At 58.1% G+C, this 807,750-nt stretch carries 779 protein-coding genes, 9 tRNA genes, 2 pseudogenes and 3 riboswitches (1 of these 793 running past the window's edge); of the genes and pseudogenes, 416 read left to right on the top strand and 374 right to left on the bottom strand.

Features of this window, described 5'->3' with window-relative positions:
• On the top strand, positions 1-118 hold a 118-nt coding region (locus tag ACR0LH_RS05110), incomplete at its 5' end, for an EF-Tu C-terminal domain-related protein (protein ID WP_170544332.1).
• A 138-nt stretch (positions 119-256) separates the two neighbouring features.
• Here ACR0LH_RS05110 and ACR0LH_RS05105 read toward each other — a convergent pair.
• Both ACR0LH_RS05105 and rpe read right to left on the bottom strand, forming a co-directional pair.
• Entirely contained in the window at positions 257-475 is a 219-nt protein-coding gene (locus ACR0LH_RS05105) for a hypothetical protein (RefSeq protein ID WP_170413974.1), read from the bottom strand.
• 136 nt (positions 476-611) lie between these two features.
• Entirely contained in the window at positions 612-1,298 is a 687-nt protein-coding gene (rpe, locus tag ACR0LH_RS05100; RefSeq protein ID WP_480719900.1) for a ribulose-phosphate 3-epimerase, read from the bottom strand.
• Positions 1,299-1,464: 166 nt separating this feature from the next.
• Between rpe and phnC the strand changes: the two genes are divergently transcribed.
• The 4 genes from phnC to phnE (ACR0LH_RS05080) all read left to right on the top strand — a co-directional run bounded on the left by phnC (position 1,465) and on the right by phnE (ACR0LH_RS05080) (position 5,554).
• Complete coding sequence (phnC, locus tag ACR0LH_RS05095; RefSeq protein ID WP_480719899.1) at positions 1,465-2,286, top strand: phosphonate ABC transporter ATP-binding protein; 822 nt, start codon at positions 1,465-1,467, stop codon at positions 2,284-2,286.
• A gap of 62 nt (positions 2,287-2,348) precedes the next feature.
• Positions 2,349-3,251 (top strand): phosphonate ABC transporter substrate-binding protein, encoded by a 903-nt coding sequence (gene phnD / locus ACR0LH_RS05090; protein ID WP_480719898.1) that lies wholly within the window; start codon positions 2,349-2,351, stop codon positions 3,249-3,251.
• Between the two features lie 69 nt (positions 3,252-3,320).
• Positions 3,321-4,202, top strand: coding sequence for a phosphonate ABC transporter, permease protein PhnE (gene phnE / locus ACR0LH_RS05085; RefSeq protein WP_170616972.1), 882 nt, complete (start codon positions 3,321-3,323; stop codon positions 4,200-4,202).
• Positions 4,199-5,554: a phosphonate ABC transporter, permease protein PhnE gene (phnE, locus tag ACR0LH_RS05080; RefSeq protein ID WP_480719897.1), complete on the top strand. Its 1,356-nt coding sequence runs from the start codon at positions 4,199-4,201 to the stop codon at positions 5,552-5,554. Before phnE (ACR0LH_RS05085) ends, phnE (ACR0LH_RS05080) begins: the two co-directional genes overlap by 4 nt.
• A gap of 127 nt (positions 5,555-5,681) precedes the next feature.
• Here the strand turns inward: phnE (ACR0LH_RS05080) and phnF are convergent, their stop codons facing one another.
• On the bottom strand, positions 5,682-6,392 hold the full coding sequence (gene phnF, locus ACR0LH_RS05075; RefSeq protein ID WP_480719896.1) for a phosphonate metabolism transcriptional regulator PhnF: 711 nt from the start codon (positions 6,390-6,392) through the stop codon (positions 5,682-5,684).
• Positions 6,393-6,495: 103 nt separating this feature from the next.
• Here phnF and phnG point away from each other — a divergent pair, with 103 nt between their 5' ends.
• From phnG to phnN, 7 genes are read left to right on the top strand one after another with little or no spacing between them, the layout of a single operon-like run.
• On the top strand, positions 6,496-6,954 hold the full coding sequence (phnG, locus tag ACR0LH_RS05070; protein ID WP_480719895.1) for a phosphonate C-P lyase system protein PhnG: 459 nt from the start codon (positions 6,496-6,498) through the stop codon (positions 6,952-6,954).
• A complete protein-coding gene (gene phnH, locus ACR0LH_RS05065) occupies positions 6,954-7,529 on the top strand; it encodes a phosphonate C-P lyase system protein PhnH (protein ID WP_480719894.1) in 576 nt (191 codons plus the stop codon). Before phnG ends, phnH begins: the two co-directional genes overlap by 1 nt.
• A gap of 3 nt (positions 7,530-7,532) precedes the next feature.
• The gene (locus ACR0LH_RS05060; protein ID WP_480719893.1) at positions 7,533-8,624 is read left to right on the top strand and encodes a carbon-phosphorus lyase complex subunit; all 1,092 of its coding nucleotides are present in this window, start codon (positions 7,533-7,535) and stop codon (positions 8,622-8,624) included.
• Positions 8,621-9,481 (top strand): alpha-D-ribose 1-methylphosphonate 5-phosphate C-P-lyase PhnJ, encoded by an 861-nt coding sequence (locus ACR0LH_RS05055; RefSeq protein ID WP_170697451.1) that lies wholly within the window; start codon positions 8,621-8,623, stop codon positions 9,479-9,481. The genes ACR0LH_RS05060 and ACR0LH_RS05055 overlap by 4 nt, the downstream gene beginning before the upstream one ends.
• Positions 9,478-10,248, top strand: a complete 771-nt coding sequence (gene phnK, locus ACR0LH_RS05050; protein ID WP_170697450.1) for a phosphonate C-P lyase system protein PhnK — start codon at positions 9,478-9,480, stop codon at positions 10,246-10,248. The genes ACR0LH_RS05055 and phnK overlap by 4 nt, the downstream gene beginning before the upstream one ends.
• A gap of 12 nt (positions 10,249-10,260) precedes the next feature.
• Complete coding sequence (gene phnL, locus ACR0LH_RS05045) at positions 10,261-10,944, top strand: phosphonate C-P lyase system protein PhnL (protein ID WP_480719892.1); 684 nt, start codon at positions 10,261-10,263, stop codon at positions 10,942-10,944.
• Positions 10,941-11,489, top strand: coding sequence for a phosphonate metabolism protein/1,5-bisphosphokinase (PRPP-forming) PhnN (gene phnN / locus ACR0LH_RS05040; RefSeq protein WP_480719891.1), 549 nt, complete (start codon positions 10,941-10,943; stop codon positions 11,487-11,489). The genes phnL and phnN overlap by 4 nt, the downstream gene beginning before the upstream one ends.
• On the opposite strand, the gene ACR0LH_RS05035 is transcribed toward phnN, so the two are convergent.
• Positions 11,471-12,154 carry a DUF1045 domain-containing protein gene (locus tag ACR0LH_RS05035; RefSeq protein ID WP_480719890.1) on the bottom strand — a complete coding sequence of 228 codons (684 nt, stop codon included), beginning with the start codon at positions 12,152-12,154 and terminating at the stop codon, positions 11,471-11,473. The two genes, phnN and ACR0LH_RS05035, sit on opposite strands and share 19 nt — an antisense overlap.
• Positions 12,155-12,206: 52 nt before the next feature.
• On the opposite strand from ACR0LH_RS05035, the gene ACR0LH_RS05030 reads away from it, so the two are divergent.
• Entirely contained in the window at positions 12,207-13,346 is a 1,140-nt protein-coding gene (locus tag ACR0LH_RS05030; protein ID WP_480719889.1) for an alpha-D-ribose 1-methylphosphonate 5-triphosphate diphosphatase, read from the top strand.
• Here the strand turns inward: ACR0LH_RS05030 and ACR0LH_RS05025 are convergent, their stop codons facing one another.
• From ACR0LH_RS05025 to ACR0LH_RS04995, 7 genes are read right to left on the bottom strand one after another with little or no spacing between them, the layout of a single operon-like run.
• Positions 13,347-13,823, bottom strand: coding sequence for a class I SAM-dependent methyltransferase (locus ACR0LH_RS05025; protein ID WP_480719888.1), 477 nt, complete (start codon positions 13,821-13,823; stop codon positions 13,347-13,349). It lies immediately after the preceding gene.
• A complete protein-coding gene (locus ACR0LH_RS05020) occupies positions 13,820-14,593 on the bottom strand; it encodes a polysaccharide deacetylase family protein (RefSeq protein ID WP_480719887.1) in 774 nt (257 codons plus the stop codon). Before ACR0LH_RS05020 ends, ACR0LH_RS05025 begins: the two co-directional genes overlap by 4 nt.
• Positions 14,590-15,732 carry a glycosyltransferase family protein gene (locus ACR0LH_RS05015; protein WP_480719886.1) on the bottom strand — a complete coding sequence of 381 codons (1,143 nt, stop codon included), beginning with the start codon at positions 15,730-15,732 and terminating at the stop codon, positions 14,590-14,592. Before ACR0LH_RS05015 ends, ACR0LH_RS05020 begins: the two co-directional genes overlap by 4 nt.
• Positions 15,729-16,313: a histidine phosphatase family protein gene (locus tag ACR0LH_RS05010; RefSeq protein ID WP_480719885.1), complete on the bottom strand. Its 585-nt coding sequence runs from the start codon at positions 16,311-16,313 to the stop codon at positions 15,729-15,731. Before ACR0LH_RS05010 ends, ACR0LH_RS05015 begins: the two co-directional genes overlap by 4 nt.
• A complete protein-coding gene (locus ACR0LH_RS05005) occupies positions 16,310-17,386 on the bottom strand; it encodes a glycosyltransferase family 4 protein (RefSeq protein ID WP_480719884.1) in 1,077 nt (358 codons plus the stop codon). The genes ACR0LH_RS05010 and ACR0LH_RS05005 overlap by 4 nt, the downstream gene beginning before the upstream one ends.
• Entirely contained in the window at positions 17,386-18,633 is a 1,248-nt protein-coding gene (locus ACR0LH_RS05000; protein ID WP_480719883.1) for a glycosyltransferase family 4 protein, read from the bottom strand. Before ACR0LH_RS05000 ends, ACR0LH_RS05005 begins: the two co-directional genes overlap by 1 nt.
• Positions 18,630-19,844, bottom strand: coding sequence for a hypothetical protein (locus tag ACR0LH_RS04995; protein WP_170484350.1), 1,215 nt, complete (start codon positions 19,842-19,844; stop codon positions 18,630-18,632). Before ACR0LH_RS04995 ends, ACR0LH_RS05000 begins: the two co-directional genes overlap by 4 nt.
• Positions 19,845-20,211: 367 nt before the next feature.
• Here ACR0LH_RS04995 and ACR0LH_RS04990 point away from each other — a divergent pair, with 367 nt between their 5' ends.
• Positions 20,212-22,584: a mechanosensitive ion channel domain-containing protein gene (locus ACR0LH_RS04990; RefSeq protein ID WP_480719882.1), complete on the top strand. Its 2,373-nt coding sequence runs from the start codon at positions 20,212-20,214 to the stop codon at positions 22,582-22,584.
• An 88-nt stretch (positions 22,585-22,672) separates the two neighbouring features.
• Here the strand turns inward: ACR0LH_RS04990 and ACR0LH_RS04985 are convergent, their stop codons facing one another.
• From ACR0LH_RS04985 to ACR0LH_RS04965, 5 genes are read right to left on the bottom strand one after another with little or no spacing between them, the layout of a single operon-like run.
• Complete coding sequence (locus ACR0LH_RS04985) at positions 22,673-24,028, bottom strand: CoA transferase (RefSeq protein ID WP_480719881.1); 1,356 nt, start codon at positions 24,026-24,028, stop codon at positions 22,673-22,675.
• Positions 24,025-25,179, bottom strand: coding sequence for an ABC transporter permease (locus ACR0LH_RS04980; protein ID WP_480719880.1), 1,155 nt, complete (start codon positions 25,177-25,179; stop codon positions 24,025-24,027). The genes ACR0LH_RS04985 and ACR0LH_RS04980 overlap by 4 nt, the downstream gene beginning before the upstream one ends.
• Entirely contained in the window at positions 25,176-26,204 is a 1,029-nt protein-coding gene (locus tag ACR0LH_RS04975) for an ABC transporter permease (RefSeq protein WP_170414048.1), read from the bottom strand. The genes ACR0LH_RS04980 and ACR0LH_RS04975 overlap by 4 nt, the downstream gene beginning before the upstream one ends.
• A 13-nt stretch (positions 26,205-26,217) precedes the next feature.
• Positions 26,218-28,128 carry an ABC transporter substrate-binding protein gene (locus tag ACR0LH_RS04970; RefSeq protein WP_480719879.1) on the bottom strand — a complete coding sequence of 637 codons (1,911 nt, stop codon included), beginning with the start codon at positions 28,126-28,128 and terminating at the stop codon, positions 26,218-26,220.
• Positions 28,121-29,893 (bottom strand): ABC transporter ATP-binding protein, encoded by a 1,773-nt coding sequence (locus tag ACR0LH_RS04965; RefSeq protein ID WP_480719878.1) that lies wholly within the window; start codon positions 29,891-29,893, stop codon positions 28,121-28,123. The genes ACR0LH_RS04970 and ACR0LH_RS04965 overlap by 8 nt, the downstream gene beginning before the upstream one ends.
• 233 nt (positions 29,894-30,126) lie before the next feature.
• Here ACR0LH_RS04965 and ACR0LH_RS04960 point away from each other — a divergent pair, with 233 nt between their 5' ends.
• The 6 genes from ACR0LH_RS04960 to ACR0LH_RS04935 all read left to right on the top strand — a co-directional run bounded on the left by ACR0LH_RS04960 (position 30,127) and on the right by ACR0LH_RS04935 (position 37,317).
• Positions 30,127-30,624: a class I SAM-dependent methyltransferase gene (locus ACR0LH_RS04960; RefSeq protein WP_480719877.1), complete on the top strand. Its 498-nt coding sequence runs from the start codon at positions 30,127-30,129 to the stop codon at positions 30,622-30,624.
• A gap of 21 nt (positions 30,625-30,645) precedes the next feature.
• Positions 30,646-31,275 carry a glutathione S-transferase family protein gene (locus tag ACR0LH_RS04955; RefSeq protein ID WP_480719876.1) on the top strand — a complete coding sequence of 210 codons (630 nt, stop codon included), beginning with the start codon at positions 30,646-30,648 and terminating at the stop codon, positions 31,273-31,275.
• A 110-nt stretch (positions 31,276-31,385) separates the two neighbouring features.
• Positions 31,386-33,788 (top strand): GcvT family protein, encoded by a 2,403-nt coding sequence (locus tag ACR0LH_RS04950; RefSeq protein ID WP_480719875.1) that lies wholly within the window; start codon positions 31,386-31,388, stop codon positions 33,786-33,788.
• Positions 33,789-33,790: 2 nt separating this feature from the next.
• Positions 33,791-35,341 carry a trimethylamine methyltransferase family protein gene (locus ACR0LH_RS04945; protein ID WP_480719874.1) on the top strand — a complete coding sequence of 517 codons (1,551 nt, stop codon included), beginning with the start codon at positions 33,791-33,793 and terminating at the stop codon, positions 35,339-35,341.
• Positions 35,342-36,016 (top strand): TetR/AcrR family transcriptional regulator, encoded by a 675-nt coding sequence (locus tag ACR0LH_RS04940; RefSeq protein WP_170697431.1) that lies wholly within the window; start codon positions 35,342-35,344, stop codon positions 36,014-36,016.
• Complete coding sequence (locus tag ACR0LH_RS04935; protein WP_480719873.1) at positions 36,013-37,317, top strand: NAD(P)/FAD-dependent oxidoreductase; 1,305 nt, start codon at positions 36,013-36,015, stop codon at positions 37,315-37,317. The genes ACR0LH_RS04940 and ACR0LH_RS04935 overlap by 4 nt, the downstream gene beginning before the upstream one ends.
• 86 nt (positions 37,318-37,403) lie before the next feature.
• Here ACR0LH_RS04935 and ACR0LH_RS04930 read toward each other — a convergent pair whose 3' ends face one another.
• A complete protein-coding gene (locus tag ACR0LH_RS04930; RefSeq protein ID WP_170389627.1) occupies positions 37,404-37,763 on the bottom strand; it encodes a DUF3307 domain-containing protein in 360 nt (119 codons plus the stop codon).
• A gap of 244 nt (positions 37,764-38,007) precedes the next feature.
• Here ACR0LH_RS04930 and ACR0LH_RS04925 point away from each other — a divergent pair, with 244 nt between their 5' ends.
• Positions 38,008-41,004: an ABC transporter transmembrane domain-containing protein gene (locus ACR0LH_RS04925; RefSeq protein WP_480719919.1), complete on the top strand. Its 2,997-nt coding sequence runs from the start codon at positions 38,008-38,010 to the stop codon at positions 41,002-41,004.
• A 5-nt stretch (positions 41,005-41,009) separates the two neighbouring features.
• Here the strand turns inward: ACR0LH_RS04925 and ACR0LH_RS04920 are convergent, their stop codons facing one another.
• The 11 genes from ACR0LH_RS04920 to ACR0LH_RS04870 form a co-directional block, all read right to left on the bottom strand.
• A complete protein-coding gene (locus ACR0LH_RS04920) occupies positions 41,010-41,297 on the bottom strand; it encodes an ArsR/SmtB family transcription factor (protein WP_480719918.1) in 288 nt (95 codons plus the stop codon).
• Between the two features lie 108 nt (positions 41,298-41,405).
• Positions 41,406-42,638, bottom strand: a complete 1,233-nt coding sequence (locus tag ACR0LH_RS04915) for a mandelate racemase/muconate lactonizing enzyme family protein (RefSeq protein WP_480719872.1) — start codon at positions 42,636-42,638, stop codon at positions 41,406-41,408.
• 21 nt (positions 42,639-42,659) lie between these two features.
• Positions 42,660-43,754: a Zn-dependent alcohol dehydrogenase gene (locus ACR0LH_RS04910; RefSeq protein ID WP_480719871.1), complete on the bottom strand. Its 1,095-nt coding sequence runs from the start codon at positions 43,752-43,754 to the stop codon at positions 42,660-42,662.
• 111 nt (positions 43,755-43,865) lie between these two features.
• The gene (locus ACR0LH_RS04905; RefSeq protein ID WP_480719870.1) at positions 43,866-45,848 is read right to left on the bottom strand and encodes a TRAP transporter permease; all 1,983 of its coding nucleotides are present in this window, start codon (positions 45,846-45,848) and stop codon (positions 43,866-43,868) included.
• An 88-nt stretch (positions 45,849-45,936) separates the two neighbouring features.
• Positions 45,937-47,103, bottom strand: a complete 1,167-nt coding sequence (locus ACR0LH_RS04900; protein ID WP_480719869.1) for a TAXI family TRAP transporter solute-binding subunit — start codon at positions 47,101-47,103, stop codon at positions 45,937-45,939.
• A gap of 526 nt (positions 47,104-47,629) precedes the next feature.
• Complete coding sequence (locus tag ACR0LH_RS04895) at positions 47,630-48,829, bottom strand: TCR/Tet family MFS transporter (protein ID WP_480719868.1); 1,200 nt, start codon at positions 48,827-48,829, stop codon at positions 47,630-47,632.
• A 77-nt stretch (positions 48,830-48,906) separates the two neighbouring features.
• Complete coding sequence (locus tag ACR0LH_RS04890) at positions 48,907-49,632, bottom strand: alpha/beta fold hydrolase (RefSeq protein ID WP_480719867.1); 726 nt, start codon at positions 49,630-49,632, stop codon at positions 48,907-48,909.
• A gap of 23 nt (positions 49,633-49,655) precedes the next feature.
• Positions 49,656-50,444: a 3-oxoadipate enol-lactonase gene (pcaD, locus tag ACR0LH_RS04885; protein WP_480719866.1), complete on the bottom strand. Its 789-nt coding sequence runs from the start codon at positions 50,442-50,444 to the stop codon at positions 49,656-49,658.
• A gap of 59 nt (positions 50,445-50,503) precedes the next feature.
• Entirely contained in the window at positions 50,504-51,478 is a 975-nt protein-coding gene (locus tag ACR0LH_RS04880; protein WP_480719865.1) for a threonine ammonia-lyase, read from the bottom strand.
• Positions 51,475-52,302 (bottom strand): alpha/beta fold hydrolase, encoded by an 828-nt coding sequence (locus ACR0LH_RS04875; RefSeq protein ID WP_480719864.1) that lies wholly within the window; start codon positions 52,300-52,302, stop codon positions 51,475-51,477. The genes ACR0LH_RS04880 and ACR0LH_RS04875 overlap by 4 nt, the downstream gene beginning before the upstream one ends.
• Entirely contained in the window at positions 52,299-52,988 is a 690-nt protein-coding gene (locus tag ACR0LH_RS04870) for a haloacid dehalogenase type II (protein ID WP_480719863.1), read from the bottom strand. The genes ACR0LH_RS04875 and ACR0LH_RS04870 overlap by 4 nt, the downstream gene beginning before the upstream one ends.
• A 110-nt stretch (positions 52,989-53,098) precedes the next feature.
• Here ACR0LH_RS04870 and ACR0LH_RS04865 point away from each other — a divergent pair, with 110 nt between their 5' ends.
• Positions 53,099-53,527 carry an FKBP-type peptidyl-prolyl cis-trans isomerase gene (locus ACR0LH_RS04865; RefSeq protein WP_170389544.1) on the top strand — a complete coding sequence of 143 codons (429 nt, stop codon included), beginning with the start codon at positions 53,099-53,101 and terminating at the stop codon, positions 53,525-53,527.
• Between the two features lie 275 nt (positions 53,528-53,802).
• On the opposite strand, the gene ACR0LH_RS04860 is transcribed toward ACR0LH_RS04865, so the two are convergent.
• The 3 genes from ACR0LH_RS04860 to fabA are packed head-to-tail and all read right to left on the bottom strand — an operon-like array spanning position 53,803 to position 56,370.
• Positions 53,803-54,594 carry an enoyl-ACP reductase FabI gene (locus ACR0LH_RS04860; RefSeq protein ID WP_170484396.1) on the bottom strand — a complete coding sequence of 264 codons (792 nt, stop codon included), beginning with the start codon at positions 54,592-54,594 and terminating at the stop codon, positions 53,803-53,805.
• Positions 54,595-54,599: 5 nt separating this feature from the next.
• On the bottom strand, positions 54,600-55,829 hold the full coding sequence (gene fabB, locus ACR0LH_RS04855; RefSeq protein ID WP_480719862.1) for a beta-ketoacyl-ACP synthase I: 1,230 nt from the start codon (positions 55,827-55,829) through the stop codon (positions 54,600-54,602).
• A 31-nt stretch (positions 55,830-55,860) separates the two neighbouring features.
• A complete protein-coding gene (gene fabA, locus ACR0LH_RS04850) occupies positions 55,861-56,370 on the bottom strand; it encodes a bifunctional 3-hydroxydecanoyl-ACP dehydratase/trans-2-decenoyl-ACP isomerase (RefSeq protein WP_170326986.1) in 510 nt (169 codons plus the stop codon).
• A 188-nt stretch (positions 56,371-56,558) separates the two neighbouring features.
• Between fabA and irrA the strand changes: the two genes are divergently transcribed.
• Positions 56,559-56,975 (top strand): iron response transcriptional regulator IrrA, encoded by a 417-nt coding sequence (gene irrA, locus ACR0LH_RS04845; RefSeq protein ID WP_170414104.1) that lies wholly within the window; start codon positions 56,559-56,561, stop codon positions 56,973-56,975.
• 2 nt (positions 56,976-56,977) lie between these two features.
• Here the strand turns inward: irrA and ACR0LH_RS04840 are convergent, their stop codons facing one another.
• Positions 56,978-57,868 (bottom strand): LysR family transcriptional regulator, encoded by an 891-nt coding sequence (locus ACR0LH_RS04840; protein WP_480719861.1) that lies wholly within the window; start codon positions 57,866-57,868, stop codon positions 56,978-56,980.
• 86 nt (positions 57,869-57,954) lie between these two features.
• Here ACR0LH_RS04840 and ACR0LH_RS04835 point away from each other — a divergent pair, with 86 nt between their 5' ends.
• Entirely contained in the window at positions 57,955-58,764 is an 810-nt protein-coding gene (locus tag ACR0LH_RS04835; protein ID WP_480719860.1) for a phytanoyl-CoA dioxygenase family protein, read from the top strand.
• On the opposite strand, the gene ACR0LH_RS04830 is transcribed toward ACR0LH_RS04835, so the two are convergent.
• On the bottom strand, positions 58,765-59,628 hold the full coding sequence (locus ACR0LH_RS04830; RefSeq protein WP_480719859.1) for a hypothetical protein: 864 nt from the start codon (positions 59,626-59,628) through the stop codon (positions 58,765-58,767).
• Positions 59,629-59,748: 120 nt separating this feature from the next.
• On the opposite strand from ACR0LH_RS04830, the gene miaB reads away from it, so the two are divergent.
• From miaB to trpB, 16 genes are all read left to right on the top strand, one after another.
• Positions 59,749-61,068 carry a tRNA (N6-isopentenyl adenosine(37)-C2)-methylthiotransferase MiaB gene (gene miaB / locus ACR0LH_RS04825; protein ID WP_480719858.1) on the top strand — a complete coding sequence of 440 codons (1,320 nt, stop codon included), beginning with the start codon at positions 59,749-59,751 and terminating at the stop codon, positions 61,066-61,068.
• 180 nt (positions 61,069-61,248) lie between these two features.
• Positions 61,249-62,013, top strand: a complete 765-nt coding sequence (locus ACR0LH_RS04820) for an outer membrane protein (protein ID WP_480719857.1) — start codon at positions 61,249-61,251, stop codon at positions 62,011-62,013.
• A gap of 159 nt (positions 62,014-62,172) precedes the next feature.
• A complete protein-coding gene (locus tag ACR0LH_RS04815) occupies positions 62,173-63,195 on the top strand; it encodes a PhoH family protein (RefSeq protein WP_170484409.1) in 1,023 nt (340 codons plus the stop codon).
• 39 nt (positions 63,196-63,234) lie between these two features.
• Positions 63,235-63,729, top strand: a complete 495-nt coding sequence (ybeY, locus tag ACR0LH_RS04810; protein WP_480719856.1) for an rRNA maturation RNase YbeY — start codon at positions 63,235-63,237, stop codon at positions 63,727-63,729.
• A gap of 37 nt (positions 63,730-63,766) precedes the next feature.
• Entirely contained in the window at positions 63,767-64,654 is an 888-nt protein-coding gene (locus ACR0LH_RS04805) for a hemolysin family protein (RefSeq protein WP_170565770.1), read from the top strand.
• Complete coding sequence (gene lnt / locus ACR0LH_RS04800; RefSeq protein WP_480719855.1) at positions 64,651-66,147, top strand: apolipoprotein N-acyltransferase; 1,497 nt, start codon at positions 64,651-64,653, stop codon at positions 66,145-66,147. Before ACR0LH_RS04805 ends, lnt begins: the two co-directional genes overlap by 4 nt.
• A gap of 42 nt (positions 66,148-66,189) precedes the next feature.
• Positions 66,190-66,238: riboswitch (SAM-SAH riboswitch) on the top strand.
• A 5-nt stretch (positions 66,239-66,243) separates the two neighbouring features.
• Positions 66,244-67,425, top strand: coding sequence for a methionine adenosyltransferase (metK, locus tag ACR0LH_RS04795; protein WP_170697411.1), 1,182 nt, complete (start codon positions 66,244-66,246; stop codon positions 67,423-67,425).
• A 127-nt stretch (positions 67,426-67,552) separates the two neighbouring features.
• Positions 67,553-68,263 carry a tRNA (guanine(46)-N(7))-methyltransferase TrmB gene (trmB, locus tag ACR0LH_RS04790; protein WP_480719854.1) on the top strand — a complete coding sequence of 237 codons (711 nt, stop codon included), beginning with the start codon at positions 67,553-67,555 and terminating at the stop codon, positions 68,261-68,263.
• A 69-nt stretch (positions 68,264-68,332) separates the two neighbouring features.
• Positions 68,333-69,679 carry a 3-phosphoshikimate 1-carboxyvinyltransferase gene (gene aroA / locus ACR0LH_RS04785; RefSeq protein ID WP_480719853.1) on the top strand — a complete coding sequence of 449 codons (1,347 nt, stop codon included), beginning with the start codon at positions 68,333-68,335 and terminating at the stop codon, positions 69,677-69,679.
• Positions 69,676-70,284 carry a cytidylate kinase gene (locus ACR0LH_RS04780; protein WP_170795990.1) on the top strand — a complete coding sequence of 203 codons (609 nt, stop codon included), beginning with the start codon at positions 69,676-69,678 and terminating at the stop codon, positions 70,282-70,284. The genes aroA and ACR0LH_RS04780 overlap by 4 nt, the downstream gene beginning before the upstream one ends.
• A 162-nt stretch (positions 70,285-70,446) precedes the next feature.
• Positions 70,447-72,129 (top strand): tryptophan halogenase family protein, encoded by a 1,683-nt coding sequence (locus tag ACR0LH_RS04775; protein WP_170778550.1) that lies wholly within the window; start codon positions 70,447-70,449, stop codon positions 72,127-72,129.
• Between the two features lie 343 nt (positions 72,130-72,472).
• Positions 72,473-74,149 carry a 30S ribosomal protein S1 gene (rpsA, locus tag ACR0LH_RS04770; protein WP_170377709.1) on the top strand — a complete coding sequence of 559 codons (1,677 nt, stop codon included), beginning with the start codon at positions 72,473-72,475 and terminating at the stop codon, positions 74,147-74,149.
• A gap of 270 nt (positions 74,150-74,419) precedes the next feature.
• Positions 74,420-74,704, top strand: a complete 285-nt coding sequence (ihfB, locus tag ACR0LH_RS04765) for an integration host factor subunit beta (RefSeq protein ID WP_037310872.1) — start codon at positions 74,420-74,422, stop codon at positions 74,702-74,704.
• A 6-nt stretch (positions 74,705-74,710) separates the two neighbouring features.
• The gene (locus ACR0LH_RS04760) at positions 74,711-75,061 is read left to right on the top strand and encodes a LapA family protein (RefSeq protein ID WP_170414577.1); all 351 of its coding nucleotides are present in this window, start codon (positions 74,711-74,713) and stop codon (positions 75,059-75,061) included.
• A gap of 6 nt (positions 75,062-75,067) precedes the next feature.
• The gene (locus ACR0LH_RS04755) at positions 75,068-75,709 is read left to right on the top strand and encodes a phosphoribosylanthranilate isomerase (RefSeq protein ID WP_480719852.1); all 642 of its coding nucleotides are present in this window, start codon (positions 75,068-75,070) and stop codon (positions 75,707-75,709) included.
• 89 nt (positions 75,710-75,798) lie between these two features.
• Positions 75,799-77,046 (top strand): tryptophan synthase subunit beta, encoded by a 1,248-nt coding sequence (gene trpB / locus ACR0LH_RS04750; protein ID WP_480719851.1) that lies wholly within the window; start codon positions 75,799-75,801, stop codon positions 77,044-77,046.
• Between the two features lie 102 nt (positions 77,047-77,148).
• On the opposite strand, the gene ACR0LH_RS04745 is transcribed toward trpB, so the two are convergent.
• The 7 genes from ACR0LH_RS04745 to ACR0LH_RS04715 form a co-directional block, all read right to left on the bottom strand.
• On the bottom strand, positions 77,149-77,523 hold the full coding sequence (locus tag ACR0LH_RS04745; RefSeq protein ID WP_170616872.1) for a DUF2237 domain-containing protein: 375 nt from the start codon (positions 77,521-77,523) through the stop codon (positions 77,149-77,151).
• A gap of 9 nt (positions 77,524-77,532) precedes the next feature.
• Positions 77,533-78,696: a serine hydrolase domain-containing protein gene (locus ACR0LH_RS04740; RefSeq protein ID WP_480719850.1), complete on the bottom strand. Its 1,164-nt coding sequence runs from the start codon at positions 78,694-78,696 to the stop codon at positions 77,533-77,535.
• Between the two features lie 82 nt (positions 78,697-78,778).
• The gene (gene pth / locus ACR0LH_RS04735; protein ID WP_480719849.1) at positions 78,779-79,459 is read right to left on the bottom strand and encodes an aminoacyl-tRNA hydrolase; all 681 of its coding nucleotides are present in this window, start codon (positions 79,457-79,459) and stop codon (positions 78,779-78,781) included.
• A gap of 138 nt (positions 79,460-79,597) precedes the next feature.
• Complete coding sequence (locus ACR0LH_RS04730) at positions 79,598-80,257, bottom strand: 50S ribosomal protein L25/general stress protein Ctc (RefSeq protein ID WP_170414175.1); 660 nt, start codon at positions 80,255-80,257, stop codon at positions 79,598-79,600.
• Positions 80,258-80,505: 248 nt separating this feature from the next.
• Complete coding sequence (locus ACR0LH_RS04725) at positions 80,506-81,672, bottom strand: alpha-hydroxy acid oxidase (protein WP_480719848.1); 1,167 nt, start codon at positions 81,670-81,672, stop codon at positions 80,506-80,508.
• Between the two features lie 159 nt (positions 81,673-81,831).
• Complete coding sequence (trpA, locus tag ACR0LH_RS04720) at positions 81,832-82,623, bottom strand: tryptophan synthase subunit alpha (protein ID WP_170616864.1); 792 nt, start codon at positions 82,621-82,623, stop codon at positions 81,832-81,834.
• Positions 82,624-82,701: 78 nt separating this feature from the next.
• Positions 82,702-83,187, bottom strand: coding sequence for an acyloxyacyl hydrolase (locus tag ACR0LH_RS04715; protein ID WP_480719847.1), 486 nt, complete (start codon positions 83,185-83,187; stop codon positions 82,702-82,704).
• A 195-nt stretch (positions 83,188-83,382) separates the two neighbouring features.
• On the opposite strand from ACR0LH_RS04715, the gene ychF reads away from it, so the two are divergent.
• The 7 genes from ychF to ACR0LH_RS04680 all read left to right on the top strand — a co-directional run bounded on the left by ychF (position 83,383) and on the right by ACR0LH_RS04680 (position 91,997).
• The gene (ychF, locus tag ACR0LH_RS04710; protein ID WP_170553072.1) at positions 83,383-84,480 is read left to right on the top strand and encodes a redox-regulated ATPase YchF; all 1,098 of its coding nucleotides are present in this window, start codon (positions 83,383-83,385) and stop codon (positions 84,478-84,480) included.
• A 66-nt stretch (positions 84,481-84,546) separates the two neighbouring features.
• Positions 84,547-84,981 (top strand): ester cyclase, encoded by a 435-nt coding sequence (locus ACR0LH_RS04705; protein WP_480719846.1) that lies wholly within the window; start codon positions 84,547-84,549, stop codon positions 84,979-84,981.
• A 158-nt stretch (positions 84,982-85,139) separates the two neighbouring features.
• Positions 85,140-86,021 carry a LysR family transcriptional regulator gene (locus tag ACR0LH_RS04700; RefSeq protein ID WP_480719845.1) on the top strand — a complete coding sequence of 294 codons (882 nt, stop codon included), beginning with the start codon at positions 85,140-85,142 and terminating at the stop codon, positions 86,019-86,021.
• An 85-nt stretch (positions 86,022-86,106) separates the two neighbouring features.
• Complete coding sequence (locus ACR0LH_RS04695; protein ID WP_480719844.1) at positions 86,107-87,810, top strand: NAD(P)H-dependent oxidoreductase subunit E; 1,704 nt, start codon at positions 86,107-86,109, stop codon at positions 87,808-87,810.
• 14 nt (positions 87,811-87,824) lie between these two features.
• Complete coding sequence (gene fdhF, locus ACR0LH_RS04690) at positions 87,825-90,608, top strand: formate dehydrogenase subunit alpha (protein WP_480719843.1); 2,784 nt, start codon at positions 87,825-87,827, stop codon at positions 90,606-90,608.
• Between the two features lie 95 nt (positions 90,609-90,703).
• Positions 90,704-91,492 carry a cyclase family protein gene (locus ACR0LH_RS04685; protein WP_480719842.1) on the top strand — a complete coding sequence of 263 codons (789 nt, stop codon included), beginning with the start codon at positions 90,704-90,706 and terminating at the stop codon, positions 91,490-91,492.
• The gene (locus ACR0LH_RS04680) at positions 91,485-91,997 is read left to right on the top strand and encodes a thioesterase family protein (RefSeq protein ID WP_480719841.1); all 513 of its coding nucleotides are present in this window, start codon (positions 91,485-91,487) and stop codon (positions 91,995-91,997) included. The genes ACR0LH_RS04685 and ACR0LH_RS04680 overlap by 8 nt, the downstream gene beginning before the upstream one ends.
• On the opposite strand, the gene ACR0LH_RS04675 is transcribed toward ACR0LH_RS04680, so the two are convergent.
• The 3 genes from ACR0LH_RS04675 to ACR0LH_RS04665 form a co-directional block, all read right to left on the bottom strand.
• Positions 91,994-96,073, bottom strand: a complete 4,080-nt coding sequence (locus tag ACR0LH_RS04675; RefSeq protein ID WP_480719840.1) for a translocation/assembly module TamB domain-containing protein — start codon at positions 96,071-96,073, stop codon at positions 91,994-91,996. The genes ACR0LH_RS04680 and ACR0LH_RS04675 overlap by 4 nt on opposite strands.
• Positions 96,070-97,875, bottom strand: coding sequence for an autotransporter assembly complex protein TamA (locus tag ACR0LH_RS04670; RefSeq protein WP_480719839.1), 1,806 nt, complete (start codon positions 97,873-97,875; stop codon positions 96,070-96,072). The genes ACR0LH_RS04675 and ACR0LH_RS04670 overlap by 4 nt, the downstream gene beginning before the upstream one ends.
• 159 nt (positions 97,876-98,034) lie before the next feature.
• Positions 98,035-99,258 (bottom strand): urate hydroxylase PuuD, encoded by a 1,224-nt coding sequence (locus tag ACR0LH_RS04665; RefSeq protein WP_170798797.1) that lies wholly within the window; start codon positions 99,256-99,258, stop codon positions 98,035-98,037.
• A 96-nt stretch (positions 99,259-99,354) separates the two neighbouring features.
• Here ACR0LH_RS04665 and ACR0LH_RS04660 point away from each other — a divergent pair, with 96 nt between their 5' ends.
• Positions 99,355-100,269, top strand: a complete 915-nt coding sequence (locus ACR0LH_RS04660; RefSeq protein WP_170414214.1) for a LysR family transcriptional regulator — start codon at positions 99,355-99,357, stop codon at positions 100,267-100,269.
• A 4-nt stretch (positions 100,270-100,273) separates the two neighbouring features.
• On the opposite strand, the gene uraH is transcribed toward ACR0LH_RS04660, so the two are convergent.
• A complete protein-coding gene (uraH, locus tag ACR0LH_RS04655; protein WP_170484460.1) occupies positions 100,274-100,630 on the bottom strand; it encodes a hydroxyisourate hydrolase in 357 nt (118 codons plus the stop codon).
• A gap of 209 nt (positions 100,631-100,839) precedes the next feature.
• Here uraH and puuE point away from each other — a divergent pair, with 209 nt between their 5' ends.
• The 3 genes from puuE (at position 100,840) to ACR0LH_RS04640 (ending at position 104,227) form a co-directional block, all read left to right on the top strand.
• Positions 100,840-102,258, top strand: a complete 1,419-nt coding sequence (gene puuE / locus ACR0LH_RS04650; protein ID WP_480719838.1) for an allantoinase PuuE — start codon at positions 100,840-100,842, stop codon at positions 102,256-102,258.
• Positions 102,255-102,737 carry an ureidoglycolate lyase gene (locus ACR0LH_RS04645; RefSeq protein WP_480719837.1) on the top strand — a complete coding sequence of 161 codons (483 nt, stop codon included), beginning with the start codon at positions 102,255-102,257 and terminating at the stop codon, positions 102,735-102,737. Before puuE ends, ACR0LH_RS04645 begins: the two co-directional genes overlap by 4 nt.
• 62 nt (positions 102,738-102,799) lie before the next feature.
• Complete coding sequence (locus tag ACR0LH_RS04640) at positions 102,800-104,227, top strand: nucleobase:cation symporter-2 family protein (RefSeq protein WP_480719836.1); 1,428 nt, start codon at positions 102,800-102,802, stop codon at positions 104,225-104,227.
• A 36-nt stretch (positions 104,228-104,263) separates the two neighbouring features.
• On the opposite strand, the gene ACR0LH_RS04635 is transcribed toward ACR0LH_RS04640, so the two are convergent.
• The 3 genes from ACR0LH_RS04635 to ACR0LH_RS04625 form a co-directional block, all read right to left on the bottom strand.
• Positions 104,264-105,250 carry a type I glyceraldehyde-3-phosphate dehydrogenase gene (locus ACR0LH_RS04635; protein ID WP_480719835.1) on the bottom strand — a complete coding sequence of 329 codons (987 nt, stop codon included), beginning with the start codon at positions 105,248-105,250 and terminating at the stop codon, positions 104,264-104,266.
• A gap of 54 nt (positions 105,251-105,304) precedes the next feature.
• The gene (locus tag ACR0LH_RS04630; protein WP_170414229.1) at positions 105,305-105,628 is read right to left on the bottom strand and encodes a hypothetical protein; all 324 of its coding nucleotides are present in this window, start codon (positions 105,626-105,628) and stop codon (positions 105,305-105,307) included.
• Between the two features lie 89 nt (positions 105,629-105,717).
• On the bottom strand, positions 105,718-106,551 hold the full coding sequence (locus tag ACR0LH_RS04625) for a bifunctional allantoicase/(S)-ureidoglycine aminohydrolase (RefSeq protein WP_480719834.1): 834 nt from the start codon (positions 106,549-106,551) through the stop codon (positions 105,718-105,720).
• 173 nt (positions 106,552-106,724) lie between these two features.
• Between ACR0LH_RS04625 and ACR0LH_RS04620 the strand changes: the two genes are divergently transcribed.
• The gene (locus tag ACR0LH_RS04620; RefSeq protein WP_170484474.1) at positions 106,725-107,081 is read left to right on the top strand and encodes a hypothetical protein; all 357 of its coding nucleotides are present in this window, start codon (positions 106,725-106,727) and stop codon (positions 107,079-107,081) included.
• A gap of 7 nt (positions 107,082-107,088) precedes the next feature.
• Here the strand turns inward: ACR0LH_RS04620 and ACR0LH_RS04615 are convergent, their stop codons facing one another.
• Positions 107,089-108,024 carry a 2-hydroxyacid dehydrogenase gene (locus tag ACR0LH_RS04615; protein WP_480719833.1) on the bottom strand — a complete coding sequence of 312 codons (936 nt, stop codon included), beginning with the start codon at positions 108,022-108,024 and terminating at the stop codon, positions 107,089-107,091.
• 127 nt (positions 108,025-108,151) lie between these two features.
• Here ACR0LH_RS04615 and ACR0LH_RS04610 point away from each other — a divergent pair, with 127 nt between their 5' ends.
• From ACR0LH_RS04610 to ACR0LH_RS04595, 4 genes are read left to right on the top strand one after another with little or no spacing between them, the layout of a single operon-like run.
• The gene (locus ACR0LH_RS04610; protein ID WP_170484478.1) at positions 108,152-109,387 is read left to right on the top strand and encodes an acyl-CoA dehydrogenase family protein; all 1,236 of its coding nucleotides are present in this window, start codon (positions 108,152-108,154) and stop codon (positions 109,385-109,387) included.
• Complete coding sequence (locus tag ACR0LH_RS04605; RefSeq protein WP_480719832.1) at positions 109,384-110,202, top strand: thioesterase family protein; 819 nt, start codon at positions 109,384-109,386, stop codon at positions 110,200-110,202. The genes ACR0LH_RS04610 and ACR0LH_RS04605 overlap by 4 nt, the downstream gene beginning before the upstream one ends.
• A gap of 18 nt (positions 110,203-110,220) precedes the next feature.
• Complete coding sequence (locus tag ACR0LH_RS04600) at positions 110,221-110,922, top strand: DUF1007 family protein (RefSeq protein ID WP_480719831.1); 702 nt, start codon at positions 110,221-110,223, stop codon at positions 110,920-110,922.
• Positions 110,907-111,851, top strand: coding sequence for a nickel/cobalt transporter (locus tag ACR0LH_RS04595; protein ID WP_480719830.1), 945 nt, complete (start codon positions 110,907-110,909; stop codon positions 111,849-111,851). The genes ACR0LH_RS04600 and ACR0LH_RS04595 overlap by 16 nt, the downstream gene beginning before the upstream one ends.
• Here the strand turns inward: ACR0LH_RS04595 and truA are convergent.
• Positions 111,844-112,620, bottom strand: a complete 777-nt coding sequence (truA, locus tag ACR0LH_RS04590) for a tRNA pseudouridine(38-40) synthase TruA (protein WP_480719829.1) — start codon at positions 112,618-112,620, stop codon at positions 111,844-111,846. The two genes, ACR0LH_RS04595 and truA, sit on opposite strands and share 8 nt — an antisense overlap.
• Positions 112,621-112,727: 107 nt before the next feature.
• On the opposite strand from truA, the gene ACR0LH_RS04585 reads away from it, so the two are divergent.
• From ACR0LH_RS04585 to ACR0LH_RS04555, 7 genes are all read left to right on the top strand, one after another.
• A complete protein-coding gene (locus ACR0LH_RS04585) occupies positions 112,728-114,140 on the top strand; it encodes a YcjX family GTP-binding protein (RefSeq protein ID WP_480719828.1) in 1,413 nt (470 codons plus the stop codon).
• Positions 114,137-114,592, top strand: coding sequence for a GNAT family N-acetyltransferase (locus ACR0LH_RS04580; RefSeq protein ID WP_170484491.1), 456 nt, complete (start codon positions 114,137-114,139; stop codon positions 114,590-114,592). The genes ACR0LH_RS04585 and ACR0LH_RS04580 overlap by 4 nt, the downstream gene beginning before the upstream one ends.
• Positions 114,585-115,574 carry a YcjF family protein gene (locus ACR0LH_RS04575; protein ID WP_480719827.1) on the top strand — a complete coding sequence of 330 codons (990 nt, stop codon included), beginning with the start codon at positions 114,585-114,587 and terminating at the stop codon, positions 115,572-115,574. The genes ACR0LH_RS04580 and ACR0LH_RS04575 overlap by 8 nt, the downstream gene beginning before the upstream one ends.
• Before the next feature lie 54 nt (positions 115,575-115,628).
• On the top strand, positions 115,629-116,339 hold the full coding sequence (locus ACR0LH_RS04570) for a VIT1/CCC1 transporter family protein (protein WP_480719826.1): 711 nt from the start codon (positions 115,629-115,631) through the stop codon (positions 116,337-116,339).
• Between the two features lie 236 nt (positions 116,340-116,575).
• Positions 116,576-119,479 carry an isoleucine--tRNA ligase gene (ileS, locus tag ACR0LH_RS04565; RefSeq protein ID WP_480719825.1) on the top strand — a complete coding sequence of 968 codons (2,904 nt, stop codon included), beginning with the start codon at positions 116,576-116,578 and terminating at the stop codon, positions 119,477-119,479.
• Between the two features lie 117 nt (positions 119,480-119,596).
• On the top strand, positions 119,597-120,052 hold the full coding sequence (locus tag ACR0LH_RS04560; protein WP_170565660.1) for a methylated-DNA--[protein]-cysteine S-methyltransferase: 456 nt from the start codon (positions 119,597-119,599) through the stop codon (positions 120,050-120,052).
• 76 nt (positions 120,053-120,128) lie between these two features.
• Positions 120,129-120,596 carry a hypothetical protein gene (locus ACR0LH_RS04555; RefSeq protein ID WP_170570020.1) on the top strand — a complete coding sequence of 156 codons (468 nt, stop codon included), beginning with the start codon at positions 120,129-120,131 and terminating at the stop codon, positions 120,594-120,596.
• Here ACR0LH_RS04555 and ACR0LH_RS04550 read toward each other — a convergent pair.
• The 4 genes from ACR0LH_RS04550 to fsa form a co-directional block, all read right to left on the bottom strand.
• Positions 120,581-121,294 (bottom strand): CDP-alcohol phosphatidyltransferase family protein, encoded by a 714-nt coding sequence (locus ACR0LH_RS04550; RefSeq protein WP_170414263.1) that lies wholly within the window; start codon positions 121,292-121,294, stop codon positions 120,581-120,583. The two genes, ACR0LH_RS04555 and ACR0LH_RS04550, sit on opposite strands and share 16 nt — an antisense overlap.
• 68 nt (positions 121,295-121,362) lie before the next feature.
• Positions 121,363-122,283 (bottom strand): tyrosine recombinase XerC, encoded by a 921-nt coding sequence (locus tag ACR0LH_RS04545; protein ID WP_480719824.1) that lies wholly within the window; start codon positions 122,281-122,283, stop codon positions 121,363-121,365.
• Positions 122,280-122,987, bottom strand: a complete 708-nt coding sequence (locus ACR0LH_RS04540) for a DUF484 family protein (protein ID WP_480719823.1) — start codon at positions 122,985-122,987, stop codon at positions 122,280-122,282. The genes ACR0LH_RS04545 and ACR0LH_RS04540 overlap by 4 nt, the downstream gene beginning before the upstream one ends.
• A 198-nt stretch (positions 122,988-123,185) precedes the next feature.
• Positions 123,186-123,839: a fructose-6-phosphate aldolase gene (gene fsa / locus ACR0LH_RS04535; protein WP_152457215.1), complete on the bottom strand. Its 654-nt coding sequence runs from the start codon at positions 123,837-123,839 to the stop codon at positions 123,186-123,188.
• Between the two features lie 92 nt (positions 123,840-123,931).
• Here fsa and ACR0LH_RS04530 point away from each other — a divergent pair, with 92 nt between their 5' ends.
• The 4 genes from ACR0LH_RS04530 (at position 123,932) to ACR0LH_RS04515 (ending at position 128,825) form a co-directional block, all read left to right on the top strand.
• Positions 123,932-126,127, top strand: coding sequence for a primosomal protein N' (locus ACR0LH_RS04530; protein WP_480719822.1), 2,196 nt, complete (start codon positions 123,932-123,934; stop codon positions 126,125-126,127).
• Between the two features lie 80 nt (positions 126,128-126,207).
• Positions 126,208-127,440 (top strand): MFS transporter, encoded by a 1,233-nt coding sequence (locus ACR0LH_RS04525; protein ID WP_170386223.1) that lies wholly within the window; start codon positions 126,208-126,210, stop codon positions 127,438-127,440.
• Positions 127,441-127,504: 64 nt separating this feature from the next.
• Positions 127,505-128,383, top strand: a complete 879-nt coding sequence (locus ACR0LH_RS04520; RefSeq protein ID WP_480719821.1) for a 50S ribosomal protein L11 methyltransferase — start codon at positions 127,505-127,507, stop codon at positions 128,381-128,383.
• A gap of 97 nt (positions 128,384-128,480) precedes the next feature.
• On the top strand, positions 128,481-128,825 hold the full coding sequence (locus tag ACR0LH_RS04515) for a hypothetical protein (protein WP_480719820.1): 345 nt from the start codon (positions 128,481-128,483) through the stop codon (positions 128,823-128,825).
• A 109-nt stretch (positions 128,826-128,934) separates the two neighbouring features.
• Here the strand turns inward: ACR0LH_RS04515 and ACR0LH_RS04510 are convergent, their stop codons facing one another.
• A complete protein-coding gene (locus ACR0LH_RS04510) occupies positions 128,935-129,147 on the bottom strand; it encodes a DUF1127 domain-containing protein (RefSeq protein ID WP_170386233.1) in 213 nt (70 codons plus the stop codon).
• 334 nt (positions 129,148-129,481) lie between these two features.
• Here ACR0LH_RS04510 and ruvC point away from each other — a divergent pair, with 334 nt between their 5' ends.
• The 17 genes from ruvC to folD all read left to right on the top strand — a co-directional run bounded on the left by ruvC (position 129,482) and on the right by folD (position 144,930).
• Positions 129,482-129,979 (top strand): crossover junction endodeoxyribonuclease RuvC, encoded by a 498-nt coding sequence (gene ruvC, locus ACR0LH_RS04505; RefSeq protein WP_170386237.1) that lies wholly within the window; start codon positions 129,482-129,484, stop codon positions 129,977-129,979.
• A complete protein-coding gene (ruvA, locus tag ACR0LH_RS04500) occupies positions 129,976-130,647 on the top strand; it encodes a Holliday junction branch migration protein RuvA (RefSeq protein WP_480719819.1) in 672 nt (223 codons plus the stop codon). Before ruvC ends, ruvA begins: the two co-directional genes overlap by 4 nt.
• A 4-nt stretch (positions 130,648-130,651) precedes the next feature.
• Positions 130,652-131,671, top strand: a complete 1,020-nt coding sequence (ruvB, locus tag ACR0LH_RS04495) for a Holliday junction branch migration DNA helicase RuvB (RefSeq protein ID WP_480719818.1) — start codon at positions 130,652-130,654, stop codon at positions 131,669-131,671.
• 61 nt (positions 131,672-131,732) lie between these two features.
• Entirely contained in the window at positions 131,733-132,356 is a 624-nt protein-coding gene (locus ACR0LH_RS04490) for a hypothetical protein (protein ID WP_480719817.1), read from the top strand.
• On the top strand, positions 132,353-132,736 hold the full coding sequence (gene ybgC / locus ACR0LH_RS04485; RefSeq protein WP_170386250.1) for a tol-pal system-associated acyl-CoA thioesterase: 384 nt from the start codon (positions 132,353-132,355) through the stop codon (positions 132,734-132,736). Before ACR0LH_RS04490 ends, ybgC begins: the two co-directional genes overlap by 4 nt.
• Before the next feature lie 110 nt (positions 132,737-132,846).
• Entirely contained in the window at positions 132,847-133,542 is a 696-nt protein-coding gene (tolQ, locus tag ACR0LH_RS04480; RefSeq protein WP_480719816.1) for a protein TolQ, read from the top strand.
• A 1-nt stretch (position 133,543) separates the two neighbouring features.
• On the top strand, positions 133,544-134,020 hold the full coding sequence (gene tolR, locus ACR0LH_RS04475) for a protein TolR (RefSeq protein WP_152457226.1): 477 nt from the start codon (positions 133,544-133,546) through the stop codon (positions 134,018-134,020).
• Positions 134,021-134,029: 9 nt separating this feature from the next.
• Positions 134,030-135,124, top strand: coding sequence for an energy transducer TonB (locus tag ACR0LH_RS04470; protein ID WP_480719815.1), 1,095 nt, complete (start codon positions 134,030-134,032; stop codon positions 135,122-135,124).
• Positions 135,121-136,440, top strand: coding sequence for a Tol-Pal system beta propeller repeat protein TolB (gene tolB / locus ACR0LH_RS04465; RefSeq protein ID WP_480719814.1), 1,320 nt, complete (start codon positions 135,121-135,123; stop codon positions 136,438-136,440). Before ACR0LH_RS04470 ends, tolB begins: the two co-directional genes overlap by 4 nt.
• A gap of 88 nt (positions 136,441-136,528) precedes the next feature.
• Positions 136,529-137,038, top strand: coding sequence for a peptidoglycan-associated lipoprotein Pal (gene pal, locus ACR0LH_RS04460; protein WP_170386262.1), 510 nt, complete (start codon positions 136,529-136,531; stop codon positions 137,036-137,038).
• 4 nt (positions 137,039-137,042) lie between these two features.
• A complete protein-coding gene (ybgF, locus tag ACR0LH_RS04455) occupies positions 137,043-137,870 on the top strand; it encodes a tol-pal system protein YbgF (protein ID WP_170484518.1) in 828 nt (275 codons plus the stop codon).
• The gene (gene tilS, locus ACR0LH_RS04450; RefSeq protein ID WP_480719813.1) at positions 137,867-139,120 is read left to right on the top strand and encodes a tRNA lysidine(34) synthetase TilS; all 1,254 of its coding nucleotides are present in this window, start codon (positions 137,867-137,869) and stop codon (positions 139,118-139,120) included. Before ybgF ends, tilS begins: the two co-directional genes overlap by 4 nt.
• A 76-nt stretch (positions 139,121-139,196) precedes the next feature.
• Positions 139,197-141,113, top strand: a complete 1,917-nt coding sequence (gene ftsH, locus ACR0LH_RS04445) for an ATP-dependent zinc metalloprotease FtsH (RefSeq protein ID WP_170484523.1) — start codon at positions 139,197-139,199, stop codon at positions 141,111-141,113.
• A gap of 97 nt (positions 141,114-141,210) precedes the next feature.
• Positions 141,211-141,786, top strand: a complete 576-nt coding sequence (locus ACR0LH_RS04440) for an MOSC domain-containing protein (protein ID WP_480719812.1) — start codon at positions 141,211-141,213, stop codon at positions 141,784-141,786.
• 165 nt (positions 141,787-141,951) lie between these two features.
• Entirely contained in the window at positions 141,952-143,628 is a 1,677-nt protein-coding gene (locus ACR0LH_RS04435) for a formate--tetrahydrofolate ligase (protein WP_480719811.1), read from the top strand.
• 58 nt (positions 143,629-143,686) lie between these two features.
• Positions 143,687-143,992, top strand: coding sequence for a chorismate mutase (locus ACR0LH_RS04430; RefSeq protein WP_480719810.1), 306 nt, complete (start codon positions 143,687-143,689; stop codon positions 143,990-143,992).
• A 47-nt stretch (positions 143,993-144,039) separates the two neighbouring features.
• Positions 144,040-144,930, top strand: a complete 891-nt coding sequence (folD, locus tag ACR0LH_RS04425) for a bifunctional methylenetetrahydrofolate dehydrogenase/methenyltetrahydrofolate cyclohydrolase FolD (protein WP_480719809.1) — start codon at positions 144,040-144,042, stop codon at positions 144,928-144,930.
• Positions 144,931-145,139: 209 nt separating this feature from the next.
• On the opposite strand, the gene pdeM is transcribed toward folD, so the two are convergent.
• The 15 genes from pdeM to ACR0LH_RS04350 form a co-directional block, all read right to left on the bottom strand.
• A complete protein-coding gene (gene pdeM / locus ACR0LH_RS04420; protein WP_480719808.1) occupies positions 145,140-145,802 on the bottom strand; it encodes a ligase-associated DNA damage response endonuclease PdeM in 663 nt (220 codons plus the stop codon).
• Between the two features lie 41 nt (positions 145,803-145,843).
• Positions 145,844-148,255: a ligase-associated DNA damage response DEXH box helicase gene (locus tag ACR0LH_RS04415; RefSeq protein WP_480719807.1), complete on the bottom strand. Its 2,412-nt coding sequence runs from the start codon at positions 148,253-148,255 to the stop codon at positions 145,844-145,846.
• 40 nt (positions 148,256-148,295) lie between these two features.
• Complete coding sequence (locus ACR0LH_RS04410; protein ID WP_170697358.1) at positions 148,296-149,603, bottom strand: ATPase; 1,308 nt, start codon at positions 149,601-149,603, stop codon at positions 148,296-148,298.
• Between the two features lie 118 nt (positions 149,604-149,721).
• Positions 149,722-150,267 carry a prepilin peptidase gene (locus ACR0LH_RS04405; protein ID WP_170386296.1) on the bottom strand — a complete coding sequence of 182 codons (546 nt, stop codon included), beginning with the start codon at positions 150,265-150,267 and terminating at the stop codon, positions 149,722-149,724.
• A 3-nt stretch (positions 150,268-150,270) separates the two neighbouring features.
• On the bottom strand, positions 150,271-151,122 hold the full coding sequence (locus tag ACR0LH_RS04400) for a tetratricopeptide repeat protein (protein ID WP_480719806.1): 852 nt from the start codon (positions 151,120-151,122) through the stop codon (positions 150,271-150,273).
• A gap of 28 nt (positions 151,123-151,150) precedes the next feature.
• Complete coding sequence (locus ACR0LH_RS04395) at positions 151,151-151,732, bottom strand: tetratricopeptide repeat protein (protein ID WP_480680932.1); 582 nt, start codon at positions 151,730-151,732, stop codon at positions 151,151-151,153.
• A 4-nt stretch (positions 151,733-151,736) separates the two neighbouring features.
• Positions 151,737-152,729 carry a type II secretion system F family protein gene (locus ACR0LH_RS04390; protein WP_480719805.1) on the bottom strand — a complete coding sequence of 331 codons (993 nt, stop codon included), beginning with the start codon at positions 152,727-152,729 and terminating at the stop codon, positions 151,737-151,739.
• 10 nt (positions 152,730-152,739) lie between these two features.
• Positions 152,740-153,708: a type II secretion system F family protein gene (locus tag ACR0LH_RS04385; RefSeq protein WP_170484540.1), complete on the bottom strand. Its 969-nt coding sequence runs from the start codon at positions 153,706-153,708 to the stop codon at positions 152,740-152,742.
• Between the two features lie 12 nt (positions 153,709-153,720).
• Entirely contained in the window at positions 153,721-155,166 is a 1,446-nt protein-coding gene (locus ACR0LH_RS04380; RefSeq protein ID WP_480719804.1) for a TadA family conjugal transfer-associated ATPase, read from the bottom strand.
• Positions 155,167-155,191: 25 nt separating this feature from the next.
• A complete protein-coding gene (locus tag ACR0LH_RS04375; RefSeq protein WP_170565601.1) occupies positions 155,192-156,427 on the bottom strand; it encodes an AAA family ATPase in 1,236 nt (411 codons plus the stop codon).
• A 197-nt stretch (positions 156,428-156,624) separates the two neighbouring features.
• Positions 156,625-157,248, bottom strand: a complete 624-nt coding sequence (locus ACR0LH_RS04370; protein ID WP_170484546.1) for an OmpA family protein — start codon at positions 157,246-157,248, stop codon at positions 156,625-156,627.
• Between the two features lie 17 nt (positions 157,249-157,265).
• Positions 157,266-158,672: a type II and III secretion system protein family protein gene (locus tag ACR0LH_RS04365; protein WP_480719803.1), complete on the bottom strand. Its 1,407-nt coding sequence runs from the start codon at positions 158,670-158,672 to the stop codon at positions 157,266-157,268.
• A gap of 191 nt (positions 158,673-158,863) precedes the next feature.
• Positions 158,864-159,739, bottom strand: coding sequence for a Flp pilus assembly protein CpaB (gene cpaB / locus ACR0LH_RS04360; protein ID WP_170804653.1), 876 nt, complete (start codon positions 159,737-159,739; stop codon positions 158,864-158,866).
• A gap of 156 nt (positions 159,740-159,895) precedes the next feature.
• Complete coding sequence (locus ACR0LH_RS04355) at positions 159,896-160,096, bottom strand: hypothetical protein (protein WP_170565595.1); 201 nt, start codon at positions 160,094-160,096, stop codon at positions 159,896-159,898.
• Between the two features lie 89 nt (positions 160,097-160,185).
• Entirely contained in the window at positions 160,186-160,392 is a 207-nt protein-coding gene (locus ACR0LH_RS04350) for a Flp family type IVb pilin (RefSeq protein ID WP_480719802.1), read from the bottom strand.
• Positions 160,393-160,746: 354 nt separating this feature from the next.
• On the opposite strand from ACR0LH_RS04350, the gene ACR0LH_RS04345 reads away from it, so the two are divergent.
• A complete protein-coding gene (locus ACR0LH_RS04345) occupies positions 160,747-161,607 on the top strand; it encodes a lytic transglycosylase domain-containing protein (protein WP_170386331.1) in 861 nt (286 codons plus the stop codon).
• Positions 161,608-161,648: 41 nt separating this feature from the next.
• On the opposite strand, the gene ACR0LH_RS04340 is transcribed toward ACR0LH_RS04345, so the two are convergent.
• From ACR0LH_RS04340 to tldD, 5 genes are all read right to left on the bottom strand, one after another.
• Positions 161,649-162,275, bottom strand: a complete 627-nt coding sequence (locus tag ACR0LH_RS04340; RefSeq protein ID WP_170484556.1) for a CoA transferase subunit B — start codon at positions 162,273-162,275, stop codon at positions 161,649-161,651.
• Positions 162,275-162,979: a CoA transferase subunit A gene (locus ACR0LH_RS04335; protein ID WP_480719801.1), complete on the bottom strand. Its 705-nt coding sequence runs from the start codon at positions 162,977-162,979 to the stop codon at positions 162,275-162,277. Before ACR0LH_RS04335 ends, ACR0LH_RS04340 begins: the two co-directional genes overlap by 1 nt.
• A 92-nt stretch (positions 162,980-163,071) precedes the next feature.
• Positions 163,072-165,711 (bottom strand): type I DNA topoisomerase, encoded by a 2,640-nt coding sequence (topA, locus tag ACR0LH_RS04330; RefSeq protein WP_480719800.1) that lies wholly within the window; start codon positions 165,709-165,711, stop codon positions 163,072-163,074.
• Positions 165,712-165,872: 161 nt separating this feature from the next.
• Positions 165,873-167,006 carry a DNA-processing protein DprA gene (gene dprA, locus ACR0LH_RS04325; RefSeq protein ID WP_480719799.1) on the bottom strand — a complete coding sequence of 378 codons (1,134 nt, stop codon included), beginning with the start codon at positions 167,004-167,006 and terminating at the stop codon, positions 165,873-165,875.
• A gap of 229 nt (positions 167,007-167,235) precedes the next feature.
• Positions 167,236-168,657: a metalloprotease TldD gene (gene tldD, locus ACR0LH_RS04320; RefSeq protein WP_480719798.1), complete on the bottom strand. Its 1,422-nt coding sequence runs from the start codon at positions 168,655-168,657 to the stop codon at positions 167,236-167,238.
• Positions 168,658-168,832: 175 nt separating this feature from the next.
• On the opposite strand from tldD, the gene coxB reads away from it, so the two are divergent.
• The 11 genes from coxB to ACR0LH_RS04265 all read left to right on the top strand — a co-directional run bounded on the left by coxB (position 168,833) and on the right by ACR0LH_RS04265 (position 178,781).
• On the top strand, positions 168,833-169,744 hold the full coding sequence (gene coxB, locus ACR0LH_RS04315) for a cytochrome c oxidase subunit II (protein ID WP_170386350.1): 912 nt from the start codon (positions 168,833-168,835) through the stop codon (positions 169,742-169,744).
• 73 nt (positions 169,745-169,817) lie between these two features.
• Positions 169,818-170,774 carry a heme o synthase gene (cyoE, locus tag ACR0LH_RS04310; protein WP_480719797.1) on the top strand — a complete coding sequence of 319 codons (957 nt, stop codon included), beginning with the start codon at positions 169,818-169,820 and terminating at the stop codon, positions 170,772-170,774.
• Entirely contained in the window at positions 170,771-170,932 is a 162-nt protein-coding gene (locus ACR0LH_RS04305; RefSeq protein ID WP_162896804.1) for a hypothetical protein, read from the top strand. Before cyoE ends, ACR0LH_RS04305 begins: the two co-directional genes overlap by 4 nt.
• Positions 170,932-171,507: a cytochrome c oxidase assembly protein gene (locus tag ACR0LH_RS04300; RefSeq protein ID WP_170386356.1), complete on the top strand. Its 576-nt coding sequence runs from the start codon at positions 170,932-170,934 to the stop codon at positions 171,505-171,507. The genes ACR0LH_RS04305 and ACR0LH_RS04300 overlap by 1 nt, the downstream gene beginning before the upstream one ends.
• A gap of 22 nt (positions 171,508-171,529) precedes the next feature.
• A complete protein-coding gene (locus ACR0LH_RS04295; protein WP_170386359.1) occupies positions 171,530-172,345 on the top strand; it encodes a cytochrome c oxidase subunit 3 in 816 nt (271 codons plus the stop codon).
• A 156-nt stretch (positions 172,346-172,501) separates the two neighbouring features.
• A complete protein-coding gene (locus ACR0LH_RS04290) occupies positions 172,502-173,179 on the top strand; it encodes an SURF1 family protein (protein WP_480719796.1) in 678 nt (225 codons plus the stop codon).
• A complete protein-coding gene (thrC, locus tag ACR0LH_RS04285) occupies positions 173,176-174,564 on the top strand; it encodes a threonine synthase (protein WP_480719795.1) in 1,389 nt (462 codons plus the stop codon). The genes ACR0LH_RS04290 and thrC overlap by 4 nt, the downstream gene beginning before the upstream one ends.
• A complete protein-coding gene (locus ACR0LH_RS04280; protein WP_480719794.1) occupies positions 174,561-175,823 on the top strand; it encodes a M16 family metallopeptidase in 1,263 nt (420 codons plus the stop codon). The genes thrC and ACR0LH_RS04280 overlap by 4 nt, the downstream gene beginning before the upstream one ends.
• The gene (locus ACR0LH_RS04275) at positions 175,823-176,407 is read left to right on the top strand and encodes a GNAT family N-acetyltransferase (RefSeq protein WP_170484573.1); all 585 of its coding nucleotides are present in this window, start codon (positions 175,823-175,825) and stop codon (positions 176,405-176,407) included. Before ACR0LH_RS04280 ends, ACR0LH_RS04275 begins: the two co-directional genes overlap by 1 nt.
• Before the next feature lie 101 nt (positions 176,408-176,508).
• The gene (locus ACR0LH_RS04270) at positions 176,509-177,327 is read left to right on the top strand and encodes an MBL fold metallo-hydrolase (RefSeq protein ID WP_170697602.1); all 819 of its coding nucleotides are present in this window, start codon (positions 176,509-176,511) and stop codon (positions 177,325-177,327) included.
• 38 nt (positions 177,328-177,365) lie between these two features.
• A complete protein-coding gene (locus ACR0LH_RS04265) occupies positions 177,366-178,781 on the top strand; it encodes an FAD-binding oxidoreductase (protein ID WP_480719793.1) in 1,416 nt (471 codons plus the stop codon).
• Between the two features lie 38 nt (positions 178,782-178,819).
• Here the strand turns inward: ACR0LH_RS04265 and ACR0LH_RS04260 are convergent, their stop codons facing one another.
• Together ACR0LH_RS04260 and ACR0LH_RS04255 are read right to left on the bottom strand one after the other, a co-directional pair.
• Positions 178,820-179,299 carry a fasciclin domain-containing protein gene (locus ACR0LH_RS04260; RefSeq protein WP_170386378.1) on the bottom strand — a complete coding sequence of 160 codons (480 nt, stop codon included), beginning with the start codon at positions 179,297-179,299 and terminating at the stop codon, positions 178,820-178,822.
• 170 nt (positions 179,300-179,469) lie between these two features.
• Positions 179,470-180,009 carry an adenine phosphoribosyltransferase gene (locus tag ACR0LH_RS04255; protein WP_170386381.1) on the bottom strand — a complete coding sequence of 180 codons (540 nt, stop codon included), beginning with the start codon at positions 180,007-180,009 and terminating at the stop codon, positions 179,470-179,472.
• A gap of 321 nt (positions 180,010-180,330) precedes the next feature.
• Here ACR0LH_RS04255 and ACR0LH_RS04250 point away from each other — a divergent pair, with 321 nt between their 5' ends.
• Complete coding sequence (locus ACR0LH_RS04250) at positions 180,331-180,504, top strand: hypothetical protein (RefSeq protein WP_170386384.1); 174 nt, start codon at positions 180,331-180,333, stop codon at positions 180,502-180,504.
• Positions 180,505-180,508: 4 nt separating this feature from the next.
• Here ACR0LH_RS04250 and ACR0LH_RS04245 read toward each other — a convergent pair whose 3' ends face one another.
• Together ACR0LH_RS04245 and ACR0LH_RS04240 are read right to left on the bottom strand one after the other, a co-directional pair.
• On the bottom strand, positions 180,509-181,138 hold the full coding sequence (locus ACR0LH_RS04245; protein ID WP_480719792.1) for a LysE family translocator: 630 nt from the start codon (positions 181,136-181,138) through the stop codon (positions 180,509-180,511).
• A gap of 139 nt (positions 181,139-181,277) precedes the next feature.
• The gene (locus ACR0LH_RS04240) at positions 181,278-182,150 is read right to left on the bottom strand and encodes an S-methyl-5'-thioadenosine phosphorylase (protein ID WP_480719791.1); all 873 of its coding nucleotides are present in this window, start codon (positions 182,148-182,150) and stop codon (positions 181,278-181,280) included.
• A gap of 280 nt (positions 182,151-182,430) precedes the next feature.
• On the opposite strand from ACR0LH_RS04240, the gene ACR0LH_RS04235 reads away from it, so the two are divergent.
• On the top strand, positions 182,431-184,065 hold the full coding sequence (locus tag ACR0LH_RS04235) for a SulP family inorganic anion transporter (protein WP_480719790.1): 1,635 nt from the start codon (positions 182,431-182,433) through the stop codon (positions 184,063-184,065).
• A 131-nt stretch (positions 184,066-184,196) separates the two neighbouring features.
• Here ACR0LH_RS04235 and ACR0LH_RS04230 read toward each other — a convergent pair whose 3' ends face one another.
• Complete coding sequence (locus ACR0LH_RS04230; RefSeq protein WP_170565554.1) at positions 184,197-184,802, bottom strand: flavin reductase family protein; 606 nt, start codon at positions 184,800-184,802, stop codon at positions 184,197-184,199.
• 72 nt (positions 184,803-184,874) lie between these two features.
• Here ACR0LH_RS04230 and ACR0LH_RS04225 point away from each other — a divergent pair, with 72 nt between their 5' ends.
• The 4 genes from ACR0LH_RS04225 to ACR0LH_RS04210 all read left to right on the top strand — a co-directional run bounded on the left by ACR0LH_RS04225 (position 184,875) and on the right by ACR0LH_RS04210 (position 187,529).
• Positions 184,875-185,369, top strand: coding sequence for a GNAT family N-acetyltransferase (locus ACR0LH_RS04225; protein ID WP_480719789.1), 495 nt, complete (start codon positions 184,875-184,877; stop codon positions 185,367-185,369).
• Between the two features lie 53 nt (positions 185,370-185,422).
• A complete protein-coding gene (locus ACR0LH_RS04220) occupies positions 185,423-186,166 on the top strand; it encodes an EcsC family protein (protein WP_480719788.1) in 744 nt (247 codons plus the stop codon).
• A 266-nt stretch (positions 186,167-186,432) separates the two neighbouring features.
• Positions 186,433-186,888 carry a DUF1178 family protein gene (locus ACR0LH_RS04215; RefSeq protein ID WP_170576690.1) on the top strand — a complete coding sequence of 152 codons (456 nt, stop codon included), beginning with the start codon at positions 186,433-186,435 and terminating at the stop codon, positions 186,886-186,888.
• A 2-nt stretch (positions 186,889-186,890) separates the two neighbouring features.
• Positions 186,891-187,529, top strand: coding sequence for an SDR family NAD(P)-dependent oxidoreductase (locus ACR0LH_RS04210; protein ID WP_480719787.1), 639 nt, complete (start codon positions 186,891-186,893; stop codon positions 187,527-187,529).
• Here ACR0LH_RS04210 and ACR0LH_RS04205 read toward each other — a convergent pair.
• Entirely contained in the window at positions 187,526-187,879 is a 354-nt protein-coding gene (locus ACR0LH_RS04205) for a hypothetical protein (protein WP_170414376.1), read from the bottom strand. The two genes, ACR0LH_RS04210 and ACR0LH_RS04205, sit on opposite strands and share 4 nt — an antisense overlap.
• Before the next feature lie 165 nt (positions 187,880-188,044).
• Between ACR0LH_RS04205 and ACR0LH_RS04200 the strand changes: the two genes are divergently transcribed.
• The 6 genes from ACR0LH_RS04200 to ACR0LH_RS04175 all read left to right on the top strand — a co-directional run bounded on the left by ACR0LH_RS04200 (position 188,045) and on the right by ACR0LH_RS04175 (position 196,840).
• Complete coding sequence (locus tag ACR0LH_RS04200; RefSeq protein ID WP_170386410.1) at positions 188,045-189,283, top strand: aspartate kinase; 1,239 nt, start codon at positions 188,045-188,047, stop codon at positions 189,281-189,283.
• A gap of 45 nt (positions 189,284-189,328) precedes the next feature.
• Entirely contained in the window at positions 189,329-191,572 is a 2,244-nt protein-coding gene (gene ptsP, locus ACR0LH_RS04195) for a phosphoenolpyruvate--protein phosphotransferase (RefSeq protein ID WP_170570087.1), read from the top strand.
• A 137-nt stretch (positions 191,573-191,709) separates the two neighbouring features.
• Positions 191,710-193,155 carry a glucose-6-phosphate dehydrogenase gene (zwf, locus tag ACR0LH_RS04190; protein ID WP_170414384.1) on the top strand — a complete coding sequence of 482 codons (1,446 nt, stop codon included), beginning with the start codon at positions 191,710-191,712 and terminating at the stop codon, positions 193,153-193,155.
• Between the two features lie 2 nt (positions 193,156-193,157).
• The gene (edd, locus tag ACR0LH_RS04185) at positions 193,158-194,963 is read left to right on the top strand and encodes a phosphogluconate dehydratase (protein WP_480719786.1); all 1,806 of its coding nucleotides are present in this window, start codon (positions 193,158-193,160) and stop codon (positions 194,961-194,963) included.
• Between the two features lie 3 nt (positions 194,964-194,966).
• The gene (locus tag ACR0LH_RS04180) at positions 194,967-195,599 is read left to right on the top strand and encodes a bifunctional 4-hydroxy-2-oxoglutarate aldolase/2-dehydro-3-deoxy-phosphogluconate aldolase (RefSeq protein WP_480719785.1); all 633 of its coding nucleotides are present in this window, start codon (positions 194,967-194,969) and stop codon (positions 195,597-195,599) included.
• A 50-nt stretch (positions 195,600-195,649) separates the two neighbouring features.
• Positions 195,650-196,840: a pyridoxal-phosphate-dependent aminotransferase family protein gene (locus ACR0LH_RS04175; RefSeq protein ID WP_480719784.1), complete on the top strand. Its 1,191-nt coding sequence runs from the start codon at positions 195,650-195,652 to the stop codon at positions 196,838-196,840.
• 115 nt (positions 196,841-196,955) lie between these two features.
• On the opposite strand, the gene ACR0LH_RS04170 is transcribed toward ACR0LH_RS04175, so the two are convergent.
• Positions 196,956-198,065, bottom strand: coding sequence for a pyridoxal phosphate-dependent aminotransferase (locus ACR0LH_RS04170; protein WP_480719917.1), 1,110 nt, complete (start codon positions 198,063-198,065; stop codon positions 196,956-196,958).
• 93 nt (positions 198,066-198,158) lie between these two features.
• On the opposite strand from ACR0LH_RS04170, the gene ACR0LH_RS04165 reads away from it, so the two are divergent.
• Together ACR0LH_RS04165 and ACR0LH_RS04160 are read left to right on the top strand one after the other, a co-directional pair.
• The gene (locus tag ACR0LH_RS04165) at positions 198,159-199,235 is read left to right on the top strand and encodes an SMP-30/gluconolactonase/LRE family protein (protein ID WP_480719783.1); all 1,077 of its coding nucleotides are present in this window, start codon (positions 198,159-198,161) and stop codon (positions 199,233-199,235) included.
• A gap of 58 nt (positions 199,236-199,293) precedes the next feature.
• Complete coding sequence (locus ACR0LH_RS04160; RefSeq protein WP_170414397.1) at positions 199,294-200,076, top strand: crotonase/enoyl-CoA hydratase family protein; 783 nt, start codon at positions 199,294-199,296, stop codon at positions 200,074-200,076.
• On the opposite strand, the gene ACR0LH_RS04155 is transcribed toward ACR0LH_RS04160, so the two are convergent.
• The 3 genes from ACR0LH_RS04155 to ACR0LH_RS04145 all read right to left on the bottom strand — a co-directional run bounded on the left by ACR0LH_RS04155 (position 200,077) and on the right by ACR0LH_RS04145 (position 204,883).
• Entirely contained in the window at positions 200,077-200,409 is a 333-nt protein-coding gene (locus tag ACR0LH_RS04155) for a DnaJ family domain-containing protein (protein WP_480719782.1), read from the bottom strand.
• A 32-nt stretch (positions 200,410-200,441) separates the two neighbouring features.
• Entirely contained in the window at positions 200,442-201,605 is a 1,164-nt protein-coding gene (locus ACR0LH_RS04150) for a benzoate/H(+) symporter BenE family transporter (RefSeq protein ID WP_480719781.1), read from the bottom strand.
• A 122-nt stretch (positions 201,606-201,727) separates the two neighbouring features.
• Positions 201,728-204,883, bottom strand: a complete 3,156-nt coding sequence (locus tag ACR0LH_RS04145; RefSeq protein WP_480719916.1) for a valine--tRNA ligase — start codon at positions 204,881-204,883, stop codon at positions 201,728-201,730.
• 140 nt (positions 204,884-205,023) lie between these two features.
• Between ACR0LH_RS04145 and ACR0LH_RS04140 the strand changes: the two genes are divergently transcribed.
• Positions 205,024-207,315, top strand: coding sequence for a xanthine dehydrogenase family protein molybdopterin-binding subunit (locus ACR0LH_RS04140; RefSeq protein WP_480719780.1), 2,292 nt, complete (start codon positions 205,024-205,026; stop codon positions 207,313-207,315).
• On the top strand, positions 207,293-208,369 hold the full coding sequence (locus tag ACR0LH_RS04135; protein WP_480719779.1) for a DUF2235 domain-containing protein: 1,077 nt from the start codon (positions 207,293-207,295) through the stop codon (positions 208,367-208,369). The genes ACR0LH_RS04140 and ACR0LH_RS04135 overlap by 23 nt, the downstream gene beginning before the upstream one ends.
• A gap of 432 nt (positions 208,370-208,801) precedes the next feature.
• Here the strand turns inward: ACR0LH_RS04135 and ACR0LH_RS04130 are convergent, their stop codons facing one another.
• Both ACR0LH_RS04130 and ACR0LH_RS04125 read right to left on the bottom strand, forming a co-directional pair.
• Positions 208,802-209,377, bottom strand: coding sequence for a GcrA family cell cycle regulator (locus ACR0LH_RS04130; protein WP_170386449.1), 576 nt, complete (start codon positions 209,375-209,377; stop codon positions 208,802-208,804).
• A gap of 70 nt (positions 209,378-209,447) precedes the next feature.
• A complete protein-coding gene (locus ACR0LH_RS04125) occupies positions 209,448-210,371 on the bottom strand; it encodes a DMT family transporter (protein ID WP_480719778.1) in 924 nt (307 codons plus the stop codon).
• A 293-nt stretch (positions 210,372-210,664) separates the two neighbouring features.
• Here ACR0LH_RS04125 and ACR0LH_RS04120 point away from each other — a divergent pair, with 293 nt between their 5' ends.
• Together ACR0LH_RS04120 and argF are read left to right on the top strand one after the other, a co-directional pair.
• Positions 210,665-211,852: an acetylornithine transaminase gene (locus tag ACR0LH_RS04120; RefSeq protein WP_480719777.1), complete on the top strand. Its 1,188-nt coding sequence runs from the start codon at positions 210,665-210,667 to the stop codon at positions 211,850-211,852.
• 29 nt (positions 211,853-211,881) lie between these two features.
• A complete protein-coding gene (argF, locus tag ACR0LH_RS04115) occupies positions 211,882-212,808 on the top strand; it encodes an ornithine carbamoyltransferase (RefSeq protein WP_170484616.1) in 927 nt (308 codons plus the stop codon).
• On the opposite strand, the gene ACR0LH_RS04110 is transcribed toward argF, so the two are convergent.
• The gene (locus ACR0LH_RS04110) at positions 212,805-213,404 is read right to left on the bottom strand and encodes a ferric reductase-like transmembrane domain-containing protein (protein ID WP_480719776.1); all 600 of its coding nucleotides are present in this window, start codon (positions 213,402-213,404) and stop codon (positions 212,805-212,807) included. The two genes, argF and ACR0LH_RS04110, sit on opposite strands and share 4 nt — an antisense overlap.
• 5 nt (positions 213,405-213,409) lie before the next feature.
• The gene (locus ACR0LH_RS04105) at positions 213,410-213,889 is read right to left on the bottom strand and encodes a peptidase associated/transthyretin-like domain-containing protein (protein WP_480719775.1); all 480 of its coding nucleotides are present in this window, start codon (positions 213,887-213,889) and stop codon (positions 213,410-213,412) included.
• Positions 213,890-214,070: 181 nt separating this feature from the next.
• Here ACR0LH_RS04105 and ACR0LH_RS04100 point away from each other — a divergent pair, with 181 nt between their 5' ends.
• The 3 genes from ACR0LH_RS04100 to ACR0LH_RS04090 all read left to right on the top strand — a co-directional run bounded on the left by ACR0LH_RS04100 (position 214,071) and on the right by ACR0LH_RS04090 (position 217,034).
• On the top strand, positions 214,071-214,913 hold the full coding sequence (locus ACR0LH_RS04100; protein WP_480719774.1) for a phytanoyl-CoA dioxygenase family protein: 843 nt from the start codon (positions 214,071-214,073) through the stop codon (positions 214,911-214,913).
• A 117-nt stretch (positions 214,914-215,030) separates the two neighbouring features.
• Positions 215,031-215,993, top strand: coding sequence for a pirin family protein (locus ACR0LH_RS04095; protein ID WP_480719773.1), 963 nt, complete (start codon positions 215,031-215,033; stop codon positions 215,991-215,993).
• A 66-nt stretch (positions 215,994-216,059) separates the two neighbouring features.
• Positions 216,060-217,034 (top strand): 2-dehydropantoate 2-reductase, encoded by a 975-nt coding sequence (locus tag ACR0LH_RS04090; RefSeq protein ID WP_480719772.1) that lies wholly within the window; start codon positions 216,060-216,062, stop codon positions 217,032-217,034.
• A 4-nt stretch (positions 217,035-217,038) separates the two neighbouring features.
• Here the strand turns inward: ACR0LH_RS04090 and ACR0LH_RS04085 are convergent, their stop codons facing one another.
• The 3 genes from ACR0LH_RS04085 to hrpB all read right to left on the bottom strand — a co-directional run bounded on the left by ACR0LH_RS04085 (position 217,039) and on the right by hrpB (position 221,664).
• The gene (locus ACR0LH_RS04085) at positions 217,039-218,517 is read right to left on the bottom strand and encodes an inorganic phosphate transporter (protein WP_170414433.1); all 1,479 of its coding nucleotides are present in this window, start codon (positions 218,515-218,517) and stop codon (positions 217,039-217,041) included.
• A gap of 92 nt (positions 218,518-218,609) precedes the next feature.
• Positions 218,610-219,068, bottom strand: coding sequence for an NUDIX hydrolase (locus ACR0LH_RS04080; protein ID WP_170484627.1), 459 nt, complete (start codon positions 219,066-219,068; stop codon positions 218,610-218,612).
• A gap of 163 nt (positions 219,069-219,231) precedes the next feature.
• On the bottom strand, positions 219,232-221,664 hold the full coding sequence (hrpB, locus tag ACR0LH_RS04075; RefSeq protein WP_480719771.1) for an ATP-dependent helicase HrpB: 2,433 nt from the start codon (positions 221,662-221,664) through the stop codon (positions 219,232-219,234).
• Positions 221,665-221,891: 227 nt separating this feature from the next.
• Here hrpB and meaB point away from each other — a divergent pair, with 227 nt between their 5' ends.
• From meaB to ACR0LH_RS04055, 4 genes are all read left to right on the top strand, one after another.
• Positions 221,892-222,863, top strand: a complete 972-nt coding sequence (meaB, locus tag ACR0LH_RS04070) for a methylmalonyl Co-A mutase-associated GTPase MeaB (RefSeq protein ID WP_480719770.1) — start codon at positions 221,892-221,894, stop codon at positions 222,861-222,863.
• 163 nt (positions 222,864-223,026) lie between these two features.
• Positions 223,027-223,314 carry a 50S ribosomal protein L28 gene (gene rpmB, locus ACR0LH_RS04065; RefSeq protein ID WP_480719769.1) on the top strand — a complete coding sequence of 96 codons (288 nt, stop codon included), beginning with the start codon at positions 223,027-223,029 and terminating at the stop codon, positions 223,312-223,314.
• Between the two features lie 365 nt (positions 223,315-223,679).
• A complete protein-coding gene (locus tag ACR0LH_RS04060; protein WP_480719768.1) occupies positions 223,680-224,075 on the top strand; it encodes a hypothetical protein in 396 nt (131 codons plus the stop codon).
• A gap of 44 nt (positions 224,076-224,119) precedes the next feature.
• On the top strand, positions 224,120-224,587 hold the full coding sequence (locus ACR0LH_RS04055; RefSeq protein WP_480719767.1) for a copper chaperone PCu(A)C: 468 nt from the start codon (positions 224,120-224,122) through the stop codon (positions 224,585-224,587).
• An 81-nt stretch (positions 224,588-224,668) separates the two neighbouring features.
• Here ACR0LH_RS04055 and ACR0LH_RS04050 read toward each other — a convergent pair whose 3' ends face one another.
• Both ACR0LH_RS04050 and ACR0LH_RS04045 read right to left on the bottom strand, forming a co-directional pair.
• Complete coding sequence (locus ACR0LH_RS04050) at positions 224,669-225,277, bottom strand: HdeD family acid-resistance protein (RefSeq protein ID WP_480719766.1); 609 nt, start codon at positions 225,275-225,277, stop codon at positions 224,669-224,671.
• A gap of 64 nt (positions 225,278-225,341) precedes the next feature.
• Entirely contained in the window at positions 225,342-226,037 is a 696-nt protein-coding gene (locus ACR0LH_RS04045) for an NAD-dependent deacylase (RefSeq protein WP_480719765.1), read from the bottom strand.
• 28 nt (positions 226,038-226,065) lie between these two features.
• Between ACR0LH_RS04045 and ACR0LH_RS04040 the strand changes: the two genes are divergently transcribed.
• Positions 226,066-226,509, top strand: coding sequence for a low molecular weight protein-tyrosine-phosphatase (locus tag ACR0LH_RS04040; RefSeq protein WP_480719915.1), 444 nt, complete (start codon positions 226,066-226,068; stop codon positions 226,507-226,509).
• On the opposite strand, the gene ACR0LH_RS04035 is transcribed toward ACR0LH_RS04040, so the two are convergent.
• Positions 226,506-227,447 (bottom strand): LysR family transcriptional regulator, encoded by a 942-nt coding sequence (locus ACR0LH_RS04035; RefSeq protein ID WP_480719764.1) that lies wholly within the window; start codon positions 227,445-227,447, stop codon positions 226,506-226,508. The genes ACR0LH_RS04040 and ACR0LH_RS04035 overlap by 4 nt on opposite strands.
• Positions 227,448-227,513: 66 nt before the next feature.
• Complete coding sequence (locus tag ACR0LH_RS04030; RefSeq protein ID WP_170552839.1) at positions 227,514-227,825, bottom strand: hypothetical protein; 312 nt, start codon at positions 227,823-227,825, stop codon at positions 227,514-227,516.
• 255 nt (positions 227,826-228,080) lie between these two features.
• Here ACR0LH_RS04030 and lepA point away from each other — a divergent pair, with 255 nt between their 5' ends.
• From lepA to ACR0LH_RS04005, 5 genes are all read left to right on the top strand, one after another.
• A complete protein-coding gene (gene lepA, locus ACR0LH_RS04025; protein ID WP_170616727.1) occupies positions 228,081-229,880 on the top strand; it encodes a translation elongation factor 4 in 1,800 nt (599 codons plus the stop codon).
• 228 nt (positions 229,881-230,108) lie between these two features.
• The gene (locus tag ACR0LH_RS04020; RefSeq protein WP_480719763.1) at positions 230,109-230,699 is read left to right on the top strand and encodes a hypothetical protein; all 591 of its coding nucleotides are present in this window, start codon (positions 230,109-230,111) and stop codon (positions 230,697-230,699) included.
• A gap of 533 nt (positions 230,700-231,232) precedes the next feature.
• Entirely contained in the window at positions 231,233-231,412 is a 180-nt protein-coding gene (locus ACR0LH_RS04015; protein WP_170484645.1) for a CTP synthetase, read from the top strand.
• Positions 231,413-231,528: 116 nt separating this feature from the next.
• Positions 231,529-232,014, top strand: coding sequence for a hypothetical protein (locus tag ACR0LH_RS04010; protein WP_480719762.1), 486 nt, complete (start codon positions 231,529-231,531; stop codon positions 232,012-232,014).
• A 184-nt stretch (positions 232,015-232,198) separates the two neighbouring features.
• On the top strand, positions 232,199-232,648 hold the full coding sequence (locus ACR0LH_RS04005; protein WP_170414468.1) for a hypothetical protein: 450 nt from the start codon (positions 232,199-232,201) through the stop codon (positions 232,646-232,648).
• A gap of 1,028 nt (positions 232,649-233,676) precedes the next feature.
• Here the strand turns inward: ACR0LH_RS04005 and ACR0LH_RS04000 are convergent.
• The 4 genes from ACR0LH_RS04000 to ACR0LH_RS03985 all read right to left on the bottom strand — a co-directional run bounded on the left by ACR0LH_RS04000 (position 233,677) and on the right by ACR0LH_RS03985 (position 235,908).
• Complete coding sequence (locus tag ACR0LH_RS04000; protein WP_170386514.1) at positions 233,677-233,814, bottom strand: entericidin A/B family lipoprotein; 138 nt, start codon at positions 233,812-233,814, stop codon at positions 233,677-233,679.
• A 74-nt stretch (positions 233,815-233,888) separates the two neighbouring features.
• A complete protein-coding gene (locus tag ACR0LH_RS03995; protein WP_170414471.1) occupies positions 233,889-234,683 on the bottom strand; it encodes a metal ABC transporter permease in 795 nt (264 codons plus the stop codon).
• The gene (locus tag ACR0LH_RS03990) at positions 234,683-235,402 is read right to left on the bottom strand and encodes an ATP-binding cassette domain-containing protein (protein WP_480719914.1); all 720 of its coding nucleotides are present in this window, start codon (positions 235,400-235,402) and stop codon (positions 234,683-234,685) included. The genes ACR0LH_RS03995 and ACR0LH_RS03990 overlap by 1 nt, the downstream gene beginning before the upstream one ends.
• A 26-nt stretch (positions 235,403-235,428) precedes the next feature.
• On the bottom strand, positions 235,429-235,908 hold the full coding sequence (locus tag ACR0LH_RS03985) for a transcriptional repressor (protein ID WP_170386521.1): 480 nt from the start codon (positions 235,906-235,908) through the stop codon (positions 235,429-235,431).
• Positions 235,909-236,000: 92 nt separating this feature from the next.
• On the opposite strand from ACR0LH_RS03985, the gene ACR0LH_RS03980 reads away from it, so the two are divergent.
• A complete protein-coding gene (locus tag ACR0LH_RS03980; RefSeq protein WP_480719761.1) occupies positions 236,001-237,059 on the top strand; it encodes a zinc ABC transporter substrate-binding protein in 1,059 nt (352 codons plus the stop codon).
• 21 nt (positions 237,060-237,080) lie between these two features.
• On the opposite strand, the gene ACR0LH_RS03975 is transcribed toward ACR0LH_RS03980, so the two are convergent.
• Positions 237,081-237,422, bottom strand: a complete 342-nt coding sequence (locus ACR0LH_RS03975; RefSeq protein ID WP_480719760.1) for an ArsR/SmtB family transcription factor — start codon at positions 237,420-237,422, stop codon at positions 237,081-237,083.
• A 345-nt stretch (positions 237,423-237,767) separates the two neighbouring features.
• Between ACR0LH_RS03975 and ACR0LH_RS03970 the strand changes: the two genes are divergently transcribed.
• The 6 genes from ACR0LH_RS03970 (at position 237,768) to ACR0LH_RS03945 (ending at position 241,517) form a co-directional block, all read left to right on the top strand.
• A complete protein-coding gene (locus ACR0LH_RS03970; protein WP_039970058.1) occupies positions 237,768-238,400 on the top strand; it encodes an ATP-dependent Clp protease proteolytic subunit in 633 nt (210 codons plus the stop codon).
• 134 nt (positions 238,401-238,534) lie between these two features.
• Complete coding sequence (gene clpX / locus ACR0LH_RS03965; protein WP_170386531.1) at positions 238,535-239,800, top strand: ATP-dependent Clp protease ATP-binding subunit ClpX; 1,266 nt, start codon at positions 238,535-238,537, stop codon at positions 239,798-239,800.
• Positions 239,801-239,861: 61 nt separating this feature from the next.
• Complete coding sequence (locus ACR0LH_RS03960) at positions 239,862-240,224, top strand: RidA family protein (protein ID WP_480719759.1); 363 nt, start codon at positions 239,862-239,864, stop codon at positions 240,222-240,224.
• Positions 240,225-240,303: 79 nt separating this feature from the next.
• Positions 240,304-240,687: an NADH:ubiquinone oxidoreductase subunit NDUFA12 gene (locus ACR0LH_RS03955; protein WP_170484655.1), complete on the top strand. Its 384-nt coding sequence runs from the start codon at positions 240,304-240,306 to the stop codon at positions 240,685-240,687.
• Positions 240,688-240,699: 12 nt separating this feature from the next.
• Positions 240,700-241,152 carry an outer membrane lipid asymmetry maintenance protein MlaD gene (mlaD, locus tag ACR0LH_RS03950; RefSeq protein WP_170484657.1) on the top strand — a complete coding sequence of 151 codons (453 nt, stop codon included), beginning with the start codon at positions 240,700-240,702 and terminating at the stop codon, positions 241,150-241,152.
• Entirely contained in the window at positions 241,149-241,517 is a 369-nt protein-coding gene (locus tag ACR0LH_RS03945; RefSeq protein ID WP_170386542.1) for a DUF2155 domain-containing protein, read from the top strand. Before mlaD ends, ACR0LH_RS03945 begins: the two co-directional genes overlap by 4 nt.
• Here the strand turns inward: ACR0LH_RS03945 and aat are convergent.
• From aat to ACR0LH_RS03925, 4 genes are all read right to left on the bottom strand, one after another.
• Positions 241,472-242,104, bottom strand: coding sequence for a leucyl/phenylalanyl-tRNA--protein transferase (aat, locus tag ACR0LH_RS03940; RefSeq protein ID WP_480719758.1), 633 nt, complete (start codon positions 242,102-242,104; stop codon positions 241,472-241,474). The genes ACR0LH_RS03945 and aat overlap by 46 nt on opposite strands.
• Before the next feature lie 48 nt (positions 242,105-242,152).
• Positions 242,153-243,502: an acetyl-CoA carboxylase biotin carboxylase subunit gene (accC, locus tag ACR0LH_RS03935; protein WP_480719757.1), complete on the bottom strand. Its 1,350-nt coding sequence runs from the start codon at positions 243,500-243,502 to the stop codon at positions 242,153-242,155.
• Between the two features lie 9 nt (positions 243,503-243,511).
• Positions 243,512-244,015 (bottom strand): acetyl-CoA carboxylase biotin carboxyl carrier protein, encoded by a 504-nt coding sequence (accB, locus tag ACR0LH_RS03930; RefSeq protein WP_480719756.1) that lies wholly within the window; start codon positions 244,013-244,015, stop codon positions 243,512-243,514.
• Between the two features lie 152 nt (positions 244,016-244,167).
• Complete coding sequence (locus ACR0LH_RS03925; protein ID WP_170386554.1) at positions 244,168-244,704, bottom strand: LuxR C-terminal-related transcriptional regulator; 537 nt, start codon at positions 244,702-244,704, stop codon at positions 244,168-244,170.
• Positions 244,705-244,920: 216 nt separating this feature from the next.
• On the opposite strand from ACR0LH_RS03925, the gene ACR0LH_RS03920 reads away from it, so the two are divergent.
• From ACR0LH_RS03920 to ACR0LH_RS03900, 5 genes are all read left to right on the top strand, one after another.
• Positions 244,921-246,216 (top strand): helix-turn-helix domain-containing protein, encoded by a 1,296-nt coding sequence (locus ACR0LH_RS03920; RefSeq protein ID WP_480719755.1) that lies wholly within the window; start codon positions 244,921-244,923, stop codon positions 246,214-246,216.
• 78 nt (positions 246,217-246,294) lie between these two features.
• Positions 246,295-246,675 carry a response regulator gene (locus ACR0LH_RS03915; RefSeq protein ID WP_170386560.1) on the top strand — a complete coding sequence of 127 codons (381 nt, stop codon included), beginning with the start codon at positions 246,295-246,297 and terminating at the stop codon, positions 246,673-246,675.
• Entirely contained in the window at positions 246,672-246,983 is a 312-nt protein-coding gene (locus tag ACR0LH_RS03910) for a hypothetical protein (protein ID WP_480719754.1), read from the top strand. Before ACR0LH_RS03915 ends, ACR0LH_RS03910 begins: the two co-directional genes overlap by 4 nt.
• Positions 246,971-249,649, top strand: a complete 2,679-nt coding sequence (locus ACR0LH_RS03905) for an ATP-binding protein (RefSeq protein ID WP_480719753.1) — start codon at positions 246,971-246,973, stop codon at positions 249,647-249,649. The genes ACR0LH_RS03910 and ACR0LH_RS03905 overlap by 13 nt, the downstream gene beginning before the upstream one ends.
• A 77-nt stretch (positions 249,650-249,726) precedes the next feature.
• On the top strand, positions 249,727-250,800 hold the full coding sequence (locus tag ACR0LH_RS03900; RefSeq protein WP_480719752.1) for a FliM/FliN family flagellar motor C-terminal domain-containing protein: 1,074 nt from the start codon (positions 249,727-249,729) through the stop codon (positions 250,798-250,800).
• Between the two features lie 10 nt (positions 250,801-250,810).
• Here ACR0LH_RS03900 and ACR0LH_RS03895 read toward each other — a convergent pair whose 3' ends face one another.
• From ACR0LH_RS03895 to ACR0LH_RS03880, 4 genes are read right to left on the bottom strand one after another with little or no spacing between them, the layout of a single operon-like run.
• Positions 250,811-251,242: a TIGR01244 family sulfur transferase gene (locus ACR0LH_RS03895; protein WP_170386572.1), complete on the bottom strand. Its 432-nt coding sequence runs from the start codon at positions 251,240-251,242 to the stop codon at positions 250,811-250,813.
• Positions 251,243-251,251: 9 nt separating this feature from the next.
• Positions 251,252-251,683 carry a DUF6691 family protein gene (locus tag ACR0LH_RS03890; protein WP_170565429.1) on the bottom strand — a complete coding sequence of 144 codons (432 nt, stop codon included), beginning with the start codon at positions 251,681-251,683 and terminating at the stop codon, positions 251,252-251,254.
• Positions 251,683-252,105, bottom strand: coding sequence for a YeeE/YedE thiosulfate transporter family protein (locus ACR0LH_RS03885; RefSeq protein WP_170414524.1), 423 nt, complete (start codon positions 252,103-252,105; stop codon positions 251,683-251,685). The genes ACR0LH_RS03890 and ACR0LH_RS03885 overlap by 1 nt, the downstream gene beginning before the upstream one ends.
• 30 nt (positions 252,106-252,135) lie before the next feature.
• Positions 252,136-252,999, bottom strand: a complete 864-nt coding sequence (locus ACR0LH_RS03880; protein ID WP_480719751.1) for an MBL fold metallo-hydrolase — start codon at positions 252,997-252,999, stop codon at positions 252,136-252,138.
• A 246-nt stretch (positions 253,000-253,245) separates the two neighbouring features.
• Here ACR0LH_RS03880 and ACR0LH_RS03875 point away from each other — a divergent pair, with 246 nt between their 5' ends.
• A complete protein-coding gene (locus ACR0LH_RS03875) occupies positions 253,246-253,461 on the top strand; it encodes a hypothetical protein (RefSeq protein ID WP_170386586.1) in 216 nt (71 codons plus the stop codon).
• A 9-nt stretch (positions 253,462-253,470) separates the two neighbouring features.
• Here ACR0LH_RS03875 and ACR0LH_RS03870 read toward each other — a convergent pair whose 3' ends face one another.
• Positions 253,471-253,689, bottom strand: a complete 219-nt coding sequence (locus ACR0LH_RS03870; RefSeq protein ID WP_170386591.1) for a hypothetical protein — start codon at positions 253,687-253,689, stop codon at positions 253,471-253,473.
• Positions 253,690-253,850: 161 nt separating this feature from the next.
• On the opposite strand from ACR0LH_RS03870, the gene ACR0LH_RS03865 reads away from it, so the two are divergent.
• Positions 253,851-254,120 carry a DUF2312 domain-containing protein gene (locus ACR0LH_RS03865; RefSeq protein WP_480719750.1) on the top strand — a complete coding sequence of 90 codons (270 nt, stop codon included), beginning with the start codon at positions 253,851-253,853 and terminating at the stop codon, positions 254,118-254,120.
• Between the two features lie 151 nt (positions 254,121-254,271).
• On the opposite strand, the gene ACR0LH_RS03860 is transcribed toward ACR0LH_RS03865, so the two are convergent.
• Positions 254,272-255,018, bottom strand: a complete 747-nt coding sequence (locus ACR0LH_RS03860) for a hypothetical protein (protein WP_480719749.1) — start codon at positions 255,016-255,018, stop codon at positions 254,272-254,274.
• Positions 255,019-255,331: 313 nt separating this feature from the next.
• Between ACR0LH_RS03860 and ACR0LH_RS03855 the strand changes: the two genes are divergently transcribed.
• Positions 255,332-255,407 (top strand) — tRNA-Thr (locus tag ACR0LH_RS03855).
• Between the two features lie 59 nt (positions 255,408-255,466).
• On the top strand, positions 255,467-256,750 hold the full coding sequence (locus ACR0LH_RS03850) for a tyrosine-type recombinase/integrase (RefSeq protein WP_480719748.1): 1,284 nt from the start codon (positions 255,467-255,469) through the stop codon (positions 256,748-256,750).
• 425 nt (positions 256,751-257,175) lie between these two features.
• Here ACR0LH_RS03850 and ACR0LH_RS03845 read toward each other — a convergent pair whose 3' ends face one another.
• The gene (locus ACR0LH_RS03845; protein WP_480719747.1) at positions 257,176-257,775 is read right to left on the bottom strand and encodes a hypothetical protein; all 600 of its coding nucleotides are present in this window, start codon (positions 257,773-257,775) and stop codon (positions 257,176-257,178) included.
• Positions 257,776-258,073: 298 nt separating this feature from the next.
• On the opposite strand from ACR0LH_RS03845, the gene ACR0LH_RS03840 reads away from it, so the two are divergent.
• Positions 258,074-258,808 (top strand): hypothetical protein, encoded by a 735-nt coding sequence (locus ACR0LH_RS03840; RefSeq protein WP_170618909.1) that lies wholly within the window; start codon positions 258,074-258,076, stop codon positions 258,806-258,808.
• Positions 258,809-258,997: 189 nt separating this feature from the next.
• On the opposite strand, the gene ACR0LH_RS03835 is transcribed toward ACR0LH_RS03840, so the two are convergent.
• Positions 258,998-259,759: a hypothetical protein gene (locus ACR0LH_RS03835; RefSeq protein ID WP_480719746.1), complete on the bottom strand. Its 762-nt coding sequence runs from the start codon at positions 259,757-259,759 to the stop codon at positions 258,998-259,000.
• Between the two features lie 256 nt (positions 259,760-260,015).
• On the opposite strand from ACR0LH_RS03835, the gene ACR0LH_RS03830 reads away from it, so the two are divergent.
• Both ACR0LH_RS03830 and ACR0LH_RS03825 read left to right on the top strand, forming a co-directional pair.
• A complete protein-coding gene (locus tag ACR0LH_RS03830; RefSeq protein ID WP_170644683.1) occupies positions 260,016-260,735 on the top strand; it encodes a sulfotransferase family 2 domain-containing protein in 720 nt (239 codons plus the stop codon).
• A 324-nt stretch (positions 260,736-261,059) separates the two neighbouring features.
• Positions 261,060-261,275: pseudogene (locus ACR0LH_RS03825) on the top strand (transposase); the annotation flags it as partial.
• Positions 261,276-261,732: 457 nt separating this feature from the next.
• Here the strand turns inward: ACR0LH_RS03825 and ACR0LH_RS03820 are convergent.
• On the bottom strand, positions 261,733-261,918 hold the full coding sequence (locus ACR0LH_RS03820; protein WP_480719745.1) for a hypothetical protein: 186 nt from the start codon (positions 261,916-261,918) through the stop codon (positions 261,733-261,735).
• A gap of 633 nt (positions 261,919-262,551) precedes the next feature.
• Between ACR0LH_RS03820 and ACR0LH_RS03815 the strand changes: the two genes are divergently transcribed.
• Positions 262,552-262,725 (top strand): hypothetical protein, encoded by a 174-nt coding sequence (locus ACR0LH_RS03815; RefSeq protein ID WP_480719744.1) that lies wholly within the window; start codon positions 262,552-262,554, stop codon positions 262,723-262,725.
• A gap of 267 nt (positions 262,726-262,992) precedes the next feature.
• Here ACR0LH_RS03815 and ACR0LH_RS03810 read toward each other — a convergent pair whose 3' ends face one another.
• Positions 262,993-263,262, bottom strand: coding sequence for an HlyU family transcriptional regulator (locus tag ACR0LH_RS03810; protein WP_170484688.1), 270 nt, complete (start codon positions 263,260-263,262; stop codon positions 262,993-262,995).
• Positions 263,263-263,570: 308 nt separating this feature from the next.
• On the opposite strand from ACR0LH_RS03810, the gene ACR0LH_RS03805 reads away from it, so the two are divergent.
• From ACR0LH_RS03805 to ACR0LH_RS03795, 3 genes are all read left to right on the top strand, one after another.
• On the top strand, positions 263,571-265,511 hold the full coding sequence (locus tag ACR0LH_RS03805) for a DUF3604 domain-containing protein (protein WP_480719743.1): 1,941 nt from the start codon (positions 263,571-263,573) through the stop codon (positions 265,509-265,511).
• Positions 265,512-265,703: 192 nt separating this feature from the next.
• Positions 265,704-265,788: transfer RNA gene (locus ACR0LH_RS03800), tRNA-Leu, on the top strand.
• A gap of 1,070 nt (positions 265,789-266,858) precedes the next feature.
• Positions 266,859-267,032: a hypothetical protein gene (locus ACR0LH_RS03795; protein WP_480719742.1), complete on the top strand. Its 174-nt coding sequence runs from the start codon at positions 266,859-266,861 to the stop codon at positions 267,030-267,032.
• Positions 267,033-267,063: 31 nt separating this feature from the next.
• Here the strand turns inward: ACR0LH_RS03795 and ACR0LH_RS03790 are convergent, their stop codons facing one another.
• Both ACR0LH_RS03790 and ACR0LH_RS03785 read right to left on the bottom strand, forming a co-directional pair.
• A complete protein-coding gene (locus ACR0LH_RS03790) occupies positions 267,064-267,561 on the bottom strand; it encodes a hypothetical protein (protein WP_170565402.1) in 498 nt (165 codons plus the stop codon).
• Positions 267,554-268,306, bottom strand: coding sequence for a helix-turn-helix transcriptional regulator (locus ACR0LH_RS03785; protein WP_480719741.1), 753 nt, complete (start codon positions 268,304-268,306; stop codon positions 267,554-267,556). The genes ACR0LH_RS03790 and ACR0LH_RS03785 overlap by 8 nt, the downstream gene beginning before the upstream one ends.
• Positions 268,307-268,907: 601 nt before the next feature.
• Here ACR0LH_RS03785 and ACR0LH_RS03780 point away from each other — a divergent pair.
• From ACR0LH_RS03780 to ACR0LH_RS03760, 5 genes are all read left to right on the top strand, one after another.
• The gene (locus tag ACR0LH_RS03780; protein ID WP_480719740.1) at positions 268,908-271,304 is read left to right on the top strand and encodes a beta strand repeat-containing protein; all 2,397 of its coding nucleotides are present in this window, start codon (positions 268,908-268,910) and stop codon (positions 271,302-271,304) included.
• A gap of 141 nt (positions 271,305-271,445) precedes the next feature.
• A complete protein-coding gene (locus ACR0LH_RS03775; protein ID WP_480719739.1) occupies positions 271,446-273,383 on the top strand; it encodes a type I secretion protein in 1,938 nt (645 codons plus the stop codon).
• Positions 273,384-273,420: 37 nt separating this feature from the next.
• Positions 273,421-275,658, top strand: a complete 2,238-nt coding sequence (locus tag ACR0LH_RS03770) for a type I secretion system permease/ATPase (protein ID WP_480719738.1) — start codon at positions 273,421-273,423, stop codon at positions 275,656-275,658.
• Positions 275,655-277,007: an HlyD family type I secretion periplasmic adaptor subunit gene (locus tag ACR0LH_RS03765; protein WP_170382287.1), complete on the top strand. Its 1,353-nt coding sequence runs from the start codon at positions 275,655-275,657 to the stop codon at positions 277,005-277,007. Before ACR0LH_RS03770 ends, ACR0LH_RS03765 begins: the two co-directional genes overlap by 4 nt.
• A gap of 80 nt (positions 277,008-277,087) precedes the next feature.
• Positions 277,088-277,465, top strand: coding sequence for a rhodanese-like domain-containing protein (locus ACR0LH_RS03760; RefSeq protein WP_170697270.1), 378 nt, complete (start codon positions 277,088-277,090; stop codon positions 277,463-277,465).
• Between the two features lie 27 nt (positions 277,466-277,492).
• Here ACR0LH_RS03760 and ACR0LH_RS03755 read toward each other — a convergent pair whose 3' ends face one another.
• Positions 277,493-278,293: an alpha/beta fold hydrolase gene (locus tag ACR0LH_RS03755; protein WP_480719913.1), complete on the bottom strand. Its 801-nt coding sequence runs from the start codon at positions 278,291-278,293 to the stop codon at positions 277,493-277,495.
• Between the two features lie 49 nt (positions 278,294-278,342).
• Between ACR0LH_RS03755 and ACR0LH_RS03750 the strand changes: the two genes are divergently transcribed.
• The gene (locus ACR0LH_RS03750) at positions 278,343-278,717 is read left to right on the top strand and encodes a hypothetical protein (protein ID WP_480719737.1); all 375 of its coding nucleotides are present in this window, start codon (positions 278,343-278,345) and stop codon (positions 278,715-278,717) included.
• A 52-nt stretch (positions 278,718-278,769) separates the two neighbouring features.
• Here the strand turns inward: ACR0LH_RS03750 and glyA are convergent, their stop codons facing one another.
• The gene (gene glyA, locus ACR0LH_RS03745) at positions 278,770-280,065 is read right to left on the bottom strand and encodes a serine hydroxymethyltransferase (protein WP_480719736.1); all 1,296 of its coding nucleotides are present in this window, start codon (positions 280,063-280,065) and stop codon (positions 278,770-278,772) included.
• Positions 280,066-280,232: 167 nt separating this feature from the next.
• On the opposite strand from glyA, the gene ACR0LH_RS03740 reads away from it, so the two are divergent.
• Positions 280,233-280,994 carry an NAD kinase gene (locus ACR0LH_RS03740; protein WP_170382295.1) on the top strand — a complete coding sequence of 254 codons (762 nt, stop codon included), beginning with the start codon at positions 280,233-280,235 and terminating at the stop codon, positions 280,992-280,994.
• Positions 280,995-281,253: 259 nt separating this feature from the next.
• On the opposite strand, the gene ACR0LH_RS03735 is transcribed toward ACR0LH_RS03740, so the two are convergent.
• The 3 genes from ACR0LH_RS03735 to ACR0LH_RS03725 all read right to left on the bottom strand — a co-directional run bounded on the left by ACR0LH_RS03735 (position 281,254) and on the right by ACR0LH_RS03725 (position 287,207).
• The gene (locus ACR0LH_RS03735) at positions 281,254-282,693 is read right to left on the bottom strand and encodes an amidase family protein (RefSeq protein WP_480719735.1); all 1,440 of its coding nucleotides are present in this window, start codon (positions 282,691-282,693) and stop codon (positions 281,254-281,256) included.
• Between the two features lie 95 nt (positions 282,694-282,788).
• Positions 282,789-284,678 (bottom strand): propionate-CoA ligase PrpE, encoded by a 1,890-nt coding sequence (gene prpE, locus ACR0LH_RS03730; protein WP_170417671.1) that lies wholly within the window; start codon positions 284,676-284,678, stop codon positions 282,789-282,791.
• Between the two features lie 255 nt (positions 284,679-284,933).
• A complete protein-coding gene (locus ACR0LH_RS03725) occupies positions 284,934-287,207 on the bottom strand; it encodes an NADP-dependent malic enzyme (RefSeq protein ID WP_480719734.1) in 2,274 nt (757 codons plus the stop codon).
• Positions 287,208-287,394: 187 nt separating this feature from the next.
• Here ACR0LH_RS03725 and ACR0LH_RS03720 point away from each other — a divergent pair, with 187 nt between their 5' ends.
• The 7 genes from ACR0LH_RS03720 to upp all read left to right on the top strand — a co-directional run bounded on the left by ACR0LH_RS03720 (position 287,395) and on the right by upp (position 293,786).
• Positions 287,395-288,093: a hypothetical protein gene (locus ACR0LH_RS03720; protein ID WP_480719733.1), complete on the top strand. Its 699-nt coding sequence runs from the start codon at positions 287,395-287,397 to the stop codon at positions 288,091-288,093.
• The gene (locus ACR0LH_RS03715) at positions 288,062-289,159 is read left to right on the top strand and encodes a cupin domain-containing protein (RefSeq protein ID WP_480719732.1); all 1,098 of its coding nucleotides are present in this window, start codon (positions 288,062-288,064) and stop codon (positions 289,157-289,159) included. Before ACR0LH_RS03720 ends, ACR0LH_RS03715 begins: the two co-directional genes overlap by 32 nt.
• 102 nt (positions 289,160-289,261) lie before the next feature.
• Positions 289,262-289,654, top strand: a complete 393-nt coding sequence (locus tag ACR0LH_RS03710; protein ID WP_170382307.1) for a cytidine deaminase — start codon at positions 289,262-289,264, stop codon at positions 289,652-289,654.
• A 4-nt stretch (positions 289,655-289,658) separates the two neighbouring features.
• Positions 289,659-290,966, top strand: coding sequence for a thymidine phosphorylase (locus ACR0LH_RS03705; RefSeq protein WP_480719731.1), 1,308 nt, complete (start codon positions 289,659-289,661; stop codon positions 290,964-290,966).
• Positions 290,963-292,174, top strand: a complete 1,212-nt coding sequence (locus tag ACR0LH_RS03700) for a phosphopentomutase (protein ID WP_480719730.1) — start codon at positions 290,963-290,965, stop codon at positions 292,172-292,174. Before ACR0LH_RS03705 ends, ACR0LH_RS03700 begins: the two co-directional genes overlap by 4 nt.
• The gene (locus tag ACR0LH_RS03695) at positions 292,171-293,157 is read left to right on the top strand and encodes an adenosine deaminase (protein ID WP_480719729.1); all 987 of its coding nucleotides are present in this window, start codon (positions 292,171-292,173) and stop codon (positions 293,155-293,157) included. Before ACR0LH_RS03700 ends, ACR0LH_RS03695 begins: the two co-directional genes overlap by 4 nt.
• Positions 293,154-293,786 carry a uracil phosphoribosyltransferase gene (gene upp, locus ACR0LH_RS03690; RefSeq protein ID WP_170382313.1) on the top strand — a complete coding sequence of 211 codons (633 nt, stop codon included), beginning with the start codon at positions 293,154-293,156 and terminating at the stop codon, positions 293,784-293,786. The genes ACR0LH_RS03695 and upp overlap by 4 nt, the downstream gene beginning before the upstream one ends.
• Before the next feature lie 5 nt (positions 293,787-293,791).
• On the opposite strand, the gene ACR0LH_RS03685 is transcribed toward upp, so the two are convergent.
• A complete protein-coding gene (locus ACR0LH_RS03685; protein ID WP_480719728.1) occupies positions 293,792-294,805 on the bottom strand; it encodes a hypothetical protein in 1,014 nt (337 codons plus the stop codon).
• 151 nt (positions 294,806-294,956) lie between these two features.
• On the opposite strand from ACR0LH_RS03685, the gene ACR0LH_RS03680 reads away from it, so the two are divergent.
• Positions 294,957-295,892, top strand: a complete 936-nt coding sequence (locus ACR0LH_RS03680) for a DMT family transporter (RefSeq protein WP_480719727.1) — start codon at positions 294,957-294,959, stop codon at positions 295,890-295,892.
• Positions 295,889-296,545, top strand: a complete 657-nt coding sequence (locus ACR0LH_RS03675; RefSeq protein WP_480719726.1) for a sulfotransferase family 2 domain-containing protein — start codon at positions 295,889-295,891, stop codon at positions 296,543-296,545. The genes ACR0LH_RS03680 and ACR0LH_RS03675 overlap by 4 nt, the downstream gene beginning before the upstream one ends.
• Positions 296,546-296,661: 116 nt before the next feature.
• Here ACR0LH_RS03675 and ACR0LH_RS03670 read toward each other — a convergent pair whose 3' ends face one another.
• From ACR0LH_RS03670 to ACR0LH_RS03635, 8 genes are all read right to left on the bottom strand, one after another.
• Positions 296,662-298,863, bottom strand: a complete 2,202-nt coding sequence (locus ACR0LH_RS03670; protein ID WP_480719725.1) for a 3-hydroxyacyl-CoA dehydrogenase NAD-binding domain-containing protein — start codon at positions 298,861-298,863, stop codon at positions 296,662-296,664.
• Entirely contained in the window at positions 298,860-299,345 is a 486-nt protein-coding gene (locus tag ACR0LH_RS03665) for a cupin domain-containing protein (RefSeq protein ID WP_170776741.1), read from the bottom strand. Before ACR0LH_RS03665 ends, ACR0LH_RS03670 begins: the two co-directional genes overlap by 4 nt.
• Complete coding sequence (locus tag ACR0LH_RS03660) at positions 299,345-300,556, bottom strand: acetyl-CoA C-acetyltransferase (RefSeq protein WP_480719724.1); 1,212 nt, start codon at positions 300,554-300,556, stop codon at positions 299,345-299,347. The genes ACR0LH_RS03665 and ACR0LH_RS03660 overlap by 1 nt, the downstream gene beginning before the upstream one ends.
• A gap of 12 nt (positions 300,557-300,568) precedes the next feature.
• Positions 300,569-301,207 (bottom strand): glutathione S-transferase family protein, encoded by a 639-nt coding sequence (locus ACR0LH_RS03655; protein WP_480719723.1) that lies wholly within the window; start codon positions 301,205-301,207, stop codon positions 300,569-300,571.
• Between the two features lie 151 nt (positions 301,208-301,358).
• Positions 301,359-301,571: a hypothetical protein gene (locus ACR0LH_RS03650; protein WP_170382328.1), complete on the bottom strand. Its 213-nt coding sequence runs from the start codon at positions 301,569-301,571 to the stop codon at positions 301,359-301,361.
• A 54-nt stretch (positions 301,572-301,625) separates the two neighbouring features.
• Positions 301,626-303,407 carry an acyl-CoA dehydrogenase C-terminal domain-containing protein gene (locus tag ACR0LH_RS03645; protein ID WP_480719722.1) on the bottom strand — a complete coding sequence of 594 codons (1,782 nt, stop codon included), beginning with the start codon at positions 303,405-303,407 and terminating at the stop codon, positions 301,626-301,628.
• A gap of 47 nt (positions 303,408-303,454) precedes the next feature.
• On the bottom strand, positions 303,455-303,856 hold the full coding sequence (locus ACR0LH_RS03640) for a MerR family transcriptional regulator (RefSeq protein WP_170554868.1): 402 nt from the start codon (positions 303,854-303,856) through the stop codon (positions 303,455-303,457).
• A 313-nt stretch (positions 303,857-304,169) separates the two neighbouring features.
• Positions 304,170-304,538, bottom strand: a complete 369-nt coding sequence (locus tag ACR0LH_RS03635; protein ID WP_170417629.1) for a MerR family transcriptional regulator — start codon at positions 304,536-304,538, stop codon at positions 304,170-304,172.
• Positions 304,539-304,651: 113 nt separating this feature from the next.
• Here ACR0LH_RS03635 and ACR0LH_RS03630 point away from each other — a divergent pair, with 113 nt between their 5' ends.
• From ACR0LH_RS03630 to ACR0LH_RS03620, 3 genes are read left to right on the top strand one after another with little or no spacing between them, the layout of a single operon-like run.
• The gene (locus tag ACR0LH_RS03630) at positions 304,652-305,071 is read left to right on the top strand and encodes a PaaI family thioesterase (protein WP_170382336.1); all 420 of its coding nucleotides are present in this window, start codon (positions 304,652-304,654) and stop codon (positions 305,069-305,071) included.
• A complete protein-coding gene (locus tag ACR0LH_RS03625) occupies positions 305,071-305,589 on the top strand; it encodes a PaaI family thioesterase (protein ID WP_170776738.1) in 519 nt (172 codons plus the stop codon). The genes ACR0LH_RS03630 and ACR0LH_RS03625 overlap by 1 nt, the downstream gene beginning before the upstream one ends.
• Before the next feature lie 5 nt (positions 305,590-305,594).
• Positions 305,595-306,911, top strand: coding sequence for an MATE family efflux transporter (locus ACR0LH_RS03620; protein WP_480719721.1), 1,317 nt, complete (start codon positions 305,595-305,597; stop codon positions 306,909-306,911).
• Here ACR0LH_RS03620 and arsC read toward each other — a convergent pair.
• Genes arsC through ACR0LH_RS03600 form a run of 4 tightly spaced genes read right to left on the bottom strand, consistent with a single transcriptional unit; the run spans position 306,908 to position 309,067 of the window.
• The gene (gene arsC, locus ACR0LH_RS03615) at positions 306,908-307,249 is read right to left on the bottom strand and encodes an arsenate reductase (glutaredoxin) (protein ID WP_170795759.1); all 342 of its coding nucleotides are present in this window, start codon (positions 307,247-307,249) and stop codon (positions 306,908-306,910) included. The two genes, ACR0LH_RS03620 and arsC, sit on opposite strands and share 4 nt — an antisense overlap.
• Positions 307,246-308,304 (bottom strand): quinone-dependent dihydroorotate dehydrogenase, encoded by a 1,059-nt coding sequence (locus ACR0LH_RS03610; RefSeq protein WP_480719720.1) that lies wholly within the window; start codon positions 308,302-308,304, stop codon positions 307,246-307,248. The genes arsC and ACR0LH_RS03610 overlap by 4 nt, the downstream gene beginning before the upstream one ends.
• Complete coding sequence (locus tag ACR0LH_RS03605; protein WP_480719719.1) at positions 308,301-308,732, bottom strand: DUF1330 domain-containing protein; 432 nt, start codon at positions 308,730-308,732, stop codon at positions 308,301-308,303. The genes ACR0LH_RS03610 and ACR0LH_RS03605 overlap by 4 nt, the downstream gene beginning before the upstream one ends.
• Positions 308,729-309,067, bottom strand: coding sequence for a DUF952 domain-containing protein (locus tag ACR0LH_RS03600; protein WP_480719718.1), 339 nt, complete (start codon positions 309,065-309,067; stop codon positions 308,729-308,731). The genes ACR0LH_RS03605 and ACR0LH_RS03600 overlap by 4 nt, the downstream gene beginning before the upstream one ends.
• 108 nt (positions 309,068-309,175) lie before the next feature.
• Between ACR0LH_RS03600 and ACR0LH_RS03595 the strand changes: the two genes are divergently transcribed.
• Positions 309,176-310,753, top strand: coding sequence for a bifunctional metallophosphatase/5'-nucleotidase (locus ACR0LH_RS03595; protein ID WP_170382348.1), 1,578 nt, complete (start codon positions 309,176-309,178; stop codon positions 310,751-310,753).
• A 64-nt stretch (positions 310,754-310,817) separates the two neighbouring features.
• Here the strand turns inward: ACR0LH_RS03595 and ACR0LH_RS03590 are convergent, their stop codons facing one another.
• Positions 310,818-312,470: a tetratricopeptide repeat-containing sulfotransferase family protein gene (locus ACR0LH_RS03590; RefSeq protein ID WP_480719717.1), complete on the bottom strand. Its 1,653-nt coding sequence runs from the start codon at positions 312,468-312,470 to the stop codon at positions 310,818-310,820.
• Between the two features lie 54 nt (positions 312,471-312,524).
• On the opposite strand from ACR0LH_RS03590, the gene ACR0LH_RS03585 reads away from it, so the two are divergent.
• Both ACR0LH_RS03585 and mnmH read left to right on the top strand, forming a co-directional pair.
• The gene (locus tag ACR0LH_RS03585) at positions 312,525-313,190 is read left to right on the top strand and encodes an SOS response-associated peptidase (RefSeq protein WP_480719716.1); all 666 of its coding nucleotides are present in this window, start codon (positions 312,525-312,527) and stop codon (positions 313,188-313,190) included.
• 44 nt (positions 313,191-313,234) lie between these two features.
• Positions 313,235-314,287, top strand: a complete 1,053-nt coding sequence (gene mnmH / locus ACR0LH_RS03580) for a tRNA 2-selenouridine(34) synthase MnmH (protein ID WP_480719715.1) — start codon at positions 313,235-313,237, stop codon at positions 314,285-314,287.
• On the opposite strand, the gene selD is transcribed toward mnmH, so the two are convergent.
• The 7 genes from selD to ACR0LH_RS03545 are packed head-to-tail and all read right to left on the bottom strand — an operon-like array spanning position 314,263 to position 322,369.
• Positions 314,263-316,437 (bottom strand): selenide, water dikinase SelD, encoded by a 2,175-nt coding sequence (selD, locus tag ACR0LH_RS03575; RefSeq protein ID WP_480719714.1) that lies wholly within the window; start codon positions 316,435-316,437, stop codon positions 314,263-314,265. The two genes, mnmH and selD, sit on opposite strands and share 25 nt — an antisense overlap.
• Before the next feature lie 4 nt (positions 316,438-316,441).
• Positions 316,442-316,828, bottom strand: a complete 387-nt coding sequence (locus ACR0LH_RS03570) for a Na+/H+ antiporter subunit G (protein ID WP_480719713.1) — start codon at positions 316,826-316,828, stop codon at positions 316,442-316,444.
• A 7-nt stretch (positions 316,829-316,835) separates the two neighbouring features.
• The gene (locus ACR0LH_RS03565) at positions 316,836-317,105 is read right to left on the bottom strand and encodes a K+/H+ antiporter subunit F (protein ID WP_170382360.1); all 270 of its coding nucleotides are present in this window, start codon (positions 317,103-317,105) and stop codon (positions 316,836-316,838) included.
• A complete protein-coding gene (locus ACR0LH_RS03560; protein ID WP_170383255.1) occupies positions 317,102-317,599 on the bottom strand; it encodes a Na+/H+ antiporter subunit E in 498 nt (165 codons plus the stop codon). Before ACR0LH_RS03560 ends, ACR0LH_RS03565 begins: the two co-directional genes overlap by 4 nt.
• Entirely contained in the window at positions 317,599-319,143 is a 1,545-nt protein-coding gene (locus ACR0LH_RS03555) for a monovalent cation/H+ antiporter subunit D (RefSeq protein ID WP_480719712.1), read from the bottom strand. Before ACR0LH_RS03555 ends, ACR0LH_RS03560 begins: the two co-directional genes overlap by 1 nt.
• On the bottom strand, positions 319,140-319,499 hold the full coding sequence (locus ACR0LH_RS03550; protein WP_170382364.1) for a Na+/H+ antiporter subunit C: 360 nt from the start codon (positions 319,497-319,499) through the stop codon (positions 319,140-319,142). Before ACR0LH_RS03550 ends, ACR0LH_RS03555 begins: the two co-directional genes overlap by 4 nt.
• Complete coding sequence (locus tag ACR0LH_RS03545; protein WP_480719711.1) at positions 319,499-322,369, bottom strand: monovalent cation/H+ antiporter subunit A; 2,871 nt, start codon at positions 322,367-322,369, stop codon at positions 319,499-319,501. Before ACR0LH_RS03545 ends, ACR0LH_RS03550 begins: the two co-directional genes overlap by 1 nt.
• Before the next feature lie 235 nt (positions 322,370-322,604).
• Here ACR0LH_RS03545 and ACR0LH_RS03540 point away from each other — a divergent pair, with 235 nt between their 5' ends.
• Together ACR0LH_RS03540 and ACR0LH_RS03535 are read left to right on the top strand one after the other, a co-directional pair.
• Positions 322,605-323,066 (top strand): rhodanese-like domain-containing protein, encoded by a 462-nt coding sequence (locus ACR0LH_RS03540; protein ID WP_480719912.1) that lies wholly within the window; start codon positions 322,605-322,607, stop codon positions 323,064-323,066.
• On the top strand, positions 323,063-323,878 hold the full coding sequence (locus ACR0LH_RS03535) for a CE1 family esterase (RefSeq protein ID WP_480719710.1): 816 nt from the start codon (positions 323,063-323,065) through the stop codon (positions 323,876-323,878). The genes ACR0LH_RS03540 and ACR0LH_RS03535 overlap by 4 nt, the downstream gene beginning before the upstream one ends.
• A 10-nt stretch (positions 323,879-323,888) precedes the next feature.
• Here the strand turns inward: ACR0LH_RS03535 and mdoH are convergent, their stop codons facing one another.
• The 7 genes from mdoH to ACR0LH_RS03500 form a co-directional block, all read right to left on the bottom strand.
• A complete protein-coding gene (gene mdoH, locus ACR0LH_RS03530; protein ID WP_480719709.1) occupies positions 323,889-325,757 on the bottom strand; it encodes a glucans biosynthesis glucosyltransferase MdoH in 1,869 nt (622 codons plus the stop codon).
• Positions 325,754-327,253: an OpgD/OpgG family glucan biosynthesis protein gene (locus tag ACR0LH_RS03525; RefSeq protein WP_480719708.1), complete on the bottom strand. Its 1,500-nt coding sequence runs from the start codon at positions 327,251-327,253 to the stop codon at positions 325,754-325,756. Before ACR0LH_RS03525 ends, mdoH begins: the two co-directional genes overlap by 4 nt.
• Positions 327,250-328,467: an OpgC family protein gene (locus tag ACR0LH_RS03520; RefSeq protein ID WP_480719707.1), complete on the bottom strand. Its 1,218-nt coding sequence runs from the start codon at positions 328,465-328,467 to the stop codon at positions 327,250-327,252. Before ACR0LH_RS03520 ends, ACR0LH_RS03525 begins: the two co-directional genes overlap by 4 nt.
• 29 nt (positions 328,468-328,496) lie before the next feature.
• Positions 328,497-329,867: a tetratricopeptide repeat protein gene (locus tag ACR0LH_RS03515; protein ID WP_480719706.1), complete on the bottom strand. Its 1,371-nt coding sequence runs from the start codon at positions 329,865-329,867 to the stop codon at positions 328,497-328,499.
• 182 nt (positions 329,868-330,049) lie between these two features.
• Positions 330,050-331,234, bottom strand: a complete 1,185-nt coding sequence (locus ACR0LH_RS03510; RefSeq protein ID WP_480719705.1) for a CaiB/BaiF CoA transferase family protein — start codon at positions 331,232-331,234, stop codon at positions 330,050-330,052.
• Positions 331,221-332,840, bottom strand: coding sequence for a thiamine pyrophosphate-binding protein (locus ACR0LH_RS03505; protein ID WP_480719704.1), 1,620 nt, complete (start codon positions 332,838-332,840; stop codon positions 331,221-331,223). The genes ACR0LH_RS03510 and ACR0LH_RS03505 overlap by 14 nt, the downstream gene beginning before the upstream one ends.
• Positions 332,841-332,918: 78 nt before the next feature.
• Positions 332,919-333,377: a DUF302 domain-containing protein gene (locus ACR0LH_RS03500; RefSeq protein ID WP_480719703.1), complete on the bottom strand. Its 459-nt coding sequence runs from the start codon at positions 333,375-333,377 to the stop codon at positions 332,919-332,921.
• Between the two features lie 141 nt (positions 333,378-333,518).
• Here ACR0LH_RS03500 and ACR0LH_RS03495 point away from each other — a divergent pair, with 141 nt between their 5' ends.
• Positions 333,519-333,863, top strand: a complete 345-nt coding sequence (locus ACR0LH_RS03495) for a DUF1636 family protein (RefSeq protein ID WP_480719702.1) — start codon at positions 333,519-333,521, stop codon at positions 333,861-333,863.
• Here ACR0LH_RS03495 and ACR0LH_RS03490 read toward each other — a convergent pair.
• From ACR0LH_RS03490 to cbiE, 9 genes are all read right to left on the bottom strand, one after another.
• Positions 333,860-334,354 carry a hypothetical protein gene (locus tag ACR0LH_RS03490; RefSeq protein WP_480719701.1) on the bottom strand — a complete coding sequence of 165 codons (495 nt, stop codon included), beginning with the start codon at positions 334,352-334,354 and terminating at the stop codon, positions 333,860-333,862. The genes ACR0LH_RS03495 and ACR0LH_RS03490 overlap by 4 nt on opposite strands.
• 66 nt (positions 334,355-334,420) lie before the next feature.
• A complete protein-coding gene (locus ACR0LH_RS03485; RefSeq protein ID WP_480719700.1) occupies positions 334,421-335,119 on the bottom strand; it encodes a CbtA family protein in 699 nt (232 codons plus the stop codon).
• A 4-nt stretch (positions 335,120-335,123) separates the two neighbouring features.
• The gene (locus tag ACR0LH_RS03480) at positions 335,124-335,294 is read right to left on the bottom strand and encodes a CbtB domain-containing protein (RefSeq protein ID WP_170382380.1); all 171 of its coding nucleotides are present in this window, start codon (positions 335,292-335,294) and stop codon (positions 335,124-335,126) included.
• 36 nt (positions 335,295-335,330) lie between these two features.
• A riboswitch (cobalamin riboswitch) is annotated at positions 335,331-335,537 on the bottom strand.
• Positions 335,538-335,580: 43 nt separating this feature from the next.
• A complete protein-coding gene (gene cobF, locus ACR0LH_RS03475; RefSeq protein ID WP_480719699.1) occupies positions 335,581-336,324 on the bottom strand; it encodes a precorrin-6A synthase (deacetylating) in 744 nt (247 codons plus the stop codon).
• A complete protein-coding gene (gene cobA, locus ACR0LH_RS03470; protein WP_480719698.1) occupies positions 336,317-337,045 on the bottom strand; it encodes a uroporphyrinogen-III C-methyltransferase in 729 nt (242 codons plus the stop codon). The genes cobF and cobA overlap by 8 nt, the downstream gene beginning before the upstream one ends.
• Positions 337,042-338,358, bottom strand: a complete 1,317-nt coding sequence (locus ACR0LH_RS03465) for a cobyrinic acid a,c-diamide synthase CobB (protein ID WP_480719697.1) — start codon at positions 338,356-338,358, stop codon at positions 337,042-337,044. Before ACR0LH_RS03465 ends, cobA begins: the two co-directional genes overlap by 4 nt.
• Positions 338,351-339,145 carry a precorrin-4 C(11)-methyltransferase gene (gene cobM, locus ACR0LH_RS03460; protein WP_170382387.1) on the bottom strand — a complete coding sequence of 265 codons (795 nt, stop codon included), beginning with the start codon at positions 339,143-339,145 and terminating at the stop codon, positions 338,351-338,353. The genes ACR0LH_RS03465 and cobM overlap by 8 nt, the downstream gene beginning before the upstream one ends.
• Complete coding sequence (locus ACR0LH_RS03455; RefSeq protein ID WP_480719696.1) at positions 339,142-339,510, bottom strand: cobalamin biosynthesis protein; 369 nt, start codon at positions 339,508-339,510, stop codon at positions 339,142-339,144. Before ACR0LH_RS03455 ends, cobM begins: the two co-directional genes overlap by 4 nt.
• The gene (cbiE, locus tag ACR0LH_RS03450) at positions 339,507-340,706 is read right to left on the bottom strand and encodes a precorrin-6y C5,15-methyltransferase (decarboxylating) subunit CbiE (RefSeq protein WP_480719695.1); all 1,200 of its coding nucleotides are present in this window, start codon (positions 340,704-340,706) and stop codon (positions 339,507-339,509) included. Before cbiE ends, ACR0LH_RS03455 begins: the two co-directional genes overlap by 4 nt.
• On the opposite strand from cbiE, the gene ACR0LH_RS03445 reads away from it, so the two are divergent.
• The gene (locus tag ACR0LH_RS03445; protein ID WP_480719694.1) at positions 340,705-341,436 is read left to right on the top strand and encodes a cobalt-precorrin-6A reductase; all 732 of its coding nucleotides are present in this window, start codon (positions 340,705-340,707) and stop codon (positions 341,434-341,436) included. The two genes, cbiE and ACR0LH_RS03445, sit on opposite strands and share 2 nt — an antisense overlap.
• Here ACR0LH_RS03445 and cobJ read toward each other — a convergent pair.
• The 8 genes from cobJ to ACR0LH_RS03405 form a co-directional block, all read right to left on the bottom strand.
• The gene (cobJ, locus tag ACR0LH_RS03440) at positions 341,427-342,203 is read right to left on the bottom strand and encodes a precorrin-3B C(17)-methyltransferase (RefSeq protein WP_480719693.1); all 777 of its coding nucleotides are present in this window, start codon (positions 342,201-342,203) and stop codon (positions 341,427-341,429) included. The genes ACR0LH_RS03445 and cobJ overlap by 10 nt on opposite strands.
• Positions 342,200-342,928, bottom strand: a complete 729-nt coding sequence (locus tag ACR0LH_RS03435) for a precorrin-2 C(20)-methyltransferase (protein WP_480719692.1) — start codon at positions 342,926-342,928, stop codon at positions 342,200-342,202. Before ACR0LH_RS03435 ends, cobJ begins: the two co-directional genes overlap by 4 nt.
• Entirely contained in the window at positions 342,925-343,554 is a 630-nt protein-coding gene (locus tag ACR0LH_RS03430) for a precorrin-8X methylmutase (protein WP_480719691.1), read from the bottom strand. The genes ACR0LH_RS03435 and ACR0LH_RS03430 overlap by 4 nt, the downstream gene beginning before the upstream one ends.
• On the bottom strand, positions 343,554-344,675 hold the full coding sequence (gene cobG, locus ACR0LH_RS03425; protein ID WP_480719690.1) for a precorrin-3B synthase: 1,122 nt from the start codon (positions 344,673-344,675) through the stop codon (positions 343,554-343,556). The genes ACR0LH_RS03430 and cobG overlap by 1 nt, the downstream gene beginning before the upstream one ends.
• On the bottom strand, positions 344,672-347,965 hold the full coding sequence (cobN, locus tag ACR0LH_RS03420; RefSeq protein ID WP_480719689.1) for a cobaltochelatase subunit CobN: 3,294 nt from the start codon (positions 347,963-347,965) through the stop codon (positions 344,672-344,674). Before cobN ends, cobG begins: the two co-directional genes overlap by 4 nt.
• Before the next feature lie 14 nt (positions 347,966-347,979).
• On the bottom strand, positions 347,980-349,035 hold the full coding sequence (gene cobW, locus ACR0LH_RS03415) for a cobalamin biosynthesis protein CobW (protein WP_480719688.1): 1,056 nt from the start codon (positions 349,033-349,035) through the stop codon (positions 347,980-347,982).
• Complete coding sequence (locus tag ACR0LH_RS03410) at positions 349,032-349,412, bottom strand: DUF1636 domain-containing protein (RefSeq protein WP_170382407.1); 381 nt, start codon at positions 349,410-349,412, stop codon at positions 349,032-349,034. The genes cobW and ACR0LH_RS03410 overlap by 4 nt, the downstream gene beginning before the upstream one ends.
• A 94-nt stretch (positions 349,413-349,506) precedes the next feature.
• Positions 349,507-349,713, bottom strand: a riboswitch (cobalamin riboswitch).
• Positions 349,714-349,785: 72 nt separating this feature from the next.
• A complete protein-coding gene (locus tag ACR0LH_RS03405; RefSeq protein ID WP_480719687.1) occupies positions 349,786-350,670 on the bottom strand; it encodes a LysR substrate-binding domain-containing protein in 885 nt (294 codons plus the stop codon).
• Between the two features lie 100 nt (positions 350,671-350,770).
• On the opposite strand from ACR0LH_RS03405, the gene ACR0LH_RS03400 reads away from it, so the two are divergent.
• A complete protein-coding gene (locus ACR0LH_RS03400; RefSeq protein WP_480719686.1) occupies positions 350,771-351,727 on the top strand; it encodes an NAD(P)-dependent oxidoreductase in 957 nt (318 codons plus the stop codon).
• Positions 351,728-351,772: 45 nt separating this feature from the next.
• Here ACR0LH_RS03400 and ACR0LH_RS03395 read toward each other — a convergent pair.
• Positions 351,773-351,846 (bottom strand) — tRNA-Cys (locus ACR0LH_RS03395).
• A 227-nt stretch (positions 351,847-352,073) separates the two neighbouring features.
• Between ACR0LH_RS03395 and ACR0LH_RS03390 the strand changes: the two genes are divergently transcribed.
• The 3 genes from ACR0LH_RS03390 (at position 352,074) to ACR0LH_RS03380 (ending at position 355,044) form a co-directional block, all read left to right on the top strand.
• Positions 352,074-352,727, top strand: a complete 654-nt coding sequence (locus ACR0LH_RS03390) for a protein-L-isoaspartate O-methyltransferase family protein (RefSeq protein WP_480719685.1) — start codon at positions 352,074-352,076, stop codon at positions 352,725-352,727.
• Between the two features lie 95 nt (positions 352,728-352,822).
• Positions 352,823-354,241, top strand: a complete 1,419-nt coding sequence (locus tag ACR0LH_RS03385; RefSeq protein WP_170382435.1) for a TolC family outer membrane protein — start codon at positions 352,823-352,825, stop codon at positions 354,239-354,241.
• Between the two features lie 74 nt (positions 354,242-354,315).
• Positions 354,316-355,044 carry a hypothetical protein gene (locus ACR0LH_RS03380; protein ID WP_480719684.1) on the top strand — a complete coding sequence of 243 codons (729 nt, stop codon included), beginning with the start codon at positions 354,316-354,318 and terminating at the stop codon, positions 355,042-355,044.
• A 3-nt stretch (positions 355,045-355,047) separates the two neighbouring features.
• Here ACR0LH_RS03380 and ACR0LH_RS03375 read toward each other — a convergent pair whose 3' ends face one another.
• Together ACR0LH_RS03375 and ACR0LH_RS03370 are read right to left on the bottom strand one after the other, a co-directional pair.
• Positions 355,048-356,505, bottom strand: coding sequence for a cobyric acid synthase (locus ACR0LH_RS03375; protein WP_480719683.1), 1,458 nt, complete (start codon positions 356,503-356,505; stop codon positions 355,048-355,050).
• Positions 356,506-356,688: 183 nt separating this feature from the next.
• Positions 356,689-357,009, bottom strand: coding sequence for a DUF6280 family protein (locus ACR0LH_RS03370; RefSeq protein WP_037310273.1), 321 nt, complete (start codon positions 357,007-357,009; stop codon positions 356,689-356,691).
• A gap of 218 nt (positions 357,010-357,227) precedes the next feature.
• On the opposite strand from ACR0LH_RS03370, the gene efp reads away from it, so the two are divergent.
• Positions 357,228-357,791 (top strand): elongation factor P, encoded by a 564-nt coding sequence (efp, locus tag ACR0LH_RS03365; RefSeq protein ID WP_170325421.1) that lies wholly within the window; start codon positions 357,228-357,230, stop codon positions 357,789-357,791.
• Positions 357,792-357,847: 56 nt separating this feature from the next.
• Here the strand turns inward: efp and ACR0LH_RS03360 are convergent, their stop codons facing one another.
• Both ACR0LH_RS03360 and ygfZ read right to left on the bottom strand, forming a co-directional pair.
• Positions 357,848-358,792, bottom strand: a complete 945-nt coding sequence (locus ACR0LH_RS03360) for an ABC transporter transmembrane domain-containing protein (protein ID WP_170486393.1) — start codon at positions 358,790-358,792, stop codon at positions 357,848-357,850.
• 104 nt (positions 358,793-358,896) lie between these two features.
• The gene (ygfZ, locus tag ACR0LH_RS03355; RefSeq protein ID WP_480719682.1) at positions 358,897-359,634 is read right to left on the bottom strand and encodes a CAF17-like 4Fe-4S cluster assembly/insertion protein YgfZ; all 738 of its coding nucleotides are present in this window, start codon (positions 359,632-359,634) and stop codon (positions 358,897-358,899) included.
• Between the two features lie 72 nt (positions 359,635-359,706).
• Between ygfZ and ACR0LH_RS03350 the strand changes: the two genes are divergently transcribed.
• Complete coding sequence (locus tag ACR0LH_RS03350) at positions 359,707-360,381, top strand: TIGR04283 family arsenosugar biosynthesis glycosyltransferase (protein ID WP_480719681.1); 675 nt, start codon at positions 359,707-359,709, stop codon at positions 360,379-360,381.
• A gap of 838 nt (positions 360,382-361,219) precedes the next feature.
• On the opposite strand, the gene ACR0LH_RS03345 is transcribed toward ACR0LH_RS03350, so the two are convergent.
• On the bottom strand, positions 361,220-362,089 hold the full coding sequence (locus ACR0LH_RS03345) for a MurR/RpiR family transcriptional regulator (protein ID WP_480693154.1): 870 nt from the start codon (positions 362,087-362,089) through the stop codon (positions 361,220-361,222).
• A gap of 134 nt (positions 362,090-362,223) precedes the next feature.
• Between ACR0LH_RS03345 and ACR0LH_RS03340 the strand changes: the two genes are divergently transcribed.
• From ACR0LH_RS03340 to ACR0LH_RS03305, 8 genes are all read left to right on the top strand, one after another.
• The gene (locus ACR0LH_RS03340) at positions 362,224-363,000 is read left to right on the top strand and encodes an N-formylglutamate amidohydrolase (RefSeq protein WP_480719680.1); all 777 of its coding nucleotides are present in this window, start codon (positions 362,224-362,226) and stop codon (positions 362,998-363,000) included.
• Positions 363,001-363,008: 8 nt separating this feature from the next.
• The gene (locus ACR0LH_RS03335) at positions 363,009-363,581 is read left to right on the top strand and encodes a TRAP transporter small permease subunit (RefSeq protein WP_480719679.1); all 573 of its coding nucleotides are present in this window, start codon (positions 363,009-363,011) and stop codon (positions 363,579-363,581) included.
• Positions 363,578-364,897 (top strand): TRAP transporter large permease subunit, encoded by a 1,320-nt coding sequence (locus ACR0LH_RS03330; protein ID WP_170382455.1) that lies wholly within the window; start codon positions 363,578-363,580, stop codon positions 364,895-364,897. The genes ACR0LH_RS03335 and ACR0LH_RS03330 overlap by 4 nt, the downstream gene beginning before the upstream one ends.
• Before the next feature lie 51 nt (positions 364,898-364,948).
• Positions 364,949-365,983, top strand: coding sequence for a TRAP transporter substrate-binding protein (locus ACR0LH_RS03325; protein ID WP_170382457.1), 1,035 nt, complete (start codon positions 364,949-364,951; stop codon positions 365,981-365,983).
• Between the two features lie 54 nt (positions 365,984-366,037).
• A complete protein-coding gene (locus tag ACR0LH_RS03320) occupies positions 366,038-367,387 on the top strand; it encodes a glutamine synthetase family protein (RefSeq protein ID WP_480719678.1) in 1,350 nt (449 codons plus the stop codon).
• 95 nt (positions 367,388-367,482) lie between these two features.
• Positions 367,483-368,865, top strand: a complete 1,383-nt coding sequence (locus ACR0LH_RS03315) for an aldehyde dehydrogenase family protein (protein ID WP_480719677.1) — start codon at positions 367,483-367,485, stop codon at positions 368,863-368,865.
• On the top strand, positions 368,862-370,007 hold the full coding sequence (locus ACR0LH_RS03310; protein WP_480719676.1) for an iron-containing alcohol dehydrogenase: 1,146 nt from the start codon (positions 368,862-368,864) through the stop codon (positions 370,005-370,007). Before ACR0LH_RS03315 ends, ACR0LH_RS03310 begins: the two co-directional genes overlap by 4 nt.
• A 58-nt stretch (positions 370,008-370,065) precedes the next feature.
• Positions 370,066-370,845, top strand: coding sequence for an alpha/beta hydrolase (locus tag ACR0LH_RS03305; RefSeq protein WP_480719675.1), 780 nt, complete (start codon positions 370,066-370,068; stop codon positions 370,843-370,845).
• On the opposite strand, the gene ACR0LH_RS03300 is transcribed toward ACR0LH_RS03305, so the two are convergent.
• From ACR0LH_RS03300 to ACR0LH_RS03285, 4 genes are all read right to left on the bottom strand, one after another.
• The gene (locus ACR0LH_RS03300; protein ID WP_170486402.1) at positions 370,835-371,116 is read right to left on the bottom strand and encodes a hypothetical protein; all 282 of its coding nucleotides are present in this window, start codon (positions 371,114-371,116) and stop codon (positions 370,835-370,837) included. The two genes, ACR0LH_RS03305 and ACR0LH_RS03300, sit on opposite strands and share 11 nt — an antisense overlap.
• Positions 371,117-371,346: 230 nt before the next feature.
• Entirely contained in the window at positions 371,347-372,195 is an 849-nt protein-coding gene (locus ACR0LH_RS03295) for a DUF3800 domain-containing protein (RefSeq protein WP_480719674.1), read from the bottom strand.
• Between the two features lie 23 nt (positions 372,196-372,218).
• Entirely contained in the window at positions 372,219-374,177 is a 1,959-nt protein-coding gene (parE, locus tag ACR0LH_RS03290) for a DNA topoisomerase IV subunit B (protein ID WP_480719673.1), read from the bottom strand.
• 138 nt (positions 374,178-374,315) lie between these two features.
• Positions 374,316-375,155: a class I SAM-dependent methyltransferase gene (locus tag ACR0LH_RS03285; RefSeq protein ID WP_170795195.1), complete on the bottom strand. Its 840-nt coding sequence runs from the start codon at positions 375,153-375,155 to the stop codon at positions 374,316-374,318.
• A 182-nt stretch (positions 375,156-375,337) separates the two neighbouring features.
• On the opposite strand from ACR0LH_RS03285, the gene ACR0LH_RS03280 reads away from it, so the two are divergent.
• Positions 375,338-375,946, top strand: a complete 609-nt coding sequence (locus ACR0LH_RS03280) for a carboxymuconolactone decarboxylase family protein (RefSeq protein WP_480719672.1) — start codon at positions 375,338-375,340, stop codon at positions 375,944-375,946.
• 4 nt (positions 375,947-375,950) lie between these two features.
• On the opposite strand, the gene ACR0LH_RS03275 is transcribed toward ACR0LH_RS03280, so the two are convergent.
• Positions 375,951-376,826, bottom strand: a complete 876-nt coding sequence (locus ACR0LH_RS03275) for an alpha/beta fold hydrolase (RefSeq protein ID WP_480719911.1) — start codon at positions 376,824-376,826, stop codon at positions 375,951-375,953.
• A 125-nt stretch (positions 376,827-376,951) separates the two neighbouring features.
• Between ACR0LH_RS03275 and ppk2 the strand changes: the two genes are divergently transcribed.
• Both ppk2 and ACR0LH_RS03265 read left to right on the top strand, forming a co-directional pair.
• Positions 376,952-377,875, top strand: coding sequence for a polyphosphate kinase 2 (gene ppk2 / locus ACR0LH_RS03270; RefSeq protein WP_170698083.1), 924 nt, complete (start codon positions 376,952-376,954; stop codon positions 377,873-377,875).
• A gap of 105 nt (positions 377,876-377,980) precedes the next feature.
• A complete protein-coding gene (locus ACR0LH_RS03265) occupies positions 377,981-379,354 on the top strand; it encodes an MATE family efflux transporter (protein ID WP_480719671.1) in 1,374 nt (457 codons plus the stop codon).
• Here the strand turns inward: ACR0LH_RS03265 and ACR0LH_RS03260 are convergent, their stop codons facing one another.
• Both ACR0LH_RS03260 and ACR0LH_RS03255 read right to left on the bottom strand, forming a co-directional pair.
• Positions 379,355-379,756 (bottom strand): hypothetical protein, encoded by a 402-nt coding sequence (locus ACR0LH_RS03260; RefSeq protein ID WP_480719670.1) that lies wholly within the window; start codon positions 379,754-379,756, stop codon positions 379,355-379,357.
• An 11-nt stretch (positions 379,757-379,767) separates the two neighbouring features.
• Positions 379,768-380,970, bottom strand: coding sequence for a pyridoxal phosphate-dependent aminotransferase (locus ACR0LH_RS03255; protein ID WP_480719669.1), 1,203 nt, complete (start codon positions 380,968-380,970; stop codon positions 379,768-379,770).
• Positions 380,971-381,061: 91 nt separating this feature from the next.
• Here ACR0LH_RS03255 and ACR0LH_RS03250 point away from each other — a divergent pair, with 91 nt between their 5' ends.
• The 3 genes from ACR0LH_RS03250 to ACR0LH_RS03240 all read left to right on the top strand — a co-directional run bounded on the left by ACR0LH_RS03250 (position 381,062) and on the right by ACR0LH_RS03240 (position 382,283).
• The gene (locus ACR0LH_RS03250) at positions 381,062-381,454 is read left to right on the top strand and encodes a helix-turn-helix domain-containing protein (protein WP_170415450.1); all 393 of its coding nucleotides are present in this window, start codon (positions 381,062-381,064) and stop codon (positions 381,452-381,454) included.
• Complete coding sequence (locus tag ACR0LH_RS03245) at positions 381,451-381,708, top strand: succinate dehydrogenase assembly factor 2 (protein WP_170480916.1); 258 nt, start codon at positions 381,451-381,453, stop codon at positions 381,706-381,708. Before ACR0LH_RS03250 ends, ACR0LH_RS03245 begins: the two co-directional genes overlap by 4 nt.
• A gap of 77 nt (positions 381,709-381,785) precedes the next feature.
• A complete protein-coding gene (locus tag ACR0LH_RS03240; RefSeq protein ID WP_170382490.1) occupies positions 381,786-382,283 on the top strand; it encodes a winged helix DNA-binding protein in 498 nt (165 codons plus the stop codon).
• On the opposite strand, the gene ACR0LH_RS03235 is transcribed toward ACR0LH_RS03240, so the two are convergent.
• Genes ACR0LH_RS03235 through ACR0LH_RS03225 form a run of 3 tightly spaced genes read right to left on the bottom strand, consistent with a single transcriptional unit; the run spans position 382,284 to position 384,132 of the window.
• On the bottom strand, positions 382,284-383,006 hold the full coding sequence (locus tag ACR0LH_RS03235; RefSeq protein WP_480719668.1) for a DUF1194 domain-containing protein: 723 nt from the start codon (positions 383,004-383,006) through the stop codon (positions 382,284-382,286).
• Positions 383,003-383,707: a DUF1194 domain-containing protein gene (locus ACR0LH_RS03230; RefSeq protein WP_480719667.1), complete on the bottom strand. Its 705-nt coding sequence runs from the start codon at positions 383,705-383,707 to the stop codon at positions 383,003-383,005. Before ACR0LH_RS03230 ends, ACR0LH_RS03235 begins: the two co-directional genes overlap by 4 nt.
• Complete coding sequence (locus tag ACR0LH_RS03225) at positions 383,704-384,132, bottom strand: VOC family protein (protein ID WP_170382494.1); 429 nt, start codon at positions 384,130-384,132, stop codon at positions 383,704-383,706. Before ACR0LH_RS03225 ends, ACR0LH_RS03230 begins: the two co-directional genes overlap by 4 nt.
• A 175-nt stretch (positions 384,133-384,307) precedes the next feature.
• Here ACR0LH_RS03225 and thyX point away from each other — a divergent pair, with 175 nt between their 5' ends.
• Together thyX and ACR0LH_RS03215 are read left to right on the top strand one after the other, a co-directional pair.
• Complete coding sequence (gene thyX, locus ACR0LH_RS03220) at positions 384,308-385,219, top strand: FAD-dependent thymidylate synthase (protein ID WP_480719666.1); 912 nt, start codon at positions 384,308-384,310, stop codon at positions 385,217-385,219.
• A gap of 61 nt (positions 385,220-385,280) precedes the next feature.
• Entirely contained in the window at positions 385,281-385,589 is a 309-nt protein-coding gene (locus tag ACR0LH_RS03215) for a hypothetical protein (RefSeq protein ID WP_170480922.1), read from the top strand.
• An 80-nt stretch (positions 385,590-385,669) separates the two neighbouring features.
• On the opposite strand, the gene ACR0LH_RS03210 is transcribed toward ACR0LH_RS03215, so the two are convergent.
• Complete coding sequence (locus ACR0LH_RS03210; RefSeq protein WP_170382500.1) at positions 385,670-385,876, bottom strand: cold-shock protein; 207 nt, start codon at positions 385,874-385,876, stop codon at positions 385,670-385,672.
• Positions 385,877-386,091: 215 nt separating this feature from the next.
• On the opposite strand from ACR0LH_RS03210, the gene ACR0LH_RS03205 reads away from it, so the two are divergent.
• Positions 386,092-386,409, top strand: a complete 318-nt coding sequence (locus tag ACR0LH_RS03205; RefSeq protein WP_480719665.1) for an ArsC/Spx/MgsR family protein — start codon at positions 386,092-386,094, stop codon at positions 386,407-386,409.
• A gap of 41 nt (positions 386,410-386,450) precedes the next feature.
• Positions 386,451-386,819: a hypothetical protein gene (locus ACR0LH_RS03200; RefSeq protein WP_480719664.1), complete on the top strand. Its 369-nt coding sequence runs from the start codon at positions 386,451-386,453 to the stop codon at positions 386,817-386,819.
• A 1-nt stretch (position 386,820) separates the two neighbouring features.
• Here the strand turns inward: ACR0LH_RS03200 and ACR0LH_RS03195 are convergent, their stop codons facing one another.
• From ACR0LH_RS03195 to thrS, 5 genes are all read right to left on the bottom strand, one after another.
• Positions 386,821-387,339, bottom strand: coding sequence for a hypothetical protein (locus tag ACR0LH_RS03195; protein ID WP_480719663.1), 519 nt, complete (start codon positions 387,337-387,339; stop codon positions 386,821-386,823).
• Complete coding sequence (locus ACR0LH_RS03190; RefSeq protein WP_480719662.1) at positions 387,336-388,097, bottom strand: HvfC/BufC family peptide modification chaperone; 762 nt, start codon at positions 388,095-388,097, stop codon at positions 387,336-387,338. The genes ACR0LH_RS03195 and ACR0LH_RS03190 overlap by 4 nt, the downstream gene beginning before the upstream one ends.
• Positions 388,094-388,951 carry an MNIO family bufferin maturase gene (gene bufB, locus ACR0LH_RS03185; protein WP_480719661.1) on the bottom strand — a complete coding sequence of 286 codons (858 nt, stop codon included), beginning with the start codon at positions 388,949-388,951 and terminating at the stop codon, positions 388,094-388,096. Before bufB ends, ACR0LH_RS03190 begins: the two co-directional genes overlap by 4 nt.
• Before the next feature lie 70 nt (positions 388,952-389,021).
• Positions 389,022-389,324, bottom strand: coding sequence for a BufA1 family periplasmic bufferin-type metallophore (locus ACR0LH_RS03180; protein ID WP_480719660.1), 303 nt, complete (start codon positions 389,322-389,324; stop codon positions 389,022-389,024).
• Positions 389,325-389,545: 221 nt separating this feature from the next.
• Positions 389,546-391,504 carry a threonine--tRNA ligase gene (gene thrS / locus ACR0LH_RS03175; RefSeq protein WP_480719659.1) on the bottom strand — a complete coding sequence of 653 codons (1,959 nt, stop codon included), beginning with the start codon at positions 391,502-391,504 and terminating at the stop codon, positions 389,546-389,548.
• A gap of 218 nt (positions 391,505-391,722) precedes the next feature.
• Between thrS and ACR0LH_RS03170 the strand changes: the two genes are divergently transcribed.
• The 4 genes from ACR0LH_RS03170 to ACR0LH_RS03155 all read left to right on the top strand — a co-directional run bounded on the left by ACR0LH_RS03170 (position 391,723) and on the right by ACR0LH_RS03155 (position 394,898).
• Positions 391,723-392,472 (top strand): alpha/beta fold hydrolase, encoded by a 750-nt coding sequence (locus ACR0LH_RS03170; RefSeq protein ID WP_480719658.1) that lies wholly within the window; start codon positions 391,723-391,725, stop codon positions 392,470-392,472.
• Positions 392,472-393,452, top strand: coding sequence for an alpha/beta hydrolase (locus tag ACR0LH_RS03165; RefSeq protein ID WP_480719657.1), 981 nt, complete (start codon positions 392,472-392,474; stop codon positions 393,450-393,452). Before ACR0LH_RS03170 ends, ACR0LH_RS03165 begins: the two co-directional genes overlap by 1 nt.
• Positions 393,453-393,485: 33 nt before the next feature.
• Positions 393,486-394,100, top strand: coding sequence for a hypothetical protein (locus tag ACR0LH_RS03160; protein ID WP_480719910.1), 615 nt, complete (start codon positions 393,486-393,488; stop codon positions 394,098-394,100).
• A gap of 81 nt (positions 394,101-394,181) precedes the next feature.
• The gene (locus tag ACR0LH_RS03155; RefSeq protein WP_170698063.1) at positions 394,182-394,898 is read left to right on the top strand and encodes an alpha/beta fold hydrolase; all 717 of its coding nucleotides are present in this window, start codon (positions 394,182-394,184) and stop codon (positions 394,896-394,898) included.
• Here the strand turns inward: ACR0LH_RS03155 and ACR0LH_RS03150 are convergent.
• The gene (locus ACR0LH_RS03150; protein ID WP_170480983.1) at positions 394,889-395,473 is read right to left on the bottom strand and encodes a DUF6151 family protein; all 585 of its coding nucleotides are present in this window, start codon (positions 395,471-395,473) and stop codon (positions 394,889-394,891) included. The genes ACR0LH_RS03155 and ACR0LH_RS03150 overlap by 10 nt on opposite strands.
• Positions 395,474-395,477: 4 nt before the next feature.
• Positions 395,478-396,749 carry a polyhydroxyalkanoate depolymerase gene (phaZ, locus tag ACR0LH_RS03145; protein WP_170552235.1) on the bottom strand — a complete coding sequence of 424 codons (1,272 nt, stop codon included), beginning with the start codon at positions 396,747-396,749 and terminating at the stop codon, positions 395,478-395,480.
• A gap of 110 nt (positions 396,750-396,859) precedes the next feature.
• Here phaZ and ACR0LH_RS03140 point away from each other — a divergent pair, with 110 nt between their 5' ends.
• The 3 genes from ACR0LH_RS03140 (at position 396,860) to phaR (ending at position 399,930) form a co-directional block, all read left to right on the top strand.
• On the top strand, positions 396,860-398,662 hold the full coding sequence (locus ACR0LH_RS03140) for a PHA/PHB synthase family protein (protein ID WP_480719656.1): 1,803 nt from the start codon (positions 396,860-396,862) through the stop codon (positions 398,660-398,662).
• 130 nt (positions 398,663-398,792) lie between these two features.
• A complete protein-coding gene (locus ACR0LH_RS03135) occupies positions 398,793-399,239 on the top strand; it encodes a phasin family protein (protein ID WP_170382547.1) in 447 nt (148 codons plus the stop codon).
• Between the two features lie 136 nt (positions 399,240-399,375).
• Positions 399,376-399,930 (top strand): polyhydroxyalkanoate synthesis repressor PhaR, encoded by a 555-nt coding sequence (gene phaR / locus ACR0LH_RS03130; RefSeq protein ID WP_170382549.1) that lies wholly within the window; start codon positions 399,376-399,378, stop codon positions 399,928-399,930.
• Positions 399,931-399,994: 64 nt separating this feature from the next.
• Here the strand turns inward: phaR and ACR0LH_RS03125 are convergent, their stop codons facing one another.
• From ACR0LH_RS03125 to ACR0LH_RS03095, 7 genes are all read right to left on the bottom strand, one after another.
• On the bottom strand, positions 399,995-401,209 hold the full coding sequence (locus tag ACR0LH_RS03125; RefSeq protein WP_480719655.1) for a DegT/DnrJ/EryC1/StrS family aminotransferase: 1,215 nt from the start codon (positions 401,207-401,209) through the stop codon (positions 399,995-399,997).
• Positions 401,210-401,313: 104 nt separating this feature from the next.
• Entirely contained in the window at positions 401,314-402,618 is a 1,305-nt protein-coding gene (locus ACR0LH_RS03120) for an NAD(P)/FAD-dependent oxidoreductase (protein ID WP_480719654.1), read from the bottom strand.
• A gap of 9 nt (positions 402,619-402,627) precedes the next feature.
• Positions 402,628-403,986 carry a glutamine synthetase family protein gene (locus tag ACR0LH_RS03115; protein WP_170382555.1) on the bottom strand — a complete coding sequence of 453 codons (1,359 nt, stop codon included), beginning with the start codon at positions 403,984-403,986 and terminating at the stop codon, positions 402,628-402,630.
• On the bottom strand, positions 403,986-404,666 hold the full coding sequence (locus ACR0LH_RS03110; protein WP_480719653.1) for a type 1 glutamine amidotransferase: 681 nt from the start codon (positions 404,664-404,666) through the stop codon (positions 403,986-403,988). The genes ACR0LH_RS03115 and ACR0LH_RS03110 overlap by 1 nt, the downstream gene beginning before the upstream one ends.
• Before the next feature lie 59 nt (positions 404,667-404,725).
• Positions 404,726-406,045 (bottom strand): glutamine synthetase family protein, encoded by a 1,320-nt coding sequence (locus tag ACR0LH_RS03105; protein WP_480719652.1) that lies wholly within the window; start codon positions 406,043-406,045, stop codon positions 404,726-404,728.
• Between the two features lie 107 nt (positions 406,046-406,152).
• Positions 406,153-408,339, bottom strand: coding sequence for a xanthine dehydrogenase family protein molybdopterin-binding subunit (locus ACR0LH_RS03100; protein ID WP_480719651.1), 2,187 nt, complete (start codon positions 408,337-408,339; stop codon positions 406,153-406,155).
• 3 nt (positions 408,340-408,342) lie between these two features.
• Positions 408,343-408,807 carry a (2Fe-2S)-binding protein gene (locus tag ACR0LH_RS03095; protein WP_170382563.1) on the bottom strand — a complete coding sequence of 155 codons (465 nt, stop codon included), beginning with the start codon at positions 408,805-408,807 and terminating at the stop codon, positions 408,343-408,345.
• Between the two features lie 141 nt (positions 408,808-408,948).
• On the opposite strand from ACR0LH_RS03095, the gene ACR0LH_RS03090 reads away from it, so the two are divergent.
• From ACR0LH_RS03090 to ACR0LH_RS03070, 5 genes are all read left to right on the top strand, one after another.
• Positions 408,949-409,551 (top strand): TetR/AcrR family transcriptional regulator, encoded by a 603-nt coding sequence (locus tag ACR0LH_RS03090; protein ID WP_170415416.1) that lies wholly within the window; start codon positions 408,949-408,951, stop codon positions 409,549-409,551.
• 159 nt (positions 409,552-409,710) lie between these two features.
• Positions 409,711-410,745: a tRNA dihydrouridine(20/20a) synthase DusA gene (gene dusA, locus ACR0LH_RS03085; RefSeq protein WP_480719650.1), complete on the top strand. Its 1,035-nt coding sequence runs from the start codon at positions 409,711-409,713 to the stop codon at positions 410,743-410,745.
• Between the two features lie 31 nt (positions 410,746-410,776).
• A complete protein-coding gene (locus ACR0LH_RS03080) occupies positions 410,777-411,601 on the top strand; it encodes a sulfite exporter TauE/SafE family protein (RefSeq protein ID WP_170565141.1) in 825 nt (274 codons plus the stop codon).
• Positions 411,598-412,380 carry a hypothetical protein gene (locus tag ACR0LH_RS03075; protein ID WP_480719649.1) on the top strand — a complete coding sequence of 261 codons (783 nt, stop codon included), beginning with the start codon at positions 411,598-411,600 and terminating at the stop codon, positions 412,378-412,380. The genes ACR0LH_RS03080 and ACR0LH_RS03075 overlap by 4 nt, the downstream gene beginning before the upstream one ends.
• Before the next feature lie 34 nt (positions 412,381-412,414).
• Entirely contained in the window at positions 412,415-413,143 is a 729-nt protein-coding gene (locus ACR0LH_RS03070; RefSeq protein WP_170382573.1) for a SpoIIAA family protein, read from the top strand.
• A gap of 199 nt (positions 413,144-413,342) precedes the next feature.
• Here ACR0LH_RS03070 and ACR0LH_RS03065 read toward each other — a convergent pair whose 3' ends face one another.
• Genes ACR0LH_RS03065 through ccmI form a run of 3 tightly spaced genes read right to left on the bottom strand, consistent with a single transcriptional unit; the run spans position 413,343 to position 415,282 of the window.
• Positions 413,343-413,576, bottom strand: a complete 234-nt coding sequence (locus ACR0LH_RS03065; protein WP_170481082.1) for a DUF1289 domain-containing protein — start codon at positions 413,574-413,576, stop codon at positions 413,343-413,345.
• Between the two features lie 15 nt (positions 413,577-413,591).
• Positions 413,592-414,056: a Holliday junction resolvase RuvX gene (ruvX, locus tag ACR0LH_RS03060; RefSeq protein ID WP_170382577.1), complete on the bottom strand. Its 465-nt coding sequence runs from the start codon at positions 414,054-414,056 to the stop codon at positions 413,592-413,594.
• On the bottom strand, positions 414,053-415,282 hold the full coding sequence (gene ccmI / locus ACR0LH_RS03055) for a c-type cytochrome biogenesis protein CcmI (protein ID WP_480719648.1): 1,230 nt from the start codon (positions 415,280-415,282) through the stop codon (positions 414,053-414,055). The genes ruvX and ccmI overlap by 4 nt, the downstream gene beginning before the upstream one ends.
• Positions 415,283-415,478: 196 nt before the next feature.
• Here ccmI and ACR0LH_RS03050 point away from each other — a divergent pair, with 196 nt between their 5' ends.
• The 4 genes from ACR0LH_RS03050 to ACR0LH_RS03035 all read left to right on the top strand — a co-directional run bounded on the left by ACR0LH_RS03050 (position 415,479) and on the right by ACR0LH_RS03035 (position 420,745).
• On the top strand, positions 415,479-416,723 hold the full coding sequence (locus ACR0LH_RS03050) for a sarcosine oxidase subunit beta family protein (protein WP_170415405.1): 1,245 nt from the start codon (positions 415,479-415,481) through the stop codon (positions 416,721-416,723).
• A 75-nt stretch (positions 416,724-416,798) separates the two neighbouring features.
• On the top strand, positions 416,799-417,128 hold the full coding sequence (locus ACR0LH_RS03045) for a sarcosine oxidase subunit delta (protein ID WP_170382583.1): 330 nt from the start codon (positions 416,799-416,801) through the stop codon (positions 417,126-417,128).
• Between the two features lie 43 nt (positions 417,129-417,171).
• Positions 417,172-420,186, top strand: a complete 3,015-nt coding sequence (locus ACR0LH_RS03040) for a sarcosine oxidase subunit alpha family protein (protein ID WP_480719647.1) — start codon at positions 417,172-417,174, stop codon at positions 420,184-420,186.
• Positions 420,179-420,745 carry a sarcosine oxidase subunit gamma gene (locus ACR0LH_RS03035; RefSeq protein ID WP_480719646.1) on the top strand — a complete coding sequence of 189 codons (567 nt, stop codon included), beginning with the start codon at positions 420,179-420,181 and terminating at the stop codon, positions 420,743-420,745. The genes ACR0LH_RS03040 and ACR0LH_RS03035 overlap by 8 nt, the downstream gene beginning before the upstream one ends.
• A gap of 112 nt (positions 420,746-420,857) precedes the next feature.
• On the opposite strand, the gene ACR0LH_RS03030 is transcribed toward ACR0LH_RS03035, so the two are convergent.
• Positions 420,858-421,625 carry an FkbM family methyltransferase gene (locus ACR0LH_RS03030; protein ID WP_480719645.1) on the bottom strand — a complete coding sequence of 256 codons (768 nt, stop codon included), beginning with the start codon at positions 421,623-421,625 and terminating at the stop codon, positions 420,858-420,860.
• 99 nt (positions 421,626-421,724) lie between these two features.
• Here ACR0LH_RS03030 and ACR0LH_RS03025 point away from each other — a divergent pair, with 99 nt between their 5' ends.
• The 3 genes from ACR0LH_RS03025 to ACR0LH_RS03015 all read left to right on the top strand — a co-directional run bounded on the left by ACR0LH_RS03025 (position 421,725) and on the right by ACR0LH_RS03015 (position 423,875).
• A complete protein-coding gene (locus ACR0LH_RS03025; protein ID WP_170382591.1) occupies positions 421,725-422,324 on the top strand; it encodes a superoxide dismutase in 600 nt (199 codons plus the stop codon).
• A gap of 4 nt (positions 422,325-422,328) precedes the next feature.
• Positions 422,329-423,210 carry a metallophosphoesterase gene (locus ACR0LH_RS03020; protein ID WP_480719644.1) on the top strand — a complete coding sequence of 294 codons (882 nt, stop codon included), beginning with the start codon at positions 422,329-422,331 and terminating at the stop codon, positions 423,208-423,210.
• A gap of 212 nt (positions 423,211-423,422) precedes the next feature.
• The gene (locus tag ACR0LH_RS03015) at positions 423,423-423,875 is read left to right on the top strand and encodes a host attachment family protein (protein WP_480719643.1); all 453 of its coding nucleotides are present in this window, start codon (positions 423,423-423,425) and stop codon (positions 423,873-423,875) included.
• 35 nt (positions 423,876-423,910) lie between these two features.
• Here the strand turns inward: ACR0LH_RS03015 and ACR0LH_RS03010 are convergent, their stop codons facing one another.
• Positions 423,911-424,474, bottom strand: a complete 564-nt coding sequence (locus ACR0LH_RS03010; protein WP_170552003.1) for a TIGR00730 family Rossman fold protein — start codon at positions 424,472-424,474, stop codon at positions 423,911-423,913.
• A gap of 126 nt (positions 424,475-424,600) precedes the next feature.
• On the opposite strand from ACR0LH_RS03010, the gene ACR0LH_RS03005 reads away from it, so the two are divergent.
• Entirely contained in the window at positions 424,601-425,947 is a 1,347-nt protein-coding gene (locus tag ACR0LH_RS03005; RefSeq protein WP_480719642.1) for a LysM peptidoglycan-binding domain-containing protein, read from the top strand.
• Between the two features lie 60 nt (positions 425,948-426,007).
• Entirely contained in the window at positions 426,008-427,831 is a 1,824-nt protein-coding gene (locus ACR0LH_RS03000) for an ABCB family ABC transporter ATP-binding protein/permease (RefSeq protein WP_480719641.1), read from the top strand.
• A gap of 73 nt (positions 427,832-427,904) precedes the next feature.
• Here the strand turns inward: ACR0LH_RS03000 and ACR0LH_RS02995 are convergent, their stop codons facing one another.
• Positions 427,905-431,693: an efflux RND transporter permease subunit gene (locus ACR0LH_RS02995; protein ID WP_480719640.1), complete on the bottom strand. Its 3,789-nt coding sequence runs from the start codon at positions 431,691-431,693 to the stop codon at positions 427,905-427,907.
• Positions 431,690-432,922 carry an efflux RND transporter periplasmic adaptor subunit gene (locus ACR0LH_RS02990; protein ID WP_480719639.1) on the bottom strand — a complete coding sequence of 411 codons (1,233 nt, stop codon included), beginning with the start codon at positions 432,920-432,922 and terminating at the stop codon, positions 431,690-431,692. The genes ACR0LH_RS02995 and ACR0LH_RS02990 overlap by 4 nt, the downstream gene beginning before the upstream one ends.
• Positions 432,923-433,147: 225 nt before the next feature.
• Between ACR0LH_RS02990 and ACR0LH_RS02985 the strand changes: the two genes are divergently transcribed.
• The 5 genes from ACR0LH_RS02985 to ACR0LH_RS02965 all read left to right on the top strand — a co-directional run bounded on the left by ACR0LH_RS02985 (position 433,148) and on the right by ACR0LH_RS02965 (position 438,510).
• Complete coding sequence (locus tag ACR0LH_RS02985) at positions 433,148-433,819, top strand: hypothetical protein (RefSeq protein WP_480719638.1); 672 nt, start codon at positions 433,148-433,150, stop codon at positions 433,817-433,819.
• 41 nt (positions 433,820-433,860) lie between these two features.
• Positions 433,861-435,183, top strand: coding sequence for a PQQ-like beta-propeller repeat protein (locus tag ACR0LH_RS02980; protein ID WP_480719637.1), 1,323 nt, complete (start codon positions 433,861-433,863; stop codon positions 435,181-435,183).
• 48 nt (positions 435,184-435,231) lie between these two features.
• Positions 435,232-436,695: a ribosome biogenesis GTPase Der gene (gene der / locus ACR0LH_RS02975; RefSeq protein ID WP_480719636.1), complete on the top strand. Its 1,464-nt coding sequence runs from the start codon at positions 435,232-435,234 to the stop codon at positions 436,693-436,695.
• Positions 436,696-436,861: 166 nt separating this feature from the next.
• On the top strand, positions 436,862-437,848 hold the full coding sequence (locus tag ACR0LH_RS02970; RefSeq protein WP_480719635.1) for a fatty acid desaturase: 987 nt from the start codon (positions 436,862-436,864) through the stop codon (positions 437,846-437,848).
• A 92-nt stretch (positions 437,849-437,940) separates the two neighbouring features.
• Positions 437,941-438,510: a helix-hairpin-helix domain-containing protein gene (locus ACR0LH_RS02965; protein WP_170481133.1), complete on the top strand. Its 570-nt coding sequence runs from the start codon at positions 437,941-437,943 to the stop codon at positions 438,508-438,510.
• Positions 438,511-438,564: 54 nt separating this feature from the next.
• On the opposite strand, the gene serS is transcribed toward ACR0LH_RS02965, so the two are convergent.
• The gene (serS, locus tag ACR0LH_RS02960) at positions 438,565-439,857 is read right to left on the bottom strand and encodes a serine--tRNA ligase (RefSeq protein WP_480719634.1); all 1,293 of its coding nucleotides are present in this window, start codon (positions 439,855-439,857) and stop codon (positions 438,565-438,567) included.
• Positions 439,858-439,935: 78 nt separating this feature from the next.
• Entirely contained in the window at positions 439,936-441,591 is a 1,656-nt protein-coding gene (locus ACR0LH_RS02955; RefSeq protein WP_480719633.1) for a mechanosensitive ion channel family protein, read from the bottom strand.
• Between the two features lie 202 nt (positions 441,592-441,793).
• Between ACR0LH_RS02955 and yajC the strand changes: the two genes are divergently transcribed.
• The 10 genes from yajC (at position 441,794) to ACR0LH_RS02905 (ending at position 448,818) form a co-directional block, all read left to right on the top strand.
• Positions 441,794-442,081, top strand: coding sequence for a preprotein translocase subunit YajC (yajC, locus tag ACR0LH_RS02950; protein WP_155151194.1), 288 nt, complete (start codon positions 441,794-441,796; stop codon positions 442,079-442,081).
• Between the two features lie 33 nt (positions 442,082-442,114).
• Positions 442,115-443,776, top strand: coding sequence for a protein translocase subunit SecD (secD, locus tag ACR0LH_RS02945; RefSeq protein WP_480719632.1), 1,662 nt, complete (start codon positions 442,115-442,117; stop codon positions 443,774-443,776).
• Positions 443,777-443,778: 2 nt separating this feature from the next.
• Positions 443,779-444,747 carry a protein translocase subunit SecF gene (secF, locus tag ACR0LH_RS02940; RefSeq protein ID WP_170481148.1) on the top strand — a complete coding sequence of 323 codons (969 nt, stop codon included), beginning with the start codon at positions 443,779-443,781 and terminating at the stop codon, positions 444,745-444,747.
• Positions 444,740-445,486, top strand: coding sequence for a sulfite exporter TauE/SafE family protein (locus ACR0LH_RS02935; RefSeq protein WP_480719631.1), 747 nt, complete (start codon positions 444,740-444,742; stop codon positions 445,484-445,486). The genes secF and ACR0LH_RS02935 overlap by 8 nt, the downstream gene beginning before the upstream one ends.
• A gap of 9 nt (positions 445,487-445,495) precedes the next feature.
• Positions 445,496-445,849, top strand: coding sequence for an Mth938-like domain-containing protein (locus tag ACR0LH_RS02930; protein WP_170481155.1), 354 nt, complete (start codon positions 445,496-445,498; stop codon positions 445,847-445,849).
• Between the two features lie 179 nt (positions 445,850-446,028).
• Complete coding sequence (gene ccmA / locus ACR0LH_RS02925; RefSeq protein ID WP_480719630.1) at positions 446,029-446,643, top strand: heme ABC exporter ATP-binding protein CcmA; 615 nt, start codon at positions 446,029-446,031, stop codon at positions 446,641-446,643.
• Positions 446,640-447,296, top strand: coding sequence for a heme exporter protein CcmB (ccmB, locus tag ACR0LH_RS02920; protein WP_480719629.1), 657 nt, complete (start codon positions 446,640-446,642; stop codon positions 447,294-447,296). Before ccmA ends, ccmB begins: the two co-directional genes overlap by 4 nt.
• Positions 447,297-447,357: 61 nt before the next feature.
• Positions 447,358-448,131 (top strand): heme ABC transporter permease, encoded by a 774-nt coding sequence (locus ACR0LH_RS02915; protein ID WP_480719628.1) that lies wholly within the window; start codon positions 447,358-447,360, stop codon positions 448,129-448,131.
• On the top strand, positions 448,128-448,286 hold the full coding sequence (ccmD, locus tag ACR0LH_RS02910; protein ID WP_480719627.1) for a heme exporter protein CcmD: 159 nt from the start codon (positions 448,128-448,130) through the stop codon (positions 448,284-448,286). The genes ACR0LH_RS02915 and ccmD overlap by 4 nt, the downstream gene beginning before the upstream one ends.
• Positions 448,279-448,818 carry a DsbE family thiol:disulfide interchange protein gene (locus ACR0LH_RS02905; RefSeq protein ID WP_480719626.1) on the top strand — a complete coding sequence of 180 codons (540 nt, stop codon included), beginning with the start codon at positions 448,279-448,281 and terminating at the stop codon, positions 448,816-448,818. Before ccmD ends, ACR0LH_RS02905 begins: the two co-directional genes overlap by 8 nt.
• A gap of 99 nt (positions 448,819-448,917) precedes the next feature.
• On the opposite strand, the gene acnA is transcribed toward ACR0LH_RS02905, so the two are convergent.
• A complete protein-coding gene (gene acnA / locus ACR0LH_RS02900) occupies positions 448,918-451,608 on the bottom strand; it encodes an aconitate hydratase AcnA (RefSeq protein WP_170382641.1) in 2,691 nt (896 codons plus the stop codon).
• A 227-nt stretch (positions 451,609-451,835) separates the two neighbouring features.
• Between acnA and ACR0LH_RS02895 the strand changes: the two genes are divergently transcribed.
• Positions 451,836-452,537, top strand: coding sequence for a DUF1223 domain-containing protein (locus tag ACR0LH_RS02895; protein ID WP_480719625.1), 702 nt, complete (start codon positions 451,836-451,838; stop codon positions 452,535-452,537).
• Here ACR0LH_RS02895 and ACR0LH_RS02890 read toward each other — a convergent pair whose 3' ends face one another.
• The 4 genes from ACR0LH_RS02890 to purB all read right to left on the bottom strand — a co-directional run bounded on the left by ACR0LH_RS02890 (position 452,538) and on the right by purB (position 456,950).
• Complete coding sequence (locus ACR0LH_RS02890; RefSeq protein WP_480719624.1) at positions 452,538-453,461, bottom strand: lysophospholipid acyltransferase family protein; 924 nt, start codon at positions 453,459-453,461, stop codon at positions 452,538-452,540.
• A 107-nt stretch (positions 453,462-453,568) separates the two neighbouring features.
• Complete coding sequence (locus ACR0LH_RS02885) at positions 453,569-454,660, bottom strand: flagellar motor switch protein FliG (RefSeq protein ID WP_480719622.1); 1,092 nt, start codon at positions 454,658-454,660, stop codon at positions 453,569-453,571.
• Positions 454,661-454,728: 68 nt separating this feature from the next.
• A complete protein-coding gene (locus tag ACR0LH_RS02880; protein ID WP_170481181.1) occupies positions 454,729-455,271 on the bottom strand; it encodes a hypothetical protein in 543 nt (180 codons plus the stop codon).
• Positions 455,272-455,645: 374 nt separating this feature from the next.
• A complete protein-coding gene (purB, locus tag ACR0LH_RS02875; RefSeq protein WP_480719620.1) occupies positions 455,646-456,950 on the bottom strand; it encodes an adenylosuccinate lyase in 1,305 nt (434 codons plus the stop codon).
• Between the two features lie 164 nt (positions 456,951-457,114).
• Here purB and ACR0LH_RS02870 point away from each other — a divergent pair, with 164 nt between their 5' ends.
• The 4 genes from ACR0LH_RS02870 to ACR0LH_RS02855 all read left to right on the top strand — a co-directional run bounded on the left by ACR0LH_RS02870 (position 457,115) and on the right by ACR0LH_RS02855 (position 459,254).
• Entirely contained in the window at positions 457,115-457,537 is a 423-nt protein-coding gene (locus ACR0LH_RS02870) for a DUF6314 family protein (RefSeq protein WP_480719618.1), read from the top strand.
• A gap of 75 nt (positions 457,538-457,612) precedes the next feature.
• Entirely contained in the window at positions 457,613-458,200 is a 588-nt protein-coding gene (locus ACR0LH_RS02865) for a biotin transporter BioY (RefSeq protein WP_170382655.1), read from the top strand.
• A gap of 135 nt (positions 458,201-458,335) precedes the next feature.
• Positions 458,336-458,893 carry a hypothetical protein gene (locus ACR0LH_RS02860; RefSeq protein WP_480719616.1) on the top strand — a complete coding sequence of 186 codons (558 nt, stop codon included), beginning with the start codon at positions 458,336-458,338 and terminating at the stop codon, positions 458,891-458,893.
• 10 nt (positions 458,894-458,903) lie between these two features.
• Positions 458,904-459,254: a hypothetical protein gene (locus ACR0LH_RS02855; RefSeq protein WP_170382657.1), complete on the top strand. Its 351-nt coding sequence runs from the start codon at positions 458,904-458,906 to the stop codon at positions 459,252-459,254.
• 5 nt (positions 459,255-459,259) lie between these two features.
• Here ACR0LH_RS02855 and ACR0LH_RS02850 read toward each other — a convergent pair whose 3' ends face one another.
• Positions 459,260-460,474: a bifunctional alpha/beta hydrolase/OsmC family protein gene (locus ACR0LH_RS02850; protein ID WP_480719614.1), complete on the bottom strand. Its 1,215-nt coding sequence runs from the start codon at positions 460,472-460,474 to the stop codon at positions 459,260-459,262.
• 240 nt (positions 460,475-460,714) lie between these two features.
• On the opposite strand from ACR0LH_RS02850, the gene ACR0LH_RS02845 reads away from it, so the two are divergent.
• On the top strand, positions 460,715-460,903 hold the full coding sequence (locus ACR0LH_RS02845; protein ID WP_480719612.1) for a hypothetical protein: 189 nt from the start codon (positions 460,715-460,717) through the stop codon (positions 460,901-460,903).
• A 4-nt stretch (positions 460,904-460,907) separates the two neighbouring features.
• Here ACR0LH_RS02845 and dddP read toward each other — a convergent pair whose 3' ends face one another.
• Positions 460,908-462,251 carry a dimethylsulfonioproprionate lyase DddP gene (gene dddP, locus ACR0LH_RS02840; RefSeq protein WP_480719610.1) on the bottom strand — a complete coding sequence of 448 codons (1,344 nt, stop codon included), beginning with the start codon at positions 462,249-462,251 and terminating at the stop codon, positions 460,908-460,910.
• A gap of 123 nt (positions 462,252-462,374) precedes the next feature.
• Here dddP and ACR0LH_RS02835 point away from each other — a divergent pair, with 123 nt between their 5' ends.
• A complete protein-coding gene (locus ACR0LH_RS02835; RefSeq protein ID WP_480719608.1) occupies positions 462,375-463,118 on the top strand; it encodes a heme-dependent oxidative N-demethylase family protein in 744 nt (247 codons plus the stop codon).
• A gap of 36 nt (positions 463,119-463,154) precedes the next feature.
• Here ACR0LH_RS02835 and ACR0LH_RS02830 read toward each other — a convergent pair whose 3' ends face one another.
• The 5 genes from ACR0LH_RS02830 to ACR0LH_RS02810 form a co-directional block, all read right to left on the bottom strand.
• Entirely contained in the window at positions 463,155-464,066 is a 912-nt protein-coding gene (locus tag ACR0LH_RS02830) for a hypothetical protein (RefSeq protein ID WP_480719606.1), read from the bottom strand.
• Positions 464,067-464,265: 199 nt separating this feature from the next.
• Complete coding sequence (locus tag ACR0LH_RS02825; protein WP_480719909.1) at positions 464,266-465,027, bottom strand: lytic murein transglycosylase; 762 nt, start codon at positions 465,025-465,027, stop codon at positions 464,266-464,268.
• 95 nt (positions 465,028-465,122) lie between these two features.
• Positions 465,123-465,752 carry an MSMEG_1061 family FMN-dependent PPOX-type flavoprotein gene (locus ACR0LH_RS02820; RefSeq protein WP_480719604.1) on the bottom strand — a complete coding sequence of 210 codons (630 nt, stop codon included), beginning with the start codon at positions 465,750-465,752 and terminating at the stop codon, positions 465,123-465,125.
• 95 nt (positions 465,753-465,847) lie between these two features.
• The gene (glnA, locus tag ACR0LH_RS02815) at positions 465,848-467,254 is read right to left on the bottom strand and encodes a type I glutamate--ammonia ligase (protein ID WP_170382671.1); all 1,407 of its coding nucleotides are present in this window, start codon (positions 467,252-467,254) and stop codon (positions 465,848-465,850) included.
• A gap of 32 nt (positions 467,255-467,286) precedes the next feature.
• On the bottom strand, positions 467,287-467,625 hold the full coding sequence (locus tag ACR0LH_RS02810; protein ID WP_170382673.1) for a P-II family nitrogen regulator: 339 nt from the start codon (positions 467,623-467,625) through the stop codon (positions 467,287-467,289).
• Between the two features lie 172 nt (positions 467,626-467,797).
• On the opposite strand from ACR0LH_RS02810, the gene ACR0LH_RS02805 reads away from it, so the two are divergent.
• The 3 genes from ACR0LH_RS02805 to tig all read left to right on the top strand — a co-directional run bounded on the left by ACR0LH_RS02805 (position 467,798) and on the right by tig (position 472,327).
• On the top strand, positions 467,798-469,384 hold the full coding sequence (locus ACR0LH_RS02805; RefSeq protein WP_480719602.1) for an NAD(P)H-hydrate dehydratase: 1,587 nt from the start codon (positions 467,798-467,800) through the stop codon (positions 469,382-469,384).
• A gap of 303 nt (positions 469,385-469,687) precedes the next feature.
• Entirely contained in the window at positions 469,688-470,812 is a 1,125-nt protein-coding gene (locus ACR0LH_RS02800) for a porin (protein WP_170382678.1), read from the top strand.
• A 183-nt stretch (positions 470,813-470,995) separates the two neighbouring features.
• Positions 470,996-472,327 carry a trigger factor gene (gene tig, locus ACR0LH_RS02795; RefSeq protein ID WP_480719600.1) on the top strand — a complete coding sequence of 444 codons (1,332 nt, stop codon included), beginning with the start codon at positions 470,996-470,998 and terminating at the stop codon, positions 472,325-472,327.
• A gap of 100 nt (positions 472,328-472,427) precedes the next feature.
• Here tig and ACR0LH_RS02790 read toward each other — a convergent pair whose 3' ends face one another.
• From ACR0LH_RS02790 to rpsF, 6 genes are all read right to left on the bottom strand, one after another.
• Entirely contained in the window at positions 472,428-473,282 is an 855-nt protein-coding gene (locus ACR0LH_RS02790; RefSeq protein WP_480719598.1) for an acyl-homoserine-lactone synthase, read from the bottom strand.
• Between the two features lie 95 nt (positions 473,283-473,377).
• Complete coding sequence (locus ACR0LH_RS02785) at positions 473,378-474,079, bottom strand: LuxR family transcriptional regulator (RefSeq protein WP_170551911.1); 702 nt, start codon at positions 474,077-474,079, stop codon at positions 473,378-473,380.
• Between the two features lie 214 nt (positions 474,080-474,293).
• Positions 474,294-474,770, bottom strand: a complete 477-nt coding sequence (locus ACR0LH_RS02780) for a lytic transglycosylase domain-containing protein (protein ID WP_170382684.1) — start codon at positions 474,768-474,770, stop codon at positions 474,294-474,296.
• Between the two features lie 152 nt (positions 474,771-474,922).
• Positions 474,923-475,549, bottom strand: coding sequence for a 50S ribosomal protein L9 (rplI, locus tag ACR0LH_RS02775; RefSeq protein ID WP_170382686.1), 627 nt, complete (start codon positions 475,547-475,549; stop codon positions 474,923-474,925).
• 12 nt (positions 475,550-475,561) lie between these two features.
• Positions 475,562-475,789 (bottom strand): 30S ribosomal protein S18, encoded by a 228-nt coding sequence (rpsR, locus tag ACR0LH_RS02770; protein WP_005608650.1) that lies wholly within the window; start codon positions 475,787-475,789, stop codon positions 475,562-475,564.
• A gap of 28 nt (positions 475,790-475,817) precedes the next feature.
• Positions 475,818-476,171: a 30S ribosomal protein S6 gene (rpsF, locus tag ACR0LH_RS02765; RefSeq protein ID WP_039529890.1), complete on the bottom strand. Its 354-nt coding sequence runs from the start codon at positions 476,169-476,171 to the stop codon at positions 475,818-475,820.
• Positions 476,172-476,455: 284 nt separating this feature from the next.
• Here rpsF and ACR0LH_RS02760 point away from each other — a divergent pair, with 284 nt between their 5' ends.
• Both ACR0LH_RS02760 and ACR0LH_RS02755 read left to right on the top strand, forming a co-directional pair.
• Complete coding sequence (locus ACR0LH_RS02760) at positions 476,456-476,974, top strand: hypothetical protein (RefSeq protein WP_480719597.1); 519 nt, start codon at positions 476,456-476,458, stop codon at positions 476,972-476,974.
• 125 nt (positions 476,975-477,099) lie between these two features.
• Entirely contained in the window at positions 477,100-477,672 is a 573-nt protein-coding gene (locus ACR0LH_RS02755; protein WP_170481267.1) for a YceI family protein, read from the top strand.
• 55 nt (positions 477,673-477,727) lie between these two features.
• On the opposite strand, the gene ACR0LH_RS02750 is transcribed toward ACR0LH_RS02755, so the two are convergent.
• Positions 477,728-478,954 carry a cytochrome b/b6 domain-containing protein gene (locus ACR0LH_RS02750; protein ID WP_480719595.1) on the bottom strand — a complete coding sequence of 409 codons (1,227 nt, stop codon included), beginning with the start codon at positions 478,952-478,954 and terminating at the stop codon, positions 477,728-477,730.
• A gap of 170 nt (positions 478,955-479,124) precedes the next feature.
• Between ACR0LH_RS02750 and fabD the strand changes: the two genes are divergently transcribed.
• The 7 genes from fabD (at position 479,125) to mltG (ending at position 485,455) form a co-directional block, all read left to right on the top strand.
• Entirely contained in the window at positions 479,125-480,063 is a 939-nt protein-coding gene (gene fabD / locus ACR0LH_RS02745; protein WP_480719593.1) for an ACP S-malonyltransferase, read from the top strand.
• A 41-nt stretch (positions 480,064-480,104) separates the two neighbouring features.
• On the top strand, positions 480,105-480,842 hold the full coding sequence (fabG, locus tag ACR0LH_RS02740; RefSeq protein ID WP_170382696.1) for a 3-oxoacyl-[acyl-carrier-protein] reductase: 738 nt from the start codon (positions 480,105-480,107) through the stop codon (positions 480,840-480,842).
• Positions 480,843-481,051: 209 nt separating this feature from the next.
• Positions 481,052-481,285 carry an acyl carrier protein gene (locus ACR0LH_RS02735; RefSeq protein WP_008756330.1) on the top strand — a complete coding sequence of 78 codons (234 nt, stop codon included), beginning with the start codon at positions 481,052-481,054 and terminating at the stop codon, positions 481,283-481,285.
• A 140-nt stretch (positions 481,286-481,425) separates the two neighbouring features.
• Positions 481,426-481,965 (top strand): GNAT family N-acetyltransferase, encoded by a 540-nt coding sequence (locus ACR0LH_RS02730; RefSeq protein ID WP_170382698.1) that lies wholly within the window; start codon positions 481,426-481,428, stop codon positions 481,963-481,965.
• Between the two features lie 118 nt (positions 481,966-482,083).
• Positions 482,084-482,827 (top strand): 1-(5-phosphoribosyl)-5-[(5-phosphoribosylamino)methylideneamino]imidazole-4-carboxamide isomerase, encoded by a 744-nt coding sequence (locus ACR0LH_RS02725; protein WP_480719591.1) that lies wholly within the window; start codon positions 482,084-482,086, stop codon positions 482,825-482,827.
• A gap of 201 nt (positions 482,828-483,028) precedes the next feature.
• Positions 483,029-484,294: a beta-ketoacyl-ACP synthase II gene (gene fabF / locus ACR0LH_RS02720; protein WP_170481280.1), complete on the top strand. Its 1,266-nt coding sequence runs from the start codon at positions 483,029-483,031 to the stop codon at positions 484,292-484,294.
• Positions 484,295-485,455, top strand: coding sequence for an endolytic transglycosylase MltG (gene mltG / locus ACR0LH_RS02715; protein ID WP_480719590.1), 1,161 nt, complete (start codon positions 484,295-484,297; stop codon positions 485,453-485,455).
• Between the two features lie 34 nt (positions 485,456-485,489).
• On the opposite strand, the gene ACR0LH_RS02710 is transcribed toward mltG, so the two are convergent.
• On the bottom strand, positions 485,490-486,752 hold the full coding sequence (locus ACR0LH_RS02710; RefSeq protein ID WP_170481286.1) for a DEAD/DEAH box helicase: 1,263 nt from the start codon (positions 486,750-486,752) through the stop codon (positions 485,490-485,492).
• Positions 486,753-487,268: 516 nt separating this feature from the next.
• Here ACR0LH_RS02710 and ACR0LH_RS02705 point away from each other — a divergent pair.
• The 19 genes from ACR0LH_RS02705 (at position 487,269) to ACR0LH_RS02615 (ending at position 502,265) form a co-directional block, all read left to right on the top strand.
• Positions 487,269-487,631 carry a hypothetical protein gene (locus ACR0LH_RS02705; protein ID WP_480719588.1) on the top strand — a complete coding sequence of 121 codons (363 nt, stop codon included), beginning with the start codon at positions 487,269-487,271 and terminating at the stop codon, positions 487,629-487,631.
• Complete coding sequence (locus ACR0LH_RS02700) at positions 487,540-488,910, top strand: DNA-packaging protein (RefSeq protein WP_480719908.1); 1,371 nt, start codon at positions 487,540-487,542, stop codon at positions 488,908-488,910. The genes ACR0LH_RS02705 and ACR0LH_RS02700 overlap by 92 nt, the downstream gene beginning before the upstream one ends.
• A 312-nt stretch (positions 488,911-489,222) precedes the next feature.
• Positions 489,223-489,588 (top strand): luciferase domain-containing protein, encoded by a 366-nt coding sequence (locus ACR0LH_RS02695; RefSeq protein ID WP_480719586.1) that lies wholly within the window; start codon positions 489,223-489,225, stop codon positions 489,586-489,588.
• A gap of 139 nt (positions 489,589-489,727) precedes the next feature.
• Complete coding sequence (locus tag ACR0LH_RS02690; protein ID WP_480719584.1) at positions 489,728-490,888, top strand: phage portal protein; 1,161 nt, start codon at positions 489,728-489,730, stop codon at positions 490,886-490,888.
• Positions 490,881-491,099: a GTA head formation protein, RCAP_rcc01685 family gene (locus tag ACR0LH_RS02685; protein ID WP_170557090.1), complete on the top strand. Its 219-nt coding sequence runs from the start codon at positions 490,881-490,883 to the stop codon at positions 491,097-491,099. Before ACR0LH_RS02690 ends, ACR0LH_RS02685 begins: the two co-directional genes overlap by 8 nt.
• A gap of 26 nt (positions 491,100-491,125) precedes the next feature.
• Complete coding sequence (locus ACR0LH_RS02680; protein WP_480719582.1) at positions 491,126-491,671, top strand: HK97 family phage prohead protease; 546 nt, start codon at positions 491,126-491,128, stop codon at positions 491,669-491,671.
• A 36-nt stretch (positions 491,672-491,707) separates the two neighbouring features.
• Positions 491,708-492,886, top strand: coding sequence for a phage major capsid protein (locus tag ACR0LH_RS02675; protein ID WP_480719580.1), 1,179 nt, complete (start codon positions 491,708-491,710; stop codon positions 492,884-492,886).
• Positions 492,887-493,059: 173 nt separating this feature from the next.
• Positions 493,060-493,659 carry a head-tail connector protein gene (locus ACR0LH_RS02670; protein ID WP_480719578.1) on the top strand — a complete coding sequence of 200 codons (600 nt, stop codon included), beginning with the start codon at positions 493,060-493,062 and terminating at the stop codon, positions 493,657-493,659.
• The gene (locus ACR0LH_RS02665; RefSeq protein ID WP_170620108.1) at positions 493,656-493,994 is read left to right on the top strand and encodes a phage head closure protein; all 339 of its coding nucleotides are present in this window, start codon (positions 493,656-493,658) and stop codon (positions 493,992-493,994) included. The genes ACR0LH_RS02670 and ACR0LH_RS02665 overlap by 4 nt, the downstream gene beginning before the upstream one ends.
• Positions 493,991-494,404, top strand: a complete 414-nt coding sequence (locus ACR0LH_RS02660; protein ID WP_480719576.1) for a DUF3168 domain-containing protein — start codon at positions 493,991-493,993, stop codon at positions 494,402-494,404. Before ACR0LH_RS02665 ends, ACR0LH_RS02660 begins: the two co-directional genes overlap by 4 nt.
• A 20-nt stretch (positions 494,405-494,424) precedes the next feature.
• Positions 494,425-494,838, top strand: a complete 414-nt coding sequence (locus ACR0LH_RS02655; RefSeq protein WP_480719574.1) for a phage major tail protein, TP901-1 family — start codon at positions 494,425-494,427, stop codon at positions 494,836-494,838.
• 5 nt (positions 494,839-494,843) lie between these two features.
• Positions 494,844-495,161, top strand: a complete 318-nt coding sequence (locus ACR0LH_RS02650; RefSeq protein WP_480719573.1) for a gene transfer agent family protein — start codon at positions 494,844-494,846, stop codon at positions 495,159-495,161.
• Positions 495,158-495,370, top strand: a complete 213-nt coding sequence (locus ACR0LH_RS02645; RefSeq protein WP_480719571.1) for a rcc01693 family protein — start codon at positions 495,158-495,160, stop codon at positions 495,368-495,370. Before ACR0LH_RS02650 ends, ACR0LH_RS02645 begins: the two co-directional genes overlap by 4 nt.
• Entirely contained in the window at positions 495,354-496,019 is a 666-nt protein-coding gene (locus tag ACR0LH_RS02640) for a phage tail tape measure family protein (protein WP_170620113.1), read from the top strand. The genes ACR0LH_RS02645 and ACR0LH_RS02640 overlap by 17 nt, the downstream gene beginning before the upstream one ends.
• 15 nt (positions 496,020-496,034) lie before the next feature.
• Positions 496,035-496,667: a phage distal tail protein, Rcc01695 family gene (locus ACR0LH_RS02635; RefSeq protein WP_480719570.1), complete on the top strand. Its 633-nt coding sequence runs from the start codon at positions 496,035-496,037 to the stop codon at positions 496,665-496,667.
• A complete protein-coding gene (locus ACR0LH_RS02630) occupies positions 496,667-497,554 on the top strand; it encodes a DUF2163 domain-containing protein (RefSeq protein WP_480719568.1) in 888 nt (295 codons plus the stop codon). Before ACR0LH_RS02635 ends, ACR0LH_RS02630 begins: the two co-directional genes overlap by 1 nt.
• Entirely contained in the window at positions 497,551-497,997 is a 447-nt protein-coding gene (locus ACR0LH_RS02625; protein ID WP_480719567.1) for a C40 family peptidase, read from the top strand. Before ACR0LH_RS02630 ends, ACR0LH_RS02625 begins: the two co-directional genes overlap by 4 nt.
• The gene (locus ACR0LH_RS02620) at positions 497,998-501,960 is read left to right on the top strand and encodes a baseplate multidomain protein megatron (RefSeq protein WP_480719566.1); all 3,963 of its coding nucleotides are present in this window, start codon (positions 497,998-498,000) and stop codon (positions 501,958-501,960) included. It abuts the gene before it with no gap.
• Between the two features lie 8 nt (positions 501,961-501,968).
• Positions 501,969-502,265 carry a DUF7742 family protein gene (locus ACR0LH_RS02615; protein WP_480719565.1) on the top strand — a complete coding sequence of 99 codons (297 nt, stop codon included), beginning with the start codon at positions 501,969-501,971 and terminating at the stop codon, positions 502,263-502,265.
• Here ACR0LH_RS02615 and ACR0LH_RS02610 read toward each other — a convergent pair.
• Positions 502,246-502,584 (bottom strand): TraR/DksA family transcriptional regulator, encoded by a 339-nt coding sequence (locus ACR0LH_RS02610; RefSeq protein WP_480719564.1) that lies wholly within the window; start codon positions 502,582-502,584, stop codon positions 502,246-502,248. The genes ACR0LH_RS02615 and ACR0LH_RS02610 overlap by 20 nt on opposite strands.
• 84 nt (positions 502,585-502,668) lie before the next feature.
• Between ACR0LH_RS02610 and cysE the strand changes: the two genes are divergently transcribed.
• Positions 502,669-503,478, top strand: a complete 810-nt coding sequence (gene cysE / locus ACR0LH_RS02605; RefSeq protein ID WP_170382710.1) for a serine O-acetyltransferase — start codon at positions 502,669-502,671, stop codon at positions 503,476-503,478.
• Positions 503,479-503,631: 153 nt separating this feature from the next.
• Here cysE and ACR0LH_RS02600 read toward each other — a convergent pair whose 3' ends face one another.
• The 6 genes from ACR0LH_RS02600 to ACR0LH_RS02575 all read right to left on the bottom strand — a co-directional run bounded on the left by ACR0LH_RS02600 (position 503,632) and on the right by ACR0LH_RS02575 (position 509,473).
• Positions 503,632-504,930: a pyruvate dehydrogenase complex dihydrolipoamide acetyltransferase gene (locus ACR0LH_RS02600; RefSeq protein ID WP_480719562.1), complete on the bottom strand. Its 1,299-nt coding sequence runs from the start codon at positions 504,928-504,930 to the stop codon at positions 503,632-503,634.
• 12 nt (positions 504,931-504,942) lie between these two features.
• A complete protein-coding gene (locus ACR0LH_RS02595) occupies positions 504,943-506,313 on the bottom strand; it encodes a pyruvate dehydrogenase complex E1 component subunit beta (RefSeq protein ID WP_480719560.1) in 1,371 nt (456 codons plus the stop codon).
• A 3-nt stretch (positions 506,314-506,316) separates the two neighbouring features.
• Positions 506,317-506,706, bottom strand: coding sequence for a VOC family protein (locus tag ACR0LH_RS02590; protein ID WP_480719558.1), 390 nt, complete (start codon positions 506,704-506,706; stop codon positions 506,317-506,319).
• Between the two features lie 3 nt (positions 506,707-506,709).
• Positions 506,710-507,705 (bottom strand): pyruvate dehydrogenase (acetyl-transferring) E1 component subunit alpha, encoded by a 996-nt coding sequence (gene pdhA, locus ACR0LH_RS02585; protein WP_480719557.1) that lies wholly within the window; start codon positions 507,703-507,705, stop codon positions 506,710-506,712.
• Between the two features lie 152 nt (positions 507,706-507,857).
• Positions 507,858-508,157 (bottom strand): septum formation initiator family protein, encoded by a 300-nt coding sequence (locus tag ACR0LH_RS02580; protein WP_170382720.1) that lies wholly within the window; start codon positions 508,155-508,157, stop codon positions 507,858-507,860.
• A gap of 125 nt (positions 508,158-508,282) precedes the next feature.
• Positions 508,283-509,473: a phosphoglycerate kinase gene (locus ACR0LH_RS02575; RefSeq protein ID WP_480719555.1), complete on the bottom strand. Its 1,191-nt coding sequence runs from the start codon at positions 509,471-509,473 to the stop codon at positions 508,283-508,285.
• Positions 509,474-509,605: 132 nt separating this feature from the next.
• Here ACR0LH_RS02575 and ACR0LH_RS02570 point away from each other — a divergent pair, with 132 nt between their 5' ends.
• Positions 509,606-510,112 (top strand): peptidylprolyl isomerase, encoded by a 507-nt coding sequence (locus ACR0LH_RS02570; RefSeq protein WP_480719553.1) that lies wholly within the window; start codon positions 509,606-509,608, stop codon positions 510,110-510,112.
• Positions 510,105-510,653 carry a peptidylprolyl isomerase gene (locus tag ACR0LH_RS02565; protein WP_170697984.1) on the top strand — a complete coding sequence of 183 codons (549 nt, stop codon included), beginning with the start codon at positions 510,105-510,107 and terminating at the stop codon, positions 510,651-510,653. Before ACR0LH_RS02570 ends, ACR0LH_RS02565 begins: the two co-directional genes overlap by 8 nt.
• Before the next feature lie 49 nt (positions 510,654-510,702).
• Here the strand turns inward: ACR0LH_RS02565 and aqpZ are convergent, their stop codons facing one another.
• The 6 genes from aqpZ to ACR0LH_RS02535 form a co-directional block, all read right to left on the bottom strand.
• On the bottom strand, positions 510,703-511,389 hold the full coding sequence (gene aqpZ / locus ACR0LH_RS02560; RefSeq protein ID WP_170382727.1) for an aquaporin Z: 687 nt from the start codon (positions 511,387-511,389) through the stop codon (positions 510,703-510,705).
• 69 nt (positions 511,390-511,458) lie between these two features.
• Entirely contained in the window at positions 511,459-512,289 is an 831-nt protein-coding gene (locus tag ACR0LH_RS02555; protein ID WP_480719550.1) for a M90 family metallopeptidase, read from the bottom strand.
• Between the two features lie 119 nt (positions 512,290-512,408).
• Entirely contained in the window at positions 512,409-512,909 is a 501-nt protein-coding gene (locus ACR0LH_RS02550) for a polymer-forming cytoskeletal protein (RefSeq protein WP_170382731.1), read from the bottom strand.
• Positions 512,899-514,224 carry a DUF5930 domain-containing protein gene (locus ACR0LH_RS02545; RefSeq protein ID WP_170382733.1) on the bottom strand — a complete coding sequence of 442 codons (1,326 nt, stop codon included), beginning with the start codon at positions 514,222-514,224 and terminating at the stop codon, positions 512,899-512,901. The genes ACR0LH_RS02550 and ACR0LH_RS02545 overlap by 11 nt, the downstream gene beginning before the upstream one ends.
• 180 nt (positions 514,225-514,404) lie before the next feature.
• A complete protein-coding gene (locus ACR0LH_RS02540; RefSeq protein WP_480719549.1) occupies positions 514,405-515,241 on the bottom strand; it encodes a ferritin-like domain-containing protein in 837 nt (278 codons plus the stop codon).
• A gap of 63 nt (positions 515,242-515,304) precedes the next feature.
• Positions 515,305-515,766, bottom strand: coding sequence for a peroxiredoxin (locus ACR0LH_RS02535; protein ID WP_170413802.1), 462 nt, complete (start codon positions 515,764-515,766; stop codon positions 515,305-515,307).
• A gap of 68 nt (positions 515,767-515,834) precedes the next feature.
• On the opposite strand from ACR0LH_RS02535, the gene ACR0LH_RS02530 reads away from it, so the two are divergent.
• From ACR0LH_RS02530 to ACR0LH_RS02515, 4 genes are all read left to right on the top strand, one after another.
• Positions 515,835-519,221, top strand: coding sequence for a YhdP family protein (locus ACR0LH_RS02530; RefSeq protein WP_480719547.1), 3,387 nt, complete (start codon positions 515,835-515,837; stop codon positions 519,219-519,221).
• A 44-nt stretch (positions 519,222-519,265) separates the two neighbouring features.
• Positions 519,266-520,312, top strand: a complete 1,047-nt coding sequence (gene queA, locus ACR0LH_RS02525; RefSeq protein WP_480719545.1) for a tRNA preQ1(34) S-adenosylmethionine ribosyltransferase-isomerase QueA — start codon at positions 519,266-519,268, stop codon at positions 520,310-520,312.
• Positions 520,313-520,424: 112 nt separating this feature from the next.
• Positions 520,425-521,696, top strand: a complete 1,272-nt coding sequence (locus ACR0LH_RS02520) for an MFS transporter (protein WP_170382742.1) — start codon at positions 520,425-520,427, stop codon at positions 521,694-521,696.
• A gap of 110 nt (positions 521,697-521,806) precedes the next feature.
• Positions 521,807-522,382, top strand: coding sequence for a DUF924 family protein (locus ACR0LH_RS02515; RefSeq protein ID WP_170776616.1), 576 nt, complete (start codon positions 521,807-521,809; stop codon positions 522,380-522,382).
• Here ACR0LH_RS02515 and ACR0LH_RS02510 read toward each other — a convergent pair.
• The gene (locus ACR0LH_RS02510) at positions 522,379-522,813 is read right to left on the bottom strand and encodes a hypothetical protein (RefSeq protein ID WP_170382746.1); all 435 of its coding nucleotides are present in this window, start codon (positions 522,811-522,813) and stop codon (positions 522,379-522,381) included. The two genes, ACR0LH_RS02515 and ACR0LH_RS02510, sit on opposite strands and share 4 nt — an antisense overlap.
• Before the next feature lie 215 nt (positions 522,814-523,028).
• Between ACR0LH_RS02510 and lpdA the strand changes: the two genes are divergently transcribed.
• Positions 523,029-524,423 carry a dihydrolipoyl dehydrogenase gene (lpdA, locus tag ACR0LH_RS02505; protein WP_480719542.1) on the top strand — a complete coding sequence of 465 codons (1,395 nt, stop codon included), beginning with the start codon at positions 523,029-523,031 and terminating at the stop codon, positions 524,421-524,423.
• 141 nt (positions 524,424-524,564) lie between these two features.
• On the opposite strand, the gene ACR0LH_RS02500 is transcribed toward lpdA, so the two are convergent.
• A complete protein-coding gene (locus ACR0LH_RS02500; RefSeq protein ID WP_480719541.1) occupies positions 524,565-525,950 on the bottom strand; it encodes a dipeptidase in 1,386 nt (461 codons plus the stop codon).
• A 333-nt stretch (positions 525,951-526,283) separates the two neighbouring features.
• Here ACR0LH_RS02500 and hemA point away from each other — a divergent pair, with 333 nt between their 5' ends.
• The 4 genes from hemA to ACR0LH_RS02480 all read left to right on the top strand — a co-directional run bounded on the left by hemA (position 526,284) and on the right by ACR0LH_RS02480 (position 530,748).
• Positions 526,284-527,507 carry a 5-aminolevulinate synthase gene (gene hemA / locus ACR0LH_RS02495; protein WP_170481336.1) on the top strand — a complete coding sequence of 408 codons (1,224 nt, stop codon included), beginning with the start codon at positions 526,284-526,286 and terminating at the stop codon, positions 527,505-527,507.
• A gap of 128 nt (positions 527,508-527,635) precedes the next feature.
• Positions 527,636-528,850, top strand: a complete 1,215-nt coding sequence (locus ACR0LH_RS02490) for a helix-turn-helix domain-containing protein (RefSeq protein WP_480719539.1) — start codon at positions 527,636-527,638, stop codon at positions 528,848-528,850.
• 71 nt (positions 528,851-528,921) lie between these two features.
• The gene (gene ispG / locus ACR0LH_RS02485; protein WP_480719537.1) at positions 528,922-530,043 is read left to right on the top strand and encodes a flavodoxin-dependent (E)-4-hydroxy-3-methylbut-2-enyl-diphosphate synthase; all 1,122 of its coding nucleotides are present in this window, start codon (positions 528,922-528,924) and stop codon (positions 530,041-530,043) included.
• Positions 530,044-530,181: 138 nt separating this feature from the next.
• Positions 530,182-530,748 carry a hypothetical protein gene (locus ACR0LH_RS02480; protein ID WP_480719536.1) on the top strand — a complete coding sequence of 189 codons (567 nt, stop codon included), beginning with the start codon at positions 530,182-530,184 and terminating at the stop codon, positions 530,746-530,748.
• 52 nt (positions 530,749-530,800) lie between these two features.
• Here the strand turns inward: ACR0LH_RS02480 and ACR0LH_RS02475 are convergent, their stop codons facing one another.
• A complete protein-coding gene (locus ACR0LH_RS02475) occupies positions 530,801-531,559 on the bottom strand; it encodes a DsbA family protein (protein WP_480719534.1) in 759 nt (252 codons plus the stop codon).
• Positions 531,556-532,938, bottom strand: a complete 1,383-nt coding sequence (locus ACR0LH_RS02470) for a M48 family metalloprotease (RefSeq protein ID WP_480719533.1) — start codon at positions 532,936-532,938, stop codon at positions 531,556-531,558. The genes ACR0LH_RS02475 and ACR0LH_RS02470 overlap by 4 nt, the downstream gene beginning before the upstream one ends.
• Between ACR0LH_RS02470 and ACR0LH_RS02465 the strand changes: the two genes are divergently transcribed.
• From ACR0LH_RS02465 to ACR0LH_RS02440, 6 genes are all read left to right on the top strand, one after another.
• On the top strand, positions 532,937-534,094 hold the full coding sequence (locus ACR0LH_RS02465; RefSeq protein ID WP_170481360.1) for an aminotransferase class I/II-fold pyridoxal phosphate-dependent enzyme: 1,158 nt from the start codon (positions 532,937-532,939) through the stop codon (positions 534,092-534,094). The two genes, ACR0LH_RS02470 and ACR0LH_RS02465, sit on opposite strands and share 2 nt — an antisense overlap.
• 72 nt (positions 534,095-534,166) lie before the next feature.
• On the top strand, positions 534,167-535,387 hold the full coding sequence (locus ACR0LH_RS02460; protein WP_480719532.1) for an N-acetylmuramoyl-L-alanine amidase: 1,221 nt from the start codon (positions 534,167-534,169) through the stop codon (positions 535,385-535,387).
• 95 nt (positions 535,388-535,482) lie between these two features.
• Positions 535,483-537,972 (top strand): penicillin-binding protein 1A, encoded by a 2,490-nt coding sequence (locus tag ACR0LH_RS02455; protein WP_480719531.1) that lies wholly within the window; start codon positions 535,483-535,485, stop codon positions 537,970-537,972.
• 90 nt (positions 537,973-538,062) lie between these two features.
• Complete coding sequence (prfB, locus tag ACR0LH_RS02450; RefSeq protein WP_170413759.1) at positions 538,063-539,187, top strand: peptide chain release factor 2; 1,125 nt, start codon at positions 538,063-538,065, stop codon at positions 539,185-539,187.
• Positions 539,188-539,373: 186 nt separating this feature from the next.
• On the top strand, positions 539,374-540,774 hold the full coding sequence (locus ACR0LH_RS02445; protein WP_480719530.1) for an amidase: 1,401 nt from the start codon (positions 539,374-539,376) through the stop codon (positions 540,772-540,774).
• A gap of 26 nt (positions 540,775-540,800) precedes the next feature.
• Complete coding sequence (locus ACR0LH_RS02440; RefSeq protein WP_480719529.1) at positions 540,801-541,583, top strand: DUF2189 domain-containing protein; 783 nt, start codon at positions 540,801-540,803, stop codon at positions 541,581-541,583.
• Positions 541,584-541,592: 9 nt separating this feature from the next.
• On the opposite strand, the gene ACR0LH_RS02435 is transcribed toward ACR0LH_RS02440, so the two are convergent.
• The 3 genes from ACR0LH_RS02435 to ACR0LH_RS02425 form a co-directional block, all read right to left on the bottom strand.
• Positions 541,593-542,345 (bottom strand): helix-turn-helix domain-containing protein, encoded by a 753-nt coding sequence (locus ACR0LH_RS02435; protein WP_480719527.1) that lies wholly within the window; start codon positions 542,343-542,345, stop codon positions 541,593-541,595.
• A gap of 282 nt (positions 542,346-542,627) precedes the next feature.
• Positions 542,628-543,188, bottom strand: a complete 561-nt coding sequence (gene ilvN, locus ACR0LH_RS02430; RefSeq protein ID WP_170382781.1) for an acetolactate synthase small subunit — start codon at positions 543,186-543,188, stop codon at positions 542,628-542,630.
• Positions 543,189-543,255: 67 nt separating this feature from the next.
• Positions 543,256-545,007 carry an acetolactate synthase 3 large subunit gene (locus ACR0LH_RS02425; RefSeq protein ID WP_170697964.1) on the bottom strand — a complete coding sequence of 584 codons (1,752 nt, stop codon included), beginning with the start codon at positions 545,005-545,007 and terminating at the stop codon, positions 543,256-543,258.
• 423 nt (positions 545,008-545,430) lie between these two features.
• Between ACR0LH_RS02425 and ACR0LH_RS02420 the strand changes: the two genes are divergently transcribed.
• Entirely contained in the window at positions 545,431-546,276 is an 846-nt protein-coding gene (locus ACR0LH_RS02420) for a HalD/BesD family halogenase (protein ID WP_480719525.1), read from the top strand.
• Between the two features lie 93 nt (positions 546,277-546,369).
• Here the strand turns inward: ACR0LH_RS02420 and ACR0LH_RS02415 are convergent, their stop codons facing one another.
• Together ACR0LH_RS02415 and ACR0LH_RS02410 are read right to left on the bottom strand one after the other, a co-directional pair.
• The gene (locus tag ACR0LH_RS02415) at positions 546,370-547,017 is read right to left on the bottom strand and encodes a response regulator transcription factor (RefSeq protein WP_170382787.1); all 648 of its coding nucleotides are present in this window, start codon (positions 547,015-547,017) and stop codon (positions 546,370-546,372) included.
• Positions 547,014-548,447, bottom strand: a complete 1,434-nt coding sequence (locus ACR0LH_RS02410) for a cache domain-containing protein (RefSeq protein ID WP_480719907.1) — start codon at positions 548,445-548,447, stop codon at positions 547,014-547,016. Before ACR0LH_RS02410 ends, ACR0LH_RS02415 begins: the two co-directional genes overlap by 4 nt.
• 248 nt (positions 548,448-548,695) lie before the next feature.
• On the opposite strand from ACR0LH_RS02410, the gene ACR0LH_RS02405 reads away from it, so the two are divergent.
• From ACR0LH_RS02405 to ACR0LH_RS02395, 3 genes are all read left to right on the top strand, one after another.
• The gene (locus ACR0LH_RS02405) at positions 548,696-549,778 is read left to right on the top strand and encodes a TRAP transporter substrate-binding protein (protein WP_170481382.1); all 1,083 of its coding nucleotides are present in this window, start codon (positions 548,696-548,698) and stop codon (positions 549,776-549,778) included.
• 122 nt (positions 549,779-549,900) lie between these two features.
• Entirely contained in the window at positions 549,901-550,827 is a 927-nt protein-coding gene (locus tag ACR0LH_RS02400; RefSeq protein WP_170382794.1) for a TRAP transporter small permease subunit, read from the top strand.
• Positions 550,828-550,844: 17 nt separating this feature from the next.
• Positions 550,845-553,199, top strand: a complete 2,355-nt coding sequence (locus ACR0LH_RS02395) for a TRAP transporter large permease (RefSeq protein ID WP_480719523.1) — start codon at positions 550,845-550,847, stop codon at positions 553,197-553,199.
• A 138-nt stretch (positions 553,200-553,337) separates the two neighbouring features.
• Here the strand turns inward: ACR0LH_RS02395 and ACR0LH_RS02390 are convergent, their stop codons facing one another.
• From ACR0LH_RS02390 to ACR0LH_RS02375, 4 genes are all read right to left on the bottom strand, one after another.
• Complete coding sequence (locus tag ACR0LH_RS02390) at positions 553,338-553,727, bottom strand: VOC family protein (RefSeq protein WP_480719521.1); 390 nt, start codon at positions 553,725-553,727, stop codon at positions 553,338-553,340.
• Between the two features lie 6 nt (positions 553,728-553,733).
• On the bottom strand, positions 553,734-554,558 hold the full coding sequence (locus ACR0LH_RS02385; RefSeq protein WP_480719519.1) for an arginyltransferase: 825 nt from the start codon (positions 554,556-554,558) through the stop codon (positions 553,734-553,736).
• 78 nt (positions 554,559-554,636) lie between these two features.
• On the bottom strand, positions 554,637-555,068 hold the full coding sequence (locus tag ACR0LH_RS02380) for an RDD family protein (protein ID WP_170382803.1): 432 nt from the start codon (positions 555,066-555,068) through the stop codon (positions 554,637-554,639).
• Positions 555,069-555,135: 67 nt separating this feature from the next.
• On the bottom strand, positions 555,136-555,558 hold the full coding sequence (locus tag ACR0LH_RS02375; protein ID WP_170382805.1) for a DUF2852 domain-containing protein: 423 nt from the start codon (positions 555,556-555,558) through the stop codon (positions 555,136-555,138).
• A 220-nt stretch (positions 555,559-555,778) separates the two neighbouring features.
• On the opposite strand from ACR0LH_RS02375, the gene ACR0LH_RS02370 reads away from it, so the two are divergent.
• From ACR0LH_RS02370 to ACR0LH_RS02355, 4 genes are read left to right on the top strand one after another with little or no spacing between them, the layout of a single operon-like run.
• Positions 555,779-558,568, top strand: a complete 2,790-nt coding sequence (locus tag ACR0LH_RS02370) for a bifunctional [glutamine synthetase] adenylyltransferase/[glutamine synthetase]-adenylyl-L-tyrosine phosphorylase (RefSeq protein ID WP_480719517.1) — start codon at positions 555,779-555,781, stop codon at positions 558,566-558,568.
• Entirely contained in the window at positions 558,555-558,827 is a 273-nt protein-coding gene (locus ACR0LH_RS02365) for a hypothetical protein (RefSeq protein WP_170481401.1), read from the top strand. The genes ACR0LH_RS02370 and ACR0LH_RS02365 overlap by 14 nt, the downstream gene beginning before the upstream one ends.
• Before the next feature lie 38 nt (positions 558,828-558,865).
• Positions 558,866-560,068: an RSP_2647 family RNA methyltransferase gene (locus tag ACR0LH_RS02360; protein WP_480719515.1), complete on the top strand. Its 1,203-nt coding sequence runs from the start codon at positions 558,866-558,868 to the stop codon at positions 560,066-560,068.
• Complete coding sequence (locus ACR0LH_RS02355) at positions 560,065-560,607, top strand: RSP_2648 family PIN domain-containing protein (protein ID WP_480719513.1); 543 nt, start codon at positions 560,065-560,067, stop codon at positions 560,605-560,607. Before ACR0LH_RS02360 ends, ACR0LH_RS02355 begins: the two co-directional genes overlap by 4 nt.
• Before the next feature lie 13 nt (positions 560,608-560,620).
• Here the strand turns inward: ACR0LH_RS02355 and ACR0LH_RS02350 are convergent, their stop codons facing one another.
• The 7 genes from ACR0LH_RS02350 to ACR0LH_RS02320 all read right to left on the bottom strand — a co-directional run bounded on the left by ACR0LH_RS02350 (position 560,621) and on the right by ACR0LH_RS02320 (position 567,418).
• Positions 560,621-561,310: a M48 family metallopeptidase gene (locus tag ACR0LH_RS02350; RefSeq protein ID WP_480719512.1), complete on the bottom strand. Its 690-nt coding sequence runs from the start codon at positions 561,308-561,310 to the stop codon at positions 560,621-560,623.
• Positions 561,311-561,393: 83 nt separating this feature from the next.
• Entirely contained in the window at positions 561,394-563,109 is a 1,716-nt protein-coding gene (locus tag ACR0LH_RS02345) for a hypothetical protein (protein WP_480719510.1), read from the bottom strand.
• A 170-nt stretch (positions 563,110-563,279) separates the two neighbouring features.
• Positions 563,280-564,464 (bottom strand): vWA domain-containing protein, encoded by a 1,185-nt coding sequence (locus ACR0LH_RS02340; protein ID WP_480719509.1) that lies wholly within the window; start codon positions 564,462-564,464, stop codon positions 563,280-563,282.
• A 3-nt stretch (positions 564,465-564,467) separates the two neighbouring features.
• Positions 564,468-564,638, bottom strand: a complete 171-nt coding sequence (locus tag ACR0LH_RS02335) for a hypothetical protein (protein WP_170382820.1) — start codon at positions 564,636-564,638, stop codon at positions 564,468-564,470.
• A 3-nt stretch (positions 564,639-564,641) separates the two neighbouring features.
• A complete protein-coding gene (locus tag ACR0LH_RS02330) occupies positions 564,642-566,009 on the bottom strand; it encodes a DUF2927 domain-containing protein (protein ID WP_480719507.1) in 1,368 nt (455 codons plus the stop codon).
• Positions 566,006-566,455: an N-acetyltransferase family protein gene (locus ACR0LH_RS02325; RefSeq protein ID WP_480693163.1), complete on the bottom strand. Its 450-nt coding sequence runs from the start codon at positions 566,453-566,455 to the stop codon at positions 566,006-566,008. Before ACR0LH_RS02325 ends, ACR0LH_RS02330 begins: the two co-directional genes overlap by 4 nt.
• A 117-nt stretch (positions 566,456-566,572) precedes the next feature.
• On the bottom strand, positions 566,573-567,418 hold the full coding sequence (locus tag ACR0LH_RS02320) for an AAA family ATPase (RefSeq protein ID WP_170795370.1): 846 nt from the start codon (positions 567,416-567,418) through the stop codon (positions 566,573-566,575).
• Between the two features lie 373 nt (positions 567,419-567,791).
• Between ACR0LH_RS02320 and dksA the strand changes: the two genes are divergently transcribed.
• On the top strand, positions 567,792-568,214 hold the full coding sequence (gene dksA / locus ACR0LH_RS02315) for an RNA polymerase-binding protein DksA (RefSeq protein WP_170382828.1): 423 nt from the start codon (positions 567,792-567,794) through the stop codon (positions 568,212-568,214).
• A gap of 70 nt (positions 568,215-568,284) precedes the next feature.
• Positions 568,285-569,436, top strand: a complete 1,152-nt coding sequence (locus tag ACR0LH_RS02310) for an FAD-dependent monooxygenase (RefSeq protein WP_480719504.1) — start codon at positions 568,285-568,287, stop codon at positions 569,434-569,436.
• 4 nt (positions 569,437-569,440) lie between these two features.
• Here ACR0LH_RS02310 and xth read toward each other — a convergent pair whose 3' ends face one another.
• Both xth and ACR0LH_RS02300 read right to left on the bottom strand, forming a co-directional pair.
• A complete protein-coding gene (xth, locus tag ACR0LH_RS02305; protein WP_170776590.1) occupies positions 569,441-570,220 on the bottom strand; it encodes an exodeoxyribonuclease III in 780 nt (259 codons plus the stop codon).
• A 281-nt stretch (positions 570,221-570,501) separates the two neighbouring features.
• Complete coding sequence (locus ACR0LH_RS02300; RefSeq protein WP_170413687.1) at positions 570,502-570,825, bottom strand: HesB/IscA family protein; 324 nt, start codon at positions 570,823-570,825, stop codon at positions 570,502-570,504.
• A 76-nt stretch (positions 570,826-570,901) separates the two neighbouring features.
• On the opposite strand from ACR0LH_RS02300, the gene ACR0LH_RS02295 reads away from it, so the two are divergent.
• Positions 570,902-572,074: a deoxyguanosinetriphosphate triphosphohydrolase gene (locus ACR0LH_RS02295; protein WP_480719502.1), complete on the top strand. Its 1,173-nt coding sequence runs from the start codon at positions 570,902-570,904 to the stop codon at positions 572,072-572,074.
• Here the strand turns inward: ACR0LH_RS02295 and ACR0LH_RS02290 are convergent.
• Positions 572,056-572,607, bottom strand: a complete 552-nt coding sequence (locus tag ACR0LH_RS02290; RefSeq protein ID WP_480719501.1) for a putative pterin-binding protein — start codon at positions 572,605-572,607, stop codon at positions 572,056-572,058. The two genes, ACR0LH_RS02295 and ACR0LH_RS02290, sit on opposite strands and share 19 nt — an antisense overlap.
• 132 nt (positions 572,608-572,739) lie before the next feature.
• Here ACR0LH_RS02290 and argS point away from each other — a divergent pair, with 132 nt between their 5' ends.
• The 6 genes from argS to ACR0LH_RS02260 all read left to right on the top strand — a co-directional run bounded on the left by argS (position 572,740) and on the right by ACR0LH_RS02260 (position 578,382).
• Positions 572,740-574,485, top strand: a complete 1,746-nt coding sequence (argS, locus tag ACR0LH_RS02285; RefSeq protein WP_480719499.1) for an arginine--tRNA ligase — start codon at positions 572,740-572,742, stop codon at positions 574,483-574,485.
• Between the two features lie 88 nt (positions 574,486-574,573).
• The gene (locus ACR0LH_RS02280) at positions 574,574-575,638 is read left to right on the top strand and encodes an SPOR domain-containing protein (RefSeq protein WP_480719497.1); all 1,065 of its coding nucleotides are present in this window, start codon (positions 574,574-574,576) and stop codon (positions 575,636-575,638) included.
• Positions 575,635-576,642 (top strand): beta-N-acetylhexosaminidase, encoded by a 1,008-nt coding sequence (gene nagZ / locus ACR0LH_RS02275; RefSeq protein ID WP_480719495.1) that lies wholly within the window; start codon positions 575,635-575,637, stop codon positions 576,640-576,642. Before ACR0LH_RS02280 ends, nagZ begins: the two co-directional genes overlap by 4 nt.
• Entirely contained in the window at positions 576,632-577,426 is a 795-nt protein-coding gene (locus tag ACR0LH_RS02270) for a segregation and condensation protein A (RefSeq protein ID WP_480719493.1), read from the top strand. Before nagZ ends, ACR0LH_RS02270 begins: the two co-directional genes overlap by 11 nt.
• Complete coding sequence (gene scpB, locus ACR0LH_RS02265; protein WP_170564850.1) at positions 577,419-578,075, top strand: SMC-Scp complex subunit ScpB; 657 nt, start codon at positions 577,419-577,421, stop codon at positions 578,073-578,075. The genes ACR0LH_RS02270 and scpB overlap by 8 nt, the downstream gene beginning before the upstream one ends.
• 64 nt (positions 578,076-578,139) lie before the next feature.
• On the top strand, positions 578,140-578,382 hold the full coding sequence (locus tag ACR0LH_RS02260) for a hypothetical protein (RefSeq protein ID WP_480719492.1): 243 nt from the start codon (positions 578,140-578,142) through the stop codon (positions 578,380-578,382).
• Here the strand turns inward: ACR0LH_RS02260 and ACR0LH_RS02255 are convergent.
• The 8 genes from ACR0LH_RS02255 to ACR0LH_RS02220 all read right to left on the bottom strand — a co-directional run bounded on the left by ACR0LH_RS02255 (position 578,379) and on the right by ACR0LH_RS02220 (position 583,769).
• Complete coding sequence (locus tag ACR0LH_RS02255) at positions 578,379-579,458, bottom strand: 2'-deoxycytidine 5'-triphosphate deaminase (protein ID WP_170616530.1); 1,080 nt, start codon at positions 579,456-579,458, stop codon at positions 578,379-578,381. The genes ACR0LH_RS02260 and ACR0LH_RS02255 overlap by 4 nt on opposite strands.
• A gap of 61 nt (positions 579,459-579,519) precedes the next feature.
• Positions 579,520-579,596: transfer RNA gene (locus tag ACR0LH_RS02250), tRNA-Pro, on the bottom strand.
• 61 nt (positions 579,597-579,657) lie between these two features.
• Positions 579,658-580,296 carry a MerR family transcriptional regulator gene (locus ACR0LH_RS02245; RefSeq protein WP_480719490.1) on the bottom strand — a complete coding sequence of 213 codons (639 nt, stop codon included), beginning with the start codon at positions 580,294-580,296 and terminating at the stop codon, positions 579,658-579,660.
• 18 nt (positions 580,297-580,314) lie between these two features.
• Positions 580,315-580,617, bottom strand: a complete 303-nt coding sequence (gene ihfA, locus ACR0LH_RS02240) for an integration host factor subunit alpha (protein WP_008755922.1) — start codon at positions 580,615-580,617, stop codon at positions 580,315-580,317.
• 96 nt (positions 580,618-580,713) lie between these two features.
• A complete protein-coding gene (locus ACR0LH_RS02235; protein WP_480719489.1) occupies positions 580,714-581,685 on the bottom strand; it encodes a beta-ketoacyl-ACP synthase III in 972 nt (323 codons plus the stop codon).
• Positions 581,686-581,706: 21 nt separating this feature from the next.
• Positions 581,707-582,795 (bottom strand): phosphate acyltransferase PlsX, encoded by a 1,089-nt coding sequence (gene plsX, locus ACR0LH_RS02230; RefSeq protein WP_480719488.1) that lies wholly within the window; start codon positions 582,793-582,795, stop codon positions 581,707-581,709.
• Positions 582,796-582,819: 24 nt separating this feature from the next.
• Entirely contained in the window at positions 582,820-583,026 is a 207-nt protein-coding gene (rpmF, locus tag ACR0LH_RS02225) for a 50S ribosomal protein L32 (RefSeq protein WP_008756996.1), read from the bottom strand.
• A 206-nt stretch (positions 583,027-583,232) separates the two neighbouring features.
• Positions 583,233-583,769, bottom strand: a complete 537-nt coding sequence (locus ACR0LH_RS02220; protein WP_170413660.1) for a DUF177 domain-containing protein — start codon at positions 583,767-583,769, stop codon at positions 583,233-583,235.
• 85 nt (positions 583,770-583,854) lie between these two features.
• Here ACR0LH_RS02220 and ACR0LH_RS02215 point away from each other — a divergent pair, with 85 nt between their 5' ends.
• The 3 genes from ACR0LH_RS02215 to ACR0LH_RS02205 all read left to right on the top strand — a co-directional run bounded on the left by ACR0LH_RS02215 (position 583,855) and on the right by ACR0LH_RS02205 (position 587,013).
• Positions 583,855-584,331 (top strand): outer membrane protein assembly factor BamE domain-containing protein, encoded by a 477-nt coding sequence (locus tag ACR0LH_RS02215; RefSeq protein WP_170481465.1) that lies wholly within the window; start codon positions 583,855-583,857, stop codon positions 584,329-584,331.
• Positions 584,332-584,428: 97 nt separating this feature from the next.
• Positions 584,429-585,163, top strand: coding sequence for a GNAT family N-acetyltransferase (locus ACR0LH_RS02210; RefSeq protein WP_480719487.1), 735 nt, complete (start codon positions 584,429-584,431; stop codon positions 585,161-585,163).
• Between the two features lie 41 nt (positions 585,164-585,204).
• Complete coding sequence (locus ACR0LH_RS02205) at positions 585,205-587,013, top strand: ABC-F family ATP-binding cassette domain-containing protein (protein WP_480719486.1); 1,809 nt, start codon at positions 585,205-585,207, stop codon at positions 587,011-587,013.
• 3 nt (positions 587,014-587,016) lie between these two features.
• On the opposite strand, the gene ACR0LH_RS02200 is transcribed toward ACR0LH_RS02205, so the two are convergent.
• Entirely contained in the window at positions 587,017-587,772 is a 756-nt protein-coding gene (locus ACR0LH_RS02200) for an SDR family NAD(P)-dependent oxidoreductase (protein WP_480719485.1), read from the bottom strand.
• A gap of 243 nt (positions 587,773-588,015) precedes the next feature.
• Between ACR0LH_RS02200 and ACR0LH_RS02195 the strand changes: the two genes are divergently transcribed.
• Complete coding sequence (locus ACR0LH_RS02195) at positions 588,016-589,017, top strand: hypothetical protein (protein ID WP_480719484.1); 1,002 nt, start codon at positions 588,016-588,018, stop codon at positions 589,015-589,017.
• A gap of 72 nt (positions 589,018-589,089) precedes the next feature.
• Here ACR0LH_RS02195 and tyrS read toward each other — a convergent pair whose 3' ends face one another.
• Positions 589,090-590,334 carry a tyrosine--tRNA ligase gene (gene tyrS / locus ACR0LH_RS02190; RefSeq protein WP_480719483.1) on the bottom strand — a complete coding sequence of 415 codons (1,245 nt, stop codon included), beginning with the start codon at positions 590,332-590,334 and terminating at the stop codon, positions 589,090-589,092.
• Positions 590,335-590,517: 183 nt separating this feature from the next.
• On the opposite strand from tyrS, the gene ACR0LH_RS02185 reads away from it, so the two are divergent.
• Positions 590,518-591,642 carry an anhydro-N-acetylmuramic acid kinase gene (locus ACR0LH_RS02185; RefSeq protein ID WP_480719482.1) on the top strand — a complete coding sequence of 375 codons (1,125 nt, stop codon included), beginning with the start codon at positions 590,518-590,520 and terminating at the stop codon, positions 591,640-591,642.
• On the opposite strand, the gene ACR0LH_RS02180 is transcribed toward ACR0LH_RS02185, so the two are convergent.
• Positions 591,608-592,498, bottom strand: coding sequence for a fatty acid desaturase (locus ACR0LH_RS02180; RefSeq protein ID WP_480719481.1), 891 nt, complete (start codon positions 592,496-592,498; stop codon positions 591,608-591,610). The genes ACR0LH_RS02185 and ACR0LH_RS02180 overlap by 35 nt on opposite strands.
• Before the next feature lie 3 nt (positions 592,499-592,501).
• Entirely contained in the window at positions 592,502-592,921 is a 420-nt protein-coding gene (locus tag ACR0LH_RS02175; RefSeq protein WP_480719480.1) for a cupin domain-containing protein, read from the bottom strand.
• A gap of 84 nt (positions 592,922-593,005) precedes the next feature.
• On the opposite strand from ACR0LH_RS02175, the gene ACR0LH_RS02170 reads away from it, so the two are divergent.
• The gene (locus ACR0LH_RS02170) at positions 593,006-594,424 is read left to right on the top strand and encodes a protein adenylyltransferase SelO (protein ID WP_480719479.1); all 1,419 of its coding nucleotides are present in this window, start codon (positions 593,006-593,008) and stop codon (positions 594,422-594,424) included.
• Between the two features lie 10 nt (positions 594,425-594,434).
• Here the strand turns inward: ACR0LH_RS02170 and ACR0LH_RS02165 are convergent, their stop codons facing one another.
• The gene (locus tag ACR0LH_RS02165; RefSeq protein ID WP_480719478.1) at positions 594,435-595,529 is read right to left on the bottom strand and encodes a DMT family transporter; all 1,095 of its coding nucleotides are present in this window, start codon (positions 595,527-595,529) and stop codon (positions 594,435-594,437) included.
• Here ACR0LH_RS02165 and ACR0LH_RS02160 point away from each other — a divergent pair.
• The 6 genes from ACR0LH_RS02160 (at position 595,518) to ACR0LH_RS02135 (ending at position 600,028) form a co-directional block, all read left to right on the top strand.
• The gene (locus ACR0LH_RS02160; RefSeq protein WP_480719477.1) at positions 595,518-596,222 is read left to right on the top strand and encodes an endonuclease/exonuclease/phosphatase family protein; all 705 of its coding nucleotides are present in this window, start codon (positions 595,518-595,520) and stop codon (positions 596,220-596,222) included. The genes ACR0LH_RS02165 and ACR0LH_RS02160 overlap by 12 nt on opposite strands.
• A gap of 73 nt (positions 596,223-596,295) precedes the next feature.
• On the top strand, positions 596,296-596,709 hold the full coding sequence (locus ACR0LH_RS02155) for a Fur family transcriptional regulator (RefSeq protein ID WP_170382884.1): 414 nt from the start codon (positions 596,296-596,298) through the stop codon (positions 596,707-596,709).
• Between the two features lie 137 nt (positions 596,710-596,846).
• Positions 596,847-597,728: a DMT family transporter gene (locus ACR0LH_RS02150; protein WP_480719476.1), complete on the top strand. Its 882-nt coding sequence runs from the start codon at positions 596,847-596,849 to the stop codon at positions 597,726-597,728.
• Positions 597,729-597,852: 124 nt separating this feature from the next.
• A complete protein-coding gene (gene eno / locus ACR0LH_RS02145; protein ID WP_480719475.1) occupies positions 597,853-599,130 on the top strand; it encodes a phosphopyruvate hydratase in 1,278 nt (425 codons plus the stop codon).
• A 41-nt stretch (positions 599,131-599,171) separates the two neighbouring features.
• The gene (locus ACR0LH_RS02140; protein ID WP_480719474.1) at positions 599,172-599,684 is read left to right on the top strand and encodes a GNAT family N-acetyltransferase; all 513 of its coding nucleotides are present in this window, start codon (positions 599,172-599,174) and stop codon (positions 599,682-599,684) included.
• Positions 599,685-599,860: 176 nt separating this feature from the next.
• A complete protein-coding gene (locus tag ACR0LH_RS02135; protein ID WP_170382892.1) occupies positions 599,861-600,028 on the top strand; it encodes a hypothetical protein in 168 nt (55 codons plus the stop codon).
• A 47-nt stretch (positions 600,029-600,075) separates the two neighbouring features.
• Here ACR0LH_RS02135 and ACR0LH_RS02130 read toward each other — a convergent pair whose 3' ends face one another.
• The 3 genes from ACR0LH_RS02130 to mazG form a co-directional block, all read right to left on the bottom strand.
• Positions 600,076-600,525 carry a GNAT family N-acetyltransferase gene (locus tag ACR0LH_RS02130; RefSeq protein ID WP_170382894.1) on the bottom strand — a complete coding sequence of 150 codons (450 nt, stop codon included), beginning with the start codon at positions 600,523-600,525 and terminating at the stop codon, positions 600,076-600,078.
• The gene (locus tag ACR0LH_RS02125; RefSeq protein WP_480719473.1) at positions 600,522-601,463 is read right to left on the bottom strand and encodes a nucleoside hydrolase; all 942 of its coding nucleotides are present in this window, start codon (positions 601,461-601,463) and stop codon (positions 600,522-600,524) included. The genes ACR0LH_RS02130 and ACR0LH_RS02125 overlap by 4 nt, the downstream gene beginning before the upstream one ends.
• 64 nt (positions 601,464-601,527) lie before the next feature.
• Entirely contained in the window at positions 601,528-602,385 is an 858-nt protein-coding gene (mazG, locus tag ACR0LH_RS02120) for a nucleoside triphosphate pyrophosphohydrolase (protein WP_170382898.1), read from the bottom strand.
• Between the two features lie 66 nt (positions 602,386-602,451).
• Here mazG and ACR0LH_RS02115 point away from each other — a divergent pair, with 66 nt between their 5' ends.
• The 4 genes from ACR0LH_RS02115 to ACR0LH_RS02100 all read left to right on the top strand — a co-directional run bounded on the left by ACR0LH_RS02115 (position 602,452) and on the right by ACR0LH_RS02100 (position 606,076).
• A complete protein-coding gene (locus ACR0LH_RS02115; RefSeq protein WP_170413614.1) occupies positions 602,452-603,615 on the top strand; it encodes a M20 aminoacylase family protein in 1,164 nt (387 codons plus the stop codon).
• Positions 603,616-603,627: 12 nt separating this feature from the next.
• On the top strand, positions 603,628-604,593 hold the full coding sequence (gene speB, locus ACR0LH_RS02110; RefSeq protein WP_170551670.1) for an agmatinase: 966 nt from the start codon (positions 603,628-603,630) through the stop codon (positions 604,591-604,593).
• A 62-nt stretch (positions 604,594-604,655) separates the two neighbouring features.
• Positions 604,656-605,603 carry an agmatinase gene (speB, locus tag ACR0LH_RS02105; RefSeq protein ID WP_170567065.1) on the top strand — a complete coding sequence of 316 codons (948 nt, stop codon included), beginning with the start codon at positions 604,656-604,658 and terminating at the stop codon, positions 605,601-605,603.
• A gap of 65 nt (positions 605,604-605,668) precedes the next feature.
• Positions 605,669-606,076, top strand: a complete 408-nt coding sequence (locus tag ACR0LH_RS02100) for a DUF1499 domain-containing protein (RefSeq protein WP_170697927.1) — start codon at positions 605,669-605,671, stop codon at positions 606,074-606,076.
• On the opposite strand, the gene ACR0LH_RS02095 is transcribed toward ACR0LH_RS02100, so the two are convergent.
• Complete coding sequence (locus ACR0LH_RS02095) at positions 606,017-606,304, bottom strand: hypothetical protein (RefSeq protein WP_170567061.1); 288 nt, start codon at positions 606,302-606,304, stop codon at positions 606,017-606,019. The genes ACR0LH_RS02100 and ACR0LH_RS02095 overlap by 60 nt on opposite strands.
• A gap of 64 nt (positions 606,305-606,368) precedes the next feature.
• Here ACR0LH_RS02095 and prfA point away from each other — a divergent pair, with 64 nt between their 5' ends.
• The 3 genes from prfA to ACR0LH_RS02080 all read left to right on the top strand — a co-directional run bounded on the left by prfA (position 606,369) and on the right by ACR0LH_RS02080 (position 609,079).
• Entirely contained in the window at positions 606,369-607,424 is a 1,056-nt protein-coding gene (gene prfA, locus ACR0LH_RS02090) for a peptide chain release factor 1 (protein WP_170567059.1), read from the top strand.
• A complete protein-coding gene (gene prmC / locus ACR0LH_RS02085; RefSeq protein WP_480719472.1) occupies positions 607,421-608,266 on the top strand; it encodes a peptide chain release factor N(5)-glutamine methyltransferase in 846 nt (281 codons plus the stop codon). Before prfA ends, prmC begins: the two co-directional genes overlap by 4 nt.
• A gap of 237 nt (positions 608,267-608,503) precedes the next feature.
• Positions 608,504-609,079, top strand: a complete 576-nt coding sequence (locus ACR0LH_RS02080) for a DUF4167 domain-containing protein (RefSeq protein WP_480719471.1) — start codon at positions 608,504-608,506, stop codon at positions 609,077-609,079.
• A gap of 58 nt (positions 609,080-609,137) precedes the next feature.
• Here ACR0LH_RS02080 and rsmA read toward each other — a convergent pair whose 3' ends face one another.
• The 5 genes from rsmA to lptG form a co-directional block, all read right to left on the bottom strand.
• A complete protein-coding gene (rsmA, locus tag ACR0LH_RS02075; RefSeq protein ID WP_480719470.1) occupies positions 609,138-609,980 on the bottom strand; it encodes a 16S rRNA (adenine(1518)-N(6)/adenine(1519)-N(6))-dimethyltransferase RsmA in 843 nt (280 codons plus the stop codon).
• Positions 609,981-610,064: 84 nt separating this feature from the next.
• A complete protein-coding gene (pdxA, locus tag ACR0LH_RS02070) occupies positions 610,065-611,030 on the bottom strand; it encodes a 4-hydroxythreonine-4-phosphate dehydrogenase PdxA (protein WP_480719469.1) in 966 nt (321 codons plus the stop codon).
• On the bottom strand, positions 611,027-612,280 hold the full coding sequence (locus ACR0LH_RS02065) for a peptidylprolyl isomerase (protein ID WP_170413585.1): 1,254 nt from the start codon (positions 612,278-612,280) through the stop codon (positions 611,027-611,029). Before ACR0LH_RS02065 ends, pdxA begins: the two co-directional genes overlap by 4 nt.
• Positions 612,271-614,433, bottom strand: a complete 2,163-nt coding sequence (locus tag ACR0LH_RS02060) for an LPS-assembly protein LptD (protein ID WP_480719468.1) — start codon at positions 614,431-614,433, stop codon at positions 612,271-612,273. Before ACR0LH_RS02060 ends, ACR0LH_RS02065 begins: the two co-directional genes overlap by 10 nt.
• Positions 614,433-615,533, bottom strand: coding sequence for an LPS export ABC transporter permease LptG (gene lptG / locus ACR0LH_RS02055; protein WP_480719467.1), 1,101 nt, complete (start codon positions 615,531-615,533; stop codon positions 614,433-614,435). The genes ACR0LH_RS02060 and lptG overlap by 1 nt, the downstream gene beginning before the upstream one ends.
• A 240-nt stretch (positions 615,534-615,773) precedes the next feature.
• On the opposite strand from lptG, the gene ACR0LH_RS02050 reads away from it, so the two are divergent.
• From ACR0LH_RS02050 to ACR0LH_RS02040, 3 genes are read left to right on the top strand one after another with little or no spacing between them, the layout of a single operon-like run.
• Positions 615,774-617,240: a leucyl aminopeptidase gene (locus ACR0LH_RS02050; protein WP_480719466.1), complete on the top strand. Its 1,467-nt coding sequence runs from the start codon at positions 615,774-615,776 to the stop codon at positions 617,238-617,240.
• Positions 617,241-617,244: 4 nt separating this feature from the next.
• Positions 617,245-617,703 (top strand): DNA polymerase III subunit chi, encoded by a 459-nt coding sequence (locus ACR0LH_RS02045; RefSeq protein ID WP_480719906.1) that lies wholly within the window; start codon positions 617,245-617,247, stop codon positions 617,701-617,703.
• 36 nt (positions 617,704-617,739) lie between these two features.
• Positions 617,740-618,786 (top strand): aldo/keto reductase, encoded by a 1,047-nt coding sequence (locus tag ACR0LH_RS02040; protein WP_480719464.1) that lies wholly within the window; start codon positions 617,740-617,742, stop codon positions 618,784-618,786.
• A gap of 71 nt (positions 618,787-618,857) precedes the next feature.
• Here ACR0LH_RS02040 and ACR0LH_RS02035 read toward each other — a convergent pair whose 3' ends face one another.
• Complete coding sequence (locus ACR0LH_RS02035; RefSeq protein ID WP_170803918.1) at positions 618,858-619,844, bottom strand: GlxA family transcriptional regulator; 987 nt, start codon at positions 619,842-619,844, stop codon at positions 618,858-618,860.
• 132 nt (positions 619,845-619,976) lie between these two features.
• On the opposite strand from ACR0LH_RS02035, the gene bcoG reads away from it, so the two are divergent.
• The 3 genes from bcoG to ACR0LH_RS02020 all read left to right on the top strand — a co-directional run bounded on the left by bcoG (position 619,977) and on the right by ACR0LH_RS02020 (position 623,216).
• The gene (gene bcoG, locus ACR0LH_RS02030; protein WP_170551632.1) at positions 619,977-620,891 is read left to right on the top strand and encodes a 3-dehydrocarnitine:acetyl-CoA trimethylamine transferase BcoG; all 915 of its coding nucleotides are present in this window, start codon (positions 619,977-619,979) and stop codon (positions 620,889-620,891) included.
• A gap of 85 nt (positions 620,892-620,976) precedes the next feature.
• Positions 620,977-622,458, top strand: coding sequence for a carnitine 3-dehydrogenase (locus ACR0LH_RS02025; protein WP_480719462.1), 1,482 nt, complete (start codon positions 620,977-620,979; stop codon positions 622,456-622,458).
• Positions 622,455-623,216 carry an SDR family oxidoreductase gene (locus tag ACR0LH_RS02020; RefSeq protein WP_480719461.1) on the top strand — a complete coding sequence of 254 codons (762 nt, stop codon included), beginning with the start codon at positions 622,455-622,457 and terminating at the stop codon, positions 623,214-623,216. The genes ACR0LH_RS02025 and ACR0LH_RS02020 overlap by 4 nt, the downstream gene beginning before the upstream one ends.
• Here the strand turns inward: ACR0LH_RS02020 and ACR0LH_RS02015 are convergent, their stop codons facing one another.
• Positions 623,217-623,399 carry a hypothetical protein gene (locus ACR0LH_RS02015; protein ID WP_170382941.1) on the bottom strand — a complete coding sequence of 61 codons (183 nt, stop codon included), beginning with the start codon at positions 623,397-623,399 and terminating at the stop codon, positions 623,217-623,219.
• 71 nt (positions 623,400-623,470) lie between these two features.
• Entirely contained in the window at positions 623,471-624,331 is an 861-nt protein-coding gene (locus ACR0LH_RS02010; RefSeq protein WP_480719459.1) for a helix-turn-helix domain-containing protein, read from the bottom strand.
• A gap of 107 nt (positions 624,332-624,438) precedes the next feature.
• Here ACR0LH_RS02010 and ACR0LH_RS02005 point away from each other — a divergent pair, with 107 nt between their 5' ends.
• The 3 genes from ACR0LH_RS02005 to ACR0LH_RS01995 are packed head-to-tail and all read left to right on the top strand — an operon-like array spanning position 624,439 to position 626,443.
• A complete protein-coding gene (locus tag ACR0LH_RS02005; RefSeq protein ID WP_480719457.1) occupies positions 624,439-624,642 on the top strand; it encodes a DUF2061 domain-containing protein in 204 nt (67 codons plus the stop codon).
• Positions 624,635-625,519: a fatty acid desaturase gene (locus tag ACR0LH_RS02000; protein ID WP_480719456.1), complete on the top strand. Its 885-nt coding sequence runs from the start codon at positions 624,635-624,637 to the stop codon at positions 625,517-625,519. The genes ACR0LH_RS02005 and ACR0LH_RS02000 overlap by 8 nt, the downstream gene beginning before the upstream one ends.
• 21 nt (positions 625,520-625,540) lie before the next feature.
• Positions 625,541-626,443: an EamA family transporter gene (locus ACR0LH_RS01995; protein WP_480719454.1), complete on the top strand. Its 903-nt coding sequence runs from the start codon at positions 625,541-625,543 to the stop codon at positions 626,441-626,443.
• Here ACR0LH_RS01995 and ACR0LH_RS01990 read toward each other — a convergent pair.
• From ACR0LH_RS01990 to ACR0LH_RS01980, 3 genes are all read right to left on the bottom strand, one after another.
• Positions 626,440-627,798, bottom strand: coding sequence for a DEAD/DEAH box helicase (locus ACR0LH_RS01990; RefSeq protein ID WP_170382951.1), 1,359 nt, complete (start codon positions 627,796-627,798; stop codon positions 626,440-626,442). The two genes, ACR0LH_RS01995 and ACR0LH_RS01990, sit on opposite strands and share 4 nt — an antisense overlap.
• Before the next feature lie 183 nt (positions 627,799-627,981).
• Positions 627,982-628,923 carry a glycosyltransferase family 2 protein gene (locus tag ACR0LH_RS01985; protein WP_480719452.1) on the bottom strand — a complete coding sequence of 314 codons (942 nt, stop codon included), beginning with the start codon at positions 628,921-628,923 and terminating at the stop codon, positions 627,982-627,984.
• Positions 628,924-628,941: 18 nt separating this feature from the next.
• Positions 628,942-630,546 (bottom strand): peptide chain release factor 3, encoded by a 1,605-nt coding sequence (locus ACR0LH_RS01980; protein ID WP_480719450.1) that lies wholly within the window; start codon positions 630,544-630,546, stop codon positions 628,942-628,944.
• A 109-nt stretch (positions 630,547-630,655) separates the two neighbouring features.
• On the opposite strand from ACR0LH_RS01980, the gene ACR0LH_RS01975 reads away from it, so the two are divergent.
• The 8 genes from ACR0LH_RS01975 (at position 630,656) to ACR0LH_RS01940 (ending at position 638,081) form a co-directional block, all read left to right on the top strand.
• Entirely contained in the window at positions 630,656-631,018 is a 363-nt protein-coding gene (locus ACR0LH_RS01975) for a SnoaL-like domain-containing protein (protein ID WP_480719448.1), read from the top strand.
• 73 nt (positions 631,019-631,091) lie between these two features.
• Positions 631,092-631,871: an SDR family oxidoreductase gene (locus ACR0LH_RS01970; protein ID WP_480719446.1), complete on the top strand. Its 780-nt coding sequence runs from the start codon at positions 631,092-631,094 to the stop codon at positions 631,869-631,871.
• 2 nt (positions 631,872-631,873) lie between these two features.
• Positions 631,874-632,986, top strand: a complete 1,113-nt coding sequence (locus tag ACR0LH_RS01965) for a hypothetical protein (RefSeq protein ID WP_480719444.1) — start codon at positions 631,874-631,876, stop codon at positions 632,984-632,986.
• 101 nt (positions 632,987-633,087) lie between these two features.
• Complete coding sequence (locus ACR0LH_RS01960; RefSeq protein ID WP_480719443.1) at positions 633,088-634,134, top strand: methyltransferase domain-containing protein; 1,047 nt, start codon at positions 633,088-633,090, stop codon at positions 634,132-634,134.
• An 80-nt stretch (positions 634,135-634,214) separates the two neighbouring features.
• Entirely contained in the window at positions 634,215-635,300 is a 1,086-nt protein-coding gene (locus tag ACR0LH_RS01955) for an ABC transporter ATP-binding protein (RefSeq protein ID WP_170413533.1), read from the top strand.
• A 121-nt stretch (positions 635,301-635,421) separates the two neighbouring features.
• Positions 635,422-636,204: a 5'/3'-nucleotidase SurE gene (gene surE / locus ACR0LH_RS01950; RefSeq protein WP_170382967.1), complete on the top strand. Its 783-nt coding sequence runs from the start codon at positions 635,422-635,424 to the stop codon at positions 636,202-636,204.
• Positions 636,201-636,851, top strand: a complete 651-nt coding sequence (locus ACR0LH_RS01945) for a protein-L-isoaspartate(D-aspartate) O-methyltransferase (RefSeq protein WP_170382969.1) — start codon at positions 636,201-636,203, stop codon at positions 636,849-636,851. Before surE ends, ACR0LH_RS01945 begins: the two co-directional genes overlap by 4 nt.
• A 63-nt stretch (positions 636,852-636,914) precedes the next feature.
• Positions 636,915-638,081, top strand: a complete 1,167-nt coding sequence (locus tag ACR0LH_RS01940) for a peptidoglycan DD-metalloendopeptidase family protein (protein ID WP_480719440.1) — start codon at positions 636,915-636,917, stop codon at positions 638,079-638,081.
• A gap of 60 nt (positions 638,082-638,141) precedes the next feature.
• Here ACR0LH_RS01940 and ACR0LH_RS01935 read toward each other — a convergent pair whose 3' ends face one another.
• The gene (locus ACR0LH_RS01935; RefSeq protein WP_170481613.1) at positions 638,142-638,813 is read right to left on the bottom strand and encodes a helix-turn-helix transcriptional regulator; all 672 of its coding nucleotides are present in this window, start codon (positions 638,811-638,813) and stop codon (positions 638,142-638,144) included.
• A gap of 21 nt (positions 638,814-638,834) precedes the next feature.
• On the bottom strand, positions 638,835-639,140 hold the full coding sequence (locus ACR0LH_RS01930; protein ID WP_170382975.1) for a hypothetical protein: 306 nt from the start codon (positions 639,138-639,140) through the stop codon (positions 638,835-638,837).
• Between the two features lie 219 nt (positions 639,141-639,359).
• Between ACR0LH_RS01930 and ACR0LH_RS01925 the strand changes: the two genes are divergently transcribed.
• The 4 genes from ACR0LH_RS01925 (at position 639,360) to ACR0LH_RS01910 (ending at position 641,873) form a co-directional block, all read left to right on the top strand.
• A complete protein-coding gene (locus ACR0LH_RS01925) occupies positions 639,360-639,575 on the top strand; it encodes a twin-arginine translocase TatA/TatE family subunit (protein ID WP_039531114.1) in 216 nt (71 codons plus the stop codon).
• 6 nt (positions 639,576-639,581) lie between these two features.
• Positions 639,582-640,040: a Sec-independent protein translocase protein TatB gene (gene tatB / locus ACR0LH_RS01920; protein WP_480719438.1), complete on the top strand. Its 459-nt coding sequence runs from the start codon at positions 639,582-639,584 to the stop codon at positions 640,038-640,040.
• Entirely contained in the window at positions 640,037-640,912 is an 876-nt protein-coding gene (gene tatC, locus ACR0LH_RS01915) for a twin-arginine translocase subunit TatC (protein ID WP_170567015.1), read from the top strand. Before tatB ends, tatC begins: the two co-directional genes overlap by 4 nt.
• Before the next feature lie 118 nt (positions 640,913-641,030).
• Positions 641,031-641,873 carry an ATP-binding protein gene (locus ACR0LH_RS01910; protein ID WP_480719436.1) on the top strand — a complete coding sequence of 281 codons (843 nt, stop codon included), beginning with the start codon at positions 641,031-641,033 and terminating at the stop codon, positions 641,871-641,873.
• Positions 641,874-641,935: 62 nt separating this feature from the next.
• Here the strand turns inward: ACR0LH_RS01910 and ACR0LH_RS01905 are convergent, their stop codons facing one another.
• From ACR0LH_RS01905 to alr, 10 genes are all read right to left on the bottom strand, one after another.
• Positions 641,936-642,580 carry an SDR family NAD(P)-dependent oxidoreductase gene (locus ACR0LH_RS01905; protein ID WP_480719434.1) on the bottom strand — a complete coding sequence of 215 codons (645 nt, stop codon included), beginning with the start codon at positions 642,578-642,580 and terminating at the stop codon, positions 641,936-641,938.
• A 42-nt stretch (positions 642,581-642,622) separates the two neighbouring features.
• Positions 642,623-642,871 carry a hypothetical protein gene (locus ACR0LH_RS01900; protein WP_170382986.1) on the bottom strand — a complete coding sequence of 83 codons (249 nt, stop codon included), beginning with the start codon at positions 642,869-642,871 and terminating at the stop codon, positions 642,623-642,625.
• A gap of 268 nt (positions 642,872-643,139) precedes the next feature.
• A complete protein-coding gene (gene purF / locus ACR0LH_RS01895; RefSeq protein ID WP_170551584.1) occupies positions 643,140-644,663 on the bottom strand; it encodes an amidophosphoribosyltransferase in 1,524 nt (507 codons plus the stop codon).
• 625 nt (positions 644,664-645,288) lie between these two features.
• Complete coding sequence (locus ACR0LH_RS01890; RefSeq protein ID WP_170481632.1) at positions 645,289-645,906, bottom strand: CvpA family protein; 618 nt, start codon at positions 645,904-645,906, stop codon at positions 645,289-645,291.
• A 41-nt stretch (positions 645,907-645,947) separates the two neighbouring features.
• Entirely contained in the window at positions 645,948-647,312 is a 1,365-nt protein-coding gene (gene radA, locus ACR0LH_RS01885; RefSeq protein WP_480719905.1) for a DNA repair protein RadA, read from the bottom strand.
• A gap of 120 nt (positions 647,313-647,432) precedes the next feature.
• Positions 647,433-648,077 carry a DNA repair protein gene (locus ACR0LH_RS01880; RefSeq protein WP_480680743.1) on the bottom strand — a complete coding sequence of 215 codons (645 nt, stop codon included), beginning with the start codon at positions 648,075-648,077 and terminating at the stop codon, positions 647,433-647,435.
• A gap of 286 nt (positions 648,078-648,363) precedes the next feature.
• Entirely contained in the window at positions 648,364-648,816 is a 453-nt protein-coding gene (locus ACR0LH_RS01875) for a paraquat-inducible protein A (protein WP_480719432.1), read from the bottom strand.
• A 161-nt stretch (positions 648,817-648,977) separates the two neighbouring features.
• Positions 648,978-649,724, bottom strand: a complete 747-nt coding sequence (locus tag ACR0LH_RS01870; RefSeq protein WP_170481639.1) for an ATP-binding cassette domain-containing protein — start codon at positions 649,722-649,724, stop codon at positions 648,978-648,980.
• Positions 649,721-650,503 (bottom strand): MlaE family ABC transporter permease, encoded by a 783-nt coding sequence (locus ACR0LH_RS01865; RefSeq protein WP_480719430.1) that lies wholly within the window; start codon positions 650,501-650,503, stop codon positions 649,721-649,723. The genes ACR0LH_RS01870 and ACR0LH_RS01865 overlap by 4 nt, the downstream gene beginning before the upstream one ends.
• Positions 650,500-651,534, bottom strand: a complete 1,035-nt coding sequence (gene alr, locus ACR0LH_RS01860) for an alanine racemase (RefSeq protein WP_480719428.1) — start codon at positions 651,532-651,534, stop codon at positions 650,500-650,502. Before alr ends, ACR0LH_RS01865 begins: the two co-directional genes overlap by 4 nt.
• Positions 651,535-651,763: 229 nt before the next feature.
• On the opposite strand from alr, the gene ACR0LH_RS01855 reads away from it, so the two are divergent.
• Complete coding sequence (locus ACR0LH_RS01855) at positions 651,764-652,303, top strand: GNAT family N-acetyltransferase (protein ID WP_480719427.1); 540 nt, start codon at positions 651,764-651,766, stop codon at positions 652,301-652,303.
• Between the two features lies 1 nt (position 652,304).
• On the opposite strand, the gene ACR0LH_RS01850 is transcribed toward ACR0LH_RS01855, so the two are convergent.
• The 6 genes from ACR0LH_RS01850 to ACR0LH_RS01825 all read right to left on the bottom strand — a co-directional run bounded on the left by ACR0LH_RS01850 (position 652,305) and on the right by ACR0LH_RS01825 (position 658,287).
• Positions 652,305-653,795, bottom strand: coding sequence for a replicative DNA helicase (locus ACR0LH_RS01850; protein WP_480719425.1), 1,491 nt, complete (start codon positions 653,793-653,795; stop codon positions 652,305-652,307).
• Positions 653,796-654,034: 239 nt separating this feature from the next.
• Positions 654,035-654,712 (bottom strand): orotate phosphoribosyltransferase, encoded by a 678-nt coding sequence (locus tag ACR0LH_RS01845; RefSeq protein ID WP_170481649.1) that lies wholly within the window; start codon positions 654,710-654,712, stop codon positions 654,035-654,037.
• Positions 654,713-654,856: 144 nt separating this feature from the next.
• A complete protein-coding gene (locus ACR0LH_RS01840; RefSeq protein WP_170413489.1) occupies positions 654,857-656,038 on the bottom strand; it encodes an ammonium transporter in 1,182 nt (393 codons plus the stop codon).
• 160 nt (positions 656,039-656,198) lie between these two features.
• Entirely contained in the window at positions 656,199-656,666 is a 468-nt protein-coding gene (locus ACR0LH_RS01835) for a CinA family protein (protein ID WP_480719424.1), read from the bottom strand.
• On the bottom strand, positions 656,663-657,160 hold the full coding sequence (locus ACR0LH_RS01830) for a phosphatidylglycerophosphatase A family protein (protein ID WP_480719423.1): 498 nt from the start codon (positions 657,158-657,160) through the stop codon (positions 656,663-656,665). Before ACR0LH_RS01830 ends, ACR0LH_RS01835 begins: the two co-directional genes overlap by 4 nt.
• A complete protein-coding gene (locus tag ACR0LH_RS01825; protein ID WP_480719421.1) occupies positions 657,157-658,287 on the bottom strand; it encodes a bifunctional 2-C-methyl-D-erythritol 4-phosphate cytidylyltransferase/2-C-methyl-D-erythritol 2,4-cyclodiphosphate synthase in 1,131 nt (376 codons plus the stop codon). The genes ACR0LH_RS01830 and ACR0LH_RS01825 overlap by 4 nt, the downstream gene beginning before the upstream one ends.
• 184 nt (positions 658,288-658,471) lie before the next feature.
• Between ACR0LH_RS01825 and dusB the strand changes: the two genes are divergently transcribed.
• The 5 genes from dusB (at position 658,472) to ntrX (ending at position 665,722) form a co-directional block, all read left to right on the top strand.
• Positions 658,472-659,455: a tRNA dihydrouridine synthase DusB gene (gene dusB / locus ACR0LH_RS01820; protein ID WP_480719420.1), complete on the top strand. Its 984-nt coding sequence runs from the start codon at positions 658,472-658,474 to the stop codon at positions 659,453-659,455.
• On the top strand, positions 659,452-660,519 hold the full coding sequence (locus ACR0LH_RS01815; RefSeq protein ID WP_480719419.1) for a two-component system sensor histidine kinase NtrB: 1,068 nt from the start codon (positions 659,452-659,454) through the stop codon (positions 660,517-660,519). The genes dusB and ACR0LH_RS01815 overlap by 4 nt, the downstream gene beginning before the upstream one ends.
• A gap of 41 nt (positions 660,520-660,560) precedes the next feature.
• A complete protein-coding gene (locus tag ACR0LH_RS01810; RefSeq protein ID WP_170481662.1) occupies positions 660,561-661,928 on the top strand; it encodes a sigma-54-dependent transcriptional regulator in 1,368 nt (455 codons plus the stop codon).
• A gap of 99 nt (positions 661,929-662,027) precedes the next feature.
• Positions 662,028-664,316 (top strand): sensor histidine kinase NtrY-like, encoded by a 2,289-nt coding sequence (locus ACR0LH_RS01805; RefSeq protein WP_480719417.1) that lies wholly within the window; start codon positions 662,028-662,030, stop codon positions 664,314-664,316.
• Complete coding sequence (gene ntrX / locus ACR0LH_RS01800) at positions 664,313-665,722, top strand: nitrogen assimilation response regulator NtrX (RefSeq protein ID WP_480719416.1); 1,410 nt, start codon at positions 664,313-664,315, stop codon at positions 665,720-665,722. Before ACR0LH_RS01805 ends, ntrX begins: the two co-directional genes overlap by 4 nt.
• Positions 665,723-665,734: 12 nt before the next feature.
• Here ntrX and ACR0LH_RS01795 read toward each other — a convergent pair whose 3' ends face one another.
• A complete protein-coding gene (locus ACR0LH_RS01795) occupies positions 665,735-666,214 on the bottom strand; it encodes a hypothetical protein (protein WP_170383031.1) in 480 nt (159 codons plus the stop codon).
• Between the two features lie 96 nt (positions 666,215-666,310).
• Between ACR0LH_RS01795 and trkA the strand changes: the two genes are divergently transcribed.
• From trkA to hflX, 4 genes are all read left to right on the top strand, one after another.
• Positions 666,311-667,687 carry a Trk system potassium transporter TrkA gene (trkA, locus tag ACR0LH_RS01790; protein WP_170383033.1) on the top strand — a complete coding sequence of 459 codons (1,377 nt, stop codon included), beginning with the start codon at positions 666,311-666,313 and terminating at the stop codon, positions 667,685-667,687.
• Entirely contained in the window at positions 667,687-669,225 is a 1,539-nt protein-coding gene (locus tag ACR0LH_RS01785) for a TrkH family potassium uptake protein (protein ID WP_480719414.1), read from the top strand. The genes trkA and ACR0LH_RS01785 overlap by 1 nt, the downstream gene beginning before the upstream one ends.
• 125 nt (positions 669,226-669,350) lie before the next feature.
• Complete coding sequence (gene hfq, locus ACR0LH_RS01780) at positions 669,351-669,590, top strand: RNA chaperone Hfq (RefSeq protein ID WP_010440340.1); 240 nt, start codon at positions 669,351-669,353, stop codon at positions 669,588-669,590.
• Positions 669,590-670,861: a GTPase HflX gene (hflX, locus tag ACR0LH_RS01775; protein WP_480719413.1), complete on the top strand. Its 1,272-nt coding sequence runs from the start codon at positions 669,590-669,592 to the stop codon at positions 670,859-670,861. The genes hfq and hflX overlap by 1 nt, the downstream gene beginning before the upstream one ends.
• A 3-nt stretch (positions 670,862-670,864) precedes the next feature.
• Here hflX and ACR0LH_RS01770 read toward each other — a convergent pair whose 3' ends face one another.
• From ACR0LH_RS01770 to hemB, 4 genes are all read right to left on the bottom strand, one after another.
• Positions 670,865-671,260 (bottom strand): nuclear transport factor 2 family protein, encoded by a 396-nt coding sequence (locus tag ACR0LH_RS01770; protein WP_170383039.1) that lies wholly within the window; start codon positions 671,258-671,260, stop codon positions 670,865-670,867.
• A 105-nt stretch (positions 671,261-671,365) separates the two neighbouring features.
• Complete coding sequence (locus ACR0LH_RS01765; RefSeq protein WP_480719411.1) at positions 671,366-673,828, bottom strand: penicillin acylase family protein; 2,463 nt, start codon at positions 673,826-673,828, stop codon at positions 671,366-671,368.
• Positions 673,829-674,002: 174 nt separating this feature from the next.
• Positions 674,003-674,575, bottom strand: coding sequence for a YSC84-related protein (locus tag ACR0LH_RS01760; protein WP_170383043.1), 573 nt, complete (start codon positions 674,573-674,575; stop codon positions 674,003-674,005).
• A gap of 141 nt (positions 674,576-674,716) precedes the next feature.
• Entirely contained in the window at positions 674,717-675,715 is a 999-nt protein-coding gene (gene hemB / locus ACR0LH_RS01755; protein ID WP_480719409.1) for a porphobilinogen synthase, read from the bottom strand.
• Positions 675,716-675,835: 120 nt separating this feature from the next.
• Between hemB and ACR0LH_RS01750 the strand changes: the two genes are divergently transcribed.
• Together ACR0LH_RS01750 and mfd are read left to right on the top strand one after the other, a co-directional pair.
• A complete protein-coding gene (locus tag ACR0LH_RS01750; RefSeq protein ID WP_170481687.1) occupies positions 675,836-676,360 on the top strand; it encodes a component of SufBCD complex in 525 nt (174 codons plus the stop codon).
• Between the two features lie 21 nt (positions 676,361-676,381).
• Positions 676,382-679,834 (top strand): transcription-repair coupling factor, encoded by a 3,453-nt coding sequence (gene mfd / locus ACR0LH_RS01745; RefSeq protein WP_480719407.1) that lies wholly within the window; start codon positions 676,382-676,384, stop codon positions 679,832-679,834.
• A gap of 30 nt (positions 679,835-679,864) precedes the next feature.
• On the opposite strand, the gene ACR0LH_RS01740 is transcribed toward mfd, so the two are convergent.
• The 5 genes from ACR0LH_RS01740 to ACR0LH_RS01720 form a co-directional block, all read right to left on the bottom strand.
• Entirely contained in the window at positions 679,865-680,539 is a 675-nt protein-coding gene (locus ACR0LH_RS01740) for an SH3 domain-containing protein (RefSeq protein ID WP_480719405.1), read from the bottom strand.
• Complete coding sequence (locus tag ACR0LH_RS01735) at positions 680,536-682,200, bottom strand: tetratricopeptide repeat protein (RefSeq protein ID WP_480719403.1); 1,665 nt, start codon at positions 682,198-682,200, stop codon at positions 680,536-680,538. The genes ACR0LH_RS01740 and ACR0LH_RS01735 overlap by 4 nt, the downstream gene beginning before the upstream one ends.
• A gap of 57 nt (positions 682,201-682,257) precedes the next feature.
• The gene (locus ACR0LH_RS01730) at positions 682,258-683,466 is read right to left on the bottom strand and encodes a multidrug effflux MFS transporter (protein WP_170413432.1); all 1,209 of its coding nucleotides are present in this window, start codon (positions 683,464-683,466) and stop codon (positions 682,258-682,260) included.
• A gap of 76 nt (positions 683,467-683,542) precedes the next feature.
• Positions 683,543-684,202, bottom strand: coding sequence for a DsbA family oxidoreductase (locus ACR0LH_RS01725; protein WP_480719402.1), 660 nt, complete (start codon positions 684,200-684,202; stop codon positions 683,543-683,545).
• Positions 684,199-685,716 (bottom strand): class I adenylate-forming enzyme family protein, encoded by a 1,518-nt coding sequence (locus ACR0LH_RS01720; RefSeq protein ID WP_480719400.1) that lies wholly within the window; start codon positions 685,714-685,716, stop codon positions 684,199-684,201. The genes ACR0LH_RS01725 and ACR0LH_RS01720 overlap by 4 nt, the downstream gene beginning before the upstream one ends.
• A 64-nt stretch (positions 685,717-685,780) precedes the next feature.
• Here ACR0LH_RS01720 and ACR0LH_RS01715 point away from each other — a divergent pair, with 64 nt between their 5' ends.
• Positions 685,781-686,404 carry an XRE family transcriptional regulator gene (locus ACR0LH_RS01715; protein ID WP_170383063.1) on the top strand — a complete coding sequence of 208 codons (624 nt, stop codon included), beginning with the start codon at positions 685,781-685,783 and terminating at the stop codon, positions 686,402-686,404.
• Here ACR0LH_RS01715 and ACR0LH_RS01710 read toward each other — a convergent pair.
• A complete protein-coding gene (locus ACR0LH_RS01710; RefSeq protein ID WP_170383065.1) occupies positions 686,393-686,629 on the bottom strand; it encodes a hypothetical protein in 237 nt (78 codons plus the stop codon). The two genes, ACR0LH_RS01715 and ACR0LH_RS01710, sit on opposite strands and share 12 nt — an antisense overlap.
• A 484-nt stretch (positions 686,630-687,113) precedes the next feature.
• Positions 687,114-688,928 (bottom strand): extracellular solute-binding protein, encoded by a 1,815-nt coding sequence (locus ACR0LH_RS01705; protein ID WP_480719399.1) that lies wholly within the window; start codon positions 688,926-688,928, stop codon positions 687,114-687,116.
• A 291-nt stretch (positions 688,929-689,219) separates the two neighbouring features.
• Between ACR0LH_RS01705 and ACR0LH_RS01700 the strand changes: the two genes are divergently transcribed.
• On the top strand, positions 689,220-689,993 hold the full coding sequence (locus ACR0LH_RS01700; RefSeq protein WP_480719398.1) for a 3-hydroxybutyrate dehydrogenase: 774 nt from the start codon (positions 689,220-689,222) through the stop codon (positions 689,991-689,993).
• A gap of 64 nt (positions 689,994-690,057) precedes the next feature.
• Positions 690,058-691,083, top strand: a complete 1,026-nt coding sequence (locus ACR0LH_RS01695; RefSeq protein ID WP_480719397.1) for a patatin-like phospholipase family protein — start codon at positions 690,058-690,060, stop codon at positions 691,081-691,083.
• Here ACR0LH_RS01695 and ACR0LH_RS01690 read toward each other — a convergent pair whose 3' ends face one another.
• The 4 genes from ACR0LH_RS01690 to ACR0LH_RS01675 all read right to left on the bottom strand — a co-directional run bounded on the left by ACR0LH_RS01690 (position 691,084) and on the right by ACR0LH_RS01675 (position 694,293).
• Positions 691,084-691,761: a DUF502 domain-containing protein gene (locus ACR0LH_RS01690; RefSeq protein ID WP_170383071.1), complete on the bottom strand. Its 678-nt coding sequence runs from the start codon at positions 691,759-691,761 to the stop codon at positions 691,084-691,086.
• A gap of 64 nt (positions 691,762-691,825) precedes the next feature.
• Positions 691,826-692,740 carry a pseudouridine-5'-phosphate glycosidase gene (locus ACR0LH_RS01685; protein ID WP_480719395.1) on the bottom strand — a complete coding sequence of 305 codons (915 nt, stop codon included), beginning with the start codon at positions 692,738-692,740 and terminating at the stop codon, positions 691,826-691,828.
• Complete coding sequence (locus ACR0LH_RS01680) at positions 692,737-693,630, bottom strand: PfkB family carbohydrate kinase (protein WP_170481716.1); 894 nt, start codon at positions 693,628-693,630, stop codon at positions 692,737-692,739. Before ACR0LH_RS01680 ends, ACR0LH_RS01685 begins: the two co-directional genes overlap by 4 nt.
• A 45-nt stretch (positions 693,631-693,675) precedes the next feature.
• A complete protein-coding gene (locus tag ACR0LH_RS01675) occupies positions 693,676-694,293 on the bottom strand; it encodes a thiamine phosphate synthase (protein WP_170776521.1) in 618 nt (205 codons plus the stop codon).
• Between the two features lie 164 nt (positions 694,294-694,457).
• On the opposite strand from ACR0LH_RS01675, the gene ACR0LH_RS01670 reads away from it, so the two are divergent.
• Genes ACR0LH_RS01670 through ACR0LH_RS01660 form a run of 3 tightly spaced genes read left to right on the top strand, consistent with a single transcriptional unit; the run spans position 694,458 to position 697,877 of the window.
• Positions 694,458-695,201 carry an RNA methyltransferase gene (locus ACR0LH_RS01670; protein WP_170413413.1) on the top strand — a complete coding sequence of 248 codons (744 nt, stop codon included), beginning with the start codon at positions 694,458-694,460 and terminating at the stop codon, positions 695,199-695,201.
• Between the two features lie 59 nt (positions 695,202-695,260).
• Complete coding sequence (ctaA, locus tag ACR0LH_RS01665) at positions 695,261-696,406, top strand: heme A synthase (protein WP_480719393.1); 1,146 nt, start codon at positions 695,261-695,263, stop codon at positions 696,404-696,406.
• Between the two features lies 1 nt (position 696,407).
• A complete protein-coding gene (locus ACR0LH_RS01660; RefSeq protein ID WP_480719391.1) occupies positions 696,408-697,877 on the top strand; it encodes a carboxypeptidase M32 in 1,470 nt (489 codons plus the stop codon).
• 43 nt (positions 697,878-697,920) lie between these two features.
• Here the strand turns inward: ACR0LH_RS01660 and ACR0LH_RS01655 are convergent, their stop codons facing one another.
• Positions 697,921-699,477, bottom strand: a complete 1,557-nt coding sequence (locus ACR0LH_RS01655; RefSeq protein WP_480719389.1) for a YARHG domain-containing protein — start codon at positions 699,475-699,477, stop codon at positions 697,921-697,923.
• A 163-nt stretch (positions 699,478-699,640) separates the two neighbouring features.
• Positions 699,641-702,367, bottom strand: a complete 2,727-nt coding sequence (gyrA, locus tag ACR0LH_RS01650; RefSeq protein WP_480719388.1) for a DNA gyrase subunit A — start codon at positions 702,365-702,367, stop codon at positions 699,641-699,643.
• 192 nt (positions 702,368-702,559) lie between these two features.
• On the opposite strand from gyrA, the gene ACR0LH_RS01645 reads away from it, so the two are divergent.
• Together ACR0LH_RS01645 and ACR0LH_RS01640 are read left to right on the top strand one after the other, a co-directional pair.
• A complete protein-coding gene (locus tag ACR0LH_RS01645) occupies positions 702,560-702,829 on the top strand; it encodes an usg protein (protein ID WP_170481731.1) in 270 nt (89 codons plus the stop codon).
• A gap of 70 nt (positions 702,830-702,899) precedes the next feature.
• A complete protein-coding gene (locus ACR0LH_RS01640) occupies positions 702,900-703,598 on the top strand; it encodes a lipid-binding SYLF domain-containing protein (protein ID WP_480719386.1) in 699 nt (232 codons plus the stop codon).
• Here the strand turns inward: ACR0LH_RS01640 and ACR0LH_RS01635 are convergent, their stop codons facing one another.
• Positions 703,599-704,552: a radical SAM protein gene (locus tag ACR0LH_RS01635; RefSeq protein WP_480719384.1), complete on the bottom strand. Its 954-nt coding sequence runs from the start codon at positions 704,550-704,552 to the stop codon at positions 703,599-703,601.
• Between the two features lie 163 nt (positions 704,553-704,715).
• On the opposite strand from ACR0LH_RS01635, the gene zwf (ACR0LH_RS01630) reads away from it, so the two are divergent.
• The 4 genes from zwf (ACR0LH_RS01630) (at position 704,716) to ACR0LH_RS01615 (ending at position 710,234) form a co-directional block, all read left to right on the top strand.
• Positions 704,716-706,164 (top strand): glucose-6-phosphate dehydrogenase, encoded by a 1,449-nt coding sequence (gene zwf, locus ACR0LH_RS01630; RefSeq protein WP_170481740.1) that lies wholly within the window; start codon positions 704,716-704,718, stop codon positions 706,162-706,164.
• The gene (gene pgl / locus ACR0LH_RS01625) at positions 706,161-706,832 is read left to right on the top strand and encodes a 6-phosphogluconolactonase (protein ID WP_480719382.1); all 672 of its coding nucleotides are present in this window, start codon (positions 706,161-706,163) and stop codon (positions 706,830-706,832) included. The genes zwf (ACR0LH_RS01630) and pgl overlap by 4 nt, the downstream gene beginning before the upstream one ends.
• Before the next feature lie 5 nt (positions 706,833-706,837).
• Entirely contained in the window at positions 706,838-708,448 is a 1,611-nt protein-coding gene (gene pgi, locus ACR0LH_RS01620) for a glucose-6-phosphate isomerase (protein ID WP_480719380.1), read from the top strand.
• Positions 708,449-708,614: 166 nt separating this feature from the next.
• Positions 708,615-710,234 carry a long-chain-fatty-acid--CoA ligase gene (locus ACR0LH_RS01615; protein WP_480719379.1) on the top strand — a complete coding sequence of 540 codons (1,620 nt, stop codon included), beginning with the start codon at positions 708,615-708,617 and terminating at the stop codon, positions 710,232-710,234.
• Positions 710,235-710,535: 301 nt separating this feature from the next.
• Here ACR0LH_RS01615 and ACR0LH_RS01610 read toward each other — a convergent pair.
• The 3 genes from ACR0LH_RS01610 to ACR0LH_RS01600 all read right to left on the bottom strand — a co-directional run bounded on the left by ACR0LH_RS01610 (position 710,536) and on the right by ACR0LH_RS01600 (position 711,804).
• Positions 710,536-710,610 (bottom strand) — tRNA-Asn (locus tag ACR0LH_RS01610).
• A gap of 129 nt (positions 710,611-710,739) precedes the next feature.
• A tRNA-Asn gene (locus ACR0LH_RS01605) sits at positions 710,740-710,814 on the bottom strand.
• Positions 710,815-710,889: 75 nt separating this feature from the next.
• A complete protein-coding gene (locus tag ACR0LH_RS01600; protein ID WP_480719377.1) occupies positions 710,890-711,804 on the bottom strand; it encodes an MBL fold metallo-hydrolase in 915 nt (304 codons plus the stop codon).
• Between the two features lie 44 nt (positions 711,805-711,848).
• Between ACR0LH_RS01600 and ACR0LH_RS01595 the strand changes: the two genes are divergently transcribed.
• Positions 711,849-713,168, top strand: a complete 1,320-nt coding sequence (locus ACR0LH_RS01595; protein ID WP_480719375.1) for an ATP-binding protein — start codon at positions 711,849-711,851, stop codon at positions 713,166-713,168.
• 374 nt (positions 713,169-713,542) lie between these two features.
• Here ACR0LH_RS01595 and ACR0LH_RS01590 read toward each other — a convergent pair.
• A tRNA-Ile gene (locus tag ACR0LH_RS01590) sits at positions 713,543-713,619 on the bottom strand.
• A 107-nt stretch (positions 713,620-713,726) separates the two neighbouring features.
• Between ACR0LH_RS01590 and purM the strand changes: the two genes are divergently transcribed.
• The 3 genes from purM (at position 713,727) to rnd (ending at position 716,640) form a co-directional block, all read left to right on the top strand.
• Positions 713,727-714,773, top strand: coding sequence for a phosphoribosylformylglycinamidine cyclo-ligase (gene purM / locus ACR0LH_RS01585; protein ID WP_480719373.1), 1,047 nt, complete (start codon positions 713,727-713,729; stop codon positions 714,771-714,773).
• Entirely contained in the window at positions 714,770-715,366 is a 597-nt protein-coding gene (gene purN, locus ACR0LH_RS01580) for a phosphoribosylglycinamide formyltransferase (protein WP_480719371.1), read from the top strand. The genes purM and purN overlap by 4 nt, the downstream gene beginning before the upstream one ends.
• 116 nt (positions 715,367-715,482) lie before the next feature.
• The gene (rnd, locus tag ACR0LH_RS01575) at positions 715,483-716,640 is read left to right on the top strand and encodes a ribonuclease D (RefSeq protein ID WP_170566931.1); all 1,158 of its coding nucleotides are present in this window, start codon (positions 715,483-715,485) and stop codon (positions 716,638-716,640) included.
• Positions 716,641-716,646: 6 nt separating this feature from the next.
• Here rnd and ACR0LH_RS01570 read toward each other — a convergent pair whose 3' ends face one another.
• Complete coding sequence (locus tag ACR0LH_RS01570; protein ID WP_480719369.1) at positions 716,647-717,171, bottom strand: hypothetical protein; 525 nt, start codon at positions 717,169-717,171, stop codon at positions 716,647-716,649.
• Between the two features lie 138 nt (positions 717,172-717,309).
• Between ACR0LH_RS01570 and ACR0LH_RS01565 the strand changes: the two genes are divergently transcribed.
• Positions 717,310-717,720 (top strand): SufE family protein, encoded by a 411-nt coding sequence (locus tag ACR0LH_RS01565; RefSeq protein ID WP_170481779.1) that lies wholly within the window; start codon positions 717,310-717,312, stop codon positions 717,718-717,720.
• Between the two features lie 5 nt (positions 717,721-717,725).
• On the opposite strand, the gene ACR0LH_RS01560 is transcribed toward ACR0LH_RS01565, so the two are convergent.
• The 3 genes from ACR0LH_RS01560 to ACR0LH_RS01550 form a co-directional block, all read right to left on the bottom strand.
• Entirely contained in the window at positions 717,726-718,394 is a 669-nt protein-coding gene (locus ACR0LH_RS01560) for a DUF1638 domain-containing protein (protein ID WP_480719367.1), read from the bottom strand.
• Between the two features lie 76 nt (positions 718,395-718,470).
• Positions 718,471-719,505: a Hint domain-containing protein gene (locus tag ACR0LH_RS01555; protein WP_480719366.1), complete on the bottom strand. Its 1,035-nt coding sequence runs from the start codon at positions 719,503-719,505 to the stop codon at positions 718,471-718,473.
• Between the two features lie 154 nt (positions 719,506-719,659).
• Positions 719,660-720,358: a cobalamin B12-binding domain-containing protein gene (locus ACR0LH_RS01550; protein WP_170383124.1), complete on the bottom strand. Its 699-nt coding sequence runs from the start codon at positions 720,356-720,358 to the stop codon at positions 719,660-719,662.
• A gap of 300 nt (positions 720,359-720,658) precedes the next feature.
• On the opposite strand from ACR0LH_RS01550, the gene ACR0LH_RS01545 reads away from it, so the two are divergent.
• Entirely contained in the window at positions 720,659-721,723 is a 1,065-nt protein-coding gene (locus tag ACR0LH_RS01545) for a PA0069 family radical SAM protein (protein WP_480719365.1), read from the top strand.
• Between the two features lie 53 nt (positions 721,724-721,776).
• Here ACR0LH_RS01545 and gltA read toward each other — a convergent pair whose 3' ends face one another.
• Both gltA and gltX read right to left on the bottom strand, forming a co-directional pair.
• Entirely contained in the window at positions 721,777-723,072 is a 1,296-nt protein-coding gene (gene gltA, locus ACR0LH_RS01540; RefSeq protein ID WP_170413292.1) for a citrate synthase, read from the bottom strand.
• Positions 723,073-723,193: 121 nt separating this feature from the next.
• Positions 723,194-724,594 carry a glutamate--tRNA ligase gene (gltX, locus tag ACR0LH_RS01535; RefSeq protein WP_480719904.1) on the bottom strand — a complete coding sequence of 467 codons (1,401 nt, stop codon included), beginning with the start codon at positions 724,592-724,594 and terminating at the stop codon, positions 723,194-723,196.
• A 78-nt stretch (positions 724,595-724,672) separates the two neighbouring features.
• On the opposite strand from gltX, the gene ACR0LH_RS01530 reads away from it, so the two are divergent.
• Positions 724,673-726,709, top strand: coding sequence for a ComEC/Rec2 family competence protein (locus tag ACR0LH_RS01530; protein WP_480719364.1), 2,037 nt, complete (start codon positions 724,673-724,675; stop codon positions 726,707-726,709).
• On the opposite strand, the gene lexA is transcribed toward ACR0LH_RS01530, so the two are convergent.
• The 6 genes from lexA to ACR0LH_RS01500 all read right to left on the bottom strand — a co-directional run bounded on the left by lexA (position 726,703) and on the right by ACR0LH_RS01500 (position 731,528).
• Entirely contained in the window at positions 726,703-727,401 is a 699-nt protein-coding gene (lexA, locus tag ACR0LH_RS01525) for a transcriptional repressor LexA (RefSeq protein ID WP_480719363.1), read from the bottom strand. The genes ACR0LH_RS01530 and lexA overlap by 7 nt on opposite strands.
• Positions 727,402-727,479: 78 nt before the next feature.
• Positions 727,480-728,652, bottom strand: coding sequence for a molybdopterin molybdotransferase MoeA (locus tag ACR0LH_RS01520; protein WP_480719362.1), 1,173 nt, complete (start codon positions 728,650-728,652; stop codon positions 727,480-727,482).
• Positions 728,649-729,122, bottom strand: coding sequence for a cyclic pyranopterin monophosphate synthase MoaC (moaC, locus tag ACR0LH_RS01515; protein WP_480719361.1), 474 nt, complete (start codon positions 729,120-729,122; stop codon positions 728,649-728,651). The genes ACR0LH_RS01520 and moaC overlap by 4 nt, the downstream gene beginning before the upstream one ends.
• Positions 729,122-729,934: an indole-3-glycerol phosphate synthase TrpC gene (gene trpC, locus ACR0LH_RS01510; protein WP_480719360.1), complete on the bottom strand. Its 813-nt coding sequence runs from the start codon at positions 729,932-729,934 to the stop codon at positions 729,122-729,124. The genes moaC and trpC overlap by 1 nt, the downstream gene beginning before the upstream one ends.
• Positions 729,931-730,950: an anthranilate phosphoribosyltransferase gene (trpD, locus tag ACR0LH_RS01505; RefSeq protein WP_170551412.1), complete on the bottom strand. Its 1,020-nt coding sequence runs from the start codon at positions 730,948-730,950 to the stop codon at positions 729,931-729,933. The genes trpC and trpD overlap by 4 nt, the downstream gene beginning before the upstream one ends.
• Positions 730,947-731,528 carry an anthranilate synthase component II gene (locus tag ACR0LH_RS01500; RefSeq protein ID WP_480719359.1) on the bottom strand — a complete coding sequence of 194 codons (582 nt, stop codon included), beginning with the start codon at positions 731,526-731,528 and terminating at the stop codon, positions 730,947-730,949. Before ACR0LH_RS01500 ends, trpD begins: the two co-directional genes overlap by 4 nt.
• Positions 731,529-731,723: 195 nt before the next feature.
• On the opposite strand from ACR0LH_RS01500, the gene ACR0LH_RS01495 reads away from it, so the two are divergent.
• Positions 731,724-733,139: a divergent polysaccharide deacetylase family protein gene (locus tag ACR0LH_RS01495; protein ID WP_480719358.1), complete on the top strand. Its 1,416-nt coding sequence runs from the start codon at positions 731,724-731,726 to the stop codon at positions 733,137-733,139.
• A 35-nt stretch (positions 733,140-733,174) separates the two neighbouring features.
• On the opposite strand, the gene trpE is transcribed toward ACR0LH_RS01495, so the two are convergent.
• The 5 genes from trpE to fabI form a co-directional block, all read right to left on the bottom strand.
• On the bottom strand, positions 733,175-734,686 hold the full coding sequence (gene trpE, locus ACR0LH_RS01490; RefSeq protein ID WP_170481818.1) for an anthranilate synthase component I: 1,512 nt from the start codon (positions 734,684-734,686) through the stop codon (positions 733,175-733,177).
• 11 nt (positions 734,687-734,697) lie between these two features.
• The gene (locus ACR0LH_RS01485; RefSeq protein WP_480719357.1) at positions 734,698-736,539 is read right to left on the bottom strand and encodes a peptidyl-prolyl cis-trans isomerase; all 1,842 of its coding nucleotides are present in this window, start codon (positions 736,537-736,539) and stop codon (positions 734,698-734,700) included.
• An 82-nt stretch (positions 736,540-736,621) separates the two neighbouring features.
• Positions 736,622-737,797 (bottom strand): aminotransferase, encoded by a 1,176-nt coding sequence (locus tag ACR0LH_RS01480; RefSeq protein WP_480719356.1) that lies wholly within the window; start codon positions 737,795-737,797, stop codon positions 736,622-736,624.
• 45 nt (positions 737,798-737,842) lie between these two features.
• Complete coding sequence (gpt, locus tag ACR0LH_RS01475; RefSeq protein WP_170413262.1) at positions 737,843-738,352, bottom strand: xanthine phosphoribosyltransferase; 510 nt, start codon at positions 738,350-738,352, stop codon at positions 737,843-737,845.
• Between the two features lie 4 nt (positions 738,353-738,356).
• A complete protein-coding gene (gene fabI / locus ACR0LH_RS01470) occupies positions 738,357-739,163 on the bottom strand; it encodes an enoyl-ACP reductase FabI (RefSeq protein ID WP_170383192.1) in 807 nt (268 codons plus the stop codon).
• 135 nt (positions 739,164-739,298) lie between these two features.
• On the opposite strand from fabI, the gene pdxH reads away from it, so the two are divergent.
• The 4 genes from pdxH (at position 739,299) to ACR0LH_RS01450 (ending at position 741,147) form a co-directional block, all read left to right on the top strand.
• Positions 739,299-739,904 (top strand): pyridoxamine 5'-phosphate oxidase, encoded by a 606-nt coding sequence (pdxH, locus tag ACR0LH_RS01465; protein WP_170481833.1) that lies wholly within the window; start codon positions 739,299-739,301, stop codon positions 739,902-739,904.
• Positions 739,905-740,025: 121 nt separating this feature from the next.
• On the top strand, positions 740,026-740,553 hold the full coding sequence (locus ACR0LH_RS01460) for a cold shock domain-containing protein (RefSeq protein ID WP_170383197.1): 528 nt from the start codon (positions 740,026-740,028) through the stop codon (positions 740,551-740,553).
• 6 nt (positions 740,554-740,559) lie between these two features.
• The gene (locus tag ACR0LH_RS01455) at positions 740,560-741,027 is read left to right on the top strand and encodes a DUF192 domain-containing protein (RefSeq protein ID WP_480719355.1); all 468 of its coding nucleotides are present in this window, start codon (positions 740,560-740,562) and stop codon (positions 741,025-741,027) included.
• Positions 741,028-741,070: 43 nt separating this feature from the next.
• Positions 741,071-741,147: transfer RNA gene (locus tag ACR0LH_RS01450), tRNA-Pro, on the top strand.
• A gap of 7 nt (positions 741,148-741,154) precedes the next feature.
• Here ACR0LH_RS01450 and ACR0LH_RS01445 read toward each other — a convergent pair.
• Entirely contained in the window at positions 741,155-741,604 is a 450-nt protein-coding gene (locus ACR0LH_RS01445) for a hypothetical protein (RefSeq protein ID WP_480719354.1), read from the bottom strand.
• A 520-nt stretch (positions 741,605-742,124) separates the two neighbouring features.
• Here ACR0LH_RS01445 and ACR0LH_RS01440 point away from each other — a divergent pair.
• Positions 742,125-745,745 carry a vitamin B12-dependent ribonucleotide reductase gene (locus ACR0LH_RS01440; RefSeq protein ID WP_480719353.1) on the top strand — a complete coding sequence of 1,207 codons (3,621 nt, stop codon included), beginning with the start codon at positions 742,125-742,127 and terminating at the stop codon, positions 745,743-745,745.
• 310 nt (positions 745,746-746,055) lie between these two features.
• On the opposite strand, the gene ACR0LH_RS01435 is transcribed toward ACR0LH_RS01440, so the two are convergent.
• A complete protein-coding gene (locus tag ACR0LH_RS01435) occupies positions 746,056-747,600 on the bottom strand; it encodes a trimethylamine methyltransferase family protein (protein ID WP_480719352.1) in 1,545 nt (514 codons plus the stop codon).
• A gap of 417 nt (positions 747,601-748,017) precedes the next feature.
• Between ACR0LH_RS01435 and ACR0LH_RS01430 the strand changes: the two genes are divergently transcribed.
• Complete coding sequence (locus ACR0LH_RS01430) at positions 748,018-748,536, top strand: outer membrane beta-barrel protein (RefSeq protein WP_170481844.1); 519 nt, start codon at positions 748,018-748,020, stop codon at positions 748,534-748,536.
• A gap of 6 nt (positions 748,537-748,542) precedes the next feature.
• On the opposite strand, the gene ACR0LH_RS01425 is transcribed toward ACR0LH_RS01430, so the two are convergent.
• Entirely contained in the window at positions 748,543-749,730 is a 1,188-nt protein-coding gene (locus tag ACR0LH_RS01425) for a pyridoxal phosphate-dependent aminotransferase (protein WP_480719351.1), read from the bottom strand.
• A gap of 261 nt (positions 749,731-749,991) precedes the next feature.
• Here ACR0LH_RS01425 and cysS point away from each other — a divergent pair, with 261 nt between their 5' ends.
• The 3 genes from cysS to ACR0LH_RS01410 are packed head-to-tail and all read left to right on the top strand — an operon-like array spanning position 749,992 to position 753,802.
• A complete protein-coding gene (gene cysS / locus ACR0LH_RS01420; RefSeq protein WP_480719350.1) occupies positions 749,992-751,389 on the top strand; it encodes a cysteine--tRNA ligase in 1,398 nt (465 codons plus the stop codon).
• Positions 751,389-753,023 (top strand): citramalate synthase, encoded by a 1,635-nt coding sequence (gene cimA / locus ACR0LH_RS01415; protein ID WP_480719349.1) that lies wholly within the window; start codon positions 751,389-751,391, stop codon positions 753,021-753,023. The genes cysS and cimA overlap by 1 nt, the downstream gene beginning before the upstream one ends.
• A complete protein-coding gene (locus tag ACR0LH_RS01410; protein ID WP_480719348.1) occupies positions 753,020-753,802 on the top strand; it encodes a squalene/phytoene synthase family protein in 783 nt (260 codons plus the stop codon). Before cimA ends, ACR0LH_RS01410 begins: the two co-directional genes overlap by 4 nt.
• 5 nt (positions 753,803-753,807) lie before the next feature.
• On the opposite strand, the gene ACR0LH_RS01405 is transcribed toward ACR0LH_RS01410, so the two are convergent.
• A complete protein-coding gene (locus ACR0LH_RS01405; protein ID WP_480719347.1) occupies positions 753,808-755,034 on the bottom strand; it encodes an MFS transporter in 1,227 nt (408 codons plus the stop codon).
• 97 nt (positions 755,035-755,131) lie between these two features.
• Here ACR0LH_RS01405 and ACR0LH_RS01400 point away from each other — a divergent pair, with 97 nt between their 5' ends.
• The 3 genes from ACR0LH_RS01400 (at position 755,132) to ACR0LH_RS01390 (ending at position 756,851) form a co-directional block, all read left to right on the top strand.
• Positions 755,132-755,764 (top strand): DNA-3-methyladenine glycosylase family protein, encoded by a 633-nt coding sequence (locus ACR0LH_RS01400; RefSeq protein ID WP_480719346.1) that lies wholly within the window; start codon positions 755,132-755,134, stop codon positions 755,762-755,764.
• Positions 755,761-756,426 (top strand): alpha/beta fold hydrolase, encoded by a 666-nt coding sequence (locus ACR0LH_RS01395; RefSeq protein WP_170383219.1) that lies wholly within the window; start codon positions 755,761-755,763, stop codon positions 756,424-756,426. Before ACR0LH_RS01400 ends, ACR0LH_RS01395 begins: the two co-directional genes overlap by 4 nt.
• 122 nt (positions 756,427-756,548) lie before the next feature.
• Complete coding sequence (locus ACR0LH_RS01390) at positions 756,549-756,851, top strand: putative quinol monooxygenase (RefSeq protein WP_480719345.1); 303 nt, start codon at positions 756,549-756,551, stop codon at positions 756,849-756,851.
• A 2-nt stretch (positions 756,852-756,853) separates the two neighbouring features.
• On the opposite strand, the gene ACR0LH_RS01385 is transcribed toward ACR0LH_RS01390, so the two are convergent.
• Positions 756,854-757,279, bottom strand: a complete 426-nt coding sequence (locus tag ACR0LH_RS01385; protein ID WP_480719344.1) for a VOC family protein — start codon at positions 757,277-757,279, stop codon at positions 756,854-756,856.
• Between the two features lie 31 nt (positions 757,280-757,310).
• On the bottom strand, positions 757,311-757,916 hold the full coding sequence (locus ACR0LH_RS01380; RefSeq protein WP_480719343.1) for a pseudouridine synthase: 606 nt from the start codon (positions 757,914-757,916) through the stop codon (positions 757,311-757,313).
• A gap of 214 nt (positions 757,917-758,130) precedes the next feature.
• Between ACR0LH_RS01380 and ACR0LH_RS01375 the strand changes: the two genes are divergently transcribed.
• A complete protein-coding gene (locus tag ACR0LH_RS01375) occupies positions 758,131-758,718 on the top strand; it encodes an HNH endonuclease (RefSeq protein WP_170383227.1) in 588 nt (195 codons plus the stop codon).
• Here ACR0LH_RS01375 and ACR0LH_RS01370 read toward each other — a convergent pair.
• Positions 758,715-759,182 (bottom strand): disulfide bond formation protein B, encoded by a 468-nt coding sequence (locus tag ACR0LH_RS01370; protein ID WP_480719342.1) that lies wholly within the window; start codon positions 759,180-759,182, stop codon positions 758,715-758,717. The genes ACR0LH_RS01375 and ACR0LH_RS01370 overlap by 4 nt on opposite strands.
• Positions 759,179-759,757, bottom strand: coding sequence for a YqaA family protein (locus ACR0LH_RS01365; RefSeq protein ID WP_170383232.1), 579 nt, complete (start codon positions 759,755-759,757; stop codon positions 759,179-759,181). Before ACR0LH_RS01365 ends, ACR0LH_RS01370 begins: the two co-directional genes overlap by 4 nt.
• 145 nt (positions 759,758-759,902) lie before the next feature.
• Here ACR0LH_RS01365 and ACR0LH_RS01360 point away from each other — a divergent pair.
• The 7 genes from ACR0LH_RS01360 (at position 759,903) to ACR0LH_RS01330 (ending at position 768,824) form a co-directional block, all read left to right on the top strand.
• A tRNA-Leu gene (locus tag ACR0LH_RS01360) sits at positions 759,903-759,988 on the top strand.
• 59 nt (positions 759,989-760,047) lie between these two features.
• Positions 760,048-761,325: a tyrosine-type recombinase/integrase gene (locus ACR0LH_RS01355; RefSeq protein WP_480719341.1), complete on the top strand. Its 1,278-nt coding sequence runs from the start codon at positions 760,048-760,050 to the stop codon at positions 761,323-761,325.
• A 174-nt stretch (positions 761,326-761,499) separates the two neighbouring features.
• On the top strand, positions 761,500-764,439 hold the full coding sequence (locus ACR0LH_RS01350; protein WP_480719340.1) for a UvrD-helicase domain-containing protein: 2,940 nt from the start codon (positions 761,500-761,502) through the stop codon (positions 764,437-764,439).
• Positions 764,440-764,926: 487 nt separating this feature from the next.
• A complete protein-coding gene (locus tag ACR0LH_RS01345) occupies positions 764,927-765,409 on the top strand; it encodes a hypothetical protein (RefSeq protein ID WP_480719339.1) in 483 nt (160 codons plus the stop codon).
• A gap of 93 nt (positions 765,410-765,502) precedes the next feature.
• Positions 765,503-765,700 (top strand): hypothetical protein, encoded by a 198-nt coding sequence (locus tag ACR0LH_RS01340; RefSeq protein ID WP_480719338.1) that lies wholly within the window; start codon positions 765,503-765,505, stop codon positions 765,698-765,700.
• Positions 765,701-766,154: 454 nt separating this feature from the next.
• A complete protein-coding gene (locus ACR0LH_RS01335) occupies positions 766,155-766,418 on the top strand; it encodes a hypothetical protein (RefSeq protein ID WP_480719337.1) in 264 nt (87 codons plus the stop codon).
• A 1,398-nt stretch (positions 766,419-767,816) separates the two neighbouring features.
• Complete coding sequence (locus ACR0LH_RS01330) at positions 767,817-768,824, top strand: DUF6602 domain-containing protein (RefSeq protein ID WP_480719336.1); 1,008 nt, start codon at positions 767,817-767,819, stop codon at positions 768,822-768,824.
• A gap of 724 nt (positions 768,825-769,548) precedes the next feature.
• Here the strand turns inward: ACR0LH_RS01330 and ACR0LH_RS01325 are convergent.
• Together ACR0LH_RS01325 and ACR0LH_RS01320 are read right to left on the bottom strand one after the other, a co-directional pair.
• The gene (locus tag ACR0LH_RS01325) at positions 769,549-770,490 is read right to left on the bottom strand and encodes a class I SAM-dependent methyltransferase (RefSeq protein ID WP_480719335.1); all 942 of its coding nucleotides are present in this window, start codon (positions 770,488-770,490) and stop codon (positions 769,549-769,551) included.
• A 581-nt stretch (positions 770,491-771,071) separates the two neighbouring features.
• Positions 771,072-772,811: an amidohydrolase family protein gene (locus ACR0LH_RS01320; protein ID WP_170602032.1), complete on the bottom strand. Its 1,740-nt coding sequence runs from the start codon at positions 772,809-772,811 to the stop codon at positions 771,072-771,074.
• A gap of 165 nt (positions 772,812-772,976) precedes the next feature.
• Here ACR0LH_RS01320 and ACR0LH_RS01315 point away from each other — a divergent pair.
• The 9 genes from ACR0LH_RS01315 (at position 772,977) to ACR0LH_RS01275 (ending at position 782,645) form a co-directional block, all read left to right on the top strand.
• Positions 772,977-773,779 (top strand): IS5 family transposase gene (locus ACR0LH_RS01315; protein WP_480719334.1). Its coding sequence is split into 2 segments (ribosomal slippage): positions 772,977-773,316 and positions 773,316-773,779, totalling 804 coding nucleotides; the frame shifts between segments, so codons are not numbered across the junction.
• A 5-nt stretch (positions 773,780-773,784) separates the two neighbouring features.
• A complete protein-coding gene (gene wecB / locus ACR0LH_RS01310) occupies positions 773,785-775,032 on the top strand; it encodes a non-hydrolyzing UDP-N-acetylglucosamine 2-epimerase (RefSeq protein ID WP_480680711.1) in 1,248 nt (415 codons plus the stop codon).
• On the top strand, positions 775,029-775,832 hold the full coding sequence (locus tag ACR0LH_RS01305) for a glycosyltransferase family 2 protein (RefSeq protein WP_170697675.1): 804 nt from the start codon (positions 775,029-775,031) through the stop codon (positions 775,830-775,832). Before wecB ends, ACR0LH_RS01305 begins: the two co-directional genes overlap by 4 nt.
• Entirely contained in the window at positions 775,832-777,058 is a 1,227-nt protein-coding gene (locus ACR0LH_RS01300; protein WP_480719333.1) for a DegT/DnrJ/EryC1/StrS family aminotransferase, read from the top strand. Before ACR0LH_RS01305 ends, ACR0LH_RS01300 begins: the two co-directional genes overlap by 1 nt.
• A gap of 5 nt (positions 777,059-777,063) precedes the next feature.
• Positions 777,064-778,089 carry a Gfo/Idh/MocA family protein gene (locus ACR0LH_RS01295; protein ID WP_480719332.1) on the top strand — a complete coding sequence of 342 codons (1,026 nt, stop codon included), beginning with the start codon at positions 777,064-777,066 and terminating at the stop codon, positions 778,087-778,089.
• Positions 778,086-778,706, top strand: a complete 621-nt coding sequence (locus tag ACR0LH_RS01290) for an acyltransferase (RefSeq protein ID WP_480719331.1) — start codon at positions 778,086-778,088, stop codon at positions 778,704-778,706. The genes ACR0LH_RS01295 and ACR0LH_RS01290 overlap by 4 nt, the downstream gene beginning before the upstream one ends.
• Positions 778,703-780,049 carry an FAD-dependent oxidoreductase gene (locus ACR0LH_RS01285; RefSeq protein WP_480719330.1) on the top strand — a complete coding sequence of 449 codons (1,347 nt, stop codon included), beginning with the start codon at positions 778,703-778,705 and terminating at the stop codon, positions 780,047-780,049. The genes ACR0LH_RS01290 and ACR0LH_RS01285 overlap by 4 nt, the downstream gene beginning before the upstream one ends.
• Positions 780,046-781,059 carry a polysaccharide deacetylase family protein gene (locus tag ACR0LH_RS01280; protein ID WP_480719329.1) on the top strand — a complete coding sequence of 338 codons (1,014 nt, stop codon included), beginning with the start codon at positions 780,046-780,048 and terminating at the stop codon, positions 781,057-781,059. The genes ACR0LH_RS01285 and ACR0LH_RS01280 overlap by 4 nt, the downstream gene beginning before the upstream one ends.
• Positions 781,056-782,645, top strand: coding sequence for a hypothetical protein (locus ACR0LH_RS01275; protein WP_480719328.1), 1,590 nt, complete (start codon positions 781,056-781,058; stop codon positions 782,643-782,645). The genes ACR0LH_RS01280 and ACR0LH_RS01275 overlap by 4 nt, the downstream gene beginning before the upstream one ends.
• 11 nt (positions 782,646-782,656) lie before the next feature.
• On the opposite strand, the gene ACR0LH_RS01270 is transcribed toward ACR0LH_RS01275, so the two are convergent.
• Together ACR0LH_RS01270 and ACR0LH_RS01265 are read right to left on the bottom strand one after the other, a co-directional pair.
• Positions 782,657-783,010, bottom strand: coding sequence for an SMR family transporter (locus ACR0LH_RS01270; RefSeq protein WP_170697682.1), 354 nt, complete (start codon positions 783,008-783,010; stop codon positions 782,657-782,659).
• Between the two features lie 205 nt (positions 783,011-783,215).
• Positions 783,216-784,709: a BCCT family transporter gene (locus ACR0LH_RS01265; RefSeq protein ID WP_480719327.1), complete on the bottom strand. Its 1,494-nt coding sequence runs from the start codon at positions 784,707-784,709 to the stop codon at positions 783,216-783,218.
• 395 nt (positions 784,710-785,104) lie between these two features.
• Here ACR0LH_RS01265 and ACR0LH_RS01260 point away from each other — a divergent pair, with 395 nt between their 5' ends.
• The 3 genes from ACR0LH_RS01260 to ACR0LH_RS01250 all read left to right on the top strand — a co-directional run bounded on the left by ACR0LH_RS01260 (position 785,105) and on the right by ACR0LH_RS01250 (position 789,212).
• Positions 785,105-786,073, top strand: coding sequence for a TAXI family TRAP transporter solute-binding subunit (locus ACR0LH_RS01260; RefSeq protein WP_170413201.1), 969 nt, complete (start codon positions 785,105-785,107; stop codon positions 786,071-786,073).
• A 101-nt stretch (positions 786,074-786,174) separates the two neighbouring features.
• Positions 786,175-788,784 (top strand): TRAP transporter permease, encoded by a 2,610-nt coding sequence (locus ACR0LH_RS01255; protein ID WP_170647922.1) that lies wholly within the window; start codon positions 786,175-786,177, stop codon positions 788,782-788,784.
• Positions 788,781-789,212, top strand: coding sequence for a universal stress protein (locus ACR0LH_RS01250; RefSeq protein ID WP_170566856.1), 432 nt, complete (start codon positions 788,781-788,783; stop codon positions 789,210-789,212). The genes ACR0LH_RS01255 and ACR0LH_RS01250 overlap by 4 nt, the downstream gene beginning before the upstream one ends.
• Positions 789,213-789,215: 3 nt before the next feature.
• On the opposite strand, the gene ACR0LH_RS01245 is transcribed toward ACR0LH_RS01250, so the two are convergent.
• The 3 genes from ACR0LH_RS01245 to ACR0LH_RS01235 are packed head-to-tail and all read right to left on the bottom strand — an operon-like array spanning position 789,216 to position 793,304.
• Positions 789,216-790,256: a lipocalin-like domain-containing protein gene (locus tag ACR0LH_RS01245; RefSeq protein ID WP_480719326.1), complete on the bottom strand. Its 1,041-nt coding sequence runs from the start codon at positions 790,254-790,256 to the stop codon at positions 789,216-789,218.
• The gene (locus tag ACR0LH_RS01240; RefSeq protein WP_480719325.1) at positions 790,246-792,660 is read right to left on the bottom strand and encodes an ABC transporter permease; all 2,415 of its coding nucleotides are present in this window, start codon (positions 792,658-792,660) and stop codon (positions 790,246-790,248) included. The genes ACR0LH_RS01245 and ACR0LH_RS01240 overlap by 11 nt, the downstream gene beginning before the upstream one ends.
• Complete coding sequence (locus tag ACR0LH_RS01235) at positions 792,657-793,304, bottom strand: ABC transporter ATP-binding protein (protein ID WP_480719324.1); 648 nt, start codon at positions 793,302-793,304, stop codon at positions 792,657-792,659. Before ACR0LH_RS01235 ends, ACR0LH_RS01240 begins: the two co-directional genes overlap by 4 nt.
• Positions 793,305-793,474: 170 nt before the next feature.
• On the opposite strand from ACR0LH_RS01235, the gene ACR0LH_RS01230 reads away from it, so the two are divergent.
• A complete protein-coding gene (locus ACR0LH_RS01230) occupies positions 793,475-793,909 on the top strand; it encodes a potassium channel family protein (protein ID WP_170389241.1) in 435 nt (144 codons plus the stop codon).
• Here the strand turns inward: ACR0LH_RS01230 and cls are convergent.
• The 3 genes from cls to ACR0LH_RS01215 form a co-directional block, all read right to left on the bottom strand.
• A complete protein-coding gene (gene cls / locus ACR0LH_RS01225) occupies positions 793,906-795,318 on the bottom strand; it encodes a cardiolipin synthase (RefSeq protein ID WP_480719323.1) in 1,413 nt (470 codons plus the stop codon). The genes ACR0LH_RS01230 and cls overlap by 4 nt on opposite strands.
• A gap of 23 nt (positions 795,319-795,341) precedes the next feature.
• Positions 795,342-796,316 carry an HAD family hydrolase gene (locus ACR0LH_RS01220; RefSeq protein ID WP_480719322.1) on the bottom strand — a complete coding sequence of 325 codons (975 nt, stop codon included), beginning with the start codon at positions 796,314-796,316 and terminating at the stop codon, positions 795,342-795,344.
• 79 nt (positions 796,317-796,395) lie between these two features.
• Entirely contained in the window at positions 796,396-798,006 is a 1,611-nt protein-coding gene (locus tag ACR0LH_RS01215; protein WP_480719321.1) for an arylsulfatase, read from the bottom strand.
• 199 nt (positions 798,007-798,205) lie between these two features.
• Between ACR0LH_RS01215 and ACR0LH_RS01210 the strand changes: the two genes are divergently transcribed.
• Positions 798,206-798,886, top strand: a complete 681-nt coding sequence (locus ACR0LH_RS01210; protein ID WP_170481932.1) for a Crp/Fnr family transcriptional regulator — start codon at positions 798,206-798,208, stop codon at positions 798,884-798,886.
• Positions 798,887-798,889: 3 nt separating this feature from the next.
• Here ACR0LH_RS01210 and ACR0LH_RS01205 read toward each other — a convergent pair whose 3' ends face one another.
• The 8 genes and pseudogenes from ACR0LH_RS01205 to ACR0LH_RS01170 form a co-directional block, all read right to left on the bottom strand.
• Positions 798,890-800,110 carry a hypothetical protein gene (locus ACR0LH_RS01205; RefSeq protein ID WP_480719320.1) on the bottom strand — a complete coding sequence of 407 codons (1,221 nt, stop codon included), beginning with the start codon at positions 800,108-800,110 and terminating at the stop codon, positions 798,890-798,892.
• 8 nt (positions 800,111-800,118) lie between these two features.
• Positions 800,119-801,624 (bottom strand): VWA domain-containing protein, encoded by a 1,506-nt coding sequence (locus ACR0LH_RS01200; RefSeq protein ID WP_480719319.1) that lies wholly within the window; start codon positions 801,622-801,624, stop codon positions 800,119-800,121.
• Positions 801,621-802,604, bottom strand: coding sequence for a VWA domain-containing protein (locus tag ACR0LH_RS01195; RefSeq protein WP_480719318.1), 984 nt, complete (start codon positions 802,602-802,604; stop codon positions 801,621-801,623). Before ACR0LH_RS01195 ends, ACR0LH_RS01200 begins: the two co-directional genes overlap by 4 nt.
• Positions 802,604-803,077 carry a DUF4381 domain-containing protein gene (locus ACR0LH_RS01190; protein ID WP_480719317.1) on the bottom strand — a complete coding sequence of 158 codons (474 nt, stop codon included), beginning with the start codon at positions 803,075-803,077 and terminating at the stop codon, positions 802,604-802,606. Before ACR0LH_RS01190 ends, ACR0LH_RS01195 begins: the two co-directional genes overlap by 1 nt.
• On the bottom strand, positions 803,074-804,027 hold the full coding sequence (locus ACR0LH_RS01185; RefSeq protein ID WP_480719316.1) for a DUF58 domain-containing protein: 954 nt from the start codon (positions 804,025-804,027) through the stop codon (positions 803,074-803,076). The genes ACR0LH_RS01190 and ACR0LH_RS01185 overlap by 4 nt, the downstream gene beginning before the upstream one ends.
• 3 nt (positions 804,028-804,030) lie before the next feature.
• A complete protein-coding gene (locus ACR0LH_RS01180) occupies positions 804,031-805,008 on the bottom strand; it encodes an AAA family ATPase (protein ID WP_480719315.1) in 978 nt (325 codons plus the stop codon).
• 120 nt (positions 805,009-805,128) lie between these two features.
• Positions 805,129-806,218: pseudogene (locus tag ACR0LH_RS01175) on the bottom strand (acetoin utilization protein AcuC).
• Positions 806,219-806,221: 3 nt separating this feature from the next.
• Positions 806,222-807,307, bottom strand: a complete 1,086-nt coding sequence (locus ACR0LH_RS01170; protein WP_480719314.1) for an AI-2E family transporter — start codon at positions 807,305-807,307, stop codon at positions 806,222-806,224.
• Between the two features lie 166 nt (positions 807,308-807,473).
• Between ACR0LH_RS01170 and ACR0LH_RS01165 the strand changes: the two genes are divergently transcribed.
• On the top strand, positions 807,474-807,750 hold the 5' portion of the coding sequence (locus ACR0LH_RS01165; RefSeq protein ID WP_480719313.1) for a YihY/virulence factor BrkB family protein. It continues 590 nt past the right edge of the window; only the first 277 of its 867 coding nucleotides appear in the window; its start codon is at positions 807,474-807,476; its stop codon lies off the right edge, out of view.

Raw genomic sequence — 807,750 nt, 5'->3', positions numbered from 1 at the left:
CGTCGGCTTCACCGTCGAGCTGATCGCACCGATCGCGATGGAAGACGGCCTGCGCTTCGCCATCCGCGAAGGCGGCCGCACCGTCGGCGCCGGCGTTGTGTCGAAAATCATTGAATAATCGGTAGGCCGGGCTTCAGCCCGGCACATCGATAAAACTAAAGAAGGCCGCTCCTCACGGGGCGGCCTTTTTACTTGGGTTGGATTGTGTCAAAGACGCGCAACCTTGCCTTTGCGGGCAATAAAGCCTCTGAGCGGCTTAGATGACGCCAGCCAAAACCAATCGAACGATATCTTCGCGTTTCAGGCTACGCGCGCGCAGCTCGGCATCACTCATCAGCCAATAGGCGCGGATTCTGCGGATTGCCGATCGGGTTTCAGACAGACTGCGCAGGTTGGAACGGATGCGACGGTTCAGCTGTTGCCACAATGTGGCAGGGCTAAGAACTAGCGGGCGGTATACAGTGGATTTGGGCATGGGAGCGTTTCGTTGCATTTTGATTGAACCAATGCAATTTACGCACCCTTGCTGTTGGCAGCTAGTCCCGCCCAGTCATATCCGCTGTGCGTCTGGTGCAATGGCCCAGCGTTTCGGCCGGGCCATCTTATGTTGATTAGAGTGCAGCCTCTGCCGCTGCGCGAACAGCACGGATATTTTCGCCATATACGTTCGGTTGAGACACCGAACCGCCCTTGAAGACAGCAGACCCCGCAACCAGCACGTCTGCGCCCGCAGCCGCGACCAGAGGAGCGGTTTTCGGGTCCACACCGCCGTCAATTTCGATGTGGATGGGGCGATCTCCGATCATCTGGCGCAGGCGACGGACCTTTTCGGTCATGTCGATGAATTTCTGTCCGCCAAAACCCGGGTTTACGGTCATTACGCAAACCAGATCGGTCAGATCCAGCAGATGTTCGACCGCCTCGGCCGGAGTGCCGGGGTTGAGGGCGACACCAGCCTTCATGCCAGCCGCGCGAATGGCCTGCAACGTGCGGTGCGTATGCGGGCCAGCCTCGACATGGGCGGTCAGGATATCCGCGCCGGCATCGGCATAGGCTTGGATATACGGATCGACGGGCGTGATCATCAGGTGCACGTCCATCACTGTTTTTACGTGCGGACGAAACGCTTTGACGGCAGGCGGGCCAAAGGTCAGGTTTGGCACGAAATGACCATCCATCACGTCAACATGGACCCAATCTGCGCCCTGCGCTTCGATCGCCTGAATCTCGGCGCCGAAGTTGGCGAAGTCGGCGGACAGGATCGACGGAGCGATTTTGATGCTGCGGTCAAAGGACATGTTTGGCCTCGTGTCAGGAAATAGAGTCGGCTCGCGTATACCTGCGATAGCCAGAGAAGGGTAGAGCTTACGGCAGCGAGCGCTGCGTTACAAAACTTTCACCCAACCGACACACAGCCGTTGAACACCGCCTTTAGCTAGCCGCCAACACATTTGGGGGTGGCTCGTGCTGGGAATTGAAAAACTGACGAAACGATTTGGCGAGAATACGGCTGTGGATGCGGCCTCGCTGGACGTCGATAAACCATGCATGATCGGCATCATTGGACGCTCGGGCGCCGGTAAATCGACCCTCTTGCGCATGGTCAACCGCCTGACAGACGCCAGCGACGGCAAGATCATTTTTGAAGGTCGCGACGTTACCAGACTGAGGGGTCGCGAAAAGCGCGCATGGCAGGCTGATTGCGCGATGATTTTTCAGCAGTTCAATCTGGTGCCACGCATGGACGTGGTGTCGAACGTGCTGCACGGCACGCTGAATCGTCATTCGACGTTGGCGACCATGTTCAACCTGTTCCCGATGGAGGATATCCACCGCGCCATCGACATTCTGGACCGTCTGGGCATTGCAGAACACACGCCCAAACGGGCCGAGGCATTGTCGGGCGGTCAGCAGCAACGCGTCGCCATTGCGCGGGCCTTGATGCAAGACCCCAGCATCATTCTGGCGGATGAACCTATCGCCTCGTTGGACCCGATGAACGCGCAGGTGGTGATGCAGGCGCTGCGCCGCATCCACGAAGAGGACGGCCGGACGGTGATCGCCAACCTGCACACGCTGGACACTGCGCGCCGCTATTGCGACCGCGTCGTCGGAATGCGCGACGGGCGTATCGTTTTCGACGGCCTTCCCGAGCAACTGACCACCGGCGTCGCGCGTGAGATTTACGGTGCCGATGCCAGCTTCTCGGAAGAGGCGACCTCGACCGAGATCGAGACACTCGACACCACCCAAAAGGCTCTGATGGAAGCCGAGGCGACCATCTAAGCCGATCCCCCTTTCATCGACCGGCCGATGAAAGGCCGGCATATCAAACCGGAGAGAGACAGATGAAAAAACTGATTGCTGCCCTTGTTGCGACGACCGCAATCGCCGCCCCAGCGATGGCTGCGGATATCAACGAATTCCGCATCGGCATTCTGGGCGGTGAAAACGCTCAGGACCGTCTGAACAACAACGAATGCCTGCGCGAATACACAGAAGAAGCGTTGGGTGTTGAAACCAAGCTGTTTGCGCCTGCCGATTATGACGGCGTGATCCAGGGTCTGCTGGGCGGCACCATCGACATGGCGTGGCTGGGTGCCTCGGGCTATGCAAAAACCTACCTGTCCGACCCCGAAGCGGTTGAGCCGGTTCTGGTCAAGGTCAACACCGACGGCGGCTATGGCTACTACTCGATTGGATTTGCCCGCAAGGACAGCGGCATCACCTCGCTGGACGACATGAAGGGTAAGACCTTCGGCTTTGGCGATCCGAACTCGACCTCGGGCTACCTGATCCCGTCGATCGAAATTCCTGCCGCGATTGGTGCGACCATGGAATCGGGCGACTACTTCGGTGAAGTGAAATTCACCGGCGGTCACGAGCAGACCATTGTTGCCGTAAATAACGGCGACGTGGATGGCGGCGTGACCTGGGCTGACGGTCTGGGCGATTGGGAAGACGGCTTCAACTCGGGTGCTCTGCGTCGTGCGGTTGACGCGGGTCTGGTCGACATGAACGACATGGTCCTGATCTGGCAGTCCAAGCCGATCCCAGAAGGCCCGGTCGTTCTGCGCACCGCTTTGCCTGCGGATGTCAAAGAGAAGATGACCGCTCTGATGGCAGGTCTGGCCGAGAAGGATCGCGAGTGTTTCTACGGCGTTGCCGCGGGTGAAGCAAAGGCGTTCGAGCCGATCACCCACGACGCCTATGAGATTATCATCGAAGCGCGCAAGCTGAAGTCCAACTAAGCCTGCGCCCCCCAAAAACCGGGGTCCGGTTATCCTAGCCGGACCCCGTTTTCCACTCAGGAGCATTCCATGACAGACCTGACCGCAGGGTCCACGGCCATCGACCAGATTCGGGCCGACTATACCGAGATGACACGACGCAAGCGGGTCTATGGTGGTATCCTTCTGATCGTATTCGTGGCGTTGATGGCCGCAGGGTTTCGCACCGCCGATGACCGCAACGCAGGCAGCTTTGCGGACGGCTGGCACCGAGTCTTTGACTACCCCGCCGAAGTTCTGTCTGAAGCTTGGGATAAGATCGACGCGCTGCCTGCCAACCTGATCAAGTTCTTCCCGGCACTGGTCGAGACGATCAACATCGCTGCTGCGTCCACGTTGATCGGCACCATCGCAGGGACTTTTCTGGCACTGATGTCCACACGTGGAATGGCGCTTTGGCCTGCTCTGATCCCGCTGTTCCGGCGTATTGCCGATATCTGCCGGGCAATCCCCGAGATCGTGATCGCCCTGGTCCTGATCTTCATTCTGGGCGGCGGGCCGGTGCCCGCGATGATCGCCATCGCCATCCACACAGCCGGTGCATTGGGTAAACTGTTTTCCGAGGTGAACGAGAACGCCTCGCTGAAGCCGGTCGAAGGGCTGCACTCGGTCGGCGCCAACTGGTCACAGCGCATGTATCTGGGTGTGATCCCGCAGGTCGGGCCGAACTATGTCAGCTATGCCTTGTTGCGGTTTGAGATCAACATCCGAGCCTCGGCCATTCTGGGCTTTGTCGGCGCGGGCGGTCTGGGGTACGAGTTGCGCAACTCGATGTCGTGGGGGCAGGGGCGCTATGACGAGGCCGCCGCGATCTTTCTGCTGCTGTTTGTCACCATCGTTGTCGTTGACCAAATCTCGGGCCATCTGCGTGATCGCCTGACCCACGGATCCGAGAAAGGAGCGCGGGCATGAGCACCTTTGCCACGAACCTGACCATCGACGCGCTGAAAGCCGAAACTGACCATCTGTTCAGCCGCAAACGTCTTGTGAATTTCGGCCTGCCCTCGCTGGTGCTGGCTTATCTGATCTACGTTTTCTTTGCCTTCGACGTGCCCGGCCTGGCCGAGCGCGCGAACTGGGACAACGGCAAGACGTTGGTGGCCGACAGCTATAGCTACAAAACACATATTGCGCGTGACAATCGCACCGGCGAAGTCTCGGCCGCGATCGAAGGCGAGCGCAAGGGGGCCTACCCCGAGGGCGAAGCTCCGGATTGGGTCACGCTGGGTGAAACCACAGTGATTGATCTGGAGGATGGCCACGTTGTGCGGTTCGGCCCCGAGACCGTTGAATACGACATCCCCGGCTATGGCACCGTGCGCGCAACGCCGACTCGCGCAGCAGGCGTACAGGCCGAACTGCCAGCGGGTGATGTGCCGGAATGGATCAATGTCTCGAAGAACCGGATGGCGATCACGACGGATGCCGGGCGCCTGACGGTGACGCGGAACCGCTCGGAAGTGTTTCGGTATTTCACCGGGTGGGAGCTGTTCTTCTTCACCCTCGACAGCCCCTATTACGGCAAATCATTCCCGCAACTAGTCGGGCTGGCCGCAAATGGTGAGGTCGGGGCGATCCTGAATGATTTCTGGACCAACAAGATGTGGCGGCATCAGGACGTGGCCTGGGCGATCTTCGAGACGATCCTGATGGCCTTCCTCGGTACGCTGGGTGCAGGCATGGTCGCGCTGCCGCTTGCCTTTCTTGCAACGCGCAACTTTAACCCGCTGAGGTCTGTTCGGTTTCTGACTCGCCGCGTGTTCGATTTTGTCCGCGGTGTGGATGCCTTGATCTGGACCGTCGTGCTGGCACGCGCGTTTGGTCCCGGACCGCTGACAGGTGCGTTGGCCATTCTGGTGACAGATACCGGAACCTTCGGCAAAATCTTCTCAGAAGCGTTGGAGAACGTCGATCAGAAACAGATCGAAGGCGTCCAGTCCACTGGGGCCAACGCGCCACAACGGTATCGATTCGGCGTGATCCCGCAGGTGACGCCCGTGCTGCTCAGCCAGTTGCTGTATTTCCTTGAATCCAACACACGCAGCGCGACCGTGATCGGTGCCATCACGGGTGGCGGGATCGGGTTGTTGCTGACGCAAGCGATCATCACGCAAAAAGACTGGGAAGAGGTTGCCTATTACATCGTCCTGATCATCCTGATGGTCATGCTGATGGATTGGTTTTCGGGTTGGTTGCGCAGGCGTCTGATCCAGGGGAAAACTGCGCCCAAACGTAAGAAGGCGAAGCCTGTCAAAGCTAGCTGAGTTGGCGCAGGCAGAAGGATCAAAGGATTGCGTGTTTTCGCGCGCTGGGGGCGAGGCGTTTCGGGAAGTTCCCGCCTGCTGATGCTGCCGACCTTGGTTGTTGCTGTTAAACAGAACTGATTTCTGGTCAGCCCTCGTTCAGTGTGAGCGTCACGCGTTCACCCGCGAACACCGTTCGGCCAAATTCCACGGGCACGCCATTTGTGTCGGCGTTAATTCCTGTGGAAAACAGAACCGGTGCCCCTTCGGTCAGGCGAAGGTGTAGCGCTTGTGTGGCTGTCGCAGCCCGGGCCGTCAGGCGGGTTGAGACTCGGGTGTAGTCCTGCACGCCGCACACTTGCAGGGCTTTTGTCACCGATTGCGTCTCGGACAGGGCCACCAGGATATTGGGAAGGCGGTCCGCTGGAAATACGCTTTGAAACAGGCCAATGGGCTGGCCGTCGGCCAATGATAAGCCATCGTAGACATGAACAGTTGCGCCCGGCTCAAGCTGCAGCGCCTCGGCTTCGGCGTCGTCTGCTGTTCGGGTGGTGAGTGTCAGGATCCTCTTTCCCGGGATTTTGCCGCTGGCCGAAATGCTCTTGTGATACCTGACGCGCTTTCCGATCGGGTAATCCGTCGGACGCGCGGTCACGAATACACCCGCGCCGCGCCTTGAATGCACCAATCCCTGTTCGGCCAGGTCCGACAATGCGCGCCGAACGGTATGCCTGTTGACGCCATGCTGCGAGGCCAGTTGCGCCTCGGTCGGAAGTTGATCGCCGGTTTTGTATCGCCCCTCGGCGATGTCCGACGTCAGGCTTAACGCGATGCTTTTCCAGACCGGAGTTTTGCTCATGTCACCAAATCTTCACAGTATCCCGGATTGCGAGTCGCCCCGGCTGGGTGTAATATTTGTCTAGTTGTATAGTGGATATAGACAACCCAGCCAAGAGGGTTTGATGGCGGATCAGATGAAAACAGAAGATATCGCGCGCAAGGAATGGATGGGTATTCTGGCCCGTGTGCCGTCCGAGGCGCTGATGGAGAAATGGGCCGAGTTCGACCTGCGCCCCGGCTTTGAGTGGCTTCGTCGACCCGAAGTAGGCGGGGTCATGGTGCGCGGGCGCGCGGGCGGAACGGGCGCGGCTTTCAACCTTGGGGAAATGACGGTCACGCGCTGTTCGCTGGCGCTGGATGATGGGACGGTGGGGCATGGATATGTGCAGGGCCGCTCGAAATCGAAGGCGGAAGTCGCGGCGCTGATTGACGCGTTGATGCAAACCGACGCCGCAGGAAAGGTCCGGTCACAGGTTATCGAACCTCTGACCGAAATGATGCAAGTCGCAAAAACTAGCCGCGCGGCAAAGGCAGCCGCCACAAAGGTAGAGTTCTTTACTCTGGTTCGGGGAGAGGATTGATGACCACGCAACCCCAGTTCACAGGTGGTTTCAGCGATGCGCCCATTCAGGCCGCGCACGCGTTTCGGGCGGCCATGATAGCGATGGCCCGACCGGGCGACATTCGATCATTGACCGGCGCACTGCCGCCCAAACCTCTGTCTGTCGCCGCAGGCACGCTATTGCTGACGCTTTGCGATCCAGAGACCAAAGTTCATCTGGCCGGGGCAGCCGATACACCCGCCGTGCGCCTGTGGCTGACATTTCATACGGGCGCACCAGTCACGGGCGCTGACGAGGCGGATTTTGCAGTGGGAACGTGGCAGGACCTTGGGCCGCTGACGGCCTATCGGATTGGGACGTCCGAATACCCGGACCGGTCCGCGACCCTGATCGTTGAATGCGCTGAACTGACCAACGCCGGCGCAACGCTCAGTGGTCCGGGGATCAGGGATAAGGCGCGTTTGTCTCTGCCGGACATCCCGGCTTTGCAGGCCAATTCGTCGTTGTTTCCGCTGGGGTGTGATTTCTTTTTCACCTGCGGCAGCGAAGTTGCCGCCCTGCCGCGCAGCACGACAATCCGGTCGGAGGGATAAGCGATGTATGTTGCAGTCAAAGGTGGTGAAAAGGCCATCGAAAATGCGCATTCCTGGCTGGCCGAGGAACGCCGGGGGTCAACGGATGTGGCCGAGTTGAGCATCGCGCAAATCCGCGAACAGCTTTCTTTGGCCGTGAACCGGGTCATGGCCGAGGGGTCTCTGTTCGATCCCGATCTGGCAGCTTTGGCGATCAAGCAGGCGCGGGGCGATCTGATCGAGGCGATATTCCTGATCCGTGCATACCGTACAACCCTGCCGCGGTTCGGGTATTCAAACCCAGTCGTGACGGGTGAGATGGCGTGCGACAGACGAATCTCTGCCACCTTCAAGGATGCACCGGGCGGTCAGGTTCTGGGGCCGACCTTCGACTACACACATCGTTTGCTGGATTTCAAACTTGCCGCTGAGGGGGACGTTCCCGACGCGCCGCATGGCGAACCTCGTGATGAGCCGACGCCGCATATCACGGAGTTTCTGCAGGGCGAGGGGATTATTCAGGATGAGCCCGAAAGCGATGAAACCCCTGACGACTTGACCCGGCAGCCGATGGAATTTCCGTCCAATCGCCCGTTACGGCTTCAATCCCTGACGCGCGGCGATGAAGGGTTTGTGCTGGGCATGGCGTATTCGACCCAGCGCGGATACGCCCGTAACCACGCTTTTGTCGGGGAATTGCGCATCGGCAAAGTCACGGTTGAGATGGACATCCCGGAACTGGGTTTCGCCATCGACATTGGCGAGGTTGAACTGACCGAATGTGAAACGGTCAATCAATTCAAAGGCTCAAAGACCGAACCGCCCCAGTTCACGCGAGGCTATGGGCTGGTCTTTGGTCAGTCCGAGCGCAAATCCATTGCGATGGCTTTGGTCGATCGCGCCCTTAGGTGGGAGGAACTGGGCGAAGACAATCTGGGCGCTCCGGCGCAGGATGAGGAATTTGTCCTGAGCCATGCCGACAACATTCAGGCCACCGGTTTCCTCGAACATATCAAACTGCCGCACTACGTGGATTTCCAGTCCGAGTTGGAGCTGGTCCGAAAGCTGCGTCGCGAAGCCGAACAGCGCATCACGCCGAAGGAGGCAGCGGAATGAGTGAGTACAACTTTGCCTATCTGGACGAACAGACCAAGCGCATGATCCGCCGTGCCATCCTCAAAGGTTTGGCGGTGCCCGGTTATCAGGTGCCTTTCGCCAGCCGTGAAATGCCGATGCCCTATGGCTGGGGCACGGGCGGGGTGCAGGTGTCGGCCGCGACGCTGACCCCGGATGATACGTTCAAAGTGATCGACCAAGGTGCGGATGACACCACGAACGCAGTGTCGATCCGCAAGTTCTTTGAGAACACAGCAGGCGTCGAAACCACCGAGGAAACCGAAAAGGCGAGTGTCATCCAGACCCGCCACCGCATCCCCGAGGCCAAGCTGCGCGAGGATCAGATCCTCGTTTATCAGGTGCCGATCCCGGAACCCCTGCGTTTTCTAGAGCCGCGCGAGACCGAGACGCGCAAGATGCACAGCCTTGAAGAATATGGGCTGATGCATGTGAAGCTGTACGAGGACATCAGCCAGCATGGGGCGATTTCAACCTCATACGCCTATCCGGTGAAGGTGTCGGGGCGCTATGTGATGGACCCGTCTCCGATCCCGAAATTCGACAACCCCAAGCTTGAGATGGACGCGATCCAATTGTTCGGGGCAGGCCGCGAACAGCGTATCTATGCCGTACCGCCACACACTAAGGTCGTGTCTCTGGATTTCGAGGATTACCCTTTCGAGGCGACAAAGGCCGATCACCCCTGTGATCTGTGCGGGGCCGAGGACAGCTATCTGGACGAGGTTATCACCGATGACGTTGGCGGCCGGATGTTTGTCTGCTCTGACACCGATTACTGCCGGTCCCGGCGTGAGGCGGGCCACACAGGTCGCATGACCAAGGAGGTTGCAGCATGACCCCTCTGCTACAAGTCAAAGACATCGAGAAACGATACGGAACCCGGATCGGATGCTCGGGCGTCAGTTTCGATCTTTACCCGGGCGAAGTCATGGGAATCGTTGGCGAAAGCGGTTCGGGCAAGTCGACTTTGCTGAATTGTCTGGCCGGTCATCTGGAGCCTGACGCGGGGCAGGTGATTTTTGATACCCGCACGGACGGGCCTGTGGATACGGTGACCATGTCTGAACCCGAACGGCGGATGCTGGGCCGGACGGACTGGGCCTTTGTCCATCAGCACGCTCGCGACGGGCTGCGTATGTCCGTCAGTGCAGGCGGCAACATTGGCGAGCGTCTGATGGCCGTCGGCGATCGCCACTACGGTCAAATCCGCGACCGCGCGATCGATTGGCTGGGTCGCGTCGAGATCGACGGCAGCCGCGTGGACGACCGCCCAACCGCGTTTTCGGGCGGGATGCAGCAACGGTTGCAAATCGCGCGTAATCTGGTGACTGGCCCTCGGCTGGTGTTCATGGACGAACCGACGGGCGGGTTGGACGTGTCCGTTCAGGCTCGATTGCTGGACCTGTTGCGCGGTCTGGTCCGCGAGATGGGGCTGAGCGCCATCATCGTCACCCATGATCTGGCCGTGGTGCGGTTGCTGGCGGACCGGCTGATGGTGATGAAGGACGGCCACGTGGTCGAGGCGGGTTTGACCGATCAGGTTCTGGACGATCCGCAACATGCCTACACCCAGTTGCTTGTTTCAAGCGTGCTGCAGGTTTGAAGGGACAGGGCAATGATTGAACTGATCAATGTGAACAAAAGCTTTACCCTGCACAATCAGGGCGGCGCGGTCATTCCAGTGATGGAGGGCGCAACGCTCAGAGTCTCGCCCGGAGAATGCGTCGCGCTGACGGGGGCGTCCGGGGCGGGCAAGTCGACCTTGATGCGGGTGATCTACGGCAACTATTTGGCCGCGTCCGGGCGGGTTCTGGTGGGTGGCTTGGATGTGGCACAGGCCGAGCCGCGCCAGATCTTGGCCCTTCGGCGCGATACGCTGGGATATGTCAGCCAGTTCCTAAGGGTTGTTCCACGCGTCCCAACGCTCGAGGTTGTGGCGGAACCGTTGCTTGCAATTGGAACCGAAAAGCAGGCGGCGCTGGATCGGGCGGCCGCATTGCTGGCCCGGTTGAACATTCCCGAACGGCTCTGGCAGCTTAGCCCAACGACGTTTTCAGGCGGCGAACAGCAGCGCGTGAACATTGCACGCGGCTTTGCGCACACCTATCCCGCGATGCTGCTGGACGAGCCGACCGCCTCGCTGGACGCCCAAAGCCGCGAGACAGTATTGTCGCTGATTGAGGAGGCCCAAGAGCGCGGCGCAGCCATCGTTGGCATCTTTCACGATGTCGAAGCGCGCAGCCGCGTGTGTGATCGGGAAATCGACGTGTCAGGTTTCACGCCGGGCAAGGCCGCATGACCCGCGCCCCTGTCATAGCGGTTGTTGGCCCATCCGGGGTAGGCAAGGACAGCGTGATGGAGGCGCTGGTTGCGCGCGCCCCCGGAATTTTAAGAGTGCGGCGCGTGATTACCCGGCCCAAGGGCGAGGAAGGTGAGGATTTTGACAGGGTCACAGAAGATGCTTTTCAGCGCATGGTGGCCGAAGATGCGTTTATTCTGCACTGGTCGGCGCATGGGTTAAAATATGGCGTGCCCCGTTCAATCGAGACCTTCAGGCAGACCTCGGATGCGGTGCTTGTGAACCTGTCCCGCTCGGTCCTGCTTCGGGCGCAGGAGGTGTTCGGCGATCTGGTCGTAATCTCACTAACCGCCGATCCCGGGGTTCTTGCCCAGCGACTTGCAACGCGGGGGCGAGAGAGTGCAGCCGAACAAGAACGTCGTCTGGCACGCGCCGAAACCAGTCTGCCCTCGGGCCTTGCGCAGGTCTTTGAGGTCGATAATTCCGGCCCTTTGGATCAGACGATTGGTACCATTCTGACCCGGCTTCAACCAGAAAGGGCGTAGCGATGGATCATGTGAAAACGCCCATCCTCAGCCTCGCCCACAAGGGTCAGATCATTGATCTGAAACGGGTTTGGCAGCAGGGGTGTAAGCCGGTCTTCAAGCGTATTCTGCACCGTGGTCAGCGTAGGTTTGTCCAGACGCCCACTGAGCGTGATGTGAAAGCGAAACGCCTCCATCACGTAGGGATAGCCCCATTGCACGAGGTTGGCCTCTTGTTCCGGCTTCAGACCGGCACCGCGCCGACGATCGAGTTCAGATTGCGGCGCAGGTGCGCGAAACGCGTCCAGTTCCCGCACGCAGCCTGCGGCCAAAGCGTTCAGGTCGGCGGTGTCTCCGACCGGGCGAAGGGCCAGAAACCGCCCCAGCCGCGCGATTTCAAGCCCGTCCAGCACCACGGGCGCGCGTGTGGCAGCAAATTCGGCACAAGCCGTGTGCAGACTGTCGAACGATTGCCCCTGCGCCGGACGAAACGGAGGCTTCATCGTCGCATGCAGCCCGTATTTACGCGGAACCTCTGTCACCGAGGAAACGTCAACCCCTGCGATGTCCGGATGTGCAACAGGCTGTCCGGTTTCCATGTCCCAACCCAGCCATTGGGTCGCAAATCTTGTCCAACCGGCCTCAGCCGGGGGCGCAAAATAGATCGCGTATCGCGTGAATGTCACATTGGCCTCCTATGCGTGGCCTTCCCAATAGCTCAAACCGTGTGAAGTTCAGATGACAGAAGAAATGATCCTTGCCAATGCCACACTCGTTCTTCCCAACGAGACGCTAACGGGCAGTGTTCGGATTGCGGGTGAGACAATTGTCGAGGTCGCGTCCGGTGCCGCGATTCCCGCAGGTGCGATTGACTGCGACGGGGATTTTGTATGCCCCGGACTGGTCGAATTGCACACCGACAATCTGGAACGTCACATTCAGCCGCGCCCAAGGGTCGACTGGCCTCATGCCGCGGCCATCCTCGCGCATGATGCTGAACTGGCCAGCACAGGGATCACCACTGTGTTTGACGCCATGCGCATCGGCTCGATCCCCAGCGGCCAGCGCTACAAGAAATATGCGCGTGACCTGTCCCGCGAGCTGTGGAATTTGCGCGAGCAGGACGCGCTAAAGATCAGTCACTTCCTTCACCTTCGGGCAGAGGTTTGTTCCGAGACACTGGTCGCGGAGCTTGACGAGTTTGATGCGGACGACCGAGTGGGCCTTGTGTCGCTGATGGATCACACGCCCGGCCAGCGACAGTTCCGGGACATGGCCCAGCTTGAGGCGTATATGAAGGGCAAGCACGGCATGAATGATGACGACTTTCTTCAGCATGTCGCCCAACTCAAATCGCTGCGCGAACGCTTTGGCGACAGGCACGAAGTCGAGACGGTTAATGCCGCCCGGCGCTTTGGCGCGATGCTGGCCAGTCACGACGATACCACGGATGCCCAAGTGCGCATTTCCGCAGGGCATGGGATTACGCTGGCCGAATTCCCCACAACCGTTGAGGCTGCCCGAGCCTGCCACGACCACGGAATCAAGGTGATGATGGGTGCTCCGAATGTGATCCGGGGCGGGTCGCATTCCGGCAATGTCGCGGCGCATGAGCTTGCCGAACTCGGACATCTGGACATTTTGTCGTCAGACTATGTGCCCGCCGCCCTGCTGCTGTCGGCGGCCCGATTGGGCGAGATGTGGGGTGATATGGCGCGCGGATTGCGGACCGTGACACAGACGCCTGCGTTAGTTGTAGGGCTGGATGATCGCGGCGAATTGCGCGCCGGGGCACGCGCGGACGTCATTCGGTTCCGACTGCGCGAGGGCGCACCTGCGCTCAACGGTGTCTGGTCGCGTGGGCGTCGTGTGGCCTGATCAGGCCATGTAGAACAGATACCGGTCCGGGGCGATGGTGTCCGGGCCGCTGATCTGGTCAAATCCCACCAAGGGCTGACCCGAGATCAATAGGCCGCCCGGTCGCATAACCTGCGCTATGAGGGGGCTTAGACGAGCGGCTTCGGCCACGTCCTCGTCCTTAATGCCGCGCCCGAAATCATAATGTGCCATCGCGATTTTTTGCCCGTCTGCGGCTAGCTTCTTGAGCATGGGTTCCGCTTCGCCCTGCAGAAAGTCCTCTGCTGGCGGAGTGCTGGACGGGTGGCATTGCAGAACCCGGTCCATCACCCAGATGCGGCGGTCCGGCAGGATTTCCCTGAGGTGATCATAGGTTCGACCGTTTCCCAGACCCATGTCCAGAACGTCTCCGGTCATGTCGGATATCTGTTCGGCTGCCCAGTTCAGCCCATCGCGTTGGGCCGTCAGGCGGCGCAGCATGGAATCCAGTCGGCTCATTCAGGTCTCCGTCTTGTATCGTTCTGCTGCGCGGTCCAGATGACGGCAGGCCCATCCAATAGCCGGTGCAGCAGGTCTTGTGTGAATGTCCAGACGTCTTCGTCATGGACAAGGTGATGGGTCAGAACGCCAAAGGGTTCAGTATTGTCGGTACGCCCTTCGCGGCGATCCCGCAGCAGGTCCACGGCTTGTTGGATCAAGGTATCCGAAGCGACCAATCCCCGTGTCCCACGCCAGTCAATCGGATCCAGATGCGTATTAACCTGTAGCAGTCCTGACACAGGGTAGGTGGTCTTTCGCGGCGTGGCAGTCGACAGAAACCGGTAGCCCAAATCAGGCAGTCCTTTTACGACGTCCGGGGCAATTCGGTTCCAGGGCGGCACGAACATCGGGCACAAGCGCTCGCCGAACGCGGCATTCAATCGGTCCAGCCCGGCTTGCGCGTCTTCCAGTATCTCTGACACGGGTCGGTGCAGCCGGAATTCCGACTTTTTCTCGCCCTGCGGCGCGTGGTTTTGATGTGCCCATCCATGAACAACCGGGATCAGGCAGGGATTGTCCAAGACATGCCCCGTCAGTGCGTCGTCAGCGTCTCGTGGGATCATCGCCAGATGCACTGGCAAACCAAGCCTATCTGACAGGGCGGTCAGACGATCAAGCTGCGGAGTGATGGTAACTGCGTCGTCGTCACGCCACCATAAAGGCAGCGACAGGCCCGTGTTCTGCCAAACCTCAAGCTCGACCATCAAGGGACGCCAATCGACGGTCATTTGCGCTGCTCCAAGAGGGTCTTGGCGATGTCCACGGACTTTGCGGCCCCGTCAAACCCAAACTCTGCGGTTGGCCTGATGGGGGCATCAAAAACGCGGTCCACCTCCATCGCCAACGTGTCGCCGTTCAGGTCCTGACTTGGCAGAACGTTGATCGCGGGTAAGTTAGACAGGCTTTCTCCGCGCAGCGTCTGCTCAACCTCTTTGCCATCATCGAATGGCACGAATACCGCGGGTGTCCCCGCCTGAAGGATGTCGAGCGCGGTATTGTATCCGCACATGCTGACCGATGCGGCCGCGTGGGGCAGCATCTGGCGGAAATCGGGCCGCACCTTTTCGAGGGTTACGGGTGCGTCGCCTACGTATTGGGACAGGTGATCAATGCGCGCGCTTGCGTCCTGTCCACCGACCAGCAGGCGCCAGCGCCTGTTGGACATCTTTCGGGCGGCTTCGATAGCCGCACGAAAGATCGGTTGCCCCACCGATCCCCCTCCGGCGCTGACAAGCACTTCGCCCTGACCCAGCGCGTCGGGGTGCGGATCAGGGGCTTTGGGCGCAACAAAGCCCGTGTAAAACAGCCGTCTCTCAAGCTGTTCCGAGACCGGCCAGCTTAGGTCCAACGGAACGACCTTCTGGTCGGAATGAACCAAAATACCGTTATAGCTGTCCAGCACGATCTGCTCGGTGCGTTCGGCCTTTGAGGGCCTGGATGGCGGGGCGAGTATATCCCGCACAGACCCCAAAATAACGGGTTTGACGGGCAGTTCCTGTGCCGCGTCAAGCGCTGCGGTGAACTCATCCGTCAAGGACCTGCGTCCAAAGGGGTAAAGCTCGGTGATCAGAATATCCGGGGCGAAGGATCGCACCGCTTCTACCAAAGCCCGTTTGCGCGCCTGCATATAGGCATCATCCGCAACGTCGCCTGTTTGCGTCAGCAGCCGCGTGAAATCCGTGCCGTCTGACCGTAAGGGTGGCAACCCAAGCAGCGTTATCCCGGCGCTATCCAGTTGCGGTGCGGGCATTCCGCCGGACACCAGAAGAACCTGATGACCGTCTTGCACAAAGGCCCGCCCCAGCGTGAGCGCGCGGCTCAGGTGCCCTGTCCCCAGCAGATGGGTGACGACGATCATGACTTTCATTCGGGAACCTCTGCCCGGATCAGGCGGACGGGTTCAGGGTCAGGGCGCATAGTATCCATATCAACGATATACAGGCGGTTGCGTTTGATTTTGAAGGGGGGGGCGCCGCTAAAATCCCAACCCCAGGCCATCGCCAAAATGACCCGCATAATACCGATATGGCAGACCGCAACGGTATCACCACGCAGTGAGTCCAGCCATGGGCGCAAACGCAACCTTACTTCCGCAGGGCTTTCCCCGTTCGGAGGTCGAAAATCCCATCCCCAATCCTCGATATGGCGGTAGCCGCTGCCAGTATCCGCGATCAGGTCGACACCGCGCAGGCCTTCCCAGTCACCCCAGTTCATCTCGGTCAGCGCAGCGGACATCATAGGATCCTGCCCCGATACCAGTTGGGCCGTTTCTCGGGCCCGCGCAAGTGGGCTGGACCAAATGGCCGCCGTGTCCCACGGTTGCGGCAGGCGATAGGTCGACAAGTCCTGACGCGCATCTTCGTCGAGTTGGATGTCGCTGCGCCCCTGTATGCGACCGGCGCGGTTCCATTCCGTATGTCCATGGCGCAGCAGTGCAAGGCGGGTCATTGGCGTCCCTCAATCAATGGGCGTGCGGCCTTCCAGAACCTGTCCGTGGCCGCGGGCATAAGGTGTCGCGCGGCTATTCGTTCACGCGATAAACGTCCGATCGAAAGGCGCAGCGGCTTGTCATTCAGCACGGTTTGAATACGTGCAGCCAGCGCAGATGGGCCTGCGTCCGGCGACGGATAATCACCCGGAGCCAAAACATCACGAACGCCCGGCCTGTCTTGCGCCACCACCGGCATCCCATTGGCCTGCGCTTCCAGATAGATCATTCCATACGCCTCATTCACGCCGGGCCAAACCAGCAGGGACGCGGTTTGGTAATGCGCTTGCAGCGCGTCCCGATCCAGCTGGCCCAGAAAGTGCACCTTTGATCCGAAGGGGGCCATCAACGTCTCGACCGCTGCGCGGGCCGGACCGTCGCCTGCGATTTTGAGAGACCAATCGCTCTGCAAATGACCCAATGATTGAGCCAAAATCTCATATGAGGCCAGCTTATCGCCTTGCCGCATCATTCCAACGGTCAGCATCGGCCCTTTGCAGGTCGATGGGGTCGGTAGCTCTGAAAGTGGCAGGAACGGAGGCAGTTCCACCAGGCGTTGCGCTCCAAACTTTTCCCGTTCCAGCGTAATGAGGTCGTTGGCCGTGTGATAATAAATCACCTGCGCGGCGTCGCATGCATCGTGCGCAGCTTGCGCGAACCCGGCCCACGGGCCTTTCAACCGGCTTGTGGCGCGGGTGCTTTCCAATTGCACATAGGGGATGTTGCTGGCTTTGCACACGCGGGGACCCAGCAGGTCCGGTGCCTTGTAATAATTGTGATAGGTCACCCAAAGCGCTGTATCCGCAGGCAATTCTGCAATCAACCTTTGCGCCTCTGTCTCGGCTTGTGCGCACAATTCCTCTTGGACATTGGCATCGCCGGTCTTGTCATAGATGCGCAGGTGCGACACCAGATCAACCGTGTCACCTTGCGCGCCAATTGCCTGCATCAGGTTGCGTGCCATTTCACGATCACCAGACGGCACCGGGCTGTCCGGTGATTTCATCGGAGTGTAAAAGGCGACGCGCGCCATCAGTCCGGGCCCGCGCCAAGGGCGCTGAGCCGTTCGGAAAGACGCGCGATGCCCGGATCCATCCGAAACTCGGCGATAAGTCGGTCATGGGCGGCGTTTGCCATCGCCGCGGTTCCGACGGGATTGTCGGCCATCTGGATCATGGCTGCGGCAAGGGCGGCAGGATCATCGTCTGACAAAATGCCGTGCCGACCGGTTTCGATGAATTCCGGGATCGCTGAGACGGGTGTGGACAGGATCGGCAGGCGCTGGGACGCGGCCTCCATCAGCACGTTGGGCAAGCCGTCCCGGTCGCCGTCCGACGCGACGCGGCTGGGTAGCACAAACAAGTCGGCCTCGCGCATCGCGGCGATGACTTCTGGTTGGTCGCACGCGCCTTTCCACACGATCCGATGCGCGACCCCGGCGGCCCGGGCGCGTTCCTGCAGAACTTTTCCCAAAGTCCCGCCGCCGATATGCGTCCAGCGCCAGTTCAGTTCGTCAGGCAGCATGGCAAAGGCGTCGATCAGGCGGTCGAACCCTTTCTTTTCAACCAACCGACCAACGGACAGCATATGAAACGGATCACCCGAGGCGCGGGGTTTGCGATCTGGCGGGGGCGGGAAGCGTGTCAGGTCCAACCCGTGATAGATCAGATCGACCCGCTTTGGATCGTCGGCCAGACTGCGCAGGTGTTCCGCGCCGACTGCGGTACAGGTTGCGCCAAACGCGGCACCGTGCGTGCTGGCCTGCAGCTTTTCGGACTTTTCCCAATCGGGGGATGTCCAAATGTCCTTGGCGTGCGCAGAAAAGCTCCAGGGCAGGCCGCGCATGATGGCTGCATAGCGGGCGACGGATGACGGCGTATGCATGAAATGGGCATACATCACCCGCGTCGCCTGCGGCAGCTCGGCGGCCAGAACGCATGCCTGCCCAAAGCGTCGAATGCGGTTATGCGTCGGGTCACGGCGCAGATCAGCACGCCAAACCCGATAGGCTTCGGCGTAGCCGGGCAAGCCTTGGGCCGCGCGCCGGGCGGCCCAGACGCGATCCGGCTCTTGGTAAAGGTATTCGGGCAAGTAATGCACCTTACCCTTGAACCGATCATGCAGCGGATGACGTTTCACATCTGTTGGATGCCGAAGGGACCAGATGTCAAAGCGATGACCTGCATCCTGCAGGGCAACCAGTTCTTGCGCGATGAACGTCTCGGACAGGCGCGGCCACCCTTTGACCAGCACCGCCAGTTTCGGAGGCTTGGATGTCATCCGGTGGCCCGTTCCCGCTCACCACCCAGCAGGGCGTCAATCCGGCTGGTGACATAGTCCAGCCCATCCAGCAGCCCGTCCTGAATTGCCTGAGAGGGCAGCGGCTGATGAGGCAGGGCGCGGATCGCCTGAACCATCGCGTCCGTTGTCAGCCCGTCCCGGCTTTCGTCCAGCATGCGAACCAGCCCCAGACCCTCGGCACGTGAGGCGCGAATCCACTGTTCCAGCCTTGGTGTCGTGCGCGGAACAATGACCGCGCGTTTGTCGAAAGACAGGACCTCGCAGAAGGTGTTGTAGCCGCCCATGCAGACCACGCCGGCAGCGCCCGCAAACAGCGTTTCGATCTGGGATTCAAAGCCCACGGCTGTCACGCGGCCATTCAGGGCGGCGACGCGGGTTTCAAAGTCTTCGCGCAATTCGCCGGACAGGAAAGGGCCATAGACCAGCACGGCCCGCGGCGAAAGGTCTGGGTCCTGTTCGTAGGCGGACAGGACAAGGTTAACCATCGCCTTGCCGTCGCCACCGCCACCCGGCGTGATCAGGATATAGGGCTGTTCGGGCGGTTCGCCCACGGGCCCCAGATCGCGACGCAGATAGCCCGTCCAATGGATACGAGATTGTGCGGCCGGGCTAAGCGGCAAACCACTGGTGGGGTCATAGATCGACCGCAAGCCGTAAACCCAGATTTCGTCATAGTACTTTTCGGTCGCTGTAACGGCTTCTTTCCGGTCCCACTCGGCAGCGAGAACTTCGGGTTCATCCAGAACGTCGCGCAGCCCCAATACCAAACGCGTGTCCTTGGTCTGGTACAGCGTTTCAAGCGTTGGCAACAGCTCACCGCGAAACCCGGTGGGTTCTTTGTCGACAATCAGAACATCGGGTTCAAACTGCTGGACCGCAGTCTGAATCAAACCGGCCCGCAATTCCGTCACCTCTTCAATGCCCATGCCCATCGTTTGTGAGGCATAAGACCCGTCGGCCCGTTTCGTTACCCCCGGCAGGCGGACATGGTCCACGCGGCGTGGAAATGTAAATCGCCCCGCAACAGGCGATCCCGTCAGGATCAGTGCCGAGGCGCTAGGATCGGCCTGTGTGATCGCCGAGGCCAAGGCGCGAGACCTGCGCAAATGGCCCAGTCCGAACGTATCGTGGCTGTAGAACAGGATGCGGGGCGCACGGCCGATTGTATCGTTTTGTCTTCCTAGGCTCATGCTTTCGCCTGTATTTGTGTCTCGGTGCAACTCCGCGCGCTAGCACCTGTATCGTATATGTTTTACGCCCGCTTGCAAAAACTCGGTCGTGACGAGCCAAAACCGAAAACCATTGCGATTTGGCTACATGTTACAACAGTTTTTCCAGAGGTTCCCTGTTCTAAATCAAACGCAAAATCCGCATCCTTTGCGCACCTTGCTCGATTGCTCATATTCAGTTTTTGCCCGGTTGAAAACACTTCAATGATACTCATTGCGCCGGGAACACGGGCGGACACGATATTGGGAAGCGAATGTTTGATGATTTGAACACAGCTACGTGCTTCTGTAATCTGCCCTTTAAACGCCGAACGGGATAGAACACTCGATGAAAATTAGACTTTTCGCAGTTGCTGCCCTGATGATCTGGGTGATATCGCTGGCTTTTCCCACCGAGGCGCTGGCGCAGACCTCGCTTATTCCAGGGTACAGTTCTGGCTCGGACACAAGCGCTGATGCGAGCGACGAAAGCGATCTGGCCGCAGCCATTCGTTCGGCGACCGAGGCCGGAGCAAGCGTAATCGTGATCGATAGCGCCGGTCAGATTGTCTCGTCAGGGGGGACACAGGGCGCTGTAGATGGCGCCGCGCCGCACGACCCGATGTCCGAAGGGTCGCAGCTTATGAAAGCGCAAGAGCGGTTTTCCAAGTTCCGCGAGTCGATGGCGTCGCGGCTTGAGGCGCTGCCCTACTCAATATTTGAAGTTCAGTACATCCTTCGGCAAACCAGCCCCGATGGTCGGATTCAAACCTATGTCGAGGTTCTTTTCTGGAACATCCTGTTCCTTTTGCTGGGCCGATGGTTGTCCATAGAGATTTACGGCAAGCGCATCGCCAAAGGGATCGTTGTCGCGCGATCCAAAGAAAACCCGCAGGGGTATCGTGAAAAGATGCCGTTTCTGGTGTTCCGCTTCCTGATGGGGATCGGAGCCACGGTTTTTGCGATGCTGATGGCGCTGATCGTTGGGTATCTGTTCTTCGGCGAGGCCGAAGATATCTCGATCCAGTTTACGGTCACGGCGATCTTCACGGCATTCTTCCTGTCTCGAACGGTGTCGGACCTGTGGCGCATGGTGCTGTCGCCGTATCTGAGCCAGTACCGCCTGCCACCGTTTTCGGACCGCGACGCCAAACGGTTGTATGTCTGGGCCTCGGCATTGGCGACTTATGACATCACCGTGGTCTTGTTCTCGACTTGGGTCGCGGATTTCGGACTGAACTACAACGTCTATGCGATGGTCTACGGTAGTCTGACAATGGTCGGGGCGCTGGGCAATATTCTGATGATCCTGTTCAACGCACGGGCAATTTCCAACGCCATTCGCGGGGGGCGTTCGCCTGATCAGGTGTCCTGGATCCTGCGGTTCATTTCATTTGCGTGGGCACCGGTTCTGATCGTCTACATGGTGTTCAGCTGGTTCAAGCTGGCAGTCGATCTGGTGCTCGAAAACGAAAACTCGATCCCCATTGTTGCCAGCAGCTATGCGATCTTCATGTCGGTTGTCATTGCCTATGGCGCGATGAACTATCTGCTGGAGCGGTATTTCGACCGCAATCGCCAGATGGAAGAAATCAATGCCGAAGCAGAGGAAGATCAAGACATCGAGACCATCGACACGCCGCTTGCAGAGCAGCGCAAGCATTCGATCGTAACGTATGAGGATCTGGCCCGGCGCGTTGCAGGTATTCTGGCCTTTGTCGTTGGTCTGTACGCACTGGTGGTGATCTGGAACCCGGATGCAAGCTGGAGCGAAGACCTGCCCATTGAACGTGCCCTCGACGTGATGGTCATCTTGTTCATCGGATATATCCTGTTCCATTTCTTCCGTGTGTGGATCGACAGCAAGATTGCCGAGGAGATTGACGAGGGCGGCGGCGAAGCCGAGCTGGGTGACGAAGGTGGCGAAGGTGGGCAAAGCCGTCTGGCCACTCTCTTGCCACTGTTCCGCGGTGCGATCCTTGCCGTGGTTGTCGTCACGATCGTTCTGATCGTGCTGATGGAGTTGGGGATCAATGTCAGTCCGCTGTTTGCGGGTGCTGGTGTCGTAGGTCTGGCGGTTGGCTTTGGTTCGCAAACGCTGGTGCGGGATATCTTCTCGGGCGCGTTCTTCCTGATGGATGATGCGTTCCGCAAGGGCGAATATATCGACATTGGCGATGTGAAGGGGACGGTTGAGAAGATCTCGGTTCGGTCTTTCCAACTGCGCCACCACTTGGGTGCGCTGAACACGATTCCCTTTGGAGAGATCAAGGTTCTGACAAACTACTCCCGCGATTGGGTGATCATGAAGCTGCCGCTGCGGGTGACGTATGACACCGATGTCGAGAAGGTGCGCAAGCTGATCAAGAAACTGGGTCAGGAACTGCTGAGTGACCCGGTGATTGGTGACAATTTCATCCAGCCGCTGAAATCTCAGGGTGTGATCGAAATGCAGGATTCCGCGATGATCATCCGGGTCAAGTTCATGACCAAGCCGGGTGACCAGTGGCTTGTACGCAAGAAGGTCTATCAGGAAATCCGAGAGCTGTTCGCCCGCGAAGGCATTCGCTTTGCTCACCGCGAGGTTACGGTTCGTCTGGCCGATGAAAAGGCGGCAGAGGACCTGACGCCAAAACAGCGCGAGGCCGTTACCGGGGCGGTGCAGGCCGCAATTGACGAGGATTACCTCGACGATATCGGTCCGGGTGGCGATGATCGCTAGGGGCGGCTCCCGCCCCTTTGGGTTGCGTCTCTGACGAGACACCGCCCAAAGCGTTGGGCCGGGCCGCGCGTGCCGCGCGGCGGGTGCGTTATGACTTAGACGTTGACCAGTTGGGTTGGGACGAGCCCAGCTTGGATGCAGGCAAGGGCCAATACATGTCTGCCTTGCCCACGCGGAGGGCGGGCTTCAGGCGATAGCCTTTGCCCCAGCCCGAGACCTCGGGCTTGTCAGAAAAGTCAGCGGGCTTGGCCTGCGCTATTTCTTCGGTGGTTTCGGACTTGGCGAGGCTTGCCAGCAACTCGGCTGTGCGGGCCAGCGACATCCGGGCTTGCATGACAGATCCGCCCGATGCGGCCTCGGCCAGTGCAGACAGAACGGCTGCGGCCATCAGGTAGCCGGTTGCGTGATCCAGCGCCTGAACAGGCAGGGGCGTCGGCTTGTCGGCTTTGGCCCAAACACGCCCTGCATCGGCGATGCCACTGCTCATCTGTACAAGGCTGTCAAAACCACGCCGGTTGGCCCACGGTCCCTGCCAGCCATAGGCGTTCAGGGTGACTTCGACGCGGTTCGGGGCCAGTTCATCCCGCTTTGCCTGTGTCAGGCCAAGCGCATCCAAAGCGCCGGGCCGGTATCCGTGAACAAACACATCGGCCTGCGACAGCAGAGAGTGCAACTTTTCGATGCCCTTGGGGATTTTCAGATCCAGATAGGCACAGCGTTTGCCCAAAGAGATATCGGGAATCACACCGGGCTCGTCCCAGCCCGGTGGGTCGATGCGCAATACCTCGGCCCCGAACCCGGCCAAAGTGCGCGTGGATACTGGCCCAGCCAGCACGCGAGTCAAATCAAGGACGCGGAGGCCCGTCAGCGGGCGCTCTGCCGTTGCCTGCGGCCTGTCGCGCAAGGTAATCGGACGGGGATTGGTCCACCCGATCAAGGGATCACGCGAGACGGCGCGCCCCTGCGGATGATCCAACCAGTCCGAGCGGCTGCGCATGGCGGCGGCCACGCCGCCCTCTGCGACGATTGCAGTTTCGAGATCAGAAATCGCCCAAGTTTTCACGGCCTGCGATACGGCCTCGCGCTCTGGTTTGGCACCTAGAACTTTCAATGCCGCCGCCCGGTGACGGGGCAGGTTGGTATGCAGCCTGATCCACCCATCTGCGGCCTGATAATTTCCGGCAATGGCGTCCCAGAGGCTTGGCATTTCCCAACAGTCCGGCTTGAAGGAAAACCCGTACCAGAGAGAGGCCAGCCTGTGATCGACCGAAACCTCTGGCGCGCTGGGGGCAAGGTTCAGTGCTGCGATCAAGCGGGCCAGTTCCTGACCCACAGCGGCGAAACTGGCGGTTGCCAGTTCTGACACCGCATAGACACTGGGCCGCGCCCCTGATCCCGTTGTCAGATAGCCACCTGATGCGGGTAGGGCAGAGATCAGGGTCATTGCTGATATGGGTCCAGACTGTCCCGCAGCCCGTCGCCAAGGAAGTTGAAGGCCAGAACCACTACAATGATCGGCAGCATCGGGATAGCCGTCCACGGATATATCTCGATTGAGGCCAAGTTCTGCGCGTCATTCAGCATCACGCCCCAACTGACAGCAGGAGCCCTAAGCCCAAGGCCAAGGAAGCTGAGCGCCGTTTCCCCAAGGATCATGGCCGGGATGGACAAGGTGGCCGAAGCGATCAGGTGCGACATGAAATTCGGCAGCAGGTGTTTGCGGATCACCCGGCCCGAGCTTGCGCCCATCATCTCGGCGGCGCGGACATATTCCTCTTCCCGCAGGGACAGGAACTTGGCGCGCACGGATCGCGCAAGACCGGGCCAGTCGAGTATCCCGAGAATGATCGAGATGATGAAGAACACCGCAACCGGGCTCCAATTCGACGGCACCGCAGCCGACAGTGCCAGCCAAAGCGGAAGTTCCGGGAGAGAGCGCAGAATTTCAATCACACGGTTGATAACCCAGTCGATCTTGCCGCCGAAGTATCCGGCCATGGACCCGAACAGGATACCAAGGAAGAAGGAAACAGAGATACCGATCAGGCCAACTGTAAGCGAGAGTTGCGCGCCGTATAGAATTCGGCTGAACACGTCGCGACCCAGACGGTCAGAGCCCCACAGGAACAGGGTTGCGCCCTCGGGCGCGCAGAACAGGTGCGTATCCGTTCGGATCAGTCCCGCCAGCTTGTATTCACTTGCTTCGCAAAAGAACCGGATTGGCCGCGGGTCTTCCGTATCGGGAATGAACTTCCACTGGAATGTCTCAAGATCCGCCTCGGCGACGATTGGATAGACATGAGGACCGATGAATTTTCCGTCGTGGAACCAGTTGATGCTTTGTGGTGGGGCGTAAAGGTGTTCGTCGTTGCGCTCATTCGGGCCATAGGGGGCGATAAACCCCGCAAACGGCAGCATCAGGTAGCACAGCAACAAAAAGATGCCAGAGATCAGACCCAGCTTGTGCGTTCTGAACTTGCGCCAGACCAGAACCCAGTTGGGGGCGTCCAGATCCGCGCGCTCAAGCTGTTGCAGGGCGGCATCCGGATCGAATGGAGCGTCGTCGACATAGCGGCCGTCAGATCGTTTGGTCATGCCTCGCGCCCCTCATAGCGAATGCGCGGGTCCAGCATGACCAGCAGGATATCAGAGATCATGGTCCCGATCAGGGTCAGCAGAGCCACGAACATCAGGATAAAGGCAGACAAGAACTGGTCCTGCGTTTTCAGCGCGGTCAGAAGGGTGGGGCCGATGGTTTGCAAGCCCAAAACGACCGACACCAGAACCGAGCCGGATACCATTGACGGCAGCAGGTTACCGATATCCGCCACGAAGGGGTTGAAGGCCACGCGCAGCGGGTATTTCGTCAGCATCCGCGACGGAGACATCCCCTTGGCGATGGCCGTTTCCACGTAAGGCTTGCCCAATTCATCCAGCATATTGGCGCGCAGGCGTTGCATCATGGCAGACGCGCCGGACGTGCCGATCACGAATGTCGGGACAATCAGGTGAACCAGGATGGACTTCATCTTGTCCCAGCTCATCGGTTGGCCCTCAAACGAGGGATCCATCAGGCCACCGATTGGCAGGTTGAAGTAGCGGTGGCCGTAATAGAACAGGATCAGAGCCAGCAGGAAGTTCGGCGTTGCCAGTCCAAGGTAACCAACAAAGGCCGAGGTATAGTCGATCCACGTCCGGGACCGCGCAGCGGCAATGACACCAAGCGGCAAGGCGACCGCGTAGACGAACAGAATGGCGGCAAGGTTGACCACCACGGTCAACCACAAGGTGTCGCCTACGATTTCGGCCACGGGGCGGTCAAACTCGAAGGACCAGCCGTAATTGCCCTGCAACAGCCCTTCAAACCCATGAGGGCCGGGCCAGAAGCCTATCCAGATCAGGTATTGCTCCCACATGGGGCGGTCCAGCGCGTATTCTGTGCGCAGGAACTCGGCCTTGGCCACGCCCGCAGACTGACCCGATGCCTGAAGCTCTGCGATCTGGTTGCTGAGATAGTCGCCGGGCGGAAGGTTGATGATCACGAAGACCAGCACCGACACCACCAAAAGCGTCAGCAGCATCGTGAAAAAGCGATACACCGCATAGCGCAGCATTACCATTTAGCTGCTCCTGTCAGTCGGCGAAGAAAAACTCGTCGGGACGATGAATACCAAAATGCGCGCCGGGTTCCCATGCCCACATTGCCTGTTCCGGCACATTGCGTAGACGGTTTGAAACGACAATGGGCTGGGGCGCGCCATTCAGAATACCGATCGCGTACAACTGATCTGCGTGAATCTTCAACATTTCGCTCCACGCGGTTTGACGCTGTTCGTCGGTCGTGGCGATCTCCCAGTCATGAGCAAGCTCCATCAGGCGCTGCGCTTCGGGCATGTCTGGTGGCTCACCGGCTTCGCCTCCGGTTTGATAGTGCTGCCCCCATTTCGGCCACGCCAGAAACACCTGATCGGTCGGGGCCAGATATGCAGGTGAGGTGTGGTTTTGCGGAATGCCGTCATCCCAACCAAACCAGACCGATGCCATCGTGTTGCCGGCAAACACCCGGTTGCGCAGGATGTCCCTGTCCAAGGGGCGCATTACCAGAGCAACGCCGATCTCGCGCCATGTGTCAGTGACGATCTGAAGCGCATTTTCGACCTCTTGCCGTTCGCCTGCTGTTTCGATGATCAGCTCCATCGGGCGTCCATCGGGCAACAGGCGGATTCCGTTCTTGTCACGCTCGGTCAGGCCAGCCTCATCCAGCAGGGCATTGGCGAGTTCGACATCAAACTGCGCCCAAGCCTTTGCGTTCTCTTCGTCATAAAACGGCGACGCCGGCAGTACAGACATAGCACCGGGCTGCGCCAGCTTGAAATAGAGCGCCTGATTGATCGTCTTTCGGTCGATGGCCAATGACAGGGCGCGACGCACGCGCACGTCGCGCAGAACCTCGCGCCATGCATCATCGGCAAAATTCAGGTTGGGATAGATTGCGATCTGTGATGCGACCCCTGTTTTCCAAAGCAGGGTTTTGTAGTCGCCACCCTTTTCACCCTTTTTCAGGATCGAGGCGTCCCGGAAGGCCAGACCACGCCCCTGCAAATCGGTTTCCCCCGCGTTTGTCTTGGCGGCCACCAGACCGGGAGCGACGATCTCCATCTCGACGACGTCGATATAGGGCAGTTGCACGCCCTTGCTGTCGATACGGTGATAGTAGGGGTTGCGCACGAAATTGTGCCGGATCTTTTTACCAGAGCTGGCATTCAGCCACGGCTGCAACGTGGGCAATTTGTGATTGTCGAACTTATAAAGGTTGTCCAGCTTGTTGTGCAGCGCGGCCCAGCTTTTGACACGGGCATCCTCGACCTGGAATGCCAGCTCATCCGCATCTGCAAACTTTTCATGGTACTGCTTCAGGAATTCCGACGGCCGGTAGATGAACGGCGGCCGCGCCTGTGCCAGCGACTGCAGGAAGTTGGGGTTCGGGTCGTCCCATTCAAACACGACAGTGGTTTCGTCAGGGAAAGATACCTTCGGCGTCTTGCCCTCGACAATCAGGAAATCAGGCGGACCGGACGGGCTGAGAAGCTCATTGTTTGCAACGTCCTCCCACCAGTACCGAAAGTCCTCGGAGGTAAAGGGTGAACCATCCGACCACTTGTGCCCTTCGCGCAGATGCAGCGTGAACTTTCGATTGCCTTCGTTTTCAAATGACTCGAGCAGGTCCGGCACAATCTCATAGTTCTCATCAAAGCCAACCAGCCGGGCATATCCGTAAACGACCATCTGGCGGATGTCCTTGGATCGCGTGACCATCGTCCGCAGCGTGCCTCCGGGCGTGCCGAAATCACGCCCTTTGGCGGCAAGATCGACGACCAGGGGTTCCGACGGAAGCCGTTCTTCGATCGGAGGCAGATTGCCGGCATCGACCTCGGTTTTCCAAAATACGCCTTCAACGGGTGTCGGAGTTCCGGCCATTCCGGGCAGGGTCCAAAAAGCCGACAATGCGGCTGCCATTAGCAGGGGGCGAGTGGTCTTAAACATGGCATCGTACCTTATGGCCGGGCTCCATCTCTACCAGCGAGGGTATCACGGAGTCGGTAAATCGGAAGGCGTCATCCCAACTGTCTGGTGAACCTGCGCCCAAAGCAACCAAATTCAGGTCGATGGGCCGGTTGATGTCGGGTTCCGGCTGAGCGGCAATCAGCGCCTTGGTGTAAGGGTGGCGGGGATTGTAGAACAGGGTCTCGGGCGGGGCTTGTTCAACCACCAGACCCCGGCGCATCACCGCAACTTCGTCAGCGATACGCGCCACGACCGCAAGATCGTGAGATATGAAGAAATAGGACAGGTTCAGACTGTCTTGCAGATTTTCAAGCAATGTCAGGATTTGTTCCTGCACGGACACGTCCAGAGCCGAGGTCGGCTCGTCGCAGACAATCAGTTGCGGGTCCAGCATCATCGCACGCGCAATGGACAGGCGCTGACGCTGGCCGCCGGAAAACGCGTGAGGGTAACGTTTCAGCATGTCGGCGTTCAGGCCGACGCGCTGCAACATCTCGGCGGCCTTGTCTCGCTGCTCGGCAGGTGAGCCGATTTTGTGTATCTCAAGCGGTTCAGTCATGGCGTCCTGAATACGCATCCGCGGACTGAGCGAGCTGTAGGGATCCTGAAACACCATCTGCGCCTTGCGTTGAAAAGCGGTGCGCTGGGCGCGAGACATCTGGTGAACGGTTATCGGGTCTTCGTTCGGGGAGGTGCGGAAAAGAACCTCGCCGCCCGGGTCAGGTGGTTCCGCGCCAAGGGCAATGCGGGCCGCAGTGGTTTTGCCAGAGCCGCTTTCACCGACGACGGCCAGAGTCTTGCCACGCGCGAGGTTCAGGTCCACGCCGCGACAGGCATGTATCAGCCGTTCGCCCTGCCACCCCTTGCTGGATCGCATCGTATAGGTCTTGGACACGCCCTTCAGTTGCAGGATCAGGTCTTCTTCAGGCATCGGGATGCCAACTGCGTCCTTGTCCGGTATTTCCGGCGCGGCGTTGAACAACTGCTGTGTGTAAGGATGTGCCGGAGAGGTCAGGATCGGCGCGGCAGCCCCGGATTCCATAACGCGGCCTTTGTGCATCACAACGACCTGTTCAGCCATATTCGCAACCACGCCCAGATCGTGCGTTACAAGGATCAGCGCCATTCCGGTTTCGCGCTGAAGCTCTTTGATCAGCCCCAGAACCTGCGCCTGAGTTGTCACGTCCAAAGCAGTCGTGGGTTCGTCGGCAATCAGCAGTTCTGGCTTGGAAACCATTGCCATTGCGATCATTGCGCGCTGCCGCATGCCTCCGGATAGCTCGAAGGGATAAGAATCATAGGCGCGTTGGGGATCGGGGAACCCGACCCGTTCAAATTGCGTCAGAACTTCTTTGCGCGCCTGGGCCTCGGACGCGCCGCGATGCAGCCAAAGGACTTCGCTGACCTGATTTCCGATTTTGTGCAGAGGCGACAGAGAGCGCATCGGCTCTTGAAAGATCATCGAAATACGGTTGCCGCGGATATCCCTCATCCGGCGTTCACTGATCTGGGTCAGTTCTTCTACGCCTTTGGAATCACTCAGGGTAATTGTGCCGCTGCGAATCTGGGCAGTGCGGGGCAAGATGCGCAATGCGGCCCTGCAAGAGATCGTTTTGCCCGAACCTGATTCCCCGACCAACGCAAGTGTCTGCCCAGCTTCCACATCGAAGTTGACGTCTTTGACAACAGAGTCGCCCGCACCGAAACCGATGCTTAGGTCTCGGACAGACAACAACGCAGTCATGCGGGTATTCCACCCGTTAGGCCGTGAGTCGGCATCGGCTTAATCAACTCCCCGTGTTTTTTGTCGCAGTTTCGCGCGGTTGGACCCAACTAGTCAAACCCGTTCTTATGCCGAAATGTCGCGGAAATGTGAATCTGAGGCCAAATTGCCTACACAAAGCCTTGAGGATTTGCCATCAAATGCGATGTCGGCCCCAGCTTTTACGCCGATAGATACCAAGGAGAGATTTTCCCGTGCCCGATACCCAAAGCCGCCTGGATTTGTTCATCGACCGTATGGTCTCGCAACGAGCATGTCTGGATCACGCCATCGCGCAGACAAAAGGCATGCCGGGACCGGTGTTTGAACTGGGGTTGGGCAATGGGCGCACCTATCACCATATGGTCCAGTACATTGAGACTCGGCCGGTCTATGTTTTTGAACGCGCCGTTGCCTCGCATCCTGATTCAACGCCGCCAGAGGATCTGGTGATTTTAGGGGATGTGCGGGAAACGCTCCCTGCTGCGCTGGATCGCTTTGGCGCGACGGCCAGCCTGATTCATGCGGACCTTGGCGGGCACAACCGGGAAAAGAATGATGCGTTTGCGCGCCTTGTGTCCCCACTGATTGAACCGCTTTTGGCCGAAGCGGGGCTGATGGTGTCGAGCGATCGAATGTATTTTGAAACCCTGACTGAAGTGCCGTTACCGGCAGGAGCGGTCGAAGGCCGCTGTTTCATCTATCGCCGCTAGCTGGCCTGCAAGGATATTCTGATGCTGTTTTATGATTGCTCTACCGCGCCGAACCCGCGCCGCGCACGGATGTTCATCGCCGAAAAAGGGCTTGAGATTGAGACCCACGACATCTCTATCGCCAAGGGCGAGCAACTGAGCGAGGAATTTCGCGCCGTCAATCCAAACGCCACAATTCCAGTTCTTGTGACCGACGAGGGGACCGCGCTGACCGAGAATCTCGGTATCGCGGCCTATCTTGAGGCGCGCTTTCCCGAACCGCCCTTGATGGGGCGGACGCCGGACGAAAAAGGCTTGGTTCTGATGTGGAACAGTATTGTCGAGCAACAGGGCGGCGCGCCGATTGCCGAGGCGCTGCGCAATACCCATCCGGCGTTTGAAGGCCGGGCCATACCCGGACCGGTGAGCCACGCACAGATCCCCGAGTTGGCACAGCGCGGCACAGCGCGGGTCGCACGGTTTTTCGATATTCTGGAAGATCGGTTTGCCCAAAGTGCTTTTGTTGCGGGTGACGTATTTACGTTGGCCGATATCTCGACCTTCGTGTTCGTCGATTTCGCGCGCGTGATCAAAATGAAAATTCCTCAGGAAAACACCGCAACTCTGGCCTGGTTTGACAAGATAGCGGCGCGTCCCAGCGCCCAGCTTTAAAGGACCAATCTGGCTTGGCGGGTTTTGGCGATCAGGACTGTACAGAAATGTCTAGACAGAAGTGAACAGTGCGTCTAGCGTCCCTTGCGAGTCATGCAGGGGAGTGCAGGATGAAATCTCAGTATCGTGTTGTGGTCATCGGGGGCGGCGTTGTGGGCGCCTCGGTTCTGTATCATCTGGCCAAGTTTGGCTGGTCGGACGTGGTGATGCTGGAGCGGCGTCGTCTGGCCTCGGGGTCTTCGTGGCACGCTGCGGGGGGAATTCACGCGCTGAACGCCGATCCGAACATGGCAGCGTTGCAGGCCTATACGATCGACCTGCTAAGTGAGATCGAAAAGGAATCCGGCCAAAATATTGGTCTGCACATGACCGGAGGTCTGACTTTGGCGGGCACTCCAGAGCGGTGGGAATGGCTACAAGCGAACTACCGCATCTTCCAGTCCATTGGGATTGACGATTGCGAGCTACTGTCCCCGGAGGAGGCGCAAAAACGCTGCCCGATCATGTCAACCGACGGCGTTTTGGGCGCGATGTGGGCGGATCGTGAGGGCTATATCGACACCACCGGGACGGTGCAGGCTTATGCAACAGCGGCCAAAAAACGCGGTGCGGAATACTACGAAGAAACCAAGGTCGAAAGCCTGACGCAGACGGCAGACGGCTGGCAGGTGGTGACCGATAAGGGTACGATCACCTGTGAACACGTGGTCAACGCGGCGGGTCTTTGGGCCAAACAAGTGGGTCGCATGGCGGGGGTCGAACTGCCTGTTTCGCCGCTGAAGCACCACTATCTGATCACCGATACCGTACCCGAGGTTGCGCAGGCCGATTTTGAGATGCCGATGACCGTGGATCTCGAAGGGTTCACCTATATGCGGCAGGACCAGAAGGGCGTGTTGGTTGGTATCTATGAGGTCGAACACGAACATTGGGCCATGGACGGCGCGCCATGGAACTACGGCGAAGAACTGTTTCAGGAGCAGCTTGACCGGATCGAGAATGAGCTGACGCTGGGCTTTGAGCGCTACCCCTCGATCCAGAATGTCGGCATCAAGACATGGGTCAACGGCGCGTTTACCTTTGCGCCGGACGGTAACCCTCTGGTCGGGCCGGTGCCGGGTAAGCGCGGCTATTGGTCGGCCTGTGCGGTGATGGCCGGTTTCCTGCAAGGCGGTGGTGTCGGCAAGACGCTGGCCGAGTGGATGATCCATGGTGAGCCCGAGGCCGATGCGTGGCCGATGGATGTTGCCCGCTTTGGCGACTTTGCGCAGAACAAGCGTTATATCCGCGAGACGACGGGCCAGTTCTATTCCCGCCGCTTCGTGATGACCTATCCGAATGAGCAACTGCCGGCAGGCCGTCCGCTGAAAATGGCCCCGGCCCATGACGCGATGACCGAGGCAGGGTGCAAGTGGGGCGTCAGTTGGGACTTGGAAGTGCCGCTCTATTTCGCGCCCAAAGGGTTCGAGGAAACGCCGACCCTGAAACGCTCGAACGCGCATGACATCGTGGCCGAGGAATGCAAGGTGATCCGCGAGGGCGCGGGCCTGCTGGATATCTCTGGCTTCTCGCGGTTCGAGGTCAGTGGTCCCAACGCACAGGTCTGGCTGGATAAGGTGATGGCCTCGAAACTGCCAGCGCCCGGACGGGCAAAGCTGGCCCCGATGCTGGGCGAAAATGGTCGGCTCAAGGGTGATCTGACCGTGCTGAACTGGGGCGATGGCACGTGGTGGATCATGGGCAGCTATTACCTGCGGGCCTGGCATATGCGGTGGTTTGATGACCACATGATCGACGGTGTTACCGTTCGCGATCTGGGCGAGGAATATTGCGGGTTCGCCGTAGTCGGTCCGAAATCGCAGGCCGTTGTCGAGAAACTGGCTGAACAGGACATCTCGGGTCTGAAATTCATGGGCTGCGGTGATTTCGATATCGGTCTGGTCCGCGCCCGCGTCGCCCGCATGTCGGTCACCGGTGAGAAAGGGTATGAGATCAACTGCCGCTACGGTGATCACATCAAGCTGCGCCGGATGTTGCTTGAAGCCGGGGCAGACGAAGGCATTCGCGAATGTGGCTTCAACGCGATGCTGTCGACCCGCCTTGAAAAGAGCTTTGGCATCTGGTCGGCAGAGTTCACGCAGCTATACACGCCGGGCATGACGGGCATGGACCGCTGGATCGACTGGGACAAGGAATTTGTCGGTAAGCAGGCGGCGCTGGCCGAGCGCGACGGCAACGGCCCCGCGCAGGTTCAAGTTACGCTGGAGGTTGATGCGCTGGATGCGGACGCCAGCGGCTATGAACCCATCTGGGCAAATGGTAAACGGGTCGGGTTCGTGACGTCGGGTGGGTATGGCCACTACACCGGCAAGTCTCTGGCGATGGGATTGGTCAATCGTGACAAAGCTAATCCGGGGACTGACCTGTCGGTTCATGTGGTCGGTGTAGAGCGCCCCGCGCGGGTGATCGCCGCGTCGCCCTATGATCCGCAGGGCAAGGCGATGCGAGGCTGACTATGATCTCTCAAACCTCGCAACGCGGCAGGCGACGGAGGGGGCGGGGCGCAGAAGCCCCACCCGCAGCAAAGCGTGACGTGAACTACCGTCAGCTCAGGAATCCTTTCCCGCAGATGGAGGTCTTTCCGGCAGAGCAAATCGCCGACATGCATGAAACTGCCCTGCGCATGCTGCAGGAGTTGGGCATCAAGGTTTTGTTGCCCGAGGCGAGGAGGGTTTTCGCCGCAGCGGGTGCCAGAGTCGATGAGCAGACCGAGATGGTCTTTATCGGGCGCGACATTATCGAGGCCGCAGTCGCTTCGGCACCCAAATCCATTGCCTGTCGCGCAGGGGCACGCCACCGGGATTTTGCCTTAGAACTGGGTAGCCTGGTCTTTCAACCCGGAGCGGGCGCGCCCAATGCGACCGATCTTGAGCGCGGACGCCGTCCTGCAACCGGGCAGGATTATCTGGAGTTTCTGAAGCTCACCCATCATTTCGATGTGTTCCAGATGATCTCACCCCAGGTTGAACCGCAGGACGTGCCAACCCATTTGCGGCACTATTTCACCACGCAGGCGCAGATGGAGTTGACGGACAAGTTTCCGTTCTTTTTCTCGCGCGGGACGCCGCAGGTGATGGATTGCTTTGAAATGCTCTCGACCGCCCGTGGATTGTCGGATGAGGCATTCCGCGCGAATCCGCATTGCTATACGATCATCAACACCAACAGCCCTCGGACGTTGGACATTCCAATGGCGCAGGGGCTGATTGATTTTGCCCGCCACGGACAGATGTCGATTGTCACGCCCTTTACGCTGATGGGGGCAATGGCACCGATTACCGTGGCGGGGGCAATTACATTGTCCCATGCCGAAGCCTTGTCAGCTATTGCGCTGACCCAATTGGTGAACCCCGGTGCGCCCGTCTGCTATGGAACGTTCACAAGCAATGTCGATATGAAATCCGGCGCGCCTGCGTTCGGGACGCCCTCGCATTTTCAGGCGTCTCTGGCGGCTGGTCAGTTGGCGCGACATCTGGGTCTGCCTTGGCGGTCGGCGGCGGGGTCGGCCTCGAACAGCAATGACGTGCAGGCGGCCAATGAAAACCAGTTTGGTCTTTGGGGCTGCCTGATGGCAGGCGCGACCGTAATTATCCATTCAGCCGGGTGGCTGGAAGGCGGCTTGACCGTTTCGTTTGAAAAGCTGGTCTGTGACGCCGAGGTTCTGAATATGGTGGCCGAACTGTGCGCAGGGGCGCAGGCGGGTCCGGCTGAGATCGGGTTCGACACTGCGCTGCGCGAGGTCGAGCCAAGCGGCCACTTCTTTGCAACCAGTCAGACGATGGAGCGCTACAACACCGAATTCTACCAACCCCACCTGCATGACTACGCCAATTTCGGAACTTGGACCGAGCGCGGGGCAGTGGATGCCAATCATCGCGCCACCGGGGTCTGGAAGGACATCCTTGCCAATTTCCAATCCCCCGTCCAGAACGCGGATCGGCTGGGCGATCTGCACGAGTTCATCGCCCGACGCACAGAGGAGGGCGGCGCGCCGCCCGAGAGTTGAATGAGCAGTAAACCAATCCTCCACCGTGATGACCCCAAAGCCGAACCGCTGGTCGGCAATATCAAGGTTACGCGCGATGACTGGCTGAACGTGGCGATGGACGTTCTGATTTCGGATGGCGTAGATCAGATAAAGGTCCTGAATCTGGCCGAACGGATGGCCGTGTCCCGCTCGTCCTTCTATTGGTATTTCAAGTCGCGTCAGGAGTTGATGGACGCATTGCTCGAGCGGTGGCAAGCCACAAACACGGCTGCTCTGATCGCGCAGGCCGAAGCCCCTGCCCAGACTGTTACGGCTGCGGTGTGCAATGTGCATCGCTGCGTGGTGAACACGGCCCTGTTCGATACAGCGCTGGACTTCGCGGTGCGCGATTGGGCGCGCAAGTCGGGCAAGGTACGGCGTGCGCTGGATCAGTCCGACGCGCGGCGGCTTGAGGCATTGCACGCAATGTTTGCGCGCTACGGCTATTCCGAGGTCGAGGCCGAAACCCGCGCCCGCGTGCTGTACTATATGCAGATCGGTTACGATCTGGCGCAACTGAACGAACCGATGTCTGTGCGGATCTCGATGGTGCCGCACTACTTGTACGTCTTTACCGGGGTTGAACCACGACCCGAGGAAATCGAAGAATTCAGCGCCTATTCCATGCGCTACTGGAAAGGAGACCCAGCATGAGCCAACCAGACGCAATCATCATCGGAACCGGAGTGATCGGTGCCGCCATCGCGTTCGAGATGGCAAAGGCGGGCTGGAAAACCCTGTCTCTGGATCGAAACAGTCAAGTCGGCCACGGCTCGACCGCGGGGTCCTGTGCGATCATTCGGATGCACTATTCAACCTTCGACGGAACGGCCTTTGCGTGGGAGGGGTATCACTATTGGCGCGATTGGGCCGCGTATCTGGGCTTGCCCGAGGACGCAAACCTCGCGCAATTCCGCGAGACCGGGTGTCTTGTGATGAAAACCGACGCCAACGGGATGTTGGAAAAACACATGGCCAACAGCGCCGATCTGGACTGTCCTTTCGAGGAGTGGTCGCCTGACAAGATCACCGAACGCCTGCCGGTGTATTCGCTGGAAAGCTACGCACCAGCGCGTCGAATGGATGATCCTGATTTCGGGCAACCAAACGGGTTAAAGATGCGGGGCGGGGTGTTCTGGCCTCAGGCGGGCTATGTCACCGATCCGGCGCTGTCGGCACAGAACCTGATGGACGCGGCCAAGCAACACGGGGCCGAGGTGCGCACGGGGGCCGAGGTCGTCGAGATACTGGTCGACGACGGACGTGTTGCGGGCGTCAAACTGGCCTCGGGCGAGGAAATCCGCGCCAAGGTTGTTGTAAATGTCGCCGGGCCAGGTTCGGCGATCGTGAATAAGATGGCGGGTGTGCTGGACGACATGACGATTGAAACTCGCCCCTTGCGGCAGGAGGTCGTGCATGTCCCGTCACCCGAAGGGTTCGATTTTGAACATGACGGTACAATCGTTTCTGATAGCGATATTGCCCTGTATTGTCGGCCCGAGCATGGCAATCATATCCTGATCGGCTCGGAAGACCCGGAATGCGATCCGCATCAGTGGTGCGAGGATGACGTTCACTATAACCACGACTTTACGGATCAATGGACGACGCAGGCCATGCGTTACGCGCAGCGCGTGCCCAGCCTTGGGATTCCGTCGAAAACGCGCGGTGTCGTGGACCTGTACGATGCGTCCACCGACTGGATTCCGATCTATGACAAGTCCAGCCTGCCGGGGTTCTACATGGCCTGCGGCACCAGCGGGAACCAATACAAGAACGCGCCGATTGCAGGTAAGATGATGGCAGCCCTGATCGACTATTGCGAGGGAGGCGCGGATCATGATGCCCAGCCGCTGCAGTTTGAACTGCCGTATATCAAACGCTGGATTGATGTTGGGTTTTACTCGCGCAAGCGACCGATCAACGAAGAAAGCAGTTTTTCGGTTCTGGGCTAGCGCGGTTGAGTTGGAGCGAGTGAGCAGAGTAGGGGGTCGTCAACTTAGGCAAAGTTGGCGGCCAATCCTGTGGCAGAACCAGCTTTCTATGCCGCGAATTTCACCCAGGCCCAAACCATCGCCACGTAAGTCAGGTTATGCAGGCACTGATCCAACCCGGCGGCGCGCCAGAACGCGGCCTGAGTCGGCATGAGCTGTTTTTTGTCCGAGTAACTTGCCTTCGCAAAGTCGATATTGAAATGAACGACCCATTCCAACGCAGCGATTATCAGGATGAAGGACCACGGCGCACCGAAGATCATAAACACCAAAACAGACCCCACAACATGCACTGCGGCATGCTGGGCGCGTCCCATATGAAAGTACTCGCCACGCCCCGCCAGCATCTTGGGCGTCTGGAGATAGTAGTCCGCAAACATGTGTTTGATCTGCAACAAGCAGAGCATCAAAAACACAGCGCCTAAATTGGCAGGCAACTTAAACCTCCCGATATCGTCCTGTTACCAACAGTATGTGGTAAAGTGTTGTTGCGCAAATGAACTTGTTCACACTCGGCGATTATCTGATCAAATTGGAAACTATTTGCGTATTCAGTCGCGATTGCGGTAAAATTCAGGCGTTGGATTTGCGACGCATTCGTCAGGATTGGATCAATGATCCGCAACAGGGGCAGGTTCTATAGAACGTACGATTTTCCGGTTCATTTGGAAGTATTCAAAACGCGACCAGCTTGTTCTGCTGGCCGTGACCTCGACGCTGTTTCCGCTGCTCTACCTGACGCTGGAATTGCCGAAGCGTATCATCAACGATGCTATTGGTGCATCCAGTCCGGTTGTTGATGTCTTTGGCTTTAGTCTGCCGCAGACGAACTTTCTGATCATCCTGTGTTTCGCGTTTCTGGCGGCGGTGCTTGCGCATGGCTTGATGAAGATGCGCATCAACACCATGAAAGGCGTGCTCAGCGAGCGCATGCTGCGGCGGTTTCGGTATCAGTTGATCAGCCGCGCGCTTCGTTTCCCGCAGCCCTATTTCGAGCGGGTCAGCCAGGGCGAGATGGTGTCCATGATCACCGCCGAAAGCGAGCCGATGGGCGGCTTGATGGGTGATGCGATCAGCCAGCCTGTGCTGCAAGCGGGGCAGATGATCACAATCCTGTCCTTCCTGTTCCTGCAAAGCGTCTGGTTCGGGTTGGCGGCCGTTGCCTTGATTCCGGTTCAAGCATGGCTGATCCCCAAACTTCAGCGCCAGATCAACCTGCTCAACAAACGTCGTATTCAGGAAGTACGCGTTCTTGCAGCCCAGATTGGCGAAAACGCGGCCGGGGCGTCGACGCTGCGGGCCAATGGCGGCTGGCGGTATCGCCGCGCCATGATCTCGGATCAACTGGGCCGTTTGTTCGGTATCCGGTTCGAGATTTACCAGAAGAAGTTCTTTATGAAGTTCATAAACAACTTCATCTCTCAGCTGACGCCGTTCATGTTCTATCTGGTCGGTGGCTTGCTGGTGCTGCAAGGGTCGGTTTCACTGGGTGCTCTGGTTGCGGCACTTGCGGCGTACAAGGATCTCAGCTCACCCTGGAAAGAGTTGCTGACCTATTACAACCAGACGCAGGATATGTCGCTGCGCTGGGACGTCGTGATAGATCGTTTCGCCCCGCCCGGCATGCTGGACGAAAAGCTGTTCGAGGACGACCCAAAAGAACGTCCGCATTTGAATGCCGATGTTGTTCTGGACCATGTTTCGGTGCGGGACATGGATGGCAATCAGGTTCTGGACGATCTGAATCTGACCTTCCCGGGGGGTAAAACCATAGGCATCGCCGCCCCGAGTGAAGAAGACCGCCGTGCGATCGCAGAGCTGCTGACGCGTGAAATCCTTCCCAGTGCAGGTCGCGTCGGTATCGGGGGGCACAACCTGTCTGGCCTGCATCAAAGCGTCGTGGCAACCCGGATCGGTTACGCCTCGTCCCGGCCGGTCATGTTTCAGGGAACGCTGGGCGACAACGTCATGATGCCGATGCGGTTCAAACCGCTGTCGGACAAAACGGATGATCCCGGATTTGCCGAAACGCAAAGGGCTGGCAACAGTCGTGACCCGTTCCAGACCGAATGGCTGGACCCATCGCTGGCCGGGTTTGAGAATGCGGATACGTTGCGTGACTGGTGGCTGCAACTGATCGACGGGATGGGGTCCGGCGCGGCCCTGTTCCAACGCGGGGCAGAGCAGGCATTTGACGTTGAGGAACATCGCGAACTGGCCCAAAAACTGGTCGAGCTGCGCCCGGTCGTCCAACAGGCCGTGCGCGATGCTGGTCTTGAGCAGCAGGCGCTGGTTTTTGACCGCGACGCCTATAATGCCGCTTTGCCAGTTGCCGAAAACCTTCTGTTCGCCACGCCGCGTGTGCCTGTTACGCAAGAACTGTTGGCACGCCAGCCCGTCTTTCTGGGCCAACTGCGCGAGTTGGGGCTGGATGAAACGCTGGTCAACCTGACCCGCGACGTGGTCGATATGCTGCGCCAGATCTTTGGTCTGGACGGGACCGATCATCCCTTGTTCCGCAAGCTGGGTCTTGAGGTTCAGACCTACGAAAACGCGGTGGAATTGCTGGAACGAACCCGCGACGAAGGTGTATCCGGGCTGGACGACGACCAGCTTGCCAACCTGCTGGCTGTTCCGGTTGTCATATCCGCCGAGCAGATCGGACCCGCGTTCACGGATGAACTGAAGAACCGCATCCTTGAGTTGCGGCACAGTCACTCCCACAAACTTCTGGAAACGCTCCATGACGTGTTTGCCCCTCTGGATGCCGAGGCGTTCGCACCGGGCCTGACCGTGATGGAGAACGCTCTGTTCGGAAAGGTCAGCCAGATCGGTGGGGCGCGGTCGGATGAGGTGCGCAAGCTGATAGTCGATGTGCTGGACCAAAACGGTGCGCGTCCCTTGGTGGTCGAGCTGATCTATGACGTCCCGGTTGCCTTGGGCGGCCAGAACTTGCCCGCAGTGTTTGCCGAGCCGCTGGCCTTTACGCGTGCGACGATCAAGAAGCCGGACATTCTTATTCTGGAGAATGCGCTGGCAAGCTATGACATGGCAACGCAGGTCGCGGTCTATAAGAACCTGCGCTCGTTGCTTCCTGATACTACGGTTGTCTATCTGAACGACCAGTTCGATAATCCTGACGTATTCGACATGTATGTCGAAATCAGGCAAGGTCGGGTTGTTTCGGATGAAGGACCCGCGGACGTGGAGGAAGACAGTGCAGCCTCGGCAGACCTTGCGCGCAAGTTGCGCGCGCTAGAACAGACGCCGTTGTTTTCCGGTCTGGATCGGCGTCAGTTGCGGCTCTTGGCATTTGGTGCGCGCTGGTTCGATGCCAAACCGGGTGAAGTTGTATTTCTGAAAGACGATCAGCCGACAGATGGTGCATATGTTGTGCTTGAAGGAGAGGCCGGGCTGTATCTGCCTCAGGCGGGCGGGCCGGATCAACTGATTGCGACCGTTGGCGCTGGCGCTTTGGTCGGTGAATTGGGGCTGATCCGAAAAGAACCCCGCGCCCTAAGCATGATCGCGGAAACGGAGCTGTCCTGCCTGCGGATCGGTGAAGAAGAATTTCTGGCCGTTGTCGAAAACGACGCGGCGACAGCGTTCAAGCTGTTGCAGGTCATCGCGGGATACGTATCGAACTAGCCAGATCAGCCTTCGGGCTTGCAGAACAGGTCGTAAAGCAACCCGATCATTTGGGCCGTGTTGCCGTCCTGAAGGGTATAGTAAATCGTTTTCCCCTCCCGGCGGGTCGATACCAGACCTTCGCTGCGCAAGCGCGCAAGCATCTGGCTGACGGCCGCCTGCCGCGTGTCCAGCAGCCTTTCAAGTTCGCTCACGGACTTTTCGCCCTCACCCAGATGGCAGAGGATCATCAGGCGGCCTTCATGCGCCAGCGCCTTGAGGAAAGCCGCTGCTCGTGCCGCGCTGTCCTTCATGTCCGAAAGCGCTTCGTCTGTGTCCTGAATTTCTTTTTCCGTTACTGTCACGCGCAGCCTGTTCGCAACTGGGGGTTGGTCCAATATGGCCCAGATCGTAGGCGATTGTCACCCCTCGGTGGCTGGCGCACCGCCCTGAAACGCGTTTCCGTTGACATAGTCGCAGGGTTCTTCCTGCATTTGCAGGTGCAGCCCATCGCCCGTGAAAGGGTGCGCACGAGCCAAGTCTTCGTCCACTTCAATCCCCAGACCGGGCGCGGTTGGGGCTGATACGAACCCGTCTTCGACGCGAAGCGCGCCTTTGATCAGGCTATCGTGAAAAGGCGTTTCGATGGTTTCCAGCAGCAACAGGTTCGGGATCGACGCCGCCAGTTGGATGTTGGCGGCCCATTCAATCGGTCCTGCATATAAGTGCGGGGCCATCTGCGCATTGAAGATTTCGGCAATGGCCGCGACCTTCTTCATCTCCCAAATGCCACCTGCGCGACCGAGCGCAGGTTGCAAAATCTCAGCCGCACCCGCCCGCAAAACAGCGCCGAATTCGGCCTTTGTCGTCATACGCTCTCCGGTCGCGACGGGGATGCGGACGTTGCGGGCAACGCGGGCCATGTCCTCGATCATGTCGGGCGGGGTCGGTTCCTCGAACCAAAGCGGGGAATAGGGTTCCAAAGCCTGACCCAAGCGGATCGCGCCTGCCGTATTGAATTGGCCATGAGTGCCAAATAGCAGGTCTGCCTTATCTCCCACAGCTTCGCGGATCGCTTTGCAAAATGCGACGGACATCGAAATATCGGTCATCGCAGGCATGTGGCCGCCGCGAATTGTGTAGGGGCCAGCAGGGTCGAATTTTACAGCAGTGAATCCGCGCCGGACCATTTCGGCTGCGCATTCTGCGGCCTGATCCGGTGCAGTCCAGAAATCAGTCAGGTTATGCTGGGGCAGGGGGTAAAGATACGTGTAGGCCCGGATGCGAGGGTTCATCAGCCCGCCCAGCAAGGCGTAGACAGGGCGATCCCGGTCTTTGCCGAGGATATCCCAACACGCGATCTCAAGACCCGAAAACGCGCCCATCACGGTCAGGTCCGGGCGCTGGGTAAACCCGCTGGAATAGGCGCGGCGGAACATCAGTTCGATATTTTCGGGGTTTTCGCCCATCATGTGCCGTTCAAACACGTCGCGGATGACGTGGCGCATCGCTTCGGGGCCGACCGACGAGGCATAGCATTCCCCCCAACCGGTGATCCCGGTATCGGTCGTGACCTTCACCAGAATCCAGTACCGCCCGCCCCAGCCCGGAGCAGGCGGTGCGGTGACGATGATATCGAGGTCCTGCAGCTTCATCCCGGTTCTCCCCGCGTTGTGTCAGACCCTGTCGAACACAATGACATTGCGTTTGGCCGATCCGGTTTTGGTGTCTGCGATCGCTTCGTTGATCTGCTCCAGAGACCAGCGGCCCGAGATCAGCTCGTCCAGTTTCAACCGGCCCTGTTCATACAGGTCTATCATCCACGGTATATCACGCTGAATGACCACGTCGCCCATCTTGGACCCGATCAAACCCTGACCCAAAGCGGCCAGAATGACGGGTTCATAGCTGGCTGTATCCCCGGAATGGGGCATGCCGATCATGATGGCCTTGCCTCCGCGCCCCAGATACCGCACGGCCTGATCATATGCCGGGATCGCGCCAACTGTGATCAGAACGGCGTCGGCACCACGCCCGCCCAGCGCCTCGTATGCGTCTTTCCACGGAGCCTTGGATGTCGCCAAAACGCCGTGGGTTGCGCCGAACTCTTTCGCGATTGCAAGTTTTTCTTCGGTCATGTCGACGGCGACAATTCGACGAGCACCGGCGATGCGGGCCCCCTGAATGGCGTTCAGACCGACCCCACCCGCGCCGATAACTACGACGTCCTGACCGGCGCGCAGACCGGCGGCATTCACGGCGGCGCCGACCCCGGTAATCACCCCGCAGGACAGCAGGCTGGCCACATCTTTGGGCATGTTTTCCGGGATTTTGACAATCTGCCGGTGGCTGACCACCACCTTCTCGGCAAAGGCGCCGCAGGCCATTGCTTGCTCCAACGGGCCGCCATCTGCTGCGCGCAACGGCCCCTTGACCGTGTCGTATGGCGTTTCGCATATCGTCGGCTGGCCTCCGGCGCAGGACGGGCAGGACCCGCACGCCCGGATCAGCGTGACGACAACGGTGTCCCCTTCTTCAAACCCTTCGGTCGCGTCGCCCACCGCAGAGATGATCCCGGCGGCCTCGTGCCCGTAAACGGCAGGGAGGAAGCCGCCCCAAGCTCCGCTCGCGTAGGAGATATCTGAATGACAGATCGCCACCGCATCCAGGGTCACTTCGACCTCGCCTGTCCCTGGTGGCGCGAGTTGAACGTCTTCGACTACCAGAGGTTCATTGAACGCCCGGCATACGGCGGCTTTGATGGTCTGCATGATTTCCCTCGCTCCGTTTGGATCACGGTGGCGCGGTCGGGTGCGCTCTGCAAGACGGAAATCGTCATTTAAATGTGCTTTGCCGTCAACTTTTGCCGCTTCTATGCGCCATCAAGGTTGGACGCGCGTGCGCGACATCCAGACGAAGGTTACGGGAATAACGGCCAGACCTACCCCTGCTAAGGTCAGGGCCATGTGGCTAAGGCCCGCCAACCCGCCGGCCGGGGAGGCAATCAGGAACCCTGACACGAACAATACGACCCGGGACACCAGACTGAAAGGGCCGGTTCCGAGTGAGCCTGCAAAGGCCAAATACCCCTGCAATGCCGCGGAAATAAACCAGATTCCTATCAGGGCGCAGATCAAAACCACCGCCACTTCAACCGTCGAGCCTTGCCCGATGAGCGCGGGGTTCAAGACAAAGAAGAAGGGCACAAAGTAGATTACACCGCCCAGTTTCATCGCCTCGATCCCTGTGCGGAAGGCATTGGCCCCTGCCATCGACGCGGCCGCGAATGCACCCAATGCCACCGGCGGGGTTATGTAGCTCACCATGCCCCAATACAGAATGAACAGATGCACCGAGAGTTCGTTAAGTCCCGCCTGAACCAGAGCAGGGGCCAGGACGACGGCCAGAAAGATGTAGCAGGCCGTGACGGTCATACCCATGCCAAAGACAAAGCTGGTCAGGGCGCCCATGATCAGCAGCATGGTGACTGAACTGCCCGCCATATGTACAAGTTCATTGGCCAACGGGCCGGTCAGTCCGGTTGCCTGAAACGCGCCGACGATCATGCCAATGCCCAGCAAAACGGCCACCAGTTCAGAAAGGGTGCGTCCAACCGAGACGATAATGTTGAGAAAGCCTTCTAGCGAAACGCGGTCGTTTTTCTTGAACTGGTTGACCACAAGCAAAAGGACGACCGCGAAGAAGGGGGCCGTGGTTTCCCAGCGAAAGGCAACCATCAGGAAAATCAGCAGCGCAAAAACTGAGATGTACAACCAGCCTTCGCGCAGGGTCTGACCAACGTGGGGGCGTTCGCTCTGGCTCATGCCTTTGAGGCCGTGCCTTGCAGAATACGCGTCGATTTGGACGAACAGGCCGAAGAAATACAACAGCGACGGGATCGCAGCCGCCAGCATGATCTCGACATAGGGCATGCCCAGCCACGAGGCGATCACAAAGGCCGTCGCCCCCATGATCGGCGGCATGACAACTCCGCCGGTCGAAGCGCACGCCTCGGTCGCGGCCGCAAATCGCGGTGCAAACCCGGTTTTCTTCATTGCAGGAATGGATACGGCACCCGTGGTGAGGACGTTCGAGATAACCGAACCGGACATCGACCCCATGAAGCCGGATGCAAAGATTGAGACCTTGGCGGCACCGCCGCGGAAGCCGCCGACCAAAGCGAGAGCGAGGTTGTTGAAGAATTTACCGCCGCCGGTGAACTGCAATACGGCGCCAAACAGGATGAATCCGATGACCAGATTGCCGAAGGCTCGCATCGGAATACCGAACGACGCCTCGGACGAAATCATGAAATAAGGAACCACGTCTCGGAACGGCTGGGCAAAGCCGTTAAGCGGATCGGGTATCTGATCCGCAAAGGTCGGATACAGCGAAAAGAACAGCACGATGATAAAGATCACGAACCCACCGGCCCGCCGGGTTGCTTCGAGGATCAGCAAGTATAGTAAAATCGAGGCCCAGACCGCTTTGTCCGGCGCGGCGTATTCCCAGCCTGAATCCAGGCTGGTTCCGGCTGTCAAAGCAAAAAATCCGGAAATACTAAATGCTAGGGCGGCAAGTATCCAATCGTACCACGGAACGCGTGCCGACAGGGTGTTGCCCGCTCGGAAGATGATGAATGAGAGGCTGAGAAACAGCCCTGCCAATGCATAGAGGTACGTCCCCTCCAAAAGCGATGTACCGCCCAGCCTCAGATTGAACAGCTTGTCTACTGCGAGCCCGATTGCAGTGAGCGTGAAAAGGATGATGAGCCAGCGCGCCAGCCCTGAAAATGTCCGACGTTCCTCGGCAAGTTCGGCTTCGATTGCGGCGCTGCCGCGCGTGCTTTCAGGTTGCTGCGTCATTGGCTCTCGCAAGTATTGTGTTGGTATCGGTATTGGAATGTGCGGGCTGAGGAGCCCGCACAATCAAGTGTTTTCGGGTTCGCGACCTTTAGAAAACCACCTCAAAGCCACCGGCTTCCAGGGCGTCGCGGCGCTTTTGCTCCCAGGCTTCTTGCCAGTTGTCCGGCCCTTCGGCTTTCAGCTCTTCCCAGGCTTTTTGCAGCAACGACTGGCGTTCGATCAGCTTGTCATTGTGGGCCTGCGCTTCGTCGGTCCAAAGGCCCAGTTCCTGATAATAGCGGATTGCGCCTTCGTGGTAGGGAGCGACCCATGTGAAGTTCTGCTTGTCGATCGCCCATCCGTCGACGCTGGGCGCGTTGCCGGTGTATTTGTCGTACAGTTCGTGAAGCGCCTTGGTCATGTTGTATGTCAGAGCTTCGTCCTGATCGACATACGTCATGAGAACCGGATAGGCGTATCCTGCGGTTTGGACCCCGTCGGTGTCATCAATGTTGCCCCCGGCCGTGGCCGTGATTGGCGAGAAGAACGGCGCAATGGCCAGCATCCGATCCAATCCTTCGGAATTGTTCGGGTCAATCGGTGGCCAGTACACACCGCGCGGCGACGAAACTGCTTCGTAAACCCGGCCCGAGGTCGTGGTCGCAAAGGCTGCATCGACCGTTCCGTCAATCATGCCAACCCAAGAGTCTCCGTATCCGCCGAATTCAACAATCTCGACATCATCCCAGGTGAGACCGCCATACGCCAGATATGCTTCGTTGTTGACGTTCAATGCAGGGGCACCTTTGATCCAGGCCACACGCATCCCTTTGAGGTCCGAGTATTCAAAGCCTTCGCATCCGGGCTTGCCTGCCTTTTCACAAGCCTCAGCCGCGACCGCGAGGGTCAGGCCAAATGTTCCGCCATTGTTGGCCGCCAAAATACGAACCGGCTGCGGCCCCCAGTTTTCTGCACCGAACTGGAACACGCCTTCCTGCGCCATGAAAGAGCCGCCGACGCCGTTGGCAGAAAACTGTACTTTGCCCTGCCGCAGAGGTTCGGTCCGCGCGATGTCGTTTTTGCCCGGCAAAACCCGAAGGTTGACGCCCAGCGCTTCTTGCATCGCAGCGCCGATGGCGACGGATTGGTTGTAGCCTGCGGACCCAGTGCCGTAAGCCGTCCAGGTGATTTGGGTGGGCAATTCTATTTCGCCCGCCACCGCCCAAGTCCCGGTGACCGAGCACGCCGCTGCAGCCAATAGTTTTCGTGTAAGCATCTTTCTCCTCCGTTGCCTAACATGTCTGCGGTTTTTCGGCCGATTTCGACGAGCCTTGTGAACTCCTGGAAATGGCGTTGTCCGCTCAACAGCTTGCGGCGACAAACAAAGCTTGAGGCTAGTTCGGAACGGTTGTTAAAGCAGTCTCCGGCTGCCAGGAAAACCGTGCCGAGCATTCTCGTCCCAAGCGATAGATAATGCCGCTTTTGTTGGGATCTTTTCTGCACCTAGTTCGACAAACGCACCTCCCCTCGTGCTGCCGCTACCTCATCAAGCGCCTGTTGTGATCGTCGCAGGCGCTTGCCTGGAGGACCGCCCAGCCGCTGGATGATCAAGCTCATTCGAGCTTTCAAACAGCATAGTCGGAAGGTGGATTTCGCTCATACAAACAAAATCCTATATTAACTATTCATTTGTATGTCTGCGGACGTGCCCGTTCATTCGCCCGGTATGGAGTGAAGCCGACAGATTGTCCGAACAGGTCAAATCGCGGCGTGCACTCTCCCCAAGAAATTTGGAAAGTTTTTCATGGGGTAACGGGTCGCGACCTCAAAAACAGTGCAAACCCAATGATCATTAGCACCATCGCCAGCAGAAAAGGTGCGCCCGGCAGGTAAAACGCTGTTTCAGGTCGGGCAAAATGGGCAAAGACGCTGGTCATCAGCAGAGGTGATATGACCATCGACAAGGCATGTAACGACGTTAGAACGCCCTGTAGTTCTCCTTGCTGCGAATCCGGTGTGGCGCGAGAGGTCAAGGCTTGCAGCGCTGGGGTTACGACGGCACCCAATGCCGTGACGGGGATCAGCATCAGTGCGATAAAACCGTTCGTGAGGAACGCCAGAACGACAAAACTGCCGATCTCAAATACCATGCCGTAGATGATCGTAACGCGCTCGCCCAGATACCGGGTCGCCGGGCGGATCAACCCGCCTTGAACGGCCGCCATCCCAATCCCATAGACGCCCAGCGACAGCCCGATCATTTGCGGCGACCAGCTGAACCGCTCGGTGGTGAAATAGGCCCAGATTGCAGGGTAGACATAGATCGAGACGGAATACAGGAAATAGACCCACAGCATTGGGCGTATGCCCGGCAGCGCAGCAATCGCGCGAAGCGAGTTGACCGGGTTCGCCCTGCGCAAGCTAAAGGACCGTCGGGTTTTGTCCGTCACAGTTTCCGGCATGACAAACAGGCCGATTGCAAATGTCAGCGCTGAGAGGAGCGCAGCGGCCCAGAAGGGCGCGCGGGTGCCGTATTCGCTCAGCAACCCTCCGACCACGGGACCCAGAACGAAACCTACACCAAATGCTGCTCCGAGAAGGCCAAAATTCGCGGCCTTTTCATGGGGTTTGGACACGTCTGCCATAAATGCTGCTGCCGTGGCGTGTGTTGCGGCAGTGACGCCTCCGACGATACGCCCTGCCAGCAATAGCCAGATACTGCCCGCAAGCGCCATGACGACATAGTCAAGGGACATGACAAACAGGGATACCAGCAGAACAATTCGGCGACCGTAAGCATCCGAGAGATTCCCGAGAATGGGCCCAAACACGAATTGCATTGCTGCAAATGCCGTGCTCAGAATTCCACCCCAGATTGCTGCACTTGCCAGCGTTCCGCCCTGAACCTCGACGATCAGTTCGGGCATGATTGGAAGAACCAGACCGATGCCCATTGCGTCGATCATGACTGTCATCAGGACAAAGAGAAAGGGCAGGCGCATGGAAACCGGATATATGACACTATGCCGGAACCCTAACCATAGTCGGGTGATTTAGAAAACACCCGATAAGAACGAAGTCACGGAGTGTCTGGCAAAGTGTCGACGATCTGGAGCAGGGTTTCGGACAGTTTGCGCGGGTGCGAAAAGAAAGGAGAGTGCGAGCTTGCGATTGTGTGCCGCATTTTGGCAGGCACGGCGCGGCTCATTTCTTCCTGATATTCGGCTGGAATTGTTCGATCATCCGACGCGCAGATATACGCCTTGGGTACGCGGGCGTAGCGGTCGCCCAGAGGCAAGGGCGTATCTTGCGGTGCGATGGCCTGCGGACACAGGCGCGCCAGCGCGTATGGCACGGTGGAAGCAGGGCAGTCGTGATAAAACAGCGCCTGAACGCGATCCGGCTTGACGGAATAGGACAAACCATCTGCGGATTTCTCGACCGCGTCGCTGATCGTCTGCCTTGGCGAATTCCGGCGCATCTCGATCATCGACAAACCATCTTGGGGGACATATGCGCACAGATAAACCAGCGCCTTCATGCCATTCGGGTCAGCCTCGGCTGCTGCACTGATTGGATAGCCGCCCCAGGAATGCCCGACGATAATGGTCTGTGGTGAACTGGCGGACAGAACGGCGTCGCGGCAACTTTCCAGCGTCACCTCTGAGGTCGGGGTCGGGTCCGAGCCGTGGCTGGGCAAGTCGATCGCGCGCGCCGAGTGGCCCAGATGTTCCAGCGCCGGGATCACGTCGCGCCAGCACCACGCACCATGGCACGAGCCATGGACCAACAGGAAATCCGCCAAAATACTGCTCCTTCAAAATACTTCTAAATATGTCCTATGTCGGCCATGAGCCTCTCAAGCAGGGCCGCGTATTCGACAGGTTGTTCGACACAAGGAAGATGGCCAGCCCTGCGCATCAGCTCGAACCGTGAGCCGGGGATCAGGTCGATGGTTTCGCGTACCAGATCGGGCGGGGTCGAGCCGTCTTCACTGCCCGCAATGCCAAGCGTTGGCAATCTCAGGCCGCTTGTTGGCGTGTAGAAATCAGTTCCCGAGATGGCGGCACAGCAGCCCAGATAGCCGTCCGCAGGCTGGCGCACCATCATGTTTCGCCAAAGCAAGTGGTCCGGGGACGCTTGAAATGGTTTTGAAAACCACCGCTCCATCGTGGCATCAGCCAGCGCTTCGATCCCGCCCTCACGCACCGCGTTCATCCTGTCTTGCCAGATTGAGGGCGTGCCGATCTTTGCAGCCGTGTTTGACAGGACCAAGGCGCGAACCTGATCCATGCGCTTCACGGCAAGCCCCTGCGCAATCAAACCGCCGATGGACAGGCCGACGAAAACACAATCCCGAACCTCAAGAAGGTCCAGCAGGGCTTCGGCGTCGCGGATCAGTGCCCCCATCGAATACGGCGCGGGTGGGCAGGACGACAGGCCATGCCCGCGTTTGTCATACCGGATGATCCGAAGACCCGGCGGCAAATGTGGCAGCATGGCATCCCACAGGCGCAGGTCGGTACCCAGAGAATTGGCGAAAACCACAGGTGCGCCGTTCGGGTCACCGTCGACACGGTAGTGAATATTGACGTCCCCAAGCGTTGCTATTTGCATGACTTAATCCCCATTCGTCACACGTGGAATTCACAACCTGACTTATCTGGTATCCGCTGTCAGGTCAGGAATTCCAGTGCTTTCCCAAAGACTTCGGGGTCCGTATTGCCCCCCGATGCAACAACTATCACCGCGTCGCCCTTGATTTCATCGCTGCGGAAAAGGGCTGCGGCCAATGATACCGCACCGCCCGGTTCCAACACAATCTTGAGGCGCAGAAAAGCAAGCGCCATGGCCTGCATCGCTTCTTCTTCGGTGACGGAAAACCCCGGTCCGCACAGCCGTTTCAAGATCGGAAAGGTGATTTGGCCCGGCTGCGGTGTCAGGATCGCATCGCAGATATTTCCCGACGACGCGGCGTTGTTCTGTATGCGCCCGGTCGCCAGAGAGCGTTTCACATCGTCGAACCCCTCGGGCTCGCACGGTTGGGCGCGCAGGCCCGGGGCATGCCCTTCAAGCGCCAGCGCGATACCTGATGTAAGCCCACCGCCGCCGCAGCACACCAGAACATCGGCTTGTTCAACGCCCAAGGTCGCGGCTTGCCGTGCGATTTCAAGGCCGGTTGTGCCTTGTCCTGCGATCACCTGCGGCTCATCATAGGGGCGGATCAGGGTCAGGCCACGTTCGGATGCAAGCGCCTCGCCAATGTCTTCCCGGCTTTCATTTGCGCGATCATAAAGGACAACCTCGCCGCCCAACGCGCGGGTATTGTTGATCTTCAACTGCGGCGCATCCGACGGCATGACAATGACCGACGACGTACCGTGCAAAGCAGCGGCATGGGCAACACCCTGCGCGTGGTTCCCCGAGGAATAGGCAATCACACCGCGCCTGCGATCCGCTTCGCTGAGGGCCGAAATCGCCGACCACGCCCCGCGAAACTTGAAGCTGCCAGTGTGTTGCAGACATTCCGGTTTCACCAGAACACGACGCCCCGCGATTTCATCCAGAAACGGAGAGGTCAGGATCGGAGTTTCCCGAACGTGGCCTTTTAACCGCTCGGCCGCGGCTTCGATCAGGTCAAGCGAGCTCATACAGCGTCCAATACCTTGTGAATGAGGTCAAGCGATTGGGGTTCGTCCAGAAACGGGGCGTGCCCGCGATCTGGTATCTCTGCCGAGATAAGACCGGGGTGGCGCTTGTGCATTTCCGTCAGCGTATCCTTGCCAAGTATGTCCGAATTCTCGCCCCGTATCACGCCGGTTGGCGTGTCCCGAAGCGCCTCGAAAAACATCCACATATCCGGGACAGCCCCCGTCGCCGCCTGTTCAAGTAATGCGGTGCGCAGCGCAGGGTCATACCGCATCGCAAGCCCGTCGCCCGTCTGTTCGTACTGGATTTCGGCCTGTTGTCGCCAACGCTGCAAAGGGACGCCGGGGAAAGTCGGCTCCATAAACTGCTGCAGGACGTTTGCGGCCTCGTCATAGGTTTTGGACACGGGCTGTTTGCCAACGTAGTCCATGATCTTGGCGATGCCGGACAGTTCCAGAACCGGTCCGACATCGTTGAGAACCACGGCTGACAGACGCTCGGGGTGGCTGGCGGCAAGCGCCATTGCGATCAAGCCGCCCCGGGATGTTCCGATCACCGAAACCTTGTCGAGACCGAGGAGATCCAGCAATTCGATCGCGTCATGGGATTCGCGAAAGATATTGTAATTCATATAGTCGGGGTCGCGGTCCGAGTTGCCGCGACCGCGGTAGTCCATGGTGATCATCCGCATACCCGTCAGATGCGGTGCCAAGAACGAAAAGTCCCGGCTGCAACGGGTCAGGCCCGCCAGACATAGCACCGGCTGGCCCGCGCCCTTGTCGCTGAAATAGATGCTTCTGCCGTCCGTCGTGGTGAAAAAAGTCATTCAAGTCCAGCCAGTTGGGGGATCGTCGTCAGGTCGGTCAGAACATGTGCGGGCTTCCATGGCAAGCGGTCCACCGGCTCACCCGCTCGGTTAACCCATGCGGTGGTAAAGCCGTAGCCGGACGCCCCGGCCGCGTCCCACCCGTTAGAGCTGACGAACAGGATTTCGTCCCGCTCGCCGCCGAACCTGCCCTGCACAAGATCATAAACGCTTGCGTGGGGTTTAAAGACGCCAACGCTTTCGACCGACAAGACATCGTCCAGCACGTCCCCGATGCCTGCGGACTTTACTGCGCCGTCAAGCATTGGCGGGGAGCCGTTGGACAGGATGGCGGTTTGCAACCCTCCGGCTTTCAGCGCGCGCAGCATCTCGGGGACTTCGGGGTATGCCTGCAACTGCCAGTACAAGTCCAAGAGCCGCTGTCGCAGCGTGCTATTTCCGTCCAAGCCGGTTGCCTCAAGCGCCCAATCCAACCCGTCTTGCGTGACATCCCAGAAATCTGCGTGGGCATCGGCAACTGCGCGCAACCACGTGTATTGCAACTGTTTCAATCGCCAATAATTGGCCAATTCCGGCCATTTCTTCTGCAATGCTTCAAAGCCGGGTTCGGCAGCAGCCTGACGTGCGGCCGCCGCGACGTCGAACAGCGTTCCATAGGCGTCGAAAACGCAGGTTTTGATCGGCATGTGATCCCCTCCATTCGTCCGGCGCAGGTTGGCAAATGAGCGAAGGGTTTACAATGCTGTGTCACACCCTAGGGTTGGCCGCTTATTCCTTTTTCAGGCCGGAGGCCAATATGACCGCAATCAAGCAAGGCGACACGGTTCGCATTCACTACACCGGGACGTTGTTGGACGGCAAAGTCTTTGACAGCTCGGATGGGCGTGACCCGTTGGAATTCGTCGTCGGCTCGGGTCAGATTATTCCCGGACTCGATAGCGCTATGCCGGGCTTGTCAGTGGGCGAGAAAAAGCGGGTCGAGATCGCTTGTGCGGATGCCTATGGCCCGATCAATCCCGCGATGCGTCAGAGCATTCCGCGCGAAGGCATCCCGGACGACATTCCGCTGGAACCGGGTTCGCAACTGCAGATGCAGGCTCCTGACGGGCAGGTTTTGCCGGTGACCGTGGTCGAGGCGGACGAAGCGACGGTAACGCTGGACGCAAACCACCCGCTGGCGGGTCAGGATCTGATTTTTGATATTGAGGTCGTCGCCATCAACTGAATCCGTCTCAGGGGACAACGGGGATCAGCCTGTCAGCAGGCTGGTCCAGGACACAAAAGCGGCGCGAACATGCGGTTGCGTGCAGAATACAAACAGCATCAACAGCGTTGTTAGGGTCAGCAACGTAACGCGACCACGAAGCCCCAAAAATCCCGGCTTTCGGCGGGAGCGAGAGACGCGTGGGCTGCTTGCAACTATGTGTTCGGCTTTGCTCATGCCGCTATCACTGCCGGTGAAAGATGGTCAAATCTTGGCACCGGCAGGGAAAGATCAGGTCACATGAAATCAGGCTGTGGCATTCCCAGAACGTGGAAGCCTCCGTCGACCCGAACGATTTCGCCCGACGTACATGCGCCCGCATCTGACGCCAGATAGACAGCAGTGCCGCCCACAGCCTCAAGCGTCGCGTTCGAGCGCATCGGCGCGTTTTGGTCGCAGAACTTGTAGGTCTTGCGCGCACCGCCAATGGCAGCACCAGCCAGTGTCTTCATCGGGCCGGGCGAGATAGCGTTGACACGGATACCCTCGGGGCCAAGATCATTCGCCAGATAGCGCGTCGCAGATTCCAGCGCGGCTTTGGCCACGCCCATGACGTTATAATTCGGAACCACACGGTTCGAGCCTTGATACGTCAGCGTCAGCAACGTGCCGCCATTGTCTTTCATCAACGGATAGGCGCGGCGCGCAACCTCGATGAAAGAATAGGCCGACACATCCATCGAGTGTTTGAAATTCGCCCGTGTGGTGTTCAGAAACCGGCCCGTCAGTTCGGACTTGTCCGAATAGGCAATGGCATGAACCACGAAATCAATCGTCGGCCAGCGTTCGCCCAGTTCCGCAAACGCTCGGTCCAGCGAGGCGTCATCGGTGACATCGGCATCTACCATGAAATCACTGCCGAGGCTTTGGGCCAGCGGCTCTAGCCGCTTGCCGAATGCTTCGCCCTGATAGGTAAAGGCAAGCTCTGCGCCGGCCTCATGCATGGCTTTGGCAATACCCCACGCAATCGAGCGGTCATTCGCCACGCCCATAACTAGGCCGCGTTTGCCCTTAAGAAGATCCGACATCACTTTCACCCGTTATACTTGGACAGAACCATGGACCCGTTCGTGCCGCCAAAGCCGAAGCTGTTGGTCATGACACTGTCCAAACCTGCATTTTCAACAACTTGAGTTGCAATTTCACCGGGCAGGATGCCTTCGGCAAGAGTGTCGACATTGATCGACGGCGTAATGAAGTCGTGGTGCAACATCAGCAGGCAGAAAATAGCCTCGAGCGCGCCTGCCGCCCCCTGCGCGTGGCCCGTCATCGACTTGGTCGAGGAAATCGGAGGCACGTTGCCTTCGCCAAAGATTCGCCGCACGGCTTCGACCTCGCCTACGTCTCCGACCGGGGTCGATGTTCCGTGGGCGTTGATATAGCCGACCTTCCGACCCTCGGGCAGGGTGCCCAAGGCCAGACGCATGGCGCGTTCACCGCCTTCGCCGGACGGGGCAACCATGTCGTGACCATCAGACGTTGCAGCATAGCCTGTGACCTCGGCGTAAATCTTTGCGCCACGGGCCAGAGCGTGATCCAGATCTTCCAGCACGACGATACCGCCGCCGCCCGAGATCACGAAACCATCGCGATTCTGATCGAACGCGCGCGAGGCTTTCTCGGGCGTGTCGTTGTATTTCGACGACATCGCGCCCATCGCGTCGAACAGGCAGGAAAGGGTCCAGTCCAGTTCTTCGCCGCCGCCTGCGAACATGACGTCCTGCTTGCCCAGCATGATCTGTTCTGCCGCGTTCCCGATGCAATGCAAAGAGGTCGAACAGGCCGACGTGATCGAGTAGTTGATTCCCTTGATCTTGAACGCCGTCGCAAGGTTGGCTGAAATGGTCGAGCACATGCACTTGGGTACGGCGAACGGCCCGATCCGCTTGGTCGCGCCGTTTTTCAGCACTGTCTGATGCGCTGTCAGCATTGCGCTGGTCGATGGCCCGCCTGAGCCTGCGACAAGACCTGTGCGCGGGTTAACGACCTGTTCTTCGGTCAGACCGGAATCGGCGATCGCCTGATTCATGGCGATATGGGCATAGGCCGCACCTGGGCCCATGAAGCGCAGCGTGCGCTTGTCGACGTGCTCGGACACGTCGATTTTGAGTGACCCGGCGATCTGGCTGCGAAAGCCGTGTTCAACCATCTGGTCATTGGCCTCGATGCCGGACTTGCCAGCTCTGAGAGAGGCCAGAACCTCTTGGGCATTGTTCCCGATGGAGGACACGACCCCCAAACCGGTGACAACTACTCGACGCATGTGCGTGCTCCTTATTTCGGCCCGGTCAGGCTTAGGCTTCAGACAATACGACTTTCATATCTTTGACGTCGTAGATCATTTCACCGTCCGCTTCGACGATTCCATCCGCCACGCCCATTGTCAGGCGACGAGTCTGGATCGCTTTCTTGAAGTCAATTTTATAGGTCAGCATCTTGCGGTCCGGGCGCACCATGCCGGTCAGTTTGACCTCGCCCACGCCCACAGCCATGCCGCGCCCCTGCCAGCCGCGCCAACCGAGGTTGAAGCCGGTCAGCTGCCACAGACCGTCCAGGCCCAGACATCCGGGCATGATCGGGTTTCCGGGGAAGTGGCAGTCAAAGAACCACAAATCCGGAGTGATATCGAATTCGGCCAGAACGTGGCCCTTGCCATGCGCGCCGCCATCGGCCGAGATGTCGGTGATCCGATCCATCATCAGCATCGGTGGTGCAGGCAACTGCGCGTTACCGGGGCCAAATAGTTCGCCACGGGCGCATTTCAGCAGATCGTCCTTATCAAAGCTGCTCGGGAATTGGGCCATTCTGCCGCCTCTCCTGCCAGGGGTCTGTTCGTTTAATCTGGCCTCGTCTAGCACCCGCATGCAAGGTCCTGCAAGAGCGGTGGCCCATATCATGTTGTGTTCAGACTATTCTTTGCGAATGAATTTCATTTGAAATTACCTGACCAGCGCACTTATATATACCTCAGCAACGAAATGGTATCGGATTCATGACACCTGAAAGCCAAAGCATCGCTACGAATTGGTTGGTTCACGCCGGACTGCGCCCGACGCGTCAGCGTGTGGCTTTGGCCGAATTGCTGGTGGGGGATGGCCGTCATCGGCATGTGACGGCGGAAAGCCTTTTTGAATCGGCCAAAAAGAACGGTGACGCCGTTTCCTTGGCGACGGTTTACAACACACTGCGCGCGTTCTGCGATGCGGGGGTTTTGCAGGAAATCACGGTGGACGGGTCGAAAAGCTATTTCGATACCAATACGCATGACCATCCTCACTTTTTCTGGGAGGACGAAGGTCGGCTGAGCGATGCGCCATCAGAAGAATTGGTGATTCATCGCCTGCCCGAAGCACCCGAAGGGGTTGAAATCGCGTCCGTTGACGTGGTGATCCGCCTTCGGAAGAAATAACCTTACGTTATTAGCTCAGTCAGCAAACGCTCGGCCTTTTCCGTGTGAGGGTCCATCGGCCCAGTGCCATGTCTTGCCAATACGACGGGTTCTGCCGCGATCTGATCGGATACGGGTAGGCTGACCAGCGGCATGCCGTCATAACTGGTCAGGGCGGGAATACTCGCGTAGCTGAGGGCTATCCCTTCGTTGTTGGCCGCGAAGCTGCGTTGGATTTCAAGCGAGGCTGCTCGGTGCGCGATCGTTGGCCGTTGGCCGATCCGCTGAAACAGGCCTAAGAAATGCTGCGCCGAAAGCCCTTCGTCCGATAGGATCAGAGGGAAGGCTGCCACATCTTGCAGTGAAACTTTCTTGCGCCCCGACAAGGGGTGAACCGGCGACATCACAGCGTTTGGGGTACGTGTAAACAAGGTCGTCGCAGTAAAAGAGGCGTCCAGCGTCAGCCCATACGTCAGCGCCAGATCGATCTGTTCGCTGACGAGTCCTGAAATCAGCCCCTCAAAATCATCCACCAGATAGCTTACGGAAATTTCTGGCAGGCCGTTCCGCAGGTGGCGCAGAGCCTTTGCCAGCAAAAACGGGGCAAGATCACCGAAGCAACCCAGGCAAAGCCGTCCTTTTGCAGAATCAGTGCCACGTGCGTTTTCGAGTCGAGCGGCCCCGGCCAACAGTGCTTCGGCATCTTCAATAAAGCTGCGCCCCTGAGGGGTCAGGGCCATAGCTGCGCCGCGTTTGCGGCTGAATAGCGGGTACCCCAACTGTTCCTCGACCCGAGTCAATGCGTTCGACAGGGCCGGTTGCGAAACGTTCAAGTGTTGGGCAGCAGCCGACAGGCTGCCGTGCCTGCCGATGGCGCAGACATATTCGTATTGGCGCAAAGAAATATATAACATGAAGTTAAGTCTATCTTTGAAAGATATGATTTGAACAGAGGGGCGAGCCATGTGCAGATCAGCGCATCACCCTCACGGAGACCGCCATGTCACACCCTTTGGTTACGCAGGAAATGATCGACACCTATCAGCAGGACGGCGTTGTTCTGATCAAAGGGCTGTTTGCAGATTTTGTTGATACCCTACGCCAAGGCGTCGAAGCGAATATGGCCGATCCCGGCCCTTATGCGTCTAACAACAAAAAGAAGGGGGAGACCGGCCTTTTCTTTGACGATTATTGCAACTGGTCACGGATCGAACAGTTTCAGGACGTGGTCCAAAACTCACCAGCGGCCGAGGTGGCGGCTGATCTGATGCAGTCGCAATCCGTGCAAATGTTCCACGATCACGTTCTGGTCAAAGAGCCCGGTACGTCGATGGCAACACCGTGGCATCAGGACGGGCCGTATTACTTTGTCGATGGGCAGCAAACGATCAGCTTCTGGTCTCCGCTGGACCCGGTGTCTCGGGCGACGCTGCGATGCGTGGCCGGGTCGCATCGGTGGAAGAATGAGGTTTTGCCGACCCGCTGGGTGTCTGAGGAAGGGTTTTTCCCGGATGAAGGTCAATACATCCCGGTCCCGGACCCGGATGCCGAAGGTATGAACGTCGTGGAATATGAGATGCAGCCCGGGGACGCGGTGGCGTTCAATTTTCGCACGCTGCATGGTGCGCGTGGAAATCAGTCGGACAGCCGCCGCCGTGCGTTCTCGCTGCGTCTGGTCGGCGATGACGCGCGGTATGTCGAACGGCCCGGACGAACCTCGCCTCCGTTTCCGGGGCATGACATGACGGCAGGTCAGCGGCTGAGAGAAGACTGGTTTCCCATGCTGCTTGAGCGGCCGGTTCGGGGTTGATCAGAACCACTGTCCGGTCTCCATCAGCCCCAAGTCCAGAAGTTGACGGGACGACCACTGGAACGGGACAGAGTTCTGCCAACGAAAACAGCGAATATCAAAGGTGGAGCCAGAGTTTTTCTTCAAAGCCTTGGCCGCGCGAAACGAACAAACAGCCGCAGTCAGGTTGTGGTGCCAAGGGCACGAATAGGTGTTGTATTCCGGTTCGTTGAACGTGTGGTCAGGCCGAAGTTCAAGCCCCTTTTGCGCGCGGAACAATGCGATCCGGTCGATACGGCGCCGTTCGTAGGGGATATGATCTTCAAACCTCCAGCGCAGACCGCCGGACATATCAAGCTGACGCTCCAGTGGCTGGCCCTCGGCATCGTGACGGGTGTGGGCGTAGTATCCGGTGCTGTCCAGCAACGCGCGTTCTGGGCAAACGCCGTGAGGAGAGTCTGTCAGGTCTTCCGCATACAGGTCGACAACATGGCTCAGCATGGAGTTCCTGCGTTCTTCCGAGTGAAAGGCCAGCAATTCGCCGATCGTCCGCGTTTCACAGAACGGGAAAAACAGGTACTCGGCGTTGTAGCAGTAGTACAACCAGACGCCGGGGGCTGCCTCGATTATCCTGTTGATCGTTTCAAATACTGCGGCGCGCGGCGCACAGGTCAGGGTGACGCGGTGGATGCGGTCCTCAAGATCCGGGTCCACTTTGAATTCCTGCGGCATGAAGGCGATCAGGGATTTGAAGCCCAAATTCAGGTGGTGGCGGATGGTGCCGTCAATCTCGGCGGTGTCTTCGGCAAAAATCAGCGCGACAGGACCCTTTGCCAAGGCTGCCGTACCGGTTCGCAGGAAAGAGGAGAGAGTGTCGTACTGCATTGCCTGCCTGGTTTCGCATTGCTGGAATTTCCCGCCAAAATCGGGTAATCGCGCGGGCATTGCAAGCGGCGTTCGTTGGGTATAGATGACGCCGATCCCGCGAACGCAAAGGCCAGACCCATGTCGGAACCTAAAAAGCTGTACATCAAGACCTATGGTTGTCAGATGAACGTCTATGACAGCGAGCGTATGGCCGAGACGATGGGTGGTCAGGGCTATGTCGAAACAAAGACACCTGAAGACGCGGATATGATTCTGCTGAATACCTGCCACATCCGGGAAAAAGCTGCGGAAAAGGTCTATTCCGAACTGGGCAGGTTCAAGGGTTTGAAGGCCGAAAAGCCGGACCTCAAGATCGGTGTGGCTGGCTGTGTGGCGCAGGCCGAGGGTGAGGAGATTATCCGCCGTCAGCCTTTGGTCGATCTGGTTGTTGGTCCGCAAAGCTATCACCGCCTGCCCGAGATGGAGGCGAAGACCCGCGAAGGCGTCAAAGCGCTGGACACCGATTTCCCCGAAGAAGACAAGTTCGAGAAACTCAAGAACCGCCCCAAGGCCAAGCGCGGCCCCACAGCGTTTCTGACCGTTCAAGAGGGCTGCGACAAGTTCTGCGCGTTCTGCGTGGTGCCTTACACTCGTGGGGCCGAGGTCAGTCGCCCTGCCGATCGCATCATTCGCGAGGCGCAGGATCTGGTAGAGCGCGGCGTGCGCGAGATCACGCTGCTGGGTCAGAACGTGAACGCCTATCACGGGGCCGGACCGAATGGCGATATGACGCTGGCGGGTTTGATCTGGGAACTGAACAAGGTCGACGGGCTGGAGCGCATCCGCTTCACCACGTCGCATCCAAACGACATGGCCGATGATCTGATTGAGGCACATGGAACCTGTGACAAGCTGATGCCGTATTTGCACCTTCCGGTTCAGTCAGGTTCGGACCGTATCCTCAAACGGATGAACCGCAGCCATACGGCGGAAAGTTACCTGCGCTTGATCGAACGCATCCGCCAAGCCCGGCCCGATATCATGATGTCCGGCGACTTCATCGTCGGCTTCCCAGAGGAGACGGACGAGGATTTTCAGGCCACGCTGGATTTGGTTGAACAGGTCAAATACGGCTATGCGTATTCGTTCAAGTATTCCACGCGCCCCGGAACGCCTGCGGCCGAGCGGTCTCAGGTTGATCCTGAGGTGGCGGATGACCGCCTACAGCGCCTTCAGGCCATGATCACGCGGCACCAGCGCGAAATTCAGGATTCGATGGTGGGTCGTAAAGTCAGCGTTTTGTTTGAAAAAGCGGGGCGACTACCAGGCCAGATGGTCGGGAAATCCGAGTATCTTCATTCGGTTCACGTCTCGGATGCCGATGTTGAGATCGGAGAACTACGGGACGTGCGTATCACCGATTCCGGTTCCAACTCGCTTGCGGGCGAGTTGCTTTAATAGGGTTTAACAAACGCCGTTGCGTCATAGTTGAATCGCGCTCCTAAATTTACCCTTGATTTATCACTTGGAACTATGTTCCGAGAAAAGTCATACTTATTAGGGGGCTACGGCTCTGGCGGCCCCAAATACTTTTTTGTAGCGCCCCACAGATCGGGCGTGGGGCTATGGAGTGTGCGAGTGAAAGTCCTGACGCAAGTATTCAAGTCGAACATAAAGCTGCTTCTTGTCTTCATGGGTTCCATGTTCGCATTTTCCAGCGCCACAGTCGCAGGCAATCTGGACGCGGGGGTTTCTGATCCTGCCATCGTCAGCCCCAAGCGATTTGGCGGCGATGTCAGCGCGTTTTATCTGGGCGTGACCGGCGGGTTTGCGACCGGCGGAACCGACAGGTTCGGACTTACTACTCCGTCCGATACTTTTGCCATTGGCGAACTGGACCTGAGCGGTTCGTATGGCGGCATTCGGGCCGGTTGGCGGGGTGTTTTGCCAGCCAGGCAGGGCCGGGATTATGTCTACGGTTTTGAACTTGGGTTTGACCTTGGTTCTTTGGGTGACGACGTCACGACGCAGGTAAGCGGCGTCACTGTCACCGGAGGGTCAGAGATTTCGGACGTGTTTTCGATTCGGTTTCGCAATGGCCTGACGAATAAAAGTGGCACGGTGCTGTATTTCCTGTCCGTCGGGTATGTGAACGGCGACGTCAAAACCACCAACAGCTTGTCCGTGGGCACAACTCCCCAATTCTTTGAGAACAACGACTCGCGCAATGGCTTTTCGGCAAGCATCGGTGCCGAACACAATCTGAACGAAAACTGGTCGATTACCGGAGAGTATGAATATGTTCAGTTTGATGCAAAGGATGTTGTTTTTGACAACGGGTTTTCGACGCGGTCCACGCCGCGGTATCGCGGATTGAGATTCGGATTGAATTACCGTTTCTAAGGTCGCTTCACAGCCTGTTTTGCTAAGTTTGAAATCCGACCTGGTTCAGCGGTCGATCGGCGGTTTTGCCAACAGTTGAGGAAAATTTGAAACTGTGGCTTGCACCCACCAAGAAATGTTGTCTACGCTCAGGATGAAACGCCAAGACAGGAGAACGGATTGGCCATCGGTGCCCTTACCCCACCGCAAAATGAAATGCCCCAGCGTGAGGCGTTTGTTGAATTTCCAGACAACCGGTTGCTGATTGATTTATGCGGCGAATATGACCGCAACCTGACCGATATTGAGCATAAATTATCGGTTCAGATCGTGCGCCGCGGAAACCAGTTGGTCGTGATGGGTGAGGAAGACGCCCAGAAACAGGCGATTGAGGTTCTTCAAGCCCTCTACACCCGTCTGGAGGGTGGTCGTGAGGTCGAGGCGGCCGACGTTGACCGTGAACTCCGCATGGGTGGTTCTGAGAAAGGCACCGGTAGTCGCGATGGTGACCAACTTGAAATGTTCAAGGGTGGCACGGTTGAGATCAAGACCCGCAAAAAGCTGGTTGAGCCGCGTACCGATGCGCAAAAGGCTTATGTGCAATCCCTGTTCAACAACGAGCTGGCTTTTGGAATCGGCCCGGCAGGGACAGGTAAAACCTATTTGGCCGTCGCCGTCGGCGTGTCGATGTTCATTGGCGGCCACGTTGATCGCATCATCCTCAGCCGGCCTGCGGTCGAGGCGGGTGAGAAACTGGGCTACCTGCCCGGCGACATGAAAGACAAGGTCGATCCCTACATGCAGCCGCTTTACGATGCGCTGAACGACTTTCTTCCCGGCAAGCAACTGGCCAAGCTGATCGAAGAAAAGCGAATCGAAATTGCGCCGCTTGCCTTTATGCGCGGCCGAACGCTGGCGAATGCTTTCGTTGTTCTGGACGAGGCGCAGAATGCCACGACCATGCAGATGAAAATGTTCCTGACCCGACTGGGTGAAGGCAGCCGGATGGTGATCACCGGCGACCGCTCGCAGGTTGATCTACCGCGCGGGGTTCAGTCTGGTCTGGCCGATGCCGAGCGTTTGCTGAAGACGATCCCAAACATCAGCTTCAACTATTTCACCTCGAAGGACGTTGTGCGGCACCCGCTTGTCGCTGCGATCATCGAAGCGTATGAGGCGGACTCGGGCCGTGAAACCGGATAGTTTCTGAGGCCCGGCCTCGGGGACTTTGGATGTGACAGAATGAATCTTGAACTATCGGTTGAAGATGCCCGATGGCAGGGGCTGGAACCCTTGGCCATGCGCGTAATCAAGGCGGTGCTGGACCATTTCAAGCTGGATACTGAGCTGTGCGAGGTCAGTGTGCTGGCCTGTGGCGACGCCCGCATCGCCGAGTTGAACGCCGAATTTCGCGAGAAACCGACGCCGACCAATGTTCTAAGCTGGCCAGCCGATGATCTGGCCGCTGAGATCGCCGGGCATGAACCGGCGTTTCCAAGCCCGGATTTCACCGGCGAAATAGCGCTGGGGGACATCGCGATATCTTATGATACCTGCGCACGTGAAGCTGCCGAAGCGGGTAAAAATATGGACGATCACGTGACACATTTGCTGGTTCACGGAACATTGCATTTGCTGGGATACGATCACATTCGTGACCCCGACGCCACTTTGATGGAAGGTGTCGAGGTCGAGATACTTGGCAAACTGGGTATTGATAACCCATATATAGTTTAATACGGGCCAATTTGGGCCGATCATTTGGAATGGGAAAATGGGCGATACAGACGGCAGTTCTATGGCGGCGCAGGGCGCGCAACCAAAGGACGGCGACAATGACATAAGAGAGAAAACGGGTTTCTTTTCTCGAATAGTGGATGCGTTCTCGACACAGAACGTCGAAGAGGCTGCTGCGGCCAATGGGCACGAAACCGACAAGAGCCAACCGCGTGGCATGATCAACCTGCGGCGCATGCGCGTCGAAGACGTGGCCATCCCTACCGCCGAGATCATTTCGGTATCCTCGACCATAACCAAAGACGAACTGGCGCAGGTTTTTCGCGAAAGCGGGCTGTCGCGCATTCCGGTTTATGAGGGCACACTGGATACCCCGCTTGGGTTTGTGCACCTCAAGGATTTTGCGTTGACGCACGGGTTCAACGGAACGTCCTCTGACTTTGATCTGGTGTCGATGCTGCGAACGTTGTTGTTCGTGCCCCCGTCTATGCCCATTGGCGTTTTGCTGACCAAGATGCAGACAGAACGACGTCACATGGCGCTGGTGATCGACGAATATGGCGGCGTTGACGGATTGCTGACGATCGAGGATCTGATTGAACAGGTGGTCGGTGAGATAGCTGATGAGCATGACGCCGACGAAAGCCAGCTTTGGGTTCAGGAAAAGCCCGGTTGTTATGTGGTTCAGGCCCGCGTCCCGCTTGAAGAATTTGAAGCCGAGATCGGGCGCTCGCTGACCAGTCACGAGGATGTGGACGAAGAAGATATCGACACGTTGGGCGGGCTGGTCTTTATGCTGTCCGGCCGTGTTCCCGCGCGTGGAGAAGTCGTCTTGCACCCCGAAGGACCCGAGTTCGAGGTTATTGATGCCGATCCGCGCAGGATCAAACGCCTGCGTGTTATGTTGCCGGACCTCGTTGCATGAACCCTGCGAAGGGTTTGCCCAATTTGTTGAGATTGTCATCAGCGGCTGTATTGGGCGCGATCGCGGCGTTTGGGCTTGCTCCTTACGGGGTTTGGATCGCGCCCATCGCTGCGTTGCTTGCTCTGGGCCCACTGTTTTTGGCAACGGAAACACGGGCGCGGGCGGCTTGGCTGGGTTGGGCTTTTGCGACCGGATACTTCGCCCATGCCCTAAGCTGGATCACTGAACCATTCTTCGTAGACGCCGAACGACACGGCTGGATGGCCCCGTTCGCGCTTGTATTCATGGCGGGAGGGCTCGCGCTGTTTTGGGCGCTGGCCTTTTGGCTGACGCGCCGTTCGGGGCAGGGCGCAATTGGTCAGACCATCTTTCTGGCCATTGCGATATCTCTTGCGGAATTCGCCCGTGGCTATGTTCTGACTGGATTTCCCTGGGCTGGGGTGGCACAGGTTTGGGTCGATACGCCGTTTATTCAGGTATTGTCACTTGTCGGACCTTACGGGCTGGGGGCGCTGACACTGTTGGCGACACTTCCTATGGGGGCTGCGTTGGCGCAACGGGGGTCATTTGCGGTGCCTGTGTGCCTAACCGCAGGATCGGTCGGCCTTGCCCTCGGCTATGCTGCGCTTCGGCCAGAAGTCATCGAAACGGATCACGTTGTGCGCCTTGTGCAGCCGAATGCGCCGCAGCACCAGAAATGGGATCCGGACTACGCGCCGCTGTTTTTCGCGCGTCAGATCGAATTCACGGCCGCGCAGCCGAGACCAGATCTGATTGTCTGGCCCGAGACCTCGGTGCCTGCATGGTTGGGCAGTGCGCAGCCCTATCTGGATATTGTCGCGGATGCGGCACAGGGAACTCCGGTGTTTCTGGGAATTCAGCGGGGCGATGGTCCGCGTATCTACAACTCGATGATTTACCTGAATGAGGATGGCCAGCAGCAAGGGCTGTACGACAAGCATCATCTGGCCCCGTTCGGAGAATACGTGCCCCTTGGTAATCTCATGGCGCGGTTCGGCATTTACGGAATGGCGGCGACCACTGGAAACGGGTTCAGCGCGGGGCCGGGGGCTGCGCTTATGGATGCAGGAGCACTGGGCAAAGCCTTGCCCTTGATCTGCTACGAAGCTGTCTTCACACAGGATGTGCTGTCCGCTCCGGGTAGGGCTGATTTTCTGCTACAGATAACCAACGATGCCTGGTTTGGAACGCGGTCCGGTCCCTATCAACATCTCGCGCAAGCGCAGATGCGCGCCGTTGAGCAAGGTCTGCCCATGATGCGGTCCGCCAATACCGGAGTGTCGGCGATGATTGACCCTCTGGGACGTGTTACCAAATCGATTCCGCTGGGAGAGGCGGGGTTCATTGATGCGAAGCTCCCCAGCCCTCTGGCACCCACAGTTTATTCAAGGATGGGGGACGTTCCGGTATTCTTGCTGCTGGTTGTTTCTTTCGCGCTGCTTTGGCGCAACGCCCGCCACCGCAACGTTTAAATACCGATTGACCCTGTCTTTTTGCGGGCGTATCCCCTTGGGTGCCCGTCACAACGGCTTCCTGGCGTGATGGGGAAATCTTAATGGAGCACATTCATGTCCCGACAGAACTACACTTTCACTTCGGAATCCGTATCCGAAGGGCACCCGGATAAGGTCTGCGACCGGATTTCGGATGCCGTCCTAGACGCCTTTTTGAACGAAGAACCCGAAGCGCGCGTCGCGTGCGAGACGTTTGCCACGACCGACCGCGTCGTCATCGGTGGCGAAGTAGGTCTGTCTGATCAGGACAAGCTGCATGACTATATGGGCCGCATCGACGAGATTGCGCGCGCCTGCATTAAGGATATCGGTTACGAGCAGGACAAGTTCCACCACGAAACCGTCGAAGTGACGAACCTGCTGCACGAACAATCCGCCCATATCGCACAGGGCGTTGACGCCTCGGACAACAAGGACGAAGGTGCCGGTGATCAGGGTATCATGTTCGGCTACGCCACGACTGAGACGCCTGCGTTGATGCCCGCTCCGATCCAGTATTCCCACGCGATCCTGCGCCGTCTGGCCGAGGTGCGCAAGAACGGCTCGGAACCTGCGCTGGGCCCGGACGCGAAATCGCAACTTTCCGTGGTGTACCGCGATGGCAAGCCTGTGGGCGTCAGCTCGATCGTCTTGTCCACGCAACATCTGGATGAGTCCCTGAGCTCGGACGATATCCGCGCGATTGTTGAGCCCTACATTACCGACACCCTGCCCGAAGGCTGGCTGTCGGCCGAGACAGAATGGCACGTAAACCCAACCGGCAAGTTCGTGATCGGCGGACCGGACGGCGATGCGGGTTTGACGGGCCGTAAGATCATCGTGGATACCTACGGCGGCGCCGCGCCCCATGGTGGCGGTGCGTTTTCGGGCAAAGACCCAACCAAAGTTGACCGCTCAGCCGCCTACGCCGCGCGGTATCTGGCCAAGAACGTGGTGGCCGCTGGCATGGCAGACCGCTGCACCATCCAGTTGAGCTATGCGATTGGTGTCTCCAAGCCTCTGTCGATCTACGCCGATACCCACGGCACCGGCCAGATCGCGGATGCCGAGATCGAGAAGGCCGTCGGGCAGGTCATGGACCTCACCCCGCGCGGCATTCGCCAGCATCTGCAGTTGAACAAGCCGATCTACCAGCGCACGGCGGCTTACGGACACTTTGGCCGCGAGCCCGATGCCGATGGCGGTTTCAGCTGGGAACGCACCGATCTGGCGGACGCCCTGAAGTCGGCTGTGTGACCATAATCCAAAGGTGCGCCCTGACGGGCGCGCTCTTCTTCTGTTTGAAAATACTTCGGGGGTGTGGGGGCTGGCCCCCACTCCTGCCTCTTGCAACACCATGCTTCGCGCAGTATGGGCTCCGCCCATGAGCACCGAGACACCCCAACGCCCCCGCAGGAACTTTTATGGCCGTTTCAAGGGCAAGACCCTGAAGCCCAGTCAAAAGACGTATCTGAGTGAAGACCTCGATGCGTTGTCCCCCGGTGCGGTTGACTGGGAAAGCAACCCCGAACGCCACCCGTTGGACCTGCAGGCGCTGTTTGGCGGGCGGGATGTCTGGCTTGAAGTTGGATTTGGCGGCGGCGAACATCTGGTGCATCAGGCCGCGAACAACCCGGATATCGGGATTATCGGGGCAGAGCCTTACATAAACGGCGTTGCGATGCTGTTGGGAAAGATTCGCAAGGCTGGCGTGGAAAACCTTGCCGTTCATCCAGGCGATGCCCGTGATCTGTTCGATGTGCTGCCCGAGGCCAGTATCTCGCGCGCGTTCCTGCTGTACCCCGACCCGTGGCCTAAAACACGGCACCACCGTCGTCGCTTTGTGACTCAGGAACATCTCGAACCGTTGGCGCGTGTGCTTAAACCGGGTTCAATCCTCCGTGTGGCAACGGATATTCCTGACTATGTTCGTCAAACGCTCGAGGAGGTTCCGCGCGCGGGGTTTGAGTGGCTGGCAGAGCGCCCAACAGATTGGCGCGAACCTTGGGGTGACTGGATCTCGACACGCTATGAACGGAAAGCATTGCGTGAAGGCCGGACGCCACACTATCTGACCTTCCGACGCAAAAACTGATTGCGGCTGGACCAACTGGCCCCAATTCGCTAATCGGCTTGGGCACTGATAGCGAAAACAGGAGCCCCCATGTCCGGACACGGCACGCCCATCCCGATGACCTCGCATCCCTGCGGCCCGCTGACCGGCACGGCAGAGGTGCCCGGCGACAAGTCGATCTCGCACCGGTCGCTGATCCTTGGCGCGATGGCGGTGGGAGAGACGAAGATTTCGGGCCTTCTGGAAGGCGAGGACGTTTTGGACACCGCCAAGGCCATGCGCGCTTTTGGTGCTGAGGTTACGGATCACGGCAACGGCGAATGGACTGTACATGGCGTAGGTGTCGGTGGCTTTGCCGAACCCGATCAGGTGATCGACTGCGGCAACTCGGGCACCGGGGTGCGTCTGATCATGGGCGCGATGGCAACCTGTCCGATTTCGGCGACATTTACCGGCGACGCAAGCCTGAACAAACGGCCAATGGCACGAGTGACGGACCCGTTGGCGCTGTTTGGCGCGCAAGCGGTTGGCCGGTCTGGTGGTCGTTTGCCGATGACTATCGTAGGTGCGGCTGAACCGGTGCCGGTGCGTTATGAGGTGCCCGTTCCGTCAGCGCAGGTGAAATCCGCCGTTCTGTTGGCCGGTCTGAATGCACCCGGCAAAACCGTTGTGATCGAGAAAGAAGCTACCCGCGATCATTCTGAACGGATGCTGGCCGGGTTCGGGGCTGAGATCGCCGTTGAGGATACGGATGAAGGCCGGGTGATCACTCTGACCGGTCGGCCCGAGTTGAAACCGCAGGTTATTGCTGTGCCGCGCGACCCGTCCAGCGCGGCCTTTCCGGTCTGCGCGGCGCTGATCACGCCGGGATCGGATGTGCTGGTGCCCGGCATCGGCCTGAATCCGACCCGCGCAGGGCTGTTCACCACGCTGCGCGAGATGGGCGCGGACCTGACATATGAAAACGAACGCGAAGAGGGCGGCGAGCCGGTTGCCGACCTGCGCGCGAAATACTCGCCCGACATGAAGGGCATCAACGTGCCGCCAGAACGGGCGGCCTCGATGATTGACGAATATCCGGTGCTGTCCGTAGTCGCAGCCAACGCCACCGGCACCACGATGATGGGCGGCGTGAAGGAGCTGCGCGTTAAGGAAAGCGACCGGATTGATGCAATGGCCCGTGGCCTGCGCGCAAACGGCGTGACGGTGGACGAGGGCGAGGATTGGTGGTCGGTCGAAGGGCTGGGTATCGGCAACGTCCCCGGTGGCGGCACCTGCGAGAGCTTTTTGGATCACCGGATTGCAATGTCTTTCATGGTGATGGGAATGGGCACGAAAACTCCGGTATCTGTCGACGACGGTAGCCCGATTGCAACCTCTTTCCCAATTTTTGAGCCATTGATGGCTGCGTTGGGCGCCAAGGTCGAACGTACATGAGGTTCATAGTTGCGATCGACGGCCCTGCTGCTGCGGGAAAGGGTACGATCTCGAAAGGGGTCTCTGCCCATTTCGGTTTCGCGCATCTGGATACAGGGCTTTTGTACCGTGCCGTCGGTCGTCGGACTCTGGAAGGGGCAGAGCCTGTGGCCGCTGCATTGGCTTTGACGCCTGAGGAACTGCAGCAGGGTGATTTACGCACGGCTGAGATCGCCCGCGCCGCCTCCAAGGTTGCAGTTATTCCCGAGGTTCGCGCCGCCCTTGTGGACTTTCAGCGCAACTTCGCGCGGCGTGCTGGCGGTGCGGTTTTGGACGGGCGCGACATTGGGACGGTCATTTGCCCTGATGCCGATGTGAAGTTGTTTGTAACCGCCAGCCCCGAAGTTCGGGCCGAGCGCCGCTTTCTGGAGCTACGTGACAAAGGCTCGGATGTCTCGCCTGAGCAGGTGCTGGCCGATGTCCGCGAACGGGATGCACGGGACGCTGAACGCAGCACCGCGCCCATGAAACCAGCAGACGACGCAGTGTTGCTGGATACCTCGGATCTAAGCATCGAAGATGCTCTGGCTCAGGCAGTTGAACACATCCAAAAGAAGCTGCCTTAGGCCCGATAAATCCGCAATCCCCCTGCGATTTCGCGCATAGGTTGTGGAGTGTGTTGCACTTCGGCTCATGGTCCGGTTGGTCTGAAAACCACTAGGGCATAGGGTCTAGCTAGGTGTCGCAATGCTGGTATAGTCCCCTGCAATATTGAGGGGGAGAGCTTCATGAACAATCGTTTGCGAAAAATCACTATCGTGGGCGGCGGTACCGCTGGTTGGATGACCGCGCTGATCCTTGAGATGGTGTTTTCGCGCACTTCTGCGCCAAAGGATCGGCCGCATATCTGCCTGATCGAAAGCCCGAATATCTCGACGGTGGGTGTCGGAGAGGCGACCGTGCCGCGTATGCCGGTTACACTTCGTCAAGCAGGCATTTCCGAGCGGGATTTTTTCCGTGAAACCAACGCGTCTTTCAAGCTTGGTGTGAAATTCTGCAACTGGAACAAGGATGCCAAGGGCAAACGCATTGACTATGTGAACCCCTTTGCGCACGGCCAGATGCTCGAAGGGTTGGAGGCCGCCGAGTATTTCCTGCGTTTCGGCAACGGGGACCGGGATTTCACGCAATCGATTTCGCCGCATGACGATCTGGGCCGCCTGTGTAAAGGCGCGCGGCCGTTGGGGGCTCCGGAGTTTGAACAGCGGTTTGGCTATGCGTATCATCTGGACGCGGTGAAATTTGCCGGGATGCTGACCAAGGTCTGCACAAAGCGCGGTGTAGAACATATTCAGGATGAAGTTCAGTCGGTCGAGCTGGATGAGCAGGGCAATGTCAGCCATCTGATGCTCGAGCGTAAAGGCCGTCATGACATTGAGATGGTCGTGGACTGCACCGGATTCCGTGGGTTGATCATTAATCAGGCTCTGGGTGAGCCGTTTATGGATTATTCGGACTACCTGCCCAACGACCGCGCCATGGCGCTGCAGGTCGAGCATCCGAACCCGGAAAAGATCGAAAGCCTGACACGGTCCACCGCTCTGGGTGCGGGTTGGACATGGAGGGTGCCATTGTTCAACCGTGTGGGCACTGGCTATGTCTATTCCTCGGCGCATCGGACGGATGATCAGGCGGCGGACGAATACCTGGAATGGCTGGGTGATAGCGGCAAAGGTTTGACGCCGCGCGTTATTCCGATGCGCGTCGGGCGTGTTCGCAACGCTTGGGTCAAGAACTGCGTCGCGATCGGTCTGTCGGGCGGGTTTATCGAACCGTTGGAGAGTACAGCGATTCACATGATAGACCACGCTGTGCGCTGGTTTGCCGAGCATTTGCCCACCCGCGACATCGAGCCTGCGCTGCGAGCCAGATATAATCGGCAGATGGACAAGCTATACAGCGAGGTTCTGGATTTCATCTGTCTGCATTATCGATTGGGCAACCGTACAGATGACCAGTATTGGATCGACGCGCGGACTGAGATGAAGATTCCGGATCGGCTGGCCGAGAATCTGGAGTTGTGGCAGCATCGTCTGCCCATGCAGCATGATGTCGAGTTTGCCACGCTCTTTGATCACCGCGTTTATCAGACGGTTCTGTTGGGCAAACAGGTTTACGATACAGGCTATGGCACTGGAATTCGTGATCGGGTGCGGCCTTTGAAAAAGCCGATTTGGTTCCAGTGGTGGAAGGGCGCGAAAGTGGACCTTGCCCAGATACTCAAATCAATGCCGGATCACAAAACGCTCCTGCGCGACATACGTGGAGAGCTGGAGAAGCCGGCCTTTGGAAAGGCGGCGGCCAAACCCACTGTGCCGCTTCCCGGAGCGGCACCTGCACCCGCGGCTATTCAGAACATGCCGAACTTTGCGGAAATCCAGAGTGGCTCCAAGGATTTGCAGCTATTCTAGAAATTTGCCGCGTTCGGCGCGGCAAGCATTTCTATGCAGACCAGTGGAGTAGGTAAACAGTTTGGCGGCGCTGGTAAGCAAGTCGGACCCAATGAAGCGGTAATACGCCTTTATCGTCAGGCTTTGTACTTGCACATTGTTGGAAATCAGCCTATACGCGCGCTGTCTGAACAAGGGCGGTCAACGTCCGGATGACGTATCTGAGCAGGGCCGGGTTACCTCGGCCCTTTGTGTTTGTGTAGTCAGATGCGCCCCGGGTCACGCCTGAAGGCACCATGAAACAAGACCGGCGGAGACAACCGCTCGGCCAGCAAAAACGTTATGTAAAGGAAAACAACGCCACATGGCTAACGCATCCATGGAGGAATTCGAAGCCCTCCTGAACGAAAGCTTCGAAATGGACACACCCGAAGAGGGTTCTGTTGTCAAAGGCAAGGTTCTGGCAATCGAAGCCGGCCAAGCCATCATCGACGTAGGCTACAAAATGGAAGGCCGCGTTGATCTGAAAGAATTCGCAAATCCCGGCGAAGCCCCTGAAATCGCTGTTGGCGACGAGGTCGAAGTCTACCTGCGCGCCGCAGAAAACGCCCGTGGCGAAGCCGTCATCTCACGCGAGATGGCCCGCCGTGAAGAGGCATGGGACCGTCTGGAAAAAGCATATGCCGACGACCAGCGCGTCGAAGGTGCAATCTTTGGTCGCGTCAAAGGTGGCTTCACCGTTGATCTGGGTGGCGCAGTTGCGTTCCTGCCCGGTTCGCAGGTTGACGTTCGCCCCGTGCGCGACGCTGGCCCGCTGATGGGTCTGAAGCAGCCGTTCCAGATTCTGAAAATGGACCGTCGCCGTGGCAACATCGTTGTGTCGCGTCGCGCCATCCTGGAAGAATCGCGTGCCGAACAGCGTGCCGAAGTCATCGGCAACCTGTCCGAAGGTCAGACCGTCGAGGGTGTCGTCAAGAACATCACCGAATACGGTGCATTTGTTGACCTGGGCGGCGTTGACGGCCTGCTGCACGTCACCGACATGGCATGGCGTCGTGTGAACCACCCGTCCGAGATCCTGACGATCGGCGAAACCATCAAGGTTCAGGTCATCAAGATCAACAAAGAGACTCACCGCATCAGCCTGGGCATGAAGCAGCTGCAGGAAGATCCGTGGGATCTGGTTGCTGCGAAATACCCGCTGGGCTCGGTCCATCAGGGTCGCGTTACCAACATCACCGACTACGGCGCGTTCGTCGAGCTGGAAGCCGGTGTCGAAGGTCTGGTGCACGTCTCCGAGATGTCCTGGACCAAGAAAAACGTCCACCCCGGCAAGATCGTTTCGACCAGCCAGGAAGTCGACGTCATGGTTCTGGAAATCGACGGCGCCAAGCGTCGCGTGTCTCTGGGCCTGAAGCAGACTCAGCGCAACCCGTGGGAAGTGTTTGCAGAAACGCACCCCGAAGGCACCGAGGTCGAAGGCGAAGTCAAGAACATCACCGAATTCGGTCTGTTCATTGGTCTCGAAGGCGACATCGACGGCATGGTCCACCTGTCGGACCTGTCCTGGGACGAGCGTGGCGAGGATGCGATCCAGAACTACCGCAAAGGCGACATGGTTTCGGCCGTTGTCTCGGAAGTGGATGTCGAGAAAGAGCGTATCTCGCTGTCGATCAAAGCCCTGGGCGGTGACAAGTTCGCCGAAGCCGTGGGCGGCGTGAAGCGTGGCTCGGTCATCACTGTTGAAGTGACTGCTATCGAAGATGGCGGTATCGAGGTGGAATACGAAGGCATGAAATCCTTCATCCGCCGTTCGGACCTGTCGCGTGACCGCGCCGAGCAGCGTCCTGAGCGCTTTAACACCGGCGACAAGGTCGACGTCCGCGTCACCAATGTCGACAGCAAGACCCGTCGTCTGGGCCTGTCGATCAAGGCACGCGAGATCGCTGAAGAGAAAGAGGCCGTGGAACAGTACGGTTCTTCCGACTCGGGCGCATCGCTGGGCGATATCCTTGGTGCAGCGCTGAAGTCGGGCGACTAATACCTGACCTCGCTGCAATACGAATTTACGGCCCCGTGCGAACGCACGGGGCCGTTTTTGTTGCGAATCAATATGTTCTGAATCGTGGGTCTTATTCACCCGCTGTTCATTCTTTGTAGGGCATTTACGGCGAACAGGTGAAAAATCGCGTGTGTTTGAGGTAAAATGCTGGCTTTGCGTACAGAGTCAACGTTCCCCCGAACTGAGTTTTTTTCTATACTGTTCAGAATAATAGACATGTTTATCAGGTCGCCTGGGAGGGTAACGCACATGATCCGTTCAGAACTTATTCAGAAAATCGCCGACGAGAACCCGCACCTTTATCAGCGTGATGTTGAGCGTATCGTGAATACCGTGTTTGAAGAAGTTACGGATGCAATGGCACGAGGCGACCGAGTCGAGCTGCGCGGTTTTGGCGCGTTCTCGGTAAAACAGCGCGATGCCCGAGTGGGCCGTAACCCCAGAACTGGCGAGACCGTGCAGGTCGAGGAAAAATGTGTTCCATTTTTCAAGACAGGTAAGTTGCTTAGGGATCGTTTGAACGGTAAAGCCTAAGCCATGATGCGCTACCTTCGATATGCTTTTCTTGCGATCCTCGGGATCGTTTTGGTTTCGGTTTCTCTTGCCAATCGCGAAGCCGTGGAATTGACGCTTATGCCGCAGGCATTCGCCGATCTGGTTGGCTTTAACTTCAGCATTGCTCTGCCGTTGTTTATTGTGGTGTTGGGCGGTGTGGTTGCCGGTTTGGTGATTGGTTTTCTTTGGGAGTGGCTGCGCGAGCACAAGCACCGCCGTGACGCGACCGTCAAGACTAGCGAAGTTCGCAAGCTTGAGCGCGAAGTAAAGAAACTCAAGAAAAAGCAGAACGAAGGTAAAGACGAAGTTCTGGCTTTGCTGGATGAGGCCAGCTAAGGCGCGATGCCCGACGTTTCGGTTAAAATCTGCGGCCTGACCGCTCCTGATCACGTGCGTGCTGCTGCGGACGCTGGGGCCCGGTATCTTGGGTTCAATTTTTTTCCGAAATCTCCGCGATATGTCTCTCCGAAACAGGCGGCGGAATTGGCCGCGTTTGTTCCTGTTGGCGTGGCTAAGGTTGCCTTGGTGGTGAACGCTTCGGATGCGGAACTAGACAGTATCACCGAGGCTGCCCCATTCGATATGTTGCAGTTGCACGGGTCCGAAAGCGTTGATCGTGTGCGTGAAATCAAAGCGCGTTATGGTTTGCCTGTGATCAAGGTGATCGGGGTGGCGGACGCTGAAGATTTGACCGCAATCGACGAATTTAGCGAGGTTGCCGATCAGCTTTTGATCGACGCCAAGCCGCCCAAGAATGCGGTCTTGCCCGGCGGGAATGGGCTGGCCTTTGACTGGCGACTGTTGGCCGGGCGCAAGTATTGGCGCAAACCGTGGATGTTGGCAGGTGGCCTGAACCCGGACAACGTTGCCGAAGCGATCCGCATGACGGGCGCTTGTCAGGTCGATGTGGCCTCTGGCGTAGAAAGCGCACCCGGCGTCAAGGACCCTGCCTTGATCAGTGCGTTCATCAAGGCCGCTCAATAGCACCACACTGCGCGCCGCTCGATACGTTTTGGCATGGCAAATCCCGCCGCTCTCTCCTATGAACAACGGGTACGACGATGGAGACCCCCATGGCCAACGATCTTTTCAATTCCTTCATGTCCGGACCCGATGAACAGGGTCGTTTCGGCATCTTCGGTGGACGGTTTGTCAGCGAAACCTTGATGCCATTGATCCTGTCTCTGGAGGAGGAGTATGAAAAGGCCAAGGACGATCCGACCTTCTGGGCCGAGATGGACGATCTGTGGGAAAACTATGTGGGCCGCCCTTCGCCGCTGTACTATGCGGAGCGTCTGACCGAGCATCTGGGTGGTGCGAAAATCTATCTGAAACGTGATGAGCTGAACCACACTGGCGCACACAAGATCAACAACGTGCTGGGCCAGATCATTCTGGCGCGTCGCATGGGCAAGACCCGGATCATCGCCGAGACCGGGGCAGGGCAGCACGGCGTGGCCACCGCCACAGTCTGCGCCAAGTTCGGACTGAAATGCGTGGTCTATATGGGTGCCCACGACGTGCAGCGTCAGGCCCCGAACGTGTTCCGTATGCGCCTGCTCGGGGCCGAGGTGATTCCGGTGACCTCGGGCCGCGGCACCCTGAAGGACGCGATGAACGACGCGCTGCGCGACTGGGTGACGAATGTGCGCGACACGTTTTATTGCATCGGCACCGTGGCCGGGCCGCACCCCTATCCGGCGATGGTGCGTGATTTCCAGTCGATCATCGGTAAGGAAGCGAAAGAGCAGATGATGAAGGCCGAAGGCCGTCTGCCCGACACGATCATCGCGGCCATTGGCGGCGGCTCGAACGCGATGGGCCTGTTCTACCCATTCCTCGACGACAAATCCGTCAACATCATTGGTGTTGAGGCCGGTGGCAAAGGCGTGAATGAAAAGATGGAACATTGCGCGTCGCTGACCGGCGGTCGCCCCGGCGTGCTGCACGGCAACCGCACCTATCTGCTGCAGGATGATGACGGGCAGATTTTGGAAGGTTATTCGATTTCGGCCGGTCTGGACTATCCCGGCATCGGCCCCGAACATTCGTGGCTGCACGACATCGGCCGCGCCAACTATGTCTCGATCACCGATAAAGAGGCGCTGGACGCATTCCAACTGTGCTGCGCGACCGAAGGCATCATCCCGGCGCTCGAACCCAGCCATGCGCTGGCCCATGTGATGAAAATCGCGCCGGAACTGCCCAAAGATCACTTGATCTGCATGAACATGTGCGGACGTGGCGACAAAGACGTGCAGACCGTGGCGAAATATCTGAACTTCGACATGTCTGATACCGAAGGGCGCAGCGCCGACTGACGTTTTGTTCTGACTTAGATGAAGAACGGCGCGCCATCTGGCAGCGCCGTTTTTTGCGTCTGGAATTCGTGAAAATGGTCAGACAGATCAGGGGCTTACCCTTTATTTCGGTGCCGCGTGTTCCTGCAAGACGCGCAGTGGCACCACGTCCAAGGCCCGTTGATGCGTTGCTTCAAGATGCACCAAGGGCGCACAGCCTTCGTCATGCGCCTGAAGAAACCGCCCGGCGCACAGGCACCAACTGTCTCCCGGCTTTAGGCCGGCGAAATTGAATTCGGGGCGTGGCGTGCTGAGGTCATTTCCGACATATTTAGAATACGCCAGAAACTCGGCTGTCATGACCGCACAAACGGTGTGGCTGCCCTGATCTTCAGGGCAAGTGTTGCATGCCCCGTCTCTGAAAAACCCCGTCAGCGGATCGCGAGAGCAGGGGGCCAGAACACCCCCCAACACATTTATGCTGTCCTGCTTCTGCATGACGCCATCTTACAGGCTTTGGGCGATTTTGCGGAACATTTCGATATTCTCCTCATTCACGCCCGGATCGCGGAACTTGCGATCCGCCCCGGTAGACACAATCAGAACACCGCGCGGCTGGTCGAAGTAAATATACTGACCATAGACACCCCGCGCCAGAAACTCACCTTCGTGCGCGCCAACCGGTATCCACCACTGATAGCCATATCCAGTTTCCCCAGCCGCTGTCGGCGCGGTGGGGAGGACGGATTCTGCAATCCATTCCGCCGGGATCAATTGCTCACCTTGATGCTCTCCATTTTGCAGGATCACTTGTCCAAATCGGGCAAAATCGCGGGTGGTGAAGTTCAGCCCGCCCAGGACAAAAGCAACTCCGGCCCCGTCAGTCACATAGTAACCGTTCTGCTCCAGCCCCAGCGGGTGCACGATCCGTTCCGTCAGCAATTCGGCCACGCTGCGGCCGGTTGCGCCGCGGATCACCATGCCGATGACATGCGTATCAATCGATACGTATTGCCATGTCTCCCCAGGAGCGGCGAAGCTGTCCTGCAGCGAGGCCGCGAAATCGTCCAGTTCACCACCCAGCGCGACAACCCGGCCCATACGATTGATGTCCGAATTGTAGTCAAGGTAATCTTCATCGAACGTCACGCCGCTGGCCATATTCAGGACATTTCGGATCGTAGCGCCGTCATAAGCCGACCCCTCAAGTTCGGGCGCATATTTGACGACCGGATCGTCCAGAGACGCTATGGCGCCTTCGTTCAGGAGAATGCCAAAAAGCGAAGACAGATAGCTCTTGGCAACTGACCACGAGATACGTCGATCTTCTGGAGCGGTGTCCAGGTAGTATTCCTCGAACCTGATCTGACCGTCCTGCATCACAAGCAAGGAGGTCACGGCGCGTTCTTCAAGCCAAAGATCAGTCCCCTCGGGCAAATCAAAACCGGCCCCGTAGGGCAGTTCCCATGTGGGCGCGTCGCCGCGCGGCAGGTTCACCGTCAGAAAGGCGTCATCCATATGCGAGAAGTTGTGAACAATCTTGTCCTCGGCAAACAAAGAGTTTACGGCCAATAGCCGCTGAATTTCTTCGCGCTTCCAAATGCCTACAACAACCCCGGCCAGCACCAGCATCAGCACGATGCGCAGCGCCCACTTCAAAAAAGTTCTCATCCGTTTCCTCCCGTAGTCGCTAGGTATTGGAGCGCGGTTGCAACCGATCTGCAATTGATACGTTGCGGCAACGCGGGCGGTTCTATTTGAACTTGTCCAGCAGCTTTTGCATGGCCGAGCGATCATCCGTTTCCGGCAAGGGGGTTTCTTCGGCAGTAGATTTCCGAGGCACCTGCGGAGTTTTGGATGATCGCGGAGGCGCTGTTCTGAGGGCGACGGCGTTCATGAACTTGCCGCCCTCACCGTCTGCCAGATGTCCGGCACCGTCGGATACCCCGCGAAGGACATCGTCCAGCCAATCGCCGTCGGCCTTGGCAAAGTCACCCAAAACAAAGGGTGAGACCATTTCCTTGCGCCCCGGATGGCCGATCCCCAGCCGCACCCGGTCATAGGCCGGGCTGATATGTTCGTGGATCGAGCGCAGCCCGTTATGGCCAGCATGCCCGCCACCCGCCTTGACCCGAACTTTACCCGGTGCAAGGTCCAATTCGTCGTGAAATACGGTCACGTCGGTCGAGTCGAGCTTGTAGAACCGCATCGCCTCGCCAACCGACTGGCCCGACCGGTTCATGAAGGTCTGAGGTTTGATCAGCAGGACTTTTTCACCGCCCAGTCGTCCTTCGGCAATATCGGCCTGGAACTTGGATTTCCACGGCCCGAATCCATGATCATCAGCGATCCTGTCGACGGCCATAAAACCGATATTGTGCCGGTTTCGGGCATATTTCGATCCTGGATTCCCTAAGCCGACAAACAGCTTCATTTTTTCGTCCTTACTTAGCGCGCTGGCCCACAGTCGGTTGATGGCACGGAATAGGGGCAGTTTTCCAGCCCGGTCCATTCAAAAGAAAAACGGGGCCCAGTAGGCCCCGTCTCATGATCCCGATGCTTGCGCCGGGACTTATTCTTCAGCTTCTTCCTTGCCGACGACTTCAACTTCGTCTGCTGCAACTTCGCCCTCTTCACCGTCTTCATCGTCGCTGGACGACAGGCCGGTCGGTGCGGAAATATTGGCGATCACGAAGTCACGATCGATGGTCGGCTTGGTGCCGCTGGGCAGATCCACCGACGAGATAGTCACAACGTCGTTGATGTTCAGTCCGGTCAGATCAACGGTGATCTTTTCAGGGATCTCTCCGGCGGTACACATCAGTTCGACCTCAGGACGGACAACGGTCAGAACGCCGCCCTTCTTGATGCCGGGGGCTGCTTCTTCGTTGACGAACTCAACGGGGATGAACAGCGCGATCTTGGTGGTCCGACGCAGGCGCATCAGGTCCAAGTGTGTGGGCAGGTCTTTGACGACGTCACGCTGAACGTCGCGGCAAATGACGCGGACGTCTTCGTGGCCATCAACCTTCAGGTTCCACAGAGTCGACTTGAACCGGCCCGCTTTCAGACGCTTGAACAGCTCGTTGAACGGAATCTGGATCGGCAGCGGCTCTTTGTCACCACCAAATACAATGCCCGGAACCATGCCATCGCGACGTGCTTGACGAGCGGCGCCCTTGCCTGTCCCCGTCCGTTCCAGAGCTACGAGATCAGGAATCTCACCAGCCATGATATATTCTCCAATGTTAGGGCGGACATCCTCCAAGGCTGTATGCCCGCGTGAAGCCGCGTCCTTAGCTTGATTCAATAGAATTGGAAAGGGCTTTTTACAGCGACAGGCTTTTTGCGAGGCTCTGCCTCGCGCTCCGGGATATTTGGGGCCAGATGAAGCTGGGGATCCGTGCTTCATCTGGCTGAAAATATCCCGGGGGAGTCACCCGCAGGGTGGCGGGGGCAGAGCCCCCGGGGCGCAGGGCTTCAGCCTTGCCACCGTCCTCCGAAATCTTCGGGTACTAGCAGATTATGGCGACCGAGGTCACTGACGTTTCGTTCTCCGCACAGGGCCATCGTGGTGTCCAATTCCTTGTGGATGACTTCTAGTGCTGTTGTCACGCCACTTTGCCCCATGGCACCCAGCCCATAGACAAACGCGCGGCCGATATAGGTTCCCTTTGCCCCCATCGCCAACGCTTTCAGGACATCTTGACCCGAGCGAATACCGCTGTCCAAATGAACTTCGACATCATTGCCGACGGCTTCCATGATCTCAGGCAAAATGCGGATCGAGCTGAGGGCTCCATCCAGCTGGCGGCCGCCATGATTGGAGACAACAATCGCGTCCGCACCCAGTTTGGCTGCCATTTTCGCGTCTTCTGCATCCAGAATACCCTTGAGGATGACCTTGCCGCCCCACTGTTCCATCAACTTCTCGACTTTTTTCCAGTCAAGGCTTGGATCGAACTGCTCGGCCGTCCATGACCCAAGCGACGAGGCGTCTGACACACCTTCTGCATGCCCAACGATGTTTCCGAATTCGCGGCGTTTGGCGCGCAGCATCTCGATTCCCCATGCCCATTTCGTCATCAAGTTGGCTATGGTTTTTGCGGTAAGTTTCGGCGGGGCGGACAGACCGTTTTTCAAGTCTTTGTGCCTCTGGCCGAGGATCTGCAGGTCCAGCGTGATGACCAGAGCCGAGCAATTCGCGTCTTTCGCGCGCTGAATCAGCCGTCCAACGTAATCTTGATCCTTCATGGTGTATAGCTGGAACCAGAACGGTTTGCTTGTGTGCTCGGCTACATCCTCGATGGAATTTATGGACATGGTTGACAGCGTGAAGGGCACACCGAAATCCTCGGCGGCTTTGGCTGCTTTCATTTCGCCGTCGGCGTGCTGCATACCTGTCAGGCCGACGGGTGCCAGCGCGACCGGCATTGCCACGTCCTGTCCGATCATTTGCGAGGCGGTCGACCGCCCGGCCATATCTACGGCGACTCTCTGACGGAGGCGAATATCCTCGAAATCCGAGCTGTTGTCGCGGAATGTCTGTTCTGTCCAGCTTCCGCTTTCGGCATAGTCGAAGAACATGCGCGGAACGCGTCTTTCGTAGATCCGTTTAAGGTCTTCTATGTTGGTGATGACTGGCATTGAGCTGTGGCCTTTGAAATTGGTTCTTTTTGTTTACCAATTTTTCCAAGGTGCCGCAACGTAAAGAATATGCGGTCCGTTGACGCGTCGCCAAAACGTAAAAAACCGCGGCTGATCCAGTTCGGCCGCGGTCATTTCATTGATAAAACCGGAAATCGATCAGGCGGAATGTGCGCCCTCAGCCAACCCTGCCACGAAATCCAGAATCTCGGACAGAGGTTTTCCGCTGGCGATTTGGCTAACGATCGCAGAGCCGACAACGGCACCATCCGCAACCGAGGCTATGCCGCGTGACTTTTCAGGCGTGTTGATTCCGAAACCGACAATGACGGGCAAGTCGGTCGCTGCCTTGATCCGGGCAACCTCGGGGCCGACATTGGTCGCCTGTGCTTCGGCGGAACCAGTGATGCCGGTGATCGAGACGTAATACACAAAGCCCGACGTGTTTTGCAGAACACGGGGCAGTCGCTTGTCGTCGGTCGTCGGAGTGGCAAGGCGGATAAAATTCAGACCTGCCGCTTGCGCGGGCAAGCACAGTTCCTCGTCTTCTTCAGGGGGCAGGTCAACTACGATCAACCCGTCAATACCAGCGGCCTTGGCATCGGCAAGAAACGTGTCGACACCGCGGCTGTAGATTGGGTTGTAATAGCCCATAAGGACAATCGGTGTTGTGTCGTCGGTTTCGCGGAACGCGCGAGCCAGATCCAGAGTCCGTTGCAGTGTCATGCCTCCGTCCAGCGCGCGCTGCCCGGCTGCCTGAATGGTGGGGCCGTCTGCCATGGGGTCGGTGAATGGTAGGCCAAGTTCAATCACATCGACGCCAGCACTTGGTAGCCCTTTCACGATCTCAAGCGAGGTGTCGAAATCTGGGTCTCCGGCCATGATATAGGCGACAAAGGCTTTCTTGTTCTCAGCCTTCAGGGCGGCAAACTTGGCGTCGATACGGGTCATCAGCAGTCCTTGCAAACAGGTTTGAACCTGATGTGCAGAAACTTTGCCCGGAAATCAATCCCGACGGGTCAGTTTGAGTCAGAACCCGTGGTGATATCGAAGGAACAGAGAGTTTACGCCTGGATTGAAGCTGTTTGTGCTCGCGTTGGAAATATGCGTCAGCGCAAGCGAGATTTTGTTGCCACCGTCCAATGTGTAGCCAACTCCTAGCAGACTGCGAATCTGAAAATCTCCTCCCAGATCGTTGTCGCTGTTTGAGGCATTGTAGTATCCGGGCATTACGCTAAGTTCCCCGAACCAACGGTCCGAGATTGAATAGACGCCGATCAGACCCACGCCCAGGTGAGTGTCGCCATCTGTGTCTACGGTCAGGGCAGCACCCCACGTGGCACCGAAGCGCGTTGCTTGGTGGAAGGCAGGGTGCTGATATTCCAGGGAAAATACGGCATTGTTGTCAGAGCCGAAGCCAGAGTAATCTGCATACCCGGTACCGAATACAATTGACTGCGCATGAACTGAAGTTGTCGCAAGCAATAAGGCAGCAGTAGCAAAAAGGGATTTCATAGGGAATCTTTATCAATCTGTTCGCGATAGGGTCCAGAATGGTTACCTTTGGTAAACAAAATCAAGTAGCCCCTGAACAAAAGGTCTAACAGATCTGCGATGTTGCAATTCAGACTCGGATCATGTCGGGCCTTGGGTTGCGCATTCGAGCTTACCTGAATAGAAGACGCCGTCGTATCGCTTCAGGAGGCCGACATGGGCTTTAAAATGGGAATCGTGGGTCTGCCGAATGTCGGTAAGTCGACCTTGTTCAACGCGCTGACCAAGACGGCTGCTGCGCAGGCGGCGAATTTCCCGTTCTGTACCATCGAACCCAATGTGGGCGATGTGGCCGTTCCTGATGACCGGCTGGACAAATTGGCGGCTATTGCGTCTTCGAAGCAGATCATCCCGACGCGCATGACTTTCGTGGACATTGCCGGTCTGGTCAAAGGCGCCTCGAAGGGTGAAGGGCTGGGGAACCAGTTTCTGGCCAACATCCGCGAGACTGACGCAATCGCTCATGTGCTGCGCTGTTTCGAGGATGGCGACGTGACCCATGTGGACGGTCGTGTCGATCCTGTGGCCGATGCCGACACGATCGAGACCGAGCTGATGCTGGCCGATCTGGAGAGCATCGAAAAGCGCCGCGCCAATCTGGTGCGCAAGCTGAAGGGCAACGACAAAGAGGCGCAGCAACAAGACCGCCTGCTGGCCGAGGCGCAAGAGATGCTGGAAAACGGCAAGCCCGCGCGTCTGGTCGAGGTTTCGGACGAGGACGCCAAGGCGTGGAAGATGCTGCAGCTGCTGACCACCAAGCCGGTGCTGTACGTTTGCAACGTGTCCGAGGAAGAAGCCGCCGAGGGCAATGAATATTCTGCCAAGGTTGCTGAAATGGCCGCGGCGCAAGGTAATTCCCACGTCATCATCAGCGCCAAGATCGAAGAAGAGATCAGCCTGCTGGAAGATGACGAAGCGCAGATGTTCCTTGAGGAAATGGGTCTGGAAGAACCCGGCCTCGACCGTCTGATCCGCGCCGGTTACGACCTGCTGCACCTGGAAACCTATTTCACCGTCGGCCCGAAAGAGGCCCGCGCCTGGACCATCCGCACCGGCACCGCCGCGCCTCAGGCCGCTGGTGTGATCCATGGTGACTTTGAAAAAGGCTTCATCCGCGCCGAGACCATCGCTTATGACGACTACATCGCCGCCAACGGCGAGCAGGGCGCGAAAGAGGCAGGCAAGATGCGGGCCGAAGGCAAGGGCTATATCGTCAAGGACGGCGATGTGATGCACTTTTTGTTCAATACGTAACGCAGTGCAATCACTTCGATAAATGTGCTATCTGAAACCGAGTTTTCCAAACTTGGTTGTATTCGGATGGATAACGAGAGAGTCGAAGCCAATAAAGCCGTTGTCCAAAGATACATAGACGACATTCAGAACGGCCATTCGCTTGATGCCATTTCCGATGTTTTCGCCGAGGATTTCGTTGACCACACGGCGAGTGGTGGCGGAGCCTTTGTGGGTGGCATCGAGGGCTTGAAGCAAGGGTATGCAAGTTTCCTTAGGGCTTTTCCTGATTTGCATGCAACCGTCGAAGCGCTGATCGCTGAAGGCGATAAGGTTGTCGCCTACAAGACGCTGAGGGGAACACATTCCGACGAATGGTTGGGTGTTCCAGCGACCGGGCGCGAGGTCGAGTTCAAGATTATCAGCATCTATAGAATCAAGGACGAGAAACTTTCTGAATTCTGGGGGCTGCAGGACGAAAGGTCACTTAGGCAGCAGTTGGCAGGCAATCTGAACAGTTAGATACAGGGCAGTCCTCAATCGCAGACGTCAGCGTTTGAACTTTAGTCTCCGCGTGTCCGTTGGCCCGTCAATTCAGTAGTCAGAAGTTGAAAGCTTGCACTTATTCCTGCAAATCGTTCTGTAATATCAGGCCGACCAGAGACCAGAGAAAACCCCGAATGATCGAAATCCGCGACCTCCAACTCCTCATCGCCCTTGCGCGGCATCAGCACTTTGCAAAGGCAGCCGAGGAATGTGGTATTTCGCAGCCTGCGTTCTCGATGCGGATACGGAATCTGGAGGATCGGTTAGGGGTTTCGATCGTTCGCCGCGCCAACAGGTTTCAGGGTCTGACCGAAGAAGGTGAGATGATGGTCCGTCGGGCGCGGCGCATTCTGGACGATACCAAAGCTCTGGAACAGCAAGTTCTGGCCGCGCGCGGCGAGATCACAGGCACTTTGATTTTAGGCGTCATTCCTACGGCGATTGCCTTTACGGGTCGGCTTGTCAAACGCCTGCAGCAGGCGCATCCGCGCATCGTCACCCGGATCGAAACCATGTCCGCAACAGCGATTCAGCATCGGCTGGATGAGGGCAGTCTGGACGCGGGCATCACCTATGGCGACAGCATCGGAACCGATTTGCGACAGGTACAGCCCTTGTACGAGGAAACCTATGTCCTGTTGGTGCCGTCCCATATGACCGAGGAATCCGGCCCGATTCCATGGGCGCAGGTGGCCGAGTTTCCGATCAGTCTGCTAGAGCCGCAGATGCAGAACAGGCGCATTCTGGACCGCATTTTCGCCGAACAGGGTTTGCACCCGCATGTGGTGGCCGAAACCAGCGGTTTCACGGCCTCAATGGTCATGGCGCGCGAGGGTTTGGCAGCCACGGTCGTGCCGCGCGTACTGGTGCGGGCGCTGGGCGATCTAAAAGGGACCAAAGTATTGCCCTTGGTTGATCCCGTTGTCAGCAAACCGATCTGCCTGGCGACTCTGACCCGCGAACCGGAATTGCCCACCGTTGAGGCGCTGCGTGCGGTGGTGGCCTCATTGCGGTGATAAGGTGTCGTTATCGTGCGATTGGAATATGCGATTTGACGATATGCTGATCTGATGAGACACGGGGCCTCAATCGGAGGGCATCATGGCACCATTAGACACCAAGCCATCAGGCGCACCCAAGGGCGTCTGGAAGTCAGGTAAAGGCAAAGGGCGGCACACGCCCAAAGGCCGTCAGTTCACGGACGAAGCGCAGGCTGAGATTCATCGCCTGTTGGAGGATCGCCCACGCCGCCGAGATCTGTTGATCGAATTCCTGCATTTGATTCAGGACGCGCACGGCCATATCAGCGCCGACCATATCGCTGCGTTGGCGGTCGAAATGCGCATCGGTCAGGCCGAAATCTATGAAACCGCCACCTTCTACGCCCATTTCGATGTGGTCAAAGAAGATGAGGTGCCGCCGCCCGCGCTGACGATCCGTGTCTGTGATTCCCTGTCCTGCGAAATGGCTGGTGCCCAGCAGTTGCAGAAGGCGCTTGAGGACGGTCTGGACCCGGCTGAGGTCCGCGTCGTGCGTGCGCCCTGCATGGGCCGTTGTGATACCGCTCCGGTGCTTGAGATTGGCCACAACCATATCGACCACGCGACCCCCGAAAAGGTGCAGGCGGCGATTGCCGCGGATGATACTCACACTCATCTGCCCGATTACGAAACCTTTGCCACCTATGAGGCCGATGGCGGCTACGCCAAACTGAAAGAGCTGCGCGATCGTGGCGATTGGGAACAGGTACAGGACGATATCTTGTCCTCGGGCCTGCGCGGTCTGGGTGGTGCTGGCTTCCCGTCGGGCAAGAAATGGGGCTTTGTTCGCATGAACGAAGGGCCGCGCTATCTGGCCGTGAATGGGGACGAAGGCGAGCCGGGCACGTTCAAAGACCGCTACTATCTTGAGCGGACGCCGCATGTCTTCCTCGAAGGGATGCTGATCGCGGCATGGGCAGTCGAGGCCGAGACTTGCTTTATCTACATGCGCGACGAATATCCGGCGGTGCTGGAGATTCTGCGCCGCGAGATCGCCGCGCTGGAAGCCGCCGGGATTGTCGCGCCTGGTTATATCGACCTGCGCCGGGGTGCTGGCGCGTATATCTGCGGTGAAGAATCCGCGATGATTGAATCGATCGAAGGTAAAAAGGGCCTGCCGCGACACCGTCCTCCGTTCGTGGCGCAAGTTGGCGTGTTTAACCGCCCGACCTTGGTGCACAATGTCGAGACGCTGTATTGGGTCACGAAAGTCTGCCGCGAGGGGCCGGAATGCCTCAACAGCACCGAAAAGAACGGCCGTAAGGGGCTGCGCAGCTATTCGGTCTCGGGTCGCGTGGCGCAGCCGGGCGTGTATCTGCTGCCCGCAGGATCGACCATTCTGGATGTGATTGAGGCCGCTGGTGGCATGGCCGAGGGTCAGACCTTCAAGGCGTACCAGCCGGGTGGTCCGTCCTCGGGTCTGCTGCCTGCGTCGATGGATGACATTCCGCTGGATTTTGACACGCTGCAACCGCATGGCACGTTCATTGGCTCTGCAGCGGTGGTGGTTCTGTCCGATCAGGACACCGCGCGGGATGCGGCGCTGAACATGCTGCGGTTCTTCGAGGATGAAAGCTGCGGCCAGTGTACGCCCTGCCGTGCCGGTTGCGAAAAGGCGGTCAAGTTGATGCAAGCCGACACATGGGACACCGATCTGCTGGAGGATCTGTGTCAGGTCATGGGCGATGCCTCGATCTGCGGTCTGGGGCAGGCGGCTCCGAACCCGATCCGCCTTGTCATCAAACATTTCGCTGACGAAATCTGAAGGGAGACAGAGCCATGCTTGACGCAAGCCCAAACAAGACCGTCACCTTCAACCTGAACGGCGAAGATGTCACCGTGCCCGAGGGCTGGACAATCTGGGAAGCCGCCAAGGGGCAGGGGTTCACCATTCCGCACCTATGCCACAAACCGCAGCCGGGCTATCGCCCCGACGGGAACTGCCGCGCCTGTATGGTTGAGGTGGAAGGCGAGCGCACTCTGGTCGCCTCGTGCATCCGTCCTGCGGCGGACGGGATGGTGGTCAAAACGGATTCTGACCGCGCCGAGAAATCGCGCGCCATGGTCATGGAGCTGCTGGTAGCTGACCAGCCCGAGGAAGCCCACGACACCTCAAGCCATTTCTGGGATATGGCCAAGTTGAACGATGTCTCGGACAGCCGTTTCCCAGCGAAAGAGGCCGAGAAAATCCCGCTGCTGGATGACAGCCACGTCGCGATGCGCGTCAATCTGGATGCCTGCATCAACTGCAACCTCTGCGTTCGCGCCTGCCGAGAAGTGCAGGTGAACGACGTGATCGGCATGGCCGGTCGCGGTCATACGGCGCAGGTGGTGTTTGATCAGAACGACCCGATGGGGGATTCGACCTGTGTGGCCTGTGGTGAATGTGTTCAGGCGTGTCCGACCGGTGCGCTGATGCCCGCCACCGTGCTGGATGACCAGCAGAAAGGCGATAGCAAGGATTACGATAGTGAAACCGAAAGCGTCTGCCCGTTCTGTGGCGTGGGCTGTAAGGTCTCGCTGAAGGTCAAGGACGGTAAGGTCAAGTATGTCGAGGGCATCAATGGCCCCGCCAACGAAGGCCGCCTGTGCGTCAAGGGCCGGTTCGGGTTCGACTATATCCACCACCCACACCGCCTGACCAAGCCGCTGATCCGGCGCGAGGATGCGCCCGCCAAGGGTCTGAATGTCGATCCGTCCGACCTGTCGACCCACTTCCGCGAGGCGACCTGGGACGAGGCGATGGATTTTGCCGCCGCCAAGCTGAAGGGCTTGCGCGATGAAGATCCGCGCAGCGTCGCAGGCTTTGGTTCGGCCAAGTGCACCAACGAAGAAGCGTACCTGTTCCAGAAGTTCATCCGTCAGGGGTTCAAGCACAACAACGTCGACCACTGCACTCGTCTGTGCCACGCATCGTCCGTTGCTGCTCTGATCGAGAACGTCGGGTCCGGCGCTGTGACCGCAACCTTTAACGAGATCGAAAACGCGGATGTGGCGATCATCATCGGCTCGAACCCGATCGAAAACCACCCCGTCGCGGCGACCTATTTCAAGCAGTTTGCCAAGCGTGGTGGCAAGTTGATCGTGATGGACCCGCGCGGTGTCGGGATGCGCAAGTTTGCGGATGAGATGCTGCAGTTCCGTCCGGGTGCGGATGTCTCGATGCTCAACGCGATCATGAATGTGATCGTCGAGGAGGAGCTGTATGACAGCCAGTACATCCACCGCTGGACCGAGAACTGGGAGGCCGAGAAAGAGCATCTGCGCCAGTTCACGCCCGAGGCGATGTCGCCAATCTGCGGCATCGAACCCGATCAACTCCGCCGCGTTGCGCGGACCTTTGCGCAGGCCAAAGCCGGTCTGATCTTCTGGGGGATGGGCGTCAGCCAGCACATCCACGGCACGGATAATTCGCGCTGCCTGATCAGCCTTGCGCTGATGACCGGCAACGTTGGAAAACCCGGCGCGGGTCTGCATCCGCTGCGCGGTCAGAACAACGTGCAGGGGGCGTCTGACGCGGGTCTGATCCCGATGTTCCTGCCCGATTACCAGACCGTGACCGATGATGGCATTCGCGCCAAGTTCAACACCGTCTGGAACTCGGACGACTTCTCGAACGAGAAGGGTTTGACGGTCACCGAGATTATTGATCAGGCTTACGCGGGCAACATCAAGGGTATGTACATCATGGGTGAAAACCCAGCCATGTCCGATCCGGATGTGAACCACGCGCGCGACGCGCTGGCCAAGCTGGACCTGATGATCGTGCAGGACATTTTCCTGACCGAGACGGCGAACTATGCCGACATCATCCTGCCTGCCTCGGCGCTGTATGAAAAGAACGGCACCGTGTCGAACACCAACCGTCAGGTGCAGCGTGTGCGTCCCGCCGTGACCCCTCCGGGTGAGGCGCGCGAGGATTGGAAGATTACGGTCGAACTGGCGCAGCGCATCGGGCTGAATTGGGATTACACCGACGTATCGCAGGTCTTTGCCGAGATGAAGTTGACGATGGAGTCGCTGGACAACATCACATGGGAACGGCTCGAGACTGAGACGATCACCTACCCATCGCTCAGCGAAACAGACCCAGGGCAGCCTATCGTATTTGGCGATGGTTTCCCGCGTGCAGACGGTAGGGCAAAGTTCACTCCGGCCAGTGTCATCCCGCCGGACGAAGCCCCGGATGACGAATACCCGATGATCGCCACGACAGGCCGTCAGCTTGAACATTGGCACACCGGGTCAATGACCCGACGGTCCAACGTGCTGGACGCGGTTGAGCCCGAGGCGAATTGTTCGATGAATCCCCGGACGCTGAAACTGATGGGGATCGAGCCGGGCGAGACGATCCGTCTGACCACTCGTCGTGGGTCTATCGACATCATGGTTCGGGCAGACCGCGCGATTGCCGAGGATATGGTGTTCATCCCGTTCGCCTATGTCGAGGCGGCGGCGAACATCCTGACCAACTCGGCCATCGACCCCTATGGCAAAATCCCCGAGTTCAAGTTCTCGGCCATTCGCGTCGAAAAGATCGAAGACGCGATCGCGGCGGAGTAATCGAAAAAGGCGGTCATAGTGACCGCCTTTTTCTTTCCTTGACAGCGGGTTAGATGCGGCCAAACCTATTACCGCTTTGGGTAATAGAGGTTCAAATGCCGCGCCGTTTTGTCGATTTGTCCGTTCCGCTGGAAACCGGGATCGTATCCGACCCGCCGATCATGCTGCCAGAGATCGAATACCTGACCCACGACCAGACGGCAGAACAGGTCATGTCTTTCTTTCCCGGCCTGCGTAAGGATGATCTGCCGGGGGGCGAAGGCTGGGCCATCGAGCGCCTTCAGATCGCGACCCATAACGGCTCCCATCTGGATGCGCCGTATCACCACCACTCGACGATGAATAATGGCGAACGCGCGATAACCATCGACGAGGTGCCACTGGAATGGTGCATGAACCCAGGTGTGAAGCTGGATTTCCGGCATTTCGATGACGGTTATGTTGCGACAGCCGCCGATGTCGAGGCCGAGCTGAAGCGCATAGGCCATGATCTGCAACCACTGGACATTGTGATCGTCAACACGTCTGCGGGCACGCACTATGGTCAGCCGGACTATCTGTTGAAAGGCTGCGGTATGGGCCGTGAGGCGACGTTGTATCTGACGGAACGCGGCGTGCGCGTGACCGGCACGGATGCCTGGAGCTGGGACGCGCCCTTTGCCCTGACAGCGCAGGAATACGCCGAGACGCAGGATGCCTCGATCATTTGGGAGGGGCATCGCGCCTCGATGGAGATTGGGTATTGCCACATGGAAAAGCTGACCAACCTAGAAGACCTACCGCCGACGGGGTTTGAAATCTCGTGCTTTCCTTTCAAGATCAAGGGCGCGTCGGCAGGGTTTATTCGGGCCGTTGCGATTTTTGAGGAGGATGCAGATGACTGAACCCCTAAGCGGGCATGACGGCCCCTATGACGCGCCGGTTGAAATTCGGGGTTTCAGGGTGCTGCCGGAATGGATCGATTATAATGGCCACATGAATGTGGGTTACTACGGTGTGGCCTTTGATCTGGCACTGGAAAAACTGATGGTCGAGCATCTGGGCCTTGGCGAAGTGCAAGTGGCGGCTTTGGGGCAGGGACCATACGTCCTGCAATCTCATATGACTTTTCTGCGCGAAGTGCAGGAAAACGAACCCTTCTTTTTTCGGATCCGCTTACTGGATGCGGACCACAAGAGGGGCCATTACTTTGCGCAGATGCTGTCAGAAAACGACGGCGAAGTTTGCGCCACCCAAGAGGCGCTGTTCATGAATGTCAGCCATCAGACCGGGCGTTCGGTCGCCTACCCGGACTGGGCGGCAGAACGGCTTGCCAGGATGGTGCGGGATCACGCGGGGTTGGACGCAGCACCACAGGTCGGGCAAGCGATAGGGATACGGCGCGCTTAGTAGTCGCGTTCAAAAAACACCCCAACGCCTGTTTCCCCGCGCCCGTCTACTGTTCCGCGAACGGTGAAATTGTCGGTCACGTCGAGGTTCAGGTTCACCTCGGTATCGCCTTCGGTGTTCACGGTGAAATCGGTGTATAGATTGTCACTCAGATAAGCCCCCGCGCCCAATCGACCCGCGCCGCCTTCGGTTGCGCCGATGTCGATTGTGTCAACTCCGGTTGAATCCCGTACACCCTTTGTTGCATCTCCGCCCGCGCCACTGAGCTGCGCCAGAGACGCAGCCATTTGTGCAATGACAAACGGCGACAATTCGGAAAAGCGGTTGCCGAACAAGAGCATAGCCAGCGCTTCTTCGGCCGGGCGTTCGGGGTCCGAAAAGACATCTACTTCTGGCGCATCCAGTGGACCGGCAATTTCGATGGTCGCCGTCCCGTCCGAGGTGCTGGCCGAGGATTCAAACTCGATATAAGGCGTCAGGTCGCCTTGCAGGGTCACGATGCCTTTGGTCAGCGCCAGCCTACGCCCGAGAATGTCAAAATGGCCCCGGATCAGTTCTATCTGCCCGGATGGAACGACCGAGGACGTGGTGCCGCCAATGAACAGCCGCCCGCCAAGCTCGGCGTTCACCCCTCGTCCGCGCACAAACACCGCCTTGGGCGCAATAAGCGAAATATCAAGCGCAATGCGGGAATCGTTCTGGGTTGTCTTTTCCTTGGCGACCAGTCCTGCATGTTCTCGGGTCACGAAGCTGGCCGTGCTTTCGCCTATGTGCTGGATGTCCGGGATCGGAGCCGCACCGGCCGCCCCGGATGCTGCGGCCAGATTGATGTTTGTCTCGTCGAAGGTGATTTGCCCGGCGATCGAGCTGTTGCCAGCCAGTGCGCCCGACATCGCGATTTGGCCATTGAGGGTGGTGTCGAACAATAATTGATCGGTCAACACGAGGCTGTTGAGCGTCGTTGTAATATTTGCGTTGAAAGGCGGGGTAAGGTCCACCGGTCCCGCAACCGTGAAATTGCCGCCAGCCCGTGGGCCGCCGCTCAGTGAAATCGTGGCGCGGCTTTGGGCCAACTCAACTGAGCCGCTTATTCCCGTAATCGTTTGCCCGGCACTAGGAATCGCCAGTGACGTGCCCGACGTGGTGATTGATCCACTGACGGCTTCAAGTGCCGGTTTTCCTTTCACGGCCAGATCAAATCGGGCTGTGCCTTCGATCTTGTTGGGCGAGATGAACAGATTGGCAATGCCGATGTTGACCCCACCCACGGCTTTAAGGTCGGCTTCGCCTGATGTCTCGTCAAACGTACCGGACACCTGACTGTTGATCTCTGCCGGACCTTCGGCGGTGGTGTCGATTGTCCAGACGCCGTTGTCGCGTTTCGCTGTGCCGGTGGCGGCGATCGTGCCGGGGAAGTCCGGGGCGAACCGCTCAATCCGGTTTAGCTTGGCGTCAAAGTCCAGATCAGCCGTTCCGTCTGAATCCACGGACCCTTCCAGTGACGCGTAGGAACTGTCCGGGCCGCGCAGGTTTGCCGTTCCTTCCAGGCCGGACGTTGTGGGCGCAACATTCCCCTCCAGTGTCAGGGGGCCGGTCAGAGTCTGTGTGATCCGCGCGACATCGTCCAGTTGAACGAAGTAGTCCAGCCCGCCCGCCTCACGCGCGATCTTGCCAGACGCATTGGCAGAAATGGCCGGACCTTGCAGGCGGAAATTACGGACCTCCAGACCCTGTTCCCCATTTTGGGCGTCCACGGTCAGTGTCGTGCGGCCTTTCACAAGCTTGTCGACAAAGTCCATGCCGACCTGAATGTCATCGGCGTCCAGATTGCCCTGAATATCAAAGCCACGGGACGCCAGGTCTCCGCTGCCTTGAAAATTGGCGGTCACGGAACCAGTCAGGTGTTGGCCAGCCAGCCCCGAAAATAGGGATAGGTCTGGCACATCAATGCGCGCCTCGCCTTCGCCGGATGGCTCTCCGGTCGGGTCATTCACGGTGGCCTGTACCTGTGCGCTCAGGGCTTTGCCATTCACCGTCGCGTTGCGAATCTCGATCTGATCGGCCGAGCGTGCGCCGTCCCATTGAATCGTGGTTTGCTCTGCCAAAAGCGGATCGATATCAGCTATGCCTGTCCGAAGGTTCCTGCCGACCACACTTGCGGTGCCGTCAAATTCCAGCGTTTGCACGGTGCCAGTGCCGTCAACTTCAGCCCGTACTGAGCCACCAAGATCGCGCTGGGCCAGACCCGAGAAAACAGACAAATCCGGCGCGTTGACTTGCGCTTGTCCGTCGATGGTCAGGTTCCCGTTTGGCGTCGTGACCACCCCGTTTGCCTGCGCCTGTGCCGCTGCGCTATTCAGTTCAAAGGACCGGATCGTGATGCCGTCAGACCCGCGTTTGCCGTCCAGAGAGATCGTGGTTTCCCCGGTGATCACCGGATCAATATCGTCGCGCCCGGTGGCCAGATCGCTGCCGTCTACGAATAGCGTCCCGTCGAAACTGCCCTCAAGCGGCGATCCTTTCCCTTCGACCCGCGCCGACACCTGCCCCTTTAGGTCAAGATTGGCGATCTCCGAAAACCGTGCCAGATCGGTTGCCTCAAGCGTCGCCGTTCCATCCACGGTCAGTCCGCTTGTCAAACCGTCAATCAGCGCATCCAGCGCCAGCGCATAGTCAGAGCCGATCAGTTCAAACCCTGACAGGTTCAGGGACTGATCGCTGCCATAGTCGAATTGCCCGTCCAGCGTGACGCGCTGGCCGACGGCTGTGTTCAGGGCCGCATCGGTCAGGTCGATACCAGTGACGCTGGCCTGAACATCCCCGCTAACGGCCAGAGCCTCGCCTTGGTCCAGCACACCCTGCGCACTGATGCGCGCGTTTTGCAGATTGGCCTGAGGCGACTTGAATGCATTTGCAGTCAAGCTCAAATCCCAGAGGTTTCCGTTCTTCTGGTCGTACAGAGCGGAAATCTGCGCCGCCTCAATGGATGTTTCACCGCCAGCGACCGGCAACACCACGGCTTCACCGACGGGCGGTGTGATGCGGCCCTGAAGGGCAGCCAATTGGAGCGAGCCGCCTTCGGCCAGTTGCAACTCTCCCTTTAGGTTCAGCGCCTGTGTGGTCAGTTCAATATCCGACACTTCAAGCGCGCCTTCGGGTTTGGTTTGCCCATCTACGAACAGGCGCGTGTCTGTTCCAAAGAATGGGTCAATCTCGGGGGTCAGAAACGGCGTCAGGTCGCCGCTCAGATCGGTCGTAAAGGCAATCCCTTGCTGCGCGCCACCATCGGCTGCGCGTAAGCGCACCTGACCCGTCACGCGTTGTTGGTTGTCGCTGCTTAACCCGATATCGGCTGTGAAATCGGTAACCGGCCCCGATCCCTTGGCCGTCAGGCCAATCGGGGGGCTGTCCGGGATTTTCAGGGCGGTCGAAATCAGCCCGCCTGCGGCCTCGGTCACTTGCAGGTCCAGATTGATCTCGCTTGTGGCGTTTTCAAATCCTGCTGTCAACTTGACCTCATCCCCTGCGCGGTCCAGCCGGGTTATGTCCAGCAAGGTGTCTAGCGTTCCGTCCGCCAGAGACAGGTTGCCGTTGACCGAGAGGTCCGCGGCGACCCCGATCAGAGGTTCGCCCAGAGACAGCTCGTCAATCCTGATTTCTCCGATTTCAATCGCGACGGGCAGTTCCGGCAGTTGGAAGGGCTGCGTTTCGACCGAAGCTGCCGGTTCCTCTGTCGTCGTCGCACCGGGCGCGCGGGTGATGTCGATTTCCTGCGCCGTTAGTGAATTGACCGAAAACCGACCTCGGATCAGGGCCAGACGGTTCCAGTCAAGCTGTGCGTCCTTGATGGTCAGCCAGACGCCTTCGTTGTCCGCTATGGTAATTTCCTCGATCGTCGCACGCGCGCTCAGTGCACCTTGAAGGCCGGTCACGGTCACATTCTGATTGTCGCCCGACAGGGTGTCCTGCAGAAAGTTCTCCAGCATGCTGCCGCCGCCATCTTCCTGCGCGATCACGGGCGGCGCGGTCAGGATAAGCGTCGCGGTCAGAACAGGATATGAGTATCGCCGTATCAAAATGCCTGTCCGATCCCGATATAAAACTGCAGGCCATCCCCCGTATCGCCCTGTACAGGGACGGCGAGATCAAGGCGCAGCGGGCCAAATCCACCAAGGTCATACCTGACACCCAGCCCCGCGCCGGAATGAGACGCCGCGGCGCTGGTGACAAAAGACGAGGAGTCCACGACACCATAGTCATAAAACCCTACCAGCGATATTGCTTCGGTCACCTTTCCGCGTATCTCACCGGACAGACCAAGGAATGACTTACCCCCGGCAACTTCATTCCCGACCGGGACGCCAAGGCTTTCATACGGTTGCCCGCGCACGGTACCTGCGCCGCCCGAGAAGAACAGAAAACTGGGTGTTACGCCGTCCAGCGGAGGGCCGATAACCGATCCGATCTGGACGCGGCCGGCCAGAACGATACGGCCTTCCGTGTTCAGGCTGGTATAGCTGCGTCCGTCAAAGAAAAACCGAATACCGGTTTCCGTTCCCGATAGCCCGACGAAGGGCATGACGTTGGAGTCCAGATAAAACCCGCGTGTGGCGCTGACCTTGCTGTCGCGCTGGTCCCACTCTGACCGTGCGGGGATGATGAAATACTGGAACTTGCGACCGTCTCCAAAGGCGTCATCGGCATTGGACCACAAGAACCCGGCCGAGGCCTCGGCATAGAGGCGGTCAGAGAAGGTGCGACGCGCACCATAGGCCAGAGACGTGACCGTCACGTTGTAGTTTTCGGTGTTTCGACGCTCGATCAGGGCGCTCCAGAATGTGTTGTCGTCTGGACCCAGCCTGTCGGGTTGATCCAGACGAAGACCGATGCGCCCGTCCAAATCCTCGGCCCCGCCAATATTGCGCAGTGCGGCTTCAAAGCGCAGTCTTTCCGCACGCCGGAACACGTTGCGGTGCGTCCATGTCGCGGTCACGTCGATCCCATCGCGCGAGGCGACCTCGAACCCGAAAGTCAGGCGGCGTTTGGGCAGGTCTTCAAAATGGGCGTCAAAATCCAGCGTTCCGTCCGGGTTTGGAGTTTCTCTTTCTTCGATGGAAACCACATTGAAGGTGCCGGTCCTGCGCAAGCGGGTTCCTACCTTTTGAACCTGTTCGGGTGAGTAAACCTCGCCCGACGGGAAACCGGCAATTTTCTCGATGGCTTCATGGCGCACGTCCGAGTCGCCCTTGATGAACATTTTACCGAAGGTCAGGCGCGGCCCCGGTGCCAGATCAACGCGCGCATCCAGCCTAGCCTGCGCGTGTCGCGCAATGACTTGCTGGTCCTCAACCCCTGCCTTGGCGTGACCCGCGTCGCGCCAACCCTGCACACCAGCAGACGCGGCGCGCTGGATGGCGCCAGTTGTCGCCAACTGCCCCGTCGCAAAATCCTCGGGCAGCTCGGTTTCAGGGGCCAGCGGATCAACGACCGCCTCGCCGAACTTAAAGCTGGGGCCGGTGTTGACCGTAATGACCGCTCGATTGATCTGAGCCGGAACGCTGAGCGAGCTGATCTCGGCTGCTTCCGCTCCGTCAAGTTTTATGCTGACGACCGGGCTGAAATACCCTTCGTCGTAAAGAATCTGAACAATCGTGCGGTAATCCGACAAGGCTGCCGACAAGATTTCCAGCGGAGTGTCCAACCCGCGAGACTCTGCTGTTGCAACGGAAGACGTTTGTTCGATCCGTTCGACCAGCTCAGCAGGCGCGCCGGGTGCGGTCAAAGTTGTTTCAAGCGCGGCAAGAGAGGTTGGCAGCAAGGTGGCGAGCGTACCAATAAGGCAATTCCTCACAACGGTGCGCCGCCCGGTTCCCTGCATCTGATGGCTCCAACTGCCTCAAGTCGAAATCAATGTCGCCGTCTTGTGCAAAGCGACGGCCCGTTAACTCTACGTTAGAGCATCAAAATTCGCGCAGGGAAGAAATTTATTTGGAAAAGCCGTAGAATTAGCGGTTTGTGTGTTCGACCAGTCCCGGCTTTAGGAATCCACATTGCGGAACCACCGGATGATGGCTTCGCGGTCCTCTGGCTCCATATACGTGACATTTGCAGGTGGCATGGCGTGGCTGACACCCGATTGCAGGTAAATTTGCTTTGCGTTGCGGGCGATGTCACCTTCGGTTTCCAGCAAAACGCCTTTGGGTGCCCAAAGGATACCCTCCCACACCGGTTCGCGGGCGTGACACATCGAGCATCGGCCCAAAACGATGTCATGAGCTTCTTCAAATCCATCTGCAGCCGCAAACTTCTGTTCATATGGTGTAAGGGGCTGTGCCTCGGCCTCTTCCAGCGGTTTGTACATCGGTGCGGTGGACAGCCACATAATCGCGATGAACAGCAAGGCAGTGACCAGCCAGGTCCACGTGGGATCACCAGCGCGGGCATGGCGCGTGTTGAAGTAGTGGCGGATCGTGACGCCCATCAGAAAGACCAAAGCAGCGATGATCCAGTTGTATTCCGTCGCAAAGGCCAGCGGATAGTGGTTCGACAGCATCAGGAACACGACCGGCAGCGTCAGATAGTTGTTGTGGGTCGAACGCAGCTTGGCAATTTTGCCGTATTTCGGGTCCGGAGTGCGACCGTTTTTCAGGTCGTCCACAACGATGCGCTGGTTCGGCATGATGATGAAGAACACGTTCGCGGTCATGATCGTCGCCGTGAATGCGCCCAAGTGCAGCATCATCGCACGGCCTGTGAAAATCTGGTTGTACCCCCAGCCCATGGCCACCAGCAGTACGAAAAGCAGAACCATCAGCAGGGTTGGCCGTTCACCCAGCCCCGATTTGCAGAGAAAATCGTAGATCAGCCAGCCGACAGTCAGCGATGCGGCCGAGATCAAAATGCCTTGCCACAAGGCAAGATCAGCCTTTTCCGCGTCCACCAGATAAAGCTCTCCGCCGACCCAATAGACGATCATCAAAAGGGCCGCACCGCTGAGCCAGGTCGCATAGCTTTCCCATTTGAACCAGGTCAGGTGATCGGGCATCCGCTCGGGCGCGACCAGATATTTCTGGATGTGGTAGAAACCGCCGCCGTGGACCTGCCATTCCTCACCATCCGCCGGTCCGGGGATGTTGCGGTTCAGACCAAGGTCCAACGCAATGAAATAAAAGGATGATCCGATCCAGGCGATTGCGGTGATAACGTGCAGCCATCGCACGGCAAATGCCATCCAGTCCCAGAACACGGCGAAGTCGTACATGAAAGGTCTCTCCGATTGATTGCCGCCACACTAGGCAAACAGGCTTTTCTTCGGTATTCCCGTATATTGTCAAACTGTATCAAAAAAAACGAAAAGATGTCCTATCTCGACAATATCCGAACTTTCGTCAGGGTCTACGATTTGGGCAGCATGTCTGCCGCTGGTCGGGACCTGCGCATTTCGCCTGCGGTGACGTCGGCGCGGATTTCCCAACTTGAGGATCATCTGGGTGTCCGGCTGTTTCAGCGCACGACGCGCAACCTCAGCCCGACCGAGCAGGGGCGGGCGTTTTATCCCGGCGCGGTGGCGGTTTTGGATGCGGTTGACGAGGCCGAAGCGCAGGTGGTTCACCTGACCGAAGCGCCACGCGGATCGCTGTTCGTCGCGGCGCCACTGGGTGTCGGGCGCAGGCTGCTTGCGCCGCACGTGCCTGACTTCCTTGAGGAATACCCCGAGATCGACGTTCGACTGCGCCTAACGGATCGATCCGTTGACCTAACGACCGAAGGGCTGGACCTCGCGTTTTTCATAGGTCAGCCAGAAGACAGCACCCTCCGCATCCGAAAGATCGCGGATTGTCAGCGGGTGCTTTGCGCGGCTCCGGATTATGTGAAAAGCCGCGGTATGCCAAAAGCCGGGGCCGATCTGATCTCGGAAAAGCACGAATGTCTGAAACTACGGTTCCCGGGAGCCACAGAATTTCAATGGCTGCTGGACACGCCCGAAGGCCCAAAGCGCTTTGCTGTAACAGGTCGGTTTGAATGCGACGACGGGGACGTTCTGACGGATTGGGCGCTGTCAGGGCAAGGCATTGCAATGAAGCCCGTCTTTGAGGTCGCGGATCACCTGAAGGCCGGGCGTCTTGTACCCGTTGCCACAGACACGCCGCCGGTTTCGGTCCAGATGGCGTGTCTTTATACGCACCGCAGGCATCAGGACCCAAAGGCGCGGTTGTTCATGGACTTCATGATTGCCCGGATCGGGGACGTTGTCCGCAATTCAGAGGTTTGAACCCTCAACTGCCGCGATAGGTTGAATACCCGTAGGGCGACAGCAACAGCGGTACGTGGTAATGCGCTTCGGCATCGGACATACCGAACCGGATGGGAACTTCGTCCAGAAACAGCGGTTCTTCAGCGGACTGGCCGGTTGCACGTAGATAGTCACCGGCGAAGAAAACCAGTTCGTAGGTGCCGGTCTTGAAGTCTTCTTTCGGCAGGATCGGGCTGTTTGTGCGCCCGTCCTCGTTGGTTTCGGTCTCGGTCAGTTTGCTTCGGTTCCCTCCCGTGATTTCGTACAGCGCAATTTTCAGCCCTTCTGCCGGGCAGCCGCGCGCGGTGTCCAGAACATGGGTCGTCAGATAACCTGTCACGGGAATCTCCTAATTTCTAATCGTCTCATTGGTTTGCTGTTGCTTATCACACATAGCGCACATGTTTTGTTTGACACAGTCTGGTTTGAATACCGAAACTTTGGGAATGCCGAAAGAAATGGAAACAGCGTTCGGATTGATTTGATAATCATCTCTACGTTTCTGCGGTAAATCGTAGGTAATGTGACAAAGACAAGACGGAAGACATCATGCAGCCCCCTCGTTATCCCCGCGACATGATCGGATACGGAGCCAACCCACCAGACGCCAAATGGCCGGGTGGGGCGAGACTGGCGGTCCAGATCGTGCTGAACTACGAAGAAGGCGGCGAGAACTGCGTGTTGCACGGAGACGCCGCATCCGAGGCGTTCCTGTCCGAGATCGTCGGAGCCGCCCAGTGGCCGGGACAGCGCCATTGGAACATGGAGTCGATCTATGAATACGGATCGCGTGCCGGGTTCTGGCGCTTGCACCGGCTGATGAAGGACTTGCCGATCACCGTTTACGGTGTCGCAACGGCCTTGGCCCGGTCGCCGGATCAGGTGGCCGCGATGAAATCCGCAGGCTGGGAAATCGCAAGCCACGGCCTCAAATGGGTTGAACATAAAGACATGCCCGAGGACGAAGAACGCGCTCAGATTGCCGAGGCGATCCGTTTACACACAGAGGTTGTCGGTGAACGCCCGGTGGGTTGGTATACGGGGCGCTGTTCCGAAAACACCGTGCGGCTGGCCGCCGAAGAAGGCGGCTTTTCCTACGTGGCTGACACCTATGCTGACGATCTGCCGTACTGGATGAATACAGGTGGGCGGGACCAGTTGATCGTCCCCTACACGCTGGATTGCAATGATATGCGTTTTGCCACGCCGCAGGGGTTCAACTCGGGCGATCAATTCTATGCGTATCTCAAGGACAGTTTCGATGCGCTTTATGCAGAAGGCGAGGCGGGTGCCCCCAAGATGCTGTCGATCGGGCTGCATTGCCGTTTGATCGGTCGTCCGGGGCGGGTCATGGCCCTGAAGCGGTTCTTGGATTACGCGCAGGGGTTTTCGGATGTCTGGTTCGCGACCCGCCAGCAAATCGCCGCGCATTGGGCGGAGCAGCATCCTCCTGTTTCGCGGTCCAAACCGTCTGAGATGGACCGGGACGCTTTTGTTGCAGCCTATGGAGGGATTTTTGAGCACTCTGCCTGGATCGCTGAACGTGCCTACGAGTTGGAACTGGGTCCGGCCCACGATACGGCGGGTGGCTTGCACAATGCGCTGGCTCGCATGTTCCGATCCGCCTCGGAACCAGAGCGGCTGGGCGTCCTGACGGCGCACCCGGACCTTGCGGGCAAACTGGCACAGGCCAAGCGGTTGACGCAGGAAAGTACGTCCGAGCAGGCATCGGCCGGATTGGACGCGCTGACAGATGCCGAACGCGACGCTTTCACGGATCTGAACACGCGCTATACGCAGAAATTCGGATTTCCGTTCATCATTGCGGTGCGCGACCACAACAAGGCTTCGATTCTGGATGCGTTCCAGCGCCGGATCGATCAGGATCGAGACACGGAATTCGCCGAAGCCTGTCGTCAGGTCGAACGTATCGCCGAGTTCAGGTTGCAGGACGTTCTGCCTTCATGAAGCGGATTGCGGCAACCCTTCTGACACCCGCGGCATTCGCGCCTTTTGGGGATGTGATCGAGGTCGCAGGCGACCCGGACAAGATCATTAATCAGGGTCAGTGCGGCCGGTTCCATGATCGCGCCGCGCTGGATTTTTCGGACGGCCGTGCTGGGATCAGCCTGTTCAACGCCAACCCGCGTGCCCTGCCATATCAGTTGGATATGGTAGAGCGGCATCCCGATGGCAGTCAGGCCTTCATCCCCATGACTCATCAGCCTTTTCTGGTCATCGTTGCCCCGGACGAGAACGGCAAGCCGGGCGAACCGGTGGCGTTCATAGCCTCTCCGGGGCAGGCCGTGAACTATCGCAAGGGCACGTGGCACGGCGTTCTGACGCCACTGCACGGTCCCGGCCTGTTCGCGGTTGTCGATCGGATCGGCACTGGCGCCAACCTTGAGGAATTTTGGTTCGACACGCCTTACGAAGTCGTGTCGTGACCGTTGAAGCCGCAGGATAAGCGGCAGGACCCCCGTGAACCTGACAGAGAGGACAGTAACTCATGGCTGACACTTCAATAGGGACCCCCGAACAGCTTCGGGACCCGAACTATACTCCGGCTTTGCACAAGGCGGTTCCGCTGGGCATCCAGCACGTCTTGGCGATGTTCGTATCCAACGTTACCCCCGCGATCATCGTTGCAGGCGCGGCTGGATTCGGATTTGGGTCCAACTCGCCGGACTTTCCTGAATTGCTGTACCTGATCCAGATGTCGATGCTGTTTGCCGGTGTCGCGACGCTGTTGCAGACAGTCACGCTGGGGCCGGTCGGTGCCGCGCTTCCGATCGTGCAGGGCACCAGCTTTGCATTTCTTCCCATCATGATCCCGCTGGTCGCGGGTAAAGGTGTCGATGGTCTGGCGGCTTTGTTCGGCGGGGTGATCGTCGGCGGTTTGTTCCACGCTTTGCTGGGCACTGTGATCGGCAAAATCCGCTTTGCGCTGCCGCCTTTGGTCACCGGGCTGGTGGTGACAATGATCGGTCTGGCACTGGTCAAAGTCGGTATCCAGTACGCAGCCGGAGGTGTTCCGGCCATTGGGACGCCAGTATATGGGTCGGCCCTGAACTGGTCGGCGGCTCTGGTCGTGATCATTGTGACGCTGGCGCTGAAGTTCTTTACGCGTGGGATGCTGTCTGTCTCGGCCGTCCTGATTGGCCTCGTTGCTGGCTACGCATACGCCCTGATGGTTGGGATGGTCACGTTCGAGGCGATCGGCACAAGTTGGGATCGCGCGGCCTCCTTCGCGTTGCCGGTGCCCTTCAAATACGGGTTCGAGTTCTCGTTCGCGGCGATCATCGGTTTCTGCCTGATGGCCTTTGTCTCGGCGATTGAGACCGTGGGCGATGTGTCCGGCGTCACCAAGGGTGGGGCAGGGCGCGAAGCCACAGACAAGGAAATCGCCGGGGCCACCTATGCGGACGGTTTCGGATCAGCCTTGGCCGGCGTGTTTGGCGGTCTGCCGAATACCTCCTTCAGCCAGAATGTCGGGCTGATCGCCATGACCGGTGTCATGAGCCGTAACGTGGTCACGATTGGTGCGCTGTTCCTGATCCTGTGCGGTCTTGTGCCCAAGGTTGGGGCGATCATCCGTACCGTCCCCATCGAAGTGCTAGGCGGTGGCGTGATTGTCATGTTCGGGATGGTCGTCGCAGCCGGTGTTTCGATGCTGTCTGACGTGGACTGGAACCGGCGCAACATGGTGATCTTTGCGATCTCACTGTCGATCGGATTTGGCTTGCAGCTTGAGCCCAACGCGGTTCAGCACCTGCCTGACACGCTGGGCATCCTGATGAAAAGCGGCCTGCTGCCGGCGGCGCTGATCGCTATCGTCCTGAACCTGATCCTGCCGCACGAACTGGCGGATGAGGCGACCGAGGAAGTCTCGGGCGGGATGTCCGGGCATGGGTCGGGCAGTTTGCCGGGCGAATAGTCAAAAGCGAGCGGATCGCAGCGTTCTGCGGTCCGCTCACCCTTGGGCCATTAAGTGCGCCACGTCCAGCATCCGGGCTGAAAAGCCCCATTCGTTGTCATACCACCCGAAAACACGGACTTGGTTTTCGCCGATCTGACGTGTTTCGGGGCCAGCGATGACCAGAGACTCGGGGCGCGTGCGCAGGTCGGACGAGACCAGCGGCTCGTCCGTCCAGCCTAAGACTGGCGAGGATGACACCGCCGCGCGCAATTCTGCATCGAACGCCTTGGGCGTCATGCCCCGTTCCAGTGTCACAACCAGATCAACCGCCGAAACACTGGCCGTCGGAACCCGAACCGCGGCACCGGAAATGCGACCTGCAAGGTGGGGCAACACCTCGTCAATCAGATGCGTGGCGCTTGTGGTGGTCGGCACCATCGACAATGCCCCCGCGCGAGACCGGGCCAGATCGCCGCGCGGCGCGTCAACCATCGGCTGGCTGTTGGTATAGCAATGGATCGTGGTCATATGCGCCGAGGCCACGCCCCCGATCTGATCCAGAACCTTGACCAAGGGCGCAAGCCCGTTGGTCGTGCAGGACGCGTTCGATACAATCCGAGCTGTTCCCAGTTGATCTTCGTTCGCGCCCAGAACGATCGTGACCTCAGTTGCGGGGGAAGGGCCAGAGATCAGCACCTTGCTTGCCCCTGCAGTCAGACCCTGACTGGCCACGTCCGAGGTTCTGGCAACTCCGGTACAGTCCATAAGGACATCTACGCCGGTCAAGTCCACCTGCGACAAGTCCGAACTGTGCGTGACCGTGATCGCGCGTCCGTCTACCACCAGTTCTGTATCACCTTGCGTGACTGTGCCGGGGTAGGGGCCAAACGTGCTGTCGTATTTGAACAGATAGGCGCAGGTCTCAAGCGGTGCGATATCGTTGATCAGCACCAGCTTAACGTCGTTGTCCTGCGGCTGTGCCAGAAGCTGCCGCAGGATCGTGCGGCCGATCCGACCGAATCCGTTAATCGCGAGTTTCATGCGCAAGCTATGGCAGCGCGTTGCGCTGACCTCAATGCCCGTTTGATCCCGGGGTCAGTTGCAGCTGACTTGCGAGAAGAACTGCCCCGAGATGTTCTGATACATGCTGCCGATAATCGGTCTGCATCCCGTGGCCTGCTGGATCGCGGCGGCGGCCTGTAGCGTACGCAGGCGCGGTGGCGGGCCAAAGGGGTTCAGATTGTTGTTATCCCGCGTCGCGCGATACACGACCGGCGCATCCGATATCTGCGTCACCGCCCAGGTGCGGCTCATGACGAAAACCTGTTTGGTTTCTTCCTTGGCGACAACAGGGGTTGCCTGAAAAGCAGTCAGGCCAACTGTTGCCGCCAGTGCCAGCATTGATCCGCGCAGTACCATTGAACAATCTCCAGTGCTAAAAACAGGTGTTATTTCACCAGATTCAAGCGCTTCTGTGAAGCCCTGCGCGGGAAAAAGCCGATTTGCCGTCAACGCTTGGTTAAAGACAGCGGCATGTGCCGGTTCACGTCCTTGTAAAGCAGATAGCGGAATCTGCCCGGCCCACCGGCGTAACAGGCCTGAGGGCAGAAGGCGCGCAGCCACATGTAATCGCCTGCCTCGACCTCGACCCAGTCCTGATTCAACCGGTAGACGGCTTTGCCCTCTAGTACATACAAGCCATGTTCCATGACATGTGTTTCAGCAAACGGGATGACGCCGCCAGGCTCAAACGTCACGATGTTGACGTGCATGTCATGGCGCAGGTCCTGAGGGTCCGCGAACCGGGTTGTCGCCCAGCGCCCTTCGGTTCCGGGCATGGGGATCGGCGCAACGTCGCGCTCATTCGTGATGATCGGGTCGGGGGCTGGCAAGCCGGGGACAGCTTCGTAGGCTTTGCGAACCCAATGGAATCGCGCGGTTTCATCGGCGCGATTGTGCAGGGTCCAGTCCGATCCGGCCGGAATATAGGCGTATCCCCCGGTTTCAAGGACGTGAACAGCCCCGTCCAAGGTCAATGTAACGGCCCCTTCGACCACGAACAGAACACCCTGTGCGTTTTCGTCTGTTTCGGGCCGGTCGCTGCCGCCGCCGGGCTGCACCTCCATGATGTACTGAGAGAACGTTTCGGCGAAACCGCTGAGGGGGCGGGACAGAACCCAAAGGCGGGTATTTTCCCAGAACGGCAAATAGCTGGTTACGATGTCCCGCATCGTGCCCTTCGGGATCACGGCATATGCGTCGGTGAACATGGCGCGGTCGGTCAAAAGCTGATCCTGACCGGGATGACCGCCGGTTGGCGCATAATATGTTGGCTGTGCCATTTCGTGCCTCTCACTCGTGTTTCGGGCACTATGCTGGGATTGCACTTTCGCCTCTAGCGGCAGAGTCGCAATAGGTTTGTTCGGGATTATTTGAAGGTCGCAAGGGGACTTGGCCGCCCATTGCAGGCGGTATAGTCTGATTGGCGAAGTCATTTCAGAAAGGCGAGGTGTTTATGAAACCTCATGCGTTCACAGCATTGGTCTTTGCAACGATTGTATGTGCGGGAACTGCCGTTCACGCGAAACCATTGTCGAGAATCATCGCGGAAATGGGGCTGAGCCCGGCAGACTTCAATGTGGTGAATGCGACAGCGGATTCGATGCTGGCAAATGGTGCTCCTTCGGTGGGCACAGAACGCAATTGGTCCAATCAGGACTCGGGGTCAAAGGGAACCATCCGTGTCCGCGACGTGCGTGACAATTGCGTGCACTTTCAACACTTCATCCAACCCGAAGGTACGGACCAGACCCGAGAGGTCAGAACCCGCAGGTGTCAGGACGCAAGCGGTGCCTGGATTCTGACGCCCTGACAAAAGATCAATACCCGCGCATGCGGTCCACTTCATGCAGCAGGGGTTTACCGTCCGTCAGACGTTGAAAATTCTCGGCCACATCCCCTAGTGCTTCGCCTAAATGCCACCCCGACACATGCGGGGTGATCATTACGTTCGGGTGGGCCCATAACGGGCTGTCCGCTGGCAATGGTTCCGTGCATGTAACGTCGAGAACCGCGTGTCCCGGCGTGCCCTTGTCCAAAGCCGAGATCAGCGCCGTTTCATCAATCAGATCACCCCGCCCAGCGTTCAGCAGTTGGCTGCCCGGCTTCATGGTCGCCAACATTTCGGCATCGAACAATCCGATGGTCTGTGGGGTCGACGGCAAGATCGCGCAGACATGGTCGCATTGGCCCAACAGTTCGGGCAAGGCCGCGTCCCCATGCAGGCACGTCACTCCATCAAGTTGTTTGGGTGAGCGGCTCCAGCCCATGACGTTAAACCCGATCGCACGCAGCATCAGAGCGCTGCGCGCACCGATATGTCCCAAACCCAGAACCCCGACAGTTTTCTCGGGTGTATAAACCGGTGCCTTGGACAGCCATTCCGCGTTGCGCTGGGACGCCTCGTGAAATGAGACGTGTCGCTGTTGGTGCAGGATATAGGTCACAAACCACTCGGCAATGCCCTGCGCTGGGGCATCCGGTTTCAGGCGTGCGACGCGAATGTGGTCGGGCAGGTTCGGATTGCCAACAATCGTCTCCACCCCGGCACCCAGTTTTTGAACAAGTTGTAGATTCGGAAGTTGTTGATGCTGATCATCTTTCAATCCGACGACGGCGATCATCGTGATGTCGCTGGCGTCACCGATTGAGTCCCGAGTCCTCACGTCCAGACCGGGGTGCAATTCCCGGATTTCGCGGGCAATGTCGCTGTCGCTTATCCAGTCGGACAGCCCTGTTTCGATCAACAACGCCATTTGGCCCTCCATTTGTAGCTATTTGTTTCAAGTGACGTATCGTCACCCAACTGGACATCGTGACGGCAGCTAAGTCATTCTCGGTTCAAAGGTAAAGCCCGGACACCGGGTCGGAGGAAGAAAACCCATGAATATGTCATTCGGTCTGCGGGATGAGAACAACGAGCTGTTGCAGCGTGTCAAAGACATGATCCGCGATGAGATCATGCCACTGGAGGAGGAGTATCACGCGGAAATCGGTAAGGGGGACCGTTGGCAGTACACAGAGCGGCAGGCTGAAATCCTTGAAGGCTTGAAAGCAAAGGCCAAGGCTGCCGGTCTGTGGAATTTTTGGCTGACAGACAGCGACAAGGGGTTTGGTCTGTCCACTGTTGAATACGCTTATTTCGCCGAGGAAATGGGAAAGACGCCTTTGGGCGCAGAGGTGTTCAACTGCTCGGCCCCCGACACTGGCAACATGGAAGTGTTCGAGCGTTACGGATCGGACGCGATGAAACAGGAATGGCTCAAGCCGTTGTTGGAAGGCGAAATCCGGTCGGCTTATCTGATGACTGAACCCGAGGTGGCGTCTTCGGACGCGACGAATATCGCCATGTCCTGCAAGTTGGATGGCGACAGCTATGTTCTGAATGGCGAGAAATGGTGGTCGTCAGGTGCAGGGGATCCGCGTTGCAAGGTCTATATTGTGATGGTGAAAACCGGCGGAGATGAACTGCCGGTTCACCAGCGTCAGTCCATGATTGTAGTTCCCGCCAACACGCCAGGTATCGAAATCCTGCGCCCGATGGAGGTTTACGGTCACGACGACGCCCCACACGGGCACATGCATATCCGGTTTACCAACGTACGGGTTCCGGCAGAGAATATCTTGCTGGGCGAAGGGCGCGGGTTTGAGATCGCGCAGGGCCGTCTCGGGCCGGGTCGTATACACCACTGTATGCGGGCAGTCGGGCAAGCCGAAATCGCGTTGGAGAAAATGTGCAAGCGGGCACTGCAGCGCGAGGCGTTCGGCAAGAAGCTGGCGCAGTTGGGTGCGAACTTCGACATCATCGCCGAATGCCGGATGGAAATTGAGATGGCGCGCCTTCTGTGCCTGAAGGCCGCATGGTACATGGATCAGGGTGACGCGCGCGCAGCAGCGCCGTGGATCAGTCAGATCAAGGTCGTGGCACCTCGGGTCGCGTTGAAGGTGATCGACGAGGCCGTGCAGATGTTCGGCGGGCAGGGCGTCAGTCAGGACACTCCGCTTGCCTCGGCCTGGACACATGTGCGGACGCTGCGTTTGGCGGACGGGCCGGACGCGGTGCACCGCCGTCAGGTCGCACGTACCGAGTTGAAAAAATACACTCAGGAAAAGGTGTGAAGACAGGAATGTACGGCGATCGCGACCTGAGCCAAGAGGCATTTTTTCAACTTCGCTCGGACGGAGTATTTGTCGGCAACGAAGCGGCGCGCGGTCCTTGGTCTGCTGACCATTGTCACGCCGGACCGGTCACTGGCCTTGTCGCACGCGCCGCAGAAACAGAGGTCGGGCCAGACAAGATGCTGACCCGGCTGACGATTGACATGTTGCGCCCGATGCCGCTGTCCGGGCTGCGCGTGGCAGCAGAGACCGAGCGCCACACGAAGACCATGGCAACGACACGGGTCACGGTGCATGATCTGGACGACACCTTGTGTGCCAAGGCGACAACTATGCATCTGGTTCGCCGGGACTTGGGCGCGGTTCCGAATGTGTCTATGGACCCACCTGAACTGGAGGGGGCGGTGTCCGGCCTCTTCCCGATTGGCGAGACGCGTCACAAGCTGACCGGTTTCGCCCACTATTCCGAGGTTCTCTATCCGAAAGACAGCACTCCGGGGCCGGGCCCAAAGGCGATCTGGATGCGCACCCCGCCGTTGCTGCTGGGGGAAGCTCAGTCCCCGATTCAGGCGCTTTGCCCCTTGGCCGACTGCGCCAACGGGATTTCTTGGAACGCGCCGACGACTGAAATGGGGTTCATGAATACGGATCTGACCGTGCAGATTCATCGTGAACCTGTGTCGGATTGGCTTGCTTCTGATTCCGTCTGCCACTGGCAGCCTTCGGGAATCGGAATGTCTCAGGCGGTGCTGTATGACACGGAAGGTCCGATTGGCGCGGCGTTGCAAACGCTGATCCTGTTTCCGCCCACCTGATTGATGGTCGGAATCCGTATGCTTGTTGCGAAACGCATTGCCCGACGCGGGCGGGCATCCTATCTTCTGCTCATGCGTTGGTTTGTAACCCTTTTGGCTTGTGTGATGCCGATCCCGGCATTGACCCACCCTCACGTCTTTATCGACACGGGGCTGGAGTTCATCGTGGACGACGCCGGCAATCTGACACATGTGCGCGTCACTTGGGCCTATGATGAGTTTTATTCTCTTTTGGTTCTTGAGGATATGAAGCTGGATCAGGATGCGGACGGCGTTCTGACCCCTTCCGAGGAAAGTTTTCTTGCGGGTTTCGATGCGCAGTGGGTCGAGGGGTATAACGGCGATCTCATAGTGTGGGCAGATGGCACACAAGTTGCCTTGTCCGGCCCGTCCGAGGCGTCCGCTACGACCGAGGATGGCCGTATCGTCACGACCCATCTCAGGGCGGTTGAGGGCGCAGCGAAATCGGCGGCAAACCTGACGGCCAAAGCCTTTGATGAAACCTATTACACGGCCTACGAAGTGACGCGTCCCGTTACCGTGTCCGGGTCGCAGTCGTGCCAGATTGACCGGATCGAACCGGATATTGACGGGCAGTTGGCTCAGATGCAGGCGTTCCTGCGCACGTTGGACGCCGACTACAACCTTGAGGAAAATGATATCCCGCTTGTCGGCGAAAACTTTGCGACCGAGATCCGTATTTCATGTCCAAATACCTGATTGTACCGGTCGCTCTGGCCATTGGTTTGTTGCTTTGGTTCTGGGGCAGCGGGGGCTTCGACCAGCTTGCTGCTTGGGCGGCTGGTGAGCAGCGCGCTTTCCAGAACCAGATCGCCCGCTCTTTGAGGGCCGCCCGCGCCGAACAGCCCGAGGCTGTCGCGACCTTGCTGACCGTTTGTTTCGCCTATGGGTTTTTCCATGCCATCGGTCCGGGGCACGGCAAGGTGTTAATCGGAGGGTACGGTCTGGGTCGCCGCGTCGCATTCTGGCGCTTGTCGGCGATCAGCGTGTTGTCGAGTCTGGGGCAGGCCGTGACTGCCATCGTTCTTGTCTATGCAGGTGTTCTGGTGTTCCAGATGTCACGGGAAAGCCTTGTAGGAACGACCGAGCAGGTCATGGCGCCCATAAGCTATGGCGCCATCGCTGCAATCGGGTTGTGGCTGGTATTCCGAGCCTTGCGGAGCTTTGCGCGGCGGCACAAGTCCCAAACATCCCACCACGATCACCATCATCACGACCACAGCGACGACCATCACGACCATCATCACCATGACGGCGAAGTCTGTTCGGATTGCGGCCATCGCCACGGCCCCACCGCCGAGGAGGTGGCCAATGTCGGTAGCCTGCGCGAGGCGCTGATCCTGATCGCCGGTATCGCGGCGCGGCCCTGCACTGGCGCTTTGTTTGTGCTGATCCTGACGTGGCAGATGGGTATCGCGATGGTGGGGATCGCAGGGGCGTTTGCAATGGCACTGGGAACGGCGATGGTCACGACTCTGGTCGGCTGGACCTCTCTGGGTCTGCGCGGTGGATTGCTGGCCTCGGCCTCGGCCACACGGTTCGCGCAAGTGCTGGCCCCGACCATCGAACTGGTTGCGGGGCTGATGATTGCCGTTATTGCCAGCGGACTGTTGCTGCGCGCTATGTGAATTCGTCAAAAACCGGCTGAGGGTAGCCGACCCGCGCCAGATAGAGCCCTTGCGGTGGGCATACCGGACCACAAGCTGCACGGTCAGCCGCTTGCAGGGCGACACGCACATCTTCGGGTGTCCATGCCCCCGCGCCAACACGTTCCAGCGTGCCGACAAAGCTGCGCACCTGATTGTGCAGAAAAGACCGGGCGCGGACGTGAAAGTGGATTTCGGGGCCGGAAAAGCCCTGAACCTGTTCAACGCGCAATTCGTCCAGAGTTTTGACCGGGCTGGCAGCCTGACAGATCGAGGATCGGAACGTCGTAAAGTCATGGCGGCCAATCAGCATATCCGCACCTGCTTGCATGGCGTCCACGTCCAGCCTGTGGTTGATCTGCCAAACCTGCCCGGCGTCATGGGTCGCGGGCGCACGGCGCATCAGGATGCGAAACAGGTACTGACGTTCCACAGCGGAAAATCGGGCGTGCCAGTCATCCTCGACCCGAGCGGCTTTCACGATCGCAACGGGCTGCGGTTTCAGGTGATAGTTCAACGCTTCTGACAGGCGGAACGGGTCCCATTCCTTGGTAAGGTCGCAATGGGCAACCTGACCCAGAGCGTGCACCCCGGCATCCGTCCGACCGGCTGCGGCAATCGTGTGCGCGCCGGGCTGGATACGCGACAACGCCTGTTCGATTGCCCCCTGAACGGAAGGCAGCTCTTTTTGCCGCTGCCATCCGGCGAACGGCTCCCCTTGGTATTCGACTTTCAGTGCGTATCTTGGCATGGGCTGCTGGTAACGCGCCGCACCGCAACGGGCAAGAGCGGGAAAGCGCTGGTATGTCAGGTCCGTGCTACCTATTTTGAGAGAAACGAAAAAAGCGGGGCGACAATTTGGTCATCTCTTCCCTGTCAGACAGTCTGGTGCGCGGCCTTGAGAGTGTCGGCGACAGCGTGTCCGAAGCCCTGTTCGAGCCGGTGATCCGTTTGGGCGTCACCGGATTGGCGCGGTCGGGAAAAACAGTGTTCATCACCTCGCTGGTTGCCAATTTGCAGGACCGGGGCCGCATGACCGGTCTGGTGGCCCAGCGCGAGGGTCGGATCAACGCCGCCTATCTTCAGCCGCAACCTGACGACACAGTGCCTCGGTTCGACTATGAAAACCATCTGGCGGCCCTGACCGGCCCGCAACCACATTGGCCGGACAGCACCCGCGCGGTGTCGGAGCTGCGCCTGTCGTTCAAGGTGCGTCCCGCCGGTCTGCTGTCTGGCCTGCAAGGGCCGCGAACGGTTCATCTGGATATTGTGGATTATCCGGGCGAGTGGCTTTTGGACCTGGCCCTTTTGGACAAGTCTTATGAGGAGTGGTCGACCGAGACGCTGAACCGCATCGCGGGTCGCGCCGAGGCCGACGCATTTCTGGCGCTGGCCAAGGCCGCAGAGCCTGAGGCCGAGCACGACGAACCCACTGCGCTGTCGCTTGCCAAGGCTTTTTCGGATTACCTGAACGCGGCGCGCGACGCAGGATACTATGACTGCACGCCGGGGCGGTTCCTGTTGCCCGGCGATTTGTCGGGGTCTCCGGTTTTGACTTTTGCGCCGTTGCCCGTTGATGGCAAAGCCCAGCGGCGCAGCCTTCACCACGAGATGGCGCGTCGGTACGCGGTCTATAAATCTCAGGTCGTAAAGCCGTTTTTTCGCGACCATTTCTCACGAATTGATCGTCAGGTCGTTTTGGTGGACGCGCTGGGCGCAATCCACAAGGGTCCGCAGGCAGTTGAAGATATGCGTCGCGCGATGGCGGATATTCTGTCGGCCTTCCGGCCGGGTCGCAATGCGTGGCTGAGCCAGCTTCTTCTGGGGAAACGGGTCGAGCGTATCCTTTTTGCCGCGACCAAAGCCGATCACCTGCATCATCTACAGCACCCCCGTCTGACCAATGTCATGGAGGCGCTAACACGCGACGCCCGCGATCGGGCGAATTTTGCGGGTGCGCAAACGGCGGCTTTGTCACTGGCTGCGCTACGCGCGACGACCGAAGAAATCCGGTCCCATCAGGGGGCAAACCTTCCTTGTGTGCGCGGTACGTTGCCCGATGGAAAACGCGCGGCCTTCTATCCCGGTGAGTTGCCCGAAGACCCGGCCCGCCTGTTGGGGCCGGCCCGCGACGGCGCAGGTGCATGGTTGGACGCCGATTATGGCTTCATGGCATTTGAGCCAGCCCAACTGTCATTACGACCGGGGGATGGTCCGCCCCATATCCGTTTGGACAGGGCTGCGCAGTTCCTCATAGGAGACCGCCTATGACCGTGATCCTGCGTCCAGCCCGCAGCACGGACGCCGGTGCGACCGGTGAAATCCTGCATGGTTTCGCGCTCGAACATGACTGGATGCCGGAATTGCATTCGCGCGCCGAGACCATAGCCTTTTGCGGTCGGATGATTGATCAGGACTGGGTAACCGTTGCGGAAACCGATGAGGGCATCGTGGGTTTTCTGGCGTTGAACCAATGCGAAGTTCATTCCCTGTATCTGGCACCCAAGGCTCGTGGGCGTGGGATCGGACAACGTCTGTTGGACGACGCCAAGTCCAAGCGGGCCGAACTGTCCCTGTTTGCGTTTCAGCTCAACCTACGGGCGTGTCGGTTTTATGAACGTAACGGGTTTGCCGAAGTCGCCCGAAGCGACGGGGCGGATAACGACGAAAATCTGCCGGACATCAAATACGTCTGGAAAAGAAGCGAGGCTGTCGATGGCTAAAGGTCCGGTTGTTTTTGATCTCGACGCCGAAGAGCCTTCGGTTGACGTATCTACCGCGCCGCCGGTTCCGGATGTCGCGCCAGTGCAGGGGCAGGCCATGCAAACGGCGGTCAGATTGGCCGCCAGAAAGCCTTCGGTCTTGTCTCGGTGGTTTTGGGGTTTGGCAACCGCAGCGGTTGGTGCTGTCGTTTCCATCGCCGCCTGGGATTTTGCCACGTCACTTTTGCTGCGCTCACCTGTTCTGGGTTGGGTTGTAACGGGGCTGTTTGGCGCGCTGGTTTTCGTCGCGCTGCTTATCGCCGTTCGCGAGCTGGTCGCGATTGGCCGGTTGTCGCGCATTGATGGCCTGCGCCGGGCTGCTGACGAAGCGCTGGCCGACGAAGATTTGAAAAAGTCCCGCGACGTCGCCGAGAAACTGATCAATTTCTACAAGGGCCGTGACGAAACGAAATGGGGCCGTGATCGCCTGAGCGAGCGTATGGGCGAACAATTCGACGCGTCTGGCCTGTTGACGCTGGCCGAGGATGAACTGCTGGCCCCGCTGGATGCCGCCGCCAGCCGCGAGGTCGAGGCCGCAGCGCGCCAGGTTGCGACCGTGACGGCTCTGGTTCCGCTGGCTTTGGCGGATGTTGTAACGGCTTTGGCCGCGTCGCTTCGGATGATCAGGCGTATTGCTGAAATCTACGGGGGTCGGGCAGGTTTTCTTGGGGGATGGCGGCTAACGCGCGCTGTGTTCGTGCATCTGGTGGCCACAGGCGCGGTAGCAGTCGGCGACGATCTGCTAGAGCCGGTTTTGGGTGGCTCGGTCCTTAGTAAACTGTCCCGTCGTTTTGGCGAGGGGTTGGTAAACGGCGCACTAAGTGCCCGCGTCGGCGTCGCAGCGATGGAAGTCTGCCGGCCTTTGCCATTCTCGGATCAGCACAAGCCATCGACCCGGGCGATGGTTCAACGGGCTTTGACGGGGTTGTTTTCCAAGACTTGACCTAACGCAAGGTATTCCTGTCTGCTGACCTGCATAACAGCGCCGGAGCCAGCCATGACCGAGCACGGACACAGCCATCAGGAAATAGCGGAACGGATCAATGCTCCTCCGGGTCGGGGGGTGCTGCGCGATGTGGTCTACGGCGGCATTGATGGGTCGGTGACTACATTTGCAATCGTGGCTGGCGTGGCCGGAGCGGGTTTATCTCCGTTTGTCATTGTCGCGCTGGGCTTGGCCAACGTATTGGCAGACGGTTTCTCAATGGCTGCGGGGAATTATTCGGGCACCAAGGCCGAGTTGGACAACATCCGCCGCATCCGTGTGATCGAGGAACGCCATATCAGCCTTTACCCTGACGGTGAGCGTCAAGAAGTTCGCGAAATTCTGGCGCAAAAGGGACTTTCGGGGCGCGTGCTTGACGAAGCGACCGATGCGATCACGGCCAACCATGAAAATTGGATAAATCTTATGATCGAGGGCGAATACGGCCTCGGCTCTGTTGATCCGAACCCTTTCAAAGCTGCGATGGCGACATTCTTGGCCTTTCTGGTTGCAGGGATGATTCCGCTCTTGCCGTTTTTGCTGTCCGTCGAGAACGCTTTCACGGTGTCTGTCTGGATGACGATGGGTGTGTTTTTTGCGATAGGAGCGTTGAAAAGCCGCTGGTCGCTGGCCCCTTGGTGGCGGTCAGGGATCGAAACGCTGCTGATTGGCGGTGCGGCCGCGTTGATCGCGTATCTTGTGGGGTCGTTGTTCCACCCATAGGGGGCTGGTGTATCGACAGGCAAGGCAACCCGCGCCATTCGCCGCAGGGGGCGGAACCTCTGGACCATCCGATGCGGGCGTCCTATAAGCGCCGCCATGTATGACCGGATGGCCATCATTATCCGAATTATATCCCCGGCGCTCTGATATCCTGAGACGCCGGGCAAAGGTGTTTGAGACTTCGCACCGACCGCTTCGATCCACACGACGACCAGATCATCCAAAGGACGCCCCCAATGTGCGCCGAAACACCTGATTACAAAGATACGCTGAACCTGCCCAAAACCGACTTCCCCATGCGCGCTGGCCTGCCCAAGCGCGAACCCGCATGGCTGGAGCGTTGGGAGAAGATCGGCGTCTACGACCGCCTGCGTGAGAAAAAAGGCCGCACGCCCTTTACGCTGCACGATGGCCCTCCTTACGCGAACGGTCACCTGCATATCGGTCACGCGCTGAACAAGACCATCAAGGACATGATCGTGCGAAGCCATCAGATGATGGGCCATGACGCGCGTTACGTGCCCGGCTGGGACTGCCACGGTCTGCCCATCGAATGGAAGATCGAGGAGCAGTACCGCAAGAAGGGCAAGAACAAGGATGAGGTGAACGTCGTGGACTTCCGTCAGGAATGCCGCAAATTCGCCGAGGGCTGGATCGAAATCCAGCGCGAAGAGTTCAAACGTCTGGGTATCACCGGCAACTGGGCCGATCCGTATATCACAATGGACTATCACGCCGAGGCCGTGATCGCCGACGAATTCATGAAGTTCCTGATGAACGGCACGCTCTATCAGGGGTCAAAGCCTGTGATGTGGTCGCCCATCGAGAAAACCGCCTTGGCCGAGGCCGAGGTTGAGTATCACGACAAGGAAAGCTTCACCATCTGGGTGAAGTTCAAGGTCGTGAATGCGGGCGATCTGGATGACGCGTTTGTGGTGATCTGGACGACGACCCCGTGGACGATCCCGTCAAACAAGGCTGTGGTTTACGGCAAGGACATCTCGTATGGCCTTTACGAAGTCACAGGCGCGCCCGACGAATGCTGGGCCAATGTGGGAGACAAGTTCCTGCTGGCCGATAATCTGGCCGCCGACGTTCTGGGCCGCGCGCGCCTGAACGACGACCAGTGGACCCGCGTGCGTGACGTGGCCACCGATGAGCTGGAAGGCGTCCAACTGACCCACCCGCTGGCCGGGGCCGAGGGCGGCAATGGCGAATGGGACGACATCCGCGACTTCCGCGCAGCTGAGTTCGTGACCGATACCGAAGGCACGGGCTTCGTCCACTGTGCGCCGTCGCACGGGATGGAGGAATTCGAGCTGTACCGCGACTTGGGCATGCTGGAACAGGTCATCACCTATAACGTGATGGACGATGGCAGCTTCCGCGCCGATCTGCCGTTCTTTGGCGGCAAATACATCCTATCCCGCAAGGGTGGTGAGGGTGACGCGAACAAAGCTGTCATCGACAAGCTGGTCGAGGTCGGCGGGTTGCTGGCGCGCGGCAAAATCAAGCACAGCTATCCGCATTCGTGGCGTTCCAAGGCGCCGATCATCTATCGCAATACTTCGCAGTGGTTTGCATCCGTGGACCGCAAGTTGGACGATGGCATGGGCGAGATGGGCGATACCATCCGTGAACGCGCGTTGCGGTCCATCGACGAGCTGGTCAAATGGACCCCGCAGACCGGTCGTAACCGTTTGTATTCCATGATCGAGGCTCGCCCGGATTGGGTTCTGTCGCGTCAGCGCGCCTGGGGCGTGCCGCTGACCTGCTTTACCAAGAAGGGCGCTCTGCCCACCGACGCGGATTACCTGCTGCGCAATGACGATCTCAACGCTCGCATCAAGGCGGCATTCGAGAAGGATGGCGCGGATATCTGGTACACCGAAGGGTTCAAGGAACAGATGCTGGACGGCATCGCCAACCCCGAAGACTATAATCAGGTGTTTGACGTCCTGGATGTATGGTTCGACTCGGGCTCGACCCACGCCTTCGTACTGCGCGACCGCGAGGATGGGACTGAGGACGGCATCGCCGACGTCTATATGGAAGGCACGGACCAGCACCGCGGGTGGTTCCATTCGTCCATGCTGCAGGCTTGCGGCACCAAGGGCCGCGCGCCTTATCGCAACGTGGTGACGCACGGGTTCACTCTGGATGCCAAGGGCAACAAGATGTCCAAATCACTGGGCAATACCATCGTGCCTGAGGAGGTCGTGAAGCAATACGGCGCCGATATCCTGCGCCTGTGGGTGGCTCAGACCGATTATACCGCCGACCAGCGGATCGGGCCGGAGATTCTGAAAGGCACCGCCGACAGCTATCGCCGCCTGCGCAATACCATGCGGTTCATGTTGGGATCACTGGCAGATTTCACCGAGGCAGATCGGGTCGCGCCCGAAGATATGCCGCGTCTGGAACGTTGGGTGCTGAGCCGTCTGGCCGAGCTGGATGAACAGGTGCGCAAGGGCTATGCCGCGTTTGACTTCCAGGGTGTGTTCAGCGCCGTGTTCACCTTTGCCACGGTCGATCTGTCCTCGTTCTATTTCGATGTGCGCAAGGACGCGCTGTATTGCGATGGTGACAACCTGCGCCGCCGCGCTGCGCGCACGGTTCTGGACATCCTGTTCCACCGTCTGACCACGTGGCTGGCACCGGTTTTGGTGTTCACTATGGAAGAGGTCTGGCTGGAGCGTTTCCCGGGCGATGACAGCTCGGTCCATCTGGTGGATTTCCCGGATACGCCTGGCGACTGGCGCGATGCTGATCTTGAATCCAGCATGGCCAAAATCCGCCGCGTCCGCCGCGCCGTGACTGCCGCACTGGAGATTCAACGTCAGGAGAAAGTCATCGGGTCGAGTCTTGAGGCCGCACCGATCGTGCATGTCGAAGACACCGAGGTGCGTGATCTGCTGGCGACGTTCGACGTGGATGATCTGTGCATCACCTCGGGCCTGACCGTCACCGGTGATCCGGCCCCGGCCGAGGCGTTCCGTGTGCCAGAGATCGAAGGTGTTGCAGTGGTGTTTGAAAAAGCCGAAGGCGAAAAATGCCAACGCTGCTGGAAAATCCTGCCGGATGTGGGGCGCCATGCGCATGACGGCGTGTGTGGGCGCTGCAACGAGGCGTTGGGATAAGTTTCGGGATTTTGCGAGGCTCTGCCTCGCGCTCCGAAGTATTTTTGAACAGAAGAAGCATGGGGCGCGACCTGTTTGGGGTTGCGCCCTTTGTCAAAACGCGGTCAGCATTTGGCTATGCCGATGATTGCTGTTGATACGCGATTTGGATGCCTTGGGGTCGAAGAGACGGACGGGGCGATCACGCGTCTGATCTGGAATGGGCGAAACGCGGGTGAGGCGTCGCCGGTTCTGAAGGAGGCCGCGGCGCAACTGAAGGCTTATGATCAGGGGCGGTTAGAGCGGTTTGATCTGCCCTATCGTGTTGCGGGATCCGAGTTCCAGCGACAAGTCTGCGATCTGATGTTTGCCATACCCTTGGGTGAGACTAGAACTTATGGCGAGATTGCCAAAGAGTTGGGCCAACCGCCGCAACCGGTTGGGCAAGCCTGCGGAGCGAATCCGATTCCGGTGATCATCCCCTGTCATCGCGTGTTGGCCGCGAACGGGTTGGGCGGTTTCTCAGGCGAAGGCGGGGTTGAGACCAAGGTCGCTTTGCTGCGTCATGAACGGGCTGCCGGTTTGCTGATCTGAGTCGCGGATTTCTGTTGCAATCCCGGTGCTTGAGGCCCAACTTGTATCAGATAGAGAATTCAAAGGACCGAATGGTATGACTGCTCAATCAGACTCGGCTGCCCGCAAGAAGGCAATCATCGACCGCCTGATGTCGTTGGAAGCGCAGGAGCTTGCGACTGCGCAGGCGCATTATGATGCGTTTCTGAAGGACTCGCAGTTGGATGATCGCGAAGGTCACGACAAGGATGACATCGCCGCGTCACGAGAGAATGCGGACCTTGCTGCGGCTTTTGACGCGCCGGTTCACGCCCATCATGCCAAGATTGACGTGATCGAAAACACCGATTTCAGCGTGACTGACACGGTGCAGCCCGGTGCTGTGGTCAAGTTCAACAATCGCCGTTTCGTGGTCTGTGTCTCGACCACTCGGTTTGATGTCGATGGCAAGACCTACATGGGTATATCGACCCAAAGCCCGATCTATTTGGCCATGACGGGGCTTCGGCAAGGTGACGTCTTCACCCATAATGGGACTGAATTCGAGGTTCAGGAAGTTTTGTAATCCCGGCTTCTGCGCGGCGGGATCACCTGCTGCGCGATGCCTGCTGAAACCAGATACAAGCTGGTAACAACCAGACCCCAGTGCGCCCAGCTTTCGGGATGGAAATCCACCCATGCGGCCCAGCCTGCAAAGAACGTCCATGCAAGCGCCATCGGCAAGGTCAGGCTGCGCCAGCGTTCGGTGCGCACGGGGTGCACGAATTTGAGCGGCAGGAACATCGCCAGCGACAACAACGATACAAGTAGCAGGATAACCCAAAAACTAGGCTCGAGCGCGAAGACCACGATGACGAACATGTTCCAGCAGCCGGGAAAGCCGGAAAAGGAATTATCCTTTGTTTTCATGCGTGTGTCTGCGAAGTACATGGCGCTGGCGAAGGTGATCACGATAATTGCGAACCAGCCGGTCCATCCGTCCATCAGGCCGGATTTGAACAGCGCAAAGGCCGGGATGAACACGTAAGTCAGATAGTCGATGATCAGATCCAGAAGAACTCCGTCAAATTCGGGGGCGTTCTTTTTGACGTGATAGTGCCGGGCCAGAGGGCCGTCGATACCGTCCACAACGAAGGAAACCACAAGCCACAGGTACATGAGGCTCCATTTCTCTTCTACGGCGGCCAACATAGCCAGCATTGCAAATACGGCGCCGGTCGCAGTGAAGAGGTGGACGGAAAGAGCTTTGAATCTGAGTGTCATGCGTGTCTCTTGAACGATGCTTGGCCCAGATGCAAACCAAAAGCCCGGTTGACGCGAGTTGCCATGCGTCAGGCTTTGGGGTGGGCGCGATTATAGACTTCCATCAATCGTGCAGTGTCTACGGCAGTGTAGGCTTGGGTTGTCGACAATGAGGCGTGGCCGAGCAACTCTTGAATGGCCCGCAGATCGCCTCCTGCGGTCAGCAGGTGGGTTGCGAAACTGTGCCGCAATGCGTGCGGTGTTGCAGTCGCTGGCAGGCCAAGCTGGGCCCGCGCCCGGGCCATGACGCCTTGAACGGCCTTGGGGTTCAGCGGACCGCCGCGCACGCCGCGAAACAGCGCCTTGTTCTCGGATTGCGGGTGGGGGCAGAGTTCAAGATACCGGTCCACCGCGGCGCGGGCGGCTGGTAGAACGGGAACGACCCTTTCTTTGTTTCCTTTGCCGACGACACGCAGCGCCTTGGCAAGAGGGGCGTCGGCACCGGTCAGCGAGAGAGCCTCGGAAATTCGCAGGCCGCACCCGTATAAAAGCGTGACAACGGCGACATCGCGCGCTGAAACCCAGTCATTGTCGGACTGCAACTCGACCGTTTCGATCATTGCGCGAACGGCATCTTCGGCGATTGGGCGAGGGAGTTTCTTTGTAAATTTGGGCGCCCGGGTAGACAAAACGGCAGTGGGTTCAAACCCTTCGCGTTCGGCCAGCCATCGGTAGAAGCTTTTGACGGCGGATAATTTGCGGGCCAGAGATCGCGCACCAACGCCAGATGCGCGCTGATCCGCCATCCATGCACGCATGTCTGACACGGTGATCCGAGACAGGGCCGCCAGACCCGAACGCTCGTTATGATGCAGAGTCATGAAGGACAGGAAGTCGGTCACGTCCCCGCGATAGGCCGTTTGCGTGTTCTCGGACCTGCCAGAAAGCGCCCCCAGGCTGTCCAGCCAAAGCTGCAATGCATCGCGGCAGGCCGGAGAGATCAGGCTCACGACAGCCAGTTGCGCATCGAACGCTCGAAGACGCCCGAGAAGAACGTCAATAGATCGGTGCCCAGTTGCGGCGAGAAGTGATTTGGGTCCTTCGCGCTCATGATGATCATGCCGGGCAATCGGCCTTCACCCAGGTCCAGGCGTAGACATGCTTCGGACCGCAAATGATCGGCGTCTTTGCCAAATATCCGATGCGTGGGATGAATGATCTCGCGCAGGACGACCTCTCGAGCCGGGCCGCTGCGATCAAAGGTCAGGTAGTTGTCTACAAAGCCGGGTTCCACCACGGCGAGCACACCGCCCATCTTTTCGATCGCGGGGTCTTCCTGCACGACGGCTGTTTCCAGAACCAGAGTGATGCGGTCAACGCGCAAAATATCAGCAACGTCAGAGCCAAGCGTGCTTAGGAAGCCCTCGAAATCAACGGGTTCAAGCAGGCGCAGGATCGCGCGATGGACCTGATTGGTGCCTGCGAGGTTCTCATAGGCTGCGGCGATGACGGACTTGTGGGTGTCCTCGAGCCTGTCCAGCCGCGCTTCGAGCCTTTGCATGGCTATGCCGCGCAGGTCGATAATGTTGTCTCCGCGTGCTTCCTCATTGGCGGTGACGAGGGCCTGCATCAGGTCCTTGTCATCCAACACGGCGAAAGGCTCGGCCAGAATCGCCTCGCGGAGAGTGTCCTTGAGTTTGGTATTGCTGCTCATGTCCCGTCCGGTCTTTTTTATGTTTTGCCGCGTTATAACACGGCTTGGCGAATTTGCCTTGGGAAAAATGCCAAAGTGACCGGAATTCGAGCGTTTGGGGGGGGGGAACTCCCGCCTGTCTGGGCCAGATCAGAGATCAGGCCCCACGCAGTTGGGCCGGGCGCGGTGCCTGACGGCACCGCGCGGTCGTGTGGACAATCAGAGGATTTTCTGACCGGTTTTGGCCCAATCAGCAAGGAAGGTTTCAAGCCCCTTGTCGGTCAGCGGGTGATCAGCCAGCTTTTTGATGACAGCGGGTGGGGCGGTGATCACGTCGGCACCGATCCGGGCGCTGTCGGTCACGTGGTTCACGGTGCGGATCGAAGCCGCAAGGATTTCAGTCTCGAACCCGTAATTGTCATAAACCTGACGGATGTCAGCGATCAGGTCCATGCCGTCGAGGTTGATATCGTCCAGACGACCGATGAAGGGCGAGATGAAGGTCGCGCCTGCTTTGGCCGCCAGAATCGCCTGATTGGTCGAGAAACACAGCGTCACGTTGACCATCTGGCCTTCGTCGCTGAGGGTTTTGCAGGTTTTCAGACCGGCCCAGGTCAGCGGAACTTTCACAGCAATGTTGGGCGCAATCTTGGCCAGCTTGCGGCCTTCGGCGATCATGTCGTCGGCTTCGGTCGCGACGACTTCGGCGGATACCGGGCCGTCGACCAGATCACAGATCTCTTTGGTGACTTCCAGGATGTCGCGGCCCGATTTCAGGATCAGCGAGGGGTTGGTGGTCACGCCGTCCACCATGCCCAGATCGTTCAGTTCGGCGATAGCGTCGATCTCGGCTGTGTCTACGAAGAATTTCATGAGGGCAGTCCTTTGATGGGTTGGCCTTGGTCGCGGATGCCTTTACCTCAAAGAGACCCACGCTGAAACCCCCTGCTGAGGATGCACCAGTTTTGAGCAGCCCGGAGTATTTCAATCAAGGTGAACTGGTCGCGGTGCTGACAACGCAGCCGCTGGACCGGACCTTGGATTACAAGGCGCCCGAAGGCGGGTGTTTTCTGGGCGCATTTGTCGAGGTGCCTCTGGGTCCGCGTAAGGTTCTGGGCGTGGTCTGGGGGCCGGGGCAGGGGGGCTTTGATCTGGCCAAGGCGCGATCCGTGATCCGAGTGCTTGAGGTCGCGCCAATGCGCGAAGAGATGCGCCTGTTTCTGGGCAAGGTGGCCGACTACACGCTGACGCCGATGCCCGCGATGCTGAGGCTGGCGACCCGCGCGCCGGGGCTGGGCGATCCGCCGTCGATGAGGAAGGTCTATCGGCTAGGGACTGCCGAGCCGGATCGGATGACTGATGCGCGTACTCGTGTTCTTGAGGTGCTCGGTGATTTTGGAGGTTTGGCTTTCACCCTGAAGGAACTGGCAGAGCAGGCGGGGGTCACGTCGTCGGTCGTCAAGGGGTTGGTGAAACTGGGGGCCGTGCGCGAGGAAGACAGCCCGCGCGATCTGCCGTATCCGCGACTGGACCCCGATTTGCCGGGGAAGAACCTCTCGGGTGATCAGGCGGCTGCGGTCGAAAAGTTGCAGGCCGGGCTGCGAACCGGCGATTACGGCACGACGTTGTTAAAAGGTGTCACGGGATCGGGAAAGACCGAGGTCTACCTGGAGGCCGTGGCCGAAACCTTGCGCATGGGACGTCAGGCGCTGGTGCTGCTGCCCGAAATCGCCCTGACCGCCGAATTCCTGACCCGGGTCGAGGCGCGGTTCGGCGCGCGCCCGGCTGAATGGCATTCGGGTGCGACCATGACCGAACGCCGACGCGTCTGGCGGATGGTCGGGCAGGGGGATGCGCAACTGGTCGTGGGCGCTCGGTCCGCGCTGTTCCTGCCGTTCAGGGATCTTGGGTTGGTCGTGGTCGATGAAGAACACGATACCTCGTACAAACAGGAAGACGGCGTGCACTACAGTGCGCGAGACATGGCGGTCCTGCGGTCCTCAATTTGCGGAGGGCGGGTGATTCTGGCCAGTGCCACCCCGTCGCTGGAAAGTTGGGCCAATGCCGAGGCCGGGAAATATGAGCGGCTCGACCTGACGTCGCGCTTTGGCGCGGCGGTTTTGCCCGAGATGAAGCCCATCGACATGCGGGCCGAGCAGATGCAGCCGGGGACGTGGATATCTCCGTCCCTAAGGCAGGCGGTGCGGCGGCGGATCGAGCGGGGCGAGCAGTCTCTGCTGTTCATCAACCGGCGCGGTTACGCACCGGTGACGCTTTGTCGTGCCTGCGGCGAACAGATCGCCTGTGACCATTGCGACGCGCGGATGGTCGAGCACCGGTTCCTCAAACGTCTGATGTGCCATCAATGCGGTGAGACGAAGCCGATGCCCGAGGCCTGCCCTTCTTGCGGGGTCGAGGGCAAGCTGGCCCCGGTCGGGCCGGGGATTGAACGGCTGGCGGAAGAGGCCGAGGCCACATTTCCCGAGGCCAAGATCGCGATGCTAAGTTCCGATTTGTTCGGTTCGGCCCGCGCGCTGAAGGCCAAGATTGAGGAGATTGCCGAAGGCGACGCGGATCTCATCATCGGGACGCAGCTAGTGGCCAAGGGGCACAACTTCCCCAAGCTGACGCTGGTGGGTGTGATAGACGCGGACCTCAGCCTGCACGGTGCCGACCTGCGCGCGGCCGAGCGGACTTTTCAGCTTATGCGGCAGGTCGCAGGGCGGGCAGGGCGTTCGGACAAGCCGGGGCAGGCGCTTTTGCAGACTTTCCAGCCTGAACATCCCGTGATCCGCGCCATTCTGTCGGGGGACGAGGAAGGGTTCTGGAAAGCCGAAGCAGCAGGTCGTCAGGCTGCGGGCGTGCCTCCTTATGGGCGCATGGCTGGAATTGTCCTCTCGGGGCCAGAGGTTGGGCCGGTTTTCGACATAGGCAATGCGATGGCGCGCAACGATGCACCTTTGCGTGACATCGGCGCGCAGATATTCGGTCCTGCGCCTGCGCCAATTGCCCGGATACGGGGGCGGCACAGGGTGCGACTGCTGGTCAAGGCTCCGAAAGGCGCACCCATTCAGGATGCGATTGCCCGGTGGATTGCCCCCTTGCGATTGAAGGGGGATATACGCCTGACGGTGGATATTGACCCTCAAAGTTTCTACTGATCTCTGCATCCACGAAGATCGACTGTGCGCGGGCTACTGCCCCCTCGCCAAAGCGCGAAAATAGGCGTAGAGGGAGTCCCATGCTGAAACCAATGCCCCTTTCCGAGGCGCAGAGCCTTCCGTTCTGGCGCCGTCCCGTTACGCTCTTGTTCGTGATGGCATTGACCATGCCCATCGCGTTCAACGCGTGGAGCGCGCTGTTGAATAATTTCGTGATTGAAGTCGCGAATTTCGACGGAGCGGATATTGGGCTGCTACACACGGTCCGCGAAATTCCGGGTTTTCTGGCTGTCGGCGTAATTGCCGTGATCCTGTTCGTTCGCGAACAGGTGCTGGCCATGATTTCCCTGATCATGCTGGGCGTCGCGACAGCAGTCACTGCGTGGTTTCCAAGCCTTGGTGGATTGTTGTTCGTCACCCTTTTCAGCTCGATCGGGTTTCACTACTACGAAACCGTGAACCAGTCTTTGCAGTTGCAGTGGCTGCCCAAGGACCGGGCGCCGCAGGTGCTGGGCTGGCTTGTCGCGATGGGTTCGGCGGCAACGGCGGTGGTTTACGGGCTGATCGTGCTGACATGGGACCGGTTCGACCTTTCCTACAATACGGTCTTCATGGCCGCCGGAGGGGTTACTGCATTGCTGGCGCTGTTTTGCCTGGTCGCCTACCCGCAATTCGACGCGCCGACGCCGCAGACCAAGAAGCTGATCCTGCGCCGCAGATACTGGCTGTACTATGCCCTGCAATTCATGGCCGGTGCCCGGCGGCAGATTTTCGTTGTCTTTGCCGGGTTCATGATGGTGGAAAAATTCGGGTTTGAAGTGCACGAACTGACTGGCCTCTACCTGATCAACCTGATGATCAACATTGCTGCCGCTCCGATGCTGGGCAAGGCGGTGTCGGTCTTCGGCGAGCGTCGCACGCTGATCTTTGAATATGCAGGTCTGGCTATCGTGTTTGCAGCCTATGGCGGGATCTATTGGTTTGGTTGGGGCGTGGTGCTGGCTGCAATCCTCTATGTCATCGATCACGTCCTGTTCGCACTGGCGTTGGCTTTGAAGACCTATTTCCAGAAGATCGCGGACCCTGCTGATATCGCGCCCACGGCTGCGGTGGCATTTACGATCAACCATATTGCTGCCGTGTTCCTGCCTGCGCTTTTGGGGTTGCTTTGGGTCGTGTCGCCCGGTGCCGTATTTGCGTTGGCTGCAGCAATGGCTCTGATCTCACTGGCGCTGTCTCTGCTGATCCCGCGTCACCCGGAACCCGGCAATGAGACCATCCTGTCGAAATACGCTCCGGCACCTGCGGAATAAGCCAGCGCTTGACCTCGGCCGTTCGGGGCCATAGGCGCTGTGGCAGATGACACAGGAGGCCCATATGCCCACTTTCACCGCGCTGACCACTTTGACTGGCAAAAAGGCCGCCGAGGGCTTGGGTGAAGCGATGGAGCGTCTGGAGCCTGAACCAACAGGTGTTGGTGTATTCGAGGTCGAAGACGGCTCGGGCCTTTGGGAAGTTGGGGGGTATTTCACCGAAACCCCGGACGAAACCGCCTTGGCGGTACTGGCCGCCGCGTTTGAGGCCAAGCCATTCGTCGTCTCTGAATTGCCCGAGACCGATTGGGTTGCTCATGTTCGGCGCGAGCTGGCACCGGTCGAGGCCGGGCGGTTCTTTGTCTATGGCAGCCATGACGCGGATAAACTGCCCGAAGGTCGTATCCCGTTGCTGATCGAGGCAGCTATGGCCTTTGGGACCGGGCACCACGGTACGACATTGGGGTGCCTGAAAGCGCTGGACCTGCTGCTGGAAGAAGGCTTTGCCGCCACTAAGGTCGCCGATATCGGTTGCGGGACCGCTGTATTGGCTATGGCCGCTGCGCGAGTCTGGGACGGGGATATCATCGCAAGCGATATTGATCAGGTGGCCGTAGATGTTGCTGAAGCCAACCTGAAGGCCAATGGTATGGCCGGACAGGTAAAGTGTGTTGAAGCGGCAGGTTTTGATCGCCCGGATCTGAAATCCCATGCGCCATACGATTTGATATTTGCGAATATCCTCAAGGGGCCATTGGTCGCCCTATCGCCGGAAATCGCCGCGAATCTGCGGCTCGGTGGTTATGCAATTCTTTCGGGAATCCTCAACGAGCAGGCAGATGACGTCATTTCTGTTTATCTCCAAAACGGATTTAATCTGTCCAATCGTTCCGAAATTGGTGAGTGGACAACGCTAATCTTAAGCAAACAGGGCGGAAATTAGACCATTTACAGGAGTTTTGTGGATTCTCGCCACGCTTTTGTCGCAATCTCAATCTACCGTTTAAGCGTGTGAACGGGGGCGGTTTTTGGAGGCTGCCATGACTGGAAAACAACTGGAATTTGATCGGCGCATTAGTCGTCTGAACAAAAAGCACGCCAAGCTTAGCCGCGGCTATCGCGCGACGATGCGCAAGGATGGTCTGGTCGTGATGCGGCCGCAACGTGTGCAGTCTGCCGTGCCTGCCAAGGTTCTGCTGCTGTGTCTCGTTGGCCTGTTTGCCTTCAAGACGTTTCTGCTGACAAGTCTCGGCGCGTCTGCCTATCAGTATCGGGTCGATAGTCTGGCTCAGGGTACGTCGGTTGAAAAAGCCGGTGCCTGGGTGATGCAAATTGATCCGCTCTCAGAACATATCTCGGCTCAGTTGGATAAGTTCCTTCGCTGAGTTTCGTCCGCTCTGACTAGAAACGCCGCGCATTGAAAGATGCGCGGCGTTCTACTTTGCCCCCGAGGGAGGAGGAAGGGGCGAGTGAGTGGTGGGGGTGTGCTATTCCCTACCGACGACCTTCCGCGACGACATCAATGTCGCCTCGGCAAAGACCAATATCTTCGAGTTCGCGGTTCGTCAGGCGATTCAGAACGTTTCGGGTAACGCGGGCGTCGTTCCATTCGACAACTGCGGTGACAGCCGACGCAATAAATGCGCCGATACGGCCAGCAAGGCCGAACGAGCCAGTGGTGGCGCGGGTGGTATCCAGTGCAGCCATATCCTGTTTCCTTCTGGTTAAAGTTCATGTCTCGATCATTCGATCTGAGCGGCATCTAGTGATCTAAATCTGGCTATACAAGCGCAGAAATTGCATGTGTCCTATGCGTTTTCTGCAAGGCTAATATGGCGTGAAAAGCCCTTAATTTTATGGCCATTTTTCCGAAAGAAAACGTGTCGAAAACAGACTTTTCGCTGTCGCAATTTGACCAGTTTGTCGGACCCGGAACAGGGATGTCGTTTTTGGACTGCGGGTCAATACACTTGGAAAATGTTCATGCTTCGTGCTAATTCGGTTTAAAGATCACAAGAACCCGAGCAGGCCGAGGCAAAAAATGCGAATTCTGGGCATAGATCCGGGTCTCAGAACCCTGGGATGGGGCGTCATCGATTCGCATGGCAGCCGCCTGAGCCATGTCGCCAATGGTTTGTGCAAGTCAGATGGTGATGACTTGGGCGAGCGGCTGCTGTCTTTGCACAATCAGATTGTCGAGGTCATTGCAGAATACCAGCCCGAACAGGCGGCAATCGAACAGACCTTCGTGAACAAGGATGGTGCGGGCACGCTAAAGCTGGGGCAGGCGCGCGGGGTGGCGTTGCTGACGCTTGCGCAGGCCGGGCTGAGGATTGGTGAATATGCGCCCAACCGGGTGAAGAAAACGGTGGTGGGTGTTGGCCACGCCGAGAAAGAGCAAGTTCTGCATATGGTCAAGCTCCAGCTTCCGGGGTGTCAGCCCAAAGGCGCGGATGCCGCAGATGCGCTGGCTATCGCGATCTGTCACTCATATTACGGTGCAGCGCCCCAGGCGCGAATGAAAGAGGTTCGGGCATGATAGGGAAACTGACAGGGCGGCTGGACTACCGCGCGGCGGATCACGTTCTGATCGACGTGCGCGGGGTGGGATATATCGTCTATTGCTCGGATCGGACAATGGCCGCTCTGCCGGGGGTGGGCGAGGCGGTCTCGATCTACACTGACATGGTTGTGCGCGAAGACCTGATGCAGCTTTACGGCTTCTTGTCGCTGGTCGAGAAGGAATGGCATCGGCTGCTGTGCTCGGTTCAGGGCGTTGGGGCCAAGGTATCCTTGGCTATCCTGTCGACGCTGGGACCTGATGGCGTAAGCCGAGCGATTGCGCTGGGCGATTGGGGCGCGGTGAAGGCTGCCAAGGGTGTTGGCCCGAAGACAGCACAGCGCGTCGTTCTAGACCTCAAGGACAAGGCGCCGGGTGTGATGGCGATGGGCGGCACGGTGACCGAAGCGATGGATGGCCCTGATCTTGAGGTTGTTGAGGTGACCGAACCTGCGCCCAAGCGCGTTGTCAAACCTGCGTCGGGGAACGCTGCGGCCTCTGCTGGTGCGTTGTCGGCCTTGTCGAATCTAGGGTATGGCCCGTCTGACGCTGCATCCGCCGTGGCTGAAGCCGCCGCCAGCCAGCCCGAAGCGGGCGAAGCTGATTTGATCCGCGCCGCGCTGAAGCTGCTGGCTCCGAAAGGCTGAGTGAATGGTAGACGCTGATCCCACCCTGCGCCCCGATCCGCTGCCCGAGGACAATGACCGCGCCCTGCGTCCGCAGGGGCTGGATGAATTCATCGGTCAGGCCGAGGCGCGCGCGAACTTGCGCGTGTTCATCCAGTCGGCCCGGCAACGGGGCGAGGCGATGGACCATACGCTGTTCCACGGCCCTCCGGGGTTGGGCAAGACGACGCTGGCGCAGATCATGGCGCGAGAGTTGGGGGTGAATTTCCGCATGACCTCTGGCCCTGTGCTGGCCAAGGCGGGTGATCTGGCGGCCATCCTGACCAATCTGGAATCGCGCGACGTGCTGTTCATCGACGAGATTCACCGGTTGAACCCGGCCGTCGAAGAAGTTCTGTACCCCGCGATGGAGGATTTTGAGCTTGATCTGGTGATCGGCGAAGGTCCGGCGGCACGCACGGTTCGGATCGAGCTGCAGCCCTTTACACTGGTCGGGGCCACGACGCGGATGGGCTTGCTGACCACTCCGTTGCGCGACAGGTTCGGCATCCCGACGCGGTTGCAGTTCTATACCGTGGATGAGTTGCACGAGATCGTCACCCGAAACGCTCGCAAACTGGGTGCGCCCGCTGACGACGATGGCGCGCGTGAGATCGCCCGGAGGTCACGCGGAACACCGCGTATTGCCGGACGGCTGCTGCGGCGCGTGGTGGACTTTGCCATTGTCGAGGGCGACGGTCACATAACCCGCGATCTGGCCGATAGCGCGTTGACCCGGCTGGGGGTTGATAATCTTGGGCTAGACGGTGCGGACCGGCGGTATCTAACGCTGATTGCCGAGAATTACGCAGGTGGACCCGTTGGCATCGAGACGCTCTCGGCGGCGCTGTCGGAAAGCCGCGACTCGCTCGAGGAAGTCATCGAGCCGTATTTGCTGCAACAGGGTTTGATCCAACGCACGCCACGCGGTCGGATGCTGGCGCAGAAGGCTTGGACTCATCTTGGTATGGCCGCGCCCAAAGGACAAAGCGATCTGTTTGGTTGAAGCTGGACGCCATAGCTTTTAAGGGTTCGAGCAACCCATTTGTGACCACCGAGGATTGCGCGTGACACCCGAAGACATCCAAGCGTTGTTCACCCGCGAAAGCGGCGAGTTCCTGTTTGCACGCTGGGGTCGCCCCATCGTGCCCATCGTTTTTGGCGTGGAAGACGAAACGCTGGCGACCGTCAAGGGCGCGTTTGAAGCCGTCGTCACGCTTGCCGGTCACAAAATGGCCGAGACCGACCCGGAACTGGGCGCAAACTGCATGGTCTTCTTCTTCCGCAACTGGAAGGAATTGCTTGAGGTTCCGGATCTGGATCGTCTGGTACCAGATCTGGCCCCCTTGGTCGAGCGGCTGGTTGCGGCGGATGCCAATCAGTACCGTATCTTCAGGTTTGAAGAGGACGGGTCGATCCGGGCGGCGTTTGTATTCCTTCGGATGGACAGGGAACTGGCCAAAGTTCCGGCTGAAACCTTGGTGCTGAGTCAGGTGGTGCAGACGATCCTGTTGTGGTCTGATGCCGCTTTTCGCAGCGCGTCGCCGCTGGCGATTGCAGGTGACGCCACGATACTGAGGCCGGACATTGCCGGACTGATCCGTGCGGCCTACGATCCGGTTCTGCCGGGCGTCGCGCAGGACCCATCGCACGCTCTGCGATTGTTTGCGAGGTTGGAGCAGCCGCAATGAAACATGTGTATCCCGTTCAGGTTTTCTACGAAGACACAGACATGGGCGGTGTCGTGTATCACGCAAACTACCTGAAGTTCATCGAGCGTGCGCGATCCGACTATGTGCGTAAACTGGGCAACGATCAGAACGCCATGCGCGATGCTGGTATTGTCTGGGTCGTCCGCAGGATCGAGGCGGATTATCTGGCTCCGGCCAAGTTTGAAGACGAGCTGATCGTGGAAACCGAGGTCGCTTCTGTGTCAGGTGTGCGCCTGACCATGGATCAGGTCGTAACACGCGACGGGACCGAGGTCTTTCGCGCGACAGTGACCGCCGTTTGCATGAATGCGCAGGGCAAGCCGGTGCGTCTTCCGGCAGAGATTCGCGCATTGTTGTAACAATTTGCGGGTCAAGGGTGGTTCTGTTGGCTTTTCATACCCAACTGCGTTAGCGTTTGGCAAAACAAGGCCAAAAGAACGGCCGTCAGGCAAAAACAAAGAGCAGGTTCATGGAAGCTGAAACGCTGGCGCTGGCGCAGGAGATCGACTTCTCCATGTGGGGGCTGTATGCCCGCGCGACCTTTGTCGTAAAACTGGTGATGCTGATGCTGATCGGCGCATCTATTTGGTCATGGGGCATCATTATCCAGAAACTCATCAACTATCGGGCCGCGCGGCGCGAGGCGCTGGTTTTTGATGAATCCTTCTGGTCAGGCAATCCGCTGGACGAACTGTTTGAACAGATTGGCACGCAGCCGGACGGAAGCTCGGAAAAGATTTTCGCGGCTGGTATGATCGAATGGCGCAGGTCCCATCGCACCGATGGAGGGTTGATTGCCGGGGCAACCGCGCGGATTGACCGGTCGATGGATGTGGCGATCGCGAAAGAGGCTGAAACGCTGCAAAAGGGGCTGCCGATCCTCGCGACGGTTGGCTCGACCGCGCCGTTTATCGGTTTGTTCGGCACGGTCTGGGGCATCATGAACGCCTTTATCGAGATTGCCGAGCAGCAGAACACCAACCTCGCCGTTGTCGCCCCCGGTATTGCCGAGGCGTTGCTGGCCACGGGTCTGGGGCTGCTGGCCGCGATCCCGGCCGTAATTTTCTATAACAAGCTCAGCGCTGATAGTGACCGGATCGTGGGCGGGTATGAGGCGTTCGCCGACGAATTCGCGACCATCCTGTCGCGCCAGTTGGATAGCTGACATGGGGGCTGCGGTTCAGCAATCCTCGGGCGGGAACGGGCGTCGGCGCGGACGGCGTCGGGGTCGCGCCCAGCCGATGGCCGAGATCAACGTGACGCCTTTTGTCGATGTCATGCTGGTGTTGCTGATCATCTTCATGGTGGCCGCGCCCCTGCTGACCGTCGGCGTTCCGGTTGATCTGCCCAAAACTGCCGCCAGCGCATTGCCCGGTGACAACGAAGAGCCGCTGACCGTGACGTTGACGGCTGACGGGCGGGTGCAAATCCAGACCACAGATGTTTTGCGCGAAGAGTTGATTGGAAAACTGCGCGCAATCGCGGCAGAACGGAGCAGTGATCGCGTATTCCTGCGCGCAGATGGCGCGATCCCTTATGCGCAGGTGATGCAGGTCATGGGCGCGCTGAATGCGGGCGGTTTCTCCAATGTGGGGCTGGTGACGGATACCGGCGGCCCAACACTGGACGAAGGTGGAGAGTGAGGCCGCGCGGTGGATACCGGCACCAAGATCTCGGCGATCGCCCATGTGACTCTGATCGGGTGGGCCTTGTTCGGCGGCACCTTTCGGTCCGAGCCTTTGCCTATGGCGGTACAGGATGTTTCCGTGATTTCGGCTGAGCAGTTCGCGGCGATGACCGCTCAGCGCGACGCGCCCGAGGTGCCGACGCCATCGTCCTTGCAGCAGCCCGAAGAACCGCAAGATAACACGGCCACCCCCGAACACGTTGAGGAGGAACAGCCATCCTCGGAAGTTTCGGAGGCGGTTGTGCCAGAGCCCGACCCCGAGCCAGAAGCGGTCGAGCCGCCGCCCGAGCCTGTCGAAGTGGAACAACCCCCTGCACTGGACCCTCCGCCCGACACTGAAATTGCGGCATTGCCCGTTCCACCCGGCCCCGAGGCGCAGCCGCGCCCAGCAGATAAGGTCGCGCCCGAGCCTGTTGCTCCGCCCCCGCCCGAGGCGGCTCCGGATGATATCGAAACACCGGCCGTGTCACTGGACGAAGGCGCAGAAATCCAGCAGGAGCAGCAAGACCAGACCGCCCCGGAAGAGGCAACAGACGAGATCGTGACCGAGGCTGAAGAGGTCGATGAATATGCCCCCCGATCGTCTCCGCGCCCTCAGGTCCGTCCGAACCGGCCAACACCGCCAGCCCAGCCCGAAGTCGCTGAAACCGCAGAGCCCGAGACCCCGGCAGCCGACGAAAGCGCCATTCAGGACGCTCTGGCCGAGGCATTGGGCCAAGGCAGCGAACCCTCTGGCCCTCCGTTGACCAGTGGCGAGAAGGACGCGATGCGACTGGCCGTTTCGCGGTGTTGGAATGTTGGGTCTTTGTCAACGGATGCGCTGCAGACTGTTGTTGTCGTGGCGTTTTCGCTGACGCCGGACGGCAAGGTGGTTGGCGGCAGTTTGCGCATGATCGACAGTTCTGGTGGGTCTGCCGGGTCCGCGAGTCAGGCATATGAGGCTGCCAGACGTGCAATTTTGCGCTGTGGGGCAAAAGGATACGACCTGCCTGCTGACAAATACGCGCAATGGCAGGATATTGAGATTACATTCAATCCCGAGAGGATGCGGATCAAATGATGAGATTTCTGACCAGCCTGTTGCTGGGCCTGACGATGCTGACGGCCCCTGCATATGCCCAGAACGGACCGCTGCGTTTGGAACTGGATCAGGGGATCATCGAACCCTTGCCCTTTGCGGTGCCCAGTTTTGTCCCCGATAACCCGGCTGCGGCCCAGTTCGCTCAGGACATCTCGCGGGTTGTTGCGGCTGATCTGACGGGAACCGGGTTGTTCCGTGAGATTTCATCGGATGCGTTTATCAGCCGGGTCAGCAGTTTTGACGCTCCGGTTCAGTTTGCCGACTGGAAGGCCATCAACGCCGAGGCGCTGGTGACCGGCGCTGTGAACGTGTCGGGCAACAAACTGACGGTGCGGTTCCGGGTGTGGGATGTGTTTTCGGATCGGGAACTGGGCAACGGGCTACAGTTTGCGGGCACCACCGATGGCTGGCGGCGGATGGCGCATAAGGTTGCCGATCAGGTTTACAGCCGTGTGACAGGCGAAGGCGCATATTTTGATAGCCGTGTCGCCTTTGTGTCCGAGAGCGGACCCAAGGACCAGCGCCTGAAACGCCTGGCGATCATGGATCATGACGGCGCGAATGTGCAGTACCTGACCGACAGCGCGGCCATCGTTCTGGCCCCGCGGTTTTCGCCCGCGGGCGACCGGCTTTTGTATACCAGCTATGAAACCGGCCAACCGCGCATCTATGTGCTGGACGTTGATAGCGTCCGCCGGACCGAGCTGAATACACCGGGCGGTACTATGAGCTTTTCGCCCCGGTTCTCGCCTGACGGTCGCTCGATCGTGTATTCGCTGATTCAGGGCGGCAACACGGACCTGTGGAAGATGGATCTGGCGTCAGGGCAAAGCGTGCGTCTGACGAATACACCTGCCATCGAAACCGCGCCCAGCTATTCCCCCGACGGGTCGCAGATCGTTTTTGAAAGCGACCGCTCGGGCACGCCGCAGCTCTATATCATGCCCGCCAATGGGGGCGAGGCGACGCGGATCAGCTTTGGTCAGGGGCGCTATGGCACACCGGTCTGGTCACCACGTGGGGATTTGGTTGCCTTTACCAAGCAGAACAAGGGCCGGTTCCATATCGGCGTGATGCGCACGGACGGCAGCGAAGAACGCCTGTTGACCTCGTCCTTCCTGGACGAAGGGCCGACATGGTCGCCGAACGGTCGGGTCATCATGTTCACGCGCGAAACGCAGGGCGCAAGTGGTCGGGCGACGTTGTACTCGGTGGATATTTCGGGACGAAACCTGCGCCCGGTGCGGACACCGGATGGCGGAAGTGACCCGTCATGGGGTCCATTGCAGAATTGATCGGGGCAGGGGCTTGGAAAAGTTCACAAAAAACCTGCACTGTGATACAGAGACGGCAATAAACAGATAATATGACGAGGCACCTGAAATGAACGTATTGAGCAAAGTTTTAGCTTTGGGCGCGCTGAGTGTGATGGCCGCCTGTACCAGCAACGATCCTTCGGCGCTGGGCGGTGGATTTGGCAGCGGCGCTAACGGTGCGATCGCGCCCGGTTCGCCAAGCGATCCGCGATCACCGGCATATTTCCAGCAAACCGTGGGCGATCGCGTGTTGTTCACTGTTGACCAGTCAACGTTGACACCGCAGGCGCAAACGGTCCTGCAGGGCCAGGCGGACTGGCTTCTGGCCAACCCCGACTTTGCCGCGACCATCGAGGGGCATGCAGACGAACAGGGCACGCGTGAATACAACCTCGCCCTCGGCGCGCGTCGCGCAAATGCGGCCCGCGAGTATCTGATCTCTCGCGGTGTTGCGGGTAATCGCCTGACGACGGTGAGCTATGGCAAGGAGCGCCCGATTGAGATTTGCAGCACCGAGGATTGCTATTCCAAGAACCGCCGCGCGGTGACGGTGCTGACCGGTTCAACCTTGGGGTAAGAAGATGAGAATTGCAGGATGGGTTCTGGCCGCGGTCGTAGCGACCGCTGGAGTGGCACAAGCGCAGGATCAGCAGACTCTGGCCGATATCCGGCAGGAGCTGACGGTGCTGCACGTGGAAATTCAGCGTCTCAAGCGCGAGTTTTCAACGACGGGTTCGCCAGCGCCAAACCTGTCCGGCAGTTCAATTCTAGAACGTGTGGACGCGATCGAGGCTGAATTGCAGCGCCTGACGCGCCAGACCGAGCAGTTGAATCAGCGGGTCCAGAATGTCGTCACCGATGGCACCAACCGGATCGGTGATCTTGAGTTCCGTCTGGTTGAACTTGAAGGCGGCGATCTGAGTACGCTGGGCGAAACAACGACCTTGGGCGGCGACACTGAGATCACTGCGGCGGCTCCGTCCGTGACCCAAGAAACTCCGCTGGTCTCAGAGCAGGGCGAACTCGCGGTTGGTGAGCGTGCCGATTTTGACGCCGCTGCACAGTCTCTGGCCGACGGCAACTTTCAGGCGGCGGCCGAGCAGTTCGCGCTGTTTGACACATCCTATCCCGGAAGCCCCCTCGCACCAGAGGCCCACCTGAGGCGGGGACATGCGTTGCAGGGTCTGGGCGACACCCGCGAGGCCGCGCGCGCGTTTCTGGCCAGCTTTACCGGCGACTCCGAAGGCACATTTGCGCCCGAAGCCCTGTTTGAATTGGGGGCGGCACTCGGGCGGCTCGAACAAATTGATCAGGCCTGCATAACCCTAAGCGAAGTCGGTGTGCGCTTTCCGGGCTCGGCTGCGGCCTCGGCTGCGACGCAGGAAATGGCTTCGCTGGGCTGTTCTTGACCGAAATTTCAGACATCTTGCGATCCGAGATCAGGGCGCGGCTGGGAAAGGACTTGCCAGCCCGTCTGGGCGTTGCCGTATCGGGCGGTGGTGACTCGGTCGCGTTGCTGCACCTGCTGAGCGATATCGCCAGAACCGAACAGATCGAGCTGTTCGCAGCGACGGTAGACCACAGGCTGCGCGACGAATCCGCAGACGAGGCCAAGTGGGTCGCCCATCGTGCGAAGTCTTTGGGCGTGCCGCACGAAACGTTGATCTGGCAGCAGTGGGATGGGCGCGGAAACCTTCAGGATCAGGCGCGGCAGGTCCGTTATCAATTGCTGACGGACTGGGCGCATCGCAATGGAATTGGCTCGATTGCGCTGGGTCACACTGCGGACGATCAGGCCGAAACGTTGCTTTTGCGGCTAGGGCGGGCTTCGGGCGTGACGGGCCTGTCCGGGATGACCAGAGTGCGTAAAACGGGCGGCATAGACTTGCTGCGGCCGATGCTGGGCGTCACGCGTGCGCAGTTGCGTGCGTACCTTGAGGACATAGACGCCGATTGGATCGAAGACCCCTCGAATCACGACAGGCGATTTGACCGGATCAAGGCCCGCGATGCGATGAAGACTTTGAGCGATATTGGAATTTCTGCCCAATCTTTGACCCGTGTCGCCGAAAATCTTGCCCAAGCGGATGAGGCTTTGGCTCTCTATACGCAGGAATCCGCAGGGCGTGTGCTCATCGCGGATTCTGGCGATGTCTGCATCGACAGGGTGAAGTTTTCGGTTCTTCCGGGTGAAATACAGCGCCGTCTGCTGGTTGGCAGTCTGGCATGGATCGCCGGTGCGGGATATCCGCCGCGTCGTGCGGCCACAGATCAAGCAATCGCCGCGATTTTACAGGGCGAACCCAGCACCATCGGTGGCTGTATGCTGATCCCAAAAGGCAATAATACGTGGATTTGCAGAGAACTAAACGCGGTGGCCGACGAATGGTGCGCAATCGGAGAGGCGTGGGATAAACGCTGGATTTTGTCCGGCCCCCCGGCATCCAACGCGCGTATTGGACCGCTCGGAGAGGTCGGCCTGAACGCCGTTGAAGGATGGAGAGCGCTGGGAAAGCCACGCGCGGCGCTGCTGTCCACTCCGGCGGTGTGGGATGGTGATGTATTGCTGTCTGCGCCCCTAGCTGGCTTTGGCAATGGGTGGCAGGCCAATTTGGTGCAGAATAGGTCCGAGTTTTACTGTTCGTTTTTATCGCATTGAACCTGCTTGAATCATCTCTATTTTAAAGAGCAACTCGGTAGACCCCCACCTGCCGAAATCTTTTGGGAGATTTTTCTTGGGCAACGCTCGTAACATCGCCTTCTGGGTCGTTCTGTTTCTGCTGATCCTTGCACTGTTCAATTTGTTCAGCGGACCAGGCGGAACGCTTCAGAGCAATGAAAGAACCTATTCCGATTTCGTGACCGCTGTTGAAGGCGGCGAGGTCAAGAATGTGACGCTGGATGGTGAGCAGATTCGCTATACCACTCAAAGCGGCGCAAATTATGTGACGATCAAACCGGGTGACGCCGAAGTCACCAAGCTGTTGATCGACGAAAACATTCCGGTGCGCGCTGAAAAACAGCAACAGTCCGGTTTTCAATCGTTCCTGATCACCTTGCTGCCCTTCCTGCTGCTGATCGGTGTCTGGGTTTATTTCATGAACCGGATGCAAGGCGGCGGCAAAGGCGGCGCGATGGGCTTTGGCAAGTCCAAGGCGAAGATGCTGACTGAAAAGCATGGCCGTGTGACCTTTGACGATGTGGCTGGCATCGACGAGGCCAAGGAAGAACTGGAAGAGATCGTGGAATTCCTGCGCAACCCGCAGAAATTCAGCCGCTTGGGTGGCAAGATTCCGAAAGGTGCGCTGCTGGTTGGCCCTCCGGGTACGGGTAAAACGCTGTTGGCGCGTGCGATCGCGGGTGAGGCGGGTGTGCCGTTCTTCACCATCTCGGGTTCGGACTTTGTTGAGATGTTCGTCGGTGTGGGTGCATCCCGTGTGCGCGACATGTTTGAGCAAGCCAAGAAGAATGCGCCATGTATCGTGTTCATCGACGAGATCGACGCCGTGGGTCGCCACCGTGGCGCCGGGTATGGCGGCGGCAATGATGAACGCGAACAGACCCTCAACCAGTTGCTGGTCGAGATGGACGGGTTCGAGGCCAATGAAGGCGTCATCATTCTGGCGGCCACCAACCGTAAGGACGTTCTGGACCCAGCTCTGCTGCGTCCGGGCCGGTTTGACCGTAACGTGACTGTCGGTAACCCCGACATCAAAGGGCGCGAGAAAATCCTGGGCGTGCACGCGCGCAAGACGCCTTTGGGCCCCGATGTCGATCTGCGCATCATTGCGCGCGGGACGCCTGGGTTCTCGGGTGCTGATCTGGCGAACCTCGTGAACGAGGCCGCGCTGATGGCGGCGCGTGTTGGTCGTCGTTTCGTCACCATGGAAGACTTTGAGAACGCCAAGGACAAGGTGATGATGGGGGCCGAGCGCCGTTCGATGGTGCTGACTCAGGACCAGAAGGAAAAGACCGCCTATCACGAGGCCGGGCACGCCGTGGTTGGTCTGACCCTTCCGTTGTGTGATCCTGTCTACAAAGCGACAATCATTCCGCGCGGTGGTGCGCTGGGTATGGTTGTGTCACTGCCGGAAATGGACCGCCTGAACTATCACCGTGATGAGTGTGAGCAGAAGCTGGCCATGACAATGGCAGGTAAAGCTGCTGAGGTGATCAAATACGGTGAGGATCATGTGTCGAACGGCCCGGCCGGTGACATCATGCAGGCCAGCCAGTTGGCCCGCGCCATGGTGATGCGCTGGGGCATGTCGGACAAGGTCGGCAATATCGACTATGCCGAAGCGCACGAAGGGTATCAGGGCAACACCGCTGGTTTCTCGGTCTCGGCCCACACCAAGGAACTGATCGAAGAAGAGGTAAAGCGCCTGATCCAGCAGGGTTATGAGCGCGCCCACCAAATTCTGACGGATCAGAACGAGGAATGGGAGCGTCTGGCGCAGGGTCTGCTGGAGTATGAAACTCTGACGGGCGACGAAATCAAACGTGTCATGAACGGTGATTCACCGACCGAAGGTGACGACGAAGGCGGCAGCCCCGATGAGGGCAACGCGCCAAGCGTTACCGCCATTCCGAAAACGAAGGTCAAGAAATCTCCGCCCGATGGCGGGATGGAGCCGGAACCGACAGCATAACGAAAAGACCCGGGTTCTTCCGGGTCTTTTTTCTTTTCAAACCACGCTGTGTGAACTCTATTGCCACTTAGAAACCTGAGATGTGGAAGGAGAGATCATGCCGGTCCTGCGCGAAACAAATTTCACGGCAGAGGTGGTTTGGCTGGGTCACGTCCCCGCCGGCGACTCGATCCGCGCTCAGGCGGTTGGGTCTTTGCAACTGGATTTTTCCGGCGATTCGGGTGCTCGGCACGAAGGCGTCAATCGGGCCTCGTGTGTGCGGGTCAAAAACCTTTACCCGCAGGGGACCGAAATCCGCAATGTGCGCCAGCTTTCAGTGCTTTCTGCCGAAGAAATGGACGCAACGGCGGCAGAGATGGGGTTGAAGAATCTGGACCCGAGTTTTCTTGGGGTCAGCATCTTGCTGCGTGGCATTCCGGACTTCACGCATATCCCTCCATCCTCGCGCCTGCAGGGGCCAGACGGCGCAACGATCACTGTGGACATGGAGAATCGCCCCTGCGTCATTCCGGGGCGCGAAATCGAATCTGATCTTCCGGGACATGGAGCCGCGTTCAAACCCGCCGCAGAAGGGCGTCGCGGCGTCACCGCGTGGGTGGAAAGGCCGGGAAAACTGAACCTTGGCGAAAAGTTGAAGCTGTTTGTTCCCGATCAGCGATCATGGGCACCATAAACGCCGGGCGTTTCCGATTGAACGCTGTAAGGTTGACGCTACGCCGTTTCGCGGCGCGATTATGTCGGAATCCATATCCATTTACTTGGTACACAACGGTATGGATTGAGCAGCACCGGCCTTTTTGTGCTGGTTTGCACGGCATTCAATCAGGGATCTTGCCCAATGAGCTATAAATCCGACATCGAAATCGCTCGCGAAGCGAACAAAAAGCCGATCCAGGAAATCGGCGCCAAGCTGGGCATCTCCAGTGACGATCTGCTGCCCTATGGTCACGACAAGGCAAAGGTCAGCCAGGACTTCATCAACTCGGTCCAGGACCGCGAGGATGGCAAGCTGATCCTTGTCACCGCGATCAACCCGACCCCTGCGGGTGAGGGCAAGACCACCACTACCGTTGGTCTCGGCGACGGTCTGAACCGCATCGGCAAGAACGCGATGATCTGTATTCGCGAAGCCTCGCTTGGCCCGAACTTTGGCATGAAGGGGGGTGCCGCGGGTGGTGGTTACGCTCAGGTTGTTCCGATGGAGGAAATGAACCTGCACTTCACTGGCGACTTCCACGCCATCACCTCGGCCCACTCGCTGTTGTCGGCAATGATCGACAACCACATCTACTGGGGCAACGAATGCGACATCGACATCCGTCGCGTTGCATGGCGTCGCGTTGTTGACATGAACGATCGCGCGCTGCGTCAGATCACTGCCTCGCTGGGCGGCGTGTCGAACGGTTTCCCGCGTGAGGCTGGTTTTGACATCACCGTGGCCTCTGAGGTTATGGCGATCCTGTGTCTGGCCAACGACCTGAAAGACCTGGAACAGCGTCTGGGCGATATCATTGTGGCCTATCGCCGCGACAAGACCCCGGTCTACTGCCGCGACATCAAAGCCGAAGGCGCAATGACCGTTCTGCTGAAAGACGCGATGCAGCCGAACCTGGTGCAGACGCTGGAAAACAACCCGGCCTTTGTTCACGGCGGTCCGTTTGCAAACATCGCACACGGCTGTAACTCGGTCATTGCGACCAAGACCGCTCTGAAAGTTGCCGACTATGTCGTGACCGAAGCCGGATTTGGTGCTGACCTGGGTGCCGAGAAGTTCATGAACATCAAGTGCCGCAAGGCAGGCATCGCGCCGTCAGCAGTGGTGCTGGTCGCCACGGTGCGCGCGATGAAGATGAACGGCGGCGTGGCCAAGGCCGATCTGGGTGCCGAAAACGTTGACGCCGTTCAGTCCGGGTGCGCCAACCTGGGCCGTCACATCGAAAACGTTAAGTCGTTCGGTGTTCCAGTCGTCGTCGCAATCAACCATTTCGTCACCGACACGGATGCCGAGGTTCAGGCCGTGAAAGACTATTGCGGCGAGCATGGTGTCGAGGCGATCCTGTCGCGTCACTGGGAGCTTGGTTCGGAAGGTTCCGCGCCACTGGCCGAAAGAGTTGTTGAAATCGTCGAAGGTGGTTCCGCAAACTTTGCGCCGATCTACCCTGATGAGATGCCTCTGTTCGAGAAGATCGAAACCATCGCCAAGCGCATCTATCGCGCGGACGAGGTTCTGGCCGACAACAAGATTCGCAACCAGCTTCGCGATTGGGAAGACGCAGGCTACGGCAACCTGCCGGTCTGCATGGCGAAAACGCAATACTCGTTCTCGACCGACCCGACGCTGCGCGGCGCGCCCAACGGCCACTCGGTCCCTGTGCGTGAGGTCCGCCTGTCCGCCGGTGCTGGCTTTATCGTGGTAGTCTGCGGTGAGATCATGACCATGCCCGGTCTGCCCCGCAAACCGGCCGCCGAAACCATCTGTCTTAACGACGCAGGTGAGATCGAGGGCTTGTTCTAAGCCCCCAAATGAGACATCTCGTGGTCCGGGAACATCCCCGGGCCATGAGGAGACGAACATGCCCACTCTGACACCGCCGCAAGACTGTCATTCGATGCAGGAACTGCGGATTCAGATCGACAAGCTGGACTTCCAACTGATCGAGATGTTGGTGATGCGCGCGGGGTATATCGATCGCGCTGCGCAACTGAAACCGGCCGAAGGACTGCCCGCTCGCATTCCGGATCGTGTCGAAGACGTGGTTCAGCGTGTGCGTGCAAGCTCGGATGATCTGGGCATGGACCCGGATCTGGCCGAGCAGATGTGGCGCATATTGATAGATTGGTCGATTGCACGTGAGGAACGTGTTCTCGGCGCTGACTGACCGGGCGTTTCAAGCGCCCGATCCGTTTTCAAGGAAGGGATGACAGGATGGTAGCCCAGGTTATTGACGGTAAGGCGTTTGCGGCAAAGGTCCGCGCGCAGGTGGCCGATCAGGTCGCAAAGCTGAAAGAGGAAAACGGCATTACGCCCGGTCTGGCCGTGGTTCTGGTGGGCGAAGACCCGGCCAGCCAGGTTTATGTCCGCTCGAAAGGCAAGCAGACTGTCGAGGTCGGCATGAACTCGTATGAGCATAAGCTGGACGTCGAGACCTCGGAAGAAGACCTGCTGGCGCTGATTGGCAAGCTGAACAATGATCCGGCCGTCCACGGTATTCTGGTCCAGCTTCCGCTGCCCAAGCACCTGAACGAAGACCTTGTGATCAATTCGATTGACCCGGCCAAGGATGTGGATGGGTTCCATATCTCGAACGTAGGTCTGCTGGGCACGGGTCAGAAGTCGATGGTGCCCTGTACGCCGCTGGGCTGCCTGATGATGCTGCGCGACTATCACGGTTCGCTGTCGGGCATGGATGCGGTCGTGATTGGCCGTTCCAACATTGTGGGCAAACCGATGGCGCAATTGCTTCTTGGCGATAGCTGCACCGTGACCATTGCGCATAGCCGAACAAAGGACTTGCCGGACGTCGTTCGCCGCGCCGACATCGTCGTCGCCGCTGTTGGTCGCCCCGAGATGGTGCCGGGCGACTGGATCAAGGAAGGCGCGACCGTCATCGATGTGGGCATCAACCGGATTGAGCGTGACGGCAAGAACAAGCTGGTCGGTGACGTGGACTATGCCAGCGCCGCCGAGCGCGCGGGCGCGATCACTCCGGTTCCGGGTGGTGTTGGCCCGATGACGATTGCGTGCCTGCTGGCCAATACGCTGACTGCCTGCTGCCGTGCCAACAGCCTGCCAGAGCCTGAGGGTTTGACGGCCTGAGCTGCGTATCTATCAGTTGCTGGATGAGTTTTCGGGCCGAAGCGTTTACTGCGTTTCGGCCCGTTTGCTTCGTCTAAGAGATAGACCTGTGGGCGCGGCCAGTTACATCGGGTATTCCTCTCTGGTTTCAGTGGTAGATGGCGCTGTCTGGGGCACTGAAACGCAAGATGGCAGAGATTAATACCGAAGGGGGTACGCGGTGCGGACAGCTATCGCGGCATCGGGACCATCTGCGGGTGATCGCCCGTCAAAATAGCCATCGCATTGTTGTCCATTAAATCATCCAAAACCACGTCGGAACTGTAAAGGCCGCCTGTATAGGTTCCATAAGCGGGCAGGATGAGGCGCTTGCTGTCGAACAAAAAGGCCGGGCGCGTTATTGATCGCCCTTTGACCCGAAGCCGCGCCTTGGGATGGTAATGGCCTGAGATTTCGGCCTGTGAGTCTGGTTGGGCGATGTGCCGGAAAGTCACCAAGCCAAGCACGTAATCGGACAGATGCGCTCCGCCAAGGTTGACCGGGCCGGGGTCATGGTTCCCTTCGATCCATATCCACCGGCGTCCGGCCTGAAGCGTTGAGATTTGCATCGTGTCTGCTGCGTCCAGACCGCTCAGCGCATCCAAATCGTCAAAGCTGTCGCCCAGACAGATAACGGTCTCGGCGCCGGTCTGTGAAATATCCGCCGACAACCGGGCTAGGGTGTCCTGGCTTTCATAGGGTGGCAGGTACGGGCCTCCACGACGCGCAATCCGTTCGGACTTACCAAGATGCAGATCGGAAACGCAGAGAAGGCGCTGTTCTGGCCACCACAACGCACCCGATCCCATTGCGCACAGGTTTTGACCGGCAAAGGAAAACGTCAATTCGTTCATGGAACGTTCTTTGCGGTTTTCGACGCGCAGCGCAAGAGGGATTACATCGGCTCCAAGCCTGCGGTCTGCAGCAGCCGGTCACTTTCTTCTTGCAGCAATCGTTCCTCTGCAGCCCCTTTGACGGGCACTTTTCCAACCTCAAGAAACAGTGGGGCGGCAAGCGGCGAAACCCGTTCCAGCCGTATAAGGTCGATACGATCGCCAATGCGTTCGATCATCGCTTCGATCCGCCCGAAATCGACCAGCCCGCGCATCGCCTCCTCTCGTGTGATCTGCATCAAAAGGTGGTCGGGATCGTATTTCAGCAGCGTGTCGTACAATATGTCCGATGAGAACGTCGCCTGCCGTCCGCTTTTGCGCTGACCGCCAGTATTGCGTTCAATCAGACCGGCAATCGTGGCCGACGCTCGGAAGGTTCGTTTCATTACGGCATTGCCAGCCAGCCAAGTGTCCACCCCTTCGCGCAGCGCGTCCAGTTGGAACAAGGGGCGGGGGTCAGTTACGGCGTCCAGCCCCCAGATCAGGGTCGCATAATCAGTGGCTACAAAGCCCAAGGGGGCAAGCCCGGTTTCTTCCATCCGTTTTGTCAGCAGCAGACCCAACGTTTGCTGCGCATTTCGACCCGCAAAGCCATAGACGCAAAGATGCTGACGCCCTTCATTGGGAAAACTCTCGATCAGCAGGCGGTCGCGTTGTGGAAGCCGAGAGATTTGCCGCTGCAAGGCCAGCCAATCCGCCGTATGAGAAGGGAGCTGCGGCCATTCGTCTTGGGCAAACATGCGCAGGATACGGTCGCTCAACTGCGTGGATGTGGCAAACTTGGTTCCGGAAAACGTGGCGATCTTTGGTTTTCGGTCCGCGCGGCGGCTCACCTCGACCGTCATTTCGCGCAACCCTTCATACCGCACGATCTGACCGCCGATCAGGAAGGTATCTCCGGGTGTTAGCGAGGCGGCAAAGGCTTCTTCTACTTCCCCCAACGGTTTGCCGCCCCGGTTACGCTTGAGGCGCACTTTCAGCGTGTCGGAATCCTGAATTGTGCCCAGATTCATACGAATACGCTGGGCTGCACGTGGGTCGCGAAGCTGCCAGCGCCCGTCGGGTCTTTGCTGCAGCCGCTGCCAACGGTCATAGGCGCGCAAGGCGTAGCCGCCCGTGGCGCAGAACTCTAGACATGCGTCGAACTCTGCGCGGCGAAGGTGCGCGTATGGTCCGGCGGCGGCCAATTCGGTGAACAGTGCATCGGCGTCGAACGGGCCAGAGGCTGCGGCTATCAGAATATGCTGACACAATACGTCCCGAGGGCCAGCTCCGCGTGGCTCACCGTCCAGATCATTCGCCTTGGCAGCTTCAAGAGCGGCGACGCATTCTACCACCTCAAACCTGTTCGCCGGGACAAGCAAAGCCTTGGAGGGGGCGTTGTAGCGGTGATTGGCGCGCCCGATCCGTTGCACCAGCCGCTTGACGTTCTTGGGGGCTCCGATTTGGATCACCAGATCGACATCGCCCCAGTCGATCCCCAAGTCCAAGCTTCCGGTACAGACAATCGCTCGCAGATCGCCGCGTATCATGGCGGCCTCGACCCGTTCACGCTGTTGCCGATCAAGGCTGCCGTGGTGAATGCCAATCGGCAAGGCGTCTTCGTTGGCCAGCCACAGGTTGTGAAAGAAAATCTCGGCCTGTGCGCGCGTGTTGTGAAAGATCAGCGTCGTCTTGTGTTGTTTGATCTGCTCCAACACGGCCGGGATGGAATAGGCCGCGCCGCCGCCTGACCAAGGAGGCATCTCTTGCGTTTCAAGCATCCGGATATCGGGGTCAGGCCCGGGGTCGGCCTGAACGACAGGGCAGGGATCCGGGTGGCGGGCCAGAAAGCGTGCAATAGCCTCTGGGTCTTCGACCGTTGCAGACAGACCCACACGGCGCAGATCGGGGCAGATACTTTGCAAATGCGCCAAGGCCAACATCAGTTGATCTCCGCGTTTGCTTTCGGCCAGTGCGTGGATTTCGTCAACGATGACCCTTTGAACACCTTTGAACATCCTCGGCGCATCGCCGTATGAGGTCAAAAGGGCGAGGCTTTCAGGTGTAGTGAGCAGAATATGCGGAGGGTCGACGCGTTGACGCTTTTTCTGCGTGGCCGATGTGTCGCCTGTGCGATCTTCGATACGGATAGGCAGGCCGATCTCATCAGCCGGTCCGCGCAGGTTGCGGCGAATGTCTGCTGCCAATGCCTTGAGTGGCGAGACGTAGATCGTGTGCAACCCGGTGTGATCCCCAGTGGCGAGATCGGACAGGGTGGGCAAGAACCCGGCCATCGTTTTACCGCCACCCGTAGGCGCGATGAGCAACGCAGCCGGGTCTTGGGCGCGGTCGAACATCTCTTGCTGATGTGGATGGATGAACCAGCCTTTGGCGGTAAACCAGTCGGTGATCCGGGCGGGAATCTGCGTCATAGTCGCAGACTACCCGGCCCGTCACGGAAATGGCACGGCGTTATTTGACGATCTGTTCGTCCTTGACGAACATGTTGGCCCAGGCGCGATCAATCAGGTCGGGGCTCATCTGATAGGGGATGCCCTCGAATTCGCAGATCGAGATCATCTGGTCGATCAGGAAGATGGGTTGGTAGTTCGCGTAGATATTGTTGATGGTCGGGTACTTGACCTTCAGCAAATGAACCAGAGCGGCTTCGTCCAACGGCATGCCACGTTTGCGGGCGACCATCGCGAAGATTTTCAGGAAGTTCTCTTGGTTCGGACCGTCAATCTTGATCTTGAAGAAGATCCGGCGCAGGGCCGCTTGGTCGAAGATTTCGTTCGGGTGGAAGTTGGTCGAGAAAATGACCAGCGTGTCAAAGGGAACCTCGAACTTTTCACCGGACTGCAGCCCGAGGATGTCTTTGCTTTCCTCCAGCGGAACAATCCAACGGTTGATCAACGCCTGCGGCGGTTCCTGCTGACGGCCAAGGTCATCCACGATGAAGATGCCACCGGTCGATTTCAACTGCAGCGGAGCCTGATACGTCCGCGCGGTTGGGTTATAAACCAAGTCCAGCATGTTGAGCGAAAGCTCACCCCCTGTAACCACGGTTGGGCGTTCACATTGTACATAGCGTGAGTCGAACCGTTTGCGACGGCGCAGGCTGTTGGGGTCGTCCGCTTCCTGCTCGATCGCGGTGTGAACGATCGGGTCATAAACCGTGATAACCTGCCCGGCATATTCGATGGCGCGGGGAACGTAGACGTTGTCCCCAAGCGCATCCCGAATCCCGTTTGAAATCGAAGACTTACCATTGCCCGGAGGACCATACATCAGGATGGACCGGCCCGCGCTGACGGCGGGGCCGAGATGGTCAAGAAGGCTGTCGGGCAAAACCAGATGCCCCATCGCCCCGGTGAGCTGGTCACGGGTGACTTGAATGTTGCGGATGGACTGGCGCTTGACCTGCTCTCGATAGACATCCAGCGGCACAGGCATGGCCCCGAAATACTCGGACTGGCTGAGCGCGTCCAACGCACGCGCCTTGCCCGCGTCGGTCAGCTGATAGCCCATTTCATTGCCGCTGTTGGCGTTCAGCGTGCCGGTAGCCTCAAGCAATTTCTGTTCGCGCGCAATGTCGATCAGTTCCTGGGTCACCGATCCGGGCAGGCAAATGGCTTCTGCCACCTCGGACACGGTATCAACGTTCTTGCGAAAAATCGTCTTCAGCAGAATGTCCCGCATCATGACGATGGGTAGCTGCATCTCTCCCAACCCCTTTGGGGTGGGGGGGGCCATTACCGAAGTCGTCTGCATATTCATGAGCGTCGCCCGTCTTATCCAGTATTCACGCCGCATGCCCATTGCTGGGCCGCTTGCGAAAAATCTAGCCCCGCTTTGTGTCATCACCAAGGCAGGGAAAAGGCGGGCTGATGATAGTTTACGACCCGTAAACAGTTCCTAGTATCAGGTAGATGGCCAGACTTCCGCCGAGCGAAAAGCCCATGGGGAATTGCTTGGGCCTGTTCCAGCTTTCCCAATCCGGTGCGATTGCTCTTAGGGCGGTGTTCTTGGCCAACCTGTGGGTCACAAATGCGGCAAGCGTCGTGGACATCAGGATCATCGCCATCGCCATGTAATCACCCGCCCACACGAATGCTGACGCAGAGGCCAGAAATTTGGCGTCTCCGGCCCCCATGACGCCAGCGGCATTCAGCAAAATGCCCAAAACCAGCACCACGACGATATGCAGCAATTGCCAAAGATAAGGGGGCAACGAGACGGTGAATGGACCAACACGCCCCATGGTCCAATCTGTTGACCAAGGGGGGAGTACGAATAGACCCACAACTACAAAAACCAAGGCCAGTGCGATGACCGCGTGGTTCTTGATCAGCATGTCGCGCATATCCGTATAGGCAACGTAAAAGCAGATCGGCAGAACGAACGGCAAAAACCAGCCCGCTGCCAAAGCGGGAATGGTCATGAATCAGGCTTCCTCAAGCGCACGCAGCGAGCGCACGGCTTCTTCAAAATGCTGAGGATGCGTGGCGATCGCCTCGCGGAACAGGTTCTTGGCCGTGGTCACATCACCTTGCTTGACCGCAGAAATGCCCATTGTATTCAAAAGCATGGCGCGTTCGACCTGCGTCAAGGGCACGACCGGCATGCTGTAGTTGCCTTGAGCAGCCCGTGCCAGTACGAGATTGTTCTTCGCCGTGAACAGGGACTTATCCTGGCGGATAGCTTCGGTGAACAGGCGCTCGGCTTCTTCGTATTCGCCGCGGGACAACTTGGAGTAACCCCAGTTGTTCATGACGCCGCCGGGACGTGTCGTAAGGCCGACCGCTGTTTCATAAAAATGATCCGCGCGCTTCCAGTCTTTTTTGGAATCGGCAACGACGGCCTCAAGGCGATAGCGTTTGAAGCTTTCGTAAGTCGGAGGGATCGAGTCCAGAACGACCTTTGCCTGATTCCAGTCGCCGGACCGCACGAGGGCGTCGGCATACTCGATCTTATCGACGTTCCCAGCCCCCTTCATGGTCGTCACTTTTTTCCATGCTGCGGCTGCTTCGGTGGTGCGTTTGGCGCGAGACAGGGAAATTGCCAGCCCCCGCTGAAGGTCGATCCGGCCCGGGTTCTTGGCCGCTGCGCCCTGGAAATAGGTGACGGCCTCATTCGGGTCGGCCGCGGTCAGCAGAACTTCGTTCAGGTTTGTTTCGTCGATGACGTTCACTTCTTGATACGTCTTTTCGACCTTTTCTTCCTCGGTTTCTTTGGCGCAGGCAGTCAGGGTCAGCCCGCAGACAACCATTGCCGGAATCAAGAATTGTTGGCGCATTTTGCGTCCCTTACTGCTCTTGCCTATGTTACCGGAGCTTGCGCAGCTTGAATTGCCCGTCGCCTTGTTGCTCCAGCGTGTATTCTTGTTCTTCTGGTGTAGTATTAACGGGATTTTCCATTTTTGCGAGGGCTAAGCGAAGATTGTCGCGAATTGCGTCACTTTCGCCATTGTCCAAGGCGAAGGCGCGTCGGAAAACTTGCGCGGCCTCTGGGTATTCGCCTTTCTCAACAAGGATAACGCCTAGATTGTTCCAGGCCACAGGCCATTCAGGTTGGTCCGCGACGGCCCGGCGAAGCAGGGTTTCGGCTGGTCCTAGTTGTCGAAGGCCAAGGTTTGCGGTGCCCATGCCCGCCATTATTTCCGGTGTCATGCCCTGATCCAGTGCGGCGCGCGCAAATGAATCCAGCGCCAAGTCGTATTCTCCGGCCACCAACAGACGGTTTCCAACAACCAGGGGATCTTCGACCTGCCCGTTCGGGTCGATTCCCGGAGGGTCCAGCTGATCCGAAAGGCTGGTTTCCGTGCAAGAGGCCACCATGGTGAACACCATAGCGGCCTGAAATGCGCGGCGAATCCCGATACGGACACGCCTGCTTATTGGTATCATAGGGTTATACGCCCCCTGCGTTGCCACCTGCGAAATCGGCGATGCCTTTTGCCGAAGGTCCGACCAGAATGACCAGCAACGGCGGCACCGTCAGCATCATTGTGGCAAGTGTCATTTTCGTTGGCAACTTGTTAGCGGCTTCCTCAGCGCGCATCACGCGTTTATCTCGCATTTCGCTGGCATAAACCCGCAGAGCTTCGGCGATGGACGTCCCGAATGTTGCGGACTGAATCATCACGGTTACGAACGAATTGACATCCTGTGCGCCGCAGCGGGTTCCAAAGTCACGGAGAACCGTATCCTTGTCCTTACCAGCCTTGAGTTCATACGCAACAACCTCGAATTCCTGCGCGATGTCTGGGTACGAGGCTTTCATTTCTGCTGCGACCCGAACAATAGCCTGATCCAGTGATTGCCCTGCCTCAACACAGACCAACATCAAGTCCAGAGTATCCGGGAACCCGGCGATAATCGCTTCTTCCCGTTCGGCAACGCGCCGGGTAACCCAGTATCGCGGCAGATAGTAGGCCGCCGCAGCTGGAATAATGACGCGAGTCGCCATCTGCGATGAAGTGAACTCCTGATCGCCGGCGAAAACGGTGACCAGCATGACGCCGATCAGGATGCCGACGATTCCCAGTGCGAATTGCGCAAAGTGGAAAAACCGCACTGCATCTTTTGAGTGATACCCGGCCTGGCGCAGCTTGAGCTGCATGGCCGAAAGCTCCTCCTGGTTTTGCGGCTCAAGGAAAGTGGCAAATTTTTCAAGCTGCTCGTTGCGGCTGGCAGTGCGCAGCTTGTCGCGTTTTTCCTTCTTGCTCTTTTTCGGAGCTGCGTTCGAGCGCTGCAATTTTTTCAGAGGATCCTCTGGCTGATTGATCATCAGCGGCACCGCAACCAGGATCATAAAGACCCCCAGCACGCCGACGACGATCAATGGGCCGAATTCACCCAGGTTGTCTTTCAGCAGGTCGTTGATTTGGTTCAGGAATTCCATGATGCTTACCTCAGACCTTGATGTTGGTGAGAATGCGCATGACGATCAGGTTCAGCGTCAGCATGATGCCAACAAAGAAGCACCCCGGAATGAACCACGGATGATCCAGAACTTCGTCATAGTACCCCGGATCCTTGACCAGGATGAAAAGCAGGCAAAACACGGGAAAACCCGAAAGGAATTTGCCTGACCATTTCGCTTCGGCGGTGATTGCCTTGACGCGACGGAACAGTCGGAAACGGGCGCGGATCACCTGAGCCAGACCTGCCAGAATCTCGGCAAGGTTCCCGCCGGATTGTTGCTGGATGCCCACGGCGACGGACAAGAAGCGCAAGTCTTGCATATCCAGACGCTCGGCCAGATCCTTCAGCGCCTCACCAACATCGCGCCCGTAGGCACATTCGTCAGCAATAACGCCGAACTCAGTGGCCAGAGGATCTTGGACTTCGTTGGCGACAATCTGGATCGTCGAAACAAAAGGATTGCCAACGCGCAGGGACCGCACCATCAGTTCCACCGCATCAGGCAGCTGTTCTTCAAGCAGCGCCATGCGCTTGGAAGCCTTGTGGTTTATCCAGGCGTAAACACCCCCGACGCCAATGGCGATTGAGATAGCCACACGCAGATACGTCTCTGTCGCGGTGCCGATGCTTAGCCCCACAAATGCGAAAGCAGACACAAGCACCATCACCATGATCAACTGATGAGGCGAGAACGCAATCGCGGCTTTCTGAGCTTTGTCAGCCAACAACGAGTAGAGCGGGATGCTCTGCGTTTTCATGTGCTGCTGCATTTCCTTACGCAGCTGCTCAAGAACCTGTTCCCGCCCAACGCCTTTGTCCAGCATGTCGAGACGACGGTTGACCCGGCTGTTCAGGCTGATGGACTTGCCAAAAGCCACAAGGTAGATACCTTCGACCAGCGCCAGTACGGCGACGAAGATAACGACATAGATAAGAGCCTCTACAGGCAGTTGCATATCAGGGTCTCCTTACATCGTCGTGGGTTCATAGATGGACGGGGGCAGATCAAAGCCCCACAAACGGAAGCGTTCCGAATAGTGGCTGCGGACGCCTGTTGCGGTGAAGTGACCGATGATCTTGTTGTCTGGAGTCAATCCAACACGTTGAAATTTAAAGATTTCCTGCATGGAGATGACGTCGCCTTCCATGCCGGTTATTTCAGTGATCGAGGTCATCCGGCGCGAACCGTCCTGCAGACGGCTTGCCTGGACGATCAGGTTCACAGCGGATGAAATCTGACTGCGAACGGCTTTGATCGGCATTTCGATACCGGCCATCGCGATCATGTTTTCAAGTCGCGAGATACCGTCCCGCGCCGAGTTCGCGTGGATCGTGGTCATCGACCCGTCGTGGCCGGTGTTCATGGCCTGCAGCATGTCGATCACTTCGGCACCACGTGTCTCGCCCACGATGATGCGGTCGGGTCGCATACGCAGAGCGTTTTTAAGACAATCGCGAGGGCTAACCTCACCTTTGCCTTCCACGTTCGGCGGGCGGCTTTCCATCCGGCCCACATGGGTCTGCTGCAGCTGAAGTTCCGCCGTATCCTCGATGGTCAGGATGCGTTCGGCGTCGTCGATAAAGCTGGACAGGGCGTTCAGCGTCGTTGTTTTACCGGAACCTGTACCGCCTGAGACGATGACATTCAGCCTGGTTGAAACAGCAGCCTGCAAATAGGCGGCCATTTCTTCTGTGAACGCGCCGAAATTGACAAGATCGTCAATCCCCAGCTTGTCCTTTTTGAACTTACGAATGGAAACCAGAGAGCCATCGACGGCAATCGGAGGAACCATTGCGTTGAAACGCGAACCGTCTGCCAGACGGGCGTCAACATACGGGTTTGATTCATCAACACGACGGCCCACGGCGGATACGATCTTGTCGATAATCCGCATCAGGTGCTTTTCATCTTTGAATGTGATGTCGCTGATTTCCAGCTTGCCCGAGCGTTCAACAAATATCTGCTGAGGTCCGTTCACCAGGATATCGTTTACCGTATCGTCCTGCAGCAATGTCTCCAAGGGGCCGAGGCCTGTGACTTCGTCGTACAGTTCCTTGTTTAGCTGCGATCTGTCCTCGCGGTTCAGAACGATGTTCTTGGTTTCCAGAACTTCGCTGGCGATCGCACTGATTTCCGCGCGTAGTTCCGCCTCGCCCGCGCTTTCCAAGGCCGCAAGGTTCAGGTTTTCCAGAAGCTCGCGGTGCAGTTCAATCTTGATTTCACCGAGTCGCTCTTTGCGTTTACGTTCCCGGTCGGACGCGGCAGGTTCAGCAGCCTTCTTTTTCAAAGGCCGACGGATGACGGCATTGGCCGCAGGTGCCGTGTCAGCAACCGGTGCGGGTGCTGCGGCAGGCGCTTTTTCGGCTGTTTGAACCGGCTGCGCTTCGGGCTGTTTTTTGTATCTTGAAAACACGACTGCTCCCCCTTTTGGGACTATGTTACGCGGCCTCGGCGTTGCTGCTGCCCAGGCTGTGTAGCGATTTCGCAAGCTTCGCAATTTCACGACGCAGCGGGTTCTTGGCGGCAGAGTTGGCCAGCGGCAGACCGTGGTCGCCACTTTGCATTACGGGTTTTCCACCATCCGGCAACAGCAGGTCGATAGAGATTCCAAGGCTCTCACCCATGCGCTTGACCCGGCTTTTGCCGTTTAGGTCTGTGAACTTAGGCGCTCGGTTCAGCGCGAAGCGCAGCTTGTTGAACGGTAACTCCTCGGCTTGCAGAGCGCGCTTCAGGCGCAGAGCGTTCTGAGCCGACCGCATGTCCAATTCGATCAACGCAAAATACACGTGCGCCGCTTGCAAAACGGTTTCCGACCACTGAACGACGGTCGTCGGCATGTCGACCACCACGTAGTCGAAGTGTTTGCGCGCCGTATCAATTACGCGCTGAATGTCCTCGGGTGTGATCAGGTCCAGCGGGACCATGTCGGAAGGAGCCGTCAGAACCTGCAGCTTGTCTTCATACGTCTGAAGGGCTTGCGAGAATACGTCGTCGTCCATCGACGCTGTGTCTGACAGCATTTCAAAGACGGTTTCGTGGCGCGGCATGTCCAGATAAGTCGAAACGGTGCCGTATTGCAGATCCAGGTCGATCAAACAGACAGAGGGCGCCTCTTTTTCCGATATGGTGGCCAGCTCCCATGCCAGGTTAACCGCCATCGTGGTTGATCCGACGCCACCGGCCAGGCCGTGGACCACGAACAATGCCCCTTCTTTCGATTCGCCGGTGGCAAGCGACACGGCGGCTTCCTGCGCGACAACGACAGGGTCCGGCTTGTTCATCCGTGCGATCGCTTCCTGCAATTCACCTTCGGGTAGAGGGTAGGGGACAAATTCATCCGCGCCCTTCCGCAAGAGCTTATGCAAAGAGGCTGGCGTGACATCTTCGGCAATCAGAACAACCTTGATCAGTTTTTCTTTGGCCTGTGTGATGATCTCACTCATCAAAGTGAGGTTGTCTTCGTCCTCGCCATCGATGGCCAGTGCGACGAATTCCAGATTGTCAGCTTCGGGTTGGCCAAAAAACGCCAACGCTTCGGCAAAACCCAGATCGCCCCAACGCTCGCCCAGAGCGGCTTCCATGTCTTCGATCAACAGATCGAAGTTCTGGACATCACGGCTGATCGTGCAGGCCAGAATGGCGGTGTTGTCATCTTGCGTTGCGGCGCTTGTCATTAACACAATCCTCGTCGAGAGGGCAGCCAACCTTGCGAACCGAGTCGGTCCGGTCAGGCTTGCTGTTGCCCTGTTGCGACCTTATCCGGTCGCAGTTCACCCAATTGTTGAAAATGTGGCTTGGAACTTAGGCAAGAATTAGGCGCAAAAGAACCAATTGTTGGGAATTGGGCGACGATGTCGCCCAATTCAAAAGATTATTCAGCGATGTCTGTCGCGTCTACGTCGGTGATGTAGCTCAGGTTGGTCGCGCTCTCGACATACTCGCGATAGATGACTTCTGCGTACTTGCCATCCAGCAGCTGAGGCGCGCGATCCACAAAGCCCGAAACCTCTGTAACCGTACGACGGTTACGGCGATCTCGGTCAGGTGTGTTGATCAGTGGTCGAGTTTTACCAAACGAAACAACAGCTTCCAGGCGTGACCGCGAGATTCCCTGACGTGTCAGGAAGGCAACCGCGGCGTCAGCGCGACGCTGGCCCAGGCTTTGGTTATAAGCCTGAGATCCAACGGCATCCGTGTGGCCGTAAACGCGGAAACGCGCTTCGGGGAACTGTTTGATCCAGTCGGCCTGTCTCAGCAGGACGCGCTGTGCACCTGCATCCAACTGCGCACTGTCAAAGGCAAAGTTGATCTGCGTTGGCACTTCGGCTGCGAACCTGCGGCCCAGGATCTGGGCATATGTCAATTCGCCAGTCATGACTTGCGAATTGTTCAGGGTCGCGTTCCCGAACGCGCCTTGGTCAACTTCATATCCGGCCTCACGCGTACATGCGGCGACAGCGACCGAAAGACCCAGTGTGATGATCCACTTCTGCATTGGTCCTATCCTCCTAATCATTCCAGCACGTAGCCGTATGAGCTACCGAAGTCTTGCTTGGCGACTTCAGACGCACCACCGGAACCCACACGTTCGGTTCTTGCGGTCCGGCCGTTGATGAACAGGTCGAATTCGCTAGGCGGTTTGACCCGATCAGTTGGCAGTGCAAGTGCTTCGCCACGAGTCGGCGACACCAGATGTGCTGTGACGATGACGACCAGTTCGGTCTGCTGACGCTGATACTCGGCACTGCGGAACAGTGCGCCAAGTACGGGGACGTCACCCAACCATGGCACCTGATTGTTCAGGTCCGCGAAGTCGTCTTGAATCAGACCCGCGATGGCAAAGCTTTCGCCGTCACGCAGTTCGACCGTTGTCTTGGTCCTACGAGCGATGAACGAAGGGACGTTGTTGCCCGCAATCGTAAAGTCCGAGTTACCGTCGATAGCCGAAACAGATGTACCCATTTCAAGGTTGATCAGATCTCCGTCCACGACACGCGGCGTAAAGATGACCTGAACACCAAATGCCCGATACTCGATTGCGATGTTACCGTCATCGGCCGGAACCGGAATTGGAACTTCGCCACCAGCCAGGAACTCAGCTTCTTGCCCGGACAGGGCAGACAGGTTGGGTTCCGCAAGACTGCGCGCCAGCCCTTTGGCCTCAAGCGCTTCGAGCAGCAAGCGAACTTGGGTCGAACCCGCGCCAAATCCAAACAGGATGGCACCTGTGTTCGTCTGCTGAATGGGAATGTTGTTGTTCAACGCGTTAGCCAGCGAGGCGGCGTTGTTCAGAGTGTTGAAACCACCCGTTACATCACTGCCGCCGAAGCCCAGCGATGCAGTCAGGCTTTTCGCGACCGAACGGCTCATCTCGGCAAAGCGAACTTTCAGCATGACCTGCTGAACGCCGCCAACCGACATCAGGTTTGAAACACGCTCAGGCGCGTAACGTTCTGCCAGTTCCAGAGCACGGGCCAGTTTTGCCGAGCTGGAAACAGTACCTGACAGCACGATTCCGTCATTCGCAGTGCGTACTTCGATTACTTCGCTTGGCAAAATCTGCCGCAACCGCTCTTTAAACTCCGAAACATCCGGAGAAACGCGTACGCGAACGTTGGCAAGCAAGTTGCCGGCCCCGTCAAACAGCGTAAGAGTGGTCAAGCCGGGAGCTTTACCCAAAACATAAATAGTGCGGTCCGACAGCGACGAGATATCAGCAATACCTGCGTTGGCAATGCTGAGTTCGGCGAACGGTTCCTCACTCTCTACGACAATCGCGCGGTTCATCGGGACATCAAGCGTTTCAGCCGTACCCTTCTTAACCACGCGCAAATTCTGAGCCCAGGCGGCATCGCCGACAGAACTCATTACTAGCGCCAACCCGAGAAGGGTCGCGCTGATCCAGGAATGTATTTTCATGTGACCTGCCTCTCCGATCACGCCTCGTTGTAGGTCTAGTGCCTTATGCCTGTTAACACTGCGCGACTTGAGAATTTATTGCAATAATCAATGGTTTCTGGAATTTTCCTTATGTGGATAATCCGCAACATCCAAAACGACACGAGCCGCGCGATCTGCGCGGCTCGTGCATGTAAATCTCTGATAAAACGTCAGTTTGTGCAGGGAATCACGGTTTTTACGATCTCAGCTCCACGCCGTGTGTTCACGGTGCAAACTTCTTCTTCCACCTTAACCTGCGCTGGTGCCGATTCTTTGATGCCCAACAGTTTTCTCTGGTCTACTTCAACCGCGCTTGCCACCGTTTCATCCTGAACTCCGACCAGGGCCAGCGACAGGCGACCGGTGTTTTGAGCCTGAGCCAGGGCCGCGATCTGTTCCGGCGTCGCGGCAACGGTCACGGTGCGGGCGATTGTTGCGCCTGTCAGGTCCGAACCTGCCTTTTGGTCTACCGCGATCAGTTCGATGTTTGTTTGAATCAGGCGCGTGATTTCACCACTGTTTCCGGCGATCGCACCGCTCAGCGATCCAGTCCAGTAAACATCGACATTGTCACCGGGACGCAGGAACCCTGACACACCCGACGCGACGTCGACGCTGATTGCAAATGCGCGCTTTCCTTTTTCAATGCGTGACGTCAGGCCGGCGGACTCGCCGGGCTTGGTGACCTTGACGTCCATCAACGCCTCGTCTTTTTCCATGGTTCTCAGGACAAAACGGTCACCCTTTCCGTCTTCTGGAAACAATTCCGCCATTGCCAGAAAGGTACCTTCAGGAATTGCATCCTCGGGCCATTGCACGATGCGCACGTCATCCTGCGCCAGCCGTTCACCGTATTTCAGCGAACGGTTGGAAACAATTACGCCAACGGTCGCAACCGTGCTGACATTTGCCAACGCTTCCTGCGCGGCCAAACGCTCTGCCGCGAGTTGGGCCTGATATTGGGATATGTAGTCACGCGCCATGTAAACGGCACCTCCGGCCAAAGCCAACCCGAATATTAAGACAAGTCCAAATACTGCACGCATGCGCGTTCCCTCGCATTCAAGTTTTCTATTGGATCGCCGTAGGGAATACGACGTCGCCTAGCTACTGATTAAAAGTCAATTGTGTCGAAAAGGTGGACAATCTTAAATTTTCTTCCCCGTCCGCGTATTTTGTTTCTCGTTTTTCGAACTTCAGCACTAGCCGCCGTAGTCAAACACGATCTCCTGAACTTCCATCTCGGACAATGCGTTTCCGGTTTGGGTGTCCACGTGTTGAATCCCGGCTGAGAAATTCACAAACACTAGGGTTCCGAACCCTACCAGACCAGCAGTGAGCATTACCCAGTCAATAGTGACCGCGCCATCCTCACACGCCGCGAAATTTTTAAACCAATTCATGCTGGACATTTCGTTTCACCACTTTGCGAAAAAGAAAGGGCCACAACTCATAAGAGTGCGGCCCCCTCAGAAAATTGCGAGACGCTAAATTACTTCGGAGTAATTTCGGTCTGCGGAGTAGCAACAGTCACGCTGCTCAGCGAAGTCTCAACAGTGTTTGCCAGTTCGTTGGTACCGTTACCAACCTGAGTGTATGCAACGGCTGCCAGGCCAACTACGGCTGCGGTCAGAACGACCCAGTCAACCGTTACAGCGCCGTCTTCGTCTTTGCGGAAGTTCTTGATGAACTTGATCATGTTACGTCCCTCCTAAAGGATCAAAAAGTAAATTAAACCGCGGCGTCTTTCAGAGCTTCGTCTCTCAGTCCGCTCCCGACCGTCTCGGTATGGCATTATGTTTGACTGCCGTGCGTGGCAGGAATTGGGCCAAAACCAATTTTTTTGCTCCGAAGATTAACTTTCCGGTAATTTTTCTTTTAACCACCTGAAATAAAATGGAAAAAAATTAAAAATTAGTTGGGGTGACCCATTTGCCCGATGCAAAATTGCGCCAAATGAGGCGAAAATGCCCCATTTCCTGTGGTTTTTCTGGTTTTGCGAGCGGTTCTGGGGTTCAAATCAACCAAAATATAAAAGCATGAGGCGGGCAAAATGAATCTTAGGGACGCAATACTCTGCGTCGGTGTCGTGGCTGCGTTGTTTTTCGGCCCTGCACCTGTTGCTGCGCAATCCGCAGAACCAAGAGGCGTTTACAAAAGAGTCAAAGCGCCAAAGCCGGGAACGCGACCCAAGATCACGGTTCAAATCTCGCCCGAAGAACATGCCACTGCTCCTTCTGCCCCAAGCACCGGGACAGAAATAGCAGTTCCCGAGATTATCGCGCGAACCCGCGTCGCGCCCCCCAGCCTTCCGGGAGGGGCAGCAAAGCCCACCGGCTCATACAAGGCGTTCTGGGAGAAGATCTCGCCCGACTTGGCCCGATCTGGTGCCGGGCGTTTGGATGACGCGATAAATGCACTGGCTGCGATCAATGTTGCCTCGCCACGATTGCAGACACTTCAGAACATTGCGCAGCAACAGGGGATTGAGATTCTGCGCTCTACAGTGGGCACGAATGTTTCCCCAGCTTTGGTGCTGGCTGTGATTTCAGTGGAATCAGCGGGCCGTTCGGATGCGGTTAGTTCCGCTGGCGCGCAGGGGCTGATGCAGTTGATGCCTGCGACGGCCAAGCGGTTTGGCGTGAAAGACAGCTTCCACCCGGGCCAAAACATATCTGGCGGAGTAAAATACCTGAATTGGTTGATGGAGGAGTTCGGGAATGATCCCATCCTCGTTCTTGCCGGATACAACGCGGGCGAAGGGGCTGTGCGGAAACACGGTGGTGTTCCACCATATTCCGAGACGCGTAACTACGTTCCCAAGGTGCTGGCCGCGTTTCAGATTGCACGGGCTTTGTGTTCCACGCCGCCTCAGCTGATCTCGGACGGGTGCGTGTTCCAGACGCAGAACTAAAAAAGGCCCACCGTTCTGGTGGGCCTTTCCCTTGATGCCTATCAGTTGACGATGGTGGCTTCGGTTGCGCTCCGAATTTCGTCTTCTGTGACGCCCTCTGCGATCTCGACAATCTTCAGGCCGCCTTCCGCGACGTCCAGAACGCCCAGATTGGTGATAATCCGATTCACCACCTTCTTGCCGGTCAGCGGCAGGGTGCACTTTTTCAGCAGCTTGGACTTGCCGTGTTTGTTGGTGTGATCCATCACCACGATCACGCGGCCAACGCCAGCCACAAGGTCCATCGCACCGCCCATGCCTTTGACCAGCACGCCGGGGATCATCCAGTTGGCCAGATCGCCTTCTTCATCGACCTCCATCGCGCCCAAAACGGCGGCGGCGATCTTGCCGCCCCGGATCATGGCGAACGAGGTCGCGCTGTCGAAGTAAGACGTGCGCGACAGTTCGGTGATCGTCTGCTTGCCCGCGTTGATCAGGTCGGGGTCTTCCTCGCCCTCGAACGGGAAGGGGCCCATGCCCAGCATACCATTTTCGGATTGCAGCGTGATGTCCTTGTCACCGACATAGTTCGCCACCAGCGTCGGAATGCCGATGCCGAGGTTTACATACATGCCGTCTTCCAGCTCTTGCGCAGCGCGGGCGGCCATCTGATTACGGTCCCAGGGCATTATGCGTCCTCCTTCTTGCGCGTGGTGCGTTGTTCGATGCGCTTTTCGTGGGTGCCCTGAATGATACGGTGCACATAGATGCCGGGCAGGTGGATGCTGTCGGGGTCCAGCGAGCCACGGGGCACGATTTCCTCAACTTCGGCCACGCAGACCTTGCCGCAAGTCGCGGCGGGGACGTTGAAGTTGCGCGCGGTTTTGCGGAAGATCAGGTTGCCGGTATCGTCGGCCTTCCATGCCTTGACGATGGCGAGGTCGGCGAAGATGCCTTCCTCCATGATGTAGGTCTCGCCGTTGAAGTCTTTGTGTTCCTTCCCTTCGGCGATCACGGTGCCCACACCTGTCTTGGTATAGAAACCGGGGATGCCAGCGCCACCGGCGCGCATCCGCTCGGCCAGAGTGCCTTGCGGGTTGAACTCCAGTTCCAGCTCTCCGGCCAGGTACTGACGCATGAATTCCGCGTTTTCGCCGACGTAAGAGCTGATCATCTTCTTGACCTGCTTGGTTTGCAGCAAGATGCCGATGCCGAAATCATCAACGCCTGCATTATTCGAGGCAAACGTCAGGTCCTGAGCGCCGGATTTCTTGATCGCTTCGAGCAGCAGTTCGGGAATGCCGCACAGACCGAACCCGCCCGCTGCAATCAGCATGCCGTCCGACAACACGCCATCAAGCGCTTCGGTGGCATTGGCATAGACTTTTTTCATGAAGAAACTCCCCCAATGACATGGTGATGGGCAGGTTGTGCCGCCACGTCACGGGGAAGTCAACGAATCCAAGGGGGTGGTGGTATTTCTACCTATGTGGCCGCCTTTTTGGTCGTCTTTTTTGCCGCTGCCTTCTTCTTTGGCGCGGCTTTCTTTTTGGTACCTTTCTTGGCGGCGCGTTCGTTGACCAGTTCGATGGCCATTTCCTGCGTCACGTCCTCGGGCTTGATGTCCTTGGGAATGGTTGCATTGACCTTTTCCCACTTCACATATGGCCCATAGCGCCCGTCCAGAACCTGCATTGCGCCACCATCGGGGTGGTCACCCAGTTCCTTGAGCGGTTTTGCCGCCGCACGCCGTCCACGCCCCGGGTTGGCGCGTTTTTCGGCCAACATCTCGACCGCGCGGTTCATGCCGATCTCGAACACGTCATTCGGGTCCTTGAGGTTGGCATAGACGGGCTTTGCCTCGTCCGGCAGTTGGTGCATCAGGTAAGGCCCGAACCGACCAAAGTTCGAGCTGATCATGCCGCCCTCGGGGTGTTCACCGATCTGACGGGGCAGAGACAGCAGGGTCAGCGCCTTGTCCAGATCCATGTCATCCTGGCTCCACCCGCGGGGCAGAGACGCGCGCGGAGGCTTCTTGTTCTCGGGCGTCGGCTCGCCGCGCTGCACATAGGGACCGAACCGACCGGACTTCAGCCAGATCTCATCGCCCGCATCTTCACCCAGCAGACGTTCGTCGCCTTCGGCCCCTTCACCCGCGATGGGGCGGGTATAGGTGCATTCGGGGTAATTGCCGCAGCCCACAAACCCACCAGTGCGCGAGGTTTTCAGATGCAGCTGCCCTACGCCGCACTTCGGGCAGACACGCGGGTCAGAGCCATCCTCACGCGGGGGGTACAGTTGTGGGGCCAGCGCCTCGTCCAGCTTGTCCAGCACCTCGGAAATTCGCAGTTCCGATGTCTCACCAATCGCGGCTGAGAAATCGTGCCAGAACTTGCCCAGCAGGTCTTTGTAGTCACGCTCGCCCGCGCTGACATCGTCCAACTCGCCTTCCAGATTGGCGGTGAACTCGTAGCCCACATACTGGCGGAAGAAGTTCAGCAAAAAGATCGTGACGATCCGGCCTTTTTCCTCGGGGATCAGGCGGTTTTTGTCCTTACGCACATATTCGCGGTCCTGAATCGTGGTCACGATCGAGGCATAAGTGGACGGGCGTCCGATCCCCAACTCCTCCATCCGCTTGACCAGTGTCGCCTCGGTATAGCGGGGTGGCGGCTGCGTGTGGTGCTGCAACGCCAGCACGGACTCGTTTTCCGAAAGGACAGCCTCTTTCGCGACCTTGTCGCCATTGTCGCTGGTCGCTTTGGTGAATTGATCACGCAGAGAGGTCTTGGCAAAGCGAGCGGGATCACCCTGCATGATTTGCGGCAAGCGTTTTTCGTCCTCGTCGGTCACGTCGTCGCGACCTTCCTCGTAGACGCGCATGAAACCGTCGAACATGACCACCTGACCGGTGGCGCGCAGACCGACCTGGCCGTCATCACTGCCGATCTCAACGGTGGTACGCTCTAACCGCGCGGCCGCCATCTGACAGGCAATGGTACGCTTCCAGATCAGATCGTAGAGCTTGCGCTGATCCTCATCCGTGACTTTCAAGTCGCTTGCATCGCGCGCCATATCTGTGGGGCGGATACATTCGTGCGCTTCCTGCGCGTTCTTGGCCTTGTTTTTATAGATGCGCGGGCTGTCCGGCACGTATTCTGCGCCATAGCGGTCGGCGATCACGTCACGAGCAGCGGCCACGGCCTCGGGCGCCATGTCGATGCCGTCGGTCCGCATATAGGTAATGTAGCCGGCTTCATACAACCGTTGCGCAACCTGCATCGCGTGACGAGCGCCCATACCAAACTTGCGGCTGGCTTCCTGTTGCAAGGTCGAGGTCATGAACGGAGCCGACGGATTGCGCGCTGCGGGTTTTGCCTCGACCGAGGTCACACTCAGCGCACGGCTGGTGATCGCCTGAACTGCCAGTTCCGCTTGGGTCGCGTTTTTCAGATCATGCCGGTCCAGCTTGTTCCCGGCCAACGTGACCAGTCGCGCCTCGTAGGTCTGACCACGCGGGGTTTCAAACAATGCCTTCACCGACCAGTATTCAACCGGTTTGAACGCCTCGATTTCCATCTCGCGCTCGACGATCAGGCGCAGACAAACGGATTGCACACGGCCGGCGGATTTCGCGCCGGGCAGTTTGCGCCAAAGCACAGGCGACAGGTTGAACCCCACCAGATAGTCCAAAGCGCGGCGGGCCAGATATGCCTCGACCAGAGGCATGTCGACCTGACGCGGGTTCTGCATGGCCTCGGTCACGGCATCCTTGGTGATCGCGTTGAAGGTCACGCGGCTGACCGGCGTATCCTTCTTGATCGAGCGCCTTTTGGTCAGCGCTTCCTGAAGGTGCCAACTGATCGCCTCGCCCTCACGATCGGGGTCAGTGGCGAGGATCAGGGCGTTGTCTTCCTTCAACGCGTCCGCGATCGCTTTGACGTGCTTGCGGCTGTCGTTGCCGACCTCCCACTTCATTGAAAATTCGTGCTCGGGATCGACCGATCCATCCTTTGGCGGCAGGTCGCGGACATGGCCATATGACGCCAGAACCGTGTAGTCGGGGCCAAGGTATTTATTGATTGTCTTGGCCTTGGCAGGGGATTCTACAACAACTACAGGCATTTAGGGGAAAACCTCGCTCGACGGAATTGGCGCCTTCTATGATGGGCAAAATGTGTGGGGCAAGAGCGAATTGTCAATGCGTTCCTTTTGCCATGTGAATTTGTGGGTGATTTCAGAGAGATGCGTCCGCGAAACCTGCGTAGTCTCTTGGACAGATCACCTCAGGCGGTCAACGACAGCAATCCGCCAGGTTGCCGTTGAACGCGCCCGTCCAGTTCCAGATCCAGCAGTGCCGGTCCGATCTGTTCTGCCGTGGCCGCGATATCCCGAATCAACTGATCTTCGGCAATCGGGGAAGGTCCGAGACGGGATAGAATCTGTTGATGCAAAGCATCGACAGGAATGGCGCGTTTCTCGGTTGCGGCGGTCGACGGGGCTGGGTCGCGTACCGTGACTTCATCGCGCTGCGGCAGCGCCTCGATCACATCCTCGGCAGACCGGACCAGAGTCGCGCCGTCACGGATCAGCAGATTACAGCCAGCAGCGCGAGCGTCGAAGGGATGACCGGGCACGGCCAGCACCTCACGGCCTTGGTCCAGAGCGTCACGAGCGGTTATCAGGCTGCCGGACTTGGCGGCGGCCTCGACCACTACGACGGCTTGCGCCAGCCCAGAGATGATTCTGTTGCGCCGCGGAAAATGGCGGGCCTGCGGGGTTACCCCCATAGGCTGTTCCGAAATGCGAAGGCCGGACTTTTCAATACTCTTGGCCAGATCGGTGTTTTCTGCCGGGTAGATAACGTCAACGCCCCCGGCCAAGACCGCGATCGTTCCAGTTTCCAGCGCGGCGATATGGGCGGAGGTGTCAATTCCCCGCGCCAGCCCCGACACTATGGTGTATCCCTGCTGGCCCAGATCAGCAGCCAAACCGCGCGCCATCCGTGCACCCAGCGAGGAACAGTTCCGCGCCCCAACCATGGCGATAGACGGCCGGTGCAGCAAAGACGTGTCCCCCGTCGCCCAAAGTATCGGCGGCGCGTCGTTCAGATCGTTCAGCGCAGACGGAAAATCGGCGGCCCCAAGGCACAATAGCCGCGCATTGGCGGCCTTTGCTGCCTTGAGTTCCGCCTCAATCACACCGGGTGGGCAGATTTCATACCCTTCTATACCGGCAGCGCGTGCCATTTCAGGCAGCGCGGCCAGCGCGTTCTGCGCTGAGCCATGTTCCCGCATCAGCCGACGAAACGTCGCCGGACCGACCTTGCGCGAGCGCAACAGACGAAGCCAGGAAAACCGATCCTCTTCCGTGGTGGGTGGGAGTGTGGGGTGATTGGAAGAAAGCTGCTCCTCGGTCATCCGTTGCTCCGCCTGATTGCAAAACTGGTTTACGACTGCAGGGGTTAACAGCTTCTGAATCCGGTCAAATTTTCCGGATAATTTTCTTAGATTAGCGACAAGGGAAATATAATGCGTTGAAAAATATAAGTAAAAATTTTACAAGCGATGTGCGGAACAAGTTCCTTGGGTCGCATGTATCAAGGTGGCAGGAGCGCAGCGTTAACCCTGCACCCCTGTTTGATTCCCTTTAAGTGGCCGAACCGCCAACGGTCAGGCCGTCCATCAGAACGGTTGGCTGGCCAACCCCGACGGGCACCCATTGACCATCCTTGCCACAAGTTCCCATCCCTGGGTCCAAGGCCATATCGTTGCCAAGCCCCCGGATTCGCCTGAGCGCGGAAGGTCCGTCGCCGATCAGCGTTGCGCCTTTGACCGGAGCGCCGATTTTCCCGTTTTCGACCCGGTACGCCTCGGTGCATGAAAACACGAACTTTCCGTTGGTAATGTCCACCTGACCACCGCCGAAGCCGACGGCCCAGATGCCGTCCTTGATGTCCGCCACCAGAGACGCAGGGTCCGCGTCGCCTCCTAGCATGACGGTATTGGTCATTCGCGGCATGGGCTTGTGGGCATAGCTTTGGCGTCTTCCGTTGCCAGTAGGAGCGACCCCCATCAACCGCGCGTTCTGACGATCCTGCATGAACCCGGTAAGAATACCGTCCTCGATCAGCACTGTGCGCGCGCTGGGCGTGCCTTCGTCATCGACAGATATTGACCCGCGCCTGTCCGGTATGGTGCCGTCATCCACAACCGTCACACCCTTTGAGGCGATTTGTTGTCCCATCAGTCCGGCAAAGGCCGAGCTTCCCTTGCGGTTAAAGTCACCCTCCAACCCGTGTCCGATGGCTTCGTGCAGCAGGATGCCGGGCCAGCCGGGTCCTAGCGCCACCTCCATTACACCAGCCGGAGCAGGGATTGCTTCGAGGTTGACCAACGCGATTCTCAACGCCTCGCGCGCCTTGTCCTGCCAGTCTGCCGGGTCAATCAGGCCGTCCAGCCCCACACGCCCACCTCCGCCGGTCGAGCCGCTCTCCCGGCGGCCGTTCTGTTCGACGATGACTGATATATTCAAGCGTGTCATCGGGCGCACGTCGCGCACCATCACCCCGTCAGGTCGCAGTATTTCAACCTCTTGCACGGCAGCGGCGATGGCGGCGGTGACCTGTACGACGCGCGGGTCCAGATCGCGCGCGAAGGCATCAATCTCGCGCAGGGTTTCGATCTTGACGGGGAAAGTGGCCGATTCAATCGGGTCCTCGTCGGTGTAAAGGCGTGTGTTGGTGGCCCGGGGCGCCTCAGCCAATATGCCTCCGCCATCGCCCACGGCCAGCCGCGCTGTTTCGGCCGCCCGCTTCAGTGCGGCTATCGAAACGTCGGTCGAGTGGGCATAACCCGCGACCTCACCCTGAACGGCGCGCAGCCCGAACCCTTCGGAGGCATCGTAAGAAGCCGTGCGCAAACGCCCGTCGTCAAAGACAAGAGACTCGGACTTTCGGCGTTCGACAAACAACTCTCCGTCCTCGGCCCCTTCCGTGGCGGATTGCAGAACCGCAAGCGCTTCGTCCTGGGGGAGAGCACTTTCAAAGGGGCGAAACGGGTCATTCGGCATGGGTGGGACCTTTCGAGTTTGATCCAGATCAAAAATAGCGTCTGTTTGACGCAAGCATTTTGCTTTATCTACCACCCGGAATATGGTTTTTAACGCTGCCAAAGACAACGGGAGAGGTGTGACCGATTCACACCTTTTCGCCAGGGACGCAAAGATCAAACGATCAGGACAGAAAATGAAGAATGCTTTGATGCTTTCGGGGCTAATGACAGCCCTCTCCAGCCTGCCCGCCATGGCTCAGGAGCTTGAGATTATTGGTAAGCCGGTTGATGGTGGTATGGGGTTCCAACCCGCAGCCACAAGCCTGGCCGAGGGGATTCAGCGGCTGGACGGAATGATTTTGGTGATCATCACCGCCATCTGCCTGTTTGTTGCCGGCCTGCTGATCTACTGCATCGTGCGCTACAATGGCCGCGCAAACCCGACGCCAGCGCGATTCTCTCACTACACCCCGGTCGAGATCGCATGGACCTTGGGTCCGATCCTGATTCTGGTCTTCATCGGAGCCTTTTCGCTGCCGGTTCTGTTCAAGCAGCAGGAAATTCCCGAAGGGGACGTGGTCATCAAGGTCGTCGGCAACCAGTGGTACTGGACCTACGAATACGTTGACCACGACTTTGCCTTTGACAGCTATCTGCTGGGCCATCCAGCCACATTGGACGAAGGTGCGCGCCCGGCTGACGCCGATGTCACGCCGTTCGTTCTGGATGATGCGATGCGCGCCAAACTCGCTGACGCAGGTTACGGCGAAGATGAGTGGCTGCTGGCCACGGATACCGCAGTCGTTGTTCCGGTTGGCAAGATCGTCGTGATGCAGGTGACTGCGTCTGACGTGATCCATTCGTGGACCATCCCGTCCTTTGGCGTGAAGCAGGACGGTGTTCCCGGTCGTCTGGCCGAGCTTTGGTTCCAGGCCGACAAGGAAGGCGTCTATTTCGGCCAGTGCTCTGAACTGTGCGGCAAGGACCACGCCTATATGCCGATCACCGTCAAAGTGGTCAGCGAAGAAGCTTATGAGGAATGGCTGCAAGGTGCTCTGGAAGAGTATGCGGGCCAGCCTGCTTCGTATCAGGTTGCCTCGAACTAAGCCGCAAGCGGCCTAGGTTAAAACAATCGGGCTGCGCGGTGATCGCGCAGCTTTTGCCCCAAAAGGACCAGACATGAGCGACGCAAGCATCAATGCCAGCCAAGTGACCGCCTCGGCGCACGCGGATGAGGCCAGCTTTGGCGACTATTTCGCCTTGCTGAAGCCGCGCGTGATGTCTCTGGTCGTGTTTACTGCGTTGGTTGGTTTGCTCGCGGCACCCGTTCCGGTGCACCCGTTTGTTGGTTTCTGCGCGATTCTATTTATCGCCATCGGTGGCGGTGCCTCCGGCGCACTGAACATGTGGTGGGATGCGGATATCGACCGGGTGATGAAACGCACCAAGGGCCGTCCGATCCCCGCGGGCAAAGTGCAGGAAGGTGAGGCAATGTCGCTGGGGCTGGCGTTGTCGGGGCTGTCGGTCATCATGCTTGGGCTGGCGACCAACTGGTTTGCCGGGGCTTTCCTTGCGTTTACCATCTTCTTTTACGTCGTCGTGTATACGATGTGGCTCAAGCGTTCGACCCCGCAGAACATCGTGATCGGTGGCGCAGCAGGGGCATTCCCGCCGGTGATTGGCTGGGTCGCGGCCACGGGGTCGATGTCGATCGAGCCGTGGCTGATGTTCGCTCTGACCTTCATGTGGACGCCGCCGCATTTCTGGGCCTTGGCGCTGTTCATGCGCTCGGACTATGACGATGCTGGCGTACCGATGCTGACGGTGACTCATGGACGCCGCGCAGCCCGTTGGCATATTCTGATCTACACCGCGCTGCTTGCGACGCTGGCCGTTGGCACTGCGTTTTCGGGCATAGGTGGCCCGATCTATCTGACAGTGGCAGTGGTGATGAACGCTCTGTTCTTGCGCGGTGCGTGGCAGATTTCGCGCCGGACCGAGGATGACTCGGAAGCTGACAACTTCAAGATTGAGCGGAGTTTCTTCAAGCTGTCGCTGTTGTATCTGTTCCTACATTTTGGTGCGATTTTGGTCGAAGCGCTGCTGAAACCTTATGGTTTGGGAGGCTGGTCATGAGCCTGCGCAAAAGCCACGAACTGCATCAACGCCGGTTCAGCCGCAATCTGGGGGTTGGCCTGACACTGGCTGCGTTCATCGTGATCATTTTCGGCCTGACCATCGTCAAGGTCTCGGGCACCGATTTCAACATGGCAACGCAAGAGGTGCAGAACTGATGGCGTTGTCGGGTCCTCAGAAGACTGTCGCGCAGACCGTGGGCGTGGTGATCCTGATGGGCAGCCTCGCATGGGCTGCGGTGCCGTTCTATGACTGGTTCTGCCGTGTCACCGGGTTTGGCGGCACGACCGGAGTGGCCGAGACCGCGCCCGAGGATATTCTGGATCGCACCGTCACTGTCCGCTTTGACGCATCCAAAGCCAAAGATATGGCGTGGGAGTTCAAGCCGGTCGAGCGCGAGATGGAAGTGCGCATCGGCGAAACCGGTCTGGCCTTTTATGAGGCTTATAACCCGACCGACCGTCCGATTGCAGGGCAGGCGTCTTACAACGTCGCGCCTTACTCGGCGGGCGGGTATTTCCAGAAAATCGCCTGTTTCTGCTTTGAAGAACAAGTGCTTGAGCCCGGAGAGCGGGTTCAGATGCCGGTGACGTTCTTCGTCGATCCGGAAATGGTTGAGGATCTAGAAGCCAAATATGTGCATACGATCACGCTGTCGTATACATTCTACGAAATTGACCTGCCCGAGGGCTATGCCGCCCTTGAGACGCAGGCTGATACAACAACGAACTAATGCCTTTAGGTGAGGGACGCTGATGGCACACGCTAAAAACCATGATTATCACATTCTGGCTCCGTCGATCTGGCCGCTGATCGGCGCGGTCGGTGGCTTTGTGATGCTTTTCGGAGCCGTCCTATGGATGCACGGCATCACGCCGTTCCTGTTCTGGGCTGGTCTGGTGGCCGTTCTTTACACCATGTTCGCGTGGTGGTCCGAAGTTGTGGCCGAAAGCCGCGCTGGGGATCACACGCCGGTTGTCCGCATCGGGCTGCGCTATGGCTTTATCCTGTTCGTGATGTCCGAGGTGATGTTCTTCTTTGCCTGGTTCTGGTCGTTCTTCAAACATCGCATGTACCCGATGTACGACTATGCCGGCACCGAATACATCCAGCCGGATATCCATGCAGTTGACCCGTTCCACCTGCCGCTGATCAACACTCTGGTCCTGCTGCTGTCGGGTTGCGCGATTACTTGGGCGCACCACGCGCTGGTGCATGACAATGACCGCAAGGCTTTGATCAATGGTCTGGCGATCGGCATTGTGCTGGGTATCGCATTTACCTTCCTGCAGGCGTTTGAATATTACGAGCTGCTGGCCCATGAGGGCTGGGAATTCGGTGGCGATCAGTTCTACTCGAACTTCTTTATGGCAACCGGTTTCCATGGCGCGCACGTGATCATCGGGACGATCTTCCTGACGGTTTGTCTGATCCGTGCCCTACGCGGAGATTTCACCCCCGAGAAGCATGTGGGCTTCGAGGCTGCCGCCTGGTACTGGCACTTCGTTGACGTTGTCTGGCTGTTCCTGTTCTTCGCCGTCTACATCTGGGGACAAGCCCCGTTGATGTGACGCCGGTCGGGTGATCCAATTGCAAAAGCCGCCCTTTGGGGCGGCTTTTTCTCTATTTGGGCGCAAGATTGCGCCCCATACAATTGCGTGGTTGCAATTCTGGCCGCTCAGCCCTTAACAAGACGCCGGTTTCTGAAAGAAGGTCTCGACCCCGCCATGCGCCGCATTTTGTTCCTGCTGATTTTTGGTGTCGCCGGTTTGGGCGTACTGATCTCGCTGGGTGTCTGGCAGGTACAGCGGTTGGCGTGGAAAAAGGATGTTCTGGCCGAGATTGACACGCGCATTGCCGCTGACCCAGTTGATCTGCCCGCGACCGTTTCCGCTGAGCTGGACAAATACCTGCCTGTCACGATCTCGGGCGATATGGAGCCGGGGGAGATCCACGTTCTGGTCTCGGTCAAGCAGGTCGGAGCGGGGTATCGGATTATCCAGTCCTTCAGCACCGAGGACAGGACCATTCTGGTGGACCGTGGATTCATTCCAACAACCGCAAAGCAAACTGAACGTTTGAATGGGCCAATGACCGTTACCGGCAATCTGCACTGGCCGGATGAGATTGACAGCTATACGCCCGAACCTGACATCGATGCCAATATCTGGTTCGCGCGCGACGTGCCCAATCTGGCGGCGGCTCTTGGGGCAGAGCCGATCCTACTGATCGCGCGATCCGAAACCGGTCTGGGGATTACGCCATTGCCGGTGGATACCGCAGGCATCCCCAACGATCACCTGCAATACGCAATCACATGGTTTGGTCTGGCTCTGGTCTGGGCCGCGATGACCGGTTATTTCCTGTGGCGCAACCGCGCCCCTTCTGAGAGTGAAGAACAATGAAATACATCTCGACCCGTGGCCAAGCGCCCGAACTGACCTTTGAAGAGGCGATGCTGACCGGTTTGGCCCGCGACGGTGGCCTGTACCTGCCAGCCGAGATCCCGGTGATGAGCCACGATGAGATCGCGGCATTGGCGGGGTTGCCCTATGAAGAGATCGCGTTCCGCGTGATGTGGCCCTATGTCAGCGGCTCGTTCACCGAGGATGAGTTCAAGGACATCATCGCGCGCGCCTACGAAGGCTTCGGCCACGACGCCCGCGCGCCGTTGAAGCAGTTGAACGAGAACCACTTCCTGCTGGAGCTGTTCCACGGGCCGACCTTGGCCTTCAAGGACTTTGCCATGCAGTTGATCGGCCAACTGTTCCAAGTGGCGCTGAAACGGCGCAATGACCGTGTGACCATCGTGGGTGCGACTAGCGGAGATACCGGCTCGGCCGCGATTGAGGCGTTCCGGGGGCTGGACGCGGTGGATGTGTTCATCCTGTTCCCCCACGGCCGTGTCTCCGAGGTGCAGCGCCGTCAGATGACAACTCCTGCGGACAGCAATGTGCACGCGCTGGCAGTGGATGGCGACTTCGACGATTGTCAGGCCGCGTTGAAGGATATGTTCAACGATTTCGAATTCCGCGACGGGGTGAAGCTGGCCGGGGTGAACTCGATCAACTTTGCGCGGGTGCTGGCGCAGATCGTGTATTATTTCTCGGCGGCTGTCAGTGTTGGCGCACCGCATCGCAAGGTCAGCTTTACCGTGCCGACCGGAAACTTTGGCGACATCTTCGCGGGCTATCTGGCCAAGCGTATGGGGCTGCCCATCGACCGTCTGGTCGTGGCAACCAACCAGAACGACATCCTGCACCGCTGCCTGTCGGGTGAGGGGTATTTCAAGGGCGACACCATCCCCTCGATCAGCCCGTCGATGGATATTCAGGTCAGCTCGAACTTTGAGCGGGCGCTGTATTATGCTTATGGCGAAGACGGCAGCGCGGTCGCGCAGTTGATGGATGAGTTGAAGACCGGCGGGTTCAACGTAAGCCAGGGCGCGATGGAAGCGCTGCGCGAGAGTTTCGACTCGGGCCGCGTGTCCGAGGACGAAACGCTGGAAACGATCAAACACACGCTGGACCATAGTGCCGAACTGGTCTGCCCGCACTCGGCCATCGGGATCAAGGTCGGTGAGGATCATCGCGCGGCGGATGTGCCAATGATCACTCTGGCCACCGCGCACCCGGCGAAATTCCCGGCAGCGGTCGAGAAAGCAAGCGGGGAACATCCGCCCCTTCCATCCCGCATGTCTGATCTGTATGAACGACCGGAACGGGTGACGCGGATTGCCAATGATCTGGGTGCCCTCGAGGATCATATCAAAGGGCATATCGCCGAGTGACTGTCAGACAAGACCAGCTGAAGAACGGATTTCGGATCGTCAGTGAACATATGCCGGGGCTGCAATCTGCGGCCATCGGCATCTGGGTGACCGCCGGTGGGCGGCATGAGCGGATCGAACAAAACGGCATCGCGCATTTCCTTGAGCATATGGCGTTCAAGGGAACCGAACGCCGGTCCGCGCTGCAAATCGCCGAGGCGATCGAGGATGTGGGTGGATACATCAACGCCTATACCTCGCGTGAGGTGACGGCCTATTACGCGCGCGTTTTGAAAGATGACGTTGCGCTGGCGATGGACGTGATCGGCGACATTGTTCTGAACCCGGTTTTTGATCCGCGCGAGATCGAGGTTGAGCGCGGCGTGATCCTGCAGGAGATCGGTCAGGCCTATGACACGCCCGACGATGTGATATTTGATTGGCTGCAAGAGCAGAGCTATCACGACCAACCCTTGGGCCGCACCATTCTGGGACCGTCCGAGCGGGTCAGCGCGTTTTCGCGCGAGGATCTGTCCGGTTTCGTATCCGAGCATTATGGCCCCGAGCAGATGATCCTGTCGGCCGCCGGCGCGGTGGACCACGACGCGCTGATGAAAATGGCCCAAGAGATGTTTGGCCATCTACAACCGCGCAAGGGCTTGATCCCCGAGGCCGCCTGCTTCACCGGTGGAGAAGCCCGGCAGCAAAAGGATCTGGAACAAGCCCATTTCGCGCTGGCCTTTGAAAGCCCCGGCTACCGGGATGATGCGATCTATACGGCTCAGATTTATTCGACTGCGCTGGGTGGTGGCATGTCCTCGCGCCTGTTTCAGGAAGTCCGAGAGACACGCGGCCTGTGCTACACGATTTTCGCGCAGACCGGAGCCTATGCCGATACTGGCACCACGACGATTTATGCCGGAACGTCGGCGGATCAGGTTGGTGAGCTGGCGACCATCACCATCGACGAGATGAAGCGGGCCGCCGATGACATGAACCCGGAGGAAGTCGCCCGAGCCCGCGCCCAGATGAAGGCCGGGATGTTGATGGGGCTGGAAAGCCCGTCGAACCGGGCCGAGCGATTGGCGCGGCTGGTTCAAATCTGGGGCGACGTGCCGCCGCTGGAAGAAACCATCGCCAAAATCGACGCTGTAAGTACGGGCGACGTGCGTGCCTTTGCCGAACGCCTTGCGATTAACGCTCCGGCGGCGCTGGCCTTGTATGGTCCGGTTTCAGGCGCGCCGACGCTGGCAGAATTGCAGGAGAGGCGTGCGGCGTGATGCTGTTGGGCCGACGCAAGCTGAAACTTGAGACCGAGCGCCTGAGCCTGCGCCCGCCCACCCATTCCGACTTTAATGACTGGGCCGCGCTGCGGCGTGCGTCCAAAGGGTATCTTACCCCGTGGGAGCCGGTCTGGGCCAAGGATCACCTGAGCCGCAAGTCATTTACCAACCGCGTTTATTGGGCGCAGCGATCCGTTGCCAGTGGAACCGCGATTCCGTTGTTTCTGTTTCGCCGGTCGGATGATGTGCTGGTTGGCGCGATCACGCTGGACAATGTTCGGCGCGGCCCGGCGCAGGCTGGAACGCTGGGGTATTGGACAGGTGAGGCTTTTGCCCGAAACGGTTATATGCGCGAAGCGATCGGAGCCGTTGTGCACCACGCTTTCACCCGGCTGGACCTGAGCCGGATCGAGGCTGCATGCCTGCCAGAGAACAAGCCGTCTCGCGGGCTGTTGGAAAGCTCTGGGTTCAAGTACGAGGGGGTGGCGCAGTCTTACCTTCAGATCAACGGACGGTGGCGGACGCATGTGCTGTACGCCAGCCTGAGATCGGACCGCAGGGGAAAGACTGAGGCGGGGTAGGGGCTCTGCCCCCGCCGCGGCGGGCCGCGGCTCCCCCGGGATATTTTTAGCCAGATGAACAAGGGGCATGACTTGGTGAGCGCTTGCGCTACTATCAGGGCATGCGCTGGGTTGTTGCGGTATTAATGGTGATTTCAGGCGGGGTGGCGGCGCAGGAGCGGCGGCCGAGCCATTGCATCGCTATTGCCGATGCCGCGCCCGGCATCGCGTATCTGCACAGGGCGTCCTGGCAGGAGCCCGTACCGGATTTTTCCATTCGGATCAGCTATATCGCCCATGCTTCGTTTCTTATCCAGACACAGGGTGGGCTGAATGCCGTCACGGACTTTACCGGTTTCATTGGCGGCGCCGCCCTTATTCCTGATGTTGTGACCATGAACCATGCGCATGGCACGCATTGGACGGCCCATCCCGACCCGGCTATTCCGCATGTTCTTCCGGGCTGGGGCGAGTTCGGGCAGGGGATCGAACATTATCTCGACTTGGGCGAGATGCTGGTGCGGAATGTCTCGACGGATATACGCTCGGCCTATAGCGGGGTTGAAGAACGCGGCAACTCGATTTTCGTATTCGAGGTGGAAGGGTTGTGCATCGGCCACCTTGGTCACTTGCACCATGTTCCTTCGGACGAACAGTTCGCAGCGTTGGGGCGGCTTGACGTGGTCATGGCCGCGGTGGACGGAGGCACAACTATGCCACTGCCAGAGATGATCCAGGTGTTAAAAAGGCTGAAAAGCTCGGTCATCATTCCGATGCATTGGTTTTCCAGTTTTTCACTGGATCGGTTTCTTGTGGATATTCGCGATGACTTCCCCGTGCGGCGGGATGGGGTGTCGGATATCACTGTGTCGTTGCGAACGCTTCCTGATCGGCCCACGGTTGTGGTTCTTGAGCCGCAATACCTGATCGATCTGGAATAGGGCTTGTGGCTGGGGCATGCCTTGGGCAATGAAAGCGTATGAGACTGAACCCGGCCGACGACATCTTTGAACGATCTGTTCGTGCTGCTTTGGGCGGCGATATTTTGCGTCCTGTGTCCGAGCGGTATGTCGAGGAACCCCGTGGGCGGTATAACGGTCAGGTCGGGTTGCTGGCTTTGCCCAAGTCTGCCGAAGACGTTTCAAAGCTGGTGCGGTTGGCCTCGGAAGCGTCTGTGCCTGTTGTCCCCTATGGCGGTGGGACCGGGCTGGTCGGTGGTCAGGTGATGCCAGACGGCCCCGCGCCTCTGCTGATTTCGTTGGAGCGTATGTCGGCCATTCGCGCGGTATACCCTGAAGAAAACGTCCTGATCGCTGAGGCTGGTGCTGTGTTGGCCGACGTCCAGACGGCAGCAGAAAAAGTCGACCGCTTGTTCCCTTTGTCCTTGGCTGCGCAGGGATCTTGCAGGATTGGCGGTAACCTTGCCACCAATGCGGGTGGCGTGAATGTGCTGCGCTATGGCAATGCGCGGGATTTGTGTCTGGGGCTGGAAGCGGTATTGCCCAGCGGGGAAATCTGGCGCGGCCTCAGTCGGTTGAGGAAAGATAACACGGGCTATGATTTGCGGAACTTGCTGATCGGGTCCGAGGGGACGTTGGGGATCATTACTGCGGCTTCGCTCAAGCTGTACGCGCAACCGGCCGATGTTGGCACCGCCTTGATGCAGGTGAATTCGCCCGAAGCCGCGATCGAGCTGCTGACGATTGCGCGGGATCAGATCGGCGATAGTGTAAGCGCGTTTGAGCTAATCCATCGGCAGGGTTTGCAATTCCTTTCGGAAGTTCTGCCCAGCGTCCGACAGCCATTTTCCGAGCAACCGGAGTGGTCTGTGTTGGTTGAAGTCGGTTTGTCTGCTGGACAGTCGTCAGCGGCTGCGCTGGAACAGCTTTTTCAGACGGCGGAAGAACGGAACCTGGTTGCGGATGCTGTCATCGCTCAGAACGAGGCGCAACGCCAGGAATTATGGGCCGTTCGGGAACATATCCCCGAGGCGAATAGGTTGGTTGGGTCAGTGTCCAGCCATGACATTTCTGTCCCGATTTCCGAGATCCCAGAGTTTGTTCGGCAGGGGGCTCGCGTTGTTCAGGCGCTTGGTTCGTTTCGGATCAACTGCTTTGGGCATCTGGGCGACGGAAACTTGCACTACAACGTTTTCCCTCCATCCGGGCGGAGCCGATCTGAGTTCGACGCGGTGCGGAGTGATATCAAGCGCGCTGTCCATGATCTTGTGCACGAATTCGGAGGCTCTGTCAGCGCTGAGCACGGAGTCGGGCGTCTAAAGGCGGGCGATCTGGAGCGATACGGCGATCCGGTCAAACTTGACGCGATGCGCTCGATCAAGGTGGCTCTTGACCCCAAAGGGATAATGAACCCCGGTGCTGTACTAAGAGGCTAGGAGCGGCCCGAGAGGATACGCGGGCCGCCCATCAGATTTTACGAAGCGGGCAGGATCACCTTGTCGATCACGTGGATCACACCATTCGAGGTTTCAATGTCCGCCTGAACGACAGACGCGTCATTAACCATCACGCCGTTGTCCAGGTCGATTGTGACCTCTCCGCCCTGAACTGTCGCGGCTGTCATATCGTCTGACAAGTCACCAGACATCACTTTGCCCGGCACAACATGGTAGGTCAGCACTGCGATAAGCTGGTCTTTGTTTTCGGGCTTCAACAGAGTTTCAACGGTTCCCTCGGGCAAGGCTGCGAACGCTTCGTCCGTTGGGGCAAAAACGGTGAACGGGCCTTCGCCCTTCAGGGTATCGACCAGTTCGGCAGCCTGAACCGCAGCGACGAGCGTTTCAAAGCTGCCTGCGCCAACGGCGGTGTCCACGATGTCCTTGTTGCCGCCCGCGAAAGATGCTGAAGCGACCAGAGCGCCGGCTACACCGGCAATTGCAAGTTTGCGAAGCATTTCAAGAGTTCCCTTGTTGGAATGCCCTCATCGGCATCAAAAAGGGGTACGGCAGCTCTGCTCAGCGAGATCACCGCAATTGTCGGTTTTTTCGCGTTGAATGGTCTTTGAAACGCGCTAAGCCAGTGTGTTTCGGGAATTCCACTCACGTTTTTGTGAAGGAAAGGCTGTTACAAACCTTCAAATTCACACAAGACGTGCACATCCATGTCCATGTCTTCCAGCACCTTGCGTCCTCCCAGCTCGGGCAGGTCGATGATGAATGAGCAGGAAATGATCTCGCCGCCCAGCCGTTCGATCAACTTAATTCCGGCTGCTGCGGTGCCGCCAGTGGCCAGCAGGTCGTCAACGACCAGAATTTTCTCGCCGGGCTGGATGGCATCGTCGTGAATTTCAACAATCGCCTCGCCATATTCCAGCTTGTAGTCCTGACTGATGGTGGTTCCGGGCAACTTGCCTTTTTTACGGATCGGAACAAAGCCGACGCTGAGCTGGTGCGCAATTGCTCCGCCAAGAATAAAACCGCGCGCCTCAAGTCCCACGACCTTGTCAATCCGTTCGCCTGCATAAGGGTGCAACATCTGGTCGATCGCCATGCGAAAGCCGCGCGGGTCTGCGAAAAGGGTCGTGACATCCCGGAACATGATCCCTTCGTGTGGGAAATCAACAATGGTTCGGATGTAGTCCTTGACCGACTTGTTTCTGGACATGATCAACCCCTTTGGCGTGAAAACACGCTGGGCTGTTTGGCCCATCAGGGTCAGTCATGCAAGGAAAGATTGCCGCAGCTTTTCTACCGGCGTTTAGAAACGGCGTTTGGCAGGCCATAATAGCGATATAGCGTAGCAGGTAGCCAAGAAAGATGAGGCTTCCGCCAATTACGCTGATCCCGCAACAGAAACGCCTGGGCTGTATGAAGGTTCATTGCCATAATCCTTTTTTATTGTTAGGTGCTCGTTAATTACAACCTCTATGCTATGTATATACAATGCATCGCTTTTGGAATCAAGTGTTGGACGGGGACAAGGCGCGTGGGAAAGAAGGACGGTAAGGGGTCTACCAAGAAAAACAGTCAGTTGGTTTTGCGTCTGGACAAAGATGAGCGTGACGCTTTTGTCGAATTGTGCAAAGAACTGGACACCTCGGCCGCACGGGAAATACGGCGGTTCATTCGCAGTTTCATGAAGGAAAATGCAGAGGATTGACGGGTTAGGCCGGGCGTCGCAGGACCGCTGTTGCAACACCCATGCCGACAAGTGTCAGCCCTCCGAAACGGGTCATTCCCGAGATGACCTCGGTGCGCCCGATCATCAGTCGCAACCGATCGGCAAGCAGTGCGTAGGCCAGTGCATTTAGCCAGGCCAACCCAACAAAGGTAGCAATCAGAATAGCGAACTGCGGTCCCAACGGGTCTGAGGGGCGCAGAAATTGCGGCACGAACGCGATGAAAAAGGCGATGGATTTGGGGTTTAGCGCTGTAACGGCAGCGGCGTGGCCAAAGACACTGCGCGCAGTGACATCGCGCCCGGTTTCAACCGCCTTCAATCCCCCTGACGGAGCGCTACGCAAGAGTTTGATGCCAAGCCAGATCAAATAGGCTGCCCCCACCCATTTCAATACCGAGAACAAAGTGGCCGATGCCAGAACCAGTGCGCCCAAGCCCAAAAGCGAAGCTGTCATCGCGATCAAATCGCCGACCGCGACACCTGTGGCCGATGCAACAGCGACGCTGCGGCCTTTCGACAAAGCATAGCTGAGAACCAGAAGAACGGTTGGGCCAGGGATCAGTAGCAATGCAGTTGATGCGGCGACGAAAGCCAGCCAAAGGTCAAGGGGCATCGGAAAAATCCGTCATTGTGTTTTCAGCACCTAGCCCCGGCTCGCGGGGCAAGGTCAAGACCTTCTTGGTGGCTGACACGGGATATGGCCGGCTTGCCTGTTGCTTCGCAAAGCACATCCCGGTGTGATCCTAGCGGTTTCAGAGAACCCGCCCAGCTACCGCATCCAGTTTGGCCAGCACCGCCGGATCCCGTTTTTCCGGTGCTGTAAGGATCGCGTATTCAAGCGCCCGGTCGCAGCCATGCGGACACGGGGACCGGTCCGTGCCCAGCAGGGCGGGCAACTGCTTGACCAGCGCACGGCCTTTCTCGGCATTGCCGGTCAGCGTGGCTATGATGGCTGTCACATCAACCTCTCCGTGGTCGGGGTGCCAACTGTCATAATCAGTGACCATGGCGATGGAAGCATAGCAAATCTCGGCCTCACGAGCGAGCTTTGCTTCCGGCATATTGGTCATTCCGATCACGTCGCAGCCCCACTGTTCGCGGTACATTTTGGATTCGGCGAGGGTCGAGAACTGTGGCCCTTCCATTGCCAAGTAAGTGCCTCCACGGTGAACGGTGATACCTGCGGCTTTGCCGGTAGTTTCGCAGGCATCTGACAGGCGCGGGCAGGTCGGATGGGCAACGCTGACATGGGCGACGCACCCGGTTCCAAAAAAGCTCTTGTCCCGTGCGAATGTCCGGTCGATGAACTGATCAACGATCACAAAATCGCCCGGTGCCATATGTTCGCGAAACGAACCGCAGGCCGAAACCGAGATCGCATCGGTTACGCCCAATCGTTTCAATGCATCGATATTCGCGCGATACGGGACCTCGGTCGGGGAATGCACATGCCCTCTGCCGTGGCGCGGAAGGAATGCCATCTCAACGCCGTTCAGTGATCCTGTCAGGATTTGATCCGACGGTTCACCCCAAGGCGTTTCAACCGTGACCCATTCCGAATTCTGCAACCCGTCGATGTCGTAGATGCCTGATCCGCCGATGACGGCAATCTTGGTTTGGTTCACTGAATTTCTCCGATTATGGTGCGTGTTCAAGGATTTGTGCGCTCGGTCGCCAGATTTGGCAAGTAACAATGCCAGCAAGTTGGTGTTCAACATGTTGCGTGCCCGGCGATGTCCCCTCCAAGGCGGTTTATCGCGCAAAATAACACTCGGGGTATTGCACGAAAAGTCCGAGGTATGCGCAGATTGCATGGCAGCCTCCCGCCTGCTGCGGTGGCTCAGAGGCCGGATCACAGGTAGAAGACCCCTTTCGCGCGAACAGACCAATCTACAGGACCCACTCATGCCCCGAGCTATGCTGGCCAGCTTTGCCTCACGTATTGCAAAACCCGACCTGCGTTGGGTGCCGGACGAAGGGCTTACTGCCTCGCGTCTGCGGATTGAGCTTCTGTCGGGTCTGACAGTCGCCTTGGCGCTGGTCCCCGAAGCGGTCGCTTTTGCGTTTGTCGCAGGTGTTCACCCGCTGGTCGGTTTGTACGCGGCGTTTATGGTCGGTCTGATCACAGCGCTGATTGGTGGCAGGCCGGGTATGATCTCGGGCGCGACTGGCGCGCTGGCCGTTGTGATGGTGGCGCTGGTGGCAGAGCACGGCGTGGAATACCTGTTCGCAACCGTTGTGCTAATGGGCATCCTTCAGGTGATAGCTGGGGCAATGCACTGGGGGCGTTTCATCCGGCTGGTGCCGCATCCCGTGATGTTGGGCTTTGTGAACGGCTTGGCGATTGTGATCTTTCTGGCTCAGTTGGGCCAGTTCAAAGTGCCCGGCACAATGGAAAACACGGGCCACGGAATGAGCGGCGGTGAATGGCTATCAGGAATGCAGCTATATACGATGCTTGGGCTGGTCGCGCTGACAATGGCCGTGATCTGGATCATGCCGCGCGTTACGCGCGTTGTCCCGGCGCCGCTGGCTGGAATCGTCGTCGTTGCCGCGCTTGTCATCGGCCTTGGCTTGGAGGTGCCGCGTGTGGGCGATCTGGCTTCGATCGAAGGCGGCCTTCCCGCATTCCACATCCCCGTGGTGCCACTGAATTGGGCAACTTTTGAGATCATTCTGCCCTATGCCGTCATTCTGGCGGCCATTGGCTTGATTGAGTCTTTGTTGACCTTGAACCTGGTTGGCGAAATTACCGGCAAACGGGGCGGAGCATCGCAAGAATGTATCGCACAGGGCGTGGCGAATGTGACCACGGGGTTCTTTGGCGGCATGGGTGGTTGCGCCATGATCGGGCAGTCTATGATCAACGTTAAGTCTGGAGGCCGGACTCGCATCGCTGGTATCGCGGCCGCGCTGTTCCTGCTTGTGTTCATCCTGTTCGCCTCGCCCCTGATCGAGCAAATCCCGCTGGCGGCACTGGTCGGCGTGATGTTTATGGTCGTTATAGGAACCTTCGCGTGGAACTCGTTCAATATCATGCGCAAGGTGCCCCTTATGGACGCTTTTGTCATTGTCCTGGTTACAGTTGTAACTGTTATGGAGGACTTGGCAGTTGCTGTTGTCGTGGGCGTGATTGTTTCGGCGCTGGCCTATGCTTGGAACAACGCCAAACGCATCCATGCGATTACCCGCGAATCCGCAACCGAAAAGGGTGCGAAAGTCTACGAAATCCAGGGGCCGCTGTTCTTTGGATCGTCAGATGGGTTCGTCGAATTGTTTGACGTTCCGAACGATCCGGAAACCGTAATTGTAGACTTTGCCGAAAGCCGGGTCGTGGATCAATCAGCGCTGCAAGCGATAGAAAATATTGCAGCTAAGTATGAAGCGGCAGGCAAGCGCGTCATGCTGCGTCACCTCAGCCGCGACTGCCACAAGCTGCTGAATAAGGCCGGTCACCTCATGATCGACAGTGACGATGACCCAGACTACGAGCTTGCCGTCGACTACTCAGTTCGTACCGGTGTTCTCGGCGGCCACTGAGTTTTGCGAGGCTCTGCCTCGCGCTCCGGGATATTTGGGGCCAGATGAAGCTGGGGATCCGTACTTCATCTGGCTGAAAATATCCCGGGGGAGTCCCCCGAAGGGTGGCGGGGGCAGCGCCCCCTGCGCCATCAATCATCAGGGCGATTTAGCGAAAACAACTCGGTTACGACTGAATAGTCCCGATATCCAAGTCTGGCGAGCGGCTGGAACGTCGTTACGTCAAACTTACCGTCTTTCAAGCAATCGTCCCTGAGATGCACGCCGGTAACTTCTCCGAACACAACGCGGTTGGACGCTCCGGGGAGGGTGACGATTTGCGTCAGTTTGCATTCAAGCGCTGCAGGTGCGTCCGCAACACGGGCGCAGGGGATCGTTTCGCATTCTATCGAGGCAAGACCCGCGTGCTCAAATTCGTCAACGTGTTTCGCGAGCCCTGCTGAACTGGCGTTCATTGCGTCCTTGTGCGCGTGGGCAACGACATTGACACAGAAGAACCCTGTTGCCTCGATATTGGCGACGCTGTCTTTTCCGCTATCCTGATCGTGTTTTGTGCCTGTCGTTGCGAACATGACCTGAGGGGGCGTGTAGGCGACCCCATTAAAGAAAGAGTAGGGCGCAAGGTTGTTTATCCCGTCGACATCACGCGAAGAAATCCATCCGATGGGGCGGGGGGTGATGATAGCATTGAAGGGGTTGTGTGGCAGGCCGTGGCCATCTTCGGGGCGATAGAACATATGGTCTCCAAGCATTTGCCCAAGGCGTAACGAAGTGTTAGGCCAAATTCCAGCAAGGGAAAGAGGGCAGGCGTGCAGCAATTCGGGATCAGGCCGGAAGAGCCGGACGATTGGTGGGAGGTTGAGGCGCTTTATGACCTGTGTTTTGCGCCCGGCCGCGAGGCGCTGTCGTCCTATCGCCTGCGCGATGATGTTCCTCCGGTGTCCGGGCTGTCTTTGGTGGCACGCGACGCGCAGGGTATTCTGGCGGGGGCGATCCGGTTCTGGCCCGTTTATGTGGGAAGTGACGACGCGTTGCTGTTGGGGCCGGTCGCAGTTCACCCAACCCATCAGGGTGAGGGGCTAGGCGGTTTCCTGATCCATGAGGGGTTGCAGGCCGGGCGCGACATGGGCTGGCAGCGGGTTATGTTGGTCGGAGATGCCCCCTATTACGCGCGCTTTGGGTTCTCGCGTCTGAATGGGGTGGAGATGCCGCCTCCTACCAACCCTGACCGCGTTCTGGGCGCGGAACTGGAGCCGGGTGTTTGGCGTGGTGTGACCGGTCCAGTTAGACGTTGGACGCGGTGAGCTATTGAATCTGCAAAGGTAAGTTCCAATGTTTTTAGGGCAGGAGGGAACGTATGCAGGACGTGGTTCTTGTCGAAAAACTGGACGCCGAAGCCGAACTTGACCGCTTGGCCCGCTACTACAGGTCTGCCGGAGGGCCGGGTATCAAGCTGCTGAACAGTCTCGGGGGGTCGGCTGAATCCCTGTTGGAACAACTGCCGGCATCGGTCAGGCAAGGTTTGACAGGGGCGACCGAGCAGGCGCTGTGGATTGCCATGCACGCGGCGGAAAGCTCTCGCCGGGCCGTGCCGGATCAGCGGCCCTGGGTGAATACGGCGCTGACAACGGCGATGGGTGCGGCCGGAGGAATTGGCGGCGTCTCAACCGCTTTGATGGAGTTGCCAGCCACGACCACCATGTTGTTGCGCGCCATTCAGGGGGCTGCCGCGCAAGAGGGGTTCAACCCATCTGAGGATGGAGTGAAATTCGACTGTGTCCGCGTATTGTCCGCTGCTGGTCCGTTGTCTTTTGACGATGGCGCGGATCTTGGATTTTTCTCGGTACGGTTGACCCTGACTGGCCCCGCGATGCAGCGGTTGATTGCTGCCGTTGCGCCGAAATTATCCGTTGTATTGGGGCAGAAACTGGCTGCGCAGTCTGTCCCTGTTCTGGGGGCGATTGCGGGCGGAGGGACAAATTTTGTCTACACCCGGTATTACCAACAGATCGCACGCGTCCATTTTGGCTTGCGGCGTTTGGCATTGGATGCCGATATTCCGCATGATGATCTGGTCCGAAAGCTGGCGGCCCGCATGTGAATATCCCTAAGTTCTTGGAATAAAACGCTTCATGTGGCAGACGTGTTTCCACTTTCGGTCCGCTCGACGAAGTTACTCTATCCTGAATGTCATCAACGCCGGCGCGCGTGGCTTTCGCAGCAACAGGCCGCTGCTCGGGTTCATTCGCTTGATCTCGCCGAGTTTTTACGCAAGGTAGCGCTCTTTGCGCACTGACGCGGGTTCAACGGGCCTTGCTATTGGATTGCGGGTCAGTATCTATTTGGCAATCGAACTCTGGACGGACCATGATTCAATACGCTTTGAAATGCAGCAAGGGGCACACCTTTGATAGCTGGTTTCAGTCGGCCTCGGCTTACGACAAGCTGGCTGCTGTTGGTATGGTGACCTGTGCTGTTTGCGGCGATGCGCAGGTTGAAAAGGCGATCATGACCCCGCGCGTTCGCTCTGCCCGCAGTGTTGAGGCGCGGACCGAGACCACAGCGCCATCCGAAGAAGCCGTGAATATGGCAAGCCCAACCCCGGATGTTGAGCAGGTTTTGAGCGAGCTGCGGCGCAAGGTTGAGGAAAATTCGGACTATGTTGGCAAGGACTTTGCAAGCGAGGCTCGGAAAATGCATCTGGGTGACGCGCCAGAGCGGTCGATCTATGGCGAGGCAAAGCCGGAAGAGGCCAAAGCCCTGATCGAAGATGGGGTGCCCGTCGCTCCGTTACCTTTCCTGCCTAGCCGGAAGACGAACTGATCATGCATATCGTGATTACCGGAGCCAATCGAGGGATCGGAAAGACACTCGCAGATCGGTATCGGGCGCAGGGCCACGACGTGACGGGAACCGCGCGGGATGGCAGCGCCGAGGTCGTTCTGGATGTGACCGACACTGACCACCACGCGGCGATGTCTGCGCAACTGGGCGATCGGCCCGTTGATCTTCTGATCTGCAATGCTGGCGTGTATCTGGACAAGGCGGAAGGTATTGAGGGCTATCCCGCTGAGATGTGGGCTCAGACCTTTGCGGCCAATGTGACTGGTGTTTTCCTGACCGTTCAGTCTCTGTTGCCCAATCTACGCGCGTCGCAGGGTAAAATAGCGATCATTTCCTCGCAAATGGCGTCGCATACGCACGCGCCGGGGGGGAGCTACATCTATCGCGCGTCGAAGGCGGCTGCGCTTAATCTGGGTCGGAATCTGGCCGCAGACCTGCGTGGCGACGGGATCGCTGTGGGAATCTACCATCCGGGTTGGGTGCAGACAGATATGGGCGGAGCGGCGGCCGCCATTTCCGTGGACGAGGCCGCAGATGGCTTGATTGACCGTTTTTCAGCCCTGTCTCAGGGCACGACGGGGTGTTTTGAAACCTATGACGGTCGGCCGCACGCGTATTAGTCGCTCAACGCAGCTTTGGGCAGTTCGTAGACTTCGCCCGGTTCAACAAAGATGACCAGGATGTCGCCGCGTGTTTCATAGCTGAGCTTTGCGGTGGAATTTGTCGAATCCGGGATGCCGTTCGTAAAATAGATGTTGCGCACCTGACCGTTCTGCATGCCCACGGCCAGCGTTGCGCCGCCATCGTCCCGCCGCCTGAGCTCGGCGTTGCAGCTACGCAGGGCGTCGCCTGCAACGGTCGCGCAAGGGATGGTGCCCAACGAATTCTTGCCATCGGTTCCGGCCAGCGTGGTTTCCTGTGCCAGAGCGGGCGTTGAAAGGACAGCTAAAGCGAGGATGAAACGTGACATGGGGAACCTCTTGAGAAATCTGATGCAGGCAAGCTGACACCCCCGTGATCCGATGTAAAGCGATCCAACGCAAGCACCTAAACGGTTTTGGACACTTGCCCTTGGGGTCCCCCTGACATAAGACGCACGAAACCTGAATTCCAAGGCGCGGAGACACCAGCCCCCATGCCCGTACTCGTGATGAAATTCGGCGGCACTTCGGTCGCCAACCTTGACCGTATCCGCCGCGCGGCGAAACGCATCGGCGTTGAAGTGGCCAAGGGATATGATGTGATTGTCATCGTGTCGGCCATGTCGGGCAAAACCAACGAATTGGTTGGCTGGGTGAATGAGACGTCTCCGCTGTTTGATGCGCGCGAATATGATGCGGTCGTGTCTTCGGGTGAGAATGTGACCGCCGGTCTGATGGCCCTGACGTTGCAAGAGATGGATATCCCTGCGCGCAGCTGGCAGGGCTGGCAGGTGCCGCTGATGACAACCAGCGCCCACAGTCAGGCCCGGATCGAGGAAATCCCGACCGAGAACCTGACCCAGAAGTTCGATGAGGGTATGAAGGTCGCTGTCGTCGCCGGGTTCCAGGGGATCAGCCCCGAAGGGCGTATCACCACGCTGGGTCGGGGTGGGTCGGACACCACCGCTGTGGCCTTTGCCGCGGCGTTTGGGGCCGAACGCTGCGATATCTATACCGATGTGGACGGCGTCTATACCACCGACCCGCGCATCTGTGAAAAGGCGCGCAAGCTGGACCGGATTTCGTTCGAGGAAATGCTCGAACTGGCCTCGCTGGGGGCCAAGGTGCTGCAGACCCGCTCGGTCGAGCTGGCGATGCGCTATAAGGTGAAACTGCGCGTTCTCTCAAGTTTTGAAGAACAATCCGACGAGGCCGGTACACTGGTCGTCGATGAGGAGGATATCATGGAATCCAATGTTGTGGCCGGTGTTGCCTATTCCCGTGACGAAGCGAAGATGACCGTCGTATCCGTGGCGGACCGTCCCGGTATCGCCTCGACCATCTTTACCGCGCTCAGCGATGAGGGCGTAAATGTGGACATGATCGTTCAGAACATCTCGGACGAGGGCCGTACGGACATGACGTTCTCGTGCCCGACCGATCAGGTGGCACGCGCGGAAAAGGCTTTGTTGGCGATCAAGGACGCTGGTGAGCTGAACTACGCTGAACTGGTTGCGGATGAAGACGTCTGCAAGGTCTCGGTCGTGGGGATCGGGATGCGGTCGCAATCCGGTGTGGCGGCAAAAATGTTTAAGATTCTCTCGGATGAGGGGATCAACATTAAGGTCATTACAACCTCCGAGATCAAAATTTCCGTGCTTGTGGACAGGAAATACATGGAACTTGCGGTTCAGGCACTGCATGATGCCTTTGAACTGGACAAGGCGGCCTGAGCATTTCAGCCAAGGTCTCGCCTGACGCACTAATCTAGGTGGGCCATGGCGGACGGCACCGAAACAGAATCCCGCAAGCTGCTGAGGCGGCTGCGCGAAGAAATGGCGAGCGAGGCCGCCGGTCAGGAACGTCTTGACCGGATAACGCACCTGATTGCTGATAGCATTCAGGCTGAGGTGTGCTCGATCTACCTGTTCCGCGATGAGGATACGCTCGAACTGTGCGCCACAGAGGGCTTGTCGCCCGAAGCGGTTCACAAGACTCGGATGCGTATGGGCGAAGGTCTGGTTGGTCGTGTGGCCAAGTCGGGTCAAGTGGTCAATACAGCGGATGCGCCCTCGGCCAAGGGGTTCCGGTACATGCCGGAAACTGGCGAAGAGCGGTTTTCGTCTTTTCTGGGCGTGCCGATCCAGCGTCTGGGCGAAAAACTGGGTGTTCTGGTTGTGCAGTCCCGTGACGCACGGGAATACTCTGCTGACGAGGTCTATGCACTTGAAGTTGTCGCGATGGTTCTGGCTGAAATGGCCGAGCTGGGTGCGTTCGTGGGTGAAGGTGCCGCGTTGTCGCCGCGCCACCAGCAATCTGTGCAGCTTATGGGAGGCCCGGCGCAGGAAGGGTCTGCCGAAGGGCATGTCTGGCTGCATGAACCGCGCGTCGTGGTCACGAACCCGATCGCAGATGATCCCCACCGGGAACGCGAGCGCCTGACCGAAGCGGTGGATGAGCTGCGCGTAGGCGTCGACAAGATGCTTGAGATTTCCAAGGACGGGGACACCGAACAGCTACAGGTCTTGGAAGCCTACCGGATGTTCGCCAACTCAAAAGGTTGGATGCGCCGGATGGAGGAGGACATCGCTCGCGGCCTGAGTGCCGAAGCAGCAGTTGAAAAGGAACAGTCACAAGCGCGTGCGCGGATGGGGCAGGTCACCGATCCTTACCTGCGCGAGAGGCTGGCCGATCTGGACGACCTCAGCAACCGCTTGCTGCGTATTCTGACCGGGCAGGGCAGTACAAACGGGGCGGACCTACCGCCGGACCCAATCCTGATTGCTCGTAACATCGGCCCCGGTGATCTGTTGGAATATGGCCGATCTCTGAAGGGGATCGTGCTGGAGGAAGGATCAGTCGGCAGCCACGCGACGATCGTGGCCCGTGCGCTGGCTATTCCGCTGGTGGTGCATGTCGGTCGGATCACGACCGAGGCGCTGAACGGCGATCATATTCTTGTGGACGGGGATCAGGGCGCCGTTCATCTGCGGCCCGAAGACACGGTCGTCAGCGCATTTCGTGACAAGATCGCGATGCAGGCCAAGGCGCAGGAACGATATGCCTCGATCCGGGATACCCCGACGGTCACTCGGGATGGGGAGCGCATAAATCTCGTGATGAATGCCGGCCTCATGGCGGACCTGCCTTCGCTGGGAAATTCCGGGGCCGAGGGTGTTGGCCTGTTCCGGACCGAGTTGCAATTCCTGATCCGAAACCAAATGCCCAAACGGTCGGAACTTGTTACGCAATATCAACGCGTTCTGGATGCAGCGGGGGAAAAGCGTGTGGTGTTCCGAACGCTGGATATCGGCTCGGACAAGGTTCTGCCCTACATGAAGCACGTGGAAGAGCCCAATCCAGCATTGGGGTGGCGTGCGATCCGGGTGGGACTGGACAAGCGCGGTGTGATGCGGATGCAGTTGCAAGCCCTGATGCGCGCGGCCAACGGTCGGCCCCTGACGCTGATGTTCCCGTTTGTGGCGCAGGCGGATGAGTTCCGCGAAGCGCGGTGGGAAGTCAACAAGACGATCGAGCGCGAAAAGCGGCTGGGGCATGTCTTGCCCGAAAAGATCGAAGTGGGCGCAATGCTTGAGACCCCGTCATTGGCTTTCGCTCCGCAGAAGTTCTTTGACGAGGTGGACTTTGTATCCATTGGGGGCAACGACTTAAAGCAGTTCTTCTTTGCCGCTGACCGAGAAAATGAACTGGTGCGCCGTAGGTACGATACTCTGAACGTCAGTTTTCTGAGTTTCATCGAACGTATTGTCGAGCGTTGCAACATTTCCAATACGCCACTTAGCTTTTGCGGTGAGGATGCGGGACGCCCGGTCGAAGCGCTGTGCCTTGCTGCAATGGGTATCAGGTCGCTATCTATGCGTCCGGCTTCAATCGGGCCGGTCAAAACGGTTCTGTTGCGCGCGGATTTGCAATCGTTGCGCAAGATCATTGCAGATGCACGCCACAGAGGAGAGCAATCCGTTCGCCCATCGGTTATGGAATGGTTGCGAAATCAGGGGTGATGGTCTGATCCGGGCTTGCTTTCTGCGTCTGCATTCCCTATTCAGACCGCAAATGTTAGCGATAACATGACCCGTATCATGCATGCTGTGCGTAGACGATGTTATGATGTTCGGGTCAGATTTGAAGGAGCCTGCAGATGGTTTCACGCGTAATTCCGGTAAATCCGTTCGACCTGGTGTTGTTCGGTGCAACGGGTGATCTGGCGCAGCGTAAGATTTTGCCGGGTCTCTATCACCGGTTTGAAGTGGGCCAAATGCCCGAAGACGCCCGTATCATCGGCACGGCCCGGTCGGACATAGACAGTGATGCTTTCCGAGAGCAGATTCGCGCGTCGATGAAGAATTATGCACCTGAGTTTAAAGCGGATGTATTGGACCGGTTCCTCAGCCGGGTCGACTATGTCCCGGTTGATGCGCTGGGTGACTCGGGATGGGCGGACCTTGCCGACACATTGCGCCCTGACGTGGTGCGTGCGTTCTATCTGTCGGTGGGTCCCAGCCTGTTTTCCGGCATTGCGCAGCGGTTGAATGATAACGGACTGGCAACACCAGACAGCCGAATTGTGGTGGAAAAACCGTTCGGACATGATCTGGCTTCTGCCAAGGCGCTGAACGAAGGGTTGCGCGCCTGTTTTGAAGAACATCAGATTTATCGCATCGACCACTATCTGGGCAAGGAAACGGTCCAGAACCTCATGGCTCTGCGCTTTGCCAACTCTCTGTTCGAGCCGCTCTGGAACTCGACCCATGTTGACCACGTGCAGATCACGGTCGCAGAAACCGTCGGCGTAGAGGGGCGCGGGGCCTATTACGATCAGTCCGGCGCGATGCGCGATATGGTGCAGAACCACCTTGTCCAGTTGTTGTGTCTGACCGCGATGGAGCCTCCGTCCAAGTTTTCCCCCAATGCGGTACGAGACGAAAAGGTCAAGGTTATCGAGGCGTTGGAACCCGTGGACCCCTCGGATATCGCGCGCGGCCAATACCGCACAGACAAGGGCGGAGACGGCTATCTGGATCACGTCGGCAACCCGGCCAGCCGGACCGAAAGCTATATCGCGCTGAAGGTGCACCTTGGCAACTGGCGTTGGGCCGGAGTGCCGTTTTATCTACGAACCGGTAAGCGTCTGCGTGCGCGCGAATCCGAAATCGCTGTGTTTTTCCGCGATCCGCCGCATACGATCTTCCCCAATGTCGGCCCTTTGCGTGGCAACGTGCTGGTCATCCGATTACAGCCGGACGAAGGCATCACGTTGCGCACCACCATCAAAGACCCCGGTCCCGGTGGGTTCCGCCTGTCGGATGTATCGCTGGATATGAGCTTTGCCGAGGCGCTGGGCACGGATGCGCGTGCTCAGGACGCGTATGAGCGGCTGGTGATGGACGTGATCCGGGGTGATCAAACCCTGTTCATGCGCGGGGACGAGGCCGAGGCTGCATGGGCTTGGGTCGATCCCATCATTCAGGGGTGGGAAGATCGGGGCGACCGTCCGTCCAAATATGATCAGGGCAGTTCCGGGCCCGAAGAAGCATTGATGCTGATGCATCGCGACGGACGCCGCTGGCGTCAGATCGGAGGGTAATCATGGTACATTCCGTCATCACCGACGTCACCCGGCGCATCGTCGACCGCAGCGCCGATCTGCGCGGCCCGCACCTTGAGCGGATGGAGCAGGCCAAATCCAAAGGGCCAGCCCGAGGGCACCTGTCGTGCAGCGGTCAGGCTCATGCCTATGCCGGGGCAGGTGAAGATCAGCAATCCATGGCAACTGGAACGGCTGGCAATCTGGGCATCGTCACCGCCTATAATGACATGCTCTCGGCGCATCAGCCGTTTGAACGCTACCCGGCGCTGATCCGTGATGCGATCCGCGCGGCGGGTGGAACGGCGCAGGTTGCGGGCGGCGTTCCCGCCATGTGCGATGGCGTCACGCAGGGCGAAGCGGGGATGGAACTGTCGCTGTTCTCGCGCGATGTGATCGCGCTGGCCACCGGTGTTGCGCTGAGCCACAACACTTATGACGCCGCCGTGTTTCTTGGGGTGTGCGACAAGATCGTGCCGGGGCTGGTTATCGGCGCACAGGCGTTCGGTCATCTGCCGGCGGTCTTCCTGCCTGCCGGCCCTATGACAAGTGGCCTGCCAAATGACGAAAAAGCCAAGGTTCGGCAACGGTTTGCCGCCGGAGAAGTCGGTCGCGACGAATTGATGAAGGCAGAAATGGCCGCCTATCACGGGCCGGGCACCTGTACCTTCTATGGCACCGCCAACACGAACCAGATGTTGATGGAGTTCATGGGCCTGCACCTTCCTGGCTCTAGCTTTATCAACCCGAACACGCCCCTGCGCGATGCGCTGACCGAGGAAGGTGCGCGCCGCGCCCTGTCGCTCAGCGCGTTGGGGAATCACTATACGCCTGTGTGCCAAATTCTGGACGAACGCGCATTTGTGAACGGCATTGTCGGGTTGATGGCGACCGGAGGGTCCACGAACCTGCTGATCCACCTGATCGCCATGGCGCGTGCCGGAGGTATCGTTTTGGATTGGGAGGACTTCTCAGACATCTCCGCCGTGGTCCCGCTGGTCGCGCGGGTCTATCCAAATGGTCTGGCTGATGTGAACCATTTCCACGCAGCGGGGGGGTTAGGCTATTGCATCGGCACGTTGCTCGAAGATGGTCTGCTGCATCCCGATACGCTGACGGTCGCTGGTCAGGGGCTGCACAACTATACCAAAGAGCCCAAGCTGAAAGAGGGTGAACTGGTCTGGGAAGAAGGCGCCGGGCACAGCCTGAACGAAAAGATCGTGCGCCCGGCCAAGGATCCGTTCCAGCCCACGGGTGGCTTGTCGCGCCTGACCGGAAATCTGGGCACCGCCGTCATGAAGGTGTCCGCCGTCGCGCCCGAGCATCAAGTGGTTGAAGCTCCGGTACGCGTCTTCCACGATCAGGAGGAGGTCAAGGCAGCTTTCAAAGCCGGAGAGTTCACGGATGACGTTATCGTTGTTGTCCGCTTTCAGGGACCGAAAGCCAACGGGATGCCTGAACTGCACTCACTAACACCAATGCTTTCGATCCTTCAGGGAAAGGGGCAAAAGGTGGCTTTGGTGACCGATGGCCGGATGTCAGGGGCTTCGGGCAAAGTCCCCGCTGCGATCCATGTCGTGCCTGAGGCGCTCGATCGCGGCCCAATCGCTTGCTTGCAGGATGGCGACATCCTGCGTGTTGATGCGGTCAGCGGAGAGTTGGAGATCATGACCGCTGGCGTACTTGACCGCGCCCCGGCAACCGCAGACCTGTCGGCAAACCAGCACGGCGTCGGCCGCGACCTCTTTGGTGCGTTCCGCCAGAATGTCGGGTCCGCCGACACTGGTGCCAGTATTTTCGGAGTTTAACTCATGTCCAAAACCCAACGCACTCGCGAGATCTGCGCGCTTGCCCCAATCGTTCCGGTGCTGGTCATCGACGATGCTAAAGATGCGCGCCCTCTGGCCGAAGCGCTTGTCGCTGGTGGGCTTCCCGCGCTTGAAGTCACGCTGCGGACGCCTGCCGCGCTGGACGCAATCCGTGCAATGTCTCAGGTGCCCGGTGGTGTCGTGGGGGCCGGAACACTGGTGACCCCCGATGATGTCCGTGCTGCGAAAGAGGCCGGCGCGCAATTCGGCGTCTCTCCGGGCGCGACCGACGCATTGATCGCAGCGTGCGAAGCCGCAGACCTGCCCCTGTTGCCCGGCGCGGCCACGGCAAGCGAGGCTATGCGCTTGCTGGAACAGGGCTATGACATGCTCAAGTTCTTTCCTGCCGAGGTTTCGGGCGGTGCGCCCGCCCTCAAAGCGATTGGCGCTCCGCTACCGCAGATCACGTTCTGTCCAACCGGAGGCGTGTCGCCTGCGAACGCCCGCGATTACCTATCATTGTCCAACGTCGTCTGCGCTGGTGGCAGCTGGGTTGCGCCAAAGCAGATGGTTTTGGATCAGGATTGGGCTGGCATCGAAACCCTTGCACGCGAGGCGTCCAAGCTGATGGATTGACGCTGCCCGGCCACACGTTAGGGTGAGGCCAATTCTAACAGGTTGATCCCATGAAAAATCACAATTCTCTCGCGCAGGGCCGCGAGTATTTGGCTATTCCCGGCCCGTCGGTAATGCCTGACGCCGTTTTGCAAGCGATGCACCGTCCCTCGCCCAATATCTACGATGGCGAGCTGATCGAGATGATGCCCGCCCTGACGCGTGATTTGCGTCGCGTGGCGCGGACGGACCATCACGTTGCCATCTATATCGCCAACGGCCACGGAACATGGGAGGCCGCACTCTCAAACGTTATCGCACCGGGCGAACTGGTACTGGCCCCGGCCTCGGGCCGCTTTACACATGGTTGGGCAGAGATGGCCGAAGGAATCGGTGCCAGAACCCAGTTGGTTGATTTCGGAACATCCTCGGCTTGGGATTTTGATCGCATCTCTGACGCACTGCGCGCAGATAAAGCACGAGAAATCAAGGCGGTGCTTGCCGTACATGTGGATACCTCAAGCTCAATCCGAAACGATATCCCGGCCCTTCGCGCACTGTTGGACGATCTGGATCACCCGGCCCTCCTGATGGCAGATTGTATTGCCTCGTTGGGATGCGACAGATTTGAAATGGACGCTTGGGGCGTCGATGTGATGGTCACGGCATGCCAGAAGGGATTGATGACCCCTGCAGGAGTTGGATTTGTTTTCTTCAACGAAAAGGCGCAGGCCAAACGCGCCAGCATGCAACGGGTTTCGCAGTATTGGGACTGGCAACCGCGCGTAAATCCGGACCTGTTCTACCAGTATTTCAACGGAACGGCCCCGACGCACCATTTGTACGGTTTGCGGACGGCGCTCGACATGATCCACTCCGAAGGGATCGAGCAGGTCTGGGCACGCCACGAACGTCTTGCAACGGCAATCTGGGCGGCCTGCGACACCTGGGCCGAAGGTGGCGCACTGCAACTTAACGTAGCAGACCGCAATCACCGCAGCCATGCCGTCACCGCTTTGCGTCTGACCGGCGGGAAGGGCACCTTGCTGCGCGAATACACCGAGTCTCGACTGGGCCTTACGCTAGGCATCGGACTTGGGATGGAGGACTGGGACAGCTGTTTCCGGCTCGGCCATATGGGGCACATCAACGGTCAGATGGTGATGGCTATGTTGGGCGGGATGGAAACCGCTATGGCTGCGCTTGATATCCCGCGCGGCAAGGGGGCGTTGGAAGCCGCCGCAGCTGCCTTGGCCACCTGACACTTTTTCCCTGCGCGGATCCGCCCTTCATCTGGCTGAAAATATCCTCGGGGGAATCGCGCGTCAGCGCGATGGGGGCAGACAGCCCCCGTTTCGCTTGCCACAAAACAAAACGTCACTTTGTTTGGGCACCGGCCTCTGCCAGTGCCTTTGGCAAAGCTGCCGCAAATGCATCCAGATCAGCCACCTCTCCGCAACTTATCCGAATACACCTGTTCTGTGGGGCGGCGAAAGGCATCCGTACAAACACACCCTGTGCCACCAGGCTGTCCAGAACAGCTTTGGCAAACACCCCATCCCGACCACAATCTACGGCAACGAAATTCGTGGCCGATGGTAGTGGCTGAAGCCCGTTTTCACGTGCGATCACTTCGATCCGAACGCGGGCCTCTGCAATCTTATGCTGGACACTTTCCAACCATCCGGTGTCTTGCAGAGCCGCCAGCGCACCGGCCTGCGCAGCACGGTTCATTCCGAAATGGTTACGCACCTTGTTGAAAGCTGAAATCAATCCGGGCGCTCCGATTGCATACCCAACGCGCGCACCTGCCATCCCGTAAACCTTTGAAAACGTTCGCATCCGAATAATGCGCGGGTCATCCGCCGAGACCGGAGCGGCAGTACCTTCAGGAGCGCATTCGACATAGGCTTCGTCCAGGACCAGAAGGCATCCATCCGGCAAGGAATTCATGGCTGCAACAATATGCGCACCCGAATGCCAACTGCCCATAGGGTTGTCCGGGTTGGCCAGATAAACCAGCTTGGCGTCCACTTCGGCGGCTTTGGCGAAAAGCGCGGCCGGGTCTTCATGGTCGTCGCGATAGGGGACCTTGTGCAGCACCCCACCGAACCCTGCAACGTGGTAGTTGAACGTGGGGTAAGCCCCCTCCGAGGTCACAACGGCATCTCCCGGCCCGACCAGCAGTCGCACCAGATACCCAAGCAGCCCATCGATCCCTTCACCCACGACAATATTTTCGGCGCGTATGTCGTGGTGTTCGGCGAGAGCGTTTCGCAGGTCGTGGTTTTCGGGGTCTCCGTACATCCAGATTTCGGTATTCGCCATTGCCTCAATCGCACGCGGCGACGGCCCAAACACGCTTTCATTTGCGCCAAGCCGCGCGACAAACGGCGTACCCCGCTCTCGTTCCTGGGTTTCAGGGCCAACGAACGGAACGGTTGCGGGCAGGGATGTGGCAAGCGGGGTGTAGCGTGGGTCTGTCATATTGGCAGATAAACGTAAGGTCACTTGTCGGGCAACCTTGTGTTGCGTGTGATTGCCTTTCACCCTGCGCGCAACGGCATTGGGAGGAAGATAATGCGCATTTTTTTCGGACTGGCCCTGATCGGACTCGCCTATCTGATTTTTTGGCCGGTCGAGGTTGAGCCTGTAGCCTGGGAGCCACCGGAAGCCCCTGGTTTCACAGGGGACTTCGCAGAGAATGACGCATTGAGCCAGATTGAACTTGTCGCCTTGCCCGATGACGACACAGGCCCGGAAGACATTGCTGTCATGCCCGACGGAACGGTTTACACAACCGCCATGTCCGGCGCGCTCTATCGGATAGACAGCGATACTCCGGTGAAGGTTGACGATCTGGGCGGCCGTCCATTGGGCGTGAAAGCAGGGCCGGATGGGGCGCTGTATCTTGCCGACAGTTTTCGCGGCCTGATGCGCTGGACCGGACCCCGCTCGCTAGAGTTGCTGGCCTCAGAAGTCGATGGTTCGCCTGTTGTCTACGCCAATCAGTTGGTTGTGGCGCAGGACGGGACCGTCTATTTCTCGAACTCATCTGATCGGTTCGACCCTGAAACAATGGGTGGTACAAAGCCCACGTCCGTGCTGACCATCTGGGAGCAATCAGACACGGGCTATGTCGCAAAATACAATCCTGACGGCACCACCGAGAAAGTGGCCGAGGGTTTCGTCTACACCAACGGAGTTGCGCTTTCACCGGATGAGCGGTTCCTGCTTATCGCTGAAACCGGGCGCGCGCGAGTGCACAAATTGTGGCTTCAAGGCCCAAAAGCGGGCGAGCGCGAAATTTTGTTGGAAAACCTGCCCGGCTATCCTGACAATATCGAGGCGCAGGGCGACGGCACATATTGGATGGCATTTGCCAGCCCGCGCGTGCCAACCGAAGCCCTGATGCCATATCCATTTTTGCGCAAAGTGATCTGGCGCTTGGGGCCGATGGTGCGACCCGCGCCCATTCACCGTGGAATGATGGTGCAGTTCGATGGGGACGGGAACATATTGAAAACCCTTCAAGACCCAGAAGGGCGGCTTGGGATAACGACAGGAGGCAAGGTCGTAGGAGACCAGTTTTACGTCATGACGCTGGACTCGCCGTGGTTTGGCCGAATGGCTGTCGAAGATCTGCCCCAACGTTGATCTGGAACTTGACTAACCTTCCGGGCATGGTTGTCGAAACCGGAACTGGGAGGTCCGCATGTCACGCGTATCCATCGAATATAAAGACCACATTGCCCATGTCACGCTGACGCGGGGCGACAAGATGAATGCGTTGGATGACTCGATGATCAAGGCCATCCTGTCAGCAGGGCAGGAGGTCGCCGCCTCGGACGTCCGCGCTGTGGTTCTTTCTGGCGAGGGCAAAAGTTTCTGCGCGGGATTGGACATGGCCAGTTTTGCGACGATGGCCCATGTAGACCCGACCGAATGGCTGATGAGCCGCAGCCACGAAGACGCCAATGATATGCAAGAGCTGGCAATGATCTGGCGCCGCGTTCCGGTGCCGGTGATTTGCGCCATTCAAGGCGTTGCCTATGGCGGGGGTCTTCAGATCGCGCTGGGCGCGGATATTCGCATAGCGCACCCCGAGTCCAAACTGGCTGTGATGGAGATGAAGTGGGGCATCATTCCCGATATGGGCGGCATGGTGCTTTTGCCAGGGCTGGTGCGATCGGACGTCATCCGCCTGCTGACCTACACTGCGCGGCCCATCGGCGCGGCACAGGCCGCGGAATGGGGGCTTGTTACAAAGCTGTCCGACGATCCGCTGACTGAGGCCATTGCATTAGCCGAAAATATTGCGGGTCAAAGCCCCTCTGCCATTCGCGCGGCCAAACGGTTGATCGAAGTGGCGGAAACTCAGTCGCGGGCCGAAGTCTTGCTGGCCGAGTCGTCAGAGCAGGTCGACCTGATCGGAAAGCCCGAACAGATTGAGGTGATTGCCGCCCAGATGCAGGGCCGCAAGCCTCAGTTCAAATAACTAGCGCAAAAAGGCCCGGCGCGCATCGCGTGCGATGTTGTACCGCATTTCCAGATCGGCGATGCGGGCCATAACGACTTTGCGTTCTTCGGGGTCGGTCAAGGCGGCGTAACAAGCCTTGGCCTCGTCCAGTTCCTTTTTGATGCTGAACTCTTCTGGCAAAACCCCCGCCTGAGCCATGATCCGGTGCCCGGCGGCCATTGCCGCATCGCCATGTGCCTCGGACGAGTGGTCGGGCAGGGGGCGGCCCTCGCCTTCAAGACCCTGCAACTGGCCTTCGGCCTGCGCCTTTTTGATCTGGCGCTCGATAAGTCTTCCTAGCGATCCAAACATAGCGCAACCATAGCTTACACAGAAAGCAACCGCTAGCGGGTGCGGTTTGTCACCAGAAATACCGCCCCTCCGACTAGCAAGCCCCAGACGGCGGCACCCAGCCCAAAGACTGAGACGCCAGAGGCAGTGATGGCAAAGGTCAGGATCGCTGCTTCGCGCTCGGCTGGCACTTCTAAAGCCGCCGAGGTAGCGTTCGCCATCACACCGATCAGGGCTATTCCGGTCAACGTTCCCATCAACAGCGGGTGGGCGTGAACCGCGAAGCCAGTGATTGCGACCGCAAACACCCCAAACAGGCAATAGAACGCTCCGGCCATGACCGCCGACCAATAGCGTTGGGCTGGGTCCGGGTGACTGTCAGAGTTCGAGCACATCGCAGCCGTGATCGCCGCAAGACAGGTAGCAGGTGCTCCGAACGGTGCCGAAAGAACGCTTGCCCCGCCGACAGCCGAGAACAATCTGCCAGATGCTGGGGCGTAGCCAAAGCTGCGCATGACCGCGATCCCGGGTACGTTCTGGGTTGCCATGGTGACAACGAACAGGGGCACGCCAACGCCAATCAGAGAAGAAGCCGAGAAGGTCGGGATCGTCCAAACCGGTGCAGCCAAAATCTGCGTTGGAACGACTGACGCGTCTCCGGCGTTCAGGACGACAACCAGTGCGGCCGCGACCACCGCGGCAGGAACGGCAAGTAGCCGGTTGATCCGTCCTGCGACGAACCAAGTCAGTATCACCGGCAGGGCTTGCCAAGGCAAGTCGACGGCGGCCTGAAAGGGAACGATGCACAAGGGCAAAAGAACCCCGCCCAGCATCGCTTGCGCCAAAGTCGTCGGTATGGCCGACGCCAGCCGGCCCAGCGGACGCCAAAGCCCTGCCACAACGGTCAGAGTTCCGGCGCAGAGGAATGCACCCACGGCGTCCGAAAACCCGGCGGCGGGAAGTGAAGACACCGCAAGCAGGGCCGCGCCGGGTGTGGACCATGCCACGCTGATGGGCTGATGATACCACAGGCTCAACCCGATGGCGGTCAATCCCATTGCGATTGCGGCCATCATCAGGCCGGATGCGGCTTGGTCTGGGGTGGCCCCCATTGCGGAAAGCCCCTGCAGCACAATCGGAAATGAGCTGAAAAAGCCTACAACGGCCACGACCAGCCCTGTTGAGGCCGTCTGGATCGGAGGGAGTGCGCGCGTCATCAGAGCCTCGCAGGGTTATTCACCGCAACTGCTAGCAAGCAATCGTATCCGGGAACAAGTCCTTTGCTCTCAAAAGAAAACCCCGCCGAACGGCGGGGTTGTCGTGTTCAAGTGTGTTCCGATCAAGCAAGTTCGGACAGGCGGGCAAGCGCCTCGTTCAGTTTTGCTTCTTCCTCCTCGCGGGCGGCGAGATTGGCTTTGGCTTCTGCGACAACCTCCTCGGGTGCCGAGGCCACGAATTTCGGATTGTTCAGACGCCCTCGCAAACCGCCCAGTTCTTTGGCCAGCTTGCCCTTGGCTTTCTCCAGCCGCTCTTTTTCCGCGCCAATGTCGATAATATCCGCCAGCGGAAGGCCGAAAGTCGCTCCGGGGGCGGCGATCGAGATGGTGCCTTTGGGCAGTGTATCGGCCTTGGTCAGGCTGTCGATCCGGGCCAGACGCTTGATCAGCGCCTCGTTGCGGTCCCAAGCGGCCTGTCCGTGCGAGTCGATCTCAGTCACCAGCATCGGAACATAAAGTCCCGCCGGAACGCGCATCTGCGCCCGTGCCGAGCGGGTGTTTTCAATGACCGAAATCACCCAGTTCATCTCACGATCCGCATCGGCGTCTATCAGGTCGCTGGCCGCATAGGTGGGCCAATCGGCGTGAACGATCATCTTGGCGCGGTCACCGGTCAGGCTCCAAAGTTCCTCGGTGACAAATGGCATGATCGGGTGCAGCAGGACCATGCACTGATCCAGAACCCAACGCATTGTTGCGCGAGTCTCGGCCTGAGCCTCGGCGTCGTCGCCTTGCAGTAGGGGCTTGGACAGTTCCACGTACCAGTCGCAGACCTTGCCCCAGACAAAGGCGTAAAGCCCGTTGGCCGCATCGTTGAAGCGATAGCTTTCCAGCGCGGCGTCGACTTCTTCGCGCACGCGCGCTGTTTCGCCGATGATCCAGCGGTTTACGGCGGCTTTGGGCTTTAGGTCGGCCACGTCCAGTAGCGGAACGGCGTCGGTGAAAACCTCGTTCATCTCGGCAAAGCGGACGGCATTCCAAAGCTTGGTGCCGAAGTTGCGATAGCCGGTGATGCGTTCGCGGGACAGTTTCAACACGCCGCCAATCGCCGCCATCGACGCGTTGGTGAAGCGCAGCGCGTCGGCGCCGAATTCGTCCACGATCTCTAGCGGATCAATCACGTTGCCGGTGGTCTTGGACATCTTCTTGCCCTTCTCGTCGCGGACGAGCTGGTGCAGATAGACGGTGTGGAAGGGGATCTGATCGACCACGGCCAGTTGCATCATCATCATCCGGGCAACCCAGAAGAACAGGATGTCGAAGCCAGTGATCAGAACGTCCGTCGGAAAATAACGTTCCAACTCCTCGGTCTGCTCGGGCCAGCCGAGCGTGCCGATGGGCCAGAGGCCGGACGAGAACCACGTGTCGAGGACATCAGGATCGCGCCAGACAGGATAGACCAGCTTGGTCGGGTCTTGTTCGACGGCGTATTGAGCGAGGCTTTCCGCGAACCGATGGATGGCTTCCTGCTTGTCAGCAACTTCGATAACGGTCGCGTGGCCCAGCGGGCTGGGAATATTGGCGTTGTCGTCAAGGAATTTTTCGGTGACGGCCTCAAAACTGGCCGCACATTCCATGACGCTGCCACGGTGCAGCATGCCGCCTTCGTTCAGCAGACGACCCAATTCGACAAGATCGAGGTCACCGTCATTCTCGTCGTCGACAAAGTCTTCGGCGGACAAGTCCAGCCCATACCAAACCGGAATCTGATGCCCCCACCAAAGCTGGCGCGAGATGCACCACGGCTCGATGTTTTCCAACCAGTGGTAATAGGTCTTTTCGCCCGACTCGGGAATGATCTTGACCGTACCGTCCTTGACCGCATCCAGCGCAGGGCCAACGACCTTTTCGGCGTCGACGAACCACTGGTCGGTCAACATCGGCTCGATCACCACTTTCGAGCGGTCGCCGAAGGGCTGCATGATCGGCTTGCTCTCGACCAGCGGGACCAGTGCGGAGGCATCGTCATCCTCGCCCAGTTTGGTACCAAAACGCGGATCATCCGCGCGGGTCATGACCGCCAGACCTTCGCTGGTGATTTCCTCTACCACCTTCGCGCGGGCCTCAAACCGGTCGAGCCCACGCAGGTGGTCGGGGACCAGATTGATCGCGTCGATCTCGTTCTCGGTAAACGCGCGTCCACGGGCGTATTCCTGCGCCTTGCCCGCTTCTTCGGCGTAGGGCGCGCCATCGGCCCGCATATGGCCGCGCGTGTCCATCAGACGATACAGTGGGATGCTGCCGCGCTTGGCGACCTGATAGTCGTTGAAATCATGCGCGCCGGTGATCTTCACCGCGCCCGAGCCGAAATCGGGATCGGGGTATTCATCGGTGATGATCGGGATCTGGCGGCGATGCTCTTTCGGACCAACCGGAATTTCGCAGAGTTTGCCGACAATTGACGCATAACGCTCATCCGATGGATGAACCGCAACCGCGCCGTCGCCCAGCATGGTTTCGGGGCGTGTGGTGGCGATCGAGATATAGTCGCGTTCTTCCTCAAGGATGACGTTCCCATCCTCGTCCTTTTCGACATAGGTGTAGGTCGCACCGCCAGCCAACGGGTACTTGAAGTGCCACATATGGCCTGCAACTTCGATATTCTCGACCTCAAGGTCCGAGATCGCAGTCTCGAAATGCGGGTCCCAGTTCACCAACCGCTTACCACGGTAGATCAACCCTTTTTCGTACATATCGACGAAGACCTTGATCACCGCGTCATGGAAGTTGGCCGAGTTCTCGTGCCCCGTGCGCGGATCGCCAGCGGCACCGGCCATTGTAAACGCGTTGCGCGACCAGTCGCAGGACGAACCCAGACGCTTTAGCTGCTCGATAATCGTACCGCCGTATTCGCCTTTCCACTCCCACACCTTTTCGAGGAACGCGTCGCGCCCCAGTTCGGTCCGGCTGGGCTGCTGGGTGGTGGCCAGCATCTTTTCCACCTGCATCTGCGTGGCGATGCCTGCATGGTCTTGGCCCGGTTGCCACAGCGTGTCGAACCCGCGCATCCTGTGCCAGCGGATCAGAATGTCCTGAAGCGTGTTGTTGAACGCATGCCCCACGTGTAGCGCGCCGGTTACGTTGGGCGGCGGGATCATAATGGTAAAGCTCTCGTCGCGCGACTTGTTCGCGCCTGCCTTGAAAGCTCCTGCCTCTTCCCAGGCTTTGTAAATACGGGCCTCGGCCTCGGCCGCGTTGAATGTCTTTTCCATCGCCATGGGTGCGTCCTGCGTCATCAATCCTTGGTCAGCGCCTGCAATAGCGAATGGTTGCAAGAAGGGGAAGGGCCAAGCGCCCCTATGGACATCGGCCAACCGCAGGCTAGTGTCGCGCAGTAGAGCAGCGGCAGGAGCGTTCCATGGAAAAGTTCGGCAAGAGTCAGCCCGTCAAACGGACCGAGGATCAGCGATTTCTGACCGGGCAGGGGCACTACATGGATGACGTGGTGCCAGAGGGTGCACTGCATGCGGTTTTCGTACGTTCTCAGGTGGCGCATGGGGTGATATCCGGTCTGGATCTCGAAGATGCGCGGTCTGCGGATGGAGTGCGTCTGGTGATGACACTGGACGATCTCAAGGCCGCAGGGATCGACACCGTGATGAACGCTGCAATCGTAAACAATCGGGACGGATCGAAAGCCGCCGCGCCGGACCGCCACATGCTGGCCAGTGACCGTGTACGCTTTGTCGGCGAGCCGATCGCGGTTGTCATCGCCGATACCGCGTTACAGGCCCGCGACGCAGCTGAGATGATCTGGGCCGAAATCGACGAATTGCCCGCAAAGCTGGACGTAGACGGGGGCGGAGAAGTTGTGCACCAGGAAGCCCCCGACAATCGTGCCTTTGACTGGGGGTTGGGCGATGAGGTGGCGACCGAGGCCGCATTTCAGGCAGCGGCGCATCGGGTTTCGCTGAATGTGGCTGACAACCGCGTCATCATAACCTCGATCGAGCCGCGCGGCTGCCATGCCAACTGGGTCGATGGCCGCCTGCATTTTGCCTATGGTGGGCAGGGCGTCTGGGCGATGCGCGCACAACTGGCCGAGAAGCTGCGGCTGGAGCCCGAGGCGATCCGCGTCACCACCCCGGATGTGGGTGGAGGGTTCGGTATGAAGGTGATGCCATACCCCGAATATTTCTGCACTGCCGTAGCCGCGATGAAGCTGGGCAAACCGGTGCATTGGATGTCTGACCGGTCCGAGGCAATGCTATCCGATCACCACGGCCGCGATCTGACATCGCTTGCGGAGTTGGCATTTGACGCTGATCATCGGATTACCGCCTATCGCGTCCACAGCAAGGTCAATCTGGGCGCCTATAACAGCCATTTCGGGCAGGCGATCCAGACGAACCTGTTCAGCAAAGTTTTGATGGGCGTCTATGACGTCCAGACAACCTATCTGCGGGTCGAGGGGTTTTTCACCAACACAACGCAGATTGATGCCTATCGCGGTGCCGGACGGCCCGAGGCGATCTATGTCCTTGAGCGGGTCATGGATCGCGCCGCGCGAGAGTTGGGCGTGGACCCGTGGGAGCTGCGCCGTAAAAACTTCATCCGCCCCGGGGCGTTTCCGTACAAAACCGCGACCGGTGAGACCTATGATGTGGGCGATTTTGACATGATCCTGTCGCGCGCCGCCAGCCAGACCGCAGGGTTCGCCACTCGCAAAGCCGCCGATGCTGAACGCGGCCTGATCCGTGGTCAGGGTCTTTGCTACTACATCGAAAGTATCCTTGGGGATCCCTCCGAGAACGCGAAAGTCGAGTTCTGCGAGGACGGCACGGTAAACCTGTACGTCGGCACTCAGTCCAACGGGCAGGGGCATGAGACGGTCTATGCCCAGTTCCTGTCCGATCAGACGGGCGTGCCGGTGGATCGGATCAATGTTGTTCAGGGTGACAGCGATCAACTGCCCCACGGCGGTGGCACCGGCGGGTCGCGGTCCGTGACGGTGCAAAGCACGGCGACGCTGGCCACAATCGACATCATGATCGCCGCATTCACGCCCTATCTGGCGGATAAGATGGGGGTGGAGGAAAGCGATGTGAGTTTCGATCACGAAACATTCCGCGCACCGGGGTCGAACCTGACGCCGACATTGACCGAGGCTGCGGACATGGCCCGTGCCGATGGCCGCACAGATTTGTTGCGGCATGAAGCACGCGCCAACCTTGATGCGCGGAGCTATCCAAATGGCGCGCATGTTGCCGAAATCGTTATTGATTCTTTCACCGGAGAAACCCGGGTTGACCGCTATACAGTCGTTGATGATTTTGGTAACCTTATCAACCCGATGCTGGCCGAAGGGCAGGTGCATGGTGGCGTCGTCCAGGGAATTGGGCAGGCGCTGACCGAGCGTGTGGTGCATGATGCGCAGGGGCAACTGCTCACGGCTTCGTTGATGGACTATGCCTTGCCGCGCGCCGCCGAGATACCCATGATTAAGTTTACCTCGGCGCCGGTTCCGTCAACTTCAAACCCGATGGGGATGAAGGGGTGCGGCGAGGCCGGGACGGTGGGCGCGCTGGCTGCTGTTGCAAACGCAGTGCAGGACGCGCTCTGGGAACATGGGGTGCGGCAGGCGGACATGCCTTTCACACCCAACAGAGTATGGGAATTGCTGACGTATGGATCTGTCGCGGCTGAGTAGAAAGGTACTGGGATGGCTCGGACGGCCTTTACAGTCCGAGCACTCTGCCGAAGCGCTTCATCGCGAGCCGATCAGTCATGTGATCATTCTTGACGGCACTATGTCCAAGCTGGAGCCGGGGTACGAAACTCACGCGGGCCAAACGCTGCGACTTTGCTGCGAGATGGGCAGCAAAGTGTCCGTTTTCTACGAATCCGGCGTGCAGTGGGAAAGCTGGAAATCCTCTCTGGACGTAATGATGGGGCGCGGGATCAACCGCCAGATCAGGCGCGCCTACGGCTATCTTGCGTCGCGCTACAAACCCGGCGACCGTATCTATTTCATCGGCTATTCCCGCGGGGCATACGGCGTGCGCAGCCTTGCCGGAGTGATCGACATGATCGGTTTGCTCAAGGCCGAGCACGCGACCGAGCGCAATATCAAACAGGCATATCGCCACTATGAGTGCAACGCGAACGGCTCTGCGGCTGGCGTGTTCCGCAAAAAGTTCTGTCACGAGGATGTAGCGATCGAGATGGTCGGCGTCTGGGACACCGTCAAGGCGCTGGGTCTGCGCCTGCCTCTGTTGTGGCGCTGGGCCGAGGAACGCCACGCCTTCCACAACCACCAGCTTGGCCCCGCCACCCGCCACGGCTATCACGCCATGGCGCTGGATGAGACGCGCGAAGTGTTTGAACCCGTGCTTTGGAAATGTACCCCTGGCTTCAAAGGTCATGTTGAACAGGTCTGGTTCCGGGGCACCCATGGCGATGTCGGTGGTCAGTTGAACGGGTTTGAAGAAGCCCGCCCGCTCAGCAACATTTCCCTGATCTGGATGTTGGACAAGGCCGAGCTTCATGGCCTGCCGTTGCCAGAAGGTTGGCGCGAGCGTTTCCCGACCGATACTTCTGCCCGATCTGTCGGAACGTGGCGCGGCTGGGGCAAGATTTTCCTCCTGCGGAAACACCGTAAAGTGGGTCGCGACCGCTCCGAACGGCTGCACGTCTCGGTATCGCCGGACGATCTTCCGGGCTGGGTACCGATGCCTGATTTGCCCTCGCACCCGGCACAATAGTGTCACGTTGGCGTGCAGGCATTGCTGGCAGGTACCATCAACAAGCCAGGGCGCTCGACCGGATCAAACCTCTGTCTTCTTGAGGACCAGTTGTAGAGGCTCAGGCCGTCCACAGCGTGTACAATCAGCAGTCCGTGAAAGTACCATTTGTACGTGGACTAGTAACTTGTCACCGTTGCGCAAAAGGAAAAGTCACGTAGTTCATGCAGAGCTTTAACCGGCGAGTTCGGCGCATGGTTTGCAACACAGTTGGACGAGCCATGCCGTCAGATACATGCATTGTGCCTAAATCGGAGTACATCTGCCGATTTAGCCGGGTGTGATGCCAACAGTTCGATCAATGGAACCGGCCAGCCGCCTCAGGGCGAATGGCCAGCCAATTTGTTGCCTCTAGGATGCACGCCTGAATATTGGCGTGCTATCCGACTGTAGTTACCGCCGACGGTCGCGGCGCGAGCTCATCGGCTGGAACGCCACGCCTACATGCGCCTCGCAATAGGGTTTGCCTGCTTCAACCGGCAGGCCGCAGAACCAGAAATCCTCGGTCGCGGGGTCGCCAACGGGCCATTTGCAGGTTTTCTCGGTCAGCTCCATCAGGGTCAGCTTCTTGGCCTTTTTCTCGACCTCGTTGACCTTGGCCAGCGCCTCGGGGCTGATCTCATTAGCCGAAGGTTGCGGCGGCAGCGGTTGGCCCGCCGGGATGATCTGACGGCGGGCGGGCACGGCAGGCTTCGCCTCGGCCGCCGGAGCAGGCGCAGGACGTGCGGGCTCGGTCTTGGGCGAGGGTTTGGGCTTGGCCTCGGCCTTCGGCGCTGGTGCCGGTTTTTCCTTGGGTTCGGCCTTGGCCGGGGTCGCGCCGGTTGCGCGGTTCGACAGGCCCAGACGGTGGACCTTGCCGATCACCGCGTTGCGGGTCACACCGCCCAGTTCCTTGGCGATCTGGCTGGCCGACTGGCCCTCGCCCCACATCTTTTTCAGCAGCTCTACACGCTCGTCAGTCCAGGACATCATTTGCCTTTCAAAAGCGGAAAGCGGCCCCGGATTCGGGCCGCCTTGGGAATTCGTCTCGGTCCCTATTTTAATCACTGTGTGCCGAGTTACAAGCGGTTCTCGAATCAGGTGCTGAGCGGCGGTGTCGTGCTTCGCGCCAGACCAGGATTATCCCACCGGTCAGAATAATCGCAGAGCCAATCATGCTGATTCCATCCGGGATCACACCGAATACGGCGAAGTCGTAAAATGCAGCGAAGAACAGCGTGGCATAGCTGATAGGCGCCACAAATGACGCATCAGCGCGTGCCATCCCGTTCACAAAACAGGCCTGTGCGCAGGCCATCAGTGCACCGATGCCCGCCAAGGCCGCCCATTGCTGAGGTGTTGGCCATTGATACACAAAGCTCACGGCGACCGAAGCGATGGTCAGCCCCATCGCATTGTTGACCAAAAGGATCTGGATCGGAGTTTCGCGACCAGAGAGTTTCTTGATGAAGATCAGTTCCATCCCGATCACGGCGGCGGCAGTCAGGGCCAGCAGCGCGGCGGGTTGAAAGCTCTGTGGTGTTGGTCGTAGCAAAACCAGCGCGCCAGCCAGGGCAACGGCGGCGGCCAGCCACCGCCAGGGGCCGACGCCCTCTTTCAACAAGGGGATGGCCAGCACCATCGCAAAGACCGGGTTCAGAAAGGAAATCGCCGTTGCGTCGGCAATTGGGATGAAGGCGACCGAGGCAAACATCAACGTGATTCCCAGCCATCCGAAACTGGTTCTACCCACATGAAGCCCCCAATGTGGGCGGGTAAGGCGTGGGCGCAAAATGGCCACCGCGCTGACGATCACCAGAAACGCAAACAGAAAGCGACCATGGCTGATCTGCAGCGGGTGTAATGCCGGGCCCAGCACATCAGTCCCCAAAGCCTTGGCCAACAGCGTCGTCCCCGCCAGCAGAGAGCTTGCCGCGAGGATCAGCAGAGCCGCAAGCGGCGGGTTTTGGTGAGTTGGCGTCATGCGCAACCGGTGCGCCAGCGGCTGGCAAATGGCAAGTGGCAAATGCAGAGTCTCGGGGTGAAAAACGACCGCCCCGAAAAATCGGGGTTTTCAGATGTGTCGAGTACGGCTATACGACCGCCCATGATCAAACGCGCACATATACTGCACCTCCGACGCCGACGCATCGCTGCGTAACCGGCCAGTTTGATCCTGCGTGCGCTTAGAAAGCGCGCACTTCCCACCAAATCAGTTGACTAACATGGGCCTAGTGTATCACTCACGGGGCTCAACATATCGAAAAGGATGATCCGATGATCCCGTCCGTTCTGCCGACCTATAACCGCGCGCCCCTGACATTCGTAAAGGGCGAAGGCGCATGGCTGACCGAGGCGGACGGCCGACGTTTTCTGGACCTCGGCGCGGGTATCGCGGTCAACGCGCTGGGCCACGCGCATCCGGCGCTGGTGAACGCGCTGACCGAACAGGCGCATGCGCTGTGGCATGTCTCGAACCTCTATCACATCCCGCAGCAGCAGGCGCTGGCCGACAAGCTGGTCGAGCATACGTTTGCCGACACGGTTTTCTTCACAAATTCCGGTACAGAATCCTGCGAGCTGGCCGTGAAAATGGCCCGCAAGTATTTCTATGACAAAGGTCAGCCTGAACGGGTTGAGATCATTACATTTGACGGTTCGTTCCACGGTCGTTCGTCCGCAGGAATCGCTGCTGCAGGGTCAGAGAAGATGACCAAGGGGTTCGGCCCTCTGCTACCCGGGTTCGTGCATGTCGCGTTCGGGGATCTCGACGGTGTCACCAATGCCATTACCGATCAAACGGCGGCCATCCTGATAGAACCCATTCAGGGCGAAGGCGGCATCCGTCCGGTTCCCGACGCCGAGCTGAAGACCCTGCGCCAGATTTGTGACGACAATGGTCTGTTGCTTATTCTGGACGAAGTGCAATGCGGGGTGGGGCGAACCGGTAAGCTGTTTGCTCATGAATGGGCGGGGATCACACCCGATATCATGATGGTGGCCAAAGGCATTGGCGGAGGGTTCCCCTTGGGCGCTGTTCTGGCGACAGAAGATGCGGCCAGTGGCATGACAGCGGGGACTCATGGCTCGACCTATGGCGGCAACCCGCTTGGATGTGCTGTGGGCTGCGCCGTAATTGATCAGGTTGCGACGCCTGCGTTTCTTGAGGGCGTAAATCGAAAGTCCGGGATGCTGCGGCAAAAACTGGAAGGTTTGATCGCCAATCACCCAGAGGTCTTTGAAGAGGTGCGCGGCACCGGTCTTATGCTGGGCGTCAAGTGCCAGCCGCTAAACACGGACGTGGTGAACGCAGGATATGACAACGAAGTCATCACCGTTCCCGCCGCCGACAACGTGATCCGCCTGCTGCCTCCGCTGACCTTGACCGAGGACGACATTGCGCAGGCAGTCATCAGGCTTGAAAAGGCCGCCGCCCAGATCGAAAGCGACATGGCCTCTGCCTGATATGTAATTGAATAGAAAAGCGAAATCAGATGAACCACTTCCTTGATATCCACAAGACCGATGCTGCCGAGTTACGGAGCATGATTGATCAGGCAAGCGCAATGAAGCAGGCCCGCCTTGGCCGCCCGAAAGCTGCCCTGGACGATGAGCAACCGCTGGCGGGTCGTATGGTCGCGCTGATCTTTGAAAAACCCTCGACCCGGACACGCGTGTCCTTTGATGTCGGGGTCCGGCAGTTGGGCGGTGAAACGATGGTCCTGTCCGGCAAGGACATGCAGCTTGGGCATGGTGAAACCATCGCCGATACCGCGCGCGTTCTGTCGCGCTATGTCGACATGATCATGATCCGAACCTTTGACGAAACGATCCTGACCGAGATGGCGGAATACTCAGACGTGCCGGTGATCAATGGCCTGACCGACCGGACGCATCCCTGCCAAATCATGGCGGACGTCCTGACGTTCGAGGAGCACCGTGGCCCGATCGCTGGCAAAAAAGTTGTCTGGACCGGCGATGGTAACAATGTCTGTGCCTCGTTCCTGCACGCGGCTGGCCAGTTCGGTTTCGACCTTACATTTACCGGCCCCGCGCAGTTCGATCCCGAAGAAGAATTCATGGGTTTTGCGCGCCAAAAAGGGTCCAAGATCGTGGTGGAGCGTGACCCTTTCAAGGCGGTCGAGGGCGCGGACCTCGTGGTCGCGGATACTTGGGTCTCGATGCACGACTCTCAGTCTGCCAAGGAACGCCGTCACAATCTGCTGCGGCCCTATCAGGTTAATGAGGAGTTGATGTCGCATGCCAAGCCCGACGCGCTGTTCATGCATTGTCTGCCTGCCCACCGCGAGGAGGAGGCGACATCCGAAGTGATGGATGGGCCGAATTCGGTGATTTTTGACGAGGCCGAAAACCGTCTTCACGCGCAAAAGGCGGTGATGCGCTGGTGTCTGGGCGTTTAGTCGCGCCTCTGCATGTCCCATACACGCATGCGGGCAAGCGTTCGGGCGCTTGCCAGCACAACCAGAACGCACAGCAGGGTCTTTGACATGATCTCCATGGTGCCTTCGATCAGTAATGCGTGCACCACGCTTCCGACAACTGCAACGCAGGCAAGCCCCGTGTGACCGAGGCGCCAGACGCGGAAACGGAGTTTCGTGCGTTGTCGGAATAAACCCAGCAGAGCGACCGCGAGTGTCACCCACATTGCGACGACGCCCCAGGCCGAGAACGGGGTGGGAGAGACAAACAGCAAGGCGTCCGCCACGTCCGGCGGACTGGTTATGCCAAGCGCGACCACATGCACAGCAACAGCCGCAACCAACGCGATGCCGCTTCTGCGGTGCCAGCGCCGACTGTCCAATGGTGAAAGGCCCGGAAGCCAGCGACCCGCCAGTAACGGCTGAATCAACAGCAGGCACAGGCCGAGTATTCCGGCAAAACCCGCAACGATGTAGACAGGGTCGCGCCACGCCAGATAGGGGCTGAACCCCGCAGCCACGAGCTGTACCAGAAGGACGGCGATAAGTGTCGCCCAGATCACGATTGTCCGAAACACGCGTCTCAGACAGGTTGCAAAACGAAATGAGCGGTCAGGGTCGTGTCTTTCGCGCTCGCCATGACAGGGCGCAGAAATACTGTCTCAAAGTCACCGCTGTCGTAGGCCAGATGACCGTGGGGTTGTCCAAAAGCCGGTACAATCTGGGGCATTTCCAGTCGGAATACCCCATTCGCATCGGTCACGGTCGCGCCGTGACTTTGGGGGTCGCGCTCGTGCCCCTCGGTCGTGTGAGCCCAGATTTGAATGCGCTGGCCGGGCAGGGGGGCACCATCCCCGGCGCGTCGCACCGTGCCGGTCATCCAGAAGCCACCGCCTCCGATCTGCTTTACGATGGGCGCGCCGGGGCGATAATTGTTGGCACCTCCCCGCATCGATGGGGTGGGTGCAAGACCTTTGGCCAGCGCAGGTAAGAGCAGGCCCGACGCAAGGACAGCTCCGCCAGCGGCAATCAGAGAACGTCGAGAAATTGAAACACCGGTCATGCGAACCTCGTATTCAAAAACAAGTCACCCGCCCGGGCTATGTCGGGCATGTCTGGGCTAGAAGAATAGCACGATTGCCGCACATTCCGAGGCTGAGGCGGGAAATGTGAATTCCTTTGACCGCCTGCCTCTTGGGGTGCAATCTTTTCAGGGTCCGATCTTTGCTCGAAAGACGTGCCGTATGACCCAGACAGATCGTGTTACAGACGATGAGATCGCCGCGTTTCAGCGGGACGGAGCAGTGATGTTGCGGTCAAAGTTTTCGACTAGGTGGCTGGATACCTTGCGCGATGGTATCGACGCAGACCTCGCCAATCCCACTGGAAATTTCGCGCGTCACACTAAAGATCCCGACGCCCCTGCCTATTTCGAGGACTACTGGGCTTGGAACAAATTTCCCCAATTCTCGGATTTCGTCCATAACTCGCCTTGCGCTCCGCTGGCGGCGCAGTTGCTAGGCGCGCCTTCGATCAATCTGGTTATGGACAATTGGTTTCTGCGTGAAGCTGGATCAACCTCTCGCCCTCCGTTTCACCAAGATCTGTCCTACTTCGATTTTGAAGGCACGATGTGCGTGCTGTGGCTGCCGCTGGAACCGGTAGACAAGGCGAATGGGATAGCCTTCGTCAAAGGTTCGCACCTGTGGGACAAGCTGTTTATGCGGGTCCGATTTGCCGACGGGCACCCAAGCTATGAGCCGACCGAGGTTGCCGGTCGCACCTACCACCCGCCTCCTGATGTAAATGCGGACCCGGATGCGTATGACCTGCTGCAATGGGATATGGAGCCGGGCGACTGTATCTTCTTTGATATGCGCACTTTGCATGGCGGGTTGTCCTCGGTCACGCCGACCGAAACCGTTCGTCGCTTCACCCTCCGCATGACCGCGCCAGACGGCGTGATACGGTATCGAGGGGATTGGGCCAAGGGTGAACGCGCACAGTTCGAGGCAGCAGGTTATCGCGAGGGCGACAGTATTGACGGAGCTTTTTTCCCGCAACTATGGCCGCGTGAGGCGTTATGAGATAACATAACGATATGTTCTGCACGTTTCATGTGCACTTGCGCGGATTACATTGGTAAAATCCACCCTATATTTGCATTTGTGAACGATAGACCCTTGGCCGCAGGAGAAGCAGGAATGAGTTGGAACCCCACCCATAGCCCCGAATGTGTTTCCGAAAATCCAGCGCTTGAGACATTGATTATCCCGCGCGCTCGAGATTTGGGCGGGTTCGAGGTGCGCCGTGCTCTGCCATCGGTCAAGCGGCAACTGGTTGGTCCTTTCATCTTTTTCGATCAAATGGGTCCAGCCGAATTTATCACCGATGGTGGTATTGATGTCCGTCCGCATCCGCATATCGGCTTGGGCACGGTAACCTATCTGTATCAGGGAGAGTTCGAGCACCGCGACAGTCTCGGCACACATTTGATGATCTACCCCGGTGAGGTCAACTGGATGGTGGCAGGCCGAGGTGTGACTCATTCGGAACGGACCAGCGAGGAAACGCGGGGCAAGAAACACAGCCTGTTCGGTATTCAGACCTGGATTGCCCTGCCGGAAGCGCATGAGGATATGGCACCGGATTTTGAACACCACAAACAGGGGGCTCTCCCTCACATCGAAGACAATGGGGTCAGTGCGCGGTTGATTCTTGGCTCGGCCTATGGGGAAACCAGCCCTGTTACGATGATGTCGGAAACCTTCTATCTGGATGTTCAGTTAGACCCGGGCGCATCTTTCCCGTTGCCCGACGATCATGAGGATCGCGGCGTCTACGTCACCCAGGGAACAGTCGAGATCGCGGGGGATACGTTCGAGGAAGGCCGCATGATGGTCTTCCGCGCCGGCGATCACCTGTCGGCAAAGGCCGGGCCGCTGGGGGCGCGTTTAATGCTTTTGGGTGGTGCAACGATGAACGAGGATCGCTATATCTGGTGGAATTTCGTGTCGTCGTCCAAGGAAAAGATCGAAGCGGCCAGCCGGGAATGGAAAGCCGCAGACTGGGCAAACGGGGCGTTTCAGTTGCCGCCCGGAGACGATCAGGAGTTCATTCCAATCTCTGAGGAGCTGGATCGCACCCGCCCCCGGCTTGCGCGTTGACCAAGCGTTAGGGGGTCTTGCCCGTGTCGCAATTCCCAGCGATCCTTGCGGCCAACGGAGGATATCATGAAAATCGTGATTGCTGGGGCTGGCAGCATTGGGTGCTATTGCGGGGCGTTGCTGGCCTATGCCGGGCATGACGTTACACTGTTGGGCCGCACGCGTATTCTTGATCCGATCCGATCTGGGGGGCTTACCGTTACTGACTATTCGGGCATGCAGCGCACTATAGCAGCAGCGGATTTGGAGCTGACCCAGGACGCCAGCAGGATGGGCTGTGCAGAGCTGGTGATTGTGACGGTAAAAACCGGGGCAACGGCGGGAATGGCGGCCCAAATTGCGCAGTTTACACCGAAATCTGCACCGGTCCTGTCTTGGCAAAATGGGTTGGAGAACGTCCGCATTCTGCGCGCTGCCCTGCCGGACCACGATGTCCGGGCGGGCATGGTTCCATTCAACGTCGTGCCGTCCGGTCCCGGCCGTTTCCACCGTGCGACATCGGGAGAGATCATTGTCCAAAGCGGCCCGGGTGAACTGGGGCGCGTGCTGAGCAGTACTGATCTGCCGGTTGTGGAGAGTGACGACATAGACTCCGTCCAGTGGGGCAAATTGGTCATCAACCTCAATAACGCGCTGAATGCTCTGTCGGGGCTAACATTGAAACAGCAACTCCTTGACCGAAGCTGGCGTCGCTTGATGGCGGATCAAATGGATGAGGCGCTGGCCGTTCTGAAGGCCGCCGAACATCCGGTCGCCTCGACCACGCCTCTGCCCGCGTGGATAACCCCGCATATCCTGCGCTTGCCGACACCGCTGTTTTCGAGGATCGCGGCGCGGATGATACAGATCGACCCTTCGGCACGTACATCCATGGCCTATGATGTTCAGGCGGGTCGCGAAACTGAAATTGACAGTTTGCAGGGTGAGATCATCCGGCTGGGCGAAAAAAGCGGCGTTCAAACACCGATCTGCCAACGGGTGCGCACGCTGATCGAACAGGGCCGGTCAGACGCACTGCGCCCTGAACAGATTACACGCTAGTGCCCTATAGAAACGCTGTCAGGATCCAGAAAATCAAGGCGGACATGGTCGCGGCTGCAGGTACGGTGATAACCCAGGCGGCCACGATCGTCATGAAGTGCGAACGGCGGACCAATTTGCGCCGCTTGCGTTCCTCACGCGCCAGGCGCCGCTCGGGAGGACGATTGTGGTTCGAGTTTTTCCACCGGCGGTCCGAGTGCCATTCGCGGTAGAATCCAACTCCAAACACCGCTCCTACCGCGATATGAGTTGAGCTGACCGGCAGGCCCAGCCAACTTGCCACAATCACTGTGATCGCGGCCGACAATGCCACGCAGAAGGCGCGCATCGGGTTCAGCTTGGTGATCTGGCTTCCCACCATTCGGATCAGCTTGGGCCCGAACAAGAAAAGGCCGAAAGAGATGCCAAATGCGCCAATCACCATCACCCAGGTTGGGATCGCAACCTTCGAGGCAAAATCGCCGAATTCAGCGGCGTGCACAATCGCTGCCAGCGGACCCACGGCATTGGCGACGTCGTTCGCGCCGTGGGCAAAGCTGAGGAAAGTGGCAGAGATGACAAGAGGCAGGCCGAACAGCGTTTTCAGAGATTTTGTGCGGTTCTCCAGCCCCTCGGATTTGCGGCGGACCCACGGAACGGTGACGGACCACGCCAGAAGACCGGCGGCCAAGCCAATCAGCAGGGCCATTTCCAGATCGATCTTAACGATCCTTTTAAGCCCTTTGACCGACAGATAGGTGGCAAACGCGCCAGCCATCACTGCAACAAGAATAGGAACCCAGCGCCGCGCGGCTGCGATCTTGTCGTCCTGATATTGGATTTTAGCCTTAATCAGCGCCAGAAACCCGGCTGCAATGACACCGCCCAATACCGGCGATATCACCCAGCTTGCGGCGATGGCGCTCATCGTGCCCCAACTTACCGCGCTCAGCCCGGCTGCTGCGATGCCAGCGCCCATCACGCCGCCCACGACCGAATGGGTGGTGGATACCGGCGCGCCGACCCAGGTTGCCAGATTGACCCACATTGCAGAGGAAATCAGCGCTGCCATCATAGCCCAGATGAACACGTTGCTGTTCTCAACCGATGCCGGGTCGATGATCCCTTTGGAGATCGTTGAGACCACATCTCCGCCTGCCAGCAACGCGCCTGCGCTTTCGGCAATGGCCGCGATGACGATCGCGCCGCCCATTGTCAGCGCGTTTGCACCTACGGCCGGACCCATGTTGTTGGCAACGTCGTTGGCGCCGATATTGATCGCCATATACGCCCCGAACGCCGCCGCCGCGACAACAATCAGACCGCCATCAGCGCGCCCGAATAGAATTGCAGCCGAGAGGCCCGCCAGGGCAATAAAAGCCAGCGCGATACCCGGAGCAAGCAAAGGGCGCGCAACATGAACATTTGCGCTTTCGACACGTGAAATGCGGTGCAGATCGCTGTCCAGTGCCTGCCAGCGGGTTTTGGTGTTCGAGTTTGACATGGGGTTTCATCGGGTTTCTGTGTTCGACGCAGGCCGCTAAACGGTTTTACCTCTGCAAGCAACCGGTCTGTCATCAAATAGCTGCGATTTTGTTACATTTGACGCAGCAGTTCGCTTAGTTCGGGTTCCCAGACGCGTTCGGCCGCCGTCAAAGGTGAAACCCATTCCCGTTGGCGCTGCCCTGCTTCGGGGAAGTCGTCTGCCAGCTCTCGTACCTCAACCCGGTACACATTGGTCAAAACCGGCTGAGCGGATCCATCTTTGAGGATTTTGTCGTAAGTGTATTGGCCTATCGGGTCTTTCCCAAGCCTTTGAGGGTGTACCCCGGCCTCTTCCCAGGCTTCTTGCCGTGCGGTTTCAGGCCCGTCCAGCCCATCTATCGGCCAACCTTTAGGGATGACCCAACGACCAGTATCCCGGCTGGTGATCAGCAAAACCTCTGGCCCGTCATAGGCATCCCGGACGCACAAAGCTGCAAACTGCACCCGGCGGGGGCGCAGGAACAAAGGTCTGGCGACCTCCTCCCAGATATTTCGCAGCCATTTTGTCAAATCAGGGTCACTTACACGAGTCAACCGTGGAAACGCGTGTGACATAACAACGAAATGCAATATCTTCAATGCACCTATCATTGTTGCGCGGAACCACGCGCCAACCCGCCATCAGGCAAAGATGATATTCGATGGTAATAGTTAAAGAATCGCAACGCGCACCCTAGCTGCGCCGTTTGGCCCGTAAGGTTGGGTCGGCCTGGGTGGGATCTTCGGGCCAGGGGTGCTTTGGGTATTGCGCGCGCATATCCTTGCGAACATCGGCGTAGGATCCGGCCCAGAACCCCGGCAAGTCACGGGTGATTTGGATTGGTCGTCGGGCTGGCGAAAGCAAGGTGATCTTCAAAGCCTCACCACCGACAACCGGATGACGCGTGACGCCAAACAGTTCTTGTAAGCGTACCGATATTTCGGGCACCGCGCCGCCATAGTCGATGGGAACCTTGCGCCCGAGTGGTGTTTCAAAAGACCCGGGCGCGCGGCGATCCAGTTCCTGCGTCTGCCCCCAGTCCAGACGAGAGCGAAGCGCGGGCAGCAGGTCGAACCGTTTCCAATCTTCAGCATTGCGCACCCCCCCGAGCATGGGCAGCAGCCAGTCTTCCACCGTGTCCATCAGCCCCTGGGCGGAGAAGTCCGGCAGGTCGACGCCTTCGGCCCTTACCAGTTCCACACGCGCTGCAAGACGCGCGGCGGCCCCGTTCAGGACCAACCCGAGGTCTCGCACGCCGTCCAGCATGGCTTGGGCGACGGCATCGCTTGGGACGTCTTTCCATATCCGGTCATCCAGAGTGATTGCGCCAAACCGCTCTTGCCGCCGAGCGATGACGCGCCGGTCGCGTTTCGACCATTCACACGCTTCGACCCAGTCGATCTGATCTGCAAACAAGTCGCGGATTTCCCGCTCGGAAATCTGGGCGGCCATGCGCACGCGTGCTTCGCGCGGGTTTCCATCGGTGTCGGTGACCACAAGGTAGGGGGCCGCTGCCAGCGTATCCTCGCTGTCCAGCACAACACCTTTGCCACCGGACAGAACATAGCGTGGCACGTCGCCCTTGCGTCGCTGTCCGATCCTGTCGGGATAAGCAAGCGCGGCCATGGATGCCGGGCTTAGGTCTGAGCGACTGCCCCGGTTGCGCAGTCGCTTGGCCTCGGCCCTGATCCGGTCTGCCGCGCCTGTGTTCACCTGCCACACCCGACTGCGCTGAAAGGCCCGCGTGTCCCGCAACGCCTCAAGCCGCAGCAGAATATCCGCCGGAGCCCCTTTGAGCGGGTCCCGTTCTGCCATCAGCGCCGCCAGAACTGCCGCATCGGGTCCGGCCTGCACCAGCATGTGTCCAAGGCGCGGATGCAAGGGCAGTGCCGCTAATGCCCGTCCGTGATCGGTGATCCGGCCCTTGCCGTCGAGCGCACCCAGCATTTGCAGCAAGTTGCGTGCCTCGGCCATCGTGCCGTCTGGCGGAGGGGTCAGAAAGGCCAGATCACCGGGGTCGGCGCCCCACAGGGCCAATTCCAAGGCCAGTCCGGTCAGGTCGGCGGCTTCGATCTCGGCTGGGGGGTAGGCGGCCAGCGCGCCTTCTTCCCCCTTGGACCACAGTCGATAACAAACGCCTTCAGCCACCCGCCCGGCGCGGCCCGCGCGTTGTGTCGCTTCGGCGCGAGTGACGCGTTCCGTCACAAGGCGGGACATGCCCGAGCCCGGATCAAACCTTGCCCGCCGCGCCTGTCCCATATCCACGACCACCCGAATATCGGGGATGGTTAGCGAGGTTTCGGCTATCGACGTGGCCAATACCACTTTGCGGCCGCTATCAGTCGGAGCGATCGCCTTGCGTTGCTCTGCGAAAGGCATTGAGCCAATAAGCGGCCTTATCTCGCAGTTTTGGGGCAAGCGCCGGGTCAACGCCGCCTCAGCGCGGCGGATTTCACCTTCGCCGGGCAGGAACACCAGCATTCCCCCTTTGGTTTCCCGCTCGGCCTGAACGACCAGATCGACCAAGGCGTCCAGCCGTCGTGCCTGTGTCCCCATCGGCTGGTCAAGCCAGCGCGTTTCCACCGGAAAGCTGCGGCCTTCGGACGTGACCAACGGGGCGTCCATCAGGCGTCCAACCGGTTCGGCATCCAATGTGGCGGACATAGCCAGAAGGATCAGGTCATCCCTAAGCGCCCCCGTGACTTCAAGGCATAGGGCAAGTCCGAAATCCGCGTTCAGGGACCTCTCGTGAAATTCATCGAAGATAACCGCGCCCACACCCGGAAGATCGGGTTCGGATTGCAACATGCGCGTCAGAATCCCTTCGGTCACGACCTCAATCCGAGTGGTCTTGGATACTTTTGTCTCGCCACGCACGCGGTATCCGACTGTTTCGCCAGCGCGCTGGCCAAGCGTTTCGGCCATGCGTTCAGCCGCTGCGCGTGCGGCCAGTCTGCGTGGCTCGAGCATAACAATCCGACCGTCACATAGCCCGGCATCCAGTATCGCCAACGGCACCCGCGTCGTCTTGCCCGCACCCGGCGGCGCCTGCAACACGGCGCGACCAGAGGCTTTCAAGGCTTCGATAAGATCGGGAATGGCGTCGTCGATGGGCAGGCGTGTCATGGTGGCTTTATCCGCGAATGGTCCGGCAACGTCCAGTTCCCCTGTCGGCACATGGTCGGAGTTTCGCGTCGGCAGGTTTGTCGCTGCACCGCGGACGTCCAACAGAGGACCGGCGGCAACACCCCGGCGCGAATAGCAGGCGGTGGGCGCATTTCGCCCGCTCTATGGTCTGGACAAACCCCCTATTGGGGCGGCAAGTAGACCTGCCGCAAAGGATCGGGGTCAAAATGGAAATAGACGGCCTGGCAGACAGGATATTGAACGGGGACCGGCGTGCTTTGGCCCGTGCCATTACGCTGGTTGAAAGTGGCCGCGCCGATCACCGGGCGCAGGCGACAGAGTTGCTGGCTCAGTTGGCCGGGTCAGAACGGCAGGCGCTGCGGATCGGACTGTCAGGGACACCGGGGGTGGGCAAATCCACCTTTATCGAGAGCTTTGGCATGATGCTGATCAGCCAGGGGCTTCGCGTGGCGGTTCTGGCTGTTGATCCCAGCTCTGCCCGCTCGGGCGGTTCAATTTTGGGCGACAAGACCCGAATGGAACGGCTGAGCCGCGAGCGCGCCGCCTTTATCCGCCCGTCGCCCAGTCAGTCTCATCTAGGTGGTGTTGCGCGCCGCACACGAGAGGCGATCGCATTGTGCGAAGCGGCCGGGTTTGACGTTGTGCTGATCGAAACCGTGGGCGTTGGGCAATCGGAAACCGTTGTGTCCGAACTGTCCGACCTGTTCCTGCTACTGCTTGCGCCTGCGGGTGGGGATGAGTTGCAGGGCGTCAAGCGCGGTATCATGGAAATGGCGGATATGATCCTGGTGAACAAGGCGGATGGCGACCTCAAGGCCACGGCCACCCGCACCTGTGCCGACTACGCCGGTGCCTTGCGCCTGCTGCGCAAACGCCCACAGGACCCAGAAGGGTTTCCCAAGGCCATGACAGTATCTGCGGTCGAGGAACATGGGCTAGAGGACGCCTGGTCCGAAATTCAATCTCTGACCCTATGGCGTCGCGACTCGGGTCATTGGGAGAGGAACCGGGCGGTGCAGGCGCAGTATTGGTTCGAGCAGGAAGTGCGCTCGGCGCTTCTGTCGCGGCTGTCAACTGCGCAGGCACGCGCCGAGATGGAGCGCCTGAGCGTCGAAGTTTCGCAAGGCCGCATGAGCCCCGCGGCGGCGGCGGAACAGATGTTGATAACCCTGACTTGAAGGGGTGACAGGTAAAGTCAAAGAATTCTGCTGGCCCGTCTTGACCCTTCCGGCGATTCCCACTACACGCATCCAACCAGTTTTCGGGCGCGACTTCGGGTTGCGCCCCTTGTGATTTGGCCGAGGGCGGTATGCCCGGCCTCCAGAAACAAAGGAAGAAACCATGTCGCGCCGTTGCGAACTGACCGGAAAAGGCCCGATGACTGGCAACAATGTCAGCCACGCCAAAAACAGAACTCGTCGTCGTTTTCTGCCCAACCTGAACGACGTTACCCTGCAGTCCGAGACTCTGGGCCGTGGCGTCAAGCTGCGCATTTCGGCTGCCGCTCTGCGCTCGGTTGACCACCGCGGTGGTCTGGACGCGTTCCTGGCAAAAGCCAAGGACGAAGAACTGTCCGCGAACGCACTGAAAGTGAAAAAGGAAATCACCAAGGCGCAAGCTTCGGCCTAATCCTTTTTGACTGCGAATTTTTTGACCCTGGACCCAAGTGGTGCAGGGTCTTTTCTTTTGTGTGGGCTAAGGATGTTCGCGGTTTTGGCGCAATCGACCCGTGTAGCGTAACTTTGTTCACATACACCGGACTCTGAGAGGAATATGTTTAGGCATATTTTTTTGGCGGAGTTTGCCCTCATGTCTTTCAAATCTTTCGATTCTTTCTCAGTGTTGGCCGCATTTTTCGGCAAGACCTTTGGGACATGCTTTCGGATGCAACGTCAAGTGAACCGGCTGCATACAAGTCTGACCAAAGGTTCAGTCAAACGACCGGAATTGGACAGCTGACACTTTCCTCTGACCCCCAGGCTTCAAGCGCCTGAATGCGCTTGAAGCCGGAATTGTCTCTGGCCTATACCTTGGGCAGAATGAAATCCGCTCTGAATAGAATTCTGCCCTTTGCTCTTTCGCTGCTCGTTATTCTGACGGGGCAGGGTTTTGCCGCTTCTCGCGGGATGGACGTTGCGGTCGGGCACATGGTGCTATGCACCGGGAACGGCCCAGTGGTTGTCTATGTCGATGCCGAGGGGCAACCGACGCAGGCACCGCATTTCTGTCCCGACTACGCTTTGACGGTGCTGGGTGCTGTTTCTTTGGCAGAAGCGGCGCTTCCAGACGCGCCCAAGCAACCCCTGCCGACGTTGAAACGTGATTTGGGCGATCTCACCATTCCGGTGGTTGCGTCCCAACCAGCTCGCGCGCCTCCTTTTTGGGCTTGATGCGGTTTTCCAACTAATCAAGAACTCAAATCAGGAGAGGCTTTATGTCCTTCACTTTCAAAATGCTGGCCACCGTTGCCGCTGCAACCCTGACAACCGCTGCCTGGGCGCAGGATAGCATCACCGTCGAGGACGCCTATGCGCGCTCCTCGGGGAAATCTGCAAAGGCGGGAGCCGCATTCATGATGATTCAGAACGCGGGTGAGGCCGACGACCGGTTGATTGCGGCTGAATCGGATGTTGCGGCACGGGTCGAGTTGCACACGCATCAGGTTGACGCCAATGGTGTGGCCAAGATGATCCATGTTGAAGAAGGGTTCGTTATCCCGGCCGGTGAAGCTCATGTGCTGAAACGTGGCGGGGATCACGTCATGTTCATGGGGATTTCCGCCCCGTTTGAACATGGCGCAACCGTGCCGGTCACGCTGATCTTTGAAAAGGCTGGTGAGATCGAGGTCGACATCCCGGTTGATCTAGAGCGCAAAGGCGACCACGGGTCACACAACAACTAAAGTTACGCCTGTCTTCGGGCCGCGATGCGGCCGTCATCCATGCGTCAGGCCGGGTAAACCCCGGCCTGTTTGCGTTGCGCCTCAGCGGTTCACGACCCGCATTGCGATGCGATCATGGGCGCGTTTGAAGCGTGCGGTGAGAAAGAACATAACGACCGAGAAGGCCAGCGCCGAAAACGCGATTGCCCAACCCAGCGCGACCATCCCGCTGCCGGGCCAGAACAGCAGCACCAGTCCGATGACCAGCGCCACAATCCCCGAGTTGCGCACTGTGGCTGCGTCCGGGTTCTGGTCGGGCATCTGACGCCAGGCCATCAGCGAGCCCACCCCTACGATCAACGCCCATGCGCCCAGCAGGAAGAAGGTCAGGCGTGCGACTCCCTCGGGCCAGATCAGCAGAATGAGGCCGATCAGGAGGGCGCCAATCCCGACGCCCCCGACCAGGCCGCGCCGCCCGAAGCCCAGCAAGGTCAGGCCGCCGTCGAAGACCAGCAATAGCCCAACCAGCCTGAGCAAAAGGGCGATGCTGCCCGTCGGCCAGAACAGCGCCGCGATACCCAATACTCCGGCCAGAATGCCGCGCAGCAGGAAGGTCCACCACAGGTCTGCCAGTTGATCGCCAAGCGCGTCGCGGCCATCCGGTCCTTGATCGTCCAGAATTTCGCCTTGTTGGGTATTGGGATCGGTCATGAGAGCCCTTTCGAGAATGGTTACACCTTAAATGATAACGATAATTCGGGCTTCTGTCTGCCGGTTATCGCCGCCCCAGCAGTTCGTCCACCCATCGCGGCACGGTTTCTGATGCCGGGCCAAGGATCACATCATCGAAGCTGGATGCGCCGGTCGAGGGCTCAAGGTTAAGCTCAACGGTGCGGGCGCCGGATATGGCGGCTTCGTGTACGAATGCGGCTGCGGGGTAGACCTGGCCCGATGTCCCAATGGATGCAAAGATCGCAGCCCCGGCCAGGTGATCGTAAATCGTGTCCATGTGATAGGGCATCTCGCCGAACCATACCACGTCCGGCCGTGCGGTGGGTGCAGCGCAGGCGGGGCAGGGTTCGCCCACTGACATTTCTGGCGGCGCAGTCCAGCGATGGCCGCACGCAGCACAGAGCGCGCCTGCAAGTATACCGTGCATGTGGATTACATCTTGGGCTCCACCCGCCTCGTGCAGGCTGTCGACGTTCTGGGTCACGATCACAACCTCGCCGGGCCAGTCTTGCTGAAGGCGTGCAAGCGCACGGTGGGCTGGGTTGGGTTCAGCCTTAGCCGCCTGCACGCGTCGGGCATTGTAAAACCCCTGCACCAGAGCGGGATCGCGGGCAAACCCTTCGGGTGTCGCCACATCTTCGATCCGGTGCTGCGACCACAAGCCCCCTTCGTCACGGAACGTGCCCAACCCACTTTCTGCAGAAATCCCGGCCCCAGTCAGAATGACAATCTTTTCCATCTTTGCCCTTCGCGCTACACCTTGGCTCATGACCCACCGTATCCTGTTTGTCTGCCTGGGCAATATCTGCCGTTCCCCTGCCGCCGAAGGCATTTTTCGGGCGCGCGCGCCGGACCATGCCAGCGACAGTGCGGGGACGGCTGGTTGGCATGTGGGCAATCCACCTTACGGCCCGATGCAAGAGGCGGCCCATGCGCGTGGGGTCGCGCTAGGCGATCTGCGTGCCCGCCAGTTTGCGGCCGAGGATTTCAACAGGTTCGACCTGATTATCGGTATGGACGCGAATAACATTTCGGATATCGAGGGCCTGCGCCCAGCGGGAAATGAAACCCCCGTGCGCCTGCTAACCGATTTCGCACCCCAGCTGGGGGCCGATCATGTGCCCGACCCGTACTACACCCGCGATTTCGATGGCGCATTGGATTTGATTGAGGACGCGGTTGACGGCTTGACTGACTATCTGAGACGTTAACCCATGACCTTCAGTCGGTCGCTGAGCCATGGCAGTTGCTCTAGGGTTGGATCGACGATCTGAGTGCGCATAAGGCGGCGCATCATGCCTGCGACCTCTTGCGGAACCTGATCGGACCAGTCGGTGCGGGTGAACAGCGAGATCATGCGGGCGTAATCTCCGAACGGTGCCGGGTGCGCCTCGAGCCCGTCGTGGAAACGTGCTGCACGCATGTACCCCAGCGGAGTTGTTATCGCCCAGCCCAGCCCACGCGCGACCATCGCCATCAGTGCAAGGTGGGATCCGATTTCAAATCGTTCCTCAAATTCAAGCTGTTGTCGGGATAGGTGCGCCTCGATCTGACGGCTAATTAGCTGTTCGCGCGCATAGCGCAAAAAGGGCAACTCCTGCATCGCGTTCGCGGCCCCTTTGGGTGTTACCAGAATGAATGGGTCCTGAACCAATGGGTATTCGACTACCCCCTCAAGCACCTCGCCGGAATGTGCGGATACTGCCATGTGCAGGCGTTGGGCTTCGAGGTCCGCGAACAGATCAAGGCTGGGCAGCGTGATCAGCTTGAATTTTGACCGGGTCAGGCTGTCGGCCAGCAACGTGGCCAGCCGCGGCGTCAGGTCATTGTCGAAATCGTCGATCAGCCCAATGGACAGCGTGGTCAGATGGCCAAGGTCCATCACCGTCAGTTCGCTCTGGGCCATTTGAAGTTCGGCCAGAATCGCCTCGGTCCGGGTCAGGAAACTGCGCCCGGCCTGCGTCAGCCGCATGGGGCGGCGTCCATGGTCCACTAACTCAGTGCCCAAGGCATTTTCGAGATTGCGCAATTGTTGCGAGACAGATGGCTGGCTGAGCCCTGTGATCTCGGCTGCCTGAGCCACCGACCCTGTCCGCGCCAATGCCTCGAATACTTCGAGGCCGCGCAGGGTAAGCCCTTTCATAACCATGCAACGCACCTTTCGCTGCGCCATTTCTGGGGCGCAGGGCGGGTTAGGTCAAGGATTCCAGGCGTGCTAGCTGCAAATAGCCTGCGCCATTTGACCGAATGCCCGGTATCTGTCCCACAGAGCATCATCGCGCTCTGTTTGAGACATTTTCAACTCTTGCGCTTGGTGGGGGTCGGTGAACCACTTGGCGACGGTTTTCTGGTCGCTGCGCGTGAGGGCCTGATTTGCCACGCGTTGAATGCAGCTACACCGATCGCGGGTCGCGGCATCCCGGTCGGATGCCAGACACGCCTTTTTGATCTGAGCTGCATCTGCCCCGGTTGGAACTGCCATTGAAACCGCCGTGGCGCATAGTGCTGTCAAGATGAACTGTTTCATGCTCGAGCCTCGTTTTTGCCTGACCGGAGAGATCTGCCGCCTCTCTCGGCTTGTGCGTGAGTATGAATCAAACCGGACTCGGGATCAATCTCACGATGCAGAAATGTGATTTCTTTTATTATGGCGAAAAGAATGGCTAAAATGGGGCTAAACACGGCTGCGTGTGACCCAACGGCTTGCGCCAAGGAAATAAGGATCGCAGACCGCTTTGTCCCACCTTGACCAGCGCCCGTTTTCAAACCATATCCCGACGCTATGACAGACCTCGCTCATATCCGCAATTTCTCCATCGTCGCGCATATCGACCATGGCAAATCCACCCTTGCTGACCGGCTCATTCAAGAGACCGGAACGGTCAAGGATCGCGACATGAAAGAACAGCTGCTCGACAGCATGGATATCGAGCGTGAACGCGGCATCACCATCAAGGCCAACACGGTCCGTATCGACTATACCGCCGACAATGGCGAGAAATACGTCCTGAACCTGATCGACACCCCCGGCCACGTGGACTTTGCCTATGAGGTCAGCCGGTCCATGCGCGCGGTCGAGGGGTCTTTGTTGGTTGTGGACAGCACCCAAGGGGTCGAGGCGCAGACACTGGCCAACGTCTATCAGGCCATCGACGCCGATCATGAGATCGTGCCGGTGCTGAACAAGATTGACCTGCCCGCGTCGGATTGTGACCGCGTGGCCGAACAGATCGAGGATGTGATCGGCATCGACGCGACCGACGCCATTCAAGTCAGCGCCAAGACGGGGCAGGGCATCCATGAGACGCTTGAGGCTATCGTCACCCATTTGCCCGCACCGCAGGGCAATCTGGACGCGCCGCTCAAGGCGATGCTGGTGGATTCGTGGTACGACGCCTATCTGGGCGTGATCGTTCTGGTCCGCATCATGGACGGCACCCTGAAAAAGGGCATGCGGGTCAAGTTCATGTCGAACGGTACCCTGCACCATGTGGACCGCGTCGGCGTCTTCCGCCCCGAGATGGAGATGGTGGACAGCCTCGGCCCCGGTGAGATCGGCTTTCTGACTGCATCCATCAAACAGGTCCGCGACACCCGTGTCGGCGACACGATCACCAATGACCGCAACGGGACCGAGGACGCCCTGCCGGGCTTCAAACCCGCGCAGCCGGTGGTGTTCTGTGGTCTGTTCCCAGTGGACTCGGCCGAATTTGAAGACCTGCGCGACGCGATCGAGAAACTGGCCCTGAACGACGCCTCGTTCAGCTTTGAGATGGAAACCTCGGCCGCGCTTGGCTTTGGCTTCCGCTGCGGTTTCCTGGGTCTTTTGCACCTTGAGGTCATCCGCGACCGGATCGAACGCGAATATGATATCGAGCTGATCACCACCGCGCCGTCGGTGATCTATCACGTCTTCATGAAAGACGGCGAGATGATCGAGCTGCACAACCCCGCCGACATGCCGGACCTGTCCAAAGTCGACCACCTTGAGGAGCCGCGCATCAAGGCGACCATTCTGGTGCCCGATGAATACCTCGGTGACGTGCTGAAACTGTGTCAGGACCGCCGGGGCATCCAGATGGACCTGACCTATGCGGGCAGCCGCGCCATGGTCGTCTATGACCTGCCGCTGAACGAGGTCGTCTTCGACTTCTACGACCGTCTGAAATCGGTAACCAAGGGCTATGCGTCCTTCGACTACCAGATGACCGGCTACCGCGAGGACGCGCTGGTCAAGATGTCGATCCTTGTGAATGACGAACCGGTCGATGCGCTGTCGACCATGGTTCACCGCGACCGGGCCGAGATGCGGGGCCGCGCGATGTGCGAAAAGCTCAAGGACCTGATCCCGCGCCACATGTTCAAAATCCCGATCCAGGCCGCCATCGGAGGCAAGGTCATCGCCCGCGAGACCCTGAGCGCCCTGCGCAAGGACGTCACCGCGAAATGCTACGGAGGCGACGCCACGCGGAAACGCAAACTGCTAGAGAAGCAGAAGGCCGGTAAGAAAAAGATGCGCCAGTTCGGGAAGGTCGACATCCCGCAGGAGGCGTTTATTTCGGCGTTGAAGATGGATAGTTGAGACTGTCCATTTTTAGTGACGGTGGGCGAAAGCGGTTCGCGCAGCCAACTCGGTGTTCACATGGTGGGAAAGGTAAGAAGCGGCCTCCAGGACTTTGAGTTTATTGTTCGTCTGTGTCTAAAGTAACTTGTCGAGATTTTACTTAAGGCATTGAAAGAATTTAGATTCACAGCTTTCTTGCTGGTGGTGTAGGATTTGATAATACTGTGTGTGTTGCGCGAGGAAAAAATGAACGAACGATATGTTACCGCCCCTCAACCCACACTTAAGAGAGTTGCTGATGTCGATGGGCCAGACTTCTATCCAACGCCGGATTGGGCGACTTTTGCTTTAATCGACAACGAGAAATTTGTTGGCGATATATGGGAATGCGCTTGTGGTGATGGCGCGATGAGCAGCGTTTTGGAAAAAACGGGCCAACGGGTCGAGAGCTCTGATCTCTTTGATCGTGGTTTCGGGGAAGTCGGCGTGGATTTCCGAAATACCACAAGAAAAGCACAGAATATTATTACCAACCCACCATTCAATGCGGCCGAAGAATTCGTGCACTCGGCGCTTGGGGCTGCCAAAGGGAAATTTGCTCTCCTTCTAAGATTGGCATTTTTGGAGGGTGCTAAGCGACAGCAGACAATATTTCAAAGTGCAGCGCCCAGTAAAGTATGGGTCTTTAGCGAGAGGATCACATTTTATCCCAAGGGTGCACAGCGTAAAGGCAGTGGAACCACTGCCTATGCTTGGTTTGTTTGGGACAAGGATCACGTCGGGAGCACTGAGTTGAAATGGTTGCCGACAGGTTACAAAAAGATGAAGATCACCTGAGATGGGCTGCGTGCCGGCGGCCTGTCTTCGTTAAGGTCCAGGACTCATTTTGCTTGTCGTAGTCTGCAATTCCACGAGCAACGAGCCCCGTACCTTGATTGCGATGACTTACCAGATTTCGGACCTTTTGAGAAAAATATGTATCGCTACGGTTCAAAGCGATGTCAGAGTCTCGTCCAGTTGGTGAGAGTCGTGTAGATAGTTTTTCGATTAGTTGCGGTGTTGTGAGTGTTTGCCCTCTGGCGTGCAGTAGCTCCTTGCAAGCCTCATCCCGAATTTTAGATTCTGTATATACCATTTTTTCTCCTTTTATTAGATGGTTGAATGAATATGGTTGCGGTGCCGAAAACTTCAATACATTCGTATGAAATTATATCTTCGCGACCCGCTCCCATGGGTCGGCACGGCCCTCTGTGCTACTGATCGACCGTCGAAATTGCACTCCAGCCAACCGCATTCCTGACCCAGATCAAGGACCACCCTTAGCCTCAGTTCTAACCTCCGCCAAAACACACAGAACACACGAGGCCGCTATGTCACCGCTGACGCTGATCCTTCACATCTTCCTTGGTTCTACCCTTGCCGGCTCCGCCGTGATTGCGGTTTTGGTTTTGGGCTTTGCCTCGTGGACGGCCATGTTGATCGCTGCGGTTGCGGGCTTTGTTGCGGCTTTCCCTGCCTCATACATGGTGGCGCGCAAGTTGGAGGGCTAAGGCGCGGTTTAGACGCAAAGATCGGAATGTGTTATCCTCGGCCCGAGGGACCGCGTTCAGGCGGCCTTTTTGATTATATGCTTGCAACGCAAGACCCTCAGAAATGAGAGGTTATTATGCACAAGTTCTTAACAGCGACCGCAATCACAGCCCTGACCATCGGCCTGTCCAGCACCTTTGCTATGGCCGAAAGTTATGACGCCGCCGGTAAGGGGTCGGGCGTAAGCTCGAACCAGGTCTTTGGCATCTCGGACGGGCATGCGGTGATCAAATCTCAGACCGAATATGACAGTTTCGAGGTCTCCGCCGGTCACCCGTTGGAAGGGGCGACGGGGTCGTGTTTTGGTTCGATGCTGGTCAAGGGGGCCGAGGTGTCGGGCGCGGGCAATTGCGTCTTTGATACAACCTCCGGCGACAAGGCAGTGATGAGCTGGACCGCCACGGGGATTGGTGCGGACGGCGCATTGACCGGCGACTGGTCGGTGTCCGGCGGCACGGGCGGTTGGGCCAGCGCCACGGGGGGCGGCACGTTCTCGTCCTTCACTGATCCGGATACGCAGAAATTCGTCAACACGATTTCGGGTAGCCTGGAGCTGAACTGAATTTCTATTTTTAACAGTGGCTTAGAAAAAGGGCGCTCGGGCCAGAGCGCCCTTTGCTTTGAGCGGCAGGTAAGCGCCACCTAAACCCTTCATGAAGTTTCCCTAAGGTTAGTTGCATCCGACCCTCTCCCCTCCAATCTGTTCAGCAGGCCAGTAACGGCCCAAACCTCAGGGAGGAGAGCCAATGACCAGATATATGACTGCCGGAGCAGCCGCTTTGGCCACGACACTCACCCTCGGAACGGCTGCGATGGCCGATACCACGCCCGATCTGCGCGGCACATGGGTGGGGACCTATACGACTGTTCAGCCGACACATGCCCAGAGCGGTAGTGAGCCCCGGTTCAATCAGGCCGAGTGGATGCTGGATGTGCAGGTGCAGGAAGACAACGTCTTTTGGGGGCCAAGCCTCTGGCGCCGGGACGGTGACACCGCATGGAACGAAAATGAGGCCACCGGGACGATTAGCCTAGATGGGTCCGGCAAGATCGGGATTGTCGAGACCTCGCCAATGGTGATTGGTGCAAACGCGCTGATCGACGCCCGGTATGAAGACGGAAAGATATTTGCGGATTTCCGTAGCCTGCGAAACGGAACGACCTACAGCACCGTTCTGGAGCGTCAGGTGAACTGAAGCGTTTCTGGCCCGATTGGGCTGTAGGGGGTACTGGCTGCGATTGCTCGTGGCACGTAGTAGGTATTGCCGGTCGGGCCGGACGCTTCTCAGTTTACGGAACCAGTGTCTCCACAGGGAGGAGGCAGGGCGGGCGGCACCCTTAGCGCTTGCGGGGGTACCGGCCGCCCTCGGTTTTCTGTTTGGTCTGCCTGACTCCCAAGCGGTTTCCGCGAATCCTGGTCAGTACGATTCGCAGCCCTGCGCGTCTGAAAGTTGTAGAAATCTTGATCCGTGCGCCTGAAAAGACGTTTGCACCCGCAGAAATGATGAAAAATCGACCGGGCGCCCACTGTTTGAACTTTTCCTTCATCAAACCTGCACAGGATCGCGGTTTCTGGAGTTGTCCACAAAACAGTCCCAGCGGATATCAACACTTTATCCACGGCTAATTTCCATGCTGCAGTGCTATTTTCTTGTCGGACTCTGACCCGGATGCAAAAGTCAAATCACCGCAGAGGTTCTTAGGAACCGCGGCGGGACGCAAAGGCCAAGGGGGTCTGTGTGGAAGTGGCGGGTCTTAGGATTTGCGTCTGTTCACAAAGGCTTACCGGTGGATGATTGATTGACTTGGACGCAGGTCCCGGCCGCTTGATCACCCTCACAGAAGGTCAGTGCGTGCTGCAAGGCGTCCGCAGACGCTGCGCGGCGGTTTCGGCCCTGATCCGGGCCGGGACAACTGGATCGGAGCGTCCCTCGGGCGTGTCGACCCGGCAAGGCGTCAGGAGTGTCCGCAAGGGCATGTGCAAAGACCGCGTCTGCGCACCTGACGCCTTTTCCTTTTGCCGGACTCTGGATTCATACAGGCTGCCACTCCACCCCCTCTAGAACGGGATCGGGGTTCTTGTGCGTGCACAAGAACCCCGAGGTCGCGTCAGAAATGCAATGCCGCGTCTATGCACCTGTATTAGTACATTACCGCGACCGGAGGTGTGGATCAACCATATGTTGGGCTTGGTTGGGCCCGTCCCGCAATATGATGGTCAGGATCAGATTGCCTGCTGAACATCGCTGGCAGTGTTGGAAATAGCATCACCCGCTTTTTCAATGTCTCGACCAACACCTTTCGCCGTTTCGCAGGCTGTAAGTGACAACAGGGTCAATCCAATCAGAATTGTACGGATCATTGCGTTCTCCATTGGTGTTCTTTCGGTTGTGCCTAACAGTTTTTTTAATCTGTAGCCAGCGTTTTGCTCTCGCCTTAATCCTTGCGGATTATTGGCCCCAAAAGGGCTGTTGAGACAAAGATCAAAGCGGCCGCGCAGACTATGCTTGGACCCGCAGGAGTGTCCGCCAGATATGCGCCTCCTAACCCGACCAATGCCGCCAGAGAGCCAATGCCTGCGGCGAAAAAAGCCATTGTTTCCGGTGTTTTGACAAGCGACCGAGCCCCCGCAGCCGGAATGACCAGCAGCGCGGCGATCAATAGGATACCGACAACTTTGATAGCCACCGCAACGGCCAGTGCCATTGCCAGCGTTAGCCACAATTCCTCGCGCTTGGGATCAATGCCCGAGGCATATGCCAGGTCCGGGTTTAGAGTGGCCACCAGCAGGGCGGACCACCGCTGGATCATGACGGCCAGAATGGCGGCGCCTCCGATCCAGATTGTTGCCAGATCGCCTTTGGTCACCGCCAGAATGTCGCCAAACAGAAACGCGCTGAGGTCAAGGCGCACATCGGCAAGCAACGACACCGTAACCAAGCCTGCGGCCAGTGCCGTGTGCGCAATCACGCCCAGCAATGTGTCCATCGCAAATCCCTTGCCCCTCAGCAGGGTTACGGCCAGCCCCATGGCCAGAGCCGCGGCGATAATTGCCGGCAGCAAGGGCAGGGAAAAGGCCAGCGCCAAGGCAACTCCAAGGATCGAGGCGTGCGCGGTGGCTTCACCGAGATACGCCATGCGCCGCCAGACCACGAAACACCCAAGCGGGGCGGCAGCTATTGCAACGCCGACACCCGCGAGGGCCGCACGTACCATGAAGTCGTCTAGCATCAGTGGCCCTTGTCCTGCGAGTGATTGTGATCGTGGTCGTGGGAATGACTGTGCTGATGTTGATACAGCGCCATAGTGCCCTTGGTGCCGCTGCCAAATAGGGCGCGGTATTCCGGAGCGTCCGCAACGGTTCTCGGGGATCCTTCACAGCATATGTGCCCATTCAGGCAAAGAACCCGGTCGGATGCCGCCATAACGACGTGAAGGTCGTGGCTGACCATGACGATGGCGCAGCCAATGTCATGTCTAACCTGCTCAATTCTTTGGTAAAACGCCGCAGCGCCTGGTTGGTCAAGCCCCTGCGTGGCTTCGTCCAGAAGCAGCAGTTGCGGGTTTTCCAACAGAGCACGCGCCAGCAGAACTCGTTGAAATTGACCGCCGGACAGCTTTGTCATCTGCCTGTTCCGAAGGTCGGGAACACCGGCCAGTTCAAGCGCGTTTATCGCCTTTTTGGCAGAAACCCGTCTTGGGAGGCCCAGGAAGCGTTGAACGGTCATTGGCAAGGCCGCGTCCAAGGCCAATTTCTGCGGGACATACCCTATGCGAAGGCCCGGTCTGCGAACCACTGCTCCTTCTGCTGGTGGAATGGCACCGATCATCGCGCGCAACAGAGTAGACTTTCCTGACCCGTTCGGACCTACGATCGTCACAATCTCTGGCGCGGAAACCGAGGCATTTACGTGCTCGAGTATCGTCCTGCCGTCAACACGGATGGTCATATCTTGAAGTGTTATCAAAGGGTCGGTCACGCTTTCATCCCGATACATTCGGGGCAAAGCCCCTCTGCCTCGACAACAACTCGTTCGATCAGGAAGCCTGATGTGTTTGCGGCGGCTCCCAAACGCCCCTGAGTCAGTTCAGTTTCAGTTTCTGCGACCGCTTTGCAAGACCGGCAAATGAGAAAGGCGGGAACGTGGTCATGGGTCGGGTGTGCGCAGGCTGCGTAGGCATTTAGCTGTTCTATGCGGTGCACAAAGCCGTGCTGAACCAGAAAATCCAGCGCACGGTAGGCGACAGGCGGCTGCGATCCCATCCCTTCGGCCGCCAGAATTCCGAGGATGTCATAAGCGCCCATGGCTTTATGCTTTTCCAGAAGGATCTCTAATACACGGCGCCTGACCGGGGTGAACTGCAGCCTCTGCGCTTTGCATTTTGCTTCGGCCTGCGCCAAGGCGGTATGAACGCAGTGGGCGTGATCATGTTGTCTGAATCCGACGGTGCTCATTAGCTGCTCCGCATTTTTTAGACTTGATATGTTATAACGTGGGACATATCAAGTCATTGAGAAATGTAATAACATATCATTTTGGAGCGAATATGCTACGATCAACCCTAAGCGTCCTTGGTGCGGCTTTGGCTAGCCAGGTTGCCGCTGAACCCCCGAAAGTTGCCGTCGATATCGCGCCGGTTCATTCCCTCGTGGCACGTGTCATGGACGGAGTGGGTGAACCCGCGTTGATTATTCCGCCGGGCGCTTCACCGCACGACCACGCGATGCGACCGTCTGAGGCGCGGGCGCTTCAATCGGCGGACATTGTGATCTGGGTTGGGGATGAATTGACGCCGTGGATGGAAAAGCCACTTGGCACGCTTTCCACAGAAGCGCAGCATATCGCCTTGCTGGAGTTAGACGGCACTGTTCTGTATGACTTCAGGGATGTGGTCGCTGGTGACCATGGTGAAGCTCATGATGACCACGACGATCACGCGGACCATGACGACCACGACGATCATGCGGACCACGAAGGTCATGACGACGACCACGCTGGTCACGACGATCATGCAGACCACGAAAGTCATGATGACCATGACGACCACGCTGCTCATGAAGGAGATCATCACGGGCACGATCACGATGGGGTAGACCCGCATGCGTGGCTTGATCCCGAGAACGCTCGAGTTTGGGTTCAGGTGATTGCTGAAACCTTGGCATCTTCCGACCCTGACAATGCGCAGTTGTACCGGGAAAATGCGGCGGCGGCTGATGCCGAGTTGATCAACCTACGCGAACGGATCGAAACAGATTTGGCTGAAATGCAGAGCCGTCGCTTCATTACCTTTCACGATGCCTATCAATATTTCGAGAAGCGGTTTGGTTTGGAGACGTCCGGCTCAGTCAGCCTTGGGGATGCAAGCGATCCCGGTCCCGCGCGGCTGGCGGCATTGCAGGACAAGGTCGCCAAAGATGGGATAAATTGCGCCTTCGTTGAACCTCAGTTCGATACGCGGCTGGTGGAAACCGCGATCGAAGGGACGGACGTGACAATCTTTGAGCTGGACCCGATCGGAGTATCTATCGAGCCCGGTGCAAAACACTATGCCGATTTGCTGCGTGGGATGGCCAGCGGATACATGGGATGCGCCAACGGGTCGTAATGTCCGAGAGCCTTGGCAGTGTCAGGCCGCCTCCTCGGTGCAGAAAAGTTCGTGAACGACTTCGAGCATACGACGGGGGCGGTCATCGGCCAGCCGATAGAAGATCGCCTTGCCTTCCCGACGAGGCGATACCAGGCCTTCGAGCCGCAATCGCGACAGTTGCTGCGATACAGCGGCCTGTCGTGCGGAAAGCAGTTCCTCCAACTCGGTCACGGATTTCTCGCCAGATACAAGGTGGCACAGGATCATAAGACGACCTTCATGGCTGATGGCCTTCAGGAAATTCGACGCACGCGTGGCGCTTCCGGCAATAAGTTCAATGTTGTCGGAAAACGATTCCTGTGAAATCTGAGGCAGTGCCATTTGTGTATTCCTTGTTGGTCCGGTCATGGACGAGAGTCTGCTGTGTCTTCGATGATCGCCTGCGCGCGCCGCCCACTTATATATTTTGGCAACGCATTTCCATATGCATGAATCAAAATGACGTGATGAGAAAAAGTCCGCCTGCCAACTTTAACAGCCGCTTGCTTTGTTTCGCGTCACGATGTGTTTGCACGAAACGACCATGGGGCGTTGACGCAGACGAAAACACGCTGTCTTGGTCAGAAGTAATCGGCCCCCCTTGCAGCCCTTGGGTGGCGACACTAAGACTCAGGTAACGTTTCTTCGGGTAATGTCCCGATCCATAGCAAAGCAGGCAGGTTCCTAATGTTCGATCCCGTTGATACCTATATGAATACACTCGTCCCGATGGTTGTTGAGCAGACCAGCCGTGGGGAACGCGCGTACGACATTTTCTCGCGCCTATTGAAAGAGCGGATCATTTTCATCAACGGTCCGATCCATGATGGAATGAGCCATCTGGTCGTTGCGCAGTTGCTGCATCTTGAGGCTGAGAACCCGAACAAGGAAATCTCGATCTACATCAACTCTCCGGGTGGTGTGGTCACTAGCGGATTGTCGATCTACGACACAATGCAGTACATCAAGCCGAAATGTTCAACGCTGGTGATCGGTCAGGCGGCCTCGATGGGGTCGGTTTTGTTGGCCGGTGGCGAGAAGGGAATGCGCTTTTCGCTGCCAAACAGCCGGATCATGGTCCACCAGCCTAGCGGCGGCTATCAGGGCCAGGCGAGCGACATCATGATTCACGCGGCCGAGACGCAGAAACTGAAAGATCGCCTTTATGATATATACGTGCGCCACACCGGGCAGACCAAAAAGGCTGTTGAAAAAGCGCTGGATCGGGACAACTTCATGAGCCCGGAAGAAGCGAAAGACTGGGGTCACATCGACGAAATCGTCGAAAACCGCGCCAAAATGGATGGCGATGAGGCTTGAAGATAAGTCCCCGCGTCAACGGCGTGGGGGCCATTTTTGAGATTGTAGCCGCCTTTGTGGTGGCCTAAGCTGCATCAACACGCGGTACACACGCTCAGGCGGGGGCCGCAGGGACGAAGTCCGAAAGGTAGAACATGGCGACGAATTCAGGCGGTGACGGCAAGAACACGCTCTACTGCAGCTTCTGCGGCAAGAGCCAGCATGAGGTGCGCAAGCTGATTGCCGGACCCACAGTTTTCATCTGTGATGAATGCGTCGAACTGTGCATGGATATCATCCGCGAGGAAACCAAGGCCAGCGGCCTGAAATCCTCCGATGGGGTGCCGACACCCAAGGATATTTGCGAGGTTCTGGACGACTATGTGATCGGTCAGGCCACGGCCAAGCGGGTTCTGTCTGTGGCGGTTCACAACCACTACAAGCGTCTGAACCATGCGCAGAAAGCGGGCAGCGATATTGAGCTGGCCAAGTCCAACATTCTGCTGATCGGTCCCACCGGCTGCGGGAAGACGCTGCTGGCGCAAACGCTGGCGCGGATCCTGGATGTGCCGTTCACTATGGCGGATGCAACCACGCTGACCGAAGCCGGCTACGTGGGTGAGGACGTCGAGAACATCATCCTCAAGCTGCTGCAAGCGTCTGAGTATAATGTGGAACGTGCACAGCGCGGCATCGTCTATATCGACGAGGTCGACAAGATCACGCGCAAGTCCGAGAACCCCTCGATCACGCGCGACGTATCGGGTGAAGGTGTACAGCAGGCGTTGCTGAAACTGATGGAAGGCACCGTGGCCAGCGTGCCGCCGCAAGGTGGGCGTAAGCATCCTCAGCAGGAATTCCTGCAGGTGGACACCACGAATATCCTGTTCATCTGCGGCGGTGCGTTTGCCGGTCTGGACAGGATCATCGCTCAGCGCGGCAAGGGCTCGGCGATGGGCTTTGGTGCAGACGTGCGCGACAATGATGAGCGTGGCGTCGGGGAAATCTTCAAAGACCTTGAGCCCGAAGACCTGCTGAAGTTCGGTCTGATCCCGGAATTCGTCGGTCGTCTGCCGGTTCTGGCAACGCTGGAAGACTTGGACGAGGACGCGCTGGTGACCATCCTGACCAAGCCGAAGAACGCTCTGGTCAAGCAATACCAGCGTCTGTTTGAGCTTGAAGACGCTGAACTTGCCTTCACGGATGACGCGCTGAAAGCGATCGCGAAGAAAGCGATTGAACGGAAAACCGGTGCACGTGGTCTGCGGTCGATCCTGGAAGATATCCTATTGGATACGATGTTCGAGCTTCCAGGTCTTAAAAACGTGACCGAGGTCGTTGTGAACGAGGAAGCGGTGTCTTCCGACTCGCAGCCGCTGATCATTTACGCGGATGCAGCCGAGTCTGCCTCGGCCGGATAATTCCAAAGATTTCAGGCACATTCGGCGCGGTTCACCCGCGCCGTTTTCTTATGAGGGCGGTATGGCAATCAAACGGATTTCGTCGGGCGGAGAATTTGAGGCCAAGGTCGGCTATTGCCGCGCTGTTGTGGCAGGCGGATGGGTTCATGTCTCTGGCACGGTCGGACAGGGTGACGGTGTTGTTGAACAGTGCCGATCTGCACTTGAGGTGATTGAAAAGGCGTTGAGAGAAGTCGGCGCCAGCTTTGCGGATGTGGTGCGCGTGACATACATGCTGCCTGACAAAAGCGAATTTGAATCCTGCTGGCCGATCCTCCGTGAAACGTTTGGGGAAAACCCTCCGGCGACAACGATGATCGAATGTGCATTGATCGATCCGAAGTTCCGGATCGAAATCGAAGTGACCGCATATCTGCCGGAATAGCGGCTGAGGCCCGTGTGGCACTGGACCTTGGCGAGCCTTTGGTCCATATCTGCAGGAACAGAAATGCCGGAGTCAGACGATGGGAATCCTGAACAGTCTTTTGCGGGCCGTAACCTGGTGGAACGGGGCCACTCTGAATACGCAGATTTACACTGCGCGTAAGGGAGTGAAGGTTGGCGAAGATAACGAAGGCAATGTTTTCTATCGCAATTCCGACGACAGCAAACGCTGGGTTATTTTCAATGGTGAGGCCGAGGCCAGTCGGATTGACCCTGACTGGCATGGATGGTTGCACCGGACCTGGGATGAGCCTCCAACGGACAAGCCGTTGCAGCATAAGTCCTGGGAAAAACCGCATCAGGAAAATTTGACAGGTACAGCCCTGGCCTATGCGCCTGCGGGTTCGTTGCGCCGACCTGACCCGGTCGAGCGTTCGGACTATGAGGCATGGACCCCAGAATAAGCGAGGCGAGCAATGTCGAGCTATAATGTAACCGAAGTCCTGGTGGGCGGGGCCGTTCTTGCCTGTGCCGTGGCTTTTGGCGTTTATGCCAGCCAGTCAACCGGCCTGTCGCAAAGCGGGCCGGGGTACGAATTGGGTGCATCCTTCCGATCGCTTGAGGGTGTCGGTGTCGGCACGGATGTTCGACTTGCCGGCGTTAAGATCGGGACCGTGACAGGTGTTGAACTGAACCCCGATACTTATCGCGCGGACACAACTTTTTCGATCTCTGACGGGATACTGGTGCCGGATGACAGCGCGATCGTCATCTCGTCCGAAGGTTTGCTGGGTGGAAACTTTGTCGAGGTAATGCCCGGTGGATCGCCTTTTTTCTTTGAACCCGGTGATCAGGTCGAGGATACGCAGGGTGCGGTCAGCCTGATTTCGCTTCTGGTCAAATTCGTGGCCGGGGATGGCAGCGAATGAAGCGCTTATTTTTGATTGCAGCGCTGCTTGTGTCCACGGGCGCAGCAGCCCAGCAAAAGGTCCAATCTGGTCCGGGCGCGATGCTGCGTGGTTTGGATAAGGTGAGCGGACAGACCGTTGATGTCGAGATGCAGAGCGGTCAGACCGAAGCGATATTCGGCTTGGATGTTGCGTTGGGCGATTGCCGCTATCCGGCAGAAAACCCGACCGGGGATGCTTTCGCCTATCTCACGATTTGGGAAAAGGGCAAGACAGATCAACTATTTGACGGATGGATGATCGCCACTTCCCCGGCGCTGAATGCGTTGGATCATTCACGTTACGATGTCTGGGTGATCCGCTGTATAACGCCGTCCGGCGACTGATCCAGCTCTGCGGTGAAGTCTGCGCTGGCGTTGATCGCCTCCTCCAAGGCCTGTCTGTATTCAGTGCGCGGAACTTCAATCGCGCCCAGTGAAGCCAAGTGCGCAGTTAGAAATTGGGTGTCGAACAACAAAAAACCGGTGCGCCTTAGCCGATCGACCAGATAGGCCAGCGCAATCTTCGAGGCATCCGTTCGCCGCGAAAACATGCTTTCACCGAAGAACGCAGCCCCCAGGGAAACTCCGTAGACGCCGCCGATAAGCGCGGGGCCGTCCCAGACTTCTAATGAGTGCGCATGGCCGGATTGGTGCAGGCGTTGATACAGATCCCGCAGCTCTGCATTGATCCAGGTGTCGGCGCGGTCGGCACAGCCGTCGACAACACCAGCGAAGTTCTGATTGATCGTAACTGAGAAACCGCATTTGCGAATTCGCCGCGCAAGGCTGCGCGATATGTGGAACCCGTTCAGAGGGATCACGCCCCGAAACTTTGGGTCGACCCAGAACAAGTCCGGGTCGTCGCGGTGTTCGGCCATCGGGAAAATGCCGATGGAATAACCATGTAGCAGGAGTTCGGGAGAAAGGCTCATACAGACAGTCCGACGTTCGAGGGGCAAAAGCCCCTCGAAGTGGTTGTGTTACTCGGCCATATTCTCCGCAAGCCAATGCTCCAGCCAGTGAATGTTGTAGTCGCCGCTGTGGATGTCGGCTTCTTGCAGCAGAGCATGGAATAGCGGCACAGTCGTGTCGATTCCGTCCACGATCAGTTCACCCAAGGCGCGTTCCAGACGCGCCAGCGCCTCGGCCCGGTCGCGGCCCTGCACGATCAGCTTGGCGATCAGCGAGTCGTAGTAGGGCGGGATCGAGTACCCGTCGTAAAGCGCTGAATCCATCCGCACACCCAGACCGCCGGGCGCGTGATAGGCGCTGATCTTGCCGGGGCAGGGTGAGAAGTTGGGCAGCTTTTCCGCGTTGATCCGAACCTCGATGGCGTGACCGTTGATTTCCAGATCGTCCTGACCGAAGGACATGTCTTCGCCTGTGGCCACGCGGATTTGTTCGCGCACCAGATCGACGCCGAAAATACCTTCGGTTACAGGGTGTTCCACCTGCAGGCGGGTGTTCATTTCGATGAAATAGAACTCGCCGTTTTCATACAGGAACTCGATGGTACCTGCGCCGATATAGTTGATCTTGGCGACAGCGTCGGCGCAGATTTTACCAATCTTGGCGCGTTCTTCGGGGGTGATGCTGGGGCCGGGAGCCTCTTCAAACACTTTCTGGTGGCGGCGCTGTAGCGAGCAGTCACGTTCGCCCAGGTGAACCGCTTTGCCCTTGCCGTCGCCAAAGACCTGAATCTCGATATGGCGCGGCGTGGTGAGGTATTTCTCGATATAGACCTCGTCATTGCCAAAGGCGGCCTTGCCTTCGGCCCGCGCGGTCATGAAGGCGCTTTCCATCTCCTCGGCGGTTTGCGCGACTTTCATGCCGCGTCCGCCGCCACCGGCGGTGGCCTTGATGATGACGGGATAGCCGAATTCCTCACCAATGCGCTTTGCGTCTTCCAGAGTGGGAACGCCACCGTCCGAGCCGGGAACGCACGGCACGCCCAACGCCTTCATCGTGTCCTTGGCGGTGATCTTGTCACCCATCACACGGATATGTTCGGCGGTAGGGCCGATGAAAGTGATGTCGTGGTCTTCGACGATCTGCACGAATTCAGCGTTCTCGGACAGGAAGCCATAGCCGGGGTGGATCGCCTGCGCGCCTGTAATTTCACAGGCCGAGATGATCGCGGGCACAGACAGATAGCTTTGCGGGCTGGGCGGAGGGCCGATGCAGACCGACTCGTCCGCCATGCGCACATGCATTGCGTCGCTGTCGGCGGTGGAATGGACGGCGACCGTCTTTATCCCCATCTCGCGCGCAGCGCGGATGACGCGCAGGGCGATCTCGCCTCGGTTGGCAATCAGGATCTTGTCGAACATGGGCCCGCCTTACTCAACGATGACCAGAGGTGTGCCGAATTCGACGGCATCACCGTCGCCCACGAGAATGCGCTTGATGGTGCCCGACTTGGGCGCGTGGATGTGGTTCATGGTTTTCATGGCTTCGACGATCAGCAGCGTGTCGCCTTCGGACACGGATGCGCCGACCGAGATGAATGCGGGCGCGCCGGGTTCGGGCTGCATGTAAACGGTGCCGACCATGGGCGAGGTTACCGCACCCGGATGGCTGGCTGGGTCTTCAGCAGCGGCCGGTGCTTCGGCAGCAGCAGCCGGGGCCGGAGCAGCAGCAGGTGCAGCGGGGGCCGCAGTCGGAACTGCCACCTGAACCGGAGCTACGGCAGCGGTTTGCGACAAGCGACTGACGCGTACATTCAGGCTGTCTTCCTCGCCATATACGCGTTTGACCTGCAGTTCGGTCAGGTCATTCTCGCGCAGCAATTCGGCCAATGCCTTGATGAATGCCACATCCGCTTCGTGTTTGGTTTCAGTCATGAGTGTCCTCGACGGTTCCCCTATGGCCCGTCTGTGTCTTGCGGGCTTTGGTCTGATTACGCAGCGTTATAAGCCATGCGCTCGGTCATGAAAAGCGCAGTCTCGGCCTGTCAGATGGGGGTTTTAACGAAGATTGCGAGGGGCGAAAGGGGTCAGAGAGGCATTCCGGAAAGTTTCGCGACGAGTTCAGGCAGTTTACGCGCCCCGAATTTCTCGAGAAGGCGCGCGCGGTATGCTTCGATGGTGCGATAGCTCAAGCCAAGTTCGACGCCGATTTCCTTGGCAGACAGGCCGCGGCAGGACAAAATGGCGACTTCGCGTTCCCGCGTGGTCAATTCGACCAATGGGCGTTCTTCCGAGATGTCGGAAAAGCTCCAGATGCCGTGGCGGAAGGGATCGTCCGGGGTCAGTGAACGACCGCGCGCGCGGCACCAGAACAAGTCACCATTTCGCCGCCGCATGACGCGTTCGTCCGTGTAATATCCGGTATCGCGCATGACCTGAAGGCTGCGAGCGCCAATGCGTTCCCAATCCGCGACCGAGGGATAAAGATGCAGCAGTGGCATGTTGCGATAATCGGCTTCGTCCCCGCCGAAGGTGCGAGCAAACTGCAGATTGCAGCGACGGATGATACGGTTTTCCAACTCGACCAATCCGATAGGAGCATATTCAAAGGCAGCATCACTCATCCTGGTATCGTGCCGGGAATTGGTTGGAATTAGAAGGGGTAGCACGCAGATTGTGGTGCTGACGGGCGTCAGGACGCTCCTCATGATTGTGCAAATACTTTGTCAAAGGTGTAAATTGGGTTTGAAAATTCAGGTCTAAAAGATAGAAAACAATATAGAGTTCAGAAAAATCTGAAGGCTCTTGAAGATGAGTTCCGCTTGGGGAGGAGCGAGAACATGCGCGACACGCTGACAGGCAGCCGTATCCGAGAGAGGCGACAAATCGCGGGTCTGCGTCAGGCAGAGCTGGCGCGTCAGGTCGGGATCTCGGCCTCGTATTTGAACCTGATCGAGCACAATCGCCGCAGGATTGGCGGCAAGCTGCTGGTTGATATTGCCTCGGCTCTGGCTGTTGAACCTTCTCTGCTGACGCAGGGGCTGGAGGCGACGCTTATTTCCGCGCTGCGCGAGGCGGCAGCGGATGCGGTGGGGCAACAGGCCGAAGTCGACAGTCTGGAGGAGTTCGCGGGGCGCTTTCCGGGGTGGGCTGCTGTGCTGGCACAGATGCACAGGCGCGTTGTCTCGCTTGAGCGGACGGTCGAAACCCTGTCCGACCGCTTGACCCATGATCCACATCTGGCCGCTTCGATGCACGAGGTTCTGTCCACCGCGGCTGCGATTCGTTCGACCGCAGCGATTCTGGCCGAGACGCAGGAAATCGAACCGGAATGGCAGGACCGCTTTCATCGAAACCTGCACCAAGATGCCGAACGCCTTGCCGACAGTTCCAAGTCTTTGGTTGCCTATCTCGACGATTCTGACAGTGCCGACGACCGCCGGGGCGTTCCTCTTGAGGATGTTGAGGCATTTTTTGAACAGCACGGGCACCACTTTCCCGAGGTTGAGGCCGGAGGAGAGATCGCAGCAATAGACCTGAGCGAGATGGATTCTGTGGCTGCGAAAACTGTGACTCGTGGCTTTTTGGACATTTATGCGGCTGACGCGAAGGCCATGCCATTGGAAGCAGTAGTAGATGCTCTGGCTGGTGCCGAGCCTGACCCAATCAGGCTGGCAGCACAGTTTTCAGTGAACATTGCGACGGTTCTGCGGCGCTTGGCGGCTTTGCCCGACGGGGTGCTGTCACGTCCGACCGGGTTGGTTGTTTGTGACGCGTCTGGAAGTATCTTGTTTACAAAGTCGGTGCCGGGATTTGCGATGCCGCGCTTTGGTGAAGCGTGTCCTTTGTGGCCTTTGTTTCAGGCGTTGAACCGACCTTTGGTGCCGATCCGCAAGCGTATCGTGCAGCTAGGCCGTTCTGCCGCCGAGTTTGATTGCTTTGCCTATGCTTGGCCGCAGACGATCTCTGCGTATGACGACGCGCCTGTCTACCGCTCGGTCATGCTGGTCCGTTCCGTCGAAGAAGGCGGGCAGGGCGGTCAACCAGTTGCCAAGGTCGGACCAAGTTGCAGGGTATGTCCGAACGCTGACTGCGAGTCGCGCCGAGAGCCGTCGATTCTGAGCGAAGGCTTTTGACACTTTCCTGACAGACGGCGTAAGCTGGCACAGACAGGACTGCGGATGGGTATCCTGTCACGGGGAGGAATGAAACATATGAGCCGTAAGGTTCTACTGATTGAGGATGAGCCGAACATCGCCGAGGCCATTCGGTTTCTGCTGACGCGTGAGGGTTGGCAGGTCGAAACGCACGCCGAAGGATCGGACGCTGTCGAGGTCATTCAGGGCGCAAATCCTGATCTTGTTATTTTGGATGTCATGCTGCCGGGCAAAAGCGGCATGGATATTCTGCGCGATCTGCGCGAGTTGGAGGACCTTCGGGGTCTGCCGGTCTTGATGCTGACCGCACGCGGCCAGCTTCGGGATCGCGAAATGGCCGAAAGTGCGGGCGTCAGCCGCTTTATGACCAAGCCGTTTTCCAATGCCGAGGTCCTGACCGCCGTGCGCGATCTGCACGCACAGGCCACACAATCATGAGCAATGGCGAAGATCGGCAGCCTCAGGGTGTTCGGCCTTCGCTGTTTCTGGAACGCCAAAGCTATCGCCGCCGTCGGTTGACGGATGCGGCTAGGTTGTTGCCGATTCTCGGGGCTGCGCTGATCGCAATTCCGTTGCTTTGGCCCGAACCGGGGGAAACCGGGACGGTCACTTTGTCGTCGGCCATCCTATATATCTTTACCTGCTGGGGGCTGTTGATACTGATTAGCCTGATCTTTGGCTTCGCCGCCCGTCGCACGGCGGCGCGGGATGACACCGACCCGGACGCGGACCGATGGCAACGCTGAACCTTCTGATCCTTGTCTGTCTGGGCTATGTGGTTCTTTTGTTTGGTGTGGCCTTTGCTGCTGACCGAATGGCAGCCGCTGGGCGTGGCGCGTGGCTGCGATCTCCGCTGATCTATACGCTGTCGCTGTCGATCTACTGCACGGCATGGACATTCTACGGCGCGGTTGGAAATGCTGCCCGGTCAGGGCTGGAGTTCGTGACGATTTATCTGGGTCCCACGCTGGTCATGATCAGTTGGTGGTGGGGGCTCAGGAAACTGGTCAGGGTCGGGCGCAGCCAACGGGTGACCTCGATCGCTGACCTGATCTCGTCCCGGTATGGCAAGTCGAATACGCTGGCGATCTGCGTGACCATTCTGGCGGTGCTTGGCGGTACGCCGTATATCGCCCTGCAACTGCAATCCATTACCTTGTCGTTCTCGATTTTTGCCGAGGCCGACCCGTCCGGCCTTTACCGCGAAGGGTCGAGCGTGTTTTGGGTGGCCGCTGGACTAGCGGTTTTCGCCATCCTGTTCGGGACACGAAACCTGGACGCGAACGAGCGTCACCACGGGGTTGTGACCGCTATCGCATTGGAATCCGTGGTCAAACTGTTCGCTTTGCTGGCAGTCGGCATCTTTGTTGTCTGGGGGGTCGCAGGCGGCGTTGGGCCGATGATGGATCGCATAGACGCCTCGGAGATTGGTCAATGGAACGTGGACGCGGGACGCTGGACGACGTTCATCTTCTTGTCGGCTGCGGCCTTTGTCTGCCTGCCGCGCATGTTTCAGGTCATGGTGGTTGAAAACGCAGATGAAGGACACCTGAGAACCGCGGCGTGGGCGTTTCCGTTGTACCTGCTGTTGATGAGCCTGTTTGTGGTGCCGATCGCCGTGGTGGGGCTGGACCTGTTGCCGGAAGGATCAAACCCGGACTTGTTCGTCCTGACTGTCCCCTTGTCACAGGGCAATGACTGGCTGGCCATGCTGTCCTTCATTGGCGGTTTCTCGTCGGCCACGTCGATGGTGATCGTCACGGCGATGGCCTTGTCGACCATGGTCTCGAACCATCTGGTGATGCCGATCTGGTTAAGCACTCAGGAGGGGTCGGGGTCCGTATCCGGCGACGTTCGGCACGTTGTATTGGTCGCGCGCCGTGTCTCAATCGCCGCTATCATGGCGCTGGGTTTTTTCTATTATCGGTTGTCCGGTGGCGGCGCGGCGCTTGCCTCAATCGGACTTGTGGCCTTTGCTGGTATCTCTCAGATTCTGCCCGCTCTGGTCGGAGGTTTGTTCTGGCGTGGGGCAACGCGGACGGGCGCGCTGGTCGGGCTGACCGTGGGGTTCTTTCTGTGGATTTACACGCTGCTTCTGCCCGGAATGGGTGGGGCGCTGATGTCCGACTCGGTTCTGCAGAACGGTCCGTTCGGGATCGGCTGGCTGCGGCCGCAGGCGTTGTTCGGGATCGAAGGTATGGATCCGATGGTCCATACGGTCATGTGGTCGCTGTCCCTGAATACCGTCGCTTTCTGCGTGGCGTCGCTGCTGAGCTTTCCCAGCCCGCTGGAACGCTTGCAGGGCGCACAGTTCGTCAACGTCTTTGACCACTCTGTCGCACCGCGCGGTTGGACCGGCTCAGTTGCGCAGAGCGAGGATCTGATGATCATGACCCAGCGAATACTGGGGGCTGGTCCCGCGCAGGAGTTCTTTCAGGCCGAAGCCGAACAACAAGGCGGACGGTCCAGCCTGCCCGAACCAACGCCTGCCTTTCTGGAGCGTCTGGAGCGTGAACTGAGCGGCTCGGTCGGGGCGGCGACGGCGCATGCCATGATCGGCCAGATTGTCGGCGGGTCTTCGGTGTCGGTCGAGGATTTGTTGGCGGTGGCCGACGAATCCGCTCAGCTGCTTGAGTATTCCAGCCAGCTAGAGGTGAAATCCGCAGAGCTCAGTCGCACTGCACTGCAATTGCGAGAGGCAAATACCAAACTAACGCAGATTTCTGAGCAGAAAGACAGCTTCCTCAGCCAAGTCAGCCACGAACTGCGGACGCCCATGACCTCGATCCGCGCCTTTTCCGAGATCATGCGAGACACCGACGGACTTAGCCCTGAGGAGCAGACACGTTATGCCGCGATCATCCATGATGAGGCTCTGCGGCTGACGCGATTGCTTGACGATTTGCTCGACCTGAGTGTTCTGGAAAGCGGTCAGGTCAACCTGAATATGGGCGGGGATACCCTGCGCTCGGTGTTGGATCGGGCTGTATCCAGCGCCTTGGCCGGTACCAGCAAGTCCCTGACGGTGCGTCGGTCGAAAACCTCGGAACGTATCCCCCTGCACACAGATTTGGATCGTTTAGGGCAGGTGTTCATCAATTTGATATCAAACGCGCAGAAATATTGCGACGCTGACGAACCGGTCCTGACTATTTCGGCGCACGACGTCGGCGGGCAAGTCGTGATTGATTTTGCGGACAACGGAAGCGGCATTCCGCCCGAAGCCCGTTCGATGGTGTTTGAAAAATTCGCCCGAGTAGGGGGCGACAAGGCAGGCGGAGCAGGTCTGGGGTTGGCAATCTGCCGTGAGATCATGCAGCGTCTTGGTGGAGAAATCAGCTATTTGCCCGGGCAGGGGGGCGCAGCCTTCCGTGTCAGAGTGCCGCTTGCTTACAGACAAGCCGCGCAATAGTCCCGACGTAAAGGTATTCGTAACCTGCGTTGGAGTAGACCTGATACCAGACACAGTTTGGATTGACGGTTTCGGGCATGACACAGCCGGTCAGCGCAGCCTTGGCGCGAAAACTAACTGCAGGACAGGAGGGGCGGGGCGATAGACCTCATTCGGTGCTGCGCGCGCTGCGTTTGGCCTTGGCACGCGCCGCTGCTGACAGGCTGCGGCTGCCGCTGGCGGTGATCGCGGCAAAGCAGGTGGCGGGGAGTCCGGATACGCTGGGAGGTCAGGTTGGTGATGACTGGCTGTTGTTGCAATTCACCGATGCCGAAGGCCTGCAAGCTGCTGTATGCATGGATTTGGGGACCGTGTCGGCGATCGTGCAGGTTCAGACGGTTGGCGAAGTGATGCCGTCGCCCCCAGTGGAACGCGCATTTACAGACACGGACGCCGCAATGGTTGCGCCTTGGGTTGAAGAAGTTTTCAGACGCGCGGCAAATCTGGTTGAGGACGCAGGCGATCAGGACAGACTGACCGGATTTCAATACCGTCTAAGACTGGCCGATTTGCGAATGATGTCGCTTGCTTTGGTCGAAGACGCGTATGTCTCATATGACCTGACCGTGGAATTGGGGAATGGCCTGCGGCAAGGGAAAGTTTCTGTCCTTTTGCCAGAGCTTTCAAGCGGTTCAGATGCCGAGGATCACGATGAAGATGCCGCACTTAAACTCGGACAAGGGGCAGGTGTTCTTCGCGCTGAACTGGACACCGTGATATGTCGAATGTCGGTGCCGCTGGCCTCTCTTTCCGCGCTGGCGACCGGGGACATTCTGCCGCTGGCTGGCGCAAGACTTGACCAGGCCGAAGTATTGACGATTGACCGTTCTCGTGCAGCCGTGGGGCGGTTGGGGCAATGTGGCGGGATGCGTGCCGTTCGTCTGAATGAGCAGGTTCCATTGCCTTCGCCCTTGGGTGCGGACGCGCAGGAGTTTCTCGCAGCTCGGGCGCACAACCAGCCGACGTCAGACAACTCAGCGGACGCAGCCGAAATTGTCCTGAACGAAGCCAACGGCCTAGTGGACGACCTGGAGTTAGGCGATTCTGATCAGATTGCCGCGGAAATTTCAAAGCTGGCTGGTCTGAGTGATGACGCAGGACAGCTTGATTGATCCTGCGGTTTTATTCTCCCGAGTTCCGTATCTGATTGAGAGCAGGGCGAAGATTTTCCAGCGCGTAACCAGCCTTGGTGGTTGCATCCAGAATTTCGTCGGTGCTCATCCGATCGCATTGACCCAGCGCCCAGACGACCGAACAGCGTGTGCCAGACGCACAATAGGCTAGAACCGGTCCACTGCAGCTTTCTGCCAGCTCGCGTTGGAGGGCAACGTTTTCAGGCGTCATCGTCTGATGGGTCAGTTCCAGAACTTCATACTCAAGTCCCGCAGCACGGACGGCCTGACCGATCGCGTCTGACTGCATGCCTGTTGGAACTTCGGTATTCGGGCGGTTGCAAATGACCTTGACGAAACCGGCTTCGACAATGGCTGGAATATCGTCGACCGTGATTTGCGGCGAGACGGCGTAGCGGGGGGTAATGGGTCGAATCTCCATGCCAATTGCTTAGGCTGCGTTTGCGGATCTGTCCAGTTGTGCCCCTACAGTTGGCGCAGCGTACATACCTGCGATCATTGCCGCCAGAAACACTAGCCCGCCCAGACCGCCGTATGTCACAGACGCAATTGCAGGCCCCGGACAAAGCCCGGCCAATCCCCAACCTGCGCCAAACATAACCGAACCAAGGATCAGGCGGCGGTCCAGTTCTGGTGGCGACATGGCGGGAAAGTCCCCACCGGTCAAAGGGTGGCGATGTTCCGTCAGACGCCACGCTAGCAACATCGGCAGGATCGCTCCGCCCATTACAAAAGCCAAGGTTGGATCCCAGTTCCCGAACACGTCCAGCCATCCCTGAACCTTGGTCGTGTCGGTCATACCCGAGATCAGAAGACCCGCTCCGAACAGCGACCCTGCGATTAATGAAATCAGCAAACGCATCAAATCACCCCCCACATATGTCGCAGAACCGCGAGGGTGATCGCTCCGGCCAAGATATAGACGACAGTGGCCACAATACCGCGCAAAGAAAACCGCGAGATACCGCAAACCCCGTGGCCCGAAGTGCAGCCATTGGCGATCCTGGTGCCGACGCCGACCAACAATCCAGCCAATATGATCACAGCAAAGTTGCCGGTCAGGTGCGTTTCCGGTGCGGGGGAAAGCAAAGGGCGAAGCAGTAGGGGCATCCCGATAAGGCCCGCTACGAATACCAGTCGCTCGAGCGTGCGGTCGCTGTTGTCAACCAGCCCGCCCAGTATGCCGCTTGCCCCCATAATTCGTCCGTTTCCAAGCAGATAGACGGCGGCACCCAGTCCTATAAGGATGCCTCCGCCCAGTCCCCATATCCATTCTGACTGCATAGTTATTTCCTTGCTTCTGCACCTTGCAGGTCACAGTTTGTTCACCGGGATCTTCAGAAAAACATCCCCTTGTTCGTCCTCTGGCGGCATCTGTCCCGCGCGCATGTTGACCTGCAGGGAGGGCAGGATCAGGCGGGGCATGCCAAGTGTCGCATCCCGAGCATCGCGCATCTCGACGAATTCCTCGACCGATCTGCCCTGTCCTATGTGGACATTGAGCGCCTTTTGCTCTCCGACCGTTGTTTCCCAGGCGTATTCATCCCGGCCCGGAGCCTTGTAGTCGTGGCCCACGAAGATACGGGTTTCATCGGGCAAAGAGAGAATTTTTTGGATTGAGGCATACAGCATTTCCGAGGACCCGCCCGGAAAGTCGCACCTTGCGGTGCCAAAATCTGGCATGAACAAGGTATCGCCGACGAATGCGGCATCACCGATAACATAGGTCAGGCAAGCCGGAGTATGGCCGGGTGTGTGCAGAACATCACCGCGCATTTGGCCCACGTGAAAGCTGTCGCCTTCGCGGAACAACGCATCGAACTGACTGCCGTCACGCTGAAACTCGGTCCCTTCGTTGAAGATTTTGCCGAAGGTTTCCTGAATGGTGACAATCTGGTCCCCAATTCCGATCTTTCCGCCAAGTTCCTGCTGCAGATACGGCGCGGCCGACAGATGATCCGCGTGAACATGGCTTTCCAGAATCCACTCAACTTTCAATCTGTTGTCGCGGACGTACTCAATAATCTTGTCGGCGGAGCCGGTGTTCGTTCGGCCCGACGCGTGGTCGAAATCCAGTACGCTGTCGATGATCGCGCAGGCCGTGCCCTCGGGTTCCTGCACCAGATAGGACACCGTAAACGTGTCTGTATCAAAAAACGCTTTCACCTTGGGTGTCATCTCGCCCTCCGTCATTGCTGCCCAATACGTATATTAATTACGGAATGTATCGGGATCAACTGTCCGTGATTTGATGTTTGTCAAGGCAGGTTAAAGCAGAACGGCCTAGAATTTAACCATTCCGCAGTTCGCTGCCGAAACAGCATTTGGCGCAGGCGGGTTTTCGCGTGTCCCCGGGTTAAGATCAGCAAGTCTTAAAACGGTTACCTATATCAGGGTAATAAGGCACCATTTGGGAGGATGGAAATGTCTACACTGAACTTGTATTCCGAGGCTGAACAGCTTGAGCAGAAGCTGCAAGGGGCTTGCCTTGAAACGCGTTTAGCCCTTCAGCCAAGTGTGACAAAGGTTATTGAGCGAATGCGGCAAGAGGGTGTCCGTGTGCCTTCGCGATTGCGGCGACTGGATGCTGCGCTGTGTGAAGACGCGATGGAGGCTCAGTTCGACAATCTGCCGATTTAACGCGCAAAGCTAGCTGAACGATATTCCCAGAATAACCAGCATCAGTCCAATTACGGACAGAAATAGCGAGGCCAGGTTCCACGGCAGGACACCCTGAACAACAGCGCGCAATTCGTCGTCAGATAGCCCGGATTTGCGCGCTTTCATCACACGCAGAATACACCAGACGAGCCCCAAAAGACCGGCGAGGGACAGGGCTGCTCCGCCCCAGGTGATGATTTCAAACATGGTTCCCCACATTGGCCTGCAAGTTTCTACTGCGCTTATCGGATCACCCCGCGCCACACAAGCCCGGCGCCGGATTGTCCGCTTGCGGCGCGCGCGGCAGCGATGTATCCGGCTTAGTGCCGTTCTGCGGTAACAGACCTCAGCCTCCGGGAGAAAAATAAATGGAAGATATGTCCGAAGATCAAGCCGCCGCCAACTATCGCGTAACCGCGGGAGAGCTGCGTCAGTTTATCGAACGGTTTGAGCGTCTGGACGCCGAGAAAAAAGACATCGCTGAGCAGCAGAAAGAGGTCATGGCGGAAGCCAAGGCGCGCGGCTACGATACCAAGGTCATGCGCAAGGTGATTGCTCTGCGCAAACGTGACAAGGCCGATATCGCCGAAGAAGAGGCGGTGCTGGAAATGTACAAAGAAGCGTTGGGCATGGGCTGACACCGCGCAGCCCAGGGTCCGTTAAGGGCGCCGCTTCGAGTACAGACCAGATATTCCGACCAGTCCGCTCTGAGGCGTGCTGCGGTCAAAGCTGGGTCTTTCCAAACCAAAGGGAATACAGCGAACTGTAACCTGCCCCGGGGCGTGTGAATCAAGGTCTCAGAAGCCGAACCCCCGGCATGGTTTCCAGCCTTGCAAGGTCTTGTTCGTACAGCTCTGAAAACGCTTCGATAATCTCGGTGTTCCAACCGGGAAGTTCCAGTTCTTCTTCGACCATATCGGGCCGCGCATGTTCTTCCAGAACTTCAGCTAGCGCGTCCCGCGTGCTGGCTTGATTCTGATCTGATCCTGCGCTGACAATTTCCTGCGCCTTCTCCTTCCCCGCCTCGGTCAAAAGCGAGAGCAACAGGTCGTGCTCGCCTTGAATGGGCGTGTCATCCGGCAGGCCAGAGATTGATCGGACAATGTCTCCCCACAGAAACGGCGATTCCTCATTGCTCCAGAGCGTAATTTTAACCTCCGGTGCCAGATCGCGGACGTCGTCGATCATTCCTGTCCAACTTAGGCAGCTCAGGTCAGTGCTTCGGGTGATGTTTTCGCGGTCTGCATCCGGCAGTGACATCAGGAGTTTCGGCACAAAGCTGCCCGGATTTCGCAATGAAAAGAAAAGTTCAAGCTGTGTGCTGCCCAACGCCTGATCCAATAGGGACATCCGCTGCCCGGCCAGTGGATAAAACTGTCCGTGCTGTATGGCAGATTTTCCATCGGCAATAAGGTCGTTGCTTAGAAATACAGTGCGACGAACTTGCGGGTCAGAGGGCAAGGCTGCCTGAACTTGATCGATTTCCTGTGGCTTTAGCGGGCGCGTAGGAGGCGCAGCAAAAGCAGGCTTGAACACCTGCCGGTATCGGCGCGGCCTAAATGTTGCAACGCCTTGTTCAGAAAGCACATTCTTGTTGGCCCGTAAGGACCTTGATAGCCTGCCTTCGTCAGTAAATGCGGCTCCTGCGTGGATCGCAACCTGCATATTCGGTTCTTACCCTTGCATATTTTGCCCCATCTGCCGAGTTACATGCTGCCTGCGGCGCAGTCAAACCCGCCAGCGAGAACCAGTGAAATGAGGGGTCTGGCAATGAAAATCCAAAAACCTAAAGATAAGATAAAAAATCAGGGTTGCAGTCCTGAACCATAGGAAGTAATCGACACCAAGTGCCCCTATAGCTCAGCTGGTAGAGCAACTGATTTGTAATCAGTAGGTCCGCGGTTCGAGTCCGTGTGGGGGCACCAGACTCATTGTTTTCAAAGGGTTTTTCCGGTTCATGTAACTGGAAATGGAGCCTTTTGTTATGGATGTACGGTTACCCAAAGGCCTCTTTAAGCGAGGCAAAGGTTACGCCGTGAGAGTCGCGGTACCGACCGAATACCAACCGATTCTCGGAAAGAAAGAAATTGTTAGAGGTCTTGGGACACAAGACTTGGCTGAGGCGTTGGTTCGGCGGAAGGATGTCGTGGAGCAAGTTCTTAGGTCGATTGGCGAAGGAACTGTCCCGGAACCAGTCGAAACAAAGACCAAGAAGAAGTTGCCTATTGATGGGACGACAGTCAGCGATACTGCGCACAGATGGTTGGCGGAAGCTGATGGTATCACGAACGCAACCAAGGCGCGTTATCGGCAGCACCTTGAAGGCTTTGAGGCGTTCGCTGGGAACATTGAGGTCTCTCAGATTAACAGAAAGCTGGCATTGGCTTTCATGGAGCATCTCAAAAGAACACCCTCAGAACGAACAGGGGAACTACTGTCCGACCGTTCGCTACAGTCGTACCAGTGCTGTCTTGCTTCCTACTGGCGCGTCTTGGATCACTGGGGCTTGGTCGACCCAGACGTTCGTAATCCCTTTTCGTCGCTCCTGAGGCGTGTGGCGGGACAAAAGAGGAAAGCTGATCCAAGGGAGAAGAAGTTGAGACCAGTAACCAGAGAAGAAGCTGAGAGCCTTCTCACTTACATTGCTAGCAACTCCGCCCTCAAATACCAGTTCGAGATGTTCCTTACCGTCAGGTTGCTTTGGGTAACCGGATGCCGCCTCAATGAAATCTGTGGACGGTACCTGTCCGACATAGATGATAAGGGGAGCCACATTTGCATCAACATCCCTGAGGCTAAGACAGAGGCGGGAAAGCGAGTGGTAATGATTGTTGGTGATGATGATTGTGAATTGCTCAGACAGGCCATGAAGCAAGCTGCCATAGCCAAACCATCTTGTTCTGAGAATGAAGGTCGGTTGTTCCCTCGGATCACCCTAGGCGGTTACGACAAGCGACCAAGTCATTATCTCGGGAAAGCCTTGGAGAAGGCGAGAAAGAACCTTGAGGGTGATCATTCCAAATGGGACATGCACTCATTTAGGCGAACCGCTGTTTCGGCATTGGTGAACGTTGGCGTTGCTCGTGAAGCTAGGAACCTTGCAGTCGGTCATTCCAACAAAGACGATTTGGGCATAAGCGTCTATTCGAAGAGGGCTGAATTGGATGGGTTAATCAAGACAACCTTTGAGGCACTATATGCTGAACTCGGAGGTAGCCTCATGTCCCAAATGGTTCCAAGTGGGAAGTTACATTCCCGCCAGACCTAGCGAGTAATGCGATTGGTTGTCAGATCGGTTTTCAGGCCGAAAATTAAATGACAACGGAAGGTAAGCGCCTAAACTTACTAGGCTGTGGACCTATACAAGGAACGCAGCCTAAACGGAAACTTTGACCGAGAGCAAACGCTGGCGAAAAATGCGGCTATGACCGAGTTACGGGACAAATCGGCCGCTAGCTGCGCCGCAGCACTTTCGCGCCGTTTGAATGTCCGTATCGCCAACTTTTCAGCCAAAAGCGGACACGACGAGATTTTCATTTGCAAGAAACCAAATTCATAGTTCCGCTGTAGCGCGATCTCCCGGAAGCGGTCGCTTGAGTGGAAAAGTTCGACCCATTATAACTGTAAGCCCAGGCCAAAATTGAGCGACCCAAATCTGTAATTCTAAATTGTTCAAAGGCATTGATAAAACTGCTAAGGACTTGTCAGTAAACGGATTACCCTAATCAAGCGGTCCGCTGGAATCTGCATTGGTTCAATACTAAAGATCCCCATACGGCCAACTATTTTGGGCTTGTTCAAAAATTCTTCCACCGAATGCATACGAGGGCGATGTGCATAGTCATCGAATAGTAGGGTCACGGGCCGAGATATACAGAAAGCCGTTGCCAAAGCGCAGCCAACGCGAAAACGACCGTCGACCAATATCACATCCGGGTGTTTGAATCCCTCATTTTGCCAAATTGAGAGGGGATAACGGGGATATCGATCGGCTTTGCTTCGATCAGCAGGAAACCCCCACTTTTTGGTTTTACCGATATCTACCCAATGGATATTAACTTCGGTGCCTTTGTTTGGCGGGTTTGATCGAAACCATCTGCGCATCTTTCGAACCCATTTTCGATCACTTTCGACGCTATATATTTTTTTAGCCTTCATCTCTGCTGCGAGCACGGTAGAACCACCGGACCCGTACTCTAAGATAACTGAGGCTTTTTCATAGTAGGTACGAAGAACCTTTTGTTCATCGACTGGCATCGTAATTACTGGTCTTTGAATTTCCAATGTTTTCAAACTTCCGCTCCTTTGTCTCAGGTAAATCATACCTGCCTTTGACACGCCTTTGCAGATGAATTTCACTCCGTATAGAGGCCTTTTCAAAACAGCCGAAGCAAATCAGCATTGCCTAACGCGGCGCTCCTGTGAACGATTTTTGCGAGAACAAGGTAGTCGCGGGAACGACATCAGTTACAAATACTTGCGTTAAATTGGGCGGCACAAAACACAGGGATTACACCTCAAGAGTTCCATACCGGATCGTTTTAATGCATTGTGCAGTAGTTATCGCACACTAAAGGCCGAAAGATTGCTGATGACGACAGTTGAACGGCGAAGAGAAGTCGCCCGTGTATTGCGACCATTTGACGTGGGCTACGAGTTAGTCAGGATCGGAGATTTCGGTGACGGTGGTTATCTTGTGCCCGACGATCTGTCGAATATCGGGGCTTGCTTTTCACCTGGTGTATCCAAACAAGCGAGTTTCGAATTGGACCTCGCGAAGCGAGGCATTAACTCCTTTATGGCGGACGCATCAGTCGACGGACCGGCTGAGAATGTGCCGGGTGCCGTTTTTCGCAAACAACATCTCGGCCCACGTACGGAAGATGGTCTCATCTCATTGAAAGACTGGGTCGCTGATTGCGCCTCTGATGATAGCGATTTGATTCTACAGATGGACATCGAGTCGGCTGAGTACCCCGTGTTTTCATTGCTGCCTCCGGAGTGCCTTGCCCGGTTTCGGATAGTCGTAATCGAATTGCACCGCATACCTTCGATATTGATGAAACCAAAATTCTTTGATCGCGCAAAACCGTTGCTTGACGCAATCGGTACTTCGTTTACCAGCGTGCACATCCACACTAACAACGTATCTGGGCAAGTAGAGATTGACGGAACGGCATTTCCGCGAGTTGTAGAGGCAACATTCATCAGAAATGATCGGGTGAAGTATCGACTTCCAACGCAAGCACTTCCTCACAAGCTAGATGCGCGACACAATCCGGCAAGACCGGAGATTCCAATTCCAGAGGAATGGCTCGGGGTCTAACGCGGGCAAGCTACCCAACAAATTCTGTAACGCAGCATGGTACACGTGCTGGTCCTTGAGGACCTGTCGACTACGAATTCATGACCCCAAAGTGGGAGTCTTTGTGGCGGCTAATAGGCGACGATTCATTCCAGGGATCGTCCAGGAATTCATTCGAGCTTACGATCATCAGAGCTAGTTCGGCTGACGTTATTCTCTCGAGAGCGAGTTTTCAGCACTTGCCAAAGCCTGCCCAAACTGGTTTTCAATCCAACTTGAGTGGCGGAGATGTACATCGCCTCCTCCGATGCAATATTCAGGTTTAGACAAACCAGGCGTGTTCATCACTCCAGTCACTTCGCGCAAATCGAAATACGGAAGCCCATATGCTTCTGCCTCCTGTCGCAGTCGATCGGAGAAGTCGGCGTTGATTTTCCAATGCCTCTCCAAACTAACACCCAGGCACTCTATCTTTTCGGAGAACTGATCTCGCGACATATTCAGCGGGATGCGTATCCGTCTATTCAACATTCTGCGCATGGACTTGGCGTCTTGAATTGTTGAGGTGTTTAGGCCTTTTACTATGACATGTCTTTGCCCTGCTACTTCTAGGCATGAGTCGAGATAACGGCTCAGGGCGCGCAGCCTAGTTTCCAAAGCATCCTCTACTCGAATTTCATCTCTGAGCGCCATGAAGTAACAGCTGAGTTCGGTATCCACTTGCCCAAAGCCGAAACAAACAACCTGGGGATCAAGTCGTCTGATCGCCGATTTTACACGGTTAAACGGTGCTTTTCGGTCAATCTTAGGATAAAAGCCTGCAGCGGTTGCACCTTTGATACTTACTACGTTAGCGGTGTCGAAACCATTTACTACTATTGAACTAATACGCCCATATCTAAAACTTGACCCAGGTGGCTTTGCGCCTATCAATCGCGAATGTGAGTCACCAACACACAAGAGCGTCTTCATTTGTTTTCCCGTTGCTAAAAAGGCTGTACAGTTACTACTCTAAATTCACCTGCTAGGCGAAAAGAGAACGGATATCGGGGTCAGAAAATCCCAGTGTATTGATTAACTTGCATTTGTGCCGTCGGTGCGCCCCCCCCCTTTTTATTCTCTGCCTTCCTGACGGGTTGGAAAAGACGCTTTGACTTGTTAAAGCTCACTTTTGAAACACTGTGAAAGTCTCTAAAGTCAACCCAGCAAAATCCGAGGGAGTGAAACATTGGTTGCCGTCAGCAACAGATACAGCTTTGTCTTTCTGAAAACTCGTAAAACTGCCGGCACAAGTATTGAACGTGTTCTATTCCCATTTTGCACAAGTTTGGAAGACCAACGTCCCTTGCATTTGAATGAATTTCGTTATCAAGAAGGCAATATCCGTGGACCCGCACCAGATGGATGGCGGCCGCATATTTCTGCGGCTCGTGCCCGTAGGCGTATAGGACGTTCAAAATGGGACGAATACTTCAAGTTTACGGCTGTTCGGAACCCTTTTGATCGCGTAGTGTCGCACTTTTTTTGGTTGCGGCGTAATAATGCCAACCTCCAATTTGAAAGCTGGAATGAAGTTCGTTCAGCCTTCCGAAGTTTTTGTCTGAAATCCCGATACGCAGGCGACGCGGATATTGTGATGATTGGTGACGATTTTGTGCCTCAAGATGCAATCCGATATGAATGTCTAACCGATGACCTGCAGCGCATCGCGAAGAAATTAGGGTTTGAGGAACCTTTGGAAACACTGCCTAAAATAAACAAGGGAACTCGCAAATGGGGCGACGTTCCAGTGGCCGAATTTTTTGATGACAGCTCAATAGCAGCGGTTAAGCGCAAAATGAGTTGGGTTTTCGAAAACTTTGACTATGCCGAGGTCCCTGGTGATGTGATTCAGCAGAATGCTCCCGAATCCGCCCCAGTTTCTCGGGCTAGTGAGAAAAGCCGATAACAATCATCGGTTGGCAAGGATTCCGATCAGCCCAGCCACTTCACTAGAACATGAAATAACGACATGCTCAGGGTGATAACTACTCTAGAAATGCCCCGGTTTATGCTCCAGTTGTTTTGGGTGATACGGGTGTTGAGTGTAGCCGCTTTGGTCTGCCATTCACTGCTTGCAGAGAAACGAGACCGATCGAACGTATCCTTTGGTCTCAAGGCGGTCATCTGAGTGTTTTAGTCGGATGTCTAGTGCTCCATGCTAAGCAGACATTGCTGTGGCCGATCCCAATATTTGCGGCTTCGTGATTCGACTGCGACAGAAGGATTGTCCATGTTGAATATTTACTGGCTTCACGAAGCACATTTGAAACGGATTAAACATCTGTTCCCGAAGTCACGTGGGGTTGCACGGGTCGATGACCGCCGAGTGCTTAGCGGTATTATTCACGTCATTCGGAATGACCTGTGCTGGCGAGACGCTCCATCCGATTATGTGCCACACAACACGCTCTACAACCGATGGGCCCGATGGTCCAAGATGGGTGTCTTGGTAGGTTGAACTCCTCCAACTACCGCTCCGCGTCCGTCTATCGTCTGTTTATCTCCCTTACCCGGACGGCGCGGGGCATAGTTTTGGTAGTGACAGTCCGCCGCACGTCCGTACCGTCTGCCTTTACGTATTTCCTCGCCGGAGGTAACGGTAAAGAAGCTATATTTCTATGGTCGCCGGGTTGGACGCTGTTACTTCGTGGATGGTGAAGGAAACACGTAGATATTCAGCGGGAGGTAGTTGCCGCAGGGTATGCACGAGCGTGCATGCGATATGGCGGCTGGCGCTACCTAACGGAAGCATTCAACGCTGAAGATAGGAACCTACCATTACCCGGCTACTGTTAAAGTGCATTCCATAGACGGGGAACTCGATGAACTGAACGTCTGATCGAGGGGTTCTTTGACCGAAATTTGAGGGGCTGGCGGTGAACCCGCTGGCCCTTTTTTGAATATCAGTCAACCGTACCGCTTGCTCCGATGACGTAAGCGGCAAGTGTTACTATGGTCAGCCGGAACATATTGCTATCAAAGGCATACCAGAAGTCTAGGTTGAGCCAGCTATCGAGAGCGGCAAACAATACGGCTGCTGCCAAATGCGAGGCCAGCGTTGCCATGATGGCAACTACGGCAAATTTCATTCCTTCTTCAAAGTCCAATTCAATTCCGCCTATTTTAAATTTTAGTATTCTAACGGGTGCTTCTGATTTCTGGCTTCTAAGTTTAACTTTTTGCTTTAAGTAGTTTCTACTTAGGGCATTCAACGCAGTCGTAGCGGATCTCGTTGTGACAGCGGATGGGCTTATTGGATTTTTGAATTGGCGGCAGCAATCTGAGTTTTGTCATTTGCCTGAGTCAATCTGACTCACCCTTACATGTACGAGTTGACTAAGCGGACTCTGTTACAGTATTGGTCGTACTCGAACCATGTTGGTTCTCGGAGAAACTCTTAGGATTACCAATGGGTTATGGTAGTCATCCTGCTGTTCAGCGATTGTAATCAGTAGGTCCGCGGTTCGAGTCCGTGTGGGGGTACCATTAAAACACCAGTCAAACATCGGCAAAATAAGATGTTTCCTCAAATACTTGAGGTGCATACTTAATCTTCGGTTGGGTTTGATTATGGTTAGAACGTATCATGAACATTGTAACGAAACGGTCATTACAAGGACATGGTATGCCGCAGATTAAGTTCACGGATTCGACGTTCAAGTCGCTGTCCACAACCAAGACAACATGGTTCTCAGACCCGTCCTGCAAGGTTACGCTTCTGCGTGACCAAGAGCGGCGTCAAAACTTGGTACGAAGCCAAGAGGGATTCTGGCGCACAAAAGACGCGCTCGGTCAAGCTGGCGCAGGGGGCGAGCAAAGGCGCGCACTGTGCTTGGGCCAAGAAGCAGATGGGCGCGACGCTGCTCGACATCTACGAAGGCAATGTGCTCACATAGGATGAGCGCGAAACTCAGAAGGCGGTTCTTGGCATCCCGACGTTTGCCGAGGCTCTGGAACAATACATAGAACACCGCACACGCGAACGGGCGTCTGGCAAGGCTCCGATGGTCGAGAAAACCGCCAAGGATTACCGCATAACGTTTAAGCTGCGTTTTTCGCGCTGGGCAGATGTTCACGTGGACGAACTGCCGATCCTCGAAATCAATCAGTACTTGAATACTCTTCAACTGACGCGCCCGAATGGCGCGCAGACAGCTTCGGTTCTAATCGAAAATGCGCTCGCCCTGCTCGTCAATCACCTGTTTCGCCTTTGCGATGCTGAAGCTTTCGCCCTGATCCCGGGTTTCAAAGACATCCGCCCGGATCACTGTATGGGTCTTGCGATCTCCATCGATGGTCTTTTCTATGCGGGCCAAAAGGCGGTATTTGCCACCTTCGGGCATCAGGTCCGGAAAGATGTCGAACCCTTTGTAAGAGACCGGCTCTGGCTCTGACTTTTCGCCGCCACCGAAGAGTTTAGAGAAGAGGGACATTTGGCGGCTCCTTTCAGTGCTGCTATGACCAGAGACTAGCGCCGCTTCGGGCAGGCGTGAAGCATGTCATGCTATCAGAACATTGGTCTATGATCCGATTGCACGCTCCTTGCGTGGCTCTTACGGGTTCCGGGTTTCTGTCTCATCCCCATTCTTTGGCGGTTGCGATGAGCCAGAGACCCTCTCTTTTTAAATCGGCCCAAACTGTCCCATTGGTGCCGACGTCGGAGATTCGGCAGGCTTCACTTGACACATCGCAGTTGGAAGTGCTCGCATAAAGCTTGATTGGGCATCTATGGGAGGCCGATGTGAATTTCTTTTCCGCTTCGATTATTCTTTCGTTCACCGCAACTGCCACGGCAGCGATTGCGCAGGAGGCCGTTCAGGGGGGGCAGGTCGGTGAGATGACAATATCCGCCGAGGACATGCGCGACCCTGAACCGGCGGATTTCTCACCCTATGCAGGGCGGGGTTTTCCGACCCGACCGCTTTGGGGGGATACGCATCTGCACACGTCCAATTCACTTGATGCACGCGGGTTCGGTGTCGTTCTCTCTCCGGCGGATGCCTACCGGTTTGCCCGAGGGGACGAGGTTACGACATCGCATGGTCTGCGGGTAAAGCTATCGAGGCCGCTCGATTGGCTGGTTGTATCGGATCATTCCGATGCGATGGGCGCGATGAATGAGATTATCGCTGGAAACGCGACGTTGATGCGCGATCCGACTTTGCGGGATTGGAACGACAGGTTAAATCAGGGCGGTGACGTTGCTTTGGGTGCGACGATGGAGGTTATCGAAACCTTTGCCGGAATTTCGGGTGAAGCCTTGCCCGAGGCGGTTTCGGACCGGCGCTTTGTGCAGTCTGTCTGGGACGAGTTTACGCAAACCGCCGATGCGTTCGATGATCCGGGCAGGTTTACGGCCTTCATAGGTTACGAGTGGACCTCGACTGAATCTGGGAACAATCTGCACCGAAACGTCATCTATCGGGACGATGCGATCCGTGCCCGGCAAATGCTGCCTTTCACGACCGCTGAAACGTTCAATCCAGAAGACCTGTGGGATTGGATGGAGGACTACGAGTTAGAGACGGGCGGCCGGGTATTGGCCTTGGCCCACAATGGGAATGTTTCAAACGGTCTTATGTTCCCAGTGGAAACCAACCCTGAGACTGGCGAGCCGCTGACCGGGGACTATGCCGAGCGGCGCGCCAAATGGGAGCCCATGTATGAAATTACCCAGATCAAAGGCGACGGTGAAACACACCCTTTCCTAAGCCCGAACGACGAATTTGCCGATTACGAGACGTGGGATAAATCCAACCTTGGCCCCACGCCGAAAGAAGAATGGATGCTTCAGTACGAATATGCGCGTGAGGCGTTGAAGAACGGGCTGAAACTGGAAGCGGAACTTGGAACAAACCCCTATAAGTTCGGGGTGGTGGGTTCGACCGATAGCCACACCGCTCTTGCGACCGCCGAAGAGGACAACTTTTTCGGTAAACATTCGGGCGTCGAACCTGAGCCCGGGCGATGGCAGCATGTCGTGGGCGAATTTGATGCGCTAACCATACTTGGGTGGGAAATGGCCGCCTCGGGCTATGCCGCGGTATGGGCAGAGGACAACACCCGTGAGGCTATCTTTGATGCGATGGAGCGGAAAGAAGTCTACGGCACGACCGGAAGCCGGATCTCGGTTCGATTTTTCGGGGGCTGGGACTTTGACGAGGAAGATGCCCGCTCCAGACTGCCTGCTGATATCGGGTACGAAAAAGGCGTGCCTATGGGTGGCGACTTTCCCGACGCTCCGGATGGGGCAAGCGCGCCGAACTTTCTTGTCGCCGCATTGAAAGACCCATATTCGGGGAATCTCGATCGTATTCAAATTGTTAAGGGATGGCTGAACTCTAACGGAGAAACCGAGGAGAAGGTTTTTGATGTCGTCTGGTCCGGAGATCGAGCGCCTGGGGAAGATGGCAAATTGCCGGCAATCGGAAATACCGTAGATGCCACGACCGGGACCTTTATGAACTCGATTGGCTCTCCCGAGCTGTACGCAGTGTGGTCGGACCCCGAATTCGATCCATCCGTCCGCGCGTTCTACTATGCTCGCGTGCTGGAAATTCCGACCCCCAGGTGGACGGTCTACGATGCGGTCCGCTTTGGTGATGAAGTCCCTCAGGAGGTTCCGACTTTTACGCAGGAAAGGGCATACACATCCCCGATTTGGTATACGCCGCCTGAATAGCTGGTGAAAAAGGGGCGCCCATAGAACCCAAGGGCGACGTGGTCGCAAAAATGGTCGTTGGCCCGAATTTTTTTAGGGCCACAGCCGCTTTTGGGTGCTTCGGCATGGCTGTGATCAACTTACCGACTTTTCAATCAGTTTAGATGGCATTAAGAGTTCCGAAAGGTGCCAGCCTGTATAGCTCGGCACCCTGCGGATGTGGCGAAACTGGTAAACGCAAGGGACTTAAAATCCCTCGCCCTAGGGCTTGCGGGTTCGATCCCCGCCATCCGCACCACCTTGTTTTGCAAGGAAAAACGGATTTTCCAGACTTCTTCAAATTGGCTGTGGTACTCGTTGGTACTCATGAAGCGAGTGCCGCCTTCGCTATTTGTTCGTCGCTGACGCTGTTGGGCACGCACTATTTGTGGGCCAATGACCAATCTGCCAGGGCTGCAGTCCGGCGTCTCATCAAGGGCAGTGGCCATTTGGTACCATCCCAACGGTATCGATAAGTAAATCGCCTTTAGCTGGTCTAGCCGTGCTAGGCTGCCGTCAACACTCGCGTTCTCAGCCCTTTTAAATCCAAAGACCATTCGTTCTGGAAAGGAATCTGCTCAATGCATCGGTTTCAAAGATGGTTTTGGCCGGTGGCTATGGTGTTCGCATTTGTCATTGGCGTTCAGGCGTTAAGGATTTTTGTCGATCCGCAGACCGCTTGGGGAACGCAATGTAAAATCCTCTGGCACGACGCCGGGTACTGGGTTCCCTTTGGAAGAAAGCCACAACGGCTGACGAAGGGTGATGACTACTACGTTAGCATCGGACTTCAGGACCAACGAGGATCTGAAATCGCGCCCGGTTTCTGCAAGTACGATCCGTTTTCAGACACTCTGAAGATAGTCGCGCGGTCGGATAACTGAGCCTTAGCCAAGGCAAGCCCGACCAAAAATCTAAGTAGGCAACCGCGTCGGGGGGGCATCGCAACTGTTGTGAGTGCGTGGTACGTCAGCTGCGAGCCGCGCCCCCTTTTCCCGCTGCATGTCTCCCCTATTGGTATTCAACCAAACAATACAACGGGACTGCGGCGCATATGACTGTCGCGCGGCGCTTTCGCTTGCGAATTGATGCCAGAAGCGTGTGCCGACGCGCCATTATTCGGCGGGGTTGGCTTGCTTTCGCGGAAAACCACGTTTGAGCGCTGTTGCGCTAGTGCAAGGTTCTCCCCATCAGCGATTGCGCACAGGGTTTCTGTCAAAAATCAAATGACCGGGATTCACAACAATTTGGCGCGTTTCCACACGGCTTGGGAAAGGGCATGACCTATTTATTCAGTCGTGAGGAATGAACAACAAAGGGGAAACTGATATGAATGCAAGACAGTTTCTGTTGCTGCTGTTTGTGATTGTGCTGATCGGGGGAATGACGGCCTTGGGCGGTGTTCTGCTCGGCATATCGGCGTTTTGTAGTGTCGTTCTGGTCATCGTGGTCTCTGTCGGAGGGCGGTCAGAGCGTCGCGTGCTCGTCCCTCATCCTCACTAGCGCGGAACAAGCGACAGTGGCGCACAACAGTTCAGATCGGAAATCCCAACTTGCCGATCAGGTGCCATAGGTCCCGATTTAGAACCGAGAGCTGATCGACAATTCCCTCGATATCTTGCATCGCCGAAGCATCAACGGTGTCTTCGCGACCAAGTTTAATATCGGTTTTCCTGTCGGAAATCCTCATCAAAATAGTTTTGGGATTCCCGCTGTCAGGGTCAAAAGAATAGATGCAGTGGTTATATTTGTTCCGAACGCCTGAAAGTTTGGCCAGCCGTTGCGTGTGTTCAAGAATGGGATCGCGAATGTCAGCGGGGCGGCCCTCCATTTTGGCCAACCGTTCCACCAGGTCGATCCGGGCGCGTGTCGTATTCAGGGTCAGAAAAATAATGACCGCCACGTCCTTGTTGGTTCCGCTTAACCCTGCGATCAGGTGGATCAACAAGCTTTCTGTGTTGGTCCACATATAGTTTAACCGACCGACCAGCAGGATCAGGCGGTCAAACCGGGTTTCAAAATCATCAGTCAACGGCCATTTCCTGCGCTTCTCCGGGCGCGACTTCAAAAAAGAACTGGGCCGCCGCTGTTCTATTGCTCACGCCGATCTTGCCGACCACGTTATGAATATGGAGCTTTACGGTGTGCTCGGTAATGCCAAGGTTGGACGCAATGATTTTGTTGCTTTGACCCTGAGAAACCAACTGTAACACCTGCTTTTCCCGCGGAGTGAGCTTGGAATAGACCGGGTGCGGTGCAGGTTCGGTCGAAGGGGGCGCTGGACGCGCCTGCGTGATCGATTTGTCCTGTGCCGCCAGGCTGTCTGCCAGGAAACACGGCATGTAGAATTCTTCGTGCAATAAAAGGCGCAGGATCGATCGCCATACATCTGGCGCAACATTCATCGGTAAATAGCCGATGTCGCCGTGCCGGTTGCGGTCCCAGTTTTCAAACAGAAAGCGCGCGGCATCCTCTTTGCGATAGGCAAAAGCCAAGCTGCCCGGTCCGGCGCAGTCCCTGTACGTCTTTGGGCGCGACAGCAGGTCATCCATTATCATCTGGTCAACGATCACTACTCTGCCAGTCCCTGTATCGGGAAAATTCCAGATAGGAAGCGAAGCGATGGTTTCAATTCGGTGCGTGGCGACACCGAATTCGTTCTCTACTTCCTTTAAGGTCTGGTTTGAGTAGAACAGTTCTTTGCCGACGAAATTGATCGAGAATTCTTCAATGCGAAAATTGTCTTGAACAGCACTATCCTCAAACAGAATGCTCATTATTCCCCCCTTTAAAAACCAACGCCGCTAAAGCGGCCAAACAGTAAACAAAACGCGAAGAGCAGAATTAATAGAATATTAACGTGTATAAGCGCCAGACTATAGCGAAAAGTGCAAGTTTCATCAACATTGCGTGATTCCAAAGGTTTAGGTTCTAGTACTTTTAGCTAGGTCAATTGCCGTCTTTCCCGCATAAGTAGAGGAAATTACTGCGTTTCCTAAACTGGCAGTTTTATCCGGCCATATTGTGCCGTCTTTCCCATTGTTCTGCCGTCAAGCAATTTATCGCAATAATAACAGCCGACTGTTCGTTCTAGTGCTTACGGCTAGCTATTCAGGCTGCTTTCCTCCTGCGATCATGAGTTTGCTTCAATTTTTGAAGTCAATTTTCCTGATGTGCCTGCGAATCGTGCATTTTCACAATTTTCCATCGCAGGTGCCGTGTCGGCTGGGCCGAGAAAGGAGGGTGGGAGGAAAAATCAGCAATCCATACCGCACGCAAGCGCGTTTCGCGTTTGGGTGCTCAGATCAAAATTTAACCGCGCCAGTAACCGTTTTGTAGATGAATGACGGTCAGGGCGCTCAAAAAGTGGAATTTGATATGTCTAGACGTCATCAAACGCATAACAGTGTGACCGACATCGAAGAAGTAAATGTCGGTAGCGTACACGCACCGATTGACGCCGATCTTCAAGTTGATGAAGCGTATATCGATGCGGATTTAAACGCACAGGACACTGACGTGGATAACGATCAGGGTCAGGGCCAGGATCAAGGTCAGGCCCAGGCGACATTGGTTGAAAACGGTCAGGGCCAGGATCAAGGGCAAGGCCAGGATCAAGGCCAGGGCCAGGACCAAGGACAGGGTCAGCAACAGGGCCAAGGTCAAGCACAAGTCAACGGTAACAACGACAACTCCAATTCCGTCAATATTGATTTCGGCGGAGGTGAGTGGATTCCCCGTGATGACGATGTCGTGGACATCGATGCGAACGGTTCGGAATTCGGTGATGTCATCACTGTCGGCAACGATCTGGACTATGACCCGGGTGACGATCTGAATCTGGATATCAGCTTGGATGGTCCCGGCAATGACATGTCGTCGATCAACAATCAGCTCGTCAATCTGAGCGACGACGACTATCTGGAGACTGCCGAAGTGTCCAACGACGGACGCTTTGATCAAAGCGGAAACGCTCGGGGCGGAAGTGCCACTGCTGATGAAGGTATCGGTTCGCATACAGACGGAGGCAACTCTGGTGACGGCGGTACAGCTGATGGTGGACAGGCCGATGGCGACACTCATGGTGGTGCGGCACTGGCATTTGGCGGCCACACCGGTGATGCAGACGGTACCGGCAGCGGCGGAAACGGCGGCGCGACCGGAGACGCCACCAATTTCGGTCTGGGTGTCGGGCTGTCTGGTGCTGACTCAAACGGTAGCAGCACAGCAGGCGATGGTGGCCAAGCCGACGCCGATTCAAGCGCAGACAATGACGGAAGCGCAGATTCCGATGGCACCAGCACCGCAGGAGAAGGCGGAAACGCGGGCTCTATTGGTCTGGGTCTGGGTCTGGGTCTGTCGAATGCCGACAATGACGGTTCGTCCTCTGGCGGAAGCAACGACTCGGACGCGAACGCACTTGGTGCCGGGCTGGCTGGCAATGACTCTGACGCGAATGGTGCCAACGGTGGCAGCGGTGACGCAGACACTGGCGCGATCGCGGTAAACGGCGGTAGTAGCGACACCGAGGCCAATGATGCTGCGGCAGGAAATGTCGGGCTTGGCCTTGCTGGTAGCTTGGCTGGCAGCGACGCAGACGCCGATGGCGGCAACGGCGACGGTGCTCAGGGTAACGGCGCTGAAGGTACTGGTGCTGAAGGCACCGGTGGCGAAGGCACCGGCGGTGAAGCCACCGGCGGCGAAGGCGCTGGCGGTGAAGCCAACGGCGGAACCTCTGGTCAGGTTGATGCTGCTCTGGCCGCGCTGAACCAGCAGAACGGTCTGGTTGGCCTGAACGCGGGTCAAGCGGGCGCCGGTAATGGCGGCGGCGACACCAACGGCGGCAACCCTGCAACGGGTGGCGAAGGTGCTGGCGCGTTCGGTTCGGGCGGTGACGGCAATGGCGCGTTCGGCTCGGGTGGCGACGGAACTGGCGGTTTCGGTTCAGGCGGTGACGGCACCGGTGGAACAGGAACCGGCGGAACGGCCGGCGCACAGTCCGGTGCGCAGGGTGTTGGTGATCAGGCGACCACTGGTCCGAACATCACGCAATCTCCGGGTGACGTGAATGGCACGGCCAGCACGCCTCAGAACACCAGCGGCGATGGCGGCGCAGGTGGCGGCAACAACACCAACGGTTCTGCCACAGGGTCGGGAAGCGGTTCGTCAACTGCCGACGGCTTCGGTGGTGGCGGCGGCGCGATCCAGCAGGACGCAATGTCCAGCGGAACCGGTGCTGGATCTGCTGATGCCATGAACACTGCTGGCGCGGGCGGCGATTCCGGTCTGTTCTCGGTCTCTGATACCGACGGAACAGCCGATAGTCTGGCAAGTGCCATTGCTGGATACGGCGGCGATGCGATGTCCGACAATGACGCCACCTCGACTGGCGCGGGCAGCGCGACCGGTTCGGCGATGTCGGGTATCGGCGGCGGCGGTGGTGCCGGCGCGGGTAACGGAGGAACCAGCGGTGACGCCATGGGATCTGCCACCAACGGCGCGATTTCGGGCGCAATGGTGAACGGCGGCGACGCATCTGGTGCCAACTCGGGCGCTGGCGGTGCTGGCGGAAACGCTGGAATGTGGGGCTCGAACAATGCCGGAGACGGAATTGTGACCGGCGAGTCCTACGCTTCGGCCGCAGCCGTTGTTGATACGTCGGCCTTCAACCAGTCCATCGTCATGGGTGCCAACGTGCTTGGCAACTCGGTCGATACGACAATGGTCGGCGGGTCGATGACCTCCAGCTACTCCAGCGACGACACCGACGCGTAACTCGCTGACGCGGCAAGGGTCAGGGTGCCAGAGATTATGACCCTGACCCGCTGAAAGAAAACGTCGAGGCCGCTTTAGGCGGCCTCGGCCCAGCTTATCCCAAAACGGAAATTATTGGCCGGATGGGGAAAGGAAAACGTTATGTCGTTAGACAGTATTAGTGAAACGATTGCGCATTTTATCGGAACCTTTGAGCTTACCAGTGAACAGGCCAGATTGCGTGACCAGTATGAGGAATTTGCAGCGCTAAGGCGCAAACAGGAATTGGATGAACTTGAAGAAGGCAAAGTCATCAAGGTGAAGGCGGATCTCAAGCTGGATCCCGGAAAATACGACGCACTTCCTTTCAAGTTCCAAGCCCCTGCAAATGAGGGTTCGCTTCCCTTTGTTCGCGGGGCTCCGGCATCTGACCCAGCGATTTTCCAAGAGCCGCCGACTGGCCCTGATGACGCCATTCCAGAAGGTCAGGTTTTCTCAACCTCCTTCGAGATGGTCATCCTCGTTCCCGAGTTGGTGCCCGACCTGATCGGTTCTGCGGTAACCTATACTTTCCAAACACTGAACCTCAGCGACAACGATACGATTGGGCATGGCGACTTTCGGAGTGCCGAAGTCCTGATGGAGCAAGGCCGCGAAATGCTGGAAGTGGCCCAGTCCCTACACGCGATGCCGGTGCCGTCAATGGACATGGCGGACTACCAGTCGGTTGAAAAGCTAGAGGCGTTGGCCGAGCAGATGAAATCGGCGAAGGTCGTCGAGGTCGAAGGGGCCACGGTTCATCAATTCCACGGCGACGAAGCCTTGGGTCTCATCGTGAATGGCGAGCGGGTAGAGGAACTGCCGGAATGGAAAGACCTTCTGCCAGAACACCATCAGACGGCAGAGGACGAAGGCAGCGACCAGCCTGACCTGTTTCCTGACGAATGGGACAGGTCAGAAGATGACGAATTTGGCGACGGCCACACGGTGATCGCAGGCGGTAACCTTGCGATCAACCAAGTCGCAATCACCGTTGGCTGGGTCGACGCACCTGTCATCGCTGTTGGTGGCAAGTCCTATGACCTGACCGTCGTCAGTCAGGTTGCAGTCGTGTCTGATGTTGACGAGGGTGAGCCGGGTGCGCAGGGCGAGACAAAGGTTTACCAATCGTCGCAAATCGGCGTGGAAGCCCACGAAGCGCCCTGGCTTGAGGACAACGTAGCGCCTGCAGGCCAAGACCCTCTTGTCGTGATTAGCTGGATAAGCGGTGATCTGTTTGTCACCAATTTCGTCAAGCAGGTGATCGACGCCACCGACATAGACCACATCTCGACCGAGATTTCGGCATCGACCAGCATGTACGTGCTGGGAGACAACGATATGGTCAACGTGACCAACATTGTTCAGCTTGGCAATTTCTACGATTTGATACTGGTTGGTGGAAACATGGTTTCGGTGGACATGGTGCACCAAACCATCGTGCTGATGGATGACGACGTCGTCACCGGAGGTGTCCCGGACGAGGCAGAGGACAATCTGGTCATGAACCAGGTGTCGCTGAACACGACGGGCGAAGACTCGCACGAAGAGCTGTCTCAGAACTTGGCTGATGTCCTGCCGCTGCAGGAAATGGATACCGAAGCGCTTGAAGATGCTTTGCTGAACGATCCTGAATATGCCGGGATGGAGCAGCTCCGTGTTCTCAAGATCGAAGGTGATCTGGTTCAGGCAAACGTGATCGAACAAGTTACGTTGTTGCAGGATCAGGATGACGTTCATCAGAAAGGGGTCAAAGGCGCCGAAGCATCTGTTTTGGGCGGTGGGAATGCACTGCTGAACGCGGCCAGCGTTTCAAAGATCGGCGTCGACTCTGTCGTCATGGCGGCAGAGGGAGAGTACTCTGATGTGCTGCTGCATCAGGCCAGCCTGATCGACTCACCCGACGATGATCTGGCCGAAGAGATCGCCAACGAAGCCATAGCTTTTCTGATGGAGGAAACAAACGGACCGGGGAATTCCGATCTTGCACCCGGTCAAAACAAACTGACGCCATCCGAGGCGGCCAGTTTGGATGATGGTATGCAGAGCATGCTAGCATAAGCCCCTTTTTATTTACGAGTGACCCGAAAGTTTGAGTATGTCGATTTTATTTTCGTCGCGCCGTACCCCGTTTGCCAACTTGTTGGTTGGTCAAGGCGTGGTTGGCCAAGAAAAGCCGTCACACGACGGGCCAGTACACAAACCGGCAAAGATGGCCGGTTTGCGTCTGACCGAAGCGATGCGGTTGAAGAAGACCCAAGAAGCAAGACCAAAAACAGTTGAAAAGGACGACATCAGCGCGGCAGCCGCTTGCTTTGTGCGGCACCGCGCGAAAACGGAACCTCCAGAGCGCGCCGCACCTTCCCCCCGGCGCGTTCAGCCACAACCCAAGCAAGACGAATGTAAGAAGGGTCGTGGCGCTGGGGTGGCCGATGCCAAAGGTCCCGATCCTGAGACCGCCAGAGACTCGACCGCACGAACACCCCCCTCGTCGCGCTCGCTAGGCGGTGAAGCCATAGGTACCACAATCGAGGCCAAGGCAAACCAGCCGTTGCTGCTCCGAAACGGAGGTGGCGGCGGCGGAAATGGGCCACCCCAGACTTTTCACAAGCGTACCCCGCCCGAGGATTTCAAAAACACACTCCGCACGTCACTCCGCGCAATCTGGCGGAACCTGGCTTTCGTTCTGGTACTGACCTGCGCGACAAATATCCTGATCCTGGCCATCCCGATCTACCTGTTCCAGATCAGTGACCGCGTGCTGACCAGCCGTTCGTTGGATACGTTGATCATGCTGACGGCGATAGTCGCCGGGGCAGTAATCTTTCAATCGGCCTTTGATGCTGTGCGTCGGTTCATGCTGATGCGCACGGCGGTCGAGGTCAACGCACGCCTTGGCGCACCGATCCTGAGTGCGGCAGCGCATGCATCGCTGCATGGGACCGGGCGTGAGTATCAGACATTGGGTGATTTGCAGCAGGTAAGAGGGTTTCTTGTATCAGGAACTCTGATCTCCTTTTTGGATGTGCCGTTCGCCCCGCTGTTTATCCTGATGATTTTCCTCGTACATCCCCAGTTGGGCACGATCGTTATCGCGACGGCTCTGCTGTTGATGGTGATAGCCCTGATAAACCAGCGCATGACTGCCAAACCGTTTGCCGAGGCGAACAAGGCGCAGTCGATGGCAAACCAGCATCTGGATTCGATGGCGCGTAACAGTCAGATCATCAATGCGCTGGCCATGATCCCCGAGGCCGTGCGGATTTGGGGGCGGGACACGGCACAATCGCTGACGTGGCAGGTGCGCGCGCAGGATCGCAACGTCATATTCGCCGCAATCTCACGGGCGGTGCGTTTGCTGACCCAGATCGCAATTCTGGGGTGGGGGGCGTTTCTTGCCCTGCAGGGCGAGATCACGGGCGGTATGGTCATCGCGGCCTCGATTATCGCAGGGCGCGCTTTTGCCCCGATTGAAGGCTCGATCGAGGGGTGGAATGGCTTCCTGTTGACCCGCGGCGCTTATGGTCGCATCAGCAATCTGCTGTCCAATTCGGCACTGCAGTTTGAAAAGCTGCGCTTACCGCGCCCCGAGGGGCGGCTGGATGTCGAGCGCTTGCTCTACGTACCCGGCGGGACCAAACGGGTTGTTCTGAACGGGATCAGTTTCTCTCTTAGCCCGGGTGAGACCCTGGCCATCATTGGAAATTCCGGTGCGGGCAAGACGACCTTGGGTAAAACGCTGGTCGGGTCCATCCTGCCAACCTCGGGGAGCGTGCGGCTGGACCTGATGGACATTCGCAACTGGGACCCGCGGCAGTTTGGCGAAAGCATCGGCTATCTGCCGCAGGACGTTCAACTGTTCCCCGGCACGATCAAGGATAACATCGGACGGATGCGCGATGACGCGACGGACGACCAGATCCACGACGCGGCGGTTCTTGCAGATGTCCACAACATGATCGCCACGCTGCCACAAGGGTATGAGACCGTCGTCGCTGCGGACGGATCGCCATTGTCAGGAGGTCAAAAACAGCGCATCGCCCTGGCGCGGGCCTTTTTCGGCAACCCAAGGATGGTTGTTCTGGATGAGCCGAACTCGAATCTGGATGTCGCCGGGGATCAGGCGTTGGCGCGGGCGATTGCCCAAGCCAAGGAAAGCAAGATCACCGTTGTCGTCATCACGCAAAAGCCGACTCTGCTGAACGCGGTCGACAAGATCATGCTGCTGACCGATGGCCGCGTGGCCCTGTTCGGGCAGCGTGAACAGGTTCTGCAACAACTGAACGGACCGCGCAATCAGCAAGGCATCGCTGGACAGAAGGGGGATGGACAATGAACGATCTTGTTGCAATCAACAACGACCCCAAGGATCCAACCGTCTGGTATGCCGAGGTTCCGCGATCCATCAACCGGCTGATCGTGATTGGTTTTGTCTTGCTGGTCCTGTGTTTCGGCGGGTTCGGCGTCTGGTCGTTCCGTGCGCCTCTGGCTGCTGCGGTGATCGCACAGGGCAGCTTTGTCGCGACGGGTCGCAACAAGATCGTGCAGCACCTAGAAGGGGGCATTATCGAGGACATCAAGGTGATCGAGGGCCAATCCGTGAAACAGGGTCAAGTTCTCATGACGCTTGACCAGACTTCAGCCGAAGCCAACGAGCGCGAGTTGTTCATCCGAAAAATCCGCCTGCAGGCCATGACCGAGCGTTTGCAGGCCGAATACAACGAAAGCGACCGGCTTGAATTCTCGCAGGGATTGCTGGCTGCCACGGACGATGTTGAGGTGATGACGATCCTAGATGGCCAACGCATCAGTTTTGATGTGTCCCGCAAAACTCTGCTGAACGACATCGCCCTTCTGGAACGTAATATGGAAGCCCTGAAAATTCGGTCCAGCGGCTTTGAAGCTCAGCTTGCCAGTATGAAGCGGCGCTCGGAAATTCTTCAGGAAGAATATGAGACCAAGCAGGCGCTGTTTGAAAAGGGGCTGGTGCGCAAGGGTGACTTGAACACGATCCGCAGGGTGCAAGCCGAAGCCGATGGTCAACAGGCGCGGCTGGCGGCAGAAACGGCCGAGATCAACCAGATGTTGTTGAAATATGACGAGCAAATCACTCGCACGCGATCTGCCTATCGCGAGGCCGCGCTGGATGAATTGGGTGTGATCGAAGCCGATCTGGAAAGTGTCCGCGAAAAGGCGCGTCAGGCCCGCAGTGTTCTGGATCGCGCCGTTGTGCGGGCTCCGGTCACGGGAACGGTTGTTCGCCTGCACTATCATACGCCCGGCGGTGTGATCGAAACGGGCGAACCAATCGCGGAAATCCTGCCAGCAGACGCTCCGCTGATTATCGAGGCGCAAATCCCCCGCACAGAGATTGACAGCGTCGTCACCGGTCAGGATGCCACGGTGCGCCTTGTCGCTCTCAACCAGCGCACGACGCCGGTGTTGAGTGGTGAGGTTTTCTATATTTCAGCCGATGCGCTGGTCGAGGATTCCTCTGGTTCCCCGCAAGAGGTGTATCTTGCGCGCATATCGCTTGAGCCGGAAGAAATCGAAAGAGTGCGCGGCTTTATTCCCACGCCGGGGATGCCGGCCGAGATCATGATCCAGACCGAAGAACGCACTTTTGCGGCCTATATTGCGAAACCGGTGACAGACAGCATGTCGCGCGCCTTCCGGGAACATTGATCGCCTGTCTTGGGCGATCAACCTACACCTTCCAGTTTTTGCATGTTAGCATCCTGTCATTGTCAGCAGGAGAGCCAGCCATGCCCGCAACCGTGAAGGAAATGATGCAAGCCGCAAATGCTGTGGTCGAACGTATCGACAGGCAAAAGGCACAAGACCTGCTAGAGCAGGGCGGCCTGTTGCTTGATGTCCGAGACGCGGTGGAAGTCCAGAATACGGGTCGCGCAAGCGGGGCACATCATATTCCGCGCGGAATGCTTGAATTTCGCGCTGATGATGCGCTTCAGTCTTATGACCCCGAACTGAAAAAGGACCGCCCGATCGTACTGTATTGCGCATCAGGCGGGCGGGCAGCCCTTGCGGGTAAGCTGCTAAAGGACATGGGCTATGATCAGGTGTATAACCTTGGTGGCTTGGCCGACTGGGTGAATGCCGGGGGCAAAACCTCTGAAAGTTAAGCGCAAAGCCGTCCTTCGTTGGGCGATCTACGCGTTTAGGAAAGTTCTGACCGCAGCCTCGAATTCGCGGGGTTTTTCAGCGTGCAGCCAATGTCCTGCTCCGGGTATTTTGGCAAAGCGCGCGGCTGGAAACAGCGCGCGAATTCTGTCTCGGTGTTCCGGAAGCACATAGTCCGAACTGCCGCCCGACAAGAACAAGGTCTGCCCTGTCCAGCATGCGTTCAGTTCGGGAAAACTCATGATCTTTGGCATTTCAGACGCCAAGACATCCAGATTAAGAAGCCAGCGCTGCCCTTTGATATCCAAGGATTGTGTGAAGAAACTCTGCAGTGCTTTTTCAACACCTTGGTCCGCCAACTGCTGTTCCGCGTCCGAGCGGCGTTCGACCTTGGACAGGTCGACCGCGCGCATTGCCTCGATGAATTGGATCTGGCTATGCGTGTAGGTGACAGGAGCAATATCCGCGACCACCAGCTTGCGCACCAATTCACCATGCAACAGGGCCAGGGTCATTGCTGCTTTGCCACCCATCGAATGTCCGACGACGTCTGCCTGTCCACCGAATTGCCTGATTACCTCGGCCAGATCATCTGCCATATCGGGATAGTCGTGCTGTTCGGTCCACAGGCTGTTCGCGTGGTTGCGCATGTCGACGGCAACAACCTGCCGTTCATCGGACAGACGCCGGGCGATGACGCCCCAGTTCCGGGCCGAGCCGTAAAGCCCATGCGCGATAAGAAGCGGTGGGTTTTCGGTGGGTTCGCCATGTACAATCGTGTTCAGCATGACCGTGTGATACCCGCCGTGATTTGAAACGACCAGCCCCATTGTCGCATCTGGGCGGCCGGGATAGAGTGCCGCATCAGGAGACCGCCTTATGCCGAAGACCGCCGACATTCAAACTCAGATCGCGCAGACCGTGCAACTGTTGCGTGACAAGTTGGGTGTTCGCGGTAAGACGCTGACCGAGTCGGTCAGAAAGGCGAAGCGCCAGCTTCCTCGAGGCATCTACAAACAAGCGTTGCTACTGGCCCGAGCCGAGCAGATGGCCGCCCACCCCAAGCTCAGGCTGGTTCTGGATACGCCAAAGCTGGCTCAGGCATCGGAAGAAGTGCAAAAACATCTAAGCGGGATCAATCTGGCTGACCGGCGCATGGGTTGGTTTCTGGGGATGCTGAGTAGTCTGGCGTTCAACTTGCTGGTTTTGACTGTTCTGGTGTTGGTATTTCTGCGGTGGCAGGGGCTGATCTGACAAAAAAACGGCGCCCTGAGGACGCCGTTTAACTGTCTGAATTTGAACAGACTTAAAGGTTCGGATAGATCGGGAAGCGGGCGCAAAGCTCGGCCACTTCGGCCTTGACCTTGGCTTCGACTTCACCGTTTCCGTCTTCGCCATTGGCGGCCAGACCGTCGACCACTTCGATGATCCAGTCTGCGATCTGGCGGAATTCAGTCTCGCCAAAGCCTCGGGTGGTTCCGGCGGGCGAGCCCAGACGGATACCGCTGGTGATAGTCGGCTTTTCCGGGTCAAACGGCACACCGTTCTTGTTGCAGGTGATATGTGCCCGGCCCAGAGCCTTTTCTGTCGCGTTGCCCTTCACACCTTTTGGCCGCAGGTCGACCAGAACGACGTGGGTGTCGGTCCCGTGGGTCACGGTATCCAGACCGCCTTTGATCAGTTGATCCGACAGAGCCTGCGCGTTGTTGACCACGTTCTGGATGTAGGTCTTGAACTCGGGGCGCAGGGCCTCTCCGAACGCAACGGCTTTGCCAGCGATGACATGCATCAGCGGTCCACCCTGAATACCTGGGAAAATGGCCGAGTTCACCTTTTTGGCGATCGCCTCATCATTGGTCAGGATCATGCCGCCGCGCGGACCGCGCAGGGTCTTGTGCGTGGTGGTGGTCGCGACGTGCGCGTGTGGGAAGGGGCTGGGGTGCTCACCCGCCGCAGCCAGACCGGCAAAATGCGCCATGTCCACGTGCAGGTAAGCGCCGACCATATCGGCAATCTCACGCATACGGGCAAAGTCGATCTGACGCGGGATGGCCGAGCCACCGGCGATGATCAGCTTGGGCTGGTGTTCTTTCGCCAGCGCCTCGACCTGATCGTAGTCCAGCATATTGTCCTGCTGGCGCACACCGTACTGAACGGCCTTGAACCATTTGCCCGATTGGTTGGGTTTTGCACCGTGTGTCAGGTGACCACCTGCGTCCAGGCTCATCCCCAGAATGGTGTCGCCGGGCTGGATCAGCGCCTGGAACACACCTTGGTTGGCCTGCGACCCCGAGTTAGGCTGGACGTTGGCGAACTCACAGCCGAACAGCTGCTTGGCGCGGTCAATGGCCAGATTCTCGGCGATGTCGACGAATTGGCAACCGCCATAGTAACGACGACCCGGATAGCCTTCGGCGTATTTGTTGGTCATCACCGAGCCCTGCGCCTCCATCACGGCGGCAGAGACGATGTTTTCGGATGCGATCAGCTCGATCTCGTCGCGCTGACGGCCCAGCTCGGACGTGATCGAGCCGAACAGCTCGGGGTCGCGGTCCGCAAGTGACTGGGTGAAAAATCCGGTATCACGAAGATTGGCGTTCATGGGGGCTCCACATGCTGGGGGTAATTCTTGCGGATTTCCTATCGGAAACCGATCAGGGGCAAAAGGCTTAAAGCGACGAATCGGCCTGCTGCGGCGTCAAGTCTGGCCTATCGGGGAAAGGTATGCTTGTTTCGGAACCAAATGTGCAAGACCGGAAACCGCAAAAGATGATCCAGAGAATCGCCTTTCTCGCCAGCGACGTGAAAGTGGCGCAATCCGCCCGTGACAAGCTGGTCAAGCGTTATGGAAACGCCGCGCCGCGCGATGCTGACGTCGTCGTTGCGCTGGGCGGAGATGGCTTCATGCTGCACACTCTGCACAATATGCAGCATCTCGACACGCCGGTTTACGGTATGAATCGTGGAACCATCGGTTTCTTGATGAACGAGTTTCACGAAACCGATTTGATGGACCGCCTTGCTGCTGCCGAAGAAGAGGTCATCAACCCTTTGGCCATGCGTGCAATGGATCAATCTGGCAAAATGCACGAGGCACTGGCGATCAACGAGGTCTCGCTGCTGCGGGCCGGTCCTCAGGCCGCGCGGCTGAAGATCAGCGTGGACGGCCGCGTTCGCATGGATGAGTTGGTCTGCGACGGCGCGTTGCTGTCCACGCCTGCGGGGTCAACTGCGTATAACTATTCGGCGCACGGCCCGATTCTGCCAATCGGATCGGACGTTCTGGCTTTGACAGCGATTGCAGCATTTCGACCCCGTCGGTGGCGCGGAGCGTTGCTGCCGAAAATCGCCAAGGTCCGGTTTGATGTGCTGGATGCGGACAAGCGGCCGGTCATGGCGGATGCGGACTCGGTGTCTTTTCCCGATATCGACTGGGTTGAGATCAGGTCGGAACCATCCATCCAACACCGTATTCTGTTCGATCCCGGTCATGGTCTCGAAGAACGCCTTATTTCCGAACAGTTCACGTAACCCTGCGGCCAACGAAAATTTTTAGGCTTATGTGAACCAGTTCACAGGAATTGGATTAACGCTGGTTTAATCTGAACTTGCCCGAAGAACACATCAAGGTGGGAGTGAGTGGCCGCCAACGGTGTTTTCGAAATGAATGCGCATTTTTCGCGCTGGCGGGGGTAGGTGGTGCTACGCTCGTTATCGGATCTCCGGGCATATTTTAGCAAGCGGACCCCGGGCACAAAAACCCGGGGTCTATTTTGTTCTGAGCGCTTGTTTACGCTGACGCGCTCATCTTGTCCCAAAGCGGAAGGCACATCTGGCCGACGCGCGCTTCGATCGCGGCAGCCGCGTCCACCGCCATATCTTCGCGCCAGCGGCGGGCTGCGATCTGTACGTTGATCGGCTGCGGCCCTTGCGGAAGGTTCGCCAGATGCGCGGGGACACTGGCCGCAGGCAGGCCGAGGAAATTCATCGCATAGGAATAGACGGCACAGCCCAGAACCTCATGAACGCCTTCCGCGCCTTCTGTGTCGCGGTCGGGTTTGAAGAAAGGCTGCGGCAGAAACGGAGAGAGCACCAGCGGGTAGTCCTGCATGAACAGCGACCATTCACGGGCGTAGTGGGTACGTTTGCCCAGCATCTCGATCAGGTCTGTTCCAGTGATTGGTGGGAATTCCTGAAAATAGACCTCAAAGATATCGCGAATGGTCTGCGATCCGGCCGCCTCGATATCGCTTTTTAACAGGGTCAGCACTTCGCCCATCAAGGCGCGATACCCACCGCGGCCGCAGTCAAATACATCCGGGGGTGCGATTTCCTCGACGTGATAACCTGCGTCAACCAACGCGTCTCGGGCGGTGTCCAAAGCCCGGTCAACCTCGGGGTGCAGCGCGTATCCGAAGGTGTCCTTTGTGAACGCGACTTTGATCGGGCCGTCGTCGGCAGGGCCGCGCCATGGCATCGGCACATGGAACGGGTCACTCGGGTCGGGGGCAATCAGACTTGGCATCGAAAGGTGCAGATCCGCCGCCGAGCGTGTGATCAAACCTTGCACCGACATCGACTGCGCCAGCAAACCCCGTTCGGTCTTTTGGCTGGGGTTCCATGCAGCCACGCGCTCGAGCCCCGGTTTCACCGTCACGGCTCCGTTTGCAGCAGCCGGAAAGCGCAGGCTGCCGCCGATGTCATTGCCATGAGCCAGAGCACCGATTCCAGCCATCACCGCAGCCCCCGCGCCACCCGACGACCCTCCGGGCGAGATGTGGCGGCCCCACGGGTTATTCGTCCGACCGTGGAGTTCGTTGTCCGTATCCGCCCGGAATGAGAATTCAGGCGTGTTCGTGCGCCCGATGACGATGGCCCCTGCATTTTGAAGGTTGCGCACAACCGGCGCATCAGCCGGAGCGATCACGTCCTTCAGCGCAACAACCCCGTTCGAGGTCGCGTGGCCTTTTTGATCCACGTTGATCTTGATCGTCACGGGGACGCCGTGCAGTGGCCCAGGCTCGGCACCATTGGCCACGGACTTGTCCAGATTTCTGGCACGGGTCAGGGCTTCGCCACTCAGATCCTCAACCACGGCATTCAGGTCCGGGTTCACCTGTTGCATTCGGTCAAGGGATGATTTCACGGCGTCTTCGGCGCTGATGTCCCCATTGCGGGTCAGGGCGGTCAGATCGGTGGCGTTCAGACGCCAGATGTCACTTGATGTCATAGGGCCTCACTGTCTTGGTCAGACAGTAGAGGCCCGGTGACGGGTTGCAAGAAAAAGCCGGGGTAGGGGGTGACGCGCCGTGCCCCTCAGCCCGATTACTGGGCGTAACCGATGGTTTTCAGCGCGTCCGTAATCTCATCCAGAATGGCGGGATCGTCGATTGTTGCAGGCATCTTGTAGTCCTTGCTGTCCGCGATCGACACCATCGTTCCGCGCAGGATTTTGCCCGAACGTGTCTTGGGCAGGCGATCCACGACCACGGCCTGTTTGAACGCCGCAACCGGGCCGATCTTTTCGCGCACCAGTTTGACCACGTCCTGTACAACCTCTGCATGGTCGCGTTCGCACCCGGCATTCAGGCACAGGAATCCGACGGGCATTTGCCCTTTCAACTGATCGGTGACACCAATGACCGCGCACTCGGCCACGTCGGGGTGGGCGGCCAGAACTTCCTCCATTCCGCCGGTGGACAGGCGGTGACCGGCGACGTTGATCACGTCATCGGTGCGCGCCATGATGTAAAGGTATCCGTCCTCATCAATCATGCCCGCATCGCCGGTTTCATAGTAGCCGGGGAATTGGTTGAGGTATGAGCTTTGGAACCTGTCCTGCGCATTCCACAGTGTCGGCAGAGTGCCGGGGGGCAGGGGCAGCTTGACCGCGATCGCGCCCAGCTCACCGGGTTTCATCGGGTGACCGCCTTCATCCAGAATTTGAACGTCGTAACCCGGCATTGGTTTGGCCGGAGAGCCCAGCTTGACCGGTAGTTCTTCGATCCCAATCGGGTTGCCTGCAATGGTCCATCCGGTCTCGGTCTGCCACCAGTGGTCGATGACTGGAACCTTCAGGGCGTCCTGTGCCCATTCGATCGTGTCAGGGTCCGCGCGTTCACCTGCAAGGAACAGCGCGCGGAGGCTGGACAAGTCGTATTTCGAGATCAGCTCACCCTTGGGGTCTTCGCGCTTGACCGCACGGATGGCGGTTGGGGCGGTGAAAAAGCTCTTGACCTTGTGCTCAGCTATCACGCGCCAGAATGTTCCCGCATCCGGGGTGCCGACTGGCTTGCCCTCGAACACAATGGTCGTGTTGCCGTGGATCAGCGGGGCGTAGCAGATGTAGGAGTGTCCCACGACCCAACCGACGTCGGACGCTGCCCAAAACACGTCGCCGGGATCGACGTCGTAGATATTCTTCATCGTCCAGTTCAAGGCGACCAGATGACCGGCCGTCGGACGCACAACACCTTTGGGCAAACCCGTGGTGCCCGATGTGTACAGAATATATGCCGGATCATTGCCCTCTACCGGGACGCATTCCGCGGGTTCGACGCCGTATTGAAAGCCGTGCCAGTTGAAATCGCGCCCCTCAATCAGTTGCGCCACTTCCTGTTCGCGTTGAAAAATCACACAAAAATCAGGTTTGTGGCTGGCCAGATCAATGGCGCCGTCCAGAAGGGGCTTGTAATGCACGACGCGCCCCGGTTCTATCCCGCAAGAGGCCGCGATGATTGCCTTGGGCTTGGCGTCATCGATCCGCACAGCCAGTTCATTGCTTGCAAACCCGCCAAACACCACGGAGTGCACGGCACCCAGACGGGCGCAGGCCAGCATTGCCTCCAGCGCTTCGGGGATCATCGGCATATAGATGATCACCCGGTCACCTTTTTCGATGCCCTTGGCCCGCAAAGCCCCCGCAAGGGTCGCCACACGATTGCGGAGCTCGACATAGGAAATCTCGCGCTTGGTGTGGGTGATCGGGCTGTCATAGATGATCGCGGTCTGCTCGCCCCGGCCATTTTCGACATGCCGGTCCACCGCGTTCCAGCAGGTGTTCACCTTGGCGTCGGAAAACCACTCATAGAGCGGGGCTTTGTCGTCAAACAGAGCTTTGGTTGGCGGCTGGACCCAGTCTATCCCTTTGGCGGCTTCCATCCAGAATGCCTCTGGATCGGATTTCCAGCTGTCGTAAACGTCCTGATATGCCACTGTGGTCTCCTCCGAAAATTCCCTGCGCTGTTGTTAGGGGCGCAAAGAGCACCGCACAAGCGACCGCTGTGACGGGGCGTCACTTTACCGCAAAATATTTGCAGACAGGCCCATTTTCGATTGCAAATTTTTGCAAATCCACTGTGTTCGGTGGATTTGAAGGTGTGGCGTTGCCACATTTGCAAATCTGCAAATCGCTGCGTGCAAACAGTGGCAGAATCAGGCCGGACATCCGATAGGTTGCCCGGCGCTGTCTTATCCGTAGTGCGCGACCGGAGTGCCCGCGATTGCCGCCATGTTCAGCAACCCGCGCGCCGTGATCGAGGGCGTCACGATATGCGCCTTATTGCCCATCCCCATAAGGATCGGACCGACCTCAAGCCCGTCGGCCTTCATCTTGAGGATATTGCGGACCCCACTGGCTGCGTCTGCATGGGCAAAAATCAGTACGTTGGCCGCTCCCTCAAGGCGCGAGTTCGGAAAGATCCGCGAACGCAGTTCGGGATCCAGTGCCACGTCCAAATTCATCTCACCTTCGTAGGTAAAGTCGCGAGGTTCCGAATCGAGAATGTCCAACGCAGCGCGCAGGCGCTTGCCCGACCCTTCCGCCTGGTTGCCGAACTGAGATTGCGAGCAAAACGCGATCTTGGGTTCAATCCCGAACCGCCGCACATGGCGCGCTGCCCCAAGGGTGGCTTCGGCCAATTCCTCGGGCGTGGGCAGTTGCCGCACATGCGTATCGGCAATGAACAACGGGCCGTCCTCAAGGATCATCAGCGACAGAGCTCCGTGAGGTCTCAGATCGCCGTCACCCAGCACTTGTTCGACATAGTTCAGGTGCCATCGGTATTCGCCGAATGTGCCGCAGATCATGCTGTCCGCTTCACCCCGATGAACCATGATCGCGCCAATCGCGGTGCTGTTTGTCCGCATGATCGCCTTGGCAAGGTCTGGCGTCACACCCCGGCGCTGCATGAGATCGTGGTATGAATTCCAGTAGTCATAATAGCGAGGGTCGTTTTCGGGGTTCACGATCTGCAAGTCCTCGCCGGGACGCACGGTCAGGCCCAGACGCTCGCATCGCGCGGCGATGACGTCAGGGCGTCCGATCAGGATCGGAGTCTCTGTCGTTTCCTCAAGGATAGCCTGAGCTGCGCGCAGGACACGTTCATCCTCGCCCTCGGCAAATACGATGCGGCGGGACGCAGCGGCGGCGGCCTCGAAGACGGGTCGCATGATGAGGGCGGATTTGAAGACGGTCTGGTTCAGCCGCTCTTTATATACCTCGATATCTTCGATGGGGCGCTTGGCGACCCCACTCTCCATTGCGGCCTTGGCGACAGACGAGGACACAACGCCAACCAGTCGGGGATCAAATGGTTTGGGGATCAGATAATCTGGTCCGAAAGTCAGTTGTTCACCCTTGTATGCGGCGGCTGCTTCGGCGCTGGTGGTGGCGCGGGCCATCTCGGCAATCCCGTCCACACAAGCGATCTGCATTTCATCGTTGATCTCGGTCGCACCAACGTCCAGAGCACCTCGGAAGATGAATGGGAAACACAGGACGTTGTTGACCTGATTGGGGAAATCGCTGCGGCCGGTGGCAATGATCGCATCGGGGGCAACCTCGCGGGCTGCATCGGGCAGAATCTCGGGCGTGGGGTTGGCCAGCGCGAAAATGATCGGACGGCTGGCCATTTTTGCCACCATTTCAGGTTTCAGCACGTTTGGTCCGCTAAGGCCCAGGAACAGGTCAGCTTCACCAATCACGTCATCCAGCGTGCGCAGGTCGGATTTCTGCGCGAACTGGTCCTTGTGCGGGTTCATATCCTCGGCGCGGCCCTCGTAGACCAGCCCGTGAATGTCGCACAGCCAGATATTCTCGCGTTTGACGCCCAGCTTGACCAACATGCTGAGACAGGCAATCCCCGCCGCTCCGCCGCCGGTTGAGACCACCGTGATGTCCTCGAATTTCTTGTCAGCCACGTGCAGGGCGTTCTTGGCGGCGGCCCCGACAACGATGGCAGTACCGTGCTGGTCGTCGTGGAAAACAGGGATATTCATCCGTTCCCGGCACAGCTTTTCAACAATGAAACAGTCCGGTGCCTTGATGTCTTCCAGATTGATCGCGCCAAAGGTTGGTTCCAGCGCGCAGACGATATCGGCCAGCTTTTCTGGGTCAGGTTGATCGACCTCTATGTCGAAACAGTCAATCCCCGCGAATTTCTTGAACAGGACAGCTTTGCCTTCCATCACGGGTTTGGAAGCCAGCGCCCCGATATCGCCCAGCCCTAGAACGGCCGTGCCATTGGATACCACCGCCACAAGATTTCCACGAGCCGTATAGAGTTCAGCATTTTCCGCGTCTGCTTTGATTTCAAGGCTGGCCTCGGCAACGCCGGGCGAGTAGGCACGCGCCAGATCGCGGCCGTTGGCCATAGGTTTGGTCGCTTTGATCTCTAGCTTTCCGGGTTTCGGATGGGCGTGATAATCAAGCGCGGCCTGCCGCAGGCTAGGTGTGTCAGACATCGGCGATTCATCTCCCTTCCGAAATTTGGTTGAGGGTTAAACTATTTTTTCCGGCTTGGCTACGTTGCGTCAATCTGCAACAGTTTTGAAACCTTGTATTGCCCGCTTGGTTGAAATCCGTCGCAAAGTGGTTACGTTCCGGCATCTGCGAAATCGTCGCAATCCTGTCTGGCACCAAAGGACACCCATGAGCTATAAAGACGAGTTTCAGGCCGGGAACGTTTTTCCTACGGAAAAAGTGTTCCTCGGTTCCGGGTGGATTGCGTTTCGGGCTGCGTTGGCTTTGGGCGCTGTTTTGCTCTGTGTCGCCGCCCTTTGGCCCGTCCAGAGTTCTACGCTCAATCAGGAAGGCGGCTTAATTGAAACTTTGTCCGCCGCGGCGCTTTTCTCTGCGGGTCTTGCAGCGTTCTACCGCTTTCCCGGTATCAAGCGGATGTATATCGGGCTGGTCTGCCTGCTATTGGCAGAAAGAGAACTGGATGCCGACATATACCCCGTAGGCAGTATGCCGTTTGAGGTTCTGACCGGTCTGGATGCCGCGCTTGATATGACCGCCGTCAGAATAGCGTTGGGTTTGATCGTTCTGGGTGGGTTGGTCTGGCATGGCATACCAAACGCGTTTCGTGCTGCTAGAGATCGCGCGCCGTTTCTTGTGATTTTCGTGTTGGCGGGCACCTGTGCAGTCGTCGCCCAAGGGCTTGAGGAAGTATCTTTCCTCTACCGTGAGGTGTTTTCCGGCATCATGATGGTACGTTTTTTCGTGCTTGAAGAAATGCTCGAGATGTTCTTTTCGATTGGCATTTTGGCCTCCGTTCTGATCGGATGGCCCAAAGCTGAAATCGATGGGACATTGAATGACGGACAGCCCCAACCAGACCCGCGCTGAATTTCGACTGCCGACGCAGGAACTGCGCGACGACATCCCCTTTTTTACCAAGGTTCTGGGTATGCGGATGGATATGATCTATCCCGCTGATGATCCGCGTATCGCAGTGTTTTCAGGGCACGAGTTGCGACTTCGGATTGAAAAAGATGCACCGGAAAGCCCGGGGACACTGCGTATTCTGACCGATGATCCTGACGGGTTTGCCGATGGTCAGCGCTCATTGATCGCCCCGAATGGTACGCGGGTCGAGATCGAAGAACTCAACCCTCCGATGGTGATGCCGGATACGGTTCATTCGTTTGTGGTGCGGAGGCTCAAGGATCAGGCGCCGTGGATTATTGGGCGCGCCGGAATGCATTACCGCGATCTGGTGCCCGACCGCTTGGGCGGGTCGATCATTGCCAGCCATATCCGGATACCGGATGGCGGGCCGGTGCCGGACATGGTGCATTTCCACAAGGTCGGGTTTCAGTTGATCTTTTGCATCCATGGCTGGGTGGACGTGGTTTACGAGGATCAGGGCGATAAGATGCGACTGACAGCCGGCGATTGCTTTATCCAGCCGCCGGAAATTCGTCACCGCGTGCTTGAAGCATCAGACAATGTACAAGTGATCGAGATCGGAGTGCCTGCCGAGCACGTCACCGAGATTGACCACGACATGACACTCCCCACCCCGCACCACCGTCCGGACCGGGAATGGCAGGGCCAGAAGTTCGTCTTTAACCGGGCCGAGGGTGCGGAATGGGGGGCGTTCCGGCTGCCCGGCTATGTTTGCCGGGATACCACGATTGCCGAAAACACCAAGGGTGTGGCCGGGGTGCAGGTGGTGCGCAAAGGGCAGGGTGAGCCGGCTTGGGCAACGCATGATACCGACATCCACTTTACGTTCGTTATGAACGGTGAAGTCACCCTTGAGGGCGAAGGGCGCGATCCGTACCGGTTGGAGCAGGGGGACGCTTTTGTCATCCCGCCCGGCATGCGCACCCGATTGGCCGACCCGTCGGACGACGTCGAACTGTTGGAGGTCACGCTGCCGGGTGTCTTTAACACGGCGCTGGACTAACCGATTTGGTTCAGGAAATCTGCGCTTGGGGCTTCAATTCCTCGAGTGCATTCCTTTAGGGTATTACTTTCTGACCAGATGATCAAAAATTGGGGATTCGCCATGACATTGAAAGACGCAGCACTTTCGGTTCGGGAAAACGCATACGCGCCCTATTCCAACTTTAAGGTCGGCGCGGCGATCCGGTCGGCCTCGGGTCAGGTATATGCCGGGTGCAATGTCGAAAACGTGGCCTACCCCGAAGGCACCTGTGCCGAAGCCGGAGCGATCGCTGCCATGGTCGCCGCAGGTGAGCAGGGCTTGACCGAAGTGTATGTGGTGGCCTCGTCCCCTCAGCCTGTGCCGCCTTGCGGGGGATGCAGGCAAAAGCTGGCTGAGTTCGGCAAGCGAGACGTCAAGGTGACATTAGCCAGCGTGGACGGCGCGGAATTAGTCACAACGATCGGTGATCTTCTGCCCGGCGCGTTCGACGCATCGCATATGGAGGATGTCTGATCGCATGGACGCCCGTTCGATTATCGCAAAGTTGCGCCGGTCTGAGGTTCCAACGGCAGCCGAGTTGAACTGGTTTGCGCAGGGGCTTGCGGATGGCGGGGTCAGTGACGCGCAGGCCGGAGCTTTTGCTATGGCTGTCTGCATGGGCGGCCTTGGCGCGCAGGGACGGGCCGATCTGACCGTCGCGATGCGTGACAGCGGCGAGGTTCTGACGTGGGACGTTGACGGCCCGGTGATCGATAAACACTCGACCGGTGGCGTGGGCGACAGCGTCAGTCTGGTACTGGCCCCGGCGCTGGCAGAATTGGGCGCTTATGTTCCCATGATCTCGGGACGTGGGCTGGGCCATACCGGAGGAACGCTGGACAAGCTCGAAGCCATCCCCGGTGTTTCCACGCAGATCGGGCAAGACCGACTGGCCCAGATATTGCGCGATGAGGGGGCGGCCATCGTCGGCGCGACGGGGCAGATCGCCCCGGCGGACAAGCGGCTTTACGCGGTCCGGGATGTGACCGCGACGGTGGAAAGCCTTGATCTGATCACCGCTTCGATCCTGTCCAAGAAACTGGCGGCCACCCCGGACGCTCTGGTTCTGGACGTCAAGGTTGGCAGCGGCGCATTCATGAAAACGCATGAGGACGCGCGCAAACTGGCGAAGGCATTGACCGAGACAGCGAATGCCGCCGGGTGCCGGACATCGGCCGTAATCACGGATATGAACCAGCCCTTGGCCCCGGCGCTGGGGAATGCGTTGGAAATCTGCGAAGTCATGAAGGTTCTGACCGGTGGGCAGAATGCACCACTGGCCGAGATATCGGCAGAACTGGGCGGTGTTCTGCTGGTCGATGCCGGAATGGTCTCAACACTGGATGAAGGGCGCGACAAGGTCGCTGAGGTCATCCGCAATGGCCGCGCCGCGGAGCGGTTCGGGCGCATGATGGCTGCTGTTGGCGGCCCGTTGCACTTTGTCGAAAACTGGTCGCGTTACTTGCCCGAAGCCAGCGTTATTCTCGAGGTTCCGGCACCTTCCAGCGGATATGTGACCGCAATGGATGGTGAGGCGCTGGGCCTTGCCGTTGTTGCGCTGGGCGGTGGCCGACAGGTCGAGGATGACGTGATCGACCCGGCCGTTGGCATTTCCGATATCGTGCGATTGGGCGGAAAGATTGACAAGGGCGCGCCCCTGGCCGTGATCCACGCCGCCCGTGAGGATGCGGCGCGTCAGGCCGCACTATCGGTCTTGCACGCCATCAGCCTTGGCCCTGAAAGCCCGTCGCTTTCGGGTATCGTGCACGAAAGGATCACAGCATGAGCCGTGCATTTCTGGTCGTCATGGACTCGGTTGGCATCGGCGGCGCACCGGACGCGGATCGGTTCTTTAACGGTGACGTGCCAGATACCGGAGCAAACACGCTGGCCCATATCGCGCAGGCCTGCGCCGAGGGCCGGGCCGAAGAAGGGCGGTCTGGGCCGCTGCGCCTGCCGAACTTAGACGCATTGGGGCTGGGGGCGGCCACTCGGCTGGCCTCTGGCGATGAAACGCCGGGATTGCAGGTCGAGCCAATCGGTCTTTGGGGCTGCGCGCGCGAGCATTCGCGAGGCAAGGACACACCGTCAGGGCACTGGGAACTGGCAGGTCTGCCTGTACCTTGGGACTGGCACTATTTCCCCGATACAACCCCCAGTTTTCCCGATGATCTGAGCCATGCTGCCGCACAAGCGGCTGGAACAGAAGGGATTTTGGGCGATTGCCATGCCTCGGGCACAGCGATCATCGCGGAATTGGGGGCCGAGCATATGCGAACCGGTTGGCCGATCTGCTATACGTCGGCAGACAGCGTCTTTCAGATCGCTGCCCATGAAGAAAGCTTTGGTCTTGAGCGTCTTTTGGACATGTGCCGTGCGCTTGCCCCCCGGTTGCACGAAATGAAGGTTGGGCGGGTGATCGCCCGTCCTTTCATCGGCTCACCGGACACGGGCTTTACGCGCACAACCAACCGCAAGGACTTTGCCATTCTACCGCCTGCGCCGGTTCTGACGAACTGGGTTCAGGACGCGGGGCGGCGGGTGCATGCAGTGGGCAAGATCGGCGACATCTTCTCGATGCAGGGGATTGATACGCTGCGCAAGGGCTCGGATGCGGAACTGATGGGGCACCTGTCCGATCTGGTGGATGAGGCCGAAGAGGGCAGTCTGACCTTTGCCAATTTCGTCGAGTTTGACAGCCTTTATGGTCACCGCCGGGATATCAGCGGCTATGCCCGTGCGTTGGAATGGTTTGATCGTGAGATCGGCGCCCTTCTTTCGCGCCTGCGCCCCGGAGATATGATGCTGTTGACCGCAGATCACGGAAATGATCCAAGCTGGATCGGAACGGACCACACACGTGAACAAGTCCCGGTGTTGATCGCCGGATTGGGCAGGGGTGAAATCGGAGCCGTCAATTTCGCTGATATCGCCGCAAGCATTGCGACCCATTTGAACATTCCGGCCCAAGGGCCGGGACGGAGTTTTCTATGACCGTAGCAGACCTGCCAAAGATCGAACTGCATCTGCATCACGAAGGCGCGGCACCACCCGCCTTTATCCGCCAGTTGGCGCATGAAAAGCGCATCGACCTGAGTGGGATTTTCAAGCCCGATGGCAGCTATGATTTCCGGGACTTCGCGCATTTCCTCAGCGTGTATGAGGCCGCCTGCGAAGTGCTGAAATCGCCCGAGGATTTTCGACGGCTTACGCTGGCGATCCTTGAAGAAAGTGCGGCGAACGGGGTGGTCTATTCGGAAACCTTCCTCAGCCCCGACTTCTGTGGCGGCGGAGACCTGCATGCCTGGCGCGACTACCTGAATGCCATTCAGGATGCGGCTGATGAAGCCGAGCGGAAATACGATATTACCCTGCGCGGTGTCGTCACCTGTGTGCGTCATTTCGGGGCGGAACAGGCCAAGGTCAGCGCCCGGTGCGCTGCGGAAACTGCGGGGCACTGGATCACCGGCTTTGGAATGGGTGGCAACGAATCCGTCGGAACGCAGGGAGATTACAAGTGGGCCTTTGACTGCGCGCGCGAGGCCGGGTTGCGTCTGACCACTCATGCGGGTGAATTCGGCGGCCCCGAAAGCGTTAGGGACGCCATCCGGGAACTGGGCGTAGAGCGTGTCGGCCACGGGGTTCGCGCGTACGAAGACCCCGATCTTGTCCACGAACTGGTGGATCGCGAGGTGACGCTTGAGGTCTGCCCCGGCTCGAACGTGGTTCTGGGGCTTTTCCCCGAGTTTTCGGCCCACCCAATCGCAAATCTGCGGGACGCTGGTGTTAAAGTGACGGTTTCAACCGACGATCCCCCGTTTTTCCATACCACAATGCGACGGGAATATGAGATGCTGGCCAAAGCCTTCGGCTGGACAGCCGACGATTTTGCAGCCCTGAATGAAACGGCCCTGACAGCGGCCTTTTGCGATGAAGAGACCCGCGCGCGGGTAAAGAAAAGACTGGAGAGATCATGAGCGAACACCTGACCGTCGTCGACCACCCGCTGGTTCAGCACAAACTGACGCTCATGCGGGACAAGGGCACATCGACCGCCGTTTTCCGCCAACTGCTGCGCGAGATTACGCTGCTGCTGGCCTATGAGATCACGCGCGAGATGCCTCTGACCACCCGGCACATCGAAACCCCGATGGAGGAGATGGACGCCCCGATATTGGCAGGTAAGAAATTGGCGCTGGTGTCCATTCTGCGGGCTGGCAACGGGATGCTGGATGGTGTGTTGGAACTGGTCCCCTCGGCCCGCGTGGGATTTGTGGGGCTGTACCGGGATGAAGAAACGCTGAAACCCGTTCAGTACTACTTCAAAGCGCCCGAAGGATTAAAAGACCGCCTTGTCATCGCCGTCGATCCGATGCTGGCCACGGGCAACAGCTCGGCCGCAGCGATCGACCTGCTGAAAGAGGCGGGCGCCACCGATATCCGGTTCCTGTGCCTGTTGGCGGCCCCCGAAGGTGTTGCGCGTATGAAAGAGGCGCACCCCGATGTTCACATCGTGACCGCCTCGCTGGATCGCGAACTGAACTCCAAAGGCTATATCATGCCGGGTCTCGGTGACGCCGGGGACCGGATGTTCGGCACCAAATAAGCGGTCTACTCTCCGCAGATGTTCTGAAGCCGGACCCAATCGCGGTCCGGCAATACCTGTTGCAAAGGTCGTCCCGCCATCGGGTCGGCCTCGATCAAGCCAAGAACAGTCTCGCCTGTCACGTCCATCGCATAGGCATACGGTGTCGAGGGAAGGGCGACTTGCGCGAAAAGCTCAAGCAGGTCGTCGTCCGACAATGTCGGGCGCGGCTCTGACAAGACTTGCTCGGTATAGGTATCGACGATCTCGGGTGTCAGCTCTCCGGTCGTGAGCAGACGAAAGGCAGAGCGTGCTCCGGTTCGGTCCAGAAGATCGTCCAGTGGATCCTGCGCTGCGGCCTGCGCGCGCTCGGCGACGATATAGCCTGCCGCGACCGAGGGGTCTTCGTGATCCTCGACCAATGACCGGTTCAGGAGGATGATCCCTCCGGGCAGGCTGAGGCTGCTTTGCACGCCCGCTGGCAGGATAACAACGCTGCGAACCCCCGTCCGCTCTGCCAATCGGTCCAGTGCGTCCTGTGCATCCGCTGAGGTGCAAGCCTGCCCAGATACCCTTTCGATCCGGCTCAGGATGGCGTCGCCGATGTCCTGCCTTTTGATCTCTGGCACCACAGACACAACGTGGTTTTGCAAGGCCGCCGGCACCCATAGCAGCAAAAGCGCAAGAACTGCCCCGACAACGCCCGCAACGCTCAGCCAGCGCAGCCGACCCGGATGTGGCCTCGCGCGGTCGATTGCGCGTTGCAGGCGGTCGATGGCCTCGATCATCGTGGTTTCGGATTCCGCCAGTTCCAGCGTTTCTTCCGGGTCACCGTCGGGGTTGAATATCGCGGGAAAGCTGCCGGGATTCTGCCGCTCTAGCGCGGCCAGTGACCAATGTGTCAGGGCGCGGTCATTGAAATCCGAAATCGTCAGGGTTGCTTCGCCAATCGAAACCACGACCTCGCGCCGTTGCACATCGGGCGAGGGACGCCACAGACCGGTGGCTTCGATCCGTTGGTACTGTTTCAATGCCGTCATCAAGGTGAGGTCTGCTCGTTTTTTTATTTGAACTTAGTTTAGCACGCTAAAATCCAATGGCGCAAACCTGTTGCACGTCAATCGGGAATTGTGCTGGATATCACGACGCGCGGGGAAAACTTCGCGGTCGGGATCAGTGTCGGGGCGGCAGATGCAGTCAGAAGCGCAGACATCACCAATACTCGCGTCGATACTGATGATCAGCGCCATGGCGATTATCGGGGTGATCGACAATGTGGTGGTATTGTTGGCCGAAACGATCGGATTGTGGCAGTTCCACCTGAGCCGTTCTTTGCTGATGTTGCCGCTGATTGCCGGGCTGTCGCTGATGGGGCTGGGCAGCTTGCGCCCGAAACGGCTGGGGCCGGTTGTTCTGCGCAGTGTTCTGATCACCCTGGCTATGTTGTTCTACTTTTCGTCCTTGGCGCTGATGCCGATTGCCCAGGCGCTGGCGGGATTGTTCACTTCACCGATTTTCGTGCTTTTGATCTCGGCCCTGTGGCTGAAACAGACCATCGGGCCGTGGCGTATCTTTGCGGTCATCCTTGGGTTTTGCGGTATCTTATGCGTCTTGCAGCCGAATTCGTATGAGTTTGACACGTTGAGCTTGCTGCCTGTTGCAGGGGGCTTGTTCTATGCCCTGAGCGCCATAATCACCCGTAGCTATTGCTCTGAGGAAAGTACTGTTTCGCTATTGGCGGCCATGGTCATCACCTTGGGGATGGCCGGGGCAATCGGGCTTGTAGTCCTGTCCGTTTTTCCGCTGGAGTCTGCCGCCGGAGCGCAAGGCTTTGCGACCCGCGGGTGGGAATCCAATATGATGCCTGCCGTCCCTTGGATTTTGTTGCAGGCCGGAGGGTCAACGATTGCCGTTTTTATGCTGATCAAGTCGTACCAGATTGGCGAGCCGTCATATGTCGCGGTCTTTGAATACTCGGTTATGGTCTTTGGGCCTCTCTTTGCATGGTTCGCGTTCGGTCAAACAATCGGAATGTTGCAGACGGTGGGAATTGGCCTGATCGCCACGGCTGGGGCATTGTTGGGGTGGCGCGCCTCACGCGAAGCAGCGCGAAAGGTGGCAGCGTGATTATTTCGCGCGGGCGGCGCTATGTTTTCGTCCACATTCCCAAAACAGGGGGGACATCGCTTTCACTGGCGTTGGAACAGCGTGCGATGAAAGATGACATTTTGTTGGGGGACACACCCAAAGCCAAGAGGCGTCGCAGGCGGGTCAAGTCGCTTACTGCCCGTGGGCGGCTGTGGAAACACTCGACACTCGCGGATATCGACGGTGTTCTGACAGCCGACGAGGTGAAGGATATGTTTACCTTCACGCTGGTACGCAATCCTTGGGACCGAATGGTTAGCTATTTTCACTGGTTGCAGGATCAGGATTTTGATCATCCTGCGGTCTCGCTGGCCAAGGCACTGCCTTTTGAAGACTTCGTCTTGCACCCCGCAACATTGCGATCATTTCAAAAGCATCCAGCGCGCCAATATATGACCACGGCACAGGGGCGGGAGTGTTGTCAGGCCTACATTCGGCTGGAACATTTTGAGCAGGATGCAGAACCATTATTTGCGCATCTTGGATTTCGGTTCGATCTGCCGCGCCTGAACCCGTCTCTGCGTTCCGAAGGGTATAGGCAATATTACTCAGCCCGCACAGCGTCGGCTATTGCGCGTGCATGTGCAGAAGATATCGACCGGTTTGGGTACCAGTTCGACCCGTCGTCCTGATCGCGAATTCAAACAATATTTGAGAGGGTTGCGCGGTGAAGCTCAGCAACAAGGTAGGTACGGGCTTCACAGAAATTGAAAAGCTGGCGCATAGGGTCATGCGCCAGCTTTTTCGTTTAGGCAGCTTTGGCTTCGGGGTCGAAGCGGCCATAGAAGGTCTGGCCTTTTTCGGCCATCTCACGCAGCAGCGGCGGGCAAGCGAAACGCTCGCCATATTTGGCGGCCAACTGGTCGCAGCGCTCGGCGGCGTAAGGCGTGCCGATGATGTCAACCCAGCTGAGCGGGCCACCGGACCACGGTGCAAAGCCCCAGGCCAGGATCGCGCCCACATCGGCTTCACGGATGTCTTCCACCACGCCTTCTTCCAGCGCGCGGACGGCTTCCAGAACCTGCGCGAACATCAGACGTTCCTGAACCTCGATCAGGTCGGGCTGCTCGTCGGCCAGCGGATACTTCTCCTGCAGACCTTTCCAATAACCCAGACGCTTGCCCTTTTCGTCATAGTCGAAGAAACCAGCGTTGGCCTTGCGACCCAGACGTCCCTGTTCTTCCATCCAGAAAATCAGATCATCTGCCGAGCTTTCGGGATAAGCATCACCCATCGCGGCCTTGGTCGCCCGGGCAATCTTGGCGCCCAGATCAATCGAGGTCTCGTCCGTCAGGTTGATCGGACCCACCGGGAAGCCCAGTTGACGGGCCGCGTTGTCGATCAGAACGGCGCTGACGCCTTCGGTGATCATCCGCGCGCCTTCGTTGACGTAAGGAATGATGCAGCGGTTGCAGTAGAAGAACCGCGCGTCATTGACCACGATCGGTGTCTTGCGGATCTGGCGTACATAGTCCAGCGCCTTGGCGACCGCGCGATCCCCGGTTTCCTTGCCCTTGATGATCTCGACCAGGAACATCTTCTCGACCGGCGAGAAGAAGTGGATACCGATGAACTGCTCAGGCCGCGCGCTCGCCTTGGCCAGATCGGTGATCGGCAGGGTCGACGTGTTCGACGCAAAGATGCAATCCTCGGGGATGATCGCTTCGACCTTCTTGGTCATCTCGGCCTTGACACCCGGATCCTCGAAGACGGCCTCGATGATCAGATCACAGCCTTGCAGTTGCTCAAGCTCGGGCGTCGCGGTGATGCGGCCCAGCATGGCTTCTTTCTTTTCGGCCGTGACCTTGCCACGCTTCATACCTTTGTCCAGATACGCTTCGGTGTAGGCTTTGCCCTTGTCGGCGGCAGCCTGATCACGGTCGATCAGCACAACCTCCATCCCGGCCTGCGCAGAAACCAGAGCGATACCGGCACCCATCATGCCTGCGCCCAGAACGCCGATCTTCTTGACCGACTGATCCGGAATACCCGCAGGACGCACGGCGCCTTTTTCCAGTGCTTCCTTGTTCAGGAACAACGAGCGGATCATCGCGCCCGATGACGGGTTCAACAGGACGGTTGTGAACCAGCGGGCTTCGATGCGAATGGCGGTGTCGAAGTCAACCAGCGCGCCTTCGTAGACCGCGCTTAGCAGAGCCTTTGCCGCAGGGAAGGCGCCTTGGGTCTTGCCGTGCACCATCGCGGCGGCACCGACGAAGTTCGGGAAACCAGCCGGGCTGAACGGAGCGCCGCCGGGCATCTTGTACCCCTTGGCATCCCAAGGTTTGACCAGGTCGGTGTCCTTTGCGTTCAGAACCCACTCTTTGGCTGCGGCCATCGGATCGGCTGCGATCTCGTCGACATAGCCGGCACCCTTGGCTTTCTTGACGTCCAGCAGCTTACCTTCCAGCAGCAAAGGTGCAGCAGCAATCGCGCCAACCTTGCGGACCATCCGGGTTGTACCGCCCGCGCCGGGGAAGATACCGATCAGAATTTCGGGCAGACCGTATTTGGCCTTGGGGTTTTCGCCCGCAAAGATACGGTGTGTGGACAGGGGCAGCTCCATGCCGATCCCTGCGGCAGTGCCAGGCAGAACGGTCGCAATCGGCTTGCCGCCCTTTTTGGTCTTGGGGTCCATGCCTGCCAGTTCGATTTTGCGCAGCAGGGCGTGAATGTTCATCGTGCCCTCGAACAGACCCTTGGCCGGATCATCACCGGCCTGTTCTTTCATGACGGCCAGCAGGTTCAGGTCCATTCCGCCGGCGAAAGAGCCTTCTTTGCCGCTTGTGATGATGACGCCCTTGATCTCGTCATCGGCCAATGCCTGATCGATGCAGTCGTTCAATTGCGACAGTCCGTCATAGGACATCACGTTCATTGATTTACCGGGAACATCCCAGGTGATTGTTGCGACGCCATCTGCGTCTTTGCTGAGCGTAAACTCGGTCATCCGTCGTCTCCAATCTGGTCAGCCGTCAGGGGGCTGCCGTCTTTACGGGTGAAGGTCGCGCCATCGGCGTCATCCTTCACCATCATGTCGATATCGCTGTAATAGCCGGTCTCGGTCGGGGTCCGCGTGCCCACCACCAGAAAGGTCGCGGGCGCATCGGTATTGTTCACAAGCTGGTGTCCGTTAGGCTCACCAGCCGGGAAAGCGGCGCAGTCGCCGGGCTGCATCTCATGCTCACCATCGTCGTCGATCAGGGTGCAGGTGCCGGTTAGCACAATGGCGAACTCGTCCTGCTCCATGTGGTAGTGACGCAACGAGGATTGCCCCGCCGGTTCCAACCGCACGATGTTGACCCCGTATTGGGTCAGCCCGCCCGCATCACCGATGCGCTGTACGAAACGACCTGCGGTCGCCTCGGCCAGCTTGCCGGGATAGGCCGAGCCGCCCTGAAACGGGATCTGAGTGAGATCCAGCTTGGGCATTACACCCGCTCGATGATCGTGGCCGCACCCATGCCGGAAGCCACACACAGGGTCGCCAGACCGGTTTCCTTGTCTTGGCGTTCCAGCTCGTCCAGCAGGGTGCCGATGATGATCGCACCGGTTGCGCCCAGCGGGTGACCCATCGCGATCGAGCCGCCATTGACGTTGACCAGCTCGGGATCGACATCAAACGCCTGCTGGAAGCGCAGAACCACCGAGGCGAAGGCTTCGTTGACTTCAAACAGATCCATGTCAGAGATCGCCATGCCGGTGTCGGCCAGGATTTTCTCGGTGACCGGAACCGGGCCGGTCAGCATGATGGTCGGGTCCAGACCGATCTTGGCGGTGCCTTTGATGCGTGCGCGCGGCTTGATGCCGTGCTTTTCACCAAATTCCTTGTTGCCGATCAGAACAGCCGCAGCCCCGTCCACGATGCCCGAGCTGTTGCCCGCGTGGTGGATGTGGTTGATCTTTTCCAGGTGCGGGTATTTCAGCAGCGCGACCTTGTCGAAACCGGGCATCTGTTCGCCCATCATCTGGAAGGCGGGGTTCAGGCTGCCGAGGCTTTGCATGTCGGTGCTGGGGCGCATGTACTCGTCACGGTCCAGAATGGTCAGGCCGTTGCGGTCCTTGACCGAAATGACCGATTTCTCGAACCGGTTTTCTTCCCATGCTTTCGCTGCACGACGCTGCGATTCCATCGCCAGCTGGTCGGCCTGATCACGGGTAAAGCCGTATTCGGTCGCGATAATGTCCGAGGAAATCCCCTGCGGCACGAAATAGGTGTCCATCGCCACCGAAGGATCAACAGCGATCGCCGCGCCGTCCGAGCCCATTGCCACGCGGCCCATCATTTCGACGCCACCAGCGATATAGCCGTCACCGGCACCGCCTTTGACCTGGTTGGCGGCCAGGTTTACGGCCTCCATGCCCGAGGCGCAGAAACGGTTGATCGACAGGCCGGGGATACGCTCGTCCAGGTCCGAGGCCAGAACCGAAGTGCGGGCCAGACAGCCGCCTTGTTCCATTACTTGCGTGGCGTTGCCCCAGATCACGTCTTCGACGGCGTGCCCTTCGAGGTTGTTCCGCTCTTTCATTGCGTTCAGGGCAACGGCCGACAGGCGCACCGAGGTCACCTCGTGCAGGCTGCCATCCTTGCGGCCCTTGCCGCGCGGGGTGCGCAGGGCGTCATAGATATAAGCTTCGGTCATGAGTAGCTCTCCTTAAGCTCGATCCGGCGCATTGCCGGGCATCAGGTCATAGGGGTGTTTCCAGCCGGGTTGTTCGGATAGCCGAGTCAACCAAGCGTCGATGTGGGGCCATTCGGCTCGGTCAAAGCCAAAGGGTTCGGGGTAATAAAGGTAGCCGCAGCAACTGAAATCGGCGTTGGTCGGGGCGTTGCCCACGATCCAGTCGCGGCCGTCCAGATGAGCGTTCAGAACTTGGTAGGCGGCCTTCAGGCGGCCCTGATTAAATGCGATGACATCTGCATTGCGGTGTTCTTCCGGCAGAAAATTCATCAGGAAACGGGTCATGCCTGCCATCGAACTTAGCTTGTGGTTGTCCCATAGCACCCAGCGCAGAACTTCGTATTTCTCCTCTTGGGTGGTGCCGCCGAACTTGCCGGTTTTTTCGGTGATATAGGCTTGGATCGCACCAGATTGGCTTGTGCGAAAATCGCCGTCGATCAAGACCGGCGCTTCGCCCATCTCATTGACGTTCTGACGATATTCAGCAGACCGAGTCTCACCCTTGAAGAAATCGACTTTGACCGGTTCCCAATTCAGGCCGGACAATTCTAGCGCCAGAGCAGCTTTGTAAGAGTTGCCGCTTTCGCCGAAACAATACAGTTTTATGGTCATTGCGGCGCCCCTCCCGTGGCGTGTTGCCGACTGTGAATCATGCGTCTCTTTAGCAAGAAGAAAGTGTTTCTCTGGAATGACGTTGCGGTCTTTTCGGAATGTTTCTTCTTGCTGAAACTACGTTTGTTCCCTGGTAAACTTTGTTCGTGGTTCAGCGCTTGCGCGCCTCTAGTTCGGAATTGAAAACGCGCAGGCGGTGGGTCAGGTTGTCCTGATCTATGACGCTGTTGAAGTTTTCAAAAAGGAATGACAGCGCTTCGCCTTCGTCCAGACCAGCTTCGCGGGCGAACCCCTTCAGCTTGCGGTACCCGTCCTCGGTCATGGCGACCGGAAAACGGCGGGTCAGGCGAAATCGTTTTGGCATATCTTTCCCTCCCGAGGAACTGGTTCCGAGGTCTCCCCCGGAACCAGATAAGGATCAGAAGCTTGCCGCCTCCAGCGCCATCACTGTGTCAGCGCCGGTCTGGATGCGCGACAGGTGCAGACCCGTGGCAGGCAGGCGACGCGCCATGTAGAACTGGCCGGTGGCAATCTTGGTCTCGTAGAACTCGGTATCCGAGGTGCCACCGTCAAGGGCTGCGTAGGCGGCTTTTGCCATTTGCGCCCACATCAGGCCCAGGCAGACATGGCCGAACATGTGCATGAAGTCGTTCGAGCCGGACAGCGCGTGGTTCGGATTTTTCGCGCCGTTCTGCATGAAGTACATGCCAGCGGCCTGCAGGTCTTTGGAAGCCGCCTTGAGCGGTTCAATGAACGCCTTGTCATAGGCTTCGTTTTGGCCGCCGTTTTCCTTGCAGAAATTCTTGACGATCTCGAAGAAGGCCATGACGTGCTTGCCGCCGTCGGTGGCCAGTTTACGACCAACGAGGTCCAGAGCCTGAACGCCGTTCGCGCCTTCGTAGATCATCGCGATCCGAGCGTCGCGGGTATATTGCGACATGCCCCATTCCTCGATGTAGCCGTGGCCGCCGTAAACCTGCTGCGCCTGAACGGTCATGTCATAACCCTGATCGGTCAGGAAACCCTTGATGACCGGAGTCAGCAACGAGATGAGGCCGTCCGCGTCCTTGTCATCCTTGCGATGCGCCTGGTCGATCAGCGTAGCGCCCCACAAAACAAACGCGCGCGCGCCTTCGGCAAAGCTTTTCTGATCCATCAGGTTGCGACGGATGTCCGGATGCACGATCAACGGATCGGCCGGGCCATCGGGGTTTTTCACACCTGTCACATCACGGCCTTGCAGACGGTCTTTGGCGTATTCCACAGCGTTCTGATAGGCGGCTTCGGCCTGTGCCAGACCCTGCATGCCCACACCCAGACGCGCTTCGTTCATCATGGTGAACATGGCGCGCATACCTTTGTGCAGGTCACCCAGCAAGAAGCCGGTGGCCTCGTCATAGTTCATCACACAGGTCGAGTTGCCGTGGATGCCCATTTTCTCTTCGATCTTGCCGACCGAGACGCCGTTGCGCTCGCCCAGCGAGCCGTCATCGTTGACCATGAACTTGGGCACGATGAACAGCGAAACGCCCTTGATACCTTCGGGGCCGCCGGGGATCTTGGCCAGAACCAGGTGAATGATGTTGTCGGCCATGTCGTGATCACCGGCCGAGATAAAGATCTTTTGACCCGACACCTTATAGCTGCCATCGTCCTGCGGTTCAGCCTTGGTGCGCATCAGGCCCAGATCGGTGCCGCAATGCGGTTCGGTCAGGTTCATGGTGCCGGTCCATTCACAGCTGACCATGTTGGGCAGGTACTTTGCCTTCTGCTCGTCCGTACCGTGCGCCAGGATTGCCGAGGCTGCACCGTGGGTCAGTCCCTGATACATGGTGAACGCCTGGTTCGCAGATTGGAAGAATTCGCCAACGGCGCTGCCAATGACGTAGGGCATGTTCTGGCCGCCGAACTCTTCGGGCATGTCCAGACCGGTCCAGCCGCCCTCTTTCATCTGCTCGAAACCGTCTTTGAAGCCGGTCGGCGTGTAGACGATGCCGTTCTCAAGGCGGCAGCCTTCGGTGTCACCCACGACGTTCAGCGGGTGCAGAACGTTTGTGGCGATTTTACCGGCTTCTTCCAGCACGGCGCTGGTGAATTCGGCCTCGAGTTCGTCGTATCCGGGAATATCCGATCCCGAAACGTTCAGTACTTCGTGCAGGATGAACTGCATGTCTTTTGTTGGCGCGTTGTAAACGGGCATTTGAAGCTCCCTTTAAATTCAGATGTCCGGAGATTGAGACCGCCAAGTCACTCGGCGGCGTTTTTGTCATTTTTCATCGAGGCGATAACTTTCTCGCCCCAACGCAACTGTTCCTTTAGATCGTCGATGGCCTGTGTCAGCTCCTCGCGGCGCGATTCCATATCCGCCAGACGTTCGCGGGCGATATCGAATGTGCGGGTCATCTGTGTCATTTGCTGATCACCCACATGATACAGATCCAGCAGTTGCCGGATCTCTTCCAGGCTGAACCCAAAACGTTTCCCGCGAAGGATCAGTTTCAATCGCGCCCGATCACGCTTGGTGAACAGGCGTTTCTGCCCTTCACGGATGGGAAACAAAAGTTCCTTGGCCTCGTAAAATCGCAATGTGCGGGGCGTGACATCGTATGTCTCGCACATTTCACGAATGGTCAGCAGATCTTCGGTCATGGTTTCAGCACTCTTGTCACTGGCGTCTATCAAGGTCAGTTGCGCAGTTGATGCGCCTCTTACAACACGGAGATGACGTTCGCGTAATGCAAACGCTACGTCACAAATAAGTTGACGTAACATCCACTCGCGTCAAGGTTCTGAGGGCGGGAATTCTACGAACGTAGCGTCACGAAATTGTGTCGCTGACACGGTGCACCGGCTTGATCCCGCAGCGAGAACTGCACAGGAGTTCTTGCGCTTGCGGGGTGCGGGCCTTGGAAATTTCTTGGGGAGAGGGTCAAGGGATCGGGCAGCGGTGGCTGCCCTTCAGTCATTCTAGCGACTTGGCGGTTTGCTCACGCATTTGCTTGAGCGCGTCGATCGCTTCGTCCAGTTGTTTTCTTTGCTTGTCCAGTTCGATCAACTGCTGGTCGGCCACTTCCACGAATGTTTTCATCTGGGCCTGAGTTCCCTGATCTTCGTAGATCAGAAGCCATTGGCGGATGTCTTCCAGAGGAAATCCGTATTTTCTGCCCCGCATGATCAAAGTCATCCGGGCACATTCCCGAGGACCATAATAGCGCGATCTTCCTTCCCTTTCGGGCTGCAGAAGTTCGATATATTCATAGTAGCGCAGGGTGCGTGGAGTTACGTCAAACTCGGCGCACATCTCTTTGAATGATAATCGGTCGTCAGTCATTCCTGATCTCCTCTGAATTAGCCTATGGCGTGCCGGCATCAAGCGCAACAGGCAGGCTTGCTCTTTTACTAGCCCCTCGCTCATAAAGGGAGAAACCAAGAGGACACAAGTACATGGTCGACAAATCAGCTATCGCGCGTCAGTTCATCGAGGCGATTCCTCATGCCAGAGCCTTGGGCATGACGCTGACCAAAATCGGCAATGGCGAGGCCGGGATCACGATGCCATACAGCAAGGATCTTGTGGGTGATCCGCGCACCGGGGTGATCCACGGGGGGGCGGTCTTTGCCGTGTTGGACACCTGTTGCGGCGCGGCGGTCATGAGCCACCCTTCGGCCCCCGGCGGGACGGCCACGATTGATCTGCGGATCGACTATATGCGCGCGGCCACGCCGGGGCAGAGCATTACAACGCATGCGACCTGCTATCACATCACGCGCAACGTCGCTTTTGTCCGAGCAACTGCAATGGACGAAGATCAGGATCTGCCAGTGGCGACGGCATCCGGGTCTTTCACCGTGGAGGGGCTGTAATGGCACGTACCCGTCCTGAGCCCATGCAAGTCGTCAAGCAGCGCCGCGACGCTGCGTTGAACGCAATCGTTGATGGTGTGCCCTATATCCGGTTCCTCAATATCGGATTTGATCGGCGCGGGGATGAACTGACCGGCGTTCTGAATTTTGACGACAAGCTGATCGGAAACCCGTTTCTGCCAGCTTTGCACGGGGGCGTCACAGCGGCCTTTCTCGAAGTGACGGCCGTGATCACCTTGAGTTGGGAATACTTTTTTCCCCGGATCGAAAGCGGCGAACTGGATGCGAGCGACATCTTCAAGGATGACTCCGTGCGCTTTCCCAAAACGGTGGATTTCACCGTTGACTACTTGCGGTCGGGATTGCCACGCGATGCATATGCCCGGGCCTTCGTTAGCCGCTCGGGGCGACGGTATGCCTCTGTTCGGGTTGAGGCGTGGCAGGACAATCACGCGCGCCCCTATGCGCAGGCCACAGGGCATTTCCTGATGCCTCAGCCACCGGCCCAAAAAGAGTAGCGGCCGTGCAGGATGCTTCGGCACCCATAACGCATAGGCGGGTGCTGAAGATTGCGGTGCCCATCGTGCTGTCAAACGCCACGGTTCCCATTCTGGGGGCTGTGGATACCGGTGTTGTCGGGCAAATGGGTCAGGCCGCGCCGATTGGGGCCGTCGGAATGGGCGCCGTTATCCTGTCCACGATATATTGGATCTTTGGGTTCCTGCGCATGGGAACCACTGGTTTGGCAGCACAGGCGCGCGGGGCAGGGGACACAGCCGAGACTGGCGCCCTTTTGATGCGTGGCCTGCTTTTGGGCGGCGCGGCGGGACTGTTCTTTGTCCTGACGCAAATCTGGGTGTTCTGGGGGGCGTTTGCCCTGTCGCCAGCCAGCCCAGAAGTCGAGGCGTTGACGCGCGACTATCTGGAGATTCGCATCTGGGGGGCACCGGCGACCATCGCCCTGTATGCGGTGACCGGCTGGTTGATCGCGATCGAGCGGACAAGAGGGGTGTTCATCCTTCAGGTCTGGATGAACGGCTTGAACATCGCGTTGGATCTTTGGTTTGTGCTGGGCCTTGGCTGGGGCGTCGAAGGTGTCGCGATTGCCACATTGATCGCGGAATGGACCGGGCTGGCGCTGGGTCTCTGGCTGTGCCGCAGTGCGTTTGGCGGCAATCAATGGCGCGACTGGCCGCGAATTTTCGATCCCACTCGTCTGCGCCGCATGATGCAGGTGAACAGGGATATCATGATCCGTTCGGTCCTTTTGACCGGTTCGTTCACGACCTTTCTGTTTGTCGGTTCAGATCTGGGCGACGTCAACCTCGCCGCCAATCAGGTCTTGCTGCAATTCCTTGAAATCACGGCGTTTGCCTTGGACGGGTTCGCTTTCTCGGCCGAGGCGCTTGTCGGCGGTGCCGTTGGCGCAAAGGACCGGTATCAGGTGCGGCGGGCCTCTGTCATGGCAACGCAATGGGGCGTGGGCGGAGCCTTTGTGCTGGGCGCTGCGTTTTTCTTGGCTGGGCCTGCGCTGATCGACGTGATGTCCACCTCGCCGGATGTGCGCGTCGCGGCGCGAGAGTATCTGGTTTGGGCGGCACTGGCGCCCGTGATCGGGGTGGCAAGCTGGATGTTTGACGGCATCTACATCGGCGCGACGTGGACCCGAGCCATGCGGCAGGCGATGATCCAGTCCGTTGCGATCTATGTCGTGGCGCTGTTTGTCCTTGTCCCATTGCTGGGCAATCACGGATTATGGGCCGCGCTGATGGTGCTGAACATTGCCCGGGGCGTCACCTTGGGATGGCGATACCCCAGACTGGAAGCCCAGATCGCTTAAAGCAGGGCCAGCAGATTTTCAGGAGGCCGCCCAATAGCAGCCTTGTCGCCTGATATCGCCAGAGGGCGTTCGATCAGGATCGGATTGGCGGCCATGGCAGCAATCAAGTCATCCTCAGGCGTCGTCTTGGACAGGCCCAGTTCCTTAAAACGCTTTTCGCCGGTCCGCATCATTTCGATGGCAGGTATGCCCAATCGCTTTTGGGCGGCGCGAATGTCTTCTGCCGAAGGTGCATCGTCCAGATACCTACGGATTTCAACCTTTGCGCCGTTTTCCTCCAGCAGAGCAAGCCCGGCCCGAGATTTGGAACAGCGCGGGTTGTGCCAATATTCGATCACAGCCAATCCTCTCGTTTGCTGCCAACGGCCTGTGCGACAGTTTCAAACCCATCGCGCGCCAATAGTTTGTTCAGCCCCAGCGCGATGTCCGAGGCAAGGGAAATGCCGCCGAATACCATGGCCGTATAGAACTGAATGGCCGACGCCCCGGCGCAAATCTTGGCATAAGCCTGCTCTGCCGAACTGATGCCGCCGACACCGATCAACGGAACCTGCCCGTTCGTCAACTGGCTCAACTGCGCCAGAACGCGGGTGGATTTTTCAAACAGCGGCGCGCCGGAAAGACCACCGGCCTCGGATTTGTGAGGGCTGCTCAGCCCGTCACGCGACAGTGTCGTATTGGTGGCGATTACGGCGTCGACACCAGTTTCGCGGGCCACGTCCGCTATATCCTGAAGCTCGGCTTCGGTCAGGTCCGGTGCAATCTTCAGGAAAATCGGCAAAGGACGCGCCAGCGCGTCCCGTGTTTCAATCACGCCGCTCAACAGGGCACTCAGTGCAGCTTTACCCTGCAAATCCCTGAGTTTTTCGGTGTTGGGAGAGGACACGTTCACCGTGGCAAAATCCAGATGCGGGGCACAATGGGCCAGCACCTTGGCAAAATCGCCCGGTCGGTCGTCGCTGTCTTTGTTCGCGCCGAGGTTCAGGCCGATCACGGCATCCTTTGGGCGCTGTGCCAGACGGCGTGCCATGACCTCCATGCCTTCGTTGTTAAAGCCAAATCGGTTGATGGCCGCCCTGTCTTCGGTCAGGCGAAACAGGCGCGGTTTCGGGTTGCCGGGCTGGGGGCGCGGCGTGACTGCGCCGACCTCGATAAACCCGAACCCTGCCCGAGACAGCGGGGCCAGAACCTCTCCGTTCTTGTCGAAACCTGCGGCCAAACCAACTGGGTTCGGCAGATCAAGCCCTGCAACAGACGTGCGCAGACGGGGCGAAGTAATCGGTCCCGGTGCCGGGGCCAGCCCAGCTTTCAGGGCTTTTATCGAAAGCCCATGAGCGGCTTCCGGGTCCATCCGGTGCAAGGCGGCAAGGCCAAGTTTTTCAGTCAGTTTCATCCGAAGGAATCTCCACCGTGGGTTGGGGCACAACGGATCAGGCGCGATGTTGCGACAGCCGCCTGACGGTGCACAACCGCCTTTCGATAAACCGGGTCCGTGACCATTTCTAGAAATGCATGAGCAGTGGGATAGCGTGCGATGAACATGGCGTCCCAGGTTTCGTCATCCGGGCCGATCAGAGTGGTTTGAAATGCGCCCCGCCACAGGATGGAAGCGCCTAACCGCGCCACAATGGGGGCGGTCTCGGCTCCGTAGTTCTGATAGGCTTGTGCGCCGGTTAGCCCCACATCAGCCAGTTCGTGCCCGGCCGGATATTCAGCCTTGGGGCGAAACTTCACAAGGTTGAGCATTTCGATCGGATGATCGCGATCCAGCGCCTTGAACGCCTCGAACTGGGCGCGTTCTGGGTCGATGAAACCGGTCATTTCATTTCCTCGGGGAACTGGTGCGATTGCCCATCAAAAGGCAGGGGACGCGACCAGGCGATATCGGTCATGCGAATTCTGCGGTAAAGATGCGGGAATAGCGCCCCACCGCGCGACACCTCCCATTTCAGGTCGTCACCCATTGCGTCCGCGTCGCACGCAAGCAGAAACAGACCTTCGACTCCGGCAAAGTGCTTGGCCGCCGTTTCAGCGGCCTGCGCAGCGGTTGAAAAATGAACATAGCCATCTGAAACGTCAATCGGCGCGCCGTCTGACTCTCCGTTTGCCTGCAGCGTGGCCCATTCGTCGGCCCGAAATATCTTGTAAATCAGCATGGGGTCGTGATGCCCCGCGAGACGAGTAGAATCAAGGCGGATTTCCCCCTTTGACTCTTAGCCGCGTTAGGCGCACCATCGGCGGCAATAACAACAGGGAGTTTCAATATGTTGACCCGTTTCCTGGCTTCGGCTGCCGTATTGGGCCTGACCGCAGGTATGGCCGTAGCCGAGTACAAGCTAACGATTCTACACACTAACGATTTCCACGCGCGCTTTGAGCCGATCAACAAGTATGACAGTGGGTGCAGCGACGAAGACAACGCCGAAGGCAAGTGTTTTGGTGGTTCGGCCCGGCTGGTCACAGCGGTGAACGAGGCGCGCGGAAGGGCTGGAAACTCGATCCTTGTGGATGGCGGAGACCAGTTTCAGGGTTCATTGTTCTATACCTACTACAAGGGCAAAGTCGCGGCCGAGTTCATGAACAAGCTGGGCTATGATGCCATGACCGTGGGCAACCACGAATTCGACGACGGCCCGGAAGTGCTGCGCGGCTTTGTCGACTCTGTTGATTTTCCTGTTCTGATGTCGAACGCCGATATTCGCGACGAAGAATTGCTGACCGACAAGATCAAGAAATCGACGGTGATCGAAGTGGGTGGCGAAAAGATCGGCCTGATCGGGCTGACACCCGAGGATACCGATGAGCTGGCATCACCCGGCCCGAATGTCACCTTCTCGGACCCTGTCCCGGCTGTTCAGGCCGAAGTCGACAAGCTGACCGGAGAGGGCGTCAACAAGATCATAGTCCTGAGCCACTCGGGGTATGGCGTGGACCAGCGGGTCGCGCAGGAGACAACTGGTGTTGACGTGATCGTGGGTGGCCACTCGAATACCTACCTGTCCAACGTTTCGGACCGGGCGGTTGGTCCCTATCCGACCGTAGTGAATGGCGTTCAGATCGTGCAGGCTTATGCATACGGAAAGTTTCTGGGCGAATTGAATGTGACGTTCGACGATGACGGCAATGTGGTCGAGGCAGCGGGTGAGCCGCTGATCATGGACAATACCGTCACTGAAGATCAGGCTGCGCTGGACCGTATCGCGGAACTGGCGGTGCCGTTGGACGAAATCCGCAACAAGGTTGTCGCCAGTGCAGCCGACGCGATTGAGGGTGACCGCTCGATCTGTCGGGTGCAGGAATGTCAGATGGGCAATCTGGTCGCCGACGCGATGCTTGCGCGCGTTGCGGATCAGGGCGTTCAGATCGCGATTGCCAACTCTGGCGGATTGCGTGCCTCGATTGATCCGGGCGATGTGACAATGGGCGAAGTGCTGACGGTTCTTCCGTTCCAGAACACGCTATCGACCTTTGAAATCAGCGGGCAGGGCGTGATCGATGCGTTGGAAAATGGCGTAAGTCAGGTGGAAGAGGTCAAGGGCCGCTTTCCGCAGGTGGCAGGGCTTACCTTTACGTGGGATCCAGCCGTGGCGCCAAACGAGGGTCGCGTGTCCGAGGTCATGGTGGCAAGTGGTGACGGCTTTCAGCCCATTGATCCCGGCGCCACGTACCTGGTCGTGACGAACAACTATGTTCGCAACGGAGGGGATGGCTACAGCATGTTTGAGGGCGACGACAAAAACGCCTACGACTTCGGGCCGGACCTTGCGGATGTGACGGCAGAGTATCTGGCCGAAAACGCGCCTTACACACCTTATCTGGACGGACGCATCAAACAGAAGTAACAGCGCCTATAGAAAACAAGAAAGGCCGCATCATTTGATGCGGCCTTTTCTGGTTGCGGGTTGCTCAGCTAAAATCATATTCCGGCCAAAGCTCGGGGTCGAACCCTTGCAGCATTGGCTGCAAATGTTCCGAGACATCGCGCCAACCGCCGATTGACTTGGTCGAAATCTTTTTCCTCACTTGGTCAATGCTGGCAGTTCTGACCTGTTGCTTGTTCTGTTCCGGATGCATCATGGCTTCGGACCACTCGATATCGCAGAACTCCGCGACTTTCTGGCTGTAGGTCTTTGGATCAGAAACCAGCTCTTCGTAGGGGACAGTCAGGATTCTGTCGCCAAACACATCAATCCAATGCGCCATGTAGCGGCGGTACAAGTTCGCTGAATGAGCAATGGACCCAAGGTTCGACGCATAGCGCATCCCGCCGGCGGGGAACCTTCTGATCCACTTGGACAAACCAACATCCCGAGGGTCGCGTAGCATGTTAATGACTTTTGCGTTCGGAAAGGCCGACAACAGGAACCCTGCGCGCTGGAAATTATGCGGCATCTTATCCACGAATGCGACCGAGTCTTCAGGGACTGGCGGCATTAGCCTGCGGAACTCCCGCGCGAATTCCGCAGCTTCTTTAGCTCCAAATCGTTTGCGCGTTTTCAAATGAACATGCGATAGATCGCTGCCGATCGTCAGTTCCCCGCACCCGGCGATTTTGGGATCTGTGCTTAGCATCATCTCCATCAGCGTGGTGCCTGAACGCGGCTGGCCCAGCACGAAAATCGGTTTGGGGGTCTCTGAAAGATCGGGCACAACCGGTGCAGAGGCCGTGGGGAAAAGGTCTGTGATCTGAGCCAGCTTTTCTTCTTCGGCGGCGAAATCGTAGGGGTTTGCTTCGTGTTGTATCGCGTTGGCCCGTGCGAATTGCGGAAGCGCGGCACCCAGCCCTTCGGTTTTTGAAATCAGCTCTGCCTTGGCGAACTCAAGCTCGGAAACGCCATGCTCATGAGTTTGGCGGGCCGCCTCAACCGCTTGCATCAGATCCGGCGCTGTTTCGGCATTTGCCATTGTAGAGAGTTGAAACAGCGTCGCCACGTGGCCTGGGTCTTTGGCCACAATGCCTTGCATAATGTCCTTTGAACCCGCTTTGTCGCCACTCTGGTGCAGGTTAACTGCCATTTGAAACGCGATATTGTTGTTTTCAGGTTCCAGCGCATAGGCTCGCGTGATGTCGCGTGTGCCGTTCTCGACAAATGCGATACGTCCATAGGCCCGTGCCCGCGCGCACAACAGACCCGCGTTGTCCGGGTCAGAGGCCAGCTTTCTGGTGGTATAGTCGATAATAAGGCGCCAGTTGCTGCCCTTTTGCTGAATCTCGTCGATGACGCGAGTCAGCTCCTTGTTGTTCGGGAATTTTTCCAGCTTTTGTTCGGCAAATTCCATGGCCTTCGGAATCTGGCCCGTCTGCATCAATGCGTTGGCAAGGTTTTCAACAAATTGCGGATCATCCGGCTTCATCCGCGAGGCTTCGATGAAATGCGGTATAGATTTCCGGTACTGCTTCATCTCGGTCAGGACAAAGCCTGAGATGGCGTGAAAGTCCGTGTCCTTGGGGAATTTCTTTAGGCCCAGTTGCGCTTTTTTCAGTGCCTGCTGCAGCTTGCCCGCGTCCAAGGCGGACAGCGCCTTGCTTTTGAGGGAATTCGCCGTTTGATTTTGCATGTGACCCCGTGAGAACTTGTGCCTGTAGGAAATACTGTTGATGGTTCATTACCCATGTGCGGACGGTTTGCAATAACTCTTCCCAACGACGCAATGGCGCAGCTTTTTTCGGCTCGGCCTGCCAATACGTTGCCTGCGGTGCCCAATTTCAATGTTTGCCCGACAAATCAGGTGCATGTGGTGCGGGCCGGTGAAAACGGCCGCACGCTGGATCCTCTGAGATGGGGGTTTCTGCCGCATTGGTACAAGACGGAAACCGCCGGTCCCTTGCTGATCAACGCGCGGGCCGAAACGCTGGCCGAGAAGCCCGCCTTTCGTGCAGCCTGCCGCGAGCGACGGTGCCTGATTGTGGCCACCGGGTTTTACGAATGGACCAAGACGGATCAAGGTGATCGTCTGCCTTGGTATATTCAGCGCAATGATCGCGCGCCCATTGCGTTCGCCGGTGTCTGGCAGAACTGGGGGGCTGAGGGCGCGCGGCAGGGGACATGCGCGATTGTCACAACCCCTGCCAACAAGCACCTGAGCGCGATCCATCACCGAATGCCCCTGATACTCGAGCAAGACGCCTGGCCTTTGTGGTTGGGCGAAGCTGGAAAGGGGGCCGCGCGGTTGATGCAGCCCGGCGCCGAAAATGTTCTGAGCTTTCACCGGGTGGACCCGGTTGTAAATTCAAACCGGGCGGCCGGACCAGACCTGATTGAGCCGGTCGATGCGTGACCACACTTCTTTTCAAACCACACAGGGCGGGTTAGACCGTTGACATGGTTCTGAAATTTTCCAACCTGCCCGAGCTGTATGCGCATGGTTTCGACACCGTGATCGACGTGCGCAGCCCTGCGGAATTTGCCGAAGATCATTTGCCCGGCGCGATTAATCTGCCGGTACTGGACAATGAGGAACGCGCGAGAGTCGGAACGATATACGTGCAGCAAAGCCCTTTTCTGGCGCGAAAGCTGGGTGCGGCATTGGTGTTTCGGAACGCGGCGAACCACATCGAACGCAGCCTGTCCCACCATGAAGGGGGGTGGAAGCCTCTGGTTTATTGCTGGCGAGGCGGGCAGCGGTCGGGTTCGTTCACTTGGATGTTGCAGCAAATCGGCTGGCGTGCCGAGGTCGTTGAAGGTGGCTATCGCACCTATCGCAGACTGGTGAACCGATACCTTTACGACGACCCGTTGCCCCACCGTTTGATTGCGCTGGACGGTTACACGGGTACTGCAAAAACCGAATTGTTGGCCAAGCTCGGCGCACGCGGCGTTCAGGTGCTCGATCTGGAAGGGCTGGCCAATCACCGGGGGTCCTTACTGGGTGAAATGCCCGGAGGACAGCCCAGCCAAAAGGCATTCGAGTCCGCGTTGGCGGCGCGTCTGTGTCATCTGGACCCCGCACGCCCGGTTCTGGTCGAGGCGGAATCGTCAAAAATCGGGTCTTTGATCCTGCCGCCGACCGTTTGGGCCGCTTTGCGTGCTGCTCCGCGAATTCAGATCAGCGCGCCGATCGAAGTTCGCTCGAGCTATCTGGTATCGGCCTATGATGACGTACTCTCGGACAGCGACCGGCTGCGGGATCGGCTGTCTCCGCTACGGTTTCATCGCGGCCACGACGTTGTGGACGGGTGGCTGGAAATGATTGAGGCCGGGGACAAACTGGTCTTGACCCGCGCATTGATGGAACAGCACTACGATCCGGCCTATGCAAAGGCCAGCCGTGCGCGTGACGTGAATGTGGTCGCGCGAATCAATGTGTCCGAACTGAACGAGACCGGGCTTGAGAACGCTGCAGCCCAGGTTCAGCGCGTGCTGGAGCGGCTTTGAAGTTTCAGACCGGGCGCGTCGGTCATATGTCCGATAACTACTGCCGGGTATCCGGCCTTGCGCAGGTCATCGCATATCCCCAGCGCGTCATCCGAGGGGACGGCGGCCAAGAGTCCGCCGGCTGTTTGAGGGTCAAATAGCAAATCCACCTTGCCGCCCAAGGGAAGCTCTGGCGCGGCCGAGCGGTTGTCATTGAAGATGGTAGACCTGACACCCTGTTCGCTTAGTTCCAACGCGCCCGCCATGGTCGGAATGGCATCCAGATCAAGCGTTGCCCCACACGCCGAAGCCTCGCAAATGCCCTGTAGGTGACCGGCCAGCCCAAATCCGGTGACATCGGTCATCGCGTGGGCGCCATTCAGGATGCGCGCCGCGTCGCCTTGTGGTTGGGTCATGTGTTGAAACGCCTTTGCGACCCATTCTCCGGCGGCCTCACCAGCCATTTCTGCGGCCATTAAAACCCCGCTGCCCAAGGGCTTGGTCAGGATAAGGGCATCCCCGGCGCGAGCGCCTGCCAAGGTGATCGGATCGCTGCTGCATAGTCCGGTCAGCGTAAATCCGATGGTCATCTCATCCCCCATCGAACTGTGGCCACCGACGATTTCAGCACCCGCCGCCCCCATGACTTCACGTGCAGCGGTCATGATTTCAACCATCGTGCGGTGTTGAAGGTCCGGGGCCATGCGCGGCAGGATTATCGTTGCCGTCGCCGCTTGTGGCTGCGCCCCCATCGCCCAGATGTCTCCGAGCGCGTGAACGGCGGCGATCCGCGCCATCAGCACAGGGTCGTTGGTAAACCCGCGCAAGTGATCCGTGGTCATGACCTGTCGTGCGCCCCCGGTTTGCAGCAAGGCCGCATCGTCACCCGGAAGCGGAACCACATCAGTACGAGCCGGTTTGGGTAGATCACGCAGCACGCTTTGTAATGCGTCGCGCCCTACCTTTGCCCCGCATCCGCCGCACAGGGGTTTCTCGCCCATTGCTTCGTGAACACCGCTGGCGTGCAGCTTGGGTGGGGCTGGCTGAGGCATCTTCGGCAAGTGGCGAAACTTATCCATGAATTTCTGATCGATGTGGTTTTTCCATTTCCACATCAAAGGCCCCTTGAACGAGGTGCCCAGACGTTCGGCCAGCGCGGATTTAGCGCCCAATGATACGAGTTTCAGATAGTCATTTTGGGGGACATACCTGCGAAATTTCCCGGCCCCCAGTGCAGCCCGCACGTTTTGGAACAATATCGGCGCTTCTCTGACGGCGTAGACGCCCGCCTTGGGTCGAGGGCTCTCGGACAGATGCGCGCAGTCTCCGGCCGCAAAGATGCTGGGATCGCTCGACTGAAGGTGCCCGTTGACGCGAACAAAGCCGTCGTGAAGGTCCAGCCCCGTTTGGGCTATCCACTCATAGGGCCGCGCACCTGCTGCTCCGGTCACGAAGGTCGCAGGTATCTGCCGCCCGTCTTTCAGTGCGACATGGTCGCCGGTTATTTCGACGATCTCAGCGCCTTCGATGACGTCAATGCCAAGGTCGCTCATGGCGTGACGAATGGTTGCCGCGGCTTTGTCTCCGGTCGCGGTCAGGGCTTGTGCGTTGTCAACCAGCGTTACCTGAGCCGGACGGCCCTTTTTTCGCAAGGCATAGGCCATTGCCATGACCAATTCGACACCCGCAACGCCGCCGCCGATAACAACGACTGAGGCAGGGCCGGGGGCTTCAAGGTAGTTGGCCCATTTTGTCGCAAAAGCCCCCAATGGTTTGGCTGGAATGGCATGGTCGGCAAATCCGGGCAGAGACGGCATGTCCGAGGTTATGCCAACATTGATAGATGCCACGTCAAACGCGACCTGAGGGCGTCCGGGCACGTGAACAACGCGATTGTCCAAGTCTATGCCCTCAACCGGCCCCAGAACCACCCGAGCGCCAGCAAACCGGGCCAGTCGGACCAGATCAATATTCAGATCGTGCCGCTTATAATGTCCGGCGACAAAGCCCGGCAGCATTCCCGAATAGGGGGCCGTTGGATCAGGGTTGATCACGGTGACCCGTGCGCCCGGCAACGGGTCCATTCCCCATTTGCGCAGCAGCAGTGCGTGGGTGTGGCCTCCGCCAATCAGAACCAGGTCGCGGGTCAGGGGCAGCGGAGGTGTGTGCATATCACTAATTCGCCGTATGGTCCGGAACGTCTTCGACCTGTTCAACCGCATGGGTCGCCCAAAGCTCGTCTTCGCCCGCGTCCGGCAGGGTATCAGGCTTTTCGTGACGGTGAATATGCCATTTGGCAATGAACAGAGCGGTAATCGGAGCGGTCAGGAACAGGAACAGTGTAATCAGCAGCTCGTGCAGCGACAGCTTCTGTTCCAGAAGAACAGAGTGGAATATCGAGGCCAGCAACACACCGCCCACCCCAAGTGTCGTCGCCTTGGTGGGCGCGTGCAGTCGGGACATCGGATCTTTTAGTTTGATCATCCCGTATGATCCCACAAAGCCAAAGATGCCTGAAACCACAAGAAAGAAGGCGATCAGCAGTTCAAAGAAATATGTCATGGCGCCCTCACTCGATAATGTTGCCGCGCAGCATGAAGCGCGCGTAAGCAACGGTTGAAACAAAGCCGAGCATCGCGATGATCATGGCGGCCTCGAAGAAAATCTCGGTCCCCAGCGACAGCCCGTAAAGGATCATCAGCGCAATCGTGTTTATGACCATAGTGTCCAGCGCCAAGACGCGGGTGCCGACGCCATCGGCAGTGATAATCCGCCACAGGCACATCATGATGGCGGCTCCGAAACAGGCAAAGGCAAAATAGATCGCATAGGTGATCATTCAAAAATCTCCTTTAGCCGACGCTCGTATCGCTGCTTGATCTGATCGCGCACCTCGTCCGGGTTGGGCGCATCAAGGCAATGTACCAGCAGATTATGCCCCTGCGCCGACAGATCGCAGCTAACGGTGCCGGGGGTCATTGTTATGGTTCCGGCCAGAACCGTAATCGCTTCGGGCGTGCGCAGGTCCAGCGGAACGCTGATCCAGTTCGGCTGGCGGTCAGCGTCCCGTTTGAACAGGATGATCCGGGCAACCGTAATATTGGCGATCACGATGTCCCAAAGCACAACCAGGATGTATTCAACCACCATGGGCCAGTTGCGCAGCTTGGGGCGGTCTGGCCAGTAGGGTTGCGTGATGAATGGGATGATAATCCCCAGAAGCAGGCCAAACACCAACGAGTTCAGAGAGGGTTTGTTTGCCAGCAGAACCCACACAACCGTCAAGAGAAAGGTCAGGTGAGGGTGCGGAAAAACCCGGTGCAGGAGTCTCATCATTCTTCGTCTCCCAATACGGCTGCGATGTAATCTTCTGGGGTGAATAACTGCTCGGCCGTGCGGCTTGCGTATTGCAAAGCCGGACCCGCGAACAAGGTCAGCACAACAAGGCCCAGAGCGGCTGCGAACACGGCGGTGAACGCCAGGCCGGGTTGAGGTTCAGGTGCCGGGGCGGGCTCAGCTTTGTCCTCGTTTTCCGGGTCTTGTTCCGTGTTGTGCTGGGCGTCGTGGCTTTTCCAGAAGATCAGTGACCCCGCTCGGGCCAGCCCGACGATTGTGACAAACGACCCGATCAGGATCACCGCCCAGATCGCGGTGGCATCTGGCGCATCCCGCGCAGCATCCAGCACCAGCAGCTTGCCAACAAAACCCGACAGCGGCGGCATACCGGCCAAGGCGATCGCGCCAACGAAGAACAGGGCTGAGATCAGACCGCCCTGCGGCATGGGCGCAGTGGGGGCGATTGCTCCGCCCCGGCGTTCCACAACAAGGTCGGCCACCAGAAACAGAAGGGCCGTCGCAAGGGTCGAGTGGTAGATATAGTAAAGCGCTGCGGCCGTCGCGGTTTCGGTGAACAGCGAGATTGCAACCAGCAAAGTACCCATCGAGGCAATAGCGCAAAAGGCCACCATTCGCGCGATATGCTGCGCGCCGAGGATGCCGATTGTTCCAACGGCCAGTGTCACCAATGCTGCCGGTTGCAGCCATGCACCGACCAGCCCCTGTGTCGCTTGGACGTCCGGGCCAAAGCCAAGCGTGTACATTCGCAGGATGGAATAAGCTCCGACTTTCGTCATGATCGCAAACAGCGCGGCCACCGGCGAAGGCGCGTTGGCATAGCTCGCAGGTAGCCAGAAGTGCAATGGCAGTACGGCCGCCTTGATGCAGAACACCAGCAGCAGCAGCACAGCGCCAACCCGCAAGAGCGCGGTATCTTCTGCGGGCAGTTCCGCAACGCGCACTGCCATATCCGCCATGTTTAGCGTTCCGGTCACGGCATACAGTGTCCCCAGCGCAAACAGGAACAGGGTCGAGCCAAGCAAGTTATAGGCCACGTACTGTACGCCGGCCTTTAGGCGAACCGCGCCGCCACCATGCGTCATCAGACCGTAAGAGGCGATCAGCAAAACCTCGAAAAACACGAAAAGGTTGAAGGCGTCGCCAGTCAGGAACGCGCCGCATACGCCCATCAGTTGAAAGTGGAACAGGGCGTGGAAGTGTTTGCCCCTGTCATCCCATCCTGACGCAATCGCATAGAGCACGATGGGCACGGCCAGCAACGCGGTGAGCAGGACCATCATGGCGGACAGCCGGTCGAGCACCAGAACAATGCCAAACGGCGCAGGCCAGTCGCCAAGTTCGTAGACCTGGATGTCCCCGCCAGCAGCCTGAGTGGTGATGGTCAGGGCAATGCCCAAAAGCGCCACAACACCTGCGACCGAGAAGATGCGTTGCAGGTCCAGGTGGTATCGTAGGACCATGATGATGAATGGGGCCAGGATCGCGGGCAGTACGATCGGCGCAACGATCCAATGGTTCATGCGTCTTCTCCCGCAGCATCGGTGCTGTCCTGTGCCTTCATGTCAATATGGTCGTCCTTCGAGGACAAATACGCGCTGAGTGCAATCATAACGATCACCGCCGTCATCCCGAACGAGATCACAATGGCCGTCAGCACAAGTGCCTGCGGCAGCGGGTCGGTATAGGGTACGTCTTCGTACTTGTTCAGAACGGCCGGTGCATTCAGCGCCAGCCGCCCCGTCGCGAACAGGAACACGTTCACCGCATAGGTCAGCAGCGAAAGGCCGAGAATAACGGGGAACGTCCGGCGGCGCAGGATCAGGAAAATCCCGGCGGCGGTCATGATGCCTACTGCTGAGGCTACGAGCGCTTCCATCAGGATTGCTCCTTCTCTAGTTCTTCTTCCGGCGGATCGTCCCGAAGCGGGTTGATGTCCATTGGAAACTCCTGCGCCATGCCCGGCTGCCAAGCGAACCGTGACAGGCTGTCGAGCGCAAGCATCACGGCCCCCAGAACCGCAAGGAAAACGCCGGTATCGAACAGCATCGCAGTCGCCCATTCAAATTCTTCCAGCGGGGGCCAGTGGAGATACCCGAAGTCGCTGGTCAGGAACGGGCGTTCATTGAACCACGCGCCCAGTCCGGTGGCGGCGGCGATCAACACACCCCATCCAATCGTACCGTGATAATAGAACCGCTGCCGCTCGATGGCCCAGGTGTACCCACTGGCCATGTATTGCATCAGGTAGGCGATGGCGACGATCAGACCGGCGATAAAGCCGCCTCCGGGCTGGTTGTGGCCGCGGAAGAAGATGTATGCGCCAACCATCAGCGCAATAGGCATCATCATTCGAGTCACCACCACCATCATCAGGGGATGCGCGTCTCCTGACTGAGGCCAGTGTGGTTTGCGGTTCAGCAGGTAGCTGCGCACATTAGTGCCCAGAACGGATTCTGTCAGGGCAAAGATAATCAGGGCTGCGATGCCCAGAACAATGATCTCGCCAAAGGTATCAAAGCCCCTGAAATCGACCAGGATTACATTGACCACATTTGTGCCCCCTCCGCCCTTGTACGAGTTGGCAAGGTGGAACTCGGAAATGGTCGGGAACGCAAAGTCGCGCAGCATGAGCGCGTAGATCAAAGCGCCCGATCCGATCCCCGCCACAACCGAGATCGCCGCGTCCCGCCACCGCCGTGCCGCGCTGCTGTCCCACGGCGTATCCGTGGGCAGGAAGTTCAGCGACAGCAACAGCAGGATCATAGTCACCACCTCGACGGAGATTTGTGTCAAGGCGAGGTCAGGTGCCGACAGATAGTTGAACGCCATTGAAACGATGAGGCCGACGACTCCGATCAGAACCAACGACAGCAGCCGGTTGCGGTGGAACCACATGATCGCCAGCGTTGCACCTACAAGGCAGATCCAGCCAATGATCGGGATGATCGGAGCGGGCAGCGGCTCGCGTGTTGCGGCACCGATCGACCCGGTCGCGCATGCGTAGTACCCAAGCCCGACCGTGAAAGCGATCATGATGATGGCATAGCGGCTAATAACGCCGTTGTGCAGCGCGTCTGTGATCCACCGGCTCAGGATCGTGAGGGCGCCGATGACCCTGTCAAAGATCGCTTTGGCCTCGGGGCGGGGCATGGTGGTCCACAGCTGCTCTCCCCGGCGGTGGAGGGCCAGCAGGAATAGACCGCCCAGCGTGGCTACGATCGACATGTAAAGCGCGGGCGTAAAGCCGTGCCACAGCTTCAGCGAGTAATAGGGCAACTTCTCTCCACCAATCACCGCGCTGGATACGACCGCGACCATAGGTCCCACGATGGCCGCAGAATAGAGACCGATCAAAACGACCAGAACGACCAGAAAGGCCGGAGCCAGCCATAGTCCGACCGGGGGATCATGCGGACGCGATGGGTAGTCGTTGCGCTGGGGGCCAAGAAACACGTGACTGACGAAACGGAACGAATATGCGGCCGAGAACAGCGCCGCCAGCAAAGCCAGCCCCGGCACCAGATAGTGCGAGTTCAGCCAAGTGGTGTGAACGGTTTCCTCAAGCATCATTTCCTTGGATAGAAAGCCGTTCAACGGCGGCAGCCCGGCCATCGACAGTGCAGCAATCGTTCCGATGGTGAATGTTATCGGCATGAGCTGACGCAGACCGCCCAGCCGCTTGATGTCACGGGTTCCGGTCTCGTGATCGACAATACCGGCAGTCATGAACAAGGCGGCTTTGAACGTCGCGTGGTTGATGATGTGGAAAACGGCGGCGACGGCTGCGAACTTGGTGCCAAAGCCCAACAGCATCGTCACCAACCCCAGATGTGACACCGTCGAAAATGCCAGCAGCGCCTTCAGGTCATCCTTGAACAGCGCGATGCACGCGCCGATCAGCATCGTGACCAGACCCGTAGTCGCAACGATATAGAACCACGCGTCGGTTCCGGCCAGAACCGGCCACATCCGCGCCATCAGGAAAAGCCCCGCTTTCACCATCGTGGCAGAGTGCAGATAGGCCGAAACTGGCGTTGGCGCAGCCATCGCGTGGGGTAACCAGAAGTGGAATGGGAATTGGGCCGACTTGGTGAAACACCCCAGCAGGATCAGGATCAGCGCTGGTAGGTAGTATGGCGACGACTGGATCAGCTCTTTGTTCTGGAGAATGACGCTCAGGTCATAGGAGCCGACGATATTGCCGAGGATCAGCATCCCCGCGATCATGGCAAGCCCACCTGAGCCCGTGACAGCCAGCGCCATCCTCGCACCTTGGCGGCCTTCGGGAAGGTGTTTCCAATAGCCGATCAGCAAGAATGAACTCAGCGACGTAAGTTCCCAGAAAATAAGCAGAAGAAGGACGTTGTCAGACAGAACAATACCCACCATCGCGCCCTGAAACAGCAGCAGGTAGGTATAGAACTGCCCCATCGGGTCTTCGCGCGACAGGTAAAATCGCGCGTACAGAATGATGAGCAGGCCGATCCCAAGGATAAGCAGGGCAAACAGAAACCCCAGCCCGTCCAGCATGAAATTTGCGTTCAGCCCAAGACTTGGAATCCAGTCGAATCTGGCCGTTACGACCTCGCCGCGCATGACCGAAGGGATGTGGATCAAAAGTCCCATAATTGCCAGGAAAGTGGTCAAACCCGCCGCTGATGCAGCTGCGTTGCGTCCCGCCCTGATAAGTAGGGCTGGAAACACAGCGCCGAGAAAGGGAAGGGCCGCGATGAGGAATAGGGACAAGTGCGATACTCCGGTCTGGGCGGTCAAAAGTGGTACTGATTTTGTAAGGAAATTTTTCCGACTGTCCAGCTATTGCAAGTTTAGAGCTTTGATCTAGTGCGGTCGCAAACCGATGTTTTTGACGCGATGAAATGACGCGATCTTGATGACTGCGCAAAATTTCGGCGCGGAATTCAAACCTATGCTGTGATAAACCGGTTGCGTCGGTTCAGGAGAAGGCGGCGTGTCGGACAAAATGAACAAAGCGCGTAGATGGATATTGCTGGGTGGCGCTGCTGTCTTGGCTGCCGGCTTCGCTGTTCGGGAATATCAGCTTACCCCTCCTCCATACGATGGGGACCAGATTGGCGTCAGGGACGCGCATCAGCAGGCTGTTTCCGGTGAGATTTTGTTGCTGGATATCCGCACGCCGCGAGAGTGGAAGGCCACAGGCGTCGCAGAAGGCGCGGCACCGCTGGACATGCGCCGGGAGGACTTCGTCGACGTGTTGGACCAAATGACAGACGGCGACAGGACCACGGCAATCGCTTTGATCTGCGCGCGCGGTGTGCGATCTGCGCGGTTGAGTAACCGTCTGAGCGAGGCCGGGTTCTCCAATATTATTGACGTTCCCGAAGGAATGCTCGGGTCCGCCGCTGGACCGGGATGGCTTCGTACGGGGTTGCCTGTGGGCGCATATAGCGAGGAAATTCTATGATCCGAACGGTAACTCTGGCACTTGGATTATCGCTTGCAGGACAGACCGGCCTTGCCGCCTGCGCCGATCAGGACAGGATGTGCGAAACGGCTTCGGGCGGGTATCACATTGAGCTGCCACAGGCTGAAAATCCGCCGCTGGTGGTTTTTCTGCACGGGTATGGCGGCACCGCGACGGGGACATTGAAAAACCGCAGTATGGTCGATCCTCTGCTGGCCCGTGGCTATGCGGTTATGGCGCCGGAAGGGTCCGAGCGAAACGGACGCCAAAGCTGGAACTTTTTCCCCGGATGGGAGGGCAGGGACGAGACCGCCTTCCTGACCGAAGTGGTGCAGGACGCCTCGGACCGGTTCGGTATTGACGCCGACCGCGTGGTGCTGGGCGGATTCTCAGCCGGTGCCTTCATGGTCTACTATCTCGCCTGTGCCGCGCCCGAGACATTTTCGGCCTATGTGCCGGTATCCGGCGGGTTTTGGCGGCCTCACCCCCAAAGCTGCGACGGACCGGTGCGTATGTTTCACACGCATGGCTGGACGGACAATGTGGTCCCGCTGGAAGGCCGTATCCTTGGTGGAGGCCGCTTTCATCAGGGTGACATTTTCGCCGGGTTGGAAATATGGCGTGTGGAAAATGAATGCGCAGACACCAAGCCCACGGGCTTTTCCACAACGGGCCAATTCATGCGCCGCCACTGGAGCGGCTGCGCCGATGGCAGCGCGCTGGAATTCGCGCTGTTTCCCGGTGGGCACAACGTGCCAAAGGGGTGGGCCGATATGATGGTTGACTGGTATGAGGGTCTGCCGGGGGGGTGATCAAAGCCCCTTACTCGGCAGGTGTCATGACGCCCTTTCCCTCAATCAGACGTTTTAACTCGTCCCGGTGGCGGCGAGCCGATCTGGTGATCGCGGGTTCCTGAATGTCCTCTTTCATTCCGACCATTCGGCGCGCGGGTGCAGATGATACGCCGCTGAGCGCTGACAGTGGGATGGCAAACGCAAGGCTTATGGCAATTGGGGCCAGCCAGATCGACACGAGGCCCGACAGAATGCCGACACTTACGGCGATGCCGCTGACCGTTTCCAGCGCGTGGCACAGGATCAAGGTGCGCAGCCCATAGCTGCCGCCGTCCCGCGCCTGCGGGGACCAGCCTTTTTGCACGCCAAACGCAGTGCGGAAAACGGCGATCATCTGCTGCACCATAAGGATCGGAGCATAGAGGACGGACAGGACCACCTCGGCCAGAAATGAGGTCAGGAACTTGGAGCCGCCACCGAACTCGGAATAGCGCTTACCGCTTAGGGGCAGGGCCAGAACGCCAAGCACTTTGGGGGCAAGCAGCATGGCATACATGACCAGAATGATCAGGACGTGGCGGGTTTCCGACATTTCCGGCCACTGCGGGAACAGAGGGTTATCGGGGCTGAAATAGTGCAGAACCGAAGCGTCCTGGCCCTGACCGATAAGCGCCCACATGACCAGCAAGGCGAACCAAAGCGGTGACATCAGGTATCCAACAGCACCGTGGAACATGTGGAACCGCGATACGGCCCGAAACCCGGCAGAGTCCAACAGTTTCAGGTGCTGCAGGTTGCCCTGGCACCAGCGCCTGTCCCGCAATGCGTGATCAATCAGCGTCGGCGGGGTCTCTTCGTATGACCCACGGATGCGCGGCAGGAACCGAACGCCCCAACCGGCGCGGCGCATCAGCCCGGCCTCGACGAAATCGTGGCTCATGATCAGCTTTTCCTGGCCGCTCAGCGACCGGAGTTTTGGCAGACCCGCGCAATTGGCAAAAGCCTTGGTGCGAATAATGGCGTTGTGACCCCAATAGTTGCCCTCTTGCCCGCACCAGCGAGCCAGACCTTCGGCAAAGGCAATGCCATAAACCCCATTGGCAAACTGCTGCATGCGGGCAAAAACCGACTGCGCGCCGATCAGTTGGGGATAGCTTTGGATCAGACCCGCGCCGGGGTCGCGCGCCAACGCGTCGGTCAGGCGCAGGATCGCTTGGCCGGTCATCAGGCTGTCTGCATCCAGCACCAGCATCGCGTCCCAATCAGCGCCCCAGCGACTGACCCAATCGGCGATGTTCCCGACCTTGCGGTCCGTGTTCTGTTCGCGCCGACGGTAATAGAGCTCCAGCCCCGGGGCGAGCGTGGTGCGCAATGCTTCGATACTGGCTTGTTCCTGCGCCGCAATTTCGGGGTCGCGAGTGTCGGACAGGATGAACATGGCATAGTGGTGCTGCCCCCCCTGCGCGCGCAGGTCTTCCAGCATCGTCCGGGCATTCCCCAGAACATTCCACGGCACTTCGTTGTAGACGGGCATGAGCAGGGCTACGCGCAGTGGCTGCGCGCGATCCTGTCGTTGCGGCGGCTCTTGCCGGGACAGCGAGATCATGCCCAGAAGAACAGTGCAGACCGTGAAGGCGATCCAGAAGAAATTGAACGAGATCAGGGTCAGAAGAATGCCTTCCACCAGATTGATCCCTTCTGCCGCAAACCAGTCCGCCATGACCCACAGCAAGCCCAGCGTCGCCGCCATCGCGGGCGAGAACGCAAGCGCGCGCCAGAAACCAGCCGAAGGGCGCTTGCCGCCCGGCACCTGCGCATCACGGAACCCCGCGCGGAAATCTTGCGCTGGCATCGCCAAAGGGGTTTCTGGCGGCATGATATGAAGGTCGTGGCTCATGTGGTCCAACGGTACAGCCAGACCTCAGAGGCCGGTTGCTTGTCTTTCATCAACTGAGCGCGCAGTTCGACGTGGTTACGCTCACCCGGCTGGAACGAGAACGCCAGCCGCAACCCACCCGTATCGGGGTTACGCTGCAATACGCCATCCGAGGTTTCAGCGTGGGGCGAGTCCACGAAGATGGTCATCGCCTCGGGATCATCGAACAGATCGCTGGGCTCAAAGTCGATGACAGCCAGACGGCCTTCGCCAAAGGTGTTGTCACCCATCGCCGTGTTGATCACGCGCGGCATTGGGGTGCGCTGCGGTTCTTCGCCCCAGATCAGCCGATAGGACAGGTCAACCTGACTGCCTGCCGCATATGGCTCCATCGGCCGCCAATAGGCGACGATGTTGTCATAAATCTCTTGATCGGCCGGAATTTCCACCAGCGTTACGGTGCCCTTGCCCCAGTCCCCGTTCGGTTCAACCCACAGGCTGGGGCGTTTGTGGTAATTGGCCTCAAGATCGGCGTAGTCCGAGAATTCCCGCTTGCGCTGCATCAGGCCGAAACCGCGCGGGTTCAGGTCGACGAAAGAGGAAATCTGCAGGCGGGTGGGGTTGGCCAATGGCCGCCACAGAACTTCTCCGGCGCCGTTGCGGATCAACAGCCCGTCGCTGTCGTGGACGGCGGGGCGGAAATCGTCAAAGCGGCTGTGGTTGGTCTGATCGAACAGGAACATCGAGGTTCCCGGTGCAATACCCACATGGGTCAGGTCCTCTCGCGGGAACAGCGTGGCTTCGACATCCATCACGCAATCCGCGCCGGCGGTGACGTTGAACCGATAGGCACCGGTCACGCTGGGGCTGTCCATCAGGGCATGCACAACCATTTTGCGCTGGCCGGGTTCAGGTCGTTCCAGCCAAAAGCGGATGAATTCCGGGAACTCCTCGCCGTCCGGGTCGCCGGTTTTCAGGGCGAGACCGCGCGCCGATAGGCCGTAGACTTCGTGCAGCCCGATAGCGCGAAAATAGCTGGCCCCTTGCCAGACGCAGAACTCGTCTGTCTCGCCGGGGCGGTGCATCTCGGTCCGCAGGCGCAGGCCTGAAAAGCCCAGCGTATCGTCGATGGGCAGTTGCGGCACGTCTTCGGACTTGTCGAACATCGACAGATCGAAAGCGACCGGTGTGGCCATGCCACCCTCGACCGTGGACACTTTGACAGTGCGGGGGAAGTAGAGGCCGGGTGTAAAGAAATCGACGTTAAACGGCGTCTCGGTCTCGTACCACAGCGCGCGATCCAGACGGAACCGGATCGAACGGTATTGCTGATAGGTCAGATCCTGCCATTCCTGCGGGACCATTTCCCGTTCCGCAAATGGCCGACTGGCCAGATCACGGGCAAGCGCGATCACGTCATCGCGCTGGAAAGGAACTTCACCACCTACCGCAAAGGTCGCCGGGGCGAATGCAAGCGCCGAGGTTGAGGCCAGAAATGCGCGACGTGTGAAATTCATTTTTTCGACTTCCAGGGTTGTGACTTAAACCAGGCGGCCATGTATGCGACGCCGATGATCATGGCAAAGCCAATCATGTTGGCGGCAAATACACTGGCAACATCCCGCCCACTCAGGTCCAGGCCGACGCCGATAAGTCGTGCTGCTGCCATGGAAAAAACGAAGACAGCCAGCGATTGCTGCCCAACTTTGGTGATGACGGTCAACAGGAATTGCCACACCCGCGCGGCAGCCCCGTGCCCGGTGGCAATCAGGCGGTGGCCGTGTTCACCTGCGACAACCCAGCCCAGATAGGCCAAGGACAGGAAGTGAATATAGCGGAATAAGCCAAACTCGGTCTTGTCGCGGAATTCCTTGGTCACGGGCCAGACCTTGCGGATTTCGTCGGCAAGGTCAGGGGCTGCCGCATTGATCCACATGAACACTTTCCAGGACCCGAACGGCATCGAGAGGATCAGGAAAAGCGCCGCTGCCCAGATCAGTGTTTTTGACACTGGCGGGGCAGGAATCCAGCCGCGCATGAAGGCAAAGCCGGTGAAGAACAGCAACTGCCAGCCAAACGGGTTGAAGAACCACTGCCGCTCTGACCACGGCTCGGCGGGCAAGGCCAGCGCACCCGTCTGTGCGACCAACCAGATCGCAATGGAAGCGGTGGCAACGGCCCAGAATCCGATCCGGTGCAGGCCCATGAACAGGGGCATAAGGGCCAGAACGACCAGATACATCGGCAGGATGTCAAAGTAGTTCGGAACGTATGTCAGCGTGAACAGCCCGACCATTTGCGGGGCAGGGTCGTTGAAGAAATGCTGTAGGTTCAGCGACGAGACGTAGGTTTTCTCGAAAAGCCCGGTCTGATCCAGCGCGGCCATCGACATTGCCACAAAGAAGAACAGGCAGATATGCGCCCAGTATACCTGCCAGATGCGATAGGCGACGCGCGCTGTGCCCATCCACCAGCCCTTGCGCACAAAGGCACCGCCAAACGCGATGGCCGAAGCCATGCCCGAGCAGAACACAAAAATCTCGGTTGCGTCCGAGAACCCGAACCGAGCGGGAATCCATTTGGCCCAAGGGTCGTTCGGGATATGGGCGATCAGGATGATGAACATCGCGATGCCGCGATAGAAATCAAGGCGCGGGTCGCGCGTGCGGGCAGGGGCAGCCGTCGAGGACGCCACCGGCGCAAAATCAGAAGCGGGCGATGCAGTCGCCATACGTTTTCTGTCCTTCTTTAGTCTTTTTGTTATTCAGCTGGGACGCTTTGTGCGTCGCCGCTGTCGCGGGCCGCGTCAATCAGAGCGCGGCGCGCAAGGGCATAATTGTCCTCTCCACCAGCCCGTTTGGACCGGCGGTCGTCCAGGATGCGCTCGACATCATCCAAGCGCCCGGCGCGCAGGCCGGAGTCAATCGTTATTCGCTCAAAAACATCACGTTGGGCATGGCTGCCCCCTACCAGTTGCATACGGTCGCGCGCGTTCGACAAAAAGTTGAAGGCCTCGCCATAAAGACCTTCGCCAAAGGCTTCAAGCCCTTTGGCCGCAGCGATCCCCGGGTCGGACATGCGGATCGGTGTGTCGCCGTGATTGCGCTGGGCGTCTTTCTGGATGCGTTGCAGAATCTTTCCGGTTGCCTCGGGGCGATTGTCGCCTGTGAGGGCCAACAGATAGTGCAGATCGGCAAAGATCAGGCAGCCGTCCTCTGTGCGCGTGGCGCTGAGGTCCGCCAATTCTTCCCAGCGGTTGCCGACATTGACGCCCTCAAGCTCGAGCCGGGACAGCAGCGAGGTCGCGTTCGAGATATCGCGGTAGTCGTCGGTTTTGTCCTGACGGATGTAGTTGTCGTACAGCTCCATCACCTGATCGACCTGACCCAGATCCAGATGCATCAGCGCCTTGTGCCACCAGACGTGATAGCGAAAGTTGTTGCAATGGGTCCAGGCGTCCTCACGCCCGGCCAGCCAGTCCAGACCCAGTTGAGCATTGCCTGTCATTTCGTGCACATGGGCCACGGCGTGCAGACCCCATGCATCGTCGGACACCATCCACAATGCCTGACGACCAGCAATCTCGGCCTTTTCGTAGGCGCCTGTTTCTTCCAACGCGAAAGAGTGGCAGCCCAGCAGATACCCGCGCCCTGCGTGGTCGGGTTCATACGCGGGCATCACCCGTTCGATCGAGCGGCGCATCCCAGCGGAGTCGCCCAGAACAAACCGGGTGGCGTGGCTGAGCTTCATCGCAAGCGTATCCTGCGGATGTGCGCGCAAGATTTCCTCGAACTTCTGGATCGCGTGCGAGGGCAGGTCGGACAGGTAAAGGCCCAATGCATCAACGTACAGACGTTCGCGATCTGTGACCGGCTGGCGCTCCATCGCGGCATTTGCGGCAGCCAGGGCGTCAGTCGCAACGGGCATCATTTCACGCCGACCCAAGAGAACCAGGAACAACCCTTTGACCGCATGACCCAATGCAAAGTCGGGCTCAAGCTCGAGCACTGTGCCCAAGTGCTGCGGGGTGATCGCAGCGTGCGCCATGAACCCAAGCAGCACTCCGTTCCACGCATCGACGCTTGCCGGGTGGCTCAGAGTGTTCATCTGTCCGAAAACGTCTTGTTTCATGCTTGTGGTCCGATCCAGTTGAGAATTTTTTACAATATTCGACTTATCAGAGACTCTAGCGGCGTCGTATCAGTATCGACCAACCTCTCGAATTGGTGAAAGGCCGTGTGTGTAAAACGTGAAAAAAACCGCCGATTCAACGGCATGTTTCAGCAACATGCCGCCTAATTCGGCGTTGTGTTTCAATCTTTGAACGGATTTTCAGCGTTCAGAACATCCTGAGTATCCGCTCCAAAGACCGGCGGTGCCGCACGATATGTGACAGGCGTGCGCGAGAATTTGAGCGGATTGCCGATCAATTTCACCTCGGCCGGGTCTGCCTGCATTGCAATCTGCATCTGCCTTGCCGCGACCTGTTCGGTGTCAAATACCTGATCCATTGTCTGCACGGGGCCGACGGGCACTTTGCGGTTTTCAAGCTCGGTAATCACGGTTTCTGTGTCAAAAGACCGAACGGCGGGGCGAAGGATCGCGTTCAACGCGTCCCGATTTTCAAGACGGGCCGGGTTGGTGGCAAAACGGGTGTCATCGGCCAATTCCGTGCGTCCGATAAAGTCGCAGAAACGCCCGAACTGGCTGTCATTCCCGACCGCCAGAATGACGTGGCCGTCCGATGTTTCATAAACATCATAAGGCACGATATTCGGATGGCCGTTTCCGCGCCGCTGTGGAACGTCGCCAGAGGTCAGGTAGTTGGCCCCTTCGTTGATCAGCCATGCGATCTGAGCATCCACAAGCGCAAGGTCGATCTGCTGGCCCTCTCCGGTCAGGTCACGATGGCGAAGCGCGGCCAGAATGCCAACGGTTGCGTACATCCCGCACATCACATCCGCGATGCCCACACCCACCTTCATCGGAGCGCCCTCGGGGTCGCCGGTCAAGGACATGATGCCGCCATACCCTTGCGCCATCAGGTCATAGCCGGGTTTCGACGAATTCGGCCCTGTCTGCCCGTAGCCCGAAATCGAACAATAAACGAGTCCGGGAAGCTCTTGCGACAACGCCTTGTAATCCAACCCGTATTTCGCCAGCCCTCCGGGTTTGAAATTCTCGATCAGGATATCCGCGTGCGAGGCCAGCCTTTTGATCTCGGCCTGACCTTCGGCTGTCGCGATGTCGATGGCGACCGATTTCTTGTTGCGGTTGGTCGACATGAAATATGCGCTCAGGTCCGAGGGGTTTCCGTCGGCATCTGCCACATAGGGCGGCCCCCATTGGCGTGTGTCGTCCCCTTTGGTTGCGGGGTTTTCGATCTTGATCACGTTGGCACCCAGATCTCCCAGAAGCTGAGTGCAGGTCGGCCCCGCAAGGATGCGAGACAGGTCCAATACCTTTACGCCTTTGAGCGGGCCTTCAGATCCGGCCATCATAGCCTCCTCGGTCGATTTCTGCGGCGATCACAGTGAATGTTTTGGACTTCATCGCAGCGTCCAGCGCCGCGCGCAACTCGGAACGATTGCGGACCGTATGGCCGCTGCCGCCAAAAGCCCGGCCCATTGCCGCGAAATCGTGGCGGTCAAAGTCTACGCCCTTGTTTCCTATCTGCCGTTGCCGCTGTTTCAATTCGATCAGGGCAAGGCTTGCGTCCACAAAGACCAGAAATATCGGGTTGCCGCCCAATTCGGCGGCGGTCGAAAGCTCTCCGGCGACCATCAGGAACCCGGCGTCCCCGGAAAAGCTGATCACGGGGCGGTCGGGCTCGGCCAGTTTCAGGCCGATCGCCATAGGAACGGCGCAGCCCATCGTGCAAAGGGCTGAGGACTGGATCAACCCACGTTCCTCGGCACATTCCCACATCTGGCTAAGCAGGATGCGATGCGCCCCGCTGTCAGCCGTGGCCAGCGTTTCCAGCGGCAGGACAGCCCGTGTTTCAGCGATGACGGCAGCCGGTCCCCACTCATCATCGGTTGGAAAAGCCTGGGCCAACGCGGATTTGACCTTGGCAGGCTCATCGCCGGGCCAGGTTTTGCGGGCGGGGTTGCCCTTGGCAATCGCTTCAAGCGTAGCACCGGTATCGGCCACCAGATTCAACCCGGCCTGATGCATGTAGTGGTCATTGACCACGGCCGAGATATCAATGACCCGTTTCTCATCAGGGTCCCAAATCTCGCGCCAGCCGGGGCGCATTTCGATCGGATCGTAGCCCAGACACAGCACCAGATCCGCCTGTTCGACCAACGGCACCAAGTGCTTATCTGCCAACGGCGACAGACCCGCACCGCCCAAGCACAAGGGATGATCTTCGGGCACAACGCCCTTGGCTTTGTAGGTGGTGACGAATGGAATGTTGAAGTGTTCCAGAAACGCCTGCACGACGTTGCGTGAGTCATCGTAGAGGACATCAAGTCCGACAATGGCGATGGGGCGTTCAGCCTCGGTGACCCAGCGCCGGGCTTTCTCAACGCAATTCCCCTCGGGCGCGACCGCGCCGGGTTTGGTGAGCCTGCGACGTTTGACACCCGATACGCGGGTATCCGCGACCGAGATGGGCACATCAATATGCACCGGACCCGGACGGGGCTGGTTGGCCAGCGAAACGGCTTTGTCCGCAATGATATCCGCGCCTTTTGCAGTAAGCGTAAAGGTCCCTTTGGTGATCGAGCGGTAGACCTGCGCGTGATCCATGACCTGATGGGTATAGGTCAGCGCCTCATCCGCGTCGACGCATCCGGTCAGCACGATCATGGGCACCCGGTCCTGCAGGGCGTTGGCGACCACGTTGATCCCGTTCATCGCGCCGGGGCCGAGCGTCGCGACCAGAATGGCCGGCGCGCCGTCGCGGTGATGCACGGCTTCGGCCATGAAGCCTGCTGCGTTTTCGTGTTTGGTCAGGTGAAAGGTGATCCCGGCCTGTTCCAGCGCGTCCACCAGTGTCAGAACTTCACCACCCGGCATGCCAAAGGCGTGGCGGCACCCGGCCTCGTAAAGACGTTCGGCCAGAAGGTCCGCAGCGCGCGGCGAAAGGTCCTGCATCAGTCGTGCTCCGATAAACTGTTTCACAGCAGATTGCGGAGGACAGCCCGGGACGCAAGGCGGATCACGCCAGTGTGACTAATTGACTGCGGTTTCGGCTATAATTTGGAACTTTGTGTCCAGGTCTGACGCTATGTCTTTCAGCGTGTCACCGCCTTCAGGCAAATAGGGTGAGAAAACAAAGCTGGGCGTCTTGTAAGACAACGTGGCGGTGCCATCGGGGTTTTCGGTAACGTAAAACCGGATCGGGGCTTCTATCATCGCGTTTACGGATGTCCCAAGAACCTTTACCGCGTAGTCATTGTTGAAAACACCTATGACCAGATTGCCCGGAATAGTGATCCCGCGCGCAGCGGCTGCTTTGGTTGGCCCAGCTTGCGTCACAACGATCAGCCCGTTTTCTTTGACGGCTTTTTTGGTGTCAGTCACCAAGTCGGCAAAGGTTTTCTCGGTCGGATAGATAGCCCAACCGGTCAGCGGCCCTTCGGCCCAAGCAGACAGCGGTAAAATTGCCAACGCAAACCAGAGAGCTTTCATATGACGATCTCCTGAGACGTGCCCAAGCGAAACTTGCCAGAAACAACTGCGCCGCGCAGTCACAATCTTGTGCGCTTTCAGGATTGCGCGGCGGATCATAAAGGCTCAGAAACAGGCGGATGACAGGAAACGAGGTCTGCTTTGGATCAGATACGCTTATTGATCTGCAAGAGTTGTTCCGGTTCCCGCGACCACGCGGCTGAGTTGCAGGCAGTGCAGCAAGCGCTGAAAACAGCTGGCCTGCAGGATCAGGTAACATTGGGCGACCAAGCCTGTTTCAGAAGTTGCGCTGAACCCACAGCCTTGGCGCTGCAAGGGCAGGGGCGGGCGTCTTACGTGTTTTCGGGGGTCGATGTGGTGGCGGATGCGGACGATATCGCCGCGACTTGCCTCACCTACCTGAGCAGCCCAGAAGGATGGATCGAAGACGCCCGTCCATGCGGGCGGCTTCGGATGTGCTTGCGCGCGCGCATTCCCGCGCTTTAGTCGACCTGAACCGTGATCGTGGCGCTGACGGGTGCGCCGTCAACGGTCAGTGCGCTGTGGCTGTTCGAGTTCAACGAGACAGCCACCTCGACCTCACCTTTCGGCAGGTCGCTGATATGCATCCAGTTGCCATAGAGCCGCGCCAGTTTTTCGCCGTTGACATAAACATGTGCGTGGCCTTCTCCGGGTTTGTCCTCGGTCGAGGCGTTCTCCGGTGAGAACCGGAAGTTCTCGGGCATGACGTGCAGGTTCCACCCCGCCATTGGATCTTTCGTTAGCGCGACAGAGACGTCAGGCGCGTTTTCGCCTGAGGGTAGGTTCACGGTGGCAGAGTGATCATGCGCCACCGATTCCGCGGCAGTGCCTGAGTGGTGTGACGGATCTCCGTGGTCGTGACCGTCGAAAGTGACCCCGTTTGCGGCGGCAACGACGAAACCAGCGCCCCCGCCGAAAACAAGACCGATTGCAAAGAGGGCAAGTGAACGTGCCATTTCAGTTCCTTGAAAACAAAAAGAAAACGCGCCGGGTGAAGCCCGGCGCGCGTGTCTGTCCGATGATTAGGCTGTTGCTTCGGTGCGTTGGCCTTCATGCTGCCAGAAATAACCGGCGAAGGCACCGACAAGGACCCAAGCCACCAGTCCGATACCAAAAGCACGAGCGGCAAACAGCGCGCCGATCTCGGTTGGGACAGGTCCGGTGAATACATCCGGCTCCGGCGCTCCGATCAGATGAGGCGCAAGAAGCAGAGCAGCCGCGATCACGTAGCTGATCAGGTTTCCGCCGAATGCGATCAGCCACATGGCGACTACCGCAGCCGCAACGGTGGCAAACCACCAGACCTGACGCGCATAAACGTCGGCCGCAGCAACTCCGGGCACCTCAGGGGCCAGCGTAAAGCCGGGCGCAAGGTGGAACGCGACGAATCCGGCCAGACCCCAAAGCACGCCAGTTCGACCGTCAATCTTGTGCCCATTGCCTTCCGCTACCGACATCAGCGCCACCATCACCAAGGCGTAGCCGGTATAGGTCAGCATGGTGAAAATCACGCTCAGGGCGTCGCGGAACAGGTCCGAGAACATGCCCGGCAGCTCAGGGTGAGCGCTGACGGCCTCTCCGCCGAAATGGACCAACTCGCCTGATTCATACAGCTCCGCGTGCAACAGCACAGGTTGCACAAAGACCAACTGCAGCAAGGCGGCAATCAGCCCCGCTGCAGCACCAGCGAACAACGCGCTGGTTAGAATACGGCTAAACATGGTCTTAGTGGCAGGGGAAGCCGGTCGCGTGACGAACGTCGTGCGCTGCGTCGTGCAGGGCGGCTGCCTGAACATGCCCGGTCAGCGTGATAACGCCCAGGCCCAGAACCACTGCGAACATGACCGGAAAGAAGCCAGCGCGCGATGCGGATGCCGTTGTTGTTTGTGTTGCCATCTTTTTTCTCCTTTGCCGCCGCACCCGACGGCCGGTGTTTCAATTTTTCGCCTGGCAGGTCTCCTGGCTTGCGGGTCGATGCCCCTGTTCGCCTTCCCCCTGAAATCAGGAGTGGCTGGTTGAACAAGGGCTCTCCGCTTACAGTCGCGGGGGCGGCTCTGGACTTGACTGCATGGGCAGTCGCACCAAATTCCCTCTTAGCATCCGGATTTCTCCGGCAGGACCAGACGCCTCCATTTAGCCCTTATGAGGGCAGGGGCGCAATCGCCATTTGCGACCTTTTGCGTCAGATACCGCGCTTTTTCAGCAAATAGACATCCATGATCCACCCGTGGTCTGCGCGGGCTTGCGCACGGGTTTTCAAAATCCGCCCAGAGACTTCGGCCAGCGGGCCTTGGATCAGAATTTCCTCTTTCATTCCCACGTAGGCGCCCCACCAAATGTCATAGTCTTTCATCTCAAGGCTCTGGAAAGAACATTCCCCGTCCAGCATGACAGCGACTTTCGAGGCGTTTCGCGGCCATCCTTCCTCTCGGATTCGGCGCCCGGTTGTCACGACATACGGCGCGCCCAGTTCGTTGATCGGAACCGCGTGGGCGGCGGTCAACGCCTGCAAAGCAGTAATGCCGGGAATCACCCGAGTTTCCGGTTGGGGGTTCAGGCGCGACGCAATTCTCAGCGAGCTGTCATAAAGCGACGGATCGCCCCAGATCAGCAGGGCGACATGTTGCGCCTTTGGGTGGGCCGATATGGCGTGTTGCCAACGAAGGGCAATAGCATCGTGCCATTCGTCCACGCCGCGGAGGTATCCGTCATCCGAGCGGCGTTTAGGGATATCGAAATAGGCGATCTGAGGAGGCGTATCAGTCACGGCTTGGATGATTTCCTCACGCAGCCCTGCAAGATCGGCCTTGTTTTCACCCTTGCGGGGAATCAGGATCAGGTCCGCCGACCGAATGGCTTTTGCGCCTTGAAAGGTGACGTGGTCGGGATTGCCGGTACCGATGCCGACAAGGGTCAGATCAAACATCTTCAAGCTCTGCCAATGGGCCGTAAAGGATCAGGGCAGGGGCTGTGCCGATCTCAGCCTCCAACTTCTCGGAGAGTTCACCGACCGAGGAGCGATGCAATTTCTGGTCGGGTGTCGACACGGATTCGGCCATCAATGCCGGGGTGTCCAGCGGCAGGCCGTGATCGTGTAGCGCTCTGACCAGAAGGGGGAAAGTCCGTTTGCCCATGAAAACAACGGTGGTTGCGTCCGGGTCGGCCAAAGCGGGCAGATTCAGATCGTCGGGCAGTTTGCCGCTGACGTCGTGGCCTGTGACAAATTGCACGCGCCGGGCGGTCAGCCGACGGGTTAGGGGAATACCAGCGGCGGCCGCAGCGGCGACCGCCGAAGGAATGCCCGGAATGATCTCGTACTCGATGCCAGCTTCGCGCAGGGCGACAAGTTCTTCCTCGAGCCGTCCGAACAAGCCCCCATCGCCCGATTTCAAACGCACAACACGTGCGCCGGTATTGGCGTAATCAACCAATAGTCGGCTAACGTGATCCTGCTTGGGCGAGGGCCGTCCCGCCCGTTTGCCGACTCCAACCAGATCAGCATCCTCCCGCGCGTGGGACAGGATCGGTCCGCTGCTGAGGTCGTCAAACAGCACGGCATCCGCCTTTTGCATCCGGTCCACTGCTTTCAGCGTCAGCAAGTCAGGATCGCCGGGGCCGGAACCTATGAATGAGACAAACCCGCTCATGCCGTGGCCTCCGCGATCAGGTGAAAGAACGTGCCGGTCACATTGCCGCGTACCGACCCGGTCTGCGGCCCTTCAGCTCCTTCAGCGTCGAAAACGCGCGCCAATGGTGCGTCCGGTTGTTCGAGAATGGAGGAGTAGTGGAATTCGTGTCCCCTTAGCGGTGTCTTGACGTCAAATCCGGGCATCGGGGCCAACAGTTCGGCCCGGCGATACCCAAGGTTGAACTTGCGCTTCTCATAGGACGTGACCAGTCCCAGCAATCCTGCCATCTGATGTTGGGCGCCTTCCTTGTCGACAAGGGCTTGTCCAAGGGTCATGTAACCTCCGCACTCACCGTGAACGGGCTTGGTTTCTGCGTGTTTGCGCAAGCCGGTTAAGAACGTTGTGGCAGCGGCGAGTGTGCCTGCGTGAAGCTCGGGATAGCCGCCCGGCAACCAGACCAAATCCGCGTCAGGTGCGGGCGGCTCATCCGCCAGTGGTGAAAAGGGCAGAATTTCTGCCCCTGCTGCGCGCCACCCTTCCAACAAGTGTGGGTAGGTAAAGGAAAACGCCGCGTCCCGAGCCAGCGCGATTCGTTGCGCCGGAGGCCGCGGCAGCGCGGATGAAGATGGCCTCTTGGGGCCTGAGGAAGCCGCACGCTTGATGGCCTCAAGATCCACGTGTTCCCGAAGAAACGCGGCATATCCAACGATTGCGCTTTCAAGGTCAGGGTGCTCAACAGCTTGAATCAGACCGAGATGCCGCTCAGGAAGCGTTAGGTCGCCCCGGCGCGGCAAGACGCCCAAAACAGGTAACCCGGCGCGTTCCATGCCCAGCCGTGTCAAACGTTCGTGACGAGGGCTGGCGCAGCGGTTTAGGATTACGCCTGCAAAAGGAAGATCGGGATTGTACATCCGAAATCCCAGCGCCGTTGCCGCCGCAGATTGTGCCTGCCCCCCGACATCCAGCACCAAAACGACGGGCCACCCCATCCGTTGTGCGGTTTCCGCGCTAGAGCCGTGCCCAAGCTCGCCGGGCTTGGCAACACCGTCGAACAGGCCCATCGACCCCTCGGCCACAACGATATCCGCGCCCTCGGCTTGTGCCGAGATTGCGGCCAACAGCGGCTCTCCCATCGCCCAGCTATCAAGATTGAACGAGGCACGACCAGCAGCCGCCCTGTGGAAGGCCGGGTCGATATAATCCGGTCCGCTTTTGAACGGTTGCACGGTCAGCCCATCTTCGGCCAGCGCCCTTAGAAGCCCCAGCATGACGGTGGTTTTTCCAGTCCCCGAAGACGGAGCGGAAATCAGCAGACCCGGAGGGTTAGTCATCGCCGTGGCTCCAGCTTGACCACGGGCTGTCCGCGCTCTGTGGACGATAGCGGCGGTCGTAATCCTTGGAATACAGGCAGCTTTCGTCAAATCCTTCACCTGCCAAAGCCGGACCAACCATGATCAGAGCCGTGCGCGAGATACTTTCGTCCAGCGCATCCTTTAGCGTGTCTAGCGTGGCGCGAATGATGCGCTCGTCCGGCCAGCTTGCGCGATAGACAACGGCGACGGGGCAGTCTGCTCCATAGGCCGGGATCAGGTCGGCGAGCACTTTGTCCAGATTGCCGATAGACAGGTGGATGGCCAGCGTTGCTCCTGTGCGGGCAAAGTTTTCCAACGTCTCACCTTCGGGCATCGAGGACGCGCGGCCCGGCGTCCGGGTCAGAACCACGGATTGCGCTAGACCGGGCAGTGTCAGCTCGGTCCCCAGCGCCGCCGCCGCAGCAGCGAACGAGGGCACGCCCGGCGTGACGCTGACGGGGATTCCCATCTTTTTCAGCCTACGAATTTGTTCGCCCATTGCGGACCAGACCGACAGGTCGCCGGAATGCAGACGCGCGACGTCTTGGCCCGCTTTATGCGCCGCTTCGATCTCGGCCATGATCTGGTCCAGATCCATGGGGGCGGTATTGATGATCCGCGCCCCTTCGGGGCAGTGACCAAGGATTTCCTCGGGCACCAACGAGCCTGCGTACAGGCACACGGGGCACGACGCGATGATGTCTCGGCCGCGCAGGGTCAGCAGGTCGGCGGCACCGGGTCCGGCGCCAATGAAATGAACGGTCATGATTGTCCTCCGATGGCTAAGGCGCAGGTGGCCAGCCGGTCGTCCGATATGTGTCTGGGGGAAAGCAACCGGGCCTGAGGCCCAGCAGCAGCAAGAGCGGATGCTTCGGATACGCTGCCAGTGCCATACGTAGCCCGGCTACGGTTCGAGCATGTCAGGGTGCGTTGTCCGGCCAGTTCGCTGGCCGCCACGTAGTGCAAGGGCAGGGCCAGTGCGTCGGCAAAGGCTGCCAGAGCCGGATGCCCTTCTTTGTCGCTGGCCGTCGCCAAGGCCGAAATGTCGTGACCAGCGGACGCCGCATCATAGGCTGCTCGCAGGCTTTCGACCGTCGCAGATGACGAAAAACCAAGGCCCGCCACAATCATAGCGTCACGCTCCACTGGACGACCGGGTAGGATGACTTCCACCCGCGACGGGGGCCCAAAGCCGATGCCTGCGCCAGTTCAATCCGCAACAGCTCACCGCCCAGTTCCTCGTGCCACTGAGCCAGCAGCGCTTCGCTTTCCAATGTCACGGCGTTTGCGACCAATCGCGTCCCCGCCGGTAGTGTTTCACTGATCCATTCCAGAAGGGCGGTGCTCAGACCTCCGCCGATGAAGACAGCGTCGGGCTTTGGAAGCGAGGTCAGAGAGTCAGGCGCAGTGCCATGCACCACGTCCAGCCGGTCTTGCCCCAACGCGTCCGCGTTGCGCCGAATGCGGTCGGCGCGGTCTTTGCGCGGTTCGATCGTAGTGGCGCTTAGCGTCGGATCACACATGAGCCACTCGATACTGATCGAGCCGGTTCCGCCTCCGATATCCCACAGGTGCTCGCCCCTCTGAGGGGCCAGCGCGGACAGGGTCAGTGCCCGAATGGGGCGTTTCGTGATTTGGCCGTCGGTTTCAAATATCTCATCGGGCTTGCCAGAGGCTTTGGGAAAGGCGCTGCCGTGCCCCGCCACGTCCAGCGCGACGCAAACGGGGTGATCGAACCCGCCCAGCAAGGCTTCGGTCAGGGTCAGGCTGCGCGATCGTTCTCGGGGGCCACCCAAAGCCTCCATCACGTGAAGCCGGGTATCGGCAAAGCCGGTTTCGGTCAGATACTGCGCCAGCTCTGCGACCGCTGCTCCGTTGCGCAACAGAAGTATCGCACGAAGGCCCGGTGCCAGATAGGGCCGCAATCGCGTCAGGGGCGCGGCGTGCAAGCCGAAAGTCTGGGTCCCCTCCAGCGGCCAGCCCAACCGCGCGGCGGCCAGTGAAAAGGTCGATTGCCCGGGCAGGGCGGTCCACTCACTGGCGTCAAAATTGCGGGCAATCACCGAGCCTGCGCCGAACCAGAATGGATCACCCGAAGCCAAGACCACGGTCTTGCGCCCCCTCAGCTCGTTCAGGATGGGCAGGCCGTCGGAAAACGGGACCGGCCATTCAATGTGTTCAGCCTCGCTTTGCGGTATCAATGATAGATGGCGCGGCGGGCCCATGATGACTTCGGCCTGTTCCAGCACTTGACGGGTTGCGGGCGAAAGGCCATCCAGTCCATCTTCACCTAAGCCAAGAACGGTCAACCACGGAGTATCAGACATGCCCAACCTCCTGATTCTTGGTGGTACAACCGAAGCGAATGCATTGGCCCAAGCCATGGCGGATCTGGGGATACCTGCGACCTATTCCTATGCCGGGCGCGTGGACAAGCCGCGCCCGCAACCGCTGCCGGTGCGGGTTGGCGGTTTTGGTGGCGTTGACGGGCTGGTTGCTTACGTTCATGACAACGAAATAACCCACATTGTCGATGCAACCCACCCGTTTGCCGCCCAGATGAGCCGAAACGCAATTGAGGCCAGCGCGGTTGCACAAACAAAGCTTGCTGCGCTGACCCGGCCCGCCTGGACTGCGCAGGCTGGTGACGATTGGCGCCACGTTCCCGATATCGAGGCGGCGGTTGCGGCGCTGTCCGGCGATCCTCGCCGCATTTTCCTTGCGGTCGGGCGTATGCACCTTGAGGACTTTGCAGCCCAACCCCAGCACCACTACCTGCTGCGGCTTGTGGATGCGCCCGGTGCGCTGCCCCTGCCGAACTGCGAGGTTGTTGTGGATCGTGGACCTTTCGCCGAAGCGGACGACCGCGCGCTGATGCAAAGGCACGGGACCGAGTTGGTCGTCTCCAAAAACGCAGGCGGAACCGGGGCTCGAGCCAAACTGGACGCTACCCGATCTTTGGGCGTGCCAGTTTTGATGATCGACCGACCGGTCCTGCCGCAAAGAACAGAACTGACGAGCGTTGCTCAGGTTCTGGACTGGTTGGATCATCCCTGAACCTCGGCCTGATCCTCTTCCGGGGTAAAGCGCGGCGTGTAGACGATGGGCGTTCCGTCCCGCTCGATCAGGCGTGTTCGCGAGGAACCGACCAGAACGACGGTTTGCATGTCCGCCATGTCCGGCGTTGCTTCGGCCAAAGTCGAAATTCGGATCGCTTCATCGGCGCGGGATACCGCGCGGGCAAACAGGATCACGCGCCCGGGTTCACATTCTTCACGCAGGATATCCAGTGTTTTCTCAAAGCCCTCAGGCCGGGACTTTGAGCGCGGATTGTAGAAGGCCATGGAAAAATCACCCTGCGCTGCCAGACGAAGGCGTTTTTCTATCAGCCACCACGGTTTTAGGTTATCGCTCAGGTTGATCGCGCAAAAGTCGTGACCCAGCGGTGCGCCCGCACGGGCCGCGGCCGCAAGCATCGCCGTGATCCCGGGCAGAACGTCGATCTGGAGATTGCGCCATTCTTCCGGGCCGTTCTCTAGCGCCTCAAACACAGCGGCTGCCATGGCGAAGACGCCGGGATCGCCCGAGGACACCACGACCACGCGCTTGCCTTTTGCCGCCATTTGCAACGCATGCTGCGAGCGGTCGATCTCGACCCGGTTGTCACTGGCGTGCAGGGTCAACCCCGCGCGTTCGGCCACGCGCGCGACGTAGGGGATGTAGCCGACCACATCCGTTGCCTCGGCCAGCGCCGCAGTAACTTCGGGCGTCACCAGGTTTTCATCCCCAGGCCCAAGTCCTGCAATCTTGACCCAACCGCTCATGGTCGCCGCCCCTGACCGTGTACAACGATGATCGAGAAATAGGGCGTGACGTCGTCGCTTGCTTCGGACAGTTTCATCACCCTTTGGTTGGGCATTTGCGCGAACTCGACGATCCAAGCCCGGTCGTACAAGTCAGCGCTCTTTAACGCCCGCTTCACCTTGTCGATGTTGCGACCGATCTTCATGACCACCAAAGCGTCGGTCTGTGCCATGCGTCGCGCCAGATCGTCCTCGGGCAGGGTTCCGACCAAAACGGTCAACACGTCATCGCCCCAGGTAATGGGGTCCCCGGTCGCGGTCCATGCGCCGGACATTCCGGTAATTGCGGGCACAACGTCTACATCAGCTTCGTCGCGCAAGCGATTATAAAGGTGCATGAAAGAGCCGTAGAAGAAAGGGTCTCCTTCGCAAAGGACGACAACGTCCTCGCCTTGCTCGGACAATGCCTTCAGATGCGCGGCGCAATCTTCGTAGAAGGCTGACAGCAACTCGTTATAGCGCGGGTCGGTCACCGGGATTTCGGTCGTCACCGGGTATTCCATAGGGAACTCGATGGCTTCACCCGGAATGATGCCGTTGACAATATTGCGGGCCTGCCCGCTGCGGCCGGGTTTGCGAAAGAACGCCACATGGCGGGCATTGCGCAGCAGTCGATCGGCCCGAACGCTCATCAGGTCCGGGTCGCCGGGGCCAAGGCCAACACCGTATATTTTACCCGCAGTCATTCGGCGCGGCTCGCGATGGCGTTAACGGCGGCGACGGTGATGGCGCTGCCGCCCAGACGACCTTTGACGATGCACGACGGGACAGGTTGCGCCTCCCACAGGGCGTCCTTGGATTCGACCGCACCAACAAACCCCACGGGACAGCCAATAATCGCGGCGGGACGAGGGCAGTCGGGGTCTTCAAGCATATTCAGCAGGTGGAACAGCGCGGTGGGCGCGTTGCCAATGGCGACCAGAGCGCCCTCCAGATGCGGGCGCCACAGTTCCAGCGCGGCGGCGGATCGCGTGTTGCTCATCTCAGCAGCCAGAGGGCGCACGCGTTCATCATGCAGGGTGCAGATCACTTCGTTGTCGGCGGGCAGACGGAACCGGGTCACACCTTCGCTGACCATACGCGCGTCACACAGGATCGGTGCGCCAGATTCCAGCGCAGCACGTGCGGTCGAAACAAATCCCGGTGAGAAGTGTACGAACTCCTCCAACCCAACCATGCCTGCGGCGTGGATCATGCGGACGGCGACCTGTTCTTCATCGCTGTCAAACCGCGCGAGATCGGCTTCGGACCGGATGGTGGCAAAGCTTTCCTTGTAGATCGCCGCGCCATCGGTTTCGTAAGTGTAGGGCATCAGGTGAAGTCCATATTCAACAGTGTTTCTTTGGTCAGACCGCGCTGGCAGGGCTCATCCCCTGCGCGACCCTTTTTAACAAGATCAAATCGCCCTGTAGCGCCGACCAATGTGAAATCGGCCGATCCCATTCGCGCGCATCCCTTGGCGCAGCCTGAGACATGTAGCGTGCCGGGTACACGCGCAGCCAGAGCGCGTGCGATGTCGCGGGTTTCCACCTGTGCCTGCGGGCAGAACGGTGCGCCGGGGCAGGCGTCGGTGGTCATCAGAGGGTCGGTGCCGGCTGTCACAAAACCCGGGGCAGGGATCGCCGCCCCGCCTTCCAGCAGGATCAACCGCCACGGGGTGACGCGCAGGGCGTGCGCACCGCTTTGCGAGATCAGGTCTTTAAGCGCGCGTGCAGGCAGTTGCCCAAAGGCCGCGCCATATAGCGTGCCTTGATCACAGTGGCCGGGTTGTAGAGGCGTCCCCACGCGGCCCGGTTCAGCACCTTGCCACTCTTGCGGCAGCGTTGAGGCCACGCGTGCCATGCGGCGGGTCTCGGGCGTGTATGTATCGGCAAACCAACGCGCAAGCGCGATCACTTGGTCGATGGCCTCAGAGTCCGTAACCAGACGGCCAGTCTCGACCCCGTCTGCGCGTAGGATCAGACCCTCGGGGCTGCTCTCCAGCCGAATATCTGCTGAGTCACTCGCCAAAAGGCGCTCAGGTCCGGTATCGATGGCGAAACCGAACTTGGCGGGCAGGGCGGGCAGTTCGGCCAGCCGGTCGATCAATTCCTGCGTCAGCCGGGCGGTCAGGTCTCCGGCGCGATAGAGGGGCGAGACCAGAATGTTTCGCCGCACCTCGATCCCCGGCTCGGCGTCCAACAGGTTCAGCGCGGCAAGCTCGACCAGCAGGGGCTGATGATCCGCCTCGGACACGCCCCGCAACTGCAGGTTGGCGCGGTTGGTCAGGTCAATGGTGCCGTTGCCAAAGCGGTCCGACAGATCGCACAGACCCACTGCTTGTTCCGCCGTCAGTCGCGCCAGCCGAGGGCGCACCCGCACCACCAGCCCGTCGCCGGACATCATCGGACGATGTGCACCGGGGCACCAGCCCTGAACGATAGGGGCGCTCATCCCAGCCCCTTCAGATCGGCGCAGATCGAGTTTCGCCGCGTGTTCCAAAGCCCTGCCTCCAGCAGAGCGCGGAACCGGTCCTGCATGGCTTGATACGCCTGCGGGTTGGCCTCTTGCAGGAAGGCATCAACGTCTGCGTCGCCCAGCGTGGCATCGTGGTAGAGGTCGAACAGATGCGGCGCGACCGTACCCGACAGATGCGCGAATGAGGCCATGTGATCCAGCGTCGCCGCGATCTCGGCCGCGCCCCGGAATCCGTGGCGTTGCATCCCTGCGATCCAGCCGGGATTGGCGGCACGGGCGTGGACCACGCGGCTGATCTCCTCGGGCAGGGTGCGCGCGCGGGGTGTGTCGGGGTTGGTATTGTCCAGATGGTATAGCTGCGCCGTGCCGCCGGTGATCTTTTTGGCGGCGGCAAACCCGGCCTCATGCGTGGCGTAGTCGTTGGCCAGCAGCAGGTCGGTCTCGGCCAGATCCTGCAGGTGGACGAAGCTGTCGGCGCTGGCGACGCGCTGCGTGATCCCGTCCTTGTCCTGCGCGATATGCTCGCCTTCCAACGCATAGGAGCTGGCGTTCAGCCATGCCTCACCCGCCTGCGTGCGCGCTTCATCGGTGTAGGTCTCGGACAGGTGCGTCATGTTCAGACCATAGCTGCCCGGAGCAGGGCCATAGACGCGGGCAGCGGGCTCGTGACCGGCATAGGGGTTCCAGTCGGTGGCTTCATCCCGCGCCGACAGTGCGCGCACCGCCTGACCGTACAGCGCCGAAAGCGTCGGGAACACGTCGCGGAACAGGCCCGAGACGCGCAGCGTCACATCCAGACGCGGGCGGCTGAGATCGGTGATCGGCAAAACCTCGATGCCCGATACCCGTTCCGACCCCTTGTCCCAGACCGGTTTCACGCCCAGCAGGTGCAGCGCCATGGCGAATTCCTCGCCCGCCGTGCGCATGGTGGCCGACCCCCAGAGGTCAACGATCAGCCCTTTGGGATAGTCGCCTTCTTCTTGCAGGTGCCGCCGCACCAGTTCCTCGGCCAGTTTCACGCCCTGCGTATAAGCGGCGCGGGTCGGGACCGAACGCGGGTCGGTGGTATAGAGGTTACGGCCCGTCGGCAGCACGTCCGAGCGCCCGCGATAGGGCGAGCCGGACGGCCCGGCCTCGATCCGTTTCCCGGCCAGCGCGTCGATCAAAGCGCTGCGTTCAGCATGGGCCGAGGGCGCGGGGTCGAAATTGCCGGTGACGTCGGGCACACGGCCAAAGATGTGCAGGCCGTCCCCGAACTGGCTTTCCTTGATGTCACAGACAAAGCGGTCGATGCGGGTGATCGCCTCGGCGGTGCAGGTGGCCTGATCCAGACCCAGATCGCTTTCCAGCCCGATGGCCTGCGCTTCATCGCGGATATCCTCTTGCAGCCGGTCACGGCGCTTGGGGTCCAAACCATCGGCGTTCGAGAATTCGTCCAGCAGCGATTCCAGCCGAACCATCCGATCCGGCGTGCCGCTTTCCTTCAGCGCGGGCGGGATATGACCCAGTGTGACGGCTCCGATGCGGCGTTTGGCCTGAGCTGCTTCGCCCGGGTCATTGACGATGAAGGGGTAGATCACGGGCAGGTCGCGGATCAGCGCCTCGGGCCAGCAATCGGCAGACAGCGCGACGGATTTGCCCGGCAGCCATTCCAGCGTGCCGTGCGCGCCGATATGGATCAGCGCATCGGCGCGCAGGCTTTTGCGCAGCCACAGGTAGAAGGCAACATAGCTGTGGCGCGGGGTGCGCGACAGGTCGTGGTAGTCGTCATCGCGCAGTTCGGGCGTTCCGCGTTCGGGTTGCAGCGCGATCAGAGCCTTGCCCCGGCGCAGCGCGGTGAAATGGAAGGCTCCATCGGCGAATGCGGGATCATCCTCGGGCGTGCCCCAAACCGTTTGCAGGTCAGTGCGCAGTTGTTCGGACAGGTCCGCCAGCGCGGCTTGATACTCGGTCAGCGGCCACGAAATACGCGCGTCCAACAGCGCCTCAGAGATTGGTTCGGCGGGGGCGGTATCATAGCCCTCGGCCTGTAAATCAGACAGCATTGCCTCGGCCGAGGCGAGTGCGTCCAGACCAACCGCATGGGCCATCTGCCAGTCCTTGCCGGGATAGGTAGACAGCACCAGCGCAGGCACCTGATCGGCCTTGGGTTTGTCCTGCAGGTTCAGCCAGCCGGTGACATGGTCGATGATCGCCTCGATCCGCTCACTTTCGGCCCGGTGCGCGAAACGGGAATATTCGAGATCGGGATCGCGTTTGCCTGGTTCCTTAAAGGACGCAATGCCCGCGTTGATCCGCCCATCCACTTCGGGCAGCACCACATGCATGGCGAGGTCGGCGGGGGACAGACCGCGCTCCGCCTCGGCCCAGGCTTTGCGGCGCGAGGTGGCCAGTGCGACCTGAAACACCGGGACATTCGCGGCGTCCAAGGGGGACGTACCCGACGCGCCTTTGCCAGAGAATGAGGTGGCGTTGATGATAGCCGACGGGTTCAGCGCTGAGATGTTTTCACGCAGCCAGTCAGCGGCGGCCGGGGCTTTCAGCGAGGGGGCGAACAGGCCCACGGCGTCCAATCCCCGCGCACGGAGGCTGCGGATCAGCGCGGCCACCGGTGCAGTATCGGCCGAGGTCAGATAGGCGCGATAGAACGTGACGGGGATACGTTTTGCATCACCAGTGAACGCCTTTTCTACCGGGATCACGCCCCGATCCGGGCACCATGCGCCACATTCGGGCAGGGTTTTGGCACCCATTACCGGCCCGGCATAAAGCCCCGCAGCCAGCGCCATTTGCGCCAAGGCAGCCTGAGCTGCAACTTCGCCGCCCGTATCGCACAGATGCGCCAACCGGCGCAGGGTCGAAACGGGCAGGGTGGAATAGTCGTCCAGCCTTGTATCCTCGCGCCCGTCAGCGGGCAGGACGGCCACGGCGATCCCCTTGGCCTGCGCCAGCGCCAGAACCTGTTGCAACCCGTAGGCCCAATAAGGCACTCCGCCGATCAGACGGATCAGGATGCCCTTTGCACCATCAAGCGTCTGCTCGACATAGGTATCCACCGAGAGGGGATGTTTCAGCGCCGTCAGATTAGCCAGCCGCAGGGTCGGCATCCGACCTTCCGGCCCGCCACCGCGATGCCAGCCCGCCGCGAAAGCGCCGAGGTCGCTGTCCGAGAAGGACAGCACCACCAAATCCGCCGGGCTCTGGCCCAGATCGGTCGGGGTCTCGGATTCCTCGAGCCCGTGGCTTTCGCGGAAGACGACGTGCATGGTTTACCCTGTGCTTACTCGGCGGCCTCGGTGACCCCCACGAGGATATCGCGGATTTCAGCCTCTTTGATGTCGTCATGTTCGGCGATCACCACCAGACGTGAGCAGCGATCCTCGCCGGGTTCCCACGGGCGGTCATACTGATGACGCACGCGCGCACCCACGGCCTGAACCAGCAGGCGCATCGGTTTGCCCTGAACGGCCGCATAGCCTTTGACGCGCAGGATATTCAGTTCCTTGGCCAGTCGTTCGATCTTGGCAACCAGATCGAGGGGGTCGGTTTGCTCGGGCAGTTCGACGATGATGCTTTCAAAATCGTCATGCTCGTGATCGTGGTGGCCGTCATGATGGCTGGGGCGGGCGTCCATGTCATCCTCGGCGGCGGCCTCAAGGCCCAACACGACGCGCACGTCCACCACGCCTTCGGCGACCTCAACCACGGGCAGAGGGCGCGGGGCTTCGGCTGCGATGATCTCTTTGGCTTTGGCGACGCCCTCGGGACCGGCCAGATCGGGCTTGGTCAGCAGGATGATATCGGCGCAGGAAATCTGATCCTCGAACACCTCGGACAGAGGCGTTTCGTGGTCGATGGAATCGTCGGCCATGCGCTGGGCATCCACCGCCTCGACATTGGGGGCAAAGCGACCGGCGGCGACGGCCTCGGCATCGGCCAGAGCGATCACGCCATCGACAGTGATTTTCGAGCGGAGATCGGGCCAGTCGAACGCCTTCAGCAGCGGCTTCGGCAGCGCCAAACCGGATGTTTCGATCAGGATGTGATCTGGACGCGGCTCAAGCGCCATCAGCGCCTCGATCGTGGGGATGAAATCATCGGCCACGGTGCAGCAAATGCAGCCGTTCGCCAGTTCCATGATGTTTTCCGCCGGACAATCAGGAATAGCGCAGGACTTCAGGATGTCTCCATCCACACCCACATCGCCGAATTCGTTGACCACGATGGCCAGACGCTTGCCCTGTGGGTTCTGCATCAGATGACGCACCAACGTGGTCTTGCCCGAGCCCAGAAAGCCGGTGATCACGGTGACAGGAAGTTTCTCAAGATTGCTCATTTCAGGGCTCCAATCGGGGGAATGCGGGCTGCGCAGTTTTTGCGGAAATGTTCAGGGCGCTCGCGCCATTTGACCAGGCCGTCTTCGGTCGCAAGGTACTTGGTCGCGCCTTCGACGATGGTTTCGACGTGATCGCTTTCATTGAGGTGTTCATACACGAACGTCCAGCGATCCGGCCCGCCGCGCAAAACGATCGAGCATCCCTGATCGCAATTCGACAGGCACTCCACCGCTTTCAGGGTCACGCCCTCTGGCAGTTCGGCTTGCTCAAGAGCTTTGTGCAGCAAAGCGCCAGGCCGCTGCGCGTCATCCTCGACAGGCAGACCCCGTCGGCAGGTGGTGCAGACCAGCAGTTCGACCGGAGCGGTCTCGGTCATGTCTCTCATCCCCCCAAATCCTCTTTGTGGGGGACGGGGTCTCATGCGGGCCACGTGTTGCGACATGGGCCCGACACCGGAACACCCCGTCCGGTTACATCTTCGGGTGCTGGCAGGTCTCCCGGCTTGCGGATGTCAGAGGCGGGCCTCTGTCGGATGTCCCGCCTTCCCGGCCTTTCGGCCAGTGGCTTTGGGCACCCTCTCCGGTCACGGTCGCGGGGGCGGCTGTGTTTTACGGAAGATCCGCTGACACATTCCCTTTTCATCCTCTATCGAGGACACCAACGGATCGGACATGCGGCACGGGTGGGGGGCTTGTCAAGCGTGGCGGACGGTATGAAATCCTCTAGGTTAGAAAAGCGACCAGCCAATGTCAGTCAGCGGCATGTTCTGCCACCCTTTCACGCAGCCAGGCACGAAACAGCCCGACCGCCGCCGAGGGATGAGGTTCTTCTGGCCCGCAGATCAGGTAGTGCGATTGCGCAAAGGGAATCGCGGGTCCGGCCAGTTCAATGGGCGCGCCCTGGGCAATGGCGTTTCTGGCAAAACGCTCCAATATCGTCGCATAACCCGCTCCGGCCATCACCAGTTGCAGCGCGGCGACAGAGGTGTCGGCAGAATACAGCGGCGGCATGCTGGGATGCGCCAGCCCGGTCGCTTCAAAATAACGTGCCCAATTGTCCTCGTATCCAAGGATGTGGATCAGGGGGCCGGATTGCAGGTCTTTCAGCTTTGACAGCGCCCCGCCTGCGCGCTTTACGGGAACCAGCCTTTCCTCGGTCAGCTTTTCCGATGTCACACCCGGCCAGTCCCCGTATCCCAACCTGATTTCAACATCCACGTCATCAGGAGCGAGGTTGTCATTCCAGATATGTGACACAAGGCGGACAGGAGTACCTGAGTGCCGTGCGCAGAAATCTGGCAACTCGGCGGCGATCCAATATGTCGCCGTTGAGATCGCAGCCCTTACCGTCAATGTCTGGCGCGATGTTGGACCGAACAGACTGTTGGTAGACAGCGAGATATCGGCCAGCGCACGTCTGACAGTCAGAGAATAGGACTGGCCCAGTTCGGTCAGGTCCAGCCGCCGCGCTTTTCTGGTGAACAGTTGCTGGCCCAGCTCAGCTTCCAGAGACCGGATATGCAGCGATACGGCGGTCTGGGTCAGCCCAAGTTCACGCGCCGTTGTCGTGAAATTCAAGTGCCGTGCCGCGGATTCAAAGCTGCGCAGCCATACGAGGTTGGGAACACGATCCATTTATCACCAAAAAATTCATGTCATAAAGCCGATTATTATTCGTTTCAGTTCGTGTTTCGCAACAAGGATAGTCGGGGTGAATCTATCGGGAGGAATCGCTATGAAAGTGGGCTTTATCGGATTGGGCAATGTCGGCGCGAAGCTATCAGGCTCGCTTTTGCGAAACGGCGTTGATCTGGTCGTCCATGACCTAAGCTCGGATCTGGTTTCCGAATTTGTCGCCAAAGGCGCGCAGGCCGCCGAAGGCCCGGCGCAAATGATGCGCGATTGCGATGCCGTGATCACGTGTCTGCCGTCTCCTGCCGCTTCGGACGCTGTGATGCAGGACATGTTGCCCGAGGTTAGGCCGGGAAAGATATGGATGGAGATGTCCACGACAGACGAAGCCGAGGTAAAGCGTCTGGGCGCACTGGTCATGGACCGCGGAGGGGCTGCCGTTGATTGCCCGGTCTCAGGTGGGTGTCATCGCGCGGCAACGGGCAATATCTCGATCTTCGCGGGATGTGACCGACAGACTTTCGAGCGCATATTGCCGTTCCTGACAACAATGGGCAGGCGTATTCTACATACCGGGGATCTGGGGTCCGCGTCAGTGTTGAAAGTCCTGACAAATTACCTTGCAACGGCGAATCTGATTACCTGCGCCGAAGCGTTGGTAACGGCCAAGGCTGCGGGGATGGACCTGAATACGACATACGAAGCGATCAAGATCTCCTCGGGGACCTCATTCGTTCATGAGACCGAAAGCCAGGTCATCCTGAACGGTTCAAGGGATATTTCGTTCACCATGGATCTTGTGAAAAAGGACATTGGCCTGTTTCAAGAGGTCGCAGACCGCGCGGGTGTCCCGCTGGAAATGAACCCGCTGATGATGCGCATTTTTGACGATGGAATAGCGCGTTACGGCGACCGAGAGCTCTCTCCCAACATTATTCGCCGTCTTGAGGACGCGACGGGTCTAGACATCACCGCCCCCGGGTTTCCCGTTGAAATGGAAGACGATGAGCCGGAAGAACCCGGCTATGAGGTAGTCCCGACGGGTCGTGGGGCCGAATGACGCAATTCGGCGCGGCGCGGGAATTTTGTGGTCATATTGAGGAGATGGAGGCGAGTACCGGAATCGAACCGGTGTACACGGATTTGCAATCCGCTGCGTCACCACTCCGCCAACTCGCCTTTTCAAGTAAAATCAAATACTTGCCGTGGTGTGACAGGCGTTTTAACAGCTTTCGTCTGGGGCGTCCAGAGGGTTGCACTCAAAATTCCACGCCTTGAGCGCCAGCATCCTTAGCTCATTGCAAAGATTTCCTGTTCTGCGGCAAAAGTTTCGTCGTCTGGCCGTTGCCGGTTCAGCCGCGATATGGCAAAAGCCGGTAATCCAAGGGAATAGTAAGAGCGATCCAATGACAGATTTCGCAGCCCGGCGCCGCACGATGGTTGATACGCAAATCCGGCCTTCCGATGTAACGAAGTTCCCCATCATCGACGCGATGTTGAACGTGAAAAGGGAAAACTTTGTACCGGATGCCCAGCGAGAGGCCGCATATGTCGAGGGATTGATCGACCTTGGTGGCGGGCGTAGCATGCTGGAGCCTCGCACTCTGGCTAAGATGTTGGACGCGCTTAATATTTCAAACGAAGAAGTGGTTCTCGACGTGGGGTCGGCGATCGGCTACTCGACCGCCGTAGCGGCGCGCATGGCTCAGTTGGTCGTGGCTGTCGAGGAGGATGAGGATCTGGCAGCAGAATCCCAAACGCTCCTTATGGAAGCGGACGCGGACAACGCTATCGTGCATGTCGGTCCCCTTGAGCAAGGCGCGACCGAACATGGCCCTTATGACGTGATCATGGTCCAAGGCGGTGTAGAGCAAGTGCCAGATGCACTGATTGACCAGCTTAAAGAGCATGGGCGCATCGCTTGCCTTTTCATGGAGGGTGAGCTGGGGACTGTGCGGATCGGTCATAAATCCGGTGGTCGCGTGACTTGGCGCCATGCGTTTAACGCCAACGCGCCGATACTGCAGGCATTTTCCGCGGAACGTGCATTTTCGCTATAATTTGCAGACAGATTATTCTGCCGCCTTGATTAGTTGAAAACAAAGGCGCAAACTACACGTAGGGCTGCGTAATTTTGATTTGAGAGGATTTCGTAATGAGTTCTAAGTCGGGAGGTAAGCTGGTCAAGGCTTTGGCGTTGACGGCTGGTATCGCACTCAGCGTTGTTCCGGGGCGGGCGGCTTGGGCCGACAACCTGACCGATGCTTTCATTGGCGCGTACAACACAAGCGGGCTGCTTGAGCAGAACCGGGCGCTGTTGCGTGCAGCGGACGAAGATGTGGCCATTGCCCTGTCTGCGCTGCGGCCGATCATCAACTGGACCGTGCAGGTTAGTCAGGATTACACGCGCTCGAATGTAAACGACGTGGTCGTGAGGGACGAGCCCTCGACCTTTTTCACCGGCCTTACGCTGAGTCAGTTGATCTACGATGGCGGCTTCGCAATCCTGGGCAAGCAGGCGGCACAGGAAATCGTTCTGTCCACCCGGCAAAACCTGATTGATATTGAACAACTTGTGCTTTTCCGCGCTGTGAACGCCTATTTGGAAGTCGTTCTTCAGGAAGAAACAGTTCAGATTCAGCTTAATGACGTCGATGTGTCTGCCGAAGAACTTCGGGCGTCTCAGGACCGGTTCGACGTGGGCGAGGTGACGCGCACTGACGTGGCGCTGTCCGAAGCGCAGCTTGCCAGTGCTCAGGCGGAACTCGCGATTGCCCGCGGTAACCTGAGCAGGGCTCAGGCGGAATATGTGAACGCTGTCGGCAAATCGCCGGGGGCGACTGCGGGTCAGCCGAGCTTGCCCAACCTTCCGGCTTCTGAGTCGGAAGCGATTGCGCTGGCACAGCGCAACCACCCTGCAATCCTGTCCGCTCAGCACGAAGTCCGGGCTTTTGACCTGGCGGTTCAGCAGCAGCGTGCAAACCTTGGCCCGAACGTGAGCCTGAACGCAGACGCGGGTATCCGTGAAAGCTATGACAACGACGATAACCTTGAAGATGCGTCCATCTCGTTGAACTTCAACCAGCCGATCTATGCTGGCGGCCGTCTGGCGGCGAACGTACGGCGGTCCATGGCAACCCGTGATGCCTCGCGCGCGAACCTGTTGAACGTGCAGAAAGACATCACGCAGGGCGTTGCCGACGCCTATGCGCGTTTCCAAGCAGCGACCGCTAGCCTGAGAGCATCGACCGAGCAGGTCCGCGCCTCGCAGGTTGCGTTTGACGGTATCCGGGAAGAAGCGACATTGGGCGCTCGGACCACGCTGGACGTCCTGAACGCTCAGCAGGACTTGCTGAACGCGCAGTTGACCGAGGTTGGATCGCGCACAGAGCGGTCACGTGCGGCCTATGATTTGCTGCAGGCGCAGGGTCTGCTGACGGCCGAACGTCTGGGTCTGGCTGTGCAAATCTACGACCCGACGCTGTACTACAATCTGGTCAAGCGCGCACCGGCGCAGGTCAGCAAGCAGAGCAAGGACTTGGATCGCGTTCTCAAGGCGTTGCGTCGCGACTAAGGGGCGACTCTGACTGTTGTGAGGTCCGAAGTGTTTGGCTACACTCGATTCTGAGGACAGAGTGGTAGTGCGGAATGACGGATAAAGTCGCAAACGGGAGCGTAGAGGACGTTTTGTCCTCTATCAAACGTCTGGTCGGGGAAGAAGGTCGGAAAATCCCTGATCTGGTTCCGACTTCGTTAGCGCGACGCCCCGGCCGACTGGTGCTGACGGACGCCTTGCGCGTCAGTGAAACGCCTGAGGGTCCAGAACAATCTCAATCCGGGACTGAGGCGAAGGGGTCGGCCAACGCTGCGGCTAAACCCATGCTTCTGCGCGCCTCGGACATTGTCGACCAAAAAGACCAAGCATCTGAGGAATCTCCCAGCAAAGATCCCGCTGATAGTTTGAGTGCAAAGATTGAGGCGCTTGAGGCTGCAATCGCGCGGACCGAAGATCAGTGGGAGCCCGATGGTGACAGCGAAGACGACTATTCGGGAACGCGGACAATCTCGTTAGAGTGGAACGCTGAAGATGAACCCTCTGCCGACGAAAGCGAAGCGACAGCCGGCCAAGAACCCGAAGACCTAGAGTCCAAGGCAACCTTTATTCGCGATCCCGAAGTGACGGCTGCCGCCGCCGCAGTCTCAGCCGCAGCACCAGCGGAAATTCCGGCGCAAGACGAGGCTGCGCTGCGCCAACTGATCGCGCAGGTCGTACGCGAGGAATTGCAGGGCGTGTTGGGTGAGCGTATTACCCGCAACGTTCGCAAGATGGTGCGCCGTGAGATTTACAGGGCGCTGGCGGAATATAAGCCGGACTGACCTTTACGCGCGCGTGGGTGTCCGTGCCAGTTCCAGCAGGCAATCCAGATCCATGTGTTGTTCCAAATGGTCCGCAAGCGCGTCCAGCGTTTCTTCTACCCCGTCTTCATAGCTCAGGTTCGATACCGCTCCGAGCTGTGACAGGTAGCTGGCCCTGAAGGAGTCCGACGAAAATATCCCGTGCAAATAGCTGCCTCGAATGCGTCCAGTTTTGTCTGCGGCACCTTCGGGGCGACCTTCGATCTCAAGCCATGCGCGGGTACAATCGGCACCTTGGGTTTTTCCCATGTGAATTTCATAGCCCGAGACCGGCTCGTGGCCCGGAAGCGCCTGCGCTTGGCGCAGTGTCACCTGCTTTTCGTTGGACATGACCGTGTCCACATCCAGCAAACCCAAGCCCGGAACCGTGCCGGGACGACCATCCACGCCGTTGGGATCAGCGATCGTATTTCCAAGCATTTGATAGCCACCGCACAAGCCCAGCACATGCCCTCCGCGCCGGACATGAGCATAGAGGTCGATGTCCCATCCCTGCGCACGGAAAAAGGTCAGATCCCCGATTGTAGACTTACTGCCTGGCAGCAGCACGAGATCGGCGTCTCCCGGCAGGGGGCGACCGGCAGGCACGATTTCCACGGTCAGGCCAGGCTCGGCCGATAATGGGTCGAGATCGTCGAAATTGGCCATGCGTTCCAGTTGCGGCACCACGACCTTGCAGGTGCCTCCGCTGTGCGACCTGATGTCCATCATGTCCTCGGCGGGTAATTTCCAGGCATCGTGGAACCACGGAACGACGCCCAGGCACGGCCACCCCGTTCGCGCGGCGATATCATCGCGACCGTCGTCGAACAGGGAAACATCCCCCTTGAACCGATTAACAGCAAACCCCCGGATCATCGCTAGGTCGCCTTCGTCCAGCACAGCTTGGGTGCCAACGATCTGAGCGATCACTCCGCCACGGTGTATATCCCCGACCAGAACGACCGGAACGCCTGCGGCGCAAGCAAAGCCCATATTGGCGATGTCACCGTTTCGTAAGTTGGTCTCGGCCGGGCTGCCAGCGCCTTCGATCAACAGCAGATCGGAATCCGCGCACAGCCTGTCAAAACTCTCTAGCGTCGCGTCCAGCAGTTTGGACTTATCTTTGCGGTAGTCCCCCGCCTTCATCGTACCCGCACGTTTTCCATGCACGATTATCTGCGCGCCAGTATCCGTTTCAGGTTTTAGCAGGATCGGGTTCATGTCTGTATGCGGGGCGCGCTTGGCGGCCCGAGCCTGTAGCGCCTGCGCCCGTCCGATCTCACCACCGTTTTCGGTCACAGCCGCGTTGTTCGACATGTTCTGCGGTTTGAAAGGAGCCACCCGCAGCCCGCGCCGCGTATAGGCGCGCGCCAGCCCTGCCACCAAAACCGACTTGCCGACATTGCTGCCGGTGCCCTGAATCATAATGGCGCGAACCATGCCGAGTCTCCTTCAACCTGTCGGGCACATGACCTGATTTGTGGCCAGAGGAAAAGCCCCGGATGAACGGTCAAGCGCATCTTTTGACCCAAGACGCGGCCTGTTCGCACTAGACGATCATGCCAAATGAAAAGCGCGCTCCTGATTAAGAAGCGCGCTTTTTCATTGGAACAGAAGTCTGGATCAGGCTGCTTCGGCCTGCTGCGCAGCGTTGCGGCGCTCACTCTCTTCGCGCGACAGCGCGACCGAGGTGCGTACCCCGCGTCCGACGAACTCCATCAGTCCGCTGACAACGCGTTCATTGGGGTCAATGCCCGCGCACGACAATACCTCGCGGCCATCGCGTGAGCGTGCCCAACGAGCGATCTGTTCGGGGCCATTGCCGTACTTTTTGTCGTCGGCGATGGCATCATCAAGTGCAGCCAACACAACGGCCGCGAATAGTTTACGAGCACGGTTGCCTTGCTCATTGTTAAAGGCTGTGCCGTCAACGAAATCTCTCATCTCGTCTTCCTTGTTGTTCTTGCTCTTGCATTTTCGGCGTGACGGTCCTTATGACCGATTAAGTGCGATTCGGATACACCTAATATGCATAGTTGCGTTGCGTCATTCGCATGGCTTGCTGCAGCTGCAGCACAAGGTTTCGTTGTCTTGCCAGGTGCAGCCACGCCAGATATAGGGACCACAACTGACGCATCAACCTTTTGTGAAGGATTTATGTTATGCCCAAGATAAATGGGAACGAAATTCGCCCCGGCAACGTGCTTGAGCATAATGACGGGCTGTGGGCTGCCGTAAAAGTCGATCACGTAAAGCCCGGTAAAGGCGGAGCTTTTGCCCAGGTCGAGCTGCGAAATCTGCGCAACGGCTCGAAGCTGAACGAACGGTTCCGCTCGGCGGATAAAGTTGAGCGCGTGCGTCTTGAGCAGAAAGATCAGCAGTTCCTGTACGAATCCGACGGCATGCTGGTGTTCATGGACTCTGAGACTTACGAACAGATCGAATTGCCCGCAGAACTGCTGGGCGAACGCCGCCCGTTTCTGCAGGACGGCATGACAATTGTGGTCGAATTCTATGAATCCGAGGCGCTGAACGCGACTCTGCCCCAGAAAGTGACCTGCAAAATCGTCGAGACAGAGCCGGTCGTCAAAGGCCAAACCGCGGCGAATTCGTTCAAACCGGCCATTCTGGACAATGGTGTCAAGGTCATGGTTCCGCCGTTCATCGGCCAGGACGAGATGATCGTGGTCAACACCGAAACCATGGAATATTCCGAACGCGCGTAACTGACCGCGCACCCGGAGATATTAAAGACCGCAACGGCATGCGCTGTGCGGGCTTTTTATTTGCGATCCTTTATATACCGGTATTTCTCGGGATTGGGGCCAAACAGCTCTAGCATCAGCTCATACTTGATGCGGTTGGCGCTGACTTGTCTGTAGAAGGCAATCAGAAAGGCCGTTGGCCCCTGTATGCGGCCCAGCCCGCTGGTCGCGGCAACCACCGTGCCGACATCAGTCTTGCCCTGTAAAACAAGGTACCCGCCCAGCATCAGAATACCTACGGTGCCGGCACCGTTGATGACGCTAAGCAGGAATTTGGCCGAGAGCTTCCAGATGAACATCCGGCGGCGCGTGTTATAGATTTCATCGAACTGCGCTTCGACGTCACGGGCCACCGCGTCAATGTCGTCGGTCGTGAGCCTGTCTGTTGCGCTGCGCAGGATGCGGACGCGCTCGGCCACAAAAACATTCACTTTGCGCTGTGATATCAACACGATGACGATCTGCGGCACGATCATCGAAAAGGCAATCAATCCCAAGCCCGGTTGCGTTGATGAAATATAGCCGATCACGCTGATCAGGGTGCCGATTTGCACCACGGGATCCGAAAACGCACCGCCCGCGAACTTGCCAAGTTCCTCGGCCTCGGCTGAAATGGCGGTCGTCATGGTGCCTTTGCGTACAGTTTCGCCATTTTCGCCCAGATCAGAGGACCGCAACAGCAGTCTTTGGCGGATCATGCGGATCATGTCCTCACCCAGGGTTCCGGCGCGATAGCCCAGCACCCATTTCAGCACCAGGCTGAGAAGGATCACGGACATCATACCGCTGCCAAGATAGATCAGGCGTTCTGTATCGACGTTGTCTTCGGTCAGATGGTTGATGATGTCGCGCTGAAATTCCAACGGCACAGCGGCCAGCCCTGCGATCGCAATGGACAGGACAATGAGGATAATCTGGCGTCCGGCACTGGCACGCCAGATCGCTCTATACAGTTGAAACATTTGCACATCCGGTTCTTAGGGCCGCAGTCAGTGTGACAGCGCCTTGAAGCTGATCAAACCGTGGCGAGGCAACTGATCCGGCGGACGTGCTGGATTGGCAACAACTAGGGGTCCAGAGTGACCGTGGCACCTTGGGCTTGCAGATTGCCTTTGGCTCGGTCCAGCCGCAGATAGGCGATCGCCTTTCCGTTGGACTGCGTAAACAGGGTGCCTGCCGGTTTCCCGTCGGCCAGAATTTCCGCGCCGACCGGTGCAGTGCCGTCGACCCGAACTCTGCGCAGACCCTTGCGCAGTTCGGTCTTGTGCTTCATCCGCGCGGTGACTTCCTGCCCGACATAGCAGCCTTTTTTAAAGTCGACGCCGTTTAACGCCTCGAAGCCGGATTCAAGGATATAGCTGTCGGGCGTCAATTCGATCGCGGTTTCGGGAATACAGTGCCGCACGCGGATTGCGTCCCAATCCGTTCCGTCGTCGCCTTCGGGGTCGGCGGAATACGCTCTCCAGCCCATATCAGGATGACGGGGGTCGGGCAGGGCACCTTGCGGGGCCGGACCTGTGCCGCGTTGAAGGTTCAGGCCGCTATGCTCAATCGTGACGTCGGCCCTCAGCTTGTACATACCCAACCGTTTGGTAAGCCCGTCCGCCAGTTCTTCGGCCACGTCCAGCAACACAGAGTCACCGTCACGCACAAGAAAGAAATCCGCCAGATATTTGCCCTGCGGCGTCAGCAAAGCGGCATAGACGATCCCAGCCTCAAGCCCGGCTATGTCATTTGTCACCAGCCCTTGCAGGAAGCTGTCAGTGTCGGCGCCGCCAAAGCGCAGGATGCGGCGATTGGGCATGTTACGTCCTCGTCTTTTCCTTTGGCCTCGTGATATAGGAGTTCACGCCGCCAAGACCAGAGGGTTTCAATCATGCCAGCGTTGATTAGTATCGTCATTCCCACGCTGAACGCGGCGGACACTCTGCCTGAAACGCTGCAGGCACTGATGGAAGGGTTGCACGCCGGTCTAATCCGGGAATTGATCGTTTCAGACGGCGGCTCGACCGACAAAACCCTTGAAATCGCTGACGAAGCCGGGGCCGAGATCGTGGCCGGGGCTGCGTCGCGCGGGGGGCAGTTGCGGCGGGGGTGCGAGATGGCGGCAGGCGAATGGCTACTGGTTCTGCACGCGGATACCGTTTTGCAAGAAGGCTGGAGCAAAGCCGTTGGCGATCATCTGCGCACGGGCGACCCGGCGACCTTTCGACTTGCCTTCCGTGCTGCCGGGTTTGCGCCTGCATGGGTGGCGGGCTGGGCCAATATGCGCAGTCGTCTATTTCGGCTGCCATATGGCGATCAGGGTCTTTTGGTCCATAGACGAGCTTATGCAGCAGCAGGCGGCTACCCGGACCAATCCTTGATGGAGGACGTGGCCCTTACCTTGCGTCTGAGAGGCGTCACAGTCTTGCCTGTCCATGCATTCACGAGTGCGGATCGCTATCAGAGGTCGGGTTGGATGCGTCGGGGTGCGCGGAATCTGTGGACTCTGACTCGGTATTTTTTTGGGGCCGACCCCGAGAGGCTGGCGCGGTCGTATCGGCGATGAAGGTCGTGCGCAGCTCGACAATGGATTTACCCAGCCGAAACGGGGCAGCAAAGCTTACCAGGCATAATGCGATGATCTGCAAAACCAGAATATGCGCGTTGGCCTGAAGGTATTCCCATTCGTCCTTTAGCTTTCCGACTTGCGCGACAAGATCGTCATAGCTTTGGGCGAGAATAACATAGTCCCCGGCGATTGCCGGAACTTTGCGGCGCATATTATCGATAGCGGCCTGAGTTTTGTCGTCCAGCGATGTGAAGACCAGAAACTGATCTATGTCGAAGGATTCGACCTTGGAGGCCATCGCACGCATGTCGTCCTGCTCGTCCCGTGCGCTTTGCCCAAACAAGAAGTGAAGACCCTGTAGCGGCGCAACTTCGTTGGTAACGGCAATGAACAGAGGAAGTTCTGCGTTGCTGGCCGTGGACGCGGACAGAAACTCGACCTTTTCGCATAGAACCCCGATATCCTTATCATAGGCCGGGTCGCAGAAGCGCAGCCGGAACCGAGCGGCATCCCGGTCAAACGCCAGCGTTGCGGCATAAGCCACGTCAATCTGCCGGTCCAGTCGTGAACTGTCGGACGTGTACAAACCCGCAAGAACCGCGACCAAGGCACCGATCCCGCCAAGCACGACCCAAACGAGATCGGCCAGTTTCCACGCGCGGTGACCTGCCGGTTTACGGAACAGAAATCCGGTTCCAACCGATCCAATCAGAAAGAACAGGATCAACAGGGGCAGTTGATTGTCGGCAATAAACGTCATGCATACAAAGTGACGGTGCGTTCACGACGTGGCAACACTCCTCACGGGCTGTTGTTCTCTTTGTCGGACCAGACATCACGAGCCAGAGCTTTGGCCGAATTTCCGAAACAACTTTGTGCGGTCAAAGGCTTGCTCCAATTCGTCGGTGCGTTCCTTGACCGAGTCCCAGAGCCGTTCCTGCACCTCAGCGATGGCGCATTCCATCAGCGCAAGGATCGAAGCCATCGAGTCCCAGGCCGAGGGCACCGCGATCCGGGCCGCAAAAGTGTGTCTGGCGAACCGGTGAATGGGCGAGCGCCACTGGTCGGTAAACAGCACGATCTCGGCCTCGCGTTCCTGACACAACTGTCCGATCAGCATGGTCGAGTTCTCATACCTGCGCACGTCCAGCGCAACCAGAACGTCATTCTTGCGCACATCCAGCAGGTCATGCGTCCAAGAGGCCGCGACCGGCAGTAGCCGGACGTCGGGTCGGATCATTTGTAAGTGCAGATAAAGGTACTGCGCCAACGTGCCCGTGATGCGCCCCCCGGTGATGAAAATCCGTCGGTTCGGGTCCGATAACAGGTTGCAAAAGCTATCGAATTCCTCGGGGTCAACTTCGTCTATCGTGCGCTTCTGATTGGCGAGGGATTGCTGAGAATAGCGATTCAGGATGTGTTCTTCGGGCAGGTCATTCTGCCAGACGTCGCGCTTGGCGACGGGCCCCGAGATCATCTCTTTCACCTCGCCGCGCAGGGCGGCCTGAAACTGCGGATAGCCGTCGAACCCGGTTTTCTGCAGCATCCGCGCAACTGTCGTGGTCGAAACCGAGGCTGCGCTGGCTAGTTCGGTGATACTGCCAAGCCCGGCCATGGGGTAGTCGTCCAGCAGAACACTGACCAGTTGCCGTTCCGATGGGGTCATCTTGTCCCGATGAGCCAGCAGCCTGTCTGTCACCCGCACTAAAAATTCCTCCTGCATGTGCTAGGGGTATAATGTGAATAATTTTTCATCAAGATCAAGCGTGGGAAAAATTATACAGGAAAATTATTGACAGGTGTTTGTTGAGTGTGGAAATTTTTCCGCAACGATCACACATGGAATCGCAGGGCGGTAAATTGGACTTCGGAACAGTCGTTCACACGGATTTGGCAGACGACACGCCTTCGGTGGTGCTGGTCTGTGAGCACGCGTCCAATCGAATCCCAGCATTTCTTGGCGATATGGGATTGGGGCAGGACGCGTTGCAAAGCCATATCGCGTGGGATCCCGGCGCATTAGCCGTGGCTAAACTGATGGCTGCTCGCATGTCGGCCCCCTTGGTCTATGGTGGCGTTTCGCGTCTGGTTTACGACTGCAACCGCCCGCCCGAGGCAGCCGGGGCCATGCCGGTGCGCAGCGAAGACTGGGACATTCCGGCCAATGCGGACTTGACGCCAAAAGAGCGTACAGCGCGCATTGAGGGTGTCTACGAGCCTTTCCGTAAAACACTGTCGGATGTGTTGGACCAGTACCGGGGTTCGCTGGAGATGATGGTCACGGTTCACAGTTTCACACCCGTTTATCTTGGCGAAAAACGCAAGGTCGAACTGGGCATTCTGCACGGAGAGGATGACCGGTTTGCCGCCGCAATGATGGCTCAACAGTCAGCCCAAAACCCCTATGTCACCCGCCTGAACGAGCCTTACTCGGCCGCCGATGGTGTGGCGCATACTCTCGACGCGCAGGCTTTGCCGCGCGGGTTGCTGAACGTGATGATCGAAATCCGCAACGACCTGATTGAAACGCCTGAACAGCAATCGGCTGTGGCCGACACTCTGGTGCCGTGGATTGCAGGTGTCTTGTCGGGCATCAATAAGAAGGTGGCGATGTGATCCGGGTCATGAGCTCATATGTCCGCGTTGTCGATGCGATCAACTACCGGATCGGGCGGGTCATGATGTGGGGCCTTTTCGTGATGATGGGCATTCTGCTCTGGTCCTCGATCTCGAAAACCTTCTTCCTGCCGTCTCTGTGGACATTGGAAATGGCGCAGTTCGCGATGGTTACCTACTACATCATGGGTGGGCCATATTCGATCCAACTGGGGTCGAACGTGCGGATGGACCTGTTCTATCACAACTGGAGCCACAAAAGGAAAGCGTGGTTCGACGCCTTCACCGTGCTGTTGCTGATCTTGTATCTGGGCGTGCTGTTTTACGGCGGGCTGGGATCAACGGCCTATAGTTTGGGCTATTGGGGCGACGCGCCGGTGTCGTATTTCACCGGCCTTCTGACCGGCAGCGAAGAGATCGGGCGGCTTGAACGCTCGTCCACCGCGTGGCGACCTTATATCTGGCCCGTCAAGGCGATCATGGTGTTCGGCTTCTTCCTGATGCTGCTACAGGCGATATCGGAATTTTTCAAAGACATAGCTCGGATCAACGGGCAGGAAATCGGGGTTCGTCGGGCATGAGCCAGGAATACATCGCCATTTTCATGTTCGCGTCGATGATGCTGATGCTGTTCACAGGTCAGCGCGTCTTTGGCGCGATCGGCGCGGTTGCTACTGTCGCTGCGCTGGCCCTGTGGGGGACGGGCGGACAGGACATCACATTCTCGGCCGCGATGAAGCTGATGAAATGGTATCCGCTGCTGACCCTGCCGATGTTCATCTTCATGGGCTATGTGCTGTCGGAAAGTCGTCTGGCGGATGACCTTTATCGTATGTTCCATGTCTGGATGGGGCCGGTAAATGGCGGGCTGGCGATTGGGACGATTGGCTTGATGGTTCTGGTCTCGGCCATGAACGGGCTCAGCGTGGCGGGGATGGCCATTGGCGCGACCATTGCACTGCCGGAGTTGCTGCGGCGGGGCTATGACAAGACGATGGTCACGGGCGTCATTCAGGCTGGGTCCAGTCTGGGCATCCTTGTGCCGCCCTCTGTGGTGCTGGTGCTCTATGCGATGATTGCGCGGCAACCGGTGGGGCAGTTGTGGCTGGCGGGGATCGTTCCGGGCCTGCTGATGGCAAGCCTGTTCATCCTCTATATCTGGATCCGCTGCCGCATTCAGCCCGAGCTTGGCCCCGCGATGGAAGACGCGCACGAGGTGCCACGGGCTGAGAAAATCAGGCTTTTGGGCGCGGGCGCACTGCCGCTGATCATCTTTGCGGCGATGATGGTGCCGTTTGTGAATGGCTGGACCTCGCTGGTTGAAAGCTCGGCCATCGGAGCGCTGACAGCTTTGGTCGTTTCAGTCGTCAAACGTCGCATGACGTGGAAGATTTTCGAGGATTGCACCAAGCAGACGCTGGCAATCTCGTGCATGTTCATGTGGATCATTCTGGCCGCCCTTGGCTTTGGCGCGGTGTTCGATGGGTTGGGCGCGGTGAAAGCCATCGACAACCTGTTCACCGATCAACTGGGCTTGTCGCCGTGGATGATCCTGATCCTGATGCAGCTCAGCTTTATCGTCATGGGCACGTTTCTGGACGACACGGCGATGCTGGTCATCGTGGCGCCGCTGTATGTGCCGCTGGTGGGTGCGTTGGGTTTTGATCTGATCTGGTACGGGGTGCTGTACACGATCACCACCCAGATCGCTTATATGACGCCGCCTTTCGGCTATAATCTGTTCCTGATGCGCGCCATGGCCCCGCCCGAGATCACGTTGCGCGACATCTACAGCTCGATCTTTCCGTTTGTCGCGGTGATGGTACTGGCGCTGACGATCATCATGATTTTCCCGGAGATCGCCCTGTGGCTGCCCGGATATGTCTATGGAAATTAACAAGAATGCCCGTTGAAGCGGCACGAGAACCTGCAACAGAGAGGAAATGACATGACAACAAGACGTAAGTTTCTGAAAACCGCCGGGGTCGGTGTTGCCGCTGCGCCTTTGGCAGCGCCCGCATTGGCGCAAAGCACGATCACCTGGCGGATGCAGACCTATGCCGGGCCTGCGCTGGCGGCCCACGTGATCGACCCCGCGATCGAGATGTTCAACAAGATCGCCGGTGACCGGATGCAGATCGAGCTGTTCTATGCCGATCAGCTTGTCCCCACCGGAGAGCTGTTCCGCGCCATGCAGAAGGGCACGATTGATGCGGTGCAGTCCGACGATGACTCGATGGCGTCGCCCACCGAAGTCACCGTTTTCGGTGGCTATTTCCCGTTTGCGTCTCGCTATTCCCTGGACGTGCCGGTGCTGTTCAACCAGTACGGCCTGAACGAGATTTGGGACGAGGAATACTCCAAGGTCGGCGTTAAGCACATCAGCGCTGGTGCTTGGGATCCGTGCCACTTTGCCACCAAAGACCCGATCAACAGCTTGGCCGACTTGCAGGGCAAGCGCGTCTTCACCTTCCCGACAGCGGGCCGCTTCCTCAGCCAGTTTGGTGTCGTGCCGGTTACTCTGCCGTGGGAAGACATCGAAGTTGCAGTGCAGACCGGAGAGTTGGACGGCATCGCATGGTCGGGTATCACCGAAGACTACACTGTCGGTTGGGCGGATGTGACCAATTACTTCCTAACCAACAACATCTCGGGCGCATGGGCTGGATCGTTCTTTGCCAATATGGACCGCTGGAACGAACTGCCTGAAGACCTGCAGACTCTGTTCCGCGTCTGCTGTGATCAGTCGCATTACTATCGTCAGTGGTGGTATTGGGGTGGTGAAGCCAGCCTGCGCGTCAATGGTGACAAGATGCAGCTGACCTCGATCCCGGATGCAGAATGGGCGACGGTTGAAGAAGCGGCGGTTGCCTTCTGGGATGAGATCGCAGCCGAATCCGAGACCAAGGCGAAGGTTGTCGAAATCTTCAAGCAGTACAATGCCGACATGCTCAAGGCCGGACGGCCTTATCGCTACGGCTAAAATCAAAAGGGCAGGCGGCAGCGCCTGCCCTGACCAACGGGGAATGAGGCTGATATGAAACTCGACGATCTGAAGGCGCAGGTTTCTGCCGGAGACATCGATACCGTGCTGGTCTGCATGGTCGACATGCAGGGGCGCTTGATGGGCAAACGGTTCCACGCCGGTCACTTTGTGGCAGGTGCGTGGGAAGAAACCCATTGCTGTAACTATCTGCTGGCCACGGATCTTGAGATGGGCACGCCGGATGGCTACGCCGCCACCAGTTGGGAGAGGGGCTATGGCGACTATGTCATGAAACCCGACCTCAGCACTCTGCGCCCGGTACCGTGGCTAGAGGGGACCGCCATGGTGATGTGTGACGTGTTGGATCACCACACACATGAAGAAGTGCCCCACGCGCCTCGTTCCATTCTGAAAAAGCAGGTGAACCGGCTGAAGGCGATGGGCTATGACGCCATGTGCGCCACTGAGCTGGAGTTCTTTCTGTTTGAAAAGAGCTTTGACGAGATCCGCAAGGTAGGCTTTCGCGATCTTGAGCCGGTCTCGGGCTATAACGAAGACTATCACATCCTGCAGACCACCAAGGAAGAACATGTGATGCGCCCGATCCGCAACCATCTGTGGAATGCGGGGATTCCGGTCGAGAACTCGAAGGGCGAGGCCGAGACCGGTCAGGAAGAACTGAACATCAAATACGCGCCTGCGATGGACACGGCCGAATATCACTCGATCGCCAAGAATGCAGTGAAAGAAATCGCCTGGCAGCACGGGCACGCAGCGACGTTTCTTCCGAAATGGCATCATGAGAAGGTGGGCAGTTCGTCCCACGTGCACCAGTCATTGTGGGCAGATGGGCAACCGGCGTTTTTTGACAAATCGGATGCGCTGGGCATGTCGGGCTTGATGAAAAGCTACATGGCCGGACTGCTGAAATATGCGGCCGACTATACCTTTTTCATGGCCCCTTATATCAACAGCTACAAGCGGTTCATGAAGGGAACCTTTGCGCCTACGCGGATCATCTGGTCGGTAGACAATCGCACGGCAGGGTTCCGGCTGTGCGGAGATGGCACCAAGGCGGTGCGGGTTGAGTGCCGTATTCCGGGCTCGGACATGAACCCCTATCTGGCGATGGCCGGGATGCTGGCCGCCGGGATTGCCGGGATTGACGAGAGGCTGGAGCTGCAGCCTCCGACGCAGGGTGATGTGTATCAGGGCGAAACGGGGATGATCCCCGGCAATTTGCGTGCGGCGCGGGATGCGTTGCACGGGTCGGCCATGTTGCGCGCGGCTATGGGGGATGAGGTGGTCGATCACTATGCGCGTGCGGCAGAGGTCGAGATTGAAGAGTTCGAGCGTGTGGTGACCGATTGGGAAATTGCCCGCGGGTTTGAGCGGGCTTGAGACGGGTCGGAGCGAGGGGCCAGCCCCTCGCGCTCCCCGGGATATTTTTGGCCAGATGAAGCAGGGATCCTGTTTCTTTCGGAAATGGAGTGACTATGGGGCAGATGTTGAAATGTGTCTCACCGATTGATGGATCGGTCTATGCAGAGCGTGAGGTGCTGTCGGCGGAGGCGGCATTTGAGGCTGCTGCGCGGGCGCGGGCGGCGCAGGTGGAGTGGGCGGCGCGGCCATTACAGGAGCGGACCCGCCTTGTGATGGCGGGCGTGGCCGCTGTGGGCGCGATGAACGATGAGATCGTGCCGGAGCTTGCGCATATGATGGGGCGTCCCGTGCGCTATGGCGGTGAGTTTGGTGGGTTCAACGAACGCGCCAGCCACATGGCTGAGATTGCCGAGGCGTCTTTGGACGATATCGCTGTGGGTGAGGATGAGACCTTTAGGCGCTATATCAAGCGCATCCCGCATGGGGTCGTGTTTGTGGTGGCGCCGTGGAACTACCCTTACATGACCGCAATAAACACGGTGGCCCCTGCGCTGATTGCGGGCAATACGGTGGTGTTGAAACACGCCACGCAAACCTTGTTGGTGGGTGAGCGGATGGCGCAGGCGTTTCATTCGGCCGGTGTGCCGCAGGATGTGTTCCAGAATGTGTTCCTCAGCCATGACGTGACCGATGATCTGATCGCGGGTAATGCGTTTGATTTCGTGAACTTCACCGGCTCGGTCGGTGGTGGGCAAGCAATGGAACGCGCGGCGGCAGGCACCTTTACCGGCGTTGGCACTGAGTTGGGTGGCAAGGATCCGGGCTATGTGATGGACGACGCCGATCTGGATGCGGCGGTTGATACGCTGATCGACGGGGCCATGTTCAACTCGGGCCAGTGCTGCTGTGGGATCGAGCGGATTTATGTGCATGAGAGCCTCTATGACGCGTTCGTCGCCAAGGTGGTTGAGGTGGTGAAGGGCTATAAGTTGGGCAATCCGCTGGATGCAGAGACGACGATTGGTCCGATGGCGAATGCGCGCTTTGCCGACGAGGTGCGCGCGCAGATTGCCGAAGCGGTCGCGGCGGGGGCTGTTGCCCATATCGAGACATTCCCCGAGGATGATGGTGGTGCCTATCTGACCCCGCAAATCCTGACCAATGTCACCCATGACATGCGCGTGATGCGGGATGAGAGCTTTGGCCCGGTGGTGGGCATCATGAAAGTGTCCTCGGACGCGGAAGCCATCGCGCTGATGAATGACAGCGAGTTTGGTCTGACCGCCAGCCTCTGGACCCGCGATGTGGATCGCGCGTCGCGTGTGGGCGACCAGATCGAAACCGGCACTGTGTTCATGAACCGGGCCGACTATCTGGACCCGGGCCTGTGCTGGACCGGCTGCAAGAATACCGGGCGCGGAGGCGGGTTGTCGGTCATCGGCTATCACAACCTCACGCGTCCCAAATCCTACCATCTGAAAAAGGTGACATCATGAGCCTTGTTGGAAACTGGTCCTACCCGACCGCGATCAAGTTCGGCCCTGGCAGGATCAAGGAACTGCCCGAGGCTTGCGCGGCCGCTGGGATGAAGCGTCCGCTGCTGGTGACAGACAAGGGGCTGGCCGATCTGCCGATTACCACGGCTACGCTGGATATCATGGAGGCCGCAGGGCTGGGCCGTGGCCTGTTCAGCGAGGTTGACCCGAACCCCAATGAAAAGAACCTCGAGGCTGGAGTGGCCGCCTATAACGCGGGCGGCCATGACGGGGTGATCGCCTTTGGTGGCGGCTCGGGCCTGGATCTGGGCAAGATGGTTGCCTTCATGTGTGGCCAGACGCGCCCAGTGTGGGATTTCGAGGATATCGGCGACTGGTGGACCCGTGCCGACGCCGATGCCATCGCTCCGATTATCGCTGTGCCGACCACCGCCGGGACGGGGTCCGAGGTGGGGCGGGCCAGCGTCATCACCAACTCGGAAACTCATGCCAAGAAGATCATCTTTCACCCCAAGGTTCTGCCCACGGTGGTGATCTGCGACCCGGAACTGACCGTCGGGATGCCCCAATTCATCACCGCTGGCACTGGTCTGGATGCGTTTGCCCATTGTGTCGAGGCGTTTTCCAGCCCGCACTACCACCCCATGTCGCAAGGCATCGCGTTGGAGGGGATGCGGCTGGTCAAGGACTATCTGCCACGCGCCTATGCTGACGGCACCGATATCGAGGCCCGCGCCCAGATGATGAGTGCAGCGGCGATGGGCGCAACGGCGTTCCAAAAGGGCCTCGGCGCGATCCACGCGATGAGCCACCCGATTGGCGCGGTTTTCAACACCCATCACGGCACCACCAACGCGGTCTGCATGCCGGCTGTACTGGACTTCAATGCGCCCGCCATCGCCGACCGTTTCCAGCAGGCCGCAGCCTATCTGGGCATTGATGGCGGCTTTGACGGTTTCCGGTCCTTTGTCCAATCCTTCAACGACATGCTGGGCATTCCCCGCACCTTGTCCGAACTGGGTGTGTCCGAGGCACGGGTTCCCGAGCTGGTCAAAGGCGCGATCATCGATCCATCCTGCGGCGGCAACCCGATTGAATTGACCGAGGACAACCTGACCGCTCTGTTCAACGCCGCGCTGTAACAGGCTTGCAGACCCGCTCCCTCACCTCGCATACTTCGCGCAGGTGAGGGAGATTTTCATGACCAAAGAGATTGTTTTGATCCACGGGGCCTTTGCCGGGCCGTGGTGTATGCAGGATTACGCAGGCTTTTTCCGCGCGCGCGGCTGGACGGTGCACACCCCCGCGCTGCGCTATCATGGCGGAGATCCCAAGGCCGAGCCCGATCCGGGCCTAACCGACACCAGCGTCATGGATTACGCCGATGACATTGCCGCCTTTGTGCATGGGCTGGACAGCAAGCCGGTGCTGTTGGGCCACGCCATCGCAGGGGTGGTGGCGCAGCAGGTCGCCTCTCGCGGGCTGGCCAGCGCCATTGTTCTGATCAACCCGAATGCGGCCTGGGGGACGTTGCCCGAAACCGACGACGAACGCGCCGTGCCGCGCGCGTTGATGGAGGGTGGGGCGTTCTGGAAACAGCCCATGCGCGTCGATTTCGACTTGATGGCCCCCTTTGCGCTCAACAAGATGCCCGAGGCGCAGCAGCACGCGGTGTTCGACCAGCTCGGCCCCGAAAGCGGGCGGGTGATGTTCGAGATGTTCTTTTGGATGTTCGACGACCACCACGCGATGAAGGTGGATAGGGACAAGGTCGACTGCCCCGTCCTGATCGTATCGGGCACCGAGGACCGGGCTGTGAACCCCAACACCTGCCGCGCGTTGGCGAAGCTGTACGGAGACCGCGCGACCTTTCTGCCCGTGGAAAACCACGCGCATTTCCTGTTCATGGAGCCCGGCTGGGAAGGCCCGGCCGGACAGATTGCAGGCTGGCTGGATCAGACGATGGGTGTCACCGGCTGATCTGGAAGCTGCTCTGGGGTTTCCAACTGAGCGAGCCATCGTCGTTCTTGACGCAGCGCAGCAGGTGCTCCTCGCGCGTGCTGATCGTGTCGGTCACCGTGTTGTCGCCGAAAATGACCACGAACGCGTCCATCGAATAGGCCATGCCGCCGTAGTAGCAGAACCGGGTCTCGGCCCCATCCGGAATTGGCGATGCGGTGCTGAGCGTCTGCTGTGCTGTTGCTTGGCTGGCCAGCAATGCCAGCGCCAGCCCGAGGGTTAGTGTTTTCATGTCGTCCTCCCGTTCAAAATCCATTGGTCTTATTGGGTCTTGGACGCTCGAGAACCTCAAATGTCGTTCTTGAATGACGGTTTGAGGGTAAGTGTGAACGAGATCAACGGGTTAGGCAAGGGAGTCTTTGTAGGCTGCTATTTTAGATGTCTCTCGCTGTGTGCACATGTATTATGCTTTGCATTATGCATGCACACACAATTTCTTTGAGCGGGCGCTGAACGGATATCTCAATTGATGTTATAGTGATATTTCCACCGACGTGTGGGGAAAGCGGAGGCTTGTTGCAAAAGCTGTTTTGAAGGTCGTTCCTCGACGCCGGTAATGTCAATTAGACCACGCCACGGCATACGCGATGCGATTTTTGAGAAACAAGTCGCGTAAAAGTCTTTTGCTTCTTGTGGCCAACCATCTTTGTACCCGCCTTCAATTTCAAAAAACTTCTTCGACAAAAACACAACTAAATCAGCAAACTGAATCATGGGGTGCCTAATCGAGTCTATCGGGTAGCTAAATTCAACAACTTGCTTAATTCTGCGTGCCGCAGCGACGTGAAATCTTCGGTACTCTACCAACTCGTCAATTGACGATTGGTAGATTTCTTTCTCATCAATGATAATCATCGAACGGGCGGTGCGACCTAGTTTTTCACCGGTGTATTTCTCTGCATAGTTGACGAAATAGTTGAAGCAGAGTTGATAAGGAATACTAGGGTCAATTTTGGGGTGCTGCTGGCCGTTCTCTGCTTCGGCGAGCTTGTATTTGTCTACCCCAACTAAGTGAACGGGATGTTTCCGGCTTTCTAGCAAGCCCAACAACTCGAACACGAGTTCAGAACAATCTTCTCGTGAAAACCCTGCAAACGCACCTTGCTGGTTCACTAGCTCGTGTGAATGTAGTTCGAATCTTTCAGGTAAATCTTGTTCGAAAAAATCAACAAGTATCCTTCGCATGGATTCAACGGTTCTGGTCCAACCTACATCCTTAACGGAAATGCCTCCCAATACAAAAATAGGCTGCTGCGGGTTATTTAACTGGGCACCTGTACACCCAGCTTCATCAAGATAAAAGAAATGCATTAAAATAGCCTTTTTAAATAGCCTTAAACATCCAACTCCTCCACAAACCGCGCGTTCTCCTGAATGTATTGGAACCGCAGTTCGGGCTTCTTCCCCATCAGACGCTCGACCAGGTCGCCGGTTTCGCCGGGTTCGTCCTCGTCAATAGTGACGCGGATCAGTTTGCGGGATGCCGGGTCCATCGTGGTCTCTTTCAAGTCCTTGGCGTCCATCTCGCCCAGACCCTTGAAGCGCGAGACGTCGATCTTGCCCTTGCCGCCCAGACCTTTTTCCAACCACTCGTCGCGCTCGGCCTCGTCCAGACAGTAGACGCGCTTGGCGCCTTGGGTCAGGCGGTACAGAGGCGGGCAGGCCAGGTACAGGTGGCCCGCGTCGATCATGGGTCGCATCTGGGTAAAGAAGAACGTCATCAGCAGTGAGGCGATATGCGCCCCGTCCACATCCGCGTCGGTCATGATGATGATCTTGTCATAGCGCAGGTCGTCCACGTTGAACTTGGTGCCAAGCCCCACACCCAGCGCCTGCGTCAGGTCGTTGATCTCGGCGTTCGTGCCCAGCTTGGAACTGGCCGCGCCCAGCACGTTCAGGATCTTACCGCGCAGGGGCAAAAGAGCCTGCGTTTTGCGATCGCGCCCCATTTTCGCAGAGCCACCCGCCGAGTCGCCCTCGACGATGAACAGTTCCGTGCCGTCGCGAGTTGAACTGGAACAGTCCACCAGCTTGCCGGGAAGACGAAGTTTCTTAGTGGCGGACTTGCGCTGAGTTTCCTTCTCGGCCCGTCTGCGCAGGCGTTCTTCGGCCCGCAATACGAGGAAGTCGAGTATCGCACCGGCGGATTTCGTGTCTGCGGCCAGCCAGTTGTCGAAATGGTCGCGGACCGAATTCTCGACCAGTCGCTGCGCCTCGACCGTGGCAAGGCGGTCTTTGGTCTGGCCGACGAACTCAGGCTCACGGATGAAGCACGACACCAGCGCGCAGCCGCCGGCGATCAGGTCATCGCGGGTGATTTGCGCGGCTTTCTTGTTGTTGATCAGTTCTCCATACGCCTTGATCCCCTTGAGGATCGCGGCCCAGAACCCCGCCACATGGGTGCCGCCTTCGGGGGTGGGGACGGTGTTACAGTAGGATTGGATGAACCCGTCGCGCGAGGGCGTCCAGTTGATCGCCCATTCGACCTTGCCGGGGGTGCCGAATTTCTCGGTGAAGTCCACGGTGCCTGCAAAGGGCTGCTCAGCATAGGTGGACGAGCCGTTCATCGTTTCCTTCAGATAGTCGGACAAGCCGCCGGGGAAGTGGAACGTCGCCTCGGTCGGGGTCTCGCCGTCGTCGATGGCCGATTTCCAGCGGATTTCAACGCCCGAGAACAGGTAGGCTTTGGATCTGATGGATTTAAACAGACGCGCCGGTTTGAACTTGTGATGGCCAAAGATGTCGGAGTCCGCGTGGAACGTAACAGTGGTGCCGCGCCGGTTGGGGGCCGCGCCGACCTTTTCCACCGGCCCCAACGGGATGCCGCGCGAGAAGCGTTGTTCAAAAAGTGTCTTGTCGCGCGCCACCTGCACGACCATCGAATCCGACAGCGCGTTGACCACCGAAGCACCCACGCCGTGCAGACCGCCCGAGGTCTGATACGCCTTGCCCGAGAATTTACCGCCCGCGTGCAGGGTACACAGGATGACTTCCAGCGCGGATTTGTCCGGGAATTTGGGGTGGGGGTCGATCGGAATCCCGCGCCCATTGTCGCGCACGGTCAGGGCGTAGTCTGCGTGCAGCTCGACCTCGATCCGGTTGGCGTGACCGGCGACCGCCTCGTCCATCGAGTTGTCGAGGATTTCCGCCACCATGTGGTGCAGCGCGCGCTCATCGGTGCCGCCGATATACATGCCGGGGCGTTTGCGAACGGGTTCCAGACCTTCAAGCACCTCAATCGATGAGGCGTCATAGGTGGCGGTTGCGCTGGGCGTCAACAGATCGTCGGGCATCGGTGCTGCTCTTGTTTTTGGGTTTTGCCCATTATGGCAGGTGATGTGGTCCGGGGGAAGAGGGCCGCGAGGTGTTGTGGCGACGAACTCAGGAAAGATACGCTGCTTGGACCAATTGGGCCGCCTTTTTGAACACGTCTAGCGCGGCTTTTCAGCGGTCAGGCATACTCCGCCGATCCGGTGCTGTTGAACATCGCTCACGAATTTTGCGTACATTATCAGAAAGTCATCCCCTTTCGAGGGGTTGCCTGCACGCTCTGCCTCGGCGTCGAGGTCTTGATACATTCTCAGCCGCCTGGCCAGAATGTCACCCCAAGCCTCGGTCACGTCTTTTGCGGACACTATGATAAACCCGGCGTCCTTAAGTAGCTCTTCGTATTCCGGAATGCTTAGCAGTGATTGGCAGGCAAAACGCCGCCGGTATTCTTCAAACTCCTCTTGCGGCATGGGCGTATGCATCACCCAGTCGGTAAAGGAGAAACGGGCACCAGGGCGCAGAACGCGAAAGGCTTCGTGCAAAGTTTTGGATTTGTCGGGAACGTGCAGAAACGATTCCTGGCTGACTGCTGCGTCAAATCTCCCGTCTTCAAAAGGGATGTCCATCGCACTTGCCAGAACGGGGTGGACCTGATTTGCAAGACCGACAAGGGCGTTCAACTGTTTGGCGCCGTCTACCCGGTTTGGACTGATATCCACGCCGGTTACGTCAACGCCGCGCTCATTCGCGTACCAGCGCGCGGGGCCGCACAACCCAGCGCAAATATCCAGAACCCGGTCTCCGGACTGCATGAGGGTATTGTCCGCCAGCCGCGCGTTGGCTTTCAAACCGTCATAGTGGTCCTGATCATAGGGATAGAGGTCTTGCGGTTCGACGTCGTCCAGCGTTCCTCCGGCGCTTTTGAGTTTCGTGAGGATATGCGGCGCAGAAATCGGGTGGTCTGCGTACCACTGCGCGACTTTTTTCTCTGTGTCGTCCATCGGCTCTGGTCCTCCGTTGGGTTCAGCAACCTTACTCTGGAGTGGCGTATCGGCATAGAGGGGACGATTGCAGTAAGGGATGGCAAGCGAAAACGGGCCTGAAAGGTTCGTATTTCACCTCGCAGATTGCAGGGAACGCCTCTACGGTGAACCTGAAACAAACAGAAATTGCGCGGGGCAACATGAGCTGGATAAAGGTCATTCCGTTCGAGCAGGCGACGGGTAGATTAAAGAAACTCTATGATCGGGTCACCGGACCCGGAAACAACGTCGACAACATCATGATGGTACATTCCTTGCGGCCACATTCGATGGAAGGCCACATGGCTCTGTACAAGAACGTCCTGCATCATTCGGCCAATTCGATTCCCAAGTGGTTTCTTGAGGTCCTCGGTGTGTGGGTCAGTTCCCTGAACCACTGCGCCTATTGTGTCGAGCATCATTTCAGCGGTTTGCAGCGTTTGCTTGGCGATGTTGATCGCGGCAACGCGATCCGCGCCGCGATTGAGGCCGGTACACCGGCGACCGCCCCACTGGATGCGGCTCAGATTGCGGCGATGACCTATGCACGCAAACTGACCCAAGCGCCCTCGGAAATGATCGAAGCTGATATCGAGAGTCTGCGCCGCGCAGGTTGGGATGATGGTGAGATACTCGAGATCAATCAGGTCTGTGCTTATTTCTCATACGCCAACAGAACGGTTTTGGGCCTCGGTTGTTCCACGGACGGAGATATTCTTGGACTGTCGCCCAACAACTCGGACGACCCTGCGGATTGGGGGCATCGGTGATGCGTTAGCTCTGCATCCAGTCCAGAATGGCCTGCGCTATTTCTTCGGGGCGCTGGTGGTGCAGCCAGTGATCAGTGCCGGGAATATCGATCCGCGTCAGATCAGGGGCAAAGTCTTCCAGCCCAGAGGTGGCCTCGGGCAGCAGAGCTTTGTCCTCGGGTCCCCATAGCAACAGGTGGGGGCATCGAACCATCAGCCGGTCCAACGGCAGCGGCGGCAGATCGGTACGGGGTACTCCCGGTTCGGCCACGACCAGGGGAGACGCCCGATACCAGTTCAACATTGCCTCTAACCTGCCAGGGCGCGCCCATTCATTACGGTAATCCTGCATGCGCTCATCCGTCAGCCAGTTCAGGCCCATGCCGTGGCGGAAAAAGCGCTCAAGCAGCGCGAAATTGTCCGCAGCGAAACGCTGTGCCGCATCCGGTGCGCGCAAGTCGTTGATATATTGCGACGCTTCAGATTGCGCACCACCCTTTGCCAAAGCACGCTGAAATGGGACCGGGTGGACACCGTTGGCGATAATCAACCTTTCAACCAGTTCCGGGCGAAACATGGCCAGCCCATAAGCCACCGACGCGCCCCAGTCGTGACCCAGAACAATGGCCGGCCCGCCAAGGCTTTCAACAAGTGCGGCCATGTCGGACACAAGTTGCGACAGAGCATATTTTCCGGTTCCTTCCGGGCTCCAACTCTGGCCGTAACCCCGTTGATCGGGGGCAATGCAATAGAAGTGCTTGGCCAGATGCGGGGCCAGATCACACCACGCGCCGCCGTATTCGGGGAACCCGTGCAGCATCAACATCGCGGGATGCTCGGGGTTGCCCCAGCATCGTAGAAAAAAGCGCTGGTCGTTTATGTTCGTGTATCTGGTTTCCATCATTGGAACCCTTTGTTGGTTAACCGGAATTACAGCAAAAGGTGCTGCGGTTTGACACCAATCAAAGCGCATTTTTCGATCGTCTGCTAGGCGTCTCTTTGGACAGTGTAGCAAGGAGAGACTGAATGGAAACAGCGGCTCAGATCGAACAAGAAAATTCTCACATCAAAGTTGTGCCAGCTTCCAGCGAGGCCGAAAGCCAGCCCGCACCGGACAAGATACGCCACGCCTTTGAGACCGGCAAATATCCTTACGACCGCAAACTGGCGCGCAAGACTTATGAGGAGCAAAAGGCACAGTTGCAGGCTGAGCTGCTGAAAGTCCAGCTATGGGCGCAGGAGACAGGCCAGCGCTTTGTCCTGCTGTTTGAAGGCCGCGACGCAGCGGGTAAGGGCGGCACGATCAAACGGTTCATGGAGCACCTGAACCCTCGGCAAGCCCGCGTCGTGGCGTTGAACAAGCCGACGTGGGAAGAAAAGGGCCAATGGTATTACCAGCGCTATGTTCAGGAACTGCCAACGGTTGGGGAAATGGTGTTCTACGACCGCTCTTGGTACAACCGCGCGGGTGTTGAGCGGGTCATGGGTTTCTGCTCGCCGAACGAATACCTTGAATTCATGCGCCAAACGCCGGAACTGGAGCGTATGTTGGTTCGTTCCGGTATTCAGCTCTACAAATACTGGTTTTCGGTCACGCAATCCGAACAGCAGCGCCGTTTTAAAAGCCGTGAGACTGATCCGCTGAAGCAGTGGAAGCTGTCTCCCATCGATAAGGCCAGTCTCGACAAATGGGATGACTATACCGAGGCGAAAGAGGCGATGTTTTTCTACACCGACACCGCCGACGCGCCGTGGACCATCGTCAAATCAAACGACAAAAAACGCGCGAGGCTGAATTGCATGCGTCATTTCCTGTCGACGGTAGATTACCCGGACAAGGACCATGACATTGTGGGTGAGCCCGATCCGCTGATCGTCGGACAGGCCCATCATGTGATTCACAGGTCCGAGCATATACTCGGAAATTCGCTGCACCCCGACGCGCGGTAGAGGGCGCGTCCGGGGATTAAGTCCGGCCCCGGAAATGATGTCTCATTGTGAAATATCGCTGTTCTAGTCTTGTCCCGGCCTCTGGCCGGGCATAAGGCTGGGGCAATGAACAAGGTGATGACATATCGCGGCCACTTCCGGGCCATTGCAGTTCTGGGCCTGCCGTTGATCGGCGGGCATCTGGCGCAGTTTGCTATCGGTCTGACCGATACAATCATGCTGGGCTGGTATGGGGTCGAGGCGCTGGCCGCAGTCACGCTGGCCAGCAGCTATTACTTTGTGCTGTTCCTGTTTGGCGCTGGATTCGGCTGGGCGGTTATGCCGATGGTCGCCACGGCTGCGGCAGAGGAGGACGAAACGAGTATTCGCCGCTCGACCCGTATGGGGCTGTGGCTGTCGTTGATCTACGCCGCGTTGATGATGCCGCTTCTGTGGTGGTCCTACCCGATCCTGATTGCCTTGGATCAGGAGCCGGAGGTGGCCAAGACCGCGTCTGAATACCTACGGGTTGCGGGCTGGGGGCTGTTCCCGGCGCTTATCGTGATGGTGCTGAAGTCTTATCTGGCGGCGCTCGAGCGCACTCAGATCGTGTTGTGGATCACCGTCACGGCCGCTGTCGTCAACGGTTTCACCAACTATGCGCTGATCTTCGGCAACTGGGGCGCGCCAGAGCTTGGCGTTATCGGTGCGGCTGTCGCCTCGGTCGTGACGCAGATCGTGTCATTGGTGTTCGTTGTGATCTATGCCGTGCGCGTGTTGCCCGAACACAGCCTGTTTCAACGCTTCTGGCGCCCGGATTGGGAGTTCTTTTTCAGCGTCCTGCGTTTGGGCGTGCCCATCGGCCTGACGACCTTGGCCGAGGTCAGCCTGTTTGCAATGTCCGCGATCATGATGGGTTGGCTGGGGCAAGTGCCGCTGGCGGCCCATGGGATCGCGCTGAACCTCGCATCAGCCACGTTCATGGTGCATCTGGGGCTGTCCAATGCGGCCACGATCCGCGCGGGCAACGCATTGGGACGCAAAGATCGGGCGCATCTTGAAAAGGGTGCGATTGCGGTGACGGGGATGTCCTTGGTGATGTCGATCCTGACGGTGATTCTGTTCCTGACCTGTGCCGAGCCGTTGATTTCGCTGTTCATGGAGCCCGATGACCCGCAGCGCTCGCAAATCCTGCTGATCGGAACTGGGCTTCTGGCGATGGCGGCACTGTTCCAACTGGTGGACGGAGCACAGGTCATCGCGCTGGGCCTGTTGCGAGGGCTTCAGGACGCCAAGATACCGATGGTGATGGCCGGGCTCAGCTATTGGGTCATCGGGATTCCGGCGTCTTATTACTTTGGCTTTGTCGGTGGGATGGACGGCATCGGTGTTTGGCTCGGCCTCGTTCTGGGGCTGGCCTGCGCAGCTGTTCTTCTGATGGCCCGGTTCTGGCTTAGGTCCGTTCGCGAGGTTCCGATGGCCGCCAGCAATTCGGCCTGATCAGCCTTTATCCAAGCGATCCGCCTTTTTGCGCACCAGTACCGACCGTAGGTCGTGCATCGCCAGCAGCAACCGATCGGTGACGTCTTCAAGCTGTTCGTCGGTTGCCTTTGATTGCGCCCATTGCGTGGTCAGGTTCAGGTAATCGACTGCACGGTGAATGTCGTCGATATCCCGGCGGGCCAACAGCTCTTTGCGCGCGTCCATCCACCGGACGATTTCAGCCCGATCAGCCTCGGACAGCGTCCGTTGGCCTTGCGGTTTGACCTCACCGTTGCGGATGTTGATGACGGCAATCTGATCCATCTCGATCCGGCGTTGTCGGTTTTCAGTGTCAATTCTGAAAACCGCAGCACCATTCTCGCGCACACGGAAATAGTATTCAGGAAGCTCGGCAGTCATGGAACCTCCGATCAGGTCAGGGACGCGCAAAAGCGTTGAATGCGCGTGCAGGCTTCGGTTAGCGCCTCGTCCGAGGTCGCATAGCTGACGCGGAAATTTGGCGACAGGCCGAAGGCTGCGCCGAAGACGACGGCAACATCTGCCTCTTGCAGAAGGGCTGTTGCAAACGCCTCGTCGTTTTCGATCACGGTACCTGCGGGTGACGTCTTGCCGATAAGCCCCGCGATGGATGGGTAGACATAGAATGCACCCTCGGGCGTTGGGCAGGTGATGCCGTCAATCTCATTCAGCATCTGCACCACCAAGTCGCGGCGGCGTTTGAACGTCTCATTGTTCGGGGCCAGAAACGCCTGAGTGCCGTTCAGCGCCTCGACCGCCGCCCATTGGCTGACCGAGCAGGGGTTCGATGTCGATTGAGACTGAATCTTGCGCATTGCCGCGATCAATTCCACTGACCCGGCTGCATAACCGATCCTCCAGCCGGTCATGGCATAGGCTTTTGACACGCCATTGCAGGTCAATGTGCGTTCGTACAGACCCGGTTCAACCTCTGCCGGGGTGCAAAACTCGAACCCGTCATAGGCGAGGTGTTCATACATATCGTCCGACATGATCCAAACATGCGGGTGACGCATCAACACATCGGTCAGCGCCTTCAACTCGGCGCGGCTATACCCAGCGCCGGTCGGATTGGACGGAGAGTTGAAGATGAACCACTTGGTCTTGGGTGTGATCGCGGCTTCAAGCTGTTCGGCGGTCAGCTTGAAGCTGTTCTCAAGCGTCGTTTCCACGACCACCGGAGTGCCACCCGCCAGCAGCACCATATCGGGGTAGCTGACCCAATAGGGGGCGGGGATGACCACCTCATCACCCTCGTTCATCGTGGCCATCAGCGCGTTATAGAGCGTCTGCTTGCCGCCAGTGCCCACGGAAATCTGAGCAGGCGTGTAGTCCAGCCCGTGGTCGCGCTTCATCTTGGCGCAGGCGGCCTGTTTCAGCTCGGGGATACCGTCGGGCGCTGTGTATTTGGTCTTGCCTGCAGCGATGGCCGCAACCGCCGCGTCCTTGATGTTCTGAGGGGTGTCGAAGTCTGGCTCGCCCGCGCTCAGGCCAATTACATCACGCCCTGCTGCCTTGAGTTCGGCTGCCTTGGCCGTCATCGCGATGGTAGGTGATGGTTTTACGCGTGACAGTGTCGCAGACAGGAAACTCATGGGGGGCCTCGGTTTGTATGTTCAACCTGTCTGTCATAGGGTGCGCCCGAATGACGATCAAGCGATATGAATTGTGGAATTGGAGAACCCGATGACTGACGAAAACGACTGGTACGGGCCGGACGCCGCGACATTCGGGGATCGTCTGGCAGGCGCTCGTGAGGCGGCTGGGATGACCCAGTCCCAAATGGCCCGCCGGTTGGGGGTGAAAAAGGCCACGATCACCGGTTGGGAAAATGACCTGTCCGAACCCAGGGCCAACCGCCTTTCGATGATAGCCGGGATGGTCAATGTCTCGATCATGTGGCTGTTGACTGGCGAAGGCGAGGGGATGGATGCCCCCGTTGATCCCGACGAAGGCGCACCGGAACTCGCCGAGGTCGTGGCCGAGCTGCGCTCGATCCGAGGTGAGATGCGTGCCAGCGCCGAACGCGCTGCGCGGCTGGAAAAACGTGTCCGTCTAATGTTGGAGCAAGGCAAGTGACCGAAACGCGAGATGTCAGGATCAAGCGGCTAAAGATGCGCTCCATGCGGCGCGGGATCAAGGAGATGGACTTGATCCTTGCCGCCTATGCAGACCGAAATCTGGCGGACATGGATTCCTCTGGCCTTGATACATACGACGCGCTGCTGCACGAAAACGATCAGGACCTGTATCAATGGGTCACGGGGCAGGTCGCGCCGCCCCCACAATTTTCCGATCTGGTATCCGATATCGCGCAAACCTTTCAAAAATGACGGAAAAGCAGCTTAACTGATTTTTCGGTTTTTCGATTCATGCTGCGTGAAACAGCGCGATTGAATCGGAGGATCGGATGAGTATCGAAATGCAGGTCTCTGCGGCCGGGGCCAAGGGTTTCATGACCAGCTACCTTGAGGCGCTCGCCTTGGTAGAACGGCTGCACCGACTGCTTTTGGATGTCATCAAGGATGAGTTTGAACGCGTCGGTGTGCTTGAGATTAATGCGGTTCAGGCATTGTTGTTGTTCAACATCGGGGATCACGAAGTCACCGCTGGTGAGTTGAAAAGCCGTGGATATTACCAAGGCAGCAATGTCAGCTATAACCTGAAGAAACTTGTGGAAATGGGGTATATGCACCACCAAAGGTGTGAGATCGACCGCCGCTCTGTCCGGGTGCGGCTGACCCCGCAGGGGCGCGAAATCCGCGATATTGTGTCCGAACTGTTCTCGCGCCACGCGCAAGGTCTGCAATCGCGCGGCGTTCTGGAATTTCAGGGAATCGAGGATATTACCGGCTCGTTGCGTCGGGTCGAACGCTATTGGACCGACCAAATCCGCTATATCTATTGATCAGGGTAGCTTGATGCCGACGGCCTCTGACAAGGTCAGTCCTTCAAGCTCGCGGATCAGCTTTCGGGTCATGGCATCCTCGTAGTCTTCAAATCCCAAAGCGACTTCGACGAATGCGCCGGGGCCAAGAATTACCCATGCGGTGTAGTAGGCAGACAATTCACCGACTTGCACGAACCGCTTGTCGGAAGGACTCTGGTCATCGACCCCGATCACCAACCCGTTGATCGTAATCCCGGAATCGGCCAGCGCGCCCTTTACCTCGCGGGGGTGAGGGCCGAGGTTTTGCTTTCCGTCCCCGGATAGGTCCAGTGTTCGTTTCCAGCATTCGGTCTGCTCGGTCAGAAGTTCGGCACCAAACTGCATTGCCGAGCCAAGCGCCGTGCCTTGCGGCGCATTGCTGCGTTTCACGTTGTTCAAAAGGGAACCAATTCGTTGCAGATCCTGTTCGGAGCGAACCTCGGTCCACTGCAATAGGATGCGTTGGTGATGAGATTCGCTCCATTCAAATATCGCCAGGCGCACTGGCGCTGAAATTTCAGACAGGATCAGTTGTTTGACTTCGGGCCGTTGCAACGCAGCCGCCAACCCACCAAGCTGCAACCGGTACTCCCCGCTGTCCACCGACCCGGATACGTCCAGCCCCAACGCCAATGCCTGCCTGCACTCGGATGCGGCTGAATTGCCCAGCAGCATGAGAATGGCCGCCAGCAATCGTATCATTCATGGCCTCCACCTTGCAGCGCACCGATTTGCAATCCAGCCAACTCGCGCTCCAGTTTCCGGCGCATTGCACGTTCAAAGTCCTCAAAGCCTTGGGAGATTTCAAGAAACGCGCCCGGTCCGTGCAGGACGTTGTTCTCGAAAAACGGGATGAGGAACAGCTCGCCCTCGAAGTCAGCGGCATTGATGACCAGTCCGTTGACCACGATATCTGCAAACGGAAAGTGCCTGTATGCCGAGTCCGGCCCGTACCCGTCGTTGTTCGAGCCGTCGCCTGACAGGTCAATCGTTTGAAATAGACAAGCCGGAGCTTGCTGCATCAATGTCGCCCCGAACGCCAGCGCATAGCCCATTGCGGTGGCAGAGCCGCTGTCTGTTCGCACCGACCGTTGCACCGTCGTCGCGGCAGACAACAAATCGGCGCGTGTGCGGATCATTGTCCAATCAAGAATGACATGCTGCGTGCTGCGCCCGCTCCATTCATAGACGGCCAAAGCGACGGGCATCGGCGATGAGAAGAACGCCTGGGTCACCTCTGGCGCGATCAATGCTGCAGCCAAGCCTTGGCGCTGCAACGCGTCCTCGTTGGCGTCAACCGAAGTGGAAATGTCCATTGCCAACGCCAGCGCGAGGCGACAGGTCTCGGCCCGCAGGGGGCTGGCCATGATGGCCAGGCCCAGTGTTGTCAGCCAGCGGATCACCAGTGGCCAGTGCTGTCCATGCTGGCCCAAGGTTCCGCAGGTTCCAGAGCCTCGCCGTTCTGAAGCAGCTCGACCGAAATATTATCGGGTGAGCGTATGAACGCCATTCTTCCGTCGCGCGGAGGTCGGTTGATGACGACTCCGTTATCTTGCAGGTGCTGACACACCTCGTAGATATTGTCGACGCCATAGGCGAGGTGCCCGAAGTGGCGGCTGTCGCTGGGCAGTTCATCATCACCATCCCAGTTGTGCGTCAGTTCAATCGGTCGGTCCTCCTGCCCGGGAGGAGCCATGAATATCAGGGAAAAACGTCCGGCCTCGCTGTCGTAGCGCCGTGTTTCCTTCAGCCCCAGCAACTCATAGAATGCCATGGATTTTTCCAGGTCTTTAACACGCACCATGGTGTGGAGGTATGTAAGCCCCATTGCGGCTTCCTTTCTATTTCGGTGATAGTCAGCAGCTTAGCGCGCAGACCAAGAGTGTCGAGAGGTCGCACGAGCACATTTTTAAGTTTGCGGGCAAAGGCGCACATATCGCGGTTCCGGTCATCGGATTGTCGAGATATAGTTGTCTGCGACTCATTGCTGGAAAGGAAAATTCATGCCGCTGTCCACCGACCAACTGGCCGAGATCGAAGCGCAACGGGCGCAATCGCATCCAACACGCCGCGTTGTGGCAGCGGGAATGGAGGATCATCTATACACCGCGCATCAGGTGCTGGACCACGGTTTCGTGCGCGTTATCGACTATATGGGAGACGACGCGGCAATCTGTCAGGCCGCTCGTGTCTCCTATGGCAAGGGCACCAAGTCGGTTCAAAACGACGAGGGTTTGATCCGCTATCTTATGCGCCATTGGCATTCGACCCCGTTTGAGATGTGCGAGATCAAGCTGCACGTCAAATTGCCGGTATTCGTAGCGCGACAGTGGATCCGTCATCGCACGGCAAACGTGAACGAATACTCGGCGCGTTACTCGATCCTCGACCGAGAGTTCTATATCCCGGCACCGGACCACGTGGCCGCGCAATCTGAGGTGAACAACCAGGGCAGGGGTGACGCGCTTCAGGGTGAAGAGGCCGCGCGCGTGCTGGAGATTCTAAAGGCGGATAGCGCGCGCTGTTATGACAACTACGAGGCGATGATCAACCAAGACGGTCAGCAAGGGTTGGCGCGCGAGTTGGCGCGAATGAACTTGCCTGCAAATATCTACACCCAGTGGTACTGGAAGGTTGATCTTCACAACCTGTTCCACTTCCTGCGTCTGCGTGCTGATCCGCATGCGCAGTATGAAATCCGTGTTTATGCCGACACCATGTGCAAGATCGTCGCCGACTGGGTGCCATTTGCCTATCGTGCGTTTGAAGACTACCGTCTGGGTGCTGTAAACCTGTCCGCACAGATGGTTGACTGCCTGCGCAGAATGCTGTCGGGCGAGGCTGTGACGCAGGAAAGCTCAGGCATGACTGCGCGGGAATGGCGCGAGTTTGAAGGCGTCATTCGGAAAGGGTGATACCCCGTTAAGGCATATCGTTTGTCTATACATTTTGTCGTGACCCTGCTACACTTGGGTCATGACGTTTTCCAACGGCTTCCGATATGCGTGCGTTGCGTTTCTGCTGGCGACTCCGGCTCAGTCCAAATCACCAATCGCTGAGGTGATCTGTGAGCCGACGCAAAGAATGTACGACAAGTTGACTGGTCAATTCGGGGCAACGCGCGAGGCGACGGGTCTACGCGGGCCAGAGCAGTTGATGGAGGTCTGGACCAGCAATTCCGGCGATTGGACTATGGTTGTCACGTATTCAACCGGAACGTCCTGCATCGTGGCAATGGGCCAAAACTGGCACTCTCGTGCCGATGAGAAACCGGCGCGAGGGTAAGGTGACACACCTTAAGGGGCGGTCAACGGCCGGAAATTAGCCGTTGGCCTGTTTTTTAGTTCCCGCAGTAACCGGGGAAATCAAAGCGGCTTCAAATCAGCAGCCATTTGGCGGCCATCACGTCCGTCTTGCAGCTCGTACGAGATTTTCTGATTGTCAGCGAGCCCGGTCAGACCGGACCGTTCTACGGCCGAGATATGAACAAATACGTCCTTGCCACCTTCATCAGGGGCAATAAACCCGTAGCCTTTAGTGGTATTAAACCATTTCACGGTGCCAGTTGGCATTTCCCGTGTCTCCTTCTACTTACACGTTGTCCCACAAATCGGTGGGGGTAGTGATTGACGCGACCGCAACTCATCACCGTATCGCCCACACGCCACGGCCCGAATTGCGCATTTCGTCTTTTTCAACATTGCACGGTGAAGTAAAAAATCAAGAAATACCGATAGAAGCAGGCAAAAATGCTAAAAATTAGCACAATTACAGGAGTTGCCAATAAATGCGCCTATTTGGCCTAAAGACATGCGATACGTGCCGTAAGGCATTGAAATCGCTTTCTTCTGCCGATTTTGTTGACGTTCGCGCCGAGGGTGTGCCCGAGCCAGTGCTAAAAAAGGCACTGGATCAGTTCGGCGAGGCTTTGCTCAATACACGCTCTACAACCTGGCGTGGTCTGGACCAAGATCAGCGAGCGCGGCCCGTGTTAGAGCTGTTACAGGATCATCCGACCCTTATGAAACGCCCCCTGATCGAGAGTGAGGGCGCGCTATTTCTGGGCTGGACGCCGGAAACGAGGTTGGGGCTTGGCGTATCCTGAATGCGTACCTATCTGCTTTGACGCAAGAATGAGGACAAAAGATGCGTAATGCAGCGATGATTTTGGGTGTGATTGCCGGGCTGATCGGTATGATTGTCGGCTTTTTTGGCTATGGGTATGTTGAGCTGATAGACCGGTTCGGCGAAGTCGAAGGGCTGGCAGAGCAGGTAGACAACGCTCAACTTATCCAAGCCATGTCCATTATTGCGCCCCTGTTGGCAATCGCGGGCGGGGCCATGGCGCATGCGCGGGCCTTGTTCGGTGGGGTTTTGCTGCTGATTTCAGCGGCTGGGATGTACTATGCCTTCGGGTTCAATGCGTTCACCATGTTCCCGGTGGCATTTGCCGTAGTTGCGGGCCTCCTTGGGCTGGCCGCGGGTAAACCGGACGAGCCCAAGGCGCATTTCTAGATCACTTCAGGCGCAGGAGACGATCCAGCGAGATCGGCCCCGCGCCGTTGATGACGATTACCAGAAACAGAAACGTCCACATGACGCGCTGATCCAGAAGGGTAACGGCATTGTCGAACAATCCACCCAGTTTTATGCCGTGGCCGGTCACATCGACAATGGTTTGAACCCACACAAACCCGATCATGGCAAGTGCTGCGACCCGCGTCAGCAGACCTATCAGCAGCAGAACGGGCAGAACAAACTCGGCAACCGTACCAAAGAAGATCACAATGCGCTGGAAAAAGGTCATCTGGGTGACGTCATACAGCACCGCTTCGGCCGCCTTGGGGAATATCTGGCCGAAGGCTCCGGCCGATGGTGTAAAGATCGACCCGTCGATTTTCAGGGTCGCCGAATTCCAGTAGTAGACAAACAAGACAGCAACAAAAACCAACCGGGCAAGCGTCGGGGTCAGCCAGTTGGCTGAACTGTCCAGCCGTCCCAGAACGTTGTTGTGAAAAGAGATCAGGGCAGTCATTGTGCCAGCCTTTCGATAGTCACGGAAGTAACAGCGCCACCTTGCAGCAGCAGCGCCAGAGTGGTCCCGAGGTCAAACTCGGGGGTGGTTGCAGAGGTGTTTTCAAACGCCTGACCAATCGTCAAACCGGCCATCATATCTGCAATCCAATCCGCGCCGCCGACGGGTAATAAATGTGGTGCGGGATCGAATTCCGGCCGTGTGACCAAAACGTCTTCGCCAACGGCCTGAGGTTTCGGGGCGTTGTCTTGCGTGTTGAAGCGCCAGATCGAGAAAATCGGCCATTCGGATCGGATAACTTTCATCGATGGGGCAAAATCCAGTTTCGCCCGCATGACTTCTTCAGGTGAAACAGATAGCGCCTCGGCGTCGACTGCGTTACTGTCGGCCGCGTGGTAAGAGCTGCGCAGCGCCAACTCTAACCGGGCGACATCCGCAAGGTAGCCAAGATGAGACAACTGCGCCATTTCGGCTAGGAACTGAGGAAACGCCTCGCCGTAGAACATCATCACCGGTGTCGAAGGAGGGTGCTTTCGCAGGAATAGCCCCGACAAACCGTCCATGTTCTGAGGTCCCAGCAGGCTGGTGATCACCGGAAACGCCTGATGCATGGCTTCGGTCAGTGAAACGGCGACATTGTTGCGATAGACGCTGAACCGGCGACCTGCCGCGCGTGCTGCCGCGTCTGTCAGCCCGTCAGGGACCGGCGCGGACGGATCCAGAAGGGCCGCGCGAAATACTGTCTGCGAGACGCTCATGCCGGTATGCGGTCCAATGCCGCTTGTGCCCGCACTGCCTCGGCCCGGAGAACGGGCCAGTCAGGTACGTCTGTGTCCCATTCGATCAAAACGGGTTTGTGGCCGGATCGCTCTAGCACGTAGTCGAGCAATGCCCACACCGGATCGACAACTTCGCGCCCGTGGCTGTCGATCAGCAGAGGATGGCCAAAATCATCCTCGTCCTCATCATGTCCGCCAAGGTGAACCTCTCCAACTTTGTCCAGAGGGTAGGCGTCGATATAACCTTGCGGAGAAAAATCCAGATTGGTCGCTGAGACGAAAACGTTGTTTACGTCCAGCAACAGACCGCACCCTGTGCGGCGGGCAATTTCGCGCAGAAATTCAGGCTCGGACCAGGTGCTTTCCTCGAAAGCCAGATAGCTTGACGGGTTTTCCAGCAACATTTGCCGCCCGACAACATGCTGCACCTGATCGATATGTTCGCACACGCGGGTCAACGTCGCGTCGGTATACGGCAGGGGCAGAAGGTCGTTCAGAAAATGGCTGTCATGAGTAGACCACGCCAAATGCTCGGAAAAACTTGCGGGGTTGAGCCATCCGACGAGATGCTTCAACCGGGCGAGATGGTCGGGGTCCAACGCCCCTTCGCCGCCGATCGACAGGCCGACGCCATGAACTGAAATGGGGAATTTTTCTGAAAGGTGGCGAAGCTGCGCAAGGGGACGACCGCCGTCGCCCATGTAATTTTCGGCGTGAATCTCAAGCCATGCGACGGGGCTTGCGTCTTCCAGAATCTGGGAAAAATGCTGGGGCTTGTAGCCGACGCCGGGCGCGGCAGGCAGCCTCTTGGATCGGATTGCGTTGTCCAGCATGTGAATTCCCCCGGTCACGAAAAAGAGGCGGGCGTTTTGGCCCGCCCCTCGAATTCATCTTGGCTCAGGCTTATGCGGGCAGGTCACGCTCCAGCGGCTTCAGTGAACCTTTGCGATCCGAGCCGTCGGCCGCCTTGGGCAGTTCGATCTCGGTGCATTTTCCGGCGTCAACCAATGTCCAGGCGTTGCCCTGATAATCAACGGTCGAGGTCCCGGCGCATGTGGTGCCCGGACCTGCGGCGCAATCGTTCTCGCCAGCTTTGGAAATGCCATAGCACTTTTCTTTTGCCTGCGCGCTTGCTGTGGTGGCCATGCCCGATACAGCGGCTGCAACGGCGCTTGCGATTACAAGGGATTTTGCGGTTTTCGACATCTCGGTAATCCTTTTGATGACTGCGTATGTCTGCTTTTGACAATGACAAAGGTAATGGCTTGGGTGCCCTAGTTGAATTCACGAGCCCGTGTCTCACAACCCCGTCAAAGATCGTCATGCGTCCTTGCAGGTTAACATATTGTTTTTGAAATCGAAAATGTAAATTGTTTCAATCCGGCCCTGATGAGAGGGCCGGATTTCAGTCGATTTGCCGGGTTTTGTTACAGCAGATCTGGTGGTGTCGCAGCTTTGGACAGTTCATTTGTTACAGTTTCAAGTGACTGTACCTGCGTTTGTTTTTCGCCAAGACGACGGACACTGACCGTGCGCTCGTCAACTTCGCGATGACCGACGGCCAGAATGACGGGCACTTTGCCGACCGAGTGTTCGCGGACCTTGTAGTTGATCTTTTCGTTGCGAATATCGGCTTCGGCCCGAACGCCAGCCGCCTTGAGGGTTTCGACAACCTCTAGGACATACTCATCGGCTTCGGATGTAATCGACGCAACAACGACCTGACGCGGAGCCAGCCAGAACGGAAGCTTACCGGCGTGTTCTTCGATCAGGATGCCGATGAAGCGTTCAAACGAGCCAAGGCAGGCGCGGTGCAGCATGACGGGGCGGTGTTTCGCGCCATCGGCCCCGATATAGGTGGCGTCCAACCGCTCGGGCAGGACGAAGTCCACCTGGAAGGTTCCGCATTGCCAGTCGCGCCCGATTGCGTCGGTCAGCACGAATTCCAGCTTAGGCCCATAAAACGCGCCTTCGCCGGGATTCAGCTCAGGCTCGACACCTGCTGCGCGGGTCGCGGTGAGCAGGGCCTCCTCTGCCTTGTCCCACACCTCATCCGAGCCGGAACGCTGTTCGGGCCGGTCCGAGAACTTGACCTTGAAGCTTTCAAACCCGAGGTCTTTGTAGACATCCGTCAGAAACCCGATGAAACGCGCACATTCGTCACCGATCTGATCCTCGGTTGAGAAAATATGTGCGTCGTCTTGGGCAAACCCGCGCACACGCATGATTCCGTGCAGGGCACCCGACGGCTCGTAACGCGCGCACGAGCCGAACTCGGCCATACGCAGAGGCAGATCGCGATAGGACTTCAAGCCCTGCTTGAATATCTCGACGTGGCAGGGGCAGTTCATCGGTTTTAGCGCATTGACCGCCTTTTCACGGGCATGTTCCTCATCAACTTCGACGATGAACATGTTTTCCTGATACTTGTCCCAGTGACCCGAACGCTCCCACAGCTTGCGGTCAACGACCTGCGGAGTGTTGACTTCGACATACCCCCCGCGATGCTGAGCGCGGCGCATATAGTCCTGAAGCGTCGTGTAGATGGTCCAGCCGTTGGGGTGCCAGAAAATCTGCCCCGGAGCTTCTTCCTGCATGTGGAACAGGTCCATCTCGCGGCCCAGCTTGCGGTGGTCGCGCTTGGCGGCTTCTTCCAGCATGTGCAGGTGTGCTTTCAGCTTTTCCTTGCCGGTGAAGGCCACACCATAGATACGCTGAAGCATGGCGCGGTCGCTGTCGCCGCGCCAATAGGCACCGGCGATGGACATCAGTTTGAACGCGTCGCCGGGCAGTTGGCCGGTGTGCTGCAGGTGTGGACCGCGGCACAGGTCCTGCCAGTGGCCGTGCCAATACATGCGCAGCGGCTCATCCCCCGGAATGGCTTCGATCAGTTCGACCTTGTAGGGCTCATTATTGGCCTTGTAGAACTCGATCGCGCGGTCACGGTCCCAGACCTCGGTGGTGACGGGGTCGCGCTTGTTGATGATCTCTTTCATCTTTTTCTCGATGAGGCCGAGATCTTCGGGCGTGAAGGGTTCATCGCGGTCAAAGTCGTAATACCAGCCGTTGTCGATGACTGGGCCGATGGTGACCTTGGTGGCGGGCCAGATTTCCTGCACGGCGCGGGCCATGACATGGGCCAGATCGTGGCGGATCAGCTCATTGGCCTGCGCTTCATCCTTCATGGTGTGGATGGCGATTTGCGCGTCGGCTTCGATGGGCCACTGAAGGTCCCAGTGCTGGCCGTTTACCGTGGCCGAGATCGCTTTTTTCGCCAGCGAAGTTGAAATATCGGCAGCCACCTGCGCGGGTGTCACGCCGGCGTCATAGCTGCGTGCATTGCCATCGGGAAAGGTGAGAGAGACGGATTTTGAATCCAGGGCCATGGTCGGCTCTCCTCGTCGGTTTGGCGCCCACTGAACGCCCGGTTGCGGGTTATTTGCGTTCGGCTGCTTTGGCAGGTGGGGGGGATTGTGTCAAGTGCTGGAGCGAGGGGCGCTGCCCCTCGCGCTCCCCGGGATATTTTTAGCCAGATGAAGGGCGGATCGGGGAATTGCGGTTGGGGGCGGGACGTGCATGATGCAGGGAAAGCAGAGAGGGTTTTATGGCAGCGACGGATTTTCTGGACACCGCGCAGGGGCGGCGGTTGGCGTATCACAAAAGCGAGGGGTCTGGGCCGACCCTTGTATTTCTGGGCGGCCTCAAGTCGGACATGGAGGGCACCAAGGCGGTGCATCTTGAGGCCTGGGCGCAGGCGCGCGGACAGGCGTTTTTGCGGTTCGATTATTCGGGTCACGGTGAAAGCGACGGCGCTTTTGAAGATGGGTGCATTGGTGATTGGCATGAGGATACGGTGGCCGCGGTTTCCGAGTTAACTGAGGGGCCGTTGATTGTCGTGGGGTCTTCGATGGGCGGGTGGCAGGCCCTGTTGCTGGCCAAGGCGATGCCGGAGCGGATTGCGGGGATGGTCACAATCGCGGCGGCGCCGGACTTCACCGAAGACGGATATTGGGCCTCGTTCACGGACGCTCAGAAGAAGGCACTGGAGGAAGTCGGGCATGTAGAACTGCCGTCGGATTACATGGAGCCCTACATCGTTACAAAACGGATGATCGAAGATGGCCGTACCCGGCTTGTCCTGCGTTACCCGTTGGAGCTGCCGTTTCCGGTGCGCTTTTTACAGGGCACCGAGGACACCGCTGTTTCGACAGCTACTGCGGTCAGGCTGCTTGAACATGCGTCCGGACCCGACATGAGTCTGTTGCTTGTCAAAGACGCCGATCATCGGTTCTCGGACGGTCCTTGCCTTGGTTTGATCGAGCAAGCCGTTCTAGATGTTATGAACGTGTCATAATGCGACTGATTGGTCGCCTGTGTCTGGCTCTTGTCGCGGTTGGGGCGCTGATTTACTGGTTCGGTCCGCGCGAAGACGTGGACCTTCACCCTCGGTTCGAGCCCCGAAAGTTCGGGGAGGGTGTGCAGGTCTATTTTGAAAGCGTCGAGTCAGCCTTTGACGATATCGTCCCCGGCGTCGAGAAGCGTGTGATCTGGCAGGACGGCTTCAAGGAACGTAGGACACCGGTTTCCATCCTCTATCTTCACGGGTTTTCTGCGACGTCCGAGGAAATTCGCCCGGTCCCGGATAGCATTGCGGACGCGCTGGGGGCCAATCTGGTCTATACACGCCTGCAAGGGCACGGGCGCCGCGGCGAGGCCATGGCCGAAGGAACAGCTTCGGGGTGGATGCAGGACGTGGCCGAGGGGCTGGCTGCGGCGCGTGCGGTTGGTGATCAGGTTATCGTGATTTCAACGTCGACTGGCGGGACGCTGGCGGCTGCGGCTGCGATGGACGATGACCTGAGCCGGGATCTGGCGGGCATCGTCTTTATCTCACCCAATTTCGGTGTGAACACGCCCGGTGCCTGGATACCCGGGTTACCTTGGGCGCGGGACTGGCTGCCCGTTCTGATGGGAGAGAACCGCGACGTTTCTGGGCCGGACCCGGAGAAGAACAGGTATTGGTCGGCGATATACCCTTGGGAAGCGGTCGTGCCGATGACAGTATTGGTGGACGTGGTGTTTGCGCTTGATTTTTCTGATGCGAAGGTGCCAGCGCTGTTCTGGTTTTCAGACGACGATCAGGTGGTTCGGCCGGACCGGACCCACGAGGTTGCCGAGGCCTGGGGCGCGCCAGCCGTTGTAGAGCTGGTGACCATGGGGCCAGACGACGACCCTTCTTCGCATGTTGTGGCGGGTCGTTTGATGTCGCCGGGGCAAACCGAAGCGACCGTTGAGGGCATTTTGGCTTGGCTTGAAACTTTGGGGATCAAGTAGCGCAAGGATAGGGATATGCGTAGACCGGGAAGCATGTGGAGCCTTGAAACGCTTGGCCGAGTGCGCCTGTCCCGGCATTTTTTCATGCGTGATTTTCTGTATTCGGAAATCGGGAATTTTCACGAAAAACAGAACATTCCCGACAATCCCGATTTGGCAATCCAAACCGGGCGCGCGCTGTGCGAGACCCTTCTGGACCCGCTGGAAGAAACCTTTGGTCGGATCGGGGTTCGGTCCGGGTACCGCTCACCTTCGTTGAATCGGTTTGGAAATGAAAACCGTCTGAATTGCGCCCGCAACGACAATCCTCTTGAGTGCCATATCTGGGACCGCGCGGAGGGGGATGACCGGATCGCCGGCGCTTCGATCGTGATTCCATGGTTTGCGGACCGTTATCAAGACGGGCGCGACTGGCGCGATCTGGCGTGGTGGATGCACGATCATCTGGACTATTCCGAGATTTGGTTTTTTCCCAAGCTCTGCGCCTTCAACCTGGTCTGGAGACCGATCCCCCATCGCCGTATCGACAGCTATATTTCCCCACGTGGTTGTTTAGTGCGCGCCGGGGCCGAGCCTGCCGAATGCCTTGAGGCTCGAAAGGCGCGGTACGCGGATTTTCCGCGCTTCAGGGGCTTGAACTACCCCTGAACTTTTTCTTGCCGGCATCAGAAAAACCGCTCATCCTGCGGGGAAGAAACGCCGAGGTGGACGAACTCAAGGAGGCCCAGCGTGGTCGAACCGTTGGTATTGTTACCCGGGTTTATGTGCGATGCACGGTTGTTCGGGGCGCAAATATTGTATTTGTCGAACCGCCGCGCAGTGACAGTCGCCCCGGTATCAGCGGGTGACCGTATAGAAGAAATCGCTTCGGGTTTGCTGGATCAGTTGCCGCATCGGTTTGCACTGGGCGGGCTTAGCATGGGAGGCGTGGTCGCGCTTGAGATCATTCGTCGTGCGCCGCAGCGTGTATCGCGTCTGTGCCTGATGTCGACAGATGCCCAGGCTGACACCCCTCAGATTGCCGCGGACCGAGAGGAGCTGATCGTTGGTGCGAAATCGGGCCGCCTTGAGGATGTGATGAGCAAGCTAATCGGTTCAGAAACACTGGCCCCTGGACCGGGGCGCGTTCCTGTTCTGAATGAAGTCTTGGCTATGGCAATGGACTTGGGGCCGGATTTATTTGAACGCCAGATGCGGGTTTTGCAGCGTCGCCCGGATCAGCAAGGAGCTTTGAGGCACATAGCAGTGCCAACTTTGGTCTTGTGCGGGGCGCATGATCAGCTAACGCCTGTGCGAAAACATACCTTCATGGCTGAAATGATCCCCAACGCCGAGCTTAAAGTCATCGACGAAGCTGGCCACCTGCCGACACTAGAAGCACCTGCGGCTGTGAACGAAGCGCTCGAATCCTGGCTGAATATTCCGGCTCGGTTGCCTTATCTATAAAGTGCGGCTCGTTCCGTTTTGGTGAGAACCACTGGCGTTGATACGGGTGCGCCACTTTCGGGGTCGAAGAACGGAGTGTTCCTCCAGCTCCCTGTCAGGCGTGACTTAGAAACCTGAAAAATCAAGCTGATGGCAGCAGGCCAGACCTTTTCGTGCGTTTGCTTGCCGCCCGGCCGAGGGACAAACCCTCGGATTGTGATAGGTGCCAGCCCGCGTGTGTCGGCGATCCGATCAACGAAGAACGCCGCGAAAGGGAGCTTTGGTTTGGGCGATATTGTTGCCAGAGGCGCATTGCAACATTTCGCGTAGCAGCGCAGCATACCCTTCGGGCTTAACTGCATGAGCGCCAGATGCTCGGCCCCTTTGTCGATCCTGATATCATCGGGCGGCATGAGCAGCACTTCGATGGGGCCGGGGGCAGGATCGGGTTGACCGAAATACAAGTGTGCGGCTCGGCAATCACGGCAGAAACAGACCGCGTGAGTCGCTGATTTGGCACCGGCCGCTGTGATCCGGCCTTGGATCGCTCCGCAACTGCAGAAGAAGGCAAATTCCTTCGCCTTAGCCCCGTTCATTGCATCAGGCGACCTTGTTTTTGTTGGCGGCGCGCCGACGTGGTTTGCGTGTATTCGCGTTCATGAAATCGATAACCAGCGGACGAATATTGTCGCGCCAGCTACGACCCGCGAAGATGCCGTAATGCCCGGCTCCGGGTTCGACGTGGCTGGCCTTTTTGGACTCCGGCAGGCCGGTGCACAAGTTCAGCGCCGCAATGCACTGACCCGGGGCCGAGATGTCGTCATTGGCGCCTTCAACTGTCTTTACCGCGACATCGGTGATCTTGCCGATATCCACTTTGTGGCCCGCGACAATGAACTCATTGCGCGCGATTTCTCGGTTCTTGAAGATACGCTCGACCGTCGATAGGTAAAACTCGGCGGTCATGTCCATAACGGCCAGATATTCATCATAGAACCGGTTATGCGCGTCGTGATCCGATGCTTCGCCCCGCATAACACGTTGAATTTGGTCGGAGAAAGCCTTGGAGTGGCGATCTGCGTTCATTGACATGAAGGACGCCAGTTGTAGCAGGCCCGGATACACCATGCGGCCCACGCCCTTGTACTTGAAACCGACGCGCTGGATCATGGTTTCTTCCAACTGGCCCATCGTGACGCGGCGGCCAAAATCGGTCACGTCGGTCGGGGTCGCGTCCGGGTCCACGGGGCCGCCGATCAGCGTCAGCGTGCTGGGTTGTGCCTTGGGCTCAATTTCAGCCAGGTAAGCGGTGGCTGCCAAAGTTAGAGGCGCAGGTTGGCAAACTGCAACAACATGTGTGTCCGGACCCAATTCTTTCATGAAATCGACAAGATAGAGAGTATAGTCTTCTACATCGAACTTGCCTTCGGACACGGGAATATCACGCGCATTATGCCAGTCGGTAACGTACACCTCGCAGTTGACCAGCAGACTTTTGACTGTGGACCGCAACAAGGTCGCGTAGTGTCCCGACATCGGGGCGACCAGCAGCACTTTGCGCGGTTGTTCTTCGCGCCCGTTCACGCGCACATGGATCAGGTCGCCGAAAGGCCGCTCCATCACCGGGACGATATCGACAATGTGGTCTTTGCCATCTTCGCAGGTATAGGTGCGGATGCCCCAGTCGGGTTTGGCGATCATGCGCTGAAAGGTGCGCTCGGTCACTTCGCCCCAGGCTGCCATCATGCTGAACGCAGGGTTGGGAACCATCGAAAACAACGGGTAGGACGCCATCGCACTGGCCGTCGCGCCCATCCACTGGTTGGTGTTGCGCATGGTTTCCATCAAGTCGTAGGTCAGCATGTAGCGCATAAAATGGGCCTCCTGAGTGTCAGCCGAAAGTTCGGACCATTCGTCGCTTTGCCCCAACGCATTTGCGACGTTATTCTGCATAGCAGCGAGGTTAGGGGGGAATTGTTAAAATGACAACAAGTGAAGACCAGACACGAGAGCTGACCGAAGAACACCTTGAACGACTTAAAGAAAATATGAATAAAGTCGAAGCGCTCTCAAAGCGGCTGGTCGAAGTTATGGCCGGAAAAAAGGCGCACAACCCCGCGCTGGACGGCCCGAATCAAGATCTTTTTGCAAAGGCAGCAACGGCGTATCTGACCGAAGCGTGGCAGAATCCCGCCAAGCTGCTTGAGCACCAGATCGAATACTGGGGCAAATCCGTTATGAACTTTGCCGAGGCGCAGCAAGCGCTTACCAAGGGCGAGGTCGAAGATGACGAAACCCGCCCAAGAGACAAGCGTTTTTCCAACCCCATGTGGGAAAGCAACCCCTATTTCCGCTTTATCCGTCAACAGTACCAAACAAACGCGGACGCCATCGCGCAGGCTGTCGCTTCGGTTGAGGACTTGGACGGCACGGACAAGCGCCGCCTGCGGTTCTTCTCGCAACAGATCGTGGACATGATGTCTCCGACAAATTTCCTCGCGACCAACCCCGATGCGCTGGAAAAAGCTGTTGAGACGGAAGGGCAGTCGCTGATCCAGGGGCTAGAGAACCTGGTGGCGGATCTCGAAGCCAATGACGGCGAGATGGTTGTAAAGCTGGCTGATGAAACCGCCTTTGAAGTCGGCGGCAATATTGCCACGACGCCGGGTGAGGTCGTGTATCGAAACCGGTTAATGGAGTTGATTCAGTACAAGCCGGCGACCGAGACAGTTCACGAAACGCCGATTATCCTGTTCCCGCCTTGGATCAACAAGTTCTATATCCTCGATCTCAAGGCCCAGAACAGCCTGATCAAATGGGTGACTGAACAGGGCTACACCTTGTTTGTTGTCAGTTGGGTGAATGCGGATGCATCGCACGCGGACATTGGCATGGCCGACTACGTCGAAGAAGGTTTCCTGACGGCGATCGAGCAGGTCAAGTCGATCTGCAAGGTCAAACAGGTCAATGCGGTCGGGTATTGCATCGCCGGCACCACGCTCAGCCTGACACTGTCGCTGCTGAAACAGCGCGGGGACAAGTCGGTCAAGTCTGCAACGCTTTTCACTGCTCTGACCGATTTTGGCGATCAAGGAGAATTCACACCGTTCCTTCAGAACGATTTTGTAGACGGGATCGAGGAGCAGGTTGCAAAGGACGGCGTGCTCAAGGCTTGGGTGATCGGACGGACGATGTCGTTCCTAAGGTCGAATGACCTGATCTATGGGCCTGCGATCCGTAGTTACATGATGGGCGAGACACCGCCCGCCTTTGATTTGCTGTTCTGGAACGGGGATGGCGCAAATCTGCCCGGTCGCATGGCGGTCGAATACCTTCGGGGTTTGTGCCAAAGCAATGATTTCGTCAACCAAGGCTTCGAGCTGCTGGGACACACTCTACATGTGCGCGACGTTGATGTCCCCGTGATGGCCATCACATGCGAGACCGACCACATCGCCGCCTGGAAAGACTGCTATCGCGGAGTGCAGCAGATGGGGTCTCGGTCCAAGACATTTGTGGTCTCGGAATCCGGTCATATCGCTGGGATCGTGAACCCGCCCAGCAAAAAGAAATATGGTCACTACACGAACCCGGATATGAAAGCAGACGCTGAAACTTGGTTGAAAGAGGCCGACTATCACCAAGGATCCTGGTGGCCCCTGTGGGAGGCCTGGCTGAAAAAACGCTCTGGCAAACAAGTACCAGCCCGAGAGCCCGGCGATTCGGAACATCCACCTCTGGCGCCTGCGCCTGGTACGTATGTGTTGGTCAAGTCAACGAATTGATTTTCCGTGACTTCTTGAGATTTTCTGCACTGCAGCAAGAAAAAACTTGCAATGCTGCGGTGCAGCAACCATATTGTCCTCAAGCTGATGAAAGCCGGGGTGGGCCCGGTTCGGCAAAAGGATTAGGAAAATGGCAAAGACTCAAGACTTTACCGCGACCCTGAAAGACATGATGGGCGCGTTCCCTGTTGACACCACCGCTCTGGAAGGTGCCTTCAAGTCGACCGCAAGCCTGAACGAAAAGCTGTCGGGTGTTGCACTGGAAGCCGCTGAAAAGTCGGCCGAGATCTCGAACAAATGGACCAAAGACACTCTGGCCAAACTGACCGAGATGTCGAAAGCAAAAGCAGAACCTGCTGACTACGCCAAAGCTGCGACCGATTTCGCAAGCGCGTCGGCTGAAGTTGCTGCTGAAAATCTGGCGGCCTTCGCTGAAATCGCGAAGAAAGTTCAGACCGAAACCGTCGAGCTGCTGATGGCTGCTGGCAAAGAAGCTGCAGAAGACGCGACTGCTGCTGTCAAAAAAGCCACCAACGACGTGACAGCTGCTGCCAAGAAAGCAACTGCTGCGAAGTAAAGAGAATGCCGCGAGGCGCACCCATTCCTCCCAACCGGTGCAATCGCGCAGGGCAGGTCGAAAGACCTGCCCTTTCTTTTTGTGCTGCAGTCGCATAACCTCTGCTGCAACGCATCATCCTTGGGGAGGGAAAACGGTGGCAGACCAAGAAAAACCGTTGCTGATCAAACGTTATGCCAGTCGTCGGCTGTATAACACCGAGACCAGCGATTACGTCACGCTCGAGGATATCGCAGCGTTTATTCGTGATGGCCGCGAAGTTCAGATCATCGACCTGAAAACCGGGGACGATCTGACTCGGCAGTACCTGCTTCAAATCATTGCCGAACATGAAAGCCGGGGCGAGAATGTGCTGCCGGTGAATGTGCTAAATGATCTTGTGCGCAGCTACATGCTGCCGGGCGGTGGGATGATGCCTCAGTTTCTGCAAAGCTCGTTCGAGATGCTGCGCGAAAGCCAGTCAAAAATGATGGAGAACATGAGCGCCATGAACCCGATGTCTCAGATGCCGGGGTTCGAGGCGATGCAGGCGCAGCAACAGGCGTTTCTCAAGGCGATGACTGGTGGCTTGTCCGGCGGTTGGTCTGGCCCGGACAAAGAGGGTGAGGGTAAGGCAGAGCCGAAAGAGGATCTGGACGACATCAAAAAGCAGCTTGCCGAATTGCAGCAGAAACTGTCCAAGCTGAACTGATCCAGCCCCTCAGAACGAAAAAAAGCCCGCCTTTGGCGGGCCTTTTTATGTGATGGGGTATTGATCAGGTGCCGAAAGCCATCGCCGGCGCGGTGACCTCACCTACGGATGCCAGTAGAATATCGGCGATTATGTCCAGCTCTTCGCGGGTTAGGCGAACGGGTAGGCGCACGTCGCAAGCCTTCATCAACATCGCGCGGGTTTGCGGCAATTCGACCTGCTCGGGCAGGAATTGCCAGTTCCAAAAGGCGCGGGCATTGTCTTCACTCAGACCGAAAACCTGCACTTTGACCCCGCGCGCCTCGGACGCGGCCGCAAAAGCGCGGATGTCATCATCGCTGAGGCCGACCAAGTTGAACTGGATCGAGTCCGGGGCACGGCGCTCGGGCGACAGTGGGGCGGGCACGTCGATATTCGGCGACGTGTTCAGGCGGTCCGCGACATAGTCGTGATTGGACAGACCGTCGCGCACCCGACGCGCCAATTCCGGAATCTGCGGGCGGATTACGGCCGCGCTGAGGTTGCTCATCCGCAGATTATACAGCGGCAACTTGTTCTGCCAGCGGGCAAAGGCTTGCTCCAGCTCGGGCGAATTGTCTCCGTGCGGGCCTTTGTGCTTTTTCCAGTTGTGCTCATAGGCGCCCGACATGATCACGGCCTGCGCCACCAGATCGGCGTCATCAGTGATCAGGATGCCACCTTCGCCAGCGTTGATCATCTTGTAGGACTGGAACGAGAAACAACCGACCTTGCCGATCGTGCCAATATTGCGCCCGTGCCAGGTGGTGCCCAGAGAATGGGCAGCATCCTCGATTACGGGAATGTCGCGCGCATCGCACAGCGCCATGATCGCGTCCATGTCGGACGTGTGTCCGCGCATATGGCTGATGATCACGGCCTGAACATCGTCAAGTTTGGTGGCAAAGTCCGCCATGTCGATACGGTAATTCTCAGCAACTTCGCACAGCACCGGAATGCAATCTGCGTGAACGACCGAGGACGGGACGGCGGCAAAAGTAAAGCCGGGGATCAGGACACGCGCGTCGCGCGGTAGACCCAGCGCCTTGAGCGACAGGAACAACGCGGCCGAGCAGGACGAAACCGCCAGCGCGTATTTGGTTCCAAGCAACTCGGCAAATTCGGCCTCAAGCAACGCAACCGGAGCGTCTTGCGGTGCGGTATAGCGAAACAGGTCGCCCGACTGCATCAAGGCGTCGATGGCGTCACGGGCGGCTGCGGGGATGGGTTCGGCGTCATGGACGTTTGGAGGAAGCGTCATATTTGGTTTTCCCGAATTCTATCTTTGGGAAATATAAAGCTGATGAGGGCGCAATCCAAGCCTTCATTCACCCTAACGGCGAAATTTCACCAATCTGTCGTAAATTAAAGGCCGAGCCGGTCCCGCAGCGCAAACCATGTCATTGCCAGCACCAGCAGGGGGCTGCGCAGGGCGGTGCCTCCGGGGAAAGGCAGGGCGGGGACGCGGGCCATGGTGTCGAACCCTTCGGCCTGTCCCTGAATAGCCAGCGCCATCAGTTGTCCCGCATGGGTCGCGGTGCCAACCCCATGACCGGAGTAGCCCGAAGCGGACAGGATATTAGGTGCAACCCGCGTCAGATAGGGCATCCGCCGCATGGTGATCGCCAGCGTACCGCCCCAGGCATAGTCTATCTTCACGTCACGAAGGTGCGGGAAAATCTCGGTCATCGGTTTGCGGACCTTGGCGGCGATGTCGGTTGGGAAGCGATAGCCATAGCTTTCGCCGCCGCCGAACAGCAGCCGGTTATCAGCGCTAAGGCGGAAATAGTTCACCACGAACTTAGTGTCGGCCACCGCTACGTCGCGGGTCAGAACACGGGCGGCATCGGCGCCCAAAGGCTCGGTCGCGGCGATGAAATTGTTGATAGGCATAACCCGCGCGGCGACCTTGCTGTTCAGGCTACCGAGGTATCCGTTACAGGCCAGAATAACGTGATCGGCGGTGACCTTGCCTTGCGCTGTGTGGACGATGGCGGGCGAGGTTTCCTCGACCCCTGTCACCTCGGTGCTTTCGTAGATGCGCACGCCCGCTTTGGCCGCTGCCTGCGCCAGCCCCAGCGCATAGTTCAGCGGATGCAGATGCGCTGCACCCATATCCAAGTAGCCACCACGATAGGTGGGCGAGGGGCACAACCCGTGGCCCGCGCCTTCGTCCAACAGCTCCAACTGGTCATAGCCATAGCGATCGGACAAATGCGCCGCGTGATCGTGCAGTTCTTTCTGTTCACCGTTGGACAGGCCCAGAGCGGCAATGCCCGGTTTCAAATCGCAATCGATCTGGTGCTTTGCGATCAACGATTTGACCAGAGCCTTTGCGTCCTCGGCCAGATCCCACAGCTTGGCGGCGTCATCATCACCTACCAACCGTTCGAGGTCTTCCTGATCCATCCGCTGTGCGCTGCCCAACTGACCGCCATTGCGACCTGACGCACCGAAGCCTGCGCGATGCGCTTCAAGCAGCACCACGCTGAACCCGGCTTCGGCCAGATGTAGCGCGGCGGACAAACCGGTATAGCCAGCACCGACCACGCAGACATCGGCTTTCTCGTCGCCCGACAGCACCGGAAAGCGGTCGATCGGGTTGGCCGTGGCCGCGTACCAGCTGGCCGGATACTCGGCCTTGCGGTCGTTGGAATAGAGCAGGTTCATCGCCATGCCTCAAACATTCAGCAGCAGATGTTCCCGTTCCCACGGCGAGATGACCTGCAGGAACTCCTCATATTCGGCGCGTTTGACGATGCCGTAAACACGGGCGAATTCGGGGCCGAGAACGTCGTGCAACTCGGTCGCTTCGTCGAACAGATCAAGCGCGTTGCCCATGACTTGTGGGATGTCGCCATCGCCTTCATAGGCGTCGCCATAGAACTGACGGCGTGGGCGTTCTTGCTGGGTGAGGCCCAGATAACCGCAGGCCAGTGACAGCGCGATGCCCAGATAGGGGTTGCAGTCCATCCCGGCGATACGGTTTTCGACCCGGCGCGCCTCTGGCCCGGATAGCGGCACGCGAATGCCCGTGGTGCGGTTGTCGCGCGCCCATTCCAGATTGATCGGAGCGGCGTGATCTTTCACGTAGCGGCGGTAGGAATTCACGTAGGGCGCCATCACCGCCAACCCCGAGGGCAGGTGGTTTTGCAGCCCGGCAATGAAGTTATAAAACGCATCCGTCTCACCCCCCTGAGGGCCCGAGAAGATGTTCTGGCCAGTCTCAATGTCGGTGATCGAGTGGTGAATATGCATGGCCGATCCGGGTTCATCGACAATCGGTTTGGCCATGAAGGTGGCAAAGCAATTGTGACGAAGTGCGGCCTCGCGGATCAGGCGTTTGAAATAAAACACTTCGTCAGCCAGCTTGACGGGATCGCCGTGACGGAGGTTGATTTCTAGCTGGCCAGCGCCGCCTTCCTGCGTGATGCCGTCGATTTCAAATCCCTGATGCTCGGCGAAATCGTAAATGTCGTCGATCACCGGGCCGAATTCGTCCACTGCCGTCATCGAATACGCCTGACGTGCCGCCGCCGGACGACCCGACCGCCCCATCATGGGCTTGATGCCCTGAGCGGGGTCCACGTTGGGGGCGACCAGAAAGAACTCCATCTCGGGCGCGACAATCGGGTTCCAGCCCTTGTCGTGATACAGCTTCACGACGCGCTTGAGCACGTTGCGCGGGCTGAAGGGGATCGGATTTTCGTCGCGATCATATGCGTCGTGAATAACCTGCAATGTCCAGTCGCCGGTCCAGGGGGCGGCCGATGCGGTAGACATGTCGGGCTTTAGGATCATGTCGCGTTCGATAAACCCATCGTCACCAGCAGCTTCGCCCCAGTCGCCAGTGATCGTCTGATAGAAAATGCTGTCCGGCAGGTGGAAATAGGATTGCTTGGCGAATTTCGAGGCAGGCACCGCCTTGCCCCGCGCAATTCCGGGCAGGTCCGAGATGATGCATTCGACTTCGTCCAAACGCTGACCTTCGATATAGGTCTGTGCTGCCTGCGGCAGTTGATCTTTCCAGTCGGCCATCAGGCCCTCTCTTTCTTCAAAAACTCCGCCATAAGCCGACCGATCTTCGGGTTGTCGTCATTAGCGGGCAGGCGGTTGGTGGCCGCCTGCATCAATTCATCGGGTACAAGACCTTTGCCACGTGTGTCCATCAAGCCCTTGATAAACCCATCTCCGTATTCCGGATGAGCCTGCACGGTCCAGATTGTATCCCCATAAGCGACCATGGCGTTCTGGCAGAAGTCGTTGGTGCCGGTCACGCGCGCGTCGTCTGGCAGGGAAACCACCTGATCTTGATGCCACGCGTTCAGCGTCACCGTCTGGCCATCCAGATCGTAATCCGTGCGGCCCACGGCCCAGCCGCCTTTGAACTTTTCAACCTTGCCGCCCAACGCCTGAGCAATGATCTGGTGTCCGAAGCAGACACCGATCAGCGGCTGGCCCTTGTCCCGGATCGCGCGGATCAAGTCTTCAAGCGGCGGTATCCAGGCATGATCCTCATACGCACCATGGCGCGAGCCGGTGATGACCCAGCCATCTGCGGCACCGGTGCTGTCGGGGAACTGGTTATCCACGACATTGAACGTCTCGAATTCAAACCCGTTGCCGCCCAGCAGGTCGCGGAACATTCCGTCATATTCGCCGAATTCGTCGTGCAACTCGTCCGGAGGGTGGCCGGTTACAAGGATACCGATTTTCATAGGTCACCAAATTTGATCAAATTTATTCTAGCCCACCACATCAGAGTGGGCAAGGGGGGTCAGACGGCCTCGACGTAGCTTAGCCAATGCGTATCCGGCTGGCGTTCGGCAAATCGGAGGATCTCTTGCCGCTTTGTCATGGCCATGTTCTGTATCAGCGCGGCTGGAAAGACACGCGCGACGCAGGGGTCGGTCTCGAACGCGGAAATGGCGGATGCCCAATCAGCGGCCAGTTGTGGCAGGCCGTCGATGTCATAGGCATTGCCGGTGATCGGGGCAGGCGGCTCGGTCGCGTCTTCGATCCCGTTCATTGCAGCTCCCAATACGGCGGCCAGCATCAGATAGGGGTTGATGTCTCCACCGGCCACACGATGCTCGATCCGGCGCGCTGCGGGGGCACCGCCGGGAATACGCAGAGCGGCTGTGCGGTTTTCATAGGCCCAGCTTGCGCCCGTGGGCGCGTGGGCACCGGGCACAAGCCGGGTGAAGGAATTGCCGTGCGGCGCAAAGATCAGGGTGCTACCGGGCATTGCCGCCAGACACCCGGCGATAGCGTGGCGCAGCGTGTCCGTCCCCTCGGGACCGCTATTGTCAAAGATGTTCCGACCCTGACCGTCCACAACTGAGAAATGCACATGCATCCCATTGCCTGCGTCTTCGGCATAGGGTTTGGCCATGAACGTGGCGGTAAAGCCGTATTTGCGGGCCAGACCGCGCGTCAAGGCTTTGAAAAGCCACGTATCATCGGCGCAGCGCATGGCGTCCTGATGGTTCAGGTTGATCTCGAACTGGCCAATGCCGCTTTCGGAAATGGCGGTCTGGGCGGGGATACCCATCGCAGCGCAACCATCGTAGAGGTCGGTGAAAAAGGCATCAAACGCGTCCATCTCGGCCATGGAAAGCACCGCCTCATCCACTAGCCTGCGTCCGGTAATGGGGTTCAGCGGCGGCTGCGGTTGCGCGCCGGACGAGTCCAGCAGAGTGAACTCCAGTTCCGTCGCGGCGATCACGGACCAGCCGCGCTGGGCATAGCGGTCCAGCACAGCGGCCAGCGCATGACGCGGGTCTCCGGCAAAGGGGGTGCCGTGGTCATCATAAAGACACATGGGCACCAGTGCGGTGTCCACATCCAGCCACGGCATCGGGACGGGGCCGCGCTCGGTCGGCAGCAGCACACCATCGGCATCACCGGATTCAAAGACCAGTGGGCTGCCGTCAATATCCGCGCCCCACAGGTCGACGTTCAGCGCCGAAAACGGCATCCGAACCGATCCTTTGTCCAGCTTGTCGGCATAAGAGGGCGGCACGCGTTTACCCCGCAACTGACCGTTAAGGTCACAGGCTGCAACGCGAAAACTGTGCAGGGCGCTCAGGTCCATCGGGGTCTCCATCACTCTGGTTCCCCGAGGTTTAGTCGACGCGAGGCATCTTGTCACGAAATTTGATCAAATTACCCCGCGCCGAGAGGAGGCGCGGGGTTTTGGCCTCAAACGAAGTTGACGCCGTTCTCAGCCATCGGGTGCGCGGCCACAAGGGTGCCCGTCATCGCATGGATGGCATTCGCCAAAGCGGGTGCCGACGGTGGTGTTCCGGGTTCCCCCACACCTGTCGGCGCTTCGGCGGATGGCACGATGTGCACGTCGATAGCGGCGATGTCGCCGATGCGCAGCGGTTCGTAGTCGGGGAAGTTGAACTGATCCACCGCACCACTGGTCAGCGTGATCTGATCGCGCATCACGTGGCCAATGCCATAACCGATGCCACCCTCCATCTGGGCGCGCACGACGTCGGGATTGACGGCAATACCGCAATCCACGGCGCAAGTGACCTTTTCGATCTTGATACCACTTTCCGCGTCGCCCGAGATTTCGACGACCTCGGCCGCGTAAGAGCCAAAGGATTTATGCACCGCGATCCCTTGCGAACGACCTTCTGGGACATTGCTCCAGCCAGCTTTCTCAGCCGCCAACTTCAAAACGGCGGCCTTGCGCTGCTGATCCGGGTTCGTGCTGTCGGACAGATGGGCCAGACGGAACTCGACCGGGTCACGACCAGCGGCCTCGGCCGCCAAGTCCATCATGGTCTCCATCGCATAGGCGGTGTGGGTATGCCCGACCGAGCGCCACCACAGAACCGTGGTCGCCTTGGGTGTATCGGTCAGGCCAACGGCCATGCCGGGGATGGCGTAGGGCGTACCCAGAACACCTTCGACCGAGGTGTGATCCACACCGTCATGCACCGTGACCGCCTCAAAAGGGGTGCCTTTGGTGACAGGTTGCCCAGCGATACGATGTTGCCAGCCGACGATATTGCCGTCCGTATTCAAGCCTACCCGAACCTTGTGGCCAAAGGCGGGGCGGTAGTAGCCGCTGCGGATGTCGTCCTCGCGCGTCCAAACCAGTTTCACCGGGCGCGAGCGATCGGTGACCACAAAGGCAAGCGCAGCTTCGACCTGATAATCCGCATCAGGCGTGGCGCGGCGACCGAACGAGCCTCCGGCCAGCATGGTCTTGATGTGGATCTTCTCAGGTGGCAGTTGGAAGATTTGCTGATAGGCCATATGCGGGCCGGTCGGCATCTGTGCGCCGTCATGCAGAACGATATCGCCCTCGGCTGTCTGTTCGATGGTGCAGTTCAAAGGCTCCATCGGCGCATGAGCCAGCAGCGGGAAGTAGAAGGTCTTTTCGACCACCTTATCCGCCCCGTCGATGGCGGCCGAAACCGCCGCAACATCCGCCTTGTTCACGTTATACGTTGGCTCGGCGTCCAACGCAGCCATGATCTCGGACCTGATCTGATCCGAGTCGCGGGTTTCCGCGCCAGACATGTCCCAGTCGACCTCAAGCGCGTCACGCGCCTGAATCGCGGCCCAGGTGTTTTCGGCATACACCGCAACGCCTGCCTGATTGGGCAGAACGGCGGCACTGATATAGCCTTTGACCTCTTTCGACGCGCTGTCGTCAAAGCCCTTGGCAATGCCACCCTTGGATTCGGGGCGCTTGATCATGGCGACCATCTGGTTGGGCAGATGCACATCCATCGCAAACATCGCCTGACCGTTACCCTTGATGGCCGAGTCCTTGCGGCGCACGGCTTCGTTGCCGATCAGACGGAATTCGGACGGGTCTTTCAAACGCGGCTCGGCTGGCGCTTCGAGTTGCGACGCCGCGGCCACGAAGTCCGCAATCGGGGCGGACTTGTCGCCAGCTTTGACGATACCCTCCTCGATTGTAATGCCCGATGCGTCCACGCCCCAGCTTTGGGCGGCGGCGTTGATCAGCATCTCGCGCGCAGCGGCACCGGCCTGGCGGTATTGCAGCCACGAGTTCGCCATCGCGGTCGATCCGCCTGTACCCTGGAACGGACCGAAAAGCAGGTTGTTATAGACGTTTGGATCAGAAGGCGCGAATTCGTATTCGATCTGGTCCATGGTCAGACCGATTTCCTCGGCGATCAACGTCGGAAGGCCGGTAGCCGGACCCTGACCCTTTTCAAAGTGCTTGACGATGGCAGTCACGGTGCCAACTGCGTCGATTTTCACGAACGGGTTGAACTGAGACGTCTCGGTTGAGGCCGCAGCAAGCGCTCCATCAGGGCGTGCGCCGATCAGCAGCACAGCACTGGCAGCAGCGGCACCCTTCAAAAACCCACGGCGAGAGGTGTTGATGGTCATGGATCAAGCCTCCAGAATATCGGACGCGCGCTGGATACCGGCGCGGATGCGTTGATAGGTGGCACAGCGGCAGGCGTTGCCGGACATGTAGTCGTCGATTTCCTCGACCGAGGGTTTGGGGTTCTCGGATAGCAACCCGACAGCCGACATCACCTGACCCGACTGGCAATAGCCGCACTGAACGACGTCCAGTTCGACCCAAGCCTGCTGGACGGCCGCGCCGATCTTGTCGTCGCCCACGGCCTCAATCGTGGTGATCTCGGCGTCCTCGACGTCTTCGATATAAGTCTGGCACGAGCGCACGGGTTCGCCATTCAAATGCACAGTGCAAGCGCCACAGGATGCAACGCCGCAGCCAAATTTGGTTCCGGTCAGCTTCAATTCATCCCGGATCACCCACAGCAGGGGCGTGCCGGGTTCGGCGTCAACCGTGTGGGTCTGGCCGTTCAATTTTAAGGTCAGTGACATGAGGGGGATACTCCATGTTGGGCTGGTTACCTGAATCGGTAAACTGGCGGGTTTACCGTAGGTGACAATTCCAAATCTGTAAACCCATGAGTTTACCTAGAGTTTGACCTCGATCTGTCAATGGGACTATAGCTATTAAATATGAACGACATCAGTGCGCCGAATGCGGCGAAACATGCTCAGATCATCGAAGCAGCGGTTGCCGAGTTCCAGGACAAGGGATTCGCAGCGGCCAGCATGGATCGTATTTCACTGCGCGCCGAAGTCTCTAAGCGCACGTTGTACAAGTACTTTGAAAGCAAGGAAAACCTGTTTCGTTCCATAGTGATAGAGCTGTCGGGCAGGTTCGCCGAGGTGCAGGATATCCGCTATGAAAAAGGCCGCGATATCCGAGAGCAATTGACTGAACTGGCATGGGCCGAAGGGCGCATTCTGATGTTGCCCGAAGTTATGGCCATGTCGCGGATGGTGATCAGCGAAACCTTGCGCAACCCGGATCTGGCGGCTGCGGCGCAGGGCAAGCTGGACAAGACCGCGATCTTTGCTGCCATGTTGAAAGATGCCGCAGATGACGGGCAATTGCGGATCGAAGACCCACAGGCCGCCGGGCAGGAGTTCATTGGCCTCATCAAAGCCAAGGCGTTTTGGCCAATTATTTTCTCTGGTGACGTTCTGAACAAGGACGAGATGGAAGCCACCATCAACAGCAGCGTTGACATGATCCTCAGCCGCTACGGTATTTGACTGTTTCGATGTCTCAGACGGTGGACCCGCCGACAGTTCGCGATCTTTGCATTTTCCCGGCTGTTGTCATTCCATGTGGCGCTTGATCCCAAAAGAGTGGTAGACCGCACCCTTGGAAACGGATCGTCTCCTTAAAGTTCGCGGAGAAAGTCGGGAAAGATGTCGGACGCACCTGAGATCAATAAGCCATCGCGCGCTGAAATTTGGCGTGCTGCACGCCTGTCCGTTGCGCCGATGATGGACTGGACCGATCGGCATTGCCGTTACCTGCATCGGATGCTTAGCGCGCAGACCCTGCTGTATACCGAGATGGTAACCGCCCCGGCATTGGTGCGCGGTGGGGCGTTGCATTTGCTGGATTATAACCCGCAAGAGCATCCTGTTGCGCTGCAACTCGGTGGGTCTGATCCGCAGGAGCTGGCGCAGGCTGCACAATTGGGCGCTGAGGCCGGGTATGATGAAATCAACCTGAACTGCGGTTGCCCTTCGGACCGGGTGCAATCGGGCACGTTCGGTGCCGTACTGATGAAAGACCCGGCTCGCGTTGCGGACTGTGTGGCCGCGATGCAAGAAGCGGTCGACGTCGAAGTCACCGTCAAATGCCGGATCGGGGTGGACGAGCAAAACCCTGAAGAGGTTCTGCCTCAGTTTCTGAACGCCATACGTGATGCAGGGTGCAATCGCGTGACGATCCACGCGCGCAAGGCGTGGTTGCAAGGGCTTAGCCCCAAGGAAAACAGGGATATTCCACCGCTGGACTATGATCTCGTCCACCGCATGAAGGCGGAATTTGGCGCGCTTCACATCTCGATCAATGGCGGCATATCCTCGCTGGAGCAGGCGCAGGCTCATCTGGATGCTGGGTTGGACGGGGTCATGATCGGGCGGGCGGCGTATCACCAGCCCACTGACATTCTGGCCGGGGCTGATCATCTTATCTTTGGGTCCGGGCAAGCTGCGGACCCGGTTGATGTCGTTCAAAAAATGGTGCCCTATGTTGAACGGCACCTTGCCGAGGGTGGCCGTTTGCACCAAATCACGCGCCATATGCTGGGTCTGTTTGCGGGCCGCCCCGGTGCGCGGGCCTGGCGGCGGACCTTGTCCGAAGGCGCGGTGCATGACGCGGCTGGTCCCGAGGTTATGTTGCAGGCGCTCGAACGTGTTGCGCCTCTGGCCGAGGCGGTGGTGAACTAGGATACGGCGATTAAGCCGGTATGGGGGAAGAATGCCCGAGACGATGTTGCTGGCCCAGATGTTGGGCCTTTTGCTTGTGATCGGGGCGCTGGCCGGTGTGCTGGCCGGATTGCTTGGCGTGGGGGGCGGCATCGTTCTGGTTCCAGCCTTTTTCTACGCTTTTCAAACGCTCGGGTATGGCGGACCACAATTGATGCAGTTGTGTCTTGCGACCTCGCTGGCGACGATCATCGTGACCTCGATCCGATCGGTTCTGGCGCATAACAAGAAAGGTGCTGTGGACTGGGATATCCTGCGTGGCTGGGGGCCGGGGATCGCCGTGGGTGCTGTCATTGGCGTGATGGTGGCGTCAGCGCTACGGACCGAAGCGCTTCAGGCTTTGTTCGGTGTTCTGGGGATGGTCATCGGGGCCTATCTGGGCCTTGGCAAATCTGAGTGGCGGTTGGGCGATGCCATGCCCAAAGGTATCCGCCGGGCCATTCTGTCGCCCAGCGTCGGGTTTTTGTCTGTGTTGATGGGGATCGGCGGGGGCAGTTTCGGCGTTCCGCTGATGAGCCTGTTCAACACGCCCATTCACCGTGCCGTGGCAACGGCAGCCGGGTTTGGTGTGATCATTGCGGTTCCGTCTGTTCTTGGCTTCTTGTTTCTCGATATCGCGCCCGAGCACCGGCCCCCGCTGACGATCGGTGCAGTCAATCTTGTGGCTTTTGCGATCGTTGTCGCCATGACGATGATCACAGCCCCTTGGGGGGTGAAACTGGCGCACGCGATGGACCCGAAACCTCTGAAACGTGTATTCGCCGTGTTCCTGACGCTTGTCGCCCTGAATATGTTGCGCAAAGCGCTGGGGTTGTGAGCGATTTTTGGCAATCGGGCTGGGTGAAATTCCCCTTTGATCCGGCCCTTGCGGGTTGGGTGAAACATGCCCTTCCCGCCGCGCGTGCTTCGATTTCGGACCCGGTCCATGCCGAGTGGCTGGATTGCGAAGGCACGTGGTTCATCGGTGTGGATGCGTTGGACAATGACGAACGGGGCCGGGTCGGTCAGTCCGGGGATCTGTCCGGGGCAGCTATGAGTTTCATCCGCGAGCATTACGGCGACCTGCCGTTGCACAAAGGGCAGGTCTCGGTCATTTATCCCGGTTACCCACGTCCACGGCGGGGTGAAAGTGAGGCGGCTGGTCGGTACAGGTTGAACCGCGATGCAGCCCATGTGGATGGGTTGCGTCCAACAGGACCGGATCGCCGACGCCGTGTGGATGAGCCGCATGCGTGGATTCTTGGCATTCCCCTGACCGAGGTCAGCGATAACGCGTCGCCCATGGTCTTGTGGGAGGGCAGTCATAAAATTCTGGGCCCCGCGTTCTCCAAAGCCCTTCAAGGCTCGCCAAAAGAAACGATGCACAAAGTTGATATCACCGATATCTATCAAGCCGCCCGCCGAGACGTGTTCGAGACGTGCCGCCGTATCGAGCTGCCCGCCAAGCCGGGTGAGGCTTATCTGTTGCATCGTCACTGTCTGCACGGCGTGGCACCGTGGCCAGACAGCGCCTCGGCTGGACCGGATGGACGGATGATTGCCTATTTTCGCCCTGAATTCACCGGGGGAGTAGCCGAGTGGATAGAATCTCCGTAACCTCCCGACATTGTTCAGGTTAGGAGGTTTTTCGATGATGACGATCCATACGAATTCAGACGGTGCCTTAATCGAAGTTGAATTGTCGGGCGAAGTCACCAGCAGCGATTACAACGACACACTTATTCCAGCTATCGAGGCGGCACTGGCCGAACATGACACGGTCCGCCTGATGGCAGTCGTGCAGCCGGAATTCACGGGTTACGATATCGGGGCCGCTTGGTCTGACACAAAGCTGGGGCTAAGCCATTGGCGCGGGTTTGACAGGATCGCAGTCGTGGCCGATCAGGGCTGGGTCCAGACCAGCGCTCGGTTTGCGGCTCCGATCATGCCCTGTCCCGTGCAGGTTTTTGAACTTTCCGAAATTGAAGCTGCCCGCCGCTGGATGCGTGAATCGCTGGGGTCCATCCATGTGACCGATTTGGGCGGGCCATGTGTCCAGATCAGTTTGCTGGGCAAGCTGGACCCGGACGAATACAAGAAGGCCGAGGTCAATTTGGATGGGTTGCTGGCCACCAAAGAGGGTTTTCGCCTGTTGATTGACCTCCGGGAATTTGATGGATGGCAAGGGCTGACGGCGCTGGCTGCTCATTTTCGGCTGGCAAGTGGACATGTTGGAATGTTGGACAGGGCCGCCATTGTCGGCGACAAGGCTTGGCAGCATCTTGCGCAACGGGTCGCCAGTCACGTCTTAGGGGCGAGAACACAGTTTTTCCCGTCAGAAGAATACGAGAACGCCAAGTCTTGGCTGGCTGTCGGGTGACCGAATTTCACCTTTAGGTGGGCGTAAAGTAAAAATAGTCGTGTCTGGGCTTTGCTTGATCGAGGCGTCGGGAAAAACACCGATGCTGAAGCGCGCCGCCGAGGGCTGCAACGCACGCGTCACTTGTCTTTGAACTGACCCCCTCGAAGTTCAGGCCAACTCGCAGCGGCGTAGGCTCAGCAGGGGAAATCCAGCGAGATCAGGACTTGTTCAGGCGGGCCGTGCGCCCACCACGGCGCTTTGCAAGCTGAGGCTTGCGCGCCGGCAGAGCGTCCATGATCTCGGCGCGCTCAGTGCTGTCCATTCTGGACCAGCGCGAGATTTCGTCGATGGTGCGATAACATCCGGTGCAGATACGCTCGGTCGGGTGTACGACGCAGATTTGGACGCAAGGGCTTTCGACCTCGTTCCGTTTCCAAACCATATTCGTCATTGGCGTATTCCGATCCTAAAGAAAGCGCAGCCTGTCCAGCGCACCTTGCAAAATATAACCTGCCGCAACGTGGTCGATAACCTGTCCGCGACGTTTTCGTGTCGTATCCGCCTCTAACAGTGCTTTTTCTGCCGCAACAGTGCTGAGCCGCTCGTCCCAGAACCCGATGGGAATATCCGTCAGACGTGCCATGTTTCGTGCAAATGCACGGGTGGATTGGCAGCGCGGTCCTTCCGTGCCGTCCATGTTCTTGGGCAGACCCAGCAGAAGCCCCCCGATCTCGCGGTCTGCGATAAGTTCCAAAAGCCGAGCTGAATCCAAGGTGAATTTCTTTCGCCGCACGGTTTCCAGAGGGCTGGCAACGCCGCGCATTCGGTCAGACACCGCGACGCCTATGGTCTTTTCCCCGAGATCAAGCCCCATCAGCGCGGTCATTGGCGGAAGGGATGCGGCAAAATCTTCAAACGCGTCGTGAATCATTGCGCAACTCCGGCCTGACGCGCTGCCGCTGCAAGCGTTTGTAGGGCAGAGGCGTTCCCCGCGAAGACAGATTTCGATTCCTCGTAGATACCCGCCGCGCGTTCGCTGTCTCCAACCACACCAAGGGCCGTGATCAATTGTGCCCATTCTGCGGGCGAGCCCCCCTCGGTGGCCAGTCGGTCCGATAGCTGATTGATCATTCCAAGGATCATCTCTTGTCGATCTTCAGGGGTTAGGTCGGCTGCGGCGTCGATGTCTTCCTGACTGGGGCCGGAACTTGTCGCGGCAGAGGGGATTTCCGGCGCGTTGAACACACCCGCCCGGAATGCCAGATCATCCAGTTGCGCACGGATGGCGTCAGCCCAGGGCGCTCCTGCCGGTGCTTCGCGCAATGTATCCACCCATATCCGATAGCCGATGTCCGGTCGTCCCAACTGAACCATCATTTGTCCTAGGTAGTACTGCGCCGGACCGTGCCGGGGGTCGCGTGTCAAAGCTTGCCTCAACGCGTCTTCAGCCTCGGGCGAGACATAGCCGTTTGCCGCCAAAATCATCATTTCGGCAAGGTGGGAGTAGGCATCCGCCGGAGCAGTATTTCCTGACAGTTCAATAACGCGCTGTTGCGCCTTGTAAGCGGCCGAAAAATTGCCTGCGTTGGCCTCGTGCTGTGCCAGCAAAGTATGCCCTTGCAGGTCATCAGGCCGCTCTGCGACGGTGTCGCGCAGTTGCTGCAGCAAGGTGGCGTAACTTTCGTCCAGTTGCGGTTTTTGTGCAGGCGTCAGTTCCGCCTCGACTTCGGTCTGGCTGGGGCGTTCGGCGCGCAGGGTTTCAGCCATCGCAATCCGCAGCGACAAGGGCTGATCCGGCAGACCGGCCGCGCCCATCTGGTGGTACATCCACGCGCCGCCGCCGATCAGAACTCCGGCCACCGCAACGACAGCCGTGATCGTGGCCCAGCGTGGCGGGCCATCTTGAGTTGCGTTGGCCTGCATCTGCGCGTCTGCCGCCAGAATACGGCGCGAGATTTCAGTGCGCACACGCTCGGCATCGGCTTCGGCTATCACGCCACGGGATAAATCGCGGTCAACGCCCGCCAGTTGTTCACGGTAGACACGCAGGTCGTAAGCCGCCGCAGGTTCACGTGATTTTTGCCCCCGCGTCATGGAATAACCTAGAAACACTGTGACCAGCAGCGCGGTCAGTATGATGAGGGCCCAAAAAGTCATGGTATCTCCAAGATGACTGCCCTGACTTAGACCTGCGGACCGCCAGAAAAAAGGGACAAATGGCCGCGAGGGTGCTTCATGTCGCAATAATGGGGGCTATGTCGCAATAGTGCGATATTACGGCGTTGCGTGGCAGGGGAATGTAATCGTTACGCGGCATATCTTCGTCCAATCACCGAACCGGATGGATTCGCCTATGAAACACTATTCAGCCTTTGCTGTGGCGCGCGAAGCGTTGCGCTATCACACCGGATGGGAGCGCGCGTGGCGTTCGCCCGAGCCCAAGAAGAAATACGACGTCATTATTGTCGGTGCCGGGGGTCATGGTTTGGCCACGGCTTACTATCTGGGCAAGAACTACGGCATCCAGAATGTCGCCGTGATCGAAAAGGGCTGGCTGGGCGGTGGTAACACCGGCCGGAACACGACCATCATCCGGTCGAACTATCTGCAGGACCCGTCGGCGGCGATCTACGAAAAGTCGCGCGGGCTTTATGAGGATCTCAGCCAGGATCTGAACTACAACATCATGTTCAGCCCGCGCGGTGTGATGATGTTGGCTCAGACTCAGCACGAAATTCGCGGTTATCAGCGCACGGCGCACGCCAACGCCCTGCAGGGGGTTCAGACAGAATGGATCGGTCCCGAGCGCGTCAAGCAACTGGTGCCGATCATAAACATCGACGGTCCGCGCTATCCGGTTCTGGGTGCATTGTGGCAGGAGCGCGGAGGCACTGCCCGCCATGACGCCGTGGCCTGGGGCTATGCTCGTGCGTGTTCGGCCATGGGCATGGACATCATCCAGCAATGCGAAGTCAAAGGCGTCCGCTCTGAAAACGGCCGTGTCGTGGGCATCGATACGACCAAGGGCGCGATCGACTGTGACAAGCTGGGAATTGTGGTCGCGGGTCATTCGGGGCAGTTGGCGGAAATGGCAGGCTTCCGTTTGCCACTTGAGGCTATTGCGTTGCAGGCGTTGGTGTCCGAGCCGATCAAGCCCTGCATGGACGTCGTTGTCATGGCCAACACCGTCCACGGCTACATGTCGCAATCCGACAAGGGTGAGATGGTGATCGGCGGGGGGACCGACGGGTTCAACAACTTCACCCAGCGCGGCTCGTTCCACCATATCGAGGAAACCGTCCGCGCTCTGGTCGAGACCTTCCCGATGATCTCGCGTCTCAAGATGCTGCGCCAGTGGGGTGGCATCGTGGACATGACCGGCGACCGTTCACCCATCTTGTCGAAGACCCCTCTGGGCAACTGCTTCATCAACTGCGGCTGGGGAACCGGAGGCTTCAAGGCCATTCCGGGTTCGGGCTGGGGTATGGCTCAGCTTATGGCCACGGGTCATTCGCCACTGACCGAGGCTTTCACGCTGGACCGCTTCAAAGAGGGCCGGTTCATCGACGAAAGTGTCGCCGCCGGGGTTGCGCACTAAGGGCCAAGCCCGAGGGTGCCTCATTAAAGACATTTGGTTGGTCCCGTGCCAACCGACCGAAAGAAGGATGACCACATGCTGATCCTGAATTGCCCCTATTGCGGCGTCGACGCCGAAGAAACCGAACTGGCCGCTGGTGGCGAAGCGCATCTGAAGCGGTTCGGTCCGGGCTCGTCCGATGATGATTTCCACGACTATCTGTTCATGCGTGAAAACCCCAAAGGTGTTCACTTTGAACGCTGGCGTCATGTGAATGGCTGCGGCAAGTGGTTCCACGCCGCGCGTGCGACCGATACGCTTGAGGTTTTTGGCACCTATTCGGCCCAAACCACCGAACCGCCCAAAGAAATCCGCGAAGCGATCACCGCCAAGCGCCCCGGCTGGACCTGGAGAGAGTACGAATGATCCGCCCAGCCAACCCTAATTCCGCCTGCGAAAGGTCCGCAACATGAGCACCCGTCTCGCAAATCAAGGCCGGCTGATTGACCGGTCGAAACAGGTCACATTCACCTTCAACGGAACCTCGATGCAGGGGTACGAAGGCGACACGCTTGCCTCGGCTCTGCTGGCCAATGATCAGATGATGATGGGCCGGTCGTTCAAATACCACCGTCCGCGCGGCGTTGTCGCCAGCGGCGCCGAGGAGCCGAACGCTCTGGTCGGTCTGGGGCAGGGCAACCGGTTCGAGCCGAACCAGCGTGCCACCACGACCGAGCTGTTCAACGGCCTGACCTCGACCTCGCAGAACCACTGGCCGAACCTCGAGTTCGATATCGGTGCAGTGAACACCTACCTGTCGCGTTTCTTGCCGGCCGGGTTCTACTACAAAACGTTCATCCATCCGAAGCCGTTCTGGAAACACGTCTACGAGCCGATCATCCGCCAGTCTGCCGGTCTGGGCAAAGCGCCTGACAAGGACAGCCGTGATGCAGACACTTATGAACACTTCTATGCCTTCACCGATGTTCTGGTGATCGGTGGCGGTGTGGCGGGTCTGCAAGCTGCGAAAGTGGCCGCTCAGTCTGGTGCCAAGGTCATGCTGATCGAGCAGACCGCCCATTGGGGTGGTCGCGCGCCGGTTGATGGTGGGACCATTGATGGCGCTCCTGTGGATAAGTTCGTGGAACAATTGGTTTCTGAGTTGGAAACAATGGACAATGTCACCATGCGCACGCGTTGCATGGGGGCGGGGGTCTATGACCACGGCTACGTCCTGGGCTACGAGCGTCTGACCGACCACAAACCGGGCACTCAAGGTCCACGTCACCGCCTGTGGCGCATCCGCGCGAAACAGGTCGTGACCGCCACCGGCGCGATCGAGCGTCCTCTGTCATTTGCGGGCAACGACGTACCGGGTGTTATGCTGGCCTCGGCCATGCGCGACTACGTGGTCAACTGGGGCGTGACGCCGGGTGAACGCGTGATCGTCGCCACCAATAATGACGACGCCTATCGCACTGCCATTATTCTAAAGCAGGCCGGTGTCGACGTGTTGCGCGTTGTAGACGCCCGCCCGAGCGCCGGACCTCTGGCCGAGGAAGCCCGCCAACTGGGTATTCGCGTTGACCCCGGCAAGGCGATTGCCAAGGTCAAAGGCGGCAAGCGCGTCAAAAAAGTTGCCATCTGCAATCAAGAAGGCATCGGTGGTGCGCGCGAAGAAGTGGAATGCGATGCGGTTGCCATGTCGGGTGGCTGGTCTCCGGTCGTGCATATGTGGTCGCATTGCGGCGGCAAGCTGATCTGGGATGACGCCAACGCGCATTTCCGCCCCGATCCGTCTCGTCCTCCGCTTGGTGCCGATGGCGAAGGGTTCGTGCTGGCGGCAGGGTCGTCGAACGGGCCGCTAGCGCTGGGTGATGTGCTGACCGACGCGGATGCGGCGGGCAAGGCCGCGGCCAAGGCAGTCGGATGTAAGCCAAAGCGGACGAAAGCACCTGTTGGTGAAGCTACAGCCGAAGCGCCGATGGCTGCTGTATGGTTGATGCCTGCCAATGCCGATGTCCAGTTGCGCATGAAATCGTGGTTGGACTTCCAGAACGACGTCAAAGTCTCGGACGTGCAACTGGCCGCGCGCGAAGGCTATGAAAGTGTTGAGCATACCAAGCGGTACACCACGCTGGGCATGGCGACAGATCAAGGTAAGCTGAGCAACATCAACGGGTTGGCGATCCTTGCTGACGCGCTGGATTCGGAAATCCCGAAGGTTGGCACCACCACCTTCCGCCCGCCCTATACGCCCATCTCGCTGGCGTCGATCGGTGGCGAAGCGCGCGGTGAGGTGTTCCAGCCGATCCGTCAAACTCCGATGCACGACTGGCACAACAAAAACGGTGCCGATTGGGAGCCAGTGGGCCATTGGCGGCGGACCTATGCCTATGTCCGTCCCGGTGAATCCGTGCATGACGCGGTGAACCGTGAGGTGAAGAACACCCGCGAAAACCTCGGCCTGCTGGACGCCTCGACGCTGGGTAAGCTGATCGTCAAAGGCCCAGACGCGGGCAAATTCCTGGACATGCTGTACACCAACATGATGTCCACGCTGAAGATCGGTAAGTGCCGCTATGGTCTGATGTGTTCGGAAAACGGCTTTCTGATCGATGACGGGGTTGTGGCCCGGATCGACGAGGACACATGGCTGTGCCACACCACCACCGGCGGGGCCGAGCGTATCCATGCTCACATGGAAGAATGGCTGCAGACCGAATGGTGGGACTGGAAGGTCTACGTCGCTAACGTGACCGAGCAATACGCGCAGGTCGCCGTGGTCGGCCCGAACGCCCGCAAAGTGCTTGAGAAGCTGGGCGGCATGGATCTGTCGAAGGAGGCGCTGCCCTTCATGGAATGGCGTGACGGCAAGATTGGCGATTTCGATTGCCGCGCTTACCGCATCTCGTTCTCGGGCGAGCTGTCCTATGAGATCGCGGTTCCTGCATCTCAGGGTCAGGGGTTCTGGGACGCGCTGATGGAAGCAGGGAAAGAGTTCGGCGTGATGCCCTATGGCACCGAATGTCTGCATATCCTGCGGGCCGAGAAGGGCTTTATCATGATCGGCGACGAGACCGACGGCACCGTGATTCCGCAGGATCTGGGGCTGCATTGGGCGCTGTCGAAAAAGAAAGAGGATTACCTGGGCAAGCGCGCTCACACGCGCACGCATATGGCAGACCCGGACCGCTGGAAACTGGTGGGACTTGAGACTGTGGATGGTTCTGTCATTCCCGACGGTGCCTATGCGGTGGGCGAGGGCGTCAACGCCAACGGTCAGCGCAACATGATCGGGCGTGTAACCTCGACCTATTACTCGGCCAATCTGGTTAAAGGCATCGCCATGGGCCTGATCAAGCACGGCCCCGACCGGATGGGCGAGATTGTCGAGTTCCCGGGCACCGACGGTAAAACCTACAAAGCGAAGATCGTTGATCCGGTCTTTTTCGACAAGGACGGGGAGAAGCAGAATGTCTGAACCCATCAGCGCACTGAACCACGCCAGCTATGATGGCATCGCAAAGGTCGAGGAATGTGGCCTGCAAGGAATGATCACCCTGCGCGGCGATCTGTCCGACAAGGTGTTGGCCAAGGCTGTCAAGGACGCCACAGGGCAGAAAGTGCCCGGTCAGCGCGAGGCGTTCGTCAACGGGGACACTGGCGTCTGCTGGATGTCGTCGGACGAATTGCTGGTACTGGTGCCCTATGCCGAGGTGAACACCAAACTGGCCGCGATGACCGAAGCGTTGGGCGACACCCATTCGCTGGCAGTGAACGTCTCGGACGCACGGGCGGTGTTCAGCATCTCGGGCGCAAGCGCACGCGAAGTGTTGGGCAAATTGGCCCCGGTCGAACTGTCGGCCGAGGCGTTCCAGCCGGGCCAGATTCGCCGTTCGCGTCTGGCACAGGTGGCGGGGGCTTTCTGGATGGATGATGCGGAAACCTTCCGCGTCGTCTGTTTCCGGTCGGCAGCGGACTATGTGTTCAAGCTGTTGAAAATCGCCGCGCAACCAGGCAGCGAGGTCGGTGTTTACTAAGGCGACAAGTTGCCAGAGGAAAAGTGGGTGAGGGGGCTTTGCCCCCTCGGCCTGCGGCCTCACCCCCAGGATATTTTGGGCCAGATGAAGTGCGGATCGGCTGCGTGTGCGCTTAGGCGTTCGAGTTGAACAGAAATGTGGGGAATTGGGTTATGGCGCGTTCTTGGGTGAGAACGGAGTGGCCGGATTCTCCTGTAAGCGGGTCCTGGCAGTGGTCATAAAATGCCAAAGCCTCGGCTAGCTTTTGCATGGCGGACGCTTGCTCTTCCGTCTCCAGGTACGGTGCGTGGGTCGAGAGAAGCAGGGCTGGTCGCGCGGTTTGCAACCAGGGCGTCAATGAGGGAAGGACCGAAAATTCGGCGCCTTCAATGTCCATTTTCACCAGCGACACGTTCAACAGGTTGACGGTTTCAGCGAACTGGTCCCAACCAACCGTCAGGGCGTCTGTCCCGTGGTTGCCGTCGCGCAACAGGGATGAGGTGGAATCCCCGGCCTCTCCATGGGCCGATGCCATGCGCGTCACGCCGAATCCGTCCGACAGGGCAATCGAGAAGGCCGAGACATTTTGGATGTCGTTCAGTTCGAGATTCCAGACCAGGTGGCGATAGGCCACCGGGTCCGGTTCAAAACACCATACATGGCGGGCGCGGCGCGCGGCGTAGAGGACAGTGGGGCCGATCCATGCGCCGATATCAAGGTAATCTTTTTCCGGCGACAGGTACTTGTCCAGCACTGCAAAGGTTTCGGTTTCCCATTTGCCTGCGGAAGCCTTACGCCAGAACTTGGAATGGTATGGGTCCAGGCGAAAGGATTCCCCGTTAAGGTTGCCTGCATAGTAGCCGCGGGCGCGGTAAAACATCTTGCGCGCCTGTGTCAGCATCGCGGACCTCCGGGTTTTGTGATCTCTGCCCTTGACCTGCGGCACTTGCCAAAGCATTTAACCTTGGGAACCGCAACTTATATTTAACAGGGGGCCGAGATGGCTTTTGAACTTCCTGATCTTCCTTATGCACATGACGCGCTGGCAGCCAAGGGTATGTCCGCGGAAACGCTGGAATATCACCACGACCTGCACCACAAAGCCTATGTCGACAACGGCAACAAGCTGATCGCTGGTACCGAGTGGGACGGCAAGACGCTGGAAGAGATCATCGTTGGCACTTATGACGCGAACGCTGTCGCCCAAAACGGTATCTTCAACAACATCAGCCAGCTGTGGAACCACAACCAGTTCTGGGAGATGATGGGCCCCGGCGACAATGCTATGCCCGGTGAGCTGGAGAAGGCTCTGGTCGAGAGCTTTGGTTCGGTGGATGAGTTCAAGTCGCAGTTCAGCGCCGCTGGTGCCGGTCAGTTCGGCTCGGGCTGGGCATGGCTGGTCAAGAATGCCGACGGCTCGCTGGCCGTGACGAAGACCGAAAACGGCGTGAACCCGCTGTGCTTTGGTCAGACCGCGCTGCTGGGTTGCGACGTGTGGGAGCATTCCTACTACATCGATTTCCGCAACAAGCGTCCCGCCTACCTGTCGAACTTCCTCGACAATCTGGTGAACTGGGAAAACGTCGCGTCGCGGATGTGATCGGTTGAACCGACGAGGATTTATCAAGGGCCTGCTGGCGGTGACGCTAGCGGGCCTTTTTGTTGCCGCCTATGGGTTTTTCGTTGAACCGGCGCTGCGGCTGCGGGTGAAACGCTGGCGCATCAGGCGCAGCGACTGGACGGCTCGGCCTTTGAGGATCGCAGTTCTTGCGGACCTGCATGCCGGAGAACCCTATGTTGGGTTGAAACGAATAGAGCAGGTTGTTCGGCGCACGAACGCGCTGTCCCCTGATTTGATCCTGCTGCTGGGGGACTACGCGGCAGGGCATCGAATGGTGTCTCAGCCCGTCGCCATTTCAGATACGGCGCGGGTACTTGCCAACCTTCAGGCGAAGCATGGTGTTTATGCCGTGCTGGGTAACCACGATTGGTGGGATGACCTGTCTGCGCAGCGCCGGGGCGGTGGGCCGAACCTATACGCCGACGCTTTGCAGCAAGTTGGCATTCGCGTCTTGTCCAATGAGGCGCTCAAGCTTGAGGCCGCGGGCTGTTGGCTGGGCGGGGTAGAGGACCAGTTGGCGATTGTCACCGGGCCTGGCCGGTATCGCGGCCTGGACGATTTGCCTGCAACGTTGGCGCAAGTCACCGATGATGATCCAATTGTGATGATGGCGCACGAGCCCGACATCTTTCCTGACATGCCGGATCGGGTTGCATTGACCTTGTCAGGCCATACCCATGGCGGACAAGTGCGACTGTTCGGGTGGTCGCCTTTGGTGCCGTCGAGGTTCGGCAATCGCTTTGCCTATGGGCATGTACGTGAAAACGGTCGCGATCTGGTCGTGTCGGGCGGGATCGGGTGTTCGATCCTGCCTGTTCGGTTCGGCGTGACCCCTGAAATCACGGTCATCGACCTGTCCGCCTGACCGGTGGGTGGAATCCTGCCGCCTGGTTCGCTTTTGACCGCGTGTGGGATTGTAAGGCGGGCAACAGTGCTTACGTAAGGTTAGCGGGGGGAGAGAACCGCCAATCTAGTCAAAAACAGTCGGGCAGCGCGCCGAAAAACTTTGGGCGCGTCAGTGGTTAGCTATGCCTGATGAGTGAGGGATGGTCACAGGAACCAAAACAGGAGATCACGATGGTCGCACTTTTACAGGGAACTTGGGTTGTCATTGCCGACGGAGAAAAGGCACTGTTCATGGAGAATATTACGGACGCCGACGACCCCAATCTGGTCGTTGTTTCGGTCGAGGAAAACGACACTCCTACGGCCCGTCCCACTGATCGTGCGGGGCGTCGCCCTGACACCGGACCAAACCAGAAATCGGCTGTTGAGGAAGCCAAATGGAAAACCCACGCTAAGTCCTTGTTCGTGCAGGATGTGGCGAATCTTTTGAATCGCAAGGGGCTTAAAGGTGCCTACAAGCGTCTGGTCCTGGTGGCCAGCCCTCATGTTCTGGGGCTGCTGCGCCGACGCCTTCACAGCGAAGTTCTGAACAAGGTTGTGGCCGAAGTCGACAAGACCCTGACCAATCACCCGCTGCACAAGGTTGAGCAGGTCTTGGTAAACCGTTTGAAGCCAGCGGTTTAAGGGCGTCTGCTAAAGCGGGCAGCTAGGCTGCCCGTTTACGCGCTGGACGCAGACAGCATTTGGCGCAAGGCAGACATCGCCGTATTCGGGCTATCAACCCATGTTATGAAATCGGCCAGCGAGGAATCCGCGAAACCCTGGCCGATGACTTGCTGCAACAGTTCGTGCAGCGCATCCCAGTATCCGTCCACATTCATGACCAGAATCGGCTTGTCATGCAGGCCCAGTTGCCGCCATGTCAGCGCCTCGAACAGTTCGTCCAGCGACCCCGGACCGCCCGGCAGAACGACAACGGCATCAGCGTTCATGATCATCACCTTTTTACGTTCGTGCATCGTTTCAGTGATCACGAAATGCGTCAGGTCGGTTTTGCCTACCTCACGCTTTAGCAGGTGAACTGGAATGACGCCGAACGTGTCGCCTCCGGCTGATTGCGCAGCGCGCGCGACCTCTCCCATCAGGCCGACATCGCCTGCTCCGTAGACCAACCTCCAGCCCTCGTTCGCAAGAAGCTGTCCAAACGTGCGGGCGGCATCGGAATAGGCAGAATTTACGCCATTTCGTGACCCGCAATACACACAGACGGATTTCTGGGACATGAGGGGGCTTCTCCGGGGTTGTATATGGGGTTTTGACCCCTGATAGCGGGATTGATAGATTGGCTCAACCGTCAGGCAGAATGCGTTGCTGTAAAACCATTTGCGCGGCGGAGTGAAAGGGGAATTATGGACGCGAATTCGGAAAACGAAAGCTCGGGCAAGAATACTTGGCTGGTGATCACCGGAATTCTGGTTCTGGTCGGGGCAGTGGGCGCGTACACATCCGGCGTTTTTGGTCCCGAGCAAGAAGAGGCAGCACCTACCTCTGATGTTGCGGTTCAGCCAACGGAAGGCAGCGCTGAAAGCGAAACCGCAAGCAGTGCTGAAGTTTCACCATCCGAGTCAGCCTCGCAGGTGCCCACTGACGACCAGCCGCAAGGTTCCGAGACGGAGCCTCAGACCGAGGCAGCCGACGCGACTGAGACAACCGATGCGACCGAGACAGCAGAGGTAGACGTCGAAGCAGCACCGCCTTCACTGGACCAGATTTTCGTAGAGCCAGACGGAAACGCAGTCCTCTCTGGCAATGCCGAGCCGGGTGCCGAGGTCCGCGTTCTACTGGACGGTGAGCAGGTGCACAGCTTTACCGTGGACGCAAGCGGCCAGTTTGCAGAATTTGTGACCATTCCGTTTTCCAACGCCGCGCGTGGCCTAGCCCTAGAAGCGGATGGGACGAGCGCCGCAGTACGATCGGATGATTATCTTATTGCCGCCTTGCCTGAACCGCAGGTGGAAACTCAGCCCGCCGAGACCTCTGAAACTGAGGACCTGCAATCGGATCTTGCCCAATCGGAGTCATCCCAAGAGGACAACGGCACGTCCACGGAAACCACGGATGCAAACACGCAGCCCAACGAAGGACAGGCGGAACAGACCGCCGAGGTCGAAACAGAGGGCACTGACGAAAATGCTCAGGGCCAACAGGTTGCGATCCTCCGGTCCGGCGACGACGGCGTGGAACTTGTTCAAGGTGCAACGCAGGGCGCGGCCGGGGATCAGGTTGCGCTGGATACGATCGGGTATTCGGATGAGGGCCACGTTGAGTTGACCGGGCGGGTGCCGGGCGGTTCGGTCGTGCGTGTGTACCTCAACAATCGTCTTGTTGCGGATTTGCCGCCAGCGGATGATGGCAAATGGCGCAGCGAACTTCAGGGCGTGGACCCTGGCGTCTATACTCTGCGCTTGGACGAGGTCCGCACGGACGGAACCGTTGTCAGCCGTCTTGAAACTCCGTTCAAACGCGAGCCGCTGGACGTCCTGCGCGCGGCTGAGACGCTCGAGCAAACCGAAACTCAGTCAGAGGCGCCCACCATTCGCTCGGTTACCGTACAGGAGGGCGACACCCTTTGGGCAATCTCGCGCGAGCGCTATGGCGACGGCATCCTCTATGTCCGCTTGTTTGATGCCAACCGGGACGCGATCCGCGACCCGGACCTGATCTATCCGGGGCAGGTCTTCACCATCCCCGAATAATCCTGTACCTCTGGCCCTCTTGGGTCAGAGGCCATTCTCTGACCGCAGTATTGGTACGTGATGAGACGAGCAGCCCCGATGCATTCCGAAGACATGCCCCAAAACGACGAACGACAGTCCGGTTGGCGCACGATCCGAAAGGTGGCACCTTATCTGTGGCCCAGCGACGAGCCCTGGGTGAAGCGCCGCGTTGTGCTGGCGATGGGAATGTTGGTGCTGGCCAAGCTGATCGCCGTCTATACACCGATTTTGTACAAGGGCGCGGTTGACAGTCTGGCGGGTGAGGGCGTGCCACCGCTGGCGCTTGGCGCGGTCGGGCTGACGGTTGCTTATGGCGTGGCCCGCATGATGACCGTGGGCTTTCAGCAACTGCGCGATGCAGCCTTTGCGCCTGTGGGTCAACGCGCATTGCGAGCGCTTGCGCTTGAGACGTTTCAGCACATTCACCGTCTGTCGATGCGGTATCATGTGACGCGCCGAACAGGGGGGCTTAGCCGGATCATCGAGCGGGGCGTAAAGGGTGTCGAGTTCCTGCTGCGCTTTCTTTTGTTCTCGATCGGTCCGCTGATCCTCGAACTTCTTCTGGTCGCAATCATTCTGATGTGGCTGTTTGACGTATGGTATCTGGTCGTCGTTGTCGTCACCATTGCGCTGTATATCTGGTTTACCTTTGCGGTGACCGAATGGCGCGTAAAGCTGCGGCGTGAGATGAATGACCAGGATACCGAAGCCAATCAACGTGCCATCGACAGCCTGTTGAACTTTGAAACTGTCAAGTATTTCAACGCGGAATCCCGCGAAGCTGAACGGTATGATGTGTCGATGAAAGCCTACGCGGGGGCAGCGCTCAAGACTGCGTATTCGCTGGCCTTCCTGAATTTTGGACAGTCTTTCCTGATCACGTGCGGACTGATCGGTGTGATGGTTCTGGCCGCGATCGGGGTGCAGTCGGGCACGCTGACCGTCGGTGATTTCGTCATGGTAAATGCGTACATGATACAGATCACTGTACCGCTGAACTTCCTGGGGACGGTCTACAGGGAAATCCGGCAAGCTCTGGTAGATATGGGTCAGATGTTCGATCTGCTGGAACAACCGGCCGAGGTCACGGACAAACCTAACGCGCCGGACCTTTCCGTTTCGGGTGGTGAAATAACGTTAGAGAATGTTCGCTTTGGGTATGATGCAGACAGGGAAATTCTAAAGGGTATCTCGTTGACCGTTCCGGCGGGGCAGACGGTCGCTATTGTTGGCGCGACCGGCTCGGGCAAGTCCACCATAGGGCGTCTCTTGTTCCGGTTCTATGACGTGACCGGCGGATCGCTGAAAATAGATGGGCAGGACGTGCGCGACGTGTCTCAGACAAGTTTGCACACGGCCATCGGCGTCGTGCCTCAGGACACGGTCCTGTTTAATGACACGATCCGCTATAACATCGCCTACGGTCGCGAGAATGCAACGCAAGAGGACGTGGAAGCAGCCGCCAAGGCCGCACAAATACACGATTTCATAGTTACCCTTCCCGAAGGCTATGACACCAAGGTTGGTGAGCGTGGCCTTAAACTGTCGGGCGGTGAGAAACAGCGGGTCGGAATCGCGCGCACGCTGCTGAAAAACCCTCCGATCCTTTTGCTGGACGAAGCGACTTCGGCGCTGGATACGGATACCGAACAGGACATCAAGGACGCTCTGTCACGGGCCGGAGAGGGGCGGACTGTGTTGACCATCGCGCACCGCCTGAGCACCATTGCCGAGGCGGACAGCATTGTGGTTCTCGAACGCGGTGAGATCATTGAACAGGGCACCCATCAGGATCTTCTGCAACGAAGCGGGCGGTATGCGCAGTTGTGGAACCGTCAGCAATCGGACACGAAAGCTGCATAAGGCACTAAGGGTTGTCGGGTAATATTTCGCGCCTGAAATGAAAAAGGGGCCGGTTTGACCGGCCCCTTTTTGGTTATTCGGCTGCTTTTAGCGGCGAACCCGGCGGTTGGTCCGGTTTCTGCTCGATGTCCTGCTCTGCCGGTGCCGGATATTCGGTCCAGACGACCTCGGTGGCCTGAGCCTGACGCGCGGCCTTGCCGATTGCCATGTCCTGAGCAACCTGGCTGGATCGACCGGCCGTGGCGCGTGCAAGCAGTTTACCCAGCCAAATCGCGTAGGTGGTGACCCACACGCGCAGTGCGAGGAAAGACGGCGTCACGATCAACGTCAGAACAGTGGCGATCCCCAGTCCAAAGACAACGGCCGTGGCCAACTGCTTCCACCACAATGCGGTCGGGCTGTTGATGGAATATCCGCCGTTGATAAAGTCCAGCGACAAGCCGAACATCATCGGCGTCAGACCCGCCATCGTTGTCAGGGTGGTCAGAAGAACTGGTCGGATGCGTGCTTCGGCCGTGCGAACAATCGCCTCGATCCGGGGCATATAGCGGCTGTATTCCTGATAGGTGTCAATTAGAACGATATTGTTGTTCACCACGATACCCGCCAAGGCGACGATACCGGTTCCGGTCATGATGATCGAAAACGGCTGCTGCATCACCATCATCCCGATCAGGACACCGGTGGTCGACAGGACAACCGCCAGAAGGACCAGTACCGAATTGTAGAACGAATTGAACTGAGCCAGCAGGATGACGAACATCAACCCCAACGCACCTGCGAAGGCGTTCATGAGAAACGCGCCGGATTCCTCTTGGTCTTCCTGATCCCCCGTCCATTCCCAGCTTATGGCGTTGCCAAAAGGATCGGTGTCGAGCCATTCGGTCAGGACCGCGATACGTTCGTTCGGGTTGATCGGCGCAATGCGCGCCTCGCCGGAAACAACCTGCGCCCGCACGCCTTCGGCATTGGTGCCTTCGGCTGTCGAGACAAACTCATACTCGGCCCCGTTCGGCCCGGTGATTGTCATTCCTGTCGGTGTTGCGCTTTCGGCAACCTCTTTGACGATGGCTAGCCGCGTTTCCGTTCCATCTGACGCTTCCGTAATGACCTTGCTCAGACCCGGTTCGACGTCAGCCTTAACGTCATAGTAGCGCTGTTGATTGACCCGGTCGATCTGGGCAAGTTTCGCGACAGGCTCACGCGTCACAAAGTTGGACAGCGGCACCAGCCCGTCCGGAGTGCGAACCTTTAGCGTGTCGAGGGTGGACAGGACACGGTCTTCGTCAGGCAGGCGGACGCGGATTTCGATTTCCTCATCCACCGTTTCCGGGCGCATTTCGCCCAGTAGCAGTCCACGTGTGACCAGTTGGACCATCGCGCCCACGGTCGCGACATCGGCCCCAAAGCGGCCTGCCTTGGCGACATCCACATCTATTTGCCAGTCAATGCCGGGGAGGGGCAGGGTGTCCTCGATCTTGGTCAGGCCGGGTGTTTCGTCGAACACTTCGCGGGCGGCCAGAGTCGCTGTGGTCAGTTCCTCCCAGCCGTCACCTTTGATGCGCAAATGCACCGGCTTGGCAGACGCCGGACCTTGTTCGAGGGGTAGAATTTCAACGATGATGCCGGGAATATTCGCCAGCTCAGCATTGATCTGATCCAGAACAAAGTCCCCGTCGTAGTCGGGCGCAATGGTTTGGCGATCCAGCACGCCCCCAAGAATTGGCTCGGACACATTCGGCCGATCTTCCCAGGGAATGATTTCAAACTGCACGCGGCCAACAGTGTCTGCGGGTGCCTGAGCGCCCCCGTTGTTCTGCGTCAGTCCGCCTTCACCCGCAAACGAGAACACGTTGATCACGGCAGGGTGGGCGCTGATAATTTCTTCTGCCGCCAGCACCATTGCGTCTTTTTCGGCCAGAGAGATGTTGCCGCGTGCCCGAACATAAGCAGTCGCCTGTTCCGGTTCGTTCTCGACGAAGAACTCGACGCCCCGATTGTTGTTGCCGTAGGCAGACATGACCGTCGCCACCGCAAAACCAACTGCGAAGATCGAAACGATGGGCATAATCGGATTGCCGACGAGGAACTTGATGAAATGGCCAAAAGGCGAATGCTCGCGCGCCGTGTGCACATGCTGTGCTGGCGCACGTTCGATTTTGGCTGCGCTCAATGTGACGGAACCGGCAAAGGCTCCGAGGATAAACAGCAGCGCGCCGAAGATAAGCCCGCCAGGCGCGTCTGCCGGAAGCAGGTAGGCCGGGTTCAGCACTTGCATGGCGCCCAGGAAAATCATGTATAGCGAAGGCGGCACCATAGCCGCGCGCGCCCACCATGGTGTCCGCGCTCTTAGCCAGTTGGAGGTCCGGTCGAAGATACGGCTCAGACGTCCCGAAACACCGCCCATGACCGGCAGGTAGATAAGCGCCACGATCAGGGACGCCGACAGCACAAAGATCAACGTGACCGGCAGCATACCCATGAACTCGCCCGGCACTCCGGGCCAGAACAGCATGGGAAGAAAGGCGCAAAGCGTCGTGGCCGTGGAGGAAACAATGGGCCAGAACATCCGCTGCGCAGCCTCGACATAGGCGTGCATCGGCCCCACACCTTCCTTGATGCGCTTGTCGGCGTATTCAACAACGACGATGGCCCCGTCGACCAGCATACCAACGGCAAGGATCAGGCCGAACATCACGATATTCGAGATGCTTACGCCCATGACGGCGAGGAAAGCAAAGCACAGCAGGAAGGATGTCGGGATCGCAAAACCCACCAGCAAAGCGGCGCGGGTTCCCAATGAGGCCAGAACAACGATCATGACCAGCGCGATGGCCGTAAGTACCGAGCCTTCAAGCTGACTGACCATCGAGCCAACTATACGGCTTTGGTCGTTCGACGTGCCCAGCTCAATCGCCGCCTGCATCTCTGGTGGCCATTTGGCCTGTGCTGCGGCGATGGTCGTTTTAACATCTTCAACCGTGTCGATCAGGTTGTAGCCCTTGCGCTTGACCACCTGCAAAGCGATCGTCGGCTCTCCGTTAAAGCGCGCTGTGCCCTCGCGGTCTTCAAACGTGTAGTTGATCTGGGCAAGCTCTCCCATCGTGACCACGCGGTCGCCGTTGACCTTGACGGGCAGGTCATAGACGTCCTGCGCAGTCTTGAACGACGAGGGAATCTTGACCGAGAATGTGCCCTGCTCGGTTTCGACTTCACCCGCCGCGATAAGCTGATTGTTGTTCTGAACCACGTTGATCAGTTCAGAGGCCGTGACGTTGTAAGCCTCAAGCCGCAGCGGGTCGATGATCACCTCAAGCAGTTCGTCCCGGTTGCCGGCAATGCCCGCTTCCAGAACCGAATCCATTGCCTCCAGTTCGTCCTGCAAGTCTTTGGCAACACGGGCCATTGTGCGTTCTGGAACGGCTCCGGTCAGGTTGACGATCACGATCGGGAATTCGGAGAAGTTGATCTCGGTCAGAGTGTATTGTTCCGCGCCCTCAGGGAAATCAGCCTGTGCGCTGTTCATCGCGTCACGTACATCGGCCATGATCGCGGTCTTGTCCCAGCCGAAATCGAACTCTAGCGCAACCCCGGCATAGCCTTCCGCAGCCGTCGATGTCATTTCCTTGAGGCCGTCCAGATCGGCCAGCTCGGTTTCCATCGGCTTGACCAACAGGTTCTCGGAGTCCTCGGCCGAGATGCCGGGGAACTGCACCGAGACGAACAGGGCGGGAATTTCGATGTCGGGCTCGCCCTCTTTGGGTAAGCCAACATATGCGAACCCGCCTACGACGAGCGAGATCGCGATGAAGGCCAGAACCATTCGGGCCCGGCCAGCGGCCCAACTGACAATTCCGGTCATTTTGCAGCTTCCCGATATGTGGGTTCAACGGTCACGCCGCTGGTCACGAACTCTTGTCCGATGACGATAATGTCCACAGTTTCCGGCAAACCGCCGACCCAGACGCCTTGGGATGTGTCGCGCAGCAGGCGGATTGGCATGAAATCAACGACTTTGCCAAGGCCAACGGTTCGCACGCCGACTTGCCCTTTTTTGTCGAGGGTCAATGCCGATTGCGGTAGCAGATGTGCCTTGGCTCCTTCGGCGGAAATGCGGATATCCGCAGTCTGGCCATCGCGAATGGCAAGTTCCGGGTTGGGCACCGTGATTTCGACCTCGAAGGTCCGAGTCGTCTCATCGGCGGACCTGCTCAGGAAAGTGACGCGCCCGGCGACCTGCAGGCCGGTTACCAGTTGGGCTGTCGCCTCTGACCCGACGATGACGCGGTTCACCTCGGCTTCGGGCACGAATCCCACCAGTTTGATCGGGTCGAGTTGGATGATTGTCGCGCAAAGCGAGCCGGGCTGCATCAGGCTGCCGAGTTCGGCTGTATCGCTTTCCAGCAACCCCTTGAACGGAGCTTCGATTGTCTGCCGGTCGATTTCGCGCTCGGCTGCGGCAACCTCGGCCGCCGCCGCTTCGATCCCAGCGCGCGTCGCCTCCAGCCCGGCCTCGGCGGTTTTCACGCCCGCTTCGGCGCTGCGCATGGCTGCTTGACTGGAAATCCTGCGGGTTTCTGAACCGAACCCCGTCTCTGACAACCTTTGGGCCGCCGTCAGGTTGATTTGCGCCTCAGCGACCAGCGCATGGGCTTCTTCAAGCCGGGCTTCCGCCTCGGGGATGCGGCTTTCGGCTTCGAGTTTGCCTGCCTCGGCTTCTGCCAGGCTGGCCGGTCGGGTTCCGGGGTCCAGTTCGCACAGCAAATCCCCGGCTTCAACAAAGGTGCCTTTACGCTTGGGTTCCGAGATAACGGTAGAGGTTGTTTCGGCCAGAACTTCAACTTGACGGTTGGCCTTGGTCTGACCGCGCAGCAGGACCGCGCTGTCAATCTCGCGCGCGACCGAGCGGATAGCCACCACGCCGATGGCAGGTTGATCCGTGGTTGTTTCGGCCCCCGCCTCATCCCCCGAAGTGGGGCTTGCTTCGGCCTCGGCACGACCCGCAAACGCGAACAGCGTATCGCGTTCAAAAACCAGCAGGAACAGGGCAACAACCACCAGAAGCGCGTTTACAATTGAAATCAAACGCATAGAGAATCTCTCCCAGAATTCTTCGCCGAGTATTTCCTGGCGCACGTTCTTAAATGTGGGTCCGATTATGTATCTTTTCCACGCTAAACTGAATAGTTCGGTTCACTTTTTTAAGCAAGAAGCCTTCAGGCCGCTGAAAATGCGCGAAATCGGACCCTTGGCTTGGCAGGGACGCCGGGGTATGACATGGCGCCATATGTAAATGATTTAGCCCGGAGCGCAGGGATGAGCGACGTCGACAGTTTCATTGATGAGGTGACCGAAGAGGTGCGCCGTGACCGCCTGTTCCTGCTGTTGCGTCGTTGGGGGTGGGTCGGCGTGCTGGCGGTCGTTCTGATCGTCGGCGGTGCCGCCTTCAACGAGATACGCAAAGCAAGGGCCACTTCGCAGGCCGAGGATCTTGGGGATGCGATTCTTGCAGCTCTGGCTCAGAACGACTCGGCTGAACGCGCGAGCGGTCTGGCCAATGTTCCGGCAAGCTCTGCCGGTGGGGACGCGATCGTAGATATGCTTCTGTCGGCATCGCAATCCGAAACCGGTTCGACGTCAGAGGCCGTTGAAAGCCTGAACACCATAGCCGTTCAGGGCGATCTGCCGGAAATCTATCGGGCTATCGCGGCGTTCAAGACACTTTTGCTGCAAAGCGACACTCTGCCTGCTGCGGACCGTCGGCAACAGTTTGAAGCATTGGCGGCTCCTGGTGCTCCGCTTCGGTTACTGGCCGAAGAGCAACTGGCCCTGATCGACGTGTCCGAAGGGAATGTCGATGCGGCGATCGAAAGGTTGCAGGCGATGCGCCAGGATGCAGAGATTGGCGTTGATCTTCAGCAGCGTGCCGCGCAGTTGATTGTGGCTCTGGGCGGTGAACCCGAACCGCTGGTAGCCCGGCAGGGTTGATCCATGGCGGAAAGAATGATGGCAGGCGAGTTCGGATAACCATGGTAACAAGTCTTTTTTCCCGAGTAGGATTGTCGGTTGCGGCCGTTTCCCTAACTGTTCTGGCCGCATGTGAGGAACCAGAGGTTATCCTGCCCGGAGCGCGCGAAGATATTCGCCCCGCCGCCGATACTGAAACTGTAGCAACGCGCGGGTCGAAGCCCATCAGCGTTCCCGCACAAAAGGCAAACGCAAGCTGGCCCCAAAGTCCGGGAACTGCTGCATTTCGGACAACGAACGCTCAGTTGCGCGCGACGCCTCAACGGGTCTGGTCGACCCCGATCGGCAAGGGTGACTCGCGTAAGCAACGGATAACCGCGGAACCCGTCGTAGCCGGCGGGTTGATTTACACGCTCGATTCCGGGGCGACAGTATCCGCAGTTTCTCCGCAGGGGCAGAAAGTCTGGAGTACAGGTCTTATTCCAGCCAGTGATGGCGACTCGGACGCGACCGGCGGTGGCATAGCGTATGCAAATGGCGTTCTCTATGTCTCATCGGGGTTTGGTCGGCTGACAGCGTTAGACGCAAAAACCGGAGTCATCCGGTGGCAAAAGCGTCTGAACGCAACAGGTAGCGGTGCGCCTTTGGTCAATGACGGGTTGCTTTATTTGGTGGCGGGGGATGAAACCGGTTGGGCCATTGATGCCAAGGACGGACGCATCGCCTGGCAAGTTCAAGGCACCCCAAGCGTCGGAAACGTACTTGGCGCACCGGCGCCTGTGGTTGCGTCCGATCTTGCCGTTTTTGCTTTCGGGTCGGGTGATATTTCCGCGACGTTCCGCAGGGGTGGTATCAGCCGCTGGAACGCGTCGGTGGCCGGTGGACGCCGCGGGCGCGCGGCAGCTCAGATTGTCGACGTGACGGGCGGTCCGATGGTGTCAGGTGACACGATTTACATCGGAAACCACTCGGGGCGGACCGTCGCCTTTGACTCGGGTTCGGGTGAACGGAAGTGGACCGCGGATGAAGGCGCGGTCGATACGGTCTGGCCTGCTGGAAACAGCCTCTTTCAAGTCAGTGACCGCAGTCAGCTTATTCGTCTGGACGCCGCTACCGGTGCCGTTGTCTGGGCACAGGATTTGCCTGGTTTTGTGAAAGACAAGCCAAACCGACGTGGGCCGATCGTGGCGCATTACGGGCCGATCATGGCCGGGGGGCGTCTAGTGATTGCATCCAACGATGGATACCTTCGGTTCTTCAGCCCGGTTGACGGTACGCTTGTGCATCGGGTCGAAGTCCCCGGCGGTGCGACCACGGCACCTGTTGTCGCCGGGCAGACGCTTTATGTCGTGTCCGCCAAAGGTGATCTACACGCTTTCCGTTGACGACAAGATGCGTTAAAGGGCGCGTCTGAGTTTTGAAAGTTGAGTATCATGTCGCTGACCCTCGCCATCGTGGGGCGCCCCAATGTGGGTAAATCCACCCTGTTCAACCGCCTCGTGGGCAAACGTCTGGCTTTGGTCGATGACCAACCCGGCGTGACTCGTGACCTGCGCGAAGGCGAAGGGCGCTTGGGGGATCTGCGTTTCACCGTGATCGACACGGCGGGGCTTGAGGATGCAACCGACGACAGTCTGCAAGGTCGGATGCGCCGCCTGACCGAACGCGCGGTGGATATGGCCGATGTCTGCCTGTTCATGATTGACGCGCGGGTGGGGCTGACGCCGACGGATGAGATGTTTGCCGAAATCCTGCGCAAGCGCTCCAAACACGTTATTCTCGCAGCGAACAAGGCTGAAGGCAGCGCGGCGGATGCAGGTGTTCTCGAAGCCTACAACCTTGGGCTTGGCGAACCGGTTCGTCTGTCCGGCGAGCACGGCGAGGGGATGACGGACCTATATGCTCAGTTGATGCCGCTGGCCGACGCTGCGGCTGAAAAGGCGCAGGATGATGCACCGGAAACGGATATTGAACTGGATGAGGATGGTGAGGGCGAAACGCCGCTGATCACCGCCGCAAAGCCGTTGCAGGTCGCCGTTGTGGGCCGTCCGAATGCCGGGAAATCCACACTGATCAACAAGATCATCGGCGAAGATCGCCTGCTGACCGGCCCCGAGGCCGGGATCACCCGTGACGCGATCAGCCTTCGGATCGACTGGGCCGACCCGGAGGGCAACAGCACCCCGATGCGTATTTTTGACACCGCCGGGATGCGCAAAAAGGCCAAGGTTCAGGAAAAGCTGGAAAAGCTCTCGGTCTCTGATGGGCTGCGCGCTGTGAAATTTGCCGAGGTCGTGGTGGTCCTGTTGGACGCGGCAATTCCGTTTGAACAGCAAGACCTGCGGATTGCGGATCTGGCAGAGCGCGAGGGCCGCGCGGTGGTCGTCGCCGTGAACAAGTGGGACATCGAAGAGGACAAGCAGGAGAAACTGCGCGATCTGAAAGAATCCTTCGAGCGTCTGTTGCCACAGTTGCGGGGTGCGCCCCTGATCACCGTGTCCGCTAAAACGGGCCGGGGCTTGGAGCGTTTGCGCGCCGCCATCCTGCGCGCCCATGACGTGTGGAATCGCCGCGTGCCGACCGCTGCATTGAACCGTTGGCTGACCGCGATGCTGGAACAGCACCCGCCGCCAGCGCCGCAGGGTCGCCGGATTAAGCTGCGTTATATGACTCAGGCCAAGACCCGCCCGCCGGGATTTGTCGTCATGTGCTCGCACCCTGACAAGATGCCCGAAAGCTATAACCGGTATCTGGTCAACGGGCTGCGCGAGGATTTCGACATGCCCGGCACGCCCATCCGCCTGACGTTGCGCGGGCAGGGCGACAAGAACCCCTACAAGGGACGCCGCAAGAAAAACGCGGGTGCGCTGGCCAAACATCTCAAGGGCCGCGCGTAACCGCGCCAATTTTCAGCATTTTTGGCTCAGGGGCGTGACAGGCCCATGACTGCGCGCTAGCATTCGCAAGCGTGCATTTGTTTTCGTGCGCTTTTTTCGTTTGCGGAATTTTCCGCGCTTCGTTTTGAACCCATATTGGACCGGGCCATCGTGGGGAGCCGACTTGATGGATCTGAGGGAATACACAAGACAATACGCCGTGCAGGACAATCGACTGGCTGCACTTAGCTATTTCGGAACATTTGCAGTTTATTTTTCGTCGCTGGCTTTGGCGATTGTCTACGTGGATCGCTGGTATGTCATGATCCCGGCCGGGGTCGTTTTCGCGTTCTCTGCTGTGCGGCTCTATGTTCTTCAACATGATTGCGGGCACCATTCCCTGTTTGAGACGCGTCAACAGAATGAATGGGCGGGGCATGGGTTGTCTCCGTTCACTTTCGCGCCGTTTGAAGTGATGAAGCAAAACCACAACCTGCATCACTCTGGCATCGGTAACCTTGAGCATCGCGAGACCGGCGAGATTCATACGATGACGGTACGCGAATGGAACGAAGCGGATTGGAAGGCACGGCTGTTCTATCGTCTTTACCGCAACCCCTTCATCCTTGTCCCGGTAGGCGCGCTGTTTACCTATTTCATCCGGTACCGCTGGCCCAAGAATACGGTCCGGTTCGGTGCCGCTGGGGTTCTGTTGCACAACCTGTCGATTGTTGTGTTTCTTGGGCTGCTTTACCTGATTGCAGGGACGACCGGCATTCTGGTCTGGCTTGTCTTTTCCCTGTTGGGCGGGATGCTGGGCGTATTTCTCGTCTACCTGCAGCATAATTTCGAGGACACCTATTGGGACCGCCGCCCTGATTTGGACCCCAAACTGGCCGCGTTGCAAGGATCGTCAGCGCTGGACTTCGGCTGGTGGTTTGACAATGCCGTTGCCTGCATCACGTTGCACGATATTCACCACTTCAACGCCCGTATCCCATCTTATCGGCTGCGCGCGTGCCACTATAACCTTCCACCGGAATACACACCTCGGCGAATCAAATTTCCCGAGGCGGTTGCGGCCCTGAACCTGAAATTGTGGGATGAAGACGCAAAGCGTCTTGTTCCGTTTCCTAAAAAGGATCGGTCTACCGGTCTCGCCCATAGTAACTGACGCCCGGGCGGGTATCCACGAAACACCCTGCCTTGCAGAATGTATATCTTGTGTATTTACATGTGGGCGGGGAGAAACAGAAAGGACAAAGAATGACCGCAGTGACCGACGTTAAAGGCGTAGGCGACGCGCTTGGCCAATTGTTGATTGCCAATGGGTTCAAAACGGCTGAAGCCCTCGCCAAGGCAACCCCCGACGCTCTGGTCAAAGTTCCCCGAATAGGCGCGGCCCGCGCACCAGTTCTGATCGCTGCCGCGAAAGAGGCGACTGGCGGCAAACCCGCCGCAAAGCCCACTTCACGCCGTGCCCCAGCGAAAAAGCCTGCGGCCAAAAAGCCTGCAGCACGCAAGCCTGCCGCACGAAAAACGGTGGCTGCCGCCGCTGCCGAAAAACGAGCCGAGGAAGCGGCCCGCAAAGCAGCCGAAGAAAAAGCAGCCGCCGAAGCAAAGGCCAAGAAAAAGGCTAAGGCCAAAGCCAAGGCTGAGAAAGCTGCTAAGAAGCGCGCCGAAATGGAGGCCGTGTTCTCGAAAGCCAAGGACAAGGTAAAGGCCAAGGCGAAGAAGGATAAGAAGTCCAAGAAGGACGATAAGAAAAAGGGCGACAAGAAGAAGGACGCCAAAAAGAGCGAGAAGAAGAAGGATAAGAAAAAGGCGAAGAAGTAAGCCTTCCTCGCCTTTGATCCTTATGAAACCGGCGGCTCTGGCGTGCCGGTTTTCTTATACCAATGTGCCGTCCAGTTGCAGCGTCAGCTTGCCGCCCAGATAGGGGGCCAAGACCTCGGGCAGGGTGACGGTGCCATCGGCGTTTTGTCCGTTTTCCAGCACCGCGATCAGGCAGCGCCCCACCGCCAGGCCCGAGCCGTTCAGCGTGTGGACATATTCCGGCTTGCCGCCGCCCTCGGGCCGGAAGCGCGCATTCATGCGGCGGGCCTGAAAGTCGCCGCAGGTCGAGACCGAGCTGATCTCACGATACGTATCCTGACCGGGCAGCCATGCCTCGATATCGTAAGTGCGGCGCGCGCCGAAACCCATGTCTCCGGTACACAGGATCACGGTGCGATAGGGCACGCCCAGCTTTTCCAGAATGCCCTCGGCGCAGCGCAACATGCGCTTCTGTTCGTCGTCGGAATTGTCCGGATGCGTAACCGAGACCATCTCAACTTTTTCAAACTGGTGCTGGCGCAGCATCCCGCGCGTGTCCTTGCCTGCGGAACCGGCCTCGGAGCGGAAGCACAGCGAATGCGCGGTATAACGGCGGGGCAGGTAGCTTTCCTCAATCATCGTGTCGTTGACGATATTGGTCAGCGAGACCTCGGAGGTCGGGATTAGCCACCACCCTTCGCGGGTCTGATAGCTGTCCTCGCCGAATTTCGGCAGTTGCCCCGTGCCCTGCATCATCTCGGACAGAACCAGAACCGGGCCGTTCACCTCGGTCAGCTCATTTTCGTTGATATGCGTGTCCAGCATGAACTGCGCCAGCGCCCGGTGGATGCGCGCTACACCGCCGGACAGCAGGACAAAGCGCGAGCCAGAGAGCTTTGCGGCGGTTTCAAAGTCCATGCCGTTCTGCACGGCTTCGATCTCAAAATGCTCTTTCGGCGCAAAGTCCAGTTCGCGCGGAGTGCCCCAGCGGTTGACCTCGACATTGTCGTTCTCGTCCGCGCCTTCGGGCACATCCTCGGCGGGCAGGTTGGGGATGCGGATCAACTGGTCGGTCAGCAGCGCGTCAAGATCCTTGGCCTCGGTCTGCATCCGGGCGATCTCGGCCTTTTTCTCAGCCACAAGCGCGCGCAGGCGTTCAAACTCAGCCTCGTCGCCGCGCCCCTTGGCGGCACCGACCTCTTTGGACGCTTTGTTCTGTTCGGCCTGAGCGGTCTCGGCTGCCAAAATCTTGGCGCGGCGGCTTTCATCCAGCCTTAACAGGTCTGACGACACCGGCGCGTCCCCACGGCGCGCAAGGGCGGCGTCGAAGGCGGCTGGGTTTTCGCGAATGGCGCGGATGTCGTGCATGGTTCAGGTCCTTGAATGCGTGAATCACTGAAACCGCTTATGCACCATCTGAATGGCAGGGTGTAGCACCGGATACGACTATTCATCACCCTCGTGCGTTTCATGCGCCAGATGGCCATCCCATTCCTCGGCCGGGATTTTCGGCTCGGGCGGGTCGGCCATGTAAGAGGGCGTCATGATCTGGACGTTGTTCTCATTAAACACGGCCACGATGTTGCGATGAAGGTCCGAGCGTATCTTCGGGATAATGCTGCCGCGTGTCGAGTACCCGTTGATCTGATAATTGATCGCGTAATCGGCCAAAGCAGTCCACAAAACAAAGGGCTCTGGCTTGGCCTTGATCCCCTTGGTGCGGCGCGCGGCTTCGATCAGCATGGCCTCGACCTTTTCAGGCGGTTCCTCGTATCCGATGCCGACTGTGGTGTGCAAAAGCAAACCGCTGCCATCGGTTTTCTTCGAGAAGTTCACCACGTCCGAATTCATAAGCTGCGCATTGGGGATCGAGATTAGTTCGTTCTTGATCGACTTGAGGTGCGTTTCCATCAGCTTGATTTGCACCACGTCACCGATGTGATCGCCGATCTGGATGCGGTCCCCGATCGAGGTCGAGCGGCGATAGATCACGAAAAGCCCGGCCAGCATGTTGGAAACGACCGAGTTCGCGCCCAGCGACAGCATTGCACCTACCAGAATGGTCAGTCCCTGAAACGCGGCTGAGTCCGATCCGGGGATGTAGGGCACGGCAAACACAAGCGCGATCAGGATGACGACGACACGGGCGATGTTGAAAGTTGGGTTCACCCAGTGACGCTCGAAATCGCCCATGTCGAACGTGCCCGCCTCGACCGCGTCGAAGAAAACACGCATGCCCTTAATGATGTACATCGTCACCCAGGTGATCAGCGCAAGCATGATCAGGTTGGGGATGTAGCTGATGATTCCCTTGAAGATCAGCAGAACCGGTTCGGTCAGGTAGGTCAGCAATAGCTGCGCGAAATAGCGGGTCTCGGCAAAGGCCAGCAGGACGAAAGACAGGTAGTAGTAGAAGCCCAGAAAGAAGATCACCAACAGGATGAAACTCAGCCCATACCGCACCAAGGCCGCGATCGCCTCTGCCTGAACGCTTTTGGCGGTGGCGGTCTCAACATCCTTCAAGTGGCGCTTGACAAATTTGATGGTGCGACGCCTGATCCTGCGGTGTATCCAAAGTATTGTCGCGACAAACAGGCCAAAGCCAGCCGTCCACGCCACAGCTTCGATCGCACCCGACACGCGTGCCTGTTCGGTTCGGTTGGCCCGGTAAGCGACTATTGCTTCTTCTATCGCTTCGCCGTGAAGAAAGCTGAGAACATCCAGCGCCATCTGCTCGAGTTCGGCGTCGGCAACCGTGACGATTGAAACGGCGACACCGTCCACCAGAATACTCGTTCCCAGATCGGTCTCCTCATAGGTGATCGTGATGCTGGGGCTTTCGGATGTTTCAGCCGCTTGGATAATGTTGTCTTGGACAGATTCTGCACGCTCTTGCGCGGGCAAGGCGGTGGAGCCTCGAAGGAAAAACAAGGTGTCGCCATCGACAATCACCGGTGCCTTGAAGGTGTCGGGTTGCTGTTCGGTGGTTTCGACCTCGGTCTCGGTTTCCTGTGCCGATGCAGATGGCACCAGCAGAGCCAGCCACAAGGCCGCGATCATCACCCGGCTAACCATGCCAACAATATGAAATAATTGCGCCATTTGCCCTCCCGCCGCTCAACTATATCCATCCAAGGCGGTGTTCCTAGAAGTCAAACGCAACTTCGGCCTGAAACTGTGATCATTTTGAGCCAATCCCCGAAAAAACCTGCGCCACCATTCCTTGCAAACAGACAGTTCAAAGAATAGGTTCTCGCCAAATTTGCGGAGCGCTTCCGCAAGACCAAACCAAAAGGAATATCCCATGGAAGGTGGCGCAATCGCCCAGTTTCTCCCGCTGATCCTGATCTTCGCGATCATGTATTTCCTGCTGATCCGTCCTCAGCAGAAGAAGATGAAGGAACATCAGGCCATGGTCGAGGCTGTGCGCCGGGGCGATCAGGTGGTCACTCAGGGTGGTCTGATCGGCAAGGTGTCGAAGGTCAAGGAAGGCGACAACGAGATCGAGGTCGAGATCGCCGAAGGCGTCAAGGTCCGTGTGGTCAAATCGACCATTGCGCAGGTTCTGAACAAGACCGAGCCAGCGAAGTAACTTCGCACGACAATTCCTTGAAAAGGCAGGGTAATGCTGCAAATTGATACCTGGAAGCGGGTTCTGATCTGGGCGGTCTGTGTGATCGGTCTGCTGATGGCCCTGCCGAATGCGTTTTACACGCGCGTCGAGCAATCCAACGACGCCAAAGCCGCGATCGAGCTTGGGTTGGATACCCCCGAGATGCAGGCCGAGGCGGGGCAATGGCCGAATTGGTTGCCATCGTCTCTGGTCAATCTTGGCCTCGATCTGCGCGGGGGCGCGCATCTGCTGGCCGAAGTGCAGGTCAGCGATGTCTACGAATCCCGCATGGATGCGATGTGGCCGGAAATCCGCGACGCTTTGCGCGATGAGCGGGGCACCATTGGCACTATCCGCCGCCAAGATTCGGCTCCGGATGAGATTCGCGTGCGCATCAGCCAGCCCGAAGGTATGCCTCGCGCGCTGGAAGTCGTGCGTGGGCTGGCCCGTCAGGTGCAAACTCTGACCGGAGTAGGCGCCACCGATATCGAGGCACGGGCCGAGGGTGACACGATCATCGTGCAACTGTCCGAGGCTGAACGGCTTGCCTCGGACGACCGCACAGTACGTCAATCGCTTGAGATCATCCGCCGCCGGATCGACGAGGTCGGCACCCGAGAGCCAACGATTCAACGGCAGGGTACGGACCGGATTCTGATTCAGGTTCCGGGTATCGGCAGCGCGGGTGAGTTGAAAGAGATTATTGGCACAACCGCGCAACTGACCTTTAACCCGGTTGTCAGTCGCGGCACCAATCCTGATGCCGTCGCTGGTGTGGGTGAGAAGGTCGTTCTATCCATCGACGAAGACGGCGTGTACTACACACTTGATGCAGCGCCCGTCGTGACGGGCGAAGAACTGGTGGATGCGCAACCTGCGTTCGACCAGAACGGTCGCCCTGCGGTGAACTTCCGGTTCAACACGTCCGGGGCCCGCAAATTCGGCGACTACACGCTGGAAAACATCGGCGCGCCCTTTGCCATCGTTCTGGATGATGAGGTGATCTCGGCCCCCGTGATCCAAAGCCATATTCCCGGCGGGTCGGGCATTATCACCGGCAATTTCACCGTTGAGGAAAGCACCAATCTGGCCGTTCTGCTGCGCGCGGGTGCGCTGCCTGCAGGGTTGGAGTTCCTGGAAGAACGCACCATTGGCCCGGAACTGGGCCAAGACAGCATCGACGCCGGTAAAGTTGCCACCATCGTGGCATTTGTCGCCGTGCTGGTCTTTATGGCGCTCAGCTATGGTCTGTTCGGCGTTTTTGCCAATATCGCGCTGATCCTGAACGTGGGGCTGCTGTTTGGGCTGCTGTCACTGATCGGTGCCACGCTGACCCTGCCCGGTATCGCGGGCATCGTGCTGACGGTCGGTATGGCGGTGGATGCCAACGTGCTGATCTTTGAACGTATCCGCGAGGAACTGAAATCCGCCCGTGGTCCAGCGCGCGCGATTGAGCTGGGCTATGAAAAGGCGCTGTCGGCCATTTTGGACGCAAACGTGACCACCTTCATCACCGCCGTGATCCTGTTTGCAATGGGCAGCGGGCCGGTGCGCGGCTTTGCTATCACTCTGGGTCTGGGCATCCTCACCTCGGTCTTCACCGCGATCTTCGTGACGCGCCTGATGATCGTGATGTGGTTTGAACGCCGCCGCCCGAAAACGATTGAGGTTTGATCATGAGACTGAAACTTGTCCCGCAAAACACCTCGTTCGATTTCTTTAGCCGCTGGAAGGTCTGGCTGGGTATCTCTGGCCTGATGATGGTGATCGCGTTCACGTCCTTCATGCTGCAAGGGCTGAACTTCGGCATCGACTTCCGAGGTGGCACTACGATCCGGACGCAATCGGCGCAGGAAATCGACGTGGGTGCCTATCGCGACGCTATCGCGCCACTGGAGCTGGGCGACGTCACGATCACCGAAATTTTCGACCCAACCTTCGGTGAAGACGAAAACGTCGCCATGATCCGCATTCAGGCGCAGGCCGACGCCGAGGCTGTTTCGGCTGCAACAGTCACGGCAGTGGAGGCGGCGCTGAAAGGGGCCGCACCGGACATCGTTTTTGTATCCGTCGAATCCGTCGGCCCCAAGGTTTCGGGCGAGTTGATCCAGACCGCCGTGATCGCCGTTGTCCTCGCTATCGGAGCGGTGCTTGTCTACATCTGGCTCCGCTTCGAGTGGCAGTTCGCTTTGGGCGCAGTGGCCGCACTTGTGCATGACGTGATCCTGACCATCGGTATCTTCTCGGAACTGCAAATTCGGTTCGATTTGGCCATCATCGCCGCACTTCTGACCATCGTGGGCTATTCGCTGAACGACACCGTGGTCGTCTTTGACCGCGTGCGCGAGAACCTGCGCAAGTACAAAAAGAAAGAGCTGAAAGAGGTTCTGAACATCTCGATCAACGAAACGCTCAGCCGGACAGTCATGACCTCGGTCACAACCCTGCTGGCGCTGATCTCGCTATATGTACTGGGCGGAGACGTCATCCGCGGCTTTGTCTTCGCGATGATCTGGGGCGTGATCGTGGGAACTTATTCCTCGGTCTTTGTCGCCTCGACCATCCTGCTGTGGCTGGGCGTTAAACGCGACTGGTCCAAGCCGTCGAACACGGCAGGCAACCAGTTTGCCAACGTCGATGCCTGATGTTTTCGGCCAGTCCCCGACGGGGCTGGCCGTCATCGTTTTCGCCGCTTTCCTGGGCGGCGTTGTTCGCGGCTTTTCCGGCTTTGGAACCGCGCTGATCTTTCTACCAATCGCGACACCCTACCTTGGTCCGTTCGGAGCGCTGATCGGCCTGACCATAATGGATATCTTCGGACCTCTGCCAAACGTGCGCCGCGCGTGGGGCGCTGTCGACCGGGGCGATCTTTTCCGGCTGGTCAGTGGCTGCGCGATCATGCTGCCGATTGGGTTGTGGGTATTGACGCAGGTCGAGCCCGAGGTTTTTCGCTATGCGGTCAGCCTGCTGGCGATCCTCATGTTGGTCATTTTGATCCTCGGACTGCGCTATAATGGTCCTGTCCGGCGAACAATGGTCGCGGGTATTGGCGGAGCTGCGGGTTTTTTGGGGGGCGTCGCCGGATTGCCGGGTCCGGCTGTGATTCTGTTCTACATGTCGCGTCCGCTACCGGTCGAGGTCATTCGCGCTACCATCTTGCTGTTCCTTCTGATGTTTGACTTTCTCATTCTCGGCTTTTTGTCGGCAATGGGGCGGGTCACCGTCGCGTCGGCGGTGCTGGGTTTCGCGCTGGCGGTGCCAAATCTGGTCGGCAACTGGCTGGGCGGGTGGCTGTTCCGTCCCGAGCGAGAAAAACTGTACCGAACCGCAGCATATGTAGCGATCGCGCTGGCGGCCTTGTCGGGGCTGCCACTTTGGGGCTAGAACGCGTCCATGCGCCTGAATGAGATCACGTATAACAACGCAGTACCCGTCGACGGATATGGTCCGGGGTTCTTCCGAATTGGTGGAGAAGTCCACGAAGGGGCGGTTCTGACAAGCCCTCAGGGGACGACGGTTTGGAATGGCTACACGGACGAAGGCGCATTGCTGGCGCTGGCCGATCACATAGATGTACTGTTCATCGGAACCGGGGCCGAACTTGCCCATATTCCCGCCGATCTCCGAACCGAACTGGAAAGCGCTGGCATTGGGGTTGAGATCATGAGCTCTCCCGCTGCGTGCCGTACCTACAATGTACTGCTGTCCGAGGGGCGCCGCATTGCGCTTGCCCTAATCCCTGTCTAAGGGATCCATCTTCATCTGGCTAAAAATATCCCGGAGAGCGGGCATTGGCGCGCCATTGGTTCAAGCGCCAATGGCGGCGGGGCTGGCCCCTCACTTCTGCCAGTGTCAACAAAACACCATTCACGCTGTGCGGCAAATCCTGTCTTTTGTCCTTTCGTGCAATCCGTTAAGCGAAAGACATGACACTGACTGTAACCGAATTGGCCATCGCCCGAGGCGGCGTACCTGTGCTCGAAGGGCTCAGCTTTGAGCTGCACCCCGGTAAGGCGCTGATCCTGCGTGGTCCGAACGGGATTGGTAAAACCACATTGTTGAGAACGCTTGCGGGGCTGCAGCCTCCGCTTGCCGGGCAAATCCAAGGGGCCGAGGACCAGATTGCCTATGCCTCTCATTCCGACGGTTTGAAGCCAACTCTGACGGTCGTCGAAAACCTTGTATTCTGGGCGTCCGTATTTGGTACACATGACATTCAGCCTGCTTTGGACGCTTTTGCGCTGGTTGAGCTGTCTGATCGGCACGCTGGCAATTTGTCCGCAGGTCAAAAACGAAGGCTGGGGCTGGCTCGTATGCTGGTTACAGGTCGCCCGATCTGGATGCTGGACGAACCAACCGTTTCGCTGGATCGCGACGCGGTTCAGATGTTCGCAGATGCTGTCCGCGCGCATCTCGGGCAGGGTGGCTCTGCCCTGATCGCCACCCATATTGATCTGGGGCTGGACGGAGAAGTGCTGGATGTCGCCCCCAACAAGGCCAAACCGACACCCATTGACGAGTTCGACGGAGGCTTTCTGTGATAGCCCTGCTGCTGCGTGACCTGAAACTGGCTTTCCGCGCGGGCGGCGGTTTTGGTCTTGGCCTTGCGTTCTTTTTGATTGTCACGGTTCTGGTGCCGTTTGCGGTTGGCCCGCAATCATCGCTGCTGTCGACCATTGCCCCCGGTATTCTGTGGCTGGGTGCGCTGCTGGCCTGCCTTTTGTCTTTGGACCGTTTGCTGGCGCTGGACTGGGAAGACGGCTCGCTCGACCTGCTGGCAACAGCGCCCCTGCCGCTTGAGGCGGTCGTGACGATCAAGGCTTTGGCTCATTGGTTGACGACCGGTCTACCGTTGGTTCTCGCCGCTCCGTTTTTGGGGGTTCTGTTGAACCTGCCGATACCGGGATACTTCTGGCTCGTTGTTTCTTTGCTGATCGGAACCCCGGCCATGAGTGTCATCGGAACATTTGGCGCAGCCCTTACCGTTGGCCTGAAACGCGGTGGTCTTCTTCTTTCGCTGCTGGTGCTGCCGCTCTATGTACCCACGCTGATCTTTGGGGCCGAAGTAGCCCGCCGTGGCGCAACCGGGATGGAGACCCAAACCCCACTGCTTATGCTGGCCGGTATCACCGCCGCCACAATCGCGCTGTTGCCCTTTGCCAGCGCCGCCGTTTTGCGTATCAACCTTCGGTGACCGGTTCAAAGATTGACTGAGGTCAATTGAGAACGAAACCGACTCGGACTAGATAAGGCCCATGTCTATCGCAGCCAAAGCCAACGCTCTGTGGGAATATGCAAACCCGCGCAAGTTCCTCGCAACCAGCGAACGGGTGCTTCCGTTCTTTTGGGTCACCTCTGTTGCGTGCATCGTGATCGGTCTGATCTGGGGCTTTTTCTTTACGCCGGATGATTACAAACAAGGCTCGACCGTCAAGATTATCTATCTGCATGTTCCGGCTGCGCTGATGGCGATCAACTGTTGGCTCATGATGCTGGCGGCTTCGCTGGTCTGGCTCGTGCGCCGTCACCACGTTAGCGCCCTTGCCGCGCGTGCTGCCGCTCCGGTCGGAATCGTCATGACATTGATCGCGCTGGCGACCGGCGCAATCTGGGGACAGCCGATGTGGGGCACGTGGTGGGCCTGGGACCCGCGCTTGACCTCGTTCCTGATCCTGTTCCTGTTCTATCTGGGCTACGTCGCCCTGTGGGAGGCGATTGAAGACCCCGATACGGCTGCCGATCTGACATCGGTCCTATGTCTGGTTGGCTCAGTCTTTGCGATCCTCAGCCGTTATGCGGTGAATTTCTGGAACCAAGGGCTGCATCAAGGGGCTTCGGTTATGCGTGCCGCTGCCATTACCGGATCAGACACAGAAGAAAAGGTGAGCAATATCTACTTCTATCCGCTGCTCGTTTGCATCATCGGGTTCGTACTCCTGTTCATCGCGCTGGTTCTTTACCGAACCGGAACTGAAATTCGCGCCCGTCGGGTCAAGGCGCTGCTGGCACGGGAAAGGGTGGGTGGATGATGCCTGATCTTGGAAAATATGCGGACACTGTATTGTGGTCTTATGTAGTGTCCATCGGCCTGCTGGCTGCGCTGATCGTTCTAAGCATTATGCGCGGTCGCAAAGTTCGGGCTGAGATGGAAAAGGTAGAAGGCAGGATGTCGCGTAATGGCTAAGATTTCACCGCTCATGATCGCTCCGCCGTTGATTTTTGCGGCCTTTGCCGTACTCGCAGGAATCGGCATGTTTCGAGACGACCCCGACGCGCTGCCTTCTGCGCGGGAAGGGCAGCCAGCCCCTCCGGTCGTCGTGACGGATTTCTCTGGCAAGCCGAATTTCGACGATGCCACCCTTAGAGATGGCGAGGTCAAACTGGTCAACTATTGGGCCAGTTGGTGCGCGCCGTGCCGTGTTGAGCACCCCAATCTGCAGGTGCTTTCGGATGAAGGTATTCCGGTCTACGGGATCAATTACAAAGATAAGCTTGCAAACGCCGAAGCATTTCTGGCCGAACTGGGCGATCCCTACGCCGGTATCGGACGCGATGAGCAGGGCCGCATGGGGCTGGATTGGGGTGTCTACGGAGTGCCAGAGACATACGTGATTGACGGGCAGGGCACGATCATCCTGCGCTTTGCGGGGCCGATTACAAAGCGCGCGATAGAAAGCACCATCCGCCCGGCGCTTGAAAAGGCCGCTGGCAATTAACCCGTTGACTTGAAGTCTTCCGATCTGAGGACGCGCTGAACAGGGCGCAAAGAAAAAGGGGCGCTCGGGTGAGCGCCCCTTATACGTTCTTGCAAGAGCTTAGCTTGCTTTGGCGAGATTCCGCAGCACGTAGTGCAGAACGCCGCCGTTCTCGATGTATTCGATCTCGGGCGCGGTATCGATACGGCACTTCAGAGTGATGGTTTTCTCGGACCCGTCACCATAGACGATCGTGCAGGGCACTTCCTGCAACGGTTGGATAGTGTCCAAACCGTGGATCGAGACAGTTTCGTCACCCTTCAGGCCCAGCGATTTGCGGGTGTCGCCGCCGGTGAACTCGAACGGAATAACGCCCATGCCAACCAGGTTCGAGCGGTGAATACGCTCAAAGCTTTCTGCGATCACTGCTTTGACACCCAGCAGCGCGGTGCCTTTGGCTGCCCAGTCACGCGAGGACCCGGCGCCGTACTGTTCGCCACCAAAGACGACCAGCGGTGTGCCCTGTTCCTGATATGCCATCGAGGCTTCGTAGATCGAGGTTTCAGCACCGTCTGGGCCTTTGGTATAACCGCCTTCGACGCCGTCCAGAATCTCGTTCTTGATGCGGATGTTGGCAAAGGTGCCGCGCATCATGATCTCGTGGTTGCCACGGCGAGAGCCATAAGAGTTGAACTCGCGCGGCTGCACCTGACGATCAATCAGGTATTTACCAGCGGGCGTGGTGGTTGCGAAGGACCCCGCAGGCGAGATGTGGTCGGTCGTGACCATATCGCCCAGAATGGCCAGAACTTTAGCGCCTTCGATATTGGTGATGGTGCCGGGTTCGGTGCCCATGCCCTGGAAGTAGGGCGGGTTCTGAATATAGGTCGAGGTCGCAGGCCAGTCATAGGTCTCGGCGTCGGTCGTCTCAACACCCTGCCACTTTTCATCGCCCTTGAAGACGTCGGCGTATTTCGACTGGAACGCTTCGCGGGTGACGGTCTGTTCAACCAGTTCCGCAACCTCCTGCTGTGTCGGCCAGATGTCTTTCATGAAGACATCGTTGCCGTCCTGGTCTTGACCGATCGGCTCGGATGTCAGGTCGATATCCATGGTGCCGGCCAGCGCATAGACCACGACCAGCGGCGGAGAGGCCAAGTAGTTGGCGCGCACGTCAGGCGAAATGCGACCTTCAAAGTTACGGTTGCCCGACAGGACCGACGTGGCAACAAGGTCACCTTCGGCAATCGCCTCGGACAGTTCTTTCTGGATCGGGCCAGAGTTGCCGATACAGGTGGTGCATCCGTAGCCAACGAGGTTGAAGCCAACCTTGTCCAGATCTTCCTGAAGGCCAGCGGCCTCAAGATAGGCGGACACGACTTGAGAACCCGGAGCCAGCGAGGTTTTTACCCAAGGCTTGCGGTTCAGGCCCAGAGCGGCCGCCTTACGTGCCACTAGACCCGCGCCGATCATCACATACGGGTTCGAGGTGTTCGTGCACGATGTGATCGACGCGATCACGACCTTGCCCGATTCCATGGTGTAGTCTTCGCCCTTAACAGCGATTTCCTTACCCATCGGACGCTTGAAGGTCTCTTCCATCTCTTTGGTGAAAGCGGCCTTGGCACCTGTCAGGGCGACATAGTCCTGCGGACGTTTCGGACCCGAGATCGCGGGAACGATGGTGCCCATGTCAAGGCTCAGGGTGTCGGTGTAGATCGGCGCGTAGTCTTCGTCGCGCCAGAAGCCGTTTTCCTTGGCATAGGCTTCGACCAGCGCAATCCGGTCTTCGTCGCGGCCGGTGTTGCGCAGATAGCGCAGGGTTTCACCGTCGATCGGGAAGAAGCCACAGGTCGCGCCGTATTCCGGCGCCATGTTCGCGATGGTTGCACGGTCTGCAAGCGGCAGACGGTCCAGACCTTCGCCGTAGAACTCGACGAATTTTCCGACAACGCCTTTTTCACGCAGCATTTCAACGACCTTGAGAACCAAGTCGGTGCCAGTGGTGCCTTCAACCAGCTCTCCGGTCAGTTCAAAGCCGATGACTTCGGGGATCAGCATCGAGATCGGCTGACCCAGCATCGCGGCCTCGGCCTCGATACCGCCAACGCCCCAGCCAAGAACGGCCATGCCATTGACCATCGTGGTGTGGCTGTCGGTGCCGACCAGAGTGTCAGGATACGCGACTTCGTCACCGTTCTGATCGGTGTCCGTCCAGACGGTCTGGGCCAGATATTCCAGGTTCACCTGGTGGCAGATACCGGTTCCCGGCGGCACAACGCGGAAGTTGTTGAAGGCGTTCTGGCCCCATTTCAGGAACTGATAGCGTTCCATGTTGCGCTCGTATTCGCGGTCAACGTTCATTTGGAACGCGCGCGGATTGCCGAACTCGTCGATCATGACCGAGTGGTCGATGACCAGATCAACAGGATTCAGCGGGTTGATCTTCTGCGCGTCGCCGCCCAGACCTTTGATCCCGTCGCGCATTGCGGCCAGATCGACCACCGCCGGAACGCCAGTGAAGTCCTGCATCAGCACGCGGGCAGGGCGGTACGCAATCTCGCGGGGGTTCTTGCCACCGCTTGCGCCCCATTCGGCAAAGGCTTTGATGTCGTCGACCGACACAGAGAAACCGTCGTCCTCGAACCGCAGCATGTTTTCCAGCACCACTTTCAGCGCGGCTGGCAGTTTCGAGAAATCGCCCAGACCGGCTTCTTGAGCCGCAGGGATCGAGTAATAGGAAATGGATTTGCCATTCACGCTCAGGCTGCGGCGTGTCTTGGCGGTATCCTGTCCGACTTTGATGGGCATCTAATGGCCTCCCTCTCAAATGACGTGGATTTTGGGATTCGCTGGTGGCTATCTGCATCACCCAAGCGCGCGGTTCAAGGTCCAAGACGCAGGGTGCGGCAATTTTTGTATACCATTGCACACATTTTTAAGGATAGCGCGCTCCAAAGGTCTCAAGAAACCTTGATTGGAGGTTGAACAGCGTTCCGGGTAAACCCGTTCAGCATCCGTTAAACCCAAGAGCCGTCATGTACAGATTCGTTCCTGCGTCCGCTTACCTCTCTTTGTTTCTGGCGGCCTCGGCCTCTGCTGATAGTGGTCCGGTGGTCGTAGAGCTGTTTACGTCTCAGGGCTGTTCGTCTTGTCCCCCGGCGGATCAGATCATGCATGAATTGGCCAAACGCGACGATGTCATCGGGTTGGCCCTACACGTGGACTACTGGGACTATATCGGTTGGAAGGACGAATTCGCCGATCCTGACCACACAGAGAGGCAACGCGCCTACGCCCGTGAAGCGGGACGGTCGATGGTCTATACGCCTCAGATGGTGGTTAATGGCCAGCAGGACGTTGTCGGAGCGCAGTCTCTTGAGCTGGATCGGTTGATTGACGCTCATCTTGCGACCCAGCCAGAGGCTTCGGTCACGGCAGTACAATCAGGGGACAAGGTCGTAATTGATGTGGCCCCGACCGCGCTGCTGGCACCAGATTTGTATGACGTTCGCGTTGTCCAGTATTCTCCGATGCGGCACGCTTCTATTCGCCGTGGTGAGCTGGCCGGGCATGATCTGGACTATGCAAATGTGGTTGAGACCTGGCAGATCGCGGGTCAGTGGAACGGCGATGAACCGCAGGAGTTCTCTGTTTCGCTGACGTCTGACTTGCCTGCCGTTGTGCTTGTCCAGAGAGCTGGGCATGGCCCCATCGTAGCGGCCACCCGCATCAAGTGATCACGGCATGTCCTGTGGCTGCACCCCAAGGCCGTTCCACGGCTTCCAGCGCCGGTGAATCCAAAACCACTGCCCCATATGCTGTCGGACCACGGCTTCGAGGTCATCATTGGTATATTGGGTCATTGTCTTTGCGTCTGTGTGGGGCACGGGGTCGTGCAGAACTATTTCAAAATCCAGACCATTAGGTTGGCGCACTGCGTAGCACGGGATCATGACCGCATTGTACTTCATCGCCAGCTCTGCGTTCAGCACCGAAGTCACCGCGGGCTTGCCGAAAAACATCAGTTCTTCGCCGCCATGCGCGTGTAGGTCGGAAACGATGGCGATGATCCCGCCCTTTTTCAAGGAACGCACCATCTCGACCATCCCCCGGCGCCCCTGTTCAAACATGGGCGCGCCGGTTTTGTAGAAGGCGTCAACATACATCTCGTTGAAATAAGGATTTGCCATACGGCGGTAGAGACATCCGATCGGCTCGCCGCCACGCTCCTGAAGGGCAATGCGCGCGGCAAGATAATGGCCGAAATGGGCGGTGATCATCATGACCGGTTTCCCTTCGGCCACGGCGGTATCAAACGCCGCAACGCCGGGGCCCGAAACCTTTGCATTGCGTTGACGCTCTGTAAAACCTTCGGGCGAAAAATGCTCCATAATCGCCCGGCCCGCATTGTCTGGAACGGCGCGACAAATGCGCTCTACTTCGGCATCGGACAGTTCGGGACACGTCAGTTCGAGATTGCTGCGCACCCGTTTGGAGAAGCCTACGATCGGGGCGAGACCACGCACGATGCCCCCCATCGCGGCAATGCGTTTTTCGTAGGGCAGCATGCGCATAGCGCCCACAACTCCTTTAAGAAACAGACCAGTGACGTAGTATTTGCCAAGCTCAAAGCGGCTTAGTTCAGACTTTTCAACGGGCATAAGAGGTTCTCGGCAACAATTGCGATCTGCCGGGCCAGACATACAAGCCGGAACTCGTAACCACAAGTATTCTGCGCAGAGTTCGGAACTTCTGCTGGCCCTTTGACCTATTCGTCAATTTCTTCTGCGATAAGTGTGATGCTGCCGTCATCCGCCAAAGCGCGAATGGCGCTGACGATCTGGGTCATGGCTTCTTCGGCCTCTGATTGTTTGACGTTGCCGCGTTCGCTCATCTGCTCTCGCAGGTTGTCGGCCATCCGAGACGACATGTTGGAAAGCAAATATTCGACGGTGGATTGGTCTTGTTCTGTTTCAGCCCCAGCGAGCGCGGCTACCAGGACAGGCTCGTCGACGCCGCGCAAAACGGCAGGGACATCGCGAGGCAGGACACGGCTTGGAATGTGGGCAAAGGTAAAGATTGATTGCCGGACGACACTGGCAAAGTCTGAATCTTCTTCGTCAAGCGCAGTTAACAACCCATCGCGTGTTGATGCAGCAGACTGGTTCAGGATTGCCCCGACTCGCGGCCCCGGAGCATCGGAAAACGCGACTGCTGGGCGTTGATCAATTTGAGCGGCCAACGACCATCCGATCTGCTCGACTGCTTCTGGGGTTACGTTGGCGGTTTTGGAAACAGCGTAGGTAATGCGACGGGCCACAGGGCCGGGCAGAAGCCCCAGTAGACGTGCGGCTTTGGCGGTCTCTAGCTTTGACAGCATGACTGCGGCGATTTCGGTGCTTTCCGCCTGAACCATCTCGGCCAATTCCTCGGTCGGGATCTGACGCAGGCGTTCCCACGGATCACCAACTTGGCGGACACCGGCGACCTTGCGCAGGCGCGCGGCGGTAGCAGGGGCGAGTTTCCCGTTCACTGCATCCAAGGCACCAGCCAAACCGTGTGGAAAGGACAGGCCGACGCTGTCCAGCGCTTCTGCGAATTCCTGCGCGACTGCATCAAGCGTCACGCGATCCACCAATCCCATCTGGCCCAGTTGGTGGGTCAGATTCTCCTGCAGTTCGTCTGGAAGTTCTTCAAGCGGAATATCCGCGCCTTCGTTCAACAAAAGGCGCACGACCACTGCCGCCTTTTGCCTGTTGCTGAGCCTGCGTGGAACCACGCGCGGCGTTTCGTTGTTTTGTTCGGGCAACGGGGTATTTGAGCCCGATGCCACCTGTACCAAAGTATTTGCGTCCTGCATCTGCCTGCGGTGCCATTCTTCTGTTCCGCAGGCAGGTTAGCGAGAGTCGGGTAAAGAAAGGCTGAAGCTTAGTAGCTATATGTCAGCCCCGTGCGGATCGCTTCGCGCAGGGACGCCTCGGCCCAGGTTCCTTCGCCGCCCCGCGCTTTGATCTCACGCCATTGCGCGATCGCGAGGTCGGTTTTGCCTTCCAAGACATAGCCCTGTGCCATGTAGGAACGCGCCAGAAGGTTGTCGGGGTTCGTTTGGATTGCATCGTTGTAGAAACTGTTCGCCAGCTCCAAATCGCCCATTTTGCGGTAGGTGAAGCCCCAGTATGTCATGACGCGATCATCGGCCTGATCCATGACCCGAAGAATGTTCTGAGCATTCTCTAGCTGCCCATCGTAGGCAAGTTCGCGAACGGCCTCATAAAGTTCATCTTGGGTAAAGTTCGTTTTGTCCGGCTTCACGCAGCGACCGCGGTCTTTGTCGTAAACGCGTCCGAACAGGCATTTCTTGGTGGTGTTTGTCGGCTTGGGCGGGCTGGCGCTATCCCCGCCTGCGGCATGCAAAGCCGGTGCGAATGCAAATGCCTGAAGAACAATAGCTGAAGCGAATACGATGCGCATTTTCCTACTCCGTTGTCTGAGCTGCTCTGATCAAGCTAGCGCGTTCTCACGAAAAGCTAACAGCCATTCGCTCGCTTTTATTCACAAGTAGGAAAGATTTTATCAGCTGTTCACAATTTTAGCGCAGCTCTGGCTTTCGGTGTCCCAATAGGTTCCGGGCGCGCAGGACTGAGTTTGCTTTGAGTGGCCGTTGCAGGCCAAGGCAAACGAAGCCGTGCAAGAAAGTGCCAGTGCGCAAAGAAGGGTGCGGATCATCTTTGGGTCTCCTGTTCGGAAATACCCTGCCATCATATCCGAAAATGACCGCTCTGGCAAAAGAACGGCCCGGATCACGTCTTGTGGTCCGGGCCGAAAGATATTCTGAATGGGTTGTTTTATTCCCCGAATACGCGGGCGAAGATCGTATCGACGTGCTTGGTGTGATAGCCGAGGTCGAATTTCTCCTCGATCTCCTCGGTGCTCAGCGCGGCTGTTACGTCGGCATCCCCAAGAAGTTCGGTTTTGAAGTCCTTGCCTTCTTCCCAGACCTTCATCGCGTTGCGCTGTACCAGACGATAGGCGTCTTCGCGGCTGACGCCGGCTTGGGTCAGGGCGAGCAGCACGCGCTGGCTCATGACCAGACCACGGAACTTGTTCATGTTGGCCAGCATGTTTTCCGGGTAGACGACCAGTTTGTCGACCACGCTGGTCAAGCGCGACAGGGCAAAGTCCAGCGTCACGGTCGTGTCAGGGCCAATGTTGCGCTCGACTGAGCTGTGCGAGATATCGCGCTCGTGCCAGAGGGCCACGTTTTCCATCGCGGGGACCACGGCCATACGCACCAGACGGGCCAGGCCGGTCAGGTTTTCGGTCAGGACCGGGTTGCGCTTGTGCGGCATGGCGGACGAGCCCTTTTGACCCTTCGAGAAGAACTCTTCGGCCTCCAGCACCTCGGTCCGCTGCATGTGGCGGATTTCTACGGCGATGTTTTCGATGCTGCTGGCGATGACGCCCAGCGTGGCAAAGAAAGCCGCGTGGCGGTCGCGCGGAATGACTTGCGTGCTGATCGGTTCGGGCACCAGCCCCAGTTGATCGCAGACATGTTCTTCGACACGGGGGTCGATATTGGCGAATGTGCCAACCGCGCCGCTGATTGCGCCGGTTGCGATTTCGGCGCGCGCGTCGCGCATGCGCGACAGGTTGCGGTCCATCTCTGCATAGAAACGCGCAATGGTCAGGCCCATGGTGGTGGGTTCGGCGTGGATGCCGTGGCTGCGGCCGATGCGAACGGTTTCCTTGTGCTCGTAGGCGCGGCGCTTGAGGGCGGCCAGCAGACCTTCGAGGTCAGCGATCAGGATATCCGCCGCGCGGGTAAGCTGTACGTTAAAGCAGGTATCCAGCACATCAGAAGACGTCATGCCCTGATGTACAAAACGGGCTTCTTCACTGCCAACATGTTCGGCCAGGTGAGTCAGAAAGGCGATGACGTCGTGTTTGGTGACGGCCTCGATCTCGTCAATGCGGGCCACGTCGAATTCCACGTCTTTGGCCTTCCACACGGCATCGGCGTTTTCGCGCGGGATCACGCCCAGATTGGCCATAGCTTCGCAGGCATGGGCTTCGATCTCGTACCAGATGCGGAACTTGGTCTCGGGCGACCAGATGGAGACCATCTCGGGGCGGGAATAACGTGGAATCATTGGCAGCGGCACCTTTTTGTGATTTGGCAGAGGGGCGATGCGGCGCGGTTTAAACCCACCCGCGCAAGGGAACAAGGCACGAGTGCTGGTATGAGACGGTTTGACCTGATTTTGGCGGCGAAAGAATTCCGCCTACTGACCGGAAATGAGATTCTGGAGGCTTTATGACCCTGCCGCAAAGCCTGTCGGAGTTTGAGGGCTGCTGGAGCCTGACCCGCGTCATTCGCGATGCAAAGGCAGGTCAGGTCGTGCACGCCGACGGAACAGCGATCCTGAGCCGTTCAGACGACGGGCTGATCTACGACGAAGACGTTACTTTGCGCCTTCCGGGGCAACCCGAGATGAAGGGAACCCGCCGCTATCTTTGGCGTGACGACGGGGAAAAAGTTGCGATTCATTTCGACGACGGCCGCTATTTTCACGCGCTGAAACTGGGGGAAATGCAGGTGTCAGATCACCATGACTGTCCACCGGACAGCTACGATGCCGTCTATGACTTTTCTACTTGGCCACGCTGGAGCGTGCGCTGGATCGTGTCCGGGCCTCGCAAATCCTATGAAATGGACACAGAATATATGCTGCGGTAGCGTAATCATCTTGCAGAAAAGGCTATGACAGGGCATTGCTGTCGCAGAATCTCGGTCCGAATTGGGAGAAGGAAGATGAATTCAAATGTTCTGGCCAACGCGATTGGTCCGCGCGAGGGAACAGCGCTGCGCGTCAAGCAGGTTGTTCTGGTTGCGCTGGGCATCGTTGCCCTGGCCGTCGCCGCGAAAATCAAAGTACCGATGTGGCCTGTACCGATCACGATGGGCACTTTTGCCGTTCTGACCATTGGCACCGCCTATGGCGCCCGTCTGGGTCTTGTGACGATGCTGGGTTACCTGCTGGTCGGAGCGCTGGGCTTTGACGTTTTCGCCGGGTCTTCGGCTGAAAAATTCGGCCTGACCTACATGATGGGCGGCACCGGTGGCTATCTGGTGGGTTACCTGATGGCGACCGTGCTGCTGGGCGCTCTGGCTGCGCGCGGCTGGGACCGTTCGGTTGGCAAGCTGGCGCTGGCGCTGGTTCTGGCAAACGTCCTGATCTATGTCCCCGGCCTGCTGTGGCTGGGTCAGCTTTACGGCTGGGACAAGCCGATCCTGGAATGGGGTCTGACACCGTTCCTGGTGGGTGACGCGATCAAGCTGGCTCTGGCCGCTCTGTTGATCCCTGGCCTGTGGAAACTGGTGGGCGACGCCCGCGCCTGATCTACGGCAAACTGACATTGAATGAACCCGCGCCGGAGTGCTTCCGGCGCGGGTTTTTTTGTTCCATTCAGATACTGGACAAAGCGCGCGATCACGGTTCAGTGTGAACCCACTAGATCAAAAGGTTTTTGAGTCATGCATATTCCGTTGGGTTCCGTTTTACCCTTTTGCACCGCGTTGTGGCTGAGTGTCGTTCCGGCCGTTGCCGATACACCGATCACCTACACCGATCAGGGGCGTGCCCTATTCAGCTTTGCGGTCCCTGATTTCTGGGCTGTCCGCACCGGTGGGCCACGAGAGATTGAGGACACCGAGCTGGCCGACCCGCGCGCCGTTGCGCGCGTGATCGGCGTTCGTCCCGTAACGGATGACAGCGCATGGATGGGGTTTGTTTCGCCTGCCGGTGTTGCCTCGATCGATGGAGGGCTGCGTTATCTGCAGGACGTCGACAAGTTTCTTGTGAACGATCCTGATGTTTCCGAGTCCGTTTCTACACGGATCGGCGGTTTGCCTGCCCGTGTGATCCGGGGAACAGGCACGCGCGAAGGGCGCGGCGTGAACTTTACCGCCACTGTCATTGATTTACCACGCGACCGGGTTGCGGTGGTCATTGCTGTGCTGCGCGATGGTGCCGACCCAGCCTATGTAGACGATCTGAACGCCGTTTTCGCGTCGTTCCGATCCGCGCAGTAGGGAGGCTCAGATGACCTATAAACTATTGAAACGGTCAATTCTGGCGCTGGGACTTGGCGCCGCTAGCTTTACCCTTTCCGCCTGCGATGGCGTGACGGTCGGGGTTGGGTATGGATACGGTTACGGGTACGACCCGTTCTACGACTCGATGCTGTGGAATGACTATTATCATGATGTGAACCGCCCGAACCGGCCACGTCCGCCTGAAGGGAAACCGCCAAATCGACCCCAGCCGCCAGTCGGGAAACCGCCCGCGCGCCCCAGACCGCCTGTTGCCAAACCACCGGCGCGCCCGCGCCCTCCGGTTGCGCGACCGCCAACAGCACGGCCGCCAATTCACCGCCCAGCTCCACGGCGCTGAGGTTTTCAGGTCAGGAGTTCGGTTGTGATCTGAGCTGATCCCTCAAGCGTCCTGTGTACAGGGCACTTGTCGGCGATCTCTAACAGACGCGCACGCTGGGTTTGGTCAAGCGGACCTTCCAGACGGATTTTCCGCCGGAACAGGTCGACTTTGCCGTCACTGACCAACCCTGCGTCCTGCGCGTGAACCTTGTCGTGGCAGACATCGACGGTGATGCCCGTCAAAGGCCAGCCCTTGCGCCGGGCATACATGCGGATCGTCATCGAGGTGCAGGCACCTAACCCCGAAGACACAAAACCATAGGGCGACATACCCTGATCGGTGCCTCCGTATGAGGCGGGCTCATCTGCGACGGCGTGATGCCGGGGGCCGGACTGGATGTCCTGCAGGAACCCAGCGGGATCAGCCTCGGTCACGCGCACGACGCCTTCGGGCGCACCCGGCGGAGGGGCGGGGGGACACAGCGGAACATAACGTGTGACCCACGCGGCGATAACGTCTGCAGCGTACTCGGCATCCGACGCGCGCGTGATCAGGTGATCCGCATCGTCTAGCGTCACAAAGCTCTTGGGATGTTTGGCCGCCAGAAAGATCGTGCTGGCATTGTCTACGCTGACCGTTTCATCCAACGGGGCGTGCAATACCAAAAGCGCAGCCTTCAGATCGGCAATGGCGGGGGTCAAGGCGGATTCCGAGATGTCGTCCACGAAGGCTTTGCTGATACGGAAAGGACGTCCGCCCAGCGTGACCTCGGCAGAGCCTTGCTGCTGAATCTCGGGCAGGGCGTTTTCAAAGTGGTGCGATACATGCCCCGGATCGGCCGGAGCACCCAACGTTGCGATGGCTTTGACGGTGGGAATACCCGCACGAGCCCGCAGCACGGCTGCGCCCCCCAGCGAATGACCAATCAGCAAAGACGGGGCCATGTTGCGTCCGGCCAGATACTGGGCGGCGGCGATCAGATCCTCGACATTCGATGTGAAGGTGGTGTTTGCAAACTCGCCCTCAGAATGGCCCAAGCCGGTAAAGTCAAAACGCAGCACGGCAATGCCCATACCCGCCAAACGCGCGGAAATACGGCGTGCAGCGGGAATATCCTTAGAGCAGGTAAAGCAATGCGCGAACAGGGCTGTCGCCAAAACTGGCCCGTCCGGCAGATCAAGACGGGCCGCCAGTTGGTTGCCGTCGTGACCGGCGAATGAGATGCGTTCCGTGGGCATGGCGGCTCCTTAAACTTGCTGCTGTCGCTAATACTGTGGTCATCAAGGGGGCCGCTCAACCCTTATGTAGTAAGCGTCACGTGAAGGTGAGCCGAGAGTAGGGGGCAGTGAAGCCCAACCCGAAGCGGGAAATCATTTCATCAATAAATGTGATGTTATTGCGAATAAATATTCGTTTTTAAAATTAATGCCGCACCCTCATCTTTGGGCTGTCACCAATTCGCAGCCAAGGAGAGTCTCATGGCGCATATCATCACAGCACCCCGCGGATTTACCCCGCGTCCTGACATTCTGATCGCGATTGTCCTGACCGGGATAATCAGCTTTACCGCCGGACAGTATACCTCGCACCCTTCGGTGGCCCCATCGGTTGGCGCTGAAATCGAAGACTGGCACGGCAATGTGCGGCGTTCAAACTGGCCGGGCTAGTGGGTCAGCTTTGACCCATCAGCATCGGATCGAACGGGTAGGTGGTGAGGTTTTCGTACCCATCCTCGGTGATCAGAACCTGATCTTCGAGTTTGATTGAAAAGTCGCCACCAACCTCTCCGACCGCTGCTTCAACGCAAAGCACCATGCCGGGCTCCAGCGGGTAATCATAAGCGCCTGCCACCGCTTTATCCGGGTAAGCGACAAGCGGCCATTCATCACAAAGACCGACCCCGTGCATCAGGCAGCCATATTTCTGCGCCTGAAACTTGTCATCCAGCCTGTGGCAGTTGGCGGTCAGGTCGGGGATCATCACGCCGGGTTTCAGCATCTCCATGTTGGTCATGATGTGCTCATGCGCGTGCTGCATGGCATAGACCATATCGGCCCGGGGCTTCTCGTCCCCAATCCACCAAGTGCGCGAGATGTCGATGCAGATGCCGTAAGATCCGATCAGATCGGTATCAAAGGCGATGATCTCGTTCTTTTGCGTGATCCGAGGCCCGCATTCCTGAAACCACGGGTTGGTGCGCTGACCCGAAGCCAAAAGACGCGTTTCGATCCATTCGCCGCCACGTCGGATGTTTTCCGCGTGCAGAACAGCCCAAATATCATCCTCTGACGTCTTTCCGTCGCCCACATTGGCGCGGGCGAACTTCTCCATCTCGGCCACGGCGGTTTCGCAGGCGTGGCTGGCACAGCGCATGGCCAGTATTTCATCCGGGCCTTTGATCGCGCGGGTTTTCTCGGTGACCTCTTCGCCTTCCATGATCTCGAACCCTTGCGCCTCAAGCGCGCGCAGGCCATGCAGCATGATTTTGTCGACCGCCAGCCGCTTGTTGCCGCCGCTATGTTCCTCGATCAAAAGACGCACTTCGTTTGAAAATACGTCAGCCGCGATATCAACCTTGTCGCCCCGGTCGAAGTAGAACAGATCGGCACCGGAACGTTGTTCGCGCACCAAGGGGTTGAACGTCGAGAGGAACGGGGAGTTCTTATAGTCCCAGATCACCATGTAGCCATCGGCGCACAGCAGAACCGCGCGGAACGGGTTATGGGTGTTCCAGAGCTGCATGTTCGTGCTGTCAGTCGCATAGCGGATGTTGAGCGGGTCGAACATCAGCACCCCGCCATACCCCCGGTCCACGATTGCTTGGGTCAGACGTTTCCACCGAAACTCTCGCATCCGGCTCAGGTTGGGCAGGCTCAGGCCCGCTGCCTCCCACTCGGTGAATGCCAGTTGAGTGGGTCCGATCTCGATCCGATCCAGTTCGTTTGGCGTGCCGTCCCCAAGGGTGGCCCCTTTGGTTGGGTCGATCTTGCGGCTGTCCCGGTAGTGCTGGTTCATGGTGGGCCTCCCTGGCTGTTCGTAGACCGTGGAGAATCATTCCCGTTTCGTCTGAAAAAAATGCGACGACCGGTTCGTCGCTTTTTGACCGACAAGGAAAACTTCTGGTGATAGGTGAATCGCATGACGATCATACTGCAAAACTCGATCCCCTATGACCCGCTGACCCCGCGCCCTCTGCCGGGCATTCAGCCGACGTCGCTGGACACATGGCTGCACCGGGACGACGCCTTTGCCGCGCAGATGCAGCGTCGGGATGCTCTGTTGAAGGAAAAGCGCGGGGATGTTCTGGCATTGGATGCATCCGCCGAACCCGCCGCGCAGGAGGTTTTGGACCTCGTGCTGCAACATGCCTATCCGGGGTGTTCCGATCTTGTCATCCGCCCGGATGGACACGAGGTGCCGGTCGACCGTGACAACCCGATGGATACTTTGTGCCGACTGGTTCAAGAGGACATCTGCATCCTGCAAAAGCATGGGGATGAGCATGTCCTGACCGGCGCAGTTTTGTGTTTTCCCGCCAGTTGGACTCTGTCCGAGAAGTTCATGCGCCCTCTGATCGACATCCACGTGCCGGTCGCGAGCTACGACGAGAACATCGCGCGCCGTGTCCAGCGTTTGTTCGATGGGATTCAGCCGGACCGTCCGCTCTGGCGGTTCAATGCGTTGTGGTATGAGGATGCCGAACTGCACCAACCCCGCAGCGAGAGCGCGCGGCGCGAAGTCAAAAAGCCCGGCAACGCCCGGTATCTGCGTAGCGAACGGCAGGCCTTGTTGCGGCTACCGAAAACCCAAGCCGTTGTGTTTTCGATCCATACCTATGTTCTGGAATCAAACAGCCTGCCAAAAATGGAAAACCCCGCCTGATGGCGGGGCCTCCTAGGAGGGTCTTTGGTTCGTGAACTACATGCCCAGGGCGTTAGCGACGCCTGCGAGCGCACCGCTTGTGCTGAGAGCGGAGATCGCAACCGTATAGGCAAGTACTTGTGTATTTAGACGAAAGTCTTCGCCCCTGATCAGGTTCACTGCGGCCATGGATGCCGCGATCGGGACTGACACGCTGGCCACGGCACCCGTGAGTCCCCAGCTGGTAAGCCGGAGCATGTCATTGGGTTGGTCGTGGTCGAGGGGGGGCGTGTCGTCCCGATCTGAAGTCTGCTCGGTGGTTTCTGTCCGAAAAGCGATGCTGAGCAACTGCTCATCTGACAGCTGGATCGGCCGGGCTGCTGGTTTCAGCGCCTTTTTTTCTGGCTCATCCAGGTCTTCTTCCTCGGTAATGTCCAGCCCCGCAAACGGGCCTGAGACTGCCTCGAAAATCTGTTTTCTGTTCCGCTTTTTCGCGGGCGGTAGAGTGTCAAAGGCACTCATGAATTGCTGGATTGTCAGCACGGTGTTGGGTGAAAGCCACTCAACACGCTGCGTCGAGCAGATGTCGACCATCCGGTAAAGGATGACCACCAACATCAGCTCGGAAATTTCGCTGTCGTCCAATAGGGCTGAGACCGGGCAGATCGTGACCGTCAACCGGTTCTCAGGCAAGGTTACGGCTGGCTTTTGAATGGTTTTCAAACCTGCTGCGCGATCCATGCGCTCGAAACGGTCTTCGGTCTGGACAACCTGCGTGTCCAAAGTCAGACGCACGAGGTATTGGCTGGATACGATGCTGGCTTCGGTTGTATCCCGTACTGTCTTGCGTTCAACCAGATGACCGTAGTCTTCCAGAGTGGCAGCAACGATGGCTGCGAAACGTTCGATCGCGCCTTCGGTCTCACCGTTGAACTGCAGACCGCCGTGGTAGCTGTGCTTGGGAGTCACTGCCTTTTCCTTTGTCGCATCCTCTCGTGAAAACAAATTTACCAAGCGAAATTGGGCAGATTTGGGCGAAAATGGAAAAAAATGAGAAAATGCAAAGATTGATTACGCTATGGAAACCTAGGCATTTTAGGGGCTGTTTAATGTCTGTGGCGACAATGTGGCTGAATTGAGGAACGCCGGTGCGGAAACAAGGCAAGCGTCAACTATCGATTCGGGCGGCCATAATCGCGATAGATTGTTGGTAGACCGTGGCTGCATTCCACTGCTGAATCACTGCGAAATTCGGCTGCCCGGGTTGATAGCCCCGGCCAGGTTTCCAACCCTTCTTACGCAGAAAATTGGCCGTTGAGGCCAACGCATCAGTCATATTGTAAAAATCGACCTTGCCATCGCCCGTGGCATCGACCCCGTAGGTCAGAGCGTTACCGGGCAGAAACTGCGTGTGCCCCAATTCGCCATGTTTCGCCCCCTTGGTCGCTGTCGTAATGCTGCCTTTATCGATCAATTTAAGGGCGCCGATGGCGTGAGGGACAAAGAACTCGGATCGGCGACAATCATAGGCAAGCGTGGTTATTGCTGACACAACTTGACTGTCTCCCATAAAGTTTCCAAAGCCGGTTTCCATCCCGTGGATAGCAATCAAAACCCCCGCAGGTACCCCGTATTGGCGTTCAAGAGCCGCATAGAACTGCGGGTTGCGGGCTTTGCGTTTGCGCCCTTGAGCGACGATTGCGTTCGCTCCGCGCACCTGCATGAATTTGTCCAAGGAGTATTTAAAGCTCTTTTGGTTGCGGTCGGCGGCGATGGTGCGCGTTGCGTAGGTCGTCTGGGACAGCGCCTGTAGACCCCTCTTTTTCACCCCGGCGCGCTTGGCTTGCCTTGCAAAGTCGGATTTCCAGGCTTCAAACCCCGCGCTGGTGTTGCCACAGGGCGCGGCCACGCCGGCGGTTGGAAGGGACATGGCTAGGATGAGGGCTAATCGAAACACTGTCAAAATCCGGTCGGCTGAAATGCTGAGTCCAAGCCTATGCGGTATTCCCAGATGCGCAAAGAGGTTTAATACAGGTCCAGTTCACCCGTTCCTTTCAGGCTTTCAAACCACTCTTCGGGCGTTTTGTTGATTTTCGCGTGTTTGACCATCATCGCGTTCATGTTTGGCAGGCCAGACGAATCTGGCCATGAATCCGGCTGCCAGAGGCCTGACCGGATGACGCATTTGGGACAATGGGCAAAAACGGTTTGAACCTGAATCAGTAGGGCGAGTTTGGGCGGGTGGTCCTGCACCGCCATATTCTCAAGAAGCGCGGGGTCAGCACAAATGCGGGCGGTCCCGCGAATACGCAGGGTTTCCATCTTGCCAGGAACAAAGAAGATCAGGCTGATGCGGGGATCTTTCAGGATGTTGTGAAACGTATCCACGCGCTTGTTGCCCGGTCGGTCGGGAATCGCGATCAAACTGTCTGAAAGGGTGTGAACAAAGCCCGCCGGATCGCCGCGCGGAGAGACATCCAGATATCCGTCGGGGTTGGCCGAGGCGATCACGCAGAAGGAGGACATGGCGAGAAAATCACGACACATCTGATCCAGTGCGGGCAACTCCTTGGCAACAACCTGAGGCAAGGGCGCGCCGGTGATCTGCTCCAGCGCTTCGGGGGTGGTCACGAAGTCCGAAAATTCAGTATCCATGCGATCTCCTCCTGTTTTGTCAGTCTGGAAGATCGACCCAAATGAAACAAGGGCGCCCGAATGGACGCCCTTGCAGATGTAAACCCAGAACCGGATTAGCAGCTATAGTACATGCCGTATTCAACCGGGTGCGGGGTGTGCTCGTAGGTTTCGACCTCTTCCATCTTCAGTGCGATGTAGCCGTCGATCTGGTCTTTGGTGAACACGTCGCCCTGCAGCAGGAAGTCGTGATCGGATGCCAGAGCTTCCAGAGCTTCACGCAGCGAGCCGCAAACGGTCGGGATGTCGGCCAGTTCTTCGGCAGGCAGATCGTACAGGTTCTTGTCCATGGCTTCGCCCGGATCGATCTTGTTCTTGATGCCGTCCAGACCAGCCATCAGCAGAGCGGCAAACGCCAGGTAGGGGTTCGCGGCCGGATCGGGGAAGCGAGCCTCGACGCGCTTGGCTTTCGGGCTTTCGGTCCACGGAATACGGACACAACCCGAACGGTTACGAGCCGAATAAGCGCGCAGAACGGGGGCTTCAAAACCCGGGATCAGACGCTTGTAGCTGTTGGTCGAGGGGTTGGTGAAGGCGTTCAGGGTCTTGGCGTGCTTCAGGATGCCGCCGATGAAGTACAGAGCTTCGTCCGACAGGTCAGCATATTTGTCGCCAGCGAACAGTGGCTTGCCGTCTTTCCAGATCGACATGTTGACGTGCATGCCGGTGCCGTTGTCACCTGCGATCGGCTTCGGCATGAAGGTGGCCGATTTGCCGTAGGCGTGTGCAACGTTGTGGATGACGTATTTGTACTTTTGCAGTTCGTCGGCTTGCTTGGTCAGGCTGTCGAAGATCAGGCCCAGCTCGTGCTGACAAGACGCAACCTCGTGGTGGTGCTTGTCAACTTTCATGCCCAGACGCTTCATGGTCGACAGCATTTCCGAACGCAGGTCTTGCGCTTCGTCAACGGGGTTCACAGGGAAGTAGCCACCCTTGACGCCCGGACGGTGGCCCATGTTGCCCATCTCGTACTCGGTGTCGGTGTTCCACGATGCGTCGGTTGCATCAACTTCGTAGGATACCTTGTTGATGCTGTTCGAGAAACGAACATCGTCAAACAGGAAGAATTCGGCTTCGGGACCCATGTAAGCCACATCACCGATACCCGAAGATTTCAGGTAAGCCTCGGCTTTCTGGGCGGTGCCACGCGGGTCACGCTCATAGGCTTCGCCTGTGTCGGGCTCAACGATCGAGCAGTGCAGGCAGATGGTCTTTTCCGCATAGAACGGATCGACATAGGCGCTTTCGGTGTCGGGCATCAGTTTCATGTCCGATGCTTCGATCGACTTCCAGCCAGCGATCGACGAACCGTCGAACATGAAGCCTTCTTCCAGGAAGTCTTCGTCAACCTGGTCGGACATGATGGTCACGTGCTGAAGCTTGCCGCGCGGGTCGGTGAAGCGGATATCGACGTATTCAGCATCCTCTTCCCGGATCAGCTGAAGAACTGCGTCCTTGCTCATACTCTCTATTCCTCTGATTTGAGTGCGTTCGATTACAGCGCTTCCGAGCCGGCCTCACCGGTCCGAATGCGAATGGCTTGTTCAACGGGCGACACGAAAATCTTGCCGTCGCCGATCTTGTCCGTTTTAGCAGCCGAGACGATGGCATCGATGGCGGCATCGACCTGATCGTCGTCCAAAACGACTTCGACCTTCACCTTGGGTAGAAAGTCGACCACATATTCCGCACCGCGATACAGTTCGGTGTGACCTTTCTGACGACCAAACCCTTTTACCTCGATCACGCTGAGACCCTGAACACCCACGTCCTGCAGTGCCTCTTTCACCTCATCGAGTTTGAACGGTTTGATGATCGCTTCGATCTTCTTCATCCCGAGCTCCCTTTAACTCTTGTCAGGATGGCAGTGACCACGTCTAAGATCGGTCGGCAATCTGATTGCGGAAAAGGCCGTGTTCGAGTGCGGAGAAAATAAGCGTCAGGTCAAATTTTGATCGACTTGCACAAAAAATAATCAAAAATGAATCGTCGGGGGGGGTATTGAGATGAACGAATTGCTGACTGCTGCGCAGATGCGGGCCATTGAACAGGCGGCAATTGAGTCTGGGGAAGTCACCGGTTTGGAGTTAATGGAGCGGGCCGGGCAGGGCGTTGTCGATGCGATATTCGAGAAATGGCCAAAGTTGAAGGATCGAGGGGCCAGCCCCTCGAGCTCCCCGGGATATTTGGGGCCAGATGAAGAGGATCCGCTGCGCGCTGTGGTGCTGTGTGGCCCGGGGAACAATGGCGGCGACGGGTTTGTCGTGGCGCGGTTGTTGCACGGGGTAGGTTGGGAGGTTGAGGTGTTCCTGTATGGGGATGCCGATAAACTGCCGCCGGATGCGCGGGTGAATTATGAGCGGTGGTGCGAGGTTGGGCGCGTTCGGGAGTGGTCGATTTCCACAATTGCCGGATTGTCCGGCTATGACCTTTACGTGGACGCAATATTCGGGGCGGGGCTGACGCGAGAGCCGTCGGCTGCCATTCTTGCGCCTTTGGTGCAGTTACATGTCGCGGGCGAAACCTTTGACCGCATGGTTTGCATTGACGCTCCGACCGGACTTTGCATGGACAGTGGACGTGCGTTGAGCGAGGAGTATGGTGCGGTTTGCGGATACTTGACTGTCACTTTCCACCGGCGTCGCCCAGGGCAGTTTCTTGCGGATGGTCCCCACTATTGTGGGGCTCTGCGAGTGGTAAACATCGGGTTGCATGGCACTGGAAGTGGCTGTGCGACGTTGGTTGATCTTGTTCAGTCGGGAGAGCTTCGCAAGGGAGACGGCGAACACAAATACACTCACGGCCATGCGCTGATCCTGTCAGGCGGTGCCGGCAAAACCGGCGCGGCGCGGTTGGCGGCACGTGGGGCCTTGCGGATCGGGGTGGGGTTGGTGACGCTCGGTGTGCCTCCGGCAGCGCAGATGGAAGTTTCCGCGCAGGTGACGGCTATCATGCTTCGCAGGGTCGAGGCCGCCGAGTCATTGTCGCATGTCCTGCAGGATGAGCGGTTGAATGCTCTCTGCCTGGGTCCGGGTTTGGGGGTGGACCGTGCGCGCTATTTGGTGCCGGTAGCTTTGCAGGCCGGGCGTTCCGTAGTGCTGGATGCGGACGCGTTGACGGCTTTTTCAGATGACCCTTCTTTCCTGTTTGGCATGCTGCATGAGAAGTGCGTCCTGACTCCGCACGGCGGCGAGTTCGCACGCCTCTTTCCTGATATCTCGGAAAGGTTGAGCGCCGAAGCCACGGCTGGGCCGGCGTTTTCAAAGGTTGACGCAACCCGCGAGGCCGCTGAGCGGGCGGGGTGCGTTGTGTTGTTCAAGGGGCCGGATACCGTCATAGCGGCACCCGATGGCAGTTGTGCGATCAATTCGGCGGCTTATGATCGGTCGGCCCCTTGGCTTGCAACTGCGGGGTCAGGGGATGTTCTGGCGGGTTTCGTCACGGGGTTGCTCGCGCGGGGGAGCACTCCGATGCAAGCTGCGGAAGCTGCGGCGTGGCTGCATGTGGAATGTGCACGAACATTCGGCCCCGGGCTGATTGCAGAGGATTTGCCGGAACAATTGCCAGTGGTTCTAAAGCAATTGAATATGTGATTATATCGGCGATAATTGGCCGAGTGCGGTCGATCTAGGCGGCAAATAGCTTACGAGGGGATCAAGACCTTACAGCGAATGTTTGCAACGCGCATGACGGAGCGGCAAACTTTTGTTGCCTGACTTTTGAGAGGGAAGCGTAAGGGCATTTAAGGTTTTGAAAAAAATATAAATTAGGGGCATCTGGCCTTTTCTCTGACGGGCGAAAGATGATGCCAAATCTGAATGACTGCATGCTTGGAAAAAGGGTGTTGTTGCGCAGTTGAGCAGTACCGGAAACCGGAATTTTTCATGGTGAGTGAAATGACCCAGAAATTTAGACTCAGTTCGATAACCGCAGTTTTGGCCGCGACGACAGCAATTCCTGCTGCGGCAGAGCTGAAGTATGAAAACAACAGCGGCGGATACGTGGAATTATATGGGCAGTTTCACCCTGTGATTGTGTCCGTAGATGATGGCGAGGAAACGGAAACCCGTTTGCTTGACAATGATCTCTCCAACAGCCGAGTGGGACTGCGCCTTATGCAGCCCTACGGCAGCAATGAATTCACATTCTGGTTTGAAACCGGCTTGGGTCTTCCCAGTACCGGCTCTGCCAATCAGGATGGCACCAACAACGATGGATGGACGCGTGAGGATCTTCGGCACGTCGATTTTGCGCTGAAGGGCGGATACGGCAAGTTTTCGGCCGGTCAGGGCAGTATGGCGTCAGATGGTGCGGCTGAGGTTGATCTGTCATATGTCGGAACGGCCCTGTACTCGTTCACCAACGACGAAAACGGTGCATTTTTCTATCGGCAGCCCGATGGTCTATTAAGCGCCATCACGGTCGGAGACTCGGCCAGCAACTTCGACGGGGGCCGCAGGGGGCGAATTCGCTATGATACGCCTGATTTCAATGGCTTCTCGGCGGCAATTGCCTATGGGCAAAACATTCTCTCCGATAGCGATGACGATGACTACTATGACATCGCGGTTTCATATGGAAACACCTTTGCGAACGGCGTGGAATTCGCGGCAAGCATCGCCTACGCAGTTCGCGATTTCGACGACAGTTCGGGTGATCGGAAAGATACGATCGGGTCCGCGTCGGTTCTGCTGCCCAGCGGGTTCAGCTTTACCGCCGCGCTCGGTTCGCGTGATGATACCGCTGCCGGAGCAAGCGACCCGGGTTACTGGTATGCAAAGGTCGCCTATGAGGATGACTGGGTATCGTGGGGAAAAACCGGGATCGGCGTAGACTATTTCGATGGGTCGGACTTCGACACCGAGGGGTCCAGCACCAAGTCGTGGGGGATCGCGGTTGTACAGCGGATCGACAGTATCAATACGGATGCATATCTGAAATACCGCAGCCACGATTTTGACGGCACGGTGGACTTTGACAAGAACGAAGCCTGGGCCTTGGGCGCGCGCTGGCGGTTCTGATCCAAGAGCAAATTGTTCAAGAACGCTCCGACGCAATTCGGGGCGTTTTTTTGTCCTATTTGGCGGCAAAACAAGGCCGATCCGGGCTTTGCCTCTTGCACGTGGGCGGCAGGACAAATAGAAGGCGTCAAATTTGCCCGGCGCGCCGTTTTGCGCGCCCCGAATCCTATGGGGACTACCATAATGCAGGTTACCGAGACGCTGAACGAAGGTCTGAAACGCGGCTACAACATCGTCGTTTCCGCAGCTGAGCTGGATGAAAAGGTCAACGAAAAGCTGACCGAAGCGCAGCCGGAAGTCGAAATGAAGGGCTTCCGCAAAGGCAAAGTGCCGATGGCGCTGCTGAAAAAGCAGTTTGGCCAACGCCTGCTGGGTGAAGCGATGCAGGAAAGCATTGACGGTGCGATGAACAAGCACTTTGAAGACAGCGGTGAGCGTCCTGCCCTGCAGCCCGAGGTCAAGATGACCAACGAGGACTGGAAAGAAGGCGACGACGTGCATGTCGAGATGTCTTACGAAGCGCTGCCTGCGATCCCCGAAGTTGACCTGAAATCGGTTGAACTGGAAAAGCTGGTCGTCAAGGCCGACGACGCGGCCATCGAAGAAGCGCTGAACAATCTGGCCGAAACCGCGCAGGACTTCAAAGCGCGTCGCAAGGGTTCCAAAGCCAAGGACGGCGATCAGGTTGTGATCGATTTCGTCGGCAAAGTGGACGGTGAAGAATTTGAAGGTGGCTCGGCCGAAGACTATCCTCTGGTTCTGGGTTCCAACAGCTTCATCCCTGGCTTTGAAGAGCAGCTGGTTGGTGTGAAGGCCGAGGAAGGAAAAGACGTCAACGTCACCTTCCCCGAAGAATACGGTGCCGAGCATCTGGCGGGCAAAGAGGCTGTCTTCACCTGCACAGTGAAGGAAGTGAAAGAGCCCGTCGCAGCCGAGGTTAACGACGAGCTGGCCACCAAGTTCGGTGCCGAAGATCTGGAAGCCCTGAAAGGTCAGATCTCCGAGCGTCTGGAAGCCGAATATGCTGGCGCCTCGCGCGCGGTGATGAAGCGTGCGCTGCTGGACGTGCTGGACGAGAAGGTCTCGTTCGACCTGCCGCCGTCGCTGGTGGAAGCCGAAGCCAAGCAGATCGCACATCAGCTGTGGCACGAAGAAAACCCCGAAGTTGAAGGCCACGATCACGGCGAGATCGAGCCCACCGACGAGCACAACAAACTGGCCGAGCGCCGCGTGCGTCTGGGTCTGCTGCTGGCAGAACTGGGTCAGAAGGCCGAAGTTGAGGTCACCGATGCCGAGATGACTCAGGCGATCATGAACCAGGCGCGTCAGTACCCGGGTCAGGAACGTCAGTTCTTTGAGTTCGTGCAGCAGAACGCTCAGATGCAGCAGCAACTGCGCGCGCCGATCTTTGAAGACAAGGTCATCGACTACATCGTCGAGCTGGCTCAGGTTGCAGACAAAGAAGTCAGCAAAGACGACCTGCAAAAAGCCGTTGAGGCGCTGGAAGAGGAGTAATCCTTTTCCGCCCGATATTGCATTGGGCAAAAATAAAATCGGAGCCGTCTGCAATAAGACGGCTCCGACAGTGTGGCTTTAGTGGATTGAGGTAAGGGGGTTAGGCCTCATTAGCTAAAGCACAGGGGGTATTCAGCAGAGCGATCTTCTGCTCTGGCGTGAAGCGGTCGGAAAGAGCTTCGATCAGGTTTAGAACCGCCTCGATTTCCGCTTTCGTGGTCGCCGATTTCATCTGTTCTACAAAGTACTTCTCCAGCCGGCTCAGCGGCTTGTGGTCATAGTTTGCCGCACGTCTGGTGATGGTTTTCGTCCCTGCGAACAGATCAACAGCGGCGTCGTCGCTTAGAAAGACATCGTGTTTGATGCCCGCGTACTCACGGATTCCCGAAATTCGTTCTTCGGAACAATCCATCATTGCCGCCATCGCCACTACTTTGCCCATGGGCTTGGCCGTGCCCACATAGTCGTAAGGCGCGTTTCCAGAGCGTTGAAGAACCCGGTTCATTACAGGATCAATGACGGCAATTGAATCCTGAACCCCGGCGGCCATCGCGTATTCAAACGAGCCAATCATGACTTCGCTGGTAACGTAGGAAACTGTGTTCTCGCCGCGACCCTTGCCCAATTTATTGGTGTCGACGCAAAAGCGGGTTGCCTCCCATACCTGTGCGCTGCGGATCGGAGGTTGGCCGTCCAGAATCGAGTGAAACACGTCGGACAGCATATGCGGCCCGGTGGTCTGCAACAGCCTCATGCAGCCGACAACGTCCCCATCGTCGTTGAGGCTGACAACATGTGCGGGGTGCAGATCGTCGAAATGATCACGCTCACGCCCGTCTTTGATATTTACATCCCAGCCCAAGCGGTCACCAAAAACGCGTGCGCGCAGTTGGTACATTTCATCAAGGACATCTTCAAGTTTATGTTGGTTGATACCATCAATTACTATGATCATATCCATCCCCCTACGTCTTATTACCGTAGGGGGCACGTTAACCATGTTCCCAATCTAGGCTATTGGGGGTATCCCGTAGAGAGGTGAGATTTTGACTAACCAGGTGCGATCAAACCGAGGCCAATGGCGCGCCCAACGGCCTGCGGTGTGGTTAACGCACCGAGCTTTTCCCGACCCGATCGCATGTGAACTTCGACCGTGCGGTGCGAAATCGAAAGAATGTCGCCAATATCTTGTTGGGACTTGCCGTCAGCCACCCACTGCAGAATCTCTTTTTCGCGGGTCGAAAGCGCGGGAAGGTACAGAGCCTTGGCCAAAAGGCCAGACTGCATAACGGTATCATGGGCCTGAACCGCAGCCAGTTGCAAATCGCCCATGACGTGCTTTTTCAGCTTTTCCCATTCTTCGTCCGAGCAATCCCGGGTGACATTCAACAGGCCACATTCACCGTAAGGACCGCGCACCGGAATAGTTAACCCCCGAGAAGTTATTCCGAAATCATGCGCGTCGCGAAAAACGGCGTGAAACTTTTCATCATGGTTAAAGCGTGCCCAATCCACGGGCGCGATGCTGAGGACAGATTGATACAAGGTGGGGTCAAAATGGTGAAACCCTTGTGTTCCGTAGTGGATTTTCCACTCGTCAGGATAGTTTGCATACCCCTGCACATCCCCTTTGACAGGGTTGAATGTGGCATACGACGCAAAGTCAAAGCCCAACTCCTTGCAGACAGCGTCAATAATGTCAGCGGCCGACTTTTCCTCGTGGTCGATCGCGGCCAAGTCTATGAGTTTCACTTGTCCAACCTTCGTGGCGGCAATTTTTTCCCCAAAGAATTGCCATATCTGCCCATACTAAATCATACGTTGTGTTACCGCAGCCTTGGGAGACAAGCAATTTGTTCGGGTCATGCGGGGTTAATGCGCGGAAACGGCAACAGAAATAAGCCAAAAATCGCAAGTTGTAGGCGGTTTTTTGCCTTTTAGTGGTCCGAGTACCTTTCTGAGGTGACTATTCGGGTCTTAGGCCGGTTTCAACCAACATACCGCGCGCTTTCGCTTCGGGGTAGTAGCCTTTGGCATACAGGAATATCGCGCGTTGTTGATCTCCGTCGGACAAAAGCCACGCTCCACGCAGGTACTTTCCGGCGAACTCCAAGTTGGTGTCGGCGTCCAGAAGACCTTTGGCGTTGCCAGTATATCCCATTGATCTGGCGGTAGCTGGAAGGATCTGAAGCAAACCGTAATAGGGCCGGTTCACTGCCCATGGACGGTGTGTGCTTTCTCGGATCGCAAGCTTGTGGACCAGTTCGCGCGGTAATTCGTAATGATCAGCCCACTTGTTGATGGAAGCCCGCAATTCGGGTGTTTCGTTGGGATACAGCGGGGGATCGAATTCTACGCGCGTCATTGTTTCTGGGCCACCACATGCGGACAAGGGGGCGGCGATCAGCAAGGCCAGAACGCTGCGACGAAGGAGGTTTGTCATCAAAAGTCTCCGGTATTTCTGGGCGCGATGATATGAGTCAAACGTCAGACTGCAAGCCTAGCTGAGAAATCTGGCTGAAATTTGCCCGTCAGATGAGCGCACAAAAAAGGCCGCACAAATCGCGCGGCCTTTTCACAATTCTAGTTGCCAAATCAGGCTTTGGCTTCGTCGCCTTCTTCAGCAGCCGGAGCGTCTTCGGCGACCAGGTCTTCGTCTTCGGAAGCGGCGGAACCGATATCGTCGAACAGTTCGGCGATCTCAAATTCTGCGGCGGCCTCTTCTTCAGCGGCCAGTTCCTGGATCGATTTGCCAGATGCTTGCAGTTCGGCTTCTTCTTCCGAACGGGCAACGTTCATCTTGATCTCAACCTCGACTTCGGGGTGCAGCTTGACGGCAACCGAATGAAGTCCCAGTTCCTTGATCGGAGCGATCAGGGCGACCTGTTTCTTGTCAACGGTAAAGCCAGCTTCGGTCGCGGCTTCTGCGGCGTCACGCGGAGTGACCGAACCGTACAGAGCGCCAGCATCCGATGCCGAGCGAATCACGATGAACTGCTGACCGTCCAGCTTTTCAGCCAGCGATTCAGCTTCTTGTTTGGTTTCCAGGTTGCGTGCCTCAAGCTGTGCTTTCTGAGCTTCAAACGACGCAATGTTGGCGTCCGATGCGCTCAGTGCTTTGCCTTGGGGCAGCAGGAAGTTGCGGGCAAAGCCGGGCTTGACGTCAACGACGTCGCCCATCTGACCCAGTTTCGCGACGCGTTCCAGCAGGATAACTTGCATGTCAGTGTCTCCTTACTTCACGGCGTAGGGCAGCAGGGCGAGGAAGCGGGCGCGCTTGATAGCACGAGCCAGTTCACGCTGCTTTTTTGCCGAAACAGCAGTAATGCGCGAAGGAACGATCTTGCCACGCTCAGAGATGTAGCGTTGCAGCAGACGGGTGTCTTTATAGTCGATCTTCGGCGCGTTCTCACCCGAGAATGGGCAGACCTTGCGGCGGCGGAAAAATGGTTTTGCGGCCATAGTTTATGTCCTTTCGTCAGGCGTTAGATCAGCGGCGCTCGCGGCGGCCTTCGCGCTCGTCGCGCTTCTGCATCTGGACCGAGGGGCCCTCGGCATGCTCGTCGACCTTGATGGTCAGAACGCGCATGACGTCTTCATGCAGGCGCATCAGGCGCTCCATTTCCTGAACGGCGCCAGCGGGGGCGTCGGTCTTCAGGAAGGAATAGTGGCCTTTGCGGTTCTTGTTGATCTTGTAGGCCATCGTCTTGACGCCCCAATACTCGCTATCGACGACGTTGCCGCCGTTGTCAGCCAGAACGGTGCCGAAATGTTCGACGAGGCTTTCTGCCTGCGCGTTGGACAGATCCTGACGCGCGATCATTACATGCTCATACAGTGGCATGTGCACTCCTGTTTCTATCAAGGCGCATTTCATAGGCGGGGCCATTCAACCCTCCGCGACCCTGCCACGAGAGGCTGCGCGATTCATACGATTAGCGAAGGATGGCCCCGTATACACGTTTATGGCCGAGGGGCAAGACCCGCCACAGATGCCTTTGTGAAGTCGTGCTATTTCCACTGGGTTGCCCAATTCCTGACGCTTTTCGGCTCGAAGTTGTTTTTCATACCGGGGTTGAACCGGAGAAACCGGACCCAAGACGGGAACCTGAAGACAGGGTGTTAGAAATGACCGCGATTAATACGACTACTTTTGAACAGACCGCGACCAACGCGACTTTTGAGAAATCAGTTCCAGTGCTGATCACATTCGCTCCTAACTGGAAAGTCCGAATGGTTCTTGCGCGTATTGTCGGTGCATTTCTTATTGTGATGTCCTTCTCGATGTGGCTGGCACCTGGATCAATGATGGCTGCCGAAGTATGGCCCATCAAACTGGCCGCCTCCCTGGGCTTTTTGATCGTTGGCGTCAGCTTTCTGACCGTTCAGGTTCTGGATGCGCGGCCTGATGCGTATTTCGATCCGATCCGCCGCGAAGTCCGCGTTCTGCAAAAGAACGAAAACAGCCGACCTCAGACGGTTCTGCGCCGCAGCTATGACACTCTGGGCGGTGCGCGTTTCACCGATGATCGTGTCGAGCTTTTTGATGTGGACGGTAGCCTGCTGATGAAGCTGCCCCTGCAATCGGCGGATGTCAGCCGAGCGCTCAAGGGTCAGCTGAGCGGAAGTGTAACAATCTTCGCGTGATATTTACTCTGTTCATATAGGAACAGAAGTTGTGAAAGAATACAGATTGTGTGCCGCTTCAGCGCGGCACATTTTTGTATTGAGCAATCCAAAAGGTTTGCATCCACAACATTTCGGAGATTGTCATGAAATCCACCCTTCTTGCTGCTGCACTGGCCGTTTCGGCAACCTCGGCGTTTGCAAGCGCCGAGAAATACGTTCTGGACCCCAGCCATAGCCAAGTCGTGTTCAGCTATAACCACCTCGGGTACTCGACCACGACCGGCATGTTTTCGGGCTTTGAAGGCGAGATCATGTTTGATCAGGAAGATCCCGCTGCCTCCAGCGTGACGGTTTCCATGCCTGTCGTTGAAATGATCACTGGCTGGAAGCCACGTGAAGACCACTTTATGACCGAGGACTTCTTTGGCGCAGCCGAGGGCGACATGGTGACGTTCACCTCGACCGGTATCGAAGTCACCGGTGAGAATACGGCGAATATCACGGGTGACTTGACTATGAACGGCGTGACAAAGTCCGTTGTTCTGGACGCCAAACTGAATCAGGTTGGCGAGCATCCGATGGCGAACAAGCCTTGGGCTGGATTTGACGCGACCACGACGCTTGTGCGCAGCGAGTTTGACCTTGGCCAATTCGCACCGTTCGTCAGCGATGAGGTCGAAATCCACATCTCGGTCGAGGCACAGAAAGCCGACTAAACGGGTTAAGAACGTTTTTCTGACACCGCCGGAGCATCTTGCCCCGGCGGTTTTTTTATTCGCCGCGCTTGGCGGTCAGGTCGACCGAAACAACGACCGCGAACCCCAGCGAGTCTTCCGTGGGCTGAGAGGAGCCTACATCGAAATCCATCCGGTTCAGTTCTAGCTTACCCGAAACCACAGCGGTGTCTTCCTGTAGGTCGAGCGTGAAGGGCAGGACAACGTCAGCCGATCTGTCTCGGATCGTCAGGGGGCCGCGCGCCTCATAGCCGGTTTCGGTTTTGAACAAATCAGCCTTGAACTGGGCGGTTGGAAATTGTGCGCTGTCGAAGAAGTCTGCCCCCATCGCCTGATCCGTCACCGTGCCGAGGCTGAGTGATGAAATGGCAATGTTCACATCCACAGAGCCCGCTAAGCCGGGCGCAGAAGGTTCATCGAATACGATCGCAGCGGTCCAGTCTGCAAAGCTGCCGGTGACGGGGCTGCCAAGTTGGGTGATCGTGATAGAGAGCGAACCCTCTTGCACCTTCCAGTCCGATTGAACCTCTGCCAATTCAGCCGTGTCGGTACTGGCCGTCGAATGGTGGCTGAATGCTCCGATCGACCATCCGCCGACCAAAACGGCGCACCAGACTATTAGGGCAGCACCTGCAGGCATGAGGGAATGAGACTGCGCTGGCGGTTCTGGCGCGACCGATTTGCCAGGCAACATCCGGCGTAATGTGCTGTCTTTGTCGATGATGTGGTGCTTGAGTGCCCCCGCGATGTGCAGAAGCAGTGATCCGGCCAAGGTCCAGACAAACAGCCAATGCAGGCTCGCGGTGAACTCGGCCAGATGCGCTGATTTTGGCACAAAGGGCAGGTTCTGTCCGAACGGCCAGAGGATCGGGGCAAACCCCTCGGCCGCTGCGTGATGAAGCCAGCCGGTCAGAGGCACAAGAACGAGGGACCCATAAAGCAACCAGTGAACGGTCTCGGCGGCGAACGCTTCAGGCTTGTTATCTGCGTTCAAAAGGCCGGGTTTGGTTTGGGAGAGCGCCCAGAAAATCCGCGCCAGAGCCACGAAGAACACTGAAATACCGATTGTTTTGTGCAGTGAGAACAGCCGTGCCGCCCGGGCGATGTCATCTTCGGTGGTTGGAATCGCGGGGTCATAGATGGCGTGGGCCAGATCATTCGCTAACCAGCCAAGCGGGAAGGCGGAAAAGATCAGGAGCGCGGTCAGCCAGTGAAAGGTCTTGGTCACGCTGCCGTAGCTGGAGAATGTGTTCGTCGAGGGCATGAGGCGCTCCGGGAATGTGGTGTTGAAATCAACCTATAGCCATGCCGTCAGGACACAATAGTGTGTCGCGCACAACGAAAGTGCCGTAGTGCAGACCCAATGCAACGCTTGTGCCGCGCCCGCAGTCGGTTTACACCCCGCCGCAACCTAACGTCATCCAAGAGGTTGCAATGACACGCGCATTTGTTTTCCCCGGGCAGGGTGCCCAGACCATCGGAATGGGCAAGGCTCTGGCCGAGGCGTATCCTACCGCGCAGGCGGTATTCGACGAGGTCGATGAGGCATTGGGCGAAAAGCTGAGCGGCCAGATCTGGGAAGGCGATATTGCCGAATTGACACTGACCCAGAACGCGCAGCCTGCATTGATGGCGACGTCGATGGCCGCGATGCGCGCCTTGGAAGCCGAGGGCGTTTCCGTCATGGATGCAGCGTTTGTGGCGGGTCATTCGTTGGGTGAGTATTCAGCGCTGGCTGCATCTGGCGCGTTGTCAGTTTCGGACACGGCGCGCCTGCTGCGCACCCGGGGGCAGGCGATGCAAAGCGCGGTTCCAGTGGGCGAGGGCGCTATGGCCGCGATCCTTGGGCTGGATTTGGATGCGGTGCGGGCCGTAGCTGAAGAAGCCGCGCAGGGTGAGGTTTGCCAGGCTGCAAACGACAATGATCCGACTCAGGTTGTGGTCTCGGGCGCGAAAGCAGCCGTTGAGCGTGCAGCCGAAATCGCCAAGGAAAAGGGCGCAAAGCGCGCCGTGATGCTGCCGGTAAGCGCGCCTTTCCACTGTGCGCTGATGCAGCCTGCGGCGGATGTGATGGCTGAAGCTCTGGCCGGGGTTGAAATCAAAGCTCCCGCCGTTCCGTTGATTGCGAATGTTCGGGCCGAGGCCGTTAGCGACCCCGATCTGATCCGTCAGTTGCTGGTTGAGCAGGTCACAGGCTCGGTCCGCTGGCGCGAAAGCGTTCAGTACATGGCCGCGCAGGGCGTGACCGAAACGTGGGAGATCGGGGCAGGCAAAGCCTTGTCCGGGATGATCCGCAAAATCGACCGCTCGATCGCGGGTAAAGCTGTCGGCACGCCGGATGACGTGCAGAATGTAACGCAGGCCGAATCGTAAGACACAGCGCATCGCAGGATGCGCATGAAAAGGACAATCGAATGTTTGATTTGACAGGAAAGAACGCACTGATCACCGGTGCCTCGGGCGGGATCGGCGGTGAGATCGCGCGTGTTTTGCATACTGCGGGCGCGACAGTTGCGTTGTCGGGCACTCGGGTCGAGCCGCTGGAAGCCCTTGCTGGCGAACTGGGTGAACGCGCCCATGTGCTGCCCTGCAATCTAAGCGACCCCGAGGCTGTGGCATCCCTGCCGAAGCAAGCGGCTGACGCAATGGGGTCGGTCGATATTCTGGTCAACAACGCCGGCATTACCCGCGACAACCTGTTCATGCGCATGTCGGACGAAGAATGGCAGAGCGTGATCGACGTCAACATGACCTCGACCGCGAAGCTATGCAAAGGCGTGTTGCGCGGCATGATGAAGGCGCGTTGGGGCCGGATTATCAACATCTCGTCTGTCGTGGGTGCCACGGGCAACCCCGGTCAGGCGAACTATGCCGCGTCCAAGGCGGGTATGGTTGGTATGACCAAGTCACTGGCCTATGAGGTGGCCAGCCGGGGGATCACGGCCAACGCTGTTGCTCCGGGGTTCATCACAACCGCAATGACTGACAAGCTGACGGACGATCAGAAATCGGGAATTCTGAACCAGGTTCCGGCGGGTCGCATGGGGGATGCCTCGGAAATTGCAGCCGCAGTTCTGTATCTTGCCAGCCCCGAAGCTGGATATGTTACCGGAACCACCTTGCATGTTAACGGCGGTATGGCCATGTTGTGAACGCGGATCGGGGCAGGTGCGAAAGCGTTTGCCTCGGGCGTTGTCTGTGCTATAGGCGGCGCATGAATGCTGGGGTCGGCCAAATGGTCGGCCTTCTACTTTCCCGGTAATCGGGGACCTTAACCGCCCGGACCGGGCAAATCAAAGCCAGCCTGAGCGGGCAAGGGCAGAACCGGGCACTACGCCCTGAAACGGAATGAGGAATAGACATGAGCGACGTCGCAGATCGCGTTAAAAAGATCGTTGTTGAGCACCTGGGTGTTGAAGAAGATAAAGTAGCGGAAAACGCTTCCTTCATCGACGATCTGGGCGCAGACAGCCTGGACACTGTTGAGCTGGTTATGGCCTTTGAAGAAGAGTTCGGCATCGAAATCCCCGATGACGCAGCCGAGACCATCCAGACCTTTGGCGACGCCGTCAAATTCATCTCCGAAGCGTCCTAAGAGCTTCGTATTCAATTAAAAGCGGCGCTTCCGGGCAACGGAGGCGCCGTTTTTTATGCCCTAACGGAATTCTTGCTTGCCAGTCGTGATATTCCTCCGTCACCATTTACGTGAGGCAAAATTATCAGAGCGGGCAGGGCATGATACGATCCACCCCGATGATCAACACGGCACGCCTGACGCTCTGCGGCATGCGGCCCGAAGATTTTAACCGGTTCGCCGAGATATGGCGGAACCCTTGTGTCGTGCGGCATATCGGCGGCACACCCCGATCACGCGGCGAAGCGTGGGATTCGTTTCTAAGAAACGCGGGTCACTGGCAAATGGCCGGATTTGGTCAATGGGCTATCATTCAGCAATCGAATCGTCGGATGATTGGGCAGGCGGGGTTCTTCTACGGGAATCGTTCACTGGGTGAAGATTTCGACAGTTTTCCCGAAGCCGGATGGGTTCTGGCCCCCGAAGCGCAAGGGCAGGGATTGGGGCTGGAGGCAGCTCAGGCTGCGCATGATTGGTTTGACCGGATCATGCCGGGGCCATTGGTTGCATTGGTGAATTCCGCAAATTCGTCGTCTCAGAGCCTGGCAGAAAAGCTGGGTTACATCTTGATGCGAGAGTGTAGTTTTCAGGGTTCACCCGTTCATCTTTTGCGTCGAAACGGTCCGCCGACGCGCCACTAAAGCGTATAGGGCAATGCCGCAAAATGTCTGTAGTTTGCCGAAACTGGTAAAAACCGGTTTGGATTCTCTGTGTATGGTATCCTCGATTTCCAGAATGATTGGGCGGAGGAGCAAGCTCATGAGGATTTACCCCACGATGGAACTGCAGAACTGCCGGTGTGTCACACTGGACAAGGGCCGTTTGGATGAAGCCATGATTTGGCATGTGAATCCCGCAGAAACGGCGCATGGCTGGGCCACCGCCGGGGCTGAGTGGATGCACCTGACGGATTTTGATGCAATCGAAGGGCGTGACACGAACTCGGAACTGGTCGAGGAGATTATCCGTTCGGCAGAGATTCCCGTGCAGTTGGCGGGTGGTATGCGCACCCGCGAGCAAGTTGAGTACTGGATCGACAAAGGCGCGGGACGGATCGTGATCGGCACCTTGGCCGCGTGGGACCCCAACCTGGTTAAAGAACTAGCCAAGCTGCACCCGGACCAGATCGTTTTGGCTGTGGATGTCTGGCAAGGTCAGGTCATGACAGAGGGCTGGCGCAGTCAAAGTGCCTTTACCCCCGAGGCATTTATTGAAGCATTTGCCGACACGCCTTTCGCCGCCATTCTCGTGACCGATATCGACAGCGATATGGAGGATGTCGAGGCGCAGCTGGGTTTGATCTCGGGTCTGGCCGAAAAGTCTCGTACGCCTATCATCGCAAGCGGCGTTGTGCGCACAGCGGATGACATTTCACGTTTGGCCTACATTCCGAATATCTCGGGTGCTCTGGTCGGTCGGGCGTTGTTCCGCAAGACCATTGATTTGTCAGAAGCCCTGAGTGTCGCAAGCGCGGCCCACGAGCCTGTGGCTGAGTTTCAGTAAGACAAGTCCGAGCGCTTTTTCTGCCTCCTCATCTATTTTGAGGGGGCGGATTCTATTTTAGGTCCATTTGTTTTTCTTTCGGCGTTTCCTTGCCTTTTGCGACTATGGGGCTTGGACGCAGATTTTGCTGTTGCTCTTGCCCCCGCACCCCGCCCCGGGGTATGAGCGTTTCTTAAACACGAAGCAGGCAAGAGGCACTTCATGCGCAGAGTCGTTGTAACCGGTCTGGGATTGGTCACTCCGTTGGCCAGCGGGGTCGAGGAAACCTGGTCGCGGCTGTTGGATGGGGAATCCGGCGCGGGACCGATCACGCTGTTCGACGCCGAGGCAAGCGGGGTCACCACGACCTATGCCTGCGAAGTCCCCCGCGGGGATGGAACAGACGGAACGTTCAACCCCGATGATTGGATGTCACCGAAAGAGCAGCGCAAAGTTGAGGATTTTATCCTGTACTCGATCGCGGCTGCGGAAATGGCCTGTAAGGATGCCGATTGGCTTCCCGAGGATGAAGACGCGCGCCTGCGCACCGGTGTTCTGATCGGTTCGGGGATTGGTGGTCTGGGATCCATTGCGGAAACAGCGAACCTGATCCGCGATAAGGGACCGCGCAGGGTGTCCCCCTTCTTTATTCCTGGTGCGCTGATTAACCTGGCGTCGGGGCAGGTTTCCATCCGCCACGGCTTTAAAGGGCCGAACCACTCGGTTGTAACCGCATGTTCGACGGGTGCCCACGCCATCGGCGACGCAAGCCGGATTATCCGTGCGGGCGACGCCGATGTCATGGTCGCTGGTGGCGGCGAAGGCTGCATTTGCGAGATCGGCATCGCGGGGTTCAACGCCTGTAAAGCGCTGTCCACCAAATATGCGGATAACCCAAAGGCTGCCAGCCGTCCTTACGATGTCGATCGTGATGGTTTCGTCATGGGCGAAGGGTCCGGTATCGTCATTCTGGAAGAATACGAACACGCCAAGGCGCGAGGAGCCAAAATCTATGCCGAGGTACTGGGATACGGCATGTCCGGCGACGCCTACCATATCACCGCACCCAGCGAGGATGGTGATGGGGCCGAACGCTCGATGAAGGCCGCGCTGCGCAGTGCAGGGCTGGAGCCGAAGGATCTGGATTATATCAATGCGCATGGCACATCGACCATGGCTGACACGATCGAATTGGGCGCGGTTGAACGGTTGCTGGGTGATCACGCTGCAAATGCGACTATGACTTCGACCAAATCCGCCACTGGCCACCTGCTTGGGGCCGCTGGAGCGATCGAGGCGATCTTTTCTATCCTTGCAATTCGGGATCAGGTGGCGCCGCCGACGATCAATTTGGATAATCCCGCTGTTGAAACGTCTATCGACTTGGCTCCGAACGCCAAGCGCGAGCGTAAGATCGACGTAGCGCTGTCCAACTCGTTTGGGTTTGGTGGCACGAATGCCAGCGTGATCTTCGGAAAGGTAAGCTAAATGTGGCGCGCACTGGCGTCTAATATGCTGACCATTCTGGTGGTCGGCTTGTTCTTGTCGGGCGGCCTCATCCTGTGGGGGCAATCGCGTTACAAAAACGAAGGCCCATTGGAAACCGCGATCTGCCTACAGGTTGAGCGCGGGTCAAACATGACCGAAGTCAGCCAAAAACTGGAGGATCAGGGCGCGATCAGCAGCGCAATGATCTTCCGGATGGCGGCGGATTACACGGACAAAGCCCCGCAGTTGAAAGCGGGGAGTTTTCTGGTGCGCGAGGGCGCGTCGATGGAGCAGATCATCGACGAAATCACGCGCAGCGGCGCGAGCACCTGCGGGTCCGAGATTGAATATCGCATTGGTGTGACGCGCATCCAGACGCGGGTGCGTGAGTTGAATCCCGCAACGCTCGACTTTGATGAGATTGCGTCATTCGACGTGACCGAAGAAGAAGCACCTGCGGCCTATACCGAAAAACGCAACGACGCTGATACGCGCTATCGGGTTTCGGTGGCCGAAGGTGTTACCGCGTGGCAGGTGGTCGAAGGGCTGAAACAGATTGATGCACTGACCGGCGAAGTTACCGAAATTCCTGCCGAGGGGATGTTGGCACCCGACAGTTACGACGTGGTACGTGGGGCTGACAGGAACGCCATTCTGCAGGGGATGCAGGACAGGCAGCAGTTGCGGGTTAACGCAGTCTGGGAAAAGCGGCAGGATGATCTGCCGATTAGCAGCCCGGAAGAAATGTTAATTCTCGCGTCGATCATCGAAAAGGAAACTGGTGTTCCGCATGAGCGTGGACAGGTGGCCAGTGTTTTCGTGAACCGACTTGAGCGTGGTATGAAGCTGCAGACAGACCCGACCGTCATTTATGGTGTGACAAAAGGTCAAGGGACCTTGGGGCGTGGTCTGCGCCGGAGTGAACTTCGTCGCGCAACACCTTGGAACACATATGTCATTGACGGTTTGCCGCCGACTCCGATCGCGAATCCGGGTCTTGCAAGTCTGGAGGCCGCTGTAGCCCCGGAAGAAACGAACTACGTGTTCTTTGTTGCGGACGGTACAGGCGGGCATGCGTTTGCCGAGACGCTGGACGAACATAACCGGAATGTTGCCAAATGGCGCGAGATAGAAGCCGAACGGCAAAGTTCAGGAAACTAAAAAAGGTGCCGCGTGTTGCGGCACCTTTTTTGATTTAGGCGGCGGGTTTTCTTTTTTGCCGCCGACGTTGGTTTGATCCAGGCTTGGTCGAAGCATTGGCCGCCTGTGGTTTTGGTCCACGACGACGGAACCCGCCACGCTTGCGCGGCTTTTTAGGCTCTGCAAATTCCGGCATTGTACCGCTGGCGACGGGGATTTCGATCTTCATCAGCTTTTGAATCTGCTTTAGCTGATCCAGCTCATCCGGCGCGCAGAATGCGATAGCTTCACCCTCGCGACCTGCACGGGCGGTGCGGCCGATCCGGTGCACATAGTTGTCGGGCACCTCGGGTAGGTCGTAGTTGATCACATATGCCACGCCGGGAATGTCGATGCCGCGCGCGGCTACATCGGTTGCGACAAGTACATTGACCTCACCCGCGCGAAACGCCTTGATTGCACGGTCGCGTTGCCCTTGGGTTTTGTTGCCGTGAATGGAGGCCGCGTTAAAGCCATCGGCGACGAGGTCTTTCATCAACCTCTCTGCACCATGCTTCGTGCGCGCAAACACCAATGTCAGAGCGTCAACGTCTTTGGACAGGATCTCGCGCAACTTGGCGGGCTTTTCTGCCCGGCTCAGGAAATGGACTGACTGCGTGATTTTGTCAGCCGCCTTCCCCGGAGGGGAGACCTGAATGCGCTGCGGGTTCGTCAGGTAGGTCTGGCTGATTTCTTCCATCTGCTTGGGCATAGTGGCGGAAAACAGCATGGTTTGACGCGGTGTGCCAAGTTCGGGCGCAATGCGGCGCAGAGCGTGAATGAACCCCATGTCCAGCATCTGGTCAGCTTCGTCCAGCACCAGATGGCGGACCGAGCTGAGATCAACAGCGCCGCGCTCCATCAGGTCGATCAGGCGACCGGGTGTCGCGACGAGGATATCGGTTCCACGTGCAAGGAAGGAAATCTGCTTGCCGATGGACTGACCGCCCACAACGGTCGCGACGCGGATTTTTGTTTTCTTTGTCAGGTTCCGCAGGCTTTCGGCGATCTGATTGACCAGCTCGCGCGTCGGCGCAAGGATCAGCGCCTTGGCGGTTTTGGGGGCGGGTTTACCGGGTTGCGCCAACAGGTGGTCAATCAGCGGCAGCCCAAAGGCCAGAGTTTTGCCGGTGCCGGTTTGCGCCAGCCCCATAATATCGTGACCCTGAAGCGCCATCGGAATGGCCTGGTTCTGGATCGGAGTGGGTTGCGTAAAGTTTGCGCGTTTCAGCGCGTCATTCAGAGCCGGGGCGAGGCCCAGCATGTCAAAGTCGAACAAGTAATCATCCTTTTCAATCCGCGACCGTGTACCAGTCACGAACAAGTAAATCGACACGTGCATAACGCACGAGCCTACAGGGTTTCGCGAAGCCTCGGAGCGCACGGGCGAGTCCTGTGCCGTCCGGCCATCGCAACAAGAACCCTGCGTGAAGGGGAACTGGAGAGAGTTGGGCGCTGTGAGGTCGAATACGACCATTTATGCTCACGCGGCAGCGCTGTGTTTTGGGGCACATGCGTGTTTGGGGACGGAATGTCAAGTTTGTCGCTGAGTAATTGGCTAGTTTCCCAATCGGTGTGCCTGATGAGGAGGGTATAAAAAGCTGCGATCCAGAAGTGGCAGGTCTTAACAAACTGTTGAACGACAGGACGGCTCTTGTTGCGCAGGAGTTGCGTAACCAATTGACTTTGCGCACTTATTCTCGTAAAGTCTGTGTCATGCTAGAAGAAGTGGGTAACGGCCTCGGGGAAACCCGGCGGCCGTCTTTTGCTTCTCTCGTGCGGAGAAAACTCACGCATGAGGTCACAGGCACACATGACTTTGATTACCCCGGAAGAGCGGATTTCCCAGACGGCTGACTTGTTGCAGTCGCTTGAGCGATCCATTCGCGATCTGCGCCAAGCAGCGGAAGAACTGCGCAGGCAGATTGGTGCCGGGGAGGATGCAAACCTTGCCGGAGCAGGCAAGCAACTGGGTCAGTTAGAGGGGCTGATCCGAAGTTGTCAGAAAGTGGAGACAAGCTTTGTCGAACAACATCACAGACAAGCCGGAATTGCCCAAGGGGGATATGCGCTCGACCTTGAGCGCGCTCGATTTGAAATCGGGTGCAGGCTGGCTCGCCTCCGCCGATGCTGTGGTGAGGGACAGATTTCTGAGTGAGATCGGAGAGGGGGGGCTGTGCGCCCTCCCTTTCCTGTTCGAGTTCTGGGCGCTGTCGCATCAGTTGCCTCCAAAGGGCGATTGGCGGTCGTGGGTCATCATGGGCGGGCGCGGCGCAGGCAAAACGCGGGCGGGGTCTGAATGGGTGCGGTCGATGGTCGAGGGGGCCAAACCGCTGGATCACGGTGAGGCCGGTCGGGTGGCATTGGTTGGTGAGACCTTCGATCAGGTGCGCGATGTGATGATCTTCGGCGATAGCGGGATAATGCAGTGTTCGCCGCCAGATCGTCGCCCGGTCTGGAAAGCGTCAGAGCGCAAACTGATCTGGCCCAACGGGGCCGAGGCACAGGCGTTTTCCGCGCATGACCCCGAGGGGCTGCGTGGCCCTCAGTTTGATGCCGCTTGGGTGGATGAGTTGGCCAAGTGGAAAAAGGCTGGCGAAACGTGGGATATGCTGCAATTCGCGTTGCGTTTGGGGGATCGTCCGCGCGTTTGCGTGACGACCACGCCGCGCAATGTGAAGGTTCTGAAGGAGCTGCTGGCCTCGCCGTCCACGGTGCAGACCCATGCGCCGACCGAGGCGAACCGGGCTAATCTGGCGGACTCGTTTCTGGCCGAAGTGCGCGCGCGGTATGCGGGTACGCGGTTGGGGTGGCAGGAGTTGGACGGGGTGCTGCTGGCGGATGCCGAGGGCGCGTTGTGGACCGGCTCGATGCTGGACGCGGCGCGGGGTGAGACTGTGCCCGATCTGGACCGTATCGTGGTGGCGCTGGACCCGGCTGTAACGGCTGGGTCAGTTGCGGATGCCTGCGGGATAGTGGTTGTGGGCGCACAGCTACAGGGACCGCCCGAGGAGTGGAGCGCCTATGTACTTGCCGACCGGACGGTGCAGGGCGTTGGCCCGGCGGGTTGGGCGCAGGCGGCGATCGACGCGATGGATGAATTCGGAGCTGAACGGCTTGTGGCCGAGGTCAATCAGGGCGGGCAACTGGTCGAAGAAGTCGTGCGGCAGGTGGATCCTCTGGTCCCGTTCCGCGCGGTTCGGGCGTCGCGCGGGAAGGTGGCGCGGGCCGAGCCTGTGGCGGCACTGTACGAACAGGGTCGGGTGAGCCATGTGGTCGGTCTGACTGCGCTGGAGGAGCAGATGTGCCAGATGACCGCACGAGGGTTCGAGGGGCAGGGCTCACCCGACCGGGTAGACGCACTGGTCTGGGCGTTGCATGAGTTGATTGTTGGGCCTGCCGGGGCGTATCGGCGTCCTAGGGTGCGTGCTCTTTAGAAAACTGTACAAAATGAAAAAGCGACTTTCCGAGGGTGCTGACAGCAAGGCGACATACTTTGCGACGACCTAAAGATGTGTTGCCTTGTAGACCGCGTGGTGCGACCCTTCCAATGTGGAGGCATTGGGATGAGAGCTTTAGGCGTAATTCTAGGCGCGTTGTGTTCGGTACTCGTCTGCATCATGGTTGACGCAGTTTCTGCGCAAACCAATGAGTTTCCTGAGAGAACGACGCCGAGGCCGGAAACGACCAGTGGAGTGCCGCACGTTCAGATCGGCGTTTCACCTGATCCTTCGTTGACGAGAGAACTGTTGAGGCGCGTCAACGAAATTCCTGATGTAGAAATCCGCAATACCGTCGTTTCTTTGCCCGGAGCAAAGGGCTTTTGGTTGTCGGACGAGATTGCGTTGGCGCACCCAGAGGTCATTGTCGGTGGCCGAGAATTTGCGCATGTGCATCCGGACGGTTCGCTCCACGCTTCGTTGGACCCGGGCACGGCAAGCGCAGCGATAGATGCTGGTTGGGCTGTCTCGCATCCATGGTCCCAAAAGCGACCTGGTTGGGAAGGGTTCGTCATGATCTATACACCGACCTCGGCGCAAGAACTGGAAGTAGTTTTTCAGATTATTGTGGAGTCGTACAACTACGTTACCGGAAGGTCGTTGGGGCGCGACTAAGGTGGCGCAACAACGTGTATTCTCCGCAGCATTTTTTGCGTTGCCTTATATGCGCTCGGTCAGTTCCGATGCCCTAAACTTCTTTCCCTCATAACTCCTTTCAACAAGCCGGACACAGCGGCGGCAGAAAGGAGCACAGATGGTATTCGATTTCTTGCGTCGTGGAGCGGCCGGGGAAGCGCCCGAGGTTAAGGCCAGCGCAGCAGGCCCAGTGGTGGCGTGGCAGACGGGCGGGCGCGTGGCGTGGAGCCCTCGGGACGCGGTGTCGCTGACCCGCACGGGGTTCTCGGGCAATCCGGTAGGGTTCCGGTCGGTCAAGCTGATTGCAGAGGCGGCAGCGGCACTGCCCTTGGTGTTGCAGGACCAGGCGCAGCGTTATGATGCACATCCGATCCTGTCGCTGATGCGCCGCCCCAACGCGGCGCAGGGGCGGGCGGAGTTGATGGAAGCTCTGTTCGGGCAACTTCTGCTGTCAGGCAATGCCTATGTCGAGGCTGTGCAGGCCGAGGACGGATTGCCTGTTGAGCTGCACGTGCTGCGATCCGACCGGATGAGCGTGGTGCCGGGCGCAGACGGGTGGCCCAAGGCGTATGACTACACGGCGGGCGGTAAGACCCACCGCTTCCCGGCGGATGCGATCTGTCACATCAAATCTTTCCACCCGCAGGATGACCATTACGGGTTCTCGCCCATGCAGGCGGCGGCGATGGCCATTGACGTGCACAACAGCGCGTCGCGGTGGTCGAAATCCCTGCTCGACAATGCGGCGCGGCCTTCGGGGGCGCTGGTGTGGAAAGGCGACGGCCATGGGGTAATGGCCGAGGATCAGTTTCGGCGCCTCTCGGACGAGATCGAGCAGAACTATCGCGGGGCGCGCAATGCTGGCCGTCCGATGGTTCTGGAAGGGGGGCTGGATTGGAAGCCGATGGGGTTTTCGCCCTCGGACATGGAGTTTCAAAAGACCAAGGAAGCCGCCGCCCGCGAGATTGCGCTGGCCTTTGGGGTCCCGCCGATGTTGCTGGGGATTCAGGGCGACGCGACCTATTCGAACTACCAGGAGGCCAACAGAGCGTTTTATCGCCTGACCGTGCTGCCTCTGGTGACGCGGGTGGCGGCGGCGGTGTCGGAATGGCTGGCCGGATACACGAGCGAGGATCTGGTGTTGAAACCCGATCTGGACCAGGTGCCCGCGCTGTCCGCCGAACGGGACGCGCAGTGGACGCGTGTCAGCCGGGCCGAGTTCCTGACGGATGCCGAGAAACGGTCTCTGCTGGGGCTGCCGGAGCGTGCGGATGGCTGAGGGGTATCCCCCGTTCGACTGCGCGCCGGGTTTGCGTCTGGCCGCGCATGAGAGGGTGGCCGAGATCCAGCACGCGCATCTGTGCCGCAGGCTGGATCAGATCGAAGAGATGATGGAGCGGCTGGAGAAACGGCTATGGCTGACGGTCTATGGCGTCGCAGCCGTCATCCTGGCGCAGGTGTTTCAGTCTTTCCTTGCGGCAGCGCCGTGAAATCAGAAACTTACGAGGAGGTGTTCATGGATTTGGAACACAAGTTCGCACGGTTCGGAGACGGGCTTTCGGTAACCGACGATGCGGTGATCGAGGGTTACGCCAGCCTGTTCGGTCAAGTCGATCAGGGCAGCGATGTGGTGCAGCGCGGGGCGTATCAGAATTCGCTGATGGGGCTGGCGAAAGCGGGCCAGCGGGTCAAGATGCTGTGGCAGCACGACCCGGCGCAGCCCATCGGCGTCTGGGACGAGGTGCGCGAGGATGACCGCGGCCTGTGGGTCAAAGGACGTTTGCTGGAGGCCACACAAAAGGGCCGTGAGGCGGCAGAGTTGATCCGCGCGGGGGCTATGGATGGCCTCTCGATTGGCTACCGCACCAAGCGGGCCGTGAAGAATGACAAGGGCCAACGTGTCCTGACCGAACTGGAGCTGTGGGAGGTGTCGCTTGTGACTTTCCCGATGCTGCCCAGTGCGCGGGTGGCGGCGAAAGGCGTTGAGCCTGACGCGCAAGACACCTGGCGCAGTATTGCCGAGGTGTTCAATACCGCCCGGCAGGAGCTGGCGCGGACCTAGCGCGCCTCAACCCCCACCCAAGAAATGGAAGTGCTGATGAGCAAGACCGAAACCCCGGCCTTGACCGGAGAGGGTGCGCCCCTGGTTCAGGAGGTGAAGCAGGCGATGGCTGGCTTCGTCAATGAATTCAAGGGCCTCAAGGCTGAAGTTAAAACCCAACTGCAACAGACAGAAGAGCGACTGACCATGCTGGATCGTAAATCAACTATCGCGGCGCGTCCGCACCTTGCGGCCTCGATCGAAGACGGCGCACCGCACCAGAAGGCATTCGACGCCTATGTGCGTTCGGGCGAGGATGACGGCCTGCGCGGGCTTGAGATGGAATCGAAATCGCTGTCGAGCGCCGTGAATAGCGATGGCGGCTATCTGGTCGACCCGCAGACCGCCGAGATCATCCAGTCGGTGTTGAAATCCACCGCTTCGATCCGTTCGATTGCGTCGGTGGTGAATGTCGAGGCGAACTCGTTCGATGTACTTATCGACCACACCGATGTGGGCGCGGGCTGGGCGGATGAGAACGCCGCCGCCTCTGAGACGGCAACCCCGTCGATCGACCGTATCTCGATCCCGCTGCACGAACTGAGCGCGCTGCCCAAAGCCTCGCAGCGTCTGCTGGATGACAGCGCCTTTGACGTTGAAGGCTGGCTGGCGGGTCGCATTGCGGACAAGTTCGCCCGTGCCGAGGCTTCGGCCTTTATCAATGGCGATGGTGCGGACAAGCCCAAGGGTATCCTGAACCATTCCGCAGTCGATAATGACGTCTGGGACTGGGGCAATCTGGGCTATGTGCCCACCGGTATTGACGGTGGCGTCACCGCGGACTCGATTGTGGACGTGGTTTATGCGCTGGGTGCGCAGTATCGCGTGAACGGCACGTTCGTGATGAACTCGAAAACCGCAGGTCTGATCCGCAAGCTGAAGGACAGCGATGGCCGCTTCCTGTGGTCGGACGGTCTGGCCGCTGGTGAGCCTGCGCGCCTGATGGGGTATCCGGTGCTGATCGCCGAGGACATGCCGGATGCGGGCACCGACAGTTTCTCGATAGCTTTTGGCGATTTCCAGGCAGGTTACACCATTGCCGAGCGTCCCGATCTGCGCGTCCTGCGCGACCCGTTCGGCGCCAAGCCGCATGTTCTGTTCTACGCGACCAAGCGCGTTGGCGGCGATGTGAGCGACTTTGCCGCGATCAAGCTGGTGAAATTCGGCACCGCCTAAAGCGGGCTGAATCTCCGGGGGGTTTCGGCCCCCCGGGGTGGCGGGCGCGGGCCGGGGTGAGATCCTCTGCGTTGTCTAGCTGCTCCCCTCCGTCCGAGCAACGTGGGGCGGCGCGTGCCCGTCAATTCCTGAAGTTATGGCCCCGGAGTGGTCCGAGATTGCGGAGTGTATGGATGATGTTGATCGAAGAAACCGCCATCGCGGATGAGGCGCTGCCGGTGGATCAGTTCAAGGCTCATCTGCGGCTGGGAACGGGTTTCACCGAAGACAGCGTGCAGGATGAAGTCCTGAAAGGTTTTTTGAGGGCGGCGATTGCGGCGATTGAGGCCCGCACCGGCAAGGTGCTGATCGCGCGCGGATTTTCGTGGGAGTTGAATGGCTGGCGAGATGCTGCGGGTGAAGTTCTGCCGGTGACCCCTGTCAACGCGATCAGTGCGGTGACCGTGACCGATGCGGCCGGGACCGACAGCGTTGTGGACAGTGGCCGGTATCGTCTGGCCGAAGACAGCCAGCGCCCGCGTCTGCGTCCTGCGGGGGCAAGCCTGCCGACCATACCCACGGGCGGATCGGTCAGGATTGCGTTTACTGCTGGGATGGCTGCGGATTGGGGCGCTTTGCCCGCCGATCTGGGGCAGGCGGTGCTGTTGCTGGCCGCGCATTACTACGAATACCGGGACGAGACGGCGCTGGGCGCGGGAAGTATGCCCTTTGGTGTTACCAGCCTGATCCAGCGTTATCGGGTCGTGCGTTTTGGTGCCGGGGTGGCGCGATGAAGACGCCCCGATTGAACAGAAAGCTGGTGCTTGAAGCGCCAGTGCGCAGCGCGGATGGGGCCGGTGGCTATACCGAGACATGGGCCGCCCTGGGAACAGTCTGGGCCGAGGTTACGGCCCGCAGTGGATCGGAACGATCCATCGCCAGTGTTCCTATCTCGCGCGTGGGATACCGCATCGTGGTTCGCGGTGCGCCCGAAGGGTCGCCGATGCGCCCAAGCCCGGACCAGCGGTTCACCGAAGGCGCACGACGGTTCGTGATCCGCGCTGTGGCCGAGCGTGACCCGCGTGGCCAGTACCTGACCTGTTTCGCGGATGAAGAGGTGGCGGCATGAGTTACGGCGTTTCAGCCGCTTTGCAGGCGGCGGTGTTTCAACAGCTGTCGGGCGACGCGCAGGTCAGCACTCTGTCAGGCGGCGCGATCTATGACGCGGTACCGGCGGGTGCGGTGCCTCAGACCTATGTGACGCTGGGCCCGGAGGAGGTGCGCGACGCCTCGGACCGGTCGGGCGCGGGGGCCGTGCATCGCTTTACCGTGTCGGTAGTGTCCGAGGCCGCAGGCTTTGGCGCGGCCAAGACGCTGGCGGGTGCGGTGTGTGACGCCCTGGAGGGCGCGGCATTGGCCATGGATCGGGGCCACCTTGTGGGGCTGTGGTTTGAACGTGCCTCGGCTCGGCGCACAGGAACGGGCGGTGCGATCCGCCAGATCGACCTGAGATTCCGCGCTCGCGTGGAAGACGACTAAGCAATCAACGGAGAGAGCATATGGCTGCCCAGAACGGAAAAGACCTGTTGGTCAAAGTGGATATGAACGGCTCGGGCCTGTTCGAGACCATCGCGGGCCTGCGCGCCACGCGGGTCAGTTTCAACGCGGAAAGTGTGGATGTCACCAGTCTTGAAAGTCAGGGTGGATGGCGCGAGCTGCTGTCCGGGGCGGGGGTCAAATCGGCCTCAATCTCAGGCTCGGGCGTGTTCAAGGACGCGGGCACGGATGAGCGAGCACGTCAGTTGTTCTTTGACGGCGAGACGCCGAGTTTTCAGGTGATCATCCCCGATTTCGGCATTGTAGAAGGCGCATTCCAAGTAACCGGCATCGAATATGCGGGCTCGCACAACGGCGAAGCCACCTATGAGATAAGCCTGGCAAGCGCCGGTGCCCTGACCTTTACGGCGCTGTAAATCCGATGGCCAATCCGTGGACGGGTGAGGTGGCATTGACCATCGACGGGCAGCCCCGGGTGCTCAAGCTGACGCTGGGTGCCTTGGCTGAACTGGAACAAGAGCTTGGCACCGGAACTTTGGTGAAACTAGTGCAGCGGTTTGAAGGCGGAGCGTATTCCAGCGGTGACGTGTTGGCGCTGATCGTGGCGGGGCTGCGCGGCGGTGGGGCAGATGTGACCCGCGCTGACTTGCTGCGCGCCGAGATCGAGGGCGGCCCAATGGTGGGGGCTCGTGCTGCGGCTGAGCTGCTGGCCCGCGCCTTCATGGTGCCGGATCGTTGAGCGGGTTCGACTGGCCCGCCCTGATGCGGGCCGGGATGACCGGTCTGCGTCTGACGCCGGATAAGTTCTGGCGTCTGACCCCTGCCGAGCTGCGGTTGATGTTAGGGCAGGGTGCAGGGATGCCCGCGATGAACCGGGCGGGGCTGGACGCGTTGTTGGCAGCCTACCCGGACAAGGAACAAGGAGAGCGTGATGACGACGGATCGTGACGGGTTAGACGACCTGCAGGAACGAGGCGAGGCGCTGGGTGACTCGCTGGGGGATGCCGCATCCATGGCGGCTGCATTTGACAGCCAGATGAAGCGCATCAGCGCGGCATTTGAGGAAACGGGCAAGGACGTCGCGACGTTGGAACGTGGCATGTCCAGCGGTTTGCGCAAGGCGTTTGATGGCGTGGTCGTGGATGGGATGAACCTGTCAGATGCGTTGGATGTGCTGAAGAACTCGATGATCCGCACGGCGTATTCGGCAGCTATCAAGCCGGTGACGGATCACTTTGGCGGTCTTATCGCCGGGGGGATCGGTAGCTTTGTGCAAGGCGTTCTGCCCTTCGCCGATGGCGGCAGCTTCAGTCAGGGTCGGGTGATGCCCTTTGCAAACGGCGGGGTGATCAGTGGTCCGACAACTTTTCCAATGCGTGGCGGTACAGGTCTTATGGGCGAGGCTGGTCCCGAGGCGATCATGCCGCTGGCACGTGGTCCGGACGGTAAGCTGGGTGTGCGCACATCTGGCGGCGGGCGCGCCGTCAATGTGGTGATGAATATCACGACGCCGGACGTGCAGGGTTTCCGCCGCAGTCAAAGCCAGATCGCATCGCAGATGAGCCGCGCATTGGGCCGCGGCAATCGCAACAGGTAAATCACGGAGCAGGTTATGAATTTCCACGAGGTGAGGTTTCAGGCCAGTTTGAGTTTCGGCTCGGTCGGTGGTCCAGAGCGGCGCACCGATATTGTGACGCTAGCCAATGGTTTTGAAGAACGGAACACGCCCTGGGCTCATTCGCGCAGGCGATATGATGCCGGGCTCGGGATGAGATCGCTGGATGACATCGAGACTTTGATCTCGTTCTTTGAGGCGCGGCAAGGGCAGATGTTTGGGTTTCGTTGGAAAGATTGGTCGGACTACAAGTCTGGTGCGGCCACTGCTGACGTTGACAAGGGCGATCAGGTGATCGCGCGCGGCGACGGGGTGCAAACCCAGTTTCAATTGGTTAAGACTTATGCATCCGGTGGTTTTCAATACATCAGACCCATTCTGAAGCCGGTGCTGGGTACCGTGAAAATCGGCCTTGAGCAGGACGAAGTTCGCGAAGGAGTAGACTTCGAGGTGGATATTACTCGGGGAAGGATCACTTTCTCTGATGCGCCGCCCGTTGGGGTCGAGGTCACCGCAGGCTTTGAGTTCGATGTGCCTGTTCGTTTTGATACGGACAAAATCCAGACCAGTGTTGCAAGTTTTCAGGCAGGTGACGTTCCTAATGTCCCTGTCGTCGAGGTGCGCGTCTGATGACCGAGAGTAAGCAGGAACTGCAAGAGCACCTAGAAACTGGATTGACGACCACGTGCCGATGCTGGGCAATCAAGCGTGCCGATGGTCAGGTTTTTGGTTTCACAGATCACGACATGGAACTGAACTTTGACGGCCTGTCGTTCAAAGCGAGCACGGGTTTAACCGCGACCGCGATTGATCAGGCGACCGGGCTTTCTATCGACAACTCAGAGGCGATGGGCGTTCTGTCAGACGCCTCTGTGAAGGATGCGGATATTGAAGCCGGTCGCTTTGATGGTGCCGAGGTTCGCGCCTGGCTTGTGAACTGGGCGGCACCGGATCAGAGATCGCTGCAATTCAGGGGGTCCATTGGCGAAATACGGCGCGCAGGCGGGGCTTTCCATGCTGAACTGCGCGGGTTGACCGATCTATTGAACCGGCCGATGGGACGGGTTTACCAGAAACCCTGCAACGCAGTTTTGGGTGATACTTCCTGCGGTTTTGACACAAGTTCCCCCGGCTATTTTGCCGAAGCGGAAGTCGTCAGTTTGACGGCTGGAAGTATCCTCAGGCTCAAAGGCGCCGAAGCCCCGGACAATGCTTGGTTCGAGCGCGGCCGTCTGGACGTGATCTCGGGCCTTGCGTCGGCTCTGTGGGGGTCCATCAAACAGGATGAACGTGTCGCAGGGGGGCGTGACATCACTTTGTGGTCCGGGATCAGCGGTGGGTTGGCCATCGGTGATCGTGTTCGCGTTACGGCAGGCTGCGACAAGAGGATGGAGACGTGCCGGAAGAAGTTCAGCAACCTTCTAAATTTCCAAGGTTTTCCAGACCTTCCCCGAGAGGATTGGGTTTTGGCCGTTCCCAAAAAGAGTCACCCAAACACCGGGGGCAGTCGGCGATGAGCGTTTCCAGACAGAATATCGTGGATGAAGCACGGACCTGGTTGGGGACCCCATATGTTCATCAGGCTTCGGTGAAGGGCGCAGGATCAGACTGTTTGGGGCTTCTGCGCGGTATTTGGCAAGAACTTCTCGGATCTGAGCCGGAGACAGTTCCCATCTATAGCATGGACTGGTCTGAACCTCAGGGCGAAGAACGAATGTGGGACGCCGCCAAGAGGCACTTGATCGCTAAAAAGCCGCAGGAACCAGACCTTGGCGACGTCCTGTTGTTCCGTATGCGCGAGCAGTGCGTCGCAAAGCATCTTGGGATCGTCAGCGCGACCGGTTCGGAGCTGCGATTTATTCACGCGTATTCAGGCCACGGCGTTGTTGAAAATACGCTGAGCGACCCTTTGCGCCGCCGGGTGGTCGCTTGTTTTGAATTTCCGCTGGAGGGTATTTGATTGGCTACAATTTTTCTGTCTGCGGCTGGGGCTGCAATAGGCGGCGCTATTGGCGGAACCGTTGCGGGGTTATCCTCGGCAGTGGTCGGCCGGGCGATCGGCGCGTCCTTGGGGAATGTAATTGACCAACGGTTGATGAGCCAATCACTGATGGGCAGTGGCAGCGAGGTGGTTGAAACGGGTCGGCTTGATCGCTTTCGGCTAACGGAAACAGGTGAAGGGGCTCCGGTGGCGACGGTTTTCGGTCGAATGCGTGTCGGAGGGCAGGTCATCTGGGCCTCGGATTTTCTGGAAACCCGCAGTACCAGTACGGCTACGCAATCAGGCGGTGGTGGCAAAGGAGCGCCAAGAGCGCCCGAAGTTTCCACCACCACACATAGCTACAGTTACTCGGTGTCGTTGGCGATCGCACTTGGATCCGGCCAAATTGCGGATGTCCCGCGCGTTTGGGCGGACGGTGAAGAAATCGAGCGCGCTGGACTAAACATGCGGATTTACCATGGGTCCTACGACCAGCTTCCTGACCCTCTGATCGAGGCGATTGAAGGTGCGGGCGCTGTTCCGGCCTATCGGGGCACGGCCTATGTGGTGATCGAAGACCTTCAGTTGGCATCTTTCGGCAACCGTATCCCACAGTTTTCCTTTGAGGTCGTGCGCCAGGATCAGCCGGGATTGCCGGAAACCCAAGATGCGTTGTCCCAGAGCATTCGCGGCGTGGCGATGATGCCGGGTACGGGCGAGTACGCATTGGCAAGCACGCAAGTAAACTACACAAAGGGCAAGGGTCAAAGCTGGGCCGCGAACGTAAACTCTGCGTCGGGCGAGCCTGATCTTGTGACATCCACCAAGGCTCTGAACGCGGAACTGCCGTCTTGCGAGGCGGCGTCTCTGATTGTGTCTTGGTTTGGCGACGATCTGCGCTGTGATCAATGCCAGATTCGACCCAAGGTCCTGCATAAGGACGTGGAAGGTGAAAACATGGCGTGGCATGTGGCTGGCGAGACGCGGCAGTCTGCACAGGTCGTGCAGCATGATCAGGACCGTCCCGTCTACGGGGCTACACCAGCAGACGAGGCCGTTGTACAGGCTATTCGGCATCTGAAAGGCGTCGGAAAACGCGTGATGTTTTATCCGTTCATCCTTATGGATCAATTGCGCGACAACGGTTTGCCTGACCCATGGTCTGACGCTGCGAGCCAGCCACATTTGCCGTGGCGCGGCCGAATTACGCTGAGCGCAGCGCCCGGCCAAGAAGGGTCAGTGGATGGAACGGCCGCTGCGGATGCCGAGGTTTCCAGTTTCTTCGGGCAGGCTCGTGCGGACGACTTTGTCGTAGATGACGGGACCGTCACATATTCGGGTCCACATGAGTGGGGATTGTTCCGGTTCATCTTGCACTACGCTGCGCTGTGCAGAGCAGCAGGCGGAGTAGAGTCCTTTTGCATAGCTTCGGAAATGAGAGGGCTAACCCAAATCAGAGGAACTTCGGGGTTTCCAGCCGTAGCACAGATGCGAGTTCTGGCTGGAGAGGTTCGCAAGATTCTGGGACCAGAGACCAAGATCGGCTACGCCGCGGACTGGAGCGAGTATTTCGGGTATCAGCCCGCAGACGGCAGTGGCGACCGGTATTTTCATCTCGACCCTCTTTGGGCGGACGGCAACATAGATTTCGTAGGGATCGACAACTACATGCCCCTGTCCGACTGGAGGGATGGTGACGAGCACCTGGATGCCCGCAATGGCGCACGCGCAATCTATGAGATTGACTACTTGCGCGCCAATATTGAGGGCGGTGAAGGGTATGAATGGTACTATGCATCCCCGGAAGAGGCCGAGACTCAAATACGCTCTCCGATCGAGGATGCCGAGCACGATGAACCTTGGATTTGGCGATACAAGGATTTGCGCAATTGGTGGGCCAATCCCCATCACGAACGCATTGCTGGCGTTCGGCAAGCTGACCGTACGGCTTGGGTGCCGGGCTCAAAACCCATCTGGTTCACAGAGTTGGGGTGCGCAGCGATAGACAAGGGCACCAATCAGCCCAACAAGTTTTTGGACCCCAAATCGTCTGAGTCCGGTTTGCCGCGATATTCCAACGGGTTGCGTGACGACTTCATGCAATATCAGTATTTGAAGGCGATACTTGGTTATTGGTCCGACTCAAACATCAACCCGGTTTCGGAAGTCTATGGCGCGCCAATGGTGGACATGTCCAACGCCTACGTCTGGGCCTGGGATGCCCGCCCGTTTCCGGCATTTCCGAACTTGCGCAGCCAGTGGGAGGATGGCGAGAACTATGCGCGTGGCCATTGGCTGAATGGACGGTCCGGCGCACGAACATTGGCGTCGGTCGTGGCCGAGATTTGTCATGCGGCCAGGGTGACTGACATCGATACGTCAGGACTTTTCGGTATTGTGCGCGGATATGTGGTTGAACAGGTCTCTGATGCACGGTCGGCGTTGCAACCCTTGATGTTGAGATACGGGTTTGATGCGATTGAGCGTGACGGCGTTCTTCTATTTCAAATGCGCGATGGCCGGAAACCGATCGCGCTTGACCCAGATGAGCTCGCGACCTGTAGCGAAATTGAAGGCATCATCGAACATCGCCGGGAAGCTGAGGCTGAGATGACTGGTCGAGTTCGATTGCGGTTTGTTCAGTCTGACGCAGATCATGAAATCGTGTCCGAAGAAGCGGTGCCTCCGGATGCGCGTACGCATGCGGTTTCGGTGAACGAGATGCCGCTGTCAATGACACGAGCTGAAGGGCGTCAAACGGTTGAAAGATGGCTTAGTGAGGCAAGGGTTTCGCGCGAAACTACTCGTTTTGCCTTGCCGCCTTCGATGTCGCCTGTTGGCGTTGGCGACGTCGTTAGCCTGAAAGGTGATGAACAGCGTGCGCGCTATCGCATCGACCGCCTTGAGCAGGCTGAGGTGCAAATTGCGGACGCCGTTCGGATCGAACCGGGCGTTTACACCCCTTCGGACCTACCGGATGATATCGTGGCAGAAAGCCCATTTGTCGCTCCGGTGCCGGTGTATCCAGTGTTCCTGGATTTACCCCTCATAACGGGGTCAGAGGTCCCCCATGCTCCGTACCTTGCGATCTCGGCCGATCCTTGGCCGGGAAGTGCTGCGGTTTACGCCGCTGCAACCGATGAAGACTACGTGTTGCAGCAGGTCGTTTCAGGCCAGGCGGTGATCGGGTTTACACAAACCCCGCTGCGCCGGGCCAGCGCCGGTCTGTGGGATGAAGGTGCCCCGTTACTTGTTAACCTCATAGGAGGGGTGCTGGAATCACGTCCGCGCGAAGCGCTGTTGAGCGGAGCCAATTTTGCGGCCATCGGGGATGGCACGCCGGATAATTGGGAGGTGTTCCAGTTCGCGCATGCAGACCTGCAATCCGAAGGTGTCTACGCTTTGTCGAAACGGCTACGGGGACAGTTTGGGACTGATGCGGCAATTCCCGATGTTTGGCCCGAGGGGTCCGTTTTTGCATTGCTTGACCAAAGGGTTGCCCAGACCGCTCTCTCGCGTTCAGAGCGCCGAGTCGCAAAGCACTACAGAATCGGTCCGGCGACCCGCGGTTATGACGACCCATCCTTTGTTCATCAGGTTGAGGCGTTCAATGGGAATGGATTGCGTCCCTATGCACCTGTGCATCTGCGCTTTCGCCCTGACGGTCTGGAGGACGTACTTTCATGGACACGCCGCACACGGATTGACGGCGATGACTGGGGCGGAATGGAAGTGCCGCTGGGCGAGGAAACCGAATCCTATCTGATCCAGATCCGGGTGGACGGGTCCTTAGTACGCGAACAAATCGTCAACCAACCTAACTGGGCATACACGGATGCTATGAAGTTGGAGGACGGCGTCGATGGCCCCTACGATTTCCGCGTTGCTCAGCTATCGGCTGCGTATGGCCCCGGCTTGTACGCCGAGCTTGCCGCAGGCTAGGCGCAGGGATGCGGCCAGTTCTCCACGGAGATGTCAGTGCTGCGGCGCGCGCCTTGTTGCGTGCGCCGTTGGCTGATCGAAATCAGCTATGTGCCAGAATGATGGAGGAGGCAGAAATAGCCGATAGATACGTCATTCAGACGGGGCGGACACACCCATTATACGGCAACGGATCATTGATGTACGCGGCTCGCACACGGCCTTTGGCGGACGAACCAAGCTTTGACGACTTGCAATATTGTCTGTGTTTCGAGTTGGTTATCCGTTGCCTTGTTAAGTTTCGCCTTAACCAGAAGCACAGCTAACGCATTTGCTGGCGGCATAGTCCAGGTTCAGCCGCCCAATCGGAATTTCGTCGCCACAATCTTCGCAGAAACCGAATTCGCCATCTTCTATTCTGATTAACGCGGCCTTGAGCCGGCTCATTTCGCGGTTTCTGTTGGCTTGTTGCGCCTTGGCCATTGCTTGGTTTTGCAGCGCGTCCATTCTGCTGAGGCGACCAACTGCTTGCTGATCCAGATGGACGACTTCCTGCGCCTTTTTTCCTGCCTCCGAGCTTTGCTCTAGCTCCGCCAATCGGCTGCGAATCCGAGTGTCGAAATCGGCCAACATGGATCTATTCATTTTCGTTATCCTGTTGATCACGGGTTTGCGCTTTGCGTTTTTACGACTAAATGGCATTCTAGGCGCAGCAAAGGATCAAAAGCCATGTTGGAAACGCGCAGTTATGTAACACCTGTCGATCCCGTTTGGGATCGCATCACGACCGAAGCGCAGTCGGCCGTCGAAGACGAGCCGCTGATGGGTGGGCTGGTGCACGCATGTATCCTGCACCACCGCAGCCTTGAAAAAGCTTTGTCATACAGAGTTTCGGCCAAGCTGTGCTCGAATGAAATGTCCATGATGGTTCTGCGCGAGATCGTGGACGAAGCCTATGCCGACGATCCTTCTCTGATTGAGGCGGCGCGCGCCGACTTGATGGCCGTTTACGAACGCGACCCTGCCTGTCACCGCCTGTTACAGCCGATCCTTTACTTTAAGGGCTATCAGGCGATGCAAGCCTATCGTGTTGCCCATTGGCTTTGGCAGAAGGGTCGTCACGATCTGGCTTATTTCTTTCAGATGCGCTCGTCCGAGATATTCGGGATCGACATTCATCCGGCCGCAAAGATTGGCAAGGGTATCATGATCGACCACGCGCACTCGATCGTCATCGGTGAAACTGCCGTCGTCGGGGACAATGTCTCGATGCTTCATTCCGTGACACTTGGTGGGACCGGTAAAGAAGAAGAACAACGGCACCCCAAGATTGGTGACGGTGTTCTGATCGGTGCAGGGGCCAAGGTTCTGGGCAACATCGAGGTCGGTCATTGCAGCCGCATTGCAGCCGGTTCGGTTGTGTTGCAGGCCGTTCCCTCATGTAAAACGGTTGCGGGTATTCCTGCTAAGATCGTCGGAGAGGCGGGTTGTGATCAACCTGCGATCTCGATGGATCATATGCTGGGTAAGGATCAGTAGTCATTGCTTCGCGCGGCGAGCCTGCGGAAGACTTTGGATCAATATGGACGCAGGCATTTCCCGATTTGAGAAAACTATACCTGCCTGCGCCACACGCGATCATCGCGTCAGGTTGCGGACGCCCGGTTAGAAAACCGGGCGTCTTATTGTTTGTCAGGCCAGCATGACCATTGGATTCTCGAGGTTCTCGACAATGGCTTGCAGCAGTTCCGCGCCTAGTGCGCCGTCAATCACACGGTGATCCACGGACATCGTTACGGACATCACAGTCGCAACTGTCAGTTCTCCGTCATCGCCGACAACTGGTTTTTTGACCCCTGTACCTACAGCCAGAATACCGGCGTGCGGCGGGTTCACGATGGCGTCGAAATTGTCGATGCCGAACATGCCCAGATTCGAGATCGCAAACGTGCCGCCCTGGTATTCATGCGGGGCCAGTTTGCGTTCGCGGGCGCGGCCGGCAAGGTCTTTCATCTCGGTCGACAGCGCGGATAGCGACTTGGTGTCGGCATCCTGTAGAACCGGGGTGAACAGACCGCCCTCGATAGCGACGGCCACGGCCACGTCCGAAGGTTTCAGTTGCAGCACCCGGTCACCGGCCCAGACCGCGTTACAGGCCGGAACCTGTTGCAGCGCGTTGGCAACGGCCTTGATAATGAAGTCGTTGACGCTGAGCTTTACGCCCCGGCCTTCCAACTGCTTGTTCAACTGGCTGCGGAACTTGAGCAGCGCGTCCAGCTTGATATCGCGGCGCAGGTAGAAATGCGGGATCGTCTGCTTGGCCTCGGACAGGCGCGAGGCAATGGTCTTGCGCATCCCGTCCAGCTTGATTTCCTCATACGCGCGGCCCTCGTACATTTTGGCTACGGCGTCTGCTGAAGGTCCAGCCGGTGCAGCCGCCGCCGCTGCGGGAGCCGCCGCTGCAGGTGTCGGAGCTGGTGCAGTAGCGGTAGCACCCTCGACATCCGCCTTGACGATGCGTCCATGCGGGCCGGAACCGGTGATCTGCGCCAGATCGAGACCTTTTTGCGCTGCGATGCGCCGGGCGAGAGGTGAGGCAAAGATACGTCCACCATCGGATTTAACCGGAGCAGCCGGAGCAGGGGCAGGCGCCTCGGATACCGCTGGCGCGGCAGCCTCGTTACCTGCGGCGGCCGGGGCCGCCTCGGGCGCTTTGGCAGGCGTGGCCGCGATATCATCCGCGCTTTCGCCATCTTCCAGCAGAACCGCAATGGCGGTGTTGACCTTAACCCCTTCTGTGCCTTCTGGGATCAGGATTTTGCCGATGGTGCCTTCGTCAACGGCCTCGAACTCCATCGTGGCCTTGTCGGTTTCGATCTCGGCCAGCAGGTCGCCGGACGATACGGTGTCACCCTCTTTGACCAGCCATTTGGCAAGAGTGCCTTCCTCCATGGTCGGCGAAAGGGCGGGCATCAGAATTTCTGTGGGCATCTGTGTCGCTCCTTACCGGTAGGTCACTTGTTTGACGGCGGCGATCACTTCATCGGTGGTGATCAGGGCCAACTTTTCGAGGTTCGCGGCGTAGGGCATCGGTACGTCCTTGCCGGTGCAGTTGATGACTGGCGCGTCGAGATAGTCGAACGCTTCCTGCATCACGACCGAGCTGATATAGCTGCCGACCGAGCCTTGCGGCCAGCCTTCCTCGACGGTCACCAGACGGTTGGTTTTCATCACCGAATTGATGATCGCGCCCGTGTCCATCGGGCGGATGGTGCGCAGGTCAATGACCTCGGCGCTGATGCCGTCTTCGGCCAGTTTGTCAGCGGCTTCCAGCGCGTACTGCATCCCGATGCCAAAACTGACGATGGTCACGTCTGTGCCTTCGCGCCAGATGCGTGCCTTGCCCAACGGTATGGTCAGGTCATCCACCTGAGGCACGTCGGAGGAGCGGCCGTAGAGGATTTCGTTTTCCAGAAATACCACTGGGTTGGGATCGCGGATCGCTGATTTCAGCAGACCTTTAGCGTCAGCGGCCGAGTAGGGCATCACAACTTTCAAGCCGGGAATCTGCATATACCATGCAGCGTAGTCCTGCGAGTGCTGAGCGGCCACGCGTGCGGCGGCACCATTCGGCCCCCGGAACACGATCGGACAACCCATCTGACCACCGGACATATAGAGCGTCTTGGCGGCGGAGTTGATGATCTGGTCAATCGCCTGCATCGCGAAATTGAAAGTCATGAACTCGACAATCGGTTTCAAACCACCAAAGGCAGAACCGACCGCGATACCGGCAAAACCGTGCTCGGTGATCGGGGTGTCGATCACGCGCTTGCCGCCGAACTCGTCCAAAAGTCCCTGAGAGACCTTGTAGGCCCCTTGGTATTCGGCAACTTCCTCACCCATCAGATACACATCTTCATCACCGCGCATTTCCTCGGCCATTGCATCGCGCAGGGCCTCACGGACCGTCTGCTGGGCCATCTCAGCTTCTGCGGGCCAGTCCGGTGAAAGATCAACCACAGGCGCAGCGGGTGCTGCGGCAGGAGCGGGAGCCTCAACCGCCGCAGGTGCGGCTTCGGCTACCGCTGCGGCTGCTGGCGCCGCCGCGGGCAGGGCCGAGGCGTCTTCGCCTTCTTCAACTAGGATCGCAATAGGCGTATTCACCTTGACCCCTTCGGTTCCTTCCGCGATCAGGATCTTGCCGACAATGCCTTCATCGACGGCCTCGAACTCCATCGTCGCTTTGTCGGTTTCGATCTCGGCCATGATATCGCCCGAGGATACGGTGTCGCCTTCCTTGACCAGCCATTTGGCCAGTGTGCCCTCTTCCATCGTGGGCGAAAGGGCGGGCATGAGAATTTCGGTTGCCATGTCTCAGTTTCCTTCCGGGGCCGGGGTGATCATCCCGACGATGTTTCCTTGTCCGTCTTCAACATAGGCGCAGCGGCCTATGCCGGGATAATCGGCGGGCGGCAGCGCTTCGGCGCCGCCATTTGCCAATGCCCACGCGTAGCGTTCGTCGCAATCACTGACTTCAAAGGTCATGGTGCCACCGCGCACCGGGCTACCGGCAGCGGGAGCTTCGCCTTGGCGCTGCATCAGGCCGCCGGTCAGCCCTAGGCTGTCGCCGATCTGGTCGCCATTGATCAGATGATAGCCGACTTCTTCGCCGCCAGGCATTGGTGTGAACGCCCAGTCGAATAGGCCGGCATAGAACGCTTTGGCCTGCTCGACGTTGCTGGCGTGAATCTCGAAATGCGGCATCTGTCAGGCCTCGGCGTAGATATCGGTCCAGAGCTCTTCAACCGAAGGCTCGGGGCTTTCTTTCGAGAATTCAGCCGCCTGGTTGACGATCTCTTTGATTTCCTTGTCGATCGCCTTCAGGTCGTCCTCGGCCGCGTATTTGCCGGTCAGCAACAGTTCCCGCACATGTTCGATCGGGTCGCTTTGCTCGCGGACCTTCTGAACTTCTTCGCGGGTGCGGTACTTGGCCGGGTCGGACATCGAGTGGCCACGGTACCGGTATGTCTTGATCTCAAGGATGTACGGACCTTTACCTGCGCGGCAATGCGCGACAGCTTTCTCACCAGCTTCCTTGACGGCCAGAACGTCCATGCCATTTACGATTTCACCGGGGATACCGAAGGCTTCACCGCGGTGGAAGATGTCCTTGGTCGAGGTCGAGCGCGCCTGAGCAGTCCCCATCGCGTACTGATTGTTTTCGATCACGAACACGACAGGCAAATCCCAAAGGGCCGCCATGTTGAACGTCTCATAGACCTGACCCTGGTTGGCAGCGCCGTCACCGAAATAGGTGAAGGTCACGCGGCCATTTTCCTTGTATTTGTCAGCAAACGCCAAACCGGCACCCAAAGGCACCTGCGCTCCAACAATGCCGTGACCACCGTAAAAGTTCTTCTCTTTCGAGAACATGTGCATCGAGCCGCCCTTGCCCTTGGACAAGCCGCCGATACGTCCGGTCAGTTCGGCCATCACGCCGCCCGGATCCATGCCGCAAGCCAGCATATGACCGTGATCCCGATAGGAGGTGATCCGCTTGTCGCCGTCTTCGGCGGCTGCCTCAAGACCAACAACAACCGCTTCCTGACCGATATAGAGGTGGCAGAACCCGCCAATCAGACCCATGCCATAAAGTTGACCAGCCTTTTCCTCGAATCGGCGGATCAACAGCATCTCTCGGTAGTAAGTGATAAGCTCTTCCGCAGAAACATTTGGTTTCTTTGTGGTTTTTCGCGCAGCCATGGCGGCGATCTCCCCCTCTCGGCAAGATAGTTTAGCGTTAAACTATTTCATAGAGCATTTGCTGCGATCTGGCGAGGGTAAATGTGACGCAGCGTCGACTTCTGCGAAGTTCGGCGTGTTAGCGCCGTGAAGCCAGCACGTTTTGACAGCAATTAGCGAATGACGATTTCGTCCGACCGGATCATGCCAAGCACCGAGCGCGCCTGTTGATCCAGCAAATCCAGATCCAGATAGGTGTCCGAGAGCCTGCGGGTCAGGTTTTCCATTTCTGTGATCTCGCCTTCAAGCTTGGCAAGGTCGCGCGACAGAGCGTCCCGTTCCGCAGCAATCTCGACCCGTCGGAACAGGCCATAGTCGCCCTGCACGGCGGCGAAGGTGAAATAAACACCCAGCACAAATGCCACCATAAAGAATGCGACTGAGCCCAAACCGGGCCGATTGGAACGGGACACTCTGTTTACCGCCGTATGAAGTCTGCCTCAATAACGGACCCTTTTCGGGCCTCTGATCGCACTATGTCACAGGTGATTCGGGTTGTGAATCCCCTGATTCGACAAAAACGCGCTGGCTGGCGGTTTTATTGCTCCAGCGCGGCAACGCCGGGCAGGGTCTTGCCTTCCATCCACTCGAGGAACGCGCCGCCTGCGGTCGAGATATACGAGAAATCCCTTGCCGCACCTGACGCGTTTAGCGCGGCGACCGTGTCACCCCCGCCCGCGACCGAAACCAATTGACCGGACCGTGTCAGGGCCGCTGCTTTCAGCGCAGCCGCGTTGGTCGCGGTGTCAAACGGCTCGATCTCGAACGCGCCTAGCGGTCCGTTCCAGATCAGGGTCTGGGTTTGGCCGAAGATATGCGAAATCGCGGCCACGCTGTCTGGGCCTGCGTCAAGGATCATGCCGTCGTTGGTGCATTGATCGGCGGGCAGGACCTGATGGGGGGCACCTGCCTCGAACTTTTCGGCTACGACGATGTCAGTGGGCAGGACGATGGTGCAGCCCGAGGTTTCCGCCTTGGCCATGATCTCGGCCGCAGTGTCCTTCATCGCGGTTTCAGCCAGCGATTTTCCAACGTTGAGACCTTGGGCGACAAGAAATGTATTCGCCATGCCGCCACCGATCACCAGATAGTCCACCTTGTCGATCAGATTGCCCAGCAGCTCCAGCTTGGTCGAAACCTTGGCCCCACCCACAACCGCCGTCACTGGGCGTTTGGGCGCGCCCAGAGCGCCCTCCAGCGCCTCCAGTTCGGCCTGCATCAGGCGGCCCGCACAGGCAGGCAACAGGCGGGCGATGGCCTCGGTCGAGCTGTGGGCGCGGTGCGCGGCCGAGAATGCGTCGTTGCAATAGACGTCTCCCAGCTTGGCCATACCAGCGGCCAGGTCGGTGTCATTCTTGGTCTCGGCGGCATGGAAACGGGTGTTTTCAAGCAGCAGCACCTGACCGGGCTGCAACTGCTCGGCGGCAAGTTCAGCCTCGGTGCCTACACAATCGGCGGCGAACAGGACGGTCGCGCCGAAAGCAGCCTCAAGCGTTGAGACCAGTTGTTTCAGCGACAGGTTCTCGCGCCGCTCACCACCCGGCCTTCCGAAATGCGCCAGCAGGATCGGCTTGCCGTTTGCTGCAAGGATGTCGCGAACCGTGGGCACGATGCGCTGAATGCGGGTGGCGTCGGTCACAACGCCGTCAACGACCGGCACGTTGATATCCACGCGCACCAGTACGCGCTTGCCGTTCAGATCCATATCGTCCAGCGTTTTCCAGCCCATCGTCCTATCCTTGCCCTAAAAACCGATTTAGGCGGTTCTTTTCCTGCATTTTGCCCTCAGGTCAATGCGTCACTTGGCTTTCACGCGTCCGGCGCATAGGTATTTGCGCAAGACAAACGACAGGAGGGCCACATGGCCGAGATCAAGGATCCCGAAAACACCATCATCATCGAGCTGAAAGGCGGTAATGTCGTCATCGAGCTGCTGCCCGACGTGGCGCCCTTGCACAGTGCGCGCATGAAAGAGCTGGCCCGTGGTGGCGAGTATGACAACGTGGCCTTCCACCGTGTGATCGACGGCTTCATGGCGCAGACTGGCGACGTGCAGCACGGCGACATGGAGGACGGGTTCAACCTGCGTATGGCGGGCACCGGCGGGTCGTCGTTGGCTGACGTTCCGGCAGAGTTCTCCAAGCTGCCTCATGACCGTGGAACTTTGGGCGCGGCGCGGTCGCAAAACCCGAACTCGGCCAACTCGCAGTTCTTCATCAACTTCAAGGACAACCATTTCCTGAACGGTCAGTACACCGTTTACGGTCGTGTGATCGACGGGATGGAGCATGTGGACGCGATCGTGCGCGGCGAGCCGCCTGCGACCCCGGACCGCATGATCAGCGTCAAGGTGGCTGCCGATGCATAAGCTGGCCGCCGCATTTACCTTGCTGGCCAGCCCTGCGTTGGCCACGGGCCTTGAGATCGAGATCGAAGGCGAGGGTGCGAACGGCATCGTCACCGTTGACCTTTTTGAAGATCTTGCGCCCAAGCATGTCGAGCAGATCACTGCGATTGCCGCCGCCGGTCAGTATGATGGCGTGGTGTTTCACCGTGTGATCGAAGACTTTATGGCTCAGACTGGTGATGTCGAACACGGTCGGCTAGGCAGCGACATGCGCAGTGCCGGGACTGGCGGTTCGGACAGACCTGACCTGCCTGCGGAATTCTCGGACTTCAATTTTGACCGGGGTGTCGTGGGCATGGCGCGTGCACCGGATCCTAACAGCGCCAATTCGCAGTTCTTCATCATGTTCGCGCCCAACTCGCACCTGAACGGTCAGTACACCGTTGTTGGCCAAGTGACGGGCGGGATGGACGTTGTTGACGCGATCAAGCGCGGTGACGGCCCCAACGGAGCGGTCATCGGTCAGCCGGACGTGATGAAAAAGGTTACTGTAACTGAGTAACAGGTGAGACCCCGGTGCCCTTTGCTCCGGGGTCTTTCAAGAACAGGGCTTAGTCGTCGCCCATTGTTTTCCAGATTATTGCGCCAATTGCACCACCGATCAAAGGTGCGACCCAGAACAGCCAAAGCTGCGCAAGGGCGGGTCCGTCCGCAAACAGCGCAACGCCGGTCGAGCGTGCGGGATTCACCGAAGTGTTCGTTACCGGGATCGAGATCAGGTGGATCAGTGTCAGCCCCAGACCGATAGCGATCGGGCCAAACCCGGCCGGAGCACCTTCAGACGTGGCGCCCAGAATGATAACGATAAAGAAGGCCGTCAGCACGATCTCGATGACAAGCGCAGATAGCATCGAATACCCTTCGGGCGACGCTTCGCCGTAACCATTGGTGGCAAAGCTGCCGACCCCCGTAAATTCGGGCGCGCCACTGACAATCACGTACAGGACCGCAGCCGCCGCGATTGCACCGATCACTTGCGCGATCCAGTAGGGTATGAGGTCTTTGGCCGGAAACCGTCCGCCAATCATCAGGCCAAGGCTGACAGCCGGGTTGAAATGGCCGCCCGATATGTGGCCCACCGCGTAAGCCATCGTCAGTACGGTGAGGCCAAAGGCAAAGGATACACCCAGCCAGCCAATGCCTACATCCGCCACGCCTGCGGCCAAGACAGCGCTGCCGCAGCCGCCCAAGACCAGCCAGAACGTGCCGAAGAATTCGGCGATGAGTTTCGATGACATGAAAAGCCCTCCCAAAAACAATGGGTTCAGTGTAATTCAAAAAATCAATTTTGTGAAATTCTTGTGGGATCACGTCCCGCTGGTTGAGGTTTTCCCCCAGGTGGCGGGATCCAGTCGGAACAGTTTTACCAGTTGCTCGTAAATACCGGGCGCTTCGGATTTCAGGGCGTGGGGTCTCTCGAAAAAGACCTCGACCGATACAGCAAAGAACTCTTCGTGGCCGACCGCGCCATATGGATCAATGACTGTGTGCCGCCCCTTTTCCACAGACCGAACATGGGCGTCGTAGGCGGCTAGAAAGGCGCGTTCCCATTCGGCAAAGGTCTGGCCGTGGCTGAGGATCGGAACGCCGTTGGTTCCGCCTGACAGGTCGTCGATCTGATGCGCGAACTCGTGCAGGACCACGTTGTGTCCATCATGGTCATCCAGCGCGCCTTGCCTGCTGTGGGACCATGACAGGATGACCGGCCCCCGGTCCCAGCTTTCGCCGGTGCGGACGATTTCCTTTTCGCTGACAACGTACCCGTCTTGCCTGCGCTGACGGGATTTGAAAGCGTTCGGATAAATCAGGATTGTCGTCAGATGATCGTACCATAGTGGGCTGTTGACGATTAGGAGGCACGCCTGCGCCGCGATTGCCAAACGCATTTCGTCGGTGACGTCCAAGCCATCGCACCCGTAGAACCTCACCTGATCCAGAAACAGGTTTACCTTGCCATCCAGCGCACCGCGAAGCTCTGGCGGTAGGCGGCGTACTATAGGAACCTGCTCCTCTACTATGGCGCTTTGACGGGGGGTGAGGGGGGTGGACAACAGCGTGCTGCGTGTTTTTGCTTTGGACCAATGGCGATAGGCCAAGTACCCGGCGGCCAAAAGCAGAACAGAAAAGAAAACCCACATCCGACAAGCCTATACGCGACAAACTTGGCTGGGAACCGGAAACTGTTTTTCGTGCCCTTACAAAAAAACGCCGCAGGTTTTACCGCGGCGTTTTCTTTTTCATAACGTTCGAGGCGTGCTTACTGCTTGACCTCGGCGGCCGGGTTGGAACCCGACTTTGCGCTGCGACCCGGGTTCAGCGGGTCGTCCTGACGCTGTACCGAACCTTCAAAATGCGCGCCGCTTTCGATCGCGATGGTCTTGTGGATGATGTCGCCTTCGACACGTGCGGTCGAGGTCAGACGTACTTTCAGACCACGCACACGGCCCACAATGCGGCCGTTGATCACCACGTCATCTGCGGTGACTTCGCCCTTGATGGTCGCTGTTTCACCGATCGTCAGCAGATGCGCACGGATGTCGCCTTCGACAGTTCCTTCAACCTGAATATCGCCAGAGGTTTTCAGGTTGCCGGTGATGTGCAGATCCGAAGACAGAACCGACGCCGGAGGCTTGGGCTTGGGCGCGGTGCTCGCCTTGTTTTCCGACGGTGCAGGGGCAGCCGGTGTTGCTGGTGCGGCGGGTTTTGCCGCTTCAGGTGCATTGGAACCGGGCTCGTTGATTTTGCTCTTAGAAAACATTTCTCGCAGCCTTGATATAAGTCATTGGGTTAACAGGTTTTCCGTTCACACGCACCTCATAGTGCAGGTGCGTGCCGGTCGACCGTCCGGTGCTACCCATATCAGCAATATGATCCCCGCGCGAGACCCTTTGACCAACCTTTACCCTGATCTTGGTATTATGGGCGTAAAGTGTCTCAATTCCGAAGGCGTGCTTGATTTTTACCAGCCGCCCGAACCCGGACTGCCAGCCAGCATGGGTGACCACTCCGTCGGCGGTCGATAGAATATCCGTACCATGCGCACCCGCAAAATCGGCACCGTTATGCATGCGGCGACCGCCGGTCTTGGGGTCACGGCGCGTTCCAAAGCCGCTGGTAAAACGCACAACTGAGTTTACCGGGCTTGCAAACGGAGCTTTCTCGGCGGCGATGCGATAGAGGTTCAGCTGATCCATCTGCTGCAGCAGCGTGTTCGCGCGGATTTCGTCGGGGGTCAGTTCCTCACCGCGCGTGCTGAAGGATATGGGGGTTAGGGGGCCACCCATGCCGCTGTACCCACGCCGTACTTCTTCAATGATACGGTCAGTAGGCATACCTGCATTGCGGAACATCTTGTCGAGCGGTTCGACAGAGATGACCATTGCTTCTTCCAGTTGACGGAATATTTCGTCGCTACGTTCCTGCATAAGCTGGATTTCCAGCTCAAGATCGTCGCGTTGATCCAGCGCGTCCTTGGCGTCGGCTGCGATCTGATCACGTTCCATTGCGGTTCTGACCAGCGCTTCGGTCATAAAATTCATTTGCGCCGGGCTGGTGGCGCTTGCCATTTGCACCTCGTCCGAACCCGCATCTAGGTTTAGCTTGGCCAGTTCGGTGCGGGCGTCTTCGCGCTGTTTCATCGTGGCGCGCAGGGTGGTCTGGATCACTTCGATCCCGGTCTCAAGCTCGCGGCGGCGGTTTTCCGAGGCCAGCAGCTCGGACTGCATGGCGGAAATCTGTTCCAGGGCGGCGTTGAACCGGTCCTGCGCCATCAGCGCTTCCTGAGCGCGGACATCACGCTCGGCCGACAGAACATTCAGGCGTTCCTGATACGTAGCCTGATCGCGTTTCGCCTGCTCGCGGAAATTCCCGGACCCAATGCTGTCCATCAGCAGGATCGCGGTGGCAACAGCGGTCCAGCCCACGATCACTGCGACACCCGCGACAGCAGCAACCTGCGTCTCGGAACTCAGCCGGATGAACCGGGTGTCGTTGTCAGATTTCAGAAAAACCCTGCGTTCTGGAAAGTGCCGCTCGAGTAGTGAGTGTAGTTTTATTGCCAGACGTGTTCGCACGCGTCTTCACCTCTTTATCCCCATGATCGGGAGCGGTCGTGAGTGATAGCCGTCCCTTGGCCGAAGTGCATAGAGGGCGCGCTTGATTTGGGCAAGTTTGTTAACCAGTTTACTCTGCAAAGCAGGTTATTCCCGCCAATTCTCGGCGAGAAATTGCCGATAACGTCAACTTGAGCACGTTTATTGGTCATGCCCGGGCTGAGGCAGGTCTTCGGTCAAAGGCCAGTAAAAGTCCGGTGGCAGCCCCGCTTCGGCACGTTTTTCTTCGTTGAATGGCGGTTTCAGGACACCGTGAAAATACCGCCGGACCAAGTCGTGGAACACATCTTTTGGGTCGGCATTCTCGCGCCCGCACAGGAAATGGAACCACTTTGATCCATAGGCCACGTGCCCGACCTCCTCGGCGTAGATCACCTCGAGTGCGGCGATGGCGTTCTCAGCCTTGGCCTTGCGAAAGATGTCAATCATTCCGGGGGTTACATCCAGCCCGCGGGCCTCCAGCACCATCGGAACCACAGCCAGCCGCCCCATCAGATCCTCGGCAGTGTCTTCGGCGGCGCGCCACATTCCCGCATGGGCGGGCAGGGCACCGTAATGGCTGCCCATCTGCTCAAGGCAATCGCAAACCATCTCGAAATGGCGCGATTCCTCTTCCGCGCATTTCACCCAGTCGTCGTAGAAACCGATTGGCATAGCCACGTGGCCGAACCGGGCGATGATGTCCCAGTGCAGGTCGACAGCGTTCAGTTCGATATGCGCAACGGCGTGCAGCAGGGCAATGCGCCCGGCCTCGGTCCCCGGTCGGCGTTTGGGAACATCGCGGGGCGAAAGCAACTCGGGCTTATCCGGCCGCGACGGATAAAGCGGAGGGGTCGCTGTCCCGATCTCAATCTCAGGTGCATCACCCGTGCGCGACGCAAACCACTCGGCAGCGTAACGTTTGGAAAGGGCGGTTTTTGCGCGCCCTTCCGCAGTGGTCAGGACTTCGGTCGCCATCTGGGTCAGTGTTTTCGACACCGGGTTTCTCCGCTTTTGCGTTTGCGCGGGTCTTAGACCGGATGGCGGTCGTGGGAAAGAGGGTCAGAGCGCGCGAGCAGCCTCGAGCACCTCATCCACGTGGCCGGGGACTTTGACCTTGCGCCAGACGCGAGCGATCTTGCCGTCGGCGTCGATCAGAAAGGTCGAGCGTTCGATCCCCATCGACTTGCGCCCATACATGTTTTTCTCAACCCAGACGCCGTAGTCTTCGCACACGGTTGATCCCTCGTCGGACAGTAGGGGGGTGGTCAGGTTGTGCTTGGCCACAAACTTGTCGTGCTTGGCAATGGTGTCCCGCGAAATGCCGAAAACCTGAGCGCCCGCCTCGGCAAAGGCTTGAAGTTGTTCCGAGAAACCGATGGATTCCTTGGTGCAGCCCGGCGTATCATCGCGGGGATAGAAGAAAAGAACGACGGCACCGCCGCGCAGGTCTGACAACGTGACCTCGCCACCGCCGTCGCGGGGCAACGTGAAATCAGGGGCGATGTCTGTAACGTCGGGCATTGGAAACTCCGTTAAAGGTTTTTAAGTGCTGCCAGACATCATAGGGCGGCGCGAGCGGGTTGAAAGGCGTGGATAGAAAATTGGTGCAGCACGAAGACAAAAGTGCAGACACGCCGGACAAGCCCCGGCGCGGTCGGTCGCGTCGTCGTACTGCTGCTCGCTGGACGTTGTGGTTCGCGTTTTCCCTTGCTGCGATGGCTTTTGCTGGGTGGTTCTTTCTGATCGGTCAGCAACTGCACGCCCCGAACTGGATGCGGGTTCAGGCTGAAAAGCGGCTTGATCAAACGCTTGGCGGGCTGAAAGTCCGCTTTGGCGATGCCACCTTTTTTGTGAATGAGCAGTGGCGGCCCCGGCTTCGCTTGACCGATGTGACCATTAGTGATGCAGCCGGACAGCAGATTGCCCAAGTGTCCGATCTGCGCACACGCCTGTCGATGCGAGGGCTTCTGCGGGGGCAAATCCGCCCAAGGCGCATAATCCTGCAAGATGCGCAGATTGCCCTTACGCGCGGTAAAGATGGTGCGCTGTCGCTGACGGTTGGTTCGGGCAGCTCGCCCGTGCAACAGGCACCCACGCTGACTGAATTGATCGAAGAATCCGACGATGTGTTTCTTTCTCCGATCCTGTCGGGGCTCAGATCGGTCGAGCTGCAATCCCTGACGCTGGACTATCAGGATTTGCGCTTGGGTCGCGCGTGGGTATTTGACGGCGGGCATATTTCGATCACGCGCAGCGGGGACGAAATGCGCCTTGCCACCGGGTTTTCGGTTTTGACCGGCCGGGATTACGCCAGTTCGATCGAGGCAAATTACACCAGCGTCTTAGGCACGCCCGAGGCGAGTTTTGGCGTGTCGATCACCGATTTGCCCGCTGAAGACATAGCCGGGCAAAGCCTTGCGCTGTCTTGGCTTCAGGTTCTCAAGGCTCCGATCTCGGGCGCGCTTCGGGGCAGCGTGGACGAAATGGCAGCGCTCGGCCCTTTGTTTGCGACACTCAACCTTGGCGCTGGCGTCATCCAGCCCACACCTGAAACGCAACCCATTCGTTTTGACTCGGCCCGGACGTATTTCACCTACGATCCCAGCCAGCAGGTCCTAGATTTTAACGAGGCGTCGATTGTTTCGGACCTTGGCGCGGTGCAGGCCAATGGCAAAGCCTTTCTGCACGGTATTGAAAACGGGGTTCTCGAAAGCCTGACGGCGCAACTGGACCTGAACAATATTGATATCTACCCCGGCGGGTTGTTCCCTGAATCCCTTGAATCCGCCCGTGCAAATCTGGACTTCCAGATGAAACTGGCTCCGTTTGAGTTGCAATTGGGGCAACTGACCCTTGTGGATGCGGACCATACGTTGCGCGCCTCAGGTAATTTGATTGGTCGACCGGACGGGTGGGTGGCCTCTCTGGACGCGCATCTGGACACGATGACGGCCGACCGTTTGCTGAACTATTGGCCAGAGATATTGGCGCCAAAACCAAGAAAATGGGTGTCTGAGAACCTTTTTGAAGGGCAGTTTTCGGATGTTGAGTTCGCTTTACGCCTGCTGCCTCGGAACGAGCCGGACATATATCTGGGATTTGGGTTCAATGAGGCAAAGATCAGGTTCGCAAAGACATTGCCGCCGATCCAGGATGCCCAAGGACGGGTCAGTTTGCTTGACGACCGGTTCACAGCTTCGGCCGAAAGTGGCGTGGTTATCGCCGATGCCGGCGGAGCTGTAGATGCCTCTGGAACGTCATTCATCATTCCGGACACAACGATCAAGGGGCCATCCCCGGCCATCGCGCGCATCGTGGCCAACGGATCGACAACCGCGGCCCTTTCGTTGCTTGACCGTAAGCCGCTTGAATTGCTCACGAAAGCCGGGCTGCCGGTTGATCTGTCTCAGGGAGAGGTCAGTCTAGCCGGCACGCTGGCGCTGCCCATGAAAAAGGGGTTGAAGTTCAAAGACACAGAGTTTCACTTTTCCGGCACGATAGACGATGTGGAAAGTGAACGTTTGGTGCCCGGTTTCTCTGTTCGGTCTGACCGCCTGAAGCTGACCGGTGATCAAGCGTTGGTCGAGATCGGCGGATACGGTTTGTTCGGCGACGTTCCGATAGAAGCGACATGGCGGCAGCCAATCGGAAGTTCCCAGCCGCAGCGCAGTGAACTAACGGGGGAAATCGAACTGTCACCCCGTCTGATGACCGAACTGAAAGCCGGGTTGCCGCAGGGTATGCTGACCGGGAAAGGCACAGCAGACATTTCCGTGGGCATCGGAGCAGGCGATCCCGTAAAGCTGACGGCGACGTCGGACTTGGTCGGCGTTGGCCTTGCCATACCCGAGCTTGGCTGGCGCAAGGGGTCTCAGGCTGCCGGAAAACTCAACGTCGATGCAACGTTGGGCGGCCAACTAAGTGTGGATGCACTTACACTGGATGCCGCGGGATTGCGCACCAAGGCGTCGATCTCGTTTCGCGAAGGCGGTGACTTTGACAAGGTTCAGTTCAGCTCATTCGATCTGGGCAACTGGTTGGCCGTCCCAGCCGAGCTGGTGAATCGCGGGTCATCCGTTCCAGATATCAGGGTGTTGGGCGGGGTTATGAATTTGGGCGGCGCTACGTTCGGCGAAGGCAGCAGCGGAGGCGGAGGCGGCGGGCGCGGGCCAGCACTGGACGTTGTGCTGGATCGCCTACAGGTCACGGAATCGGTGGCGTTGACGGGATTCAGTGGATCATTCCAGACTACGGGCGGCATTACCGGGGCGTTCACGGCCGGCGTGAACGGAGGCGCGTCTGTTCGCGGACAGGTCACCCCGCGCGGCGGGCGCAGCGCGGTTGAGCTGAAATCGTCGGATGCCGGAGAAGTTTTGCGATCGGCAGGGGTCATTACTCAGGCTCGCGGTGGCTCGCTCGATATGAGCCTTGAACCCGTCGGCGCGCCCGGGAACTATGACGTTAACCTCAAAATCGTGAACACGCGGATCACGGATGCACCGGCAATGGCTGCCCTGCTGAACGCGATCAGCCTTGTTGGGTTGCTGGATGAAATGGCGGGGCAGGGTATCTTTTTTTCGTCTATCGAAAGCCGGATGCGCATCACTCCGACCCAAATCAAGGTTCTGAGCGGTAGTGCGGTTGGCCCGTCCATGGGCCTGTCTTTCGATGGAACGATAGATACCGTAGCTGGGATGCTGAATTTGCGGGGCGCGATATCGCCGATCTACCTGGTTAACGCGATCGGCAGCGTTTTCACCAAGAAGGGCGAAGGGGTGATCGGCTTCAACTATAACCTGACTGGTCCTCTGACAGCGCCCAAAGTGGCGGTAAACCCTTTGTCGGGTCTTGCGCCTTTGTTTTTGCGCAATCTGATGCGTACTCCGCCGCCGACGGTGACGGATGGCCCAAATTCCCTGCCGGTGAAGCCCGATGAACCTAAACAGACTTTCGGGTCGCCTCCGAAAGATCATTGAGCCGTGCTGTTGCTGAATCTGGTCGGGCCTTGTATGGCGCGCGCATGAAACTCAGCGACTTTGATTTCCACCTGCCCGAAGACCTGATTGCCACGCGCCCGGCAACGCCGCGTTCGTCGGCGCGATTGCTTGTGGCCGATGGCGACGCGATCTCGGACGCGCACGTGTTTGATCTACCCGAGTGGTTGCAGCCCGGAGATCGCCTTGTTCTTAACGACACGCGCGTCATCCCGGCGCGTCTAAATGGACGGCGGCACCGCGACAGCGCTCAGGGACCCGTTTCCGCAGCGATCGAGGCAACTCTGCTGGACCCGCAAGCCGATGGAACCTGGGCCGCGCTGATCAAACCGCTGAAGAAGGTCAAGCTGCACGAAGAGATCAAGTTCTCAGACCAGCTCAGCGCCTCTCTGGAGCGGGTGGAAGACGGGCAAGCATTCCTGCGGTTCAACCTGACCGGAGAGGACTTTGACGCCGCGCTGGAAGGCGCCGGTGCGATGCCCTTGCCGCCCTATATTGCGGCCAAGCGTCCGGCGGACGAACAGGACAAAACGGATTACCAGACGATCTGGGCCCGCAATTCGGGTGCCGTGGCCGCTCCGACCGCGTCGCTGCATTTCGACGAAGCGCTGATGCGGGCGCTGGATGAACGCGGCGTGCAGATTACGCATGTCACGCTGCATGTTGGCGCAGGGACTTTTCTGCCCGTGAAAGTCGAAGACGTGACCACGCACAAAATGCACGCGGAATGGGGAAGGGTCAGCGCGCAGGCCGCCAGCGAAATCCAAAAGACCAAGGCCGCTGGTGGGCGGGTCATACCAGTTGGAACCACTGCGCTGCGCCTGATCGAGAGTGCTGCGCGTTCGGGCGGGATCGAGCCGTGGGAGGGTGAGACTGACATATTCATCTATCCCGGTTTCCAGTTTCACGTCACCGACGCGCTGATGACCAACTTTCACCTGCCGAAATCCACCTTGCTCATGCTGGTTTCGGCATTGATGGGGAAGGATCGAATGAGCGATGTCTACGCCCATGCAATTAAACAGAAATACCGCTTCTTTTCTTACGGTGACGCGTCGCTTTTGATCCCGTGAATGCCGCCTTGTCGGGATCGTATCTTAGTAATGTCGTAGACAAGCATGACCGGAGCCGTTTTTCATAACAAAACGAATCCGTAGTTCAGGTCGACATTGCTCGGAGGTTCCAATGATTCAGGTCCTGTCCAGCGCATGGGCGCTTCTTCTTGGCGTGGGCCTGCTTATGGTCGGCAACGGCTTGCAAGGTACGATCCTCGGCGTTCGCGGCGAGATCGAGGGGTTCTCGACCCTTGAGATGTCATTTGTGATGTCGGCCTATTTCGTGGGATTTCTCGGTGGATCGCGTCTGGCGCCCGAGATGATCCGACGCGTGGGACATGTACGCGTGTTTGCGGCGCTGGCCTCGTTCATTTCGGCCGTGATGATCATGTACCCGATGCTGACCGAACCTGTGGCGTGGATTCTGGGCCGTGTTGTGATCGGGTTCTGCTTTTCCGGCGTTTACGTCACGGCCGAAAGCTGGCTGAACAACGCCGCCAGCAACGAAAATAGGGGGCAGGCGCTGTCCCTGTATATGATTGTTCAGATGACCGGGATCATTACAGCGCAGGGCTTGATGCTGGTCGGAGACCCCGCGGGGTACGAGACCTTCGTGATCGCGTCGATTCTGGTTTCGGTTTCCTTCGGGCCGATCCTGTTGTCGATTTCACCTACACCTGCGTTTGACACGACCAAGCCGATGACCCTGCGCGAATTGATGGGCAAATCACCGCTTGGCTGTGTCGGCATGTTCCTGTTGGGCGGCGTGTTCTCGGCTCAGTTCGGCATGGCTTCGGTGTATGGTGCGCGGGCCGGGCTGACTCTGGTCGAAATCTCGACCTTCATCGCCGCGTTCTACGTTGGGGCCGTGGTCTTGCAGTACCCGCTCGGCTGGTTTTCTGACCGCATGGATCGTCGGTTTCTGATCATGCTTGTGGCCATCGCCGGGGCCGGAGGGTCCATTTCCGGCATGTTGTTCGGTACGACGTTCCCGATCCTGCTGGTTTCAGCTTTCGTGATCGGCGGGATGTCAAACCCGCTCTATTCCCTGCTGATTGCACATGCCAATGACTTTCTTGAGCATGAGGATATGGCGGCGGCCTCTGGCGGACTGGTCTTTATCAACGGGCTAGGGGCGATTGCCGGGCCGCTGATCACCGGTTGGTTGATGGGCGACGGCGTATTTGGCCCTCAGGGGTTTTTCCTGTTTATTGCCATGCTGTTGGTCGTGACCGCAGGGTACGCAATGTACCGCATGACGCAACGCGCGGCTATTCCGGTCGATGAAACCGGAACGATGTCTCCGCTGTACCCCACCGCCTCACCCGTTGCGTTTGAAGTTGCACAGGAAGTGGCCATCGAAGCGGCCGAAGCCGAACAGGACACGCAAGATGTTGCCTAGGACACGGATTTATGTCGCAAGTGTTGCAATATGTTACTGTAACAGACCTGTAAAACAGCCTTTAATGACGTTACGTCCCTGGGGGAGGCGAACAGACGGAGTTTAGGGCAATGGCAGGGCCTGAAGACGTACTGAGTTTTTGGTTGGATGAAGTCGGTCCCAAGGGTTGGTATTTGCAGGACGAGGCGCTTGACGCTGAAATCCGCAAAAAGTTCCTTCCCATGTGGGAGGCAGCAAACGAGGGCAAGTTTTCCCTTTGGCTGACCTACCCAAGCGGCGCATTGGCGTACATCATCCTGATGGATCAATTCCCACGCAACATGTTCCGAGACAGCGCCAAGGCGTTTGCGTCTGACCGTGCGGCATTGTCAGCGGCCAAATGTGCTGTGGACAAAGGGTGGGATCTGAAAATTGATGAACCCGCAAGGCAGTTCTTCTACCTTCCCCTTATGCACTCGGAAAACCTGTGCGATCAGGAACGCTGCGTGCGGCTGATGTGTCAGAATATCAGCGAGGATTCGAGCAACCTTTTGCATGCGCGTGCGCATCGTGAGGTTATTCGGCAATTTGGACGGTTCCCGTACCGCAACGAAGCGCTTTCGCGCCCAATGACCGAACCCGAAGCCGCATATGTGGATATGGGTGGTTACGGAACTACGGTCAGAGAGCTTCAGGCGGCCAGTTAAGTCGCGGGTTCGCACCCACGTATCGCAATGATCCGGTCGGCGATCGCGTCGGCCGAGGTCTGAATTGCCGTATTGATCAACTCGTCCGGGGCATCGGTGATCTCAGAAATACGGGTCTGCGCCGTTTGCAGCTTTGCTTCCAGCCCGTCCAATTTGTCCAGTGCCGACGAAAGTTTCTGCACCTCCACTCGGTTGGTGACGACATCGCCCAGTTGGATCGAGGACAAATCGCTGCGCAGGGCGGCCAGCTCGCCCCGGACGCCTTGAATTTCGTCTTTCAACGGGGCTACGATTTGTATGTTCTGGGCGAATGACGACGCGATCCCGTCGACCGTCGAGGCCAGCTTCCATCCAAGAAACAGGCACAGTGCCACCAGAATAAGAGTGGCGTTCAGCAGTGCTAGCAGTAGGTCTTTGAGCGTCCTGGCCATTGTAAGCCTCTTGAATAACTTGGGTTTAACGGTTGCCGGTCCAGCCGGCCTCTATGTTCTAGCCATTGAACCAGACGCGGTATAGGCTGAAAACTGCGCACTAAGCGCAAATTGACCCTGCGTCGCTTTTGTCGCGGGTGGCCTATATTGATGCGTGTGGAAATTTAGTTTAATGGTAAACTAATTTCTGAACCGTCCTGCGCCGAGAGGAAACCATGGCTGCACAATCTTTTGATCTGATCGTAATCGGCGCCGGTCCCGGCGGGTATGTGGCCGCAATTCGCGCGGCCCAGTTGGGTTTGAAGACCGCTGTGGTCGAGCGTGAACATCTTGGGGGCATCTGCCTGAACTGGGGGTGCATCCCCACCAAGGCGCTGCTGCGGTCGTCAGAGGTTTTCCACCTGATGGAACGGGCCAAGGATTTCGGCCTGAAGGCGGATAAGATCGGATATGACCTAGACGCCGTTGTCAAACGCTCTCGCGGGGTTGCTGCGCAGTTGTCTGGCGGCATTGGTCATCTGCTAAAGAAAAACAAGGTAACCGTGGTGATGGGCGAGGCAACAATCCCCGCCAAGGGCAAGGTCTCGGTCATAACCGACAAGGGAACCGAGGAGTTGACGGCCAAGAATATCGTTCTGGCCACTGGCGCGCGTGCCCGTGAATTGCCGGGGCTTGAGGCGGATGGCGATTTGGTTTGGACCTACAAGCACGCATTGCAGCCGCCACGCATGCCCAAGAAGCTGCTCGTCATCGGGTCGGGTGCAATCGGTATCGAATTCGCCAGCTTCTACAACACGCTGGGGGCCGACACGACAGTGGTCGAAGTGATGGACCGCGTGTTGCCCGTTGAAGATGCGGAAATCAGCGCCTTTGCCAAGAAAGCATTTACCAAGCAGGGCATGACCATAATGGAAAAGGCGATGGTCAAGCAACTGGACCGCGCCAAGGGCAAGGTGACCGCGCATATCGAAGTCAAGGGCAAGGTGGAAAAGCATGACTTCGACACCGTGATCTCTGCGGTCGGGATCGTTGGCAATGTCGAGGGGCTGGGCCTCGAGGCTCTGGGTGTCAAGATCGACCGGACGCACGTGGTGACGGATGAATATTGCCGGACCGGGGTCGAGGGTCTTTACGCCATTGGGGATATCGCAGGCGCACCTTGGCTGGCGCATAAAGCCAGCCACGAAGGGGTCATGGTCGCCGACCTGATCGCGGGCAAGCACGCGCACCCGGTCAAACCGGAAAGCATCGCGGGCTGTACCTACTGCCAGCCGCAGGTCGCATCAGTGGGGTATTCCGAAGCGAAAGCCAAAGAACTTGGGTATGAAATAAAAGTTGGCCGCTTCCCGTTCATCGGCAACGGCAAGGCGATCGCGCTGGGCGAACCCGAAGGGCTGATCAAGACTGTTTTTGATGCCAAGACCGGGGAACTCTTGGGGGCGCATATGATCGGTGCCGAAGTGACGGAACTGATTCAGGGATACGTTGTCGGGCGCCAGTTGGAGACAACCGAAGAAGACCTGATGAACACAGTCTTCCCGCATCCGACACTGTCGGAAATGATGCATGAAAGCGTATTGGACGCTTACGGCAGGGTTATCCACATGTGATGTGCGGCGGATGGGGGCTCTGCCCCCGCCGCCCGTGCCGGGCGACTCCCCCGGGATATTTTTAGCCAGATGAAGCGGGGGATCCGTACTTCATCTGGCCCCAAATATCCCGGAGCGCGAGGCAGAGCCTCGCAAAAATGTTTATTTGGTCAGAGCGTCCAGAATGCGCGCCCACGAGCGGATGCCCTTGTGGAAACTTTTGACGTCGTATTTCTCATTAGGGGAATGGATTGCGTCGTCGTCGTTGGCGAAGCCAACCAGCATGGAGTCCAGCCCGAGTTCGGTGTTGAAATAGCCAACGACCGGGATAGAGCCTCCCATCCCTGTGAAGACGGCCTCGCGGCCCCATTCATCGGACAGGGCGCCCCGGGCGGCTTCGAATTCGGGGCGGTCGAGGTTCATGACAGAAGCGGGCGAGCCTTCCAGGTCGTTATCCCATTCGATCTTTGCATCTGTCGACAGGCGTTGCTCAACATGTTTTCGGATTTTGTCCCGTAGGTCATCCGGATCCATGTCACCGACCAGACGGCAGGTGATCTTGCAGTGCGCCTGCGACGGGATAACAGTTTTTGACCCGGCCCCGTTGTAGCCACCCCAAAGCCCATTCACCTCGAGTGTTGGGCGGGCCCATTGCTGTTCCAGCGCAGAATATCCTTTTTCGCCATGCGGCTGCGTATATCCCACCGAGTTGAGGTATTCGGCCTCATCAAATCCGCAGCCCTCCCATTGGCGAAGCTGCTCTGCTGGAACGTCGTGGACGCCTTCGTAAAACCCGTCAACGGCCACGCGGCCGGTTTCGTCATCGTAAAAGGACGCGACAATTTTTGACAGCTCGCGAAGTGGGTTCAGGCCGGGACCGCCATAATGACCCGAATGCAGGTCAATCCGGGGTCCGGTGATTGTGAATTCGTCCTTGAGCATCCCGCGCAGTTGAGATGCGATTGAGGGGACGCCGCGCGACACCATAGACGTGTCGCAGACCAGGGCCAGATCCGCTTTTAGCTCGGCCGCGTTTTCGCGCAGGAACGGGACCAGCGAGGGCGAGCCGGATTCTTCTTCGCCTTCAAAGAAGAATGTGATGCGACAGGGCAGGGTGCCGTGAACGGCTTTCCAGGCGCGGCAGGCTTCGACAAAGGTCATCAACTGGCCTTTGTCATCCGATGAGCCACGCCCCCGGATGACGGGGCCAGTCTCGGTCTCTTCAATCGCTGGATCGAACGGGTCGCGATTCCACAGGTTCAGCGGGTCGACGGGCTGCACGTCATAGTGACCGTAGAACAAAACATGCGGTGCGTCGTTGTCCTCACCGATATGACCAACGACCATGGGGTGCCCGGTGGTTTCCCGCTTTTCCGCTGAAATCCCGATGGACTGCAGGTCCGAGACTAGCCATTCGGCGGCCTGGCCGACTTGGGCGTCATAGGCAGGGTCTGTTGAAATCGAAGGAATGCGAAGCAGTTCCATCAGGCGGTCGATTGAGGTTTGAAGATCGGCGTCGATACGGGTCAGAACAGCGTCCAGCGACATGGGGGTCTCCTGCCATGATGAATTTGGCGGAACCCTATCAGCGCCATCGGCGCCGTCCAGTACGCTTTTCCAGGATCGCTTGATAAATGCCAAAGGAATAGGAGTGCTTTTTCTGCGCAGCCTGCGTCGTTTCCTCGCGTCTGTTTGCCGTAACTTTACTTGTCGAGAAGGGTCCAAAAAGATATTTGATGCAAATCAAATAAGCATTCTCTTAGTTCGATATATGTTTTGGGCTAAAATGAGTGCATCGGTGCAATTTCGGATTCGTCCGAATGCGGTGCCAGAAAGGACGTTCGGCCAACATGATGAGGTCGGGCAAGTAAGGAGAAACCGGTGGACTATACTGCTCAGCTCGATTCAGCGATCGCTCGGCTTCATGACGAAGGACGCTACCGGACATTTATCGATATTGAGCGGCGCAACGGGCACTTCCCTCACGCTGTTCGGACGCGCCCTGACGGGTCGCAGCAGGATATCACCGTATGGTGTGGCAACGACTATTTGGGCATGGGTCAGAATCCGGTTGTTCTGAATGCAATGCATGAGGCTGTTGATGCCGCCGGAGCAGGCTCGGGTGGAACGCGCAATATCTCGGGGACAACTGTTTACCACAAGCAGCTTGAGGCCGAGCTGGCCGATCTGCACGGTAAAGAAGCGGCGCTGTTGTTCACCAGTGCCTACATTGCCAATGACGCTACGCTGAGCACGCTGCCCAAACTGTTTCCCGGGCTGATCATCTATTCTGACGCATTGAACCACGCCTCGATGATCGAAGGTGTGCGTCGCAATGGGGGTGCCAAGCGCATCTTTCGCCACAATGACGTCGCCCATCTGCGTGAGCTGCTTGAAGCGGACGACCCCAAGGCCCCAAAGCTGATCGCATTTGAATCCGTGTACTCGATGGACGGTGATTTTGGTCCGATCGAAGAAATCTGCGACTTGGCCGATGAATTCGGGGCGCTGACCTACATTGATGAGGTTCACGCCGTCGGCATGTATGGCCCGCGCGGGGGTGGAGTGACCGAGCGTGATCGTTTGGCGCATCGTATCGACATTATCAACGGCACATTGGCCAAGGCCTATGGCGTCATGGGCGGCTATATTGCTGCGAGCGAAAAGATGTGCGACGCCGTGCGCTCTTATGCGCCGGGCTTCATCTTCACGACCTCTCTGCCGCCCGCCATCGCAGCGGGCGCTGCGGCGTCGGTCTCTTATCTGAAGCGCACGCCAGAACTGCGCGAACAGCATCAGACGCAGGCAAAGATCCTCAAGCTGCGGCTCAAGGGAATGGGACTGCCTTTGATTGACCACGGCAGCCACATCGTGCCCGTGATCGTCGGCAATCCGGTTCACACCAAAATTTTGAGTGATCGGTTGCTGGATGACCACGGAATCTATGTACAGCCGATCAATTTCCCGACGGTTCCGCGCGGGACCGAGCGTTTGCGGTTTACGCCGTCTCCGGTCCACGGACCCGACGAAATGAACCGTTTGGTGCACGCGATGGACGAACTTTGGTCACATTGTGCGCTAAATCGCGCCGAACTCGCAGGTTAACCTCACGCCGAAGTGTGCAACGTGATTATCGCGTGTTAAGATTATTCTAACAAAACGGGCAGGCGAATCATTTAGGCCATGATTCGTCGTTAGCGTAAAACACGCGAAGGCAGAATGGGGCAGCAGGGATGATTGGGCGCAGATCTCAGCGCGAATCCAAAGATGACATCGAAGTCCGACCGAAAGGGTATGACGACTACGAGGTCAGGCTTGGCGACATGATGCGCGGCGAGCGAGCGACTATGGGCAAGTCGCTTCTGGATGTTCAGCGCGAATTGCGGATCAAGGCCAACTATATCGCCGCCATAGAAGACTCAGACCCAGAGGCATTCGACACACCCGGCTTTATCGCCGGGTATGTGCGTTCTTACGCTCGCTACCTTGGCATGAACCCTGATGAGACATTCGCGGCGTTCTGCAAGGAAAGTGGGTTCGAGGTCGCGCACGGCATGTCCGCTGAGGCTTCGGTTGTGCGTAAACCTGCGGGTGGCTTGCCGGCGCGCGGTCCAATGGGCCGTGATCCGTTCATGTCGCCCAACACGCCTTATATCCCCGGTCGGGAATCTCTGGTCAGTCAGATTGAGCCTCGGGCGATCGGATCGTCCTTGGTTTTGTTGTCACTGATCTGCGGTATCGGTTACGGCGGATGGGCCGTTCTGAACAAGATTCAGCAGGTGCAGGTCAGCCCGGTCGAACAAGCCCCGGTCGTGTTGTCCGATCTGGATCCGCTGGATGTTGCCCGCTCTGACGGATCGTCCGATGAGGTTGCTGCTGTTCAGACCCCCAGCGCCGAGGCTCTGGATCGTTTGTACCGGCCACAGGCGCTGGATGTCCCTGTGCTGGTTGCTCGGGATGCACCGATCTCTACGCTGGACCCGCGTTCCGTCGGGACTTTCCTGCCACCAGAGCCGCCTCAGTTTGAAGTCGCCGAGGTGCACACTGTCGAACGTCCTACTTTGCCGCAAGTGGTCGAGGAATTGGACACAACGCTCAAGATCGTAGCCGTCGACCCGGCTTGGATGCGCGTCACGGCTGCGGATGGCAGCATCATTTTTGAAGGCACGCTAGGCACGGTCGAGCAGGGCAGTACATTCGAGGTGCCGCTGACCGAGGAACCGCCGCTGCTGCGGGCGGGGGCATCCGGGTCGGTCTATTTTTCGATGAATGGTGAACATTTCGGTCCGGTTGGTAATCCCGGAACGGTCGCAAAGGGCGTAGTTCTGTCCAAGGATGCCGTGGCCGATCGATACGACGTCGCCGATCTTGAGGCCGAACAGAACAGCGCGCTCAGACAGCTCGTTGCTGAATTACAGGCGCAAGAGTCGCAAGAACCGACTGAGTGATCTTGCCATTGCGGTGCCCTGATAGGCGGACTATTTAAAGACGCAACTCAGGCTGCCTTGGACCCGATCCCATGTCCCTCAATCACGTTCGCCCGTGGCGAAACATCTATCGCCGCAAGTCCCGTCAGATCATGGTTGGCAATGTTCCGGTCGGGGGCGACGCGCCCATCGCCGTGCAGACGATGACGAACACCCTGACGACGGATGTCGCGGCGACCGTGGCGCAGGTTCAGGCGGCGGCCGAGGCCGGGGCTGATATCGTGCGAGTCTCTGTGCCTGACGAGGCATCGTCGCTGGCGCTGAAAGAGATTGTGCGCGAAAGCCCGGTTCCGATCGTTGCCGATATCCATTTCCACTATCGCCGCGGGATCGAAGCCGCCGAAGCGGGGGCCGCCTGCCTGCGGATCAATCCGGGCAATATCGGAGACGAAAAACGCGTGCTGGAGGTCATCAAGGCCGCGCGCGATCACAACTGCTCGATCCGCATCGGGGTTAACGCGGGGTCGTTGGAAAAGCACCTGCTTGAGAAATATGGTGAGCCGTGTCCCGAGGCGATGGTCGAAAGCGGGCTCGAACATATCCGCATTCTGGAAGACAACGATTTCCATAACTTCAAGATTAGCGTGAAGGCCAGTGACGTGTTCCTGTCCGCCGCCGCGTATCAGGGTATAGCTGAGGCCACCGACGCGCCGATCCATCTGGGCATCACCGAGGCCGGAGGGCTGGTCAGCGGCACCATCAAGTCTGCTATCGGCTTGGGGAACCTGCTGTGGATGGGGATTGGCGATACAATCCGTGTCAGCCTGTCCGCCGATCCGGTCGAAGAGGTGAAGGTGGGCTATGAGATCCTGAAATCTCTGGGCCTGCGCCATCGCGGGGTGAACATCATCTCATGCCCGTCCTGCGCCCGGCAGGGGTTCGACGTGATCAAGACGGTTGAGGCGTTGGAGCAGCGACTGGAACACATCAAGACGCCCATGAGCCTGTCCATCATCGGCTGCGTCGTGAACGGGCCGGGCGAGGCGCTGATGACCGACGTCGGTTTCACTGGCGGCGGGGCGGGGTCCGGCATGGTCTATCTTGCGGGTAAGGCCAGCCACAAGATGTCCAACGATCAGATGATCGACCACATTGTGGAAGAGGTTGAGAAGAAGGCCGCCGAGTTGGATGCAACGGCAGAGGCGGCGGAATAGCGCCTCCTCGGTTTTTGGACGCGACGGGCGTTCTTTCCTTTCTCGGGAAAAGCCTGTTCACCGGTAGGAAACGTCATTCTTTTGCCAAACTTACCCTGAAAAACATCGTTCAGGTTGAGCAGTTCAAGGCATTTTCAAATGAGGTTTCTTTCAAGTGTAGCCGCAGTTTCCTGCGCTATTCTGGCGGCATGCAGCAGTGGGTCAGGCGAGTATGACAAATACCCCCGGGACGTGAATGTTCCGGTCCCGGAAAACGCCGCTAATACCAAGTTGCGCTATCTTTCGGCTGATCTCGCGCCGTACAATCAACGTGGTACAGTCACGAGCATCATCGTGACTCTTGGACCTGGAGGACAGTCAAAGCCGCCCAAGGACACGCCGCAGGTGTTGGCGGACCCGGCGCTGGCCTCAAGGGTTGCGGCGTCCCTGTGGGACGGAAGTGACTCGCGGGCCGCGATGAGCCTCGCGCAGCAGGTCGCGCGGTCGACGTATTGCCGTTCTGGTCCCATTACACCCGACAACGGCGTTCGCCGTATCTCGAACCCGCAGGATATCAGCGCCGTCCTCGCAGAAAGCCAAAAGCAGGGGCGTGATGTCATTCCCGCAGGTATCAAAGGCACGTCTGTGCCCGCCGCCCAATTTCGGTCGGATGGCACAAACAGATGGGTTGTTTGGCTGAAATGCGACGCGCCCTTTCCGTACTAAGCGCGTGACGCATTAAGAAGGGTCGGAGGCGGTTTGTCCGCCTCCTGTCAGATTAGCCCTGTTCGGCGCGCACGACGTTGGCAATCTCGATCATCTGGTCAGCCGTCAGGAATCCGCGCAGCATTTCTGTTCCCAGAACGAATGAAGGCGTGCCGGAAATATTCATGCGGCGTGCCAACTCGCGCGTCTGGTTGATCTCGTTAGTGACCTGATCGCTATTCATCGCTTCAATGATTGCGTCGCTGTCCAGACCCAGACCGTCCGAGATACGGCGCAAGGTCACTTCGGTTGGTTCACCTCCGAATTCCATAAGGGCGTCGTGAACTTGTTTGTACGCGTCGTCACCAGCTACGTGCTTGGTCGCGATAGCAAAGCGCGACGACATGACCGAGGCGTCGCCGAGAATGGGAAACTCTTTGATTATCAAACGGATATTTCCGTCTTCTGACAGCAGCTCTGCCACCTGGGGGACGGCCCGGCGGCAATATCCACAGCGATAATCCATGAACTCGACCAGAGTTAAGTCTCCGTCGGGGTTGCCTCCGACCCAGCTATATCCATCGTTGAACAGCTCGTCAGCATTGGCTGCGACCAATTCCTGATCGGCCTGCGCTTCGGCCAGAGCGTTGCGTTGTTCAAGGATGTTGATGGCTTCGATAATCACTTCGGGGTTTTCCAGAAGATATTCCCGTACCTGTTGGCCGAACTGTTCCTTTTCCGCGTCGCTCATTGCGTTCAGGTCCAATGCCTGAGCAGGGCCGGTGATCAAGGAAAGCCCCAGCAGGGCCGGCGCAGCGTGTCTGAGGATCATTTCCGTTTCCTTTTCTTTTTCTTAGCTTGTTCAGAGGCAATCAACACATCCTGTGCACGTTGCCAACCCGGAGAGCCCTCGGGCAACTGCCCGACAGCCCGTCTTGCGTGAATACCTGCATCAGCCAGCCGGCCTTGCAAGGCAAATCTTTCGGCGGTCACGGCCGAGGCCATTCCGTTGTTGCCAACCTTGGCGTATGCGACCCCTAAATCTTGCATCAATCGCGCATTGCGATAGTCCCGCGCGCGCGCCTTTTCAAGGACTTGCAAGGCTTTCTTAGTCTGCCCTTGTGCCAATAGCGCACGGCCGTACCCGGCAAGGATCAGCGGATTGTTCGGGGCCAGTTCTACCGCCTTGCCATATGCAGAAACTGCTTCTTGCACTCGACGGTTTTCCAGCAATATCTGCCCTTTGAGCTCATAGTAAAAAGGGTCGTCGGGGCGTATTTTCAAAGCCTGATCTATGGCGCGGCGGGCGTTGGGCAGGTCGCGGTTTTGGTGGTATGCGGCGGCCTCACGCATCAGGCGGATGTCCTGCGCGCTTTCTTCCTTTGACCGTCGCATGGTCCAGGTCGGGGACCGCAGAAAAGCCGATAGCTTGCCTTTTGCTCGTGCGAACCAGTAGTCCGCGCTCTGGTTGGGCGATGCCTTGTCCCCGAATTCGTCCAGAAACGCCTCAGCCGCGCGCAGGCGTTCCCGGCTGGTGGGGTGTGAGCGCATGTAGGGGTCTTGATTCACGACGCTTAACAGTTCCTGTCCCGCAAACTTCTGGTGCAGCGCAACCATGCCGCTGGGCGAGATGCCCGCCCATCTGAGATAGCTGGCCGCACTGCGATCAGCCGAGGATTCTTCGGCGCGGGTGTGGGCAAGAAAGCTGCGTAGCGCTGAGCTGGATGTGCCCGCCGCGATGCCTGCTGCAGCCTCGCCACCGCCAGCAGCGGCCACGACCAATGCAAGAGCGGTCCCCAACTGAGCGTTCCTTTGCGCGGCTTTCAGGTTCTCCACCCGCCGCGCCAGATGACCATTGGCGATATGCGCAGCTTCGTGCGCGATCACGGCCTGCAACATTTCCGGGCTTTCGACCGTCAGGATCAGCCCGTAGTTCAGGTAGATCGCGTTATAGTCGATGACGAAGGCGTTGAAGGTGCTGTCATTCACCACCAGAATCTGGACGCGATTTGTGTTCAGCCCCGCGGCGCGCAGGACCGGGAATGCCAGTTCGCGCAGACCGTATTCGATATCCGGGTCACGGATCAGACTTTGCGCTGCGGACTGAATGGCGCTTGCGAACCATGTTACTGCAATCAGCAACAGGGCCGGGATTGACGCCAGCCTGGATACGCGTTCAAAAGCCATGGCTGCAACATGGGAGATGGGCATGAGAAACTCAACCCGGTCCGGGGTCGATCCCTTTATCGTGATGGACGTTATGGAGGCCGCGCGCCGCGCTGAAGAGGCCGGGCGCACCATCATTCACATGGAGGTTGGCCAGCCGGGAACCGGTGCGCCGCAAGGGGCGACCGATGCCTTGGCGCAAGCCATGAAAGAAGGGCCATTGGGGTATACGGTTGCACTGGGCCTTCCGGCTTTGCGGCAGCGGATCGCGCGGATGTATGGTGAGTGGTACGATGTCGACCTGAACCCCGAGCGTGTGGTGATTACTCCGGGGTCGTCTGGCGGTTTCTTGCTGGCGTTCACAGCGCTTTTCGACAGCGGAGATCGCGTCGGCATCGGTGCGCCCGGTTATCCGTCGTATCGGCAGATACTAAAGGCGCTTGGGTTGGTGCCGGTCGATCTGCCGACCGCGCCGGAAAACCGGCTTCAACCTGTGCCGTCTGATTTCTCGGGGCTTGATCTGCAGGGGCTTATGGTTGCGTCTCCGGCCAATCCAACGGGGACAATGCTGGATCACGCGGCGATGCAGGCGTTGATCGGGGCCGCGCACGAGCAAGGCGCTTCGTTCATCAGTGACGAAATTTACCACGGGCTGGAATATGAGGCCAAAGCCGTCACCGCGCTGGAGCTGACGGATGAGTGTTATGTGATCAATTCGTTCTCGAAATATTTTTCGATGACGGGTTGGCGCGTGGGTTGGATGGTTGTGCCCGAAGATCAGGTGCGCGTTGTCGAGAGGATTGCCCAGAACATGTTCATCTGCGCGCCGCACGCCAGTCAGGTTGCGGCTTTGGCCGCGATGGAGTGCGAAGATGAATTGCAGGCAAATCTCGATGTCTACCGGGCCAACCGTGCGTTGATGCTGGAGGGTTTGCCCAAGGCAGGGTTCACCAACATCGCGCCGCCAGACGGCGCCTTTTACGTCTATGCAGACGTGTCTGACCTGACGGACGACAGTCGCAGCTTTGCGGCGGAAATCCTTGAAAAAGCAGGCGTCGCGGTCACTCCGGGTCTCGACTTCGATCCTGTGCGGGGCCATACAACGTTGCGGTTTTCCTACGCCAGATCGACGCCGGACATAGAAGAAGGATTGCTGCGCCTGACGCGCTTTATGTCGGAACGCTTAGGGTCGGCCGAGTAAGCGCAGGGCGTTCACAAGCGGGCGCAGTTCGGCTATGCTGTGCGTCAAACGATCTCGGGAAAACTTGAGGCCATGAGCAGGATTCTATTCGCCATTGCGCTGATCTGGGCGCTGAACGGTGCTGCCGTCGCGCATGAGTTCAGTGCGCTTTCACGTGTGCTGCCCGATGACAGCAGTGTCACAGATGACGGCCACGCCGGAGTTCGGGTGCAGCTTGGTCTCAGTCAGGGCGTGCCATACCGGGTTTTCACGCTGAGCGATCCCTATCGCATGGTTCTGGACTTTCAGGAGGTGGACTGGACCGGCCTGGACCGCGACAGCTTTTTGCAGACCGATCGCGTCAGCGGTGTCCTGTACGGTGCCTATGTGCCGGGATGGTCCCGGATGGTGTTGGAACTTGGCGCGCCCTTGGCTATCGAGACGGCGGATTTGCGTGTCGATCCGGTAACGGGCAGTGCGCAATTGTCGTTGAGTCTGCAAGATACTGATATTGAATCGTTTTCAGCCAGTGCAGGTGCGCCTCGACAGCCGGGGTGGGATTTGCCTGAACCATCAGTCACTCCACCAGCGCGCGACCCGGACGGAAACCGCCTGCTGCGCGTGATGCTGGATCCGGGGCATGGAGGGATCGACCCCGGAGCCGAAGTTGATGGTCTGGACGAAAAGACCCTTATGCTGACCTTTGCCCGCGAGTTGCGTGAATTGCTTCTGCGTGCAGGCGGATATGACGTGGTCATGACCCGTTCGGACGATCAGTTCGTATCGCTGGAACGCCGCATAGCGCTGGCTCATCGCGCGGGTGCCGATGTGTTTATCTCGTTGCATGCCGATATTCTGTCCGAGGGGCGGGCGCATGGGGCCGCCGTTTATACACTGTCCGAGGACGCCTCGGATGTGGCCAGCCTCAAACTGGCGGAACGTCATGATCGTGGCGATCTGATATCGGGAATTGATCTGAGCGGTTCTGACGATCAGGTGGCGGATGTGTTGCTGGACATGGCGCGCAGGGAAACCAGGCCGCGCACCGACGCGCTTGCGCGCGCTCTTGCCGAAGGGCTAACACAGCAGGGCGGGCCGATGAACAACCGCCCGATCCGAACGGCCTCGTTTTCCGTTCTAAAGGCGGCTGACATTCCGTCTGTTCTGATCGAATTGGGTTTTCTGTCCAGTCCCAGAGATTTGGAAAACATACGAAACCCCGAATGGCGCTTGAATATGGCGCGCGGTATTCGGGATGGATTGGGGCGTTGGCATCAGGACGATCTGGTCAGGCGATCGCTTATTGGGCAGTGACCCTGCGGCGCAAAACGGCTAATATTAGCCATCGTGTTTTGACCCCGGGCAGGGGCATCACTATATAGGCTGCACCGCGAGCAAAAGGCAGTAACGTGATCCGTTTCATTCTATCAATTTTCGGGGCGATCTTCAGCCTCGTGACCTTGGGCATTTTCATGACCGTGCTAGTCATTGGCGCGATCTTCTGGATGTATGGGCGCGATCTGCCCAGCCATGAATCGCTGGCGCAATACAAGCCACCAACGATCAGCCGGATTTATTCCGGTGAGGGTCAGTTGATCGACGAATTCGCGCAGGAGCGTCGCCTGTTTACCCCGTCCGAGGAAATCCCTGATCTGGTGAAACAGGCGTTTATCTCGGCAGAAGACAAGAACTTTTACACCCATCAGGGCTATGACCCGCGCGGTATCATTGCGGCGGGTGTCGAGGCGGTTAAGTCCAAGGGCGAGAACGTCCGCGGCGCGTCCACCATTACCCAGCAGGTAATGAAGAACTTTTTGCTGTCCGGCGACCGCCGGGCCGAGCGAAAGATCAAGGAGATTATCCTCGCCACACGGCTTGAGGATACGCTGGACAAAGAACAGATCCTTGAGCTGTATATGAACGAGATTTTTCTGGGGCAGAACTCTTACGGCGTGACTGCTGCGGCCCAGACTTATTTCAACAAGACACTGCAGGAACTCGCCCCTCATGAGGCCGCGACACTCGCTGCCATGCCAAAGGCTCCGTCTGACTATCATCCGGTGCGCGAAAAGGACCGTCTGATGGCGCGTCGCAACTATGTGCTGCGCGAGATGAACCAGAACGGGTATATTGATCAGGCTACCTATGACGCAGAGGTCAACATGCCCTTGCGCTCGGTCCAGAATGGCGACTTTGAGAGTTTCCGCACCGCGTTGCCGCCGCGTGACTATTTCACCGACGAAATCCGCCGACAGTTGAGTGAGGACTTCGGCGAGGGGGAATTCTTTACCGGCGGCTTTACCGTCCGTGCCTCGGTCGATGAGGAAATGCAGGTCGAAGCGGCGCGTGCGCTGCGCGAAGCGTTGCAGAAATACGACCGCTCACGCGGCAAATGGCGCGGAACGGGTGAGGTGATCCCAGAAGAAAACCTGACGGATGAGGTGCGGTGGCGCGAAGCGCTGGCCATCATGGAAATCCCGCGCGACGTGGTTCTGCCAACGCAATGGTATCCTGCCGTCGTGCTGAACGTCTCAGACCAGTCGCTGACTGTCGGCGTTGAAAATGGCCCAGCGGATGGCACCGTCCCTCGCTCGGACATTCAGTGGATGCAGGGTAATTTTCAGGACAATTTCAAGCGCGGCGATGTCATTTTGGTCATGGCCGGAGATGAGGGGCAATGGTCCGCCCGTCAGGTGCCCGAAGTGCAGGGCGGTTTCGTCGCGATGGACGTAAACTCGGGCCGTGTTCTGGCGATGCAGGGCGGGTTCTCGTATCAGGACTCGGTCTTCAACCGCGCGACGCAAGCGCAACGCCAGCCGGGGTCAAGCTTCAAACCGTTCGTCTATGCGGCTGCGCTCGACAGCGGATACAGCCCGGCAACGATCGTTGTGGACGCCCCGATTGAGGTGAACACGCCGCAAGGTTTGTGGCGGCCCAAGAACTCGTCAAACAAGTTCTACGGCCCGACGCCGCTGCGCACGGGTATTGAACAGTCGCGGAACCTGATGACCATTCGTCTGGCGCAAGAGGTCACGATGCCTGTCGTCGCGGGCTATGCCGAGCGCTTTGGCGTCTATGACCGGATGGGTGCATTCCTTGCCAACTCGTTGGGGTCCGAGGAAACCACGCTCTACAAAATGGTCGCGGCCTATGCGATGTTTGCCAATGGCGGTGAGCGGGTTGAGCCGACGTTGGTTGACCGGATTCAGGATCGGTTCGGCAAGACGATCTATCGCCATGATGACCGACAGTGTCTGGATTGCAATTCAAGCTGGCTGGAACCGGACGAGTCCCCCACCATCGAAACCAACCGTAGTCAGGTCATGGACGCGATTACAGCGTATCAGTTGACCTCGATGATGAAGGGCGTTGTCGATCGCGGAACTGCGTCGCGCCATGTCAACCTTCCGGTGCCGACGGCTGGTAAGACCGGCACAACAAATGAATCCAAGGACGCATGGTTCATTGGCTTCACATCAAATATCGTCGCTGGTTGCTACATTGGATATGACCGCCCGCGCCCGATGGGGCGGGGGGCTTATGGCGGCACGATGTGCGGTCCTGTCTTCCAGAGCTTTATGGAAAAAGCCGTTGCAAAATATGGTGGCGGCCCGTTTGAAGTGCCTCCGGGTGGGCATTTCATTAAGATCGACCGCTTTAGCGGCGCGCGCCTGCCTGCGGATGCAACCGGCGAATACGTTGTGGCCGAGTATTTCCGCGATGGCGTAGATGGCTTTATCGACCGCGTTTATGATGGCGGCTTTGCGATGGGCTCTGATCTGCCTTTGTTTGAAGAGGTTCATAGCTCGGGCCGTCAGGTGACCACGTCGACGGGCAACACCGTCACGGTCGGCCCAAATGCCAGCCAGGGCGAGCTGCAGGGCGGCGGGCTTTATTGACGACGCGCAGTATTCGGGTCCGCGCCGTCTTGTGGTGGCGCGGACCTGTTGATATCACCCAAACCTGATTGAGCAAGTTGGGACGTAATCATGCGCGCCGAAACCCAGAATATCGTGGCGGAAATCGAAAAGTCTCTGGAGCTGCTGGCGCAGCGCATGGACTATGAAACCGCGCCGCACCGGTTAGAGGAATTCAACGCGCGGGTAGAGGACCCCAACCTGTGGGACAGCCCCGAAAACGCGCAGAAACTGATGCGCGAGCGTCAGATGCTGGTCGATGCAATCGAGACATATGAGTCGATCAAAACGGATTTGAGCGACAATATCGAGCTGATCGAACTGGGCGAGATGGAAGAGGATAACGAGGTTGTCCAAGACGCCGAGTCCGCGATCAAGGCGCTGCAGGCCAAGGCCGCCAAGAAAGAGCTGGAAGCCTTGTTGGATGGTGAGGCGGACAGCAACGATACCTTCCTCGAGATCAACTCGGGTGCGGGTGGTACGGAAAGCTGCGACTGGGCGTCGATGCTGGCGCGGATGTATGTGCGTTGGGCCGAGAAAAAGGGTTACACGGTCGAGTTGCAGTCCGAGACGGCCGGAGAAGAAGCGGGGATCAAATCCGCCGCTTACAAGATTTCCGGTCACAACGCTTATGGCTGGCTAAAGTCGGAAAGCGGCGTCCACCGGCTGGTGCGGATTTCGCCCTATGACTCGGCGGCCAAGCGGCATACCTCGTTCAGTTCGGTCTGGGTTTATCCGGTGGTGGACGACAATATTGAGATCGAGGTGAACCCGGCGGATATCCGTATTGATACCTATCGGTCCTCTGGCGCTGGTGGTCAGCACGTGAACACGACGGATTCGGCTGTGCGGATCACGCACATTCCGACTGGCATCGTGGTGACCAGCTCCGAGAAATCGCAGCATCAGAACCGCGATATTGCGATGAAGGCGTTGAAGTCGCGGTTGTACCAGCAAGAGCTGGATCGCCGGAACGCCGACATCAACGCGGCGCATGAGGCCAAGGGCGACGCGGGCTGGGGCAACCAGATCCGGTCTTACGTGTTGCAACCCTATCAGATGGTCAAGGACCTGCGGACCAACCACGAAACCTCGGACACCAAGGGTGTGTTGGATGGTGATCTGGATGAGTTCATGGCAGCGACGCTGGCGCTGAATGTAGCAGGCAAAAGCCGGTCCGAGGCGCAGGGCGACTAAGCTGGGAAGGGGGCTCTGCCCCCGCCGCGCGTTGCGCGTCTCCCCCGGGATATTTTGGGCCAGATGAAGTAGATCCGGGCACGGCTGCGTGGCGGGGAAAAGATACATTTAAACAATGGGTTTAAATGAGAAGTCGCCCCCGTTAGGCTGATTGCATAAGAGTAATGCAAAGCCGATGAGACCCGGATGGACTTGAGAAAGGTAACCGCGACAGCTTTGGTGGCTGAGATGTCTGCGGGGCGTCTTTCTGCTGTTGATGTGATGCGTGCGACATTGGACCGTATAGCGGCGGTCAATGGGTCTGTGAACGCCGTTGTTGCCATGCGCGACGAAGATGAGCTGTTGGCCGAGGCGCGTGCACTGGACGAGGGGCCGGTCAAAGGCGCACTGCATGGATTGCCAATAGCGGTAAAGGATCTTGTGAACGTCGCCGGAATACCGTCGTCGCAGGGCTCGCCGTTGTTTAAAGACCATGTACCGGCAAAGGACGATCTGATTGCAGCGAGGATGCGCGCTGCGGGGGCAATCCTGATAGGCAAGACCAACACGCCGGAATTTGGATTGGGGTCGCATACGTTTAACCCGGTCTACGGGGCCACGCGGAATCCATATGACACAGAGCGATCTTGCGGTGGTTCGTCTGGTGGGGCCGCTGTTGCGTTGGCCACTGGTATGGTCACGCTGGCGGATGGGTCGGACATGATGGGCAGTTTGCGCAATCCGGCCGCGTGGAACAATGTGTACGGGTTTCGTCCGACCTGGGGGCGTGTGCCGCCCGAGCCGGTCGGAGATGGTTTTCTGCATCAGCTATCCACGCTGGGCCCAATGGCGCGACATCCCGAAGATATTGGGCTTTTGTTGGATGTCATTTCCGGACCAGACGCGCGACAGCCTTTGAGCGGGCCGAGCCGGGCGGTTTCTCCTGTACGCGCAATGGACATGACAGGGATTCGTATCGGTTGGCTGGGTGATTGGGGTGGCGCATTTCCGTACGAGGAAGGGATCGTTGACCTCTGCCAGTCGGCTTTGGAGATTTTCACGCAGCTTGGTGCGAGTGTCGAGCACGTGCCCGCCCCATTTGAGGCTGAGAAGATGTGGGAGAGCTGGGCAACTTTGCGGTCTTGGAGCGTGGCCGCAAGCCTCGCGCCTTTGACCGAGCATCGCGCGAAGTTGAAAGATACTGCTTTGTGGGAGCTGGACCGCGGGCTCGGGTTGACTGCGATGCAGGTGCATCGGGCCAGTGTTGCTCGTTCAGACTGGTATCGTCGCGCCGCAGAGGTGTTCGAGCGTTTCGACGCTCTTGTGTTGCCAGCGGCACAGGTTTGGCCCTTTGACGTTGATGTGCCGTATCCGACGGAAATAGCAGGAAAAAAGATGGATACGTATCATCGTTGGATGCAGGTTGTCGTGCCTGTGAGTTTGATCGGGTTGCCTTGTCTGTCGGTTCCTGCCGGTTTCGGAGCCGAGGGGTTGCCGTTGGGGTTGCAGGTCTTTGGGCCTCGGGGGGCAGATGAGCGCATCTTGCCGATCGGGGCTGCGTATCACGACGCGACACAGTGGCCGCAAAACAAGCCGCCTAAGTTGTGAAGGTGCAGGGGGAGGAGAGAGAAACGATGGAGAAGCCTTTTGGCGTTCCAAAGATGGGGCCAGTGAACCCGCAAATGCTGCGCGAGGCGATGCGTCTGGCTTGGGCGGACTATCGTCGCGCTCCAATGTTCGGCTTGCTGTTTGCCGGTTTCTACGTCGTGGCTGGGTGGGCCATGGCTTGGGTGACAATCCAGACGCAGACATCCTTTTGGCTTGTGCTTGCCGCTATTGGATTTCCGTTGCTTGGTCCTTTCGCGGCTGTGGGTCTTTATGAGGTTTCGCACCGGATTGAGCAGGGCGAGCCTTTGGACGCCAAAGCCATATTCGGCGTGGTCGCTCAACAGGGTCGGCGGCAGTTGCCGTCCATTTGCGCGATCATCGTGGTGATGTTTTTGTTTTGGTTCTTTTTGGGTCACATGATTTTTGCGTTATTCATGGGGCTTTCGACCATGACCAACGTGTCCACTTCTCTCGAAGTGTACTTGACGCCGAACGGTCTGACCATGTTGGCCGTGGGGACAGCCGTCGGCGCCGTTTTCGCGACAGTTCTTTACATGATTACAGTGCTTTCGATCCCAATGCTCCTTGATCGAGAGCTGGACTTCGTGACAGCAATGATCGCCAGCTACAGCTATGTCAGTGCGAACATGTCGGTCATGCTGGGCTGGGGCGTTTTTGTTGCGGTTCTGACCTTTGTCGCAATGATCCCCTGGTTCCTTGGACTTCTTGTCGCACTACCTTTGCTTGGTCACGCAAGCTGGCATCTGTATCGGTTGATCACGCAGTCAGAAGCAACGGCTGAAGCATAGCTCATACGCTCATGCTGTCGCTCTGGCCGTGATTTGTTCCGCGCGACGGGCGGCCCGGGCCGCGGCAAATGCCCATACGGGGTTTGTTCCCAAATGCCGAAGGGAAAGCCGGCGCATTGTTGTCGCGCTCGCCGTGGTTTTGGAAAGGCAAATTGCTACACCACGCCACCGGTCTGCGTTGTCTTCGCTGCCGCGGGTCATAAGGTAAATCCGGCTGTTCTGGGCTGCTCGGCCAGACATCAGGATGTAAATCTGGTGGCCGGCACAGGCTGCAATTCCCTGGACTTCACGCTGGGCGGGGGGCAGGGGCTCTGTTCCAACGGGCGGTTCATAGCTGCGAACCAAGGTGCATTGAGGCAACCGGCGCGCGTGTAGCAATCTGTGTCTGGATGGGTGCGGGTCCTCAAGTCCGGTTTCCGAGACATAGTAGAACCCCGCAGGAAACAGGCTTTCGGTCAGTGTGTTTGGGCCTGATCCCAGAAAATCCACCAGCGCAGTTGCCGCCGGGTGGGGCGGCGGCAAGTCGATCTTGTCGATAGGGCGCAACAATATGCGGGCATCGACATCGAAAAAATTGCAGATGCGATCAAGAATGTCTGGCCGGGGAAAGCTCTCGCCGCCGAGATACCTGTTGAATTGCGTGCGGTTTATGCCGAGTTGGCGGCAGAGTTCCGAAACAGAAGGGTATTGCTGCGCCAACCGTCGCAGGTTTGCGCCGAACATCTTGCGCAGTTCCGCCGGGCTGCGGGTTTCATTGGTCATTGCTGTCCCATGTTCCCCAAGTGTTTTTTGAAGCGCGTAGCATTTGACCAATGGTCGAAAGCACGCGCCAAGCTGTACCGACGCCTCCGAAGAATGCGTCTCAGAGCCCTTCAAGGCTAGCGTGGCCTAGCGCAAACGCAATAGGCTTTATGCCATTTTGTATGGTGTTTTGTTGGTTTCCGATGTGAGGCAGAAACCTGAAATCCATTGAAACCTTGGATTGCGGGTCAATGCCCTCAGAGCCTCGCCCACAGATCCAGACTGCGGGCGAGGCTTGGAAAGTCAGTCGCCGCGCAGCAGGGCAGCGACGCCTGTTCTGGCAATTTCGACCAGGCCCAGCGGACGCATCAAGTCCGCGAAGGCATCAATCTTATCCGGCGCGCCGGTGATCTCAAAAATGAAGGAATTCAGCGTGCTATCGACCACATTTGCACGGAAAATATCAGCCAACCGCAGCGCTTCGACCCGCTTGTCGCCTTCGCCGACGACCTTGATGATGGCCAATTCCCGCTCGACCGACGGCCCCTCGACCGTAAGGTCATGAACGTCGTGCACAGTCACGATCCGACCCAATTGCGCCTTGATCTGTTCGATCACCTGCGGGGTGCCGGTTGTGACGATAGTGATGCGGCTGAGATGGCCGGTGTGATCGACCTCGGCCACGGTCAGGCTTTCGATGTTGTAGCCGCGACCCGAGAACAGCCCGATCACACGCGCCAGAACGCCGGGCTCGTTCTCGACCAGAACGGCAATCGTGTGCCGTTCCTGCACGTCCGAGAAGGTGGGCCGTAGATTATAGGCCGAATGGCGGGTAGAGCCTTTTTTGATATGTAGGGCAGACATTTACGTCCCTTTCATCATCCTGCGATAGCCGGGCACCGCAGCACCCGACATTATTCGTCGAATTTTGTTAAACCAGAACCGAACCTTTGGAGTCGATCACGCCCTGCGTCTCGGCCTCGCCCAGCAGCATCTCGTTATGGGCCTTGCCCGACGGGATCATGGGGAAGCAGTTCTCGTGTTTTTCAACCAGACAGTCAAAGATCACCGGGCCGTCATAGTTGATCATCTCCATGATCGCATCGTCCAGATCGGCAGGGTCTGAACACAGGATGCCCTTGGCGCCAAACGCCTCGGCGAGTTTGACGAAATCGGGCAGGGCTTCGGACCACGAATGCGAGTACCGCTCGCCATGCAGCAGCTCTTGCCACTGACGCACCATGCCCAGACGTTCGTTGTTCAGGATGAACTGTTTGACCGGCAGGCGGTACTGAACGGCGGTGCCCATTTCCTGCATGTTCATCAGCCACGAAGCCTCACCCGCGACATTGATTACCAGCGCGTCGGGATGCGCCATCTGCACACCGATCGAGGCCGGGGTGCCGTAGCCCATCGTGCCCAACCCGCCCGAAGTCATCCAGCGGTTCGGGTCCTCAAATCCAAGGTATTGCGCGGCCCACATCTGATGCTGGCCGACCTCGGTCGTGATATAGCGGTCGTGGTTTTTGGTCAGTTCTTCAAGACGTTGCAGCGCGTATTGCGGTTTGATTGTCTTTTCACTGTTGGTGTAGGCCAGACAGTTGACTTTGCGCCAGTCACTGATCTGCGCCTGCCATTGCGATACGGCCGCAGCATCGGTCTTGCGACCGCGCGCTTTCCAGACCTTGAGGATATCCTCAAGCACATGGGCCACGTCGCCCACAATCGGGATATCCACGCGGATCACTTTGTTGATCGACGAGGGATCAATGTCGATATGCGCCTTTTTCGAGTTCGGCGAGAAGGCATCAATCCGCCCCGTGATCCGGTCATCGAACCGTGCGCCGATATTGATCATCAGGTCGCAATCATGCATCGCAAGGTTGGCCTCATAAAGACCGTGCATCCCCAGCATACCCAACCAGTTCTCACCCGAGGCGGGATAAGCGCCCAGCCCCATCAGGGTCGAAGTGATCGGAAACCCGGTCGCGTCTACCAGCTCACGCAGCAATTGGCTGGCCGCGGTGCCAGAGTTGATCACGCCGCCGCCAGTGTAGAATACGGGCTTTTTGGCCGTCTCTATCGCGGCGACCAGTTCCGTGATTTCTTCCAGATCGCCTTTCAGCGTAGGCTGATAGTGCGAGGTGGACGGTTTCGGGCTGGTATATTCACCCGATGCAAACTGCACGTCCTTTGGGATGTCGATCAGCACCGGACCGGGACGGCCCGAGGTGGCAACGTGGAACGCCTCGTGCATGGTCTCAGCCAGCGAATCCGTGTCTTTCACCAGCCAGTTATGCTTGGTGCAGGGGCGGGTGATACCAACGGTATCAGCCTCCTGAAAGGCGTCCGAGCCGATCATGAAGGTTGGTACCTGACCGGTCAGAACCACGATCGGGATCGAGTCCAGTAATGCGTCGGTCAGGCCGGTTACCGCGTTGGTGGCACCGGGGCCGGAAGTCACCAGCGCAACGCCGGGCTTGCCGGTCGAACGCGCATAACCTTCGGCGGCGTGCACGGCCCCCTGTTCGTGACGCACCAGAATGTGGCGAATGTCGTTTTGCAGAAAAATCTCATCATAGATCGGTAGCACGGCGCCGCCGGGGTATCCGAATACCGTGTCCACGCCCTGATCCTTGAGGGCCTGAACCACCATCTTTGCGCCGGTCATCTCACGTGTCATCTGCTTTGCTCCGTTCGCGACATGTGTCTTGCGTTTTGCCAAAAAAAAGCCCCCGAGATTTTCGGAGGCGCATGGGTTCAATTATGGTTTACCGTTACCGGCCCATGCGCGTGTTTCCTACGATTACGACTAGCGCTTTCATCGCCAGAGGCTCCTTTTTTGCGTGCAGGGACATTATGGGCGGTGAAAGGGGGCGTCAACAGGCAATCGTACCAATTTTGTATCTTGAGTGGTGAATTTTGCGACATTTTATTGCGCAGATTGACGCACGATCGGAAGATTCGGGAAAATTCACTGTTGTCGGCGTGTTGATCTCGAAATCAAGAGTGTCGGAAAGCGTCATGGCAATGTCCCAAACAAGCATGATCAGGCGGTTGGGCTGAGTCACGCTGAGCTTGTCTTTACAGGCAAAGGAGACGGGACATGCTGCAGGATCTTGTGGATCTGGGACGGTATCCGATCGATTGTCCGGGCTCACGGGCGTATGATCAATTGATCAGCGACCTGAGGCGTGAGCTGGATCAGGATGGGTGCGCGGTTCTGCCGGGCTTTGTTCATGCCGAAGGGGTGCAGCTTTTGGTGCGCGAGGCCGAGGCCACGGCCTCCAAGGCGCATCGTTCTTTCAATCGCACCAATGCCTACTTTACGCAGGACAATCCGCAGTTGGCGGCGGAACATCCTGTCCGGCGGTTCTATGACCGGTCCAACGCCTTTGTACCGGCCGACAATTTTGAAAAGTCGGGTCCGCTGCGTCGACTGTACGAATATGAAGGTTTCCTACCCTTCGTCCGCGCAGCGTTGGATGAGCCACCTGACCGGTTCTTTCGCTATGATGACCCTCTTGCCGATGTCATTATCAACGTCGTCGAGGAGGGGCAGGGTTTTCCCTGGCATTTTGACACCAACAACTACACCGTGACACTGGCCATCCAAAACGGTGAGGCAGGTGGCGCTTTTGAATACGTTCCAAACCTGCGCAGTTCAAACGACGAGAATTTTGAGACTGTGGCGTCCGTTCTGGACGGAAACAGAGCGCGGGTGCGCCAGCTTGAGTTACAACCCGGCGATCTTCAGATTTTCAAAGGGCGTTATGCGCTGCATAGGGTTGCACCCGTGCAGGGTGCGCGCAGCCGCTATGTGGGCATATTTTCATTTGTCGAGGCTGAGGGCATGTGCGGCGGGGTAGAGCGGACACGTCAGCTATATGGTCGTGTTCTGCCCCATCACCTGGCGCGGGAAGGGGTGAGAAAGGACACCTTGCTGGATTGATGTCCTTGTCCGAGCAAGACCCTCCCGCCCATTGTCGACGCACCTTTGGTGCGCCTCCGCTGGTTGGGCGTGGCAGCGCTGCGCGCTGCGGGATCAAAAGCCGGGGCTGGTGCCTTGCAGGACGCCGTGTTCCAGCGCATAGCGTGTCAGACCCGCCGTTGATGAAATGCCCAGTTTGCGTTTGATGTTCTTTCGGTGCGTCTCGACAGTGCGAACAGAGATATCCAGCGTCTGGGCGACCTCTTTGTTCGACTTACCTTGCGCGAGCTCCAGCAGGATTGTCTGTTCGCGCCCTGTCAACGCCTCACGGGTGCTTTCGCCCTTGGGCCGCAGCGAACCGCTGGCACCTGTACACAGGTATTGCTCGCCCCGCATCACCGCGTCGATGGCCTGTTTGATCTCTTCGGTCTGGACATCCTTGAGGACATATCCCTTGGCCCCGTGGCTCAGCGCGGTCGAGATATATTCCGGGCTGTCATGCATCGACAGGATCAGGATGCGAGTTTGGGGCAGACGTTCGAGAATGATCTCGGTTGCGCTTAGCCCACCTAGCCCCGGCATGTTCAGGTCCATCAGGATGACGTCGGGGGCCAGGTCCGTCGCCTTTTCGACCGCCTCCTGCCCACTGCCGAGCGTACCGACGACCTGAATTTCGTCATAGCTTTCGAGGATCGATTGAATCCCTTCGGCGACCATCGGGTGATCGTCTACAATAAGGACCCGGATGGTTTGGTCGCTCATGTACCGGCCTTTCGGTTCGGGGTTGCGTCTTCTTGCGGTGGCAACAGGTGGCTCAGGGGCAGGCTGACCTCGATCACCGTACCGCTGCGTGGGCCGCGTGATGACAGAATACGCAAGGAGCCGTCAAGCTGTTCGATGCGCTCTTGCATGTTCCGCAATCCGATCCCGGCGCTTGCCTGTCCGGGGTCGCTGCGCAGGCCGCGCCCGTTGTCGGTAATGCGCATTGTCGCGCCTTTCTTATGGCCGCGCAAATCAATTGTGACGCGCGTTGCCCCAGAGTGACGCTCGATATTGGTGAGGGCTTCTTGGGCGATGCGATACAGCGCGATCTTGCTGTCCTGATCCAGGCGGTTGCGGAAGACGACGGTCGAAAACTCGGTCTCGATCCCGGTGCGTTCGCGGAAGTCGTCGGTTAACGCCTTGAGTGCCGGGCCAAGCCCCAGATCGTCCAAAACGCCCGGGCGCAGATCGCGGCTGATGCGGCGGACCTCGGTGATGGCAGTACCAAGGTGGTCGATCCCTTTCTCCAACGGATCACGTGCGCCTGCGTCATCACCCCGCGTCAGGCGACGACGAGCATTGTCCAAGGCATAGCGCACCCCGACCAGTATCTGGCTGATCCCGTCATGCAGTTCGCGGGCCACTCGACCGCGTTCTTCCTCTTGCGCGTCAAACACGCGTTGGGTCAGTTCTTTCAGTTTGGCGTCCGCCAGTCTGCGTTCGCGGAAGTTCAGCAACATGCCCGAGGCAAAGACGATCAGCACCGCGGCCAGCACGATCCCACCGATATACATAAAGGTGCGCTGAACGCGTGCCTCGACCTCGGCGCGGGCGTTGGCGACGGTGGCAACGATGTCGTCGATGAAAACCCCGGTCCCTACGGCCCAGCGCCAGTCCTGCAGGCCGACGACATAGGCGATCATTTGGGCTTCTTCTCCGGTAGAGGGCTTTTGCCACATGAAGCTGTGCCAGCCAGCCCCCTGACGGGCGAGACTGATGAATTCGTCCACGATGGGTGTGCCGTCGCTGTCGGTCAGACCTTCCCAGTTGCGGTTGATGAACTCGGTCTGGCGTGGGCTGACAAGATTGTTGCCGTCATAGTCGTAGACGAAAAAGAAACCGTCCTTGCCGTAAATCATCGCCGATAGGATTTGCGTTACTAGGTTCTGCGCGATCTTATCGTCAGTCGAGGCGCGGCCGTAGATATACGCGAACCCGTTGCGGGCCTGGGTCACGTAGTTTCGCAGTTCTTCTTTCTTGGCCTCGACCAGGCTGCGTTCCAAAGCCTGAATCTCGCGCTCGGCCGTTGCGCGGGACTCGTAGGCCACGAGCAGAGCAATCGCAGCAACGGCCACCACCAAGGGAATCGCCGCGACAAGCGACAACTTCTGGCCATAGGTCAGCGAAATCAGGTTCCGTAATCCCCTCATGGTCGAATCGATACGCAAGCCTGCGGGAAAATGCAAAATTTTTGGGCTGCCGGTCGCAAATCGCAGAGATCGCCGGCAAAAATTGTGGAGTTTTTCGGCATTTTCGTCCGCGAACCCGGCAAAAACCGATCCGCCTACGTAGTAGTAGGTATTCACATTCAATTCGGGGTCTTTAGGCTGACGCGCACTGATAACGACTGCCCCCGGCATCGGCTGGGGTATTGGATATGTAGGGGAGGAATACTCATATGGATCGTCGTTCATTTCTGAAAACATCTGCTCTGGGCGGCTCGGCGGCTGCGGCCACCACGCTGGCAGCTCCGGCTTACGCGCAGGGTCAGCGTACCCTGACCATGGTGACCTCGTGGGGTCGTGGTCTGGCTGGTGTTTTCGACAGCGCACAGCGTTGCGCAGACAGCATCACCGCAATGTCTGACGGCAGCCTGAACGTTGAGATCAAGGCTGCCGGTGAACTGGTTGGCGCGTTCGAGGTTTTCGACGCGGTTTCGTCGGGTCAGGCCGACATGTACCACGCGGCGGACTACTACTTTGTGGGTCAGCATCCGGGCTATGCCTTCTTCACCGCTGTTCCGTTCGGCATGACCGCGCAGGAACTGGTGAACTGGTATTACCATGATGGCGGCATGGAGCTGCATGACGAGCTGGGCCAAATCTTTGGTCTGAAGTCGTTCCTGGCCGGTAACACCGGTGCGCAGGCGGGCGGCTGGTTCTCGAAAGAGATCAACAGCCCCGAAGACTTCAATGGCCTGAAGTTCCGTATGCCCGGTCTGGGCGGTAAAGCTCTTGGTAAACTGGGCGCGTCCGTACAGAACATTCCGGGTTCGGAAGTGTATCAGGCACTGTCCTCCGGCGCGATCGACGGGACCGAGTGGATCGGACCGTGGGCCGACGAAAAGGCCGGTTTCCAGGAAATCACCAAGACCTACTACACCGCGGGCTTCCACGAGCCGGGCGCAGGTCTGTCTCTGGCGACCAACCGCGACGTGTTCGAGGAACTGACACCGGCACAGCAGAAGATCATCGAGATCGCTGCCGCCGAAGCGCACCAATGGAACCTGGCGCAATTCCTGGCAAACAACGGTGCAGCCCTGCAGCGTCTGCAGTCGGGCGGCGTGAAAGTCATGGAATTCCCGGACAGCGTTTGGGACGCCTTCGGCACCGCCAGCCAGGAAGTTCTGGACGAAAACATGGGCGACGAGCTGTTCAAGAAGATCCACGACAGCGCGATGAGCTCGATGGCTGCGTCTTCGGCTTGGCTGAACCTGTCGTCGGGTGCTTACACCGCACAGCGCGACCGCGTTCGCGGCTAATCGCCGGACCTGAACTCAATTGGTTTCCCCGCCCAGCGCGGGGAAGCCTTTCCCGTTGCACATGCAGGGCTCGGACAAGCCAACAATAAGCTGCAGTGCAACTGACGCGACCTGGGGACAACATGCAGGACGAAAACGGTATCTCGTTCTTCGGCGCCCTGTGGAATGGACTGGTTTGGTTCATTCAGAACATTGCCGAAGCCTTCTATAATTTCGGATACGCCATCACGCATCCGCAACTCTGGCTGAACTGGTCGGACAAAGAAGCCATCATGCGCTTTGTCTACTATGGCGGATCAGTCGAGTTCTTCTTTGTGATCTTCACCATCTTTCTGGTTCTGACGGCCATCGGCCTGTACTACCGGAACTTCATGTGGGGCATGGTGCGCGGCCTTGAGGGGTTCGCCAACACCACCGGGCGCTTCTTTGCTTGGGCGGGCCTGCTGATGGTCATCCAGCAGATCGTCATCGTTTTCATGCAGCGGGTGTTTGCACGGCCCGATATGGCCTTTGGTTTCGGCATCCCGATCCAGATGGATATCAGTTGGTATGCCGAAGAACTGAAGCTGTATAACGCAATGGTCGTGTGCCTGTGCTGTACCTACACCTTCGTGCAGGGCGGTCATGTTCGGGTTGACCTGATCTATGCAGGCATCAGCCACCGGGCCAAGCGAGTCGTCGACATGCTGGGTGCGTTGTTGTTCATGATGCCGATGGCGGTGCTGACATGGATGTACGGCTGGTACTTCATGTGGCGGCACCTGATCGTGCCGAAGCCTTCGGCCAGTGACACGCTGGACAAGCTGGTTCTGAAATCCCGCGCGCTGCGTTGGAACGTGGAAACCATCGGCTTCAGCCCAAATGGGTTCAACGCCTACTTCCTGTTCAAGATCCTTCTGGTGGCCTTTGCGGGCATGGTGTTCCTGCACGCCATCGCGTTCCTGTACCGGTCGTATCTGGAGTACGTGGAAGGACCGGACAGCGTTGGAAAATACCTCGACAAGGACAGCCTTGGAGAGGGTGAAGAAGCCTACGAAGGCGCACATTAGGGACGGGGACCCAGACTATGTTATTCGGACTTGATGGCGTCGAGATAGGCCTCATTATCGTGTTCTTCTGCCTTTTCGGAGGCATTCTGTCCGGCTTTCCGGTGGCCTTTGCCATCGGTGGGGCGGGGATCATCTCATTCGGGATCATTGCGGCGCTGGACAGTGCCGGGCTGCTGATACATCAGGCGATTGATACCAGCTCACAAGCCTATAGGGACGTGGTGAATTCTGGGATCAAGCCAGATGTGATATCGGTCTTCCGATACCCGGATTTACCGCGCATAGCCGAGCCGGTCTTTGTATCGGGCTGGGAAACGGCCCTTGACCGCAACGTCTCATTCATCGTGAACCGCATGAATGAACGTGTTCTGGCGGGTCAGTCGATTGAGACTCTGCTGGCAGTTCTGATGTTCGTCCTGATGGGTATCACGCTGGAACGTTCAAAGATTGCAAACGATCTGCTGACGACGATGGCGCGCGTGTTCGGACCGCTGCCGGGTGGTCTGGCCGTGTCGATTGTTGTGGTTGGCGCGTTCCTTGCGGCCTCGACCGGGATCGTGGGGGCCACTGTGGTGACCATGGGTCTGCTGGCGCTGCCGACGATGTTGCGGAACAACTATTCGCCGGAACTGGCGACAGGTGTTATCGCGGCCTCGGGTACGTTGGGGCAGATCATCCCGCCCTCGATCGTGATCGTTCTGCTGGGGACGCTGGCGGGGGATTTGTATTCAACCGCTCAGGAAACCCGCGCGGTTGAAGCGGGCTGTACCGACGCGCTGACCTATCTGGGTGAGCCTGCGGTGGTTTCGGTTGGCACATTGTTCCAGGCCGCGCTGCTGCCGGGGATCATGCTGGCCTTGCTCTATGCGCTCTATGCGTTCGGATATGCGTTGCTGAACCCCGAGAAAGCTCCGGCCGTTGAATTGTCGGGCGGCAGTGGTGAGGTGATTACCCGCGCGGAAGGTCTGACCTGGTTGCTGGCTGCGCCGGTCGGCCTGATCGTGGGTGCGATAATGCTGAGCAGTGCCGGTGTCATCGGCAGCCAGAATATCAGCGTTTCGGCGTTCTCAGACATTGGCGAAGGTGCCTCGTTGCGCACCAACGTGTCTGAGGAATGTAAAGCCTCGATGATCAACCTGCATGGTCAGTCCGCCTGGGATCAGGCCGTGGCCGAGCAGGAGGCCATCGACGCCGCAGGTGGAACCAGCGAAGCCACGCGGTTGACCGAAAAGGAACTGGCCGCCGCTCAGGAAGCCAAGATCGCAGCGGCTGCTCCGATTGGAACCGGTGTCGCCGTGATGTTTGTTCTGCTGGGGCTGACGCTGGTCATGGGACGCGGCATTGCGCCGTCTCAATCCACGCAACCCTTGATCGTAGGGGCCATCGGCCTGTTGCTGATGCTGCTGGTGGATGTGCTTCTGATCGCGCCGACGACTTCGTCCGGGGCAACCTTTCTGCTGTTGGCAGCGCCGTTTGCGCTGGCCATGTATGGCTGTAAGGAAGCTGCGGCACGGTGTGCGACCAATGATCTGATCCGCGTGGTGTTCCCACCGCTGGTTCTGATCATCGCGGTTCTCGGCTCGATCCTGGGAGGCGTGACGAACCCGACTCCGGCGGCTGCGCTAGGGGCCGGTGGTGCGATCATGCTGGCGGCCTACCGCAAACTGCAGGATCAGGGACGGTCCGGTAAGGTGATCATCTGGTCGACATTTGCCGTGATGATCGCCCTGCTGATGGGGGTCAACTTTGACCTGCGCATCAACCAGGGCGGCGTGACGGTGGAAACCTGGATTGCCTTCATCATCGCCTATGGCGCTTACCTGTTCGCCCTGTTCGGCCTGATCTATGGGTGCTGGGTTCTGTTCACCAGCGGCGTTCTGACGCCGGTGGTCCGGGAAACCGCCAAGGTGACCTCGATGGTGTTCACCATCCTGATCGGCTCGCAATTGTTAAACCTTGTGGTGATCTCGTTTGGAGGGGAGCATTACATCCAGCAGTTCCTCAAGAGCTTTGACAACGAGTTCACGGTTTTCCTGATCGTGATGCTGGTCTTGTTCATCCTTGGGTTCGTGCTGGATTTCCTCGAGATCATCTACATCGTGATCCCAATCGTTGGGCCGGTGATCTATGGTGGGTCGTTTGATCCGAAATGGGTCACGATCATGGTTGCGGTGAACCTGCAGACCTCGTTCCTGACGCCACCGTTCGGGTTTGCCTTGTTCTATCTGAGGGGGGTTGCGCCGAAGGAGGTCACGACGGGTCATATCTATCGCGGGATCATTCCTTTCGTGCTGATCCAGGTGGTCGGAATCGCGATCTTGTGGTTCTTCCCGTCGATTGTGACAATCGTTCCGGACCTGATCCCGAACTGATCTTTTGGTGTGATACCGTGAAACTGAAAAGGGGGCCTGTTGGCCCCCTTTGCTTTGGTGTTGTGGGAAGGGGCCAGCCCCTTCTTGGCCTGCGGCCAATTCATCCCCGGGATATTTTTAGCCAGATGAAGGGACGGATCAGGTGAATTGGATCAGGTCCCAGCGGTTTCCGAACGGGTCGCGCCAGACTGCGACCGTTCCGTAGGGCTCGTGTTGGGGGGCTTCCTCGAAGTGAACACCTGCGGCTGTCATTTCGGCGTGGTCGTGATGAAAGTCATCGGTTTCCAGAAAGAAGCCTACACGCCCGCCGGTCTGGTTGCCGATCGCTGCGGACTGGTGAGGGCCGTCTGCGCGGGCGAGCAGCAGTGATCCTTGTTTTGACCCTGGCGGCGCGATGCGCACCCACCGTTTTCCAGCACCCAGATCAACGTCCTGTAACACGGTGAACTTCAGTGTTTCCGAGTAGAATGCGATGGCTGTGTCATAGTCCGGGACGACCAGCGTCACCGCGTGAAGGCTTTGGCGCATGTTGCCTCAGCCCTTGGTCGGGTGGCGATCCGGCAGTTGGATATTGGCCACCTGCTCGGCAATGGGGGCGGTGGACAGGGGGTGATGACTGGAGTCCGTCAATTCGGACGGATTGCCGACACCGACCCATTCGCCTTGAACGTAGGCTTCGAGCCCCGAGAAGCGGGCCTTGTATCCCATTTTGGGGCTGCCTGGCACCCAGTACCCCAGGTAGACATAAGGCAGGCCAGCTTCGCGTGCGATGTCGATGTGATCGAGGATCATGTAGGTCCCCAACGAGCTTTGCGGCTGATACGGGTCATAAAAGGAATAGACCATGCTGAGCCCGTCATCCAAGACGTCCGTCAAGCTTACAGCTATCAGGTCACCGGTGGCCGGGTCTGCGTATTCCACGACCCGGCTGCGGATCGGAGTTTCCTCGATCATCGCGGCAAATTCAAAAACATCCATATCGGCCATGCCGCCATCCGCATGGCGTGTGTCGAGATACCGGCGGAACAGCTCGTATTGTTCATCCGTTGCCCAAGGCGAGTTCGCCTTGCGCTGCAGGTAGGCGTTACGCTTGATGGCGCGTTTCTGGCTTTTGCTGATGCGAAACTCAGACACGTTTATCCGGGCAGACAGGCAGGCCGCGCAATCGGCACAGGATGGGCGGTAGAGTACGTTTTGGGATCGACGAAACCCTTGTTGCGACAGCGAATTGTTGAGCTGATCTGCGCCTTCGCCTTGCAGGGCGGTGAACAACTTACGCTCCATCCTGTCCTCAAGATAAGGGCAGGGTTGTGGGGCCGTCACATAGAATTGTGGCGCTATCGGCAGCGTGTGTCGCATGAATGTTCCAGGTTTCCTGAGACGGATGATAACAACCGATCCCGGTACCGCCAAGTGATTCAAGCGGTTGGATAATTATTACGCGCGCTGGTTGATCATGACTGTTCCAAGGAACGCGTCCGTCAGTCCCTGGCATCGTGCGCTGGTCAGCATCATGATGACCGAGATGATCTGTAGGACGGGAAATGCCATGCTGACGAAATAGCCCGCAGTGTGGGCCACGGCTTTGCCGGTGTCCATGCGGGCACCGAAGGAATCGCGCAGTTCTATGCCCATGAAACGCATGCCCAATGTGGCCGAGCCGTTTGCGATGGTCACCACGCGATAGACAAAGCTGACGACCGCGTAGATCAAGGCAAGAATAAACAGGCCCATGCCCAGGGTCAGAAAGATCGCAACCGTACACAGCAGCGAGACAAAGGCGATGTCAAACAGCCACGCGACAAAGCGTTTGATCGCCACGGACTGATAGAACTCCGGTTGGCGGTCAGGGTCAGGCAGGTGGGTCATGTAGGGAATTCCAAGTTGTTGTGTGGGTTTACCCTGTCCCGATCAGGCGGGGCAGGGCAAGTCCGGTTCAGGCGTTTTCGCCGTTTTCGGTCTGATCGCTGTTTTCGCGGGCGCGTTCGTCCATGAACTGATCGAACTCGGCCTTGTCCTTGGCTTCGCGCAGGCGGCGCAGGAACGCTTCAAAATCCTGTTGTTCGCGTTCCAGACGGGCCAGGGTGTCGGCCTTGTACGCGTCAAAGGCACTGTTGCCCGAGGGCTTCATGGCGCTCATGTGGCTGTGCCAGGTTTTGCGGCGGCTGCAGGATTTGCTGAACATGCGTTTGCTCCAGATCATATAGGCCAGAAGTGCCAGGCCCACGGGCCAGAAGAAGATGAAACCAAGGACAATTGCAGCGATCCAAGCCCCTTTTCCCTTGTCATCAAGCCAGGCTTCGGCGCGGTAGAGCCATCCCGGATTTTCAGGGACGGCGTGGTCGGACAGTGCGGTCATTTGGGATCTCCGGGTTAATGTAAATTGCGTTCACATCATCTAGATGGGGGGTATGTTGCGGGTTGCAAGGGGTGAATGTGAAAAAGATTTACATTTAGAGTGGTCGCTGTGTGACCAAGGTTCAGGCGGTGAACAGTTTCCACTTGCGCAAGACATTGAAATCACGCCATCTCTTAATTGGGGCTTGAACCCCCAATGATGTCGTTCCGCCGGAGGGTTAATGTCAGGACCACTCGCCATCCAACGAATGCCGCGGCCTTTCGATCCGTCGCTAGGGGCGGAAGCGCGCGCGCTTGTCGCCGATGTTGCGCCTGAAGCTGGTGAGCTTATCGCCGGGGCCGCAGGGTCGAGCCCCTATTTGAAAGGTCTTATCGAGCAAGAAAAGGTTTGGCTTGCGCAGGCTCTGGCCCAGCCCGATCAGGCTTTGGCGGATGTGATGCGGGACGCACGCGGTCTACCTGCCGATAAGTTGAAGCCCGGGCTGCGTCAGGCCAAGCGGCGAATGGCGCTATTGACCGCGCTGGCTGATCTGGCCGGTGCGTGGCCGCTGGAGAAAGTTACCGCGGCCCTGACGGATTTTGGTGCGCTGGCGGCGGATATTGCGGCCAAGGCGGAAATTGCCGCGCTGATCCGGCGCGGTAAATTGCCGGGTATGACCGAGGATGACGTCGAAACCGCTGCCGGGATGATCATTCTGGCCATGGGTAAGATGGGCGCGCACGAGCTAAACTATAGCTCGGATATCGACCTGATCGTGCTGTTCGATGAAACCAGGTTCGATCCGGACGATTTCTATGACGCGCGCCACGGAATGGTCCGGGCCACGCGGAATTTCTGCGCGACGCTCAGCGACAAGACGGCTGATGGCTATGTCTTTCGCACCGATCTGCGCCTGCGTCCCGATCCGGGGGTGACCCCAGTATGCATGGCGGCTGAGGCGGCTGAACGGTACTATGAAAGCCTTGGCCGCACATGGGAACGCGCAGCCTATATCAAGGCGCGACCCTGCGCCGGGGACATTGAGGCTGGGCAGCGTTTTCTGGACACGCTGCGCCCGTTTGTCTGGCGGCGGCATCTGGATTTTGCCGCCATTCAGGACGCCCATGACATGCGCCTGCGTATCCGCGAGAACAAAGGCACAGGTGGCGCTCTGACCATACCCGGCCATGACATGAAGCTGGGGCAGGGCGGGATTCGTGAGATCGAGTTCTTTACACAGACCCGCCAGTTGATCGCCGGCGGGCGCGACCCCGACCTGCGGGTTCGTGGCACGGTGCCCGGGCTGGCAGCTTTGGCCGATAAGGGCTGGGTTCCGCAGGATGTGGCGGAAAAACTGACCGACCATTATCGCGCACATCGCGAAGTCGAGCATCGGATTCAGATGATCCACGACGCCCAGACCCACAAGGTGCCTCAGTCGCCCGACGGGATCGAACGTGTCGCCTGCCTTATGGGGATCGACAGCGCCGAGCTGACATCGGACCTGACCCGCCGTCTGACCGAAGTGCACGAGCTGACCGAAGGGTTCTTTGCGCCCGGCTCGTCAACGCCGAAACCTGCCGGAGAGGTCGGGTTTGATCAAAGCGTTCTGGCCCGTTGGCCCACCTATCCGGCGTTGCGATCGCAGCGGGGCGCGCGCATTTTTGAACGGCTCAAGCCCGAGCTTCTGTCGCGCCTGTCGAAAACCGCGAAACCGGATGAGGCGCTGTTGGCGCTGGATGGGTTCCTGTCGGGCTTGCCTGCGGGTGTGCAGCTTTTTTCGTTGTTTGAAGCCAATCCTCACCTGATTGACCTGTTGATCGACATTGTCGGAACCTCACATGCGCTGGCGGCGCACCTGTCGCGCAATTCCTCGGTGTTTGATGCGGTGATTGGGGGCAGCTTCTTTGATGAGTGGCCGGGGCGATCCGCTCTGCAGGCCGATCTGGAGCAAGCGCTGGCGCAGGAAAGCGATTATGAAAGCCAGTTGGACCTTGCGCGGCGCTGGTGCAAAGAGTGGCACTTTCGGATTGGCGTGCATCACCTGCGTGGATTGATCGACGGGGCACAGGCCGGACGCCAATATGCAGAGCTGGCCGGGGCTGTGATCGCCGCGATCCTGCCATGCGTGGAAGACCAGTTTGCCCGGAAACACGGACCAGCACCCGGACGTGGGGCTGCCGTGCTGGGCATGGGGTCGCTTGGCGCTGGCAGGATCAACTCGCAATCCGATCTGGATATCATTCTGATCTACGACCCGCTGGATCAGGACATGTCTGACGGCCCGCGACCTCTGGCGACCCGGACATATTACGCCCGGTTCACGCAGGCCCTGATCACAGCGCTGTCTGCGCCCATGTCTCAGGGCAGGTTGTATGAAGTGGACATGCGCCTGCGACCTTCTGGTAATCAGGGTCCCGTGGCGACAAGTTGGGCCAGTTTCACCAATTATCAGCAAAACGAAGCCTGGGTTTGGGAGCATCTTGCCTTGACCCGTGCCGGGGTCGTGGCCGGTGATCCGGGCCTGACCGAGGATATTGAGGCGTTTCGCGCAGAATTCCTGTCTCGCCCCCGAGATCATGCGCAGGTTTTGAACGAGGTGGCTGAAATGCGCACCCGCTTGGCCGCTGCGAAATCCCCTGTGGGCATTTGGGACGCCAAGAACGGGGCAGGGCGCATGATGGATATTGAGTTGATAGCCGAAACTGGCGCGTTGTTGTCCGGCGAGATCAAACACGATGTTCACGCGGGGCTGGACGGCGCGGTCGCTGCCGGGCTCTTGGACGTCGCGCAGGCGCAAACGCTCAAAGAGTGCTACGATCTATGCTGGTCCGTGCAATGTGCAGCGCGGCTGCTGTCTGGTAAAGTGATCGACGCGGACAAAATCGGGCAGGGCGGGTCTGATTTCCTGTGCCGGGCTACCGGGTTTGATCGGGTCGAACAGCTACAGGCCGCGTTGCAGCAGAGTTATTCAAGCGCGGCCGAAATCATCGGCAGCGTGGTCAAGGAGGATGGCAATGGCGCGCAGTGACGACCCGAATGACCACAAAGGCCTTATCCGCGAAGCCTATCGCATCGAGGGCATCTCTTTGCCGGAATGTCGCACCATATTTCTGGACTGGGCGCTTAGCCTGCCTGCGGACCGGGACCAGATACAGGCGCTGACCGACTTGCATGCCATCTATTCCGCGCAGGCGGCGGATCATCCGATGACGCAGGTTCTGGCCGAAGGCTTGCAGGCCGCCCAAACCCCCAAAAGACGCGGCGGATGGCGCTCGCGCTCGCGCTAGGGCTTTTCCCTGCGGACAATCGGCACTAAGAGGGCGCCATGACCCAATCCGCCGATCGTCCCCGAATTCGCCTCAAACCCAAAGCCAACGCACGCGGGCTGCGCCATGGTTTCCCTTGGGTCTATGCAAATGACATTGTGACCGACCGCCGGACGCGAAAGATTGAGGCCGGTGCTCTTGCGGTTCTCGAGGATGACAAGCGTTCGCCCATTGCGCTGGTCGCGGTGAACCCGAACTCCAAGATCATGTGCCGTGTTCTGGATCGCGATCTAGAGGCCACGCTGGACTCCGATTGGTTCGAGACCCGTCTGCGCCGCGCGCTTGATATGCGCGAAAGGCTGTTCGACGCGCCATATTATCGCCTAGTCCATGCCGAAGCGGACGGGTTCCCCGGCGTGATTATCGACCGTTTCGGCGATGCCTGCGTTGTTCAGCCAAATGCGGCCTGGGCTGAAAAACACCTTGAGACTCTGACCGATGCTCTGGTCTCTGTGACGGGTGTTTCTGTCGTTCTCAAAAATTCTTCGGGCCGGACGCGCGGTCTGGAGGGGCTGGATGATGCCAATCTCACATTGCGCGGTGTGGCCCCGGATGCGCCGTTGCCGGTTCCAATGAACGGCGCGACCTACATGGCCGACCTGACCGGCGGGCAGAAGACCGGTCTTTTCTACGATCAGCGCCCCAACCACGCGTTTGCCGCGCGTTTGGTGCAACCCGATGCGCACGTGTTGGATGTCTTCAGCCACGTTGGTGGGTTTGGCCTTGCGATGCTGGCCGGGGGTGCAGGTCGAGCGCTGTCCGTCGATGGCTCTGCCGCCGCGCTGGAGCTGGCCGCCAAGGGTGCTCAGTCATCGGGATTTGAAAACAAGTTCGAGACCCGGCAAGGCGACGCCTTCGATGTTCTGACACAACTGGGGCAGGAGGGTGCCCAATTCGACGTCGTCATCTGTGATCCACCGGCCTTTGCCCCGTCAAAACAGGCGCTGGATGCGGGACTGCGCGCGTATGAGCGTGTGGCACGTCTGGCTGCACCGCTGGTAAAAGCGGGCGGCTATCTTGGCCTCTGTTCGTGTTCGCACGCGGCCGATCTTGGCCGGTTCCGCGATGCTTCCTCTCGTGGAATTGGTCGGGCAGGGCGACAGGCGCAGCTTATCCATACCGGGTTCGCCGGGCCCGATCACCCGCAACTGCCGCAACTGGCCGAAAGCGGATACCTCAAAGCCGTGTTCTATCGTCTGTGAAGGTCGTTCTTGATACCTGCGTCATCTACCCGACGGTGATGCGAGAGATGCTTTTGGGTGCGGCCAAACTTGGTTTTTTCACGCCGGTCTGGTCTGCACGCATCCTCGAAGAATGGGCGCGCGCGGCCCGTAAACTCGGCCCGGAAGGTGAGGCGCAAGCCCGCGCTGAAATCGCTTTGACACAGGCAAACTGGCCAAAAGCCGAACACACAGCGAACCCGGGGTTGGCGCAGCGGCTATGGCTGCCCGACCCGGCAGATATTCACGTTCTGGCGACGGCTGTTTCCACGTCTGCGGATGTCATTGTGACCCTGAACGCCAAGGACTTCCCAAAGAATATCCTTTCCGAAGAAGGGCTTGAGCGCCGCGATCCCGACGCGCTGCTTCACGGGTTCTGGTTGGAAAATCCGGTCGACATGGCCGAACTCGCTGACAGAGTGTTAGGCGAAGCCAACCGTCTGTCGGGCGACCAATGGAACCTCCGGGCGTTGATGAAAAAAGCCCGGCTCCCGCGTCTGGGCAAAGCGCTCGCAAGCTAGGTCAGGATTCAGCCTATCCGCCTGCGCCCCAACGCTGTTCTAGCACCTCCAGCGCCGCAATACGCTCATCGGTTTTGGGATGGCTCATCAGCCAGGCCGGGGTCACACCTGCGCGCTGTTGCGTCAGGTCTTCAAGCTTGTGAAACAGGGACTTTTGCGGCCCGATCCCGATCCCGGCCTTGATCAACAGTGCAGCAGCATATTCATCGGCCTCATACTCATCCCCTCGCGACAAACGCGAGGCCAGTAGATGGGTGAGCATGTTTGCGATCCAGGCACCAATGAATGGGATGAAACGGTTCAGCAACATCATCAGCGCCGCCCGAAGCGCATTCTGCCCTGAGAAATCTATCATGCGCCGCCGGGCATGACCTAGCGCAACATGGCCGAGTTCATGCGCAATCACACTGGCCATTTCTTCGGCCGAAACCTCACCATTGCTGAATTTTCGGTAGAACCCGCGCGTTATGAAAATCCGTCCGTCCGGGGCGGCAAGCCCGTTCACCGGGTCGATCTCGTAGATATAGACCGGCACGCGGTCGATCCCGAGCGCAGCCGCAAGCCGATCCGTCATGCGTTTTAGCGCGGGGTCGGCCAGTTCGGTTGACTTGGCGTCCAGTTCCCGATGGGTGCGCCAGACGGAAATTCGATACATGACAACGGCATAGGCGATTGCCAGCAATATTGGAGTCAGGCGAAGCATGCCAAAGATATGGGCCGCGCGCGCGGACTAGACAAGTCACAACTTTCCGCTTTACCGGTCTGGAACCAACGCCGTGTGTCCGATCACTCGACGGGCGAGGGCAGCTCTAGATTGTCATGCAGATCGGACAGTGTGTCTTTGGTTAACACCTCGCCTTTGGACGCTTGGAAAAACGCGTACTCGGCCTCTTTCTGGGCGACCAATGTATCCACCCGCAGGTCTTTGACATCTGCACGCAGATTGTCGCGAATTTCCTCATATGCCTCCGCTTCGAGCAACTCTCGCTCCAGGGTATCCAGCTTGTTGTCATACTCCGGATCGTCGAGGTCCAGATCGGCAATGTCGTCCGCTATCTCGTCGCTGGTGCGACCGTCGTAGTTTTCGTTCAAAGTCCGCAAGTTGCGCCGGGTCTCGTACAGCTCGGCGCGCAGCTCGTAATACTCGGACGCCTCAAGCTGGTAGGACGCTATCTTGCCGACGTTGCTGTTCGGCGCTGCGTTCTGCAACGCAGGAGCCGCCGCGTTCGAGGCGTTCAGATTACGCAACTTGTCAGAGCCGTACGGGTCCGTGATTGCCGCGACAAGCGGATCACGCTTGTAACGGTTCCAGCCCTTGCCATTCGGGTATTCGATGTCGTCGTAGCGCAAAGTGTAGGCGGCATCTTTTACGAAATATTCGTGGTCGTCGGAATAGCGATGATAATCAGGGTCATAGGGCACGGGCTGAATCGTCACGTCGTCCTGATGGCGATCCCTTGGTTGCGGCAGATCAAGATTGTCGTGAAACTCGCCCAACGCGCTGCGGGTCAATGTGCGCCCTTTTGATGCCCCGAAGAAGGCGGATTCTGCTTCGGCCAAGGCATCCTTGGTTTCGTAAGACAGGTCTTTGACATCCTGCTGAAGATCCTCGCGAGTCTCCTCGTGCAATTCGGCTTCGCGCAGTTCGGTTTCCAGCTCATCCAGCTTCTTGTCATAGTCCGAGTCATTTGGATCAAGCGCGGCAATGTCATCGGTAATCTCGCTGCTTGAACGTCCGTCATATCCTTGATTGTGGTCACGCAGGTCGCGTCGCGCTTCGTATAGGTCTGCGCGCAGATCGTAATATTCGGCTGCTTCGGCCTGATAGGTCGCGATCTTTCCGACATTGCTGTTTGGCGAAGCGTTTTGGAAAGCGGGCGCGGCAGCGTTCGAGGCGTTGAGGTTTCTCAGCTTGTCCGAGCCATCAGGGTCCGTGATTGCCGCGACAAGTGGATCACGCTTGTGCCGACGCTTAGGTTTCCAGTCATCATCATCTTGATGCCAGGTATAGGTGCCGTTTGACCGTGCCACAGGACGCGGAGACTGTTCAATCGGGTCTATCGAGGCTTGCCGATAGGCTTTTTTGACCGACGGCGAACCACGATTCGATCTTGAACTCGAACGCTTTCCAAACAGCTCCTCAACGTCCCGTTTGAACTCACGCCCAAAGTCAGAAAGAGAAGCTTTGCGGGCCTTGCCACTTTTACCTTTGATTTTGCTTGAGCCGTCGTGCTTTACGAACAAAACCTGCTTTGAGTTGTTCTTTTTGCCCTTTTTTCCGCCCTTGCCGTATTCGCCTGCCTTACTGTTTTTATTGCCTTTTCCGGCCTTCCCGTTCCCGCCGCCTTTCCCGCGCCCTCTGCCTTCGCCTTTTCCTTTGTCGCCTTTGGCAAATGCTGCGTCTGGGGCAAGTACAAATGTGGCAGCCGCCCCTGACGTCAGGATGAGCGAAGCAGAAGCAACAATGGTCGTAAGAAATGAACGGAAACGAAACTTGGTCATTATAGCCCCCCAGCTTAAACCACCTCTCAATATACCACGGATTCAAGAATCCCGGCGGATTTTAAGGGGGGTGTTTCGGGCGGCGCTAAAGTGTGTGCGCAATGAGCTGCTGGAGCGGCTTTTGTTTCCAAATCGGCAACAAATAGTTTTGGTGACTGTCCATCTTGGACCTATCGCGTCAATTCGCGCATCCCTTGTTCCAGCCCAGCCAACGTCATTGGCACCATTCGATCCTCGAATATCTCACGGATCATGCTGATCGAGTGGGTGTACTCCCAGTATTTTTCAGGAACCGGATTGATCCACAGGTTCGACGCCCATTGATCCCTTGTGCGTTGAAGCCAAACCTGACCGGCCTCCTGGTTCCAGTGCTCGTTGGCCCCGCCGGGATAGGCGATTTCATAGGGGCTCATCGAGGCGTCCCCAACGAAAATACATTTGTAGTCTGGTCCGTAGGTCCGCAGAACCTCATGGGTAGGGGTCTGCTGATCCCAGCGGCGGTGGTTGTCGCGCCAGACGCCTTCGTACAGGCAATTGTGAAAGTAGTAATATTCCAGATGCTTGAACTCGGTCCGCGCGGCCGAGAACAGTTCTTCGACCACCTTGATATGCGGGTCCATCGAACCACCCACGTCCAGAAACAGCAGTACCTTTACAGCGTTGTGACGCTCGGGCCGGGTTTTGACGTCCAGATAGCCATGCTCGGCCGTGGCGCGGATGGTGCCGTCCAAATCCAATTCATCCGCTGCGCCTTCGCGCGCCCAGCGACGCAGGCGCTTTAGGGCGACTTTGATGTTGCGCGTACCCAGTTCAACTGTGTCGTCCAAGTTCTTGAATTCACGCTTGTCCCAGACCTTGACCGCGCGCTGGTGACGGCTTTCCTTCTGGCCTATACGCACCCCTTCCGGGTTGTACCCATACGCCCCGAAAGGCGATGTCCCGGCGGTTCCGATCCACTTGTTCCCACCTTGGTGCCGGCCTTCCTGATCCTTGAGACGCTCGCGCAGGGTCTCCATCAGCTTGTCGAAACCACCAAGGGCTTCAATCTCGGCTTTTTCTTCATCCGACAGGTGCTTTTCGGCCATTTTGGCCAACCATTCCGCAGGGATGTCTACTGCGTCCAACACCTGCTCAAAGCTGATTTCCTCAAGCCCTTTGAAGCTGGCGGCAAAGGCTTGGTCGAATTTGTCGATGTTGCGCTCGTCCTTCACCATCGACACGCGGGCGAGATAGTAGAACGCTTCGACGTCATAGGTGGCCAGACCCTTTTTCATGCCTTCCAGAAAGGTCAGATACTCACGCAGCGATACGGGAATGCCAGCTTTGCGGAGGTTCTCAAAAAAGGGCAGGAACATGATTCAGACCACCAGACGCACAAGAATGAGGGAAAGCACAAGGCCGACCAGAGCAAAGGCAATACCGTAACCGGCCGCATACTGCGCGATATCCGCGCCGGTGCCGTTGCGTTTGCGCGCTGTCAGCGCCCCAAGGATAGCTCCTAGTATTGCCATTCCCAGAACCACTACCATGCGTTACCCGCCCTTGTTGTTATTTGCGGGCGCTTCGGCAACGTCTTGCGCCAGCGCCCGGACCACGGTTTCCGAGCCAAAGCCGTATCGCGCCCACCCCAAACTGTCCAGCCTGACGGAACGTGCCTGATCTGATCGCCCCGCCTGACTGAGCGCTTCGGACTTCAGCAACAGCAGTGTTGCAAGTTGCGATGCATTCTCGGCCCGCGTCATCACGTTTATTGCCTTCTCCAGTTCGGGCAACGTTTCGGGGCCTTTACCCTGAGCAAGCGCGTAGGATGCGGTCTGAGTTGTCACATAGGCGCGATGGACCTCTGTGCCGGGGCTTGTACGCAGATATTGCATCGCAGTGTTGTAGTATCTCAGCGCTTCTTGTGGGTTGTCGAATTGCACCATGCGCCCCATCAGGTAATAGGGAAAGGCGCGGCGATGGTCCGTCCACCCCAGTTCCTGACCGATCAGGGCCGCCTTTTGCGCAGAGCGGAGCCTTTTGCGTGTTCCTGGCCCCGGTCCCACGGACTTCTGAATGGCGTTGATCCACTCACGCGGGGTATCAGAGACGGGCACCTTGGCAAGCGATGCTCCACCCGGGTTCAGTCTGGACAGAACGCCCGGAATGACAGCCTCGACCTGTTCGCGTGTCATGCCGCTGCGCATCTCGGGTGCGTAGGTTGCACGCAGGATCAGCATGTCGAAACCGGTCAGAACAGTGTGGATATTGTCGTCGTTGAACACCGAGTCCGGCAGGTGGTAGAGGTCATTCAGTGGCCCAAGCGCCTGCGCAATTTCTTCGTGCAGGCAATCGCGTTTTTCTTGCGGGCTGACATCGTAGGGTATGAATATACCCAACCGTTGGCGACTGCGCAGCGCGGTCCAGCTGCTTTTCTTCTTGCGGCGGTCTCGGCTGTATTCCTCAAAACTTGATGAGTTGGGAACCACGAAACAGGCCGCATTTGGCAGGATTTTCTGGATTTGCTCCTGACTGATGGCTTCGATCGTGATGTTGGCCTGTCCGCTGGGTATTTCTCGGATATCAATGCGGGCCTCGCGCCGCAGACGCGCCAGCAGGCGGGACAAATCGCGCTGCATCGAAGGGGTCGGGGTTCCTGTCAGGCGCACCGTCACAGGTTCTTCAAACCGTGTGAACACCGGTAAAGGTGTCCCGCTTTCAAGTGAAAAGTGTAGCGAGACGAAGTCGGACGCGATATTCCAATTCGACCGGGCCGGCGGTGCCGGGAACGAGGCTGAAAACGCCTTGGCTGGCGGCAATATGTCTTCGACTGCCTTTACGCGCGTTGGTGGTTCCGGTGCGGTGACCGCCGTGCAACCGGTTAAAACCAGCCCCAAAAGGATCACCGCCCATCGCCTCATGAACGCTGATACCGGATAAATGGGGTCTGTTTTCCGATACGGTCATACAGTTTTCGCGCCGTATGGTTAAATTCCTGCGTCAACCAATAGACCGACGGCGCACCCTTTCGATCTGCCTCGTCATAGACGGCCTGTATCAGCGCCCGCCCGACACCGGTTCCCCGCGCCGCGGGGCGTGCAAAGAGGTCTTGCAGGTAGCACACGCTTTCAACCTTCCATGCATGCCGGTGAAACAGGTAGTGGGTCAGGCCAACCAGATGCCCGTCTTTTTCCGCGACAAAACAGGAAAAGTCATGCGGGTCGTCTGCCAGCAAACGCGCAAAGGTGCTGTCATATGTCTCGTCAGGGACAGTGGTTTCGTAAAACGCCAGATAGTCGTGCCACATATCGCCCCATTCGGCGCGATCTTCGGGCCGCAAAGCGCGGATCGTAAGAGTTTCAGGCAAATAACACGTCCCATTCGTCAGGTGGAGGGGTGCCCGTTTAGGACCGGGCAGTTATCAGCCAATGCTTGCATTCGACTCCGAGTAAGGCAAGCTCCGATCACCCGAAGTTCAAAACTCTTAGCGCTTACTGCGGGCCATGAACGCCAGCCGCTCGAACAAATGCACGTCCTGCTCATTTTTCAGCAGCGCGCCGTGCAGCTTGGGCAGGGCGTTGGCACCGTCACGTTTTAGGTCCTCGGCGGTCAAATCCTCAGCCAGCAGCAGCTTGAGCCAGTCCAGCACCTCGGAGGTCGAGGGCTTTTTCTTCAGCCCCTGCGTATCCCGGATTTCGTAGAACTGGGTCAGGGCCGTGGTCAGCAGACCGTCTTTGATGCCGGGATGGTGCACTTCGACAATCCGGCGCATCGTGGTTTCATCGGGGAACCGGATGTAGTGGAAGAAACAGCGGCGCAGGAACGCGTCGGGCAGTTCCTTTTCGTTGTTCGAGGTGATGATCACGATGGGGCGGTTCTTGGCCTTGATCGTTGCACCGGTCTCGTAGACGTGGAACTCCATCTTATCGAGTTCCTGCAGCAGGTCGTTGGGAAACTCGATATCGGCCTTGTCGATTTCATCAATCAACAGCACGACCTTTTCGTCGGCCTCAAACGCCTGCCACAGCTTACCCTTGCGGATATAGTTCGACACGTCGTGCACGCGCTCGTCACCCAACTGGCTGTCGCGCAGACGGCTTACTGCATCGTATTCGTATAGACCCTGCTGCGCGCGGGTGGTGGATTTCACATTCCACTCGATCATCTTCAGGCCCAAGGCACCGGCGACCTGCTTGGCCAATTCCGTCTTGCCAGTTCCCGGCTCGCCCTTGACCAGCAGAGGGCGTTCCAACGTCACGGCGGCGTTCACCGCGATGGTCAGGTCGTCAGTGGCAACATATTCTGCTGTTCCTTGGAATCGTGCGGTCATCGGCCCCTCATCAAGTGTCGCGCGGTATTTGCAACATGGGGTTATCGCGGCACAGGAAATTTGACAAGGCAGGCCGCTGCGTCGCCTTGCGTTAAATTCTCAGGAAACATAGGAGCTTGGTGTCGATTCGCAGAGCATTGGATATTGCGCTTATTTTAGGCATGCCACGAAAACGCCTGCCAATTTCCACAGAAAAACAAGGTTTTGTTGTTTTATGTCTCATATTTAGACGACACGCGATAACACGACACAGGCGCGACGTTTGCATAGTGACAATCCCCGCGCTGTCAGATAAACGCTCCGCAGAAGGGAATGCCTCATGTCTGGTGAAGAGAGAGCACTCGGCGTTGAAGGCCACACCGAGGGAGCAAAAATGAAGCAGGAAGTATTTCTGCCCGAAGATTATCGTCCAGCCGAAGACGAACCATTTATGAACGACAAGCAGTTGGAGTATTTTCGCCGTAAACTGCTGGACTGGAAGAACGAACTTTTGGCAGGCAGCCGCGACACGATCGAAGGGCTGCAAGACAATACCCGTAACATCCCGGACGTAGCTGACCGCGCGAGCGAGGAAACCGACCGCGCGCTGGAACTGCGCACCCGCGACCGCCAGCGCAAGCTGGTCGCCAAGATCGACTCGGCCCTGCGCCGGATTGACGAAGGCGAGTATGGTTATTGCGAGATGACTGGCGATCCCATCTCGCTGAAACGGCTGGATGCACGTCCGATCGCAACAATGACGCTGGAGGCGCAGGAGCGTCATGAGCGCCGCGAGAAAGTCCACCGCGACGATTGATCGCTTGGGAATGCGGAATTCTCTGACGCCGGGGCCTGTCGCTCCGGCGTTTTTACGTTATGCGTAATGCATGAAAATTGATGGCCTGAGTTTTGTTGTAGTCGGCGGAGGTATCGGCGGGTTAGCGAGCGCCTTGGCTCTGCAGCAACGCGGCGCTCATGTCACTGTTCTTGAACAGGCACCTGCGTTGACGGAGGTTGGTGCTGGGCTTCAGATCAGTGCCAACGGAATGGCCGTTTTGCGCGCCCTTGATGTAGTGCGAGAGTCCCCCGAAGCTGGACAGGTATCGTACGGTACAACCCTTCGGGACTACCGCAAGGGGCGCGTAATCAGCAGGCTTCCCGGACCGATGTCTGGCCCGACCTACTATTTCCATCGGGCTGATCTGCTGGATCTCTTGCTCAGGGCCGCCGTTCAAGCCGGTGTTCAAGTCCGGTTGGGTGCTCGTGTTTCAACAGTCACGAAGCGACCGGGCGAAGCTGAAGTCGTTCTGGATAGTGGTGAACGTCTGCGCTCGGAATGCGCGATCGCCGCAGACGGGGGGCGTAGCGTTCTGCGTCAGGTTCTTAACGGAGACGAGGCGCCAAAGTTCACTCACCAGATCGCATGGCGTGCGACCATCCCTTGGTCTGGCAGCGAGGAAAATCCACGCGCGTCCCTAACGATGGGGCCGGGGCGTCACGTGGTGACTTACCCGTTGCGGGGCCAATCCCTGTTGAATTTGGTCGCAATCGAAGAACGGTCGGACTGGCAGCAGGAAGGGTGGCGCTTGCGGGGGGATCCTGACGAGCTGCGCGCCCGCTTTTTCGACTTTGGAGGGGCTGTGCAAGAGGCGCTGGCGAAGGTGACCGAGACTCACCTTTGGGCCTTGTTTCTTCGACCCGTGGCAAAAAACTGGCAGAATGGTCGGTTGGCGCTGCTGGGCGATGCGGCCCACCCAACCTTACCTTTCATGGCGCAGGGCGCATGCCTGGCACTTGAGGATGCTTGGATATTGGCGCGGTCCTTCAGTGAGCAATCGGGTGTAGCGCAAGCATTGCTTAGCTATGAAACAAACCGCCGACCCCGCGCCCGACAGGTCGTTGCCGCGGCAGGGGCCAATGCGCGAAATTTTCATTTGCGGGGTCCAATGCGGATCGGAGCGCAAATGGCACTGCGGATAATTGGTCCGAGGTTGGCGCGTAAATATGAATGGATATACAGCTACGACGCGACGGCGTAACCGGTCATAGGTCAAGCTCGATCCAGACCGGAACGTGATCCGAAGGCTTCTCTTGGCCGCGAACGTCAGAGTCGATCTGGCAGTCGCTCATCAGATCAGCGGCTTGCGGCGTCAACAGGAAATGGTCAATGCGAATCCCGTCGTTTCGGTTCCACGCACCGGCTTGATAGTCCCAAAATGAATAATGTCCCGGACCTTGGGTTTTCGACCGGAATGCTTCGGTAAACCCGAGGTTCAGGATTTTCCGAAAGGCTTCTCGGCTCTCGGGACGAAACAGAGCGTCTTCACGCCATGCATCGGGTCTCGCCGCATCCTCTGCCTGAGGAATAATGTTGTAGTCGCCCGCCATCAGTGCGGGTTCCTCGCTGTTCATCAGATCGCGGGCGCGGTCGTACAGGCGTTCCATCCAAGCCAGTTTGTAGTCGTACTTTGGCCCGGGCGCCGGGTTTCCGTTCGGCAGGTAAAGCCCGCAGATACGCAACGCCTTCTTTCCAACGACCGTGGCTTCTATCCAGCGCGCCTGTTCGTCCGAGTCGTCGCCCGGCAATCCGCGAGAAATATCCTCAAGTGGATATTTGGATAGAATGGCGACACCGTTGAAGCTCTTTTGTCCGTGCGTTTCAACATTGTAGCCACGATCCTCAAACAGTTCGCGTGGAAAGTTTTCGTCGATGGATTTGATCTCCTGCAACAGCACAATGTCCGGCTGTGTAGTGTCGAGCCAACGTGGAAGAGCCTCGGCGCGAGCTTTTATTCCATTGATGTTGAACGTGGCGATTTTCATTCGCGATCCTCCGAAGTCTCAGGCAACCTATCGCGCAGAATAGACCCAGCGGCAAGGAGGTGAGCAGGTTTGCGAGGCTCTGCCTCGCGCTCCGGGATACTTTTGGCCAGATGAAGAAACGGATTCTTAACCATATCGAGTGACAAGGATAGAGCGGTACAGGCGGGGACGCCGATGACCGCGCCAGGTGAAGCTCTCCGGCGAAACGGTCGGAGAGCGGATCCCTGCTTCATCTGGCTAAAAATATCCTGGGGGTGTGGGGGCAAAGCCCCCACCTGTTTTCACATGGAAAACGACGTGCCGCATCCGCACGAAGAAGTGGCGTTGGGGTTTTCGATCACGAAACGCGCGCCGATCAGTTCTTGAGTAAAGTCGATCACGGCGTTTTCCAGAAACGGCAGCGACACAGAATCCACGATAACCTTCTGGCCTTTACCCTCAAGGATCAGGTCGTCATCCTTCGGTTCATCTAGCGCGATTTCGTATTGGAACCCAGAGCAACCTCCGCCTTCTACAGCGACGCGCAGGGCTTGCCCTTGGTCGGCGGCGCCGATTTCGGCCAGGCGATCGAAGGCGCGTTCTGTGACTGTTGGGGGCAGATTCATGCCGCACTCCAAAGGTTTATTTCTGTCTCACTCTACCATATAGAAAACGCAATGACAGGCGACAAGGACAAGACCTTTGGAAAGAGCAGGTTTTGCATCTGACCCGGGGCGCACCAGAGGGCGTCTGGTGCCAGAGGACGAGAGCAGTTTCCGGTCATGCTTTCAGCGGGATCGGGACAGGATCATTCATGCCAGCGCGTTTCGGCGGCTAAAGCACAAGACGCAGGTTTTTGTTGAGCATGAAGGGGATAGCTATCGTACCCGTTTGACTCATTCGATCGAGGTGGCTCAGGTGGCGCGGACTATAGCGGGCGCTCTTGGGCTAAATCCCGAACTGACCGAGGCGGTGGCGCTGGCCCATGACCTGGGGCACACGCCGTTTGGTCACACGGGCGAGGATGCTCTGCATGCGATCATGGGCCCTTATGGGGGTTTCGATCACAACGCCCAGGCCATTCGCATTGTGACGAGGTTGGAGCGTCACTACGCGGAGTTCGACGGCTGCAACCTCACTTGGGAAGCCCTCGAAGGGATTGCCAAGCACAATGGCCCTGTTTTGGGTCCATTGCCGTGGGCGCTGGCCGAGTGTGACGCGGCGTTTGACCTTGAGTTGAGCACCCATGCCAGTGCTGAGGCTCAAGTAGCGGCTCTGTCCGATGATATTGCCTACAATAACCACGACTTGCTCGATGGATTGAGGGCCGGGCTTTTCACCGATGAAGAAATCTTGCAACTGCCGATCTTGGGAGATTGCTACGCGGACGTGGACATCAAGTATCCCGCCCTCGATCACTATCGCCGTAGGCACGAGGCATTGCGGCGTGTTTTCGGCGTCATGGTCTCGGATGTCATCGACAAGTCTGCAAGGCTGATTGCCGAGTCCGGGGCGCAGTCGGTGGAAGAAATCCGCGATCTGGGCCGCCCGGTTGTCCAGTTCTCGGATGGGCTTTGGGCGCAGTTGAAGGAAATCCGAGCGTTTCTGTTCACCCGGATGTATCGCGCACCGTCGGTGATGAAGGTTCGGGCAGAGGTCAGCAGGGTGGTCGAGGAGTTGTTCCCGATCTACCTCAACGATCCCCGGCAAATGCCCGAACGCTGGCACGCGGACATCGAGGCTGCGGCCGACGAGACCGCTCTGGCCCGGATCGTTTCAGACTATATTGCCGGAATGACAGATCGGTTCGCGATTCAGGATCACGCAAGGTTGACGGGCAAGCCGCTGCCCGGTGTTCACTCGACACTGATGTAGGCCAAGGCCCAGACCTGTTGGCCGGCTTGTTCGTCGGCAATGTCTTCGCTCTCTGTTGGGGGGAATACGATCATGGTGGGGCCATACCCTCCGATGCCCATCGGCGCGCCGTCGGCGTGGGTGGCCAAAATGGGTTGATACGTCGAAATGCTGTCCCACGGGATTTCCGCCTGATAGCCGTCCATCGCCATCGGGCGTGCGGTTTTGCCTTCGGCCCCAGCCATTGCCATGACGTCTGACAACAAGGGGCCACGGAATGTATAGTCGCGCTGGTGTTCGGGCGAACCGTAGGGGATGGTAATCTCGACCTGAGGCAGGCTGTCCAGTAGGGCGGCGTCAAATCCTGCCGCCCCGTCATGGGTCACCTCAAGAAACCCCAGCAGCCCGCCATCGTTTTCGCCCCGCGCGGGCAGATTGGTTTCGCTCACCGCGCCGCCCAGCGTCACCAGCACATGACCTTGCGGTGCGGGCATTTCGGCCAGAACGGGCAGGGCGGTGGCCAGAAGCAGGCTCAGGGGTAGGGCAAGGCGCATGAAGGGTCTCCGGTTGGGCTTTCCGGGCCGACTTTAGCGGGGATTACGCCCAAACCAAGGTGAAACTTTAGGCATCCATTGACCTTGCCGCGCTGCATGATAAACCGCCGAGCAAGCAAAAGGACATCCGAAATGAACCTGTTTTCCGAGATCCGCGGCCTTGTGTTGGACGCGCTGGCGCAGATGCAGTCCGAAGGTGCTCTGCCCGAGGGGTTGAGCTTTGACAACGTGGCCGTTGAGCCGCCGCGCGATGCGGCGCATGGCGATATGGCGACGAACGCGGCGATGGTGCTGGCAAAGCCCGCCAAGATGAAACCGCGCGACATTGCGGACGTGTTGGCCGGAAAGCTGGCTGAGGACGACCGGATCACCAGCGCCGAGGTTGCCGGGCCGGGGTTCCTGAACCTGCGGTTGGCTCCGACCGTGTGGCAAGGTGTTCTGGCGGCTGTGCTGGAAAATGGTACGGACTATGGGCGCTCGACCATGGGCCACGGGCAGAAGGTGAACGTGGAATATGTCTCGGCCAACCCGACTGGTCCGCTGCATGTGGGCCATACGCGGGGGGCCGTGTTCGGCGATGCATTGGCTAGCCTGCTGGCCTATTCCGGCCACGACGTGACACGTGAATACTACATCAATGATGGCGGCGCGCAGGTGGATGTGCTGGCGCGGTCCGCTTATGAGCGGTATCGCGAAGCCAATGGCCTCAGCCCTGAGATTGCCGAAGGGTTGTATCCGGGCGATTATCTGATCCCGATTGGTGAGGCGCTGAAAGAGAAATACGGCGATAGCCTGATCGACAAGCCCGAAAGCGAGTGGCTTGAAGACCTGCGCAACTTCGCCACCGAAGCGATGATGGACCTGATCCGTGCCGACCTGAAGGCGCTGGGCGTTGAGATGGACGTGTTCTTCTCGGAAAAATCGCTCTATGGCACGGGCCGGATTGAATCTGCGCTGCAATCGCTGACTGATAAGGGTTTGATCTATGAGGGCGTGCTGGAGCCGCCGAAAGGCAAGAAGCCCGAGGATTGGGAGCCGCGCGAGCAGACCTTGTTCAAATCGACCGAACACGGCGATGACGTGGACCGCCCGGTCAAGAAATCGGATGGCTCGTGGACCTATTTCGCGCCCGATATCGCCTATCACTATGACAAGGTCACTCGCGGCTTTGACGCACTGATCGACGTGTTTGGCGCGGATCACGGCGGCTATGTCAAGCGGATGAAGGCGGCTGTGTCGGCTCTGTCTGACGGCAAGGTGCCGCTGGATATCAAGCTGACCCAGCTCGTGAAACTGTGGAAGAATGGCGAGCCGTTCAAGATGTCGAAACGGGCGGGGAATTTTGTCACCCTGCGTGATGTGGTCGATCAGGTTGGACCCGATGTGACCCGTTTCGTGATGCTGACCCGCAAGAACGACGCGCCTTTGGATTTCGACTTCGACAAAGTGCTTGAGCAGAGCCGCGAGAACCCCGTGTTCTATGTGCAATACGCCCATGCCCGCGTCATGAGCGTGCTGCGCCGCGCGGCTGAGGCGGGGATTTCAACCGACGATGCCACCCTCGTTGGGGCGGACCTGAGCAAGGTTGACCATGCATCGGAACTGACTGTTGCCAAGAAGCTGGCCGAATGGCCACGTCTGGTCGAAATCGCCGCGCGGACCAATGAACCGCACCGCGTTGCCTTTTATCTGTATGAATTGGCAGGGGATTTTCACGCTTTGTGGAACAAGGGCAACGATGAAGCCCAGCTTCGGTTCATTCAGGATGGCGATGTTGACACAAGTCAGTCAAAAATCGCACTGGCCCGGTCCGTTTCTGTTGTGATTTCAGCGGGCTTGGGTATTCTTGGCGTCACTCCGGCGCAGGAGATGCGGTAACAAATATCGCCCGAACCGCCGGTACGAGGTAGGCAAGAAATGACCCGCGCGCCTTATTTTCTGGCGCGAAACGGGCAGTGAGGCGGACATGGCGAATTACGATTACTCGGGGCACATGCGCCCCGAGCAGATGCATTATACGAATCAACCTCATACTCAGGATGGGGCTGAGTACTCAGACGAAATGCACGGATATGATGCGGCGCCACGCGCTTTGGGTCTGGGGCGTATCGTCAACACGCTTGGAGCGGTAGCGTCCCTGGCTTTGGTCGCTGGTATCGGCGTTTGGGGCTACAAGCTAGTTATGCGGGACGTGAGTGGCGTGCCCGTTGTGAGGGCGCTGGAAGGTCCGATGCGGATTCAGCCCGAAAACCCCGGCGGAACACCTGCTGATCATCAGGGGTTGGCTGTCAATGCGGTTGCGGCCGTTGGCAGTGCTGCGCCACCTGCTGATCGCCTGATCCTCGCGCCTCGCCCGGTATCGCTGACGGACGAAGATACGCCGGTCGTGTCGCTGACGCCGACAAAGGCCGTGCATCTGGTCGAGGAAGAGATTTCCGATCAGGAAGCCGCCCAAATGCGTCAGAGTGCAGTGGATGCGCTGGTTGCAGAACTGGCGGATGGAAATACCGCCGCCGATGAACCGGTAGAGCAGGGCGTGCAACTGGCCTCACTTGTCGCGCCGGAAGAAGAACCTGCGATTGATCCTGCTGATCTGGCGGCACAGCAGCCTGACCCGGAACTGGCGGCTTTGCCCGGCGTTCGGCGATCCCTGCGTCCGATTACGCGACCGGCGCGGACGACTCCGGCAGGGATTACGCCGAACAGTTCGACCGAGAACGCAATCAACGCTGCCGTCAAGGCGGCGGTTGGTCTGGATGTGGACCCTGACGCATTGTCAAAGGGCACACGCCTTGCCCAGCTTGGTGCGTATGAAAGTTCGGATGTGGCCCGCGCCGAATGGGATCGCCTGAATGGTCGGTTTGGCGAGTATATGGATGGAAAACAGCGCGTTATCCAGAGAACCTCAAGCGGTGGACGCACCTTTTACCGCCTGCGCGTGCTGGGTTTTGATGATCTGAGCGACTCTCGCCAGTTCTGCGCGGCATTGCAGGCGCAAGGCGCGGACTGCATCCCGGTTGCTGCCCGTTGACGTTTGGCGCTGCGATCTCTGACGCCGAGGGCTTGCGCCTGTCGGATGAAGAAAAGAGCCTGTTCCGCGAAATGAACCCATTTGGGTTCATTTTGTTTGGCCGCAATATCGACACGGCAGATCAAGTGCGTGCCCTTTGCGATGACTTTCGCGAGGCGGTAGGCCGTAATTGCCCCATTACCATTGATCAGGAAGGTGGCCGCGTGCAGCGCCTGCGGACCCCGATTGCGCGTGAATGGATGCCACCACTGGATCATACCACACGTTCTGGCGAACAGGCCGAGCGTGCGATGTATCTGCGGTATCGGCTAATCGCACAGGAACTGTTTGAGCTGGGGATCGACAGCAACTGTGCCCCCATGGTCGATCTGGCGCGCGAGGATACTCATCCTTTCCTGCAAAACCGCTGCTATGGCTCTGATCCGAATGAGGTTTCCAAAATTGGGCGAGCGGTTGCCAAAGGGCATCTTGATGGCGGTGTGCTTCCCGTGATCAAGCATATGCCCGGCCATGGTCTTTCAACCATGGACAGCCATCATGATCTGCCCCAAGTGGATTTGCCTCTGGATGCGTTGGATCGTGACGACTTTGCCCCGTTTCGGGCCTTGAATGACCTGCCGATGGGTATGACCGCTCATTTGGTCTATGATCAGATTGATCCTCAGCCTGCGACGATTTCCTCCGTGATGATCCAGTTGATCCGCGACAGAATTGGTTTTGACGGGCTGATCATGACTGACGACATCTCGATGAAGGCTCTGAGCGGCGCACCAGAGGACATCGCGCGTCAGGCGCTGAAGGCTGGATGTGACGTCGTCTTGCATTGCAACGGATCGTTCGATGCCCGAGCGCGCGTGCTGGAGGCCGCCGGAGAAATGACCGACCGGGCACAATCCCGCGCGGAAAAGGCGCTGTCGATGCGGCAGAAGCCAGCGGAACTTGACATCCCTGCGGCTGAGGCTGAACTATCTGCCCTAATGGGCGGGCAGGTGTATGAACGATAAGCTTTTCAGCGAAGACCCGGCGTCGGTCGCGGATCGCCTTGCGGCCGAAGCCCTGATCGTTGATGTCGACGGGTTTGAAGGCCCGTTGGATGTCTTGCTGACTCTGTCGCGGACGCAGAAGGTTGATCTTCGGAAAATCTCGGTTCTGGCCCTGGCGCAGCAATATTTGGCTTTTGTCGAAAAGGCGCGTGCGCTGCGGATCGAGTTGGCGGCTGACTATCTGGTTATGGCTGCGTGGCTGGCCTTTCTGAAATCCCGTCTGTTGCTGCCACCCGACCCGGACGACGAAGGACCATCGGGCGAGGAGCTTGCCGCGCACCTGGCTTTCCAACTGGAGCGGCTGCAAGCGATGCGCGACGCCGCCGCTCGTCTGATGGCGCGGGACCAACTGGGGCGCGATTTTTTCAAACGCGGGCAGGGCGAGGATATCACGCGTATCCGCACTGTGACTTACTCTGCCACGCTGTTGGATCTGATGCAGGGCTATGCCCGTATCCGCACCCGGGATGAGTTCCGCCCCTTTGTTATGGACCGCGACGCCGTCTTTACGATGGAACAAGCGCTGGAACGGATGCGCCCCCTGATCGGCTTTGCCGGAACATGGACGGATATGGAAACCTACCTGCCTGACGGCTGGGACGCGGACCCGGTGCGCCGACGCTCGGCCACAGCCGCGACCTTTGCGGCCTCGCTTGAGTTGGTGAAAGAAGGACATATGGAGATCAAGCAAAGCGAGACTTTTGCCCCGATCCACCTGCGTAAGAGGACGGAAACACGTGACTGACGCCCCCGAAGACGAAGGCACCGGCACCCTGTTCGAGGCTCCTCCGCTGGCCGAACAGGAGCGGATGGTCGAGGCCGTGCTGTTCGCCAGCGCCGAACCCGTGACGATTGCCGATCTTGAGGCCCGGATGCCCCATGGCAGCGACGCGGCGCAAGCGGTTGAATTGCTTCAGAAACGCTATGAGGGGCGCGGCGTTCGCGTGGTCCGTGTAGGGGATGCTTGGGCGATCCGCACCGCCGCCGATCTGGGCTTTCTGATGCAGAAAGAGACGGTTGAGACGCGAAAGCTCAGCCGTGCAGCGATCGAGACATTGGCGATTGTCGCGTATCACCAACCTTGCACGAGGGCCGAGATCGAAGAAATCCGTGGTGTTTCGGTTTCGCGCGGCACCATTGATCAACTGCTTGAGATGGAGTGGATCAGGCTTGGCCGTCGCCGCATGACACCCGGGCGACCTGTGACTTTCGTGGTGACGCCGCAGTTTCTGGACCACTTCGGTCTGGAAAACGCGCGGGATCTGCCGGGTCTCAAGGAATTGCGCGCTGCTGGTTTGCTGGAAAACCGCCCACCGCCGGGTGCCATGCCGCTGGGCGAGGGGCAGGGCGACGAAGAAGATGAGGACCAGACAGAGCTGTTCGAGGAAGAGTGATCGTTCACCTCTTTTACCACGGTGCCAATCGTCTATGTTGGGGCTAAGAAAACGGAGTTGAGCAATGAATGCCAATCGAATGATCGATATGATCGTACGTCAAGTCATGCGCCGTCTGGTCAACAAGGGCGTGGACAAGGGCTTTGACATGGCAAGCCGGATTGGTCGAAACTCTGCCGACGCGCCCGGTGCCAAAGACGACTCCGGTGCAGAACGCCACATGCAGCAGAACGCCCAGCGGCAAAAGCAGAACATGAAACAGGCGCGGCGCATGACCCGTCAGATGCGCCGGTTCATGAAGTTCTAGCTTACTGCTTTGAAATGCTTGGATAGTTTCAGGCCTTGCCCTTGATAGTTTGAGGCGATACCCGCGCCATAAAGCTGCGTGGGCATTTCGGCCATTTTCTCATAGACCAGCCGCCCGACGACCTGTCCGTGTTCCAGCACGAAGGGGGCTTCGTGGCAGCGCACTTCCAAAACACCGCGCGATCCTGCGCCGCCGGCAGCGGCGTGTCCGAAACCGGGATCGAAGAAACCGGCGTAGTGCACGCGGAATTCGCCAACCATAGCCAGATAGGGCGCCATTTCTGCCGCATACATGGGCGGAATATGGACCGCCTCGCGGCTAACCAGAATATAGAATGCACCGGGATCAAGGATGATGCGACCATCGGTGGTGCGCACTTCCTCCCAGTATTCCTGTGGGTCGTATTCGCCAATCCGGTCGAGGTCGATCACGCCAGTATGCGGTTTGGCGCGATAGCCGACCAGATCGGTGTCTGGCAGTTGCAGATCGACCGAAAAACCCAAGCCGTCCTGAATCACGGCAGGGCCATCGACAAGTGGCGAGTCGTTGTGCAGCGCAGTCAGTTCCGCGTCGCTCAGGACAGCTTGCCCTTCGCGGAATCGAATCTGATTCAACCGCATTCCGGGCCGCACAAGGACCGAGAAAGAGCGGGGGCAGATTTCGGCATACAAGGGGCCAGTGTACCCGGCGGGCACCCGGTCAAACTCTGTCCCGCCATCGGTGATGGTGCGGGTCAGCAGGTCCAGTCGCCCGGTCGAGCTTTTGGCATTGGCGACTGCGGTGATACTGTCCGGCAGGGCAAGCGATTCCATCAGCGGAACCAGATAAACGCAGCCTTTTTCCAGAACCGCGCCATCGCTGATATCTATCCGGTGCATCTCGAACTCGGCCAGACGGTCGGCGACCGAGCGCCCTTCACCGGCAAGGAAAGATGCGCGCACGCGGTAAGCTACTGTTCCCAAGCGCAGGTCCAGACTGGCTGGCTGCACTTGCGGGTCGATGATCGCTGGCTCGGCGGTAATCTCACCGCGCGCAATCATGCCCTCGATCTGTTGGTTTGGACATACGCCTGTCATTCCGATCCCCCCTGATGCCAGAGCGGGATCTGGCCTGTCTGCCATAAACGTCGGTGTAATTTGGTCGGGCTAGCAGGACTCGAACCTGCGACCTTCCGTCCCCCAGACGGACGCGCTACCAGGCTGCGCCATAGCCCGACGTTGGGGTGTTCATAAAGACTTTCCCGGCAGGGGCAAGAGGAAATCATCGCCTTTTTTCTTATCCCGCCGATCGGCTCTCAATTCGATCAAGTACGGCGCGCAGCTCTTTCGCGACCGGCGCGATCTGACGCAGAAGTTCTTCGTCAAAATCTGTTTTGCTCCAAGCCTGAGACGCGATTCCGCGAACCAATGCTGCCCCGGTTAACGGGCCCGGCTCTGGGCTTTGGGCGGCTGCGGCAACCTGTGTCGTGGTCGCTGTTGCCTCGGCTGCAGGCGCAGCGGCGGCTGGCTCAACCTGTGGAATGTCGGTCGGCTTGGTTCCCCCCAAATCCAACGCGATCTGTTCCTGAGCGGGGGTGGGTTTCGTCGCGAAGGGAACAACGACACTGTCACGCGGGGTCGGGTCTGGTTGAGCTGGCTCGTCCAGACTCTGAGACAGTGACGAGACATGCGACACGCCTTGTTCACGCAGGATGCGTTGAACGCCCTTTATGGTAATTCCGTCCTCGTGCAGCAGCTTTTTGATGCCGCCCAAAAGCCGCATGTCATTGGGGCGGTAATAACGGCGGCCACCCGCGCGCTTTACCGGTTTGACCTGACTGAAACGGCTTTCCCAGAATCGCAGAACATGAGCTTGAACGCCCAGCCAATCCGCAACCTCACTGATCGTGCGAAATGCGTCGGGGGACTTGCTCATGACACTGCCGCCCTGATCTTACTTGCGGTTCCCGGCGGCGACGCGATCCTTCATCAGGTGCGACGGGCGGAATGTCAGCACGCGGCGCGGCTGTATCGGAACCTCTTCGCCGGTTTTGGGGTTGCGGCCGATACGAGCAGTCTTGTCCCGAACGCTGAATGTGCCGAAAGACGAGATCTTGACCTGTTCGCCGCGCACAAGTGCGTCGGACATGTGGTTCAAAACGCTCTCAACCAGTTGTGCGCTTTCGTTGCGTGAAAGGCCAACCTCACGAAAGACGGCCTCGCTCAGATCCATTCGGGTCAGTGTTTTGTCGCCCATGCCTATTCCCCTGTTGATGCCATAGAGTATGGCGGGGGGAAATTCACTGTCAATATCAATGAATTGCGAGAGGGTGTGTAAGCCGTTTTGCGCTTGTCACCACCGCAGGACGACCGAGCCCCAGGCCAATCCACCTCCGATTGCCTCGGTCACGATCAGATCGCCCTGCTTGATTTGGCCCCGTTGCTTGGCGACCGATAGGGCAAGTGGGATCGACGCGGCCGACGTATTTCCGTGATCCTGGACCGTCACGACGACGCGTTCCATTGGCAGCCCCATTTTCTTGGCTGTGCCCTGAATGATGCGGATATTGGCCTGATGGGGAACAATCCAATCCACATCCGAGTTTTCCAGCCCTGCTTTTTTCAATGAAGTTTCGGCAGTTTTTGTAAGTTTTTCAACGGCATGGCGGAAGACTTGATTGCCTTGCATCCGAAGATGGCCCGTCGTTTGCGTCGAAACGCCTCCGTCTACGTACAGCAGGTCCTTATAGCGACCGTCCGAATTCAGGTCAGTCGCCAGGATGCCACGATCCTGCGATGTGCCTTCACCATTTTGCCCTTCGAGGATCAGCGCGCCCGCTCCGTCACCAAACAGAACGCAGGTCGATCGGTCCGACCAGTCCATGATTCGCGAAAAGGTCTCGGCGCCGATCACCAGAACGCGATTGGCCTGCCCGGACAGAATCAAGGCATTTGCGTTGCTCAGTGCAAAAACGAATCCCGCGCAAACCGCTTGAACGTCAAAGGCAAACCCCTTGGTCATGTTCAACCTTGCCTGCACCATCGTTGCAGCCGAAGGAAAGGTCAGGTCGGCTGTGGACGTTGCAACGACAATGGCGTCAATGTCATCCGCCGTCAGCCCCGCATCCTTCAGCGCGGCTTGGGCGGCGTTGGTGGCCAAATCAGACGTCGTTTCATCATCTGCGGCAAAATGGCGTCGTTCGATACCCGAGCGAGTCTTGATCCACTCGTCCGATGTATCGAGCGTCTTTTCAAATTCGGAGTTCGGAACAACGCGCTCTGGCAAATAGTGTCCGACACCTACAACAACTGAACGGCCTGCCATTCTGAGGTACTGCCTTTTTTGTTATTCGCCCGCCTTCGACGGTGCGTGCGCGGCATCTTGTGCAAGCTCGGCTGTGGATGCAACCCGTGCCGCCAATTTTTCGGCAAAGCCCGACTGAGCCAAAGTGAAGGCCAGCTTGACCGCTGCTGAAACTCCGGTCGCGTCCGCGCCGCCGTGAGATTTGACGACGGTTCCGTTGAGGCCAAGGAAAACCCCACCATTTACACGGCGCGGGTCGATGCGTTTCTTGAGGCGGTTCAGCGACGTGATCGCAAGGACCGAAGCCAAGCGGGACAGAGGGGAATACTTGAACGCTTCACGCAATAGATCACCGATCAGGCTTGCAGTGCCTTCGCCAGTCTTGATCGCGACGTTTCCGGTAAACCCATCGGTTACAATGACATCTGCTTTGTCGCCGGGAATGTCGCTGCCTTCGACAAAGCCCACAAAATCAAAGCTGGCCTGATCCGCGAAATCCGCGATCATTGCATGGGCCTCTTTCAGCTCGGCCCGGCCCTTGTGTTCTTCGGTGCCTACATTGAGCAGGCCGATCCGTGGCCGTTCCAGCGCCATGCCGTTGCGTGCGTATGAAGCACCCATCAATGCGTATTGCAGCAAATCCTTGGCGTCCGCGCGCACATCAGCGCCGGCATCCAGCATTACGTTAAAGCCCTGCGGGTTGCGAGAAGGCCACAGAATCGCGATTGCCGGGCGGTTCACGCCCGGCAGTTTGCGCAGCCGCATCATCGACAGCGCCATAAGCGCCCCGGTGTTGCCGCAAGAGACCGCTCCGTGCGCTTCGCCTTGCCGTACCGATTCCAGTGCAGACCACATCGAGGTCTGCTTGCCGTTGCGGACAACCTGACTGGGCTTGTCCTCCATCGTGACCACATCAGGGCAATCACGAAAAACGACGCGCCCGTTCAGGACACGCCGTTTTGCGACAAGTTTGCGCAACGTGGCTTCGGGCCCATGCAGGACAAACGCGATATCGGGGTTTTTGTTTGCTGACTGAGCAATGCCTGCCACCACTGTGGCAGGCCCCGAATCTCCGCCCATTGCGTCAACCGAAATGGTAATCCGTCCGGCGTGCTTGGGCTGTTCTGTCATGCCTTGGCCTGTACGTTGAAAGGCTTAGGCCGCGTCTTCGTCCAGGTCGATTTCGTCGGCCTGAGCGACGACTTCACGGTCATCATAGTGGCCGCAGGACGCACAGACGTGGTGCGGGCGCTTCAGCTCGCCACAGTTCGGGCATTCGTTCGGGTTTGCAGCAACCAGAGCGTCATGTGCGCGGCGGTTGTTGCGGCGCGACTTGGAAACTTTGTTCTGTTGGACAGCCATGGTCTCAACCTTTGTCTACTAAGGGCCAACAGATTCGCTGTGGGCCGGGTTTCATTCTTCGTTTTTCTCGTGGTTTGACGCGCGTTTAGGGGACCAGCCCCGCAATGTCCAACCCAAATTCCGATGAGCGCGCGAAAATACTGCGATTCTCGACATGTTCAAGCGATTTTTCTGAGGGCGTGCTATGACAGGAAATCAGACCCGTGTCACTCGTCTTTTTTCATCGCATCGCGCAAACCGGCTAGCCCGGCAAAGGGTTTGACGTCTTCGTCGGTCATCGCCTGTTTGCCCGGTTCTGTATAGTCGGCCTGTTCCAGTTCAGCACCTTCCTTGCGCGGGTATTGCGGCAGAGCGAGTGACAGCGCCTCGATCATAACCTGAGCGGGGTCAATCTCTGGCCCCAGAGGTTCGGATTCGTCACCTTCGGGAATCTCGAACTCTTCTTCGTCCGGGTCTGACCAATCCGCCAGGAACACACGAGTTACCGGCACGTCGATTCTGGTCGTTACGGGTTCCAGCGTCACAACACATGGCTGAATGACCGTCGCGCCCAGTTTGCCTTTCAAACCCCAATCGCGCTTGCCTTGGGCGCGAACCTCGCCCACAAAGGTCAACTTGCGCAGTCCAAGCAGGTTTAGATCGTCCTTGATCGAGTCCAGAATCTTGGAGTCCGGACGCAAATCGAACATGGTTGGGGCGTTCTGCGGCAGGTCGGCGACCCGCAGAGATGTCTGGTTGCTCATTCGTGACCCTTTCCTGTGTTGAACCGGGGCTGCGGTTTGATGTAATCGGATAGGGTCCGCAAGGGGCCAAGGCAAGAGGGTGTGAATGTTGAAGGTTGTGAACAGGTTGAAACCAGCGTCCAAAGCGCTTGCCTTTGGGGTCTGTCTGGCCGTTGCCGGTGCGTGTACGCCTGTTTTCGAGAATCACGGCTATGTTCCCACCACCGAGGAGCTTGCCGAGATCCAAGTTGGCGTGGATACCCGCGAAAGTGTGGTTGAGGCCGTCGGTGCGCCTAGCTCATCAGGTGTGGTTCGTGATTCCGGTTACTATTACGTGCGCTCTAAAGTTCGTCACTACGGGCCCAAGCGCCCCGAAGTCGTTGAGCGTCAACTGGTCGCGATTAGCTTTGACCAGCGCGGTGTCGTGCGCAACATCGAGCGTTTCGGGCTTGAGGACGGAGTGGTCGTTCAGTTGGATCGCCGTGTGACGGATTCCAGTATCGAGGGTCGTGGCTTCCTGCGGCAGCTGCTTGGAAACATTGGCAACTTCAACCCAGCGAACATTCCCGGCGCGACCAATTAATTTGTAGCCAGTTCTTGTCGCAGTCACACGATGGTCACACATAGTGTGATAGCCACGCGGCAAGATGAAACGGGTCTGCAACCGCGGAGGTGCGACCATGGCACTATTGCTCGGCAAGGGCCGGTACCGCGCACGTCTGGCGCAAACACCGCAGGATATTGCGGCGGCTCAGGAACTGCGGACGCTGGCCTTTGGAACGGAACAGGTGGATCAGGACGGTTTCGATCCGCTGTGCGCACATATTCTGGTCGAAGATACGCGGGCTGGCGGGCAACTGGTCTGTTGCTTTCGGATGCTGACGATGGATCAGGGGTCCGAGGTTGGGCGCAGCTATTCCGCCCAGTTCTATGACCTCTCGGCGCTTGAAGGGTTCACCGGGCGCATGGTCGAGATGGGGCGATTCTGCGTACATCCTGATTGGACTGACCCTGACATCCTGCGCGTCGCATGGGGGGCAATGACCGCCTATGTGGACGAAAACAACGTGGAAATGCTGTTTGGCTGCTCATCCTTCGCCGGGACGGAAACGTCCGAGTATCTGGACGCCTTTGCCATGCTGAAACATCGCCATCTGGCCCCAAAGCGCTGGTTGCCCCGCGTGAAAGCGCCCGATGTGTTCCGCTTTGCTGCACGCCTGCGACGCCGGCCTGATGCGAAAAAGGCAATGCGGCGGATGCCGCCTTTGCTGCGCACATATCTGATGATGGGCGGCTGGGTCAGCGATCACGCGGTTGTCGATCGCCACATGAATACACTCCACGTCTTTACCGGGCTTGAGATCGGGGCGATTCCCCCGGCGCGAAAGCGGCTGTTGCGCGCGGTTGTCGGGTAATCGTCGTTGACGCCTTGGCCCTGCCGGTTTAGCTGGCGGATATGGCGAGAATTCCTTTGTTGCAGATGGCCGGTATTTCCCTGACTTTTGGGGGTGACCCGGTGTTTTCGGAGCTGGATCTGGTGGTTCAGCCGGGCGACCGCGTCGCTCTGGTCGGGCGGAACGGATCCGGCAAGTCGACGCTTATGAAAGTCATGGCGGGGCTGGTCGAGGCTGACCACGGTGACATCGTGATTCCTCCGGGTAAATCTGTGGGTTATATGGAGCAGGATCCGGGGATGGAGGGGTTTGCCACGCTGGGTGACTATGCCTCCAGCGGGTTGGAACCCGGAGAGCTTTACAAGGTCGAACGCGCGGGTGAGGGTTTGAAATTTGACCCTTCGCGCGCTGTTGAGACCGCCTCGGGCGGTGAACGCCGTCGTGCGGCGCTGGCCAAACTGATGGCCGAAGCGCCCGACCTGATGCTGCTGGATGAGCCGACCAACCATCTGGATATCGAAGCGATTGCCTGGCTGGAACGCGAGTTGGGCGCGACCCGAGCGGCCTATGTCCTGATCTCGCACGACCGCGCGTTTCTGCGCGCTTTGACTCGCGCGACCCTGTGGATCGACCGTGGGGTTGTCCGGCGGCAAGAACAGGGCTTTGACGCATTCGAAGCGTGGCGCGACAAAATCTGGGAAGAAGAAGACCAGCAGCGCCACAAGCTGAACCGTCTGATCAAATCCGAAGCGAAATGGGCCGTCGAAGGCATCAGTGCGCGGCGTAAGCGTAATCAGGGCCGGGTGCGTGCGTTGCAGGCGCTAAGGGCCGAGAAAGCAGCGCAGATCAAGCGTCAGGGCTCGGCTGCGATGACGCTGGAAGCAGGACCTAAATCTGGCAGAAAAGTTATCGAAGCCAAAGGGCTGGCCAAGTCTTTCGGGACGCAACAGATCGTTCGGAACTTTGATCTTTTGGCCCAACGCGGGGACAGGGTGGCCTTTGTCGGCCCTAACGGTGTGGGAAAGACGACTCTGCTGAAAATGCTGCTGGGGCAGGAGCAACCGGACGAAGGCTCTGTGTCGCTTGGAACCAACCTTGAGATTGCCGTATTCGATCAGACCCGCGCGCAGTTGGACCCTGAAATGACCCTCTGGGACAGCCTGACAGGTGACCCCGACATGCGCGTTTCCGGTAAGGCCGATCAGGTGATGGTCGGCGGTCAGCCCAAGCACGTTGTCGGCTACCTCAAGGAGTTTCTGTTCGATGAACGGCAGGCGCGGGCCGCCGTTAAGTCTTTGTCAGGCGGAGAAAAAGCACGGTTGCTGCTGGCCAAGCTGATGGCCAAGTCGTCCAACCTGCTGGTGCTGGACGAACCGACCAACGATCTGGACGTGGAAACGCTGGACTTGCTGCAAGAACTGTTGGACGACTATGACGGGACCGTGCTGCTGGTCAGCCACGATCGCGATTTTCTGGACCGCGTCGCCACGACCACCATCGCGATGGAGGGCAATGGCCGCGCCACCGTTTATGCGGGCGGGTGGTCCGACTATATTGCGCAGCGCGGTGACGTTTTTGAAAAGAAGACTGAGAAAACAAAGCCATCAAAGCCGAAGGTGAAGCAGGAAGCTCAACCCAAATCCGGCCTGTCTTTTTCCGAAAAACACCGTCTGGAGAAGCTGCCAGCCGAAATGGAACGGCTTGAGGCCGAGATCGGTAAGCTCGAAGAACTCATGTCCGATCCCGACTTGTTCACCCGTGAACCGGTCAAGTTCCAAAAAGCGACCGAGGCGCTGGTTGAGCGGCAAGAGAAACTAGCAGCAGCCGAGGAAGAATGGCTGATGCTGGAAGAAAAGGCCGAGGGCGCTTGAACGTCACCTCATCCGAAGGGCGCCGTCGATGCGGATAACTTCTCCGTTCAGATAGCCCATCTCGACGATGAAGCCGGCCAATCGCCCGAATTCGCGTGGGTCGCCAAGGCGGGCAGGGTTCGGGACATCCGCCGCCAGTTGCTGTTGCACCTCTTCCGGCAGGCCAGCAAGCATGGGCGTCATGAAAATTCCCGGCGCGATTGCCATCACGCGGATACCGGATGAGGCCAAATCTCGGGCCATCGGCAGCGTCATGCCCACAATGCCACCCTTGGATGCGGCATAGGCGGTTTGGCCTTTCTGACCATCAAACGCTGCAATCGACGCCGTGTTGATGATCACACCCCGCGCGCCGTCTGACTCGGGCGCGTTCTTGGCCATCTGTTCGGCGGCCAGGCGCGAAACATTGAAAGTTCCCACCAGGTTGATGTCGATTGTGCGTTGGAACGGGCTTAACGGGTGAGGACCGTCTTTCCCAACCGTCTTGATACCCACGGCAATACCGGCACAGTTCACAGCAGCGGTGATCCGGCCCATCTTGTCCGTCGCATGAGCAATCGCAGCGGCGACCGAAGCTTCATCTGTCACATCCGTCTCGACAAAGTGCCCACCGATCTCGGCCGCGACCTCTTTTCCGCGCTCGGCGTCACGATCCAGAATAGTGACCTGCGCTCCGTTTTCGGCAAAGTACCGAGCGGTCGCCTCGCCAAGCCCGGATGCGCCACCTGTGACTATGGCAGCGGTTGAGGGTAGTTGCATTTCGGTAACCTCTCCTTAATTTCGACACATTGTGACCACATTTGATTGGTGGCGCGGGTAGATATTGTATATCGACGCCCCAAGGCTGTCACAACTGGTGTTCTGGTTGGTTGTGATGAGTGGTGGCGAGCCCTTTAGTTAACGCAATTTCAGCATGTGCTTAACCGCGCTTCATCTGAGGCTTCCACATTGAAATCGAAGATCCTGAGGTACTTGGGTTTTGAGGGCGCAAGGAGATTAATGATGCGGATAAGACTGAAATCAAGCGTTTCAGCCTTGGTGGTATCCCCGTTCGTCGGGGCGTTGATGGCGACAACTGCGCAGGCTGCGCCAGAAGTTTGCAATGCGAGAACGGCGCGGATCGCGGCCAATGCGGGCGATTATCAAGTCCTGTGTGACTGCACGCAAGTGACGCCTAGCTTCATTGAGCGCCTGCAGCGGCGATCCGATTTTGAAACCACTTTGGCAGTTACTGGTGAGCAGTGCCCCGCTTTGGCCGCATTGTTGACAGATTTCGCTACGGCGTCGATTGGGGCTGCATCCGATACGGGGGAAAACCCGAACGACGATCAAGTGAGCCGAGCGGGATCCGGTCCGGGCGGAAACAACGGTGGCGGTGACGGCGGAAACAACGGTGGCGGCGACGGCGGAAACAACGGCGGCGGCGACGGCGGAGACAACGGCGGCGGCGACGGCGGGAACAACGACGGCGGCGACGGTGGAAACAACGGCGGCGGTGACGGCGGAAACAACGGCGGCGGTGACGGAGGAAACAACGGTGGCGGCGACGGCGGAGACAACGGTGGCGGCGACGGCGGAGACAACGGCGGCGGCGACGGCGGAAACAACGACGGCGGCGACGGAAACAACGGTGGCGGCGGAGATAACGGCGGCGGCAACGGTGGAAACAACGGCGGCCCCGGCAACGGGAACGGCAATGGCGGCAATCCGGGTAACGGCGGTGGCAACACCGGTGGCTCGGGTCCCGGAACCGGTAATGGCGGCGGCAACAACGGCCAAGGCGGTGGAAACGGCAACGGCGGCAGCAACGGCGGCGGCAAAGGTGGTGGAAACGGCAACGGTGGCAGTAACGGCGGCCCCGGTAACGGCAACGGGAACAGCGGGAACTCCGGTAACGGCGGCGGCAATACCGGTGGCTCGGGTCCCGGAACTGGCAATGGCGGCAGCAACAACGGCCAAGGCGGTGGAAACGGCAATGGCGGTGGCAACGGCGGAAAACGCTGACGCCACAGAGCTCATTGCCTCAAAAAACTACGGCCACCCAAAGGGGTGGCCGTTTTTTTTTAGTCTATCAGCTCAGCCCAGTTGAACCAGCGCGTGCCGCTTTTTCCCTGCGCTCAGCTTGATCGGTGAGGACAGCGCGCCCGCGTCGATCATCAACCCCGCGTCGGTTAGCGGAGCATCGTCGAGCTTGGCACCATTCTCGGCGATCAGGCGCTTGGCCTCTTTGCCGGACTTGGCCAGGCCGGATTTCACGATCAACTGAACGATCGAGGCTGGCAATTCATCCGCACCGATGGTCAGGGTCGGAAGGTCGTCGCCCACGCCACCTTTCTCGAACACTTCGCGCGCGGTGGCCTCCGCTGTGGCTGCGGCCTCAGCCCCATGCAGCAGGGTGGTGACCTCGTTGGCGAGACGGATTTTGGCCTCGTTGATCTCGGAGCCCTGCAGCGCGGCCAGACGGTCGCATTCGTCCACGGGCAGCTCGGTGAAGATCTTCAAGAAGCGGCCTACGTCGGCGTCGGTGGTGTTGCGCCAGAACTGCCAGAACTCATAGGCGCTCAGCATATCTCCGTTCAGCCATACGGCCCCGCCCTGAGATTTGCCCATCTTGCGGCCATCGCTGGTGGTCAGAAGCGGCGTCGTCAGGCCGTAGATTTCCTGATCCAGCACGCGGCGCGTCAGGTCGATCCCGTTGACGATGTTGCCCCACTGGTCGCTGCCTCCCATCTGTAGAACGCAGCCATAGCGGCGGTTCAGCTCAAGGAAGTCATAGGCTTGCAGGATCATGTAGTTGAATTCGAGGAAGGACAGCGATTGTTCGCGGTCCAGACGCGATTTCACCGATTCAAAGCTCAGCATCCGGTTGACCGAGAAATGCCGCCCGATATCGCGCAGGAAATCGAGATAGTTCAGGCTGTCCAGCCATTCGGCATTGTTCAGCATCATCGCGCCGGTGTCGCTGTTGTCATAAGACAGGTACTTGGCAAAGACCTTCTGCATCCCGGCGATATTGGCGTCGATCTGTTCCGGGCCCAGCAATGGGCGTTCATCGGACCGGAACGAGGGGTCGCCCACCTTGGTTGTGCCGCCGCCCATCAGGGTAATCGGCTTGTGCCCGGTCTTTTGCAGCCAACGCAGGACCATGATGTTCATCAGGTGACCGACATGCAGCGACTGCGCCGTGGCGTCATACCCGATATAGGCTGTTTGCACCCCACTGATCAGCGCGTCGTCAAGGCCCTGATAATCGGTGCAGTCGGCGAGAAAGCCGCGCTCGATCATCGTGGCGATGAAATCCGATTTGGGGTGGTAGGTCATATCCGTGCCCTTTGGGTTTGTGTTGCGGGGCAGTGTATAGGCGGTGGGGGTGGTAAGGAAAAGGCACCTTTTGCAGGAAAAGCGCGTGGTGCGTCTGATGTGGCTTGCGTTGTATTCGCGTTACCGTGCAGGTTGTGGCCAACGCGCTGATCCAACGGGCGCGAAAGACGCAAGAGGTAAGGCATGAGCCGGGTAATTGGCAAATCGGACACGGTCACAGCACTGGGCGCGATGTCGGGCACGTCTCTGGATGGCGTGGATGCCGCCGTGGTCGAAACGGACGGGGTACGCATTCTGGGGTTCGGTCCCAGCGGCTATCGCGCGTATTCCGAGGAAGAACGCGCCACCCTCAGGGCCGCACTGGGTCATTGGCACGGTCCAGAAGTCGATGCTGCGGCTGAGCTGGTCACGATTGCTCATGCCGAAGTGCTGTCCGAATTCGATGAGATCGACCTGATCGGCTTTCACGGCCAGACGCTTGCCCATGAACCAAGTGGGCGGGGCACGTTGCAGGTGGGCGACGGCGACGGTTTGACTCAGGCGTTGGGTGTTCCCGTCGTGTGGGATTTTCGCAGTGACGACGTGGCGATGGGGGGTGAGGGCGCACCGTTGGCGCCATTCTTTCACTTTGCCTGTGCCAAATGGATCGGGGCCACGGAGCCGGTGTGTTTTCTGAACCTCGGCGGGGTGGGGAACCTGACTTACGTAGACCCCGGTTTTGACGGCCCCGAGGCACCCGGCGCGCTGCTGGCCTTTGACACCGGCCCGGCCAATGCGCCCGTGGATGATCTGATGCAGGCGCGGCTTGGTCTGCCGATGGATCGCGACGGCGCAGTTGCGCGCGGTGGGACGGTCGAGACGGGCGCGCTGGAACTGTTTCTGGCCGAACCGTTTTTTAACAAGATGCCACCCAAATCTTTGGACCGAAATGATTTTTCGGAAATGATCGGGCTGGTGAAAGAGCTTTCGGACGCTGACGCCGTAGCGACTCTGACAGCGATGTGCGCAACGGGCGTCGTGCAGGGGATGGAGCATTGCCCCAAACGGCCCACGCGCGTGCTTGTCACCGGGGGTGGCCGCCACAATCCTGTACTGATGGAGATGCTGCGCGTCTCGCTGGATTGCCCGGTAGAGCCTGTTGAGGCCGTGGGTCTGGACGGAGACATGCTGGAAGCGCAGGCGTTTGCCTATCTTGCCGTGCGTGTGGCCAAGGGCTTGCCGACCTCTTGCCCGGGAACGACCGGGGTCAAGGCTTTGGTAGGTGGTGGGGTGATCAGCGCTCCAGCGCGTGCACGTAGTCTGCCGTAAACTCAGCATACCCATCCGAGGTGGTTTGAAGATGGGCTTTCGTCCAGACGTGCAGGGATGGCAATTGGTGGAAAGGCACGTTTGGAAACGCATGATGTTCCGCGTGAAAGGGCATGTTCCACGCTAGAAACCGGACTACGCGGTTGGTGAAGGTGGTGCGCGAATTCTCCAGCATATTGGCGACCGGCGGGCAGAGGCCGTGTTCGGCCAACAGGTAAAGGCGCAGGAATGGCTGGCCAATTAGGACCGGAAAAAGCCAGAGCCAGAACAGAACCGGTGTGAAAACCAAGCTGATGCCAGCAAGTGTATAGAGGCCAAGCAAAACGCGCGCCTCTATCCGCATGGCGCGGTGCTGTCGCCCGGGCAGGTAGGGCGCGTCGATCTTTCCGATCGCATTGTGAAAGAGAGCCAGCGCCATGCCTTTCCAATACGGCCAGCCGCTGAGGTAGATTGCCAGATCGCGCCAGCGTTCCGGTCTGGGTTTGCCGTCCAGTTCCGGGTCTTTGTCCGGGTCATTGGTCCATTTGTGATGGGCTAGATGAAAATACCGAAACCACGTGAAGGGCAGGGCAATAGGCAACGAAACAAGATGACCAACCGCGTCATTCAGCCAGCCGGTGCGAAAGGGCGTCTTATGGGTGCATTCGTGGCTGAGCGTGAACAGGAACACCAGTAGCAGTCCCTGAGGCAGCAGCAGAAGCGGCCAGAGCGGAACCTGAAAGGCAATGCCTGAACTGGTAGCCAGAAGCAGCAGGGCATAGAGGGAAAGGTGGCGCAAGCCTGCGATGTCGGAACGTTCTTGCAGGCGATCTTTCTCCTCCGGCGGAATCGAGGCTATGAGCGCGCGGTGGTCCATTCTTTAACCGCGAGGAATGTCAAAGCCGGGGTCGGCCAGTTCAAAACCGTCAAATTCAAACCCCGGAGACACGGTGCAACTGACCAAGGTGTAGTCCCCGGTGGTACGGGCGGCTTGCCAATGGCCTTTAGGCACAATCAGTTGGGGCGCGCCTTGGGCAAGGTCCGGGGTCAGCATATGATCCACCGCTGGTCCGGTGTCTGTGTCGCTGATGGATAGGATAAGCGGCGCACCGGAGTGGAACAGCCAGATCTCGGTCGCGTCGACGCGGTGCCAGTGGCTGCGCTCGCCCTCTGTCAGCAGGAAATAGATGCAGGTGCCCGTCGCGCGGCCTTCGTTATCCGCGCGCCAGGTTTCGCGAAACCAGCCGCCTTCGGGGTGCTGTTGCAGTTTCAGGTGGTCGATGATGTCTTGTGCGGTCATTGGCGCCTCGTGGTTGGGGATGATTATGCACGGGTTTGCGTGATCCGCTATGGTATTCGGCCGGATCAGGAATATGTTTGCCGCATGACCCTGATGATCCCCTTCGACAACACCTATGCCCAGCTTCCCAACAGCTTTTACGCGCGGCAGGCTCCGATCCCCGTGCGTGCACCGCAACTGATTGCGTTCAACGAAGACCTTGCGCGTGTTCTGCGCGTCACTCCGGGTGATGTGCATGAAATGGCCGAGGCGTTTGCCGGAAACATACTGCCCGAAGGGTCCGAGCCGATCGCGCAGCTTTACTCCGGGCACCAGTTCGGGAACTACAACCCGCAACTTGGTGACGGTCGCGCCGTGCTGTTGGGTGAGACCGTCGGGATCGACGGGGTACGCCGGGACATACAGCTCAAAGGGTCGGGGCCAACACCGTTTTCCCGTCAGGGCGACGGGCGGGCTTGGTTGGGTCCGGTTTTGCGGGAATACGTTGTATCCGAGGCGATGCATGCGCTGGGCATTCCAACGACGCGGGCGCTGGCTGCGGTTGAAACCGGAGAGGTCGTTCTGCGCGAAGGGCCGATGCCCGGGGCCGTGCTTACAAGGGTTGCACAAAGCCATCTGCGCGTGGGGACGTTTCAGGTGTTTGCGTCGCGCGGCCATTTCGACAGCCTGCGCCAACTGACGGACTACGCCATTCAGCGGCACTACCCTCAGGCCAAGGGGCCGATGGGTCTGTTGCGCGCCGTGGTCCAGAAACAATCCGAGCTGATCGCCGCTTGGATGAGCGTGGGCTTCATTCACGGCGTTATGAACACCGACAACAGCTCGGTCGCCGGGGAGACCATAGATTACGGACCCTGCGCCTTTATGGACACCTACCACCCGAACACGGTCTACAGCTCGATCGACCGCATGGGCCGCTACGCCTATTCCAATCAGCCAGAGATATCCGTTTGGAATGCCGCGCAGCTTGCAACCGCCCTGATCCAGCAGATCGAGGACAAGCAGGCCGCGGTTGAAGAAGCGACCGAGATTGTTCACGCCATGCCTGATCTGCTGCAAGAGAATTGGCAGGCGCGCTTTCGGTCCAAAGTGGGGTTGTCGACCTCGGAAGACGGCGATGTGGAACTGATTACCGATCTATTGGTGCGCATGGCGCAAGGTCAGGCCGACTTCACCAACACGTTCCGCGCGCTGGGCAGCGATACAGCCCGCGATCATTTTACGGACCCGGACGCTTTTGACACTTGGGCCGAGGGCTGGAAGGCACGGTTGCAGAGGGAAGAAGACCCATTCCCGGTCATGGCCGCGGCGAACCCCGCCTTCATTCCGCGCAACCATCGGGTCGAGCAAATGATCCAGGCGGCTGTGCAGGGTGACTATGGCCCGTTCCACCGCCTGAACCGGGTTCTGGCGCAGCCATTTAAGGATCAACCCGATGAGGCCGACCTCAAACGCCCGCCGACGCAGGGCGAAGTGGTGCATGCGACGTTCTGCGGGACGTAAGCGTTCGTGGTTATTTGCGCACGATTTCCAAGACTGCCGCGCTGACGATCAGGACAGCACCCAACAGTTCTCGTAAACCAAAGGGTTCGCCCGAAAAAGCAGCGGCAGAGGCGATTCCAACAACAACCTCGCTCATCAACAGGATGCCGACCCGCGCGGGGGACAGCTTGGTCGCGGGCCAGATCGTCATATAGACCATGGGCAGCGTGTATAGGGCGGACAGAAGGACAAGCTGAAGGACCCAGAGATGGTCGCCTTGGGCGAGGGCGGGCAGTACCGGGCCGCGGATTAGGGCGAGGCTGAGGAATGACAGGATCAGCGCACCCAACACAAAGGCAAACACCTGCCCGGAAACGGAAATACTGCTGGCCCGATACAGCCCAAGGGTTCCCAGCGCCCAGCAGATGCCCGACGCCAGCGCCAGCCAGTCTCCTGCGTTTTGGGGCCATGGCACAAAGCCGTCGCCGCCCAACACCACGAACAGCCCTCCGATCCCGCAGACCAGCCCGGCAAAACGGCCCCAGCCCAGCCGCTCGCCCAGGAAAAACAGACCGAGCATCGTGCCCCAGATCGGCGTGAGATAGAACAGCAGGATCGAGCGGACGACGTCCGTATAGACAAGGCTGAGGGAATACAGGCTGAACGCTGCCCCGGTGAACATCCCGCTGAGGGCGAGATCGCGCCATTGCGAGGCCAGCGCCAGACGCTCTCGCCAAACCAGCGGGATCAGAACAAGCAGGGCGGCGCTGTACATTGCGATACCCGGCCACGGGCCCGTCAAGCCAAGGTCATAGAAGAACCGGACCGGAATCCAATACAGACCCCACATCATTCCGCCGATGACAAGGACAATGCTGGCGCGGGTTGTATTGTCCGTTTGAACTGGGTTGGAAACCATGAAATTCCTCGGAAACCGGCAATCGAAACCTGCCTGCCGCCGGGATAGAATGAACATTGGTTGCGGATCAAGTGGAACATGCGAGGCGTGCCGTAGCTGGCCTTTGGTCGCGGAAATCTTGGGCTTTCGTGCGCCGAGGGGTTGCACCTGACAACCATCGTGGCACTCTTGGTCGAAATGTTTGATCAGGTCCAAATGCAAACTCATTCAACCCTGCGCATTGCGAGCTACAATATACAGAAATGCGTGGGGCTTGATTTTCGCCGTCAGCCGCAGCGCATCCTGCAGGTTATCGAAAGCATGGAAGCCGACATCGTGGTGTTGCAGGAGGCCGACAAACGCCTTCCTCCACGACCGGCTGCCCTGCCGCATTTCATGCTGGATGAAGCTGGCTGGAAGATCGTCGATCTGGGCGGTGCGGGCAGTCTGGGTTGGCACGGCAATGCTGTCATCTGGCGCGGTGACGCGATTCAAGTGCGTGAAAAAGGTCATCATGATCTGCCGGGGCTAGAGCCGCGGGGTGCCGTGAGGGTTGAGTTTGACACCCACATCGGGCCATTGCGGGTGATGGGGATGCATCTTGGCCTGCTGCCTGCGTCCAGACGTCAACAGATCACTCACCTTCGGCGGTTCGACGACGATCTTGACCAGATGCCGACTGTCTGGGCGGGCGATTTTAACGAATGGTCGCGCCAGCCGGTGTTGGATCATCTGGCCCCCGACATGAGGTTTCTGCCGCCAGTTCCCAGTTTTCCCGCCGCGCAGCCTTTGGGTGCGTTGGACAGGATCGCGCTGGGCAACGGGTTGGAGGCGACACTTCATGGCGTACACGATGCGCGGCCCGCTCATATCGCTTCGGATCACTTGCCGATCTGGGCCGACCTGCGGCGTGTGGCTTAGAAAGAAATTCCCCTGTGGCGCCAGCCGCGCAGACGTATTAAGACAGAGAACCGAATAAGTCCCGAGGGTCATCATGTCCGATACGATCATCGCCCGCTGCGAAGCCAAAGGTCTGCGCATGACGGGTCAGCGCCGCACCATTGCGCATGTGTTGCAGCAGAGCGAAGATCACCCGGATGTCGAAGAACTGTATGCACGCGCGTCCCAAGTCGACTCGGGTATCTCGATTGCAACCGTCTATCGTACCGTAAAGCTGTTTGAGGAAGCGGGAATCCTTGAACGTCTGGAATTCGGCGACGGTCGCGCGCGTTACGAGGACGCCGAGCGGGATCACCATGACCACCTCATTGACATGCAATCGGGCAAAGTCATCGAATTCGTAGACCCCGAGATCGAAGCGCTGCAGGAAAAAATCGCAGCCAAGCTGGGGTATAAGCTGAAAGGGCACCGGCTGGAACTGTACGGAGTTCCGCTGGAGCAGGACTGACTTATCACGAAATGCGAACGATGGGCGCACGGGATTTCATGAGTCTCGTGCTGATATTGCTTGTCTGATGATGCAGCTTCGGCTTTTGGTGAAGTCAAAGGCGGCTATTTGCGCCGCGGCTTCCTACGGAAAAAGCAATGAACAACGTGAACGGCATTTTGCTGATCATCGGTGCGATGGCAGCGTTTGCGCTTGAGGACATGTTCATCAAGCATCTCTCGGTCACAGTGCCGACGGGCCAGATCATGGTTTTTCTGGGGGTATGCTGCGGATTGGCTTTTGCGGCAATGGCTGTGGTTACACGCAAACGGATTCTAGACGCGACGGCTTGGGGGCCGTTGCCCCTGATCCGCGCCGCCAGCGAGGGCTTTGGGGCCGTGGCTTTCGTAACTGCGCTGTCATTGGTCGATTTGTCCACTGTTGCCGCCGTCTTTCAGGCCATGCCGTTGGTCGTCACCATGGGGGCAGCGCTTTTCTTGCGCGAACATGTCGGTTGGCGACGCTGGAGCGCGATTGCTGTCGGGTTTGTCGGGGTGATGATGATCATTCGGCCTGGTTTTGCCGGGTTCCAGCCAGAAACCCTGTTTGTTGTGGCCAGTGTCGTGGCGATTGCAGCGCGCGATCTGATCACTCGCAAGCTGGACGCGCGCATCGCGTCGGCGGTGGTGGCGCTGCAGGCATACGTGGCGGTAACTCTGGCGGGGTTGGCTCTGATTGTCCTTAATACACAACCGCTTGTGCCCCTTGAAAGGGCAGAGATAGGCCCGTTCATAGGCGCGGTGGGGTTTGGTGTTCTGGGCTACTACGGTATTGTATCGGCAATGCGGATCGGTGATGCCTCGGCGTTGACCCCGTTTCGCTATACACGCCTGATCTTTTCGATCGCCGCCGGCATGTTCATGTTCGGAGAGCGGCCAGACATGATGACCATGGCGGGGGCCACGCTCATCATCGGCTCGGGGCTTTATACGTTCCTGCGTGAGAGGAAGTTGGCGCAAGAATTGGTGGCGGCGACCTGACGGATCGTCGCACGTTGGCGCAAACACCGGTGTTGACGTGTGTTAGCGATAACATGACCGGTTTACTTTTGACCCTGTGATGCTATGAGGCATGCAACCTAATGCAGCCACAGGGATCGGCCTCATGAGCACAATCATCGACATCCACGCACGCGAAATTCTGGACAGCCGGGGCAACCCGACCGTTGAGGTGGACGTGATTTTGGAAGACGGCACGATGGGCCGCGCGGCGGTGCCGTCGGGTGCCTCGACCGGAGCCTACGAAGCCGTCGAAAAGCGGGATGGTGACAAGGCGCGTTATATGGGCAAAGGCGTGCTCGAAGCCGTCGCCGCCGTCAATGGCGAGATCGCCGAAGAACTGGTTGGCTATGACGCGACCGAACAAGTCGCCATTGATCAGGCGATGATCGAACTGGACGGGACCGACAACAAGGGCCGTCTGGGGGCAAATGCCATTCTGGGCGTTTCGCTGGCCACCGCAAAGGCTGCCGCTGATTTCACGACCCAGCCGCTCTATCGCTATGTTGGCGGTACGTCGGCTCGCGTTTTGCCCGTGCCGATGATGAACATCATCAATGGCGGCGAACACGCCGACAACCCGATCGACATTCAGGAATTCATGATCATGCCGACTTCGGCCGCGAATATCCGCGAGGCGGTGCGCATGGGGTCCGAGGTGTTCCATACCCTGAAACGCGAACTATCCGCAGCGGGTCTGGCCACCGGCGTTGGCGATGAGGGTGGTTTTGCACCCAACATTGCGTCCACACGCGAAGCGCTGGACTTCATCCTGCAATCCATTGAAAAGGCTGGCTACAAACCCGGTGAGGAAATCCACCTTGCCTTGGATTGCGCCGCTACCGAGTACTACAAGGACGGCAAATACGTTCTGTCGGGCGAGAACATCTCGCTGACCTCCGAAGAAAACGCCGAGTATCTGGCGGCGCTGGTTAAAGACTATCCGATCATCTCGATCGAAGACGGCATGTCCGAGGACGACTGGGACGGCTGGAAAGCCCTGACCGATGCCATCGGCGACAAGGTACAGCTGGTGGGCGACGACCTGTTCGTGACCAACCCCGCGCGTCTGGCCGAAGGGATCGAGCGTGGCTGCGCGAACTCGATGCTGGTCAAGGTGAACCAGATCGGCTCGCTGACCGAGACCCTGCGCGCCGTCGATATGGCGCACCGCGCGCGCTATACCAACGTCATGTCCCACCGCTCGGGCGAGACCGAGGACTCGACCATTGCGGATCTGGCCGTGGCGACCAACTGTGGTCAGATCAAGACCGGTTCGCTGGCGCGGTCCGACCGGTTGGCCAAGTATAACCAACTGATCCGCATCGAAGAGTCGCTGGGCGAAGTCGCAGAATACGCCGGGGCTTCGATCCTGAAGCGCTGAATGCTAGGCTGATCCTCGTATCATTTGCCGAGGATCAGGTTTTGCTTTCGATCATAGAACCCAAGACGCCGGACCACTTTGATGCGGTCCGGCGTTTGTGTTGGGAATACCGCGAATTCCTGCTGACGCTGGACGAAAAATCTCAGCGCATTGTGCGGACGTTCTATCCGCGTGAGAAATACGCCCTTTTGATGGACGCAATTGAGGTCGAGCACGCATCGCCCACAGGGGGCGTTCGGTTGGCGTTGAGGGATGGTGGTGCGGTCGGGTGCGGAATGTATCATACGATTGAACCCGGTGTGGCTGAAATCAAGCGTGTCTTCGTGAATGAGAACGCGCGGGGCACCGGCGCAGGGTATGCGATCATGAGCGATCTAATCGAAACCTGCCGTCAGCAAGGGTTCCATTTCATTCGGATGGACACGGGAAAGCCGCTGGAGGCTGCAATACGCCTTTACCTGTCGATGGGGTTTCACTTGCGCGACGCCTATTCGGAAATGCCCGAGGTCGCAGATGGCCATCTGCTGTTTTTTGAGATGGACCTGCGAGACTAGCCCCGCGCCAGACAAAAACTGCGAAGTTTTTTCGAGTTCTTTCTTGTTGTTATTGAATGATAAATTTACAAAATCGGGGCAAAAGCAAACATAAATCTTCTTATGTGTGAACTTTTCCCTATTTGGGGCAGGGTTTAGTTTCGTATCATCATGATATTACAGAAAAGGAGAATACCATGACTGGTTCCAAGTTCCTTCTCGTAGCATCAGTGATCAGCACTGTTTTCCTCGCGGCCTGTGCAGGGCCCGGCACCTACCCGATCAGCGGCGACGCCGTCAGCCCGGGTGATCCCGTTCAGGAGATGCAGTCGCCCACTTACATTTACCGTGGTGAAGCGCGTTAAGGAAAGCCCGTCGGGTCACGGGCGGGGTGCCCGTGATCGCCTTCAAGTCAGAGCTTTTTGCTCATCAGCATATATCGATCGCGCGGTTTGAACCCGGTGCGCAGATACAGTTTCTGAGCTGACTCGTTTGTGCGGTCGACCTCAAGATGCAGGGCGGTAAGACCGGCTCCGGCCAGAGCTTTTGGCAAGTCCAGCAGGACTTCGGATGCAATTCCACGGCCGCGAACGGCGGGGCGAATGTAAATCTCGTCCACAAAACCATCCATGCCGCCAAATTCGACGGACCAGCCGAATGTCAGGATGATGTATCCCAGCGGTGCCCGTCCCGGTCCGATCAGGTAGACACATCCGTGGGGGATGCCCTCTAACAACGGGGCCAGAGCGTTGCGGGTCTGATCCGCATCCTGAGCGATGCCTTCCTCTGTGTGGAAAGCAGTGACCAGGCCCATCAAACGGTCCATATCTTCGGGGCGGGCAAGCCGTAGTGCCGCGCTCATAGTCGGGCCAGCCGTTCAGTCAGCAGAGCAAAGAACCCGTCGGAGTCCAGATCGCCTATGAATGTCGCGTTGGGCTTTCGATCGGTGACGTGCCACCAGTCGGCGACCGTCATACCCATTGTGAGTTCTGATTGGGTCTCAATCTCGACATTCACGAACCGGCCCGAGAACAGTTCGGGTTTGATCAGGTAGGCGGTGACACACGGATCGTGCAGCGGGGCACCTTCCGAGCCGTACTTGTTCTTGTCGAAGCGCTCGAAGAAATCCGTCATCTCGGCGACGGCGATGCCGACCTTGGTTCCCAGAGCGCGGAAGGCATCGTTGCGAGGTTTCGTAACCAGCGCCTTGTGCGTGACATCCAGCGGCATAACCACAATCGGGCGGCCTGATTTAAACACGATATCAGCGGCTTCGGGGTCGACGTGAATGTTGAATTCTGCTGTCGGTGTGATGTTGCCAACCTCGAAATACGCGCCGCCCATCAACACGATTTCCTGCACCCGATCCACGATATCAGGCGCTTTGGTAAAGGCGGTCGCGATATTTGTCAGTGGCCCCAGCGGGCACAGCGTGACCGTGCCGGGTGCATGCGCGCGCAGGGTGTCGATGATGAAATCGACCGCATGCCCTTCGGTCAGTTGCATCTGAGGATCAGGCAGGTCCGGGCCGTCCAGACCGGTTTTTCCGTGCACATGCTCTGCCGTGACCAACGCTCGTTTCAGCGGGCGGTCGCACCCGGCGTAAACCGGCACCTCGGTATGTCCGGCAAGTTCGCAGACGATGCGGGCGTTTTTGGACGTCAGGTTCAGCGGCACGTTCCCGGCGACGGCTGTGATGCCCAAAACCTCGATCTCATCGGGGCTAGCAAGTGCCAGCAGGATGGCGACGGCGTCGTCCTGACCGGGGTCAGTGTCGAGGATGATTTTACGAGGGGGCATGGGTGTCTCCGGGGGGTCGTGAAGGTCGGACACTCGCAAGTGTCCCGGGGCTTGTCCAGCCGTTTTAGGTATCCGCCACCGCATCCACCGGCGGGAGTTTGCCATTGGCGCGATGTTCCTCGGTTTTCACCTCGTCCCACAGGGCGTCCATTTCGGCCAGATCACTTTGCGACGGCGTTTTGCCACGTGCCGCAAGGCGGGCCTCGACCTGCTCGAACCGGCGGGTGAACTTGGCATTGGTGCGGCGCAGGGCAGCCTCGGGTTCGATCCCAAGATGGCGGCCCAGATTGACGATCACGAACAGCAAATCGCCGAATTCATCCTCTAACGCGTCGGCGTCCATGCTGTCGCGCGCTTCCTCCAACTCGGCGGCTTCTTCGGTGATCTTGGCCAGCACGTGGCTGGCATCGGGCCAGTCAAACCCCACACGTGCCGCGCGTTTTTGCAGTTTATGCGCGCGCAACAGGGCGGGTAGGTTTGCGGCCACACCGTCCAGCGCACCTTTCTGCTCCTTGCCAGCGCGCTCCGCCGCCTTGATGGTTTCCCAATCCAGCGTCTGCTGCTCGGCCGATTTGTCTCGGGATTCGTCGCCGAATACGTGGGGGTGACGTGCAACCATCTTGTCCGACATGGTGCGCACCACGTCCTGAAAGGTGAAGTGCCCGGCTTCCTCGGCCATTTGCGCGTGAAAGACGGATTGGAACAGCAGGTCGCCCAGCTCTCCTTTTAGCTCGTCATATGCCTCACGCTCGATGGCGTCGGCGACCTCATAGGCTTCTTCGATGGTATAGGGGGCGATGGTGGCGAAATCCTGTTCGATATCCCACGGGCAGCCGGTTTGCGGGTCACGCAGACGGCGCATGATTTCCAGCAGGCGTTCGATCCCTGCGTCGGTATCGTGGATCAGAGGATTTTCGGCCATTGCGAACCCTTTCGTTCCGGTGTCAGATGCATCCATTCCGCAGTCAGGATCAGGAGTCCACCCCAGATGCCCGTCGTCAACCGAATTGCCGATTACACCGCCGACATGACCGCGTGGCGGCAGCATCTGCATTCTATCCCCGAGTTGGAGTTTGAATGTCATGAAACCGCAGCTTTTGTCGCTGACAGACTGCGCGAATTTGGTGTGGACGAACTGCATGAAGGAATTGCCAAAACCGGGATTGTCGCGATCATCAACGGGCAGGGCGAGGGGCCGACAATCGGCCTGCGCGCTGACATGGATGCCTTGCCGATCCCCGAGGAGACTGGGGTCGAGTATGCCTCGACCAAGCCGGGCAATATGCATGCCTGTGGCCATGACGGGCATACGACGATGCTGTTGGGGGCCGCGCGGTATCTGGCTGAGACGCGGAATTTCCGTGGCCGCGTGGCATTGATCTTTCAACCAGCCGAGGAAGAGGGCGGCGGCGCTGGCGTCATGGTCGAAGAAGGGCTTATGGATCGGTTCGATATCTCCGAGGTCTATGCGCTGCACAACGCGCCCGGGATTCCTGTAGGAGATTTTCATACAACTCCGGGTCCAATCATGGCAGCGGTGGACACATTCCACGTTTATGTTCAGGGTGTTGGCGGCCACGGGGCTATGCCGCACGAGACCCGCGATCCGGTGATGGCCGCGTGCGGTATTGCACAGGCGATCCAAACCATTGTCAGTCGCAACCACTATGCGCTGGACGACCTGGTGGTTTCGGTCACGCAGATCCACACCGGCACGGTCAATAACGTGATCCCGGATACGGCCTATATCAACGGCACAGTTCGGACCTTTGATCCATTGGTTCAGAAAATGGTGATGGAACGGATGGAGCAGATCGTACAAGGGCAGGCAGCCTCTTACGGGGTCCAGGCCCGTCTAGACTACGAAGTGAATTACCCAGCCACGATTAACGACGCTGAAAAGGCTGGTTTCGCTGCTGGCGTGGCTCGCGAAATCTCAGGCGCTGACCGCGTGACCTCCAACTCCGGGCGCGAAATGGGGGCTGAGGATTTTTCGTATATGTTGAATGCGCGTCCGGGGGCATACCTGTTTCTGGGGCAGGGCGACAGCGCCGGGCTGCATCACCCGAAATACAATTTCAACGACGAGATCGCGCCGATTGGGGCATCCTTCTTTGCGCGGATCGTCGAAAAGGCGCAGCCGCTGGGCTGATGGGGGGAATAGATGGCACTGGAAGATGCAAAGAACCAGGTAGACGAAGCGTTCACCAACCCTGACCTCAAGGGGTTGTCATATGAAAATACGTTCGGCGGGGCGACATCCTTCCTGCGAAGGCTTTATACCAAAGACCTGAAAGGCGTTGATATCGCCGTGACGGGCGTGCCTTTCGATCAGGCGGTGACCAACCGCCCCGGAACACGGCTGGGCCCGCGCGCAATCCGCGAGGCCAGTGCTCTGCAGTCGCCGGATGCACCCTATGGCTGGCCTTTTGACGCGCTGAGTGAGCTGGCGATCGTGGATTATGGCGACATGGCCTACGACTACGCCAATATCCCGGCGTTTCCGGATACTCTGACCGACCATATCAGGACGATTCTGGCGGCGGACGTGGCCTCGGTGACACTGGGCGGGGATCACTATATCAGCTTTCCGATCCTGAAGGCCTATGCCGAGAAATACGGGCCCATGTCCCTGCTGCAATTTGATGCGCATACGGACACGTGGGCCGATGATGACATGTCCCGCGTGGATCACGGCACGATGTTCTACAAGGCGGTAAAGTCGGGCATCGTCGATCCCAAGCGATCGGTGCAGGTTGGCATCCGCACCACCAACGAGGACACGCTGGGCGTCAACATCATCGACGCGCGCGAGGTTTATGAATCCGGCCCCGCTGCCGTCGCGCAGAAGATCAAGGGTATTCTGGGCGACAGCCCCGTCTACCTGAGCTTTGATATCGACGGTCTGGATCCTGCCTTTGCGCCGGGTACCGGTACACCTGTCTGGGGCGGGCTGAGTTCCATTCAGGCGCAGATCATCCTGCGCGACATCGCCGGGATCAACATCAAGGGCGGCGACGTGGTCGAGGTATCTCCGCCGTTTGACACGTCCGGCGCAACGGCGATCGCGGGCGCGCATGTGGCGACGCAGATTATTTGCCTGTTGGGTTGGAACAAGCTGAGGGCTTAACCATTGGTTAGCCATACCGCCGGTATCAAAAAGCAAACCGGTCCGACGGGAGATACAAACGGATGACAGATTTCAATCAACCGATCAGCGGCAATGACCTGGCGCGATTTTCGGGGCCGAATACTTTCATGCGATTGCCGCAGGCTGAATCTCTGGCTGCGCTGGACGTGGCCGTTTTGGGAATTCCGATGGATATCGGAACCTCATGGCGGTCTGGCACGCGGTTCGGACCTAAACAAATCCGATCCGAAAGCGCGATGATCCGCCCCTACAACATGGCCACCTATGCGGCGCCTTTCGACAGTCTGCAGATCGCGGATATAGGCGATCTGGCAATCAATACCTTTTCGCTGTCAGAAAGCCTGAAAATCATCAAGGAGAGCTATGACGCCATCCTCGCCCAGCAGGTGATTCCCGTTGCGATGGGGGGCGATCACTCGATCACTTTGCCGATCCTGCGGGCAGTGGCGAATAGGCATGGACCCGTGGCCTTGGTCCATGTGGATGCGCATGCGGATGTGAATGATGAGATGTTTGGCGAGAAAGAGACCCACGGAACGGTATTCCGACGCGCCTTTGAAGAAGGCTTGATCGTTCCTGACAAGACCTTCCAGATCGGTATCCGGGGCTCTGGCTACGCGGCGTCGGACTTCACCGAGGCCAAGGGCTGGGGCTTTCGCCAGTTCCCGGCCTGGGAGCTGTGGCAGCAGAACCTGACAGTTATCGGATCGCAAATTCGCAAGGACATAGGTGAGCATCCGGTTTACATCACTTACGACATCGACAGCCTCGATCCATCTTTCGCCCCTGGAACGGGAACGCCGGAAATTGCCGGGCTGACCACTCCGCAGGCGCTGCAATTGATTCAGGCGTTGAGGGGGCTGAACGTGGTGGGCTGCGATCTGGTTGAGGTTTCCCCGCCCTATGATCCTTCGGGCAACACGGCGCTTACAGCGGCCAACCTGTTGTTCGAGCTGCTGTGTATCCTGCCCGGTGTTACGTCACGGTAAGATGCGGTGCTGCGCCTTGTCCGGTTCTGCAAACAGAATATGGTTTCCCTGAGGACAGGATCGGGATGAAAATTATGTTTATATGGCTATTGGTTGCGCTGGTTGTTCTGCTGGGTGCCTACATACGATTGGCGCCGTCTGACCCCACGCGATGGCACGTTCCTCCGGTCGGTGACGTAAACCAAGATATGAAGGGCGGCGTTTTCCGTATCGTCGAAACCGGCCCCGATGGATTGGCTCATTTGAATCAGGTCGCGCTCAGTTCCTCGCGGACCTCTGTCCTCGCCGGATCGGTGGATGAAGGGATGATCACATACGTCACCCGTACCAAGGTCGTCGGTTTTCCCGACTACACCACTGTGCAGCAGGATGGGGATACGCTGCGTATTTACGGACGTCTAAGGTTTGGGCGATCAGATTTCGGGGTAAACCGTAACCGTGTTGATGGGTGGTTGGCCGCTCTCAAGTCCTGAGGACAGGCAACCTTCCTGCACTTCGCGCCACATCGGGACGTTCAAAGACATCTGGCACTGAGCCATGAACATGCGGCCATCAACCTGCAGGCAGATCATCTCGCCCAGCTCGATGCGTGTGCCGGATGTGTCGGTGCAATAGCAGTCACGAACCTTGCCGTCCGGACCGACATAATCGGCCATGACAGGGGTGGAAAACAGCGTCAGAGCAAGCGTAAACCATCTCATACGCCGCAGCTTAGCACACGGTCGGCCCTTGACCAAAGCCCCGGATTGCTAGACACCCCCGGGGATGATCCCCGAAGAACGACTAGAACAGATAACTCAGCGATTCCAATACCTCGAGGCGGCCATGTCAGACGGTGCCGCGGGCGGGGACATCGCGGCTTTGGCCAAGGAATACTCTGACCTCAAACCGGTGGTCGATCAGATCATGGCGTGGCGGCAACTTGTGACGGATTTGGCCGAGGCCGAGGCGATGCTGGCCGATCCGGACATGAAGGAACTGGCCCAAGAAGAAATCCCCGACCTGCAAGCCCGCATCCCTGACGCGGAACATGCGCTCCAGTTGGCTTTGCTGCCGCGTGATGCTGCGGACGCGCGTCCTGCAATGTTGGAAATCCGCCCCGGAACCGGAGGGGATGAGGCCGCGCTGTTCGCCGGAGACCTGTTGCGCATGTATCAACGCTATGCCGAAGCGCATGGCTGGCGATTTGAGATCGTCGAGGAACAAGGCTCGGACCTTGGCGGCATCAAAGAAGTCGTGGCGCATATCAAGGGCGACAACGTCTTTGCCCGGTTGAAATATGAATCCGGTGTGCACCGTGTTCAGCGCGTTCCAGAAACCGAAAGCGGTGGCCGTATCCATACATCGACTGCAACTGTCGCCGTCCTGCCCGAAGCTGAAGATGTGGATATTCAGATTGAAGCGAATGATATCCGTATCGACACGATGCGCAGCTCTGGCGCGGGTGGTCAGCATGTGAACACGACGGATTCAGCGGTGCGGATTACGCATCTGCCAACCGGTCTGGTCGTGACAAGTTCGGAAAAGTCACAGCACCGAAACCGGGAAATCGCGATGCAGGTGCTCAAGACGCGCCTCTATGATCTAGAGCGCCAACGGATAGACAGTGAAAGATCCGCGGACCGGGCCAGTCAGGTAGGTTCGGGTGACCGGTCCGAACGGATCAGAACGTATAACTTTCCGCAGGGTCGCATGACGGACCACCGTATCAACCTGACGCTTTATAAGCTGGATCAGGTTATGCAGGGGGACCTTGATGATGTGATCGACGCGCTTACGGCAGATGATCAGGCGCGCCTGCTGGCAGAGATGTCGCAATGATCGGGGCGCTGACAGCGGCACAGGCGATGGTCGCTGCAACGGCCCGTCTGAGGGCCGCTGGGGTTGCTGACCCGGCAAGAGACGCGCGTGTCTTGCTGGCCCATGCAGCCCGCATCGAAGCAAGCCGCGTCACCTTGATCGCGCCCGAGGAGCTTTCGCCAGAGATAGCCGAGCGGTACGACCAACTGATTTCGCTGCGGGCGATCAGGGTACCTGTTTCCCATTTGCTGGGGGAGCGAGAATTTTATGGCCGTCGTTTCCGTGTCAGCCGCGATGTTCTGGACCCACGTCCCGAAACCGAGGTGTTGGTTGAGGCCGCGCTGAGTGAACCGTTTGACCATGTTCTGGATCTCGGCACCGGGTCGGGGTGTATCCTGATTACGTTGCTGGCGGAAAGGGACAGTGCTTTCGGGGTAGGCGTGGATCTGAGCGAGGCTGCGTGCCTTCAGGCCAGCGCGAACGCGGTTCAGCATCAAGTTCAAAGCCGGGTGGAGATTCTTCAATCTGATTGGTGCGCGAACATTGAGGGCAAATTTGACCTTATTGTTTCCAATCCGCCGTATATAGCGCTGGATGAAATGCAAGACCTTTCACCCGAAGTGGGTGAGCATGAACCGCGCATGGCTCTGACGGACGAAGGCGATGGTCTTGGCGCATATCGCCGCATTGCCGCAGAAGTTCCCGATTTTTTGATGCCCGGCGGACGGTTGCTGGTCGAAATCGGGCCATCGCAGGGTAAAAGCGTGTCGGCTTTGTTTGATGCCGCGGGCTTGGCCGAGACACGGATAATTCCCGATTTGGACGGTCGCGACCGCGTCGTTTTTGCCAGAATGCCGCAGTGACGGTGCGTACTGAGGCTGAAATACGCCGATTGATGTAAAAAAGCTGCGAAATTTTTGACAACCCCCTTGTCTGTGCGCGCTGGACATGTTTACTCAGGTTTAGTCAGCGAGGTTGACGCCGTTACAGCGTGCCCCTGACGCCAAGCCCAAAAAGTCGACATCGCGTCACAGCAATAGCCTTCGAGCAGTGCAAGTCGCGAGGTGATCGACATCGAATGACAAGGCTGACTAAAGTAGATGAGATCTTCCAAATCCCGCTCGCGGGCCAAGAATAACCGCAATCGTCCTTCTGGCGGCAACGTAGTAAACCGGGTTTTCGACAGCTCGGGCCCAGAGGGTAAAGTGCGTGGCACGCCCCAGCAGATCATTGACAAATACAACCAGCTTGCCCGTGACGCGCAGCTGTCCAATGACCGCGTGGCCGCCGAAAACTTCCAGCAACACGCCGAGCATTACCTGCGCTTGCTGAGTGAAGCGCAACGCGAAATGGAAGCGCGTCGGGAGGAGCAGGAGCGGCAGAACCGCGAGCGCCAGGCCGAGCGTGATCGTGAACGCGCCGAGCGTCAGGAGCGCGAAGCAGCACGTCAGGCGGATCCGGCAGAAGCTCCGCAGCCCGATGTGATGGACTTTGCGCCCGAGGCCGCGTCGCCGGACTCCGGTTTGGTCGAGACCCCGGAAAGCAAGGGCACCGAAGGCGAAGCCACCGAGAAAAAGGAAAAGCCAGCCCGGAGGCCGCGCTCGCGCAAGCCCAAGGCCGCTGCGAAGGAAGAAACGCCGTCCGACAAAGGCGATGCGCCCGAAGCGGCTGAGTAAGCTCTGGCATCAAGTTCAAAACAAAGCCCCGAGGTTTCAACTCGGGGCTTTTTTTGTTTCAGCCTTTATCGACCTCGCGCGATAACGCGCAGAAGGCTTCCAGCGGCACTTGTTCAGCCCGTTCGGTTGGTTGGATGCCGGCCGCCAAAAGCCTGTCCTCGATATTTGGTGCGACGCCCTTCAGGGAAGCGCGCAGCATTTTGCGACGTTGGTTGAACGCTGCGGCCACGACACGAGATAGCGTGGCGGAGTTGGCGGGATAGCGCGGCTCGGGCAGGGCGGTCAGATGTACGACGGCGCTTGAAACCTTGGGCGGAGGTGTGAACGCTCCGGGCGGCAGCGACATGGCTATACGGGCCTCGGCACGCCACTGCGCAAGGATGGCAAGACGGCCATAGGCTTTGCTGCCGGGTTGGGCGACGATCCGTTCGGCGACCTCGCGTTGAAACATCAGGGTCAGGCTTTGCCAGAACGGGGGCCACTCAGGGGGTGTCAGCCACCGCACAAGAAGCTCAGTTCCGACGTTGTAGGGCAGGTTGGCCGCAACGCGGATTGGCGGTGTGAGATGGGCCAGCGGGTCAATCTCGAGCGCGTCACCGTTGATGACCTCTAAACGGCCGGGATATGCAGCGGCAATATCGTTCAGGGCAGCAATACAGCGCGTGTCTTTCTCGACCGCGACCACTTTTCGTGCGCCCTCGGACAGCAATCCCCGAGTCAGACCGCCGGGACCGGGACCGATTTCCAGCACATCACACTCTGACAAGTCCCCGGCCTGACGCGCAATCTTGGCGGTCAGGTTCAGGTCCAGCAAGAAGTTCTGGCCCAGCGACTTTCGAGCCGAAAGCTGGTGGGTTGCGATGACCTCGCGCAGAGGCGGAAGATTGTCGATAGCGCTCATTCTCAGATTACCGTGGCGCAGGAGGGATGGCGTGCACCATAGATTTTTTGCCTCCGGCGGGGATATTTTCAGCCAGGTGAAGGATCAAGAGCTTTTTGCCATGCGGTGGGCGAGTTTCAAAGCTTCGATCAGGCTGGACGGGTTGGCGATACCTTGGCCCGCGATATCGAGCGCGGTGCCGTGGTCAGGTGATGTCCGTATGAAAGGTAGGCCGAGCGTTACGTTTACACCTCGGTCGAAGTCCAGCGTCTTGATCGGAATCAACGCCTGATCATGGTACATTGCGATGGCAGCGTCATAGCGCGCACGCGCAGCGGCATGAAACATCGTGTCTGCGGGGTGCGGGCCGCTGACAGTGTAGCTTTCTGAGGGTAGGTCAGAGATCAACGGGCCGATCCAGTCCAACTCCTCATGCCCCATCTTACCGCCTTCGCCTGCATGAGGGTTAAGCCCGGCAATGGCGATGCGGGGACGAGCGATGCCGAATTGGGTACGCAGCCCTTCGGCTGTGATTTCGATCGTTTCGCGTAGCAGGTCTGGCGTTAACTCGGACGGGACACGGGACAGCGGAATATGGATCGTAGCAGGTACCACGCGCAACTTGTCGCTGGCCAGCATCATTACAACGCGTTTGCGCCCGGCCAAGGCTGCAAGAAATTCGGTATGGCCGGGGTAAGCGAACCCGGCCCCGTCAATCAGTGCCTTCTTGTGGATCGGGGCCGTGCACAGGGCCGAGGCCGCGCCAGATTGAACCATTGAGACGCCGAGCTCTATTGCATCGATGACGCTGGGCGCGTTGGCGGCAGCGGGTCGTCCGGGGTGATTGGGTTCGGGAAAGTCGAGCTGAAGAACAGGCAAACCCCTAGAGCAAACATCGAGCGTTTCCTGCGGGCTGCCAATGACTTGCGTAGGGGTTCCTTCGGGCAGGTGCGCGGCATCCCCGATGTAAAAAAACGGGCAGGTTTCGCGCAACTCGGACCACGCTTTTGCTGCAATTTCCGGGCCAATTCCGGCGGGGTCGCCGCAACTGAGCGCGATTGGAGCGATCATTGTTCGATGATCGTTGCGTCTGCGCGCAGCTGCTCAAGTAGGCTTTCGGAAAAGGCTTCCAGACGTTGTTGGGTCAGCGCGTTCGCGACATCAACGCGCGAGGTTTCTTCACCTCGGTCAAGGGTGCGCGTGCACAACATCAGGAATTTGAGGGTCTGGCCGTTATTTCCGGTCAGAGCCGTGGAGATTTCGTTTAGATCCAGCTTGGCCAATTCCAATGCAACATCACGCGGGATTTCCGAAGGGCTGGCTTCGATCCGCTGTAGAACCTGTGCTGGTTGGTCTTTTGCGATCCCGTAGAGATCGTCGCATGTATCGATCTCTTCTCGTAGCTTTGCGGCGCGTGCCAGTGTTTCTTGGCTGCGACCACCCGGCAGGTTATAGATTGCGTAGTCAATCTTGGAGTAACGCGGCGCGCCCGTGGAAACTTCGCGCAAGCCACGCATCTGGAACAGGGCGATTGCGTTGGGAAGGGTGATCGGCTGTGTGATATCGCCGTTCTTGAGGCCCAGGATGACCGGCTGCAAAGCAGGAGGCAGGTTCGTAAGGTTCAACCAGTCCAGCCGCCCACCGTTGTTTCGCGTGCCAGCGGCAGAATATTGAGTGGCAGCAGCCGAGAAAGCGTCATAGCCTTCCAATTGGGCAATCTCATCCGCCAGAAGTTCGGCCTGGGCTACCGTTTGCTGATTTACCGGGATGATGATCTCGGACATCAGAACTTGTAGTCCACCGCCGCCAGCCTGACCCAGCGCCCTATTGATCTCATCTTCCGAGGGGCGAGCCTGTGAAAGAAAACGAGCGCTGATATAATCGCGCCACGATAGCTGGTCCGCGACAAAATCCCTGACTGTTTCCCGAGAAACGCCTGCGTCGGCCAAAAGTTGCAGGAACTGATCCGTCGACAAGCGCCCCCGTGCGGCGAACTCGTCAATGCCAACCTGCACATCCTCGGGGCTGATTTCGATTCCCGCCTCATTCATGGCCTGTTTGCGAAGCCGGTCGTCGATCAACGCCTGCCGGACCTCATCCGCGGACGCGCCCGGAGCGCCAAGAGCCGCCAGGAATTGCTGGCGCTGGTCCAGCTCGTACCATGTGACGATGTCCTGATTGACCTTGATCGCAGGCGAAAACGGGCTTTGCGCCTGACCCGCTACGGGGGCGAAAACCAGCACAGCGGCGGCCAGAACCGGGGCGGCTGGTTTAAGCCACCCTGAGCGAATGAAATTGGAGAAACGTGAAATCAACTGCATCTTCTCTTGAACTGTTGGCCGCCACCTTCGACAGAGTAACCTGTCAGGGCTACGGTAAAGCCGAATTCTGTCGAAGGCTCAATACTCGATGACGCGGTAAATCGTCTACTCACGACCATATTGGCCTGTACGCATTCGCTTTGGTAGGTCACGCCCAACCCATAGCGGATTGGTTCGGATTCGCTTAGGTCATAACGCGCAAACGCGCGGGTGAGCCAGTTCTGGTCAACGCGGTAGCGGCCATTCACGCGTATTTCGGAAATTTTGTCGTCCGCGTTTTCATCCGGATCGGCTTCTTGCCAGACATAACTGCCCGATACGCTCGTCGACTGCTTGCTCCACGCTGCGCGCATCTCGGCCTTGGCAAAACTGAAATCCCCGTTCAACAGGCCACGCCCTGCCAGAGACCACCCGTTCGCTGTTTGCAACTGCCCCGCAATCAACAGGTCCGAAGACGTACCCTGTAGGCCGGACGTCAGGTTGAATTCGGGGTCAGCGTCGGCGCGGAACACTTGCCCAACCGTCGCCAGCGCGCGCCAACCTTGGGCACCATAGCGGGCCCAGTTGACGCCAATTACACCGGTCGGCCCGTCTTCGCGCCGGTCCGGTGCCGGGAAACGGGAAAGGGACAGCAGGTTGCCCTGGTCAAACTCCTGAAAGGTGCTTTCGTCAATAGGAACATCGTTCGTCGATACGTGTGTCCAGCCGACCTGAGCGATAGGTTCGAGAACCTGAGTCGCGCCCGACTTGTCCCGCCGGGACATCGGATAGCGCAGAGTGAGCGCGGCCCGCGGAGTCGTGCGGTTGACCTGTCTGGGAAAATCGCTGTCATGGCGGATATTGAATGTGTCGATTGATGCGCCGATCCGGGCGTCTGCCCGCAGGCCGGTGGTAAACACCCAACTGCGCATCCATTCAGCATCAAATGTCGCCCGTGCCACGTCCCGGCCCACGATATCTTCGTCGCTGGTGCGTTCATGGGCGTGCGCGTTGAACCCCAACCGCACCTCACCACCCAGCGCGTTCGGGAAGTGGCGTTTCTCGTAGTAGAGATCGAAGATTCGAGACGGGATTTCGTCCTGATCTTCGCTGTCGCGCAAAGTCTTGTAGTGGATAAAGCTGGTGCGGAAAGCGGTATCCCTTTTTATCCGCTCTAACGCGACCTCACTGCGTAGCCGGTCAAAACCCGGCAGACCGTAGTCAGCCAGATACGAGTCGTCGGACGTGGTTTTAAGGTCGAATGTAAATCGATAACCGTCCTGAAGATTGAACCAGCCATCGGCAAACAGGTAACCGCGCTCCTCTCCGGGCTGTAGGTCATCTTTGGTATACGCCCCCAAAACCCGAATACCGCCGCGTTTGAATGCCTGGCGATATCTGAAACCCAGCGTCTTGGTCTTGGAGGACACGTAAGGGGTCAGTGTCAGGTCTTTATGATCACCCAATTTGAAGAAATACGGCACTTGAATACCGGTTCCCAACTGCGATGTGGTGCGAACCGACGGCACCAGGAAGCCAGTCGCCCTGTCCAGGGTTGGATCCGGAAGACGAAGGTAGGGAAAATAGAAAACTGGAATGTCCCGAATTCGGAACTGCGCGCCTTCAAAATATAGCTGACGTTCCAGTTGGTCATGGGTGACTTTGCGCGCGCGTATCTGCCAAATCGGAGGCTTTCCATTCGCGCACACGTGACACGAAGTTGCCGAAACCTTGCTGAACTGGGTATAGCGCCCCGCCGCGCGTTTGGCCTGAACGGATGCAATCTGGACTTGCTGCTCGAACACCATCCGAGCACCGATCAACAGGCCGTTCTGTATGCCGCTGTCCAACTCGGCCGAGTCAGCCAGTAGGGTCGTTGCGCCCCCCTGATCAATTCGGACTGGCCCGTCCAGCGTTAACTGCCCTGTGTCGCGGTCATAGGTTATCCGTTCAGCGGTAACCTTGATATCGCCCTGAAACGCTTCGACATTGCCTTCGGCGACCAGCACCCGTTGCGGTGTGATAAACACGCGATCGGCAACCAGCAGGGCCGGTTCGTCTTCCTGCGCAGCGTTTTGCGGCGCTGTTTCGGTTGGTTGATTCTGGGCACCTGCGGCCAAAGGCAAGACCAGCGCAAGCGCACCGGACAAAAGCAGGCAGGAAACTAGCCGCATCAGCCGTCCTCCGCGTGCAGCAACAGGCCGAGCGATAGAAGAACGGCTGCGAAGGGCGGCGCCCAGGCCGCTACAAAGATAGGTAATTGTCCGTTTTCCCCTAGAATTTGGGCAAAGTTGCGCACGAAGTAGATGCCGAAACCCAACAATACGGCTGACAGGACCGCGATCCCCGTACCGCCAAATCGGACATGCCTCATGGTGAAGGCCGCTCCGATCAGCACCATCGAGACTAAAAAGATCGGGCGGGCCAACTGAACTTGCAGCCAGACCTCGTACTGTTTGGTTGAAAACCCGGCCTCGCTGAGGTCACGGATGAGTTGAGGCAGATCGTAGACCGAGACTGATCCCTGTCGCCCCAGCGTGTCCAGAATACGTTGACGGGTAAGTGATGTGGGGATCTCGAGGCGCGCGTGTTCCACGGCGTTTGCTTCTGGATTGATGTCTTCTTCCAAAGACCAGACCTTGGCATTCAGCAAGGTCCAGATTCCGTCCTGCAATTCCGCGCTGTCTGCAACGATCTGCTGAATCGGAGTGCCATCCTGAGAGAAGGTAATGATCGTAACCTGCTTCAGCTTCAGCGTATCCCCGTTTGACGTCCCACGAGCCTGAATGACTGACTGGCCGTCCTGTGAGCCCTGTCGTAGCCACAAGCCTTCGCTGCTGATCGAAAAGGCCGATCCAACGTTGTTTCTGTATGTGTCCGACAGCCTTTTGAATTCTTCGGACGTGGCCGCCGCGATGGGGTTCAGCAAAGCCACGGCAACCGCGCCGATGATCAGGGCCAGCGTTGCCGGAGCCAATAGCGCCCTGATCCCAGACCGGCCAATCGCGCGGGTCACGACCAGTTCTGAACTGCGGGCAAGGCCGACAAAAAGTGCGATCGTCGAAAGTATTACCAGCAGCGGCAGCATTTCACTGATGGCTGATGGGGTGTTGAGCAGTGTCAGATGCAATAGCTTGCCGAACGACAGGTCAACCTCGTCAAACCTGCGGACCTGTTCAATCAGGTCGATCAGAATCAACAGCGTAAGGAATATTCCACCTATGACCAGAAAGCTCTGGATGAAACGGCGGGCGAAGTAACGATCGAGTATCACGGCTTCGACCTCGCCACATCTTCATTGGCGTGGCGGCCAAAGAAAGTCAGAGCGGAATCACAACGACATTCGCCACGAAGCGATGGCTTATGCCTGCCCTGTCTTGCCACTGTATTCTCCCCCGATCCTGTCGGAATTTTTTCGAGACTGTACTGCAATTGCCAGCCGGGGAAAACTGCTATCTGGTCAATACGGTCAGTGCGGGCTAGGTCTTGGGGAACAGATTTTCAGGAGTTCGCAATGAGCAGTCTTATCCCGATCCAGTTTCAGGCTTTTGACGTTGACGCAATGGCGCAGGCCGAAGGCCGCGTGGTCATCATCCTTTCACCGGACGGCAAGATGAGCCCCGCCGTTCGACGTGCGAACCGTCTGACGCGTGGTGCCGTGGCGCGTCTGGTCGAAAGTGATCGGTTTGAAAAGGTAAAGTCAGGCGATGTGGTGTCGCTTGCATGGCCAACCGGCATGGCGGCCGAGGCACTGGACATTCTGGTTCTGCCACGCCGTCCCGACGCGGCTGAGTCGCGTAAGGCTGGTGCAAAGCTGGCGAAGCTGTCAGACAATCGCGATATCCTTGTGATGGCTGGCAATCAGGTCCGGTCCGAAGAACTAGCCCTTGGGATCGCACTGCGCAGTTATGATTTCGACGCGCACAAGTCAAAAGAGTCTGAGCGCTCCGCCACAGTCACGATCAGTCACCAAAAGCCGGATGAGGTTGAGGCTGCGTTTGCGCCGCTCTACGCCGTGGCGGACGGCGTGCGGATGACGCGTGATCTGACCAATGAACCGGCCAACGTACTGACCACGACCGAATTTGCCGACCGTCTGGCCGAGATGAAAGACCTGGGTCTCGAGGTCGAGGTTCTGGAAGAAGACAAGCTGGCAGAGCTGGGAATGCGTACACTGCTGAGCGTGGGGCAGGGCTCGGTCAGCCCGTCCAACGTTGTGGTAATGCAGTGGAATGGCGGTGACAAAGGCGATGCTCCGTTGGCTCTGGTCGGTAAGGGTGTCGTGTTCGACACGGGAGGCATTTCGCTGAAGCCTGCGGGTGGCATGGAAGACATGACCATGGACATGGGCGGCGCGGGCGTTGTCGCGGGCACCATGCGTGCGCTGGCCAAGCGCAAGGCCAAGGCCAATGTGGTCGGGCTTGTAGGGCTGGTTGAGAACATGCCCTCGGGCAACGCCACGCGCCCGGGCGATGTGGTCAAGTCGATGAAGGGTGACACGGTTGAGATCATCAACACAGACGCCGAAGGCCGTTTGGTCCTGTGCGACGTCATGTGGTATGCGCAAGAGCGGTTCAGCCCAGTGGGTATGGTTGATCTGGCCACGCTGACGGGTGCGATCATTATCGGGTTGGGCCACGAAAATGCGGGCGTGTTCTCGAACAATGACATGTTCTGCAATGCGTTCCTCAAGGCGGCAGGGGCCGAGGACGAGGGTGTCTGGCGGATGCCATTGGGTAAGCCCTATGACGACCAACTAAAGTCACGTGTCGCGGATATGAAGAACGTGGGCGGACGGCCTGCGGGGTCCATCACAGCTGCGCAATTCCTACAGCGCTTTGTGAAAGAGGAAACCCCGTGGATTCACCTTGATATTGCCGGGGTCGCCTCGGTTGCGGCAGAAACATCCTATGCGCCTAAAGGTGCAACCGGGTGGGGCGTGCGCGCGCTGAGCCGCTTTGTTCAGGACAATTTTGAGTAACTCCGTGGGCGCTGTCTATTTCTACCACCTGACCCGTCAGCCGCTGGAATGCACCTTGCCGGTTCTTCTGGACAGGGCGCGGCAGGCCGGGTGGAAGATCGCCGTGCGGGGTACTGATCCCGCGCGGATGGACTGGCTGGACGAAAGGCTGTGGCTGGGGCCGGAAGATGGGTTTTTGCCTCATGGCCGGGCGGGTGGCCCTCATGACGCGAAGCAACTCATTTTGTTGACGACTGAGATGCAGGCAGCCAACGGGCCGTCCTGCGTGATGGCCGTCGATGGCGCGCCTGTCGAACCCGATGAGGCGAACGCTCTGGACCGAGTGTGCATCCTGTTTGACGGCAATGACCCGCAGGCGGTTCAGCATGCCCGGGGACAATGGAAGGCGTTGACGGGTGCCGGATGCGCGGCCAAGTACTGGTCCGAGGAATCGGGCCGGTGGGAGATGAAGGCCGAGGCATAACGCCTTACTTCAATGATATTTTCAGGAGATTGAAAGATGGAAATGAAGCCCTTGGGCCGCACGGGTATCATGGTTTCGGACCTGTGTCTGGGCACGATGACCTTTGGTACGCAGACCACCGAATCCGATGCGCATACACAGATCGAAATGGCGCTGGAGGCCGGTATCAACTTTGTCGATGCGGCCGAGATGTATCCGGTCAACCCAATTTCAAAAGAGACGGTAGGGCGCACCGAAGAGATACTGGGTAACTGGAACGCCGCAAACCCTTCGCGGCGTGCTGACTATGTTCTGGCAACCAAGCATTCCGGGGCGGGTTTCGCGCATGCGCGTGATGGCGCGCCCATTTCGGGTCAGACAATCCCTGAGGCGATCGAAGGCTCGCTGCGTCGCCTGAAAACGGATTGTATCGACCTGTATCAGTTCCACTGGCCCAATCGGGGCAGCTATATGTTCCGTCAGAACTGGACCTACGCGCCGTCGGGTCACAACACAGACGAGGTGCTGGACAATATGCGGGACTGCCTTGAGGCGCTGCAAGCGCAGGTCGACAAGGGCAACATCCGCGCTTTTGGCCTGTCGAACGAAAGCGCATGGGGCACCGCGCAGTGGCTGCGACTGGCCGAAGCCGGGGTGGGTCCACGCGTCGCTTCGGTGCAGAATGAGTACTCTTTGATGTGCCGGCATTTCGATACGGATATGGCCGAACTGAGTGTCCATGAGGATGTGGGGTTAATGGCCTTTTCACCACTGGCTGCCGGGTTCCTGACCGGCAAGTATCAGGGGGGCGCGGTGCCCGAAGGGTCGCGCATGTCATTGGTTCCAGAAATGGGTGGACGGCATCGATCCCGCGCGTTTGATGCGGTTGGGGCCTACCTTGAGGTTGCTGCGCGTCATGGATTGGACCCGGTGCATATGGCCTTAGCCTGGTGTCAGAAACGGCCGTTCATGTTGTCGGCGATCTTTGGCGCAACAACGGTTGAGCAGCTTGCCCACATTCTGCATGGCAAGGACCTACAGCTATCCGATGAGGTGTTGGCGGACATTACCGAGGCGCACCGCGCGCATCCGATGCCGTTCTAGGGGGCGCTGCCCCCGCCGCGCGTGGCGCGCGACTCCCCCGGGATATTTTTAGCCAGATGAAGGGGATCTGGTCAGTGATGAGTGGGCTGTGTCCGCTCTTGTCGCAGATCGCGGGCCGAGAGGCCGTGTGCGGTGCGGAAGGCGCGGGCGAAGCTGGATTGTGAGCCGAAGCCCGTGGCCAGCGCCACATCCATCAGGGGCATGTCGGTGTCGGTGACGAGACGGCGCGCCTCGGCCAGGCGCAGTTGCAGATAGTGGTCTTGCGGCGTGGTGTTCAGGCGCAGGCGGAACTGCTGCTGCAAGGTGCGTGGGCTGGTGCCCAGGGTCTCGGCGATGTCGGAAAGCGGCAAGGGTTCGTCCAGTGACGATTCCATCAGGGTGTTGGCCTTGGCCGTCAGCGCCGTGTGGCGGTGCGGGGCGCCGATGCGACTTTGCGGTTTTGTCGGGGCAGGGGCACCGTCATAGAGGAACAGGCCGGACACCCGCGCGGCAAAGCCTGCCCCGTGCCGGGCGGCGATTATGTGCAGCATCATTTCAACGGCTGGAATAGCCCCGCCGGATGTCAGGCGATTGCCCGAGACCGTGAAACGGTCAGGGCGCACGTCAACTTCGGGGAACCGGTTGGCGAAGTTGTCCAGGTCTTCCCAATGTGTGGTGGCGGAATGTCCGTCCAGAAGGCCCGCTTCGGCGAGCAGCCAGGGGCCGCCGTCAATACCGGCCATGGTTGCGCCGCCGCTGGCAATGCGGCGCAAGCCGGCCAGCAGGCTGGGTGTGGCGTGGCGCGCCAGTTGGAACCCGGCCACCACGATCATCAGATCGCAGCTTTGCAGACGGGCCAAAGGAATTCCGGGAACGGTCAGGGCGCTGGTCAGCAGGGCTGGTTCCGCTGTAGCGGTCACATAGTCCCAGTCAAATGCGGGGCGATCTGCAAGCCGATTGGCTGCGCGCATCGGGTCAACGGCCGAAGCGAAGCTGAGCGTGTTGCATTCATCCAGCACCAAAACCGCTGTTTTGAGCGCGCGATGTTCGGGCTGCAGTATGTTTTTTGCGGATTTCATCAAGTCTGATTCGCATTCTGGCAAGTGTTTCCACAAGGCTGCGTCAGACTCGGGCCCGAAAGCAAATCAGAATCCGGGGAGAAGTCTGGGGAAAACCTAGGGCAAAACCGGGTATAACTTGGGGAAAACGTCATGCCTCTGGAAATGAACCGCGAAGTCTTCATCACCTGTGCCATAACCGGATCGGGCGGAACGCAGGATCGCAGCCCGCATGTGCCGCGCTCACCGCAGCAGATTGCAGATAGTGCGATCGCAGCGGCCAAGGCCGGGGCCGCCGTAGTCCATTGCCATGTGCGCGATCCGGAAACCGGAGTGCCCAGCCGTCGTCTGGACCTATATCGCGAGGTGACAGACCGCATTCGCGACGCTGATGTGGACGTTGTGTTGAACCTCACGGCCGGGATGGGCGGGGACATCGTGTTTGGTGGGGTGGAATCTCCGTTTCCGGTGGCCGAGGGCACCGACATGGTTGGCGCGTCCGAGCGTGTGGCGCATATCGCAGAGTGTCTGCCGGAGATCTGCACCTTGGATTGCGGCACCATGAACTTTGCCGAGGCCGACTATGTCATGACCAACACCCCCGGCGCGCTGCGGGCGATGGGTCAGATGATGACGGACATGGGCGTCAAGCCTGAGATCGAAGCCTTTGACACTGGTCATCTTTGGTTTGCCAAGCAGTTGGTGAAAGAGGGTATTTTGGAACCCAACGCTCTGGTTCAACTATGTATGGGCGTGCCGTGGGGGGCGCCGGATGATCTGAACACCTTTATGGCGATGGTGAATAACGTGCCGGATGACTGGACGTTCAGTGCGTTCTCTTTGGGTCGGAACCAGATGGCCTATGTCGCGGCCACTGTTTTGGCGGGTGGTAACGTGCGCGTCGGTCTGGAGGACAACCTGTGGCTGGACAAGGGCGTGCTGGCCGAGAACTGGCAGTTGGTGGAACGTGCCGGGACCATCATCGAGAATATGGGCGCGCGGGTGATTGGGCCTGCAGAGGTGCGTGAGAAGCTTGGCTTGGTCAAGCGCGCACCGGTGGCGAAGTAAGCGCGGATTTGGGGCCAGCCCCGTCGCCATCTGGGCTTGTACCAGTGGCGCCACAGATGGCGACCCCCGGGATATTTTCGGCCAGATGAAGAGGCGGATCGAAGTGAATACAGCGGCAATCATTGGTGGTGGCGTGATCGGCGGCGGGTGGGCTGCACGGTTTCTGCTGAACGGGTGGGATGTGCGGGTCTTTGATCCGGACCCAGAGGCCGAGCGCAAGATTGGTGAAGTTCTAGACAATGCGCGGCGGTCTTTGCCAGGGTTGAGCGATGTGCCACTGCCGCCCGAGGGCGCGCTGACCTTCCATGCGGACATGTCTGAGGCCGTTCGCGGGGCGCAGTGGATTCAGGAGAGTGTGCCAGAGCGGTTGGACCTGAAAGTGAAGGTTTACAGGGGCTTGCAGGAAGCATGTGATCCAGATGCGATCATCGGGTCGTCGACCAGCGGGTTCAAGCCGTCAGAGCTGCAGGAGGGTGCTCTGCGTCCTGAACAGATCGTGGTGACGCATCCCTTCAACCCGGTTTACCTGTTGCCTTTGATCGAATTGGTTCCGACCGACAGGAACCCAGCAGAAATGGTGGCACGTGCGCAAGAACTGTTGAAATCCGTGGGGTTCTTCCCTCTGCACGTCAAGAAAGAGATCGACGCCCATATCGCGGACCGTTTTCTTGAGGCCGTCTGGCGCGAGGCGCTTTGGCTGGTCAAGGATGGCATCGCCACCACCGAAGAAATCGACGAGGCCATCCGCATGGGCTTTGGCATCCGTTGGGCGCAGATGGGTCTATTCGAGACTTACCGCGTGGCCGGTGGCGAGGCTGGGATGCGGCACTTTATGGCTCAGTTTGGGCCAGCGCTGAAATGGCCCTGGACCAAGCTGATGGACGTGCCCGAATTTACGGATGAGTTGGTGGACATGATCGCTGACCAGTCGGATGCGCAGTCGGGGATGCACTCGATCCGCGAGTTGGAGCGTATCCGAGACAACAATCTTGTGGGGATGATGCGGGCGCTCAAGGCGCAGAACTGGGGTGCGGGGGCGGTCCTGAACCAGCATGATTCCGTATTGAAGCCCGGTGCCTTGCCAACGATCGACCAAGCCGATCTGAGCCGGCCGATCCTGACCGTCGCGCGTGCGGTTCCGTTGGATTGGACGGACTATAACGGCCACATGAACGAAGCGCGGTATCTTGAGGCGTTCGCCGCCGCCACGGATCGGTTCATGGAGATCATGGGCTGTGACGCGGACTATATCGCCTCGGGTGGCAGCTATTTCACCGCCGAGAACCACATCCGCTATATCGACGAAGTGCATGCGGGCGCGAAGATCGAGGTGCGCACGCAGTTGCTGCTAGGGCAGGGCAAGAAACTGCATGTTTTCCACAGCATGTATGAGGGCGACAAGCTGCTGGCCACGGGCGAGAGTTTTCTGCTGCATGTCAGCCTTGAGACCCGCCGCCCCAGTGCTCCGTCGGCCGAGATTGAGGCGGCGATGGCGCGGATTGCCGAAGCTCAGGCGGGCTTGCCATATCCTGAAGGCGCGGGTGCCGCGATCCGCAAACCGTCATGAGCGGGCGTGTCCTGATCACGGCCGGCGCTTCGGGCGTCGGTCGAGCCATGGCCGAGGCGTTTGACGCGGCGGGTGCGCAGGTCTGGGTGGCCGATCTGGACCCAGAGGCTTTGTCGCATTGCCCCTCACACTGGAAAAGGTCTGAAACCAACGTCGCTGAAGAAACGGCTGTAGCAGACATATTCGCGCGGATAGAAGCCGAATGGGGCGGGTTGGATACGCTGTGCGCCAATGCAGGTGTCGCGGGGCCGACGGCGTCGATCGAAGATGTGGCGGTTGAGGATTGGCGGGCGTGCCTGTCGGTAAATCTGGAAGGTGCGTTTTTGTGTGCGAAATACGCCGCGCCGATCATGAAGCGTCAGAATAGCGGTGCGGTGGTGATCACATCGTCAACTGCCGGACAATACGGATACCCCAATCGCGCGCCCTATGCGGCAGCGAAATGGGGAGTGATCGGCCTGGCCAAGACGCTGGCGATGGAGCTTGGGCCGTTTGGCGTGCGTTGTAACACCATTTGCCCCGGCGCTGTGGAAGGACCGCGCATGGAGGGCGTGCTAGAGCGCGAGGCGGCGGCCAAGGGCATGACCCGTGACCAGGTGTATGACGGCTACGCGTCCGGCACATCAATGGGACGTTTTGTGGAAGGACAGGACATAGCGAATATGGCCGTGTTCCTCGCGTCGGATGCGGCACGGCTGGTGTCGGGGCAGGTGATCGCCGTGGACGGCCATACCGTCAACCCCGATCCAAAACTCTGACTATCCCTGATTTGGCCCGCGTATTTGGCGGATGGTCTGACGAACAGCCTGCCAGTCCTGCGCTTGTTGCATGTTTCCGGCGGCCTCGCATTCGCGCATTTTCAGCGCGGCTTCCGCCTCGGCGCGGTCACCATGTGCCGAGTAAAGGGCACGTGCGTATTGTGCGGTTTGTAGTGCGTCCATTCCAGTGGTCCTCCGTCATTGTTCGGAATGCCCGTAAGTTCGCGCCAACCGACGATAGCACAGGAAAGACCCTAACGCATCTTTTCGCGTAAGCGTTGAAGATGTGTAGGAAACTGCCTGGCAGTCACATCTGCCTCGCGGACCAGAGTATCAAAGTGGCGGGTAAAGGTCTCGATCCGGTCGCGATCCCGAAAGGCCATATAGTGACTGCCCGCGTAAAAAACACACATCAGCGGCCCAAAGATTGTCACTGGCGCAGAATACAATCGTTTCGCGTCAAACAGGTAAATCCGCATACGCGGGTAGAACTGCTCGCACAGGGCAAGCAACTGGTCGATTTGCTCTAGCCGGGTTTGCAGGTTGAGACCTTCGTAATAGCCGGTCGCGTTCGCAAAGCTGTCGATCTCATACAGCGGCATCGCGATTTCATAGTCGGACTGCGCACTTCGCATCCATGTCAGGCGATCATTTGACGCTCCGATTGCCTGATCTGCCGTTCTGCCCAGATGCGGAGCATACTCCCATTCAAGCACCGCGCGGGTCTTCAACATGTCAGGCAAAGTCGCTGGAACATAACGGATTTTGTAGCCCGCAGCCTCTTTGTGCCATTCAAATATCCGCTCATCCACGAGGGCGCGTGGCGCTTCTGTCATGGTGAGTGAGCTTGCCAGCAACTCTGCCGCGCTTTCAGGGCGGTCAGACAGGCTCAGCAGCCAATCCGCTGACACGCCCAAGGCCGAAGCGCAACTGCCGACCACATGCGCGTTAGGTAGTCGCGCGCCGTCGTCGGTCAAAAGCTGCGACACGGTTGAGCGGTCCACACCAATGTCGCGCGCCAATGCGCTCTGACTGATGTGCCTTTCTTCCATCGCGCGGGCTAGACGCTGTCGGAACTGCGCCGCGCGGTCTCGTTTGTCGACTTTATCCCACATGTGTTTGAAAATATCACAGCTGATGAATTTTGTTAATCATATTCAGAATTTTCAACCTGACACGTTGTCCGTAATTCTTGAGACATAACAAGAATATGGGTGACGGAATGGAAACACGACAAAGATCGGTCGTGAAGGCGGTGCTGTGGAATGCAATGGGTCTGATCGTGATGACCCTTGTTGGGCTGATGGCAACAGGGTCCGCTGCGATCGGTGGGACATTGGCGATTGTGAACACGGCGACCGGTTTGACGCTTTATGTGATTTACGAACGTGTTTGGGCGGGCATCGCATGGGGCCGCAATGTCTGAGCGCAAGGGACCTGAATGGATCACCTTCGCGTTGATTCTGGCATGTTACGCAGCTTGGCTGGGGGTGATTTTTTACACGCCTGTGTGGGTGGCAATCCCGGCGATGGGGCTTGTCGCGGCCATGCACTCCTCACTGACGCATGAAGCGTTGCACGGGCATCCATTCCGGCAAAACTGGTTGAATGAGGCTTTGATGGCTCTGCCGTTGACGCTGTTCATTCCGTATCAGCGTTTTCGGGACCTGCACCTTGCCCACCATCGGGACGCGACCTTGACCGATCCGTATGACGACCCGGAATCGAATTATCTCGACCCGAAGGTCTGGGGCCGTCTGCACGGTTGGCAAAGGCTGCTGCTATCAGCGAACAACACTCTGTTGGGGCGTATCGTTCTGGGCCCGGCGATAGGGCAATATGTCTTTACGCGGCAGGAAATGCGCGCCGCCTTTCGTGGTGACCGGAATGTCCTGAGGGCGTGGGGGCTGCATCTGGTCGGGGTCGCTGTGGTTCTCTGGGTCGTTGCGCAGTCCGGCATGCCGATATGGGCCTATATCCTGTCTGCCTATATCGGGCTGGGTCTGGTGAAGATCCGAACCTTTCTGGAACACAGGGCGCACGAAGATGCAGGTGCCAGAACCGTCATCGTCGAAGATCGAGGGCCGTTGGCATTTCTGTTCCTGAACAACAACCTGCACGTGGTCCATCACATGAACCCGAGCGCGCCGTGGTATCGGCTGCCTTCGTTGTACCGCAAGGGAAAGGACCGCTATCTGGATAGGAACGAATCCTACGTGTATCGCTCATATGCCGAGATTTTCCGCGCGTTCCTAGTTCGCGCGAAGGACCCGGTCGCGCATCCTCTCTGGCCACGGGATTGATTTAAGGCCACAAGGGTCGGCATGAGCCTTTGGATTCCTGTCACTCTTGCGGCCGCGTCTTTTCAAACCGTTCGCTTTATGCTGCAAAAATCGCTGAGCAGCGTGAAGCTGACTGCGGCTGGCGCGACATTTGCGCGGTTTGCCTATTCGATGCCTTTGGCGGTCCTTGGGTTGGTCGTGGCCGTGATGCTGACCGGACACGGCCTGCCGCAGCTGACCGCCAAGTTCTGGCTGTTTGCCGTGATTGGCGGAACAAGTCAGATTCTGGCAACGATCTGTGTGGTCGCTTTGTTCAAGCAGCGCAATTTTGCCGTTGGGATCACCTTTAAGAAAACCGAAGTTATCCAGACCGCCATCGTAGGGTTTCTGGTCCTTGGCGATCAGGTGTCGGCGGGGGCGTTTGCGGCGATCATTCTGGGACTGACAGCGGTTCTGTTGCTGTCGAAAAACCCCGGCGGGGACGGGGCGTGGTGGAAACACCTGACCAATCGCGCCTCACGGCTGGGGTTGGGGTCGGGTGTTCTGTTCGCGTTTTCCTCGGTCAGTTACCGAGGGGCATCGTTGGAGCTGGGTGATATCGACGCATGGTTTCGGGCGCTGGTGACACTGGCCGTTGTGGTGTCATTCCAGTTTCTCAGCATGGGTCTTTGGTTGCTGTGGCGGGACCGGGCCGAGTTACGGGCCGTCTGGGACACGCGCCAGACCGGAGTATTTGTCGGCCTTACCAGCCTGACCGGGTCATTCTGCTGGTTTCTGGCCTTCACATTGCAGAACGCGGCATATGTCAAAGCGCTGGGGCAGGTCGAGCTGATCCTGAGCCTTTTCGCTTCGCTGCTGTTCTTCCGCGAGACCATCACCCGGCGTGAGATCGCCGGGATGACATTGCTGGGCGCGTCGATTCTGGTGCTGGTTCTGTCGATTTAACCGGCGCGACGCTCATCAAAGCTGAGCGCGATAAAGCTGGGCAGATGATCGCCCATGCCCACAACAGCCGCGCCACCGCCGTCGCGACGATTGCGGCCCTTGGGCTCTTTGTCCCTTTTGCGGTCGCTCTTTTTGCTGTCGCTCTTACTCTCATCCGAAGGCTTGGCCTTCTTTTCGCGCTTGGGCGCGTCGGATTTCGGCTCGTCCTTGACCGGGTTGTCGATCCGAGGGATTTCCTTCTGGATCAGCTTTTCGATCGCATCCAGCGCCTTTTCATCGCGACCCGAGCAGATCGTGATCGCCTTGCCCTCGCGACCGGCGCGACCTGTTCGGCCGATCCGGTGCACGTAGTCCTCGGCATGGCCGGGCACGTCGAAATTGAACACGTGGCTGACCGACGGGATATCCAGCCCGCGCGCGGCCACGTCCGATGCTACCAACAGGCGCAGTGACCCGTCACGGAACCCATCCAGCGTTTTCATGCGCTGCGACTGGTCCAGATCGCCATGGATGGCGGCGGCGTTATAGCCGTATTTCTTCAGCGATTTCGCGCAGATATCCACATCGGTCTTGCGGTTGCAGAAGATGATCGCGTTGGTGCATTTATCACCCTCGGCGTCGATCAGCGCGCGCAGGACTTTGCGTTTATTGCTGGCCTCACGGTCGCGGCGACCGCCTTTGAACATGACGACGCCCTGTTCGATGGTCTCTGACGCCGTTGCTTGGCGGGCAACCTCGATCCGGGCAGGGGCCGACAGGAAAGTGTCTGTAATTCGTTCAATCTCGGACGCCATAGTAGCCGAGAAGAACAGAGTCTGGCGGGTGAACGGCGTCAGCGAGAAGATGCGCTCGATATCGGGGATGAACCCCATGTCCAGCATCCGGTCGGCCTCATCCACCACCATGATCTGAACGCCGGTCAGCAGCAGCTTGCCGCGCTCAAAATGATCCAGCAGACGACCCGGTGTGGCGATCAGAACGTCCACCCCACGGTCGATCAGTGCCTCTTGTTCTTTGAAGCTGACGCCGCCGATCAACAGCGCTTTGGTCAGTTTCAGGTGCTTGGTGTAGGTGTCGAAGTTTTCCGCCACCTGCGCTGCCAGTTCCCGCGTCGGGCACAGCACCAGCGAACGCGGCATCCGCGCACGCGCACGGCCACGGGCCAACAGGGTGATCATCGGCAGGGTAAAACTTGCGGTCTTGCCGGTGCCTGTCTGGGCGATGCCAAGAACGTCCTTACCCTCAAGCGCAGGGGGAATCGCACCTTCCTGGATCGGGGTGGGGGTTTCGTATCCGGCTTCCTCAATTGCTTTGAGGACCTTCGGGTTCAGGTTCAGTTCGTTAAACTTTGTCATGTATGTCCGTTTTTGCGGACACTAGACCTGGCCCGCACGTCAAAGGAGTGCCGGGCCCGGATGGCCATACGCAGCAGCGCGCATTTCGGCTTGGCGGGGACATAACAAAATCGTTGATCGGGGTCAAATGAAGACGAATTAACGTAGCGGCGATCCGAACTGCTGGAGATTTCCTGCAACAATTCAGACGCTTCCGGGGAAGTGTTTCGCAAGCTTTTCATCGAGGTGCAGCGGTCGGTGCCGAATAAGGCCGTACTGTTCAAGTCTTGCATGCACCAAGGGGTCCGCGCCGCTGAGTTCGTCAAAGAATGTGCGCAGCGCGTCCTGTCCGCCTTCGACTTCTATCCACGCCAGCAGTTCATTCTTGTTCATGCCACCAAGTTCGCGGGGAACGTTGGGGGACATGCCGGGTTGATAAGAACCGCGTTCAAACCGGAACTGGTAGTGCGCAAGAAAGTGGTCCCAGTCTGGGGCATGCCTGTGGCAAAGATCAACTTGCTGCAGTTCCTCTTTGCAGGGCGATAGTTCTCCGTGCTGAAACACGTTGTGAATACGAAGGCTAACTTTAGGCCGCCCGGTTCGCACGAACAGCTTTCCCTGCACGTGGCTCAGGAATCCGCCCAGAACGAATGCGCCGTAATTGGGATAGAGCGTTTGGACGATGTTCTCGCGCTCGGACCCAGCGGGAATATGGGCTTTGTACTGGTCGATACCGCCTGCAATCGCTTCGATCGGGCGGACGCGGACACCAAGCAGTTGGTCCGGGACCGCGCTGAGTAGGCTGGAGATCGAGCTTTCGGACCAGAGGAACTCATCGACATCTATGTGCGCCAGCCAATCCTCTTGCGCCTTGCGGTAGGTAAAGGTGGCGTTTGCCGTCTGCCGGGTTTGGTGCTTGTCCGGGCGTTCACGTTTACGATGGGCCCAGAACCCGGCGTCGCAGTTGCGAACCTCGATTTTTGGGTGACGGTTCAGGGCGTTGAAGGCGCGCGGGATGGGTTCGTCCAGATAGAGGTAGATGCGGTCGACGCCGAGGTCCAGATGATACGCAGCGAACTTTAGTATGTCCGAGGACAAGCCGCGGACTGTTGAGACGATGCCCCAGCTTGGGGCATCACTCGTCATGCAAGACCCTTGGGCCGATCACGTCATCATCTCTTTCGTGGCCGTCAGGTTCAGTTCGGGATAGTCACGCACGACCCGGTCAATGTCCCATTGCAGGCGTGTCAGATAAACGATGTCGCCGTCATGATCATGGGCGATGTGCTGCTTGTTGGCGTTGACGAATTTCTCAACCTCGGCCTTGTCGCCACTAACCCAGCGGGCCGAGGTGAACTGCGACGCCTCAAACCGCACGGGCAGGCCGTATTCCATCTCGATCCGGCTGGCGAGCACTTCAAACTGCAGGGCACCGACAACGCCGACGATAAAACCCGAGCCAATTGAGGGCTTGAACACCTTGGCCGCGCCTTCTTCGGCAAACTGCATCAGCGCTTTTTCCAGGTGCTTGGCCTTCATCGGATCAGCCGCGCGAACTGATTGCAGCAGTTCCGGGGCGAACGAAGGGATACCGGTCACGCGCAGCGCCTCACCCTCGGTCAGGGTGTCTCCGATGCGCAACTGACCGTGGTTGGGGATGCCGATGATGTCCCCGGCCCAAGCCTCGTCCGCCAATTCACGGTCGGACGCCAGAAACAGGACGGGATTCGAGATCGCCATCGGTTTTTTTGACCGCACATGGGTCAGCTTCATGCCACGCTTGAAATGGCCCGAGGCCATGCGGACAAACGCCACCCGGTCGCGGTGCTTGGGGTCCATGTTGGCCTGCACTTTGAAGACAAACCCGGCCACCTTCTTTTCATCCGGCGCGATCTGACGTGGTTCCGCCGATTGCACCTGCGGTTGCGGGCCGTAGGCACCGATGCCTTCCATCAGTTCCTTGACGCCGAACGAGTTTATGGCCGAGCCGAACCAGATCGGGGTCATGTGGCCTTCCAGGACGGCTTGCGGGTCCAGCGCGGGCAGCAACTCGCGCGCCATCTCGACCTCTTCCAGCAGCTTCTCAAGCAGGTGTTCGGGCACGTGTTTCGCCAGCTTGGGATCGTCCAGCCCGTCGATCTGGATGCTTTCTGCCACTTTGTTGCGGTCGGCGCGGTCCATCAGCTCTAGCCGGTCACGCAGCATGTCATAGCAGCCGATGAAATCGCGCCCCACACCAATCGGCCACGCGGCGGGCGTGACGTCGATGGCGAGCATCTCCTGAATTTCGTCGATGATCTCAAAGGTATCGCGGCTTTCGCGGTCCATCTTGTTACAGAAGGTCAGGATGGGCAGATCGCGCAGGCGGCAAACCTCGAACAGTTTCTGCGTCTGGCTTTCCACACCCTTCGCGCCGTCGATCACCATCACGGCGGCGTCTACGGCGGTCAGCGTGCGATAGGTGTCTTCCGAGAAATCGCTGTGACCGGGCGTGTCCACCAGATTGAACCGGAAGTTCCCATAGTCAAACGACATGGCCGAGGCCGAGACCGAGATGCCTCGATCCTTCTCCATCTGCATGAAGTCCGAGCGCGTGCGCCGCGCCTCACCCTTGGCGCGGACCTGACCGGCCATCTGAATGGCGCCCCCATACAGCAGGAACTTTTCCGTCAGCGTCGTCTTGCCCGCATCCGGGTGCGAGATGATAGCGAATGTCCGGCGCCGGGCGATCTCGGGCGGCAGGGAGGGTTGGTTCGAGGTATCAAGCATATTCGCGCGTATAGGCGGGGAATCCCGCCGAAGCAAGACAAAGGGGGTGGTTAGAATCGTGTGCTTGTGGCAATAAGAACATATAGTGAACAAATGGTGGAGTGGATCAATGAATTTGAAGGAAATCGCAGACGAGCTCGTCGCAGGCTGCCGCGAGGGTCGCGCCAAAGAGAATTTGGAAAAACTCTATGCCGAGGATGCCGTTTCGGTCGAGGGGCAGGATTTTATGAATATGGGCCGCGAAACACAGGGTCGGGATGCGATCCGTGGCAAGCAGGAGTGGTGGGAAGGCGCACACGAAGTTTCGGGTGCCTCGGTCAGTGATCCGTTCCCGCACGGCGACGATCGATTTGCCGTGATTTTTGCGGTACAGGGCAAGGTGAAAGAGACCGGTGAAACCTTTGATATGCAAGAGGTCGGCGTCTATCACGTGGCGAACGGCCAGATCGTTCGCGAAGAGTTCTTTTACTAACGCACCCTGAAATCTGGTCTTCCCCGCCTGGCCGGTGCTAGACATGCGGGCAACAACAGATGGGGAGGATCATATGGATCTGGGAATCAAAGGAAAACGTGCGCTGGTTTGTGCCAGCAGCAAAGGCTTGGGTCTGGGTTGTGCCGAGGCTTTGGCCGCAGCGGGCGTCGATCTGGTGATGAACGCGCGCGGGGCCGAGGCGTTAGAGTTTGAAGCCGCGCGGTTGCGCTCAGACTATGGCGTGGACGTTCAGACAGTGGCGTGTGATGTCACCTCATCGGACGGTCAGGAGCGGGTTATTAATGCCGCGCAAGGTGTTGATATCCTTGTGACAAACGCGGGCGGCCCTCCTCCGGGTATGTGGTCGGATTGGGAGCGTGAGGATTTCATCAAAGCGCTGGACGCCAACATGCTGACACCGATTGCGTTCATGAAAGCCTTGCTGCCGGGGATGATGGACAAAGGCTGGGGGCGCGTGGTCAACATAACCTCGCAATCCGTGCGCGCGCCGATCGCGGTGCTGGGCCTGTCCAATGCGGCACGGACCGGGCTGACGGGCTATGTGGCCGGAACCTCGCGCCAAGTGGCCCCGCATGGGGTGACGATCAACAACCTGTTGCCGGGCATTCATGCGACGGATCGTGCGAATGCGCTGGATGGTGGCGTGTCGGCCCAAAAGGGTATTTCAATCGACGAGGCACGCGCCGAGCGTGCCGCCACGATCCCGGCACGACGCTACGGCTCGCGCGAAGAATTCGGCGCGACCTGCGCATTTCTGTGTTCGCAGCACGCCGGTTTCATCGTCGGGCAGAACATCTTGCTGGATGGCGGAGCAACCAACCTGACGATGTAACAATGGCGCAGAACTTTTCTCTTAAAGATCAGCTTTTTAACGCAGATAAAACCCGCTATCTGGCGGGGTTGTTTGCGGCCGCCAGCCCGTCTTTTGATGGGCAGGCGTTTGAGAGAAACGTAATGTCCCGCCTGCCTGATCTTGAGTTGAAAGAACGTATGGCGTGGATCGCCGCGTGCCTGCAACAGGCCGTTCCCGGTGATCTGCCGGACATCGCGCCGACGTTGTTGGAGGCTTTGCCGCCCCCGTTGGACCCGACCAAGTCAGATGACGACTTCGGGGATTTTATCTTTGCCCCGTTGGGCGATTGGGTTGTGGACGTTGGGTTGGATCATCCCGATCTGGCGCTGGATGTGATCGAAGAGCTGACGCAGAGGTTTTCAATGGAATGGGCCATTCGCCCATTCCTGAACCACCATCCTGACAAGGTGATGGCGCGCATGGAGGGTTGGTGCGATCACGACAGCTATCACGTGCGCAGACTGGTCAGCGAAGGCACACGGCCCAGGCTTCCTTGGGGGCAGGCGGTTGGGCTGGACCTGACTGATCCGCTGCCATTTCTTGACCGGCTGCATGTGGACAAGACCCGATATGTGACACGTTCGGTCGCCAACCATCTGAATGATATTACAAAAAAGGATCCCGAGCTGGTTCTGGGCCGTTTGCAAAGCTGGTCACGGGACGCGCAGCAGGATGCCGAGGAATTGCGGTGGATGACCACGCACACTCTGCGCGGACTGGTTAAATCGGGCCACCCGGAGGCCATGAAGATTCTGGGCTTCGATCCCGAGGCTGAGATTTCGGCAAGTGTCGCTGTTCTCGGTGAAGCAAGGATCGGTGGGGCGCTGGAGTTTGATGTGGTGCTGAATGGAGATGGTGATCAGCCGGTTCTGGTGGATTATATCGTTCACTTTCAACGCCCTGGGGGAAAGACCTCAGCCAAGGTGCGCAAGCTCAAGCAATCGACTTTGCGCGACGGAATGTTGAGGCTGGCCAAGAAACACAAGCTTAAGGCCGATGCGACAACCTTCAAGCTGGTTCCCGGTGCGCACAGGTTGGAGATTCAGGTAAATGGCCGGGTGCGCGCGGGCGTTGATTTCGATCTGTTGGACTAAGGTGGGCAACTCACAGTTCTGTTAGATGCCGGAGGCTTGGATTGCACCTGAGACCGCTCTGAACTAGCAGGTTTAAGACGCGAAATACGGGGAACCTTACGATGAAGCATGAGTCGGTGCAGAACTACTATGGCGAAGTCTTGCAAGGCAGTTCGGACCTGCAGACCAACGCATGTTGCACGCCAGATGATATGCCGGATCACGTAAAGAAAATTCTTTCGCAAATTCATGACGATGTGCTGACCCGTTACTATGGATGCGGGTTGATCGCGCCGCTTGATCTTGAGGGGATGAGCATTCTCGATCTGGGCTGCGGGGCCGGGCGCGACGTGTACGCCCTGTCCGCGATGGTCGGCGAAAAAGGCCGCGTGGTTGGCGTGGACATGACGCCCGAGCAACTGGACGTCGCCCGCGCGCATCAGGACTTTCACGCACAGGCCTTTGGTCATGGCGCGTCGAATGTTGAATTCCATCATGGATATATCGAAAAGCTGGACGAACTGGACCTTGAGCCGGGCTCGTTCGACATCATCGTCTCGAACTGCGTGATCAATCTGGCCACAGACAAAGAGGCGGTTTTACGCGGGGCGCACCGTCTGCTGAAAGAAGGCGGCGAGATGTATTTCTCGGACGTTTACGCCGACCGGCGCGTGCCGCAAGCCATGGCCGAGGATGAGGTTCTGTACGGCGAATGCCTGTCCGGGGCGCTGTATTGGAATGATTTCCTGTCGATTTCGCGCAAGGCAGGCTTTGGTGACCCGCGCCGCGTGACCCACCGTCCGCTGACCATTGAAAACCCGGTGTTGGAGGCGCGCGTTGCGCCGTTGAAGTTCCTCTCGGCAACGTATCGTTTGTTCAAACTGCCAGAGCTGGAGCCCGCTTGCGAGGATTACGGCCAGGCGGTGATCTACAAGGGCACAATCCCTCACGCTCCGCATCTGTTTGAACTGGACGACCACCATGCAATTGAAACCGGCAAGGTCTTTCCGGTGTGCGGCAATACAGGGATGATGTTGAAAAACACGCGATTTGCCCGGCATTTCGACTTCATCGGCGATTTCTCGACCCATTACGGCATTTTTGAAGGGTGTGGCGGCGAAAGCCCATTTGAAGCCACCGCAGAAGCGCCGTCAGGCGGGTGCTGCTGATCTCTTGCACCTAAGAGGCGGGGTTGCTATCCCGGCCCAAGCCCGATGGTTTTGATCGGGAAAGGCAACGGGGTCCATCGGTGACAGTAGACGCAACTCCTCCACGGCTGGAAATCCGCAACCTGATCGCGCGGTATGAGGGGCGGGTTGTTGTGGATGACGTGTCTTTGACCGTGCAAGCGGGGCAGGTGACTTGCCTGCTGGGACCATCGGGATGCGGCAAGTCGACGACGCTGCGCATGATTGCCGGGGTCGAGATGCAAGAATCCGGCGAGATTTACGTCGATGGAAAGCTGATTTGCGATACCGTTTTTCGGGTACCCCCGGAACGTCGCGAGATCGGGCTTATGTTTCAGGACTTTGCGTTGTTCCCACATCTAAGCGTGGCGGACAATGTGGCTTTTGGGTTGAAGGGTCACAGAGACGAAAAACGCACGCGGGTGGAAGAGCTTCTGCGCAAAGTTGATCTGATGCGATTCATGGATAGCTATCCGCATCACCTGTCGGGCGGCGAGCAGCAGCGGGTAGCGCTTGCGCGGGCCTTGGCGCCGCGCCCTCGGATCATGCTGATGGACGAGCCTTTTTCAGGCCTCGACAACCGCCTTCGCGACGGTATCCGCGACGAGACGCTTGCGATCCTCAAAGAGGAGGACGCGGCCGTCGTTCTGGTTACGCATGAACCAGAAGAAGCGATGCGCATGGCCGACGAAATCGCGCTGATGCGCAGAGGCAAGATTGTTCAGCAAGGCGCGCCGTACAACGTCTATACCCGCCCCGCTGACAAGGCCGCGGTCGCTTTCTTTAGTGATGTCAATGTGTTGAACGCGCAAGTTAATGGAGCGTTGGCCGACACTCCGTTTGGTCAGTTTCTTGCTCCGGGCGTGCCGGATGGCACGAATGTCGAGATCGTATTCCGGCCTCAACACCTGCGGCTGGATTTTGACCGCAACGGCAAAGGTCCACTTCCAACTGCGACTGACGGCGTTGCGGCCCGAGGTGTGGTCGAGCGTGCACGGTTTCTTGGCAACGAGAGTTTGGTCGAATTTCGGATGGATCATGACGGGTCGATCCTCAAGGCGACGGTGCCCAATGTTTTTGTGCCAAATCCGGGGCGGGTCATGTGGTTGACGGTTCGTCGTGACCGCTGTTTTGTTTTTCCAAAATAGAACCTGACTTTGCAGTTTTGACACAAGTGGTGCGCGAAAGCCTCAGAATGGGGGCGCGGTTCGCTTGCCGCCGCGCGGGGGCAGGTCTATCAAGGGAAAAACGCAGGGACGGATGGGGCATATGCGTATTCTTCTGACCAACGATGACGGAATTAATGCTCCGGGGCTGATCGCTCTGGAGGCGATTGCCGCCGAGCTTGCCGGTCCAGAAGGTGAGGTCTGGGTTGTTGCGCCTGCGTTTGAACAATCAGGCGTTGGTCATTGCATAAGCTACACGCATCCGATGATGGTGGCCAAGCTGGGCGAACGCCGATTTGCGGCCGAGGGCTCTCCGGCTGATTGCGTGCTTGCTGGTCTGCATGATGTGATGAAGGATGCACCGCCCGATCTGGTTTTGTCGGGGGTGAACCGTGGGAATAACTCGGCTGAAAACACGCTTTATTCCGGAACGGTCGGTGGCGCGATGGAGGCCGCGTTGCAGGGTATCCCCGCCATCGCGTTGTCCCAGTATTTTGGCCCGCGCAACCTTGGGCTGGACGATCCCTTTGAAACGGCAACCCGGTATGGGGCTGATCTTGTACGCAAAATTCTGGATGCATCGCCAGCAGAGCAGGGCGACTATCGATTGTTTTATAACGTGAACTTCCCGCCGGTTCCTGCGGACGAAGTGCTAGGCACCCGGATTGCGCCACAGGGGTTCCGCCGGGATACTCATTTCTCGGTCGAACCGCATAGCTCTCCGTCGGGGCGGCGCTTTTTGTGGATCAAGGGAGGCTATCAGCACAACCCAACCGCGCCGGGGACGGATGCAGCGGTGAACTTGGCCGGGTATATTTCGGTGACGCCGATGCGGGCGGATTTGACGGCACATGACGCGGTGGAGGCGCTGAAGGTAATCGAATGACCGGACCAAGCGCAGAAACCACCATGCAGTTCCTGTTTGCCCTGCGTTCACGCGGGGTGACTGATGCGCGCGTTCTCGCCGCGATGGAGCAGATCGACCGGGGGCAATTCGTCAAGGGTCTTTTCGCCGAACGCGCCTATGAGGACACGCCGCTGCCGATTGCCTGTGGCCAGACAATCAGCCAGCCTTCGGTCGTTGGGCTGATGACGCAGGCGTTGGAGGTTCGACCACGGGACACGGTTCTGGAGATTGGGACCGGCTCTGGTTACCAAGCGGCGATCCTGTCGAAACTGGCGCGCCGGGTCTATACTGTCGAGCGCCACAAGCGTCTGGTGAGGGAAACGGGTCAGCTTTTCCGAGACCTCGGACTGACCAATGTGACGGCCATGCTGTCTGACGGGTCTTTTGGCCTGCCCGAGCAAGCACCGTTTGATCGTATTATTGTTACGGCCGCCGCCGAAGACCCGCCGGGGCCGCTCTTGGCGCAGCTCAAAATCGGCGGTATCATGGTTTTGCCGGTGGGGCAGTCGGATGCGGTTCAGACCTTGATCCGCGTGCGGCGCACCGAGACCGGTCTGGACTATGACGAATTGTTGCCCGTTCGTTTCGTACCCCTGTTAGAGGGGCTGGGAAAAGAAGGGGCGTAAAGGAATATTCTGCAATATGCACCGGAACCCCGGCCAACAGGGGCAGGTGTTGAGGACAGTAAAATGAGAGCAGTTTCCAAATCAGCGATACGCCGCTGCGCACCAGGGGTCGCGGCTCTGGCAATTCTAGCCGGGTGTGAAGGCCCGTTGGATTATGATCTGCGCGGGCAGGTCGGTGGATTTTCGACCACCGACGCCGCGCAATCCGCGACCACGAACCGACCGGCGCCAGACACGCGGGGCGTTATCACGTACCCGACGTATCAAGTCGCCATAGCGCGCCGTGGTGACACGGTGAGGGACGTGGCCGCTCGGGTCGGTCTGCCTGAGGGCGAGCTTGCCACCTTCAACGGCCTCAAACCGACTGACACTCTGCGTGATGGCGAAGTCGTCGCTCTGCCGCGAGCAGTTGGGGCGGCGAGCACAGTGGACATAGCCACGATTGCCGGAACCGCGATCGACGACGCGCCGACGGATGGGTCTGTTCGGACGTCAACTCTGGAGCCTGCACAACCTGCTGCGGCTCCTGCTCCGGCGCCAACGCCTGCGGGTCCCGAACCGATCCGGCATAAGGTTAAACGGGGCGAAACAGCCTTTACGATCTCACGGCTTTATGACGTGCCGGTGGACGCTCTTGCCGACTGGAACGGTTTGGATTCGGACTTTACCGTGCGCGAGGGGCAGTTCTTGCTGATCCCGATCAAAAGCCAGCCTGCGCCGCAACAGACAAGCCAGCCTGCAACCAATGTCACGCAGCCGGGGCAGGGGTCACCGACACCGACGCCTCCAAGTGCCACTCAGCCGTTGCCGGATGAAGTTATCGCCCCTGCTGAGCCCGCACCTGATGTCACAGCCGAGGCACCGACGAACCAAAGCAATTCCGTATTGGGAATGCCTGTCACCGGAACGATTATTCGCGCTTACAAGAAAGGTAAGAACGAAGGGATTGATATTGCCGCAGCGCCGGGTGCGTCCGTGAAGGCGGCCGAGGCTGGAACGGTGGCGGCCATTACAGCCGACGCGGATCAGGTGCCGATCATCGTTGTAAAGCACAAGAACGATCTGCTGACCGTTTATGCCAATGTCGAAAAAATCACGGTGAAAAAAGGTGATCGCGTTCGCCGGGGCGAGAAAATCGCGGCCTTGCGCGGCGGCGACAATGCCTATGTCCATTTCGAGGTTCGTAAAGGGTTTGAAGCCGTCAATCCGGAACCTTACTTGAAGCAATAGGGATGGTCCGTTCCGGACCATGCCTCCGGCGGGGATATTTTTGGCCAGATGAAGCGCGGATCACGCGTGTGGATCGAAGTCGCTGAGCCTTTTGCCGGGTTCGTCGGCGAAGATTTCTGGGAGTGGGTGGACAGATTCGATCAGGTCTACGCGGAAGACGCGGAAGCCCTCTCGTAGTTCGCACCATGCCGTCAGGGTCCAGACGCGGCCCCAATATTCCATATGGAGCGGGCGGATGGTGCGGTCTGTCAGCACGCCATCGATGCGACGGTAGGACAAGTGTAGTTTTTGGCGTGACTTAATAGCGGACCGGATCGGTGCCATATGCGCCAGCCCGCGCGCGGCATCGGCAAAGGGATAGACGGCGAATTTCCAGGTGTCGGCCTCGGCCACGACCTGTGTCGGCAGCACTGCGTCGATCTTGTCGGCCAGCGTTTCGGCGGCAGCTTTCAGATCCGGGTCGGCGGCTTCGGCTACGATTGCCATGCCGAGGTTCAGCGCCTCCAGCTCGGCAGGGGTCAAGTTCAACGGGGGCAGGGTGATCTGTTCGCGCACCATGTAGCCCACGCCGCGTTCGCCTTCGACCGGAACGCCCGAGGCGACCAGCGTATCCATGTCGCGATAGATCGTGCGGACCGACACCTCGAGCCGATCCGCGATGTCCTGCGCGCGGTGCAGTTTGCCGTCGCGCAGGATCTGGATGATGTCGAACAGGCGGTCAGTGCGGCGCATGACACGCCGGTCCGACCGCGATCAGGCGGTCATGTTCCATAGCACGTTCTCATGGCGCATCTGGATGCTTTCCGGGTTGATCGCAGCCATCAGATCCGCGCAGAAGTCTTGCTGCGGGAACTGCGCGGCGGCGTCTTTGGCCGCCTTCATATCCGTCCAGACCACGTAGTCGGTCCAGCGGCCATCCTCGCCCTGGCTCAGGTGGCGGTGGGTGAAGCCGGGCGCAGACCGGACAAAGCTTTCGGATGCCTGGCTGAGTTTTACAAACTCTGCCGGAGTGGTGCCATTGGCGAGGCTGAAGGTGACGATTTCTGCAACATGGGTCATTTGAGTCTCCGTTGACCAAGTTTCGATGGTCTGTACCTAGCCAGTATCAACTGACATAAACCTGTCAGTTGAGAATTGCGAGTCTCAAAAAATCGCGTATGGCGGTCAATTTTGGCGGTCAAATAGCAAGGTCTCACTTTTGCGAGCCGGGATCCGGGCGTAGACACGAACTCAGATCACATTCCCGACGCAGTGCGTCGATGTACAAGGAGATATGACATGCTCAACAATATCGGTCTTCCCGGTCTTCTACTGATTGCTGTCGTGGTGCTAGTGCTGTTTGGCCGCGGCAAGATCAGCTCGCTTATGGGTGAGGTGGGCAAGGGCATCACCTCGTTCAAAAAGGGCGTCAAGGAAGGCGCGGATGAGTTGGAGCAGGACGCGTCCGAGCTGGCCAAGGACGTCACGCCCGAGACTGACAAAGACAAGGCATAAGACCAGATGTTTGATCTGGGCTGGACCGAGCTTCTGGTCATTGGCATCGTGGCCCTGATCGTTGTGGGGCCAAAGGACCTGCCTGTGCTGTTCCGCAATGTTGGCCGCTGGGTCGGCAAAGCGCGTGGTATGGCGCGTGAATTCAGCAGTGCGATGAATGAGGCTGCGGACCAGGCCGGTGTCAATGAAATCAAGAAGGGGCTGAACGCGGCAACCAATCCGGTTGGCACGGCCATGGACGGCGTGAAAGAAGCCGCGCAGGAAATGGCCAAGAGCATGGATCCGACCAAGTTCGACCCTGACAGTGAAACCGGCAAACTGGCGGCTGAACGGGCGGAACAGGCGAAGAAGATCCAGGCCTCGACTGCGCGTGCTGCGGCCGAACGTAAGGCTAGGGAAGCAGCCGAAGCTCTGACCAAGGCGGAAGAAGCCGAAGCCGCGCTGAACACCGAAAGCAAGACATGACCAAGACCGACGAGATCGAGGACAGCTCGGCCCCATTGATCGAGCATCTGGCGGAGTTGCGCACGCGGCTCATTCACTGCGTCGTTGCGTTTCTGATCGGGATGATCATCTGCTTTACGGTGGCCACGCCTCTTTTTAACTTCCTGACGCGCCCGTTATGTGACGTTCTGGCTGAACGCGGGCAGGATTGCGGGCTGATCTTCATCTCGCCGCAGGAAGGGTTCTTTGTGGCCATCAAAGTCTCGCTTCTGGGCGGGTTCATTCTGGCGTTCCCCTATATCGGGATGCAGATGTGGCGGTTTGTGGCTCCGGGGCTGTATAAATCGGAAAAGAACGCGTTCCTGCCGTTCATGCTGGCCTCGCCCTTCATGTTCCTTCTGGGTGCCAGCTTTGCCTTCTACGTGGTCACACCGCTGGCCTATGACTTCTTCCTGGGCTTCCAGCAGTTCGGAGCCGAAGGTGAGGCCGTGACCGAAGGCGCAACCGCCGCCCCGCTGAGCGTGGTGTTCCAAGGCTCGGCGCAGGAATATCTGAACCTGACGATCAAGTTCATCGTGGCCTTTGGCCTGTGCTTCCAACTGCCGGTTCTGCTGACCCTGATGGGCAAGGCCGGGTTGGTGACGGCCGAAGGTCTGGGCTCGGTCCGCAAATACGCCGTCGTCGCCATCCTGGTGCTGGCGGCGCTGGTGACACCGCCGGACGTGATCACGCAGGTCATCTTGTTTGTGGTGGTCTACGGACTTTATGAGATTTCGATCTTCCTCGTCGCCCGCGTCGAGAAAAAGCGCGAAGAGCAACTGCGTGCCGATGGCTACTACGATGACGAAGAAGAGGCGGATGCCGAGATCATTCGCGAAGAAGACGGAAAATAACCGCTCTTTGAACTAAAAATAAGGCGCGCTACCGGTTGGCGCGCCTTTTTCTTTTCTGGACCTTGTTGCGCAAACCGGAACATGGTTTGAAACCGCGACGACAAGACCGGAGGCCCCCATGGACGACCAAGCCCTGAACCGCATCGCTGACGCTCTGGAGCGGATGGCCCCTGCACCCTTGGACGCGCCGGATTTCAGCGCGGCCCCGGCCTTTGTCTGGCACGTCGAACCCGACCGGCTTGAGCCTGTGACCATGGTCAACCGTGTCGATCTGGAGCTGCTGGTTGGGATCAACCGGTCCCGCGATACACTGCTGGACAACACCCGGCGCTTTGCAGCGGGTTTCAAAGCCAACAACGCACTTCTGTGGGGCGCGCGGGGGATGGGTAAATCCAGCCTCGTCAAGGCCGTCCACGGCACCCTGCAATCCGACCACCCCAACCTGAAACTGGTGGAGCTCCAGCGCGAGGATATGGGTTCGGTCGCGCGCCTGCTGAACCACCTGCGGGCCGCCCCGCACCGGTTCATCCTTTTCTGCGATGACTTGTCCTTCAGCCATGATGACCAACACTACAAATCGCTCAAGGCGGTGCTGGATGGTGGTATAGAAGGCCGCCCGGAAAACGTCGTCTTCTACGCCACCTCGAACCGCCGCCACCTGATGCCGCGGGACATGATCGAAAACGAACGATCCAGCGCCATCAACCCGTCTGAAGCCGTAGAGGAAAAGGTCTCGCTCTCAGATCGGTTTGGGCTGTGGCTGGGTTTTCACCCCTGCGATCAGGACGAGTACCTGGCAATGATCAACCAGTACTGTGCCGCTTACAGTGTGACCGTAGACCCCGATACGCTGCGTGCCGAAGCCATCGAATGGCAGGCTACGCGCGGTGCGCGCTCGGGCCGGGTGGCGTGGCAGTTCTTTGTTGATCTGGCGGGGCGAAACGGAACCCATATCGGGTAATCCGCCCGCTTCATCTGGCTAAAAATATCCCCGCCGGAGGCATGGCCCGGAACGGGCCATCCCTAAAGCAAGGCTAGAATCCGCGCTGCCTCGTCTGCTGTGGATGTCAGCGCCTCGCGATCTTCTCCGGGATGGAATCTGGCGCGAACGGCAGTCGGCATAGGTGCGGGTTCAACGATTGACACACGCGGTCCGGTGCGTTCGGTCTCTGCGGCCCAACTGCGCGCCAATGCGATCTGGGCCGCTTTGGTCGCACCGTAAATGCCATAGAATTTCTGACCTGCCTTTGGATCATCGAAAAACACGGCATGTCCAGTTTCACCCAGCAAAGGCGCCACGTATGGGATCAAAATGGACGTCGCCGTTGCGTTGATGCTTGCGGCCTTAGTCCACTCTTTGGGATCTACAAAATGAACGGGCGTCAGGGCCGAGGTGTGGACGGCGGTATGTATCCACAAGTCCACCTTGCCCCAGCGGTCATGGATGCCCCTGCACAGGGTCGCCATCGCGTTGGGATCGGCAATATCCATAGGGGCCAGTGTCGCTGATCCGCCTTTGGCCTGAATGCGGTCGTCCAGTTCTTCAAGCCCGCCGGTGGTGCGGGCAACGGCAACGATGTGGTGTTCGGGCGCCAGTGCCTCGGCAAGGGCCGCGCCTAACCCACGAGACGCCCCGGTGACTAGAGTTATTTTGGTCTGATCGGTCATGCACGCGGTTTGAACCTCTGCGCGCAAGGCGTCAAGACAGGATTAGCTGCCGGGTATCGCGATCCGCTTGGTTTGGCCGCTTTGTCGCAGCATGACACCTTCAGCATCGATTGCGACTACAGTGCCCGAGGAGACACGGCTGCCCAGTTTGACTTCTTTCACGCGACCCGAAGACAAACGCACCAGCGCCCGCATATCGGTTTTCGGGCCAAAGACCCCAAGCAGGGAAACAGAGTTTTTCTTCAACGCGCCCTTCTGCGTGGCAGCGCTTGTGACGGTGGCGTTTGACATGAACTGCGACCGGGGCGCACGGCCCCAGCCCCTTGTGTTGAGTAGCTGGTGGCAGGGGGCTATCAAACGCGCGACCGGAACAAAAGGTGTGGTCGGCGGGCCGTTCCGTCACATGATATGACAGCCCGGCGAACCCATTGCGAACGCGTTTCCTTCGCCAGAGGGTTGTGCGCGGAAATCGACCAATCCGTCAGCGGACGAACATAAAAAAAGGCCCGTTCGCCTAAGCAATTCGGGCCATTTTCGTAACTGATTCGCGATGTGGGTCTTAACCAGAGGCCAGCTTTGCCGCGTTCCACGACCCTCCGGGCACCTGCATGTCCTCACGCTTTTTGCTGACCCGAGTGCTGTTTTCCAGCGTATCCAAGTAGTCTTTGCTGACGCTGCCGGTGATATATTTCCCGTCAAAGCATGAACAGTCGAATGCTTCGATCTCGGGGTTGCCTTCCTTGGCCGCCCAGATCAGGTCGTCGAGATGTTGGTAGAACAGGGCGTCTGCACCCAGCTCTTGCCGAATTTCCTCGATCTCTTTTCCGTTGGCGATCAATTCATGCTTGGTGGGCATGTCGATCCCATAGACGTTGGGGTACTTCACCGGAGGCGAGGCGCTGGCGATATAGACCTTTTTCGCACCAGCCTCACGGCACATCTGAACGATTTTCTTGATCGTATTGCCGCGCACGATCGAGTCGTCGATCAGCAGTACATTATGCCCATCGAATTCCAGCGGTACGGCGTTCAGCTTGCGGCGCACGGATTTTTGGCGCTCTTCCTGACCGGGCATGATGAAGGTACGACCAACATAACGGTTCTTCACCAAACCTTCGCGATACGGGATGCCGGTGATCTTGGCAGCCTCAAGCGCGACAGGGCGGGCGCTGTCAGGGACCGGGATGATCCGGTCAATCTCAAGCCCAGAATCCTGAATCTGCTTGGCCAGAGTTTGCCCCATGCGCATCTGAGTCTTGTAGACTGATACGCCATCCAGCAGCGAATCCGGACGCGCAAGGTACACGTATTCAAAGATACAGGGCGTCAGCTTGCCTTCGACGGCCTGGAATTCGTGCATGTTGCCATCAAGATCGATCAGGATCGCTTCGCCCGGGCGAAGGTCACGCATCTTGTTGAACCCGTTGATGCCAAATGCCACGTCTTCCGAGGCAAAGGCATAGTCGTCGCCGTCACCTTCGGTTTCGCGGATCGCGACAGACAGAGGGCGGATGCCATGAGGGTCCCGAAACGCCAACATCCCGACGCCTGCGATCAGGCAAATGACGGAATAAGCACCCTGAACACGCTCCATCGTCATCTTCACACCGGCAAAGATGTTTCGGATCGGATCGGCGTTGCCGTTGACCTTGATCGCGTCAGCAACCTTGTCGGCCATCACGTTCAAAAGGATTTCCGAATCCGACGTGGTGCGCAGATGGCGGCTGTATTTACCCGTGACCTTCTCGCGCTGTTGCGCGGTGTTGGTGATATTGCCGTTGTGAACCAAATAGATCCCGTAGGGCGCGTTCACGAAAAACGGCTGTGCTTCCGCCGCGCTGAGTGACCCGGCTGTCGGATAACGGACGTGGCCGATGCCAACTTTCCCCATCAGCGTTTCGGCGTCCTTGGAATTGAACACATCTTTGACCAGACCGTTGGCCTTTTTCTCGCGAAAGAATTCTCCGGTATATGTGACGATCCCCGAGGCGTCCTGACCCCGGTGCTGCAACATCAGCAGCCCGTCATAGATTTCCGCAAACACATCATGCGTTCTGCTTGCGATCCCCAAAATCCCACACATGTACGGGCTCCAATTTCTATGACGTTTTGATTTGCGACGAAGGTTGGAACATTCGCATGTTAGCATCTGTGCGCCGGGCGGCTCGTCCGGGCGACGAGTCGTACGCGCCATCGTTGTAACGGGCAGGCGCGAAAAAAGACAGATACAGCAAGATCGGTGGCTCCGATTCCATGTCAGTTCGGCACTCACATAATGCCTATCGCTGCCGGTGTCATCAAAGGATCACACTTGCGATTTGACGCAGGTGGATTTTGCCACAATGCGCGTGAAAAGGTGTCATCTGGTGCGGCTTGTGCTGTCAATTCGATAAAAATGATTGTTTGATAATGCAAATTTTTTAGAGAGTTTCAGGCATGTGGCAGCACAAACAAGGGCAAAAGAAGGAGGAACCGGCTAGGCGCCGGTGTCACCGCTGTCGCGGCATGGGGCGCGCGCCTTGTCAGATCTGCAACGGGGCCGGTGAGATCGTTAAAAGTCGCGATGTTTTCGGGAAGCCAATTTTGAGCCGCTGCGACGGCTGCTTCGGTCTAAAGAGCATCCGCTGTACCGTGTGCGCGGGTGAAGGGTTCAACTGAATTTGCCATAATAGCCGAAGAAAAAAGCCCGGCTTTCACCGGGCTTTCGTTTATTCGGTTGTGGCCGGGGCCGTCGTGTCTTCGGTGGGTGCAGAGCCTTCGACCGGTGCGGCGCTGTCGGTGCAGCTTGCTACCAGTTCTTCGTATTGCTGTGTCACCCAACCAAGGGCCGCCTCGGGATTTTGTTCTTCGATCTTGTCGCTGAATTGTTCAAATACCTTCGCCGAACGGCTTTCGTCGACGATGGTATAAGACTGGCCTGTCATGACCGTGTCGTAGACAAAGAACGCGATGGCAACCAGAAGAAGCCCACGCGCGATACCGAAGAAAAAGCCAAGAGCCTGATCCAGCCCACCCAGCGCCGAGCGTTGCACGACCGACGAAAACAGCGGGGCAAAGATACTGACCACAATCAGGGCAACTGCAAATACAGCGGCAAAACCGGTAATCACCGACAGTTCGCAACTGTCGCGCAGGAAGTCCCCGACCACTGGAATTTCTTTCACCAGCGGTACGACTTGTGGAGCGAAAATAAAGGCGACAACGGCGGCTGCGACCCATCCCGCAATCGCCAAAACCTCACGCAAAAGGCCGCGCGAATAGGCCAGCAGACCTGACACCACGACGATCAGGGCTACCACCCCGTCAATAATTGTAAAACCTTCCATGGCCCTCGCCTGTATTTTTTTCAGCCTCTTAAGGCGTTACCTTAACCTGCTCCGAAGGTTTCGCCAACAAACCCAACCAAATCAGAGGGTCGGGTGAGTGTCAGACCTGCCACAGTACCCGTTTTGCCACCCGCCGGAGCTATGGCTGATGTGAAACCAAGTTTTTGGGCTTCTTTCAACCTATTTTCGGTTTGAGGTGCCGGTCTAAGTGCCCCGGATAATGAGATTTCTCCGAATACGACTGTATCTGCAGGCAAGGCAGAGTCCTCGCGCGCGCTGAGCAACGCGGCAGCGACTGCAAGGTCGGCCGCGGGTTCGCTGACCTTCAGGCCACCGGCCACGTTGAGGTATACGTCAAGCCCGGTGAAGGGCACGCCGCACCGCGCTTCAAGCACCGCCAGGATCATGGCCAACCGTCCGCTGTCCCAACCCACTACGGTACGGCGCGGCTGAGAATGTGGGGAAGGCGCGACAAGTGCCTGTAATTCAACCAGAACCGGTCGCGTGCCCTCGATACCTGCAAAAACAGCCGAACCGGGGCTGGGGGCGCCGCGTTCGGACAGGAACAAGGCCGAGGGGTTCGTGACCTGCGCAAGTCCTTTTCCCGTCATCTCGAACACGCCAATCTCGTCGGCAGGGCCAAAGCGGTTCTTGACCGCGCGCAGGATGCGGAACTGGTGGCCGCGCTCGCCCTCAAAATACAGCACCGTATCGACCATGTGTTCGACGACCCGAGGACCCGCGATTTGACCCTCTTTGGTGACATGGCCGACCATGATGATCGAGATGCCGTGTCGTTTCGCAAACGTGGTCAATTCATGCGCTGCGGCCCTTACTTGTGACACCGAGCCGGGGGCGCTGTCGACATTGTCTGCCCACATGGTCTGAATCGAGTCGATAATGGCAAGGCCGGGCTTTTCAGCCTCGAGCGTGGTCAGGATGTTGCGCAGGTTTGTTTCGGCAGCCAGTTGCACCGGTGCGTCTTCAAGCCCCAAACGACGCGCGCGCATCCGTACCTGTGCGCTGGCTTCCTCGCCGGACACATAGATGGTTTTGACGCCAGCACGCGAGAAGCGGGCGGCGGCCTGCAGCAGCAGAGTGGATTTGCCGATTCCGGGGTCTCCGCCCACCAGCAAGGCCGAGGCCGGAACAAGCCCACCACCCAGAACGCGGTCCAGTTCATCAACCCCGCAGAGTGTGCGGGGCGGGGGTGTTTCCTCGGTCGACAGGTCCGTGAGTGCGATGGGCTGGCCACGTTTGCCGCCGAGGGATTTTTTTGCAGGGCCAGCCGAAATGGGGACATCCTGCGCAATCGTGTTCCATTCGCCGCAACTGTCGCACCGCCCGGACCAGCGGGAATGGGTGGCACCACAGGCCGAACAGGAAAAAGAAGTCGTCTTCGCCATGCCGCCCTTGGTGCCCGAGGACGGTCGGTTCTTCAAGCCCTTAAGGGCTTTCCTCACCGACGGTGGCGCGCTGCGTCCTCAGACCCTATGGGTCATCGTCCGCAGCGGGCGCTGACGCGCCTATTCCGCAGCACGCGGTGGCGACATCGCAATAACGCTGGATTCCGAGGTCTCGCGCTCTTCGAGCGGCGCCTGCAACTGTGCGGACAGTTCCGGCAGAAGCTCGAACAACTCATCGCGCAGCCTTGCGAGTTGGGACTTGGCGATGGATTCCTCAATCTCGATATCGCGTGTCCATTGTCGCAGTTCCTGCTGGATGGTCTGGGCGTCGCCGATCCGCTGCTGGAATTGCTCAATCTCTTCCTGACGCTGTTGCAGGAACATACGCGCACGCGAAACCTTGGCGTCGCCGTAGGTTTCGGCCAGTTCGTGACTGATCTGGCTCATTTGTGCGGCCAGTTCCAGGATTTCAGGCTCCAGCGATTGCAGGTCTGGGTGGTGGCGCAGAAAGGCCATCCGTTCCTTGACTGCATCGAATTCCGAGGACAGCAGAAAGGTATTTCCGCGATCCGCAGCGTGGGCCAACTGGTATGCGTAAGAAATATCCTGCATGTTCAAAGCAAATTTTCGATGAGCGTTTTCCAGCGCCATCATGCGGGCGTTTGCAGGCAGATAGAACGCCAGCATAAGAATCAGGACGGTCAATCCAATTTGAATGAACATACCCGCATCGACATACGTGCCCGAGCCGAAGGCGGCTTGCATGGACAACCACGGAAGCACGCCAAGCGCAGATAAAAGCGTGGTCGCAACAGATAAAAGCGCCGCAGCGCATATTAGGAAAAAAGTAAGTCTTAAAAAGGCATTCTGAAATTGCAAAGTGATATTATGGAGGGCGGTCATGACAGACGAACTCCTTCTCAAACCGGCACAAACCAGGTCAGAGCGGAGGACAATTAACACACACAGATTGATCCGCTGCGGACCTGAAACTACTAATTGTTGCTGCTCGAAATATTAAGATGATAGCCAGATGAAGGTTTTCAATCAATCAGGTCTGAGCTTTTCGTGAATTGGATGTCATTTCCGTAATGTATCCCAGCGCGATTGAGGCCATAATACAGGCTGTAAACAGGTACAGCCCCCACGCAGTTTCGATGGTGGCATAGGAGATGCCCTTGGCCAGCGTGATGTAAAGCGCGATTAGAAAGATGTCGGCCATCGCCAGTTTGCCCATGATATTCAGCGCGGGTTGAACGCGGGCGTCCAGCAGGTCCCACTGCACCAACGCGGTGCCGATCGTCTTGATATAGGGCGCGAACAAGGCAAAGACGGTGACGATCAGCGCAAGGAAGATGTCAGACTTCCACAGGGATTGCAGGCCGGTGATGACGCTGATCTCGCTGAGGCCGAAGATCGGCAGAAGCCCCGCGCGCATCAGTGGGGCGAACCACGCGATGGGGTAGAGGATCAGCAGCGAGATGGTGGCGAGGCGAAGGGTCATTGGCAAGTCCAGATTAAGCATCTGAACATCTATGGGGCAGAAAAACAGGCTGCAAGTTTTTCGTCGTTCCTACATATGACGATTCAAGTGCTTACGATACATCTGTGCTTGGAATATGCACCACCAAGACTTTGGAATGGCGGATCCCAGACAGGGACCAGCTACCGCACCGCCTCAATCGGTCCCTCGGCACTGCCGCTGATGAACTGCTCCACGTAAGGATCACCCGAGGCATCCATTTGCCCAACGGGACCAGTCCATTGGATCACGCCTCCGTGCAGCATGGCGACGTTGTCGGCAATCGCGCGGACAGAGCTCATGTCGTGGGTGATGGTCATCGCGGTGGCGCCCATCTCGGTCACGATCTCGCGGATCAGGTCGTTGATGACGCCGGACATGATCGGGTCCAGACCTGTGGTGGGCTCGTCGAAGAAAATGATCTCGGGCTCGGCGGCGATGGCGCGGGCAAGGCCCACACGTTTCTGCATCCCGCCGGACAGCTCAGACGGGAACCGGTCGGCCACGTCGGACTTCAGACCAACGCGGCGCAGTTTCTCAATCGCAATCTCGCGCGCATATTCCGGTGGACGTTTCAACGGGCCTCGCAGCAGGCGGAAGGCCACGTTTTGCCAGACAGGGAGCGAGTCAAACAACGCCGCGCCCTGAAACAGCATCCCAAACCGCGCCAGAAACGCATCTCGGTCACCCTTGGTCGCGTCCTTGTCGTCTACATAGATCATGCCGCTGTCGGGCTTGATCAGGCCAAGAATACATTTCAGCGCCACGGACTTGCCGGTTCCGGACCCGCCGATGATGACCATCGAGGTACCCTTGGGAATCTCAAGGCTCATGCCGTGCAGAACCTGATTGGAGCCAAAGGCCTTGTGTACATTGTCCATCCTGATCATACCGAGAAGAACACCCCTGTCAGAATGAAGTTTGCGGCCAGAATCATGATTGCGGCGGATTCGACCGAGGATTTGGTCGCCCGACCGACGCCTTGCGCGCCGCGTCCTGAATTCATGCCGTAGTAGCAGCCCATGATCGCCGCGATCAGGCCAAACGCCGCCCCTTTGACCAGCGATGAGACGATGTCGCGTGTTTCAAGGAAATTGACTGTGTTTTGCAGATAGGTCGCGGCGTTGAAGCCCAGATTCTCGGTCGCGACGACGTACCCTCCGGCGATGCCGATGATATCCCCGATGCCCACCAGCAGGGGCACGGTAATCAGCGCGGCCAAAACGCGGGGCGCTGTCAGGTATTTCATCGGGTGGGTCGACAGTGTCACCAACGCGTCGATCTGTTCGGTCACTTTCATGGTCGCGATCTCAGCCGCGATGGACGAGGTCACACGGGCGGCGATCATCAGGCCGACGAGAACCGGGCCAAGCTCGCGCACCATGCCAATCGCAACGATCTGCGGCACCACGGCCTCGGCGTTGAAACGTGCACCGCCTGCATAGATTTGCAGCACCAGCGCACCGCCGGTGAAGATGGCCGTCAGGCCAACAACCGGCAGAGACAGCCATCCGATATTCATCAGAGCAACAGCAAATTCGCGCGGGTAATAAGGCGGCCGGAATATGTGCGAGATCGCATCCACGGTAAACAGGGCCACCTTGCCAAAGGTCGCAAGCAGGGTCAGCACTGCGCGACCAAGACCGCCCAGCAAGTCCAGCGCGCTCATTCCACGTAGCCTCGGGAATATCGCGCGCCCAGCGATGTAAGAATTTCATATCCGATGGTGCCGGCGGCCTCGGCCAGATCATCGACGGTCTGATGACCATTCAGGATGCGCAGACGCTCGGGGTCTTTGGGCAAATCGGTGACATCGACGGTAATCAGGTCCATCGAAATACGCCCAACGACGGGGCAGGGCTGACCACCTGAAAAGGCGTCGATCCCGCCTCCAATCGCCCTGTGCAGCCCATCCGCATAGCCTGCGGCGACGGTTGCAATGCGCGATGGCCGCCGGGCTGTCCAGGTGTTGCCATAGCCGACCGTCTCTCCGACTTCCAGTTCGCGTACCTGTATGACCGGCAAGTCTACGGTCACCACCGGTTTCGCGTCAGCAAATGGCAACCCGCCATACAGACCGATACCCGGACGGCAAAAGTCGAAATGGAATTCGGGGCCAAGCAGCGTTCCCCCAGTGGCCGCCAGCGAGCGCGGCGCGGAAATTCCATCAGTCATCTCGCGGAAGGTGCGTAGTTGCTGCTGGTTCATGGGGTGGTCAGGCTCGTCCGAGCATGCCAGATGCGACATGACAACAACCGGTTTCAGGGGTTCAACCCTGGGGCGCAGTTCCGCCCAGTCCGCCGGTTCAAGGCCCAGGCGGTTCATACCGCTGTCCAGTTGAATTCCGAACGCCTGATCGGGCAGGGCTTCGACGTGGCGCTGGAACTGTTCGGGCGAATTGATCAAGGGCGTCAGGTCATGATCGCGCAACAGGTCGGTGTCGCCTTCCATATGGCCCGAGAACACGCCGATCATTGGCACAGGCCCAACCGCCTGCCGGACGGCGGCCCCTTCTTCCGCTGCTGCCACAAAGAACTTACGCACGCCTTCCTCGGCCAGCGTCGCCGAAACAGGCTCGGCCCCAAGGCCATAAGCGTCGGCCTTGACCACTGCGCCGGTCTCGACATTGGTTTTCGCGTCGAGCGCCTGCCAGTTGCTGGCCAGCGCATGAAGATTGATCGTCAAACGTGCGGTACTCATGGCTCTGTTCATGACATTGGATTGCGGCAGGTCAAGGGGGTACGCGCCGATAATTACCTCGATTGATCGGAACGTGGGCGACATGTGGCCTGTATTTTGAAGTAGGCGCACCAATTTGCCGGTCGGGTTTTCATTTTTACGGGTGCGCTATTGTGTTTAACCTGTGATCAACAGCGGTCTGTCCGGGGAATCGTTCACCTGAGTTATGGCCACAGGAAAGAGAGCGAACATGATTGAATTCACGTCGGGATACGCTGGTTTCGAGGCGCAAATACCATCGTTTTATGGGGAGGTTTTTACCTCCTCCGAAGGGGCCGCCGAAGGTCAGGCTTTGACGTCGTTGGTACAGGACTTAATGGCGACACGCGACGACGATCTGCGCTGCTATCTGGCACACGATGGTGAAGTTCTTTTGGGGTGCATTTTGTTTTCGCGCCTGTTTTACGATGAAGACCCGCGCAACGTCGTTTTGATGTCGCCGGTCGCCGTAAAAACCGATCGCCAGAAAGCGGGGATTGGGCAGAAGCTAATCCGTTTTGCGCTGGATGATCTGAAAGGGCAAGGCGTTGATTTCGCGATAACTTACGGTGATCCCGCTTACTACGGTAAAACAGGTTTCAAGCCGATGACTGAAGATTTTGCCCGGCCGCCCCAAAAGCTGAGCCAACCACAGGGATGGATTGGGCAGTCGCTGGCTGGGGGCGATGCGGCCCCTCTCTCGGGTCCGTCGCGCTGCGTTCCCGCATTTGACAAACCCGAGCTGTGGTAGGTCAGTAACCCTCGATCTGGCCGTCCTGCTGCCAGGGTTTGACCAGATTGCCGAAACGGGTGAACTGCGCCTCAAACGACAGCTCGACGGTGCCGATGGGACCATGCCGCTGCTTACCGACAATGACTTCGGCCTTGCCGTGCAGACGCTCCATCGCCTGTTTCCATTCTTCCATCTTTTCCAGCTCGTGATCGCCGGGCTTTTCGCGTTCTTTGTAGTATTCCTCGCGGAACACGAACATCACCACGTCGGCGTCCTGCTCGATCGAGCCTGATTCCCGCAGGTCGGACAGTTGAGGGCGCTTGTCGTCGCGGCTTTCCACCTGACGCGAGAGCTGAGACAGCGCGATGACCGGGATGTTGAGTTCCTTGGCGATGGCCTTCATGCCCATAGAAATCTCGGCAATCTCGTTGACGCGATTGTCGGACATACCGCGGCACAGTTGCAAATAGTCGATCACCAGCAGGTCCAACCCATGCGTCCGTTTCAACCGCCGCGCGCGCGCCGCAAGTTGTGAGATCGGCAGGGCAGGGGTGTCGTCGATGAACAGCGGGCAGGCTTCCAGTTCTTTCGCGGCGTCCACGAAGCGGCGGAATTCTGATTCCGTCATGTCGCCCTGACGGATTTTGTGGCTGGAAATTTCGGACGCTTCGGCCAGAACCCGGCCCGCCAACTGCTCGGCGCTCATTTCGAGCGAGAAGAACCCGACCACGCCGCCGTCAACCGCCCCTTCGGATCCGTCGGATTTGGTGCCGCGTTTGTAGGCTTTGGCCACGTTGAACGCCACGTTGGTCGCCAGCGAGGTTTTCCCCATCGACGGACGCCCCGCCAGAATGATCAGGTCCGAGGGGTGCAACCCGCCAAGCTGTTTGTCCAAATCGGCCAGACCGGTGGAAATCCCCGCCATGCCACCGCCGCGCTGGTACGCTTCGTTGGTGACGTTGACGGCTTCTGTGACCGCCTTGAGGAAGGATTGAAATCCCTGTTCGGTCTGGCCCTGCTCGGATAACTGATAAAGCTGTTGCTCGGCCTCGACGATCTGTTCTTTCGGTTCGCTTGAGACATCAACCCGCGCCGCCTTGTCCGAGATGTCACGGCCCAGCCGGATCAACTCGCGCCGGATGGCGAGGTCATAGATCATCTGGGCATAGTCATGCACCGCGAACGCACTGATCGAGGCACCGGCCAGTTTGACCAGATAGGCCGGACCACCCAGTTCCTTCAGGCCCTCATCCTCGGCCATGAAAGATTTCAGCGTCACGGGCGAGGCCAGCGCGTTCTTGGCGATGCGATTGGCCGCGACTTCGTAGATGCCGGCATGAACCGGGTCATAGAAATGCTCGGCCCCGATGATCGAGGCCACCCGGTCATACAGATCATTATTCGTCAGGATCGCGCCCAGAAGCTGCTGCTCGGCCTCGATAGAGTGCGGCATGGTTTCGGCGTTCTGAATCTGCGCCGCTGCCTGCTCGATACTGCTTATCTCGTTCATTTTGTCCCCGCTGCCCGTGCGACAGTTCTAATCAATCCGGCACCGACAGGGCCATCTGTAAATCTCTGAAGATAAGTCGCGTATAACTCTGCTTCAGCTTGGGATAAGTTTGGACAACTTTGCCAAAGAACATCGCGCGGCGCAACATTTAGTGCGACGCCATGTTCACGGCACTAGATGCAAGTGCTCTGGGGGCGATTCTGTGGCGAGTTACCCCCAGCTTATACACAGGTGGTTTTTTAGCTCTTGTGGGCTTCCTGCCATCCACGCGGGTCATTCAGGAAAGCCTCAACCCCATCAAGTGTCTCTGCATCAAAGGCTTTCTGCGCCTTGGCTTCGGCCAGAACATCCCACCAGGTGCACAGGTGGTGCAGTTGCACGCCGTGGTCGCCCAGCGTCTTTTCCGTTTCGGGGAAGATGCCGTAGTAGAAGATCACCGCCGTATGCCCGCAGGTCGCGCCGGTGTCGCGGATCGCATCCACAAAGGACAGCTTTGATCCGCCATCGGTGGTCAGGTCCTCGACCAGCAGCACGCGCTCGCCCTCGCTCATCGCACCCTCAATGCGCGCGTTGCGGCCGTACCCTTTGGGCTTTTTCCGAACATAGGTCATCGGCAGGGCCATGCGTTCAGCAACCATCGCGGCAAAGGGGATGCCTGCGGTCTCGCCACCGGCGATGTTGTCGAACGCCTCGAACCCCGCGTCGCGCATCACGGTGACGGTCAGGAAATCCATCAGGGTCGAGCGGATGCGCGGGTATGAGATCAGCTTGCGGCAGTCGATATAGGTCGGGCTGGGCAGGCCCGAAGCCAGCGTAAAAGGTTCGCGCGAATTGAAGTGGACGGCCTTGATCTCCAGCAGCATCCGCGCGGTCAGGCGGGCGATTTCGGTGCTGTCGGGGTACGAGCTGGGGATCATGATGCAAACCTCTGGGCTGAAAACAGGTTGCGGGCTGATAACGCGCCGCACCCCCCAGAGTCGAGAGGCCGGGCAAAAGAAAAGCGGACCCCGCAGATGCGAGGCCCGCCGCGGTCCAAAACGGACCCGAGCGCCAAGGTGGGCTTAGCTGCTCATGTCGTAGGCTCGTTCGCCGTGTACCGACAGGTCGAGGCCATTTGTTTCGGTCTCGGCGTCTACGCGAAGCGGTGTGATCAGCGCAACCACCTTGATCAGGACAAAGGTGACAACTGCCGTAAAGACACCCACGATGACCAGCCCGCCCAATTGTGCGGTCCACGCGCCAAGGCCGAATACGGCGATCATGATCGTGCCAAAGATGCCGCCGACGCCGTGCACGGCAAAGACATCCAGCGTGTCGTCGATTTTCAGAATGTTGCGGATGACGTTGACGGCCTCTTGGCAGAGTACGCCTGCGACGGCACCGATGATCAGCGCCTGCACCGGATCGACATAGCCCGAAGCCGGGGTGATCGAGGCCAGACCCGCAATCGTACCGGTCACCAGACCGACCATCGAGGCTTTACCGTACTTGATCCGCTCGTACAGCGCCCATGTCAGCGAGGCGGTCGCGGCCGAGATATGCGTCACGGTCATCGCCATCGCAGCACCGCCGTCAGCGGCCAGTTGCGACCCGCCGTTGAAGCCGAACCAGCCAACCCAAAGCATCGCGGCGCCAACCATAACGAATCCGGGGTTGTGCGGCGGAGTGGTGCGATTCAGGCGGGGACCAAGAACCACGGCGATGATCAACGCGGCCAGACCCGCAGTTTCGTGCACCACGATGCCACCCGCAAAGTCGCGCACGCCGACCTCACCCAGAATTCCGCCATCGGTCAGGATGCCACCGCCCCAAATCCAATGTACCACGGGCGCATAGCACAGCAGCATCCACAGGCCCGAGAAGATCATAACGAAGCCAAAGCCCACACGTTCCACATAGGCACCGACGATCAGCGCGGGTGTGATGATGGCGAAGGTCATCTGGAAAGCAAAAAAGAGGACTTCCGGCAGGGTTCCCGACAGGCTGTCGGCGTCGACGCCGTTCAGAAAGGCTTTGCCCAGACCGCCCCAAAGCCCCGATCCGCCGTCGCCGAACGCGATCGAATAGCCCGCGACGAGCCAAAGAATGCTCATCAGGCACGCAATGCTGAAACAGTGCATGAAGACACTCAGCACGTTGCGGGCGCGCACGAGGCCACCATAGAACAGGGCCAGTCCCGGAAGTGTCATGAAAAGGACCAGTGCCGTTGCAACTATGATCCAGGCGGTATCGGCTCCATTCATCAGCCGCTCTCCTCTTAAACTCGCGTGGCGGGCTTTGAAGCGGAGGGGAGTTGAGGAAAAAAGAGGCAGACAGAAAAAATCGTGCCTAAATTTGGTGCTTTTGCATAAATGGTGACTAAATGTGCGTGCAAAATAGAAGTTTGACTAAAAAATAGTCGATTTAGGAAATTGCTCTAGACAACAGCTCAAGCGCGTGATCCCGCGCTGCCAGGCGCACTTTGGCGCGACCCAGTGTGCCGAATTCGACGGTTTCGACAAAGGTGGGTTGCCCGTCCACGGCTACTCCGAAACATACGCGTCCTTCTGGTTTGTGCTCGGAGCCTCCGGGACCAGCGATGCCGGTGATTGAGACGGCTAGTTTCGCCTCTGAGTGCTGCAACGCGCCTTCGGCCATTTCGCGGGCGACCTGTTCCGAGACTGCGCCATGAGCCTCCAACGTCTCGGCCCGAACGCCCAACATCTGCTGCTTGGCCGTATTGGTGTAGGTGACAAAGCCGCGCTCGACCACGGCGGAACTGCCGGGGATGTCGGTCAGTGCGGCGGCCACCATACCCCCGGTACAGCTTTCGGCGGTGGCGATCATCACCCCTTGCGCCTTGGCGCGGTCGAGCAGGTCAGCCACGTTCATAGCCCCAGAACCCCATGCGCAAGCCCGGCCAGCAGCAACACGCCAATGGCCGCGAAGGCCCCGGCGATGACGTCATCCAGCATCACGCCCATCGCATCCCCCTTGCGGTCTGCCCATCCAACGGGGCCGGGTTTGGTGATGTCGAACAGGCGGAACAGCAGGAACCCGGCAATCCAGCCGGGCCAGAGCGCCGTGATCTCGATCCCATGTGCCCAAGACGGATAGGAAACCGCCCAGAGCGCGATGAACTGCCCGGCAACCTCGTCGATGACAATTTCGGACGGGTCGTGATCGTCCTGTCCCTGTGTCATGACGCAGGTCGCCCAAAGGCCGCCGAAGAAGGCTGCAATCGTGGCGATCACAAGCAGGGGGAAGCCACCGAGCGTATGCAAGACCCACGCCAAGGGCAGGGCGGCCAGCGACCCCCACGTGCCCGGCGCGGGGCGCAGATAGCCTACACCGCAGACCGTTCCGACCAGACGCGCAACATTCATGATTTCACCAGACACGCAGTGGCAAGCGAGGCGATCCCCTCACTTCGGCCCGTAAAGCCCAGCCGTTCCGACGTGGTCGCCTTGACCGAGACTTGATCGGCGCGAAGGCCCATGATCCGCGCCATTTCCACGCGCATCGCTTCGGCGTGGGGGCCGATCTTGGGGTATTCGCAGACCAAGGTGCAATCCACATTCGAGATCGCGTAGCCCATCGTCTCGGCCAGCTCGACCGCGTGACGCAGGAAAATTTCACTGGCGGCACCCTTCCATTGCGGGTCCGAGGGCGGAAAGTGCTGGCCAATGTCGCCTTGCGCCAGCGCGCCGTAGATTGCGTCGGTAACGGCATGCATTCCGACATCCGCATCCGAGTGCCCCTGAAGGCCGCGATCATGCGGCACTTTCACACCACACAGGATCACATGATCCCCGTCGCCAAACCGATGCACATCATATCCGTTGCCCAGTCTTACATCCATATCCGTTCCCAATATGCGTTCCGCCCGGGCAAAATCCTCGGGCCGTGTTATTTTCAGATTGTCCGCATCACCCGGAACTATCGCCACGTCCAAACCCGCTGCGCGCGCGACCTCGACATCGTCCGCCGCGCCTCCGGGGTGGGTCGCGTGGGCTGAGACGATTGCGTCGTAGTGAAAGCCCTGAGGCGTTTGCGCGGCGAACAGCCCGGTGCGGTCCTGAGTTCCCGTTACAACGCGCCCATCACCGGTCCATAATGCATCCGTGACGGCAAGTCCCGGAGCGGCCGCGGGGGATGCTTTCAGCGCCGAAAGAACACTCTGAATAAGCCCGGTGGTCACGCAAGGACGCGCCACATCGTGGATCAGAACGTGTTTGATGTCGAAATTGGCCAGCGCGTTCAGTCCGTTGCGCACGGACGCCGCCCTGTCTTGCCCACCTGCCGCGAGGATCAGGTTCGTTCCTTCAAATTCGCTCCAGGCGGATTGATCGTCCTCAGGCAGTACAAGAACAATGTGATCGACCTGACCTTTAAAACGGTCAATCGTCCAATCCGCGACCCGTCGTCCTGCGAGAGGCTGCCATTGTTTCGGAGTACCCCCGCCTGCGCGCGTTCCGCGTCCTGCGGCGACGATAATGGCAGCGGTGATCATGGGGCGTTCCCTTTGGTGATTTGTGAGCAATGTTTAGGGCGCGGTGAATGGAGTGGCAATCACCTGCGTAAGTGCGCCTAAAAATTAGGCACATGATGATTTTCCGGGCTTTTCGCCGCCCGATTTGTTGTTCATATACGCTCAATTCGGTATCAAAGCCCCAACTGCCCAAGGATTAAGCACGTTGACACTGCAGCTCGCTGAAAAAGACATTAACCCGCCGGTTATGCTGGCTCCGATGGCTGGAATCACGGACCGCCCGTTTCGTGATTTGGTGATGCGCTTCGGCGCGGGGATGGTCGTCAGCGAGATGGTTGCCAGCCAGGAAATGGTTCAGGCAAAACCCGGTGTGCGCGAGCGTGCCGAGTTGTCAGCGGACGTTGAAAACACTGCGGTGCAACTGGCCGGGCGTGAGGCGCATTGGATGGCCGAGGCCGCGCGGCAGGTCGCAGATCGGGGTGCGCGGGTCATCGACATCAACATGGGATGCCCCGCGAAAAAGGTGACAAACGGCTATTCGGGCTCGGCGCTGTTGAAGACGCCAGACCATGCCCTGAAATTGATCGAGGCAGTGGTGGGCGCTGTGGACGTGCCGGTTACGCTGAAAACCCGACTTGGGTGGGACGATAATTTGCTGAACGCGCCAGATGTTGCGCGGCGTGCGCAGGATGCAGGTATCCGCATGGTTACGATCCACGGGCGAACCCGGTGCCAGTTCTACAAGGGCCACGCAGATTGGGCCGCGATCCGGGCGGTGAAAGATGCGGTTTCAATCCCGGTCATAGCAAACGGCGACATCGTAGATTCAACCTCCGCTCGGACTGCAATGGCTGAGTCGGGCGCAGATGGTTTCATGGTCGGGCGAGGCGCGCAGGGCAGACCGTGGGTTCTGGCCCAGATTTGCGCCGACCTCTATGGAACGGCTGCTCCGGTCATTCCTACAGAGGAGGAACTGACCGAACTGGTGCGGAGGCACTATCAGTCCATGCTTGAGTTTTATGGCGAGGATCTGGGCTTGCGGGTCGCTCGAAAGCATCTGGGTTGGTACATGGACGAGGTAGGCACACCCTCGGCGCTGCGCCGTGCCGTTCTTACATCTCGGGATACGAACGAAGTGCTGCGTCTGTTGGGTGACGCTTTGAACAGCAGTGCGGAGGCCGCAGCATGACTTCGGACCAAAGCATCTGGGCCTCGCTGCCTGTCCCGGCCTTCATAATTGACGCGGATGACAGGATTACCGATGTAAATTCGGCGGGCGAAGGGTTTTTGAACGCTTCGCGTAAATCCGTCATCGGGAACCCCGTTTGGGATCAGATTGCCGTCGACGCCCCGCTGGAAGAAGCCTTTCTTCGGGCGCGTCAGCAGAGCACGCCGTTGTTTGTAAATGACGTTGATGTTGGCTCGGGCAGTCGCGCGCCTCTGCAATGTGCGCTGCAAATCGCGCCTTTGGTCGGGCATTCGGGGTCCATGATCATGATCATCTCGCCTCGAGAATTGGCGGGGCGGATGACACGGGGGAACACGGTCAAATCCGCGGCGCAATCTGCGATCGGCATGGCGGAAATGCTGGCCCATGAGATCAAGAACCCTTTGGCTGGGATCACCGGTGCTGCGCAGTTGCTCAGCATGAATATATCGCATCAAGATCTTGAATTAACTGACTTAATTGTCGCCGAGAGCCGCCGGATCGTGAAGCTGTTGGAGCAGGTCGAACAGTTTGGCAACCTGTCGCAGCCCGATTTCAGACCGGTCAATATCCACGATGTTCTAGACCGCGCACGGCGTTCGGCGCTTTTGGGTTTCGGCGCGCATATGAAAATCGTCGAGGACTACGACCCCTCGCTGCCATTGGCCTATGGCGACCCAGATCAGTTTTTGCAGGTCATCCTGAATTTGTTGAAAAACGCTTCGGAAGCGGCCGATCCCAAGGGTGGAACAATCCGGCTGCGGACGTATTTCGAGCATTCGTTCAGACTGCGCCGCAGCGACGGGTCAGGACATTCTCTGCCGCTGCAGGTCGAGATCATCGACGACGGGCCGGGCCTGCCTGACAAGATTCGCAGCGACATCTTTGACCCGTTCGTTTCGGGAAAGGAAAACGGTACCGGCCTTGGGCTGGCACTGGTGAGCAAAATTATCTCGGACCATGACGGATGGATTTCCGCCGACTCGGTTCCGGGTCGAACGGTGTTTCGCATCTCGCTTAGGCGGGCGCCGCGCGACGCAACTTGAGACAACAAATGCCGATAAGAGCAAAATAAGGAGAGCACCCGATGGATGGAACAGTATTGGTCGCAGATGACGACCGCACGATCCGCACCGTTCTGACTCAGGCCCTGACGCGGGCCGGGTGCAAGGTGCACGCGACATCTTCGCTGACGACGCTGATGCGGTGGGTCGGTGAAGGCAAGGGTGACGTGGTGATCTCGGATGTGGTCATGCCGGACGGGAACGGGTTGGAGATGCTGCCCAAGATTGCGCAGGATCGACCCGGTTTGCCGGTGATCGTCATTTCGGCGCAGAACACAATCATGACGGCGATTCAGGCGGCCGAAGCGGATGCCTATGACTACTTGCCCAAGCCGTTTGACCTGCCGGATTTGATGAAGCGAACCGCGCGGGCGCTGGAGCAGAAACAGCGCGTTCAGACCGAAGTGGTTGAACCCACGGACGATCGCCCCGAAGAACTGCCTCTGGTTGGGCGCACACCGGTCATGCAAGCCTTGTATCGGCTGGTAGCACGGGTGATGAATACCGATCTGTCCGTCATGATCTCGGGTGAAAGTGGCACAGGTAAGTCGCTGATAGCAAGGGCTATTCATGACTTTTCGGATCGTCGCACATTGCCGTTTGTCACCGCCACCGCTGCGGACCTTCGCGATCTGGAAGGCCCGGCGCGCGTCATGGCGCGTGTGCGCGGCGGCACGCTTTTGATTGATGAAATCGCGGATATCGAGGACGAATTGCAGGCGCGGATCGTTCGCATGATGGATACGCCGGGCGACCACGTGCCCCGGTTCATGGCCACCAGCCAGTCGGACCTGACCGAAGCGATGGAGAGCGGGCGCGTGCGTCAGGATCTGTATTACCGTCTTTGCGGCGCGACAATCCACGTTCCGGCGCTGCGCGAACGGGTGGATGACATTACTTTGCTGGCCGACCACTTCCTTGCACGAGAGGAGCGTGAGCATGGCGCCAAACGTTGGCTCAGCCCGGATGCGGTTGAGTTGGTGCGCCGGTACTCATGGCCGGGCAATGTGAGGCAGCTTGAAAATGCGATCCGCCGTCTGAGCCTGACCAGCCGCGCAGACGAGATTTCCAAGGCCGAGGTCGAAATGGTTTTGGGTAGTCAGCCCGAAGCGGAGCCGGTTCTGGGTGACGGTGAACGCGAAAAACTGTCCGCGTCCGTGGCCCGTCATCTGCGTCGTTATTTTGATCTGCACGGCAATTTGTTGCCACCTCCGGGTCTGTACCAGCGGATTTTGCGCGAGGTCGAAGGCCCCTTGATCGAGCTTGCATTGGATGCAACTGGCGGAAATCAGGCGAAATGTGCCGATCTTCTGGGCATTAATAGGAACACGCTGCGCAAAAAGATTACAGATCTCGATATTCAGGTGACACGACGCCGCAAACTGATGTAATATCGCCACACAAAGCGTGGCATCCAGGTACACATCCGGCAACGACCACGAAATATGGCGGTAAGCCGCGCGAGCGGCACATCAGGGTGAGGGCAGACGGTGGCAACCCGAGCACAGAGCGGGCTGATCCTATCGATCAATCGGTGGAGGAAATCCCGAAAGCTGCGCAATTTTAGCACCTTGGGCCTGGTTTTGCTGGGTCCAGTGCTGGCTTTGGCCACATACCTTGTCATTGGCCCATTTAATCTGGGCACGACTGCACCGACATTGCGCCTGATCCTGCTGGCCGACCTGGTTTACGTTCTGGTGGTCGCGGCCTTGGTTTTGAGTCAGCTCGGCAGCCTGATCGCTGCGCGCCGGGCGAAATCTGCAGGCTCTCGGCTTCACCTGCGTCTGATCGGCGCTTTCACTCTGTTGGCTCTGGTTCCCACTGTGACGGTCGCGATTTTTGCGGGCCTTACTGTGAATATCGGTCTTGAAGGGTGGTTTTCGGATCGTGTTCGTCAGGTTGTCGGTTCATCTCTGACGGCGGCCGAGGCTTATGAGCAGGAACACCGCGAGGGGCTTACGCAAGACGCGACCGTACTGGCGCGTTTCTTGGACACGGCGCGCGCGCGTGACTACTATATCTCGGACGCCGAGCTACGTTCGGTTCTGGCGCAAGGACAATCGCAAATCCAACGTGGTTTACGCGAAGCCTATGTCATTGATGGCAGTGGCGAAATCAAATCGCGCGGTGATCGGTCTTACCTGTTCAATTTTGAACCTCCAACGCCCGAGCAGATGATCGAAGCGACGGATAGTGGCCTTTTGATCATTGCAGACTGGCAGAATAGTGAATTCCGGGCATTGGTGCCTTTGCAAGCCTATCTGGACCGATACCTCTACGTCAGCCGTGAGGTGGATGGGCAACTTCTCACGCTTCTCGACGATACGAAGGAAACGGCACAGTTCTACCAGCAACTCGAAAGCGAGAGGGGCAGGGTGCTGTTTGAGTTTGGCCTGCTGTATCTGGGGTTCGCAGTGATTCTGATCCTTGCGGCAATGTCTCTGGGGATGTGGTTCGCGGAACGTTTGTCGCGTCCCGTCGGGCGATTGACCACGGCGGCTCAGCGCGTCGGAGCCGGGGACTTGAGCGTTCAGGTCATCGAAGAAGCAAGCGATGATGAAATCGCCATGCTGGGTCGTTACTTCAACCAGATGACCAGACAACTGAAAGGGCAGCGCGACACTCTGCTTGAGACTACGCGTCAGATTGAACGCCGCCGCCGTCTGTTCGATTCGGTGCTCAGTTCGGTGACATCCGGCGTCGTGGGCGTTGATTCAGAGGGCTGCGTGACATTTGTGAACCGGTCGGCGGAACGCCTGTTGGACTGGTCGCGCGGGGAAGAACATCTGGCAATCGGCATTGCGGTGCCTGAGTTCCTGCCTCTGTTCGAGAGCCTGAAGGAAAGCGGTCAGGAGGCCGTGCAGGGCGAAATCAAAGTGACCCGCAAAGGCAGGTTGGAAAATCTGTTGGTCCGCATGGCGACACGGCGTGGCGAAGACGGCGGGCTTGAAGGGTACGTGGTGGCCTTTGATGACGTGACCGATTTGGTCAGCGCGCAGCGTATGGCGGCTTGGGGCGACGTGGCGCGGCGCATTGCCCATGAGATCAAGAACCCGCTGACCCCCATTCAACTAAGCGCCGAGCGGATAAAGCGAAAGTTCTCACGTAAATTGGATGAGGAAGATTGCGATAGCCTTGTGTCCATGACGGACGTGATCGTGCGTCAGACCAATGACCTACGACGAATTGTGGACGAGTTCTCGAAGTTCGCGCGTATGCCGGAACCCGACCGGCATGAAGAAAACGTCATAGAATTGGTGCGCGAGGCTGTCTTGCTGCAACAATCGGGTCAGCCAGATGTGCAGATTGACGCTACTTTGCCAGACCATCCGGTTCTGGCGGATGTTGATGCGACGATGTTGAATCAGGCTCTGACGAACCTGATCAAGAATGCCGGAGAAGCGATCGAAACCTTGAAACAAAAGGGTGCTCCGGAAAACCTGAAGCCACAGATAAAAGTGGATGTATCCTGTGATGACGCTGGGACGGTCATCACGATTGCAGATAACGGAATAGGGTTGCCCGAAGACAGGGCGCGGCTTTTTGAGCCATACGTAACCACACGCGACGAAGGGACAGGTCTGGGATTGCCCATCGTCAAGAAGATCATCGAAGAACATGGCGGTGCGCTGACTTTGGAAGATGCACCGGTATTTGACGGACAGGACCATTTTGGCGCGATGGCCGTGATCCGTTTGCCGGGGGGCAAATTCTCCCAGACGGCGGCGCCACAGAAGCAGGCAATCAATATAAACAAACTGAAAGCAGGCCAAAGATGAGTGACATTCTGATCGTAGATGACGAACGCGATATTCGCGAGCTGGTGTCCGACATTCTGGAGGACGAAGGCTATTCAACCCGGCTGGCTGCCAACTCGGACGAGTGCATGGCGGCAATCAATTCGGAACCGCCGGGGCTTTTGATCCTGGATATCTGGCTGAAGGACAGCCGAATGGATGGGATCGACATCCTCACGGCCGTAAAGCGCGACAACCCGGATGTTCCGGTGGTCATCATCTCGGGCCACGGCAATATCGAAATCGCGGTGGCGGCGATCAAGCAGGGGGCATACGACTTTATCGAAAAGCCCTTTAACATAGACCAGTTGATGGTGGTGATCCGTCGCGCGATGGAGACCTCGCGCCTGCGTCGCGAAAACGCTTCGCTCAAGCGCAAGGAGGTCACGGATTCCGATATGATCGGCAAGTCCGCTGCCTTCCGTTCGATGCAGAACCAGCTTGACAAGGTCACCAAGTCGAACGGTCGTGTGATGCTGAGCGGCCCTGCAGGGGCAGGCAAGGAAATCGCGGCTCGGTATATTCACGCGCATTCAAACCGTGCAAATGCGCCGTTCGTGACGGTTAACTGTGCGGGTATTGAACCTGAGCGCGTTGAGGAGGTTCTGTTCGGGCGTGAATCCTCGGAACGCGGTGTTGAGTCCGGGTTGTTGGAAGAAGCCCATGGCGGGGTGATTTATTTCGATGAAGTCGCGGACATGCCGCTGGGTACGCAGTCCAAGATCCTGCGTGTTCTGGTCGATCAGCAATTCCAGCGCGTTGGTGGGTCTGACAAGGTTCGGGTCGATCTGCGCGTAATCTCGTCGACAAACAAGGATCTTGATGCCGAGATCGTGGCGGAACGGTTCCGCGAGGAGCTGTATCACCGTTTGAACGTCGTGCCGATTGACGTCCCTTCGCTTGAAGACCGGCGCGAGGATATACCGGTTCTGGCACAGCACTTCATAGAAATGTGCAACGAATCCCAAGGGTTGCCGGTGCGCGAGATTTCGGAAGAAGCGGTTGCCCTGCTACAGACCATGACTTGGCCCGGCAACGTGCGCCAGTTAAAGAACCTGATCGAACGCGTATTGATCCTTGGCGACGGCACTGGGCCGATCGAAGCAAAGGAATTGCCTGCCGAAGACGAAAAGGCGGACGATTCCGGTCGTGTCGTTTTGTCTGGTGCCTTGGCAACCCTGCCATTGCGCGAAGCGCGAGAGGCGTTCGAGCGTGAATACCTGCTGACGCAGATCAACCGTTTCGGTGGCAATATCAGCCGAACAGCCAGCTTTGTCGGTATGGAACGCAGCGCGCTGCACCGTAAGTTGAAATCGCTGGGTGTCGTGACGTCGAACAAGTCGGGCGCTCGGGTTGCTCAGTTGGACGAACCTGAACCGGCGGAATAAACCGCCGGTAGGTCACCCCGCCTGACCCGGTGTGATGATCTGGAAAGAGCCGTTGTCGAACTTTACAAAACACGACTCGGTGCTGAGCGGCGGCAATTTTGTCGTCGGCTGTGCCGGAACGCGTGATTTCACGTTCTGTTTGCAGGGCGGCAAACTTATCGGACGATACCCTTTTTTCGCCATGCATTGCGCCTCGACCGTGTTGCGCAGCCCTTGGTTGACGTCCACGGTATAGACCTGCCCGGGTTGCCACCATCCCGGTGAGCGATAACACCGCCCGTCTCCGTGGCAGTAGGTCCGCCCAGGCCAGTATGTCGGGGGGGATTGACGTACCTGGTTGGCCACAGGCGCGTCCTTGAGCGCCTGAACGCGACACTCGGTGGTTTCTGTTTGCATGCGCGAGACACTTTCGCCTTCGCGGTAATACAGCGACAGAGGACCGCACGAGCTGAGGAACATAATAGGAATAATCAAGCGAAGTACTGTTTTCATACGCTTATCTTGCCTTGACTGAACATGTATGACAAATCAATTGACCGCTTTGGGGGCATCTGTCATTCAAAGATTTCAGGCAGAAGGGCCAAAAACATGAAGGTCATCATATGCGGTGCCGGTCAGGTTGGCTGGCAGATTGCACGGCACCTTTCGGGCGAATTGAATGACGTTACGGTGGTGGACAACAATCCAGACCTCGTGCGGCGCGCCACGGAAACGCTGGACGTTCAGGGGATCGCCGGGTTTGCCAGCTATCCCGACGTGCTAGAGCGTGCAGGCGCACGCGACGCTGAGATGATCATTGCCGCGACGCATTCTGACGAAGTGAACATGGTCACTTGCCAGATGGCGCATTCGGTGTTCTCGATTCAGCGGAAGATCGCGCGGCTGCGGTCAAAGTCCTACCTCGAGGCAATTCACTCGGACCTGTATCGTCGGGATCACCTTCCAATCGACGTTGTGATCAGCCCGGAGAGAGAAGTCGCGGCAGCGGCCATGCGCCGTCTGTCTGCCCCATCTGCCTTTGATACTGAAATGTTCATGGACGGGCAGGCGCAGCTTTTGGGGATTCGCATCGACGAAGACTGTCCGATCGTGAATACTCCTTTGCGGCAACTGACCGACCTGTTTTCCACCCTGAGTTCGGTTGTTGTTGGCGTTCGTCGCGAGGGCACCCTGTTTGCCCCCGAATCCGAAGACCAGCTATTTGTTGGGGATGAATGTTATGTCTTTGCCAGCGTCCAAGACGTGGACCGCACGATGGAAGTGTTTGGAAAGGCGCAAAAGAAACAGGATCGCGTAGTTATCGTCGGCGGCGGGAATGTCGGGCTCGAGGTTGCTCGCACGCTGGAAGAACGCGAAAGCCGCGTTCGTGCAAAAATCATCGAGCGCGATCGCCGCTGCGCGGAACTCGCGGCCGAGGCGCTGGAACGCACAATCGTTCTGAATGGCGACGGGTTGGATGCTGCGTTGCTGCGCGAGGCCGGGATCGAACGTGCCGATGCGATGCTGGCCGTCACAGATGATGACCGTGCCAATATGCTGGCCGCTGTTCGCGCCAAGGCCGAAGGCTGTGCGTTGGCGATCGCCTTGATCAACGATCCCAGCATGGTTGCCCTGATGGGACCACTGGGCATTGACGCCTATATCAACCCGCGTGCGACCACGGTCAGCTCGATCCTGCGCCACATTCGCCATGGGCGTGTGCGACAAGTCTATTCCATCGGCGATGCCGAGGCCGAAGTGATCGAGGCCGAAGTTCTGTCCACCTCTCCGATGGCTGGCCAGAAACTGCGCGACATTGATTTTCCCGAAGGTGTTCTGGTCGGTGCAATCCGCAAAGGGGATGAGCTGTTTCGACCGAGCGGCAGCTTGCGGATCGAGGAAAAGGACGTGGTCGCGATTTTTGCCATGGCCAAGGACGTCCCAGAGGTCGAACGTTTGCTGCAGGTTTCGATTGATTTCTTCTGATGGAGCGGGCTCGGGTACAGAAGATCGGGTTGGTGCGGCGATTGCCGCTGTTCCTTCTCATCTGGGGTATTGCCGCATTGTCGATGTGGATACCTGCGATTTACGCGCTGGCGCTGGATGACCATGATACATCGCGGTCCTTTTTCTATTCGGGGCTTTTGGGGCTGTTCGTCGTCGCAAGTATTGCGCTGGCGTCGTCCAACCGTGTTCCCCGTCGCGGGACTCTGGGGCAACTGGCTGTTTTGCTGGCCTGTTTCACGGTGTTGCCGATATTTCTTGCCATTCCGCTACACGACGCGCTTGGGAATACGACATTCCTGAACGCTTATTTCGATATGGTCAGCGCGATGACCACGACCGGTGCCGATATATTTCCCGACCCCGATCGTTTGACGCCCTCGCTGCATTTGTGGCGCGCGCAAGTGGGCTGGATGGGCGGTCTTTTGATGTGGATTTCCGCCGCCGCTATTCTGGCGCCGTTGTCGCTTGGTGGGTTCGAGGTCACTGCACGCGGGCAGCCGGGCCGCCCGGTTTCCGGTGTCGCGCAGAGCGAAAAAGTGGACCCGCGCGGTCGCCTGATCCGAGTCACACGAACCCTGACACCGGTCTACGCAGGTTTGACCGCAGTGATCTGGCTGCTGTTGCTGATTGCAGGCGAGCAAGGGCTAACCGCGATTTGTCACGCAATGTCCACGATGGCGACCTCTGGTATCTCGCCTGTCGGCGGCCTTGAGGGGGCGCAGGCCGGTGTGACAGGAGAGGCAATCCTGTTCCTTTTTCTTTTCTTCGCGCTGTCTCGTCTTACGTTTTCGACCGATACGGCCATGACGGGATATTCACGATTGGATAAAGACCCTGAATTTCGGATCGGCCTGTTGATTGTCGGTTCCGTCGCGATCCTGTTGTTCTTTCGTGTTTGGGCCGGGGTCAACGAAATCGGCAACACGATGGAGCCGCTACAGGCGTTGAGTGTCATTTGGGGTATGACCTTTACGGCGCTGTCTTTTCTGACCACAGCGGGATTTGAAAGCGCCAATTGGAACGATGCGCAGCAGTTGTCTGGCCTTGGTACGCCCGGATTGATCCTCATGGGGCTGGCGCTGATCGGCGGCGGCGTTGCGACTACGGCTGGTGGGGTCAAACTATTGCGGGTGTTTGCCCTGTACCTCAACGGCGCGCGTGAGATTGACCGGCTGATCTACCCGTCCTCGGTCAGCGGGGTGGGCGGCGGCAACAGGCGCATCCAAAGCGATGGCGCCTTTATTGCCTGGATCTTCCTGATGATGTTTGCGTTGACCGCAGCGGCGTTCAATTTGCTGCTGGCAGCGACAGGGGCCGGGTTTGAGCAGGCCATGGTTCTGACCGTTGCAGCGCTCAGCACGACTGGCCCGTTGATCGAACTGGCCACCGATGTTCCGTTGCGATTGGTCGATTTGTCAGCAGGCGCAAAGCTGACGATGTGTGCTGCAATGGTAATTGGCAGGCTGGAAACCCTGGCGATTATTGCTTTGATTACACCGGCGCTCTGGCGGGGCTGAGAATCCACACCCGCAGAATGTCTTATTTTTCATCTGGAAACTCGGTTAACGACACTCCATACTCTGCCGGAGGGAGCGCGTTGGTCCGCAGCGCGTAGCAAGAACAATGGCGAGATTATAAAAATATGGCTTCGGACAGACAGAATCTGCAGGACGCGTTCCTGAATAATGTAAGAAAAGCAAAAGTCCCGGTCACGATATTCCTGATCAACGGTGTGAAATTGCAAGGTGTAATCACTTGGTTCGATAATTTCTGCGTCTTGTTGCGCCGCGACGGACAGTCGCAGTTGGTCTACAAGCACGCGATTTCGACCATCATGCCGTCGCAGCCGATCAGCCTGTATGAGGGCGAAGACGCCTCTTGATGGAACACGATAGGACGCGCACCCGCGCTTGGGTGCTGCATCCGGAAATCAAGTCAGATGAACAGCGCCGTGTCCCCGAACCGGCGCTGGAAGAAGCGGTGGCGCTGGCTGCTGCTTTGCCCGATCTTGACGTGATCGGATCGGAAATTGTGCGCCTGCAACGTGCCCAGCCCGGTTTGCTTTTCGGAAGTGGCAAGATTGAGGAACTGGCAGAGCGGCTGCACGACAACCAAATCGAACTGGTTCTGATCGACGGGCCGGTTACCCCCGTTCAGCAGCGCAACCTTGAAAAAGCCTGGAAGGTCAAAATCCTTGATCGGACGGGTCTGATCCTTGAGATTTTCAGCGATCGTGCGCGGACCCGCGAGGGTGTTTTGCAGGTCGAAATGGCTGCGCTCAGCTATCAGCGGACGCGTCTGGTTCGGGCGTGGACCCACCTTGAACGGCAGCGGGGCGGGCTTGGATTTGTCGGTGGACCCGGCGAAACCCAGATCGAAGCTGACCGGCGCGCTATTGACGAACAGCTTGTGCGCTTGCGGCGGCAGTTGCAGAAGGTGGTCAAGACGCGGACGCTGCACCGGGCCGCACGCGCCAAGGTGCCATATCCCATCGTTGCGCTGGTGGGGTACACGAACGCCGGGAAGTCTACCTTGTTCAACCGATTGACCGGGGCCGAGGTGATGGCCAAGGACATGTTGTTCGCCACCTTGGACCCGACCATGCGCCGGGTTGAACTGCCTGACGGCCCCGAGGTGATCCTGTCGGATACGGTGGGTTTTATCTCGAACCTGCCGACCGAACTGGTCGCGGCCTTCCGTGCCACGCTGGAAGAAGTTTTGGGCGCAGACATCATTGTTCACGTCCGCGACATCAGCCACGACGAAAGCGATGAGCAAGCTCGGGATGTCGAAACGATCCTGACTTCGCTTGGGGTCGACGATGAGCGTCCGCGGCTTGAGGTCTGGAACAAGATCGATCTGCTGAGCGACGACGACCGCGAAGCCGCCATCGCGCGCACGGATCGCGATCCTGCGATCTTTGCGATTTCCGCGGTGACGGGTGAAGGGATAGAGCCACTATTGGCCGATATCGCGGTCAAGCTACAGGGCGTCCGGCACGAAACGACCTTGAAATTGGGTTTTGCCGAGGGCGACAAGCGCGCGTGGCTGTTCCGTCAGGATGTTGTCCGGTCTGAAAAGCAGGGGGACGATGGGTTCCAGATCACGGTTCTTTGGACCGACAAACAAGCCGCGCAGTTTGCGGCCCTCTAAGGATCAAGCGCCGTCGATCTGTCTTTGATAGTCTTCGGCGTCGAACCAACCAAGCGAAGATTGCACCTTGTTGTCCGTGGTCATTTCCCATTCTTCCCAACCGCGTGTGACAACGTGATTTCCGGTTTGGGCATGATGCCCTTCCAATGTCCAGACAAAGATGGCGTGGGTTCCGGCCCATCTTAGCATGTCGCACCGGACTTCGAGGTCCGGGAAGTCGGCAAAGAAGCCCCGCGCCATGTCTGCAATTGCTGCGCGTCCGACGAAAGGCTCGCCGCGATTGATTTCGATTTTCCCGTCCGGTGCGAAAAAGCTGGCGACCGCTTCAGGATCGCCCGAGCTCCACGCGATCGCGTAATCCCGCGCGAGGTTGTTCAACGTATCCCGAATACTGGCCATGAATACCCCCGGTTCAAATCGCTGACCCCTGGGATCGTAAGCCAAAACAAGGGTCTGCGTCCACGGAAGCGCAAAAAAGGGGCGGGGACTTGCCGAAAGATGGCCTCAGCGCGGCACCAAATTCGTCACGCCGACAGCGGCTGCACGGGCCAGATCAAGGTCCAGCGACATCGGAATATACTCTCCACGCCGCCAGAGTTGCGCCTGGTCGTCATAGTAGCGCGACAGGAAATGACCTGATTGACCGGTGGCCGTGATGAAGACCGAGCTGTCAGGGTCCGCGAAATCATAGACGCCCCGATAGCCCGCGCCGTGCACGTTCTGGAACGGGTCCGGGCCTTCGCCCGAAGTGCGCCCGCGCAGCAGGGTATTGTCGCCGCCGCTGGTGGATTGACGGATATTGACGAAGAACCGCAGAACCGGGACCGAGCCCAGAACCGGGTGATCATGGGTGGCCTGATGCGCGTCGCCCCAGCGCAGGGATTCCAGCGACCCGCCATATTTCTCGGAAATCCAGATCAGCGCGTCATCCAGCGCCATTCGAGCCATATCTGTGCAGGTCTCGACCGGAGCGCTCTGACGCACGTCACACCAAACCGCCGCGCCGTCGATATCTCGGTAGACGCGTTCGATGAAAAGCGGTTCGACATGTTTGTATTCAGCGGCCAGCGGGCCAAGCTCGTCCGAGATCAGGCGGATTTGCAGTGCGCGCAGCCAAGCGGCATAGATCAGCGGCTCGGGCAGGTGTTCGTTCATCTCGCCGTTCCACTCGGCCAGCAAACCCAGCGCGATCTGGCGCTGACGTTCGGGCGTGCCTTCGGGGGCCGAAGCGCCGGTGAACCAAAGGTCCGCGCCGATCAAGGGCAGCAGCGAGCGGGCGGTAAAGCTGACGGTGTCCAGTTGCGCCTCGATAAAACTGTCGCGCGTGTGAACTTCGCGCGATTGCATAAGGCGTTCCCAGCGGTGAATGCGCTGCGTGTCACCCCATTCATATGAGACATGCTCGGGGAAGGGGCGGTCTATGACCTTGTTGTTTGTATTGCCTAGTATGCCACCGACCGGGGCTACAAATTCTGGGTTGTCCGCATAGGGAAGGCGACCCTGCCAGCGGTTTTCGGTCAGCCATCCGGGGGTGGGGATGCGCCCACGGCTTTGGTTGCGCAGGTCGCGCTTGGGCATGGCCCCGATCAGCTTCATGCCGATCGTGTCCTTGTCCACCACTGACAGGTTCTGAGACGGGGCGATGAACAGTTCGGCTGCGTCAATCGCCTGCGGCACGGTATCGGAATTCATCAAGGCCATCGACGCGGTCATCGACGTGTCCCGCGCACTCAGGGCGGTCCAGGACAGCGATGCGACGTGACCCGACGGTGTGATGGTTCCCAGATCGTAGTGGCTGCCGGGCAGAACCGGGCCGTTTTCCGTCCATCGCAGGGTCAGAGTGATGGGCGCCTCGTCCTTGATCTCAATGATCGAGGGGCGGTTGCGGAATGTCTTGTACCCGTCGGGGGTCAGGTATTCTTCGGGATTGTCGGGGTTGAGCTGTTCAATATGAACGTCCTGATCATCCAGATAGGACGAAGTCAGCCCCCATCCCAGACGATCGCTGCGCCCCGCCATGACCGAGGGGATGCCCGGAATCGTCGCGCCGATGACACCGCCTTTTTCCAGTTCCAGCCGGGCCAGATACCAAACTCCGGGGGCGGTGAACCCCAGATGCGGATCGTTTGCCAGCAGCGTCCCGCCAATGGCAGATCGTGATGGTGCGGCAGTCCAGGCGTTTGACGCACCGGCCAGCCCCCGTTTTGGGAATGGCGAGAGCGGACTGCCGGGCATGGGCGATCCAGCGGCATATCGGGGCACGCCCGGGAACAGGGCGGCATATTCGGGCAGAGCCGCGATTCCGGCACCCGGAACATCGGGCAGGATATCCGCCAGCCGCGCCGGGTTGTTCAGCAAAAGCGAGGTGCGCGCCCTCAGCACCTCATCCTCAAGATGGCCCGACAACTGAAGGCTCATCAGCTTGATCACAGCGATGCTGTCACCGGGTTGCCAAGGGGAAACCGGCGCGTTGAACAGAAACATCTCGGGCGCGCCGCGCCCAAGCGCCATCTCATTGATCTCGTCCAGCCGCGCGTTAACCCCGGCAGCGTAAGCGCGCAGCGCGGCCTTGGTATAGTCGTCCTGTACGTCGACCGAGCGATGGGCGAGGCCATAAAGGTCAAACCGACGCAGCAGTTTGTCGATTGAAACCGTGCGAGCGCCGAACACTTCGGACAGACGCCCCTGCGCGGTGCGTCGCAAGACGGTCATCTGCCAAAGCCGGTCCTGCGCATGTGCATACCCAAGCCCGAAGAAGACATCCGGGTCGGTCTCGCCCAGAATATGCGGCACATTGGCTGTATCACGTACGATTTCCACGGGCGCAGTCAGTCCGCGCACCTCGACGGTCTGATTGTATTCGGGCAGGGATTGGCTGGCTAGAAAATAGACCAGAAGTACAGCGGCCACAGTAAGAAGAACGAGGCCCGTGGCAACGCGCACCAGCCAACGAAATACTAATCCCATCTGAGGCTCATTTTCTGATCTAGCTCCGTTTGGCGTCAGAGTAGTGGAAGCCCATCCCAACCGAAAGAGGAACGCCGGCAGAATGTGCATCTTTGCGCAACGTCGCAAAGAAAAACCCCTGCCACAGAGACGCGCCCATGGCAGGGGTTAAGCACTGAGGGGGTTAGTGCTGACTTACGGTATGATCCGCGTATATTTTGTGCCTTCGACTGTCGCGCCAATCTGTAGGCCCGCCTGTCCAAAGACGGCTGCCAGAACCGGCGAGCGCAACGTCGTTGTGTCCGTCGAGAGCGAGTCGCCCTGATCGCTGACCACATACCCGATATCAGCGCCGGCGGTCCAACCGCTGGAGCGGCGGAAGTCATTCAATGCGTCCTGCGTCATAAAGAACAGAACGTGGGCATATTGCTGTGCGCCGACCTGCAGTCCAGCGGTGCCCTTCACGGCTGAATAGTAGTCGACCGTCGCACCGTTGATCCGCAATGCGCCGCGGCCGTAACCGCCGCCAAAGACGAACCCGGCCTCGGTTATCAGGGGCATGACCAGCATACCGTTGGCTTTTTCCGCGATCTCTACCGTGTTCGGATAGCGAGAATACATTTCGGTCAGCGTGGCATCGACGCGCGCGTCGATCGTGGCCGCGTTCGAGTTGCCGACGCCGTTGCCGCAAGCTGCGGTCAGGGTCAGCCCGGCCATGCCAAAGGCAAAGCCACGACGACTTAGTCGAATGGGATTGGAACTGCTCATTGTTTTTTCTCTGTATGACTGCCTGAATTGTCGGGTGTTCCCGATCTTGTGGGCGAGGATACGCCTATTGAGACCACCTGTCACGGGAAAGCTGCGCCGCCCCTGTTCTCAATAGGCGAATTATCGCGAAAGTTTGAGGTATTAGCGTTGAAGGTGACGGGCTACCTCTGGGGCAAAGTAGGTCAGGATGCCGTCACATCCTGCGCGCTTGAACGCGAGAAGGCTTTCCAGCATGACCTTTTCCCCATCCACCCAGCCGTTCTGCGCAGCCGCCTGAATCATCGCGTATTCACCGGACACCTGATAGGCGTAGGTCGGTGCGCCAAACGTGTCTTTCACCCGACGGCAGATGTCCAGATAGGGAAGACCCGGTTTTACCATGACCATGTCCGCGCCTTCGGTCAGATCACGCTGGATCAGACGCAGGGCTTCGTCTGAATTGGCTGGGTCCATCTGATATGTTTTCTTGTCGCCGGTCAGCGCGCCTGACGCCCCGACAGCATCGCGGAACGGGCCATAAAATGCGCTGGCGTATTTGGCGGCGTAGCTCAGGATCATCACATTCTGGTGGCCTGCGGATTCCAGCGCGCGACGCATCGCTCCGATCCGGCCGTCCATCATGTCAGATGGCCCGATGATGTCGGCTCCCGCTTCAGCTTGGGCCAGCGTCATTTTCACCAGCGCCTCGATCGTTTGATCGTTCACAATCTCGCCATCGACGACATACCCATCGTGGCCGTTGATGTTGTAGGGGTCCAATGCAACATCCGTCATCACGGCAATGTCCGGGGCTGCGGACTTGATGGCGCGAATGGCACGGTTGGACAGGTTGTCGGGGTTCCATGCCTCGGCGCAGTCTTCGGTCTTTAGGCTGGGGTCGGTGTATGGGAAGATGCAGATCGCGGGAATACCAAGTGCCTGCGCTTCGACTGCGGCCTTCGCAATCAGATCGACCGAACGGCGAACGACACCCGGCATGGATGGCACGGGTTCTTCGATGCCTTCACCATCGCGCACAAAAACCGGCCAGATCAGATCGTCGACGGTCAAGGAGTTTTCGCGCACAAGGTTCCGAACCGCCTGAGATTGACGCACTCTGCGAAAACGGGTCATTGGAAAAGGGGCGATGGTCGGTTTCATGTCGCGCTCTCCTTGAATAATCCTGCATTGGGTGGCATGAATTCGGCGTAGTCTCAAGGGTAACGATGGACGCGGCAGTGCGAAGAGGGTCCCTAAGGACAGTGAACAAAGGGCTGGCGCGTGGACGTATACTCTTCGATCTTTGAACTTATTGACATGCGCAGCTTTTCCAATCTTTGGTATTGGATCGTGCTGGCGGTTCTATGGTCCTCGGCAAGTCATTGGGCCATGGGTGTGCCCCATGATCTGGTCGTGCGCGCGCGCCGTATGGGCGGGCAGGCCGAGAAAGATCTTATGGACATCGTCAGGATCAACAGGAATCGGCTGTTGTACATCGCGGATGTGTCCGGGCTGGTTATTTTTGCGCTGAGTTGCTTCTGCTTTACGGGGCTGGCGACGCTTGGTTTTTATTACGGTGTAGAATTCGCGCAGGCGGTATTTCTGCTTTTGTTTCCGCTGTGCGTTGTGATGCTGATCAACATATCCGCCGCGCGCAAACTGCGAAGAGCTGAGGCCGGGATGGAAATCGTTTCAAAGATTCTGTCACGATGCAGAATCTATACGCAGATCGTCGGGATGATTTCGATCTTGATCACATCGCTCTGGGGTATGTATCAGAACTTTTCGATCAGCGTTCTGGGATAGAGAATTCGGAAAGGCAAGGCGATGACGGCTCCGAACCATGTAACGGTTGGCGGCGCCCCCGAAGGGTTTGACGCACAGCTTGTTCTGAACGAAATGACCCGGACCGGCGGTCCGGTCTGCCATGTCGCGCGTGATGACAAGCGGATGGAAGCGATGCGCGCGGCGCTTGCCTTCTTTGCGCCAGACGTCCCTGTTTTCGTGTTTCCCGGCTGGGACTGCTTACCCTATGACCGGGTGTCGCCGAATGCGGATATCGCGGCGGCGCGGGTCGCGACCTTGGCGGCTCTGGTCCACCAGATGCCTGAACGTTTCGTGTTGCTGACAACTCTTAACGCGGCAACACAGCGCGTTCCGGCGCGCGAAGTGCTGAAGCGGGCCGCATTTACCGCACGAGTGAATCACCGCGTTGACGAAAAAGCCCTGCGCGCGTTTCTGGTGCGCATGGGTTTTACCCAAAGTCCCACCGTGATGGAGCCCGGGGATTATGCCGTTCGCGGCGGTATCATCGACATTTTCCCACCCGGAGAGTCCGGCCCCGTGCGGCTGGACCTGTTCGGAGACGTTCTGGACGGCGCGCGCCGGTTCGATCCTGTCTCGCAACGGACGACCGAAAAGCTTGAGGTTGTGGAACTGGCCCCGGTGTCTGAGGTCATTCTGGACGAAGCAGCCATTACCCGGTTCCGCCAGAACTACCGTATCGAGTTCGGCGCGGCGGGCACCGATGATCCTCTGTACGAGGCGGTGAGCGCGGGGCGCAAACATCAGGGCGTTGAACATTGGTTGCCCTTCTTTCACGAAAAGTTGGAAACCCTTTTCGACTATCTGCCGGGGGCCACGATCTCGCTGGACGATCAGGTAACGCCTGCGCGACTGGCGCGGTGGGATACGATTGCCGATCAGTATGAAACCCGTCGTCTGGCGTTGGAAAACCGTTCGCGCATGGACACGGTTTATAAGCCCACGCCTCCCGGATTGCTGTATTTGGACGATGCGGCGTGGGATCAGGCTGTGGGAGACCGGCGGGTATTGCAATTTAGCCCTCTGCCACAGGCCAGCGGGCCAGGTGTGATCGATGCAGGCGGGCGGATCGGGCGCAATTTTGCGCCTGAGCGTCAGCAGGAAAGCATCAGCCTGTTTGGGGCGCTGGCCGCTCATATCACCGACAAGATGACAAAAGGCCCGGTGCTGATCGCGTCCTATTCCGAAGGCGCGCGGGAACGTCTGACCGGACTGATCGAGGATGAAGGTCTGGCCGAGGCGATCCCCGTCACCGATGGCACGCGCGTTGGCAAACGTGGGCTGCATCTGGCTGTCTGGGCGTTGGAACATGGGTTTGAAGCCCCCGGCCTGACAGTTATTGCCGAACAGGACGTGCTGGGCGATCGCCTGATCCGCCAACCCAAGAAACGCCGCAAGGCCGAGAATTTCCTGACCGAAACCCAATCCCTCAGCCCCGGCGATCTGGTGGTGCACGTGGATCACGGTATCGGGCGATATATCGGGATGGAGGTCGTCACCGCTGCCGGTGCCGCCCACGAATGTCTGCTGTTGGAGTATGCAGAACAATCCAAACTGTATCTGCCGGTCGAAAACATCGAACTGCTGTCCAAATACGGCCATGACGAAGGTTTGCTGGACCGTCTGGGTGGCGGCGCTTGGCAGGCCAAGAAAGCCAAGCTGAAAGAGCGCATCCGCGAGATGGCGGACAAGCTGATCCGCATCGCTGCCGAGCGTGCGCTACGCAAAGCGCCCGTGATGGACCCGCCGCCCCACGCGTGGGAGGAGTTCAGCGCCCGTTTTCCCTATCAGGAAACCGACGACCAGCTGCGCGCGATTTCTGAGGTGATGGAGGACATGCACTCGGGCGCGCCGATGGACCGTCTGATTTGTGGCGATGTGGGCTTTGGCAAGACCGAGGTCGCCATGCGCGCCGCCTTTGTCGCCGCCATGTCAGGTGTTCAGGTGGCCGTGGTTGCACCGACCACGCTGCTGGCCCGCCAACACGCCGCCAGCTTTAAAGAGAGGTTCCGGGGCTTCCCGCTGGAGGTGCGGCAGTTGTCGCGCTTTGTCTCTGCAAAAGACGCTCAGCAAACCCGCGACGGCCTGGCGCGCGGCACGGTCGATATTGTGATCGGCACCCATGCGCTGTTGGCCAAGGGGATACGGTTCAACAATCTGGGCCTGCTGATCATCGACGAAGAACAGCATTTCGGCGTCGGTCACAAAGAGCGCTTGAAACAACTGCGCTCGGATATCCACGTTCTGACCCTGACCGCCACGCCGATCCCGCGCACGCTGCAACTGTCGCTAACCGGCGTGCGCGACCTGTCGATCATCGGCACACCACCCATCGACCGTCTGGCGATCCGCACCTATGTCAGCGAGTTCGATGCGGTGACAATCCGCGAGGCGTTGCTGCGTGAACACTATCGCGGTGGGCAAAGTTTCTATGTGGTCCCGCGCATCTCGGACCTGCCCGAGATTGAGGAATTCCTGAAAGAGCAACTGCCCGAACTGACCTATGTGGTCGCCCACGGTCAAATGGCGGCGGGCGAACTTGATGACCGGATGAACGCCTTTTACGACGGCAAATATGACGTTCTGCTGGCAACAACGATTGTGGAAAGCGGGCTGGATATTCCGACCGCGAACACGATTGTTTTGCATCGGGCGGATATGTTCGGCCTTGCGCAGCTCTATCAGATACGCGGCCGGGTAGGGCGTTCAAAGACCCGCGCCTATGCCTATCTGACAACCAAACCTCGCCAGAAACTGACCGCCACCGCCGAGAAACGCCTGCGCGTTCTGGGGTCGCTGGATACGCTCGGCGCCGGGTTCACTCTGGCCTCTCAGGATTTGGACATTCGCGGCGCGGGTAACCTGCTGGGCGAGGAACAATCTGGCCAAATGCGCGATGTGGGCTATGAACTCTACCAGTCGATGCTGGAAGAAGCGATTGCCAAGATCAAAGCCGGTGAGATGGAGGGGCTGTCGGACTCTGACGACCAATGGGCGCCGCAGATTAATCTGGGTGTGCCCGTTCTGATCCCCGAGGATTATGTGCCCGATCTGGATGTGCGTCTGGGCCTGTATCGTCGCCTCTCGTCGCTCTCGACCAAGGTCGAACTGGAAGGCTTTGCAGCGGAACTGATCGACCGCTTCGGCAAGCTGCCGAAAGAGGTCAACACCCTGATGCTGGTCGTGCGGATCAAAGCAATGTGCAAACGCGCCGGTATTGCGAAGCTGGACGGTGGGCCAAAGGGCGCGACGATCCAGTTCCACAACGACAAATTCGCGTCGCCTCAGGGGTTGGTCGAATTCATCCAGAACCAGCGTGGGCTGGCCAAGGTCAAAGACAACAAGATCGTCGTGCGGCGCGATTGGAAAAAGGACAGCGACAAGATCAAGGGTGCGTTTTCTATCGCGCGGGATCTGGCGGAAAAGGTAATGGCCGAGAAAAAGGCCAAAACCTAGAACGTATTGAGCGTTTGTTTGACGGGCGTACTAATCGCCCGCAACAAAAGTGCACAACTGCCATTGGCCGGTGTCTGATTTGGCGAACGCGGCGCGATACCCGACCATCGGCCAAAGAAATTTGCCGTGCATGTAGCCTTGGCCGCCATCGGTCAACAGAACCTGCTGATAGTCATCAAACTCGGAATATTCGCGGACGATGACGACTTCGTAGCTGATCAAATCCAGAATGGGCGCACCGAGGTTCGGGCTCTGGCGCAGTGTCACATCCTCGGCGCTGACGAAATAAGCCATGTAGGGGTCCAGCGAGGCGGGTAGGGTGATCTGCCATTGATGCGGCATCCAGAACTCGCCTTCGTCGTTGAAATATCCGGGTTGAGCGAGCGTATGCTCCATATCCGTCCAAAACCATTCGCTGATCTTGTCGGCGTGCCTGCGATCCTGTTCAGGCAGCGTCTCAGGATCGAGGACCAAACGTTCGCGCAATTCTTCTGGGCCTCCGTCCCCTCCGTGACTGAGATAAATGTCGGGGCAGGCCGCGGCGATAACTGCTTCGGTGTCGCGCGCTTTTATTTTGGCCAGCAAATCAGTGCGAAACGCCACGAGGGTTGGATCCTGATCCGCCTCGTCTACCGGAGGGAATGACTGGCGATCCGCCAGAGCAGGGCTACAAATGATAGCGGCGAGCATTACGATGTATTTCATTCTGCGGCCCTCATCGCCGCCTGAGCGCAAAAACAGGATGCGCCAACAGCCCGGTCAGCGCGGGCCAAAGCCAGTTCCAGCCGTTGGCTGATTTGCTTGATCTCGTCGGTCTCACCACGCGCTTTCAGGCAATCGTACAACCCCTTGAGGCTCCAGACGTTGTCAGGGTGGATCGAGGCGCGGCTAAGTGTGCCGCCTAATCCCAAATCCTCGCGATAGACTGCTTCGGCCTCGGCGGTGTGACCTTGTTCAAACAGCAACGCACCCAATGCGTGACGGGTCGGCTGCATCCAGCCCCACGGCTCATCATAGGGCAGGTTGTCGTCCAACTCGACCGAGCGTCGCAGATGCGCATAGGCGGCATCGTAATTCTCTTTGCGGTACTCGATCTCGCCCCGCAGCATTTCCCGCGCGACATCCAGAAGGTCGACAACACGGTTGTTGTGCAACAGCCGCGTATCGGGGACGCGGGCTTTGGCGGCAAGAAAAAGCTGTTCCTCGGCCTCGGCTTCGGGCACCTGACCGGTCGCCGCAAAAGCGATGGCGCGGGCATAATAGGTCGTTGCGGTCAGGGTAAGGAACAGATCGGTGTCCTCGGGTGGCTCAAGCGCCTTGGCTTCTTCCCAGCGGCCAAAGCGGATCAGGATGTGCGGCCCCATAGACATGTAGCTTTCAAAATAATCCGCCATCGGTGGGCTTTCGATGCGCAACATTTCTTCGGGCGTGGTGTCCCACATGCCCTGATTGGCGCGCAGGGCGGGTTCGATCTGACCCAGAAATAGCGCGCCGTAGATGACAAAGTGATAATCGTGTTGGCGATAGCCGGTGTATATGTTGAAGGCGCCTTCGCGCTCGTAATACTTCAGGTCTGCTTCGATCGCTTTTTCGTTCCAGTGAACGACGTTCTGGTAGTGACCGCACAGAACGTCGATATGAGTGGGCATGTGCACCAGATGACCTGCATCAGGCACCATGGTGCGCAGGATGTCCCCTGCTTTCAAAGCCTTCTCGGGGGTCGGCGACATCTCCATCAGGTGCACATAAAGATGCAGAAGGCCGGGATGAGACATGGCCGCTGGATCATTCGCCATGGCGTCTTCCAGCACGTCTTGCGCTTCGAGTGTTGCTGCACCCTCGGCCGGTTTCCCTGTTTTCAAATCCCACATCTGCCAGGGCGTCAGGTTCAACAGCGATTCAACGTAGATGGTGCGCAGGTCCAGATGGTCGGGCAGCTTGGCAAAGGCTGCACGCATGGCGTCCGCGAAATCGTGGTCCCATTGGTGCATATCGCCCGTTGGGTCGCCCTGCGGATAACGGGCAGGCAGCGCGTGGATCAGCGCCTGTTCCACCGGAGTGCAACCGTCGGACAAAGCAAGCGCCCGTTGGGTTGCGTCATAAGCCAGCGTCAACGCCTTCTTCTTCCCGCGTTCATCCAGAAGATCCCAGGGCAGGTTATAGTTCGGGCCAGCGGCATAGGCGACACCCCAGTGGGCCATTGCACAATCCGGGTCAGCTTCGACAGCGCGTTGGAAGCAGACGACGGCCTCATCGTGATTATAGCCGTAGGTCCAGACCAACCCACGGTCGAACCAAAGCTGCGCTTCGGCTGAGGTGGTCGTGACCGCGCATGTATGTGTGCCCAGATCGTAATAATCGCTCATTGAAAATCTCTCCTCGGATTGAGGGGAGACTAGCCTGATTCACCGGGACTGCACAGATCAGGCGAGCAATCTGTTTTCGATCCGCCCCATATGCAGCATCAGGCCAAAGCCTAGCGTGCTCATCGTCAGAATTCCGGCCGCCAGAGGCGCGATTGACCCGTCAAACAGCAGGCCAATCGGTGCTGCAATCGCGGCGGCGAAGACTGTTGAAATCGCTCCGATGACCGAGGCTGCCATGCCTGCAATGTGGCCCATCGGCTCCATCGCGATGGCGTTCAGGTTGCCCATGGTCATACCTGCCATGAAAAACACCGCGGTCTGCCAGCTTACGAATACGGCAAAGGACACACTTGGCGACAAGTCTGCCGTGTTCAGAATGATGACCGAAGTTGTAAACACGATCTGAGCACCCAGAACCCACGTCACGATTCTGCGCATGCCCAGCTTGATAACCAAGGCCGCGTTCAGCAGGCTGGCAGAGCCTGACATCAGCGCCACGAAACCGAACCAGAACGGAAAGCTCTCGGCGCTGTCGTGGATGATGTCATAGATTGGCTGCACCATGGTCAGCATGGTGAACAGCATCCCCAGGCACAACGTTTGCACCATGATCGAAACCCGCACGGTCGGGTGCGCAAACATTTGCCGTGCGGCATCCATCATCAAGGGCAGGCGAAGCGGCCTGCGGTTTTCAACTGCAAGAGACTCGGGCAGGCGCAATCCCATCCAGAAGATGGTGATCAGAGAAAACACTATGAACGAGGCAAAAATTCCCCTCCACCCGGTCAATGCGATAACACCGGCCCCAAGCATGGGCGCAATCGCAGGGACCAGAGTGAAGATCATCATGGCGATCGAGACAATGCGCGCCATCTCTCGGCCCGAATAAAGGTCGCGGATAACGGCCATGGCCACAACGCGCGGTGCCGCGCTGCCAATGCCTTGAACGACGCGAGCAATCAGCAGCATTTCCAACGAAGAACTGGTCCACGCAACCGCAGCGGCCAGGATATACAGCGCCGACCCGACGTAGATGACCGGTTTGCGGCCAAAAGCGTCAGAAAGAGGACCGGTGAAAAACGTCCCAATCCCCATGCCCAGAACAAACGATGTCAGGATCAACTGCGCCTTGTTCACATCGTTAGGGCTAAGCTGCGCGCCAATTTCAGGAAGGGCGGGCAGCATGGAATCGATCGAGAACGCGATTGTTGCGAACATCATCGCGACAAGTGCGACGAACTCTCCCCGAGACATGCGATCAGCCATTTCAACCTCCTGACCTGATCGCGCTATCACGGCGGGTCAGGTGGCGCCAGAGATCAATTGTGCACAGAGGTCTGTGCTAATTTGCAGGGGAAGCCTCAAGCTGAGACTTGATTTCACCGATCACACGCTCCCACATTTCCGGTGGTTGGGCACCGGGAACCGCGTGCTGGTTGGCGACGATGAAGGTCGGCACAGAGCTTACCCCCATCTGGCGCGAATGCGTGTCGCGGTCGCTGATATCCTGACGATCGGCATCTGATTTCAGCAGCTTCAGCACGACCGCGGCGTCCATTCCAATGCTATCGGCGATATCGGCCAGTACTTCGTGATCTCCGATGTCGCGGGTCTGTACGAAATAGGCGTCGAACAGGGCGTCAACCGCTGCGTTTTGCTTCCCTTCGATCCCAGCCCAATGGATCAGGCGGTGGGCGTCCAGCGTGTTGGGCGTGCGCTTCATCCCCTCGAAATTGATCTTAAGACCGGCATTTTCCGCGTGCTCGACGACCGGAGCATAGGCCCGGACAGCACCGTCCTTGCCGCCAAACTTGCGTTCCAGATACTCGCGCCGGTCCATGCCTGCGTCGGGCATATCAGGGTTAAGCTGGAAAGGGTGCCATTCGATGACAAAGGGATGATCCGGGATCGCGGCCAGCGCCTTGTCCAGATGGGTCTTGCCGATATAGCACCACGGGCAGATCGGGTCGGACATGATGTCAAGTTTGACGGTCTGGGTCATTCGGTGGTCGCCTTGAAATAGGCCGGAAGCGCCCGGCGCAGGAGTTTGCCATTGCCGCCGGTTGGCAGCTCGGGCAGGTGGACAAAGGCGCGCGGCTGTTTGTAGCGCGCCAGATTTGCCTCGACATAGGTGCGCAACGCATCTTCGTCCAGCTTTTCCGGGCCGGTATAGAAAGCTGCGATCACGAATGTGTCCTGTTTTACCTCAACTGCCGCAGCACCAACCTGTGTGATGCCGAGGTATTGGGACAGCACGGCCTCAACTTCGACCGGGGACACGCGATACCCGCCTGCGTTCATCATATCGTCGTCGCGGCCCAAATAGGTGATCTGCCCGTCTACTGCCATTGCACCCTGATCGCCGGTCAGAAACCAATCGCCCTGCATCCGTGCCTGCGCTTCGTCCGGGGCATTTAGATAGGTCAGCATCAGGCCGGGATCCGAACGATGGATGGCGATGGTGCCTTCCTGCCCCTGCGGGACCGGGCCGTCCGGCCCGAGGATCGCCACGCGGCGACCGGGTTGTGGTTGTCCCAGCGCCTCGCCTCGCGCGGGGTGCTCGGGACTGGACGAGATGAAGGTTGAGCACTCGGACATGCCATAGGCTTCATACAGTTCGGTTTCGGTGGCGCGTTTCCACTGTGCGTGGAGCGTCGGCGAAAGCTTTTCTCCGGCGCACAAGCCATGCCTCAGATGGGGCAGGCGCAGGTCCGGTGCCACGTTCACGATTTTGCGGAAAACACCGGGGGCGGCGGCGAAAATGGTGGCGCGTTGATCGCGCAAAAGAGTTGGCAGCGTGGACAGGTCCGTACCCGGCTCGGGGATCAGAGCGGTCGCGCCGATGGTCCACGGGTCCATCAACCCAGTGCCCAGTGTGTAGGTCCAGTTGAACGCGCCAGCGTGACACAGGCGATCCGTCTCACGAAGACCGTACCAGCCGTCGACCATCATCTGGCGTGCCCAAATCGCCCTGTGCGCATGGGCAACGGCCCGAGGTCTCCCCGAAGTGCCCGAGGTGTAGACGACATAGGCCATTCGATCCGGGTCGCCCATTTGATATGGCGCGGCGGGTAGGTTCCTCATTTCGGCAAGGTCGGCCAGGTCGATCTGAAACGGATGAGGGGCACAGGAAACGGTTGGATCTCTGAGCACGACCGCCGGGGTCAGTTCCTGTATCATGCGGGCTGTTTCAGGTTCGGTCAGTTGCGACGAGGTCGGCACGGGGATGATGCCAACAGAGATCGCGCCCAGATATGCCACCGGGAAATCCACGGTGTTTCCCAACCGCATCAGCGCGATGTCACCGGGTTTCAGCCCAGCTTGCAGCAGGCCAGTGCCTGTTCCCAGAATGGCTTGCTTTAGGTCGCTGTATGTCCAGTGTTCGGCAGTAGACTGCCCAAGCACCGACAACGCGATTTTTTCGGCGTTTCGGTCCGCTTGTCGCAGCACATGAGCCGCCAGATTGAAAGGGGCGGGACAGCGAGGAGGAGGGCCTTGATCGAAAACAGAAAGCATATCGTCTGGCTAACGTGACGTATGTTGCGTTGCAAGCAGGTCTGGCTGGCCCTATGAATGGCGCATGAGCACCCAAGACCAGACATCCCTGATACGAATTGCCCGAGACTCGGGCGAACCAACGGAAGTTGAGCCGTTGGACCTTGGCGCGCGCGTACGCGAACTGCGCAAGGCAAGGAATTGGACGCTCGAGCAGGCCGCAACGCAGGCGGGGCTGGCGCGGTCAACGCTCAGCAAGATCGAAAACGGTCAGATGTCTCCGACCTACGACGCGCTAAAGAAGTTGGCGACCGGGCTTGAGATATCAGTGCCTCAGTTGTTCACGCCGCCACAGCGAGAACAGGTGATCGGCCGGATGGCCGTTACGCGTATGGGTGAGGGCGCCGCCCATCCAACCACCACCTACGAGCATGAATTGCTGGCCGAGACGCTGACGAAAAAGCAGATGTTGCCATACCGAGCCAGAGTGCGCGCGCGTTCGATGGACGAGTTCGACGGCTGGGTGCGTCACGACGGTGAAGAGTTTCTATACGTGCTTACAGGCGTTGTTCACCTGTACACCGAGTTCTATGAACCCGTTGAGATGCGCCGCGGCGATAGCGCCTATTACGACGGTAGCATGGGGCACAACGTGGTGTCTGTCAGTGACGAAGACGCGACTATTCTTTGGGTGACATCACTTACTTAGGGTTCGGCTGAATTCTCGATTCAGACCTTCGGTGAACAGAAAGTCCTCAAGTTCTTCATGGGCTTCGTTCACTGTCAGGTGGTGACGTTCGGCAAGATACGCCTCGAACCCTTTGCGATCCTTGCTGAGCAGCAGTTTGTCCTTGTCGCGCAGGTTCGGAAAACGCCGCTTGGCGCGTGTGTACATCGCATCCCAATCTTGCGTCAGATCATTCCAGTTCAACATCTGCAAGCTTTCCGGTTTCCAGGTTTCAAAGCTGCTCGGCCACAAACAGGGTACGGAGGGGGCTGTCACATCAGCGTATGACAAAATGTCGCACCGCGTATCGACTTTCCTGAGAAGCAAGGTGCCCGTTGTAGGCAATCCGCAACGGGCATACGGACCTAAGATTGGAGTGAGTGGAAGCTGGTCCGCGAATTCTGTGCGCTGCGTTGCTGAGAAAAAGCTATGTTTCTAAAGTCAAAGCAATAATCAGAAAATACTAAGCGCAATAATGCCCTTAGGTTACATCGCAAAGATGTATTGCGTAAAGCCCTTTGTGTGGAAATTCCAGTATGAAACAGTCAATAGTATGCGGCTCAAGTTGTAGCGGAACGAAAATTCCGGTACCGCTACATGTGGAGAAACGGCAGGCATGTGCTATTTTCCGCCGAAAACCGGGCAGCCGTAGGCGTTGGCTGCCGTTCCAGCGAAGGTGCGGTTGCCTGAACTATTCCTCGAACCACCAAACCTGCGGCATGTATTCCGGCCCATCCCCGTAAATTGGCAAAGTTTCCGGCTGTTTCAGTTCCTTGGCGTGGGCAATTCGCCCGACATCAAAGTTCCAGATTGGAATGACGTACCGACCGGCAGTTAGCACACGGTCCAACGCACGGGTGGCGGCAACAAAGTCCTCATGGCTTTCTGACGCAAGCATGGCGTCAATCAACCCGTCCACAGCGGGTGAGGAGACACCCATTAGGTTGCGAGTACCCGGGGTGTCGGCATTCTCGCTCCCCCAATAAAGTCTTTGTTCATTGCCCGGCGACAATGAAAGCGCACGCCGGAAAAACGTCATGTCAAAATCCAGATCAGAGGTACGCCCCGTGAACTGCGCGCTGTCTACCTGCTCTGTCGAAACCTGAATCCCCAGACGCTCCAGCGCGCGGGTATAGATTTCGATGGCGGTCTCGCCTTCGCTGTCGCCCTGTTGCAGCAGCACTTTCAGCGTGAAAGCCTGACCATTTGCGTTGCGAAGGACGCCGTCCTGAATGGTCCAGCCTGCGTCAGACAGCAGCTTGGTGGCCTTACGGACGTTTGACCGGTTGCGGGCCGAGCCGTCACCTTCCGGCAGGACATACCCCTCTAGCGTACCGGGCGGCAGGTCTGCGGCGTAGGGCTGTAGCAGCTCCTCCACACGGCCGGTCGCCGCACCCGGCTGCATGGCCAGATCCGAACCCGAGAAATAGGACGTGATCCTGGGTTGCGCGCCGCCGGTGATCGTGTCGTTGATGAACTCGAAATTGAAGGCCAGCGTCAGGGCTTCGCGAACGCGCCAGTCGTCGAACGGCGCTTTGCGGGTGTTCATGACATAGCCGGTCATACCCGACGGCTTGCCGTGCGGGATTTCGGTTTTGACGATATCGCCTCGCTGAGCAGCAGGGAAATTGTATTGAGTTTCCCATTTATCAGCATTGAACTCACGCACGGCGGTCAATTCTCCGGCTTTGAACGCCTCGAACAGAACAGTGCCGTCGCCGTAGAACTCGATCCGCATTTCATCCAGATTCATTGTTCCGCGACGGAACGGGATATTGTTGCCCCAATAGTCAGGGTTACGGCGCAGATTGACGAACCGACCAGCCTCGTACCCGTCGATCACATACGGTCCGGTGCCAATCGGGATATCGTGCAGCGCGGCATTGGCAAAATCCTTACCTTCCCACTGTGCCTTTTGTAGGATCGGACGCAGTCCGGCGATCAAAGCAAGCTCGCGGTCGGGTTCATTGAATGTGATCCGCACGGTCCGGGGGCTGGTCGCTTCGATGGTGTCGATCTTGCCCCAAAGACCGCGATACCGAAGGTGCCCTTCGGTGCCCAGAATCTCATACGACCAGATAACGTCATCGACCGTGACGGGGGTTCCGTCCGAAAACTGTGCCCCTTCGCGTAGCGTAAATTCGACCCAAGACCGGTCCGGAGCAGTCTCAACTGATTCGGCTAACAGGCCGTAAAGTGTGAAGGGTTCATCCCACGAACGCCCCATCAGGCTTTCATGCGTCCAAAACCTCAACTGCCAAGGAGAGGTCCCTTTTTGCACGAACGGGTTCAAGCTGTTATAGCCGCCGGTATTTCCGAACACGACTTTCCCGCCTTTCGGTGCGTCGGGGTTTGCGTAAGGCAGAGACACAAAATCCGGTGGTAGGGCGGGGTCCCCGTACATAGCTATGCCATGCGACGAATCTGCATTGGCGATTGACGCGCCCAAAAGCAGAGTGATTCCCGTGGTCACTTGGCGAACGGGTCGTAGAAAATCGGGGCTCATTTTGGAAACAATCCTGCTCTGGCCTTATTTTGTTGGGATTCATCGTACCGATGATTTTTCTTCTTTTCAAACTTTTAGCTTGGACGGAAGCGTGGAATTGCCTATAAAGGGTGCACTGCTCGATAGGTTTCTTGCCTGTATGAAACCTGCCTCAATAACTTAACGCCCGCTTCGTGCGGGCGTTTTTTTTTGTGCTGGTTCTTTAAGCGAGCCGCTTGGTTCATTCCCCGTTTTCTTTGCATGTGCAGCATGGCACTGTGTGGCCAACATGGAGTCTGAGGGAGAGTGGCCATGAGCCTTGCAGGAAAAACGGCAGTCATAACGGGGTCAAACTCGGGGATCGGACTCGGTGTAGCGCGCGAACTGGCCAAGGCTGGGGCGGACGTGGTTTTGAACTCTTTCACTGATCTGGATGAAGATCACGCCCTAGCCGCTGAAATCTCGCAAGAGACCGGCACCAACGCGCGCTACATCAAGGCGGATATGTCCAAAGGGGAGGAGTGTCGCGCCCTGATTGAACAAGCGGGGGCCTGCGATATCCTGGTCAACAATGCGGGTATTCAGCATGTCTCTCCGATCGACCTGTTTCCGGTCGACAAGTGGGACGCAATCATTGCGATCAACATGAGCTCGGCCTTTCACACGACCGCTGCAGCGCTGCCGATGATGCGCAAGGCTGGATGGGGGCGCGTGGTCAATATCGCGTCGGCGCATGGCCTGACTGCCTCACCCTACAAGGCGGCTTATATCGCGGCCAAACATGGGGTGGTGGGGATGACCAAGACTGCTGCGCTTGAGACTGCGCAGGAGCCGATCACCTGCAACGCGATTTGTCCGGGCTATGTACTGACGCCATTGGTTGACGCTCAGATTCCGAACACGATGAAGGAATATAACATGAGCCGTGAGGACGTCGTGAAGAACGTCCTGCTAGAGCGGCAGCCGTCGAAAGAATTTGCAACGGTCGAGCAACTGGGGGGCACGACGGTGTTCCTGTGCTCGGACGCGGCGGCGCAGATCACGGGAACGACGATTTCCGTTGATGGCGGCTGGACCGCTTTGTGAGATTACGTGGGGGCGCTGCCCCCACACCCCCGAAGTATTTTTAAACAGAAGAAGGGGTGGGGTCGTGAAAAGGATCAATCTGGCTCTGCAAGGCGGTGGTGCGCATGGGGCGTTTACCTGGGGTGTGCTGGATCGGTTTCTGGATGAAGAAGATATCGAGGTCGCTGCGATCACCGGAACCTCGGCCGGGGCGTTGAACGGGGCGGCGTTCAAGTCCGGCATGGTACGCGACGGGCGCGACGGGGCGCGGGGAAGTCTGAACGGCTTGTGGTCCCGGATGGGCGCAGTTGGGGATATGCGTCTCGCCAATTGGATGCAGTCGTTGGAACCTGCGCAGATCGCGCAGGCGATGGAATATTCGCTGCCGTTTTCCGTTGGCGATACTTGGTCAAGGTTGGTTTCGCCCTACGCCTATGGCCCATTCTACCGCAATCCGCTTGAGCCCGTGGTGGACCGATTCAATTTCGACGAGATTTGCGCTGATCAAGGGCCGCAGCTTTTTGTTTGCGCGACCTGTGTGCGCAGCGGAAAGATACGGGTTTTTACCGGGCACGAGGTTTCGACGGATGCTATTCTGGCCTCGGCCTGTTTGCCGAACCTGTTTCAGGCGGTCGAGATTTTCGATCCGAAATCCGGCCGGACCGAGGCCTATTGGGACGGTGGATATACTGGCAATCCGGCGCTGTATCCCTTGTTCAACGGAGACCTGCCCGACGATGTGGTGATCGTAAATATCAACCCGCTGGAGCGGGACGAGGTTCCGCGAACCCCCCAGCAGATTCAGAACCGTATCAATGAGATCAGCTTCAACTCGTCCTTGTTTCGGGAACTGCGCGCTATCAGCTTTGTTCAGCGGCTATTGGCGGACGGCAAACTTTCGGCCGGAGAGATGAGCCGCGTACTGGTTCACATGATCGCGGATGACGCGTTGATGAATGACCTGTCGGTGGCGACCAAGACGGTGCCAAACCCGGTGATTTTGCACAAGCTCAAGGATGCAGGGCGCAGGGCCGCAGATCGGTTTCTGGCGAACCATAAGAACGATCTTGGGTCACGCAGCACGGTCAATCTGCCCGAGATGTTCGGCTGATCACTCAGGCGGCTGCGTCGGGTCTTTTTCGTTGGGGTAAACAAGCCCTGCGGAAATCACCAATTTGGCCGCGTCTTCAATCGACATATCCAGAAGGATCACATCTTCGGCTGGGAAGAACAGCAAAAAGCCCGATGTCGGGTTTGGTGTCGTTGGAACGAACACACTCAAAAGCTCGCCCGCGGTTTCTGCGTGCAGTGTGACCTCGCCCTTCGCAGTGGTCGAGACAAAACCGATAGCCCAGATTCCCCGGCGGGGGTACTGGATCAGGCAGGCTTTCTCGAAGGATCGCTCGGTCTGGGCAAATACGGTTTCCGAAATCTGTTTGATCCCGGAATAGACCGAACGAACAACCGGCATCCGGTTCACTAGGCTTTCGGCGAAATGGATCAGTGAGCGTCCCAAAATCCCCTTGGCGATCCAGCCCACGATCACGGTAAAGATCAGGAAAATGACGACACCGACGCCGCGCAGGTTGATGCCTACGTATTCTTCAGGCTGAAACCGCTGTGGGATCAGGGGCAGAACCGCGCTGTCGATCCAGCCAACAACCGACCAGATCAACCATATCGTCAGCCAAACCGGCGCAATGACTACAATGCCCGTCAGAAAAGAGGCGCGCAGACGGGAGAAAAGTCCCGGGCGGCGGTGCGGTTCTTCATCAAACGGTGTGTTCATTGCGGTCCTGAGTGGTTTGCCGAATTAGTTAAGCAGTCCGGGGTCTTGGTACAATAGGGTTATGTCATTCGCTTCGTTCTGACAGCGCGCGCGCTATCCCGGCCGCCAGTCGCGCGTTGTTACGCACCAGTGCGATGTTGGCTGTTAGCGACCGGCCTTCGGTTTGCTCATAGATCCGTTGCAGCAGGTAGGGCGTGACGCCTTTGCCTGAGATCCTATGCGCGTCAGCGTCAGCCTGAGCCGAGGCAATGATGGGGGCCAGCTCTTCGGCGGGGATTTGATCCTCAGCCGGGATGGGGTTGGCGACAAGCTGGCCACCGGGCAGACCGAGCGCGCGCCGGGTCGCGTGGGACTTCGCAATGTCATCCGGGCTGTTCATACGCAAAGGGGCGTCGAATTGGGACTTCGCGGACCAGAAGGCGGGGAATTCATCCTGGCCATAGGCAATGACCGGAACCCCCAGCGTTTCCAAGACTTCCAGCGTTTTGGCCAGGTCCAGAATCGCCTTTGCGCCTGCGGCCACAACGGTTACGGGCGATTGCGCAAGTTCGTGAAGGTCGGCAGAGATGTCAAAGGACGTCTCGGCCCCCTGATGGACACCGCCAATACCTCCGGTCGCGAAGACCTCGATCCCGGCGTAGCGGGCCGCGATCATGGTGGCGGCAACCGTTGTTGCGCCTGTGCCGCCTGTGGCCATACACGCGGCCATGTCCGCACGGGACAGCTTGGCAACTTTCTGAGCCTGCCCCAGAGACGTGAGCTCGTCTGCCTCAAGCCCGACATGCAGCGTGCCCTTGATAACCGCCATTGTCGCGGGCACCGCGCCAGCGTCTCGGATGTCCTGTTCGACCTGCGCGGCAACCTCGATATTCTGAGGGTAGGGCATCCCGTGGGTGATAATGGTGCTTTCCAGCGCAACGATGGGCTGGCCTGCGTCTTTGGCGGCGCGCACTTCGGCTGAGTAGTGAATGTCGATCACAGTGGGGTTTCTCCGGAAACGTAGGTTGCGGCGGCGTGCAGGGCGCGGGTCAAAGCCTCGTCGCTGGTTGCTCCGCCGGATTCTGAGGCGATATGGGCCGCCATGAATGTGTCACCCGCGCCAGTCACACGGGTGACCAGAACGGACGGGGGTGTTTGGGTCAGGATTTCATCTGCGGTGCCGACGGTGGCAGAGCTACCGCCATCCGTGACAAGCACCCGCAGCGCGCCACGGTCCAGCAGACCCTTGGCGGCGGATTCGGAATCGGTGAATTCGCGCTGGCACAGGATGCCGGCCTCTTCGAGGTTAACGTAAAGCGTCGCGCGGGCGTGTTTGAGGAAGGGCAGCAAGCGCTCGGCCTTTCCGGGTGAGGCCGGGGCCACGCGCAGATCGGCCTTGGCGAAGGCCGGGCTTTGGGCGATTTCCTCCAAAAGCGCCAGCGTCAGGTTGCCGTCCAGCGCAATCGGACCTTCAAACGGTGTATTCTCATAGCCCAAAGGTCCGTGCATCAGCGGGCGCAGGATTTTGGCCCCCGCTGCCTCAAGCGAATGGGCGTCGGCGATGGCGGCGATCAGTCCGTTTGCGCCTTCAACAGCCATGTAACGGTCGGTCGGCAAGTCTTGCGAGCGATAGACGTGATCTGTCACCATCCCCAATCGGGCGCAGGAATTGACCAGCTCATCCCCTTCGGGGTCGCGGCCAATGGCGGTCAGCAGCGTTGGCGTCATGCCGAACCGCACCAGCGTCATGGCGATATTCATGGCCACGCCACCGGGCAGGCGGGTGATCCGCCCCGGCACGTCCGATCCCTGCCGCATGGCGCTGGCCGAGCGTCCTATCACGTCCCACAGGACCGAGCCAATACACAGGATGTTGCTGTTCTGAGTCATGCCCGTGTCATGCCGCAGCGTCAGCGCCGGTGCAAGGGTTAACGCTCACATCGCGTCAGTGAGCGCTTTCAGAGCGGCAACCGGATCGTCCTGTGACCAGATTTCGTCGCCGATGCCAAAGAAATCGGTATGGGGGGCGAGGTCGCGGATCAGCTCGGGCGTCAGGCCGCCTTCGGCGACAACCGGCACCTCGATCATTTCGGACCACCACTGGAACAGGTCTTTTTCGGCGATGGTGCCGTCGCCCAAAGTTGATGTACCAACCGGGCCGAAAGCCACGTAATCCGCGCCGTTTTCACCGGCGGTCATACCGTCGTGGCTTGAGGCCGAACAAAAGCTGCCGACGATGGCATCCGCACCCAATTCTTTGCGCACAGCGCGAACCGAGCGCGAGCCGTCATCCAGATGCACCCCGTCCAAGCCCAGCCGTTGCGCCAGCAGGACATGGTTCGAGATCACGATGGCCACGTCGCGCGCATGGGCGACTTCGCGGCAGGCGTCAGCAGTGCGGGCGATGGTGTCTTCGTCATTTCCTGCCAGAGCCAAGCGGATACAGGCGATCTCGGCGCTGTCCAGCACGCGACCCAACTGTTCGGGAAATGTACTGAGCGCAATGGTCGGAGGCGTAATCAGGTAAATCTGCGGCTGCTCGGGGGTGTCCATGGCGCGTCCTTCGGTTTCCAGTTCTCGGCGCGGTTTAGCGGATTGAGCGGGGGAAGCAAACTTTTATGCCTCCGGCGGAAGTATTTGGGAACAGAAGAAGCAGGGGCGGCTTGCCCTAATCAGGCGGGGGGATTAGAGCAGGCCGGAGTTTTTCGGAGATAGCCATGCCCAGCGATCAGCCCCAGCCTTCATTTGTGCTCGTGCGCCCTCAGATGGGTGAGAATATCGGAGCCGCCGCGCGCGCGATGTGGAATTTCGGGCTGGACCGGATGCGGATCGTGGCCCCGCGCGACGGTTGGCCGAACCCAAAGGCGGTGGCCATGTCCAGCGGGGCGGGGCGGTTGCTGGATGAGGCCCAGTTGTTCGACGATCTTGCCGGATCGCTGGCTGATAGCACTTTTGTCTTTGCCACAACCGCACGGCAGCGCGGCCTGACCAAGCCGGTCTACAGTCCCGAACGTGCCATGCAGATTGCAGCCGAGAAAGTCGCGGCAGGCGAAAAGGTCGCCGTGCTTTTCGGTCCAGAACGCGCGGGGCTGGAGAATGAGGATATCGCCAAGGCCAATGCGATTATCTCGGTGCCGGTGAACCCGGAATATGCCTCGCTCAACCTTGGGCAATGCGTGTTGCTGACCGCCTATGAATGGATGCGCCAAAGCGCGGATGTGGTGCATGAGGCCACCGATCTGGGCAAGGGCGACTGGGCCACGGGTATCGAGGTCGAAAAACTGGTTGAACATTATGAGGATCGGCTGGACGAGGCGGGGTTCTTTTACCCTCCCGAAAAGGCCGAGGGGATGAAGACCAACCTGCGCAACCTGTGGTCGCGGATGCGGATGACGCGGGCGGATGTGCAGATGTTGCACGGGATCATGCGTCAGATGGTCCGCTGGAAGGAAAAGGGCTGAGGCTGGACCTCTCTTCCGCTTCACCCTAGCTTGCGACGAAACAAGGACATGAGGACAGCATGAGCGGCAAGCGCAGCATCTTCCAAGAGGTCTCGGGCGACGAGAAACAAGAAGCGGTTCAGCCCGGTATGATCGACCGCGGCCGCGGTGGTGCGCGCAAGGCGATCCGGGCGTGGCTGATGGTGCTGTTTGCGCTGGTCGTGATCATGATCGCCGTGGGTGGGCTGACGCGCCTGACCGATAGCGGCTTGTCGATCACCGAATGGCGGCCCATTACTGGGGCCATCCCACCGATGACCGAGGCCGACTGGCAATCCGAGTTCGACAAATACCAACAGATCGACCAGTGGCGCATTCAGAATCAATGGATGGATTTGGATGATTTCAAATTCATCTATTGGTGGGAGTGGGGCCATCGTCAGCTGGGCCGCGTGATCGGTCTGGTCTGGGCGATCGGGTTCTTCGGTTTCCTTGTGGCGCGGAAAATTCCGACCGGTTGGACCGTTAAGCTGCTGATCCCCGGCGTACTGGGCGGCGTGCAAGGGGCCGTTGGCTGGTGGATGGTCGCCTCGGGCGTGACGCAGGGAGAGGGGATGACCGCCGTTGCCAGCTATCGCCTTGCGGTGCACCTGGGCCTAGCTTTTGTGATCCTTGGCTTTCTGGCCTGGTACATTTTCGAGCTGGGCCGCGAGGAACGCGACCTGATGCAGGCCCGACGTGCGAAAGAGGCGAAGCTGTTCTCTCTTTCGACCGGCCTGATGCACTTTGCGTTCCTGCAAATTCTGTTCGGCGCTTTGGTAGCCGGGATCGACGCCGGGCGGTCCTTTACCGACTGGCCGCTGATTGGCGGGCAGATTTTGCCGCCTGATGCCACGATGCTTGAACCGATGTGGCGCAACTTTTTTGAAAGCCCCGGTCTGGTGCAGTTCATCCATCGCTGTGCGGGCTATTTGCTGCTGATCTTTGGCGTCATTGTCTGGCGGCGCGGCGGTAGCAGTGCGCATCCGCAAACCCGTTTCGCCTTTAACGCAGCCTTCGCCGCACTGTTGCTACAAGTGGTGATCGGGATCGCGACCGTGGTCTATGCCGCTCCGTGGCAGATCGCGATTTTCCATCAGTTCATGGCCGTTGTCGTCTGGACTCTGATCCTGCGCGCGCGGTTCCTGACCGCCTATCCAATCGCAACCTCGATCCGCGGAGCGTGACATGACCGCTTTTGACGACCTGATGGCTTTTCAACGCGAAACCTCGGCGCTGGGGCAGATTGCCGGGCGGCTGGGTTGGGATCAGGAAACGGTGATGCCGCGCGGGGCCGCCCCGCAACGGGCCGAGGAAATGGCCGCGATTGAGGCTGTTCTACATGCCCGTCGCTCGGATCCGCGCGTGGCCGAATGGTTAGAGCAAGCCGATCCGCAGGATGAGGTCGGCAAGGCGCAGCTGCGCGAAATCCGCCGATCTTATGAGCGCACGATCAAGGTGCCTGCTGATCTGGCCAAAGCCATCGCTCGCGTAACCTCGGCCGCGCAGGGTACGTGGGCGCAGGCGCGTGCGGACGAGGATGTGGCAGCCTTTCTGCCTGTGCTGAAAGAGGTCGTCGCCCTGAAGCGCGAAGAAGGCGAGGCGCTGGCGCAGGGTGGCGATGTTTATGACGCGATGGTCGAGGATTACGAGCCGTACACGACCGGAGCGCAAATCGCCGAGATTTTCGATCAGATGCGGCCAAGACTGGTCGCTCTGCGTTCGGCGGTGCTGGACAAACCTGCTGCTCAGACGCTGAGGGGCACGTTTGATGAGCTAACGCAAATGCGGCTGTCTCAGAAATTGGCCACCACCTTCGGCTATGACCTGAACACAGGTCGAGTGGACAAGGCCGTTCACCCATTCAGCTCGGGTAGTGGGCTGGACGTTCGGATCACCACCCGTACCAGTCTGACAGACCCGTTCAACTGTTTCTATTCGACGATTCACGAGGTCGGTCACGCGGCCTATGAACAGGGCATCAACCAAGCCTATGCGCTGACCCCGCTTGGAAGCGGTGTTTCGATGGGTGTTCATGAAAGCCAAAGCCGGATCTACGAGAACCAGATTGGGCGTTCGCGTGCCTTTACCGGGTGGCTATTCCGTCAGATGACAGAAGCCTTTGGCGACTTCGGGATCGCGGACGAGGGCACCTTCTATGCCACCGTGAACGGTGTGCACAACGGCTATATCAGGACCGAAGCGGATGAGGTTCAGTACAACCTGCATATCATGCTGCGGTTCGATCTTGAGCGCGCCCTGATGTCAGGTGATCTGCAGGTCGAAGACCTTGAAACTGCGTGGAACGACCGTTTCAAGGCTGATTTCGGGTACGCAGTCGATAAGCCTTCCAACGGATGTTTGCAGGACGTGCACTGGTCAGTTGGGCTGTTTGGGTATTTCCCGACCTATTCTTTGGGCAACGTCTATGCAGGATGTCTGTATCAAGCGCTGCAAACGTCTGTCCCCAGCCTGGACACGCAGCTTGCGCAGGGCGACACAAGCGGGGCGACTGGGTGGCTGAGGGATACCGTACAGCGTCACGGAGGGTTGTTCGCCCCACGTGAAGTCATTCGCAGGGCAAGTGGGATAGAGCCCAGCGCAGATCCTCTGCTGGACTATCTCGAAAGCAAGTTCGGCGGTCTTTACGGGCTGTGACCGCAGCCGTCTTTGGCCGCAATCCGCCTTCTTAGCTAGAGGATCAGTTGCAGGACAGCTCTTTTTCGCGGGCTTTTATGACCTTCATGAGGGTCTGTTCCACATCGTCCAGTTCCGGTGACTTGGTAAAGCATTCGTCGTTGCTGAAAACGCTCTTGCCGCGGTCGGAGCCAAAGCAATACCCGTTGATGTGAAACAGGTAGTTTCTGGCATACCACAATTCGTCACAGTCAAAGTCGTGAAGTGATCGTTCAGGTGGTTGTTCCGGCTTGGGGGCTTGGCGCGGCAATTCTGCCAATGGCATCTCAAAAGGAAAGGCCATCAATGCCGAGTATTCCCGGATTTGCGCTTCTTCTGATATGGCCTCGGCTTCCCAATACGTAGAAGGGCGTGCGACGTAGTCTTCGTCGCTGTCTGCAAAACCATGAGGGAATTGCTCGGCAACCATAATCTGAATTTTGGGGCTGTCGAAATTGGCGGACCAGATGTCTTCGTGGTTGGCCAGATAAACATCATCGCCAACATTGCTGGACGTGTCGATACGAACCAGGCAATCCTGGGCGTAGTATGGTCCGCTCACCTGATAGCCGCGTTTGAAGCCATAGGCGGTATGGTTTACCTGTTCGACCTTCGTGTTTGTGCGGTAGTCGGGATCGGGGTCCCATTCCTGTGTCTCAACATCGTCAAGCATGTCGTAGAAGTCCCAAGCGATCTCTTTGGCCGATGCAAGCGGATGGCGTTTCCAGGTCGGACCAAAGGCCCAGTCAAACAGACCGTCGTCCAGCATGAATGCATTGTCGCAAATGGTGTCGATCAGGGTCTCGTTCAACGTGGCGTGCAGTTTGACGCCTGACACCGGGACATCGCCAAGAATCGCATCGCCCACAGTGTCGATATAGTACATGTCTTGCGGAGGAGTGCTGAGTGTACGCTGATACAGGTACGGGTTCATATAGGCCCGCCCCTCGACGTCAAGCTCTTGAGAAAACTCAAAAATCTTTGCCGAACTAATGATCGCTGAAGAATACGCGCTTTCGACGTCATGTTTGGAGTATGGGCCTTCTCCGCCCAGTTCGATGCGGGGGGCGTGAACTCCAAGCTGGGCACCGGGTTGAATCGCACGGGTGGCGAAAGTCGAATAGCTTTCGCCTTCAAAGAAATCAGCACCGGCAAGAAACAGGATGGAACAGGCAGACGCACACAGGTCTTCGCTGAGAACGGTTGTATGCAAATCGGCGTCGATATAGCGGAAGAAACTCGCAATTCGGAGGGCTTCGTACAGATCCCCGCCGGGGCTTGAAAGGCAAAGCGTGGCGTCTTCTATGAACGTTGTGTACGAACCGCCTTCGTCGTCGTCCCAGTAGTCATAAAGCTGATGAAAGCGCTGAAGGTCACCGCGAACGATACCTCCGGTCAGAAGCAGGTCACATTGCTCGTATTTCTCGTCAAGAGTTCGGTCAGGTGCAAATTGGGCGTATTCCGACGAGTACATTGCACTGCTGCCGGGCATAACAAACAGTTCCGCCGCGAATGTTGGGGCGGCCGTGAACAGCATCAAAGCGTGGAACAAAGATCGGAAAGAATTTGGGAAAGTAATCATTTTGACTTCTATCTGTTTGACTTTCAAAGGGTTGTATACGCGTTCCGTCTAACTGAAAAAAGTGAGAGCCAGTTGCGTGGTAAAGGGAGTATGGTGCGGCCAACGGTGAGCCCAAAAAAAATCCCCCGCAACTTGTACTGCGGGGGACTTGAGTGTCAGAAGGCTATTCTGCCGTGTCTTCGTCGCCTTGATCGGCAATCCAGGCGACGCTCACAACCTCTTCGCCCTTACCGGTGTTAAAGACTTTCACCCCGCCCGCGCTGCGTGATCGGAATGAGATGCCGTCAACCGGAACACGGATCGACTGGCCTTTGGACGTCGCCAACATGATCTGGTCGTCAATCTCTACCGGGAACGAGGCCACAAGTTCGCCGCCGCGCATGGCCTTGTCCATGGCTGCGACGCCCATACCGCCACGCCCGCGCACCGGGTAGTCGTGGCTGGAACTCAGCTTACCCGCGCCGCCTGTGGTAATGGTCAGGATCAGGTTTTCGGCCGCCGACATCTCGGCATAGCGTTCCTGGGGCAGCACACTGTCTGCGTTACCTTCGTCCTCATCCGCTTCGGTCTCATCCGTGACGCCAGCCATCAGGCGGCGCATCTTGAGGTAGGCGGCGCGCTCGTCCGGACCGGCCTCGAAATGGCGGATGACGGACATCGAGACAACTCGGTCGCCGTTGGTCAGCCTGATGCCACGCACACCGGTCGACTCGCGCGAGTTAAAGACGCGGACATCGGTGGTGCGGAAGCGGATCGCACGGCCCGAATTGGTGACCAGCATCACGTCTTCGTCCTCGGAACAAATACGGGCGTTTACCAGCTCAACACCCTCTGGCAGTTTCATCGCAATCTTACCGTTGCGGCGCACATTGGTGAAATCTGACAAACGGTTCCGCCGCACGTCGCCCGCACTGGTGGCGAAGACGATTTGCAGGTTTTCCCATTCCTCATCCGGCACATCGACGGGCATAATCGCGGCAATAGAGACGCCCGTGGGGATCGGCAGGATGTTGACGATGGCCTTACCCTTACCGGTTCGGCTGGACTGCGGTAGACGCCAGGTCTTGAGCTTGTAGACCATCCCTTCGGTGGTGAAGAACAGCAGTTGCGTATGCGTGTTCGCCACAAAGAGGTTGGTGACGACGTCTTCTTCCTTGGTCTGCATCCCCGACAAGCCCTTGCCGCCACGCTTTTGTGCGCGGAAATCGGCCAGCGGCGTGCGCTTGATGTAGCCGCCCGAAGTGACGGTCACGACCATGTCTTCACGCTCGATCAGGTCTTCGTCTTCCATGTCGCCGGACCAGTCGACGATCTCGGTGCGACGGGGTACGGCGAACTGGTCGCGAACTTCGCGCAGCTCATCGCCGATGATCGACATGATGCGTTCGCGAGAGGACAGAATATCCAGGTATTCCTTGATCTTGGCGGCCAGCTGCTCCAGCTCGTCCGTGACCTCCTTGACGCCCAGTTGGGTTAGGCGCTGTAGGCGCAGTTCAAGGATCGCACGGGCCTGAACTTCGGTCAGGTTATAGGTGCCGTCGTCGTTCATCTTGGACAGAGGATCGTCGATCAGGCGCAGATAGCCCTCAATCTCAGCCGCAGGCCAGCGGCGGGTCATCAGCTTTTCACGCGCCTCGGCTGCGTCTGCCGAGGACCGGATGGTGGCAACCACTTCGTCCACGTTCGATACGGCTACGGCCAGACCACACAGGATGTGGCTACGCTCGCGCGCTTTGCGCAGGTCATATGCAGTTCGGCGGGCGACAACGTCTTCGCGGAAGTCGATGAACGAGGTCAGGAACCGGCGCAGGGTCAATTGCTCGGGCCGACCACCGTTTAGGGCCAGCATGTTGCAGCCGAACGAGGTCTGCATAGGAGAGAAGCGATAGAGCTGATTCAGAACCACCTCGGGCGTCGCATCGCGTTTAAGTTCCACGACAACCCGCACGCCGTTGCGGTCGGATTCGTCCTGCACGTGGGCCACGCCTTCGATGCGTTTCTCACGCACAGCTTCGGCGATCTTTTCGATCATCGCGGCCTTGTTCACCTGATAGGGAATCTCATCCACGACGATGGCATAACGGTCTCTGCGGATTTCTTCGACGCGGGTTTTGGCGCGGATGATGACGCTGCCACGACCTTCCAGATATGCCTTGCGCGCGCCAGAACGTCCCAACATGACGCCTCCGGTCGGGAAATCGGGGCCGGGGACGTATTCAATCAGTTGCTCGGATGTCAGGTCGGGATCGTCGATCAGGGCCAGAGTCGCATCGACGACTTCGCCAAGGTTGTGCGGCGGGATGTTCGTCGCCATGCCCACGGCGATACCACCGGCGCCATTGACCAGCATGTTCGGGAAACGGGCGGGCAGGACCGTCGGCTCTTTGTCTTTGCCGTCATAGTTGTCCTGAAAATCGACCGTTTCTTTTTCGATATCGGCCAGCAGGGACGCGGCAGGCTTGTCCATCCGCACTTCGGTATAACGCATGGCCGCCGGGTTATCGCCGTCCATCGAGCCAAAGTTGCCCTGTCCATCCAGCAGCGGCAGCGACATCGAGAAATCCTGCGCCATCCGCACCAGCGCGTCATAGATCGCGCTGTCGCCGTGTGGGTGGTACTTACCCATCACATCGCCCACCGGACGCGCCGATTTGCGATAGGCTTTGTCATGTGTGTTCCCGGTTTCGTGCATGGCGTAGAGAATGCGCCGGTGAACCGGTTTCAAGCCATCGCGCAGATCAGGGATCGCGCGGGACACGATGACCGACATGGCATAGTCCAGATAGGACGTGCGCATCTCGGATTCGATGGACACCGTCGGGCCGTCATAAACGGGACGCTCGGGCGGGGTTTCATCCATGTTTTCTGGGGTTTCTGGCGTATCGCTCACGTAAACTGCCCGATCTTTGGCTTGGGTCTATATCTTGTGTGTGCATCTTATCAGACCCGGCACATAAGGTGCAAGCAAGCTGAGCATTTCGAGCGAAAAACCACGGTAACACTGGGGTAACATATTGTTATCCAAGTATTTGGTGATTTCTGTGCTACGCTAAAGAGACCTTGCAAGAAATTGGAGGTCTGCATGGAGCAAAGCGAAACCGAATTAATGCTCAAGGGATACGGGCTGACGACGGCGGAATTTTTCTATCACATGCCCGACTACATCCACGTTCTGAATACCTTTATTTGGCAGGATTATGATCTTGCGCCCGATCATCCGAAACTGTTCGATTTCATAGATTTCTGGCAGCGAGAGATTGAGGGGCCGCTGCACTCGGTCCGGTTCACACATCGCAAGATGATCGCGCCTGGCGAATGGCGAAATGTGGTGGGTGAATTTCGGGTGAATTGAACGGCGTTTTCATTGCGCCAACATCGGTTAAAGTGGCGGACAACGTGTTGGTCACATATGGAATCGCTTTATGCACCGAGGTTTGTTTCTTGCCGTCGCAGCGACGCTTCTTTGCCAGTCCGCAGACGCTCAGGGGGTGTTGGATAAAATCAAAAAGGGCGCGGAAAACACTGCGGATGCCATCGGTCGTGGCGCTGAGAGTGTCGGGAGCACAGTTGAAAAAGGTGTCGGCGCGGTTGACGATACGATCGACTCTACTGCCGATTTACTGTCGAACGAAGCGACCCCGGAAGAAACGCGCGCCAAGCTGGATGTCATGGCAAGCGATGTCTTGGCGCAATTATTGGCCGAAAATCCAGAGGCGCAGGCACTGTACGATGTCAGCGCGGGATATGCCGTTTTTGATTCGCGAAAAGTGACAGTTTTCCCTGTGTCGGCTGGGTACGGGCGCGGTGTGGCGGTGTCCAAGGAAACTGGCCAGCACGTCTATATGAACATGGGTACTGGCGGCGTCGGGGCGGCGATCGGAATTGGCGGGTTCGAGACCAAATTTGTTATCCTGTTTGAAACGCAGGCGGATTTGGACAAGTTCATCACTCAGGGCTATGACGCGACCGCTGAATCGGCCGCAATGTACGGGGAGGAACGCACCGACGAAACCTTGCGCTTTACTGATGGTCGGTCCTTTTTTGTGCTCAGCAAGAAAGGGTGGCGAGTGTCCGCTGGTGCGTCAGGAACCAAATACTGGAAATCTCCTGAACTGAACTGATCAGCCAGAGCAGCTTGCCCCACCCAAAACACAGAATTTTGCGCAGTGCGGGTGGTTCAGGTGGACGTCGGCCTCGGCCTCGGCCAACGTATGGCCCATCTCGAACTCTGGCTCGTAGGCCAGAAGCGTGCAGGCAAGCACTGCAGGTTTTTCTGCGCCTTTGCGCTTTACCACCATCCGCGCATTTGAGCACATTACCGCCTCAGGAGACTTGTCCAATATCCCCCAGCAAGCTGTTGTAATTTCAGGAACTTCGGCGGTTTCGTCCATCTCGGGGAAAAGGACGGTCTGCGCCGGGTTCTGCGCGTCGATGTCGAACCCCTGTGCCTTAAAAAAGGCCGCATATCCCGCGCGGCTTTGTGAATCCGTTTCGTCCCAAACCGTTCGTCCGGCCACGGCCATCTTGAAACCATTGTCCCGCAGCCACTCCATTCCAGCCAGGGTCTTGTCAAAGCTGCCTTCACCACGCTCTTTGTCATGCAGTTCAGCACGATAGTGATCAACGGAAATACGCAATGACAGCTTGTCGCCAAAGTCTCGACGCAAGCCCAGCAGCCCGTCGCGCATTTTTCGGCGCAGCATAGGTTGCATGGCATTGGTCAAAATTAAAACTTCATAACCCCGTTCAAGCGCGGCGCGTGCCATCTCGATCATTTCGGGGTTCATGAACGGTTCGCCGCCGGTGAACCCGATTTCACGCACAGGCCAATTCCGTTCCTCGATTTGATCCAGAAAGTCGCGCACCTCATCCGCGGTAATGTAGACCAGAGCGTCGTTTGTCGGGCTGCTGGCTATGTAACAATTGAGGCATTCGATATTGCACAAGGTGCCCGTGTTGAACCAAAGGGTTTCGGCGTTCTTCAGTGCCACGGACGCGCGGGCCTGTCCGTCTGCTGTGACCAATTTGTTCTGAAACTTGCCGATATTGGCGCTGCTTGGGGCGTCGTCTTTCATTCCGGTTTCCGGTTCCTTGAAGTCCTTACACTGACTTAGCTTTTTGGTTGCGGTTCGTTAAGTGGGGTGCGCACAACCTGACAGAGATTTGATGTTGCGGAAATTTGCAGTAGTGGTTGCGCTAACATTGGACATGACCTTTGGGGCAAGGTAAGGAAAAAGCATGGTTTCTCGTGTCATACCCGTTGACCCATTCGATCTGGTCATTTTTGGCGGAACCGGTGATCTGGCGCAGCGCAAGATCCTTCCGGCTCTGTTTCGTCGGTTTTGCGCTGGCCAGTGGGCCGATGGGGTGCAAATCATCGGCGCCGCCAGGACGAAACACGACAGTGCCGACTTTCGTGATCTGGTTGCCGAATCGCTGGCGATCCATGCCCCTGCGCATTGTTTGGACTCGGTCGCGCTGAGCGCTTTCTTGGAACGCGTTGAATACGTGGCGCTGGACGGTGCTGCCGACGACGGGTGGGATCAGCTATCCGGCAAGTTGAAGCCAGATCGCGTGCGTGCGTTTTATTTCTCGGTAGGGCCGGGATTGTTCGGCCCTTTGGCCGAGCGGATCAAATCTCATGACCTTGCGACCCCTCAGACACGGATAGTTGTCGAAAAACCCTTTGGCCATGATCTGGAGAGCGCACGCGCGCTGAACGCAACCTTGGCCGTGCATTTCAGCGAAAAACAAATCTACCGGATCGACCACTATCTGGGCAAAGAGACCGTTCAGAACCTGATGGCTGTACGGTTCGGGAATATGCTGTTCGAGCCTCTGTGGAATAGCCAGTACGTGGATCATATTCAGATCACCGTGGCTGAATCCGTGGGGATCGACGGTCGGGAGGGGTATTATGAACGCGCTGGTGCGATGCGCGACATGATGCAGAACCACCTGATGCAGCTTTTGTGCCTGATCGCGATGGAGCCGCCGGCGAAATTCGATCCAGACGCCGTGCGAGACGAAAAGTTGAAGGTCATCCGCGCCTTGGACCCGGTCGAGCCGCATCACATCGTGCGCGGTCAGTTTGAAGGAGGTGGGCCAGGCTATCGTGAGATCGTTGGCAATCCACGTTCTACCACGGAAAGTTACGTGGCGCTCAGGGCGCATGTCAGCAACTGGCGATGGGCGGGAACTCCGTTTTACTTGCGCACGGGCAAGCGGTTGGTGGCCCGATCGTCGGTGATTAACGTGATGTTCAAGGACGCGCCGCATTCTATCTTTGGCGAACAGGACGGTCGCCATGCTAACGTACTATCGATCCGCCTTCAGCCGAACGAAGGTATCACGCTCAAAGTGACGATCAAGGAACCGGGACAAGGGGGGATGCGTCTTGTCGATGTGCCTTTGGATATGAGCTTTGCCGAGGCATTGGGACCGGAAAATCAGGATCCGCCGGATGCTTACGAACGGCTGGTGATGGATGTCATCCGCGGCAACCAGACCCTGTTCATGCGTGGGGATGAGGTCGAAGCTGCATGGGCGTGGACCGACCCAATCATCGCGGGGTGGCGCGCGCGCGGAGACGTTCCGAAACCTTACGAAAGTGGCAGCACAGGACCGGGCGACGCCGAGCTGCTGATGAAACGAGATGGTCGCCGCTGGCAAGGGATAAACCCATGAAAATTCAGGAATACGCCGACAGGGACATGCTGGCCATCGACGTCGCCAACGTATTGGCCGGAGATTTGGATGCCGCGTTGCTGCATCATGATATGGTTTCGTTGGCGGTTCCGGGCGGTACCACTCCGGGGTCGATTTTTGACGGATTGTGCGCCGCTGATCTGGACTGGGACAGGGTGCGCGTTCTTCCTACGGATGAACGCTGCGTGCCAGGCAGTAGCGACCGATCCAATGAAAAACTGATCCGCGAGCGTCTGCTGACAAATCGTGCATCTGCGGCGCAATACGTTCCGCTATATCTGGACGGCAAAGACCCCGAGGCGGTGCTGCCGGAAATCGAAAGCCTGATCACTCCGGTCCTTCCCCTGTCTGTTCTTGTTCTTGGGATGGGGGAAGACATGCACACCGCATCGCTGTTTCCCGGAATGCAGGGTTTGGAAGCTGCCCTTGATAGCCACGCCCCGCCGCTGGCAATCGCCCGGACCGAAGTCCAGCCGGAGGCGCGTATCACCCTGACGGCGCCGATTTTGGATGGGGCGTTGTCCAAACATCTGGTGATTTTCGGAGCCGCAAAGCGTGAGGCTTTGAACCGCGCACTCTCGTTGCACCCGGATGAGGCACCGATCGCAGCGGTGCTAAGCGGTATGACGGTACACTGGGCGGAGTGACAGCTATGAAACTGAGCAACCTCAAAGCACTGGCAACCGGCGCGCAGGACCGCGCAATTTTGGATTTGTTCGAGCAGTCGCCAGACAGGGCGCAGAGTTTTTCAGCCTCGACCGGGGATTTGCTGTTTGACTACTCGAAAACTCAGATAGATGGGACGATCCGTGATGCCCTGATCCAATTGTGCGACGAGGCAGGGCTGGCCGACCGTCGCGAGGCGATGTTCACTGGAGAGAAGATCAACGAAACCGAAGGCCGCGCGGTGCTGCATACGGCCCTTCGCAATCTGGACGGTGGCCCGGTCGAGGTTGATGGTCTGGATGTCATGCCTGACGTATTGGACACACTTCAACGCATGCGGGTCTTTGCCGAAGAGGTGCGCGGCGGTGCCATCGCCGGGGCAGGGGGCAGCTTTACGGATGTGGTGAATATCGGAATCGGTGGGTCTGATCTGGGTCCGGTTATGGCCACTCATGCTTTGTCCCCATATCACGATGGGCCGCGGTTGCACTACGTGTCGAACGTGGACGGCGCGCATATCGCGGATACGTTGCGACAACTGGATCCGACGCGGACGCTGGTCATTGTCGCCTCGAAAACCTTCACGACCATCGAAACCATGACCAACGCACGCACGGCTCGGGCATGGATGACCGATGGCGGGGGCGACCCGGCGGCCCAATTCGCGGCGGTATCCAGCGCGTTGGACAAAACCCAGGCGTTCGGCATTCCCGAAGCCAGGGTATTCGGCTTTGCGGATTGGGTCGGAGGCCGATACTCGGTCTGGGGCCCGGTTGGTTTGCCCGTGATGATTGCCGTGGGATCGAACGCTTTTGACGCCTTTCTGCGCGGCGGTCAGGCGATGGATGTGCATTTCCGCGCGGCTGAATGGAGCGAAAACATGCCGGTGCTGCTTGCGCTTGTCGGTGTCTGGCATCGGCAAGTTCTGGGCCACGCCAGCCGCGCGGTGTTACCCTATGATCAGCGGTTGTTACGGTTGCCTGCATATTTTCAGCAGCTCGAAATGGAATCGAACGGCAAATCCGTGGCTATGGATGGGGCCGCGTTAACCGTTCCGTCCGGGCCTGTCGTGTGGGGCGAGCCCGGAACCAACGGGCAGCACGCCTTTTATCAGTTGATCCATCAAGGCACCGACGTGATCCCGTGTGAGTTCATGGTTGCCGCCGAAGGGCACGAGCCTGAGCTTTCGCACCATCATCGGCTATTGTTTGCGAACTGCCTCGCTCAGTCCGAAGCGTTGATGCGAGGACGATCTCTGGAGGAGGCGCGGCAACGGATGGCCGCAAAAGGACTACAGGGTTCCGAGCTTGAACGTCAGGCCCGCCATCGTGTCTTTCCCGGCAATCGCCCATCCACCACACTGATCTATCCCAAGCTTTCTCCGTTTGTTCTGGGTCAGATCATCGCGCTTTATGAACACCGTGTATTCGTTGAGGGCGTGTTGCTGGGGATCAATTCCTTCGACCAATGGGGCGTTGAACTGGGCAAGGAACTGGCCACGTCTCTCGGGCCGATCGTCGATGGGCAGGAAAGTGCCGCAGATAAGGATGGTTCAACCGCCGCATTGGTGGCCTACGCCATGCGTCATCGGGGTTGATAACAAAAAATTGGGATCCTGTGTGTTGGCACGCTACATTCTCGTATTGTCAGACAATTAAATGATTGGCAGGGTTCAACTGGAACGCGTGCTTTGCTGCTAAACGCGGCAGAGCAAGAACAAGGAGCCGCCACACAGAAGCGGCTCACACATAGGGAGGATGTCCATGCTAGGACAAATGATGACGCAGCCATTGCTGATCTCGTCGCTGATTGAGCACGCAGACTGCTATCACGGTCAGACCGAGATCATATCGGTCGAAACTGACGGGACGGTGACTGAAAGTAGCTGGTCTCAAATAGCCGTAAACGCGCGAAAGCTGGCGTCGGCCTTGACCAAACTGGGTCTCGAGCCGCAAGCGCGTATCGGGACACTGGCGTGGAACAATCGGCGGCATCTGGAAATTTATTATGGAACCTCTGGTGCGGGCTTTGTGTGCCACACGATCAACCCAAGACTGTTCCCCGAACAACTCACCTACATCATGAACCATGCTAAAGACCGGGTTCTGTTCTTTGACGCGACCTTTATTCCGCTTGTCGCGGCGATCAAAGAGCATCTTGCCGAAGTGCAGCATTTCGTTCTGATGGGGCCAAGGAACGATGACGCGATCTCGCAAATTCCCGGTGTTCAGTTTTACGATGAGCTGATCGAAACCGGCGATGAACGGTTTGAGTGGCCCAGCTTTGACGAAAACACCGCATCCAGTCTTTGCTATACGTCGGGCACAACAGGTAATCCAAAGGGCGTGCTGTATTCTCATCGCTCGACAGTTTTGCACAGCTTCGGCTCGAACACGCGTGATGTAATCGGCTATTCCGCGATGGACGTGGTTATGCCCGTTGTTCCCATGTTCCATGTAAACGCATGGGGTTCGCCCTATGCCTGCGCGATGTCCGGTTCACGCATGGTATTGCCGGGGCCGGATTTGCACGGCGAAGCGCTGGTTAAGCTCATCGACACTTATGGCGTCACGCTGGCAATGGGGGTTCCAACGATCTGGCAAGGGTTGTTGTCCTATGCCGATAAGTCCGGCAGCAAACTGGCCAGCCTGCAGCGCACGATCATAGGAGGCGCGGCCTGCCCGCCATCCATGATCGAAACGTTCCGCGAGACGTATGATGTCGATACGGTTCACGCTTGGGGCATGAGCGAGATGAGCCCCCTTGGCACCGCGAACCAGCCTTTGGCCAAGCACGATAAGTTGCCAGCGGCAGAGCAACACAAGTTGCGTGAAAGTCAGGGGCGCCCTTGCTATGGCGTTGAGATGAAAATCGTGGATGACGACGGCAATGAGTTGCCCCGCGACGGAGAAACTCAGGGTGATCTGATGGTACGCGGTCACTGGGTTTTGGACAGCTATTTCCAGATGCAGGATCAGGATTTGCTTCAGGACGGCTGGTTCGCCACCGGAGACGTGGCGACTTTGGACCCCGACGGATACATGACCATTCGCGACCGATCCAAAGACATCATCAAATCAGGGGGTGAGTGGATCAGTTCGGTCGAGCTGGAAAACATCGCCGTAGCCCATCCCAAACTTGCTACCGCAGCCGTGATTGGCGTTCCACACCCCAAATGGGATGAGCGCCCCCTGCTTGTTGCGGTAAAAGCAGAAGGCCAAAATCCTACAGAGGAGGAGCTTTTGTCCTTCTTTGATGGCAAAATCGCCAAATGGCAGGTGCCGGATAAAGTGGTCTTTGTGGATGCTCTGCCGTTGAACGCCACGGGCAAAGTTCTGAAACGCAACTTGCGCGCCGACTTTTCGGATGAACTGGCAGGTTAAGCTGGTGCCCAAAACGCAAAGCGCTTGGGCGGTTTGAGATCGAACCTGAGACCAAAAAACATTTGGTCGCTAAGGTCTCTGAATCGCCCATTCCGCAGTTTGTGGGCCTCAGGAAAACAATAAAGATGCCAGCGACCTAGACAAGAATTTCCAACTAAGGATTGTGATCGCGTTCCCAGCGGCGAGTTCTAAATAGCCAACCTGATTACTGCATAAGCGACAGCCAGCCTGATGATAGCTGCGCACGCAGCTCGCCCTTGATTAGAACTAACGGCGAGACACTGCAAAGGATGTGTGAAATTGGCTCCGGCGGTAGGGATCGAACCTACGACCAATTGATTAACAGTCAACTGCTCTACCGCTGAGCTACGCCGGAACGGTTTGCGCCGTATAGCAACCTGCATCTACGCCGTCCAGAGGGCTGATGTAAGTTTTTTAGACAGGGTTCGACACTGCTCAGATCGGGCTTTTTGCCAAAACACACTATCAATTTTGAGGGGTGATTTGGCTCCGGCGGTAGGGATCGAACCTACGACCAATTGATTAACAGTCAACTGCTCTACCGCTGAGCTACGCCGGAACTGATGGCCGTATAACAATCACAAATTTTGACGTCCAGAGCAGAATGTCACTGGGTTGAAAAAAAATTGCCAGATCATTTCAGCCTCTTGAACTGCGCGCTGGCCGATAGCTGGTCGATGGGGGAAGCCATTGATTTACCGTGCAAATCGACAAGATGCGCAAAAACGTTCCTTTCGGCCGCAGGTAACAAAGCCGCAGGCGTTTCGGTGTAGATACTCTCTGCCAAATCCCGAGCGGTGCCGGGCTTGTCTGCCAGTGCCTCAAGAATCTGTGCTTCGCGCGCAAGCCGGTGATTGATCAGCCAGTCCAACCGGTCAGCAGGATTCGAGATTGGCGCGCCGTGACCTGCGTGAAAAATGGACCAGTTTCGCTGTCGCAGTTTGTAGCATGCGTGCATGAAGTCCGTCAGATCTCCGTCCGGTGGTGAAACCAATGAGCTGGCCCACCCCATAACGTGATCGGCTGTAAAACAGACATCCTTCCATCCCAAGGCTATGTGATTTCCCAGATGGCCGGGCGTATGGATGACCTCAAGATTCCAGCCGTCACCTTCGATCAGTTCTCCATCAGAAAGTTCGATGTCGGGACGGAAATCCTTGTCGATGCCTTCGCCACCGCCTGCAAGACCTTGTTGCGCCAGCTTCTTCATGACGGGGCTGCGGCCAGCCTCGGGGCCGCCAAATGCGAGAATCGGCGCGCCCGTTCTTTCGGCCAACGGTGCGGCCAAGGGGGAATGATCCAGATGTGTGTGTGTCACGATGATATGGCTGATCCGCTGATCTGGACGCAGCGCATTCAGAATCGCCTGTAGGTGGACCTCGTTCAGAGGGCCGGGGTCGATGACAGCGCAGTCCCTTTCTCCGAGCAGATAGGTATTCGTTCCGCGATAGGTCATTGGCGAGGGATTCGGCGCCAAGATTAGTCGAAGATCGGTCTGAAGCTCGATAGGCTGACCGGGAGTCGGGTTGAAATCATCGGGTGCCTGCATTTTGAACTCTTTCTCTTGTCCGATCAGCCCGTTAGGTTTAGCGCATGTCCAGCCGGTGGCTCAAATCTTATATGCCGCGCAGCCTGTATGCCCGTGCGGTTCTGATCCTGGTTCTGCCAGTGGTCGTGCTGTTGCTGGTTGTGGGCATTGCATTCCTGCAAAAGCACCTCGAGGACGTGACAGGGCAAATGACCAGCGCAGCCGCGCGAGAGGTTTTGCTGGTTGTGGGGGCGACAGAGGATGCCGAAACTCAGCAACAGGCTATAGCCGCAATTCGTCAGGACATAGCTGCACTGGATATGAAGGCCCGTTTTCTGGACATTAACGAAGAGCCAGACTTGGGTATCCGTCGTTGGTACGACTTTATCGCTCCGCAGGTTGAAACCGATCTGCACGAAATGTTGCAGAATCTTGTCGCCGTTGCGCTGCCCATTGGGGACGAGGCGCGATTGTACCTCGAAACTAAAGTTGGTCTGCTTGAGCTGACCTTGGACCGTCGGCGTCTGTCGCCCACCGCTCCGCATCAGTTGATCGTGACAATGTTGTTTTTTGCCGTCGTCATGACCTCGATTTCATTTTTGTATATGCGCAACCAGCTTCGCCCGATCACACGATTGGCAGACGCGGCCCAGGCCTTTGGTCGGGGCAGGGTCGTGCCGTATTCCCCCGGAGGCGCAATAGAAGTGCGCGCAGCAGGAAGCGCCTTTTTGGACATGCGCGCTCGTATCGAAAGGCAGATGGAGCAACGCACGCTGATGCTGTCGGGGGTCAGCCATGATCTACGGACACCGCTGACGCGGCTGAAGCTCGGGCTGTCCATGCTGCCCGAAGATGAGGCAGCACCCCTGCAACAAGATGTGGATGAGATGCAATTGCTGCTGGACGCATTCCTGGATTTCTCGCGCGGTGCTGCGGAAGGCCCGCCCGAGACAGTTCAGCCCGAGGAATTGCTGCGGCAGATTGTCGAGGATGCTCGCCGCGCAGGGCTGGAGGCCAGCTTGGTTTCAGTGGAAGGCGAAGGCACCGCGTTGTTACGTCCCACCGCAATCCGTCGCGCGGTTGAGAACCTGATTGGTAACGCTGTTCGCTACGGTGACCGCGCAGAAGTGAGCCTGTCGGTAACGCCCAAGGCGGTGCGAATACGGGTCGAAGATGACGGGCCCGGCATCGCGCCTGAACAGCGCTCTGAGGCGGTGAAGCCGTTTTCCCGGTTGGATCCCGCACGCAACCAGAATCAGGGTAGCGGCGTTGGGCTTGGTCTGGCGATCGTCTCTGATATCGCCCGCGCGCATGGCGGCGTGCTGCGGCTGGGCAAAAGCGAACGCTTGGGTGGGTTGAGTGCTGATATAATAATCGGGCGGTAGCTTTTTTGGTTCGTGAAAAGACACGCTCGGAAGAAATTTCACTTAGAATCGAAAGTGGTGCCTTTCCAGACGCTTGAGTGTGCTATGATAGGGCTAGGGAACGAATAGCGGGTGTTTGGGGCATAGTTAGGCCATTGATTCGGCTGGCCCTCACCCATGTTTCCGCATGTCGATTTGTGTCGACCTGAATTGTTTCGCTTGAAACCCGGAAACACTGATGTGTGTCCAAGTTACTAGTGAGGTGAGGTCATTGACTTGGTTGATATTGGCAATAGTAGCTGCCGTATCCAGTGTTATTGTCCTCGGATGGTTTGATCCGTGTGACTATTTCTATTCCGTGTGCCAGTTCGTTAGCTGGCGCTAAAGCAGAATTTTGGTAGGCCCGGAGGGACTCGAACCCCCAACCAAAGCGTTATGAGCGCTCTGCTCTAACCAATTGAGCTACAGGCCCGCCTACGCGCCTTGGGTATCACGGTGAACGTCCGCGTCAAGCCTGACCGTTGCAACATTCCCAACAATCGACTAACCCGCCCGAGAACCATTCATAAGGGGTTGGCCATGACAGTGGGCAAGAACGGAATCACCTATGCTGATGCGGGTGTTGATATTGATGCAGGGAATGCTCTGGTCGACCGGATCAAGCCAGCAGCTAAGCGGACGAACCGCTCGGGGGTGATGAGCGGCCTTGGCGGGTTTGGCGCTTTGTTCGACCTCAAGGACGCCGGGTATCAGGATCCGATTCTGGTTGGTGCGACAGACGGCGTGGGTACAAAACTGCGCATCGCGATCGATACCGGTGTCGTGGATGGTGTCGGCATTGATCTGGTGGCCATGTGTGTCAACGACCTGATCTGTCAGGGGGCCGAGCCTCTTTTCTTTCTGGACTATTTCGCAACGGGCAAGTTGGACACGGACACTGCCGCACGGATCATCGAGGGCATTGCCGAGGGCTGCGTTCAGTCCGGTTGCGCCCTGATCGGTGGCGAAACTGCCGAAATGCCGGGCATGTACCCCGATGGTGATTTTGATCTGGCCGGTTTCTCTGTCGGCGCGATGGAGCGCGGCGCCCATTTGCCCGCCGGAGTTCAGCAGGGCGATGTGCTGCTGGGGCTGGCCTCGAACGGTGTGCATTCCAACGGCTATTCTCTGGTGCGCAAACTGGTCGAGATGTCAGGGCTGGGCTGGGACGCCGCGTCGCCGTTCAGCGAGGGGTCGCTGGGCGAGGCGCTGCTGACGCCCACGCGTCTCTATGTCAAACAGGCGCTGCAAGCGATCCGGGCAGGGGGCGTTCATGCGCTGGCGCATATCACCGGTGGTGGCCTGACTGAAAACCTCCCGCGCGTATTGCCTGATGAGCTTGGCGCGCAGATTGACTTGAACGCATGGGACTTGCCACCGGTTTTCCGTTGGATGGCTGATGTTGGTGGCATAGCCGAGGCAGAAATGCTCAAGACCTTTAACTGCGGCATCGGCATGATCGTCGTCTGCGACTCCACGCGCGCAGATGAGCTGACCACTTTGTTGGCCGAGGCAGGAGAGACAGTTGCCCGGATCGGCACCGTCACAGACGTGCCGGGCGTGTCTTACTCGGGCAAACTGCTGTGAGCCACAAGCGCGTCGCCATCTTAATCTCGGGGGGCGGCTCCAATATGGTGTCGCTGGTTGATAGCATGACCGGCGATCACCCCGCGCGGCCCTGTCTGGTGCTGTCAAATGATCCCCAGGCGGGCGGCTTGGTGAAAGCCACCGATCGCGGCATCGCCACGGCTGCGGTTGATCACCGACCGTTCAAGGGCGACCGCGCCGCGTTCGAGGCCGAATTGCTGAAGCCGTTGGAACAAGCCCAGCCGGATATCGTCTGTCTTGCTGGCTTCATGCGGGTTCTGACCGCGGATTTCGTATCGCGTTTTCAGGGGCGGATGCTGAATATCCACCCGTCACTGTTGCCTAAATACAAGGGTCTGAATACGCACGCTCGCGCGATCGACGCTGGTGATGCGGAACATGGCTGCTCGGTACATGAGGTCACGGCCGCGTTGGATGACGGCCCGATCTTGGGGCAGGCCCGTTTGAATATTGAACCAGACGAGACACCCGAAGCATTGGCTGCGCGTGTTCTGGTTTGGGAGCACAAGTTATATCCGGCGGTTCTGCGGCGCTACGCCAGCGGTGATCGAACCCCAGTGCTGCTGCCGTGAACCTGTCAGGGTGATTTACACTTGCCCGGTATTCAGCCTATGGTCTGCACCACAGCTTAGGATGTCAAAGAACTGACGGGCAGTAACAAAATACAAGAGCAAGAATAGCACCTCGAATGAAAACCCTGACAACGACGCAAGAGTTGGCCGAGTTTTGCGCAGCCGCCGCGGACCACGCCTATGTCACCGTAGACACCGAGTTTCTGCGAGAGCGCACGTACTATTCCAAGTTGTGCTTGTTGCAACTGGCCGTCCCTTCGCCCGATGAAGATAGCGCCGTTCTCGTCGATCCGTTGTCAGATGGAATGTCCCTGGACCCGCTTTACGAGCTGTTCAGTAATGAAAACGTGGTTAAGGTCTTTCACGCTGCTCGCCAGGACCTTGAGATTTTCTGGGTAGAAGCCGGCGTTTTCCCCAAGCCATTGTTTGATACGCAAGTAGCCGCGATGGTCTGCGGATTTGGCGAGCAGGTTGGCTACGAAACTCTTGTCCGCAAGATTTGCAAGCAGGGTGTAGACAAGACATCCCGCTTTACCGACTGGTCAAGACGCCCGCTGTCCGAGGCGCAAAAGACATATGCTTTGGCGGACGTGACCCATCTTAGACAAATCTACGAACACCTCGCTGCGGAATTGGAGAAATCCAAACGCAGCCATTGGGTCGCCGAGGAGCTGTGGACTCTGACGCAATCGGCAACCTATGACATCCGCCCGGAAGACGCTTGGAAACGTGTTAAAACCCGCACGAATTCCGCCAAGTTTCTGGCGGTCGTACGAGAGTTGGCCCAGTTTCGCGAGGCTTATGCGCAGGAAAACAACGTTCCGCGTAGTCGAGTGTTCAAGGACGACGCCCTGATCGAGCTTGCATCGACCAAGCCCAAGTCGGCGTCAGACCTGGGGGGATCCCGGCTCTTGCTGCGTGAGGCACGCAAGGGCGTGATTGCCGAAGGCATTTTGGCGGCTGTCAAAAAAGGCGTTAACTGCCCGCCGGACCAGATGCCGCGCGTGGACAACAGCCGGGACAAGCTGAAGGTCAACCCGGCATTGGCTGACCTCCTGCGCGTATTGTTGAAGTCCAAAACAGAAAGTCTGGGTGTCGCGGCAAAGCTGATCGCCACCAGTTCCGAGTTGGATCAGATCGCAGCCGGTGAACGCGAACTGCCAGCCATGTCAGGGTGGCGGTTCGAGGCTTTTGGTGAGGATGCGCTCAAACTATGCGAAGGTAAGATTGCGCTGGCCGCCAAAGGGCAGTCGGTGAAGGTCGTTTCACTCTGACCTTTGTTACCGGCGACGGGATTCCAACGTATTCTGCTGACCTACGACGCGCACCAGACGGATGTTTTGCAGATCATCCAGGCTGACATTTGCTGCGTCTGACACCGCCCGCGACCGTTCGGTGCCCTGGTTTGTTGCATAGCTGGGATAGCTGACGCGGAAGGTGAATTCGAGAACACCATTCTTTTGGTTTTCCTCGCTTTCAACGCGAACAAGCTGCGCGCCATGTGCACCCTGCCGTGCCGCAGTTCCGCTGGCATAGATTATCGCGCCCGAGGGCGTCGGGTTGATCCTAAGCTCGTCGATTCTTGCAATCGGCACGCTGTTGTCTACGGGATCGGGTCTTGAGAACAGGCCGGTGCCTTCACGTTCCGGCGGCACGAGCACGTTCGGATCATATGCTGTTGCTTCTGTCGGCGTAGACGTGCTGGAGCCGAACCAATTGGACGGGTTGGCGCGCGAGTCACTCCAGTTATTGCAGGCAGACAGGGTCAGTACGGCGAATATTACAAGTGACAACGGTTTTTGCATGGACCCAGCTCAGAGCGTTAAATTCCGCAATGGGTTATCGCAATTTCCCGTCTTTGAAAACCCATCCCAAGGGCTGGACAGTCGACGGTCGGAGGCATAGCTACACCAATGAAGCTGTAACAAAAGGACCGCCGCGAAATGGCAACGCCTGCCTTTGAAGAAATCGTTGAGGATTTCGAGTTCCTGGAGGACTGGGAAGACCGATATCGTCATGTCATTGATCAGGGCAAGGCGATGGAGCCGCTGGACGACGCGCTCAAGGTTCCAGCTACAAAGGTGCATGGCTGCGCCAGTCAAGTTTGGCTGCACCCGGTGATCGAAGGCGGAGTTTTTCATTTTGACGGCGACAGCGATGCGTTGATCGTGCGTGGTCTGATCGCGGTTTTGCGGTCGTTGTATAACGGTTTGCCGGTCAGCGAAGTGCCAATGATCGATGCGGGTGGCGAACTGGCGCGTCTTGGTCTGCACGATCACCTGTCAGCCCAGCGTTCAAACGGTCTTCGGGCCATGATCGAACGCATTCGCGAAGTGGCTCAGGAAAACGCCTGATTTCCTTAGTCCGAGTGGCCGCGACTGGCCCAACCTGAAAGAGTGGTCTCAAGGTCTCCGTACCCGGTAAAGCGACGCTCGAACGTCAGCCCCATGCGTTCGGCATACTTGCGCGCGCGCTCGGTCAAGTCGGGATCGTCTGTCTGCGCTTGATAGACCAGCTTCGTGTAGTTCCCGAAATACATGTCCCTAAGCTCAGGGTGGCGATCCAATCCCAGTGGTTTCCAGACAAAGGCGTCGAATTGCCGGGCTAGAAAGTCTGTCAGGTAGAAGGCCGTTGTCTCGTCCTCGGCACGTGCGTCAAAGGCTTGGTTGCCTTCAAAAAATGAGTAACAGTGCGGTCCTTTGACCATTTCTACGCCCATCTCCGCGCAGGCTTTTTGCAATAGCCCCCCAGTTCCGCAATCAGCGTAGACGACAAAAATCTGGTCAAACTCGTCGCGGTGTTTGGCGACAGCCTCTTCGACGGCTTGGGTAATCCGCTCGGGGTAGACATGCAGAATCGCGGGCAGGCAGGTCAAAGACATGTGATCCCAGCCATTGCGGTTCTTCAGGTCCAGAATCTCACGCGCAAGCGCACCGCAGGCCAGCAGCAGGATACCGCCCTTGCGACCGGATTCGGTATAACCCTGTGACGTCAGGCTCGCGTCATCTGGCGTGCTGTTATGCGGCATGGCTTCATTCCCGGTGCGATCGCAGCATCAAAGGACGAAAGAATGATGAAGGCAAGCCCGCTTCCGACATCCTGCGTCAGGCGACCGACGCACGTGTTTCATACGACTGTAGTGACGGGCGGACGGTTGGGCCATAGGCAGAAACCCCTTGAGCTGACAGCTCTGGAAACAGTGTCAGAATCTCCTGCTGCGTCGCGTCGGCCAGGCTGTTCCAAGCCTGAATACCGGGATGAAAACTTTCGGTCAGACAGCCTTCGGCCCAAATCAGTTCGTGCTGGTCGAACATCAGGTGATAATAGGTTACCAAACCGCCGGGCCGCATCACTATGTCGGTATCGTTCAAAAGTTGGCGGGCAGGGGCAAGGGCCTCTGCGTGGCCGGTATTCAGTTCAATTTTCCAATCACTTACCAACATTCTATGCTGTTGCGACACCAACAAGTCCCGAGAGTTTCCCAGCGCTCCGGCTTTGAAAAGCACCGGGGTAAACGCACCGGTAGCGCGCACCGTTCTTCGGCCAACCCAACGAAGCGATTGCAGCCCGTGATCATATGTGCGGATCTGATCCCCCGCCTTCAAGTCCTCGACTGCCATTTGTCCCTGGTCTGTCTCAATCAGCGTTCCAGTCGTGAAACATGTCGCGATGTTCCAGTCCTGGCGGTTTGCAGTCAGACCATTCGTTGTGTCAGTGTCGATGCTGTTTATTGACACCGAAAGAATGGCTTGAGCCTCAAGAGCCGCCTGATCAGCATTGGCCGAAAATTCGGGCACGAGGTATGTATTTCCGAAAACATCCTGGGCAACCACGGCGGTAATGTCTGCGGTCGTTCCGTCAAGATAAGTAATCGTGGCGTTGTACGCGACGGCTGCGTCGAACAGGGTTACATTGCCGTCGATAGAGAATAGATCAAAATCGGCGTTCGCGTCGTTTTCGTAAGTTGCACCGGGGTTTCTGACGGGGCTCCAGACGGCCGCGTTTTCAAACAGGGGCGTGCCGGGGCCGCCGAAGGTTTGACCAACCAACGCGCCTGCGTTCTCGGCCACATTATTTCCCTCGGTCGGGTCGATCAGTGGAAGGTCGCCTAGGAAAATTACGTTGAATGTTGTTGGCATCAACTAACCCCAAAATATCTTCAATGAAATTCGCTTAATGCGCGAGTTTAACTCCCGCAAATGGAGAGTTAGTAAAATTATATTTATTTGCAAGTGGTTAACCGAAAAAGGCTGCCCTCATGGGGCAGCCTTAGTCTAAATGCGTTAACAGCGCTTAGCCTGCAAGTTGATTGTGCTTGCGCGACACGAAATCCTTGGCTGTTTCCACGGCAACGGCGGCATCGCGGCAGTAGGCGTCTGCGCCGATGGCTTTTCCGAACTCCTCGTTCAAAGGCGCGCCGCCGACCAGAACGATGTAGTCTTCACGCAAGCCTTGCTCGACCAGTGTGTCGATTACCACTTTCATGTATGGCATCGTGGTCGTGAGCAGTGCGGACATGCCCAGAATGTCTGGTTTCTCAGACTCCAGCGCTTCCAAATAGTTCTCGACCGGGTTGTTGATGCCGATGTCCACGACCTCAAAACCAGCGCCCTCCATCATCATCGACACAAGGTTCTTGCCGATGTCGTGGATGTCACCCTTCACGGTACCAATGACCATCTTGCCAACACGCGGTGCGCCGGTTTCGGCCAGCAGAGGCTTCAGGATGGACATGCCGCCCTTCATCGCGTTTGCGGCCAGCAGAACTTCGGGAACGAACAGGATGCCGTCGCGGAAGTCATGGCCAACGATGGTCATGCCACCGACGAGAGCTTTGGTAAGGATGTCATAAGGGGTCCATCCGCGTTCCAGCAGGATGTTCACACCTTCTTCGATTTCTTCTTTCAGGCCGTCATAAAGATCGTCGAACATCTGTTCGACCAGTTCGTCGTCATTCAGTTCGGACAGGACGATGTCTTCTTCATCGGACATGGGGCGTTTCCCTGATCTGTTCGGGCATATTGCCCGTGGTGGCATTTTTTCCGTTTTGGCCATTTCGCCGCAGTTCGACTGTGACGATTGCGACCTTGGCGGTTCCGGGACCGACCTATACGGCAAAATATTGATCAACTCGACGTCATTTTCTGCATGAACATCCTGCATTTCGTTCAGAAAAGGGTTTGAAACCGCACCAACGTGACACTCTAGTTGCGTCGTCCTAGTTCAACGAGGGGGCTTGTCCGGTTTACTCAGTTCCCTTATGTCTAAAATAAGAACAAAAGGGAAACAAAAATGGCTGCGCCTAACATTAAGGGTAGGGGGGTCACGTCAAACGCGGCGGGAAGGTTTGAGAGATTCGAGTCCGAACATTTTGACGATGGATGGGCCGCCGATGACGACTTGCCAGTACTTCGGACTGATGTCTCAGAAGAAGTCGCGCGCAGCCTGATTACGTATAACCGCTCGCCTGATCTGCCATTTGACCGCTCCATCAATCCTTATCGAGGGTGCGAACATGGGTGCGTTTACTGTTTTGCGCGTCCGACGCACGCCTATCTCGGCCTTTCGCCGGGGTTGGATTTTGAAACTCGGCTGATTGCACGTCCAAATGCTGCGACGGTCCTCAGAAACGAGTTGTCAGCACGCGGCTACAAGGTCGCGCCGATCGCTATTGGGACAAATACCGATCCATATCAGCCGATTGAGAAAGACCTCGCGATAACTCGGTCTTGCTTGTCTGTTTTGCAAGAGTTTCAGCATCCGGTCGGTATCGTGACCAAGGGTACGCTGGTCGAGCGTGACCTGGACATTCTGGCTGAGATGGCTGAACGCGGTTTGGTGCGCGTAGGTATATCGCTGACAACCTTGGACCCCGATCTGTCTCGCCGGATGGAGCCGCGCGCGCCGTCGCCCAAGCGAAGGCTGGCGACCATTCGTAGGTTGACCGGGGCCGGGGTTCCTGTTCGCGTCATGACCTCGCCACTTGTTCCCGGCCTGACGGATCACGAGTTGGAGCACCTGCTTGAAGCGGGACGAGATGCAGGCGCGGACGCTGCAAGCTGGATCATGCTGCGCCTCCCGCGTGAAGTGTCCGGGTTGTGGCAGGAATGGTTGCGCGATCACGAACCCGCGCGAGCTGAAAAGGTCATGTCAAAGCTCAGAGAGATGCACGGTGGGCGGGACTATGACCCGCGCTGGGGGCACCGAATGCGCGGCGAAGGAGAATATGCCGGACTGATCGCCAAGAGGTTTTCGTTGGCCCTCAAGCGGTTGAGGCTTGCATCACAGACGCCACCATTGCGCTGTGACCTGTTTGCAAAGCCTGCTCAGGCAGGGGATCAGCTTACCCTGTTCTAAACAAAAAGAGCCCCGGAACTTGGTCCGGGGCGCTTTCAGATGTTTCGCTATTTTCAGCGGTTTTCGATGTCCACGTAGTCGCGGTTGGTTTCGCCCAGGTACAACTGACGCGGACGACCGATCTTGTTCTGTGGATCGGCGATCATTTCCTTCCACTGGCTGACCCAGCCAACGGTGCGCGACAGGGCAAAGATCGGGGTGAACATCGAGGTCGGGAAACCCATCGCTTCGAGGATGATGCCCGAGTAGAAGTCCACGTTCGGGAACAGCTTTTTGTCGGCGAAATACGGATCTTCCAGAGCCTGCTTTTCCAGCGCCTTGGCGACTTGCAGTTTCGGGTTGTCTTCGATGCCCAGCAGATCCAGCACTTCGTCGGCGGACTGCTTCATCACCTTCGCGCGAGGGTCGAAGTTCTTGTAGACGCGGTGGCCGAAACCCATCAGGCGGAACGGATCATTCTTGTCCTTGGCGCGTGCGATATATTCTGGGATGCGATCGACGCTGCCGATCTCCTCCAGCATTTCCAGACACGCCTGGTTTGCACCACCATGGGCCGGACCCCAAAGACAGGCGATGCCAGCCGCGATACAGGCAAATGGGTTCGCACCCGAAGACGAGGCCAGACGCACGGTCGAGGTCGAGGCGTTCTGTTCGTGATCCGCGTGCAGGGTGAAAATGCGGTCCATGGCACGGCTGAGGATCGGGTTGACCTCATACTCTTCCGCCGGAACGCTGAAACACATACGCAGGAAGTTCGACGCATAGTCCAGATCGTTGCGCGGATACACGAAGGGCTGACCGGTGTGGTATTTGAACGCCCATGCCGCGATTGTCGGCATCTTGGCGATCAGGCGGTGCGAGGCGACCTCGCGCTGACGCGGATCGTTGATGTCAGTCGAGTCGTGATAGAAGGCGGACATCGCGCCCACAACGCCCACCATGATCGCCATCGGATGCGCGTCACGGCGGAAGCCCCGATAGAAATACTGCATCTGTTCGTGCAGCATGGTGTGGCGGGTGATCGTAGTCTCGAATTTTTCCAGAACGGGTGCTGTTGGCAGCTCTCCGTACAGCAGCAGGTAGCAGACCTCGAGGAAGTGAGATTTGCCAGCCAGCTGGTCGATGGGGTATCCTCGGTGCAGCAGCTCACCTTTTTCACCGTCGATATAAGTGATTGTGCTGTCACAGCTCGCCGTCGAGGTGAAGCCCGGGTCATAGGTGAAGACACCGGCTTGATTATACAGCTTGCGAATGTCGATGACATCCGGGCCTGCGGTTGGCGAATGAACCGGCAACTCGTACGTTTCACCATGGACTGTCAGAGTGGCTGATTTGTTGCTGTCGGTCATAGTGTCTCTTCCTCATTCATGCGCAAGTCGGATCGCTGTCCGAGCCTACGGGCAACGGATGCGCGCTGACGCGCAGTCCGGGTGTTAGCGGAGCAGCGTTACCCAAATGTTAAGCTTTGGTTTAACTCGCTGCGTCAGAAAGCCGTGCCAGGGTTTCATCGCGCCCCAACACAAGCATCATGTCAAAAACCGAAGGAGTTACAGCCCGACCAGCCAAAGCAGCCCGCAAGGGTCCAGCCAGCTTGCCGAACTTCAGCCCTTTCGCCTCTGCAAAAGAATTCAGGGCATCCTCCAGTTCGTTCCGCGACCAGCTAGCATTTTGCACATGCGGCGTCAATTCATTCAGTATACCATCGGATACAGAGGCGAGTGTTTTCGCTGCCTTCTCGTCTGGTTCAATGGGGCGGGATGTCAGTACAAAATGCGCTTTTTCAAGCAGTTCCGGGAATGTGCGCGCCCGATCCTTGAGGCAATACATCGCACGCTCCAGATCACCGGATTGTGTGTCCGTCAACGCAGGCAGTCCCGCCGCTTTCAGATAGGCTTGGATTTCCTGCCGCAGTGCGGCATCGTCGGCGATCGCAATGTGCTGACCGCAGAGATTTTCGAGCTTTTTCAAGTCAAAACGGGCAGGGCTCTTGCCGATTCCGTCCAGGTCGAACCACTCTTTCGCCTGTTCATCCGTGAAGAATTCGTCGTCGCCGTGGCTCCATCCCAGCCGGGCGAGGTAGTTGCGCATCCCGGCCGCCGGATATCCCATCGCCTGATATTCCTGAGCGCCCAATGCGCCGTGACGCTTTGACAGCTTTTTGCCGTCTGGCCCGTGGATCAGCGGAATATGCGCCCAGACGGGGATGTCCCAGCCCATTGCTTCGTAGATCATCATTTGGCGCGCAGCGTTGTTCAGGTGGTCGTCGCCGCGAATAACATGGGTCACGCCCATATCGTGATCGTCCACCACAACGGCCAGCATATAGACCGGAGAACCGTCCGAGCGCAGCAGGACCATGTCATCCAACTGGTCATTGCGAATTGTCACGTCCCCTTGCACCTGGTCTCGGATCACCGTCGAGCCATCCTGCGGTGCCTTGATGCGGATCACAAACGGAGCATCCGGGTGCGTTGAGGCATCAGCATCGCGCCAGGGGCTGCGGAACAGGGTGGACTTGCCCTCGGCCCTTGCCTGTTCACGGAAGGCCGCAATTTCTTCCTGTGTTGAAAAACACTTATACGCCTTGCCCTCGGCCAGCAGTTGATGCGCGACCTCTGCGTGGCGCTGTGCGCCTTCAAACTGGCTGATCACGTCGCCATCGTGATCAAGCCCCAGCCACTCCATACCCTGAAGGATGGCGGCTGTCGCTTCAGGGGTCGAGCGTTCCCTGTCCGTATCTTCGATCCGCAGCAGAAACTTGCCCCCGCGACCGCGCGCGAAAAGCCAGTTGAACAGAGCGGTGCGTGCGCCACCGATGTGCAAAAAGCCGGTGGGAGACGGGGCGAAACGGGTGACGACCTGATCAGACATTGTGTGGATTAACCTTTTGGTAACCGTGTCGGGCATAGATTGGCGCCTGTCTAACGAGCCGGAAGGACGGGGGCAACCATGCGTGTTCTGGCACGGGTCGAGACCGCGCTACTGAACCAGGCGGGCCAATTGTTTCAAGGGTCTCCGGTCTGTCTCGCCATTGGTATCGGGCTGTACTTTTCACTCCGCTTTGAACCGGGATGGCCGGTCTATGCCAGTTTTTTGGCTGCAATCGCGATCGCCTGCGCAATAGTTTGCAAGTGGCGGTCCGGCTGGGTGGCGCTGGTGATCGGTGGCGCACTGATTGCCACCGGATTCATTCTTGCGGGAGTGCGGGCCCATACCGTGGCCGCGCCGGTCTTGTCCTGGCGCTACTACGGCCCGATTGAAGGGCGGGTCGTGGCCATTGATCGGTCCGCGTCGGATGCTCTGCGGGTGACGCTGGACCAGGTGCGGCTAGAAGGCGTGGATGGCGACAGCCGACCGCAGCGCGCCCGGCTATCGCTGCATGGTGGAGATGTCGCGCTCGCGCCCGGACATAGGATCATGACGACCGGCCACCTGTCGCCGCCGCAAGGCCCGGTTGAGCCCGGAGGTTTCGATTTTCGCCGTCACGCATGGTTCCAGAGCCTTGGCGCGGTAGGCTACACACGCGTTCCGGTTCTGATTATTTCGCCGCAGGATGCCGAAGGCGTTCGCATAACGGCGTGGCGCATGTCGGTTTCCGAACATGTTCGCTCTCTCCTGTCCGGTGAGGTTGGGGGATTTGCCGCTGCTGTCACGACCGGTGACCGCAGTGGAATGGGGCATGAGACGTTGAGCACGTTGCGGGCGTCCAACCTTGCGCACTTGTTGGCAATTTCCGGCTTGCATATGGGGTTGCTGACAGGGTTCGTTTTTCTGACCTTCAGGATTGCGCTTTCCGCCCTGCCAATGATTGCCCTCAGATGGCCGGTGCGCAAACTTGCTGCGGTTGGAGCACTGATCGCCGCCGTCATTTACCTTATGTTGTCTGGCGGAAACGTCGCGACCGAACGCGCGTTCACAATGGCCAGTGTGATGCTGGTTGCAATACTGATCGACCGGCGCGCAATCTCTCTGCGCGCTGTCGCAGTGGCGGCATTGATCGTTCTGTCGCTACGGCCAGAAACCTTGCTGAGTCCGGGGTTTCAAATGTCCTTTGCGGCAACTACGGCACTGGTTGCGGTCTTTGGGGCGCTACGTGACTACGGCCCGTTGCCCGGACCAAAATGGTCAAAGCCTGTTACCGGATTGCTGATGTCTTCTGCCATCGCCGGGTTCGCGACAGCCCCGATCGGGGCGGCTCACTTCAATACAATTTCGCACTATGGGTTGCTGGCCAACATGCTGTCAGTTCCGATGATGGGAACGGTTGTAGTGCCGGCCGCAGTTGTTGCAGCCTTGCTCGCTCCATTTGGGCTTGAGATGCTGGCATTGGCCGTTATGGGACTGGGTCTTGAATGGATACTGGTGGTCGCGGATTGGGTGTCTGGCCTGGACGGAGCGCAGGGGCACGTGGTTAGCCCGCCCAGCTATGTCCTTCCCATGTTCGCGCTTGGTGCCTTGTGGCTGACGCTGTGGAGCGGTTCTGCAAGATGGGTCGGAGGTGTCGCTGTAGCCGTGGCTTTTCTGCTTTGGGGGCAGGGTCAGCGCCCTGACATATTAATCGCCGATTCAGGGGGCTTGGTTGGCGTAATGACGGATCAGGGCAGGGCGCTGAGCAAGAAGAAGGGCAGCGGGTTCATTGCAACGGTTTGGCTTGAGAATGACGGGGATGGCGCAAACCAAATCCAAGCTGCCGACCGTTGGCCGGGGGCCGAGTTAGTTCAGCGCCACTTTTGGAAAGGTACAGAAGTGGTTCATCTCACAGGAAAACGGGCCGCGCGCAACTTTGACGAATGCGAATCGAACCAAATCATAGTTTCCGCGGTGGCAGTTGACCTGTCGGGCGAATGCAGGATTTTCGATCCCGATAACCTAACGGAAACCGGCAGTCTTGCATTATCGGGGAACAAACTGACAAGCAGCAGGGATGAGATCGGCAGCAGGTTGTGGTCCCCACGACAGGGTGAGGGCCGCAAACGCTATCAATAACTACGGATCAAGCCGACCAAACGGCCTTGGACCTTCACCTTTTCCTCAGGCAGAACGCGGGTTTCATATGCCGGGTTAGCTGCTTCGAGTGCTATCGCATGCCCGCGACGGAAGAAACGTTTCAAAGTCGCCTCTTGATCCTCGACCAATGCGACGACGATGTCCCCGTTGTCGGCCACGGAGGATTCTCTGATCACCACGACGTCACCATCGTTGATACCTGCGTCAATCATCGAATCGCCGCGTACCTCAAGGGCATAATGCTCGCTCTTGCCGGACACCATAGTGCCGGGGACAGCGACGTGATGCGAGACATGGCTGATCGCCTCAATCGGAACGCCAGCAGCGATGCGGCCCATAACCGGTAGCTCCATCGCATTGGCGGTTACCGGTTCCAAGTTCGCAGGGCGTTGGCTTTTGGGCTTGTCACCCTCGATCACCCGAGGTTTGAACGCGACAGTTGGTTCCCCGCCAAGGCTTTCCGGCAGCTTCACAATTTCAATGGCTCGCGCCCGATGAGCCAGACGGCGGATAAATCCCCGTTCTTCCAGCGCGGTAATCAGGCGATGGATGCCTGACTTTGACCGCAGATCCAGCGCGGCCTTCATTTCATCAAAGCTGGGCGGAACTCCATCCGCCTGAACGCGTTTGTGGATGAATTCCAACAAATCCAACTGCTTTTTGGTCAGCATTGCTCATACCTCACCGATCATGCGTTTTATTTTGTTCTACGCATGTTCACGTTTTGTGTCAATGATTTTGAGATAGGATTAGATCGGTAGATACCAGACTTTGTCACCGGCAGGTCGCGCGGGATCATTGGGTTCTCGGACCAAAAGGGCGTTCGCGTCGGCCAAAACACTGAGAAGGGAACTGTCCTGATCTGCGCAGGCCCGTATGCCATTTTCATCCAGAACAGCCCGCATATAGTGCTCACGCGGACCATTTTCGGCGATAGGTTCGGTCAGTACAGCACGGCGGAACGCAGGTACGGCCTGTTCAAGTCCCAGCATCCGCTGAACCATCGGCACGAGAAACAAATAGCCGCAAACCATTGCACTTACAGGATTTCCCGGAAGCCCGACCATCGGCGTATTTCCCAAACGACCGGCCATCAGGGGTTTGCCGGGACGCATCCTGATTTTGTAGAAAGACCTCTCCATCCCCAATCCGGTCGAGGCTTTGGACACAAGGTCATAGTCTCCTACAGATGCCCCGCCGATCGTCACAACAAGATCGGCACCTTTCGCAAGGCCAAAGGCGGCTTCAAGGGACGCTATGGTATCTCGCGCAATTGGAAGAATCCGAACATCTGCTCCGGCTTTTTTAAGCAAGGCTTTGAGGCCAAAGGTATTTGAAGCGATAATTTGATCCGGTCCCGGTACCTCACCGGGCATCACAAGCTCATCTCCGGTGGAAATGAGAGCCACTGACGGTTTGCGCGCCACAAAAGCGGTTGCGACGTTCATCGCAGCCATAAGCGCCACGTCTTCCGGTCGAAGGATACGCGGCGCGGTAATTTTGGTGCCGACCTTGAAGTCCACTCCGGCGGGCCGAATGTTGTCCTTGGCTCCGGGCAGATCAGTGATCGTAATCAGGTCTCCTCGACGGTCTGTATCTTCTTGTATTACAACAAAATCAGCGCCATCCGGTATCGGTGCCCCGGTGAAGATCCGAACGGCATGACCCGCCCCGACGCGGCCTTCAAAGCGGCGCCCAGCCGAAGATTCCCCGACCACCTTGAACATGGCGTGCAGTTCCACTTCCGAGGACTTGACTGCGTACCCATCCATCGAAGAAGCTGCAAATGGGGGCTGATCCCGGGTGGCGGTCACATCCTCTATTAGAATACGTCCGGCGGCTTGTGCCAGTGGAACAGCTTCGCCCGGAAGTTTCGGGACGAGATCAAAAAGTAGCGCCCGTGCGTCCTCGACAGAAATCATGACGCCTCGTAACGTCCTGACTTGCCACCATCTTTCAAAAGGACTCGAATGCCGCCAATCTGCATGGCTTTGTCCACTGCTTTGGTCATGTCGTAGACTGTCAAAGCGGCGGTTGAGACCGCGGTCAGCGCCTCCATCTCAACGCCGGTTTGACCTGCAGTTTTGACGGTGGCCTCAATCTGGACACCCGGCAAGTCCGGGTCCAATGTCAACTCGACTGCGACCTTGGTGACCGGCAAAGGATGGCACAAGGGTATCAGGTCCGGTGTTTTCTTTGCTCCCATGATCCCCGCAAGGCGTGCGATCCCAAGAACGTCGCCCTTCTTGGCGCGGCCTTCGGAAATCAAATCAAAGGTTTCCTGCATCATCTTGATGTGACCGGCAGCGACAGCAACCCGGTCTGTCACAGTCTTGTCGGACACGTCCACCATGTGGGCCTGACCTTGTGCATCAAAGTGCGTCAGTGGCATCACATCACTCCGGGTATCAGAGGGTTCGCCAGTAGGTTTCGTGTGGCCGTGGCGACATCATCCTGCCTCATGAGGCTTTCACCAATCAGAAAGCACCGCGCGCCATATCTGGCAATGTCCGCCAGGTCAGCCGGCGTGCTCAGGCCGCTTTCGCATACGATCGTCCGGTCTGCGGGCACGAGTTTGGACAGCCGCCGTGTTGTGTCAAGAGTTGTCTCGAACGTCTTGAGATTGCGGTTGTTTATCCCAATCAGAGGGCTTTTCAGCTTGGTTGCGCGTTGCAGTTCCACCTCGTCATGGACCTCAATCAAAACGTCCATTCCCCAGTCAAAGGCAGTTTGTTCAAGCTCGGCCGCTTGTTCATCCTCGACTGAGGCCATGATGATCAGGATACAATCTGCGCCCAAAGCGCGGGCTTCGACAACCTGATACGGATCATACATGAAATCCTTGCGCAGCGCCGGCAGTGAGCAGGCCGCGCGTGCTTGGACCAGATACTCTTTTGCGCCTTGGAAACTGGGCGTGTCTGTCAGAACCGAAAGACAGGCCGCGCCTCCTTCTTCATATGCTTGCGCCAACTGAGGCGGGTTGAAATCCGCGCGTATCAGACCCTTTGACGGGCTGGCCTTTTTTACCTCGGCAATCAGTCCGTATCCTTGCCGCGCCGCTGATTGCAAAGCCTTGGAAAACCCGCGGACTTCGGGCGCTCCCTTCGCCTCACTTTCTAGTGTTTCCAAGGATTTGTGTGCTTTATCTGATGCAACTTCCTCGAGCTTGTAGGCTTTGATCTTGTCCAGAACCGTCTCGGTCATGCGGCCTCCTGAGTAATGCGGGCCAAGACCGCAATTTTTTCTTTAGCTTTCCCGCTGTCGATACTTTCGGCAGCCTTTGCCACGCCTTCCTTTAAGTCCCCGACCGCGTCTGCCACCACCAAGGCGGCTGCGGCGTTCAGCAATACGGCGTCGCGATAAGCTGATGGTGCACCGTCCAAAAGGGCGCGGAAAGCGACGGCGTTTTCCTCGGGTGTCCCACCCAGAATGTCTTCAAATGGATGCACGGGCAGCCCGGCATCCTCTGGATGCAATTCAACCTCTTTGACGACACCGTCTTCGAGTGAAGCAACCCAGCTTAGCCCTGTGATGGTCAATTCATCCGTTCCGTCGGAACCATGAACCAACCAAGCGTGTTCTGCCCCCAACAGCCCCAAGGTTTCGGCCATGGGGCGGATCAGCTCGCGGCTGAACGCACCCGTGAGTTGTCGCTTGACGCCTGCCGGGTTTGTAAGCGGACCCAGGATATTAAAGATGGTGCGTGTGCCAAGCTCTTGTCTGGTCGGCATGACATGGGCGATTGCCGGATGGTGCATCGGTGCCATCATAAAGCCAATACCGGCCTCTTTTATCGCCTTTTCAACGGTTTCCGGGCCAACCATAACGTTGATTCCCAATTGTCCAAGCGCGTCGGCGGCACCTGATTTAGAGCTGAGATTGCGGTTTCCGTGCTTGGCCACGGTCACGCCTGCGCCCGCGACGACAAAGGCGGTCGCGGTTGAGATGTTCAGGGTACCCTTGCCATCACCGCCCGTTCCGACAATGTCCATAGCCCCCGCCGGGGCTTTGACCGCATTGCACTTGGCGCGCATGACGGCCGCCGCGGCTGCGTATTCCTCAACGGTTTCTCCGCGAGTGCGCATGGCCATAAGCAGCCCACCAATTTGGCTGGGTGTGGCTGCGCCGTCAAAAAGTATGCCAAAGGCGTCTTCGGCCTCGGCGCGGGTCAGGGGCCGGTCGGCAGCGGCTCCGATCAGTGGTTTCAGAGCGTCGCTCATGCGGGGACTTTCATTTCGGACAGGAAGTTCTTGAGCAGGGCGTGGCCGTGCTCTGATGCAATGGATTCTGGGTGGAACTGAACACCGTGGATCGGCAGCTCCTTGTGTTGCAGGCCCATGATGGTGCCATCTTCAAGCTCAGCAGTGATTTCAAGGCAATCGGGCAGGGTGGCTCGGTCCACGATCAGCGAATGATAGCGGGTGGCTTCAAACGGAGACGGCAATCCAGCAAAAAGACCTTTGCCTGTGTGGTGCATCGTGCCCATTTTTCCGTGCACGATCTCGTGGCAGCGTGTGACTTTGCCCCCAAACGCTTGCCCGATTGTTTGATGCCCCAGACAAACTCCCATCAAAGGCGTACCGGTTTCGGCGGCAGCTTCGGTCAGAGCAAGGCAAATTCCGGACTGATCCGGGTCGCACGGCCCCGGGCTGAGAAGGATACCGGCGGGGTTCATCGCCATCGCTTCCTGAACATCCAGCGCGTCATTTCGGCGAATGACCATTTCGGCGCCAAGTTCGCCTAAATAATGGACGAGGTTGTAGGTAAACGAGTCGTAGTTGTCGATCAGCAGCAGCATTTGGGCACTTGTCTCGGATTGGGCATTTGGGACTGGCGATGCAGCCCCGAGCCGCGATATAATGTTCGCACATACATGTTCAGGCTTGCGAGGCAGCGTCAAGGGGACATCCCAATCTTGACGAGCCTGTAGGTGAGTGTCGCATGAGACGGCGCACAGGCGATCGAAGCAGGATTAAGACGAGAGGCAATTGTTATGGGCGGATTTGTGGGCGGACTGATCGCGGGCGCGGTCGTTGTGTTGCTGCTGGGTGCGGCCTTGTCCTTGAACACACCTTTGACCCGAAAGCCCGCCGTGGCTGAAGACGCTCCGACACCGGCACCCGTGGAAACGGTTGAAGGCAATTCGGATGTCTCCGAGCCCGTCTCGGATGCTGGATTGGTAAAGCTGCCCCCGCGTGAGGCGGAAGCGGCAGAGGAACAGGCAGACACGTTGGCTGGGCTGTCCGATGTTGAAACGGCGACGGATGCAGAGCCGCAGGTTAACGACATGGCTGCCCAGGTCGGTCAATCTCCGCAGCAGGCTGGCGGTACTGACGTGTCGATTTCGACAGAGGCTCCTATTGCCCCGCAAGCGCCAGCACCGCTGCCCGAGGCTCCTCTTGCAGAAGCAGATCCGATTGTGGCGGAAGACTCGCCTGAACCTCCCGCGCCTGTTGTTGAGGAGGTCGAGGTTGAGGCTGCTCCGGATGAGACAGAGGTCGCTGCGCTGGACGAGCAGGAAAACGAAGAAAAACCTTTCGAGGACAGTCCGATTGCGGTCGAAGGTGATGAAGATGTTCTTCCACGCAGCTTGCCCCGGATCGCCGCGGTGCCCCAGATCGGTGTGGAACAATCGCAGGATGCTCCAAATTCGATCGGCAAGAGGGTCGTGCCGTTAACCGAACGTGACAACGAGGCCGCCGCAACGACGACCGAAGGTGAACCGGTCGCCCCAGGAAAACCGATCGAAGCTTATGCCGCAGAGTTTGAAAACCCCGAGGCCAAGCCGCTGATGTCGATTATTCTGATTGACGATGAAGGCGCCTATGGTGCCGAGGCGCTGCAGGATTTCCCTTACCCGATAAGTTTTGCCATTAGCCCCACTGACCCGGACGCTGCCGACAAGATGGCCAAGCACCGCGCGGCGGGGTTTGAGGTTTTGGCCATGGCTGACTTGCCCAATGCAGCAAGCGCACAGGATGCCGAGGTTTCTTTGTCTGTTTGGCTGGACGTGCTTCCTGAAACAGTAGGTATTCTCGAAGGTGTCGAGACCGGAATTCAAGGCAACAGAAAATTGGCAGATCAGGTCGCCGCGATTGCGGGCGGCACGGGGCGCGGATTGATCACGCAGGATAACGGCCTGAACACGGTGCAGAAACTGGCCGCGCGCAACGGTATTCCGTCGGGTGTGATCTTTCGTGACATAGATGGTGCCCGTCAGGACCCCAAAATCATGCGGCGTTTTTTGGATCAGGCCGCATTTCGCGCCGGGCAGGAGGGAACCGTCGTCATGCTTGGCAGGTTGCGGCCCGACACGATCTCAGCCCTGCTTTTGTGGGGGCTGGAAGATCGCGGTGGCCGAGTCGCCATGGCACCGATTTCGGCAGTCATGATGCAAGAGGTTCAATAAGAGGTTGCGAGGCCAATCCCGGATTGGCCTCTCGCTTAGCTGTTTCCGCTGCCGGTAAATCGCGCGGCGTCTGCGGCTGCGCGCCTGATCGCGTTGGACTTGTGGACGGTCTCCATGAATTCAGCCTCGGGGTCGCTGTCGTAAACGACACCGCCGCCTGCTTGAATATACAGCTTGTGGTCCTTCACGATCGCCGTTCTCAGTGCGATGCACATATCCATGTCGCCGCCCGCGCTGAAATACCCCACGCCACCGCCGTAAATTCCACGCTTTTCAGGCTCTAGCTCGTCGATGATTTCCATCGCCCGAACTTTAGGCGCGCCCGAGACCGTGCCCGCCGGCATTCCGGCAAAAAACGCGTCCAACGCGTCTTTGTCGTCGGCCAGTTCTCCTACGACGTTGGATACGATGTGCATGACGTGGCTGTAGCGTTCGATGATGAATTCTTCTGTCGGACGCACCGTTCCGATCTTTGCGACGCGACCGGTATCGTTGCGGCCCAGATCCAGCAGCATCAGGTGTTCGGCAAGTTCTTTCTTGTCGGCCAGAAGATCCACCTCGTTGGCTTTGTCTTCCTCTGGAGTCGCTCCGCGCGGGCGGGTTCCGGCGATTGGACGGATCGTGACCTCATCCCCGAACACCCTCACCAGAATCTCGGGGCTGGCGCCGACAACCTGAAAGCCGCCGAAGTTGAAATAGAACATGAAGGGCGACGGGTTTGTGCGCCTCAAGGATCGGTAGAGCGCAAAGGGCGGCTGCGGGAAGTCCTGTGTCCAGCGTTGCGCCGGAACGACCTGAAAGATATCGCCAGCGCGGATATATTCCTTGGCCTTCTCAACGGCTTCCATGTAGCCGGACTTGGTAAAGTTGGATACCGGCGCGGCGACCTCGGACGCATCCCCCAGATCGCGTGTCTCAGCAGGCATGGCGCGTTCAAGATCGCGCACCGCGTCCATGACACGCTCTGCCGCTTGCGCGTAGGCAGCTTTTGCAGATTGTCCTTCGCTGACCCAAGCTGGCGACACGACGGTCACCTCGCCCTTTACGCCATCAAGCACTGCGACGACCGAAGGGCGCAGCATGACTGCATCCGGCAGGCCAAGCGGGTCGGGGTTCACGTCCGGCAGATACTCGACCAGACGAACCATGTCGTAGCCCAGATACCCAAACAATCCAGCAGCGGCCTGCGGCAGGTCGTCGGGCAGTGCGATCCGGCTTTCTGCCAGCAGCGCCCGCAGGTTGTCCATGGGGTTGCCGTCTTGCGGGGTGAACGATTCTGGGTCGAACCGGGCCGAGCGGTTCATGGCCGAGGTTTCGCCGTGGCATCGCCAGATCAGGTCGGGTTTCATACCAATGATCGAGTACCGTCCGCGGACTTCGCCGCCAGTCACCGATTCCAGCATGAACGCATCTTTTTGCGCACCGGTCAGCTTGAGCATCAGCGACACCGGAGTGTCCAGATCAGCGGCAAGACGCGTGTAAACGACCTGATTTTCACCCGCCTCATAAGCGCGTGCGAAGCTGTCGAAATCTGGGGTAAGGGCCATCTTGGGTCTCTTTAATAGCTCGCTTGCACGGCGTTCAGGGCACGCTGATCCACGACGGGGCGGGCACGTACCTGCGCGTCGCGGACATAAGCGTCGAAAATGTTCTGTGCCAGAGCTTGGTTCAACTGCGCGGCCAATGCTTCTTGCGCCTGACGCAGCTCGTCGGTTTCGTCCGGCGGCAACAGCTCATCCAGACGCACGATCAGGGCAGTTCCGGCGGCGGGAACAACGCGCATCTCGCCCGGCTCCATCTCAAAAACCTGTGTCATGAAGTCGGCAGGCACGTCATCCAGGAAGGCCGTGCGGGTAAGAGCATTTTCCACCCGGAACGGCAGGCCTGTAGCAGTGAAATCGCCGTCTTCCTTCAGTTGTTCAAGAACCACATTTGCCTGTTCCTCAAGGGCTTTGCCTGTTTCGGCCAAAGTCCAAGCCGCGGCCACACGTTCGCGGGCTGTGTCCAGAGGTTCAGGTCGGCGCGGCAGAACGTCGTTCAGACGCAATGCAAAGATCGAGCCGTCTTCCAGAAAAGCGACCTCGGGGAAGTCACCGTCCTGAACTGCTTCGGCGGCGGAACGGAAGCCTTCATAGGCCGCGACACCGTCTTCGCTTTGGCGTGTCCAGTCAATCTGGCCCAGCTCCATCTCGGTTTCTGCAACAAGTTCTTCCAAGGTGGCACCACCAGCCAGCAAGTCATTGATTTCCTCGGACTGCGCCTCGATCTGACGACGCGCGCGATCTGCGGCCAGTTCTTCGCGCAGGATCGGGGCGGCGTCTTCAAAGGAGGTGTTGTTTTCCGCAAGCGAGCCGTTGATGCGGAACAATGCAGGGCCGAACACCGTCGGCAATGGTCCGACGACTGTATCCAGCTCAGCCGCGAAAACGGCGTCGGCAGCACCTTCCAGATCCTCGCGGGTCACGTCGCCGAGGTCGATGTCGCTAAGCTCAAGCTCGTAGTCACGAACGAGTTGCTCAAAGGACGTTCCACCGACTTCTAGCTGCGCCATTGCGTCCTTGGCCTCTTGCTCGGACGGGAAAGGAAGGCGTTCGACCAGACGGCGTTCGGGTTGCAGGAATTCGGCCGAGCGCTGATCATACAGACGGCGAACAGAATCCTCGTCAACCTCAACACTGTCCAGCAGCATGTCAGGCGACAGGATCGCATAGGTCAGTTGCTTGGTGCGGGGCAGGGTGAACTGGTCAGAATTCTCATCATAGTATGCCTGCACTTGCGCGTCCGTAGGGGCGGCAACGGGCGTGGTCAGGGCATCAGGTGCCAGCGTAGCGACAGTAAAGCTGCGCCGCGCGCCGATGAAGTCTGTCAGAACATCGGTCAGGGTTTGCGGCATTTCAACACCACCCATGATCGCGCCCTGCACGATGGTACGGGCCGATTCCTTGCGCAGGTCGGTCTCGAACTCTGTGTCGGTCATGCCGACCTGTTCAAGCTGGAACTGATAGGCTTCGCGGTCGAACGTGCCATTCACACCCTGAAAGGCGGGAATGGCCAGAATTTCCTTCTGCAGGTTCTCATCACCGATTGAAATGCCCAGCAAACCAACTTCGTTGTCAAACGCGGCCAAAGCGGTCAGGCGGGACAGGGCGAGCTGATCCAAACCGAACTCAAGCGCCTGAGACATTTGCAGCGGTTGGCCGGTCTGATTTTCGACGGCGCGAATTTCACGCTGAAGCTCTCGCACATATTCGTTGACCGAGATATCCTCGTTGCCCACCTGCGCAACTGTCCGAACAGTCCCGGTAAGGCTGGTTGCCCCGAAACCGGCCAGACCCAGCATCAGAAGGCCCATCAATATCCAGACAAATGTCTTTGAAAGGTTTTTCATGCCTGCGGCCATTTTGCCCTCTTTGTGCTTTTTGGCAGGTTACTGCCCCGTCGGTTGCGGCCCTGAATACGACGCGCACCGCCGGGGGGCAAGCTCAGAAGGAAAGGGCTTGTAAACGATCGAACAGTTGACCCAGTCCGGCGCGATCCAGATTGGCGAATGCGATGCGCACTTGCCGTTTCCCGGCCGGGTCACCCTTGGGCATGAACATGGTGCCGGGCAGCAGCAGAACACCGGCCTCTGGCACCAGACGGCGGGCCAGCTCGTCTGACGGAATGTCGAACGGGTGCTCGAAATACGCGAAATAAGCCCCAAGCCCAAGCAGACGCCATCCTTTGCCGGTCAAAACAGGCAGCATCTCTTGAATGGCGGCGCGCCGGTCGAGAATTTCTTCTCTTTCACCCGCAAGCCATTCAGGAAGATTCTGCATTCCCCAAAGTGCCGCGAATTGACCGATCTGACCGGGGCAGATCGCAACGGTATCCAGAAACTTTTCGATCTCAGCCAGCAGCGCGACATCGGTGGCGATTGCCCCAACGCGGTGGCCGGTCAGCCGATAGGCTTTCGAGAAGGAATAAAGGTGAACCAGAGTGTTTTCCCACCCTGTCTGGCGAAACAGATCGTGCGGCGGTCCGCTGCGGCTGTCAAAGTCACGATAGGTTTCGTCCACGATCAACCGGATACCCGCGTCGCGACACAATTCGTAGAACGCCAACACCAGATCGGCGGGGTATTCGACGCCGCCCGGATTGTTGGGGGTAACCAGCGCGATTGCCCGGTTCTTGTCCGTCAGCAACGCTCGGGCCGCATGAGGATCGGGCAGAAGATTGTCGCCGGTCGGTAAGTCGACGGCACGCACGCCAGCCATGTCCAACCACATTTTGTGGTTGAAATACCAAGGGGTTGGCAGGATCACCTCATCGCTTTGATCAGTGATCGCTGAAATCACGGCCGAGAATGCCTGATTGCACCCCGAGGTTATTGCGACCTGATCCGAGCGAACCGTTGCATCGTAATGTGCGCTGATCTGGGCGGCCAGTTCATCGCGCAGGTCAGAGTTCCCCAGCACGGGTCCATAAAGATGAGCCGAATCCTCGGAAATCGCGAATTCCGCCATGGCCTGCCGCAGAGCCAGCGGCGGGGGATCAACCGGAGCCGCCTGACTGACGTTGATCAGCGGGCGGTCCTCCGGGAAGTCCACACCGTCCAGCCAGCGTCGCGCCTCCATCACCGGTGGCGCGAAGGTTGAGGCAGTGCGTGTCCGGGTCATCTGTATTCTCTGACTATAGAAAGAATCGGCGTTTAGGCGTCAGGGTCAGTCGGTACCGCGATAGGGTTCGACATATTGCAGTGCCATGTCCCACGGGAAGAAAATCCACGTGTCCTGGCTGACCTCAGTGATGAAGGTATCCACCATTGGCCGGCCCTTGGGTTTGGCGTAGACGGTTGCAAAATGGGCGTTGGGATACATCGCGCGCACCAGCTCCAGCGTTTTTCCGCTGTCGACAAGATCGTCGATGATCAGAACGCCGGTTCCGTCGCCCATTAGATCCGCGTCCGGAGCCTTGAGAACCTCGGCTTCGCCCTGTTCCTGATGGTGGTAGGACCGCACGCTGATTGTATCAACGGTCCGAATGTCCAGCTCGCGGCTGACAATCATCGCTGGGGCCATGCCGCCACGCGTGATGGCAACAACAGCGCGCCATGCACCGTCGTCCGGGCCTTGCCCATCCAGACGCCAGGCCAATGCACGGGAATCGCGATGAATCTGATCCCAGCTTATGTGAAAGCCCTTTTCGTGGGGCAGGCGGTCCTTGGCACTCATGCTGTTAACCCTTCTCAACGTCTGGTGCGTCGACGGCTTTCATGCCGACGATGTGATAGCCCGAATCGACGTGCAGGTTTTCACCAGTCACGCCACTGCTCAGGTCAGACAACAGGTACAGGGCAGACTTGCCCACATCGTCGATTGTCACGTTGCGGCGCAGGGGCGAGTTATATTCGTTCCACTTCATGATATAGCGGAAGTCGCCAATCCCGCTGGCGGCCAGTGTCTTGATAGGACCAGCCGAGATCGAGTTGACCCGGATACCGTCCTTGCCAAGGTCTTCGGCCAGATACTTAACCGAGGCTTCCAACGCAGCCTTTGCGACACCCATGACGTTGTAATGCGGCATCACCTGTTCGGCACCGTAATACGTCAACGTGATGGCGCTGCCGCCCTCAGACATCATCTTCTCGGCGCGCTGCATGACGGCTGTGAAGGAATAGACCGATACGTCCATTGTCAGCTTGAAATTCGCGCGCGATGTATCGACATAGCGACCGCGTAGTTCGTTCTTGTCCGAAAATCCGATGGCGTGAACGATGAAGTCCAGCTTGCCCCATTTTTCAGAAAGTGCCGTGAAAAGTCCGTCGATCGACTCTTCATCACTGACGTCGCAGGGCAGGACGATTTCGCTGCCGAGTTGCGCCGCCAAGGGGTCGACGCGTTTTTTCAGCGCATCCCCCTGATAGGAAAAAGCCAGCTCTGCTCCAGCTTCTGACAATGCACGGGCGATTCCCCAAGCGATTGATTTATCATTGGCCAGTCCCATGATGAGGCCGCGCTTGCCGGCCATCAACTGATTTGACATGTTCGGTTCTCCGCCTGTCTTCGCGTCATGTTGGGATGGTTTATGCCATTGGATGCGTTGCATCAAGGCCGTGTGCTCTTGCCCGTGGCGGGTTCTCGCCCTACTGTGGTCAACAATAGTTTCCAGGGGATGGAAATGAGCGAAAGAGACGGCATTTTCGCCGGCGCCGATCCGTTTATTATCGCGGCGCGGTGGCTGGAAGAGGCCAGGGACAGTGAACCGAATGATCCCAACGCGATTGCCCTGGCGACCGTGGACGTTGATGGTTTGCCCAATGTGCGGATGGTTCTGCTGAAAGAGATCGAGCAGAACGCATTTGTTTTCTACACCAACTATGAAAGTGCGAAAGCTGCCGAACTTGATAGCGCCGGCAAAGCCGCTTTTGTGATGCATTGGAAATCTTTGCGGCGTCAAATTCGAGTTCGTGGTACAATAACTCGGGAAAGTGGGCCGCAAGCCGATGAATATTATGCGTCTCGCTCTTTGAAAAGCCGGTTGGGAGCTTGGGCGTCAAAACAGTCTCAGCCCCTCAGCAGCCGCTCGGCCCTGATGGCCGAGGTTGCCAAGGTAACGGCGAAAATGGGGCCGAATCCTCCGCGTCCGCCGTTCTGGGGTGGGTATCGGTTGGAGCCGACCGAGATCGAGTTTTGGGCGGACGGAGCGTTTCGACTGCACGACCGGTTCCAATGGCGGCGAGAGCGCGCAGGTTCGTCTTGGCAAATACAAAGGTTGAATCCATGACGTTCGCGTGCCGAGAAATGCAAAACACCGAGAATAAAGGATTTTTTCGGCTTGAAATTGTGGGTCATTCCCATACACATCGGACCCTTAACGAAGTGCTAAAACTCTCGATGGAAACACCGTGCCAGAAGACTTGAACAGCATGTACCGCGTTCGTGGACACGTAAAATGGTTCGACCCCGCAAAGGGGTATGGATTCGTTGTGTCTGACGATGGCGGCCCGGACATTCTGCTGCACGTGAATGTTTTGCGTAATTTTGGCCAAAGCTCTGTGGCCGATGGTGCGGGCATCGAGATTATGACTCACCGCACCGATCGCGGCGTGCAGGCGGTTGAGGTGATCAGCGTTGATCCTCCGGTACGTACAGACACGATGATGCTTGCGGATTTTGCAGAGCTGGACCCTGTCGTTATCGCGCAGGCTCCGCTTGAAGCAGCGCGCGTCAAGTGGTTCGACAAGGGCAAGGGCTTTGGGTTTGCCAATGTCTTTGGTCGAGGCGAAGACGTGTTCCTGCATATCGAGGTTCTTCGCCGATCCGGGCTGGCCGATCTGCAGCCGGGCGAAGCGTTGGCGATGCGCGTGATCGATGGCAAGCGTGGACGCATGGCGGCGCAGGTGCTCGCCTGGGAAGCGGCGCTGGACGACTAATCCGACATGATCAGAGTTCTCACGGTTCTTGCGGTTTTCACTTTGCTTTGGACCGAAGGGGCGTTGGCGGCGTGCAGCGCGGATCGCGTAAATCTGCGAAATGAAAAGTCGCAGGTCAGTTTTGAAGTCGAACTGGCAGTGACACCGAAAGAACGGTCGCGCGGGTTGATGTTTCGAGAATCACTTCCGCCGCGGTCGGGCATGTTGTTTGTATTCGACCCGCCTCAACCAGTTGCGTTCTGGATGAAGAACACGCTGATTCCGCTCGACATGATATTTCTGGACCGAGTCGGCACAGTGATTCACGTTCACAGCCACGCAGTCCCCGGCGATCTCACACCGATTGGAGGCGGAGATTCGGTGTATGCCGTGCTGGAAATCAACGCTGGCCTTGCTGACCGCTACCTGATCACACCGGGAACTCTGATGCAGCACGAAGTTTTTTCGCACGGGCCCGCAATTTGGCCTTGTTAGGGCTTTTCAAATCGGAAAGGCATCGTTAGGAAGGCGCACGGTCCGGGGCGTGGCGCAGTCTGGTAGCGCACCTGTTTTGGGTACAGGGGGTCGTAGGTTCGAATCCTGCCGCCCCGACCACTTCTTCTTACAATGCTGGTGATCCACCCATTGCCTGGTAGAGCGCGGACAGCGCTTTATCCAGCGTTTGGCTTTCCACGGGCACTTGGACGGACGGTCCGGTTCGTTGCGGAACGCTAAAGTACAAATCGGCATCCACGCGATAGCCTGTGGTGTTCTTAGTCGATGTCAGTCGCATGACGCTTTTGGGAAGGTCTTGAGGATAGCCGTCGTAGTTGAGAATCAAATAGGCGGTGGTGTCTGGCGGTAGAAGTTCAGAGCATTCAAAAACCCGATTCCCTACGCGGCTAAATTCCTCTCCGGGGCCGTCACACCCGATCTCAAAGGTGTCGAACAAACGTTGAGGGTAGCTTTGGAATTGGGCACTGCGTGTGGGGCGGGGTACATCTTGTGGTGTGCAGGCCACTATTAACAGCAGCACTGGAAACAAGCGAAGCGACAACATCAGATTCGGCACCCCATTTCCATCACACCGCATATTGTGACCGCTTCTGCTTGCTGCATCGGTCCTGCTTTGATTCTGTTTCAGCTTAGTTACCTTAGCGCAGGATTATCAATTGCTGATAACCGCGTGCGCAAACACAGTTAATTGTTCTGACCCCGGGCCGCTGAAAAGACCGGGCGCCGTGGATGAAACTGTGGAGGAATCATGCGCAGCGCCTCGCGGGGCGTTTATTGACAGCGGGTCAACAAAAAAGATTTCAAAAATGACTGAAAAATGACGTTGACCTTCTATGGGTGAATACGCCAGATTGTATGGGCCGAAGGTGGTGCCACTAAATCTGGTAGTAAAGCCAAAGTATGGCACAGGGCGAGGGTCGGAAAGCACATCATACTAACGTGCAACCGTTAGGACGGGTTTGCGTTGTCGAAGACAGCGCCCGGGCTATTGCGCCCTAAATTTCGGGCAAGGTCGAGGGTCCAATGTTCTGGACCTGATGCCAAATGAACAAGTGATTGAATCTAGGGCGGCGGACATGAAGATTGACAGAAAATTCACCAAATCGGGACAGGATGCTTACGCAGATCTGGACTTCGTGTCGGCCACTTCTGAGATTCGGAACCCGGATGGGACCATCGTTTTCCGGCTGGACAATATTGAAGTTCCAGCAAGCTGGAGCCAGGTCGCAAGCGACGTCATCGCGCAGAAGTATTTCCGCAAGGCGGGTGTTCCGTCCAAGCTGAAAAAGGTCAAAGAGAAAGACGTTCCCGAATTCCTGTGGCGCTCGGTGCCTGCCGATGGCGCGGAATTCGACGGAGAGACGTCTTCCAAGCAAGTGTTCGATCGTCTGGCCGGTGCCTGGGCCTATTGGGGCTGGAAGGGCGGCTATTTCTCGACCGAGGAAGACGCGCGCTCATACTTTGACGAGATGCGCTATATGCTGGCGACCCAGCGCGCCGCGCCGAACTCGCCGCAGTGGTTCAACACCGGCCTGCACTGGGCTTATGGTATCGACGGTCCCGCGCAGGGGCACCACTATGTCGATTACAAAACCGGCAAGCTGACCAAATCGAAATCCGCTTACGAACATCCGCAGCCGCACGCGTGCTTCATCCAGTCCGTCGATGATGATCTGGTGAACGAAGGCGGCATTATGGATCTTTGGGTGCGCGAGGCGCGCCTGTTCAAATACGGCTCGGGCACCGGGACCAACTTCAGCCATCTGCGTGCAGAGGGCGAAGCGCTGTCGGGTGGCGGCAAGTCCTCGGGTCTTATGGGCTTTCTCAAGATCGGCGACCGCGCCGCTGGCGCGATCAAATCAGGCGGGACAACCCGTCGAGCAGCAAAGATGGTGATCGTCGATGCAGATCACCCGGACATCGAGCAATTCATCGAATGGAAGGTGATCGAAGAGCAGAAGGTGGCCTCGATTGTTGCCGGATCGAAGATGCACGAGAAGATGCTGAACGGCATTTTCGAGGCCATCCGCAGCTGGGACGGTGCGCAGGATGATGCGTATGATCCCAATAAGAATGAAAGCCTGAAGAAAGCGGTTCGCGAGGCTAAAAAGGTTGCGATCCCCGAGACTTATATCAAGCGCGTGCTGGATTACGCCAAACAGGGTCACGACAGCATCGAATTCCCGACCTACGACACGGACTGGGATTCGGAAGCGTACAGCTCGGTCTCGGGCCAGAACTCAAACAACTCGATCCGTGTGACCAACACGTTCCTGACCGCCGTTGAAAAAGATGCCGATTGGCAGCTTATCAACCGCACCGATGGTAAGGTCGCTAAGACCGTCAAAGCGCGCGATCTTTGGGAAAAGGTTGGCCATGCGGCATGGGCCTGCGCTGATCCGGGCATCCAGTTCCATGATACAGTGAACGAATGGCACACATGCCCCGAAGACGGCGAGATTCGCGGCTCGAACCCGTGCTCGGAGTACATGTTCCTGGACGACACGGCCTGTAACCTGGCGTCGATGAACCTGCTGACCTTCCTCAAGGATGGTGAGTTCCAGGCGGCGGATTACATGCACGCCTCGCGTCTGTGGACCCTGACGCTGGAAATCTCGGTGACCATGGCGCAGTTCCCGTCGAAGGAAATCGCGCAGCTTTCTTATGACTTCCGCACGCTGGGTCTGGGTTATGCCAATATCGGCGGTCTGCTGATGAATATGGGCTACAGCTATGACTCGGACGAAGGGCGGGCGATCTGTGGTGCGCTGACCGCGATCATGACGGGTGTCGCCTATGCGACCTCGGCTGAGATTGCGGGTGAACTAGGGCCGTTCAAGGGGTACGAACGGAACGCGGATCACATGCTGCGCGTCATCCGCAACCACCGCCGCGCGTCGCAGGGTGTGACCGAAGGTTATGAGAAACTGGCAGTAAAGCCGGTGCCTTTGGATCATGGCAACTGCCCCGACAAGCGTCTGATCGATCTGGCTATGTCAGCCTGGGATGAGGCGCTGCGCCTGGGTGAAAAGAACGGCTACCGCAACGCGCAGGCCACCGTGATCGCGCCGACCGGCACCATCGGTCTGGTGATGGATTGCGACACCACGGGGATCGAGCCAGACTTTGCTCTGGTCAAGTTCAAGAAGCTGGCCGGTGGCGGTTACTTCAAGATTATCAACCGTTCGGTGCCGTCGGCGCTGGAAAAGCTGGGCTATTCCTCGTCGCAGATCGAAGAGATCGTGGGTTATGCGGTCGGTCACGGCACCATCGGCAACGCGCCGGGGATCAACCACACCTCGCTGACTGGTCACGGGTTCGGTCCGAATGAGTTGGCCAAGGTGGATGCCGCGCTGGAAAGCGCCTTCGACATCCGGTTTGTCTTCAACCAGTGGACGCTGGGTGAGGATTTCTGCACGGGCGTTCTGGGCATCCCCGCGACCAAGCTGAATGACCCGACCTTCGACCTGCTGCGCCACCTTGGGTTCACTAAGGCGGATATCGATGCAGCCAATGACCACGTCTGTGGAACCATGACGCTGGAAGGCGCGCCGCACCTGAAAGAGGAACACTATTCGATCTTCGACTGCGCGAACCCGTGCGGCAAGAAAGGCAAGCGTTTCCTGGGAGTTGATAGCCACATCACCATGATGGCGGCAGCGCAGAGCTTTATCTCGGGTGCGATCAGCAAAACGATCAACATGCCGAATGACGCGACCATTGAGGACTGCCAGAAGGCTTACGAACTGTCGTGGTCGCTGGGTGTGAAGGCCAACGCGCTGTATCGCGATGGCTCGAAACTGTCGCAACCTCTGGCGGCGGCGCTGGTCGAGGATGATGACGAGGCGGCCGAAGTTCTGGAAAGCGGCTCGCCGCAGGAAAAAGCCACCGTGCTGGCCGAGAAGGTCATTGAGAAGGTGGTCGTCAAGGAAGTCATCCGCAGCCATCGTGAAAAGCTGCCGCATCGCCGCAAAGGCTACACTCAGAAAGCGATTGTAGGTGGGCACAAGGTTTACCTGCGGACCGGTGAGTTTGAAGACGGACAGTTGGGTGAAATTTTCATCGACATGCACAAGGAAGGCGCTGGCTTCCGGGCGATGATGAACAACTTTGCCATCGCGGTGTCGGTCGGCCTGCAATACGGTGTACCGCTGGAGGAGTTCGTGGACGCCTTCACTTTCACCAAGTTTGAACCGGCAGGGATGGTGCAAGGCAACGACTCGATCAAGAACGCGACGTCGATCCTTGATTACATCTTCCGCGAACTGGCCGTCAGCTATCTGGACCGCACCGATCTGGCCCACGTGAAGCCCGAAGGCGCTACATTCGACGATCTGGGCCGCGGCGAGGAAGAAGGTGTCTCGAACGTCTCGGAGGTCACTGAAACTGCGGCTTCCAAGTCACTGGAAGTGCTGAAACAAATCAGCTCGACCGGGTATCTGCGCAAGCGGTTGCCGCAAGACTTGGTCGTGTTCAATGGTGGTCAGCCCGAGGTGAATGGCATGGCCGAAAGCGCGACCACGTTTGAGGCCCCGGTCACAGAAACCGCAGTGGCAACCAGCATGGACGCTCGCACTAAAGCCAAGATGCAGGGCTATGAGGGCGATCCTTGCGGCGAGTGCGGAAATTACACGTTGGTGCGGAACGGCACATGCATGAAATGCAACACCTGCGGGGCAACAAGCGGGTGTAGCTAAGGCAAGCGCCCCGGCAATGGGGCGTAGGGACCGTGATCTTCCCCCCGGATATCCGGTCCCGACGAATACGGAGAAAGGCACTGAGACTTACCTAAGCTGCCTTGTTCCACTCGGTCGACATGCCCGTGTCGACCGGGAACAGGGTGGGGCGGAATATTGCTCTTTCCCACTCTTTCACGGGACGGGTGCGCTCGTCCCATGCGCAGTCCAGGCCGCAGGCAAAAAAATCACCGGGCGGTCAACGAAATGAGCCTGGAAAGCGAAACTAAAGGGGGCCTCGGCCCCCTTTTTTTTTACCCTTTTTGTGCGGTTACGCGGGCAGGTGAATGTTGAACCCTGCGCGGATCTGGGCGTCTAGCAGCGGATCAAACCGGGCTGGTGACGGCATAGACAGGATTTCCTCTTTCCGCGCGGTTGCCTTGTCGATCAAGTCTGGCTTGCCCAGCTCGGCCCATTCTTTGGGTGATGTCCGGTCGCCGAAGGTCGGATAGACATAGTCCGCCTGCATTCGGCTAAGGGTTGCGTCGGATCCCAGATAGTGGCCGGGTCCGCCCATGCAAACCTCGGCGATCTGATCCAGAGCCAACGTTTCCTCGTTCACCTCAATCCCACGGATACAGCGCTGAGCCTGCCCGATAAGATCGTCCCCTAAGATCAGGCTTTCAAAGCAGAATCCCAGAAGGGATGCGTGCATCCCGGCTGCTTCGTAAACCATGTTAACCCCGGACAGTCCGGCCATGACGTTCGAGCACATTTGCTCCCATCCCGCCTGCATATCAGGGAGTTTTGAATCTGACGCCCCGGCTGCGGCCCCGCCGGGAAGGTCGTAGAACTGGTGCATCTGGGCACAGCCAGCGGTCAAAAGGGCCTGTTCACCCGACCCGATGGACATGGCCCCGGTGCGTAGGTCCAAACCGAACGGCCAAGTGCCAAAAACAGCTGGCGCACCGGCGCTTACGGCGTTTACGTAAACCAATCCTGCAAGACATTCCGCCGTAGCTTGCGTGATCGCTCCTGCGATGGTCGAAGGCGCAGTCGCTCCGGCCATTCCTGCGGAAAGAAGAAGAACGGGCATGCCTGCCTTGATGCATTCTTCCATCACTTCGCAGCTTTCGGTGGCGAATTTCATCGGCGGCACCACAAAGCAGTTCGAGTTCGAGACGAACGGGCGTTCGCGCCACTTGTCCTCGCCGCCTGCGATCATGTGCAGCATCTCGACCGCGGGCGCGACATGCGAAGGTTCGGTGAACGAGGTGCCGATATGTTTGAACGTGCCCGAACAGGCGGCGTAGATCGTGTTCAGGTCCATTTCGAGGTTGTCAGGGATGTCACGACACACCATAGGGCGTTGAACAAAATGGATATTATCCAGTTGTTGGCAAATCCGTGCGGCGTCGTGCAGGTCCTGTACAGTCGAGTCGCGATATTCGCGCCCGTGCACATCCACCATGCTGACCGCAGCCCCGGCTGTACCGTAGTGAACCCGAGTGCCCGAGAGGTCCAGATCGGTATTGCCGTCACGACTGCACAGGGTAACCGATCGGTTTGCGTTTGCGATGGTGTCTTCAACCAGCGCCCGGGGGAACCGTATGCGGCCATCCTCGCCCAAGGTACAGCCTGCGCCGACCAGATAGTCAATCCCGCTTTGCGGGGCGTCTGCCAAGCCAATCGTTTCCAAGGCAGTCAGCGCTGCCTGATGGATTTGTTCAACCTGAGTCTTGGTCAACGGTTTATAGGTTCCACCCTCAAGCCCCGGACGTATGGGGCGCAAATGATCCGGTAGGGCAGAGGCACGGGCGGCACGGCGCGCGGCACGTCCGCCACTGCGCGAGGTATTTCGGGATTGATCGTTCATGTTGAAATTCCGGTAGGTGAGACGTGAAAGGGTACGTGGGTTCACACCCCGACCGGGCGCCCTCGGGCCGCGCGTCCACGGTCCGCGCCTATCGTGCGGCTGACCAGGCAGATCTTCCAAACGTCACTTTGCATGCAGGTCCTCACCTTGTGCATGCCAGTCTTTCAATGCGGGCCGCAACATTCTGTCCTGTTTGCGACCTGCCGGTTTAAATGCGAAGTAATCTTGGTCTGGTCAGAAAAACACCAGATGCCGGACCCAAGTATTTCTACCGAATTTTGGGAAATCTGTTATACTTCTGTCACTTATTTAACACCGGTTCGTGATTTCAATTGAAAATTAACCATTGCGGACCAGTTTTATGTCAACGTGATCTGAGTACTCGAAGACTTTGTTGAAAGGTTTTTGGTGAAATATATGAAAGCCCTTTTCGTCCTGATCGTCGCGTTTGTCGTGACCAGTGCTGCCTCGGCAGATGCTGAGGACTGGAGCGGGGCGTATGCCGGGTTCAGTTTCGGGTACACGGACGCGGACGGACCGAACGGCGCAAGCGGCAATGATACCAGTTTTGGGCCTCTTGTTGGTTATGACCACGACTTCGGAAACTTCGTTCTTGGCGGCGAACTGGAATATAATCGACTGTCGCTGAACCTTGGTCAGGGTGAAGGCAGTTTGGATGGTATGACACGGTTGAAACTGCGCGGCGGCTACGATTTTGGTCCCGCCTTAGGATATGTCGTGGTCGGTGCCGCCCGAGTGGATTCGACAGTTGAAAACGATACGGCTGCTGTCTACGGCATCGGCGTCGCGTATCCGATTGGTGAAAACTTTGTCATCAGCGGTGAGGCATTGCGCCAGAACTTTGACGACGTGACCCAGTCCGAAGGGGGGCTGGATTCCAACGTGTTTAACCTGCGGACGACTTTTCGGTTCTGAATGGCGCTATTCAGCCGCGCGGCGATCTGCCAACCGTGCGGCGAATTCGCAAATTGTCCCCAGTGCCGAGGCAAAACGGTCATCGTCGATTGTCATGGCCACGCGAATATGTCCGGCTGCGGCCTCCCCAAAGCTCTCGCCCGGCATGACCGCGATTGCATGCGTGTCCAAAAGGGCATTGGCAAAGCCCTCACCGCTCAGGCCCGTGGCTCGAATATCCAGCATCAGGTACATGGCACCCTGCGCCGGAACCAGTCCTACGGTGTTTTGCGCTTCGAGAATTTCGATCGCAAGTGCGCGGCGTCTTTGAAATGGCGCAGCGATTTCGTCTTCAAGGCCGCGGCCTGCAGTCAGGGCAAAGCTGGCGGCATCCTGTATGAACCCGGGAACTCCGTAGGTTGTGTGCGTGGCCAGATTAATTAGATGTGCGATAACGTCTTCCGGGCCGATCACCCAGCCGCAGCGGGAACCCGTCATCGCGTGGGACTTGGACATTGAGCCGACAACCAGCGTCCGCTCGGCCATGTCAGGCAGGGCGCGAGGAGAGATATGCCTGCCTTCCCAAATCTGTGTGTCGTAAACTTCATCCGAAATCAGCCACAGATCGCGCTGTCGACAAACAGCGGCGATGCCCTCTAGGGTTTGCGGGGAATAGACAACTCCGGTCGGGTTGTTCGGGGTGTTGATCAGCAGCGATACCGCACCATCCGCAGCATTGTCTATCTGTTCGGCGCTGGGTTGAAAGGCTTTGCTGGCCGTGGTTTGCACAGGCCGCGCGATCGCTCCGGCAGCCCTGATCGTGCCGGGATAGGTGGCATAATAGGGATCCAGAAAAAGCCCAACATCTCCGGGATCGCAGACGGCCACATGAGCAGCGAACAAAGCTGCCTGGCCGCCGGGGGTGATCAGGACGTTGTTGCGTGTGGTGGGGACGCCTGTCTGCGCCTGAACGCGGGCGGCCACGGTATCACGGAGCAGATCCGTGCCCGGAACCATTGCGTACCCTGTATGACCTTCACGCGCTGACCTGTCCATTTCGTCCAGTATCGTCGGGTGGGTGAGGATATCATGCTCACCAATCGTCAGCTCGGTAATGGCGTGGCCCTCGCTGAGCATTCGGCGCGCGCGATAGAACACATCCCATCCATCACCGCCATCTCCGGTCAGGTGAGTGATACGCTGTGAAAGTTGCATGGCGCGCTCCCTTTGGTCTTTTGGGCTGACAGGGCCAGAGGATTTTTCGATTGTCAATCGAATACCAACTGGGACACAGGGGCTTGGCGAAATGGCATCTGCATGGTAGTCACGGGCCTATGAACCGGATGACCTGCATCATTATTTGCTGCATTTCCTGCTGATTTCTCAAGCGGGCCGGTTTCTTTCGTTTTCATCTCTGACACAAGTTGCTAAGCCCGCGCCAACGCGACGAGCTATGCTGCCTTTAGGAGCCGACCGATGACAACGATCAAACTGCACAATACCCGGACGCGGACGAAAGAAGACTTCGTTCCGATCAGTGCCGACAATGTGCGGATGTATGTCTGCGGCCCAACGGTTTATGACCGCGCCCATCTGGGCAATGCGCGGCCCGTGGTGGTGTTCGATGTGCTCTACCGGTTGCTGCGGCACACTTACGGCGTGGATCACGTGACCTATGTGCGGAATTTCACTGACGTCGATGACAAGATCAACGCGACCGCTCTAGCGCGGCAAAAGGCCGGGGCGCAAGGTACGTTAGAGCAGTTGGTGCAGGAACGCTCGGACGAGACGATAGGCTGGTATCTTCATGACATGGGCGCTTTGGGCGCGCTTGAACCGAACGAAATGCCGCGCGCAACCCAGTATATCGCGCAAATGATTGCGATGATCGAAGGGCTGATCGACAAGGGGCATGCCTATGCTGCTGAAGGGCACGCTCTGTTTGCTGTCGACAGCTGGAAGGAACACTATGGCGCGCTGTCGGGGCGTTCGGTCGACGATATGATCGCGGGTGCACGGGTCGAGGTTGCTCCGTACAAAAAGAACCCGATGGACTTTGTGTTGTGGAAGCCTTCGACCGACGAGCTGCCTGGCTGGGCCTCTCCTTGGGGGCGTGGGCGTCCAGGTTGGCATATCGAATGCTCGGCCATGAGTTACGAATTGCTGGGTGAGAGCTTTGATATCCACGGCGGTGGCAATGACCTGATGTTCCCGCATCATGAGAATGAGATCGCGCAAAGCTGCTGCGCCCATCCCGAGGGCGAATTCGCGCGGGTCTGGCTGCATAATGAGATGCTGCAGGTCGAGGGCAAGAAGATGTCCAAGTCATTGGGCAATTTCTTCACGGTACATGACTTGCTGGAACAGGGAGTGCCGGGCGAAGTGATCCGGTTCGTGTTCCTTCAGACCCACTACCGCAAGCCGATGGACTGGACCGAGAAGAAAGCGCACGAGGCCGAAGCAACGCTGCGCAAGTGGCGGGCGCTGACTGCGGGCATCGAGCCCGCCGACAGCGCGGCACCCTCGGTGATCGCAGCGCTGAGTGATGATCTGAACACTGCGGGTGCGCTTGCAGAACTCTACCGGTTGGCCTCGGACGGAGACGCGGCAGGGCTGTTGGCCAGCGCGCGGCTGTTGGGGCTTTTGACGCCGGAAATGGGCGCGTGGGCAGACACTGCTTCCATTGATCTCGCGGCACATGCGGACCGATTGGCAGAAGCGCGGACAGTTGCAATGCAGAGCAAGGATTTTGCGGAGGTCGACCGTCTCAAGGCAGCTTATATCGCCGCAGGTCTTGAAGTGCGTATGAGCAAGCAGGGGGTCGAGCTTGTCCCAGGTGCAGGTTTCGATGCCGCCAAGTTGGAGGGCGTGTGATGTCCAAGGAACGGTTGTACCTATACGACACGACCCTACGAGATGGGCAGCAGACGCAGGGTGTGCAGTTTTCGACCGCCGAAAAGGTACAGATCGCCAAAGCTCTGGACGAATTGGGAGTGGACTATATCGAAGGCGGTTGGCCCGGAGCCAACCCGACCGATAGTGCTTTTTTTGACACTGCCCCCAAGATAACTGCTCAACTGACCGCATTTGGAATGACCAAACGGTCGGGGCGATCGGCCGAGAATGATGACGTGCTGGCCGCGGTCATGAATGCAGGCACGCAAGCGGTTTGTCTGGTCGGCAAATCGCATGACTATCATGTCACGCATGCTCTGGGCATCTCGCTTGAGGAGAATGTCGAGAATGTCCGCGCCTCGGTCGCGCATATTGTGGGGCAGGGGCGCGAGGCGCTGTTCGATGCAGAGCATTTCTTTGATGGCTACAAGGACAATCCTGAGTATGCGGTTGAAGTGTGCCGAGCGGCGCTGGACGCCGGGGCGCGGTGGGTCGTGTTGTGCGATACAAACGGCGGCGCGTTGCCGTCCGAAGTGTCGCGGATCGTTTCACAGGTCATCGCTGCGGGTCTTCCCGGAGACAGCCTTGGTATTCACACTCACAACGATACTGAAAACGCTGTGGCCTGTTCCCTTGCTGCAGTGGACGCGGGTGCGCGGCAGATTCAAGGAACGCTGAATGGTTTGGGAGAGCGATGCGGGAACGCCAACTTGACCGCGCTGATCCCGACTTTGCTGCTGAAGGAACCGTATGCATCTCAGTTCGAGATTGGCGTCAGCACGCATGCTTTGGCCGGTCTGACTCGGGTTAGCCGGATGCTGGACGACATTCTGAACCGCGTGCCAAGCAAGCAGTCGGCCTATGTGGGGGCATCGGCTTTTGCTCACAAGGCGGGGCTGCACGCAAGCGCGATCCTGAAAGATCCGTCCACTTACGAGCATGTCGACCCGGCAGCTGTCGGGAACGCTCGGATTATCCCGATGTCGAACCAGGCGGGGCAATCGAATCTGAGGAAACGTCTGACCGAGGCTGGCTTGACCGTCGAAGCCGGTGACCCGGCGTTGGGGCGAATCCTGGATCGGATCAAGCTGCGCGAGGCGGATGGATATTCCTACGACACGGCGCAGGCGAGTTTTGAACTTCTGGCGCGCGAGGAACTGGGTCAACTGCCCGAGTTCTTTGAGGTGAAGCGATACAAAGTCACCGTCGAACGGCGGAAAAACAAGTACAACAAGATGGTCAGCTTGTCCGAAGCGGTTGTTGTCGTAAGAGTCGATGGTGAAAAGAAGCTGTCGGTCAGTGAGTCCCTTGACGATGACGGCAGTGATCGCGGCCCCGTGAATGCTCTGGCCAAGGCACTTGCAAAAGACCTTGGCCGCTATTCACGCATTTTGGATGATATGCATTTGGTGGACTTCAAGGTGCGTATCACACAAGGCGGGACCGAGGCGGTCACCCGCGTTATCATCGACAGCGAGGACGGGCAGGGGCGGCGCTGGTCCACTGTTGGCGTCAGTGCGAACATAGTAGACGCATCCTTTGAAGCACTGTTGGATGCGATTCAGTGGAAACTTGTGCGCGATTGCGGCTCGCAGGCAGCGGTGGCCGAGTGACGGTCCAGTTCGACGACGACGTTAAAGCGTGCGCCGCTTTGGTGCATCGGGCTGATCCCGACAGGTTCATTGCGGCTATGGCCGCGCCGGTCGAGGCGCGCGCGGTGCTGTTTCCGATTTATGCAATGAACGTAGAAGTTGCCCGTGCGCCTTGGGTCACGCACGAGCCGATGATTGCCGAAATGCGCCTTCAGTGGTGGCGTGACGCGTTGCAGGAGATCGCAGAAGGGCAACCAGTGCGCAGGCACGAGGTGGTCACGCCGCTGTCACGCGTGCTTTCCCCTCATCTGGCGGGGGTTTTGGATGAATATATCTCTGTAAGGCGTTGGGATATATACCGCGATCCATTTGAAGATGCAGCGCATTTTGAATCCTACCTCAATCAGAGTGCCGGATCGTTGATTGTTGCATCTGCGCAGGCACTGGGGTCAGCAGATGAGCAGGTGTTGCGCGACTTTGGCTACGGCCTAGGGGTTGCGAACTGGCTGCGGGCGATCCCGGATCTAGAGGCGCGCGGGCGTATTCCTTTGTTGGACGGCACGCCTGATGGAGTTCGGGCGTTGGCGCAGGAAGGACTGGACCGCATCGCGCGTGCCCGTTCAGCCCGTGCGACCATTTCAAAGCAAGCTCGGCCCGCGCTTTATGCCGGTTGGCAGGCAGAGTGGGTATTGCGTCGTGCTGTTGCAAGGCCCGACCGGGTGGCCGCCGGTGCCCTGTCGCAGGGAGAGGTTCGGAGACGATTGTCGTTGATGTGGACCGCAGCCAGTGGCCGCTGGTAGGCGGCTCAGGCTCTTTCAGGTTCGGCCGGTTTCAAGACCAGCCACAGCAGCGCGCCGCCAGCCAGTGTAAGCAGTGGGATCATGGCCAGGTTGACTGCTGTCCATCCCTCGACCGGTGATCCGCCCGAGCAGTTCATCAGGCCGCCCGAGGACAAGGAAGCAAGCGTTACGCCTCCGAACACCAGAAGGTCATTGAGACCCTGCATCCGACCACGCTCATTCACATCGTGAGAAGCGGCCAGCATGGTTGTGGCGCCGATAAACCCAAAGTTCCAGCCGATGCCCAATAGGATCAGGGCAATGAAGAAATTCTCAAGCTCGACACCCTGCAAGGCGACAACGCCTGCGCCAGCCAGAATAGCCAAGCCGAGCGCGACAATCTTTTCGACCCCAAATCGCGCGATAAGCTGGCCGGTAAAAAAGCTGGGGATATACATGGCCAGAACGTGACCCGTCACAACATCGGCCGCATCATTGGCCGTGTAACCGCAACCAACGACCGCCAGAGGCGTCGAGGTCATTACAAGGTTCATCAGGGCATAAGACACCATCGCGCAAATGATCGCGACTGCGATGCGCGGGGTTTTCAGCATCTCAAGGCGGGTTCGACCCTTGGGTACGCCTTCCTCGGCCTTGGGGGGTGTAGGGATGTCCAGAAAGAAGAAAAGCGCCGAGCCAACAATATTTACTGCAATCACCGCCAGATAGGTGCCCAGAAAAGGAACGACGTACGCTGTAGAAGTGAGCTTGACGATCTGGGGGCCGATAATCGCTGCTGCCAAGCCACCGGCCATCACATACGAAATCGCCTTGGGTCGGAATTCTTCAGAGGCCGTGTCTGCCGCGGCAAAGCGGTAAAACCCATGAGCGCTCATGTAGATGCCGGTGAGAAGACTGCCCACCAAAAACACCGGGAATGACCCGAGGTACAGGCCATATGCGCCGACCAACCCGCCGCAAGCACCGGCTGTCGCGCCAACAAGAAACCCTGCGCGCCGTCCCCAACGTTGCATGATCGCCGAGATCGGCGTCGCAGCAAGCATGGACCCAAGCACGATCAGCGAGATCGGCAGCGTCGCAAGGCACGCATTGGTTGCCAGCGATTGCCCGGCCAGCCCGCCAACGATAAAGATCATCGGCATCTGCGAACCCAGCAAGGCTTGGGCGGCAACCAGCACGGCTACGTTACGCTTCGCCCGGCTGTCGTTTGGAGTGGCGGAGGTCATTGTCATGCGCCTATGCGTATCCGCGAAAAGCGCAGCGTACAAGCGGGTTGCATATGCGGCAAAGCAGCCTAACGTGCTCGTGATTTAACTACCCGGAGTGCGCATGTCCGTCGGACGTATCATCGAAACATCGGATTGTGTCGCTGAAGGAGCCGAGTGGCTTGCCGCTGCGTGTCCGCGCATGGCCTATGCGATGGATCAGACCGGGCCATTGCCGCTGCGCCGACGCCCGGACGGATTCGCGCAACTTCTAAGTGCGATCGTCAGCCAGCAGGTCAGCGTAGCTTCGGCCAACGCGATTTGGAAACGCTTACAGGACGCAAAGCTGACCGGTCCGCGCAAGATCATGTGGGCGACGGATGATGATTTGCGCGCTGCGGGGCTGAGCCGTCAGAAAATCCGCTATGCCCGCGCGCTGGCCGAGGCGCGCATTGATTACAAGGCGTTACGTGATTTACCTGACGCGGATGTGGTCTCGATTTTGACCGAGGTTTCGGGTATCGGCGTATGGACGGCCGAAATCTACGCGATGTTCTCACTGGGGCGTGCTGACGTCATTGCGCCGGGCGATCTGGCCTTGCAAGAGGCCGCGCGTATTCTCTATGGCCTGCCAAAGCGCCCAACGGACAAGGAGTTGAGACAAATGGCCGAGGCGTGGTCGCCTTGGCGGTCGGTTGCGGCTCGGGTGCTGTGGGCCTATTACCGGGTGGCAAAGGAACGAGAAGGGATCAGATGACACGAGTTTTGAATGCGCTCCGAAAAGAGCCGGTTTCGGGCGATACACGCTCGGTCGTTGTGTTTGTACACGGCTATGGTGCCAACGGCGCGGACTTGTTGGGAATAGCGGATGTTCTGGGCGAGCACCTGCCAGACACTCTGTTTGTGTCCCCTGACGCACCGGAACAAATTCCGGGGATGCCAAATGGTTATCAGTGGTTCCCGATTCCCTGGATCGACGGTTCGTCCGAAGAAGAAGCGCGTCGTGGCATGGAAATGGCCTTTGAAGACTTCAATGCCTTCTTGGACGCCCTGATGGTCGATGAGGATGTCTTGCCGGAACAGGTGGTCCTGTTCGGATTCTCGCAAGGCACGATGATGAGCTTGCATGTCGCCCCACGCCGCGAAGATCCTGTTGCGGGGGTGGTCGCCTTTTCCGGGCGGCTGCTGGAGCCGGACCTGCTGCCGGATGAAACCGTCAGCCGAATGCCCATTCTGCTTGTTCATGGCGATGCGGATGATGTGGTCCCGCCACAATCCCTGCCCGAAGCGGCCGAGGCGCTTCAGGCTGCCGATTTCAAAGAGGTCTATGCCCATGTCATGAAGGGCACCGGGCACGGTATCGCGCCCGACGGACTCAGCGTCGCGTTGGCTTTCATGCGCGACAAGCTGAGCCTTTGAGCGGCGCTGTATTTACGGCGTGTCGGGGGCGGCAAAAGCTGTCCGTGTCCTTTCCCCCGGCCGTTCGTATCGGCCGGGCGGAATGGAGTTTGAGAGGGTACTAAACCCAGATGGAGGTGGGAATGCTCGTGGTAACGGGAACGGTTGAGGTCGCGCCGGAAGGCGTTGAAAAAGCGGCGAAAGCTGCGCAAGAGATGGTGGCTGAAACGGTAAAGGAAGAAGGTTGTATCACCTACGAATTCAGTCAGATTCTGGGTCATGCCAACCGGTTCCGCGTGTATGAGGAATGGGAAAGTCAGGCTGCGCTTGAGGTTCATTTTTCTGCCCCTCACATGGCCACGTTCCGGGCAGCGCTAGCCGAAGCGGGAGTAGTCTCCAGCAATATTTGCCGCATCGTCGGAGGCGAAAAGCAGCCCCTTCGCTGAACTCAGTCCCAAAGGAGGGGCTCGGCGAATTCCACCGAGTTTCCAGCCGGGTCGCGCACATAGAGTGAGTGCGCGCCGTTCGGCCAGTCGAACTCGGCCTCAATGGGCACGTTCCAGTCCAGCAGATGTTTACGCATCACCTTTATCTGGGCGCGTGGCATAGAGAGGCAAACATGCCCAGGCCCGCGTGCGCCATGAGGCGGGACGGGCAGGTCCGGGTTCATAGGTGGTTTCTCGGTTTCATCCGCGTTGAAAATCAGCAAAACCGATGCGCCCAGGCGGTAGAAAACGTGGCGGTCGGTGACGCGTTGAATTTTCTCCAGCCCCAAAATCTCGCCATAGAACCGTTCTGCCGAATCCAGATCATCGACGTAAAGAGCGGCCTCCAGAACACCTTGTGCGGTTGGTATGTCTGGTGTGACTTTCATGGCGTAAGTCTATCACAAAACGCGGTTTTTGTCACCGGCGCGGGCGGCGATCCCGTTTGCGCTGGGGCGCGGTGCGGATTGCCGGTGCAGGCAGGCTGTCCCATTGGCCCGGTTCCAGCCCCTCAAGCGTCCAATCTCCGATGCGGGCACGGATCAGGCGTAGGGTCGGATGGCCGACCGCGGCCGTCATCCGGCGGACCTGCCGGTTTTTACCCTCGCGCAGGGTCAGTTCAATCCAGCAATCAGGCACCGTTTGACGCACCCGGATCGGAGGCGTGCGCGGCCACAGCCCGTCAGGCTCATCCATCAGACGCGCCTTGGCAGGGCGGGTCACACCGTCCTTCAGTTCGACCCCATCCCTCAATGCCTTCAGCGCGGCTGCATCGGGCAGACCTTCAACCTGAACCCAATAGGTTTTTGGCATCTTGTGCTGCGGGTCGGATATCTGCGCCTGCAACCGGCCATTGTCGGTCAGCAGCATGAGCCCCTCACTATCGCGATCCAATCGTCCTGCGGGATAAACGCCGGGTAGGTCAATAAAATCCGACAAGGTACTGCGCGGCGAATCCGCATTGGCGCGATCGGTGAATTGCGGCAACACGTCGAAAGGTTTGTTAAAGCGGATGAACCAGGACATGGTTCACGCCATAGCCCGAGCGACACAGGCAAGGCAACCTGTGGATAACTGTCACTTGCCTGTTACTTAGGCAGCTTACCCAATACCCGAGATATTGTGGATACTCAGGGCTTGTCAGAGTTTTAACACGATATATAGTTGAGTTAAGGCCGGGGCGGGTGTTCCCCGCTCTGATGTCAAAAATGGGCAGAGCAGAGCGAGGAGCGATTCTGATATGGACGGAGATTTCAGGACCGAATTTGTCAGGGAACCCGGTGCGCTAAAGCATCATCCGGCATTGGTTTTGAACGCCGATTACCGCCCCTTGTCCTATTACCCACTGTCTTTGTGGCCCTGGCAGGAGGCGATCAAGGCGGCCTGGCTGGACCGGGTGGATATCGTCGCTGAATATGACGAGGTCGTGAGAAGCCCCAGTACCGAGATCCGAATACCCTCGGTCGTTGTCCTGAAAGATTATGTAAAACCCAGAAAGCGCGTGGCCTTCACGCGCTTTAATTTATTTTTGAGGGATGAATTCCGGTGCCAATATTGTGGCGGGCGCGGGGACCTGACATTTGACCATGTCGTCCCCCGAGCGGCGGGTGGCGTGACAAGCTGGCAAAACGTTGTGGCGGCGTGCAGTCCCTGCAACTTGAAGAAGGGCTCAAAGTCGTTGCGGCAGGCCGGGATGAATTTGCGCAAGCCCCCGCGCCAACCGGACGCCGAGGCGCTTCGCAATATCGGTCGGAAATTCCCCCCAAACCACCTGCATGATAGTTGGATCGATTTTCTGTACTGGGATGCAGAACTGGACGAGTTTTAACGGCTGGCGCGCCACGCCGCGAGCCAGACCAGAACCAAACCTGCCGAAAGAGCTGCGTTCCAACCAGCCATGGACAGGCCAAGAAACTCCCACGGGATGTCGTCACAGCGTACAAGAGGCGCTGACATGATCTGGTTCATCAGCTCTTGCGTCGACAGGCCACCAATGTCACCCGAACTGCAGCTTGACGGACCTTCCCACCACTTTTGTTCGACGCCTGCGTGAAAGACTCCGATTGAGGCAGTCGTCATCGTGGCGAGTGCGCCGATCACGGGCAGCAAAGTGTTGCGCGGCAGAGCCAAAGCCAAAGCGCCAATCAGAATCGCCACCCCATGCGGGTAACGCTGCCAAACGCACAATTTGCACGGCGGCATCCCTCCGATGTGCTGAAAGCCCCAAGCTCCGAGCAAAAGCGCGACGGATCCGCCGGTTGCAATCAGCAAAAGTAGGCTTCTGCGTGTCATAGGTATCTCACCACAAGGAAACCGCCGAAAAGAAGGATGATGAACAGGGTGAACATAAGCCCGAGACGCTTTTCGATAAAGGCTCTGATTGGTTCACCGAAGCCCCAAAGCAGACCCGCGACGACGAAGAACCGCAAGGCTCGGGCCAGAATCGAGGTCGCAATGAACGTACCCAAAGGCATGCCGGTCCAACCGGACATGATCGTAATCACCTTGTACGGGAAAGGGGTGACGCCCGCACCGAGAACGGCCCAGAAGCCAAAATCGTTAAAGCGCGTATTGAATTCTTCCATCGCGTGCGCTTTGCCCATCGATTCAAGAATGGGTTGGCCTACGCTTTCATAGAAGAACGCACCAATGGCATAACCCAAAAGCCCACCCAGCACCGAGGCAACCAAAGCGACACTTGCGATCAGCCACGCGCGCGACGGCCGCGCGAGGATCATGGGAATCATGAGAACGTCAGGCGGAATCGGAAAAAAGGAGCTTTCGATGAAAGCTACAACAGCGAGCGCCCACAGCGCGTGCGGATGTTCTGCCAGACGGATGGTCCAGTCATAAAGCGATCGCAACATTCGGTGCTAAAATCCTGTTATTCTGTTGGTTAAGCCAAACCACGGGCCAGATGCAGCGTCAACCTGCACGGTGAAAACAATCTGGGTCTAGGTTGTTTTTTGCCTCTGGACCTTCCTGCTCATGAGCGATAATCCAATGAACGTGGCCCAAGTGGCGGAATGGTAGACGCAGGGGATTCAAAATCCCCCGCCTTCACGGGCGTGAGAGTTCGAGTCTCTCCTTGGGCACCACATCCTTGAAAATCAGAGGGTTTCCTCGCCGGATGTAACGGTAAAGGAGCCATATTTCTATGGATGTACGGGCACCCAAAGGGCTGTTTAAACGAGGCAAGGGATACGCACTAAGAGTTGCGGTTCCGGCTGAATATCAAAGAATCGTCGGTAAAAAGGAGATTGTCAGGGGACTAGGAACCCAAGACCTAGGTGAAGCATTGGTCAAACGGAAAGAGGTTCTCACTCAGATTGTATCCGAATTGTCTGAAGGCAATCTTCCAGATACGGCTGCTGAGTTGGGTAAGGTTGTTAGGTCGTTTGATGGAAACACTGTCCGCGACACCGCACACCGCTGGCTAGGTGAAGCGGATGGGATCAAGAATTCAACCAAGGCTAGGTATCGGCAGCACCTTGAGGCTTTCGAAGCCTACACGGGGAACATAGAGGTCACCCAGATCAACCGAACGCTTGCCTTGGCATTCATGGATCACCTCAAGCGAACACCCTCAGAGCGAACCGGAGAGCCTCTTTCAGCCCGTTCCCTGCAGTCGTACCAGTGCTGTCTTGCTTCCTACTGGCGCGTCTTGGACCACTGGGGCTTGGTCGATCCTGATGTTCGTAATCCCTTTTCGTCGCTTCTGAGGCGTGTGGCGGGACAGAAGAGGAAAGCTGATCCTAGGGAGAAGAAGCTGAGGCCAGTAACCAGAGAAGAAGCTGAGAGCCTTCTCACATACATTTCTGGCAACTCTGCCCTCAAATACCAGTTTGAGATGTTCGTTACCGTCAGGTTGCTTTGGGTAACCGGATGCCGCCTCAATGAAATCTGTGGACGGTACCTGTCCGACATAGATGATAAGGGGAGCCACATTTGCATTAACATCCCTGAGGCCAAGACAGAGGCGGGAAAGCGAGTGGTAATGATTGTTGGTGATGATGATTGTGAATTGCTCAGACAGGCCATGAAGCAAGCTGCCATAGCCAAACCATCTTGTTCTGAGAATGAAGGTCGGTTGTTCCCTCGCATCACTCTAGGCGGCTATGACAAGCGACCAAGCCACTACCTCGGGAAAGCCTTGGAGAAGGCGAGAAAGAACCTTGAGGGTGATCACTCCAAATGGGACATGCACTCATTTAGGCGAACCGCTGTTTCGGCATTGGTGAACGTTGGCGTTGCTCGTGAAGCTAGGAACCTTGCAGTCGGTCATTCCAACAAAGACGATTTGGGCATAAGCGTCTATTCGAAGAGGGCTGAATTGGATGGGTTAATCAAGACAACCTTTGAGGCACTATATGCTGAACTCGGGGGTAGCCTCATGTATCAAATGGTTCCAAGTGGGAAGTTATTCTCCCGCTAGACTGAGCGAGTAGCCTTCCGATTTCCAAACGGTTGATTTTGGTGGTCGTCGATCTGATACGATGACTCTAGTAGCGTTGTGACTTGAATTGCGAAAGTACATTTAGTCGCCTTGGCACGAAGGTATTTCTCTGTAGATACCTAAAACAGAGTTAGTAGTAAAAGACGCATTAGAATGAACATGTTAAGCGAGTATGAAATTAAGAGAAGCCGATGGCTTGGGGTGCTTTTACGTGTTTTTGGTCAAGACTATCACTCAATTGGATTGGGCGTATCCGGAATAAAATTGGAGGGAAGAAAAGTAAGAGAATTGAGTTTTGAAGAACTTTCCGGCCCAATAGAACTCGTAAAGAAGTTTGCTTTAACCGCCATCAGGGTCCCGCGAAAAGGCGGAGCAGAATTAGTGGCAGTCGGGTTTAAGCCAACACAAGCTGCTGACTTTGCATCGAAAGCGGAGGCTGCTCGGCGCAGACACTTCATTCTAAAAGTCGACGAATACGAAGAGGAGGTTAATGCTCTTGCCGCAGTAGTTGAACGTCTGCGGCAACCCAGACGGTACCCTTCAGCATGTCTTCTGGAACCCTTCCTGACGAGAGCTCAAAATCTACTTGAACACTTGCCGGAATCCATTCCTCCTAATGTCTTGCCTACGGAGCAACAAAAGAAGCTCGATCAAATAGTCGAATTTGGAACGGCCCCGGAAAAGCTTCGCGCTTCCGCAATAGAGCTATTCCTTGCGGATGATCTAGAAGCGATGAAGACCTTCTTCGATACAATCGAGTCAAACCCACTCACACCTGAACAACGCCTTGCGGTATCAACTGACGAGGATGCAACGATCGTTTTAGCCGGGGCAGGTTCGGGCAAAACTAGCGTAATTGTTGCAAAGGCTGCTTATCTGATTAGCCGCCAAGTCCGAAAGCCCGAGGAAATCTTGCTTATGGCCTTCGGAAAGGATGCGGCTACTGAGATGGCGACGCGCATTGAAGAAAGGTCAGGTGCCAAAGTCGACGCTATGACTTTTCACGCACTCGGCAATAGCATCATTCGAGAAGCAGAAAGCGGAAACCCTGCTTTGGCGTCTCACGCAAGCGACGATAAGCAGTTTATAGCGCTCCTTCGCGACATTTTGCTGAACGATATTATTCCACAGTCGGGCTTAGGATCTTCATTGTTAAAGTGGTTCTCAGAGTTCTACTGGCCGTACAAGAGTGAATGGGATTTTGAAACTAAAGATGAGTATTACCAATATGTAGAAGCGCATGAGCTTCGTACTTTTCAAGGCGAATTGGTCAAAAGCTTTGAAGAATGGGAAATTGCTAATTGGTTATACTTGAACGGGATCGCATACGAGTACGAACCAAGTTACGAACATGATATCGAAGAGAATAACCGAACTGCATACACACCAGATTTTCGTCTCACCGAAAGTGGTGTTTACATCGAACACTTTGGGGTTCGAAAGTCTTCGGGAAAGACTGGGGAAAATACCCTAACCACCGCTCCGAACGTCGACCGCAAAGCCTATCTCGAAGGCATGACTTGGAAGAGGAAAGTTCACGAAGAGTACGAGACTATACTCGTTGAAACATATAGTTACGAGCGTGTAGAAGGACGTTTGACTGAGGCACTGGAGGAAAAACTCGCGCTTTACGTCACGCCGAACCCAATTCCGCCGGAAAAGGTATTTGATCAGTTGACCGAGATGGGCCAGGTCGACGCATTTACACAAACATTGGGGACTTTTCTCCGACACTTTAAAAGTTCGGGAACAACAGGGGAGGAGTGTCGGGACCGCGGAGAAAACTCACGAGACAAAGCTCGAAGTTACGCGTTCCTAAAAATCTTTGAACCAGTGCTTGAAGCGTATGAAGCGAGACTGGCTGACAAGATCGATTTTGAAGATATGATCGTACGGGCGACCGAGCATGTAGAGGCTGGGCGATACAAAAGCCCATACCGTCACCTTCTGGTAGATGAATTCCAGGACATCTCAGAAGGTAGAGCGAGACTTCTCAAAGCTCTCAAAGCCCAACATGAGGATGCTCGGATATTCGCCGTGGGCGATGATTGGCAGTCGATCTACCGGTTCACAGGTTCGGACATTCACCTGATGCGTGAATTTGGTGAGGAGTTTGGGGGAGTATTCGCTGGTAAGCACGGTGTACACAGTTCAGTAGACTTGGGTCGAACCTTCCGCAGCGTAGACAAAATAGCTTTGCCAGCAAGAGCATTTGTACTCCAAAACCCGTCTCAAATTACAAAGCAAGTGATACCTGCTGGCACCACAGAGTCACCGGCAATTATGGTTGAACACTATGGTTGGGGGCAGGAGGGTGAGGCTCTGGATTCCGTGTTGAAGGGAATTGCCTCGAAGTCGGAAAGTGGCAAGACGTCCGTCCTTTTGCTTGGACGTTACAACTTCTTAAAGCCTGATAATTTTCCAAAATTGCTGAAGCGATATCCCAAACTTTCGCTTAAGTTCATGACGGTCCATCGCTCGAAGGGCCTAGAGGCAGATCATGTTGTTGTCTTGAATGCGGTATCGGACCAAATGGGATTTCCGTCCGAGATTGTCGATGATCCACTGTTGGACCTAGTTCTCCCGAAACCAGAGGAATTCGACCACGCTGAGGAAAGACGCTTGTTCTACGTCGCCCTGACTAGGGCGAGGAAAACTGTCACAATTTTAGCTGACCGCCAACGGCCTTCCGTGTTCGCGCGTGAACTGCTTGAAAAGCCAGAATACGAAGTTGTCGAACTAGGTGACGCAGAGGTCGCTCATCGCAAATGCAATGCTTGTGGTGGTAGGATGTTGTTACAAACGTCATCGAAAGGTATTCCCTATTTTCAGTGCGAGCATAGAAAGTTATGCGGAGAAACTCTGCGGCCATGTAACATGTGTGAGAAGGACGTACCTATACAGGACAAGGTCAATCCTCGTAAGTTTGTTTGCAGTTGTGGAGCAACGTTTTCTGGTTGCCCAAAGTGCCTTGATGGTTGGCTTGTAGAGCGCAAAGGGAAGTGGGGAAGTTTTCTTGGGTGCGTAAGATATCCTGATTGCAAAGGAAGGAAGTCGATCCCCAAAAAAGGGGTTAAAACCGCACGTCCTTGAGTATGCCGCAGAAGCTTGGATGGATCAGCGCTCGAGAGGCTTTGACTTGCTTGCGGGGCGACATGCGTTCTTAGAGAGGGCTTAGAGGGGCCGTGATGGACCAATTTCAGCCTGGGGTGGCTGTCGTTAAACTGTCATGAAAGTGTGACGTTTCTGGACTAGACGATGCTTTGGTAGGTTGAACTCCTCCAACTACCGCTCCGCGTCCGTCTATCGTCTGTTTATCGTCCATCCCCGGGCGGCGCGGGGCTTAGTTCTGGTAGTGACAGTCCGCCGCACGTCCGTGCTGTCTGCCTTTACGTTTTCCTATTACATCACTCGCGGAACGGCCCGTGCTGCCAAATGTGTCCCCTCTATCCAGCTGGTGGCACGGGTTTAAGGATTTGCGCCACAAAGCCGCCAACTATCTGGAAAACTGGCATCAACTCGTACGCCGGATCAATTGATCGAGCCTATTTGACGGTCAGATAATAAGAAGGTGCGAGTTATGTTAAGGATAATACCATTCGCATTAGCGGCTGCACTGGCCATCCCAGCGAGTGCAAAGGCAGAGTCGTTTTTTATGCCACTGATAAATTCGGAAGTTTTGCCCACGGTAGCTATTCACGTAGCTGATGGTGCTAAAAACGGTTGCTGGACCAACATCGGCGAAGCAAAAACATATGCTACAGACAAGCTAGAAAACCTGGGCTACGAAGTTTTTGATAACCCCAGCGCCGCAGTTTTTGACAGTATGTTCTTCAAAATGTCTATCACCAGCGCTCGAGTGAACGGATACTGCTATGGCCATTTGGAGGTATCTGTTTCGATTCCTGCCACAACTGATGCCTTTCACATTGTGACCCAAACAACAGTCGGCAGCTCGGGTGGGATATTCACCGGTTACGATAATGCTAACGTAATCATGTTGGATTACATCCGGGATTTGACCGAGCAGATGGGAAGTGTTGCGCAAACCGACCTGAATTGACTTGGCACGGAGGAGTTGGCGGTGCCGCGAGGTCACCGGTTATAGCTCTCGGTGTAATCACATAGTCGTCCCTCCAGAGCAGGAGGGTTAGAAATGAAAACAGCTGCGTTTGCCGCAGTAGTCGCACTTTTTGCGTTGGGATTTGTGAACATCAACTACGCAAACGGCAGGTATCAGGTAATCAAAACCAATGGGGTAATTATGCTTCAGGTCGATACCAAAACGGGCAAAATGAGGCCCTGCAAAGTCAGCAATCTCAAAACCGAATGTTCTGAGTGGAGCGACGGGTAGTTTCGTCTGTTACCCAACGATGTTTAGTTTTCGGTTCAGCATTTAGCGGATCTATATCTTGAGCTGCTAAACAACTCGTTCTCGTCGTACGTTTCTCATCCACCAATAACGATGAGCCGTATTAAGGTATGTCCGGTTAAATTACGACTGGGCAAAGCCCGTACTTTGGTTCGCAGCCCCTGAACTGCGGTACGGGCAATCTAATCCAATCTCATACATTCGCCGTATACTATATGATTCCGCAGTCCCATCGGAATCGTCTCGTGAGTGACTGCACCTCGCCTCCGTGCGGGGTGCAGTTTTTTCATCCAACTCTCACTACGCGGCGTATCTACTATGGTTTCAGTTTTCCCCCTGAAACCCTACGTGGTCTGACTCGCCCCGCCTCAGTGCGGGGTATTTTTTGGTCCGGAGCGCATTTCGACCCGTACCCCTATTAGAAGGGAGATAAGTCATGACCAAAAGTTTCGACATAAAATCATCCTGGGCTTCGGTGATGGATGAAACCAAAAACCCGTTGAAAAAGTACTCTTTGCCAACTGCTCACATGCTGATGCAACTGCTAGCATGGATGTGGAGCGCAATCTTTTCACTGATGGTTGGCAGCTATTTTGTGTTTGGAGTTACTGCAGTCGGTCACATGCTGTTAATCGGCGGGCTGTTTGTAACGCTTATGGTGTTTCACAAAGCTGAAGCTGAGGAAAATCAAACCAACTGACTTAAAAATGGCCGACCGGACCCCTTTGTTCTGGTTCGGTCGGTAGCGGGTGGTCGGGCGGCTCCACCCCATGCTTGTTAAGCCATTCAAAAACTGCACCCCAGTCATCTTGCAGGGACGGAGCGCTTCGGTACTCGCGCAGGCTTTCCAGCTTACATTTTAGATCGAATGGGATGGTTCGCGGCCAGCTTCGCATGAGAACATTAGAGGAACATTCGGGGATTCAGTCAAGTTCAGATAACGCGCCCGAAACCATCATCCCGATGGATCACAGGCCGATGATGCACTAACAATCAACTTGGACCAGTCAGTTGAGGCTGCTCACAACCAGATGCCAAGCGAACATTTGGATTACCCAGTGGATGTGGACGCTTGAGAAAAAGCTTCCGCAAGTAGAGCCCCGAAGCAATCAAGCTTTCCTTTGAGCAATCTTGACTAGGAGTCCAACTGCAACGCCAACGACGAGCATAACCATACCTTGATTGATTGCCTCACCGGAGTTGATTGTGCCTAGGTACCTACCAGATGCAAAGGCGTTCTGTTCTGCGGTGAACGCGAACGCGACGTAGAACCCCATTGCCGTTCTCAGGCCTCCGAAAAAAACTAGAATCCAAGCAAGTATCAAACCCAGTTTCAGCATGTAATTCGTTCCATAGTTTAAACCTCCTTGCCGGGTCACCCCGCTCGGTTGCTCTGGGACTATTTGCTCAAGTCACGGTGAAGACAAGATAAAAAACGCCTTCTGCTGAAACATGATCGACTTGGATTCTATGCCCTCTTCCAATTCTCAGGCTAGAAAAACATGGATAACCACACTGAACATGAGGGAGACTCACAGAGCCCCTCAGTGGACTCAGAACCACCCAAAGCCCTCTCAGAGTCCCAACCTACCAAAAACCCATTAGGCCCACTCAGTGAGTCTCTCAGGGCCTCTCTGAGCGAACTGCCAGACGACGCCTTGTCGATCCTTGGGCCGGAACTCTTCGATCAGGCGAACAAAGAACTGAACCGTACCGCCAAGAGCCGGGAGGCCAACTCTCAATCTGGTGTAATCTTCAACGTTATTGATAGTCGTATGCGGTTCCTCTACCGCGACAAGAAGAGTCGGGCTCGGCACATGTTCCAGAATTTTTTTGGGCTAGTTTACCCCACCTCTAAGTCTGACCCAGATAAGAGGTGTTTGGGCCAAGCGTTTGAGGATGGGTGGGAGAGTGGGGACTTAGAGTTTTTGGCGAGAGTGCAGAGTGAGGATTTGGGATTGCACAGGTATGTCTTGAGTAACAATGGTGCAGACGGTTTTGAAAAGCCCTGTGGACCACATTGTACGGAGATTGTTAAATCGCAAACTGAACGCGATATGTGAGAACCCGCTATTAATGTGAAAATGGAACAAGATCAGTGAAAAAAGTAGACCTTACCTCCCATGCTGCACTGATTGGGCAGAGTTTTTCAGCACGGGTAGATATGTTGGAGCACGTCATTGGTAGCGTACACTTTCCTTCAATTGGGAGTTACAAGGAGCGTATTTTAGCTAAGGCGCTACGCGATTTTCTTCCCAAACAATTCGAGGTCGGAACCGGCTTTGTTCTGTTTCCTCGTGAGAGGGATGCAGATATTGATCCGGATTTTTTTGATGAACTTAATCAAGCATCCTTCAGTCCATCAAAGCAATGCGATTTGATCATTTTTGATAGCAGTACGGTTCCAGTATTATTTCGCGATGACGATTTTGTCATAGTCCGGCCTGAATCCGTAATAGCGGTTATAGAAGTCAAGGGGGCGCTGTCTCCGAGAGGCTTAAAAGACAGCCTAGATAGCGCCCTTGATTTTGGGCGCAAGTGGCGAAGCACCCAGCAGTTCTATCGAGATCACAATCAGGACCAATCGGATAGACCTGACCTGTTTGTTATGGCTTGGGAAGTAAAAAAAAATAAACAAGGCCATCGTCAAATTTCACCAGCGAAAACTCGTGAAATCATATCCAGTTTCTATGCAAAACATATTTCGCCAAGTGAATCCGATGGATTTCCGTTTTTGGATAAGGTGTTGGTTTACAACGATTATATTGCATACAATGCGGGTTATTATGCGGGGAAGTCACAGCCGGAGCTAGGGTTTGAAATTGCTCAAGGCTGGATAACAGGAGAAGGGCGATATCTACGGAAGAATAAGACTTCAGGAACCTTGGAGTGGTCCGGCGATAAAACCATTTCGACCTTGCTTGCGTCTTTGCACTATCAGTCTAACCGCGAAGGATTTAACCGCTTCTTCTCATATAACGACGAAATCAAGCATGTTGAAGGAATCTCGTCGCCCAAGGATGGGTTTTCGCCCACTTGGGTCGATTTGCCTTCATCGCTTTTCAGAATGATCAATTCAGATCGGTTGCTTACTGATGCTGATTAGAACTTCATAACAAAGCTCAGATTTGCGGATCTATCGATAAGAGCGAAGCACCACCGAACGGAGTTTGCTGTCAGAGATTAGTAATCAGTCCAAGTTCAGCAATAGGGAGATTCCTTCCGCAAACCCTCCCTTGAACCACAGTAACCAAAGGGAAACTCAAAATAACCAGGCGGTGTTTCTGTCGGTACCCCGAGTATTCCTCTCATTAAACTCAACGCCCCTAAAACTGAGTCAATCTGACTCACCCTTACATGTACAGGTTGACCAACCGGATTCTGTTACAGTAACAGTCGTACTCGAACCATCTTCGGTGGTTTGCGAAGAGATCTCTCAGGTTTCTCAAGGTTAGCCAATGAGTTGCAGGGCAAAGGGGACACAAAATCCTCTAGTGACACCCTAGGTGACAATAGGTGGCATGGTGACAGAATTGGGGGTTGATTGGCCTTGGGAATTTAGGCGTAATTGATTAGAAACGCTAAATATTTTCTGAACTGGGAAATCAATGCCGACAGAAAGAAAGAGATTCAAAATCCCCCGCCTTCACGGGCGTGAGAGTTCGAGTCTCTCCTTGGGCACCACAATTCCGATGAAATGCTTCGCAGATGTTTTGACTTTCGGGAAAGTCACCGTGAGGCAATTCGCATCTGGGGTGGAAGTTTCTGAACTGTCAGAGCAGCCACTGAATTCCACGATGCACGTCGCCTGTTCTTTGATCCCTGACCTGCTAGGCGCGGCGATAAAGTCTCCATTCCAGATCAAGCGAAGGGTAGCGGATTTTTGCGTCGGGGCGCAGCATTCTCAATGGCTTGGCAGGTATCTTGCTTCCAAGAACATGCTCCAGCAGCGAGGCGGCGTGGCCTGCGGAAATGTACTTCTTGGGCCTGCCGCTTTCGACCGGAGAAAACGAGTGGCGGTACATCAGCGTATCAAGCCCAGCTCGTGAAAACCAATGCAGGACGCTGGGTGGTGAATATTCGTGCCAGTACCTACCCATCGCTCGCGCGACCCAGCTGTCCAGACGCCAGTATTCTACCACGCAGATGCCACCCGGTCGCGTCAAGTCGGCAACCGTTTGCATGGCTTTCGTCAAGTCGTGAAAGTGACCAATAACTTGAATCAGACTGACGGCATCAAAGGGCTCCAACCCTTGAAGGTCTTCGAGGCTGCCTTGCAAACTGTTTAGACCAAGGGTTTCCCGAGCGTGAGACACCATGGTCTGATTAGGGTCCAGACCTGTGGTCACCCAGCCTGTATCTTCCAGCCCAGCTTGAAGGAATCCTGCGGCGCTACCGACCTCAAGAATTCGGCCGGTTTTTGAATGGCGGGATAAAAGTTTCCCATAGCGCCGGCCTTGGTCTCGTAGCAATTCAGCCTCGCTCAGGTAGTCAGAATAACCAGCGCCGCCCCCGAAAAAATAGCTGTCATCATAAACTGAAGCAACGTGGTTGTTGCCAAACAAACCAGCGACCGAGCGGTTTCCGCATGCCGCGCATTTCATAATTGAATATCCATTTTTGGCGAACGCCAATTTGGATCTATTTTCACAGACCGGGCAAATCGCGCTGTGGTCTGTTCTCAATTCTCCTGCATATTTCACTCGGCAAATCCCGCCGTAATTTTTCAAAATAGATGTGATATGTGTCGCAAATCTTTTCGTGGTCGTCAAAATTTATGGTGAATGGCTTCGATACTTTTCTTTGCGACTGTCGCGCATGTCGTACTTAACTAGAATGCAATAGCAGCTTTTTTAGCGAAGGTTTTGAGGCGTATTTGGTGGAGAAAATTGGTAACTAACGCGCTTCGCGAGGCGAAACTATTTCGTGTCGCGGCGACAGTTATTTGACGTTTCCGACCACTCTTTTTCATGAATTCTCTGGGCTGCCGGATTGCTGTTTGGTCGGAAGTTTCAAAATGGGAGAAAAGAATCGGTTGACAATTCTGCGTCCCGTGGCCGACCATTTACTGTGGGGGCAGGCAACTATTACGAGAAAAATCTCGTATCTATTCATATCAGAGCGGTACGGAAAGTATTGTGACTTGGGCGTTATTTTGCGCCGAAGGTAATGGTGAATAGTGGGGGCTTAAAATTGTTTGAATTTGGTATTTACTGCGCTCGAATGGGTGCGATGCTTAGGTCGTGTTGACAAAAGGGATTCACACTCGGCGATATGCGTGGTTCAAGCTGGTATCTGCGACGGAGACCAGCTTGGCACGAGACGCCTTTTGATCCTAGTTCTGGCAGCCCACTCACAGCCCATCACGATAACGGAATTGGCCATCCATGATCGTTGCTTGAACCTTTGTTGTCAGGAGCTCTTCGGGATTGTCCAAATCCAGAATGTTCCGATCCAAGATCACAATATCTGCCAATTTGCCGACTTCCAAAGAGCCAAGCTTGTCTTCCATTCTTAGTTGCCATGCAGGGTTAATTGTTACAGCCTCAATTGCCTGCATCAGGTCCAGCGGTTCAGCTCCATTTGGGAACTTCTTAGAGTTCTCGGGATCCAGGGGATTTTTGAAAGAAACCGCAGTATAAATCTGGTAAAGCATGCTGTTGGTTGACATCGGCGCGGACGGATAATCTCCTGCAAGGCTGACACTGACCCCGGCATCGGCCAGTGGCTTGTATTGAGAAACACGCTCGTTCGTCCGCGTGTCACCCAACATGCTGAGAAAGTCCTGATCCTGCCCAGCCCAATCCACCGAAAAAATCGGGGTGATGTTGACTGGAATATTGTTATCAATCATGCGCTGCTGGTCATCAGGGTGCACGATCTGAAAGTGATGCAGTGCGTTGCGCTCGTTCGTGTTGCCGGAATCGCGTGACGCAAGGATCGCGTCAATCATTCCACGCACAGTGCCCGACCCTTCAACATGGGCAAAAACATCTAGGCCTTGGTCGTTTGCGGCTTTGACAACCTCTTTCATCTGATCCGGCTTCACTGCCGAAATGCCTATATTGTCTGTTCCCTCGAACGGCTCCAGCATCAGAACCGCGCCGGCACTCCACGTCCCTTCGGGGTGTAATTTGATGCCATGTACGCGAAACAAGTCGCCGTTGTACCTGTCGGCCATTGCACGTGCCCGTGCCGCAAATTCAACAGGATCGGCGGTCGCGTCCTTGTAGGCCGGTTGAACAAATGTTCGCACCGGCAAATCACCGTCGGCGAGAGCTTTCTCAAGCACCTTCATGGAAATTTCCAGATCATCAAACATGCCAGGTGCGTTTGTGAAATTCGGAGTGACAACACCAGGAATCAGTGCTGTTGTTGTGCCGCCTGCGACCACTTGTGGCTGAAGTTTTTCGCGGCTTTCCTCGATCATTCGATCGGGTTCCCAAGCGACTTTCGTATAGACAGGAAACCACGACCCTTCCTTGCCGACGCCCAATGGGTTTCCGTCGTCATCCCTGATCCAGTAAGTAACCCCTGGTACCGGGTCCGGCGTATCTTTGGTGATGTTTCCAGCTTCGAGCGCCTTGGTGTTCAGCCAGGCATCGTGAATGGTGAAGTCGATGATAATCGCGATCTTGTCGGGGATGATTTCATCCAGTTCAGCGGCAGTCGGTGCCCCCCCCATAAGGGTTGCATTGTATCCTTGGCCGACAACGATCGGCAAATCGGGGTTCTCCGCCACGTAATCCCGCAGCATCTGCAATGTTTCTGCCTTGTCTTTTGCCGCATTCAGATCGACGCCAAGTGTCGACCACGCGGAGCCAAGAACATGGTCGTGGGCGCTGACATAGCCGGGGAGCACCATCTTGTCGGTCAGGTCAAGGACTTCGGTGTTTTCGCCGGTCAGGCTTTCCACGCCGTTCACGTCGCCAACATACACGATCTGATTGCCTCGTACGGCAACGGCTTGCGCCTCGGGATTTTCTTTGTCCATTGTCAGGACGAAAGCATTTTTCAAAACCAGATCTGCGGCATCCTGGGCATGAGCAACGCTCGCGCTTAGTGCCAGGAAACTGGCCATAATCAACTTCATCTTGTTTCTCCCCTGTTTGCAAGTTCACCTTAATCAAAGGTTTCTGTTTTTCCATGGTCCCCCCCAAAAAAACTTGAATGTTCATGGAATACATTGGCGACCTAGGTCGTTTTTACAAAAGGGATTCACACAGTGCGTTAGGCGTGATTCAAGCTGGTATCTGCGATGGAGACCAGCTTGGCACGAGACCTGATGTCGGACGAGGAGTGGGCGTTCTTTGAACGGTTTATTCTCGCCGTCCGCGCGCCTAATGGGCGCAAGCCGACCAACCACCGTGTTGTTCTTGATGGAATTTTCTGGATTGCCCGCACCGGCGCGCCGTGGCGAGACCTGCCTGAGGAGTTCGGCAAATGGTCGAGCGTCTACCGGCAATTCCGGCGCTGGACGTTGGCGGGACTTTGGGAAGACATCATGGACGCCTTGAACCAGAGTGGGGCCGTGCCAGACGCCCTGCAAATGATCGACAGCACAGTCGTTCGCGCGCACCATCAGGCAGCGGGCGCTAAAGGGGGACTCCGCGACAGGGTTTTGGCCGTTCTCGCGGTGGCTTCACGACCAAGATCCATCTCCTCGTCAATGCTGCCGGACTGCCTATGAGGACTGAGATAACGCCCGGCCAGACATCCGATTACTTGGGGTTCGATCTGGTCATGGCCGACAATCTGCCAGAGCCAAGCGTCCTTTTGGCAGACAGAGGTTATGATGCTGACAGCATTCGGAAAAAGATGGAGGCACGGGACGTAATCACCCAAATTCCAATGCGCAAATCACGCAAAATGCGTGTTGGTGTCGATCATTCGCTCTATTCTTTGCGCAACCTGGTCGAGCGATGCTTCAACAAGCTGAAAAACGCTCGCCGCGTCGCCACCCGTTACGACAAAACCGCCGAAAGCTTCCTGGGCTTCATAGACATAACATCCATCCGCCTCTGGGTCCGTCTTTTGTCAACACGACCTAGCGCTGTCTAAGCGTTATGGAGGACACGTTTCCAGGAAGCCGTTCCGATTTGTGGGAGTCTCGATCGGCACCCGAGAGTCGACGCGTGGTCAGGTATTCGCGCCGAGAGGCGTTGAAAGTGATGTTAGTTTTCGGGACACGCCCAGAACTAATAAAGATGCTGCCCATTATTCGCGAGGCAGAAAACCGAGAAGACGTTGAACTTATTACGGTAATGACGTCGCAGCACACCGACCTGGTGCGATCCTTGGCTCAGGAGTGGGAGATTTCCGTCGATTACGACCTTGAGGTCATGAAGCACGCCCAGTCGTTAAATGATGTGATTTCTCGGGTTGTTGGAAGGATTGATAGCGTTCTGGAAAAAGAGAAACCGGATGTGGTTCTCGTTCAGGGCGACACCTCAAGCGCGTTCGGCAGTGCTTTGGCGGCATGGCAGCGGCAGATACCCGTCGGTCATGTTGAGGCCGGATTGCGGACGGCCAGTATCGACTCTCCGTTCCCGGAAGAGGCAAACCGTAGGCTGATTTCCCGCATTGCCAGCTTTCATTTCGCGCCGACACATAGCAACAAGAAGGCTTTGCTGGCCGAAAAAGTGCCGGCCGAAAGTGTTTTTCTTACCGGGAACACGGTGGTCGACTCGATACGGCACGTCATGGGGCAAAGACCCGTGTCCAAGCCCGTTGCGTCGTTGATATCTGGCCTCAAGGGGCGTCGGATTATGGTTTTGACCACACATAGACGCGAGAGCTTTGGTTCTGTGATGTGCGACCGTCTCAAAGTATTGCGTCGCTACGTCGAAGAACGGCCGGACATTAGTCTTGTTTTCCCGGTCCATCCTAATCCGCAAGTGAAGAATGTAGCGAGCGCCGAGTTGTCCGGGTCAGACCAGATCCACCTTGTTGAGCCATTGGCCTATCCGGATTTCCTGCACGTTCTTGCGGCGTCGTGGGTCATTCTGTCGGATTCAGGAGGCATTCAGGAAGAGGCGCCAAGTCTCGGGAAGCCATTGCTGATTCTGCGCGACGAGACTGAGCGTTCCGAAGCCGTGAGCTGTGGAATTGCGCGGCTTGTCGGTCAATCCGCGCAACGCCTGCAAGAAGAACTTCTGGAGCTTGATTGCCCTGCAAGTTGGGCGTCAAAGGTCGGAGAAGTTGATAATCCATTTGGACGGGGGAACAGCGCCTCGCGGATACTGGATATCCTGCAAAGAAGACTGGCGCGGACCCGTGCCGTCCGCATGACTGCTGCGGGGGCCGTGCAATGACGCACTCAGCCGATCCTTTCCCGGCTCATCAATCCCTTACCGTGGTTGCTCCATGCTTCAACGAGGAAGAAGGGCTGCACTATCTGGCCGAGAAACTTGCCAAACTGCAGGCGAACCTTGGATCGCAAGTGGCTCTGTCGATCGTTTTGGTGGATGACGGAAGTACGGACAACACGTGGGACGTCATGCACGACCTTTTCGGGCGCGAACCGAATGTCACCTGTCTACGGCATAAGAAAAACCTTGGGATCATGGCGGCCACTGCAACCGGGATTGCGGCCTCGACGGATGAGGCTGTCGCGGTCATAGACAGCGATTGCTCATACGATCCTGCGCTTATTTCCAAGATGCTGCCCTTGCTGAAAGAGGACACGTCAATCGTGACGGCCTCGCCCTATCACCCACAGGGGCAGGTTGAAGGTGTGCCGGAATGGCGTTTGTTTTTGTCCAAAGGCGCCTCTTGGGGTTACCGGCAGTTGCTTAGGAACAATCTTGCAACTTACACGTCTTGCTTTCGGCTGTACCGAAAAAGCTCGGTTGTTTCTTTGCCGCGTCGACATGACGGATTTTCCGGTGTGGCCGAGGTCTTGGCGCTGCTGGATCGGCGCGGATGGCGTATCGACGAAGTTCCGGCCGTTTTGACGACACGTAAATACGGCCAGTCCAAGTTGAGACTTTTGCGGGTGGTTCGCGACCACCTTTTTTTGATGTCCAGTATCGCGATTGGAAAGATATTTTTTAACCGTATCCCCCCGCAAGAAATTCCTGCGGGCCCTCAAGTAGGTGGAGAAAGAGATTAATGACGAGTACATCTGTTCCCGAGTTTCCTTCAGATCAGGATGCAAGCGGTCGCCAGTTGGGTGATGAAGAAATAGCGGCCCTTACGTCCGCAATCCGTTCTGGTACGCTTACGTCGACCAAAGGTCATTTCGTAAAAGAGTTTCAGTCCCAGTTCGCCCAATCCATCGGAGCCGCATTCGGGTTTGCCTGCAGTTCGGGGACGGGGGCTATCCATGCCGCTGTTTCCGCAATCGACCCTAACCCCGGCGACGAAATCATCACGTCTGCGATCACCGATATGGGCGCGATCACCCCGATCCTTTACCAGACGGCCATACCTGTTTTCGCGGATGTTGATCCGATCACGGGAAACCTGACGGCGGAAACGATCGAACGCGCGATCAGCGATCGCACGAAGGCCATTATCGTAACGCACCTCTTTGGGTATCCGGCTGACATGCCGGCGATTTGCGCTGTTGCCCGTCAGCATGGGATTCCGGTGATCGAAGATTGCGCTCAGGCTTACGGCGCAACGATCAACGGTCGTCACGTCGGGACTTTTGGCGATATCGGCTGTTTCAGCCTGCAACAAGGTAAACACATCACGACTGGCGAAGGTGGAGTAGTCACGTCCAACGACGAAGGTCTTGCCCGGCGCATGCGGCTGTTTATCGACAAGGCATGGGGTTACGGGGATCCAAAGCCGGATCATTACTTTGTCGCGCTAAACGGGCGGATGACCGAACTGCAAGGCGCGGTGGCGCTCGCTCAGTTTGCCAAGCTTGAAAACAGCGTGCACCAGAGGAAAGCGATGGCCCAAAAGCTGACGGGCGCGATATCTGGTCTGCCTATGTTGGTCGCGCCTTACTCGGATGATCAAACCGTTCACAGCTATTGGAAATACCCTCTGATCGTTCAACCTGAGATAGGCGGCCCGGTTCGCGTTGCCGAGGCCTTGCGCGGATTTGGTATCAACTCGGCACCGCGATATATCCAGAAGCCCGCGTTTGAGTGCGCTGTGATCCGCGATCAGCAAACGTTCGGCGACAGCGGCTTTCCTTTCAACCTCGCCCGGCCCGAAGCTGTTGACTATGCGCCAGAGCGATTTGAGGGAACCTATTCCTTCTTGAACGATGTTCTCGTTCTGCCGTGGAACGAGCGCTATACCGACGAGCACGTTAATTATCTGGCAGAACAGATCGCCGCTGTCTGCTCTGACGTTCCTCGTCTGGATGTTGCGGAGTAAAGCTGATGGTACGATTTGGTATTGTTGGGGCTGGCGCGATTGCAAAAGCATATTCCGAGGCATTGGAGCAGGCCGAAGGCGTTTGCCTGACAGCCGTTGCAGATACGATGTTCGATGCCGCAAAATCGATGGCAGATGGTCACGGCGCTACTGCGTTTGCGTCGCATCGCGAATTGGCGTTGTCCGGGTTGTGTGACGCGGTGATCGTGTCGACACCGCCCGCAACCCATGAAGCCGTTGTCTTGGATCTGATTGAGGCGGGTTTGCCCGTACTCTGTGAAAAGCCTTTTGCGATCAACGGTGTAAGTGCACGCAGAATGGCTTCGGCGGCTGGTGAGAAAGGCATTCTGATCTCGATGGCGTCAAAGTTCCGCTATGTGGATGACGTCCAGATCGCGCGGGAAATGGTGGCTGCGGGAGAGATTGGTGAACTCAAGCTGATCAAGAACGTCTTTACGGGCGTGGTGGACATGACTGACCGGTGGAATGCGCAGCCTGAAATATCTGGCGGTGGTGTCTTGGTGGATAACGGCACCCATTGCGTAGATATCGTGCGTTTCTTTACGGGCGGTATTGCCGCCGCCTCTGCCATGGTGGGTCCAAGCCTTCAGGACATCAGTGTCGAAGACCACGTCTTTATGTCGCTGAGAACGGCAAACGGGGCTTTGGCCCAGATCGAAACGTCTTGGAGCATCCACAAAGACAGCTCGGATTACTTGGCGTTGTATGGCGATGAAGGCGTCATAGAAGTTGGTTGGAAATCCTCTCGCATTCGGCGTCCTTTGACCGGGCAATGGGAAACCTTTGGCACCGGTTACGGAAAGGTGCAGGCGTTCTCAAATCAGGTCTTGGACTTTGCGGCCGGGGTTCGCGGTGAGCCAACCAAAAGCCTTGCCACCGGGCGGGATATTCTGGCGTCGGTGGACGTGATTTCAGCCGGTTACACGTCGATAGCGGAAGGCGGCAGATGGGTTGACGTTGACGGCGTTGCCACCATCGACAGGGTCATGCCCAAGAGTGTGGTGTCGTGACGCCCAGAATTCATCCGACGGCGATCGTCGAGAATGGCGTGGAAATCGGTGCAGGTACGTCGGTGTGGGACAATGTGCATCTGCGCGGCCCCAGCAAGATCGGCAGCAACTGCATTATTGGTGGCAAAAGCTATATCGCGTATGGCGTCGAAATCGGCGATTTCGTCAAAATAAACTCGTTTGTCTACATTCCGAATGCCGTCAAGATCGGCAATGGGGTTATGATTTCTGCGGGGACCATCTTTACCAACGACATTACTCCGCGTGCCACGGACCCCGACATCTCAGAGCTTTTGGATTCAGGTCCGCAGGATAGCACGCTTCCGACCTTTGTAGGGGATGGGGCCACAATAGGAGCGGGCAGCAAAATCTCGGGCGGGATTACGATTGGCAAGTTCGCAATGATCGGAATGGGGTCGGTTGTCACCAAAGACGTCGGCGCATTCCATCTGGTATTTGGCAACCCGGCCATACTGAAAGGCGCCGTGTGCAAATGCGGCCAAGTGTTGGTTCGTGGAAGCCTTGAGGGGCAGGGAAGGGTGACCTGTCCAAAGTGCAATCGGCAATACAGTTATCAAGACGGGGTCGTCTCCTCCCAGTTGGAAAGCGTGTCATGAGCGGTGTGCAAGCGGATACGTGGGCAGTCCTTGGCGGAGGGATTCTGGGTCAGGCGCTGGCGCTTCGGTTGCAGAAAGCCGGCAAGCGCGTGACCTTGATCGAAGCCGCGCCAGAGTTGGGCGGCCTGGCGATGGCTCAGCAGGTCGGAGGTATCACCTACGACAAGTTCTATCATGTGATTTTGCCGTTTGATAAGCGAACCCTCGCCCTTCTCGACGACATCGGGTTAGGGGGCGACGTTGAATGGAGGTCCACGCGTACGGGTTTCTTCAGCGAGGGGCGGCTGATGCCGTTGAACGGGGCGCTCGACTACTTGCGTCTCAGATCAATCGGTTTGGTGACCAAACTGCGTGTTGCCTATCTTTTGATGACGGCCGGGCGGATCAGGGATGGCGAGCCTCTTGAACAAGTCAGCGTTCAGGATTGGCTAACGCGCTGGTGCGGAAAAACAGGATATGAAAAGCTCTGGCGGCCACTTCTAAGGGCAAAGCTGGGCGACAATGCATCAAGGGCATCGGCGGCGTTTATTTGGTCAAGCATACGCCGTTTGTATCTTGCGCGGCAGGGCGTTCAAAAGGTCGAACAGCTTGGGTTTGTGAAAAATGGGGGCTATGCCCGTATCCTGAACGCATTGCGAGATGAGTTGGTCGCAAGAGGAATTGAGATCCAAACGAACACCCCTGTAAGCCGGGTTTACTCAACGGCCGCAGGGGTTTGCATCGAAACCCCGTCCGGCAGGCAGGTGTATCAAAATGTTGTCTCGACACTTCCGACAAAAGCAAATCTGGCAGTGTGTGAGGGGTTAGATGCCAAGGAAAAGGCCCGTCTGGATGGGGTTGTGTATCAAGGCATAATCTGCGCGTCCGTTGTACTTGATCGACCGCTGGCCGGATATTACCTGACCTACCTGACAGACGAAGCGCTGCCGTTCACAGGCATCGTTGAAATGTCTGCTTTGACCGGAACCGACGCGTTTGACGGTAAAACCTTGGTCTATTTACCGCGCTATGTAACGCAGGATGATCCGTATTGGACCCAAAGCGATGAAAAGATCGCCCTGCAGTTTATGGATGCTCTGAGGAAGGTGCACCCGGACGTTACAAGCACCGATATCCTGGACATAAAAATATCCAGAGTACGCGAAGTGATGGCCGTGCCGACCATTGGGTACCGTGAAAACGCTCCGCAAACGGTGACTTCGGTGCCCGGGCTTTACTTTGTGAACTCCGCGCAGATCATTGACGGAACATTGAACGTCGATGCGACTCTGGGCGTCTTGGACGAGGCTATGCCGAAACTTGATCTGGGTCGCACAACCACTGAGGCGAGGCCAGCAGCATGACAAAGAAACTTGCAAGCCTGTCTCTCGACCTCGATAACCTGTGGTCCTACATGAAGACCCATGGTGATCCGGGGTGGCAGGATTTTCCCGGCTATTTAGACGTCGTCGTGCCACGGTTTCTGGACATGCTCGACGAGCTTTCCATAAGCATGACGGTTTTCGTTGTTGGGCAGGATGCCGTGATCAAGGAAAACAAGCCGATCCTGAAATCCATCGCTGATGTAGGCCACGAGATCGCCAATCACTCGTTCAACCATGAGCCTTGGTTGCACCTTTATTCCCCAGAGGAGATCAGCAAGGAAATTGAACGCGCGGAAGAGGCCATTCACTCTGCGACGGGCGTTGCACCCAAGGGTTTCCGGGGTCCGGGCTACAGTTTGTCGGAAACCGTTTTGGACGTGCTGAGGCAGCGTGGATATGACTATGACTGCTCGACCTTTCCCACGATCGTCGGACCTTTGGCGCGGGCGTATTATTTTGCAAAGTCGCGTTTGTCATCAGATCAAAAGGAAAGGCGAAAAGTACTTTTTGGCGGGGTGAAGGATGGTTTTCGACCCTTAAACCCCTATGCGTGGGATCTGAACGGAGAGCGAATGGTCGAAATCCCGGTTTCGACAATGCCGTTCTCTCGCATACCGATCCATTACAGCTATCTGCACTGGATCGCAGGTGCGTCGGACGGGCTGGCCTCGGCATACTACACATCTGCTTTGCGAGTTTGCGATGTAGCTGGCGTAACCCCTTCGCTGTTACTGCATCCGCTGGACTTCATGGGAGGCGACGACGTGCAGCAGTTGGCGTTTTTCCCCGGAATGAACCAATCATCTGCCGAAAAGCTTGCCCGCATGAAGCGCTTCTTGTGCAAGCTGAGCGACGAGTATGATGTCACCACAATGGCTGGGCACGCTAAGACGCTGAATATACCAGAGCTGCCTCTGCGGAAGCCGGACTTTGCAGTCGAAGACGCTGATGCCGTCGATTTTGCCCAAGAAACTAGCGCGACCCGATGATTGAGGCTCGGCATACACAGTCATATCAGGGGTTGCTGAGAACCGGCGTCTTTTGCTTTCTCACGGCGGCGTACCTGGTAACGGCACCAGAATATCATACGACAGCAATCGACTCGTTTTACTTTGCTGAGGTTGTTTCCGAGCATGATCTGTTTGAGGCCCCAGTTCGTCTCTTGCTGTGGTTGTCCTCGATGCAGGTGCTCTATCGGATAGTTTCGCTTTTCCAAGTCGATCCCGATCCGTTTGTAATTGTTGGCATTGCGAACGCGATTTGTGCATCTGCATCCGTGATCTTGCTTGAACGGTTGTTGTCGCGGCATTTCGACGTTCCACCACCGGCGTCATGGCTTACTGCTGCTACTTTTGGGGTCAGCTATGGCGCATGGCGATATGCTACCGAGCTGGAGGTTTATTCTTCCGCGATGTTGTTCGCCATTGTTTTGCTTTCATTGGCGTTTTCAACGGAAGCGTTGGATCCTCTGGCGCGGTCAAGACGGATATGGATCACTGCGATTGCAGGCGCGGTCGCGTCTTTCTTTTATCAGCCATTGGGTATCGTGGCGGGGGTGGCAATCCCCGTATTTTTCCTGTCCCGGCGGGTTTTGAGAGACTTCTTTCAGTACTGCATAATTTATGGGGTTTTTCTTGCAGCGGGGTTTCTTAGCCTGGCAAGAACCTCGGAATTCAGAGATCCGTTGCACACCGTTTTGGATACGGACGGCAAAGTTGTCGTACTGCCCGACATGGTAAGTCTTTCCGCATCGGTGGTGGCGTTCCTTCAAAATCTTTTGTCTGCGAACTGGATATTTGCGTTCCCACCCACGCGGCACGTCATCGAAAGCAATTTTGCAGATTATTTCGTGCATGAACTGGTTGCCACTGACCCGCCATATTGGGGGGTTCACCTATTCTACTTTACGATCCCAGCAGCGATAGCTTTGTTGGTGACGTCTGTCATTTGCATTCAAAAGTCTGGGGAAAGGCGTTCTCTGACCAGCGCTGAGTTGAGTGCGATTTCTCTTTTGGCGGTGCAGGCTCTGATGGCGTTGGCATTGCACCCGGAAGGTTTCGAGGCGTGGCTGCCCACGCTCGTCCCTGTATTCTTGTTGTTGGGAAGCCGTATTTCCGGCCCTTTGGAAAGGGCTGGGCGAACGTCGTTGCTTGTTATGATTGTTGCTGTTTTTGCCGTTCACAATTGGTTTGCAGGCGTCGGTGTGTTTGCCAATGCTCAGCGTGACTATAACCGCATCCTGGCCGAGCCCGCCATAACCCGCCTGAGTGAGAGGGACTTGGTCATCATTGGGGCGGATTGGCCCTTGTTCAAATATCTAAGTCTTTTTGGTGCGGCTGATACGATATTTGTAAAAGACACTCAGACCGAGGTTATTCTGAGCCGCGTGGCAGAAACCATGGAGCGTGGTCATCAGGTCATGATCTACCCAGACGTTATTGCGCCCTCTGATTTGGCCCTTGAGCAAGCTGGAAATATTCCGAGTGTTTACGCGAAACTGCCTTATCAAGCGATGGAAAGAGGCGAAAAAGTCGAGTTCGGTGAACTTGGTTACGGATTGCTTTTGCGAAAGTGAACCAATTGAAGTCACCCGGTTGTCAAAAGTCCGACGCCAAGAATGACAAACGCAATTCCTACAGCCGCCTTTATACTTATGGCTTCCCCGAAAAAGATCATTCCGACGCTTGAAATTCCCACGATTGAGAGGCTTGTCGCAAGTGTATATGCGGTTCGCAATGGAATGCCGCGCAAAGCATACAGATAGCTAATCAACAGCATGACTCCCAGGGTCAGACCGATCCATAGCATCGGGTGCAGAACCGCAGATAAAATGGACGACCACGAGCGGGAAATGTCTGTCTCGACCGTAAATTTCTTGAAAGCGAAATTTGCGCCAATATTTCCGAAGATTGCAAGCACCAAGGCTAACCAGTAGCTCATCTGAAAAGGCTCCAAAATATACTTAATCTTCAAGTGCTAGTCCGGAAGCGACCTCAGGTCTATTGAAAAGTCAGGCGCTCGCGATTTGAAGCGAAAGTCGTAGGTCATCGAGTTATCTAAGGGTCTGGGCGCAAAAACAGCCAGACCAGAAAGCCAACATAGGCGAACACGCTGAGATTCAGTACAGTATCCATCAGGGTGCCGCTCATGATCGCTCCTCGCGTGCAAGAGATTTGAACAGGCAAACAACCAGCACTGGAACGATGAACACGAAGGCGATGGCCGACAGCGCGATGATTGAGCGCACAAGAGAGATATCACCAACCAGAATCATCGCCAGCCCAAGCGCGCCAAGAATGGCCCCCCAAACTGTTCGTATGCGGGGCGAGGGGTTTTCGTCTCCTCCGGTTCCGATCATCGCAAGCGTAAAGCCTGCGCTGACCACACTTGTTACCACGAAAAGAAATGCCGCCAGAACCGTCGCAGTTCGAGTGATGCCGTCCAGTGGAAACTTTTCGAGCAACGCGAATGTCGTCGCGTCGAGGTTTTCGGCGTTTATGGAGGACAGCGCCCCGTCTTGTCGTAACGTGTCAAAAAAGCCCAAGCCGCCAAAGATGCCGAACCACAGGATCGAAAATAGCGTCGGGGCAACGATGACGCCGATCAGGAACTCTCGGATGGTTCTGCCGCGTGAGATTCGAGCAATGAAAATGCCCACAAAGGGTGACCACGCCAGCCACCAGATCATGTAGTTCAGAGTCCAGCCATGAAACCAGTCAACGATGGTTTCATCAAAAAACGCGGCCGTGGAAAACCCCGCTGGCAATACTCCGAAAAGGTAACGGCCAAAGCCCGATACAATATCGTCCATAATGAATGAGGTTGGACCCATGACCAACAAATAGATCATCATGCCAACCGCAATAAGCATCGCTGAATTCGACAACAGCGCCATGCCGTCACCAAGGTCTTTTCTAAGCGGTATGATGAATGCAATGCACAAGGCGATGAAGACCGGAATGGTCAGTTTGCCGGGTTCTTCAACGCCAATCAACCCGGCCAGCCCCGTTTGTATCTGGAAAACGCCCATCGCCATTGAACCCGCCAGCCCGACGGCGATCGCAACGATTGACAACAGATCGAAAAGCCAACCAAGCGCCTTGATCCAACGGGCTTCTCCCAATGCTGCGCGCAAGGGCGCGCTTAACAGCAGGGCTTGGCCCTTGCGATATGCAAAATAAGCAATAACCAGTGCGACGATCCCGTAAATTGCCCAAGCGTGAAAACCCCAGTTCAGGTAGGTCACGAACATGGCATAGCTGGCGGCCTCGGGGTCGTTGTTATATTGGCGCAGCACCTCGAAATGGGTCAAAGGTTCGGCTGTTCCGTAAAACAGAAGTCCAACGCCCATTCCGGCTGCGAACAGCATTGCGATCCAAACGGGTGTTGAAAACTCGGGCTCGGTTGCGCCTTGGCCCAGGCGAATTTCCCCGAAACGCGAAAACGCCAGGTAAATCGATACGAACAGCAGGCCGCTGACCTCAAGCATGATGAACCAGCCGCGGCTATTGAATTGGGTCGCGACAGCCGTGGACGCAAGGCGACCCAGCCCCTGAGGGTCGGCAATACCCCACGCAGCGATGCCTGCGCTGAGGGCCAGTGCGATCACAAGAAGCGGGCTAGGGGATTTCCTGTCCACGGATAAATACCTTTCCACACCGTTTCCCAGAGCTTATGCCAATATCGGGCGCTACATAAAGGATTGGTGTGCGACCGTCGGTTTTTCTATCGCTGTGCTCAAGTCGGTTTTGATGCTCTGCCGAGGCTTCAACCCCAATGCGTTGGGATATTTTCCCGGTTGCAGGGGGAAACTTCAGGAAATTCTCTCACATTTGCTGATCCGGGGTGCCAGTTCGTCCGCGGGGGTTGACAAGCACAGTGTCTAAATGAAACGTCGAATAAGTTGGGAGATTAAGAAAATTCAGATGCTTGACCCTGTTGCAAGACAGGGCGGCTTGCCGTGACGGTATGGTTCTTGAAAAAGGGGCCGCTGAACAATCTCTCATCCACAATAAGAGTTGGGAGTTTTCAAAAATGAAAAACAGCAGCAAGCTAAGCCTTGGCGCGGTCGTGACCGCAGCACTTATGGCTCCGGCCGCTTATGCAGAGGAATTCATCACCATTGGTACCGGTGGCGTAACCGGCGTTTACTACCCGACGGGCGGTGCGATCTGCCGTTTGGTCAACAAGGGCCGTAAAGAGCACGGTGTGCGCTGCTCGGTCGAGTCGACTGGCGGTTCGGTTTACAACATCAACACCATTCGCGAAGGCGAGCTGGAGTTCGGTGTCGCGCAGTCCGATTGGCAGTACCACGCTTACAATGGCAGCTCGAAGTTCGAGGAAGCCGGGCCGTTTGAAAACCTGCGCGCGGTTTTCTCGGTTCACCCCGAGCCGTTCACGGTTGTGGCCCGTGCTGATTCCGGCATCGCCAATTTTGAAGATCTGAAAGGCAAGCGCGTCAATATCGGCAACCCCGGGTCCGGTCAGCGCGGCACTATGGAAGTTCTTCTGGAAGAAATGGGTTGGAGCACCGATGATTTTGAGCTTGCGACCGAACTGAAGGCGGCCGAACAGTCCGCTGCGCTGTGCGACAATCAGATCGACGCGATGGTTTACACCGTCGGGCATCCCTCTGGTTCGATCCAAGAAGCAACCACGGCCTGCGACTCGGTTCTGGTGAATGTAAGCGGTGAGGCCGTTGACAAGCTGGTGAACGACAATTCGTTCTATCGTACGGCGACCATCCCCGGTGGCATGTACCGCGGTTCTGACGGTGACACGGCGACCTTTGGCGTCGGCGCAACCTTCGTGACTGCGGCGGACGTGTCGGAAGACGCGGTCTATGCGGTTGTCAGCTCGGTCTTTGAAAACTTTGACGATTTCAAGAAGCTGCACCCCGCATTTGCGAACCTGAAGCCCGAAGAAATGATCGCAGACGGTCTGTCGGCCCCTCTGCATCCGGGTGCCGAGAAGTACTACAAAGAAAAAGGCTGGATTCAGTAAGCCAGACCTGATGCGGGGTGCCTTCGGGCGCCCTGCCACCTAAACCCGTATCAAACGGGCGCGACAAAAGGCCGAAAAAGGCCGCGACGGGGAGAATTTTCATGAGTTCCGACACACAATCCAATCGCCCATTGTCAGAAGAAGAGCTGCAGGACCTCGTTGCATCTTCCGATGCAGGTGGACGAAACCCGGTCGGTAAAGTCGGGATATTTCTGGCTATTGTCGCTGCGATCTGGTCGATTTTTCAGGTCGTTCTGGCCTCGCCCCTGGCCAACTATGTCCTGCCGGGCAGTGTCGTGAACAATGCGCGCCAGTTTCATCTGGCATTTGCGATGTTCCTCGCATTCGCAGCTTATCCAGCCCTAAGGTCCAGCCCGCGCGACTACATCCCGGTTCAAGATTGGATTATGGGCGTTCTGGGGGCATTCGTCGCCCTTTATGGGTATTTCTTTTATAACAAGATTGTCGATGCCGGTGGTCTTGCTGATGACACGGACAAGTGGGTCGCTTTGGTCGGGCTATTGCTTCTGTTCGAGGCCGCTCGCCGCGCGCTTGGTCCGGCGATGGCGATTATCGCGACGATTTTTCTGGCCTACGTGTTTTTCGGCTCATCCGATTGGGTGCCCGAAGTTATTCGCTGGAAGGGTGCAAGCCTGAAAAAAGCAATGAGCCATATGTGGATCACGTCCGAGGGTGTGTTTGGCATTGCGCTAGGGGTTTCCACCAAATTCGTGTTCCTGTTCGTACTTTTCGGAGCGTTGCTGGATAAGGCTGGGGCGGGGAATTACTTTATCAAGATGGCGTTCGGTGCATTGGGCCACCTGCGCGGCGGACCGGCCAAAGCAGCCGTTGTGGGTTCGGCGGCGACCGGTTTGATCTCGGGTTCGTCGATTGCGAATGTGGTGACTACGGGCACATTCACCATTCCGCTGATGAAACGTGTGGGCTTTAGCAGCGAACAGGCGGGCTCGGTCGAGGTTGCCTCATCCGTGAACGGTCAGATCATGCCGCCCGTTATGGGAGCTGCCGCCTTCCTGATGGTGGAATATGTGGGAATTTCCTATGTCGAGGTGATCACCCACGCCTTCCTGCCTGCGGCGATTTCCTACATCGCACTGGTCTATATCGTTCACCTTGAGGCCGTGAAGCGGAACATGCCCACGCTGGGCGACCGCGACGTGCATCTTGCCCGAACCGTCGTCGGAATGCTGTCTTTCTTCCTGATATTTGCCGGGCTCTGCTATGGCTCGCAATTCCCGGTCGAGGCTGTGACAAGCTGGTCACCGTCAGCGGCGGGTCTTATCCTCAGCATCGTTGTCTGCTTGATCTATGTTGGTTTGCTGTACCTTGCCGCGCAAGTGCCGGATCTTGAGCCAGACGATCCGAACGCCAAAGAGGTGACGTTGCCGGTCATTGCTGACATTTACAAGGCGGGTCTGCACTATCTTCTTCCGATCATTGTGCTGGTCTACTTCTTGATGATCGAACAGAAATCACCTGGCCTGTCAGCGTTCTGGGCAACCGCGTTGCTGTTTGTCATTCTGCTGACGCAAAAGCCGCTCAAGGCGATTTTCAGGGGGCAGAGCGATCTTTCCAACTCATTCGTCGATGGGGTCGCCGACTTTTGGCAGGGGCTGATCGACGGCGCGCGCAACATGATCGGGATCGCTCTGGCCACGGCCACCGCGGGTGTGATCGTGGGCACTGTGACGCTGACCGGCGTAGGGCAGGTCATGGCCGATCTGGTCGAGTTCCTGTCGGGCGGTAACCTGATCCTGATGCTGGTGATGGTCGGTCTGCTAAGCCTGATCCTTGGCATGGGCTTGCCGACCACGGCGAACTATATCGTTGTCAGCTCGCTAATGGCCGGGGTTGTCGTTGAGTTGGGCGCGCAGAGCGGGCTGATCGTGCCGCTGATCGCCGTGCATCTGTTTGTGTTCTACTTCGGCATCATGGCGGATGTGACACCGCCCGTGGGACTGGCCAGTTTCGCCGCCGCCGCCGTATCTGGCGGCGATGCGATCAAGACCGGTTTCACCGCGTTCTTCTACAGCCTGCGGACCGTTGCGCTGCCGTTTGTGTTTATCTTCAACACCGACTTGCTGTTGATCGACGTGACCTGGGTTGAAGGGATAATCGTCGCCATATTCGCGACCATCGCGATCCTTGTCTTCACTGCAGGAACAATGGGGTATTTCCTGACCCACAGCCGTATCTATGAAAGCATCGCCCTGATCGCTGTGGCCTTTGCGTTGTTCAGACCGGATTATTTCATGGACCGCATCGCGCCGCCTTATACTTCGGTCGAGCCTGCGGCATTTGTGGAAACCATCGGGCAAACCCCGCCCGGAACCGAAGTTCGCATGGTCGTCAGTGGCCCGGATTTCGACACGCTTGAGATGACAGACACAACCGTTGTCGTCTCGGTCGGCAGCGAAGAGGGCGGCGAGGCAAGGGTCGATGCCATGGGCTTGCTTCTGTTCGAGGAGGACGGCTTGATCAAGTTAGAGGAGCCGCTGTTTGGCACGCCTGTGGCGGATGAGCTGGATATGTTCGACTATTACGGGGACGAGGCAGTGCGCCTGACCTCGGTCAATCTGCCGTCCAGTCAGCCTCCCAAGCAACTGATCTACATTCCTGCTTTGATCCTTCTGGGTCTGATCGCATTCCTGCAACGCGGCCGAGCCGCCAGACAAGAGGTGCCCGCATGACGAACTCGGTGCTTTGTGCCGTCGACATCAGCAACGGCGAACTGGATACCAATGTCTTGAACACAGCCGCGGCTCTGGCGGATCAGGAGAATGCGCAACTGGATGTGGTAACGGTGCTTCCGGATTTCGGAGAAAGCTGGGTTTCCGGGTTTTTCCAACCGGATTTTCACGACAAGGCGATGGAAGAAGCGCATTCCAAACTGGTCGAGATGTGCGTCGCAGCGGTTGGCAAAGAGCGGAACGAGAAAATCCGCCATGTCGTCGCAACGGGAACAGCGTATCAGGAAATCCTAAAAACGGCTGAGAGCGCGGGCAGCGATCTGATTGTGATCGGCGCGCATAAACCGGATCTGAAGGATTATTTGCTGGGGCCGAACGCCGCGCGGGTCGTTCGGCACTCGACGGTCTCGGTCTACGTCGTGCGCTAGGGGTCAGTATCCCGTCATCTCAAGGTATCCACGCCCCGAGTGGCTGCCCGAGATCGTGACCGGGCCTTCCCAATACTCAAATCTTGTCGCCATCCAAGACTCGGGCGTCAGTGCGGACACTTCGACATCGAGGTTTCGGTCAGGCAACTTCACACGCCAGCGGGTCGGGATCGTACGACCCGCGACCGAGGACGTCTCAAGCGGGCTGAATGTGACAGAACCGTCGGGCAGGGCGGTTGTCTCTCCCTCCGCCGAGATCAGGGTCGCGGCGGTAAAGTCCCCACGATCCCCTCGCAGGCGAAACGCCATCAGTTTATTGCCGTCGTCGAAACTCAGCGAAAACCAGTCCCATCCGCTTTGATCTGCTGCCAGAGGTTGCGATGACCATTCGCGATCCAGCCAGCCTTCCCCGGTGACCGCGATATCCTGTTCCGGCAGGTGCAACGTGCCTTCGACCGCGAAGAATGGCTGAGAGTAATAGTAGCTCGCTTGTCCATCCGCCGATTTGACCGAATAGCCTTGGTCACCGTGAAACACCAAAGGGCCCCGAGCGTTGAGGCTCAGGTCATATCCGAAATTGCCTCCATTGGCGGAAAGGGACAGGTTGCCCATATCTGGGCCGCGCATGTGCCATTCGTCGATCCAAGCCTCGAACGGTTGCGCCGTGACACCAGCCTGCCCGATGCTGCCGCGCGACAGTCTTTCGGCAAAGTAGTGATGATCCGGGGTCGTAATGGCTGCGTGCCCCATCCATATCTGGGGGCTTTGCCAACCCTCGGTTTCTTGGGGTTTGAGGGCAGAACGAAACAGCGTCCATTGAATGCCGTAGGGCCGCCCGTCTTCTCCGGTCAGATTTGCCGTCAGGTACCACCATTCTATGCGAAAGGACGGATGTGGGCCGTGATCCTGCGGAAATTGGAATTGGTATCCCGGCTGCGGAATGTCGAACCCTTCAGCCGATCCTCCCAGCCCTGCATATCCTTGGGCCCGCGCGAACGACGGAAGCAGCAGAACAAGGATCAATAGCCACGATTTAACGCTCATTGGCAAACACCCTTAGCAAATCAGCCGGAGGCAGGCGCAATAGGCGCAAGGCGGGTAAAGCCGCTGCAACCAAAGCCGCCAGCAAGGTCAGAAGGAACAATCGAACCCAGTCTGCGGGAAAAAGGTACATAGGCAGACGCCAGCCAAATGCCTCGACATTAATGATGGCCAGGAGGGTCCAGGCCAGAACCAAGCCAAGGGGCAGCGCAATGATTGCAGTCATCGCCGCCAGCAACACGCTGCGCAGCAACTCAAACTGCGCGAGTCTGGCGCGGGTCAGACCCAAGGCCCAGACGGGGGCAATCTGGGGCAGACGTTGGGTCCACAGGGTCAGTAGGCTGGTCAGAATGGCGAACCCGGCGACACCCAGCGTCAGCACGTTGAGCGCAGAAGTGACCACAAAGGTTTTCTCAAACACGGCCATGGACTGTGCTTTCATCGCGGCCTGCTGGACCACAGTCTGCCTTGGCAGCTCAAACCTGTCCCGCAATTCCTGTGCAAGTTTCGTTGCCCTGTCGGGGGGCACGCGTATTCCGAAACGCCGCGTCTCAGCCCCCGGTGCGATTTGATCCAACCGCGTCATCGAGACAATGGCTTGCCCCGTAGGATTGCCGTAATCAGAGTACACGCCAGCAACCGGCAACGTGTATTCGCGGTTGAACGTAAGATCGTCTCCTGGCCATAGGTCTTGTCGGCGGGCGAGCTGTTCATTGATCAGCACCGCTTTGCCCGCGTTTACGCGATCCCAGACATCCGCACCCAAAGCGATCAGAGGCCAATGTTGGCGGTACGTCTGATCGTCGACGACCCCGTACAGAAAAAGTGGCCCGCTGGGATGCGCGAGTTCCACGCTGCGAATTGGCAGAATGGCGTCCACTTGCGGTGCCAGCCATTCCGATATTTCGCGTCCCTGTTGATCGTCTTTTGCCGTCAGGTACAGCTCGGACGTCAGGCGTTGATCCAGCCAGCCGGTGAAGGTCAGGCGAAAGCTGGAAACCATCGTTCCAACCCCGATATTGGCTGCGAGCGCCAGCAATAGCGCCATTAACGCTAGGGATAGGCCCGGCAATTGCGCGCGCATGTCCGACCAGATCCACTGGGCTATGGGGTCTTTGGCAAAGCGTTGAAGAACCGAGATCACTAACGAGAGCAAAGACGGCAAAAGCAGCGCCGCACCCAGCAGCAAGCCAGCAACCAGTGCAAAACCGGCGACCAAACCACCGATGATGAGTTGCACAATGACGCCAACGAGAATTGCCGACAGGCCCAAGAGCGGATTGACAAACCCGTTGAAGGCGGCTGCCCGCCACGCTTGAACTCCGGCACCGGACAGCAGGGGCATACGGGACAGACGGATCAGACCATGGCCACTGGCCAGTAGCGTTCCGCCCAGAGCCATCGCCAATCCAGCCAATGCCCATTTCGGCTGTAGCGCGATTTCACCGCTCACCGGGGCACCATACAACCCGCGCAGCGTCGCGGCGACATCGGGCAAGAGAGCACCTGCCAGAAAATACCCAAGCACCAACCCCGCCAACCCGCCGATCAGCGCCAGCAAAGATAGCTCCAGAAGGATCACCCAGACCAGTCGCCGCATGGAAACGCCAAGCGCGCGCAGAGTTCGGATCATCCCGCGACGCTGTGCAAAGGCCAGCCCGACCGTTCCATGCACGATGAACAGGCCAACCGCGAAGGACAGCAGCCCAAAGGCCGACAGGTTCAGGTGGAAACTGTCGGTCAGTTGCGCCGTGTCCAGCTGCGAGGCCGCCTCGACCCGCTCTAGCTCTGGCGCAATCGAGGCGATTGCAGGAAGCGCCCGTGGTTGGTCGGGCAAAATGATCAGCCTTGAGATTTGACCTGTCCTGTCCAGCAATACCTCGGCCACGCCAATATCTGTCAGGATCAGATCAGGGGGAAGGTCAGGGCTTGTCAGAACCGGCGGCAGTCCGGTTTGGCTGTCCAAAACCCGCGCCAATTCGGGTGAGGCCAGCAACCGACCGGGGGCTGTCAGTATGTCAGCAGGGTCCGGTGGGGTGGCGCTTTGCTCAATGCGCGTGACAGCAGGCAGCGCTGGATAGGCGACCATGTCAACGCCCATGACGCGGATGCTGCGGCCTGCGATGCGTGTGGTGTCTTCCAACACGGCCGCGACTTGCCATCCGGCGCGCCTCAATGACACATACCGGTCGATCGCGATGGGACCAGTTGGATTCCTCAGTTCATCGTGCTGTCCCAACGCAAGCTGATCGTTGGCGCGTTGATAGCTTGCCCGGGCTTCGGCGTTGATGGCCTGCACCGCTGACCAGAGGCCGGTTGCCAGAGCAATCCCGATCAGCAGGGTCGCAAGTTGCAGGCGGTGCCGTCGCCAATGAGACAGCAGCGCCTGAATGATCACCGCAGTCATGCGATATACCCGCCGGACAGATGCGCCTGTCGATCCAGCCGTGCGGCAATGTCCAGTGAATGAGTGACCAGCAGCAGCGCGGCCCCGGTTTCAGCAACGAGGGACAGCATCAGGTCCAGAACGGTCGCGCTGGCGGTTTCATCCAGATTTCCGGTCGGTTCATCCGCAAGCAGCAATTGAGGTTGCGCAGCCATGGCGCGCCCGATCGCTACGCGCTGCTGTTGGCCGCCTGACAGGTTCTCTGGGTAGCGATCAAGCAAGTCCGACAAGCCCAGCCTGTCCGCAAGATGTGTTGACCATGCTTGGTCCAATCTTCCAGCCAGACGCGCATGAAAAGACAAGTTTTGCGCGACGGTTAAAGACGGTATCAGGTTGAATTGCTGGAACACCAAAGAAACGCTCTGCCGGCGTAGCGTGGCGCGACCGGGATCATCCAGCCCGGACAGATTAGTTCCGTCCAGCGTGATCTCTCCGCCATCGAAGCTGTCCAGCGCTGCGGCAAGGTTCAGTAGCGTGCTTTTCCCACTGCCGCTTTCACCGGTGAGTGCAAGCGTTTGCCCCTTGTCCAGCTCAAGAGAGACGCCGCGCAGGACAGGGCGTCCTCCGGGGTAGGATTTCTGAACATTTTCTATTTTCAACAGCATGAGAACGCCTCGGGTCGTACTTGCAACAATGTGAGCCCTGGCGGGCTGCTGTCCAGTGTGGACGCGAATTCGTTTCCATTCGTCGCAGCAGTCGACTCGGGGTTGTGACCTTTGGCCTAAACCGTCATTCTGGCGCGACTTTCCCTGACCATGACGAGAGAAACGAATTGATGACCTTAGCGCAGCAGATACTTTGGGGCAGTGTTTACCTTGGCATCTGCTTCCTGATCGAGCTCGCTCTGCTGACCTGGTGTACTCAGACGATCCGGGTGATGTCCTTGAAGTTGGAAAACAGTAAACGGTTCTTCACGATCGCGGCTCCAATTTGTGTGGCTCTTGTGTTCATCATTGCGATTCACACGTTCCAGGTTTGGATTTGGGCCATTGTGTGGGTGCTAGGGGAAACCCTGCCGGACTGGAACTCGGCCCTGTATTTTTCATTGGTGACCTTCACGACGCTTGGATATGGCGACATTGTATTGGGTGAGGACCTGCGCATTTTCGGCGCGTTTGCATCTGTCACGGGTTTGCTGGCCTTTGGGTTGTCGACCGCCTTTATGGTTGCCCTGATGACCCAAGTCTTCAAAGAGGAATTGATGTCCTAGAGGATTGGGGCAAATAGCCGCGCCAGCGGTGAGCCAAAGCGGATAAAGGCGGGTTGCTCGGGCAAATTGAGCTCTAGCTCGTAACAGTCTTTGAAGTCTGCCTTTAACATATTGTCCACAGCCTGTGCTGCACGTTCGTCGAAGAACAGGGCCATTGCCTCAAAGTTCAACCGGAAAGAGCGGTTATCCAAGTTTGTTGTACCCACAGCGGCAATGGTGTCGTCCACGACAAACGCCTTTTGGTGCATGAACCCGTTGGTATAGCGAAAGACGCGTGCACCGCATTCACGAATCTCGTCAAAATAGGCAAAAGCCGCCAGCCAGGGTAGGCGGTGGTCTATCACGTCTGGCACCAGTATCCGCACATCTACGCCGCGCAAGGCGGCATGTTGCAGTGCCGTCATGATGTCGATGTCGGGTACAAAATACGGCGATGCAATCCAGATTCTGTCCTTCGCCGCTGCGATCGCTGCAAAAAACATCATCGCGCCAGTCTCGGTCTCGTCGCCGGGACCGGTGGCAACCAGCAAGGCGTTCATGTTTTGCTCGGCTTCTGTTCCGGCCCAATCTAGCCGGTCGATCAAATCTTCCTCGTGCGCCCAGTGCCAGTCTTCACAGAAGATAAGCTGCAACTGACGGACGATATGGCCGGACATTTTGATGTGAGTGTCCCGCCAATGGCCGAAATGCGGATCCTGTCCCAGATACTCGACACCCACGTTATGACCGCCGATAAAGCCGGTTTCCCCATCAATAATCACCGTTTTGCGGTGATTTCGGTAATTGAGCTGAAATCTGTATTGCGGACCGCGCCGGTCGCGTGGATTGGCGATCTCAACCCCTGCAGCGCGCAGGCTGTCCAGATAAGCTGTTGGCAGGCCATAGCTGCCGACCGCGTCCGTCATGAAGCGCACACTGACACCACGTTCGGCCGCCGCGATCAGCTTTGCTTGAAGTTGCTGGCCCAAAGCATCATCGCGCACGATGTAGAATTGGATCAGGATATAGGTCTGTGCGGCGTCGATTGCTTCAAAGATTGAGTCGAACGTGGCCTGACCGTCGATCAGCAACTCGGCCCCGTTTCCGCGAGACACGGGCAAATGCGCCAGCGCCTCAAACGGCTTTGGATTCACTTTCATGGTTTCGGGATCGGGTTTTGAGAAGTCAGCGAATGTCTTGATGCCCTCGACCACGGTTTCGCTTTGCTTGCGCGCGATGCGGTAGCCGCGAAACCGATGGTGGCCAAGGAACAGATAGAGCGGCACGCCGAACACCGGAGCAGAGATCAACAAGACCACCCAGCCAACCGCGCCCTGCGGCGTACGCGCTGTCTGAGCCGCCCGGATCGCAAAGACAATGGCGGTCACGTAGAGGAAAAAGATGAACGCGGAAACAAGCAGTGTCCACATGGGGTTATCAGTCTCTGTTCTACCTAGTTCGCACCAGTGTAGACGCGTTTCCAATCCTTCGCCATATCGACGATGATCCATCCCATGTCGGGACCTTTGTCCAGCCCGTCCACAAGTTTTCCAATCGGGCTTTCGCGATCATAGGCCCATTCGCGCTCAGCATCAGTGTGATGGATCAGCACCCCAAGACGAGGGCCGTCCCCCGCAGTCGTCCACTCCAACATCGCGAAATCGCCATCCGAGTTGCCGGCCGCAAAAATGGGACGTCGGCCTATTGTTCGTTCGATATTGATCGGTTTTCCGTCTTTATCGTCGATGAACGCAATTCCGGGTGACTTCACAATTGTGGGCGTGCCGTCGATGGAGTCATAGGTGGCGTCAGCATACGTCCCAAGCACTTGCTCGGGCGGAATACCGTATGCGTCCTCGGCGAAAACGCGCATGAAGTGCAGGCCGCCGCCGGACACGATATAGGTGCTAAAGCCTTCGTCGCGAAGGTATCGCAGCAGCTCAGCCATTGGCTGATAGGTCATTTGGTCGTAAGGCAGGCCCGTGTCAGGGTGGCGAGCTGTTTGTAGCCAGTCAGCCACCGCATCTTGAAAATCATCTACGCTGCTACCAGCGTGTGAGGCATTAATCACCTCGATCAATGCCTCGTGGCCCCCTTCGGCGATGGCCTGGACATCACCTTTGGCTGCTGCTTCCAGTATTGGGGTGTTCAGGATAGATGGGTCCGTTTTTGCAAGTTCTTCAAGCCGGTCCATGGCAAAGATCAACTGAAAATAGACCGGCTGCTCGGCCCAGAGAGTGCCGTCATTGTCGAACACCGCAATCCGCTCAGCTGGTGTTACATAGTCCGCGTGGTTCGGATCCGTCACCGCGCTGACGAAATTGACGATCCCGGACTTGCAGTCTCCATCATCCCAACTGGGTAACGGGTCCGCGACCAGCGCCGTCGCCGTTACTGAAAGGAACGTGGTAAAAAGAGCGGCCTTCATAAGAATTTCCCTAACCTCAAATAACATCTGAGAAGGGCCGCCAAGTGCATGGCGGCCCCTTGCTTGTTTTGATCTGGCCTTAGTTGCTTGTCGGCGTGGCCAGTTTCTCCATCACCTGATCCAGGTTGAAGCTGGCCGCCTTCTGACGAGGCGGGAATTCCTGGAACGTCGCAAGGAAGTTTCCGACATACTGCTGCGCAGGCACCAAGAAGTACGCACGGTCCAGCAACCAATCATAGTAGGTGTTGGATGTCCGATACGCGCGTTCATATGGGTCGCGGCGCAGGTTGATGATCAAAGGAATGCGCAGCTCGGTCCAAGGCTCCATCCACGCACGCAGCGTTGCCCAGGCTTTCTGCTCAAGGAAGATCAGTTTCCAGTCCTCAAAGCGCAGCGCGGTCAAGTCGCCATCGTCCGAGAAATAGAAGATTTCCTTGCGCGGGCTTTCTGTGGCCTCTCCGGTCAGCAGGGGCAGGATGTTGTAGCCATCCAGATGCACCTTGTAGTCGCGGCCCATGCCAGAGGAACTGTATCCTGCCTTCAGCTTGTCCTTGATTTCGGGATCACCGGCAACGGCCAGATAGGTCGGCAGCCAGTCCATGTGGTGAACGATTTCATTGGTCACCGATCCGGCTTCGATCTTGCCAGGCCAACGCACCATCGACGGCACACGCCATCCACCTTCCCAGTTGGTGTTCTTTTCACCCCAGAAGGGCGTCGCCGCCGCATCAGGCCACGTGTTCATGTGGGGGCCGTTGTCGGTTGAATAGTGCACAATGGTGTTGTCGGCGATGCCAAGCTCATCCAGCAGATCAAGCAACTGACCCACGTGCATGTCGTGTTCGATCATGCCAGCGGTGTATTCGTCAGCCACTCCGCCAATGATTTCGTTGGCTTGCGCGCGCATCTCATCCTTGACGTGGGTCCGGAAGTGCATGCGCGTCCCGTTCCACCAGACATAGAAGGGCTGACCCTGCTCATGCGCGCGCTTGATGAAGTCGATCGCTGCGGCAACGGTTTCATCATCCACCGTTTCCATGCGCTTTTTGGTCAGCGGGCCGGTGTCCTCGATGGTACCGTCGGCCTTTGACTTGATCACCCCGCGCGGGCCATAGGCTTCGCGGAAGGTGCGACCATCGGCAAGCACCGTGTCGCCCGGATAGTCTTCGTTTTCAGGCTCTTCCTCGGCGTTCAGGTGGTACAGGTTCCCGAAAAACTCATCAAAACCGTGGTTTGTCGGAAGGTGTTCATCTTTGTCGCCCAAGTGGTTTTTGCCGAATTGACCGGTGACATAGCCGTGATCCTTCAGCAGCCCAGGGATGGTCGGATCTTCGACCTGCATGCCAAGATCAGCGCCCGGCAAACCCACCTTGGACAGTCCGGTCCGAAACACGGATTGTCCCATGATGTACGAGGATCGACCGGCCGTACAGGATTGTTCCCCGTAGTAATCGGTAAAGATCATTCCTTCTTTCGCGACGCGGTCGATATTGGGTGTCTGGTAGCCCATCAAACCCATTGTGTAGGCCGAGATATTGGATTGACCGATATCGTCGCCCCAGATCACCAGGATGTTGGGCTTTTGGTCCTGCGCCCACGCGGGAATCGCCAGCGCAACTGCGACGGTAGCCGCAGCAACTCGACGCAATCTTCTGCGCCAATTGTCCGCCGTTGAACGTGGTGGTGACATGGTTTTCTCCCGATTTGAGGGGACCAGCATGGCCCCTTGATACATTCCTAAATTTGGTGCGCTAAGTTGCTTAAAACGCTACCTGAAAGGTGGTTCGACTATGAGCTATGAAAATGCGTAACAGCGGGAATCGAACGGGTTTAGCATAGGCCATGATTTGTGCTAAAAACTTATCAATTGATAAGTTTGGAAATTTCTAATGTTTGACAAAGCTAATAATCTTAAAGCCTTGCGAAATGGTGGGTGGTTCAGCAATCGCTCGGCTGCGTTTCAGCGTGACTTGTTGGAGTGCGGGATCGCAAAGTGCTTTGACGCGTGTGAGGCGCTGTATCACCACGGTGACGCGGTCAACGGAATTTTTGCCGTTCTAAGCGGCGGGGTTCAAATCACCGTTCCGGCCGATGACGGGCAGGAGTTCGTCATTCATCGCGAAGGCGCGGGTTTCTGGGTTGGCGATCTCGCATTGTTCGCGGACACGCCCAGATTGGTCAGCGTTTTGACCACGCAGAAAACCCGTTCTCTATTTTTCCCGAACACTCGTATCGCCAAGCTGGTGCAGGAAAGCCCTCACTACATCCGGGACTTCTATGCGCTGACCCAGGAAAATATGCAAACGGCGCTGCGCATCATGGCCAATCTGGTCGTCACCGGAACAGAAAAACGGCTAGCTCTGCGCTTGCTTCATCTGGATGAGGGCACTTCCAAGTCAGACGGCTGGATTGATGTGTCGCAGGAGGAGTTGGCCGAGATGATCGCCGTTTCCCAGCCGACGCTGCATCGAAGCCTGCACCGGCTGGCTGATCTGGGTTTGGTCGAGGTCGGGTATGGTCGCGTATTGTTAAAGGACAGAAGGGCATTGATCGCGAACTGTCAAAATTGATCGCTATGGGTTGAGGGGCGGCAGCGGTGAGGTGTCGTTCCGTGGTGTGTTCTTAAGGTGATCCAGCGCGGCGATTGCTGCAGACCAATTAGCTTTTTGTTCTGTAGAATTTGGCGCGTATAGCGTAGCCCCAATTTGGGTCAATGCTGCTTCAATAACGCTCAGGTTCGTTTTGTTTTCGCTGCGTTTCTTCCAAAGTTCTAACGCAGAGTATGCGGCGGATAAGTCCTGCGATTTCAGCGCGTGCCTCAACTGGGCAAGGGCAAACTGAGATGATGCCTGATACGCGCGCCTGCGCGCTTTGCGAACATCGCGAAAACGTGGCACGGCCCATCGCAGCCCTGCCCAAGCCAACACCCCAATGAGTGCTAACCACGCCAATGCCCTTAGAACGTCCTGAGGATCCCTTGGTGCGGGTTCGGGCGCCTGTAATTTCAGGTCCACAGACGGTATTTGGATCGTTTCAACCTGATTGGTCCCCAGATTGAACCATTCAAAAACAACCGCTGGAAGCTGCGTGGTTCCGCCGGACTGGGCCAAATATACCACTTCATCTATCCGCTGGCCTGAAAGAACCCCGCGATCTTCGGTTTCCGTAAAGCGCGGTTCTTTTGGATAGGCCCGCAGCAGTTCATCCTGATTTTCCGGGATCAAAGCGGGTATCAAAATCGGTGTTGTCCCGGAAATCCGAGCGGTGAGCCGGCGCGTGATTGATCCTCCGGCCTGTAATTCTGGCGCGCCTTCAAGCTCTTGTTCGACGGTGAAGCCTGTTGCAATTATCAACGGGTTCAGTGTTGAGGCTGCTTTCGGAACCACAGCATTGATAGTCGTTTGGGGAAGTGAGACGGTAACCTCAACCGGTTCATTGCTGTCGGGATCGGCAAATGTGACCGCAATATCCAACTGCCCCAGATCAATCGTGCCGGACCGCAAAGGATAAAGGCGATAACTGCGCTGGACACCTGACCACGTTTCTCCATCTATCGTTTCACTGACAGGGCCGGATGCGCGTTCGGGCAAGCGAACCAGAAGATTTTCCTGCTCCAGAGAGGGAAATATTGGCGGTGACGGCATGTATGTCGGCACCAAGACCTTCATGCGAACAATAGTGGGTTGTCCGACGATAACTTCACCTTCCGGGGTGTCCATGGAAACCAAAGGCTGTATCGTCGGTGACGCTTGCGAAAAGGCGACGGATGGGACCAAAGCCAAGATGAGTATCAAGACGTATCTCATTGTGACTGAACCTGATTTTCCAACAGGAACCGATTTTTGAGAAAGTCCTGCATATCGGTGTCGATTGCGCTGATCCATTGGTCGGCAGACATGGGTTGGGCACCTTCGCTCTGCGCCTGCACAGTTGTGTCCTGACCACGTGCATCTTCATTGTCGAAAACGGTGTCGTCAGCCCCGATGCCGGCTTCTTCGCCCGTATCTGATTGCTCACGTGTGGTTTCTACGAACTCCAGAATAGCGTTGGCAACGACTAGGTTGTGTTGAGCTTCGGGCCAGCCCGGGCGTCGTTCCAGTGCGGTTTCAAAGGCAGAAATTGCCGGGCGGTATTCGCGGTTTCGTATGCGGGCCATGCCCTCGGCAAAAGCGGCCTCTGGTGTGTTCATTGCTGAAAAAACCTCAGCCGCCTCGGGATACTGACCTGCTTTTAGCATCGCATACCCCTTATGGTAGGGGTCTTGGAAAAGCTCTGCGGCTTGGGAGTAATTTTTTCTGTCCATTGCGATCTGGCCTTGCTGGTCTGGTGTGAGAAACCAGTCCCGCCATCCTTGCGCAAAAGCTGGCCCAGAGGGTTGCACGACGAACAGAAGCAAAAGCGCCCATCGAATGACCCATCCTTGCCTGAACCACAGAAGTGACAACAGCGCGGCCGGCCAGACCAATATCCATCCCTTGTCTTGCCAGTCGAGCTGGTCTTCCTCATCCAGCGCGTTGATGTAAGACGTCTGAATTTTCCGATGCAGCCGGGTTATGTCCTGATCACCTGCTGAAAACGGAACCACTGTAGCGTTTTTCAGAGTGTCCAACTGAACGATCCTGTCCCCGTCTCGCAGCATTGTCAGGAACAGCAGGTCCGTCGTAGCGTCCTGCATTTCGGGAATCTGAGACGGCTCGATGTCATCCAGCACATACAAGACAGCGCCGGGCGTGTCAGAGTCCGCCAGTATGTCTTGAGCCATTGCCAATGCGTCGGCGGCAGCATCCCCCTGTTTGGGCATCACGGCAGGAGTTAGCCCTTCCAGCAGCGGTCGAAGGATATTGGCATCCTCAGCCAGTGGCGCGACGCGGTGCGATGTTCCTGCATAGGCGATCAGGGCTGTTCTTGCGCCAGATCGCAAGTTGATCATATCCGATATCTTGTACTTTGCGCGCTCCAGGCGCGAGGGGGACAGATCGGCGCTGTCCATGCTGTCCGTCACCTTTAGCGCGATAACCAATGGTGCTGTGTCCGCGACCAGGGGGTTCGGCGCGCGCGACCACGTCGGCCCGGCGGCCGCCAAAGTGAGCAGTCCCGCGATGAACATCACGATGTCCGCTGGATAGACGCGCCTTTGATCCTCTGCGCCCAGTTGCAAGGCTTTGGCAAGATGAGGCGCTATGCCAGAGGGAAGGTCACGCGGCCCCTTGGCCTTTGGGCGTATAACCCACCAAAGAACCGCAATCGGTATCAACAACAGAAGCCAAGCTGTTCGGATAAAATGAAATTCTGTCAGAGCATCAATCATTGGGTGCTCCGATAACGACGGGAAAAGTGAAAGCCAGCAGAGCTGAGCAAAATCAAAGCAAGGGCAATAATGAGGGGAATATGCGCCAGGTCATCGCGCGGTCGGTAGCTTTGAGTTTCTACAACGCGCGGGTTTTGCTCATCTATCTGTTGATAGACCTGCGCCAGCGCGGTTTCGTCATCGGCAAAGAAATACTGTCCGCCCGTCGCGCGTGCGATGTCCTGTAAGGCTTGCAGGTCTACGCGATCTTCACCGGTTGCATTGGGGTCACCAACCCCGACCGTGTAGATGACGACGCCTTTTTCCGCAGCGATTGAAGAAGCGTTGACTGGTGTCATGCGGCTCGATGTATCGGCTCCGTCACTAAGAACGATCATCAGGCGCTGATCGACTTCGCTGGAGTCAAAAAGGCGGATGCCAAGCCCTATGGCGTCGCCGAGGGCCGTGTTCGGGCCTGCCATGCCAACTTGAGTTTGGTCCAGGAACCCATTCAAACTTTGTAGGTCTTCGGTAAAAGGAGCCTGCACAAAGGCGCGGGTTCCAAAGATGATCAGCGCCATCCGGTCCCCCTGACGATCCTCAATGAACTCGCGCAGAACATCCTTTACGGCAGCCAATCGTTGCTTTGGGGATCCTTCGGTTGACGTGAAATCGCGTTGATCCATAGATCCGGAAATGTCGAGCGCCAGCACTACATCTCGGGCTGATTTCTCAATTACCACCGGCTCGGCCAGCTTTTCCGGGCGGGACAGGGCCGTGATCAATAGAACCCAAACCAAGATAGCCACCGATGACTGAGCCCACGTGCGATTCAAAACAACCGAGCCGGTCTTTGTTTCAATTCCCGCCGCCTCTGCAACATGGCGGAAAAAGGGTATGCGCGTTGCGCTAACCTTTTCTTCTCGTGGAGGAACAAGCCAATATACCAGCACGGGCAGAGGCAACAGTAAAAAGACCCAAGGTGCGGCGAATGAGTACATCAGCCTCTCCTTTCCACCTTGTGGAACTTAATCCAGTCCCGAGCAAGTTTTGCGACTTCGGCGTTTGACGTACCTCCGGCGTAGGGAGCCGTTAGCAATTCATGGCTGTTTGGGTTGGTAAACAGTTTTTTATCAACGGCTTGGTTGAGGAAGTTCAGCCAATCTTGCCCATAGAGGCTGGCGACGGTTTCGCGCGGGTACGCCGCCAGCGCTGTGCGCCGGAGCAGTTCCGCAATCTTTGCAGTATCGTCGCCAATATCTTCAAGTTCGACGAGAGCAGCGCGTCGATACGCGTTTGCCAGACGATGCCGACGGTATCTGTAGGTGACAAAAACGATACCAGCCGCCAAGAAAATACTCAGAACCACCCAACCCCACGTCTGCGGAAGCATGGAAACAGGGTCGGGCGCGGGTGCGAGCGCGAGCATGTCCAGCAGTTCAACCAGCGATTTGCCTTCGACATCAGGGTTCATCGCGCGCCCCTTGGATGGCCAAAAAGCCTGAGCAACTGATCCAGCGCAGCTTCGGACGTGGTCAGCGGAACAATCGGGAACCCATATCGGCGCGACCACAAGTTCAACCGAGACAGCCTGTTTTCCAGCGCGGATTTGATCCGGTCGGACATGTCAGGGGCTGAGCTGTCTATTTCGATCTGGCTAATACCATCCGAAACTGTGAGCTTCACATCCTTGGGCAATACTTGTGAACTCGGGTCGAAGATGTTGAACAGAATTAGATCGTTTGAGCGCGACAACTTGCTGAAAAGGCGCTCGGAATCTTCGTTCAGGCCGTCAAAATCTGAAAAAACGCAAATCAGTGCATTGGTGTGGGCAAGCGCGACCGCTTGCTTGAGTACATCGTTAAGCGCCACCGTCGGGTTCGGGTGCGATGATGCGCTCAGTCCACAATTCAACGCCCCGATTGAGGACAGGAACCGAGACAAAGAAACTGCGCGTCTTTGTGGTCGATGCTCGGCCAGATCCGTGTCGCCAAAGACGATCCCCCCGACGCGGTCCCCTTGTCGCAGAACACGGTGCGCGGCAATGGCGGCTGCTTCGGCCGCGACAACCGACTTTGTATATTCCACGGTTCCAAAGAACATCGACACGCGCTGGTCGACCAGCAAAAGGGCGGGCCGATCCCGTTCTTCTGTGTAAACCCTGACATGCGGCTCGCCGGTGCGTGCGGTGACTTTCCAGTCGATTGTACGAATGTCGTCACCCGGCAAATATGTGCGCAATTCTTCAAAGTTCAGCCCGCGTCCGCGCAGGCGAGACGCGTGACGCCCGTTCAGGATTGACCGCGCAGGTTGCCGGGGCAAAAGGCTTAGCGCTCGCGATTTTGGACCCAATCGCAATAGGTGCTCGGCATCCACATGGATGCGCGGGTCTAGGGGATATGTGGCTGTCTGCGCCAAGGTCACCTCTTACGGCAAGGCCACAAGACGCAGGATTTCGGCAATGACATCATCGGCTGTCTTGGCACTTCCTTGCGCTTCAAAACTTAGGGAGATGCGGTGGCGAAAGACGTCATGGGCAATGGCACGAATGTCGGCGGGGTCGACATAGTCGCGCCCGTTCATCCAGGCATGAGCGCGCCCGCATTTGTCCAACGCCAATGACGCACGGGGGCTGGCTCCGATCTCAATCCATTCCGCAAGCTCATCGCTGAGGTTTTCCGGTGTGCGGGTCGCCTGCACAAGATCGGCCATATATCTATCCATCGCGTCCGAGACATGGACTTGGCCAATTTCGGACCGCGCAGCGAAGACGGCGTCTTGTGGTATTGGGGCAGGGTGTTCGCCTGCCGACCCGCCGCCGGTTGCGATTTCTTCGTTTCGGACCAGACGTATGACTTCGACCTCGTCCTCGACCGGAGGATAGGTGATCTGGACGTGCATCAGGAACCGGTCCATTTGCGCTTCGGGCAGGGGGTAGGTGCCCTCTTGCTCAATAGGGTTTTGCGTTGCCATCACAATGAACAGCGGGTCCATTTTATGCGTGGTGCCCGAGACGGTAACCTGTCGTTCCTCCATCGCCTCGAGCAGCGCGGCCTGAACCTTGGCGGGGGCTCGGTTTATCTCGTCCGCCAAAACGATGTTGGCGAAGATCGGGCCGGGGTCGAAGCGAAAGGTGCTGCCAGTTTTGGTTTGCAGAAACACTTCGGTTCCGGTCACGTCTGATGGAAGAAGGTCGGGTGTAAACTGAATCCGGCTGAAACTGGCATCCATGTTGCGCGCCATCGCTTTGACGGCCCGCGTCTTGGCAAGCCCCGGCAAGCCTTCGATCAAAAGGTTGCCGTTTGCCAGCAAGCCGATAATCAGTCGGTCAATGACCTCGGTCTGGCCGATGATGGCTTGTCCCATTCGGGCCTTGAGGTCGTTTATTTGTTCAAGTGCAGTCATTTTCTGGGGTCCAAATGCAAGCTGGATGCCGTGAAAAGGCAAGTTTGACCTTGGTGAATTCGAGTGGTCTGGAATATGCAGTAATTATCGGACGTTATCAGCCCTTAAGTTGCCGATCCACTATGAAATCCGGTTTGAAAGACGTTGAATGTCAACCAGCAGTTCGGGCCGGATTTCGCCGTTGTTGGGTGGATCGCGAAGTGTATCAAACCAATGCTGGGGTGGGTTTTTCCCAGCAGCCCTGTTCCATGTCAGGTCGCGTAGCACCGACTGAGCTCGCGCGTTCAATTTGTCTGGAATTTCAATGTTGTTGAGCGTCGCCCAGACGCTGCTCCACAGCCGGGCGACTGACCACGGGTTATAGCCACCGCCGCCTAGAACAAGAAGCCGGGGCGCCATATCCCGAAGGCTTGCTACAGCGCGCCATTGGGCGTTGTTTGAGAGGGTCTTCGGCGACCGCATCCGCGCCGCATTGAAGGACAATCGCCTGTGGGCGAAATGCGACCGTAGCGGGCAGGATCACCTGATCCAGAATTGCATAGAACTCATCATCATTTAGACCTCGCGCGACCGGAAGATTGAACGCAGCACCCCCTGCGGTGTCCTCAAGCGCGCCGGTAAAGGGCCAGCGACGTGCCTCATGGACCGAGATCATCCGGACTTTGTCAGAGCCGTGAAAGGCGGCCTCGACTCCGTCGCAATGGTGGGCGTCGATATCTACGTACACGATACGCTCCAAACCCGCACTCAAGAACGTCATGATCGCCAACACGGGGTCGTTCAGATAGCAGAATCCGCTTGCTCGGTTACGAAGCCCGTGATGGGTGCCCCCGGCCGGGTTGTAGATGATCCCCCCGTTTTTCAGCAGGTCTGCCGCCAGTATCGAACCACCCGCCGCTGTTGCGGGCCGACGGTACATCTCGGCGAAAACTGGATTTGAAATTGTCCCGAGGCCATATTTCTCGCGCGTTTCTTCCGACACGGAAAGCGTCTTTTCCGCTGTCTGAAGCGCGGTGATATAGTCAGGAGTATGAAATATCTGAAGGGCGCTTGGCGTTGCGCGCGGACTGGTCCGGTACGGTTCGGGGGGCAGCCATCTCAGCGCCTGACAAAGATCCATAACCGTAGAGACGCGCGGTATCGATAGCGGGTGTTTCGACCCATATGTCGAGTGGCGATAGATTTCCGATCCGAGAAACAGGGGGCCCATTGCTTACGTGTCTTGCCCTGGCCGTTGGTCTTCGCCCAATCGCCCGTCCAGTGACATCAGAATTGCGATCGGGCGCAACGCAGGAATGTGGCTGAATACGATAAGAATGCAGACCGTCAAGGGAACGCTCAAAAAGGCTCCGATCATGCCCCAGACTGTCGTCCAGAAGGTCAGGGCCAGAATAACGAGGAACGTGGACATGTTCAGCGAGCGTCCCAGCATGGCCGGGTCCAGAAAGTTGCCGATCAGGAACTGGATCGTTCCGCAGCCAAACACGATGATCAGGAAAGGCCCGATGGTATCGAACTGAACAAGCGCGATCATCGCCGGAAAGATCACGGCAATGATTGATCCAATCGAGGGGATGAAGTTCAGTGCAAAGGTAAGTACGGCCCATGTCTCGGCGTATTCAAGGCCCAGCATCTTGAAGACCGAATAGCTGATACCGGCCGTAATAATGCTAATGAATGTTTTGACGCCGACGTAACGCTGCAGGCTATAGGAAATCGCATCCAGCACCGATGCGAACTCGGCCCCGGTCTGAGGGTTTCCCGCCGCCAACTGTATCTTTTTGCGAAAGGCCAGACGTTCCGCCATGAGGAATGCGACATAAAGGCTGATCAGAAAAAAGTGGTTCAGCAGCGAAGTGGCGCTGCCCAATAGAACGCGCGCGACGTAGGACATGTCGATACTGATCAGATTGTCCCTGATGAACTTGGTTATGTCATTGCCGACCAGCCCCGTGATCCGGCTCACGGCCCCGTCAAACTGGTTTTCATAGGCGCTGATGGATCGTGCAAATTGGGTCGCCTGACTGCCTAGAATATACATGATCATGAACAACCCGGCCAAAACGACGGTGACGCCCGCTACGTTTGCGATCCAGACAGGGGCGCGGGTCACCGAGATAACGCGGTCGCTGAGTGCGATAATCAGCACGTTGATCAGCAAGGCCATCGTCAACGGGATTAGAAATGCAGACCCGGCATACAGGCCCAGCACGGTCAGCGTGGCAACAATGGCCGTATCGCGGACGACGGCCAGTTTCAGCCGGGGCGTCGTGTACGTATCGTTTTGGTCCAAAGGCATCTTTTTTCCGCCGCTGCGCTGAAATCACCCCGATTTGGATTTTCTGTACCGATCCTGCACAGCCGCGCCGGATTATGCAATGCACGCAAGTGTTTGTGCGGGTTAATTTGTCTTCATGTTGGTTTTGATGGTTCTGTCATCCCATGAGCCGGGGTAGGGTCTGGGCATGAACGCGAACGTGATTCCCCTATTTGGCCGACCTCTACAGGCGCTGTGGCTGGCCCTTGGTCGCTTTGGTGCCAAGAACGGGTTAGTCATGAGCAGTCATGTCGCCATGTCCCTTATGCTGGCTCTGTTTCCGTTCGTTTTGTTTACCGTGGCTTTGGCCGGATCCTTGTCTCAGGATTACGTCACCAACGAACTGATTGAGCTGATCTTCGGGGCTTGGCCACAGGACGTGGCCGATCCCATTGTGGCCGAGTTGCGGGCCGTGCTGGAACAGT

It is taken from the genome of Ruegeria sp. CL6, assembly GCF_056536465.1.
This window is presented reverse-complemented; position numbering and strand designations above follow the sequence as displayed.

What these genes read in the sequence shown, in the direction of transcription:
- ACR0LH_RS05105 (WP_170413974.1), bottom strand. Translation starts at nt 475, where the DNA reads ATGCCCAAATCCACTGTATACCGCCCGCTAGTTCTTAGCCCTGCCACA.
- rpe (WP_480719900.1), bottom strand. Translation starts at nt 1,298, where the DNA reads ATGTCCTTTGACCGCAGCATCAAAATCGCTCCGTCGATCCTGTCCGCC.
- phnD (WP_480719898.1), top strand. Translation starts at nt 2,349, where the DNA reads ATGAAAAAACTGATTGCTGCCCTTGTTGCGACGACCGCAATCGCCGCC.
- phnE (WP_170616972.1), top strand. Translation starts at nt 3,321, where the DNA reads ATGACAGACCTGACCGCAGGGTCCACGGCCATCGACCAGATTCGGGCC.
- phnE (WP_480719897.1), top strand. Translation starts at nt 4,199, where the DNA reads ATGAGCACCTTTGCCACGAACCTGACCATCGACGCGCTGAAAGCCGAA.
- phnF (WP_480719896.1), bottom strand. Translation starts at nt 6,392, where the DNA reads ATGAGCAAAACTCCGGTCTGGAAAAGCATCGCGTTAAGCCTGACGTCG.
- phnG (WP_480719895.1), top strand. Translation starts at nt 6,496, where the DNA reads ATGGCGGATCAGATGAAAACAGAAGATATCGCGCGCAAGGAATGGATG.
- phnH (WP_480719894.1), top strand. Translation starts at nt 6,954, where the DNA reads ATGACCACGCAACCCCAGTTCACAGGTGGTTTCAGCGATGCGCCCATT.
- ACR0LH_RS05060 (WP_480719893.1), top strand. Translation starts at nt 7,533, where the DNA reads ATGTATGTTGCAGTCAAAGGTGGTGAAAAGGCCATCGAAAATGCGCAT.
- ACR0LH_RS05055 (WP_170697451.1), top strand. Translation starts at nt 8,621, where the DNA reads ATGAGTGAGTACAACTTTGCCTATCTGGACGAACAGACCAAGCGCATG.
- phnK (WP_170697450.1), top strand. Translation starts at nt 9,478, where the DNA reads ATGACCCCTCTGCTACAAGTCAAAGACATCGAGAAACGATACGGAACC.
- phnL (WP_480719892.1), top strand. Translation starts at nt 10,261, where the DNA reads ATGATTGAACTGATCAATGTGAACAAAAGCTTTACCCTGCACAATCAG.
- phnN (WP_480719891.1), top strand. Translation starts at nt 10,941, where the DNA reads ATGACCCGCGCCCCTGTCATAGCGGTTGTTGGCCCATCCGGGGTAGGC.
- ACR0LH_RS05030 (WP_480719889.1), top strand. Translation starts at nt 12,207, where the DNA reads ATGACAGAAGAAATGATCCTTGCCAATGCCACACTCGTTCTTCCCAAC.
- ACR0LH_RS05025 (WP_480719888.1), bottom strand. Translation starts at nt 13,823, where the DNA reads ATGAGCCGACTGGATTCCATGCTGCGCCGCCTGACGGCCCAACGCGAT.
- ACR0LH_RS05020 (WP_480719887.1), bottom strand. Translation starts at nt 14,593, where the DNA reads ATGACCGTCGATTGGCGTCCCTTGATGGTCGAGCTTGAGGTTTGGCAG.
- ACR0LH_RS05015 (WP_480719886.1), bottom strand. Translation starts at nt 15,732, where the DNA reads ATGAAAGTCATGATCGTCGTCACCCATCTGCTGGGGACAGGGCACCTG.
- ACR0LH_RS05010 (WP_480719885.1), bottom strand. Translation starts at nt 16,313, where the DNA reads ATGACCCGCCTTGCACTGCTGCGCCATGGACATACGGAATGGAACCGC.
- ACR0LH_RS05005 (WP_480719884.1), bottom strand. Translation starts at nt 17,386, where the DNA reads ATGGCGCGCGTCGCCTTTTACACTCCGATGAAATCACCGGACAGCCCG.
- ACR0LH_RS05000 (WP_480719883.1), bottom strand. Translation starts at nt 18,633, where the DNA reads ATGACATCCAAGCCTCCGAAACTGGCGGTGCTGGTCAAAGGGTGGCCG.
- ACR0LH_RS04995 (WP_170484350.1), bottom strand. Translation starts at nt 19,844, where the DNA reads ATGAGCCTAGGAAGACAAAACGATACAATCGGCCGTGCGCCCCGCATC.
- ACR0LH_RS04990 (WP_480719882.1), top strand. Translation starts at nt 20,212, where the DNA reads ATGAAAATTAGACTTTTCGCAGTTGCTGCCCTGATGATCTGGGTGATA.
- ACR0LH_RS04985 (WP_480719881.1), bottom strand. Translation starts at nt 24,028, where the DNA reads ATGACCCTGATCTCTGCCCTACCCGCATCAGGTGGCTATCTGACAACG.
- ACR0LH_RS04980 (WP_480719880.1), bottom strand. Translation starts at nt 25,179, where the DNA reads ATGACCAAACGATCTGACGGCCGCTATGTCGACGACGCTCCATTCGAT.
- ACR0LH_RS04975 (WP_170414048.1), bottom strand. Translation starts at nt 26,204, where the DNA reads ATGGTAATGCTGCGCTATGCGGTGTATCGCTTTTTCACGATGCTGCTG.
- ACR0LH_RS04970 (WP_480719879.1), bottom strand. Translation starts at nt 28,128, where the DNA reads ATGTTTAAGACCACTCGCCCCCTGCTAATGGCAGCCGCATTGTCGGCT.
- ACR0LH_RS04965 (WP_480719878.1), bottom strand. Translation starts at nt 29,893, where the DNA reads ATGACTGCGTTGTTGTCTGTCCGAGACCTAAGCATCGGTTTCGGTGCG.
- ACR0LH_RS04955 (WP_480719876.1), top strand. Translation starts at nt 30,646, where the DNA reads ATGCTGTTTTATGATTGCTCTACCGCGCCGAACCCGCGCCGCGCACGG.
- ACR0LH_RS04950 (WP_480719875.1), top strand. Translation starts at nt 31,386, where the DNA reads ATGAAATCTCAGTATCGTGTTGTGGTCATCGGGGGCGGCGTTGTGGGC.
- ACR0LH_RS04945 (WP_480719874.1), top strand. Translation starts at nt 33,791, where the DNA reads ATGATCTCTCAAACCTCGCAACGCGGCAGGCGACGGAGGGGGCGGGGC.
- ACR0LH_RS04940 (WP_170697431.1), top strand. Translation starts at nt 35,342, where the DNA reads ATGAGCAGTAAACCAATCCTCCACCGTGATGACCCCAAAGCCGAACCG.
- ACR0LH_RS04935 (WP_480719873.1), top strand. Translation starts at nt 36,013, where the DNA reads ATGAGCCAACCAGACGCAATCATCATCGGAACCGGAGTGATCGGTGCC.
- ACR0LH_RS04930 (WP_170389627.1), bottom strand. Translation starts at nt 37,763, where the DNA reads ATGCTCTGCTTGTTGCAGATCAAACACATGTTTGCGGACTACTATCTC.
- ACR0LH_RS04920 (WP_480719918.1), bottom strand. Translation starts at nt 41,297, where the DNA reads ATGAAGGACAGCGCGGCACGAGCAGCGGCTTTCCTCAAGGCGCTGGCG.
- ACR0LH_RS04915 (WP_480719872.1), bottom strand. Translation starts at nt 42,638, where the DNA reads ATGAAGCTGCAGGACCTCGATATCATCGTCACCGCACCGCCTGCTCCG.
- ACR0LH_RS04910 (WP_480719871.1), bottom strand. Translation starts at nt 43,754, where the DNA reads ATGCAGACCATCAAAGCCGCCGTATGCCGGGCGTTCAATGAACCTCTG.
- ACR0LH_RS04905 (WP_480719870.1), bottom strand. Translation starts at nt 45,848, where the DNA reads ATGACGCAGCAACCTGAAAGCACGCGCGGCAGCGCCGCAATCGAAGCC.
- ACR0LH_RS04900 (WP_480719869.1), bottom strand. Translation starts at nt 47,103, where the DNA reads ATGCTTACACGAAAACTATTGGCTGCAGCGGCGTGCTCGGTCACCGGG.
- ACR0LH_RS04895 (WP_480719868.1), bottom strand. Translation starts at nt 48,829, where the DNA reads ATGCGCCTGCCCTTTCTCTTTGTCCTGATGACAGTCATGATCGACGCA.
- pcaD (WP_480719866.1), bottom strand. Translation starts at nt 50,444, where the DNA reads ATGCAAATAGCAACGCTTGGGGACGTCAATATTCACTACCGTGTCGAC.
- ACR0LH_RS04880 (WP_480719865.1), bottom strand. Translation starts at nt 51,478, where the DNA reads ATGAGCTCGCTTGACCTGATCGAAGCCGCGGCCGAGCGGTTAAAAGGC.
- ACR0LH_RS04875 (WP_480719864.1), bottom strand. Translation starts at nt 52,302, where the DNA reads ATGACTTTTTTCACCACGACGGACGGCAGAAGCATCTATTTCAGCGAC.
- ACR0LH_RS04870 (WP_480719863.1), bottom strand. Translation starts at nt 52,988, where the DNA reads ATGCCGATCAAAACCTGCGTTTTCGACGCCTATGGAACGCTGTTCGAC.
- ACR0LH_RS04865 (WP_170389544.1), top strand. Translation starts at nt 53,099, where the DNA reads ATGACCGCAATCAAGCAAGGCGACACGGTTCGCATTCACTACACCGGG.
- ACR0LH_RS04860 (WP_170484396.1), bottom strand. Translation starts at nt 54,594, where the DNA reads ATGTCGGATCTTCTTAAGGGCAAACGCGGCCTAGTTATGGGCGTGGCG.
- fabB (WP_480719862.1), bottom strand. Translation starts at nt 55,829, where the DNA reads ATGCGTCGAGTAGTTGTCACCGGTTTGGGGGTCGTGTCCTCCATCGGG.
- fabA (WP_170326986.1), bottom strand. Translation starts at nt 56,370, where the DNA reads ATGGCCCAATTCCCGAGCAGCTTTGATAAGGACGATCTGCTGAAATGC.
- irrA (WP_170414104.1), top strand. Translation starts at nt 56,559, where the DNA reads ATGACACCTGAAAGCCAAAGCATCGCTACGAATTGGTTGGTTCACGCC.
- ACR0LH_RS04840 (WP_480719861.1), bottom strand. Translation starts at nt 57,868, where the DNA reads ATGTTATATATTTCTTTGCGCCAATACGAATATGTCTGCGCCATCGGC.
- ACR0LH_RS04835 (WP_480719860.1), top strand. Translation starts at nt 57,955, where the DNA reads ATGTCACACCCTTTGGTTACGCAGGAAATGATCGACACCTATCAGCAG.
- ACR0LH_RS04830 (WP_480719859.1), bottom strand. Translation starts at nt 59,628, where the DNA reads ATGCAGTACGACACTCTCTCCTCTTTCCTGCGAACCGGTACGGCAGCC.
- miaB (WP_480719858.1), top strand. Translation starts at nt 59,749, where the DNA reads ATGTCGGAACCTAAAAAGCTGTACATCAAGACCTATGGTTGTCAGATG.
- ybeY (WP_480719856.1), top strand. Translation starts at nt 63,235, where the DNA reads ATGAATCTTGAACTATCGGTTGAAGATGCCCGATGGCAGGGGCTGGAA.
- ACR0LH_RS04805 (WP_170565770.1), top strand. Translation starts at nt 63,767, where the DNA reads ATGGGCGATACAGACGGCAGTTCTATGGCGGCGCAGGGCGCGCAACCA.
- lnt (WP_480719855.1), top strand. Translation starts at nt 64,651, where the DNA reads ATGAACCCTGCGAAGGGTTTGCCCAATTTGTTGAGATTGTCATCAGCG.
- metK (WP_170697411.1), top strand. Translation starts at nt 66,244, where the DNA reads ATGTCCCGACAGAACTACACTTTCACTTCGGAATCCGTATCCGAAGGG.
- trmB (WP_480719854.1), top strand. Translation starts at nt 67,553, where the DNA reads ATGAGCACCGAGACACCCCAACGCCCCCGCAGGAACTTTTATGGCCGT.
- aroA (WP_480719853.1), top strand. Translation starts at nt 68,333, where the DNA reads ATGTCCGGACACGGCACGCCCATCCCGATGACCTCGCATCCCTGCGGC.
- ACR0LH_RS04780 (WP_170795990.1), top strand. Translation starts at nt 69,676, where the DNA reads ATGAGGTTCATAGTTGCGATCGACGGCCCTGCTGCTGCGGGAAAGGGT.
- ACR0LH_RS04775 (WP_170778550.1), top strand. Translation starts at nt 70,447, where the DNA reads ATGAACAATCGTTTGCGAAAAATCACTATCGTGGGCGGCGGTACCGCT.
- rpsA (WP_170377709.1), top strand. Translation starts at nt 72,473, where the DNA reads ATGGCTAACGCATCCATGGAGGAATTCGAAGCCCTCCTGAACGAAAGC.
- ihfB (WP_037310872.1), top strand. Translation starts at nt 74,420, where the DNA reads ATGATCCGTTCAGAACTTATTCAGAAAATCGCCGACGAGAACCCGCAC.
- ACR0LH_RS04760 (WP_170414577.1), top strand. Translation starts at nt 74,711, where the DNA reads ATGCGCTACCTTCGATATGCTTTTCTTGCGATCCTCGGGATCGTTTTG.
- ACR0LH_RS04755 (WP_480719852.1), top strand. Translation starts at nt 75,068, where the DNA reads ATGCCCGACGTTTCGGTTAAAATCTGCGGCCTGACCGCTCCTGATCAC.
- trpB (WP_480719851.1), top strand. Translation starts at nt 75,799, where the DNA reads ATGGCCAACGATCTTTTCAATTCCTTCATGTCCGGACCCGATGAACAG.
- ACR0LH_RS04745 (WP_170616872.1), bottom strand. Translation starts at nt 77,523, where the DNA reads ATGCAGAAGCAGGACAGCATAAATGTGTTGGGGGGTGTTCTGGCCCCC.
- ACR0LH_RS04740 (WP_480719850.1), bottom strand. Translation starts at nt 78,696, where the DNA reads ATGAGAACTTTTTTGAAGTGGGCGCTGCGCATCGTGCTGATGCTGGTG.
- pth (WP_480719849.1), bottom strand. Translation starts at nt 79,459, where the DNA reads ATGAAGCTGTTTGTCGGCTTAGGGAATCCAGGATCGAAATATGCCCGA.
- ACR0LH_RS04730 (WP_170414175.1), bottom strand. Translation starts at nt 80,257, where the DNA reads ATGGCTGGTGAGATTCCTGATCTCGTAGCTCTGGAACGGACGGGGACA.
- ACR0LH_RS04725 (WP_480719848.1), bottom strand. Translation starts at nt 81,672, where the DNA reads ATGCCAGTCATCACCAACATAGAAGACCTTAAACGGATCTACGAAAGA.
- trpA (WP_170616864.1), bottom strand. Translation starts at nt 82,623, where the DNA reads ATGACCCGTATCGACGCCAAGTTTGCCGCCCTGAAGGCTGAGAACAAG.
- ACR0LH_RS04715 (WP_480719847.1), bottom strand. Translation starts at nt 83,187, where the DNA reads ATGAAATCCCTTTTTGCTACTGCTGCCTTATTGCTTGCGACAACTTCA.
- ychF (WP_170553072.1), top strand. Translation starts at nt 83,383, where the DNA reads ATGGGCTTTAAAATGGGAATCGTGGGTCTGCCGAATGTCGGTAAGTCG.
- ACR0LH_RS04705 (WP_480719846.1), top strand. Translation starts at nt 84,547, where the DNA reads ATGGATAACGAGAGAGTCGAAGCCAATAAAGCCGTTGTCCAAAGATAC.
- ACR0LH_RS04700 (WP_480719845.1), top strand. Translation starts at nt 85,140, where the DNA reads ATGATCGAAATCCGCGACCTCCAACTCCTCATCGCCCTTGCGCGGCAT.
- ACR0LH_RS04695 (WP_480719844.1), top strand. Translation starts at nt 86,107, where the DNA reads ATGGCACCATTAGACACCAAGCCATCAGGCGCACCCAAGGGCGTCTGG.
- fdhF (WP_480719843.1), top strand. Translation starts at nt 87,825, where the DNA reads ATGCTTGACGCAAGCCCAAACAAGACCGTCACCTTCAACCTGAACGGC.
- ACR0LH_RS04685 (WP_480719842.1), top strand. Translation starts at nt 90,704, where the DNA reads ATGCCGCGCCGTTTTGTCGATTTGTCCGTTCCGCTGGAAACCGGGATC.
- ACR0LH_RS04680 (WP_480719841.1), top strand. Translation starts at nt 91,485, where the DNA reads ATGACTGAACCCCTAAGCGGGCATGACGGCCCCTATGACGCGCCGGTT.
- ACR0LH_RS04670 (WP_480719839.1), bottom strand. Translation starts at nt 97,875, where the DNA reads ATGCAGGGAACCGGGCGGCGCACCGTTGTGAGGAATTGCCTTATTGGT.
- ACR0LH_RS04665 (WP_170798797.1), bottom strand. Translation starts at nt 99,258, where the DNA reads ATGTACGACTTCGCCGTGTTCTGGGACTGGATGGCATTTGCCGTGCGA.
- ACR0LH_RS04660 (WP_170414214.1), top strand. Translation starts at nt 99,355, where the DNA reads ATGTCCTATCTCGACAATATCCGAACTTTCGTCAGGGTCTACGATTTG.
- puuE (WP_480719838.1), top strand. Translation starts at nt 100,840, where the DNA reads ATGCAGCCCCCTCGTTATCCCCGCGACATGATCGGATACGGAGCCAAC.
- ACR0LH_RS04645 (WP_480719837.1), top strand. Translation starts at nt 102,255, where the DNA reads ATGAAGCGGATTGCGGCAACCCTTCTGACACCCGCGGCATTCGCGCCT.
- ACR0LH_RS04640 (WP_480719836.1), top strand. Translation starts at nt 102,800, where the DNA reads ATGGCTGACACTTCAATAGGGACCCCCGAACAGCTTCGGGACCCGAAC.
- ACR0LH_RS04635 (WP_480719835.1), bottom strand. Translation starts at nt 105,250, where the DNA reads ATGAAACTCGCGATTAACGGATTCGGTCGGATCGGCCGCACGATCCTG.
- ACR0LH_RS04630 (WP_170414229.1), bottom strand. Translation starts at nt 105,628, where the DNA reads ATGGTACTGCGCGGATCAATGCTGGCACTGGCGGCAACAGTTGGCCTG.
- ACR0LH_RS04625 (WP_480719834.1), bottom strand. Translation starts at nt 106,551, where the DNA reads ATGGCACAGCCAACATATTATGCGCCAACCGGCGGTCATCCCGGTCAG.
- ACR0LH_RS04620 (WP_170484474.1), top strand. Translation starts at nt 106,725, where the DNA reads ATGAAACCTCATGCGTTCACAGCATTGGTCTTTGCAACGATTGTATGT.
- ACR0LH_RS04615 (WP_480719833.1), bottom strand. Translation starts at nt 108,024, where the DNA reads ATGGCGTTGTTGATCGAAACAGGGCTGTCCGACTGGATAAGCGACAGC.
- ACR0LH_RS04610 (WP_170484478.1), top strand. Translation starts at nt 108,152, where the DNA reads ATGAATATGTCATTCGGTCTGCGGGATGAGAACAACGAGCTGTTGCAG.
- ACR0LH_RS04600 (WP_480719831.1), top strand. Translation starts at nt 110,221, where the DNA reads ATGCTTGTTGCGAAACGCATTGCCCGACGCGGGCGGGCATCCTATCTT.
- ACR0LH_RS04595 (WP_480719830.1), top strand. Translation starts at nt 110,907, where the DNA reads ATGTCCAAATACCTGATTGTACCGGTCGCTCTGGCCATTGGTTTGTTG.
- truA (WP_480719829.1), bottom strand. Translation starts at nt 112,620, where the DNA reads ATGCCAAGATACGCACTGAAAGTCGAATACCAAGGGGAGCCGTTCGCC.
- ACR0LH_RS04580 (WP_170484491.1), top strand. Translation starts at nt 114,137, where the DNA reads ATGACCGTGATCCTGCGTCCAGCCCGCAGCACGGACGCCGGTGCGACC.
- ACR0LH_RS04575 (WP_480719827.1), top strand. Translation starts at nt 114,585, where the DNA reads ATGGCTAAAGGTCCGGTTGTTTTTGATCTCGACGCCGAAGAGCCTTCG.
- ACR0LH_RS04570 (WP_480719826.1), top strand. Translation starts at nt 115,629, where the DNA reads ATGACCGAGCACGGACACAGCCATCAGGAAATAGCGGAACGGATCAAT.
- ileS (WP_480719825.1), top strand. Translation starts at nt 116,576, where the DNA reads ATGTGCGCCGAAACACCTGATTACAAAGATACGCTGAACCTGCCCAAA.
- ACR0LH_RS04560 (WP_170565660.1), top strand. Translation starts at nt 119,597, where the DNA reads ATGCCGATGATTGCTGTTGATACGCGATTTGGATGCCTTGGGGTCGAA.
- ACR0LH_RS04555 (WP_170570020.1), top strand. Translation starts at nt 120,129, where the DNA reads ATGACTGCTCAATCAGACTCGGCTGCCCGCAAGAAGGCAATCATCGAC.
- ACR0LH_RS04550 (WP_170414263.1), bottom strand. Translation starts at nt 121,294, where the DNA reads ATGACACTCAGATTCAAAGCTCTTTCCGTCCACCTCTTCACTGCGACC.
- ACR0LH_RS04540 (WP_480719823.1), bottom strand. Translation starts at nt 122,987, where the DNA reads ATGAGCAGCAATACCAAACTCAAGGACACTCTCCGCGAGGCGATTCTG.
- fsa (WP_152457215.1), bottom strand. Translation starts at nt 123,839, where the DNA reads ATGAAATTCTTCGTAGACACAGCCGAGATCGACGCTATCGCCGAACTG.
- ACR0LH_RS04525 (WP_170386223.1), top strand. Translation starts at nt 126,208, where the DNA reads ATGCTGAAACCAATGCCCCTTTCCGAGGCGCAGAGCCTTCCGTTCTGG.
- ACR0LH_RS04520 (WP_480719821.1), top strand. Translation starts at nt 127,505, where the DNA reads ATGCCCACTTTCACCGCGCTGACCACTTTGACTGGCAAAAAGGCCGCC.
- ACR0LH_RS04515 (WP_480719820.1), top strand. Translation starts at nt 128,481, where the DNA reads ATGACTGGAAAACAACTGGAATTTGATCGGCGCATTAGTCGTCTGAAC.
- ACR0LH_RS04510 (WP_170386233.1), bottom strand. Translation starts at nt 129,147, where the DNA reads ATGGCTGCACTGGATACCACCCGCGCCACCACTGGCTCGTTCGGCCTT.
- ruvC (WP_170386237.1), top strand. Translation starts at nt 129,482, where the DNA reads ATGCGAATTCTGGGCATAGATCCGGGTCTCAGAACCCTGGGATGGGGC.
- ruvA (WP_480719819.1), top strand. Translation starts at nt 129,976, where the DNA reads ATGATAGGGAAACTGACAGGGCGGCTGGACTACCGCGCGGCGGATCAC.
- ruvB (WP_480719818.1), top strand. Translation starts at nt 130,652, where the DNA reads ATGGTAGACGCTGATCCCACCCTGCGCCCCGATCCGCTGCCCGAGGAC.
- ybgC (WP_170386250.1), top strand. Translation starts at nt 132,353, where the DNA reads ATGAAACATGTGTATCCCGTTCAGGTTTTCTACGAAGACACAGACATG.
- tolQ (WP_480719816.1), top strand. Translation starts at nt 132,847, where the DNA reads ATGGAAGCTGAAACGCTGGCGCTGGCGCAGGAGATCGACTTCTCCATG.
- tolR (WP_152457226.1), top strand. Translation starts at nt 133,544, where the DNA reads ATGGGGGCTGCGGTTCAGCAATCCTCGGGCGGGAACGGGCGTCGGCGC.
- tolB (WP_480719814.1), top strand. Translation starts at nt 135,121, where the DNA reads ATGATGAGATTTCTGACCAGCCTGTTGCTGGGCCTGACGATGCTGACG.
- pal (WP_170386262.1), top strand. Translation starts at nt 136,529, where the DNA reads ATGAACGTATTGAGCAAAGTTTTAGCTTTGGGCGCGCTGAGTGTGATG.
- ybgF (WP_170484518.1), top strand. Translation starts at nt 137,043, where the DNA reads ATGAGAATTGCAGGATGGGTTCTGGCCGCGGTCGTAGCGACCGCTGGA.
- ACR0LH_RS04440 (WP_480719812.1), top strand. Translation starts at nt 141,211, where the DNA reads ATGCCGGTCCTGCGCGAAACAAATTTCACGGCAGAGGTGGTTTGGCTG.
- ACR0LH_RS04435 (WP_480719811.1), top strand. Translation starts at nt 141,952, where the DNA reads ATGAGCTATAAATCCGACATCGAAATCGCTCGCGAAGCGAACAAAAAG.
- ACR0LH_RS04430 (WP_480719810.1), top strand. Translation starts at nt 143,687, where the DNA reads ATGCCCACTCTGACACCGCCGCAAGACTGTCATTCGATGCAGGAACTG.
- folD (WP_480719809.1), top strand. Translation starts at nt 144,040, where the DNA reads ATGGTAGCCCAGGTTATTGACGGTAAGGCGTTTGCGGCAAAGGTCCGC.
- pdeM (WP_480719808.1), bottom strand. Translation starts at nt 145,802, where the DNA reads ATGAACGAATTGACGTTTTCCTTTGCCGGTCAAAACCTGTGCGCAATG.
- ACR0LH_RS04415 (WP_480719807.1), bottom strand. Translation starts at nt 148,255, where the DNA reads ATGACGCAGATTCCCGCCCGGATCACCGACTGGTTTACCGCCAAAGGC.
- ACR0LH_RS04410 (WP_170697358.1), bottom strand. Translation starts at nt 149,603, where the DNA reads ATGAATATGCAGACGACTTCGGTAATGGCCCCCCCCACCCCAAAGGGG.
- ACR0LH_RS04405 (WP_170386296.1), bottom strand. Translation starts at nt 150,267, where the DNA reads ATGACCATTCCCGCTTTGGCAGCGGGCTGGTTTTTGCCGTTCGTTCTG.
- ACR0LH_RS04400 (WP_480719806.1), bottom strand. Translation starts at nt 151,122, where the DNA reads ATGCGCCAACAATTCTTGATTCCGGCAATGGTTGTCTGCGGGCTGACC.
- ACR0LH_RS04395 (WP_480680932.1), bottom strand. Translation starts at nt 151,732, where the DNA reads ATGATACCAATAAGCAGGCGTGTCCGTATCGGGATTCGCCGCGCATTT.
- ACR0LH_RS04390 (WP_480719805.1), bottom strand. Translation starts at nt 152,729, where the DNA reads ATGGAATTCCTGAACCAAATCAACGACCTGCTGAAAGACAACCTGGGT.
- ACR0LH_RS04385 (WP_170484540.1), bottom strand. Translation starts at nt 153,708, where the DNA reads ATGCAACTGCCTGTAGAGGCTCTTATCTATGTCGTTATCTTCGTCGCC.
- ACR0LH_RS04375 (WP_170565601.1), bottom strand. Translation starts at nt 156,427, where the DNA reads ATGACAAGCGCCGCAACGCAAGATGACAACACCGCCATTCTGGCCTGC.
- ACR0LH_RS04370 (WP_170484546.1), bottom strand. Translation starts at nt 157,248, where the DNA reads ATGCAGAAGTGGATCATCACACTGGGTCTTTCGGTCGCTGTCGCCGCA.
- ACR0LH_RS04365 (WP_480719803.1), bottom strand. Translation starts at nt 158,672, where the DNA reads ATGAAAATACATTCCTGGATCAGCGCGACCCTTCTCGGGTTGGCGCTA.
- cpaB (WP_170804653.1), bottom strand. Translation starts at nt 159,739, where the DNA reads ATGCGTGCAGTATTTGGACTTGTCTTAATATTCGGGTTGGCTTTGGCC.
- ACR0LH_RS04355 (WP_170565595.1), bottom strand. Translation starts at nt 160,096, where the DNA reads ATGAATTGGTTTAAAAATTTCGCGGCGTGTGAGGATGGCGCGGTCACT.
- ACR0LH_RS04350 (WP_480719802.1), bottom strand. Translation starts at nt 160,392, where the DNA reads ATGATCAAGTTCATCAAGAACTTCCGCAAAGACGAAGACGGCGCTGTA.
- ACR0LH_RS04345 (WP_170386331.1), top strand. Translation starts at nt 160,747, where the DNA reads ATGAATCTTAGGGACGCAATACTCTGCGTCGGTGTCGTGGCTGCGTTG.
- ACR0LH_RS04340 (WP_170484556.1), bottom strand. Translation starts at nt 162,275, where the DNA reads ATGCCCTGGGACCGTAATCAGATGGCCGCCCGCGCTGCGCAAGAGCTG.
- ACR0LH_RS04335 (WP_480719801.1), bottom strand. Translation starts at nt 162,979, where the DNA reads ATGAAAAAAGTCTATGCCAATGCCACCGAAGCGCTTGATGGCGTGTTG.
- topA (WP_480719800.1), bottom strand. Translation starts at nt 165,711, where the DNA reads ATGCCTGTAGTTGTTGTAGAATCCCCTGCCAAGGCCAAGACAATCAAT.
- dprA (WP_480719799.1), bottom strand. Translation starts at nt 167,006, where the DNA reads ATGACCGAGGAGCAGCTTTCTTCCAATCACCCCACACTCCCACCCACC.
- tldD (WP_480719798.1), bottom strand. Translation starts at nt 168,657, where the DNA reads ATGCCGAATGACCCGTTTCGCCCCTTTGAAAGTGCTCTCCCCCAGGAC.
- coxB (WP_170386350.1), top strand. Translation starts at nt 168,833, where the DNA reads ATGAAGAATGCTTTGATGCTTTCGGGGCTAATGACAGCCCTCTCCAGC.
- cyoE (WP_480719797.1), top strand. Translation starts at nt 169,818, where the DNA reads ATGAGCGACGCAAGCATCAATGCCAGCCAAGTGACCGCCTCGGCGCAC.
- ACR0LH_RS04305 (WP_162896804.1), top strand. Translation starts at nt 170,771, where the DNA reads ATGAGCCTGCGCAAAAGCCACGAACTGCATCAACGCCGGTTCAGCCGC.
- ACR0LH_RS04300 (WP_170386356.1), top strand. Translation starts at nt 170,932, where the DNA reads ATGGCGTTGTCGGGTCCTCAGAAGACTGTCGCGCAGACCGTGGGCGTG.
- ACR0LH_RS04295 (WP_170386359.1), top strand. Translation starts at nt 171,530, where the DNA reads ATGGCACACGCTAAAAACCATGATTATCACATTCTGGCTCCGTCGATC.
- ACR0LH_RS04290 (WP_480719796.1), top strand. Translation starts at nt 172,502, where the DNA reads ATGCGCCGCATTTTGTTCCTGCTGATTTTTGGTGTCGCCGGTTTGGGC.
- thrC (WP_480719795.1), top strand. Translation starts at nt 173,176, where the DNA reads ATGAAATACATCTCGACCCGTGGCCAAGCGCCCGAACTGACCTTTGAA.
- ACR0LH_RS04275 (WP_170484573.1), top strand. Translation starts at nt 175,823, where the DNA reads ATGCTGTTGGGCCGACGCAAGCTGAAACTTGAGACCGAGCGCCTGAGC.
- ACR0LH_RS04270 (WP_170697602.1), top strand. Translation starts at nt 176,509, where the DNA reads ATGCGCTGGGTTGTTGCGGTATTAATGGTGATTTCAGGCGGGGTGGCG.
- ACR0LH_RS04265 (WP_480719793.1), top strand. Translation starts at nt 177,366, where the DNA reads ATGAGACTGAACCCGGCCGACGACATCTTTGAACGATCTGTTCGTGCT.
- ACR0LH_RS04260 (WP_170386378.1), bottom strand. Translation starts at nt 179,299, where the DNA reads ATGCTTCGCAAACTTGCAATTGCCGGTGTAGCCGGCGCTCTGGTCGCT.
- ACR0LH_RS04255 (WP_170386381.1), bottom strand. Translation starts at nt 180,009, where the DNA reads ATGTCCAGAAACAAGTCGGTCAAGGACTACATCCGAACCATTGTTGAT.
- ACR0LH_RS04245 (WP_480719792.1), bottom strand. Translation starts at nt 181,138, where the DNA reads ATGCCCCTTGACCTTTGGCTGGCTTTCGTCGCCGCATCAACTGCATTG.
- ACR0LH_RS04235 (WP_480719790.1), top strand. Translation starts at nt 182,431, where the DNA reads ATGCCCCGAGCTATGCTGGCCAGCTTTGCCTCACGTATTGCAAAACCC.
- ACR0LH_RS04230 (WP_170565554.1), bottom strand. Translation starts at nt 184,802, where the DNA reads ATGTTCTATCGCCCCGAAGATGGCCACGGCCTGCCACACAACCCCTTC.
- ACR0LH_RS04220 (WP_480719788.1), top strand. Translation starts at nt 185,423, where the DNA reads ATGCAGGACGTGGTTCTTGTCGAAAAACTGGACGCCGAAGCCGAACTT.
- ACR0LH_RS04215 (WP_170576690.1), top strand. Translation starts at nt 186,433, where the DNA reads ATGATTCAATACGCTTTGAAATGCAGCAAGGGGCACACCTTTGATAGC.
- ACR0LH_RS04210 (WP_480719787.1), top strand. Translation starts at nt 186,891, where the DNA reads ATGCATATCGTGATTACCGGAGCCAATCGAGGGATCGGAAAGACACTC.
- ACR0LH_RS04205 (WP_170414376.1), bottom strand. Translation starts at nt 187,879, where the DNA reads ATGTCACGTTTCATCCTCGCTTTAGCTGTCCTTTCAACGCCCGCTCTG.
- ACR0LH_RS04200 (WP_170386410.1), top strand. Translation starts at nt 188,045, where the DNA reads ATGCCCGTACTCGTGATGAAATTCGGCGGCACTTCGGTCGCCAACCTT.
- ptsP (WP_170570087.1), top strand. Translation starts at nt 189,329, where the DNA reads ATGGCGGACGGCACCGAAACAGAATCCCGCAAGCTGCTGAGGCGGCTG.
- zwf (WP_170414384.1), top strand. Translation starts at nt 191,710, where the DNA reads ATGGTTTCACGCGTAATTCCGGTAAATCCGTTCGACCTGGTGTTGTTC.
- edd (WP_480719786.1), top strand. Translation starts at nt 193,158, where the DNA reads ATGGTACATTCCGTCATCACCGACGTCACCCGGCGCATCGTCGACCGC.
- ACR0LH_RS04180 (WP_480719785.1), top strand. Translation starts at nt 194,967, where the DNA reads ATGTCCAAAACCCAACGCACTCGCGAGATCTGCGCGCTTGCCCCAATC.
- ACR0LH_RS04175 (WP_480719784.1), top strand. Translation starts at nt 195,650, where the DNA reads ATGAAAAATCACAATTCTCTCGCGCAGGGCCGCGAGTATTTGGCTATT.
- ACR0LH_RS04170 (WP_480719917.1), bottom strand. Translation starts at nt 198,065, where the DNA reads ATGACAGACCCACGCTACACCCCGCTTGCCACATCCCTGCCCGCAACC.
- ACR0LH_RS04165 (WP_480719783.1), top strand. Translation starts at nt 198,159, where the DNA reads ATGCGCATTTTTTTCGGACTGGCCCTGATCGGACTCGCCTATCTGATT.
- ACR0LH_RS04160 (WP_170414397.1), top strand. Translation starts at nt 199,294, where the DNA reads ATGTCACGCGTATCCATCGAATATAAAGACCACATTGCCCATGTCACG.
- ACR0LH_RS04155 (WP_480719782.1), bottom strand. Translation starts at nt 200,409, where the DNA reads ATGTTTGGATCGCTAGGAAGACTTATCGAGCGCCAGATCAAAAAGGCG.
- ACR0LH_RS04150 (WP_480719781.1), bottom strand. Translation starts at nt 201,605, where the DNA reads ATGACGCGCGCACTCCCTCCGATCCAGACGGCCTCAACAGGGCTGGTC.
- ACR0LH_RS04145 (WP_480719916.1), bottom strand. Translation starts at nt 204,883, where the DNA reads ATGGCGATGGAAAAGACATTCAACGCGGCCGAGGCCGAGGCCCGTATT.
- ACR0LH_RS04140 (WP_480719780.1), top strand. Translation starts at nt 205,024, where the DNA reads ATGGAAAAGTTCGGCAAGAGTCAGCCCGTCAAACGGACCGAGGATCAG.
- ACR0LH_RS04135 (WP_480719779.1), top strand. Translation starts at nt 207,293, where the DNA reads ATGGATCTGTCGCGGCTGAGTAGAAAGGTACTGGGATGGCTCGGACGG.
- ACR0LH_RS04130 (WP_170386449.1), bottom strand. Translation starts at nt 209,377, where the DNA reads ATGTCCTGGACTGACGAGCGTGTAGAGCTGCTGAAAAAGATGTGGGGC.
- ACR0LH_RS04125 (WP_480719778.1), bottom strand. Translation starts at nt 210,371, where the DNA reads ATGACGCCAACTCACCAAAACCCGCCGCTTGCGGCTCTGCTGATCCTC.
- ACR0LH_RS04120 (WP_480719777.1), top strand. Translation starts at nt 210,665, where the DNA reads ATGATCCCGTCCGTTCTGCCGACCTATAACCGCGCGCCCCTGACATTC.
- argF (WP_170484616.1), top strand. Translation starts at nt 211,882, where the DNA reads ATGAACCACTTCCTTGATATCCACAAGACCGATGCTGCCGAGTTACGG.
- ACR0LH_RS04105 (WP_480719775.1), bottom strand. Translation starts at nt 213,889, where the DNA reads ATGACCGGTGTTTCAATTTCTCGACGTTCTCTGATTGCCGCTGGCGGA.
- ACR0LH_RS04100 (WP_480719774.1), top strand. Translation starts at nt 214,071, where the DNA reads ATGACCCAGACAGATCGTGTTACAGACGATGAGATCGCCGCGTTTCAG.
- ACR0LH_RS04095 (WP_480719773.1), top strand. Translation starts at nt 215,031, where the DNA reads ATGAGTTGGAACCCCACCCATAGCCCCGAATGTGTTTCCGAAAATCCA.
- ACR0LH_RS04090 (WP_480719772.1), top strand. Translation starts at nt 216,060, where the DNA reads ATGAAAATCGTGATTGCTGGGGCTGGCAGCATTGGGTGCTATTGCGGG.
- ACR0LH_RS04085 (WP_170414433.1), bottom strand. Translation starts at nt 218,517, where the DNA reads ATGTCAAACTCGAACACCAAAACCCGCTGGCAGGCACTGGACAGCGAT.
- hrpB (WP_480719771.1), bottom strand. Translation starts at nt 221,664, where the DNA reads ATGACACGCCTGCCCATCGACGACGCCATTCCCGATCTTATCGAAGCC.
- meaB (WP_480719770.1), top strand. Translation starts at nt 221,892, where the DNA reads ATGGAAATAGACGGCCTGGCAGACAGGATATTGAACGGGGACCGGCGT.
- rpmB (WP_480719769.1), top strand. Translation starts at nt 223,027, where the DNA reads ATGTCGCGCCGTTGCGAACTGACCGGAAAAGGCCCGATGACTGGCAAC.
- ACR0LH_RS04060 (WP_480719768.1), top strand. Translation starts at nt 223,680, where the DNA reads ATGCGCTTGAAGCCGGAATTGTCTCTGGCCTATACCTTGGGCAGAATG.
- ACR0LH_RS04055 (WP_480719767.1), top strand. Translation starts at nt 224,120, where the DNA reads ATGTCCTTCACTTTCAAAATGCTGGCCACCGTTGCCGCTGCAACCCTG.
- ACR0LH_RS04050 (WP_480719766.1), bottom strand. Translation starts at nt 225,277, where the DNA reads ATGACCGATCCCAATACCCAACAAGGCGAAATTCTGGACGATCAAGGA.
- ACR0LH_RS04045 (WP_480719765.1), bottom strand. Translation starts at nt 226,037, where the DNA reads ATGGAAAAGATTGTCATTCTGACTGGGGCCGGGATTTCTGCAGAAAGT.
- ACR0LH_RS04040 (WP_480719915.1), top strand. Translation starts at nt 226,066, where the DNA reads ATGACCCACCGTATCCTGTTTGTCTGCCTGGGCAATATCTGCCGTTCC.
- ACR0LH_RS04035 (WP_480719764.1), bottom strand. Translation starts at nt 227,447, where the DNA reads ATGGTTATGAAAGGGCTTACCCTGCGCGGCCTCGAAGTATTCGAGGCA.
- ACR0LH_RS04030 (WP_170552839.1), bottom strand. Translation starts at nt 227,825, where the DNA reads ATGAAACAGTTCATCTTGACAGCACTATGCGCCACGGCGGTTTCAATG.
- lepA (WP_170616727.1), top strand. Translation starts at nt 228,081, where the DNA reads ATGACAGACCTCGCTCATATCCGCAATTTCTCCATCGTCGCGCATATC.
- ACR0LH_RS04020 (WP_480719763.1), top strand. Translation starts at nt 230,109, where the DNA reads ATGAACGAACGATATGTTACCGCCCCTCAACCCACACTTAAGAGAGTT.
- ACR0LH_RS04015 (WP_170484645.1), top strand. Translation starts at nt 231,233, where the DNA reads ATGTCACCGCTGACGCTGATCCTTCACATCTTCCTTGGTTCTACCCTT.
- ACR0LH_RS04010 (WP_480719762.1), top strand. Translation starts at nt 231,529, where the DNA reads ATGCACAAGTTCTTAACAGCGACCGCAATCACAGCCCTGACCATCGGC.
- ACR0LH_RS04005 (WP_170414468.1), top strand. Translation starts at nt 232,199, where the DNA reads ATGACCAGATATATGACTGCCGGAGCAGCCGCTTTGGCCACGACACTC.
- ACR0LH_RS04000 (WP_170386514.1), bottom strand. Translation starts at nt 233,814, where the DNA reads ATGATCCGTACAATTCTGATTGGATTGACCCTGTTGTCACTTACAGCC.
- ACR0LH_RS03995 (WP_170414471.1), bottom strand. Translation starts at nt 234,683, where the DNA reads ATGCTAGACGACTTCATGGTACGTGCGGCCCTCGCGGGTGTCGGCGTT.
- ACR0LH_RS03990 (WP_480719914.1), bottom strand. Translation starts at nt 235,402, where the DNA reads ATGACCATCCGTGTTGACGGCAGGACGATACTCGAGCACGTAAATGCC.
- ACR0LH_RS03985 (WP_170386521.1), bottom strand. Translation starts at nt 235,908, where the DNA reads ATGAGCACCGTCGGATTCAGACAACATGATCACGCCCACTGCGTTCAT.
- ACR0LH_RS03980 (WP_480719761.1), top strand. Translation starts at nt 236,001, where the DNA reads ATGCTACGATCAACCCTAAGCGTCCTTGGTGCGGCTTTGGCTAGCCAG.
- ACR0LH_RS03975 (WP_480719760.1), bottom strand. Translation starts at nt 237,422, where the DNA reads ATGGCACTGCCTCAGATTTCACAGGAATCGTTTTCCGACAACATTGAA.
- ACR0LH_RS03970 (WP_039970058.1), top strand. Translation starts at nt 237,768, where the DNA reads ATGTTCGATCCCGTTGATACCTATATGAATACACTCGTCCCGATGGTT.
- clpX (WP_170386531.1), top strand. Translation starts at nt 238,535, where the DNA reads ATGGCGACGAATTCAGGCGGTGACGGCAAGAACACGCTCTACTGCAGC.
- ACR0LH_RS03960 (WP_480719759.1), top strand. Translation starts at nt 239,862, where the DNA reads ATGGCAATCAAACGGATTTCGTCGGGCGGAGAATTTGAGGCCAAGGTC.
- ACR0LH_RS03955 (WP_170484655.1), top strand. Translation starts at nt 240,304, where the DNA reads ATGGGAATCCTGAACAGTCTTTTGCGGGCCGTAACCTGGTGGAACGGG.
- mlaD (WP_170484657.1), top strand. Translation starts at nt 240,700, where the DNA reads ATGTCGAGCTATAATGTAACCGAAGTCCTGGTGGGCGGGGCCGTTCTT.
- ACR0LH_RS03945 (WP_170386542.1), top strand. Translation starts at nt 241,149, where the DNA reads ATGAAGCGCTTATTTTTGATTGCAGCGCTGCTTGTGTCCACGGGCGCA.
- aat (WP_480719758.1), bottom strand. Translation starts at nt 242,104, where the DNA reads ATGAGCCTTTCTCCCGAACTCCTGCTACATGGTTATTCCATCGGCATT.
- accC (WP_480719757.1), bottom strand. Translation starts at nt 243,502, where the DNA reads ATGTTCGACAAGATCCTGATTGCCAACCGAGGCGAGATCGCCCTGCGC.
- accB (WP_480719756.1), bottom strand. Translation starts at nt 244,015, where the DNA reads ATGACTGAAACCAAACACGAAGCGGATGTGGCATTCATCAAGGCATTG.
- ACR0LH_RS03925 (WP_170386554.1), bottom strand. Translation starts at nt 244,704, where the DNA reads ATGAGTGATGCTGCCTTTGAATATGCTCCTATCGGATTGGTCGAGTTG.
- ACR0LH_RS03920 (WP_480719755.1), top strand. Translation starts at nt 244,921, where the DNA reads ATGCGCGACACGCTGACAGGCAGCCGTATCCGAGAGAGGCGACAAATC.
- ACR0LH_RS03915 (WP_170386560.1), top strand. Translation starts at nt 246,295, where the DNA reads ATGAGCCGTAAGGTTCTACTGATTGAGGATGAGCCGAACATCGCCGAG.
- ACR0LH_RS03910 (WP_480719754.1), top strand. Translation starts at nt 246,672, where the DNA reads ATGAGCAATGGCGAAGATCGGCAGCCTCAGGGTGTTCGGCCTTCGCTG.
- ACR0LH_RS03905 (WP_480719753.1), top strand. Translation starts at nt 246,971, where the DNA reads ATGGCAACGCTGAACCTTCTGATCCTTGTCTGTCTGGGCTATGTGGTT.
- ACR0LH_RS03900 (WP_480719752.1), top strand. Translation starts at nt 249,727, where the DNA reads ATGACACAGCCGGTCAGCGCAGCCTTGGCGCGAAAACTAACTGCAGGA.
- ACR0LH_RS03895 (WP_170386572.1), bottom strand. Translation starts at nt 251,242, where the DNA reads ATGGAGATTCGACCCATTACCCCCCGCTACGCCGTCTCGCCGCAAATC.
- ACR0LH_RS03890 (WP_170565429.1), bottom strand. Translation starts at nt 251,683, where the DNA reads ATGCGTTTGCTGATTTCATTAATCGCAGGGTCGCTGTTCGGAGCGGGT.
- ACR0LH_RS03885 (WP_170414524.1), bottom strand. Translation starts at nt 252,105, where the DNA reads ATGCAGTCAGAATGGATATGGGGACTGGGCGGAGGCATCCTTATAGGA.
- ACR0LH_RS03880 (WP_480719751.1), bottom strand. Translation starts at nt 252,999, where the DNA reads ATGACACCCAAGGTGAAAGCGTTTTTTGATACAGACACGTTTACGGTG.
- ACR0LH_RS03875 (WP_170386586.1), top strand. Translation starts at nt 253,246, where the DNA reads ATGTCTACACTGAACTTGTATTCCGAGGCTGAACAGCTTGAGCAGAAG.
- ACR0LH_RS03870 (WP_170386591.1), bottom strand. Translation starts at nt 253,689, where the DNA reads ATGTTTGAAATCATCACCTGGGGCGGAGCAGCCCTGTCCCTCGCCGGT.
- ACR0LH_RS03865 (WP_480719750.1), top strand. Translation starts at nt 253,851, where the DNA reads ATGGAAGATATGTCCGAAGATCAAGCCGCCGCCAACTATCGCGTAACC.
- ACR0LH_RS03850 (WP_480719748.1), top strand. Translation starts at nt 255,467, where the DNA reads ATGGATGTACGGTTACCCAAAGGCCTCTTTAAGCGAGGCAAAGGTTAC.
- ACR0LH_RS03840 (WP_170618909.1), top strand. Translation starts at nt 258,074, where the DNA reads ATGACGACAGTTGAACGGCGAAGAGAAGTCGCCCGTGTATTGCGACCA.
- ACR0LH_RS03835 (WP_480719746.1), bottom strand. Translation starts at nt 259,759, where the DNA reads ATGAAGACGCTCTTGTGTGTTGGTGACTCACATTCGCGATTGATAGGC.
- ACR0LH_RS03820 (WP_480719745.1), bottom strand. Translation starts at nt 261,918, where the DNA reads ATGAAATTTGCCGTAGTTGCCATCATGGCAACGCTGGCCTCGCATTTG.
- ACR0LH_RS03810 (WP_170484688.1), bottom strand. Translation starts at nt 263,262, where the DNA reads ATGTCCCTCTTCTCTAAACTCTTCGGTGGCGGCGAAAAGTCAGAGCCA.
- ACR0LH_RS03795 (WP_480719742.1), top strand. Translation starts at nt 266,859, where the DNA reads ATGAATGCAAGACAGTTTCTGTTGCTGCTGTTTGTGATTGTGCTGATC.
- ACR0LH_RS03785 (WP_480719741.1), bottom strand. Translation starts at nt 268,306, where the DNA reads ATGAGCATTCTGTTTGAGGATAGTGCTGTTCAAGACAATTTTCGCATT.
- ACR0LH_RS03780 (WP_480719740.1), top strand. Translation starts at nt 268,908, where the DNA reads ATGTCTAGACGTCATCAAACGCATAACAGTGTGACCGACATCGAAGAA.
- ACR0LH_RS03775 (WP_480719739.1), top strand. Translation starts at nt 271,446, where the DNA reads ATGTCGTTAGACAGTATTAGTGAAACGATTGCGCATTTTATCGGAACC.
- ACR0LH_RS03770 (WP_480719738.1), top strand. Translation starts at nt 273,421, where the DNA reads ATGTCGATTTTATTTTCGTCGCGCCGTACCCCGTTTGCCAACTTGTTG.
- ACR0LH_RS03765 (WP_170382287.1), top strand. Translation starts at nt 275,655, where the DNA reads ATGAACGATCTTGTTGCAATCAACAACGACCCCAAGGATCCAACCGTC.
- ACR0LH_RS03760 (WP_170697270.1), top strand. Translation starts at nt 277,088, where the DNA reads ATGCCCGCAACCGTGAAGGAAATGATGCAAGCCGCAAATGCTGTGGTC.
- ACR0LH_RS03755 (WP_480719913.1), bottom strand. Translation starts at nt 278,293, where the DNA reads ATGGGGCTGGTCGTTTCAAATCACGGCGGGTATCACACGGTCATGCTG.
- ACR0LH_RS03750 (WP_480719737.1), top strand. Translation starts at nt 278,343, where the DNA reads ATGCCGAAGACCGCCGACATTCAAACTCAGATCGCGCAGACCGTGCAA.
- glyA (WP_480719736.1), bottom strand. Translation starts at nt 280,065, where the DNA reads ATGAACGCCAATCTTCGTGATACCGGATTTTTCACCCAGTCACTTGCG.
- ACR0LH_RS03740 (WP_170382295.1), top strand. Translation starts at nt 280,233, where the DNA reads ATGATCCAGAGAATCGCCTTTCTCGCCAGCGACGTGAAAGTGGCGCAA.
- ACR0LH_RS03735 (WP_480719735.1), bottom strand. Translation starts at nt 282,693, where the DNA reads ATGACATCAAGTGACATCTGGCGTCTGAACGCCACCGATCTGACCGCC.
- ACR0LH_RS03725 (WP_480719734.1), bottom strand. Translation starts at nt 287,207, where the DNA reads ATGTCTGACACACCTAGCCTGCGGCAGGCCGCGCTTGATTATCACGCC.
- ACR0LH_RS03720 (WP_480719733.1), top strand. Translation starts at nt 287,395, where the DNA reads ATGAGCTATAAAGACGAGTTTCAGGCCGGGAACGTTTTTCCTACGGAA.
- ACR0LH_RS03715 (WP_480719732.1), top strand. Translation starts at nt 288,062, where the DNA reads ATGACGGACAGCCCCAACCAGACCCGCGCTGAATTTCGACTGCCGACG.
- ACR0LH_RS03710 (WP_170382307.1), top strand. Translation starts at nt 289,262, where the DNA reads ATGACATTGAAAGACGCAGCACTTTCGGTTCGGGAAAACGCATACGCG.
- ACR0LH_RS03705 (WP_480719731.1), top strand. Translation starts at nt 289,659, where the DNA reads ATGGACGCCCGTTCGATTATCGCAAAGTTGCGCCGGTCTGAGGTTCCA.
- ACR0LH_RS03700 (WP_480719730.1), top strand. Translation starts at nt 290,963, where the DNA reads ATGAGCCGTGCATTTCTGGTCGTCATGGACTCGGTTGGCATCGGCGGC.
- ACR0LH_RS03695 (WP_480719729.1), top strand. Translation starts at nt 292,171, where the DNA reads ATGACCGTAGCAGACCTGCCAAAGATCGAACTGCATCTGCATCACGAA.
- upp (WP_170382313.1), top strand. Translation starts at nt 293,154, where the DNA reads ATGAGCGAACACCTGACCGTCGTCGACCACCCGCTGGTTCAGCACAAA.
- ACR0LH_RS03685 (WP_480719728.1), bottom strand. Translation starts at nt 294,805, where the DNA reads ATGACGGCATTGAAACAGTACCAACGGATCGAAGCCACCGGTCTGTGG.
- ACR0LH_RS03680 (WP_480719727.1), top strand. Translation starts at nt 294,957, where the DNA reads ATGCAGTCAGAAGCGCAGACATCACCAATACTCGCGTCGATACTGATG.
- ACR0LH_RS03670 (WP_480719725.1), bottom strand. Translation starts at nt 298,863, where the DNA reads ATGACCGAGTTTACGCTCAGCAAAGACGCAGATGGCGTCGCAACAATC.
- ACR0LH_RS03665 (WP_170776741.1), bottom strand. Translation starts at nt 299,345, where the DNA reads ATGCCCAAGCTGGATCTCACTCAGATCCCGTTTCAGGGCGGCTCGGCC.
- ACR0LH_RS03660 (WP_480719724.1), bottom strand. Translation starts at nt 300,556, where the DNA reads ATGACCGAAGCTTATATCTATGACGCCCTGCGCACCCCGCGCGGCAAG.
- ACR0LH_RS03655 (WP_480719723.1), bottom strand. Translation starts at nt 301,207, where the DNA reads ATGACCATAAAACTGTATTGTTTCGGCGAAAGCGGCAACTCTTACAAA.
- ACR0LH_RS03650 (WP_170382328.1), bottom strand. Translation starts at nt 301,571, where the DNA reads ATGCCAAAACGATTTCGCCTGACCCGCCGTTTTCCGGTCGCCATGACC.
- ACR0LH_RS03645 (WP_480719722.1), bottom strand. Translation starts at nt 303,407, where the DNA reads ATGCCCGTTTACAACGCGCCAACAAAAGACATGCAGTTCATCCTGCAC.
- ACR0LH_RS03640 (WP_170554868.1), bottom strand. Translation starts at nt 303,856, where the DNA reads ATGACCGAAGATCTGCTGACCATTCGTGAAATGTGCGAGACATACGAT.
- ACR0LH_RS03635 (WP_170417629.1), bottom strand. Translation starts at nt 304,538, where the DNA reads ATGACTGACGACCGATTATCATTCAAAGAGATGTGCGCCGAGTTTGAC.
- ACR0LH_RS03630 (WP_170382336.1), top strand. Translation starts at nt 304,652, where the DNA reads ATGGTCGACAAATCAGCTATCGCGCGTCAGTTCATCGAGGCGATTCCT.
- ACR0LH_RS03625 (WP_170776738.1), top strand. Translation starts at nt 305,071, where the DNA reads ATGGCACGTACCCGTCCTGAGCCCATGCAAGTCGTCAAGCAGCGCCGC.
- ACR0LH_RS03610 (WP_480719720.1), bottom strand. Translation starts at nt 308,304, where the DNA reads ATGAAACTGACTGAAAAACTTGGCCTTGCCGCCTTGCACCGGATGGAC.
- ACR0LH_RS03605 (WP_480719719.1), bottom strand. Translation starts at nt 308,732, where the DNA reads ATGACCGGTTTCATCGACCCAGAACGCGCCCAGTTCGAGGCGTTCAAG.
- ACR0LH_RS03600 (WP_480719718.1), bottom strand. Translation starts at nt 309,067, where the DNA reads ATGCTGATTTACAAGATATTTCGGGCCGACGAATGGGCCACGCTGCAG.
- ACR0LH_RS03595 (WP_170382348.1), top strand. Translation starts at nt 309,176, where the DNA reads ATGTTGACCCGTTTCCTGGCTTCGGCTGCCGTATTGGGCCTGACCGCA.
- ACR0LH_RS03590 (WP_480719717.1), bottom strand. Translation starts at nt 312,470, where the DNA reads ATGCAAAATCAAACGGCGAATTCCCTCAAAAGCAAGGCGCTGTCCGCC.
- ACR0LH_RS03585 (WP_480719716.1), top strand. Translation starts at nt 312,525, where the DNA reads ATGTGCGGACGGTTTGCAATAACTCTTCCCAACGACGCAATGGCGCAG.
- mnmH (WP_480719715.1), top strand. Translation starts at nt 313,235, where the DNA reads ATGGTTCTGAAATTTTCCAACCTGCCCGAGCTGTATGCGCATGGTTTC.
- selD (WP_480719714.1), bottom strand. Translation starts at nt 316,437, where the DNA reads ATGCACACACCTCCGCTGCCCCTGACCCGCGACCTGGTTCTGATTGGC.
- ACR0LH_RS03570 (WP_480719713.1), bottom strand. Translation starts at nt 316,828, where the DNA reads ATGACATATTTCTTTGAACTGCTGATCGCCTTCTTTCTTGTGGTTTCA.
- ACR0LH_RS03565 (WP_170382360.1), bottom strand. Translation starts at nt 317,105, where the DNA reads ATGATCACCTATGCGATCTATTTTGCCTTTGCCTGTTTCGGAGCCGCC.
- ACR0LH_RS03560 (WP_170383255.1), bottom strand. Translation starts at nt 317,599, where the DNA reads ATGAGACTCCTGCACCGGGTTTTTCCGCACCCTCACCTGACCTTTCTC.
- ACR0LH_RS03555 (WP_480719712.1), bottom strand. Translation starts at nt 319,143, where the DNA reads ATGAACCATTGGATCGTTGCGCCGATCGTACTGCCCGCGATCCTGGCC.
- ACR0LH_RS03550 (WP_170382364.1), bottom strand. Translation starts at nt 319,499, where the DNA reads ATGGAAGCGCTCGTAGCCTCAGCAGTAGGCATCATGACCGCCGCCGGG.
- ACR0LH_RS03540 (WP_480719912.1), top strand. Translation starts at nt 322,605, where the DNA reads ATGAACAAAGCGCGTAGATGGATATTGCTGGGTGGCGCTGCTGTCTTG.
- ACR0LH_RS03535 (WP_480719710.1), top strand. Translation starts at nt 323,063, where the DNA reads ATGATCCGAACGGTAACTCTGGCACTTGGATTATCGCTTGCAGGACAG.
- mdoH (WP_480719709.1), bottom strand. Translation starts at nt 325,757, where the DNA reads ATGAGCCACGACCTTCATATCATGCCGCCAGAAACCCCTTTGGCGATG.
- ACR0LH_RS03525 (WP_480719708.1), bottom strand. Translation starts at nt 327,253, where the DNA reads ATGAATTTCACACGTCGCGCATTTCTGGCCTCAACCTCGGCGCTTGCA.
- ACR0LH_RS03520 (WP_480719707.1), bottom strand. Translation starts at nt 328,467, where the DNA reads ATGGCGACTGCATCGCCCGCTTCTGATTTTGCGCCGGTGGCGTCCTCG.
- ACR0LH_RS03515 (WP_480719706.1), bottom strand. Translation starts at nt 329,867, where the DNA reads ATGAAACAAGACGTTTTCGGACAGATGAACACTCTGAGCCACCCGGCA.
- ACR0LH_RS03510 (WP_480719705.1), bottom strand. Translation starts at nt 331,234, where the DNA reads ATGGCCGGATCTGAAGGCCCGCTCAAAGGCGTAAAGGTATTGGACCTG.
- ACR0LH_RS03505 (WP_480719704.1), bottom strand. Translation starts at nt 332,840, where the DNA reads ATGCAGGACCTTTCGCCGCGCGCTGCGGACCTTCTGGCCGAACGTCTT.
- ACR0LH_RS03500 (WP_480719703.1), bottom strand. Translation starts at nt 333,377, where the DNA reads ATGAAAGCTCTCTGGTTTGCGTTGGCAATTTTACCGCTGTCTGCTTGG.
- ACR0LH_RS03490 (WP_480719701.1), bottom strand. Translation starts at nt 334,354, where the DNA reads ATGGCACGTTCACTTGCCCTCTTTGCAATCGGTCTTGTTTTCGGCGGG.
- ACR0LH_RS03485 (WP_480719700.1), bottom strand. Translation starts at nt 335,119, where the DNA reads ATGTTTAGCCGTATTCTAACCAGCGCGTTGTTCGCTGGTGCTGCAGCG.
- ACR0LH_RS03480 (WP_170382380.1), bottom strand. Translation starts at nt 335,294, where the DNA reads ATGGCAACACAAACAACAACGGCATCCGCATCGCGCGCTGGCTTCTTT.
- cobF (WP_480719699.1), bottom strand. Translation starts at nt 336,324, where the DNA reads ATGTTTGATCTGACCCTTGTCGGCATCGGTACCGGCAATCCCGACCAC.
- cobA (WP_480719698.1), bottom strand. Translation starts at nt 337,045, where the DNA reads ATGAGCGGGTTTGTCTCATTCATAGGTTCCGGCCCCGGCGATCCTGAC.
- ACR0LH_RS03465 (WP_480719697.1), bottom strand. Translation starts at nt 338,358, where the DNA reads ATGACTAACCCTCCGGGTCTGCTGATTTCCGCTCCGTCTTCGGGGACT.
- cobM (WP_170382387.1), bottom strand. Translation starts at nt 339,145, where the DNA reads ATGACCGTTCATTTCATTGGCGCCGGACCCGGTGCCGCCGACCTGCTG.
- ACR0LH_RS03455 (WP_480719696.1), bottom strand. Translation starts at nt 339,510, where the DNA reads ATGATTGTGGCGGGCCTTGGTTTTTCGTCATCTGCGACGGTCGAAAGC.
- ACR0LH_RS03445 (WP_480719694.1), top strand. Translation starts at nt 340,705, where the DNA reads ATGCCCAACCTCCTGATTCTTGGTGGTACAACCGAAGCGAATGCATTG.
- cbiE (WP_480719695.1), bottom strand. Translation starts at nt 340,706, where the DNA reads ATGTCTGATACTCCGTGGTTGACCGTTCTTGGCTTAGGTGAAGATGGA.
- cobJ (WP_480719693.1), bottom strand. Translation starts at nt 342,203, where the DNA reads ATGAGCGGTTGGGTCAAGATTGCAGGACTTGGGCCTGGGGATGAAAAC.
- ACR0LH_RS03435 (WP_480719692.1), bottom strand. Translation starts at nt 342,928, where the DNA reads ATGACTGCGGGTAAAATATACGGTGTTGGCCTTGGCCCCGGCGACCCG.
- ACR0LH_RS03430 (WP_480719691.1), bottom strand. Translation starts at nt 343,554, where the DNA reads ATGCCCTACACTTACGAAACCGATGGCGCGGCGATCTACAAGGAAAGC.
- cobG (WP_480719690.1), bottom strand. Translation starts at nt 344,675, where the DNA reads ATGAGCGCCCCTATCGTTCAGGGCTGGTGCCCCGGTGCACATCGTCCG.
- cobN (WP_480719689.1), bottom strand. Translation starts at nt 347,965, where the DNA reads ATGCACGTCGTCTTCCGCGAAAGCCACGGGCTCGAGGAATCCGAGACC.
- cobW (WP_480719688.1), bottom strand. Translation starts at nt 349,035, where the DNA reads ATGAGCAATCTTGAGAAACTTCCTGTCACCGTGATCACCGGCTTTCTG.
- ACR0LH_RS03410 (WP_170382407.1), bottom strand. Translation starts at nt 349,412, where the DNA reads ATGACCGAGACCGCTCCGGTCGAACTGCTGGTCTGCACCACCTGCCGA.
- ACR0LH_RS03405 (WP_480719687.1), bottom strand. Translation starts at nt 350,670, where the DNA reads ATGGATCGTGTTCCCAACCTCGTATGGCTGCGCAGCTTTGAATCCGCG.
- ACR0LH_RS03400 (WP_480719686.1), top strand. Translation starts at nt 350,771, where the DNA reads ATGAAAGTGGGCTTTATCGGATTGGGCAATGTCGGCGCGAAGCTATCA.
- ACR0LH_RS03390 (WP_480719685.1), top strand. Translation starts at nt 352,074, where the DNA reads ATGACAGATTTCGCAGCCCGGCGCCGCACGATGGTTGATACGCAAATC.
- ACR0LH_RS03385 (WP_170382435.1), top strand. Translation starts at nt 352,823, where the DNA reads ATGAGTTCTAAGTCGGGAGGTAAGCTGGTCAAGGCTTTGGCGTTGACG.
- ACR0LH_RS03380 (WP_480719684.1), top strand. Translation starts at nt 354,316, where the DNA reads ATGACGGATAAAGTCGCAAACGGGAGCGTAGAGGACGTTTTGTCCTCT.
- ACR0LH_RS03375 (WP_480719683.1), bottom strand. Translation starts at nt 356,505, where the DNA reads ATGGTTCGCGCCATTATGATTCAGGGCACCGGCAGCAATGTCGGCAAG.
- ACR0LH_RS03370 (WP_037310273.1), bottom strand. Translation starts at nt 357,009, where the DNA reads ATGAGAGATTTCGTTGACGGCACAGCCTTTAACAATGAGCAAGGCAAC.
- efp (WP_170325421.1), top strand. Translation starts at nt 357,228, where the DNA reads ATGCCCAAGATAAATGGGAACGAAATTCGCCCCGGCAACGTGCTTGAG.
- ACR0LH_RS03360 (WP_170486393.1), bottom strand. Translation starts at nt 358,792, where the DNA reads ATGTTTCAACTGTATAGAGCGATCTGGCGTGCCAGTGCCGGACGCCAG.
- ygfZ (WP_480719682.1), bottom strand. Translation starts at nt 359,634, where the DNA reads ATGCCCAATCGCCGCATCCTGCGCTTTGGCGGCGCCGACACTGACAGC.
- ACR0LH_RS03350 (WP_480719681.1), top strand. Translation starts at nt 359,707, where the DNA reads ATGCCAGCGTTGATTAGTATCGTCATTCCCACGCTGAACGCGGCGGAC.
- ACR0LH_RS03340 (WP_480719680.1), top strand. Translation starts at nt 362,224, where the DNA reads ATGGAATCGCAGGGCGGTAAATTGGACTTCGGAACAGTCGTTCACACG.
- ACR0LH_RS03335 (WP_480719679.1), top strand. Translation starts at nt 363,009, where the DNA reads ATGAGCTCATATGTCCGCGTTGTCGATGCGATCAACTACCGGATCGGG.
- ACR0LH_RS03330 (WP_170382455.1), top strand. Translation starts at nt 363,578, where the DNA reads ATGAGCCAGGAATACATCGCCATTTTCATGTTCGCGTCGATGATGCTG.
- ACR0LH_RS03325 (WP_170382457.1), top strand. Translation starts at nt 364,949, where the DNA reads ATGACAACAAGACGTAAGTTTCTGAAAACCGCCGGGGTCGGTGTTGCC.
- ACR0LH_RS03320 (WP_480719678.1), top strand. Translation starts at nt 366,038, where the DNA reads ATGAAACTCGACGATCTGAAGGCGCAGGTTTCTGCCGGAGACATCGAT.
- ACR0LH_RS03315 (WP_480719677.1), top strand. Translation starts at nt 367,483, where the DNA reads ATGGGGCAGATGTTGAAATGTGTCTCACCGATTGATGGATCGGTCTAT.
- ACR0LH_RS03310 (WP_480719676.1), top strand. Translation starts at nt 368,862, where the DNA reads ATGAGCCTTGTTGGAAACTGGTCCTACCCGACCGCGATCAAGTTCGGC.
- ACR0LH_RS03305 (WP_480719675.1), top strand. Translation starts at nt 370,066, where the DNA reads ATGACCAAAGAGATTGTTTTGATCCACGGGGCCTTTGCCGGGCCGTGG.
- ACR0LH_RS03300 (WP_170486402.1), bottom strand. Translation starts at nt 371,116, where the DNA reads ATGAAAACACTAACCCTCGGGCTGGCGCTGGCATTGCTGGCCAGCCAA.
- ACR0LH_RS03295 (WP_480719674.1), bottom strand. Translation starts at nt 372,195, where the DNA reads ATGCATTTCTTTTATCTTGATGAAGCTGGGTGTACAGGTGCCCAGTTA.
- parE (WP_480719673.1), bottom strand. Translation starts at nt 374,177, where the DNA reads ATGCCCGACGATCTGTTGACGCCCAGCGCAACCGCCACCTATGACGCC.
- ACR0LH_RS03285 (WP_170795195.1), bottom strand. Translation starts at nt 375,155, where the DNA reads ATGGACGACACAGAGAAAAAAGTCGCGCAGTGGTACGCAGACCACCCG.
- ACR0LH_RS03280 (WP_480719672.1), top strand. Translation starts at nt 375,338, where the DNA reads ATGAGCTGGATAAAGGTCATTCCGTTCGAGCAGGCGACGGGTAGATTA.
- ACR0LH_RS03275 (WP_480719911.1), bottom strand. Translation starts at nt 376,826, where the DNA reads ATGGAAACCAGATACACGAACATAAACGACCAGCGCTTTTTTCTACGA.
- ppk2 (WP_170698083.1), top strand. Translation starts at nt 376,952, where the DNA reads ATGGAAACAGCGGCTCAGATCGAACAAGAAAATTCTCACATCAAAGTT.
- ACR0LH_RS03265 (WP_480719671.1), top strand. Translation starts at nt 377,981, where the DNA reads ATGAACAAGGTGATGACATATCGCGGCCACTTCCGGGCCATTGCAGTT.
- ACR0LH_RS03260 (WP_480719670.1), bottom strand. Translation starts at nt 379,756, where the DNA reads ATGACTGCCGAGCTTCCTGAATACTATTTCCGTGTGCGCGAGAATGGT.
- ACR0LH_RS03255 (WP_480719669.1), bottom strand. Translation starts at nt 380,970, where the DNA reads ATGAGTTTCCTGTCTGCGACACTGTCACGCGTAAAACCATCACCTACC.
- ACR0LH_RS03250 (WP_170415450.1), top strand. Translation starts at nt 381,062, where the DNA reads ATGACTGACGAAAACGACTGGTACGGGCCGGACGCCGCGACATTCGGG.
- ACR0LH_RS03240 (WP_170382490.1), top strand. Translation starts at nt 381,786, where the DNA reads ATGAGTATCGAAATGCAGGTCTCTGCGGCCGGGGCCAAGGGTTTCATG.
- ACR0LH_RS03235 (WP_480719668.1), bottom strand. Translation starts at nt 383,006, where the DNA reads ATGATACGATTGCTGGCGGCCATTCTCATGCTGCTGGGCAATTCAGCC.
- ACR0LH_RS03225 (WP_170382494.1), bottom strand. Translation starts at nt 384,132, where the DNA reads ATGGGGCTTACATACCTCCACACCATGGTGCGTGTTAAAGACCTGGAA.
- thyX (WP_480719666.1), top strand. Translation starts at nt 384,308, where the DNA reads ATGCCGCTGTCCACCGACCAACTGGCCGAGATCGAAGCGCAACGGGCG.
- ACR0LH_RS03215 (WP_170480922.1), top strand. Translation starts at nt 385,281, where the DNA reads ATGACGTTTTCCAACGGCTTCCGATATGCGTGCGTTGCGTTTCTGCTG.
- ACR0LH_RS03210 (WP_170382500.1), bottom strand. Translation starts at nt 385,876, where the DNA reads ATGCCAACTGGCACCGTGAAATGGTTTAATACCACTAAAGGCTACGGG.
- ACR0LH_RS03205 (WP_480719665.1), top strand. Translation starts at nt 386,092, where the DNA reads ATGCGCCTATTTGGCCTAAAGACATGCGATACGTGCCGTAAGGCATTG.
- ACR0LH_RS03200 (WP_480719664.1), top strand. Translation starts at nt 386,451, where the DNA reads ATGCGTAATGCAGCGATGATTTTGGGTGTGATTGCCGGGCTGATCGGT.
- ACR0LH_RS03195 (WP_480719663.1), bottom strand. Translation starts at nt 387,339, where the DNA reads ATGACTGCCCTGATCTCTTTTCACAACAACGTTCTGGGACGGCTGGAC.
- ACR0LH_RS03190 (WP_480719662.1), bottom strand. Translation starts at nt 388,097, where the DNA reads ATGAGCGTCTCGCAGACAGTATTTCGCGCGGCCCTTCTGGATCCGTCC.
- bufB (WP_480719661.1), bottom strand. Translation starts at nt 388,951, where the DNA reads ATGCTGGACAACGCAATCCGATCCAAGAGGCTGCCTGCCGCGCCCGGC.
- ACR0LH_RS03180 (WP_480719660.1), bottom strand. Translation starts at nt 389,324, where the DNA reads ATGTCGAAAACCGCAAAATCCCTTGTAATCGCAAGCGCCGTTGCAGCC.
- thrS (WP_480719659.1), bottom strand. Translation starts at nt 391,504, where the DNA reads ATGGCCCTGGATTCAAAATCCGTCTCTCTCACCTTTCCCGATGGCAAT.
- ACR0LH_RS03170 (WP_480719658.1), top strand. Translation starts at nt 391,723, where the DNA reads ATGGCAGCGACGGATTTTCTGGACACCGCGCAGGGGCGGCGGTTGGCG.
- ACR0LH_RS03165 (WP_480719657.1), top strand. Translation starts at nt 392,472, where the DNA reads ATGCGACTGATTGGTCGCCTGTGTCTGGCTCTTGTCGCGGTTGGGGCG.
- ACR0LH_RS03160 (WP_480719910.1), top strand. Translation starts at nt 393,486, where the DNA reads ATGTGGAGCCTTGAAACGCTTGGCCGAGTGCGCCTGTCCCGGCATTTT.
- ACR0LH_RS03150 (WP_170480983.1), bottom strand. Translation starts at nt 395,473, where the DNA reads ATGAACGGGGCTAAGGCGAAGGAATTTGCCTTCTTCTGCAGTTGCGGA.
- phaZ (WP_170552235.1), bottom strand. Translation starts at nt 396,749, where the DNA reads ATGCGCTACATGCTGACCTACGACTTGATGGAAACCATGCGCAACACC.
- ACR0LH_RS03140 (WP_480719656.1), top strand. Translation starts at nt 396,860, where the DNA reads ATGACAACAAGTGAAGACCAGACACGAGAGCTGACCGAAGAACACCTT.
- ACR0LH_RS03135 (WP_170382547.1), top strand. Translation starts at nt 398,793, where the DNA reads ATGGCAAAGACTCAAGACTTTACCGCGACCCTGAAAGACATGATGGGC.
- ACR0LH_RS03125 (WP_480719655.1), bottom strand. Translation starts at nt 401,209, where the DNA reads ATGACGCTTCCTCCAAACGTCCATGACGCCGAACCCATCCCCGCAGCC.
- ACR0LH_RS03120 (WP_480719654.1), bottom strand. Translation starts at nt 402,618, where the DNA reads ATGAACCTGCTCTATTCCAACGACCGCAAGGCCGAGTATCCGGCCAGC.
- ACR0LH_RS03115 (WP_170382555.1), bottom strand. Translation starts at nt 403,986, where the DNA reads ATGGCCGACTGGAAAGATCAACTGCCGCAGGCAGCACAGACCTATATC.
- ACR0LH_RS03110 (WP_480719653.1), bottom strand. Translation starts at nt 404,666, where the DNA reads ATGAAAATCGGTATCCTTGTAACCGGCCACCCTCCGGACGAGTTGCAC.
- ACR0LH_RS03105 (WP_480719652.1), bottom strand. Translation starts at nt 406,045, where the DNA reads ATGGACCTGAGCGCCCTGCACAGTTTTCGCGTTGCAGCCTGTGACCTT.
- ACR0LH_RS03100 (WP_480719651.1), bottom strand. Translation starts at nt 408,339, where the DNA reads ATGACCATCAACACCTCTCGCCGTGGGTTTTTGAAGGGTGCCGCTGCT.
- ACR0LH_RS03095 (WP_170382563.1), bottom strand. Translation starts at nt 408,807, where the DNA reads ATGTCACTGACCTTAAAATTGAACGGCCAGACCCACACGGTTGACGCC.
- ACR0LH_RS03090 (WP_170415416.1), top strand. Translation starts at nt 408,949, where the DNA reads ATGAACGACATCAGTGCGCCGAATGCGGCGAAACATGCTCAGATCATC.
- dusA (WP_480719650.1), top strand. Translation starts at nt 409,711, where the DNA reads ATGTCGGACGCACCTGAGATCAATAAGCCATCGCGCGCTGAAATTTGG.
- ACR0LH_RS03080 (WP_170565141.1), top strand. Translation starts at nt 410,777, where the DNA reads ATGCCCGAGACGATGTTGCTGGCCCAGATGTTGGGCCTTTTGCTTGTG.
- ACR0LH_RS03070 (WP_170382573.1), top strand. Translation starts at nt 412,415, where the DNA reads ATGATGACGATCCATACGAATTCAGACGGTGCCTTAATCGAAGTTGAA.
- ACR0LH_RS03065 (WP_170481082.1), bottom strand. Translation starts at nt 413,576, where the DNA reads ATGACGAATATGGTTTGGAAACGGAACGAGGTCGAAAGCCCTTGCGTC.
- ruvX (WP_170382577.1), bottom strand. Translation starts at nt 414,056, where the DNA reads ATGATTCACGACGCGTTTGAAGATTTTGCCGCATCCCTTCCGCCAATG.
- ccmI (WP_480719648.1), bottom strand. Translation starts at nt 415,282, where the DNA reads ATGACTTTTTGGGCCCTCATCATACTGACCGCGCTGCTGGTCACAGTG.
- ACR0LH_RS03050 (WP_170415405.1), top strand. Translation starts at nt 415,479, where the DNA reads ATGAAACACTATTCAGCCTTTGCTGTGGCGCGCGAAGCGTTGCGCTAT.
- ACR0LH_RS03045 (WP_170382583.1), top strand. Translation starts at nt 416,799, where the DNA reads ATGCTGATCCTGAATTGCCCCTATTGCGGCGTCGACGCCGAAGAAACC.
- ACR0LH_RS03040 (WP_480719647.1), top strand. Translation starts at nt 417,172, where the DNA reads ATGAGCACCCGTCTCGCAAATCAAGGCCGGCTGATTGACCGGTCGAAA.
- ACR0LH_RS03035 (WP_480719646.1), top strand. Translation starts at nt 420,179, where the DNA reads ATGTCTGAACCCATCAGCGCACTGAACCACGCCAGCTATGATGGCATC.
- ACR0LH_RS03030 (WP_480719645.1), bottom strand. Translation starts at nt 421,625, where the DNA reads ATGCTGACACAGGCGCGCAAGATGTTTTACCGCGCCCGCGGCTACTAT.
- ACR0LH_RS03025 (WP_170382591.1), top strand. Translation starts at nt 421,725, where the DNA reads ATGGCTTTTGAACTTCCTGATCTTCCTTATGCACATGACGCGCTGGCA.
- ACR0LH_RS03015 (WP_480719643.1), top strand. Translation starts at nt 423,423, where the DNA reads ATGGTCGCACTTTTACAGGGAACTTGGGTTGTCATTGCCGACGGAGAA.
- ACR0LH_RS03010 (WP_170552003.1), bottom strand. Translation starts at nt 424,474, where the DNA reads ATGTCCCAGAAATCCGTCTGTGTGTATTGCGGGTCACGAAATGGCGTA.
- ACR0LH_RS03005 (WP_480719642.1), top strand. Translation starts at nt 424,601, where the DNA reads ATGGACGCGAATTCGGAAAACGAAAGCTCGGGCAAGAATACTTGGCTG.
- ACR0LH_RS03000 (WP_480719641.1), top strand. Translation starts at nt 426,008, where the DNA reads ATGAGACGAGCAGCCCCGATGCATTCCGAAGACATGCCCCAAAACGAC.
- ACR0LH_RS02995 (WP_480719640.1), bottom strand. Translation starts at nt 431,693, where the DNA reads ATGACCGGAATTGTCAGTTGGGCCGCTGGCCGGGCCCGAATGGTTCTG.
- ACR0LH_RS02990 (WP_480719639.1), bottom strand. Translation starts at nt 432,922, where the DNA reads ATGCGTTTGATTTCAATTGTAAACGCGCTTCTGGTGGTTGTTGCCCTG.
- ACR0LH_RS02985 (WP_480719638.1), top strand. Translation starts at nt 433,148, where the DNA reads ATGAGCGACGTCGACAGTTTCATTGATGAGGTGACCGAAGAGGTGCGC.
- ACR0LH_RS02980 (WP_480719637.1), top strand. Translation starts at nt 433,861, where the DNA reads ATGGTAACAAGTCTTTTTTCCCGAGTAGGATTGTCGGTTGCGGCCGTT.
- der (WP_480719636.1), top strand. Translation starts at nt 435,232, where the DNA reads ATGTCGCTGACCCTCGCCATCGTGGGGCGCCCCAATGTGGGTAAATCC.
- ACR0LH_RS02970 (WP_480719635.1), top strand. Translation starts at nt 436,862, where the DNA reads ATGGATCTGAGGGAATACACAAGACAATACGCCGTGCAGGACAATCGA.
- ACR0LH_RS02965 (WP_170481133.1), top strand. Translation starts at nt 437,941, where the DNA reads ATGACCGCAGTGACCGACGTTAAAGGCGTAGGCGACGCGCTTGGCCAA.
- serS (WP_480719634.1), bottom strand. Translation starts at nt 439,857, where the DNA reads ATGCACGACATCCGCGCCATTCGCGAAAACCCAGCCGCCTTCGACGCC.
- ACR0LH_RS02955 (WP_480719633.1), bottom strand. Translation starts at nt 441,591, where the DNA reads ATGGCGCAATTATTTCATATTGTTGGCATGGTTAGCCGGGTGATGATC.
- yajC (WP_155151194.1), top strand. Translation starts at nt 441,794, where the DNA reads ATGGAAGGTGGCGCAATCGCCCAGTTTCTCCCGCTGATCCTGATCTTC.
- secD (WP_480719632.1), top strand. Translation starts at nt 442,115, where the DNA reads ATGCTGCAAATTGATACCTGGAAGCGGGTTCTGATCTGGGCGGTCTGT.
- secF (WP_170481148.1), top strand. Translation starts at nt 443,779, where the DNA reads ATGAGACTGAAACTTGTCCCGCAAAACACCTCGTTCGATTTCTTTAGC.
- ACR0LH_RS02935 (WP_480719631.1), top strand. Translation starts at nt 444,740, where the DNA reads ATGCCTGATGTTTTCGGCCAGTCCCCGACGGGGCTGGCCGTCATCGTT.
- ACR0LH_RS02930 (WP_170481155.1), top strand. Translation starts at nt 445,496, where the DNA reads ATGCGCCTGAATGAGATCACGTATAACAACGCAGTACCCGTCGACGGA.
- ccmA (WP_480719630.1), top strand. Translation starts at nt 446,029, where the DNA reads ATGACACTGACTGTAACCGAATTGGCCATCGCCCGAGGCGGCGTACCT.
- ACR0LH_RS02915 (WP_480719628.1), top strand. Translation starts at nt 447,358, where the DNA reads ATGTCTATCGCAGCCAAAGCCAACGCTCTGTGGGAATATGCAAACCCG.
- ccmD (WP_480719627.1), top strand. Translation starts at nt 448,128, where the DNA reads ATGATGCCTGATCTTGGAAAATATGCGGACACTGTATTGTGGTCTTAT.
- ACR0LH_RS02905 (WP_480719626.1), top strand. Translation starts at nt 448,279, where the DNA reads ATGGCTAAGATTTCACCGCTCATGATCGCTCCGCCGTTGATTTTTGCG.
- acnA (WP_170382641.1), bottom strand. Translation starts at nt 451,608, where the DNA reads ATGCCCATCAAAGTCGGACAGGATACCGCCAAGACACGCCGCAGCCTG.
- ACR0LH_RS02895 (WP_480719625.1), top strand. Translation starts at nt 451,836, where the DNA reads ATGTACAGATTCGTTCCTGCGTCCGCTTACCTCTCTTTGTTTCTGGCG.
- ACR0LH_RS02890 (WP_480719624.1), bottom strand. Translation starts at nt 453,461, where the DNA reads ATGCCCGTTGAAAAGTCTGAACTAAGCCGCTTTGAGCTTGGCAAATAC.
- ACR0LH_RS02885 (WP_480719622.1), bottom strand. Translation starts at nt 454,660, where the DNA reads ATGCAGGACGCAAATACTTTGGTACAGGTGGCATCGGGCTCAAATACC.
- ACR0LH_RS02880 (WP_170481181.1), bottom strand. Translation starts at nt 455,271, where the DNA reads ATGCGCATCGTATTCGCTTCAGCTATTGTTCTTCAGGCATTTGCATTC.
- purB (WP_480719620.1), bottom strand. Translation starts at nt 456,950, where the DNA reads ATGATTCCACGTTATTCCCGCCCCGAGATGGTCTCCATCTGGTCGCCC.
- ACR0LH_RS02870 (WP_480719618.1), top strand. Translation starts at nt 457,115, where the DNA reads ATGACCCTGCCGCAAAGCCTGTCGGAGTTTGAGGGCTGCTGGAGCCTG.
- ACR0LH_RS02865 (WP_170382655.1), top strand. Translation starts at nt 457,613, where the DNA reads ATGAATTCAAATGTTCTGGCCAACGCGATTGGTCCGCGCGAGGGAACA.
- ACR0LH_RS02860 (WP_480719616.1), top strand. Translation starts at nt 458,336, where the DNA reads ATGCATATTCCGTTGGGTTCCGTTTTACCCTTTTGCACCGCGTTGTGG.
- ACR0LH_RS02855 (WP_170382657.1), top strand. Translation starts at nt 458,904, where the DNA reads ATGACCTATAAACTATTGAAACGGTCAATTCTGGCGCTGGGACTTGGC.
- ACR0LH_RS02850 (WP_480719614.1), bottom strand. Translation starts at nt 460,474, where the DNA reads ATGCCCACGGAACGCATCTCATTCGCCGGTCACGACGGCAACCAACTG.
- ACR0LH_RS02845 (WP_480719612.1), top strand. Translation starts at nt 460,715, where the DNA reads ATGGCGCATATCATCACAGCACCCCGCGGATTTACCCCGCGTCCTGAC.
- dddP (WP_480719610.1), bottom strand. Translation starts at nt 462,251, where the DNA reads ATGAACCAGCACTACCGGGACAGCCGCAAGATCGACCCAACCAAAGGG.
- ACR0LH_RS02835 (WP_480719608.1), top strand. Translation starts at nt 462,375, where the DNA reads ATGACGATCATACTGCAAAACTCGATCCCCTATGACCCGCTGACCCCG.
- ACR0LH_RS02825 (WP_480719909.1), bottom strand. Translation starts at nt 465,027, where the DNA reads ATGTCCCTTCCAACCGCCGGCGTGGCCGCGCCCTGTGGCAACACCAGC.
- ACR0LH_RS02820 (WP_480719604.1), bottom strand. Translation starts at nt 465,752, where the DNA reads ATGGATACTGAATTTTCGGACTTCGTGACCACCCCCGAAGCGCTGGAG.
- glnA (WP_170382671.1), bottom strand. Translation starts at nt 467,254, where the DNA reads ATGAGCAAGGACGCAGTTCTTCAGCTGATCCGGGAAGAGGATGCTGAA.
- ACR0LH_RS02810 (WP_170382673.1), bottom strand. Translation starts at nt 467,625, where the DNA reads ATGAAGAAGATCGAAGCGATCATCAAACCGTTCAAACTCGATGAGGTG.
- ACR0LH_RS02805 (WP_480719602.1), top strand. Translation starts at nt 467,798, where the DNA reads ATGAACGAATTGCTGACTGCTGCGCAGATGCGGGCCATTGAACAGGCG.
- ACR0LH_RS02800 (WP_170382678.1), top strand. Translation starts at nt 469,688, where the DNA reads ATGACCCAGAAATTTAGACTCAGTTCGATAACCGCAGTTTTGGCCGCG.
- tig (WP_480719600.1), top strand. Translation starts at nt 470,996, where the DNA reads ATGCAGGTTACCGAGACGCTGAACGAAGGTCTGAAACGCGGCTACAAC.
- ACR0LH_RS02790 (WP_480719598.1), bottom strand. Translation starts at nt 473,282, where the DNA reads ATGATCATAGTAATTGATGGTATCAACCAACATAAACTTGAAGATGTC.
- ACR0LH_RS02780 (WP_170382684.1), bottom strand. Translation starts at nt 474,770, where the DNA reads ATGACAAACCTCCTTCGTCGCAGCGTTCTGGCCTTGCTGATCGCCGCC.
- rplI (WP_170382686.1), bottom strand. Translation starts at nt 475,549, where the DNA reads ATGCAAGTTATCCTGCTGGAACGCGTCGCGAAACTGGGTCAGATGGGC.
- rpsR (WP_005608650.1), bottom strand. Translation starts at nt 475,789, where the DNA reads ATGGCCGCAAAACCATTTTTCCGCCGCCGCAAGGTCTGCCCATTCTCG.
- rpsF (WP_039529890.1), bottom strand. Translation starts at nt 476,171, where the DNA reads ATGCCACTGTATGAGCATGTAATGATCGCGCGTCAGGATCTGTCCAAC.
- ACR0LH_RS02760 (WP_480719597.1), top strand. Translation starts at nt 476,456, where the DNA reads ATGACCGCGATTAATACGACTACTTTTGAACAGACCGCGACCAACGCG.
- ACR0LH_RS02755 (WP_170481267.1), top strand. Translation starts at nt 477,100, where the DNA reads ATGAAATCCACCCTTCTTGCTGCTGCACTGGCCGTTTCGGCAACCTCG.
- ACR0LH_RS02750 (WP_480719595.1), bottom strand. Translation starts at nt 478,954, where the DNA reads ATGCCCTCGACGAACACATTCTCCAGCTACGGCAGCGTGACCAAGACC.
- fabD (WP_480719593.1), top strand. Translation starts at nt 479,125, where the DNA reads ATGACACGCGCATTTGTTTTCCCCGGGCAGGGTGCCCAGACCATCGGA.
- fabG (WP_170382696.1), top strand. Translation starts at nt 480,105, where the DNA reads ATGTTTGATTTGACAGGAAAGAACGCACTGATCACCGGTGCCTCGGGC.
- ACR0LH_RS02735 (WP_008756330.1), top strand. Translation starts at nt 481,052, where the DNA reads ATGAGCGACGTCGCAGATCGCGTTAAAAAGATCGTTGTTGAGCACCTG.
- ACR0LH_RS02730 (WP_170382698.1), top strand. Translation starts at nt 481,426, where the DNA reads ATGATACGATCCACCCCGATGATCAACACGGCACGCCTGACGCTCTGC.
- ACR0LH_RS02725 (WP_480719591.1), top strand. Translation starts at nt 482,084, where the DNA reads ATGAGGATTTACCCCACGATGGAACTGCAGAACTGCCGGTGTGTCACA.
- fabF (WP_170481280.1), top strand. Translation starts at nt 483,029, where the DNA reads ATGCGCAGAGTCGTTGTAACCGGTCTGGGATTGGTCACTCCGTTGGCC.
- mltG (WP_480719590.1), top strand. Translation starts at nt 484,295, where the DNA reads ATGTGGCGCGCACTGGCGTCTAATATGCTGACCATTCTGGTGGTCGGC.
- ACR0LH_RS02705 (WP_480719588.1), top strand. Translation starts at nt 487,269, where the DNA reads ATGAGGTCACAGGCACACATGACTTTGATTACCCCGGAAGAGCGGATT.
- ACR0LH_RS02700 (WP_480719908.1), top strand. Translation starts at nt 487,540, where the DNA reads ATGCGCTCGACCTTGAGCGCGCTCGATTTGAAATCGGGTGCAGGCTGG.
- ACR0LH_RS02690 (WP_480719584.1), top strand. Translation starts at nt 489,728, where the DNA reads ATGGTATTCGATTTCTTGCGTCGTGGAGCGGCCGGGGAAGCGCCCGAG.
- ACR0LH_RS02685 (WP_170557090.1), top strand. Translation starts at nt 490,881, where the DNA reads ATGGCTGAGGGGTATCCCCCGTTCGACTGCGCGCCGGGTTTGCGTCTG.
- ACR0LH_RS02680 (WP_480719582.1), top strand. Translation starts at nt 491,126, where the DNA reads ATGGATTTGGAACACAAGTTCGCACGGTTCGGAGACGGGCTTTCGGTA.
- ACR0LH_RS02675 (WP_480719580.1), top strand. Translation starts at nt 491,708, where the DNA reads ATGAGCAAGACCGAAACCCCGGCCTTGACCGGAGAGGGTGCGCCCCTG.
- ACR0LH_RS02670 (WP_480719578.1), top strand. Translation starts at nt 493,060, where the DNA reads ATGATGTTGATCGAAGAAACCGCCATCGCGGATGAGGCGCTGCCGGTG.
- ACR0LH_RS02665 (WP_170620108.1), top strand. Translation starts at nt 493,656, where the DNA reads ATGAAGACGCCCCGATTGAACAGAAAGCTGGTGCTTGAAGCGCCAGTG.
- ACR0LH_RS02660 (WP_480719576.1), top strand. Translation starts at nt 493,991, where the DNA reads ATGAGTTACGGCGTTTCAGCCGCTTTGCAGGCGGCGGTGTTTCAACAG.
- ACR0LH_RS02655 (WP_480719574.1), top strand. Translation starts at nt 494,425, where the DNA reads ATGGCTGCCCAGAACGGAAAAGACCTGTTGGTCAAAGTGGATATGAAC.
- ACR0LH_RS02650 (WP_480719573.1), top strand. Translation starts at nt 494,844, where the DNA reads ATGGCCAATCCGTGGACGGGTGAGGTGGCATTGACCATCGACGGGCAG.
- ACR0LH_RS02640 (WP_170620113.1), top strand. Translation starts at nt 495,354, where the DNA reads ATGACGACGGATCGTGACGGGTTAGACGACCTGCAGGAACGAGGCGAG.
- ACR0LH_RS02635 (WP_480719570.1), top strand. Translation starts at nt 496,035, where the DNA reads ATGAATTTCCACGAGGTGAGGTTTCAGGCCAGTTTGAGTTTCGGCTCG.
- ACR0LH_RS02630 (WP_480719568.1), top strand. Translation starts at nt 496,667, where the DNA reads ATGACCGAGAGTAAGCAGGAACTGCAAGAGCACCTAGAAACTGGATTG.
- ACR0LH_RS02625 (WP_480719567.1), top strand. Translation starts at nt 497,551, where the DNA reads ATGAGCGTTTCCAGACAGAATATCGTGGATGAAGCACGGACCTGGTTG.
- ACR0LH_RS02615 (WP_480719565.1), top strand. Translation starts at nt 501,969, where the DNA reads ATGCGGCCAGTTCTCCACGGAGATGTCAGTGCTGCGGCGCGCGCCTTG.
- ACR0LH_RS02610 (WP_480719564.1), bottom strand. Translation starts at nt 502,584, where the DNA reads ATGAATAGATCCATGTTGGCCGATTTCGACACTCGGATTCGCAGCCGA.
- cysE (WP_170382710.1), top strand. Translation starts at nt 502,669, where the DNA reads ATGTTGGAAACGCGCAGTTATGTAACACCTGTCGATCCCGTTTGGGAT.
- ACR0LH_RS02600 (WP_480719562.1), bottom strand. Translation starts at nt 504,930, where the DNA reads ATGCCCACAGAAATTCTGATGCCCGCCCTTTCGCCGACCATGGAGGAA.
- ACR0LH_RS02595 (WP_480719560.1), bottom strand. Translation starts at nt 506,313, where the DNA reads ATGGCAACCGAAATTCTCATGCCCGCCCTTTCGCCCACGATGGAAGAG.
- ACR0LH_RS02590 (WP_480719558.1), bottom strand. Translation starts at nt 506,706, where the DNA reads ATGCCGCATTTCGAGATTCACGCCAGCAACGTCGAGCAGGCCAAAGCG.
- pdhA (WP_480719557.1), bottom strand. Translation starts at nt 507,705, where the DNA reads ATGGCTGCGCGAAAAACCACAAAGAAACCAAATGTTTCTGCGGAAGAG.
- ACR0LH_RS02575 (WP_480719555.1), bottom strand. Translation starts at nt 509,473, where the DNA reads ATGGGCTGGAAAACGCTGGACGATATGGATCTGAACGGCAAGCGCGTA.
- ACR0LH_RS02570 (WP_480719553.1), top strand. Translation starts at nt 509,606, where the DNA reads ATGGCCGAGATCAAGGATCCCGAAAACACCATCATCATCGAGCTGAAA.
- ACR0LH_RS02565 (WP_170697984.1), top strand. Translation starts at nt 510,105, where the DNA reads ATGCATAAGCTGGCCGCCGCATTTACCTTGCTGGCCAGCCCTGCGTTG.
- aqpZ (WP_170382727.1), bottom strand. Translation starts at nt 511,389, where the DNA reads ATGTCATCGAAACTCATCGCCGAATTCTTCGGCACGTTCTGGCTGGTC.
- ACR0LH_RS02555 (WP_480719550.1), bottom strand. Translation starts at nt 512,289, where the DNA reads ATGTGGGTTTTCTTTTCTGTTCTGCTTTTGGCCGCCGGGTACTTGGCC.
- ACR0LH_RS02550 (WP_170382731.1), bottom strand. Translation starts at nt 512,909, where the DNA reads ATGTTTTCTAAGAGCAAAATCAACGAGCCCGGTTCCAATGCACCTGAA.
- ACR0LH_RS02535 (WP_170413802.1), bottom strand. Translation starts at nt 515,766, where the DNA reads ATGCCCGACGTTACAGACATCGCCCCTGATTTCACGTTGCCCCGCGAC.
- queA (WP_480719545.1), top strand. Translation starts at nt 519,266, where the DNA reads ATGAAACTCAGCGACTTTGATTTCCACCTGCCCGAAGACCTGATTGCC.
- ACR0LH_RS02520 (WP_170382742.1), top strand. Translation starts at nt 520,425, where the DNA reads ATGATTCAGGTCCTGTCCAGCGCATGGGCGCTTCTTCTTGGCGTGGGC.
- ACR0LH_RS02515 (WP_170776616.1), top strand. Translation starts at nt 521,807, where the DNA reads ATGGCAGGGCCTGAAGACGTACTGAGTTTTTGGTTGGATGAAGTCGGT.
- ACR0LH_RS02510 (WP_170382746.1), bottom strand. Translation starts at nt 522,813, where the DNA reads ATGGCCAGGACGCTCAAAGACCTACTGCTAGCACTGCTGAACGCCACT.
- lpdA (WP_480719542.1), top strand. Translation starts at nt 523,029, where the DNA reads ATGGCTGCACAATCTTTTGATCTGATCGTAATCGGCGCCGGTCCCGGC.
- ACR0LH_RS02500 (WP_480719541.1), bottom strand. Translation starts at nt 525,950, where the DNA reads ATGTCGCTGGACGCTGTTCTGACCCGTATCGACGCCGATCTTCAAACC.
- ACR0LH_RS02490 (WP_480719539.1), top strand. Translation starts at nt 527,636, where the DNA reads ATGATTGGGCGCAGATCTCAGCGCGAATCCAAAGATGACATCGAAGTC.
- ispG (WP_480719537.1), top strand. Translation starts at nt 528,922, where the DNA reads ATGTCCCTCAATCACGTTCGCCCGTGGCGAAACATCTATCGCCGCAAG.
- ACR0LH_RS02480 (WP_480719536.1), top strand. Translation starts at nt 530,182, where the DNA reads ATGAGGTTTCTTTCAAGTGTAGCCGCAGTTTCCTGCGCTATTCTGGCG.
- ACR0LH_RS02475 (WP_480719534.1), bottom strand. Translation starts at nt 531,559, where the DNA reads ATGATCCTCAGACACGCTGCGCCGGCCCTGCTGGGGCTTTCCTTGATC.
- ACR0LH_RS02465 (WP_170481360.1), top strand. Translation starts at nt 532,937, where the DNA reads ATGAGAAACTCAACCCGGTCCGGGGTCGATCCCTTTATCGTGATGGAC.
- ACR0LH_RS02470 (WP_480719533.1), bottom strand. Translation starts at nt 532,938, where the DNA reads ATGCCCATCTCCCATGTTGCAGCCATGGCTTTTGAACGCGTATCCAGG.
- ACR0LH_RS02460 (WP_480719532.1), top strand. Translation starts at nt 534,167, where the DNA reads ATGAGCAGGATTCTATTCGCCATTGCGCTGATCTGGGCGCTGAACGGT.
- prfB (WP_170413759.1), top strand. Translation starts at nt 538,063, where the DNA reads ATGCGCGCCGAAACCCAGAATATCGTGGCGGAAATCGAAAAGTCTCTG.
- ACR0LH_RS02445 (WP_480719530.1), top strand. Translation starts at nt 539,374, where the DNA reads ATGGACTTGAGAAAGGTAACCGCGACAGCTTTGGTGGCTGAGATGTCT.
- ACR0LH_RS02440 (WP_480719529.1), top strand. Translation starts at nt 540,801, where the DNA reads ATGGAGAAGCCTTTTGGCGTTCCAAAGATGGGGCCAGTGAACCCGCAA.
- ACR0LH_RS02435 (WP_480719527.1), bottom strand. Translation starts at nt 542,345, where the DNA reads ATGACCAATGAAACCCGCAGCCCGGCGGAACTGCGCAAGATGTTCGGC.
- ilvN (WP_170382781.1), bottom strand. Translation starts at nt 543,188, where the DNA reads ATGTCTGCCCTACATATCAAAAAAGGCTCTACCCGCCATTCGGCCTAT.
- ACR0LH_RS02425 (WP_170697964.1), bottom strand. Translation starts at nt 545,007, where the DNA reads ATGACACGTGAGATGACCGGCGCAAAGATGGTGGTTCAGGCCCTCAAG.
- ACR0LH_RS02420 (WP_480719525.1), top strand. Translation starts at nt 545,431, where the DNA reads ATGCTGCAGGATCTTGTGGATCTGGGACGGTATCCGATCGATTGTCCG.
- ACR0LH_RS02415 (WP_170382787.1), bottom strand. Translation starts at nt 547,017, where the DNA reads ATGAGCGACCAAACCATCCGGGTCCTTATTGTAGACGATCACCCGATG.
- ACR0LH_RS02410 (WP_480719907.1), bottom strand. Translation starts at nt 548,447, where the DNA reads ATGAGGGGATTACGGAACCTGATTTCGCTGACCTATGGCCAGAAGTTG.
- ACR0LH_RS02405 (WP_170481382.1), top strand. Translation starts at nt 548,696, where the DNA reads ATGGATCGTCGTTCATTTCTGAAAACATCTGCTCTGGGCGGCTCGGCG.
- ACR0LH_RS02400 (WP_170382794.1), top strand. Translation starts at nt 549,901, where the DNA reads ATGCAGGACGAAAACGGTATCTCGTTCTTCGGCGCCCTGTGGAATGGA.
- ACR0LH_RS02395 (WP_480719523.1), top strand. Translation starts at nt 550,845, where the DNA reads ATGTTATTCGGACTTGATGGCGTCGAGATAGGCCTCATTATCGTGTTC.
- ACR0LH_RS02390 (WP_480719521.1), bottom strand. Translation starts at nt 553,727, where the DNA reads ATGCGCCAAAGCCTTCACGCGGTGACGCTGGTCGTCCCGGACTATGAC.
- ACR0LH_RS02385 (WP_480719519.1), bottom strand. Translation starts at nt 554,558, where the DNA reads ATGCGACACACGCTGCCGATAGCGCCACAATTCTATGTGACGGCCCCA.
- ACR0LH_RS02380 (WP_170382803.1), bottom strand. Translation starts at nt 555,068, where the DNA reads ATGACCCACCTGCCTGACCCTGACCGCCAACCGGAGTTCTATCAGTCC.
- ACR0LH_RS02375 (WP_170382805.1), bottom strand. Translation starts at nt 555,558, where the DNA reads ATGACCGCACTGTCCGACCACGCCGTCCCTGAAAATCCGGGATGGCTC.
- ACR0LH_RS02370 (WP_480719517.1), top strand. Translation starts at nt 555,779, where the DNA reads ATGTCAGGACCACTCGCCATCCAACGAATGCCGCGGCCTTTCGATCCG.
- ACR0LH_RS02365 (WP_170481401.1), top strand. Translation starts at nt 558,555, where the DNA reads ATGGCGCGCAGTGACGACCCGAATGACCACAAAGGCCTTATCCGCGAA.
- ACR0LH_RS02360 (WP_480719515.1), top strand. Translation starts at nt 558,866, where the DNA reads ATGACCCAATCCGCCGATCGTCCCCGAATTCGCCTCAAACCCAAAGCC.
- ACR0LH_RS02350 (WP_480719512.1), bottom strand. Translation starts at nt 561,310, where the DNA reads ATGCTTCGCCTGACTCCAATATTGCTGGCAATCGCCTATGCCGTTGTC.
- ACR0LH_RS02345 (WP_480719510.1), bottom strand. Translation starts at nt 563,109, where the DNA reads ATGACCAAGTTTCGTTTCCGTTCATTTCTTACGACCATTGTTGCTTCT.
- ACR0LH_RS02340 (WP_480719509.1), bottom strand. Translation starts at nt 564,464, where the DNA reads ATGTTCCTGCCCTTTTTTGAGAACCTCCGCAAAGCTGGCATTCCCGTA.
- ACR0LH_RS02335 (WP_170382820.1), bottom strand. Translation starts at nt 564,638, where the DNA reads ATGGTAGTGGTTCTGGGAATGGCAATACTAGGAGCTATCCTTGGGGCG.
- ACR0LH_RS02330 (WP_480719507.1), bottom strand. Translation starts at nt 566,009, where the DNA reads ATGAGGCGATGGGCGGTGATCCTTTTGGGGCTGGTTTTAACCGGTTGC.
- ACR0LH_RS02320 (WP_170795370.1), bottom strand. Translation starts at nt 567,418, where the DNA reads ATGACCGCACGATTCCAAGGAACAGCAGAATATGTTGCCACTGACGAC.
- dksA (WP_170382828.1), top strand. Translation starts at nt 567,792, where the DNA reads ATGAAGCAGGAAGTATTTCTGCCCGAAGATTATCGTCCAGCCGAAGAC.
- ACR0LH_RS02310 (WP_480719504.1), top strand. Translation starts at nt 568,285, where the DNA reads ATGAAAATTGATGGCCTGAGTTTTGTTGTAGTCGGCGGAGGTATCGGC.
- xth (WP_170776590.1), bottom strand. Translation starts at nt 570,220, where the DNA reads ATGAAAATCGCCACGTTCAACATCAATGGAATAAAAGCTCGCGCCGAG.
- ACR0LH_RS02300 (WP_170413687.1), bottom strand. Translation starts at nt 570,825, where the DNA reads ATGAATCTGCCCCCAACAGTCACAGAACGCGCCTTCGATCGCCTGGCC.
- ACR0LH_RS02290 (WP_480719501.1), bottom strand. Translation starts at nt 572,607, where the DNA reads ATGCGCCTTGCCCTACCCCTGAGCCTGCTTCTGGCCACCGCCCTGCCC.
- argS (WP_480719499.1), top strand. Translation starts at nt 572,740, where the DNA reads ATGAACCTGTTTTCCGAGATCCGCGGCCTTGTGTTGGACGCGCTGGCG.
- ACR0LH_RS02280 (WP_480719497.1), top strand. Translation starts at nt 574,574, where the DNA reads ATGGCGAATTACGATTACTCGGGGCACATGCGCCCCGAGCAGATGCAT.
- ACR0LH_RS02270 (WP_480719493.1), top strand. Translation starts at nt 576,632, where the DNA reads ATGAACGATAAGCTTTTCAGCGAAGACCCGGCGTCGGTCGCGGATCGC.
- ACR0LH_RS02260 (WP_480719492.1), top strand. Translation starts at nt 578,140, where the DNA reads ATGAATGCCAATCGAATGATCGATATGATCGTACGTCAAGTCATGCGC.
- ACR0LH_RS02255 (WP_170616530.1), bottom strand. Translation starts at nt 579,458, where the DNA reads ATGACAGGCGTATGTCCAAACCAACAGATCGAGGGCATGATTGCGCGC.
- ACR0LH_RS02245 (WP_480719490.1), bottom strand. Translation starts at nt 580,296, where the DNA reads ATGAGCAAGTCCCCCGACGCATTTCGCACGATCAGTGAGGTTGCGGAT.
- ihfA (WP_008755922.1), bottom strand. Translation starts at nt 580,617, where the DNA reads ATGGGCGACAAAACACTGACCCGAATGGATCTGAGCGAGGCCGTCTTT.
- ACR0LH_RS02235 (WP_480719489.1), bottom strand. Translation starts at nt 581,685, where the DNA reads ATGGCAGGCCGTTCAGTTGTTGTAGGTGTCGGACACTATTTGCCAGAG.
- plsX (WP_480719488.1), bottom strand. Translation starts at nt 582,795, where the DNA reads ATGACAGAACAGCCCAAGCACGCCGGACGGATTACCATTTCGGTTGAC.
- rpmF (WP_008756996.1), bottom strand. Translation starts at nt 583,026, where the DNA reads ATGGCTGTCCAACAGAACAAAGTTTCCAAGTCGCGCCGCAACAACCGC.
- ACR0LH_RS02220 (WP_170413660.1), bottom strand. Translation starts at nt 583,769, where the DNA reads ATGAGCAACCAGACATCTCTGCGGGTCGCCGACCTGCCGCAGAACGCC.
- ACR0LH_RS02215 (WP_170481465.1), top strand. Translation starts at nt 583,855, where the DNA reads ATGTTGAAGGTTGTGAACAGGTTGAAACCAGCGTCCAAAGCGCTTGCC.
- ACR0LH_RS02210 (WP_480719487.1), top strand. Translation starts at nt 584,429, where the DNA reads ATGGCACTATTGCTCGGCAAGGGCCGGTACCGCGCACGTCTGGCGCAA.
- ACR0LH_RS02205 (WP_480719486.1), top strand. Translation starts at nt 585,205, where the DNA reads ATGGCGAGAATTCCTTTGTTGCAGATGGCCGGTATTTCCCTGACTTTT.
- ACR0LH_RS02200 (WP_480719485.1), bottom strand. Translation starts at nt 587,772, where the DNA reads ATGCAACTACCCTCAACCGCTGCCATAGTCACAGGTGGCGCATCCGGG.
- ACR0LH_RS02195 (WP_480719484.1), top strand. Translation starts at nt 588,016, where the DNA reads ATGCGGATAAGACTGAAATCAAGCGTTTCAGCCTTGGTGGTATCCCCG.
- tyrS (WP_480719483.1), bottom strand. Translation starts at nt 590,334, where the DNA reads ATGACCTACCACCCCAAATCGGATTTCATCGCCACGATGATCGAGCGC.
- ACR0LH_RS02185 (WP_480719482.1), top strand. Translation starts at nt 590,518, where the DNA reads ATGAGCCGGGTAATTGGCAAATCGGACACGGTCACAGCACTGGGCGCG.
- ACR0LH_RS02180 (WP_480719481.1), bottom strand. Translation starts at nt 592,498, where the DNA reads ATGGACCACCGCGCGCTCATAGCCTCGATTCCGCCGGAGGAGAAAGAT.
- ACR0LH_RS02175 (WP_480719480.1), bottom strand. Translation starts at nt 592,921, where the DNA reads ATGACCGCACAAGACATCATCGACCACCTGAAACTGCAACAGCACCCC.
- ACR0LH_RS02170 (WP_480719479.1), top strand. Translation starts at nt 593,006, where the DNA reads ATGACCCTGATGATCCCCTTCGACAACACCTATGCCCAGCTTCCCAAC.
- ACR0LH_RS02160 (WP_480719477.1), top strand. Translation starts at nt 595,518, where the DNA reads ATGCAAACTCATTCAACCCTGCGCATTGCGAGCTACAATATACAGAAA.
- ACR0LH_RS02165 (WP_480719478.1), bottom strand. Translation starts at nt 595,529, where the DNA reads ATGAGTTTGCATTTGGACCTGATCAAACATTTCGACCAAGAGTGCCAC.
- ACR0LH_RS02155 (WP_170382884.1), top strand. Translation starts at nt 596,296, where the DNA reads ATGTCCGATACGATCATCGCCCGCTGCGAAGCCAAAGGTCTGCGCATG.
- ACR0LH_RS02150 (WP_480719476.1), top strand. Translation starts at nt 596,847, where the DNA reads ATGAACAACGTGAACGGCATTTTGCTGATCATCGGTGCGATGGCAGCG.
- eno (WP_480719475.1), top strand. Translation starts at nt 597,853, where the DNA reads ATGAGCACAATCATCGACATCCACGCACGCGAAATTCTGGACAGCCGG.
- ACR0LH_RS02135 (WP_170382892.1), top strand. Translation starts at nt 599,861, where the DNA reads ATGACTGGTTCCAAGTTCCTTCTCGTAGCATCAGTGATCAGCACTGTT.
- ACR0LH_RS02130 (WP_170382894.1), bottom strand. Translation starts at nt 600,525, where the DNA reads ATGAGCGCGGCACTACGGCTTGCCCGCCCCGAAGATATGGACCGTTTG.
- ACR0LH_RS02125 (WP_480719473.1), bottom strand. Translation starts at nt 601,463, where the DNA reads ATGCCCCCTCGTAAAATCATCCTCGACACTGACCCCGGTCAGGACGAC.
- mazG (WP_170382898.1), bottom strand. Translation starts at nt 602,385, where the DNA reads ATGGCCGAAAATCCTCTGATCCACGATACCGACGCAGGGATCGAACGC.
- ACR0LH_RS02115 (WP_170413614.1), top strand. Translation starts at nt 602,452, where the DNA reads ATGCCCGTCGTCAACCGAATTGCCGATTACACCGCCGACATGACCGCG.
- speB (WP_170551670.1), top strand. Translation starts at nt 603,628, where the DNA reads ATGGCACTGGAAGATGCAAAGAACCAGGTAGACGAAGCGTTCACCAAC.
- speB (WP_170567065.1), top strand. Translation starts at nt 604,656, where the DNA reads ATGACAGATTTCAATCAACCGATCAGCGGCAATGACCTGGCGCGATTT.
- ACR0LH_RS02100 (WP_170697927.1), top strand. Translation starts at nt 605,669, where the DNA reads ATGAAAATTATGTTTATATGGCTATTGGTTGCGCTGGTTGTTCTGCTG.
- ACR0LH_RS02095 (WP_170567061.1), bottom strand. Translation starts at nt 606,304, where the DNA reads ATGAGATGGTTTACGCTTGCTCTGACGCTGTTTTCCACCCCTGTCATG.
- prfA (WP_170567059.1), top strand. Translation starts at nt 606,369, where the DNA reads ATGATCCCCGAAGAACGACTAGAACAGATAACTCAGCGATTCCAATAC.
- prmC (WP_480719472.1), top strand. Translation starts at nt 607,421, where the DNA reads ATGATCGGGGCGCTGACAGCGGCACAGGCGATGGTCGCTGCAACGGCC.
- ACR0LH_RS02080 (WP_480719471.1), top strand. Translation starts at nt 608,504, where the DNA reads ATGAGATCTTCCAAATCCCGCTCGCGGGCCAAGAATAACCGCAATCGT.
- rsmA (WP_480719470.1), bottom strand. Translation starts at nt 609,980, where the DNA reads ATGAGCGCTATCGACAATCTTCCGCCTCTGCGCGAGGTCATCGCAACC.
- pdxA (WP_480719469.1), bottom strand. Translation starts at nt 611,030, where the DNA reads ATGATCGCTCCAATCGCGCTCAGTTGCGGCGACCCCGCCGGAATTGGC.
- ACR0LH_RS02065 (WP_170413585.1), bottom strand. Translation starts at nt 612,280, where the DNA reads ATGCAGTTGATTTCACGTTTCTCCAATTTCATTCGCTCAGGGTGGCTT.
- ACR0LH_RS02060 (WP_480719468.1), bottom strand. Translation starts at nt 614,433, where the DNA reads ATGCGGCTAGTTTCCTGCCTGCTTTTGTCCGGTGCGCTTGCGCTGGTC.
- ACR0LH_RS02050 (WP_480719466.1), top strand. Translation starts at nt 615,774, where the DNA reads ATGAGCAGTCTTATCCCGATCCAGTTTCAGGCTTTTGACGTTGACGCA.
- ACR0LH_RS02040 (WP_480719464.1), top strand. Translation starts at nt 617,740, where the DNA reads ATGGAAATGAAGCCCTTGGGCCGCACGGGTATCATGGTTTCGGACCTG.
- ACR0LH_RS02035 (WP_170803918.1), bottom strand. Translation starts at nt 619,844, where the DNA reads ATGAAATCCGCAAAAAACATACTGCAGCCCGAACATCGCGCGCTCAAA.
- bcoG (WP_170551632.1), top strand. Translation starts at nt 619,977, where the DNA reads ATGCCTCTGGAAATGAACCGCGAAGTCTTCATCACCTGTGCCATAACC.
- ACR0LH_RS02025 (WP_480719462.1), top strand. Translation starts at nt 620,977, where the DNA reads ATGAAGAGGCGGATCGAAGTGAATACAGCGGCAATCATTGGTGGTGGC.
- ACR0LH_RS02020 (WP_480719461.1), top strand. Translation starts at nt 622,455, where the DNA reads ATGAGCGGGCGTGTCCTGATCACGGCCGGCGCTTCGGGCGTCGGTCGA.
- ACR0LH_RS02015 (WP_170382941.1), bottom strand. Translation starts at nt 623,399, where the DNA reads ATGGACGCACTACAAACCGCACAATACGCACGTGCCCTTTACTCGGCA.
- ACR0LH_RS02010 (WP_480719459.1), bottom strand. Translation starts at nt 624,331, where the DNA reads ATGTGGGATAAAGTCGACAAACGAGACCGCGCGGCGCAGTTCCGACAG.
- ACR0LH_RS02005 (WP_480719457.1), top strand. Translation starts at nt 624,439, where the DNA reads ATGGAAACACGACAAAGATCGGTCGTGAAGGCGGTGCTGTGGAATGCA.
- ACR0LH_RS02000 (WP_480719456.1), top strand. Translation starts at nt 624,635, where the DNA reads ATGTCTGAGCGCAAGGGACCTGAATGGATCACCTTCGCGTTGATTCTG.
- ACR0LH_RS01995 (WP_480719454.1), top strand. Translation starts at nt 625,541, where the DNA reads ATGAGCCTTTGGATTCCTGTCACTCTTGCGGCCGCGTCTTTTCAAACC.
- ACR0LH_RS01990 (WP_170382951.1), bottom strand. Translation starts at nt 627,798, where the DNA reads ATGACAAAGTTTAACGAACTGAACCTGAACCCGAAGGTCCTCAAAGCA.
- ACR0LH_RS01985 (WP_480719452.1), bottom strand. Translation starts at nt 628,923, where the DNA reads ATGACGAGTGATGCCCCAAGCTGGGGCATCGTCTCAACAGTCCGCGGC.
- ACR0LH_RS01980 (WP_480719450.1), bottom strand. Translation starts at nt 630,546, where the DNA reads ATGCTTGATACCTCGAACCAACCCTCCCTGCCGCCCGAGATCGCCCGG.
- ACR0LH_RS01975 (WP_480719448.1), top strand. Translation starts at nt 630,656, where the DNA reads ATGAATTTGAAGGAAATCGCAGACGAGCTCGTCGCAGGCTGCCGCGAG.
- ACR0LH_RS01970 (WP_480719446.1), top strand. Translation starts at nt 631,092, where the DNA reads ATGGATCTGGGAATCAAAGGAAAACGTGCGCTGGTTTGTGCCAGCAGC.
- ACR0LH_RS01965 (WP_480719444.1), top strand. Translation starts at nt 631,874, where the DNA reads ATGGCGCAGAACTTTTCTCTTAAAGATCAGCTTTTTAACGCAGATAAA.
- ACR0LH_RS01960 (WP_480719443.1), top strand. Translation starts at nt 633,088, where the DNA reads ATGAAGCATGAGTCGGTGCAGAACTACTATGGCGAAGTCTTGCAAGGC.
- surE (WP_170382967.1), top strand. Translation starts at nt 635,422, where the DNA reads ATGCGTATTCTTCTGACCAACGATGACGGAATTAATGCTCCGGGGCTG.
- ACR0LH_RS01945 (WP_170382969.1), top strand. Translation starts at nt 636,201, where the DNA reads ATGACCGGACCAAGCGCAGAAACCACCATGCAGTTCCTGTTTGCCCTG.
- ACR0LH_RS01940 (WP_480719440.1), top strand. Translation starts at nt 636,915, where the DNA reads ATGAGAGCAGTTTCCAAATCAGCGATACGCCGCTGCGCACCAGGGGTC.
- ACR0LH_RS01935 (WP_170481613.1), bottom strand. Translation starts at nt 638,813, where the DNA reads ATGCGCCGCACTGACCGCCTGTTCGACATCATCCAGATCCTGCGCGAC.
- ACR0LH_RS01930 (WP_170382975.1), bottom strand. Translation starts at nt 639,140, where the DNA reads ATGACCCATGTTGCAGAAATCGTCACCTTCAGCCTCGCCAATGGCACC.
- ACR0LH_RS01925 (WP_039531114.1), top strand. Translation starts at nt 639,360, where the DNA reads ATGCTCAACAATATCGGTCTTCCCGGTCTTCTACTGATTGCTGTCGTG.
- tatB (WP_480719438.1), top strand. Translation starts at nt 639,582, where the DNA reads ATGTTTGATCTGGGCTGGACCGAGCTTCTGGTCATTGGCATCGTGGCC.
- tatC (WP_170567015.1), top strand. Translation starts at nt 640,037, where the DNA reads ATGACCAAGACCGACGAGATCGAGGACAGCTCGGCCCCATTGATCGAG.
- ACR0LH_RS01910 (WP_480719436.1), top strand. Translation starts at nt 641,031, where the DNA reads ATGGACGACCAAGCCCTGAACCGCATCGCTGACGCTCTGGAGCGGATG.
- ACR0LH_RS01905 (WP_480719434.1), bottom strand. Translation starts at nt 642,580, where the DNA reads ATGACCGATCAGACCAAAATAACTCTAGTCACCGGGGCGTCTCGTGGG.
- ACR0LH_RS01900 (WP_170382986.1), bottom strand. Translation starts at nt 642,871, where the DNA reads ATGTCAAACGCCACCGTCACAAGCGCTGCCACGCAGAAGGGCGCGTTG.
- purF (WP_170551584.1), bottom strand. Translation starts at nt 644,663, where the DNA reads ATGTGTGGGATTTTGGGGATCGCAAGCAGAACGCATGATGTGTTTGCG.
- ACR0LH_RS01890 (WP_170481632.1), bottom strand. Translation starts at nt 645,906, where the DNA reads ATGGAAGGTTTTACAATTATTGACGGGGTGGTAGCCCTGATCGTCGTG.
- radA (WP_480719905.1), bottom strand. Translation starts at nt 647,312, where the DNA reads ATGGCGAAGACGACTTCTTTTTCCTGTTCGGCCTGTGGTGCCACCCAT.
- ACR0LH_RS01880 (WP_480680743.1), bottom strand. Translation starts at nt 648,077, where the DNA reads ATGCAAGCCGCCTTCGGCTCGGGCACGTATGTCGATGCGGGTATGTTC.
- ACR0LH_RS01875 (WP_480719432.1), bottom strand. Translation starts at nt 648,816, where the DNA reads ATGACCCTTCGCCTCGCCACCATCTCGCTGCTGATCCTCTACCCCATC.
- ACR0LH_RS01870 (WP_170481639.1), bottom strand. Translation starts at nt 649,724, where the DNA reads ATGATCAGGATGGACAATGTACACAAGGCCTTTGGCTCCAATCAGGTT.
- ACR0LH_RS01865 (WP_480719430.1), bottom strand. Translation starts at nt 650,503, where the DNA reads ATGAGCGCGCTGGACTTGCTGGGCGGTCTTGGTCGCGCAGTGCTGACC.
- alr (WP_480719428.1), bottom strand. Translation starts at nt 651,534, where the DNA reads ATGAGTACCGCACGTTTGACGATCAATCTTCATGCGCTGGCCAGCAAC.
- ACR0LH_RS01855 (WP_480719427.1), top strand. Translation starts at nt 651,764, where the DNA reads ATGATTGAATTCACGTCGGGATACGCTGGTTTCGAGGCGCAAATACCA.
- ACR0LH_RS01850 (WP_480719425.1), bottom strand. Translation starts at nt 653,795, where the DNA reads ATGAACGAGATAAGCAGTATCGAGCAGGCAGCGGCGCAGATTCAGAAC.
- ACR0LH_RS01845 (WP_170481649.1), bottom strand. Translation starts at nt 654,712, where the DNA reads ATGATCCCCAGCTCGTACCCCGACAGCACCGAAATCGCCCGCCTGACC.
- ACR0LH_RS01840 (WP_170413489.1), bottom strand. Translation starts at nt 656,038, where the DNA reads ATGAATGGAGCCGATACCGCCTGGATCATAGTTGCAACGGCACTGGTC.
- ACR0LH_RS01835 (WP_480719424.1), bottom strand. Translation starts at nt 656,666, where the DNA reads ATGAACGTGGCTGACCTGCTCGACCGCGCCAAGGCGCAAGGGGTGATG.
- ACR0LH_RS01830 (WP_480719423.1), bottom strand. Translation starts at nt 657,160, where the DNA reads ATGAATGTTGCGCGTCTGGTCGGAACGGTCTGCGGTGTAGGCTATCTG.
- ACR0LH_RS01825 (WP_480719421.1), bottom strand. Translation starts at nt 658,287, where the DNA reads ATGATCACCGCTGCCATTATCGTCGCCGCAGGACGCGGAACGCGCGCA.
- ACR0LH_RS01815 (WP_480719419.1), top strand. Translation starts at nt 659,452, where the DNA reads ATGACTTCGGACCAAAGCATCTGGGCCTCGCTGCCTGTCCCGGCCTTC.
- ACR0LH_RS01810 (WP_170481662.1), top strand. Translation starts at nt 660,561, where the DNA reads ATGGATGGAACAGTATTGGTCGCAGATGACGACCGCACGATCCGCACC.
- ntrX (WP_480719416.1), top strand. Translation starts at nt 664,313, where the DNA reads ATGAGTGACATTCTGATCGTAGATGACGAACGCGATATTCGCGAGCTG.
- ACR0LH_RS01795 (WP_170383031.1), bottom strand. Translation starts at nt 666,214, where the DNA reads ATGAAAACAGTACTTCGCTTGATTATTCCTATTATGTTCCTCAGCTCG.
- trkA (WP_170383033.1), top strand. Translation starts at nt 666,311, where the DNA reads ATGAAGGTCATCATATGCGGTGCCGGTCAGGTTGGCTGGCAGATTGCA.
- ACR0LH_RS01785 (WP_480719414.1), top strand. Translation starts at nt 667,687, where the DNA reads ATGGAGCGGGCTCGGGTACAGAAGATCGGGTTGGTGCGGCGATTGCCG.
- hfq (WP_010440340.1), top strand. Translation starts at nt 669,351, where the DNA reads ATGGCTTCGGACAGACAGAATCTGCAGGACGCGTTCCTGAATAATGTA.
- hflX (WP_480719413.1), top strand. Translation starts at nt 669,590, where the DNA reads ATGGAACACGATAGGACGCGCACCCGCGCTTGGGTGCTGCATCCGGAA.
- ACR0LH_RS01770 (WP_170383039.1), bottom strand. Translation starts at nt 671,260, where the DNA reads ATGGCCAGTATTCGGGATACGTTGAACAACCTCGCGCGGGATTACGCG.
- ACR0LH_RS01765 (WP_480719411.1), bottom strand. Translation starts at nt 673,828, where the DNA reads ATGGGATTAGTATTTCGTTGGCTGGTGCGCGTTGCCACGGGCCTCGTT.
- ACR0LH_RS01760 (WP_170383043.1), bottom strand. Translation starts at nt 674,575, where the DNA reads ATGAGCAGTTCCAATCCCATTCGACTAAGTCGTCGTGGCTTTGCCTTT.
- hemB (WP_480719409.1), bottom strand. Translation starts at nt 675,715, where the DNA reads ATGAAACCGACCATCGCCCCTTTTCCAATGACCCGTTTTCGCAGAGTG.
- mfd (WP_480719407.1), top strand. Translation starts at nt 676,382, where the DNA reads ATGACGGCTCCGAACCATGTAACGGTTGGCGGCGCCCCCGAAGGGTTT.
- ACR0LH_RS01740 (WP_480719405.1), bottom strand. Translation starts at nt 680,539, where the DNA reads ATGAAATACATCGTAATGCTCGCCGCTATCATTTGTAGCCCTGCTCTG.
- ACR0LH_RS01735 (WP_480719403.1), bottom strand. Translation starts at nt 682,200, where the DNA reads ATGAGCGATTATTACGATCTGGGCACACATACATGCGCGGTCACGACC.
- ACR0LH_RS01730 (WP_170413432.1), bottom strand. Translation starts at nt 683,466, where the DNA reads ATGGCTGATCGCATGTCTCGGGGAGAGTTCGTCGCACTTGTCGCGATG.
- ACR0LH_RS01725 (WP_480719402.1), bottom strand. Translation starts at nt 684,202, where the DNA reads ATGACCCAGACCGTCAAACTTGACATCATGTCCGACCCGATCTGCCCG.
- ACR0LH_RS01720 (WP_480719400.1), bottom strand. Translation starts at nt 685,716, where the DNA reads ATGCTTTCTGTTTTCGATCAAGGCCCTCCTCCTCGCTGTCCCGCCCCT.
- ACR0LH_RS01715 (WP_170383063.1), top strand. Translation starts at nt 685,781, where the DNA reads ATGAGCACCCAAGACCAGACATCCCTGATACGAATTGCCCGAGACTCG.
- ACR0LH_RS01710 (WP_170383065.1), bottom strand. Translation starts at nt 686,629, where the DNA reads ATGTTGAACTGGAATGATCTGACGCAAGATTGGGATGCGATGTACACA.
- ACR0LH_RS01705 (WP_480719399.1), bottom strand. Translation starts at nt 688,928, where the DNA reads ATGAGCCCCGATTTTCTACGACCCGTTCGCCAAGTGACCACGGGAATC.
- ACR0LH_RS01700 (WP_480719398.1), top strand. Translation starts at nt 689,220, where the DNA reads ATGAGCCTTGCAGGAAAAACGGCAGTCATAACGGGGTCAAACTCGGGG.
- ACR0LH_RS01690 (WP_170383071.1), bottom strand. Translation starts at nt 691,761, where the DNA reads ATGAACACACCGTTTGATGAAGAACCGCACCGCCGCCCGGGACTTTTC.
- ACR0LH_RS01680 (WP_170481716.1), bottom strand. Translation starts at nt 693,630, where the DNA reads ATGACTCAGAACAGCAACATCCTGTGTATTGGCTCGGTCCTGTGGGAC.
- ACR0LH_RS01675 (WP_170776521.1), bottom strand. Translation starts at nt 694,293, where the DNA reads ATGGACACCCCCGAGCAGCCGCAGATTTACCTGATTACGCCTCCGACC.
- ACR0LH_RS01670 (WP_170413413.1), top strand. Translation starts at nt 694,458, where the DNA reads ATGCCCAGCGATCAGCCCCAGCCTTCATTTGTGCTCGTGCGCCCTCAG.
- ctaA (WP_480719393.1), top strand. Translation starts at nt 695,261, where the DNA reads ATGAGCGGCAAGCGCAGCATCTTCCAAGAGGTCTCGGGCGACGAGAAA.
- ACR0LH_RS01660 (WP_480719391.1), top strand. Translation starts at nt 696,408, where the DNA reads ATGACCGCTTTTGACGACCTGATGGCTTTTCAACGCGAAACCTCGGCG.
- ACR0LH_RS01655 (WP_480719389.1), bottom strand. Translation starts at nt 699,477, where the DNA reads ATGATTACTTTCCCAAATTCTTTCCGATCTTTGTTCCACGCTTTGATG.
- ACR0LH_RS01645 (WP_170481731.1), top strand. Translation starts at nt 702,560, where the DNA reads ATGGAGCAAAGCGAAACCGAATTAATGCTCAAGGGATACGGGCTGACG.
- ACR0LH_RS01640 (WP_480719386.1), top strand. Translation starts at nt 702,900, where the DNA reads ATGCACCGAGGTTTGTTTCTTGCCGTCGCAGCGACGCTTCTTTGCCAG.
- ACR0LH_RS01635 (WP_480719384.1), bottom strand. Translation starts at nt 704,552, where the DNA reads ATGAAAGACGACGCCCCAAGCAGCGCCAATATCGGCAAGTTTCAGAAC.
- zwf (WP_170481740.1), top strand. Translation starts at nt 704,716, where the DNA reads ATGGTTTCTCGTGTCATACCCGTTGACCCATTCGATCTGGTCATTTTT.
- pgl (WP_480719382.1), top strand. Translation starts at nt 706,161, where the DNA reads ATGAAAATTCAGGAATACGCCGACAGGGACATGCTGGCCATCGACGTC.
- pgi (WP_480719380.1), top strand. Translation starts at nt 706,838, where the DNA reads ATGAAACTGAGCAACCTCAAAGCACTGGCAACCGGCGCGCAGGACCGC.
- ACR0LH_RS01615 (WP_480719379.1), top strand. Translation starts at nt 708,615, where the DNA reads ATGCTAGGACAAATGATGACGCAGCCATTGCTGATCTCGTCGCTGATT.
- ACR0LH_RS01600 (WP_480719377.1), bottom strand. Translation starts at nt 711,804, where the DNA reads ATGCAGGCACCCGATGATTTCAACCCGACTCCCGGTCAGCCTATCGAG.
- ACR0LH_RS01595 (WP_480719375.1), top strand. Translation starts at nt 711,849, where the DNA reads ATGTCCAGCCGGTGGCTCAAATCTTATATGCCGCGCAGCCTGTATGCC.
- purM (WP_480719373.1), top strand. Translation starts at nt 713,727, where the DNA reads ATGACAGTGGGCAAGAACGGAATCACCTATGCTGATGCGGGTGTTGAT.
- rnd (WP_170566931.1), top strand. Translation starts at nt 715,483, where the DNA reads ATGAAAACCCTGACAACGACGCAAGAGTTGGCCGAGTTTTGCGCAGCC.
- ACR0LH_RS01570 (WP_480719369.1), bottom strand. Translation starts at nt 717,171, where the DNA reads ATGCAAAAACCGTTGTCACTTGTAATATTCGCCGTACTGACCCTGTCT.
- ACR0LH_RS01565 (WP_170481779.1), top strand. Translation starts at nt 717,310, where the DNA reads ATGGCAACGCCTGCCTTTGAAGAAATCGTTGAGGATTTCGAGTTCCTG.
- ACR0LH_RS01560 (WP_480719367.1), bottom strand. Translation starts at nt 718,394, where the DNA reads ATGCCGCATAACAGCACGCCAGATGACGCGAGCCTGACGTCACAGGGT.
- ACR0LH_RS01555 (WP_480719366.1), bottom strand. Translation starts at nt 719,505, where the DNA reads ATGCCAACAACATTCAACGTAATTTTCCTAGGCGACCTTCCACTGATC.
- ACR0LH_RS01550 (WP_170383124.1), bottom strand. Translation starts at nt 720,358, where the DNA reads ATGTCCGATGAAGAAGACATCGTCCTGTCCGAACTGAATGACGACGAA.
- ACR0LH_RS01545 (WP_480719365.1), top strand. Translation starts at nt 720,659, where the DNA reads ATGGCTGCGCCTAACATTAAGGGTAGGGGGGTCACGTCAAACGCGGCG.
- gltA (WP_170413292.1), bottom strand. Translation starts at nt 723,072, where the DNA reads ATGACCGACAGCAACAAATCAGCCACTCTGACAGTCCATGGTGAAACG.
- gltX (WP_480719904.1), bottom strand. Translation starts at nt 724,594, where the DNA reads ATGTCTGATCAGGTCGTCACCCGTTTCGCCCCGTCTCCCACCGGCTTT.
- ACR0LH_RS01530 (WP_480719364.1), top strand. Translation starts at nt 724,673, where the DNA reads ATGCGTGTTCTGGCACGGGTCGAGACCGCGCTACTGAACCAGGCGGGC.
- lexA (WP_480719363.1), bottom strand. Translation starts at nt 727,401, where the DNA reads ATGCTGACCAAAAAGCAGTTGGATTTGTTGGAATTCATCCACAAACGC.
- ACR0LH_RS01520 (WP_480719362.1), bottom strand. Translation starts at nt 728,652, where the DNA reads ATGATTTCTGTCGAGGACGCACGGGCGCTACTTTTTGATCTCGTCCCG.
- moaC (WP_480719361.1), bottom strand. Translation starts at nt 729,122, where the DNA reads ATGCCACTGACGCACTTTGATGCACAAGGTCAGGCCCACATGGTGGAC.
- trpC (WP_480719360.1), bottom strand. Translation starts at nt 729,934, where the DNA reads ATGACCGAGACGGTTCTGGACAAGATCAAAGCCTACAAGCTCGAGGAA.
- trpD (WP_170551412.1), bottom strand. Translation starts at nt 730,950, where the DNA reads ATGAGCGACGCTCTGAAACCACTGATCGGAGCCGCTGCCGACCGGCCC.
- ACR0LH_RS01500 (WP_480719359.1), bottom strand. Translation starts at nt 731,528, where the DNA reads ATGCTGCTGCTGATCGACAACTACGACTCGTTTACCTACAACCTCGTC.
- ACR0LH_RS01495 (WP_480719358.1), top strand. Translation starts at nt 731,724, where the DNA reads ATGGGCGGATTTGTGGGCGGACTGATCGCGGGCGCGGTCGTTGTGTTG.
- trpE (WP_170481818.1), bottom strand. Translation starts at nt 734,686, where the DNA reads ATGGCCCTTACCCCAGATTTCGACAGCTTCGCACGCGCTTATGAGGCG.
- ACR0LH_RS01485 (WP_480719357.1), bottom strand. Translation starts at nt 736,539, where the DNA reads ATGGCCGCAGGCATGAAAAACCTTTCAAAGACATTTGTCTGGATATTG.
- ACR0LH_RS01480 (WP_480719356.1), bottom strand. Translation starts at nt 737,797, where the DNA reads ATGACCCGGACACGCACTGCCTCAACCTTCGCGCCACCGGTGATGGAG.
- gpt (WP_170413262.1), bottom strand. Translation starts at nt 738,352, where the DNA reads ATGAGTGCCAAGGACCGCCTGCCCCACGAAAAGGGCTTTCACATAAGC.
- fabI (WP_170383192.1), bottom strand. Translation starts at nt 739,163, where the DNA reads ATGTCAAATCAGTTGATGGCCGGCAAGCGCGGCCTCATCATGGGACTG.
- pdxH (WP_170481833.1), top strand. Translation starts at nt 739,299, where the DNA reads ATGAGCGAAAGAGACGGCATTTTCGCCGGCGCCGATCCGTTTATTATC.
- ACR0LH_RS01455 (WP_480719355.1), top strand. Translation starts at nt 740,560, where the DNA reads ATGATCAGAGTTCTCACGGTTCTTGCGGTTTTCACTTTGCTTTGGACC.
- ACR0LH_RS01440 (WP_480719353.1), top strand. Translation starts at nt 742,125, where the DNA reads ATGAAGATTGACAGAAAATTCACCAAATCGGGACAGGATGCTTACGCA.
- ACR0LH_RS01435 (WP_480719352.1), bottom strand. Translation starts at nt 747,600, where the DNA reads ATGAACGATCAATCCCGAAATACCTCGCGCAGTGGCGGACGTGCCGCG.
- ACR0LH_RS01430 (WP_170481844.1), top strand. Translation starts at nt 748,018, where the DNA reads ATGAAAGCCCTTTTCGTCCTGATCGTCGCGTTTGTCGTGACCAGTGCT.
- ACR0LH_RS01425 (WP_480719351.1), bottom strand. Translation starts at nt 749,730, where the DNA reads ATGCAACTTTCACAGCGTATCACTCACCTGACCGGAGATGGCGGTGAT.
- cysS (WP_480719350.1), top strand. Translation starts at nt 749,992, where the DNA reads ATGACAACGATCAAACTGCACAATACCCGGACGCGGACGAAAGAAGAC.
- cimA (WP_480719349.1), top strand. Translation starts at nt 751,389, where the DNA reads ATGTCCAAGGAACGGTTGTACCTATACGACACGACCCTACGAGATGGG.
- ACR0LH_RS01405 (WP_480719347.1), bottom strand. Translation starts at nt 755,034, where the DNA reads ATGACAATGACCTCCGCCACTCCAAACGACAGCCGGGCGAAGCGTAAC.
- ACR0LH_RS01400 (WP_480719346.1), top strand. Translation starts at nt 755,132, where the DNA reads ATGTCCGTCGGACGTATCATCGAAACATCGGATTGTGTCGCTGAAGGA.
- ACR0LH_RS01395 (WP_170383219.1), top strand. Translation starts at nt 755,761, where the DNA reads ATGACACGAGTTTTGAATGCGCTCCGAAAAGAGCCGGTTTCGGGCGAT.
- ACR0LH_RS01390 (WP_480719345.1), top strand. Translation starts at nt 756,549, where the DNA reads ATGCTCGTGGTAACGGGAACGGTTGAGGTCGCGCCGGAAGGCGTTGAA.
- ACR0LH_RS01385 (WP_480719344.1), bottom strand. Translation starts at nt 757,279, where the DNA reads ATGAAAGTCACACCAGACATACCAACCGCACAAGGTGTTCTGGAGGCC.
- ACR0LH_RS01380 (WP_480719343.1), bottom strand. Translation starts at nt 757,916, where the DNA reads ATGTCCTGGTTCATCCGCTTTAACAAACCTTTCGACGTGTTGCCGCAA.
- ACR0LH_RS01375 (WP_170383227.1), top strand. Translation starts at nt 758,131, where the DNA reads ATGGACGGAGATTTCAGGACCGAATTTGTCAGGGAACCCGGTGCGCTA.
- ACR0LH_RS01370 (WP_480719342.1), bottom strand. Translation starts at nt 759,182, where the DNA reads ATGACACGCAGAAGCCTACTTTTGCTGATTGCAACCGGCGGATCCGTC.
- ACR0LH_RS01365 (WP_170383232.1), bottom strand. Translation starts at nt 759,757, where the DNA reads ATGTTGCGATCGCTTTATGACTGGACCATCCGTCTGGCAGAACATCCG.
- ACR0LH_RS01355 (WP_480719341.1), top strand. Translation starts at nt 760,048, where the DNA reads ATGGATGTACGGGCACCCAAAGGGCTGTTTAAACGAGGCAAGGGATAC.
- ACR0LH_RS01350 (WP_480719340.1), top strand. Translation starts at nt 761,500, where the DNA reads ATGAACATGTTAAGCGAGTATGAAATTAAGAGAAGCCGATGGCTTGGG.
- ACR0LH_RS01345 (WP_480719339.1), top strand. Translation starts at nt 764,927, where the DNA reads ATGTTAAGGATAATACCATTCGCATTAGCGGCTGCACTGGCCATCCCA.
- ACR0LH_RS01340 (WP_480719338.1), top strand. Translation starts at nt 765,503, where the DNA reads ATGAAAACAGCTGCGTTTGCCGCAGTAGTCGCACTTTTTGCGTTGGGA.
- ACR0LH_RS01335 (WP_480719337.1), top strand. Translation starts at nt 766,155, where the DNA reads ATGACCAAAAGTTTCGACATAAAATCATCCTGGGCTTCGGTGATGGAT.
- ACR0LH_RS01320 (WP_170602032.1), bottom strand. Translation starts at nt 772,811, where the DNA reads ATGAAGTTGATTATGGCCAGTTTCCTGGCACTAAGCGCGAGCGTTGCT.
- wecB (WP_480680711.1), top strand. Translation starts at nt 773,785, where the DNA reads ATGGAGGACACGTTTCCAGGAAGCCGTTCCGATTTGTGGGAGTCTCGA.
- ACR0LH_RS01305 (WP_170697675.1), top strand. Translation starts at nt 775,029, where the DNA reads ATGACGCACTCAGCCGATCCTTTCCCGGCTCATCAATCCCTTACCGTG.
- ACR0LH_RS01300 (WP_480719333.1), top strand. Translation starts at nt 775,832, where the DNA reads ATGACGAGTACATCTGTTCCCGAGTTTCCTTCAGATCAGGATGCAAGC.
- ACR0LH_RS01295 (WP_480719332.1), top strand. Translation starts at nt 777,064, where the DNA reads ATGGTACGATTTGGTATTGTTGGGGCTGGCGCGATTGCAAAAGCATAT.
- ACR0LH_RS01285 (WP_480719330.1), top strand. Translation starts at nt 778,703, where the DNA reads ATGAGCGGTGTGCAAGCGGATACGTGGGCAGTCCTTGGCGGAGGGATT.
- ACR0LH_RS01280 (WP_480719329.1), top strand. Translation starts at nt 780,046, where the DNA reads ATGACAAAGAAACTTGCAAGCCTGTCTCTCGACCTCGATAACCTGTGG.
- ACR0LH_RS01275 (WP_480719328.1), top strand. Translation starts at nt 781,056, where the DNA reads ATGATTGAGGCTCGGCATACACAGTCATATCAGGGGTTGCTGAGAACC.
- ACR0LH_RS01270 (WP_170697682.1), bottom strand. Translation starts at nt 783,010, where the DNA reads ATGAGCTACTGGTTAGCCTTGGTGCTTGCAATCTTCGGAAATATTGGC.
- ACR0LH_RS01260 (WP_170413201.1), top strand. Translation starts at nt 785,105, where the DNA reads ATGAAAAACAGCAGCAAGCTAAGCCTTGGCGCGGTCGTGACCGCAGCA.
- ACR0LH_RS01255 (WP_170647922.1), top strand. Translation starts at nt 786,175, where the DNA reads ATGAGTTCCGACACACAATCCAATCGCCCATTGTCAGAAGAAGAGCTG.
- ACR0LH_RS01250 (WP_170566856.1), top strand. Translation starts at nt 788,781, where the DNA reads ATGACGAACTCGGTGCTTTGTGCCGTCGACATCAGCAACGGCGAACTG.
- ACR0LH_RS01245 (WP_480719326.1), bottom strand. Translation starts at nt 790,256, where the DNA reads ATGAGCGTTAAATCGTGGCTATTGATCCTTGTTCTGCTGCTTCCGTCG.
- ACR0LH_RS01240 (WP_480719325.1), bottom strand. Translation starts at nt 792,660, where the DNA reads ATGACTGCGGTGATCATTCAGGCGCTGCTGTCTCATTGGCGACGGCAC.
- ACR0LH_RS01235 (WP_480719324.1), bottom strand. Translation starts at nt 793,304, where the DNA reads ATGCTGTTGAAAATAGAAAATGTTCAGAAATCCTACCCCGGAGGACGC.
- ACR0LH_RS01230 (WP_170389241.1), top strand. Translation starts at nt 793,475, where the DNA reads ATGACCTTAGCGCAGCAGATACTTTGGGGCAGTGTTTACCTTGGCATC.
- cls (WP_480719323.1), bottom strand. Translation starts at nt 795,318, where the DNA reads ATGTGGACACTGCTTGTTTCCGCGTTCATCTTTTTCCTCTACGTGACC.
- ACR0LH_RS01220 (WP_480719322.1), bottom strand. Translation starts at nt 796,316, where the DNA reads ATGAAGGCCGCTCTTTTTACCACGTTCCTTTCAGTAACGGCGACGGCG.
- ACR0LH_RS01215 (WP_480719321.1), bottom strand. Translation starts at nt 798,006, where the DNA reads ATGTCACCACCACGTTCAACGGCGGACAATTGGCGCAGAAGATTGCGT.
- ACR0LH_RS01210 (WP_170481932.1), top strand. Translation starts at nt 798,206, where the DNA reads ATGTTTGACAAAGCTAATAATCTTAAAGCCTTGCGAAATGGTGGGTGG.
- ACR0LH_RS01200 (WP_480719319.1), bottom strand. Translation starts at nt 801,624, where the DNA reads ATGATTGATGCTCTGACAGAATTTCATTTTATCCGAACAGCTTGGCTT.
- ACR0LH_RS01195 (WP_480719318.1), bottom strand. Translation starts at nt 802,604, where the DNA reads ATGTACTCATTCGCCGCACCTTGGGTCTTTTTACTGTTGCCTCTGCCC.
- ACR0LH_RS01190 (WP_480719317.1), bottom strand. Translation starts at nt 803,077, where the DNA reads ATGAACCCTGATGTCGAAGGCAAATCGCTGGTTGAACTGCTGGACATG.
- ACR0LH_RS01180 (WP_480719315.1), bottom strand. Translation starts at nt 805,008, where the DNA reads ATGACTGCACTTGAACAAATAAACGACCTCAAGGCCCGAATGGGACAA.
- ACR0LH_RS01170 (WP_480719314.1), bottom strand. Translation starts at nt 807,307, where the DNA reads ATGCCTTTGGACCAAAACGATACGTACACGACGCCCCGGCTGAAACTG.